Raw genomic sequence first — 899,719 nt, forward strand, 5'->3', positions numbered from 1 at the left:
CAAGCATCCCCCCTCTCCGGGAAAACGTCACGGCTTCTGCGCAGCCGATCCGGCGGGCGAGGGCGCCTCGGACCCGCTCGCCGGGGATGCGCCCTTCCGCCGACCCGCGGCGAGATGGGCGTACACGATCGTGTTGTCGAGGTAGCTGTGACCGTCGAAGTCGCCACCGCACGTGATCAGACGGAGCCCGGCGAACCCGAGATCGCCGTAGACGCGTTGCGTCGGAAAGTGCTTCTTGGACACCCGTTCGACCGAGTCGACGGTGAACGTCGCGACCACGCCGTCCCTACGGGTCACCTCCACAGTGTCGCCGGGACGCAGGCTGCCGAGCCGGTAGAACACGGCCGGACCCTTCTTGCTGTCGACGTGGCCGACGAGCACGGCGGGTCCGCGTTCCCCCGGCGACGGGCCCTTGTCGTACCAGCCGGCCAGATGCGCGCGCGACAGCGGCGGTACGGCGACGGATCCGTCGTGGTCGAGGCCGACCTGGAGCAGTGACGCGTGGATCCCGATCTTCGGGACGTCCAAGCGGAGCGGTACGGAGGCCCCGAGGGCCGGCCCTGCCGACGGACCGACCGCGGCGCCCGACCGGGCGGCATGCCGATCGGGTCGCGGCGGTCCCGGGCTCTCACACGCGTCGAACCACAGGACCGCCGCGCCCGCCGCGATCAACCCGGCGGCCGCCCCGCCGCGGAGACGGCCGCCACGTGATCGTGATGATCGGCTACGAACGGGCACCGGTCCGGATCCGCCGGCGGGCAAGAAGACCCGTGCCACCCAGGATCAGGGAGAGCCCGGCGACGCCCAGCGGCACGTTCGCTCCCTGGCCACCACCGAACCCGGCGTGTACGGCCCCGGATGGGACCGCCCTCACCTGGGCGCGCATGTGCATGGGCCGTGCGTGCTCCTTCTCCGGTGCCGCCTTGTGCTCCTCTTCGGCGCAGCAGCCGCCTGCCGACTCATCGCCGGAGACGGCGTCGCCATCGCCACAGTGCTCGCCGTCACAGCCCGAGTCACCGAACGCGAAGGGACCGGCGCCGCTGAAATGGCGGTGGCGGTGGCGCAAGCCGCCGCAGAAGTCACCGTCGCAGTGGTGCTGGCGGAGATCGCCGTCGCGGTCGCCGTCGCCATCACCGTCGCCATCACCGTCACCGTCCCGGCGAACCAGGGACAGCTTGTGCGCACCCGCAGGAATCAGCGCCTGGCGGGCTCCCGTGTGGACGGCAACGTGCTGCACCCGATGGTGCAGCGCCGCGTGCGCACCGGTGTAAGACGCGCCCAGAGCGGGTGAAGCAAGCCCGATCGCCAGTGCGGCCGCTGAAGCGGTTGTCAGGGTCAGGGTTTCGACCCTCATGAGTACCCCCTTGATGTCAGCGGCAGCCTGGACTGCTTCCCTGGCTGCCGGCATCGCCACCGCCCCCCTCATTCCCGCATCACCGACACCGCGACCAATGTCTCTATGCTCTTGATCAAATGATTACGGTGAGATGCGGACGCTTAGTGCGATCGGCCGCCCGACCATTTCAGGAAAGACCATGCTCAGTCGCTCTCGGCCGCGTTAAGTGGATTTCTCCGCACTCGCGGAGACGCCTGTGACCTGCCGAGACGTCTCCGACCCGGCGTCGACGACCAGAGGGCGCGAGGACTTGCGACGCATCCGTCGCTTTTCATACCCGACCATAAGTCGCAGCAGACAACCGACATATACGCCCGACGGGGAGACAGCGCCGAAATCAAGCAACCGACCCGACGATCAAGGCAGGTGGCGAATCATCCACAAGGCGGCAAATCGCACTGGATTACCCTTCGGGCGAATATACCGCGCCGATTGGTGGCCACCCCTGCGTCCACTCACGCCGAGAGGCACCGCTCCCCGGCCTGCCGATCGCCAGGCCGCCGGTCCCGGGCCTGCCGATCGCCAAGCTGCCGGTCTCGAGCCTCCCGGTCGCCAGGCCGCCGCTCCCGGCTCTGGCGCTCCCCGGCCTGCCGCTTCCGGGGCTGCCGGTCGCCGGGCCGCCGGTCCGCGGGCCGGTGCCTGCGCGACGGGCGTCGGCGCGGCCAGCGTTCGCGCTGCCGCGCCCGGTGCTCGACGCGGAGCTGGTTGATGAGCTGGTCCAGGTGGACGAGCAGGGCACCGCGGAGCGCCCACTCGACCGCGTCGTCGACGGGAAGGTTCTGGAGGATCCCCGCGACGTCGTCCCGATGGCGCTCGGCCGCCGCCAGCGCCCTCGTGAGCTCCTTCTCCGCGTAGTCCGGATCCCCGGCCACCTCGCAGCGGACCATGTGACCGTAGGCCCGGATCGCGTCCGCGAGGTCGTCCAGGGCGGCGCCGACCGCCTCGTGGCCGTGCCGCCCGTACACCGGGTCACCGGCCCGCATCCCGTCCACGACGGCGCGGGCGAGTCCCCGCAGGTAGACCTGGAAGTGCTCCAGCGACTCCAGACCGGTGCTCAGGACGACGCCGGCGTGGACGAGACCGACCGCCCGGGGGTTGAGCTTGATGCTGTCCTCGGCGTCCTCCAGCGCCCGGCGCACCCGGCCGATCTCCCGGCCGAGTTCCCGGGACCGCCGAAGCCAGTCGCACGCCTGGTCGCGGGACGGCTCGCCGCGCAGTCCCACCGCCATCCGATCGAGCAGTTCGGCCATCCGCCGGCTCAGGTCCTGAACCGCCTCCTCCGCGGGCTGGACCCGCAGCGGAGACAGGATGAGGCCGGCGATCAGCCCGGTGCCCGCCCCGATCAGGGTCTCGACCACCCGGTCGGCGGCGTTGAAGTTGCTGGGCAGGGAGAGGATCAGCATCGCGCTGATCGCGACCTCCAGCACCTGGTCGCCGAGGCGCAGCGCGAATCCGAGCATGAGCGCCGCCGCGATGGCCAGGCCGAGGCTCCACCAGGTGAAGCCGACGACCTTGGCGAGCAGGACGGCGATCAGCACGCCGCCGACGACGCTGCCGATGCGCTGGACGGCCATGCGCACCGTCCGGTACAGCGTGACCTGCAGGACGAGGAGGGCCGTCAGCGGGGCCAGGGTCGGCCGGGCGCTCGTCATGGGGAGCACGCAGGCGACGAGGTAGGCGGCGACAGCCGTCGCCGTGAGCCGGGCGACCAGCGCCGTCTGCGGCTGTGTCTGGCGGCGGACGAGGTTGAAGGGTTGGACGACGCGTGCGGGAACGACAGTGGCGATGCTCATGAGGGAATCAAGAAAGGGGGGTCGAAGGCAGGGGACAGACCGGGCAGCGGACCATCGAAGGTCACCAGGGGTACCGGCCGAGAGACGACCCGGGGCCGCCGGGGCGCGCGCCCGCAGGGAACGGGCCGCACCTGCCCGGGGAAACCGGGCACGTAGGGTTTCATCGCATGCGGCCGTACGGATATTCCAGAGGGCCGTCGGGTTTACCGAAGAGAACCGTCTGATCTACCGAAGATAGAGGTCAGCGAAGAGATGTGAGCCCCGCGCGGGCGGCGGCGATCGCGTTGGTCAGGCAGCGCTGCTCGCTCGCGGACCGGTCCTTGTCCGCCGGTTGCTCCTCGGTGTACTGCACGCGCAGGACGACGTTGCGGTAGCGCACGGTCGCCTCTCCGACCGCGATCCGGACGTCCCGGTCGATCCAGTATCGCTCGAACGCCGCGTCACCGAGGCCGCCGATCCGGCGCAGCGAACTCGTGTCGGCGGTCAGGTCCTTCTCCGCCTGCTTCCACTGCGCCTCGAACGACCACGTCGTCATGCCGGTGGCCTGATCGTGCATGTACTTGGGCAGGAAGGCCCGCGCGTCGACCTGTACGGCGCGGAAGGTGCGCCCTTCGGTAAAGGAGTACTTGCAGACGCCGGCCGTCTCGGCGCCCATCCTGTCGATCTTCGGCGTGGTCGTCGGGACCAGCCGCCGTACGGTGTCGGCGGGCAGGATCCCGCACGCCGACGGCAGCGTCGCGAACACCGGCGGCTGCGCCGCCCTGCGCGGCGTGTCGGCCGCCCGGGACCCGGTCGTGGCCGGATGCGACCGTGACGGCGACGCCTCCGGCCGGCCTCCCCAGCGGCCGAACACGAAGACGGCTGTGGCCGCCAGGCCCACCGCCAGCGCGACGAACGCGGCGACCACGAGACCGGCCGCGCGCGGACGACGGCTCTCGGCCCTCGGCGCCTCCGGGGGTGAGTACACCCTGTGGAACGGCTCCGGTAGCCGCGGGAGTCCCGAACCCTGCGGCGGTCCCAACCCTTCCTCCCACTCCTGTTCCCCGGGCGGCCCGGGATGTCGGCTCGATGCGACCGTAACCGGCGATTCCCTCCCGAAACCAGAGTCATATGTCATGGTCGCGTTCCTCGCCTCCTCCGCTCGCCGACACCGGCCACCGCCACCTCCGCCTCCACCGGCCTCCGACACCGGAAACCGGTACCTCCGCCTCCTCCGGCCGCCGTGACCGGCCGCCGGTACCCCGTCTCCACCGGCTGCCGGAACCCGGCCGCCGGTGCCTCCAAGACGGGCTCCCCCGATTGTCGGTCGCAGGAGTCAGAATGGAATGTGCTGTTGAGCGAGATCACCGAGACCTCACGGGCCGTGGGCGCGACCTCCGGACGGCGGGCGAAGATCGAGCTACTCGCCGCCTGCCTGCGTGACGCCGACCCGGGCGAGACCGCGATCGCGGTGGCCTACCTCTCCGGTGAGCTGCCACAACGCCAGATCGGCGTGGGCTGGGCGACCCTTCGCGACCGGCCGCCCGCGGCGGCGGAGGCGGCCCTGACCGTCGCCGAGGTCGACGCCGCGTTCACCACGATCGGCGCCGTTTCAGGTAAGGGTTCCGTCACCACCCGGCGACACCTGGTGGGGGAATTGTTCTCCCACGCGACGGCCTCCGAGCAGAGTTTCCTCCTCCGCCTGCTGTCCGGCGAGCTTCGGCAGGGCGCGCTCGACGGTGTGATGGCCGACGCGATCGCCGCCGCCGCCGACGTGCCCGCCGCCGAGGTGCGCCGGGCCGTGATGTTCCGCGGCTCGCTCGGCGCGGTCGCCGCGACCGCCCTGACCGAGGGCAGCGCCGGGCTCCGGGCGTTCGGGCTGGAGGTCGGGCGCCCGGTCAAGCCGATGCTCGCCGCCAGCGCGCCGTCCGTCGAGGCGGCGCTGGAGAAGGTCAGCCCCGCGGCCGTCGAGTGGAAGCTCGACGGCATCCGGGTCCAGGCGCACGTGTCCGAGGGCGAGGTCCGCCTGTTCACCCGCACCCTGGACGACATCACCACCCGGCTCCCCGAGACCGTCACCGCCCTCGGCGCGCTGCCCGTACGGACGGCCGTCTTCGACGGCGAGCTGATCGCGCTGCGCGACGACGGCCGGCCCCACCCGTTCCAGGTCACCTCCGCCCGCGTCGCCAGCCACGGCGTACGGCCGGGCTCCGAGCAGGCCGTGCCGCTGTCGGTGTTCCTGTTCGACGTGCTCCACCTCGACGGCGAGGATCTGATCGACCTGCCGGGTGAGAAGCGCGACGAGGCTCTCTCGCGGGTGGTCCCCGAGCCGCTGCGCATGCCGCGGATCGTCACGGCGTCCGTCGACGAGGCCGGCGCGTTCTTCCGCGACGCCCTGGCCCACGGCCACGAAGGCGTGCTGGTCAAGTCGCTCGACACCCCCTACACCGCCGGCCGTCGTGGCGCCGGGTGGATCAAGGTGAAGCCCCGCCACACGCTGGATCTGGTCGTCCTGGCCGTCGAATGGGGTCACGGCCGCCGCCGCGGCAAGCTGTCCAACCTGCACCTCGGCGCCCGCGACCCCGAGACCGGCGGGTTCGTGATGCTGGGCAAGACCTTCAAGGGTCTGACCGACGAGATGCTCGCCTGGCAGACGGAGCGCCTGCTCGCGCTGGAGTCGCACCGCGACGAGTTCACCGTCCACGTACGGCCCGAGCTCGTCGTCGAGATCGCCTTCGACGGCGTGCAGCGCAGCCCGCGGTATCCCGGCGGGATGGCGCTGCGGTTCGCCCGGGTGCTCCGCCACCGGCCGGACAAGTCCGCCGCCGAGGCCGACACGGTCGACAGCGTGCGCGCCATCGCCGGCTTCCCCTCCTGACCGGCGCTCCCACCCGCCTCGTGAGCGATCGGGAGGCCGCCAGGGCGTGTTCGACGAATCCGCTGTCCGCGGCGCCTGGACGCCGCTACGAACGGGATTTGTCGGACAGGCCCTTGGGCGTGCCGCCGCGGTCCAGGCGGCGGCGGGAGCCGACGGAACGCTCGTGGGAGATCAGATCGTGCCGGCCGGCGATGAACTCCTGCACCCAGATCTTGGCGCGGATCATCGGGCGGCGGATGCGCTGCTCACGGCGGAGCGCCCGGCGGAACTTCCGCGTGCCCGGCCGGTACCTCCACCGGGCCCAGGGCGAGCCCGGACGGGCCAGCCGAAGAGCGCTGAAGATGAGGACCACCGGCACGAACAGGCCGAGCAGCCCCGTCCAGATCTTGCCCTTGAACAGGGTGACGATGGCCAGCCCCAGGTTGGCCAGGATGTTGGCGAGGACGACGAGGAAGACGCCGACGGAGACGGTCGCGTCCGGCCGCAGGTCTCGGACGTCGCTGAGGCCGATCGGGCGGACGCCGACCAGGATCAGGCCCGTCACCGCGATCGCGATGAACACCGCGTCGACGGAGGCGCGCCCCTCCTCCATCCAGTAGACGTCGCGCAGGTGGAGGATCAGCGCGAACTCGTCGAGGACCAGGGCGGCCCCCACCCCGAACAGCGAGGCCGCGCCGGCGTACCACGTCGTGTAGGTGTCGGGGATGGACAGCGCGGCGACGCCACCGATCAGCATCAGTACGACCCCGAACACCACGTGGTGGATGTGCAGGTCACCGACCTCGACGTTCTTGAACCACCAGCGCACCTTGGCGCGGATCAGGCGAACGTTGATGCGCACGACGACGAACGTGACGATGAACGCCACGAAGAAGCAGAACAGTGGCAGCCGCCCGGTCTGGACGATGCGCTCGCTGAAAAATCCCTCCATGGTGGCCCCCGACGTCATACGTCCCCATCATGACCCATTCCGGTCAGCCATAACGCTTGACGTCGGGGGGTACCGCCCGGTTCGGGAGGTTACAGGCGGCGTCAGCCGTTGAGGCGTACCGGATTCACGAGGTCGGCGTAGATCAACAGAGCGCCCATCGTGATGATCACCACGGCCATGGCGTACGTCAGCGGGAGGGCCTTGGCGACGTCGACGTGGCCGGGGTCGGGCCGACGGGTGATCCGGGCGATGCCCTTCTTCAGCGCCTCCCACAGCGCGCCCGCGATGTGCCCGCCGTCCAGCGGCAGGAGCGGCACCAGGTTGAACATGCCCACCGCGAAGTTGACCGTGCCGAGCATCATGAGGAAGAACGCGAGCTTGTCCAGCCCCGGCTCCTTCGACGCGGCGATCTCCCCGCCGATCCGGCTGGCCCCGACGACGCCGATGGGGCCGTTCGGGTCGCGCTTCTTGTCGCTGAAGGCGGCGTTCCAGACGCCGACCATCTTCTTCGGCATGTTGATCAGGGAGCCGACGGTGCGCTTCGTCAGGTCGGTCATCGTGCTGACGACCACGCCCGGGCCCTGGCGTTCGCGGGCGCTCGTCGGGCTGATCCCGAGGAACCCGACGGTCTCGGTCTTGTCCGGGTCGGTCAGCGACTGCATCTGGTTGGTGGTGACGGGAACGCTCAGCGGGACGTCCTGCCCACCCCGCTTGACCACGACCGGCACCGTATGCCCGCCGGACGCCCGGATCAGGCCCTGCAGCTGCTGGTACGAGTGGATCTTGTGGCCTTCGTAGGAGACGATCCGGTCGCCGGCCCGCAGCCCCGCCTTGACGGCGGGGGTCACCGGGTCGCCGGCCCGGCAGTCGCGGCCCGCCTGCGCGGCCGGGATCGTGCACTTCGACACCGACGCGATCACCGGCTGCAGCGTCGACACGCCGATCCCCATGACGACGATGCTGATGAACACGAACGCCAGCAGCAGGTTCATGAACGGGCCGGCGAACATGATGATGACCTTCTGCCACCACTTCTTGCGGTAGAAGACGCGGTCCTCGTCGCCCGGCCCGACCTCCTCCAGGGCGGCGCCGCGCGCGGACTCGATGAGCCCCTGGAACGGCCCGGTGGACGACTGGCGGACCGTGCCCGGCTCGTCGCCCTTTCGCGGCGGCAGCATCCCGATCATGCGGATGTACCCGCCCAGCGGGATCCACTTGACGCCGTACTCGGTGTCGCCCTTGCGCCGGGACCACAGGGTGGGCCCGAAGCCGACCATGAACTGCGGGACGCGGACGCCGAAGAGCTTCGCGAAGGACATGTGGCCCAGCTCGTGCAGGGCGATCGAGGCGAGCAGCCCGAGGAAGAAGACGACGATGCCCACCACGAAAAGCACGCTCATTGCCCGCCCACGCTCCTCACCCGTCCCGCCGCCGGCGTCCGCCGGACGCCGTGCGGCCTGGCCGCTCCGCTCGCCGTGCCGCGCACGCTCACCGGTAGGCCTCCGAGATCTCGACCGGTCAAGCGTATGCCGAAAACCGGCGCTCCATGGCCGCGAGCGCTCGGGCGGGCCGTCTCCGCCGGGCCCGGCGATCCTTACCTCGGCGGCCGTCGGTCGTTCCCCGGCGGCCACCCCGCCCGGCCTGGGGGCGGAACCCTCGGGGAACGCCGCAACGCTCCCGGGCCGAGCCAGGCGGCTCGGCCCGGCTTCCGAGCCTTTCGTACGGGCTGGTCAGGGGGCTCCGGCGTGGGTGAGCGTCTCCCAGGCGAGGAAGTAGCTCGCGCCGGCGGGCCGGTCCTTGGCGACCAGCTTCGCCGTCTGGGGCAGGGAGACCTTCAGGCGGCCGTGGTACTCGTTGTAGCCGACCTCGAGGACCGGCCCGAGCCCGCGCTTCACGGTGCCCTTGCAGAGCCACGACGGCGCCTTGGCGCCCAGTTCGTACGTGGAGTGGAACTCCAGCGCCTTCGTCAGTCGTGCGCGGCCCTCGCCGTACAGGTCCACACCCTGCAGCCGGGCGGTCTCGGCGACGTGCAGCGCCGCGTCGATGGCCCAGCCGGTGTGGCCGAAGTCGCGGCAGGTCTCCTGGGCCAGTCCGTCAACGAACGTGGTCTGCCCCTGCCAGTACTTGATGATCTCGGCCTTGGTGTTGATCTGGCCGCCCGGCGGCGGCTTCGGCAGGGCGCCGTCGGACTTGAGGTAGAAGTACGCGGGCAGGCGCTTCCGCCACAGGGCGACGGCCTTGTCGAATGACGTGTGGTCGTCGAGGAACACCGCGATCCCGATCGCGGCGTCCGTCATGATCAGTTCCCAGTTGCCGTTGGTGCCGTTCGGCTTGCCGTTGATCACGGTGGGCAGGTAGACGGTGCGCAGCATCGTCGCGAAGCGCTTCTCCTGCGCCCACGTCCCCGTGTAGGTGTGCTTGATCAGCTCGCCGGCGCGTGCGAAGGACGCGCCGGACCAGCCGGTCTGCAGCGGGGCGTTGTGGTTCGTGTGCTCCTTGATGACGGCCGACCAGGCGTCCATGATCTGGATCGCCTTCTTGGCGTACCGGTCGTCGCGGGAGATGTACCAGATCAGGGCGTCGGTGTAGGCGGCGAGGGCGTCCTCGCGTTCGTCCGAGCAGCCGTGGTTCGGGTTGGACCCCGAGCCGCACTCGACGTTGGCGCGCGGCTTCGGCGTCCGGGACAGCGACCCGTACGCGCTCGCGCGCATCGTGTCGTACGCCTTCGTCCACGGCTGGGCGCCGGCCTTGACCTTCGCCCGGGCGAAGTCGAGTTGGGAGCGTCCGACCAGGACGCCCGGGTGCTGGAAGGCCGCGGCCTGGGTGTTCGCGGCCGGTATGGCGCCGGCCCGTGTCGACGGGGTGCCGCGGGAGGTCAGCACGGTGAGGGCCGCGACCGCCAGCGTGATCGCCACGCAGGTCAGGAGCCAGGCCCGGGTGCGCGTGCGCGCCATGAGATTCCTCTCGGGGGGTACTTAAGGATCTTGGGGCGCGGGCCATGCAACCGGTGTGGTGGGCCACGGTCAATCGGATCGCGGAAAAAAGGTTAATAAACCTCCCTATCAATACCGTGGGTAATCGCACGTTGACGGATCGGCGGAGCACCCCGCTCCGCCGATCCGCCGGGAATCCGGTCGTCAGGACCCGTTGATCAGGTGCATGGCGAGGTCGGGGCTGAACTGGCCCGCCGGGATGCCCTCGCCGACTCCGCAGGATCCGTCGGAGTCGCCGGGGACCTTCACCCACAGCAGCATCTCCGCGCCGCCGCCGACCTGGGGCGTGACGCCGAGCTTGCGGCCCGCCGGATTGCACCACTCCCCGTTCTTCGATCCGTTGCCGTTACGGCTGGTGTCGACGATGAACGGCACCTTGCTCGACAGCGAGGCGTTCACCGCCGTGCCGTAGGACTCCGACTCGTCGGTGGTGTAGTAGTTCGAGACGTTGACGGCGAAGCCCCGGACGTTGTGCACGCCGGCGGACTCCAGCCGCTGGGCCATGGTGTCCGGGGCGATCCACTTGGCGTTGCCGGCGTCGAGGTACGCCCAGGTGTTCGGCGCCTTGGCCTTGAACTGCTCGGTCGCGAACTTCAGCAGGTCCAGGCGGAACTGCCGGTCCGAGTCGGTCGGCAGGCAGTCGAGCTGGGCAAGGGCGTCCGGTTCGATGACCACGACGGCGGGCCGGGTCCCGATCGCGCCGGCGAAGGCCGAGATCCACCCCTCGTACTTGTCCTTGTCCGAACCGCCCTTGGACTCGCCCGAACAGTCCCGGCCGGGGATGTTGTACGCGACGAGGACGGGCAGCTTGTCGGCGGCGTCGGCGGCGCCGACGTAGTCCGAGACCGCCGTTCCGATGTCGCTGTTCCAGTCGCCGAACCAGGCCGCCGTCGGCTTGTCGGCGATCGCCGACTTGATCTGGGCGGCGCGCGCGTCGCCGGGGTTGTCCCGTACCCACTTGGCGGGGTTGGAGTCCGGGGCGACGTAGAAGCCGCTGGTCATGTCGACCGGGCTGCCGGCCGCGGCGGCGGGCGCCGCGGCGCGGGCCGCGACGGTGCCCGCCGACTGACCGGGCGAGCAGGCTCCGGTCAGGCCGATCACGGCTGCGGCGCCGAGCGCGGCCAAGCCGGTGATCCGCCGAGATGTCCTTGAGTGGGCCATGGAGCTCCTCACGCTCGATGCGATGGTGAAAGGCGTTGCCCCCGCCGTCGCGCCCTCCCCCGGCGGCCGCTAGTTGATCAAGATAATTCGCGATCTTCAGCGCCTCCCGGGGTTCCACGGGAATTGAGCCGGAAGTCCCGCTCCACCGCCCGGCAGGTGTCCCGTGTCGTCGATCCAGCCGGGATACCCGGTCCGTCGTCGATCCGGCCGGCGCGCCCGGTCCCGCCCGGTGGGCTGCCGGTACGCGACCTGCGGCGGCCCCGTTTCCCCGGCGGCTCCGCGCTGCTAGCCTGGCCATGCCGTTGATCCCGCGCGGGAGAGCGACCTCGCCGCCAGCGGGGTACGCCGAAGGAGCAACTCCTCCCCGGAACCTCTCAGGCCACAGGAACCGTGCGGACCAGGCGACCTCTGGAAAGCGGAGCGACGCTCCCGCCGAAGGTGCAAGCCCCCTGACCGGGGGTGAAGCTCTCAGGCACCGATGACAGAGGGGGAGGGCACCGCGACCGCATGCCGCGCGCCAATGGGAGGATGGGATCCCGGCCGCCCGCGTGATAGGAGCCTGCCCCGATGTCCACGCCGGACGCCAAGAGAACACCGTTGCACGAGGTCCACGCCGAGCTCGGCGCCATGATCACCGAGTTCGCCGGCTACCTCATGCCGCTGCGCTACGGGAGCGAGATCGCCGAGCATCAGGCCGTCCGCACCAGCGCCGGGCTGTTCGACCTGTCCCACATGGGAGAGATCTTCGTCACCGGCCCGCAGGCCGGAGCGGCCCTCGACCACGCGCTGATCGGGCACCTGTCCGTGCTCGCCGTCGGCCGGGCGCGCTACACGATGATCGTCGATCCGGCCGGGGGCGTCCTCGACGATCTGATCGTCTACCGGCTCGCCCCGGAGACCTTCATGGTGGTCGCGAACGCCGCCAACGCCGCGACCGTCCGCGCCGAGCTCACCAAGCGGGCCGGCGGCTTCGAGAAGGCCACCGTCGACGACCGCTCCGACGCGTACGCGCTCATCGCCGTGCAGGGCCCGAAGGCCCAGGCCATCCTGGAGAAGCTCACCGACGCCGCGCTCGCCGACCTGAAGTACTACGCGATCCTGCCGGGGAAGGTCGCCGGGATCGACGCGCTGATCGCCCGCACGGGGTACACCGGCGAGGACGGTTTCGAGCTGTTCGTCTCGGCGGGTGACGCCGTGGCCGTCTGGCGCGCCGTCACCGAGGCCGGCGGCGACGACCTGCGGCCCGCCGGGCTGTCCGCCCGCGACACCCTGCGGCTGGAGGCGGGCATGCCGCTGTACGGCAACGAGCTGACCGCCGAGACCACGCCGTACGACGCCGGCCTCGGCCGTACCGTCAAGCTGGACAAGCCCGGGGGCTTCGTCGGGCGCGCCGCGCTGGCCGCGCGCGCCGACACCCCGCCCGCGCGCACCCTCGTGGGGCTCGTCGCGCGGGGGCGCCGGGCGCCGCGCCACGGGTACGACATCGTGACGCCGGACGGCACGCCCTGCGGTGTGGTGACCAGTGGTGCGCCGTCCCCGACGCTGGGCAAACCCATCGCCATGGCCTACATCGACGCGGACCACGCCGAGGACACCGACCTCGCCGTGGACATCCGCGGTAAACACGAGCCGGTCGACAAGGTAGCGCTGCCGTTCTACAGGAGGACTTCGTGAGCACTGTTCCCGAGACGCTTTCCTACACCCAGGAGCACGAGTGGATCACCGCGCCGTCCGACGGTGTGGTGACCGTCGGCATCACGGCGTACGCCGCCGACGCGCTCGGTGACATCGTCTATGTGTCGCTGCCGCAGGAGGGCGCGTCCGTCGAGGCCGGAGAGCCGTGCGGCGAGGCCGAGTCGACCAAGTCGGTGAGCGACATCTATGCGCCCGTCACCGGCGAGGTCGTTGCGGTCAACACCGCCTTGGACGAGGACCCGGCCGTGATCAACTCCGACCCGTACGGCGAGGGATGGTTGTTCCGGGTGCGCACCAGTGACGACTCGGGTGACCTGCTCGACGCGCAGGCCTACGCGAAGCTCATCGAGGAGGCGTCATGAGCCTTGCCAACCTGCCCCTGTCCGAGATCGATCCGGAGGTCGCGTCCGCGATCGCGGAGGAGCTGCACCGCCAGCAGTCCACCCTGGAGATGATCGCCTCGGAGAACTTCGCGCCGATCGGTGTCCTCGAGGCGCAGGGCTCGGTGATGACCAACAAGTACGCCGAGGGGTACCCCGGCCGGCGTTACTACGGCGGATGCGAGTACGTCGACGTCACCGAACAGCTGGCGATCGACAGGGCTATCGCCCTGTTCGGCGCCGGCTGTGCTGATGAAATACGTGCCAACGTGCAGCCGCACTCGGGCGCGCAGGCCAACATCGCGGTCTACTTCGCGCTGCTGGAGCCGGGCGACACGATCCTCGGCCTGGATCTCGCGCACGGCGGGCACCTGACCCACGGCATGCGGATCAACTACTCCGGCAAGATGTTCAACGTCGCGGCATACCACGTCGGTCCCGACGGCCTCGTGGACATGGACGAGGTCGCCCGGCTGGCCCACGAGCACCGGCCCAAGATGATCGTCGCCGGCTGGTCCGCCTACCCGCGGCAGCTCGACTTCGCCGCGTTCCGGCGGGTCGCCGACGAGTCCGGGGCGCTGCTCATGGTCGACATGGCCCACTTCGCGGGCCTGGTCGCGGCGGGGCTGCACCCGTCCCCGGTCCCGTACGCCGACGTCGTGACCACGACGACGCACAAGACGCTCTGCGGTCCGCGCGGCGGCCTCATCCTCTGCCGTGAGGAGTACGCCAAGAAGATCAACTCGGCGGTGTTCCCCGGCACGCAGGGCGGCCCGCTCGAGCACGTCATCGCCGCCAAGGCCGTCGCGCTGAAGATCGCCGCGTCCGAGGAGTTCGCCGAGCGGCAGGCCCGGACGATCGACGGCGCCCGGATCCTCGCCGATCGGCTGCTCCGCGAGGACGCCGCCAAGGCCGGCGTCAAGGTGCTCACCGGCGGCACGGACGTGCACCTCGTCCTGGTCGACCTGGTCGACTCCGAGATCACCGGACGGGACGCCGAGGACCGCCTGCACGACATCGGCATCACGGTCAACCGCAACGCCGTGCCGAACGACCCACGGCCCCCGATGGTGACGTCGGGCCTGCGGATCGGCACGCCGGCGCTCGCCACGCGCGGGTTCCAGGCGGACGACTTCGCCGAGGTCGCCGACATCATCGCGCTGGCGCTGCAGCCGTCGTACGACTCGGCGGCGCTGTCCGCCCGGGTCAGCGCGCTGGCCGACAAGCACCCGCTCTACCCCAGCCTGTAATGGATGAACCACGATGACCATCGCTCCTGAGGGCCGGAAGTTGCTGCGTGTCGAGGCCCGCAACGCCGCGACACCGATCGAACGCAAACCACCCTGGATCAAGACCCGGCTGTCGATGGGCCCGCAATACCGCGAACTCACCGACCTGGTCCGCTCCGAAGGCCTGCACACCGTCTGCCAGGAAGCCGGCTGCCCCAACATCTACGAATGCTGGGAAGACCGCGAAGCCACCTTCCTCATCGGCGGCGACCAATGCACCCGCCGCTGCGACTTCTGCCAGATCGACACCGGAAAACCCGCCGCCTACGACCCCGACGAACCCCGCCGCGTCGCCGACTCCGTCCAGACCATGGGCCTGCGCTACGCCACCGTCACCGGCGTCGCCCGCGACGACCTGCCCGACGGCGGAGCCTGGCTCTACGCCGAAACCGTCCGCCAAATCCACACCGCGATCCCCGGCTGCGGCGTCGAACTCCTCATCCCCGACTTCAACGCCACCCCCCACCTGCTGGCCGAAGTCTTCTCCGCCCGCCCCGAAGTCCTGGCCCACAACCTCGAAACCGTCCCACGGATCTTCAAACGCATCCGCCCCGGCTTCCGCTACGACCGCTCCCTGAGCGTGCTGACCGCCGCCCGGGAAGCGGGACTGGTCACCAAGTCCAACCTCATCCTCGGCATGGGCGAAACCCGCGAAGAGATCACCGAAGCCATGCGGGACCTGCACGCGGCCGGATGTGAGCTGCTGACCATCACCCAGTACCTGCGCCCCTCCCCCCGCCACCACCCCGTCGAACGCTGGGTCAAGCCCGAGGAGTTCGTCGAGCTGAACGACGAGGCCGAGGCCATCGGCTTCGCCGGGGTGATGTCCGGGCCCCTGGTGCGCTCCAGCTACCGCGCCGGCCGCCTCTACCAGCAGGCCATCACCGCCCGCCAGGCCGACTAGACACCATGGCGATCAGCGTCTTCGACCTGTTCAAGGTCGGCATCGGCCCGTCCAGCTCGCACACGGGCGGGCCGATGACGGCGGCCCACCGTTTCGCCCGAGGCCTGACGCGCGACGGCCTGCTGGAGAAGACGGCGACGGTCCACGTCATCCTCTACGGCTCTCTGGGCCTCACCGGCAAGGGCCACGGCAGCGACAAGGCCGTCATCCTCGGGTTGGAAGGCGATACACCGGAACGCGTCGACGTCGAGACGGCCGACGCGCGGGTCGCCGAGGTACGTGAGCGGGGCGTCATCCGGCTGCTCGGTGAGCACGAGGTGCCGTTCGTGGTGGGCGAGCACTTCGTCTTCGAGCGCAAGGTGTCGCTCCCCCATCACCCCAACGGGATGAGGTTCACCGCCCGCGACGCCGGCGGCACCGAGCTGCGGGAGAAGGTCTACTACTCGGTGGGCGGCGGGTTCGTGGTCGACGAGGACGCCACCGGCGCCGACCGCATCAAGCCCGACGACACCGTGGTGCCCCATCCGTTCGCCACCGCCGCCGAGCTCCTCGACCGCGCCCACGAGACCGGCCTGTCGATCTCCGCGCTGATGCTCGAGAACGAACAGGCCTTCGGCCGTGACCCGCAGGAGATCCGCGAACGCCTGCTCGACCTGTGGCGCGTCATGCGGGAGAGTGTGACCCGCGGCTGCTCCCGCGAGGGCCTGCTGCCCGGCGGGCTGAAGGTACGCCGCCGGGCTCCGCACCTGCACCGCAAACTCGTGACGGAGGCCGCCACCGACCCGCTGCACGCGATGGACTGGGTGACGTTGTTCGCCCTCGCCGTGAACGAGGAGAACGCCGCGGGCGGCCGGATCGTCACCGCCCCGACCAACGGAGCCGCCGGCATCGTCCCGGCCGTCCTGCACTACTACGACAAGTTCGTGCCGGGTGCCTCCGACGACGGCGTCGTACGGTTCCTGCTGACCGCCGGGGCGATGGGCGTGATCATCAAGGAGAACGCCTCGATCTCCGGTGCCGAGGTCGGCTGCCAGGGAGAGGTCGGCTCCGCGTGCGCGATGGCGGCGGCCGGTCTCACCGAGGTCCTCGGCGGCACGCCGGAGCAGGTGGAGAACGCCGCTGAGATCGGCATCGAGCACAACCTCGGCCTCACCTGCGACCCGGTCGGCGGCCTGGTGCAGGTGCCGTGCATCGAGCGGAACGCCGTCGCCTCGATCAAGGCGATCAGCGCGGCCCGCATCGCGCTGCGCGGCGACGGCCGCCACTTCGTCTCGCTCGACCGCGCGATCAAGACGATGCGCGACACCGGCCGCGACATGCTGGATAAATACAAGGAAACGTCACGCGGCGGCCTCGCCGTCAACGTCATCGAGTGCTGATGATCGGTTTAGGGTCGAGTGAATGAGCACCTTCCCTGACGGCGATGCCGAGACCCTCGCCCGCAGAGCGTCGTCCTTCGGCGGCCAGGCCGCCGCCTACGCGGCGGAGCGCCCCGACTACCCCGACTCCGCGGTGCGCTGGGCGCTGGAGCCCGTCGCCGGCCGCACTCCGCTGCGCGTCCTCGACCTGGGGGCCGGCACGGGCAAGCTCACCGAAGGTCTCCTGCGCCATACCGAGAACGTGACCGCGGTGGAGCCCGACCCGGCCATGCTCACGGCATTTCGCGCGCACCTGCCGGAGGTGCGGGCGCTCGCGGGAACGGCCGAGCGGATCCCCCTTGCGGACGGGTCGGTCGACGCGATCGTGGTCGGGCAGGCGCTGCACTGGTTCGACCTGAGCCGTGCGCTGCCCGAGATGGCGCGGGTGCTCTCCCCCGGCGGCGTGCTGGCCGCGCTGTGGAACATCGATGACCACCGGGTCCCCTGGGTCAGAGGCCTCAAGGAGGTGGCCCGGGGCACGACGGCGCTCAAGGATTGGAACGCCGAGTCGGCGTTCGCTCCGACGGCGGAGTTCCCCGCGATCGAGCAGACCGAATTCCCGCACGCGCAGCGGCGGACCGCGGAGTCGATGGCCGCGACGATCGGCACCCACTCCCACGTGCTGGTCCTGCCCGAGGCCGAACGGGCGGCGTTGCTGGGGAGGATCCTCGACCACCTGCGCGCGACGCCGGAGACGGCGTCCGGGGAGTTCGATCTCCCGATGGTCACCCTGGCGATCCGATCAACGCGCGCCGACGCGCGCGGGTGATGTCCTTCGGGGCGGCCTGGTGGCGTCCAGGCCGCCCGGTCCGGAACCCGGGCAGGAGGACGCCATCCGTCCTGCTTGACGCTTCTCGAACCGGACCTCGACACCGTTGACCTTCGTGGCGACGGTGCCGTGGTCAGCTCACACGCCACTCGGCGCGGTCGGCGGCGAACCCGGCGTTCAGGGCATACTGCACGCTGACCACCGTCGCGTTCTTCGGCACGGCGAACACGATGAACCCCGACCTGGCCTGGCCATTCTTGAGCTTCACGACCTTGGAGAAGCCGGGGCCGGCGGTCACCGTGGCCTCGGTCGGGTCGTACGTCCGGCCGTCGCCGTCCACGACCTTCGCCCCGTAGGTCGGGCTGTCGTCGTACGCGGCGTCGCCGACGTTCTTCAGCACGAATCGCACGGCCACGAACCGCTCGCCCTTCCGGGGCCGTTGGAAGGCACCATGGCCGGTCGCCGTGGCGACGATCTGTTTGACCTTGACGGCGAGACGGAGCCGCTCCGCGCCGCCCGAGTCGTCGGCGCCGCTCAGGGTGACGGCCTGGCCGACCTTGACCCGCTGGATCCGGACGGCCGAGGGTGTGGGCGACTGGGAGCTCTTGGCGGTCTCCGCGGGATTGCCGCAGCCACCGAGCAGCGCCGCCGCTCCGGCGGCAAGGACCAGCGGCGAGATGAGCCTCCGCACGACGCCGCTCCCCCATTGGACGAACTGTCAGCACTGCTGGATCATGATAAAGGCCGCCGGCCGTCCCCGGCGACCGAGGTCAGGCGCGAGCCAGCCGCCGGAGGGCCAGTTCGGCGAGCAGCGCGGCCCCGTCGCCCAGCACGCCGTCGTCGAAGACCGCGTCCGCCGCGTGGTTGAACGGGGCGGTGGCCGGGTCGCGATCCGGAGGGCAGGCGCCGAGGAAGACGAACGCTCCCGGCACCTCGTTCAGCACGAACGAGAAGTCCTCCGCCGCGGTCAGGGGGTTCGGCCCCCAGACGAGGCGCTCCGGCCCGTACAGGTCACCGATCGTGGCCGCCGCGAACTCCGCCTCGGCCGCGTCATTGACCGTGACCGGGTACCCCATGTCGTGGTGGACGTCGACGTCCAGGCCGTGCGCGGACGCGATGCCGCGCAGCAGCGTGGTGGTGCCCTCGAGGACCCTGGCGTGCGCCTCCCGGGAGAAGGAGCGGATCGTCAGGTCGAACCGCGCTTCGTCCGGGATGATGTTGGCCTTGCTGCCGGCGTGGAAGCTGCCGACCGTGATGACCACCGGGTCGAACGCGTCGAAGCGGCGGGTGGTGAACGTCTGCAGCGCCGTCACCATCTCGCAGGCCGCCGGGATCGGGTCCTTGGCCAGGTGCGGCTGCGAGCCGTGACCGCCGGCGCCGCGGACGGTGACGTGCACCTCGTCGGCGGCGGCCATCAGCGGCCCGCGCCGGGTCATGAACCAGCCGCCCGGCAGGACCGACGAGGTGACGTGCAGGCCGTACGCGGCGACGGCCCGCGTCCCGGCCGCGTCGAGCACCCCTTCGGCGATCATGTGACGTGCCCCGGCGAGGCCCTCCTCACCGGGCTGGAACATGAAGACGACACTGCCCGCGAACTCCGACTCGGCGAGCAGCCGCGCCGCCCCCACGAGCATCGCGGTGTGCAGGTCGTGGCCGCAGGCGTGCATCCGCTCGCCGATCCGGCTGGCGAAGTCGACGCCGGAGCGCTCGGCCACGGGAAGGGCGTCCATGTCGGCGCGCAGCAGGACGGCGGGGCCGGTCGAGGAGCCCCGGAGCACGGCGGTCACCGAGGACAGCGACCGCCCGAGGCCGATCTCCAGGGGAAGGCCGTCGAGGGCGGCGAGCACCTTCTCCTGGGTGCGCGGCAGCTCCAGCCCCAGCTCCGGCTCGGAATGCAGGTCGCGGCGGAGTCGTACGAGATCGTCCTGAAGTTCTGCGGTGGCGCGCACGGAGGTCATGGCACTTCACGCTACGCCGTCGCCCCGTTCGGGCACCACGTCGAAGATCACCACACCGGTGATGTCGTCGCGGGCGAGCGCCGCCCGCAGGCGCGCCAGGGCCTCGTCGCGGATGCTCCGCCCCAGCCCGGCGAGGTCCGCGTCGGCGGGGCAGGTGACGCGAAGCAGCATCCGCGGGGCGACCGCCCGGCCGGTCAGCCGCGCCCGTACCGCGTGCACGCCGTCGTACTCGGTGACGTCCGCGACGATCGTGCGGACGGCGACGCGCGCGGCCATCCGCGTCCGGCCGGAGCGCGCGTCGCCGATCGCGAGCCTGCGCAGCCTCCGGCTCCGGACGAGGGCGACGAGCCATCCGGCCCCCAGGAGCGCGGCCGTGCCGGCGATCGCGGCGACCATCGGCCAGAACCAGCCGTGCGCCGCGACCCACCGTGACGCCGCGACCGGCCAGATCGGCCGGTGGGCGCGTCGCGGCCCGAACGCCCCGAGTCCCGTCGCCAGTACCGCGCCGCCCGCGCACAGCAGCACGAGGCCGGTCGGTGCGAGCCCCATCCGGTTCGTCACGTCAGTCCCTCCGCCAGTCGAGGCGTACGACGACCCGAGGCGCCCGCGCCAGGCCGATGTCGTCGCCCCGCGCCCGTACGGCCTCGGCCACGATCTCCCGGAGGGTGCCGGGGTTCCGGTATCCGGTGGCCGCGTGCACGACGGCGCGGCGGCGGGGCATCCCGCGCATCCGGACCCGCACCTCGGCGATGCCGGGCACGTCCAGGACGGCGGCCTCCAGCGCCGCGCACAGCCCCGCCCGCTCGACGCCGAGGGCGCACCGGCGGGTGCCCCACACCAGCGTGGCGACGGATCCCCGCCCCGGCAGCAGGGCGGCCAGCAGGAGCAGCAGCCCGGTGAGCGCGACGCCGCCCGCGAGGGCGAGGACCACCGGATCGCCCCACGCCGTCGTCCGCAGCAGCCGCCCCACGCGCGCGACGGCACGGGTCCGCGGGACGGGATGGCCGAGCAGGGTCGAGATCACCCTCGTCGCCGTCGCCGTGCCGGCGACCGTCAGCAGCGCCGCCGCGAGGACGGCGGCAGGCGTCCTGCGGGACCGGAACAGGCGTACGGCGGCCCGGTGCGCGCCGGATCGGTCAGGCGCCGGTATCTCGAGGGTCTGGACGACCGTGTCCCGCGCACCGCCGTCACCGATGATCCGCTCCACGGCGACCTCCCGTCCGTCACCCGCCGCACGGCGCATGACCGTGCGTGTTCGCCGGGGGGAATCGCTGCCTCGAGCGTACGGAGCCCACGGTAATGCTCGATCCGCGGACATCCCGGGGAACGGGAAACTCAGCGGAAGACCACGGTTCGCTCGGCGTTGAGCAGGATCCGGTGTTCGGCGTGCCAGCGCACGGCACGGGAGAGGGCCAGGCACTCCATGTCCCGGCCGACCGCCATCAGCTCCTCCGGCCCCTGCGTGTGGTCGACGCGGGCCACCTCCTGCTCGATGATCGGCCCCTCGTCGAGCTTCGGGGTGACGTAGTGCGCGGTCGCGCCGATCAGCTTCACGCCTCGCTGGTGCGCCTGGTGGTACGGGCGGGCGCCCTTGAAGCTCGGCAGGAACGAATGGTGGATGTTGATGATCCGGCCCGGCAGCTTCGCGCAGAAGTCGTCGGACAGCACCTGCATGTACCGGGCGAGCACGACGACATCCGCCTGGTAGTGCCCGACGAGCGCGAGGATCTCCGCCTCCTGGGCGGCGCGGGCCTCCGAGGTGACGGGCAGGTGGTGGTAGTCGATGCCGTACGACTGGGTCAGCGGCCGCATGTCGGGATGGTTCGACGCGACGGCGACGACATCGACGTCGAGCAGCCCGGAACGCTGGCGGTAGAGCAGATCGTTCAGGCAGTGCCCGTACTTCGACACGAGGATCAGCACCCGGGACCGGACGGCCAGGTCGTGCAGACGCCAGTCCAGCGCGAACTCCCCGGCGAGCGCGCCGAACACCTCGGACAACGCGTCCTCGAGCCCCTCCGGCGCCTCGAACTGAATGCGCAGGAAGAAGCGCCCGGTGCTCCGATCCCCGAACTGCTGGCTCTCCAGGATGTTGCAGTCGCGCTCGGCGAGCGCTCCTGACACGGCCGCCACGATGCCCGGCCGGTCGGGACAGGACAGCGTCAGCACGTATTCGGACATGGTCGTACCTTCGGGCGTCGATGGATCGTACGGAGCGCGGGGACGAACCCTTACGGACCGTGATGTCCCTACGAGACTAGGGGGTGTCCGGTGGATCGGCGGCATGGCCAGGGACGATGCCGGAAGGACGGCTCCACGTTAGAAGTGGGCAAAAGACTCCGGCCGCGGGGCGACGCGACACATTGGGAACGGCCATACTTCACCCTGCGGATGAGGACTCTTAACTCGTAGGGCGGGGCACGTTCGGACCGATGGCCACTATTCTCCGCACCGGGTTTCCGGACGCTCCAGGGAGATGATCAGGTGCGAATAGCCCCGATCGCCGTGCTCGTATCGCTCGCTCTGGCGCTACTCGCGTCATACGGCTCACCGGCCCGCGCCGCGACGGCGCCGCCGCCCGCCCGGCACGCCGTGCTGATCGGCGTCCCGGGGCTCCAGTGGAGCGACGTGAGCCCCACCGCGACACCGCACCTGTGGCAGCTCGCGCGGGGCGGTGCGACCGGGCTGCTGTCGGTCCGCACGGTGGGCCGGCTGACCTGCCCGAATGACGGGTGGGCCACCGTGTCGGCCGGAGCCCGATCCGCGTCGGGCCCGTACTGCCACAAGCCGATCACCGTCTCCCCCTCCGGGACGGGCGCCGCCGTGAACGACATCGCCACGATCCGCCGCGCCAACGCCGGGTTCGGGACCATCGGCCTGTTCGGGGACGCCGTGCACCGGGCGGGCGGCTGCACCACCGCCGTGGGTCCCGGAGCGGCACTGGGGGCCGGCGACTCCAATGGACGCGTCGACGCCTACGCGCCGGACATCGCCACCCTGCCCGCCGGCGACTGGGCGCGCTGCGCCGCCACCGTCGTCGACGCGGGCGCCGTCACCGGACCGGACCGGGTCTCCGAGGCGCGCCGCGCGGACGCCGCGGTCGCGACGGTGCTGACGCACCTGCCGGCCGACGCCCACGTGCTGGTCGCCGGGGTCTCCGACCACGACCGGACACCGCACCTGCGGCTCGTGCTGGCGACCGGGCCGGGGACCGCCGGGCGCTACCTCGGCTCGGACTCCACCCGCCGGGCCGACATGGTCATCCTCCCCGATCTCACCGCGACCCTGATGACCTGGCTCGGTGTACCGGCCCCGGCGGCGCTGATCGGCACCCCGCTGCTGCCCGACGCCTCCCGCCCCGCCGCGCTCGACTCGGCGGTACAGAACCTGCGGAGCCAGGACGTCGCCGCCCAGACCCACCGGAACCTCCTTCCCGACTTCTTCGCCGCCTTCGTGGTCGCCCAGCTGCTGCTGTACGGCTCGGCGGCCATCGCGCTCCAGCTGCGGTGGGCCGGGCGGCGGCGCACCCGCATCCTCGCCGCCACACGCCTGACCGCCCTGATCGCGGCCGCCGTTCCGGTGTCGACGTACCTGGTGAACCTGGTGCCGTGGTGGCGCGGCTCCCATCCCCTCCCCACGCTGGTCGCGGGCATCGCGGTCGTGGACGCGCTCATCGTCGCCGCCGCGGTCAGCGGGCCGTGGCGGCGGTGGGTGCTCGGCCCCGGGACCGTGATCGCGGGCGTCACCGCCGCCGTGCTCGGGGCGGACCTGCTGACCGGCAGCAACCTGCAGGTCAACAGCCTCATGGGGTACTCCCCGCTGGTCGGCGGGCGCTACTACGGCATGGGCAACATCGCGTTCGCGGTGCTGGCCACCTCGACCCTGCTGGCCGCCGCCGGAGTGGCACAGTGGCTCGAACCCCGCCGGGGCCGACGGGCGGCCGTCGCCGCCGTGCTCGCCATGACCTTGGTCGCCGCGCTCCTGGACAGCTGGACCGCGTGGGGCAGCGACTTCGGCGGCCTGATCGCGTTCGTCCCCGGCCTCGCCACGACGGCGCTTCTGGTGAGCGGCCGCCGCGTGTCCTTCATCCGGCTGCAGCTGCTGCGCGCGGCCGGCATGGCGCTCGTGCTCGGCGTGGCGTACCTCGACTACCTGCGCCCACCCGCCCAACAGACGCACATGGGCCGCTTCTTCGGCCAGCTCATCCAGGGGAACGCCCTGCCCTGGCTGGAGCGCAAGTTCACCGCCATGGTCCACACGTTCGGCAATCCGACGCTCCTGCCGATCGTGATCGCGGCCTTCCTGTTCCTGCTCCTCGTCCTGCACCGGCCGGGCCGCGCGGGGGCCGGCGGGCTGCAGCTCGCCTACGACCGCGCCCCCATGTTGCGCGCCGGCCTGTCCGGGGCATTCGTGACGGCCCTGGTCGGCGGCGCGGTGAACGACTCGGGCATCGCGGTACCCGCCCTCGCCCTCGCCGTCGCCGTCCCCCTGGCCCTCGCCGCGACCGTCACCGCCCTGCAGAGCCGCGAGGACACCGGCTCCCCGCCCACCCCCACCCCCGGCCTCACCCTCCGCCCCGCCGAAGGCTGAGTCCTCCCGCGCTGGTCTGATCACGCGCCGGGTCATCACGTCGGCGCCTGGATTCGTGCTGCCTATGAGTAGTTTTCGGGGGTTCGGGCGGGTTAGATCCGGGGCATGCGACGGGTTGCGGTGCTGGTGCTCTCCGGTCTTCTTCTCCTCGGCGCGTGCGAGTCTGCGGGTTCCGGGCGCCACGGCGCGGCTCGGCCGAAGAGCGCGGGGCCGAGGGCGGTAGGTGACGTGCCCACGACGGTGGGGACGCATCGGATGAAGATCGAGGTGGGGACGCCGGGTCACCGGGAGTATCTGGTCCACGTGCCGCCCGCCCTGGGGAAGCAGCGTTTTCGCGCGGGGCGTCCGGCGCGGCCGCTCCCCGTCGTGCTGGCCCTGCACGGTGGGGCCGACAACATGACCGGATTCGAGAAGAAGTCCGGGTTCGACGCTCTGGCCGACGACCACGGGTTCCTCGCCGTCTACCCCGACGGGTTCGCCTTCACCTGGAACGCCGGGGACTGCTGTGCGCCCGCGCGGCTGGCGCACATCGACGACGTCGGGTTCCTCCGCAGGCTCATCGACCACCTGACCGCCATCGGGCTGGCCGATCCGAAGCGGGTCTACGTGACCGGGTTCTCCAACGGTGGCGGCATGGCGTACCGGTTCGCGTGCGAGGCCGCGGGGAAGGTCGCCGCGATCGGGGTCGTGTCCGCGGCGCTCGCCATGTCATGCCATCCCGGCCGGCCGGTGCCGGTGATGATCTGGCACGGCACCGCGGACCACAACGTCCCGTTCAACGGCGGCGGGCATCGTGATTTCAACGACCGCCGCCCGTTTCCGCCGGTGAGCCGGGCGGTGGACTTCTGGCGCCGGGCGGACCGCCTGCCCGCGCTCCGGACGGCCGAGGACGGCGGCTGCCGATCCACCGGGCGGGGCGACGGCGGCGCGGAGGTGGTCCTGTGCGTCGTCAAGGGAGGCGGGCACCAGTGGCCGTCCGACGCGAGCGGGCGGCTCTGGGACTTCTTCGCCGCTCATTACCGGATGTGAAGTCTTTTCATATTCGTCCGTTCTGTGGCACGCTGCGGGCATGACGCTGCGCGAACGGTACGACATCGCCACATCTCACCTAGAACCCCCGTTCGCCATGGTCGATCTGGAAGCGTTCCGCTCCAACGCGGCCGACCTGACCCGGCGCGCGCACGGCAAGCCGATCCGGGTCGCCAGCAAGTCCGTCCGCTGCCGGGCGCTGCTCGAACAGGTCCTGGCCATGGACGGGTTCGCCGGCGTCATGGCGTTCACGCTTCCGGAGGCGCTGTGGCTGGCCGGCGAGAGGGTCTGCGACGACATCCTCGTCGCCTATCCGACCGCCGACCAGACCGCCCTCGCGCGGCTGGCCGACGACGAGCACGCCGCGTCCACCGTGACCGTCATGGTCGACTGCGTCGAACACCTCGACCTCATCGAGAAGGCGACCGGCGGCCGGACCGTCCGGGTCTGCATCGACATCGACGCCGCGTGGCGCGCGGCCGGCGGCCGCATCCGCGTTGGAGCGCTCCGATCCCCGGTCCGCACGCCGGAGCAGGCCGCCGAGCTGGCCCGGGAGATCGGCCGCCGCCCGGGCGTCCGGCTGGTCGGGCTGATGGCGTACGAGTCGCAGATCGCGGGCGTCGGGGACAACCCGCCGGGAAAACCGCTCTTCTCCCGGGCGGTGCGCCTGATCCAGGCGCAGTCGCGCGTCGAGCTGGCGCGCCGCCGGGCGCTGATCGTCAAGGCGGTCCGGGAGGTCACGGACCTGGAGTTCGTCAACGGCGGAGGGACCGGCAGCGTCGAGAAGACCGCGGCCGAGAAGGCCGTGACCGAGGTGGCGGCGGGCTCGGGTCTATACCAGTCGGTGCTGTTCGACCACTACACGAACTTCTCCGGCAGCCCGGCGGCGCTGTTCGCCCTTCCCGTCGTACGGCGCCCCGCGCCGGGCGTGGTCACCGTCCTCGGCGGCGGCTACCTCGCCTCAGGCGTCGCGGACCGGAACCGGCTTCCGCAGCCGTACCTGCCCGCCGGACTCCGCTTCGACGCGCGGGAGGGCGCCGGCGAGGTGCAGACCCCGCTGCTCGGCAAGGCCGCCGACCGGCTGCGGATCGGGGACCGAGTGTGGTTCCGGCACGCGAAGGCCGGTGAGCTGTGCGAACGCTTCGACGCCCTCCATCTGGTCGACGGTGACCGAGTCGTCGACACCGTTCCCACCTATCGCGGCGAGGGCCGGACCTTCCTCTGACGCGGCTGGTGCGGGAGCGCCCGAGGATCGCCTGAGAGAAGGAAGGGGACTTCGCGTACATTCTCTCGGGAACGCTCCAGCACCGCGTACTGTCGTACGACAGTGATAAATCCCCAATGAAGGGGAGGCGCCGTGGAGCAAGTTAAACCGATGATCGCGCCGCCGGGCCGACCGCCCGAGCCGCGGCTGGAAGATCCGTGCGTCGAGCGGGAGACCGCCGCCGAGTTCCTGCACGGCGGTGCCGGAGGGCTGGACGTCTTCCTGGCCGGCACGGTCTTCATGGACATGATCTTCACCGGCCTGCCGGGGCTGCCACCCCCCGGCACCGAGCTGATCACCGACGGGCTGGGGTCGGCGCCCGGCGGCATCGCGAACATCGCGGTCGCGATGAGCCGTCTCGGGCTGAACGTCGGCCTGGCCGCGGCGTTCGGTGACGACATGTTCGGCGCCTACCTGTGGCGGACCCTGTCCGAGCAGGAGGGCGTGAGTCTCGCCTACTCCCGGCGGCTGCCCGGCTGGCCCACGCCGGTGACCGTGTCGCTGGCGTACGACGCCGACCGGAGCATGGTCACCTACCACCGGCCCATGCCGGTGCTGCCCGAGGCCCTCGTGGGCACCCCGCCCAAGGCCAAGACCTGCTTCCTCGACCTCGCCCACCCGGTGCCGAGCTGGGCCGCGACGATGCGCGAGAGCGGTGCCGCCGTCGTCGCCGACGTCGGCTGGGACCCCACCGAGACGTGGTCCGTCGACGTGCTCGACCGCCTGGAGCTGGTCGACGTGTTCCTGCCGAACGCGGTGGAGGCCATGGCCTACACCCGGACGAGCACGCCGGAGGAGGCCCTCGACGCCCTGGCCGAGCGCGTCCCCGTCGTGGTGGTCAAACGCGGCGGCGACGGCGCGATCGCGATCGACACGACCACGGGCGAGCGCGCCGAGGCGACCGCGCTGCCGGTCAAGGCCCTCGACCCGACCGGCGCCGGCGACGTCTTCGCGGCCGGTTTCGTCTACGGCACCCTCGCCGGCTGGCCCCTGGGCGAGCGGCTGCGGTTCGCCAACCTCTGCGCCGGGCTGTCCGTCCGGCACTTCAGCGGATCGCTCGGCTCGCCCTGCTGGGGGGAGATCGCGGCGTTCGGCGAGTCCGGCGAGGTGCCCGACGAGATCCTGGAGGACTACGCGTTCGTCGTCCCCTTCATCCCCGACTCCTCGGTCGACACGGTCGCCCGGGCCGAGCCGACCGTACGACAGGCGTGATCGTAACGATCGGAGCCACCAGCAAGAAGATCTTGAGAGAAGATCTCGCCGCCGGTTCGGTTGACCGAAGGAGCCCCGCCATGCGGAAACCGTTCGTGGTCCTGACAGCGGCGCTGGTCGCCGTGTCCGCCTGCGCCCCCGGGTCGGGCGGTGGCAAGTCCAAACCGAAGACGCCCTCCTCCGTCAGCACGGACATCGCCAAGGCCGGCCCCGTCACGCTGACCGTCTGGGACCAGGAGGTCCTGGGCGGCCAGAACGAGCAGATGGAGAAGCTCAACGCGGCCTTCCACGCCAAGTACCCCAACGTGACGATCAAGCGGGTGTCGCGGTCCTTCACCGACCTGGAGAAGACGCTGCGCCTCGCGCTGTCCGGCGCCAACCCGCCCGACGTCGTCGAGGCCAACCAGGGGTACGGCATCATGGGCGCCCTCGTGAAGGCCGGCGCGCTCGTGCCCCTCGACCCGTACGAGCAGGCCTACGGGTTCCGTAAGCGCTTCCCCGCCGGGCTGACCCAGCTCAACAGCGTCACCCCGGACGGCAAGAGCATCGGCTCCGGCAACCTGTACGGCGTGTCCATGACCGGCGAGGCCGTCGGCATTTACTACAACACCGACAAGCTCGCCAAGCTGGGCATCAAGCCGCCGACGACGTGGGCGGAGTTCGAGCAGGACCTGGCCACGGCCAAGGGCAAGGGCGAGACCCCGATCTACCTCGCCAACCTGGAGAAGTTCCCCGCCATCCACGAGTTCGGGGTGCTGCTCGGCCAGACGACGGGCAAGGACGCGCTGCGGAACCTGGTGTTCGGCCGCGGCGGCGCGTGGACCGATCCATCCATCGTGCAGGCCGCGCAGAAGCTCGCCGACTGGGCCAAGAACGGCTACTTCCCCTCCAGCGTCAACGCCGGCAAGTACAACGACTCCCCCGGGCCGTTCAGCAAGGGCGAGGGCGTGTTCCTCATCGGCGGACCGTGGTTCGCCGCGGACCTGCAGAAGAAGATGGGGGACAAGGTCCGCTACCTCCTCCCGCCGCCCGCCCAGGCCGGCGGAGCGCCCGCGGCCACGCTCGGCGGCCCCGGCCTGCCCCTCGTGATCACCTCCAAGTCCAAGCACCCCGACGTCGCCGCCGCGTACCTGAACTTCATGACCACCCCGCAGGCCATGGACGTCGTCACCCAGACCGGCGGGCTCGCCGCCGTCGCCCCGGCGAGCGCGCAGCCCACCACCGCGGTGGGGCGCGACCTGTCCGCCGCCTGGAAGACCGCGAGCGACAAGGACATCCTCGTCCCGTACCTCGACTACTCCACGACGACGTTCCTCGACACGCTCGGCGGCGTACTGCAGGAGATCATCGCGGGGCGGAAGACGGCGCAGCAGGGCATGCAGGAGGCCCAGCGCGACTACGCCGCCTTCCTGGCCAAGCGGTGAAGCCCCTGCCCACCGAGAGGGCGGGGGCCGCACCGCCGGGCGAGCCCCGCCGCGTCGGCTACCTCTACGTGCTCCCGGCGCTGGTGGTCTACGCGGCGTTCCTGCTGTGGCCCCTGCTGCACGGCGCGTACCTCTCGCTGTTCCACTGGGACGGGCTCACCGTCGGCACCTGGGCGGGGCTCGGCAACTACACGCAGGCGTTCAGCGACCCGCACCTGCGCGGAACGTTCTGGCACGCCGCCGTGCTCGTGTTCTTCTACGCCGTCCTGCCCTGCTGCATCGCCTTCCTCCTCGTCGCCGTCATGTCCCGGTCGCGGCCGCGTGGCCTGACGTTCTTCCGCACCGTGCTGTTCCTGCCGCAGGTCGTGGCCATGGTCGCGGTCGCGGTGGCCTGGCAGTGGATCTACTCCGACCACGGCCCGATCAACGGCACGCTCCGCCTCGTCGGCCTCGGCGGGCTCGCCCGCGGCTGGCTCGGCGACTTCACCTGGGCGCTGCCGTCCGTCGGGCTCATCGGCACCTGGGCCGAGATCGGGCTGGCCATGGTCCTGTTCCTGGCCGGCGTGCAGAAGATCCCCCGCGAGCTGTACGAGGCGGCGCGCGTCGACGGCGCCGGGGCCATCCGCGAGTTCTTCGCCGTCACGCTGCCCGGGCTGCGGCGGGAGCTGTCGGTGGCCCTGACGCTGACCATCATCGCCGCGCTCCGCAACTTCGACCTGATCTACCTGACCACCGGCGGCGGTCCCGGCGACGCGACCCGGGTCCCGGCGTACGAGGTCTACAACCGGACGTTCAACACCGGCGAGGTAGGGCTGGCCTGCGCCATCGGCATCACGATCGCGATCATCGTGTTCGTCGTGACCGCCGGGGTCGGCCGCCTCGTGGAGGGCCGCGCGTGACACCTACGACCTCCCGCGCCGAGCGCACCACCACGTACGGCGTGCTGATCGTCTTCGCGGTGATCGCCGTGTTCCCGCTGCTCGCGGTCGCCTCCCAGGCGTTCGGCCTGCCGCACTTCTCCGTCGACGCGTTCACCGGGGCGTGGCGGAAGGGGCACTTCGCGCGGTACCTGACCAACAGCCTCATCGTCGTCACCGTGGTCGTCGTCGCCGCCTCGGTGCTGTCGATCCTGGCCGGGTACGCCCTGGGAACGATGGAGTTCAAGGGCGCGACCGTGCTGTTCTACGTGTTCCTCGCGGGGCTCATGGTGCCGACCGAGGCCATCGTCGTCCCGCTGTACTTCGACCTGCGCTCGGTCGGCCTCGACAACACGCTGCCCGGCCTCATGCTGCCGCAGATCGCCCAGTCCGTGTCGTTCGGGGTGTTCTGGATGCGCGCCTACTTCCGGTCCGCGCCCCGCTCCCTCATCGAGGCGTCCCGCATGGACGGCGCCTCCAGTTGGACCACCCTGTGGCGGGTGCTGCTGCCGGTCGGCCGCCCGGCGATCCTCACCATGGTCGTGCTGATCGCCATGTGGACCTGGAACGAGTTCCTGCTCGCCCTGGTCATCATGAACTCCAATGAGGACCTGCGCACCGCGCCGCTCGGCCTGTCGATCTTCCAGGGCCAGCACCAGACCGAATACCAGATGCTGATGGCCGCCGCGCTGATCGTCGCCGCGCCCGTCGTGCTCGTCTACGTCTTCCTCCAACGCCGCTTCATCGCCGGAATGCTCTCGGGGGCGATCAAGGAATAGCAGGTCGGACCAGGCTTCGGCCGGGGACGTTATCCCACAAGGAGTTGACGCCCATGCGTAAAACGCTCGCCCTCTCCCTGACACTCGCTGCGGGCCTGATGGGCCTCGCGCCACCCGCCCACGCCGCCTCGCCGGACCACCCCCGGCCGGGCCGGCTCGACGTCCTCTTCGTCGGCGCCCACCCCGACGACGAGTCCTTCAACCTGTCCACGTACGGGCAATGGCATGAGAAGGCCCACGTCAGGACCGGCGTGCTGACCATCACCCGAGGCGAAGGCGGCGGCAACGCGGTCGGCACCGAGGAGGGCCCCGCGCTCGGCCTGCTCCGCGAGGGCGAGGAACGCGCCGCCGTCGCCAAGGCAGGCATCTCCGACATCCACTACCTCGACAAGGTCGACTTCTACTACACGGTCAGCGACCAGCTCACCCGCGACATCTGGGACCACGACTCGACGCTCGCCAAGGTCGTCCGGCTCGTCCGCGAGACGCGCCCCAAGGTCATCACGACCATGACGCCCTCCCCCATCCCCGGCCAGCACGGCAACCACCAGGAGGCCGGCCGCCTCGCCGTCGAGGCGTACTACCTCGCCGCCGACCCGAAGGCCTTCCCCGAACAGCTCACCAAGGAGCACCTCAAGACCTGGCGCGCCGCCCGGCTCCTCCACCAGGAGCACCTCGTCACGGCCGGCACCGGCCCCTCCTGCGAGACGACCTTCACGCCCACCGACCCCAGCGCCGATGTCTACGGCGTCTGGGACGGCCGCGCCTCCGCGAGCGGCAAGACCTGGGCGCAGATCGAGACCGAGGCCGCACGCCTGTACGCCAGCCAGGGCTGGGCGCACAACCCCGACCCGCCCAGCGACCCGAACAAGATCGGCTGTGACTACTTCACCCTGGTCGACAGCCGCGTGCCGTTCACGCGCGGGAACCACGACCCCCTCGCCGCGCTCGAAGGCGCGACCTACGCCGCCAAGGGCGGCCTGCCCCTGGGCACCGAGTTCGCCCTGACGACGAGCCGCTTCGGCGTCGCCCCCGGCGAGCCGTTCACCGTCACCGCGCACGCCTCCGTCCCCGGACGCGTCGCCCTGGCCCTGCCCGCCGGCTGGACCGCCACCGGCACCGGCACGCTCCAGCACGGCACCGCGGCGTTCACCGTCACCCCCGCCGGAAAGGCCGGACGCGTACGGCTCGGCGCGACACTCACCACTGCCCACGGCACCGGCACCACCGGCCGCGCCGTCGAGGTCGAACCCGCCGTCACCGGCCGCCAGCAGCCCCTCCCCCGCGTCTCCGACTTCGACGCCTGGGCCGCCGCCACCGCCGTCCCGCAGCTCTCCGACCGGGTCAAGCGCGTCCTCACCCTCGCCTCCGGCGGCTCCCGCCAGGTCCGCGTCGACCTCGCCAACACCACCAAGGAGGCCCAGAAGGGCACCGTCGCGCTCAACCTGCCGAAGGGCTTCGCCGCCGACGCCGCCTCCAAGGCGTACACCCTCGCCGCCGGTAAAACCGGATCGGCGACCTTCACCGTGCGCAACACCGACGCCTCACTGCCGACCGCCAACCAGGGCGGCACCGGCGGCGACTACAACTACACGATCACCACGACGTCCTCCGGCGCCCCGGACGTCGCGAACGCCGCACTCGAGCTCGTCCCGGCCACCACCATCCCCCGCGCGACCAAGGAGCCCACGGTCGACGGCAAGGACTCCGCCGCCGAATACCCCGGCCCCACCCTGAACCTGTCCCGGCTCTGGGAGGGCACCGCCTGCGAGTCGGCCGCCGACTGCTCCGCCACCGGCAAGGTCACCTGGTACGACGACGCCCTCTACGTCCTCGTCCACGTCACCGACGACAAACAGGGCAGCGTCCTCGACCCCGCCGACTGCAAACGCCACTGGCGGACCGACTCCGTCGAGATCGCCCTCGACCCGCGCGGCGACGCCGAGAACACCTCCACCACCTTCAAGACCGGCATCCTGCCCACGACCACCGCCGGATCGCCCTGCTTCGAACGCGACGCCGACAACCACCAGGGACCCGGCGCGCAGACCGCCCCCGGCATGAAGGTCGCCTCGGTCGTCGACAAGCCGTACACCGGCTACACCGTCGAGACGAAGATCCCCCTCGCCGACCTGCCCGCCGCCGTCGACCCGGCCCACCTCGGCCTCGACATCTTCATCTACGACTCCGACACCACCGACAAGACCGGCCAGACCCGCATCGGCTGGTCCACCTGGGGCGGCGTCCAGGGCGACCCCTACCGCTGGGGCCTGGCCACCCTCCCCGGCTACACCCCGCCGCCCGGCCGGCCCACCACCGCGCCGCCCCCGGTGATCTCCAAGACCGCGGCGCTGTCCGTCAACTCCCCCCAGTCGATCCTGCAGGCCGCCCGCACCGGCGTCCCCCTCGCCGCCGGACCGGCCGCACCCCGGACCGACACCGCCCGCGTCACCGGGCGGCCCACCGTGTCCGGCGGTACGGTCACCTTCCGGCTCCGCGCCACCGGCCCCGGCACCGCGTACGCCTACATCTGGAACGGAAAGATCCTCGGCTCCACGAAGGTGAACGTCACCGGAGCCGGAACCCGCACCGTCACCGTCCCCGGCACCGCCGGCACACTCACCGTCGCCTTCGACGCCCAGGCCGGCGGCACCGCGAGCACCGCCGTGCCCCTGCGCTGACCCCGAGTCCGACGGAACGACGAAGCGCCCAGGTCTCTCGCGTGAGAAGACCTGGGCGCTTCGCCCGTACGATCAGCGGCTGCGCCGGCGCAGGAGCAGCCGGATCGCGACGGCCGTCGCCACGACACCGGCTCCGATCAGCACCGGACCGGTCAGCGGGCTCCGGGGCCGATCCGGCCCCTCCTTCCGGACGAGCGCGCCGATGTCCTCGGCGACCCGACCGGCCTCCTCCTTGGCCCTCGACATGCCACGCTGCGCGGCGTGCTTGGGGCTCAGCCGGTCGGCGAGCTCGTCGATGCTGCGCGCCAACTCCTCGCGCGTCTGCTCGATGTCCCGCTCAATCGCCGCTGGGTCGCGGGCTCTATCGGCCATGAGGTGTCCTTCCTGCGATCATCATCGGAGTTCGGCGGCGAGGCCCAGGACAAGTCTGTCAGGTGCCGCAGCCGAACATCGCTCCCTGGCCGACTTGTACCCCGATCACGCGCCGTATGCTGCGACACGGGTACGGTTGGACTCAGCTCGACCGGAAGGATGATCTTGTGACGGAGCAGCGACTGGGGCCTGGGGACGTCGCCCCCGAGTTCACGCTTCCCGACGCCGACGGCAACCCCGTCTCGCTGTCCTCTTACCGCGGACGGCGCGTGATCGTCTACTTCTACCCGGCGGCCATGACGCCCGGCTGCACCAAGGAGGCCGTCGGCTTCCGCGACGCCCTGCCCACCCTGGAGGAGGCCGGCGTCACCGTGCTCGGCATCTCCCCGGACGAGCCGGCCAAGCTCGCGAAGTTTCGCGACCGCGACGAGCTGACCTTCCCACTGCTCGCCGACCCCGACACCAAGGTCCTGCAGGAGTACGGCGCGTACGGCGAGAAGAAGCTGTACGGCAAGACCATGGTCGGCGTCATCCGCTCGACCTTCGTCGTCGACGCCGACGGCAAGATCGAGAAGGCCTTCTACAACGTGAAGGCCACCGGCCACGTCGAGCGCATCCTCAAGGAACTCGGCGTCTAAGCCCCCAGGACTGTCCGACCCTGGCGTCACCTTCACGCCATGGTCAACAGAAAGTACCGCCAGAAGTACACTCCGGAGTTGCTCGCGGAGGCCGCCGCCGCCTCGGCGAGCATCGTCGGCGTCCTGCGCTATCTCGAAATCCCACTCTCCGGAGGAGCACACGCGCACATCAGCCGCCGACTCAAGCAGTTCAACATCGATACTTCCCATTTCGGCGGTCAGGCGCAGCGCAGAGGAAAGCCGGCGGCCCATCGTCTGACTCCCGATCTGGTCTTCGTTATCCGTCCGAGGAGCGCAGGGCGGCAGCGAGGGGAAATCCTGCGGCGGACATTAATCGAGACCGGCGTGACCTATCGTTGCGGTAAGTGCGGCCAGGACGAGACGTGGAACGGCAAGCCACTGACCCTGCAAGTCGACCACATCAACGGGGACTACTTCGACAATCGAAAGGAGAATCTTCGCTTCCTCTGTCCCAACTGCCACTCACAGACGCCCACGTTTGCCGGTAGAATGAACGGCAAGAAGTATGCGGGGCCGTAGCCCAATGGCAGAGGCCTACGGTTTAGGTCCGTACCAGTGTGGGTTCGAATCCCACCGGCCCCACATTGCGATGTCTCAGGACATCGGAGACCCTCCGAGCTCACCGGTTCGGAGGGTTTTTGTATTCTTGTCATCGGCGCACGGAGTCTCCGTCATTGGCGCGTCGGGGGTTGAAGAGGGCTCGTACGGCGGCTTCATCGCCTTCGATGGCGACGAACTCAAGGGTGTCGTCGAAGGTGAGCGCACCCGCTGCCAGCCCGAGAACGATCGAGGCGTCAGCGCGCACGACGGCATCGAGGTCGCGACCATCATGCGGGCTCACATCCACGCCCGAGCTCGTCGTCCTCACCTGGAGCAGGCGGCCGTCGACCGCGATCCCCACCGTCGATGACGGGCGTGCGGCCGTCCTGCCGGCGAGTAGGGCCGAAAGAGCCAGAACGAGCCAATCGGCGCGGAAGTGGTCACCGCCCGGTCCGCGTGCCATCAGTGGCGTGGACCAGCGGATGAGGCCGTCGACCGGCTCCCGCAGCTCGGCGCCCCACGGGGTGAGGGCGTACACGATGGCGTTGCCCTCTTCGGCCAGTCGCCGCTCGACCACTCCGGCGGTCTCGAGGTCGCGGAGGCGGTCGGCGAGCAGGTTGGTGGCCACACCGGGGAGCCCGTCGAGCAGCTCGCGGTAGCGGGCGGGAGCGATGAGGAGCTGGCGGACGATGAGCAGATTCCACCGGTCGCCCACGACGTCGAGTGCCCGGGCGAGACCGCAGTACTGGCCGTAGCTTCGACTCATTCCACCCACCAACTTGATAATTTCCAGCTTACCTGACTATATCTAGCACAGTCGGCGAAAGGCGAGCGGCCATGGCCGGCGCGGGAAGGCGAGACTCAGGCTCTGATGCCCAGGAGGGTGCTGACATGGTCCCGACTGTGACGCACGGTGGTGCGCCCGACACGATGGCCCAGGCTCGTGCGGCGTTGCGGGACGTCGTCCCCAGGCTCGTCGCACTTGTGCGGAGCGTCCCCGATGCCGACTCGGCTGCGGTCGGTACGTGGACGGTGGGCGATGTCGCGGCTCATCTGGCTCATGTATTTCGCTTGGACACCGACGCCGTCGCCGGAAGGCCCGTTCCGCACGCCACGGTGACGACGGCGGGAATGGCCGAGGTCAACGCGAAGATGCTGGCCGAGGACGGCGAGCGGGACCCGGCCGTACTCGCGGATCGCATCGGCGCGCTCGCAGACGAGTTCGACGACGTCGCGTCGCGTTCGCGAGCGGCCACCGTCGACTGGCTGCAAGGTGTCCGCCTGCCGCCTTCGGCGGTGGCGTGTCACCTGCTGGAGGAATGCCTGGTCCACGGTTATGACATCGCCAGAGTTACTGGTCGCCCGTGGCCGATACAGCGTCACCACGCTCTGCTCGCGGTCGAGGAAGGCGCGCTTCCGCTCATCGCGGCCCTGCCGCCCGCCGCTTTCTTGAACGAGGAGAAGGCCGGCTCGTATCGAGCCCGGTTCGAAGTGCGCCTGCGTGGAGGTGGACGCACGTTGCTCGTCTTCGACGGCGGTTCGCTGACGCTGGACGCGGCGGGCGCAGGTGACGTTGACGCCCGCGTCTCCGCCGATCCCGCGGCTCTCATGCTGATGTTCATCGGCCGGCAAGGGCAATGGAAACCGCTTCTTGAAGGGAAGCTCGCCGCGTGGGGCCGCCGGCCGTGGAAGCTCGCCCGCATGTTCACCGTCATCAGCCCCCCGTAGCCCCGATGTGATGCCTCAGGACGCCGGTAACCCTTCAGGAGGGGCACCGTCATGAGGCCGGATGACGGCGTTTCTTGGCCTTGTCGATCTGGTCGAGCAGGACGATCGCGGCGCCGATGACGATGGCGGAGACGATCCACCAGTACGGGCCGGGCAGCCGCAGTGGCAGGGCGAGTCTCGGCTTCCAGTCGAAGATCCGGGCGGCGAACGGATAGACGCCCTGGTGGATGCCGAGCCAGAGCACCACGAACGACAGGAAGTCGTAGGACTTGGGATCCTTCATGGTCGTCCATGGTCGCGCGCCGGTGATCGCGCCAGGTAGCGACGATGGTCTACTCGACGGGTCCGAGGGTCTACGCGGCGGCGTCCTCCGGACCGCTTCCCGCGACCGGTGGTCGTGTCAGTGGTCCTGGTTTCCGTCGTCGCGGCGGGGGTGGCGTTCGGACCGGACGACGGCGACCGGGCGTCCGTCGCGGCAGGTGACGACCATGGTCATCTTGCGCCTGCCGGACTCGAACTCGACGAAGACCGTGTCGGCCGGGCCGCGCCGGACGTCACCGGCGCCGTAGCCCTGGGTGGGTGACCAGGACAGCAGGTAGGCGGAGTCGCGTACGCACCGGGCGAGGACGTCACCGCCGCTCGAGCTGAGGCTGCGGACGGTCCCCGCGGGTGGGACGGTGGTCCGCAGAGAGCTCTGCGGCCTGCGGGTGGCGCGGCCGGGGCTCGGGGACGGACGCGGTGTCGTGGGCTCGGGCCGGGTGAGCGCCTCCCGCACCTGCGCGGAGGTCATCGGATCGACGGTCCGGTCGGTGATTCCCTCGCCGAGGACGGAGATGGCGCCGAGGCCGGCGATGACCGCCCCGCTCGCGGTCGCCGTCCAGGCCAGGAGTACGAACGCGGCGCGGTAGAACACTGGACCAAGGGTGCCATGCCGACGGCTAAGGAGCGACTAACGTCGCACTAAGCCATACATAAGACGAACGTTCCAAAAAGCCATGAACTGGGCTTTTCGCAGGTGGACGGTCTAGCGTTGCGCCGTGGCCCAACTGTTGCTCATCGAAGACGACGCCTCGGTACGCAGCGCGCTGGTGCGGGCGCTGTCGGAGCACGGTCACGCCGTGACCTCGGCGCCGAACGCCGTCGACGGACTCCGGCAGGCGATCGGGGACCGCCCGGATCTGGTGGTGCTCGACCTCGGGCTGCCCGATCTCGACGGCTGCGAGGTCCTGCGCATGCTCCGGGCGGTCAGCTCCGTTCCCGTCATCGTCGCGACGGCCCGCGATGACGAGCGGGAGATGGTTCGCGTCCTGGACGCGGGCGCCGACGACTATGTCGTCAAGCCGTTCGGCGCGGGTCAGCTGGACGCACGGATCCGGGCGGTGCTGCGGCGCGGCGAGGAAGGGACGTCCGCGGACGCGTCCGTGCTGGTCGGGGGCCTGCGGATGAATCCGCGCGCTCGTGAGGCGACGCTGGACGGACGTGTCCTGGAGCTGTCGCCGAAGGAGTTCGATCTGCTGCATTACCTGGCCGCTCGCGCCGGGCAGGTGGTGTCGAAGCGGGAGTTGCTGACCGAGGTGTGGCAGGTGCCGTTCGGCGGTGCGGACAAGACGATCGACGTTCACGTGGCCTGGTTGCGCCGGAAGCTCGGCGAGACCGCCACGAACCCTCGCTACCTGCGTTCGGTGCGCGGCTCCGGCATAAAGATCGTCGACCCGTCGCGATGAGGCGCTACATCACCCTCCTCGTCGCCGCCACGACGTCCCTGGTGCTGGTGGCGTTCCTGGCGCCTTTGGCGTTGCTGGTCCGGGACGTGGCGGCGACCCGTGCCGTGGGTTCGGCCACGGTGCGCGCGCAGTCCCTCGCTCCGATGGTCGCGACCGGTGACCGGAGGACGGTGGAGATCACGCTTCAGCAGGCGGCGTCCAGCGGCTATCCGCTGGCGGTCTTCTGGCCGGACGGCACGGGCACGGACCCGTCCGTTCCGCGGGACCCGGCGGTCCGGTTGGCGGCACGTGGCCGCAGTGTGACGGTCGACGCCGCAGGGGGGCGGGAGATCCTGGTCGCCGTGCTGGGCGGGCCGGGCGGAACGGCCGTCATCCGGACGTTCGTGTCCAAGGCTCAGCTGCGGGCGGGTGTGCGGCGGGCCTGGACGATCCTGGCGTTGCTGGGTGCCGGGCTGCTGACGGTGAGCGTGCTCCTGGCGGATCGTCTCGCACATTCCCTGGTGCGGCGGATCGCCGCGCTCGCGGCGCTGTCGCAGCGGCTGTCGCGCGGCGACCTGGAGGCGCGGGTGCAGCCTGGTGGTCCGCCGGAGATCCGCGATGTCGGCGTCGGCCTGAATCATCTGGCGACGCGGATAGCGGAGCTGCTCGCGCGTGAGCGGGAGTCGGCGGCCGATCTGTCCCATCGGCTGCGCACGCCGCTGACGGTGTTGCGGCTGGAGGCCGAGTCGCTGCGGGATCCGGCGGAGGCCGACCGGATCGGCAAGCAGGTCGATGTGCTGGAGCGCACCGTGACGCGGCTCATCAACGACACTCGGCGGCCGGCCCGGCAGGATCGGGCGTTGTGCGACGCCACCGCCGTCGTGTCGGAGAGGGTGGCGTTCTGGTCCGCCCTCGCCGATGAGCAGGATCGTGCGGTGAGTCTGCGGGTTCCCGACCATCCGGTCGTCGTGACGGTCGGTGGCGTGGAGCTGTCCGCGTGCCTGGATGCGCTGCTGACGAACGTCTTCGCCCATACGGCCGAGGGGACCGCCTTCGGGGTGGCGCTCGATCATCGCGGTCCGGTCGCGTACCTCACGGTCGGCGACGACGGTCCGGGATTTCCCGGGCGGCACCTGCTGCGCCGTGGTGCGAGCAGCGCGGCGTCGAGCGGCCTCGGCCTGGACATCGTCCGCCGTACCGCCGAAGCCGCGGGCGGATCCCTGCGTCTGGGCGTCTCGCCGGCGGGCGGCGCGCAGGTGATCGTCGATTTCCGCGTCCTGCAGTCGGGCTCTTAGCCAGGTCTTAGCGTCGCCACAGCGCCGTCTTATCGGCTTTGTCGGCACGCTGGCGCATGGCCGGTGGCACCCGGCCGACCGTCGGGTTCCCCACCGGCGGCGACCTGTCAGGTGCCCCCTTCCGAGAAGAAGGTGGTGGATCCCCGCCAGGCCCCACGGCCCCGAGGAAGCGGAGTGCGGCCCCCGGCTCTCCGCTGACTCGGGGCCGCTCATCGTGCGCGATCGGAAGGGTGACCTGATGCCGCAGTCCCGCCCCGGCGTCGGCTCAGTGTTGCCGGTCGCGAACCGTGTCGCGCGGATCGGCGGCTTCACGGCGGTACTCGTCGGTCTGTCGATCTGCGTCATCGTTCAGCAGGCCGCCATGGGTCCGGCGACCCGGCATCCGGTGCGCGGTCCCGCCGCGTTGAAGAGGACTGCCCAGCCGGCCGTCCGATCCGCTCGCCGGGGGTCCGTGACGGCGCTGGAGCGCGGCGTACGCGCGGTCGTGTTGCGGCAACGCGGCACGATGGTCCGCAAGGCCTTCGGTGTTCAGCGGCTCTCGCCGCCGGAGGTGTCGCTGACCCGCGTCGACGGGACGCGAGGCTGGGCGTTCGGCGGCTCGGTCATCACACCACCGGCGGGTGTGACGGCTCTGCCCGAGACATCGCTGTTCATCGCGGTGCGCGCGCGAGGCCGCTGGGAGGTATGCCTCGCCGGCACGCCGGACTTCACGCGGTTGGTACGGGAGGCACCGGCGACGGTGGTGCGCACGGACGAGAGGCCGTTCCTGGAGCGGTTCGGGGACGCCAAGGCGTCCGGGCACGATGCCACGGCCGACTTGTCACTTCCCTGGCGAACCGGCCAGTCCTGGACGTTGCAGCCGGTCGCCGGCAACGGCGGGCTGCGGTTCAGCGGCGGTGACGGTCGGGTTCTCGCTCCTGCTCCGGGCCGGCTCTACCGGCTCTGCTCGAAGGCACCGGACCGAGCCCTGCTCCTGTTGGTCCACTCCACGGGGCTCGCGTCCGTCTACTACCAGGTGACCCACACCGCCACGGTCCCGGACGGAACCCTCGTACGGCGGGGAACCTACCTGGGAATGACCGGCACCGATCAGCCGTGCGGTGGTGCGCCGGCCGGTGGTCCGGCGGTCGTGCGGTTCGCGCTGCTGAACGCGGGGCGCACGCTGCCCGTGGACGGTGCGCGCCTCGGCGGCTGGGCCGTGCACGCCACCTCGAGCCAGGTCTGGGCCGACCGTGCGGGCCTGCGCATAGACGCGGGCAATCCCCTGCTCAATTTCGGGACGGGGGCCGCGACCGCATCGCCGGTCCCGTTGCCGTCGACCCCGCCAGGCTGAGTCCGGCGCATGGCCGGCCGATGCTCGGCGCACGCCCGTCCCCAAGCCCCCATTGGAGATCCGGATGACGCAGTATCGGCATATCGCGCGGGCGCTCAGACGCGAGGTTCCGGCGCGACGGAAGGTCCTGCGGGCACTGTTTCTCTGCATGCTCCTGGCCGCCGTTCTCACTGCCGGGCGAACCGAACGCGGTGCCTCCGTCGTGCTCTGGCTGCGCGCCTTCCTGGAGTTCTTCTCCGGGGTCTTCTCGCTGGTGACGTTGACCGCCGCGATCGTGGCCGGCCTGGTGGCCTCCGGGCGGTTCGTGCCGATCGGGCTGCGGATCCTCGCCCAGTCCGCGCACCGGGCCGCGGCGGTCATGGCGATGAGCTTCCTGACGGCGCACGTGCTCCTCAAGGTGCTGGAACGGCACGCGTCCGTCCTCGCGGTGGTGGTGCCGTTCCTCGGTGATCACGGGCGCGTCCTCTGGATCGGTCTGGGCACGATCGCGAGCAATATGATGATCATCATTTTCGCGACCGGTGTGGCCCGCGGCAGGTTCATCGGCGCCACCCGTGGCTGGATCTGGCGGGCCCTCCATGTCACTGCGTATCTGTGCTGGCCGATCGCCATCGTTCACGGACTGAAGGCCGGCCGTGCCGCCAAGGACTGGGTGACGCTCAGCTACGCGATCTGCTTCGCGTTGGTCGTCCTGGTGGCGTTCGCCCGGCTGGTGTCCGCGGTACGGCAGCGCCGGACGGCGCGGCGTCAGGGCGGGCCCGGGGTGAGCCGCCCTGCCGAGGAGCCGACCGACGCCGACATGCCGGACGTCCCGGACGAGCGGTTCTGGTCCGAGCTCAAAGCGGAGGCCGCCCAGTGGACGGAGAGCCGCCGATGAACGGCGCACCGCAGATCCTCAGCATCGGTCCCGCTCGGCTGTTCAGGGGTGTGACCGGTGCGCGGCGGTTGGACCTCGTCTCGCATCGAGCGCTCCACCGGGCGCCGTCCCGGCTTTCGATGAACGAGGTGCTGGCGCTGGCGGAGGGTGTCGACCTCCGCGGTCGCGGCGGCGCGGCCTTTCCCTTCGCCCGGAAGCTCCGGGCCGTGGCCGACGCGGCGGGTCGCCGTGGTTCCCGGACCGTCGTACTGGTGAACGCCACCGAGGGCGAGCCGGCCAGCGCCAAGGACAAGATGCTCCTCGCCCGTAAACCCCACCTCGTCCTGGACGGGGCCCTGATCGCCGCGGGCGCGCTGGGCGCACGGGAGATCGTTCTGGGTGTCACCGACGGCGGGGTCGCCGAACGCTCGCTCCGTACGGCGGTCCAGGAGGCGGGGCTGTCCAGGCACGCGCGGGTCGTCCACCTGCCGGAACGGTTCATCACCGGCGAAGGCGGGGCCCTGGTCCGCGGGGTGAACGGGGAGACCCCGATCCCACCCGGCCAGAAGGTCCGGGCCGCCGAGAGCGGCGTCGACGGGTCGCCGACCCTGCTGTCCAACGCGGAGACCTTCGCTCAACTGGCCGTACTGGCCGAACTCGGCGTCGACGGTTACCTGGCCGTCGGGACGCCGACCGAACCGGGGACGGTCCTGCTCACCGTGACCGGCCATGACGGGCGACGCACGGTGGTGGAGACCCCGGCCGGGGTTCTGCTGTCCGAGGTGTTCCGTCGCTGTGGCGTGACCGCCGGCCAGGGAGTGATGGTCGGCGGCTATCACGGTGCCTGGCTGTCGCCCGCCGCCGCGGCGACGGTGCTGGTGTCCCGGGAGTCCATGACCGGGGCCGGCGCCGCTCTGGGCGCGGGGATCATCGTGCCGCTGGACGCGGGGACGTGCCCGCTCGGGGAGGTCGCCCGGGTCGCGGAGTATCTCGGTGCCGAGTCGGCCGGCCAGTGCGGGCCGTGCCGCCTGGGGCTGCCCGCCATCGCGCGGTCGGTGTCCGCTCTGGCGGCGGGACGGTCCGCCGGCGAGGCGCTGTCCGCGATCAGACAGGGTTCCGGCGTCGTCCGTGGAAGAGGGGCCTGTAGTCATCCGGACGGGGCGACGAGGTTTCTGCTGTCCGCGCTGGAGGTGTTCGCCGACGATGTCACCGCTCACCTCACCGGTGGCCGTTGTGGCCGGCCCGTCCAGCGGATCCTGCCCGTGCCAGGGGCGGAGGCCTCCGACTCGGGAATGCGGCTGACCGTGGACTGGTCGCGCTGCGCCGGCCACGGCCTGTGCGGGCACCTGGTCCCGGAACTCATCCACCTGGATGTCTTCGGCTATCCCGTGCTCACGGACGCCGCCGTGCCGAAACGGCTCCTGCGTGACGCGCTGCAGGCCGCCGAGATGTGCCCCGCCCTCGCACTCGGGTTCGGTGAACTTCCCACGACGGCGAGGCACGGCCGGACGCACGGCTGAGCCGACGCGTAGGGCCCGGGCCGGTGCGTAGGGCCAGGCCGGTGCGTAGGGCCAGGCCGGTGCGTAGGGCCAGGCCGGTGCGCACGCGAACCAGGCGCGGTGCTTTCGGCGACGACCTTCCGCCGCGCGAGCGGGATTCCCACGTGCCGACTCGCCGCCGCGGTCCGGGCCCGCCGAATGACCTCGCGCAGTGGGTAGGACCGTCGTGTGCCGGAGCTTCCCGATGTCGAGGGGTTCCGCCGGGTGCTGGCCGGGCACGCCGGGGAGCCGATCACGGCCGTGCGCGTACGGGACGCGGGGGTGCTCCGCGGGACGAGCGCGCGGGCGCTGAACGACGCGTTGCGCGGCCACCGGTTCGGGGAGCCGTGGCGGCGGGGGAAGTGGCTGGTCGCCCCGGCCGGCGGTCCGGTGCTGATCCTGCGCTTCGGCATGACCGGTTCGCTGTCGTGGCATTCGCCGGACGAGCCGCCGGACCGGTACGACCGCGTGGTGTGGAACCTCACCGACGGTGAGCTGCGCTTCCGGGACATGCGCAAGCTGCAGGGCGTACGCCTCGCGGACGATGAGGAGCAGGCCGCGCGGGTGCTGGGCGACCTGGGGCCGGACGCCCTTGAGGTGTCCCGTAAGGACTTCGGTGGGCTGCTGGCCGGCCGTCGCGGGCGGCTCAAGTCGGCGCTGACCGATCAGTCCCTTCTCGCCGGTCTCGGGAACCTGCTCGCCGACGAGATCTGCTGGCGCGCTCGGATCAGCCCGGTGCGGGCGGTGCCGGATCTGGACGACGCGGACGTGGCGGCTCTGTACAAGGCGATGCGATGGACGTTGCGGGAGTCGGTGAAGGTGGGGCGGGTTCCGCCGCGCGAGACCTGGTTGACCGGGGCCCGCGACGAGCGAGAGGGCGCGTGCCCGCGCTGCGGCACCACGTTGTCCCGGCGCCGCGTCGCGGGCCGTACGACCGTCTGGTGCCGTAAGTGCCAGCCGACCTGACGAGGGCTCAGGGTCGGCGGGCGACGCCGGCGTACATCCAGCGGGTGTCGCTGATCGCGCCAGAGTCGGGCCGCCATTCGGGCACCCAGACGACGCCGGGCTCGAGGAGGTCGAAGCCGTCGAACAGGGCCTCGACCTGCTCGCGGTTGCGGTCGTGGAGGGGGACGGTGGCGTTCTTCCAGGCGCCTACGGCCTTCGCGCCCGCCTCCCCGTGCCCCTCGCTCGTGCTGTGGGAGGCGATCAGGATGCTGCCGGGGGCCATCGCCTCCCGGAATGCCGCGATCGTGGCGCGTGCCTCGTCGTCGGTGGCGAAGTGGAGGACCGCCAGCATGAGTACGGCGACCGGCTCGTCGAAGTCGATGAGCGACCGGGTCTTGGGGTGGTCGAGGACGGCGGCCGGGTCGCGGAGGTCGGCCTGGATGACGGCGGTGGTGTTGGACGGCGGCAGCAGCGCGCGGGCGTGGACGAGGACGATCGGGTCGTTGTCGACGTAGACGACGTGGGCGTCCGGGGCGAGCGACTGGGCGACCTCGTGGACGTTGCCCTGGGTGGGCAGGCCGGTGCCGAGGTCGACGAACTGCCGGATGCGGCTCTCGATGGCGAAGCGGACGGCTCTGCCGAGGAAGGCGCGGTTGTCCCGGGCGGCGCGGGGGATGTCGGGCCCGGCGTCGATGGCGATCTGGGCCGCGGCCCGGTCGGCGGCGTAGTTGTCCTTGCCGCCGAGGAAGACGTCGTAGATGCGGGCCGGGCTGGCCGTCTTGACGTCGATGCCCGGTGGGGCCTGCTCTTGTTCCCGTTTGGTCCAGCTCGCCACCGGGTCCGTTGGGTTCGTCACGGCCGCCACCCCCTCATGCTCGCCGATCGGCTCTGGTCGGCTCGAAGATCATCGTACTGACCGGTAGGGGGTACCGGTGCCGCTATCTGCCACAAAGCCTCGCATGGCACGCGAAACGGCGGGCCCGGTCGCGTTGGCCGGGCCCGCCGTTCAGCCGATCGTCAGAAGGCGCCGGTTCCGTTCGGGGTGCCCAGGCCGGTCGGGCCGTCCCAGCCGGTGCGGGCCTTGCACAGCTGCGAGGGGGAGCAGCTGCCGTTGCTGCCGGAGGTCACGTCGAACAGCGACGTGGAGTGGGTGTAGGGGTAGTTGTTGTCGATGCTCGCGGCGTTGCCGGCCAGGCCGAACACGCCGGCGATGACCGGTGCGGCGACGCTGGTGCCGCCGAAGACCATCCAGCCGCTCTGGCCCTGGTAGGCGGTGCTGTCGTAGACGGCGACGCCGGTGTTGGGGTCGGCGACGGCGGAGACGTCGGCGACGGCGCGGCGGGAGCAGCCGGTGCCCACGCTGGACTGGCCGGACAGGGCGGTGTTGTAGGACGAGCAGCCGCTGCCCGCGCCGTTCCAGGCGGTCTCGGTCCAGCCGCGGCTGTTGCTCGCGGTCTTCAGCGAGGTGCCGCCGACGGCCGTGACGTAGTGCGAGGAGGCCGGGTACTCGACGCCGTAGCCGCTGTCACCCGAGCTGACGGTGATCGCCTTACCGGGGTGGTTGTAGTACGAGCCGTACGTCGAGTCCGAGGCGTCGGAGCCGCCGTAGCTGTTGCTGATGACGTTCGCGAGCTTGGCGGCGGTGTTCTCCGCGGTGCCGAGGTTGGCGAAGGAGGCGGAGGTGGCCTCGACGAGCACGATCTTGCAGCTGGGGCAGACGGCGGAGACCATGTCGAGGTCGAGGGAGATCTCCTGTGCCCAGCCGCCGTCCGTCGCCGGCAAGGACGTGCCGCCGGTCTGGTTGACCTTCTTGAAGCAGCCGTTGGCGGTCGTGCAGGCGGGCAGCCCGTACTGGCTGCGGTAGACGCCGAGGTCGGCCTCCGCTGTGGGGGCGTTGTAGGCGTCGACGATGGCGACGGTCTGGCCGGAGCCGCCGGTGGACGGCAGCTTGTAGGCGCTCTGCAGGTTCGCCGGCGAGAGGCCGGACGGGGCGGCGGCCGCGCGGCGCATGGCGGCGGCGCTGGTGGCGACGTCGCCGCGGACGAGGGCGTTGCAGCTCGCGCGGCCGGCGCGCGGTGTGGAGCAGGCGTGGTGGAACGGATGCTGCGCCACGGCTGCCGTCGGGGCGGCCGCGCTCGTGGCGGCGGCCGGTGCGGCGGAGGCGGAGGTGGACAGGAAGGGGACCAGGGCGAGGATCAGCCCGCCCACCAGGGTCCCGGCAGTGCGTCGTCGCATGTGCTCTCCTCAGAGCGGCGGGGGAACGACGACCAGATCCTCACATAGGTAACGACAACACCAAAAGACCCCAATTTCGTCGTATTTTCAGCAATACCTGCCAAATATGTAAAGACCCCTGACAGAAGCCGTGCCTGGCCAGCCCATACCGAACTCCTCTGTCAAGGCCGAGACAGTAAAGCGATCGTAAAGCCCACTCGATGAGCACCGCCGAGGCGCGGCCGCCGGCAGGACGTGCCGCGCCTCGGCGCTCGAAGGGGATCAGACGATCGCGGTCACCTCGACCTCGAGGAGCGCGCCGGGCACGAACAGCCGGGAGACCTCCACGGTCGTGCTCGTCGGGGGCGGGCCGGTGAAGCGCGGCAGCCGCGCCTCGCCGTACTCCCCGATCCGGTCCATGTCGGTGAGGAACGTCCGGATGTGGACGACGTGCGCGAGCGTCGCGCCGTGCGCCGCGAGGATCTTCTCGATGGCGTCCATCACGAACTCCGCCTGAGCGCGCATGTCGTTCCGGCCGACGAGCCTCCCCTCGGCGTCGACCGCGACCTGGCCGGACAGGACGAGCATGGCTTTGTCGCCGAGTTCGATCCGTGCCACGTGGGAGTACCGCCCGGCGGGCGGGGCGGGGACGGTGGCGGGATTGTCAAAGACGGTCATTCAGGCACCTTTCGGGTTCTTTCAAGCACCTTTCCGAGGTCGGCCTCCTGGTCGGAGGCGCCCCGCAGTCGTTGCCGTACGGCGTCGAGCACGGGGAGCGCCGCGACGTCCAGCGCGAGCCCGACGTCCTTGGCGGCCAGCCCCAGGGGGAAGTCGGCGCCGTCCGCGCGGATGCGGGCGACGGCTCCGGCCAGGGGTCCCTCGGCGAGCAGGTCGAGGGGGTCGGGGACGCCGAGCCCGGCGCCGAGCTCGGCCAGGTCGGCGGTCAGCGCGACGGCGCCGATGACGGCGTTGATCAGCAGGATCTTGCGGGCCGCTCCCGCGCCGAGTTCGCCGCAGCGAACGACGGTGCCGAAGGCCGCGAGGATGCCGGCGACCCGGTCGACGTCCCCGCCGGCCAGCACGGTGAGGGTGCCGGCGGCGGCGCGGTCGACGCTGCCCATCACCGGCGCGTCAACGACCGCGGGCATCCGCGCGGTAAGGCCGCGGACGGCCGCGGGCCCGACGGTGGACATCTCGATGAGACAGGCGTCGGGGCGCATCGCCGGGGCGATCCGCTCCGCCACCGCCTCGAGCGCGGGACCGTCCGCCAGCATCGTGATGACGACGTCGGCGGCACCGACGGCCTCTTCGGGCGTCGCCGCGATCGCGGCTCCGGCCGCGCCGAAGGGCGCGGCGCGCTCCGCCGTGCGGTTCCAGACGGTCAGGTCGTGCCCGGCGGACAGCAGTCGCCGGGCGAGGGGCGCTCCCATGCGCCCCAGTCCGAGAAAGGCGATCACGGAGAAGAGGCTAGGGAGAGGCCATGTCATTCCACCAGCGAATGTTTCTCATGAGACCCATGCGGAGCTAGCATGCCGACATGGACACCGCCCTACTCGTCGTCTTCCAGGAGGTCGCCCGCCGTGGCTCGTTCACGGGCGCCGCGGAGGCTCTGGGGTACACCCAGTCGGCGGTCTCGCGGCGAATCTCCACGCTGGAGGGCGAGGTCGGCGCGGTCCTGTTCGACCGTCTGCCCCGCGGGGTCCGCCTCACCGAGGAGGGCCGGTGCCTGCTGCCGCACGCGTCGGCCATCACCGATCGCCTCGGGACGGCACGGGGCGACCTGCGGGCCCTGCGGGATCTGGCCACCGGGCGGCTCCGAGTGGGGGCGTTCGCGACCGCCGACGCCGCGCTGGTGCCACAGGCGATGGCGGCGTTCCGCGCGGCGCACCCTCAGGTCTCGGTGTCGCTGGCCGAGGGGTTCGTCCGGGACCACGTCGCGCGCCTGGAGACCGGCGAGCTCGACCTGGCCATCGTCGCGGCGGGCGCAGGCGAGGAGTTCGAGGGTCTGCGCCTGCGTCACCTGCTCGACGACTCGATGTTCGTCGCCCTGCACCCGGACCACCGGCTGGCCGGGCGGGAGGAGCTGCGGCTCGCCGAACTGGCCGGCGAGGACTGGATCGCCGGCAGCTCCCGCCCCGAGAACACCCTGATCAGCGCCGCGACCCTCTCCGGGTTCCGGCCTCGGATCACCTACGTCGTCGGCGAGTGGATCGCCAAGCAGGGCCTCGTCGCGGCGGGCCTGGGCGTCACGCTCATCCCGTCGCTGGCGGCCGGGGCGGCGCGCCCGGACATCGTGCTGGCGCCGCTGCATCCCGACGACTCGCCGGTGCGCTCGGTGTACGCCGCGACGGCCGCCGGCGTGACGGCGCCTCCCGCGCTGACCGCGTTCCTGGGCTTCCTCGACGACGCGGTCGTACGGCTCCGCGGGCGGGTGCAGGGCACGACGGACCCGGCCTGACCCGAGGCCAAGAGAATTTCCTACTTATCAGGTTGACTTTGTCCGTATTCTCGCCGACCATGACAGCGTGAGTCCTGGTCAGCTTCTCGTGGTGCGCCTGCACGTCGACCTCCGGCGGCAGGCCAGCGCGCTGTGTGCGCCGACGCACTGAGCCCTCTCGCCGGCGACCGCGCCGGCCTGCCCTGAGCGCCCACGCGCTCCGAATCGACAGCTCACCGACGAAGGTCACACATGTCCTCACCCGCCCTGGATCTGGGGCAGGCGCGCCGGGCCGCCCGGCCGCGGGCACGCGTCCCGCGGGCTCCCGGACTCGCGCGTCTCATCAGCCCGCTCGCCCTCATCCTGCTCTGGCAGGCCGCCGGCTCGTCCGGCCTGCTGCCGGAACATCTCATCGCCGCGCCGGTGAAGATCGCCCGTACGGCGATCGACCTCACCGAGGCCGGGACCCTCCCCGAGGCGATCGCCGTCTCCCTCCAGCGCGTCGCCATCGGCTTCGTCATCGGGGCGGCCGCCGGGGTCGCGCTCGCGCTCGTCGCCGGGCTCAGCCGCCTCGGCGAGAACGCCGTCGACCCGCCGATGCAGATGCTGCGGACCCTGCCGTTCTACGGCCTGATCCCGCTGTTCATCCTGTGGTTCGGCATCGGCGAGACGCCCAAGATCGCACTGGTCGCCCTCGGGGTCGCCTTCCCGCTCTACCTCAACACCTACGCCGGGATCCGCGGCGTCGACGGCAGGCTCGCCGAGGCCGCCCGGACGCTGCGGCTCGGCCGGGCCGCGCTGATCCGGCACGTCATCCTGCCCGGCGCGCTCCCCCAGGCGCTGGTCGGGCTCCGGCAGAGCCTCGGCGTCGCCTGGCTGGCCCTCATCGTCGCCGAACAGGTCAACGCCGACGCCGGCCTCGGCTGGATGATCAACGACGCCCGGGAGTTCATGCGCACCGACGTGATCGTCGTCGGGCTCGTGGTCTACAGCGTGCTGGGCCTGCTCACCGACGCCCTCGTACGGCTCATCGAGAGGAGGGCCCTCGCATGGCGACGAGCCTTCCAACCCGCGTGACAACGACCGACCAGGCGGTCGGCGCGGAGCGTGTCGCGAGCGTCCGCGATCTCACCCGTGTCTTCGGCGAGCGGATCGTCATCGACGGCCTCGACATCGACATCGAGCGGGGCGAGTTCGTGGCGCTGCTGGGACGCAGCGGTTCGGGCAAGTCGACGCTGCTGCGGGCGCTGGCCGGTCTCGACCCCGAGGCGACCGGCGCGCTGACCGTCGACGGGACCGTCGCGGTCGCCTTCCAGGAGCCGCGGCTGCTGCCGTGGAAACGTGTGATCGACAACGTGGCGCTGGGCCTGGACCGGCCGGAGGAGGCGGCGTACGCCGCCCTGGAGGAGGTCGGGCTGGCCGGCCTGGCGAAGGCGTGGCCGCTCACGCTGTCCGGCGGGGAGGCGCAGCGCGCCTCGCTGGCGCGCGCCCTCGTCCGCGAACCCGACCTGCTGCTCCTCGACGAGCCGTTCAGCGCGCTCGACGCGCTGACGCGGATCACCATGCACCGGCTCGTGCTGGACCTGTGGACCGAGAAGGAGCGCCTGAGCGTGCTCCTCGTCACCCACGACGTGGACGAGGCGCTCAGGCTCGCCGACCGCGTGCTCGTCCTCGGCGAGGGCCGGATCGCCTACGAGACGCGCGTCGACGTCGCCCGCCCGCGGTCCGCCGGGGACCTGATCGAGCTGCGTACCGAACTCCTCGGCCGGCTCGGAGTGAAAGAGGACAACCCATGAAGAGGCTTCTCGCCGTGCTGAGCGTCGCCGTCGTGGCGGTGGCCGGCTGCGGGGGTTCGGGGAGCGGCACGGACGCCGCGATCCGCAAGGACGGCTCGGTCGACCTGGGCAAGGTCACCCTCCACGTGGGGGACCAGAAGGCCGGAGTGCAGGTCATGCTGGAGGCCGCGCACGAGCTGTCCGGCGTCAAGTACAAGATCGCCTGGTCGCAGTTCACCTCCGGTCCCCCACTGCTCGAGGCCGCGAACGCGGGCGCGATCGACGTCGGCGGCGTGGGCAACACTCCCCCGATCTTCGCCGCCGCGGGCGGCTCGAAGATCACCGCGATCGGCGCGGGCGCCCAGGACCTGCGGGCCCAGGCGATCCTCGTGCCGAAGAACTCCCCGATCCGCACGATCCAGGATCTGAAGGGGAAGCGGATCGCGCTGGCCAAGGGCAGCTCGGCGCACGCGCTGCTGCTCAACGTGCTGAAGAAGGCGGGGCTGAGCTTCACCGACGTCCAGCCGCAGTACCTCCAGCCCGCCGACGCCCTCTCGGCGTTCAGCGGCGGCAAGGTCGACGCCTGGTCGATCTGGGACCCGTACCAGGCCCAGGCGCAGGCCCAGACCGGTGCCCGCATTCTCGTCAGCGGCACCGGGTTCACCAGCAACTACAACTTCACCGTCGCCTCGGCCCGGGCGCTGAAGGACAAGGCCAAGGTCGCCGCGCTGCGCGACTACCTGGCCCGCGTCGACCGCGCGTACGTCTGGACCGCGACCCACCGGACGGAGTGGGCGCAGACCTGGGCGCGGGAGATCGGCCTGCCCCTGCCGGTGGCGCAGGTCGCCGTCGACCGGCGGGTCACCCGGCCCGTACGGCTCGACGCGACCGTGACCGGCGCGGAGCAGTCCCTCGCGGACGCGTTCACCGACGCGAAGCTGCTGCCCGGCCGGGTGAAGTTCGCCGACTTCGTCGACCCCCGCTTCAACGACGTCGTCCCTGGAGGATCATCGTGACCGCGTTCCACTGGTTCCTGCCCACGAGCGGCGACGGCCGCACCCTCGTCGGCGGCGGCCACGGCGCCGACGTACGCGGGGTGCAGCGCGAGCCCGACATCGAGTACCTCGCGCAGATCGCCCGTACCGCCGAGCAGCTCGGCTTCGAGGGCGTGCTGACCCCGACCGGCACCCTGTGCGAGGACGCGTGGCTGACGACGGCCGCACTCACCCGTGAGACGACGCGGCTGAAGTTCCTCGTGGCGTTCCGCCCCGGCGTGCTGTCGCCGACGCTCGCCGCGCAGATGGCCGCGACGTACCAGCGGCTGTCCCGCGGACGGCTGCTGCTCAACATCGTCACCGGCGGGGAGACCACCGAGCAGGCGCGGTTCGGCGACCACCTCGGGCACGACGAGCGGTACGCGCGCACCGACGAGTTCCTGTCGATCCTGCGCGGCGCGTGGAGCGGCACGCCGTTCGACTTCTCCGGCATCTACTACGACGTCGAGGGCGCCACCGTGCGCGAGGCGCCGGACCCCGCGCCCCGGCTGTACTTCGGCGGGTCGTCCGGCGCGGCAGGCCCCGTGGCGGCGCGGCACGCGGACGTCTACCTGACCTGGGGCGAGCCGCCCGCGCTGGTACGGGACAAGATCGAGTGGGTCCGGGAGCTGGCCGCAAAGGAGGACCGTACGCCGCGATTCGGCATCCGGCTGCACGTCGTGACCCGCGACTCGGCGAAAGAGGCCTGGGCGGCCGCGAACCGGCTGCTCGACGACCTCGACCCGGCCGAGATCGCCGCGGCGCAGAAGGGGCTCGCGCGCAGCGAGTCGGTCGGCCAGCAGCGGATGCGCGCCCTCCACGAGAACTTCCGGAACGGCGGGTCGAGCCACGACCTGGAGATCCACCCGAACCTGTGGGCGGGCGTCGGTCTCGTACGGGGCGGCGCCGGCACCGCGCTGGTCGGCAGCCACGACCAGGTCGCCGAGCGGATCGAGGAGTACGCCGCGCTCGGCATCGACGAGTTCATCCTCTCCGGCTACCCGCACCTGGAGGAGGCGTACTGGTTCGGCGAAGGCGTCCTGCCCGAACTGGCCCGCCGCGGCCTCCTGGAGGCCGCGTGAGCGGGCCGCGGGGACGCGACCCTAGGACGCCTCGAACACGCGCGGGAGAGACGGCATGAGCGAAGGACACGGCGTGGGTGACGACCGAACGGTCGCGAACGGGGACGGTCCGTCGCGGAGCGGGCTCGCGGCGGGTTCCGACGGGGTCCCGCCCCGGCTCGGGACCCGGGTCGTCGTGCTGGTCGGCAACCCGCGCCCGGAATCTCGGACGCACGCCGTCGCCGCCCGTACGGCCCGGGCGATCGCCCCGGGGACCACGCCCGAGACGGTGGACCTGACGGAGCTCGCCGATCGGCTGTTCAGCCGGGCTCCGTCCCCGCGGCTGGACGACGCGGTGGCGAAGGTCGCCTCGGCCGACCTCCTCGTCGTGGCCAGCCCGACCTACAAGGGCACCTACACGGGCCTGCTCAAGGCGTTCCTCGACCGGGTGCCGTCCCTGGCCGGCGTGACCGCGCTGCCGCTGCTGGTGATGGGGTCGCCCCGGCACGCGCTCGCGGTCGAGGTCCACCTGAGGCCGCTGCTCGTCGAGCTCGGCGCGAGCGTCCCCACGCCGGGACTGGCCGTGGTCGAGGCCGACCTCGACCGCCTGGACGAGATTCTGGCCGAATGGGCGGCGACCGTACGCCTCCCCGAGGCCGTCTGGTGACCGTCCCTCAGCGAAGCGGAGGCTAACGGTGATGGGCACACGCGTGGGACAGACCCCGGTGGTGGACGGGGACAGCTTCCGGCGGGCGCTGGGCCGGCACGCCGCCGGCGTGGTCGTGGTGACCGGGCCCGGGCCTGTCGGGCTGACGGCCACCTCGTTCACCTCCGTCAGCCTCGATCCGCCGCTGGTGTCGTTCTGCGTCGCGCGTACGTCGACGACCTGGCCGGACCTGCGGGAGGCGCCGACCTTCGCGGTCAACGTGCTGGCGACCGGCCAGGCGGAGATCGCGTCCCGGTTCGCCGGGCGCGGGACCGACCGGTTCGCGCCGCCGACCTCGTGGCACCCCGGGCCGGGTGACGTGCCGATCCTCGACGGGACCGCCGCGTACCTGCTCTGCGAGCCGTACGACACGGTCGCGATGGGGGACCACTGGCTCGTGGTCGGGCTGGTCGTCGACACCGGTCTCGGCGCGCCGGGCGTGCCCCTGCTCTACCACCGCGGCCGGTACGGCCGGTTCAGCCCGCACCCAGGTTGACCGGTGGATTTCACTGAAAGTTTCGACGCCAGTGGTACCCGTGAAAACGTCGTCACGCTGCGTCGTTCGCCGTAAGGTAGAGGCCACCTGCCGACGTTGCGCGGGAGGAGGCCCATGGAGCGCTGGTTCGCCCAAAGATCCGTCGGAGAGCTGCTGCCCGGAGACCACGCGTGGTTCTCCTACGCCGACCGGGAGGAGCAGGAACATGTGGTGGGAGCCTTCCTCCACGATGGCCTCGCCGGATCCGACAAGGTCATCTACATCACCGACGCCGGGCCGGACGACCTGCCCGACCTGCGGTCGCGCTACCGGCTCGACCCGGAGGCATACCTCCGCAGCGGGCAGCTGGCGATCCTGCCGCAGGCGGAGACCTGCCTGACCCGTGGCGTGTTCGACCCCACGCGGATGAGCACCACCCTGCAGAAGGTCCTCGATCGGGCGGAGACGGAGCGCTTCCGCGGCGTTCGCGTCACGGTCGACATGACCTGGGCCTTCCAGCAGGAGCGGGGCCGCGACGGCGTTCTCGAATGCGAAGCCCGGGTGGACGCCGCGATCTCCCCGAGTACGATGGCCATCGCGGTCTGCCAGGTCGACGCGCGCTCCTGCACACCGGAGGAGCTCACCGCGCTGAAGGAGAGGCACGAGGTGCTCGTGGGCGCCGATCCCTACTTCGACGACGGAATCCTGAGCATCACCCCGACGTTCCGGCCCCGTGGCCTGCGCCTCAGCGGCGAGCTGGACGGCGCGCGGCACGCGGTGTTCGCCGAGTCGCTGCGGAAGGTCATCGATCACGGTGGCGACGTGCACCTCGACCTCGCCGACCTGCGATTCGTCGACCTGGGTGCGCTCAGCATGATGGCGGGTGTCGCGATGCACGTCGGCGCGCGGGTCGTCCTCGACAATCCGTCCACCCACCTGGCGGACATCGTCGAGCTCGTGAGCAGCCGGCTGCTGCCGTGGCTGGAGATCGGCGATGGTGAGGCCCGATGACGCGACTGATCCACCAGGTCCTGATGTACGACAACGAGAAGGACATCCTGGACACGGTCGTGCCGTTCGTTCAGGAGGGCCTCAGCGCGGGTGAGGCGGTGCTCACGGTCGGGACGACGCCCAACCTCTCCTGCCTGCGTCAGGCCCTGGGCACCGACTCCGACGCCGTCGAGTTCGCCGACTCCGCCTCCTGGTACATCCAGCCGACGCGCACCATCGCCAACTACAGCTCGTTCATCGCCGAGAACGCCACCGCCCGGATCAGGGTCGTCGCGGAGCCCGGCTGGGAGACCGGGACCGCGGCCGAGATCTCCGAGTGGACGAGATACGAGTCAATCATCAACCAGGCGTTCGCCGACATCAGCGCCTCGGTGCTGTGCCTCTACGATCGGCGCACCACCGACCCCGGGCTGCTCGACGGCGCGCTGCGCACCCATCCCCGGCTCATGGAGGGTGCCTGCTCGCGCTGTAATGACGCCTACCTCGACCCGGCGGTCGTCCAGGCGGGGGTGGACCGCGATCCCCTGCCCTCCCCTCCGCCCGGCGCGGTCCGGCTCCCGATCGACGATATGGACCTGAGCCCGCTGCGCTCCTTCATCGGCGGCCACGCCCGCCACCACGGCATGTCCCGGCCCCGGATCAACGACCTGCTGGTCGCGGCGACGGAGGTCGCGACCAACGCCATCCGGCACGGCCGGTCCCCGATCAGCTGCCAGATGTGGCGGGACGACGGCGACCTGATCGTCGAGGTGACCGACGCGGGTCACTGGCAGCCTGACCCGGTCCCCGGTTTCGTCCCGCCCGACCCCGCGTCCCTGTCGGGCTTCGGGCTGTGGGGGGTTCGCATGCTGTGCGCGCTGGTCCAGTTGCGCACCGGCCCGGACGGGACGACGGTCCGGCTGCACGTCCCCTGCCGCTGACGCCTGGTCGTCGGTCGGCCGTCCCCTGCCGCCGGCCCCAGGTCGTCGGTCAGCCGTCCCGTGCCGTACGGCTCGAGGCTCGAGCAGCAACCGACCGGCCAACGGCGTAGCGACGGGCCGAGCCGGGTTACCTCCGTCCACCGGTCCGGTGCGGGTCGTGCGTGAGGTGGTGCATGGGGCCCAGGGCACGGTCTCATCGGGCACCGTCGATGGCGCCACTCGCACGGTCTCCGTGGCGTGGACACCGATGGTTCACGTCGAGTAGTACGCAACGAGTACTACGTGACGTGTAGTATTCCCGACATGGAAGACAACGAGTCGCCCGTTGTCCTTGCGGGAATGACGAAGAAGTTCGGCGCGGCGGTCGCCGTCGATGCCCTGGACTGGGCCCCCAAGCGAGGCCAGGTCACCGCATTGGTCGGCCTCAACGGCGCCGGCAAATCGACCACCATGCGCGTGTTGACACGGCTGGTCCGTCCCACCGAAGGCTCGGTGACGATGCGGGTCGGCGACGGGCAACGCCCCCTCTCCGCGATGATCGAGGGCCCGGCCCTCTACCCGGGGATGTCGGTGCGCCGCAATCTTGAGATCCAGCGCGTCCTGACCGGCGCGCCCGCCTCCGAATTGAAGGAGGTGGCCGAGCTGATGGAGATCGACGACGTGCTGGGCAAACGCGTCAAGACGCTCTCCCAGGGCTACCGGCAGCGGGTGGCGATCGGCGCCGCGCTGCTCGCCTCCCCGGCGGTCCTGCTGCTGGACGAGCCGACCAACGCGCTGGACCCGGAGGCGATTCAGCACCTGCGCCGCCTGATCCGCCGCACTGCGGACCGCAACGTCGCCGTGGTGGTCTCCACCCACCAGCTGCGTGAACTGGAGGGCACCGCCGACGCGCTGACGCTCATCCACGAGGGGAAGGTCCACTACGACGGGTCGTTCGACGCCTTCGTCGGCGAGCCAAGCCTGCGCGTCCGCGCCCTCGACGAGGCAGCGACGGGCAGCCTGGCGGCGCTGCTCAAGGAGCAGGGCCTGGCGATCGAGTGGGCCGGAAACGAGCTGCGGGCGGCTACCGACGGGCACGCCGACCTGCTCGCCGCCCAGATCTTCGACACCGCAGCCGGAGCCGGAATCAAGCTCGTTGAGCTCGGCCATGTCACCCCCACCCTCGAAGAGGCCTTCCAGTCCGCGATCTCAGGAGTGCGCCCATGAGGACGTACCGCGCGGAGCTGCTCCGCATGTCCAACCGAGCCCATCTCCTGCTGATGCTCTTCGGCCTGGCGCTACTGGGCTTCCTGATGTTCAACTACAAGCCGCAGCACCAGACCCCGCTGGGCGGATTCCAGCAGGCCGGGATGGTCGTGGCCTCGATCTTCATGTGCCGCGCGGCAGTGGTCGCCGGGGGCGATTTCAGCGGCGGTACGATCCGGCCTTGGCTCATAGCGCGGCCGAGGCGCAGCGAGGTGTTCCTTGGGAAGCTTGCCGCTTCGCTCACCCTCGGGGTCGTGTTCTGCGTCGTCGCCGGGGTGATGGGATACGTGGCGAGCGCGGACCGGGTCACCCAGCTGCTCCGCGCCGCCGGCATCGCCACACTGCTCGTTTCGGTGACCTACGCCGCCGACTGGATCGCGTTCGCCGCCCGCGCCCAGCGCCGGCTGTGGGATTCAGGGACGCCCTGGCTCATCGGCGCCCTCGGCGTGGTCGCTGTGCCGGCCATTCTCACCTGGTTGTTCCACTTCCGGGCGCGGCGCCTGCTGCCCGAACGGAACGGCAGACAAGACGGCGACGACTGGCTGGAGGACACGCGACTTCTCGCCGACCTGCTCGGGCAGAGGTCGCCGCGGATGTTCGGGTGGGTTTCCGGCTGGATGGCACGCACCGACGCCCCCGCCTGGGTCCGTCGGCGCTTCACGATCCTCGTCGTGGTGGCCAGCCTGGGGGGCGGCGTCGGAGTGGCCGGCTCGCAAGCCCAAGAGGATGGGTTCAGCTCGCTGTTCTTCATCGAGACCGCATGGTTCGCGGGCGGCATGTTCGCCTTCGCGGTCATCAGCGACACGCTGCTGCGCCTCACCCTCCGGCCCGCACCGACAGGACCACTGCGGCACGCCGCCTCCGTCGCCGCGACCGCGGGCGCGCTCGCCCTGCCGATCTCAATGGGCCTGCGACGCACCATCTGGACCGCCCTCGGCTTCACCGGTACGGTCCACACCCCCGCCCAGTACGCGGGGCTGACCTTCACCTGTGCGCTGGTGGCGTTCGCACTGGTGTTCACCACGGTCTTCGTCCGGTCCGCCCGGAGGTGAAACCGGCCGGCTCCCCCAGCCGAGCCGCTGGCCGTCGGCCGGAAGTGCTCACCTGCCCCGCGCGTCGGACGCGCAGATGCTCGTCCTCACCGTCCTCGCGGACGGCCCGCTGCACGGCTACGCGATCAATACGGCCATCGAAGCGCTCACCGGCAGCAAACTCCCCCGGCAATCTGTACGGGTCCCTGTCCCGCCTTGAGACACGCGAACTGAGCCCTGGCCACTCCGCTGCCGGCGCTCCGCGTCGCCGCGCTGCGCCGCCTGCTCGGCGTGACGGTGCGCAGCGACCCCGCCGCCACTCGTACCGGTGATACAGCTCGCGCCGTTGGCCGGTCGGTTGCTGCTCAAGCCCCGGCTCCTCGTCAGCCGAGCGCCGCGACGAAGCGTTCCGCGTCCTCGGGCCCCATGCCCGTCTCCGCCTGGACGAGAGCGACGGCGCCCGCGAAGTCACCGGTGTCGCGGATCTGCCGGGCCCGCTCGGCGACGCTGCCGGGCCCGCCGGGCACGTACGGGCCCGGTTCGGGCAGGGGGCCGCTGCGCAGGGCGTCGACGATCTGCTTGGCCTCCTTGAGCCCGAGCCCGGTCGCCTGCCGGACCTCCTTGATCGCCAGAATCGGCTTGTTCTCCCCCAGGAGGACGCGCACCCGGGCCTGCAGCGCGGCCGGTACCGCCATCGGCGCGCCCATCGGCGTCATCGGCGCGCTCATCGGCGGCAGAGGTGCACCCATGGGCGGCAGGGGTGCGCCCATGGGCGGCAGGGGTGCGCCCATCGGCGGAGCGCCCATCGGCGGGACGGGTCCGCCCACCGGCTGGGACGACCTCGAGTTCCTGGTGGCGCTGACGACCACGACGACGAGCACGACGACGAAGACGACAGCGGCCAGACCGATCAACATCACCACGGCACCCATGCCTGGATTGTGGCAGATCAGTGATGTGTCGGTCGCGGCGCGTTCGGGAGCCTCGTCGGTGACGCGTTCGGCGTCGGGACGCCCGGGTGCGTGGGGCTCGGGGTCGGAGAGACGGTGACCTTTCGGCGGGCCCCCGGTGGCTTCGTCGCCCGCGGATGGGGAGGCGCCACGGGTCGCGACGGGGTGGTCGTCGGCGCCGACGAGTGCGTCGTCGACGGCGAGGGCACGGCCGTCGCGGGAGGAGGAGCCAGCGGCACGCTGCGCCGACCGGGATGATCGGGCTTGAGGAGCCCCCAGGCCAGCAGGGCGATGCCGGCGACCGCCGCCGCCGCGAGGAGCATCCGCGGCCACGCGGGGACGGTCCTCCTCGGCGTCACCGAACCCCGGTAACGCTCGATCAGCTCGGCGTCCGGCTGGATGCCCTCGGCCGCGCGCCGGTAATGCTCGCGGAGCAGGGCGTCGAGGTCGTCACTCATGAGCCGCTCCTTCCTCCGCCAGTTGCCGCCGCAGCGCCGCCATCGCCCGCGACGTATGACTCTTCACCGTGCCCCGGGAGATGCCGAGCGCCTCCGCGATCTCGTGTTCGCTCAGGTCACACCAGTAGCGCAGCACCACCACGGCCCGCTGCTTGACGGGCAGCGTCGCGAGGACGTCATCGAGCGGGGCTCCGCCCGCGTCGTGGTACATCGAACGCGATCCGGTGATCCGCTCGACATCCCCCGTACCGCCGACGAGGAGATCGGGCCGCCTCTTACGGCGCTTGTGGTGGTCGATGGCGAGGTTGACCAGCACCTTGCGCGCGTACGCCTCCGGCTGGTGCCCGCCGCGCAGGATCCGCGCCCAGCGCCGCGCGACCCGCTCGTACGTGGTCTGCAGCAGGTCCTCGGCGAGGTGACGGTCGTAGACGAGGAACACCGCGGTGCGCAGCAGGCGGCCCGCGGAGGCGGTGACGAACTCGTCGAACGTGAGCTCGTCACCACTCACTCCGCAGGCCTCCTCACGGCTCAGGGTGGACAGTGTCCCACCTATCCCCGGCCCGGCACGGACGGAACGGGCCTCGGGGACGGCCCGCACTCCGGAGGGCTCGTGGGCACCGGCCGCGGCTTACCGGGAGCCGTCGTCGGCCGCGGCTTCCCGGGAGGCACCGTCGGCCGCGGCTTCCCTGGGGCCGTCGTCGGCCGCGGCTTACCCGTAGGCGTCGGTACGACGGCGACGCAGGTCGGCCGCGGGTGCGGCACCTTCGTCGGGGTGGGTCGCGGCTTCCCGGGCCTGGTCGGCTTCGCGGTCGGCACTCTCGTCGACGTCGGCACGGGGACCGGCTTCCGCGTCGGCGTGGCGGACGGGAGCCTGGAGGAGTCGGCGACGTTCTTCGTCTTGTGGTCAGAACCCCCGGCGATGGCGGTGCCGCCCGCCCATACGCCCGCGAGCACGGCGACGGCCGCGCCGGCCCCGGCGAGAGTGAATGTCGTCCGGCGACGTCTGCGATCGGTCATTGAAAGATCCCTTCGTTTCCGTACACCCCCCTCAACCCCTCCTCCGGGCCGATCGGTTGTCATGGTCTTTGACGGAGTCGGCGCGACCGGCCAGGCTTGTTCCGGTGGAGCCTTCCGACTTCCTCATCCGGCTGCGGGCCGAGAGCGCGCACCTCGCCGCGTTCGCCGCCGACCGCGACCTCGGCGCGCCGGTCCCGACCTGCCCCGGCATGAGCGTCGGCGAGATCCTCCTGCACCTGGGCAGCGTGCACCGCCTGGTCCTCGGCTGGGTCCGGGCACAGCACCGGCCGGAGGTCTGGGAGAGCTCGCCGCCGGACGGGGACGTCGTGGGCTGGTTCCGCGCCGGAGCCGCCGAGTTGCACGACGAGCTGAGCGGGCGCCGCCCCGACGAGCCCTGCGACACCTGGTCGCCGGACGACCGCACCGTCGGATTCTGGTGGCGACGCATGGCGCACGAGATCACCGTGCACCGCGTCGACGTCGAGACGGCGTACGGCCCGATCGGCCCGATCGACGCGGGATTCGCCGCCGACGGTGCCGACGAGGTCCTGTCACTGTTCCTCGTCCATCGCCGGGGCGACACCGAGACGCGCGGCCCGATCCGCACCGTCGGCGTCGCCGCCGGGTCGCACGTGTGGCGGGTCACGCTCCGGCCCGCGTCGGCCGAGGTGACGCGGGAGCTCCCCGACGACGCCGACGCGGTCGTGATCGGCGACCCGGTCGCCGTCTACCTGTGGCTGTGGGGACGCCGGGCCGACGACGCCGTACGCGTGTGCGGCGACCGCCAGGCGGCGGCCGCCCTGCGCGCCACCCTCGCCCTCGCCACCCGCTGAGCCACGGGCCCGGCCATGTTCCGTCGCAGGTGGCTGCGGTAGCCGCGCGGGTCTACTTCCTGGTGTAGGTGAGGAGCAGGGTGCCGTTGGCGAAGGTGCGGCTGTCGGCGAGGTCGAACAGCTGCGGCTGGAACTCCGCGGTGAACACCGGGATGCCCGCGCCCGCGACCACCGGGTAGTACTTGATCATCATCTCGTCGGTCTCGGGGAGCAGCGCGCCGGCCAGTTTTCCGCCGCCGCACAGCCAGATGTCTCCCCCGTCCTCCTTCTTCAGCCGCCGGACGAGCTCGATCGGGCCGCCGGAGACGACCTCCACCGCCGGGTCGTCGATCCCGCTGAGCGTGCTGGAGACGACATACTGCCGCAGGTGCGCGTACGGGCTGGTCACACCGATGTCGAGGGCGGGCTGGTAGGCGCCGCGCCCCATGACCCGGACATGCGGAGAGCCCGGATGATCTACCCCTCGGGGCGGTCATCCGGGCTCTGTCGGCGACGGCCGCCTCAGCGGCGCGCCGGTGGACGGCCGGTCAGTAGACCTTCTCCTTGCTGCAGTTTTGCTTGCCGTCCGACAGGTTCAGGCACTTCTGGACGGAGATCGTCACCTTGCGCACCTGGGAGGCCTTCGTCACGGTGTACTTGACCGTGAAGGTGTGGCCCGTCCTGTCATCGGCGGGTTTGATCTTCGGCTTCGACACCACCTTGCCGGCGAGCTTGACGCGCACGATCACGCTCGCCGTCGCGATGTCGCCGGGGCTGTAGTCCTGGATGTTCCCGGTGATCGTGAAGGTCCTGCCCTTGCGGGCCCAGTGCCCCTTGGTCCGGGCGTCCGCGGGCTTGACCTTCTTCCCCAGGTCCCACGAGTGCGGCAGCTTGGGCTTGGCGGCAATGGTGGCGGCGGACGCCGTCGACGCTCCTGCCCCGATGACGGCGATGGCAGCGGCGACGATCACAGCCGGTTTCCGCATTTGGCGATTCCTTCGTCGAAGATCACGGCCTGAACCCCCGCAGGTCGGCGGGCATGGTTCAGCCGTGAGTGATGGGTTGGATACCCATCGACTATCGCCTCGTCGGCCGACCGAAGGTAGAGGCCCAGGGCTCAACTTCCGGCGGGCGGATTGGGCCCCCAGACCCTACGGACGCGTACGGATACGGTCCGCGAGGGCCGTGAACGCTTTGCCACGATGGCTGATGGCGTCCTTCTCCTCCGGCGACATCTCGGCGGTCGTACGGGAGTCGCCCTCGGGCACGAAGATCGGGTCGTAGCCGAAGCCGCCCGTGCCGCGCGGCGCGTCGATGACGACGCCGTCCAGCTGGCCCTCGACGGTCTCCTCCTCGCCGGAGGGCCACGCGATGGCGGCCGTGCAGACGAACCGCGCGCCGCGATGCTCGAGGGCCACGTCGGACAGCTGGCCGAGGAGCAGGTCGAGGTTGGCCTGATCGTCGCCGTGCCGGCCGGACCAGCGGGCCGAGAACACGCCGGGCATGCCGTTCATGGCGTCGACGCACAGGCCGGAGTCGTCGGCGACGGCCGGCAGCCCGGTGTGCGCGGCGATCGCGCGCGCCTTCAACAGCGCGTTGCCGGCGAACGTCAGCTCGGTCTCGGGGACCTCCGGAGCGTCCGGGAACTCCTCGAGCCCGATCACGTCGATGCCGTCCAGGATCCGGCGCAGCTCGGCGATCTTCCCCTGGTTGCGCGTGGCGAGGACGATCTTCATGAGGCGAGGGCCTCCTGCTGGATGCGGGTGAGCTCGGCGCACCCGCCCGCCGCCAGGTCGACGAGCGCGTCGAGTTCGGCGCGGTCGAACGGCTGGCCCTCGGCGGTGCCCTGCACCTCGACGAACTTGCCGTCGCCGGTGCACACGACGTTCATGTCGGTCTCGGCGGCGACGTCCTCCTCGTAGCAGAGGTCGAGCCGCGGCTCGCCGTCGATGACGCCCACGCTGACCGCCGCGACCGAACCGACGAGGGGGCTGGTCTTCAGCAGCCTGCGGCCGCGCATCCAGGCCACCGCGTCGGCGAGTGCGACGTACGCGCCGGTGATCGCGGCGGTGCGGGTGCCACCGTCGGCCTCCAGCACGTCGCAGTCGAGGATGATGGTGTTCTCGCCCAGCGCCTTGTAGTCGACGCAGGCCCGCAGCGACCGGCCGACGAGACGCGAGATCTCGTGCGTGCGACCGCCGATCTTGCCTTTGACCGACTCGCGGTCGTTGCGGGTGTTGGTCGCGCGCGGCAGCATCGCGTACTCCGCCGTCACCCAGCCGAGCCCCGAATCGCGCCGCCAGCGCGGCACGCTGGTCTGGACGGACGCGGCGCACAGCACACGCGTGCGGCCGAACTCCACCAGCACGGAACCCTCGGCATGGCTGAGCCAGCCGCGGTGGATACGGATGGGACGAAGCTGGTCGGCTGACCGACCGTCGGGGCGAGCCATGGATGTCACCCTATCGAGGCCGCTGGGCTGGACAGGTCTAGAGCTCGTAGACGGCGCCTTGGGCGGCCAGCTCGATCGGGCCGCGGTAGCCGCTGGACTTGGCCTCGGCGAGGATGCTCGCCGAGTCGTTCCAGGGGACGAGGTGGGTGAGGACGAGCCTCCCGGCGCCCGCCCGGGCGGCGTGCTCCCCCGCCTGCCGGGCGGTGAGGTGCAGGTCCGGGGGGATATCGGGGCGCTCGAGGAACGACGCCTCCGCCAGCAGCAGGTCGACCCCGCGGGCCAGCTCGACGAGTTCGTCGCACTCGCCGGTGTCGCCGGAGTAGGCGATCGCCGCGCCGTCGTGCTCGACACGGAAGCCGTACGCCTCGACGACGTGGCTCATCGGCGCCGTCGTGATGGTGAACGGCCCGAGCCGGAACGCGCCGGGGCGCAAAGTGTGGAAGTCGAACGCGTGGCGCATCCCCGGGTCCAGATCGAGGTCGTACGCCCGCGCCATCCGGTCGGCCACGCCCTCCGGCCCGTACACCGGGATCCGTGGCTTGGGACCGCCCGGCGCGTACGTGCGGGCGACCCAGTATCCGCACAGGTCCAGGCAGTGGTCGGCGTGTAGGTGGGACAGCAGGACGGCCTCGATCTCGTACAGCCCGATGTGGCGCTGCAGCGGACCGAGGGCTCCGCTGCCGAGGTCGAGCAGGATCGCGAAGCCGTCGGCTTCGATGAGATAGCAGGACGCCGGACTGTCCGGACCGGGGAAGCTCCCCGAACAGCCGATCACCGTGAGCCGCACGGGCCGACCTCCTAACGAGCGGTGGACGGAATGCCGACGATCGCGGATTCGACGAGCCCGATCTCCGGGCCGAGGAAGCGGCGGCCGAGGACGCCGAACGGCGTCGGGTCTCCGGTCGCCAGGAACCGGTGGCCGGGCTCCGGGGAGCCCTCCGCCCGGGCCAGGCGACGGTCGTGCAACACGCGGTAGACGTCCTTGGCGGTCTCGTCGGCGCTTGATACGAGAGTTACCCCGTCACCGGCGACGTATGAGATGACACCGGTCAGCAGCGGGTAATGCGTGCAGCCGAGGATGAGGGTGTCGCACCCCGCATCGAGAACCGGCCGAAGGTAGCCGCGCGCGACGTCGAGGAGTTCGTCGCTCATGGTGATGCCCCGCTCCACGAACTCTACGAAACGCGGACACGCGACACTTGTCAGTGTCACATGAGGCGCAGCGGCGAACGCATCCTCATACGATCGGCTGGTCACGGTCGCAGGAGTCGCCACCAGCCCCACGCGGCCCGTACGGCTGGCGCTGACCGCGGCGCGCACGGCCGGCAGGATCACCTCGACGACCGGGACGTCGTAGCGCTCCCGGGCGTCGCGCAGCACCGCGGAGCTGGCGCTGTTGCAGGCGATCACGAGCATCTTCACGCCCTCGGCCACGAGGTGGTCGAGCACCTCGAGGGCGTAGGCGCGGAGCTCGGCGATCGGCTTCGGCCCGTACGGGAACCGCGCGGTGTCGGCGACGTAGATCAGCGATTCGTTCGGCAACTGGTCGAGGATGGCGCGGGCGACGGTCAGCCCGCCGACTCCGCTGTCGAAGATCCCGATTGGCGCGTCAGACATGATCCCAACAGGCTAAGAGACCTCCGATGCATCGGTGGCCCGATGCGCCGCACATCACACTGTGATTTCCAGTGCTTTACGAGCGGCCCCGGCCGACGCGGGCGATCTGCCGGCTCTGCGCGACGAGTCGTCCGGTGGAGTCCCAGACCTCGACCTCTTCGTCGAACCATCCGTCGCTGACGAGACGGCCCCGGCCGTGAACGGCCAGCCAGCCCGGTGCGGGGACGGCGCGCATGTGCCAGGTCAGCTCGACGGTCGGCGCCCAGCCGGACGCGCTCATGTTGAGCACCACGGGCGGCAGCGCGTCGACGGCGAGCGCGAGGAGGATGCCGTCGGGGTCGTACGGCTCGCGCAGCCGCAGGTGGGCGCGTATCTCGGGCACACCGCTGGGCCGCCCGTCGAGCCAGCCCATGGTGGCGGGGTCGTAGCGCAGGTCGATCCGCCGGGTGAAGCCGTTGTCGGCCCCGAACGTCACGCACTCCTCGATCGGGGGGATCTTCTCCTGGCCGACCGAGTAGTCGGGCTCCGCGTCGCCGTCGAGGGTGCCGGTGGTGATGAGCGCCTCGACCCGGTCCTGGCCTTCCTGGGCGAGGATGACGCGGGCCACCGTGGCCGTGCGCCCGCTCTTGCGGGGCTCGACCCGGACCTCGGCGGGCCCCGCCGCCACGGTGCGAAGGAAGCTCGCGCTGGTGGCGATCGGGTGCGGGTGCGCGGACTCGCCGATCGCCGCGCGGGCCAGCACCGCCATGAGATAGCCGCCGTTGAGCGCGTGCTCGAAGCCGTAGTCCCCGTCGAGGTCGACCGCGTAGCACCCGTCCGCCACCTTCAGCACGGCCGTGGCCGCAGCGAAGCCGCCCATTCCCCACCTCATCGCCGAGTAGAACCACGTTCGGTCGATACCCTACCGGCCCGGTGGCCAACAACTGCGACAAGAAGCCCATATGGGACGATCGCCACACTGCGTCAGAGGTTGAGGTCAACCTCTTCCTCCTCCAGCAGCCGCAGGTTGATGTCCTGCGCCCACTCCGCCGCGAACCGCTTCACCCGCCGCACCTCGTCCAGCGTCAGCCCGTAGTCCTCGAACTCCCAGTCGTTGCGCAGCTCGGCCGCCTCCAGCCGCGACGCCAGGCGCCGCAGCGAGAAGTCGGGCTCATGCGAGCGACAGAGCCATTCGAGGCGCTCGAAGCTGTACTGGCCGGCCAAGGCCGCCGCGTCGATGAGGTCGCGCGCGATACCGCGATCGTGTACCGCACGCATCTTCAGGCCGATCGCATCGTCGAAGCCCAGCACCGGGCATGAATCCACGACGACCGGACTGACCCGGAGAGCCGCCTTCATCAGGTCGACTTCGCAGGCCTCACCCGTGTGCGGGTCGCTGACGACGAGCCGGGCGAATCGATGGTCGCCCGGCGTGGCGACGACGTCGAATCCCTTCACGCGGTATCCGGCGACGACCCGTTCCGTCAGTTCCTCGACCGGAAGGGGGTTGGCGGTTGCGAAGTCGATGTCCTTGGTCGGCCGGTCAACCAGACCGTGGGCCTTCATCGCATAGCCCCCGGCGAGGAGTAAGCCGTATTCCGCACAGAGGTCAAGCCCGGCCTCGATGAGTCGCCGGTGGAAGGGCGGCAGGTTCATCCCCACGGCGACCGCTTCCACTGCTCGAAGGCGTCCTCGAACGCCTCAGGGGACGCGCCCGCCCTGGCAAGCTCGGGGAAACGGCCTTCCCATGCCTCGACGTAGCCGTCGCCCAGCCTCCGGTGCAGGAGGGGCCACGCCTCGACCAGGTAGCCGCCGTTCAGGAACGCGGGATAGTGCTTTTGAAGGCCCTGGACGATCACCAACTCGTACAGCGCGACCCGCTGGGGGAACCGTCCCACGTCGTACCGCGTGCGTCCCGACCAGCACAGGTCCAGGGGGAGGTCGACGACGCCTTCGCGTGGACCGTGCAGGTCGGACAGGGACCGGGGGATCGAGTGCGGTAGGTGCGCCGTCCAACTCGGCAACGTCTCGGGCATGGCACCAATATGCCAAGGTCGCGGAACGTGCACGAGCGCTTACCGAAACTGCTTTCGAGTTCGGTAAGCGCTCGTGATTCGTGCGGTCAGGCCCAGAGCTGGCCTTCGAGGCGCTCCTCGGCCTCCTCGAGGGTGCCGCCGTACGCGCCGGTCGAGAGGTACTTCCAGCCGCCGTCGGCGACGATGAACGCGATGTCGGCGCGTTCGCCCGCCTTGACGGCCTTGTTCGCCATGCCGAGCGCGGCGTGCAGCGCGCACCCGGTGGAGATGCCGGCGAAGATGCCCTCCTGCGTGAGCAGCTCACGCGTGCGCCGCAGGGCGTCCGCCGACGTCACGGAGTAGCGCGTCGTCAGCACCGACTCGTCGTACAGCTCGGGCACGAAGCCCTCGTCGATGTTGCGCAGGCCGTACACCAGCTCGCCGTACCGCGGCTCGGCGGCCACGATCGCCACACCGGGGACCTGCTCCCGCAGGTAGCGGCCCACGCCCATCAGCGTGCCGGTGGTGCCCAGCCCGGCGACGAAGTGGGTGATCGACGGCAGGTCGTCCAGCAGCTCCGGCGCGGTCGTCTCGTAGTGGGCGCGGGCGTTGGCCTCGTTGCCGTACTGGTAGAGCATCACCCAGTCGGGGTTCTCCTCCGCCAGCCGCTTGGCGACGCGCACGGCCTCGTTGGAGCCGCCGGCCGCCGGGGAGAAGATGATGCGCGCGCCCCACATCTCCAGCAGCTGCCGTCGCTCGGCGGAGGTGTTCTCCGGCATCACGCAGACGATGTCGTAGCCGCGCAGCTTGGCCACCATCGCCAGGGAGATGCCGGTGTTCCCGGAGGTGGGCTCCAGGATCGTCCGGCCCGGGGCCAGCAGCCCCTCCTTCTCCGCCTTGGCGATCATCCAGAAGGCGGGGCGGTCCTTGACCGAGCCGGTCGGGTTGCGGTCCTCGAGCTTGGCCCACAACCGCACCTCGGGCGAGGGTGACAGCCGGGGCAACCCGACCAGCGGCGTACGGCCGAGGGAGTCGAGCAGGGAGTCGAACCGCACGTCAGCCGCCGGCGACGGCGGGCAGCACCGTCACGGTGTCGCCATCGGAGACCTTGGTCTCCAGACCGCCCAGGAAGCGGACGTCCTCGTCGTTCAGGTAGACGTTGACGAACCGCCGCAGGCCCTTCTCGTCGACCAGCCGGTCGCGCAGGCCGGGGTGCCGGGCCTCCAGGTCGGCGAACAGCTCATCGAGGGTGGCACCGCCACCTTCGACCGCCTTCGCCCCATCGGTGTAGTTACGCAGGATCGTCGGAATGCGAACTTCGATCGCCATCGCGAGTGTGCTCCTTCGTCGTACGGTCCCGGCATGGCTCAACGCGGCCGGATGCGCGGGGATTCCGGGCTGGGGGAGTCAGCCCTGGCGACAGTCGTAGACGACTTCGGCGCGGCAGTGGCCGAAGAGGAAGTTCTGCACGGGCGTGACGAGCCGAGCCCGGGTCAGGCGCTCCGTCATCGTCGTCACGGGGCTCAGTCTACCGAGTCCGTTTCGTACGACTCGACGACGCGGACCTCCTCCTCGTCCACCTTGCCGTCGACGATCCGGTAGGAGCGGAACTCCGTCTCGTCGTCGTGGCGGGTGGACACCAGCACGTAGTGCGCGTTCGGCTCCGAGGCGTAGGAGAGGTCCGTGCGGGAGGGGTAGGCCTCCGTGGCGGTGTGGGAGTGGTAGATCACAACCGGCTCCTCGTCGCGGTCGTCCATCTCCCGCCACACCTTGAACTGCTCCATCGAGTCGAATCGGTAGAAGGTCGGGGAACGCTCGGCGTTCGCCATCGGGATGAACCGGGACGGCCGGTCGGAGCCGACGGCTCCGGCGACGACGCCGCACGCCTCGTCCGGGTGGTCGGCGCGCGCGTGAGCGACGATCTGGTCGACGATGGCCCGTTCGATGGTGAGCATGCGCACAGCGTATCGACGGCCGCCGGCGGCCAGATCGCGCGGGCATACGGGTCAGCGGGGACCGTGTTTCCGCCGCGCGGACGGTCAGCGGGGACCGTGTTCCGCCGCACGGCCGGGTCGGCCGGGTCACGTCCGGACCGGCAGCGGGGATCCGCCGTGCGGCCGGGGTCACTCCCCCGCGCGGACGGTCAGCGGGGGTCGCGCCCCATGTGCAGCCGGACGACCGAGCCGTCGGCGCCGGAGCGGATCTCCACCAGGTCGCACAGCTGCCGGACCGCCCACATGCCGGCGCCCGCGGGCCGGTACGGCGTGGGCGGGAAGTAGCCGAGGAACCGGTCGTCGAGGGGCGCGGCGGCGTCCACGACGTCGCAGATCAGCGTGCCGTCCGCGGACCATATCCACACCGATCCGGATCCCCCGCCGCTGCGTACGACGTATGCGGCGATCTCGTTGACCGACTGCACCAGGGCGAGGGAGCGCTCCCGGGACAGCCCGTGGCGGTCGGCCGCCGCCGCGACGAAGGCCCGCAGCCCGGTCAGGTCCTCGCCCGCGAACCCCCGGCTCATCACCGGCTCGGCGGGCGGGGAGAGCGGGGTCCGGTTGCGTTCGGCGTAGAAGACCGCCGGGTCGGTGAACAGCGTGCTGTGCCGGTTCCCGGTGGCGCCGACGAGCTCGGGGTGGGTCCGGCTCACGTCCTCGGCGGCCTCGGGCGGCAGCGAGCGCACGTCGTACGCGCACAGGAGACGGGTCGGCGTGTCGGCGAACGCCACGTTGAGCAGCGACTCCAGCCGGCCCCACTCCCGGATCTCCGGCCGGGTGCGGGCCCGCCAGACCGGCTCCGCGACGAGGTACAGCGGGCCCTGCGGCCACCAGTCCTCGCGCGCGTGCGCGAGGTAGGCGGTCAGGGTGCGGGCCGGCGCGCCGAACCAGCGGGACGGGTCGATGAACTCCATCCGGCGGGCCTGGCGGCCGAGCCTGCGGCGTAAGAGCGCGGCGCGCTCGCTGATCACGACCGGACGGCCGCCCTGGGAAACGCCCTCACGCAGGAAGGGGATCGTCACGGCGAGGAACTCGTCCTCATGGCCGTAGAGCAGGGCTCGGTGGACGAGCACATCGACGGAGTCGGTGACGGTCACACCTGTTCCCTCCCAGCGCGCGGTCCGGCGGCGTCGCCAAAATACCAAGGCGCTCGGCGACAAAAGAGAGATAACCGGCCAATCAACCATCATCCACGGACGATGCTTACCAAAGGGCTCGTACAAGGTCCTCTTGGAGATAGGTGAGCCAGTCGTAGGCGGCGAATGGCGCGGAGCGCGGATCGTTCCAGTCCAGCGAGCGGTTCCGCTCGAGCGACTCTTCGGAGATCTCCAGGCGGGTGCCCAGGGCGAGGCGCAGATCGTTGAGCGACCGCAGCCACATCTGGGCCTGCTCGGCGTCCAGGAGGATGTCCCCGCCCTCGCCGAGCGTCTTGAGCACCAGCTCGGCGGCCGCCCGCTTGTCGTCGCGCAGGGTCCCCTCGGTGTAGCGCCGGAACTCCGCCGACGCCGCCTGATCATCCTGATAGGCGTCGGGGAACAGCCGGGCCAGCACCGGATCGTCGGAGACGGTGGTGTTCTCCGAGAAGCTGAGGTTGGGCAGGCCATCGTCCCGCATGCCGGGTGAGGGCCCGCCGAGCAGATCGAGCAGCTGGGCGACCAGCGCGTGGACGACGGAAGCCTCCTCCCGCGTCATCCTCAGCCGCACGTCACCGCCGTGGACCCGCGTGAACCAGGTGTTCATAACTCAGACATCCTGCCGGACTGTGGCCCACAAGCCGTAGGAGTGCAGGATCTCGCAGTCCCGCTCCATCTCCTCGCGCGTGCCGCTCGAGACGACGGCACGGCCCTTGTGATGCACATCGAGCATCAGTTTCTCGGCCTTCTTCTTCGAATAGCCGAACACGCTCTGGAACACGTACGTCACGTACGACATCAGGTTGATGGGGTCATTCCAGACGATCGACACCCACGGACGGTCCGGACGTACGTCTTCGGCGGCGTCCGGCCGATCAAGCTCGACGGGAGCCGTTGTCACCTCAGTGCCTCCTTCCGGGGTGCTGCCCGCACATGGTCTACACACCACACCGTAATCTGCCCCTCGTGGATCATTCGACGGCGCTGTTGACCGATCGCTACGAACTCACCATGCTCCAGGGTGCCCTGACCGCCGGCACCGCGAACCGCCGAGCGATCTTCGAGGTCTTCGCCCGGCAGCTGCCGAACGGCCGCCGCTACGGCGTCGTCGCCGGGACGGGACGGCTGCTCGAGGCACTGGAGTCGTACCGGTTCGGCGGACCCGAGCTGGAGTACCTCACCTCCCAGAACATCGTCGACGAGCCGACCGCCGCGTGGCTGGAGTCGTACCGGTTCTCCGGGAACATCTGGGGCTACGCGGAGGGTGACTGCTACTTCCCCGGCTCGCCGATCCTCGTCGTCGAGGGCAGCTTCGCCGAAGCGGTGATCCTCGAGACGCTCTCGCTGTCGATCCTCAACCATGACTGTGCGATCGCCTCCGCTGCCTCCCGAATGGTACGCGCCGCCGCCGACCGCCCGATCATCGAAATGGGATCCCGGCGCACGCACGAGATGGCCGGCGTGGCCGCCGCTCGCGCAGCCTACCTCGCCGGCTTTCGATCCACATCGAATCTCGAAGCAGGGCGCATTTACGGCGTACCCACCGCGGGCACCAGCGCGCACGCCTTCACTCTGCTGCACGACAGCGAACGCCACGCCTTCCAGGCGCAACTCGACGCGCTCGGCCCCGGGACGACCCTGCTCGTCGACACCTACGACGTCCCACGAGCGGTCGCGGTCGCCGTCGACCTCGCCGGGCCGGAGCTCGGGGCCGTCCGCATCGACAGCGGCGACCTGAAGGAGATGGCCCGCGAGGTCCGCGAGCAGCTCGACGGCCTCGGCGCGCCCAAGACCCGGATCATCGTCACGGGCGACCTGGACGAGTACTCGATCGCCGCCCTCGCCGCCTCCCCCGTCAACGGATACGGCGTCGGCACATCGTTGGTCACCGGCTCCGGCGCGCCGACCGCGTCGCTCGTCTACAAGCTGGTGGCCCGGGCCCAGACGGACGACGGGCCACTGCGCCCGGTGGCCAAGGCCTCGGTCGGCAAGCCCAGCAAGGGCGGGCGCAAGTGGGCCGTCCGGCACCGCGACGAGAAGGGCAGAGCCATCGCCGAGGTCGTCGCGACGAGCGAGCCGACCCCGGGCCCGTACGACCGGCCGCTGCTGACGCCCCTCGTCGTCGACGGCGAGATCGTCGCCCGCGAGCCCCTGTCCGAAGCGCGGGACCGCCACGAACGCGCCCTGGCGGAGCTCCCCCCGTCGGCCTTCCAGCTCTCCCGAGGCGAGGTCGCCATCCCGACGACTTTCGTCAACGGCTCCTGACGAGGTACCGCCCCAAAGGAAGCCGCCGTGATCCCCGGCGCATGCTGCATGTCAATGCGCAGCATGCGCCGGGGATCAGCCGGCACCGCTCGGTGTCAGGGCTCCTTCGACACGGACGCGTCGAGCCAGATGAGTCGTACGTCGGCGCGCCGGACGACCAGCCGCCGCGCACGGTCTGCGCTCTCGGCGCGGATGAGCCTCTGACTGGAACCGCCGGTCGGGACATAGGCGATGGCCTCGTTTCCGAAGTCCAGGCCCCACCCCACCACGGCGCCGTCGTCCTGCTGGATGTCCAGCAGTCCCAGAGCGAACCGACGCGGTGCCGTCTCGACCGACAGCTCGACGAGCTCGGCGAGCAGACGCTGCTCGCCCCACTCCTGAGACCCGTTTCTCGTTGCCTCGTGCATGATGACCCCGTTTCCGCGACGCCTGTGATTCCCGGTCCGCAGCGTTTCTCTTGTTGCTGAAACAGTGACAGCACAGAGTTATGATCGCAACACTTTCCGCAACAATCGCCTGAGTATGCGGTACCAGCACCTCTAAGGTCGACGAGAAGGATCAGTGGAGGAGGCGGACGATGCCGAAACGGCCGGCGACCGTACGGGCCCGAGGTCTCGGTGCCGAGCTACGCGAGCTGCGGGAACAGAACCGCTTCACGACCCGCGAGGTCGCGAAGCGGCTGGGCTGGTCGGCGAGCACGGTCAGCCGCACGGAGACCGGCCAGCGCAATATCAGCAGCGAGGACGTCGCCGCACTGCTCGCGTTGTACGGCGTGACCGGCGAGGAACGCGACCGACTCCTGGCACTGGCCCGGAAGGCCAACCAGCCGGGCTGGTGGGAGACCCACGACCCGGGACTCCCCAGCCAGCTCACCGCCTTGATCGGCTTCGAGTCTCAGGCGACACGAATCGTCGATGTGCAACTGGTCCTCATCCCAGGTCTGCTACAGACGCCCGAGTACACCCGTTCGGTCATGGAGCGCACGGGAGTGCCTGACCACGAAATCGAGGCTCGTGTCGCGACTCGCCTGGGCCGTCAGGTGATCTTCAGCCGTCCCAACCCCCCTGAGTACGTTGCCATCATCGATGAGGCGGCGCTCCGTCGTCCGATCGGCGACAGGACGGTCATGCTCGAGCAACTCCGCCGTCTGATTAAGGCGACCGAGCACCCTCACGTCGGCGTCCGCGTGATCCCGTACGACAGCGGAGCGCACGCGGGGCTGAACGGATCATTCGTGATGTTGGAATTCGCCAAGGCTCCGAGGATCGTGCATCTCGAGCACAAGCGCTCCTCCCTGTTCCTTGATGAACCCGAGGATGTGTCGCCGTTCACTGCGAGCGTCGATACGCTGCGAGAGATGGCGCTTAATCCGGCTAAATCGGCGGAATTCATCGCCTCGATTGCCTCCGACTACGAGAGCTGAGGGCGGAATGGACCTCTCCCGAACCGCGTGGCGCAAGTCGAGCCGCAGCGGATCCGAGACCAACTGTGTAGAGACCGCCGTTGTCCCAACGCCCCGATCTGGAGAGAACGCTCAGGTAGTCGGCGCTGATCAGGTCTCTGGCGGCCACTGCTGCTAGAACACAGCACACGCCAGTAACGACCGTCCGCGCCCGGTCACTGAGGCGATCGAAGAACTCCCCGACCACGAGTCGTTCCGATGGAGTGAGGACGCGTGCGGACTTGCTCAGGGATGTCGTGACCCGGGCGCCGGACGGCCGCGCGGACCCGGGGGGATGACCCCACGCCGGGTCCGTGGCCGTCACCGTCCTCGCCGGACTGCAGATGTCCAGGGGCGGCTACTTGGGCAGGTCGTTGGTCCAGGCGGTGGTGATCTGCACACCGCCGCCGTCGGGGAACGTCTCCTCTCCGCCGCCGAGGGCGAGGAAGTTCGTCTCACGGACCTGTGCCGTCACCGGATCGACGACCATCGTGGGCGGGTCGTTGTGAGTCTCGCCCTTCGCGGCCCGGGCCTCAGCCTGCAGAGCCCGTTCCTTCGCCTTCTGAGCATCCGCCTTCTGCTCCTTGGCGGTCGAGGGGGACGGGCGCGGCGGCGATTTCACCTCGGGCGGCGTGAACTGCACCACCTGGCCTCCGTTCCCCCGGCCGGCGACTTTGACGTTCGGGTACGACGCGAGGGCACGGAAGGCGGCGGCGCGGACCTTCGGTGGGGCTGGGAGCGTGCTGATCAACATCACCAGCGATTCGAATGCCGCCAGCCTCTGCTCATCGGGGGTCAGGCGGCCCGCGCTGGTCCTCATGTCACTGTGCTTCGCGGAGTCGGCCAGCCAGGCCTTCAGCCGATCCGGATCGGTCGGCAGCTTCTGGATCTGCTGGAAGCTCACGAAGTCGGTGCCCACGTTGAACGGCCGGTCCTTCGGCACTCCCGGCAGGATCCCCTCGTGGAAGACCTTGCCCTCGCTCTTGACGCTTCTCACCCACACCTGGCCGTCGCGGCGGGTCCACCGCTCCCCGACGGTCGGCTTGGCGTTCGCGCTGTCCCTCTCCTCGCTTCGGACATACCAGTAGGTGCCGGTGGTCGCCGGCACCTTCTCCGCGGTGGTGGCGGCGGCGAGGAGGATCTGCCTGGCGGACAGCGCCGCCGTGGGCGGTGGGCTGTTGGGCGTGGCGGTGCGAGTCGTCGTACCGGTCGAGGTGATGAGGACCGCCGTCGCGGCCGTGGCGGCGGTGATGCCGAGGCCACCGGCCACCCAGCCGATCCTGCGCCTGCGGACCGGGCCGCCGCGCATCATGTTCCGCAGGCGGTGCCGGCTGCGGAAGGCCGCCTCCTGGGACGGCTCCGGGCTCTCGAGCACCGTCGCGAGCATCTTCAGTTCATCCATTGATTGCCTCCTTGAGCTTCTTGCGGGCGCGGTTGAGCCGGGAGCCGACCGTGCCGGCGGAGATCCCGAGCGCCTGGGCGACCTCGTCGTAGCTGAGCTGGCTCAGGGCGACGAGCAGGACGACGTCGCGTTCGCCCGGCGACAGCCGGGCCAGTGCCCTGACCAGCTGCGGCTGCATGCGGGCGGCGGTCACCGACGCGACGACGCGGTTCTCGTGGCTGTCGGCGGCCGGCTCGGCCCCCGTACGGGAGAGGGCCTTGTAGTGCCGGGCCTCCTTACGCCGGTGCCGGGCCACGAGGTTGGTGGCGATGCCGAACAGCCAGGGCCGCAGGCCGCCGCGCCGCGGGTCGAACCGGTCCCGGTCGCGGAAGGCCACGCAGAACGTCTCCGCCGCGATGTCCTCCGCCGTCTGCGCGTCCAGCCGCCCGGCCGCGTACCGGTAGATGTCGCGGAAGAACCGGTCGTGGACGGCGGTGAACAGGTCCGGATCTCGGCGGAACCCGTCGGCGAGCTCGGCGTCGGTCTCTTGCTCGCCCACGTCGGCGGTCATGTCCCTGCCTCCGTCATACGGGGCCTCCTGGGTGAGGGGATCGACTGTCACTCATGCTTCGCCGGACGCCGAGATCGTCTTCCACGCCTTTCACTCCGGAGTCCTGTTCGAAATCTCGAAGGTCACCCGCTGATGTTTCCGGCCCTGGCGGGGTAACTTCCTGTCGTTGGAGATCTGGCGGGGAGGCTGCCGTGAGCACGGCGTTGATCATCATTGATGTGCAGAACGACTTCTGCGAGGGCGGGTCACTGCCCGTGAACGGTGGGGCTGCCGTGGCCACGGCGATCTCCACGTACGTGCAGGACAACCGCCGGGCGTACGACCATGTCGTGGCGACCCGGGACTTCCATCTGGAACCGGGCGACCACTTCTCCGACGAGCCGGATTTCGCGAGCACCTGGCCGGCTCACTGCGTGATCGGCACTCCGGGGGCCGACTTCCACCCGAACCTCGAACTGGCACCGATCGAGACGGTGTTCAGCAAGGGCGAGCGCGAGGCCGCCTACAGCGGGTTCGAGGGCGCCTCCGACGACGGCACGCCGCTGGCCGAGTGGCTGCGCAAGTACGAGGTCGACTCGGTGGACATCGTCGGCATCGCCACCGACCACTGTGTGCGCGCCACCGCCGTCGACGCCGTACGGTCCGGGTTCACCACCCGGGTGCTGCTGGGCATGACGGCCGGGGTGGCGGAGCAGACCACGGAGCGGGCGCTGGAGGAGATGGGCGCCGCGGGCGTCCAGCTGTCCGGGCAGCCGATCGTCCGGGGCTGACCGCTCCTCTGGGCCCGTACGCGCACGTGTCCCGATCTGTCGGTACGTTTCGGGGTATGCAGAACCCGATAGTCCTCGTCATGGGCGTCTCCGGCAGCGGGAAGACGACGATCGGCGCCATGCTGGCCGGCCGGCTCGGCTGGAAGTACGCCGAGGCCGACGACTTCCACCCGCCCGCGAACGTCGAGAAGATGCACAACGGCATCCCCTTGACGGACGAGGACCGCTGGCCCTGGCTGCGGGCCATCGGCGCGTGGATGCAGGAGCAGACCGACCCCGCCGTGGTGACCTGCTCGGCGCTGAAGCGCAAGTATCGGGAGCTGCTGCGCGAGGACCGCCCGGACCTCCACCTCGTCTACCTGGACGGCAGCAAGGAGCTGATCTCCGCGCGCCTCGCCGCGCGGCACGGGCACTTCTTCCCCAAGCAGCTGCTGGACACCCAGTTCGCCGACCTCGAACCACCCCAGGCGGACGAGGACGCGCTGACCGTCTCGATCGACCAGCCGATCGAGAAGATCGTCGAAGAGATCCACGAACGGCTCGGCCTCGCCCGGTGAGCACCGGCCCGGCGGCGCCGCGTCGGCGTCGTCCGCGGCCGGCCGGCCGGAGCTGATCGGCCGGGCCTGATCGGCGGAGCCTGATCGGCGAAGGCTGATCGGCAGAGGCCGCCGCCCTCGGTGACCGCGCCGATAGGCCGCAGACGGCGGCGCGGCGCAGGGCGCCTGGGCGTCGCCGGCCCGGCAGCCGCCGGGGCCGCCGCCGCCAACCGGCGACCGCGGCGACCGCCGCCGGTTGGCCGCGGTCGCCGCGGCATCGGCGGTGATGTGGCGGCGCGCGTTCACGCGGCGGTGGCCGGCTGCCCCATTCGGGCCGGGGCAGCCGCCCGCAGTGACCGGGCTCCGAGGCCGCAGGCGGCGGCGCAGGGCGCCTCGGTGTGGCACCCGGTGGGGCGGGTCAGTCGCGGACGCGGGGCGTCGGGCGGGCGGCCCACTCGCGGATCTTGGCGATGCGGTTGCGGACGTCCTCGCTGCTGGCCTGCGCGCTGGGCGGCCCGCCGCAGACGCGGCGGAGCTCGGCGTGGATCACCCCGTGGGGCTGGCCGGTGCGGTGGTGCCAGGCGCCGACGAGGTTGTTGAGCTCCTTGCGGAGCGCGTGGAGGTCCTCGGCGGCGGTGTGATCCTCGGCCGTCGCCCCCTCGCCCGCGCCCTTGGTCTTCCGCTGGGCGGCGAGCTGCTCGGCCTGCCGCTGCTTCAGCAGCTTGGCGACCTGGTCCGGCTCCAGCAGGCCGGGGATGCCGAGGAAGTCCTCCTCCTCGGGCGATCCGGGCGCGGCGGTCATGCCGAACTCGCCGCCGTCGAACACCACCCGGTCGAACGTCGCCGACGCCTCGACCGTCTCGAACGGCAGCTCCTCGCCGACGTCGGGGTTGTCGCGCTGCCGGTTGGCCTCGGCGATCAGGTCGTCGTCAAGGCCGTCCTCGCGGACCGGCCGGTCGAGGACGTGGTCGCGTTCGGTCTCCATCTCGGCCGCGTGGCCCATCAGCGTGGGCACGGACGGCAGGAACACCGACGCGGTCTCGCCGCGCTTGCGGTTTCGGACGAAACGGCCGATCGCCTGCGCGAAGAACAGGGGCGTCGAGGTCGAGGTGGCGTAGACGCCGACGCAGAGGCGCGGGATGTCGACGCCCTCGGACACCATCCGCACCGCGACCATCCAGCGGTCCTCCGACGCGCTGAACTGCTTGATCTTCTTGCTCGCGGTCGGGTCGTCGGACAGGACGACGGTCGCCTTGGTGTTGGTGATCTCGCGGATCATCTTGGCGTACGCCCGCGCGGCCTCGTGGTCCGACGCGATGATCAGGCCGCCCGCGTCGGGGACGCCCCGGCGCACCTCGGTGAGCCGCCGGTCGGCGGCGGCGATCACCTGCTTGATCCAGTCGCCCTTCGGATCGAGCGCGGCGCGCCACGCCTGGGAGGTCTGGTCCTGGGTGAGCGGGTCGCTCAGGCTGGCGGTGATCTCGTCCCCGGCGCGCGTGCGCCAGCGCATGTCGCCGGCGTACGCCAAGAAGATCACCGGTCGGACGACTCCATCGGCGAGCGCCGGGCCGTACCCGTAGGTGTAGTCGGCGCGGCTGCGGCGGACGCCGTCGGGACCCTCCTCGTACAGCACGAAGGGGATCGGGTTGATGTCGGTGCGGAACGGCGTGCCGCTGAGCGACAGCCGCCGGGCGGCCGGCTCGAACGCCTCGCGGATCGCGTCGCCCCACGAGCGGCCGTCGCCCGCGTGGTGGACCTCGTCGAGGATGACGAGGGTCTTCAGCGTCTCGGTGCGGTTGCGGTGCAGCGCGGGGTGCGCGGCGACCTGGGCGTACGTCACCGCGACGCCCTCGAAGTCCTTGGCCGTACGGCCCTGGGAGTTCTTGAACTCCGGGTCGATCTTGATGCCGACGCGGGCCGCCGAGTCGGCCCACTGCCGTTTCAGGTGCTCGGTCGGGCAGACGACGGTGATGCGGGCGATGGCCTTACGGTGCAGAAGCTCGACCGCGAGGCGCAGCGCGAACGTCGTCTTACCGGCGCCGGGCGTGGCGACGGCGAGGAAGTCGCGCGGGCCGGTGCGGAAGTATTCCTCCAGGGCCCCCTGTTGCCAGGCACGCAGCGCTGTCGCGGTGCCCCAGGGTGCCCGGTTGGGCAGCGCGGGTGGGGTGTCTGATGCGGCGAACGTGCTCACGGTGAAAAGAGGCTACCGCGCCCCACTGACAGAACGGGCCCGGCGTCGAGTGATGTCCGAGACGCTTGGAACCCCCGTTACCCCTGTCGCACCGCGCCGTCACCGGTATGTCACTCAGCCGGCAGACGAGGCGGGAACGCCGATCCGGTACACGGCCAGCATCGCGCGGATCCGCCGGCCCTGGCCGGGTGTGAACTCCCACATGCAGCTGTCGAAGGCGTAGTCCATGATGTTGTGCACCGGGTCGGTGCCGGGCCCCGGGCAGGTCTTCTTGGACGCCGGGCAGCCGATGGTGGGCAGCGCCTCATACGGCGTGTCGTCGACGCCGTCGCCCGGCGGCTGGCAGCCGTTCTCGAACGTGTGGAACAGCCCGAGCCAGTGACCGATCTCATGAGCTGCGGTGAGCCCGCGGTTGAAGTGCGGGAAGGTTCCGCCGGGAAGGCTCCGGTAGTCGACCACGACGCCGCCGAGGCCCGGGCGGCCCCGAGCCCACTGCGGGAACGTCGAGAACCCGAGCATGTCGAAGCCGACCGCGGCGGTGTAGAGGTTCAGCGTGCCGGGCCCGCCCCGCGCGAGCGCCGCCTCGATCGGTATTCGGTAGTCGTGCGGCCGCTGGAACCACTGGACGTTGGTCGTCTCGTCCGCGCCGTCGAGCCGGAAGGACACTCCCGTGTCGGCGGCCTGAACCCTCCTGGCGGTCGACCGCGCCGCACCCGCCAGCCGCCCGCCGTAGGCCGCGTTGAGGACGGCCACCTGCTGCTCCACGGCGGCGCGGGACAGCCGGCCGTTCTGGCCGTCGGTGAGCACGTGAACCCACAGTGGGACCACGATCCGCGGCGGAATCCGGTGAGCGGCCGCCAGCGCGCGCTCGTCGGTGCCGCCGTACCGCGCGCGGAGCCTGGCGGCGAAGTCGCGCAGCATCGCCCCGATCTGGTCCGGGGTCAGCGTGTCGCCGTCCGTGGGCCGCTCCGACCGGGTCACCGTCGTACGGCGGGCGCACGAAGGCGCCGTCCCGTACGTCGGATGGACGCGCGCGCTCCCGGGCACCGTTGCGCACGATGCCAGGACGACGCCGAAGAGCCCGCTCAGCCCTCTCCGTCTCAACATGATCCCCCCGAGACGGAGAGGCTAGCCTTCACGCCGTCAGGCGACGCCCGACGCGCGCATCCTTCACGCCGATTTGACGATCACTCTTCGCCGTCGCCGCCGGCCATCGACTCGTAGATCTCCTTGCACTCCGGACACACCGGATATTTCTTCGGATCGCGGTTGGGCACCCAGACCTTGCCGCAGAGCGCGATCACGGGAGTGCCGCTGACGGCACTCTCCATGATCTTGTCCTTCTGCACGTAGTGCGCGAACCGCTCGTGATCACCATCGCCGTGGGAGAGATCAGGCCTGGTGTCACTCTCAGGAAGGATCTTCGTACTCACGTGCTCAGTTTAGTGACGGATCCTCGGGAAACGTCGCCACGAAGGCGAGTTCGCCGCCTTGGCGGCGCAGAACGGCGGGCCACAGCCCGTCCGGGTCCTCGGCGAAGACGTCTCCGGACTCCGCCGGAAGGACGTACCAGGCGCCCTCCTCGATCTCTGACCGAAGCTGGCCGGTCCCCCAGCCGGCATATCCGGCGAAGACCCGGAACCGGATGACCTCCGGCGCGAGAATCTCCGGTGGCACGTCCAAATCGACGAGGCCGACTCTGGCCACCGCCGGGCTGCCGTTCAGCGCCCGCCAGCCGAGCGGCTCGTCGGTGCCCGGCACATGCGCCAGGGCGAGCGCGCTGTCGAGCGCCACCGGCCCGCCCTGGAACACCACCGAAGGCCCGGTGACCAGCTCCGACCAGGGCGGGAGGATCTGATCGACCGGCACCTCGGTCGGCCGGTTGAGCACGACACCGAGCGTGCCGCCCTCCTGCTCGTGCTCCACGACCAGCACCACGCTGCGCCGGAAGTTCGGGTCGACCAGCTGCGGCGTCGCTACGAGCAGCCGGCCGGTGGAAATGCCGTCGTCCATGCCTTCATCATGCTTTGCTCGAGGGCAGAGGGAACACAGGACGGTCCGGTCGGTCGGTTACGCGCGCGAGGAGCGTGGGTAATCGGCAGAATATCGGCGTAGATCATCACCCCCCCGGAGGATGCGATGCCGCTGTCCAGGGTCGCGATAGCGGCCGTGTTCTTCATCGTCGGGGCACTGATCGTCTTCCCGATGATCACGGACTCGTCGTCGTCATCGCGGGCGGCCGGCACCCCCTCGCCCAGCGTCAGCGTCTCCGCCAGCACGACGCCGCGTCCGACCAAGAGCTCCCGGCCGAAGCACAAGGCCTCCCCCTCGCACACGTCCACCCGGCACTCGACCACGGAGCCGATGCCGACCGTCAGCGCGTCGGCGCCGCTCAAGGTGCAGATCGGCAAGGTCCGGTGCCCCGGCCGTACGGTCCTGGTGTCGGTCGTCAACAGCAGCGCGCAGGCCCAGGACTACGCCATCCTGACCGACGGATCGATCTCGGTGGCGGATCGCATCCCGGCGGGGGCGACCCGCCGGTCGACCGTCAACGTCAAAGAGGACCACACGACGACCGTCGCCGTGACCTGGCGCAACCTGCCGGTCGACAGCGTCGACCGGCACGCGAACTGCGTCCACAAGACCTCGGACCAGACCCTGCCCCACACCGGCCCCGACAGCGGGATGATCGTCGCCCGGGTCGCGACCGGCATCGCCGCCATGCTCACCGGCATCATCATCTTCTGGTACGGCCGCCAGTGGCCGCGCCGCCGCGACAAGATGTTCGACGACACCCACTAAGAAACGCCCGCCGCAGAGAGACGTGCTCAGCGGCGGGGTCGCCTCACTTGGCCGCCGTGGCGGCCTTCTGGACGGCGGCGGCGACGGCGTGGGCGACGTCCGGGTGGAAGACGCTCGGCACGATGTAGTTCGGGCCGAGCTCCCCGTCGGTGACCACGTCGGCCAGCGCCTGCGCGGCCGCGTGCAGCATCTCCAGCGTGACCGTACGGCTCTGCGCGTCCAGCAGCCCGCGGAAGACGCCGGGGAAGGCGAGCACGTTGTTGATCTGGTTGGGGTAGTCGCTGCGGCCGGTGGCGACCACGGCGGCGTGCTCGCGCGCGGCGGCCGGGTCGACCTCCGGGTCGGGGTTGGCCAGCGCGAAGACCACGGCGCCGTCGTTCATCGTGGCGATGTCGTCGCCGGTGAGGATGCCGGGGGCGGAGACGCCCACGAAGACGTCGGCGCCGCGGACCGCCCCGCGCAGGTCGCCGTCGTAGCCCTCGGGGTTGGTGTTCTCGGCGATCCAGCGCAGGGAGTCGTCGAGGTCGTCGCGGCCGGAGTGCACCGCGCCGTACATGTCGCAGACGACGACGTGCTTGGCGCCGGCGTGCAGGAGCAGCTTGAGGACGGCGTTGCCGGCCGCGCCGGCGCCGGCCATGGCGATGCGCACGTCGGCGAGGTCCTTGCCGACGACGCGCAGGGCGTTGGTCAGCGCGGACAGCACGACGATCGCGGTGCCGTGCTGGTCGTCGTGGAAGACGGGGATGTCCAGCAGGTCGCGGAGCCGCCGCTCGACCTCGAAGCAGCGCGGCGCGGAGATGTCCTCGAGGTTGATGCCGCCGAACGCCGGAGCGAGGATCTGGACGGTACGGACGATCTCGTCGGTGTCCTGCGTGTCGAGGCAGATCGGCCAGGCGTCGATGCCGGCGAACCGCTTGAACAGCGCCGCCTTGCCCTCCATGACCGGCAGTGCCGCCTCCGGCCCGATGTTGCCGAGGCCGAGCACCGCGGACCCGTCGGTGATCACCGCGACGCTGTTGCGCTTGACGGTCAGCCGCCGGACGTCCTCCGGGTTGCGGGCGATGGCCAGCGACACCCGCGCGACGCCGGGGGTGTAGGCCATCGACAGCTCGTCACGGTTGCGCAGCGGCACCTTCGACTGCATCTCGATCTTCCCGCCGAGGTGCATGAGGAAGGTGCGGTCGCTCACCTTGTGGATCGTGACGCCGTCGAGCTGCTCGAGGGCGTCGACGATCTCCTGGGCGTGCTCGGTGTCGCGGGTGGCGCAGGTGACGTCGATGCGGAGCCGGTCGTGACCGGCCGGGGTCAGGTCGAGCGCCGTGACGATGCCGCCGGCGCCCTCCACCGCTCCGGTGAGCTGGCTCACGGCCCTGCCCCCCGCGGGGACCTCGAGGCGGACGGTGATCGAATATGACACGCTCGGCACGGTGGCCACGTCAACTGCTCCTTTGTGAGGCGAGACTCCGCACGCCAATGGTGTCATCCCTGCGTGCGGAGGTGATGGCGAGGTCAGCTGATCGCGTGCGCAGCCCTCACCACGATGTCGGCGCAGGCCGCCGCGGCCAGGCGCGTACTGTCGATGACCAGATGATAAAGCCGGGGATCCGCCGGGTCTGCCCGGTAGAAGTGTTTGACGTACGCGGTGCGCGCCCGGTCGTTGTCGTCCAGGAGGCGCTCGGCCTCCTCGGCGGAGACCTCCAGCGACTCTTCGATGCGGGCGATCCGCCGCTCGCGGGGGCCGTCGAGCCGGACGTGCAGCGCCGCGGGGTGCCCGGCGAGCACGATCTGCGCGGCGCGGCCGAGGATCACCGCTCCCTCGCCCCGGTCGGCAACCTCCTCGATCACCTGCTCGGTGTGGGTGACGAACTCCTCTTCGGGGACGACGCCGCGCTGCGGCAGGTAGACGTCCATGCCGCCGAGCGTGACGTTCGGCAGGCGCGCGGCGCTGGCCAGGATGCGGCCGAGGCCGTGCTCGGCGCGGTCGTCGTGGACGAGTGCCTCTTCCAGCGAGCAGCCGATGTCGGCGGCCACGGTGTAGGGGATGGCCCGGTCGACGAACGGCACGCCGAGGCGCTCGGCGACGGCGGGACCGATGACGCTGCCGCCGGCCCCGAACGTCGCGGAGATCGTGACGACTGCGGCCATCACACACTCATTTCGTGACCCCTAAAAGAGCGCCGAGGCGAGCTTTCGCCGGGCGTGGCCCACGCGCGGGTCGTCCGGCGGAAGCACCTCGAACAGCGCGACCAGGTGCTTGCGGGCGGTGTCCCGCTCGTCCCCGGAGGTGCGGCGCACGGCGCCGATGAGCCGGTCGAAGGCCTCCTCGACCCGTCCTTCGATCAGCTCCAGGTCCGCGGCCTTGACCTGGGCGGCCGCGTCCCCGGGACGCTCGGCCGCGTCCTTGCGCACGGCGGCCGGGTCGTAGGACTGCGCACGGCGCTGGAGCTCGACGAGGGCCAGGCCGCTCTTGGCGAACGGGTCGTTCGGGCTGGTCTCCAGGATCCGGCCGAAGGCCGCGCCGGCCGCGTCGAGGTCGCCCCGCTGAAGAGCGGCCTCCGCCTCGATCTCCAGCGGATCGGCGGCCGGCTGCTCGGCGGCGGCCTCGGGCCCGGCGCCCTCGGGCAGCAGGCCCTGCTCGCGTAGCGCCGCGAACAGCTGGTCCAGCACCTGGCGCACCTGCGACTCGGGCGCGGCGCCGTTGAGGACGGGCAGCATCTGGCCCGCGACCACGGCCGCCACGAACGGGATGCCCTGGACGCCCATCCGGGAGAGCTGCTGGGCCAGGGCCGGGTTCGCGTCGATGTCGACCTTGGCGAGCACCCAGCTGCCGGCCGCCTCGCCCGCGAGCTTCTCCAGGATCGGGCCGAGCTGCTTGCACGGCTCGCACCAGTCGGCCCAGAAGTCGATGAGCACCGGGACGCTGCGGGACCGATCGACGACCTCGGTGTTGAACGTCGCGTCGGTCACATCGATGACGTGAGGAGAGCCTCCCGAGTCCCCCGAGGAACCCGAGGAACCCGAGGAACCCGAGTCGGCACGCTGCTGCTGTTTCTGAGCCGCGGCACGTCGCGCACCGAGGTCGATCGCACCGTGCAACGAGAAGTCCGATGACGTCATGAGTCCATCCTGCCGCATGCGCCGCCGAACGAATACGCGCGCCCGCCAGGTGATCGATCAAGCCCGCTCCACGGCCGCGTGGATGAGCCGCGACCGCGGAGAACCGCCCACGCCACCGGGGGTGAGCCGGTCCGGTCGTCGGAAGCGAGCGAACTCGGAGTAGCCGGTCGTCAGAAGCGGGCGGGCTCGGAGTAGTCGCCCCACTCTTCCCGCAGCGCACCGCAGATCTCGCCGAGGGTCGCCTCGGCCCGTACGGCGTCCAGCATGGCGGGGATCAGGTTGTCGTCGGTCCGGGCCACCTCGATCATTCGCCGCAGCGCCGCCTCGACGGCCACCTGGTCCCGGCTCCCGCGCCGCTCCGCGAGGAGGCGATTCTGCTCCCGCTCGACCTCATGTCCGACCCGCAAAATCTCCAGCGACTCCTCGATGCCCTGGGTGTGGCAGTTCACGCCGACGATCTTCTTCTCGCCCTTCTCCAGCTGCTGCTGGTACGTGAACGCGGCGTCGGCGATCTCGGCCATGAACCAGCCGTCCTCGATGCCGCGCAGGATGCCGCCGGTCATGGAGCCGTCCGGGCTCATGTCCTTGATCCGCGCGAAGATGCGCTCGGCCTCCTCTTCGAGGCGGTCCGTGAGCGCCTCGACGTACCAGGAGCCGCCGAGCGGGTCGACGACGTTGACCACGCCGGTCTCCTCCATGATCACCTGCTGGGTGCGCAGGGCGATCTCGGCGGCCTTCTCGCTCGGCAGGGCGAGGACCTCGTCGAGGGCGTTGGTGTGCAGGGAGTTCGTGCCGCCGAGCACGGCGGCGAGGGCCTCGATGGCGGTGCGCACGACGTTGTTGTCGGGCTGCTGGGCGGTCAGCGACACCCCGGCGGTCTGGGTGTGGAACCGCAGCCACTGGGCCTTCTCCGACGTCGCGCCGTACACGTCGCGCAGCCAGCGCGCCCAGATCCGGCGCGCGGCCCGGAACTTCGCGATCTCCTCGAAGAAGTCGACGTGGGAGTCGAAGAAGAACGACAGGCCGGGCGCGAAGGCGTTGACGTCCAGCCCGCGCGACAGGCCCAGCTCCACGTACCCGAAGCCGTCCGCGAGCGTGAACGCCAGCTCCTGGGCGGCCGTGGAGCCGGCCTCCCGGATGTGGTAGCCGGAGACGCTGAGCGGCTTGTAGGCGGGGATCTCGGCGGCGCAGAACTCCATCAGGTCGCCGATGAGGCGCAGGTGCGGCTCCGGCGCGAACAGCCACTCCTTCTGCGCGATGTACTCCTTGAAGATGTCGGTCTGCAGCGTGCCGTCAAGGCCGTGAATGTCCGCACCCTGACGCTCCGCCGCCACGAGGTACATGCAGAAGATCGGAACCGCGGGCCCGGAGATCGTCATCGACGTCGTGATGTCGCCGAGAGGGATGCCGTCGAACAGGACGTCCATGTCGGCGGCGGAGTCGATGGCGACGCCGCAGTGGCCGACCTCGCCGAGCGACCTCGGATCGTCGGAGTCGCGGCCCATGAGCGTCGGCATGTCGAAGGCGACCGACAGGCCGCCGCCGCCCGCGCCGAGGATCATCTTGTACCGCTCGTTGGTCTGCCGGGCGTTGCCGAACCCCGCGAACTGCCGGATCGTCCAGGTGCGCCCGCGGTAGCCCGTGGCGTACAGGCCGCGCGTGTAGGGGAACTCCCCCGGCCAGCCGATGCGCTCGAACCGCGGGTCGGCGGCGGGCGGCCCGTACACCGGCTCGACCTCGACGCCGGAAAGCGTGGTGAAGTCCGCGTCGCGTCGGCGGGAGGCGTCATATCGATCCTGCCAGCGACGGCGGCCCTCTTCGATGTCCCGGATGTCCATGAGTGCTCCTCAGGCCGATGACTCCCTAGATACTAGGATGTCCTAGTATCTTGTCGGCCACCACACCCCGCTCGACACGTGTGACGGCTTCTAGTCCTCGAAGTCGCCTACGGCGACGCGGAGGCCGCGCAGTACGTCGACGATCTGATCCAGTTCGCCGTCGCCGTACGCGCCCATGCCGAAGTCCGCGGCGAGCAGGTCCGCCGTGGCGCGCTCGACCGTCTCCCGGCCGCTGTCGGTGATCTCCGCGAGCACGCCGCGGCCGTCGCGGGGGTTGGGGCGGCGCCGGACGTACCCCTGGCGCTCCAGCCGGTCGATCGTGTTGGTGACGCTCGTCGGGTGCACCATCAGCCGCTCGCCCATCTTCGACAGGGGCAGCGCGCCCTTGCGGCTGAACGTCAGCAGCACCAGGGCCTCGTACCGGGCGAAGGTGAGGCCGTACGGCTTCAGCAGGGCGTCGAGCTCGGCGATCAGGATGGCCTGCGCCCGCATGATCGAGGTCACCGCGAGCATGGCGGGCGACCGCCCCCAGCGACGCTCCCAGAGATCTCCGGCACGGGCGATCGGGTCGAAAGGCAGGTTGAGCGGCTTTGCCACTCACCTACGCTATCGCCTGACCGGCCCCGGATCCGCCGAATCACGCTTGATATCGCCGCGTCCGCCCCGCTAATCACCGTGAATCAGCCGCAATCCCGGCGGCCGACAAAGGAACGCTGACACTCATCATCAAGGCAAGTTATAGTTCCATTGTCGACGCGTGCGGACGACGGCAAAGAGGGGCGTCCACGCAACCGTTCAGCGCGGTGATCGCCCCCGGCCCTCGCGCACGCGTCGCCAATTCGGGGGGTAATTATGATCGGGGATTTTTCCGCGATCGTGGCACGGGACCTGGGGATCCGCCGCGGCAGGCGGTGGTTGCTGCGTCCCACCACGTTCGAGGTGACACACGGTGTCGTGGGCCTGACCGGCCCGGCCGGGCCTGCCAGGTCGGCACTGCTGGAGACGCTGGCGACCCTGCGACGCCTGTCAAGGGGCGACCTGGAGGTGCTGGGCCACGACGTGACCCGGCGGGCCGGGCGGCGCGCGGCGCGCGCCCGGATCGGGCTGCTGCCCGCGCGATTCGCGTGGGCGTCGGGGTTGTCCACCCACGACTTCGTCGCCTACGCGTCCTACTACAAATGCACACCCCGCCGGGCGGTCGACGCGATTCTGGAGCGATTCGGACTCAGCGATGCGGCGTCGATCGAAATGGACATGCTCCCGCAAGATATGCGGTTGCGCGCCGGCCTGGCGGCCACGTGTGTGCACGAGCCGGAGCTCGTCTTTCTCGACGAGCCGCTCACCGGCATCGGCGATTCCGAGCGCGAAGAGCTGATCCCGTTGCTGCGGGGCCTGGCCCCGGCCGTGGTGGTCACGGCCGCCGATCCCGCGCAGCTCACGGGGTGGTGCGACCTGAGTTTCGGCATGGTCCGGGGGCGCCTCATCGAGTCGCCGTGCGTCCCCCTCCCCGGGGTGCGGGTGCCGGCCGGTGTCTGACCTTGGACGGGTGCTGCGGATCGACGCGCGCCGTACGGCCTTGTTCCTGGCCGTGCCGGCGCTGGCGTTCCTCGGTGCCGTGGCGGCCTGGCGGGCGATGCTGCCGGGCGTCGCCTACTGGGACGACGCCGTCGCGGCGCTGTTCTCGTCGGTGTGCCTGCTGGGTCCGGCGTCGGCGGGGTTCGCCGCGTGGGTGGCCCTGCGCGAGCACCGCCTGGACTACCTGCGAGGGCTGACCGCCCGCTCACCCGCCCTGGGTCCCCTGCTCGACCTTCTCCTGCTCGGGATCGTCACGCTCTGCGCCTACACCGTCGTGGCCGCGATCGTGGCCGCCAAGACGATGATCCATGTGGAGGCCGGCCATCCGAGGCCGATCGGGCCGCTCGCCGGCGCGCTCACGCTGCTGGTGTACACCGTCGTCGGCTATCTCGCCGGCCGCCTGGTCCCGCGCCTGCCGACGGTTCCGGTCGTCGCGGTGGTCACTTACCTGTGGGCGGCCGCCCGCCCCGAGCCCTGGGCGGACCTGCTGCCGCCCCCGGGAGTGGGGCATGTCGGGCTGTTCGCCGCACTGCGCACCGAACTGCTCGCGGCCCAGGCCCTGTGGTCGTTCGGGCTGGGGACCGTCCTGGTCGCCGGCTACTTGTGGGCGCTGACCCGGCACGCCTGGCTGGCACTGCCGACGATCGCGGCGGCGGGTGTCGTCACGGGCACCACCCTGTGGCTGCACGGGCAGCAGCGCACTCCGGCCGTCGTGCCGCGCGCCTTCGCGTACTCCTGCCGCCAGTGGCCGCTCACGGTCTGCGTGCACCCCGCCCTGAACACGGCCCTGCCGTCGCTGGAGGCGGCGCTGACTCCCCTCGCCGCGCGGCTGAGCGGCACGCCGGGCCGCTTCGTCCGGATCGAGCACCGGCCCGACGACGACTTCCCTCGCCCCGGTCACGGCGTCGTCTACATCCACCTCAGCGACCTGTCCCCCGGGTACGCGCACCGCGCGGCGCAGGAGATCGAGATCAGCCTGCTCGACGCGCGGACCTGCGGCGACCCCCGCCACGTCCTCGGCGCGCGCTACAGCGCGCTCGTCTCGGCCTGGCTGCTCGACGAGAGCCCGCCGCGGCTCGACGACGCCGTGGCCGCCCGCACCTTCGCCCGGTGGGACGAGCAGCGCCGGCGCCGATGGCTGCGCACCCACTACGCCCGCTACCACGCCTGCACTTTGCGTGGCAGAGACTTCCACGAGCGATGATCTGGGCGAGGGGCGTCACGTTGAGTCACAATCACTGCGACTAACGTGCTCTTTCCTCCGGTATTCACTATCGTCGGGCCGTGGACTGGAGCCTGCTGAAGTGTGCCCGCAAGGGGCACATCACCTATGCCCCCGACGAGCCGGCGCTGCGCGACCGGATGCATGTCGCCACGCCCGCCGGTGAGGCGTGGCGCTGCCTGCGCTGCGGCACCTACGTCCACGGCGAGCCGCACGGCGGGGGCCCCGCCGATCACGCCCCCCTCGTCATGCGGGGCCGGGAGCTGCGCGACCAGCTGTTGATGCGCTTCTTCGCGCTCGAGCGGGTGATCCGCGGCCTGTTGATCGTCGCGGCGGCGTACGGCGTGTGGCGTTTCTCGGCCAACCGCGGCTCGATCCAGCGGGCGTTCGAGAAGGACGTCCCGCTGTTGAAACCCCTCGCCAATCAGGTCGGCTGGGATCTCGACCACTCGCGCATCGTCGAGAGCATCCACCATGTCTTCACGTTGAAGTCGACCACGCTGACCTGGTTCGCGATCGGGCTGCTGGCGTACGCCGTGATCGAGCTGATCGAGGCGGTCGGCCTGTGGCTGGGCCAGCGGTGGGGCGAGTACTTCGCGGTGGTCGCCACGTCGTTCGGCCTGCCGCTGGAGATCTACGAGCTCACCGAGCGCATCACCGCCGTCCGCATCGGCGCGCTGACGATCAACCTCGGGCTGGTCCTGTACCTCCTGATCTCCAAGCGGCTCTTCGGCATCCGCGGCGGCAAGGAGGCGTACGAGGCGAAGCGGCGCGGCGAGTCGCTGATCGAGGTCGAGCAGGCGGCCGTCTCCCCGCACGCCGAGACCGCCGGATAGCCGCATCCGCCGACGTCTCGCACGCGGCCGGCGCACCGCGCGACCCCCGAGATGATCTTCGACCGCCGGCCCCGGTGGCCGGCCGCCGGTGATCATCGTCGGCCCTTCCCCAAACCGGCACGGGCTGCGCTATTGATCACTGCCCCGCCGTGGGATGAGCCGGGTTCTTCGGGGTAATCCGGTGTTAGCCGAACCCCCCAGAGGTGAGACGAATGGTGCGACCGGAAGCCCCCGAGGACGAGCCGTCCTCTCGGCCGCCGCGGCGGCCGGGCATTCGCCTGATCGCGTTTCTCGTTGTGCTCGTCGCGCTGGCGTACGCCGCGCTGCAGGCCGTGCACGCGCTCCCGCACTGGCTCAACCCGTTCAGCGAGCAGACGAAGGACCGCAGCGGGCCCGCCGTCCTGCAATCGATCCAGAACATCTCCCGATACGAGGCCGCGACGGGCCAGTTCCAGGTCGTCGTGGACCTGGAGAAGGACGCGCGTTTCCTGCCCAGCCAGGTCCGGGGCCGGCGGACGCTGTTCGTGGGCACGGGGAGCGTCGACTCCTACGTCGACTTCTCGCACCTGGGCAACGGCGCGGTGGTCACGGACAAGAACCGCACGTCGGTGACGATCCGGCTACCGCACGCCCGGCTCGAGAAGACCAATCTCGATCCGAAACACAGTTATGTCTTCGCTCAGGAGCGCGGTCTGTTCGACCGAATCGGCGATTTCTTCAGCTCGAACCCGAATCAGCAGCAGCAGCTGTACCAACTGGCGGCGCAGAAGATCCAGGACGCGGCCGGGGCCAGCGGCCTGGCGGCGCGGGCCGACGAGAACACCAAGCAAATGATCACGAACCTGCTGCGGGCTCTGGGCTTCAAAAACGTTACGGTGACTTACGCCACATCACCGTGATCTTATCGAGACGGCCCACCGGGGAATAGCAAGAAATAAGGGCCGGTTACGGATAAACCGGGGTGATCGCTGTGTCCGTGGCAGGCACGTCAACACTTCATCGCAGACCCACCTGGCCGCTCGCCATTCCCATCGCGGCGGCCTCGGTGGCCGTCGCACTCCCGGCCCTGGGCGGCTCCACGCCCGAACGCCCGGCCCATCTCGTCATCGGCGAGCTCTTCCCGAACGGCCAGGAGTTCCTCCTCGCGCTGATCCTCCTCGCCACCGCGCGCGGAGTGCTCCTGCGCCGCCGGGTCGCCTACTACGTCGTCCTCCTGCTCACCGGGCTGTCGACCCTGGACGCCCTCAACACCCGGCAGCTCGGCCGCCTCATGCTCCTCGTCGCGGCGTTCACCGCGTTCATCCGGTTCCGCGGGGAGTTCACGGCCTCGCCCAGCCGGGTGCGCACCGCCGTCCGCGCCGGCGCCATCACGTACGGCCTCGCGATCGCGTACGGCCTCGCGGTCATGATCCTCCAGTGGCACCAGCTGAGTCCCGGGCCCACGCCCGCCGACGCGGGCCGTGAGCTCCTCGCGGGCCTGACCGCCTCGGGTCCCGGCCCGGTCCACTTGGCCGGCTCGGCCGACCACTGGTTCGAGGCCAGCCTGAGCCTGATCGGCGGCGGCGCGCTGCTCGCCATGCTGGTCACCATGCTCACGCCCGCGCCACCGCCGCCGGCGGGCTCCGAACACGAGCGCGCCGAGGCGGCACGCCTCGTCGACGACGAAGGCTCAGACACCCTGGCCCCCTTCGTGCTGCGCAGCGACAAGTCGTACGTCTTCAGCCCGGACCGGCGCGCCGTCATCGGGTACCGCGTGCTGTACGGCGTCGCCGTCGCGGGCGGCGACCCGGCCGGCGACCCGCGCTCCTACCCGGCCGCCATCGCCGAGTTCGCCGCGATGGCCGAGCGCTCCGGGTGGCGGATGGCCGTGCTCGCCGCCCGCGGCGACCTGCTCGACCTGTGGCGCCCGTACGGCCTGCGCTCGATCGGCATCGGCGACGAGGTCGTCCTGACCCCGACCGAGTTCGGCCTGAGCGGCCGGAGCATGCGCAACGTCCGGCAGGCGGTGCAGCGCACCCGCAACGCGGGCGTGACCACCGAGGTCGTGCGCGAAGGCGACCTGAGCGCCGACGAGCGCGCCCGGCTCAAGGCGGTGGCCACCGAGGCCATGGGCGGCGCGGACGAGCGCGGCTTCTCAATGAACCTCGACGACCTGCTGACGGGCCGGCACGCCTCCTCGATCATCGTGTTCGCCCGCGACGCCGAGGGCTCGTTCATCGGCTTCCAGCGGTACCTGCCGAGCGCCTGCGGACGCCGGCTGTCCCTCGACGCGATGCGCCGCACAACCGACGGCCCGAACGGGCTGAACGAACGCATGATCGCCGACATCATGGCGTACGCCCGCGAACGCCGCATCGACGAGGTGTCCCTCAACTTCGCCGCGTTCCGCGAACTGTTCGACACCGCCGAGCGCGGCCTCCTCGAACAGAGCGGCTACCGCCTGATCCACCTGCTCGACCCGTTCATCAAGGTGGAGTCGCTGTACCTGTTCAACCGGAAGTTCCGGCCGCGGTACGTGCCGCGCGCGGTGGCCTTCCCGTCGTGGGCGAGCCTCCTGCCCGTCGCGGCGGCGCTGCTCACCCTGGAGTTCGGCCACCGCCACCCACCCCGCACGGAGACGGCTACGGCAACCGACCCGGTTCCCGAAGACGGCTACGTCGCCTCGCCGTCCCGGTGACCGGCAGCGTCGAGTTCGCGAGCCCGGCGCAACGATGTGACGGTCTCTCTCAACGCGGCGTTCACCGTGTCGCGTTTCGTCGTGGTCCCCAGCACCTTCGCCGCTGCCGCGAGAGCATCGTCGTCCACGTCTACGAGGATCTTCGTCATTCCGCACCTCCACACGCGTCAAGGCGACGAATCTACGCGTCTGAGCCTGTCGTGACGCCCTGAATGAGCTCGTCGGCGGCGGAGTAGGGGTCGCAGGCGCCGGACAGGACCTTTCCGGCGAGGACGTCGAGGCGCTGGTGGCCGTGCAGGTCGCCCATGCGCTCGCGGAGCGCGGTGACGGCGATGGCCTCGATCTCGTCGCGGACCCGGGCCAGCCGCCGCCGCTGGAGCTCGCCGGACTCCTCCATCCACGCGTAGTGCTCGTCCAGGCTCCGTACGACGTCGTCGACGCCCTCGCCCTTGACCGCGACGGTCGGCACGATCGGCGGCTTCCACCCCACGTCGCCGGCCAGCGCGATCATGTTGCGCAGGTCGCGTACGGTCTGCTGCGCGCCGTCGCGGTCGGCCTTGTTGACCACGAAGACGTCGGCGATCTCCAGGATCCCCGCCTTGGCGGCCTGGATGGAGTCGCCCATGCCCGGCGACACCAGCACGATCGTCGAGTCCGCGAGCGAGGCGATCTCCACCTCCGCCTGGCCGACCCCGACGGTCTCCACGAGCACGACGTCGCAGCCCGCCGCGTCGAGGACGCGGATGGCCTGCGGGGCCGCCCAGGACAGCCCTCCGAGGTGACCGCGGCTGGCCATCGAGCGGATGAACACGCCGGAGTCGGCGGCGTGGTCCTGCATCCGGACGCGGTCGCCCAGCAGCGCGCCGCCGGTGAACGGGGACGACGGGTCGACCGCCAGCACGCCGACGCGCAGCCCGCGCTTCCGGAACGCCGTGACCAGCGCGCCGGTCGACGTGGACTTCCCGACGCCCGGCGCGCCGGTCAGGCCGACGACCCGGGCCCGGCCGGCGAGCGGGTTCAGCGCGGCCATGATGGGCCGCAGCTGTGGCGAGGCGTTCTCCACCAGGGAGATCAGCCGCGCCAGCGCCCGCGGCTGCCCCTTCCTCGCCCGCTCGACCAGATCCTCGACGTCGACCTTGCGCGCCACTCCGTGTCCTCAGACCTTCAGGATGAGGGCGTCGCCCTGACCGCCGCCCCCGCACAGCCCGGCGGCGCCGATCCCGCCGCCCCGGCGGCGCAGCTCGTACGCCAGGTGCAGGACGATCCGGGCGCCCGACATGCCGATCGGATGCCCCAGCGCGATGGCCCCGCCGTTGACGTTGACCTTGCCCGCGTCGACGCCGAGGTCGCGCATCGACTGGATGCCCACCGACGCGAACGCCTCGTTGATCTCGATGAGGTCCAGGTCGCCGACGGTCAGCCCCTGCTTGCCGAGCGCGTGCTTGATCGCGTTGGACGGCTGGGACTGCAGGGAGTTGTCCGGACCGGCGACGTTGCCGTGCGCGCCGATCTCGGCCAGCCAGGTCAGCCCGAGCTCCTCGGCCTTGGCCTTGGACATGATGACGACCGCGCACGCGCCGTCGGAGATCTGCGAGGACGAGGCGGCGGTGATCGTGCCGTTCTTGTCGAAGGCGGGCCGCAGGCGGGAGAGGGACTCGGCCGTCGTGTCGGGGCGCACGCCCTCGTCGGCGGAGAAGACGACGGGGTCGCCCTTGCGCTGCGGGATCTCGACGGGGACGATCTCGTCGTCGAACAGCTGGTTCTTGATCGCGTCGGCGGCCCGCTGGTGCGAGCGGGCGGCGAACTCGTCCTGCTCCTCGCGGGAGATGCCCAGCTTCGCGTTGTACCGCTCGGTCGACTCGCCCATCGAGACGCCGTCGAAGGCGTCGGTGAGGCCGTCGTGGGCCGTGGCGTCGAGCACCTCGATCGAGCCGTACTTGTAGCCCTGGCGCGCCTTCGGCAGCAGGTGCGGGGCGTTGGTCATCGACTCCATGCCGCCCGCGACCACGACGTCGAACTCACCGGCCCGGATGAGCTGGTCGGCGAGGGCGATGGCGTCCAGGCCGGACAGGCAGACCTTGTTGATCGTCAGCGAGGGGACGTTCATGGGGATGCCGGCCTTGACGGCGGCCTGGCGGGACGGGATCTGCCCGGCGCCCGCCTGCAGCACGTGGCCCATGACGACGTAGTCGACCTGGTCGCCGGTGAGGCCGGCGCGCTCGAGCGCGGCGCGGATGGCGATCGCGCCGAGGTCCACCGCTGCGAAGTCCTTGAGAGAGCCGAGCAGGCGCCCGATGGGCGTCCGCGCTCCGGTGACGATGACGGATCCGGCCATGGAAACGAGACCTCCGCGAATGATGGGGGCGACGTTTGCCAACATACCCATTAGGAATCCAGAAGCTGCCAGGGAGGCCGACGCCATGCTCACGCGGATCGATCATGTCGGGATCGCATGCCATGATCTGGAGGAGCGGATCGCTTTCTACGAGAGCACGTTCGGTCTGATCGTGGTGTCCCGGGAGGTCAATGAGCAGCAGGGGGTCAAGGAGGCGATGCTCCACGTCGCCGACGGGCCCGCGGGCTCGTCGTACGTCCAGCTGCTGGAGCCGCTGCACGCCGATACGCCGGTGGGGAAGTTCCTGGCGAAACGGGGAGAAGGCGTGCACCACGTCGGATACGGCGTTGACGACGTGACGGCGGCGCTGGAGACCATCGGGGCGAAGGGCGTCAGGCTGCTGGACGAGCGTCCCCGGCACGGATCGATGGGAGCGTCGATCGCGTTCCTGCACCCCAAGGACGTCGGCGGCGTGCTGACCGAACTCGTCCAGGCGCAACCGCGCTAGCACTGACCTTAGGCTCGACACCACGGACGGTTGCCTTACCCGGCCGCTACATGGGCTCTGACAATCACGACAAACTGCCCAGGACGTAAAGTTGAGCCCCCAACACGGCAGTGTCCGGAGTACTCTGCTGTCGCCGGAAAGTGGTCCCGCCCGTGCCTTACCCCGTAACACGCAGTACTCGTGCGGCCATCGTCTGGTACCTCCACCACTTGTAGCCGTCTCGTCACAGCAGGATTGAGCCTCATGCAGTCCGACATCGACGCCCAGCTCAGCAACTTCTTCGAAGACAGCACGCCCCCACGCGAGTTCGACGTGGTGCTGCGCGGCTACGACCGGCACCAGGTCGAAGAGCACATCAAGCAGCTCGACGGCGAGGTCCGGCAGAGCCGCGAGCAGACCCAGGCGCTGCAGCGCGAGCTCTCCGACGCGCATCGCCAGCTCCAGGAGCAGGAGCGACCCACCTATTCCGGTCTCGGCGCACGCATCGAGCAGCTGCTGCGCCTCGCCGAGGAGCAGGCGACCGAGCTCGTCCAGGCCGCCCGCACCGAGGCCAACGAGATCAAGGCCGCCGCCAAGGTCGACGCAGCGGAGCTGCGCGCCGCCGCGGAGAGCGAAGCGTCCGACGTCCGCGCCACCGCCAAGCGCGAGGGCGACGACATGCGTCAGACCGCCGAGCGTGAGGCCGAGGAGGTGCGCACGACGGCTCGCCGGCACGCCGACGAGCTGACCTCCACGACCGAGCGCGAGGTCGCGAAGCTGCGCGCCACCGCCGACCACGAGGTCGCCGAGAAGCGCGCCGGCGCAGAGCGAGAGATCGCCAAGCTGCGCACCACCACCGAGCGGGAGGTCGCCCAGCTGCGGGCGTCCACCAAGCGGGAGCGCGACGAGATCCTCACCACGGCCAAGCGCCAGGCCGACGAGATGCGGGCGCAGGCCCAGCGCATCCTCGAGGAGAGCGATGCGCAGCGGGCTCAGGCCGAGGCCGAGTTCGAGATCCAGCTGGCCGCCCGGCGCGAAGAGGCCGAGCGGCAGGACACCGAGCGGCACGCGGCGGCGCAGAGCGCCACCCAGAAGCTCGTCGCCGAGGCCGAGCAGCGCGCCGCGTCCGCCGAGCAGCGGGCCACCAAGGCGACCCAGCAGGCCGAGCAGACGCGCCGCGAGGCCGACAACCACGCCAAGCAGCTCGTCGCCAACTCCCGCAAGAGCTCCGAGCAGATCATCGCCGAGGCGAAGTCCCAGGCCGAGCAGCTGCTCACCGAGACCAAGAACGAAGCCGAGAAGATGCGCACCACCGCGCAGCGGCAGGTCGACGAGCTCACGCGCCAGCGCGACAGCATCACCAGCCACCTCAACCAGCTGCGTCAGCTCATCGGCGGGGTCTCCGCGCCGATGGGCGGCGGCGGGGGCGACGAGGCCATCGCCGCGCCGCCGGAGAAGCCCGCGATCGCTCCGGCCGAGCCGAAGCCCGCACCCAAGCCGGCGCCCGCCGCGGCCACCCCGCCGCCGGCGGCGGAGGCCAAGAAGAAGGACGAGGACGACGACTGGTGGCAGGAGTGACGGAGCGAGCCTGACGAGCGAGCGGAGTGAGCGCCCGAGGAACGAGGGGGCTCGCGAAGTGAGTGAGGACGGCGAGCGACCATGAGCGCGACCTGACGGTCGGCTCCGCTGGGCGGCAGGCGATGACCGATCCGCGGTGACCTGCGTCACCGCGGATCGGTGCACGAGATGGTGAAGAGCCTAGGAGTGATCTCCTAGGCTCTTGTCATCATTTCGGGACAAACGCAAGGAGACGGGCGTGCCTGCCGAACCCCCCATCGACGGCGAGCAGCGCGAGGAGATCGGAACCCTCGCGGAGAGTCCCGGGCCCGCGGGCGAGGTGGCCGCCGTCGACCCGGTCACCGACATCGAGGCCCGGCAGCGTGAGGCGGGCGTCGACGCGCTCTTCCCCTTCGGCCGTCCGGGCCGGCCGCTCACCCGCGGTCACCCGTTCATCTTCGGCTTCTGGGGCGCGCTCGGCGTGCTGGCCGCGTACATGCTCGTCAAGGCGGTCGGCGACGCCCGCGATGTGATCATCCTGATCGTCGTGGCGCTGTTCCTCGCGGTCGGCCTCAACCCGGCGGTGGAGGCGCTCACGCGGGTCGGGCTGTCCCGCCGGTGGGGCGTGCTCATCGTGTTCCTGTGCCTGGTCGGGTTCTTCGTGGGCTTCGGTTTCGCGATCGTGCCGCCGCTGACCGAGCAGATCACCGCGTTCGTCAACAACCTCACCAGCGGCAACGGCTACCTCGAGCAACTGCAGAACAACCCGAAGCTGCAGGACTGGGACCACCGCTACCACCTGCTCCAGCGCGCCAAGGATGCGCTGCAGGACAAGGATCTCGGCAAGCAGGCCGCCAACGGCATCCTCGGCGTGGGCCAGGTGGTGCTCAGCGGAGTGTTCAGCACGTTCACGGTGCTGATCCTCACGCTCTACTTCCTGGGGTCGCTGCCGAGCATCACGGGCTTCATGTACCGCCTCGCGCCCCGCACCCGGCGGGCCCGCGTCGCGCTGCTGGGCGACGAGATCCTCTCCCGCATCGGCGGGTACGTCGCCGGCAACGTCCTCATCTCGATCATCGCGGGCGTCACTTCGTACATCTTCCTGCTGATCGTGGACGTGCCGTACGCCATCGCGCTGGCGTTGCTCGTGGCCATCACCGACCTGATCCCGCTCATCGGCGCGACGATCGGGGCGGTCCTCGTCACCGCCATCGCGTTCTTCTCCGGCTTCTGGATCGGCATCGCGTCGGCGATCTTCTTCCTGATCTACCAGCAGGTCGAGAACTATGTGGTCCAGCCGCGCGTGATGAAGAAGTCCGTCGACGTCCAGCCGGCCGTCACCGTCATCGCGGCGCTGATCGGCGGCGCGCTGCTCGGCATGATCGGCGCGCTGCTCGCCATCCCCGCGGCGGCCGCGGTCGCGCTGATCATTCGCGAGGTCGTCATGCCCCGCCAGGAGCAACAGTGATCCGGCGTCAGCGGATCGTACGGCCCAGCGCGGCGACGAACTCCCCGACCGCCTCGTTGAACAGCTGCGGCTGCTCGACGGGGGGCAGGTGACCGGAGCGGGGTACGAGCGTGAGCTCGGCGTTCGGGAGCGCCTCGACCATCGCCCGGGCGTCGTCCTCCGTCGTGATCTCGTCCTCCGCGCCGTGGACGACGAGGGCGGGGGCGTGCAGCCCAGCGAGGGTTTCCAGGGCGTCCGGGCGGGCCGCCATGGCGCGTTGCGCCCACGCCGCGGCGGACGGGGGCGCCGACTGCACCAGGCCACGCACGCGTCCGTAGATCAGGGCCCGCTGCAGCATGGTCGTCGGCCCGACCAGCCGCGGCAATAATTCCTCGAGGAGGACGTCGACGGTCTTGTCCGCCTCCAGCCGCTCGGCGATGCGCAGCCGGTCGGCCCGGGCCGTCTCGGTGTCCGCCGTGGCCTTCGTGTCGGCGAGCACGACGCCGAGGACCCGGTCGGGGTGCCGCCGGCAGAACGCCAGCGTGACGTAGCCGCCCATCGACAGGCCGCCGACGACGGCGCGGTCGATGCCCTTGGCGTCGAGCAGCGCGGCCACGTCGTCCGCCATGACGTCGACCGAAGGCTCGACGGTGCCGAGGGGCGAGCCGCCGAAGCCGCGCAGGTCCGGCGTCACCACCCGGAACCGCTCGGCCAGGGCCTCGCGCTGGGCCAGCCACATGGCCGACGACAGCGGGAACGCGTGCAGAAGTACCAGCGGTGTCCCGTCCCCGACGTCGCGGCTGTACAGCGGCACGACTATCACCTCATCAGGTACGAATGCGGCCCAGCCCGGCGAACGCACGAGCACAGCTCATCCTCACCGCTGCGATTCGATCCGCCGAGAGCGTGGCCGAGTTCGGTCGCGAAGGTTTAGAAACCGTCCACGGCGGTGGAAAACCTCTTACGCCGATGCGACGAAAGTTCTACTCAACGTCGGTGGGCAACGGGTACGCCTCCGGCGCGACCTGCCGCACGATCTCGTTCAGCACGATCCGCACGTACGGCTCGCCGACCCACAGGTGCTTGGCGTCGTCGACGGCGACGACCTCCGCCTGCGGCACCCGCTTGAACCGCTCGCGTGCCTCCGCCGGCTTCAGGTAGTCGTCATGCTCCGGGACGAGCGCGACCAGCGGCCGGCCGAACTCCGCCCAGGCGTCGAGGTCGGCGTCGGTCGCCCGGCGCAGCGGCGGGGACAGCAGGATCGCACCCTCCACGAGCGGGTCGCGGCCCCACTTCAGGGCGAGCTCGGTGCCGAACGACCAGCCGAGCAGCCACGCGCGCGGCAGGTCGTGGTACTCGGCGTACTCCAGCGCCGCCGCGATGTCGTACCGCTCCGAATCGCCCCCGCCGAACTCCCCCTCGCTCGTCCCCCGGTCGCTGGTCGTGCCGCGCGTGTTGAACCGCAGCACGGCGAGCCCGGCGAGCGCCGGCAGCCGGTACGACGCCTTGCGCAGGACGTGGCTGTCCATCATGCCGCCGTGCGTCGGCAGCGGGTGCAGGCAGATGAGGGTGGCGACCGGCGGCCGGTCCTCCGGCAGGGCCAGTTCGCCGACGAGGGTGAGGCCGTCGGCGGTCCCCAACTCGATGTCGGTGCGGCGCGCGGGCAGCACCGTGCTCGCCCGGATCTCCCCCATCTCCGTCCCTTCAGTAGCGCGGGCCGCGACGGGACCGCTGGACGTTCGGCAGCCGGTTGAGGCGATGGTTCCAGCACGGCCGGTGCCAGTGCCGCCGGTCGTCGAGCCCGCCACCCTCGGCGGGCCAGGCCACGATGTGCCCGACGCCCGGCGCGATCTCCTGGTCGCATCCGGGGCAGCGGTACGCCTTCGCCCCGCCCGCGATCGGCCGTACGATCCAGTCGCCGTCGGGCCCCTCTTCGGTCCGCTGCGGACCGCCGTACGCGCCGGGCCCGGTTTCCCGGGCGGCATCGTGGTTACGGCGGTTCTTGCGCGGACTCATGCCGTTCAGGGTACGGGGACCGGGACCGTACGGGACGAATCGGCCCGCACCGGTCGCGCCGGTAGGCAGGGGTCGGTGCCGTACGGGACGAACCGGTTCTCAAGGGACCAGCATCGTACGGGACGCGGCGGTCCTCGGGAGGTTGCGTCGTACGGGACGAACCGGTGCTCAGCGGAAAGTACGGCCCGCGGTGAACAGCTCCTCCAGCAGTGCGGAGGGCGCGTACGCGGGCTCGCGGTGCTCGGTGTAGAGGGCGCGCAGCACCTCCACCGCGTGGCCCAGGCCGATCCGGTCCAGGTCGGCGATCGGACCGATCGGGTACCCGCAGCCGTACCGCATCGCGGCGTCGATCGCTTCGGCGTCGGGCGTACCCGGACTCGAGCATCCGTACGGCGTCATTGAGGTACGGGACGCGCAGCGCGTCGACGATGAAGCCGGCGCGGTCCCGGCAGCGCACCGGATGCTTGCCGAGCGCGGTGACGTACTCGGTGGCCCGTCGCGCGACCTCCGTCGCCGTCACCACGGTCGTGGCGATCTCGGTGAGCTCGCCCTCCGGGTCGGGCAGGTGCAGCCCGATGACGTCCTTCGGCCGGTCCGTGGCGGCCGCCAGCTCGATCACCGGCACGGTCGTGGCCGTCGTGGCGAGGATGGCGCCCGGCTTGGCCACGTCGTCGACGGCGGCGAACAGCGACCGCTTCACCGACGTGTCCTCGGCCACCGCCTCGATGATCAGGTCGCACTCGGCGAGCAGCGCCAGCTCGGTGCCGCCCTCGACGGACTGCTCCAGCGCGGTGGAGACGGCCTGTGCCTTTTCCGTGTCGCCGGCGACGGACTGCTCCAGCGCGGTGGCGACGGCCCGGGCCTTCTCCGTGTCGCCGGCGACGAACCGGACGTGGGCGCCGGCCCGCAGGCACCCTCGGATGAGGGCGACGGCCAGCGGGCCCGACCCGACGACCCCGACCTGGGGCGGCGGTTCGACCGTCCCGGCCTCGGCCGTTGCGGTCGCCGCGGCGGGCTCGTCGTAGGAGTAGAAGCCGCGGCCGGTCTTGCGGCCCAGCAGCCCGGCGGTGACGAACTGCCGCAGGATCGGCGCGGGCGCGTGCCGCCGGTCCCGTGTCTCCCGGTAGATGGCCTCGCAGACCTCCAGAGAGACGTCGAGGCCGATGAGGTCCATCAGCGTGAGCGGCCCCATCGGCAGGCCGGTCGCCTTCATCGCGGCGTCGATGTCCTCGCGGGTCGCGTGCCCGGAGTCGTACATCGCCGCGGCCTGGTTCAGGTAGCCGAACAGCAGCCGGTTCGCGATGAACCCGGCGCGGTCGCCGATGGTGACTCCGACCTTGCCCAGCCGCTCGACCAGGTCCTGGACGACGGCCAGGGCCTCCGGCCGGGTCAGCACGGTGTGGATGATCTCCACGAGCTTCATCACCGGCGCGGGGTTGAAGAAGTGCACGCCGACGATCTGCTCGGGGCGGTTCGTGCTGACGGCGATCTCGGTGACCGACAGCGACGACGTGTTGGTGGCGAGGACGGCGTCGGCCCGGCAGACCTCGTCGAGCTGCTCGAACACCCGGCGCTTGAGCGCCAGTTGCTCCGGCACGGCCTCGACGACCAGGTCGCAGTCGCTCAGGGCACCGAACGAGGTGGACAGCTCGATCCGGTCGAGGATCGCCTGCTGTTCCTCGGCCGAGAGCTTGCCGCGCTTCACGGCCCGGCCGGTGGAGCTCTCCAGGTGCCCGCGGCCGCGCTTCAGCGCCTCGTCGCCCACCTCGATCCCGACGACGTCCAGCCCGCTCCGCGCGAGCACCTCGGCGATCCCGGCGCCCATCGTGCCGAGCCCCACGACCCCGACCTTGTCCAGCGAAGCACCCATGCCCGCAGTCTCCCAGAGCGTCCACTCCATCGGTAAGGCCGACCCGCACGGGTTGGTTATAGGCGTATAATAGTTATATGTACGTAACTAGATGGAGCTCCCCCATCGCGGACGACACCGCCCCGCCGGACCGGCGGCGGCGCCTGCTGATCCTCGCTATCTGCTGCATGAGCCTGTTCATCGTCGGCCTGGACAACACGATCGTGAACGTCGCTCTGCCCTCCATCCAGCGCGATATCCACGCATCCGTCTCCGGCCTGCAGTGGATCATCGACGCGTACACGGTCGTGCTCGCCGCCCTGCTGATGCTGTCGGGCTCGACGGCGGACCGGATCGGGCGGCGGCGGACGTTCCAGACCGGCCTGCTCCTGTTCACCCTGGGCTCGCTGCTGTGCTCCCTGTCGCCGAGCCTGGGCTGGCTGGTCGCCGCGCGCATGGTGCAGGCGGTCGGCGGCTCCATGCTCAACCCGGTCGCCATGTCGATCATCACGAACACGTTCACCGACCCGCGGGAACGGGCCCGCGCCATCGGCGTGTGGGGTGGCGTCGTGGGCATCAGCATGGCGCTCGGCCCGCTGCTCGGCGGTACGCTCGCCGCCTCCGCCGGCTGGCAGGCGATCTTCTGGATCAACATTCCGGTGGGCCTGATCGCGTTCGCCCTGTGCGCACGGTTCGTACCTGAATCGCGCGCTCCGCACCCACGTCCGGTCGACCCGGTCGGCCAGTTCCTGATCGTCGTGCTGCTCGCCGGCCTCACGTACGGGATCATCGAGGCGCCGAGCGCCGGATGGGGCTCCGCACAGACGGTGGGCTGCCTCGCGGCGGCCGCCCTCGCGCTGGCCAGCCTCATCCCGTACGAACTGCGCCGCGCCGAGCCGCTGATCAACCCGCGGTTCTTCCGCAGCGCCCCGTTCGCGGGGGCGACGGTCATCGCCATCTGCGGGTTCGCCTCGCTCGGCGGCTTCCTCTTCGTCAACACCCTCTACCTGCAGGACGTCCTCGGCCACTCCGCGTTCCACGCCGGCCTGCTCACCCTGCCGATGGCCGGGATGACCCTGGTCTGCGCGCCACTGTCCGGCCGCATCGTCGGTAGGGCCGGGCCGCGCGTACCGCTGATCGTCGCGGGCGGGGCGATGGCCGCGAGCGCGCTGATCCTCACGGGTCTCACCGCCCACACCCCGATGTGGCGGCTCATGGCCGCGTACGTGCTGTTCGGGCTCGGGTTCGGCATGGTCAACGCGCCGATCACCAACACCGCCGTCTCCGGCATGCCGCGCGCCCAGGCCGGAGTCGCCGCCGCCGTCGCCTCCACGAGCCGCCAGATCGGTCAGTCCCTGGGCGTCGCCATCATCGGATCCCTGGTGACCTCGGCCGTGCACGGGCCGCTGCGCACCGGATTCCCGCAAGCCAGCCACCTCGGATGGTGGGTCAGCGTGGGTTGTGGCAGCGCGATCCTGGCTCTCGGTATCCTCACGACCGGCCGCTGGGCCAGGCAGACCGCCGCGCGCACCGCGGAGCGGCTCGACCACGGCTCGATCAGGACGGCGGACACCCCATGAACGACGCGACGAAGGACGCGGATGGCTCGGCCGCACTCCAGCCGGAGCCCGAGGCGGCCGCTCGCGTCTGGGCGATCATGCGCGACGTCGTCATGAACCAGGAGGATCGCCGCAAGGAGATCACCGACACGCTCGGCATGAGCTTCTTCCGCGTCAAGGCACTGCGCCGCCTGCTGCCCGGCCCGCTCACCATGCGCGAGCTGACCGCCCGCCTCCAGACCGAGAAGCCGTACACCACCTTGGTCGTCGACGACCTCGAACAACGCGGCTACGTGGAGCGCAGCGTCCATCCCGAGGACCGCCGCTCCAAGATCGTCTCGCTCACTCCGGCCGGGGTGGCGGTCGCCCGTCAGGCGGAAGGCATCCTGTCCCGGCCACCCCGCTCCCTGCTCGCCCTGGACCCCGAGGAGCTCGCCGCCCTCGACCGGATCATGGCCAAGCTCCACGCCTCGGACGCGTAAGCCCCCCCCGCGTCAGCCGATGACGCCGCAGGCGACGCATCGACCGGTGTCAACGGCCTTGCGAGTCTCGGCGTCGGGTCCGGCCGCCCCACCCGCGTGCCCGCCTCTCAGCCGCGGAGGCGGAACCAGGTCGTAGTGCCGCCGCGCTCGGCCTCCACACCCCATTCGGCGGCGAGCGCCGTCACGATGACCATGCCCCGGCCGTCCTCCGCGAACGGCTCATCCCGTACGTACGGCACCTCGCCACCCGCGCCATCGTCCCCAACACAGATCTCGACCATGTCGCCATCCCGCGCGACGGTGATGGTGACATGGCCGCCTCGGCCCGACGTCGTGTGCACGACGGCATTGGTGACCAGCTCACTGGTGCACAGCTCGGCGTCGTCGACGGCCGGATGGTCCTCCCCCATCAGGTCGCGGACGAAGCGCCGGGCGTGAACGACGCACCGCTCGCTGCCCGGAAGCGTCAGAGTTCCCAGCACGATCATCGCCCCCATGACGACTCCTCTCGCCGATGTCGCCGCAAGCATCGTCGCGTCGGGTAATGCGTTCAACACGCTTAGTCAAAGGGGAGTGATGGCGAGGAGCCGATTTGCACATCGCCGATTCGCGTGGCGACGCGACTCGCGCCTGGTCACAATGCCGCCATGGCCACCATCACGCCGACGATCCGGCTGCGCAGGCTGGGCATGGCCCTTCGCGACCACCGCGAAGCGGCCGGCCTCACGTTAGACGACGCCGCCCACGTCCTGATGCGCTCGCCGTCGTCACTGAGCCGCATCGAGAAGGGCCTGCATCACCTTCCGGTCCGCGACCTGGAGTACATCCTCGGCAAGTACGCCGTCTCCGACCCCGCCGTGACCGGCCGCCTGTTCGACTGGTGCCGCAACGGCCGCAAGAAGGGCTGGTGGCAGCGCTACGCCACCGACCTCTCCCCCGAGATGATGGACTTCATCGGCCTGGAAGCCGATGCCATCTTCATTGGGCTCTTCGAGCTCATCCTGATTCCGGGACTGCTGCAGACCGAGGCGTACATCCGCGCGCTCATGGAGAAAGGGCAGTTCGCGGACGACCCCGAGCGCGTCGACCGGCTTGTCGCAGTCCGTATGCACCGTCAGGAGCTGCTGGAAGGACCAAATCCGCCGAAATTTTCGACGATCGTGGATGAAGCCGCATTGCGGCGACAGATCGGCGGCCGGAGCGTTATGCGCGCCCAACTACAGCATCTGACCGACATTTCATGCCTACCACATATCGGCCTTCAGGTCATCCCTTTCGCCGCTGGCACACACCCGGGAGTGTCCGGGGCTTTCGAGATCTTGGACGTCGGCGATCGCGGCGACCTGCGGATCGTGACGGTCGACTCCTTGACCGCGATGTCGTACCGGGAAGACGAATCCGATGTTCGAGCGTACGGTGTGGCCTTTGATCGCCTCCGCTCGGCTGCTCTCTCCGAGTTGGAGTCTCAAAAGCTGATCGCCGGGCTATTGTCGGAGCTATGACGACACTCCATTCTCCCGGGCCGCCGTGGCGAACGAGCAGTTATAGCGCGGACCAGGGCGGGACCTGTGTGCAGGTGGCCGCCGTGTGGCGTACAAGCAGCCACAGCGCGAATCAGGGCGGCGAGTGCGTGCAGGTCGCTGTCATCCGGGCTGGCGGCAGGAGCCGGTAGCGGCGTGGGCCGCTGATCTGTCTGTAGGCTGCGCCCCCATGGATGAACAAGATCGGCGTAGTTGGCTGGTGCGCGCGAGTGACCTGCTCGCCAAATGCGAGTTCTTTCTCAGGCATCATGATGGCAAGCGGGAGAATCCTGAGCTGCTGGCTCGCGCGCGCCACTGCTGTGACGAGGCCGAGAAAGAGACGGCTTCCGGCGACACGGAGGCCACCACGACGATTGCCATCTTGCGTTCGATGGCTGCGACGCTCACCCTGCGACATGTCGTGATGTTCGACGTGAAATGCGATTTTGATGACGCCGACGGCACATTCCTCAACGGCATTGAGCAGTATGACAAGGATGGCGTGAGCCGACCGCTCGCAGAGCAGGCCGTCCAGGCGACGCGAGCGGCCCTGAACGCCGACCCCGACGACTCCCTCGTGCCGTTGCAGCTGGGGCATGCGCTCACCTGGTCAGGTGACCGCGAAGGCGCCGTCGCGGCATACGAGGAGGCGCTGCGCCGGAACCCTTTGGACCGCTGCCCTCGCTCCGCGCTCGCGTACCTTGGCTCGGCGCCCACCGGCCGACCCTCGCCGAACGAGATGAGTCACGGACGTCATGGATTCGCCCTGCTGCGGTTGAGCGCATGGATTTCCAACAACGACTGGGACACCGGATTCCTCCTGTTCGGGTCGGTCACTGACGCGCACACCTATGTCGAGCGGGCGCTGGACACAGACACCCCTACACGCAATTTCGTGTTGGGAGAGAGCGAGACGAGCGAGTACGAGGACGATGACGAATTCGAAGACGAGGACGATGAATTCGACGAAGGCTGGCGCGCGGCGCTGCCGCTCTTGCAGATCCACCGGCCTGGTCGGCGTGTCGACGAGTATGAGCTGAATGCTCGAATAAATCTGGGGTCGGATGGCAAGCCATTGCGCGTCGACTGGTCAGATATCCCGGTAACCGAGACGATGGAGTCACCGCTTCCGCCGGGACGTCCACTCCGAATCGGCGACCGCACATGCTTCTACGAACACGTCGAGTAGTTCGAAGCCACCGCACGGCCGGTCAGGTGCGCGAGTCCATGTTCCACGTGGCGGGGAGTTCGGTGTCGCAGAGAGCGCAGTGGAAGTCGTCGTCGCGGACGATGTTCCGCTCGTGGCAGGCCGGGCAGCGGCGGAAGACGACCGGATGCGTGAAGCCGCCGGGGTGGTCGAGTCCCGCGCGCTCGAGGGCGTCGCGGGCCGCCGACCAGCTCGTGACGTCCGGGCAGTAGCCGGTCGACTGGTTGCTGATCTCATCGACGACCCAGCACCCTCGCTCGCGGCGAAACGTGACCTCTCCGGCACCTAGGACGGACGCGCCGCCGGCGCATGCGACATGTTCACTTCGCCGGGGCGCCAGCCGCAATGTGCCGGCGAGGTCGACGATGTACGTGAAGGGCTCGTCGAGTTCGGTATCACCGCGACCACTCGACCAGACGACGAGGTCGGCCGGCGAGCGGATCGGGTGCCCCTCCTCACCGGCCCGGACGGCGGCGAGCAGATCGGCGGGGCCCACGTACCGATATCGCCGCTGAGTCACCGGACAACACTAAACAACCCCTGCCGACCACCAGCACATCACCACCGGTGTGAAGACACTGTCAGTTGGGCTGCCACAGCTCGACCCGATTGCCCTCAGGGTCGGTGACCCAGCCGAACCGACCGACACCCTCCATGTCCTGTGTCTCCTTGGCCACGTCCGCTCCCTTGGCGCGCAATTGCGCGAGCATCGCGTCCAGGTCGCGAACACGGAAGTTGAGCATCGTCTGCTGGGCGCGGGAACCGAAGTACTCGGTCTCAGACTCGAAAGTCGCGAACACGGTCACCCCGGCTTCCTGACGCCATAGGCCGTTCTCATCGGCGTCCAGGCCAAGGCAATCGCGATACCACGCACTCAGGGCCGCCGGATCGGCGGCCCGCATGAAGTAGCCGCCAATTCCAAGCACTCGTTCCATGTCGCCATCTTGCCAGGACCGCGAGCGCCCGCTTCGAAAGCGGCCGACGCCGCGGGCGACGCCGTCGACCAGACACTGATCCACGCGTACGGCATCACACGCTGACAGACCAAGAAGCCCTCGCCCTGGTGCCCTCACAGGCCGGGGCGGGGCTCGAGGAGTTCATGCGGCCTTGTCGAAGGAGGCGAACCCACCCGCCTCTGCGCCATCCGCTCGCACGGCATCTGCGCGTCTCCGCACCGATTCGACCTGGTGATCAGCGTCGGCGCCGCGCATGCCTTCGGGGGCCTGATTTCGACGCTCGACGCGGCCGCCGGCCATCTCGCCGCCGGGGGCGGTGTCCTCATCGGCGACGGGTTCTGGGAGCGCCCGCCCGGCCAGGCGACCCTCGACAGCGGCTTCGCCGCCGACGAGTACGACGACCTCGCCACGACCGTCGATCGCATCCGGTCCCGCGGATGGGTCCCCCTGTACGGGCACGTCAGCACGCCGCACGAGTGGGACGACTACGAGTGGTCGTGGACCGGCACCCTGTCAGGGTGGGCCCTCGACCACCCGGAGCATCCGGACAGCGATCAAGCGCTCAAAGTCGCGGACGACCATCGCCATGCCTGGCTCCACGGCTATCGCGGCACTTTCGGCTTCGTCACCTTCTACCTCCGGCAGACCACTGACGACTGAGGCGGTCCTCTTCGCGTTGGGTCCGCCGGCTGCCGGTCAGCCGCCGAGGATGCCTGGGAGCCGGTTCTGGAAGTCCAGCACGCCTGCCCACGTGGGGCGCAGCGCGATGCGTGCCATCCTCGTGTCCGGGTGCGAGGCCTGGGCGACATACCCGGCACCGCCCTCTTCGCCGAGGAAACGGCGTGCCGCCTGCGCCTGCTCGGGCACCATGCCGTCGACCTCGGTGATCGACACCCGGCCGCGCAGGAGGAGCACCTCCGGCGGCTGCGGCTCCGTATCGATCGTGACGGCCACGGCGGGGTTCGCGCGCAGGGCGAGCAGCCGCGCGGCCAGGCGCGTGATCCCGAGCGGCGGGCAGTGGACGTACGTCGCCATCACGAGTTCGCCACCGGTCCAACTCATCGCCGTCCTCAAAGGCTCAGCGTCGCACGCGGTAGCGAAGGTGGGTAGCGCGGTTGCCCTGGATCACGACGGGGTCGTCGAAGCGGTGCGGGGCGCCGGCCAGGTCGGTGAAGTACGGGATGCCCTTGCCGAGTAGCACCGGCACGAGGCTGACGCAGACCTCGTCCACCAGTCCCAGATCGAGGGCCTGCCGTGCGATGTCGGCGCTCGCGATACTGACGTCCTTCTCGCCGGCGATCTCCTTGGCGCGCGCGATGCCTTCCGCGACGCCGTCGACGAAGGTGGTTCGCGGCCACTTCGCCGCGTCTTGGGGCGCGTTGTGGGTCACGACGACGGCCGGGGCGCCGATCGGGTGGTTGTCGTTCCAGCCGTTGGTCAGGTCGAAGAGCCTACGGCCGCAGACGAGCGCACCGGCGCCGGAGAGGATCTCGCGCAGCATCTCCGCGCTGTTCGCGTCGACCTGGAACGACCAGCGCTCGTCGGCGCTCGGCACGGTGACGCCGCCGGCGCCGTACCAGCCGAACAGCTCGTCGCACCCGTCCTTCGGGTCGGCGATGTAGCCGTCCAGGGACATCGTCATGTGCGTGTAGACCTTGGCCATGTTGGACCTCCCGGTGGGTTCCTCTGCCAAGTGAAACGTCCCAGGCGACCAGAACTCATCGGTCGGCCACTACCTCGGTCCCGTCCCATCCTGTCGAGCGCAGCCAGCCCTCGAAAGTCATCATCTCGGGGTGGATCTCACGGAGGAGTGAAATGTCCCGATCCAGACCGAAGACGTCGCGTGCCTGGAAGAACTGGAACATGGCTGAGTAATCGTGTCCCACCTCCGGTATGGAGGAGCGCAGGACGTCGAGGGGCACCGGGTCGTATCCGCACGGCGTTCCTGTGACGCGTTCGACGGTCGCGGCGATCTCTTCGCCGGTGAGGCTGTCTCCCGTCACGGCCAGATCGCGGCTGCCCCAGCTCTGCCAGTGCTTGAACATGAAGTCGCTGAACCAGGCGATGTCGTCCAGACCGATCAACGGGTACTTCCCGGTTCCCAGCGGGAGTGAGAACAGCAGCCCGGAACGACCGTCGGGCAGCGGGCCGCGTCCCGGCGCGAGCCGCACTCGCAGGTTCTCGAAGTACGGCGATGTCGTCAGGATCGACACGTGTTCGCTGTACCAGCCGTCGTTCTCCTCCCGCATCATCTCCTCCGACCGGAGCAGGTTGATGTGTGCCGCGACCGCGGCCTTGGCGTCGTAGTGCGGAACGGGGATGGCTCCGTTGGTCAGGGTCACGGCGCTGTCGAGCGACGACCAGATGAACCTCTCGACGCCGGCCGCTTTCGCGGCCTCGAGAACGGTGATCCCCTGCCGGTATTCGCCGAGTACGCTGCCACTCGAGAAGAAGTCGGTGTTACCGAACACCTGGTCCACATCGGACACAGCCGCGTGGATGCTGCCGGGATCGTCCAGGTCACCCCGGAGCACCCGGACCCGGCCGCCGCCCCGCGCGAGCAGGTCGGTGGCTCGCTCCGAACGAGGATCGCGGGTGAGCACGGCAACGGTCGCATCCGGTGATTCGAGAAGGCGGGAGACGACCCTGCGTCCCATCGCGCCCGTGCCGCCGATGACGAGTGTTTCCCCCATGACTGGTAACGGTCCTTTCGTTGTTATGAGAAACGATGTCCGAGAACGTGCTCGGCGATCAGCGGCGCCGTGCTCAGCCTGTGGCCGGCGCAGGACGCGCGTCCAATGCCCATGCCAGATCCGGACATGCCCAAGAGGCATCGCCTTAGGCGAGCGCAGCAAAGGACGGCAGGCGAGGTAAGCGCCCTGGCTACGGTGGAGGCATGATCGAGGTCACTCCGTCCACGCCGGATCTGCCGCTCCGGGTGGTCCGGTACTTCGTGGCCGTCGCCGATCACGCGCACTTCGGCCGGGCCGCTGCCGTCCTGCACGTGGGACAGCCTTCGCTCAGCCGGCAGATCCGCGGCCTCGAGCGGCAACTCGGTGTGCGACTGCTCGACCGGACACCGCAGGGCAGCCGCCTCAGCGCGGCCGGGGAAGCGTTTCTGCCCAGGGCCAGGGCGTTGCTCCGAGCCGCGGATGAGGCCGTCGCCACGGCGCGGGCGGCAGCCGGGCTCGGCAGCGTATCGATCGGATACATGCCGGGCCTCGTCGTCACCGCGGCGACCCGCGAACTGCGTCGCCGGCACCCGGACGCAACAGTGCGGACGGTGTACCTCGGGTGGCGCCGGCCCGCTGAGGCCCTCCTCGACCATCATGTGGACGCGGTCGTCACCCGCCTGCCGTTCCCGGCCGATCGGCTTCAGGTCACGCCGCTCTATGACGAGCCACGCGTCGTGGTCGTCCCCCGCGATCACCGCCTGGCCGGACGGCCGTTCGTCGTCCTCGAGGACATCGCCGACGAACCCTTGCCCCAGGTATCCGACCTCGACTCCGCGTGCCGCGCCTTCTGGCACCTGGAACCGCGGCCGGACGGCCGTCCCGCTCCCGCCGGGCCCATCATGAACTCGCTGGACGACACGTGGGAGTTCGTAGCCTCCGGCGACGCCCTCGCCGTCGCCGCCCCCGACCACGTCCAGACCACCCGGTCGGATCTGACACTGATCCCTCTGCTCGGGGTCACCCCGAGCAGAGTCGTGCTGGCGACCCGGGCCGACGACAACGGGCGTCTGGTGGCCGAGTTCCGGCAGTGCGCGATCGAACACCTGACGCCACAGACCCGATGACTTACGTGGCCTGAGGGAATCGCCGGGCTCCCGCAGAACGGCCCGCCCCGTCGCGGGACGGGGCGGGCGTCCGGGATGGTCAGTGAGTGGCGTCGGGGTTCACGCCGACGACGATGGTGGCGAGCAGGCCGTGGGTGATCGGTCCCTTGTGGAGCGGGCGCAGCGTGACCAGGCCGGCCGAGCCTCCGTTCCGGTAGATGCCGTCCTTGTCCAGCGTCGTGCGGTGCGTGGTGTTGATCGCGTACGGCTGGAGCCTTCCGATCCGCTCGGTGACCTTCTCGTCGAAGAAGAACTGGCCCGTGTGGGCCACGTGGCCGCCGGTGTACTTCTTGCCAACGACCTTGCCGCCGATGTGGACCTTGGCGTGGATGTGGATGGCCCGGCCCATGTACCAGCCGGGATACAGCGTCCGGAACTCCACGACGCCGCGCCGGTCGGTGAGCTGGACGCCCCGGAGGAAGGTCAGCTTGTCGGTCGGCTCGGCGTGGCCTCCGCCGCCGCCCGGAGGCGGGGAGCCGGGCGGCGGTGTCGGCGTGCCGGTGGGCGGGGGGCCGCCGCCCGGACCGCCGCCGTTCGCGCCGCCGACGCCCATGGCCGTGTAGCCGGAGTACTCGCCGAGGGCGTCGCAGTGCCAGATGTCCAGCGCGGCCCTCGGGATGGGCGCGCAGGTGGTCGCGTCGACGACGGTGGCGCGCAGGATGAGGGGCACGCCCTCCTTGTGCTCGGTGATGTCGCGGCGGAAGAGGTCGTAGTCGAGGTAGTAGGGGCCCTCGGTCAGCTCCGGAACCAGCACGCACGCCGGCTTCGGACCGGTGGGACCGTGGGTGGTGGAGGCGCCGGCCGCCGCACGGCCCAGCGCGACGATTCCGGCCGCTCCGAGGCCCGCGCCGCCGAGGGCGGTCAGCGCGGCACGGCGGTTCACCGCGCTGGATTCCGGGGACCGCGTGTGGTCTTCATGCTCGGTCATGCGTTCGCCACCTTGGGTTGACAACGGCTATGACGATCAGTCGGCCCCCGCGTCGAGCGACGCTATCCGCGCCCCATGAAGATTGGATGAGAACGAACTGAGAACCGTGAGATGTTCGACGCCGCCGTCTGTCGATCCCGCCCGGGGCCGTTCGTGTAGAGGGTGAGAGCCGGCCCGGAAGAGGAGCACGCGATGAAGCAGTACCTGTTCAGCATCTACCAGCCCGAGGGAGAGCCCCCGGCCGACCTGGATCGGATCATGCGTGAGGTCGAGGCCTGGCAGCAGGAGATGCAGGCCGCCGGCGCGTGGGTGTTCACCGGGCGCCTGCACGCTCCGAGCACGGCCACGGTCGTACGGCTCCGCGACGACGAGGTGCTCACGACCGACGGCCCGTTCGCCGAGGGCAAGGAGTACATCGGCGGCTTCACGGTCGTCCGGGCGGCCGACCTCGACGCCGCACTCGAATGGGCGGGGGCCTTCACCCGCATCACCTCCCTTCCGGTGGAGGTACGGCCGATGCTGGGCGAAGACTGACGTGTCCGCCACCGCGCAGGTCGAGGAGGTCTTCCGCGAGGAGTACGGCCGCGCGGTGGCCGTCCTGGTCCGCGTCTTCGGCGACATCGAACTCGCCGAGGAGGCGGTCCAGGACGCCTTCGCCGAGGCGCTGCGGCGCTGGCCGTCGACCGGAGCGCCCCCGCGCCCGGCGGGATGGATCATCACCACCGCCCGCAACCGCGCGATCGACCGGCTGCGCCGTGAGGCGTCCCGCACGGACCGGCAGGCGCAGGCCACCCGGCTGCAGACCCCGGACGAACCGGCCGAGGAGGGCCCGGTGCGCGACGACCGGCTACGCCTGATCTTCACCTGCTGTCACCCCGCGCTGGCCCCCGCCGCGCGGGTGGCGCTGACGCTCCGGCTCCTGGGCGGGCTGACCACCGCGGAGATCGCCCGGGCGTTCCTCGTTCCCGAGCCGACGATGGCCCAGCGCCTGGTCCGCGCCAAGGGCAAGATCCGCGACGCGCGCATCCCGTACCGGATCCCGAAGGAGGCGGACCTGCCGGACCGTCTGCGGGCCGTGCTGGCCGTCATCTATCTGATCTTCAACGAGGGGTACGTGGCCGGCTCGGGCGACCGCCTGATCCGTGCGGAGCTGTGCGCGGAGGCGGTCCGCCTCGGGCGGCTGCTGGCCGAGCTGATGCCCGACGAGCCGGAGGTGACCGGCCTGCTCGCGTTGATGCTGCTGGTCGAGTCGCGCCGGACGGCGCGGACCGGCCCGGACGGATCCCTGGTCCCGCTGGCCGAGCAGGACCGGAGCCGGTGGGACCGCGAGCTGATCGACGAAGGACAGGACCTCGTCCGGCGATGTCTCCGGCGCGACCGGCCGGGGCCGTACCAGATCCAGGCGGCGATCAACGCGGTGCACAGCGACGCGCCGGATGCGGCCGCCACGGACTGGCGGCAGATCCTGGAGCTGTACGACCTGCACCTCGCGCTCGCCCCGAGCCCGGTCGTGGCCCTGAACCGGGCCGTGGCCGTGGCCGAGGTGGAGGGTCCCGGGCCGGCGCTCGCCCTCGTCGAGGGCCTGGACCTCGACCGGCACCACCTGTACCACGCCATCCGGGCCGACCTGCTGCGCCGCCTCGGCCGTACCGGCGAGGCGGCCCTGGCGTACGAGGCGGCGATCGCCCGCACCGAGAACACCGCCGAACGCGACTTCCTGCGGCGCCGCCGTGCGGTGCTCGGCGGGTGACGCCGGTGCTCCTGGTCGCCCGATCAGGACGCATCGCGGGTGTCGACACCCGGCTGAGGCGCGCTGCTGTCTCGGCTCTGAATGGCGGCGGCGGCGCGATGCAACTCGTCGAGGACGGTTCGGACGGCTTTTCGTGCGGTGCGCTCAGGGCGGTGGAGTACGTCGATACGGCGCTTGGTGTTCACACCGCTCAGCGGCTTGAGGACCACCGCGGGGTGCGGACGCGAGGTCCAGCGGGGCATCAGTGCCAGGCCGCCGCCGGCGGCCACGACCTCGGCGACCACTGAGAATTCGTTGACGCGGTGGACGATGTCGAGTCGGCGGTTGGCGACGCCGGCGATGGCCTCGATGGTGGCCATCAGCGGGAAGCCGTCGTGAACGGTGATCCAGGGCTGATCGGCCACGTCGCGCGGGAAGAGCTGCCGCTTGGAAGCCAGGGGGTGGTCGGTCGGCAGCGCGACGTCGAGCGGCTCGCGCAGCAGGGTGGCGGCGGTCACGGTGCGCGGCCACGCCGGAGCATGGTCGAGCCGGTGAGCGAGCACGAGATCGTAGTCCCGCGTGAGAGGGGGGAAGCGGTCTTGCGCCACGTCCTCGTCGGCAAGAGTCAAGGAGGGACGGCCCGGCCCGGCCAGACCGCGCAGCAGGAGCGGGAAGAACACCGTGGCCGCGCTGTGGAAGGCCGCCACCGACACGTCGCCGTCCGGTTGCTCGGCGAAGTCGGCGATGGTGCGCCGCGCCCGGGCAAGGGCGGTCTCCACCTCGATCGCCGCACCTGCCAAGGCCTGCCCGGCGTCGGTGAGCACAATCCGCCGTCCGGCGCGTTCGGTGAGCGGGACAGGGCTCGAACGTTGCAGTAGTCGCAGCTGCTGTGAAATCGCCGAGGGGGTCACATGCATGGCCTCGGCGACCGCGCTGACGCTGCCGAGCTCTCCCAGTTCGCGGAGGATCCGCAACTGTCGTTCGTCCACTCGCACAGTGTAGGCGAACTAAAAGTTCGTTTCAGAAGTTGGTGGTTGGCTTCATTGTCCTGGTGGTGCAGCGTGAGGACATGCCTGATGCTCGCCGAATCGATGCCGTCCTCCTGCTCGTCGCGCTCGTCTGGGGTTCCAGCTACCTGGCAGCGAAGACGGTCACCGCTGCCATCCCCGTCCTGGCGCTGCTGTTCGCTCGGTATGCGATTTCCGCGCTCGCCTGTGTCGCCCTCGTCGCCGCTCGTCGCGGATTCCGCCGCTGGACACGCGAGGAGACCCGAGCCGGGGCGCTGCTGGGAGTCACCCAGGCTGCCGTTCTGGTGCTGGAGACCTACGGGGTGGCGCATACCAGCGCCGCCAACGCCGGGCTGATCATCAGCTTGACCATCGTGCTGACGCCGCTGCTGGACCGGGCCGGCGGTCGCGGCAGGCTGCCGCTGCGGTTCTTTCTCGCCACCGGCGTCTGTGCCCTGGCCATCGGGCTCCTCGTGTCCGGCCGCGGACTGCACACCCCACAGGTCGGCGATGTGCTGATCCTCGCCGCCGCGGTCGTGCGGGCGGGCCACGTCGCGCTCGTCGGGCGGCTCACCACAGGTCGCGCCATGGATCCGCTGCGCCTGACGACCGTCCAAACCGTCGTCGGCACGGCACTGTTCTTGGTGCCCGCCCTCGACGGCCTGCCGGAGCTGGCCCGCAGCAGTGCCACCACCTGGACCCAGCTGATCTATCTCGCCCTGTTCTGCAGCGTGTTCGCCTTCCTGGCGCAGACCTGGGCGGTGCAGCGCACCTCCGCCAGCCGGGCGAGCCTTCTCCTGGGCACCGAACCGATCTGGGCCGTGGCCGTCGGGATCGGTCTCGGTGGCGAACGGCTCACGGTCGTGGCCGCCCTCGGCGCCGCGCTCATGGTCGCCGGAACCTACTGGGGCCAGGCCATCGAACGTGCCCACCGCACGACCGTGAAAGATGACGCCCCCCGCCCGGCACCGGCACTTACCGGTTGACGCCCTCCGGAACGTGCGCGGGCGGCGCGCGCGGCGGCTAAGGTGGGCGACCGTGCGCCTCGTCATCGCCCGTTGCAGCGTCGACTACGTCGGCAAGCTCACCGCCCACCTGCCCCTGGCCACCCGGCTGGTCCTGATGAAGGCCGACGGCAGTGTCTCGATCCACGCCGACGACCGCGCGTTCAAGCCGCTCAACTGGATGAACCCCCCGTGCTCCGTCAAGGAGGAAGAGGGCCGCTGGACGGTCACGCACGGCAAGTCGGGTGAGCAGCTGATCCTCACGATCGAGGACATCCTGCACGACTCCAGCCACGAGCTGGGCATCGACCCGGGGCTGCAGAAGGACGGCGTCGAGGCTCATCTGCAGGAGCTGCTGGCCGAGCACATCACGACGCTGGGCGAGGGCTGGAAGCTCATCCGCCGGGAGTACCCCACCGCGATCGGCCCGGTCGACATCCTGTGCCGCGACGACACGAGCGCGACGGTGGCCGTCGAGATCAAACGGCGCGGCGAGATCGACGGTGTCGAGCAGCTGACCCGCTACCTCGACCTGCTGAACCGCGACCCGCTCCTGGCGCCCGTCCGCGGGATCTTCGCCGCCCAGGAGATCAAGCCGCAGGCGCGGGTGCTCGCCGAGGACCGCGGCATCGGCTGCGTCACCTTGGACTACGACGCGCTGCGCGGCATCGAGCGGGACGGCACGCTCTTCTAGCGGAGTACCTGACAGAAGGTGGCAGTCTTCGCCGCCATGCTGGTCGCATGAACAAGCGAGCAGAAGGCACCTTCGCCCTCGACGCGTGGGACGCCGAGAAGCCGTACGACGAGCGTGACGGGATCACGTTCACGCGGGTCCACGTCGACAAGACGTTCAGCGGCGGCCTCGTCGGCACCAGCACCGCCGAGCTGATCACCGTTGTCACCGAGAACCCCGCCGCGTACGTCGGGATCGAACGGTTCCAGGGCACGCTGGACGGCCGCACGGGCGGGTTCGTGCTCCAGCACAACGCGGGCGGCGAGGACGGCAAGCCGTGGCTGACCTGGAAGATCGTGGAGACGAGCGGCACCGGCGATCTCAAGGGGATCAAGGGCGAGGGCCAGATCATCATCCTGGAGGACGGCGGCCACTCCTACACGCTCGACTACGACCTGGACTGAGCGCCCACCCGTCAGCGCTCGTAGCGCCGACTCTCGTGCTACGTCAGGCCGCTGTTTCCGCGGATGCCGCGGCGCAGCGGGCCCGCGCCTCGTCGATCATCGGGTACCGCACGCCGTACCGGAGCGTGCGGATGAGGGCGTGGCCGGCGATCCGGGTCGCGCGCGGAAGGGGCGGGCGCCCGCCGAGGAGGGTGAGCGCCCAGTCCGGGAGCAGGCCGGTCGCGACGCGCGCGAGGAGCGCGCTGGACATCCGCGTCGCGGGGGTGCCGCCCTTCGGCCGGCGCAGGAACTCGACGGCCTGGAGCACCTCCTCACTGACGGTCAGCCGGGGGCGCATGGCCGTGAAGTAGTCCTCCGCCTCGGCGAGCGTCCGGGGTGAGTCGGGCGCGCCGAGCATCTCGTTGATCACGGCGTACTCGGCGAAGTACCGGTCGAGGTCGGGGCCCCGCAGCGGGTGCGGGTGGTACGCGACGTGGGCGCGGGCGACGGAGTACGCCTGGGTGATCCCGACCCAGACGATGTCGTCCGGGTCGGTCGCGGAGAAGGCGCGGCCGTCGGGCATCGCGCCCTGGACCCGCTGGTGCATCGCCCGGACCGTGCCGGCGAGCCGCTCGGCGACGGGCGTCGAGCCGTACGTCATGCCGAGCACGAACGACGCGGTGAAGCCGAGCCGTTTGATCGGATCCTGGAGGTAGTCGGAGAAGCGGTTCGTGCCGTGGGTGACGGGCTCGTTCAGCGTGCCGAGGATGAGTCCGGAGACGCCGCCGAGGACGGCCGAGACGTCGCCGTGGACATGCCAGATCGCCGAATCCGGGCCGAACAGCCCGCGGTCGCCGGGCGGGTCGGTGTACTGCTCGCCCGGCAGGTGCGCGGCGGCCATCATCGCCCAGTACGCCTCGTCGATGGACATACGCGGATTCATCCAGCCTCCTCGGGACACGGCGACCACGTTACGCCTTTTGCGACAAGAATCAATATTCGTCTCATGTGTCGCGCCTCACGGGACCGGTACCCTGCGAGGCATGCCGCAGGCCACCACCGACGTCCGGGAGCGGGTCGTCAACGCCGCCGAGCACTGCTTCGCGCGGTACGGCGTCGGTAAGACGACCGTCGAGGACATCGCGGCCGCGGCGGGGCTGTCCCGGGCGACCGTCTACCGCAGTTTCGCCGGCGGGCGCGACGAGGTGATCCTCGCCGTCCTCCTCCGCGACATGCGCCGCTTTCTCGACCGGCTCGCCGCCCGGCTCGGCACGCAGACCTCGGTCTCCGACGGCATCGTCGAAGGGGTCGTCGACGCGGTCGCTTTCGTACGCGGCGAGCCGCGGGTCGCCGCCCTGCTCACCCCGGAGGCCGCCGGTCACACCCAGACCGCCATCGCCGGGGCCGCCGAGCACGTCCTGCGCCTGTGCTCCGACCGCGTGCGGCCGTACTTCACGATGGCCCAGCGTGAGGGTCTGCTCCGCGCGGACATTACGGTGGACGGCGCGGTGGAGTTCCTCTTCCGGATCATCTCCTCGATGATCGCCCTCCCCCGCGACGGGGACCCCCGAGAGTTCCTGCGCACCTATATCGTCCCCGCCCTCGTAGAGAGCAGATAGATGTCCGATGTAAGCGCGGTGCGGTCCTCCGTACGGCCCAGCCCGGCGTTCCTCTTCGTCCTCGGCCTGTTCGCGCTGTCCGGCCTGGCGGTCTGGCGGTACGGCATAAGCCCGGATCGGACCGCCCGGCTGTTCCTGTTCGTGTTCGTCGTCAGCGGCTGGATCGTGTCGTTGTGCCTGCATGAGTTCGGGCACGCGTTCTTCGCCTACAGGTCGGGTGACCGCAGCGTCGCGACCAAGGGCTACCTGACGCTCAACCCGCTGAAGTACGGCGACATCACGCTGAGCTTCCTGCTGCCCGTGCTGTTCGTGCTGCTCGGCGGGATCGGTCTCCCGGGCGGCGCCGTGTACATCGACCGGGGGGCGATCCCCGGGAAGATCCGGCACAGCCTCATCTCGGCGGCCGGGCCGATCGCCAACCTCCTCTTCGCGATCGTCCTCGGTGTCGTCATCACCAACCTGGCCAAGGACCCGGCGCACCTGCTGTTCTGGACCGGCGCGGCGTTCCTGGCGTTCCTGCAGGTCACCGCCGCCGTGCTGAACCTGCTGCCGGTGCCCGGCCTGGACGGCTTCGGGATCGTCGAGCCGTACCTGCCGCGCAGCTGGGTCGCGCAGGCGGACCGGATCGGCGGCTACGCCTTCATGGCGCTGCTCGCCCTGCTGTGGATCCCCGCGGTCAACGAGCAGTTCTTCTCGCTCGTCTACCACCTCACCGACCTGTTCGGCATCGACCAGGACCTCGTCTCGGTCGGGCACGGGCTGTTCCGGTTCTGGGAGAACGTCAGCTTCGCGGGCTGAGCCCCGCTGACGCCTCGTGTCCACCGATCGGTGGACACGGGAATCACCGGACCGCCGATCCCGAACCGGCCTCACCGCCACGACGCTGGAAGCATGAACGACACGGCGGTGCGGGTCCGCGACCTGCGCAAGCGATACGGCGACGTCGACGCGGTAAAAGGCGTCGACCTGGACATCTTCCGCGGCGAGGTGTTCGCCCTGCTCGGCCCCAACGGCGCGGGCAAGAGCACCACGGTCGAGATCCTCGAAGGGCACCGGCGGCGGACCGGCGGTGAGGTCTCCGTCCTCGGGACCGACCCCGGGAAGCCGACCCGGGAGTGGCGCGCCCGGCTCGGCGTCGTGCTGCAGACCTCGAACGAGCAGCCGGAGCTGAGCGTCCGGGAGATCGTCCGGCACTTCGCGGGCTACTACCCCCGCCCCCGGGACGTCGACGAGGTGATCGAGGCGGTCGGCCTCACCGAGAAGGCCGGCGCGCGGCTGGCACACCTGTCCGGCGGCCAGCGCCGGCGGGTCGACGTGGCGCTCGGCATCATCGGCGGCCCGGAGCTGCTGTTCCTCGACGAGCCGACGACCGGCTTCGACCCGGACGCGCGCCGGCAGTTCTGGAGGCTCATCGAAGGGCTCGCGCACGACGGCACGACCATCCTCCTGACCACTCACTACCTGGACGAGGCGGAGGCGCTCGCGGACCGCGTCGGCGTCATCGCCGACGGCCGGGTCCTCGAGGTCGGCTCGCCGATGAAGCTGGGCGGCCGGGCCAACGCGACCGCGCGGGTCGGCTGGCTCGGGCCGGAGGGCCGGCAGTCCATCGCGACGGACCGCCCCACTCAGGTGGTGGCCGAGCTGAGCCAGAAGTTCGGCGGCGAGGTGCCGGAGCTGACGGTCGCCCGTCCCACCCTCGAGGACGTCTACCTCGCCATGATCGGAGAAGCGCGATGACCACCCCCGCCATGCCGTCCACACTCCAGATCGGGCTGTCCCGCGGGGGCCTGGAGCTGAGGAGCTACTTCCGCGAGAAGTCGGCCGTGGCGTTCACGCTCGCCATGCCCGTCATGCTGATGCTGATCTTCGGCATGATCTTCAAGGGCAAGGTCGGCAATACGGGCGTGGACTTCCGGCAGTACTTCGCGGCCGGGATCATCGCCAGCGGCATCATGTCGACGACGTTCGTCAGCCTGGGCATCTCCATCGCGCAGGAACGCGACGACGGCACGCTCAAGCGGCTGTACGGCACGCCGATGCCCAAAGCGGCGTACTTCCTCGGCAAGACCGTGCTGGCGCTGACGCTGTCAGTGCTGGAGACCATCATCCTGTTCGTGCTCGGGAACCTCCTGTTCGGGCTGAAGCCGCCGAGCACGCCGGAGCGGTGGCTCACGTTCGCCTGGGTCTTCGTCGCCGGGGTCGCCGTCTGCACGCTGCTCGGCATCGCGATCAGCAGCGTGCCGCGTTCGGGCCGGGGCGCGGCGGCCGTGCTCAACCTGCCGTACATCGTCCTGCAGTTCATCTCCGGCGTGTACTTCACCTTCGCCGACCTGCCCTCCGGCGTCCAGCACGTCGGCGCGCTCTTCCCGCTCAAGTGGATCAGCCAGGGCCTGCGGTCGGCGCTGCTGCCGGACGCCCTGCTGGCGTCCGAGCCCGCGCACTCCTGGGAGCACGGGCGCACCGGACTGGTGCTCGCGGCCTGGGGTGTCGCAGGCTTGACCCTGTGCCTGACGACATTCCGCTGGAAACGGCGCCGCGACGGATGACGACCAAGGACGCGTGGGACTGGGGACTGGGCCGCTGGGAGACGTACTTCGGCCTGGTCCTCGTCTCGACGCTCATGTACGTGCTGGCGGTCGAGCCGCCGAGCAGGAGCGCGCCGACCGCCGCGTTCCTGCTCGCCCTGGTGCCGTGGTACCTCTTCCTCGGCCGCCGGCTCCTCCGGCGGGACTGCCCCGGCCCGATGACGTACGTCTACGTGGCAGGGATGATCGTGCTGTGCTCCGCGGCGGCGCTCGTCGCCCCGGAGAGCGCGCTCGTGCTGTTCGCCGCGGCCCCGCTGTGCTTCATGCTGATGCGTTGGCAGTCGAGCGTCGTCGCGCTGGTGTTCCTCAACGCGGTCCCCGCGCTGCGGTTCCTCCGCGGCGGCCCGGACGCCGGTTCGATCGCGGTGTTCCTGGTCTGGACGGTGGTGGTCATCGGCTTCTCGGCGTTCTTCGGCCTCTGGATCGAGCGGATCATCGAGCAGAGCAGGGAGCGCCGGGAGTTGATCGCACAGTTGGAGACGACGCGGGCGGAGCTGGCCGAGGTCAGCCGGGAGGCCGGCGTGATGGCCGAGCGCGAGCGGATGGCCGCGGAGATCCACGACACGCTCGCGCAGGGCTTCACGAGCATCCTGATGCTGCTGCAGGCCGCCGACGCGTACGTCGGGCGCGACCCGGAGGCGGCGCGACGGCAGGTCGGCCTGGCGGCGCGCACCGCGCGGGAGAACCTCGCCGAGGCCCGTGCGCTGGTGGCCGCCCTGCCGCCCGCGCCGCTCGGCGGGTCCTCGCTGGACGAGGCCGTGGAGCGGCTGGCGGAGCGGCTCCGCGAGGAGCTGGGGGTGACGGCCGACTACACGCTGACCGGCGAGCCGCGACGGCTGACGGCCGGAGCCGAGGTCGTGCTGCTGCGCGTCGCCCAGGAGAGCCTGTCCAACGTCCGCAAGCACGCGAAGGCCGACCGGGTCGAGGTCGGCCTGGCGTACGCGACGGAGTCGGTGCGCCTGGAGGTACGCGATGACGGCGTCGGTTTCGCGCCGGGCGCGTCGCACGGATTCGGGCTGCACGGCATGCGCGAACGCGTCGGCCAGGTCGGCGGCACCCTCGACGTACGGAGCGAGCCCGGAGCGGGAACCGCGGTCGTGGTGGAGGTGCCGGCGTGATCACGGTGTTGCTGGTCGACGACCACCCGGTCGTCCGTGAGGGCCTGCGGGGCATGCTGTCGGCCGAGGAGGACCTGACGGTCGTGGCCGAGGCCGGAGGTGCGGCCGAGGCGGTCGCGGCGGTACGGGCGCACGAACCGGACGTCGTGCTGATGGACCTGCGCATGCCGGGCGGGGACGGCGTGGAGGCGACCGCGCGGGTGCTCGTCCAGCGCCCGCAGACGCGCGTCGTGGTGCTGACGACGTACGACACGGACGCCGACATCCTGCGCGCCGTCGAGGCGGGTGCCGCGGGCTACCTGCTCAAGGACGCCTCGCGGCACGACTTGGCGCAGGCCGTACGCGCGGCGGCGCGCGGCGAGACGGTCCTGGCCCCGTCGGTGGCGGCCAAGCTCGTGTCCCGGATGCGCTCGCCGGTGGAGTTGTCGCGCCGGGAGATCGACGTGCTGCGGCTCGTCGCCCGGGGCCGTACGAACGCCGAGATCGGAAAGGAGCTGCTGATCAGCGAGGCGACGGTGAAGACGCACCTGCTGCGGACGTTCGGCAAACTGGGGGTCTCCGACCGGACCGCCGCGGTGACGGCGGCGCTCGAACGCGGCATCCTGCCTCCGCCCGGCCGAAACGGGTAACTTACGGGGAAACCGAACCTCGTTATAGACCGGGTGACGCCGATGACCGCGACCGCGAACGAGAAGACCGCCGCGACGTTCCGTTCCTTCGATCCGGCGACCGGTGAGGTCGTCGGCGAGCATCCCGTCCACGACGAGGCCGCGGTGAACGCCGCCATCGAGCGCGCCCGCGCGGCGCAGATCTGGTGGGCGGGCCTCGGCTGGAAGGAGCGCAAGGTCCGGCTGCTCAACGTCAAGGGCGCCCTGACCCGCGCGCTCAACCGCGTGGCGACCGCGATCCACCGGGAGACCGGCAAGCCGGTGGCGGACGCCCAACTCGAGACGGTCCTGGCGATCACGCACCTGGACTGGGCCGCGCGCCACGCCCAGAAGGTCCTCGGCCCGCGCGGCGTCTTCCCCGGCATCGTCGCCATCAACCAGAAGTGCGTCCTGGAGTACCAGCCGCTCGGCGTCGTCGGCGTGATCGGCCCGTGGAACTACCCGCTGTTCACGCCCGTCGGCTCCATCGCGTACGCCCTGGCGGCGGGCAACGCGGTGGTCTTCAAGCCCTCGGAGTACACCCCGGGCATCGGCCTGCTGCTCGCCGAGATCATCTCCGAGGTCATCCCGGAGGAGCCGGTCTTCCAGGTCGTGACCGGCCTCGGCGACACCGGCGCGGCGCTCGCCCGCGGCGCCGTCGACAAGATCGCCTTCACCGGGTCGTCGCCGACCGCCCGCAAGGTCATGGTGGCCTGCGCCGAGCGCCTCACCCCCATCGTCGCCGAGTGCGGCGGCAAGGACGCGTTCATCGTCAACAGCGACGCCGACCTCGACGACGCCGCCGACGCGGCGCTGTGGGGCGCGATGTCCAACGCGGGCCAGACCTGCGCCGGCGTCGAGCGGGTGTACGTCGTCGACGGCGTCTACGACGCCTTCGTCGCCCGGCTCACCGCGCGGGCCCGGACCCTGCGACCCGGCGAGGACCGCACCGCCGCGTACGGCCCGATCACCATGCCGGGCCAGCTGAACGTCATCCAGCGGCACGTCGACGACGCGCTCGCGCGGGGCGGCAAGGCGCTCGTCGGCGGCGCCGACGCGGTGAAGGAGCCCTACGTCGAGCCGGTCATCCTCGTCGACGTCCCGGACGACTCCGCGGCGGTCCGCGAGGAGACGTTCGGCCCGACCATCACCGTGCACCGGGTCGAGTCCGTGGACGAGGCCATCACCCGCGCGAACGCCACGCCGTACGCCCTCGCGGGCGCGGTCTACTCCCGGAGCCGCTCGACGGCCATGGACGCGGCACGCCGGCTGCGCAGCGGCATGACCTCGATCAACGCGGTGATCGCCTTCGCGGCCGTCCCGGCCCTGCCGTTCGGCGGGGTGGGCGACTCCGGCTTCGGGCGCATCCACGGCGCCGACGGCCTACGGGAGTTCGCCCGCTCCAAGGCCATCACCCGGCAGCGGTTCTCCCCACCGATGAACCTCACGTCGTTCCAGCGCACCGACAAGGACATGGCCAAGCTGCTGCAGCTCGTCAGCCTGCTGCACGGCCGCCGCCACCGCTGAGTCGGTCACCAGTCGTGCATGCCGCCGTCGGCCAGCCGGGCGACCGGCAGGTATTTCGGGTCGTACGGGTACCGTCGCGCGGCCTCCTCGTCGACCTCGACGCCGAGGCCCGGGCGGTCCGACAGCCACAGCATGCCGCCCTCGTAGCGGTAGCCCCAGTCGAAGACCTCACCGGCCGGGTCGCGGTGGCCCATGTACTCCTGGATCCCGAAGTTCGGGATCGCCAGGTCGAGATGCAGGTTGGCGGCGAGGCCGACCGGTGAGACGTCACCCGGGCCGTGCGAGCCGGACCGGACGCCGTACAGGTCGGCCAGGTCCATGATCCGGCGCACGTGGGAGATCCCGCCCGCGTGCGTGACGGACGTCCGGATGTAGTCGATGAGCCGCTCGGTGATCAGCTGCCGGCAGTCCCAGATCGTGTTGAACACCTCGCCGACCGCCAGCGGCGTCACCGTGTGCGAGCGGATGAGCCGGAACGCCTCCTGATCCTCTGCTGGGGTCGCGTCCTCCAGCCAGAACAGGCGGTACGGCTCCAGCGCGCCGCCGAGCCGCGCCGCCTCGATCGGGGTGAGCCGGTGGTGGACGTCGTGCAGCAGGTGGAAGCCGTATCCGAACTCCTCCCGGACCCGCTTCATCATGGTCGGGACGAAGTCGAGGTACGCGGCGGTGTTCCAGGTCTCCTCCGCCGGCAGCGCGCCGGAGGCGGGCTCGTAGATCTGCGCGCCGGTGTGCGTGCCGTACGTGGAGTCCATCCCGGGGATCTTCGCCTGCACGCGCACGGCGGAGTACCCGCGCTCGAGGTGTCGTGCGACGTCGGCGAGGAGGCCGTCGAGGTCCGCGCCGCTGGCGTGCCCGTAGACGGTGAGCGCCTCCCGGGCCCTGCCGCCGAGCAGCTCGTACACCGGCAGGCCCGCGACCTTTCCCTTGATGTCCCACAGCGCCTGATCGACCGCGGAGATCGCGGTCATCGTGACCGGGCCGCGCCGCCAGTACGCGCCCTTGTAGAGGTACTGCCAGGTGTCGCCGATCCGGGAGGCGTCCCGGCCGGCCAGCAGCGGCAGCACGTGCTCGCTCAGGTAGGCGGCGACGGCCAGTTCGCGGCCGTTCAGGGTGGCGTCGCCGTAGCCGACGACGCCGTCGTCGGTCACCAGCTTGAGGGTGACGTAGTTGCGGCCCGGGGCCGTAACGATGACCTGGGCGTCGGCGATCTTCATGGGGTCTCCGGTGCGAGCAGCAGTTTCATCGCGGTTCCCGCCCGCAGCCGTTCGACGGCCTTGGCGGCGTCGCGCAGCGGCACGACCTCGGTGACGAAGCGGGACACGTCGACGCGGCCAGAGGCGATCAGCTCGATCGCGGCGAGGATGTCCGGACGGGTGTAGATCCGCGTGCCGACGAGCGTCAACTCGGCGAACATGATCGATAGCAGGGCGGTCGGCTGCGGTGCCGGCGGGTACGCCCCGACCAGGACGATCCGCCCGCCCGGCCGCGCCCAGGAGGTGATCTCGGGAGCCGCCGCCGGATGCCCGGTCGCGTCGAAGACCACGTCGGCCGTTGGGGTGGCACCTCCTTCGACGACGGTCAGGCCGAGCGCCGCCGCCTGCTCCCGGCGGAACGCCGACGGCTCGGACACGGTCACCTCGACCGCCCCGGCCATGCCCGCCAGCAGGCCCACGATGCAGCCGATCGGGCCCGCGCCGATGACGTGGACGCGGTCGCCGAGGCGCACCTCGCCCCGCCGGACGGCCCGGACGCCGACGGCGAGGGGCTCCACCAGGGCGGCGTCGACCAGCCGCATCCCGGGCGGCAGCGGGTACAGCCCGTAGTCCGGCACGACCACCTCCGGGCAGGCGCCCCCGGGATAGTCGATGCCGACCGACGTCAGGGACTGGCAGATGTTCACCAGGCCGCGCGTGCAGGCGTCACAGACGCCGCAGTGCACCATCGGGTTCACGAACACCGGCGTCCCGGCCGGCAGCCCCGCAGCCGGTTCGTCGAGCGTGCCGACGAACTCGTGGCCGATGACGGTGCCCGGCCGGGCCCGGATGTGCTCCCCGGCCAGGATGTGCAGGTCACTGCCGCACAGCCCGGTGTACCCGACGCGTACGCGGGACCAGCCCTCACGCGTCTCCGGCCGTGGCACCTCGACGACGGCCGCCTCCGTGCCGCCCTCCCAGATCAGCGCCGGAAGTGTCGTCATGTTGTGTTCCCAATCTCTGATGTCGCCGCGCGTACGCCGCCCTCGCGCAGGGCGCCGAGGAGGTATCCGACGGCGGTGACGAAACGGGGGTCCGCCGTGCTGCCACCGCCGAGCAGGCGCTCGTCGGCGAGGACCGCGCGGGCCAGGTCCTCCGACCCGGACGTGCGCTCCGCCAGGGCCGTCAGCCGGTCCGCCGCCGGGTCGGCCGCCCGGCCGACGGCCGGGGCGGTGACGCTGTCGGGCTCGCCGACGGCCCGGATCCAGGCGGCGACGAGCAGGGCGAGCACCCGGGGCGCCCGCCCGTGGTCCAGGTGCCAGGAGACGGCCGCGGGCACGCGCTGGGCGAGCTTCAGTGAGCCGTCCGAGCCGACCTGCCGCGTCAGATGGCCCAGCGGGCGGTTGGCGAAGCGGTCGAACAGGTCGTCGCGGTAGTGGTCGAGGTCGAATCCGGCGGGGACCGTGACCGTGGGCCGGTACTCGTCGCCGAGCCGCCACGCGGCCGTCGCGATCGGCTCGTCGGCGACCGCGTCGGCGATGAGCGGGTGGCCGGCGAGCATGCCGAGGTAGGCGAGCAGCGAGTGGGTGCCGTTGAGGAACCGCACCTTGATGGCCTCGTAGGCGGCGACCTCGTCGGTGAGGATCGCCCCGGCCCGTTCCCAGGCGGGCCGCCCGGCCGCGAAGCGGTCCTCCATCACCCACATCCGGAATGGCTCCGCCGGGACCGGGACGCGGTCGTCGAACCCCGCGGCCGCCGCCTGCGCCCGGTGCTCGTCCGTCGTCGCCGGGACGATGCGGTCCACCATCGTGTTCGGAAACGTCACGGCGTCGAGGTAGCGCGCCAGCGTCTCGCCGTCCGCTCCGGGCAGGGCGCCGGCGAACTCGGTCAGCAGGCCCCGGAGGAAGGTGCCGTTCGCGGCGAGGTTGTCGCAGCTGAGCACGGTGAGCGGTGCGCCGCCCCCCTGAGCGCGGCGCAGGAGGCCGCGGGCGAGCCGGCCGACGGTCGTACGCGGCTCGGGATCCCGCAGGTCGTGGGCGACGCCGGGATCGTCCAGGTCGAGCCGCCGGCTGCCCGGCAGGTAGGTGTAGCCCTTCTCCGTGACGGTGAGGGTGACGAGCGAGGTGCCCGGGTCGGCGAGCAGGTCGACGACGCGGGCCGGTTCGTCGGCGGCCGTGAACGCATCCGTGATGACGTCGATCGGGTCGGCCCGAACCCGGTCGGGGGCGATCGTGAGCACGGTGTACCGCATGTCCTGCGCCCGGAGCGTGGCCACGACGTCCCGGTTGGTGGTGGCCACGCCGGTGATCGTCCACGGCTCCGCCGGGTCCTGGGCGTCCGCCGTGTAGACCGCCTGGTGGGCGCGGTGGAAGTTGCCCAGGCCGAGGTGGACGACGCGGCGGCCCGTACGGGCCGCCGCGTCGCGCCGTACCGCGTCGGAAGTCAGCTCGCCACCTCCGGGCCCGCCTCGCGGACCGTCGTCGTCCCGGATTTCTCGGTGCCGTTCTCCTGCTCAACGTAGCCGTACACCTCGGGAAGGATGTAGGTCGCGGCGAGGTAACCGGTCAGGGAGATCAGCGAGACGACGACGGTGGCGAGGGGGACGCCCAGGTGGTCGAACAGCACGGGGAACCCGTAGATCGTGAGGAACGCCGCGAGCTTGACGAAGATGTAGCCGAACCCGGACGCCGTCGCCTTGTAGCGCGTGGGCGCCACCATCGACGCGATCGTCATGCCGTTCGAGGCGTCCCAGTAGTGGCCCCACATGAGGCCGGCCGCGGCGACCGGGACCAGCCACTTCCACTCGAGGTGGAGGAAGAGCGCCGCGAGCAGCAGGGAGACGAAGGCGATCCCGAAGCCCCAGCGGGCCACGCCCCGATGTCCGAGCTTGGGCGTCACCATCGGTGCGACGAAGCCGCTGATGGTGGCGACGATGTAGATCGCGCCGGTGACGAAGTTGGTCGCGCCGATTCCCGAGACGCCGGTGAGCACGAGGATGGTCGGCAGGTAGAACGCGAACGCGGCGAACTCCGCGCCCTGCATGGCGTTGGAGATCCAGGCGAAGATGCTGGCCCGGCGGCGGGTGCGGTCGCTCCAGATGCTCTTGAGGAAGTCGCTCGTACGGGGCCGGTCGATCTGGTGGTCCTCGTCGGGGAGCATCTCCAGCGGGTCGCCGAACATCTCCATCGAGACCTTCTTGGCCTGCCGGAACCTACCCCGCTGGATGAGCCAGAGGGCCGTGTCCGGCACGTGGAGCCGGCCGAGCAGCAGCACCAGGGCGGGGAGCGCGCCCAGGGCGAGGCCGACGCGCCACAGGAGGCTGTGGTCCATGCCCGACAGGTACATGACGGTGATGACCGCGATGGCGACGACCTCGCCGATGCCGAACATCCCCTGCCAGCGGTTGCCCATCACCTCGCGCTTGCCCTTGGGCATCGCCTCCATGATGTAGGCGTAGCCGGAGGAGATGTCGCTGCCGAGGGGGAACCCGAGCAGGAAGCGGATGATGACCAGCTGCCAGATGTTCGTCGCGAACCCCTGTGCGACGGCCAGGATGGTGAACAGCACCATCGTGCCGAGGAAGACCTTGCGGCGGCCGATGCGGTCGGCGATCCATCCCCCGAGAAAGGCGCCCAGCAGGGCGCCGGCCTGAACCGCGGCCGAGGCCAGCGCCAGCATGTCGGTGCTGGGGTGGAAGTCCTTCTTGATGAAGATCAGCAGGAAGGAGATCGAGTAGAGGTCCCACGCCTCGATGAGGATCGTCGAGATCATCAACCAGCCCGTACGGCGCCCGCTGTCGGTGCCGTGGCTGCTCATCACGTGGTCGACGGCGCGTTCGGACAGCCTTCGCAGCTCCGCTTGGGGGATCGCCACGCTACCTCCCGAGGCTCGATCGTTCCACTATGTGGAACACCATTCAGCTTTCGTGGATTACGGGGACGTTAGCCTCTGGTGTCACGCGCAGTCAATGGACCGAAACTCTGGATAAGCATCACCGGTAACCAGAACGGCACCATGGAACCCCTCCGCCCCGGCGCGCGCCTTAGACGTCTCAGCGGCCTCAGGGCGGCTTAGACGTCTCACCGCCGCGCACGGCATGGCTTAGTCGGCTCACTCTCACCCGATGGTGGGACTTAGTCGGCGCCGGCCACGGACCGGCCGCGAGGATGAGGCATTGTTCCGATGCCCCACCCACCGCCTTAGGACGAATCTTGTCAATGCGAGGCCGGATCGGCCGGCTCGCACGGCAAGGAGCACGAACGATGCACCCCGACATCCTCAGGGCCCTCATGGACGAGCGCGGACGCGAGCTGCGCGTCGAGGCGCGGCAGGAGAACCGGGTCCGCCGCCTCCTGCGCGGCCGTACGCGGTGACCGCGCGGCGTACGTGGTGACCGCACGGATCTCCGCAGGGATCTGTGCGCCCACGCTGAGTCCCGCCCGTACAGGCGCCCTCCATCCGGGCGGGGCTCAACGCGGACGCACAGCTCACCGAACGCGGAGACGCGCCGCCGATGGACTCGGCGGCGCGAAGGACTCCTCAATGCGCCGCCGGCTCACCCGGCGGCGCGAACGACCAGGCCCCGGTCAGGCGAACTCGACCTGGGGCAGCAGCGGGCCGCCGGCGATGAGGTCGGCGGCCCGTTCGGCGATCGCGATCGTCGGGGCGTTGGTGTTGCCCCGGGGCACCGCGGGCATGACCGACGCGTCGACGACGCGCAGCCCGTCCACGCCGCGCACCCGCAGCTCCGGATCGCAGACCGAGCCCTCCGTACCCCCCATGGCGCACGTGCTGGTGGGGTGGTACAGCGTCACGACCTGGCCGCGGATCCAGTCGGTCAGGTCTTCGGCCTCCTCCACGGGGGCGTACTCGCCACCGGTCATGCGGGCCAGCGGGCCACTCGCCGCGATCTCCCTGGCCTGCCAGACCCCCTCGCGGAGAACGTTCAGATCGGCATCGTCGCCCAGGTAGTTCGGGTCGATCAGCGGTTTCCATCGCGGATCGGCCGAGCGCAGGGTCACGCTGCCGCGGCTCGCCACCGCGACGGCGGTGGCGAACACCGAGATGATCCGCTTGTTCGGGTCGATCAAGCCCTGGTCCAGGAACGGCGTCGGCAGCACGTGGTACTGCAGGTCCGGAGCGGGCAGGTCCGCCCGGGTCCGCACGAAACCACCCGCCTCGGCGACATTGGAGGCGTACGGGCCGCGGCCCAGCATCTGCCACATCAGGAGGTTGCGCGTGTTGACGCTCTCCCAGATCCCCTTCTTCCTGGGGGTGTGCCAGAGAACCGGGACCATCGGATGGTCCTGGAGCCCGGTGCCGACCGCGGGCAGGTCCACGACGACGTCGATTCCGAGCGAGCGCAGATGGTCGGCGGGCCCCACCCCCGACAGCATGAGGACCTGCGGTGAGTTGACCGCGCCGCCGGACAGGATGACCTCGCGCCCGGCGGCGGCCCGCTGCTCCGCCCCGCCGCGCACGTAGGCGACGCCCGTCGCCCGGCCGTCCTCGATGACCACCCGGGTGACGAGCGCGTCGGTCAGCACGGTGAGGTTGGGACGCTCCTCGGCCCGGGCGAGGTAGGCGTCGGCCGTCGACCAGCGGCGGCCGCGCCGCTGCGTCACCTGGTAGAACCCCACTCCGTCCTGCTCGGCCCCGTTGAAGTCGGTGCTGGCGGGCAGACCGAAGGCCGTCGCCGACTCGACCCAGGCGCGGGTGAGCGGATGCTTGTAGCGCAGATCCTCCACGCGGAGCGGCCCGCCGACGCCGTGATAGTCCGACGCGCCGCGCTGCTGGTCCTCCGCTCGCAGGAAGTACGGGAGCAGGTCGGCGTATCCCCAGCCCTTGCAGCCGTACTCGTCGCGCCAGGTGTCGAAGTCGTGCCGGTGCCCCCGGATGTAGATCATGGCGTTGGTCGACGAGCTGCCGCCGAGGGTCCGGCCGCGCGGCCAGTAGACGCTGCGGTCGGCCGCGTTCGGCTGCGGCGTGGTCGTGTAGTCCCAGTCGTACTGGCTCTTGAACAGCGCCGAGATCCCCGCCGGAACGTGGATCTCCGGGGCGTCGTCGGGCGGCCCGGCCTCCAGAAGCAGGACCTTCGTCCCGGAGTCCGCACTGAGCCGCTCGGCGAGCACACAGCCCGCGCTGCCGGCACCGACGATGACGTAGTCGTACACGGCCGCCTCCACGCCTTGAGAGCTCTGCGCGAAACACTATCGATCACGGACGATCCCGGACAGTGCGTACGGCGGCGGCCTCGGCCTTCTACGGGACGGCCGTCCCTTGGCAATTGAGACGAACACTTTCCCCGCGTCCTGGCGAGCGGAGCCGATCTTCCACAACGAGTCGATCTCATCTCTGGCGGCGGGGCGCCCGTCAATGCCACGATTCGTCCCATTACCTACGCTTTACCGTAAGAAGGGCAATTCGTTGCGCAAACTCGCCATCGGTACCCTCATCGGCCTGGCCGCCGCCTCGATCGGGGCGGCGGTTCCGGCGGACGCGGCCGCACAACCGCGCCTCGACAAGCTGGTGAAACTCAAGGACATCCGCCGGCACCAGAAGGACCTGCAGACGATCGCCACCTACAACGGCGGCACCCGCGCGGCAGGCGAACCGGGCTTCGAGGTCTCCACGAAGTACATCGTGAAGCAGCTGAAGAAGGCCGGCTACCGCCCCACGGTGCAGGACTTCCCGTTCGACTACTACAAGGAGAAGAGCCCCGCCGTCTTCGACCGGCCCGGCGGCCCCTCCTACGTCTACGGCACCGACTACGCGACCCTGGACTTCTCCGGGTCCGGTGACGTCACCGCCGTCGCCACCGCGGTCGACGCGGCCGGCGCCGGTGTCGGCAGCGGCTGCGAGGCCGACGACTTCGCCGGCTTCCCGAAGGGGAACATCGCCCTGGTCAAGCGCGGCGGCTGCAACTTCTCGGTGAAGGCCGGCAACGCCCAGAACGCCGGCGCCGCCGCCATCGCGATCTACAACGACGGCGCCTCGCCCGAGCGCATGGGCCCGGTGCAGGGCACCGCCAGCACCCCGTGGAAGATCCCGGTGATCGGCCCGACCTACCAGCTCGGCACCGACCTGGTGAAGGCCTCGGCGTCCGGAACGCTGAAGCTGCACATCAAGACCGACACCTTCAGCGAGCAGCGCACCGCGCACAACGTCCTCGCCGAGACCAAGCGCGGCCGCGCCGACAACGTCGTCGTCATGGGCGCACACCTCGACAGCGTCACGGCCGGCCCCGGCATCAACGACAACGGCAGCGGCACCGCCACGATCCTCACCATCGCCGAGCAGATCAACAAGCTCGGCAAGGGCGTAAAGAACAAGGTGCGGTTCGCCTTCTGGGGCGCCGAGGAAGAGGGCCTGCTCGGCTCGGAGTACTACGTCGCGCACCTGACCGCCGACCAGAAGGCCAGGATCGCCCTCAACCTCAACTTCGACATGCTCGGCTCGCCCAACGGGCGACGCGGCGTGTACGACGGCGACGACTCCTCGGGCGCCGGAACCAACCCGCCCGCCGGGTCCGGCGCGATCGAGAAGGTCTTCCTCGACTACTACGGCAAGCGCAAGCTGGCGACCTCATCGAGTGAGTTCGACGGCCGCTCCGACTACGGGCCGTTCATCGAGAACGGCATCCCGGCCGGCGGCCTCGACTCCGGCGCGGAGAAGCTGAAGACCGCCGACGAGGCGAAGATCTACGGCGGTGAGGCGGGCAAGGCGTACGACCCCTGCTACCACCAGGCCTGCGACACGTACGCCAACGTCAACACCACCATCCTCGACCAGCTGGCGGACGGCGCCGCGCACGCCGCCCAGGTGTTCGCGGGCAGCACCCTGCCGGTCAACGGCGGCCGCGTCGCGGCCCCGAAGACGGCCCGCGCCCACGTGAAGCACGCGCCCGCCGGTCGCGCGCTGAGCTGATCGCGAGGTCCCGCCGGGCCGGGCAGGCTGTCGACCGCTCGCCCGGCGGGACGCCGGCCCTCCACCGCACGCCCCGGCCACAAGGCCCGTTCACAAAAGAATGTGAGCGCAAACCTCAGCCATGCTCATACGCAGAAGAGCAGGGATGGCACTGCCTTATCGAGCCAGTCCCAGAAGGGGTCGCCGGGCCGCTCGGAGGTGCCGTTGATGCTCGACAGCGCGACCCGAGGGATGTCGTGGGGATCGCGGTCGGCCATGTCCAGGAAGTAGGCCTCACAGGCGGAGTCGCACGTGCAGAACCGTATCCAGCTGTCGAACTCGCCGTTCACCGCGCGGACGAAGTCCTCATCCTGGCCGTAGTCGCTGGGGTCTTCTCCCTCGTAGTCCGCGCGGGTCGAGGCGCCGAGCGTCGTGGTGAAGCGGTCCAGGCACAGATCGAAGTCCAACGACGTGAGGGAAGCGTGGACCGCGGCGAGGTCACGAACGCCCGAGGGGAGCGGCTCATCCAGCAGGGGGACGACGTCGGTCGGGCCGAAACTGGTCGGGGCCGTCCCCCACAGCACGTCCAGGGAGTTCGACCCCGTGTACGGCGCCAGGTCCTTCAGGTCACACGGCAACTCCCCTTTACGATCGGCGAGGTACAGATACCCGAGCAGGTTCCTGCCCTCCATCGCGACCAACGCCAACCCGAGCACCTCCGCGCGCAGCGCCGCGAGGAAGCCCGGGCAGCATCCGGCGACCGGTGCCCACACGTGTTCCATGGCGTCGGCGAGGCCCGCGCCGGCCGGTATGCCCCACGGAGAGTCCGCCGCGAACGGGACGTCGTCGGAACCGCCCAGCAGCAGAAGCCCCCGCAGTTCGGCCGTCTCCGCGGCCTCGAGGGTTCCCGACCATTCGTGCCCCAACAGCCTCAGCCGAGTGTCGCACCGCAGCAACCGTTCGACGCCGCGTGGGTCGCCGTCGGCCAACGCTTTCCGCCACATGCGGTTGGCCTCCTCGATGTCCATGATCGCGATCGTAGCCGCGGACATAGACACTTCCCGCCGCACTGCCGTACGGCCGCCGTCGCCACGACAACGTCATCCCGTTATCCGTTGGATTTTCGGCGATTGCCACTGGGCCCCCTCCTCCCGGCACGTGACTCCTCCGCCGCAGGTGCGCCGATCGCCTCTCGTTAGGGTTACGGCATGGCGAAAGAGCGCGATGACCAGCCCGTCGTCCTGTCGAAGATCTACACGCGGACCGGCGACGACGGTACGACCAACCTCGGTGACATGAGCCGTACGGCCAAGACCGACCCGCGGCTCGTGGCGTACGCCGACGTCGACGAGGCGAACAGCGCCATCGGCGTGGCCCTCGCGATGGGCGGGCTGCCCGAGGACATCGCCACCCTGCTCATCCGGGTGCAGAACGACCTGTTCGACGTCGGCGCGGACCTGTGCGTGCCGATCGTCGCCGAGCCGGAGTTCCCGCCCCTGCGGGTCACCGACGACTACGTCACCCTGCTGGAGCAGGCCTGCGACGAGCACAACGCCGACCTGTCCAAACTCCGCAGCTTCATCCTGCCGGGCGGCACCCCCGGCGCCGCCCTCCTCCATCTCGCCCGTACGGTCGCCCGGCGCGCCGAACGCTCGGCGTGGGCGGCGCTCTCGGCGCACGAGGACATGAACCCGCTGACCGCGAAATACCTCAACCGGCTGTCCGACCTGCTCTTCATCCTCGCCCGCAAGGCCAACGCCGAGCGTGGCGACGTGCTGTGGAAGCCGGGCGGCGAGCGCTGACCGTAGCTGATCAGGTGATGGGCGGGCCGGCCGAAAAGCGCCGGCCGGCCGGGCGGTGAACGCCTTAGGTGATGGGTGAGCCCGGTGGGGCGGCTTCGAGCCAGGCGAGGAAGCCGGTCAGCGCCGCTCCGCTCATCGCCAGCTCGACCACGATGCCGTTGCCGTCCTGAAGCTCGACGATCCCGGCGTCCGGCTGGAGGGCGGCCTCCTCTTCGGCCTCCGGTTTGCGGCGGCCGGAAACGACGAGGCCCCGGCGGTGTACGACCCGCCGGGGCCTCAGCCGAATGCCGAAAATCGCGAACCAGAGCAGCTCGTCGCCGTTGTACCGGCCGATGCCGAGCCGCCATACGCCACGGCCGCGGGGGTCACGCAGGCTACATTCGACCGTGCCGCCGCGGCGTTCGAGCAGCCAACGCCGCAGCGAAAGCAGGGCGAACACGGCGAGCACCGCCACCAGGACGACAACGACCAACTCGCCGATGTCCCACGCCAGGTGCTCGCTCACTCCCCCCTGCTTCCCCTACGCCGCCCGTGACGGTCAGACCTCTTCGCCGGCGGCCCGCAGCCGCGCCCGCGCACGACGCTGCGCGACCGAGGCCTCCTCGCCCTCCAGCCCCGAGACCCGCTCGTACTCCGCCCGAGCGGCGGCGAGATCGATCTCGCCGCCCAGCTCGGCGTACTCGGCGAGTACCGAGACCTCGTTGGAGGCGACCGAGAAGAAACCGCCGGAGACCATCGCGGAGATGACCGCCTCGTCGTCGGCGGGCTTGATCCGCACGACGCTGCCGTCCACCAGCAGGCCCAGGACCGGCGCGTGACCGGGCAGGATGCCCATCTCGCCCTCGATGGTCTTGGCGACGACCATATCGGCTTCGCCGGCCCAGATCTCACGCTCCGGTGAGACGAGCTCGACGTGCAGCTTTGCCACTTGTTCTCCTCCGAACGCCCCGCGGCGTTACTTCTGCAGCTCCTGGGCCTTCTTCTCGGCCTGCTCGATGTCGCCGACCATGAAGAACGCCTGCTCCGGGAGGTGGTCGTACTTGCCCTCGGTGATCGCCTTGAAGGAGGCGATCGTGTCGGTCAGCGGCACGTTCTCGCCCACCTGGCCGGTGAACGCCTCGGCCATGTACATCGGGTGCGACAGGAACCGCTCGATGCGACGGGCACGCTCGACCGTGACCTTGTCCTCTTCCGCGAGCTCGTCGATGCCGAGGAGGGAGATGATGTCCTGCAGCTCCTTGTAGCGCTGCAGGATCCGCTTCACCGACTGGGCGACGTCGTAGTGCTCCCGGCCGAGGATCACCGGGTCCATGATCCGCGAGGTGGAGTCGAGCGGGTCCACCGCCGGGTAGATGCCCTTCTCCGTGATCGCACGCGAGAGCACCGTGGTGGCGTCGAGGTGCGCGAACGTGGTGTGCGGCGCCGGGTCGGTGATGTCGTCCGCGGGCACGTAGATCGCCTGCATCGAGGTGATCGAGTGACCGCGGGTCGAGGTGATCCGCTCCTGCAGCTCGCCCATCTCGTCGGCGAGGGTCGGCTGGTAACCCACGGCGGACGGCATACGGCCGAGCAGCGTGGACACCTCCGAACCCGCCTGGGTGAACCGGAAGATGTTGTCGATGAACAGCAGCACGTCCTGGTTCTGCACATCGCGGAAGTACTCCGCCATGGTCAGCGCGGACAGGGCCACCCGCAGACGGGTGCCCGGCGGCTCGTCCATCTGACCGAAGACGAGGGCCGTGTCCTTGAGGACGTCGGCCTCCTTCATCTCCAGGAGCAGGTCGGTGCCCTCACGGGTGCGCTCACCGACGCCCGCGAACACCGACGTACCACGGTGGTTACGGGCGACACGGGTGATCATCTCCTGGATGAGCACCGTCTTGCCCACGCCGGCGCCGCCGAACAGACCGATCTTGCCGCCCCGGACGTACGGGGTGAGCAGGTCGATGACCTTGATGCCGGTCTCGAGGATCTCGGTCTTGCTCTCGAGCTGGTCGAACGCCGGCGCGTGCCGGTGGATCGGCCAGCGCTCGGTGACCTCCAGCGACGAGCTCGGGACGTCGAGGGACTCGCCGATCGTGTTGAACACGTGGCCCTTGACGCCGTCGCCGACCGGCACCGAGATCGCGGCGCCGGTGTCGACCACCGGGGCGCCGCGGACGACGCCATCGGTGGGCTGCAGCGAGATGGCGCGGACCATGCTGTCGCCGATGTGCTGGGCGACCTCGAGGGTCAGCGTCCGGGTCTGGCCGCCGATCGTTACCTCGATCTGCAGCGCGTTGTAGATCTCCGGCATCGTCTCGACGGAGAACTCCACGTCGATGACGGCGCCGGTGACGCGGGCGACACGGCCCGTCGCCGTGGCTGTTTCTACCGAAGCAGTCATGGTGACTCTCACTCACTCCCCGCGGAGCTATCGGCGAGCGCGTTCGCGCCACCGACGATCTCGCTGATTTCCTGCGTGATCTCGGCCTGACGGGCCTGGTTCGCCACTCGCGTCAGGTTCTCGATCACATCGTTGGCGTTGTCGGTCGCCGACTTCATCGCCCGCCGTCGCTGCGCGTGCTCGGACGCTGCCGCCTGGAGCAGCATGTGCCAGATCCGGCTCTCGATGTAGTTCGGCAGCAGGGCGTCGAGCACGGTCTCGGCCGACGGCTCGAACTCGTAAGCGGGCAGCACCCCGTCGGACTGCTCCGACGGAGCCTCCTCGGCCTCTTCGATCTCCAGCGGCAGCAGGCGGCGGACCTGCGCCGTCTGCGTCAGCATCGACACGAACTCGGTGTAGACGACGTGGATCTCGGCGACCCCGCCCTCCTCGGCGGGCTTCTCGAACTCCGCGACGAGCGTGCGGCCGATGGCCTCGGCGTTCGCGAACCGCGGGTTGTCGCTGAAGCCGGTCCACTCGCCCGCGAACTCACGCTCGCGGAAGCGGTACCAGCCGACACCCTTGCGCCCGACGATGTACGGGACGGGCTCCTTGCCCTGCTCCCGCAGCAGCGTCATCAGACCCTCGGCCTCACGGATGACGTTGGCGTTGTAGCCGCCGGCGAACCCGCGGTCGCTCGTGATGAGCAGCACGGCGACACGGTTGCTGTCGGTCCGCTCCGTCAGCAGCGGGTGGCCGACACCGACGTTGTGGCTGACCAGCGCCGAGATGGCACGCGTGATCTGCCGGGCGTACGGTCCCGACTCCCGAACCCGCTGCTGCGCCTTGACGATCCGGGAGGAGGCGATGAGCTCCTGGGCGCGCGTGATCTTCGCCATCGACTTGGTCGTGGCGATCCGGCGCCGGATCGTCCGAAGCTGGGCACCCATGCCTTACTTCTTCCTCACGCGGGTGATCTTCTCCTGCTCGACGTCACCCTCCTCGATCGCCTCGACCGGCTGCTCCTGGAGCAGCAGGCCGTGGTGCGTCGTCTCGAAGCCCTTCTTGAACTCCGTGACGGCGTCCTTCAGCGTCGCGACGGCGTCGTCGTCGAACTTGCCGGTCTCCCGGATGCTGTCCAGCAGACCCGCGTTGTTGCGCTTGACGGAGTCGAGGAACTCGTCCTCGAACCGGCGGATGTCCTCGATCGGCACGTCGTCGAGCTCACCGGTGGTGCCGGCCCAGATGGAGATGACCTGCTGCTCCATCGGGAAGGGCTTGTTCTGCGGCTGCTTGAGCAGCTCGACCAGCCGGGCGCCACGGTCCAGCTGGGCGCGCGACGCAGCGTCGAGGTCCGAGGCGAAGGCGGCGAACGCCTCCAGGTCACGGAACTGCGACAGGAACAGCTTGAGGTTCTTCGTTGCCCCGCGCATCGCCTTGGTCATCGCCGCGCCGCCGACGCGGGACACCGAGATACCGACGTTGATCGCCGGGCGGACGCCCTGGTTGAACAGGTCGGTCTCCAGGAAGACCTGACCGTCGGTGATCGAGATGACGTTGGTCGGGATGTACGCCGAGACGTCGTTGCCCTTGGTCTCGATGATCGGCAGACCCGTCATCGAGCCGGCGCCCATGTCGTCCGACAGCTTCGCGCACCGCTCCAGCAGCCGCGAGTGCAGGTAGAACACGTCACCGGGGTAGGCCTCACGGCCCGGCGGGCGGCGCAGCAGCAGCGAGATCGCGCGGTAGGACTCCGCCTGCTTCGACAGGTCGTCGAACACGATCAGGACGTGCTTACCCTCGTACATCCAGTGCTGGCCGATGGCCGAACCGGTGTAGGGGGCGATGTACTTGTAGCCTGCGGGCTCGGACGCGGGAGCCGCCACGATCGTGGTGTACTCCAGTGCCCCGGCCTCTTCGAGCGTGGCCCGCACCTGCGCGATCGTCGAGCCCTTCTGGCCGACCGCGACGTAGATGCAGCGGACCTGCTTGCTCGGGTCGCCGGTCTCCCACGCCTGCTTCTGGTTCAGGATCGTGTCGATCGCGACCGTCGTCTTGCCGGTCTGCCGGTCACCGATGATCAGCTGCCGCTGACCACGGCCGATCGGCGTCAGGGCGTCGATCGCCTTGATGCCGGTCTGCAGCGGCTCGCCCACCGGCTGACGCTGCATGACGCCCGGCGCCTGCAGCTCCAGCTCGCGGCGGCCGCTCGTCTCGATGGAACCCTTGCCGTCGATCGGGTTGCCCAGCGAGTCCACGACGCGGCCGAGGTAGCCGTCGCCGATGGGGACCGACAGGACCTCACCGGTCCGGCGGACCTGCTGGCCCTCTTCGATCTTCGAGAAGTCGCCCAGGATGACGACACCGATCTGCCGAACGTCAAGGTTCAGCGCGATGCCGCGCGTGCCGTCCTCGAACTCAAGGAGCTCGTTCGCCATGGCCGAGGGCAGGCCCTCGACGAAGGCGATGCCGTCGAAGCACTCGACGACGGTCCCGACCTCCTCGCGCGCGGCGGTCTCCGGCTCATAGGCCTGGACGAAGCGCTCGAGCGCGCCCCGGATCTCCTCCGGCCGGATCGTCAGCTCCGCCATGTCTTCTTCGTCTCTCTCCGTGAGTCCGATGCTGGTTTCAGCTCGACCGTTCGATTCGCCGGCGGACGTCTTCCAGCCGGCGAGCGATGGTGCCGTCGATTTCCTCGTCCCCGATCTGAACGGAAATACCGCCCAGAACCGCGGGATCTATCTCGATGTTCAAGTGAACGTCGCGGCCGTACTGCGCCGAAAGCGCGGTCGTCAGCCGGGTCCGCTGCCGATCGTCGAGCTCGACCGCCGTGCGGACGACCGCGACCAGCCGGTTCCGACGCTCGGCCGCGATCCGGCCGTAGGTCTCGAGCGCTCGCTCCAGACTACGTCCTCGGGGATGCGTCACGGCCTCGGAGACCAGGCGCAGCGTCGCCGCGGTGGTCTTGCCCTCCAGCAGTGTGGTCACCAGCTCGACCTTGCGCTCGCCCGGCACCCGCCGGTCGACGAGCGCGCCGCGCAGTTCCGGCTGCGCCTCGACGATCCGCCCGAACCGGAAGAGCTCGTCTTCCAGGTCGTCGATCCGCTGCTGCTTCTCGGCACCCGCCGCGACGGCGGTCACCGCGAGCTCCTCGACCGCATCGGTCAGCTCGGTGGACCGCGCCCACCGCTGCCGGACGACGTCGGCGACGAAGTCGCGGACCGCCACGGCGACCCGGCCGTCGAGCACGCCCGCGGCCAGCGCGGCCCGCCGCTCGGCCGGCTGGGCCGGGTCCGACAGGGCCCGGCGCAGCACGTGCTCGCGGTCGAGCAGGTGCAGCACGGCGTACAGCTCGTCGCCGAACGCCGCCGGGTCAGCGGCGGACAGGGCGGCCTCGAGCCGCTCCCTGGCCTCGACGAACGAGGCCCTGCTCGCGCCGATCATCGGTTACGCCCCCGCCCGAGCGCGGTCCTCGAGCTCGTCGAGGAACCGGTCGACGGTGCCACGGCGCCGGGTCTCGTCCTCCAGGGACTCGCCGACGATGCGGCCGGCCAGCTCGACCGAGAGCTGCCCGATCTCCGCGCGGAGCTGGGTGAACGCCAGCTGCCGGTCGGCGTCGATCTGGGCGTGCGCCTGATCGACAAGCCGCTGGGCCTCGGCCTGTGCCTGGTCGCGCAGCTCCGCGATGATCTGCGCGCCCTGCTCGCGCGCCTCCTCGCGGATCCGTGCGGCCTCCTGCCGGGCCTCGGCCAGCTGCGTCTGGTACTGCTCGAGTGTCTGCTGGGCCTCGGCCTGTGCCTCTTCGGCCCGCTTGATCCCGCCCTCGATCGCGTCAGTACGCTCTTCGAGCGTCTTCTGGATGCGCGGCACGAGGATCTTGCCGAGGAAGAACAGCACGACGAGGAACGCGAAGATACCGACGACCATCTCCGCCGCGTCGGGCACCAGAGGGTTCGGGTTCTCCGTCGGCCCCTCGGCGAGTAGCCGGGCGGCGTGTTCGGCCAAAAACATGGCGTGCACAGCCTTCCGTCAGTGAGCCTGGCTCAGGAGGTGTAAATGAAGGGCGCGACCAGACCGATGAGGGCGAGCGCCTCGGAGAACGCGAAGCCCAGCAGCATGTTGGTCCGGATCACGCCGGTCAGCTCCGGCTGGCGGGCGATCGCGTTGACGCCCTGACCGAAGACGATGCCGACGCCGATGCCCGGGCCGATCGCCGACAGGCCGTACCCGATCGACTTGAGGCCGGGGTTGATGTTTCCGTCGAAGGCAGCGGCGAGGATGTTCGACATTCCTTTTCCTTTTCGATCGGCCGGCGGTACGCCCGCCGGTCATGTCCTGGGGTAGTGGGGTTCAGTCTCAGTGGTCGGCGTGCAGGCCGGCGCTGATGTAGAACGCGGCCAGCAGCGTGAAGACGTAGGCCTGCACCGCCTGGATGAACAGCTCGAAGGCGGTCATGGCGATCGTGAGCACCACGCCGAGGATGCCGACCCCGAAGCCGGCGGGCGTGACCTTCTCCCACAGGAAGTGGAAGCCGACGGTCGCGAACAGTGCGATCAGGATGTGACCCGCGAACATGTTGGCGAACAGCCGGACCGCGTGGGTGAAGGGCCGGATGAAGAAGACCGACACGAACTCGATCGGGATGACGATGAGGTACAGCGCCGCAGGCAGATCCGGTGGCATCGTGGAGTTCTTCAGCAGGCCGAAGAAGCCCTGGTTCTTGACGCCGACGACCCAGAAGGTCAGGTAGATCAGCACGGCGAGGACCATCGGAAACGCGATCCGAGAGTTCACCGGGAACTGGGCGAACGGGATGACCGACATCAGGTTGCCGATCCAGACGAAGAAGAAAAGGGGCACCAGCAGGCGCATCCACTTCTCGGCGTCCTTACCGAGGAACGGCCGGCCCATCTCGTCGCGGACGAAGATGTACGCCACCTCGCCGAGGTTCTGAACGCCGCGGGGGACGATCTTCGGCTTGGCGAACGCCGCCCAGAAGAAGGCGACGACGACCACCATCACGAGGAGGCTGAGCACCATCGGCTTCGCGACGGCGACCGAACCGATGTGGAAGAGGGGCTTCCACTGGAAGAGCCAGAGCCCAGGGGCTTCGAAGTCCTTGGCGAGGACGTGCGGCGCACTCACCCGGCGTTCCTTTCGCAGTCGTAGCTCATCAAGGCGGCAACCTTGCTGTCGTCTCGGTGGGCTACGGCTCCGCTGGACGCACTCAGCGTCCGTAGCGGGCGTAGACCAGGTAGCCAGCGAAGACCAGACCGAACACCAGCCCGATGGGGAACAACGCTGACAGGTGCAGCCAGCGAGCGAGCAACCAGCCCGCTCCGCCATAGACCAGCATCCCAGCCACGATGGTGGCAGGTGCGGCCGACACGTCGTTGGCGAACTTGCGGTTCTCCGCTTCGCTGGGCTGACGCCCATTCCCGGTCATCGCGTCTCGGACGATAGCAGGCCACCTCCCGCATAGTCATATTGGAGTAGTCCATTGTCATCATCCGCCCGACTTCTCCTGGTCGCGCGACCGGGGGGCGGTTTCCGTATAGGGCGTCTTCGCGTTGATCGTGGCGTTCGTCTCGGCGGCGAGCCAGACGAGCGTGAGGGCGAGGACGGTCCAGCCGAAGGCGTGCGCGTTCCAGGCGGTCACGCCCTTGAACGCCGCGATCAGGGCGAACACGGCGATGAACTTGATCAGGAAGCTGATCAGACCCGCCATCATCATCAGCTGCTGGGAAATTTTCGTGACATAGCTGACGACAAGCACCCCGAGGGTGAAGAATACGAGAACAACCGCGACACCGATCGCGGAGCCGAGGGCTCCCTTCGCCCCGGCGAGCGCCAGGCCGGCGAGGATGGCCACCAACCCGACGATGCCAGTCGGGATCGCGGCGCCACGGAGGATCCGGGCGTCGTTGGAGTGCATGAGTGCTCCAAGGTGTTCACGGTGGGTGTTCGGTTGCCCGTTCGTGAAAGCTATCACAAGCTTCTCACAGGTTGGAATTACCTGCCAAGTAACGGTAAAGTCCGCAGGTCAGGCGGCCTGCCGAGGTCGCTTGTCCGAGGGGGTCTGGGTCGTACGATGCCGCCTCCCATGCGGCCTCAGTTGTGGGAACGCCATCACGACGAGCGCCGCGATCGCCACGACACTCGCGGCGGCCAGCACCACCAGCGGTGACTTGGCCGCGGACAGCGCGACCACCCCGAAGGAGAACAGCGCCGTCCAGAGGTACATCACCAGCGCGGCGCCCCGGTGCGAGTGACCGAGGTTGAGCAGCCGGTGGTGCAGGTGCTTCTTGTCCGGCGCGAACGGCGACCGCCCGCCGTACGTCCGGCGGACCACCGCCATCAGCATGTCGGCGTACGGCACCACCAGGATCGCGACCGGCAGCAGCGGCAGGATCGTCGGGAACCGATTGATCGACCCCTTCAGCGCCGCCGGGTCGAAGCCGGACACGGTGATCATCGACGTGGCCAGCAGCAGCCCGATCAGCATGGACCCGGTGTCGCCCATGAAGATCCGTGCCGGGCTGAAGTTGTGCGGAAGGAACCCGACGCACATCCCGGTGAGAATCGCCGCGATCAGCGCCGGTGCGCTCTGGTGGTCCAGGTGCGCCACGACCGTGACCAGGTAGGCGTACACGAAGAAGGCCATCGCCGAGACGCCCACGATGCCGGCGGCCAGACCGTCGAGCCCGTCGATGAAGTTCACCGCGTTGATGGTCGCGACCACGATGAGGATCGTCAGCGGCACGCCGTACGACGGCGGCAGCGCGAGCGTCTTGCCGGGCAGCGGGATCCACAGGAGCTGGACGCCGTTCATGATGAGCAGCCCGGCCGCCGCGACCTGACCGGCCATCTTGGTCAGCGCGTCGATCTCCCACCGGTCGTCGGCCATGCCCACGACGACCAGCAGCCCGCCGGCCGACAGCAGACCGATCCACGTGGAGTTCTCGGTGAACACCTTGTGGAGGTGGGGCAGGCGGGAGGCCATCAACATGGCCGCGCACAGCCCGAAGAACATCGAGAGGCCGCCCATCCGCGGCGTGGGGATGGCGTGCACGTCCCGGTCACGCACCGGTGTCATCGCCTTGAAGGCGATCGCGAACTTCCGCACCAGGGGGACGAGGAGGTAGGTGACGATCGACGCCGTCAAGAACGTGAGGATGTACTCCCGCACCGCCCACCTCCCTTCACCGTCGCCGAGCCTGCCGTGCGGGACACAACTCTATTGCGGATCAGGGAGCGGCGAGGGTCACTCGCCCCCTCACGGTGTCAACGGAACCCCCGCGTCGCCCAGTGTTCACCCACGACTGAAAGAGACAATGCCGTCCTTCTAGGACTGCTACCGTCCATGATCGTCAACCCCCCCGTACGCAACACGGAGGATCAGTGCGTCGCATTGCGACTCATCTCGCCGCAGGGGCCGCCGCGGCCACCGCGGCCGTCGCCCTCCTGGCGGCACCGGCCACCGCCGCGACACCGTCGAGCGGTGACCACCCCCTTCGAGGCGCTCGGCCGCTCGTCACGATCGAGGCCCTGAAGCACCACAAATGGAAGACCAGCGGCTCGTCCGGTGTCGCGGGCGCGGCCGCCCAGGGCACCTGGGCGCGCTACACGTCGAAGGGCAAGAAGAGGGTCACGCTCTACATCAAGCTCAGGGACACCACGCCGAAGGACAAGCTGAAGCCCGCCCTCGGGATCAAGATTCCGGGTCAGCGCGAGTACTTCGTGTTCCTCGACCCGGGTGTCAACGTCGGCGCGGGCACGATGACCTTCACCGCCACCAGCGTAAAGGTGCGCGAGGCGGTCGGGACGCCGATGTCGTCCACCTACTTCAAGCCGTCCAAGCTCGGCAAGAAGTTCAAGAAGCTCTTCTGACCCAAAACCGGTCAAAGCGGAAGGGCCTCGCGGCGCGGCGGGTCCTTCCGCTTTCAGGTATGCGCCGACCGGCCGCCCCAGTCGGTGGACCCCTGCGCTCCACTCTTAGAGTCCTGCGGACTCGCCACGGTTCCGTCCTTTTGCGGCCAATAAGCCGACATATAAAAGTTAAAGATGATCTTCTCGGAACTGATACGGTCCTTGATCGTTCATCCCGTATCGATCACGGAGGATCAATGCGTCGTATCGCGACTCTTGTCGCAACGGGGGCCGTCGCAGCGGCTGCGGCCGTTACTCTCACCATCTCGCCCGCCAGCGCCGCCACCAACGGCTTCGGGGGCGTCAGCGACACCGGCGTCGGCGCGGCGGACGTGTCCGCCACGGCCACGCACGGGTGGAAGACCCACTACTCGAAGCCGGCCGGCGTCTCCGGCAAGGGCTACTACTCGGTCTCGAAGAGCAGGCACGTGACCGTGTGGGGCAAGGTCACGGACAAGCGCTCGGGCAAGTACTACGCCTGTGTCCGATTCAGGGCGTTCGCCAGGTCCGGCGGATACACCACCCTGACGATCCGTAACCCCGTACACAACTCGACGGGGACCTTCGGGAAGTTCACGAGCAACTTCGCCGTCTCGCACCTGTGGGTCGCCAAGTGCGACATCACCAAGACCGGTAAGGCTCCGCACTCCACCGGAAGCTGGTTCCACCGGTTCTGAGAGTGACTGACTGAACGAGGGTCCCGCACGTCAGCGGGACCCTCGTTTTGCGTTCTACACCATTCGCCCAAGGATGGGTAAATGTGACAGGATGCTAAGATCGCCATCTGTCCCGCGAAAGCGATCCTGGAGGGATCAATGCGGCGAATCGCGACGGCGACCCTCGCAGCCGGCATCGTCATCACGGCGTTCTCCCTGACCGTGAAACCGGCGGATGCCTCGGTCGGCTTCTGGCGGACGGTGGGACTGTCCGGTGTCGACGCCTACGGCTTCTACAACACCGAGGCGACGAAGGTAACGCTGAACTTCGACCTCAAGGACACGAAGAAGGACGGCTACAGCGCCGCCCTCCGCTTCACCTTCACCGGCACCAAGAAACAGAAGGACGACGTCCGGGTCGTCGCACTCCAGGGCGACCGCCTCCAGGACAAGTGGCAGACGGTGACGTCCACCCGCCTCAAGCACCTGTACATCCAGGAGTGCCGGGGCACCTGGAAGAAGAGCAAGTTCACTATCAAGAAGTGCGCCGGCTGGCGGCAGCACTACTGATCCCCCTCCGCCTCGACGACTCCATGACCCCGTGGACGAACTGAAGACCATCAGATCGACCGGCCTGCCGACCTTCCTACGGCGCTGGTACGGACCTCCCGATCAGGATGCCATCGAGATCGACGAGGCGATCTCGATGCCCGACCCGTTGAGAGCCTGGTATCACCTGACGAGCCAGTGGTCCACCCCCATGAGCAGGCACAATCGTTTCTCGTCGCTGGACGGTCTTAGCCATGATGGTGGAATGTTGATCTTCTGGCACGAGAACCAGGGAGCGGCATCCTGGGCCACGGAGGCCGCGGGAAGCGACCCACTCGTGTACGAAAGCGAAGTCGATGAAGACGGCGACTGGGAGTCGACCGGCTTCACGTTGACGAAGTTCCTGCTCTACGTCGCCGTCTCGGAAGCAGTCCACGGCAACCCGCAGGTCGCCGTGAACTTCGATCTCAGCAGGCAGGAGTACGAGGGCCTAGAGTCGCACTTCTGTTCGCTGGACGATCCTGTATGGAACTATCCGAACCCCAACTGGCGCTATATGGCCGCAGAGAACCTGGTGGCCGAAGGTGGAAGTGAGTCGCCGGTCTACGACGAACCTGAGCGCTATTGGATCATGGTGTCAACCAACGACCCTAAAGCCCTCCGCCGTCTCCCCCAGCACCTACTCGAGTAGACAGGGCAGTGCCTCGCTCTCAGCAGCTTCTACGGAGACGAAACTTTTCTCGGGCTAGTAGAAGGCGCTGAACGCGATAAGGCGTACCCCGGCGAGAAGAATGTAACGATACAACCGCGATGCGCCGCCGCCCGCCGTGGGAGGGAGTCTGCCCGCCGACGCGAACCTTCGCCGAGCATCCTGCGCGCCGAGCGCCAAACCAGCGCCAGACTTGCGACGAACCCCACCTGATTCGGTCAACCAAGCAGGTAGGCGGCGAGTTCCTTGGCGGTCATCTCGTCGAATCGTCTCAGGGCCACGGCGAGGAAGCAGAGTTGGTCGGTGTCGGCGGTCGCCACGCAGACCTGACCACCGGCCCACCGCCACAGCGGCAGCCCGCCGGTGTCCAGCGCCGATGACCATTCCTGTGGCGGCGTCGGCAGGTCGGCGTCGGTTCGCTGCCGCCGCTGCAGGCTCATCCGTGCGGCGGCCGGGTACTTGCGGACGAGGAAGTCCAGCCGCAGCAACTCGCGCGCCTCGGACGCCGGGTGTGCCGCCAGCGAGTCGACGAGCGCGCGGAGCGCCGGAAGTGACCGCATGAGTCGTTCTTCGGGCGTCATCGTCACATTCCCATCCGCAGCGGCACGCAGACGACCTTACTGATCGAGTGGATCAGCTCCTCGATGTCGTCGACGGCGAGAAGCTGGGAGGAGTCGTTGAGCCGCGCGATCGGGACGCCCCAGGACCAGTGCCAGCGGGGATGATTCTGTTCATCGGGTTTGCAGATGATCCTCTCGCTGAGGTGATTGCTCGCCCCGTGGATGAAGATCTCCGCCCCGTACTGCTCGGCGTTCAGCCCCGCCGCCTGGCATTCCTGGGTCAGCCACTTCGCGTACGCGTAAATGTCTTCCGTTGTGTACGGTTCCACGACTTATTCCCTTTTAATCGCCCGCCGATTCCCGATGACCAGGCTCACACGCTGAGTTACTTTCGAGCCACAGACAGGCAACACCTCGTGTCACCCCTGGCCTCTCGGAAGGACTCGCCATGACGAACGGCGCGCTTACTCGAGACCCCCTCATCCGAGCGTTCGGTGCGGTGCTACGCGGCCACCGCGAAGCGGCGAAGCTGTCACGCCCGGCACTGGCCGCGGCGCTGGGCTGCACACCCCAGTGGATCGAAAAGCTCGAGACCGGCCTCCGCGCACCGTCAGAGGCGACTTCCGAAGACCTCGACACCTACTTCAAGACCCCAGAGACCTTCCACCGCATGTGGCTCGAGGTCCGCCGCGCCGGCAAACACGCCGAACTGCCTCCCGGCTTCTCCGGCTTCGTCGAACTGGAGGCCAAGGCGACCATCATGTACATCTTCGAGAACATGGTCATTACAGGGCCCTTCCAGACTCCGGGATACGCTCACGAAGTGCTCAAGGTCGGCCGTAAAGGGGAGGTGACCGAGCAGCTCGTCACGACGCGTCTGGAGCGTCAACAGATCCTCGCCCGAGAAGATCCTCCAGAAATCATTCTGATCATGGACGAGTCGGCGCTTCACCGGTCGATCGGCGACCAGAAGACCTGCAAGGAGCAGATCGGCCGCTTGATCGAACTCGCCCAGCGGCCCAATGTCACGATCCAAATCGTGCCGAGCAGGACTGGCACATACGCCGGTCTACCTGGAGCGTTCACCCTCCTGAGCTTCGAGGACAGCCCGGATCTCGTCTACGTCGGGGGTCATCTGGAAGACCGGGTGATCGATCAACCCGACAAGGTTCGAGGCCATGAACTACGCTTCAACCTGATCAGGGGTGCGGCCATGTCCGCAGATGAGTCCCTGAAGCTGCTCCGCACGGCTTGGGAGAGCCTATGAAGACGCTGGACCCGTCGGACACCTCATGGCGCAAGAGCAGCCGCAGTACCGACACGGGCGGGCAGTGCGTCGAGGTCGCCGCCATGCCTCCGATGGTCACCGCTCGCGTCGCCGTTCCGTCGACAAACGTGTAGCCCACGCCCGGGGTACTCCGCCGCGATGATCAGGGGCAATGCAGGGCATCAGCAGGAGAGCTGGCTGGTGTCTATAGCAAAGGGTGTCGGAATCTGCATTGCGGTATGCGGTGGGATTTCCGGTCTTTGCACGATCATGATCAGCGTTGGAGCCGAGCCCAGGCCACCGGGATCATCGCTGATCGACGAGCGTGTCATCGTCCGCGCCGGCGTCGGTATCCTGATCGCGCTCCTGGCGGCAGCCGGTCTGATATGTGCATTCGGCAGGGGACAGCGGTCGACACGAGTCAGGCTCGGCGGGCTGCTTGCCGTAGATATGATCTTCGTTATCGGTGTGGTGCTCTTTCGCGTGTTCGCGACATGACCACCACCGTGGTCTGTAGAGATATCTGTTCAGTCGAGCGGTGCGCGCATATCTGACTTTGGGGCAGAAGCGACCCGCCGGATCGGATGACGCAGGACACTACTGCGGCACCGCCGGCCGCCCTCCCGGGATTCCGGAAGGGCGGGGGCGTCAGCGATCGGTGGGCGGCGTGTCGTTCTCGACGCTGGTACGACTCGTCGGTCCAGGGGTCTTCTCTTGCTCCTCGGCCGCCGCAGAACGTCCGTCCTGGTCGGCATCCGTACGCTCTGGTGAGCCGGAGGTCTTCACATCCGCCTCGGCCGTCGGCGAATGCCCGTTCTGCGAGCCCTCAGCGGCCTTCGCGGCGTCTGTGGAGTCGTCGCCGGTCGGCGGCGTGTCCTTCTCGGCGGCCGTACGACCCGGTGAGTCAGCCGCCTGCGGTTCGGCCTCGGCGCTGGCGGAACGCGCCTCCTGCGCATCCTCAGCATTCTTCTCGGCGCTCTCAGGGGCCGCGGCGTCTGCCGGCTCGGGTTCCGCGTCGTCCTCGTCGCTCAGCAGGACGCCGCAGACCTCGCGGAGGCGCTCCTCAGAAATGGCGCCCGCGCGCAGCAGGCGCGGCACGGCGCCCGTCAGGTCGACGATCGACGACGGCATGGCGTCGCCGCTCGGGCCGTCGTCCAGGTAGACCTCGACCGAGTCGCCCAGCTGGGTCTCCGCCTCCTCGGCCGTGCGGGCCGGGGCGGCGCCGGACCGGTTGGCGCTGCTGACGGCCATCGGGCCGGTCTCCTTCAGCAGCTCCAGGGTGAGCCCGTGCAGCGGCATTCGGATCGCGACGGTGCCCTTGGTCTCGCCGAGGTCCCACGCGAGGGTGGTGTTGGCGCGACACACGATCGTCAGGGCGCCGGGCCAGAACTCGTCGATCAGGTCCTGGCCGTACGTGCCGAGGTCGTCGACCAGGGCCTGCGCGGCGCGCACCGATCCGACCAGGACGGGGGCGGGCATGTCGCGGCCGCGGCCCTTGGCATCGAGGAGGCCGGTCACCGCCGAGGGCGTGAACGCGTCGGCGCCGATGCCGTACACCGTGTCGGTGGGCAGCACCACCAGCTCACCTCGGCGGACCACCGAGACGGCGTCCGCGATCCCTTTCGTCCGCTCCAGCGGGTCCGAGCAGTCGTATCGTCGGCTCACGCCCGCCATTCTTCCACCGCCGCACCCCTGCCCGGGCACGGATCACGGGTCAGTCCGTCCCGAGGCGGGCGGTGACGAAGCGGTCGCGGCCGGTGAGGTCCTTGTGGTTGCGGACGTCGCGCCAGCCGAGCTCCTCGGCGAAGATCCAGTAGACGGGATGGCCCTGGAGGTCGCTGTGCTCGACCGCGCTCCAGCCGCCCGCGCGCAGCAGCCGCCGGGCGGTGTGCTCGACGATGCGCATGGCGTCGAGGCCGTCGTCTCCCCCGCCCCACAGGGCCGCCGCCGGGTCGAAGTCGCGGACGTCCTCCGGGACGTACTCCCACTCTGACATGGGGATGTACGGCGGGTTGCTCACGACCAGGTCGACCTTGCCGTCGAGTTCGTGCAGCGCGTCGCCGAAGTCGCCGAGGTGCAGTTGGACGCGGCCGCGCTCGTCTAGGTCCTCGACGTTGCGGGCGGCGTGGACGTAGGCCTTCGGGTCCTTCTCGACCGCGTGGACGCGGGCACGGGGAACCTCCTGGGCGATGGACAGGGCGATCGCGGCCGAGCCGGTGCCGAGGTCGACGACGAGGGGGTCGCCGACGTCCATCTTGTGGAGCGTGTCGATGGCCCAGCCCGCCATGACCTCGGTCTCCGGGCGGGGGACGAAGACGCCCGGTCCGACCTTCAGCTCGAGGTAGCGGAAGAACGCCCGGCCGGTGATGTGCTGGAGGGGCTCGCCCGCCTCACGCCGCGCGATGCCCTCCCAGAACCGCGCGTCGAAGGCGGAGTCCGGCACGGTGTGCAGCTCGGCACGTTTGACGCCGTGCACGAAGGCCGCCAGCTCCTCGGCGTCGGCACGCGGGGACGGAATCCCCGCGGCGGCCAGGCGTGCCGTCGCGCGGGCGATCTCGTCGGACAGCAAGTGGGTCATGTGGCTTCGGCGAGTCTTTGCTCCATGTCGGCGTCGACGAGGGCCTGGGTGACGTTGTGCAGGTCCCCGTCGAGTACCTGGTCGAGGTTATATGCCTTGTAGCCCACGCGGTGGTCGGAGATGCGATTCTCCGGAAAGTTGTAGGTGCGAACCCGCTCGGAACGGTCGACTGTGCGCACCTGGCTCTTGCGCTCGGCCGACGCGGCGGCCTCGGCCTCCTCCTGGGCGACGGTGAGCATCCGGGCGCGCAGGATGCGCATCGCCTGCTCCTTGTTCTGGAGCTGGCTCTTCTCGTTCTGGCAGGACACGACGATGCCGGTGGGAATGTGGGTGATCCGGACGGCCGAGTCGGTGGTGTTGACGCTCTGGCCGCCGGGGCCGCTGGAGCGGAACACGTCGATGCGCAGGTCGTTCGGGTCGATCTGGACGTCGATGTCCTCGGCCTCGGGCATGACGAACACGCCCGCGGCGCTGGTGTGGATGCGGCCCTGCGACTCGGTGGCGGGGACGCGCTGGACGCGGTGCACGCCGCCCTCGTACTTCAGGCGCGCCCAGACGCCGTCCTCGGACCCGCGGGACTTCACCGCCACGGTGACGTCCTTGTAACCGCCGAGGTCGGAGTGCTGGGCGTCGATGATCTCGGTCTTCCAGCCGGCGCGCTCGGCGTAGCGGAGATACATCCGCAGCAGATCGCCGGCGAACAGCGCGGACTCCTCGCCGCCCTCGCCGGCCTTGATCTCGAGGATGATGTCCTTGTCGTCGTTGGGGTCCCGCGGCACGAGCAGCCGCCGCAGCGTCTCCTCGAGCTCGGCGATGCGCTTGTCGAGGTCGGCCGCCTCCTGCTCGAAGGCGGGGTCCTCGGCGGCCAGTTCGCGGGCGGCGGCCGCGTCGTCCTGGGCGGCCCGCAGGTCACGGCCGGTCTCGACGATCGGGCGCAGCTCGGCGTACCGCTTGCCCAGACGGCGGGCCGCGGCCTGGTCGGCGTGCACCGACGGGTCGGCGAGGCGCTTTTCGATGTCGGCGTATTCGCCGATCAGATCGTCGAGATTCACGTCAGGTCCTCGGGTTGGCGTAGTCGGTCGCAGACAGCCGTAACGCCGGCCGGAAGTATGCGTCTCCGGCCGGCGCAGCGGTCTGGCCTACTTCTTGTTGCCGCCCGCGGCCTTCTTGCCGAAGCGCTTCTCGAAGCGCGCCACGCGACCACCAGTGTCGAGGATCTTCTGCTTGCCCGTGTAGAACGGGTGGCAGCTCGAGCACACGTCGGCGTGGATCACGCCGTTCTGCGCGGTGCTACGGGTCTGGAAGGTGTTCCCGCACGTGCACGTCACGGTCGTGACGACGTAGTCCGGGTGGATCTCAGGCTTCACTACTTCTCCTCGCTTCAGGCGGTCGCCGGGTCATCCCAGAGGGAATTCAGGGATGTGAACCGGTACCACAGCGCGTACCAGTGTGCCAGAGATGACAACATGCCGAGGCCACCGGGCATTCCCTCAGCGCAGCGGGGCGCCGACGTCCTGTAGGTGGCCGAGCGCGTGGGTGTACGACTCGATCAGGCCCTCCTCGGTGTACGCGAGGCCGAGGCGCGCGCAGTGCTCCCGTACGAGGGGCTGCGCGGTGCGCAGGTTCGGGCGCGGCATGCTGGGGAACAGGTGGTGTTCGATCTGGTAGTTCAGCCCGCCCAGGAACCAGTCGGTGAGGAGGCCGCCGCGGACGTTCCGGGAGGTGAGGACCTGCTTGCGAAGGTGGTCCCAGCACTCGTCCGGGCCCGGCATCGGCATGCCCTTGTGGTTCGGGGCGAACGAGCAGCCGAGGTGGACGCCGAGCACCGCCTGGTGGACGAAGATGAACGCGACCGCCTTGCCCGGCGACATCACGCTGAACACGAGGCCGAGGTAGCCGACGAAGTGCAGGGCCAGCAGCACCATCTCGAGGAGCGCCATTTTCCGCTGCCGTGCCCCGCACCGGCCGCGCGCCGCCGCGATGACGGACTGGACGCTGGAGACCTTGAGGTTGAACCCTTCGAGGAGCAGCAGCGGGAAGAACATCCGTCCCTGGTTGCGGGTGAGCCATCGGATGAAGGCTCCGCGCCGGTCCGCGGCCTGCTCGGCCGTCCAGACCAGCACGCCGACGCCGACGTCGGGGTCCTTGTCGACGTGGTTGGGGTTGGCGTGGTGCCGGTTGTGCTTGTCGGTCCACCAGCCGTAGCCGAGACCGAGGCCGAGGTTGCCGATCAGCAGGCCCATGAGCTTGTTCACACGGCGGGTGCCGGCGATCTGCCCGTGACCGGCGTCGTGCCCGACGAAGTACAGGCGGGTGGTGAGGATGGCGGCGGGCACGGCCAGCGCGAGCTGCCACCAGGAGTCGCCGACAAGGACGATCAGGGCGAACGACGCGCCGTACAACAGCAGGTCGAGCCCCACCGTGAAGGTGTAGCGCCGGATGCGCCGGTCCAGCAGACCGGCGGCGCGCACCTCCTGGATCAACGGCGCGAAGTCGCCCCTGGGCATGGTGGCGGTCTCGGGCATGCGGGAGTCTCCTCGCGTTCGTGGGGTTCGTACAGTACTGACTGTCACGACACGCTATGAACCCACCAACGCCGCTCCCAGCCGGTGAGCACCCTATGAGGCCGGAGGTATGCCCCCGGTAAAGAGTGGTGCTGGCACCACCATTGCCCGGTCCACAGGCCTAGTGACCGGAACGTCTCCCCCCGGCACGCTCGACGGTGAATGATGAGGGTTGCTCGGGAGGGAACATGAAGATCGGTGCCGCCGTGCTCGCGGTCGTACGGGGGTTCGCACTGGCGTTGCTGGCGATGCTCGGCTCGCTGGTGTTGTTCGTGTTCTTCGTCGTGTCGTTCGCGCTGTCGATCCCCGGCCTCGGGATCTTCCTGGTTCCGGTGGTGACCGCCGCCGTACGGGGTTATGCGAACCTGCGGCGGCGACTGGCGTACGACTGGTTCGGCGTGGAGATCAAGTCGCCGTACAAGCCCAAGCCGCGCTTCCGCCGCGGGCCGATCGGCGTCGTGCAGCGGTACCGCTGGATCGTGTCCGACCCGGCGACCTGGCGGGACGTGCTGTGGCTGATCGTGGACGCGACGGCCGGCTTCGCGATGGGGATCTTCGCCTTCGCCCTTCCGTGGTACGGCCCGTACGGCTGGGTGCTCGCGGCCGGCGTCTGGAAGCCGATCGCCCACGCGGGCGGCGGCGACTGGTACACCTTCATCCACGTCGTGAACCAGGACACCGCGAACAAGGCGGCCCTGCTCGGCGTCGTGTACTGCGCGATCGGACTGCTGCTCGCCCCACAGGTCATGCGCGCGAGCTCCGTCCTCGCACGTGGGCTGCTCGCGCCGACGCGGGAACGGGAGCTGGAGCTGCGGGTCGCGCACCTGACCGAGACCCGCTCCGACGCCCTCGACACGCAGGCGGCCGAGCTGCGGCGGATCGAGCGCGATCTGCACGACGGCGCGCAGGCGCGGCTGGTCGCCATGGGCATGAGCCTGGGCGCCATCGAGCACCTGATGGAGCGCGACCCGGAGAAGGCTCGCAGGCTGCTGGCGGAGGCGCGCGAGTCGTCTTCCAAGGCCCTCACCGAGCTGCGAGACCTGGTGCGGGGCATCCATCCCCCGGTGCTGGCCGAGCGCGGTCTCGGCGACGCCGTGCGCGCACTGGCCATGGCGAGCCCGCTGCATACCGAGGTCACGGTGGAGCTCCCGGGCCGACTCGAGGCGCCGGTGGAGTCCGCCGCGTACTTCGCCGTCTCCGAGGTGCTCACCAACGCTGCCAAGCACTCCGGCGCCCAGCGCGTCTGGATCGACATACGGCACGAGGCCGACCGGCTGCGGATAGTGATCACCGATGACGGCCAGGGCGGCGCGGACCTGTCCGGCGGCACGGGACTGCGCGGAATCGAGCGGCGGCTCGGTACATTCGACGGTGTCCTCGCCCTCAACAGTCCCGTGGGCGGCCCGACGATGGTCACGATGGAGTTGCCGTGCGTCCTGTCCTCCCCCTGACCTCGATCCGCCGAGAGGGAATGTGATGCGGGTCGTCATCGCGGAGGACCTGTTCCTCCTGCGCGACGGCCTGATCCGGATGCTCGAGGCGTACGGCTTCGAGATCGCCGCGGCCGTCGACAACGGACCGGAGCTGACCCGGGCCCTGGTGTCGATCAAGCCCGACGTGGCCGTGGTCGACGTGCGCCTGCCGCCGTCCTTCACCGACGAGGGACTGCAGGCGGCGCTGTACGCCCGGCAGAAGGTCCCGGGCCTGCCCGTGCTCGTCCTGTCCCAGCACGTCGAGCAGCTGTACGCGCGGGAGCTCCTCGCCGACGGCAGCGGCGGCGTCGGCTACCTGCTCAAGGACCGGGTGTTCGACGCCGACCAGTTCGTCGACGCCGTACGCCGGGTGGCAGCGGGCGGCACCGCGATGGATCCGCAGGTGATCTCCCAGCTGCTCGCCCGCAACTCGCGGAACCAGCCGCTCGGCGGGCTGACGCCCCGCGAGCGCGAGGTGCTGGAGCTGATGGCCGAGGGCCGGTCCAACGCGGCGATCGCCCAGCGCCTCGTCGTCACCGAGCGGGCCGTCGCCAAGCACACGTCGAACATCTTCGCCAAGCTGGACCTGGTGCCCTCCGACGACGACAACCGGCGCGTCCTCGCCGTGCTGGCCTTCCTGGGCGACTCCTGAGCGAGGTCGTCCGGCCCGGCTCAGCGACGCCGCAGCTCCGCGCACTTGGCGGCGAACTCCTCAGCCGTGAGCAGTCCCTCCTCACGGAGCCGGATCAGGTCGCCCAGTCTGTCGGCCATGCCGCCGATGCGGATCGCCCAGGCGCGGACCTCGTCTTTGCCGACGGCCGTGCGCTGTCCAGGGTGGCGTACCTCGTCGGGCCACACCGGCGTTCCGGCGAGGTACGCGTGGATGGCCGCCTCGAGCCGCTCGCCGTCGGCCAAGGCCCCCGCGTACTTGGCGCTCACCTCCGCCTCGGTCAGCAGCCCGTTCTTGTGCGCGTCGGCGAGCTGGGAGATCCGGGCGGTGACCTCGGTTAGCCCGCGGACCCATTCGCGAATCTCGGGAATCCCGATCTCCGGCCTCGCCGCGTACGGGCCGCCCGGACCCGCCGACCCCGCCGCGTACGAACCTCCCGGGCCCGCCGCTCCCCGACCGGTCGGCTCCAGCGCGTACAAATCTCCCGGACCCGCCGCTCCCGGACCGGCCGGTGCCGGCCGTACGGGCGAGCCGGAGAGGATGGTGCCGATCGCCGTCTCGAACCGCTCACCGCCGTGCAGCCGGAAGACCAGGTCCTGTCGGTCGTGCCCGAGCTCCAGGTGCAGGTCCTCGCCGTCCCGGCGGTTCCAGTCGAAGTGCTCCACGCCTGCGACCTCGGTGAGCGGAACCCGCCGCAGCCCGCCGGGCCCGGCGAACACCAGCGCACGTCCGGTCAGCGCGAGCAGGCCGCTCTCGCCGGCGAACAGCGCCGATTCCAGCTCATAGACCTGATCACCGTGCTCGAACCCGGCGGCGAGCAGACGGACCTGGTGTGCGTCGGGCCGGGCGCCGGCCCGCGAACGGGACAGCGCCGCGGCGACGTCCGGCCGCCGCAGGACGTCGTCCGGCGAGACGCCGGCGGGTGCCGGAATCCGCTCCGGCGGGCACTGCCGCATGGCGTCGATGGCGTACCTGAACCGTTCGGGCTCGCGCAGCCAGGTGAACTCGATCGTGTCGTAGTCGTTGTCCTCGACGGTCAGCTTGCCCGGCCGGCCGTCATAGTCGCTGTCGCAGCCGACGTAGTCGATGTCGGTGAAGGCGAGCGCGTTGACGCCGCGCTCTTGGTCCGAGAAGACGATGCGCCGGTCGGTGAGCGCCAGCAGCCCCGGTCTGCCGCCCCACCGTCCGGGTTCGACCTCCTTGACGGGCTCGCCTCCGTCGAGAGCGCCGAGCAGCGCGGCCAGCTCGCGCTGGAACGGGTTCATGTCGCTCGACGTCCGGCTCAGGGCGGCCTCGACGTCGGGCCGATGTGCCGGCCCCTGCGGCGGCACAGGGGGCGTGGGAGCCATCGGGAGCGCCGACGCGGGTGCCGCGGCGTGGGCGGGTGACGGCGCGGCCGGCTCCTGTGGTCCGTAGGTGCCGAACCGGAGGGCACGGAAGGTCTGCTGGAAGCGGACCGGGTTGTAGATGCCGTGGAAGGGCAGCTCGTCGCCGTCCTCGGCGGCGATCCACACCAGGTTCCCCTCGTGTGTCTCGTTCCAGGTCGCGCGGACGTCGGCGAACTCGTGCAGCGGGACCGCCGTGTGGCCGCCGAGGTCGTCGTCGGGGCCGAAGCTGAGCAGGTGCCGGTCGGTGAGGAAGAAGACGAGGACGCGCCGGCCCACGGCCAGCTCGATCTCCCGCACCGTCTCGCCGGGTTCCAGGGCCGCCGACAGCGCCGCCAGCTCACGCACCATGGCGCGGACGCGCGCGCCGGCCCGGGCCAGCGCCTCGCCGATGTCCGGGCGCAGGCCGGCGGCGTGCAGCAGTTCGGGGTCGGGGGCGCGGGTCACGCCCTGCAGCGCCCGGGTCACCTGCAGCGTGAACTCCAGCGCCGCCGGGTCGTTGTTGTGCAGCACCGCGTCGACGTCCAGGGCGGGGTCGGGGGCGGACGCGGCGGCCGCGCCGGCGAGCCGGACGCGTACGTAGCCGACACCGCCGTTCGCCTCGACGAGTTCGACCTGGTCGATGGCGGGCAGCGGGATCTTGCGGCTCATGCCCTGGCTGGTCACGAGCACGCCGGCGCCGTCGAACTCGGCCCGTCCGTGCAGCCCGTGCAGGACGACGCCGGCGCCACCGGGCCGCCCGGGGCCGGACAGCCCGTGCGGAAGGCCGCCCTCGACCGGCGGGGCGGTCATCTCCAGGCGCCGGCTGCGCAGCGCGGTCGCGACGCCCGCGGCGAACAGGAGCGCGTCGGCGCGCTCGGCCGCGAAGGACAGGCAGCGCTCACGGTCGGGAACGACGTCGTACTGCTCGCCGACGGCGCGGAACCAGAGGAGGTCGCCTCCCCTGCCCCGGCCCGGCACCACGGTGACCGCGTCGAGGGCCGCCAGCGGGATGGTCCGGCCCTCGCCGCCCGTCCTCCAGGTCAGCCGGACGTTCTGACCGTCGAAGTGACCGCTGCCGTCGTGGGTCTCGACCGCCGCCGGCCAGCGCGCCTCGATCATGAACTCGCTCGCGGCGGCCTGGGCCGTACCCGTGGACAGGACGGCCGCGTGCAACGCCTCCGCGAGCCGTCGCGCGTCCGCCTCGCTCTCCGGCGGGAACTCGACGAAAAAGGGGTGGTCGTCGGCCGAGATCATCGCTCCGGCCACCGCGTAGAACGGGTCCGCGCCCTCCCGCAGGAGGAGCGTCAGCCGTCCCTCCCGCCGCCGGCCCGGAGGCATCACCTGGACGCCGGCCAGCGCGGTCACCGGAAAGGCAAGCCATCCCAGCCGACGGCGCAGCCAGCCGCCGGAGGAGGGTGAAAAGTTCATGCGGCACTGCCGCCCATCGAACGCCAGCTCGGCGTCGATCCCCCGCAACCCCGTAGTCACATAGCGGACATTAGCAACATCAGCGACATTTCACCGCAGCGCCCGCATGTTTCGCGTGCAATCGCACCGGCCGTCCGGATCAGCTCTCTCCGAGGTAGGCGAGCACGGCCTTCACGCGGCGGTGGGTGGTGTCGGTGTGCTGCAGGTCGAGCTTGAGGAAGATGTTGGAGATGTGCTTCTCGACCGCGCCGTCGGTGACGTAGAGCCGCCGGGCCACCGCGGCGTTCGACAGGCCCTCCGCCATCAGGCCGAGCACCTCCCGCTCGCGCGGCGTCAGCGACTCCAGGCGGTCGCCCCGGCGCCGCCGCCCCAGCAATTGCGCGATCACCTCGGAATCGATGACCGTGCCGCCGTCCGCGACCCGGCGTACGGCGTCGATGAACTCCGCCAGGTCCGCGACCCGCTCCTTCAGGAGATAGCCGACGCCCTCCGCGCCGTCGCCGATGAGGTCCGTCGCGTAGCGCTCCTCGACGTACTGCGAGAAGACCAGGATCGGCGTGCCCGGCACCCGCTTCCGCGCCTCGAGCGCCGCCCGCAGGCCCTCGTCGGTGAACGACGGCGGCATCCGGACGTCGACGATGGCGAGGTCGGGACGGTGCTCCTCGACGATCCCGACCAGCCCTGGGCCGTCACCGGCCGTCGCGACCGTCTCGATGTCCTCGTCGGCGAGCAGGCGGATCAGCCCCTCGCGCAGCATTACCGCGTCTTCAGCGATCACCACCCGCACGGGTTCAGCGTACGGGAAAACGAGCGTGCCGGGCCCCGACCGCTCAGCCGCCGGGTACGACGCTCGGCCTCACCCGGTCACCAGACGCAGGGCAGGTCCGCGCGGATCACCGTCGGTCCGCCGGCGGGACTGTTCACCGTCAGGATCCCGTCGATGCCGGCGGCGCGGTCCGCCAGGCCGGCGAGCCCACCGCCGGGCGCGGCGGTCGCCCCGCCGACGCCGTTGTCGGAGACCTCGACGACGACCCAGTTCTGGTCGCGGGTGATGCGCACGTACGCCTGCGTCGCGCGGGCGTACTTCGCCGTGTTGGTGAGCGCCTCGGAGACGATGAAGTACGCGATGCTCTCGACGGCCGCGGGCGGCCTGGTCGGCAGGTCGATCTCCACCTCGACGGGGACCTGGGTGCGGGCCGCGACCGCGGAGATCGCGGCGTCCAGCCCACGGTCGGTGAGGATCGCCGGATAGATGCCCCGCGCAAGGTTGCGCAGCTCGGCGATGGCCTCCTTGGCGCCCGCATGCGCCTGCTGGATCAGTTCCTGAGCGGCCACCGGGTCGGTCTCCAGCTTGGCGCGGGCGCGGCCGAGGTCCATGGCGACGGCCAGCAGCTGCTGCTGAGCGCCGTCGTGCAGGTCCCGCTCGATCCGGCGGCGCTCGGCCTCGGCGGCGTCCACCCCGCGCGCCCGGCTGGCCTGCAGCTGCGCCGTACGGGCCCGCAGCGCCTGGGTCTCGTTCGGTCCGAGGAGGTACCGGGCGATGGCCCCGTGCGCCGCGCCGACGGCCCGGACGGCGTACATCGCGACGAGGGCGACCGTCAGCCCCACCGGCACCGCCGGCAGGGTCGTGATCGGATTGTCCAGCCAGATCTCGTGGGATCCGACCGTGATGTACGGGTACCCGCCGTGGTCCGCGAGGATCCAGGCGGGCATCGTGATCAGCGACAGCGCCGTCGTCCACAGGACCATCGACATGACGAACTCGGCCAGGCCGATCGGGAAGGCCAGGAACAGGTAGACCAGGTCCTTCCAGGTCGCCGGGTCGGCGGCCATCGCCTTCCACTTGCGCAGCAGGCCGCCCTCCGGCAACGCGCGGTACGGGCTCGGAATCCGCACGCCGAAGGCGAGGTACGCGAGCCGCCGCTCCAGCATGGCCGCGCCGCGCCAGAGGATCATGGTCAGGGCGAGACCGACGAAGCCCACCCAGATCACGACGGTCCCGGTCGAGACCGACAGGAGCACGACGAGGCCCACGAAGTAGGCCAGCCCCAACGGGAAGTGGAGGAGCAGGTAGGCGGCCGACCGCCAGGTCAGCGAGTCCTTCACGACCCGCACTGGACCGAATCGCCGCGACGACGACGTATCGACGGTGCCGTTCACCGGGATCCCTCCTGCCGACTGTGCGTACGGGTCAAGCCTCCTGAACGGCGGGGCGTCCCGCCATGGAGCATTCCAGCCTTCGGCGGGTAGGGCTATCCCCACCCTGGACACGACGACGCCCCGGAGGGTGGGCCTCCGGGGCGTCGGTCTGCCGCGCGTCAGTCGTTCAGCGTGGTCTTCTGGACCTGCAGCAGGAACTCGGCGTTCGACTTGGTCTCCTTCATCTTCTCGATGAGGAGCTCCAGCGCCTGCTGGGTGTCGAGGGCGTGCAGCACCCGGCGGAGCTGCCAGACGATCCGCAGCTCCTCCGGAGCCAGCAGGATCTCTTCCTTACGGGTGCTGGAGGCGTCGACGTCGATCGCCGGGAACACGCGCTTGTCGGCGAGCTCGCGGCGGAGGCGGACCTCCATGTTGCCGGTGCCCTTGAACTCCTCGAAGATGACCTCGTCCATCCGCGAGCCGGTCTCGATCAGCGCGGTGGCCAGGATCGTCAGCGAGCCGCCGTTCTCGATGTTGCGGGCGGCGCCGAAGAACCGCTTCGGCGGGTACAGCGCCGTGGAGTCCACACCACCGGACAGGATCCGGCCGCTGGCCGGGGCCGCGAGGTTGTAGGCGCGGCCGAGGCGGGTGATCGAGTCGAGCAGCACGACGACGTCGTGGCCCAGCTCGACGAGCCGCTTGGCCCGCTCGATCGCCAGCTCGGCGACCATCGTGTGGTCGTCTGCGGGGCGGTCGAAGGTCGAGTGGATGACCTCGCCCTTCACCGACCGCTGCATGTCGGTGACCTCTTCCGGCCGCTCGTCGACGAGGACGACCATGAGGTGGCACTCGGGGTTGTTCTTGGTGATCGCGTTGGCGATCGCCTGCAGCACCATCGTCTTACCGGCCTTCGGCGGCGAGACGATCAGACCGCGCTGGCCCTTGCCGATGGGGCTGACCAGGTCGATGATCCGCGTGGTGAGCTGGCCCGGCTCGCTCTCGAGGCGCAGCCGCTCCTGCGGGTACAGCGGGGTCAGCTTGGAGAAGTCGACGCGGCCCTTGGCCTGCTCCGGCTCCATTCCGTTGACGGTGTCGAGGCGGACGAGCGCGTTGAACTTCTCCCGGCGCTCGCCCTCGCGGGGCTGGCGCACGGCACCGGTGATCACGTCGCCCTTGCGCAGGCCGTTCTTGCGGACCTGAGCGAGGGAGACGTACACGTCCTGCGGGCCGGGCAGGTAGCCGGTGGTCCGCACGAACGCGTAGTTGTCCCGGATGTCGAGGATGCCGGAGACCGGGATGAGGACGTCGTCCTCGCTGATCGTGGGCTCGGAGTCACCGAAACGCTCACGGCCACCACGGCCGCGGTTGCGCTCGCGGAACCGGCCGCGCCGACGCCGGCCGCCGCCGTCCTCGTCGTCGGAGTCGTTCTGCTGACGCTGGTTCGGGCCGCGCTGCCCGCGGTCGTCGCCACGCTGGCCGCGGTTGTCGTCCCGCTGGCCGCGGTCGTCGCCACGCTGGCCCCGGTTGTCGTCCCGCGCCGCGCGGTTGTCCTCGCGCTGGCCCCGGTTGTCGTCCCGCGCCGCGCGGTTGTCCTCGCGCTGGCCCCGGTTGTCGTCCCGCTGGCCGCGATTGTCGTCGCGCTGGCGGTTGTCGTCGCGCTGGCCGCGGCCTTCATCGCGCTGGCCCTGGCCGTCGCGGTTGCGGTTGCCGCGCTGGCGCTGACGCTGCTGGCCGCCCTCGCGGCCGGCGTTGTCCCGCGCCGCGGCGTCGCCGACCGGGTCGGCCTCGACCTTGATCTCCTGCTGTTCCTGCTGCGCGGCCGCAGGCGCCTCTTCGCGCCGGGCGGAGCGCTCGCGCTGTGGCTTCCGCTCCGCAGCGGGGGCGGTGGGGGCCGCGGTGGTGTCCTGCGCGGCGGGGGTCTCGCCGTCGCTCTTGGCGGCGGGCGCCGGGTCACCGCCTCCGGCGTTCTGCGCCTGCCGCTCTTGGATGGCGGCGATGAGCTGGCTCTTCCGCATTCCGCCCGTACCGCTGATCCCGAGGCTCGAGGCCAGCGCCTTCAGCTCAGGCAGCACCATCGCCGACAGGCCCGTGCCCGAGCGGCGGCGCCGCGGAGCAGCCTTCTCGGCGGGCGCGGCGTCACTTGCCGTCGCCGCTGCTGCGTCCGAGAGGAGTTCGGTGGATTCGCTCACTAAGGGTCCTTCCCAGGGAGCGGGTGTGGCCGCCGTCGGCCAGGCAACCCGGTCGTGCGAACCGGCGGGGGCGCCGGATCAGTCGAGCTCTGCAGATCTCCATGTGATCGCCGCAGAGTTTCGGCCACATCCAGATGATGGGGGCAGGTTCTCGAGAGAGATCCCCGATCCCGATACGTCCGTAGTTTTGATTGAACGCTGAACAACGAGCGGTTTCGTTGCCGGGGAACCACATCCGCATCACACGGCCGACGTAAGCCGGAGTGGCTGACGAGCCCACGCCCCCGAGCGGGGCATCTGGTGCGGCACTTAGCCTAACATCACCTGGGCACACTGCTATTCCCCGGAGACTCGCGTTTCCTGATCGATCGGCTGAACGCATGCGCCGTGGGGGTCAACGTTCAGCGGGTGTATGTGCCACGAAGTACCCACTTCCGAGGCGATCGAATCTCCCTCGCCATCGGAGACGAACGCAAGGACGGTCGGCCCGGCTCCCGAGATCACCGCAGGCACGCCGCGGGCGCGCAGCCGGTCCACCAGCGCGGCCGACTCCGGCATGGCCGGGGCGCGGTACGCCTGGTGCAGCCGGTCCTCGGTGGCGTCCAGCAGGAGCTCTGGGCGGCCGGTGAGCGCGGCGATCAGGAGCGCGGCACGACCGGAGTTGGCTGCGGCGTCCGCGTGCGGCACGCTCTCCGGGAGCAGGCCGCGAGCGCGCTCGGTGGCGAGCCGGTGCTCGGGCACGAACGCCACCGGCCGTACGCCCGCCACGACGTCCAGCCTGGCCGTACGGGGCCCGGCAGCGGTGTTCCACGCGATGGTCAGCCCGCCCATGAGACACGGCGCGACGTTGTCCGGGTGGCCCTCGATCCGCGTGGCCAGGGCCAGGACGTCCGCGTCGGTGAACCGCGCGCCCTCCGGGTGCAGGGCGCGGGCGGCGAGGATGCCGACGACCGTCGCCGCCGAGGATGATCCGAGGCCGCGCGCGTGCGGGATGCGGTTGACGCAGCGGATCCGCAGCCCGTGCGGCGGCGCCCCGCCGATGAGGGCGTACGCCTCCCGGAACGTACGGACGATGAGGTGCTGTTCGCCGCGTTTGGCGGTCTCCTCGCCCTCACCCGTGACGTCGATCCAGAGGCCGGAGTCGGTCCGTTCGACCTCGACGTCGTCGTACAGGGTGAGTGCCAGGCCCAGGGCGTCGAAGCCGGGACCGAGGTTCGCGCTGGTCGCGGGTGCCCGCACACGCACTGCCACGGGCGGGACGGCCCGCGCCGTCAAGCGAGCTCCAGCGCGGACGCGGCCGCGTGCGCGTCGACCGGGACCGTGATGGGCGCGGGCGCGCCCGAGATGGCCCAGTCGGGGTCCTTGAGACCGTTTCCGGTGACCGTGCAGACGACGCGCTCCCCCGGCCGTACGAGACCCTCGTCGCGGGCCTGCAGCAGCCCGGCGACACTCGCCGCCGACGCCGGCTCCACGAACACGCCCTCCTCGCGGGCGAGCAGGCGGTAGGCGGCCAGGATCTGCCGGTCGGTGACGGCCTCGATCGCTCCCCCGGACTCGTCGCGCGCCTTGAGCGCGAGGTCCCAGGAGGCGGGGTTGCCGATGCGGATCGCCGTCGCGATCGTCTGCGGCGACGCGACCGGCTCCCCGCGAACGATCGGCGCGGCGCCGGCCGCCTGGAAGCCCAGCATGCGCGGACGCGCGTCGGACTCGCGGTAGCCCATCCAGTACGCACTGATGTTTCCGGCGTTGCCGACGGGAAGGCAGTGCACGTCCGGGGCCTCGCCGAGCGCGTCGATGATCTCGAAGGCGGCGGTCTTCTGGCCGTGCAGCCGGAACTTGTTCACCGAGTTGACCAGCGCCACCGGATAGTCGACGGCGAGCTTGCGGGCGAGCTCGAGGCAGTCGTCGAAGTTACCGTCGATCTGCAGCAGCTTGGCGCCGTGCACCAGCGCCTGCGCGAGCTTGCCCATCGCGATCTTGCCGCGCGGCACGAGCACCGCACAGACCATCCCGGCGCGCACGGCGTACGCGGCGGCCGACGCGGAGGTGTTACCGGTCGAGGCGCAGATGACCGCCTTGGCGCCTTCCTCGGCGGCCTTGCTGATCGCCATCGTCATGCCCCGGTCCTTGAACGAACCGGTCGGGTTGGCACCCTCGACCTTGAGGTACACGTCGCAGCCGGTGAGCTGCGACACCCGCGTCGCGGGGAGCAGGGGCGTGCCACCCTCCAGAAGGGTGACGACCGGCGTCCCGGCCGTCACGGGGAGCCGATCGCGATACTCCTCTATGACGCCACGCCATGCCCTACTCACGAATTCCTCCTGACCTGCGCTGTCGTCCAGCGAGTCTACGGGCCGAGGACCGTGCGTCTCGACGCCATTCCACATCCTGGACGCATTCCTGCGATTACCATCATGGCCCGTGCACCCCCGAGCACGCGTCGCCGGCTATGCCGCGGCCGCCGTCCTGATCGCCGTCGGCGCCCTGTGGGCCACCGGCGGCCTCGACCCGGCCGATACCCCCGCGCGTGTCGCGCCGGGCAAAGAGGTCGACCAGCACCTGTTCCGGACGAAACTCGTCGGCGCCCATGTCGCCACGATCAAGAAGTTCGGCAAGACCACGCGGATGCTGGTGGTCAACGCCTGGGTGACCAACCCGACCCGCGAGACACAGGGGACGTACGGCCTGAACGACGAGGTGTTCGCGCACGGGATGTTCCTGTACTGGAGGACCCAGAACGGTCCTCGCCCGAAGCAGGTGGACGCCCAGGGCATCGCCGGGGACACGCTCTTCCGGGCCCTGCAGCTGCGGCTGCCCACGTACGTCGCCGTGCAGTACGAACTGGCGTCTGGCGCCCGAGTACCGGATCATGTGACGGTGGCTCTGGCGGACTACCAGTACACCGAGTCCGGCCTCCTCGACCCGCGCGGCTACTGGGTGTGGAAGTCCCGCGGATACGAGACGAGGTACGAGACGGACCCGCTGACGCACAAGTCCGGCCGGGTCACCCACATCATCCCCGTACTGGTCGCCAACGTGACCCTGCCGGTGAAGGTGAAACAGTGAGGAAGGCCCTGTCCGCGCTCCTCGCCGTGGGGCTCGCCTGCGCGGCGGTGGCGCTGCAGGGCGCGCACTGGAGCTACACGCGGGCGTACGGCCCGTTCGTGAAGAACGGGCGGGTCGGCCAGGTCGTCACCGAGCCGCTGTTCACGATCCGGGTGGAGCCCGTCGAGTCGGCCCGCACGATCTACGTCCCGGGGACCTCGTACTCAAAGGCCCAGGAGATCCCCGCGAACGGCGTGTTCATCGTCGTGATCGCCACCGTCGAGGCCCGGCGCTCCCCGATCTACGCCGGGCAGGCCCGGCTGCACACCCGGTACGGCGACTACTCCCCGACCGATAAGTTCGGCGGCGGAGGCGGACTGTCCCAGCCGGTCGTCACGCCGCTGAGTTACGTGCGCTTCCAGCCGGGGATGCCGCGCCGGGGCGCCTACGTCTTCGACGTGCCACGCGAGGCCGTGGCCGGCGCGCGGTTCTATGTCAGCGACCACGACGCCGAAGAGGCGCAGTTCGGCTTCTACCGCAACGACCCGCGACGGTTCGCCGACGAGGTGCACGTCGACCTCGGACTCGACACGCGCGAGGCCGCCCGGCTCACCCGCACGGCGGCCGCCGGCTACTCGGTCCCGGAGCCGTCGTGAGGCGCCCTGCCCGGATCATCGCCGTCGTGAAGCGCGTGGCCCCGATCGTCGCGCTGCTCGCGCTCATGGGCACGGCGATCTACCTGCCGTTCCGCCAAGAGTGGACGTACTACCGCAAGGACGTGCCCGCCACGCACACCCGGACGGTGGGGCCCGGGAGTCCGGCGGTCTTCCAGCAGATCCGCTGGACCCTGCTCGGGTACGGCCGGGCCGTGCTCAAGCCCGGCGATCTGCCGGCCGAGGGCATCGGGTGGCCGCAACGCCCTGGCGAGACGCTCGTGCTGGCCACGCTGCGGGCCGAGCCACTCACCAAGAACCCGCGCGACTTCGAGATCGACTACTCGCTGCGCGACCACGCCGGCCACCGCTGGAGCGCCTTCCAATGGCACACCACGATCATCCAGGGCGGCAAGGACCCCGCCTACGTGATGGGGCTGGTGCCCGACTGGGCGGTCGGGACGTTCGAGCTGGTCATGCGTCACCAGCATGAGGATCTGTCGTCGGCGCTGGGCGGTCCGGAGCTGGTGTTCCGTCGCTGACGCCCTCCGACACTGAGCGGTCCGGAGTCGGTGTCCCATCGCTGACACCCTCCGACGCTGAGCGGCCCGGAGCCGGTGTCCCATCGCTGGCGCCCTCCGACGCCGAGCCCTCCGGAACCGGTGCTCCATCGCCGACACTCTCCGACGCCGAGCGGTCCGGAACCGGTGCCCCATCGCCGACGCCCTCCGACGCTGAGGGCTCCGAAGCCGGTGTTCGGCCGTTGACGCGGCGCATCACGAGATCGAACGTCGCCGCCAGCAGGGCCAGCCGGAGGATCTCCCCGGCCATGCGGTGCCCGAACTCCACTGGCACCAGCACGAGGTTCCAGAACCGTACGGTGTGGTCGGTGCCGATGAGCGCGATCACGCCCCGCTGCAGCGGGTCCAGCAGCGCGCCGATCGCCACGTAGCAGAGGCAGAACCAGGCGAACACCGGCGCGCCCGCCCGGTGCGCCAGCCGCACCGCGTGTACGACCGGCACGTACTTCTCCCGCAGGTTCCGGCTGGCCACCTCCGCCAGCCGCAGGCGCCGGCCCTCGAGGCGATCGGGCAACCGTTCCAGCGGAGTCCCCCGGATCGTCTCCCTACCGTCCATCTCCAGGCCGTACACGATCGCCGCGATGGCGAGCCACACCAGCGGCAGTACGAGAGCGTCCTTGACCGGGCCGGGACCCGGCACGTGGACGACGTGGGTGATCGCCTGCCAGAAGACCCGGTCCGCGAGCCAGCGCTTCGCCCTCAGCACGAGCTGCATGACCGAGTACAAGGCATAAAGGGTGAAGTTCACCTCGAAGAACGCGGTGAGGACGCCCATGATGCGGCCGTGGCGCGCCTCGTACCGGCGTTCGCACAGCACCCGCAGCCCCCACGCGACCACCGCGACCGCGAGGCAGACCAGGATCGGCAGCTCGAGGATGTACCCGGCGTTCATCTCATCGCCGACGGTCACGAGCCGCTGGGCGTCGGCCCGCAGCACGTCGCGAAGATCCGTGGTGTAGAGGTTCCAGCCCAGGTAGACGAGCACGAATGGAAACAGCGTCCGGCCGATCGCGGCGATGTACGGCTCGTCCGGATCCTTGATCACCGACAGGCCGCGGCCGAGCGTGAACAGCATCCCGATCGCGACCATGAGCGAGGCCAGCACGGCCACACTGAGCGGCAACAGCACGGCCGCGTGCCGCAGGCCGCCGTGGCTGCCGCGGCCGAGGTGCGAGATGCCCTGGATCAGCAGGTAGCGGACGATCGCCCCGGCACTGAACCAGATGGCCAGCGGTACGAAGAATCTCCCAGCGAGCCGGATCGCCGACACCGGCAGCAGCGCGATCTCGAGCACTCCGCCGGCGGGCGGGGTCGGATCGGCGGCTTCGTCGGCGGGTACGGCGGAGGCGGCCATCGCCCGCATGCTAGTGGGCGCTCGGCCGCCAGCCGGTTTCTTCGTGCTTTATTCGTGCTTGTTAACTCGCTCGCCGCGGCGGGCTCACTCGTGCTCGCTGACTCGCTCGCCCTTCTCACTCGCCACGCGGGCGGCTTCGTCGTGCCGGAGGCGCGCCAGAGGACGCTGTCAGCCGCCTACTCCGCTCGCCGCGGCGGGCTCACTCGTCGCCTTCGACGCGCATCACGCTGGCGACCTCGCGGACGATCTCCTGGTCGCGGAGGTTCGCGACGGTGGCCGACAGCGCGCCGTCGGGGGCGCGGTGGGTGACGATGACGAGCTGTGCCTTCTCGCCGTGGCCCTCCTGGCGTACGGCCTGGATGGACACGTCGTGTTCGGCGAAGGCGTCGGCGACCCGCGCGAGTACGCCGGGGCGGTCGGCGACGTCCAGGGAGACGTGGTAGCGCGTGATCGTGTCCGCCATGGGCAGTACGGGCAGGTCCGCGTAGGTGGACTCGGCGGGGCCGCGGGTGCCGTTCACCCGGTTGCGGGCGACCGCGACGAGGTCGCCCAGCACCGCGCTGGCGGTCGGGGCGCCGCCCGCGCCCGCGCCGTAGAACATCAGCGAACCGGCCGACTGGGCCTCCACGAACACCGCGTTGTACGCCTCGCGGACGCTCGCCAGCGGATGCGTGCGCGGGATCATCACCGGGTGGACGCGGACGGACACGCCGCGGCCGTTCCGGCCGTCGTCCGACGGCACGCGATCGCAGATCGCCAGGAGCTTGACGACGCAGCCCATCGCCTGGGCGCTGGCGACGTCGGCGGAGGTGACGTCCGCGATGCCCTCGCGGTGCACGTCCGCGGCGGTGACCCGGGTGTGGAAGGCGAGCTGGGCGAGGATCGCGGCCTTGGCCGCCGCGTCGAAGCCCTCGACGTCGGCCGTCGGGTCGGCCTCGGCGTACCCGAGGGCCTGCGCTTCGTCCAGGGCGTCGGAGAAACCGGCGCCCGAGGAGTCCATCTTGTCGAGGATGTAGTTGGTGGTGCCGTTGACGATGCCCATGACGCGGTGGACGTGATCGCCGACCAGCGACTCGCGCAGCGGGCGCAGCAGCGGGATCGCGCCCGCCACGGACGCCTCGTAGTAGATGTCGACGCCGTGCTCCCGGGCCGCGCCGAAGAGCGTCGCGCCGTCCTCGGCGAGCAGCGCTTTGTTGGCCGTGACGACCGACTTGCCGGCCTTCATCGCGTCGAGGAGAAGGCCACGGGCCGGCTCGATGCCCCCGATCACCTCGACGACGATGTCGACGTCCGGGCGGGTCACGAGGCCGGTCGCGTCGGTCGTGAGCAGCTCCGCCGGGACGCCCTCACGCCGCTTGTCCTTCCGGCGCACCGCGATGCCGGCCAGTTCCAGCGGCGCGCCGACCCGCGCGGCGAGGTCCGCCGCCTGCTCGTGCAGGAGGCGGACCACCTCGGTGCCGACCACCCCGCAGCCGAGCAGGGCGATCTTCAACGGTCCCGCGGAGCTCATGGAGACACCTCCAGGCGCAGCAGATCGTCCTCGGTCTCCCGACGGAGGATGAGCCGTGCCCTGCCGTCGCGAACGGCGACGACCGCCGGTTTGGGCACGTGGTTGTAGTTGTTGGCGAGTGAGCGGCAGTACGCGCCGGTCGCCGCCACCGCGACCAGGTCGCCCGGGGCGAGGTCCGCCGGGAGCCACAGGTCACGGACCACCATGTCGCCGCTCTCGCAGTGCTTGCCGACGAGGCGGCTGAGCATCGGGGCCGCGTCCGAGGTCCGGGAGACGAGCGCCGAGGTGTACTCGGCGCCGTACAGCGCGGTGCGGATGTTGTCGCTCATGCCGCCGTCGACGGAGACATAGGTGCGCAGCCCCTCCAGGGGCTTGACCGTGCCCACCTCGTACAGCGTGACGCCGCCCGGGCCGGCGATCGTACGGCCCGGCTCGACGGTCAGGCGCGGAAGCGGAAGGCCCTTCTCCGAGCAGATGCGGGTGATGATGCCGCGCAGGTTGTCGGCGATGTGCTTCGGATCGAGGGGGTCGTCGCCCTCGAGGTAGGCGATACCGTACCCGCCGCCGAGGTCCAGTTCGGGAAGCTCGATGCCGTGCTCGTCGCGGATGGCGACCATCAACTCGACGACGCGCCGGGCGGCCAGCTCGAATCCGTCGGTGTCGAAGATCTGCGAGCCGATGTGCGAGTGGAGGCCGACGAACTCGAGCTCCTTGATGTCGATGACGCGCCGGGCGGCCTCCTGCGCCGTCTCCCGGGCGAACCCGAACTTCTGGTCGTCGTGGGCGGTGGCGATGAACTCGTGCGTGTGCGCCTCGACGCCCGTCGTGACCCGGATCATCACCTTGGGGCGGACACCCAGCTCCCGGGCGAGGTAGCCCAGGCGGGCGATCTCCTCGTAGGAGTCGACGACGATGTGGCCGACGCCGACCTCCAGCGCCCGCGCCAGCTCGGCCTTCGACTTGTTGTTGCCGTGGAAGGTGATCCGCTCCGGCGGGAACTCCGCCCGCAGCGCGACCGCGAGCTCTCCCCCGCTGCAGACGTCGAGCCCCAGCCCCTCGTCCTTCACCCACCGGGCGATCTCCGTGCAGAGGAACGCCTTGCCGGCGTAGTACACGTCGCCGTCGCTGAAGGCGGCCGCGAACTCCCGGCAGCGCGAGCGGAAGTCCTCTTCGTCGTAGACGTACAGCGGCGTGCCGAACTCTCCGGCCAGATCACGGACGTCCACACCACCGACCGTCAGCACCCCGTCCTCACGGCGCGCACCGCGCGGCCAGACGCTCGGCGTGAGCGCGTTCAGGTCGCTGGGCGGGGGCGACGGGTGGTCCTCCGGCAGCACGTCCGCGTGCCGTGGGCCGGCCGGGTGAACTCGACTCATCGACTGCTCTCTCCGTTGCGCTCAAAGACGGTCGTTCGGGATCTCACCGAGCATGCGCAGGCCATTGCCCAGGACGACATACGCCGCCCCAGCCAGGTTAAGGCGTGCGGAGTGGTGGCCGGTGATGGGTTCGTCGCCCTTCGGCAACGCCGGACACCACTCGTGCACATCGTGGTACGCATCGGCGATCAGTTCCAACTGCCGCGTGAACGGCCGTGGGTCGTCGGTCCGGGCGGCCTGCTCGGCCCGCCCGGGAAAGTCCGCGATCAGACCCACGAGCCGCCGCTCACGCGGGTCCTCCAGGGGCCCCTCGGCCGCGCGCACGCCGAGCTCGGCCGCCTGCCGCCGTACGGCCGCGGCCCGCGCGTACGCGAAACGCACGACGAATCCGGGGTTCTCGAAGGTCAGCGGGCGCTCCGGCCAGCTCGCCGACGGCACGGCGATCACGCCGTACGTCTCGTCGACGCGGCTGATCAGCGAGGCGCCGACGGCGATCGACAGGAAACCCGGCCCCGTGACCCGTACCTCGTCCACCCCTGGCATCCGGCTCAGCCGGGTCGCCAACAGCGCGGCGATCTCCGTGGCGGGCCGCCCGGCGGCACCCGCCAGCCGCAGCGGAAGCGGACTGGCGTAGTCACCGGACGGGGTGGCCGTCACGGGAACACGCTCCGGGATGGGGACGGCGAACTCACCGTCGGCGACCGCCCCGCGAACGGCGGCCACGACGGCGGCGTTCAGCTCGGCCGGGGTCACGGCCTGAGACTAGTCGACCAACATGTGGACAACTCTCGCGCTCAGGGCACCGGACCGGCGCCGGCCAGCTCCCGAACCGTACGGATCAGCACGGCCGGGTCGAACGGCTTGGTCACGTAGGCGTCGACGCCGATCTCATGGCCCCGCCGGATGTCGTGCTCCTGGGCCCGCGCAGTGATCATGACGACCTTGATGCCCCGCGTCACCGGATCGTCGCGCAGCTTGATGGCCGTCACCCAGCCGTCGAGCCGGGGCATCATGACGTCGAGGGTGATCACGTCCGGGGCGACGTCCCGCACCCGATCGAGGCAGTCCTGCCCGTCCACGGCGGTCAGCACCTCGAAACCCTCCAGTTGGAGGTTCACGGCGATCAGCTGCCTGATCACCTCGTCGTCGTCGACGACCAGCACACGTCCCAATGTCACGGCCGCCAAGCTAACGCGTTCACCCGCCCGGACACGCGGAGAACCGCCACATGCATGCCACTTGACCGTGGATTCGAGAGCGCGACGATCTTCTCCGGGGCCACCGAGGACGACGTTCGCCCAGCTCAGTCGCGTACGGCAGGCCCGCGGGGCGGCAAATGTGTCCGAGCGGGGGTGGTGAGCTGGTAGTCTCTATCCGTCCCGAGCCCCCTTAGCTCAGGGGATAGAGCACCGGCCTCCGGAGCCGGGTGCGCTGGTTCGAATCCAGCAGGGGGCGCCCATCCTGATCAAGGAAAACCCCGGCCGACCAGCTTGAATGCTGGACGCCGGGGTTTTTTGTGCATGCCTTCGACGATGAGTTCGCGAATGAACTCCGCGAACTCATCGTCGCCGCGATCTCAACCGTCCTCATGCCCCGATTCGGGGGTGGCGCTCGAGATCAACTCAGTGCGGATTCCGGGCGTTCGTTCTGTCCCCTGCAGGATCAATGCAGGGTGTCGGCGACCTTGATCATGCTGTGTGCGATGACGAACCTCTGGTTGTACATGTTGGAAGCCGCGGCGTCCGCGCACGGGTAGATGAGGGCGCGGGCGCCGTTGCTGCGGCTGGGAGTGATGTCCAGGCACATCGGCTTGCTGCTGCCAACGGTGTCGGCGACCTTGATCTGGCCGTGTTCGATGACGAACTTCTGGTTGGGATGTACAGGGTTCTGGCACTGCCAGATACGGGCGGGGTCGTTGTTGTTGCGGGTGTTGCCGACGTCCAGGCACATCGGCTTGTTGGTGCCAACGGTATTGGCGACCCTGATCTCGCCCCCATCGATGACGAACTGCTGGTTGCGCACGAAGTCGTCCCCAGGCACCGCGCACTGCCAGATCTGGACGGGGTCGCCGTTGTTGCGAGTGTTGCCGACGTCCAGGCACATGGTCGGTCCGCTGGCATGCGCGGTACCCGACGCCAGCGTCAGTGGCGCAGCCGCTGCGGTGAGCACGGTGCCAAGCGCCAGGCCAGCACCTTTCGCCACCGTGCGGAGCGCCGGGATTCGGTTCATGTGCAACATTCGTCTTCCTTTCCGCGTCAAGCCCATGACGGAAAGTGATGTTCGGTCGGGTAGCGTGATCTTCCTCGTCCGCCACGCCGCCCTCGGCTTGATCAAGTCCAACCCGAGCAGCGAACTTGACGTGATCGGACTCGGCTTTACCGGAGGCCGTGACCAATGGGGTCACGGCCTCGCCGCGGTTACGGGGGCCTTAGAGCCATTCGGTATCGGTCAGGTCGCTGCCGGGGAAGCAGCCGAGCCCGTTGTCGAGCGTGATGTAGGTTCCGCTGCCGAAGCTTCCGTGCTTGAGCTTGGCCTGCCACTGGCCGTGCGGGTAGGCGGTGTGGCTGTGGTGGGAGCCTGCCCAGGAGGTGTCGCCCCACAGGTACGGTGCGGCGTTGTAGCTGTAGGAGTAGTTCGGCCCGTTCATGTCGACGTTCCAGTCGATCTGCAGGACGCCGGTGTTGGATTCGAAGCCGGTCTCCATGTTCGCGGGTCGGCCGTTGTACTCGCCGATGTTCACCCAGGCCGTGCCGCAGGACATCGGCTCGTCGGAGGTGTTGGGCCGAAGCTTGCGCGCCCGGGTGGCTGCCAGCGCCTTGGTGTAATACGGCAGCAGCTCGTCCGATGCGACGATCTTGCGTCCGTTGTCGTAACGCACTGTGATCTTGTGGGTCTTGGCGTGGCCGGCGGAGTCGACCGCGACCACCCGGGCGGTGTACATCTTGAGCCGCGTGGAGTGGACGCGCACCGCGTGGCCGGTGTGCGGGCCGGTCGCTGCGAAGGCGTTGGGCCCGGAGGCGAGCAGGGCCAGCGCGGCCGCCGATACCGAGGCGGGGATGAGCCAGTTCTTGACCATGATGTCTCCGTTCTCGGCTTAGCAGGTGTAGACGGGGTTGCTGTCCACGTCCGAGGCGACCGTCCAGTGGGCGCTGGAGGCCATGTTGCTGAAATCGGCCTCCAACATTCCGCCGGTGAACGCCCAGCCCGTGATGTTGTTGCCGAGGGCCCCGTGCGCGGCCGCGGCTCCGTGTTCTCGGTCGCTGGGGAGCCGATCAGCAAGTCCTCGCGGCAGTAGCATCCGCGAATGCGGAACGTCGAGACGCTGGTGCCGAATGCAGGGCAGGCCGACGCCGCCGGCCTGCGCGAACTTGATGCCGACGTGCTCGCTCGGTACGTGGCCGACCCGGCACACCCGTGGTGGCGGCGCAGGCCTTGCGTGCTCGCGCTGGCCGGGCGGCTACCGGAGCGGCATGTCGCCGACCTGATCGCACGTGTCTCCGACCCGGGCGACGTGGCCGAGGTTCGCATTGCGCTTCTCGACCTTCTCGCGGGCCGGGCGGAGCTTCTGCCGTGGCTGAAGCACGAGGACCGGCAGCGGGAACGCTCGTACGGCATGCCCGAGGCGATCCTCAAGGCACGCGGCCTGCTCGGCGACCGCTCGGCCGCACGTGAGTTGGCAACGCTCGCGGCCTCTCCGTGGCCGCGTTGGCGGACGGCCGGCGAGGCCGGGCTGGACGCGCTGGTCATGCGGTACGGAGTCGAGGTGATCCTGGCCGACCTCGGTGACGTGCGGCCGGAGGACCGCGTCTTCCACGTCCGGATGCGACATCGCACTGGAGCGGACGTGACCGACGCGCTGGCGGACCCCGATCGTGGCGTCGCGTACCTCGCCCAGTCGCTGCTTTCGAACCCGGACCGACTCCGCAGCCACCTCGACGAGGCACCGACGATCGAGGCAAGGCTCTGGACCACATACGCGCTGTATCGCCTCACCGGTGACGCAGCGGAGACCCGAGCGATTTACGACGTCCTGGGTCGCCCTCGGGTCGAGGTAGCCGGCCTGGATGACGAACTTCGCAGCGCGATCCTGCATGAGTATGCGAGCGGCTGCGAGCCACACAGCGATCCCCGGTGGCGCATCGAAGCTCTCTGCACCGAGCCACCCGGCCACCCCGATCAGGACGAGCAACTCCGCCGGGCAATGGATGCGCTGACCGCGGCGGGCCTCACGCCGAAGCCCCCTCTCTCTTGTGGCGAGCACAACCAGCAGGGCGGTGGGACCTACCACGTGATCGAGTTCGGCGAGAGCGAGCTGTTCATCAGCGCCCTTGGGCGGTTCGCCGGCGGTGCCGACACCGACCTCATCGCCCGCCAAGCCCTCGAATCGGCCGGCTTCCGCTGGATCGACGAGACCACCGGCGCGATCCGAGTCACCGACCTCTGCGTCTACTACTTCGGCAAGCGCGAACCCATCAGCGTCGACACCCTGCTGTTCTACTGGCAGGACTAGGAATTCTCACGAGAACGCCACCGCAGGCCGCCCGCTCCGGCACGCCCTACGGGCGCGTGGCTTGGGCGCCGGTCCCTCCGGCCGTGCCGATCGGGCGGCCGGCCGGTCGCCTCAGTACTACCGCCGAGTCCGAGCCAAGTGCTTACGGCAGCCAGCGTCGTGCAGGAATCGGTCTCTGCTGGTGGCGCCCGGCACCGTCGGGCTCGACCCACCATGCATTCCGATCGGGGAGCATGCCCAGGGCTTCATGAAGCTGATCGCCCACGTAGTGCAGGGCGACGCCGTCTTCAGTCGCGTAGCCGGCCGGGAGCTTCCCCGCACCGACGAGGTCTCGGAATCGTCTCCGGCGGGGTTGGTCCGCTAGATCGTCGTGGACGCCGTTGCTGAACGGAAGGAAGCCCAGGCCGTCATCGACTGGATCGAGTTCGCCGCTGAAGGAGTCGGTTACTCCGCCCTGGTGCCAGCAGATGCTGCCCGCGCTCTGGCCGGCGAGTACGACACCCGCCTCCCAGCACTCCCGCAAGATGGCGTCGAGCCGATGCGCGCGCCATACCGCCAGCAGGTTCACGACGCTGCCGCCGGACACGAAGATCACGTCCTGCGCCAGCAGATGTGCTCGCACGTCGGGGACGTTCGGCTGCACGAACAACTCGAGGTGAGACAGCACCGCGTCCCCGAAGGAGGCGGCCCGTCGATACCAGCGATCGATGTACTCGCGCGAGTCCCCGAGCGCCGTCGCGACCAGGCACACCCGCGGTTTGCGCACCTCCGCGAGCTGCATCGCCTGCCACACCTGGACGCCGACCAGCTCCGCCGGCAAATCGTCCGGCGGGTACACCAGTCCCGAACAAGCCAAAATCTGCCGTTCTCTCGCCACGCACCCATCATGGACGAGACGGCGTCCAGGTGCGCCCTCAGCCGGACCGGTTGAAGACGCCTCCGGCGCGGGCACTCGGGCCCGGGTATGGGGGCCGCACCACGTACGCCGGGCAAGCGCGGCCGTCGCCCAGGTGCCCACCATCAGCGGCTTCGAGCAGTCCAAGCGCAGCGTCGGCCCCGAACACGTCGCCGACTTGGAGGCGGCCCTCGACGCCGACGAGCGTGCCCACCGAGTTCGCGCGAGCCTCAGGCGCGGCCACCGACTTCTTCCGCAGCCGTCTGGCACCCTCTTTCAGGTGAGCTGGATGGTGGTGTCCAGCGAGCCCCCATGAGGAATCCGCAGGACGTGGATGAGGCGTTTGCCGTCGCGGAAGTACGTCGACGCGCCGTGCCGGAGAGTAGCCGGCCGAGCCGTGCCCCAGCGGATGGCGATCACGATGTTTCCGCGACGTAGATCCAGGCCGGTGGCGGTCGCGCTCGTGTCGGTGCCGTACGTCGCGCGGGTGCCGTCGGTGAAGGTCACCTTGTCGGTGGGGTGAAGGATCAGGGGGATCTGTTCGGTGGCGGCCGACGTCGCCCGCACCGAGCGGCGTACGGTGTCGTGGTCGATGGTCACGTCGGTTCGGACGCTGGAGCTCGCCGTGTGGTAGCGGATCCCGAACGTACCCTCGCCGCGTGAGTGTTCGCCGGTCCAGGCCGTTCCGCCCGGCACGCCGTCGAAGTACTCGGCGGGCTGGTTCGCGACAGCGTCCGCGTTGCCGTTGCTCAGCACCGTGGCCCAGCAGCCCTCGTCACTGTCGTTGAGCGAGTGCACCACCATGCCGGCGGTGGGGTGCCAGAGGAAGGTCAGGCCGGTACGCGTTCGGGTCGTCGCGCGGGTGCCGAAGTAGCCGCCGAGGTAGAGGCCCGGACGCCGGACGTACAAGAAGTCCTGTCCCAGGTCGCTGCGCCGCTCGACGAAGTGGGTCGTCTTCAGGTACGGCAGGTTCGCGACGGCCTTCTTCTTCTCTTTTCTGGTCGGGAACCTCTCGCCGTAGACCGCGTGGGTGAGGATGCGCGGCGAGGTGTCCTGCTTCTGCAGCGGTGGTACCGGCGCTGGGTCGGCCGCCCACGCGGCACGCGCGGCGGCGAGGTCCTCCCGCGCGGTCAGGAACGCGCCGAGCGCGGGAACCTCGGGCACGAACAGCGAGTTCAGCGCGGTCCGGTCGGGGTCGGGCCGGACGTCGTCGTAGTAAATGCTGCTGGTACGCGTGGACGGGGCGATGTTGGCGATGTAGCCCGAGCCGTCGGGCTCGCGGACCAGGTTGTAGCCGAGCCAGTCGGCGAAGGCGTGCGCCATCGACACGAACGTCTTGTCGCCGGTCTGGTGATAGGCGTCGGCCGTCTCCGGCAGCATGACCTCGAAGTTGTAGTTCATGTCCATGCCGCGCTGCTCGATGAAGAACCCGGCGGGGCTCTGACCCGTGCGGGCGAGTCGCGCGATGGCATCCGTCAGGCGCCGCCGCAGGAACGGGTCGGGGTCGAGGTTCAGCGCGTGGGACGCGCCGGCCAGCCCGGCGGTGGCCTGGTTGGCGTACGCCAGAGGTGTCTGCCAGATCGCGGTGGTGGCGGGATCCAGGAACCACGTCATGGCGGAGTGCAGAGCCGTCCGGATCTGGACCTGGCGCTCGGGCAGGACGCGGGCCTTCCGCAGGATGCCCAGGGTCTTGCTCAGATACCCCATGCCGAAGCCGGTGGCCGGCATCGAGTGCTCGCCGATGGAGTACTCCGGCCACGAGCCGTCCTCGTGCTGCAGGCCCAGGTAGTGGCCGAGGGTGGCGTCCAGGGCGGCGAGCAGCGTGGCGTCGCCGGCGTACGGGTTCCAGCGCCGGGCGTTGGCGTAGAACCAGCTCAGCGTGTGGACGTGCTCCTGGACACGGGCGTTGTACGGCGCGGCGGGCGTACGCCACCAGCCGCCGGCGAAGAAGCCGCCGTCGTCGATGTCGTCGACCATCGGCGCGAGGATCATCAGGTACGGGGCGTAGCGCTGCTCGACCGGGGCGAACAGCCTACGGTTCGGCGCTCCCGGTGGCAGCGGCGCCAGGTCCGGCAGGGAGCCCGCCGCCGTGGCGCCCGCCCGGCTCGCCGGCAGTGCGGCGAGGAGGGCCGCTCCACCAGCAGCGGCGAGCAGGCCGCGTCGGGTCAGGGGGGACGTCGAGGGCAGGGGAGGGTGCGAATTCACGGAGGACCAACTCCTTGGGGGACGGGGTACTTCCGGGACGCGGTGACGTCGGGTGTCCGAGGCCGGTTATTTGAGGCCCGTGTGCGACAGGCCTTCGATGAACTGCCGCTGCGCGATCACGAAGACGATGATCACTGGGATGGCCGTGAGCGAGGCCGCGGCCAACTGCACGTTCCACATCGGCCCGCCGTACGAGTCGACGTACTGGGTGAGCGCCTGGGGCAGGGTGAACTTCTCCGGCGAGGAGAGGTAGACGATCGGCTCGAGATAGAGATTCCAGCTCTGCAGGAAGGTGAAGATGGCGACCGCGCCGAGCGCGGGGCGCGCCAGCGGCAGCGCGATCCGCCAGAAGGTGGCCAGCCGGCCCAGTCCGTCGACCTGCGCCGCCTCCTCCAGTTCCGTCGGCAGGACCAGGAAGAACTGGCGCATGATGAAGGTGGCGAGCACGCTCGGCGCGCCGAAGATGGGCACCAGGATCAGCGGCCAGTGCGTGTTGGTCAGGCCCCACCGGTGGAACATCTGGAACAGCGGCACGATGGTGACCTCGCTGGGGATCAGCAGGCCGATCAGGATCACGAGGAACAGCGCGTTCGCGCCGCGGAACCGGATGCGCGCGAACGCGTACCCGGCGAGTGAGGAGACCGCCATCGTGCCGATCGTGACGACGACGGCGATGTAGAGGCTGTTGACGTACTGCCGCGCGAACGGCTGGAGCGTGAAGACCTTGCGGTAGGCCCCGGCGTCGATCGTGGCGGGGAACAGCGACGGCGGCGAGGCGAAGATCTGGCCGACCGGCTTGAGCGACGAGGTGACCATCCACCAGGTCGGGAAGATGAACGGGACGCACAGCACGCACAGCAGCCCGTACAGCGCGGTCTTACGCCTCATGGAAGACCCACCTCCTCCGAAGGCGCCACTGGAGCAGCGTGAGCAGGAAGACGATCGCGAACAGCAGCACCGCGAGGGCCGACCCGTAGCCGAACTGGTGGAACTGGAAGGCCTGCTGGTACAGGTAGTAGACGAGCACCGTGGTGGACGTGCCCGGTCCTCCCTGGGTGAGGACCGCGATCTGGGCGAAGACCTGCAGCGAGCCGACCACGGTGATGATCGAGGTGAGCAGCAATGTCGGGCTGATCAGTGGCACGGTGATGGATCGGAACCGCCGCCAGGCCCCCGCCCCGTCGAGCCGTGCCGCTTCGTACACCGACGCGGGCACGCCCTGGAGGGCGGCGAGGAACAGCACCATGTTGAGGCCCACGTTCTTGAAGACCTGCACCACGATCACGGAGAACATGGCCCCGCCGCCCGTGCGCAGCCAGTTGGGGCCGGTCACGCCGACCACGGACAGCAGGCCGTTGATCCCGCCGTTCTTCTGCAGGAGGAAGTTCCACACGATGGTCCAGGCCACCAGCGAGACGACCACCGGGGAGAAGAAGAGGACGCGGAAGACCACGGTGCCGCGCAGCCGCTGGTTGAGCAGCACCGCCAGGAGAAGGGCCAGGGTCAGGTTGACCGCGACCAGCCCGGCGGAGAACAGTGCCGTCGCCGTGAGCACTGAGGGCAGCTTGGGGTCCTCGGCCAGCCGGCGGTAGTTGTCCGCGCCGACGAAGTCGAACGTGCCCGCCAGCACGTTCCACTCGTTCAGGCTGTACCAGACCATCATGCCGAGGGGCACCAGGACGAAGATCACGCTGCCGATGAGCTGTGGCGCGACGAACAGGTAGCCGACGAGGTGGTCGCGGCGCCGGGCGGTCCAAAACGGTCCGGCCTTTCGGGCGGCGCTCGTACGGCCGGTGACGGCCGTACGAGCGGGGGTCCGAACCGCCATCATTTGGCCAGCAGCGGCTGGATGGCGCCGCACACCGAGGCCATCACCTTCGGCACGTCGGCCGTCGGCTGCCACAGCGGGTCGAGCGAGGCGCGCACCGTCTGGGCGATCTCGGCCTCGCCGGTGTGGTTGGGCTTGACCCGTCCCTTCGCGATGCCGTCGATGACGATCTTCTGGAGCTGGTCGGGCTTGAGCAGCGGGTTGCTCTTGGCCAGGGCATCGGCCGTCAGCAGCGGCGTTCGCGGCGGCGGGAAGTACTGCGCGAGCTTGGCGGAGTTGGCCGGGTCGGTGAAGAAGGCCAGGAAGTCCGCTGCCGCGTCCGCGTGCCTGCTCTTCTTCAGCACCCCGATCCCGCCCTGGCCGATGACGTTGTAGGCGCCGTTCGGCCCGGTCGGCAGCGGGACCAGGTCCCAGTGGAACCCCGCGCCCTTGAGGAGGGCGGCCCGGCTGATCTGGGTGATGGTCATGGCGGCGTCACCGGCGAAGAAGTCCGGCGACGTGCCAGGGCCGGGTATCGCCTTCTGGTCGAAGATCGCCTTGTGCAGGAAGGTCATCGCCTGGACCATTTGGGGCTTGGTGAAGCCGCAGGTCTTCCCGTCCTCGCTCCACGCCTCGGCGCCCCAGCCGCCCCACACGGTGGCCAGGTTGTCCCACGCCTTGTAGTCGAAGTCGCGGACGATCAGGCCCGCCTTGCCGGTCCGCTGGTGCACCGCGGACGCGGCCGCGATCGCCTGGTCCCAGGTCCAGCCTGCGGCGGGGGGCTTCTGGCCGGCCTTCTTGAGCAGGTCGGTGTTGACGAAGACGCCGAAGGGCGAGGTGGAGAACGGGTAGGCGTAGAGCGTTCCGTCCTGGCGCCACAGCCGGGTCGGGCCGGCGGCCAGGTCGCCGTACTGGTAGCCGGGGTACTTCTTCAGCGTGTCGTCGAGCGGGCGCAGCGCGTGGGAGGCGACGAAGTCGGGCGCCGTGTTCTCCAGGATCCAGGCGAGGTCGGGCGGGTTGCCACCGGCGATCTGCGTGGTCAGCGCGGTGCTGTAGTTCTCCACCGGCAACGGGTCGAACTTGATGGAGACGACGTTCGGGTGAGCCCGGCGATACTCGTCGGCGATCCCGTTGAACAGCTTGAGATGGTCGGCGTTGGCGGTCCAGACGGTCATGCGCAGCGAGATCTTGCCGTCGTCCTGGCCCGACCCGCCGCCCCCGCAGGCGGTCAGGCCGAGCAGGATCGCGAGCCCGAGGCTCAGCAACCTGGTGATCTTCATTGGGGGCTCCTTAGTAGCCGGCGATGTCCGGCCAGTGGAGTTCGACTCCCTGGGCCTCGAGGCGGGCCTGGAAGTCGGTGAGCAGGCCGGGATCGTTGCGGACCGCCCTGGGCGTGGTCCCGAGATCCAGGCAGAAGGCGGCCAGCGCGCCGGCGGCCTCGCCGATGTTCCATTCGACGGGATGCAGGCGATAGCAGCCGTTGGTGATGTGCGTGGTGCCGATGTTCTTACCGGCGGGGAGCAGGTTCTCGACGCGCTGGGGTATGAGCGCGCCGAGGGGGATCTCGAACGGGCTGTTCGCCACGTCGAGGTAGTTGTCGCCGCCGGTCGTGGGATGCAGGTCGATGCGGTACATCCCGATGCCGACCGAGTCGGGGTAGCGCACGGCGCCCTTGTCGCCGCGCACGGCGACCGACAGGTCGTGCTCGACGATGGTGCGTTCGGCCCGGATCCGGCGGCTCTCCCTGATGTACGGTGCCTGCGCCAGCCCGTCGGATGACCCTGTGACGTCACCGCGCAGCCGCAGGCCGGGGAAGCCGGTGCCGCCGTCCGGGCGCGGCGCCTCGGTCTGCAGCCAGTGGAGCACGCAGCGGGACAGCTCCCTGACTCCCCGGAGGTGCCGGTCCGCGTCGTCGGTCTCGAAGACCGGGCCGAGGAAGTAGTCGATCAACGGCCAGTTGACCAGCGTGATGTCGCTGGCGTACGCCCCCTCGGTGAACAGCCGGCGAGCGGCGATCCTGCGGAAGGTCCACAGGTTCCCGTCCCCGGGGTTGCGCCGCTGGTCGGCCCGTACGGCCAGGGGATCGTCGTCCGGGTTGGGGGTGAAGCTCCGCTCGGTGATCTCCAGCGTGCGGGGATGGGGTGACCGCCAGCCGAGCAGGTTGCCGCCCCAGAACGGAGGGGCGTAGTCGCGCCAGAACGCGTAGTTCGGCGGTCGGTCGATGGTGTGGTCGCCCGGTACGTGGTCGATCGCGAAGCACACGGAGACCGCCTGCATGTTGAGCGGCTGCGCCTTCGTGGGAGCGCTGGGTTCGCCGGTGTCGGACTCCGCCTCGAACCCGGTCACGTACTCGGTGCCTGTCAGCGGCAGCAGTTCCCCGGTCTCGGTGGCGTCGAGGATGTACGGCGCGGAGATCGTCGTCTCGCCGCCGCCGTGCCGGTGGGCGACCCGTACCGCCGTCACCCGGTCCCCGTCGGTCTCCGCCGCGACCGGCCGGTACGGCTGCAGCACGAGAAGCCGGCCGCCGCCTCGGTAGGGCGCGAGCATCGCCTCCAGCACGGCCACGGCGACGCGCGGCTCATGGCAGAGCGGGCTGACCCAGCCGGCCCCTGGATTGAGCTCACGCCACGCACGGGCCCGGTCGGTGAGCGGGAAGTGCTTCCGGTAGAACGCGCGGATTCCGTCCCGCAGCTCCCGGTAGCCGGCGGTGACGCCGAAGCGCTCGACCCACGTGTGCTCGTCCGGGGGAACGGCCTGGCTGGTGAGCTGACCGCCCAGCCAGTCGTACTCCTCGGTGAGGATGACGCGTCGTCCGGCGCGCAGCGCGGCGAGAGCCGCCGCGACTCCGCCGAGCCCTCCCCCGACGACCAGCACGTCGGTCTCCATCTCGGCCAACATGGCTCCTTTCACGTCGCGGGGCCGCTGAGTGTCGAGCCCTCGACCGGTTCGCAGGGCAGCAGTCGCTGTACGAGAGGGCCGCCTTCCAGCAGCCCGGTCAGGACCTGGACGGCCTGCCGGCCCATCTCCCGGCGCGGGATGCGGAAGCCGGTGAAGTCGATGTCGGTGGGCGCCGGGCGCGTCGGGTCGCCCAGGGTCACGATCGACAAGTCCGCCGGTAGGAAGACGCCACGCCTGCGGGCCTCATCGGCGATGGCGACCGCGTCGGCGTACTCCTCGGCGAAGACGGCCGTGACCCCCTCCAGGGCGTCGAGCAGTTCGGCCGGACCGCCGTCGGTCGGGCGCACGTGCCGTACCGGCAGGTCGCCCGCCGCTTCGAGAAAGCCGCCCATCCGGTCCGCCAATGACTCGGCTCCTTCGCCATGGCCGAGATAGGCGAGGCGGGTATGTCCGAGTGCCCTGGCCTGCTCGACGAGGGCGCGGACGGCCGGGCCGTAGTCGGCCCCCACGTACGGCACGGGGCCGCCCGCGTCGTCGCGCCGCCCGACCGAGACGAACGGGAAGTTCTCCGCGACCAGCCGGGCGAGCTCATCGCGGTCCAGAGAGCGGCCCAGCAGGATGCAGCCGTCGGCGAGACGAAGGCGGTTGGCCTCGTGATAGATGCGCCGCCGCCCGTCGATGACCGGCACGCTGGTCAGCAGCAGCAGGTCGCAGCCGAGCCTCTCGGCGCACTCCTCGATGCCGACCAGGAACGGATGGTAGAAGTCGGCCGTGGCGCTGGGGAAGACCGGCTCATACGTGAAGACGCCGAGGATCCGGTTGTGCCGGTCCACCAGGCGTCGTGCGACGGGATCGGCCACGTATCCGGTCTCACGGATCACCGAGAGCACCCGGTCCCTCGTCTCCGGAGGGATCCGTGTCTCTTCGCTGGACCGGTTGTTGAGCACCAGAGAGACGGTCGTCTGGCTGACCCCCGCAAGCCTCGCGATGTCACGCTGGGTGATCCGCCTCGACGCCGCGTCCGACATCCGGTCCCCTTTGCTAATACGTATTAAGCTGGCCTAATGAACGGATCCTGGAGGATGGCCACTGAGCGCGTCAAGGGTGCTAATGCGAATTAGCAATTGGATGCGCTATTGACCACCCGATCACTGAGGGTCGAGACTCGCCGGGAACTCGCACTTCGAGCAAGGAGGCCGGCGATGCCCGACGTGCATCTGGACCCCGAATTGGCCGCGGGCCTCGCCGCGGCACCGGTCCGCCCGTTCGACGCGTCCGGGGTCGGGTACGAGGACCTGCCGGCGCTCCGGAAGGAGCGCGCGGCCCTCGTGGTTCCCCAGGCGTCCGACGAGCGGATCACCATCACCGAGCGCCGCACCCCGATCCGGCTTCGGATCTACCGCCCCGTCGATCCGCCCGGGATTCTTCCGTGCCTGTACTGGATCCACGGCGGCGGCATGATCATGGGAAGCGTCGAGGCGGACGACGCCCGGCTCGTCGAGTACGCGCTCGCCGTGGGCTGCGTGGTGGTCTCCGTCGACTACCGGCTGGCACCGGAGCACCCCTATCCGGCGGGAGTGGAGGACTGCTACGCGGGGCTGGAATGGACCGCCGCCCACACCGACGAGCTCGGGATCGGCGCGATCGCCGTGGGCGGCGCGAGCGCGGGAGGAGGACTGGCCGCCGCGACCGCGCTGATGGCACGTGACCGCGGCGGCCCGGACCTGGCGTTCCAGCTGCTGTGCTACCCCATGCTCGACGACCGCCACGAGACGCCGTCCAGCTTCATGGAGGTCCCGTCCTGGGGCCGCCGGGAGAACACCTTCGCCTGGACGGCCCTGCTCGGTCCTTCCCCCGCCGATGTGCCGCCGTACGCCGCTCCGGCGCGGGCCACCGACCTGTCGGGGCTGCCTGCGGCGTTCCTTGATGTCGGTCAGGTGGACATCTTCCGGGACGAGTGCCTCGACTACGCCCGCCGTCTCGCCCAGGCCGGCGTCCCGACCGAGTTCCACCTGTACCCCGGCGCCTGCCACGGTTGGGAGTCCCTCGTTCCCGACGCGAGGCTCAGCCGCCGCGCGGTGCGGGAGCGGATCCGCGCCCTGCGCGAGCGCATGACCCCCTGAGCGGCGCGAGCCTCATGGGCCTGATGATCGCCGGAGTAGGCGCCGCGTTACTGCCGCGTGAGGTCACAGGTACAGGCCCGGCCGCCCCTCGGTCGGCTCGGGGGCGTCCGCTTCCGGCAGGTCCTCGACGCGCAGGACGCCGATGTCGGTGGCGCTCAGGTCCGTCGCGCCCGGACCGGTGGTGATGCGCTCGGCCTGGCGGCTGATCGTGGCTTCGAGCAGGTTCCGGATCATGCGGCCGTTGCCGAACGACGGGCCGCGTTCCGTACCGTCGAGGCGGTCGGCGATCGCGTCGCGGACGTCCGGTGCGAGGGCGAAGCCCTCCTTCTCCGCCATGGACGCGAAGATCGCCACGAGCTCCTCGTCCGCATAGTCCGGGAACTCCAGCCGTTTCGGAAAGCGCGACGCGAGACCCGGGTTGTCGTCCAGGAACAGGTCCATCTCGTCCCCGTAGCCGGCGACGATCACCACGAGGTCGGCACGGTGGTCCTCCATCAGTTTCACCAGCGTGGCGACCGCCTCGTGGCCGAAGTCCCACGGCGACTCACGGGGGGTGAGCGTGTACGCCTCGTCGATGAACAGCACCCCGCCGAGCGCGCGCTCGACCACGCCGGTCACCTTCGCCGCCGTTTGGCCGATGTAACCGGCGACGAGATCGGCGCGTGACACCTCGACGAGATGGCCGGACGACAGCAGGCCGAGATCGGCGTAGACACCGGCGAGCACGCGGGCGACCGACGTCTTGGCGGTTCCGGGCCTGCCGGAGAACACCATGTGCCGGGCGGGCGCGTTCACCGGCAGGCCGGCGTCCCGGCGCAGGCTCTCGCTCCGGACCTCGGCCACCAGCCGCCGTACCTCTCGTTTGACGTCGGTCAGGCCGATCATCGCGTCGAGTTCGGCGATCGGGTCGACGGGCGGTCTGGTCCGGATGCGGCCGCTCAGCGTGTCGGGGATGTCCTCGGCGCGGAGTTCGGCGGGGTCCGCGTCCGGCGCGTCGGCCAGGCGGCGGGACTGCAGGGCGGACGCGCGTTCGAGGAGGTTGCGCATGAGCCGGGCATTGCCGAAGGAACGCCCCCGCGGCTGCCGGCGGATGAGCCCGCGGACCTTGTCCGCGACGCCCTCGCCGAGCTGTAGGCCCGCCTCGTCCGCCTGGAGCTCCAGTATCTCGATCAGCTCGTCGTCGCCGTAGTCCGGGAAGCGCACCGTCGTGGGGAAGCGGGAGGCCAGGCCGGGGTTGGCGGACAGGAAGTCGAACATCTCCGCCTCGTACCCGGCGACGACCACGGCCAGGTCGTCGCGGTGGTCGTCCATGAACTTGAGCAGCTCGGTGATCGCCTCGGGGCCGTAGTCCTCGTGGCTGTCCGACCGGGCCAGGGAGTACGCCTCGTCGATGAACAGCACTCCCCCGAGTGCCTGCTCCGCCAGGCGCCGGGTCTTGACCGCGGTCTGGCCGAGGTACTGCCCGACCAGGTCCGAGCGGGTCGCCTCCACCAGATGACCCGACGTGAGCAGGCCGAACCGCTTGTAGATGCCCGCGAGCAGTCGTGCCACGTGCGTCTTGCCGGTGCCCGGGTTGCCGGTGAACACCATGTGCCGGGCCGGCGCCACGGCGCGCAGGCCCGCCTCACGGCGCTTGCGCGCCGCCTCTGCCTGGTCCAGCCACAGCTCGATCTCCTGCTTGACCTCGCCGAGCCCGATGAGGGCGCGGAGTTCGGCGAGCGGGTCCGTGTGGACGCCGTCGGCGACGAAGGTGGCCGGAACGTCCGCCAGGGTCACGGCCGGCCGGGTTCCCGGTGTCGTACGGGACCGGACCTCCTCGATGAGGGTCTCCGCGAGACTGTGGGCCAGCCGGGCGTTGCGCAGGTTGCGGACCGGCGCCGTACAGGCGAGGAGCGCGCCGGCGGCGGTCGCGGCGTCCGGCTCGGCGGTGCCGCCGCGCTGCTCCACCGCCCGGCGGAAGAGCTCGGCGTATCCCTCGGCGGTGAACGGCCGGGTCTGGACGACCTGGAACCGCTGGAGCAGGCCCGGGTTGACCTCCCGCAGCCGCTCGTCGCCGCGCGTCTCGGTCAGCGCCACGACGTGCAGGTCGTCGTAGACATCGAGGAGCCGGTGCAGCTCCTCCGTCACGGCGCTGCCGTTCTGCGGCTCGGCGGCCAGGGCGTCGAGGTTGTCGATGATGACGAGGCGTGCGCCGCGGGAGTCCCGTACGGCGACGTGAAAGGCGGCCACCGCGTCGCTCTGCCCCGAGTAGATGGCGTCCGACATCCACAGCGGGCCGTCGGCCAGCCCGCGGCCGCGCATGATCCGCTCCACTTCCTGGGCCGCGTCGTGTTTTCCGGTGCCGTCCGGGCCGACGATGAGCAGCCGTACCGGGCCGGAGCGCGCCGCGCCGATCGTCCGCAGCGTCGCGACGACGTCTGGCTGTCCGATCAGCGCGGACCCGTACTCCGCGGTCTCGGCGGTCGCCTTCGCGGGTGCGGCGGCACCGCCGGCGCCGAACCGGGCGGCGAGCGGATTGGAGACGACGCGTCGCGGCTTGAACAGCCGGATCTGGTCGAAGGTGAAGCCGCCGACGGGAACGCCGTACTCATCCGGGTCGGCCGGTTCGTCGGGAAGGCCGTGCACCGAGCACACGAACCGGATCGCCATGTCCAGCCAGGCACGGCACGCGTCGGCCTGCCCGGCGGCCAGCCCCTGTGCCAGCCACGTGCGGATCCGGCCGGACCAGTCCTCCGGGTCGACCTCCGCGAGCGCCTCGGTCACCTCTGCCGTACGGGCGCCGAGCGCGACGGCCACCTCGGCGGGCACGGCGTCCTGGGCCATCGCCCGTAGCAGGCCGGCGATGCCGTAGCCGGGCGGCCCCGGCAGCGGCACGACGTCGCGGAGATGGTCGTGGGTGGGCAGGAGACCTTCACAGACCCAGCGGAGGTGGTCGATCGGGCCCGCCAGCTCCGGCAGCCCGCCGAGGATCTCCTCGTCCGCGGCCGCCGCCCACTGCTCACGCCGGTCCTCGGGTGGGACGGCCGGATCGTACGGCGCCGTCTCGTACAGGCGGAGCAGCGCCTGCCGACGCGACTCGGCCGGTTCGAGGCCCGCGAAGGCGGCCACGCAGTCGCGGGCCAGCTCGCGGGCGGTCGCCCGGTTCTGGATGAACCACTCCTCGTCGCGCAGATCCCACTGGTACGGCGGACGCCACGTCGTGACGGACGCGCCCCAGATGTCGGGCTTGCGGGCCGGGGCGCGGTCCAGCCACCGCCCGAAGATCTCGGCCTCCACGTCGGCCCGGTTCCCGGCGCGTACGGCACCGACGCCGAGCAGGTACTGGAGGATGCTCAGCATCTCCTCGCGCACCAGGTCCGGCCGGCCGCCGGCCCGCTCGTCGCCCATCAGCGCCTCGGCCCTGGCGGCGATCTCCTCGAACGTGCCGTCCGGCACCCGCCAGGGCCGGCCGTACGCGTACAGGTCGAGCACCGGCTCATCGCCGAGCAGGATCTCCAGATGCTCCGGCAGTCCCAATTACGCCCGTCTCCCCAGTGATTCGGTGTGCCGCCGCTGTTCTACACCACCGGCGGGCCGGGCCGGTCGGGGTGTTCGATGGCGTACCAGGACCCGGTGCTCTCGTCATCGGTCACGCGACTCGCCCTCACCCGATGATCAGCCGTCCGACCTTGTTGGCGGTGAGCTCGGCGAACCAGATCGACCCCGCCTGTTCGTTGTTGATGTCACACGGGCTCGACAGCGACGACGGGGTCGCGTAGGTCGCGACCTTGTGCGTCGCCGGGTCGAAGCTCGCCATGCGGTTGCCCAGCCCGACGCTCCCGGCGAAGTTCAGCGGGAAGTACAGCCTGCCGTCGCTGCCGGTGACGATCGGGCCGGGAATCGGAAGCGGGTTGCCGATGCTGATGCCGTTCAGCAGCCCGCTGAGCAGACCGTGCGCTCCGAGGAGCGGATATTCGGCGATCTTGCCGGTGGCGGGATCGATACGGGCCAGTTTCATGGCCCGTTCCTCGGTGACCCAGATGGCGCCGTCGGGACCGGTCGTCACGCCGAGCGGGAACGACAACGGCGTCGGCATCGTGTACGCCTTGACCGCCTTGGTGTCGACGTTGATCGAATAGACCTTGTTCTCCAGCGGCATGTCCGTGACCATGGTGCGCCCCGGGCCGGGTTTGATGATCCCGAACAGGGCCTGCTCCGCCCCGACCGCCGTGGGCAACCGGTACTTGGTCATCCGGTGAGTCGCCATGTCGACGCGTCCCACCGCGTTCAGCCCACCGAGTGTGAACCACATCGCGCCATCGGCGCCTTTGCTGATGTCGTTCGCCAGACCGAGCCCGGTGTGGAGGGGCAGCCCGAGCGCGGTCGTGCTGAGAGCGCCGGCCCAGGGCAGCGGCAGTTCGCGCATGGAGCCGGAGTCGGGATCGATGCGGAGCAGGGCGTTGCCCGTGACCTCGGTGGACCAGATCGCCCCGTCCTGGCCGAGCTCCTCACCGCCGGGCACCGACAGCGGCATCGGCGTCTTGAACTCGGTGAACCGGCCGGTCTTCGGGTCCATCCGGGCGAACTGCCCGGCGAGGTACTGCTCGACCCAGAGCCGACCCCGGCGGTCGAACTCCACCTCGCAGGCGCCCGAGATCGGCCCTGTCGGCAGCGGCCCGTACTCGACCACATGGGGGGCGGCGGCCCGTGCGCCGGCCGTGGGCAGGAACGCCGCGGCACCGGTGAGGACGGCGACGCCGAGCCCCCTGAGCAGCGGGCGTGTGGTCCTCCGCAGGGAGGGGCGCGGACGCGTGGCGACTTGTTGCATTCCTGTGCTGTTCCTGTCGGTCGAGCGCCGGTCCAGTGCCTGGCGACGTAGGCGGGGGTCAACATGACGGGCGGCCAGGCCGCGCATCTGCGGCCGCCAGACTAGATCTTCGGGTGCGACCACGAGCACCAAGTCCGGGAATCGGCCCCAAAAGGACCTCGGCGGCCGCCTGGCCGCCGATCAGCGCCGACCGTCGTTCCTTCCGCCGTACCGGTCATCCGCGCGGGCTTGCACCGACCACGTGGTCGACGGGAATTCCGTTGCTCCGGGACAGGGCAAGTTGGGTGCGGCTGACGCACCCTGTCTTGGCGAATATATGCGTCAAGTGCTTCTTCACCGTATCGACGGTGACATGAAGTCTGCGGGCGATCTCGCCGTTACTGAGACCTTCGGCTATCAGATCGGCGATCTGCAGCTCTCGCTTGGTGAGTGGTTGACCATTCGCCACAAGCTGGTAGCGAGTAAGGTGCCGTTGAAGCAACGGCGCGAGCTGGCGTCCCAGCTTACCCAGGATGGCTCGTTCCAGATTTCGCGCGATGTTTTCTTCGAAGGCCACCACCAGATAATCGGCGCCAACGACCCCTGCGTCAATGCGGGTGGCGACCGCGTCGACGATGCCATGGCGCCGGCAGAAGCGCTCGATGAGGAGACGCTCCGGCTCGCTCGCACGTTTCAGCTCACTCATCGCCACGACCCCGTGCGACCGGAGTCGAGACTGCACGCCTGCGAGACTCAGCGGATCTTGGCCATGTGCGGCGCGATCAGCGGAATCCGGAGACGGGGAGAGCCCATCGACCGACGCGTGGCGAATCGTCGCCTTCGTCCAGGCGAAGTGTTGCGCCAGTGAGATGAGCAGCGTTTTCCTGAAGTCGTGAATGTCTGCAGCCTCTATTACGTCATCCAATACCGCAAAGAGGCGGCGGTAATCGGCAGGCCGGAGCGGGTCGACATCACATACCCGGGCCGGGCCTGCCACCGACGTCGTGGACATATCCCGAGGTTCGCATGCCGCATGCCCCCCGGCATCCGGAAGAAGCCTTACATCGGACCTTAGATCCGGGCCATGCGCCCCTTAGCCGAGCCCGTAGCGGCCACGGGCACACCGAGTGATCATCCGCAGTGCGCTAGCCGCTCATACTTGTGCGACCCAGCAGCATGAGGGCGAGTTGCGTCCGGTTCGCACAGCCGGTCTTTGACATCGCACGGGTTAGATGTTTTTTAACGGTGTCGACCGTGATGTGCAGTCGCCTGGCGATCTGCACGTTACTCAGCCCGCCGGCCACCAGCCTCGCCACTTGCTCTTCACGGCCCGAAAGACCCGCCGGCACCCGGGAGGGGTCGCGCAATCGGGAGAAGTGCTTGTCGAGCCAAGGTCCGAGGTAACGATTCAGATGCCCCATCAAGGCCCGATCGTGTTCACGCAGCGCGCTTTCGTCGTCAAAGTAGACGCATACCAGCGCCGCCCCGCCCGCCTTGCCGGCGATACGGCCGTTCAGGATATCCGCGATCCGATGCCGATGTAGATATTGTTCAACGAAAGACCATTCATGGATCGTCGAGCCGGCCTGCAGATCTCGGAGGGAGATATGGCCCTCCCGATCGAGCAGGCGGCCGGCCGTGGGCGTCTTGAAGGGGTTCTGCATATACCAGCGATCGAGATACTCCTCCAGAAATGCCGAGGAGCGATTACTGTGGAAGTAATTAATGGCGACGTCTCGCTCGGGAAATCCACCGAGGTCTGCAGGTATATCGACGATCAGCGCGTCGGTCCAACTCAAACGTGATGCCAGCGACTCCCGGAGCTGCTCAAAAAAGTGTTCCTCTCCGGCCAAGTCGGCAAGGTCTTCGAGAACGGTGAACATATTGCGGTAATCCGCCAGCTCCAATGGAGATGCACTTCCAGAGTGACGCATCAGCCCGAGCCTCGCTTCCATATGGATGAAGGGGCCGCACCGAAGCCTCTCATGCCACAAGCTCTTCCCTCGGCGATGACGAACCCATTGCTTGAAAATGCGGCCCAATATTCCACGAAGGTGGAAGAAGCGCGCCGACCGGTCAGCGAGATCGCGCCCTTGCTGCGGCCCTCCCGGTGACACCGTGACAGACGGCGGGCCGTTCGTCCTCCGTGTCGAGCGCTCGAGCCTGTTCCGCGGCGTACGCGCGTAGGAGATCATGCATGGCGAACCGGCCGGAAACGTGCTCGGTGATCAGGTGAGCGCGGACGAGCTCGGCCAGCAGAGGCCGGGTCCGTTCCAGCGGAAGGCCGGCGAGGGCGGACACCGCCGGGTGGGCGATGTCCTGGCCGGAATGGCCGCTGAGCAGTCGGAACAACCAGGCTGCTCCGGGGGTGAGCGTGCGATAGGACCCCGAGAAGACGGCTCTGAGGTCTGCGGCCGCCTCTCCGGCCTCGAAGGCGTCCAGACGCGCAGAACCGGCGCGGATCTTCTCGGCGAGCAGTGCCAGTGGAAGGTCGGGGCGCATGCTCGCACGGGCGGCGACGATGCTCAGTGCCAGGGGTAGTCCCCCGCAGTACGCGAGCAGGTCGGCGACCGCGCCCGGTTCCGCTCGGGTCCTGTGCCGACCCAGCCGGCCGTCGAGCAACCGGCTCGCCTCATCGTGGGGAAGGACGTCCAGGGTCATCGGTCGGGCGCCATGTGCGGTGACCAGTCCGGTGAGCTGGTTTCGGCTGGTGACGAGTACGACGGACGAGGAACTGCCCGGCAGCAGCGGCGTTACCTGAGCGGTGTCACGGGCGTTGTCCAAGATGATCAGCATGCGCTTGTCCGCTACCAGCGTGCGGTACAGGGCGGCCTGGGCGTCCAGGCCCGCCGGAACGGTCGTGGTCCCCGCGCCGACGGCCTCGAGGAAGGTGCGCACCGCCGCCACCGGCGCCATGGGCGGATCAGACGGGTCGAACCCGCGCATGTCAACGTACAACTGGCCATCGGGGAATCGGTTCAGGTTCTGGTACGCCCAGTGCAAGGCCAGCCAGGTCTTGCCGACGCCCGCACCGCCGCCGATCGCCGAGATGAGGGCCGTCTGGTCCGGTCCGCTCGGGCTGCCCAGGGTGCGATCGAGGGCGGCGAGTTCGTCGGTTCGGCCGATGAACTGCGACGGTGGTGCGGGCAACTGGCGCGGGATGCGCGCAGCCCCGCGTACGGGAGACGACGGTGGGGCGAGGGCGGGGTCGTCGACCAGCATCTGCTGATGTAGTTGCCGGAGCGCGGCACTGGGGTCGACGCCGAGTTCATCGACGAGACGCAGCCGGATCCGCTCGTACTGTTCAAGCGCCTCGGCCTGTCGCTCGCTGCGATAAAGGGCGAGGAGAAGCAGGCCGGCCAAGCGCTCATTCAGTGGATGCCCGGCGGCCAACGTGAGCAGTTCGGGAACCAGCGCGGCGTGCCGTCCCAGCCGTAGCCCGATCTCGTAGTAGTCCAGGTGCGCCGCCAGGCGCTCGGCCTGGAGCGCATGCCGCATCTCCGTCAGCCACGGGGAGTCGACGTCGGCGAAGGGTTCCCCCCGCCACTGTGCCAGGGCGAGACCGTGCAACCGGCCCGCTTCGGCGACGTCGTCGCTGGCCCGGGCCTGCGCCGAAAAGGCGCGGAATCGGTTCAGGTCGACTGCCTTCTCATCAACCTTAAGGACATATCCGGCGGACGTTCGCTTGATATCGCAGCCGACGGCGGTCGACAGGGCGATGCGCAACCGAGAAAGGTAGCTGCGCAACGTTCCCGTGGCTCGCTCCGGTGGGTCATCGCCCCAGACACGCTGGGCGAGTCGAGTAAGGGAAACGGGATGATTGACGTCGACCAGTAGCGCGGCGAGCACACTTCGCTGCCGAGAATGACCTACGTCAATCGGCTGAGCACCCGCCTGGACGTACGTCTCCCCCAATACCCCGAGTTCGATCGGCATTCCGCTCCCTGTCGGTAACGTCTCGCCGCTGACCTGCTGACGAGGCCGGCCGACGAGGAACCATTCAGTCGGTTGAAACTTTGAGAGCGCCCCCGATGGCATTACCGACTGACAGGCAACCATTTAGGCACTATCGCCGCCATCCCACGAAGGTAGAACTCCCACTCCTGGAACGCTTTGTGTCGACTGCGAAGCATTCAGTGACCATACGGGCGTTGGCGGAATGGTTGTTCTTGCGCAACGCGGGGCGGCGATCAGTGCCGCGAAAGGCACCGACCAGCCGATTCAACGTTTCCACATCACCATCGCAACGCCGGGTTGTCAGGCTCCTCCTCGCAACCAACCGCTGGAGCGATGCCCGCATGAAGCCGGTTTTGACTAGTAACGCCATTCGAAGTGGTGAGACGGCCGTCGAGCCACTCGCGCCGTCGGCCCTTCAGCCGCGTACGGAGCGACCCGGGTCCAGCACAGCGGCCCCGGACGCGGATCGGAGGCAGGATCGCCCCGCCGACACCGATCGGCTGCCAGAGGTGAACGAGTTGCTCGGCCGGCTCGGCCTCGGACGGTTGACGCCCGAGAACGCTCGCGCCTTCCCGGGCCGCAACGACAACTGGAGCGGGCGCACCACATCGGGTGACCACGTCTTCGTCAAGCGGATCGACGGGCAGGCGGAAAGCGCCGTGCGCCGGCTCCACCGCGTCATCGCCTTCGAGCGGGGAAATCCCGGACTCGCGGCACCACGATGTCTCGGCTGGGACGAAACCGCGCGTCTGGTGGTGTTCGAGTTCGTCGACGACGCCCGATCCGGCAACGATCTGGCGACCGACGAGGCGTTCGACGACGCGCTGGCGCATCGCGCCGGGAGGATGATCGGCCGCCTGCACGGCGCCTGGTCCGGTGCGGAAGATCTCGATGACTCTCCAGCCGACCTCCCGCCGATCCCGTGGTTGCACGCCCTCCCGGGTGCGGTCTTCACCGCGTCCAGCGCCGCCGCCCTTGAGGTGTGGCGCCTCCTGCAAGGCGACGACGAACTGATCGCGGCCCTCACGCGGATGCGCGAGAGGGAGGCGGTCGCCCCGAGAACCGCAGCCCATTGCGACCTGCGACTCGACCAGTTCCTGCTGGCCGACGCGGAGCTGTACCTCACGGACTGGGAAGAGCTCCGCCTCGCCGATCCCGCACGAGACGTCGGAGCCTTCGCCGGCGAGTGGCTGTACCGCGCCATCACCGCCATCCCGGAGAGCGCCCGTTCGGACGGTGCGTCGGACTCGCCACTGACTCACCAGCAGATCCTCAGCGCGGGTGCCCGGGAGATCGAGAGTCGGCGGCCGCTGGTCGCCGCCTTCTGGTCGGGTTATCGGGCCGAACGCGGCGCCATCGACGCCGACCTGGCCGAACGCGCGGCCATGTTCGCCGGCTGGCACCTGCTGGACCGGGTCCTCTCCCTGGCAGAGCACAGTCCCCGGATCCGGGCCGTGGACAGGGCCGCTTTCGGCATCGGCCGGCGGGTGCTGCTCAACGCGCCTGCCGCGTCGACGACCTTGGGGCTGGGTGATCAGCGATGACCGGGCTGCTGACATCTCGCGTCGAGCAGGCCCTGCGGGAGGTCGTGATCGATGCCGATCGCCACCGCGGCGTCGTTTGCGGCCACGAGGTCCACGCCGCCGACGCGGCCGAGTTCCTGGAAGTCCTGGGACAGGCCCTCTACCTCGCATGGCACGTCAGAAACCCAGCGGTGATCGAGAATCGCCCGACGACGCGCCGCGATCACCGGCTGGAGGAGCGGCTCGTCGCCGGGATGCCGCATCGGGTGACCAGGACCCCGGTGATCCTGCGAGAGCTCCCGGCAGACGGCGATCTGCTCGTCGTCGAGCGGGACGGCGTACGGGTGCTGAGCAAACGCGAGGCCGTACGGCCAGGGCGTCCTCTTCAGGTCGGCCGGCCGATCGAGTTGCGGGTACCCGCCGCGCGTCCCTCCCTGTCACCGGGGTTCTTCCTCGCCGACGGATCGAACGGGCCCCCGCACGGCGCTTCCATCCTCCGGATCTACATCCAGGTGAGCGGCCCGGCGATGGTTCCCGGGCTGTGGGCGTCAGCCCTGGAACTGCTGGAACGCGCGGACATCCGCTATCGCGTGAAGATCGTCTCGACTTCTCCGATATTCGCCCGCAGCGACGGCCTGGTCGTCTATCTCGACGCGGACACCGCTCCACCGGTCGTCACGGATCTCCTCCGGCTGGCGAGTCGTACGACAGGCACCGGCACTGCCACCTCGATCTTCGCCGAACCGCTCGGCGATGGCGTGGCCATGGCCTGGGAGCCATCGGACGCACGCCGGGGTTTCACAGCACTGAGCCTCGGCGAGCATCGCGCCCGCGTCGTGGCCGCCGGCCTGCTCGCACACGCGACCTCGCCCGATGCGACCGACCGGGCCGCCGCAGTGGCGGCGGCCATGCGTGAGGCGAACATCGACCCGCTCACTCCCGCGCGCAACCTCGACTCGCCTCCCTTCCCGCAGGTGACCTCGCGCGCCGACACGTCGGTCGGCGACACCGCACCGGTCGCCTCGTAGGGAGGCCGGCGCCCGGACCGCCGGGACGCCCTGAAGAGCTTCCGGCCGAACCGGCCGGAATGAAGGAACCAGCACCACGAAAGGAGGTGTCTCATGAACCCGACCGACCTGGTTGCAGGTTACGACCTGCACACCGACGCCGGCGAGCTCGGAGCGGCTGCCGCCACCGAGGCTCCGGCCACGTTCACCGCGATCACCATCATCTGCGTTTCGATCACGTACACGATCGGCCTCAGCTGCTGACGGTGAAGGACACCCCGGGGTTTGGGACCGGGCGGCATCGGGAGATGGGTTGCGACCCACCCGACCGCCCGGCCCCGCTCCCTCGCTCCGGCGGGCGGGCGAAGTGCTGCTCCCTCCGCCCGCCGGACACCTGCCTGCCATCGCCTGCACGGAGGATCTCATGACCGCAACGGACCTGGTCGCAGGCTACGACCTGCACACCGACGCCGGCGAACTCGGAACGGCGGCCGCCGCCGAAATCGCCCCCGACTCATTCACCCCCTCCACCTTGTACGTCTTCTGCACCGACTGCTGCGTGTGGTCCTCCGACGCATAGGAACGCGCAGTTTCCGGATCCACGAGAAGTAGGAGGCTTTCATGACCGCAACGGACCTGGTCGCGGGTTACGACCTGCACACCGACGCCAACGAACTCGGAGCGGCGACCGCTGAAATCGCCGCCGACACATTCACCCTCGTCACCTACCCCTGCTGCCCCTTTCCTTCCTTCACGGCCGCGGGAATCCTCGACGGTCACTGATCCGAGCCGCGGATCCGGCCAACGCATGGGAACGCGGCCGCCGGATTCATGAGGACCGCTCACGGCGCCCGCCGGAGCATCAGCCGGCCATCGCCCGCATGGAGGAGCTCATGACCGCAACGGACCTGGTCGCAGGCTACGACCTGCACACCGACGCCGGCGAACTCGGAGCGGCAGCCGCCGCCGAAGTCGTCGCCGATTCATTCACCCCCTCTACCTGGTACGTCTTCTGTACCGACTGCTGCGTGCTCCCCTCCAACGCATAGGGACGCCCAGCCACCGGATTCACCCGAAGTAGCGGTGACCTCGTCTCCGCCCGGCCGGGTCCGCGTGCCGGACGCGCGGCCCGGCCCATCGGAACTCCGGCGGGCCGCCTTGAAAGGGATGTCTGCTGTGAAATACGGAATCCTTGTGCCATTCATGGCGCATCATCCGGAGCAGGTGGCGCCGTTCGCCGCGTTGACGCGAGATGTCGGGGCCGCTCGTCTCTGGATGGGGGAATCCCTGCTCCTGGAAAGCCACCAGACCTTCGCGTATCTGACGGGGCGGGGGCTGCGTCCGCCCGTCGGAACGAGCGTGTCGCTGATGCCACTGCGGCATCCGTACAAGGCGGCGATCGAGGCTCGTTCGATCGCGGCTCTGACCGGGCAACCCACGGTCGCCGGCTTCGGGCCGGGAGCGGCTCGGTTGGTGGGAGCGCTGCGCGGCGCTCCGTACGAGAGCCCGCTCACCGCGACGCGGGAGTACATGACGGCGCTACGCGCCTTGATCGATGGGCGATCATCCCAACTGCCCGGTACGTACTTCCAACTCCATACCGGACTGCCGCCCCTCGAGCATCCGCCGGTCGAACTCGGACTCGGAGTCCTGCGCCCGGCGATGGCGCACCTGGCGGGCCAGGTCGCCGACGTCGCGATCACGTGGCTGACACCGCCGGAGTACCTGCGCAACGAACTCATCCCGGCCCTTCGGAAAGGCGCCGAGGAGGCCGGACGGCGGGCACCACGAGTCATCGCCGTCATCCAGGTGGCGTCGGCCGCCGCCTCACGCGACCCACGCCGGCTCGCCGAACTCGCGACCCGCGCGCATGTCGCCGGGCCGCACTACGCGGACATGCTCCGCCGCGCCGGGGTCGACCTCGACGGCAAGAGCCCGCTCGGCGTGGGTGCCGCACTCATCCACCACGACCTCTTCATCACCGGCTCACCGGACACGATCGCCGGTGCTCTCGAGCGCTATACGGACCTCGGCGTCGATGAGGTCATCCTCAATACCGCAGGTGTCGCGCTCGACGAAGGACTCCAGGTGGCTTGGGACGAGTGCGCGGCGATCCTGACGGCGGCACGGTCATGACGCCGAAGACGCATGACCACCCGGTGATCGCCACCTACGGAACCGACCTCATGCGGACGTCCGTACTCGATGTGGGGAATGGGGGGTTCGCGTGGCTTCGGAGCCCGGGACCGGCCATGACCATGCCGCTCGCGATGCCCCCGGCACCTATCGGCGCCTTGATCTCGCGGCTGCCTCGGGACGCGGTGTGGCTCGCCCTGCCCGAGCGCGTCGACCGCGGGGTTCGGTATGAGGTGCCGGGTCCTGTCTCGCTGGCGGGCGTCCTCCTCAGCGGTGACGATCCGGCGCGCACGGAGGCCGCGCTTCTGCTGGCGAACGTCGGGCGGACGCTCCGGCGCGTACACGAGTTGTCCGTGCCGGCCGACGTTCCCGCGCGCCTGCCGAGCGGGGCCGCCCGTCTCACCGAGCGGCTCTCCGCGAGAAGTGACGTGGGCCGTACGGGGCGGTTGCGGACGCTGGTCGACGAGGTGCTCGGCGCGGATCGCCTGCGCCTGGTGTCCACCTGGTGCGAAGGGCTCATGCGGACGGAGAGCACGCAGGTGCTGCTGCACGGCGGTCCGGGACTCGGGACATTGATCCCCGACAGCGCGAATCCGGGCCATGGGGCACTTCTCATCGGTGCGGATCCGACGCCGGGTCCATGGACACTCGACCTCGGCTGGTTGCTCGGCGAGATCCTGGAGTTGGGCGGCGCGCTCAGCGCGACCCGGCCCGGCACTCCGCCCCCGGGCGACCTTGCCCGAGCGCTCTTCGACGGCTACGGGCGGTCGCCGGTATCGCCTGTCGGGCGAACCGCCGCCGTTCGGATCCTCACCCATGCGTACGACTTCGCGGCCTTCGCGGGATGGCACGAGGAGTCCGTGCGCCGATCGTTGACGCTCGTCGCGGATCTCGCCGACTCCGACGGTGCCGCCGCCCTCAACTGGTAAGGCTGATGACAACGGACTCGAACGCTTCCGCCGGGGAGCTCACGACAAGGCGGATCACGCTGGCCAATGGCCTGCGTGTGCTGCTGCGGCCCGACCGCCGCCGCGCGACGCTCGGCGTCAGCGTGCACTACGGCGTCGGCTTTCGGACCGAGCCGCCGGGACGAACCGGCTTCGCGCACCTCTTCGAACACCTGATGTTCCAGCGCGGCGAGGATCCCGAGATCGCGTCGCACTTCGGCGAGATCGAGCGGGCCGGGGGCACGGCCGACGGATCGACGCATCAGGACTACACGGACTACCACCAGCACGTGCCGCCCGAGGCCCTGGATCTCGTCCTGCGGCTGGAGGCGGACCGGATGCGCGGGCCGCGCATCACCGAGACCATCCTCCGCGGTCAGCTGAACGTGGTGAAGGAGGAGATTCGCGTCAAGGTTCTCAACCGGCCCTACGGCGGATTCCCCTGGCCGTTGCTTCCCGCCGTTCTGTACCGGACTTTCCCGAACGCCCATGATGGCTACGGCTGTTTCGAGGACCTTGAGAAGGTCACGCCGCAGGAGGCCTCGGACTTCTTCGACGCCTACTACACCCCGGGTAACGCGGTGCTGACCCTCGCGGGGCGATTCGACCCCGACCGTGCCGCCGATCTCGTGCACCACCACTTCGGGGATATCCCGTCGCGGGCAGCGGCTCCGGCGAGCCCGCTCGACGAGCCGCCGCCGGAGGCCGCGATCCGTGCCCACCACGAGGCGCGGATTCCGGCGGCGCCGGCCGTGGCGATCGGTTACCGCACACCGGATCCAGGCCGCCACATCGAGCGCTACCTCGCCTACGTCGTCCTCCAGGACCTGCTCACCAGGGGCCCGACGGCTCGGCTGCGGCGACGATTCGACGACGACGGCGTGAAGGTCCACGCACTCGATTCCGGCTGCGGCTTCTTCGGGCCACTCGACGCACGTCATCCCGACACCCTCCTCCTCACGGCCGTCCACGAGCCGGGCATCGAGGCGGACCGGATCATCGACGCGCTCGACGCGGAGCTGCTCGACCTCGCGGACCGGGGGCCGACGGACGCGGAGCTCACCCGCGCGATCGCCGTACGGGCGGCCGGCGTTCATCGCGCCCACAATCCCGTGTCGGCGCAGGCCCGGGCCGTAGGCAGGCTCGAGATCCTCTTCGGTGACGGAGCGCTGCTCGATCGCCTGCCGAGGAGGTTCGGCGAGGTGAGCGCCGAGCAGGTCGCCGCCGCGGCCGAGTCGCTACGGCGCGAGCCGCGAGCGGTGCTCACACACGGGCGGACACGTCAGGGAACGCCGTCCGACCGGCCGAGCGAGCGCGAACACGACGCGCCACTCTGGCGCGAGCCGGTCGACACCAGGCTGTCCAGCGGCCTGCGCGTCGTGGCGATACCGGACCACTCGGCCCCACTGGTCGAGCTCCGGCTTCATCTCCCGAACCACATCGCCGAACCCGCCGACGCGGCGCGCGCCGAGCTCCTCTGCCGTACGGTCCTCGGCCGCGCCGGTGCCGCTGAGATGGCGCTCGGCGACAGCGGAGGTGCGCTACGGGCCCGCCGAGAGCGGGAGTGGATCGTCTTCTCCGGCCATGCCCGCTCGGATCGCCTCACCACACTGCTCCGGGTGCTGACGGAGGCGGTCGCGACCCCTACCGGCGATCGATACGAGCAGGTCGCCGCCGAGCGTGGCAGGGTGGCCACGCTGGCCGAGGTCGGGCAGAGCATGCCCGGACGCGCCGGCCAGGCTCTCCTCAACGAGCGGTTCTTCGGCCCGGAGGCGCTGCTGCTCGCACCGCCAAGACCCGCCGACCTCCGCACGGTCACGGCCGATGACGTGCTGCGGTATCACCGATCCGTCATCCGGCCGCAGCCGGCGACCCTGGTGCTGGTCGGTGACCTTCCGCCCGACCGCATGCTCGCCGCGGCCGAGGCCGCCTTCGCGGGCTGGGTGCCGTCACCCCGGCCGACCACCGTGTCCTCGGACGACCGGCTCCCCGTGGAGCCCGGCATCGAGATCGCCGGTCGCGCGGGGGCGGAGCAGAGCCATATCGCCCTCTTCGCCGCGGGCGTCAGCCTCACGCATCGCGACGGGCCGGCCGGTCAACTCGCCAACCTGCTGGTCGGTGGCCGTCCCTCGGCCCCCTTGGCCACCGCCGTCAGGGAGAGCCTGGGACTCGCCTATCACGTGTCGACCACCGTCGACGTGGTCCTCGGGCGGCCCATCGTTCAGCTCCAGGCCGCCACCGCCACCGCGACGACCGCCAAGACGCTCCACGCCATCCGGGAACTACTGGAGCGGGCCGTCACCGAACCCCCGACAGCGGACGCGATCGCCGAAGCGCGCCGGTACGCGGTCGGTGAGCTGTTCCGGGCCTGCGACTCTCAGGCGTCCCTCGCGACCTGGCTTGCGCACATGCTCCGGTGCGGCCACGACACCGCCCGCCTTGAACGTCTTCCGGCGTCGCTGGCCGACGTGCCGGCCGACGATGTCATCCGCGTGATCGGTGACCTCTTCCGACCGGAGCGGTTCACCGGGGTCGTCGAGTGCGACGCCGAGGCGCTCGACGGGCAACGGGCCGAACTCCAGTCGTCCTGGCGCCGGGAATCGGGGGGCGGCGAGTGAGCGTCACGCCCGAACGGCCGGTGGGGGATCCGGGACTGCTGAGCGGCGCGCACGCGGAGCGCGCGGCCGAACTCGTTCGGATCATCGCGGAGCGCCTCGCCGACCCGGTGACCGTCGCCACGGTATCCGTCGCGGACCGCACGCCCGCGCACGGCGGCTGGGCGGCGACGGGGCTCGGCCGCGGGCACTCCGGCGTCGCGTCGTTCTACGGAACCCTCGCCTGGAGCGACTCACGGTGGGCCGCCACGGCACACGCGCACCTCCGGGCAGCGGTGAGCGCGATCCCATCGGAGCCTTCCGCCGGGCTGGCTCTCGGACCGGCCGCGGTGCTGTCGGCCGTGCAAACCTGTAGTGCGCGGGAGGGCGACTACTCCGCGTTGCGCCGGAATCTGCTCGGCGCGGTCGCGGGCAGGCTGCGGGAACGGCTGAACGCCCCCCAGGCCGGCATCCCCGGCACGGCCGGTGTGTCCGGACGAGAACACGACCTCATCAGCGGCTGCACCGGCGTCGGCAGGCTGCTGCTGGACGCCGTGGATGACGAAACCGCCGCCCACCCCGACACGGTCGAGGCGTTCCAGTCGACGCTGCGGCGTCTCGTACGGCTCACCGAGCCGATCAAGGTGAACGGTCGTCCGCGACCGGGCTGGTGGACGGTGCCGTCGACGGGGGCGGCCCTCCCGGCTCAGGCCTCGAACGACATCTTCGAGGTCGGAATGGCGCACGGCATCGCCGGACCGCTGGCCTTGCTGTCCCTCAGCCTGTCTCGTGGCCACGTCGTACCCGGACAGGCCGGTGCGATCGAAGCCGTGGCCGAATGGCTGGTCGCCCAGGCCCACCGTGACGCTCACGGCCCCTACTGGCCCGCCCGGACCGGCGTCGAGCGGGAGCCGGGCCCGGACGGGTCCCGATGCCCGGCGGCGTGGTGCACCGGTGCCGCCGGAGTGGCCGCCGCCCTGCACCTGGCGGGCGTGGCCCTGAACAACGTCGGCTGGCGGAGCATCGCCGTCGACGCGCTGCGTGCCGCCATGGGGCGGAACGAGAAGGAGCAGCGGCTGGTCGGCCCGACCGTGTGCCACGGCCACGCCGGCCTGATCCAGGCACTGCACCGCGTCGGTACGGCCGCCCAGGACCCGACCCTGTTGACCGCGGCTCGGCGGATGGCCCGGCGCATGATGGACGAGGCGGATGAGGACGCCCCCTTCGTCTTCCGGCACTCGGTCCCGGACATCGAGGACGGCAAGGTCACGCGCTGGACCGGCGTGGACGCGGCCGGGATGTACGAGGGCGCGGCGGGCTGCGCCGCGGCGCTGCTGACGGTCACCCCTGACCACCTGCTCGGATCCGAACGGCGCAGCGCCGACCGGGATGCGGCGGCGGCGTGGGACCGGATCCTGTTGCTCGCCTGAGCGAGGCCCGACGGCCGGGCAAGACCCCGACTTCTACCAGTTGACCCTCCCGAAGGACACCGTCATGGACGACAACGCCGAGACCTCCGATGGCATGCCGGCCCTGGGGCCACCACCGCCGTTCACCGGGCGCCGCCTACTGCTCTTCGGCACCGGCTCTCTCGCCGCAGCGCTTCTGCCGTTCTGGATCAACTGGTTCCGGAACTTCTATCCGGAGCCGGAGCTGCGGATCGTCATCTCCCGCAGCGCCGAGCGCTTTGTGTCGCGAGGCGCGCTGGCACCGCTCATCGGCCGTGATGTTCCACTGGACACCTGGCCCGAGCATCCAGGCGCCGATGTTCCGCACGTCCAGTACGCCGAGTGGCCGGACACGATCGCCGTTTATCCGGCGACCATGCACTTCATCGCCCGATTCGCGGTGGGGTTCACCGACACCCCCATGCTGGCCGCGCTTCAGTGCACGACCGCGGCGATCGCGGTCGCGCCGACCCTGCCGCCCGGTGGCGAGTGCAACCCGGTGACGCAGCGGCATCTGAGAGACCTCGGAGAACGCCCGAACATCGAGATCGTGCCGCATGTACCAGGGCGGAGTGTGTCGTCGAGGAACGGCGGAGGAAACGCCGCACCGCCGTTGCCCGCCGTTCTGGAACGGCTGGAGAAGCTCCGTTCACGTATCGGGGAAGACGGAAAGGTCTGAGCCGTGCACGCACCCGACACCGCATCCCGGCAGTCCGATGAGGGCCGTTCACGAGCTGATTCCGGCGCGGCCGACCGCGTCTACCGGCCATCTCGGCTGTTCGACTGGCTCGACCGGATGCGCATCGACCATCCCGTCTGGCATGAACGCGAGCGCGACATCTGGCACGTCTTTCCCTACGCGGAGGCTCTCACCGTCCTCTCAGACTGGTCTACTTTCTCCGTCGAGGTGATGGACCGCATCCGGACTCCGGACGGTCTCGAATTGTTCTTCAGCGGAAACTTCTCCTGGATGGATCCGCCACGACATGGGCAGCTCCGCGGCCTGGTGACGCGTGCGTTCACGCCTCGCATGATCGAAGGACTTACGCCGCGAGTCGCGGCCGTCGTCGGCGAACTGCTCGACAAGGCCGACGGTGCGGGCACGTTCGAATTCATCGACGACCTGGCCCATCCCCTCCCGGTCATCGTCATCGCCGAAATGCTCGGTGTACCGGCCGAGGACCGGGCGCTCTTCCGCCGCTGGGCGGACATCCTGCTGGCAGGGGGCAGCACCGGAACCGAAAAGGACGATCTCCAACTGGCGGATATGGAGCCCTACCTGCTCGAACACATCGAACAGAGGAGGGCGGCGCCAGGCCCGGACCTGATCAGCGGCCTGGTCCGAGCGGAGGTCGAAGGGCGCCGGCTCTCGAACGACGAGATCGTCGGGTTCACGGGCGCACTTCTGATCGCCGGGCACATCACCACGACGATGACTCTCGGCAGCGCGCTCTTGTGCCTCGACGAGAATCCCGGCGTCGCCGCCGAACTACGCCGTGATCCCGGGCTGATCGCCGCGACGGTGGAGGAGGTACTGAGGTGCCGCCCTCCCTTCACCAGCACGGTCCGTTTCACGACCCGAGAGGCCGAACTCGCCGGGCAACGAATACCGGCCGGACGCTTCGTCAACGTATGGCTGGCGTCGGCCAACCGCGATGAGCACGTGTTCGACGCCCCCGATCGTTTCGACATCCGTCGGCCGTCGAACAGACATCTCGCCTTCGGGCACGGGATCCACTTCTGCTTGGGCGCGCCGCTGGCCCGCCTCGAGACCAGAATCGCGCTCGAGATGCTGCTGAGCCGCTATCGGGATCTCAGCGTCGTCTCTCCTTCGGAAGTCGAACACCACGACCAGTGGACGATGATCGGGGCCACGCGGATTCCGGTGGCGGTCCGACGAGCCGCCTGAACCGCGGCATACCGCCAAAGGAGCGGCCGTTAACCTCTGAGGCGAGTGGTCGGGACATCGCCATATCCGGAGGAAGCATGCGGCGAACGCCTGCACGATCGTTCGTCGGCAGACACCGGGAGTACGAGGAGCTCACCACCGCGCTCGCCGGAGCCGCCATGGGCGATTCGCGGGTCGTACTGGTCAGTGGCGAGGCCGGCGTCGGCAAGACGCGGCTGGTCGAGCGGTTCGCCGACGCGGCCCAGGACCAGGGCGTTCTGGTCCTGTCGGGTGCGTGCGTGGCGTCCGGGCGGGAGGGCCTCCCACTCGCCCCGATCCTGATGACGCTCCGGAGACTCGTCGGCAGGATCGGGCGGGACCGGTTGATCGCGTTGTGTTCCGGCCTGCCGGAGCTCGCCCGGCTGCTTCCCGAGCTGGGACCCGCCTCGGCCGGAGGCGCACCGGCCGGCCAGGCCCGGCTGTTCCACCAGCTCGCCGTGTTCGTCCAGCGCCTCGGCGCCGATCAGCCCGTTGTGATCCTGGTCGAGGATCTTCACTGGGCCGACCGGTCGACGCGCCTGCTGCTCGACGTACTCGCCCGCAACCTGCGCGACACCCGCGTTCTCATCATCGGGACGTACCGCACCGACGACCTCTACCGGGGTCATCCGCTGCGGCCGTTCCTGGCCGAGTTGAAACGTGTGGAAGGCGTCCGGCACATCGACCTCGGACGCTTCAGCCGCGCGGAGACCGCCGAGCTGATCGCCGCCGCGCTGGGCGAGCAGCCGTCGTCCGCGCTCGTCGATCGGGTCTTCGATCGCTCCGGCGGAAACGCGTTCCTCGTCGAGGAACTCGTCCGGGTGGAGCGCAGCGGAATGACCTTCAGCCTCGACGATCCGCTGCGTGATCTCCTCACCAGCCGGATCGAAGGCCTCCCCGATCTCCCGCGTCAGGTGACCAGGCTCGTCGCGGTCGCGAGGTCGCGCGTGTCGCACCAGGTCGTCGCCGCGGTGGCCGACCTGCCCGACGCGACGTTGCTCGAGGCGTTGCGCGCGGCGATCGACGCGCACGTGCTCGTCGCCGACGGCGACGGGTACGACTTCCGGCACGCGCTCGTACGGGAGGCCCTCGTCACCGGCCTCCTGCCGGGTGAGCGCATCCGGCTGCACCGCGCGTACGCCGTCGCGCTCGACGACCGACCGGACCTCCTGCCGCCGGAGCAGCTCCCGAGCAGCCTCGCATACCACTGGGCCGGTGCCGGGGCGCCGGAGCGCGAGCTGCCGGCCCTGTTGCGGGCCGCGGCCGTCGCCAAGAGGCTGAGCGCGCACGCCGAGCGGTATCAGCTGCTCCGGCGGGCGCTGGACCTGTCGGCCCAGGTTCCGGACGAGGTGGACCGGGGCGATCTCGAGTACGAGGCGTCGGACGCCGCCTGGCTCGCCGGAGAGCACGAGCAGGGTCTCGTCCTCATCGAGCAGGCGCTGGCCAACGTCGATCGCGCCCGGCAGCCGGAAAGAGCCGCCTTGCTGCTCGCCCGCCGAGGCAGGCTCCTGATCCGCCTCGGTCACGCCGATGCCATACCGGCGCTGGAGGAGGCCGAGCGGCTGGTACCCGAGGGCACCTCCGTCGCCCGCGCGACCGTGCTGGAGATCCTCGCCTCCGCGCTGACCAGTCGAGGCGACGCCGCTCGCGGATATGAGATCAGCGAGGAGGCCGCGCGGATCGCTCGTACGGTGGGCGACGACGAACTCCAGGTCGCCGCGCTGACGACGCAGGCCACCGCCCTGGCCCACGACGGTCGGCACGAACGCGCGGTGGCCGCCTTCGACGCGGCGCGTACGCTCGCCGGAAGCCGCAACGACCTGCCCGGACTCGCCCGCGCGAGCGTCAACCTCTCCATGGAGTTGTGGGCCGTCGGCCGCTACGCGGAGACGGTCACCGTCGCACGCGAAGGGCTCGCCGCCGCGCGCGGAAGCGGGCTTTCCGCCACGCTCGGCGCCTTCCTGGCGGCGAACCTCGGCATGGCCCTCTTCTCGGTGGGGCTCTGGGATGACGCCGACGCCGCCACGGCGGAGGCGCTGGAGGCCAATCCGAGCGGGGTCTTCGCCGGATATCTGCACCTGCTGCGCGGTGACCTCGCGCTCGCCCGCGGGCATTTCGCGGCGGCCAAGCGGTGCCTGGCGTCGGCCGCCGGGGACTTCGGCCCGGACTTCGGTCTCGACGACGGTCTCCTGCCGATGGCCCGGCTCGACGCGGAGATCGCTTTTCGGGAGAACCGGATCGGCCACGCCCGCCGTACGGTGGCCCGGGCACTCGGCACGGCGCGGGTACGCGGCCAGCTCTCGGTGTACGCGTGGGCGCTGGTGACCACCGGCGCGATGATCGAGACACGGTCGCGGAAGCGCGTGCACGCCTTCGACGAACCTCACGAGGCCGATGACCTCCCCGAGGTCCTCGGTTCGGTCACGGCCGAGCTCGCCACCGACGCGCCGCCGTGGCGGGCGCACGCCGAGCAGTTCGCCGCCGAGATGGACTCCTACGGCACGACGAGCCCGCTCTGGCACGACGTCGTGGCGGCGTGGGAGAAGGCGGGCAATCCGTACCTCGCGTGCTACGCGCGGCTGCGCGCAGCGGAGGCGACCCTCGCGACGCGAGACGACCGCGACGCGCGGAGACTGCTCACAATGGCCGCGAACCAGGCCCGCGACCTCGGCGCGAGCCCCCTGCAGAAGAAGATCGAGGCGGTGGCCCGCAGCATTCGCCTTTCGCCCTTCGAGGCGTCCGAGACGTCGGCGAAGGCACCGAACGGCGACCTACTCGGTCTCACATCGCGCGAAGCGCAGGTCCTCAGACTGCTGACCGAGGGCGAGTCCAACCGGGGCATCGGCGCGCAACTGTTCATCTCCGAGAAGACGGCCAGCGTGCACGTCTCCCGAATCCTCGCCAAGCTCGGCGTCACCAGCCGAGGTGAGGCCGCGGCCACGGCGCATCGCCTGCGACTGTTCGACGAGGACTGACGCGGCACCGCAACGATCGGTCACGGCGACACGGCTGTTCGGGAACCACGAACCGCCGCCGCGCGTCGGTCTCTTCGTCGAGCCGGCGGGCAAGGGATCGTGCGCTTGCCCGACAGCGTCCACGACGCCCCGGCCCGGGGCATCCGGCGCGCGTGGCTCGGCCACCGCCAAAACTCACGCATCATTGAAAGAACCCGTTGTCCCGACACTCACCGCTCAGGAGCGGACTCAGGTTCGACTGCGCCATCGCCACATCGGGAGGAAGCATGGGGCAGACACCCGCCCGGTCGTTCATCGGCAGACGGCGCGAGAATGAGACGCTCACCACCGCGCTCGACCGAGCCGCCGGAGGCAGCCCGCAGGTGGTGCTGGTCGGTGGCGAGGCGGGTGTCGGCAAGACCCGGCTGGTCGAGCGGTTCACCGACGCGGCTGAGGACTCCGGCGCGCTGGTCTTGTCCGGTGCGTGTGTGAAGTCCGGGTTGGAAGGCCTCCCGCTCGCACCGATCATCATGGCGCTTCGCGGACTCGTCGACCTGGTCGACGTGGACCGGCTGATCTCGTTGTTCCCCGGCCTGCCGGAACTCGCGCAGCTGTTCCCCGAGCTGGGGCTGGGCCCTGCCGCAGAGGCGCCCACCGGTCAGGCCAGGCTCTTCCACCAGTTCGCCGTGTTCGTCGAGCGGCTCGGCGCCGACCGTCCCGTCGTGATCCTCGTCGAGGACCTGCACTGGGCCGACCGGTCGACGCGTGCACTCCTCGACGTCCTCGCGCGCAACCTGCGGGACACGTGTGCGCTCATCGTCGCGACGTATCGCACCGACGACCTGTACCGAGGCCATCCGCTGCGGCCGTACCTGGCCGAGTTGAACCGCGTGGAAGGCGTCCAGCGCATCGAACTCGGACGTTTCAGCCGCGCGGAGACCGCCGAGCTGATCGCGAGCGCGCTCGGCGCGGAGCCGTCGCCCGCGTTCATCGATCGGATCTTCGATCGCTCCGGCGGAAACGCGTTCTTCGTCGAAGAGCTCATCCGGGTATGGCGCAGCGGGATGTCCCCCAGCCTTGACGACTCTCTGCGTGACCTCCTGGTCAGCCGGATCGAGCGCCTCCCCGAACCCACGCAACGGGTGATCCGGCTCGTCTCGATCGAGAGGTCCTGGGTATCGCACCAGGTCGTCGCGGCAGTGGCCGATATGTCAAACGAAGCACTGCTCGATGCCCTGCGCTCGGCCATCGACGCGTACGTGCTCGCGGCGGACGGCGAGGGGTACGACTTCCGGCACGCCCTCGTACGGGAGGCGGTCGTCGACGAGCTCCTCCCGGGCGAGCGCATCCAGCTCCATCGCACGTACGCCCTCGCGCTCGAGGGCCGGCCGGAGCTCCTCCCGCCGGAGCACCTGCCGAGCAGTCTCGCGTACCACTGGGCGGGCGTGGGTGAACCGACCCGTGAGCTGCCCGCCCTGTTGCGGGCAGCGGCCGTCGCCAAGGCGCTGAGCGCGCACGTCGAGCAGTACCAGCTGCTCCGGCGCGCGCTGGACCTGTCGGCTCACGTTCCGGAGGGGGCGGACCGGCACGAACTCGAGTACGAGGCGTCACACGCGGCGTGGCTCGCCGGCGAACATGAGGAGGGTCTCGTCCTGACGGAACAGGCTCTCGCCAATGTCGACCGCGCTCGGCAACCGGAGAGAGCCGCGCTGTTGCTCGCACGCCGTGGCCGGCTCCTGCTCCGCCGCGGCCATGCCGATGCCGTACCGGCCCTCGAGGAAGCCGCGCGGCTGGTGCCGACGGGCACGTCCGTCACCCGTGGCACCGTGCTGGAGATTCTGGGCTCCGCGCTGACCAATCAGGGAGATGCCGCCCGCGGCGGCGAGGTGAGCGGGGAGGCCGTACGGATCGCCCGTGCGCTGGGAGATTACGAGCTCCAGGTCGCCGCGCTGACGACGCAGGGCACCGCGCTCGCCTACGACGGCCGGCACGAATACGCCGTGGCCGCGTTCGAGGCGGCGCGTGCGCTCGCCAAGAGCCGGGGCGACCTGCCGGGGTTGACCCGCGCGTCCGTCAACCTCTCCGTCGAGCTGTGGGCCGTCGGCCGCTACACGGAGGCCGTCACCGTCGCCCGTGACGGTCTGGACGCGGCGCGCAGGAGCGGCCTTTCCGCCACTGCCGGCGCCTTCCTGACCGCGAACCTCGGTATGGCTCTCTTCTCGATGGGACGCTGGGATGAGGCCGCAGCGGCGATCGAATCGTCGAGAGGGCGCGCCGGCGGTGTCTTCGTGGCCTATCTGCACCTGTTGCACGGTGACCTCGCGCTCGCACGCGGCGACCTGGCGGCGGCCAAGGGGTACCTCTCCCTGGCTTCCAGCGAATTCGGCCCGAACTTCGGTCATGCCGACGGTCTCCTGCCGATGGCGCGCCTCGACGCGGAGATCGCGCTTCGGGAGAACCGGATCGATCACGCCCGGCGTGCGCTGGCGCGTGCCCTCGACGCGGCACCGGTGCGCGGCCAACTCGTCGCGCACATCTGGGCGTTGATCGCCACTGGCGCGATGATCGAGGTACGGGCACGGGAACGCCTCGGCGCGTTCGCGGAATCTCCCGAGGTCGAAAGCCTCACCGAAGTCCTCTCCTCGGTAGCGGCCGACCTTCCGACCGACATGCCGCCGTGGCATGCCTACGCCGAGCACTTCGCCGCCGAGCTGGATTCCCTCGAGAGGGTCAGCCCGGCCTGGCACGGTGTCGTCACGGCGTGGGAGAAGGCGGGCAATCCCCATCTCGCGTGTTACGCGCGTGTACGCGCGGCGGAGGCGGCCATCGCGATACGCGACAACCGCACCGCCCGAGGACTGCTCACGTCCGCCGCGAAGGAGGCCGGTGACCTCGGCGCCGGATTTCTCACGGAGGAGATCGACGCGCTGGCCCGGAGCGTGCGCCTTTCGATCTCCGATGAGTCCGACGCACCGGAGGAGACCCGGCAAGTCGACATGCTCGGCCTCACCCCGCGGGAAGTGGACGTGTTCAAGCTGCTGACCGATGGTCACTCCAACCGGGACATCGGCACGAGGCTCTTCATCACCGAGAAGACGGCCAGCGTGCACGTCTCCCGAATCCTCGCCAAGCTCGGCGTCACCAATCGCGGTGAGGCCGCGGCCATGGCGCACCGCCTACGGCTCTTCGACGGTTGAGTGGCATGGCGGTCGGTACGGTCACAACCTAGTCGGCCCGCCCGTGCGCCGCGTGCGCCCAGACGTCCAGCAGCCGACCCGCGGAACCCCCGATCGGGCCGACGGCGTCGGCCAGTGTGGCCGCGTCCGGGAGATGCGCCGCCGCGATCGCCGGTACCGCGCCCGCGGCGTCGTCGATCGTGGACGAGCACACCGAGACCAGGTAGTCGGGCACGGTCAACGCGGGATCGACGCACCCGACCACCGGAGTGCCGACCGCGGTGATCAGCGGGAACACCGTACCGGGGATCCCGACCGCCGCCTCGGCGCGTCCCGAGGCCTCCAGCGTCGGCACCGTGCTGATCTCGTACTGCGCCCAGAGGCTGCGGTCCTCTCGGGGGTGCAGGCCGACCAGGATCTTCCTCCCCGACGCCCGCAGTCGCTCCGCGGACGCCAGCAGCAACTCGGTGCCGGGCGCGGCGGCGCCGGTCCCATCGGGGTGGGTCACGCTGGTGACGACCAGCACAAGTCCCGGCTCCGGCTTGCGCGTCGGCAGCGCGTCGGTCTGCGGCGAGCCGACGACACGTACGGGACGCCGGGTTCCGAGGTAGCCGGCGAACGCGCGGCCTTCCGCCGGAGACGACGAGGTGATGACGCGTAGCCGCCCGCGGAGCTGCCGGGCTCCGGCGGCCTCCTTGGGCCCGAGGTAGGCCAGCGAACTGGCGACCGCCGGCAGCCGCCGGAAACGCGCCGCGCACTCCAGCGGCCAGTCGCCCGCGCCGGTCACCACGAGCAGGTCGGCGGGCGGCGCGTCGGCCGGTGTCGCCACCGGCACCGGGTCGCCCGGCGCGATCTGCGACAGGTCCGGCACCAGTTGGGTCAGCCGCCAGCCGCGCCGCGCGGCCTCGGCCAGCAGCGGCTTGACGTGATAGGTCCCCCACGGTTCGTTCGTCGCGATCAGTACGCGGAGCGGGCGCGGCCGTGACGAGGCCCACGCCGATCCGCCCAGCCCGACCACGCCTGCGGCACCGACAACGCCCCCGAGCACGGCCCGGCGCGACAACGCGGCGGCGTGCGATCCTCTTTCGTCACTCATTCGCGACACCGTAGGAGACCGGCCCGGCCAGGCGGTTAACGGTCTTGGAACCAGCGGTGATCGGAGGCTCCACGGCGACCCGCCGTCGACCGGGCCGTCCGGCCGCATCGCCGGTCACGCGCTGGTGGTCTGGGCGGTCAGGAACTGCTCCCAGGTCTCACTGCCGGTGGGCTCGCCCAGGGTGATGTTGGCGCCCGACCGGTAGGCCTTACCGACCTTGCCCGGGACGCGGACCGGGAAGCGCATCCGCCGCTTGCCCACCGCGGTCAGGTAACTCCGCTGGAGCTCCTCCAGCGTGTAGACGCGCGGGCCGGCCAGGTCGGGGACGCGGCCCGCCGGCTCACCCAGGGTCAGCTCGGCCAGCCGGGCCGCCACCTCACCGGAGGCGACGGGCTGCCAGCGGATCCCGCCCGGCGCCAGCAGGACCGGTGCCTTCGCCATGGCCCGTACGGTCTTCAGCGTCAGGTCGTGGAACTGCGCGGCGCGCAGGATCGTGTGCGGGATGCGGGAGGCGGCCACGATCCGTTCCGCCTCCGCCTTGCGGGCGAAGTAGCCGACCGGCACGGTGTCCGCGCCGATGACCGAGATGAGCACCAGGTGTTCCACGGTGCCCGCCCGCTCGGCCGCCTGGACCAGGTTCCGGGTGGCGACGTCGTCACCCTTGGGCCCTCCGGCGAGGTGCAGGACGGTCCGTACCCCGTCGAGCGCCTTGGCGAGGCCCTCCTCGGTCATCAGGTCGACGGCCACGTACTCCACGCCGTCGCCCGGCTCCCGGTCGTGCCGGCTCAGCACCCGGACCGTGTGCCCGGCCTGCCGAAGGAGCGGGACCACCTGCGAGCCGAGAAGTCCGGTGCCGCCGGTGACCAAAGTGGTGGGGGACATCTCTTAATCTCCCTTTCTGGATGTTTCGGTGCAACACGGCTACGACCCGGCCGAGCCGAGGAATGTGACACGGTGATCCAAGATTTTTCGGCGCTCGACAGGTTCGAGGCCGAGAGGCCCCGGCTGCGGGCGCTCGCGTACCGGATGCTCGGCGCCGGCGCCGAGGCGGACGACGCGGTCCAGGAGGCCTGGCTACGGTTCGACCGGACCGACCTGTCGCAGGTGGAGAACCTGGCCGCCTGGCTGACGACCGTGGTCAGCCGCGTCTGTCTCAACCTGCTCCGCACGCGGCAGACCCGGCACGAGGAATCGCTGGAGAGCTTCACCGCCGACTGGCTCGGCGCGGCCGACGACGACCGGATCCCGCAGGAGGAGGCCGAGTTGGCCGACTCGGTCGGGCTGGCGATGCTGGTCGTACTCGACCGGCTGAGCCCGGCGGAGCGGATCGCGTTCGTCCTGCACGACATGTTCGACGTGGCCTTCGACGACATCGCGCACATGATGGAGCGCAATTCCGCCGCGGTCCGGCAGTTGGCCAGCCGGGCCCGCGTCAAGGTCCGGGGCACCGGTGCGCAGGCCCCGGATCCGGCCCGCCGGCGTCACGCGGTCGAGGCGTATCTGACGGCGACGCGGACCGGGGACTTCGAGGCGCTGCTGACCCTGCTCGACCCCGAGGTCGAACTCCGCGCCGACGCGGCGGTCACCGGTGCCGGCAGACCCCTCACCCTGCAGGGCGCCCTGGCCGTGGCCAGAAGCGCCATCGAGGCGGTCCCCCGCGCCCGCTTCACCGCCTTCGCCCTGGTCGACGGCGGCCCGGCGCTCGTCATGGCCCCACTCGGCCGACTCTCGCTCGTCATCCGGTTCACCTTCGCCGGAACCGCGATGACCGCCATCGACATCACCGCCGACCCGGACCGCCTCCGGGCCTTCGACGTCACCCTGGGCTGAGCCCTCCGCGTCGAGTCAGGAGGGCTCGCCGGTGGGCTTCGCTTCAACATAAGGTTAGGCTCGCCTAACCACAAAGGTGAACCACAGCCAAAGGAGCCTCGGGTGTCTCTTCGGCGTCGCGGCACGGCCGCCGTCGCTCTCGCCATCACCGCCGTCCTCTCCCTCGGGGCGTGCGGCGGTGGATCCGCCGAGAACGGGAAGGAAGGCAGCTCCGCGAAGAAGGAGAAGCAGTCGGTCGCGAAGGGCGGGAAGGACTTCGCGAGCGCCGCGGAGAAGACCGCGGCGATGGGGACGGACGCCAAGCCGGGCCAGTGGCCGCGGACGATCACGCATGCGATGGGCCGTACCGTCATCAAGGCGCAGCCCAAGCGGGTGGTCGTGCTGGACGTCGGTGAGCTCGACAACGTCGTCTCGCTGGGGATCAAGCCGGTCGGGCTGGCCCCCACCGAGGGGTCGCCGGAACTGCCGTCGTACCTGAAGAACGACGCGGGCACGCCGAAGAACGTCGGAACGATCAACAGCCTCAACCTCGAGGCGATCGCCGCGCTCAAGCCCGACCTGATCCTGGGCAGCCAACTCCGCGCCGCGGACTCTTACGACGAGCTGTCGAAGATCGCCCCCACGGTCTTCTCCATCCGCCCCGGCTTCACGTGGAAGGAGAACTACCTCCTCAACGCCGCCGCGCTCGACCGGACCGCACAGGCCAAGGCGAAGCTCGCCGAGTACGACAAGAAGGCCAAGGCCCTCGGGGCGAAGCTGGGCGCGAAGAAGCCGACCGTGTCGATGGTGCGTTTCATGCCGAACGGTGTCGTCCGGCTGTACGCGAACGCCTCCTTCATCGGCACCATCCTCAAGGACGTCGGCATCCCGCGCCCGAAGAACCAGGACGTCAACGAACTGGCGGCCGAGGTCAGCGCCGAGAACATCGACAAGGCCGACGCCGACTACATCTTCACCGGCGTGTACGGCGACCCGAAGGCCACCGACAAGAGCAAGGCCCAGAGCAACCCGCTGTGGAAGAACCTGAAGGCGGTCAAGGACGGCCACGCCTACGACGTGCCGGACGAGACCTGGTACCTGGGGCTGGGCGTCACCGCGGCCGACTCGGTCCTGAACGACCTGCAGAAGTACCTGACGGCGTGACCGCCCGACCCCGAAAGAGAGGGTGAGCGCGACGCATGTCGCCATCGACCCGTCGCCGTGCCGCCTGGCTGCTGGCGGCCACGCTGTCGCTGCTCATCGCCGTGCTCCTGAGCCTGGCGGTGGGCAGCCGGCAGATCGGCCCCGGAGAGGTGTTCCAGGCCCTGCTACACGGCGGGACCAGCGACAACGCCCAGGTGGTGCGGTCGCTGCGCGTGCCCCGCACCGTCATCGGCGTGCTGGTCGGCGCCGCGCTCGCGCTGGCCGGGACCGTGATGCAGGGCGTGACCCGCAACCCGATCGCCGAACCGGGCGTCCTCGGCGTCAGCCAGGGCGCGTCGGTCGGCGTGGTGTGCGCGATCGCCTTCTTCGGCGTGCACACCCTCGTCGGTTATGTCTGGTTCGCGTTTGCCGGCGCGGCGCTGGCGGCGGTCGGCGTGTACGCCGTCGCCAGCGGCGGGTACCGCGGCGCCTCCCCGGTCAAGCTCGCCCTGGCCGGCGCCGCGATGAACGCCTTTCTCGCCTCCGTCGTCTCCGGGATCGTCACCACGAACGCCCGGGCCCTGGATGAGTTCCGCTTCTGGCAGGTCGGCTCGATCGGCGGACGCGGCAGCGAGATCATCGGTCAGGTATGGCCGTTCCTGCTGGCCGGTCTGCTGCTGGTCGCCGCGATGTCCCGCGGGCTGGACGCCCTGGCCCTCGGCGACGAGGCCGCCACGGGCCTGGGCCACAACGTCGCCGTGCTGCGCGTCCTCGGCGCGCTCGGGGCGACCGTGCTCACCGGGGCGGCGGTGGCGGTCGCCGGTCCCATCGCCTTCACCGGCCTGGCCGTGCCGCACATCGCGCGGGCTCTCGTGGGTACCGCGCACCGCTGGGTGCTGCCGCTGGCCGCGCTGCTCGGACCCGTGATGCTCCTGGTCTCCGACGTGCTCGGCCGGATCATCTTCCCTCCCTCGGAGATACCGGTGGCCGTCATGACCGCGCTGCTCGGCGTGCCGTTCCTCATCGCGCTCGTACGCCGCAAGGCGACCGTGGCCGCATGAGCGGACGAATCGGTGAAACATCACTTCCCGACGAAGGAGGTCGCGAGATCCGCTCGATGCCGATGGCCGTACGGCCGCCCGGTCATGCCGTGCTGCGGCTCGGACGCGGCAGCTTCCTGCTGCATCGCCGGGCCTTCGTGGTCGCGGTGGCGCTCGCCGTGCTGCTGGCCGCGGTCGTGGTCGCCTCCCTGTGCGCCGGCGAGTCGTTCGTCTCACCGGTGCAGGTGTGCCGGGTCCTGCTCGGCCGGCCCAGTCCCGACGAACTCGTCGTCGGCACCCTGCGCCTGCCACGCCTCGTCGTGGGCCTGCTCGCCGGGACCGCCTTCGGCGTGGCGGGCGCCCTGATCCAGACCGTCGCCCGTAATCCGCTGGCCAGCCCCGACGTCATCGGCGTGACGCACGGCGCGGGCGCGGCGACGGTCGCCGCGATGAGCTTCGGCGTCGCCTCGTACGACGCCCTGCCGTACGTCTCCGTCGGCGGCGGCCTCGCGGCGACGTCGCTGGTGTACGTCTTCGCGTGGCGGCGCGGGCTGAACGCCTCGCGCTTCGTGCTGGTCGGCATCGGCATCTCGATCGCCCTGGGCTCTCTCACGCAGTTGTTCCTCACCAAGGGCGACTACCTCGTCGCGCAGCAGGCCAAGGTCTGGCTGACCGGCTCCCTCAACGGGCGCGGGTACGACCACGCGGCGCCGCTCGCCCTCGTCCTGCTGGTGGCGGTCCCGGCCGCGCTGTGGGCGGCCCGCGCCCAGCGCAGCGCGCTCTTCGACGACGACACGGCCACCGCCCTGGGCGTACCGCTGGATCGGATCCGGCTCGGCCTGGCCGTCCTCGGGGTCGTCCTGGCGTCGATGGCGACCGGCGCGGCCGGGCCGATCGACTTCGTCGCCCTGCTGGCACCGCAGATCGCCCGCCGCCTCACCCGTACGGTCCAGATCCCGCTGCTGTCCTCCGCGCTGGCCGGCGCCCTGGTCGTCGTCGTGGCGGACCTGCTGGCCCGCCGTTTGTTCGCCCCGATCGAGCTGCCGGTCGGCGTCCTCACCGCCGTGGTGGGCGCCCCGTACCTGATGTGGCTCATCGTCCGTACCCGTTCCGGAGGCACCAGCTCATGAGCCGTACCGGTACCAGCCGCCTCACGGCGCAGGACCTGACCCTCGCGTACGAGGACCGGATCGTCGTCGACGGACTGGACCTGGAGATCCCCGACGGGCGGGTCACCGTCATCGTCGGCCCCAACGCCTGCGGCAAGTCCACCCTGCTGCGGGCCCTCGGCCGGCTCCTCAAGCCACGCCGCGGCGTGGTGCTGCTGGACGGCGCCGAACTCGCCCACGTCTCCCGCAAACAGATCGCGCGGACCGTGGGCGTCCTGCCCCAGTCGCCCACGCCCCCGGACGGGATCACCGTCGCCGACCTGGTGGCACGTGGCCGTCAACCGCACCAGAAGTGGTGGCAGCAGTGGTCGGAAGAGGACGAGCGGGCCACCGCGGAGGCCTTGGAACGCACCGCGACCGCGGACCTCGCCGAACGGCCGGTGGACGAACTGTCGGGCGGGCAGCGCCAGCGGGCGTGGATCGCGATGGCCCTGGCCCAGGACACCGACCTGCTGCTCCTCGACGAGCCCACGACGTATCTGGACATCGCTCACCAGGTGGAAGTACTGGACCTGATCCGGCAGCTCAACCATGAGCGCGGCCGCACCGTCGTCGCCGTCCTCCACGACCTCAATCAGGCCGCCCGCTACGCCGATCACATCGTCGCCATGAAGGCCGGCCGCATCATGGCCCAGGGCCCGCCGCGTGACGTGGTCACCGCGGACCTGGTCCGGGAGGTCTTCGGCCTGACGTCCGTCGTCGTCCCGGACCCGGTCACCGGCGGCCCGCTCGTCGTGCCCGGCATGGCGTGGCAGCCCGAAGCGGAGGATGACCGCGTTCGGTAGCCACGCCACGCGAAGGTCAGAACGCCTCGTCGAGACTGACCGTCCCCTCGACGGCGACCTGGTAGGCCGAGACGCGGCGTTCGAAGAAGTTGGACAGTTCCTGGACGTCCTGCAGTTCCATGAACGGGAACGGATTGGCGGTGCCGTACCGGATCGGCATGCCGAGGCGGGCGAGGCGCTGGTCGGCGACGTTCTCCAGGTAGGCGCGCATGTCGGTGGCGGTCATGCCGGGCAGGCCGTCGCCGCACAGGTCGTGGGCGAAGGCGAGTTCGGCGGCGACGGCCTCCTCCAGCATCGCCCAGACCTGCCCGGTCAGCTCCTCGTCGAACAGGTCGGGCTCTTCGGCGCGTACGGTGTCGACGACGCTGAAGGCGAATTCCATGTGCATCGACTCGTCGCGGAAGACCCAGTTCGTGCCCGAGGCGAGGCCGTTGAGCAGGCCGCGCGAGCGCAGCCAGTAGACGTAGGCGAAGGCGCCGTAGAAGAACAGGCCCTCGATGCAGGCGGCGAAGCAGATCAGGTTGAGCAGGAACGCCCGCCGGTCCTCCCGGGTCCGCAGCCGGTCCATCGCGCCGAGGGAGTCGATCCAGCGGAAGCAGAACTCGGCCTTGTCGCGGATGGAGGGGATGTTCTCCACCGCGGCGAACGCCTTGACGCGTTCGTCGTGGTCGGGCAGGTAGGTGTCGAGCAGGGTCAGGTAGAACTGCACGTGTACGGCCTCTTCGAACAGCTGCCGTGACAGGTACAGGCGCGCCTCGGGCGCGTTGAGGTGGGTGTAGAGGTTGAGCACCAGGTTGTTGGCCACGATCGTGTCGCCGGTGGCGAAGAACGCCACCAGCCGGTTGACCAGGTGCAGTTCCTCCGGGGTGAGCCGGGACAGGTCGGCCAGGTCCGAGTGCAGGTCGACCTCCTCCACGGTCCAGGTGTTGCGGATCGCCGCGCGGAACCGTTCGTAGAACGCCGGGTAGCGCATCGGCCGCAGGGTCAGGTCCATCCCAGGGTCGAGCAGGCTCGTGAAGTCTCTTCCTGACGTGCTCACTGGCAGGCCTCGCAGGTCTCGGGGTTCTCCAGGGAGCACATGAGCGCTTCCTGGGCAGGGGCGACGGTCGTCTGCGCGATGCGGGTGGCCGGCCGTGACCGCAGGTAGTACGTGGTCTTCAGGCCCGATCGCCAGGCGTAGGCGTACATCGAGGACAGCTTCCCGATGGTCGGGCTGGCCATGAACAGGTTCAGCGACTGGGACTGGTCGATGTAGGGCGTACGCGCGGCGGCCAGGTCGATCAGTGCCTTCTGCGGGAGTTCCCACGCGGTGCGGTACAGCCGCCGCAGTTCCGCGGGGAGCTCCTCGATCTCCTGCACCGATCCGTCGGCGCGCTTGATCGCGTCGCGCACCGGCGGCGTCCAAAGCCCGCGCGCCTTCAGATCCGCCACCAGGTAGGTGTTGATCTGCAGGAACTCCCCCGACAGGGTCTCGCGCTTGAAGACGTTGGACACCTGCGGCTCGATGCACTCGTAGCAGCCGGCGATGGAGGCGATGGTCGCGGTCGGCGCGATCGCGACCAGCAGTGAGTTGCGCAGCCCGACCTCACCGATCCGGGCCCGCAGCGCCTCCCACTCGGCGGCGTGGACCGGGCCGGCGTCGGGCCAGTGGTCCGGGTGCAGGACGCCCCGGGCGGCGCGCGTCCGGTCGTAGGAGGGGTGCGGGCCGTGGGTCGCGGCCAGCGCCGCCGACTCCCCGTACGCCGCGAGCGCGATCTCTTCGGCGATGCGGGTGGACAGCGCGAGCGCCTCGGGTGAGTCGAAGGGCAGCCGCAGCCGGAAGAACACGTCCGCCAGGCCCATCACGCCGAGCCCGATCGGCCGCCACCGCCGGTTCGCCTTCGCCGCCTCCGGCGTCGGGTAGAAGCCGCGGTCGATCGTGCGGTCCAGGAACCGCACCGCCGTACGCGCGGTCGCCCGCAGCCTCGCCCAGTCGACCCCGTCGTCGGTCACGTGGGCGGCGAGGTTGATCGAGCCGAGGTTGCACACCGCGGTCTCGGCGTCGTGGGTGACCTCGAGGATCTCGGTGCACAGGTTGGACAGGTGCACGACGTTGCCGGGCTCGGCGGTCTGGTTGCAGGCGCGGTTGGCGGCGTCCTTGAACGTCATCCAGCCGTTGCCGGTCTGGGCGAGGGTGCGCATCATCGCCCCGTACAGCTGCCGCGCCGGGACCTGCCGGACGAACCGGCCCTCGGCCTCGGCCGCCCGGTACGCGCGGTCGAACTCCTCGCCCCACCGGTCCACCAGCTCCGGCACCTGCTTGGGATCGAACAGCGACCAGGTCGCGTCCGCCTCGACCCGGCGCATGAACTCATCCGGCACCCAGTTGGCCAGATTGAGGTTGTGCGTACGCCGCGCGTCCTCCCCGGTGTTGTCCCGAAGCTCGAGGAACTCCTCCACGTCGGCGTGCCAGGGCTCGAGGTAGACGCACGCGGCGCCCTTGCGCCGGCCGCCCTGATTGACCGCCGCGACGCTCGCGTCCAGCGTCCGCAGCCACGGCACGATCCCGTTGGAGTGCCCGTTCGTGCCCCGGATCAGCGAGCCCCGGCTCCGCACCCGGCTCCAGGAGATCCCGATGCCGCCGGCGTACTTGCTCAGCCGGGCCACCTGGCCGTACCGCTCGTAGATGGCCTCCAGCTCATCGCGCGGCGAGTCCAGCAGGAAGCAGGAGGACAGCTGCGGGCGGGCGGCGCCGGAGTTGAACAGCGTCGGCGAACTCGGCAGGTACGCCAGCCGCGACATCAGGCCGTACAGCTCCGCCGCCTCGGCCACGCTCTCGGCGAGCCCGCAGGCCACCCGCAGGAAGAAGTGCTGCGGGCGCTCCAGCACCCGCCGCGTCGTCGGATGCCGCAGCAGGTACCGGTCGTAGACCGTACGAAGCCCGAAGTAGGTGAACCGGTCGTCGGCGTAGTGGTCGACCAGCGCGTCCAGCGCCGCCGCATTGCGGTCGACGAACCCCGCGGTCTGCTCGTTGAGCAGCCCCTGCCCATGGGCCGCCGCGACGGACTCGGTGAACGTCACCGGCCCGGTCTCCTCCGCGATCGACCGGGCGAGCAGCCGGGCCGCCACCGTCGAGTAGACCGGGTCGGTGACGACCAGCGCGGCAGCCCGCCGTACGGCCTCGGCCAGATCACCGGCTCCGGCGATGAGCAGCGGATCGGCCGCCGGCAATCCGGCGCAGACGCGCTCGATCTCGGCCGCGAGCGTGGCCTCGGGCGGCGTAGGGGGCGCGATGAGCTGTTGTGTCACGGTGCTCTCTCCTCGTGGGCTTCACCCTCGTGAGAAGACGCGCACGGACGACAAGGCTCCGCCGCCGACCCTCCCACGAGGCCTGGACGACCGCGCGCTCTCGCGCACGGGTCACTGGCAGGTCTTCGGACTCGCGGGCAGCACGCCGTCAGGCGCGTCCTACTGGCCGTCGCTTCCCGGGCCCGGTCGGGCCCAGTGCTGTTGACGGCGGTCGTTCCCACTCACCGCTGCGGGGCAGTCCCGGCCTCTCACCGGGTTCCCTCTTACGACACCCGCCACACGATGCACAGGTGAACCAGCAACACGAGAACCATACATGTAGGGGCAGTCGAAATGAACAACCACCAGATATTGGGGTGTCGCCGAGAAGGATCGCGGAGCCCAGGCACGCCGAACGGCCCCCGGCGGTGATCCACCGAGGGCCTCCAGGGGTGTGTCCTACGCCGTGACCGGTGCCTGCGCGGTCCGGGGGCCTTCGGCCGTACGGGCGAGCAGGCGTTCGGCCATCGGCGCGAAGCACAGGCCGATCGCGGCCCACATGATCGCTTGTGCGGCCACCGAGTACAGGCGGAAGGAGAACAGCACGTCCGCCGGGAAGCCCGGGTAGACGATCTGGCCCTGCCGGTTCTTCAGCGGCAGCGGCGTCTCCGTCGCGTGCCGGCCGTACTCGTGGACGTTCGCCGACAGGTGCCCGAGCGAGGGAAGCACGGACATCACGACGCCGAGCGCCACGACGCAGGCCAGCCCGGCCAGCAGGGTGGCGTTCCAGTTCCCGAAGCGGGGCTTGAGCCTCTGGCCGAGCCAGACCGCCAGGATCAGGAACGCGATGGAGAACCCGACCATCAGCAGGTACAGGCCGCCTCGATCACGGATGGTCTCGCCGTGGCCGATCGCCGGCGGGTTGGCCGGGTACTTGACGAAGGGGATCAGGTAGAAGCCCAGGAACCCGCCGAGGGCGACCAGCAGCGCCAGCGTCCGTGGCCGCAGGTTCCCCGTGCGGCCACAGGCCAGGATGTAGGCCACCGCGTACAGGCCGCCCATCGCGGCGCCGAACAGGATGACGCCCACGCCGATGCCGACGTTCGCCTGGATGGTGCGGCTGAAGATGTCCGGGCCGGCGGCCTCGGGCGTGATGCCCGCCGCCTTGTCGAGAATCGCCTGAGCGGCGTCCCGGCCGCTCTCATAGTCGATGGCCGCCTGAATCTGCGGTTCGGCGAAGATCCGCGCGAAGACGAACGCGAGGATTCCACCGACCGCGCCCACGAGCAGCCCACGCAGGATGAATCGCCGTTCCACGGCGTACTCCTAGAGTTGTGGTGTCGCGGGCCGGATCAGTGGCAGGGGAACCCGAGGAAGTGCCGGGCGTCGTGGACGAACTCGTGAATGGCCATGTTGTTGCCGAAGACCGAGGTCGCGCCCTGGTCGACGCCGATGAAGTAGTACACGGCCAGGCCGAACAGCACGGTGCCGAACAGCCACAGAGCGGCCCGGGTACCCGACACCACCACCGGGGTCGTATTCGTCCGCGGAGCGGGCAGCGTGGGGGTCGTCATGTCACAGCCTCCTCAAGGGATCCAGCGTCCCTGTCACGGGTGGAGCGCTTAGATGGCGGAGGGTCTGACTCTCCGGCCCAGGGCCGGAACACAGTGGCGCGACCGTGCCGGATTCACACCGGCTTCCTCTTACCATCACGTTCGCCGGGATCGTACGTCCAGAATTCGGCACCGTCAACGTCGCAGGAGGTCACCCGCCCCATGACCGTTCGGCTCGCGCTCATCGCGCACGCGGCCACCCGCGCCACCCGCGAGGCCCGCTTCCCCGACGACGAACCCCTCGACGCGCACGGCGCCGAAGCGGCCACGGCCGCCGCGGGAACCGTGCGCCGTGTCACGGCGGCCTACCGCGGGCCCGAGGAACGCTGCCGTCAGACCGCCGCCGCGCTCGGCCTCGACGCGGCGACCGCGCCCGCCCTGGCCGACCTGGACGCGGGCACCTGGCGAGGCAGGACCCTCACCGAAGTGGAGGCGGACCACCCCGCCGACCTGTACGCATGGCTGACCGACCCCCACGCGGCCCCGCACGACGGCGAGTCGCTGTCCGCACTGATCGCCCGGGTCGCGCAGTGGCTGACCGAACTCCCCACCGACGCCACCAGGGTCGTGGCCGTCGCCCACCCCGCGGTCATCCGCGCCGCCGTCCTCCACACGCTCGGCGCCCCGCCCGAATGCTTCTGGCGCCTCGACGTGACCCCCCTGTCCCAGACCTGGCTGACACGCCACGGCGGACGCTGGCAGCTACGCGAGACCGGTCACGCGCTCACACCGCCCCCCGCGGGCCGCTGACGCCCGATCGCCTCAGTTCCCGAGTCGCCGACGCTCAACGCTATGAGCGGTGTGCGGCTGCGCGGGTGGCGAGGAGTTCGGTGAGCAGGTTCTCCCATTGCCCGGCGATGGCGGTGACGTCGTAGCGGGCGGCGGCCTGGTGGGCGGCCGCGCCCATGGCACGACGCTTGGCAGGGTCGTCGATGAGCTCGCCGAGGGCGTCGGCCAGCGCGTCGGTGTCGGCGGGCGGTACGAGGAGTCCGTTGCGGCCGTGGGTGATGATCTCGCGGGGGCCCTGTGGGCAGTCGAAGCTGACGGCCGGGACGCCGCAGGCGAAGGCCTCGATGATGGTCATGCCGAAGCCTTCGAAGGATGAGGACAGCGCGAGAACGGACGCCTCCGCGAAGGCGCTGTAGATGTCGCTGGTCCGGCCCATGAACGCGATGTTGTCGCCCAGGTCGTGCTGCGCGGCGACGGCGCGCAGTTCGCCGAGTTCGGGTCCGCTCCCGTACAGGCGCAGCGTCCACTCGGGATGGGTGGTGCTGACTTTGGCGAAGGCCGTGATGAGCCGTTCGTAGTGCTTGACCTTGGCCATGCGGCCGGCCGCGGCGATCACCGGGGCGTCCAGGCCGGAGGTCGGTTTGGCGCCCGCGGGCAGCGCGTTGGAGATGGCCTGCAGGCGTGTGGGCGCGTCGGCGAGGAAGTCGGCGTAGGCGCGCCGGTCGGCCTCGGTGAGGGTCACCAGGGCGTCCAGGCGTGGGTACCAGCGGCTCATGTGCTCCCGCAGGCCCGGGCGGTGCGCGTCCAGATGCAGGTGTTCCTGGCCGACCACGACGACGTCGCGCGGGGCGAAGCGGGCGGCCAGCAGGTTGAAGGCCGGGCGAGTGGTGATCAGCACATCGGTGTCCAGCCCGCGCAGGGCACGCCACATCTGGTAGTCGCCGCGCAACGTGACCTCCGACCAGATCCGCTCGCTGCGAGGCACCAGTCGGCTGTTGTGCCGGCTCAATCTCGCCGCGAACCGACCGGGGCGTGCTCCTTTGCGCAGGTCGACCAGTGTGCGGACGCTGATGCGGTCGTCGATCGGAAAGAACGGGTCGTCCCGCCGCCGATGCAAGGTGATGATCTCGATGTCGTGACGCATCGCGAGGTGGTTGGCGAGGGTGAGAGTGGCGCGGATCGTGCCGCCCATGCCGTAGGCGGACTCGAGAAGAAACGTGATCTTCATGCGCGGCGTCTCCAGGGGGGTGTCGGGGCCGGGCCTCCGCCTCGCCGGCGCTACACGATGGCGATCACTTCGAGGCGGCTTACCAGACTGCTACGACCAGCAGAAATAACTACTATTCAAATAGTATGACCGCGATAGTACTACTGGGTTCGTAAACGGCCTCGCCGGGATGATCGACCTATTCGCCGCGCCGCGTCCGCATGTGTCCGAATTTGGGACGAACTATTGACCCATCGCTACCCCGTCTTTACCCTCGCATCGCCGCGGCCGGACTCACGTGAGGACACATGGATCGCACCGTTCACCCACTTGACGAGCGCGGCACCGTACGCGACTGGCTCATCGCCGGCGCGTGGAGCGAGCCCGCCGACAACCTGCACGAGGTGCTCGCCGCCGACGGTTCCCCCTGGGGGCCGGAGGGCCGGTGGGTGCTCACCAACGGACCCGACGTCGCGCCGCTGAAACGCCGCCTGTACGAGCGGCGGCCCCTGCGGCGCGACCAGGACCGGCCCGAGGTCGTCGAAGGCGGCCCCGTCACATACGCCGGGCCGACCGGCGTCATCCACGAGGACCGCTGGCGGCGCGTCCACACCGGCGCCGACGGCCTCGTCGACTGGAGCCGGTTCTGCTTCACCCCCGAGTACCGCCTCGCCCTCGCCGCCTGCGTCCTCGAGGTCGACCAGGCCGAACGCCGTGTCCTGCGGCTCGCCTGCACCGGCCCGTCCCTGCTGTACGTCGACGGCGACTGTGTGTTCGCCGACGACACCGTCACGTATATGGAGCCCGCCGAACACGAGGTCGAGGTCCGGCTCCCGTCCGGCACGACCACGGTCGTCGCGGCGTCCTGGCAGGTCGCCTTCCGCGAATGCCGCCAGGTGCTGCGGCTACGCGTCGACGGCCTTCCCGTGCGGGTCGTCGTGCCGAGTCCGGGCGCGGACGAGCGGGTCGGCGCCGTCGCCGAGCAGGTCCTCGAATCGGTCGCCACCCCGACCTGGGGAGACGCGTCCGACGAGGTCGTCCTCACCGGCTCGCCCGGCGCGGCCCTGCGGGTCGGCTGGGACGGCCGGACCGCGCGGCTGCGACTCGACGAGCACGGCACCGCCCGGCTGTCCCTCGCGGCAGGAACGCCCGTCGAGGACACCACCGCGCAGGACGCCGGCAACGCCTCGATGCCGTCGACCGGCGAGGTCACCCTCCGCGTCGCGCTCGACGACGACCGCGCCCCCGTCTTCCGCGAACTGCCCGTCGCCGTGCTGCCCCGCGAGTACCGCGGCGAACCGGTCGGCGAACCCTCACGCCGGCGCGGCGAGTTCCTCGCCCGCGCCGCCGGTGTCCCCGTCTCGGCCGCCGAACTCGCCCGCGCCGAGCTCGACCCCACCGCCGTCATCAACGCCGCGAACCTCGACCGCGCCCTCTGGATGATCGACAACCGGGCCGACTGTGCCGACTTCGAGGCCGTCGGGCTGATGAACCTCTGGCACCGCGTGCCCGCCGACCGCTGGCCCCAGGACCTGCGCGACACCGTCCGTACGGCGCTGACCGGCTTCAAGTACTGGATCGACCAGCCCGGCCTCGACGCCATGTGCTACTTCACCGAGAACCACCAGCTCGTGTGGCACACCGCGGAGATCCTCGCCGGTGAGGCGTTCGCCGACGAGACGTTCGCCAACACCGGGTGGATCGGGGCCGCGCACGCGGAGCACGGCCGGGAGCTCGCCCGCGAGTGGATCGCGCGCAAGCTCGCCGGCGGATTCAGCGAGTTCGACTCCAACGCGTACCTGGCGATCGACACGCTCGCGCTGACCTCGCTCGTGGAGTTCTGCGCCGACACCGCGCTCACCGAGATGGCCGCCGGACTGCTCGACAAACTCCTGTTCGCGCTCGCCGCCAACTCCTGGCGCGGCGTGCACGGCTCCGCGCACGGCCGCTCGTACGTGCAGACGCTCCGCTCCTCCCGCCTGGAGGAGACCGCGCCCATCATGTGGGTCGTCTGGGGCGTCGGCGCGCTCAACGACGCCGTGCTCCCCGCGACGGTGCTGGCCACGGCCCGCCGCTACCGGATCCCCGACGCCGTACGCGCCGCCGGGCTCGCCCTGCCGGACGAATGGCTCGGCCGCCAGCGCAACACCGGGGGCTACCGCTTCCACCACGACCTGCTGTCCCGCCCGTACGAGTCGTCATGCGTCATCTACAAGACGCCCGAGGCGATGCTGTCGTGCGTCGAGGACTACCGCTCCGGCCTGCCCGGCTTGCAAGAGCACATCTGGGGCGCCACCCTCGGCCCGGAGACGCAGGTCTTCGTCACCCACCCGGCCAACGCCGCCGTGCACTCCTCCGCCCGGCCCGGCGCTTGGACCGGCAACCGCATCCTGCCCCGCGCGCGTCAGCACCGCGACACCGTGCTGGCGCTGTACCGCATCCCCCCGGGCGACACGATGGGCTTCACCCACGCGTGGTTCCCGCTCGCGCACGTCGACGAGTGGGCGCAGACCGGCGACTGGATCGCGGCCCGCCGCGGCGACGGCTACGTCGCCCTCGCCACCGAGGGCGGCGTACGGATCACCGCGACCGGCCCGGACGCGAACGCCGAACTCCGCCCGGTCGGCCCCGGCCACGCCTGGATCTGCACGGTCGGCCGGCGCGCCGTCGACGGGACGTTCGGCGACTTCGCCGCCGCCCTCGGCGCGCCCGAGTGGGCGAGCGACGCCGTGACCTACCGGACCCGGCACGGCCACGTCCTCGCCCTCGACCGGACCGGCCCGTTCACCGTCGACGGCCGGGCCGCCGACCTCGACGCCGACGGGCGCGTCGCCCCCGCGTACCACCTCGACAACCCGCTCTGCCGCGTCCGCGAGGGCGACACCGAGATGACCATCACCGTCGGCGGCCTCACCCACGTCATCGACCTGCGCCACGGCCGGAAGGTGGACACGGCATGAGTGCGCAGAACGAGCGAATCGAAGGCGACCTCGAGCGGCGGCCGCGCTTGCCGCCGCCTCGGATCAGACCAGGGGATGGATCTCCGGGTGGGCCTCCCACCAGCGCTTGAAGATCGGATTGTCGTTCACGTGGTCCGTGTACGCCCGGGCCAGGCTCCGGTAGAGCGCCGCGGCGGTGCCATCACTCAGCCGGTCGCGGCGCCAGGCGACGACCAGCCGTCCGACCTGCGGATCGCCGGTCAGTGGGCGGACGACGGTGCCGGGCTGGGCGGGCCAGGTCGGGTCGACCAGCCGCACTCCGTACCCCGGCGCGACCAGCGGCTGCGCCCCGCCGCTCGGCGCGTCATACCGCACCTTGGGCTCGAAGCCGGCTGTTCGGCAGGTCGAGCGCAGCGCCGCGAGCGAGCCGTCGTCGGCGCCCGGAGGGCTGATCCAGTACTCGCCCTTCAGGTCGGCCAGCTCGATCTCCGCGCGCTCGGCGAGCGGGTGGGCGGCCGAGAGCGCGACGAAGATCGGGTATCTGGGCACGAGCGTGCGGTTCGCGATCGGCGCCGCCATCGGAATGCCATAGCCCTCGATGACGCCGATAAGCGCCGCGTCCAGGTCATCGTGGGTGAGCGCATCGGTCAGCAGCGCGGACGACGGCTCGATGCGCAAGGACATCTCCACCTCCGGGAGTTCCTGCGCGACCCTGGGGATGAGGCTGGCGACGCAGGCCACGTGTATGGAGCCGAGCCGGATGCTCCGTAACCGCCCGGCGAGGCCGGGCAGATCGCCGAACAGGGCGCTCATCTCCGAGAGGACGATCCGGGCGCGGGAGATGACCTGGCGTCCCAGTGGGGTCGGCTGCGTGCCGCTGCGCGTCCGCACGAAGAGCGCCCCGCCGAGGAGCTCTTCGATCCGGTGGAGCTGGTTCGTCATGGCGGGCTGCGACAGTCCCATCCGGGCGGCGGCCCGTGTGAGGCTGCCCGTCTCCGCGATCGCGCAGATTATGCGGAGATGCCGGATATCAAGTTCCATAACTGAGGATTATGCTTCGGCGCCGCCGGATTCACCCCTCAGCCGAACCGAACCCGTCAGCGTCCCCTCGCAGTGATCGCACGGTCGCGATACGCGCTGTACAGCCGGTACGCATAACCCAAATTTATGGACGGGCTGATGACGCGCGACTTCCCCTCGCGTTCACACTTCGGACACTCGACGGACGAAGCCTCCGATATTTCGGACGACCGGGAGTATCGATGGAACGTCTAGAACTTCGTCACCTGCGGATGCTGTGTGCGATCGCCGACACGGGCGGATTGGGCAGAGCGGCGACGCTGCTGGGGTACTCTCAGCCGGCGGTCAGCACCCAACTGGGGCGGATCGAGGGTTTCCTCGGTGAGCCGCTGTTCACCCGCAGCAAGACAGGCGTGGCGCCGACGGCCTTCGGCACGGAGGTCGTCGCACGGGCTCGCGACGTGCTCGCGCGCGCGACCGCCATCGAGCGCCGCTCGGCCGGCACGGTCTTCGCCGCCGGTCAGGCCCTGAGACTCGCGGCGACCAACACTCCGATCCTGCCCGGAACGGTCGCCAGGATCCGTGCCGCACTGCCGGATCTGACGCTGACCATCTCGAGCGTCTACGCATCGTCACAGATCGTCGAGCTCCTGGAGGGCGACAAGCTGGATGCCGCCATCGGCGTGGACTATCCAGGGCTCGGGTTGCGGCACTCCGATGCCGTCGCGCACCGCGCCATCATCACCGAGCCCGCGTTCGTGGCGTTGCCCGCGAACCACCGGCTGGCTCATCGGCCGGAGGTCTCGCTCACGGAGTTGGCCGATGACGCCTGGTTCCTGACTCCCGACGACGGCGCCGGGTGGCCCGGGGTCTTCTACACGGCCTGCCAGGCCGCCGGATTCAGCCCGGTCACCGTGCACGAGTTCCTCGGCGACCGGCTCCAGCTGCAGAACATGATCGCGGGCGGTGAGGGCGTGTCGATCGTGCAGGCGACGTTCCTGCCCGCCGACGGCGTACTCATCAAACCCCTCACAGGCACGCCGGTGTGGCACCGCTTCCTGCTGGCCTGGCGGGCCAGGGGCGTCCGCGACAAAGTGGTCGAGACGGTCCACCAGTCCGCGGCCGCCGCCTACCGCGACCTCATCACCGACTCACCGCACTTCCAGGCGTGGGCGACAGGGACCAGCCGCCTGCGTGCGAGTTAGGGTCGGCCTCCGGCGGTCGGCGCGGGGTCCCGTCGGAAACCGCCGGCGGAGAACGGTAGACCCATCGACGGGCTGCGGAATGTTATGACCTGCCGCGAATTCTCCTATGACATGTCATATTCCACCTGTCGATACGGCCTGGGAAGTTCGGTGGAGCGCCTCGCAACCCCCGCCTGAGGCGCAGAAACCCCCGAGGGAGCAAGAATGCGCCACCGAACCCCCCGGCCTCCCCAAATCCTTGTCGTCAGGTTCCTGACCATCGCCCTGGTCGCCGGTCTTCTGGCCGCTCTGACCGGCCATGCGAGGGCGTCCGCCGTGACCGCTACCGAGGTGGCTCGTACGTCGTCGGCGCCACCGGTACCGCGGCCGGTCGACCTGGTCGGCGCCACCTCAGAGCGCGACGATGTGCGGGCCAAGCCGCTGACCGCCGCCCAGCAGCCTCCGGCCAGGCTTTCGGTGAAGAAGCGCCTGCCGTCGGCGAGGCCGAAGGCCGCCGCGCAGTCGTGCACTGCGGCCGACTTCGGCAGCCGGAGCGGATCCGCGCTCGCCGAGTACGTCCGGGCCTCGACCCAGCAGTGCATCGACAGCCTGTTCTCCCTCACCGGCACCGACGCCCGGGACGTGTTCCGCCAGGCCCAGATGGTCGCCGTCGCCAACGGCTTCCAGACCTACTCGACGACCTATCCCGGCGACGACTCCACCGGTGTCGCCGAGCTCATCTACTTCCTGTGGGCCGGCTACTACGTCCAGGAGAACAACGCCTCCGCGGTCGGCCCCTATGACTCGACCTTGACGGCGGCGGTGCAGGCCGGTCTGGACACCTTCTTCACCGGCCCGCGCTCCATGGACGTCAGCTCCGGCAACGGCACCGTCCTGGGTGATGCCGTCATCCTCACCGACAGCGCCAACCTGCAGGGCCGCTACCTCAACGTCTACAAGCGAATCCTCAACGCCTACAACAGTTCCTGGGACGGCGTAGGGAACATGGACAACGCCCTCAACAGCGTCTACACCCCGCTGTGGCGCGGAAACTGGAACCCGGACTTCGTCTCCGCGGTCACCGCCGACCCCGGCGTCATCGACACCCTGTACGCCTTCGCCCGCGACCATCTGAGCCTGCTGGGCGGACCCAACGACGTCCTGGACTCCAACGCCGGCAACGACCTGGCCCGTCTCGTCGAGCACCCCGCGCTTCAGGCCAAGGTACGGCCGCTGGCCAAGAGCCTGCTCGGCCTCTCCGCGATCACCGGCCCGACCGCCTCGCTGTGGGTCCACGTCGCCTACCAGTCCAACTCCTTCGACCCGGGGCAGTGCTCGTACTACGGCGTCTGCGACCTGACCGCCCAACTCACCGCCGCGTCGCTTCCGCACACCTACACCTGCGCTTCGCAGACCATCTCGCGCACCATCCTGGCGCAGGCGCTGTCGGCCGCCGACATGGCCGCCGTCTGCACGAGCCTGCGCAACCAAGACCCCTACTACCACGGCCTGGTCAGGGACAACGGCCCGATCCCCGGCCAGTACGAGACCAATGTCCGGCTCGCAGTGTTCGCCACCAAGGCCGACTATGCGACCTACTCCTGGGCGATCTTCGGCAACAGCACCGACAACGGCGGCGAGACACTGACCGGGAACATCACCGACCCGAACAACAAGCCGGTCTCCGTCATGTACCAGAAGCCCGGTGACGACGGCTTCGTGGCCCGGGTCTGGAACCTCAACCACGAATACACGCACCTCCTCCAGTCCATCTACGACATGAAGGGCACCTTCGAGCAGCAGATCGTGCATCCCGACATCTGGTGGATCGAAGGTCAGGCCGAGTACGTCTCGTACAGCTACCGCGGCATGACCGACACCGAGGCGGTCGCCGAGGCCGCCAAGCACACCTACCGGCTGAGCACCCTATGGCAGACCACCTACGGTGACACCACGCGCACCTACCCGTGGGGCTACCTCGCGGTCCGGTACATGTTCGAAAAGCACCCCGCCGACATCTACACCATGCTGGCCCACTTCCGGACCGGCGACTACGACGGCGGCTACGCCGTCTACAACACCGGCATCGGCACCCGCTACGACGCCGACTTCGACACCTGGCTGGGCACGATCGCCGGCGGCACCAACCCGCCGGGCGGCTGCCCCTCCACCGACACCCGCGCCATGAGCCAGAACTGCACCCGATCGAACCAGTCCTCGGCCACCGGCCAACTGAACTACTTCTACATCTACCTGCCGGCCGGAACCGTGACCCTGCACATCACCACCACCGGCGGCACCGGCAACGCCGACCTCTACTACAACGCCGCCGCCTGGGCGACCCCCACCGCCTACACCGCCAAGTCGACCAACCCGGGCGACAGCGAAAGCATCACCGTCACCAACACCACGGCCGGATACCGCTACATCAGCCTGTACGCGGCCACCGCGTACAGCGGCGTCGCCGTCACCACGACCTACTGACCCGGCGGTCTGATGCCCGAACGGGACCGCCAGGCACCGCAAGGACGATGAGGGGAGGCCCCCGCAGGCCTCCCCTCATCGTCATCGGCAGCCGGGCTTAAGAGGTGTAGAGCTGCTGCGTCGGGACGATCTGCTGCTGGGTGTTCGGGCTCGACCACAGAAGCTTCATGTACGCCTCGCCGGTCTGCTCGGTGTGCTCGACCCTGATGGAGTACTTCCGGCCGGCCTGCAGGGTGATACCGCCCTTGTCGACCTGAGGCCCGTGCGGGGTCGTGTCGTCGATGATGAGCCTGCCGTCGATCCAGACCCGTGCGGTGTCATCGGAGACGGTGGTGAACTGGTAGGTCTCGCTGTATCGCGGCTGGATGAAGCCGGTCCACCGGGTGCCGAAGTGGTCGCTGGGGATGCTCGGGGCCGGGGAACCGAGGAACCTCCAGGCGTAGTTGATCGACGGGTCGGTGCGGGTGACCTTGGGGGTGCCGGACAGCTGGTCGTTGTCGAAGATCTCGGCCTTCAGCCCCGTCCCGGTGCCCGGTGCCGCCGGGTCCTGGGGAGCGATCGATAGTTCGATCACGGTGGCGGACGCGTTGGTGGCGTTCCCGGACGGGGTGATGTCGTATCCGTCACCGGCCTTGGTCACGGTGACCTTCTGATCGCTGCCGAGCACCTGCGCGTTCTTCACGGTGAACGGCGCGGTAGCGGTCAGGTGCAATGGCCTGCCGGCACCGGGCCACTGGAAGACCGAGGCGTACAGGTCGTTGCCGTGACGGCTGACCGTCCCCCAGTTCGGCTCGGCGACCACCCCGGGGTAGCCCGCCTGGTAGACGGCGGCGCCCTGGCCGGCGGTTCCGGACCAGTCCCCGATCGCCTGCAGCCGCTGGACGGCGTCGGCCGGCACCCGGCCGAGGCTGTCCGGGCCGACGTTGAGCAGGTAGTCGCCGCTGCGGCTGGAGGTGGCGAGCAGGTTGTGGATCAGCGTCGGCCCGGACTTCCAGTTGGTGTCGTAGCGCGCGTAACCCCAGTGGTCGTTGATGGTCATGCAGCTCTCCCAGGGCTGCCCGTCGACGGGCGCGTCGGGGATCGTCTGCTCGGGCGTGCCATAGTCCCCGTCGGTGACCCGCCGCTTGCCGACCCGGTTGTTGGTGATCAGCTTCGGATCCAGGCCGTGCAGGTACGACTCCAGGTCCTCGCCGTCCCGGGGGCTCCAGTTGTTCGTCGGGTTGTCGGTGTTCCAGTCGCCGTCGAACCACAGCAACGCGGGGTGGTAGTTGTCGATCAGTTCCTTGAGCTGCCCGTACATCCGCTGCTTGTACTTGGGGAAGTCACTGGCGAAGTCCGGGTCGTGCCAGTCCCAGATGGAGTAGTACAGGCCCAACTTGATCCCCGCCGCATCGGCGGCCTTCTTCAGTTCGGCGAGGATGTCCCGGTTCTTGTCGAACGACGAGTGGTCGCGCAGGTTCCAGGTGTTCTGCTTGGTCGGCCACATCGCGTACCCGTCGTGGTGCTTGGACGTGATGACGATGTAGCGCATTCCAGCGCTCTTGGCGGCGGCGACGATGGCCTTGGCGTCGAAGTCCTTCGGATTGAACGTCGCGGCCTTCTGCTCGTACTCGGCCATCGGGATGTCGCAGTTGCGCTTGATCCACTCGGCGTCCCGGCAGACGGTGCCGTCGGGCCTGGTGTACTCGCCCTCCCAGTTGGAGTAGTCGCCGAAGTGGATGAACATCCCGAACCTGCCGTCCCGCCACCACGCCGTACGTGGCGAGGTGAACGGATCGTCGAACGCGTAGTTCGTGCCGGGGCCGGGCGCCGCAGCGGACGCCGTACTCGGCGTGGCGGCCAGACATGCGGCGAGCAGGACACCGGATAGGGCGATACCCCTGAGATGGGTCACGGACATCGATCTCTCCTGATTCTGTGGCGCGACGTCGTCTGACCGCGGTCAGGCGGGGATGGCCAGGCTGGTGGTGAAGGGCCGGTCGTAGATCTCGAGGTTGCGGATGGAGGCCCAGGCACCGGAAGGAAGGCCGGTGACGGTGACGCGGACGTACCGGGCCTGCGCGGTGAAGGTGACGGTCTGCACCTGGCCGGTGTTGGACGTGCCGGTCAGGTCGGCGAGCGTCGTCCAGGTGGTGCCGTTGGTGGAGCCTTCGACGCGGTACCGGTAGTTGGTCTTGTCGAACTCCCAGGCGATCCGGGCGCCGGTCAGTGACCTTGTCGAGCCAAGGTCGACCTTGAGCCAGTGACCGATGTCGCCGTCGGCCGCGCACCAGCGGGTGGCGGTCGCCCCGTCGACGGCCCTGGCGGCCAGGTTGCCGTGCGAGGTCTCCTCACTGTCGGCGGTGGCCGTCTTCCCCACCGCGATGTCGGTGGGCCGCACGCCGCGGTCGAGGGTCACCGCGACGACGCCGTCCTCGGGGAAGCGGGTGCGGTTGATGCCCGTGATCGTTACCTTGCCGTCGGAGCCGACCTGGTACGGCAGGTCGGTGCCCGCGGCGACGTCGTAGACGCGGGTCACGCGAGCGTCGCCGACGGGCGGGGTGGTGAAGCTCGTGCCGCTGTAGCCGGGCAGCAGGTGGATGTAGAACGTGTTGTCCTTGCAGGTGAACCCGTACTCGCCGTCGACGGGGTTCCACGGGCCGCCGCTGGTGGAGTAGACGGCCGAGCCGCACGCCTTCATGAAGGTGCCGATCCGGCGGAGCAGGTCGGCCTGCGGGGCGGGCACGGTTCCGTGCCGGTCCGGTCCGACGTTCACAATGGCCGTGATGTTCCGCACCCAGCAGTTGACCAGGATGTTCATGGCCTCGCTGTAACTCATCACAGCGGCGCTGGAGTTGTAGCCCCATGACCCGCAGACGGTGAAGGCCTTCTCGGTCAGCCCGCCGGTGCGGATCGCGCCGGAGGGGACCGAGCCTCCTTCGTCGATGGCGTAGTCGCCCACCCAGCCCGAACGCGGGGTGGCCAGGATGTCGGGCTGGTGCTCGCGGACCATGCCCATCAGTCCCAACGGCTCGCCGCCGGCGTCGGTCTCGCCGTGGCCGGTGTCCACCGGCCACTGGTTGCCCGTGTCCCGGAGCCGACCGGGCTCCCAGAAGAACTTGGCGTCGGCGTCACTACCCTGCTCGGCCAGCCAGCCGCCGTCCCACCACAGGTCGTCGATCTTCCCGTACTGGGAGACGAGCTCCTTGATCGACTCATACACCTCGTTCTTCATGACCCGCGCGTTCTCCTTGTGCGCGGGATCGGTGGTGTATCCCCACGGGTTCTTGGCGCAGTTCGTGCCGTAGACGTCGTAGTAGCCGGGATAGCGCCAGTTGATCGGCGAGTAGTACAGGCCGACCCGCAGGCCCGCGGCGCGCACCGCCGCCACGTAATCCTTGACGAAGTCACGCTTCAGCGGCGCCTGGCCCGCGTTGAAGGCGTTGGGCTGACCCGCGGGCCACAGCGCGAAACCATCATGATGCCGCGTGGTCAGCACCGTGTACCTGGCCCCGAAGTCCTTGGCCAGTTGCGCCCAGGCGGCGGGGTTGTACGCGTCGGCCGTGAACTGTTCGCTCGTGACGTCGGTGACGAACCTCTGGTAGTTCGCCGGTGTGACGGCCGCGTCGTGCATGTACCACTCGCCCTTGGCGGGGCCGGAGTAGACACCCCAGTGGATGAACATCCCGAGCTTGGCATCCTGCAGCCAGGCGATCTTGTCATCCGGCTGCTGCTCCAGACCTTGATCGACCTGGGGAATGCGCAGCGGAAGAACGGGCAATGGCGCGGCGGGGGCGGCGGGGGTGGCCTTGGCCGCGACCGCCGCGGCCGGCCTGACGACTGCGGCGACCGTGATGGCCGTCATGCCGGTCAGCACGCTGCGACGGTTGATGGATTCGTGCATTGTCGACTCCCGGGTGGGTTGCGAGCACGTTACGTCCGCTTTACCGGAGTCGTCAACACATTCATCCGACGTCTTCGTCGGTGCGCACCATCACGCCATTACGACGAGATTTTGGCATGCTTAATTCCGCCGCCTTCGACCTGCGAATTACTCAGGTAGAACAGATTCGAGGTGGCCCAGATACGGCTTGATATTCGATTGATTCTCGAGCAAGTGATCCGATCTTTGTGTGGGTTTCGCGCCCCAGCGAAGCGGTCCTGGCCGCCTAGCGGTCCGAGCCGAAGTCCTGGGTCCAGTACGTCCCGTACGGTGTGCTCGAGCCGAACGCGACGCCGATGCCGATCGCGTGGAAGCCGCAGTTGAGGATGTTGGCCCGGTGTCCCGGGCTGTGCATCCACGAGTCCATCACCGCCGCCGGGGTCTGCTGACCGGCGGCGATGTTCTCCCCCCAGGCACTCGAGGCGTATCCGACGGCGGCGAGCCGCTCGCCCGGGCCCTTGCCGTCCGGGTTGGTGTGGTCGAAGAAGCGACGGGCGACCATGTCGGCGGAGTGTCCCTGCGCGGCTCTCGCCAGTTTCGCGTTGATCGTCAGGGGGCCGCACCCGTGCTGTGCGCGCTCGGAGTTGGTGATGCTGAGGACCTGGGCGGCGTACTGGGCCGCCTTGCCGGTCGGCCCACCGGCCACCGGTGCGGACGCGGGCACATGCCGGGTCGTGGCCGGAGCAGGTTTGTGGGTCTTCGGGTGCGACTTGCGCGGAGTCGGCTTGTGGGTCTTCTTGTGGGACTTGCGCTTCGTCGGCTTCGGGGCGTCAGGGACGGGATCGGACTGCGGTGAGGTCGTCGCGCCGGCGGCTGCCGACCGGGCCCCGGTCTGCTTCCCTGAACCTCCCGAGCCGCCGGTCGCCGCGTACGCGACGCCGACGACGGCGCCGAGCCCGACCGTGCCCGCGACCCCGATCGTCGCCCATCGCATGGGCCGGCGGCGCCGCCGACGTCGTACGGTCGTCGAACGCGCCGGGTCCGGCTTGTCCCAGAAAGTCTGCGTTTCGTGGTTCACCGAGGTTCGCCCTTCATGGGTCTGCTGTGTCTGGTCCGACACATGGAAGACCCGGCGATCGCCCATGGATAACGAAAAATCCTGACCTCTGCCGAAGAAGCCGTCCGCGGTGGCCGTCGAGTCGCAGGACGGATGCATGGGGCGCGCCGGGCGTCCCCCCGGAAGGCGGTCCCTCCACCCACAGACCCAAATGTCCGCAAATGGTCGCGGATTTCCTGTAATCGAAGCCAGAATGCAGGGTCTTCCAGAACGAGGTCGAACCGATCGGCCCGGGAGGAGGACGGATGCGCACGGAGGTCAGCGAGGACCTGGTCGCGGCCGCGCAGGCCGGTGACCACGATGCCCGGGAACAGTTGGTTTCTGAGTGCCTGCCGCTCGTCTACAACGTCATCGGCCGGGCCCTCGGTGGCCACGCCGACGTCGACGACCTGGTGCAGGAGACGCTGCTGCGGGTCATGAACGGGCTCGGCGGTCTACGGGACCGGTCGCGGTTCCGTTCCTGGCTGGTGACGGTCGCCATGAACGAGGTACGGCGGCGCTGGTCGGCGAACCAGAAGCGGCCCGTCGTCGACCTCGAGGCCGTACACGACGTGCCCGATCCGGCCGCCGACTTCGTCGAGCTGACCATTCTGCGACTGGGTCTGTCCGGGCAGCGCCGGGAGGTCGCGGAGGCGACCCGGTGGCTGGACCCGGACGACCGCGAACTGCTCGCGCTGTGGTGGCTGGAGGCATCGGGGCGACTCACCCGATCGGAGTTGGCCGCGGCGCTGGACTGCTCTGCCAGGCATGTCGCCGTCCGAATCCAGCGGATGAAGGAACGGCTCGACTCCGGACGCGCCATCGTCCGTGCACTGGGCGCGCACCCGCGGTGCCGGGAACTGTCCGAGCTGACGGCCCACTGGGACGGCCGGCCGGCGCCGGTGTGGCGTAAGCGGATCGCGCGGCACATCCGAAGCTGCCGGACCTGCTCGGAACAGGCCAGGGGTCTCGTGCCCGCCGAAGCGCTGCTCGCCGGCCTGGCCCTGGTGCCGCCACCGCCGCACACCGGCTCCACGCCATTCCATACCGGGGGGCACGCCACCCTCGGGAGACACCGTCGGATGCGGCGCCCCAGGCCTGGCCGGACGCGGACCGCGATCGCGGGGACGGCTGTGGCGGCGATCGCCGTGTTCTTCATCTGGTCGATTCCGCGCTCACCAGATCATCAGCCGACGCCGGCAGGGCCGACCACCACGGCCAGGAGGCCCGCTCCGGAACGCCGGTACGCCTCCGCGACGACGCTCGAAGGCTCGGTCACGCGCACCCACCGCCCGGTCACGCCTACCGGCAGTGCGTCACCGGGCGGCGTCGAACAGCAGGTCGTCAGCCTCGTGAACACGCAGCGGGCCAAGAACGGCTGCGGTCCACTGCGCGTCGACGGCAGACTGCACACCGCGGCGCAGAGGCACTCCGACGACATGGCCGCCCGCCACTTCTTCGACCACACCGACCCGGATGGCAAGAGCCCGGGCGACCGCATCACGGCGACGGGCTATCGATGGAGCGGGTGGGCGGAGAACATCGCCGCCGGCCAGCAGACCCCAACGGCCGTCATGAACAGCTGGATGAACAGTCCCGGCCACCGCGCCAACATCCTCAACTGCGGATACAAGGACATCGGCGTCGGCGTGGCCGATGGCCGCGGCGGCCCCTGGTGGACGCAGGACTTCGCGACACCGCAGTGACCCGGCCTGCGGTGTATCAAGCGGCCGGTCAGGTCGGCTGGTCGCCGATGAACCGGTCGACGATGGTCAGCAGTGCCTCCGGGGTCTCGATCTGCGGGAGGTGCCCGGCGTCCGGCATGAGGTGGAAGGCGGCGCCGGGGATGGCGGCGGCGTACTCCTTGCCGTAGGCCGGTGTCGCGATCCGGTCCGCCTCGCCCCAGACGACGAGAGTGGGGGCGGTGACGCCGGCCAGGCGTGCGGCCAGGCTCGGATCGGACATCGAGCGGCCGCCGTAGGCCTGCAGGGCCGCCCGGTTGCCCGCGGTGACGGCCTTCTGCTCGTCGGTCAGCGCGCCGAGGTCGATCCGATAGGCGTCGGGATTCGCGTAGCTGAAGTCGGCGACCTGGTCGAGCGTGAGGGAGAAGAAGTCGGCGACAGGGTGCTCGGCGCTGTCCAGGCCGACGGCGTCGACCAGGATGAGTCGCTCGACGCGCTCGCTCGCGCACAGCGCGACCTCCGCTGCGGCCCAGCCACCGATCGAGCTGCCGATGACGGTCACGTCCAGCAGATCGAGATGGTCGAGCAGGTCGCGGTAGAGCTCGCCGAGTCTCCGGATCGAATCGAGCCCGTCGGGGCGGGGGGTTCCGCCGAAACCGGGATTGACGGGGGTCAGCACCCGTAGCGGGGAGCGCGCGGCCATCAGGTCGGCGAACCCGGCGACCGAGTTCGGGCCCGCGCCGCCGTGGAGCAGCAGGACGGGGCGGCCCTGCCCGCGTTCGGGAACGGTGAGCGGGATGTCGCCGAAGGAGGTGGACAGTGTGTATGTGGTCATGGGCAGGTGGGTCTCCTTAACGGGGGTTGTTCCTGGGCTGGTCAACCGCGGCGTGCGGTCGGCGTCGAGATGTGCTCGTCAGTCGGCGTAGTCGGTGGCCGGCTCGGTGTCGTACCGGTTCATGACCTTCACGGTCGACTCCGGGGTCAGCGTCCCGCCCTGCTCGATCATGTCCCGGAGGTCACGGAAGTACTGCACGTACAGGTCGGGAGTGAAGGTGTTCAGCAGCACCAGCGGCTCGTCGGTGGGGTTGGCGAAGGTGTGCGGAGCACCCGGCGGGATCATCGCGAGGGTGCCGGCCGGTGCGTCGTACGTCGTGGTGCCGACCGTGAACCGGGCGGTCCCCGAGACCACGTAGAAGCCCTCGTCGTGTCGGCCGTGCCGATGCTGGGGCGGGCCGTCGGTGTGCGGAGCAACGGTGATCTCGCCCATTCCGAGGCGGTGCCCGGTGGTGCTGCCGTCCTCCAGGATCCGCATGGTGGTGGGTCCCAGCTGCACGACTTCGCCACCATCGGGGCCGACGATCGAAACCTTGGCCATGACGTCTCCTTCATGAGAGTGAACTCTCGTTACGGTACAAGCCACTCACATTTCATGCAAGTACACTCTCATAAGGAGGCATGCCAATCATGACGAGAGAGGTCACCTGTCGATGGTCGATAGCAGCACCACGGGACGCGCGAATCAGAAGGCCCGCACGCGCAAGGCCATCGTCGACGCCTGCCGCGAGCTCACCCGCTCCGGCGCCGAGGTGACGATGCCGCAGGTCGCACGGACCGCCCTGGTCTCCGAAGCCACCGCCTACCGCTACTTTCCCGACCTGGTCTCGCTTCTGCGGGAGTCCCTGGCGGGAGCGTGGCCCGACCCGACGGAGGCCCTCGCGCCGATCGCGGACTCGGCCGACCCGGCCGAGCGCGTCGCCTTCGCCTGTGAGTACCTGCTGCGCGGGGTCGACGCGTATCAGGGCGCGGTACGCGCGATGATCTCCCAGACGATCACGGCGCCCGCGAACCCGACGGCCCGCCCCGGCATCCGCTTCGGCCTGATCGACCACGCCCTGGCGCCCTTCGAGGACGCCGATGGGCCGGCCTCTCTCACCCCCGCGGCGATGACCGACCTCAAACGAGGCCTCGCGGTCATCGTCAGCGCCGAGGCGCTGTTCACGCTGACCGACCTGTGCGGCCTTTCGGCCGACGACGCGATCGCGAGCGCGGTGCGGACGGCGACGGCCCTCACGACGGCGGCCTTCACCGAGGCATCCGCCCGCTGAGTCGCGCGGCATACAGGCGGGTCGGCTCGGCGGCTTCACGCATAATCGGAGGATCCTCCGCTTATGCTAGCCTCAGCGTAGCGGAGGACCCTCCGCATCAATGAGACTACGCCATCGACGAACGGGAGCGTTCTCATGAGCACAGTCGGAAGCGCGCCGAAGGCCCCGGGTGGCAACGCCACGCTCGCGGGACGCCGGGTAGCCCGGGTCGGTTTCGGAGCGATGCATCTGGCCGGCGGACACGGCCGCCCGGCCCCCGAGCCCGAGTCGGCCATCGCGATGATGCGCTCCGCCGTCGACGAGGGCGTCAACCACATCGACACCGCGCAGTTCTACGCCGCCGGCCGGTGCAACGAGCTGATCCGCGACGCCCTGGCGCCGTATCCCGAGGACCTGGTGCTGGTGAGCAAGGTCGGCGCGGAACACGACGACCAGGCCGGCCTTGTCCTGGCCCAGCGGCCCGAGCAACTGCGCGCGAGCGTGGAGGCGAACCTCGCCACTCTGGGCGTCGAGCGGCTGGACGTGGTCAACCTGCGCCGCGCCGACGCTCCGCCCGGCCTTCTGGCCGAAGGCGACCAGGTCGTCGACCTCGACGGCCAACTCGCCGAGCTCATCGCCCTGCGGGACGAGGGCAAGATCGGCAGCATCGGGCTGAGCCACGTCAGCGCCGAGCAACTGCGCCACGCCCTGCCCGCCGGGATCGTCTGCGTGCAGAACGCCTACAGTGTCCTCGACCGCACGAGCGGGCCGGTGCTGGACGTGTGCCGTGAGCACGACATCGCCTGGGTGCCGTTCTTCCCCCTCGGCTCGGCGTTTCCCAACTTTCCCAAGGTCACCGCGCATCCGGCGGTGACCGAGGCCGCCGCGTCCCTCGGGGTGACACCCGCGCAGGTCGGCCTGGCGTGGCTGCTCGCGACCTACGCGCACACGTTGCTCATTCCGGGCACCGTCGACCCCGCCCACATGAAGGAGAACCTCGCGGCGGGCGACGTCCACCTCGACCGGAAGACCATCGACACCCTCGACGGCATCGCTGCGTCCGCCGGGTAAGGACTTCCCCTGCGGCGCGGCGATGCCGTCGAGGGCGGCGGAACGATAATCTGGTTCGCGGAACCTGGTTCGCCGATGACGAAAGCACGGACGGGTCATGATCCAGTCAGTGCAACGCGCGGCTCAGATCCTGCGTGAGCTCGCGGCCACCGGCCCGAGGCTGGGCGTGACGGAGCTCGCGGAGCGGATCGGGGTCGCCAAGCCGACCGCCCATGCGCTGCTCCGCACGCTGGAGACCGAAGGGCTGGTCGTACAGGACCCCGAGTCCAGCAAGTACGCGCTGGGCCCCGGGCTGGTTCGACTGGGCAACGCCTATCTCGACGGTCACGAGCTGCGCACCCGGTCCATGATCTGGGCCGACGCGCTGGCGACGCGGGTGAACGAGGCGATCTGGGTCGGGGTGCTGACCGGTGATCACGTGCTGGTGGTCCACCACGTCTTCCGGCCCGAGGGAGCGGTCCAGATCCTGGAGGTCGGGGCCACGATCCCCTGGAACACGTGCGCGCTGGGCAAGGCGATCGTGGCGTTCGGGCCCGAGGCCACGGAGACGGAGCTCCTGGGCAGTGAGCTGGGCGTGCTGACCGGCGCGAGCGTGAGCGACCCTGAGGCTCTCGCCGAGCAACTGACGGTCGCGCGGAGCGTCGGGTACACGATCGAGGATCAGGAGTCCGCCCTGGGCGACGCCGGTGTCGCGGCACCGGTGTTCGCGCGCTCCGGCGATGTCGCGGGCGCCATCGGCGTGGTCGGTCCGGTCGAGCGGCTGCTGTCCGAGTCCCGGCGGGAGGAGATCGCGGTCGCCGTACGGGAGACGGGGCGCAATCTCTCGCGGGAGCTCGGAGCCACCCGCGGCCGTACCCGGCGTGCCGGCTGACCGGAGAACGCCTTTGCCGTACGGGGCCGGCCCCGAACGGCGTTCATCAATGGTGAATCGCCTTCTGGCTTCCCGGTGGACGTCGGGTGAGGTCAGCCGATGCCGTATTCCGCGGCCCACACGGCGGCGACCTGGGTTCGGGAGGTGAAACCCATCTTGTACAGGATGCGCCCGACATGGCCCTCGGCGGTGCGCGGGGCGATGACGAGGGCGCTGGCGATGTCCTTGTTGCTGAAGCCTCGCGCGACGAGCTCCGCGATCTCGCGTTCCCGGCGGGTGAGGGCGCCGGCGACGCCCGTTCGAGCCTCGTCCGCCGTTTCGGACGCGGTGGGCTCTTCATCCCGGGCTCGGGCGATCGCCTGCTCGGGGGTGAGCCGTCCGCCGCGCGCGTGGGCCTCGGCGAACGCGTCCTGGCCGAGTGCTCGCCTGAGGCCGATCTCGCAGTCGGCGTGCGCACGCGCCACCGGCCCGAGTCCCGGCAGCGCTGCCCCGGCCGATCGCCAGAGGGCGTCCGCGGCGCCCAGCAGCTCGGCCGCGTATTCAGGCCGATCCTGATCGGCGGCGATCCAGCTCAGCGCCTCGACGCAGTGCGCGAGGCCCAGGCGCTCCGAGGGGACACGCGGCGGACGCAGGGCCTGACGGATCACGCCGGTCGCGGCCCGCGCGTCACCGCGTCGCCACAGGTCCAGGCCGCTGATCAATTGCGCTTCCCGGCGGGACCATCGGGCACCGGCCGCCTCGCACATCTCCTCGCATTCACGGCATAGCGCGGTGGCGCGGGCGTCGCCCATGAAGACGGCGGCCGTGGCCAGGTGCAGCAGCGTGGTCCACGAACGGCCGTGGTCGCCCGCGGCGCGGTAGTAGGCCAGCGCCCGGGTCAGCAGCGCGCAGGCCCGCGGGAAGTCCTCTTTCAGCACCGCCGCCAGACCGGTCAGCTGGACCACCCCGGCCAGCTGCGCCTGGTCGTCGAGCCGCTCGGCCAGTTCGCGGCACTCCTCCAGCAGCGGCGCCGCCGCCGGGAGGTCGCCGCGCCGCAGGCACAGCCAGGCGTCGGCCCACAGCGCCCTGGCCCGTGCGGCGCTGGGAGCGGGATCCGCGGCGAGGGCCCGCTGCAGCAGGCGGTGGCCGTCGCCCAGAGAGGCGAATGACAGTGGATGGCTCCACAACGCGGCGGCCATCTCCAGACCGGTCCGCTCCTCGCCCGGCTCGTTCAGGCAGGACTCCAGCACCGCGGCCCACTCGGCCTCTTCGCCGGCCATCCGGTCGACCCATTCGACCTGATGAGGGCCGAACCACTCGGCTCCGGCCTGCTCGGCGAGGTCCCGGTACCACTCGCGGTGCCGCCGCCGTACGGCCTGCTCCTCACCGGACTCGACCAGCCGGTCCTGCCCGTACCGGCGCAGTGCCGTCAGCAGCCGGTACCGCGTCCGAGAGCCGTCGGCCTCCCTGCCGAGGATCGACTTCTCCACCAGGCCGGCCACCGCCTCCAGGACGGCGTCGGTGAGGATGCCGTCGTCGCATATCCGCTCCGCCGTCTCCAGATCGCACGCGCCGGAGAAGACCGACAGCCGGGCCCATAGCGTGCGCTCCTCGGCCGAGCACAGGTCGTAGCTCCAATCGATCAGCCCGTGCAACGTCTTCTGGCGCGGACTCGCGACCGGGGAGTCGCTGCGGAGGAGCAGGAAGAGCTGATCCAGCCGATCGACGATCTGCTCCACCGACAGCATCCGCATCCGCAGCGCCGCGAACTCGATCGCGAGCGGGAGACCGTCCAGCCGATGACAAAGCCCCGTCACCGCCGCGGCATTGGCGTCACAGACGGCGAACTCCGGCACGACGGCCGACGCCCGCTCGCCGAACAGGCGCACCGCCGCGTACCGCAGCGCCGTGTCCGCCGACGCCTCATCGGTCTCCGGCACGGGAAGCGACGGCACTTCCAGGACATGCTCCCCGTTGGCGCGGAGGAGCTGCCGGCTGGTCGCCAGGATCCGCACATCGGTCGTCAGGCACAGGAGGTCCCCCACCAGAGCCGCGCACTCGTCGATCAGGTGCTCGCAGTTGTCCAGCACCAGCAGCATCCGTTTTCCGGCGAGATGCCGCGCCAACCCGGCCGGGTCCTCGACGTTCCGGAGGCCGAGAGTCTCCGCGACCATCCGTACGGGCGACTTCGGCGTCTCCGACGCGACCAGGTCGACGAGCCACACCCCGTCGGGGAACGCTCGCCGGGCTTCGGTCGCGACGCTCAGTGCCAAGCGGGTCTTGCCCACGCCGCCGATGCCGGTCAACGTCACCAGACGGCCGGCGCCCAGCAGCCGCTTCACCTCGGCGAGTTCGCGCTCACGTCCGATGAAACTCGTCATCTCCGTCGGCAGGTTTCCCACCGGTCGGCCTGTTACGGCTGTTCGCATTTCCTCTCCACGTCAGAAGATCGTCCGATCTCCTCTGACCGGCTAGGACATATGCCTGATCGCCACCGATGAAATGGCCGCCGGCCTGCCGCCTGTGCGTCGTTGCCGGGGGCAGGAGATCATCCGCTGCCGATCTTCGCAGCGGCTCGACCGCCCCGCCGGACAACGGGGGTGGGGACGGTCGGCAGGTTGTTATGAACATCAATCTAGAACTCTGAATTCGGTTCATCAATAGCGAACGACCTGCGGATTTCATCCGCTCTCAGCATGCGAGACAGATGCCGGACCGCTGCTCCTCGGTGTTCTTACGGGACCGTCACCGGCCGAGACGCCCGTACGCCCGTCGGCTGCGGATCTCCGAACTCGGTTCCGCATCCGTGAACCGGCTTCTGATCACACGGTCGACGAGGGCCATGACCCACGATCAGGCTGACGGCGTCCCCGGTGGCCACTCGGCCATCCCGTTGCCATGAGCCTTAGCCTGGTCGGTAACGATGTCACCAGACTCACCGCCTTGGACAGCGAAATGGACATCGAGACGACCTTGGCGTGGGTGCGGGGGATCACCGCGGCCATATACCGCGATGCCGACTATCTCACCCGGCTGGACGCGGCCATCGGCGACGCCGATCATGGCGTCAACATGCAGCGTGGCTTCTCCGTCGTGCGAAGCACGCTCAATGGCAAAGAATTCAACACGGTAGGGGAAATTCTCACTAAAACCGGTACCGCGTTGTCGTCGAGCGTCGGCGGTGCGGCGGGCCCGCTGTACGGGATGGCGTTCCGCGCCATCGGCAAGCAGCTCACCGAACCGAGCGTGACCGCCGAACAATTGCTCGCGGCACTGCGGGCCGGCCTGGAAGCGGTTCAGAAACTGGGTGCCGCTCGCCTCGGGGACAAGACCATGATCGATGCTTTCGGTCCGGCGGTGGAGGCGTTCGAGGCGGCCGTACGCGGCGGAGCCGCCCTCAGCACGTCCGCCTCCGCCGCCGCGGACGCCGCGGAAGAGGGCATGCGCGCCACCATCCCGATGATCGCCCGCAAGGGCCGCGCCTCCTACCTCGGGCCCCGCAGCCAGGGCCACCAGGACCCCGGCGCCACCTCCACGGCGCTCATCTTCCGCGCGCTCGCCGAGGCGGTGGCGCCCTGAACGCTCGTCCCCGGGCGGACACCGCTCCCGCCGCCGCTGCGCCGGACGTGACTTACGCTGTTGTACGAACCGCTCGCACGAGCGAGCGCCCGCTGAATCCGCAGCTCGCGGAGCCGGGGACCCACCGAAGTGTTGGGGTGAATCGGCACATCGTGCCGTAGGGCAGCTTCCACGCCCGAACCCGTCAGCTAACCCGGTAAGCGGCATGGAAGCCGAAGGAGTACCCCTGTGTCCGCTCGACATCCCCCTCCGTCCCGGCTGAAGCGCACGGCGCTCAAGGCCGCGATCGCCGGTATCACCCTGGTCGGTGCCGCCGTGGCCACCGAGCTCTCCGTGAGTGCGGCCCCGCACTTCCGCGGCCCCGTCTCCGTGGTGGCCGACCACGATCCGGTCCCGGACCTGGACACCGTGCTCAGGCGCATGATCGTGCTGAAGGGTCACTCCCAGGTCTCCGCCGCCGACGTGCTGAAGGTCGCGCTCTCGCAGGTCGGCACGACGGCGGACGCGGCCGGGAGCACCAAGTTCAACCAGTGGTTCATGTCCACCCCGGCCGCCCAGACGGGCGCCCAGCGGTACGGCGGGAAGATCAGCGACTACGCCGACGCCAGTTGGTGCGACATGTTCGTCTCCTGGGTCGGCGCGCGGGCCGGCGCGCCGGGCATCGGAGTCGACGCGTTCACGCACACCCATGCCCAGTGGTTCCAGCAGCGGGGCCGGTGGGGCGCCGTCCCGAGGCCCGGCGCCGTCGTCTTCTTCTCCTTCTCGGGCGACAAGACCGTCGGCGGCATCGAACACGTCGGTCTCGTCGTCAAGGACGATCGCGACGGGACGATCGAGACCATCGAGGGCAACACCGACAAGGCTGTCAAGATTCGCATCCGCCCCGTCTCCGAGGTCGTCGGGTACGGCTACCCGGACTACCTCCGCTAGCTCCCCACGGAGGCGACGGTGGCCGCCGGGGCCGCGGCGGGCGCCGCGATCGCGCTCGGGATGCGCGGTATCCGCGGTGCGATCGCCGAGCGCCCTGCGCGGGACCGCCGACTGTGGCGAGAATGGGGCCATGGGCAGGGTCGCGTACGGCGTCGCACTCATCGTCCTCACCGCCGCCACGGCATGCGGCTCCGGCGACGGGTCGAGAGCGGACACCCGTTCACCCGCACCGAGCGGCGCCCCCACGAGCACGTCGGCGCCGGCGCGTACGGCCGTGTCCTGGCCGACCTACCACGGATCGAACGACCGCGCCGGGTACGCCGCCGGCTTCCCCGCCCCGCGTACGCTCGCGGACGCCTGGACGGCGCGGCTCGACGGAGCGGTGTACGGGCAGCCGGTCGTCGTCGGCGGCACGGCGTACGTCGGCACGGAGAACGACACCGTCTACGCGCTCGACCTGGCGACCGGGCGGCAGGTCTGGAAACGGCACCTGGGCACGCCCGTGCCGCAGTCGGCGCTGCCCTGCGGGAACATCGACCCGCTCGGCATCACGGGGACGCCGGCGTACGACGCCGCGACGCGCACGGTGTTCGTCGCGGCCGAGACGACCGGCGGGCGCCACACCCTGGTGGCGCTGAACACCGCCGACGGCAGCGTACGGTTCACCCGCGGCCTCGACGTCGCGGCCGGCCGCGAAAGCAAGGCGGAACAGCAGCGCGGCGCCCTCTCGGTCGCCGGCGGCCGGGTGTACGTGCCGTTCGGCGGGCTCGACGGCGACTGCGGGAACTACGTCGGCTACGTCGCCGCGTACAAAACCGATGGCCAGGGGCCGGTCGCCTCGTACGCCGTTCCGACCAGCCGGATGGGCGGCATCTGGGCGCCGTCCGGCCCGGCCATCGGCGCGTCCGGCGACGTCTACGTCGCCGTAGGGAACGGCGCGAGCGTCGGCGGGCCCTACGACGGCAGCGACTCGGTGCTGCGGCTGTCACCCGACCTGTCCCGCCGCTTGTCGTACTTCGCGCCGAAGAGCTGGGGCAAGGAGAACAGCGAGGACCAGGATCTCGGCTCGACGGGCCCCCTCCTGCTCCCGGGAGAGCGGGTGCTCATCGCCGGCAAGACGGGCGACATCTACCTGCTCGACGCGCGCGACCTCGGGGGGATCGGCGGCCAGCGCGCCTCCCTGCCCGGCTGCGTCTCCTTCGGAGGGATGGCCCGGTCAGGGTCCTCTGCGTTCCTGCCCTGCGAGAACGGCCTGCAGCGCGTCGACGTCTCCTCCGGCGGCGACCTGCGCCGGGTCTGGACCGCGCGAGCCGCCGTCAAGGGATCGCCGGTCGTCGGCGGCGGCGCGGTATGGACCCTCGACACCGACGCAGGCGTGCTGCACGCCCTGTCCCAGTCCAACGGGAGCTCCATCGCCTCGCGGCGCGTCGGCACGGTGACCCGCTTCGCCTCCCCGACCCTCGCCGGGTCACTCGTCCTCGTCCCCACGACGCAGGGCGTCACCGCCATCAGCGTCCACTGACACGGGCCGACGGCCAAGCGGCGTGCACCGGCGCTGGCACCGGCCGACGGTGTGCACTGACGTGGGCCGACTCGCCATCAGGGTCCGCTGACCCGGGCCGATGCGCTGTCCAGCGTCCACTGGCCCCGGGCCCGACGGGCACTCCCCCGCATTCACGCGTGCGCCGGTGCCGGTCGGCGGGCGTGTTCAGCCTTGGCGGCGGCCGAGGAGCCGCTCGATCTCCCGCCGGTCGCGCTTGGTGGGCCGCCCGGCGCCGCGCTCGCGCCGGGCGATCGGAAGCAGGGCCGCGCGCGGGGGCGGCGGCGGGCTGTGGTCGGTGTAGCACTCGACGGCGACGGGAGCGCCGACCCGCTTGCGTACGACGCGTCGCACCTCGACGATCCGCTCCCGTCCGGCAAGGCGGACACGCACGCGGTCACCGGGCCGTACGGCGGCGGCCGGTTTGACGCGCTCGTCGTTGACCCGGACGTGACCGGCCCGGCAGGCGGCCGTGGCCAGCGAGCGGGTCTTCACCAGCCGTACCGACCAGATCCACACATCGACCCGTACGGTCTCCTGATCCGCCGCCATGGGACAGACCCTACCCGGGTCGGCGGGAGCGGTGCCGAAACCGTCGTTTCGGCACCGCGTGAACCGGGCATCACGCATTACTCGCCGTCGCCCTGGGTAGTCAGGCGGACATGCGCACCGCCATTTTGGACGTCGGGTCCAATGCTGCCCATCTGAAGGTCGTTGACCTGATCGCAGGCGGTCCGATCCGGACGGTCGCGTCCGCCAAGGAACCGACCCGGCTGGCCGGGGCGATCACCGCCGGTGGCCGGATCGGCCACGCGGCGGTCGACCGGGTGGTGGCATCGGTGGGCATGATGGCACACGAGGCCGCGCGCGTCGGCGCCGTCGAGTTGATCCCCTTCGTGACGTCCGCGATCCGCGACGCCGCCAACCGGGAGGAGATCCTCGGGCGCGTCGCCGCCGAGACGGGCGTCACGCTGGGGTTCCTGGCCGGTCAGGACGAGGCGCGGCTGACGTTCGTGGCCGTACGCGCGTGGTACGGCTGGTCGGTCGGGCCGATCGTGCTGGCGGACATCGGCGGCGGCTCCATGGAGATCGCCACCGGGGACGGCGCCGAGGCGGACACCGCGCTGTCGATGCCGCTGGGCGCCGGCCGGCTCACGCGGGACCACCTGCCGTGCGATCCTCCGCGTGGCAAGCAGGTCGGGCGGCTTCGCGCGCACGTCGCGGACCGGCTGGCCGCCTACGGCGTCGACCGGCTGACCGAGGGGTCGTCCGACCACCATGCGGTCGCCACCTCGAAGATCTTCAGTCAGCTCGCCAAGCTCTCCGGTGGGGCGACGGCGGACGGCCGCCAGGTGCTGGAGCGGGCGGCGCTTCGCCACCGGATCCCCCGCCTGGCCAGGCTGACGAGCGAAGAATGCGCCCGGCTCCGGGGCGTCTCGCGGACCCGCGCCCGCCACATCCTCGCCGGCGCCATCGTCGCCGACGAGATCATGAGCGCACTCGGCCTGAGCCGTCTGGAGATCTGTCCCTGGGCGTTGCGCGAGGGCATCGCGCTGCGCAGGCTGCACCGGCTCGAGGCCGGGCTCGATCGGACGGACGACATCGCGCATCTCGTACGGCCGCTCCGCGTCGACCGGCCGCGCCTGCGCTTTGTCGAGGACACCGGCGCCTGCCGGGCGATCTGACCGACCACGGCCGGCACGGCCCCCCGCGTGACCGACCCGGACCGATCCATCGACCTCCGCCATCCGCAGCCGCCGACACGCGCCCCGGCCCGACGTGTGACCGGCCCGGACCGATCCATCGACCTCCGCCATCGGCAGCCGCCGACGCGCGCCCCGGCGCGCACGGCACCGCGACCGGGAGGCCACCGGGCTCCCGGCGGTGAACAGGACGAGGGCCCCGCCGGGACGTCGCCCGGCAGGGCCCTCGATGTGTGTACCGGTGTGCGGGTCGCCTCTCGGCGAAAGGCACAACGCGGCTCCAGCCGAACGGTAATCCGCGAAGGCGATAGATGAGGCCCGGGGACACCAGGCACACCGGCCACGAAGGGTGTAACCGTTCCCTCCAGGCTGTTTGTTCCCGTCGGCTCCCACGAATTTCGCCGGGCGGGTCCCGCCGGGGATACAGGCTCGGCCGGATGGTCACAGGGCGATGGCCGCTCCGCGCTGCACGACCCGCACCTTGTCGTCCAACCCGCGCCGGCGCGCCTCGGCGTCGAAGTCCGCCAGCGGGGACGTGATGGTGCGCAGCCCACGGGCCTCGCCGAAGCCCTGGGGTCTCAGCCACCGAGCGGCGTGGCGGGTGGTGACGACCGGCAGGTCCTTGTCGAGGTTCCGTCGCGCCACCCGGTCCCAGTGATCCCCGTGCAGGTGGGACAGACGGAGCACGGCCGACCCTCGCAGGGTCATGGCCCCGCCCGCGTCCTGGGAGCACGAGCGGGGCCCACATGTCAGGGCAGGTCGGTACGCGGAGTGGCGAACACCATCCGGCCGCAGGTCTGGGACTGCGCGGCGCACTCGGTGCTGGACCATTCGGTCTGTCCCCAGACCATGCCGGTGGCGTAGTTGTACGTCAGTCCCTCGGGATGCCAGGCCCAGCACTGGTGGGCCGTGCTGCCGGACAGACTGCACGAGGCCGCGCCGCCGCCCGACGTCGTCTGGCGCCAGATCCCGCCGCGGGCGTCCAGCCAGCTGTGCGAGACGTACCAGACCCCGCCGTAGGACAGGACTCCCTGGACGTCGCCGACGTAGCTCCGGTAGGAAGCGGTGACCGGGACGGTCCCCGATGTCGCGCTGAGCAGGTAGCCACTGCCGAGGGGGTATCGCAGCAGGCGCCCGTGCAGGTTCGGGGTGTCATGACCGAAGTACTCTCCGGCGACCAGCGTGTCGGGGCTCGTGCTGCGGTCGAGGGAGATCGAGGAGAGGCAGGCCGTGGTGGTGTCGTTCGTGAAGGCACGGGTGCCGTTGCCGACCCAGTCGGCGGCGCTGTTCCCGGCCGTGCCGTCGCCGTCGTTGTCGGCGACGGTGTACGACGGGTAGGTGCCGTCGGCGAACATCGTGCACGTGCCGCCGGAGTAGGTGTAGTAGCCGATCTGCGGCATCACGTACTGGTAGCCGTAGGCGGCGTAGCCGCTGCTCGTCTTGCCGATCGCGGACGATGAGTCGGTGGCCCGCAGGATGTTCGCCATGCTGAAGACGCGGATGGCGGTCGAGGTGTTGCCGACGGCGGTGACGAACAGCTTGTCGCCGTACCAGACCATGCCGCCGACGTGCGCCTTGGCGGCCGTGAAGTCGGTGCCCGTCGCGTTGGGCACCACGAGGTAGACCCATCGATAGGCGGGCGCGGCCGAGTTCGTGTAGTCGACGAACGCCACGCGGGCGTCGTTGTAGCGGCCGGAGATCAGGCTCTGCCAGCCCGAGAGGATCACCTTGTACGCGCCCCAGGCGCCATCGTCATCGGCGTCGCCGGAGGTGGTGATGCCCTGGGGGTGCCAGGCGTCGGTGGTGTCGTCGCCGGTGTCCCAGCACAGGGCGGTGGTCGCCGCCGGGGCGACCGGGCGAGCGGCGGACTCGGCGGCGGAGCAGTTCGCGGAGGTGAGCGGATGGTTGACGCTCGCCATCACCGCGGCGAACGTCGTCTCGGTCCCCATGGTGGTCTGCAGCGCGTCGGCGGCGCTCGAGGTGTCGTGCCAGACGAGCGACTGGCGTTGGCCGCTCAGCGCGGTGAGCGGACTGGCGTAGGAGGTGCCGTCGGTCGCGCCGTCGTCAGGCGAGGCCAGAGCCGATCTCATCGGAAGGAGTCCGGTCAGTGCGACGAGCAGGACGGTCAGGATGCGAGCGATCACATCCTCATCAGAACATGTGATCTTCTAACTATCATTAGTGGTTTTACGCAATCTCTTGCTCGAATGATTGTTAACTAATCATTAGTAAGCGTTAGAACGCGGGTCCGCGATCCGGGTCCGTCGCTGCGGGCTTCTCCGGGCAACAGCAGGAGCGCCACCGCGGGCAGGCCGGCGACGAGGGCCATCCCGATCGCCGCCGTGGTGATGTGCCCCTGCCCCAGCAGCGGCGTCACCAGCGCCGCGCCGATCGGCGGCGTGGCCTGCATCAGCGTCCGCAGCGTGCCGAACACCCGGCCGCGCAGCCGCGCGGGCACGCGCTCCATCCGCAGCGACTGCGCCCACACGGTCATCGGCACGCCGCACAGCCCGATCAGCAGGAAGCCGGCCGCCACCGTGACCCGGTCGGGTACGGCGAGCACGGCGAGGAATCCGGTGGCCGCGGCGATCTGGGCCACCGCGATGGCCTTCACCCGGTCCCGCCCCGGCCGCCAGGCCCCGGCGAGGACGCCGCCGAGGAGTTCGCCGGCCGACAGCGCCGCCAGCAGGAGCGCGAGCATGCCCGCCCCGCCCGGCAGCCGGTCCTTGGCCAGCCACGGTCCGGTCACCAGGACCAGGGCCCCTTCGGCCACGTTGAACGCCATGAACGCGAGCGTGGTGACGACCAGCACCCGGTCCCGTACCAGCCAGGTCGTCCCCCGGACGCCGTCGCGGATCGCCGCCGGCACCTCGGTGCAGATCTCCCGCAGGCGGCGCTCGGTCGCCGCCTCAGCGGGCGCGGCGTCGACGGGGTCCCGGTGCGGACCCAACGGACGCCGGACCGCGCGGACCGCCACCGCGAACAGCAGGTACGACGCCGCGTCCAGGGCCAGGACGTTCGGGGCGCCCATCGCCGCGACCAGGGTTCCGGCGAGCGCGTATCCGACGATGCCGGAGACGGCGTAGCCGACCGACTCGAGCGCGTTCGCGGCGTCGAGCCCGGCCGTGTCCACCAGGTCGGGAATCGCGGCGGGCACGCCGGCCATGGGCACCATCTTCAGCAGGCCGTACACGGCCGCCACCGCGAACGGCAGCCAGGACGGCATCCGCCCGGCAGCGGCCGTGATCGGCACCGACGCCACGACGACACCCCGGATCACGCTGTCGGCGGCCAGCACCGTGCGCTTGTCGAAGCGGTCGAGCAGCGGGCCCGCCACCAGGCCGCCCACGAAGACCGGGGCCGTGGCGCACACCGCGAGCAGCCCGAGCAGCGCGGTGCCGTACCGGTCGAGCACCAGCCAGGATAGGGCGACCAGGGTCATCCCGTCACCGACGGTCGACAGGGACGCTCCGAGCCAGAGCCTGCGGAAGTCCCGCCCGGCCAGAACGGCCGCGTAGTCACGCACGTACATCCTCCCGATCGCCCGTCCGAAATCACATGGCCGGCTTCTGCGCAGCCGAGGCCGCCGCCCACAGGTGCTGGACGGCGTAGGAGCGCCACGGACGCCAGCGCCTCGCGGCCTCGTCTGCGCCGGTTCCCGGCGCTCCGAGCAGGTCGAGGGCCCGGCGGACGCACGGATCGGCGGGAGGCAGAACGTCGGGGTCGCCGAGGCCGCGTGCCCGGATGTGGGCGGCCGTCCACGGATCGATGCCCGGGACCGCCCGGAGCAGGCGTTCGGTCTCCTCCCGATCCGCGCCCGGGTCGAGGACGATCGCCCCTGCGGCCAGGCGCTCCGCCAGGCGCGCCACGACGCCACCGAGGCGGTCCGGCGGGACCGGGCCCGCTGCGGCGAGCGCGTCCGGGCCGGGGAAGACGTGGGTCACGGCACCCACCGGCGTGGGCAGGGGGTGCCCGACCCGCCGGACCAGGCGGGCGGCGAGATCCCGGGCCGCCGCCACTCCGGCGCGCCGTTCGATGACCGCGCGGACGGCGAGTTCGGCGGCGTCGGTGTGGCCCGGCACGCGCCGGCCGGGCGCGGCGGCGACCAGCGGAGCCAGCAGCGGATCCGCGCCGAGGACGTCCGCCACCTCCCACGGGTCGGTGTCCAGGTCCAGGAGCCGACGGCAGCGCGTGACCGCGGCGGACAGGTCCCGGAGGTCCTCCAGGCGCAGTTCGCAGCGCACGTGGAGCCCGTCGCCGCCGTCGCGCAGGGTGACGACGCCGGTGCCGCGGGGAAGGCCGAGCGACCTGCGAAAGAAGCCGTCACCCGCCTCCTCCACCCCGGCCACGGCCCGCTCGGCCAGCAGGCCGAACACCTCGGCGAGGTCCAGCGGCGAACGGTAGGCCAGGCGGAGGTCGATCGCGCCTGGGACGGGCGCCCCTCCTCCGGCGGCCCGCGCCGTCCGCAGAGCCGTCGGAGTCGTCCCGTACGCCTGCCGCACCACATGGTTGAACTGCCGGATGCCGCCGAACCCGGCGGCGAACGCCACATCGCTGACCGGCAGATCCGTGCGTTCGAGAAGGAGCCGGGCCGTCTGCGCCCGCTGCGCCCGGGCGAGCGCCTGCGGCCCCGCGCCGACCTCGGCGACGAGCAGGCGATGCAGCTGGCGTTCGCTGTAGCCGAGCCGGGCGGCGAGCCCCGAGACCCCCTCCCGGTCGACCAGGCCGTCGGCGATCAGCCGCATGGCCCGGCCCGCCAGGTCCGCGCGGACGTTCCACTCCGGGGAGCCGGGGGCGGCGTCCGGCCGGCAGCGCTTGCAGGCGCGGAAACCCGCCTGCTGCGCGGCGACCGCCGAGGGATAGAACCGGACGTTCTCCCGCTTCGGCATCACCGCGGGGCAGCTCGGCCGGCAGTAGACCCCGGTCGTCACCACGGCCACGAAGATCCGGCCGTCGAACCGGCGGTCCCGGCTGTTGAGCAGCGCGTACGCCTCCTCCTCGTCGATCACGTCGTCAACTCTGGCGGGTCTCCGGGCCGGCCCGCCAGCGACGATCGGACGTCGACATCCCGGCCCGACGCCGGTCACGGGGATCCGTGGCCGATCGCCACCGGCGACTCGTCAGCGAGTACGGCAGCCGCTGATCGAGCTCGCACGACGCGCGGGTCACGTCGTCATGGCGGCGGGCGCGGCCGGCCGGAGCCCGGCGAACAGGTCGTCCTCGGGCAGCCGGACCTCGACCTGGGAGCGGGCGAGGTGGTAGTCCTCGGTCGGCCACACCTCGCGTTCGAGGTCGCGGGGATGGGCGAAGAACGGGCCGTCCGGGTCGCTCTGCGTGGCGTGCGCGAGCAGTGCCCGATCCCGTACGGCGAAATACTCGGCGCAGGTCACGCGGGTGGTGATCTCCAGTTTCGGCGCCGTGTCGGGCCACTCGTCCAGGACCGCTCCCATCGCCGAGGCGATCCCCCGTGCGGTCATCGCGTCGTGCAGCGTCTGGAACCACCCCCGGGAGAACGCCGCCTGGTAGTACAGCTTGCGCGGCTGCCAGGGTGCGCCCTCCTCGGGATACCGGTCCGGGTCGCCGGCGGCGTCGAACGCCGCCACGGTCACCTCGTGCGTCTTGATGTGATCGGGGTGCGGGTAGCCGCCGGTCTCGTCGTACGTGATGACGACGTGCGGCCGGAACTCGCGGATGAGGCGGACGAGCGGGCGTACGGCGTCCTCGATCGGCTGCCGGGCGAAGCAGCCGTCGGGCAGGGGCTCGCCGTCCGCCGGCAGGCCGGAGTCGACGAAGCCGAGGAACCGCTGCCGTACGCCGAGCACCTTCCGCGCGGCGGTCATCTCGGCGCGCCGCAGCTCGGCGATGTTCCGCCGTACCTCGGGCCGGTCCAGTCGCGGGTTGAGCACGTCGCCGCGCTCCCCGCCGGTGCAGGTGGCGACGAGGACGTCGACGCCTTCGGCGGCGTAGCGGGCGAGCGTCGCGGCGCCCTTGCTGGACTCGTCGTCGGGGTGGGCGTGCACGGTCAGCAGCCGGGGTGTCTCGTCCGGGGTGATGCGTAGGTTCACCTGTCTCCTCGAAGGTCGGCGGGCCCGCATCTGGTGCGGGCCCGCGGTCAGGGGGTGCGGCCGGTGGCCGCCGGGTTCATCGGGTGACGCGCATGTTCATGTGCGCTCCTCTCGGCGTCGGGTCGGCGCTCATCGGGTGACGCGCAGGTTCACGGCGCTCCTCTCGTGGCGTCGGGTCATGGCGTGCGGCACTCATCGGGTGACACGCATGTTCACGTGCGCTCCTCTCTGATGGCAGGGGTACGGGGCTTGGCGGAGAAGAACAGGGCGGGGATGATCGACAGCGCCGTCAGGCCGAGGGCCCAGGCGAAGGTGTCGCCGTACGCCGCGGCGGGGTTCGCCGGGTGATGGCCGAGCCGGCTCTGCAGGATGAGGGCGAAGACGGCCGTGCCGATCGAGCCGCCGACGCGGTTGACGACGTTGAGGGCGCCGGCCGCGCGGGGCGCTTCGTGCCGTTCGACGCTGCCGTACACCGCCGCCATCCCCGGCGCCATGATCGTGCCGATCCCGACACCGCGGACGAGCAGCGACAGGATGAGCAGCGGGCCGGCGGGGTCGGTCCCGAGCCGGGTGAACACCACGGTCCCGGTGAGGGCGAGGCCGATTCCGGCGAGGACGACGCCGCGGGCGCCGATCCGGTCGGACAGCCGCCCGGCGAAGAACGACGCCAGAGCGGTGCCGAGGGCCTGCGGGGCCAGGAAGAACCCGGCCTCGATCGCGCTCGCGTGCCGGGCCTGCTGGTCGTAGAGCGGCAGGAGGAGCATCGAGCTGTACAGGGACGCGCCGAGCAGGAAGGAGTTCGACGTGGCGGCGGCGAAGCCGCGCCGCGCGAACAGCCGCAGGTCGACGAGCGGGGTGACCCGGCGGCGCAGGGCGTGTGTCCCGTACGCCGTCAGCAGCGCCGCCGCGCCGGTGAGGGCGGCGACGACGCGTCCGGTGCCGAAGCCGCCGGTGCCGCCGGCCGCCGCGAACCCGTAGACGAGGGCGGCCAGCCCTGGTGAGAGCAGGGCCAGGCCCAGCACGTCCAACGGGGCGCGGGTGGCGGTGTGCGGGGTGTCCTTCGACAGGACGCGTGACGCCAGCAGCAGTGCGATCGCGCCGATCGGCAGGTTGACGTAGAACATCCAGCGCCAGTCGAGGTCGGCGACGATGAGGCCGCCGAGAACGGGCCCGATGACCGGTGCGAAGGACACCGGGATGATCAGGATGCTCATCACCCGGCCGATCCGGGACGGACCGGCCGCCTGGGCCATGATCGACTGCCCGATCGGCTGCATCATGCCTCCGCCGATGCCCTGAAGGACCCGGAAGGTGATCAGCGCCGACGTCGACCAGGCGAGGCCGCACAGCGCCGAGCCGGCGACGAAGAGCCCCACGGAGATCATCCACATCCTCGTGCCGCCGAAGCGGTCGGTCATCCAGCCCGAGAGCGGCATCACCATGGAGATCGCCAGCAGGTATCCCGTGGACACCCATTGCACGGCCGAGAGCCCGCCGTGCAGGTCACGGGCGATCGCGTCGATGCCGACGTTCACGATCGTCGCGTCGAGCCCGGCAAGGATCGCCCCGAGGGTCAGGACCGCGCCCATGCGCAGCAACGCCGGGTCGAGCGGCTCCGGGCGGGCGGCGCGCGCCTCCGCCGCCGTCGTCGTCTTCGTGCCGGTCACCGGCGCGCGCTGGATCAGCATGCATCCCCTCCAAAGGAGTTCACTATGTCGGACCTAACTTTAGGCGCGACCGATGAATAGGTCAAACCTAAAATTAGGTCGAGCACACTCAAACGCCTAGGATGGGCTCATGGGCACTGACACGCTGGGTCTGCGGGAGCTGAAGAAGAGACGGACCCGCCAGGAGATCTCGAACGTCGCGACGCGGATGTTCATCGAGCGGGGCTTCGACGAGGTGACGATCGCGGAGGTGGCGGAGGCCGCCGGCGTGGCGAAGATGACCGTGACGAACCACTTCCCGCGCAAGGAGGACCTCGTCCTCGACCTGCACGAGGAGATCGTCGCCGCCCCGGCCCGCGCGGTCGCCGAACGGGCCGCCGGCCAGTCCGCCCTCGCCGCACTGCACCAGAACTACTTCGCGGACCTGGCGCGACACGACGCGATGATCGGCTTCTCCGGCCCGGAGTTCGCCCGCATGATCACGGGAAGTCCCGCGCTGCGCGCCCGGCTGCGCGAACTCCAGGAGCAGCGCGAGGACGCCCTCGCCGAAACGCTCGCCGCCGAGACCGGCGCGGCGCCGGACGACATCATGCCCCGGGCGGCGGCCGCGCAGCTGACCGCCGTCCACCGGGTGCTGTTCCAGGACGTGCTCCGCCGCACGCTGGCGGGTGAGGACGACGAGACGATCGCCGCCGCGCTGGGTGACGCCGCCCAGCAGGCGTTCGGCCTCCTCGAGCCGACACTGGGCGGCTACGCCGTGCGCTGACGCCGGAAATGCCCCAGCGCTTGGCGGGCTTGAGCACGCTCCGGATCCGATCGCGGAGTTCCGGACTGCCGACAGACCTCGGATGACAGGTCCGATCTCCCCGCCCACCACGGCAACGAATTCACACACAGGTCAGGAAAACGCGGAAGTCCGGGCCGATGGCGGTCAGTAAGGATCCTTGACCAACTACTAAATAGATCCTATGTTTTGGCCAGCCTCCAGACCTTACGGCCCACGGCGAAGGAGTCCCCCGCATGCCCCGCCGCCGCCTGTCGGCCGCCCTCCTCGGGCTGGCCCTCCTCACCGGATCCACCGCCCTGGCGATCACCGAATCCATGACCGCCCCCGCCCACGCGCTGGACGACGGGCTGGCCCGGACCCCGCCGATGGGCTTCAACGACTGGAACTCCTTCGGCTGCAACGTCGACGAGAAGCTCATCACGGACACCGCTGACTACTTCGTCAGCTCCGGTCTCAAGGACGCCGGCTACACGTACGTCAACATCGACGACTGCTGGGCCGCGCACGACCGCGACCCGCAGACCGGACGTCTCGTGCCGAACCCGCAGACCTTCCCGCACGGCATCAAGTGGGTCGCCGACTACGTCCACGCCAAGGGCCTGAAGCTCGGCATCTACACCAGCGCCGGCACGCAGACCTGCGCCAAGACCATGCCGGGCGCCCTGGACCACGAGGAGGTCGACGCGCAGACCTTCGCCGACTGGGGCGTGGACTACCTCAAGTACGACAACTGCAACAACCAGGACCGGCCGGCGCTCGAGCGGTACACGAAGATGCGCGACGCGCTGAAGAAGACCGGCCGGCCGATCGTGTTCAGCATCTGCGAGTGGGGCCAGAACAAGCCCTGGGAGTGGGGCAAGGACGTCGGCCATCTGTGGCGCACGACCGGCGACATCAGCGACAGCTGGCCCTCCCTGCTGAGCATCTTCAAGCAGAACGTGCCGCTCGCGCCGTACGCCGGTCCGGGGCACTGGAACGACCCGGACATGCTGGAGGTGGGCAATGGCGGGATGACCGCCCGGGAGTACCGCTCGCACTTCAGCCTCTGGTCGATCATGGCGGCGCCGCTCCTCATCGGCACCGACCTGCGCAAGGCCACCCCGGAGACGCTGAGCATCCTCACGAACAAGGACGTCATCGCCGTCGACCAGGACCCGCTCGGTACGCAGGGCACGGTCCTGGCCAGTGACAACGGCCACTGGGTCCTCGCCAAGCCGCTGAAGAACGGCGACGTCGCCGTCACGCTGTTCAACGAGACCGACACGACGGCGACCTTCGGCACGACGGCGAGCGCCCTCGGCCTGCCGAAGCGGCCCGCGTACGTCCTGCGCGACCTGTGGACCCACAAGGACGCCGAGACCGCCGGGACCGTCTCCGGGGTCGTTCCGGCGCACGGCACCGTGATGTACCGCGTCCGGCGGGACTCCCGGGCCTGGGCGTTCCAGCCGCCCGCGGCCGCCTTCGGGCTGGACCTGCCCTCCGCGGTCACCGGCATCTCCGGCACCATCACCCCGGCCGGGCGCGCCTTCACCGCCGACGTCACGACGACGAACCTCGGCCGCGCGCCGATGCTGAACGCCCGGCCCTCCCTCGGCCTGCCCACCGGCTGGAAGGCCGAGCCGGTCGGCCGTACCGGCGCCGCGATCCTGCGCACCGGCGCGACGCTGAAGAGCCGCTGGCGCGTGACCCCACCGGCGTCCGAGCCGCCGGGCGCCCGGTCGCTCACCGCGCGCCTGTCGTACGGCCTGCCAGGGACGCGGCTGTCACTCGCCGAGGACCTGGTCGTGCCCAAGCCGGTGCCCGGCGGGACGACCGACCTGGGCGCGGACGACTGGGCCACGGCCCATAACGGGTACGGGCCGGTCGAGCACAACATGTCCAACGGGGGCGCCAAGCCCGGCGACGGCAAGCCGCTCACGATCAACGGCACGGTATACGCCAAGGGCCTGGGCACCCACGCGCCCGCCGAGATCGTGTACTACCTGAACGGCCGGTGCACCTCCCTCACCGCCGACGTGGGCGTGGACGACGAGCGCGACCCCCGGCCGGTGGCGGGTCAGAGCACCGTGACGTTCGAGATCTGGGCCGACGGCACGAAGGTCGCCGACAGCGGGCTGCGGACCTGGCAGGACGGTGCCTTCCACCTGTCCAGCGGGCTGACCGGCGCGTCGTACCTGCGGATCGTCACCACCATCGGCGGCGACACCAACAGCTACGACCGCGGTGACTGGGCGATTCCCGTGCTCACCTGCGGGAGCTGACATGAGCGACGAGACGACACGCGGCGACGGCGGCCTGTCGCCGCAGACCACCCGCAGGGACGGCGGCCCGTCGCGGCGGCGGTCCCCCCGCGAGAACGACGGCAGGTTGTCGCGGCGCAGCTTCTTCGGCACGACGGCGGCGGCGTCGGCCGGGGCGGTGCTGACCTCGGCCCCGGTCCCCGGCCCGGCCACCCCGGCCACCGACGACGGCGCCGTCGACATCGCGGTCACGGTGAACGGCAAGGCCGAGAAGCTCCACGTCGACCCCCGCGTGACGCTCCTGGACGCGCTGCGCGAGCGGCTCGGCCTGACCGGTACGAAGAAGGGCTGCGACCGGGGGCAGTGCGGGGCGTGCACGGTGCACGTCGACGGCCGGCGCGTCCTGTCCTGCCTCACCCTCGCGGCGACGGCCGACGGCCGGAAGGTCACCACGATCGAGGGCCTGGCGCGCGGCGACGACCTGCACCCGGTGCAGCGGGCGTTCGTCGAGTGCGACGGGTTCCAGTGCGGGTTCTGCACGTCCGGCCAGATCATGTCGGCGGTCGCCCTCCTGAAGGAGGGCGACGCCCGAAGCGACGAGGAGATCCGCGAGGCGATGTCCGGGAACATCTGCCGCTGCGGCGCCTACCCCGGCATCGTCGAGGCGATCAAGAAGGCGCGGGAGGCGGACTGATGCGCGCGTTCGATTTCACCGCCGCCCGTACGCTGCCGGAGGCGCTGCGGCTCGCGGGGCCCGGCTCGGCGTTCCTCGCCGGCGGCACGACACTGGTCGACCTGATGAAACTCGACGTGCTGGCGCCGGGACAGGTCATCGACATCAACCGCCTGCCGCTGCACGGGATCAGTCGGGACGCTCTGCGCATCGGCGCGCTCGAGCGGATGAGCGACGTCGCCCGGCATCCCAGGGTGTACCCGGTGATCGCCGAGGCGCTCGCGCTCAGCGCGTCCCCGCAGCTGCGCAACATGGCGAGCATCGGCGGCAACCTGCTGCAGCGCACCCGCTGCGGCTACTTCCGCGACGTCCACTCGGCCTGCAACCGGCGGCAGCCGGGCAGCGGCTGCGCGGCGCTGACCGGGGACAACCGCACGCACGCCATCCTGGGCACCAGTGACGCGTGCGTCGCCACCCATCCGAGCGACCTGGCCGTGGCGCTCGTCGCGCTGGACGCCTCGGTGCACCTGGTGAGCCGCGCCGGCGAGCGCCTGGTCCGGCTCACCGCCTTCTACCGGCCGCCGGGCGATACTCCTCAGGTCGAGAACGACCTGCGGCCCGGCGAGCTGATCACCGAGGTGGTCGTGCCGCGCCTTCCGTGGGCCCGTCACTCGACCTACGTCAAGGTACGGGACCGGAGTTCGTACGAGTTCGCGCTCGCCTCGGCCGCCGTGGCGCTCGACGTGCGCGGCGGCGTGATCCGCGAGGCGCGGGTCGCGGCGGGCGGCGTCGGCACCGTGCCGTGGCGACTGCCCGCCGTCGAGGCGGCATTGCGGGGGAAACCGCCGACGCGGGCCGTCTTCGAGGCGGCCGCCGCCCCGGCCGCCGACGGCGCACGACCGCTGCCGGGCAACGCGTTCAAGGTGACGCTGCTGAAGCGCACGATCGTCCGCGCCCTCACGAGCCTGGAGGGACGGTCATGACGGACCGGGTCGACGGGCGGCTCAAGGTCACCGGCGGCGCGGCGTACGCCGCCGACAACCGGCTCGACCGCCTCGCGTACGGCTACCTCGTCACCAGCACGGTCGCGCGCGGCACGATCGTGAGCATGGACACGGCCGCCGCGTCGAAGGCGCCCGGCGTCCTCGCGGTGTACACGCCGTTCGAGCCGCTGAAGCTGTACCGCTACACCAAGGAGCAGAACGACGAGCTCACCCCGCCGTTGCAGGACGCGAACGTCCGCTACTTCGGCCAGGCGATCGGCCTCGTCGTGGCCGAGACGTTCGAGCAGGCCCGGGACGCGGCGTCGCTGATCCAGGTCCGGTACGACGCGCGGACGCCCGCCGCCTCCTTCCACGACGGCCTCGCCTCGGCGGCGGACCCACCGAGCGGGTCACCGGTGTCCGAGGTGCTCGCGCCGGGCGTCGGCTCCATCGACGACGCCCTGGGCGCGAGCGAGGTCACGATCTCGGCGACGTACACCGCGTCGATGCAGAACCACAACGCGATGGAGCCGCACCCGACCGTCGCGGCCTGGGACGGCGACCACGTGACCCTCTACACGGCGACGCAGGGCGTCATTCTGGTCGTCGACCGGATCGCGGAGGCGCTCGGCATCGACAAGGCCAAGATCCATGTCCGCAACCCGTACGTCGGCGGCGGCTTCGGCAACAAGTGGGGCATCTGGGCGCACACGCCGCTGACCGCCGCCGCGTCCCGGGCGCTGGGCCGCCCGGTGAAGACCGTCCTCACGCGCGAGCAGACGTTCACCGTGGTCGGGCACCGGCCCGCCTCGCAGCAGACCGTGTCGCTCGGCGCGCGGAAGGACGGCACGCTCACCGCGATCAAGAACGATGGCGTCTCCAGCAAGTCGGCGTCGAACACTTTCTACGAGCCCGTCGCCAACCTGTGCCTGTCGCTGTACGCCTCGCCCAACATCCACGTGAGCCGGAAGGTCGTCACGCTGGACGTGCCGGTCACCACGATCATGCGGGCGCCGCAGGAGGCGAACGGCTCCTTCGCGCTGGAGAGCGCGATGGACGAGCTCGCGGTCAAGCTCGGCATGGACCCCCTGGAGCTGCGCCGCAAGAACGACTCCCCCGTCGTGCCGAGCAGCGGGGTGCCGTGGTCCAGCAAGCACCTCGACGAGTGCTACCGGATCGGCGCGGAGCGGTTCGGCTGGTCGCGGCGGAATCCGACGCCGGGCGCGGTCACCGACGGCGACCAACTCGTCGGCCTGGGCATGGCGACGGCGACGTACGGCGCGTCGCGCGCACAGGCGTCGGTCAAGGTACGGCTGCTGGCGGACGGCACCGCCGTGGTGTCCGGCACGGGGGCCGACCTCGGCACCGGACAGTCCACCGTGTGGGCGATCCTCGCCGCCGAGTCCCTCGGCATCCCGGTCGGGCGGATCCGGCCCGACCTCGGCGACTCCGCCGCACCGGTCGCCGCGAACGCCGGCGGCTCCGGCTCCACCTCCACGAACGGCCCGGCCGTCCAGCTCGCGACGGACGCCGCCAAGACCGCCATGATCACCTTGGCCGTCCAGGACGAGCGGTCCCCGTTCCACGGCATGAACGCCGGCGACGTCCGGTTCGAGGACGGGAGGCTGACGGCCGGGAGCCTGTCCGTGCCGTTCGGGTCGCTGCTGACCTCGCTGGACGTCCCCGGCGTCGAGGCGACCGCGACGTCGCCGAAGAACGGGGACAAGGCCCACGGCTTCCGGTCGTTCGGCGCGCACTTCTGCGAGGTGCGCGTGAACGCCTGGACCGGCGAGCCGCGCGTCTCCCGCTGGGTGACCGTCCTCGACGCCGGCCGGATCGTCAACGAGAAGACCGCGCACAATCAGATCGTCGGCGGCGTCGTCATGGGCATCGGGCACGCCCTCCTCGAGGAGACCCGGCTGGAGCCGGCCACCGGGCGGATCGCCAACGCCGACCTCGCGTCGTACCTCGTCCCGGTCAACGCCGACATCCCGCCGATCGACGTGCACTTCCTCGACTACCCCGACACGCTGCTCAGCCCGCTCGGCGCCCGCGGCATCGGGGAGTTCGGCATCGTCGGGGCCGCCGGCGCCGTCGCCAACGCGGTCTACAACGCCACCGGCAAGCGAATCCGCGACCTGCCGATCACCTTGGAGAAGCTGCTCACCTGAGCGCGGCGCGGTCGACGTCGGGGATCCAGACGCGCTCGTCGCCGGGGTCGGGAACGGAGGGAACGGGAAGCGCGGCGAGGAGTCTCCGCAGCCGCGGATCGCGGTTCCGGCGCTGCCAGGCGATGGACCACACGTGTAGCGGCACCGGTCCCGCGATCGGGATCTGCCGCCTGCGCGGGTCGTGCGGCATGTCCATGCCCGCCTCGCCGAGCACCACGGCGCGCGTCTCCCGCCGCATCTGCTCCCCGTAGTCCCGGACTCCGATCGCGAGCTCGGTGAACCGGACGGGGACGCCGAGCTCGTCACGGAGCCGGAGGAGATAGCCGCGCGATTCCTCGGAGCCGCCGGGGTCGGGCATCGCGATCCCCGCCTCCCGGAGGTCGGGCAGCCGCAGGACGGATCGGCCGGCGAGCGGATGCGCCTCGTCGACGAAGGCGTGCAGGGGCTCGATGTGCACGGGACGGTGGTCGAGCTCGGCGGGCCAGGGCCGGCCGAGGTCGTGCACCCGGCCGAACGCCGCGTCCAGTTCGCCGCCCAGCAGGGCCGGCAGCGCGGTCGCCAGTCCCTGCCGCATCGTGGGCTCCACGCGCAGGCCCGGAGTCCGCTCGACGGCCTCCCGCAGGATCCGCAGCGGCGTGAAGCGCTCAGCGAACACCTCGACCCGCAGCGGCGCGGACGTGTCGCGGACGGCGGCGACGGCGGTGTCGAACGCGGCGACGGCGTCCCGGGCGAGCGGCAGGAACCGCCGACCGGCCGGCGTCAGCGCGACCCGGCGCGTCGTGCGGTCGAACAGCGGCACTGCCAGGGCGTTCTCCAGCCGGCGAATGCGCTTGGACAGCGCCTGCTGGGTCAGGAAGAGCCACGCGGCGGCCCGGCCGAAGTGCAGCTCCTCCGCCGTGACGACGAACGCCCGCATCCCCTGGAGATCGGGTTCCATGCGAAAAGCCTCAATCAACAACCGTCGGTTGTCAAAGCCGCGTGTGAAGTTGTTGGACGTCGCGTCCGAGCCGCCGCTTACCTGACTCCATGACCCTTCAGATGCTCTTCGAACCGGCCTCGCGTACCGCCGAGGCGCCCCCCGCGCCGCCGATGGGCGACCCGGTCTTCCAGCGGCTGCTGCGCGAGCGCATCATCGTCCTCGGCCAGGAGGTCGACGACGAGATCGCCAACCGGATCTGCGCCGAGATGCTGCTCCTGTCGGCCGAGGACCGGAACCGCGACATCCACCTCTACATCAACTCGCCCGGCGGCTCGGTGACGGCCGGTCTGGCGATCTACGACATCATGGAGTTCATCCCGAACGACGTGGCGACGCTGTCGATGGGCTTCACCGCGTCGATGGGGCAGTTCCTGCTGTGCGCGGGTACGCCCGGCAAGCGCTACGCCCTCCCCCACACCAGCATCCTCATGCACCAGCCGTCCGGCGGGATCCGGGGTGTGGCCGCCGACATCCGGATCCAGGCCGAGCACATGCGCGCCGTCAAGCGCCTCATGCTGGACCGCATCGCCCACCACACGGGGCAGCCGGTCGAGCGCATCGAGGCCGATTCCGACCGCGACCGCTACTTCACCGCCGAGGAGGCCCGCGCGTACGGCTTCGTCGACCACGTCGTACGCTCCGCCGACCAGGTGCTCCCCCGATGACCGTGGTCACCAGGCCGGTCGCGTACGGGCACGGCTCCGCCGCGCTCGAAGGCGTCCTCATCGTCGACGAGGCGATCCCGGCCCCGGCGCCCACGGTGCTCGTCTGCCACGGGGCAGAAGGCATGAGCGACGCGCTGATCGAGTTCGGCAAGCGCATCGTGCCCTGGGGATATCAGGCGTTCGCCATGGACCTGTTCGGCAAAGGCGTGAGCGCGTCGACGCCGGAGGAGTTCGACGCGCTCATGCGGCCCTTCCTGGAGGACCGCGGGATGCTCGCGGACCGGCTGGCCACCGTGGTGTCCGTCGTCGCCGGGCTGCCCGAGGTGGATCCCGCCCGGCTCGCGGCCGTCGGGTTCTGCTTCGGCGGGCTGTGCGTGCTCGACATGGCCCGGACCGGCGCGGCCGTCACGGGTGTCGCGGCCTTCCACGGCGTCCTCACGCCTCCGCAGAACCGGCCCGTACGGCCGATCGACTGCAAGATCGCCGTCTACCACGGCTGGGAGGACCCGTTCGCGAAACCGGACGACGTCGTGGCGCTGGCGGCCGAGCTCACCGAGGCCGGCGCCGACTGGCGGATCGAGGCGTTCGGGCACGCGAAGCACGCGTTCATGGCGCCGTACGCGAACAGCCCCGAGCTCGGGATCCAGTACGACGCCCGGACCGCCCGGCGCGCCTGGTCGGCGCTGGAGGGCTTCCTCGCCGAGTGCCTGGCGGAGGAGGGCACCGGTCACCGGTAGCGGCCGAAGCCGTCGTCGACGGGCGCGGGGCGGGATGGCAGGCCTTCGGCGAGACGATCCCCGCGCCGGCGTCCACGACGCTGGGATCCGGCTCTTGCGTGTCAGCGGCGGCGGCCGATGGCGCGGGCGAGTCTCGGCGCGAGGGTTCCGGCAAGGACGAGCGTCACGGGAACGACGATGTCCGTCCAGGGGTCGCGAATCGGCTTGTAGGTGGCCGTTCCTTCCTTGATCTCGATGAAGCCGAGGGGCTTGGTGCGGGCGCCGCCGCCCCCTCCGCCGCCCTGGCCGGTCTTGGCGGGTCCGGTCTCGCGCCCCGCGCCGCCGCCGAAGCCGTAAACGGCCCGTGCCACCGGGATCACGGTCACGCCGTCGCCGACGATGGGTTCGCCGAAGACGGTGGTCACCGACGCCTTGCCGCCGAGCCGGTCGGCCAGTCGCTCCAGCAGGGTCCTGACCGCGTCGGCGGTCTCGCTCGCCTTGACGGCGGCTTCGGGGGTGCTTTCGATATCGGTCATTGCGGTCCTGCCTGGTCGGAGTGCTCGCGGATGGCGGTGCCGAGGATGTGGGTCGCCGCCGGGGACGGGATCCTGCTGGCCGGGAAGGGGAAACGGTCCACTGCGGAGAGGGTGAAGCCGGCGGCGGTGATGGCCGATTGGGTGTCGCGGCCGGTGTGGCACCCTCCGCACAGCCGGGGCCAGACGGTCGCGTCCACGAGGCGCTGGACGCGGCGCATGGCGGGTGAGTCGGCCTGCACGTGCTCGAAGAAACGCAGTTGCCCACCGGGCCGCAGCACGCGGTAGAGCTCGGTGAGAGCGGCTCCCGGGTCGGCGATCGAGCACAGGGTCAGGCAGACCACGGCCGCGTCGAAAGAGCCGTCGGCGGTCGGGAGCTGCTCGGCGCGGCCGTTGACGACCTCGACCTGTACCGGCGCGGCGCGCGCGGCCTCCTGCGCGAGGACGCGCAACTGCGGCTCGGGCTCGATGGCGACCACTCGCCTCACCTCGGCCGGGTAGTGCGGGAAGTTCAGGCCGTTGCCCGCGCCGATCTCGATCACCTCCCCGGACAGCCCGGCCAGGAGGCGCTTGCGGTGTTCGGCGACGCCCGCCTTGTCCAGGGCGGGTCCGGCGACCTTCGCGTAGAACCAGGCGAAGATCGGGTGCCGGGTACTGCCCGATGCCATGGCGCTCACCGTCCTCCTCTATCCAGCGTCCCGGGCTACCCATGGTGACCCAGCGAGCGCCGGCCGCGCAGCCCCGCCGCGTGGTCACACGTGGCCGCCTGTCACAGGTAGAGGCCGAACCCCTCATCCGTGGGCGCGGGGCGGGACGGCAGGTCCTCGGCGCACAGGGTGACGAGGTCGGTCCGCGAGGGCCGGTCGAGGCCGGTGACGCGCTGCGCCTGGCGGGCGACGGCGGCGTCGAGCAGGTTGCGCATGAACCGTCCGTTGCCGAACGACGGACCGCGCGCCGTACGGCGGAGCAGGGCCCGCAGCGCGTCGCCGACCTCCGGCGCGAGGACGAAGCCGTCGTCGGCGGCGAGCCGTTCGAACACGGCGCACAGCTCGTCGTCGGTGTAGCCGGCGAAGTGCAGCTGCTTGGGGAACCGGGAGTCCAGTCCGGGGTTGGCGGTCAGGAAGTCCGCCATCTCCTGCTCGTAGCCGGCGACGATGACGACGAGGTCGTCCCGGTCGTCCTCCATGAGCTTGACCAGCTCGGCGACGGCCTCGAGGCCGAAGTCGCTCTTGAACGACGGCTGGGTGAGCGTGTAGGCCTCGTCGATGAAGAGCACGCCTCCCATCGCCCGCTCGACCAGCCGGCGGGTCCGCGGGGCCGTCTGGCCGATGTACTCGCCCACGAGGTGCGCGCGGGACGCCTCGACCAGGTGGCCGGAGGACAGCACCCCGAGCTTCTTGTAGATCCGGGCCAGCAGCCGGGCCACCATGGTCTTGCCCGTACCGGGATCGCCGGTGAACACCATGTGCCGCGTCGGAGCGATACCGCCCAGTCCCTGCTCCGCGCGCAGCTTCTCGGCGCGCGTCATCGCGATGAGGAGCCCGATCTCCCGTTTGATCGTCACCAGGCCGGTGAGGCCTTGCAGTGCGGCGAGCGGGTCGTCGTCGGCGCCCGAGGCGTCGAACGCGCGGGGGACGTCGGCTCGCTTGACGACCAGCTCGGCGTCCGGCTCCGTACGGCCTCGTACGGACTCGATCGCACGGTCCGCCAGATGTGCCACGAGGCGGGCGTTGCGGAGCGTCTGCGTCGGCGGCGTCGCGGCGAGCAACTCCCCGGCGGCGTCGCGGGCGCGTTTGTACGTCCGCGCGCCGCGCCGGCGCATCTCGCGGTCGAACAGCTCGGCGTACCCGTCGGCCGTGAACGGCCGGGTCCGGGCGACGCGGAACCGGTTCAGCAGGGCCGGGTCGGCGTCGCGGATCCGCTCCACCCCCACCTCGCCGCAGAGCGCGATCAGGTGGAGGTCCTCGTACACCGCCAGCAGCCGGTGCAGCTCGCTGATCAACGCCGGGCCGTTGCCGACCTCGGTGGCGAACTCGTCCAGGCCATCGATGACCAGCAGCCGATCCCCGGCACAGTCGCGGACGTCGGCGTGCAGCTTGGCGGCGGCCTCGAAGAGGGGCTTGCCCGCGAACAGGTTGTGCGTGAGCCAGAGCGGATCCCGGGCAAGCTCCAGCGCCTTCGCCAGCTCCTGCACGGCGAGACGCCGGCCGGTGCCCTCCGGCCCGGCCACGAGCAGGCGTACGGTCGAGTCCCCGCCGGTGGTCTCCTGGAGCAGTGCGGTCAGCTCGGGCTGGCCGACGAGTCCGGTGGCCACGCCGGGAGGTGCGGAGGCCTCCTCGGCACGTACGGGCTTCTCCTTCCGGGCGGTCGCGAGCTTCGTGGCGAGCGGGTTGACGACGCGGCGGCGAGGGGCGTACAGACGCCGCAGGTCGCGCTGGAACTGATCGATCGGCGTGTAGTCCGGACCGCTGCGCTGCGGCTCACCGGGCAGGCCCTGCACGCAGGCCACGAACCGGGTCGCCATGTCGAGCCAGGCACGGCAGGCGTCGGCCGCGCCCTCGACCAGCGCCTCGTCGAGCCAGATCCTGACCTCCTCCTGCCACGCGCCGGCCCGGAAACCGTCGCGATGCCGCCAGAAACGCGCCCGTACCTCCTTGTAGAGGTCCTCGCCGAGCACGACGGACAGCTCCACGGGCACGCGGTCCAGGCCGCACTGGATCAGCAGGCGGCTCAGGTGGGTTCCCACCGACCGGGAGCGCCGCACCACGCCGGACAGGTGGTCGTGCGCCGCCTGGAGTCCGGACCACACCCATTCCAGGTAGCCGACCGGCCCGGCCAGCTCGGGCACCTCCGCGAGGATCTCGTCGTCGGCGTGCGCGGCCCAGTGCGCGCGCAGTTCGCTCTTGGACAGGTTCACATCGCAGTCCGGCGGGTCGTCGTACAGCCGGAGCAGCGCGTGCCGCCTGCCTTCGAACGGCTCGATCCCCTCGAGCACGGCGAGGCTGTCACGGGCGAGCTCGATCGCGAGTTCGCGGTCCGGTACATCGATCAGCCAGTCGACCGGTGGCCGCCAGAAGTTCGTCGAGGTGTGCCACTTGGTGTTCAGCTCGGTCAGCGGCGCCGGATTGCTGAGCTGCCGGGCGAGCAGGCGTTCGTGCAGCTGGCAGCGGTTACCCGCCCGGATCGCGCTCACTCCGGGCAGGAAGGCGATGATCTGGTACAGGTCCGCGGCGACCAGCGAGGCGGGCAGCGTCAGCAACTTGTGGGCGTCGGTGGTCAGGTCCGCGCACCGCGGGTCGGCGAGGAGCCCATCGATCCGATCGGCGATCTCCTCGAAGAGCCCATCGGGCACGCGCCACGGGCCGTACGAGTAGACGTCGAGGACCGGCTCGTCGGTGAGCAGTAGTTCCAGATGCTCTGGCAGCCGCACCACAATCCCCCATCGACCCGTGGAAACCGGACAGCAGCCTACGGTGGGTCGATCATGAATGGGGCCGGTGTCCGACCCTGGGTGCAGGATGGTGCCATGTGTAGAAGCATCAAGACGCTGCGGCCGCCGGCCACCGACGACGTCACCGAAGAGGACATCCGCGCGGCGGCGCTGCAGTACATCCGGAAGGTGTCCGGGTTCCGGCGCCCGGCAGCGCACAACCAGGCCGTCTTCGACCAGGCCGTCGAAGAGGTGACCCGGGCGACCGCCGCGTTGCTCGCCACCTTGGAGGTCAGGGGCGCGCGGACCGGCTCCTGACCCCCGCCGGTCGTTCGGCCCCCATGCGAACGCTCAGATCCGCACCCTGGCGCGCGGCCTCACGCCCCTGGCCGGCATGGACACCCGCGTTCGCCCCTGACCCCGCCGCCGCTCGATCGTCGCGGACGCGGGCGGCGACGTCGGTGGCCGCGCGGACGAAGGCCGCGAGCGCGCGTGACGTGCTGCGCTCAGGCCAGGCGAGTACGAGGGTCGCCGGCGCCGCGTCGGCCACGGGCACGCAGACGAGGTCGCGGCGCATGAGGCGGCGAGCGGACTCCGGGACCACGGCGACGACGCGGCCGAGGACGATGAGCTGCATCAGCTCGGCGACGTCGCGCACCTCCGGTCCCGTGGCGTCGTCGCCGACCTTGCCCGGCCAGCGAGGCAGCGTCTCGCCCGCCAGGTCCGCGGTGCGCAGGCTCCCCCGGCGGGCCAGCGGGTGATCGGCCGGGAGCACCGCCACCTGGTCTTCGACCAGCAGTTCCTCGGTGTCGAACCCGCTGAGGTCGTGCACGGTGTGCAGGAAGGCGACGTCGGCGCGGCCGTCGCGCAGGAGAGCCGCGCGCTCGCCCACGCCGGAGACGATCTCGGCGGGGAGCGCGTCCGGATCGGTCTCGTACGCCTTCAGGATGGCGGGCAGGAGGCCGCCGTCCCCGCCCGGCTTCATCGCGAGCACCAGCCGCCGGCCGGGACCGCCCGCGCGCCGGGTCCGGGCGGTCGCCGCCGAGACGGCCTCGAGGACCTTCCCGGCCTCACGGAGCAGGACCTCGCCCGCGGGCGTCAGCGCCACGCGCCGGCTCGTGCGCTCCACCAGCGTCACGCCGAGGCGGCGTTCGAGCTGCCGGATCGCCCGGGACAGCGGCGGCTGCGCGATGCCCAGGCGCTCGGCGGCGCGCGTGAAGTTGAGCTCCTCGGCAACCGCCACGAAGTAGGCGAATTCCCGCGTCTCGACCGGATCCATACCTGCAGAGTATTGACCGCGACCCGGCCGGTCTTGGTCTCCGGCACCGCGCCGGTGGTGGGCTGGCCACCATGACGAACGAACAGTCACACGACGGCCGGATCGCGCTGGTCACCGGCGCGAACAAGGGCATCGGGCGCGAGGTCGCCGGCCGGCTGGCCGCGCTCGGCATGACGGTGCTGGTCGGGGCGCGCGACGCCGACCGCGGCGCGGAGGCGGTCGCGGCCCTGCGCGCGGCCGGCGGCGAAGCCCACGCCGTCCGGCTCGACGTCACGGATCCGGGCACGGCCCGGGGGGCGGCCGAGCACGTCGCCGCGTCCTTCGGGCGCCTCGACGTGCTCGTCAACAACGCCGGGATCCCCGGTGCGCTCACCGCCCAGGCACCGAGCCGCGCCGACCTGACCGTCGTCCGGGAGGTCTTCGAGACCAACGTCTTCGGCGTGATCACGGTGACGGCCGCGCTGCTCCCCCTGCTCCGGCGCTCGGCCGCCGGGCGCATCGTGAACGTCAGCAGCAGCCTCGGGTCGTGCGGCCTGATGAGCACGCCCGGCACCCACCAGGCGGGGCTGCCGCCCTCCGCCGCGTACGTGCCGTCGAAATCCGCGCTGAACGCGCTGACCGTGCAGTACGCCAAGGAGCTGCGCGACACCGCGATCCTCGTCAACGCCGCCGACCCGGGCCCCTGCGCGACCGACTTCACCGCGCCGCTCGGCTACGACGTCCCGCGCACCGCCGCGGACGGCGCGACCGTCGTCGTACGGCTCGCCACGCTCGGCGCGGACGGTCCCACCGGCGGATACTTCAACGAGGCCGGCTCTCTCCCCTGGTGACGGCTCCCGGCTCGCCGGTCGACATCCGGACACCGCGCCTTCGGCCCGGCGGAGTGACGCCGTAGAGCAGCCATGATCAAGTTACCTGGGGGCAACCTGGTCACAACTGAAGATCGACATCGTCTGAGGAGGTAGAGGTTCTGACCTGATCAGAAAACGAGTAATGCCGTGCACATAATGATCGTTGCTCCTGCTTCCTCCGGGCAGCTGTACCCCCAGGCGGCACGACGGCTGGGTATGCACACCACCGTCATCACGACCGGCCGCGACGTCTACGCCCTGCCGGAGCATGTCCGGGCACTCATCGATGACGTCCGGTTGGTCGGCACGTTGTCCGTTCCCGAGCTCCGGGCGACGGCCCGGCAGGTCCACCGAGAGCGCCCGGTCCAGGCCGTCGTGGCCGGAGACGAGTTCGCCGTCCCGGTCACGGCCGTGATCGCGGCGGAGCTGGGAGTCGACGGGCTCGACCCGGCGGACGCGCAGGTGGTGCGCGACAAGTCGGCCATGCGGGCGCGATTGCACTCGGCCGGCGTGCGCGCCCCGGCCTTCGTGGTGGCGTCTTCGGAGGAGGAAGCGGCCGACGCCGGGGAGAAGGTCGGGTACCCCTGCGTCATTAAACCATCGGGGATGGTGGGCACAATCGGTGTCCGGCGGGCCGACGGCCGGCGCGATCTGATCGACGGCTATCGGCAGATCGCGAGCGAGACGCTGCCGCTGGCCGAGCGGCTCCCGGACTCGACCGTCGTGGTCGAGCAGTACCTTCGTGGCCAGGAGTTCTCGGCCGAGGGGTACGTCCGTCACGGGCAGGCCACCATCCTGGCCATCACCGAGAAGCGTCTCGGCCCCGAGCCGTACTTCCAGCAGCAGGGCCACATCGTCCGCCCGGCGACGGAGGTGCCGGGCCACGAGGCCGTGGCCGCCTACATGGACGAGGTCACCAAGACCCTGGGGCTCACGACGGGCGCGTTCCACGCCGAGTACCGGGTCACCGATGACGGTCCGACGCTCATCGAGGTCGGGGCCCGCATGGCCGGTGACCACATCGCCGAGATGGTCGAGACGGTCACCGGCCTGTCTCTGGCGGAGGCTTCGCTGGCCGCGGCGGCGGGGATCCCCGGCCCGGCCCCGGTGACCCCGTCCGCGGCGGTCGCCGGCATTCACTTCGTCGCCGAGCCGAGCCTCGCCGGACGCCGTTACACCGAGCTTCGTGGCTGGGAGGAGGCACTGCGCATCCCCGGCGTGCACGGCGGGGAGATCTCCATCCCGGCCGGACAGCCGATACCCGATCGCCAGGACCTGCGGTCGCGGATCGGCCATCTGATGTTCACCGCCGACGGCTACTCCGACGCCGTACGGCTCCGGCAGGCCCTCTTGGACAGGATCAGCGTTGTCGTCTGACCACGGACGTACGGTGACGGTCTCCGATGAACGTACGGTCCCTTCCCCCGCCGATGCGGTGGAGGCCGCCGCGAGCTCGGCGCGAGCCCTGTACGGATCCATCGTCGTACGCGCCGCGAACCGCCTTGCCACGGAGACGCTCTCCTTCGCGATCCCCCTGCTGATCTTCGACGCGACCCACAGCATGTCCTGGTCCGGGCTCGTCCTCGCTCTCGAATGGACGCCCCGCCTGGTCGGCATCCCGATCGCGGGCCCGCTGGTGGACCGCTTCGGATCCCGCGCCTGCCTCGTCACCGCGGAAGTCGTCCGCACCGTACTGCTGGCGTGCGCGCTCGTCGGCGTCCTCGCCAGGCCTGGCGCCTGGGCGCTCCTCGTGGTCGTCGCCTTCGCCGCCGGCACCTTCGGCCAGGCCTCCTACATAGCCGTCGAGAAGCTCGGCGTGGAGATCAACGGTTCGAGGTCGGTCGCCTGGACACAGTCCGCGCAGGCGGGGATCGACCAGATGGCGCTGATCGCGGGGCCGTTCGTCGCCGGCGTCCTCGCCGTCCATGGCGGCGTCTGGGTGCTGTCCGCCGTGCTGGCGCTGGTGTTGATCAGCATGGCGCTGTCCCGCGGGCTCCCCCAGCGGCCGTCCGCCGCGCGGACCCTCCGCTCCGCGAGGGCCGAGCTCACGACCGGTCTGCGCGGTGTGCTGCGCCATCGGGCGCTGATCCACATCGTCCTCGCCACCGCGGCCTTCAATCTGCTCGCCGCGACGATTCTCGGGAGCACACCGGCCGTCGTGGAAGAGCGCTTCGGCCGGCCGTCCTCGTACGCCGGGATCGTCTGGACGTTGGGGGCGACCGCGTCGCTCGTCGTGATCGTCATCATGACCCGTGTCGCCTCCCGGACCGGGATACTGAAAATCGGGCTGTTCAGCGGCCTGATCGCGTGCGCGGCGGCCATGGGCGCCGGACTCGCCTCCGGCTATCCCGCCTACCTCGTATCGGCGTGTCTGTTCCTGGCGGCCGAAGGCGCTTTCGCCTGCTTCCTGCGTATAGCCAGGGCCCGTGTCATCCCCCTCGAGGAGTTCGGTGTCACCGTGTCCGCGGTCGTCCTCCTCATCCTCATCCCCTATCCCCTCGCAGGCGTCCTGGTCGCGACGACGCCACTGCGTTACCTGCCGGAACTCCTGGCGTTCTGCTCCATCGCCTGTCTCGCGGTCACCGTTTTCAGCTTCTCGCGACTACGCCGGTACTCCCTGGACGGCCCCTGACGGTGGGCGACCGAACGGCTCCCACTACGCGGGCCGGGGCCGTTCGGGCGTCAGCCGTACAGGCGCTTGGCGTAGGCGGGGCCGTAGTAGCGCTCGAGCTCCTCGAGGGTCTCCTCGGTGTGCTGGACACTCTTGACGATGTGGGCGTGCGGCGGGAGGGCGTCCGGGTTCCAGGTCTCGGGCTTCCACAGCGCCGAGCGGAGGAACGCCTTGGCGCAGTGGAAGAAGATCTGTTCGATCTCCACGACGAGCGCCAGGCGCGGCCGGTGGTTCTTGACGACCATCTCGTCGAAGAAGGGGGCGTCGCGCAGCAGCCGGGCCCGGCCGTTGATCCGAAGCGTCTCGCTGCGGCCGGGCACGACGTAGATCAGGCCGACATGCGGGTTGGCCAGGATGTTGCGGAACCCGTCGACCCGCCGGTTGCCGGGGCGGTCCGGGATGGCGATGGTGACGTCGTCGATGACGTGGGTGAAGCCAGGCGGGTCCCCCTTCGGGGAGACGTCGCAGGTGCCGGTGGCGTCGGCGGTCGCGACCAGGCAGAACGGCGAGGCCGCCAGCCACTTCCGGTCCACCTCGTGCAGCCGGACGCGCTCCTTGGCGATGGCACGCGGCATCGGCTCGCCGAGCAGGTCCCGCAGCTCCTCCTCCGAAGTGATCTCCGTAACCGTCGTGACATCCGTCATCCCGCCGCCCCCTTCGTGATCACGAGCGGATCTCAGCGTAACCCGAGCCCTCACGGCCATCCATCGGGATTTCGGGCGGCCGGAAGCCGCCGCCACGTCGCCCGGACGACGCGACAACGCGGGCCGATGGTTGCACAATGCTTCCCAAGCTCAGTGAGAGGTCGGGTCATAGATCGTGTCCACGTCGATTCACCAGAAGATCGCCGAAGAACTCGGCGTGCGCGAGCGGCAGGTCCAGGTCGCCGTCGATTTGCTCGACGGCGGTTCCACCGTGCCGTTCATCGCTCGGTACCGGAAGGAGGCGACGGACGCGCTCGACGACGTGCAGCTGCGCACGCTCGAAGAGCGGCTGCGCTACCTGCGGGAGCTCGACGAGCGGCGTGCGGCGATCCTGGAGTCGATCGAGGCGCAGGGCAAGCTCGACGACGCGCTCCGGGCGCAGATCCTGGCCGCGGAGACCAAGGCCCGGCTCGAGGACATCTACCTGCCCTACAAGCCGAAGCGCCGTACGAAGGCCCAGATCGCCCGTGAGGCGGGTCTGGAGCCGCTCGCCGACGCGCTCCTCGCCGACCCGGGCCTCGACCCGCAGGCCGAGGCGGCGAAGTACACCAACGAAGAACTCGACGTCGCGGCCGCGCTGGACGGCGCCCGCGCGATCCTCGTCGAGCGGTTCGGTGAGGACGCCGACCTCATCGGCGACCTGCGCGAGCGCGTCTGGTCGCGGGGCCGCATGGTCGCCAAGGTCCGGGAGGGCAAGGAGGAGGCCGGCGCGAAGTTCTCCGACTACTTCGACTTCGCCGAGCCGCTGTCGGAGCTGCCCTCGCACCGGGTGCTCGCGCTGTTCCGCGGGGAGAAGGAGGACGTCCTCGACCTCACCCTGGAGCCCGACACCGAGGAGACCGATCCCGCGCAGCAGAACACCTACGAGCTGGCCATCGCGCACCGCTTCGGCGTCCCCTCCGGCTCCCGGTGGCTGACGGACACCGTGCGCTGGGCCTGGCGCACCCGCATCCTCGTCCACCTCGACCTGGACCTGCGGCTGCGCCTGCGGCAGGAGGCCGAGGACGAGGCCGTACGCGTGTTCGCCACCAACCTGCGCGACCTGCTGCTGGCCGCCCCGGCGGGCAGCCGTACGACGATGGGCCTCGACCCCGGCTTCCGCACCGGCGTGAAGGTCGCGGTCGTCGACCGTACGGGCAAGGTCGTGGCGACCGACACCATCTACCCGCACAAGCCGCACGGCCGCTGGAAGGACGCCCTGGAGTCCCTGGGGCGGCTCGTCGAGCAGCACTCCGTCGACCTGGTCGCGATCGGCAACGGCACGGCCTCGCGTGAGACCGATCAGCTCGCGGCGGACCTCATCAAGAAGCACCCGAAGGTCACCAAGATCGTGGTGTCCGAGGCGGGCGCCTCGGTCTACTCCGCCTCCCCGTACGCCTCGCGGGAGCTGCCCGACCTCGACGTGTCGATTCGCGGCGCGGTCTCGATCGCCCGCCGCCTGCAGGACCCGCTCGCCGAGCTCGTCAAGATCGACCCCAAGTCGATCGGCGTGGGCCAGTACCAGCACGACGTCTCCGAGGTGAAGCTGTCGCGCTCCCTCGACGCGATCGTCGAGGACTGCGTCAACGCCGTCGGCGTCGACGTCAACACCGCCTCGGTGCCGCTGCTCACCCGGGTGTCCGGCATCGGCTCCGGGCTGGCCGAGAACATCGTCTCGCACCGCGACGCCAACGGCCCGTTCCGCGCCCGCGACGCCCTGAAGAGCGTCGCCCGCCTCGGTCCGAAGGCGTTCGAGCAGTGCGCGGGCTTCCTGCGCATCCAGGACGGCGACGACCCGCTGGACAGTTCCGCCGTGCACCCGGAGGCCTATCCGGTCGTACGGCGCATGCTGGGCGCCACCGGCGGCGATCTGAAGACCCTGATCGGCAACAGCACCGCCCTGCGCTCCCTGAAGCCGCAGGACTTCGTCGACGACACGTTCGGCCTGCCGACGGTCACCGACATCCTCAAGGAGCTGGACAAGCCCGGCCGCGACCCGCGTCCGGCGTTCAAGACCGCGACGTTCAAGGAGGGCGTCGACAAGGTCAAGGACCTCGAGCCCGGCATGATCCTCGAGGGCGTCGTCACCAACGTCGCCGCCTTCGGCGCGTTCGTCGACATCGGCGTCCACCAGGACGGCCTCGTCCACGTCTCGGCGATGTCCCGGACGTTCGTCAAGGACCCGCGCGACGTCGTCAAGTCCGGCGACGTGGTCCGCGTGAAGGTCCTCAGCGTCGACATTCCGCGCAACCGGATCTCGCTGACCCTGCGCATCGAGGACGACGTCGAACGCCGCCCGCAGGACGGCGGCGGGCGCCGCGACGGCGGCGGAAACCGGCAGGGCGGCGGCGGCCGGCGTGAGGACCGCTCGGGCCGGCAGCGCCGCGACCGCGGCGGCTCCGGCGGCGGAGGTGGAGGCGGAGGCGGCGCGATGGCCGACGCCCTGCGCCGCGCCGGCCTCGACAAGGGCCTCGGCGGCCGCTGACCAAGAGATCCCTGGCGTTCACTGGTGAACGCCAGGGATCACCTCTTCTTCGTCGGCCGGGCACCGATCAGGCGCGGGCTCGGCCGCCGTCATGCGAAGGCCACGACGTCTCCGGCCATGACCTGGGGAGCGTTGGGCATCAGGGCCGCGAGCTTGTCCTGCACGAAGTCCTCTGCCGTCGAGACCGACTCCTTGGCACCGGTCTCGTCCTCGAAGACGCTGGTCGAGATCATGACCCCGTTCCCCGCATCGACCCAGTAGTAGGCCACGAAGCCCGGGATCTGCCGCATGAGCGGCACAAACGCCTCGTTCACCAGGCGCCCCGCCTCCGCCGAATCGGTCACCCCTTCATACCGCCGGATTGCTGCGTACATGGCTGATCCCCTCGAGTTTCGAGTTCGTCCTCTACCGAGACCCGTACCCCCTTGCGAGGGCCACCTCGCTCCCGAGTCCTCCGGCAATCACCGGAAACGCGCCGCTCACCGCCGACGGCGGAGGCGGCGGCGCGATAGCCGACCCGCTGCGGACTTCCCCGGGTCGGTGATATCCGCCCGCGCCATCAGCGCCCGGCGCCGACGTTCAGCCTTCTCAGGCCCTCCCACTCGCCTCGACATAGATGTCCCGGTCCCACTTCTGAAAGCTCGGTGTCACGACTCTTCCGCCCGCTCCTTGATGTAAGCACGGAGCCGTCAGCAACCACGCTGTCACGGACGACCTCCATGCCGGGGAAAGCTGCGACCTCGACGCATTCGCCGCCGTTGCTCAAGCTTCGCGTTGCCTTACGCCACTCGACACCGCTTAGGTCCATCGCTCTTCGGCCACCTTCCTGATGACATCCCGTGACATGTGCCCTGGGAGCGTTCTGTTGCGGAGATCGACCAGAACGCGCGAGAGCGTTGCGAGGTCCGCAGGGTCATCCGTTACGAGTCCTCGTATTACCGTCTCAACATAAGCTACCCGGCTCATATCGGCCATCGTTGCAACGACGAAGCTGCTGCCGTTCCCGGGGTGTTCGCCGCTGCTGCTCACGACCTGCACCGTCACGTTCGGGCACTCACTCAGTGAAAGCAGGTGGTGCAGTTGGTCACGCATAGTCTCGGCCGTGCCGACCGGGCGGTACAGAGCCTGCTCGTCGACCAACAGCGCCACGGTAGGAGCATTCTCCTTATCGAAGAGTTTCTGGCGTTCCAAACGCGCGTCCACAGCCTCCTTATTACCGTGGAGGATCGCCGTCGCGTAGGCCGCCGACTGCGCCAGCCCGGCCATCACCGATAGCTGATAGCACGTCAGCTCAATCGCGTCTGCCTCTATCCGCGGCCAGTCGAACCAGATCGGTACCGGGTGGCCGTCTTCGTTCAGGTCCTCCCACAGGCTGATCAGCGCCCCACCCGCTTTGAGGAATTCATCGACGACCCTCACGAATGATCGAGTGGCACGCTTCTTCCCGGCCTCGATCTTGCTCACCTGAGGAGCACTCACCTTTGTCAGACGAGCGATGGCCTCCTGCGTGAGACCCCTCGCTTCACGCATTCGACGCATCTGACGGCCGAAGGCGACGAGTGCGGGCGACTCGCGGTAACGCTGACGACGGGGCGGCATGGCACGTGCCTCTCTTGGTGGAACCTTCCGATTTCAGCCAACGACTTGCCACTACCTGCCGCGTGTGAGCGGCAGACACATCATAGGCCGGAATGTGACTTCATGTGACTGATACATCACCAACAGTCAGCGAGGGTTACATGGCGGAGGCGACGCAGGTCGAGATCGTCGTGAAGCGCTGCCCGGAGGCCGTGGCGGAGGTTCGCAGGTTCGTCCGCCTCACACTGGGCGACTGGGGCATGGACGACTACGCGGCATGCCTGGTGGCGAGCGAACTCGTCACCAACACTGTCCGCTATGCCGCAGGAGACGAGGTCACCGTACGTCTTGCCCGCACCGACGACGGTGCGCTGTGGTTGGAGGTGGAGGACGCCGCCGTCACCATGCCACACGCCCAAGAGGCAGAGCCGGTCGATGAGTCGGGCCGAGGGCTGTTCGTGGTGGAACAGCTCAGCCGGTGCTGGGGCGTCCGTCCCCTCGCCGAAAATGCCGGCAAGGTCGTCTTCGCGGTACTGGAGTCGTGAGGTCTATCGACGAGACGAACACGACGTCAGAAAACGGCGAACGAGTGCAGCCAGCACCGATTAAACCTCCGGGGCGGGCGGCGCGATGGCCGACGCTTTGCGCCGAGCAGGCATGGACAATGGCCTAGCTAGGCGGCCCGCTGACCAAGAGGTCGCCGGTGTTCGCTGTCTATAGGGTGAGCGAGCACCGGGGATCGCCAGGTTCTTCGAACGCCGCTACGCGGAGGCCGCCGCGACCTCCCCTGCATGACCTCAGGCGGGTTGGGAAGCAGGGACGCGAGTTTGTCCTGCACGAAGTCCTCAGCGCATGAGCGGCACGAACCGTTCCTAGGGACTGAGCATAAGTTGTAGGTGCTCAGCCGCGTGTCCCGAACGGTGTTGGGCACGCTGGTCCCCCGCGTTCGCTCCGCGTCCGGTCCCGGCGGATCGTATCCGTGGTCCGGGGATGCGGGGGCAGGGTTCCTCACGCCCCGGGACATCCGGTTCGGCCTGGACGGTCCGATGCCCCGCACGATCGCTCTGGTCGTGCGGGGGCGGTGTCGTCCGTCGCCGGATCGGGTGTCCCAGGGCGCGTCGTCCGATCGCCACCGCTGCCGCGTCGTGGCGAGTGGCATTCCGATTCTTGCTGGTGAGGGGTTTTTGCCAGTGCTGGGCGCCCCATTTGCTGGTGTAGGCGGGGTCGACGGCGACGATGGTGATGCCGAGTTCGGCGGCCATCGACACCAGCCTGCTGCGTAGCTTGCTGGTGGGCATGCCGGAGATCAGGTTGCGGAATCGCTTGCGGCGCCCGTGTTTTTCGCGCGTCGTCTCTGCTTGGAAGTTGAGGTCTTCGATCGCGATGGCCAGGCCGTGTCGTTCGGCCCAGTGCAGGAGGCGGATGAGGGCGTGGCGGATTTGGGCGTCACGGTGCTGCGTGTTGCCGGTCAGGTCGTAGTCGAATCGACGCGGGTCGCCGACAGGGTTGCCGTGGGTGTCGAGGCGCCAGGCGGCCAGGTGGTCGGCGTTGGTGTCCACACCGATCAGGCCACCAGCCCGAACGGCCTGCAGGGGAACGGTCTTGACTGGTGGGATGGTCCAAGAGGCGGTCAGATACCAGCGCCCGCGCTGGATGTCTTCGCAAATGCGGTAGGCCACCGCCCGGTTCACGCTGATGCGGTCGCGCCATTGGTCGCCCCGGTGCGGGAACGACACCTTTCCCGTGAGGATGTACCGGCCGTGATCGGTGTTGGCCAGGTACGCCAACGGCGCCGGGAGCTTGATGGAGACCTCACCGTCCGGGGTGACGCGGATCGTCTCGTTCCCGTACCGCTTGCCGGACTCACCATCAGCGGCCAGGAACCGGCGCGCGGCCTCCCACTTCTTACGCCATTCGGCTTCGGTGATCTCGGCGGCCTCCAGGTTGTGCCGGGCACGCAGCAGCCTCTTACCGCCACGCACGACGCGAACCCGCCCGGCCTGGTGGTCGGCCCGCTGTTGTTCGAGCCGGTCCTGGAGCACGTGCAGGCGCCGGGTCTTGGCGAACCACTCCTGCGCGCTGCTATAGCCGCCCAGTGATTGCTTCGTACCCTTCTCGCCGACTGGCAGGGACAGGCGTTGGCTGATCGTGGCGATCCCGGCCTCGATGCTGCGGATGTGAGCGAGTTGGCTGCGCCGTGCCAGCGCCCATTGGTCATGCGTGGCTTTGGTGATCGAACCGGCCCAGCGCGAGGACGACTCGCCGGTCAGCGCCCGTTTCCGCTCTGCCCACTGACCGGTGTCATGATCGAGCCCGGCCGCGCACCGTGCCTTCAGATCGGAGGAGGCCAGCGAGCCGAGGTGGTCACCCACGAGGCGCAGCACCTTCACATCGGCCAGCGTCAGATCCTTCAGGCGGTCACGGATCGCCACACCAAATGGATCCAACGCAACGAACGGCGCAGCAAACCCACGGGCAGGGCTATCGGCCGGGGACGAAAGGGGGCGCGAGGCTGAACGCACGTTCGAAGACTAGTGACGCCATGACAACTACGTCAACCCAAAGTAGCAACGCAGGTTCGGTGAGTTAGCAGAGGTATTCCAATCGTGCATGGCCGACCCTGCCGATATCGGCAGGGCGCCTATGAAGTCGGCTTAGGCGGCCAGAGCACTCAATCGTTCTTATGCGCACTTATGCGACCTCGGAGACGAACTGTTGACCACTCTCGTGCCGACTGGGTACGGGCAACGGCCCAGCTGGTCAGCGGTCGATGAAGTCCTGGGGGACCATGACGCGAAGGGCGTTGGGGCGGATGTGGATGCGGACCGGGGTGCGGCCGCGGATCTCGCCGTCGATGTCCAACGGCAGGGCGGGGTCGGTCTCCAGGTGCAGGTCGCCGGTGGTCAGGAACGGCTCGTCGTCCATGGTGAGGTACGACCCGGTGAGCGCGTGCCGGACCGCCGAGCCGATCAGGTGGAGACGGCTGCCCGCGCCGAAGCGGTAGGCGAGCAGCAGCCGGTCGTCGATGTCGGCGTCGCGCGCGATGCGGCGGCCGCCGTGGAAGGCACCGTTGGCGATGTTGAGCTGGTGCGTCTCGAACTCCAGCGTGGTGTCGCCGGCGGTGATGCATGCCCGGAACGGCCGGTGGCCGGGAAGCGCGGACAGGGCGGTCAGCGGGTACGCGGACCGGCCGAGATGCCGCTTGAGGCGGTGCGGCACCCGGCCGGCGACCTGGACGGAAACGCCCAGGCTGACCATGTTGGTGAAGGCGTCGGGGCCGGCCTGTCCGAGGTCGACGTCGGCGACCTTGCCCGACGCGAGTGTCGCCATCGCGGCGTCGAGGCTCCCCGGCCAGCCGAGGCTGCGGGCGAAGTTGTTGGTGGTGCCGACGGGCAGCACGCCGAGCGCCATGTCCAGCCCGGCCAGGCGCTTGCCCGCCGCGCTCAGCGTGCCGTCGCCGCCCGCCGCGACGAGCAGGTCCGGTGCGTCGGCGACGGCCTCGTCGAGGGCCCGCGCCAAGCGCTCCGGCCGCCGTACGTTGATCACCCGGGCCACCGTGATGCCCTGCTCGGCGAGGAGCCTGGGCGCGCGGTGGAGGAGCGCCGCACCCATACGGGCCCGGGTATTGATCACGAGGACGGCCGGACCGGCGTTCCTGATGGCGGCCGTCAGCTCGTCTTTGCTCCGCATGTCACCCGTGATACCAGTTTCGGTCAGTCCTCGGCGGCGCGGAGCCGGGACGGAGCGCGGTGCCGAGCGTACATGCTGGTCGCGGTGACGGTGAGGAGTGTCACGACGATGACGGCGAGGGACAGCGGCGTCGGGACCTCGGGCACCTGCGACCAGGAGCCGTGCGCCCAGTGCAGCACCAGTTTGACCCCGATGAAGGCGAGGATGACGGCGAGCCCGTAGCCGAGGTGGACGAGCTTGCTCAGCGTGTTCTGCAGCACGAAGTACAGCGCGCGCAGGCCGAACAGGGAGAAGGCGTTCGCGGTGAAGACGAGGTAGGGGTCCTGGGTGATGCCGTACACGGCGGGGATGGAGTCGACGGCGAACACCACGTCGGCGCCGAACACCGCCACGACGACGAGCGCGAACGGCGTCAGTGCCCGGCGGCCGCCCTTCCGCGCGAACATCCGCGGGCCCTGGTAGTCGTCGGTCACCGGCATGAAGCGGCGCAGCAGGCGCACGGAGCGCAGCGATGAGACGTCGACGTCGTGGTCCGTGCCCTTGACCGTGTCCTTGATGATCTTCACGGCGGTCGCGAGCAGGATCGCGCCGAACAGCAGGAACGCCCAGTCGATCGCCTGCAGCGCCGCCGCGCCGATCACAATGAAGATCGCGCGCAGTACGAGCGCCCCCGCGATGCCGTAGAGCAGGACGCGCTGGGTGAGGACCGAGGGAACGGCGAAGGCGGCGAGCAGCAGCATGAACACGAAGAGGTTGTCGACCGACAACGACTTCTCGACCAGGTAACCGGTGAAGTACTCCGTCCCGATCGACGCCCCGAACCACTTCCAGGCGAAGACGCCGAACAGGATCGGCAGTGCCACATAGAAGCCCGACCATGCCAGCGACTCGCGCAGCGAGGGTGTGTGCGGGCGGCGCGTGAGCATCAGATCGACCGCGAACAGGGCGAGAACACCGGCGATGGTGATCGTCCACAGCAGCGGCGAGGCAATGGACTCGGACATACGAGAACTCCCGGAACGTCAAAGCGTCCGAGGTCTCCTTCACCCGCCGTAAGAGTGCGGGCCGCCGCCCGGGGACCTCGTGGGAGGCCCGTACTGACCGGGTGGGCGCTGGGAAGTACTCCCCTCGCTCTCCCACTCTAGCCGGATCAGGCCGCTCAAAACCAACGTTCCGGACGGACGACCGCAAGATCACTTCGTCCGTGCGGTCGATCCTCCGCGCGCCCGGGCCGAGCTCGGGATCCAGCCGACGGCCCGACAGGGGGCGCCAGCTGGGAGTTTTTGTCCTGGCTAAACATTCTTGCCGGTGGCGGTTAGGGATGTCAGGCTGACCGAAATCCCGCTGGAAATCCGCATCACCGGTTTCGGGGATTTACTTCACATCCGTTGGGCCCAGACGAAGAGGAAGTCATGCACATTTCACGAAAGATCACCGCCATCGCTGCGACGGCGGTTTTCTGCGGAACGTTCGCGGTGGCTCATGCCGGTACGGCCAGCGCGGCCTCCAGCTGCTGGGACGCACACTTCACCCGAACCGATCCCTCGGGCCATACCAGAGAGGCCTATTACTGTTACAACGTCCCCGGCACGGCCGTATACACGGACTGGAACCCCAAATACGGCGTGGTCGGTTATCTCACCACGGGAACCAACTGGTTCCTCACCCGATGCGACTATGGAGCGACGGTCGGCGGCCCCCATCCGACCCGCTGGGAATACACCGAGGCGGACAATGGCAACTGGGGCTGGGTGAGAGACATCGATATCATCAGCGAGACCAACTCGCTGCCCTCCTGTTAGAAGAGCGTCAGTTCGCGCTGCGGACCCAGCCGACGGGCTGGAAACGGGCGGCGTCGGCGGGGCGTTCGCCGTCGAAGACCAGGCGGCCGGCGGCGTCCCGGGCCCGTACGCCGTCGACGTACACGCCGCGTCCCTCGTACGCCGGGTCGGTCGTGTAGCGCCAGCGGACCGAGGTCGTGCCCGCCGGGAGTGTCGCGGTCGCGGTCGCCCAGCGCCGCCCGGCGAACCCGGAGAACGCCCCGTTGACGGTCCACGCGGTGCGCCCGGCCCGCAGGGACAGCGGTGCGGGCGTCCAGGTCTTCCCGTCCGGGGAGGTCTCGAGCACGCCGGTGTCGGTCTCCTCCGTGTCGTACCAGAGGTGGAAGGACAGCCGGGAGGCGCCGGCGGGCATCGGCGCGGTCAGGGTCGCGGTCGTGCCGTCGTTCATCTGGGAGAACCACGCGTCGCGCCCGTCGGCCGGCCGTACGGGGACGGCGCGGGCGAGGTCGTGGGCGACGGCGCGGCGGGCGGGGTTGATGCTGCCCCAGTTGCGGCTGGGGTGCACCCGGTTGGTGAGGAGGATCACGAACGACCGGGAGATCGGGTCGATCACGATGCTGGTGCCCGTGTAGCCGGTGTGGCCGATCGTGACCGGAGAGGCCATGGCGTCCTCGTACCAGCGCAGGCCGATCTCGAAGCCGAGCCCGTGGGCGTTGCCGGGGAACGCGGTGTTGAAGTCGGTGAACAGCAGCCGCACGGAGTCCTCGGACAGGACGCGGGCGTGGCCGTACCGCCCGCCGTCGAGGATCATCTGGGCGAAGATCGCGATGTCGTGGGCGGTGGAGAACACCCCGGCGTGGCCGGCGACACCGCCGAGGGCGTAGGAGTTCTCGTCGTGCACCTGGCCCCAGACGAGGCCGCGGTCGAGGGCGGCGTCCGGCTTGTGCTCGTACTCCGTGGCGGCGATCCGCGGCTTCTCCGACGCGGGCGGGTTGTAGCCGGTGTCGCGCATGCCGAGCGGCCCGGTGATGCCGTCCCGGACGAGGGCGTCCAGGGTCTTGCCGGTCACCTTCTCCAGCACGAACTGCATCGTGATCATGTTGAGGTCGGAGTAGATGTAGGCGGTGCCGGGCGTGGCCTGCGGCGTGTCCGCGAACAGCGCCGCCTCCTGTGCCGCGCGGCCGCTGTAGTTGTAGAACGGCAGGTCGGGCCGCAGGCCGCTGGTGTGGGTGAGCAGCTCGCGGACGGTGATCGCGCCCTTGCCGTTCTGGGCGAAGCCCGGCAGGTAGGTCGCGACGGTGGCGTTCAGGTCGATGCGGCCCCGCTGGATCTGCTGGATCGCCGCGACGGTGGTGAACAGCTTCGACATGGACGCCAGGTCGAAGATCGTGTCCTTGCGCATCGGGATCCACTGGTCGCGCGGCAGCTCGGTCGGCTTGTCGTCGGCGTACCGCAGCGCGTACCCCATCGCCTCATGCTCGGCGACGACGCCGTTCCGGGCGGCCAGCACCACGGCGCCCGGGTAGAGCGGGGTGGTCGGCGAGGGGTTCATGTAGCCGGCGGCGTCCTTGGCGATGGCCGCGACCGCGTCGGGCAGCAGCCCGGCCCGCTGCGGGGAGCCGTACCGGATCTCGCGGCCGGGGGTGAACCGCAGGTCCGCGGCGGTGACGGTCGGCGGCCCGGCGGCGCTCGTCCGCGCGGGAGCGGACGCCCCCTTCCGGACCGGCCCGGCGGTGGACGCTCCCTTCACCGGGTCGGCGTGCGCCGCCGCGACCGGGGCGCACAGGCCCGCGAGGGCAACGAAGATCGGCAGGGCACGGCGCATCGTCTCTCCCGGGGGTCGGAGGGGTGGCTCAGCGGTACAGCAGGTAGTGGGCCCGCCGGGCGCGGAACCGCGCCAGGTCGCCCTGCCAGCCGGCGACGACCTGGTCGACGTTCGCGCCGCCGTCGATGGCGGTACGGACCTGGTCCGAGCCGGAGAGCGTGTCGATGTCGTACGGGGGCTTGCTCTCCCGCCAGGCGAAGTCCTTCGGGTAGAGCCGCCGGGCACTGATGATCATGGCGAGGGCGGTGCGGATCGGGTCGTAGCGCCGCCGGTCGGTGACGTCCAGCTGCACGCCTCCGCAGTTCTTGTTCACCCACTTGGAGAACGTCGGCACGAAGTACGCCTCGCGGAACCGCACGCCCGGCAGGCCGAGGCCGTTCAGGTCGTCGACCCAGTGCCAGTCGACGTACGGCGCGCCGACCAGCTGGAACGGCAGGGTCGTGCCGCGCCCCTCCGAGAGGTTCACGGCCTCGAACAGCCCCATGCCCGGATAGACGACCGCCGTGTCGACCGTCGGCATGTTCGGGGAGGGCGGCACCCACGGCAGGCCCGTCTCCTCGTACGTCATGCCGCGCCGCCACCCGCGCATCCGCACGACCTGCGGCTTCGCCTTCCCGCCCAGGAACTCCCCGTCGAAGAACCGGGCGAGCTCCCCGACGGTCATGCCGTGCTGCTGGGCGATCGGCGCGCGGCCCACGCCGGAGGCGTACTCCGGATGCAGGACGGGCCCGGTCGCCTCGAGGCCGCCGAGGGGGTTCGGCCGGTCGAGCACGACGAAGCGCTTGCCCGCCTGGATCGCCGCGCGCATGCAGTCGTACATCGTCCAGATGTAGGTGTAGAAGCGCGCGCCGGCGTCCTGGATGTCGAAGACGATCGTGTCGACACCGGCCTTGGTGAAGTCGGCGGCGATCTGATCGGGGGTCTTGGCGTAGGCGTCGTAGACCGCGATCCCGGTGCGCGGGTCCTTGTAGGAGCCCTCCGAGCCGCCGGCCTGCGCCGAGCCGCGGAAGCCGTGCTCGGGGCCGAAGACCGCGACCAGGTCCACGCCGGACCCGCTGTGCATGATGTCGACCTCGTGGCTCAGGTCGCGGATCACCGCGGTCGGGTTGGCGACCATCCCCACCTTCTGGCCGCGAAGCTCCTGATAGCCCCCGGCGCGCAGCACCTCGAAGCCCGTCGACACCCCTCGGCCGGTCGCGGCCTGGGACGCCGGGAGATCAAGGGAGGCGAACGGGACGGCCGCGCCGGCGACCGCGATTCCGCGAAGCATTCCGCGCCGTGTCGTCATGATCGGATTCCCCTCAGATCGGCCACGACGGGCCGGTGGTCGGAGGCGAGCGTGTCCGGCACGAAGACGCCGGTGACCCGCGGGCCCGGGGTGAACGTGATGTAGTCGATGCGCTTGACCGGCGCGTCGGCGGGCCACGTGGGCGTCGTACGCTTCCCGGCGACGGTCAGCGCGTCGCGCAGCCGCGTCCACAGCGGCGCGAGCTCGGATGCGTCCGGCTCGGCGTTGAAGTCGCCTAGCAGCAGCTTAGGACCACGTCGCCGGGCCATGATGGCCGCCATGTCGGCGACCACGACCCCGAACCTCCGGTCTCGCGCCCCGGTCCGGGAACGCGTCCGGGCGGAACGGCGGACGAGCGGGGCCATGGACTCTCCTGCCGCGTCGGTTGAAAAGAATAAACAGGATCATGCGGACGTATGAAAATTAGATACAGCGGGCGCGGGCGTCAATAGTCCGCCCTCAAAACACTCCCGTATCGGCGATGGGAGGATGGAAGGGTCATGCCCAGTGAGCCGGTCTTCCGTCTGCCCCGCGCGGTGGTGTTCGCCGCCGTGTGCACGGCCCTTGCCGTCGTCGGGCATACGACGGCGTCCCACGCGTCCGTCCCCGCGGCGGCCGTGGCGGCGGGGCTGGCCGGGCTGACCGTCGTCGGCGTCGTGCTGGCGGGGACCGAGCGGTCCCTGGGCACCATCCTCGCCGGGCTGCTCGGCGGGCAGTTCATGCTGCACGTCCTGTTCACGGCGGCGCAGCACGGCCAGCACCTGGCCCATCACCCGGCGGTCCTGGCCTCCCACGGCACCCGGACGATGACGCTCGCGCACGTGACGGCCGCCGCCGTCTCGGCCTGGTGGCTGCGGCGCGGCGAGCGCGCCGTGTGGCGGCTGGCCCGGAAGGTCGCGGCCGCCGCCGTACGACCGTGGCGGGCGCTCCTGACCTCGCCTGTTCCCCTGCCCGCGCCGTACCCGCACCCCGTCGCCGACACGGTGACCGGACCGCCGGAGCATCTCCTCCGCCACATCCTCACCCGGCGCGGGCCGCCCTCTCCGTTCCCCGCGTTCGGCTGAACGCCCGACGGACCGGATCGGCGAATCCGGTCCCCAGGGCGCGTCCGGCGGATCTCCGCGTCTGCGCGGCGTCCAGAGCACGCCTCGCCACGAACAAGATCCACCGGATACGCCCCAGCACGCTCCCCGAACATCACGAACGGAGAACTTCCATGCGCATGGCGCATCCACCCCGCCGATCGGCCGGTCCGCGAACGGCCCGCCGCACGGGGACCCGCCGAGGACCGGTCGCCCGGTTCACGGCCGCGGTCACCGCGACGACCCTCGCCGGCCTCCTCACCGGCGTCCTCGGCGCCGCACCCGCCGAAGCCCACACCACGCTCACCGCCGCCGTGCCCGCCAAGAACTCGAAGGTGCCGTCACCGGCCCGGATCAAGCTGACCTTCGCCGAAGCGGTGCGCTTCCCGGGCATCGTCGTGCTCGACGCCAAGGGCGGCCACCACGAGTCCGGCAAGGCGCAGGCGACGGACGCCACGGTGACCGAGCAGGTCGGCGGCGTCCTCCCGCCGGGGGTCTACACCGTCGGCTGGCGAGTGGTCGCGGAGGACGGGCACCCGGTGACCGGCGACTACAAGTTCACGGTCGTCGGCGGAACATCCCCGGCCGCCACGTCTCCGGCCGCGACCTCCCCGGCGACCGGCTCCGCCGCTCCGGCGGCGGGCGCGCCGTCGAGCACGCCGGCCGCCCAGAAGACCACATCCACGTCCAGCGCGGGCTGGTTGTGGGTCGGCCTGGGCGCCGTCGTCGTCGCCGTGGTGGTCGGCGGCGTAGCGCTGCTCCGCAGACGCCGCACGGCGGCCTGACCCGCGACTCCGTCCAGTTTCAGGGTCGTCGCCTTCCGCGCGGCGAAAGGCGACGACCCCGGGTGGCATCTCAGGAGCGGACGGCGGTGAACGCGACGCGGCGGCCGGGCTCGCCCGGGGGCCGCCGGACGCCGTTGACGTACACCTGGACGGCTCCGGCGTCGTCGAGGACGACGTTGAGGCTCGGGTCGTCGAAGCGTACGGACTGACCGTGCGCGAGAGTGCGGTTGACCAGGATGTCGCCGCCCGGAACGCCGACGAACACCTGGCAGCGCGGGCCGGTGACCGTCAGGGTCAGCGTCGCCTTCGGGGCGGTGGCGGTCGTGGGCCGGGCCCGGGTGGGGGCGCGGACCTGCGCCCAGATCGAGTAGCCGGCGAAGCCCACCGCGCCGGTCAGCAGAAGGATCCCGGCGACGGCGGCGGCCGTCGAGGCGCGGAGCGACCGCCTGCGCTCAGGCGAGACATGACGTCCCACGGCGGAGATTCTAGTCAGACTTTCTTCCGCACGTCAGTCGTCCCATTTGTCAATGTCCGGAAACGGTCGTGCGGACGCGTTTAACGGATCATCATGCGACGTCCGGGACCCCTGTGGCGTAGGGGGTATCGCCCGTCCGGCGACCGTTGCCGAATTGTCCGGAAGCAGGCGTTATTAGCAGGCTTTAACCGGATAATCTCCGGAGAAGTGACGGGAAGCCGTCAATGAACGGGACGGACGCCTGCGATGCCTTACTCTCGCCGTGCTCTCTCGGCCAAGGCACTGGGCATGCTGTCGGTCGTCGTGCCGACGCTCGCCGCCTGCTCGCTCGGCTCCGGCTCGAGCGGATGCGCCGACCAGTCGATCACCGTCGCCGTCGCCCCGTCGATCGGCCCGGCGATCGAGCAGGCCGCGCGCCGCTACAACGCCGGCGCCTCCTGCGCCCGCGTCACCGTACGCCGCCAGCGGCCCTCCGAGGTCGCCGCCAACCTGTCGGGGCAGGGTTCCGACCCGGGGGCGGAACGCCCCGACGCGTGGATCCCCGACTCGTCGCTCTGGCTCCCGATCGCCCGCCGCACCGGCGCGGGCGCCGCCGTCGTACGGCCGTCCGGCGCTTCGGTCGCGATGTCGCCGCTGGTCCTCGCCGTCCCGCGCGGGCACGCGCCGGGCACCGCCGACTGGCGGCTCCTGCTGTCCCACCAGTTGCCGGGCACCGGGGGCGCACAGCCTCCCCTGCGCGTACGCTTCCTCGACCCGGCCGCGGAGGCCACCGGTCTCGGCGCGCTGCTCCTCGCCCAGAACGCTGCCGGCTCCGGCAAGACCGGGCTCGCGACCTTCGCCGTCACGCTCTACTCCGACCTCGGCACCGCCCTCCCCGACGAGCGATCCGCCTACGCGGAGATCGCCAAGGGGGCGGCCTCCTCTCCGACCGGGTCTTCCCCGACCAACCCACCGGTGTCGTCCCCGACCAACCCACCCCGACCGACCTCCCGGCCGACCTCCCGGCCGCCGACCGCCGTCGTGCTGTCCGAGCAGTCGGTCTGGCAGCACGGCCACACCGACGCCACCCCGCCCGTCACCGCGCTCTACCCCGACGGTCGCACACTCGCCCTCGACTTCCCGTACGTCTCCACCACCACCGACCGCAAGCGGTCGAGAACCGTCGAGGACTTCCAGGCCACGCTCGCCCAGTCCCAGACCCGCGTGGCGCTGCAGGGGCTCGGGCTGCGCACCCCCGACGGAGTCGCCGGGACGGACTTCGACGAGCGGTACGGCGTCGCCGCCCGCGTCCCGGACCGGCTCCCGTCCCCCGACCCGACGAACGTCGGCCGGGTCCTGCAGATGTGGCAGCGCACCGTGCTCGGCGCGCGCATGCTGATCCTCCTCGACGTCTCCCCGTCCATGGCCGACCCGGTCCCGCAGACGCAGGACACCCGCATGCAGGCCACCGCCAAGGTCGCGGTCGGCGGGGTCCACATCCTCAGCGACAACTCCCAGGTGGCGCTGTGGGAGTTCGCCACCCAGCTGGACGGCGACCGCGACTATCACCAGATCGTGCCCTTCCGGACCCTCAGCGACAGGGTCGGCGCGGGATCACAGCGGAACCTCCTCGAACGGTCGTTCGCCGCCGCCGCGCCGGTGCCGCACACACGCACCAGCCTGTACGACTCCGTCCTCGCCGCCTACCGGGAGGCCGTACGGACCTACCAGCCCGACCACAACAACGTCGTGGTGCTGCTGACCGACGGAATCAACTACGACCCGGGCCGCACCATCTCACTGCAGACCCTCCTGACGGAGCTGAAGCGGGCCTCCGACCCCATGCGGCCGGTCACGATCGTCCCCATCGCCTTCGGCCCGGACATCGACCCGGGATCGCTCCAGCGGATCGCCGCGGCGACCGGTGGGGAGGCGTTCGTCACCCTCGACCCACGGCAGGTTCAGCAGGTCTTCCTGCAGATGCTCATCCGCCTCACATGCGGGCAGACCTGCCCGATGTCGTGAGGCGTACGGCGAGACGCGGCCGGCGGCAGAGACCGCGCAGGCCGATCCTCCATCAGATGGGGGCGTGCGCGCGAAGCCGGTGCATGATCTGGCCGGCGTCCGGTTCACTCCGGATCCGGTGCGCCGGCAGGCCCAGGCGGGAGAGCAGGTCGAGCGTGCTCAGGACCATCTCGGGGGGCCCGCAGACGAATGTCATGGGCCACGCCTCGACGTGGTCTCGCCCGACGACGTCGGCGACCGTCCGGCTCGGCGGGTGGTCGGGGTCGTCCGACACCGCCGCGATCAGGCGAAGCCGACCGTGCGCCGTGGCCAGGCGCGTCATGTCCTCCACGTCGTAGAAGTCCGCCTGCCGTCGCACGCCGTGGATCAAGGTGATGTCGGCCGCGCTGCTCGTCCGCAGCGTCTCCTCGGCGATCGCTTTTAGCGGGGCGAGCCCGGTCCCCCCGGCGAGGCACAGCAACCTCTCCGGCACGGGTGAGGGCAGTGTCATCATGCCCCGCGGTGGTCCGAGCATCAGCTGATCCCCGACGGACGTCTGGCGGATGAGGGTGGTGCTGACCCAGCCGGCCGGAATCAGCCGCACGTGAAAGGTGAGGTGGTTGTCCGGGCTCGGGGCGTTCGCGATCGAGTACGCCCGCCAGATCCGCGGCCAGCGAGCGACCTGGATCGTGGCGTATTGACCGGCGAGGAAGGGATAAGGCTGGTCCGGCTCCACCGTGATGACGGCGGTCTCGGGCGATCTCTGCTCGTGGGCGATGACCCGGGCGTTCCAGTAGGGAGGGGAGAAGCCCTCGTCCTGCGCCGCAGCCTGGATCATGATCGTGGCGATCAGTTCGTAGGCCGCCAGCCACGCGTCGCTGAACTCCTGCTTCCACGCTTCGCCGGCGACGGCCCGCATCGCGGCGATCAGGCACCGCCCGACGGCGGGATAGTGCTCCGGCCGCACGTCGAACTTGCGATGGTCCCTCGCGAGTTCGCCGAGGTAGGCGGTCACGCTCGCGGAGTCCTCGAGGTTGAGGACCACATAGGTGAGGGCCTGGACCAACCGGTCTCGCTGCGCGTCCATCCCCGCCGGGAACAACAGGCGAATCTTCGGATACCGCGAGAAGAGCAAGCCGTAGAACTGTGCGGCCACCTTCTCCTGGCTCTCGGAGACGAGTCCCCAACTCTCACGCAGGAGGGGGATGTCCACGCTCACGGGCGCGGCTCCCGGGGCGTCGCCGGCGCTCGCGTCAGTGGCGACGGGCTCTCCGGCGGTGACGTCCTCAGGGGTTGGCTGTTCTCCGCCTCGCCGGTGAAGTAGCCGGCTCCAGCGGGACGTACCGACCTGTCGGCCGTCCTTGCCCTGCGGTCTTCCTTCTTGAGGAGTGGAATGTTCTTCGAGCAATGGATGTAGGCCTCCTCGACGCTGACGACGACCCACCGCTCAGCGCGACGGCCTGATGCGGATTCGTCCTCGGACAGCCCGTAGTCCGTCGCCGCCTCCGCGGTGATGATGCGAGCCCGCCCGTTGACGTGCAGCCCGACGAGGTCGTTGAAGAAATCGATCATCAGGACGCCGATGTGCCCGTTCTCGACGATGTTGCCGAGGCTGGCCATGACGCCGTTGCCGTGGAACTCCGGGTAGGCGATGGTTCCATCGTCGATGACCTTGATGAAGCCGGGTGGTCCGGCGCGGAACGTGCAGTCGCACTCGCCCTGGGCGTCGGCGGTCGCGACGAACGCCATTTCCTGGCTGCCGATGAATTCCCGCATACGCGGGTTCAGCCGGTCCCGTACCTGCCTGTCGTAGAAGCCCTCAGCTCGCTGATCGGTGCCAAAGACCCGCTGAAGCAGGTGCTCTCCGTACGACCCGGGCCGATCCGAGCCGGATGCGTTCGCCGCCAAGCCGTACCTCACTCCCTGTCATCGGCTCCCCTGAGCCGCGCAGGTCTCAGCGCGAACCAAAGGTGAGCCTGCTCACCGGATGGGCCACCGATACGACTGATACTCCTCCCGGGACGACCGAAACAGCGGCGAGCCTACCCCACTAATTCCCCTTGGTCACCTTTTGCCGCAGAAGTACCGATTTGCTCGTTGCATCACTTTTTGAACGGCGATAACAACAGACAGTGACCTCGACATGTGCGGGCGCAGCGTCGGCGTGCGCCGTCATCAGCCGCGTGTGGCCGGTTCGCCGACGCAGCGCGGACAGGCCTGCCCCATGCCGTGAGGGTGTACGGGTAAGGTCACAATGCTGTGAGATCAATCGAGTGGCTGGCGATGGCCCGGCACGGCGAGAGCACGGCCAACGTCGCCGGGCAGGAGGCCGAGGCCAACGGGCTCCATGCGGTCGACCTCGCGCTGCGCGACGCCGACGTCCCCCTGTCCCGCCTCGGCCGGGAGCAGGCGACGGCGCTCGGCCGCCGGCTGGCCGCACTGCCCCCGGACGAGCGGCCCACGGTCGTACTGTCCTCGCCGTACCTCCGGGCGCGGGACACCGCACGCCTCGCCCTCGAGCAGCTCCCCGATCCTCCGCCGATCATCCTGGACGAGCGCCTGCGCGACCGCGAGGTCGGCATCCTCTACCTCCTCACACAGCGCGGCATCGAGGCCCGCTTCCCGGAGCAGGTCGAACAGAAGCGCCGGCTCGGGAAGTTCTACTACCGGCCGCCCGCCGGTGAGTCCTGGGCCGACGTGGCGCTGCGGCTGCGCAGCGTCCTCGCCGACGTGGAGCGCGAACACCCCGACGGCCGCGTCCTCGTCGTCGCGCACGACGCGATCGTCGTCCTGACGCGCTACATCGTCGAGCGCCTGTCCGAAGAAGAGCTCCTCGATGTGGAACGCACCCTGGTGGCCAACTGCTCGCTCACCATCTGGGCCCGCGAGGAGGGGGAGCTCCGCCTCGTCACGTTCAACGACACCGAGCACCTCAAGGACGCCGGCCTGACCCCGTGAGCCCGGGGGAGGCGGTCAGTCCTCGTCGTCGTGGACGAAGAGGTTGAGCAGCCAGCTCACCAGGCCGACGACGATCGCCCCCCAGAACGCCGCCCAGAAGCCGGACACGTGGAACGGCAGGTTGAGCTTCCCGGCGGACCAGCTCGCCAGCCACAGCAGCAGGCCGTTCACGACCAGCGCGAACAGCCCGAGCGTGAGCACGTAGAACAGGCACCCGAGCGTTTTGACGATCGGCTTGAGGAAGCCGTTGATCAGGCCGAAGACGACGGCCACGGCAATCAGCGTGCCCACTTTGCGCGGAGTCGTCGCAGCCGTCACGTCGATGCCGTGGACAATCAATGTGGCCACCCACAGCGCAACCGCGGTGATGACCACCCGTATCAGGATCTTCACGACTCGATGGTCGCACGAAACACTGGGTCCATGGCTACCCTCCGGAGCGTGACCGAAGACGACGTCGACGATCTGTCCGCCGTATTAGGGCGTGCGTTCGCCGACGACCCGGTCTGGCAGTGGATGTTCCCGCGCCACCCGGAACGGATGGCGCGGCTCTTCGCCGAGCTCCTCCGCAACGCGCACCTGCCGAAGGGCGCGAGCGAGCTCGCCGGCGAGGGTTCGACCGTCCAGGCCGGGGCGCTGTGGGATCCACCCGGCCGATGGCAGATCCCCCTGTCCGTCCAGCTGCGCCGCGCGCCCAGCCTGATCCGCGTCCTGGGCAGCCGGACCCTGCCCGTACTGCGCGGCCTCGGCGAGCTGGAGAAGGCCCATCCCACGGAGCCGCACTGGTACCTCGCGGTCCTCGGCACCGACCCGTCGGCGCAGGGCCGCGGGCTCGGCTCCGCCCTGCTGAGGTCCCGCCTGTCGCGCTGCGACGCCGAGCGGATGCCCGCCTACCTCGAGTCGTCCAAGGACAGCAACGTCCCCTATTACGAACGCTTCGGCTTCCGGGTCACCGGGGAGATCCACATGCCCGGCGCCCCGCCCGTCTGGCCCATGTGGCGCGACCCGGACTGACTCCCGCGACGACCCTCATGGCGTGCTCTCGAGGGCCGCGGGCTCGGGCGCGGAGGTGCGCCGGGTGGTGAGGGCCCTGGCTGCCGGAGGGCCCGCCAGGGCGACGAAGACGGCGAGCACGCCGGGAAGGGCCAGCGCGGTCCGCAGTGAGGTCGCCTCGGCCAGGTGACCGATGACCGCGGGCCCGGCCAGCAGTCCGCCGTAGCCGAAGCTGGTCAGCAACGCGATCGTCCGTCCCGCCGTGTCCGGGTCCGCCCCGGCCGTGCTGAAGATCACGGGCACGACCGTCGCCAGGCCGACGCCGACGAGGACCCATCCCGCCCACGCGCACCCCATCGCGGCGGCGCCGGCCGATGGGGCCACGAACACGAACGCGTAGCCGACGGCGGCCAGGGCGCCCGCCAGGCGAAGCGTGCGGCCAACCCCGAGCCGGCCCCGCAGCCGGTCGCCGAGGAGCCGTACGGTGGTCATGGCGACCGAGAAGACCGTGAAGGAAAGGGGCGCGAGGTCGGCCGACGCGCCGAGCACCCGGCGGGCGTGCATCGCCGCCCAGTCCATCGCGCCGCCCTCGCAGATCGCGCCCGCGAGCATCACCGCGCCCAGCAGCACGATCGTCCCCGAGATGCGACCGCGCCTCGGAGCGGCGGCCGGCTCGGAAGACGGTGCGGCGCCGCCCCCGGGGAGGAGCAGGCGTGCGGGAAGCAGGAACAGCACCGTCATGATGAGCGCGGTCCCGACGAGGAGCGTCTCGACACCGAGGCCGGCGCGCAGCGCGGCCGCCGTGACGAGGCCGCCGGCCGCGCCGCCGAGACTCCACATGCCGTGGAACGCCGACATGATCGGCCGGTCGTAGCGGACCTCGACCTCGACGGCGTGCGCGTTCATGCCGACTTCGAGCAGTCCGAAGCCGATGCCGAAGATGACCGCGCCGACGATCAGTGCCGGAAAGGAGCCCGCGAGCGCCGGTGCGAGCAGGAGGAGGGCGTGGAGGGGGCCGGCCGCCAAGGTGAGCCGACGGCTCGACCAGCGGTCGGACATCCGGCCCGCGAACTGCATCGACACGAGTGCCGTGAGGGAGATCACGAGGAGCACGGTGCCGGTCCGTCCGGCGCTCAGGTCGAGCCGGTCGGCGAGGGCGGGCAGGCTCGCGGCCCAGATGCCCACGGTCGTGCCGCACAGGCCGAAGTAGGAGAAGACGCCGACGCGGGCGCGTCTGGCCACGGGATCGATCACGGATCCTCCTATTTGCTCTTGCCTAGAACATAATGGAGGACAGTGGGCTGCCACAATCGATGGGTGCGTGCGGTGACCGGAGCGACGACCAGCGGCGAACTCCGCCTCCACAATCTCCTGCGCCTGCTCCGGGCCGCGCACGACCGAGGCGGCGAGGCCACCCGCTCGGAATTGACCCGCGACCTCGGGCTCGCCCGCGGGACGGCCGCCGTCCTGGTGGCCGACCTCACCGACGCACGACTGGCCCAGGAGCGCCCGGCGCCGCAGCGGGCCCGGGGCCGCCCGACCGCCCTCCTCGGCCCCCATCCCGACGGGCCGCTGGCCCTCGCCGTCGACCTGCGCGAGGACGGCTGGACGATCGCCACCGCGGAGCTCGGAGGCGCCGTCGCCGTACGGGAGGAACGGCCGCATGCCGTCTACCCGCCGGAGGCCGTGCTGGGCGGGCTGGCCGCGGCGATCGACCGGCAACTGGCCGACCTCGGGTCACGGGTGGTGGGCGTCGGCGTCGCGATACCCGGCCCCATCCGCGACGGCCGCGTCGTCGACATCCCACACCTGTCCTGGCGCGACGTCCCGGCGGCCGACATCCTGCGCGCCGGCGCGCTGCCGGTCCTGATCGGCAACGACGCCACCCTCGCCGGTCTGGCCGAGGCACGGCGCGGCGCGCTGCACGGCACCGCCCTCGGCCTGCACCTACACGTGGACTTCGACCTCGGCGGCGCGCTGCTCGTCGACGGAGACCCCCTGCACGGCGCGCGGGGCACCGCCGGGGAGTTCGGCCACATGCCGCTGCTCGGATCCGGCCTGCGCTGCGACTGCGGCACCACCGGCTGCTGGGCGCTCCAGGTCGGCGCGACCGCCCTGCTGCGGGCGACGGGCGCCCGCCTCGAACCGGGACGGGGCCGGGCCGACGCCGCGCGGATCCTGGCCCGTGCCGCCGACGGCGATCCCGGCTGCACCGCGGCACTGGACGAGGTCGCCCGCGCCTTGGGAACGGGTACGGCCGCGCTCGTCAACGCGCTCGACCCGCAGCGGGTGACGCTGTCCGGCCTGGGGACGCGACTCCACGCACAGGCGACAGAGGCGTTCGCGGACGCCTACCGCGACGGTCTGATGGCCTTCCACCGTGACCGGCCACCGCCGGTCCTGCCCACCGCGCTCGGTACGGACGCGATCCTCATCGGCGCCTCCGAACTGGCCTTCGACGCCTTCCTCACCCCGGAGGGCCTCACCGCCTGGACCGCCGGGCCGGCCTGACCGGGTGGGCCAGGAGCGGGCGACCCGGTTAGCTGCGCGTCGAGGCGGGTATGCGAGCGGCGGTCACGAGCGGCCGGGAGCGTTCAGCGCGACCGCGACGCGTTCGGCGGTGAGATCCGCCAGGTCCCCGGCGACGTACGTGGCGAGCGCGAGGGCGTCCGCGGCGGGCGGGTAGCGGGGATGCGGCACCGCGATCACGCGCATCCCGGCGGCGTACGCGGACCGCAGGCCGTTGCTGGAGTCCTCGACGGCGGCGCAGCCGGCCGGGTCCACGCCGAGCCGCTCCGTGGCCAGGAGATATCCGTCGGGCTCCGGCTTGCCGCGGGCCACCTCCTCCGTCGACACGGTCGCCGTGAACGACGCCGTCAGCCCCGTACGGTCGAGGACGACGTCGATCAGCAGGCGCGGCGAGGAACTGGCCAGTCCGAGAGGCCAGCGTGCCGCGAGCCGGCATACCGCGTCGACCGCCCCGGGCATCAGCGGGACGCCGTCGTCCTCGTACCGGCGGGCCATGTGCGCCACGACGCCGCGGGCGACCTCGTCGGCCGGGAGCCGGACGCCGAGTTCGCCGCTCAGGTACGCAGCCCACTCGGACGTGCTCATGCCCATGAGCCGCTGCTGGGTGTCGGGCTGCCACTGCCCGCCGTGGTCGGCGACGAACGCCCGCCGTACCTCTTCCCACACCGGTTCGGAGTCGACGAGCACCCCATCGAGATCGAAGACCACAGCACTCATGGGGATAACTCTGTCAGCAGCGGAAGGGTGAGCACGAAGCAGGCACCCTTGTCGCAGTCGCCGAGGATGAGAGTGCCGCCGTGCGCGTTGGCGATCTCCCGGGAGATGGCCAGCCCGAGACCGCTGCCGCCGGGGTCGCGCTGCCGGGCCTCCGGCAGCCGGGTGAACCGCTCGAAGATCCGCTCCTGGTCGACCGGGGCGATCTGCTTGCCGTCGTTGCAGACCTCGAGGACGGCCTCGCCGTCCCCCCGCCGTACGGTGACGGTGACCTCCGACTCGGCGTGCCGGGCGGCGTTGTCCAGAAGGTTGGTGAGCACCCGGCTGATGTCCAGCCGGTTCGCCCGGACCACCACTCCGGGCTCGGCGATCACCTTCGCGGTGATCCGCCGGGGGACGCGGCGTACCTCGCGCTCGGCCAGGTCGCCGAGGTCGACGGGGCCGTTGCGGCTCGGCAGGCCCGCGTCGCGGCGGGCCAGCGCGAGCAGTTCGGTGACGATGTTCTGCAGGCGTTCGGTGTTCTGCAGCGTTCTGGCGAGCGCCTCCCGCAGGTCGGTGCCCTCCGGGTCGAGCAGCGCGATCTCCAGTTCGGCGCGCAGGCCGGCGATCGGGCTGCGCAGGTCGTGGGAGACGTCGGAGACCAGGCGGCGCTGCTGTTCCACGGCCGCCTCCAGCCGGTCGAGGGTCGCGTTGACGGCCATCGCCAGCCAGTAGAACTCGTCCCGGCGGGGCGGCAGCGACACCCGGCGTCTCAGGTCCGCCACGTTGATCGCGTCGAGTTCGTCGCGCAGCGCCTCGACCGGCCGCAACCGCCGCCCGGCGGCCCACCACCGCCAGACGCCGCCCGCTCCGATGCTGACCGGGATGCCGAGCGCCAGCAGGACGGCCAGGCCGGGGCGCGGGAACAGTCCCGGCTCCGGCGCGATCGAGTGGATCGTGACCGCCTGCCCGGGGCCGGGCACCCGCTGGGAGACGACCGTGAGGCAGTGCCGCGGGTCGACGCACACGCGCTGCTCGATGCGCCCCCCGTTCGGAGGTCGCCGTGCGTGCAGCGCGGGCAGCCCGGAGACACTCCTCGTGGCGGCGACGACCTGACCCTGGTCGTTCTGGACCTGGACCAGCTGATGCTCACCGGTGATGACCGGGTTCGTGAGCTGCCCGGCACGGGCGAGCGCCGCGATCTGCCGGGTCGTGAACGTCAGCTCGCTCGTGAGGCTGCTCGCCACCCGGTACTGGACGAAGGCCAGCAGCCCGACGTAAACCAGCACGGCGACGATCCCCGCCACCGTCATCGCGATGACGGTGGCGCGCTGCCGGATCGTCTGGTCTCTGTGTCGCACTGGCTGTTCCCCCGGACACGGCGCCCCTGAGCCATGCCACAGCACCCGATCAACTACCCAACGGGGGGCTCCCTATGCATTCCGTCACCTCCGGGTGTACGGCGAATGTGGCGAGCGTCACGCCGGCGGAGAGGCGCTCCGGGACGGGCACGCCCTCCCGGCGAACCGCTCCATGTCTTCCACGGGAGGACCGGCGCGACGAGAGAATCGTCGGCGCGTGGTCACCTGGCCGTACGGCTTCCTCCCTGGTCGGCGCGCGGACCACCGGGCTGATGGGTGGGGCCTGAGAGGGCTATGCCCGGTACGTCCGATTCCCCGAATGGAACGCGGCAAAAGGTCCGGGCTTCCGGTCGTCCCGACGTACGTATGTGTGTCAGAGTTGACACGCGACAGAACACAGGGAAGCGGTGATACTCAACTGGAGGAGACGTACGGCCGCGAGGGCGGTCGCCAGTGGGGCGGCCCGGCCGGTGGAAAAACAGGACAACGAATGACTGCCGTCCGCGCCACAGATGGGCGACAATAGCGGCGTTCGATGGGAGGCGGGAGCGCCAATGAAGAAGTACCTGACCTGGGCACTTATAGCCTTTGTCATCTTCTACCTGCTGAATTCCCCCGGTAGCGCGGCCCACGTGGTGCACAACGCACTGGGCGGGCTGATGTCGGCGGGCAACTCCTTGTCGAGGTTCGTCAACGCACTGTAACCCCCTGTCGGCGCGAGGCCCTCTCGCGCCACGCCCCAACATCCCCCATCGTCGCCGCGGTCCGGGCTTCGTTCAACGCCCGGACCCGGAGGTCGCCGCCCGGCACTCTAGAACCAGGTTCTAGAGTGAGCCGCAGCGCCGACCTGAGAGGTGACCATGGGACCACTGCACGGAGTTCGCGTCATCGAGATCGCGAGCCTGGCACCTGCGCCGTTCGCGTGCATGGTGCTGTCCGATCTGGGTGCCGACGTGCTCCGCGTCGACCGTCCGTCCAGCGTTGCCGGCGCGGCGACGCTCGTCGGCGGCGCGGCGACCGCGGATCCGCTGAGCCGTGGCCGCCGTTCCATCGGCCTGAACCTCAAGGACCCGGCCGGCGTCGAGGTGCTCCTGCGTCTCATCGAGTCGGCCGACGTCCTCGTCGAGGGCTTCCGCCCCGGCGTCACCGAACGCCTCGGTTTCGGCCCCGACACCTGCCTCGAGCGCAACCCCGGCCTGGTGTACGGCCGGATGACCGGCTGGGGCCAGGAGGGCCCCATGGCCGCGATGGCCGGGCATGACATCAACTACATCGCCATCGCGGGCGCGCTCGACCCGATCGGCCATGCCGGCGAGCGGCCCGTCCCACCGCTCAACCTCATCGGCGACTTCGGCGGCGGCGGAATGCTCCTCGCCCTCGGCGTCCTCGCCGCGCTGTTCGAGCGGTCGCGGTCCGGCCGGGGACAGGTCGTCGACGCCGCCATGGTCGACGGCGCCTCCCTGCTGACCTCGTTCATCCACGGCATGCGCGGCCAGGGACTCTGGCGCGACGAACGCGGCGCGAACCTCCTCGACGGCGGCGCGCCGTTCTACGACACGTACGAGACGGCCGACGGCCGGTACATGAGCGTCGGCGCCCTCGAGCCCCAGTTCTACGCCGCCCTGCTGCGCGGCCTCGGCCTGGAGGGCGAGGACCTGCCCGCCCAGCTCGACCAGGAGCGCTGGCCCGAGCTGCGCGCCCGCTTCACGGAGATCTTCAAGCAGCGCACCCGCGACGAGTGGACCGCGATCTTCGACGGCACCGACGCCTGCGTCGCGCCGGTGCTCGGCCTCGGCGAGGCGCCCGCCCACCCGCACAACCAGGCCCGCGCCGGCTTCGTGGAGCTCGGCGGGCTGACCCAGCCGGCCCCGGCGCCGCGCTTCAGCCGCACCGAGGCGGAGACGCCGCGCCCGCCCGTACGGCCGGGCGAGCACACCGACGCCGCCCTGACCGAACTCGGCCTCACCGACGAGGAGATCGCCGCCCTCCGCGCGACCGGCACCGTCGCCTGATCACCCTTCTTTGAGGGGGTGGCGGCGGAGGACGCGGTCGCCGAGGCGGAGCCAGGTGACCTCGCCGTCGGCGCGGACGAAGCGGACGGGCATGCCGCCCTCGTCGCGGCCCTCGTCGGGGCCGGTGAAGCGGATCCGGCCGGTCCCGTCGCCGGACAGCACGACGCCGTCACCGGTACCGTCGACCCGTACGTCCTCCGTGCCGTCGGTGTAGACGCCGAGATGGTCGCGGACGTCGGGCGCCTGGAGGTATTCCGTCGGCTCGTCCCTGGCCGGGAGCCCGAGCGCCTCCTCGGTGAGCTTCGCGAGAGCGGCTCCGGCGGCCTCGGAGTTGGCCAGGATCACGAACGCGCGCCCGCTGTCGGGGAGGATCGTCAGGCGCGCCGTGTAGCCCACGGTCTGACCGGGGTGCCCGACCGCCCGCCTCCCTCCGGGCAGGTCGCGGATCCACCAGCCCGTGCCGACGTGCTCGCCCGGCCGGGAGGCGTCGGCGAGAGGCACCCACATGCCGTGCGGCTCGGCCAGCACGTGGCGGGAGAACGCGATGAGGTCGCGGGCGCTGGTCATGAGCCCGCCCGCGCCGTTGCGGGCCCGCGACCGGCCCCACGGCCGTACGACCCGGGGCGGGTCGCCCCGGTGGCCGAGCGCGATCGGATACGTGACCGCCTCGTCGGTGAAGAAGGTGGAACGCTCCATGCCCGCCGGCTCGAACACCAGCCGGCGCGCGGCGTGCTCGTACGGCTCCCCCGCCACGACCTCGACGATCCGCGCGAGGACGATGAAGCCGGAGTTGCTGTACCCGTGGAAGCGGCGCAGCGGGAAGATCTGGGGCGCGGTCGCCAGGTCGGCGACCGCGCGGGCCAGCGCGCCGGCGTCGAGTTCGTCGGCCGGACGGTGCGCGGCCCCATCCGGCGTCCAGCCCGACCGGTGGGTCAGCAGGTCCCGTACGGTGACCTGCTCGCCGGCCGCCGGATCGGCAACCCGGAAGTCCGGGAGGTGGTCGCGTACGAGGGTGTCCGGGCCGACGCCGAGACGAGTGAGCGCGGTGGCGGTGATCAGTTTGCTGATGGAGGCGACACGGAAGAGCGTGTCCGCGGTGACCGGGACCGGATCCTCGACGCTGCGGACGCCGTACGCGCCGTAGCTCTCCTCGCCGTCGTCGAGGGAACCGACGCAGACGCCGGGTGCGGCCGGGACTCCGGTCGGCGAGTCCGGCCCATCGGGCAGCCGGAGCGTCTCAGCGAAGTCCATGTCGCCTCCATCGGGGGCACGCGTCAGGCGGACTTCCAGACATAGCCGACCGGGCCGTCCGAGTGCCAGCCCTTCCTGACGAGCGCCTTGGACTCGGCCTTGGTGACGAGGCGCCACCGGTTGTTGTTGGCGACGCGCCAGAGCAGCACCTTCTTGGTCGGGCTCTTGGAGGCGTAGCCCAGGACGCCCTCGTACACGAAGTTCCCGGACCGCACCAACTTGTCGCGCTCCTTGGTGGAGAGGGTGACGATGTAGGAGGAGAACGGCTTGAACCGCAGCCGGTACAGCGTGACCGAGCCCTTGAACGGCTTACGGTAGACGTAGCCCAGATTGTGCTTGATCTGCGTGAACTTGTACTTCTTTACGGCGTTGACCGCTTCCGTCGGGTTGGCCGTGTAGAAGTAGCCCTTCCCGCCCGTCGTGTAGAACTCGTAGAGCTTGAGCCGGCCATGGGCGGTGGCGTCCACCTGGGGCGCCGGAGCGGCGGCCTGGACGGGCTGGTGGTTCCCCGCGGCGCGGGCCGTGGAGGAAGACGGCGAGGATCCGCAGGCCGCGAGCGTCATTCCGGCCACCGTAAGAGTGATGGACGCGCCGATTACGCGAGTGAACATTGTCCCCTCAATGGGATCGGAAGCAACGAACGGAACATTCGACGAAAGGGTCACACAAGTCGTTCCGCATGGCTTGCCGTTTCAACTCTCACAGAAATAACGCGGCCTATCGCTTGCTTGGTTCGCTCGCTACCCTTGGCGAGAGCGGTGTCCCCTCTCACGGAGGAGAAGCGGCGTGGAGATCGATCTGCTGGACGGGGAGATGTACGCCGGCGACCCTTCGGAGGTCTACGCGTGGCTGCGGCGGGAGGCGCCCGTCTACCACGACGAGGCCAACGGCCTCTGGGGCGTCTCCCGGCACGCCGACATCCGCGACATCGAGCGCGACCCGCGCCTGTGGACCAGTTCCGGCGGCTACCGCCCGCAGATCGCCGCCGACCCGTCCATGATCGGCACCGACGATCCCGAGCACGCCCGGCGGCGTCGCGTGGTGTACCGGCGGTTCACCCCGCGCGGCGTCGCCCGCTATGCGGACCGGATCCGGGCGACGGCGGTCGAGCTGATCGAGACCGCGCTCGCCGCCGGAACGGTCGACGCGGTGCCCGCCCTGGCCGCGCCGCTGCCCGCCCGGATGATCGGCTGGCTGCTGGGCTTCCCCGACGACGCGTGGCCGAAGCTCGTGCACTGGTCGGCGACCGCGGTGGTCGCCGGCGGCGGGCGGCGATACGTCACCGAGGAGGCCGCGATCGCGGCCGGCGAGTACGGCGAGGTCGTGGTCGGCATGGCGCAGGACCGGCGTTCGTGCCCGGCCGACGACCTGCTGTCGGTGTGGTGCGCCTCCGAGGAGTACGACGACGATCGCCTGGCACACGAAGCCCTGCTCCTGCTCATCGGCGGAGCCGAGACGACCCGGACCGTGCTCGCCACGGCGATCGACGCGCTGATCCGCCACCCGGACCAGTGGGAGTTGTTGCGCCGGAACCCCGTCCTGCTGTCCGACGCGATCGAGGAGTTCATCCGCTGGACGACTCCGGTGCTCAACATGTGCCGGGTCTCCTCCCGGGAGGCGACGGTCGCGGGCGTCACCGTGCCGGCGGGCTCCCAGGTGCTCCTCATGTACGGGTCCGCGAACCGGGACGAGACGGTGTTCACCCGGCCTGAGGTGTTCGACGTGACCCGCGAGCCCGGCGGCCACATCGCCTTCGGACTGGGCTCCCACTTCTGCCTCGGCGCGGCCCTCGCCCGGCTCGAGCTGCGGATCTTCTTCGAGGAGTTCCTGGCGCGGGTCGCCTCCGCCGCGTGGGCCGACGCCGAGGGGCCGCGCATCCTTCCCAACGCCTTCGTCCGCGGCGTGACGGAGTTCCCGGTCGCGTTGAAGGGGTTCTAGTCCGATTACACCGGTCCGTCTCCGTCAAATGCGGGATCTGTGACGGCGCCGGTTCGGCCATCCTCGTGCCATGAGGTCCATCCGTGTCCTCATCGTCGATGATCACGCGCTGTTCGCCGAGGCGCTCGCGGCCCGGCTGGCCGCGGAACCCGACCTTGAGGTGCTGCCCGTCGCGGGCGACGTCCGGCGCGCCTCCGCGCTGGTCGCCACCGAGGCGCCCGACGTCGTCGTGCTCGACTTCGTTCTCGGCGACGAGAGCGGGCTGGACATGCTCGACCTCCTGCGACGCCGCCACCCGCCGGTACGCGTCGTGATCCTCAGCGCGATCACCGACCTGGCCCCCATGGTGACCGCGCTACGGCACGGCGCGGTCGCCTGGGTGCCGAAGACGGAGAGCGCCGACCTCGTCGCGCGGGTGGTGCGCGGTGCGGCGGGGCGGGGCGGCTGGATCCCGCCGGACGTCCTCGGCGACGTGCTCCGCCGGCTGCTCACCACCGGGGAGACGACCGAAGGCGTCCTGGCCCGGCTCACGCCGCGTGAACGCGACGTTTTACAGGGCATGGTGGACGGGCTGAACCGGACGTGGATCGCGGACCGGCTCGGCCTGTCGGCCAACACGGTGCGCACCCACACCCAGAACCTGCTGGCCAAGCTCGGTGCGCACTCGACGGTGGAGGCCATCACGATCGCCATGCGCGCCGGGGTCACGCCCGCCGATCCGCACGACGGGTCGCCGCACTGACGCGCGTATGCGCTGCGACGCCCGGATTACAAGCACGGTTCACGCACAGTGACGCCATGACCACCTGTGGCCAGGTCGGGTCTGGTTGCGGCCACTTACCTGGACACCCGCGTCGTACAGGGTGACCGTCGATACGGTCAGTCCACTTCCTGAGACGGGGGTCTTCATGATCAGTGCGCAGGCGCGATCCTCGCCGCCGAGCCCATCCGCGCTCGTCGGCTGCGTCGCGAAGCCCGAGTCGCCGCCCTGCGACACCGAGACCGGCGACCCGGCGCTGACCGGCGACCCGGCGCTCTGGCGTCGCCGGATCCGCCACGACATCCGCCACGAACTCGGCACGATCATCATGCTCGCGTCCGCCGTCGCGGTCTCCGACGACATCGGCCCCGCCAGCCGGGAACGCGTCGAGGCGCTGCTCGGTGAGACGCGCTGGCTCGACCACCTGCTCCGGCAGCTCGACGCCGAGGAGGAGGGGCAGGTGCCGGTCGGCCCGGAGCGGGTCCGGGTGGACCGGCTCGTCGGCGAGATCGCCGCCGGTCTGCGGCTGTCCTCGCCGCGCCGCATCGGGTACGCCGGCGGCCCGGCCTGGGCGCACATCGATCCGCTCGCGCTGTGGCGCGCCGTACGCAACGTCCTGGACAACGCCCACCGGATCGCCCGGGACCGCGTCGAGGTGTTCGTGAGCGTCGAGTCGGGCTGGACGGTCGTCCAGGTCGACGACGACGGCCCGGGGTTCGGCGCCGGGACGAGCGGCCTGGCCTCTCTCGGGCTGGGCATCGTGAACGACCTGATCTCCGAGTACGGAGGCATGATCGAGATACGGAGCTGCGAGCTCGGCGGGGCGCGAGTGCGGATCCTGCTGCCCGCGGCGGACCGTCCATGAGGGTTCTCATCTGCGACGACCACGCCGTGTTCGCCGACTCGCTCGCCCTCGTGCTGCGCGAGAAGGGGCACGCCGTGGTCGGCGTGGTCTACTCCCCCGACGCCGTCCTGCGGCTGCTGCCGGAGGTGCACGCCGATGTGTGCCTGATCGACCTGCAGTTCCCCACGGGTTCGGTGCTGAGCACCCTGCCGACGCTGGTCGCGGCCGCGCCGCAGACCCGGTTAGTGGTGCTGACCGGTTCGACGGACCCGGGGACGGTCGAGGCGGCCCTGGCCGCCGGGATACGCGGCGTCGCCCACAAGGGTCAGCAGGCCGGCGAGATCGCCGCCCTGCTGACCCGGGTGCACGCCGGCGAGGTGGTCGTCGATCCGGAGACGGCCGGCCGGCTCCCGTCCCGTGCCCGCACCGAGGCGCAGCGGCTCGCCGACTACCTCACGCCCCGCGAACGCGAGGTGCTGGCCCGCCTCGTCCGCGGCGAGAACACCGCCGGGCTCGCGCGCAGCATGAAGATCACCCGCAGCACCGCCCGCAGCCACGTGCAGAGCGTCCTGACCAAGCTCGGCGTCCACTCCCAGCGAGAGGCCGTCATCGTCGCCGCTCGGCACGGCCTGGTCAGCGTCAGCACCGGCGAATGGCTCCTGCCCTGACCCCGCCGTTCGCCCGCACTTCGAGGGAACACTCCCTTTACTCCCGCAACATGTTCATTCGTGCGCGGTCGGGGCGATGTACGATCATTAAAGCTCAGGCATGGCAAGTGGTCTAATCGTTGACCTGCACCCTGCCTACCGCACTGAGCAACGGGCGGAGGGAGGCGCGGGTGAGCAGATACGAGCGCTGGAACGACCTGCTGTCGCTCCTGGCGAGCCGGGGGCGTCTCAGCGTGGAGGAGGCCGCTGCCGAGCTGACCGTCTCGACCGCGACCATCCGCCGCGACTTCGACCAGCTCGCGCAGCAGCAGATGCTGACCCGCACCCGCGGCGGCGCGGTCGCGCACACGGTCACCTACGATCTGCCGCTGCGCTACAAGAGCGCACGCCGTGCCTCGGAGAAGCAGCGCATCGCGGCGGCCGCCGCCGAGCTGGTGCAGCCGGGCGCGGTCATCGGCGTCAACGGCGGCACGACCACGACCGAGCTGGCGCGGGCCCTCGCGACACGAGCCGACCTGCACGCCGAGAACGGCTCACCCGCCATCACGATCGTGACCAACGCGCTCAACATCGCCAACGAGCTCGTCGTACGCCCGCACGTGAAGATCGTGCTGACCGGCGGGGTCGCGCTGCCGCAGACGTACGAGCTGGTGGGCCCGCTCGCCAACGGCGTGTTCGACCAGGTGACGCTGGACATCGCGTTCCTGGGCGTGAGCGGCCTCGACGTCGAACGCGGCGCCACCTGCCACAACGAGGACGAGGCGAGCATCAACCGGCAGATGGCGATACGCGCGGAGCGGGTCGTCGTCGCGGCGGACAGCTCCAAGCTCGGCGAGCGCGCCTTCGCCAAGATCTGCGGAGTCGGCGAGATCGACATCCTCGTCACGGACGCGAGCGCCGACACCCGTTCCTTCGAAGAGGCCGGCGTCAAGGTCGTCCACGCCTGACCGGCCCGGATCACCGGACCGTAGGCCTCTCCCGTCACGGAACGGCGGCCGGCAACGGCAAGGCGGTGGACGGGCCGCGGCTCGGCGAGATGCCACGCCGCCGGCCAGGGCGGCGGCCCACGGCCGGCCGGCGGGTCAGGACCAGCGGGATCGCGGGCGTTCCTGCGGCTCGCCGTCGATCTCCAGGTCGACCTTCTCGTTGAAGAAGCACACCAGGTCCCGGACGCGCTCGGCGTCGTGCAGCGGCTCCTCGTACGTCCAGGCGACGTCCTCGCCGCCGTACGACCGGTAGCCCGCCCGTCCCTTGTAGGCGCACCAGGTCTCGGTGTCGGACGGCTCGAGCAGGTCGAGGCGTACGTCCTCGCGGGGCAGGTAGTAGCGGACCGGCAGGCCGGTCTCGAACAGCACCGTCGGCCGCTCGGACTCGGCGAGCACGGTGCCGTCCACGCTCACCCGGACGCGCCGGGTGCTCCGCAGCACGTCGATGCGGCTGTACGGGTCGTGTGGATGGGCGAAGACCTGCTCGTCCTCTTCGTACCAGGCGTCCATGGCGTCCCAGTAGAACGAGACGAAGCCCTCCAGCCAGGGCGCGATCGGGTCCGGGTAGCCCCATACGGCGTTCTCGGCCGTACGGCCGCCGGCGGAGACCGTCCAGTACGAGGCCTGGCCCTTCACCGGGCAGTGGGTCGCGTGGTCGGTCGGCGTCAGCAGGTCCATGCGCACGTCGGCGACCGGGAAGTAGTAGACGGGCAGGAGCCCGGTCTCGAAGAGCAGGTGCGCGCCGGTGCTGTCGGCGATCGACTCACCGCCGAACTCCACGCGGACGCGCTTCGGCGTCGGTTCGAAGTAGAGCAGGTGACGCGGGGCGGCGACGTCCCCGTTGAACACTCCGGCGGGCCTTCCGGACAACGGGGCTCCAGGCAACGTGAGGCTCATAACCACGAGAACCTCTGCTCCGGGCGAGGAATTCCGGGTGCGGAAGCGCCGCGCGGGCGGGGCGGTCGCGAGGACCGCTCCCGCCCGCGTGGGTGACCGGGTCAGGAGTACTGCGCCACGATCTTCGTGTAGTCCCACGGCTGCTGCGAGACGCCGCTGCAGGCGTCGGAGGCGGTGCCGCTGCCGCAGGGGCGGTCGCGGTTGACGGACCAGAAGGTGAACCGGCTCAGGCCGTGCTGCTGGGCGTACGACAGCATCGTCTGGAAGTCCGCGGTCGTCACCGTCTCGCTCTGGTCGGTGTTGCCGTTCATCGACGAGATGCCCTGCATGGCGTACAGCTGGGCGTCCGTCTTGCCGGGGTAGTTCTGCTTCAGGACGCTGTGCAGGCCCTCGGACGCCTGGATCGACAGCTGCCCCATGTTCCCCGAACCGCCGCCGAAGTCGAACGGCATGATCGTGAAGGTGTCGATGGGGACGCCGAGCGCCGCCGCCTGCTGCACGAGGCGCGTGCCCCACCAGTTCGGGCCGCTCGTCGTCGTGCCGAAGGTGAGGATGACCTTCACGCCGGAGTTGTTCTGCTTGATGATCTTCAGGGCCTGCAGGACGCGATCCTGGTTGGCCTCGCTCTCGAACTCCGTGCTCTCGATGTCGATGTCGATCGCCTTGAGCGCGTAGGCGTTGATGACCTTCTGGTAGGCGCCGGCCAGGTCCTGCGCGGTCGAGCAGTGCTCGCCCAGCTTGTTGCCGCTCCAGCCGCCGAAGGAGGGGATGACGTCACCGCCGGCGGCCCGGATCTGCTGGATCTTCGTGGCGTCGTCGCCGGTCAGCGGCCGGGTGCCGTCCCACGCGGGGTTGCAGCCGCCGTCGGACAGGACGAACGCGAGGGTGAACCACTTGACGCCGGTCGCGGACATGACCGTGGTCGGGTCGGGCGGGCTGCCCCAGCCGAAGTAGAGGTACGGTGCCGCCGCCATCGCGCCCGGCGAGCCACCGCCGCCGCCCTGCTGGGTGGTGGCGGTCACCGAACCGCTCTTGGCGGACTCGTTGCCCGCGGCGTCGTACGCGCTGACCTGGTAGGTGTGCGAGCTGCTCGCGGCGAGCCCGCCGACGGTGGCGCTGGTCGAGGAGACGTTCGCGACGACCGACGAGCCCTCGTAGACCTTGTAGCCGGTTACGCCGACGTTGTCGGTCGAGGCGGTCCACGACAGGGAGATCGAGCTGGACGTCGTGCCGGTCGCCTGCAGGCCGGTCGGCGTCGACGGAGCGGTGGTGTCACCCGACCCGCCGCCGCCCGTGCAGGGCTGGCCGTTCAGCGTGCAGTTCGCGGGCACGGCGGACGACGGCGAGCCGATGAAGCCGAAGCTCACCGAGCCGCCCGCGGGGACCTGGGCGTTGTAGTCGCGGTTGGTGAACGTGTAGTGGGAACCGCTCTGCGTCATGAGCGCGTCCCAGTACGAGCCGACCGAGCCACCGGAAGGCAGGTCGAACTCCACCTTCCAGCCGTTCAGCGCCGAATCACCGGCGGTGATCGTGTACTTGGCCTCGTAGCCGGTGCCCCAGTCGGACGACTTGGCGAAGGCGGCCGTCGGTGCGGCTGCCGCATGCGCGGCGGCCGGGACCAACAAGGCCGCCAGGAGACAGAGAAGGGTCGGGATGGTACGTCTCACGGTCGCTCCTGGTGTGGCGGGAAAACCTGGAGGGCGGGCCGAGCCGACCGGTTCGGCCCGCGGGGGACCCCGAGCACTTACAGGAAAGTTTCCTATAAGTGAGGCGAGATTAACCCTCCCGACCCCGCCCGTCAACGACCCTTCGTGCTCCCGTCACCCGACCGACGGCCAGAACCGGACCTTGGTGTGAAGGACGCGCGCGGGATACGGTCCTTAGACGCGGGAGGGGAACTCATGACTCAACGACGAGTCGCCACGCCGGTCTCCGACACCGACACCATCGCCAGCCCCGACACCTACGTGCGGGGCGTGCCGTACGACGCGCTGGCCCGGCTCCGGGGCTCGACGCCGGTCGCGTGGATCGAAGAGAGACCGGCGGACGGCAAGCCCGCCGGGCCCGGCTACTGGGCGGTGCTCCGGCACGCCGACGCGTGTCAGGTCCTGCGCAACCCCAAGCTCTTCTCCGTACGCGGCGCGGCGGACAAGGATCTCGGCCACGGACGCGGCCGGCCCCCGGCCGAGAATCCCCCCGCGCGGTCGCGACTCCGCAGACGGCTCCCGAAGGCGTTCGGCGCGCGCAGCATCGCCTGCCTGCCCGAACGCATCGACTCCCGGGCGCACGCCCTCGTGGACGCGGTGGCGGAGAAGGGCGAGGCGGACTTCGCCGCGGAGATAGCGGCGGACCTTCCCCTGCTGGCCTTCGCCGACCTCGTCGGGATCCCCGAGTCGGACCGATGGCTGCTCGCCGACTGGTCCGCCCGCGCCACCCGTCGTCCGGTCGCCGGATACCCGGCCCGCCACGCCCCGGCGACGCCCTTCGACCCGGCGGGGTCCACCGGCATGGCCCGCCGGGCGGTCGCCGCGCGGGCGCACGGCCCGGCCGCCCCCGAAGCGAACGGGCTGGAGGCGGAGACCGCACTGCCCGACCTGCGCCTCTACGCCGGCGAACTCGCCGACTACAAGCGGCGGCATCCCGGCGACGACCTCATGACCGCCCTCGTCGACCAGGCCGGCGGCAAGACCGGCCCGGACCCGGTGGAGGAGTTCGAGAGCCTCTTCCGGCTGTTCGCCGCGGCCGGGGACGACGCCGTGCAGGGCGGGCTTCCCGGCGGGATGGTCGCCCTGCTGAAGAATCCGGCCGAGACGGCGCGGCTGCACGCCGATCCGAGCCTCCTCGAGTCCGCGGTCGAGGAGATGCTGCGGTGGTGGTCCCCCGTCATGTGCGTCGGGCGTACGGCCACGGCCGACACCGTCGTCGGCAACGTCCCGGTCCGCAAGGGCGAGCGGCTCGTGGTGTGGCTCTCGTCGGCCAACCGCGACGAGGAGGTGTTCGGCGAGCCCACCCGGTTCGACGTGGCACGCACCCCGAACGACCACCTCGCGCTCGGCCACGGCCCGCGCGCCTGCCTCGGCGCGCACCTGGTCCGGATGCAGATGCGCGCGATGTTCACGGCCGTCTTCGACCGCTTCGACGACATCGAGCCGGCGGGTGAGGCCAGGCGGCTGCGCTCGAACGTCCACAACGGCATCAAGCACCTGCCGATCCGCTGGCGGCCGAAGCCCCGCCGCTGAGCCGTCACGCCGTACCGAGCCGCCCCCGCAGTGGCCGACCCGCACGGCGTGTCTCGTCCCGCGTCGGCGGGTGCCCTGCCGGAGGGCCGTCAGGAACCTTCGTGGGCCAGGTGGGCGCTCATCCACTCCAGGGCGCCCGGCGTGACCCGCTTCCAGGTGTGCGGGTTGTGCCCGCCACCCGGGACCAAGATCTTGTCGGTGGTCATGGGCGCGGCCGCCACCTGAAGGAACTTCCGTGCCTCTCCGAAGTCGCGCTCACCGTCCGGGCTCGAGGTCACGAGCACGGAGATCGGCGGCGGCGGGAGGTGCTGCAGCCGCCAGATCAGGCTGTTGTCCGACTTCACCTGCTTGCTGCCTCCGTACAGGTCGCCGGTCTGCCAGTCCTGCCGTGGGTAGAAGTAGCCGGCCATCGAGACCGCCGCGGTGAACCGGTCGGATCGCATCATGGCCAGCTTGACCGCGCAGTAGCCGCCGGTCGAGTCGCCCATCACACCCCAGCCGCGGTAGCTCGCCGCCACCCGGTACGTCGACATGATGCTTTCGGGCACGTCCTGGGAGTAGAACGTCAGCACCTGCGGTCCGCCGGGAACGTCCGTGCACTCGGTGTCCCTCGGCATCACCGAGGTCGGCGACGGGCGCATCATCACGATCACCATCGGCTGCACCTTGCCGGAGTTCATCTCCTTGGTGGCGATCGCCGGAACGCCCAGCCGGGTGATGAGCTGCTCCGGAACACCCGGGAAGCCCGTGAAGTCGTACATCACCGGGAAGTGGCGCTTGTCGTACTTCTTCTGGAAGTACTGCGGGGGCAGGTAGACGTACGCCTGGGAGGTCAGGCCGGTGCGGTCGCCCCTGATCTGGACCTGCTCGATCTGGCCGTCCTTGGCGGGGTCCGCCTTCTTCTTCTGGCCGATGGTCGTCGCCTGGCGGGCCAGCGGCCGTCCGGTCCCCTGCGGCTTGCTCGCCGTGCTGCCGTTGTTCAGCTGCACCTTGACGCCCTGGTTGTTCGTGCCCATCAGGTCGGACCACGAGGCGTAGAACAGGAAGTAGTTGTTCACCCCGGTGAGCAACACCATGATCAGCGCGACCTGGGCGGTCAGGAACAGCCCGATCCGGGCCAGGAACGCACCGATGCCAGATCCGGCGAACTTCGGCCACCACCAGATGACCGCCGCCGTCACACCCACGGCCACCACGATCAGAAAACCGAAGAAGCCCCCGCTCGTCAGTCCCACTGGTGTCCTCTCAGATCCGGCTCGCCCGCCGACGGGCCCGAAGTTAAGGAAGTTCTCAGCATGGCTCGATGCCGTACTCAGCCGAACACGGTAACGCGAGCCGCCGCCTTCCCCTCTCAAGATGCCTAAAGTGCCGGAAAAGTTGCCTCAGCACCCTAAATCGGCCGCGATCCGCCCAGTGTCGACTCTGGAGGGCTATCGGCCGGTAAATCATACGGATCTCGCCGGCCCGATACTCCTCTCGGCGTACACGCGATGCCGACCACGACCCGATGTCCCGACGGGCGCCCGCATCTTACGCTCCGAGTGTGAGCACGACGACCCGATGGCGGCCCGGCGCACTGCCGGTGTTCGTGATCCCGCTGCTCCTGGGCCTCATCCAAGTGGTGGGGTCCACGGGCGCCGACCGGCACATGAACTACCAGGCCCTGCACCTGGACGCACCGGGGTACGCCCTGCTCATCGCCGGGCCGGCCGCCCTCCTCGCGCGGCGGCGCCTGCCCGTCACCGCCCTCGCGGTCGTCCTGGCGCTCACCGACGGCTATCTCCTGCGCGGGTACGTCTTCGGTCCGGTGTTCCTCAGCCTCGTGGTCGCCATCGTCGCGGCGGTGAGCGCCGGGCGCCGGACCAGTGCCTGGATCGTCACCGGCGCCGGGTTCGCGCTGCTCAACGCCCTGGGCGTCCTGGTGCCGTTCGGGCCGTTCCGCCTCAAGGAGTGGACCGCCGCGCACGCCCTCGTCACACTGACCTGGCTGCTGCTGATCCTGACCGGGGCCGAGCTGGTGCGCATCCGCAGCGAACGGGCGGCCGAGGCACGGCGCACCCGGGCGGAAGAGGAACGCCGGCGAGCCAGCGAGGAACGACTGCGCATCGCGCGTGAACTCCACGACGTGCTCGCGCACAACATCTCGATGATCAACGTCCAGGCGGGAGTCGCCCTGCACCTCATCGACGAACGCCCGGAACAGGCGCGCACCGCCCTGGCCGCGATCAAGGAGGCCAGCAAGGAGGCGCTGAGCGAGGTCCGATCCGTGCTCGGAGTCCTGCGGCAGGTGGACGAGGACGCGCCGAGAGCGCCGGCCGCGGGCCTGGCCCGGCTGGACGACCTCGTCGCCCGCGCACGGGCCGCGGGAATCACCGTGCACACCCGGACGGACGGACGGCCGTACCCGCTGCCCGCCGGGATCGACCTGGCGGCGTTCCGCATCGTGCAGGAGGCGCTGACGAACGTCACCCGGCACGCCGGGCCGGGGGTGACCGCCACCGTGCGCGTCACGTACGGTGACGGGGAGCTCCGGCTGGAGATCGAGGACGACGGCCGGGGCGCCCCCGGCGACCTGCCCGGCGGCGGCGACGGTCTTCCGGGCATGCGCGAACGCGTCGCCGCCCTCGGCGGGGACATCGTGGCGGGGCCGCGACCGGGCACCGGAGGATTCCGGGTTCACGCGACGCTCCCGGTGCCCGGAGACGGAACGACCGCGGGAACCCCCGCCCTGAACAAGGAGCACGAGTGATCCGGGTACTCCTCGCCGACGACCAGGCCCTCGTCCGGGCCGGATTCCGCGCCCTCCTCGATGCCCAGCCGGACGTCGAGGTCGTCGCCGAGGCCGGCGACGGCGCCGAGGCCGTGCGCCTGACCCGGCGGGAACGGCCCGACGTCGTGCTGATGGACATCCGGATGCCGGTGCTCGACGGTCTCGCCGCCACGCGGGAGATCGTCGGCGACGACCGGCTCGCGGGCACCCGGGTCGTGATCCTCACGACATTCGAACTCGACGAGTACGTCTTCGAGGCGCTGCGCGGCGGCGCCAGCGGCTTCCTGGTCAAGGACACCGAGCCCACCGACCTGATCCGCGGCGTACGCGAGGTGGCCTCCGGCGACGCCCTGCTGTCGCCGAGCGTGACCCGGCGCCTCATCGCGGAGTTCGCCGCCAAGGCGAAGAAGCCGCGATCCGCGGTGGAGCTGCGCGGCCTGACCGACCGCGAGCGCGAGGTCATGGCGCTGGTGGCCGAGGGCCTGTCCAACGAGGAGATCGCCGAGCGTCTCGTCGTGAGCCCCGCGACCGCCAAGACGCACGTGAGCCGCACCATGGTCAAGCTGCACGCGCGCGACCGCGCGCAGCTCGTCGTGATGGCGTACGAGACGGGCCTGGTCAAGCCCGGGTGGCTCGACTAGGGGGCGTTCGGTGGATCTCGGTCGCGGCCGGACGCCCCCTGGCACCCGGTGCCTCGTCACTCCACCGGCGACGCGCACCGGCAGGCCACCGCCGTCCAGTTCGACGCCGCCAGGGTGGGGAGGCGGAACCAGACCGTCTTGGACTCCGCCGCGTACGACACCCCCCAGGCGGTGGCCAGCAGGACGGGCATCAGCAGCCCGCGGCCGCTGACGCTGAGATCGCAGCTCTCCTGCGGCGCGGGTAGCGCCCTGGCGGGGTTCCGGTCGGTCACCTCCACCTGGACCGAGGAGCCGTTCACCCGGCAGATCACCTCGAACGGAGTGCCCGCGTGCGTGACGGCGTTGGTCGCCAATTCGCTCGTCAGCAGTACCGCGTCGTCGATCGCGTCCTCGGCCCCCCACGCGAGAAGCGTGTCCCGGACGAACCGGCGCGCCTGCGCCACGGCGGTGCGGTCCGCCGGATAGGCCGCCCGCACAGTCGATTGCACGGGAGCTCCCTTCACGAGTCTGTCGCCTCACCTGCGCCTTACATCGTGACAGAGAGTGTTGATCGATTACTCATTGTGAGGAAAATGGCGCCCCGGCGGCCGGTCTCCGTCAGTTGGCCGACGGCTGGAACCAGGTGAACGCCTTCTTGAAGTGGTCCGCCGCGGTGGCACGGTCCCCGGCGGCGGCCATGAGGGCGTACTGCCGGCCGTTCACGGTGAAGCCCCGATCGAGGACGTACGTCCGCTGGCGGGTGCCCTTCCACGTGGCCAGCCAGCTGTACTCGATGTCCCCAGCCTTCCAGCCGCGGGCCGTGAGGCTATGGGGCGTGCTCACCGACTGGTACCCGGGGAGGACACTCGGCCCGTTCCAGACCCGCCAGTGCTGCACCGGGTCCGCCGTCTCCCACGGAATGGTGTCCAGCTGGATGTTGTCCCCCGTCTTGGGGTCGATCCAGCGTTCGGACTGGGCGCTTCTCTTGTCACGCTGCCATCCCTCGGGCACCGCCAGCTTCGATCCGTCCTGAGCCTTGACCAGCCGGAAGCCGGCGGGGATGGTCGGACTGGGTGTCGTCGACGGAGACGGCGAGGACTGCTGCGGGGTCGGATTCGGGCTGCCGGATGCGGCCGTCCTGCCGGCGGACTTGTCCTGCAGCTCCATCCACGCGACGACGGCTCCCCCGACGACCAGCACGGTCACCAGGGCCAGCACCACCGCCCGCGTGTTCGACCGCTTCGGCCCGCCCTGAACGCCCTCCGTGGGTCGATCGTCGGCGCGCGGCCACGGCTGGTCCGGCGAGACCTCCGTGACGTTCAAGGCACCGCCCGAACCCCGTGGGGCCGGCGCCCGCCCGGTCGGGTCCGGGTAACCGCCGCCGGCGGGAGCCGCGTGCCGCGTCGTCGGGTCGTACGCTCGCGAGCCGGGCTCGGCCAGGGCGGCCGACGCTTCGTACGGCGGCCGGAGCTCCGCCGCCGACGGCTCGTACGGCGGCCGGGACCCGGCGGCCGTCGGCTCGTACGGTGGCCGAGATCCGGCGGCCGTCGGCTCGTACGTCCGGGGTCCGGCGGCCGACGGTCCCGGCTCCTCCCGGTCCTGCCCTGCCGCCGGCTTCTGGTCATCGCCGACGGTCGTGGCCGGGGCCGGCAGTGGCCGGGTGCTGTGGGCGGCGCGGGTCAGCCCCTCCGCGGCCTGCTCGGCGGTCAGGCGCTGGGCCGGGTCCTTCGCGAGCAGGCCCATGAGCACCGGCGCGAGCGGGCCGGCGTAGCGCGGCGGCGGCGCCTCCTCGGAGATGATCGAGGTCAGTGCCGCCATCGCCTCGGGCCGGTGGTGCGGCGAGCTCCCCTCGACCGCGGCGTACAGCGTCGCGCCGAGCGACCACAGGTCCGAGGCCGGCGAGGTCACCTCGCCCCGGGCCCGCTCAGGCGCGATGTAGGCCGGCGACCCCATGATCAGGCCGGTCTGGGTGAGCGTCGAGTCGCCCTCCATGGTGGCGATGCCGAAGTCGGTGATGACCACGCGGGTGATGCGGGTGATCGGATCTTCCAGGTCCCCGGCGAGCAGCACGTTGGCCGGCTTGACGTCGCGGTGGGTGATGCCCGCGTCGTGCGCCGTGCGCAGGGCCGCCAGCACCTTGCCGCCGATCTCGGCCACCTGGATCGGAGAGAGCCTGCCGTCCTGGTCGATGATGTCCTGCAGGGAGCGCGACCGGACGAACTCCATGACGATGCAGGGCCGACCGTCCTCCTCGACGACGTCGTGCACCGTGACGATGCCCGGATGGTTGAGCCGTGCGGCCGACCGCGCCTCCCGGAGCGTGCGCTCGTACATCACCTTGTGCTCGTCGTCGCTGAGCCCGGGCGGGAACAGGACCTCCTTGACCGCGACGTCGCGCGCGAGGAGATCGTCGTGAGCGCGCCAGACCGTGCCCATGCCGCCTCTTCCGATCTGCGAGAGCAGACGGTAGCGACGGCCGAGAACGGAACCCTCCCCCAATGGCATAGCAGAGGACGATACCGATCGTTGATGACGGTTCGGAATCGATTGGTGCTCTCAGAGCACAAGGGTAAGGATGATCAGACCTATCACGATCACCACGAGGACGACGGCTATGGCCAGATTGCCGTTCCGGCCCGAGAGCCAGACCGGCCGCGCGGCGTCGTCGGCCGCGGCCTCCTCCTCGGGCTCTGGTGGAGTCATGACCTGCCCCGTGACCGGCATGTCCGAGGGCACGTCCAACGGCTCGTCCGGCTCCGTCCGCGACGCGTCGGGCTCGATGTCGATCGCTCCCAGCACCTGCGTCGCGCTCGCGTTGTTCATGAGGATCCGGTCGAGCATGGCCCCCACCTCGGTGGCGGTCATCCGCGTGTTCGGGTCCTTGCGGAGCAGACCCGCGATCACGGGGGCCAGGGGCCCGGCGTGCGGGGCCGGCGCGGGCTCCTCGGTGAGGACGGCCACCAGGCTCGCCATCGCCTCGGTCCGTTCGAACGGCGACTTGCCCTCGACGGCCGCGTACAGCGTCGCGCCGAGCGACCACAGGTCGGAGGCTGACACCGCCGCGCGGCCGCGGGCGCGTTCGGGCGCGATGTAGGCCGGGGAGCCGATCAGCATGCCGGTCTGGGTGAGCGTCGCGTCGCTCTGCGCCCGCGCGATGCCGAAGTCGGTGAGCACGGCGCGGATCGAGCGCGCGTCGGACACCAGCACGTTGCTGGGCTTGACGTCGCGGTGCAGGATGCCCGCCTCGTGGGCGGTCATCAGGGCGCTCAGCATCTGCCGGCCGATCTCGGCGGCGCGCCGCGGCGTGAGCGGGCCGTCCTGCTTGATCATCTGTTCGAGCGAGCGGGCCCGGATCAGCTCCATCACGATCCAGGGACGCCCGTCCTCTTCGACGACGTCGTAGACGGTCACGACGCCGGGATGGCTCAGCCGGGCGGCCGTGCGCGCCTCACGGAAGGTCCGCTTGTGCTGGATCTCCCGCTCCTCGTCGGAGAACCCGTGCGGGAGGATCACCTCTTTTACGGCGACGTCGCGGCCGAGTGCTTCATCTCTGGCGTGCCAGACCGTCCCCATGCCACCGCGCCCCACTTCGGTGAGCAGGCGGTAACGCTGGGCAAGAAGGGGTTTTTCCGGCATAGTCCATGCACGATACCGACAGGAGGAGCGTTCATTTGGCGTGACGCTCACCTAATCCCCGGTACAAAGAAAGAATGTGCGGCATGATGACGGGGGCGAGATGATGACGAAGGTGGCCGAGGCGTGGCAGCGGGTCGGCGAGGCCGCCCCCACCGCCCGGCAGCGGGTCATCGAAGCCGTGCCCACTGCCCTGTTCTGGTATCTCCGGGTTTCGGGCGTTTTGTCTGTTTTGGCGTGGCTGTCGTCCGGCCTGATCCAGTGGATGTCCGGCATCTGGGTGCTGCGCTCCATCAACTACTTCGGCTGGTACTCCAGCCTCCCGTACGGACTGCTGCTCATCCTGCTGTCCGTGGGCGTGCGCCGGCGTAAGAAGGCGGCCTGGCGGATCAGCGTCGTGTTCTTCCTGCTGTTCTTCGGGGTCTGGGCACTGGCCGGGATCGCCGGCGGCGGAGGCGAGCTCGCCACGGCCGTCGCCTTCGGCGGCGTGGTGGCGCTGCTGATCGCCGCACGCGGGCAGTTCTCCGCGCTGCCGGACCGTGCCAACCGCCGCCTCGCCCTCGTGGTGTTCACCGGGCTGCTGATCGTCGACGGCGTGATCGGCACCATCCTCGTCTTCCTCACCGACCGCGACCCACGTGGCGCGGAGTGGACCCACGTGGTCTACACCGGGCTGCAGACGCTCCTCGGTGCGGGCGTCAGCGGCCGGGAGCTCTACGTCGACGTGCCCGGCTGGGTCGACGGCATCCTCGGCGTGGGCGGCAGCGGCCTGCTCGTGATCACCGTGTGGGCGCTGTTCCGGCCGGGACGGCGGAGCGCCGTGCTCACGCCCGACGAGGAGCTGCCCGCGCGCGCCCTCCTGGCCGAGTGGGGCGAGCAGGACTCCCTGGGCTACTTCGCGCTCCGCCGCGACAAGGACATCATCTTCTCCCCCAACGGCCGGGCCGCCATCTCCTACCGCGTCGAAGGCTCCGTGTCCCTGGCCAGCGGCGACCCGCTCGGCGACCCCGAGGCCTGGGACGTCGCCATCAAGGAATGGCTCCGCGAGTGCCGGGCGCACGCCTGGATCCCCGGCGTGATCGGCGCCAGCGAGCGCGCCGCCGCCGCGTACGGCCGGTGCGGCCTGGACGCCCTCGAACTCGGCGACGAGGCCATCCTCGACCTGCGGGAGTTCAACCTCGAGGGCCGCGACATGCGGCAGGTGCGGCAGGCCGTCCGACGCGTCGAGCGCGCCGGCTACACCGTCCGGATCCGCCGCCACGGCGCGATCAGCCCTGAGGAGATGGCCGAGCTGATCGCCGACGGCGACCGCTGGCGCGACGGGCACACCGAGCGGGGCTTCTCCATGGCGCTCGGCCGCTTGGGCGACCCGACCGACCAGCGCTGCGTGATGGTCGAGGCGTTCGACGCGGCGGGACGCCGGCGCGGGCTGCTGAGCTTCGTGCCCTGGGGACGTCCCGGCCTGTCCCTGGACCTCATGCGACGCGACCGCGACGCCGAGAACGGCCTGAACGAGTTCATGGTCGCCAAGCTGGCCGAGAACGCCGCCGTCGTCGGCGTCACCCGGGTCTCCCTGAACTTCGCCATGCTGCGGTCGGTGTTCGAGCGCGGCTCGGCGATCGGTGCCGGCCCCGTGGCCCGGATCGCCTACCGGCTGCTGTCGTTCGCCTCGAAGTTCTGGCAGCTGGAGTCGCTCTTCCTGGCGAACGCCAAGTACAACCCGGTGTGGACGCCGCGCTTCGTGTGCTTCGAGCAGAACCGCGAGCTGGTGCGGATCGGCCTGGCCATGGCCCGCGCGGAGGGCTTCCTGCCGACGGTGTTCGGCTCCTACCTCGACACGCCGACGCCGTCCCCCACGCTCGTGGACCGGATCAAGGCGATCGAGGAGTCCGCCGACGCCGCCCGCATGCCGACCCGGCGCCTGTCGGAGCAGGAGCGGGTGCGCCACGCCAAGCTCGACCGCCTGCGCGCGGCCGGCATCGACCCCTATCCGCTGGGCTTCGAGCGTACGGCGACCGCCGCCGAGGTCCGGGAGCGCTTCGGCGGCCTCGCCCCCGACACGCACACCGGCGAGGAGGTGGCGATCGCCGGCCGGGTCATGCTGGCCCGCGAACACGGGAAGCTCATCTTCGCCGAGCTGCGCGACGAGACCGGCGACCTGCAGGTGATGCTCTCGGCCGACGCCGTCGACACGGAGGCGCTGCGGCACTGGAAGCAGCTGGTCGACCTGGGCGACCAGGTCGGGGTGCGCGGCGAGGTCGTCACCTCCCGCACCGGCGAGCTGTCCGTGCTGGCCTCCGCCTGGACCCTCACCGCCAAGTGCCTGCGCCCCCTCCCGACGGGCTTCAGCGCACCCGGCAAGGCCCTGTCCGACGAGACGCGGGTCCGGCAGCGCTACGTCGACCTGATCGTCAACAGCGATAGCCGGCGGATGCTGCGCATGCGCGGGGAGGTCATCACGGCCCTGCGCGACGGCCTGCGCCACCGCGGGTTCCTCGAGGTGGAGACGCCGATGCTGCAGCCGGTGCACGGCGGCGCGGCGGCCCGGCCGTTCACCACCAAGATGAACGCCTACAACATGGACCTCTACCTGCGGATCGCACCCGAGCTCTACCTCAAGCGCCTGCTCGTGGGCGGCGCCGGCAAGGTGTTCGAGCTCAACCGCAACTTCCGCAACGAGGGCGTCTCCCCCCGGCACAACCCCGAGTTCACGATGCTGGAGGCGTACGAACCGTACGGCGACTACGACACCATGGCCGCGCTCACCCGCGACCTCGTCACCGAGGCGGCCCGCGCCTCGCTCGGCACGACCGTCGTCGTCCGCGACGGCGTCGAGTACGACTTCGCGGAGCCGTGGCGCGAGGTCACCGTCTACGGCTCGGTGTCCGAGGCGCTCGGTGAGCAGGTGACGGCGGGCACGTCGCTGCGCACGGTGCAGAAGCACGCCGACCGGGTCGGCCTGGCGTACGACCCGTCGTGGGAGCAGGGCAAGCTCGTCCAGGAGCTCTTCGAGGCGCTGGTGGAGCACACCCTGCAGGCGCCGACCTTCGTCCGCGACTACCCGGCCGCCACCTCCCCGCTCACGCGCCCGCACCGGAGCGATCCACGGCTCGCCGAGAAGTGGGACCTGATCGTCTTCGGCCTCGAACTCGGGACCGCGTACTCCGAACTCATCGACCCGATCGTCCAGCGCCGCAACCTCACCGAGCAGTCGCTGCTGGCCGCCGGCGGCGACCCGGAGGCGATGGACCTCGACGAGGACTTCCTGCGCGCCCTCGAGTACGGCATGCCCCCGGCGGGAGGCATGGGCATGGGCGTCGACCGCCTGCTCATCACGCTGACCGGCCGCAACATCCGCGAGACGATCCCCTTCCCACTTCTCCGACCGGGTTCGTGAGCCGGGCGGTCCACCGCCCACCTGTGCGCGTAACCGGCGATCAGCACCTCGCGAACGCCAGTACAGTCATGACGTGAGCGACAAGGACGACAACGTCACACGGCTCCCTACGAGCGAAGTGGAGGGTTACGACGACCTCCTCGAGTTCGACGCGGACGAGTTCCTGCGCGAGTGGCAGGAGGCCGACCGCGCGGCGGTGGGCCTGCTGCGGGAGGCGCTGCCCGAGGTGGTGAGCACCACCGCTCCGGGTGAGGAACTGCGCCCCGCCGTCGAGCGCATCCGCGCCCGGCTACACGACTGGCCGTACCGCCACCTCGCGGCGGCCGCCGACTGGCGCGCCGGCCCGCCCCAGGACGACGCGGTCCTGTGGCTGCAGGCCACCGGAGCGCTGATCGCCATGAACGGCGAGTCCGGGCTGGGCACCCACGAGGAGAGCGCGCTGATGACCCTGCAGCACGCCGACTGGGCGGGCGCCGTCATCGGCCTCGCCAGGGCCGGCGTCGGCTCCCGCGCCTGGGCGGCGGACCTGTTCGACTACGCGGACGCCTGCGCGGAGATCGAAGGCTCCTACGACCCGGACGACCGCGAACCGGTCGAGCAGGGCTTCGAGCTGATCGTGCCGGTGTGGGAGGCGGTCGGGGCGCTCGACGAGCACCGGCGCCTCACGCCGCTCGGACACTGGGGTCTGCCCCGCGCTCTGGCCTGGGCCTGGGAGGGTTCCCTCGACGAGGGCGCGTCCTAGCCTCGGTACGAGCCTGGGAGGGGGAGGCGAGGGCCGCGCCGCCGGACCGGCGCGGCCCCCTGTCTTTCAGCCGTAGCCGAAGACCCTGCTCAAGGATCCGATTTTCCGGCCGTGGCCCACTAGATCCTGCGGTCCTCATTTGAATCGGGACTCCAGACCCACTTACGCGCCGCCGTTTTCTCGCGGCAGCGCGTCACGGCGAGGGATCCGTCACCCGCCGACCTGGCCGGATCCGGACGGCCGGCGACGGCATCGCCCGTGGCGGGTCGCTTCGGCCTGCCGGGTCAATGATCGGGGAAGTGATCTATCCCACACCAGGGACCGGGGCCTCTGTTTCGAATAGGACTCCGGACCCAGTGACGAACGGCGATTCGCTCGCTCGGACACCTTCATCGAGAGTGATCCGAAACTCCGCCGACCCCGCGAAGACCTACCGGAGGCCTTCGGGCGGTCACGTGCCGGTCGCCAGATCCTCGATGAGAAGCGGAAGGAGACGCTCCTCGCGGACCGCGCGTCCCTCCCTGGCCATCTCCGCGACGAGCCGCTCGTCCCACGGGGCGGCCACCCGTACGCCGCTCAACGGGTCACTCCCCGCCCGCACGGCCTCCAGATAGTCCTCGGCGCCCATCCGCCACGGCACCGCGCCGTACCGGTGAACAGCCCCGGCCGTCATACGCAGCGCCGCCCAGTCGAAGTCGCCGTGCCACCGGATGCGAGCGCCCACATCCGCCGCGGCGGTCAGGACACGGCGGCAGGCGACCGACGCCCGGCCCTCCGTACAGACGAGCGGGGCGCACTCCGCGCCGAGCCGCGCGGCCGCCGCCCGGACCACCGCCGTGCTCTGGCAGACGAACACCTCACGCCCCCGGGGCGTCAGCGGACCGCTCATCAGCTGCTGCAACGTGACCCGGACCGGTAGGCCGGCCGACGCCGCGTCCCCCAGCCACCGGGCGACCATGTGGTCCTCGGCCACCCGCAGGTTCAGCACCAGAACCTGGCTCGTCAGGTCGTCCACGACGATGCCCGCGTCATTCCAGATCCTCCGCTCGGTCGCACGATCCGACGGCGGCGCCGCCCCCTGCCACAACCGGAGGGCCCGCAGCACCAGGTCGGCCAGTGGCGTGGCGTACAGGGCCGTGGCGTCCCCCGTCGCCCACTCCGCGAGCACGGGCAGCGGCACGTCGTTCGCCGGCAGCCGGTCCAGGACGGCCGCGGCCCGGGCGAGCAGATCGCCCCGCCCCTGGCTTACGATCCGGGCGACGGTGCCGTCCCGCGACATCTGGCCGAGCCACGCCGAATACCACCCCTCATCCGCGTGCCGGCCCCGAAGCGCGGCCTGCAACGTCGCCGCCGGCCCCACCGGGCGTTCCGGCGCGTCGATCCGCGCGAGCGCGGCGAGCAGCCCGACGCCGTACGTCCGGCGCAGCATACGGTCGAGTTCGCCCAGCGAGGCGGTGACGCGCCGGGCCCGTCGCCCGCCGTGGTACCGCCCGGTGATCCGGTCGACGATCCGGCACTCGGCCTCAGAGGGGTCGGTGAGCCCGATCGAGCCGACCGGCTCGCCGCCGGTCTTCTCCAGCCGACGGCGCGCCGCGGCCAGCAACCGCCGCCATTCCGCGGCCCGTAGCTCGCCAAGCTCTCCCATGGGAATCAGTCTGCCCCGGCTGCCCGGCCCAGGACCGGCCCTTCCGCGCCACTCGTACGGTCGAGAGGCCGGCGCACCGCCGAACCGGACCCTACGGCGGGGACACGAACCCGCCTGCGGTCTCACCGACAGGCGGGCGCCACCGCATCGACTTTCTCGGGGCGCTCAGCTGCCGGAGGAGCCCGCGCTGCCCCCGATCACGGCGGCCGTCGTCGCGGCCTGGACGCCCGCCTGGATCGACGCGATGACCTTCGCGACGGCGCGGCCGGCCCACTCGTCCTCGGTGATCTCCTTCACGCGTCGGCGCCGGACTCTGCCGTCGACCTCGGGGAAGGCCTTCCGGTCCAGGCGGCAGGCGTGGGCGATGGCGAGCAGGGTGCTCGACCGGTCGTCGGACGGGGCGCCGTTCAGCACGGCCTCGAGCCGGGCGTGCAGCTCCTGCCGCGGCCTCGGGTCGCGCATCGTGTAGTCCGTGTACGGGAAGAGGCCCAGCGCCTTGTGCTCACGCGCCTCCAGCACGCCCATCGCGGCGAGCCGGGCCAGGCGGCGCTTCCGGGTGCCGTCCCGGCGCATCCCGCTCACCCAGCGTTCCGCTTTGCGCGGCTTGCGGTCGGCCGCGATGCGTTCCAGGAGGGCGTCGAGGTCGGGGTCGCCCAAGGGAGACGGGTCGACGACCGCGATCCGGCCGTTCACCAGCTGCACGCGTTCCGCGAGCGCCAGCTCCGCCAGCAGCGCGCCGGCCACGCCGCAGTCCAGCTCGGTCGCCCCGATCAACGACCTGGCGTCCTGCTCCCTGCGCGTCAGCAGAAGCAGCTCATCGACCAGCGTCAGCCGCATGTTCACCTCGCCGTCTCGGGACCCGTCGGTTCCCTACCCACCCGACGGCAGCCGACGACTCCGGAACGTCACCGGACACTGACGTCGGCGGCCGGGCGTCAGCTTCTCGCTCCTCAAAGGACCGAGCTTGCGGCTAGAGCCTCACTGGCGGTGAGGTGGTCTGCCGCGTCTTGGCCGTCAGCTTGGTGGGCTGGTGGCCGGGACGTGTGACGTCCGCCCCGCGTCCCACGCGTTCTGGCCTCTTCGGGCCAGGACGCGGGAAGCGTTCCGGTCCGCGTGCGCAACGACGCCGCAGCCCCGGCAGGTGAACAAGGCTTGAGAGATCCGGTTGAGCCGGTCGATGTGCCCGGAGTTCCTCGCAAGAACACGCTGAAGTTCCCGGCCTGGAGCATGCCTGAAGCATGTCGGCCTCGCCGCCGTCGACGGCCCGCACCCGCGGACCGGACGGATCAGCACCCCTAGCGGTGTTCGCCGAGACCGGAAGGCGGCCGTCCACGGCCGGCCCCGTACGGTGGGCTCGTGACGACGGCACTGGAAGAGCTGGCGGTCCGGCTGCGGGATTTCGCCGCCGCCCGGGACTGGGAGCAGTTCCACACCCCGAAGAATCTCGCGATGGCCCTGGCCGGTGAGGCCGGCGAGCTGCTCGCCGAGTTGCAGTGGCTGACCGCGGAGGAGTCGGCACAGGTGATGCGTGACCCCGAGACGGCCAGGCGGGTCCGTGCGGAACTGGCCGACGTCGCGCTGTACCTGATCCGGCTGGCCGATGTGCTGGGCGTCGATCTGCTCCAGGCCGCCCGCGCCAAACTCGACGAGAACGAGCGGCGCTACGACGCCGAGACCTATCGCGGCTCCGCCCGCAAGGCTCCCCGGCTGCCCTGAGACGGCTGAGAAGCCGACGTTCTGAGACGCCAACGGGGAGGCGGTCCCAGGTCCGCCTCCCCGTCATCGGCCGCGCGTCAGAAGACGCCCTCCCACGCGACGACGAACTGACCTGCGTAGGCGATCTTCTGCCACTGGGTCGCCTTGAGCTGGCGCTTGCCGTGGTCGGGATCCCAGATCAGGTAGGTCGACTGGTTCCAGCTCGTGGTGTCATCGAAGCCGTAGATCACCACGTAGTGGGCCTCGAGCTTCGGCGCCTTCGGGTACCAGCTCTTCTTGGAATAGACGGTGATGACGACCGGTCCGTTTCCGTAGAAGTAGGCACCGCGCACCCCGTCCCAGAGATTCGCGTTCTTGATGCTCCGGTACGCCTTGTACTTGGTGCCCTTCTTGTGCCACGCCTTGTTGATGTAGTTGGTCATCTCGCGGCCCATCGCGATCGGCGAGGTAAACCCGATCTTGTTGGTACCCATCTTCTTCGCGAGATAGCTCTGGGTGCTGGCGGTGACCTTGACGCCCGTTTGGTAGGTCAAGGCCGATGCGGCTGCGGCCGGGCCGCACCAGTTCGCCTTCTTCTGCCTCTGTCCCTTGATGGACATGGACTTCCAGTAGTGCGCCGCCGCCGAGACGTCCGACGGCGGCTCCGCGAGCAGCTTCCAGTGGTGACCACTGGTGGCGGAGGCCTGCTGAGCCGTTGAGGGCGCCGCCTTGGTGGGAGCTTGGGGAGCGGCGACGGCCACCGACGGAGCGGCCGCCACGGCACCTGCGGCGATCAGGACGGAAGCGACACGAGTAGTACGCGCCACGTTTCCTCCTTGGAAAGGGAGTGGAGGGGTCTAGCTCGGAGGGAGCGTTTCACTCTGCGGTCCGGCGCGACAGGGACTGAGGGATCAATTCCGGCCATGACCGCAGGCCCTATCCCCACGCCATTCCAGCCCGAGCCCGTAACGGAAACCGACGATGACGATCGCGCCGAGTTACGTAAGGGCCGCGATTCTTCCGTCCCCGAGGGCGGCACTTCCCGCTCTGAAGAATGTCGGGCCCGGCCGCTAGTTTCGGGGGGTGCGCCGTGAATCACCGTTCGACGTCCTGCCCGATGGGCTGCCGCCCGGCCGCCTGATAACGCCGGAGCGGAGCCGGAAGGCCGACGTCCTCTGGGTCACCGATGAGCCGCTGTCCGACGCCGGGCGGGAGTGGGCCCGGCTTTTCGCTCTCCACGAGCGGACCGGCCTCTACCCTCTGCTCCTCGACACGCTCCGGGGCGAGCCCGGCCGGCCGTGGCACGACGGCGAGCTCGCCCCTCCGCTGCCGGTCAGCGCCATCGACATGCTGGCCGCCGAGGGGGTGCTGCGCCGATTCTGGGATTGGGTCGTCCCCGAGCCCGCCGAAGGCGACGAAGATCCGGAGCCGACCGGTCCCTGGCCCGGCCTGGCACCGCCAGGAGAGCCGGATCGGGACGCGGACACGGCGGCGGCCGGGTTCGCGGCGGCCCTCGGCTCGTCCCGCCACTGGCTGCTCGGCCTGGTGCCCGCCGCGCGCGGAGCGGACACGGTGACGCTGTGCGGCTGGAGCGGGCCGCTGAACCACACCGACCACACGCAGGAGATCTCGGCGATCCTTCGCTCCTGGGAGGAGCGGTTCGGCGCCCGGGTGGTGTCCGTCGGGTTCGACACGCTCCAGGTCTCCGTGGCCGCGCCGCCCGAGACGGAGGAGCACGCCTACCAGGTCGCGGCCGAGCATCTCGCCTTCTGCCCCGACAACATCTGGCAGGGCTGCGGCGACTTCGCGATGTACGCCGACGGTCTCATCGACGAGGAGTCGTGGTCGTTCTGGTGGGACTGAGCCGACCCGGGCGCACGCCGCGTCCGGAGGCGCGGCGGACGCCGGGGATCGGCTGTCGCGGCGTGGTCAGGCGACCGTGCAGGCGGTTCCGTTCAGGGTGAAGGCCGACGGCGTCGCGGTGTTGCCGGTGTGGGAGGCCTGGAAGCCGATGCTCGTCGACGCGCCGGCGGCCAGGGACCCGTTGTAGGAGGTGTTGGTGGCGGTGACCTGGCCTCCGGAGGAGGTGAAGGTCGCGTTCCAGCCGGACGTGAACGTCTGGCCGCTCGGGAGGGCGAAGGCCAGGGACCAGCCGTTGATGGCGGACGTGCCGGTGTTGGTGATGGTGATGCTCTCGGTCAGGCCGGTGTTCCAGGCGTTGACCGTGGCGCTGACCCGGCAGGCGCCCGTCCCGCCCCCGGGAGGCGGAGTCGAGTCGCCGATGAGGCCCATGAACCGCAGGGCGAGCTCGCCCATGCCCGAGCCGTAGATGTTGTGGCTGCCGCCCTGAATGCTGATCGCCTCGACCGGCGCGGTGGTGCCCGTGCCTCCGTAGCGAGTGCGGGTCCACGTCGACTGCGGGTGATCGGTGTAGCTCGGCGTCTGGCTCACGCCGAGCACGTTGGTCCACTGCTTGATCTCTTCGCCGAAGTTCGCGTAGTAGAGCGTGGTGTCGTTCGTGCCGTGCCAGAGCTGCATGCGCGGGCGGGCCCCGGTGTAGCCCGGGTACGCACCGCGGGCCAGGTCGCCCCACTGCTGTGGGGTTTTGGTGATGGTGCCGTTCGCGCAGGCGCTGTTCCACAGCGACCCGTCCGTGGTGGCGAAGCAGGCGAACGGCACGCCGGCGAACGCCGCCCCGGCCTTGAACACGTCCGGGTAGTCGCCGAGCAGGACGTTGGTCATCATCGCGCCAGAGGAGATGCCCGTGACGTACACCCGGCTCGCGTCGGCGTTCCGGTGCTGTTCCTCCCACTGGACCATCGACACGATGCCGGCCGGGTCGCTGGTGCCGCCCCGCTTCAGGGCGCCCGGCGTCGACACGTCGAAGCAGTGGCCGTCCCGCGTCGCCTCTGGGTAGACGACGATGAAGCCGTATCGGTCCGCCAGCGAGGCGTACTCCGTACCCGAGTACATCGCCGAGGCCGATCCGGTGCAGTAGTGCACGGCCACGAGGACAGCCGGGCGCGCCGTCACACTGGACGGCACGTACTCGTACATGCGCAGGCCGGTCGGGTTGGTGCCGAAGCCGGTCACCTCGGTCAGCGACGCGGCCGACGCGCGGCGCGCCGACGCGAATCCGCCGGCCGCTGCCAGCACCACGGCGAGCAGTGTCGCCAGAATCCTCGTCCTCAGCTTCATGACCGCGTCGGTCCTCCTCACGGTGCGGCGGGCTGGGTGGGACGGCCCTGTGCGGTACGGATTCGCCGGGTACCCGGACCCGCCGAACGCTAGGAACCGTCCGCCGGGCCGGTCAACGCCGCCCGTGGAGAGGCACCCGCCACCTGGTATCCCGCGCGAAAGTTTCACGTCCGGCGGACCACGCCGCCCCGCCCTCTCCGGGTCGGTCCGTGCCCCGGACCAGGCCGGACGGCCCGCACCCGGGGGACCCGCCGGTTCACCCGCCGTAGAGGTCCGTTGACAGCCCCCGGGCCGGATCTCAGCATGAGGCCACTTTGATCACCGGTGATTGGACCCCCGATGAGGCTTCGCCTGCGTCCCGTCCTGTCCGCGACGGTGGCCGCGCTCGCCGCGGCCGTCTCCCTTACCGGGCCCGGTGCTCCGGGCGCCGGCGCGGACACCACGCCCGTGAAGGTCTCCGTGAACGCCCGTGGCGGTCTGGCGACGATGCCCGACACCGCTCTCGGCGTCAACGACGCGGTCTGGGACGCCGAACTCGGCACCCCCGCGGTGTCCGACCTGCTGAAGGCGGCCGGAGTGCGGATGATCCGGTATCCAGGCGGCTCGTACGGTGACATCTTCCACTGGAAGACCAACACCGCGCCGGGCGGCTACGTCGCGCCGAACACCGACTTCGACACCTTCATGGGCTCCGTACGACGGGTCGGCGCGCAGCCGATGATCATCGCCAACTACGGCACGGGCACGCCCGACGAGGCCGCGGACTGGGTGCGGTACGCCAACGTGACGAAGGGCTACGGCGCCAAGTACTGGACGATCGGCAACGAGAACTACGGCAACGGCCACTACGGGTCGAGCTGGGAGGCCGACGACCACGCCGACAAGAGCCCGACGGCGTACGCCAACGGCGTCGTCGCGTACGCCGACGCGATGAAGGCGGTCGACCCCACGATCAAGGTCGGCGCGGTGCTCACCATGCCGGGGAACTGGCCCGACGCGATCACCGCCAGTGGCGACTCCGCGTCGTGGAACAAGACCGTGCTGTCGATCGCCGGACCGAAGATCGATTTCGTGGACGTGCACTGGTACCCGGGCGGCGGCACGGCCGCCGAGGCGCTGACCAAGCCGGAGCAGATCGAGGACGGCGTCTACCTGGCCCGCCGCCAGATCTCCCAGTACGCCGGCGCGAACGCCGACCGGATCGGCATCAGCCTCACCGAGACCAACGTGGGCGTGGGCGAGGACACGCAGCCGGCCGCTCTCTTCCTCGCCGACGCCTACAGCGGGCTGCTGGAGAACGGCGTCTTCACGGTGAACTGGTGGAACGTGCACAACGGCATCGGCACGGTCTCCACGGTGGCCGGCCAGACCGACTACGGCGACATGGGCATGCTCTCCAGCGCCGGCTGCACGTCCGACGGCAAGACCTGCGAGCCGGCGCTCAACACGCCGTTCGCGCCGTACCACGGCCTGTCGATGATGAACGCCTTCGCCCGCCCCGGCGACCGGTTCGTCCGGGCGGGCACGGACCAGGCGCTGGTCACCGCGCACGCCGTACGCCGCCCCGACGGGGACCTCGCGGTGCTGCTGGTGAACAAGGACCCGGACAACGCCCACCCGGTCACCATCGACTACACCGGCTTCACCCCGGCCGACGGCGCGCCCACGGCCTACTCGTACGTCAACGGCGGCACTTCCGTAACCTCCACGCACGACGGTGACGCGACGAGCCGGACGCTGCCCCCGTACTCACTGACCACGATCGTGCTGCACCCGGCGAGCACGCCCACCGGAGCACCTGCGGCCCCCGGCCGGCCCACCGCCTCGAGAGTCACCGACCAGGCCGCCACGCTGTCCTGGCCGGCCGCCGCACCGGGCGGCCACCCGATCGCCAAGTACGAGGTCTACCGGCAGGCCGGCGCGGCCAGCGAGGAGCTCGGCGAGACGACCGACACCTCGCTCACCCTGCACAACCTCACCCCCGGCACCCGGTACACGGTGAACGTGCTGGCCCGCGACACCGCCGGCAACGTCTCGCAGGCCTCGCCGCCGCTCACCTTCGCCACGGGCAGCCCGGCCACGAGCGCCTGCACCGTCCGCTTCGCCGACAACGGCGACTGGGGCAACGGCTACGTCGCCAACATCGACATCACCAACAACGGTCCCGACGCCATCGACGGCTGGACCCTCACCTTCACGTGGCCGACCGGCTGGCAGCAGATGAGCAGCGGCTGGAACGCCACCTGGACCCAGACCGGCCGGGACGTCAAGGCCACCAGCCCCGACACGGGCGGGAAACTCGCCGCCGGAGCGAGCACGAGCATCGGCTTCGTCGCCGCCTACAGCGGCCCGAACGTCCTCCCATCGGTCTTCACCCTGAACGGGACGGTGTGCACCAGCGCCTGAGGGATGACGAGTGATCCCTGGCGGTCGCCGCGGTTCTCTCCGCGGCGATCACCAGGGATCGGTCGACGGCGCTTAGTCCCCCAGCACTAATCGACCCCTGGGAATTGAGGTCCACGGGCTCTGGGATCATCTGGCGACAAGCCGCCACAATCCCCAGCTATGGCCCATTCCCCCCGAATCGCAGCGCTCGTCGGCGCGGTCGCCCTGACGACGCCGCTGCTCGCCGCCGCCCCTGCCCACGCCGCGCCGGCCGCCCCGGTGACCTCGGTCGCCGCCCCGGCTCCCCAGGTCGAGATCACGGCGACCAAGTCCCTCTCCATCAAGGCCCAGGAGCAGCAGACGAACTACTGGTGCGCACCCGCGGCCGGGCGCGCTCTGCTCTCCCGCCTCATCACCAAGGGGCTGCCCAGCCAAAAGACGCTCGCGAAGTGGATGGGCACCAAATCCCCGTCCGGGACGAGCGCCGCCGGCCTCCGTAACGGTCTACGTAAAGCCCTTCTTACTTACGGGTCCGGAAGCTACGACGTGGTCCCCCTGAGCCCCGGGTCGCAGAGCGCGTTCTACAACAGCATCAAGTCTGCGGTCGGTACCAAGAAGGTCGCCGTCATTTTCCGGGTCTATGTCGGCTACAAGCCGTGGGGCGGCCACTTCAACGACAAGGAAGGCCACTTCATGGTCGTCCGCGGCTACACGACGGGCTCCAACCCGAAGATCCTCTGGTGGGACCCGGCCGACAACACCTACCACACCGCACCACTGGCCAGCTCCTGGACCAGCGTCAAGAAGGCCGGCCACTGGGAGATAGTCGCCGCCAAGCGCTGACCAGTGATCCCTGGTGATCGCTGCGGGCTCTCACCGCAGCGATCGCCCGTGATCAGCCGGCGGCACGCACGATGAGGACCTCCAACGTGCGGGGGCCGTGGACGCCCTCGACCCGGTTGAGCTCGATGTCGCTCGTCGCCGAGGGGCCGCTGATCCAGGTCTGGGGGCGGGCCGGGTCAAGGCGTTCGAGGGCCTCCGGCACCGTGCGGACGATCTGGTCCTCCCGTACGACGCACAGGTGGTAATCGGGGATCAGGGTGAGCGCGCGGCGGCCCTGGTCGTCGGCGCCGTCGAGGATGATCGTGCCGGTCTCGGCGATGGCGACCGCGCAGCCGGTCACCACGCCGTCGAGGCGGTCGAGCTCCGCGGCGGCCATGGCCGGGTCGTCGCGTACGGCCTCCGCGTCGCCGAGCCATGCGGCGGGGACGCCCGGCGGTGCGGCCACCCGGCGGGCCTCGCGTCGGCGCAGGGCGTCCGCGACCGCCGCCTCCACGTCGGTGACCTCGTGGACGATCGCCTTGTAGTCGACGAGGCGGTCGACCAGGAGCTCGACGACGTCCGGGCCGGAGCGGCTCCGGTCGTACGCGCGGGGCACCTCGACGTCCTCCGGCCGTTCCGTACGCGGGACGTCGGCGAGCGCCGACCGTACGCGAGCCAGGATGCGATCCCGAGCGCTCATCCGTCCCCCTCACCGATCGGCCCGGCCAGGACGCGGCCCCGGGATGCCCGTCCCGCCAGGACGCGGTCCTGGGAGTTCGTCGATGCCCGTCCGGCCGGGGCGCGGTCCGGGGAGCTCATCGCTCCCCCTCGGCCTTCGGTCGGCGGGTCCACCAGTCGCGGAAGGACTCGCGGGGCGGTACGGGGACTTCGCGGGTGTCGGACCAGGCCGAGAGCGGGCCCGGCAGGCGGCGCGGGGTCCAGCGGCGCAGGCGGCCGGCGGAGCGCTGCGCCACCGCGAGCCACTTCGGGTGGTCCAGGACGCGGCGGGCGGCGCCCATCGCCAGACGCTCGACGCGATGTCCCTTCGTGACCGCCTTGGCGCGCAGGTCGAGGAGGACCTCCGGGATGTTGATCGCGACCGGGCAGACCTCGTAGCACGCGCCGCAGAGCGTCGAGGCGTACGGCAGCGACTCCTCGAGCGGGCCGGTGAGGCCGCGCAGCTGCGGGGTGAGGATCGCGCCGATCGGCCCCGGGTACACCGAGCCGTACGCGTGGCCGCCCGCGCGCTCGTAGACGGGGCAGACGTTCAGGCAGGCGGAGCAGCGGATGCAGCGCAGCGCCTGGCGGCCGACCTGGTCGGCCAGCACGGACGTGCGGCCGTTGTCGAGGAGGACGAGGTGGAACTCCTGGCCCTCGGTCGCGCCGGTCCACATCGAGGTGTACGGGTTCATCCGCTCCCCGGTCGAGGAGCGCGGGAGCAGCTGCATGAACACCTCGAGATCCCGCCAGGTCGGCACGATCTTCTCGATACCGACCACGGAGATCAGGGTTTCGGGCAGGGTCAGGCACATCCGGCCGTTGCCCTCGGACTCCAGGACGACGAGGGTGCCGGTCTCGGCGACGGCGAAGTTGGCGCCGGAGATGCCGACCTTGGCGGACAGGAAGCGTTCGCGCAGGTGGAGGCGGGCGGCCTCGGCGAGGGCGCGCGGGTCGTCCTGGAGGTTCTCCGGCGCGGGACGGCCCCAGGAGGCCATGCGGCCGGTGAAGATCTCCCGGATCTCCGCGCGGTTGCGGTGGATCGCCGGGACGAGGATGTGCGAGGGCAGGTCGTCGCCGAGCTGGACGATGAGCTCGGCGAGGTCGGTCTCGTACGCGCGGATGCCGGCGGCTTCCAGCGCGGTGTTCAGGTCGATCTCCTGGGTGGCCATCGACTTGACCTTGACGACCTCGGTCTCGCCGGTCGCCCCCACCAGGTCGACGACGATCCGGTTCGCCTCGGCGGCGTCCTCGGCCCAGTGCACGTGACCGCCCACTGCCGTGACGGCGGACTCCAGCCGCTCCAGGTACACGTCGAGGTGCCGGAGCGTACGGTCCTTGATCGCGGCGCCCGCCGCGCGCAGCTCCGCCCAGTCGGGCTGCTCGTCAACGACGGCCGCACGCTTCGCCCGGATCGTGTGCGTGGCCTTGCGCAGGTTGTACCGCAGCTGCGCGTCGCCCACCGCCCGCGACGCCGCCTCCGGAAACGCGGGCATCCCGACAAAGGTCCCCATCTAATTGCGCTCCCTCCGGTCGCGCGGTGAGCGGCCGCCCCACGCGCCGTCTTCCCTCGTCGCTCCGCTCCTCAGTCCAGAGGACGAGCGCCCGCTCATGCGGAGTCCCCCGTGGAGGCGAGGATCTCGGCGAGGTGGACGACGCGGACGCCGGTGCGCTGGCGGGTGAGCGAGCCGCCGATGTGCATCAGGCAGGAGTTGTCGGCGGCGCACAGCACCTCGGCGCCGGTGTCGAGGACGCCCCGCACCTTGTCGGCGCACATCGCGGCGGACACGGCCGGGTTCTTGAGCGAGAACGTGCCGCCGAAGCCGCAGCACTCGTCCGCGCCGCCCAGGGGTACGAGGGTCAGCCCGCGCACCTTCGAGAGCAGGTCCAAGGGCCGGGAGCCGACGTGCAGCGACCGGAGCGAGTGGCAGGTCGGGTGGTACGTCACGGTGTGCGGGAAGTACGCCCCGACGTCGGTCACCTCGAGGACGTCGACCAGGAACTCCGACAGTTCGTACACCCCGGCCGGCGGTTTCACGCCGAGCGTGGGGTACCACTCGCGGATCATCGCCGCGCACGACCCGGACGGGACCACGACGGCGTCGTAGCCGTCGAACGCGGCGGTGAAGCGGCGGGCCAGCGGCCGGGCGTCGTCGCGGTAGCCCGTGTTGAAGTGCATCTGCCCGCAGCAGGTCTGCTCGAGCGGGAAGTCGACGGTGCAGCCGAGACGCTCCAGCAGCCGGACGGTCGCCTGTCCGGTGCCGGGGAAGAGCGTGTCGTTCACGCAGGTGACGAAGAGCCCGACCCGCATGATCTCAATTTATCCCGTACACGCGGCGGGCGGTCCCGCCGAAGACGGCGTCCCGGTCGCCGTCCGGCACCGTCTCCCGGGCCAGGTCGAGGACCTGCTCGTACGACGCGGCGAGCGTGCAGACCGGCCAGTCGGAGCCGTACATCACGCGGTCGGCGCCGAAGGAGTCCAGCACGTGCCGGGCGTACGGCAGGATGTCGGCCGGTTTCCAGCCGGGGGCGGCCTCGGTGACCAGGCCGGACAGCTTCACCGTGACGTTCGGCAGTGCGGCCAGCGACGTGATCCAGGGGGCCCACGGCTCCCACACCCCGCCGGCGATGTCGGGCTTGCCGCCGTGGTCGAGGACGAAGGAGACCCCCGGGAGGCGGCGGGCGAGCCCCAGCGCCGCGTCGGCCTGCGGCGGCCGGACCAGCAGGTCGTACACCAGACCCGCGTCCGCGACGGCCTGGACGCCGCGCAGGACGTCCGGGCGCAGCAGCCACTCCGGGTCGGGTTCGTCCTGGGCGCCGTGGCGGATGCCGACGAGCAGTCGGCCGGACGGGCTCTCCCTCACCTCGGCGATCTGGTCGGCCACGTCGGGCGCGGTGAGGTCCACCCAGCCGACGACACCGACGACCGGCCCCGGCTCGTCGCCGTGCTCCAGTTCGACCGGGTTATCCGCGGTGAACAGCAGGTCGTACGTCTCGGCGACGTCCTGCAGCGCCTGGACGACGATCGAGTCGCGCACGCCGTACGGCGCGGTCAGCCCGGTGTAGCGGGCCGCGTCGAACCGGCCCAGGATGGGGTCCGCCCAGGGGCCGTCCATCCAGGGGTAGTCGCGCAGTTCGGTGTCCCACAGGTGGTGATGCGCGTCCAGCAGCACCGGCTCGCTCACAGGGCCTCCCACAGCGCCTCGGGGATGTCCGTCTCGAACAACGTCGTATTGTCGTCGACCTCGGCGACGCTACGGCAGCCGACGAGGACGCTCGCGACGGCGGGATGCCGGAGCGCGAACCGCAGCGCCGCCGCCCGCAGCGGCACCCCGTGCTCGGCGCACACCCGCTCCAGGCCGGCGACGCGGTCGAGCAGCTCCGGCGGGGCGGGCTCGTAGTTGTACGTCGTGCCGCCGGCCAGCAGCCCGGAGTTGTACGCGCCGCCGATGACGACGGAGGTGCCGCGCCGCAGGCAGGCGGGCAGCAGGTCCTCCTCCGCCGACCGGTCGAGCAGGGTGTACCGCCCGGCGCACAGCACGACGTCCAGGTCGAGCCGCTCGACGAACCGCGTGAGCATCGCCGTCTGGTTCATGCCGGCGCCGATGGCGCGGACGACGCCCTCCTCGCGCAGGGCGGCCAGCGCCGGGTACGCCGTCGCGTAGACCTCCTCCTCGTGGTCGTCCGGGTCGTGCAGGTAGAGGATGTCGACGTGGTCGACGCCGAGGCGCTTGAGCGACTCCTCCAGGGACCGGCGGATGCCGTCGGCGCTCCAGTCCCAGACCCGCTTGTACGGCGGCGGGTCGGCGAACCCCTTGTCCTCGGGCGGCTCTCCCGGCTCCAGGGGGACGAGGAGCCGACCGACCTTGGTCGACAGGACGTACTCGCCGGTCAGGGCGGTGCCGAGGAGGTGTTCGCTCCGCCCGGTGCCGTAGTGCGGCGCGGTGTCGAAGTAGCCGATGCCCCGCTCCTGCGCGCGGCGTACGGCCGCCGTGGCGTCGACTTCCGGCACGGGGGCGTACAGCCCGCCGATCGCGGCGCCACCGAACGCCAGCGTCGTCACCTCGACCGGCGAGTTTCCGAGTCTGCGGCGTTCCATCGCTACGTCGTCACCTCGACCTGCGGGCTTCCAAGCTTGCGGCGTTCCATCGCTACTCCTGTGCCTGGCCTGACGTGATCCGGCTGATGATCAGGGCGACGAGGATGATCGCGCCGTTGAGCGCGCCGATCCACTGCGCCGGGACCCCGGCCAGCGTGAGCACGTTCTGGATCATGTAGAGCAGCAGGATGCCGGTGAAGGCGCCGAAGATCGTGCCCTTGCCGCCGTTGAGCGAGACGCCGCCGATGACCGCCGCCGCGAACACCGTGAAGATCGCGCCGTTGCCCTGACTGGCCGCCACCGAGGCGAGCCGGCCGGTGAGCAGCAGACCGCCGAGCGCGGCCAGCAGGCTGGCCACGACGAGGGTCCCCCACAGCACCCGGTCGACGCGGATGCCGGCGGCGCGGGCGGCGTCGGCGTTGCCGCCGATGGCGTACAGCGCCCGCCCGAACCGGGTGTAGCCGGTCACCGCGATGGCCACGGCGTACAGCACCAGGCAGATCCAGATCGACGCGGGCAGGCCCAGCCAGACGGCGTTGCCCAGGTAGATCATGGAGTTCGGCAGGTTGAAGAAGGTCTTGCCGCCGCTGATGCCGGTGAGCAGACCGCGCAGCACGATCAGCATGCCCAGCGTGACGATGAAGCCGTTGAGGCGGAACCGCACGATCAGCAGGCCGTTCACCCAGCCGATGGCGAGGCCGACGGCGAGGGTGAGCGGGATCGACCACGCGCCGGACAGCCAGCCGAGGCCGTGCGTGATGCCCGGGGCGAGCACGAGCCAGGCGGCGACCCCGGGCGCGAGCCCGAACGTCGACTCCAGCGACAGGTCCATCCGACCGCAGATCAGCACCAGCGCCTCGGCCAGCACGAGCAGCGAGATCTCCGACTGCTGCTGCAGCACGTTGACCAGGTTGTCCCAGTGCAGGAACACCGGATTGACGAAGTACCCGACGATGCCGATCACGATGATCGCCGGGACCAGCGCGAGGTCGCGCAGGCGCGCCAGCCGTGGCGCGGTGGTCCGGCCCGGGGCCGGCGCGGCCAAGGCCGTCTGTGTCTCAGTCACGGATGCCCTCCATCGCGGCGATCAGTTCGTGGTCGTCCCATCCCTTCGACATCTCGGCGACGACGGCGCCCTTGAACAGGACGAACACCCGGTCGCAGGGGCGAAGGTCGTCCAGGTCGTCGGAGATGATCAGGACGCCGGCACCGCCGGCGGCCGCCGTGGAGGCCGTTCCCAGCAGCGTCTCCTTCGCCCTGACGTCGACCCCGGCGGTGGGCTGCATCAGCACGAGCACCTGGGGATCGTTGGCGAGCGCGCGGGCCATGACGACCTTCTGCTGGTTGCCGCCGGACAGCGCCGACACCGGCTGCTCGGGACCGGCCGCCTTGATGTCCAGGTCGTCGATGGCCTTGACGCCGAGTTCGTCGCGGCGGCGCGGCCCGACGATCCCGAAGCGGCCCAGCCGCTCGGGGACGGTGAGCGTGGCGTTCTCGGCGATGGACAGGCCGGGGACCAGGCCCTCCCTGTGCCGGTCCTGCGGGACGAAGCCGAGGCCGGCCCGCAGCGCGGCCGGCACGCTGCCCGGCCGGGGCGTCGCGCCGCCGATCCGCACCGTGCCGGAGGCGGCGCGGCGCAGGCCGACGATCGACTCGCCGACCGCCATCTTCCCGGAGCCACCGGCCCCGGCCAGTCCGACGATCTCGCCGGGGGCCACGGTCAGCGACACGTCCTCGAAGACGCCGGGGACGCCGAGCCCGGTCACGCTGAGCGCGGGCTCGGCGTCGCGGGCCGGCGCGGGCCGGTCGGCGCCGAGGTCGATCAGGCCCGTGGCCTCGCCGGTCATCGCGGTGATGAGCGCCTGCTTGTCCAGCTCCTCGACCGGGGAGGTCACGATGTGCCGGGCGTCGCGCATCACGGTGACGGTGTCGCAGACCTCGTACACCTCGTCGAGGTGGTGGCTGATGAACAGGAACGTCACCCCGGACTCGCGAAGCGAGCGCATCCGGGCGAACAGCCGCTCGATGGCCTGGCCGTCCAGCTGGGCGGTCGGCTCGTCGAGGATGATGAACCGCGATCCGTGCGACAGCGCCCGCGCGATCTCGACGAGCTGCCGCTGCTCGACGGTGAGGCGTTCGGCCGGCGCCTGGACGTCGACGTCGACCTCCCAGGTGTCCAGCAGCTCCCGGGCGCGGCGGCGCAGCGCACCCCAGGAGATCAGGCCACGCCCCTGCCGGTTCAGGAAGAGGTTCTCGGCGACCGACAGCGTGGGGATGACCGTCAGCTTCTGGTAGACGCAGGCGACGCGCTGCCGCCACGCCTCCCGGTCCGCGAGTGCCGGCGCGGGCGACCCGCCGAACTCCACCGTCCCCGAGTCCGGGGCCAGCAGGCCGGTGAGCACCGACACCAGGGTCGACTTCCCGGCGCCGTTGCGGCCGACGAGGGCGTGCACCTCGCCGTCGTTCACGGTCAGCGACACGTCGTCGAGCGCGACGGTCACGCCGAACCGCTTGGTGATCCTGTGGGCCGCCGCGACCGGCGGGACGCCGGTCGCGGCGCTGGCGGGAACGCTCATTTGACTTGATTGCCCCAGAGCTGCGGGTCCGATGCCTTCAGCGAGCCCGGGTAGGTGCCGTCCTTGGTGACGAGCGGCGCGGGCAGCTGGTCCTCCAGCAGGCCCGGTCGCGGCGCGACGATCGTCGAGTCGTGGTCGGTCTTGCCCGGAGCGAACTTCTTACCGTCGATGGCCGCCTTGACGTAGTACAGCGCGTACTTGGCGTACAGGTCGGCGGGCTGAGACACGGTCGCGTCGATCTGCCCGGCCTCCATCGCCTTCATCTCCTCCGGGATGCCGTCGTTGGAGACGATCGAGATGTGCTTCGGGTTGCCCGGCGGGAAGATCAGGCCCTTCTGCTTCAGGACGTTCAGCGTCGGGGCGAGGAACGCGCCGCCTGCCTGCATGTAGATCCCGTTCAGGTCGGGGTTGGCGGCGAGCGTAGTCTGCAGCTTGTTCGCGCCGACGTCGCCCTTCCACTCGGTGGGCAGGCCGATGACCTTGATGCCGGGGTAGTTCTGGGACATGCACTGGTTGAACGCCTCGGTGCGGTCCCGGCCGTTGATGGAGGCCAGGTCGCCTTCGAGCATCGCGACCTTGCCCTTGCCCTTCAGCGTGTCGCCGAGGAACTTGCAGGCCTTCTCGCCGTACGCGCGGTTGTCGGCGCGGACCACCATGTAGACGTCGCCCTTGTCGGGGCGGGTGTCGACGGTGACGACCGGGATCTTCTTCGACTTGAGCTGGTCCAGCGTCGGCGCGACCGCCGCGGTGTCCTGCGGGGCCAGCACCATGCCCTTCACGCCCTGGCCGATGAGCGTCTGTACGTTGGCGGCCAGCTTGGCGATGTCGTTCTCGGAGTTGGTCGTCTTGAGGTCCAGGCCGTCCTGCTTGCCGTACTGCGGGACGTACTTGATGTAGGAGTTCCAGAAGTCGGTGTCGGATCGGGGGTAGTCGACACCGACGACGCTGCCGCCGCCCGTGCCGCTGCCGCTGCTCTTGTTGCAGCCGGTCAGCACCACTGCGGCCGCTGCGAACGCGGCACCCGCCGCGAGCATCGATCGCTTCATCGCGTCCTCATTTCTCTGGGCGAAGTCGCAGGCCGGCCATGCCCCCGTCGACCGCCAGCGCCGTTCCTGTCGTCGCCGACGCGAGAGGACTGGCCAGGTAGGCGATCGCCGTGGCGACCTCCTCGGCGCTGACCAGCCGCCCGCTCGGCTGACGGGCCGCCAACGCGGCCCGTTCCGCCTCCGGATCCTCGGTCGCGGCGAGCAGCCGGGAGACCCAGGGCGTATCGGCGGTGCCCGGGTTGACGCACGTCACCCGGATCCCGTCGCGCAGGTGATCCGCCGCCATCGCCAGGGTGAGCGACTGAACGGCACCTTTGGTCGCCGAGTACAGCGCGCGCTGCGGCAGCCCGGCGGTGGCCGCGATCGAGCAGGTGTTCACGATCGCGGCATGTTCGGATCGGCGCAGGTGCGGCAGGGCCGCGCGGGTCACCCGCACCATGCCGAACACGTTGACCTCGAAGACGTTGCGCCACTCGTCGTCGGTGTTGTCCTCGACCGTGCCCTGCGCGCCGATCCCGGCGTTGTTGACCAGCACGTCCAGGCCGCCGAGGTGCTCCACCGCCTCCGCGACCGCCGCCCGGACCGACGCGTCGTCCCGTACGTCGGTCTTGACGCCGTGCAGCGGCCCCGGCGGGGCGGACAGGTCGAGGCAGCTCACGGTGGCGCCGCGCTCGGTCAACAGGCGCGCCGTCGCGAGCCCGATGCCGGAGGCGCCTCCCGTGACGATGGCCCTGATCCCGCTGAACTCCACAGTCACGACCTCCAGGCGGCGCCGTCGGGGTAGGCGTATTCGAGCAGACTCTCGGCCTTCATCTGCGCCGACATGCCGGGGGCCGTCGGCGCGACGTAGTGGCCGTCCCGGATGCGGACCGGGTCGGTGAAGTGCTCGTGCAGGTGATCGACGTACTCGATCACGCGGTTCTCGGTGCTCCCGCTGATCGCGAGGTAGTCGAACATCGACAGGTGCTGCACGACCTCGCACAGTCCGACGCCGCCGGCGTGCGGGCAGACCGGGACGCCGTACTTCGCGGCGAGCAGGAGGATCGCGACGTTCTCCGGCACGCCCGCGACGCGGCATGCGTCGATCTGCAGCACGTCGATGGCCTCGGCCTGCAGCATCTGCTTGAAGATCACGCGGTTGGCCACGTGCTCCCCGGTCGCCACCTTGACGGGCGCGACGGAGCGGCGCACGGCGGCGTGCCCGAGGATGTCGTCGGGGCTGGTCGGCTCCTCGATCCACCACGGGTCGTACGGCTTGAGGGCCTCGACCCATTCGATCGCCTGGCCGACGTCCCACCGCTGGTTCGCGTCGATGGCGATGCGGACGTCGGGTCCGACGGTCTGGCGGGCCAGCTCCATGCGGCGGACGTCGTCGGTCAGGTCGCCGCCGACCTTGAGCTTGATCTGGGTGAAGCCCTCCGCGACGGCCTCGCGGGCCAGGACGACGAGCTTGTCGTCGGTGTACCCGAGCCAGCCGGGCGTCGTCGTGTACGCCGGGAAGCCGGTGGCCAGCAGCGCGGCCTCCCGTTCGTCGCGTCCCGGGCGGGCCGCCGTCAGCAGGTCGACGGCCTCCTCCGGGCGGAGCGCGTCGGTGAGGTACCTCCAGTCGGCCAGGTCGACGATCTGCTCGGGCGTCATGTCCGCCAGCAGCCGCCAGACGGGCTTGCCCGCGACGCGCCCGGCGAGGTCGAACGCGGCGTTGATGATCGCGGCGGCGGCCATGTGGACCGCGCCCTTCTCCGGCCCGAGCCAGCGCAGCTGCGAGTCGTGGATCAGCCGCCGCGCGAAGCCGCCGAGGTCGGACAGGTCGATGTCGAGGCCGACGATGAGAGGCGCGTACGCCTCGATCGCCGCGACGCACACCTCCGTGCCGCGCCCGATCGTGAAGGTGAACCCGTGGCCCTCGGCGCCGTCGTCCGTGCGGAGCACGGCGTACGCCGCGGAGTAGTCCGGGTCCGGATTCATGGCGTCCGAACCGTCCAGCTGCCGCGAGGTCGGGAATCGAATGTCGTAGGCGTCGAGTGCGATGACCTTCATGCGAGCCTCTGCCGTTGCCGCCCGAGCCCGTCGATCTCGAGTTCCACGATGTCACCCTGGCGCAGGAAGGAGATACCCGGGCTGCCCATCGCGACGCCGGCCGGGGTCCCCGTGTTGATGACGTCACCGGGGTCCAGGACCATGAACTGGCTGATGTACCAGATCAGGTGGTCCACCGTGAAGATCATGTTCTTGGTGTTGCCGTCCTGGCGGAGGTCGCCGTTCACCCACAGCCGCAGGCCGAGGTCCTGCGGGTCGGCGATCTCCTCGGCGGTCACCAGGTGCGGCCCGAGGGGGTTGAAGGTCTCACACGACTTGCCCTTGTCCCACGTACCGCCGCGCTCGAGCTGGTACTCCCGCTCGGAGACGTCGTTGCTGATCGCGTACCCGGCGATGAGCGCGCGCGCCTCGGCCGGCGAGTCCAGGTAGCGGGCCCGGCCGCCCAGGACGATGGCGAGCTCGACCTCGTAGTCGGTCTTCTCGCTGCCCGGGGGGATGAGGACGTCGTCGTCCGGGCCGACGACCGTGTTCGACGCCTTCATGAAGAGGATCGGCTCGGCCGGGATCTCGGCGCCTGTCTCCTCCGCGTGGTCCCGGTAGTTCAGGCCCACGCACACCACCTTGCCGGGCCGTGCCACCGGGGAACCGACCCGCTTGGTGTTCTGGATGGGCGGCAGCTCGCCTGCCGCGTACGCCGCCCTGGCGCGGTCCAGGCCCGTGGCGAGGAAGTCTCCGTCGATGTCACGGGTCAGGCCGGACAGATCGAGGAGCGAGCCGTCCTCCGCCAGGACCGCGGGCCGTTCGGCGCCGACCGGTCCGACACGCAGCAGCTTCACGAAGTCGTACCCCCTGCTCGTCGGTTGGTCCGACCTCTCACCGATTCATCGGACCTCTTACCCGGACATAAGACCACTGCAGGGCAATGTCCTGGCAATACCCCGTTACACACTTGTTACTTTCGCGGAATTGGTAAGACCTCTTAACGTCCGGCAAGATGAGTTTCCGCAGCCGGAGGAGGGAGCTCGCGTGCCGGACGACACCGGTGGCAGGACCACCGTCACCCAGCGGGCGATCGACGAGATCAAGACCCGGATCGCCATGGGTGAGTTCGCGCCCGGGCAGCGCCTGCCGACCGAACGCGACCTCGCCGCCGACCTCGGCCTGTCGCGCAGCTCGATGCGGGAGGCGATCCGCGCCCTGACGGTCATCGGAGTTCTGGAGGCGCGGCACGGGGCCGGCATCTACGTCACCCAGCTGAAGCCGGGCGACCTGTTGGACACGTTCGGTGTCGTCGCGGAGATCTCGCGCGGCGACACCCTGCTGCACCTCGTCCAGGTCCGCAAGATCCTCGAGCCCGCCGCCGCGGCCGCCGCCGCGGCGCGCATCGACGACGAAGGCCTCGCGCTTCTGCGCGCCGAGATGAGGGCCATGGAGCGCGCCTCGACCGCGGAGGAGAACGTCGGGCACGACCTGGAGTTCCACCGGATCATCACCGAGGCCGCCGGAAACCCGGTGCTCGGCGCGATCCTCGGCGGGCTGAACAGCCGCACCTTCCGGGCCCGCGTCTGGCGCGGCTACCAGGAGGAGGGCGTCTTCCCGCGCACCGCCCGCGAGCACGACGCGATCTACCGGGCCCTGGTCGAACGCGACCCCGACGGCGCCCGTGTCGCCGCCGCCGTGCACATCGGAGCGGTCGAGGAGTGGGCCCGCCGCCAGACGGACGAAGAGGAGTGAGGATGCGCGTCGCGCTGCACACCCGGCTCAGGCGCCTCCCCGTCGTCCGGCGCCTGGAGTAGTACCTCGCGGTGGGGGTGGCTCCACCATGAGTCCGGGGGCGACCCTCAGCGATCTGTCAGGGTCGAACCCGTAGCTTCCCCGTATATGAACGCAATCGTCTTCTCCCCGTCGGCCGCGCGGCTCGCCCTCGAACCATGATGAGTCCGCTGGACGCGGCCGCCTGGGTCCTCACCGCCGGCTGGGCCTACGCCGCCGCCGAGATGTACCTGCTCGCCCTCCGGCGCGGCCGGAGGTCCGTTCTGCGGGCCGCGAAGCGGGCGCGGGCGACGCTGATCGTCTGCGCGTCCGCAGGAGTCGCGCTCACCGCCGCGCTCGCGGTGGCCTCTCCGGCCCGTGCCCTGGCCGCGGCACCGCTCCTCGTGCTGCCCTCGGCGCTGGCGCTGTGGTGGTCACCGCGTCCGCTGGCCGGGCTGCTCCACGTCCTGCGCGCCGACCCCTGGGGACCCAGCGACCCGCCGATCCGCGCCCGTACCGCCGATCCGCGGCTCGCCGTCCCCGCCCAGCTCGCACTGATCGGGTCGCCGGCCGCGCTCGCGGTGTCGGCGGACCGCCCGGTCACGACGGTCGTCGTCTACGCCCTCATCGGCGCGGCCGCCGGCTGCCTGATCCGGTACGCGCGGCACCGTCGCGACGTGCTGGAGCGCGTACGGGCGGGCGCGCTCCGGCGTGCCGTCGCGCCCGCCCGTGAGGACGAGCGGGCCGTGGCCGCCTGAGCGCGTCCTACTCGCTCGGCATCATGATCCACAGGATGATGTAGATCACGAACTGCGGGCCGGGCAGCAGGCAGGAGAGGATCGCCAGCAGCCGGACCGTCCACGGCCCCAGCCCGTACCGGCGACCGAGACCGGCGCAGACACCGGCGATGACCCGCCCCTGACGCGGGCGATAGAGACCGTTCACGAGAGCACTCCTTTGCGTCGCCTACCAACGACGCTAGGCCGCGCCTCCGCCCGTCACATCGCTCGCGGGATCGATCCCGGCTCACTCCGCGGGCGTACGGGACCTCCCCTAAGGGATGAGCTCGACGGCCTCGGCGAGTCGCCGTCCCCGACGGTATGGACCCGGTCGCCCGACTCTCCGGCTCAGAGAGAAAGCTCGGCCGGCAGTTGTGCGAGCACTGCGTCGAGCCGCATCAGATGCCGTTGCATGAAACCTTCGGAGACGTCGTCGGCCGTGCTGATCCAAGCGGCGATCGCCGCGCCGATGATCGCTCCGGAAACGGCGAGCACGTCGATGTCCTCCGCGGAGCGCTCACAGCGCCGCGCCAGGGCCGAGGCGAGCAGGGGGATGGCCTGTGCCATGTGGCCGGGCACGCGGGCGCGCAGTTCGGGAACGCGGCGCAGCAGTTCCTCGCGTTGGCGGTTGAGGGACAGTCCCGCCTCGGACGCCTCCTCATGCAATCGACGTATCGCGAGCCGGAGCGATTCGATTACGGGATCGTCCTTCGGGAGGTTTTCCAGAGCTTGGACGACCATGGAGTCACCGACGTCATGAAGGACGATATCTGCCTTCGTGGGAAAATAGCGGAAGAAGGTCGCCCGCGAGACCTCCACGATATCGACGATCTCCTCGACGGTCGTGGCCTCGTATCCCTTTTCCGCGAAGAGTCGCAGCGCCTCTTTCTGGATCGCGGATTTGGTCTTGGCCTTCTTCCGTTCGCGCAGCGAGACCTTTTCGGCGTTTCCCGGGCTCACCGTGGCTCCTCCTCGGCGGGAGAGGAGCGTGGGCCCTGGAATCGTTCGGACATCTCGCGCAGTTTGTCCAGGCGCCCGGCCTGCCCCATGGTCATGCCCCAGAGCTGGTGGGCGGCGTGGAAGCCGTAGTCGTCGACGAGCGCCTGCTTCCACGGCCGCGAAGCGATGGCATGGGTCAGGCGACGCGCCGCCCGGGGCCGCTGCATGATCATCTCTGCGATCTCCCACGCCCGCGGGAGCAGGCGGTCGAGTGGGAGCACCTCGTTGACGAGGCCCAACTCCAGAGCGGTCCGCCCGTCGAGCCTTTTCCCCGTGTACATGTAGTACGACGCCCGCTTGACGCCGATGGTCTTCTGCAGCGTGAGCCCCATTCCATCGCCCGGCACACCTCCGGCGAGGAAGTGCGGATCAAAGAAGTCCGCGTCCTCGACACATAGAGTGATATCGCACGCCGTCGCGAACTCGCAATGCGTGCCCGGCCCGTTGACCGCCGCGATCGTCGGGATGTCGACCGCGAAGATCAGGTTCTCCAGCAGCTTGGCCATGTCGTAGTACATCTTGATCTGGCTGTCACTGCTCCATTGGCAGAACGGCGTATGCCAGAGGGCGGCCGGGTCTCCCGAGTGCCACCGGTCACCGGTTCCGGTGATGATGAGAACCTCGTTCTCCGGGTCGTTCCCGATCTCCAGCCATGCCTGGCCCCACGCGTTGTGCCCCATCCAGCTGTGTTCGAACGGCCCTCCATCAGTATGCATGCGCAACTCGATGATTCCGTCCCGCCGCGTCATGACGAAGAACTCTTCGTACTTCTTCGAGTAGTCCTCGAACCGCGGCGCCCCGACGCGACCGTCCCACTCCGACAGGGTCTCCGACATCCCGATCCTCCCCGCGCTCGCAGCATCCAGGTGGCCCACTGTCAGGCCAAGATGAGACTATACTCATTTGAGAGTAGTCTCAATTAAGAGGAGCGCCGATGACGACGGACATCGTTGACCTGGCACGGGACCTGATGAACTCACCATGGATCCATCTGGTCCTCTTCGTGGTGACCGCGCTCGACGCCGTACTTCCCCTCGTCCCCAGTGAGGGCGTTGTGATCGTCGTCGGGGCCCATGCCGCCACCGGCGAACCCAACGTGTTCGCTGCCATCGGAGCCGTCACGCTGGGCGCGTTCTTCGGCGACTGCGTGTCATACGGCATCGGCCGCGTCGTGGGCGGCCGGCTGTACCGGCGGATGAAGACCGGCACGCGCAAACGCGCCGCCATGGACCGGGCGGCCAAGGCACTGGAGCAGCGTGGCGGTGTGATTCTGATACTCACCCGCTACCTGCCAGGGCTCAGGAACATCACGACCCTGACCGCCGGAACGGTCGGCTACCCGCTGCGCCCGTTCCTGTTCTTCAAGGCGCTCGCGGCCCTGACATCGGCGCCGCTCGGCATCCTGCTCGGTTATCTGGGCGGCGTCGCGGGCGGGGGCAACCAGCTCATGGGCATAGGGATCGGCCTCGGGCTGGCGATCGTGATCAGCTTCATACTGGAGAAGGTCCGCGCCCGTTCGCGCGCCCGGCGTCCCGCCACGGCCACCGGGCCGAGCGATGACGACCGGGCGATGACGACGGCGAAGGCGGGCGTTGATCAGGGGGCGAGCTCGACGGACTCACCCCGCTGAAGGCGGCGGAACTCCGCCTTCTGATGCTCGCTCTCACCCTTGAGCTGGTTGTCCAGCAGGCCGAGCCCGAAGTCGTTGAGCAGGCCGTCGTGGACCGCGTACGCGCGCCGGGGCGCGACCGCGCGCAGGTACTCGATCATCTCCGGGGCCTTCATCCAGGGCGCCTGGCCGGGGACGAGGAGCGTGGGCGCCTCCAGCACGGTGAAGGCGTCTCCCGGGTGGAAGACCTCCCCGTCGATGAGGAAGCCGATGTTCTCCACCGGGGGTACGTCCGGGTGGACGACCTCGTGCTTCTGCCCGGCCACGGCCACGTCGAACCCCGCGATCGTCAGCGAGTCGCCGTCCCCGACCGTACGGACGCGGTCGCCCAGGTCGTCCAGGTCGCCGGCGACGGCCCGGCAGGTGTAGACGGTGAGCCGCGGGTCGTCCGTGAGGGCCTGGCGCAGCCGTTCGGCCTGGTAGTGGTCGAAATGCTCGTGGGTGATGAGAACGGCGTCCGCGCCCGCGAGCGCGTCGCCCTCCGGGGTCAGAACGCCCGGGTCGATGACGAGCGTGCGGTCGTCCTTCTGCAGGCGGACACAGGAGTGCCCGAGCTTCGTCAGTCTCATCCTTCGATCCTGACACGGGCCGTACCGGCTCCTCGGGCGGCCCTCCGGCCGGTTGACGATCAACCGAGCGCTTGGTAGATACGAGGGACGTCGGGGAAACGTTTCGGCGAGGAGGCCCGGACCATGCCGGTTCCCGACCAGCGAGATCCCGAAATGACGCGCACGGTCCTGACCCGGTGGCTGTCGGAACGCCTGCCGGGCACCGGCGTGGCGATCCCCCGGCTGGAGATCCCCCAGACGACCGGATTCTCGGCCGAGACGCTGCTGTTCGACGCCGAGTGCGACGGTCGCGTGGAGCACCTGGTCGCCAAGGTGGCGCCGAGCCGCTATCAGGTCTTCCCCGATCCGCTGCCGTACGCCGACCAGTACCGCTTGCTGCGGATCCTCGACGAACGGACCGGCATCCCGGTGCCTCCGATGCGCTGGTACGAGCCCGATGCCCGCCTGCTGGGCGCGCCCTTCTTCGTCCTCGACCGGGTCGACGGCCGCGCGCCGGACGACAGCCCGCCCTACCACCAGGCGGGCTGGGTCACCGAGGTGACGCCCGCGCGGCGGGCGCGCATGTGGACGTCCGGCCTGGACGTCCTGGCCGCCGTACACCGGCTGGACCCGGCGCCCTTCGCGTTCCTCGACCGGACGAGGTACGGAGCGGCCGGCTTAGAACAGCGGCTCGGCTACTACACCCACTACATGAGCTGGGCGTACCACGGACCCCAGCCGACCTGCGCCGAGGCGCTGCGGTGGCTGCGGGAGCACCGGCCGGACGAGCCGGACCCGCCCGTGCTGCTGTGGGGCGACGGGCGGATCGGCAACATCCTCTACGGCGACGACGGCGAACCGCAGGCGGTGCTCGACTGGGAGATCGCCACGCTCGGCGCGCCCGAGGAGGACCTCGCCTGGTACATGTACCTCGACCGGCACCACTCGGAGGGCATCGGTGTCCCGCGCCTTTCCGGCTTCCCGTCCTACGCCGCCACCGTCGCGTACTACGAGGAGCTGGCCGGCCGGAGGATGCGGCAGATGGCGTACTACGAGGTCCTGTCGGCCTTCAAGTTCGCGGTGATCATGGCGCGGATCGGGCAGGCGTTCATCGACTGGGGCCTGACGCCGCCCGACAGCGACTTCCCGGTGGACAACACCGCGTCCCGGCTGCTCGCCGGGCTCCTGAACCTGCCCGTCCCCGGTCCTGCGACCGGCTCGCCGCCCGGAGGCCGCCGATGACGCTCTCACCGCTCGACGACTACCCCGTCCACCAGGTGCCCGACGTGATGCGGCACGTCGCCACCTCGGACCGCAACTTCTATGACCGGTACTACTTCAACTGCCACTCCCGCTCGGACGAGCTCATGCTCATCGTCGGGCTCGGGCAGTACCCGAACCTGGGCGTCACCGATGCCTTCGCCCTGGTCCGGCGCGGCCCGCTGCATCGCGTCGTCCGCGCCTCGCGCGAGCTCGGCGCGGACCGGATGGACACCTCGGTCGGGCCGTTCCGCGTGGAGGTGCTGGAAGGGCTCAAACGCCTGCGCGTCGTCCTCGAGCCGAACGACCACGGGCTGGCGTTCGACCTGACCTGGGAGGGGACGATCCCGGCACAGCTGGAGCCGCCGCACTTCATCCGCGCCCACGAGCGGGTGGTGTTCGACTCACGCCGGCTCGCGCAGACCGGCCGGTGGACCGGCGCCATCGCCGTGGACGACACGACCGTGCCGGTGACCCCGGACCGCTGGTGGGGCAGCCGCGACCGGTCCTGGGGCATCCGCCCGGTCGGCGAGGCGGAGCCGGCTGGCATCCAGGCCACGGGCGCGGCGAGTTTCTACTGGCTGTACGCGCCGATGCAGTTCGAGGACCACACGATCCTGTGCATCGTGCAGGAGGACGCGCAGGGTCGCCGGGTGTTGGAAGAGGCCGTACGCGTGTGGCCGGACGACCGTGAGCCGGAGTACCTCGGCCGCCCGGAGTACCGGCCGACCTACGCTCCGGGGACGCGGGACGTCACCGAGGCGGTGATCGCGTTCGCCCCGCCGGGCGGCAAGCCGTTCGACGTGCGCGTCACCCCGCTGCTGCCGGTGCACCTGATGGTCGGCAGCGGATACGGACTGGAACCCGACTGGCGGCACGGGATGTACCAGGGGCCGGAGCTGAAGGTGCAGGGCGTGACGTACGACCTCCGCCGCCCCGAGGACGCCGCCCGCATGTGGGGCATGGTCGACGCCGTCGCGCGGTTCGAGTACGACGGCGGCACGGGCCACGGGCTGTTCGAGAATTGGGCCCTCGGCGATCACCCGAGCTTCGCCGACGGCTGAGCGCGGCTAGCACCCGGATCCGCCGTCTCCGGGAATGACGAGCGGCCTTTTCCGTACGACCGCGTGAAAACCTATACCGTACAGGTGAGTAAAATAAGGCGTGCCCAAGGTCGTTGATCACGATGAGCGCCGCCGGGATCTCGCTGAGGCGTTCTGGGCGGTGGCATTGCGCGACGGTGTCGAAGCCGCGTCCGTGCGGACGGTGGCCGCGGAGGCCGGTTGTTCCCCCGCGTCGCTGCGGTACTACTTCCCGACGCAGGATCAGCTGCTGGACTTCGCCTGGACGCTCGTCGTCGACCGGGTCTTCGCCCGTGCCCGCACACTCGATCTGCCCGACTCGCCGCTCGAGGCGAGCATGCTCCTGCTCGAACAGGTGCTCCCACTGGATGAAGAGCGCCGCGCCGAAGCGCAGATCTGGTTCAGCGTGTCCTCTCACGCCCGGACCAGCGACCGGCTCAAGAGCCGGATAGACGACCTGCACACTCTCCTGCGCCGCGCCTGCACCGACACGATCACCGAGCTCAAGCTGGCCGGCTCCTGCGCCCCCGATCGTGACACCGACACGGAAGCGACCAGGCTGCATGCGCTGCTCGACGGCCTGGCGTTCCACGGTGTCAGCCAGCCCGAGGCGGACCCGCCCGAACGCCTCAGGGCCGTCCTCCGCGCTCACCTGCTCGACCTGGCGGCACACACTAACGGCGCGCGGCATTCGGATCATCTTCCCTCCTGACCGTGCACCTGCGGCGGGCCGCCGCTCGCGCCTCCGCCGACAGCCGACCGCCCGGTCGAGATGGCCGTCAAATGCCAAATGGCAGGAAGTGCCCAGCCGGGACTCCAGGAATGCCTTGACGTAGCCGTCGGCGCCGGATCCTGCAGTAATACGGCACCCACCGGGAAGCCGACACCTGGACGTAGACGCCGAGATGCGGAAAGTGCATGAAGTCCTGAACGCCGGATCGCCGGCGGCCGGTCGACGGGTGGCGACACGACGCCCCCGCGACCCGGCCGCCCGCGGCCCGGCCCCCGCCGTACGTCGCCGTGCCCCGGCGGTAGCAGCGGCATGAGCCGATCGCCGCACGGCACAGCCGGAGATGCGCCCGGGCGGTCGCCCCACCGTGGTCACGCCCGCCCGGGGATCACACCTAACATCGGCTATACCGCCTGTTCCGCGAGGCGGAAGGTCACGTCTCCGTTCTCGTCGACGCTCGCGTCGAGCGTCATCTCGTCGAGGATCGTTGCGGCGTCCGGCTCCAGGTAGACGCGCGCGCCCTGCTCCTCGACGACCTCGTCGCCGGCCTGCGGCCCCTCGGCCACCGCGAGGGAGAGCGTGCCCGCCTCGTCGGTCTGGCCCTGGGTGGCGATCCGCAGTCCGGTCTGCGGCGAAAGCTCGGGCTGGCTGGTGACGGTACGGATCACCTGGACCGCCGAATCGGTCAGCGTCAGCACTGTCGACAGCTCCTTCTGGTCGATTGCAGGTCAGCACGGCGCAGCCGCCCCGTGCATGCGGCCCTCCATGCCCGACCGTCTGCGCCGTCAAACATCCCCGATCTTGCGATTTGCCCGATCCGAAACTAGGGGGCGAGCGCGCGCACGGCGTCCGTGACCTGGGTCTCACTGTTCGGCAGGACGGCGAGGACGGGCGTGTCCAGGCCGGCGTCGACGTACGCGCGGACGCGTTCACGGCACTCGTCCGGCGAGCCGTGGACGAGGAGGTCGTCGACGACGTCGTCCGGAATGGCGGCGAGGGCGGCCTTGCGGTCGCCGGCGGCCCACGCCTCGTTCATCGCCGCGAGCCGTTCGCCACGGCCGAGCCACTCGTGGAAGGCCGCGTAGACGGGAACCGTCAGGTACGCCGCGATCATCCGCCGGCCGAGCGCCCGCGCCTCATCGGCGTCCGACGTCGGGCAGACGAAGATCCGCGCGATCAGTTCCTTCTCCGTGCCGAACTCGGCCCGGACCTTCGGGACGTCGGACGGCGCCAGCCAGTTGGTGATCGCGCCGTCGGCCTCACGGGCGGCCAGCCGGAGCATGCCGGGGCGCAGTGCGGCGAGGGCGATCGGCGGCGGCGTCCGCGGCGGGGTATCCAATTTGAAACCGCGTACGCCGAGCGCCTCGTCGCTGACCTTCTCCCCGGCCAGGGCCTGGCGGAGGAACCGCAGCGTGTCCCGCACCCGCCGGTACGGCTCGGTGAAGGGGATGCCGTTCCAGCGCTCCACGATCACCGGCGAGGACGTCCCGATGCCGAGGACGAACCGGCCGGGGGCGAGGTCTGCGAGGGTGGCGGCCTGCTGAGCGAGCAGGCCGGGACCGCGCGTGTAGACGGGCACGATCGCCGGGCCGAGCCGCAACTGCGGCCCCCACTGGGAGGCGAGGGCGAGTGGCGTGAACGCGTCGGTCCCGGCGGTCTCCGCCGACCACGCGTCGGTGTATCCGAGGTCCGTCAGCCCTTCGACCACCTTCCGGTGCTCGGCCAGTGGCACGCCCATGAGCGGAATCGTCAGTCCCCATCGAGACATGTGGAGCCTCCTCAGGCGATGGTCGGGCGGACGGTCGAGCCGCCGTCGACGACGAGGGTCTGCCCGGTCAGCCAGCTCGCGGTGTCCCCGGCGAGGAAGACGACCGCCTTGGCGATGTCCTCGGGTTCGCCGAGGCGGCCGAGCGGCAGGTACGCGGCGATCTTCTCCTCGTTCTCCTCCCACAGTGCCCGGGCGAGCTGGGTCTTGACCAGCCCCGGGGCGACGGCGTTGACGCGCACGGAGGGGGCGAGCTCGACGGCGAACTGCCGGGTGAGGTGGATGACGGCGGCCTTGGTCGCGTTGTAGTAGCCGATGCCGTGCTCGGTCACCATGCCGCCGACCGAGGAGATGTTGATGATCGCCCCGCCGCGGGCCGCCATGGACAGCTTCCAGGCGAGCTGCGTCCACAGCACCACGGCGAACTGGTTGACCTGGACGGTCTTGTCGGCCCGGGCGACGTCGATGTCGACCATCGGGCCGAAGTGCGGGCTGGTGCCGGCGTTGTTGACGAGGACGTCCACGCTCCCGAACTCGGCGACGGCCGCCTCGACGCAGGCCCGCGCGGCGTCCGCGTCGCCGACGTGCGCGGCCTTCGGGAGGACGCCGACGCCGGGGTGGGCTGCGCGGATCTCCTTGGCGACCTCGTCCAGGGCGTCCTGCTTCCGGGAGGACAGCACGACGTTGCATCCCTCCGCGGCCAGGGCCTCCGCCGTCGCCCTGCCGATGCCGCGCGATGCGCCGGTGATCAGGGCGGTCCTGCCCGCCAGACCGGTCTCGAGTGCCATGCTGCCGCCTTTCAGCTCACGCCCGGAGCTTTTCTGACATCCGAATCGGGTTCAACTAGCCTAGTCCCGGATGTTACGTTCCTGCCATGCAGATCAGCGGGAAGAACATCGTGATCACCGGTGCCGGCAGCGGAATCGGCGCGGCGCTGGCCCGCCGGTTCGCCACGGAGGGCGCGGCCGCGCTCTGCCTCTCCGACCTCGACCTGGACGCCGTGGAGCGGGTCGCCGCGGGGCTGGACTGCCGTACGGTCGCGGTCCGCACCGACGTCGGCGACGAGGAGCAGGTGCGGGCGATGATCGGCGAAGCCGGTGAGTTCGGCCCGATCGACCTGGTCTGCTCCAACGCGGGCATCGGCACGGGCGCCGGGCTGGAGGCGACGCCGGAGCAGTGGGCGGCCTCCTGGGCCGTCAACGTCCAGGCGCACGTGTACGCCGCGCGGGCGGCGCTTCCCGGGATGCTCGAACGCGGCGAGGGCTACTTCCTCAACACCTGCTCGGCCGCCGGCCTGCTCACCCAGCCGGGCGACGCGCCGTACGCCGTGACGAAGCACGCCGCGGTGGCGTTCGCCGAGTGGCTGGCGCTGACCTACGGCGACCAGGGCATCAAGGTCAGCGCGCTGTGCCCGCAGGGCGTGCGCACTCCGCTCCTCACCGAGGCCCTCGAAGGCATGGCGGGGCAGGTCGTGGCCGCGGCGGGCGCGGTGCTCGAACCCGACGACGTCGCCGAGGCGGTCGTCGCGGGGCTCGTGGCCGAGGCGTTCCTGATCCTCCCGCATCCCGAGGTGGCCGAGTTCGAGCGCCGCAAGGCCGCCGACCGTGACCGCTGGCTCGCGGGGCTGCGCCGCATGGTCGCCTCCCTCAAGAGCTGAAGGCCGGATCGAGCCGAGCGACCGCCGCCCCTCACGCCCCGGCGTGATGACGACGCCGCGCATCAGGCGTTGGCGCGGTGACGACGCCGCTCGTCAGGCGCCGGCGCGGTGACGACGTCCGATCACGCTCGGCGCGGTGACGACGCCGCCGGTCAGGCGTTGGCGCGGGCCATGACGAAACGGCGGAAGTCCTCGACGACGGGCGGGCGCGTCCGGCCGGCCACCCAGGCCAGGCCGATGGTGCGGTGCGCGCCGGTGATGACGATCTCGGACACGCCGGCGACGGGCTCGCCCGGCGGCACGATGGCGACCCCGAGCCCGGCCGCGACCAGCCCGCGGAGCGTGGCGGCCTCCTCCCCCTCGAACGCGATCTCGGGCCGGACGCCCTCGCTCCGGAACAGCTCGTCGGTGATCGAGCGCAGGCCGTACCCGTGCCGCATGAGGATGAACGGCTCGTCGGCGGCGTCGGACGGGCGCACCCGTTCGCGGCCGGCGAGCCGGTGCCCGGCCGGGACCGCGAGGTGGAGGTGTTCCGTCGCGAGCGGGTGCCAGGCCAGTTCCGCCGGGCGCGGGCTGGTGATCGCGAGGTCGGCCCGCCCCTCGGTCACCGCCGCTCCGATGTGCTCACTGCTGCCCTGGCTCAGCCGGAACGTCACGCGCGGATGCTCCCGCCGGTAGTCGCGGAGCAACTCCGGGACGAGCGCGGTGCCCTGAGTGTGCAGGAAGGCCAGCCCCACCTCACCGCCGTCGGGGTCGGCGGCCTGCGCCAGGGCGTGACGCGCCGCCTTCTCCTCGGCGACGAGGCGCTCGGCGTGCCGGCGGAAGATCTCGCCGTACGGGCTGAGCCGGAGCGTCCGCCCCTCCCGGTCGAACAGGCGCACGCCCAGTTCGCGTTCGAGGCGGGCGATCGCCCGGGACAGCCCCGGCTGGGAGATCCGCAGCTCGGCCGCGGTCTGGGTGACGTGCCGCTGCTCGGCGACCGCGAGGAACCAGCGAACCGTTTCCAGATCCATAACCATCAAGCATAGTTCTCAGTAACAACTTTCATTGGACGCATCGATCCCCCGCGCGCAATCTGAATGGGTGCTCGTCACCTCACCTCCGGACCTGGACCTTCGACACCGCCGCGGCTCGCGCGGGCTGCGTAGGGTGAACCTCGCGCTGTTCGCGGCCGGGCTGACCACGTTCATGTCGCTGTACTCGACGCAGGCGCTGCTGCCGGAGCTATCGCGGGTCTTCGGCGTCTCCCCCACGACGTCGAGCCTGCTGGTCTCCCTGTCGACCGGCACGCTCGCGCTCGCGGTGATCCCGGTGAGTTCGCTGTCGGAGCGCTTCGGCCGGACCCGGATCATGACGGTCTCCTCGGTGACGGCGGCCGTCCTCGGCCTGCTCCTGCCGTTCGCCCCGTCGTTCCCCGCGCTCGCGGCGGTCCGCGCGGCGCAGGGCATCGCGCTCGCCGGCGTGCCGGCCGTCGCGATGGCCTACCTCGCCGATGAGGTCCACCCCGAGGCGCTGGGCGGGGCGATGGGCCGCTACATCGCCGGGAACACCGTCGGCGGCCTGTTGGGGCGGCTCGTCCCCGGTTTCACGACCGGCCTGGCGGGCTGGCGGTGGGCGCTCGGCGTCACCGCCCTCGGCGCGCTGCTCCTCACCCTTCTCTTCTGGGCGCTGCTCCCGCGCTCCCGCTGCTTCCGCCCCGCCCGGACCGGCCCGGGGCAGCTCCTCCGGCACCTCCGCGACCCCGCGATGCGCCGGCTGTACCTGATCGCGCTGGTGCTGATGGCCGGGTTCGTCACGGTCTACAACTACCTGGGCTACCGCCTGCTCGCCGCGCCGTTCGGCCTGCCGCAGTGGGTCACCGGCCTGGTCTTCCTGATGTACCTCGCGGGCACGGTCAGCTCACCGGCCGCCGGATCGCTCGCCGACCGGATCGGGCGCCGCCCCGTGCTGTTCGGCGCGTTCGTCTTGGCTGCCGCCGGGCTGCTGGCGACCCTGCCGCGCGCGCTGCCCGTCCTGGCCGTCGGACTGCTCGTCTTCACCGCGGGTTTCTTCGCGGCGCACTCGGTCGCCAGCGGCTGGGTCGGACGACGCGCCGCGGCCGGGAAGGCGCAGGCGTCCGCGCTGTACCTGTTCGCGTACTACGCGGGCAGCAGCCTCGGTGGTTCGGCCGGCGGCCTCGCGTACGAGCACGGCCACTGGCCGGCCACGGTCGGCTACGCCCTGGCCCTTCTGGCGGTCGCCGCGCTCGCGGCCCGCCGCCTGAGCGAGCCGCGGCCTCTTCCGCTCGAGTAGAACACGTTATAGATTTGAGCGGTCGCTTGGTCAACTAGGAGGCCGCCGGTGGCGCAGCACCCATCCGGGAACGATCCGGCCGTGGACCGCGCCGACGGGCCGGTGAACGCGGTCGACGGCTGGTTCACCGTGGACCCGCCACGCCTGACCGGCACCCGCTGCACCGCCTGCGGCACCGTCTACTTCCCGCCGCAGGCCCTGACCTGCCGCAATCCCGCCTGCGACGGCGACGAGCTCGTCACGACCCCGCTCTCGGATCGCGGGCGGATCTGGTCGTACGCCGACGCCCGCTACCGTCCTCCGCCGCCGTACGTCTCAGGCGAGGACTTCGAGCCGTACGCCGTCGCCGCCGTCGAGCTGGCGGCCGAGCGGATCGTCGTCCTCGGCCAGGTCGTGAAGGGGATCGGCGTCGACGAGCTGGCCGTCGGGATGGAGGTCGAGCTTGTCGTCGAGGAGCTCGACCCGGACCACCTCGTCTGGAAGTGGCGCCCCCTCGTGAACGCGAACCCGAGCGAGCCCGACGCGGCGAGCGGAGTGGACGCCGCGCTCCAAGAGAGGCAAGGCGAGTGAGCGATCCGAGCGAGCCCGACGCAGCGAGTGGGGAGGGTGAGTGAGCGATAAAGACGTCGCCGTCCTCGGGGTCGGCATGCATCCCTGGGGCAAGTGGGGGCGCGCCTTCGTCGAGTACGGCCTCGCGGCGGCGCGGGACGCGTTGACGGACGCCGGCCTCGCCTGGACGGACATCGAGTACGTCGCGGGCGCCGACACGATCCGGAACGGCTACCCCGGGTTCATCGCCGGCGCCACATTCGCCCAGGCCCTGGGCTGGTCCGGGGCGCGCGTGTCGAGCTGCTACGCGGCCTGCGCCTCGGGCGCGCAGGCGATGAGCACGGCGCGGGCGCAGATCCTCGCCGGTCTCGTGGACGTCGCGCTGGTGGTGGGGGCCGACGCCGCGCCGAAGGGGTTCTTCGCGCCCGTCGGCGGCGACCGGCCCGACGACCCGGACTGGCTGCGGTTCCGCCTGCTGGGCGCGACCAACCCGGTGTACTTCGCGCTGTACGCCCGCCGCCGGATGGCCCTGTACGGCGCCACCCGGGACGACTTCGCCGCGGTGAAGGTCAAGAACGCCCGGCACGGGCTGCACAACCCGTACGCGCGGTACCGGAAGGAGGTCACCGCGGCCGACGTCGCGACGTCGCCCGTGGTCGCCGACCCGCTGCGGCTGCTGGACATCTGCGCGACCAGTGACGGCGGCGCGGCGGTCGTGCTGTCCAGCCTCGAGTACGCGCGGCGGCGCGGCCACGGCACGCCCGTACGGATCGCGGCGCTCTCCACGGTGACCCCGACGTTCCCGCACACCGCGCTCGAGCTGGCGAGCTTCGCCACCGACTCCAGCGTCGCCGTCGACCCGCCGGAGCGGCCGTTCCGGGCGGCGAACGCCGCGGCGGCGTACGAGGAGGCCGGGCTGGGCCCGGAGGATCTGTCGCTCGCCGAGGTCTACGACCTGTCCACCGCGCTGGAGCTGGACTGGTACGAGGACATCGGCCTGTGCAAACCGGGCGAGGCGGAGGGGTTGCTGCGCGACGGCGCGACGGCGCTCGGCGGCCGGATCCCGGTCAACCCGAGCGGCGGGCTGGCGTCCTTCGGGGAGGCGATCCCCGCGCAGGCGATCGCCCAGGTCTGCGAGCTCACCTGGCAGCTACGCGGACAGGCGGGAAAACGCCAGGTGGAAGGGGCACGGGCCGGCATCGCGGTCAACCAGGGACTGTTCGGGCACGGATCGGCGATCATCGCGCGAACGTGAGTTACGTCACTCCACCCCGCCAGTAAGGCATTGCTGACCTGGGGGGACGCGTGATCGTGCGCAGATCACGCCGCAGATCGAGCACAGCGGGTTCTTGTCGGCCACGCTACGCGTCAGTACCTTTCACTGACGCGCCAGGGTTCTCTCCGCAGTCGCGTGTCCGCGTGGACGCCGGGTTGCGACCCTGACCGCGCGCCCAGTCCGCCGAAACTCGTCGCGAGGTGCCGCGCAGATGCGTCCATTCCGGGAGCGCAATCCGCTGCCGATCGGCATCGCCGGCCTGGCCACCGCCGGCCTGGCGACCCTGCTCGCGTTCAACCTGCAGCAGTTCGCCGGCGGCACGACGTACTCCGCGGCGTTCGCCGAGGCGGGCGGGCTGAAGCCCGGTGAAGAGGTCCGCATCGCCGGCGTGAAGGTCGGCAAGGTGGACAGCGTCGACCTCGACGGCGACCACGTGAAGGTGAAGTTCACCAGCAGCGCGCACTTCGGAACGCAGACGCGGGCCCAGATCAAGATCAAGACCATCCTCGGCTCGCACTTCCTCGCCCTGGATCCGAAGGGGCCCGGCCGGCAGCCGACGGGCAGGCAGATCCCGCTCTCGCGGACCTCGGCGCCGTACGAAGTGGTGCCCGCCCTGCAGGACGCCAGCAAGCAGCTCGGTCAGATCGACACCAAGCAGCTGGCCAAGGCCATGGACACGCTGACCCAGACGATGCAGGGCTCGCCGGAGAACCTCCGGCGGACCCTGGCGGGCCTGCAAAAGATCTCCCAGGCGGTGTCCTCCCGCGACGACGAGCTGGGCCAGCTGCTCAAGCACTCCAGCAACGTCACCTCGCTACTGGCCTCCCGCAGCGGTGACCTCGCCGTGCTGGTGCAGAACGGCGGCCTCCTGCTGCAGGAGATCAACAACCGCCGAGTCGTCATCAACCAGTTGCTGACCGGCACCGTCGCCCTGTCCCAGCAGATCACCGGGACGATCCAGGAGAACCAGGCCACCCTCGGCCCCACGCTCCGGAACCTCCACCAGGTCGTGCAGATCCTGCAGCGCAACCAGGGAAACCTGGACAAGGCCCTGCAGGAGATGGGCCCGTTCGGGAACGAGACGGCCGACCTGACCGGCAGCGGCCGGTGGTTCGACGTCTACGTCCAGAACCTCATCCCGCTGCCCATCGGCATCGCGCCGCCGAGCACGCGCAACGACGGCGCGCAGCAGCCGACCGGGAAACCGTCGCCGGGCGGTGCCCACCCGTCCAAGGGCACGCCGAAGCACACCAAATCGTCGAAGCCGTCTCCGTCCAAGAGCGGCAACCCGCTGCCCGTCATCCCCTGACCCCGACCCCGGTGTTTCCACGGGGTCGGCGAGACGTCACGATCGGTACATGGATGTACGCGAACTGACGGCCGCGAAGGATCTTTACACCGCCTCCGCGCTGCTCGCGGAGATCTGGCGGCCGACCGACCCGATGCCGTTCGAGATGCTGCAGGTGACCCGCCACATCGGCGGCTATGTCGCCGGGGCGTTCCACGGCAGCACGATGATCGGCGCATGCGCGGCGTTCCCGACCGCGGACGGCGGCCTGCATTCCCACATCACCGGTGTCGCCGTCCAGGGCCGGGGCGTCGGCTTCGCGATCAAGGCGCATCAGCGCGAGTGGGCGCTCGAGCGGGGCATCATGACGATCAGCTGGACGTTCGACCCGCTCGCCCGGCGCAACGCCCACTTCAACCTGGCCAAGCTGGCCGCCCGCGCGGCCGCGTACCTCGAGAACTTCTACGGCGACATGCCCGACGAGCTGAACGTGGGCGACCCCAGCGACCGCCTCCTCGTCGAGTGGCGGCTCGACAGCCCGGAGGTGGCGGCGGCGCTCGCGGGTACATCGGCGACACGGCCCGAGCCCGGGGACAACACGGTGATCACGCTGACCGAGGACGCGCTGGGCCGCCCCGAGCGCCGCGACCCGGCCGGCGCCACCACCGTGGCGGTCGGGACGCCGGCCGACATCACGACCGTGCGAGCGGTCTGCCAGACCGCCGCCGGGGAGTGGCGCCAGGCCCAGCGCGTCGCGCTCGGCGGCGCGCTGGCCGAGGGATTCCACGTCACCGGCTTCACTCGGGCCGGCTACTACCTGCTGGAGCGCGCGCGATGAAACTGTCCGGGGTCGAGCTCAGGCGGATCCGGATGCCCCTGGTGACGCCGTTCCGCACGTCGTTCGGGACGGACGTCGACCGGGAGGTCCTGCTCGTCCGGGTGTTCGGGGACGAGACGGAGGGGTGGGGCGAGTGCGTCGCCTCCGCCGAGCCGCTGTACTCCGCCGAGTACGTGGACGGGGCCGAGCAGGTGATCCGCGACCACCTGCTCCCCCGGCTGCCCGCCGACGTCACCGCCCGCGGGCTCGGCGCGGCGTTCGCGCCGGTCCGGGGGCATCCGATGGCGAAGGCCGCGGTGGAGATGGCGGTGCTCGACGCCGAGCTGCGCGTCTCGGGCCTGTCGTACGCGGCGTACCTGGGGGCGACGCGGACGCGGGTGCCGGCGGGCGTGTCCGTCGGGATCATGGACTCGATCCCCGAGCTGCTGGACGCGGTCGACGCCTACCTTCGGGAGGGCTACGTACGGATCAAGCTGAAGATCGAACCGGGGTGGGACCTGGAGCCGGTGCGCGCGGTGCGGGAACGGTTCGGCGACATCCCGCTCCAGGTCGACGCGAACGCCGCGTACACCCGCACCGACCTGCGGCACCTCGCGGCGCTGGACCCCTTCGACCTGCTGCTGATCGAGCAGCCGCTGCCGGAGGAGGACCTGCTCGGGCACGCGCGGCTCGCGGAGGCCCTCACCACGCCGATCTGCCTCGACGAGTCGATCGTCTCCGCCCGGTCCGCCGCCGACGCCATCACGCTCGGCGCGTGCTCGATCGTCAATGTGAAGGCCGGCCGCGTCGGCGGCTACCTGGAGGCGCGGCGGATCCACGACGTGTGCGTCGCCCATGGACTACCGGTGTGGTGCGGCGGAATGCTCGAGACCGGCCTGGGCCGCGCCGCCAACCTCGCCTTCGCGGCGCTGCCCGGCTGCACGCTGCCCGGGGACGTCTCCGCGTCGGACCGGTACTACACGCGGGACGTCACGGAGCCGTTCGTGCTGCGGGACGGGATGATGCGGGTCCCGGACGGCGCGGGTCTCGGCGTCGAGCCGCTCCCGGACGTCCTCGACGACCTCACGGAGTCCTCGGACACCGTGGATCTCCGGGCCGACTGAGCATCACGTTCCACACGCGGGAGCAGGACGAGCGCGATCGGCCGACCAGGTCCGTACGCGCCGCGTCAGTCCCGTACGGGCAGGTCGTAACAGCGCCGCACGCTCGAGTCGACGCGGGAGATGTCCGTGCCGTAGATGTGCAGGGAGATCGCGGTGCCGTCGCCGGAGTTGCGGACCCGGTGGATGTCGCCGGGCGGCGCGAAGCCGCTGACCTCGCCGACGTGGTTGTCGTTGACCCCGACGCGGACCAGGTGGTCGTCCCGCTGGACGTAGAGCTCCTCGTGCTCCACGCCCTGCAGCACGCCGAAGACGCACCAGGTCACGTGGTCGTGGATCTGGGTGACCTGCCCAGGCCGCCACACGAGCCCCACCAGGGAGAACCCGCCGCCGGGCTCGACGTAGAGCGTGTGGCTGACGTACCGGTCGGGGTCGCCCATCCGCTCCTCAGCGGTCAGCACGTCCGGCGTGGGCATGTGCCGCTGCAGCTCGGCGGCGACGAGCCGCGCGGTCTCCCGCCAGTCCGCGTGGAGGTCCACGACGGAACGCACGCCCGTGACCAGATCCTCCAGGCCGGGCCGTACGGTGCTGAGCACGAGTGTCATAGCGAACCTCCTTCGTCCCCTCCAGGGTGTCGGACGGGTCACTCATCGGTCCAATGCCAATCGTCGGCCTGTTCCATAGAAGCCATCGATATATTGGCCTCATGCTGGACGTTTCCCGGCTTCGCGTGCTCGTCGCGGTGGCCCGTACGGGCTCGGTGACGGCCGCCGCGAAGGAACTGCACTACTCCCAGCCGTCGGTCAGCCATCACCTCGCGCGGCTGGAGGCCGAGACCGGCGCCAAGCTCGTTCAGCGGGTCGGGCGCGGCATCCGCCTCACCGACGCGGGCCGCACGCTCGCCGAGCGCGGCGCGGAGATCCTCGGGCGGCTCGACACGGCCGAAGCCGAGCTGTCCGCCCACGTCGGGCTGACCCAGGGCCGGGTCCGGCTGGCCGCCTTCCCGTCGGCGCTCGGCACCTTCGTGCCCCGGGCCGCGTCACTGCTGGCCGAGCGCCATCCCGGCCTGCGCGTCAGCCTCACCGAGGCCGAGCCGCCGGAGGCCGTCCGCATGCTCCGCGCGGGCTACGTCGACGTCGCGGTGATCTTCCGGTACGACACCGGCGCCGAGGAGGGCGACATCCGCATCCGGCGGTTGCTGGACGAGCCCAGCCACCTGGTCACGGCGGACGACTCGGGCTCCGACCTGGCGGCGTACACGGACGCGGAGTGGATCGCCGGCTGCGACCGCTGCCGCCGCCACCTCCTCGAGATGTGCGAACGCGCCGGGTTCAGCCCGCGGGTCTCCTTCACCACCGACGACTTCGTCGCCGTCCAGGCACTCGTCGCGGCCGGTCTCGGCGTGACGGCACTGCCCGCCCTCGCCCTGGAAGCCGCCCGCAACCCGGCCGTACGCACGGTCGCGCTGCCCGACTCGACCCGGTACGTCCTTGCCGCGACGTACGGCGAACCGCCCGAGCCTCCCGCCACCGCCGCGCTCCTCGACGCACTGATCGAGAGCACCGGCGTTCACTCCCTCGCGGGCACCGGCAACTCGTAGCGGCCGGCCCACGCGACCGGCCCGTCGATTCCGGCGGCACGATTCGTTCGTTATATTGAACGTATGGTTCATCAAGAGAAGCCGCATGCGGAGCGCCAGACGGCCGTCTACCTGGAGGACACCTACCTCACGGCGGTCACCGCGCACGTCACGGCGACGGGCAGCACCGCCGACGGTGAGGCATGGGTCGCCGTACGGGAGAACATCTTTCATCCGCAGGGAGGCGGTCAGCCCGCCGACCGCGGCCGACTGGGCGAGTGCGAGGTCGCCCCGACGCGCGATCCCGAGACGGGTCTCGTCGTGCTGCACTCCCGCGACGATCAGGGGCACACGCTGGACGCCCTCGCCGAAGGCGACATCGTGGAGGCTCGCGTCGACGCCGATCTGCGGCTGCTGCACGCGGCACTCCATACGGCCGGCCACCTCATCGAGGCCGCCGGGCGGGCCGAGGGATGGGCCCTCGCCGGCAACATCCACTTCCCCGGCCAGGCACGCATCGAGTTCACCCCGGCCGAGTCGGCCGCGAGCCCGACCGAGACGGCCGCGAGCCTGGCCGACCCGGAGGATCGCGAGAAGGCCGCCGACCGGCTGCGGGCACGAGTCGCGGCGGCGATCGCCGAGGATCTCCCGGTCACCGCCGAATACGACGCCGAAGGACGGCGCGTCATCCGCCTGGGAGACCTGCACGCCGCACCCTGCGGCGGGACGCACGTACGAAGCCTCGCCGACCTCGCGGACGTTACGATCACGGCCGTGAAGATGAAGAAGGGCCGCGTCCGGGTCTCCTACACCGCCTCCCACAGGCCGCTGAAGTGACCGGCACCGATCCTGCGCACCGGCCCGAGCGCCGGGCCACCAGCAGCGCGGCGGCCGCGGCCGGAGCCCAGATCCAGCGCCGCCGCCGGCAGCGCGGGATGAGCCAGGCCGAGCTGGCCCGCCGCACCGGATTGAGCAAGGCGACGCTGTCGCAGTTGGAGGCCGGTGCCGGCAACCCCACGATCGACACCCTCGACGCGATCGCCGTCGCCCTGAGCATCCCGCTCACCGACCTGCTGACCCGCGACGCGTCGCCGGGCACCGTTCACCTTCCGGCGACCGTCGCGAGCGACGAAGGTCCCACGCGCGAGTTGCTTCGGAGGATCAGCGGCGGTCACAGCCTCGAGCTGTGGCGGCTCCGCCTTCCCGCGCACACCTCCATCGACGGCGTTCCTCACGCTCCCGGCACGGTCGAGCACCTCCTCGTCGCGTCCGGGCGGCTCGACGCCGGGCCCGCCGACGACCCCCGCTCGCTCAGCACCGGTGACCTGCTGGCCTTCGCCGGGGACTCCCCGCACTCTTACCGCACCGGCGACGTCCCGGCCGACGTCACCGTCGTCATCGCCTCACCGGCCGTCGGCTGATCAACAGGGATTTCCGATCAGATTGCCGAGCGTGACCGTTCGATTGCGGTTAGTATCCACTGCCATGCCCTCAAGCAAGCATGAAGCGATCTGTGAGATGTTCCGCAGTCGCCCGGCACTGGCCGCGGAGATCGTCGATCGCTCGCTCGGCGTTTCGCTTCCGCGATACCGGGAGGCCCGGATCCGTTCTGAGAACGTCACGGACGATCGGCTCGCCGAGCTGCGTGCGGACGCGGTGATCGAGTACTGGGAGAAGAAGCGGAACTTCGCGTTAATCGTCGAGGTCCAGGGCGATGAGGACAAGGACAAGCTCTACAGCTGGCCGTTCTATCTGATGGGCCTGCGCTATCGCTTGAGGTGTCCGGTCAAGCTGCTCGTCGTCTGCCCGGTTCCCGCCGTGGCCAGGTGGGCCTCGCGTCCGATCGATCTCGATCACCCGGGGATGACGCTGACGCCGATCGTCCTCGGCCCGGATCAGATCCCACAGGTGATCGAGCCTGACGAGGCCGCCCGGACACCCGAACTCGCCGTGCTCTCCGCGATGGCGCACGGCGGCCGGCCGGACGGAGCCAAGACGCTCGAGTCGCTGGTCGACGCTTACGGAGCGCTCGATCCCGATCACCGGGCGCTCTATCATGATGTCGTATCCGCAATGCTTCCGCAGGCAGCCCGGCACCACCTGGAGACGCTGATGAAGCTCAAGAACTACGAGTACCAGAGCGACTTCGCCCGCCACTACTTCGACAACGGCAAGGTCGAAGAGGCGGCCAAGGCCGTCCTGATGGTGCTGTCTGGCCGTGGCATCTGCGTCTCACCTGACATCCGTGCTCGCGTAACCGGATGCACGGATCTTGCCCAGCTCGAGGTGTGGTTGCAGCGTGCGGTCGTGATCTCGGCCGCCGCGGAGCTCTTCGACTGAGTCCATCGCTCCTGCGCCGTCCCGCCGGCAGGGATTGTTCCTTGCCAGGTGGGCCGCATAACGCGAGGTCATACTCGGAGCCGCTGATGAAGCTCAAGAACTACGAGTACCAGAGCGACTTCGCCCGCCGCTACTTCGACGACGGCAAGGTCGAGGGCCGCGCCGAGGGTGAGGTCGAAGGGGCGGCGAAGATCATCCTGATGGTGCTGTCAGGGCGGGGCATCTGCGTCTCACCTGAGGCCCGTGATCGCATAACCGCGTGCAGGGACCTCGCTCAACTGGAAGCGTGGGCACAGCGCGCCGGAGTGGTCTCAACGGCATCGGAACTCTTCGACTGAGGCCATCGCTTCTGCGCCGTCCCGCCGACAGGGATCGTTCCCTGCGATGCGGGCCGCATGGCGTGGGTACCGCTGGGAGCGGTCAGCCGAGTCGTTTCACCCGCTCGATGACCTCCGGGGAGATCTCGTTGTTGCGGGTGACATACGTGATCATGGACCGCAGGTCGTCGTCGCTGAAGTCCGCCATGACCTTCTCGTACAGCTCGGCCACGGGCATGAACCTGCGGCCGAGCTCCATGATGGGGCCTTCCTCCAGTGCCTCGACGATGACCCGGCGGCGGTCCTTGTCGTCCCTGTGACGCCGCACCATCCCGGCCCTCTCGAGCCGGTCGATCACGGCGGTTATCGCGCCGCCGGTGGTGAGGAACATCGCGTCGGCGAGCTGTCCCGGGGTCATCGGGCCGCGCAGCTGCAGCAGGTTGATGCACTGCATGTCGGTGACGTTGATGCCCGACCGGCTGGCGATCGCGTTGTGCAGCAGCACCGTCCACATGGTGCTCACTCGGGCTTGGTGACTCAGCTCCGCGATGAGCTCCGAACGCTCGGACGACGCCATCGACCCCCACTTTCGGACGATCCCGGAAACGCTCTGAAGACGAGCTTCTCCAACCATCGTATCCAGCGCCCGGCAGGGAGGTTCCCCGGCGCACGTCTCAGCGCGACGGTGTTACGTGCGGGCGGCGGCCTGTTCGGCTATCTGTTTGGCCCAGCGATAGTCGGCCTTGCCGGCGGGTGAGCGGCGCATCTCCTCGACGAAGGCGTACGTTCGCGGGACCTTGTAGCCGGACAGTACGCCGCGGCAGTGGGCGTCCAACTCGTCGACGGTCGGGGGCTGCTCGTACGGCTGGACGACGGCGGCGACGCGGCTGCCGAACCGTTCGTCGGGGATGCCGGTCACCAGGGCGTCGAAGACGGCGGGGTGCCGCTTGAGCACCGCCTCGATCTCCTCCGGGAAGACCTTCTCGCCGCCGGTGTTGATGCACTGCGAGCCTCGGCCGTAGACCGCGATGGTGCCGTCGGTCTCGACGGTCGCGATGTCGCCGGTCAGCAGCCAGCGCTCCCCCTCGACCTCGACGAACGTCTTCGCCGTCTTCTCCGGATCGTTGTAGTAGCCGAACGCGATGTGCCCGCTCTTGGCGACCTGTCCGAGCACGCCGGATCCGGGCTGGACCTCCTTCAGCGCGTCGTCCAGGACCCGTAGCCGCGCGTTGTTCGCCCGGTAGCGCATCCCCGACTCCGGGGAGGATCCGTCCACGGCCGAGGCGGTGAAGCCCGACTCCGAAGAGCCGAAGTTGTCGAGGATCGCGACGTTCGGCATGAGTTCCTGCAGGCGGTCGCGGACCGCGCCGGACAGGATCGCGCCGGTCGAGCTGAACACGGCGAGGGAGCTCAGGTCGTGCGATCCGGCGGCGAGGGCGTCGGCGAGCGGCCGGGCCATGGCGTCGCCGGTGATGTTGATGGTGAGGACCTTCTCCGCCTCGATGGCCCGCAGGACCTCGGCCGCGTCGAACCGCCGGGTGTAGACGATCGTCGCGCCCATCCACCAGCCGATGAACGTCGCCATCTGCGCCGCGCCGTGCATGAGCGGCGCGGCGGGCATCATCACCAGTGGCCCGGAGGACCGGGCGGCCTCGATCACCGCCTCGGGCGTCTCGCGCGGGTCGCCGTACGGGTTGCCGCCGCCGAACGCCATGAACAGGTCCGTGCTCCGCCACATGACGCCCTTGGGCATGCCGGTCGTGCCGCCGGTGTAGATGATGTAGACGTCCTCGCCGGACCGCTTGTCGAACCCGCGCGTCGCCGGGCTCTCCGCCAGGGCGTCGGGGTAGGCGACCGCGTGCGGGGACGTGCCGCCGGCGACGATCCGGTGTTTCAGCGCGGGCACCCCGGCCGCGGCGGCCGTCACGCGGTCCTCGAACTCCGCGTCGTACACCAGCGCCACGAGGTCGGCGTCGTCGTAGAGGTACTCCAACTCGGCCTCGACGTACCGGTAGTTGACGTTGACCGGCACGGCGCGGATCTTCAGCGTGGCCAGCAGGGCCGTGACGTACTCGAGGCCGTTGTACAGCTGGATTCCGACGTGCCGCCCGGCGGTGACGCCCGCGTCCCGCAGGTGGTGCGCCAGCCGGTTCGCGTCGGCGTCCAGCTCGGCGTAGGTGCGGCGCCGCGTATCGCCTCCCGAGTCGAAGACGACGACGGCGGTCCGCTCCCCGATCGCGTCCGCGAGGCCTTCGAACAGGTCGGCGTGGTTGAACTCCATCACAACCTCCGGGGCCGGCCCGGGCCGGCGGTCTTCAGGGTTTGTCGGAGCCGACGACCCACATCGCGTAGAACTGCGCGCCGCCGCCGTACGCGTGGCCGAGGGCCTTGCGCGCGCCCTCGACCTGGTGCTCGCCGGCCAGCCCGCGTACCTGCAGGGCCGCCTCGGCGAAGCGGATGAGCCCGGACGCGCCGATCGGGTTGGACGACAGCACGCCGCCCGAGGCGTTCCAGGGGATGTCGCCGTCGAGGGCGGTCGCGCCGCTCTCGGTGAGCTTCCAGCCCTCGCCCTCGCCGCAGAAGCCGAGGTTCTCGAGCCACATCGGCTCGTACCAGGAGAACGGGACGTACGTCTCGGCGCAGTCCAGCTCGCGGCGGGGGTCGGTGATGCCCGCCTGCCGGTACACGTCGGCGGCGCAGTCCTTGCCGGCCTGCGGGCTCACGGTGTCGCGGCCGGCGAAGAAGATCGGCTCGGAGCGCATGGCCGTGCCGTGCACCCAAGCGGGCGGGTTCGGCGCCCGCTTGGCCGCGTCCTCGGAGGCCAGCACCATCGCGGCCGCGCCGTCGCTGGACGGGCAGGTCTCCAGGTAGCGGATCGGCTCCCACAGCATCGGCGTCATCTCGACCATCTCTCTGGAGATGGTGGGGATGCGCAGGTGGGCGTACGGGTTCTTCAGCGCGTTCTGCCGGTCCTTGACGGCGACGAGCGTGCCGATGTGGTCGGGCGCGCCGGTGCGCCGCATGTACGCGCGGATGTGCGGGGCGAAGTAGCCGCCGGCACCCACGACGATCGTCGGGGACAGCGGCGGATGCGTGGACAGCGCCCAGGTCGCGTTCGACTCGGACTGCTTCTCCCACGCCACGACGAGCACGCGGTCGTGCACGCCGCCCTGGACGAGGCTCGCCGCGACGTTCGCCGTCGACCCGCCGACCGACCCGGCCGTGTGCACCCGCATCATCGGCTTGCCCCGCGCGCCGAGCGCGTCCGCGAGGTACGCCTCGGGCATCATCACGCCCTCGAACAGGTCGGGCGCCTTGCCGATGACGACCGCGTCGATGTCCTTGAACGTCAGCCCGGCGTCCTCCAGGGCCCGCAGCGCCGCCTCGCGTACGAGGCCCGCGATGGACACGTCGGTGCGCTTGGTGCGGTACTTGGTCTGGCCGACGCCGATGACCGCGCAGGGGTTGCCCATCGTTCAGCCCTCCAGGACGCAGACGAGGTTGTGCTGCAGGCACGGCCCGGACGACGCGTGCCCGAGCGTGCGGCGCGCCTCGCCGCGGTGGATCCACGACGCCGCCTCGCCGATGCGGATGAGACCGGTGGCCATCACCGGGTCCGCGGCGAGCGGCCCGCCGGACGGGTTGACGCGGACGTCGTCGGCCAGGCCGATCGCCTCGCGCAGGATCAGCTCCTCGTGGCTGAACTGCGCGTGCAGCTCGGCCACCTCGACGTCGCGCGCGCCCGCCTTCTCGGCCGCCAGCGCGGCCGACTCCGAACGGCTCAGGTCGCGGGCGCCGAGAGAGTGGACCTCGATCCGGTGGTCGATGCCGCGGATCCAGGCCGGGTTGTCGCACAGCTCGCGGGCGCGGTCCCCGGCGGCCAGCACGACCGCGGCCGCGCCGTCGGTGATCGGCGCGCAGTCGTACGGGCGCAGCGGCGCGACCTCGTAGCCCTCGTCGGCCGGGTCGGGCAGGTCCAGGGCGTACGGGTTGGCGCGCCCGTCGGCCCGGGACCGGGCGGCCACGGCGCGCAGGTCGTCCTCCTTGTGCCCCGCGTCGAGGAACGCGCGGGCCTGCAGCGCGGCGAGGGACACCTGGTCGGGGCCGAGCGGCGCCAGGTAGTACGGGTCGAGCTGGAGCGTCATGATCTCGTGCAGCGAGCCCTGCGAGGACTTGCCGAACCCGTACACCAGCGCGGTGTCGACGTCGCCGTGCTGCAGGCGGACCCACGCCTCGTACAGCGCCCACGCGCCGTCCATCTCGACGTGGCTCTCCGAGATCGGCGGCCAGGCCCCGACCGTGTCCAGCGCGGACACGAACGAGAACGGCGCCCCGGCGAGGTAATCCAGTGAGCCGGAGCAGGTGAACCCGAAGCGGTTCAGCCCGGTGGTCTGCTTGATCTCGGTGATGACCGGGGCGAGCAGCTCGACCTCGGTCAGCCCGGCGTCCTCACCCGTGTGCTCGGTCTGCGCGAACGCGACGACCGCGACATCCGTCCTCATAGGTAGTCCTTGATCGCGTCGAAGGGGACGTCCGGCTCACCGGTGGGTTCGAACCACTTGACGTTCTCCATGGTCCGGCCCCACTCCTCGCGCGGCTTCCACGCGGCCTTCACGCGCATGCCCATCCGCACCTGGTCGGCGGGAATACCGGCGACCAGCGCGAGCAGGGAGATGTCGGCGCCGTCCAGGAGGATGTACGCCGACACGAACGGCACCTCGGGGGCGCGCGGGTCCGGGATGTTGTTCACCGCGAACGTCGTGACCGTGCCGGTGCCGGGCACCTCCACCTCCTCGGTGGTGGGCACGCCGTCGACCGGGCACAGCCCCTTCATCGGCACGTAGACCTTGCCGCACACGCCGCACCGGTGGCCGAGGAACCGGCCCTCGGAGACGCCGGTGAGGAACCTCGTCAGCGCCCGGCCCGCGTTCAAGCGGTACTCCGCGCGGCTCGGCGCCGTGATCATCGTGACGTCGGGCCGGAAGGACTCGATGTCCTTGATCGAACCGGTCCGCTCGGCCCGCCACTTCGGCCGGACGCGCATCCCCGTACGAAGGGACTTCGGCGGGTCGGCGCCCGGCTCGAACACGCCCACGTCGAGCGCGTGGAGGACGGCGGTGTCGGCGCCGTCGGGCCGGACCAGCGCCCAGGCGAACGGCCGGTCCAGCGGGTGGACGGCGCGCGGGTGCGACACCCACGACCAGGACGTCACCGTGCCGCCGGGCCCGACCTCGACGTACTCGTCGGTGACCGCCTCGCCGTCGGCGTCGTACTCGGCGGGCGGGAACAGCACCCCGCCGGACGCCGTACGGACCCCGACGAGGCGGCCGTCGCGCAGCTCGGTGAGGAAGCGGCCGATCACCGGGCCCACCGACCGGGTGTACCCGCCGGGGAACTCCAGGGCGTGATCGGCGACCAACGGTTCCGGCTCGTTAGATGGCACTCTCGCGGTCCTTCCAGTACGGGTCCCGCAGCTTGCGTTTGAGGAGCTTGCCGTTGGGCTCGCGGGGCATCCGCTCGATGAAGTCGAACGACTTGGGCCACTTCATGCGGGCCAGCCGGCCGTCGAGGGAGGCGAGGATCTCCTCGGCCAGCTCGGGGCCGGGCGCCACGCCCTCGGCGGGCTCGACGACGGCCTTGATCTGCTCACCCCACTCGTCGTCCGGGATGCCGAACACGGCGACGTCGGCGACCTTGGAGTGGATGAGGATCTCGTTCTCGATCTCGGCCGGGTAGATGTTGGCGCCACCCGAGATGATCATGTCGGCCTTGCGGTCGGACAGGAACAGGAAGCCGTCCTCGGTGAGGTAGCCGATGTCGCCGACGGTGAAGTAGTCCTTGAGCTGGTTGGCCTTCGTCTTCTCCGGGTCGCCCTTGTACTCGAAGGTGACGCCCGCCATCTTCATGTAGATCGTGCCGGGGGTGCCGGGCGGCACCGCGTTGCCGTCGTCGTCGACGATCAGCAGCTCGCTGATGGGCCAGGCCTTGCCGACCGTTCCCGGGTGCTCGCGCCAGTCCTGCGGGCTCGCGATCGTTCCGCCGCCCTCGGTGGCCGCGTAGTACTCCCAGATGCAGTCGCCCCACCAGTCGAGCATCGCCTGCTTCAGCGGGACCGGGCAGGGCGCGGCGGCGTGGATCGCCCACCTCATCGACGAGACGTCGTAGCGCTTGCGCACCTCCTCCGGCAGGGAGACGAGGCGCTTGAAATGGGTCGGCACCATGTGCGTGTTCGTGACGCGGTACCGCTCGATGAGGCGCAGCGCCTCCTCGGCGTCCCACCGGTCCATGTAGACGAGCGTGTGGCCCATGTGCAGCGCCGACCCGCCGAACTGGGTGACCGCCGTATGGTAGTTCGGCGAGGTGACCAGGTGGGCGTTGGGCGGGCCGGGCGTGAAGCCGAAGAACGTCAGCAGGAACGTCATCAGCTCGGCGCTGTCGTCCGCGTCGATCCCGGCCAGCTTCCGGCGCACGCCCTTCGGCCGTCCCGTGGTCCCCGACGTGTAGTGCATGGTCGCGCCGTTGGTGCGGTCGTCCGGGAGCGTGTCCGGCTGCCCGGCGACCAGCGCGTCGAAGTCCCGGAAGCCCGGCACCTCCCCGAACGCGAACCGCCGCCGCGGGTCGAGCCCCGCCTCGTCCGCTCCCCGCGCGCCCTCGGCCGCGTACCGCTCGTGCACGAAGAACGCCTTGGCCTCGCTGTCGGCGACGATGTAGCCGATCTCGGGGCCGGTCAGATGCCAGTTGACCGGCGTGTAGTACCAGCCCACCTGCAGGGCGGCGAGGTAGAGGATCAGGCCGTCGACGCCGTTGGGGACCAGGCCGCAGATGCCGTCGCCCGGCTGCAGCCCGAGGGCGCGCAGGCCATGGACGACGCGGTTGCAACGGGCGAGCAGATCCTGGGCGCGGTACTCGGTCCCGTCCGTGTCCACGCAGGCGATCCAATCCGGATCGGTACGCGCCAGCCGCCAAAAGCCCAACGAGCCCATCGGTTCTCCCTGTACGTCTCGGCACCGGTCGTACGGAGGTGTCCCGCACGCAGTAGATCACGTTCTCGTTTTAGTGGGCAAGACCTGTTGAGATGCGAGAAGCGTCACTAGAATCCGTTCTTGTTTTAGTGTCGCGTGACGTCGTACGCGACCGCGAGCAGGGAGGACGGCAATGGCGGAACGACTGCCCATCAGCACCCCGCACTGCACGGTCGAGCGCGACGGACACGTCGTGACCGTGACCATGAACCGGCCCGAGGCCCGCAACGCCCTCAGCACCGACATGCTCGTCGGCATGGCCGACGCGTGGGCCTACGTCTCCGATACCCCGGAGGTCCGGGTCGCGATCCTCACCGGCGCCGAGGGCCAGTTCTGCGCCGGCGCGGACCTGAAGGCCATGGGCCGGCCGTCGGAGGACGAGCGGGTACGGCAGCGCGCCACCGAGATCGAGAACTTCCACTGGAAGGGCCTGCTGCGCGACTCCCAGCCGAAGAAGCCGCTGATCAGCGCGATCGAGGGGTACGCCGTGGCCGGCGGCACCGAACTGCTCGTCGGCACCGACATCCGCGTCGTCGCCGAGGGCGCCACGCTGGGGCTGTACGAGGCGAAGCGCGGCCTGTTCCCGATGGGCGGCAGCGCCATCCGGCTTCCCCGCCAGATCCCGTACGCGTTCGCGATGGACATCCTGCTCACCGGCCGGTCCGTCAGTCCGGAGGAGGCACTGCGGATGGGCCTGATCAACCGCATCGTCCCGGACGGCCAGGCGTTGAAGACCGCCCGCGAGATCGCCGACGAGATCGCGTCCTGCGGCCCCCTCGCCGTCCGGGCGATCCTGGAGACCTACCGTAAGACCCAGCATCTGCCGGAGGACGAGGCCCTGGCGGTCTCCGACGAGCTCGGCTGGCCGGTGATCGGCTCGAACGACGCCAAGGAAGGCGCCCGAGCGTTCAAGGAGAAGCGTCCCGCCGTCTTCAAGGGCGAGTAACCGGGGTTCAACATGCGGGACGCCGGAGCGCCGTGCGATCATCGCGTGCCGTAATTGATGATCATGCGGGGGTGGCGGTGTCGACCGATCTCTACGGCGTCCGGGTGCTGGGCGTCTCGCCGGACCGGCTCGGTATCCGCTTCCGGATCTTCATGGTCTACTACGACGTGCAGAGCCGGACCCACCCGCCGGTTCCGGACGACCCCAGCTTCTTCTTCACGCTGCTGTGGCAGGGGGCGGCCGGGTATCACGGCCGCCCTGAGCGGGGGCCGCTGTACGACCTGGTGACCGCCGAGCAGTGCGGGGACGGCGAGTGGGTCGATGCCAACACGCGCCGGTTCGTGGCGACCGTCGAACGCCTCTCCAGCCGCAACCATCCAGTGAGCCCCTCGCACTGGGACCGGCTGCACGACTTCTACTACGAGCGTGACGGGCACTGGAAGGACGAGGACCTCCTCGTCCAGTTCGACTACGCCGTGCGGGTCACCGATGGGCGCTGGACCGAACCCTTTCGCGCTGGTGACGCCTGGGGCACGGCGTCGTTTCCGTACAACGCCGACATCTGGACGGCCGACGACGCGCCGCACCTTCCGGACCTGGCGCGTCCGGCTGTGACGCTCGCCCCCTTCCCCGCCGAAGCCGGTGACCACGACTACGTCGACGATCTGAAGTTCTCCGACGACGGCAGGTACCTGGCCGCCGTCGCCGACTGGAGCGGGACGCTCTGGGTCTACGACACCCGCGACTGGAGCGAACGCGCTCGCGGCGATGTAGGGGACATCATCGTCCCGAGGATCATGTGGGTGCCGGGAAGCCATGTCGTCACGGTCAAGAGCTACGGCGAGAACCCCGACGAGGACGATCGGGAACAGTGGGCCTTCGACGTCGACGCGCTCACCGAGGTGGACGTCCCGTTCGAGGAAGGCCGACTCAGGTCGAGCACCGGCCGTTACCGAGTCGGCTGCTACGACTTCGCCGGTGTGGACTTCCACGAGACGGACCGGTCACCTCGGGGGAACCTCCAGCTCAGCGGAGGCTCCGATCCGATTCAATGCCTGGCGTTCGCGACGGACGAGTCGCGGCTCTTCCTCGGTGCCCAACAGAACCTCTACATCGTCGATCCGGCTACGCGCACCGAAGTGGACAAGGTCGAGAACGCCTCGGCACGGCTGTTCGAACTCGACTCCAGTCCGGATGGCGCGTATGTCGCGGTCGCGAGCGAGTCCCGTAAGCAGGAATACCTGCGTCGGCCCTCCAGGGGACTAGAGCTGTGCGTCTGGCGGACGGCCGACAAAAAGATCATCCAAGGGGCCCAGCTCGACGGTTTCGTCCACGCCCTGGCCTGGTCGCCGGACGGCCGCCGAGTGGCGGTGGCCGTGAACCCCTTCGCCGAGGACGGCACCATCGACCACGGCAGCTCCTCCAAGATCATGGTGTTCTCCGTCGGAATCGCCGTCGGCTAGCCGATCAGTCGTGAGCGCAACGAGGGAGTAGTACCGAGTAGCCGACCCTCCCACCGCTGAGACGGAACCGTCCGACGCGCGCTCCCGTCACATCCTGCGACTGATACGACGTATCACCACAGATGGGATGGCGATGGGCGGCTTCAACCGCAGTGTGGGGACGGTCGCCGCGGCGGTGGCCGTGGCCGTCGTGGCGGCCGGCTGCAACGACGAGACCGGCGGCGGGACGCCGCCGGGGGCGAAGGCCACTCGGGCCTCGGGCCTGGCCGTGGCGCAGGCGGACGGCACGCCGCTGCGCACCCACTACATGTCGTGGCCCGGCAAGTCGTTCAAGGTCGACCTCATGGCCCTCGACCGCATCACGCCGGCCCGTGTCGTCGCCCGCTTCCGCGTGACCGCGGGACCGGGGTCGGGAGTCGGGCCGACGGCGTGGGCCGCGCCGACGCATTCCGGGGACCACGCGCCGAGCGGAGCCCTCCTGCTCGACCTGGATCACGCGACCGAGCATCCGGTGCTGCGCACGCAGGCCGGCGGCTGTCTGTGCACGGAACTGACCGACGTCCAGGCCGGACGGCCCGTCGACGTGGACGCCGCCTTCGACGTCCCGCCGGGCAGCGGGACCGCGCTGACGGTGGTGTTCCCCAACACGCCGCCCTTCCTCCACGTCCCCGTCACGGCGCACGCCCCGTACCTGCTCCACCAGCGGCAGGGCGGCACCGCCCTGAACCCGCTGACGACGCCCACCGCCGCCCCGGAGACCTACCCCCTCATCAACACGGTCCGGCACGGCGACGAGACCGACGCGACCGGCGGCGGCAAGACGAGCATCCGCCTGTCCGCCGACGTCGTGTTCGCGACGAACAAGGCGACGCTGACCGCGAAGGCCCGGACCCTGCTCAAGGGGGTCGCGGCCAAGATCGAGACGTCGCCGGGCAAGACCGTCGCGGTCGACGGCTACGCGGACAACACCGGAACCGACGCGGTCAACCGCCCCCTCTCGCAGAAGCGCGCGGAGAACGTCCGGGCCGCACTGCGGAAACTCGTGAAACGCCAGGGCATCCAGTACTCCGCCACCGGCCACGGATCGGCCGACCCGATCGCGGACAACGGCAAGGCCGAGGGCCGCGCCCTGAACCGCCGGGTGAGCGTCACGTTCGCCGCGCAGGCAGAGCCGCGTCAGGACAACCGGCCGGTGCTCACCGCGAGCGCCGACCCGGCCGGGCAGCCCGACCCGCGACCGCTCGTCCTGGTACACGCGGCCAAGTCACCGATCCCGCTGCTGCCGTGGCCGAAGTCGATGACCTTCGCCGTCACCGGCCTCATCCGCGAGCCGAACGGCTTCGCGGTGCTCACCTGGACGCTCCACAACGTCAACAAGCACCCGATCCCGACCGCGTTCGCGACGAACCTGGCCGACATCTTCCGCAACCCCGGACCGGGCCGGATCACGCTCAACGCCGGCCCGTACGAGTACAAGAACGTCACGGACAGCAGGCAACAGGCGATCTTCCCCGGCTACTCCATCCGCCAGGGCGGCTTCACCGTACGCGGCCAGGGCACCCTCATCGGCTGGAACCTCTTCCGGCTCCCGCTGGGGTGGCGCAGCGCGACCGTGAGCGTCCCCGGCTTCCCGACACTGAACAACGTCCCGGTGCAACAGGCTCCGTAGACCACGATCCCCGGCGCCCACCGCAGGGTGGGCGCCGGGGAATCGCCCCCGTTCGCCGGAGTCCGGTCGTCTCGACTAAGCTCCCGACCGTCTGGACGGTCGGGAATGGTCAGGGAGCGGAACGATGCGGGATCGGATTCTGGACGCCGTCGAACGGATCCTCGTATCCGGCGGCGTGGACGCGGTACGGCTGGACGCCGTCGCGGCCGAGGCCGGAGTGAGCAAGGGCGGACTGCTGCATCACTTCCGGTCCAAACAGGCGTTGATCGAGGGCGTCCTCGAACGCCTGATGGACCGGTTCGAGGCCGAGCTGCCACCGGCCGGGTCGCCACCCGGCGCGTTCACCCGCGCGTGGCTGGACGCCAGCATCCCCGACACCGACGTCCCCGCAGAGAGCGACGCCGACCGGGCGTCGGTGGCGCTGCTGGCCGGGCTGTCCGGAGGGCCGGAGGTGCTGGCCGCGCTGCGGCGGTACTACGAGACCTGGCAGCGCCGGATCGCCGACGACGGACTCGACCCGGCCACGGCCACCCTCGTCCGCCTCGCCGTCGACGGCTGGTGGATGGCGCGGCTGCTGAACCTGGCACCGCCCGCCGACGACCTCCACCGCGAGATCCGGGCCCGGCTGACGACGATGATCGAGGAGAGCGCGTGATGCCGTACCTGCTGCTGGGAATCGCGATCGTCGCGGAGGTCGCCGCAACGCTGTCGCTGCGCGCCTCGGAAGGCTTCTCCCGCCTCGGGCCGTCGGCGATCGTGGTGGCCGGCTATCTCATCTCCTTCGTCGCGCTGGCCAAGGTACTGACCCGGCTGAACGTCGGCCCGGTGTACGCGATCTGGTCCGCACTGGGCACGGTCGGCGCGTTCGTCGGTGGCGTGCTGCTGTTCGACGAGCGGGTCCGCCCGGTCACCGTCATCGGAGCGGCGATCGTCATCGCCGGAGTCATCGTGATGAACCTCGGCGGCGGAGCGAGCCACGGATGAAGCCCTCATCGCCCTGATCCGCGGAACCATCGCCGCTCCGTAGGTGCCCAAACGATCTCCGAGGTGGTTCGGATCCGCCCGCGTGCTGGGCGAACGTCGCTCCGGCTATCCGGACTCGTACGGCCAACTTCAAGATCGTTCGCCCCAGTGGCTCCCACCGTGGCTCCCGGGAGCCACGCGGTCTCCAGACCAGCAACCGTAGGCTACTCACTATGCACTCCACCCTCACGGAGCACGCTCGATGCCTCTACGGCGATGAGTATCGGCCCACTCCCGAGTGCGAACTTGAGCACGGTGAGCACTACTTCGTTGAGGAGCTAACCTTCGCCGACGCGGACTCCATTCTGGCCATGCTCAATGAACTGTCTCCGCATCTGGTAGATGGTCACCTTCCAGTATGGATTCGCAACCTGGCATACCGACTTGTGCTCTTGCAGCGGCCTGACGAGCCAACCTTGATGCGTGAGGCGGCGGACAGTCTCTATCTGCATGGCCCGGACTGGGACGACATCGCTGCGGACCTCCGCCATAGAGCCGATGCGCTTGAAGCGGCGGCCTAGACTCCTGACTTCCTGCCGCCAACCAGTCCGCGCGCGCCTGCGTCATCGCGACAACAGGGTTCTCGTCATCAGCCGTCGCCGAACGCATCAACAGCGTCCTCCGACGCTATGGCAAGCGGCCGACCTGGCGACTTCGAAACGGCGATGGTGGCGTTCATTCGCCAGGTCACGTGATCACCACTGGCGATTACATAAAGTGACCGTTTAATGGCTTTTCTTGGAGGGACAACCTCGTCGAAACGGTTCTCGGGGGCCTTCTGGAGGAGGCAGCACAGATGACCACGCAGATATGGCGGCGTCGGCGGCGGCAGGCGGCGGAGGCCACCGCTCCGGCGGTGAGCGACACTCGGCCCCGACGCTGGAACATCACGCGAGTCCGGCGGTTGCAGCGGCATGACGGGCTCAGTGCATTCGTGTGGCTGGTGGCGTGGATGGTCACGCTCGTCCTGCTCTTCGGCATCGCGCTCACGTGGGGCGGTGCCAACCCGCACAACAACATCGTCCACGCGGTGCTGCGGGTCGACACCTGGCTGGCGACCCCGTTCCACGACGTGTTCCGCAACGCGGACGCTCGTAAGGAGCTGACGGAGAACTGGTTGTTCGCCGCCGGTGTCTACCTCGTCGTCGGCCGCGTCCTCGCCTGGCTCCTCCGCTGGTGACCCCTCAGCACGGAATCTGACGGATCTGTGTCAGCTTCGGCCAAAATCACTGGCTTGCGGTGATCCGACGCTGTTAGCTTCCCGGCCATGACCGTCACAGATGACTTCATCAACGCGTTGCCCAAGGTCGAACTTCACGTTCATCTGGTCGGTTCCGCGTCCGTGCCCACGGTGCTCGAGCTGGCCCGGCGGCACACCGGCCACCAGGTGCCGACCGACGAGGCGGCCCTGCGGGAGTTCTACGAGTTCCGCGACTTTCCGCACTTCGCCGAGGTCTACTTCGCGGTCAACGGCCTCGTACGGGAGCCGGAGGACGTCGCGACGCTGGTCACCGGTGTCGCGCGGGACCTGGCGGCGCAGAACGTCCGCTACGTGGAGCTGACCGTCACGCCGTACTCCCACGTGTCGGTCGGCATGACGATGCCGGCGGTGACCGAGGCCCTGGACATCGCCGCCCGGGAGGCCGCGGACCAGATTGAGGTCGCCTATGTCTTCGACATCCCCGGCGAGTTCGGCGGCGACGCGGACCGCGCCACCCTCGACCACGCGCTGAACCACCCGCCGGAGAACCTGGTCGGCTTCGGCATCGGCGGCATCGAGCAGGACCGCCTCTCACACGAGGCGGAGATCCGGGAGGCGTTCCGGGGCGCGGTCGCCGCGGGGTTGCACAGCGTGCCGCACGCCGGGGAGATGACCGGGCCGGAGACGATCTGGGAGGCGATCCGGGAGCTGAAGGCGGAGCGGATCGGGCATGGGATCAGCTGCCTCGACGACCCGGAGCTCGTCCAGTACCTGCGGGAGACGCAGCTGCCGCTGGAGGTGTGCCCGACCTCGAACGTCTGCACCAAGCAGGTGCCGGACATCGCCGCGCACCCGCTCCCCCGGATGCTCGCCGAGGGCCTGTACGTGACGCTGAACAGCGACGACCCGCCGATGTTCGGCACGACGCTGACCAACGAGTACCGCGTCGCGGCTCGGGACCTGGGGCTCGGCCGCAAGGAGCTCGCCGACCTGGCCCGCAACGGCGTCCGCGCCTCCTTCCTGGGCGAGGACCGCAAGCAGGCGATCCTCGCCGAGATCGACGCGGTCGAGCCGGCCTGAGCCCCACGCCCGCCTGAGCCCCACGCCGGCCTGAGCCCCCCACGGCACCTCCGGCGCGCGGACGGCCGGACCCGTCCGCGCGCCAAAGGCTCAGGACTCCGTCAAAGTGTTCAGGCGTTCCATCGTCTCGACGTACTCCTCGATGAGGTCGTAGATGACCTGGGAGGCGGTCTTGACCTGGTTCATCGAGCCGACGATCTGGCCGACGGGGAAGGTGGTCAGCTCGCCCGCGCCGGCGCGGTTGATCCGGCGGAGGGCGTCGGAGATGAGCATGAACTGCATGGGCATCGGCAGGGTGCCGGGCGACTCGGGGGACTCCCACGCGTCGGTCCAGGCGGTCTTGAGCATCCGGGCGGGCTTGCCGGTCCAGGACCGGGAGCGCACGGTGTCGCGGGACGTCGCGGCGAGGAGTCTGTCGCGGGAGGCCTCGGGGGTGTCGGCCTCCTCGACGGTGAGCCAGATCGAGCCGGTCCACGCGCCGTCGGCGCCGAGCGCGAGCCCGGCGGCGAGCTGACGGCCGCGGCCGATGCCGCCTGCGGCGAGCACCATGGTCTCCGGGCCGACCGCGTCGACGACCTCGGGGATGAGGACCATCGTGGAGACGTCGCCGGTGTGACCGCCGGCCTCGGTGCCCTGGGCGACGATGATGTCGACGCCGACCTCGACCTGCTTGCGGGCGTGGCGGGCGTTGCTGGCCAGGCCCGCGACCTTCACGCCGTGCTGGTGCGCCTGCTCGACGACGTCCGCCGGGGGCGGGCCGAGCGCGTTGGCCAGGAGGGCGATGGGGTGCTTGAGCGCCACCTCGACCTGGGGGCGCGCGGTGGCGTCGGTCCAGCCGAGGAGGTAGTGGCCGGCGCCCTCCTCGGTGAGCGGGTCGACGCCGTGCCGCTCCAGCAGGTCGTTGACGAACTTCCGATGACCCTCGGGGATCATGGCCTGCAGCTTGCCGAGCAGCTCACCGGCGTCGCCGAGGTCCGCGCCTTCGTACTTGGCGGGCATGACGACATCGACACCGTACGGCTTGCCGCCGACGTGGTCGTCGATCCAGTTGAGCTCGGTCTCCAGCTGTTCGGGCGTGAAGTAGAGCGCGCCGAGGACGCCCATGCCGCCGGCGCGACTGACCGCGGCGACGACGTCGCGGCAGTGGCTGAAAGCGAAGATCGGATACTCGATGCCGAAGAGTTCCGTTACCCGTGTTCGCACAGTCACGACCATAAGAGCCGATCCACAAAACTGCAACACGTTCTAGTTCACTTTCTTCGCTCGCCCCACCGGCTCGTACCCGAGAGGCTCACCAGCCCGTACCTGGAACCTGTAGCAGACACTCCTCACCGAAAGACCGAACTGGGGGTGTTGACGCCGGTATGACCGATTGTTAGCTTGCCCGCTCGGGGCTCTCACGCTGGGAGCGGCGCCCGGAGGCCAGCGCGGATGACCGATCCGTACGGATCAGCCAAGGGAACGGCCGCCCCGCCGGTGTCGGCACGGCCGCCGGGCGGGGGACCGTGGCCGCCTGCCCTCGTGGACCGGAAACCCCTTCTCGCCCGCGCCCGCGACCACCTCACCGCCGGGGGCAGCGTCGTCCTGACCGGTCCGACCGGGATCGGCAAGTCGACCCTGCTGACCACGCTCGTCGCCGAGTTCACCGACCACCGGGTGCTGCGCTGTTCGCTGTCGGAGACCGAACGGCACCTGCCGTTCCTCGGCCTGATCGACCTGCTGGCCGAGACCGGCGACGACCTCCTCGAGTCGCTCCCGAAGCACCAGCGCGCCGTGCTGGAGTCGGCCCTGCTGCGCGGCGACGACCCGGTCGGCGAGCGCGACGTCCTCGGTCTGCGCGTCGCCGTGCTCGCGGCCTTCCGCAACCTCTGCGCCGCCGGGCCGGTGCTCCTCGTCGTCGACGACGCGCAGTGGCTGGACGCGCCGAGCGCGGAGCTGCTGGCGTTCATCGCCCGGCGGGCCGGTGGGCTACCGTTGCGGGCGCTCGCGGGCCTGCGCACGAGCCCCGGCGACCCGCAGGACCCGCTGGAACTGTGCCCGCCGCCCGCGCTGGCGCTGCCCGTACCCCCGATGACCGTCGCGGAGGTCGGCGGTCTCCTCGGCGGCCTCGGGCTGCCGCGCGCCGTTCTGGCAAAGGTGCACCGGGCCAGCGACGGCAACCCGTTCTTCGCCCTTGAGCTGGGCCGCGCCCTGGCCGACCACGGCGAGCCGCTGGACCCGGCGGCGCCGCTGCCGGTGCCCGACGGACTGCGCACGCTCATGCTGGGACGCCTGTTCGCCCTGTCCTCCGGCGCGCGGCACACGCTGCTCATCGCCTGTGCGGCGGCCCGGCCGACACTGGCCCTGCTGCGTGCCGCGGGCCGCCCCGAGGCCGCCGCGGACATCGCCGAGGCGCTGCACGCCGGCATCGTCGCGCCCGGCGAGGTGGTCCGGTTCACGCACCCTCTGCTGTCGGCGGTGCTGTACGCGGAGTCGCCGGAGCGGGACCGGCTCACCGCCCACGGCGCTCTCGCCGACGCCGTCACCGATCCGGTCGAGCGCGCGCGTCATCTCGCGGCGGTCGCCCCGGGCCGGGACGCGCAGGTCGCCGAGACGCTGAGCGAGGCCGCCACCGCCGCCCGCCGGCGCGGGGCCCGCGCCGCCGCCGCGCAGCTCGGCCTGCTGTCCGCCGAGCGCACCACCAAGCCGGAGGCCGAACCGGAGCTGCGACTCACCGCCGCCGAGGACGCCCTCGCCGCCGGGGAGTTCGCGATGGCACGGGGCATCGCGGAGGACGTCCTGGCGGAGGCGGCCCTGCCGGCCGAGCGGGTGCGGGCGTGGATCGTGCTGCTGGACTCCTGCGGGCAGGCCCTCGCCGAGCTCGACGACGTGTTCCCGCGCGCGCTCGCCGACGCGCGCGACGATCCGGCGCTGCTCGCCCCGCTGCACTACCGCCTGGCCTGGCGGGCCTGGCTCGTCAAGGGCTCGGCGCCGCGCGCCCGCCAGGAGGCGGCGACGGCCGCGCGCCTGGCGGCGGACGCCGGCGACCGCAACACCGAGCTGCTGGCCCTGACCAGCCAGGCCCTCGCGGAGTTCCACATCGGGTCGCCGGAGGCGGAGCGGACCATGGCGCGGGCGCTGGCAGGACCCCAGGATCCGGCGATCAGGCTCGGCCACAACGGCCCCGTCTACCTGCGGTACCGGCATCATCTGCTGCACGACCGGCTGGAGGAGGCACGGGGCGAACTGCGCTCGCTGACCTACGCGGTGCGCCAGCGCGGCGCGGTGGAGAGCCTGTTCATGTGCCTGTACGGGTCGGCGCAGGTCGAGATGGCGCGCGGCCGCTGCGACCGCGCCCTGGACCTGGCCTACCAGTGCCTGCGGCTGGCCGAGGACAGTGAGCTGAGCCAGGGACCCGCCTGGTGCGCGGTGGCGTTCGCGGAGGCGGCGGGCGGCTCGCTCGATCGCGGCCTGGCCGCCGCCGAACGCGGTGTCGGGCACAGCGAGGACGACGGCGACCTGCTGTTCCTGCCGACGACGCTGCACGCCCTCGGGCACATCCGGCTGCTGCGCGGCGACGCGGCCGGAGCGGTCGACGCCCTCCGCCGGGTGCGCCGCCTGGAGACCACGCAGGGGCTTGCCGAGCCCGCCCTGCGGCGCTGGCACGCCGACCTCGCCGAGGCCCTGACCGCGATCGGGGCGATCCCGGAGGCCGAGGATCTGATCGAGGAGACCAGGCGGGACGCCGTACGGCTCGGCCGGCGGAGCGTCCTGGCCACCCTGGACCGCGCCGCCGCCGTCGTCACGGCGGCGCGGGGTGACGTCGAGGTGGCGCTCCACTGCATGGAACGGGCCGTCGCCGCCCTCACCGCGCTGCCCTATCCCATCGAGGAGGGCCGGGCCCGACTGGAGCTCGGCCGCCTGTCCCTGCGCGCCGGGAACGCGGCCGCCGCGCGGGAGGCGTTGCACGGCGCGCGGCGGGTGCTGCTGCGCGCCAAGGCCGCACCGTGGATCGCCGCGGTCACCTCGGAGCTGGACCGGATCGACCTGGGCGCTCCGCCCGCGACCGGGGACGGCGATCCGCTGCGGGCACTGTCCGGCATGGAGCGCCGGGTCGCGACGCTGGTCGCCGAGGGCGCGACGAACCGGGAGATCGCCGCCCGGCTGTTCGTGAGCATCAAAACGGTCGAGGCCGCACTGACCAGGTCGTACCGCAAGTTGGGGGTGCGCTCCCGAGTCGGACTGACCCGAATCATCGCAGTGCCGCGTCCGGAGGACCGGACGGCGTAGGGATTTCCCTATCCCTCCGTTGAGGGGCTTTTCAGCGTTCGTTCGGATACGGACACTCTGCCCAAGGTCCCCCGGACCCGGGAGGCCGATCCACGGTCCCCCGACCCCGGAGGACCCAGCCCCTGTCCACGGTCTCCCGACCCCGGGAGACCAAGCCCCTGTCCCTTCCGCCTGCCCGCAACGAAGCGGGCCCATCCCCTTGGCGAAAGGATTCTCCGCCAATGTCCAAACGACGCATCGCGACGGTGTCGGCCACGGCCGTCCTCGCCGTCGCGGGCGGACTGCTGTCGGCGCCCGTCGCCGGCGCCGCCCCGTCCCAGGCTCCCGCCAAAGCCCCTGCCAAACCCCAACCCGCCGGGCACTCGGCGTTCACGAAGAACGACTTCACCGTGAACCCGTCACCCAGCACCCGCAAGCAGGTCGTCGCCGAGGCCCGCAAGGCCCTCGCCGCGCACCAGAGCACCGCCCACGTGAAGTCGGGTGACGCCTTCACACCGCGCACGGTCGTGGTCGCCAAGAACGGCGCCGCCGACGTCCGCTTCGACCGGACGTTCAAGGGCCTGCCGGTCTACGGCGGCGACCTCATCGTCCACCTCAAGCCCGGCGGCGCCTACCGCGGGCTGAACACCGCCACCCCGGCCGCGGCCGTGTCGACGACGCCCCGCGTCGCCGCCGCCACCGCCGCGCGTACGTCGCGCGGGCAGCTGGCGGGCACGGTCTCCAAGGTCGGCACGCCGCACCTCGCCGTGTGGGCCACCGGCCGGTCCTCCCAACTGGTCTGGGAGACCGTCGTACGCGGCGTGCGCTCCGACCGTACGCCGAGCGTGCTGCACGTGCTGGTGGACGCGGTCAAGGGCAAGGTCGTCACCAAGCGGGACGAGATCGACACCCTGCTGTCGCCGGCCCAGCAACGCGCCGCCGAAGCCCACGCGAAGGCCGCGCCGAACGGCGGCGTCTCGGCCCTCACCGCCGGCACCGGAAACTCGATCTACAGCGGCTCGGTGTCGATCGACCTCACCCAGTCCGGCAGCACGTGGTCGATGAAGGACCCCTCGCACGGCAACGGGTACACGACGAACCTGAACCACGCGACGAGCGGCACCGGGACGACCTTCAGCAACTCCACCGGGACGTTCGGCAACGGCACGAACAGCGACGCCGCCTCGGCCGGCGTCGACGCCCACTACGGCGCGGCGGAGACGTTCGACTACTACAAGAACGTCCAGGGCCGTAACGGCATCTTCGGCGACGGCAACGGCGTGCCCTCGCGCACCCACTACGGGAACGCCTACGTCAACGCGTTCTGGGACGGCACCCAGATGACGTACGGCGACGGCTCCGGCAACAGCCGTCCGCTCGTCGAGATCGACGTCGCCGGCCACGAGATGAGCCACGGCGTCAGCGGCGCTCTCACCGGCTGGGGTGAGAACGGTGAGACCGGTGGCATGAACGAGGGCACCAGCGACATCTTCGGCACCATGGTGGAGTTCTACGCGAACAACGCCAAGGACACGCCCGACTACACCATGGGCGAGCTGATCAACATCAACGGCGACAACAAGCCGCTGCGCTACATGTACCAGCCCTCGCTCGACGGCGCCTCGCCGGACTGCTACACGAGCAGCAACGGCTCGCTGGACCCGCACTACTCGCTCGGCCCACTGAGCCACTGGTTCTTCCTCCTGGCCGTCGGCAGCGGTAACCACGGGTACGGCAACAGCCCGACCTGCAACAGCTCGACCGTCACCGGCATCGGCAACGACAAGGCCGGCAAGATCTGGTACAAGGCGCTCGCGTCCTACGCCAACAGCAACGAAACCTACGCCAACGCGCGCACCGACTCGCTGAAGGCCGCCGCGGACCTGTACGGCACGCACTGCACCGAGTACAACACCGTGAACGCCGCCTGGGCCGCCGTCAGCGTCACCGGCAGCGACCCGGTCCCCGGCACCTGCCCCGGCCAGCCCGGCGCCCCGACGGTGACCAACCCCGGCAACCAGACCAGCACGGTCGGCACGGCGGCCAGCGTGCAGATCCAGGCCAGCGACCCGAACGGTCAGACGCTGACCTACAGCGCGACGGGCCTGCCCGCCGGGCTGTCGATCAACTCCTCGACCGGCCTGATCTCCGGCACGCCCACCACGGCCGGGACCTCCTCGGTCAGCGTGACGGCGAAGAACACCTCCAACCTGACCGGCAGCACGTCGTTCACGTGGACGGTGAACCCGGTCGGTGGCGGCTGCTCCTCCTCGGGCAACAAGGTGAGCAACGGTGGCTTCGAGTCCGGCACCACGCCGTGGACGACGACCTCCGGCGTCGTGTCCTCCAGTGGCAGCGGTGAGACCGCCCACTCCGGCAGCTACTTCGCCTGGCTGGACGGATACGGCACCACCCACACCGACAGCGCCACCCAGTCGGTCACCATCCCGTCCGGGTGCAAGGCCTCGCTGAGCTTCTACCTGCATATCGACACCAGCGAGACCGGCAGCACCGTCTACGACAAGCTGACCGTCAAGATCGGCAGCACCACTCTCGCGACGTACAGCAACGCCAACGCCGCCAGCGGATACGTGCAGAAGACCTTCGACGTGTCGTCCTACGCAGGGCAGACGGTGACGCTATCGTTCAGCGGCACCGAGGACTCGGCACTGCAGACGAGCTTCGTACTCGACGACGTCGCCATCAACGCATCCTGACCGTGATCCACCGGGGCCCCGCGCGTTCTCACGCGCGGGGCCCTTTCCATCACCAGGAGTCACACGTGAAGAAGACTTTGATCGCGGTGCTCGCCTCGGCGGCGACCGCGCTGACCCCCGCGGTGGCCGCTCACGCCTCCACGCCGCACGCCACGGTACGGGCGGCCGCGGACACCGTACGGACGCCGGCGACGCCGTCGTACACGGTCAACCTGACCAGCAACAGCAGTGGTTCGAGCTGGACCGGGCACGAGAGCGTGAGCTTCACGAACGCCTCGGCCACCCCGCTCACCGAGGTCTACCTGCGGCTGTGGGACAACTACCACGGCAGCTGCCCGCAGACGCCGATCACGGTGTCGAACGTCACCGGCGGCACCGCCGGCTCGCTCGAGGTGAGCTGCACGGCCCTGAAGGTCACGCTGCCGAGCCCGCTGAGCCAGGGGCAGAGCGGGTCGATCGGGTTCGACCTGAGCATCGCCGTCCCGAGCGGCGCGGACCGGTTCGGGCGCGACGGGTCGTTCAACTTCATCGGCAACGCCCTGCCGGTGCTGGCGATCCGGGACGGCGCGGGCTGGCACCTCGACCCGTACACCAACAACGGCGAGTCGTTCTACAGCCTCGCCAGTGACTTCAAGGTCACGCTCGACCACCCCACCTCCATCAGCGTCCCGGCGACCGGCACGTCCGTGGACACGCCCGGATCCTCCGGCCGCACGATCACCACGGCGACCGCGACGAAGGTCCGCGACTTCGCCTGGGGCGCCGGGCCGTACAGCGTCATCTCCGGGACCTCGCCCAATGGCGTGAAGGTCAACGTCTACCGGGTGAGCTCGATCAGTGCGAGCTCCGCGCAGTCGATGCTGAGCACGGCGAAGTCGGCGATCGACGCGCACAGCGGACGGTTCGGGGCGTACCCGTACGGTGAGGTCGACGTCGTCCTGGACAACAACTTCTGGTTCGGGGGCATGGAGTACCCCGGCTTCGTCCTCGACCTGGTCAGCTCCACCGCGCTCGCGCACGAGCTGGCGCACCAGTGGTGGTACGGCATCGTCGGCGACGACGAGTACAACGACCCGTGGCTGGACGAGGCGTTCGCCGACTACTCCACCGACCTGTACCAGGGCATCAGCGGCTCGGGCTGCTGGAACAGCGTCTCCTGGGCGTCGTCCGCCGAGAAGATCAGCAACTCGATGGCGTACTGGGACGCCCACTCGAGCCGCTACGGCACGGTCGTCTACACGTACGGCAAGTGCGCGCTCCACGACCTGAGCCGAGTGCTCGGCACGACCGCGATGGCCAACCTGCTGCGCTCCTTCGCGCAGTCCCACTGGTACGGCGTGTCGACGACGGCCGAGTTCAAGGCGGCGGCCCAGGCGGCGACCTCGACCGACCTGACGTCCTTCTGGACGCAGCACCGCATCGACGGCTGATCAGCCGCCGGAACGAGGGCGGGCGGCCGGGCTCAGGCCGTCCGCCTTCGTCGTGTCGTCGGGTAGCGGGATGATGGTCTGCCGGCCGGGGACGGCCAGCACCAGCCCGACGACGAGCAGGACCAGGCCGAGGCCCGCGCCGCCGAGGGGCAGGATCATCCGCAGCAGCGTGATCTTCAACGCCTGGCTCTTGTTGACGTGCACGAGGGACTGCTGGCTCGCGTCGGTCATCTTCAGGTCGAGGTCGGCGGCGACGAGCCGGTCCACCCCGTCCTTGGTGCGCAGCACCGTCCGGATCCGCTGCTCCTGGCTCACCTGGCCGCCGGTCCGCGGGTCGATCCAGAGCGTCACGGTCGCGTCGTAGACGCGGTCCGCGGCGACGTTCCCGGTCTTCTTGTCATAGCCCGCGAGCCGCTTCGGGTTCTTCACCTTGAGCAGGGTGGCGGGGACCCCGCCCTTGACGGACTCGGTCACGGTCGGGGGGATCCGCTGGACGAAGCGGTACGCCCGGACGCCGTGGATCCGCTCCTCCCCCGCGAACGTCGCCGGCCACGGGCGCTTCGTCGACAGGTCGAAGTACTGGTAGGTCTGCTTCTTCACGCCGATCGGCCAGAACATCCCGACCCCCGACTGCCGGACGCTCGTGTCGCCGCCCACCGACGCGCCCCGGACGTTGTACAGCGTGCCGGTGCGGCGGTCGAACGCCGCGCGCTGCTGCTGGATCTCGACGCTCTTCTTCGTGGCCGGGTCCTCGATCGAGGTGAAGGAGTCCCAGACGGCGATCTTCCCGGTCGCCGCCCGTACGTCACCGCGGACCGTGTTGACGGCCCGCAGGTGCACGCCCGTGCGGACCTTCAGGGTGGCGGTGTCCAGGTACGACGCGTTCGAGGCCTCCAGCGTGGACTGCTGGAAGAAGTTCGCCGGCGCGGCGATGACCTGGCCCGCGACGTAGAAACGCATGAGGGCGGCGAAGGCGAGGAAGAACGCCCCGGCACCGGTCAGGACCACTCCGACGTTCCGCCGCACCTTGACCTCCCGCCACGAATGAGACCGGATTCTAGAAGACTGCGCAATTGATGGGTGGTTATGCCGGTATGCCGTGATGAGTACGTTACCCGGGCGTAGGATTGCGGCCTCTGCCTCCCGGAGGTCCCTTTTGCTGACCGCGCCGACCGCTCCGCACCGTGCGACGCTCGCGCGCTCGGTACGCCTGCTGCGCGCGTTCCGCGAGGAGCAGTCCGACCCGGAGGGGTTCTACCGGCTGCTCGCCGCCGACACGATCGCCCAGCTCAGCCGGTATACGCCCCTCGACGGCAGGGTCGTCGCGGACATCGGCAGCGGCCCCGGCTTCTTCACCACCGCGCTGCGCGACGCGGGCGCCCGGTGCGTCGGCGTCGAGTGCGACGCCGGTGAGCTGACCCGGCACGGCCCGCCGCCGCCCGGCTCCGTCTTCGGCACCGCGCTGAGCCTGCCGCTCGCCTCCGGCTCCGTCGACGTGTGCTTCTCCTCGAACGTCCTGGAACACGTTCCAGACCCGTGGCGGATGGGCGACGAGATGGTCCGCGTCGTCCGCCCCGGCGGCGTCGTCTTCCTCGCCTTCACCAACTGGCTGTCCCCCTGGGGCGGCCACGAGACCTCGCCCTGGCACTACCTCGGCGGGCACCGCGCCGCCCAGCGGTACGAGCGGCGACACGGCCGGCCGCCGAAGAACCGGTACGGGGTGAGTCTCCATCCCGTCTCGGTCGCCGCCGCCCTCCGCTGGGCGCACGCCCGCGGCGGCGTCACCGTCGAGGCGGCGACGCCGCGCTACCTCCCCGGCTGGGCCGCCCCGGTCGTCCGGGTGCCCGGCGTCCGTGAGGTCCTCACCTGGAACCTGCTGCTCGTGCTCCGCAAGGCGCCATGACCACGACGCGAGCCGCCGAGCGTCCACCGGCCACCGGCCTCCCGGCGATCTCGGGTCATCAGGACGCCCTGGACGGCGTCCGGGCCGTCGCGGCGCTCGCGGTGCTGGTCTTCCACGTCGCCGCCGACACCGGCCACACGTTCGAACACGACGCGACGGCCTACCTGCTGTCCGGCGGCGCGATCGGTGTGCCGGTCTTCTTCACCCTGTCCGGCCTGCTGCTGTACCGCCCGTGGGCGGCGGAACTGCTCCTCGACGGGCACCGCCGGCCGCGTACGGGCCGCTACCTGTGGCGGCGCGCCGTGCGGATCCTGCCCGCGTACTGGCTCGTCGTCGCCTTCGTCATGGCCACGATCCTGACGGCGCATCTCCGCGACCCGTGGACGTGGCTGAAGCTGCTGACCCTCACGTACACCTACGACCCGCACCCGTGGTGGGGCACCTACCTCGGCCCGTCGGGGCTCGGCCAGATGTGGAGCCTCACCGTCGAGGCCGTCTGGTACGCCCTCCTGCCCGTCACCGCCAGCCTTCTCGGGCGGTACGCGCGCCGCGGAGCGCCCGGCGACGCCGATCGTCGGGCTCGCCGCCTGCTGCGCGGCATCGCGGCGTACGCGGCGGTGTCGTTCGTCTTCACGATCTTCATGTTCACGCCGCACCTGTCGATCCAGCTGGGCGTGCTGGTGCCGCGCTACTTCGCCTGGTTCGCGATCGGCATGGCGCTGTCCGTGGTGACCGTCTGGGCCCGTACGGGCTCGGCGGCACCGGTCCGGTTCTGCCGTACGGTCGCGCGGTCGTGGGGCACCTGCTGGGCCATCGCCGGCGTGCTCTACTGCGTCGCCGCCTCGCCGCTCACCGGCCCCTCCGACCTGGCCACCCTCGACACGACCTGGACGTCGGAACTGCGCGTGCTGTTGTACGGCCTGGTCGCTGCCTTCTTCGTCGCGCCCGTGGCCCTGTCCCCCGCTTCGGGTATCGACCGGGTCCTCGGCAACCGCGTCATGCGCTTCCTGGGCCGCATCTCCTACGGCGTCTTCCTCTGGCAGGTCGCGGTCTCCGTCACCTGGTACAAGGCCACCGGCCACGTCGCCTTCACCGGCGACTTCCTCACCGAGTTCCCCGTCATCACCGCCCTGACCATCGCGGTCGCGACCCTGAGCTTCTACGCCGTCGAACGCCCCGCCCTCCGCCTCATGACCCGTCGCTGAGGGTGATCGAATCATCCTGCGCTGTGAGGCGTACGGCGTCGGCGGCGGCCTGGGCGAAGGCTCGGATGAGCGGGTTCTCCGCGGCGGTGCGCCAGACCAGCGCCCAGGAGACCGGTGGGGCGTCGCGTACGGGGAGATAGGTCAGGTTGGGCCAGGAGTAGAAGCGGGCGGCCTCCTCCGCGGTCGCTATGACGGCCTGCCCGGCGCTCACCACCTTCAACTGCTCGTCCCAGTTCCCGATGACCGGGCCCCGGGGGATGGGGCGGCCCGCAGGCGTGTGGAACGGCTGGAACACCTCTTCCATGTACGCGGGGATCGGGGACCTGTGCGCGACGAAGGTGAGGTCGCCATAGTCCTCCAGGCAGACCGACTCGCGGGACGCAAAGGGGTGAGTGGTGGCGAGCACGAGGACGAGCGCCGAGGTGTGGGTGACCGGGCCGATGGTCAGGTCGGGCTCGCGGACCGGCAGCCAGACATGACCGATGTCGACCTCGCCGGAGCGAAGCAGCGCGAGAGGGTCGACCGGGTTCATGTCGCGGTGTTCGAGCCGGACCGCCGGACAGCGTTCCCCGAACACGCCGACGATCCCTCTGATCATCCAGGCCTGTAGGCCCATGGTGCCCAGCGTCAGGGTGCCGGAAGTGCCGCGAGCGGCGGCGGAGACGGCTTCGATCCCGTCCATGATCTGCCGGTAACCGGCGCTGAGCTCCCGGTACAGCTGCTCCCCGGCCGGCGTCATCCGCACCACCCGCGAGGTGCGGTCGAACAGCGGCGCGCCGAGCCGGCGCTCCTGCTTCTTGATCGACTGACTGACCCGTGCCGGGCTGACGCACAGCCGCTCGGCCGTACGGCCGAAATGCAGTTCCTGCGCCAGAATCAGGAAGATCTCAATGTCCCGAAGCTCCAACACCCCTCCTGAAACGATGCCTTGTAGAGGTCATCATTGATGCGCGATCGGCGGGCGCGCCACCTGCGGACGCCATTGAGCACCTGACGGACCCGGTTTAGGCTCGGCGGCAGGCCCTCATCCTGAGCGATGGTGCGCGGGGACATGCCGATCGCCACCGACATCAAGCCGATGAAGGTCAGGTTCACCGCCGCCGACGGCACCGTGCATGTGGTGGGCGTCGACGGCGACCACCACGTGGGTGCCCAGGTACGCGTCCTGTACGACCCCGCCCATCCCGACGTGGCCGTCACGCAGTCGCTGACGAAGCGCCACTTCTGGGCGATATGGAAGATGGTGGGGACGCAGTGCTCGCCCTGTGCCCGCTGTTCGTCGCCGCGGGCGCCGTCGCACATGTCATCGACCGTCGAATGAGCCGACGGACCGCTCCGGCGTCGTGAGGTGAGGGCGTCGGCCCACGCTCCCCACGACGACCGGGCAGTCCCTCCGGGATCGGCGGCCGCGCGACTCCGAGCCTCCCGCCCGCACGCGGGTGGTCAGGATCAGCCGAGCCGGCAGCCGTCACCCTCCGGAGCGTGCAACGTCAGCGCCCACGGCTCGAGGAAGGTGTTGATCTCGTCGATCAGCTCACCGTGCAGCGTGAGCACCGCAGTGTGGTGCGGCCGGAAGCCGCCGGCTGCGGGGTCCCAGAGGAAGGCCCGGGCGGCGAGCTGGCCGCTCGCGCGGGCAGGGGTCAGCCGCCACGTCAGACTGCCGTTCAGCGGCCTTGCTCTGAGGGATGCCGCGACTGTGTCGCGCCCGCCGCACCACGTCGCGGTCGGAGGCATCGCGATCGTCGCGCTGTCGGTCAGCATGGCCACGATCGCGCCGACGTCGTGCCGCTCCCAGGCCTGAACGTAGCGGTCGACGATTTCGCGCAGCCGCGCGTCACCGAGCGCGCGGAGTGTCGCCTGCTGACTGCGCTCGGGGAGGCGGTGATCGACGGTTTCGTGGGCGCGCTGCAGCGCGCTGTACACGGACGCCGGGGTCGTCTGGAGTGCGGCGGCGACCTCGGCGCCGGAGAAGCCGAGCACGTCGCGGAGGATCAGCACCGCCCGCTGGCGGGCCGGCAGATGTTGGAGCGCGGCGATGAACGCGAGTTCGACGCTCTCGCGCTGCTCGTAGCGGGCCTCCGGGCCGGCGAGGCCGTCGTCGAGACCGAGCCGCTCGTCGGGGTACGGCTCGATCCACGTCGATTCGACCAGCGGCTCACTGAGCGGTCGGTGTGGATCGGCCGGCGGGCCGTAATCGATCGGCAGCACGCGTCCCGGTCGGCGCTCGATCGCCCGCAGACAGACGTTGGTCGCGATCGTGTACAGCCACGAACGCAATGAGCTTCGCCCCTGAAACGACGCCAGGCTCCGCCACGCTCGCAAGAGCGTCTCCTGCACGGCGTCCTCGGCGTCGTGGACCGAGCCGAGCATCCGGTAGCAGTGGGCGTGCAGCGCAGGGCGGTGTGGTTCGACCAGTTCGGCGTAGGCCGTCTCGCCCCCCACGACGGCGGCTTCGAGCAGCTTCGACTCGGTCATTCCCGTCCCCTTCCGAGACGCCGCTTGGGCTGCCAGAGCGCGATCTCGCCGCCCTCGCTCGTGGTCAGCACGCTGCGCCACCCCGCCGGTCCCTCCCGCGGCTCGAGCAGCACCGACGCGCCGAGTCGGCGCGCCAGCCCGGTGATCGCCTCGATCTCCTCGACCTCCACGTAGGGAAGCCAGGTCGCGCGGGTCGCACCGCACTCCACGATCCCACCGTCGAGGGGGCCACCGAACGCGAGCGCCTGGTAGGAACCCCGGCGAGCCTCGATCCGCTCCGTGCGCCATCGCAGCAGCCGGCCGTAGAACGCGCTCGCGCCGGCGGGATCGTGCGTATGCAGCTCCAGGTGCACGACGGGGAGACTCATGACCTGTTGCATCTTCCAGCTCCTCTGTGCGGAGTGGTCCCGCCTGCGGCGGGCCCTGTTCGACGTGGCCGACGCCTGCGTGAGCCGCGTCCGAACAGAGCCGCCGCAGGCGGCCCGATGGAGCACCCTTACGCCGGGACCGCGACGATCGCCGCCATCTGCCGCTCCACGCTCTTCGGCGAGGCGTGGAACTGCTCGCCGAAGGCCGCGGAGAACGGGTCCGGGAAGATGTCCTCATCGCCCGCCTCGACGCCGTCGAGGATCGCCTTCGCGACGTCCTCACGCGGGGTCTTCTCGAACTGAGGCGGGAGGTCCCTGGTCATGTCGGTGTCGACCGGTCCCGGGTAGACGCCGTGCACGGTCACGCCCCGAGCCGCCAGCAGCGCGCGAGATGCCTGGGTCAGAGAATGCTGCGCGGCCTTCGAGGCGCTGTATGTGGGCTGGAGCGGCACGTTGGTGAGTCCAGCCGCCGAACCGACGTTGACGATCACGCCGCCGCGCCGCGCCAGCGTGTCCGCGAAGCTCCGCAGCATCCGTAGGGTCCCGAAGTAGTTGACTTCCATCTCGCGCCGAGCCACGTCGACGATCGCCTCGTCGGTCAGCTCGGTCGGCTCGAACGCGCCCGCGTTGTTGAACAGCAGATCGACGTCCGTGACCTGGCGTGCGACCTCGGCGACCTGCTCGGCGTTCGTGACATCCAACCGCATCGGAACCAAGCGAGAGGCGTAGCGCTCGCGCAACCCCTCGAGCGTCTTCGGATCACGCGCCGTGGCGTAGACCTTCGTGGAGCCGCGCTCGAGCAGCGCCTCCGTGATCGCGAGGCCGATGCCCCTGTTGGCGCCGCTGACCAACGCCACCGATCCTTCGATCCGGGTGGAACCCTGCATGTCTGCCTCCTCTGGCTGCCTTGCGTAGATAGAGATCCGGGGAGGCACCGGAATCCATCGGTCGACGGCCGATTGCCACGGAAGAGTCATCCCTCCCGGCCTGATTCAGCCGGTTCTGCGGTGAGCTGCTGGATGACTTTGGTGAGGGCGGTGTGGAGGTGGTGGCGCTCCTCGTCTGTGACGGGATCAGCCGGACGGCAAAGGTCTGACCGAGCCTGGCCGCGTTGGCCGACCAGGGTGGCGGTCGCGTGCTCCGCCAGGCGTCCCTCAGCCTCACCTACCCACCACTGACCGGAACGTCCTCCAAACGCGATCCTTAAGTCGATTCCTCGCCTGCGGCAATGACGCCCCGGCGCACAAGGCGATCGCCGAGCTTACGGAAAGCCTCCTCGATGCCCGCGCGATCAAGGAATGGCGCTACATCACTCACACGACTTCCAGTTCCTGTGGCGAGACGAACACCCCTCGGCGGCGGAATGCGGCAGGCGCGTGGACAACGGCATCAACGCGAGCCGCAGGAGTATTGAACGGGAACCAAAACTGCCGCAGTTGACGCCCCTCGGTCCAGCTTGGAGCGCCTCGGCCATCACGTGCGGCGAGATGTTCGGCAAGAGCCGCCAGCAGGACATCCCACCGATGATCACCGCTGGTCCGCGGCTCCCTCACCAGGAGGCGTGCGCGTCCCTCGGATTCCTCATGGCGGTACTCCTCTAGGAATTCAGCGACCAAGCGCCACCGGGTGGCATCATCTTCTGCCCTCGCCAAATGGCGGGCAAGATCGGCCACCGTCATCGGACGGTACCCCCGCTCAGACACTCATCTCACCTCCAGATTGAAAGTCTAGAACTCAGTCCCGTCGGCAGACCGATTGTTCGGACCATCACGGAGAAGTCATCCCCTTCGATCCGATACAACCCGTTATTGGGCGAGCTGCTGGATGATCTTTGTGAGGGCGGTGTGGAGGTGGTGGCGCTCCTCGTCGGTGAGGGTGGCGGTCGCGTGCTCCGACAGGTCGCGGCGCGCTTCTTGGATCGGGCGCTGGGCGGCGCGGGCGCGGTCGGTGAGGTAGAGGCGGACGAGGCGGCCGTCGTTCGGGTCGCGGCGGCGGGTGAGCAGGCCGGCGGCCTCCATGCGCGTGGCCGTGTTGACGATCGTCGGCGTGGTGATCGGGAGGCGGGCGCGGGCGGCGACCTCGCCGGGCGTCAGGCCGTCGGTGTCCCAGAGCACCTCAAGGATGAGGTTCTGGCCGATGCGGACGCCGTGGCGGCTCATCACATCGTCGGAGGCGGCGGCCAGCAGCTTGTGCGCCCGGGTGAGCAGGGTCAGGAACTCGTCCACATACCGATCCTAGAGGTCGATTGCATGCTAATGACCTTCCCGCTACGTTCTCATTAGCACGCTAATGACTTCTGCGAAGGACGGCCATGATCCTCATCACCGGTGGGCTCGGCTTCATCGGCTCCCACACCGCACGCGCACTGCTCGACCTGGGCGAGTCCTGCGTGCTCACCCGGCGCCGTACGGCCCGGATCCCGGCGTTCCTCGGCGACGAGCGGGTCGTCATCGAGGACCTCGACGTCACCGACCGGGAGGCGTTCCTCGACCTCGGCAAGCGGCACGACATCACCGGGATCGTGCATCTCGCCGGTGCGCCCATCGGGGCCCTGGACCCGGTCGACGAGTTCGAGGTCAACCTGCAGGGCCTGCTCAACGCGCTGCGGGCCGCCACGGCGTGGGGCGTGCGGCGCGTCTGCGTCGCCAGCACGATCGGCGTCTACGCCGGCGTCGACGACGTCCCGTTCCGCGAGGACGCCGCCCTGCCCATGACGGCGCCCCACCCGATCCCCGCGTTCAAGAAGAGCGCCGAACTCCTGGCGACCTCGGCCGCCGAGCGGTCCGGCCTGGACCTGGTCAACCTCCGCATCGCGGCGATCTGGGGTCCGCTCGGCCGCCCGGAGTCGGTGTTCTTCGCGGTTCCCCACCTCGTCCATTCCGCGGTACGGGGCGAGGCGCCGGACTTCTCGCCGCCGCGTCGTCCCGCGTACGCCGGCGACGGTGGCGACTACTGCTACGTCAAGGACTGCGGCCGGGCCATCGCCCTCCTCCAGACGGCCGAGGGCCTGAACCACCGCACGTACAACGTCGGCTCGGGTCGGGTGACGACCAACGCCGAGGTCGTCACCGCCATCGGGACCGCCCTCCCGGACGCACCAGCGGTCGACCTGCCGGACGGCCGCAGCCCAGGCGCTCCGGCGCAGGACGCCTACCTCGACATCGCCCGCCTGCGGGAGGACACCGGCTTCGAGCCCGCGTACGACGTCGAACGGGCCGTCCGTGACTACGCCGGCTGGTTGACCGCGGGCCACGAACGATAGGAGATCGCTGAAAGCCATGTAACAGACCTCGATGTCCGGACATCTGCTTGGTCGACGAGCCCCCATCGGAAGGACGGTGGCATGGGTCCACCCGACCCCGAGCAGCGTTTCGAGGCGGTGTACATGGCGCACTACGCGGCCGTGCTCAGCTACGTCCGGCGGCGGACCGACTCTCCGGACGACGCGGCGGACGCGATCGCCGAGACGTTCGCGACCGCGTGGCGCCGGGTGGCCGACATCCCGGACGGCGACGAGGCCCGGCTGTGGCTGTACGGCGTGGCGCGGCGGGTGCTCGCCAACCACCGGCGCGGGGAGTCTCGGCGTACCGCCCTCGCCACGAGGCTGCGGGCGGAGCTGAGCGCGTGGGCCGAGGACGTCCCGGCCACCGGCCGGGACGTCGGCGCGGTCCGCGAGGCGTTCCGGCGGCTCGGCGACGACGACCGAGAACTGCTCTCGCTGGTCGGCTGGGAGGGTCTCACCCCGGCCGAGGCCGCCAGGGTCCTGGGCCGGTCGCGCGGCGCCGTACGCGTCCAGCTGCACCGCGCCCGCAAGCGCCTCGCCAAGGAGCTCGACTCGGCCGGGCTCGACGTCAGCCGGTACGGCTCGCGGGCCACCGCACTCGTGGAGGAACGCCGATGAAGCGGGACATCGACCACCTGGTCGCCCGGATCGCGCCCGACCCCGGCCCCGGGATGACCACCGGAGCGCGCGAACTGCTGCGCGAGATCACGACCGACGCCCCGCACCCGGCCCGCTCCGTCGTTCGTCGGCGTTCTCACCTGCTGCGGCGCCGGTTCGCCGTGCCGCTCATCGCCGCGTTCGCGGCCTGTGCCGTGGCGGTCAGCTGGCTGCTGCCCGGGACGCTCGGTCCCCACGCCGCGAACGCCCTCGACATCCGGCAGGAGGGCGGCTACTACGTCATCACCGTCAAACAGCTCTTCGCCGAGCCTGCCCGGTACGCCAAAGAGCTCCGCGACCGCGGCCTCAACGTCTCCCTCACCGTGGAACCGGCGTCGCCGGGTCTCGTCGGAGCGGTCATGCCGCCCTTCGACCAGAGGTACAACGGCCTGACCAATGACGAGATCGCCCGCCGGAAGGACCTGATCTCGCCCATCGCCCGCCCCGGAGGCTGTGCGGACTCCTGGAGCTGCGCGATCGGGTTGAAGATCCCGGTGGGGTATCGCGGCCAGGCACGCGTCATGCTCGGCCGGAAGGGGCGGCCCGGCGAGCGGTTCGCGGCGTTCGGCCAGCTCAACAACCTCGGCGAGCCGCTGCAGTGCGAGGCCTTCGTCAACCGGTCCGTCGGCGAGGTGCGGTCGATGCTGAGCCGGCGAGGCGTCGTGATCGGGGTCTTCGCGGTGCCGCTGAAGGGACCCCGCTCCGACGTGCCCGCCACCTGGTACGTCCACGAAGGCTGGCTGACCGAACAAGGGAAGGCACTCCTGGTCGCCGCGCCCGGCCGTAACCCCCACCCGTGGCCACTCTCCACGGACTGCTCGGCGCGGCACTGACCCGCGAACACCTGTCGATCTCGGCCCTGAGGCCGTGATCGCACGCCCCTGAGACCTCGACCCCTCGCCGGTCCCGACGGTGACCGGCGGGTACTTCCGCATGCCCTCGACCGTCGCCGGTAAGCCGAACCAACACCGAGGAGTGTCCATGAAACGCACATCGTCCCTGCTCGTCCTGCCGTTCTTGCTGGTCGCCGGGTGTGGCGGCGGCGGGTCCGGCAACGGCGTCGCCAGCGCGGGGGGCGGGAAGGCCTCCGCCCGTGCGCAGGCGTCGACGTCCCTCTCGCCCGAGCAGGCCCATGTGAGGTACGCGCGCTGCCTGCGGCAGAACGGCGCCCCCAACTACCCCGACGACGCGAAGAAGATCCCCTCGGGCGGCATCGAGGTCCCGCAGCGCGCGATGGAGGCCTGCGCCCAGCTGGCGAGGGCGATGGGCGGTCAGACGGTCGACCCGAACGACCCGCAGACCCGGGACCGATTCCTCAAGCTCGCCCGGTGCATGCGCGCCCACGGCTTCGACTGGCCCGATCCCAAGCCCGGCTCCCTCGGCGGACCGCCGCCGGATCTGAGCGGCGTGAAGAACAAGGCCCGGATGGAGGCGGCGATGAAGGAATGCCAAGTGGGCCCGGCGAAGTGAGACGCACCCCGCTCATCATCGGCGCCGTGGCACTCGTGGTGACGGGGACGGCCGGCGGCGCCCTCCTCTTCGGCTCCGAGGAGAAGGGCCCGTCTGCCCCCGGGCGGACGGCCCTGTCGGCCGCCGAGATCAGCCGCGGCGACCTCGTCGACACGATCACGGTGGACGGCACCCTGACGTACGCCGCGGAGCGCCGGATCACCGCGCAGGCCACCGGTACGGTCACGTCGGTCCCCTCCCAGGGACGAGTGATCAGGCAGGGCGCCACTCTGTACGCGGTCGACCGCCGGCCCGTGGTGCTGATGCACGGCACCGTGCCGCTGTACCGGACACTCGGGCCGGGCGTCACGGCCGGCCCCGACGTACGGCAGCTGGAGAACGCCCTCCAGGACCTCGGGTACGGCGACGGGCTGACCGTGGACCGGACGTTCTCCGCCGCGACCGCACAGGCCGTACGCCGCTGGCAGAAGGACCACGGCCTGAAGCAGACCGGGTCGGTCGACGCCGCGCAGGTCGTGTTCCTGCCGTCCGACGTGCGGGTCGTCGAGGCGAAGGCGGCGGTCGGCGATCGGATCAGCCCCGGGCGGCAGGTCCTGTCCGTCACCGGCACCCGCCACGTCGTCCACGTCGACCTGGAAGCCGACGAGCAGCAGACGGCCCAGAAGGGCCGCACCGTCTCCGTGCGGCTCCCCGGCGGCGCGACCGCGACCGGACGGATCACCTCGGTGGGGACCGTCGCCCACAAGAAGAACACCCAGGGCGACACTCCCTCATCGGGTCAGAGCCCGGCGGCGACCATCGACGTCGAGATCACACTGACCGGCGGGAAGCGGTCGAGCCCGCTGGACCAGGCACCGGTGACGGTGACGCTGGAGAGTCGGCGCCGCAGTGACGTGCTCAGCGTGCCGGTCGAGGCCCTGCTGGCGCTGCGCGAAGGCGGATTCGGCGTCGAGGTCGTCGACCCGGGCGGAACGCGTCGGATCGTCGCCGTGACGACCGGCATGTACGGCAGCGGCCGGGTGGAGATCTCCGGGGCAGGGCTGACACCCGGCATGAAGGTCGGGGTGCCCGCCCAATGACGCCCCTCATCGTCAAGGCCGGGAGCCCGCGCAATGACGCCGCTCATCGTCGAGGCCGAGGGCCCGCCCGTTGCGACCACCCATGGTCGAGGCCGAGGGCCTGTTCAGCGACACCGCTCATCGTTGAAGTCGGGGTGCCCGCCCAATGACGCCCCTCATCGTTGAAGTCGACAGCGTGACCAAACGCCACGGTCGGGTCGAGGCCCTGCGCGGGGTCGACCTGGCCGTCGAGCCCGGCGAGCTGCTCGCCATCGTCGGCCCGTCCGGCTCGGGCAAGTCCACGCTGCTCCACCTGATCGGCACGCTGGACCGGCCGTCGTCGGGCACCGTACGCGTCGCCGGACACGACGTGTCCGCTCCGGGTTCCGGGCGCCGGGCCGACCGGAGGCTGTCGGCGCTGCGCGCCGCGTACCTCGGCTTCGTCTTCCAGCGATTCCACCTCGCCGCCGGTACGTCCGCCCTCGACAACGTCGCCGACGGGCTGCTGTACACGGGCATGGCCCCGCGTCTCCGCCGCGAACGCGCCCGCGCAGCCCTGGAACGCGTCGGCCTCGGCCACCGCCTGGGCCACCGGCCGCACCAGTTGTCCGGTGGCGAGCAGCAGCGGGTCGCGATCGCCCGTGCGGTGGCGGGTGACCCTCCGCTGCTCCTGGCCGACGAGCCGACCGGCAGCCTCGACTCGGCCTCGGGCTCCGAGGTCCTGGCCGTACTCCGCGATCTGCACGTTCGGGGGACGACGGTCGTCCTCATCACGCACGATCCCGAGATCGCCGAGTGGTGCCCGCGCCGCGTACGGATGCGCGACGGCCGCGTCACCGCCGACGACGGAACCGGCACGGGGCATCGCCGCGTCGCCGCGCTGACGAAGGACGAACCACGTTGACGGCACCGCTCGCCCCGGCCCGGCTCCGCCCCCGCGATGTCTCGCGCACCGGCGCGTCAGGGCTGCGCTCCCGGCCTGCCCGCGTCGCGCTGTCGGCACTGGGAATCGCGATCGGCATCGCCACCATGGTCGCGGTCATCGGCATCTCGGCGTCCGGTCAGGAACGGCTGCTGCGGCAGCTCGACCGGCTCGGCACCAACCTGCTCCGTGTCAAGGCGGCCGAGACGATCAGCGGGGGTGCGACGACGCTCCCGGTCGACGCGGCCGCGATGGTGGGCCGGATCGGCCCCGTCACGACCGTGAGCGCGACCGGCGACCTGTCCGCGTCCGTCCGCCGCACCGACCGCATCCCCCGCGAGGAGACCGGCGGCATCACGGTCGAGGCCACCACCTTGGAACTGCTCCACACGCTCGGCGGGCGGGTTCGTACCGGCACCTGGCTCAACGAGGCGACCGCCCGCTACCCGGCCGTCGTCCTCGGCGCGGTGTCGGCGGAACGACTCGGCGTCGACCGCATCGGCATGCCCGTCTGGGTCGAGAACCGCTGGTTCACCGTCATCGGCATCCTCGATCCGCTCCCCCTCGCCCCCGAGATCGACCGCGCCGCCCTGGTCGGTTTCGCGGCGGGCCACACGTATCTCGGCTTCGACGGCCACCCGACGACGATCTACGAACGCTCCCCCGACAGCGCGGTCGACGCCGTACGGGACGTGCTCCCGCGCACGGTGAACCCGGAGAATCCGGAGCAGGTCGCTGTATCGCGCCCCTCGGACGCGCTCGCCGCCCGCGCGGCCGCCGCCGGAACGTTCACGACGCTGCTGCTCGGCCTGGGCGCGGTGGCGCTGCTGGTCGGCGGCGTGGGCGTCGCCAACACGATGGTCATCTCGGTGCTGGAGCGTCGGGGTGAGATCGGCCTGCGGCGTTCCCTGGGTGCGACCCGTGCCCAGATCCGCACCCAGTTCCTCGCCGAGTCGCTGATCCTGTCGGCCCTCGGCGGCATGGCGGGCCTGGTCATCGGCACGACCGTCACGATCGCCTACGCGACCTGGCAGGGCTGGCCACCGACCGTCCCCGCCTGGGCCCCAGGCGGCGCCTTCGCCGCAACCCTGGTCGTCGGCATGCTCGCCGGCCTCTACCCCGCCGTCCGCGCAGCCCGCCTCCCGCCGACCGTCGCCCTCACGACCGAGTGACCGTCAGGCACCGCCTTGGCCGATTACGGCGACCTCGACGCACTGCCCGCCGTCATGCCCGCTGCGGATGCTCTTGCGCCAGAGGAGGGCGGCCTCGACGCACTCGCCGCCTTCCTCACCGCTACGGCTGCTGCGACGCCAATCCACCAGGACTGAGCTCATCGGAGACTCCTGGTTATGCATCGGACCGGTTGTCGTGGCCGAGGACTGCGATCTCGACACAGGTACCGCCCTCCTGACCGCTACGGGTGCTCTTTCGCCAGTCGAGGGAGGGGAAATCCATCACGGCTTACGTCCCTTCCATCAGGGCTCGGATCAGATCGGCCGACGCCACTGCGGACAGAGCCGCGGATCTGATCAGGTCGAACATCACCTTAAGTCCCTCGATCGCCTTGCGCTGCTCGATCAGAGGGCCATGGCCATTAACGGCCTCGGCGTACCCCAGGTCGGGCGCTTCATCGAAGCTGAAGATAGTGAAGCCACCAGACGGGTAAACGGGTGCATCGTCCGGCAGGACATGGATCGTGATGTTGGGCCGCTCGGCCAGCTCAAGCAGCCGCGCGTATTGCTCGCGCATGACATCGGGACCACCAACGACCCGCCGAAGCGCCGACTCGGAGATGACGAAGACCAGCCAGGGCGCATCCTCGCGATCGAGAATCTCTTGCCGGGCCAGCCGGGCGGCCACGAGCTGCTCCAGCTTGTCGTCTGGCTGTCCGGCACGCAGTACCTCTCGTGCGTACGCCTCGGTCTGCAGCAGCCCTGTGATCAGCAGCGGGTCGAAGAGGCGGATGGACGATGCGCGGGCCTCGGCGGCTACGTAGTCGCGGAACCAGCTGGGGGTCTGTTCGCGGCGGACGTGCCACCAGAGCTCCTCGAAGTAGGCGTCGAGGCCGAAGAGATCGTCGAAGCCCTTGGACATCTCCGGGGTGGTCGGCCGCTTGGCGGTCTCGATGTGACCGATCATCTGTCCGGTCACACCAAAACGCGCTCCTAATGCATCTTGGGACAGATTGGCCTTTTTCCGGTAATGCCGGAGGCGATAGCCGTACTGTGCGATCGCCGATATCCGCGGATCGAGTTCTCGTTCCCGTCCCATCGGTTTGACCTCCGCTTTCGCGCGTTGGCATCTGTAGGGATGAAACCGTATCGACGGTAACCGCGACAAGACACGCTGAGAAACCGAATCCCTTCAGCGACCTGCGAGGGATAGGAGAAATCGTCGACCGCGGAGGAAGTCTCGTGATCGAATCGCGTCTTCCGTATGAAATCTCTCTCAGCCCGAATGCGGCAGCGGCCCCCTGCGCCCGCCTCGTGCTCAAGGACCGGCTAAAGGAATGGGGCCTGACCGAGCTGCTGGAGGACGCGAGCACCGTCACGGGTGAGCTGGTCGCCAACGCCGCCAGTCTCGGTCAGGACTTCGCCGTCCGGCTGATCCCCGAAGCCGGTGCACTGCTCATCGAAGTGGTGGACTCATCGCCGAACGAACCCCAGATCAAGGACGCGTTCGGAGACTCCGACGCGGAGGACGGGCGAGGCCTGCTGATCGTCGACGCCCTCGCGGCTGGCTGGGGCGTCCGCCGTGAGAACGGACAAAAAGTCGTCTGGGCCCGGATCGTCCCGTGAGAGCCGAGGGCATCGAGGCGGAGCTGCTCGGCCTCCAGCGAGCACATCCGGGCTGGCTGATCCTCTTCGGCGCCTATACGCGCCGCTATGTGGCGCACGGCTACATGCTCGACCGACCGGGCCTCTGGATCACCGCCGGGAATTCTACAGAGCTGCATCGCCGAATCACTCTGATGGAAAGCACGTACCCATGCCCGCCCCCATAGGCATTTACCCGGATGGAACAGACACTTCCTCCTCCCGACTGGGCAGTCACGTTCCAGCCTGTCTACTCAGCCGAGAATTTTTTCGTCTGAGTAGACACCTTCAGAGAAGCACCATCGCCGTTCGGGCCAGCCCATGAGCCCCAGGATGAGGTAGATGTTGCGGGCCCCGTCCGGGCGCGGCGTCTAACCGTCGTCCGACGCGACGACCGCCTGTGAGAAGTCGCCGTCGCGAAGCGCCTTCCTGGGAATGAGGAAGTGCAGCGAACCTCCCTCGGGAAACTCCCACTCGCCGAGGTTGCTGGAGAGCCGGAGAAGGTGGGTGTACTCGCCCCGGAGGTCCGGGAGCGGATCACCCGGCTGTACCCATGGCGGCCAGCCGAAGGCCTGGTCGACGCCGCCCGATCCCGGGTAGTGCTCGCCCGGAAAGTCTCCGGCGAACAACTCGGTCACCTGCTCGCTCGGGTCGCAGATGCTCGTGAGGTCAGGGCCCGGGTCGAGTCCGAAACCTTCGATGAAATCGTCCAGCGTCGCGCCCCACCACGCGTCGGGTAGGGACAGGCACGGTTCGGCGTGCAGCGGGACGATCGCGAAGGCGTCATCGTCGGGCGGCCTGACCGGGGCGGCTCTCGTCGGGTCCGCGGGGACGACCCGGCAGACTTGGCGATGGTCGATGCCGAAGAAGTTGAGCAGACCGGGCCGTACGGGCAGTTCGTCCCCGAGCCGTGGCGCGAGTTCGTCGGTGTCGAGCACGGCGAACAGGCTGAGCGGGAGGTCGTCGTCGTGCGGCCACGGCGTTCCCGGGTCCAGGAGGGCCGGGCCGACCAGGCGGCTGCCTCCCGCCGCCGGACGGGACTCACCGGCCGGGCTGAGACGAAATCCCGGTCTGGCCAGCGCGGCGAGCTGAGATCCCAGATGCTCGCCGAGGAACTCCACGCACACCGAGCGAATGACGGCGGCTTCCGACTGGTGATCCATTCGCCACATCCCAGCACACGCCCCAGGCAAGGGCACTCATCCTGGGATGATCAGGATGGTCGCGTCGGCAGGGTCGCCCGCCGGGACGACGGCCCGTAGCACGGCGTCCTGCGCGGCCAGGGTCACGCGCCATGAACCGTCGGATCGCTGCGAAGTGCCGGTCACGCGGAGGGTTTCCAGACTGTAGTCCAAGGTGATCGCGCCGGCGATGGCGGCGTCAATGGCCTCCTCCTCGCTGAGCGACTCACCGGCGCCCGCTCCGCGGCTTCGCCAGCGATCCCGTACGGACTGGAAAAGCCTTGAGGTGGTCCGTGCCACGACGGAGTCGGCCCGGTTGCCGATGATCCCGCCAATGCCGGCGGCGGCCAGGTAGGAAGCCACCCGGACGGTCAGCTCCACGACGTCGGGGGCCGGCGTCGCGGGCGCGTAGTCGGCGTCCTCGGTCTCAGGCACGGTGGGTTCGGACACGACGGGCAGGGGTTCGGTGGGTGCCGGGTCGGGCGCGCCGACCGCCTTCGCCCACAGATCGAAGACTCGGGGCTGGTCCTCGTCGTCCGGCCGCCACCCGTGGCTACCGGTGATCCCGCACAGCAGGTCATGGAGCATCAGCGACTGCTCGGGCAGCACATCTCCCCGCAGGTACGCCCCGACCTCCGACCATGACAAGGGAAAGGACAACCGGTGGGTTCTTCGGGCGATCTGGTCCACGCTCGGCGACCCGTGCGTGACCCAGATCCGCCGCAGACAGGCCACGTACGCCGCCGCAGCCTCGGTGTGTTCGGCCATGAGGTCCTTTCAGAGCTTCCTCAGGCACATGGTCAGGCCGCTCCAGTCCAGCTTGCTGTCGTACTGCTCGGACCAGTCGTTGACGGATCGCGAGCAGTCGCGAGGAGGATCGCGGTAGAGCAACGTGAAGTAGGTCTTGAAGTGGTTGTCGCTGTTGAAGGACGCGCGTACCCGCATGAGGCCGCACGGCATCGTGAACCACTTCACATTCTGATAGTCGACTTTCCTGTCGTGCACGGGAAACTCCTGGGCGACGCAGTCGCCGGTCTGGGCTTTGCGTATGTCGTCCGTGAAGAGGGAACTCTCCACGCTCACCAACCCCATGACCAGCGAAGCGAGAAGGAGGAGTACGAAAGACAGGAGACCGATCCGTACTGGGCGAGGAAGCGGCGCGGACGGCGGGTTCGCCCCGGGCGCGCCGACGACCGCGATCACGGAACCGGTGCGGGCGGACTGGCCCACGCGACGGCGGATGCCGTACAGGACGCCCTTGGCCGGTGAGGTGATCACGGTGTTGCCGCGGACCGAGCGGACCTCGAGCAGTGGATCGTCCACGCCGACCTTGTCGCCCACCTGCTTGTGCCAGCGGATGACGGTCGCTCTCCGTGCGCCGGCGGTCTTCCCCGGCAGCCACGGCAGATTCACGAACGTGATGCCTCCGCCGGGCTTGCGCGCACGCGCCTGAACAGGAGGCAGGTTGTCGGCGGTGATGACGGCGACCGTCGCCCCCACCTTTGCGCTCTCCCCGGTGGCCACGGTGATCTCCAGCAGCGTGCCCGCATCCGGGGCGCGGACTTCGACGTTGACCATGTCGGTGGTGACCTCGAGCAGTGGTTCGCCGACGAACACCTGGTCGCCTTCCTGTCTGCACCACCGGGTGACGACACCCTCGGTGGCCGACTTGTCCAGCGTGGGCATCGTCACGACGACCCGCCTGCCGGTGTCGGCCGGCACCGCGCGCTGAGCCGCCTGCGCCATTGGGACGGTAGGTATGAGGTTGCCGGTCACCACCCGAGTGGCCGTGTGCGTGATCATCGCGGTGACATCCGACGGGAGCCAGTGCGTGGTGGCCTCGGTCGACGCGACGAACCGGTCGAGGACCTGGGCGAGGCTCGGCCGGTCGGCGGGGTTCTTGGCCAGGCAGGCGGTGGCCAGGTCGGTGAGGTGAGCGGGCAGGCCGGTCAGGTCGGGTTCGTCGTGGACGACGCGGTAGATGACCGCGTCGGGCTGGCCGGTGCCGAACGGGCTGCGACCGGTGAGGGCGAACACCAGCACCGCGCCCAGGGAGAACACATCGCCGGCCGGGCCGACCTGGAGGCCGCGCGCCTGCTCGGGGGACATGAACGGCGGGGTTCCGACCACGACCCGGGACAGGCTGTGCGAGGTGGCGTCGAGCGCGCGGGCGATGCCGAAGTCGATGACCCGGGGACCGTCCTCGGCCAGGATCACGTTGGACGGCTTGAGGTCGCGGTGTACCAGGTCGCAGGCGTGGATCGCGGCGAGCCCTTCGGTCAGGCCCGCCCCCAGAACGCCGATCGCCGCGGGCGGCAGCGGTCCGTACGCCTCCACGGCCTGATAGAGAGAGGGGCCGGGGATGTAGGCGCTGGCCATCCACGGCGGCTCCGCCTCAGGGTCGGCCTGGACCACCTGCGCGGTGTAGAACCCGCCCACCCTGCGCGCGGCAGCGATCTCACTGGCGAACCGGCGACGGAACCCCACGTCGTCGGCCAGCTCGGGCCGCACCACCTTGATCGCGACCGCACGCCCGCCCCGGGAGCGCCCCAGGTACACCTGCCCCATTCCGCCGCCGCCCAGCCGCTCTTCCAGTCGGTACGGCCCCACCTGGCGCGGGTCGTCCTCCCGCAGCGGCTCCATCCGAGATCTGCCCCCTCAGAAGAACGCCCACGTACATCTGAGGTAGATCGTCCCAGGAAACGGCCCTCGCGGGAAGCGAAGTCAGCGGCAGGCCCGCCGGATCATGGCCGACCGGCCTGTTGTCCGAAGGCACCAGCCCGCCAGAGCGTACGGACGTGGTCGATCATCGGCGGTCCGATGGCGCGCAGCCCTTCGAGGTCGTTGTCGGTGAACGCCTTGGTCACCAGCGTGCTGGTCGCCGCGACGATCAGCCGGCAGGCGAACCGGCCCGCCTCATCGGTGACCCCCATCAGGTCGGCGAACGCGGCGACGATGGCGTCCTGCAGATCGCTCCGCCGCCGCATGGCCTCAGGCCCGGCGGCGTACACCTCGATCAGGAACAACCGCGTATAGGCCGGCTCGATGACGAGCGCCTCGAGGTAGGCGGTGAACGCCGCCTCGAACCTCTGCAGCGGATCACCGGCCATCGCCGGACCGGGCACGCCGTGCTCGTCGGCGCCGACCATCTCCAGCAGTCGCTGTACCAGCAGGTCGCCCGCCGTGTCGAAGGCGGCCATGAAACAGTCGATCTTGGAATCGAACACCTGGTAGAAACTCTGCCGCGACACCCCCGACCGCTGGAGTACGTCGGCTACGGAGGTGGCCACGTACCCCTTCTCGGCCATCACCTCCGCCATCGCCGCACACAGTCGGGCCCGCTGGATACGCTCTACTTCTTCCCGCGCCAACGCATAACGCCCCCGGGGCAGCCGACGCGGTGATGACTCAGACACGCGTTCACCATAGATCCCTCGCGTCGGTCGTGGCGTCCGAGAACCGCCGTCGCGCTCGCCACGCTCCGATTCAGCTCCTTGCGGTCGGTGGCCGAGGACAGCAGGGTGAGGACGGTGAAATCGTTGGCGGCGGATCTGGCCGATTCCGATGTCGCGCACCTATATCGGGAAAGGTGCGTCATCAGGGTTCGCGGGGTGGACGACCTACGGGCAGAGGCCCTGGAGGCCGTAGCGGGCAGCACGGCATCGGTGACGTACCGATCCGTGCACGGCGACCTCATTACGGCAACGGAAGAGATCTTCCGGCTACTCGACACGCTTCTTGAAAAGCGGCTGCCGGAAGCGTTCACGCCGCTGGAAGAGCGCGCGCATTGGGAAGACGACGACGAAGAAGCCGGGCCCCTGCCGGCCGGGCCCGGACCGTACGGGTCGGGCATGCGAGCCCTCGGATCCGCCGGGGAGCGGATCACCCTGATCTCGAACGGGAATCTTGATCTGCCCGCCGCGGGGTTCGGGTACGACGACGACGGTCCAGACGATGACGCGCCGCATCCTCGAGAGCCTTGGCAGGAAGTGACCGGCAGCCCTGACCTCCTGCGGACCTGGCTGATCGGCCGGATGCGCTGGACGATGAACGATGGCGACTACAGCGAGTCTCCGCGGACCGAGCAGGAGCGGGCCCGGCTCTCCGCCACACAAGCCGGCCGAGTAGCGCTGGCGGACCGGCTCCTCACCGCGTTCCCGCCGGAACGAAGCCGGTTCTTCGTCGGCGCGCATGCCGGTTGGGATCTTTGGTCTGAGGACTACCTGTCCCGCGACGAGGTGATCGCGTTCGCCTCCGAAGACCACGTGGCGATTCTCTGGCTCGCCCTGTACCGCTACTACGGCTGACCGGCGGTTACGGACGGGCAGTGGTTTGCCGAAGTGGCAACAGGAATCGCGGCGGCGTAACCGTACAGCGGAGGATCGACGCGAGCGCCGGCGTGGTTCGCACTCGGCGCTCGAGGATCAACAGCTTTGGGGGATAGATGTCGCAGTCCACTCCTGCCGCCGCGGTCACACATCGCCTGGTCTCGTCTTCCGCCGGCCGTATCCACCTGGTGGAGCAGGGCTCCGGGCCGCTGGTGCTGCTGGTGCACGGGTTCCCCGAGTCCTGGTACTCCTGGCGCCACCAGTTGCCGGTCCTGGCCGCGGCCGGCTACCGGGCCGTCGCCGTCGACGTCCGTGGCTATGGCCGCTCCTCCAAGCCCGAGGACGTGGCCGCGTACCGGATGCTGGAGCTGGTCGAGGACAACGTCGCCGTGGTGCACGCACTGGGCGAGGAGACGGCCGTGATCGTGGGCCACGACTGGGGCGCGCCCATCGCCGCCAACTCCGCTCTGGTCCGGCCTGAGGTCTTCCGGGCGGTCGGCTTGCTGAGCGTGCCGTACGCCCCGCGCGGCGGGCCGCGGCCCAGCGAGATCTTCGCGCGGATGGGCGGCGACGAGGAGTTCTACGTCAGCTACTTCCAGGCGCCCGGCCGGGCCGAGGCCGAGATCGAACCGGACGTCCGCGGCTGGCTCGCCGGCATCTACGCCGCCCTGTCCGCCGACACCATGCCATCCGCCGACGCCCCGGACCCGCACTTCGTCTCCAAGGGCGGGACGATGCGCGACCGCTTCCCCGCCGACCGGCTGCCCGCCTGGCTCAGCGAGGACGCTCTTGATGTCTACGCAGGGGAATTCGAACGGACCGGCATGAGCGGGGCTCTCAACCGCTACCGGAACATGGACCGGGACTGGGAAGACCTCGCCGACTTCGAGGGTGCCCCCATCACCCAGCCGTCCCTGTTCATCGGCGGCGCGCTGGACGCCTCCACCACCTGGATGGCCGACGCCATCAAGGCCTACCCCACCACCATGCCCGGCCTGATCGCCTCGCATCTACTCGACGACTGCGGCCACTGGATCCAGCAGGAGCGCCGAAAGGAGGTCAACGAGATCCTGACCGGCTGGCTCGCCTCCCTGCCCGCCTGACTCACTCGGCGCGCTCGCCGCAAGACCCCACGATCACTCCAATACGCATTGATATCCGAGGCGGGCTGACTACTATGAGTGGTGCGTGGCCCACTCGGGGTCATGAAGTGAGGCCGGGTTAACCTCCGCAGGTGGTGGCCCGGCCTTCGCGGTTCTCGCGGTCAACACTGCGCTTCGCAGCCCGTGGATTCAAGCAAGGGCGCAACCAGTCCTCGCAACGGATTGCGGTCGAGCACGCCCATCGCGGAACTGCAATAGTGGCGCGTCCTGCAACGCTTCACCGGCCGCCGCGAACTTCTCCGCGAGACCATCAACGCCATCGCCGGCCTGGTCTCCGACAAGTCCGCCGGACTCACCTGGTAACCCCAAGTCACGCACCATCAACTACTGTGCACAGGGTCGTAAGGGTGGAGGGCTTTTCGTTGGCCTGTGGCGGCGGACCGTACGATCGTGTCGAGGAGTCGGTGGCGCTTGACGGCGTGGGTGAAGTCCGGGGCGACGGCCGTTCCGTGGACGAGGTCGTCCCGAATCGCGGCGTAGGCGTGCACCAGCGTGTGGATCACTGTTCCGGCCAGGGCGGGGTAGTCGTCGTAGCCGCTGGGCAGCGTGACCTTCGTAGGCCGACCGCCGCTGCGTGTGCCACACACCGTGACCGGACCGACGTGCGGGAACTCAGCGGCGGTAATCTCGAGTCTCCCCTCCGTGCCGTCGATGATCAGAGAGAACCCTGCACCCGATGCCGCGCCTCCACGGTGGTGGACGGATAGGATCGCCCCGCCCGCCACGGTGCCCGAGATCGCGATCTGGTCCTCGGCGGTCATCGGAACGACCTGCCCGGTGCGCCCGAGGGGAACCTGGCGGCGCCGGGTCGCGGTCGTAGCAACCACTTCCTGAAGCTCGCCGACGACCATCGACACCAGGTCGATCGCGTGCCCGAACGCGATGGTCAGCATCGTGGCCCCGAGCTTGCGGTCGAGCGTGTAGACCATGTTCTGAGACACCGGAGTGCCCCATTCGGTCGAAGACGCCACGACGGTGGCGGAGAGCACTTCCCCCACGAATCCTTCGGACACGAGGTCGGCCAGCCAGCGGAAGGTAGGCGAGGAGCGTCCCTGAAGACCGACGAAGGTGCGCGTCGTCCCGGCGGCACGCTCCATCTCCTCGGCCTCGCGCAGGTCGACGGCGAGCGGCCACTCGGAGAGCACCGGCACTCCCGCCTTCAGCACGGGCAACACGAGTTCGCGATGCTGAGGCACTTTGACGGCGACAACAACGAGGTCGACGTTCTCGTCGCCGGCGAGCTGCTCGACCGACGTGTACGCGGGTACGCCATACGCCGCTCCCGCGGCCTGGGCCGAGGCTTCGGAGCTCGCCGCCAGCGCGCGAAGCTCGATCCCGTCGACGGCGCTCAGCGCGGGCAGGTGAGCCCCGGCCGCCCAGCCTCCCGTGGCGCTCAGGCCGACGATGCCGACGCCGATCGGCTTACGGGGGTCAGGCACCGAGCTGCCGCCTCAGGGTCTCGGCGTCGTGCAGGGCCGTCATGTGTACGAACCGCCCGTCACGAACCTGATAGATGGCGTACTCGACGATCTCGAACGAGGCGCCGGTGGGAGCCACGCCGAGCCACTCCTTGGCGGGCGTGCCCGTGTTGGTCAGACGGGCGGCCAGGCGATCACCATCGACCGCGATCTCCCGGGGCTCCCAGTGGAAGTCCGGGACCGCGTCGATGTCGCCGTTCAGCACAGCGATGACCTGGTCCCGACTGCCCGGCTCGCCGTTCAGGGTGGTCTCGTCGTTGATGAACTCGTCCATGCGGTAGATCTCGTGGGCGTTGAGCGCCCCGATGTAGCGCAGGTAGAACTCGCGCAGGTCGGTGTCGGACATGATCCCCTTCTTCGGCCCCCGGAGCGGAGGTCATGCTCGGTGTTTCGCGACGGCCCTTGACGGTTTCGTCGCGGTGATCGTCGGCAGGGGGAGGAACCACTGCTCGAAACTTCTGTCCCGGACGGTACCGAAGTTTTGCCGCACCGTCACGGCCCTGATGCGGGGAGAATGTCTCACCGGGGCGAGCGAAGGGGTGCAGCCGCTATGCAGGCCAGCCGAGCAACGCCGTGTCGACGATCTCATCGAGCTCCGCAGGACCGAGGCCGTTGGCGGCCTGCACTGCGATGCCGAAACCCATCGTCATGATGAACCGGGCAAGACGCCGAGGGTCGGCGTTGCGCGGAAGATCACCCTCGTTGACGGCGCGCCGGAAGCGCTCCTCAAGGCGGACCCCCGCGTCGTTGCGCCAGTCGACAAGCAGGTCGTGGACGGCCCGGCTCTCGTCGCTCGACGCCAGCGCACCCTGCACGGTCAGACACCCGGAGGGGCCGCCGGGAGGGGTCGTGGTGCAGACCGCTCCGCGGAGGAACGCCAAGGCCACAGCCCGTGCGGTGGGCTCCTCCAGGGCGCGCGTGGCGTAGGCGGCCGGCCCCGCGCCGTAGCGCTGGAGGGCCTTGCGGAACAACTGCTCCTTGTTGCCGAAGGCCGCATACATGCTCGTCTTGGTGATCCCCATGGCGCCGGTCAGTTCAGTGAGGCTTGCACCTTCGTAACCTCGCGCCCAGAACACCCGCATCGCGCGTTCCAGCGCCTGGTCGATGTCGAATCCTCGAGGCCGACCCATGACGGCCCTACGGGAGTCACCCATGCCACAAGGGTACCCCTCGGTACAGATCTACGCGGACCAGCAGTTTCGTCCTACCCAGGTGGCGAACGCAGTTCAGTACCGGCCGGTCTTGATGTGCTACAGTTCTGCACCGATCGGTACTTAACTAATGGGAAGGGAAGCCCGCGCCATGAAAACCATTTCGCTCGGCAGCCTCAAGGTCTCGCGCATCGGTCTCGGAGCCATGGGAATGTCGGCGTTCTACACCGGCGCCGGCCAGTTCGACGACGAGTCGATCCGCACGATCCACCGCGCTCTGGACCTCGGGGTCACCCATATCGACACCGCTGAGGGGTACGGCCCCTTCATCAACGAGGGGCTGGTCGGCCGGGCCGTGCAGGGGCACCGAGACGAGGTCGTGCTGGCGACCAAGTTCGGACTGATCTCCCACACCGGTGGCTCGGCTCCGGACAGCACCCCGGCCAACATCCGCCTGGCCGTGGAGGGATCACTGAAGCGCCTGGGTACTGACTACATCGACCTCTACTACCAGCACCGGGTGGACCCCGGCACGCCCATCGAAGAGACCGTTGGCGCGCTGGCCGAACTGGTGGCCGAAGGCAAGATCCGCCACATCGGCCTGTCGGAGGCCGGCCCCGCCACGATCCGCCGCGCTCACGCCGTGCATCCGGTCACCGCGGTCCAGTCCGAATACTCGCTGTGGACCCGCGACCCGGAGGCCGAGATCCTGCCCGTCCTGCGCGAACTGGGTATCGGCTTCGTGCCGTACTCCCCGCTTGGCCGCGGCTTCCTGACCGGCAACATCCGCTCCCTGAACGATCTTGACGCCGACGACTGGCGCCGCACCAACCACCGCTTCGCCGACGGCAACCTGGAACGCAACCTGCGAATCGTCGACGAGGTCCTGGCCGTAGCCGCCGAGATCGACACCACGCCCGCACAGGTCGCCTTGGCCTGGCTGCTCGCCCAGGGTGACGACATCGCGCCCATCCCCGGCACCAAGCGAGTCGCCCGGCTGGAGGAGAACGCCGCCGCCGACCACATCGAGCTCACTGCCAGCCACGTCGCCCGCCTGAACGACCTGCCCCCGGCCTCCGGCCAGCGCTACGACGCGGACAACATGGCCGCCATCGACCGCTGATCGAAGACGTACCATCACGCACGCCGCGGGTCGGCATCCGGGCGAAGAGTGTCGCATTCCCAATCGTGGCACCCGGCGCGCTCGTCGCTCGGGGGATCCAGGACGGCGAGGGTGAGCCTCGCCAGGCGTGCCGGGTCGGCGATGATGTCGTACTCAGCGACGCGGTCCCCCTCCGTCCTGATCGTGAGGGCGAGGAGCAGTCGGCCGCGCGGGGCGATCACGGCGCCGACCCGGCCGTCGATCAGGGCCGGGTCCGCCTCCTTCGCGCGGCGGCCGAAGACCAGCGTCTCGCGGGCCACCGTGTCCGCGCCGCGCGCGACCGTCTCCCGGCCCGGTGTCAGCACCATGGGGTCGGCTCGGCGTACGACGTCCGGGGCCAGGACGGCGAGCAGGGCGTGCAGGTCGCCGCTTCGGGCGGCGGCGAGGAAGGCCTCGACGACGCGCCGCTGCCGGCCGAGCTCCGCGTCCGGGACCGGGCCGGTGCCGCGTACCCGGTGCCGTGCCCGGCTGGCGAGCTTCTTGGCCGCGACCGGGGTGCGCTCGACGATGGGGGCGATCTGGTCGAACGGGACGGCGAACAGGTCGTGCAGCACGAAGGCGACGCGTTCGGCGGGCGGGAGCCGGTCCAGTACCACGAGCATCGCGCGGCCGACCGACTCGATGAGGACCGCCTCCTGCTCGGGGTCGTCGCCCCCCGCCAGGGCGGGCACCTGCCACCCGAGCGGGTCCTCCCGGCGTGACGTGCGCGTGCGCAGCATGTCGAGGCAGAGCCGGGACACCACCGTACGGAGCCAGGCCTCCAGATTCTCAATGCCGCCGAGGTCGGTGCGGCTGAGGCGGAGCCAGGTCTCCTGGACCGCGTCGTCCGCCTCGCTCAGGGAGCCCAGCATCCGGTAGGCCACCGCGCGCAACTGCTCGCGGTGCGCCTCGAACCGCTCGGCCAACTCATCGTGCTCACCCATCGGTCACCTTTCACCATCGCGCTCCGTCTGTCTCGTGCCACCGATCAGCGAGCGACGAGGGAGAAAGGTCAATGATCCGACAGGAGCAGATTAGCGAGTGGGGCGGGGACCGGGCGTTGCTGCGGCCGGTGACGCTCGGAGACCTCTGGCTGCCGAACCGGGTCGTCATGGCGCCGCTGACACGGTGCCGCGCGGCCAACGAGGACCTGGCGCCGACGGACCTGCACGCCGCCTACTACGGCCAGCGGGCCGGAGCCGGTCTGATCATCGCCGAGGGCACCTGGACGAGCGAGCGGGCGATCGGCTGCTACCCGAACGTCCCCGGCGTCTACGACGAGCGGCAGGTCGCCGCGTGGAGCCGGGTCACGCGGGTCGTTCACGCCCTGGGCGGCCGCATCGTCCTGCAGCTCTGGCACGCCGGAGTCCAGCGGGAGATGACCCTCGCGGACGTCGAGCGCACGATCGCGGATTACGGTGCCGCGTCCGAGAACGCCCGCCGGGCCGGGTTCGACGGGGTCGAGATCGCCGCCAACGGAACGCACCTGATCGCGCAGTTCCTCAATGCCCGGCTCAACCGGCGGACCGACGGATACGGCACCCGCCGGGACCGCCTGCTCCTCGAGGTCGTCGACGCGGTGACGGCGGCGTGGGACGGACGGTGTGTCGGTGTACGGCTGTCGCCGTACTGGACCGTCGACGACGAGCCCTCCGCCGACCGGCGGGGCGGCGACTACCCCTGGACCGCCGACGACCGGACGCTGGCGGACTACGACGCCCTCGTGGCCGAGCTGAACGGACGCCCGCTCGCGTACCTGCACCTCCGCGGCCCGGTGCCCAGCGGTCCCGGTCCCGACCTCGACGTGTTCGCCCGGTACCGCAAGCTCTTCGGCGGGCCGCTGATCGCCAATCACGGCTTCGACCGGGAGACGGGTGACGCGATCGTCGAGGCGGGGATCGCCGACGCGGTGTCCTTCGCCCGGCTCTTCATCGCCAATCCCGACCTGGTCGGCCGGTTCGCGCTGGGGCACGCGACGGCCGGCAGCGACCGGGACACCCACTACTCCGGCGGGGCGCGCGGTTACGTCGACTACCCGGTCTGGCCGTTGTGAGTGCCGGCGACGCGCTCGACCTGAATCACACGGCAGCCGCGGTCAGGCGATTGCTGTAGCGGGCGAGCATGTTGGTATAGGACGTTTCGGGCAACAGCCGACCGATCAGCGGCGGGATGCGCCAGTTGGCGGGATTGCGCCTGGCCATCCGGGAGACCAGAGATATGCGCGGGTAACGCGCCTCCTCGTAGGAACGCAGCCGTACCGCCGGATCGCCGCCGTCGTCGGCGAGCAGGCGGCCGAGCACCCACGCGTCCTCGAGGGTCTGGTTGGCGCCCTGCCCCAGGGTGGGTGGCATGGTGTGGGCGGCGTCGCCGACAAGGGTGATGCGGCCCTCCCCCCACACTCGGCGGACCTTGTTCCAGTGGTGCCCGAAGAAGTCGAGGTCGTCCTCGGAGGCGGCGGCGAGCACCTCGGGCACGGGTGACGCCCACCCCCCGAACCTGCGCCTCAGCTCGGTCAGCGGGGCGGCGGGCCGTTCGTCGGTGGGCGACCAGCGCACGTCGAACCACCACTGCAGCAGGCCGCCCCCGGCGGGCATGAGCCCGCATGCGCCCTCTCGTCCTGTGATCATCAGGCTGCGGTGAGAGTGGGTGAGGTCGATGTCGATGGGACTGAGGCCCTGCCATGTACCGAAGGTCGCCGGCTGGACGGCGCCGTCGCCCCACAGGCGGCGTCGCACCGCTGAGTGGTGGCCGTCGGCTCCGATGAGGATGTCTCCCGTGGCGGTCGATCCGTCGGTGAAGGTCATCGTCACCCGGTCGTCGTCCTGGGTCACGGTCTCGCAGGTCTTGGCGTAGTGGATTAGGCCGTCGGGCAGTCCGTCGGCCAGACGCTCCAAAAGGAGACCCCGAGAGACCGTCCTGGTCTCGAAGCCGTACCGCTCGGCCGCGTGAGCGATGTTCGCGCCGGCGCGCAGCCGGCCGCGGGCGGTGAGCGAGTCGATCCTGTCGATGCGGGCACCGACACCGTCCAGGCTGATACCGAGATCGTGCAGTACGGCGGTGCCGTTGCTGAAGATGCTCAGCGCCGCACCGCCGGTCCGCCAGGCCGGAGCCTGCTCGTAGACCCGCACCTGGTGCCCGGCGGCCAGCAGCACGCGCGCGACGGCCAGGCCGCCCACTCCGCCGCCGGCGATGATGATCTCCATATCCCCTCCGATTCGAAGTATCTCCGATTTGAAGATACATCGCCGGGGAGTAGGTTGAGCAGGTGGGTCCCAAGCATCCGGACGAGGCCGTCTTCCGCGAGTTCCTGATCGCGGTCCTCCTGCACAACGAGGCGGTCGCCGACCGGCTCGGCCTGCAGCCGGTCGACGTCGCCGCCGCCATCCTGCTGGAGACGCGCGGACCACTCGCCGTAGGAGCGATCTCCGAGGAGCTGGGGCTGCCGTCCGCCTCGACGACCCGACTGATCGACAGGCTGGAGAAGGCGGGCTACGTACGGCGAGTGCGTGGAGAGCGTGATCGGCGCACGGTCACCGTCGAGCTGGTCGAGGGCGGCCTGGACGATTACGAGGCCGCGTGCGAGGCATCCGGGCGGCACCTGTGGGCCGTCGGCGCGCACTACGGACCGGAACACGTTCCCTTGCTGCTGGACATGTTCACCCGCGTCACCGAGGCCTACCGATCGGCCACCCAGGAACTACGAGCCGACGCGACCTGAACGCGACTACCCGGCCTGGCCGTCGGGACCGCCGGTGACGCGCTCGGTGTAGTCGGAGCGGGGGGTGGGCCAGCCCTGCGGAGGGGGTGCCTGCCGGGCCAGGCCGATCAGCGTGGAGCGGACGACGCGATCCACCTGGTCGTCCACGGCCTCGGGAGTGTCGAGGCGCATCAGTCCGTGGACGAGCAGGGCGGCGAGACCGTGCACGGCCGCCCAGACGACGAAGTCGGCTCCGGGCCGGGCCGCCGCGGGCAGGTCGCCGGATTCGACCAGGCGGTCGAGTTCCGTGGCGAGGATGCGGTGGGGGTGGGGAGCCGTCGGATCGCCGCCTCCCGTGTTGAACGCCAGCCAGTGCCGGGCCACGGCGGGATCCTCCAGAGCCCAGCGCACGTAGCCGCGCCCGAAGGCGACCAGGCCGTCCCCCTGTGCGCGTTCGACCGCATCGCTCAGGCGTTCGCCGAGCCTGGCGAGGACGCGCTGCGACAGGGCCCCTACGAGCGCGTCGCGCGAGGCGAAGTGGTGGTACGCGGCGCTCGGGCTGACGCCGACGCGAACGCTGACCTCGCGCAGCGACCACCCGTCGACGCCTCGCTCCCGGATCAGGGCCTCGGCGGTGTCGAGGAGGGCGGTACGGAGGTCGCCATGGTGGTACGGACGGTCGGCCATGCCTCGATCTTAATGCCGTTCAGATTGTGTGTTACGTTCGGAGCACGAACTGAACGTTGCTCAGATTGGAGTCCCCCGATGAGCGTTCCCGAGTCCGCGTCGTCCGCGGGTCAAGCTCCTCCCGACCTCGGCTCCGCGCCCGCGCCGATCGTGCGGGGCGAGCCCGTCGTGGTCGCCGACGGTGTGTTCGTGATCCCGGACGGGCGGGTCCCGATCGTCCCCAACGTGGGCATCGTCGTCGGCGAGCGCGCCGTGCTCGTGGTCGATACCGGTGTCGGCCCCCGCAACGGCGCGTACGTGCTCGACCAGGCCCAACGCCTGGCGGACGGCCGGCGGTTGTATCTGACGCTCACGCACTTCCACCCCGAGCACGGGTTCGGCGCGCAGGCGTTCCGCGACTCGGCCACGATCATCTACAACCGGGCACAGCACGAGGAGCTCCGGCGTAAGGGCGCCGCATACCTGGACATGTTCAAGGGCCTGAGCGAGCACATCGCCGCCGAACTGGCGGACGTCGAGTTCGTCGACCCCGACGTCACCTATGAGGGCGAGGCCCGGCTCGACCTCGGCGGGCGTACGGTCGTGCTGCGCGAGTGGGGCCCGGCGCACACCGTGGGCGACCAGACGGTGCTCGTCGACGGCGACGTGCTCTTCGGCGGCGACCTGATCGAGACGCGGATGTTCCCCATCGCGCCCTACATGCCGCCGTACGACACCGACGTGGACTGCGGACGCTGGATCGAGGTCCTCGACGAGCTGCTGGCCATCGACCCGCGGACGGTCGTGCCCGGACACGGAGAGGTCACCGACATCGGGCTCATCCGCGACGTCCGCGACTACCTCGCCCACGTCCGCGAACGCGTCACCGACCTCAAGGCGGCGGGCACCTCCGTCGAGGAGGCCGTGGACCGGCTCGATCAGGAGGCCCGCGCCCGCTGGAGCACCTGGGCCAACCCCGAGTGGATCGGCTTCACCGTCCGGGCGTTCTTCGCCGCCTCCTGACGGCGCTCTCTACCAGCGAGCGCCGCTCGACGCCTCCTGATGCCGACCGTCGTGGCCGGCGGCCAGGTCGCATCGCGGCCACCCGAAGTCGTCCATCCAGTCATCGGGGGCCAGAACGCCGCAGAGTTCGTTCGACGGTGCCTCGTTGTCGGTTTCCACCCGGACAACCTACACAGCGTGGACTCAGGTGGTTCGATGTGGCCGACGGTCTGGGACGGTATCCGGGCGGTCGGCCAGCGCCGCCGCCAGGCGGGCGGCGATGAGCACGCAGAGGAGCTGCGGCAGGGTCTCGGCGAAGAAGTGCGCCCCGGTGTTCTGCGCCGCCTGGAGTCGGAAACCGGCGATCAGGGACACCGTCGCGGCGAGCATGGCCGCCGCCGGGAGCCAGGGAACGGCCGCGCGTGCGCGCCACCTGCCGGGGGCCACGGCGAACACCGTCGCGGCTACCGCCGCCACGGCCAGCGCGGCGACGCCTCCGGTCCAGTACCCGAGGCCGGCGGCCGCTCCGATCGTCAGGACCACGGCGAACGCGCCCCGCTCGCGCACGACCGGCTCCACCTCCTGCCGGGAGCGGGACGGCCACAGCGCGGCGATCACCAGGACGACCAGGAAGTTCAGGCCGAGCAGGACGGCGGCCTGGTAGGGGCGGTCGGGCGCGTACGACAGGCGGACGGTGCCGACCGTCCCCGCCGGGAGCGCCCACGCCTGCCGCCAGCCGTCGATGCGCACCGGGCGCAGCGTCCGGCCGCCGATCGTCGCCCGCCATCCGGCGTTGAAGTTCTCGTTGACCACGAGGTACGAGGCGCGCTGCGCCGAGACCTCGACCTGCCGGTGCTCTGACGTCCACCGTGTCACGGTCACCGGCGAGGATTCGCGGGCCGGAGCGGCGCCGGTCGGGGCCAGCACCGCGGAATCGACGCGGAAGGCGTCGAACGGAACCTGGGCGAGCCGGTCGTCCCCGGCCTTGAGCGTGACCGTACGGCAGGCCTGGAAGCGGACGGAACGGCCCTGGAGGAGGTCCGCGTACGTCGCCGTCGCGCGGGTCGGCACGTCGGCGCCGTTCAGCCGCAGCCTCGGGCCGAAGCCGCATGGGAGGGGGACGCGGGCGTCGGGGAACGTCGCAAACGGCGTCACTCCGGGCACGGTCACGTCCGTCACCTGCGGCAGGCCGGAGAAGCGCAGCGTCAGGCGGCTCGTGCGCATGGGCTTGAACGACAGGCGGCCGGTGCCGTCGAGCGGGACCTCGCGCCACTGGCCGTCGTCCCCTTCCAGGCGGACCTGGGTGAGGTAGGCCGCGCCCGCCGGACGCCGTACGGTGATCCGTCCGACCTCGAGCCTGCGGCCCCACGACAGTGACAGCCAGGGGGCACGGTCCCCGGTCGCGGGCACCCACGTGGTCGCCGGGTCGGCGTCGAACGCCGCGCGCGGCAGCGTCGCGGGCTCCTGGGTCAGCGTCGAGCTCGCCGTGACCTTCAGCCGGGGATCGGTGGAGGTGTACCGCTGGATCAGGCCCGGGTCGGTGAGCGCCGCCGTTCCGGTCAGCTCGGCGGTGCCCGTACGGGCGGCGGTGTCCGTACGGGCCGCGGTGCCCGTACTGGCCCCGGTGCCCGTACTGGCCGCGGTGAGGACGCGGTCGAAGCCGTACGGCTCCTCGTCCCGGCGTTCGAAGAACGGTGAGCAGACCCAGCGGATCGAGCCCCGCATGCAGGCGGGCAGCGCGCCCGGCGACCGGGACATGACCACGGTGGCGCCCGCCGGGACGGTCGGCAGGCGGTACTCGCGGGCCGCGTGCACGCCGTCGACGTGCAGTTCGGAGATGGCGACGCGGGCGGCGGCGGGTACGGCGGGCCGGGCGGTGAGTGAGAGGACGCGGATCCGCAGCCATCGGGTCGTCCCCGCGGGCACGCGGAGGGGCTGGGCGACGGAGGTACGGGCGAGGTGCTGGACGGTCCGGCCGGTCTCGGTCTCCACGGCGATCTCGTCCGGCGGCGGGCCGAGCCGATCGTCCTGGGCGAACGTCGCCGTGACGTTCCGGGGCGTCAGCGGGTGGTCGAAGTCGACGCGCAGCCACTGGCCGACGGGGCCGGTCCAGCCGCCGCTCTCCCACCGCGTCCGCGGGTCGCCGTCCAGGGCGGCGTACGGGAGGGCGCCGGGCTGGTCGAGTTCGGCCGGCGAGGTGACGTCCGACGCGGAGGCGGAGGCCGTGACGTCCTTGATGCCGGTGTAGGCGGCGACCGTCGAGTAGCGGTCCCAGCCGGGTTCGAGGATGTCCCGGCGGGTGGCGGGCACGTTCGCCCGCTCGGCGGTGGTCAGGGTGGGCGAGGTGTGGCCGCGCAGCTCCCCGAAGTCGCGTTCGACCCGGCGCAGGGAGTCGGCGACGACGGGCCGGCCGACGGCATTGGGGTCGTCGTCGCCGAACAGGACGGGCTGGTCTTTGAGGAGGCCGTCGTCGGCCATGGTGAGCAGGGCCTCGGGCGAGCCGTACAGCCGCAGCGCCCGGTCGGCGTCGAGCAGGCCGACCGCGTCATCCGCGCCCTCGACCTCGTAGATCTCGACCGGCGCGTACGGCTGGTCCGGAGAGCTCACCGCGTCATCGGGCAGGGTCGAGCCGGCCGGTACACCGCCGAACCAGGCCACGCGCCGGATGCCGGGTGAGGCGTCCAGAGCTTGATGGACGCGGGCGGGCCACGCGCCGCGCAGATCGTCGCGGCGCAGGTCGTTGCGGACGAGGAGGTACCGGACGCCCATCCGGGCCAGGACCTCGGTCAGGCCCGCCGATCCCTGGCCACTGGTGATCCGCTGGTCGATCGCGTCCATCATCCGGGTGAAGCCCGAGGATCCGGCGGGGACGAGCTGCCGCTCTCCCCAGCGGACGTTCAGCAGCGGTTGGGTGATCTCGTCCATGGGGCGTCCCCACAGGTACTCCCCGAAGCGCGCGCCGGGGACGGCCAGGACGCCCTGGTCGCCGGCTCGGCCGTTCAGCCAGTCGGCGGCGTCGCGCCAGTACTGCGGGACCTTCGGGAAGGCGCCCTCGGCCGTCAGTCCGGTACTCAGCGCGGACAGCATCACCCCCGCCAGGGCGGCCGCCGCTCCGATCGGCGCCCACCGCCGCCGGGAAGGGAACGCGAGCAGGTGCGCGATGCCCAGGGCGAGCGGAAGGCGTACCAGGCCGTCGAACTTGTAGAGGTTGCGGAACGGGGCCAGCGGCCCGTCGATCAGGTCCCGTACGGCCGGGGCGAGCGGGCCCGCGTGCCCGGCGACCATGACGGTCAGGCCGGTCAGCAGGGTGACGATGAGGAAGGTCCGCTCGGGGAGCCGGGCGCGGACGAGCCCGGCCAGCCCGAGCGCGGCGATGAGGCCGGTGCACAGGACGGGTGCCGTCTGGGTCGCGAACGCGTGGCCGAGCGGCCACCAGGCTCGTCCGTCGACCGTGAGGAAGTTCACCCAGCGTTCCGCGCCGCGCAGGACGTCGGCCGGACCGGTCGTCGCGCTCGTCGTCGCGGCCTTCTCGGTGTAGAGCAGCCAGGAGTAGGCGTACCGGCCGAGAAGGAGGAGCGGCACGGACCACCAGGCGGTCGCGCAGCCGACCGCGACCGCCCACCAGGCGAGGATGCGCACACGGAGCAGCCGGGCGTTCTTGGTGCTCCGGGTGAGCACGTACAGGACCGGGACGACGAGCACCGCCAGCGTGGCGGTGCCGTTGATGCCGCCACAGCAGGCGACGGCCAGCCCCGACCGGGCCGCCGCGCGCACCCGCCCCCCGCCGCGCGCGGCGCCGACCAGGGGCACCACCATCCACGGCAGCATGGCGAGGGGCAGATACTCGGAGGAGTTGATGCCGAGGGACGCCAGCCCATGCGGGCCGAGCGCGTACGCGAGCGCGCCGACCAACCGCGTGGCCGACGTACCGATGCCCAGGCGTTCGGCGAGCCGGCGGGCGCCGAGGAACGCGGTGCACAGGAGCGTCGCCAGCCACAGACGCTGAGTGATCCAGGGCGGCATCCCGACGAGATGGCCCAGCACGTAGAACGGCCCCATCGGGAACAGGTAGCCCGACACCTGATTCTGCAGTTGCCCGAACTGCTCGATGTCCCACAGGTGCAGCGCCCGCCCGAGAAAGCCGAGCGGATTCACCGCCATGTCAATCTTGGTATCCGGAACGATCCGACCCGGCCGCGTCGCCGTCGCGAGCAGCGTCAGAAGCGCGCAGCACAGGAAGGTCCGCAGGCGTTCGCGGAGCCGCTCGTCCACGCCGTCCGTCCGGCCGGCCGTGCCCGGGGGCGCCTCCGCCCGGGTCAACGCGGCCATGAGAGCACCCCGATCCGGGTCCGTGGAAGCGGCTCGATCCAGGCCCGTGGGAGCGGGTCGGCCCGAGCCCACGGGAGGCCCTCGATCCGAGCCTGCGAGAGCACCTCGGCCCGGGTCAACGCGGCCATGGGAACGACCGGTCCTCCAGGCCCTGTGCCGTCCCGCGCCGGACGGCGGCGTCGAGCAGCGCTGCCATCCGTTCGGCGCTGCGAGCCCAGGTGAACTCCGCGGCCCAGGCCCGGCAGGCGGCGGCCGTCTCGCGGCGCCGCTCCGGGACGCTCAGCTCCTTCAGCGCCCGCTCGATGACGTCCGCGAGCTCCTCGCCCTCGGGCACGAGCCAGCCGGTCACACCGTCGACGACGGCGTCACGCAACCCGTCGACGTCGTACGCGACGGTCGGCACGCCGAACGCCGCCGCCTCGGCGACGCTGAGCCCCCAGCCCTCTCCGCGCGAGGCGCTGAGGTGGATCCGGGCGCGGGCGACGAGCGCGTCCTTCTCCTCCTCCGGCAGGTAGCCGTGCAGGACGACCAGCTCCTCCAGGCCACGCGCAGCGACCTGGGCCCGCAGCGCGGCCTCCTCCGGTCCTCGCCCGATGACGTGCACCCGGACGCGGAGCCGTTCGGCGACGTCGAGCAGCCGGCCGACGCGTTTGTGCGGGACGAGCCTGCTCACGCACGCGAGCTCCGGCTCGTCATCCGTTCCAGCCGGCCCGAGACCGGCGCCCGAGAGTGTGACGCCGTTCGGATCCGGAGCGGCATCCGGGCGCGACACGCCCTCCGGACCGGGACCGGCATCCGAAAGCGTCACGCCGCTCGGGCCCGGAGCGGCATCCGGCGGCGCGACGGCACCCAGGCCGGAAGCGGCATCCGGCGACATGACGGCGCCCGGGCCGGTGGCGGTGTCAGAAAGCGTCACGCCGCTCGGGCCCGGAACGGTGCCCGGGAGCGTCACACCGTTCAGGACGGGGGCGGCACCCGGCGGCGTCACGCTGCTCGGGCCGGAAACGGCACCCGAAAGCGTCACGGCGTCCGGAGCGGCATCCGAAAGCGTCACGCCGTCCGGACCGGGAGCGGTGTCCGGGGGGATTACGCCGTTCGGGACGAGGTACACCGGTCCGGTCCAGGCGAGGCGCTCTCGCATGGCGGTCACCGTCGATGGGGACACCGCGACGCAGGCGTGCCGCCGGTACGCGCGTCGGGCCACCGGGCCTTCGAGGAAGCGGCCGAGGCGTGCCAGCCACGCTGGGAAGTAGAGGTGGAACTGGCCGTCGTGGACGTGATGCACAACGCACAGGATCGGAACGCGGCGCGGCAGCACCCAGGGGGTGAAGAACGGGATGCCGTTCTGGCAGTCGAGCACGGCGTCGAAAGCCCGTCGGCGGGCCAGCATCCAGGCCAGCACCAGCGGATAGACGGTGAACCGGCCGCCTCGGCGTACGATCTCGACGTCCTCGATCCGCTCCCGCGCGGCCTGCCCGGGCGCGCGCCCGGTGACGAACCGCACTCGGGTCCCCCGCGCCGCGAACCACCGGGCCATCTCCCAGGCATATCGTTCGGCGCCGCCGGCCTCGGGGTGCCAGGGGTCGCGCCAGTTGACGATCGCGAGCGTCCGCAGTTCCCTCTCCGCGCTCATCCGGCCCGCAGTTCGTCGGCGAGGGCGCGGGCCCGCTGCGGCGTCGCCGAACGTCCGGCCTCGGCGCGGATGCGGAGCAGGTCGCGCAGGCAGGTGCCCGCGTGCCGCCGGACGGAGAACGTCGAGCCGGGCACGTCACGCCACTCGACGGGGATCTCGACGGCCTCGGCGCCCCGGCGGCGGCAGTGCAGCAGCAGTTCGACGTCGAAGGCGAATCCGGCCGTACGCAGGTCGGCGGCGGCGGCCCGGGCCAGCGGTCCGGTGAAGAACTTGAACCCGCACTGCGTGTCCGTCACGCCTCCGGTCAGGTCGCGGACGAGCCGGTTGAACGCGAGAGCGCCCAGGCGGCGAAGCGGACGCCCGTACGCCTCGACGACCGAGGCGGGGTGGCGACGTGAGCCGATGACGACCCGGTGCCCGGCCCGGAGGAGGGCGAGGGTCTCGTCGAGGGCGTCCAGGCCGGTGGCCATGTCGGCGTCGCAGAAGCCGACGTACGGGGCCGCGGTGGCCAGGAGACCGGCGCGGACCGCGGCGCCCTTGCCGGGTGTGGGGCACCGCACGAGGCGTACCGGCACCGGCCCGGACCAGCGTTCGGCGATGTCCGCGGTGGCGTCGGTGCTGGCGTTGTCGACGACGATGATCGAGCCGCTCAGCGGCAGTGCGGCGAGCTTGGCCGACAGCGCCGTGAGGCCGTGCGGGAGCCGACCGGCCTCGTCGCGCGCGGGGATGACGACGTCCAGCGCCTCAGCGCGCGGGCCCTCCGGGCGCACCGGTCACCGGGTGCCGTAGTTGTAGAGCGGCTTGACGACCGGGTCCTGCTGAGCGGTCGTGATAACGCGCACGATGCCGAACGAGGTCAGCAGGGCCAGCGCGATTCCGGCCAGGGCGGCGACGGCGATCCGCATCACGGCTCCTTCGGCGATGATCGTGCGACGAGGCTACCGACCGGTAGCCGAGTTGACCAGAGAACAACCCCAAAAGTAATGAACCACGCAATTTCCACAGGCCACTGCGGCGTGCGCGTCTCCGGGCTCGCGGCCGCACCCGGGATGCGATAGAGCACCAGGTCAGGCCCTGCGACGACACGCTCGGCACCGGGCAGGCGGTCCGCCTGAACGCCGTGGGTCGCATTGGGCCGGTCGGGCAGGTTGAGCCGGTCGGGCCCGTCGGGCGAATTGGGCCCGTTGGGCGCGTCGGGCGCGTCGGGCGCGTCGGGCGCGTCGGGCGCGTCGGGCGCGTCGGGCGCGTCGATGGCGACGTACCGGATGCCCCGGGAACGCAGCGCACCGGTGAGCGGTGCGCCCGACCGGATCAGGGGATCCAGCGCCCGCGCGCGCCGGTCCTCCACCTCCATGCGCAGATCACGCCCGCCCGTCCCCACCCGTACGGCGTCGTTCACGATCACCCGGCCGGGCAGGAAGCGCGGCAGCGGGTCGAGCACGCGCCGCCCGCCGTTCCAGGCGTAGCTCCGGTACGCCTCCCAGGGCAGGACGAGCACATCGCCGGGGGCGGCCCGTACGACGGCCCGCGCCCGCGCCCAGTCGGCGGGATAACGCACCGCGTGCAGCCGCCCGCCCGCGCCCCAGGCGAGGCCGGGCAGCAACGCGACGGGTGCCAGCAGGCCCAGGACCGCGAGCTCCGGACGACCGGCACCGCCGCTCCAGGAGAAACGCCACCAAGCCGAAGCCCCCGACCGAGCTGCCGTTCGGCCGACACTTCGGCCAGGTTCGGACCCCGTCCTCGGCGGCCGGCCGATCGGGGACCGGCTGTCCACGTCGGTGGTGCCAGTTCCGCGGCCACGGCTGAGAGCGTCGACGGCCACCCCCATCCCGACGGCGACGACGAGGGCCAGCGGTGCGACGTACTGCTGGCCGTCCCGCAGCACCGCGAACCCGGGCCACAGTCCGATCGCCCCGCGAAGCACGCCCGGCGCGACGGCCCCGAGCGCGGCGACGGCCAGGCCGACGAGCGCAGCCGTACCCAATCCCCGCACCCACGCCGCCCTGTCGACGAGCGCCGCAGTCCCCGACTCCCGCGTCCGGACCGCCGAACCGCGACGCATGGCCCTCCCAAATCCCCGCACCCGAACCGCCACACGACCGCGCACGGCGGTCCTCAGCGCCCGCACCCGCGCCACCGCACCACCCCGCGCCGCGGTCTCCGGCCCCCGCCCCCGCACCCGAACCGCCACACCGCCGCGCACCGCGCTCCCCAGCGCCCGCACCCGCGCCACCGCACCACCCCGCCCCCGCACCCGCGCCCGAAGCGCCACACCGCCGCGCACAGCAGTCCTCAGCCCCCGTACCCGGCTCGCCGCACCACCGCGTGCGTACACGACCAGGGCGAGCACGACGACGCACAGCCAGAGAGCGGCCGTCACGGCGGCGCCGTACCCGGGCGGCACGGTCTCGGCGTTCCACGTGCCGCCGAGGAGGAGCAGGCTGCCGAGCGCGCCGAACGGTGTGTCCGCGCGGGCCGCGAACGCCGCCACCCCGGCCGGGTCCGCCGGGACGCCGGAGAACCGGAGCAGGGAGGGCACGAGCCACGGCAGGCTCATCACGAACAGCCCGGCGAGCGGCCACCGGATCGACCTCCGGCGCAGCGACACCACGAGCACGACCAGGCCGGACACGGCCATCGCGGCGAAGCCGCCGATCGCCGCCGGCACCAGCGCCAGGACCAGCCGTCGGGAATCGCCGCGCGCGGCGGCCCGGACGACCCAGGGCAGCGCCGCGTACCCGAGGAGCAGCGCCCACTGGCCGAGCAGCAGGCGTTCGGCGACGAACGGGTTCCAGGCGTAGACGACGCCCGCGGCCAGGCGGGCCGTGAGCCGCTCGGACGGCACCAGGGCCGCCGCGGACACGCAGGCGATCACGAAGATCGCCAACAGGATCGCCTTCTGGACGAGGTCGGCGGGCGCGAGGTGGGCCAGGGCCGTCACGACGGCGTCGCTGGGCACGTGCCGCGGCAGCATCCCCGTCAGCCCGAACGTCTCCCGGTCGAACACCGGACGCGGCACGAACACCATGTCGTACGCCAGGACGAACCCCGGCGCGAGCGCGGGACCGAGCGCGAGCAGGCCCAGAGCGAGCCCGGTCGCGGCGGCCAGGGCCGTCCGACGGCGGGACGACGCTCTGCCATCCCGGTTCGGCGCCTCGGAACGGCCCGATGAGTCACCCGGCAGCGGCCCGGTGTCCCGGTCAAGAGGCCCGGAATGACCCGGGGACCCGCCCGGCACCGCCCCAGCGCCCTCGTCAGGGACCCCAGAACCGCCGGAAGAAGCGCTCGGCACCGCCTCAGTCTCCCGGTCCGGGACCCCAAGGCAGCCCGAGGCCCCGCACGGCATCGCTCCGGCGCCCCCGTCATGGGACCCAGCGCAACCCGGGAACCCACTCGGCACCGCCCCGGCACCCCTATCAGGAGACCCAGAACCACCCGGGGACCCGCCCGGCACCGCCCCAGCGCCGCCATCAGGGGACCCAGAGCCGCCCAAGGACCCACTCGGCACGGCCCCGGTGTCCCGGTCAGGGGACTCAGGGCGGCCGGAGGAGGCGCTCGGCACCGGCTCAGTGTCCCGGTTCGGGGTCCCGGGGTAGCCCGAGGAGGCGTTCGGCGATGACGTTGAGGTTGACCTCCGTGGTGCCCCCGCCGATGGTCATGGCCCGGGAGGCCAGCAGGAGCCGGGTCCACTCCGCGCGCGGCCCCGCGCCGCTCGGACCGGTCAGCGCGCCGTCGGCGTCCAGCAGCCCGAAGCCGTACTCGGTGATCCGCTGGCCGTGCTCCATGCCGACGAGCTTGCTGACGTTCGCGGTCGCGCCCGCGTCCACGCCCGACAGCCGCTTGAGGGTGGCGCGCAGGCCGAGCAGCGCGAACACGTGTGCGTCGGCGACCAGCCCGCCGAGGCCATCGCGGACGACCGGATCGTCGGTGAGGCCGAGGTCGCCGACCAGGTCCAGCAGCCGGGGCAGGTCCGCGCCGAGCTGCCAGCCGGTCGACAGGTTGACGCGTTCGGCGGTGAGCGTCACCCGCGCCACCTGCCAGCCGGCGTTGACCGAACCGACGACGAGAGAGTCGGGCACGAACACCTCGTCGAGGAACACCTCGTTGAAGACCTCAGCGCCGGTCAGGTCCTTCAACGGCCGTACCTGGACGCCCGGAGACGCCATGTCGACCAGGAAGTAGGTGATGCCGTCCCGTTTCGGCGCCCCGGGGTCGGTGCGGGCGACGCAGATCCCCCACTGGGCGTACTGGGCGAGGGAGGTCCAGATCTTCTGCCCCGACAGCCGCCAGCCGCTCTGCCTTTCATCCCCGTGGCCGCCCCCCGCCACGCCCTGTTCTCCACCTCCGTGGTCGCACCCCGCCACGTCCTGCTTTCCACCTCCGCGGCTGCGTCCCGCGAGCCCCTGCTCTGCACCCCAGTGGCTGCGTCCCGTCGGCCCCTGCTCGCCACCCCCGTGGCAGTGGCCCGCCGCCCCCTCCACCCGTTCGGCGCGGGTGCGCAGGCCGGCCAGGTCCGAGCCCGCCCCGGGCTCGCTGAACAGCTGGCACCACACGATCTCGCCCCGCAGTGTCGCGGGCAGGAAGCGCTCCTGCTGTTCGGGCGTGCCGTACGCGGCCAGCGACGGCACGACCCACGCGCCGATGCCCAGCTGCGGCCCCTGGATCGAGGCGGCCCGCAGCTCCTGGTGGATGACGACCTGTTCGAGCGGGGAGGCGGCCCGGCCCCAGGGGCGCGGCAGGTACGGCTGCACCCAGCCGCCGGCGGCCAGTTCCGTGACGCGCTCCCGCTCGCCGAGGGCGGCCAGCTCGGTCACGCGCGCCCGGATCTCCCGCCGCAGCGGCTCGGCCTCGGGCGGCAGGTCGAGCTCACGCTCCCGGGTCGTCCCCGCGAGGGCGAGCCCGGCGAGCGACTCCCGCCACCGCGCCGCGCGGCCCAGGACGGCCCGCAGCGCCAGCGCGCGCCGGTAGTACAGGTGGGCGTCGTGCTCGAAGGTGTACCCGATGCCACCGTGCACCTGGATGCAATCCTCGGCGCAGGCGACGGCCGCGTCCGGCGCGACGAGGGCGGCGACCCCGGTCGCGTACGCGATCTGCTCTCCGGCGGCGACGGCCTCCCCATGGCTTCGCCCCGCCACCCCCTGATCCACACCCCCATGGCTTCGCCCCGCCACTCCCGGCGTCTCATCCTCATGGCCTCGTGCCGCCACCCCCTGCTCCTCACCCCCATGGCTTCGCCTCGCGACCCCCGGCGTCTCACCCTCATGGCCTCGCGCCGCCACCCCCTGCGCGGCGTCCCAGACGGCGGCGCGGGCCTTCTCCAGCTCGATCAGCATCCGGGCGCACTTGTGCTTGACGCCCTGGAACTGCCCGATCGGCCGGCCGAACTGCTCGCGCGACCGGGCGTACGACGCCGCCGCCTCGACCGCCCACCCGGCCACCCCGCACGCCTCGGCGCCGAGTACCACCGCGGCGAGGGCCAGGACGTCCGGCCGGGTCAGCCCCGCCAGCAGCCGGTGCGCGGGCACGGTCACGCCGCCCGCCGTGACACGCGCCACTCCGGAGACCACGTCGACACCGCTCAGCGCCTCGATATCGCCTTCCAGCGCGTACAGCACCGCCCATTCCTCGGTGCCGTCGTCGACGGCGACCGGGGCGATGATGAGATCCGCGGCGAGCCCGCCGGAAATCGGACCGGCGGCACCGTCCACCACCAGAGCATCGCCGTCGCGTCGGCCGGTCAGCCCGGCCTCCAGACACACCGCGCCGGTCGTCACGCCCTCGGCGAGGCCGCGCAGCAACTCCCCGTGCGCCTGGGGCGCGTCGGCCGCGGCGATGACCGCGCTCGCCAGCACGGTCGGAACGTACGGCCCCGGTGCCAGCGCCCGTCCCATCTCCTCGACGGCCACCGCGAGCTCCAGCAGCGAGAAACCCTGCCCGCCGTGCTCCTCCGGTAGGTGCAGGGCGAGCAGCCCCTGCGCCGCCAGCTCCGGCCAGAAGCCGGGCCGCGACACACGTACCGCCTGTTCTCCACCCGCGTGGCTTCGCCCCGCCGCCGGTTTCCCACCCCCGTGGCTTCGCCCCGCCGCCCCCTCGTCCGCCACCGCCGCCCGCACCACCGTGCGGGGCACGTGCCGCGCGGTGAAGCGACGCACGGTCGCGGCCAGTTCCTCATGCTCCTCGGTCAGTCCGATCCCCATGCGCCGCTCCCCCGTCGTCCCTGTCCTACTTGCCGGGCTCCGGGTCGCGGGGCAGGCCGAGCAGGCGTTCGGCGATGACGTTCAGCTGGACCTCGGTGGTGCCGCCGTAGATGGTCATCGACCGGCTGAACAGCATGTAGCGGGCCCAGATGTTGGTGGCCTGGCCCGGCTCCTCCTCTGCGGCGACCGCGCCCTGCGCCTCCCAGATGAAGTCGGCGACCTCCTGGTTGTACTGGACGCCGAGCAGCTTGCGGACGCTCGCCTCGGCGCCCGGCTCGGCCCCGGAGATCTGTTTCAGCGTGAGGCGCAGGCCGAGCAGGTCGATGGCCTGGCCTTGGCACAGCAGCCCGCCCAGCTCGGCGAGGGCGACCGGGTCGAGGTCCTTGCCCTGGAAGAAGCCCAGCAGCTCCTTGGTCCCCGCGCCGAGACCCTGACTGCTGGACAGCTGGACCCGCTCGTTGCTGAGGGTGTTGCGGGCGACCTTCCAGCCGTCGCCGACCTCGCCGACGACCTGGTCGTCGGGCACGAACACCCCGTCGAGGAACACCTCGTTGAACATCGCGTCGCCGGTCAGCTCCCGCAGCGGCCGTACGTCGACGCCCTCGGCCTTCATGTCGACGACGAAGTAGGTGATGCCGTCGTGCTTCTTCGGCTCGACCGAGGTACGGGCGACGCAGATCGCCCACTCGGCGCGCTGGGCGATGGACGTCCAGATCTTCTGGCCGGTGAGCCGCCAGCCGCCCTCGACCCGCTCGGCCCGCATCTGCAGCGAGGCGAGGTCGGAGCCCGCGCCGGGCTCGCTGAACAGCTGGCACCACACCAGCTCACCGCGCAGCGTCGGCGCGAGCCACCGCTCCTGCTGCTCCTGCGTGCCGTACGTCACCAGGGACGGCACCACCCACGCGCCGATGGCGAGCTGCGGGCCCTTGACCTTCGCGGCGCGCAGTTCCTGGAGGATGAGCACCTGCTCCATCGGGGACGCGGCCTTGCCCCACGGGCGGGGCAGGTGCGGGAACACCCAGCCCTCGTCGCCCATCTTCGCGTGCCGCTCCCGGTCGTCGGTGATCGCGGCGAGCTGCTCGACCTCCGCGCGGATGCGGTTGCGCAGGGGCTCGGTGTCCTCGTCCAGCTCGACCTCGACCGCGCGGCGCACGCCGTCGAGCGCCAGCCGCGCGACCGAACCGGCCCACTCCGTGCCCGGACCGAGCAGCGCTCGCAGCGTCGAGGCGCGGCGCAGGTAGAGGTGGGCCTCGTGCTCCCACGTGAAGCCGATGCCGCCGAGCACCTGGATGCAGTCGCGGGCGCAGCGCAGCGCGGCGTCGGGCGCGACGGCGGCGGCGACCCCTGCCGCGAAGGCGGACTCGTCCGCGGCGTCGTCGGAGGCGCGGGCGGCGTCCCATACGGCGGCGCGGGCCTTCTCCAGCTCGATCAGCATCCGGGCGCACTTGTGCTTGACGCCCTGGAACTGCCCGATCGGCCGGCCGAACTGCACGCGCACCTTGGCGTACTCCGCGGCGGTGGTCACGCACCAGTCGGCGAGACCGGCGGCCTCGGCACCGAGGAGCAGCGCGGCCAGGTCGAGGACCTCCGGGCCGGTGAGGCCGGTCAGGATCCGATCGGCCGGGACGGTCACGCCGTCGGCGGACACGCGGGCGACGCGGCGGGTGCGGTCCAGGCTCGTGACCGGTGTGACGGTGAGCCGGGCGGCGTCGACGGCCACCCACTCCTCGCCGTCGTCGGTGGTCACCGGGAGCACGATGACGTCGGCGAGTCCGGCGCCCAGCACCGGCTCGGCCGTACCGCTGATCGTCAGGCCGCCGTCCGCGCGGTGGCCGGTGAAGCCGCCCGCCAGCGACAGGGCGCCGATCAGAGAGCCGTCGGCCAGGCCCGGGAGCAGCTCTGCGTGGGACTTGACCGCCTGCTCGGCGCGCAGCAGCGCGGCGCTGGCCAGCACCGTCGGCAGGAAGGGGCCGGGGACGACGGCCCGGCCGAGCTCCTCCAGTGTGACCGCGAGCTCCAGCAGGCCCGCGCCCTGCCCGCCGTGCTCCTCGGGCACGTGGAGGCCGAGGAGGCCCTGCTCGGCCAGGCCGGACCAGAAGGCGGGGCGGGCCTCCTCCTCAGCGTCGAGCGTCGCGCGTACGACGTCCACGGGCGCGTTGCGCTCCGCCCACCCGCGCACTGCGTCGGCGAGCGCCTCGTGCTCCTCGGTCAGCCCGATGGCCATGTCCCAACCCCATTCACCGGCATCCTGTTGCGGCCTACCTTAGATCGCCGCCGACGCCGAGTGGAATGGGATTCGGTATGGCTTTCGGGACCGAGTCCCGGATCACACCACCTTGATGGAGCGCATCACGTAGTTCACGTCGGGCCACAGCTTCTTGTCGGTGTTCGGCACCGTCATGAGCACCACGCCCGGCGTCTTCTTGCCCGTGTCCACGAGCGCGACCGTGAAGATCTCCCCGGTGGCCTTCACGCCAGGCCGGTGGAACGTCAGGTAGTAGCCGACCAGCCATCCCTTGTGCCCGTCGATGTCGAGCGGCTGGGAGGCCAGCTCCTTCTTCTTGTGCTTGTAGCCGTACATCCGCGCCTCGTACGTGTCGGCCACGTGCGCGGCGGCGGTCTGCTCCGTCCCCGGACCGTCGTAGGCGTTCTTGTCCGCGCCGCCCAGCTGCGCGCTCAGCAGCCGGCCCCAGCGCTTCGGCTGGTTTCCGGCCTTCTCGGTCACGGCGAACTGGCCGGCGCTGAACCCGAGCTCGGCCATGGCGCTCTTCTGCGTCTGCATCTGCCAGGGCTTGCCGAGCTTCGGGTACGAGAGCCCAGCGCGCGGGTCGGTGATGTGGCCCAGCGGCTTCGTGTGGTCGCCCTTGAACTGCGCGAGCGGCTTCTCCGGCTCCGGGTTCGCCGCCTGCCCGCCCTTCTTCGGCGACGTCTTCGCCGGATGGCTCGGGACGGCGGAGTGGGCGTTGGCGTCCGAACCACCGCGCGCCTTGATGAAGTAGGCGCCCGTCGCCGCGACCACGCCGACGACGAGCACGCCCAGCCCGGCGAACAGCCGCCGCTTCGTGCGGCCCTCCTCCTCGAAGTCGTCGCCCGGCGGCGGAGCGGTCAGACCCTCGCCACCACCGGCGTTCGCCTCATCGCGCATCCAGTCCGGCAGCCGCAGGTTGCCGCTGCTCGGCTTGCCGGGCTGCGGCGGCGGGCCGGACGGTGCCACCACCTTGTCCCACATCGGCGGGTGGCCGTCCTGGGCGAAGAAGTCGTTCTCCGCCTCCTGGTCCTCGGCCGACACGCGCCGGTCCGCCGGGGGCGGCGGGGCCGCCGGCTCACCGGCGAACGTCTCGCCCGGAGCACGGAACGACTGCGGCGCGGACGCGCCGTCGTACGCCGCCTGGCCGTTCGGCGCGACCGCGCCGGGAGTGCCCTCGCCCGGGGCGAGCAGCGACTCGAACGAGAACGGCTGAGGCCCGGAGTCCACACCGGGACTCGCGGTCTCCGGGAATCCGGCGACCGTCTCCCGCCCCGGGTGGGACGGCGCGGACGCGAACGACGGATCGGACACCTCGTACCCGTACGAGGCGTCGCGCGCGTCGTACGGATCGACGTGCGGGGCCTCCGAACCGAACGGCGGCGTCGAGCCGGAGGGGGCGGGCCCCGCGGCGTCGGAGGAGAACTCCGTCGTCGAGGGACGGCCGAACGAACTCGACGGCGTCTCCTCCTCCGGCGGCGTCACCGACTCGAACGCGGTGGTCGGCTCGGCATAGGGCTCGGGGTCGGCGTGTGTCTCGGCCCCGAACGAGTTCCCGGCAGGGAACGACGGACCCTGCTCGGACGCGCCCGCGGCGGACTCCCCGGCCGGCGGCTCGTTGAACGAGCCGAACCCGCCGGACCAACCGGTCTCAGGGGACGGGTCGAACCCACCGGACCCCGAGGACGGACCGAACCCGTTCGGCTCACCCGGCTCGGCGGAAGCCGACGGACCGGCGGCCGACTCGCGCCGCGGGTCGGCGGGCTCGAACGGCGCACGCTCGCGACGCCCCGTCTCCTGAGGCTCCGGCGGCGTCGAGACACTGGGGAACCCGCCCGTCGGCGCGTCATCATCCGCGGACCAGGAACCGGGCTGACCGCTCACGGGAGGGAAACCCGAGGGTGCGGCGTCCTGTCCGCTGACCGCGGGAAGCGGGCCTGTCGGCTCATCCTGTTCGGAGTACGGGCCGCTGTGGCTGCTCGCCGGACGCCACTGCCCGGCGCTCCCCTGATCAGACATGCCGCACAGGTTACGTGAAGATCAACTATTCTCGCTTCGACCGGTAATTACGCTACGGCCACAGCTTGTTAGCCATGGCGTGGCGGGAACGTGACATCTCTCTCATGCGGTGTTCCCGGTCAAAGCCCCTTGATCCGGCGGAATCGCCGGTCGGGCAAGTCTTTCGCGCGCGAGCAATGTGCCGCCCGCCACCGCTCCGGGCATGGTCAACACCGCTCCGAGCGGGATGAGGAACACCACAAAGACCGTGACGCCGAACCCCAGGACCAGCCACTTGTCGCGGCGCAGCAGCGCGAAGCGCTCCCGCCGCCGTACGCCACGCCGCTCCAGCGCGATGGACGTCAACTCGAACGTAAGGAAATAGCCCGACACGAACGCCGCGACGACGGGGACGACGGTCTGCCCGATCGCCGGTATGAAGCCCAGCGCGAAGAACAGCACCGCGAACAGCGCGGTCACCGACCCGACGATGATCGCGTCGACGATGGCGCGCGCGAGCTGCCGCAACAGCGAGACCCGCGCCTCGGGAGGAACCCCGCCCGCACTCTCCTCGACCCGCTCGGAGAGGCTCTCGTAGAAGGGATCGCCGACGATCAGGGTGACGGCCGTGAACGTGACGACCGCGATCATGACCGCGGCCCCGAAGACGAGAACGGCGATCAGCCCGCGGGTGGCGTCCCGGAGGCCCTTCGACCAGTGGTCGGCGAACGGGCTCATGGCCTTCGCCAGGTCCCAGTCGTAGCGCGCCAGGACGACCAGGGCCACGACGTAGACGACGAGGACGATGAGGGCCGGGATCAGACCGAACAGCCACTGCCGGGGCCGTCGCGCGACCCACCCCATGCCCCGAAGGAAATACCGGATTCCGTCCACCAAATCTCGCACGCGCCCACATTAAAGCCCGATCATGGTGCGACGTCGCGGAACAGACACCCGATCCCCCGGATGTCCCGGACTGTCCGGGACAGTAATTGATCTTCCGCCCCGGCGGCCGCATCCGTAACTTCTGGCGGCGACGCAGCCCCCAGGAAGGTACCCATGAAAACCAGAATTCCCGCCCTGCTCGCCTCCGCGGGCGTCACCGTGACCCTCTTCGCCGCGACGGCCGGCACGGCCCAGGCGGCGAGCGCCCAGCTGGTCGGCTGCGGCTCCGCAGGGAAGGTCACCGCGAAGATGTGCAAGCTGTACAAGGCGGCGAGCAGCGCCTCGAGCAAGGGCCACTACCACTGGGACTCGCAGGGCTGTAAGCACCCGGACCCGCTCCCCTACCACCCGCAGGGGCGCGCCTGCGACCTCGTCTACGGAAAGATCGGCCGTACGGCCACGGGCGACAACCGGGCCGACGGCTACAAGATGGTCAAGTGGCTGGTGAACCACCACGGCGCCTACTCCATCGACCACATCATCTGGCAGGGCATCATCTACTCGCCCAACGGCAACTGGCGCGGCCACAAGGACAAGAACTGCAAGAAGGGCTCCGGCGTCACCGTGTGCCACCGGGACCACGTGCACGTCGCCGTCCGCCCCTGACGACGACTCTCGGTCCGGCCCGCCTCACGCGGGCCGGACGCCCCCTCAGGAACGCCGCCGCCCCATCGCGGTCAGCGTGAGCGCCGCCCCGACAGCGGCCGCGGCAAAAACGCCCCCCACCGCAACGAGATGCCGTCTGGTGACCCGCGGGCCCCGTACGGACGCCCTCCGCGCCTCGGGCGAGGCGGTCCCCGACTCGGCGAGCAGCACGAGGTGCCTACGTCGGGCGACCCACGCGTCGACGGTCTGCGGTGAGCAGCCGCACGCCCGCGTGAACGCCTTCACCACCTCTTCACGCGGCAGCCGGTCCCGGCTCAGCGACGACGCGACGGTGCTGTGCGGCAGGGCGTCTCCCGCGAGCATCGCCCGCTTCTCGAGCTCTCGATACGAGAGGCCGGACCATGCCTTCAAGCATCGGAGCCCGGCGACGAACTCGGCCACGGTGCCCGCCACATCGGGCAGTGGCTCAAACGTCAGTCCCGACACAAGCCCTCACTTCGAGCCGGCGAAAATGATCATCGAGTCTCGCGGATCATGCCAAGAACCGCAATGAACCCAAAGTCCCGGCGGGAACAGACCGATCGGTGCCGGTGTTGCCGCGTCAGGCACCCCGTCAAGGGGGTGCCGTCGACGGAGGAACCATGACCTACGAGGACTACCAGCGCGGATGCCTGTTCTTCGACGCGAAGGACTACGCCGGAGCCGGCCGCATCCTCGCCCCGATCGTCGAGCGCGACCCGGCCAACCGGGCGGCGGTGGAGTTGCTCGGCCGAGCGTACTTCCACAGCGCCCAGCTCGGCCGCGCCGAGGAGACGTTCCGGCAGCTGATCGACCTTGACCCGGCGAACGGCTGGGCGTACGAGGCCCTGGCCCGCACTTTGGAGCGTCGCAGCCGCCCCGACGAGGCCCAGCGCTACCGCAAACTGGCCGCCGCCATGGGCACCGCCCCCGCGGAAAAGGCCGACCTCTCCGTAACCGCCGCCAACCTGGCCGACTAGCGCCAGAACACAAAGAGCCGTTGCCCCGGCCCCCGGGGCCAACGGCTCCCAAGAAACACAAAGCGACCCCAGGCCCCGAAGGCGTAAGAAACAGCAACCCAGAAGGTACGGCGAAGCCGCACACCGGAGGGCTCAGGGGATCGTCCCCGAAAACATAGCGGGCTGTGGCGAGGATGGCCGCAAGGCCATCGAGCACACAGCCCCCAGAAAACAGCAACCCCGGGTGCGGCGAAGCCGCACACCGGGGGGTTCGGGGGGTCGTCCCCCCGAAAGACATAGCGGCCAACGGCGAAGGTGCCCCCGAAGGGGCACCGAGCAAGTTAGGCCGGCTCGTGGAGGTGGCGGGAATCGAACCCGCGTCCTTCAGTACCAAGACAGGGCTTCTCCGGGCGCAGCCTGCTAGTCGTTTTCTCAGCCCCGGCGCTCACGCAGGCGTGTCGCCGACAGGCTCAGCCACTGTTAGATTTCCCCATCGCTCCCGTGGCCGGAGCGGCAGGTTGAGTCTCCTAGCGATGCCAGGTCCCGGGCCGGAGACACTCCCGGGCTGACAAGTTCGCTACCTAACCTCAGGCGGCAAGGGCGAACTGAGTGCGCTTAGAGTTGGCACTTGTTCGTTTGCGGTCACAGGATTTACGAGGTCACAACCGCAGCCCTCGGCCCGCTTCCCCATGTCTCGACATACCGAAGTCGAAACCGGTCACCCCCTCTTGAGTTGTCAACCGGGCACCGAGGCACCCGTCGCGTCGACCGTACATCGTCAACGCTCCGGATGCCAAAGAGATTCCCGACGGGACGCCGTCCCCGGTGAAAGATCCGTAGAAGATGAGAACCCCCGTGGGTGTGGACTAGGCACACCCACGGGGGTGACCGGCAGGGTCGGGCCGGTCCGGACGGCAGAGCCTCCCCCGAGACGAGGCTCTGGTCTCATCACGGCGACTGAGTCCGCAACCCCCCAAGCGGCGTCTCAGTCACTTGTTAAGACGCCTGGTCGCACCTGGTTGGTTGCGGCCCTTTAGTCAAGAAATGACAAAGCCGTCACAGCGGTCATCTGCCGCGTCGACCGTCTCCGGTCAGCTCATGGCCCTCAGGAACGTCGCGGCCAGACTGTCCGCCTTGACCTTGCCCTCCACCGCGATCGCGAAGGCCACGCCCTGCCGGTAGCCGACGTACCAGGAGACGTACTGCCCGTTGCCGTACGGCACCACGGCGCTGACGCCGGCCGTGGCCCTGGTCGCATCGCCCCGCGCGCGCTGCATGAGGTTCTGGAGGGTCGGGATCGCGTCTGACGTGTCCGTGTTCTTGGGCGGCATCGACGGTGGCGCGTCCTTGAGGAGCTGCGGTGGCCGCCAGGTGCCGCTGCTGACCGTGCCGGCGACCAGTGCCATGGACAGCGGGCTGACCTCGATCTTGCCCTGTCCGATCATTTCGGCGGCCCGCTCGCCTTCGTTGGCCGGGGTCGGCACGGAACCGGAGAAGGACGGCATCGGCAGGCTCCATGGAGCGCCGATCCCGAAGCGGGCCGCGCTCATCGGCAGGTCCTGGGGTGCGATGGCGCGGTACAACGAGGCGAACGCCGTCGTGCAGCCCACGACGAAGTTGGCCTGGAACGTCTTCCCCCCGTGGCCTGTGTAGGTGATCGTCTGCCCGCCGATGTTCTGCGTGCGCAGGCAGGACAGCGGAGAGTTGGTCTTCTGGTTGGGGTACTGCAGGAGCGCCCGGGTTGTCACGATGCTGAACGTCATCCCCGGCGGATAGTGGCCGTTCAGCGCGGCGCTGTTCTCCTGCGGGGAGTCGTCGCCCGGGGCCGCGCCGTACTTCCGCTGCGAGGCGGCGTTGTTGGCGGCGGCGAGGATGTCGCCGGTGGCCGGGTCGATCGCGGCGAGCGACGCCGGGTACTTCAGGCTCTTGAGGGTTCTCTCGGCGGCGTTCTGCGTCTTGCGGTCGATCGTCGTGGTCACCGGCTGGCTCTCGCTGCCCCGGACCTCGAAGAGGCTCTTGGTGTTGGCCCCTGAGGCATCCTGCGCGACGACCTGGACGGTCGGGGTGCCGGCCAGCTTGCGCTGCTCCAGCACCTGGAGCCCGGAGACGCCGATCGTGTCACCGGGTTGGTACGGGGCGCCGACCTGCTGGAGGCGTTCGGCGGTGGCCGGGCCGAGCCTGCCCACGATCTCCTCGGCGACCGCCGGGGCGACCAGTTTGGAACCGGACAGTCGCTCGACGCCGGCGACCTGCCGGAGCTGAGCGGCGTCGGCCTCCTGGCCGGGGAACTGGAGGGTGACCAGCGGCAGGAACTGCTGTGGCGGCGCGGACCGTACGTGTGCGATCACGCGGTCCTTGTCCAGGTGGGTGATCTTGGCGAGCCGGCCGAGCGTCTGGTCGACGTTGGCGAGCCGGCCGGGCGTCACCCCGAAGATCTCCACGGCGGTCTTCTTGAGCAGGGTGTGGCCCCGGTCGTCGAGGATCCCCTGGCGCGTCGGCGTGGTCGTGACGATGGCCAGCCGCTGGCCCTGGCCGAGATCCGGATGGATGATCGACGGGCTCCAGGAGACCTTCCACTTACCGTTCGTCCGGTGCAGGCGCATCGAGCTGCCGTAGCTCCACGGGTCGCTGCCGTCGCCCAGGTCGATCTTCACCGAGAACTGCGCCGTCGCGTCCTCGCCGTTCTGCCGGACGCGGCCGAGCGCCAGGTGCAGCGACGCGAGGTCCAGCTGGGACGGAACCGCGCCGAGCGCCGCCGCGACCGCGGTGCGGTCCCCGTTGGTCTGCTTCGCGGCGTTGCCGTAGTTGCCGCTCTGCCACGCCACGAGGAAGTTCCGGATGGCGGGCAGGGGTGAGGGCTCGGCGAAGCAGCCGGCGGTCGTCGTCGTGACCAGCAGGGTCGCGGCCAGCGCGGCCGTCGACCGGAGCCGTCGGATAGCCACCCTCAGCGCCTCCGCAGCCGTGCGGCGCGGGCGCGGTCCATCTCCCGGGCGGCGTCCCGCTTGGCGATGTCCTGTCGCTTGTCGTACTCGCGTTTACCGCGCGCGACCGCGATCTCGACCTTCGCCTTGCCGTCCTTGAAGTACAGGGACAGCGGGATGAGCGTATGGCCCGGCTCGTTGGTCTTATGGATCAGCTTGCCGATCTCTCGCCGGTGCAGCAGGAGCTTACGGGGACGCCTCGCCGCGTGGTTGGTCCACGTCCCCATCGTGTATTCGGGAATGTGCACTCCCTCGAGCCAGGCCTCTCCGTCGCGGATCAGAGCGTACCCGTCCGTGAGGTTGGCCCGCCCGGCGCGCAGCGACTTCACCTCGGTGCCGCGGAGCACGAGGCCCGCCTCGTAGGTGTCCTCTATGTGGTAATCGTGACGCGCACGCTTGTTCTGCGCGATCAGTTTGCGTCCCTCTTCGCGTGGCAATGACTCAGCCTCGGTCCTTCGTCGGCAGGGTGGCCAGCAGCCCGCGCACGACGGTGAGCGCGCGCCGCTCGGCCTCCCGGGGTGGGCGGTTCGCGTTGACCGCGACGTCGGGATCGATCCCGGACCCATCGAGGTTACGGCCACTCGGAGTCCGGTATCGACCGACGGTCATCTCGATCGCGGATCCGTCGGCCAGCCGCAACGGCTCCTGCACCGACCCCTTTCCGAAGGTACGCGATCCGACGATCACTGCGCGATCTCGATCCCGCAATGAGCCCGCGACGATCTCGGCGGCGCTGGCCGTCCCGCCGTCGACGAGGACGACGAGCGGGACCCTCGTGTCCCCGCCCATACCGGCGAGGAGCCGCTCCGGCGGGGCTCCGGCGCGTTCGAAGGTGACCACCGGGCCGCCCGAGAGAAAGACGGACGCGGTGTCGACCGCCTCGTCCAGCAGGCCGCCGGGGTTGGCCCGCAGGTCGAGCAGGACGCCGCCGCGGTGCCCGGGGCGGCCCGCCACCGCCGCGCGAACCTCCTGGCCCACCCCCCGCGTGAACGCCGCGATCCGGATGACCACCACGCCGTCGGGGGTCAGGGAGGCGCTCACGTCGTGCGACGCCATCGCCGCGCGCACCAGCGCGAAGCGCAGGGGAACGCCGTCACGGCGCACGTCCAGGCCGACGCTCGTGGCGGGCTGCCCGCGCAGGGCGGCGGCCACCATGGCGACCGTCAGGTCCCGGGTCGAGGTGCCGTCGACCGTCGCGATCATGTCGCCCGGGCGCACGCCCGCGCGCTCGGCGGGCGACCCGGGCTGCACGCCGACGATCTCGACGTCCTCACCGGCCTTCTCCAGCCACAGGCCGACACCGCTGTACCAGCCGTTCAGCGTGTCCTCCAGACCGCTGAACTCCGCAGCGGTGTAGAAGCGCGCCCACCGGTCGCCCATGTGGCGCAGGACCTTCTCGACCGCGACGCGCTCGCGCTCGGGGTCCGGCGCGGCGCGGGCCACCACGGCCGCCGCCTGCCCGACCGCCCGGTACGGGCGAGGCCGCGGGCGTACGGGCGCGTGGGCACCCGTCCCGTCCGCTCCCGCGCCCATGGCGTACGCGAACGCGAGAGCGGCCACGACGGCCGCCCCGCGGAGCACACGACCGGTCAGCCGGGGCATGCCAGGATTCTACGAGTGACCTGATCACGGGACCGGCAGATCGCCGGTCCCAGCGTCAGATCTTCAGGTAGCGGCGGAGGGTGAGGAAGGACGCCAGGGCGCAGAGCAGGATGCCGAAGCACGTCGAGCCGACGATGACCGTCGTCACGTCGACCCAGCCCAGTGGCGTCGCGAACTGCAGGTTCTTCTGCAGTCTGCCGAGCAGGAAGACCTTCGAGAAGCTCAGCAGGACCGCGGCGAAGATACCGCCGACGAGGCCGGCGATCGCGCCCTCCAGGACGAACGGCAACTGGATGTAGATGTTCGAGGCGCCGACCAGCCGCATGATGCCGGTCTCCCGTCTCCGGTTGAACGCCGACAGGCGGATGGTGTTGGCCACCAGCAGCACGGCCGCGATCAGCTGGATCGCCGCGATGGTCAGCGCCGCCCATTGCAGACCGCCGAGGATCTTGAAGAACTTCTCCAGGATGGCGCGCTCGTTGACGACCTGGTCGACGCCCGGGCGATTCTGCATCTGCGCGACGACCGCCGCGAAGTCCTTCGGATCCTTGAGCTTCACCCGCAGGGAGTCCGGGATGTCACCCGGCTGGATGGAGCCGGCGATGCCCGGGCTGTCCTTGAACTGCTGCTGGGCCCGCTGGAACGCCTGCTGGGCCGTCTCAGGGGTGACCTTCGCCACCTGCGACATGCCCTCGAGCTGCTTCTGGATCTCGTTCTTCTGGTCCTGCGACGGATCCGTCTTCTTGCAGGACGGGTTCGCGCTCAGCTTGTTGCAGAAGTAGATCGAGACCTCGACCTTGTTCGACCAGTAGTTGTTCGACTTGTCGACCTGCATCTTCAGCAGCACACCGGTGCCGAACAACGCCATCGCGATCGCGACGGTGACGACGAGAGCGATGGTCATCGTGAGGTTCCTGCGGAGACCGATCCAGATCTCCTGAAAAACGAACTGTACGCGCATGCCTCGCTGTCCTTGGTCGTCCGGTGTGGGTCGTGTCGTCGCGGCGGCGACGCGGCGTGCTCAGACGCCGCCGTACGCCTGGCCGTAGACGCCGCGCGACTGGTCGCGCACGACGCGACCGTCCTCCAGTTCGACCACTCGCTTGCGGAAGGCGTCGACGATGGCGGCGTCGTGCGTCGCCATCACGACCGTCGTGCCGGTCCGGTTGATCCGGTCGAGCACCTTCATGATGCCGATACTCGTGGCCGGGTCGATGTTGCCCGTCGGCTCGTCGGCCAGCAAGATCATCGGCCGGTTGACGAACGCCCGCGCGATCGCGACGCGCTGCTGCTCGCCGCCGGACAGCTCATCGGGCATCCGGTGAGCCTTGCCCTCGAGGCCGACCAAGTCGATGACCTCGGGGACCACCTTGCGGATGAAACGCCGCGGCTTGCCGATGACCTCGAGCGCGAACGCGACGTTCTCGTAGACGTTCTTGTTGGGGAGCAGGCGGAAGTCCTGGAACACGCAGCCGATACGGCGGCGCAGGTGCGGGACCTTCCAGTTGGTCAGTCGACTCAGGTCCTTGCCGGCAACATGGATACCTCCCTGCGTCGGCCGCTCCTCCTTGAGGATCAGGCGCAGGAAGGTCGACTTGCCAGACCCGGAAGGACCGACGAGAAAGACGAACTCGCCCTTCTCCACGGCCACGTTGACACCCTGGAGGGCCGGTCGACTCTGGTGCGAATAGACCTTGGTGACGTTATCAAAGTGGATCACGGCTGCATCACGACGTGCCAGTCTAGGGGGCTGGGGACGGCGACGACTGTCTTTTCGTCGACAGGCGCCCTGCCGTGGCTTCCCGGCTTGGCGGGCCGATTGGCCAAGCAGCAGTCTAGGGGGGAGACTGGCATGGATCGGCCAACTTGGGTACACCCAGGAAAAAGCAACCGGGCATCACGGACACTCGCCAGTCTTTGACGGCGGGCCACCGGCCAGGAACGCATAGGCTGGGCGCACTCGTCGCCCAACGTTCGGAAAGGAGCCGGATGAGCTGCGAACATCTGATCTGCGCGCGATGCTCGGGCCCCGTCGTCGAGGGGCGCTGCCCCGCGTGCCGCGCGGCACGGGCGGAGGTGCACCGTCCCGGACTGTTCGGGATCTCCCCCATCCTGCTCGGCGCGCTGATCATCGCGCTGACGCTGCTGGTCGCGCTGAAGCTGGGCCTGCACTAGGCCATCAGGCCCGGGCCCGGCAACGCCCGATCATCGTGACTTAAGCGGCGGTCTCTTCTCTTCCGACCGTCGCGACCTGACCGGAGCGGCGGTCAGTCCTGTTCTTCGCCGGCCTCCCGGCGGCGCATCCACCGGATCTCGGCCTCGATGAACTCGTCGATGTCGCCGTCGAGCACGGCGGTCGGGTTGCCCGCCTCGACGCCCGTGCGCAGATCCTTGACGATCTGGTACGGGTGCATCACGTAGTTGCGGATCTGGGTGCCCCAGGAGCTCGTCGTCTCACCGCGCAGCTCGTTCATCCGCTCGGCCTCCTCCTGGCGCTTGCGCTCCAGGAGCTTGGCCTGCAGCACCGTCATCGCGGTCGCGCGGTTCTGCAGCTGGCTGCGTTCGTTCTGGCAGGAGACGACGATGCCGGTCGGCAGGTGCGTGATCCGCACCGCCGAGTCGGTCGTGTTGACGCCCTGCCCACCGGGACCGCTGGAGCGGTAGACGTCGACGCGCAGCTCGTCCTCGGGGATCTCGACGTGGTCGGTCTGCTCGACGACCGGCACGACGTCGACGCCGGCGAACGAGGTCTGCCGGCGGCCCTGGTTGTCGTACGGGGAGATCCGGACCATGCGGTGGGTGCCGTGCTCGCCGCGGAGCGTGCCGTAGGCGTACGGCGCCTTGACCGTGAAGGTCGTCGACTTGAGGCCGGCCTCTTCGGCGAACGACGTCTCGTAGATCTCCGTCGGGTAGCCGTGCCGCTCGGCCCAGCGGAGGTACATCCGCTGCACCTGCTGCGCGAAGTCGGCCGCGTCCACGCCGCCCGCCTGCGCGTTGATCGTGATGAGCGCCTCACGCGAGTCGTACTCGCCCGCCATCAGGGTGCGGACCTCGAGCTGCTCGATCTCCTTGCGGAGCGCGCCGAGCTCCCGCTCGGCCTCGCCGCGGGCGTCGTCGTCGCCCTCCTCGGAGGCCAGCTCCAGCAGCACGGTGGCGTCGTCGAGCCTGTTGCGCAGGCCCTCGACCTTGCCCAGCTCGCCCTCGAGGTAGGACAGCCGCCGGGTGACCTGCTGGGCACGGTCCTGGTCGTTCCACAGGTCGGGATCGGCAGCCTGCTCGCGAAGCTCTCCGATGTCACGACGCATCGCGTCGAGGTCGAGAACGGTCTCGATGCCCGTCAGCATCGAGCCGAGTTCCTTAATCTCTTCCGAGGGGTCCATGGCTGCCACGTTCGAAAGCCTACCCGTGCCCGTACTCTCCGCGTACGCGCTCCGAACGTCTTTGCCGAGCACGCTGCCCGGCCCTCAGATCCAATCCACGCGGAGATCCCAAGCACACGTCTTTGCCGAGCGCTCTCCCTCGACCCTCAAATCCGGTTCACTCGGAGATCCCTGGCATACTCTGCCCGACAGCAGTAACGATGATCGGCCGGGGAACATGAACAAGGCGGTTGCGTCCACGCTGGTGGCGGTGCTCACCCTCACCAGCGCCGTAGGCTGCTCGAGCAAGCCTCACCGCACCGTCCGCACGACCCCGGTCGCCGCCGAGAGCAGCCCGCCTCCCGAGCCGGTGAACCCGGAGATGGCGGCCAAGGCGTTCCACTCGTTCGTCAACAACGACGACGTCGCGCGGGCCAGCGGAGACGAGCGGCTCGCGCTGTGGTGGACCAGCGAGGGGCAGTCACAGCTCACGGCGGCGGCGTTCCGCCGGGCGGTCGCGGCGGGCGATCCGGTCCCCCGCTATCGCTATGACTCACCGGTCTTCTACGTCCCACACTTGCTCGCGAACGACCCCCAGTGGTTCGTGGTCAGCGCGCGCCGGACCACCACGGACGGCAAGGACCCCCACACCGTGTTCATGGGGTTCCTCAAGTCCAAGGCGGTCACGCGCTGGCGGCTGAGCCTGGCCGCCGTACTGGACGACAAGCAGAAGCCGCCGATGATCGCGGTGGGCCCCGATGGCTACGCCAAGGCCCTGCCGACGTTCGACAGCCGCCTGCTGATCCCGCCCCGGCTGGTCCCCTCGATCCAGGCGACGCTCGCGGAGGAAGGCCCGGGGAACGTCGCGGCGCACGTCATGGACGCCGGGAAGTACACCACCGGCTACTACGCGGCGGATCAGAAGGCCATGAAGAAGAGCAAGAAGGAGAAGAAGATCGGCCTGCGCACCAGCGCGCTCTACGCCGCGACCTCCTTCCCGATCTTCCCGCTGGCGACCGAGGACGGCGGCGGCATAGTGCTGTACGCGCTGAGCCGCGACACCATCATCAGCAAGAGCAAGAAGAAGCCCGGCCAAGTGCCGGTGCCCGACGACGTCGCGCCGTTCGTCAGCTCGAAGCAGGTGCGCGACGAGATCGACGTCACCCAGACCATGCAGTACCTCGCCGTGGTCCCGGCCAAGCCGAAGAAGGACGACGGCAGCGTCAAGGCGGACATCATCGGCGCCGACGGCGGCACCGTCAAGGCGCACGCCCCCAGCAAGTGAGCGCGGCCCGGCCCGTCAGGAGACCTGGGCCGAGGCCAGGTCGAAGTCCTCGATGAGCACGCTGGCGGCACCGCGTACCGGGAGATAGGCGACGGCCCGCCAGACCCAGCTCGCGGTCACCCGGTGCCCGGTCCTGCCGTGGAGGTACGCGCGGACGTCCGCCGGCGTCGCCGCGACGTCGCCGCTGCCGGCCGCGGTGTACGTCGTCGTCCGCCGCAGCGAGTAGGTCACGATCGCCCCGCCGTCGGTGGTGCGCAGCGCGTAGACCGGATAGCCCGTCGGTGACGATCGGCCCGCGACGAGCACTTCGTGGGCGCGCAGCTGCTTCTCCTGGCGGGCCTCGGCCTGGCGCCACGCGCGGCCGGCGGCACCGGGGCGGAGCGCGCGTTCGTCTCCGCGATCGAGGTAAGCGGTGTGGGCCGCGGGCAGGGCGGCCGGCGCCGCCGGCGACGCCGCGGAGCCCGGCTCCACCGTGTACGCGTATCCCTGCGGGTCCGTGGCGATCCGGGGCGGCCGCCCGGTGAAGTACACCTGGCTCGCCAGCCGCCACCCCAATCGCGCGGTCTTCTCCTCGAACACGGCGAAGACCGGGCGTTCCGTACGGCCGCGCCGCTCCAGCGCCGACACCGCGAACCAGCGGGGAAGACCGCGCAGCCGCGGAACGTACAGGACGGGATTGCGCAGCGAGATCGCGCCGAGGCGTGGCGGCCGTCCGCCGCCGCGGCGCAGGGCGGCCTCCGCGGTGGCGTCGAACGCGTCGGCGCCCAGTGCGCGCCACGCCGTGGTGTCGCCCGCCGTGACGGCCTTGTTGTAGCGGCGCACGTAGGCGGCGAGGACCTGCGCCGACGTCTCCGGGGAGACGGCGGGGACGGCGGTGCCCCCGCCCGCCGGGGCACCGTCCCTGTGACCGCCTTGGCAACCGGTGGCCAGCAGCACCGCCAGCACGGCCGGGACGACGCGGCGGGGGCGCATTGCCGCATTGTGACACCACGGGCATCGCGGCCGCAGGCGCCCCGTCCCCGGTGGTCGTTCCTACGACGCCGCGGCCTGGATCGCCTTGCGGTAGCTTCCGACGACCCGGGCGCCGCCCTGCGCGGGCACCAGGGCGAGGTACTGGGTCAGCGCGGTGGTGGCCAGGTGGTGGCGGACCTTGCCGTTGATCAGGCCGGTGAGGTCGCCGCCGCTCCCGATGACCCCCTGCTTGGTCACGTCGTAGGTCTCGCTCTGCCTTACGACGTACCAGACGAGCGCGCCGCCGTCGGTGGTGCGCAGCGCGAACGCCCGCTGCGGGTCGGGCCGGAAGTCGGAGGTGAGCGTCACCCCCCGGTGCTTGAGCGCGGACTCGGCCTTGACCAGCGCGGCGTGCGCCTGCGTGGTGTACGGCCCCGGCGCCATGCCGGACGTGCCGTTCGACAGGGTGGCGGCGTGCATCGCGGCGATCTTCCCGGGCGCCTGCTTGACGTCGTCCGGGCCGACGGCGGTGGCGTAACCGTCCTTGTCGAGGGCCACCCCGGTGATCGTCCCGGTGGGGAACGGATCGGCGGTGAGCAGCCAGGGACCGCCGGGGCGTTCCTGGGTGAAGAGCAGGGCGTGCCGGGTCTTGCCGGTGGTCGCGGTGACCGCGAACCACTTGGGGAACCCCGACTCCCGGGGGATGTAGTACGCCGGAACGGTGTAGGCGAAGGGGGTGTACTTCTCCTTCGCCGCCGCGCGCCGCCGGTATTCCGCGCGGTCCATGTCGAGCTGGGCGCCGGTCTCCACCGTCGCCAGCAGCTTCTCGTCGTACGTGCCGTTGGCCCGGTTGTTGACGGACTGGTAGTGGGCGAGCAGCTGAGCGGCCCGGTCCTTGGTCACGGCGGGCGCGGCCATCGCCGGAGATCCGCCGCACGCGGCCAGCGGCAGCAGGACGGCCGTCAAGACGCTGATGTGTCGAAACATGCGGACCAGATTCGCACAGTGATCATTCGATTACTCTACGAATCCGAAAATACCTCGCCGGTGGGAGAAGCCCCGGTGAGCGCCGGGGCTTCTCCCACCCGACGCGTCAGCCGGGGAGCGTGCTGGCGGTGACGAGCGTGCGGATCGCGCGCAGCGCCACCGACAGGGTCGCGATGCCGAAGCTGTCGCTCTCCCAGATCTCGCCGAGGGTCTGGGCGGCACGTGCCACCGCGGCGCTGTTCTTCTCCGACCAGGTGGCCAGGCGCTGTTCCGGAGTCGCCCCCGGCTCGCTGGTCACCAGCACGTCACGGGCGAGCGCCGCGTGCGCGGCGTACAGGTCGTCGCGCAGCGCGGAGCGGGCCATCGACTGCCAGCGGTCGTCGCGGGGCAGCGCGATGACGCGTTCGCGCAGCCGCGCGATCTGCAGCCGGTCGGCGAGGTCGAAGTACACCTCGGCGACCTCGCCCACCGACCGGCCCGTGCTGTGCGCGATCTCCACGAGGTCGAACGTGGAGTAGGCGGGGACCATGATCGCGACCTGCTCGGCCAGCTCGTCCGGCACGCCCGCCTCGGCGAACCGGTCCCGCCGCTCCTCGAACCCCTGAAGGTCACTGCCGGTCAGCAGCTTCGACAGCTGCGGCGCGAGGCTGACCGCGCCCTCGGCGAAGAAGTCGACCGTCTCCCGCAGGTCGAACGGCATCCGCCGGTTGTGCAGCAGCCAGCGGGCCCCGCGCTCGCTCAGCTTCCGCGCCTCGAGCCGCATCCGGATCTGGGTCGCGGTGTCGACCTGGTGCGCCAGGTCGTCGACCGAGCGCCAGAACCTCGGCATGTCGAACACCTCGCGCGCCACCAGGTAGGCGCGGGCGATGTCGGAGGACGAGGCGCCGGTCTCCTCGTTCATCCGGAACGCGAAGGTCGTGCCACTGTTGTTGACCATGCTGTTCACGACGGACGTGGAGATGATCTCCCGGCGCAGCGGGTGCCGGTCCATGTAGTCCCGGAAACGCTCCCGCAGCGGCGTCGGGAAGTACTCCACGAGCCGGCTGGCGAGGTCGGGGTCGTCCGGCAGGTCGGACGCCCGGATCTCCTCCTCCAGCGTCAGCTTGGTGTACGCGAGCAGCGTCGCGAACTCCGGCCCGGTCAGGCCGAGCCCCGCCTGACGGCGCTCCGCGAGGGCCTTGTCGTCGGGCAGGTCCTCCAGCCGCCGCTTCAGCTTGCCGTCCCGCTCCAGCTTGCGCAGGTAACGCGCGTGGACGTGCAGCATCGACGGGGCCTGCGTCCGCGAGGCGGCGAGCACGACGTTCTGCTGGTAGTTGTCGCGCAGCACCAGGTCGGCGACCTCGTCGGTCATCTCGAGGAACAGCGTGTCCCGCTGCTTGTGGGTCATCTCCCCGTCGCGGACCACCTGGTCGAGCAGGATCTTGATGTTGACCTCGTGGTCGGAGGTGTCCACGCCGGCCGAGTTGTCGATGAAGTCGGTGTAGACCAGCCCACCGCCGCGGGAGAACTCGATGCGCCCCCGCTGGGTGAGGCCGAGGTTCCCGCCCTCACCGATGACCTTGCAGCGCAGCTCGGTCGCGTCGGCGCGCAGGCCGTCGTTGGCCCGGTCGCCGACGTCGGCGTTGTTCTCGCCCGACGCCTTGACGTACGTGCCGATCCCGCCGTTCCACAGCAGGTCGACCGGGGAGCACAGGATCGCGTGGATCAGCTGGTGCGGGGTCATCGCGGCGACGCCGTCGGCGATGCCGAGCGCCTCGCGCACCTGCGGGGTGATCGAGATCTTCTTGGCGGTGCGCGGGTGCACGCCGCCGCCCTTGGAGATCAGCGCGGCGTCGTAGTCGGCCCAGGAACTGCGCGGCAGCGCGAACATGCGCTTGCGCTCCTCGAACGACACCGCCGGATCGGGGTTCGGGTCGAGGAAGATGTGCCGGTGGTCGAACGCCGCGACCAGCTTGATGTGCTCGGACAGCAGCATCCCGTTGCCGAAGACGTCACCGGACATGTCGCCGACGCCGACGACGGTGAAGTCCTCCTTCTGCACGTCGACGCCGAGGGAGCGGAAGTGGTACTTCACCGACTCCCAGGCGCCGCGCGCGGTGATGCCCATCGCCTTGTGGTCGTAGCCGACCGAGCCGCCGGAGGCGAACGCGTCGCCCAGCCAGAAGCCGTACGACGCGGCGACCTCGTTGGCGATGTCGGAGAACGTCGCGGTGCCCTTGTCGGCGGCCACCACCAGGTAGGTGTCGTCGCCGTCGTGCCGCACGACATCCGGCGCCGGAACGACGTCGCCGCCGACGAGGTTGTCCGTGATGTCCAGCAGGCCGCTGATGAACTGCTTGTACGAGGCGATGCCCTCGGTGAGGAACGCCTCGCGGTCGCTCGGGTCCGGCAGCCGCTTGCAGACGAACCCGCCCTTCGCGCCGGCCGGCACGATGACGGTGTTCTTCACCGCCTGGGCCTTGACGAGGCCGAGGATCTCGGTGCGGAAGTCCTCCTTGCGGTCGGACCACCGCAGGCCGCCGCGGGCCACCGACCCGAACCGCAGGTGCACGCCCTCCAGGCGCGGCGAGTAGACGAAGATCTCGAACTTCGGCCGCGGCTGCGGCAGGTCCGGGATCGCCTCCGGGTCGAACTTCAGCGCGAGGTACGGCTTCGGCCGGCCGTCGGCGGTCCGCTGGTAGTGGTTCGTGCGCAGCGTGGCGCGGATCATCGCCAGGTAGCTGCGGAGGATGCGGTCCTCGTCCAGGCTGCTGACCGCGTCGAGCGCGCCCTCGATCTCCTCGGTGATGGCCGCCTCGAGCTCCTCGTGGGCGGCCGCCGACCGGTCGTCGTCGGCGTGGTTCAGGCGCGGGTCGAGCCGCGCCTCGAACAGCCGGACCAGGAGGCGCGCGATCCGCGGGTTGGCGACGAGCACCTGCTCGATGTACCGCTCGCCGAAGGTGCTCTGGGTCTGCCGGAGGTAGCGGGCGTAGGCACGCAGCACCATGGTCGACCGCCAGTCCAGGCCGGCGCGCAGCACCAGCGCGTTGAACCGGTCGCTCTCCACGTCGCCGCGCCACAGCGCCTCGAAGGCCTCCTGGAAGAGCCCCTTGACGTCATCGTCGTCCACGTCGGGCGACGGTGTGTACCGCAGGCCGAAGTCGTAGATCCACGCCTGCCGCCCGTCGCCCCGGGCGATCTCGTACGGCCGCTCGTCGACGACCTCGACGCCCATCTCCTGCAGCAGCGGCAGGACGTGCGAGAGCGAGATCGGCGAACCGAGCCGGTAGATCTTGAGCCGGCGCTCGCCGGGCCCCGCGTCGTACGGCTCGTACAGGTTGATCGAGATCTCGCCGGGCTCGGCCAGCTCCTCCAGCCGCTTGAGGTCGGCGCACGCCGTACGGGCCGGGAAGTCGGCCTTGTAGCCCTCGGGGAACGCGTCGGTGTAGCGCCGGATGAGCGCGCTGGCCTGCTCTTCACCGCACTGCTGGACGATCGCCTCGGCGAGGTCGTCGGTCCACGACCGGGTGGCGGCGATCAGGCGCCGCTCCAGGTCGGCCGGGTCGACGTCGGGCAGCGGGCGGCCCCGCTCACCGCGGACGACGACGTGCAGGCGCGCGAAGATCGAGTCGCCGACCATCGCGCTGTAGTCGACGGAGAGGCCGTCGAACGCCTTGAGCAGGATGTCCTGGATCCGCAGGCGGATCTGTGTGGTGTACCGGTCGCGCGGCAGGAAGACCAGGCACGACATGTAACGGCCGTAGTCGTCCTTGCGGACGAACAGCTTCAGCTGCTTACGCTCGCGCAGCCGCAGCACGCCCAGCACGATCGGCAGCAGCTCGGCGACGGAGATCTGGAACAGGTCGTCGCGCGGGTAGGTCTCGAGGATCTCGATGAGGTCCTTGCCGTCGTAGCTGTCGGCGGCCAGCCCGGCGTGTTCGAGGATCTCCTCCAGCTTGTGCCGCAGCACGGGGATGTGCTCGATGCTCTCGCTGTAGGCGGTGTGGGTGAACAGCCCCAGGAAGCGGCGCTCGCCGACGACCTCCCCGCTGTCGCCGAACTTCTTGACCCCGACGTAGTCGAGGTAGGCCGACCGGTGCACGGTCGCCCGGGAGTTGGCCTTGGTCAGCACGAGAAGGTGCGGCTCGCGGGCCTTGGCGCGCACCTGCGGCGGCAGGGACGCGAAGCTCGTGGACTTGGCCTGGTCGGAACGCAGGAAGCCCAGGCCGGTGCCCGGCACCGCCCGCAGCTGCTCGCCGTCCGGGCCGTCCTCCAGCTTGTACTCCCGGTAGCCCAGGAAGGTGAAGTGGTCGTCGGCCAGCCAGTCCAGGAGCTCGACGCCGTCGGTGATCTCCCGGTCCGGCAGCGGCGGCCGCTTCTCGGCGAGCTCCACCGCGATGGCGCCCGCCAGCGCGCGCATCTTCTGCTCGTCCTCGACGGCGGTGCGCACGTCGCCCAGCACCCGCTGCAGGTCGGCCTCGAGCTCGTCCAGCAGCACGCGGTCGCTCTGCCGGTCGATCTCGATGTGGATCCAGGACTCCTCCAGGACGAGGCCGTCCCCGTCGCCGATCCCCTGCAGCTGCCCGGTGACGTCGCGGGCGACCTTGAGCTGCGGGTGGACGATCAGGTGCGTCGACAGGCGGTGCCGGTTGAGCTCCATGACGACCGAGTCGACGAGGTACGGCATGTCGTCGGTGACCACCTGCACGACGCTGTGCCCGGGGTCCCAGCCGTACTCCTCCAGCGTGGGCGTGAACGCCCGCACCTTCGCCCGTCCCTGCGGACGCTCCTCGCCCAGGTGCCGGTGGACCATCGCCGGACCGCAGACGTCCACCGGGTCACGGTCGAGGAGATCCTCCGGCGCGACGTGACGGTAGTAGAGCCGCAGGTAGGCCAGGGCGTCCTCCGGCTCGTGCCGCGCCCCCGGCGTATGGCTGCACGCCTGTGCGGCGCGCGCCAGCAGCTCGTCCTTCGCGTCGTCGAGACCACCGGTGCCGTTCACCATGGCACTCGTGTTCATACGTGCCCCCCGGACGGCTGGACCGGTCCATCGCAGGCTCGTCGGCTCCGACCCGTCGTCGGTTCGCCCCTCATCTCAAGTCTCCCTCAGTACCGTCGCAGTGCTTCACACGCTCATGGGCTCGGCGCAGCGCCGCCATATCGTCGGATTCGAGAAGATCTTCGGCGAGTCGCCTGAGGTCGTCATGACGGTCACGGTCGGGCACCGGCTTCGGGGAACGCGTGCTGTCGGCGTTCCCGGCGGAGGGACCGTGTTTTCGCGGAAGGATTACGAAGCTACGCCCGGGCATGCCGGACCCGAATCCGGACACGCCGGAATCGGACGCGGCCGCACCACGCCGTTGTGGTGTTGTGCTCACGGCGGCCAGGTTAACGCGAAAACCGAAATCAGCCGACTCGGTGAAGCGGATTCACCGACCCTCGGCGCTGGTCGTGGCCCCAGAATGGGCGTCAGGGGCGGCGTTGGACGCCTTGCCGCCACCGGTCGAACCGGAGCCACCGGTCCCCGTCCCGCCACCGCTCCCGGATCCGTGCGTGGCGCCGCTGCCAGGGGTCGTTCCGCCGCCGGGAGTCTTGCCGCCACCCGGGGTGTGGCTCGCGCCACCACCCGGAGTGTGCGACGCGCCGCCGCCGGGAGTGTGGGACGTGCCACCGCCCGGAGTCGGGGTCGCGCTACCACTCGAACCCGTGCTCGGGCTCGTCGAGGTGGACGGATCCGGGGAGGTCGACGGCTCGGAGTCCGTCGGCGTGGGTGTATGGGACGGCGTGTGGCTGGCCGCCGGGTGCGCCGGCACGCCTCCGTACGTCTTCCGGGTCTCCGACGGGGAGACCTGGCTCTGGGTGCCCTGCGGCTGGTAACCGGTCCGCTGTCCGGAGTGATCGTCCGCGTTGGAGGTCAGCGCGATCGCGCTGACGATCGCCGCGGCCGCGACGAACGCCGCGCCGGCGGCGGCGAGCGCCCGGCGGCCCCGCGACAGGCCCGACCAGCGGCCGCGCGTCGTCCCCGCCGTGCCGTACGCGTCCGGCAGGACGGGCGACGTCGACTCCCCCGCGTACGGAGTCCGCGTGCCCGGCGTTTGCCCGGTCGCGCCGAAATTGGCGGTCCAAGCGCCCGCGCCCGGGTCGGGCATTCCGTGTGCCGTGACGGGCGCCGTGGGCGTCTCGGCGGCCGTCGCGCGGATCCCGGCGGGCGGCTCGGGAGCGCCCACAGGCGGCTTCGGAGCCCCGACAGGTGGCTTGTGGGTCATGGGAGCCCCCACGGGGGGCTTAGGAGCGCCGACGGGCGTCTTGTGGGTCGCCGCCGCGGCGCCGGGGTGCGGAGTGCCGGGCATGGCCGTGCCCTGGGGCGGCGTCCGGTAGGCCGCGACCGTGGCGGCGTGTTCGAGCAGGTCGGCGGGGACCGTCGCGGGGCCCGCGTCGGCCATGGTCTCGACCGCCGGCAGCACCTCGGTGTGCGGCTCCTGGGGACGGGCCTCCTGACCGCCCCCGCCGAGCAGGTGCAGCAGCAGGGCGCTGGCGGTGAGCCGGTCCGTGGGGTCCTTCTGCAGGCATCCGGCGACGAGCGCGCGGATCGGGGCGGGCAGGTCGCCGAGCTCGGGCTCCTCGAGCAGGATGCGGCTGACCACCACGGAGATCGCGTCGCTACCGAACGGCGGGGCGCCCTTGGCGGCGAAGACGATCGTGGCGGCCCACGCGAAGACGTCGGTGGCCGGGCCGACCGTCTCGCCGCGGATCTGCTCAGGGGCCATGTAGGCGGGCGTGCCCACGATCCGGCTGGACACCGTCGCGGTGGTGTCCAGGGCCTTCGCGATGCCGAAGTCGATGACCCGCGGGCCGTCGGGCCCGATCAGCACGTTGTGCGGCTTGAGATCACGGTGCACGACGCCCGCCTGGTGGATGGCGACGAGCGCGGTGGCCGTGCCGATCGCCAGGCGTTCGAGGGGCGCGCCGCTGAGCGGCCCGCTCTCCTTGATCAGGTCGTACAGCGACCGTCCCGGGACGTACTCGCTGACGATGTAGGGCCGGTCGCCCTCGACGTCGGCGTCGAGCACCTGCGCGGTGCAGAACCGCGCGACCCGCTTGGCGGCGGTCACCTCGCGGACGAAGCGGGCGCGTGCGTTGGCGTCCTGGGCGAGTTCGGGGTGGAGGAGCTTGATCGCGACCTGGGTGCCCTCGGGGGAGGTGCCCAGGAAGACGGCGCCCTGGCCGCCCCTCCCCAACCGGCCGATGACGTCGTACGCCCCCAGCCGCCGAGGATCCCTTGGCTGCAGGGGGCTCGCGCTGTGGTCTCCCGCAGTCCGGTCCATGGCCGTCCGCATCCCTTCCGAAAGCTCCCCGCCGACCGTCCCCACGGTCGGGCATACCGGTTGAGACGCGGTCGGCGTCCGGCCGGTTCGGTCGACCGGGATTGTCAGCCCAGGTCAACCCGCCGATCCGGCCATGACGACGAACCGCATCTGCCGAACATATCCCTCACCGACTCCGCAGGCCCAGAGCGGGCCGTGCCAGGTGACGGATATGTCCCATACAAGAGACGCGCCCGGCTCGGCGGCGGATTACGAATCCGGCGTGAAGTGCCGCAACACCTCGGGGTTGGCCATCGCGTCCGGATTCGCCGCCTTGTCGATGGGCGTGCCGAGCAAGATCTTACGTACTGGAACCTCGAGCTTCTTACCGGAGAGGGTTCGCGGGACGCCGGGCACCACCCGGATCTCGTCGGGGACGTGCCGGGGCGACAGCGTCGACCGCAGCGCGGTACGGAGCCGGCCGACCAGGTCGTCGGACAGGGTGACGCCCTCGGCGAGCTGGACGTACAGCAGCAGCCGGCCCTCCTGGCCCAGCTGCCCGGTGTCGACCACCAGCGAGTCGGCGATCTCCTCGAACCCCTCGACGACGCGGTAGAAGTCGGCGGTGCCCATGCGGACTCCCCCGCGGTTGAGGGTGGAGTCGGACCGCCCGTAGATCACGCATCCGCCGTCGGGCAGGATCTTGATCCAGTCGCCGTGGCGCCAGATGCCGGGGTACACCCCGAAGTACGAGTCGCGGTAGCGGTCGCCGTTCTCGTCGTTCCAGAAGTAGATCGGCATGGACGGCATCGGCTCGGTGAGCACCAGCTCGCCGACCTCGCCGATGACCGGATCGCCCTTCTCGTCGTACGCCTCGACCTTCGCGCCGAGCCCCCGGCACTGGATCACGCCGGCACGCAGCGGCAGCAGTGGGCACGGCCCGACGAAGCCGGTCGCCACGTCGGTCCCGCCCGAGAAGGAGCCGACGAGCAGATCGCGTCCGACGTGGTCGTACAGCCAGCGGAAGCCCTCCGGCGGCAGCGGCGAGCCGGTCGAGCCGATCCCCCGGATCCGGGACAGGTCGTGCTCCCGGGCGGGGTCGGATCCGGCCTTCATCGACGCCAGGACGTACGGCGCGCCGACCCCGAAATAGGTGACCCCGGTGTCGGCGGCCAGCCGCCACAGCGTGTCACCGCCGGGCGCGCCATCGTACAGCACGACCGTGGCGCCGACGAGCAGGCCGCCGATGAGGTAGTTCCACATCATCCAGCCGGTCGTGGTGTACCAGAAGAAGACGTCGCCGGGGCCGAGGTCCTGCTGGAAGCTGAGGGACTTCAGGTGCTCCAGGACGACGCCGCCGTGCCCGTGCACGATGGGCTTGGGCAGACCGGTGGTGCCCGAGGAGTAGAGGATCCACAGCGGATGGTCGAACGGCACCGGCTCGAAGGCGAGCGGCTCTCCGGAGCGCCGCAGATCGGCGTACCGGATCGCGTGGTCTCCGCCGATCGCGACGGCGTCGGAGTCGAGGTACGGGATCGTGACCGTGGCCTCCAGCGTGGGCAGCGACGCCTGGATGTCGCGGACCACCGCGGACCGGTCGAACCGCTTGCCGTTGTAGGCGTAGCCGTCCACCGCGATCAGCACCTTCGGCTCGATCTGGGTGAACCGGTCGATCACGCTCGGCGCGCCGAAGTCCGGCGAGCACGACGACCAGATCGCGCCGAGGGACGCGGTCGCGAGGAAGGCGACCAGCGCCTCGGGGATGTTCGGCACGTACGCCGCCACGCGGTCGCCCCGGCCGACGCCGAGGGCCCGCAGCCCCGCGCGCACCTCGGCGACCTCGGCGGCGAGCTCGCGATAGGTCAGCGTCCGCGATCGGCGCGGCCCGTCGTCGTCGGCCTCCGTACGGAACACCACCGCCGTCGCGTCCGGATCCTCCTCGGCCCGGCGCAGCATGTTCCGCGCGTGGTTGAGCGTCGCACCGGGGAACCAGCGGGCGTCCGGCATCTCCGCCCGCTCCAGCACCGGCCCTTCGCCGCGCTCGCCCAGCACGTCGAAGTGCGCCCAGATCGCGTCCCAGAAGCCCTCCAGGTCGGTGACGGACCACCGCCACAGCTCGTCATACGAACCGAACCCGCGCTCACGCATGAAACGGGCGACACGGGCGGTCCGGCGGACCTCCTCGGACGGCTCCCACAGCAGGTCACCCTCGGCAACGGACACGGCACGCCTCCTCGCAATCTCGTGGCTCCAGCATCGAGCCGACGGCCACCGGGCCGCAAACGGCCGTTCTTCGGACGTTATCGCGTGCCGAAGTACGCGCCCGGAGAGACTCCGAGCGCCCTGTGGAAAACCGCCACGAACGCGCTGGGCGTCGCGTAGCCGACGCGCCGGGCGACGACCGCGACGGGCGTTCCCCGCGCGAGGAGGACCAGCGCCGAACGCAGCCGGGCCTGCGTGCGCCAGCGGCCGAACGTCATCCCCGTCTCGGCGACGAAGATCCGGGCGAGGGTCCGCTCCCCCGCGCCGACCCGCCGCCCCCACTCGCCCAGCGTCGCCGGGTCGCCGGGGTCGGCGACCAGGGCCTGCGCCAGGTCCAGGGCCCGCGGGTCCCCGGGCATCGGCACCGTGATCGTCGTCGCGGGCACGGCGGCGAGCTGGTCGAGCAGGACGTCCTCGGCGCGGCGACGGGCGGCGGGGTCGATCTCGGTCCGGGCGAGGTGCAGCGTCAGTTCCCGCGCGAGCGGAGTGATCGTGACGGGCGTCGGCTCCGTCCAGCGGGGCCCGCGTTCGGCGGCGAGGTAGACGCTGTGGAAGGTCGTACGGCGGTCGGCGTCCGTCACGTGCTCGACCCCGGCGGGGATCCACAGCGCGCGGGTCGGCGGCAGCACCCACGCGGTCCCCTCGGTGGACACCGTGAGGACTCCGGTGGCGGCCCAGGCGAGCTGGTTCTCCTCGTGGTGATGCCGGTCGAACTGCCAACCGGCCGTGTCGAAGGCGGCGACGAGGACCGTGCCGTCGCCCTGCTGGCTGTTTCGCGACATCACCCGGCAGGATAGAACGCTCCGGCCACGGCCCGGCGACGTAGCTTCCGGAGCATGAACCTGCTGCACGATCGAATCTGCGCCTCGGACAAGTGGGCCGAGAAGGTGCGGACGGGGCTGTTCCCGGCCGTGCTCGACGACCTCGACCTGGGCGGGGAGGTGCTGGAGATCGGCCCCGGACTCGGCGTCACCACCCGCCTGCTCGCCGAGCGGGTGCCGAAGCTGACCGCCCTCGAGGTCGACGAGCGATACGTCGCCCTCCTGCGGCGGAGGCTCGACACCGAGATCGTCCACGGTGACGCGGCGGAGATGCCGTTCGCCGACGCGTCGTTCACGGGAGTCGTCTGCTTCACGATGCTGCACCACGTCCCGTCGCCCGCCCTGCAGGACAGGCTCTTCGCCGAGGCGTGCCGGGTCCTGCGCCCCGGCGGCGTCTTCGCGGGGAGCGACGGGTAGCCGAGCCTGCGGTTCCGGCTGATCCACCTGCGGGACACGATGGTGCCGGTCGACCCGCGCACGCTTCCGGCGCGGCTCACGACGGCGGGGTTCGCGGACGTCCGCGTGTGGCGGATGCCCGGCCGGGTGAACTTCACGGCCCGCCGGCCGGGCTGATCGCTCCGTCAGGAGCCGGAGGTGAGGTCCTCGATCGCGGCGACGACCTGATCGGTCTCGGCGAGGCTCGGCAGCACGACGTCCGCGCCGGCGGAACGCAGCTCCGCCTGGGTGGCCGTGCCGGTCGCCACCGCGATCATCTTCGCGTGGGCGATCCCGGCCGCCTGCACGTCGCGCGGCGAGTCGGCCACGAGCACGGTCGCGGACTCCGCGATCACCGTGTGGTACTTCTCCCCCGTCCGGCTGCGGGCCAGCTCGACCAGGGCGGCCTTGGGGTAGGTCTCCGAGCCGTACCCGCCGACCTTGAAGTCGAGGTACTTGTCGAGGCCGAGCGCCTTGAGCTTGGTGATCGCGTTCGGCTGGATGGAGCCCGTCAGGACCGACTGCACCACGTCACGCCGCCGGGCCACCGCCGTGAGGGCCTCGCGGGCGCCGGGCAGCACCCGCCCCTCCTTGCGGACGGCCGCTTTGCGCGCCGAGAACGCGTCGGCCAGCGCGCTCATGAACTCCGGCAGGTGGTCCTCGGTGGTCTCGACGTCGTTGAACGCCAGGGTCTCGAAAATGATCTCCGACTCGGTGCGCCCGTGGGTCGGGGCGAGCCGGACGAGCGGCCGTCCGGTGACGCGTTCGAAGGCCTCGGCGTACGCCTCCCGGGTCACCTTGCCGACGTCGACCAGCGTGTGATCGACGTTCCACAGCACCAGACGAGGCATGGCGGTCTCCTGCACGTACTCCCCGCGAGTACCGGTCGACTCGCCGGTCAATCGTGGAGGCTCCGGCCCGCCGATGCAAACCGTCAGGGAAACCGTCGAAGAAAGCGGCCGGTCGAAGCGAGAACCGTCAGCCGACCATCAGGGAAAGCGGCCCGTCGTCGCCTTGATCTCGCCGATCACCTCAAGCGGGATCGCCCCGCCGACGGGCTCGGTGAAGCGGCCCATGAACGTGTGGATCACCATCCGGCCGCGCGGCGGCCGGTTCGCGGGGGTGTCCACGACCACGTGGACGGTCCTGGTCCGTCCCGGGACGAGTTCCTGGAAGATGCACTCGACCCGGCCGATTCCCCAGCATGACGGGTCGCTCACGGACACGACGGCCAGCCGGTCGTCGGTCCCCGGTGCGGCGACCTTCACGCTGCGGACCACGACGTGCCGGATGGTGTCCGGGCCGGCGTTCGTGACGCTGAAGCTGTAGCCGGCCCGGTCTCCGGGCACCAGCCGGTCCCCCGCCATGGGGGTCAGCCGGGGGTCGGCGCGCAGCGTGAGGCGGCCCAGGTCGGCGTCGCCCTCCACGTCGACCACGCGGGCGGAATGCGACTCGGGCACGGTCAGGGCCTTCACCGCGAACCCCGCCGCCGCCGCACACACGACGACGGCGGCCACTGACATCAGACGCCCCACAGTCCCCCCGGTCTGCTGTCGGCGTGCCATGCATCCTGCCTGGTCACAGGCTATGCCATGGCCCGTCCGAGACGAACGTTACCGGCCGGGGGGAGCCGAGGCGATCACCCCATGTGGGGGTACCGATGATCGGTCGGCGGCACGAACGTCTCCTTCATCGAGCGGGTGTTCACCCACCGGATCAGATTGAAGATCGAGCCGGCCTTGTCGTTGGTGCCGCTCGCCCGCGCGCCGCCGAACGGCTGCTGGCCGACGACCGCGCCGGTCGGCTTGTCGTTGACGTAGAAGTTGCCGGCGGCGAACCGCAGCTTCTCCGACGCCTCCGCGATGGCCCGGCGGTCCTGGGCGACGACCGCGCCGGTCAGCCCGTACGGCGCGGCGCTCTCCATCTGGGTGAGCACCGTGTCGTAGTCGGCGTCGTCGTAGACGTGCACGCCGAGGATCGGGCCGAAGTACTCCTTGGTGAAGATCTCGTCCTCCGGGTCGCCGCTCAGCAACACCGTGGGCTGGACGAAGTAGCCCTCGGAGTCGTCGAGGCCGCCGCCGATGAGGATGTCGATGCCGTCGTGGGAGCGGGCACGCTCGATGGCCGCCCGGTGCTTGGCGAACGCCCGGTCGTCGATCACCGCGCCCATGAAGGCCGACAGGTCCTCGGCGACGTTCCCGACGGTCAGGGACTCGACGGTGCCGAGGAAGTCGTCGCGCATGGTGTTCCACACCGAACGCGGGACGTACGCGCGCGAGGCGGCCGAGCACTTCTGGCCCTGGTACTCGAACGCGCCGCGGATCAGCGCGGTGGCGAGCACCCGCGGGTCGGCCGACGGGTGGGCGACGACGAAGTCCTTGCCGCCGGTCTCGCCGACCAGCCTGGGGTAGGCGCGGTAGCCGGAGATGTTCTCCCCGACGGTGCGCCACAAATGCTGGAAGGTCGCGGTGGAGCCCGTGAAGTGGACGCCCGCCAGGTCGGGGTGGCGCAGCGCGACGTTGGAGACGGCCTCGCCGTTCCCGGTCACCAGGTTGATCACGCCGGGCGGCAGGCCGGCCGCCTCCAGCAGGCGCATCGTGAAGTGCGCGGCGAACTGCTGGGTCGGCGAGGGCTTCCACACGACGACGTCGCCCATCAGCGCGGGCGAGGTGGGCAGGTTGCCGGCGATCGCCGTGAAGTTGAACGGCGTGATCGCGGTGACGAAGCCCTCCAGCGGCCGATACTCCAGGCGGTTCCACACGCCGGGCGAGCTGATGGGCTGCTGGGTGTACAGCTCGCGGGCGAACGAGACGTTGAAGCGCAGGAAGTCGATCAGCTCGCACGCCGCGTCGATCTCGGCCTGCTGCACCGACTTGGACTGGCCGAGGATGGTCGCGGCGTTCAGCGTGGACCGCCACGGGCCGGACAGCAGCTCGGCCGCCCTGAGGAAGATCGCGGCCCGGTCGTCGAACGACAGGGCCCGCCACGCCGGCGCGGCCTCCCGCGCGGCGTCGACGGCCGCGCGCACGTCGTCGTCGGTGGCCTCCCGGGCCTGGCCGAGGACGTGCCGGCGCTTGTGCGGCTGCACCGTGTCGATGGGCCGTCCGCCAGCCGGCCGCTGCTCGCCGCCGATCGTCATCGTCAGGTCGATCTGTTCGCCGGCCAGCTCTTTGATCTTCGCCTCGAGAGCGGCCCGCTCCTGGCTGCCGGGGGCGTACGCCTTGACCGGCTCGTTCACGGGGACCGGTACGTTCGTCACAGCGTCCATGAGAAAAGCACCCCGCAGTTCGTGACAGCGTTGTCAGGTCGATCCCGGGGTCGGGATCATGGTCACGATCCCTTGTGAGGATCGCTCTAGGCATCCTCGCATGCCGCTGTCAAGCGGACAAAACACGCTTCACGCAGGTCAAATGTACGCAGAGATCTCGGTGAGCCGGTCCACCACGGGGACCCCGAACCGATCCAGCTCGGCCCTCCCCTGCATGCCTCCCGTGTACAGGACCGCGCGCGCCCCCGCGTGCCGGGCGGCCACCGCGTCGTCGACGCTGTCCCCGATCGCCACCACCTCGGCCGGATCGACGCCGAGCCGGGACAGGTGCCGGACCATGAACTCCGCCTTCGACCCGCCGGCCTCCTCCGGCCGCAGGCCGTCGACCCGGCGGAAGACGTCCCCGATGCCGTACTCGTGGACCGCGACGGTCAGCCGGTCGTGGTGCCACATCGACAGCAGGGACTGGCTGTGCCCGGCGTCGGCGAGGGCGTCGATCGCGTGCCGGGCGTCCGCCGCGAGCCGGCAGCGCTCCATCATCCGGTGGTAGGAGTCGTGGAAGGCCGCGTCGAGGCGCTCCCACTCCCCGTCCTCCAGCGAGCGGCCCAGCATGCGCTCGTAGCAGGCCCAGATCGGACGGGTGTAGATCGCCCGGAACGAGTCCAGGTCGACCCGCGCCAGTCCGTACGAGTCGAAGATCTCGTTCGTCGCGTCCACGACGGCGTCGAGATCGTTGAAGAGCGTGCCGTTCCAGTCCCAGACAATGTGCGTCATAGCGTTCCGAGGATAAGCCACGGCGCGACCGGTCGCGGGGAGAGATCATCGCGCCGGCGGGTCAAGGGCGGCGGCCCCAGCAGGAGGGGGGCGGCTTCGGATCCGGCATCACGTCCTCGGCCGCGGGCTCCTCGATGTCCACGGGGATGCCGAAGTCCCGGTACTCCGAGGTGACCACGGCGAACGGCATGACGCGAACCGACCGCAGCCTCCGGAAGTGCGTCCGCACGCGGCGGACGTCGAGATCGTCGTCCGCCCAGACGTCCAGCGTGATCCGCAGCATGCCGTGATGACGCATGTGCGCCGCGATGCGCGCGACGGCCGGATCGGCCGACCGGAGCGGTGGCGCGAGCGGGACGGTGTACCGGCGGAGACCGTCTTCCCGGGCGGAACGCACCGTTGCCGGCCGCACGGCCCTGATCGCCGGTGCCAGCTCCCGGGCTCCCCCGATCCGCTCTCCTCCGCACGGATCCGGCCTGAGTATCCACTTCTTGCCGAGACGCACCGCCTCCCCGGGAGGGAGGCGGTGGAACCACCGGTCGCCGATCAGGATCTGCTCGAGAGGGACCTCACCGATGCGGCCACGGTGATGTCCCCGTCCGGCGGCGAAATCCGAGACCCCTTCCACGGAGTACGGCCGATCACGGTCGTAGCCCGCGTAGACGCCCTGCGAGGAGGAGCGCGCCGTCCGCAGGGCGGTCAGCGCGTCGGCGAGCGCGTCGAGCGAGATGTCCGGAGGACCGCCGTGTCCGGCCGTACGGCGGGGAACGCGCATCGCGTCAGGCTACGCCTCGTACGTCCGGCGCGGGTTCCGTGAGCCGACGCGGAACAGGCTTGGTCCGCGGCTGCGCCCGCGATGACGGTGCGGGTCAGCGGGTCGTGCTGTAGCGATGCTCCGGCCGGCCGGTGACCCCGTAGCGGAGCTGAAGCTCGACGACGCCGTGCCGGGCCAGGTAGGCGAGATACCGCTGGGCGGTCGGGCGGCTGATGCCCACGAGTGCGGCGACCTCGGCGGCCGACATGTCCCCGGACGCCGACCGTACGGCGTCCCGGACGCGTTGCAGCGTCGGCGCCGAGTGCCCCTTCGGCAGGCTCGACGGCAGGGCCGCGGGCCCACGGAGCAGGCCGTACAGCGCGTCGACATCGGCCTGATCGGCGGTCTGGTCGTCCAGTGTGGTGAGCCGGGTGTGGAGTTCCTCGTACGCGGTCAGCCGCTCCCGGAGGGCCGCGAAGCCGAAGGGCTTGACCAGATAGTGCACGGTTCCGAGTTGCATGGCCCGTCGCACGCTCGCCACGTCGCGGGCCGAGCTGATCACGATGAAGTCCGGAGGCGCGGAACCGTCGTCACGGGCCGCCTGGTCGAGGACCCGCCGGATGACGTTCAGGCCGTTGTCGTCGGGCAGGTAGATGTCGAGCAGCACCAGATCGGGCTGCAGTTCGGCGACGGCGGTGAGCGCGTCGGCGGCGCTGTGCGCCTGCCCGAGCACCTCGAACCCCGGGACGCGCTCGACGTACTTGGCGTGGATCTTGGCGACGTGGAAGTCGTCATCGGCGACCAGCACACCGATCATCCGATCGTCTCCTTCGCGTGTGGCGGGGGACCGGGCTCGCGACGCTCGCCGGCCTCGTGGGGCCGGGTGGAGTCGGGCAGCCGCACCGTGAAGGTGGCCCCGTGGCCCTCGCCGACGCGGATCGTGCCGCCGATCCGGCGGACGAGCCGGTGGACGATGGCCAGGCCGAGCCCGCGACGGCGCACCTCGAACGCTCGCCTCGCATCGTCCGTGCCGTCGCGATCGGCGTGCTTGGTGCTGTACCCGTCCGCGAAGATCAGATCGGCGCAGCCGGACGGGATGCCGGGCCCGGTGTCGGAGACGACCATCGTGATCCCGTCACCGTCGGTGAGCCGAACGGTCACCTCGGCGGGCCGCACCGCCGGTGCTCCCGGCTGCGGCCTCCCAGCGGCATCGATGGCGTTGTCCACGAGGTTGCCGAGGATCGTGAGCACCGCCTGGACGTGCGAGGGGGACTCTCCCAGCCAGGAGTCCTCGGTGAGCGTCAGGGTGACGCCACGCTCGGCGGCGACCACGGACTTCGCCAGGATCAGGCCGACCACGAGCGGGTTCGCGATGCGCTCCCGCACCGACTCCGACAGCGCCGCCTCCGCGCCCTGCGCGGTGGTGAGGTAGGCGATCGCCTCGTCATGGTCGCCGAGCTCCAGCAGCCCCGCGACGGTGTGCATGCGGTTGGAGAACTCGTGCTGCTGGGCCCGGAGCGCGTCGGTCAGGGCACGCACGCCGTCCAGCTCGCGCAGCAGCCCGGACATCTCGGTGCGGTCCCGGAGTGTCACCACGGCGCCGAGTTCGTGGCCGCGCAGGCGCACCGGCCGGCGGTTGATCGTCAGATAATGCTCTTCGGTGAGCACGGAGGCGTCGACTCCCCCGTCGGCGCCGGCCAGGACGTCGCGCAGACGCCCGACCGGCACGACCTCCTCCAACGGTCTGCCGAGCACGGTGCCACCGAGCCGGAGCAGGCGCCGGGCCTCGTCGTTCACGATGCTGATCCGGCCCGTACGGTCAAAGCCGATCACGCCTTCCTTGATCCCGTGCAGCATCGCCTCGCGTTCTTGCAGGAGCCCCGCGATCTCGTCCAGTTCGAGCCCGAACGTACGTCGCTTGAGCCGCCACGCGAGCCCGTACGAGACGGCCGCGCCGAAGGCCAGCGCGATGCTCATCCACAGGCCGAAGGCGGGCAGTTCGCTCCACAGCGTGCTGGAGACGGCGCGCTCGCAGATCCCGGCGGAGACCTCTCCGACCAGGGCACCGGACGGCCCGTACAGCGGGGCCTTGCCGTTGGCGTTCCGGCAGAGGCTGCCGGGGTCGATTCCGGTGTGGCCGTTTCCGTCGGAGGCGACGAGCGGTTCGGTGACCGGCTTCCCGATCAGCGCGGGGTCGGGATGGGAGTGGCGGATTCCGCGAAGATCCAGCACGACGATGTAACGCGCACCGGCGGCCTTCCGCATCCGCTCGGCGGTGCTCTGCACCACGTCGCCGGCGTCGCCGTACTCCATCGCCGCCTTGATCTCCGGCGTGCCCGCCGCCGTCTCGGCGATGGCGAGGGCGCGCTGGCGGTACTGATCGTCCAGTTTCGCCCGCTCCTCGTGGGCGAACAGCCCGAACCCGACCAGCATGCTCGCCGCAAGAATGCTGAGCTGGCTGGTCAGGATACGGGTGGACAGCTTCCGGCCGCCCGCAGGCCACATGGCATGAGTATGCCAAGGGATGCGAGCGAGAAGTCCGTTTTGTCTGGACCGAGACATAAGCAAAACGCTCAAAACCGTCGAAAGCCCAAGATCCGATTCGAACCCCGACGGTGTTTCACGTTCCGCGCACGCGAGACGCGACCGGGGAGGGCACCCTGTCTCTTGACGGACGCGTCGTCGACGGCCCGTACGCCCCGCGCACTGCCCCATCAGGGCCTGGGGGTTCGGCAAGGAAACCGTCCCACCACCGCTCACCGGGGCACTCCGGCCATGAACAAAATAAACAAAAGTGCTGTTAACGAACGCTACCGCGACTAACGCATGAAATATGGAAGTCACTTGCAGGCAGTCCTAGCTTCTTCGTACTCCGCTAACGCGAGGACGAAAGGAGACGGACGCGATGGCTGCTGGCAGTGACCAGGCAGTGAGTCCGGCGGCCGGTCCTGGCGCCGTGACGCCGGGACGGGAGAACGCGCGCATCGAGCTGTCGGGAGTGACAAGACGTTTCACATCTCCGGCGGGGAAAGTGTTCACCGCACTACGAGATGTGAACTTCACGGTGGAGCCGGGACAGTTCTGCGCGGTCGTCGGGCCGACAGGTTGCGGCAAGTCGACGACTTTGGGCATGGTGGCCGGCCTCGACCGGCCGAGTGCCGGCACGGTTCGCGTCGGCGGCAGAGAGGTGAACGGCATCACCGACGGCGTCAGCTTCATGTTCCAGCAGGACGCGCTGCTGCCGTGGAAGACGGTTCTGGCCAATGTGGCGATCGGCCCGATATTCCGCGGCGTCTCCAAGAAGCGGGCGCAGGCCGATGCGAGGGACTGGCTGCGCCGGGTGGGCCTGGCCGGGTTCGAGGACCACCACCCACACCAGCTCTCTGGAGGCATGCGCAAGCGCGCGAGCATGGCGGCGGCGCTGATCAACGAGCCGTCGATCCTGCTGATGGACGAGCCCTTCGGCGCCCTGGACGTGCAGACCAAGGCGATCATGTCGAACGAGCTGCTCGGCCTGTGGGAGGAGCTCAAGCCGTCCGTCATGTTCATCACCCATGACCTGGAAGAGGCCGTCGCGCTCGCCGACCAGGTGGTCGTCATGACCTCGGGCCCCGGCACGATCAAGGGCGTGTACGACATCGACCTGCCGCGCCCGCGCGGTGCGGTCCAGGAGATCCGGTTCGACCCGCGCTTCCTCGAACTGCACCAGCAGATCTGGGAGTCCCTCAAGGACGAGGTGGAGCGCGCCTACGCCCGCACCGGCGCGGCGCAGGACGCGGAGGGAGATGCGTCATGAGTAGCACGTCCGGGAGCCGCACGGCGCAGACACCCGCCGAGGTGCCCTCCGCCCAGCAGCCGGAGATCGTCGCCGACGAGGCCACCGTCAAGGCCAGGGCGTTGCGTCAGGCACGTCAGCGCAAGTTGAAGGTGAACCTGGGCCGGGCCCTGGTCGGCGTCGTCGTGGTCGGCGGCTGGCAGCTCTTCGCACAGTTGAAGATCATCGATCCGTTCTTCTTCGGTGAACCCACCGGAATCGTCGGCCAGCTGCGCGACTGGATCGAGCACGGCACCGAGTTCGGTTCCGTCTGGCAGCAGATCGGCATCACCATGGAAGAGGCCGTGCTGGGCTTCGTCTACGGCGTCGTGGCCGGCATCGTGCTGGGAGTCCTGCTCGGACAGGTGCGCTACCTCGCTGATGTGATCGGGCCCTACATCAAGATCGTGAACGCGATCCCGCGCATCGTGCTCGGCTCGATCTTCTTCGTCTGGCTGGGCCTGGGTACCCCGGCGAAGGTACTCCTCGCCTCCGTCCTGGTGTTCTTCGTGGTGTTCTTCAACGCCTTCCAGGGCGTCCGCGAGGTCGACCGGGTCTTCGTCAACAACGCTCGAGTGCTCGGTGCCTCTCGGCTGCAGATCGTCCGCCACGTGATCCTGCCCTCGGCGCTCACCTGGATCACCGCGAGCCTGCACGTGGCCTTCGGCTTTTCCGTCATCGGCGCCATCGTCGGCGAGTTCCTCGGTGCGCAGCACGGTCTGGGTCTGGTCATCTCCAACGCGCAGAACCACTTCAACCCCAATGGCGTCTTCGCGGCGATGCTGATCATCGGCGCCATCGCGCTCACCGCCGAAGGCGGGATCACCTTGCTCGAACGACGGTTGCTCTCCTGGCAGCCGCCGGCCACGTCCGAGACCCCAGGTCTCTGAGTCCGAACTCAGTTCTTCTCCTCTCCTCCACCATGAAAGGGCTCAACAGGCATGCGTAAGAAAGCCTTCTTCAAAAGGTCCAGGCGAACGGTCGCGTTGGCCCTCGCCGGCGGTCTGGTCGCCGCGGGCGGCCTGACGGCCTGCGGCTCCAGTTCCTCCAGCAGCGGCTCGGGCAGCAGTGGCGGCCTGCCGACGGTCACGATGATGGTCGGCGGCATCGACAAGCAGATCTACCTGCCGTACGAGCTGGCCGACCGGCTCGGTTACTACAAGAAGTACGGCGTCAAGATGAAGCTGAGCACCGAGAGCGCGGGCGGCGTCGGCGCGGAAGACGCGATGGCCTCCGGGCAGGTCGACATGGCAGGCGCCTGGTACATCCACACCATCGACTTCCAGCTGAAGCACAAGGACGTCATCAGCCTCGCGCAGCTGAGCGGCGCGCCCGGTGAGCGCGTGCTGTGCTCGAAGAAGTCGGGTGTCACCTCCGCTGCCGGCTTTGCGGGCAAGAGCATCGGCGTCACCGACCTCGGCTCGGGCACCGACGACCTGATCCTCATGTTGGCCGCGCACAACCACCTGTCCACCAGTCAGTTCCACCGGGTCGGTGTGGGCGACGGGTCGACACTGCTCGCCGCGCTGCAGAAGGGTCGGGTGGATTGCGCAATAACCACTCAGCCCACGGTCAATGGCGTCGAGAAGGCCGGGGCCGGCACATCGGTGATCGATCTCGCCACCACGGCCGGCGTCAACAAGTGGATGGGCGGCGCATGGCCGTCCGCGGCGGTACTCACTTTGAAGAGCTGGGCCACGTCGCACGAGGCCACGGCGCAAAAGGTGGTCGACGCGCTGGTCGCGACCATGCACTGGATCAACACGCACAGCGCCGCCGACATCGCGAACGCGCTCCCGGCCACATACGTCTCCAATGGTCTGACCACCAAGGCCGACTACATCGCGGCCCTTGCCCAGGACAAAGCCCAGTTCCTGCCCGACGGGATCATGCCCGCCAATGGCCCGGCCACAGTCCTGGAAACCGCCAAGGTCGACGGAACCGTCAAAGGACAGACCGTCGACATCAGCAAGACCTACACCAACAAGTACGCCCTCGCGGCGAACAAGGCGGAGGGATTCCCGGTCTCGTCCGGTAGCGGCGGCTGAGTCCGCGCCCGAGAGCGTCAGGAGCCGGGCCGACGAGTGTGCCGGGTGGCAGGCAGCCAGAATCAGGACTGCGCCACCCGGCACAACGCTGTTGCGGACTGCCGATCGGCTGAGCCTGGCCGTTAGGGGAAGAGGTGCTGCAGCTCCTGGGTGGCGTACCACATGAGGTCGTGCCCGGAGGCGCCGTCGACGGTGAACCGGGCGTCCTCGTCGCCCGCGTCGGCGGCCTCGATGGCGGCGCGCGCGGCGCGGACATCCGGCTCGGCCTCCGCGTCGTCGATGTGGCCGGAGACGATCTTGTTGAACGGGATCGGCTCCGACACCCGCACGACCGCGCGGTCCTCGGCGTGGACCAGGTCGCCGACGGCGTTGGTGACGGCCTTGTCGGGCACCTCGGCGACGATGACGACGCGACGGGACGGGGCCTCCGGGTCGTCGGCCAGCAGCCGGAGGGACGCCTTGGCGGCGTCCGACATCGCGGCGTACTCGAGCTCCTCGAGGTCCGCGGAGGCATACCACTCCCGCAACGCCGGAGTCACGGCATAGGCGGTCAGCGGCACCGGCCCGAGCTCGCGATCACGAAGGATCCGCGCCAGGCCGTTGAGGGTGGACGGTAGATAGACACGCATGACCCTGGAGAGTGTGCCAGTACGGGACCGCTAATGCGCGCTCCGTCGCGGACTAGGTCAAGGAGATGCCCAGCAGGCGCTCCAGCCGGGTGACCGTGCTCTCGGTGTCCACGTAGTGCACGCCGGTGATGCCGAGCTCCTCGGCGGCGCGCACGTTGTGCTCGATGTCGTCGACGAACGCGCACTCCTCCGCCGGCAGCCCGATCAGCTCCAGGGCGTGGTGGAAGATCGCCGAGTCCGGCTTGCGCAGCCGGACCTCGGAGGAGATCACGACCGCGTCGAACAGCTCGGCGAACAGCTCCCGGGGGTAGGTGTTGCCCCAGGAGTTCGACAGCAGGCACGTACGGACGCCGGCGGCCTTGGCCCGGCGCAGCGCGTCGTACATCGGCTCGACGGGTTCGAACGCGTGGAACATCCTGGTCAGCAGGCCGTCGGCGGGCACCGTCGTGCCGGTCCGGGTGCGCAGCCGCTCCGCCAGCCGCCGTTCGAACTCCGCGGGGCTCAGCGAGCCGTCCTCCAGCCCGTGGATGGGGTTGACCGCGCCGTCGCCGGCGTACGCCTCGCTCACCCACTCCCGCATCACCAGCTTGTAGGCCTCGGGATCGATGTCGTCCGCCTCGATCCACGCCGTGATCGTTTCCTTCAGCGGCGTGGTGAGCACGCCACCCCAATCCGTGATGAGTCCGCGCACTGTCACGCGCCGATGGTAAGCGGTCGGTCTCCGGGTCAGGCCCGGGGCTCCACGCCGTTGATGGCCATCCGCAGCAGACGGGTGGCCAGCTCCGGGTCGTCCTCGGCTCGGATGGCGATGCCGTTGGCCAGGGCGAGCAGGTCATCGACCGTGACCTCGGGGCGCAGTCGGCCGGCCCTGACCGCGGTCGCCGCGAGGTCGGTGGCGACATCCGCCAGCAAGCCGTGGCAGCCGCCGGCGGTCTCGGTGGGCCGCAGGGAAACGGCCAGCCCGCGGGTGGTGGCGGTGTAGCGGGTCAGCTCCTCCAGCCAGACCGCCAGCCCGTCGCCGCCCGCCGTCTCGTTGAGCTCCCGGGCACGTGCCGCCAGTCGCGCGACGCCCTCATGGAAGACCTCGGTCAGCAGGGCCTCGCGAGAGCGGAAATGCCGGTGCAAGGTCGCCGAGCCGAGCCCGGCCCGCCGGGCGATCTCCTCGAGTGAGGCGGAGGCGCCGTCCCGCGCCACGACCTCGGCGGCGGCGGCGAGCAGGCGCTCGCGGTTGCGCCGCCAGTCGGCGCGCTGCGGGATCTGCTGGTTGGTCATCGCGCCGATCCTAACCGTCTCTCGACAAACGGTGGGCCACCCCATATAGTCCACAACCAGAAATGGGGTGGAACCCCGTTTCGCTGACGAGAGGGGTACTCATGACAACCGATCCCGTGTTGGTGACGGGAGCGACCGGCAACCAGGGCGGCGCGGTCGCCCGCGCGCTGCTCGCGGCGGGGCGGCCGGTCCGGGCGCTGGTCCGGGATCCGTCGTCCGCGGCGGCTCTCCGGCTGGCCGCGGCGGGAGCGACGCTGGTACGCGGCGACCTCGACGATCCCGCCTCCCTCAAGGAACCGGCGGCCGGGGCGGTCGCGGTGTTCTCACTGGAGACGGCGGACTATGCGAACCTGATGGCCGACTTCGAGGTCCAACGTGCCCGCAACCTGGTGGCGGTGAGCCGGGAGGCCGGGATCGAGCAGATCGTGCACTCATCGGTGTCGGGCGCCGGCAACGACGACCCCGAGGCGTTCGACGAGGAACGCTGGGGAGCGTTCCCGGCCCACTACTGGCGCAGCAAGATCGAGGCCGAGCGGGTGGTACGCGAGGCGGGCTTCCGCACCTGGACCATCCTGCGGCCCGCCGGCTTCATGGAGAACCTGAGACAGCCGTCGTTGTGGTTCGCGGGTTTCACGTCGAACCGGCTGACGGTCGTCAATGACCTCGACGTCGCACGTCCGTGGATCGCGGTCCAGGACATCGGGACGGCCACGCTCGCGGCGCTCGCGGATCCGCAGCGCTTCCACGAGGTCGTGCTGGAACTCGCGGGAGACGACTTGTCCCTGCGCCGCGCGGTCGAGATCCTCAATTCCGTACGGGCGACGCCGATCGAGCTGCCGAGCACCCCGGAGCAGGCCGTCGCCTGGGGAATCCCGCCGGAACTGGCGAAGTCACAGCGGCGGATGGACACCTACCCGGCACCGGCCCGCCCGGAGATGGCCCACGCGCTGGGCATCGAGACGACGACCTTCGAGCAGTGGGCTCACGAGGCAGCACGCTCGGAGTGAGCGCCGCCGACACCGACCAGCACCTCTCACGTTCCAGCGGAATCCGCCTTTCGTAGAGCGGCGGCGCGGGCCCGGCGTTCGCGCTGCTCCACCGGGTCGGGCACGGGTGCGGAGGTGACCAGGCGGCGCGTGTAGTCCTCGCGCGGGTCGAACAGCACCTGGTCGCGCGGGCCCTCCTCGACCAGCCGGCCCTGGTTCAGCACCGCGACCCGGTCGGAGACCAGTCCGACGACGGCGAGGTCGTGCGTGATGAACAGGCACGCGAAGCCGAGGCGGGCCTGCAGCTCCAGGAACACATCGAGCACGGCGGCCTGTACCGAGACGTCGAGGGCGCTGGTCGGCTCGTCGGCGATCACCAGGTCGGGGTCGAGGGCGAGCGCCCGCGCGATGCCGACCCGCTGCCGCTGCCCGCCGGACAGCTCGTGCGGGTAGCGGAGCCGTACCGCCGGGTCGAGCCGGACGCTCTCCAGCAGGGCGACGACCCGCTCGTCCCGGTCGCCGACCTTGTTGATCACCAGTGGCTCGCCGATGCAGTCGCCGACGGTCATCCGGGGATCCAGAGACGACGCCGGGTCCTGGAAGACGATGCCGCACCGCCGCCGGAGCCGCCGCAGCGCCCGCCCCCGCGCGCCGGTCAGCGAGTCGCCGAGCAGCCGTACGGTGCCCGAGTCCGGGCCGATGAGCCCGATCGCCGCGCGGCCCACGGTCGACTTGCCGGATCCCGACTCGCCGACAAGCCCGAGGACCTCGCCCGGGGCGATGGTGAGCGAGACGTCGTCGACCGCGCGGACCTTGGTGCCGCCCTTGCCGCGGAACTGCACGACGAGGTTCTCGATGGCCAGCGCCGGACCGCCGTCGTCCCGTACCGCCCGTGGCACGTCCGCGAGGACATCCGCCGACACGCCCTCGTCGTCCCGTACCGCGTGTGGCACGTTCGCGCCGTCCGCGAGGACGTCCGCCGCGCCCTCGTCGTCCCGTACCGCGTGTGCCGCGTTCGCGCCGTCCGCCGACCCGTCCTCGTCGTCCCGGGCCGTCTCGGCTCCGGGCGTGGTCCGCGGTGCGTCGCCTCGGGGTGCCAGGCGCGGGACCGCGCTCAGCAGCCGTTTGGTGTAGTCGGCCTGCGGCCGGGCGAACAGCTCCTCGACCGGGGCCTCCTCGACGACCTTCCCCTGGTACATGACGATGACCCGGTCGGCGATGTCGGCGACGACGCCCATGTTGTGGGTGATGACGAGCATCGCCGTGCCGAACCGGTCCCGCAGGCCGCGCAGCAGGTCGAGGATCTCCGCTTGCACGGTGACGTCCAGGGCGGTGGTGGCCTCGTCGGCGATCAGTACCTTCGGCTCGCAGGCGATCGCCATGGCGATCATGACGCGCTGGCGGAGGCCGCCGGACAGTTCGTGCGGGTACTGCCCGAGCCTGCGCCGCGCGTCCCGGATGCCGACCGTCTCCAGGAGCTCGGCGGCGCGGTCGAGGGCCTGTTTCCGGGACAGGCCGTCGATGTGCAGCCGAAGCGCCTCCGCCACCTGCCAGCCGACGGTGAACGCGGGGTTCAGCGCGGTCATCGGCTCCTGGAACACCATGGCGATCTCGGAACCGCGTACGGCCCGCAGCGCCGCGCCGTCCAGGGTCGTGACATCGACGTCGCCGACCCGGATCGTGCCGCTCACGGTGGCGGTGGGCGGCAGCAGGCCCAGGGCCGACATGGACGTGACGCTCTTGCCGGACCCGGACTCGCCGACGACCGCGACGATCTCGCCCGGTCGGACGCGGATGCTGACGCCGTCGACCGCGCGCACCGTCTCGGGGCCGCCCGTGAAGGAGACGTTCAGGTCCTCAATGGCCAGGGCCGTGGAGTCGCTCACCGTCTCACCTTCCGTTTCGTTCCGCACAGGTCCTCGATGGCCGGCATGAAGAGTCGCCCGCCGTCTCGCCTTTCGTGTGATTCCGCATCAGCGCCCCTGCAGCCGTACCTCGAAGGCGTCGCGCAGGCCGTCGCCGATGCAGTTGAACGCGCACACGACCAGCACGATCGCCAGACCCGCCGGGAAGATCAGCCACCAGTAGCCGTCGTAGGTGTAGGAGATGCCCTTGCTGAGCATGCCGCCCCAGTCGGTCTTCGGCGGGGCCACGCCGAGACCGAGGAAGCTGACATAGGCGATCAGCAGGATCGCGTCGGCCACCTGGAAGGTGGCGTTGACCACGACCGTGCCGATGGCGTTGGGGATGACGTGCCGGAACACGGCTCGGCCGTGGCCGCCGCCCATCGCCTTCATGGCCTGCACGTAGTCGCGGCTGCGCAGCGACAGCGCCTCCGCGCGTACGAGCCGGGCCGGCACGAGCCACGACACGCAGCCGATGATCAGGATCTGCACCGGCACCGTCGGGCGGAGGATCGTCGCGGTCACGAGGAGCAGGAACAGGGCGGGGATCGCGATGCCCGCGTCGACGACCCGCATCATGATCGCGTCTACCCAGCCGCCGGCGTACCCGGAGATCGCGCCCCAGACCGTCCCGATCAGCGTCGCGAGCAGGCCGGCGGCGATGCCGATCTCCAGGGAGGTCTGGCCGCCGACCATCAGGCGGCCCAGCACGTCGCGGCCGACGTCGTCGGTGCCGAGGAGATGCCCGCGCGTGCCCGGCGAGAGGTTGGCGTCGGACAACTGCGTGTGCGTCTGGTCCGTGTGGTGGATCAGCGGGCCGAGGAAGCAGAAGACCAGCAGCGCGCCGAGGATGACCAGGCCGGTGACGGCCAGCCGGTTGGCGAAGAACAGCCGGACCATCCGGCGGTACGGCCCGGCCGCCGTGGTCGCGGGCGCCTGCTCGGTGATGAGCGGAGCGGACACGGTCATGTGCCCTCCTTCGTCGGCCTCGTGACCAGGGTGCTGTGCATATTGGCTCCCTCGCTTCGCTCGGTCACGGGCCCTCCTCGGTGTCGGACGTGCGCGTCATCGGATCGCTCCCCGGACGCGGGGGTCGACGAGCGCCTGGACGATGTCGGCGAGCAGCGAGCCGATGACGGTGGCCAGCGCGATCACCAGGACCGTGCCGAGCAGGATCGGGTAGTCGGAGGTCTGCGCGGCGTTCCAGAACAGCAGCCCCATGCCGGGGTAGTTGAACACCGACTCGATGACGAGCGCGCCGGAGAACAGCACCGGCAGGTAGTAGCCGAGCATCGCGATGATCGGGGTCAGCGAGTTGCGCATGATGTGCAGCCACACCACCCGCCGCTCCGAGGCGCCCTTGGCGCGGGCGGTCCGTACGTAGTCCTCGGCGAGGTTGTCGAGCACGGCCGACCGCATGTACCGGCTGAACGCCGCGACCGTGGCGATCGCCCCGGCGAGGACGGGCAGGATCAGCCCGCGCGAGTCGGCGAACAGCCCGGCCAGCGACTGGGTCTGCGGCGCCTGCGGGGGCAGGATCGGGATCTTCTCGGTGAAGACGATCACGAGGATGAGCGCGAGGAAGAAGACCGGAGTCGCGTACCCGACGAACACCACGGTCGTGACCGCGTAGTCGGTCAGGCCCCGGCGCCGCCGCCCCTGCCAGACGCCCAGCGGGACGGCGATGAGGAGCGCCAGCAGCGTCGACATGCCGGTCAGGACCAGTGTCTTGGGCAGGCGCTGGGCGATGAGCGAGCCCACCGACTGGTTCAGCGTGTACGAGTCGCCGAGGTCGCCGTGCAGCAGGCGGCTGAGGAACGCCCAGTACTGCTGGACGAGCGACTTGTCGAAGCCGTGCTCGTGATTGAACGCGGCGATCGCCTGCGGGCTGGCCTGCGGACCGAGAATGCCCCGGGCGGGTCCGCCGGGGACCGAGTGCAGCAGCAGGAAGACGATCACGGTCACCAGCAGGATGACGACGATCGCCTGCCCGAGGCGCTTTGCCAGGAAGCGGGTCAACGGGGGTTCCTCCGGCCAGGGTGGGGCCCGGGACGGCGGTCGGCCGTCCCGGGCAGGTCGGTCACTTCGCGAGGTACCAGCGCTGCGGCTGCATGAAGGCGAGGGGGTCCTGGACGACGCCGCGCAGGTTGTTGCGGATCGCCGAGACCTGGTAGGCGGGGTTCGGCATCCAGATCACCGGCAGGTTCTTGGCGAGGTAGGAGCTGTACTCCTGCATCGCCGCGGGCGACGACGAGCTCGTCGACTCCGTGACCAGCTTGTCGGCCGTCGGGTCGCTGTAGCCGCCGAGGTTCGTGCTGCCGTCGGTGGAGAAGATCTGCTCACCGCTCGGGTACGCCGGGAAGTACCAGCTGCCCTGCGTGCCGAAGAAGGACAGCTGCCAGGAGCACGTCGGCTGGCTCGGCTTGCACTCCGGGGTGTGGTCGAGGACGGAGTTGAGCGGCTCCGACTTGATCGACAGCGCGATGCCGATCTTCGACAGGGCGGACTGCAGCTCCTGCATCGTGTTGTCGGTCTCGGTGCTGCCGCTCTCGGTCAGCAGGGAGAACTTCAGCTGCGTGCCCGCCTTGATCCCGGCCCCGCACTGGTCGGCCCCGGTGCCCGGCTTCGTGCATGAGGCCACGTTGTTCGTGACCGTCCAGCCGTGCGACGTGAGCAGCGCCTTGGCCTTGTTCACGTCGTACGGGTACGGGTTGTTCTTCTGGTCGGCCGACAGGTACTTCGAGACGGGCTGCTGGGGCACCGGCCCGTACCCGGGGGCGGCCTGGTCGTGCCAGATGACGCGCGAGATGGTCGCCTGGTCGATCGACGTCTGCACGGCCTGCCGGATGTAGAGCTGCTTGAACACCGCGCCCATGTCCGGGTTGTTGAAGTTGTACGGGATGTAGGTGATCGCCCAGCCGTTCCAGGGCTTCACCTGGTAGCCGCTGTTCTCGATGGTCTTCTGCTGTGCGACCGCGAGCGCCGGCAGGTAGCCGTAGTCGACGCCGCCGGAGCGCAGGACGTTGAGCTCCGCCTGAGCGGAGGTGAACGGCTTGAACGTCACGGTGTCCAGGTGGGCGGCGTCGTCGCCGGAGTACTTCGGGTTCTTGGCGAGCGTCACCTGGCCGGTGGTGGTGAACTCCTTCACCGTGAACGGCCCGTTGGCGACCTTCCACAGCGGGTTGGTGGCGTACTCCGACAGCTTGCCGGCCTCGCCGATGAGGTACTTGAAGACCTTCTTGGCGCCGTCCGTCGAACGGTCGAAGTCACCGGCATTGCCGCCGGCGGTCTCGACGTCCCAGGCGTGCGGCAGCGGCGTGACGTAGGTGAGCTGGTTGGCGGTGAACCAGTCCGGGTTGTACGCCCGGGTCAGGTCGAGCTTGAACGTCGTGTCGCCCACGGTCGTGAACTTCGCGACGTTGTCCGGCAGGTCGCCCTTGGCGTAGTTGCCCCACTGGTCCTTGTTGGCCTTGGCCAGGTTGAACCAGAACTCCACGTCGCGGCTGGTCATCTTCTGACCGTCCGCCCAGGTCAGGTCCTTCAGCGTGATGGTGACGGTCTTGCCGCCGTTCGAGTAGACCGGCGGTTTCGCCGCACCGGCCTTCTCGTCCATGGCCACGGTGCCGCTCGACCCGTTGAAGGCGTACAGCGGCAGGAAGACGTTCTGCCGGATCGCGCTGTTGTACCCGGCGAGGTGGCCGGGGGTGCCCAGCGGGAAGATCCAGTTCGGCGTGGCGTTGGGCGGCAGCGCGAACGTCACCGCCCCGCCCTTCTGGGGGGTGCCGCCGCTCGCCGACGATCCCTGCGTACCGGAGGAACATCCGGCCGCCAGCAGGGTGGCGGCCACGCCGAGCACCGCCAGCGGGGTGCGAGCGGCCGCCGGGAACGAAGGCGATGGTCTCTTCATCGGTGCTCCTGACGGGAGGTACGGACGTCGTCCGCGGTTCAGCGAGTCGGTTCGGCCGACCGGGCCGACGGCTTCGTACGAGGGGGCCGGTCCGGTGGGGATCAGTGGCGATGTGGCGGTGACGATACATCGCCCCATCGAACCAAGACAAGACCGATTCGAATCAAGTAACGCCCTCGACCCCCACAGATCGCCCGGTTACCGTCGTGTTACATGCATCATCGATGGACTCACTGGCACCGGCTTGCTATTGTTCCGCTCGATCCGATGCATTAATGTTCGGAATCGAATTAAGTTCCCCGGTCATTCGACGAAGGAGCCGCCGTGTCGGCCGCGCAGATCATCGGGCTCGTCGCGTCGGGCCAGGCAACGTCCCGGGCCGAGCTGGCCCGGTTGCTCGGCTGGGCTCCGTCGACGGTCTCCACCCACGTGCAGGAGCTGCTCGACTCCGGTCTGCTCCTGGAATCCGGCGAGGGCCGCTCACGCGGTGGCCGGCGGCCGCGCCTGCTCAGCGTGCCCGCCGGCGAGGGCGTGATGCTGGCCGCCGACCTGGGCGGCCACCACGCACGCCTGGCGGCGCTGGACGGGACGGGCCGGCCCGAGACGGTCCGCGATCAGGAGATCGACGTCACCGCCGGGCCGGAGCCCATCCTCGACCAGGTCATGGACGCGCTCGATGACCTCGGCGCGGGGCGCCCGGTGCTCGGCGTCGGGATCGGCCTGCCCGGTCCGGTCGACCTCGACGGCGTCATGGTCGGGCCCTCCCGGATGCCCGGGTGGAACGGCTACTCCGTACGTGAGCGCCTGGGCAGGCGGTTCACGGCACCGCTCGTGGTCGAGAACGACGCGAACCTCATGGCGATGGGCGAGACGGTCGCGCGCGGCCCGGGGCTGCGGGACTTCGTCTTCGTCAAGGCCGGCACCGGCGTCGGCGCGGCGGTCGTGAGCGACGGCCGACTACACCGGGGCGCCCGCGGCTTCGCCGGCGACATCACCCACAACCGCGTTCCGGCGGGCGGTGAGCGGCCGTGCAGCTGCGGCAACTTCGGCTGCCTGGAGACCATCGCCAGCGGCGCGGCGCTGGTCGCCGCCGTGAACGCCGACGGCGTCGACGTCGAGAACACCGCCGACCTCGTGCGCCTGGCCCGTGACGGGCACCCGACGGTCACGACGAACGTCCGGTTCGCCGGCCGACAGCTCGGCGAGGTCCTCACCACGATCGTGAACTTCCTCAACCCCCAGGCGGTCATCCTCAGCGGCGCGCTGGCCGCCTGCGACCTGTTCGTCGCGGCGGCACGCGGCGTCCTGTACGAGCGGTGCCTGCCCCCCACCACGCAGGACCTGGAGATCGGCGAGAGCGTCGCCGGGCCCGACGCCGGCCTGCTCGGCATCGGCCGCCTCATCATCGACCAGGGCGTGGCCCTCCCCGCCTAGAAGGAGTCCCCCGTGACGGCACTGCGCATCGGCATCGCCGGCATCGCGATCGAGTCGAGCACCTTCTCCCCTCACCTGACCCGCCTGGCCGACTTCACGGTCACCCGGGACGACGCCCTCCTGGCCCGGTATCCGTGGATCCGGGAGCCGCGGCCGTGGTGCGAGGCGATCGAGTGGGTGCCGTTGCTGCACGCCGTCTCCCTGCCCGGTGGTGCGGTCGACCCGGACGTGTACGACGCCCTCGAAGCCGAGATCGTGGAACGCGCCAAAGCCGCCGGGCCGCTGGACGGCCTGTTCTTCGACATCCACGGGGCCATGAGCGTCACCGGACGCACCGACGCGGAGGCCGGCCTGGCCGCCGCCGTACGAGCGGCCGTCGGCCCGGAGACGCTGATCTCCGCGTCCATGGACCTCCACGGGAACGTCTCCCGCGAGCTGGCCTCCACGGTCGACCTGATCACCTGCTACCGGATGGCACCGCACGAGGACGCCTGGGAGTCCCGGGAACGCGCGGCGCGCAACCTCGTGACCCGCCTGCGCGAGGGCGGGCGCCCGCTCAAGGCCTGGGTCCAGGTGCCGGTGCTGCTGCCCGGCGAGAAGACCAGCACCCGCATCGAGCCCGCCAAGAGCCTGTACGCCCGCGTGCCCGAGGTCGAGGCCATGCCCGGCGTGCTCGACGCCGCGATCTGGGTCGGGTACGCCTGGGCCGACGAGCCCCGCTGCCGGGCCGCCGTGGTCGTCACCGGCGACGACGAGGCGACCGTCACCGAGCAGGCGCGCGGCCTGGCCGAGGCGTACTGGAACGCCCGCGCGGACTTCGCCTTCGTCGCCCCTACCGGGGGTTTGGCGGACTGTGTCCGGTCGGCGATCGACAGCGACGCCCGGCCGTTCCTGATCAGCGACTCCGGGGACAACCCCACCGCCGGCGGCGCCGGCGACGTCTCCGCCACGCTGGAGTACCTGCTCGGCGTCGAGGAGCTCCGTCTCGGCAAGGTCAGCGCGATCTACGCGAGCATCGTGGACCCCGAGGCGGTGGACGCCGCGTTCGCCGCCGGCGAGGGCGCCGAGGTGACGTTGCGGGTCGGCGGCAAAATCGACTCGGGCCCGGCCGGCCCGGTCGCCCTCGCGGGCACGGTGCAGGCACTTCGCCGCGACGACCCGGTCGGCGGCGACATCGCGGTGCTCAGGACCGGCGGACTGCACGTGATCGTGACGGCCCGCCGCAAGCCGTACCACGAGATCCGCGACTTCACCTTCCTCGGCCTGGACCCCGCCGCGACCGACCTGGTCATCGTCAAAATCGGCTACCTGGAGCCGGAGCTGTACGACCTCGCGGCCGACTGGCTGCTCGCCCTCACACCCGGCGGCGTCGACCAGGACCTGCTCCGGCTCGGCCACCACCGCGTACGGCGGCCGCTGTTCCCATTCGACTCCGACATGCCCGACCCGGACCTGACCCCGGAACTGCTCTGACCCGGGAACCGCTCCGACCCCTGGAACTGCTCCAACCCTCTCCGAAAGGAACCGAACGTGCGCTACGAGATCTGCCTGGATTCGGCCGACGGCGTCGCCGCCGCGGCGGAGGCCGGTGCCGACCGGGTGGAGCTCTGCGCCGCCCTGTTCGAGGGCGGTATCACGCCGAGCATCGGGATGATCGAGCAGGCGGTCGCCGCCGCGGCCGGCCGGGTCAAGGTCCACGTGATCATCCGCCCGCGCGGCGGAGACTTCGTGTACGGCCCCGCCGAGGCCGAGGTCATGCTGCGTGACATCGCGGCGGTCAAGGCCGCCGGGGCGGACGGCGTCGTCATCGGCGCCCTGACCCCCGACGCGGACATCGACACCGAGCTGTGCGCACGGCTCGTCGAGGCCGCCCGCCCGCTCAGCGTCACCTTCCACCGGGCGTACGACGTCACCCGCGACCCCGAGGCGGCGTTCGAGGACGTCGTCGCCCTCGGCGTGGACCGGCTGCTCACCTCCGGCGCGGCGCCCAGCGCCCTGGAGGGCGCGGACATGCTCGCGCGCCTCGTCGAGAAGGCGGACGGCCGGATCGTCATCCTGGCGGCCGGCGGGATCAACGAACGCACCGCCGCCCGCGTCGCCGAGCAGACCGGCACCGAGGAGATGCACTTCACCGCCTCGGAGGCACTGCCGTCGCCGTCCCGCCACACCCGGCCGGACATCTTCATGGGCGGCGCGCTGTACCCGCCGGAGACCGTCCGCGCGGTCACGACGCCGGCCCGGATCCAGAGCATCATCGCCGCCGCCGGTTGATTTCTCCGCAAGCGGAGGCGGAGGACGCCTCCAGAAGCCCCCGCATTCACCAAGATCCTGCAAAATTCAGGATATGAGGATCTCCGATGGCGAGCTGCGGCGCATCCAGTCCGGCCCCGCCGAAGATGACGACGAAGGCCTGATGCTCGTACGCGTGTTCTTCACGGCGACCGACCCGGCGGCCGTGATCGCCCGTGCGCGCGAGGTGCTCGGATGCGTTGTCGAGCGGATGGACTCATGGCCCGCTGAGGAAGAGTGGCCGAAGATCCTCCCCTCCTGGTTCGTCGAGCGGTCCGCACCGGAGGTCAAGCCGCCGGGACCGGTCTTCGATCCTGCCGACCGGGCCGCCGCCTGGCTGGAGCGCTGGCAGGCCACGACGCCGACAGAGGAGACCACCGCCGCAGAGGAGACCACCGACGACAAGGCGCCGTGGAGCCTTTCGAACTGGCTCTTCCATTTCGACCCGAACGAAGAGGAGGGCGGAGGCGACCGGAGCTGGTGGTGGTGGCATGCCGGAACCGACGCACCGGGCACGGGCTGGATCGACGTCGCCACGACCGGACTGCCCTTCGGCACCGGAACGCTGTACTGGCTGATCGAGGCGAGCGGCGGCGCGGACCCCGGCTACTGATCACACTCGCCGCCATCGACCGAACGCGGAGTCGCAGGATCAGCCGATAGCGAGCCGGATCGGCATCCCGCCGACGTTGTGGTCAGGTCCAGCCGTTCGAGCCCGGCCGTGGAGAACGACGCCGGGCTCGGCTGCGTCGGCTAGGCGTCCGTCGTCTGGGCGGCGTCGCGAGCGGTGACCATCGGAGATATGGCGGCGACCTCGACACACTGGCCGCCCGTGTTGCCGCTACGGCTGCTCTTGCGCCATGAGACGGTGGACAGATCCAGAGTCTTCATGAGTTCTCCAAGATCGTGCGGAGTAGAGCCAACGAGTCATCTACGGACATGGCCACACCCCTGATCAGGTTAAAGCTGAGCTCATGATCCCGCACTTTGTCGGGCTGATCAATCACTTGACCTTCAGCGTGCCCCTCGATGTACACAACATCGGAACGATCGTCGAAGTTCAGCAGGGTGAACGAACCCATGAACCCGAGGTATGCGCCGGTCCTGCCAGGCACGATCTGGACTGTGACGTTTGGCTGTTGGGCGTGTTCGATCAAGCAGGCGATCTGCTCTTTGCGGACCTCCTGGCCGCCGACCGGCCGGTGCAGAACCCACTCGTCCAGGATCAGAACAATCTGGGGAGGGTTCTCGCGAGCGAGAATCTGCTGACGCTCCATACGGGTGGCGATGAGCTGCTCGATCGCGTCAGTCGTCCGTCCGGTCTTGAGCACCTCATAGGCGTACTGCGACGTCTGGAACAGGCCGGTGATGGCCATGCTCTCGAATATGTACATCACGGTCGCCTTTACCTCCAGATCGATGAATCCGGAGAACCCTGGTGGTAGCTCTGCGCACTTGCCGGCGCGCCGGATCTCGACCCACATCCGGTGGAACGTCTCCGGCGTCTTGAAGTAGGTGTCGAGGTCTTCCGAAGCCGCCTCCGATGGCGCACGCTGGCCCGTCTCCAGCTTCTCGATCCACTGAGGGGTGCAGCCCAGCGCGCTGGCCAGCGCCGGCCGGGAGAGCCGGGCCGCCTCGCGGTGACCGCGGAGCACCGCGCCGAACGCTCGAATCAGGGGGTCTCGCGTCAGAGCGCCATTCGCCATCGTGAGTCCTTCGGGGGCCGGGGGTGCCATCAGGTGTTGCCTGTATGTAGCCTCAAAGTAACTCAGCGTACGAGTCTGGTCACCGGAAATCGGCGGGCGAGCAGAACGGAATTGGTCGTGAAACCGTACAGACCGGAAGACATTCATGCGTACGCGAAGTGGCTGACCCAGGAATGCCAGACGGCGGGGCTACGCGCCGAGCAGTATGGCGCGGAAATCTTCATACACGGGATAAGCAATCACCTCAGCGAGAGGATCATCTGCAAACCGGATACACAAGGGCACCTCCGATGGCACTGGTCGTGGGGAGTCCCGATCGGCAACCTGAACGACTCATCCCGGCTCCTCACCGTCGACGACGCCGAGGAACTGGTCCGATCGATCAGCAAGGTCGTCTGCGTCCCACTGCGGCGTACGGAGACGGGACGATGACGCCCGAGGAACGGCTCATGCGCTCGCTTCCGGCGCTACGTGCCTTGGTCGACTCGCTGGCGGCTCGACCACCGTCCGAGGCGAGGGAGTTGTTGCGGCTCGACTTCCTCATCCGCAAATACCCGGCCGCCGCACGGATGAGCCTGCAGCGGAGTCAGCGGGCTCATACCGACCTGCTGCCGGTACCGCCGCAGGGGTGGTCGTCGGCACTGGACACCGGCGGGCTTCCGCTGTGGCGGAGGGCCGGTGGTCAGGTCTGTGTGGCGACCAGCGACATCGATCAGCTCCGCTTCCTCGGAGTGGCCCTCAGCCGGTTCGACGAGATGACCGCCGAGGAGCTCGACACATACCTGCGCGGCTGACCTCATGCGACATCGAACCAGGGCTTGTGGGCAGCCCAGTGCTTTACCCATCCGGCGAAGCCGGGGGACCCGGTGGTGAATCCGAACTCGGCGCCGAAAGGCGCCGCGCCTTCGCCGCAGATGTTCCAGACGTGTCCGCGGTGCGGCCCCGTGACGATGAGATGCCAATACATGCCGCAGCCGTCAGTGCCCAGAACGATCGAACCGTGATCGAAGACCTTGGAAATGGCTTCGTCGACCTCATCCTGCGGCCGTGGGTCATCCTCGTCTCCCTCCCACAGCCAAGGTGCGGTCAACGGGAACGGCTTGGCCGGCGCTCGCTGAGGGCGACCATCTCCCCAGTCCCCGGGCATCTCCGCCAGCGGGAGAAGTCCGTAGTCCGGCGGCCCCGAGGCAGAGCCGTCGCAGACCTCCGCGACGAACGTCCGATACGGCTCGGGCAGCACGATCCCGTGCTCCGTTTCAAAAGCACGCACCGCTTCCCACCCTAGAGGTGGTTCGCACGAGTCCACATCGAAGGTCGCCCGGAGAGCTTCCAGATCAGCAGGGTCAGCCTGATCAGCATCCATGCCACCGATAGGTATCACTACGCGCTGACATCGCCGCCGGTATCCCATGACTGCCGGAACGATCGCTGAAGTCCGCTATGCGTACGAGTCCGGGCTGACGACGTATTTCCGTCTGGTGGGTGTCACCCAGATCAGTCGTCCCGGCTCAGGGTGGAGCAATGTCCATCCCGCTGATTGTTTCAGCCGGTGGTGTTTCCGACACAGCGTTGCGAGGTTGCAATCGCACGTCGCTCCGCCCTCGTCATACGGAACCGTGTGGTCGAGGTCGCAGGCTTCTGCCGGTCTTCGACAGGTCGGGAATCTGCACGTACGGTCGCGGGTCTCGACACTGTGACGCAGGGCCTCCGGCGGCCGGTAGGCGCCCTGGGTGTGCTGATTGTCCGGACCGTCGACCGAGGTGGGGCCGTGCCCACAGCCAGGACGCGTCTCGAGACCACCGAGATGTGCCGTGATGAGGTTCGCCAAGGCCTCTCGGCTCATCGCCTCGTCGCCGTCATGAGGTGCCGGAATGTGCCCGTGGCCGACGGCGCGCCCGGACTGGCCGATCGCGGTGTAACACCACCGCCGCCCGGTGGCCGTGGCCGCGATCGCGCGCGCCACCGAGGCCGGGACCGCACCGTGGCCGGGAACGTCGCCGGGCTGATCCGCCATCCCGAGCAGCGTATGAAGCGGCACGATCAGGTGGACCGTGCCGACGAAACCGGCCTTGGACGCCGACCGGGACACTGGCAGCCGGGCAGGACGGTCGGCCTCACGCGTGCCCGCCCACTGGTCGGCCGGTTCGATGCCGTCTGGCCCGTCGACCCAATCGGTGTCGGGCCGTTCGTCGGGCTGATCGTTCGTCGGTGGCCAGCTGGGCGTGGGGCCGGCGCCCAGCAGCAGATCGAGAAAGACCTGGGCACGCAGGAAAGCCAAGGAATGCGAGGATCCGTCGGTCTTGAGCGCTCGCGCCAATGCGGTGATGCGGTTGTCGGCGGCCAACGCCTGGTCGGCGGGAAGGTCACGCCCGCACAAGTCGGCGGTGTGGTCGTCCGTGGCCCGCAACTCGACGCGGCGACCGGCTTCGGCATTCACACGGCGGAGTTCGGCCGCGCCAGGGTCGACCTCGATCAACGCCCGCTGGACCGCGCTCCGCAACTGCCCGGTCGTCTGCCGTGGCGCCTCGGGCAGCACACGCCGCTCCATCAGCCGCGCGGTGGCGGCGTCCGCAACGCCGTCGACGGCACGGGCGATGACCCGCGCCTTGGCCTCATCGATCAGCCCCTGACGAAGGGCGTCCATGGTGCCCGGCAGCTTGTCGGCCAGCGGGCAGGCCAGCTCTAGCAACCGCGCGGCACCCCAGCCGGTCAAGGTGAGCTCCAACTGGATCTCACTCACGGCGGACTCGAACGCCTGCACACCGCCCCCACATCGGGTGCGCTTTTCAAGCAACGCCGCCACAGCGGCCAGTTCTCCAGCCTTTGCCCACGAGCCCAGCCGTCGCCAAGCGCCGATCGCAGTCAGCAGACCATCATCGTCCAGCGATGCCACACCCGTGGCGGCCAGCGCCGCCGCTGACCCTGGACCCGGCGGAACCTCCAGGTGGGACCCATCCACGTCCAGACCGTCATCGAACCACAGCACCGGCGCCAGCTCTTCGATGAATTCACCCGGCCATACGTAGGCCGGATCCCCATCCCACCCCGGCGCATATCCGTAAGAGGAAACGGCACACGCTATCTGAGTCACGCCGCACCTCTTTCGGTACGCTATTAACGCCCCAGTTCATCGAACATGCTATCGCAAGATCGCCGCTAAGCAATGCTCTATATCCACACAAAAACGACAGACTCAAAAACCGGTTCACGAATATTGAGCGACGGCACCGATTTCCCTAGGAGGAGGCAGAGCCGTTCGTGCGCGACAAATCCGCAGTAGCCGCAGCTCGGCCTGGCTAAAAGTGGAGCAGATAGCAACCCCGAAAAAGTCTCGGAGGCCGAGTCGCACGAGAGAGGAGGCGCATAACCAGCGCGAAAATACACTAAGGCCGCCCCTGCAGGGGGACGACCTTAGGATGGGATGTTCGGCTTTCGCCTAAGCACCGAAATGAGACTACCAAATCCACCCCGGCAAGGCGATGACAATACTCGGATACTATCGGCGCAAACAAAAGGCGATCATTTGGACATTCCAGCGGTGAGGCCGGCGACGATCTGTTTGGTGGCCACCAGGAAGAGCAGCACCAGTGGGATCGTCGTGATCACCAGCCCGGCGGACAGCTGCGCGTGTGAGGCCTCGAACTCGGCGAAGAACCGGGTCAGGCCGGTCGGCAGCGTGTACTGATCGTCCTTCAGCAACACCAGCGGGAAGAAGAAGTCATTCCAGAGCGGAATGAACTGGAACAACGCCACGGTCGTGAGCGCGGGCCGCACCATCGGCACCATGATCCGCGCGAAGAGCCGTAGCTCGCCCGCGCCGTCGATGCGGGCGGCCTCTTCCAGCTCCATCGGCAGCTGCCGGAAGAACGCCGTCAGCACGAAGACCGAGAACGGCACGCCGCTCCCCGCGTACACGCAGATCAGCCAGAACCGGGAGTCGACCCCCGGCAACGCCGTCGTGAGCGAGTTGACCAGGTAGAACACCGGGACCGCGCCGAGCCGGATCGGCAGCATGAGGCCGGCGAGGAAGTACGACGACAGCGCCCCGCGGCCGCGGAAGCGGTAGCGCCCCAGCGGGTAGGCCGCGAGCACGGAGACTCCGGTGCCGAGGAGCACCGAGCTCACCGTGATCACCACGGAGTTCACGAAGTAGGTGCTGAAGTTGCCCTCGGACCAGGCGTGAGCGTAGTTCTCGAACGCCGGGTGGAGGGGCAGCCCGAGCGGCTGGTTCGCCAGGTCCTTCTCGGTGCGGAGCGAGTTGAACGCCATGATGATCAGCGGCGCGAGGGCCGCCAGGGCGTACGTCCACAGCAGGAGGACCGAGGCCACCCCGCCGACCCGCGGGCGCTTGCGGAGGGTCCGCGTGGCCGCGGCCACGGCGGTCGGTTTACGGACCGTGAGTGTGCTGCTCATCGCACGCGTTCCTCCATCCGGCGGAAGACGTGGTTGGCCGCCAAAGAGACCCCGAAGATCAGGACGAACATGCAGACGGCGAGCGCGCAGGACTGGCCGATGGCGTTCGGGTCGGGGTTCTCGAACGCCGTGCGGTAGAACACCAGGCCGAGGACGTCGGTGGCGTACTGCGGGTTGCCCTGGGATCCCTGCAGCGCGTAGATCAGGTCGAGCACGTTGAAGGTGCCGATGAAGGTCAGCACGGTCACGATGCCCATCACAGGCGTGAGCAGCGGCAGCGTGATCCGCCGGAACACCTTCCACGACGACGCGCCGTCGACGCGGGCGGCCTGCTCGTACTCGTCGGGGATCCCGGCGAGGGCGGCGCCGAACAGCAGCATCGGGAAGCCGACCCACTGCCAGGCGTTCACAACGATCGCCACGGGCAGCGCCAGGTGCGGGTCGCCGCGCCACGGCTGGGCGAGCGAGCCGAGGCCGACGCCGCGCAGTGCGGCGTTGACCGCGCCGAACTGCGGGTTGAGCATGATCGACCACAGGTAGCCGACGACGATCGGGCTGACCAGGTGCGGCAGCGTGTAGGCGGTCTGCAGGAACCGCTTGCCCCGCCGCGACTTGTGCAGCAGCACCGCGAACGTCAGTCCGAGGGTGGTCTGGATCAGCATCGTGCCGATGAAGAACAAGGCGTTGTGGCCGAGTGCGCGCCACACCTGCTCGCTCAGCGGGTACTTGGTGAACAGGTCACGGAAGTTCGCCAGGCCGGCGAAGCCGTTCTGCTTGTTCCCCGACCACGAGTACACGCTGTACTGCGCGGCGGAGACCAGCGGATAGACGATGAACACCGTGTACAGCGCCAGAGCGGGCAGCAGGAAGGCCAGCAGGACCCGGCGGCGGGGTCGCCCGCCGCCGGCTCCGACCGGACGCCTCAGCCTCCGCTGGGCTTGAACCACGCTGAAATGCCCTTCTGGACGAGTTTGCCCGCGTCCGCGGCCGAGGAGCCGCCCAGCATCTTCTGCAGGGCCAGCCCTTCCTGGTCACGGCCGAGGGGGTTCCCGTAGCCGAAGTCGACGACCATCATGTAGGTCGCTCCGTGAGACTGATAGTTCTGGTACGCCTGGGCGAGCAGCGGGTCGCCGGGCGTCGTGCCGGGCACGGTCGAGATCTGCTTGAGCGTGCCGGCGTACAGCTGCCCGAACTCCGGCGTCGCCATCCATTTCACCAGCTCGGTGGCCTCGGCCTTGTGCTCGGAGTGGGCGTTGACGCCGTACGACCCGTCGACGTAGCCGGAGGTGAGCGGCTGGTTCACCTTGGCGCCGGGCGCAGGCGGGGCGTCGAAGAACCCGAGCTGCAGGTCCGGCGACGTCTTGGTGAACGGCCCGACCTCGTACGAGCCGCCCGGGTACATCGCGGCCTTGCCGCTGGTGAACAGCGTCTGCGCGTCCGGGTAGTCGACGGCGGCGACCTTGTCGGGGAAGTACGACTTCAGGCCCGCGACGGTCGACAGCGAGGCCGTATAGTCCGGGTCGGTGAAGTTCTTCTTCCCGGTGAGGACGGCCTGCTCGAAGTCGTTGCCGCCGTAGCGGGTCGCGCCGAAGATCTGGTGGTCGATGGCGAGGACCCACGGCTGCAGGCCGCTCGTGGCCAGCGGGGTGATGCCGGCCTTCTTGAGCTTGTCGCAGGCGGCGGTGAAGTCGGCCCACGTCTTCGGCGGGTCGATCTTCTGGTCCGCGAAGATCTTCTTGTTGTAGATGACCTGCAGGGTCTGCAGGGCGTACGGGACGCCGTACAGCTTGCCGTCGTCCTTGCCCTTGGCGGCCTGCAGGACCTTGTCCTGCCAGCCGCTGACGTTCACCTGGCCGTCGAGCGGCACGAGGTTGCCCGCCTTGATGTAGGACTGCAGCGGCCCGTACGGCTTCAGCTGGACGACGTCGGGTCCGCCCATCGACTTCTTCAGCTCGTTCGGCAGCACCGTCAGATAGTCGGTGGATTTGATCGGCTTGAAGTCGATCGTCACCTTCGAATGCTTCTTCTCGTAGGCGGCGAAGATCTTCTTGTATCCCGCGGTGTCCTCGGGACGCCACGACAGGACAGTGAGGTGGACCTTGCCACCGCCACTGCTCGTGCTCGGTGCGCACGCCGGGAGGGCGAAGGCGACGCCGAGCGCCGCGACAAGCGTGCAGAACTTCCGCATCAGGAGGATGACCCCTTTCTCAGCTGCCCCCGACGTCCGACTAGACCTCAGGCCGGATCCCGCGCATGGCGTCCCGTACGGAGCCCCCCGCCGCCGCCAGCGCCTCGGCCGCGTGGTCGGGGGGAACGTCGCACAACAGGGACAGCAACGCGGTGCGCGTGTCGCCGCCGGCTCCCGCCAGCGCCGCCGCGCACGTCTCGGCGTCCAGACCGGTCGCCTCGACCAGGATCTTGATCACGCGGCCGCGCAGCTTGGAATTGAGCGCGTTCACGCTGACCATGAGGTTGGAGTAGGTGCGGCCGAGCCGCACCATCGCGGCCGTGGACATGGCGTTGAGCACCAGCTTGGTGGCGGTGCCCGCCTTCATCCGGGTCGAGCCGGTCACGGCCTCGGGCCCGGTGTCCACGGCGATGTTGACGTCGACCTCGGCACCGAATGCCGCGGCCGGGTTCGAGCTTATCAACGCGGTGTGAGCGCCCTGTTCCGCTGCGGCGCGGAGCGCGCCCACGACGTAGGGCGTGCGGCCGCTCGCGGTGATCCCCACGGCGAACTCGCCGAGGCGCACGTCCTCGGCGTCGCGGGCTCCGAGGTCCTCGTCGTCCTCGACGTCCTCGATCGCCTGGGACAGCGCGCCGAGCCCGCCCGCGTGGTGGGCGACGACGAGACCCGGCTCGATGCCGAACGTCGGCGGGAGCTCGGCGGAGTCCAGGACCGCCAGCCGCCCGGAGGTGCCGGCGCCGAAGTAGTGCACGCGCCCGCCGCCGCGCAGCGCGTCGACGGCGAGGTCGACGGCCTTGGCGACCTGCGGCAGCACCTTCGCCACCGCACTGGGCACCTGCTCGTCCTCGGCGTTGATGAGACGGAGCACGTCGAGGGTGGGCAGCAGGTCGATGTCGACGGTGCGCGGATTGCGACCCTCGGTGGGGACCCCCTGCAATACCCCTACGGAGAGGCGATCGGTCACCGGCGCCTCCGATCCGATCCCACACGGCGGACCCGGACCGCTTCGCGGGTCGCCTCCAGATGCTCGCGGGTCGGCTCGTACGTGCGCTGTGCGACGCCGACGAAGACGCAGTCCACGACGGTCAGCTGGGCGAGCCGGCTCGCCGTCGCGCCCGACCGGAAGGTGGTCTCCCGGGCCGCCGTGGTCAGGACGTAGTCGGCGGCCTCGGCGATCGGCGAGCGCGGGAAGTTGGTCAGCGCGACCGTGGTCGCACCGCGCCGTTTCGCGACGTTGAGCGCGTCGATCGTGTCCACCGTGGTGCCGGTGTGCGAGATGCCGACCGCGACGTCGCCGGGCTCCAGGACGGCCGCGCTGGTGAGCATGATGTGCGCGTCCGACCAGCCGTAGGAGGTGCGCCCTATGCGGTGCAGCTTCTGCTGGAAGTCCAGGGCGACGAAGGCGCTGGCGCCCACGCCGTAGATGTCGACCCGGCGCGCGTCGACGATCGCCGCGACGACCCGCTCGAGCGCCTCGATGTCGAGCTGGTTGGCGGTCTCCTCGACGGCACGCGCGTCGGCGAAGGAGATCTTCTCCACGACCTGCTGGAGCGTGTCATCGGTGCTGATGTCGCTGCCGACGACGCGCCCGCCGGTGACCCCCTGGGCGCGCCCGGCCTCGGTGGCCAGGGTCAGCCGCAGCTCCGGGTAGCCGGCGAAGCCGATCGCGCGGCAGAACCGGATGACCGTGGTCTCCGAGGTGCCGCAGGCCTGCGCGAGCTCGGTGATGGTGGAGTTGGCCACCGCCTCCGGATCGTCGATGACGCGCTGGGCTACACGCGCTTCAGCGGGGGGCAGAGAGGGCAACAGGGAACGAACGCGAACGACCGTGCTGAGCGAGGCGCTCGCACCGTCGGCCGCCGGCCCGGGGTCGGGCCCGACCTTGCTCATGGAAGAAATTTTCTTACGAAAATGATTCACTGTCAATATGCCATGTTCTACGGTCACAGTGTGTGTTCTAACGTGAAGGGTCCGTACGTCGTGGGCGTGGACGCGGGAGGCACCAACACCCGTGCCACGATCGTCGCTGTCGACGGCGTTGTCGCTGGTCGTGGCCGTGGGCCTGGCGCCAATCCTAACTCCAGTGCCGACCCGGCCGGTGCGCTGACCACGGCGGTTCAGGCCGCTCTGGGCGACCTGGACCCGCTACAGATAGTAGGCGGTGTTTTCGGTATCGCGGGCGCCGGGTCGGCGGGGCGGCCGAAGGCGGTCGCCGCCGCGAACGCCGCGTGGCGGACGCTGGGCATCCCGGGACAACCGGAAGTGGTCACCGACATCGCGATCGCGTTCGCCGCGGCGAGCCCCGAGCCGGCCGGGCTGGTGATCTTCGCGGGCACGGGTGCGGGCGCCGCCGTGATCGACGACGGCGCGCTCGTCCGCCGCGCCGACGGCTACGGCTGGCTGGTCGGGGACGAGGGGTCCGGAGTGTGGATCGGCACCGAGGCGGTTCGCGCGGCGCTGCGCGCGTACGACGGGCGCGGCGCCCCCACCACCCTGGCCGAGAGCGTGCCGAGGCTGCTGCTCGGGGAGGCCGCCGCGCCGCTCCTCGCGGAACTCGACCTCAAGACACTGACCGTCGGCACCGGCGACACGGCCGGAGCCGCGATGTCCTCGGGAGCCGCGCTCCCGCAGGCGATCCTCAAAGAGGTGTACGGCGGGCCGCCCGCCGGGCTCGGCAGACTGGCCCCACTGGTCACCGCCGCCGCAACGGCGGGCGACGAGGTGGCCCGGCGGATCGTCGCCGAGGCCGCGGACTGGCTCCTCGCCGACGTCGACGCCATCCGTCCCGCGCTGGAGGAGACCACGCGGTCGCGGGGCCGTCCGGGCGTCGTGGTGGCCGGTTCCCTGCTGGAGAGCGGGCCGGTCGCCGACGCCGTACGCGCCGGGCTCCACGAGCGGTTCGGCGTCGAGGCGTCCGTGGCCCACGACGGCACGCTGGGCGCCACCCGCCTGGCCCTCCGCCGCGCGGGCGTGACCGTCCGCGAGTGATCCGGACGCGGTGACGGCCCTCGCCGCACCGGGCGGAGGGCCGTCACGTCGTACGGTCCGGCGTCAGCGGATGCCGTAAGCGCGGATCACGGTCTGGTCGACCGCGCCGTCGATCTTCGTCCGCAGCGAGACGAACCCCTTGGCCGGGTTGCGGAAGGACGCCACCCACTGGTCACCGTCGGCGCGGAGGGAGACCGGAGTCCAGGACTTACCGTCGTCGAAGGACGTCCACAGCGACGGCTCGACCCCCGCCTTCGCCTGCTGCGGCACCACCGTCAGGGTCTGCGTCGTGTTCGCGCGCGCCTGATTCGTGTCGTCCAGGGCCGTCCGGTACTGCACGGTCGGGAGCTTGATGACGTTGTCCTGGCCCACGGTGACGTCCCAGACGACGTGCTGGCTCGTCGCCAGATCCGACCAGGGCGCCGACCGCGTGGCGTTCGTGGTCAGCGTGTACCTGCCCGGTGCGGGGCGCGCCCAGATCGCGCCATAGCCCGGGACGATGCTCTGGCCAATGCTCTCTCCGCTCAGGCTCACGAGCGCCGAGTCGCCCTTCATGAAGGAGTAGCCCCCGACGTTGCTCACCCCGTCGGTCCCGGACAGCATCGCCGCGTCGTACCCCGTCCCGTCGCCTGTGTCGAGGACGAGTTCGCCGTCCGCCGGGCCGAGGGGACCCTTGTTCCAGCTCCGTGTGTACGTCCCCGCCTTCGGGAACCGCTCGTTGCGGAACTGGGCGTCCTCGTTCCCGTTCTCGAAATCGCAGTCCGAGGTGGTAATGAGCCCGGTCAAGTCCCAGTCGAACCCAGGGGTGTAATACTCGGTCCGCGTCGCCGGCAGGCCTCCCGTCTCCGTGTTGAAGATGGCGATGGCGCTGCTTCCGAAGTCGACACCCGCCTCTTCCTGAGCGCAGGCCGGCTTGCCCTCGCCGGCGTACCCGGTCTGCACGGCCGCCAGATCCTTCGTGCGGGCGCTCAGATTCGGGTCCGTGGGGATGCCTGCCGCCTTCCGGGCGACGTTGTACGAATACGGGCTGTCCTTGGTCTTGCCATCCTGGGTCAGCAGCGACTGCAACTCGTACTCGACGCCGCCATCCTCGGCGGCCGGCGTGACATAGAGATGGTCCCCATCGATCTCTGTGACGTCCCGGAACACGCCGCCGATCCGCTGCGAGACCCAGACGACGGTCCCGGCCGGTTTCGCCCCGGCCTTGTCCACCTCGACGTGGACGGGGTTGGCCTTCCGGGCGTCCAGGGTGAGCGACACGTCGCCGGCCACCGTCACCTTCGGCAGGTAGATGAGCGACGTGGACGTCGTCCCGTCCGGCTCCGGCGTCTTCACGATCGCGTTGATCGTGTAGTCACCGGGGGGCAGCGACCCCTCGGCGTGCCCGTTCACGACGTCGACGAAGGACGGGTCGCCGCCGTTCAGCGGCCAGATGCGCAGGCCGTCCACCTCGTCCGACGTGGCGGTCGCGCCCTTGCGGTCGAGCACCGTGGCCTGCAGCAGGTGCTCACCGGCCGCCTTGGTCCGCGTCAGGCGCGCGAACTTCGGCATCTTCCTCTTGCGTTGGATCACCACTCCGCGGTGGGACGGCCCGTGCCCGCGTTGCGCCGGTTCGACCTTGACCGGCGAGGCGGGTGCCGTCGCCCCCGCGTGCGGCACGGGTCCCGCCGCGACCAGGGCCAGGGCTCCCAGCCCGACCAGCGTCTTCTTGACCATTCGCACTCCTTGCCTTCGGGCACCATCGCGGCGCCGGGGAAAGGACGTCGTTGATCAACGTCTCCCCCGTACCTGGCCGGAGAGGGGCAGGGAGTTCCCGAAGATCGGCGTCCTTCCATGCTTCGCCGAAGCCGGGAATGGTGTTCATCGATCACGGGTGTGGGACGGCGACCGGCGGGGTCCCGCCGTCCCACACCCGGTCCAGGGGCGTCGACGCCCACCCCGCCCCATCGATCCGGACATCGATGGGGCGGGAGGCAGGGCGGACTACTTGCGGAAGGTCAGGCCCGTGCCGAAGGGGTAGAGGGTCGACTTCGGGTCACCGGCGGCGGGGATCGTGACGGGCAGCTTGCCCTGGGGGCTGATCTCGCCGAACAGCACCTTGGTCAGCGACTCCAGCGACGCCGGCGTGTAGCCGTAGGTGGCGAGGTAGGTCTTGGCCTCGGTGAAGTACCCGATGTCGTACGCGTCGCGTACCGCAGCCACGATGACCGGCTTGCCGGTGGCCACCAGTGCCTTGACGAGGTTCGCCTGGCCCGGCCCGTTGTGGCCGGACTCCGTGGAGACATCCCAGGCGCGGTTGGTGGTCACGACGACGACGTCGTTGTCCTTGGCCTTGGCCACGGTCTGGTCGATCGTCGCCTGAGAGGGGCTCGCGCCGGTCTGGTACACCGTCGTGGCCGGGCCCCGCTTGTGGATGTCGTCGGCGAGCGTCTGGGTGGTCGAGACGCCCCAGCCGGTCACCAGGACCTTGCGGCCGTCCTTCTTCAGCGGCAGGGCGTCGTTCTTGACCAGCGTGGTCGTGCGGTCGGTGACGCGCTGCTCGGCGGCGAGATGCGCGGGCGTGCCGACCCGCGAGGCGACCTTGCTCTCGTCGACGTACGGGTTCGCGAACAGGCCGTGCGTCTTCTTCAGCTCCAGCAGCCGGTAGACCGACTGGTCGATCCGGGACTCGGTGAGCTCCCCGTTCTTCACGGCGTTGACCACCGCGTGGAACTGTAGGTCGTACAGGCCGTTGCCCTTGGCGTCCACCGGCGGCTTCTCCAGCTCGTCCGCGCCCGCCTTGATGGCCAGCACCGGGACGCGGTCGTCGCCGTACTTGTCGCGGACGCCCTGCATGGCGAGGGCGTCGGTGGCGATGACGCCCTTGAAGTGCAGCTTGTCGCGGAGGATGCCGGTGAGGATCGGCTTGGACAGCGTCGCCGGGTCACCGGACGGGTCCAGCGCCGGGACGATGATGTGCGCCGTCATGATCGAGTCGACGCCGTGCGCGATGGCGGCCTTGAAGGGCGGCAGGTCGAGCTTCTCCCACTGCTCCTTCGTGTGCTTGATGATCGGCACGCCGGTGTGGCTGTCGGTGTCGGTGTCGCCGTGGCCCGGGAAGTGCTTCGCGGTTGGTATGACGCCCGAGGCCCGGTAGCCGTCGACCTCGGCGGCCACGAACTTCGAGACCAGCATCGGGTCGGAGCCGACCGACCGGACCCCGATCACCGGGTTCGCCGGGTTGACGTTGACGTCGGAGTCCGGGGCGTAGTCGGTGTTGATGCCGATCGCCCGCAGCTCCTGGCCGGTGATCTTGGAGGTGGTGTACGCGTCGCGCGGCTTGCGCCCGGCCCCGAGGGCCTGGCTGCCGGGGAACTGCGTGAACGGAGCCGGCACGCGGGTCACCACGCTGCCCTGCTCCTGGTCCGTGACGATGGTCATCGGGATCGGCACCCGCTGCCGCATGGCGGCGTGCTGGATCCCGTTGGACATGTGCGCGACCTGCTGGGGGCTCGCCAGGTTGGGCGGGTCGACGGAGTAGTAGATGATGCCGCCGGGGTGGTACTTGGCGATCAGCTGCTCGGCGTTGTCCACCCCGTACAGCTTCTGGTTGGCCGCGACGGCGGCCGGGTCCTTGGTGTCGGCGCTCGTGCCGTACACCTGCAGGACGAACAGCTGGGCGACCTTCTCCTCAAGACTCATCTTGCGGAGGACCCGCAGGACACTCTGGTCCTTGCCGGGCGCGGACGCCGCCTGGGCGCTCCCCGCACCCAGTCCGGCGATGGCCACGAGCGACGCCGTGCTGATCGCGGCGAGCCGTCGGCGACGGGACATCGAGACTCCTTCCGTCCGCCCCCGAAGACGAATAGAAAGAAAATGACTGGATGAGACCAGCCTCTGGAACTTAGTTCCGCCCACGGGCGCGCGTCAACGGTTTCGGATGTCACATGATCGTCAACGACCTGATCGAACGTGGGCCGCGACCCTGCGCGCCGCCGTACGGTGCTCCGCCGAACCCACGATCCGGGAGGCCTGGGAGACGTCGACGTACGGCGAGCGGAACAGCCCCCGCTCCTGTTTCATCCGCAGGATGCGGGTCACCGCCTGGTCGAGCCGGCTCTGCGGGATCTGCCCCGACCGCACCGCGGCCAGCACGGCGCGGTAGGCGCTGCTCAGGGAGGGCGGCATGAGGAGCATGTCCGCGCCGGCCCGTACGGCGCGGACCGCCGCCTGCGGCGCGCCGTACTTCATCGTCGCCCCGGCCATGCTGAGGGAGTCGGTCACCACGACCCCGTCGTAGCCGAGCTTCTGGCGGAGCAGGCCCGTCAGGACCGTCTTGGACATGGTGGCCGGATCACCCGAGTCGTCCAGGCCGGGGACGACGATGTGCGCCGTCATGATCATGTCGACGTGGTGGGCGATGGCGGTCTTGAACGGCGGCGCGTCCAGGCGTTGCCAGGTCGCCATCGAATGCTTGATCACCGGCAGGCCGGTGTGGCTGTCGGTCGCGGTGTCGCCGTGCCCGGGGAAGTGCTTGGCGGTCGCGATGAGCCCGGTCGCCCGGTAGGCGTCGATCGCGACGCCGACGAGGTGGGAGACCTTCTGCGGGTCGGCGCCGAACGACCGGACGCCGATCACCGGGTTGCGCGGGTTGACGTTGACGTCGGAGACCGGCGCGAAGTCCTGGTTGATGCCGATCGCGCGGAGCTCCTCGCCGGTGACGCGGGCCGCCGCGCGTACGTCGTCGTCGGGGTTCTTCGTGGAGGCCAGCGCCTTGTTCGTCGGGAACCGGGTGATGTACGGCACGCGGGAGACGATGCCCTGCTCCTCGTCGGTGCCGACGAGGAGGGGAACCCCGGCCTTCATCGCCGCGCGCTGCAGGCCGTTGGACAGCGCCGCGGTCTGCCGCGCGGTGCGCAGGTTCTCCGGGAAGTAGATGACGCCGCCCGGGTGGTACTGCCCGATCATCGCGGCGGCGGCGGACGCGGTGGTGCCCTGGACGGTCGGGATGAACAGCTGGCCGACCTTGTCCGCCGTGCTCATCCGCCGGACGAGCGCGTCGACCGGGTCGGGGCTGGGACGGGCGCTCGCCGTGGTCCGGTGCCCCGCCGCCGTACGCCGTGCGGGCCCGTCGTCGGAGCGCGCATCGGACCCGCACGCGGACGCCGACGCGGCCATCGTGACCGCGGCGACGGCGGCGAGGAGCCGCAGGCCGCCGGTCCGTCTCACTGTCCCACCCTCCCCGTACGAATCTCGCCGAGCACCCCGGATCCCGCTTCACATCCCGCACGACGCTAACCATGGGATCGGCGTCCGGCAACCGCACCGGGCGAGCGACCCTGGGCCGAGCTGTAGCCGGGGTGTACACCCAGGGTGAGGCCCTGCTGCTCGGCGACGCGCCGGAGCATCGCGACCAACTCGCCGTGTTCGTCGGCGGACAGCGCCGCGCAGATGTCCCGCTCGTGCGCCATGCCCACCTCCCGGAGCTCGGCCAGCAGCCCGCCGCCCTTCTCTGTTAGGTAGACGGCGTGCGAACGCCGGTCGTTCGGATTCTTCCGGCGCTCGATCAGGCCGCGCCCCTCGAGCTCATCGGCGAACGGAACGAAGCGGCTCGGCGGCATGCCGAGATCGTCGGCGAGTTCGCGCTGGCTGCGGCCCGGGCGCGCGGCCAGCATCCGCAGCAGGCCGGCCTGCGGGGGCGTGAGGTCCAGCGCGGCGATCCGGTCGGCGAACAGCCGGGCCGCGTGGGACCCCAGCTGAGCCAGCAGGAACGCCGCCCCGCCCTGGGCCGGGGGTCCTTCAGGTCTGCGATCCGTGCTCACACGAACACTATATAAGCTTGACAATCGTTCCGAGATGTAATGATTATGTTGCGTACACGGTTCCGCGTCGAGGAGACACCATGACCACCGCCCCCGTCACCGGTCGCCGGCCACAGGCCGGTCCCCCATTGCTCGCCCCCGTCCTCGCCTTCACCGCGCTGACCATCGGCTACGTCGTCGCCAACCGGGCCACGCCGCATCCGGACGCCTCCGGACTCGCGGTCCTCGACTACGCACGCGCCCACGGCACCGCGATCAAGGTGGGGGCTCTCCTGCTGTTCGCCTCCGCCGTCCCCCTCGCTCTCACGGCGGCGGTGCTCTACCGGCGGCTCCGGGCCCTCGGCATCACCGCGCCCGGGTCGGCCATCACCCTCGTCGGCGGCGTGCTGTCGTCCGGCGCGCTGACGCTGAGCGCGATGTCCGGCTGGAGCGGCGGCCGCCTGCCGGCCAAGGCCGACCCGGCGCTGGCCCGGGCCCTCGCCGACCTGTCCTTCCTGGCCGGCGGCCCGGCCTACGTGGTGACGTTCGCCATGCTCATCGCGGGGATCTCGGTGACCGGCCTGTTCACCGGGCTGCTGCCGCGTGCCCTGACCATCGTGGGCCTCGTGCTGGCCGTCGCCGGGATGCTGTCCATCTTCACCCTGGCGACCATGTCCGTCGCGCCTCTGCTGCCGATCGTCCGCTTCGGCGGGCTGCTCTGGCTGGTGGCCGTCGCCGCCCTGCTCCCGCGCACCCGCCCCTCCCGCCACCAGTGATAAGGAGACTCGCCCCATGATCGCCACCTATCCGGACCTTGCCGACAAGGTCGTCGTCGTCACCGGCGGGTCGCGCGGCATCGGCGCCCGGACCGCCCGGGCCTTCGCCGCCCAGCGGGCCGAGGTCTGCGTCGTCGGACGCGACGAGGACGCCCTCGCCTCGGTCGTCGCCGCCATCACCGAGGACGGCGGCACCGCGATCGACGCGGTGGCCGACGTCACGGACGCGACGGCCCTGGAGGCCGTACGCGACCGGGTCGAGTCCCGGCTCGGCCCGGTGGACGTGCTGGCCGCCTTCGCCGGCGGGCAGGGCATGCCCGTCGCCTCCCCGGACCTCACCGAAGAGCGCTGGCGCGAGGTCCTCGACTCCGACCTCACCTCGGCCTTCCTGACCGTCAAGGCGTTCCTCCCGGGCATGCTCGAACGCGGCCGCGGCACGATCCTGACGATGTCCTCGGCCGCGGGACGTCAGCCGAGCCAGGCCAACCTCGCCTACGGCGTCGCCAACGCCGGGCTGGTCATGCTCACCCGCCACCTGGCCGCCGAGGTCGGGCCGCGCGGAGTCCGCGTCAACTGCATCGCGCCGTCGACCATCGCCACCGAGAAGGTCGAAGCCCACATGCCCGCCGAGGTACGCGAGAAGGTCGCCGCGCTGCACCCGCTGGGCCGCATCGGCACCACCGACGACGTCGCCCAGACCGCCCTGTTCCTCGCCTCCGACGCCGCCTCCTGGCTGACCGGGCTCACCATCGACGTCTCCGGCGGCCGGATCACCGGCTGAAGACCTTGGAGGGCGCCCCCGGCACGGTCGGGGCACAGCTGCTGCGCCCAGCACAGCGGTGAGGCGAGAGAGGCGCGCTACGGGCGCGGGGCGGGAGCCGTCTCGCCGGGAGCGAGGTGCAGGGCCGCCTTGACCTGTCGGGTCCGTTCGTCGGCGAGGACCTCTGTCCGGCCCGCCTCAACGGCGTCGAACACCTGTGAGGCGATCGATTCCGGGGTGTTCTTGGCGCCGGTGACATGGCGGGCCATGTCCGTGTCGATGTAACCGCAATGTACGCCGACCACGAGGATTCCCGTGTCGTGGAGTTCGCTGCGGATTCCGTTGGTCATGGCCCAGGCGGCGGCTTTGGAAGCGGAGTACGAGCCCATCGCCGGATTGGTGAACCAGCTCGCGATGGACAGCACGTTGACGATGGCGCCGTTCCCGTTGCGGGTGAGAAGCGGTGCGAAGGCGCGGCACATGGCGAGCGTCCCGAAGTAGTTGACCTCCATTTCCGTTCTGGCGGCATCCAGCCCGGGTGCGGCCAGCAGGGGGCTGTCGGTCAGCACTCCGGCGTTGTTGACCAGCAAGGACACATCAGCGCACGTCTCGGTCGCCGCGGCCACCTGGGCAGGATCCGTTACGTCGAGGGGGACCGGAATGACGCCGGGCTCGACGACCGTCCGCGGGTCGCGTGCCCCCGCGTAGACCCGCTGCGCGCCGCGTTGCAGGAGCATCCGGGCCATCACCTGTCCCAGCCCCCGGTTCGCGCCGGTCACCAGCGCCGTCGCCCCCTGAATCCGCACGTCCACTCCCCTGACTCAGTCCTCGTTCGCGACTGCCCGACAGCGCACTATGCCACGACCGGCTTTATCGCCATAACGTTCCCTGCCGACCTGACCTGGGGATGGCGGCCCGGGCGGTCATGTCGACTCCTTCGTCGGGATGTCGGCGTTCAGTGCCGTCGCCTCATCGTCGGCGTTGGCCTCGACGATGAGGGCGGCGGCGAGCCTGGCCGTCCGTACGGCGATCTCCTCCGGCGGCAGGGATCTGCCGGTGCCCAGCCACCACGTGATGGCCTGGAGATGCATCCCCGCCAAGAGGGTGGGGACCAGGTCGTCTGCGGACTGGGGCAGGTGGTCGGCGGCCATGCCGGCGAGGGTCGCCCGCATCCTGTCGGCGAACCAGCTGCTGCCGTTCCTGCCCAGCAGCGCACCGTAGAGGCGGTGGTACCGGGCGACGTGTTCGAAGAATCCGGTCCATCGCTCGAGCGCGGGAGTGTCCGGGCCGTCGGTCATGGCGCCTCGTACCTCGGCCATGGCCTCTTCGAAGATCTGCTCCACGAGCTGGTACTTGTCGCGGTAGTTGCGGTAGAAGGCGGCCCTGCTCACCATCGCCCGCTCGGTGATCTGGCCGACCGTGACCCGCTCGAACCCGCGCTCCTCGATGAGCTCGATCAGCGCCTGCCTGAGCAGCGTGCGCGTGCGCCGGACCCGGACGTTCTCCTGAGACATTTTCGACTCCTTGTCCAGCTTGAGACAGAACAGCGAGGCTGAGACTGGTCATCCCGTACGGCCCCGGACAACATGCATCTCACGGGACAAAGTGTCTCGCTGAAAGGGTGATCATGAAAGCTCTGGTCGTCCGGGCGTACGGTGCGCCCGATTCGTTCGCCATCGAGGACCTGCCGATTCCCGAGCCCGGTCCCGGACAGCTCCAGGTCCGGGTGACCGCCGCCTCGCTCAACCCCGCCGACCTGCTGATGACCGCCGGCACCTTCCGGGAGATGGCCTCGCTGGACTTCCCGTTCGTCCCGGGCATCGACGTCGCCGGCACGGTGACCATGCTCGGCCCCGGGACGGAGGGGTTCGAGGTCGGCGATGACGTGTTCGGGTTCGGGATGCCCCCGTCGTTCGCCTCCGGTATGGGGATCCCCGCCGTCACCTCCGGAGCACTGGCCGAGTACGCGGTCTTCCAGGCCGGCCCGTACCTGGCGAAGAGACCGCCGAAGCTGAACGCCGCCGTGGCGGCCGCCCTGCCGAGTACGGGCATGACCGGGCTGGCCGTGCTGAACCTCGGACGGTTCCAGCCGGGCGAGACGGTCCTGGTGATCGGCGCGCCGGGCGGCGTCGGCAGCGTCGTCGTGCCGCTGCTGGACGAGCAGGTCACGGTGATCGCCACCGGAACCGCGGAGGACGAGGAGTACGTGCGCGGCATGGGAGCCGCCGAGATGATCGACTACCTGGAGACGGACCTGGTCGAGGAGGTCCTACACCGTCACCCCCAGGGCGTCGACGCGGTGGTGAACCTGGCGCTGACGAGCGAGGACGTGATCACGGCGACCAGGGCGCTGCGCCCCGGCGGACGCCTGCTCAGCACCACGCCGGGCACGCCGAGCCACCCCGCGGTGACCACGGTGATGGGCGCCAGCGAGCTCAAGTCGGACACGATGGCCACGATCGCCGCCCACGCCCTCGACGGCACCCTGCCCGACCGGGTGACCCGGACCTACCCGCTGAGCGACGCGGTGCGGGCCTACCGAGACCTGGCAGGCTCCCATACCCGCGGCAAGCGGGTCGTCATCGTGGACGCGGAGGCGGCCCGGTGATGCGCGCGGTCGAATACGACAAATACGGCGGCCCGGAGGAACCGCACGGCTGGGCCCTTCTCTGGCGTTGGTCGCCGCTGACCGGTCGGATGAGGCCGCCCACGACACGCTGACAGCCGTCACGAGCGGCGTTCTCATACCGTCGAATATTGGCGCGCCGCAGAGGTCATCGACACCGTGGAGGCCGCGCACGTACCCGAGGTGGCTGCGCTTCGGGAGGCTTTCCGAGAGCTGTGTGGACCGCCGGCGGGATGGCTGATCGCCCCCATCCGATGGACACCATGCCGTCGCCGTGGACACTCTGCCGTCGACATGGACGGCAGATGTCCCGGGATGTCCCGAGCCGGCCGTCAATACCGACGTCAAGAACACCAAGGCTCGTACGCCTGGCGAGGCGGCGACGCATAGGTCGGCCCTCCGCCCGGCTACAGGCCCGGGAGTTCCGTCCGGGCGGCCTCCCTGGTGCCGTCGGCGTCCGTGGCGCGGCGGGCGGCGTCGGCGGCGCGGCGGCACTGGTCCAAAGTGTGGGCGGCCAGGGCGGCGCGTACGTGGGGCAGGGACGGGGCGCTCATCGACAGGGACGTCACGCCCAGGCCGACCAGCACGCAGGCCAGTGCCGGGTCGCCGGCGGCCTCGCCGCAGACGCCGCAGCTCTTGCCCGCGTCCGCCGCCGCTTGGGCGGCCATGGCCACGAGGTCGAGGAGTGCGGGCTGCCAGGGGTCCTGGAACCGGGCCAGCGCGCCAATCTGCCGGTCCGCGGCGAAGGTGTACTGGGCTAGGTCGTTGGTGCCGAGGCTGAAGAAGTCGGCCTCGGCCGCGAGGTCCGCCGCTCGGAGCGCGGCGGCCGGGACCTCGATCATGATGCCGGCGCGGGGCAGGCCGGCCGTGCGGCAGGCCGCGGCGAAGGCGCGGGTCTCCGCGGCGTCGGCCACCATCGGGGCCATCACGCTGAGCTCGACGTCCAGGCCCTCGGCGGCGCGGGCGAGGGCGCGCAGTTGGCCCTCCAGCACGCCGGGGTGGTCCTGGAAGAGCCGCAGGCCGCGTTCGCCGAGCGCCGGGTTGGGCTCGTCGCCCGGCGGCGGCAGGAAGGCGAGGGGCTTGTCGGCCCCGGCGTCGAGCGTCCGGACCACGACGCTCGGGAACGCCTCCAGCACGGCCCGGTAGGCCGCCTCCTGCTCCTCCTCCGAGGGCGCCGTCGTACGGCCCAGGAAGAGGAACTCGGTGCGGAACAGTCCGACGCCCTCGGCCCCGCGGGCCAGGGCGGCCTCGACGTCCTTCGGCCCGCCGACATTGGCGAGCAGCGGGATGCGGTGTCCGTCGGCGGTGGTACCGGGGCCGGTCGCCCCGTCGAGTACGACCGCCCGCGCTTCGGCCGCCGCCCGGGCGACCGCGATCTCCTCGTCGGCGGGGTCCAGGTGCACCTCTCCGGAGGCTCCGTCGACGAGCACGACCGTGCCGTCGGGCAGGTCCATGCAGCCGAAGCAGGCGACCACCGCCGGCACGCCCATCGCGCGGGCGAGGATCGCGGTGTGGCTGGTCGGCCCGCCGTCCCGGGTGACGAACCCCAGGACCTTGGCCGGGTCGAGCAGGGCGGTGTCGGCCGGGGCGAGGTCTCGCGCGACCAGGACGAACGGCTCCTCGGAGTCGGGCACGCCCGGCGCCGGCACGCCCAGGAGGACCGCGACGGCCCGGTCCCGGATGTCGTCGAGGTCGGCGACCCGGGCCGCCATGTACTCTCCCGCGCCGACCAGCGTCGCGCGGAAGACGCCGAACGCGTCGTACACCGCGCGCGGCGCCGACACGCCATCGTCGATCTTCCCGGTGACCAGGTCGGCGAGCCCCGGGTCACGGGCCATCATGGCCTGGGCGTCCAGGACCTCCTGCGCCTCGCCGCCCGCACGCGCGCCGCGCTCCTCCAGGTCGGCGCCGACGGCGTCCAGCGCCGCGAGCGCACGCGCGCGTTCGGCGGCGGCGTCACCCGTGTGACGTTCGCCGGCGGGTGGTTCGGGCACGGCCCCGGAGATCGACCGCACCGGCCCGGCCGCGACGCCGGGGCTGACCCCGGTGCCGCGCAGGGCGTCAGGCACTCGGCTCGGTCACCAATCCCGCCAGCTCGTCGAGCACGGCGTCGGCGCCGTCGCCGTCCGCCTTGATCACGATCTCCTCGCCCTGCTGGGCGTCAAGGGCGAGAACGGACAGGATGCTCTTGGCGTTGACCGGGTCCTTGCCCGGCTTGGCGACGGTGACGTCCAGGGGCGTCCTCGTCGCCGCCTGGACGAACAGCGCGGCCGGCCGGGCGTGTAGCCCTACCTTCGTCTCGACCCGGACACGGCGCTCGGCCATGTGGTCCTCCCGATCATTGATCCGTCTGAGTGACCTTGTCGAGACCGCGCGGGACATCGGGGTCGATGCCGAGCCCGCGAGCCAGCGCCTCCGTTAGCAGCTGGCCGGGCACGATCAAGGCAAGGGGCGATACCCACTCTGGCAGATCCGGACCAGGTAGTGCACATGAGGTTGCTTCGGACAGGGCGCTGCCGCCTCCGACGCCGTACGCCCGCGCGCCGGCCGCGACGACCCGCTCGGCCAGGGCGACCGTGCCGGCCAGCGTCGGGCCGGAGTCGGCGGCGACCAGGAGCGCCGGCGTCTCGTCGTCGACCACGGCGATCGGGCCGTGCAGCAGGTCGGCGTAGGACAGGCCCATCGCGTGCAGGTAGCACGCCTCCTTCAGCTTGAGGGCCAGCTCGAGGGCGGTGCCGTACGCGATGCCGCGCCCGGAGACCACCACTCCCGGGACGCCCGAGAGCCCGTCGACGATCGGGGCCAGGTTGCCGGAGTCCTCGGTGGCCGCGATGAGCCGCTCGACCTCGTCGGGCGCGCGGCGCAGGTCCGCGACGTCCACGTCCGCCCCGAGCGCGATGCCGAGCACGGCCAGCGCCGCCAGCTGGGTGGTGTAGGTCTTGGTCGCGGGCACCGCGACTTCGTCACCGGCCTTCGTGACCAGCGCGACCTGCGCGGCCTCCGCCAGCGGCGACCCTTCGCCGTTGGTGACGGCGATCGTACGGGCGCCGCAGTCGGCGGCCCAGTCCAGCGACTCGACGATCTCCTCGGTCTTGCCCGACTGGCTGATCGCGACCGCGAGGACCCCGGACAGGTCGATCCGCTTCTTGTAGGTCGTGGCCACCGACGGCGAGGCGAGGGTCGCCAGTCGCCCGGCGTGCGTCTGGATCAGGTAGCTGCCGTAGACGGCGGCGTTGTCCGAGGAGCCGCGCGCGATGAACAGCACCTGGCGGGTGTCCTGCGCCAACAGGCCGATCTCGGGCATCCGGGGAAGCAGTGCGTCGAGGGTGGCGCGGAGGGCGGCGGGCTGCTCGCCGATCTCCGAACGCATGCGTGAGGTGCTCACCAGAACTTTCCCATCTTTCCGCCTGTGATCTTGTCGTTACGGCTTCGTAGCCCTGACCTGCATTGACAGTGGGATCTGACATGTGGTCTAGTCCGGACTAGACCAGTCTGAACCATACTTCAACCCCCGACATCCCTGCCAGAGGTACCCAATGGGGAAGATCGACCCCACCAGCCCCGTTCCGAAGTACTTCCAGCTTCGCGGCATCCTCCTCGAGCTGATCGACGACGCGGAGTTGCCCGTCGACGCTCCGATCCCGTCGGAGCGCGAGCTCTGCCAGCGGTTCGGGCTGTCGCGGATGACGGTCCGCCAGGCGGTCGACCACCTGGTCACCGAGGGCCGGCTGTACCGGGTCCCCGGCAAGGGCACGTTCGTCGCGCGACCGAAGATCGAGATGCCGCTGCGACTCGTCTCCTTCACCGAGGACATGCGGGCCCGCGGCCTCGAACCCGGCGCCCGCGACCTCGACCACCGCACCGTGCAGGCCAACGCCAACCTCGCCCGGGTCTTCGGCATCCCGGTGGGCACCGGCGTCCACGTCATCGAGCGCCTGCGCACCGCCGACGGGGAGCCGATGGCGGTGGAGCGCTCCCAGATCCCGGCCACCGTGGCGCCGGGCCTGCTCGACACCCCCCTGGGCGACGCCTCGCTGTACGACGTCCTGGAGAAGCGCTTCGGGGTGGTCTTCGACGCGGGTGAGCAGACCATCGAGGCGGGCCTGGCGGACGCCGCCGACGCCCGGCTCCTCGACCTGCCCCGCGGCAGCGCGGTCCTCCTGCTCCAGCGCCGGTCGTTCATGAACGGCACGTGCGTCGAGCTCGCCGTGTCGACCTACCGCGCCGACCGCTACCAACTGCGCGGCGCCCTGGAGATCCCCCGGCGCAACCACCCGGCGTCGCGCCGCTGACGCGATCCCGAACGGGTCATGCGACCCCTGCGGTTCGCCGGTGTCGCCGCGGCAACCGCCGCGAAGTCCGGGCTCGGTGACCGGGCGCTGGAGATCGAGTCGACCCGCGTGAATCAGCCGAGGAATCTGGCGATGAGTTCCTCGCGTGCACACACACCGATCTTGCGGTAGATCGATTTGAAGTGGTCATTGACGGTGTGGGGCGACATTCCCAGACGCCGGGCGATCTGTTTGGTGGCCTGCCCCTCAAGGACGCGGTCGATGACCGCGCGTTCCCTGGGGGTCAGGCCGTGCCAGAGCGCCATCGCCGGCAGCAGTTCGGTACCGGTGGCCGGTTGGATCGTCACCGCCACCGCGCTCTTTTCCTCACCGGTCATAGGCTGCGCGCGCAAGACGATCCAGCCGTGCCTGGTGGGGATGCGGGTGAGCGCGGGCGTATCCGGGTGGCGCGCGGCCTGGGTGAGGTTCCAGATGGTGCTTTCCATCGGTATGTGCGGCGCAGCGAGTGCGGGGGCGGGCAAGGTCTCCAACTCGCCGATCCACGCGCGTACCGACGGTGTGGCCGCCACGATCGTCTCGTCGGCTCCGACGACGAGCACACCCGGTGGTCGGTCGAGCCTGCTGGGCTCCGGCGGCGCGCCCGTCGCATAGCGTCTCATCGCGGCGACGACATCCCGGCCGAGCCGCTGGGCGCGGGCTGCCTCGGCCACTGAGAACGGCCGGGCTCCCCGGGGGCGAAGCAGGACCAGCCCGCCCCAGGTGGTTCCCGCCTCGACCAGCGCGATACGCAACTCGCTACCGACACCCTGGTCGGCCATCACCGCACGCATCGCGGCGTTGCGGCGCTGGCCGGGAGCGTCAGTGTTGAGGACACCCACCCGGCACGGACCCTTCACCAACTGCTCGAAGGGAACGGGATGGTCGCCATCCGGCCGGATGCGGGTCAGTCGGCGGGCTGCCGCTGGACTGTAGCCGTGCTCTCTTGCCAGGAAGCACCCGGCGCCGGTGACCGGGTCCACTGCGGCGAGCATGTACCCCTCGTGCGGTATCACCTGCCCGATCCACCGCGAGATCACCGTGCCCAGCTCCATGGCGGAGCCGACCTCCGATGCGGCACCGATCGCCGCGACACCAGACGCGCTCTCTCCAGTGCTCACCCGACCAGTATCAGCCACGCAACGCAGGCCGACGGGCACATTCCGCTATCGCTCACTGCCGCGCCACAGACTTCGCACCCGCGACAACCCCCAAGGTCCTGGGATACCTGCGCGCCTGCTGCTCGGGGGAGCGTTGAGGCTGACAGGGCGGATCACCGCCAGTTCGGCGGATGACCCCCAGGAATGGATTGGAGAGCAAGATGCGCAGATCAACCACGTTGGCGCTACTGCCGGCCATCGCCATGCTCGGCGGCTTGTGCACGGTCTCGTCGGCCTCGGCGATGCCCTCGCCTCGTCCGAAATCCCAGCGGCTCGACGACGGGGTCCTCATCAAGCCCCTGGCCGCCGGCGGCCTGTGTCTCGAAGTCGCCGACGCCAACACCGGCAACGGCGCCCTGGTCACCCTGTGGCCCTGCCGTGGCACCGACAACCAGCGGTGGACCTTCGACGCCAATGGAAGAATCAAGAGCAAGCTCCCCGGCAACAAATGCCTCGATGTCCGGACCGGGAACGGCGGCAACGGGGCCGCCATCGACCTCTACGACTGCAATGCCGCAAACGGACAGCAGTGGCACGTCGCCGGAAACAGGCTGGTCAGCGGGGTCAACGACCACTGCCTCACCGTCGTCGCCGGCAACTTCGCCGCCGGGGGCGCCGTCGTGAACTGGGAGTGCGTCGCCAGCGACGACCAAGAGTGGAGACTCTCCTGACCCACGATGTTCCAGCAGCCCTCGTGAGCCGATCTCTCGCCCCGCAACGATCTGCCGATGGCCGCCACCGGCCCCGAGGCCGGTGCCCCCACCGCGAACCGGACTCCGAAGAAGGGCTGGACCCCGGCTGCTGACACGCGACAAAGGCCCCGACCGGGAACATCCCGGCCGGGCCTCGCGATGACATCCTGAAAGCAGCTTCACCGCACCCGCCAGCGAGCACGCGGCTGGCCGGATCCGGCCAGAACGTATCACCGGGCCTTCTCAGGCCTCTTTGTGGCTGCCGCCCTCCCCGCGCGGCAGTCACCAAGGGAGGCCCGTCATGCGCAGAACCCCACCCGCACGCCGCTCTACCCCGATCCGGTTGATCCCGTACGGCTCCGGCCCGTCCCCCGAGATCGCCGTATACGGCTCACTCGCCGTCGCCCTGGACTCCAGCCCGCCACCCGGCCGGACCCGGCCACCACTCGGCGTGGCCCGGCCACCCGGCACGGCTCGGCCGCACGGCGAGGCCCCGGCACCACTCGACCAGGCCCGGTCGACCGGTGAGGCCCCGCCGCGTGGCGAGGCCCAGTCCCGTGCTGAGGCCCGACCGCCCGGCACCGCTCGACCACTCGGTGCGGCCCGGCCACGCAGTGAGGCCCAGCCGCGTGCTGAGGCCCGACCGCCCGGCACCGCTCGGCCGCTCGATGCGGCCCAGCCGACCGGCGCGGCTCAGCCGACCGGCGCTGCCCGGCCGACCAGTGCTGCCCGGCCGACCAGTGCGGCTCGGCCGCCGCTCGGCGTCGTTCGCGACGGCCGGCCCGACGTACGCGCCGACGCGCGGCTCCTCGCCCGGCTCGTCCTGGAGGTGCTGGCCGGCCTGCGCCCCTATCACCACCTGGCCGGCCGTACGACGCCGGAGCTGTTCGAGCACCTGGACGGATTCGCCGCCCGGATGCCGACGCGGACGGTCCCGCGGCTCGGCACGGTCCGGGTCTGCGCGCCCGCCCCCGGCGTCGCGGAGGTCACCGCGATCGCCACCTTCGGACCGCGGGTCCACGCCCTCGCGCTACGGCTGGAGCACGGCCGCGGCCGGTGGCGCTGCGCCGCCATCGAAACAGCGCTCCCGTCATCCTGAGGGCCCGATGCCATGCAGGCCGCCGGCCGGCCATCCGTTGGCCGGCCGTCGCCGTCGGCCGCGCTGTCCTGAGAGGCGCCGCTCCTCCCGGCTCCGGCCGGGAGGACCGCGGTCGGCGTCCCGACTCGCGCCCCAGCACAGCGCCCGTCTCGCCGACCGCGCACGTCCGGCCGGCGCAGGTCGTAGCGGCCTCGGGCGCGGCAGGCGACGGCGAAGGTCTCCGCGCCGGCGTCCTCCGGGACCTCGGTTTTTCGTGGTCGGAGACCGTGCGGAGAAGACGAACGGCCCCGGGCGGTCGCCCGGGGCCGTTCGGTCGTCGTTCGTCAGTTGTTCTTCGGGTCGCCGTGGCAGCGCTTGTACTTCTTGCCCGAGCCGCAGGGGCACGGGTCGTTGCGCGACACGTCGGCGAACGCGTCGTCGGCCTCCTCGGTGTGGGTCTCCACACCGCCCTCACCGTCGACGGTCGGCGCCGAGTAGCTGAGCGTCTGCGGCCGGGCGGACTCCTCCAGGCCCTTGGCGACGATCTCCGGCGCCTCGTCGGAGGCGACGGCCAGCTCGACCGGTGCCTCGCCGACCCCGGCCACCGCCGGAGCACGGTCCTCCTCGGCGACCTCGACCTCGAGGTTGAAGAGGTAGCCGACCGACTCCTCCTTGATGCCCTCGAGCATCGCGGTGAACATGTCGTAGCCCTCGCGCTGGTACTCGACCAGCGGGTCGCGCTGCGCCATCGCCCGCAGGCCGATGCCCTCCTGGAGGTAGTCCATCTCGTAGAGGTGCTCGCGCCACTTGCGGTCGAGGACGGACAGGATGACGCGGCGTTCCAGCTCGCGGAGCACCTCGCTGCCGAGCTCCTCCTCGCGCTTGGCGTACGCGTTCTGGGCGTCCTCGCCGATCTTCTCGGTGAGCAGCTCGGCGGTCAGCCCGGCCTGCCCGCCGGCCTCCTCGATCAGGTCGTCGGCGGCGATCGAGATCGGGTAGAGCTGCTTGAACGCCTTCCACAGCTTGTCGAGGTCCCACTCCTCCGGGAAGCCCTCGGCGGTGGCGGCGGTGACGTAGCCGGCCACGACCTCGTCGACCATGCGCGCGATCTGCTCGTGCAGGTCGGCGCCCTCGAGGACCTGGCGGCGCTCGGCGTAGATCACCTGGCGCTGGCGGTTGAGGACCTCGTCGTACTTGAGGACGTTCTTGCGGATCTCGAAGTTCTGCTGCTCTACCTGGTGCTGCGCCGACCGGATGGCGTTCGAGACGATCTTGGATTCGATCGGGACGTCGTCCGGGATGTTCAGCCGGGTCATGATCGCCTCGACCCGGGCGGAGTTGAACAGCCGCATCAGGTCGTCCTCGAGCGACAGGTAGAAGCGGGACTCGCCCGGGTCGCCCTGTCGGCCGGACCGGCCGCGCAGCTGGTTGTCGATGCGGCGCGACTCGTGGCGCTCGGTGGCCAGGACGTAGAGGCCGCCGGCCTCCTTGACCTCGTCGTGCTCTTCCTTGACCGCCTTCTTGGCCTTGTCGATCGCATCCGGCCAGGCCTTCTCGTACTCCTCCGGAGTCTCGAGCGGGGACAGGCCGCGCGTGTGCAGCTCCTTGTCGGCGATGTGGTCCGGGTTGCCGCCGAGCATGATGTCGGTGCCTCGACCGGCCATGTTCGTCGCGACCGTGACGGCGCCCTTGCGGCCCGCCTCGGCGACGATCATCGCTTCCTTCTCGTGGTACTTGGCGTTCAGCACCTCGTGCGGGACGCCGCGCCGCTTGAGCATCCGCGACAGCTTCTCGGACTTCTCGACCGAGGTGGTGCCGACCAGGACCGGCTGGCCGTTCTCGTGCCGCTCCTTGATGTCCTCGACCACGGCCTCGAACTTGGCCTGCTCCGTCTTGTAGACGACGTCGGAGACGTCCTGGCGGATCATCGGCTTGTTCGTCGGGATCGGGATGACGCCCAGCTTGTAGATCTTGTTGAACTCGGCCGCCTCAGTCTGCGCGGTACCGGTCATGCCGCCGAGCTTGTCGTACAGCCGGAAGAAGTTCTGCAGGGTGATCGTGGCGAGAGTCTGGTTCTCGTCCTTGATCGTGACGCCTTCTTTGGCCTCGATGGCCTGGTGCATGCCCTCGTTGTAACGACGGCCGTGCAGGACGCGCCCGGTGAACTCGTCGACGATCAGGACCTCGCCCGCGTTGACGATGTAGTCCTTATCCTTCCGGTACAGCTCCTTGGCCTTCAGCGCGTTGTTCAGGAAGCTGACCAGCGGCGTGTTGACCGAGTCGTACAGGTTGTCGATGCCGAGCCAGTCCTCGACCTTCTCGACGCCGGTCTCCAGGATGCCGACCGTGCGCTTCTTCTCGTCGACCTGGTAGTCGCCGTCCTCGCCCTCCGGGCCGTCGGTGGCCTTCTTGAGCCGCGGCACGATCTTGGCGAACTCGACGTACCACTTGGAGTTCTGCTCGGCCGGGCCGGAAATGATCAGCGGGGTCCGCGCCTCGTCGATGAGGATCGAGTCGACCTCGTCCACGATCGCGAAGTGGTGGCCGCGCTGGACGCACTCGTCCAGGCTCCATGCCATGTTGTCGCGCAGGTAATCGAAGCCGAACTCGTTGTTCGTGCCGTACGTGATGTCGGCCTCGTACGCCTTGCGGCGCTCCTCCGGCGTCATGTCGGCCAGGATCACTCCGACCTCGAGGCCGAGGAACTGGTGCACGCGGCCCATCCACTCGGCGTCGCGCTTGGCCAGGTAGTCGTTGACGGTGACGACGTGAACGCCCTTGCCGGACAGCGCGTTGAGGTAGGCGGGCAGCACGCAGGTCAGCGTCTTGCCCTCACCGGTGCGCATCTCGGAGATGTTGCCCATGTGCAGCGAGGCGCCGCCCATGACCTGCACGTCGAAGTGGCGCTGGCCCAGCGTGCGTTTCGCGGCCTCACGGGCGGTCGCGAACGCCTCAGGAAGTAGATCGTCGAGCGTCTCGCCATCGGCCAGGCGCTCCTTGTACGTCTCTGTGAGCGCGCGCAACTCAGCGTCGCTCATGTCGACGAAGTCTTCCTCGATGGAGTTGACCTGGTCGGCGATCCGCTTGAGCTTGCGCAGAACTTTGCCTTCGCCCGCGCGAAGGATCTTGTCGATGACTACTGGCACTCTCGGAAGCTCCTCGAACCATTCGTGGAATCGCCGGGGGTCATGTCCGACGGTGCATACACGACCCGTACGGTGTCATCGTAGGCGAGTCCAACCGTACAGCGGGACGACGTCGATATCACGGGACTCGGCCACAGCGGCCGCGCGCCCCGGGTTTATCGTTGGCTGGGCGAGGAACCGCACGACAAAGCACAACGTAGAACCGCGTTCAGCGACGGACGCGTATCCCCGGGGAGGAAAACACATGGCCGGCAGTTCTCACGGAGGCCGCCCGAGTTCGTGGGTAGCGGTCATCGTGATGTGGATCGGGTTCGCCGTCGGCGGTGTCGCGATGGTCTCCGGGCCGTCGTGGTGGCTGTTCTGGACCGGAGTCGGCATCGTCGCGGTCGGCGGTGTGATCGGCCTGATCGTGCGCATCTTCGACGACGTGATCATCGATGCTCCGCGTGTGATCCCCGAGGAGGCCCACCGGGCGGTGCTGCACGCGCGGGCCGTCGAGAGTGCCAAGGGCACCACGACCGCCACGGACGCGGCCGCCACGCACCCGCACGGCTGACCTGTCGCCCCAGGCCGGGCTCCTGTGCGGATGGCCCGGCCGGTCCCCTTGAGGCGTCAACCCGCATAAGCGTTTTGTCGGTGTCGGCCCCTACGATCGGGCCATGTCGACCCACGAGCTGACGGCCGATGAGGCGCGTCGGATCCAGTTGCACGCGCAGGGCCTCCTCGGGCGCGTCGCGCCCGCATCGGTCTCCGGGCTGCGCGGCGATCCGGACGCCCGCCGCGCGCTCGGCGCGCTCCGGCACCTCGGCGCGGTGCAGCTCGACACGATCTCCGTGCTCGCCCGATCCCACGAGCTCGTCTCCTACGCCCGGCTCGGCCCGGTCGGGCGTACGAGCGTCGAGCGGGCCTATTGGGGCGGATCCGTCGCGTTCGAGTACTGGTCGCACGCCGCCTGCATCCTGCCGATCGAGGACTGGCCGCTGTACGCCTTCCGCCGGCGTAACTACCGCCGCCGCGGCAAGCACTGGCACCGCACGCCCGAGGACGCCGTCGCCGGCGTCCTCGCCCGGCTGCGCGCCGAAGGGCCGCTCACCGTCACGGGCCTGGGCGGCGCCAAGAAGGGCGGCGAGTGGTTCGACCGTACGGACCAGAAGATCGCCGCGGAGTTCCTGCTGGCCACCGGCGAGGTGGTGTGCACGCGGCGGGAGGGCTGGCGGCGCGTGTACGACCTGCCGGAGCGGGCGATTCCGGACGAGCTGCGCCAGTGGGATCCGGACGACACCGAATGCGTGACGACGCTCATCCGGCGTGCCGCGCGGGCGCTGGGCGTCGCGACCCGGGCGGATCTGGCCGACTATGTCCGCGTCCGCGGTGAGGACGTGGACACGGCGGTCGAGGCCGCCGGGCTGATCCCGGTGACGGTCGCCGGCTGGGCGGGCGGCAACGGCGCTCAGAGCGCCGCCTGGGCACACCCGGAGGCGCTGGCCGCCGCGCCGCCGCGCGGGCGGCACCGTACGACGCTGCTGTCGCCGTTCGACTCGCTCGTCTGGGACCGCAAGCGCACCCAGCGGGTGTTCGGCTTCGACCATCGGCTCGAGGCCTACGTGCCGCGCGACAAGCGCGTGCACGGCTACTTCACCATGCCGCTCCTCGCCGGCGGGCGACTCATCGGCCGCGCCGACCCGGCGCGCGAGGGCGCCACGCTGGTGGTCCGCAAGGCGTCCCTGGAGCCGGAGGCGGTGAGCACGCCCGCCCGCGCCGAGCGCACCGCCGCTCACCTGGCCGACGCGCTGCGGGAGGCGGCCTCCTGGGTCGGGTGCGACGCCGTACGCGTGGAGCGCCTCGATCCGCCTGAGCTCGCCGCGCTGCTGAGCACCGCCTTGAAGGAGACCGGCCTCGGCTGATCCCGAAGAGCTCCTCGCGCATCGCCCGGGCCATCGCCATGAAGACGACCGGCCTCAGCGGATCGCGAGCAGCTTCTCGCCCACCGCCGAGACCGCCGTCGCCAAGGCGACCCGCCTCAGCCGACCGCGAAAAGCTTTTCACGCATCGCGCAGGCGATCTCTGTGAAAACGACGTCAGCTGATCTCGAGGAGCTTCTCCCGTACCGCGTAGACCACCGCTTCCATCCGCGAGTGCAGCTGGAGCTTCTCGAGGATGTTGCGGATGTGGTTCTTCACGGTGTTCTCGGAGATGAACAGCTCCTTGGCGATCTCCCGGTTGCCCAGGCCCCGAGCGACGAGACGGAGCACTTCCATCTCGCGCTCGGTGAGCTTGGGCGCGGGGACCTGCTGCTGCCGCTCCTCGCCGCGCTTGGCCAACGCCGCGAACTCGGTGATGAGCTTGGACGCCATCGACGGGCTGATGAACGACTGGCCGTCGTGCACGGCCCGCACCACGTCGGCGACCTCGTCGATCGAGACGTCCTTCAGCAGGTAACCGGTGGCACCCGCCTTGATCGCCTCGAAGAGGTCCTCCTCCTCGTCGCTGATCGTCAGCATGACGATCTTGGCGCTCGGCACCTGGTCCTTGATGGCGGTACACGCCTCGATGCCACCGCGACGCGGCATGCGGATGTCCATGAGCACGATGTCCGGCAGCAGATCGCCTACCTGCTCGATCGCCTCCTGGCCGTCACCGCACTGCCCGACGACCTCGACGCCGTCCTCATCCTCGAGCACCATCTCCAGACCACGGCGGAACAGGGCGTGGTCGTCGACGATCATCACGCGGATTGGATCACCGGCGACCGTGCCGCGAGTCTCGGGGGTCTCGCTCAACTCATCCTCCAAACGGTGCGCCTGCCCATGATCAAATCCTGGGCATGTCGCGGGGCTGAGATCAAGCTCGGGGAGTCCTGGGCGCCCCACCGCAGGGCGCTTCCGAGACCAGAGTGGTCGAGGCGATGGCGCGGCGCAAGCGCGAGGTCACTCTTCGACAGGTCACTCTTCTCGAAACGTCACTCTTCGACGAGCCGGATGACGCCGTAGTCCCAGCCGCGCCGACGGTATACCACGCTGGCGTCGCCGGAGTCCTTGTCTCGGAAGAGGAAGAAGTCGTGGCCGACCAGCTCCATCTCGAACAGAGCCTGGTCGATCGTCATGGGATGGGCCTTGTGGGACTTCTCGCGCACCACCAGGGGGCAGTCGCCCTCCATCGAGATGGGCACGACGCCCTCTTCGGCCTGTGGCCGCTCGGCGACCTCCTCGCGCCAGGAGTCCGCGATGTCGGTGGCGGTCTCCGTCACCGGAGCCTCGACCGGAGCCATGGCGACGGCCGTGTCGACGGTCTCCGGCGCCAGTGCCATGGCGAGGCGGGCGCGCCCGGGGCCGTGGCCTCCGTGCGGCTTGCGCCGGTCGCTCAGGCGGCGCAGGCGCGCCTCGAGCTTGCCGATGGCCATGTCGAGGGCCGCGAAACGATCGTCCGCGGCGGCCTCGGCCCGGATCACCGGACCGCGCGAGTGGATGGTGAGCTCGACCCGCTCGCGGCGGTCCGACTGCCGGGGATTGCGCTCCTGGGAGACCTCGACGTCGATCCGCATGACCTTCGGGTCCAGCTTCTCGACCTTGGAGATCTTGGTGTCCACGTGTCGGCGGAAACGGTCGTTCACATCCGTGTGACGACCCTTGACGATGATTTCCACTGGGGGACCCCCCTCCTCCCCGGTCGCTGACCTGTCAGCGACGGGAACGCCGGGCTCGGTAGCTGCTTCGGATCCGGTCATCGGTCGCCGGATCCCTAGGGGACAACACCCGCCCGGCCGACCTGGTCTTCGTCCCCACATCCGCCTGCTGAGGGTCTCGCAGCGCTCTCGCCACTACTCCCCTTCTCCCGGTCCGGAGGACATCTGATCCCCCGGCGAGGCAGGACTTACCTCTAAGCCGCACCGTGATCGGTCGACAAAAAGTCGCCTTACGTGGGCCGTTTAGCCTGCGGCTGGCATCGGCTTGCCGGGCCTGTAGAGGCTCGGCGCAACCACGGACCCGGGCGGGTGTCATGTGAGGAACGCTAACCCCTCTCCGGGCGAATGTCAGGAGGGTGGGGCGGAGAAAACCACGGATAGTCATGGATGGACGCCGTTTCGGTCCCCTGACGCGGCATTCGGGAACCTCGACGGGACCGGCCGCCCACTAGGCGAGACACGGTGGTCGACCGGCCTGAAGACGGCCTCGGACGGGCGGATTTCGCGCTTCGCGTAAGGCACGCCGTGGTGCGCCCAGAGCGCGCCACCGCTCGCGTCGGACGCGCCACGGAATGTGATCATCCGGGCCGGTCCGGGCGGGCGGCGCGCGCGGCGAGCGGCTCGACCGGCCCCTACCGGCCTGAGCGGACGCCCGAGAAGGTCGGCCGGAAATCCATTACCGAAAGTGACCGGGATCACCCGGCCCCTCGCCGTACCGGCGCGTCGCGGCCACGACCGCCGCCGCGCGCACCCGCGCGCCGGCCGCCCGCAGGGCGCGGGCCGCCTCCGCGAGCGTCGCCCCGGTGGTGATCACGTCGTCCACCACGATCACCGTGGCGCCCCGCAGGTCGCGCCGTGCCGTGAGAGCGCCCGCGAGGTTGGCCGCCCGCTCGGCCGCCGTCAGCCCGGACTGGTCGGCGACCCGCCGCCGGTGCGCCAGCACCCGGGCGACGGACACGGACGCGCCCGCCCGGGCGGCGGATACGGACGTGCCCGCCCGGGCCGTCTCGCCGGCGGCCACCTGGGCGAGACGGAGGGTCGGATCGTGCCCCCGGCGGCGTACGGAGGCACGGGAGGACGGCACCGGCACCAGCAGGACGGGGCCCTCGGTGTCGCGGGCGGCCGCCCGGACCGCCACCGCGAGACCGGCCCCGAGCGACCGGGCCAGTCCGGTGCGCCCACGCTCCTTGTGCGCCACGATCATCTGCCGCACCGCGCCGGTGTACGCCGCGACGGCCCAGGGGCGTGGCAGACCGGGCGGCACGGGCCGGGGCGGGCACACCCGGGCGGGGCCGCCGAGCAGGGCGGCGCAGGCGGCGCACAGCGGCCCGCCGGCGTCGTCACATCCGGCGCACCGCTGGGACAGCACGAGATCGAGGGCGGCGCCGAGGAATCCCACGGATCGAGCCTGCCGGTGCCCGCCCGGCGACCACCAGCCCTCTCAGCGGGCCTGTGGACAACGCTGGCGGCCTCCACCGGATGTGAGCGGCCAAAGGCGCGGTGCGGCGGCGTAAGCGGCCAGAGCGTCGTGTAGACGGCTCACGGCCGGATCGAGCGCGAGGTGGTACGGGCCACCGAGGACGCGGAACTGCTGCCGGTCGCGCACGCTTGGGGGCGTGAGCGAACTCGACCGACTGAAACCGGTCGCGTTCCTGCGGCGCAGCCGCCCGGTCCACCCGGCCGACACACCCGTGTGAGCGGCCACGATGTGCACAGCCTCAGAGCCCGGCGTGAGCGGCGACCAGGCCCCCAACGGCCTGACATGAGTCGACGGGCGGCCCGCGAGCTACACAACGCGTACGGGAAGCCCCGAGCCCGGTGTGAGCGGTCTCAGCCGGCGTAGGCGGGGTCGGAGGTGCCGTTGTAGCACTTCCACTCGTCGAACCGGTCGCTGAGCCGGCAGACGTTGAGGGTCTTGGCGTTGGGCGACGCCGAGCCCGTGACGCGCTGGGTGACCAGCAGCGGCGAGCCGGGAGAGGCCGCGACCGTGGTCATCTCCCCGCCCGGGCCGATCATCGGCGAGATGGGGGCGCCGCTCACCGGCACGTCGAACAGCGAGGGGGACGGGTTCGCGTTCGTCATGCCGACGACCGCGAGATGGTCGGTGGCGCTCCAGGCGAGGTCGATGGCGCTCTGCAGCTCCGAGCTGATCGCGATGAACCCCTCCGCCTGCAGGCCGCCGGACGGGGCCCGGTCGACCCGGCCGAGCTGGACCTGCCAGCGGCCGTCGACCTTCACGATCACGGCGGCGCGGGTGCCGTCGCGGGAGATGCGCAGGGCCTTCACCGGGTACGGCGTGAGCGCCCAGCCGTCCACCGGGGCGGGCCGGGTGCCGCCCTCGATCACCCAGAGACGGGAACCGGTGGCGGTGGACTCGGCCACCCAGACGTTGCCCCGGGAGTCCCAGGACGGGGTGGTGAAGGTGCCGTCCTTCGCGGTGGCGTGCAGTGTCGTCCGGGTGGCTCCCCCGAGCAGGTCGGTGACGGTGACCGTGTCCGCCGCGGCGTTCAGGGCGGCGACCTGCCGGTGGTCGTAGGAGATCGCGGGGTGGGCGACCTGGAGCTTGGACAGGACGACCTGCGCGCCGCCGCCGTCCAAGTGGCCGAGCCGCCCGTCGGCGCGGCGGACGTAGGCCGGCTGAGGTTCGCCGCTGCCGTCCGGGTCGAAGGCCTCCCAGTCCCGCGTCGACTGCAGTGTCCCGCTCACTCCGGGGACGTCGATCGTCTTGCCGTCGATCTTCAGCTGCATCTGCTGGACCTCGCGGAGCTGCCGCAGCGTCCACATCAGCTGGATCGACATGTTCCGCAGGTTGCCGGCGCGTGCCTGGCGGCTCAGGTTGACGGTGGCCACGCCGCCCTCGACCTTCAGGTCACGCAGTGTGGTGCCGGCCGGGAACTCCGATCGTACGGAGGCGTTCTTGAGCCACGTCGTCGGCCCGGCGATCAGCTGCTTCACGAGCTGGGTCGCCAGCCACGACCGGCTGACGAGCGGGATGAACACCGGGTTGGGCACGAGCACCTGCGCGTCGGGCGCGAAGAAGTACAGGTCGAGGGTGCGGAACGCACGGGTGACGTCGTCGCGGCTGAGCAGCAGCTCCGGCGGGAACGGCTCGGTGATGCGCCACTGCTTCTGGGCGTCCTGACGCAGGTGGAAGACCTGCTTGAAAGCCCGCCGGTCCGCGATGTACTGCCCGTCGGCGCCGATCTTGCCGAGCTGGGTGCCCTGGAGCGTGACCGTCGCCCGCCCCGGGCCGTCGTCCTCGGAGGCCGGGGTGTCGAGCTGGTCGTAGACGATCGACGCGGCCCCCGGCTTCCAGCAGGACGCGCAGGCGAGGTACGAACGGGCGACCTGGTGCTCACCGTTCTGCCCGTCGAAGCTGGACGAGGCCGTACGGAAGCCCTGGACGATCATGGTGGGAGGCCAGTCGCGGTCGGGTCCGACCGGGATGATCCGGACGTACGGATCGTCGATCGGCTGCTCCACGCCACCGGCGTTGCCGCTCAGCACCCGGCCGCCCTGCGGGACGCCGACGCAGCCGCCCGCCAGGAGCGTCACGAGAACGACCGTGAAGATCCGGAACCTCACGCGTCCGCCTCCAGTTCCAGCTCGGCGTACGGCGCGCGCTGCAGTTCGATCTCCGGTGGGACGAGCGGGAGCGGCGATCCGCGCAGCTCGGCCCCTGCCACCCGGGGCAGCGACAGCCGGAACTGCGACCCCTTGTCCGGCTCGCCCCACGCCTGCAGCCAGCCGCCGTGCAGCTGGGCGTCCTCCATCGAGATCGACAGCCCGAGGCCGGTGCCGCCCGTCGTACGGGCGCGCGCCGGGTCGGCGCGCCAGAACCGGTCGAACACCATGTTCGTCTCGCCGGGCCGCAGACCGCAGCCGTGGTCGCGGACGGCGATGGCGACGGCGTCGCGGTCCGCGGCGACGCTGACGATGACGTCCTTGCCCTCGCCGTGCTCGATCGCGTTGACGAGGAGGTTGCGCAGGATGCGTTCGATGCGGCGGCGGTCGACCTCGGCCATGGTCGCCTCGCCCGGCAACTGCTGAATGATCTTGCTGCCCTTGCGCTCCGCCAGATCCTCGGTGTAGCCGACGGCCCGGAGCACGAGGTCGCGGACGTCCATGGGCTCGATGTCGAGCGTGGCGGCCCCGGCGTCGTACCGGCTGATCTCCAGCAGGTCGGCCAGCAGCCCTTCGAAGCGTTCCAACTGGCTGTGCAGCAGCTCGGCGGAGCGGGCCGCCATCGGGTCGAAGTCCTCGCGCGCCTCGTACAGCACCTCGGAGGCCATCCGGACCGTGGTCAGCGGTGTGCGCAGCTCGTGGGAGACGTCCGAGACGAACTGGCGCTGGACCTGCGACAGCTCCTGCAGCTGGACGATCTTCTCCTGGAGGTTGGCCGCCATGTCGTTGAAGGAGGTGGCGAGCCGGGCCAGGTCGTCCTCGCCGCGGACCTTCATCCGCTCCTCGAGCCGGCCCGCGGCAAGGCGCTCGGCCGCCTGAGCCGCCATGCGCACCGGGACGACCACCTGACGCGTGACGATCGAGGCGATCGCCGCGAGCAGCAGCACGAGCGCCGCGCCGACGCCGAGGATGGTCTGCTGGACGACCTCCAGGCTCTGCCGCTCCTGCGTCAGCGGGAACAGGTAGTACAGCTGGTAGCGGCTCAGCTTGGTGCCGACGATCAGGCCGGGCTTCGCGGACCCGTCGTCATAGGTGAGCGTGCCGTACGTCCGGTAGGGCTTGCTCGCGTCCGACTGCTCGACCTGGTGCATCAGCACCGCCGGGACGCTCTTCAGCCGGATCCAGTTGGAGCTGAAGCCGACGCTGCCGGGGTCGTCACGGTCGAGGATGATCACCTCGTAGAGGCCGGACGGGCCGCTCCGGTGGGCGAGCGTGGTGACGATCGAGTTGAGCCTGCTCTTGGTGGTCTCGGAGTTGTCCGAGCCGCCGCCGGCCAGCTGCCGCTGTGCGACGCCCACGCCCTCGTCGAGCTGGAGCAGCGCCGCGCGCTCCTTGGCCTCCAGCAGCGCGGTGGTGATCTGCTGCATGAGGAAGACGCCGAGCACCGCCACGACCAGGGCGGACACGACGAGCGTCGTCGTCACGACCCGGGCCTGCAGCGACCGGCGCCACCTGACGTACGCCGTGCGCAACGCCGCACGGACGGACCGGCGGACCACTCGCAGGCCGCGGCGGGCCGCCGACGTCAGCGTGATCCACGCTTTCATGGACTACTCGCGGGGGGGTCGAAGAGCCGTTATGCCGGGCCCGCCTTGTATCCGACGCCGCGCACGGTCACGACGATCTCCGGATGCTCGGGGTCCTTCTCGATCTTCGCGCGGAGCCGCTGGACGTGGACGTTGACCAGCCGCGTGTCGGCGGCGTGCCGGTAGCCCCACACCTGTTCGAGCAGCACCTCGCGGGTGAACACCTGACGCGGCTTGCGGGCCAGCGCGACCAGCAGGTCGAACTCCAGCGGCGTCAGCGGGATGTGCCGGTCGCCCCGCTTCACCGAGTGGCCCGCCACGTCGATCGAGATGTCACCGATCTGGAGCAGCTCCGGCGTCGGGTCGTCGGTGCGGCGCAGCCGGGCGCGCACCCGCGCGACCAGTTCCTTCGGCTTGAACGGCTTGACGATGTAGTCGTCGGCGCCGGATTCGAGGCCGAGGACGACGTCGACCGTGTCGCTCTTGGCGGTCAGCATCACGATCGGCACGCCGGACTCGGCGCGGATCTGACGGCACACGTCGATCCCGTCGATGCCGGGGAGCATCAGGTCCAGCAGCACGAGGTCGGGCCGGGTCTCCCGGAATGCCTCGAGTGCCTTGTCACCGTCGTGCACGAACGATGGCTCGAAGCCTTCGCCGCGGAGCACGATGCCGAGCATCTCGGCCAGAGCCAGGTCGTCATCGACGACCAGCACGCGTCCCTTCATGACCCCTCATCGTCGCGTTTGGGGAGGCGGTCGCCCAGGGCTGCCAGGCTACCTTCGTTTACCTGCGCGATGACCCCACGCTCGGTGACGATGGCATTCACCAGGTCGCCCGGAGTCACATCGAACGCCGGATTGTAGACAGGACTCCCGAGCGGCGCTGCGGGTTGACCGGCGATCGTAGTGACTTCCACCGGATCGCGCTGTTCGATCGGAATATCGCTCCCGGACCGTGCCTCAAGATCAACGGTACTCGTCGGCGCGACCACCACGAACGGCACACCGTGGTGGTGCGCCAGCACCGCCAGGGAGTACGTCCCGACCTTGTTGGCCACGCTCCCGTCCCGCGCGATGCGGTCGGCCCCCACCACGACCAGGTCGACCTCGCCGGCGGCGAAGAGCGAGGCCGCAGCGCCGTCCGGCAGCACGGTGTACGGCAGGCCGTGGCGTCCGGCCTCGTAGGCCGTGAGTCGCGCCCCCTGCAGCAGGGGACGCGTCTCGTCGACCCACAGCATCTTGAGCCGGCCCGCGCGATGCGCCGCGACCACCACCGCCAGGGCCGTGCCGTCGCCGCCCGCGGCGAGTGCACCGGTGTTGCAGTGCGTCAGGATCCGGCCGCCTTCGGGCACCAGTGTCAGCCCGTGCGCCGCCATCAGGGCGGACGCCTCCGCCTCCTCGGCCGCGATGGCATGCGCCTCGGACAGCGCCGAACGCCCCTCCTCGTACGCCTGGAGCACGCGCTCGGCGCCCCGGGCGAGGTTCACCGCGGTGGGCCGGGCGCCGGCGAGCACCCGCGCGGCCGCCGGGACGTCCTGGCCGAGCGCGGCGGCCAGCGCGACGCCGTACCCCCCGGCGATGCCGAGCAACGGGGCGCCACGGACGGCGAGACTCTTGATCGCCGCGACGACGGCGGGAACATCGCGGCAGACCAGAACGACCTCCTCACGCGGAAGCCGCGTCTGGTCGAGTAAAGCGAGCGCGGGCCCCTCGGGCGGCTCACACCACCGCAGCACGTCCACGAGCCCAAGTGTGCCTCAAACGCCGAACCTGCGGAGATCGCATACCGAAAGCGGCCTACCGGCGGCCTTCAGGTCCGGTGTCCGAAACCCACCCGTCGGCTCGCTCCGCGCTCTCGCGGATTTACCACGTGCTCCGGTAAATGCCGGAAACCGCGGTCCTCTCCGTCATCGATCACCCGGACTCTCTTCGCATGGCAGGATTGACCGGGTAATCGGCGGGTGGGGAGCTGGCATGGCGGATTCAGGGGCCTGGGCGACACCCGGCTCCGCTCTGCCCGAAAGCGCCCGATCCGAGACCGCGCCACCGGAGCCCGCCGTCGCCGCCGACGACACGCTCGAGACGGAGATCCCGCTGCGCCCGCTCGGCGTCTCGGAGCTCCTCGACGGAGCGATCACCTACGTTCGGCGCAACCCGCGGGCCACACTCGGCCTGTCGGCGATCCTCACGGCGATCGTCCAGGTGATCGTCACGGCCGTGCAGTACATCGTGCTCGGCGGGCGGATCCAGGCCGACGTCCGGACGCCCGTGGAGGTCACCCGCACCCTCGGGCTCGCGTCGGCCACCTCGCTCGTCTCGCTGTTCCTCACCGCGTACGTCGTGCTCCTGCTCAGCGGGCTCCTCGCGCCGGTCATGGGGCGTACGCTGCTGGGCCGCGTCACCTCGTTCGGCCAGGCCTGGCAGGCCACGCGGTCGAGCCGGGCACGCCTCATCGGCACCGCGGCGGCCGTCCTGGCGATCGTGCTGCTCGCCGTGGCGCTGCCCCTCGCCCCGCTCGTCGCGGCGATCGCCGTCCACGCCCCCGACGCCGTCCAGGCCCTCACGGCGATCTTCGGTGTTCCGCTGGCACTGGTGCTGATGGTGACCGGCTACGTCTGGTTCGCCTTCGCCACCCCCGCCGCCGTCCTCGAGCGCCGGGGCGTCCGCGCCGCCCTTCGCCGGTCGACCGAGCTCGTACGCGGCCGCTGGTGGCGGATGATGGGCTCGCTCACCCTGGCTCTCGTCATCACGCTGTTCGTCGAGTTCCTCGTGCTCCCGGTGCCGTTCGCGGTCGCCCAGGAGATCATGCTGGCCTTCGACAAAGAGCCGCACGGCTGGATGCTCGTGGCCGTCATCGCCGTCGGCGCGGTGGGCCGCGTCATCGCCGGCACGCTCGTCAACCCGTTCAACGCGGGAGTGATCGCACTGATGTACGCCGACCGGCGCATGCGGCGGGAGGCCTTCGACCTGGAGCTCCAGATGGAGCCGCCGGCCGACCCGCTCGCCGCCTGGCTGCCCGGTCCGCTCACCGCGGCCGGGTCGGGTCCCCAGCCGAAGATGCCGCGCCAGGTCCTCGTCGCGCCTCCGCCCCCGCCCTTCGGCGCGCCGCCGCCTCCGCCCGGCCAGGCCTTCGGGGCGCCGCAGCCGCCGCCCGCGCCACAGATGCAGCGCGGGCCCTCCGAGCCGCCCGTGCCGCCCCGGCCGCCGGCGCCGCCGCCTCCTCCGGGATGGCGCCGATGACCCCGCTGCTCTCGTACGGAGGCGGTCCGCCGATCGCCCGTGACCCGGCGCGCGAGCTGGCCCGCCGCGAGCTCCAGAAGCCGGTCTACCACCAGGACGATCCCTCGTTCGTCGAGCGGATCTTCAACAAGATCAGCGACTGGCTCAACCAGCTCTACCACAGCCTGACCGGCGTCGGAGGTGGCGGAGGCGGCGGCTGGCTCGGCTTCGTCGTCCTGTTCATCCTGCTCGTCGTGGTGGTCGCCGCCGTCTGGTGGCGGATCGGCAGTGTGCGCCGCAACGCCGCCGGGCCGAAGCCCCTGCTCGGTCCCGGCACCGCCACCGCCGAGGACCATCGGGCCGCCGCCGAGCGCCACGCCGCCGCCGGCGAGTGGCCGGAGGCGATCCGCGAACGTCTCCGCGCGATCGCCCGCGACCTCGAAGAACGCGCGATCGTCCCGCCCCGGCCCGGCCGTACCGCCGACGAGCTGGCGGCCGAGGCCGGCGAGGCGCTGCCCGATCACGCCGACGCCCTCGCGGCGGGCGTGCGGCTGTTCGACGACGTCTGGTATGGCGGGCGGCAGGGCGACGCGGACGGCTACGGGCGGCTCGTCGAGCTCGACACCCGGCTGCACGACGCGCGCCCGGTTCCGCTCGGAGGCGTCTCATGACGGCCCTGCAGGCTCCACCGGCCACCGAGCCGGCCAGCGCCGGGCAGGTGGCGCGGCACCGCTGGCAGCGGTCCCGGGGCATCCTCGTCGCGGTGCTCGCCCTGGTCATCCTGGGCGTGCTCATCGCCCTCATGCGCCCGCGGAGCGGCTCGGAGCTCCTCGACCCGGAATCCCCCGGGCAGCAGGGCGCCCAGGCCCTCGCTGAGATCACCCGGCAGCACGGCACGCCCGTCACGGTCGTCCGCAGCGCGTCCGCCGCCGCCGAGCGTCTGAAGGCCCAGCCGGACGCCGTCCTCGTCGTGGTCCGTTCCGAACGCCTGGTGGCCGCCGACCTGACCACTCTGCGCGACGCGCCCGGCGACCGGCTCCTCGTCACCCCGACCCCCGAGACGCTCAAGGCCCTGGCCCCCGGCGTCGAGGCGAAGAGCACGGCCTGGAGCACGCCCGAGCCCGGCTGCACCCTGCCGGCCGCGGCCTACGCGGGCAGCGTCGACTTCCTCGAGGCGACCACCTACACCGCGCCCGACCAAGCCACGAAGTGCTACCTCAGCGACCTCGGAGCGGGCCTCGTGCAGATGCCCGTGAACGGCGCGACGGTCACCGTGCTCGGCGCGGCCCGTCCGCTTACGAACGAGCACCTCGACGAGCACGGCAACGCCGCACTCGCCATGAACCTGATCGAGAGCCGGTCGAACGCCGTCTGGCTGATCCCGAACCTGCCCTCGCCGGGCAGCGGCGGGCAGAAGTCGTTCACCGAGCTGGTCCCGTTCGGGGTCAAGCTGGCCGTGCTGCAGATCGTCATCGCCGTCGTTCTCGTGGCGCTGTGGCGGGCCCGGCGCCTCGGCCCGATCGTGGTCGAGCCGCTCCCCGTCATCGTGCGCTCCGCCGAGGCCGTCGAGGGCCGCGCCCGGCTGTACCGCTCGCGGCGGGCCGCCGACCGGGCCGCGGAGGCGCTGCGCGCCGGCGCCCTCGAACGCCTCACCGGCCTGCTCGGCATGCCGCGCAGCGCGGCGTCCGATCCCGGCATGGCCGCCGAGATCGTCGCGGCGGTCGCGGCGCACACCGGGCGAGAGCAGGCGGAGGTCGGCGCCGCCCTGTACGGTCCTCCCCCAGTGGACGACGCCGGGCTCGTATGGCTCGCCGGCGTCCTCGACGACCTGGAAAGGCTGGTTCGCAACTCTTGACGGAAACTCCACACGACATCGGGGGCGAGGACGCCCGTACGGCGCTGACCGCACTGCGCGGAGAGGTCGCCAAGGCGGTCGTCGGCCAGGACTCCGTCGTGACCGGCCTGGTCATCGCCCTGCTGTGCCGAGGCCACGTCCTGCTCGAGGGCGTCCCGGGCGTCGCCAAGACCCTGCTGATCCGGACCCTCGCCCAGGCGCTGAAGCTCGATTTCAAGCGCGTGCAGTTCACCCCCGACCTGATGCCGGGTGACGTCACGGGTTCGCTGGTCTACGACAACCGCACCTCGGAGTTCGAGTTCCGGGAGGGGCCGGTCTTCACGAACCTCCTGCTCGCCGACGAGATCAACCGGACGCCGCCCAAGACCCAGGCGTCCCTGCTCGAGTCGATGGAAGAGCGGCAGGTGTCGGTCGAGGGCGAGCCCCGCCCGCTGCCGGACCCCTTCGTCGTCTGCGCCACGCAGAACCCCGTCGAGTACGAGGGCACCTACCCGCTGCCAGAAGCCCAGCTCGACCGGTTCCTGGTGAAGCTCAACGTCCCGGTGCCCTCGCGCGACGACGAGATCTCGGTGCTGCAGCGCCACGCGTCCGGCTTCGACCCGCGCGACCTCGGCGCGGCCGGCGTCACCCCGGTCGCCGGTCCGGCCGACCTGGCCGCCGGCCGCGACGCCGTACGCCGGGTCCACGTCGACCCGAAGGTCAGCGGGTACATCGTCGACCTGTGCCGGGCCACCCGGCAGTCCCCGTCCCTGCAGCTGGGTGTGTCGCCGCGTGGTGCCACGGCGCTGCTGGCGACATCCCGCGCGTGGGCGTGGCTGTCCGGCCGCGACTACGTACGGCCCGACGACGTGAAGGCCCTCGCCCGGCCCACCCTCCGGCACCGCGTGCAGCTGCGGCCCGAGGCGGAGCTGGAGGGCGCGACGACGGACGGCGTGCTCGAGGGCATCCTCACCACCGTCCCCGCCCCTCGATGAGCGGGAGCCGGGCATGGCGCTGACCGGGCGCACGGGGCTGCTGGCCGTCCTCGGCGCGGTCGTCCTCGTCCTCCTGCCGAGCTGGTGGACGCTGCTCGCCGTAAACGGCGTGCTGGTCGCGCTCGTCGCCGCCGACCTGATGCTGGCGGGCAACGTACGACGCCTGCGCCTGCACCGCGCGGGCGACACCAACGTACGCCTCGGCGAGGAGACCACCGTCGCCCTGATCGTCGAGAACCCCGGCCCCCGGCGGCTCCGGGGACGCCTGCGCGACGCCTGGCCGCCCAGCGCCGGCGCGTCGCCCCGTACGGTCAACGTGGCGATCCCACCGGGCGAGCGCCGCCGCGTCGAGACCCGCCTCGTCCCCACCCGCCGAGGCGACCGCTCGGCCGTCGCGGTCACCGTGCGGTCGTACGGCCCCCTGGGACTGGCCGCCCGCCAGCTGAACCGGCGTGCGCCGTGGACGGTCCGGGTCCTGCCCGCGTTCCCCTCCCGCCGCCACCTGCCCGCCAAACTGGCGCGGCTGCGGGAGCTCACCGGCCAGCACGTCGCGCTGATCCGCGGCCAGGGCACCGAGTTCGACTCGCTGCGGGAGTACGTCGACGGCGACGACGTCCGCTCGATCGACTGGCGGGCGACCGCGCGCCGCAGCGACGTCGTCGTCCGCACCTGGCGGCCCGAGCGCGACCGGCGGATCTACCTCGTGCTCGACACCGGCCGGACCGCCGCCGGGCGCGTGGGCGACATCCCCCGCCTCGACTGCTCCATGGACGCCGCGCTGCTGCTCGGCGCGCTGGCCTCCCGAGCCGGGGACCGCGTGGACCTGCTCGCGTACGACCGGAGGGTCCGCGCCCGGGTCGAGGGCGCCGCCCGCACCGAGGTGCTGACTTCCATGGTGCGCGCCATGGCGCCGCTGGAGCCGGAGCTGATCGAGGCCGACGCGGCGGGCATGGTCTCGGCGCTGCTCTCCCGGGTCCGCCAGCGGTGCCTCGTGGTGCTGCTGACCGACCTCAACGCCACCGCGATCGAGGAGGGTCTGCTGCCGCTCCTGCCCCAGCTGACCGCCAAGCACCTCGTCCTCGTCGCGGCGGTGAGCGATCCGCGCGTGACCGAGATGGCGACGGCCCGCGGCGACGCCGCGGCGATCTACGACGCCGCCGCGGCCGAACGCGCCCGCGCCGAACGCCGCCGCGTCACCACCGAACTCCGCAAGTACGGCGTCGAGGTCGTCGACGCTCCCCCGGACGAGATCGCCCCCGCCCTCGCCGACGCCTACCTCTCCCTCAAGGCCGCCGGCCGCCTCTGACCCGGATACCGGTCACTGAGCGCAGCCGTGGGTGGCGGGGGCTCGGGTCGACGGGGATCCCGGCCGACTCCAGGGCGTCCAGGACCTCCTGCGCGTGCCGCGTCCAGAAGTAGTAGTCGCCGTCGACGCAGCGCAGACCGACACCAGGGCCGCTGAGGATGACCGGCGCGATCGGGAAGGCCTCCTGGATCGTCCTGAGCGGTAATGACCGTGACTCGAGCACCAGCCTGAACGGACCTCGCGGATGGAGGCTCGCCCGGCGAGCATGCAGCTCAAGGCGAGCGAAGGGCCGGTCCAGCGTGACGCGCCCGGTCCCGCCTCTCATGGGCATGGAGAACCCACCGACGTACGAGCGGACCTCGGACTCCGAGAGTGACATCTGCGGCTCGATGTGGGCTTCGGCTTTGCCACGACGATAGGCCGGTCATCCGGCACGGTCCACCAGGCGGCCCCTGATCGGTCAGGCGGCGATCGGGGCGGCGTCGGGGACCAGTTCCGCGTCGCCGGTCTCGCCCTCCTTGGCGGCGCGGCGGCCGAAGGCGATGACGTACGCCAGGAAGGCCGTCTCGGCGACGACGCCGATGGCGATGCGCAGCCAGGTGACGTGCACGTGGCCGGTGACGAAGCCTTCGATCGCGCCCGAGACGGCGAGCACGCCGATCAGGCCGATCGCGATGCTCATCGCCGCCCGGCCCTCCTCGGCGAGGGCCTGCCCCCTCCGGCGGGGACCCGGGTCGATGATCGTCCAGCCGAGCCGCAGGCCCGCGGACGACGCGAGGTACACCGCCGTCAGTTCCAGCAGGCCGTGCGGCAGGATCAGGCCGAAGAAGATCGCCCCCTTGCCGTGGGCGAACATCAGCCCGGCGGAGACGCCGAGGTTGAGCTGGTTGCCCCACAGCACGAGGATGGTCGGGATGCCGAGCAGGATCCCGAAGATCAGCGCCAGCGCGGAGACCCAGGCGTTGTTGAACCACACCTGGAACGCGAACGCCCCGGCGGCGTGATCGGTGTAGTAGTTGGCGAAGTCGTGGTCGACCAGCTGCTTGATCTGCTCCGGCGACAGCAGCGACGTCTGGACCTGTGGATTGCGGGCGACCCAGATGGCGATCACCAGCGACACGATGTTGCACAGCACCGCCGATCCCAGCCACCACCAGCGCATCCGGTAGGCCGTCACCGGGAACGACACGGTGAGGAAGCGGGCGGCGTCCCGCCACATCGGCGCCTGCGCGCCCGTCACCGCCGCCCGGCCGCGCGCCACCAGGCTCGACAGCCGGCCGACCAGCGCGGGCTCCGGCGAGCTGGAGCGCACCACCGACAGGTGGGTGGCCGCGCGCTGATAGAGCTCGACGAGCTCGTCGATCTCCGTGCCGCTCAGCTTTCGCGTGCCACGGTTGACGAGCTGCTCGAGGCGCCGCCATTCGGCGTTGTGCGCGGCTACGAAGGCGTCGACGTCCACAACCCGGCAGACTACCGTTCACGGGAGTTCTCCCGGCTTGACTGAACCGCCCGACTGAAAGGGACAGCGTGCCCGAACTCGTCACCGGTGAGGCCGTCGCACTCGACATCCGGGTCGCGCGGCTGGCCAGCCGCGCGCTCGCCCTGTTCATCGACGCGCTGCTGCAGCTCATGGTGCTCTACTTCTGCATGATCTTCGTGGGGCTGTCGGCGCGCGTGTCGGACTCGGCGGTGACGATCGGCCTGGCGCTCATGATGGTCGTCGGCGTGCTGGTCGGCTACCCGACGATCACCGAGACGGTTACCCGCGGCCGTACGCTCGGCAAGCTGGCCCTGGGACTGCGGGTGGTCGCCGACGACGGCGGGCCGGAGCGCTTCCGTCAGGCCCTGGTACGGGCGCTGGCCGGGTACCTGGAGTTCTGGACGCTGTTCGGCTCTCCGGCGCTCATCGCGTCTCTCGTGAGCCCGCGCGGGAAACGGCTCGGCGACATCTTCGCGGGCACGATCGTCATCCAGGACCGCGTGCCGGTGAACGTCATGCTGGGCCCGGTCGCGATCATGCCGCCACAGCTCGCCCCCTGGGCGAACTCCCTGGAGCTGTCCCGGCTGCCGGACGGCATCGCCATGGCCGCACGGCAGTACCTCACGCGGTTCTGGGAGCTCGCCCCGCGCGTCCGCGACGAGATGGGGCGGCGGCTCACCGACGAGGTCCTCACCTACATCAGCCCGCCACCGCCGTCGGGACACCGGCCGGAGATCGTCCTGTCGGCCGTGCTCGCCGAACGCCGCCGCCGCGAGGAACGCCGTCTCGCCGAGCGCGCCGCCCGGCGGGCCGCGATCGCCCGGCGCGGTCTGCCGCTCGCGGTCAGCGTCCCGCCCGGCCCCGCGCAGCCGGCGGTGATCCCGGTGGGCGGCCCGCCGCCACCTCCGCCGTCGTACGGTGGCGGTCCCACGCCGATGCCCGAGTGGCTCGGCGGTGCTCCGGGCACCACGAACCCGCCGACGTTCCTCCCGCCCACGCGCTGAGCTTCGGGGCAAGGGTCTACCGGTCAGCAGCTCTTGAAGTGGGCGTCCGCCGACCAGCCGGTAAGGGTCTGCATCAGCAGCCCTTGAAGTGGGCGTCCGCCGACCAGCCGGTAAGGGTCTGCATCAGCAGCCCTTGAAGTGGGCGTCCGCCGACCAGCCGGTGTTGGCCCAGGCCCGCGGTGCCGCGGGAGTGAGGCCGGGGAACCGCTTCGCCAGTTCGGTGAGCAGCCAGTTGGTGAAGCGAGCGGCACCCTGCGGGCAGGTGTGGATGCCGTCGGTGCTGCGGTCGGCCTTGCCGTCCTTGACCCGCTGGTAGGTGCTGCCCCAGACCGCGCCGGCGTCGAGCACGTCGGCCCGGCCCGAGGAACCCGCCGCGACCGTTCGCGCGGTGCGAGGGGCGCGGCGCAGGTCGGCCATGTGCGGCTTGTAGAAGTCGTCGGGCCTGATCGGTGGCGCGGTGACGAAGATCAGTTTCGCGCCGGCGCCGGTCACCGTGGTCAGCAGCTTCTCGTAGGCGGCCTGCTGCGCCTGCGGACTGCCCCAGTCGTAGGTCGTGAGCTGGTAGACGACCACGGTGGGATCGGCGGAGGTGATCTGCTCGGGCAGCTTCGTCCAGTTCTTGTCGGAGAACGGCCCGACGACGTTCCCGCCACCGTCGGCGGCGATCGACTGGAACCCGACGTGGCTCGCCTTGAACGCGGCGGCCAGGGGCAGCGCTTCGCCCGCCGCGATGGAGTCGCCGAGGAAGAGCACCTTGGACGGCCCCGATCCGGACGAGCTCCGAGCCGGGGACGCGTCGGTCGCGGTGGACCCGCCGGAACAGGCGGCGGTCAGCAGGAGCAGCCCCGTCAGGCCGAGAACGAGACCCGAGCGAACCCGACGCAGCGAGCGGAGTGGTCGGCCGAACCGTGTCCATTTGCGCGCCTCCGGCACGACGAAGGCCGACCGCGAAGCGAGTGAGGAGCGGTGAGCGAAGCAATGAGCACGTGTCTTGGTCATGGCCTCGACGGTGCCGCCGCCGTGTCCCGGTGCCTCCGCCGCCGTGTCGCGGTTGTGTCGCAGGAGACCGTCTCCGCCATGTCGCAGGACGTCGCCTCGGCCATGTCGCGGTTATGTCGCAGGACACCGCCGCCGCCGTCGAGCCGACCCCGGATTGTCCATACTCGACGGGTGGCGGCGATTCTGCTCATCGAGGACGATCCCCTGGTCCGGCGCGGGTTCCAGCTCGCGCTTCGCAGACACGGCCACGACGTCCGTACGGCGGACACCGGCGAGGACGGGCTGCGTGAGTTCCGCTCGTCCGCGCCGGACCTGGTGGTGCTCGACCTGATGCTGCCGGGCATCGACGGATTCGAGGTGTGCCGCCGCATCCGCGCGGCCGGTGAGGTACCCGTGATCATCCTCACCGCGCGTGGCGAGGACTTCGATGTCGTCGGCGGCCTGGAGGCGGGCGCCGACGACTACGTCGTCAAGCCGGCACAGCCCACCGTGCTCGACGCGCGGATCCGCGCGGTGCTGCGCCGCAGCAATGGCGCCCCCGACGGCGTGCGAGTGCACCGCGACCTGCGCATCGACACCACGGCGCTGACAGTGTCGCTGCGCGGCGAACCGGTGACGCTGACGCCGACCGAGCTGCGGCTGCTGCTGACCCTGTCCCGGGCTCCCGGCCGGGTGTTCAGCCGGCAGCAGTTGCTGGAGGAGGTGTGGGAGCACGACTATCTCGGTGACTCCCGGCTGGTCGACAACTGCGTGCAGCGGCTGCGGGCGAAGATCGAGGCCGATCCGGCGAAGCCGGAGTACGTGCAGACCGTGCGCGGGTTCGGTTACCGGTTCGGCCCGGTATGACCAGGTGGCTGTGGCCGCGTGGGCTGCGCGCCCGGCTGCTGGTCGCCTTCGTGCTGGCGACCGTGCTCGGTGCCGCCGCGGCGGCCTGGTCGAGCGCCGGATCGGCGAGCACCGCGCTGGTCCGCTCGACTCAGCAGCGGCTCACCGGGACCATCGCCGAACAGATCGGCACGATCACCCCCCAGCTGACCTATCCCCCGGACCAGGGCGCGCTCGACCGGCTGCGTTCGGCCGTCGGCGTGAACACGCTGGTGACCTACCGGAACCTGCGATCCGTGGACGGCACCCGCACCGATCTGGTCACCGACGCGCTGCGCACCGCCGTGCGCACCCGGAACCGGCTCGTCACGCAGCGGATCACCGCAGGCGGCAGGCCCTGGCTCCTGGTCGGCACCCGCGTCATGATCACCGAGCCGGGCGGTGCACGCGTCCCGTCCGGTATCGAGGTGTACTCCGTACGCGACCTCACCGGTGTCGAGCAGCAGGTCGACGGCCTGGCCAGGTCCGCGGCCGGCACCGCCGCGTTGGCGCTGCCGCTGGCGGTACTGCTGGCGCTGCTGGCCGCGGGCAGCGTGCTGCGCCCGGTGCGCGACCTCCGCGACACCGCGCGCCGGTTGGCCGCCGGCGACCTCGACGCCCGGTCGCCGCCCCAGGGCGCCGACGAGCTGGCCGAACTGACCGTCACCGTGAACGAGATGGCCGAGTCGCTGCAGACGTCGATGGCGGCGATGCGGCGGATGCAGGCCGACGCCCGGAGATTCGCCGCCGACGTCTCCCACGAGCTGCGCACCCCCCTGAGCACGCTGACGGCGGTGGTGGAGGTCCTGGCCACCGCGGCGGACGGGATGGAGGCGGACGCCCGCGAGTCCGCGCAGCTGGCGATCACCGAGACCCATCGGCTGGTCCGGCTCGTCGAAGACCTGATGGAGGTGTCCCGCTTCGACGCCGGCACCGCCCGGCTGCGGATGGAGGAGGTCGACGTGGCCGGCGCCGTACGGGACTGCCTGCACGCCCGGGGCTGGCTGGACCGGGTCCACCTGGTGGCGCCGGAGGAGATCTTCGTGCGGCTGGACCGGCGCCGGCTGGACGTCATCGTGGCCAACCTGGTCGGCAACGCGCTGCGGCACGGTGAACCGCCGGTGCGCGTCCACGTCTCGGCGGCCCGCGAGCAGGTGCGGATCGAGGTCACCGACAGCGGACCGGGCCTGCCCGAGGTCGTGTTGCCGCACGTGTTCGACCGGTTCTACAAGGCCGACGCGGCTCGTGCCCGCACCCCGGGCAGCGGCCTCGGGCTGGCGATCGCGCTGGAGAACGCCCGCCTGCACGGCGGCGACCTCACCGCAGGCAACGCCGGTGGCGACCTCACCGCAGGCAACGCCGGTGGCGACCTCACCGCAGGCAACGCCGGCGGTGGCGGTGCCCGGTTCGTACTGTGGCTGCCGCGAAACCTGGAGGACCTGTGAAGCGGATCTGGTGGGCGGCGGTGGTACTGCTGCTCGCGGGCTGCGGCGTCCGGCCGTCCGGGGTGACCGACGCGGGTCAGGCACCGACGGGCGTGGCCCCCGGGATGACCCTGTACTTCGTCGACGCGCACCAGCGACTCCGGCCTCAGCTGCGCCCGAGCGGTCACCTCGGCACGATCTCCGAGGCGATGTCGTGGCTGCTGGCCGGGCCCGGTGGCTCGAACCTGCACACGGGGATCGCATCGACCTCGACGACACAGGTCGTGGTGACCACCACGACCGGCGTGATCCATCTGAGGGTGCCGCTGGCCATCTACGAAGTGACGCCGCTGGGCATCGACCAGATCGTTTGCACCGCACTGGGCGTCAACGTGCAGAGCGGCGGATCCAGGAGCATGAAGGTTCAGGTCATCTTCACGTCGGCCACCTCGGAGTCGGACAAGCAGCGCATCTGCCCGCTGATCAGGTGATCAGGTGATCAGCCCAGCTTCGTGATGTCGATGGTGGTCGGAGCCGGGGCAGGCAGCGCCGACCACAGCACGGCCAGCCCGACCATCAGTGCCGCGAACGCGAGCACCCCGCTCCGCCCCCGCGCCCACGTGGCGCGGAATCGAATCGGGTCCTCGACCAGGTATTTCGACAGGGCGGCCAGGCCGATCGACACGGCGCACGCCGCGGCCGTCCGGATCCAGCCGCGTTGTGCGGAGAGCAGCACGAAGACGGGCCAGTGCCACAGGTACAGGCTGTAGGAGATCAGCCCCAGCCACCTCAGTGGCCGCCGAGCAAGGATCCTGGCGACCAACGCCTGCGGCGCCTGCGCACACAGCCCGATCAGCACCGCGGCGGCCAGCGAGTGCGCGAAGAGCCCGCCGGTGTACAGCCAGGGCGAGTTCACCCCGTCGACGAGCAACCACGCCGTGCCGATTCCGACCACCAGCGACGCCGACACGGCACCGGCCCATCGGCCGACCGTACGGGCCAGCACGGCACGCACCGGTCGAGTGGCGACCAGAGCGCCCAGCAACAGCGAGAACGCCCGAGTGTCGGTACCGGTGTAGACCCGGCTGGGGTCCGCCGAGCCGGCGAACGTGATCATCAACGCCAGTGAGACGGCCGAGGCCAGGCCCGCGGTCACCGCGACCCGGCGATCCACCCGCCGCCCGCCCCGGGCGATGACCAGCAGGAGCACCGGCCACACCAGGTAGAACTGCTCCTCGACCGCGATGCTCCACAGGTGCTCGAAGACCCGGGCCGGCCCGAACCGGTCCCAGTAGCCGGCCGACTCCGCGAGCAGATGCCAGTTGACGAGGTTCAGCTGCACCCACGGGCCGTCCGCGAGCGTCGTCCGCACCATGTCCGGCGATCCCACCGCCCATACCAGCACGGTGACACCGCCGAGCATGGTCGCCAGCGCGGGCAGCAGCCGACGGATCCGCCTACCCCAGAAGGCGACCAGCGCCACGCCGCCGGTCGCCTCGATCTCCCGCAGCAGCAGATCGGTGATGAGGTACCCGGAAAGGGCGAAGAACAGGTCCACGCCCAGGAACCCGCCGGACAGGTGACCGGTGTGGAACAGCAGCACCCCGAGGATCGCGGCACCTCGCAACCCGTCCAACGCGGGCACATGCGGCTTGCGGCCGGTGGTCGACCGAGCGGCCGTGGTCGGCTGAACTCTTGTCATGGCGCCGACTGTGCCGAGCCCGTGTCGGGGTGCCGTCCGCGTCAGGTCGCAGTCTTGTCGCAGCCGGCGGGCGGGGCGAGGTTCAGCGCACGGTCACGCGGACCGACGGAGACGGCCCGTAGATCTCGGCGTGCCGATGGCCCAGGCCGACGCCCACGGCGCGGAAGGCGTACTTGCCGCGCTCGAGCGGGCTGGTGTCGAGCCGGAAGTCGGCGGTCCAGCCGTCCGCGTGGTACGGCATGACACACTTGCCCATCCGCCGCCAGTGCTGCTGGGGCCCCCGGACCTCGAGGCAGTACCGCGCCTTCCGCAGCCCGGAGTCATCACCGACCATCCCCACGAAACGCAGGGTCTGACCTGAGTGGATCACTTTGTGCGCCACGTTGAGGGTCACGTTGGACTTCGCCATCGCGGAGCCTCCCGACGCCACGACCAGCCCGCTGCTCAGGAGACCCACGACCCCGGCGCCGACAACCGCATGCTTCATGATCCATATGACATCGGACATGCCCCGAAGGTTGTCAGAGTTTCTTAGAAAAAATTCGGCGGATTCTCAAGATTGACGAGTTCGATACCGGGAGCCGCCACGACGACGTCCCCGGCCAGGTGGATCTCTGATACCTCGCCGGTCTCCAGGTCGGTGATCTCGTAGCGGTCGACCGGGACGCGTTCGCCGTCGGCGTCGTGCCAGGCGATTTCGGCGAGGGACCAGCGCTGCGGCACCGTACGGACCGCGAGGGACGGGGCGGTGACGAGCAGGATCCGCACGTCGACGCGCTCACCCTCGGCCAGGCGCAGTGACCGGGCCACCGCGACGAGCAGGCCCGGCGACTCGCCGAGGAAGCCGGTGGCGCGCGCGGCGTGCTCCCGCCCGGCGGTCACCCACAGCAGCTCCGCGCCGACCGCGCCTCCTCGCAGCACGTGCTCACCGGCGGTCACCTCGAGGCGGGCGGGCCGCCAGAGGCTGTCGACGACCAGCTCGACCGTGCCGCCGTCGGACCGCTCGGCGGAGTAGCGCCAGCCGCCTCCGTCCGGAGCACAGGCGAACCGCTCCTCGACGCCGGGCTCGTGCAGATACGTTCCGCGGGGCATGATCCGAATCTAGTGTCACCTACCAGCCTTCACCGGACCGGGAGCCGCCATGACACAGGAGGGACGCCTCGCGGAGGTCGAGGACATCGTCGACCGCGTCCGGCGCTGGGCCGCCGACCGCCCCGACGTCGTCGGCCTGCTGCTCGTCGGGTCGTACGCCCGGAGCGCCGCCCGGCCCGACTCGGACGTCGACCTGATGCTGCTCAGCACCGACCTCGACGCATACGCCGATGGGGCCGAGGAACTCGATCTCGGCACGCCGGTTCGGGTCCGGTCGTGGGGCCCCGTCACCGAGCGTCGGTTCGTCACCGCCTCGGGGCTCGAGGTCGAGCTGAACGTCGGCCCGGCCGGGTGGGCGGACACCGAGCCGGTCGACCCCGGCACGCGGCGCGTCGTGACCGACGGGGCGCGCGTCCTGCACGACCCGTCCGGGCTGCTCGCCGCCCTCGTGGACGCCTGCCGGCCCCCTCGGGAGCCCTGACCAGGACCCCTAGTCGATCGTGTGGCCGCCGTTGACGGTGATGCGTTCTCCGGTGATGAAGGCGGCCGCGTCGGAGGCGACGAAGGAGACCGTGGCGGCGACGTCGTCGGCCGTGCCCATCCGGCCGAGGGGAACGTCGGCCCGGTAGGCGCTCAAGTCGTCGGCGGAGGCGTCGGCGTGCCGCTCGACCGGGATCCAGCCGGGGGCGACGAGGTTCACGGTGATGCCGGACGGGCCCAGCTCCCGCGCCCAGGAGCGGGTCAGTCCGATCTGGGCGCCCTTGGCCGCGACGTAGGCGGACATGCCGGGCAGCGCGCGTTCGAAGATGTCGGAGCCGATCTGGATGACCCGGCCGCCTCCCCGGGCCTTCATCCCCGGGAGGACGGCCTGCAACAGCAGCGTGGGGCTCTTGACGAAGAACCGCAGCTGGTCGAGATGCGCCTCCCAGGTCAGGTCCTCCACCGCGACCTTCGGCTGCGGGCCCGTCGCGTTGACCACCAGGACGGTGATCGTGCCGAGCCGGTCGGTCACCTTCGCGACCAGGTCGGCCACCGCGGCCTCGTCGGTGATGTCGGCGGCGAACGCCTCGGCGCGGCCGCCCGCGGCGCGGATGTCCTCGACCACCCGGCGGGCCTGGTCGGCGCCGGAGCGGAATCCGACGGCCACGGCCCAGCCGTCGGCGGCCAGGCGCCGCGCGATGACCGCGCCCAGTCCGCGGGACGCTCCGGTGACGAGCGCGACGCCCTCTTCCACGGCCATCGGGTTCCCTTCCGTCACAGTTCGTTCAGGAGCCCTGGCGCCAGGAGGACAGGTACTCCTCCTGCGTGGGCGTGAGTGCGTCGATCGCGACGTCCATGGAGGCGAGCTTCAGGCGGGCGACCTCGGTGTCGATCGCCTTGGGCACGTCGTACACGCCGGGGGCGAGGTCCTGGCCGACGATCCACTCGCAGGTGAGGGCCTGGTCGGCGAAGGACATGTCCATGACGGCCGCCGGGTGTCCCTCCGCCGCCGCGAGGTTGACGAGGCGTCCCTCGGCGAGCAGGACGAGCCTGCGGCCGTCGGCGAGGACGTACTCGTCGGCCTGGGGGCGTACGTCCCGTTTGATGTCCACGGCGAGCTCGGCCAGCGCCCGTACGTCGATCTCGACGTCGAAGTGGCCGGAGTTGGCGAGGATCGCGCCGTCCTTCATCCGGGCGAGGTGCTCGGCGCGGACGACGTCCCGGTTGCCGGTGACGGTGATGAAGACGTCGCCGTGCTCGGCGGCCTGTTCCATCGTCTGGACGCGGTAGCCCTGCAGGACGGCGTCCAGCGCCTTGACCGGGTCGATCTCGGTGACGACGACCCGTCCGCCCATGCCGCGGGCGCGTTCGGCCAGGCCCCGGCCGCAGTATCCGAACCCGGCGATGACGATCGTCTTGCCGGCCAGCAGCGTGTTGGTGGCCCGGACGATCCCGTCGAGCGTCGACTGGCCGGTGCCGTACCGGTTGTCGAACATGTGCTTGGTGTCGGTGTCGTTGACCGCGACCATGGGGAAGCGCAGCGCGTCCTCGCGGGCCATCTGGTGCAGCCGGATGACACCGGTGGTGGTCTCCTCGCAGCCGCCGCGTACGCCGTCGATCAGGTCGAGGCGTTCGGTGTGCAGGATGTTGACCAGGTCACAGCCGTCGTCCAAGACGAGTTCGGGGCCGATCTCGAGGGCTTGGTGGATGTGCCGGTAGTAGCCATCGCGGTCGACGCCCTGCCGGGCGAAGACGGCGACGCCGTACTCCTCTACGAGCGCGGCGGCGGTGTCGTCCTGGGTGGACAGGGGGTTCGAGGCGGCGAGGGCCACCTGGGCGCCCCCGGTCTGGAGCGTGCGGATGAGGTTCGCGGTCTCGGTCGTGACGTGCATGCACGCCGCGACCCGCAGGCCGTCCAGGGGACGCTCGGCGGCGAACCGCTCCCGGATGCGCCGCAGCACGGGCATGGACCGGTCGGCCCACTCGATGCGCCGGACCCCGGACTCGGCGAGCCCGGGGTCCGCGATGTCGTACGTCACTACGTGGTTCGCCTTAGTAGCGGTAGTGGTCCGGCTTGTACGGGCCCTCGACGTCGACGCCGATGTACGCGGCCTGCTCCTTGGTGAGCTCGGTCAGCCTGACGCCGAGCGCGTCGAGGTGGAGGCGGGCGACCTTCTCGTCGAGGTGCTTGGGCAGCACGTACACGCCGATCGGGTAGTTCTCGGTGCGGGTGAACAGCTCGATCTGCGCGATCACCTGGTTGGTGAAGGAGTTGGACATCACGAAGCTCGGGTGGCCGGTGGCGCAGCCGAGGTTCATCAGCCGGCCCTCGGCGAGCACGATGAGGGTCTTGCCGTCAGCGAAGGTCCAGGTGTGGACCTGCGGCTTGACCTCTTCCTTCTTGATGCCGGGGATCTTCGCCAGGCCGGCCATGTCGATCTCGTTGTCGAAGTGGCCGATGTTGGAGACGATCGCCTGGTGCTTCATCCGCTCCATGTGGTCGGCGCGGATGATGTTGAAGTTGCCGGTCGTCGTCACGAAGATGTCGGCGATCTCGACGACGTCCTCCAGGGTGGTGACCTGGAAGCCGTCCATCGCGGCCTGTAGCGCGCAGATCGGGTCGATCTCGGTGACGATGACGCGGGCGCCCTGGCCGCGCAGCGCGTCGGCGCAGCCCTTGCCCACGTCGCCGTAACCGCAGACGACGGCGACCTTGCCGCCGATCAGCACGTCGGTGGCGCGGTTGAGGCCGTCGATGACGCTGTGGCGGCAGCCGTACTTGTTGTCGAACTTCGACTTGGTGACGGAGTCGTTGACGTTGATCGCCGGGAACAGCAGCCCGCCGTTCTTGTGCATCTCGTAGAGACGGTGCACGCCGGTGGTGGTCTCCTCGGTGACACCCTTGATGCGCTCGGCGGTGGCGGTCCACCTGCCGGAGCCGTCGACCGTACGGTGGAGCAGGTCGAGGATGACCTTCCACTCCTCCGGGTCCTCCTCGGCGGCGGAGGGCACGGCGCCGGCCTTCTCGTACTCGGCGCCCTTGTGGACGAGCAGGGTCGCGTCGCCGCCGTCGTCGAGGATCATGTTCGGGCCGTCACCACCGGGCCAGGTGAGCGCCTGCTCGGTGCACCACCAGTACTCCTCCAGCGTCTCGCCCTTCCAGGCGAACACCGGAACGCCCTGCGGGTCGTCCAGGGTGCCGTTCCGGCCGACGACGACCGCGGCGGCCGCGTGGTCCTGGGTGGAGAAGATGTTGCAGCTCACCCAGCGGACCTCGGCGCCGAGCGCGACCAGCGTCTCGATCAGCACGGCGGTCTGGATCGTCATGTGCAGCGAGCCCATGATCTTCGCGCCGCGCAGCGGCTGGGCCTCGGCGTACTCCTTGCGGACCGCCATGAGACCCGGCATCTCATGCTCGGCCAGCTGGATCTCCTTGCGGCCGAACGCCGCCAGCGAAAGGTCGGCGACCTTGTAGTCCATGGTTGATGCGCTCCCTGGGATTCGGTGTCACCGCGAGTCTAGGCGTGGCCGCTCGAGGATCGCACCGGCGAGGCGCGGTATCTAACACTGATTTGTCAGAATGGGCCCATGCGTATCACGGAGGCCGCCCAGCGGCTCGGCACGTCCCCCCGCATGCTCCGCTATCGCGAGACCCTCGGCCTCCTCCCGCCGACCCGGGAACGCCACGGCCACCGCCGGTTCGGCGACGCCGAACTGCGGGCCGTCGCGCTGGCCCTGGCCCTGGAGAAGAGGTACGACATCAGTCCGGCGGAGCTGGCGTTCGGGTTGCGCGTACTGGCCGATCCAGAGGTACGGGCGGACGTCCGGGAGCTCGGCGAGCGCGTCGGCCGCGTGTCGGCGCCTCCGGCACGGGCGCTGGACTTCGAGAAGGAGAAGGCGCTGCGCCTCCTGCGCGGCCGACCATGAGCCCGGTTGCCGCCACGAGGCGGTCGCAGCTCGGCCATGAATGTGGGCCCTCGCCGAGGAGGCCGCATCGGGGTCTTCCCCAGCCCATGGTCACCCCGATCCGGCCGTCCACGGGGCATACCCGCGGGAGACCCGGACGGCACCACGGCCACCTCGGCGAGGGACGATCGGTCGCGCCACCCGAACCCCCGAGATCCGGGTGACCCGACCCGGGCACCGGCGACCTCGGACCCCCTAGTACGAGAGCGCCGGCGCCTCGTCACAATGCAAAGGTACGCCGCCGATCACGCCCGGTCGTCCCCCCCAAGGATGGCCTCGGAATCGTCCCAGAGGTGGACATCGGGGTCCTCGAGGCCCAGACGGAATCGCTCCACATGGTGAGGCGAAGACACCCGGAAACAGGTGATGATAAAGAGTGACCAGCGACAAGCCTGACTTTCTCCACGAGGCCGGCCCGGCGGCGTGGCGTGTGGCCGCGCAGGTCGTGACCGCGGTGGGTCAGGTCCTTCTGTGGATCCTCACCGGGATCGGCCGCCTGCTCCGCCCGATCACGAGCCGCCTCGTCGCCGCCCTGTACGGCAAAAGCACACCTCCCGCGGCTCCTCCGCCTTACGGTGGACCGCAGCCGTACGGCGGACCGCCGCCGTACGCCACGCCGGACGGCACGCTCCTGCAGCGGCAGCCGCCGCCGAACCCGGCCGGTCCGCCCCCACCGGCGGCCCGGCAGCCCCGGACACCGCCGCTGCTGCGCTGGGTGCACGCCTGGCGCCGCTTCTCGGAGTCGTGGGCGTACGGGCCGGTGACCGGCGCGATCCTCGCCGTGGCGGCCCTGATCGAGTTCCCCTTGCACCACCTCCAGGTGGTGAGCCTGCCAGGGGCGTTCGCGCTGGCGGCCACGCTGCCGCTGATGTTCCGCCGGGAGTCGCTGCACCCGGCGTCGGCGATCGTGCTCGGCGCGCTCGCCGCGAGCCTGCTGTCCGGGCAGCAGGTCCTGCTGACCACGGCGTTCGCCGGGCTGTACGCGCTGTACCTCCTCGCGCAGCAGCTGCCCCGTCCGTCGACGGGCGTGCTCGGCGTGTGCAGCGTCGTCGGCGTGGGCGTGGTGTACCTCGCCTCCAGCAGTCTCGACGAGATCCCCTGGCTCGCCGGGTTCACGGCGGTCATCGCCGCGATCGGGCTGGGCGACGCCCGCCGTACGGTGGAGACCGCCGAGGCCAGCGTGGACGAGGAGCGGGAACGCAGCAGCGAGACCCTGACCCGGCTCAACGTCGCGGAGCGCGAGCAGGCGATCCTGCGCGAGCGCGCCCGGATCGCCCGGGAGCTGCACGACGTCGTCGCGCACTCGGTCTCGATGATCGCCGTCCAGGCGGAGACCGCGCCGTACACCATGCGGGACCTGTCGCCCGAGGCCAAGAAGGGCTTCGGGGAGATCTCCGGGACGGCCCGGGAGGCCCTGGAGGAGATGCGGCGGCTCCTCACCGTGCTGCGCGCCGAGCCCGGCGCCGAGCCGGAGGTGACCCCGCAGCCGAAGCTCGACCGGCTCGGCGAGCTGATCGACTCGCATCGCGGCGCGGGCGGCGAGGCCCGGCTGACGGTACGCGGCAGCGCCCGTCCGTTGTCCACGACGGTGGAGCTGTCGGCGTACCGGATCGTGCAGGAGGCCCTGACGAACGCGCGGCGGCACGCGCCGGGCTCGCGGGTCGACGTCGAGCTCGAGTACCAGGGCGACCGGCTGGCCGTCCGCGTGAGCGACGACGGCGCGACGGTCCCGCCCACGACGACGGTGAACCCCGACGGCCGGACCAGGGTCATGGGCCACGGTCTCGTGGGAATGCGGGAGCGGGCGACGATGCTCGGCGGCCGGTTCGCGGCGGGCCCACGTCCGGAAGGGGGATTCGCCGTGCAGGCGGACCTTCCGGTAGGCAAGAATCGGAGTTCATGATCCGAGTAGTGATCGTCGACGACCAGACGATCGTGCGGGCCGGTTTCGCCGCCCTCCTGGCCGCCCAGCCGGACATCGACGTCGTCGGGCAGTGCGGGGATGGCCGGGAGGCCGTGCGCCTCACGGAGGCGCACCGGCCCGACGTCGTGCTGATGGACATCCGGATGCCGAAGATGGACGGTATCGACGCCACGAAGCGCATCCTCGCCGACCCCTCCAACGGATCGACGCGCGTGCTGATGCTGACCACCTTCGACGTCGACGAGTACGTCTACGAGGCGCTGTCGGCCGGGGCGAGCGGCTTCCTGCTGAAGGACTCGACCGCCGACGACCTGGTGGCCGCGGTTCGGGTGGTGGCCCGCGGCGACGCGCTCCTGGCCCCGCAGGTCACGGGCCGGCTGATCCGGGAGTTCGCGCGCCAGCGACGGGACCGGCCGAAGCCGGCGCCCGGGCTGGCCACGCTGACCGCCCGGGAGACCGAGGTCCTCCAGCTGATCGCCGGCGGCCTGTCCAACGCCGAGATCGCCGCCCGGCTCGTGGTGAGCGAGCACACGGTCAAGACGCACGTCGCCCGGGTCTTCACCAAGCTCGGCCTGCGCGACCGGGCGCAGGCCGTCGTCCTCGCCTACGAGTCCGGCCTGGTCACGCCCGGCGGCGCGACGGAATAGCGCCCGGCCGGCGGCTGATCACGGGCATGCCTTGCCGGGCGGGTCGACGCCGCGGGCGAGGGCCGCGCGATCGTCCGGCGTGAGGGCGGGATGCGCGGAGATGCGGCACAGATGGTCGCGCATGGCCTCGGGCTCCAGGGGCACGACCGCGAGTGCCGCGAAGCGTCCTTGCGCGTAGAAGCGGCTCTCGGTGAGCTCCGCGCCGACGAGCAGGCCGCGGAGCCCGGGGAGAAGCGCGGTCACGGACACCGCGGCGGGGATGCTCCGGATCCGCGTCTGCCGGACGGCGTCCCAGACGTCGATCTGGGAGCCGGTGTCGTCGGCGACGTACCGGTCGATGATCTTTTTCTCTCCGGCCGTCCGCAGGCGGGTCAGTGTGCCGGCGCCACTGTCCAGGTCCCAGTACGCCACCTGACCGGTGTCCGTGGCGCCGATGAGGTAGCGGCCGGTGTGGTCGAAGGCCAGGGCGGAGATCGTTCCGAGTCCTGCGGGAGGCGCGAGCGTCCGTTCGACCTGCCCGTCATTCCCGGAGCGGAGATCCAGCCCTCCGCCCGCGCCTCCGGAGACGGCGAACTGGGCCGTGTGCGGCCGCGCGGCGACCCGCGCATTCGCCTGTGGGCGGCCCTGAACCGGTGGCAACGGCAGGTCGGGGGCCGACCGGGCGCCGGTGTTCAGGTTCCATCGGCTGAGGGTTCCGCCGCGCGCGACGATGAGATTCCCGTGGTCGTCGGCGGCCAGCCCCGGGAAGTCGTCGGGACGGACCAGGCCGGGGATGGTCATCGTGCGCCGGGGAACCAGGTCGGGGGCGTTCCAGACGGTGATCCGGTCGTCCTCGGCCGTGATGAGCGTGCGATCGTCCGGGGTGAAGAGCATCGCCTGGGGCAGCGGGAGTTCGCTTCGCGCGGATGGCAGCCGGTGCTCCGCGAGGAGGCGCCGGCCGTCGGTGCTCCACAGACGGAGGAAGACGGCCTGTTCGCCTTCCAGCGGCGCCGACGCGGTCGCCAGATAGCTCCCGCCGGGTGCCGCGACGCCCTGGGTGAGCCGCTCGGGAAGGGTCTCCATCGCGCCCAGCCGGACCCGGACGACCGCGACGGCCCCTCCGATCTCGGCGACCGCGAGGATCGACCCGTCCTGTACGACGGCCGACTCCACGGGAAGGTAGCCGCCCGCCGCCACGATGTGGACCGCGGCGATCCGGCCGTTCGTCAGGTCCCAGACGGTGATGTTGGTGCCCGTACCGCTGGCGACCCTCCCGATGGTGGGGGTGGAGATCACCAGGTACCGGCCCAGGGAGTCGAGCTGCGCGGAATGCCGTTCCTGGCAGTCGAATGTGCTCGCGATGGTCCGCGCGGGGCTCTCGCCGGTCAGGTCCCACACGGTGGCGTCGAGGCGTGAACCGTCTCGGCAGGCCATGTCCACCAGCACCCGGCCGTCACGGCTGACCAGCTGCTCGTCCCCGGTGAGGGGCATCCGCGCGGTATCCCGGCCGGTCGAGGCGTCCCGCACGGTGAAGGCGGGGTCGCCGCGCAGCGGTCCGAAGGCGAGGCGGGCGGACGTGCCGGCGCGGATGCCCGTCTGCCAGTCCGGCGCCTTCGCCACCGGCGCCCGCAGGAGGGCACCCCGCGCCGTGACGCCCATCACGGCCGAGTCGACCTCGGTGAGCGCCGGTGGGGACGGGAGGTGGGCGAGCGCGTCCGGCGACACGAGCACCTGCCGGTCGTCGAGTTGCTGCCCGCCGAGGCGGATCAGCAGCCCGCCGTTCCCGGTGAACTGGAGTCCGACGACCCGCGGCGACCGCGGGCCGAGCGGGACCGTGAAGGCGCCGGTCCGCACGCTCCGTACCGGGTCCCACAGCGTGATCTGCCCCTGCGGGCCCGCGGTGGCGAGCCGGTCACCGGAGAGGCTCCACGCCGCGGAGAGCGGCTGGTATCCCAATGCCAGCGAGTGCCGCCGGACGGGCCGTACGTCGAGGTCCCAGAAGTCGAGTCCCCGGGTGCCGAGGGTCACCGCGTGCCGCGCGTCGTCGCTGAGCACGACCGAGTCGCCGACGTCCGCGAGGTCGGGCTCGAAGACCAGGTCGAGGTCTCTCGTCTGCAGGTAGCGGTCGGCGAGGTTCGCGTACGTGCGGGCCGTCGGCCGGGCCCGGTAGGCCGCGACGGCGAGCAGGGCGGCGGCGGTCGGATGGGTCCAGCCGAGGCGCCGGGACTCGGTGGCGAGGGCTTCGGCGTCGGCCGTGGTCCGTTGGTGGGCGGTGTCCCCGCGCTGGAGGACGAACAGCAGGCCTAAGACGAGCGCGGCGGCGAGCAGCACGGACAGGGAGGCACCCGCGACACGGCGCAGGCGTCGCGTCCGGCGGTGCCGGTCGACGCCGGCCCGGATGAACTCCCGCTCGCCGTCGGTGAGGTCACCGGAGCGTACGGCCAGCCACCTCCGCGCCTCCTCCAGCTGCACGCTCCGCAGCAGAGCACCGTGATCGCGCCCGGCCCGCAGCCAGCGGCCGACTGCCTCGCGCAGGCCCTGCCGCCACAACAGGAAGTCGAGGTCGGTGGTGATCCAGCCGCGCAACCGCTCCCACTGCGTGATCAGAGCCTCGTGGGTGAGCTCGGCCGTCTCCTCGCCCTCCGCGGTACGCCCGGACACGACGAGGCGGGTCATCGCCAGTTGCCCGGCGACCTCCCACTGCTCGGCCGGCAGCTCGGAGCGGCGGACGACCTGCCGGGTGTGGCGACCGTCGGAACCCGGACGCACGAGGCGGACCAGGAGGCGCCGGGCAGCCTCGTGCGCGCCGGGGTCGACGTCCTCGGTCCACACGCGTTCGGCGTAGCGGGCCAGCGCGCCGGTGACTCCGCCGAGCCCGTCATAGGCCCGGTGCGACAGCAACCCCTCCGACTGCGTCTCCCACAGCAGCGTCAGCGCGAACTCCAGCAGCGGCAGCGCGCCGGGCTCGGAGCCGACGTCATCCAGGATCCGGTCGACCAGCCCGGCCTCGTACGCGACGCTCGAGATGTTCGGCATCGGGCCCTCGACGACGCCGCGCAGGTCGCCGGCGTGCATCGGGGGCACCGTGACGAGACCGTCCCGCAGGAGCTCGGCCACGCCTAGGCGGCCGAGCGCCTGGTCGAGGAAGTCGGACCGCAGCGCGCACACGATCCGCACCCGCGACCGTGGCAGCCGGGCCGACGACGCGAGCGCCCGCAGGCCGGAGACGAGGGTCGCGGCACCGGCCGGCTCGGCGGCGAGGAGCTCCTCCATCTGGTCGACCACCAGCACCAGCCGCCGGGCTCCCGTACGGGCCAGGGCGCGGTCGGCGACGTCGACGAGGCCGTCGCCCGCCAGGACGGCGGCCAGCTTGGGGACCTCGGCAAGGCGTTCGGCCTCGGTCAGGTCCGGCTCCAGCAGCGGCAGGAACGCCGCGGCGCAGGCGGCGGCCGGCGTGGCGCCGCCCATCGGCCGCATCCAGGCGACCGTCGTGCCCTCCGGCCTGAGGCGGGGCAGCAGCCCGGCGGCCACGAGCGAGGACTTCCCACTGCCGGAGGGCCCCAGCACGGTGGTGACCCGACACCTGGCCACGGTCGCGGCGAGCAGGTCGAGCGCACCGTCCCGGCCGAAGAACAGCGGCGCGTCCTCCTCGCGGAAGGCCGCCAGGCCACGGTACGGGCACGGGGCCAGCGTGTACGGCTTCAGCTCCGGCCAGGACTCCAACAGCGCCGTGCTCGGGATGACGTAGCCGGTGCCGAGCGCGAGACGTTTCTCCGCGGCCACGACGATGCCGACGACGCCCTGGAGCTCGTCGTCCCAGACGGGCGTGCCGCTGAACCCCGGCTGGATGACGAAGCCGGTGGTCGTCGCGTGCTCCACCTGCAGCCAGCCGGCGCCGGTCCGCTCGCGCAGGACGCCCGCGGCCCAGACGCCGTGGTCGCGGCGGGACGGGAAGCCGAACGCGCGGAACGGGTGGTTCCACAGCTCACGGCCCAGCACGAGCCGGGCCATGCGGACGCCGGGCGGTGGAGGAGCCGACAGCCGCAGCCCGGCGATGTCGCCGCTGCCGTCCAGGAGCGGCGGTCGCCACACCACGACCTCGGCGTCCACCGGTGCGGCACCGGCCAACAGCGGGAAGTCCACGCGTACGGTGCGCGCCGACGGGAGCTCCGCGCCGGCGCCCAGGGCCTGGGCGACGACGTGGGCGCACGTGACGACCAGATCCGGGCCCGCGAGAACGCCGGCTCCGACGGGCCGTCCGTCCTCATCGTGGATGCGGACGATCGCGGCGCCGAGCGCGGTCCCAGGCGGCATCAGGAATGCTTCCAGGTGAAGCTCACCTGGAAGTTGGCCTCACCGGTGGCCTTCGCCACCACGAACCCCGCCTCGGCGGTCAGCTTGAAACCGAACTGGACGCAGACCTCGTCCGGGCCCTCCGGCGGCTTCTCCGTCCGCTCGGCGAACGCCTTCGCCATCGGCCGGATCCGGTCCAGCGCGGCCTGAAGGCTCTCCGCGGCTCTGCCGGCGATCTCACCCGGGCGGGCCGCCCGGACGATGCCGTCCTCGTCCTCGGCGATCTCGACGATCACCGGATCGGCGCCTTCGACCGGAACTTCGAACAGGTACGCCACCCAGGCCCCCTACGGGTCAGCAGCTCCTCATCGAGGTAGACCGCCCCCGCCGGCCCACTCGGATTGTCCGCCACCGCGGAGGAACGCGCCACCCGTCCCGGAGAGCCGTCCTGTCACGCCCGTGCGGAGACGCGCGGAGAGCAGCGCACGACTGCCCCTGCCCGCGACCAACGGACGGCCGGGCCCGGTCTCCGGGTCTGAAGACCGACGTGGCGTCAGGCCGGCCGGCCCGGCTCCGGTGTCACTCCGGCGCGGTCCAGGTCGGGTTCGAGGTAGATGTGGCTGGCCATGGGGACGGCGGCGCGGACGCGCTTCTCCGCGGCGTCGATGGCCTTGGCCACCTCGCCGGCCGTGTCGTCATGGGTGACCGCGATCTTCGCGGCGACGAGCAGCTCCTCCGGGCCGACGTGCAGGGTGCGCAGGTGGATGACGCGGTCGACCTCCTCGACCGACTCCAGCTCCGCCACGATCTGTTTCTCGACGTCCGCGGCCGCCGCCTCGCCGATGAGCATGCTCTTGGTCTCGACGGCCAGCACGATCGCCACGAACGCCAGCAGCACGCCGATGGCCATCGAGCCGACGCCGTCCCAGACGCCGTTGCCGGTGACGACCGCGAGCGCCACGCAGACCAGCGCGATGACGAGGCCGAGCAGGGCCGCGAAGTCCTCCAGGATGACCACCGGCAGCTCGGGCGCCTTGGCCCGGCGGATGTAGGACACCCAGCTCTGCCGCCGGCCCCGCGTCCGGTTGGCCTCCTTGATCGCGGTACGGAACGAGAAGCCCTCGAGGAGGATCCCGAGGATCAGCACGCCGAACGCCCAGGCCGGGTCCTCGACGTCGTGCGGGTCGGTGACCTTGTGCCAGCCCTCGTACAGCGAGAACAGGGCGCCGACGGTGAACAGCACGACGGCGACGATGAACGCGTAGAAGTAGCGCTCGGCGCCGTAGCCGAACGGGTGCTCACGGTCCCCCGCCCGCTTGGCCCGCTTGCTGCCGAGCAGCAGCAGTCCCTGGTTGCCCGAGTCGGCGACCGAGTGCACCCCCTCGGCCATCATCGATGCCGATCCGGTGAACGCGAACGCCACGAACTTCGCAACCGCGATACCGAGGTTCGCCCCGAGTGCCGCAATGATCGCCTTGGTACCGCCTTCAGCACTCACGGTCGCTCCTGTCCGTCGCGCGGCCGGTGTTACTCACGTGATCCTCTCTTCGAGTGCCCGGTCGGCCGACGGGTCGATCCCGAGGGCCAGGGCCAGGTAGACGCTGACGTAGTCGATGTGCGCGATGAGCCCGGCGAGCCGCTCCAGCGGGTGGGTGCCCGGGGCGGTGAGCTCGACGACGGGTACGGCGCGGTCGCGGGCGAACTCGGCGGCGATCTCCCGCCGCCTGGTCACCTGCGGGTGCTCCTCCACGTCGTGGACGAGCACCAGGGACAGCCGCGTGGGCTCCGGGTCCTCGACCCGGTCGCGGAAGAAGTCCTCGTCGGCGCCGGCGCCGGACCCGGCGGCGAACGGGCCGTCGAACATCGCCGCCTGGTCGTGCCACGCCGCCGGCAGCTCGCCGTGGACGGCGGGGTAGCCGGCGTCGGCGGCGAGCCGGCTCGCGAACCGGCGGGCCGCGGTCCCGGTCAGCGGAGACGTGCCCCAGATGACCGGGATGGATCCGGCGATCTCCAGGGCGACCTGCTTGCCGGGATTGACGAACGCCTCACTGCTGGGGCGGCACTGGTGGCTCATGTCCTCCAGCACGACGGCGGCGCGTTCCAGCGTCTCGGGCGTGACGTCGGCCAGCCCGAGCTCCCGTGCGGCCAGGAGCAGGGGGACGGTCAGCCCCCACAGCATCGTCCGCTCCGGGCCGACCGGGCGCACCGGCACGAACGGCACGCGGGCCTGCACGGCGATTTCGGCCAGCGGTGATTCGCCGGGGCCGACGCACAGCAGGCGGCAGCCGCGGCGTACGGCCTCGACCGCCGCCGTCAGGGTCTCCTCGGTGTCCCCGGAGCCGGACACGGCGATGACGACATCGGGCGCGCCGACCCAGCCGGGCAGACGGTGGCCGCGCACGGTCGTGATGGGCACCGGGCAGCCCTGGCCGCAGACCGCCGCCAGCACCTCCCCGGCGAGACCGGAGCCGCTGGTGCCGACGACGACGAGGGCACGCGGACGGCCGCCCTGCGCGATCCGCTCGATGCCCGCCTCGGCGGTGTGCAGCCGGGCCTCGCGCACCTGCGCGGCGGCGGACGCGGCGGCCCGCAGCATGTCGCCTCGATCGGCGGCCGCCAGCGCCTCGGGATCGTCGAGGCGGCCGGGGTCGACCTCGACAGGACTCATGTCAGGCCGGGGTCCGTGCCTCGTCGACGAGGAGGACCGGGATGTCGTCACGCACCGGGTAGGCGTACTTGCACGTTCCGGTGCAGATGAGTTCGTCGGCCGCCTCGTCGGCCTTCAGCTCGCCCCGGCAGTTGGGGCAGGCGAGGATCTCCAGCAGCCAGTCGTCGATCTTCAACTGTCTTCCTTTCGGACGATGGCGAGCACTTCGTCGCGCACCGCGGACATGGTCTCGGGGTCGGCCGCCTCGGCGTTGAGGCGGAGCAGAGGTTCGGTGTTGGACGGGCGGAGGTTGAACCACCAGTCGGCGCGGCTGACCGTGAGGCCGTCGAGCTCGTCCACGGTCACGCCGGGGCGACCCGCGAACTCCCCGCGGACTCGCGCGGTGGCGGCCTCCTGGTCCGTCACCTCGGAGTTGATCTCACCCGAGGCGGTGTACGGACTGTACGTGGCGAGCAGCGCGGACAGCGGCCCGTCCTGCTCGCCGAGCGCGGCGAGGACGTGCAGCGCCGCGAGCATGCCGGAGTCGGCGTACCAGAAGTCGCGGAAGTAGTAGTGGGCGGAGTGCTCGCCGCCGAAGACGGCGCCGATCTCGGCCATCGTCTGCTTGATGAACGAGTGCCCGACCCGCGTGCGAACGGGCTCGCCGCCGTGCTCGCGGATGATCTCGGGCACGGCCCGTGAGGTGATCAGGTTGTGCACGATCCGCGAGCCGGGGTGCTTGGCCAGCTCCCGTACGGCCACCAGGGCGGTGATCGCCGAGGGGGTGACCGGCTCGCCGCGCTCGTCGACGACGAAGCAGCGGTCGGCGTCGCCGTCGAAGGCCAGCCCGATGTCGGCGCCGTGCTCGCGCACGGCCGCCTGGAGATCCCGGAGGTTCTCCGGCTCGATCGGGTTGGCCTCGTGGTTGGGGAACGTGCCGTCGAGCTCGAAGTAGAGCGGGACCAGGTCGATCGGCAGGCCGTCGAACACGCTCGGCACCGTGTGACCGCCCATGCCGTTGCCGGCGTCCACGACGACCTTGAGCGGTCGGATGCCCGACAGGTCGACGAGGGAGCGCAGGTGGGCCGCGTATCCCGGGAGGAGGTCGAGGCCGCGGACCGAGCCGGCCGGGCCGTCGTACGCCGGGACGCCCTCCGCCACCATCCGGCGGATCTCGCTGAGGCCGGTGTCGCGGCCGATCGGCCGGGCGCCCGCCCGGCACAGCTTGATCCCGTTGTACTTGGCCGGGTTGTGGCTGGCCGTGAACATCGCGCCGGGCAGGCCCAGGCTGCCGCTCGCGTAGTAGAGCAGGTCGGTCGAGCCGAGACCCGCCTCGGTCACGTCGGCGCCCTGGGCGGCGGCGCCCCGGGCGAACGCCGCGGACAGCGGGCCCGACGAGGTCCGCATGTCGTGGGCGGTCACGATCGCCGTGGCGCCGGTGACGCGGACGAAGGCGGCCCCCGCCGACTCGGCTATCGCCTCGTCGAACTCAGAGGGCACGACACCCCGGACGTCGTATGCCTTGAAGATCTTGGCCAGGTCGCCCACTGACGCTCCCCTGCTCACGGCCCGGTCATCGCATTGCGGTCCTGAGCCTACCGGGAGCGGATCAGGGCTTGCGGGGCGTGTCCGAGCGGAGCACTCGCAGATGGCCGCGGCGGCCGACCTCGACACCCTGTCCCACCGGCTCCTGCCTAGGCGTGGCGGGCTTGGCGGCCTCGCGGACGGCGTTGGCCAGCGCCTCGAGGTCGTCACTCGTCGGCTCGGACTCTTCGGCGGGCAGCCGGACGAGCTCCCAGCCGACGGGGGCGGTCAGGCGCTCGGCGTGCTCGGCGCAAAGGTCGTAGCAATGGGGCTCGACGTACGCTGCCAGCGGGCCCAGAACAGCGGTCGAGTCGGCGTAGACGTACGTGAGCGTGTAGACAGCAGACTGCTTGCACGCGGTGCGGGAGCAGATCCGGACGGGGCTCACGACGGGAACGTATCTCCTCCTGCCGTACCCGCGCCACTATCCTCACTTCGTGTCGCCGTATTTCCGACGCGCGACCGCATAACGGATCTTTGTGCGGGGGGCAGCCGGGCAAGGTCGGGACTATGCTCAAGGAGTGCGATCCCGGGTGACACGCTCCAGCACACGCCGCCGCGACCGCCGTGGCCGCGGGATGCGAGGGCCGCTCGCGCCGCCGGACGCGCCCATCTCCCGGACCCGGGCCGAACGCTTCGACGATCTCGTCCGCGATGAGGCGCGCCGTCTGGAGCAGCGGTGGAGCCGCGAGCTGACCGGCGTGGAGTTCGCCGTCGAGGAGGTGCCGCCCGTCGAGTCGTGGGCGGACCCCGCCGAGCCGGTTCCGCTGGGGCGCCTGCTGCCCGCCGCGGACGGACGGCCGGCGCGGATCGTGGTCTACCGGCGGCCGGTGGAGGCCCGGGGCGGCGACGACGAGCGCGACCGCGCCCGCCTGGTCCGCGACGTGGTCGTGGAAGAGGTCGCGGATCTGCTCGGGCTGGCCCCGGAGTCGGTCGACCCGACGTACGACTCGCGCGACGAATAGAGCGCGGCCCCCAGCGACGGTGGTGCCCCCGGGGGCCCACCGGACCGTGTCGAACCGTCCGGCCGACCCCCGGGTGAACGATCACCTCGGGCATCCGCACCGCGCTGGTGCGGGCCTCAGCCCGCCTCGCGCTTCAGCTTCCGGCGTTCGCGTTCGGACAGACCGCCCCAGATGCCGAACCGCTCATCATGACCCAGCGCGTATTCCAAGCATTCCGCCCGTACCTCGCAAGCACGGCACACTTTCTTGGCTTCACGGGTCGAGCCACCCTTTTCCGGAAAGAACGCTTCCGGGTCTGTTTGCGCGCACAGAGCGCGCTCCTGCCAGCCCAACTCTTCGCCGTCATCTGTGCCGTGCGTCAGCGGGATGAGCACTTCGCTCACAGACGCACCTCCTCGCCCCGTGGAGTCCCCCCTGGTCACCTTCCCCGACTGAGTCCCCCGGGAAGGCAGAACTACACCCATGAAATTACACGCGTGTATGACCAGCGTCGTCAAGCCGAATGGGCAGGGAACGGTGAGGTGCGGCTAAAAAAGCCGCGCTGACCTGCGGAGACAGCAGTCACTACGCGGATTCACGCAGTTATGCGTTTCTGCCGCCGCAGCCTACTCCGGCGGCCGGTACGGGTCGGCCCGATCCGACCGATCCGACTCATCGGATCCCGACGAGGACTCGCTGGGCGCCGACTGGTCCGTGCCACCGCCGTAGGCGCGGGTCCACTCCCCCTCGCCCTGCCCGGTCGGCGGCTGATCCGTACCCCCGAAGGCGCGAGTCCATTCCCCCTCGTTCTCTTCGGTGGACGACTGCCCCGCTTGTCCCGTCGGCCCCTGCTGTCCCTCCTGTCCCTGCTGTCCCGATTGGGCGGGCAGGGCAGGCTGCTGGGCCGGCTGAGCGGGCTGCGGAGCCGACTGGGCCGGCTGGGCGGGCTGGCCTGGCTGGGCCGTCGGCTGCTGGTAGTAGGCCGGCTGGCCGTACGCCTGCTGCGGATACTGCGGCTGCTGGCCGTACGGCTGCTGCTGGGGCTGCGGCTGCCCGTAGGGCTGCTGCGGCTGGCCGTACGGCTGCTGCGGCTGGCCGTACGGCTGCTGGACCTGGCCGTAGGCGGGCTGCTGCCCGTACGGTGGCGCGGGCTGGCCGTAGCCCTGCTGCGGGTACTGCGGCTGGGCCGGCGCGAGCGACTGGAAGACCGAGAAGACGTAGTACGCCCCGACCGCGAGCACGGCGAGCTTCGCGATGCCGTACAGGAACATCGCGAACTTCTCGCCCGCCGGGACGTCCAACACGATGCCCCCAACGCTGCTGCCCGCCGCGAGGCCGGCGAGGATGGAGATCACATCGAGCAGCGCGATCACGCCGAGCAGGATCACCCCGCCCAGGGCGACGTTTCGGGCCTGCGCGGTCGGAGCGCCGCCGATCCGGGTCACCAGCAGCACGGCGACGACGACGAGCGCGACGAGGGCGACGCCCGAGAAGAAACTGTCGCTATTGGTGAAGACGAAGGCGCGGTAGGTGAACGTCGTGCCCCTACCGCCCGTGAAGAGGCTGATCAGTCCGCTGACGACCTGCAGGAACACCGAGCCGAGGAGGACCCAGGCGCCGGGCTCTCGTAGCCGCTGCGCGGCGTCGTTGTTCACGCGTTACTCCCTGTGAGTGATCCGTTCCACGCAAGCTTCGCACATTGCCCCACAACCCGTGGCGTCCGCCGGAACCCCGAGGTGCCAGACTGTCCGCATGCGCATCGTGGCACTCGCGGGCGGAATCGGGGGAGCCCGATTCCTGCGCGGACTGCGGCAGGCCGCCCCAGAGGCGGATATCACCGTCATCGGCAATACCGGCGACGACATTTCACTGTTCGGGCTACGGGTGTGTCCCGATCTGGACACCGTGATGTACACCCTGGGCGGCGGCATCAACGAAGAGCAGGGATGGGGCCGCACGGACGAGCGTTTCACGATCCGCGAGGAGCTGGCCGCGTACGAGGTCGGCCCGTCCTGGTTCACCCTCGGCGACCGTGACTTCGCGACGCACATCGTGCGCACGCAGATGCTCGACGCCGGATACCCGCTGTCCGCGGTGACCGAGGCGCTCTGCGACCGCTGGAAGCCCGGTGTGCGCCTGCTGCCCATGAGCGACGACCGCGTGGAGACGCACGTCGTCATCGAGGACACCCAAGGCCGGCGGGCCATCCACTTCCAGGAGTGGTGGGTGCGGCTGCACGCGGAGGTCCCCGCCCGGTCCATCGTGGCGGTCGGCGCGGAGGACGCCAAGCCCGCGCCCGGCGTGCTCGAGGCACTGGACGCCGCCGACGTCGTGATCCTGCCGCCGTCCAACCCGGTGGTGAGCGTGGGCACGATCCTGGCCGTGCCGGGCATCCGCCCGGCGGTCGCCGCCAAGACCGTCGTGGGCGTCTCCCCGATCATCGGCGGCGCGCCCGTCCGCGGCATGGCCGACGCGTGCCTGACCGCGATCGGCGTGGAGACCTCGGCCGGTGCGGTGGCGGCGCACTACGGGCCGGATCTGCTGGACGGCTGGCTGGTCGACACGGCCGACGCCGCCCTCGACGGCGACCTCGACGGCATCGCCGTCCGCTCCCGCCCGCTGCTGATGACGGACGTCGACGCCGCCGCCGCCATCGCCCGCGCCGCCCTCGACCTCGCCGCGGAGCTGGGCTCGTGAGCCGCGAGAGCAGTGAGGGGCCGAGGGCCGCTCACGACGAGAAGAGCGAGCGATGAGCGCGCGGTACGAGGTGTTCGGCGTCGACGGCCTGCCGGAAGTGCGGGAGGGCGACGACGTCGCCGCACTGATCGCCGGAGCGGAGCTGCGGGACGGCGACGTGGTCGTCGTCACCTCGAAGATCGTCAGCAAGGCGGAGGGACGCCTCCTGGTCGCCGACGACCGGGAGAAGGCGATCGACGAGGAGACCGTACGCGTGGTAGCCCGCCGGGGCGCCACCCGGATCGTGCAGACGCGTCAGGGCCTGGTGCTGGCCGCGGCCGGCGTGGACGCCTCCAACACCGAACCGGGCACGGTCCTCCTCCTGCCCGAGGACCCTGACGCCTCCGCGCGCCGGATCCGCGCGCGCCTCCACGAACTGACCGGCGTCCGCGTCGGTGTGATCGTCTCGGACACGCTCGGCCGGCCGTGGCGGCTCGGCCTCACCGACGCCGCGATCGGTGTGGCAGGCCTCCCGCCCCTCGACGACCTGCGGGGCCGCGTCGATGCATACGGCAACCGCCTCGACGCCACGGTCACCTCGATCGCCGACGAGATCGCCTCGGCCGCCGAACTCGTGAAGGGCAAGCTGGCCGGTGTCCCGGTCGCGGTCGTCCGCGGCCTGGGCGACCTGGTGACCGAGGAGGAGGGGCCCGGGGCACAGGCGCTCGTCCGCTCCCCCGACGAGGACATGTTCCGGTACGGCTCCGCCGACGTCCTGGCGGCCCGCCGCACCGTACGGGAGTTCGGGCCGGAGCCGGTCGACCCGGCCGCGGTCCAGCGCGCCGTGGCCGCCGCGATCACCGCCCCCGCCCCGCACCACACGACCCCCTGGCGATTCGTGCTCGTCGAGGAGGGCAAGGACCGGCTGCTCGACGCCATGCGCGACGCCTGGACCGCCGACCTGCGCGGCGACGGGTTCAGCGAGGAGTCGATCGCCCGACGGCTGAAACGCGGCGACGTGCTGCGCCGCGCCCCGTACCTCGTCGTGCCCTGCCTCGTGACCGACGGCGCGCACGACTACCCGGACGCGCGCCGCTCCCGCGCGGAACGCGAGATGTTCCTCGTCGCCATGGGCGCGGGCGTGGAGAACCTCCTCGTCGCGCTGGCCGTCGAGGGCCTGGGCTCCTGCTGGGTGTCGAGCACGCTGTTCTGCGCGGACGTGGTGCGCGAGGCGCTCGACCTCCCGCCGAGCTGGGACCCGATGGGCGCGGTCGGCGTCGGCCACGCCGCCGCTCCCCCGCGCGACCGCCCGCCCCGCGACCCGGCCGACTTCATCCTGCGCCGCTGAGCCGTCGATAGGGCCGATATGCGTCGCCCGAGATGGGCCGGGCGACGCTGATTCGTGGTCATGGGCTTCGCCTGATCGTGTCGGTCGTGAGACGCGGCGAGTTGGGTTTTGCCGGCGCATTCGGGCCAGGCCGAATCAGGTCGACGTCCCACGTCGGGCGCACGAAGGTGGAACGCGCAAGGTCAATCGCACCCATCAAGTACACGGCTTGTGGTGCGGAGCGTCGACACCGAACGAGGTATGTCCGTGAAAAAGACCAGCGTCGCGATGTGCGGAATCGTCGCATCGCTCACAACGGCGATCCTCCTACCACAGGGACCTGCAGGGGCCGCGACTCTCCAGCCGGGCAAGACCGCGGCGTTCCCGCGATCGACAGCGCGTGATCCGCAGGCGCGAAAAGCGTCCGGGGCCGTCCTGGAGCTGTACTACAGCAAGAAATGGCGGTGTCTCGAGGTCCCCGGATACTCGAAGAAACGCGGAGCCGGCCTGGACGCCTGGGGTTGCCACGCCCGCCAACGCAATGAGCAATGGGCGCTGAAGACGATCGGCGCCAGCGGCTATGTCATGATCCAGAACGTCAACAGCGGTCTGTGCATGAACGTACCCCAGCACTCGAAGCGTCAGGGAACCCGGATCGTTCAGTGGCCGTGCAATAAGAAGGACCGCAACTCCCAGTGGTCCTGGGCACCTTTCACCGGGGGCAGGTGGTACAAGAATAAGGACAGCGGGCTTTGCCTGAGCGTCGCGGGAGCGAGCACGAAGAACGGAGCCTGGCTGGTGCAGTGGGGCTGCTCGAGGAAGTACCTCAACGAACGGATCTATTACGGCGGCTAGGCCGAGTCAGGTCGCGTTCAACAGGTCGATGCCGAGGCTGGTGGCGCTGTGCCGCACGGCATGGCGTCCCCGGGCCGTCTCGATGAGCCCGGCCCTGCGCAGGACCGTGGCGTGTTCGCTCGCGCTGGCCGGCGCGACGCCGGCGAGGCGAGCGAGTTCCTTCGTTGAGCAGCCGGGATGCTCGGCGATGAGGGTGAGTACGGCGGCGCGGGTCTGGCCCAGGAGGGTCGACACCGCGCCTTCCGTGTCCGCCGGCTTCCGGGTGAAGACGGTCAGGCGGCGCAGGGGGTCGTCGAGGGCCGCCGGATAGCTGACGATGGGCTGTGGTCGGGCCGTGTCGTCGACGAGTGAACGGGCGCAGAACACCGAGGGGACCAGCAGGACGCCTTGGCCCTCGAGCACCACATCGTGCTCGCGGCCGTTCGGCATCCGGATTTCCAGCACCGGTGGGTTCCAGCGCATCCATCGCGGATTAACCTGGGTGAGCAGACGCTCGACGCCGCCTTTGAGCCACTGGTCGACCCGTACGGCCCGATCCGCCAGAAGCAGATTCTCGACTTGATCCCAGTAAGGGCGTAGCAGGCGGTCGTGCAGGCCGGTGAGCCCGATCTCCAGCTGCTTCAAGAGGGTGACATCACCGGACAGATGATGGGTCCATGAGGGCATCTCCCGTTGCCCCGCGACGTCCTCGAGATCAGCATCGATCATTCTGGACGGCGTCGCACTCACGGCTTGCAGCGCTTCCTCTGGCCTGCCGGTGCACGGCTGAGAAAGGAAGGACGGCGAACCGCCGACCGGCGGAACGAGTTCCATCACCATCCGCATTGGAAAGGTCAACGGCGCACTTACAGTTCGCCGCCAGGAGTCCAGCCGGGCAGGCTGGGTGCGATCCTGGATTGCCCGTATCGCAAGGGACAACTCGACCAACGGCAGGGGTCTATCGGCGATCCGGGTTCGCGCCAGGTCCTGCGAGGTGAAGTGAATCCGGTAGACCATATCCGTCTCTCCGACCGCCTGACGACGCGTCTCAAAGGAAGATCGCGATGAAGGGCATCCTGCGACAGTCGGATCTTCCACGTGCCGGCATTCGCGTACATCGTGGCAAACCCTGATTCTGGATGCGGGAGCGGGCAAGGCGGCGAAACGCTGGGACTACTCGCCCTTGAGAGCGACGGTGATCACTCGGACGGGGGAGGCCGCCGCGGGAAGACCGAAGCCACCTTGAGGGCATGATCGATGATCCGGGGATGACGTCGTCGTGGCCACGCCGCGCGGCACTGTTCTGGACCGTGGCCTACGGCGGGTTCGGCCTCGTGTGCGCGCTGACCGATACGCCCGTCTACGCCGGCGGCGACCATCGGGCTCCGGCGGCACTCGACTGGTCCGTCGTGGCGATCGCCGCACTGGCGGCGATCGCCGTACGGTCGAGGCGGCACGCGCTGCTCTGGGCGGCGTGCGCCCTGTCGGCGGTCTCCGCGTTCGGCCTGCTGATGAACGTGATCACGCTGGTCTTCGAGCAGAAGGTCGACGACCCGGTGGCCGCCGCGAACGAGGCGCTCGCGGCGCTCGGCGTCGCCCTCCTCGCCACCACGGCCCGCTCCGGACGCGCGCTGGGCCCGCCGGCGCCGTCCCCGGCGCCCCGGTCCGCGCGGTGGGCCGCTTACGCGGGAGCCCTGGCGTTCGTCCCGTACGCGGCGATGAAGACGACGTGGGCGGTGGGCGGCACCTTCGCGGGGACGAGCGGCGCGGAGATGCGCGCGATCGCCGAGCGCAACGGCGCCTCCGGGCTTTGGCTCACGCTGGAGTCATGGGGCATCGACGCCACGGCGCTGCTCGCCGCGCTCGGCATATTCCTGATCTTCGGGCTGGTGCGCCCCTGGGGCCAGGTGTTCCCCCGCTGGACCCTCGTCCTGCACGGCAGGCGGGTGCCGCGCTGGCTACCGCTCACGCCGGCCGTTCTCGGCGCCGCCACACTCGCGCCGTACGGCGTGGCCGGAATCGGTTACGCCGCCCTCGCCACGGCCGGGGCGGTGACCATACCCCGGGGCGACTTCCACACCTCGACGGACGCCCTGCTCGTGAGCTGGATCGGTCTGAGCGCTTTCGGCGCCTACGGCATCGCCCTGATCGTCGCCGCCCGCTCCTACTGGCTCCGCACCCGCCCGACCCGCCAGCCCTGATCGTCCTCGGCTCCCTGATCGGAATCCGGGACGTCCTTGATCGCCCGCTCGCCAACCCTCGACCTGTGATCGCCGCCGATCTCCGTTGAAGGAGCCTGCGGCCCTCGGCGACAACGGCTGTTGGGTCACACCGGATGCGGGATGAGGACGTGGATCGTCTTGCTGTCGTCGCCGTAGGTGGTCCAGCGTTGCCCGGCGATGGCGTCGACGATGCCGAGACCCCGGCCGTTCTCTCGTAACGCCGACGCCTCAGCTGCATGAGCGACCGAGATCGGCCGGGGATCCGGGTCGGTGACGTACAGGTGCACGCCCTGATCGGTCGAGAGGACGCCGATCTGGACCGGCCGGTCGTAGTGCGACCAGGAGCGGAGACGGCTCGCGGCGCGCAGCGCGTTCGTGACGAGTTCGGAGACGACCAGGACGATCGAGTGGGCGTGATCGGCATCCGTGACGTGGTCGGCGATGACGTCCCGGGCGAATCGCCGTGCGATCGCGACGGACGCGTCGTGGACCCTCAGCGATATCCACGACGGAGCGGATCCATCGGTCAAGATGGGGTGTCCGGCACCAGTGGCAGGGACCGGGGGATCAAGTGGCACAGGGAATCACTCCCCGTCGGAGGTGGGCGTTTGGCGCAGCCCTATTTGCTTCAACAAATAGCCGCTCACTCATCGTGCCGATGCGATGACCATCCGTCAATAAGCTTCAACAAATTCGAGGAAGGATGTCGACGTGGCGCCAGCCCCGTACCGCGACATCGAGCGCGATCTCGAGAGACGCATCGACGCGGGCGAATGGGCCGCCGGCGAGGCGCTCCCGCGCATGGAGGATCTCGCCCGGGACTACGGCGTGTCCCGCAACTCCATCGCACGGGCCGTCAAGAGCCTCGCCGACAAGGGCAAGGTGTGGTCGGTCCCCCGGCGCGGCACGATCGTCCGTCCGGCCATGCGTCGCCGCGTCCTTCGCGGCAACCTCGTCAAGCGGAACACCAGGCACGTCACGGCGGACGGCGAACCCACGGTCGGTGGCTACAGCTTTCCCGCTGCCGGTGGCGGCGAGTTGTGGATCCACCATGTGACGCCGACCGTGACCGAGGAGCCGATCACCGACCCGCGGCTCGCCGACTTCCTGAAGGTCCCCGTCGGCTCACTGATCCTGCGGCGGCGCCGGGTGACCGGGCCGCCCGGGGAACCGCCGTTCCAGCGCTCGGACACGTGGATCCACCCGCGCGGTGTAGTCGACGCCCCGGATGTCGCGGAACCGCTCGGCTCCGGCCCGGGTGCGTGGATCGACCGGCTCGAGGAGACGGGCCACGGACCGATCGAGTGGGTGGAATTCCACCGGGCCCGCCTCCCGGACGCGGAAGAGGCCGCCCAGCTGGAGATCCCGAAGGGTCTTCCCGTGCAGGAGATCGTCCGTGTCGGTTACAGCGCGAAGGACGAGAAGGCGATCGAGGTCACCCAGGTAGTGATCCCCTCTGATCGCGTCGAGGAGGTCGTCCACATCAAGAGGGACGCATCGGCGGCCTGGCCGCACCGCGAAGCCGGGCCCGACGGCCCGCCACTGGCACGGTGAGCGGGATCGCCGAGAGTTCCGGACCTTCTGCCCGGAGCCTTCGCGATCAGCGGGTGCGGATTCACCTGAGCGGTCACGCGGAGCGGGGCACGAGGTCGGCCTCTCGGTCGCCGAACAGCCATGGGCGGGACCCCGTATCGGCGTCGGCCGGATAGCCCAGATCGAACTCCAGCGCCGAGTCCAGGCGACGTACGGCGTCCGGGGGCAGGGTGACGTCGAGCGCGCCCAGGTTGTCGCTGAGCTGCTCGGCGTTGCGCGCCCCGATGATCGGGTGAACCGCGGAAGACCGCGTGCGAGTCCAGGCGACCGCGACCTGCGACGCGGTCGCGCCCAGTTCCTCGGCGATCTCCTGTACGGCGCGGGCGGCCTGATGGTCCCGCGGAGCGAGAGACGCGGGGTCGACCCGCGTGCTGGCCGGAGTGGTGCCGGAGCCGGTGAACTTGCCCGACAGGACACCGCCGGCGAGTGCCCCGTAGGTGGCGACGGTCATGCGATGGGCCTCGGCCATGGGCAGCAGTTCCCGCTCGATGTCCCGCTTGAGGATGCTGTAGGGCACCTGCACACCGGCGAACGAGGTCCAGCCGCGCAACTCGGACAGGGCGTTCGCCCGGGCGACGAGCCACGCGGGGAGGTTCGACGCGCCGACGTACAGGACCTTCCCCGCGCGGACGGCGTCGTCCAGCGCTCGCATGGTCTCCTCGATCGGTGTGTGCGGGTCCCAGGTGTGCACCCACAGCAGGTCGATGTAGTCGGTGCGCAGCCGTCGCAGGCTCGCCTCGAGGGACAGAGTGAGGTTCTTGCGATGACCGCCGCCGGCGTTCGGGTCCGTGGCGTCCCTGGTCAGGGCGTACTTGGTGGCCAGTACGAATCGATCGCGGCGATCCCGGAGGAGCCGGCCGAGGACCTCCTCGCTGTCGCCGTAGGCGGAGGCGGTGTCGATGACGTTTCCGCCCGCCGCGGCGTACAGGTCGATCATTTTGCGGGCCTCATCCGGCCCGGCGAAGGTCATCGCGCCCAGGAACAGTTCCGAGACGCGCAGCCCGGTCGGGCCGAGCAGCCGAAGACGCATCACGCCACATCCCTCACCGACAGTACGAACGGGTTCATGACGTCAGTCTGTTCGGGCCGCGTGATGCGGAGAAGGCCGCGCTGAGGCTGGCCTTGAGAGGGCCACGATCGGCGCGGAGGCGCGGCCGTACACTCCGGACGTGGGTGAAAACGCGTTGGGGGCGTTCCTCCGTAGCCGCCGGGAGGCGGTGTCCCCGGGCCAGGTCGGGCTCCCCACGGGTCCGCGTCGCCGCACGCCCGGACTACGGCGGGCCGAACTGGCCACCATCGCCGGGGTCAGCGTGGACTATTTGACGCGCCTCGAGCAGGGACGTGACCGGCACCCCTCATCCGCGGTCCTCGCCGCCCTCGCCGATGCGCTGCGGCTGTCGGCGGACGAGCGGATCCGGCTTCGCGATCTCGCCAAGGCGGCCTCCGGCGTCGGCGCGTTGTGCCCGGGAGTGCTGCCGCCCGAACGGCAGGTGCGGCCGGCCATGCGGACGCTGATCGATCGGATGGACCTCACTCCGGCCGCACTGGTGAACCGGCTCGGCGAGACGATCGCCTACACGTCCGCCTATGAGCGCCTCGCCGGGCCCATCGGTCTCCTCGACGGCCGGCCGTCGAGCCGGGTCCGGTTCGTGTTCACCGACGAGCGGGCCCGGACTGCGTACCCCGACTGGGACCGCGTCGCGGACGAGGAGGTCGCCAGGCTGAAGGCCGGGTCCTCTCTCGATGACCCGCACCTGAGCCACCTCGTCGACGAGCTGAGCATCGTGGCCGGCACCGCATTCGCCGACCGGTGGCACGCGCCACCGGACCTGCCTCACCGCACGGGGGCCGTACGCCTGATCCACCCCGAGGTGGGCGAGGTGCGCCTGGCGTACGAGACCCTCGACGCCGAGGGCCAGCAACTGGTCGCCTACCTCCCCGCCGACGAGGCCGCTTCGGCCGCCTTGGATCGCCTGAACGGACGCCACCCGGGTTCCTTGCGGGCCGTCAGAGGTTAGTCGTGGGCGGCGGCGCTGCGGGTCGTGCGCCGAAAGCGGCCTCCGACGGTTGATCGGAGGCCGCTTCGGCTCGACGGGCGGGAGGTCAGGCTCGGCTGGTGAACGGGTTGAAGGCGTGGCTGAACTGCCAGGGCTGCTGGGCGACGCCCGAGCACGTGTTGCTGCCGCCGGTGCCCACGCATCCACCGTTGTCGCGCTGCATGGCCCAGAAGGACAGTTCGGCGATGCCCTGCTCGGCGGCCCAGTGCTCGACCTGGACGGCGTCGTCGGTGGTGAAGGTCTCCGCCGGGCCGAAGTCGTCGATGCCCACCATCTCGGTGACCCCGACCTGCGACCAGAGCTGCCGGAGGCTCGCGTTCGGGTGGATGGCCTTGAGCTGGCCGACGAGGCCGGTGGCGGCCTTGACGGTGTCCTTCGCCATCTCGTGCGGCTGGTTGTCGTAGTAGTCGAAGGTCATGATGTTGACCACGGCGATCTTCGCGTGGTTCTGCTCGGCGTTCCGCAGCAGCGCGACGCCGGGGGCGCTGAGGCCCGTGGTGAAGGTCGGCAGGGTGTAGACGAACTGCGCGGTCCGGCCGTGCCGGCGCGCCCAGTCCTGGACCAGGGTGATCGCCTTGTTACGGCGGTCGATCGCGGCGGTGTTGTTGAGGGAGTCGGCCTCGACGTCGAAGTCGAGCCGGGTCACGCCGTAGGTCGTGATGACCTTCTCGTAGGCGGCGGCGATGGCCTTGACGTCGGTGCAGCTGTCGGCGATCTCGGTGTTGGTGGTGTCGGCGCCGTAGCCGCCGAAGGAGGGGATCACGTCGCCGCCCGCGCGGCGGATCGCGGTGATGTCATCTCCGTAGACCGACCAGGACACCGGGGCATTGGCGTCACCGTTCCAGGTGAGCGTGCAGGAGCCCGGGGCCGCGGTCTGCAGGAAGGCCAGCGTGAGGTACTTGGCGCCGGACTGCTCGGCCAGCGTGGCGGGGCTGTCGGGTAGATAGGTCTCGACGTACGGAGCGAAGACATGGCGTGGAACGGCGCGCTCGTGCGCCGAGGCGGTGCCCGTCAGACCGAGAGCAGCCACACAGGCAGCAGCGGTGACGGTCGCGACCCTATGTGACCAGGACATAGGCGTTCTCCTCAGAAATGAATAGGAAGGTTTCCTATTCGTTCTGGGAACGTAGAATCGCGGCTCACGGTTGTCAAGACCCGCCGAGTCAGCAGCCTGCCGAGGGTGGTCATGGCCATGGCCACGACCACCCTCGGCAGGTCACGTGATTGGACCGCTCAGTTGCCCTTGCAGATCTTGTAGTCCTTGCCGACCCAGGTCGTCCCGTCAAGCTTGTACGCGGTGTGCACGTACTGCCCGCAAGGGAAGGCGTAGGCGGCGGCTCCGGCCTCGTACAGCCTGCGTGACGCGGCGACCTTGACCTTGATGGGCTTCTGCGCCTTGAACCAGTTGCCACTCGCGGTGCGCTTGTACTCGAGCCAGATGGTGATGGTCTTGCCCTTGCACAGTTTCGGATCGGCGACCCACACCTGCGCCTTGACGTCGCGCCACTTCTTGCTGGTCTTCTTGATGGAGATCCGGGCGCTGACCTTCTGCCAGCACGCCGCACCCTGGATACGAGGGGAGGCGTGATCGGCGGACGCCGCGTGCGCCGGTACTCCGGATGCCAGCACGCCGACGACGCCGAGCGCCCCGGCGACGATGAGTCTGCGCATGGTTCGTTCTCGCTTTCGATGGAGGGCTTGATCCTCGACCGGCGAAGCACCGCTCCGGCCGAGAAAACGATCTTGGTCGGGCCGGAACCTCGACAGACCGGGCGGAGGCCGCCGGTCGGCTCCGCGGTGAAGTGTGGATGAATCCTCGGTCGCGGTTCAGGCGCGCATCGCGGCGGTGATCTGGGCCTGGGTGGGGCTCGGGAGGATCTTGGGGAGGGTCTCGCGGAGGCCGAGCCGGGTCGCGTCGCGGGCGTCGAGGCGGCCGTCCGCCGTGCGGAAGCCGTACCGCTGGAGGGTGTCGACGGCCGGCCGCGCCTGGAGCGCCCAGCGGAACGCGTCGACGGCCTGGGCGCGCAGCGGGTCGGCGGTCACCGCGACGAGCGGATGGTCGAGGAGGAGCGTGCCCTCCTCGGGCACGAGGACGGTGGCCGGATTGGGCCGGTGGGTGTCGTTGTAGGCGACGACCGACTGTTCCGTCGCGGCCACGAGGGGGCGGCGGAGGCCGGGCAGTCCGGCGAAGGCCGCGTAGAGCCGGATGGGATCGGGATCCCGCTGGACGGTGACGCGGCCGATCGTGGCGCGGGTGGCGAGCGCGACGGCGGCGCCTGCGGCGTTGCGGGCCGGGTCGAGGGTGCGGACCGACGCGCGCAGGGGGGCGTTCTTCAGCAGGCGCCAGCTGGCGGCGGCCTTCTCGTCGCGCAACTCGCCGGCGACGGCGCGTGGGACGGCGATCACTACGGGTGTCGCGGCGACGGGCGTGCCGGCCGCGAGCGTCCGCGCACCGGCGGCCTCGGCGGGGTTCAGCCACATCGACGAATCGGGCACCCAGGCGTCCGTGTCGAGCGACTCGCCGTTCTTCAGCGACCGTACGACCGCCGCCGGGTCGCGCATGTCGATCGTGATCCGCGCGCACCTTCCGCCGATCTCGTGGGGCTGCACGTTGAATCGGGCGGCGATGTCGCCGAGCGCGGGGGTGATATCCGGTGCCGCGACCACGCTGATCTGCAGAGTCTTTCCCTGACACGCCTGCGACCGGTCGCGCAGGAGGTAGGCCCCGGCGGACAGACCGACGACGAGGAGCACCGCGCCGGCGATCAGCAGACGGACCCGGGGATCCCTCCTGGTCACGGCCATGATCCGGAGGATAGTACGCCCGGTGAAAAGTGCCGCTAAATGCCCGTTTGAGGCGTTTACCTTTCTTTAACTATCGGTGTGGATTTACGAGCGGTTTTCGCGTTCGCCAGTACCCACTTACTTTGAGTGACGATACGTGTCCGATTAAGTCGGATTTGTGAAATAGATGCGTTACTCCCCGCAATGTGTGTCATGATCACCGACCGCAAGCCCCCGACCAGCGCGGCCCCGAGCCGCGCCAGGAGAGGACCCGCTCATGACAACCAGACGACAACTCGTCAACGGGCTGAGCGTCGCGGCCGTATCCCTCGGCATCGCGGCGGCCAGCGGTTGCTCGTCGTCGCACGTGCAGTCAACGTCGTCCAGCAAGAAGGTCACCGTCCACAACTTCGTGGCGGGCGACAATCTCAACGGACGCGCGGGCAAGTCGCTCAACGCGAAGACCGTCAAGGTCGACCAGTACAAGAAGGGGCAGAATGTCCCCATCGTCTGCCAGGACCCGGGCGAGTACGCCTACGGCTCCAACATCTGGGACAAGACCTCCGCCGGCACCTGGGTGACCGACGTCTACGTCAAGACCGGCCACACCGGGTTCGTCCCGGGCGTGCCGCGGTGCACCACCGGCTCGACGGGCACCGGCGGCGGGAGCACGAGCGGCAGCGGCAGCGGCGCCGGCTCCAGCAACTGCTACAGCAGCGCCGCCGTGCACGGCCGGAACAGCGGTTCCGCCGGCTCCCGCGTCGGCTCGACGAGCGCCCGCATCAACCGGGTGATCGCGCTTGCCACGGCGGAGACCAAGAAGGTCCGCAGCTACTCGTGGGGCGCCGGCGGCAAGGGTGGCGCGTCCTGCGGCATCGCGTCGCCGAGCCCGGGCGGCTACAACGACTACCGGCGCTACGGCTTCGACTGCTCCGGCCTGACGCTGTACGCCTTCTACAAGGGCGCGGGCATCGACATCGGCGCCGACACCTCCCAGCAGTACAGCCGGGGCCCGAAGAAGAGCTGGTCGTCGCTGCGCAAGGGCGACCTGATCTTCTGGGGTAGCGGTGACAACATCTACTCCACGACCCACGTGGCGCTCTACATCGGCAACAACAAGATCATCGAGGCCGCGCCGCCACGCGGCTCGCACAGCGTGCACGTCACGACCCTGTACGGGTCGGGACGCCACACCGCCCACGTCGTCCGCTTCATCGGCTAAGTGACGACGCGGCGGACAGGGTGCCGGACCACCCTGTCCGCCCTCCAGCCCCTCACCATTCGAAGAATCCGGGGCTCAACGGCACCCACTTATCCGGGTGAATATCTGGGCCATTGGTCCTAGGAGAGGTCGACGAAGCAGGACTTTGGGATCTAGTCCGGCTCCGACCGCGTTCAGTAGCTTTTTCGGGTCATCCCGCTTGTACGCGCGTACCACTTACTGCGCCCGAAGCCAGGCGGTTGAGGCGAGTAGATAGGAATTCCCAATGAAGAAGCTTCTGGCGGTAGGCGCGGCAGCCGCCGCCCTCACGGTCGCCGGCCTCGGAGTCTCCACCTCCGCGTCCGCCGCTCCGGCCTCCTCCCCCTCCGACGTGACCATCGCGTCCTGCTTGTACAAGGTCAAGGCCAAGGAGGCCGTCAAGATCCGCGCGTCCAAGAAGAAGAACGCCACCGCGCTCGGCGTCCTTCCCAAGGGCAAGACGGTCTGCTCCGATAAGTGGGAGACCGGCGGCAAGTACAGCTACCACGACGGCTGCAACAACAAGCATGACTGGAAGAACGCCTGGGACCGCGTCGCGTACAAGCCCAAGGGCCACAAGACGATCAAGGGCTGGGTGCCCAGCACCTGCCTGAAGGTCCTCCCCAAGTAGCCTGACGAGCACCTGAGACATGCGTGCAGCGCCCCGGGGCCGACCCGCCCCGGGGCGCTGTCATGTCCGTTCGTCCGTCAGCGCCCGGGAGAACACGTGAGCGGACGCCCGCTCAGTCCGGCGATCAGCTGATGAGCGGCAGGAACCGCCCGACGCCGTCCGTCGCCAGCGCCGCCGCACGACGCTCCTCCGGCACCGCGCCGTACAGCGTCGTCCGTTGCCGCGCCGGACGCCCCGCCCGCGCGGCCAGCTCCTCCAGCGACGACATCGTCTTGAACGAGCCGTTCTCCGACCCGGCCATCCGGCTGATTGTCTCCTCCATGAGCGTGCCGCCGAGGTCGTTGACGCCGCCCTGGAGGACCTGGGCGCACAGCTCGTCCTCGAGTTTCACCCACGAGCACTGGATGTTGGGGATCGCCCCGTGCAGGAGGACGCGGGCGAGGGCGTGCACCGCGCGGTTCTCCCGCGCCGTCGGCCCGGTCCGCGCCAGGCCGGCGAGGTAGATCGGAGCGTTCTGGTGCACGAACGGCAGCAGGACGAACTCGGTGAAGCCGCCGGTGCGTTCCTGGATCGAGCGGATCAGCTTCAGGTGCGCGACCCAGTGGGCAGGCGTGTCGACGTGGCCGTACATCATCGTCGAGGTGGTCGGCAGGCCGATCTCGTGGGCGGTCGTGACCACCTCGGTCCACGCCGACGTCGGCAGCTTCCCCTTGGTGAGCACCCAGCGCACGTCGTCGTCGAGGATCTCGGCGGCCGTTCCGGGCAGCGAGTCGACGCCCGCCTCCTTGGCCTCGAGCAGGAAGTCCCGGATGGACAGGTCCGTACGGGCGGCGCCGTTGACGACCTCCATCGGGCTGAAGGCGTGCATGTGGATCTCCGGCGCCCGCTTCTTCACCTCGCGTGCGAGGTCGAAGTACGCGGTGCCCGGCAGGTCCGGGTGGATGCCGCCCTGCATGCACACCTCGGTCGCCCCGGCCGCCCAGGCCTCGTCGACCCGCTGCCCGACCTGCTCGATGGACAGCGTGTACGCGTCGGCGTCCGTACGGCGCTGGGCGAACGCGCAGAAGCGGCAGCCGGTGTAGCAGACGTTGGTGAAGTTGATGTTGCGGGTGACGACGTAGGTGACGTCGTCGCCGACGGCGTCGCGGCGCAGGTCGTCGGCGAGCCGCGCCAGGGCGTCCAGCTCGGGGCCGTCGGCGTGCAGCAGCGCGAGGGCGTCCTGGTCGGACAGCCCGGCCGGGTCGCGCTCGGCGTTCCGCAGGGCCGCCGTGACGTCGGCGTCGAACCGCTCCGCGGGCCGGATCCGCGTGCCGACCTCGGACCAGTCCCCGTACACCTCGTCGAAGTCGTCCCGCCGGTCCTTAGTCCGGCCCTCGGAGTCGATCGCCACGTGGAGGTCGGTCCGCCCGGCCTCGCCCCAGCTGCCGTCCGGCTCCTGCCAGGGCCGGCCCACCGGCGCGGCGTCCTCGCGGGCCAGCCCGTCGGGGCCGGCGAGCGCGGCCACGTGGGCGGCGAGGCGGGGGTCGAGCCAGGACTCGCCTCGCCGGACGTACTCCGGGTAGATCGTCAGGCGCTCCCGCAGCGTGAAGCCGCTGTCGGCGGTGCGGGCGGCCAGCTCGTCGATCTGCGGCCACGGGCGCTCGGGGTTGACGTGGTCGGGCGTCAGCGGGGAGACGCCGCCCCAGTCGTCGATGCCCGCCCGCAGCATCAGGGCGTACTCGGAGTCGACGAGATTCGGCGGGGCCTGCACGCGTGCCTTCGGCCCGAGGACGATGCGCGTGACGGCGATCGTCGCGGCCAGTTCCTCCAGCTCGGCGTCGGGCATCGAGCGCATCTTGGTGTCCGGCTTGGCGCGGAAGTTCTGGACGATGATCTCCTGGATCCCGCCGTACTCGCGCGCGACCTTGCGGATCGCGAAGATCGACTCAGCGCGGTCCCGTACGGTCTCGCCGATGCCGATCAGGACACCCGTCGTGAACGGCACGTTCGATCGGCCGGCGTCCTCCAGCACCCGGAGCCGTACGGCCGGGTCCTTGTCGGGCGAGCCGAAGTGCGCGCCGCCCTTCTCCTCGAAGATCCGTCGGGACGTCGTCTCCAGCATCATTCCCATGGACGGCGCGACCGGCCGCAGCCGCTGCAGGTCCCGCCAGCTCATGACACCAGGGTTGAGGTGGGGCAGCAGCCCGGTCTCCTCCAGCACGCGGATCGCCATCGCGCGCACGTACGAGAGCGTGTCGTCGTAGCCGTGCGCGTGCAGCCACTCGCCCGCCTGCTTCCAGCGGTCCTCCGGCCGGTCGCCGAGGGTGAACAGCGCCTCCTTGCAGCCCAGTTCGGCGCCCTGGCGGGCGATCTCCAGGACCTGGTCGGGGCTGAGGTACGGCGCGTCGAGGCGGCCGGGCACGGTCGCGAACGTGCAGTAGCCGCACCGGTCGCGGCACAGGCGGGTCAGCGGAATGAACACCTTGCGGCTGTAGGTGATCACCCCGGGCCGGCCGGCGGCCTCCAGCCCCGCGTCGCGGATCCGCGCGGCGTACGACAGAAGCGTCTCCAGGTCCTCGCCGCGCGCGTGCAGCAGCACCTCGGCCTCGGAGGCGTCGAGCGATTTGCCGTCGCGCGCCCGAGCGAGCGCACGACGGAGGGCGGTGGGCGATGGCGCCGGAGCGGCGGGATCACTCATGTTGGCAACATACGCCCGGTTCATCCCCGTTATTCCCATCGCCCCCCCGGACGTCAGAAGCGGCGGTAGTCGCGGACCGGCATTCGCGGGCCCCGCCGTGGCGGGGCGGCGCCGGACAGCTCCAGCATGCGGGTCACGCGGTAGCGGTGCCCGGCGTACGGGGCGAGGAGCTCGAGCATGCCCGCGTCGTCGACCTTCCGGCCGGTCAGCGCCCAGCCCACGATGCCGGGAATGTGGTAGTCGCCGACCGAGACCGCGTCGGCGTCGCCGAGGGCCCGCTGCCGCGCCTCCGCCGAGGTCCACACCCCGATGCCGCGCAGCGAGCGGAGCCGCCGGTCGACCTCTTCGGTGTCGTCGCCCTCCAGGCGGCTCGCCACCCGCGCGGCGCCGATGATCGTACGAGCCCGGACCGCCTCGATGCCCGACTTGTGCCACTCCCAGGACGGGATCATCACCCAGGTCCGGGGCGGCGGCGGCACCCGTAGGTCCAGCGGGCCGGGCGCGGGCTCGCCGAACTCGCGCACGAGGTAGCGCCAGGCCCGCCAGGCCTCCTTGCCCACGACCTTCTGCTCCAGGACGGCCGGGACCAGGGCCTCGAAGACGTTGCGGGTCCGGCCGATGCGAAAGTGCCGCAGCCGGATGGCCGCCTGGCGCAGGATCTCGTGCTCCGGGCGGAACGACGACGGGTCGTCGGCCGCGCCGAGCAGCTCCGGCACGCCGTCCAGCAGCCAGGACGCCCCCGGCCCCCACGCCTCGGCCTCGATCTGGGCACCGCACGCCAGCAGCCGCAGCGTGCCCGGGCCGTCCGGGGTCGTCGACGCCCGCCAGACCGCCCCGTCCGGGGTGATCGCGAACGCCGGGTCGCCGGTGCCCCGGCGGTGCGGCGACAGCGTCAGCCCCACGTCGACCGGCCACGGCGGCCGCCACGTCCGGGTACGGGCCTCCTGAGCGAGCAAATCGCGTCCGCTCAGCCGTCGGCGGAGAACCGCACGGCCGTCTCCGGAAGCTGTACGCCGGGCCACAGGCGCAGCCCGTCGCGCAGTTCGTTGCCCGAACCGACCATCGCGCCGTCGCCGATCACGGCGTCCTCCACGACCGCGCCCGCGCAGATCCGCGCACCCCGGCCCAGCACCGACCGCGACACCCGCGCCCCGCGCTCTACGACGGCCCCGTCGAACAGCACGCTCGACTCCACCGTCGCGCCCGACTCGACCACGGCTCCGGCGCCGACGGTCGTGCCACCGGAGACGGCCGCCTCCGGGGCGACCGACGAGCCGTTGAGGAACAGCACGCCCCCGCCCGAGTGCACGGCCGGCGACTCCATCCGGCCGAGCACCAGGTCACACGAGCCCTGCACGAAGGTCGCCGGCGTACCGACGTCGAGCCAGTACGCTCCCTCGACGTACCCCATGATCGTCTCACCCGCGGCGAGCAGCTGAGGGAACGTCTCGTACTCCACCGACACCACGCGGCCGGTGGGGATCGCGTCGATCGCCGAGCGGCGGAAGACGTAGCAGCCGGCGTTCACCTGGTTGGTCGGCGGCTTCGGGGACTTCTCCACGAACGCGATGACCTTGCCCTCGGAGGTCGTCGGCACCGCGCCGTACCGCCGCGCGTCGTCGACCAGGGTGAGGTGCATCGTGACGGCCGCGTCGGACTTCTCGTGCATCGCCACCTGGGACACCAGGTCGTGGCCGGACAGGATGTCGCCGTTGAGCACGACGACCGGGCTGTCGGCGTCGCAGGTCAGCTTCGACGCGGCGTTGCGGATCGCGCCGGCCGTGCCCAGCGGCTCGTCCTCGGTCACATAGACCAGCTCCAGGCCGAACCGCGACCCGTCGCCGAACGCCTCGGTGAACATCGCGGCGCGGTACGACGTGGCGAACACGATCCGGCGGATGCCCGCGGCGCTCGCCTTGCGCAGCTGATGCTCCAGCAGCGGCACCCCTGCCGTCGGCAGCAGCGGCTTCGGCGTCGAGATCGTGAGCGGCCGCAGCCGCGTACCCTTACCCCCGACCAGCAGAATCGCTTCCAGGGTGCCCCTCCCTCATCGGTCCTGGCCAGTCACCCTACTGTTCGACGGCGCGCTGGTAGGCCGCCATATGGGCCTCCGCGGACGCCGCCCAGGTGAAATCCCGGGAACGGGCGTGCGCCGCCTCGGCGAGTCGCCCCCGCCCCTCCGGGTCGTCGATCAGCGCACGCAGCGCCGCCGCGATGCCCTCGGCATCGGGCTCGGTGTAGGCGACCGCGTCGCCGCCCACCTCCGGCAGCGAGGCGCGGTGGGTCGTCAGCACGGTCGCGCCGCAGGCCATCGCCTCCAGGACCGGCAGGCCGAACCCCTCGCCCCGGCTCGGCAGGGCGACGGTCAGCGCCCCGCCGAAGAACCCCGGCAGCGACGGCCACGGCAGGTAGCCCGGCCGGATCAGCCGCAGGCGGGACGGCACGTGGGCGAGCGCGGCGTCCAGCTCGTCGTCCCATCCCCCGCTGCCCGCCAGGACCAGCGCGGGCGGGCGCTCCAGGTCCGCCACGGCCTCCACCCAGCCGCGGATGAGGTTGGGGACGTTCTTGCGCGGCTCGAGCGCGCCGAGGAACGCGATGTAGGGGTATCCGTGCAGGCCGAGCCGGTCGGACAGGCGCCCCTGCTCCTCCTCGCTCGGCGGATGGAAGATCGTGTGGTCGACGCCGTGGTAGGCGACGTCGATCCGAGTCGGATCGGCCCCCAGCAGCCGGACGATCTCATCACGGGTCGCCTTCGACGGGACGATCACCCGGGTCGCGCGCCGCACCGCGGTGCGCGTCGCCGACTTGAAGAAGGTCGTCTTGAGCGGGTTGTGCGCCTCGGGATCGGTGAAGTAGGCCATGTCGTGGATCGTCACGACGATCGGCACGCCGGGCCGCAGCGGGATCGAGTAGTAGGGCTCGTGCACGACCTCCGCGGCGACCTGCTGCGCGATCAGCGGCAGGCCCGTCTGTTCCCAGGCCAGGCGCGCCTGGCGGTGCCCGATGGCGGTCGGGCCGGCGACGACACGCGCCTTCGGCGCCAGCTTTCCGTATCGTTCTTCATCCGCCCGTTGACAGACGACGGCCAGATCGGCGTCCGCACGATGCAGCGCGCCGATCAGCCCGTCGACGTAGCGTCCGAGCGCGCCACGGTCGGCTGGCACGGCGGTCGCGTCGACAAGCACACGAGGCACCACGGTGTCGCCCCCTCCGTTCGGTGCCGATGTGGTCGGGATCACTCCCCGATCGGAAGCCTACGCCGATCGATCGTCGACAGGGGGATCTCAACCCTTCTTGCGCGCCTTGATCAAAACGATGCTGCCACGGTCGTTCGGACTGCGCTTGTCGGCGAGCGCGACCAGCGGCGTGAGCGGCGCGGCGGCGTTGAATCCCATCCGGCCGCCGTACGCCGACAGGGACAGGTAGAGACGCTCGGTCGCGCGGCTGCGGAACTGGTAGGAGTACTCCACGAGCTCCATGCCGCGGTCACCCAGCAGCTCGCCGAGGCTCTCATGCGTGTAGGTGTGCTGGACGTGGTACTTCGCGCAGTGCGCCTCGCGGAGCTTCGGCCACTCGCGCGAGCGGCTCAGCACGTCAGCGGACATGAACAGCTCGCCGCCGGGCTTGAGGATGCGCGACATCTCGTCCAGCGACTTGCCGCCGTCGTCGAAGTGCTCGATCGCGCACACCGACAGCAGGGCGTCGAAGCTGCCGTCGACGAACGGCAGCCGCAGCGCGTCGCACTCGATCAGCGCCGGCGGGTGCTTCAGGGTCTGCCCGTACAGCATCTTGCCGCGCGCCAGGTCGATCGAGACCGCGTGCGCGCCGCGCTTGCGGGCCTGCCCGGCCCAGTAGCCGTCGCCACCGGCCACGTCGAGCACCCGCTTGCCGCGCAGGTCGTCGCCCATCCACCGCAGGAGGGTCCCGGCCTCGCGGTAACGGCACACGTGCACCTGATGGCCGACGAAGGCCTTCGCGTCATTGAGTTTCATCGGATTCACTTTACGGCTCGTCCAGACCGCGTACCCGCTGATCACCGAGTGTTCACCGGGACGTACCGACTAGTCTGGCCAGGTGATCTCCCGCCTGCGAGCGAGCCGCCTCGCGCGCATCGCCCTGGTCGTCGTCGCGCTGGGTTTCTGTGGTTACGGGCTGTTCTCCCAGTGGGACGACACCCGTCGCGCGGTCACCCAGCTGTCCTGGCCGTACGTCGGCGCCGCGCTGCTGGCGGGGGTGCTCGGGCTCGGCACGTGGATGCTCGCCTGGCGCCGCCTGCTGAGCGGCCTGGGCTCGCCGCTGCCGCTGCGGGCGGCGGTCCGCGTCTACTTCGTGTCCCAGCTCGGCAAGTACATCCCCGGGTCGGTGTGGGCGCTGGTGGCCCAGATGGAGCTGGCCAAGGAGCACCACGTGCCGCGCGAGCGCGGCGCGAGCGCCGGCGTGCTGTCCATGGCCACGACGATCTCCACGGGGTGCGCGGTCGCCACCGTGACGCTGCCGTTCACCTCGCCGGACGCGACGCGCCGCTACTGGTGGCTGCTCGTCCTCGCGCCGATCTTCCTGGCCATGCTGCATCCGCGCGTCCTGGCCTTCGCGCTGAACCGCGCCCTCCGGCTGGCGCGCCGGCAGCCACTGGCCCGCACCGCCGGGCTCGGCACGATGGCCGTCTCGGTCGCGTGGACGGCGCTGGGCTGGCTGCTGTTCGGCGCGCACACCTGGCTGCTGGTGCGGGCGGCCGGCGGGCACGGCCTCTTCCTCGCCACGGGGGCGTACGCCCTGGCGTTCACCGCCGGGTTCATCATCGTCATCGCGCCCGGCGGCGTGGGCGTGCGGGAGGCCGCGCTGACCGTGACGCTCGGGCCCGTCCTGCCGGCGGCCGGCGCGCCCCTGGTCGTCGCGCTCGCCTCCCGGGTCGTCCTCACGGTCGCCGACCTGGCGTGGGCGGGCGCCGCCGTACTCCTCGGCACCCGCCACCCCGTGATCGTCGAGGACGACGCCGAGCCGGTCGGGCACCCGGTGGACTGACCCCGGACGCGCCCGGCCGGATCACCCTCTGGGCGCTCCCGGTGGACTAGCCTCTCCCCGCTGGAATATCGCCAGGTCCACCGGCCTTGTGTTCGGTGTTGACCGACGCCGCACGTGCGGCGTACCGGAAGGAGAGACAATGGCTCCCGTGGCCGAGCCCATCACCGTGACCGACGCGACGTTCGACCAGGATGTCCTGAAGAGCGACACGCCCGTCCTGGTCGACTTCTGGGCGACGTGGTGCGGCCCGTGCCGCATGATCGCGCCGGTCCTCGACGAGATCGCCTCCGAGTACTCGGGCAAGCTGAAGATCGCCAAGCTCGACTACGACAACAACCAGGCGACCCCGGGCAAGTACAACGTCATGGGGCTGCCGACCCTCCTGCTGTTCAAGGACGGCGAGGTCGTCGAGCAGATCACCGGCGCCAAGCCGAAGCGCGCCCTCCTCAAGGCGATCACCCCGCACATCTAGGCCGATCGCTCCGCACCGCCGGTGCCGCTCCCGACGAGTGGCCCGGCCGTGAGGAGCTGCTCCAGATAGGCGGCCCAGTGCGGCTCGGAGTCGACGGGCCGCACGCCCGCCCGCAGCCGCGCCGGCTCGCCCGGCGCGTAGAACCGGCGCAGCGCGTCGGTGAGCGAGTCGACGTCGTCGGGCTCGCACAGCACGCCGTCGACGCCCTCGCGAACATGATCGGCGAGGGTGCCGGCGCGCGTCGCGATGACCGGGACGTCGTGCTCGTAGGCCATGAAGACGTTCTGGGAGGCCGTCGCGGTGCGGTAGGGCAGGACGAGGGCGTCCGCCCGGGCGAACAGCTCCGGCACCTCCGCGGCCGGGACGTAGCCGGGTCGCAGCTCCACCCGCTCCCCCAGCCCGAGCGAGGAGATCAGCGCGCGGGTCTCCTCGGCGCCGCCCCAGAACTCCCCGGCGACGGTCAGCGCGACGTCGTCCACCCGCGCCAGCGCGCGCAGCAGCACGTCCAGGCCCTTGTACGGCCGGACCATGCCGAAGAACAGCAGGCGGTTCCACGGGCCCTCCGGCGTGCCCGTGAGGATGGGCGTCCCATGCGGGGGCGTCGGCAGGTGGGCGGGCAGCACCGCCGTGCGCACCGGAGTGCCGGGCGCCAGGTCACGGGCGAGCTGGGCCTGCTGCGCCGAGTGCACCAGCGCGCCGTCGGCGCGCGTCAGCAGCCGCCGCATCAGCGGCACGTCGTACGGCTTGCGCTCGTGCGGCAGGACGTTGTGGCACAACGCGATCACCTGCGGGCCCTTGCCGTCGCGGGAGCCGAGGCCCATCAGCATGCCGAGATAGGCCGGGACCTGCACGGGCGAGAGCACGACGAGGATCACGAGGTCCTGGGAGCGCAGCCGGCGGCCGGTCCTCAGCCAGCCATCCGGGCGGTACCAGGCCAGCGCGTGCCGGGTGCCGGGGAACGGCTCGCCCTCGGGCGTCGCGATCGTCTGCTCGCCGGGGTAGAGGAAGGAGGGGTACTGCGCCTTCCACGACTCCAGCGTGACGTCGTGCCCGGCGGCGGCCAGCCGGTGCGCCAGCTCGGTGGTGTGGTGCGCGCCGCCGCCCTTGTACGGGAACGCGGGGCCGATGATCGCGATCTTCACGGTCGGCCCCGCCTCCCCGTCACGTCGCTCCGGCTCACGTGTCTCCCCGAGATCGCACGATCAGGTCCGCCAGCAACGCCATCGACGCGATGATCAACCCGGTGACGAAGATCAGCACAGTGTTGATCGCGAACCGCAGCGGGTGCAGGACCATGTCGAGGATGCCCTTGGCCACGCCCAGCCCCAGCAGCCACAGCGCGAGCGGCATCAGGACCTTCAGCGGGTTGAAGTACATCACCATCCGCAGCACCTGCAGGATGTAGCGGTAGGCGTCGTGCACGAAGTGGAACTTCGAGCTGCCGGCCCGCTTGGCATAGTCGATCGGCACATAGCGGACGTCATGCTGGTTCGACAGGAACGCCAACGTGATCGTCGTGACGCAGGAGAATCCGGGCGGCAGCAGCTTGAGGTACGGCTCGGCGACGTCCTTGCGGAACGCCCGCAGGCCGGAGTTCAAGTCGGGGATCTTCTGCCCGGCGAGCCGCTCGGCCGTCTTGCGGATGAACCACTTGGCCGGCACCCGCAGGAACTTGTGGGTGCCCTCCTCGGTGGTGCGCGCACCCACGACCTGATCCACGGTCGGGTCCTGGTCGAGGATGTCGACCAGCTCCGGGATGCGCTCGTTCGGGTAGCTCATATCGGCGTCGGTCCAGACGACGATGTCGCCCCGGGCCTGCTGGGAACCGATCCGCCGGACGGTGCCCGACCCCCCGTTGCGGTGGAACGGCACCACCTGCATGTTGGGGTAGTGCGGCGCGGCGTCCTCGAGGCGGGCCAGTGTCTGGTCGGTCGAGCAGTCGTCCACGGCCAGCAGCTCGTAGGTGTGTCCGCTGGCGTCCATCGCCTTGCAGATGCGCTCGACCTCGTCGATGACGTGGTCCTGCTCGTTGTAGCACGGCAGGACGATCGTCACATGGGGCGTGTTAGTCACGCCCGGCGAGGATAGTCGCCCAGTCCGATCCACGGTTCTTAGCGTACGCACTGTTCACCCTCTGTACATGGGATCGCTCATCCAGACGTTGATCGTGAGCGACCACGTACCCTGCGGGGCCGTCACCAGCGTGCTCGCGTCGCGGCGGGTGTGGATGTGGAAGACCCGGCGGGCCGGCCCGTACGGCGAAACGTCGGACCCGTCGGCGCCGAGCAGGACCGGCCGGCGGCCCGCCGCGACGACCTTCCGGACGACCCGCATCACGTCCTCGTTCGGCGCGGTCTTGAAGCCGGGGAGGACGCGCACGCGCGCGGCGGGCGTGTGACACATCCCACGGATCAGCTGGGCGAACCGGTCGCCGGTGACGCGTTCGATGATGAGGACGGAGGCGTTCGGGCCGATGGCGCGGCACATCGCCCGTGCCTGGGAGACCTCGCGCTCCTCGGTCCGCGCGAACGCCATCGGCGCCGAGGCGATCGCGGTCGGCACCAGGATGAGGAGCGCACCCACCGCGGAGAGAAGAATCCACAGCGGACGCGAGGGGCGGAGCCTCCGCACGCGGCGCGCCGTCCAGGCGACGGCCCACAGCGCGAACAGCAGCAGGCCCGGGATGACCATCCCGACCAGGCGGCGGCTCGCCCACGGCTGGTCCGGGGTGATGCCCGGCCGCCAGAGCGTCGCCAGGGTGGTCCAGACGACGAGGGCGTACGGCAGGAGCCAGTCGGTACGGCGTCGGCGCAGGAGGTCGCGTAGGACCAGGGCGAGGCCGACGGCGGCCAGCAGGACGGCGGGGACGCCGATGTACCAGGCCACCCAGTGCAGGCTCAGCTCGTTGTACTGCCGGTTCGGATCGAGCTGTAGGTGCGCGGTCTTCTGCAGCGCGGCGATGAAGGAGGCGTTGACCCGATCGTCGGTGTTGTTCGGCACCCGCCGGACGATCTGGAACATCGGGCGGGCGGCGAAGAAGGCCAGCGCCGCGAAGGTCGCGGGGACGGCCAGGTCCGGCAGCCGGAAGCGGGTGAGGTCCGGCAGCCCCCAGCGGCGGATCGCCAGGCTCGCGAGAGCGGTGGCGACGACCACCGCCGCCGCGATGTACACGAGCGGGCGCAGCGACGCGCCGAGGTAGTGCAGGTACGGCCGGGACATGACGACGGCCTCGAGGAGGCCCGCGCCGACGCCGACCGTCAGGCCCGCCAGCAGGGGCAGGCCGGCGCGCCGCCGCAGCGCCAGCAGCAGCCCCGCGAAGGCGAGCACCGGCAGCACGTCGCGGATGCCGTCGATGCGCACGAGGATCACCAGGCCGAGCGCCAGCCCGCCGATCAGCGCCGGCAGGCGGCGGCCCGACCGGAGGGCGTCGAGCGTGAGGGCCAGGCCGCCGAACATCAGGATGAGGGCGCCGGTCTCGCTGTAGATCGACCGGGAGACCATCATCATCGGCCAGGTGAGCCCGAGCGCCAGCGCGGCGACGGGCGCCCACCGCGGGCCGATGAGGCGGGCCGCCACGCCCGCGAACGAGATGAGGGCCAGCGCGCCGATCAGCGGCATCATCGCCAGCGTCGCGTACGGGCCGCCGAGCCAGCCGCCCGGCGTGACGATCAGCGGCATCCCGGCCATGAACTGCGGCACGAGGACGCCGCCACGCTGGTAGAACGCCGGGCTGCCGTACGTCAGCGCGCCGTCGCCGCCGCCGAACGCCCAGCGCATCTGCGGGATCGGCAGGGATCCGTGGCCTTCCAGCCAGGTCGCGAAGTTGAAGTACGACGCCGGGTCCCGGCGCACGACGATCTGCTGGGAGCACATCACCAGCTGCAGCGCGCCGAACGCCACCGCGACCGCGAGGACGCCCGCCAGCGGCCACCAGGAGAACCGGCCCGGGGTCCGGCCGGCCGGCCGGACCGCCCGCAGGCCGAAGATCAGCATTGGCCCCGCGACCACGACGAACAGCGGGATGGCGACCCACGGCCGGAACACCCCCGCCATCAGCAGCGGCAGCCCGACCACCAACCAGGAGACCAGGAGGAGGACCGGGGCGACGGTGAGGCGTGCGAAAAGGAGGTCCGCCCGAGATGCCCCGGGCGCCCCGTCGATGTCGTCCATCGAGTCCGGAGAGTAACGGCCGCGCGAGCCGGGAGCCCGGGTGGCCGTAATCTTCACTTTCATGTCACATCCCGTTGAGCTCCTGCGCGGGGCACTGGCCGCCGATCCGTCCCGTCCGCTCGTCACCTTCTACGACGACGCCACCGGTGAGCGTGTCGAGCTGTCGGTCAAGACGTTCGACAACTGGGTGGCCAAGACCGCGAACCTGTTGGTCGACGGACTCGGTGCGGTACCGTCCGGACGAGTGGCCCTCGCCCTTCCGGGGCATTGGCAGACCGCCGTCTGGCTGTTCGCGTGCTGGTCGGCCGGGCTGACGGCGGTGCCGGTCGGTGACCGCGCCATCCCGGGCGACGCCGACATCGTAGCGGCGGGGCCCTCTCGGCTGGCCGAGGCGGCCGACACGACCGCCGAGGTGGTCGGTTTGTCGCTGCATGCGCTCGGCGCGCCGCTGGCGGACTGCCCTCCGGGCGTCACCGACTACGCCGTGGAGGTCCGCGCCTACGGCGACCGCTTCTCCGGGGGTGTCCTCGACCCGGACGTGCCGGCGGTGGAGTTCGCCGACCAGGTCCTGACCGGGGCGGAACTCATGGCCGAGGCCCGGGCGTTGGGCACGCCGGAGGGTGCTCGCGTGCTCACTACTGTGGGCTTCGACACACCTCAAGGAATCCTCAGAGGTTTGCTCGGCCCCTTGACCTCCGACGGATCAGTAATAATCTGCCAAAACCTCGACGGATCAAGCTTGGAACGCCGAATCGCCGTAGAACATGTGACTTCTGTGATCTAGACCGGATCGACCGTTCCATACGCTCCCCCTAGCCTATGAGGCCGATGATCGACTACGAGTACCTCGACCAGGACTACCCGTCCGGTCCCCCGCCGAAGCGGGGGATCTGGTGGCGCGTCATCGGGTGGGCCTCGATCGCGATGGCGGTCGTCCTCGTCGGCACGAGCCTCGCGGCCTATGCGGCGTACCGGAAGCTCGAGGGCAACATCAAGCACGAGGACGTCGCCGCCCAGCTGGGTGGCAAGCGGCCCCCGAAGCTGAACAAGTCCCTCAACGTGCTGCTCATCGGCTCGGACCAGCGGAACGGCGCGAACGCCAAGTACGGCCGGGACGTCGGCGAACGCTCCGACACGATGATCCTGCTGCACCTGTCCCCGGGCGGGGGAAAGGCCGTCGGCATCAGCTTCCCGCGTGACTCGATGGTGCAGCTGCCGCAGTGCAAGTCGACCAGCGGTCACACGATCCCGGCGCACCTGGGAATGATCAACGAGTCGTTCAACAACGGCGGCGCCGGCTGCACGTGGCACACGATCGAGACGCTGACCGGCATCCGGATCGATCACTTCGTCAAGGTCGACTTCTCGGGGTTCAAGCGGGTCGTGGACGCGCTGGGCGGCGTAAAGATCTGCCTGCCCAAGCGCGTCGCCGACAAGTCGAGCAAGCTGTACCTGAGCGCCGGGCGGCACACCGTCAAGGGCGAGCAGGCGCTGGCGTACGTCCGCATGCGGCACGGCCTCGGTGACGGATCGGACACCGGCCGCATCAAGCGCCAGCAGAAGTTCCTCGGCGCCGTCGTGAAGGCGGCCACGAGCAACGGCACGCTGACCAACCCGTCGAAGCTGCTCAGTTTCCTCGACGCCATGACGAAGTCCGTCACGACCGACAAGGACTTCACGGTCGACGAGATGAAGAAGGTCGCCGGCAGCGTGCAGGGCATGTCGGCCGGCAAGGTGCAGTTCATCACCACTCCGTGGATGCTCTACCCCCCCGACCCGAACCGCCTCGTCTGGAAGCAGCCGGACGCGAACAACCTGTTCTCCGCGATCCGCAACGACAACAAGGTGCAGGCCGAGACGCCGGTCAAGAAGGTAAAGCTCCAGCCGTCGCAGGTGAAGGTCCGGGTGCTCAACGCCACGACGACCACCGGTCTGGCCGGGCGGGTCGGCGACCAGCTCACCCAGCGCGGGTACCAGGTCGGGAAGGTCGGCACTTTCAGCGGCACGAAGCCGAGTCAGACGGAGTTGCTCTACGGCGCCGGCGCCGACCAGCAGGCCGCGGCGCTCGCCCAGGTGGTCCCGGGAGCCAAGCCCGTCGCCGGGCAGGACACCCCGGCCGGGACCGTGGACCTCGTCCTGGGACCCGACTGGCAGGGCCTGAAGAGCGCGGGGTCGTCGAACATCCCCGCCTCGACCTCGGCCGGCGCGGTGAACGCTGCGGCGGACCCCTGCGCGGACAAATCGTAGACGCGCTGTAGCTGTGAGCCCGCTGAGAGTTCGGGCGTCGCCCTGCATGTGCCGCTGACTGTCTGTATGGTCGATTCTCGACCCGGACGGCCAGCCCCACATCTCTGGAATCGATGACCACACCCATCACGCACTCCGCAGAAGGCCCGCAGGGCCCCGTCACGATCCCTGATCTGCCGGTCGTACGCGACGAGGCTCCGCCTCCGCCGCGCCGCCGGCGGGATCCGTTCTTCGACAACGCGAAGTTCCTCGCGATCGTGCTGGTCGTCGCCGGCCACTCGATCGTCGATCTGCGCGACGTTCGCGTCGCGCACGCGCTCTACCTGTTCGTCTACACGTTCCACATGCCGGTGTTCATCGTGATCACCGGCTACTTCTCCCGGAACTTCACGTTCTCCGGGGGCAAGGCGCGCAAGCTGATCACCAACCTGGGCGTGCCGTACGTCGTCTTCGAGACGGCGTACTCCACGTACCACTGGGCGGTCGGCAACTCGAGCTTCGAGATCAGCCTGCTCGACCCGTACTACCTGACCTGGTTCCTGATGGCGCTGTTCCTGTGGCGCCTGTCCACGCCGGTCTGGCAGCAGATCCGGTGGCCGGTCGCGGTCGCCGTGGGCGTCTCCGTGCTCGCGGGCATGAGCGACCTGCCGGACGACCTGGAGATGAACCGCGTGTTCGGCCTGGTGCCGTTCTACGTTCTGGGTCTGATGCTCAAGCCGAAGCACTTCGAGCTGCTGAAGCAGCGGAAGGCGCGGGTGCTCGGCGCGTTGACGCTCGTCGTCGGCTTCGCGTTCGTCCTCTTCGTCGCGGACCGGCACATGACCACCGAGTGGGTGTACTGGCGCAGCGGCAACGCCGTCATGCACGTCGACAACCTCACCGGCTCGGCCATGCGGCTCGGGCTCATGACCGCGGCGACCGTCCTGGTGGCGGCGTTCCTGTCACTCGTGCCGACCCGCGAGACGTGGTTCACCGGCCTGGGCGGCGCGACGCTGTACGCCTATCTGCTCCACGGCTTCTTCACGAAGGGGATGGAGTACATGGGCTGGTACGACGCGGCGTTCCTGCACACCATCCCGGGCGTGCTGGGAACCGCGGCGACCGGCGCGGTGCTGGCGACACTGCTCTGCACCCCGCCGGTCCGCAAGGTCATGCACTGGGCGCTTGAGCCGGATATGTCGTGGGCGTTCGTGCCGCTGCGGCGTCCGCAGAAGGCCTGAGCAGCTCCACCCACCGCTCGGCGACGAGATCGAGGGCGTAGGACCGCGCGAGCTCCGCGTGGCCCTGCGCCCTCTCGTCGTCCCAGCGCCCCTCCGCGACGATCGCGGCGATGCCCCGGGCCATCGCGGACGGCGACTCGTGGATCCAGCGCTTGTCGTAGATCGTGTCCGCGCCCGGCCAGCCGAGCAGCGCGGGGACGGCCCCGGACGCCATGCCCTCGGCGGGCGCCAGGTGGAAGCTCTCGTCGTCGCTGGTGGACAGCACGAAGCCGATGCGGCGCAGCCACGCGGCGACGTCCGGCCCGGCCGGGTCGAAGACGACCGAGCGCGCCAGCAGGGGCGAGCGCCGGATCCGCCGGAACAGCCCCTCGTACGCCTCGCGCTCCTCGCTGCGGTTCCAGATCCAGGGCAGATCCCAGGGCAGCTTCGACTTGACGAACAGCGTGAACCGCGGGTCCTCCCTCCGCAGCTCCTCCAGGGCGTCCACGGCCAGGTCGAGGCGCTTGCGCCACGGCGCGATGCCGATCATCCCGAGGTGGTACCGCGCGCCCGGGAGCTTGGCCCGGTCGAACTGCGCCACGTCCACCCAGTTGGGGATCACGGTGATCTTCTCGGCCGGCCAGCCGGTCATCTTGCGGGTCAGCTCCGCGTACGACGGGCTCACGCAGACGACCTGGTCGATCAGGTCGATGTCCAGCCGGGCCGGCCACGCGCCGTACAGCTCGAAGCGGTGCAGCCGCACGATGAGCCGCTGGTCCGGGCGGCCGTGCTTCTTGCGCCACTCGGTGTACCAGACGGCGTTCGGCCCGCACCACTCACAGATGATGACGTCGGCCCACTCGGCCAGTTCGGTGCTGACCTTCGGGTCGTGGGTGCCGAGGGCGGGCCAGCGGTCGACGCGCACCTCGACGTCCGGGATCGAGCCGAAGTGGTCGAGCAGCCGCGTGAAGAACTTCAGGTCGTGCCCCGCGACGACGACGCGCGTCGGGCGCTCGGCCCCCTCGCGCAGCGGCGGCGGGAACGCCTGCCCCAGGTACGTACGGAGCCGGCCGGCCGCCGCGTCGAGCGAGAACGCCTTCGCGGCGTCCAGGCACCGGCGGCGGGCCAGCGCGTAGACCTCCGGGTCGGTAACCTCCGCCAGCACGTCGACGACGTCGTCCTCGGTCGCAGCGAACAGCGGGTAGTCGGCGCCGAGGAGGTTCTCGTGCATCGGCGTACGGTTGAGGACGACCGGCAGGCCGAGCGCGCCCATCTCCAGGACCTTGGTGGACAGCTCCAGGCTCGCGTCGAGCTCCGGGTGGCGCCAGGAGAGCCCGATGTCGCACCCGGACGACACGCGCATGGCCTCGGCGCGCGGGTGGCCGCCGTGCCACGTCAGGCCGGGTGTCGACTCCAGGGCCACGCGCATGCGACGGGAGAAGCCCGGGTCCTTCTTGTCGTGGTGGATCTTGTCGCCGACCATGTGGAGCTCGGCGTCGATCCGGCGGGCGGCCAGGCGGCGCGGCAGCGCGGTCATCTCATAGGTGTTCCAGCGCGGCGCGAACTTGCCCGTGTAGACGAGCTTCAGCGGCCGGTGCGGCGCCTTCTCCTCGGCCGGCTCGAGGCCCTCGGGCAGCGCGACGACCGGCGGGAACAGCACGCACTTGCCCGCCGCCTTGTGCAGCACGCCCTCCAGGTGGCAGCGCAGCTCCTCGGTCTGGCAGAGCAGGAACCGCGACGCCTTGGCGACCGCCGCCAGCTCGCCGCGCGTCTTCCCGTCCAGCTCGGCGACGGTCTGCGGCACGTCGGTGAGGTACGTCCACAGCCGCCCGGCCAGGGGCGTCGCGGTGAGGCGCACGGCGAGCCGCTTGCCCCGCACCACCACCAGGTCGTACGGCTCCTCGGCATCGAGCTCGGTGAGCAGGCCCGCGGCCTCCTCGACGGTCAGCGAGGTGGTCGCGTCCTCGGGCCGGCGCCGCACGGTCACTCCGGACAGCCGCTCCAGCGGGTCGACGAGGCGTCCGGTCTTCACCGGGGCCTTGAGGACCAGCGTCACCTCGACGCCGGCGACCCGCAGCGCCTGCACCATCCCCTGGGCCCAGATCGCCGACCCGTCGATGATGTTCAGGTCGACGTCGCCGTACACGAGAGCGCGCACGCGTTCTCCTTCTCGCAGGGTCATGTGAGTTCTTCGATGCCGAACCGGGTGCACAGGCCCGGCAGCGCCTCGGCGATCGGCGTGCCGGGCGGCACGGTGGCGTCCCAGCCGAATCCGGCGATCGCCGGGGCGGTGCCGGCGAGCACGACGGGACGGCCCCGGTCGCGGGCCACGCCCAGCAGCGCGAGCAGCGCCCGATCCCGGTCCGGCACGCCCGGGACGCCCAGGTACGCCCACGGCCCGCCGGGCTCCCCGGCGGCCGCGTCCACGATCACCAGGTCGACGTCGGTCGTGTCGAGGACCAGGGCGGCGTCGTGCGGCATCAGCGGCACGACGTGCGCGACCTCCTCCAGAGACTCGGTCGCGGCCGGGCCCAGCACACCGGCGACCACGAGACCCGTCGCGGGCGCCGCCGCGATCAGCCGGTCCTCGTCGCGCGCGGTGAACATCGGCCGTTCGCGCGCGTCGACGGACGTGACGACGTTCGGCGCGCCCCGGTGCCGCCACATGCGGTACAGCTCGCGCGGCAGCTGGACGACGCCCTTGCCGGGGCTGCGGGCGGCGTCGGTGACGGCCCGGCCCACCTTGAGGGAGGTCGAGCCCTCCAGGGCGGCGACCCGCGCCTCCAGGATCTGGACCCGTGCCTCACGGTCGGCCAGAGCCGCCTTCAGCCGGGCAACCTGCCGGTCAGCCACCGAGCCATCCCTCCACGACGCGGGCGATACGCGGTCCGGCGTGGCCGTCCCACAGCGGCGGGTGCTCCTGCTCACCGCGCCCCGCGGCCAGGGCCTCGGCGACCGCCGGGACCACGTCGTCCGCGGTGACGAGCCGGTTGGTGCCGTGCGTGATCGTGATCGGCCGCTCGGTGTTGGGCCGGAGGGTGAGGCACGGCACACCGAGGATCGTCGTCTCCTCCTGCACGCCGCCGGAGTCGGTGACGACGGCCGCCGCGCCGCGTACGGCCGCGACGAACTCCACGTAGCCGAGCGGCTCGAGCAGGCGCACGCGCGGGTGGGCGTCCAGCCCGGCCTCGGTGAGCACCTTCCGGCCGCGCGGGTGCACCGGCATGACGACGTCCACCAGCTCGGCGATCTCGTGCAGCCGCTTCACCAGCCCGGCCGCGATCGCCGGGTCGTCGACGTTCGCGGGCCGGTGCAGGGTCGCGACGGCGTACCGCTCGGGCAGGTCGTACGTCCGCCGCACGGCCTCGGTGTCGAACTTGTCCAGGTGTGCCAGGAGCGTGTCGATCATCGGGTTGCCCACGAAGTGGACCCGGTCCACGCTCACGCCCTCGGCGGCGAGGTGGCCGACGGCCTCCGGGCTGGTGACGAAGCACAGGTTCGACAGCTGGTCGACGAGCCGGCGGTTGACCTCCTCCGGCATCGTCATGTCGAAGCTGCGCAGTCCCGCCTCCACGTGGGCGACCGGGATGTGGAGCTTGGCGGCGACGAGCGCGGCGGCGATGGTGGAGTTCACGTCGCCGTACACCATGACGAGCTCGGGTGAACGCTCGGTGAACTCCTTCTCCAGCGCCACCATGATCGCAGCCGTCTGGACGGCGTGGCTCCCGGAGCCGACCTCCAGGTTCACGTCGGGCTCGGGCAGGCCCAGGTCACGGAAGAACACCTCCGACATGCGCTCGTCGTAGTGCTGACCCGTGTGGATCACCCGCTGCTCGCGTCCCGTCTCGGACAGCGCGGCGATCACCGGTGCCGCCTTGACGAAGTTCGGCCGGGCACCGAGGACATGCGCGATCACAGTTGCGTTTCCCTTTCGTTCACGGACGATCCCTAACCTCGCCCGCCATGCAGGTGGCCAAGATGATCTATTTCTGGACGGTGCTGGCGTGGCGGCACGCCCGTGCCGATCCACGACGGGCGGTCCGGCTGGCCGTACGGCTGGCTCTTCGCGTGGCCCCCGCCGGAATTCGCGCGCGGTACCGCGCGCTGGCCGCACCGGCCCCGCAGCGCCAGGACCGCGAGACCGAGGACCTGCGCGCGCTGCTGGCCGACGCTGCCGAGGCGCGGCCCAAGAAGGCCGCACGCGCCGCGGATCCCAGCGGGAACACGGTGCTGCACCTGGTCACGAACGCGCTGCCGCGCACGCAGGCCGGGTACACCGTGCGGACGCACCGGATCGTGTCCGCCCAGCGCGAGCTGGGCCTGGACCCGCACGTCGTGACCCGGCTCGGATACCCCCTGACGCAGGGCGTCCGGGACGCGCGGGCGACGTGCGAGGTCGACGGGATCCCCTACCACCGGCTGCTCCCCTGGCTGCCGCCGAAGGGGCCCGTGCAGGAGGTGCGCAAGGCCGCCGACCTGGCCGGACGCCTCGTCGAGGAGCTGCGGCCGACCGTGCTGCACGCGGCCAGCAACCACCTCAACGCGGCCGTCGCGCTGGAACTTCGGCGAAGGTACGGCCTGCCCGTGGTCTACGAGGTCCGCGGCTTCCTGGAGGACTCCTGGCTGTCGCGGGACCCGGCGCGGTCGACGGAGGATGAGTTCTACCGGCTCACCCGGGAGCTCGAGACCGCCCGGATGCGCGACGCCGACCTGGTCGTGACCCTCGGCGAGGCGATGCGCGCCGAGATCCAGGGACGCGGCGGCATCGGCGACGTGCTCGTCGTGCCCAACGCCGTGGACGACAAGTTCCTGGAGCCCCTGCCGGACGCCGGGAAGCTGCGCGCCGACCTCGGCATCGCCGAGGACGACGTCGTCGTGGGCCTGACCTCGACCTTCTACGGCTTCGAGGGCATCGACACGCTCATCGAGGCGGCGGCGCTGCGGCGCGACTTCACGCTCCTGCTCGTCGGCGACGGCCCCGAGCGGCCGGCGCTCGAGCGGCGCGCCGCCGAGCTCAAGGTCCCGGCGATCTTCACTGGCCGGGTGCCGGTCGATCAGGTACGTCGGTATCACGCAGTCCTCGATGTTTTCGCGGTCCCGCGAAGGGCGGACCGAGTGTGCCAGTTGGTGACTCCGCTGAAACCGCTGGAGGCGATGGCAGGGGGACTCCCAGTAATAGCAAGTGATGTCAAGGCGATTCGCGAAATCATCGAACCAGGCGTGACCGGCACGTTAACTCTTCCGGAAGACGCGGAAGCCTGGGCGAATTGCCTCGACCAGCTGATTTACAGTCCAAAGCTACGCGGCGAAATCGGACACGCGGCCCGAGAGTGGGTCGCGGCGAACCGCACCTGGCGGGCCGTCACCGCCCGCTGTCTCGGCGCCTACCGGGACATCGCCTCCGCAGCATCGTGAAGGGAGCCACCTGGTGGATCTGGTGGTCATCGGACTTGGCTACGTCGGCCTCCCGCTCGTGCGGGAGGCCGCCCGCGCCGGCCTCCGGGTCGGCGGGCTGGATCGCGACGCGCGTGTCGTCGCCGGGCTCAAGGCCGGCCTTTCGCACGTCGACGACGTGAGCGCCGAGGAGGTCGAGCAGATGCTCGCCGCCGGCTTCACGCCGACGCGGGACGAGGACATCCTCGACGGTGCGCGCACCATCGTGATCTGCGTGCCCACGCCGCTGTCGAACGACGGCGGCCCCGACCTGACGGCGGTCCGGTCGGCCTCCCAGACGGTCGCGCGGCACCTGGAGCCGGGCACGGTCGTGGTGCTGGAGTCGACGACCTACCCGGGCACCACCGAGGAGGTCGTCCGGCCGATCCTGGAGGAGTCGGGCCTGGTCGCGGGCGAGGACTTCCACCTGGCCTTCTCCCCGGAGCGGATCGACCCGGGCAACCCGGTCTACGGCGTCCGCAACACCCCGAAGATCGTTGGTGGCCTGACGCCGGCCTGCGCCCACGCCGCCGCCGCGTTCTACGGCAAGTTCGTCGACCAGGTCGTGCAGGCCAAGGGCACGCGCGAGGCCGAGATGGCCAAGCTGCTGGAGAACACCTACCGGCACGTCAACATCGCGCTGGTCAACGAGATGGCGGTGTTCTGCAACGAGCTCGGCATCGACCTGTGGGACGCGATCGCCTGCGCCTCGACCAAGCCGTTCGGGTTCCAGGCGTTCTACCCGGGCCCCGGCGTCGGCGGGCACTGCATCCCGATCGACCCGAACTACCTGTCCTACAAGGTCCGGTCCCTCGGCTACCCGTTCCGGTTCGTCGAGCTCGCCCAGGAGATCAACGACCGGATGCCGCGCTACGTCGTCGAGCGCGCGCAGTCCCTGCTCAACCGCGAGGGACTGGCGATGAAGGGCGCCAAGGTGCTCCTGCTCGGCGTGACGTACAAGCCCGACATCGCCGACCAGCGCGAGTCGCCGGCCCGCCCGGTCGCCCGGCGGCTGCGGAAGCTGGGCGCCGACCTGAGCTTCCACGACCCGCACGTCGAGGCCTGGGAGGTCGACGGCGAGGAGATCCCGCGCGCCCGCGTGCTGTACACGGCGCTCGCCGAGGCCGACCTCGTGATCGTCGTGACGGACCACCAGGAGTACGACGCCGAGAGCCTCACCCGGCACGCGCGGCTGCTGTTCGACACTCGCGGCGCCACCCGCCGCGTCGAGGAAACGGCCGCTGAACGCGTCGAACTCCTGTGACCTGATCGCCTTATGGAGTTCACCGAATATTCGTCTGCGCACGCGAGAGTCCGGGGGAAGTGATTGCCATGCGGATCTTCGTGTGCACCGTCGTGCACCATCCTGAGGACGCGCGAATTCTGCACCGCCAGATCCGCGCGCTTTTGGACGCCGGCCACGACGTGACTTATGTGGCGCCCTTTCGGGCGTGCAATGTGGCGCCTTGGCCGGAGATCGATCCGCTCGATGTGCCCAGGGCGACCGGCCGGAATCGGCTGCGCGCCCTGCGCCAGGCCCGCCGCACCCTCGCCGCGCACGCGGAGGAGGCCGACATCCTCCTGCTGCACGACCCGGAGCTGCTGCTGGCGGTGCCGCACCGGCTGCGCTCGCGCACCGTCTGGGACGTGCACGAGGACACCGCGGCCGCGCTCGGTGCGAAGGGCTGGCTGCCCGCGCCCCTCCGCATCCCGTTGCGGTTCGCGGTACGCCGGATGGAGCGGCGTGCCGAGCGGCGGCTGAAGCTGCTGCTGGCCGAGGAGGGGTACCAGGACCGGTTCCGCCGGCCGCACCCGGTGGTGCCCAACACCACCCACGTGCCGGACGCGCCGCCCGCCCCGCCCGGTGACGACCGGATCATCTATGTCGGGCAGCTGTCGTTCGCCCGCGGCGTGAACGAGCTGATCACGCTGGCCCGCCTGGTGCACGCCGACGGCATCATGCTCGACCTGATCGGCGGCGCGGACGCCGACGTACGGCCGCTGCTGCGCGACGCGCAGCGCGAGGGGATCCTGCGCTGGTACGGGTTCGTGCCGAACGACCGGGCGCTGCGCATGGCGGAGGGCTCCCTCGCGGGCCTGTCCCTGCTGCACGACACGCCCAACTACCGGCACTCGATGCCCACGAAGGTCGTCGAGTACATGGCCCGCGGCATCCCGGTCATCAGCACGCCCAACCCGATCGCCGCCCGCATCGTCGGCGATGCGAACTGCGGTCTCGTCGTGCCGTTCGAGGATCCCGAGGCGACGGCCGCCGCGGTCCGGCGGCTGCGCGACGACCCGGCGATGCGGCTGGAGATGGGCAAACGCGGGCACGAGGCCGCCCGCGCGCGCTTCCACTGGCCCGTGCAGGCGCGGGTGTTCGTCGCGCAGCTCGAGGACTGGGCCCACTCCGCCGCCGACCCGTCCGCCGAGCTGTCCCCGCGGGTGGTCTGAAGCTCAGGCGGCGCTGCGCAGCCGGGCGGCGACCACCGCCGCCAGCCGCGTCGCCGTGTCGGGCGCCCCGGAGCTGACGGTGACGACCGCGCTGCCGACCCGCATCACGACCGTGCCGGACGACGTGCCGATCGCGTACGCCTCGTCCCCGGCCCGTACGCGGGTGCCGTTCTGCGTGTCGCGGGCCGCCGCGAACAGCGCCTTGGCGGTGCCGGCGTCGGCTGCGACCCACTGCACCGTGACCGACAGGACGCCCGCCTCCCGCTGCGGCCCGTCGGGGTCCCGCCCGCGGCCGTGGTGCGGCCGGAACGTGCAGCCCGCGGGGAGCCGCAGGCCGTCGACGGTCGCCGGCGTCGGCTCACCGGCGTAGCCGCGCGGCAGGTCGCGCTTGGGCAGCAGGGAGCAGGCGTCCGGCCACCGGCGGGGCGGAACGCCCGCGAGCTCCGGCGGTCCCTCGCCACGCATCCCGCCGCGCAGCGCCACCAGCCGGGCCGCGCCGAACGGGCGCGGGCGCGCGGCCGGCGCGGCGACGTACAGCAGCCCTCCGCCCGCGGCGAGCCACGGCCGGACGCCGTCCAGGCCGGCCCGCAGGACCACCGGGATCGGCACGGTGGTGCCGTTCCCGCTGACCGGATCGATGACGTCCACCCCGGCGGGCAGCAGCGGATCGGCGAGCCGCGACCGCAGCCCGTACACCAGGCCGCCCGCGACCGACAGGGCGGTGTATCCGGGCATGTCCCGATACCAGGACGACGCGCCCGTCGCGATGTCCACCGACTCCAGACGGCGGGTCGGCGTCGCGTCCTCGGGCCGCTGCCCGGTCTCGTAGGCGACGAGCAGATGGCCCGCGGTCACCGCGACCGGGCACATGTTGTGGCACACGTCCTGTCCGACGCGGCGCAGGAAGGCGTGCCCCCGCCCGTCGAACGCCTGCAGCGACGATCCGTCGAAGATGACCGTGACGTCGCCGCCGACCGCGATCGCCGAGCGCGCGGTGTTCCGGGTGAGGACGGTGAACCTCGTCCGGCCCTTCCACGGATCGACGACCAGGACCCGGTCGCGCGCCCCGCAGTCGATGCTGAACGCGGCGATGCTCTCGCTGCTGTCCGAGGCGTACGGAACCGCCTCGGGCAGCAGGCAGCCGTGTGGGAGCCGCTTGGTCCACAGCCGCCGCCCCGTCGTGGCCGAACGCCCGTACAGCGTGTGCCGCCCGTCCTCGGTGACGAACACCACACCGCCGGCGGCCGGCCAGCGCAGCGTGGTCCGGTCGATCACGGAGGGCACGTCGCCCCGCTGCCGCCACAGCAGCGTGCCGTGCACCGCGTCCAGGCCCACCATGAGGCGGTTGCCGCGGTGCCCGGTCCGTTCGAGGTACGCGACGAGCACCTGCCCGGTGCGCGCCCAGCCGAGCATGGACCACTCGGCGCGGTAGTAGTGCCACCGCTCCTCACCGGTACGCGCGTCCCGGACGTCGAGGCCATGCCCGGACACGATGACGAGCTGGCCGTCGACGATGGAGTACGCCACCCGGTCGTAGGCGGGCAGGTCGCTGTCGCCGACCGGCGTGCTCAGCTGCCAGCTCGTGGTCACCGGCGTCGCCGGCGGCCCCAGGTCGCCCAGCGGCGGCTGCGGCGCCTGCGTCACGGTGCGGTTCACCTGCCACCACTCCGCCTGAAGGACGAAATGGTCGGCCAGCACCCCGCCAACGATCACGGCCAGCAGGGCCGTCAGGGCACTCGTGATGACCTGCCTGCGGCTCCGCACGGCCTCGACCGTGATCACCTCCCCTTGGCGCGTCTTCCCGACCAGCCGGCCCCGGCCGACCCAGGCAACCGACCTCCGAGCGTACGGGGTTCGGGCGCATCACACCGATAATTGCTCCATGGTGCCCACCGTCAAGGACGAGCAGATCGCCGCAGAGCAGGCCCGCGTCGACGAGGCGTACGCCCGCCTCGAGGAGATGCGCGCGGCCGCCCGCCGGATGCTCGAGGAGGGGTACCGCCAGGCGCAGGCCGGCACGAAGGGCTCACTCGTCGACCGCGACGCGATGGTCCACCAGGCCGCCGTCCGGAGCCAAGCGCTCGACATCGCCGAGGAGGGCCTCGTCTTCGGGCGTCTCGACCTGGTCGGCGGCGAGACGCTGTACGTCGGGCGGATCGGCGTCCGCACCAGCGAGCACGACTCGCTCGTGATCGACTGGCGCGCTCCTGCGGCCGAGGCGTTCTATCGCGCGACCCCGGAGGACCCCCAGGGCGTCGTGCGCCGCCGCGTGCTGCACTGCCGGGGCCGCAAGGTCGTCGACCTGGAGGACGACCTGCTCATCCCGGACGCCCGCCCCGACCTCACCATCGTCGGCGACGGCGCGTTCCTGGCCTCCCTGGCCCGCAGCCGCGAGGGCGTGATGCGGGACATCGTCGCCACGATCCAGCGCGAGCAGGACGAGGTGATCCGCGCCCCCGCCGACGGCACCGTGATCGTCCAAGGCGGTCCCGGCACCGGCAAGACCGCGGTCGCCCTGCACCGCGTCGCGTACCTGCTGTTCCGGCACCGGCGCCGGTTCGGCTCGCGCGGCGTGCTGATCGTCGGCCCGAACCCTCGGTTCACCGCCTACATCGAACGCGTGCTGCCGTCCCTCGGTGAGGGCGGCGCCACCCTGCGCTCGCTCGGCGACCTGTTCCCGGGAGCGGAGGCCGCCGGCCACGATGCGCCGGATATGGCCCGCCTCAAGGGCGCCCCGATGATGACGCGCCTGCTCCGCCGCGCCGTCCAGGACACCCCGCCGGACAGCCCGGACGAGCTGCGCACCGTCTACCGCGGCGTCGTCGTCGCGCTGGACCGGGACGCGCTCGACCGCGTCCGCCGGGACGTCCACCGCAACGCGCACGGCGCGGTGAACACCGCCTATCCGCGTGCGGCCGAACTCCTCCTCGCCGCCCTCTGGGAGCGTTTCCAGGAGGTCGGCGGCCTCGACGACGCTCCCACGACGCGCGCGGCGTTCACCGAGCGCGTCCGCGACGAGCGGCGCTTCGTGGAGTTCCTGCGCGCCTGGTGGCCGGTCCGCCGCCCGGCCGACGTGCTGCGCTCGCTGGCCGACGGGGAACGGCTGCGCCGCGCCGCCGGTCGCGCCCTCAACGACCGGCAGGTCAAGGCGCTCGCGGAGTCCTGGCAGGGCCCGTGGTCGTACCTCGACATCGCGCTGCTCGACGAGGTCGGCACCATCCTCGGGCCCCGGCCGCGACCGGCCCGGAGCGCGAAGAAGCGCAAGGCGGAGGATCCGTTCGTGATCGACGGCGTGAACGTCTTCACGGGCGAGCAGGTCGAGACCGAGGACGACGACGACCTGACCCTGCGGGAGCTCACCACCTACGTCGAGCGCCGCGAGCAGGCCATGCGCCGCGACGACGAGGACGATGAGGACCTCCCGGTGGAGTACGCCCACATCGTCGTGGACGAGGCGCAGGACCTGTCGCCGATGCAGTGGCGCATGCTCGGCAGGCGTGGCCGGCACGCGACCTGGACGATCGTCGCGGACCCGGCGCAGAGCGCCTGGGAGGACTCCGCCGCCGCGGGCAAGGCGATGGACACCGCCCTCGGCCGCCGCCCCCGCCACACCTTCGAGCTGACCACCAACTACCGCAACTCGACCGAGATCGCGGAGGTGGCCGCGCGGGTGCTGGCCCACGCGGTACCGGAGGCCCGGCCCGCCCGCGCGGTGCGCGCCTCGGGCCATGTCCCGCTGATCCGCCACGTCCCCACCCTCGACGGGAACGTCCGCGCCGAGGCGGCCGCCCTCGCCGAGGCGGTCGAGGGCACCGTCGGCGTCATCCTGCCGGTCGGCCACCCGGCCCCGCCGCTGCCCGGCCTCCCGGAGCGCGTGCAGGTCCTCGACGCGCTCGAGGCGAAGGGCCTGGAGTTCGACGCGGCCCTGATCGTCGAGCCGGGCGAGATCGCGGACTACTCGCGGATGGGACTGCGCACGCTCTACGTCGCCGTCTCCCGCGCCACCCAGCGCCTCACCGTCCTCACCACCGCCCCGGCCTGGCAGGCCATCCTCGCCGGCGCCCGTCGTACGGTCAGATGACCGGGGGGCGGCCGAGGCGGGTCATGCGCCAGACGGTGCCCCACGAGATCGGGCGGCGGCGGCCCGCCGGTTTGCGCCAGCCCTCGCGGAAGCCGCTGAGCCAGGGACGGAGCGCGGCCCGGTTGCGCTCGCGGACGACCGTCATCGCCACCCAGACGCCCAGGTAGACGAACACGAGCGGCCAGGGCAGGTTGCGGCGCGCCAGCCAGACCCGGTTGCGGGCGTTGAGCCGGTAGAACATCTCGTGCCGGGTGGGCGCGACGGCCGGGTGGAACATCACCGACTCGGCGTCGTACACGATGCGGTATCCGGCGCCCAGGGCCTGCCAGGCGAGGTCGGTCTCCTCGTGGGCGTAGAAGAAGTCCTCGGGCAGCCCGCCGGCGATGTCGAACACGGCGCGGCGCATGGCGCAGGCGCCGCCCAGGAACGTCGTGACGTCCGACGACCGGAGCGGGTCACCGGCGCGCAGCCGGGGGACGTGACGCCGCTCCCCCGGCCCGCCCTCGGGGTCGCGCACCCGGAACGAGACGATGCCGAGCTTCGGGTCGGCGTCGAACATGTCCCGCAGGCGCGCGCCGAGCTCCGCGGACTCGTACCAGCCGTCGTCGTCGAGGAAAAGGATCAGCTCTCCGGTCGACGCCTCGACGCCGCGGTTGCGGCCGGCCGGGATGCCGACGTTCTCCGGCAGCCGGAGCACCCTGACGTTCTCCGGCCAGGAGCCGGGGACGTCCGCGCCGTTGCCGACGAGGACGATCTCGACGTCGACGTACTTCTGGTTCAGGGCGCTCTTGACGGCGCGTTCGAGCTCGGCCGGGCGGTTGCCCATGGTCAGTACGACGACGGACAGCCTCACGCGCGCCTCCCCGACTCGACTCGGACCCCGCTGGGGTCCGTCTCGTTCATTTGAGCCTCCGGAACGCGACCTTGTTCACTTGAGCCTCCGGGAGGCGACGATGCTGACGAAGTGCAGCCCTGTCTGCAGGACGGCCACGACCGCCACGGCGACGGCGAGGACCCTCGTCGCGGTCAGGCCGTGCGTCAGGTGGTCGACGACCGCGGCCGCCACGATCAGCAGGGACAGCTCGACCGCGCCGATGATGCGGTGGAGCTTCAGCATCGAGACGGCCTCGCGCGCCAGCGCCAGGCCGGTCGACTCCGGGCGCAGCGCGCGGTCGCCGCTCACCGGCTCGGCGGGCATGCCCCCCTTGGCCCGGGCGACGACGACGTTGTCGGTCTCGGCCTTGATCAGGGCGGCGCCCAGCGCGGCCAGCAGGCCCAGCTCGACGTAGCCGCCGTTCTCCCACGCGCCCTGGGCTCGGACGCCGAGGCCGACGAGCAGCGCGACCTCCGACATGTAGTGCCCGATCCGGTCGAGGAAGATACCGGTGATGGACGTGCGGTTGCGGAACCGCGCGACCTCGCCGTCGGAGCAGTCCAGCAGTAGGTAGGCCTGGATCAGCACGGCGCCGACGATCGCCCACACCAGGCCCGCCGTGCCGCGGCCGTCGACCGCGACGGCCACACCGCCGAGCATGCCGCAGACGATCATCATGTAGGTCAACTGGTTCGGGCTGAACCCGATCCGGATGAAGATCCAGCTGAAGAAGGGCGAGATGCTGCGCATGTACAGCCGCCCCGCCCAGTGCTCTTCGTTCCGTCGATCCTTGAGACCGGGTGGCTGACCGCCCGCCCGGACCTCAGCCAGCGAAGGTGCCGACATATTCGCGTACCGCTTTCAGCACAGCGCCCTCGTCGAGTCCGAGGTGCTCGAGAATGGTGTACCGGCCTGGCCGTGTCTGGGGAGCGTACGCCACCGCCTCGGCGAACTGCTCCTCGGTCAGACCGATGTCATGCGGAGTCTTGGGGAGTCCATGACGGTCCAGGCTCGCCACGATCTCCGTGAGGCGTTCGGAGCCCTCACCGAGATGCGTCGCGCGGAGGTGATAACAGAAGGCCGCACCGATCCCGGCCAGCTCGCCGTGGTTGGCGGTGCCGGGGAAGAGGTGGTCGATGGCGTGCAGGATCTCGTGGTCGCCGCCGCTGGCCGGGCGTGAGGAGCCGGCGAACGACATCGCCATGCCGGACAGCACGAGGCCCTCCGCCAGGACGGTGAGGAACTCGTCCGACTCGATCGACTTCGGCTGGTAGATGAGCGCCTCGCCGGCCGTACGGGCGAGGGTCAGCGCGAGCCGGTCGATCGGGTCGCCCTGCTCCCGGTTGGACAGCAGCCAGTCGTCGACCGCGGAGAAGTTGCTCAGCACGTCGCCGATCCCGGCCCGTACGAGACGGTCCGGCGCGGCGCGGACGTAGTCCAGGTCGACGACCATGGCCAGCGGCATCGCGACGCCGAAGGAGTTCTTGCCCTTCTCGTGCTCGAGGGAGGCCGTCGGCGAGCAGATGCCGTCGTGGGAGAGGTTCGTGGCGACGGAGACCATCGGCATGCCGGCGAGCGTCGCGGCGTACTTGGTCGCGTCGATGGTCCTGCCGCCGCCGATGCCGACGACCGCCTCGTACGAGCCGCTGCGCAGGCGCGAACCGAGCGCCATGGCGGCGTCCACCGTGCCGCCGTCGACGTGGAAGACCTCGCACGCCTGCAGACTCGGCCGTACGTGCTCGGCGATCTGGTCGCCCTGCCCCGGGCCCACCGCGATGGCGACGCGGCCCTCGGTGGCGATTCGCCGGTCGGCGAGGAGCTCACCGAGATGGGCGATGGCCCCGCGCCGCACGTCGATCGACAGCGGCGCGGGGAGCATCCGCGTGAGCAGCGGCATCAGTATTCCTTGGCGATGCGGCGGGCCTTCTCCAGATCGTCGTGGTTGTCGACCTCGACCCAGTCGACCGCGCCGATCGGGGCCACCGAGATCTTGCCGCCGCGGTTCACCAGCTCCTGGTAGCCGTCCTCGTAGTACAGGTCGGGGTCGCGCTCCCAGGTGGCCTTCAGCGCGTCGGCCAGCGGCCCGGCCGCGGCCGGCTCCAGCAGCGTTGCGCCGATGTACTCACCGGCCGCCTCGGACGGGTCCATCAGCTTGGTGATGCGCTGCAGGTGACCGTCGCCGTCGAGGATGACCTTCATCTCCTCGTCGGCGAGCTTCTTCTGGTCGTCGACGGCGAGGAGAATGTCCGGGCCGCGGTTGCCCAGCAGGGTCTTCTCCACGCTCACCGGGTGCACCGTGTCGCCGTTGACCATCAGGACGCCGTCGGCGAAGTGGTCACGGGCCAGCCACATGGAGTAGGCGTTGTTCCACTCCTCGGCCTTGTCGTTGTGCACCAGTGTGATCGAGACGCCGTACCGGCTCTCCAGCGCGGCCTTGCGCTGCTCGACCGCCTCCGAGCGGTACCCGACGACGATGACGACGTCGGTCAACTCGACCTCGGCGAGGTTGCCGAGCGCGATGTCGAGGATCGTCGTCTCACCGTCGACCGGCACCAGAGCCTTGGGCAGCGTGTCCGTGTACGGACGGAGCCGACGCCCCGCTCCCGCGGCCAGAACCATACCGATCATGAGCCGGCTTCCTCCTCTTCCTCGAGATTGACCATGACGCCCTTGCCCGTACCGGTCCGCACCCAGGTGTAGACGCTCTCGATGCCGAACAGCAGCAGGAAGTAGACGCCGAGGACCGCCAGAACGATGGGCAGCTTCCCCAGGAGCGTGGCGACCGCCGCGATGAGCATGCGGCCCTCCCAGCCCAGGCCGGCGACGAACACCCACTTGGCCGGCCACAGCCGCTGCCGCGTGCGGTAGACGGTGTCGTAGTGGTGGTAGGCCAGCACGAACAGGAAGGCGTACACCAGCGGCTTGGAAACGTCGTGGGCGAAGGCCAGCGTCGCCAGGTAGCCGTATTCGATCGCCCGCATCAGCGGCGGCACGAACCAGTCCAGCCGTCCGCTGTGCGGATGCGTGGAGCCCGGGCCCGCCAGCAGCAGCACCAGCACCGGGGCGAAGACCGCCGGGCTGGTCTGGCCGTTGACCCCGGCCACCAGCAGGATCGCGGTGACGATACCCGCGACGAGCAGCGGGAGCAACGGCGGAAGCTGTCCCTTGGTGAGCCGCCCGAGCGCGTGGGCGATCGGGCCGTCGTCGCGGTAGGCGACCAGCCGGCTGCCGTGGTAGGCGAGCTCGGCGTCCGGGACGGGGGCATGGGCGGGAGCGGGCTGATCACCCGCCGGCGACATGCCAGGAACCACTGCACTCATTTTGCTGCCACCGCCCTGGGCTGGGTAAGGGAACGGAGGAAACGGCCGGCGACCGTGTAGAAGGCGGCGACGCCGCCCCACGAGAGCAGCGCGATGAACGTCACATGGGCGTTGAAGAACATGGCGGTCAGTGCGATCAGCGCGAACCGCTCGCCGATCGGCAGCACGATCATCTTCTTGAACCAGTGGAAGACGCGGACCTTCTCCGAGCGCGCGGACAGCCACACCGCGAGGTGGCTCAGGCCACTGCCCTTCGGGCGGCTCTTCGTCGGCTCCGGCTCGTCCAGCACGCGGTCGTCCGGCCTGCCGAGCGGAACGATCGGGATCGGCTCGGGAGGCGTCCGCCGCTTCGACGCGCCGAAGGCGAAGTCGACCATGTGACGGCAGGTCTGCGCGGTGATGGCGGTCACGGCGAGGAACCACACGTCACCGCCGTGCACCGAGCTGCCGACCGCCGCGGCGGTCGAGCCCGCGGCCAGGCCGCCGAACACGGTGTACTCCTTGGCACGGTCGAACGTCGCGTCGAGCCAGGCGCCCAGCGTGCTGAACTGGCGGGTGTAGCGGGCCAGCTGCCCGTCCACGCAGTCGAACACGAACGCGAAGTAGAGCGACACGCCGCCGAGGACCATCCCCCACCGCTGACCGGTGGAGAAGAAGTACGCGGCCACCACCGAGATCGCCATCGAGATCGCGGTGACGAAGTTCGGCGTCCAGCCGCGCTTGCCGCACCAGCGGGCGATGTAGCGGGAGTACGTGCTGACCGCATACGTGGTGAAGAAGCCGTCGTTGTTCTTGACCGCGGCGCTGAGCCGGACGTCGTCCTCGTTGACGGCGTCGATGGCGCGCTGGGCCGCGTCGGCCTGCGTCTGGTCGAGGACCCGCTCGCACAGCAGGACGCTGTTGCCGCGGCCGGTGACCTTCACGCCCGAGCGCACCAGTCCGACGACGAGCAGTGCCGGCGCGTCGTCTCCGGTGATGGGGGTGGTGGCCAGGGCGCTGTTGTAGTCGCCGTCGGCCTGCTCGATCTCGGCGTCCCCGGTGTCATTCGGGTCCTGCCACAGGTGGCGGATCGGGCTGATCTCCGTGAAGCCGTCCGGCTTGTCGGCCAGTTCGGCGAGCTTCTCGGCCACCTGCGCGAGGGTGGCGGTCTCCTCCTCGGACACGCGCAGGACGCCGCGGAAGACGGCGTTCGGGTCGGTCACCTGGTGGTACGGGGATCCGGCGGACCTGATGCGGCCCTTGCCGATCCGGATGAGAGGGCGGGTGAGGTCGTCGTCGTCCACGGGGACACGGGCGACGACGGCGGAGGCCGGGGCCTTGGAGTTGAAGACGAGCCGGGCCAACACCTCGCGATGGGCGACGACGTCGCCGTGCACGATGAGCATCGGCTCCTTCGCCGCACGGGCCACGCGCGCGATCTCGCGCAGGTCGTCGGCGAGTCCCTTGGACTCGACGACCTCGCAGCCCTCCTCCCGGAGCGTTTCGGCGAACTCGGGGCGGGCGATCACGCGGCGGTCGGCGACGTCGAGGGACTGGAGCTGGGCGAGCACACGGGCGACTACGGGGCCGCCGCCCGGGAGCGTGAGGCCGGCCGTCGGCGTGGACCCGGACGCGACCGCCTCGGTCGCGAGAACCACTGCCAACGTCATCGGCACCCTCCGAAGATCATGTCTGTAGTCCTCAGGTCTGGGGTGGGGGTCTTTCTCCGGCAGAGCCGTGAGATGCGAGCGCCGACCATACCGCGACCGTCACGGCGCCGCCTCCTCGCCGTAAACATCCGTTCAGCCGGGTGACGCGGCAAAGGTCCCCATAGGTTACCGCTGTCGACGCGCGGTGGGCCCTCACCGTGTACGTGGCGGACAGTAAAGTGCGGGCACATGAGCACCATTGCGGTCGTCCTCGCCGGTGGAACGGGTCTGCGGCTGGGACTGGGCGCGCCGAAGCAGTTGGCGACGGTGGGCGGCCGCCCCATTCTCGCCCGTGCGATCGAGGCGTTCGACTCGGCGCCGGACATCGACGAGGTCCTCGTGGTGATGGCCGCCGGGCACGTGGCCGAGGCGGAGGTGATCGCCAAGCCGTTCACCAAGGTCGCCGGTGTCGTCGAGGGCGGCGCCACCCGTACCGAGTCGACGCTGCGGGCCCTGGCCGCGCTGGAGGACCGGCCGGGCGACGCACGTGTGCTGTTCCACGACGCGGCCCGCCCGTTCGTCGACGCCCGGATCATCGCCGACTGCGTCGCCGCGCTGGAGCACGAAGAGGTCGTCGCGGTGGCGGTGCCCTCGTCCGACACGGTCGTCGTGGTCGAGGGCGACCGGGTCGTGGAGATGCCGCCACGGGACCGGCTGCGCCGTTTCCAGACGCCGCAGGGGTTCCGGCTCGCGACGATCCGCGCGGCGTACGAGCGGGCGCTGGCCGACCCGGCGTTCGCCGAGCGCCCGCCGACGGACGACTGCGGCGTGGTGCACCGCTACCTGCCCGAGATCCCCGTCCAGGTCGTCCCGGGCAGCGAGCAGAACATCAAGATCACACATCCGGTCGATCTCCTGATCGCCGAACAGATCACCGCTCGGGAGAGCGCCCCAGGCTCGGCGGGCTGAGCAGGAAGCCGAGGCCCCACGCGACGTGCATCGTCGCGTACACCGCCGGCAGCCGCACCCACGCCGAGAACGGCAGGCCCCGCCCGGTCGCGACCGAGCCCGCGAGGATCAGGACGGCGTATCCGCCGGGGATGATCCAGCCGGGCCAGAAGCCGACGGCGCCCGCCACCACGCCGGCGGCCATCGCGACGACGGCCAGCGGCGGCGCGAGGTAGCGCAGGTTGAGGGTGCCCTGGTGCTCGCGGCCGACGACGCGCCGCCACTTGCCCGTGTGGAAGAACTGCTTGGCCAGCGCCCGGATGTCGGGCCGAGGACGGTAGGTCACGCGCATCCGGGGCGTGAACCAGACCTTGCCGCCGGTCTGGCGAATGCGGTGGTTCATCTCCCAGTCCTGCGCGCGGACGAACGTCTCGTCGTACCCGCCGACCCGGTCGAGGGCGCTGCGCCGGAAACTGCCGAGGTAGACCGTCTCCGCCTCGCCCGACCCGCCGCCGATGTGGAACGTCGCGTTGCCGATGCCGATCTTGGTGGTCATCGCGCGGGCGACGGCCTTCTCGAACGGCGTGACGCCCTCGGCGGCCATGATGCCGCCGACGTTGTCCGCGCCGGTCTCCTCGAGCGTCTCGACGGCCGCGAGCACATAGTCGGACGGCAGCAGCGAGTGGCCGTCGACCCGGACGATGATGTCGTGCCGCGACGCCTGGATGCAGGCGTTCAGGCCGTTGGGGGTACGGCCCGTCGGGTTGGCGACGACGACGATGCGCGGATCGTCGGCCGCGAGCTTCTCGGCGATCTCCTGCGTACGGTCGCGGGAGGGCCCGACAGCGATCACGAGCTCCAGCTCACCCGGGTAGTCCTGGGTGAGGATGGACCTGACCGCCTCCGCGAGATGCCGCTCCTCATTGAGCACGGGCATGATCACTGACACGGCCGGCCAAACGCGGTTTCGGGCGACCTGTGTGTTGGGCGAGGGATTCATGACGGCGCCACGGTACTGTACGAACGCGAGGAACGCCGCAATGAAGGCAAGACTTCGCACCCCCCGGAGAGGCGAGCCGTCATGGCACACGACGAGGAGTCCGACCCGCAGGAGCGTTACTTCCGCCCCCGCCCGGGTGCTCCGGGTGAAGAGGACGCCGCAGAGGTCGAAGGCGTCGCCTTCGGCGACGCCGAGTCCTCCCACGTGCGCGTCGAGCGCCGCGCCCGCAGGACGGACGTGGCACCGGACGGCGCGCGGCGGCAGCGCCGCTACCTGGTGACGACGGGCGTGCTGTCGACGGCGGTGCTGCTGTTCTCCGGCGGCGGCTGGGCGTTCCAGGACTATGTCCTCGGCAGTGTGCGGCGCGTCAACGCCTTCGAGGGGCTGAAGAACCGCCCCGACTCCGGGCCCGAGGGCTCGATGAACATCCTGCTGGCCGGCGTCGACCGCCGTGAGGGCCTCACTCCCCAGCAGATCAGCGACCTGCACCTGGGCCGGGCCGACGGCGAACGCTCCGACACGATGATGCTGGTGCACGTCTCCTCGAAGCACGACAAGATCACCGTGGTCAGTCTGCCGCGTGACTCTCTCGTCACCATTCCGTCCCACAAGTCCAACGGCAGCGATGGGGCCCGCGGCACCGAGATCGGCGAGCGGCAGGGCAAGCTCAACTGGGCCTACATGTACGGCGGGCCGACGCTCGCCGTACAGACGGTCGAGCGGGCCACCGGCGTGCACGTCGACCACTACGTCGAGATCAACTTCCTGGGCTTCATCAAGGTCGTGGACGCGCTCGGCGGCGTCACCGTCTGCACGAGCCAGCCGATCAACGACCCCAAGAGCGGCCTGCAACTGCCCGCGGGAAAGACCACCGTGGACGGCAAGACCGCGCTCGCCTACTCGCGCGCCCGCTACACCCTGACCGGCGGCAGCGACCTGGGCCGGATCAACCGGCAGCAGCAGTTCATGTCCTCCGTGGCGCACAAGGCACTGACCGACCCGACGAAGTACCCGGCCGTGCTGAGCGCGGCGCTGAGCACGATCCGGGCGGACAAGGAGCTGTCGAAGGGCACGCTGACGTCGCTGGCCACCCAGATGAAGGGGATCTCGACGGACGGCATCGCCTTCACGACGGTGCCGCTGGCCAACAGCAACTACCTGACGCCGATCGCCGGGGTACGCCAGTCCACCGTGCTGTGGGACGACAACGCCGCCGGGCGGCTGTTCGACCAGATCCAGCGGGACAAGCCGATCGTCGAAGCGCCGAAGGCCTCGCCGAGTTCCCCGGCCAGTGCCTCCCCGACCGCGTCGGCGAGGTCCGGCGGCCTCACCGTGGCCCCGCGCGACATCAACGTCCGGGTCATCAACGGCGTCGGCACTCTCGGGCTGGCCGCCAAGGCCGCCGGTGACCTGCGCGACGCGGGGTTCGGGGCGAGCGTGGTGCTGGGCACGCGACACGGGGTCGAGACGACCGTCATCCAGTACTCCCCGGGCCGGGAGGACTCGGCGAAGACGCTCAAGGCGGCGATCCCGGGAGCACGGCTGAAGGAGGTGGCCGGGCTCGGGTCCCGGCTGCAGGTGGTGGTCGGATCCTCCTGGTCCGGGGCGAAGAAGGTCACGGTCAGCGCGCCCGCGAAGGCGCCCGCCGGCGACTCCCAGCAGCAGGTGAACGCGAAGACGGCCACGCAGAACCTGTGCACGTGACCAGGCCGGTGAGATCGGCATGACCGGCGAAGTCAGATCACCCTGTCCGGAAGATGCTTCTTTTTCCCAGCTCGTCGGGCCACTAGCCTGCTGGTGAACCGGCGACCACCGCCGGTGTCGCCGCCCACTGGGAGGAACATCCATGTCGAACGGCGCCCGCCACGCCTGGGGACTCCTCCTGGGGCTGATCCTCACGGCCGCTCTCGCCGGGCTTCTGATCTTCGGCACGTATCGCCTGCAGCACGGCTTCGTGATGCAGGGCCATACGACCGACAAGTGGCTCGGCGGAGGCCTGCTGGCCGGTGCCGCCATCGTCTTCGCCCTGCTCATGTCCTCACGGCTGTCGCCGCTGGGCTCGCTGCTCGGCGGACTGATCCTCACCGCGGCCGGCGTGCTGTTCTTCATCTCCCAGAAGACGACCACCGACCTCATCAACCGCTTCCCCCTCAAGGGCCAGCGCGTCACGCTCGCCGGCCTGGAGGAGGAGGGGTTCATCCTGTTCGTCGGCGTCGGCCTGCTGTTCGGGTCGTTCTTCCCCTCGCGGTGGCGGGCCTGGTCCGGCGATGACGCCGACCCGGCGTACGAGTACGGCCTGCCCGAGTCCGAGGAGTCGCCGCGACGCTCCACGTCCAGCGGCCGGGGCCGCCACGCCGCCGCGCGCGACGAGGGCAGCACCCCGGCGTACGGGACGCCGCGCGACGCGTACGGGACGGCAGAGCCGGGGGACGTCCACGTCTACGGGTCCTCCGAAGCGCCCGCCACCGCCTACGGGCAGACGGAGTTCGACGTGCCGTTGTACGAGCCGGAGCGGGCGCAGCGCGAGCGGTCGTTCTTCACCCCGCCGGACGACGAGGACGGCGGCACCCGCGAGATGCGCCGCCCCCACTGACGTGGATGGAGAAGCCCACCCATGGAACTGCTGACGCTCACGCACCGACGCCTGCCCGGAACCACCGTCGTCTCGGCCCGTGGGGAGCTCGACGCCCTCACCGCGCTCGAACTGGAGGCATGGCTCCCGGAGATCCTGCATGAGGGCGACGACCTGGTCTTCGACCTCGCCGAGCTGACGTTCCTCGACACGAGCGGCCTGCGAGTCCTGCTCATGGCCTGCGAGAGGACGCGCCGGCTCGGCGGCACGCCCGGCCTGGCTGCGCTGCAGCGCAGCCCCGCCCGCGTCGTGGAGATCACCGGGATCGCCGCCGCGTTCCCCGTCCATGCGACCGTCGAAGACGCCCTCGGAGCCCGCGCCGGCGCTGCGGCCTTCTAGCGCCTGTCTCGAAGCCCCGCTGTCCTACTGCGCGGTGAGACAGGCCCTGAACGTCTCAATCAGTCCGGCCGGCCGTACGTCGGCGGTGCGCCTTCTGTCGGCAGGCCGCCCCGCAGAACCGGGCCGGCCTCCCGGTGTGCGCCGTCTCGATGGGCGCCCCGCACTCCGCACAGCCCGCCGTCTTCACGGCGGACCGCGCACGCGTCACCTCCGGCCGAGTTTCGTTACGCACCTCGGGCGCCTGTTTCGTTACGGGCGGCAGGTCGGCCGGACGCTCCCGGCGGGACGACCGGAGTCCGTCACACACGATCGCGGTGGCCCGCCCGGATGAGCCTTCCCGCTCCATGCTCATGCAGCCGCGAGCGAGCCGCTGGACGTCGTCCACGGTCACGTCGGCGCGTACGGCTCCGGCTCGCTGGGCCCGCTCGAGCAGCGCCGCGAGCGCGGCGCGGTAGCGTTCCCGGTCCTCGGCCGCGACCTCCACGCTCCGCCCCGTACGGTCCATGAGCGCCTCGCACAACGCCCTGTTGAGCGAGGCCCGCTCCACGACCAGGGAGAAGGCGGCGAAGAACGCCGTCTCTGGATCGTCGTCGGCGGCCAGGGCAGCGGTCTCGTCGACGAGGCGAGCGAGCCGGTCGGCCACCACCGCCTCGAACAGCGCCTCCTTGCTCGCGAAATGGCGGTACACCGTTCCCGGCCCGACCCCGGCTCGCCGGGCTATCTCACTCAGGGGCACCGCGAGCCCGTCGGCGGCGAACACCTCCTGAGCGGCCCGCAGCACACGAGCACGGTTACGCCGGGCGTCCGCTCGCCGCTCTCCCGTCCCGGAGTCGACGGATCCGGACATGCCACCTCTCTTCCCTCCGCGGGCCGATTGACAACCGGAGCGCATGTTCCGTAACGTCTCAACCGGAGCGATCGCTCCGATTCTATCCACGAGCCCTAGGGCTCTTCTCCCCTGGAGTCTTCCGTGTCCGTTGCCACACCCCGTCAGGTCGTCGAGCGTTTCCTCCAAGCCTCCGCCGAAAACGCCTGGGATGACGTCGCCGACCTGTACGCGCCGGACGCCGTCATCGAGATCCCATTCGCCCCGCCGGGAATCCCCGAGCGCTTCGAAGGACGCGAGGGTCACCGCGCCCGGTTCAAGGCCGTCGCCCCGGCGCGCAGCTTCACCAAGGTCGAGCCGCTGGTCCTCTGGGAGACCTCGGACCCCGAGGTGGTCATCGCCGAGTACACCCTGCACGGCACGATGACCCGGTCCGGCCGGCCGCTCGTCTCCTCGTACGTCATGGTGATCCGGGTCAGGGACGGCCTGATCGTCAACTCGCGCGACTACGGCGACAATCTCGCCGGCGCGGAGTTCCGCGATGAGATCGCCGAAGTCCTCGGAAGGTGATCAGCGGGGCAGGCCGAGGCGCGCCCACTCGATGGCCGGGCAGCGGTCCATGACGACGTCGATGCCCGCCTCGCGTACGCGCTGCGCGGCGGCCTCGTCGATCACGTCCAGCGGGAACCACACCGCCCGGACTTCACCGTCCCGCCGCGGACCGTACGAGCCGAACAGCTTGATCGCCTCGTCGGCGACCTCGCCCGCGTTCGCGGCCCGCCGGTAGACACCGACGACGTCCACCCGCTGCGTCACATCGGCCAGCGAGGACACGCCCGGCTCGCCGAGGACGGTCTCAGTGGCCGGATGGACCGGGACGATCGCCTTGCCCCGGGACTGAAGGAGCTGGGCCATGTCGTACGCGGTGCGGCCGGGGTTGTCGCGCAACCCGACGAACGCCCACGTGCGCGAGTCGAGCAGCACCCGGCGGGTGACGGCTTCATCGGCGTAAGAGTCGCTCATGATCCTGCAAACCACCAAGCGGCCCGTCGCCTTCCCGGCGACGGGCCGCCCGGCTGCGGGCTAGGGGCGGCCCAGCGCCCGGTACTGCCAGCCGGCGGCGCGCCAGCGCTCGGGGTCGAGCGCGTTGCGGCCGTCGACGATGTTGCGCTCGGCCACCGCGGAGCCGAGGACCTCCGGGTCGATCTCCCGGAACTCCTTCCACTCCGTGAGCAGCAGCACGACGTGCGCGCCGGCGACGGCGTCCATCGCCGACTCTCCGTAGTGCAGGTCCGGGTGGGCCCGGCGGGCGTTGTCGAGCGCCTGCGGGTCGTACACCGTGACCTGGCCGCCCTGGGCGCGGATGGAGGTCGCGACGTCGAGGGCGGGCGAGTCGCGGATGTCGTCGGAGTTCGGCTTGAACGCCGCGCCGAGCACGCCGACCGTACGGCCGATGAACGAGCCGCCCAGCAGCTCACGTGCCAGGTCGACCATGCGGATGCGGCGCCGGATGTTGATGGCGTCCACCTCGCGCAGGAACGACAGCGCCTGGTCGACGCCGAGCTCGCCGGCGCGGGCCATGAACGCCCGGATGTCCTTGGGCAGGCAGCCTCCGCCGAACCCCAGGCCCGGTCCGAGGAACTTGCCGCCGATCCGGTCGTCGTAGGACAGGGCCTCGGAGAGCTTGGTCACATCGGCGTGCGCCGCCTCGCAGACCTCGGCCATCGCGTTGATGAACGAGATCTTCGTCGCGAGGAAGGCGTTGGCGGACACCTTGACGAGCTCGGAGGTGGGGAAGTCGGCGACGACGAAGGGGACGTCCTCAGCGATCATCGGGGCGTAGACCTCGCGCAGGATCTTCTCGGCGCGGTCCGAGCGAACGCCGACGACGATGCGGTCCGGGTGCAGCGTGTCCTGGACGGCGTAGCCCTCACGGAGGAACTCCGGGTTCCAGGCGAGCTCGACGACGTCTCCGGCGGGACTCAGCTCCGAGATCCGCCTGCTCAGCCGCTCCGCGGTGCCCACCGGGACGGTCGACTTGCCGACCACGACGCAGGCCCGGGTGAGCAGCGGCGCCAGGGAGTTCACCGCGTCGTCGACGTAGCTCATGTCCGCGGCGTACTCGCCCGGCTTCTGCGGCGTTCCCACGCAGATGAAGTGCACGTCGCCGAACTCGGCGGCCTCTTCATAGGACGTGGTGAACCGCAGCCGGCCGTTCTCCAGGTTGCGGCGAAGGACCGGCTCGAGTCCCGGCTCGAAGACCGGGAGGTCGCCGCGTGTCAGCCGAGCGATCTTCTCGGCGTCCACGTCCACGCCCAGCACCTCGAAGCCCAGGTCGGCCATGCAAGCCGCGTGGGTGGCGCCCAGGTAACCGGTACCGATCACGGTCAAGCGCTGTGCCAAGGTCCCGCCTCCTTTCCAAAGTGTGTTGTGCCCGAACCCCGTCTTCCTCCCCACGGGCCGCTCGGCATGCTACCGGCCCTACTGGCGAGTAGGTTTACCGCGTACGATCGGCGTATGACCAGAGACTTTCCTCTGTACGAACTCTCTGAAGAGCACCAGATGCTCCGCGAGACGGTGCGCTCGCTGGCCGATGACAAGATCGCCCCGCGGGCGGCGGAGACGGATGAGACCGGGGAGTTTCCCCAGGCCGTCTATGACGCGCTGGTGCAGGCCGACCTGCACGCCGTGCATGTCCCCGAGGCCTACGACGGAGTGGGCGCCGACGCCCTCGCCACCGTGATCGTCATCGAAGAGGTCGCCCGGGCCTGTGCCGCCTCCTCGCTGATCCCGGCGGTCAACAAGCTCGGCACCGTTCCGATCCTCCTCTCGGGTTCCGAGGACCTGAAAAAACGCTACCTGAGCCCGGTCGCCCGCGGCGAGGCCATGTTCTCGTACGCCTTGTCGGAGCCGGAGGCGGGCAGTGACGCGGCGGCGATGAAGACCCGGGCCGTGCGTGACGGAGACCACTGGGTGCTCAACGGCACCAAACGGTGGATCACCAACGCGGGTGTCTCGGACTACTACACCGTGATGGCCGTCACCGACCCCGGCCAGGGTGCCCGCGGCATCTCGGCGTTCGTGGTCGAGAAGAACGACCCGGGTGTGAGCTTCGGCGCACCGGAGAAGAAGCTCGGCATCAAGGGCTCCCCGACACGCGAGGTCATCCTCGACGACGTACGGATCCCCGCCGACCGGATCATCGGCGCCGAGGGCACGGGTTTCAAGACCGCCCTGGCCACCCTGGATCACACCCGCGTCACCATCGCCGCCCAAGCGCTCGGCATCGCCCAGGGCGCCCTGGACTACGCGATCGGCTACGTCAAGGAACGCAAGCAGTTCGGCAAGCCCATCGGCGACTTCCAAGGCGTGCAGTTCATGCTCGCGGACATGGCCATGAAGCTCGAGGCGGCCCGCCAGCTCACCTACGCCGCCGCCGCCAAGTCCGAACGGGCCATGGAGGGCGCGAAGGTCTCCGACCTGACCTTCATCTCCTCCGCCGCCAAGTGCTTCGCCTCGGATGCGGCGATGGAGATCACCACCGACGCGGTCCAGCTACTCGGCGGCTACGGCTACGTCAAGGACTACCCCGTCGAACGCATGATGCGCGACGCCAAGATCACCCAAATCTACGAAGGCACCAACCAGATCCAACGCGTGGTGATGGCCCGCCAACTCCTGAAATAGGCTCCTGAACTGCGAGGCTCCCCCTGCTGGTGACCATGCAGGGGGGTCGCGCGTTCGGGTTGGCGTCTGGCCTGGTGCGGGTGTTCAGGTGAGCAGGAGAACGGCGTAGCAGGCGAGCCAGTGTTCGACGGCGTAGTGGGTGCCGGTGGCGTGGGCGAGGGCGGCGTCCGTATGGCGTTGGGCCGCTTCGAGCATGGTTGGGGTGCGCGGGTCGGTGTCACCGAGGGTTTCGGCGAGTCGGCGCCAGCACCATGCGCGGCTGAGGTTGAGGCCGTGGAGGTGGGCGATGTAGCCGTCGGTGGAGTCGGAGACGATCGCCGGGGTGAACAGGTTCGCCGGCTGTCGGTCGGCGAGGCGTGGGAGAAAGCGGTCCAGCCAGTCCGCGAATCGGTCGTGCGGCAGTAGGTGTGTCATGAGTTCGGCTTCGACCAGGGCGGGCGATAGGAAGTCGACGCCGGCGGGTTCCCACTGGGCGGGGTAGTCACGGTCGTTGCCGTACCAGTGGTGAGCCGTTTTGGTGATGGCGGTGAGCAGCACGTCGTCGCCGTGCTGAGCGCGGTGGCGAGCGTACGGGAGGGCGCGGGAGAGCCCGAAGGCGGTGTTGGCGTGGACGCCGTAGCGGACCGGGTAGGTCGCTTTGGGAAGCCATTGCAGGTAGTTGCTGGTGAGTACGTCCGCGAGCGGGGTGAGGTTGGTCGTCCAGCGGCGGGCGTCGGGATCGTCCCAGGTGGCCGTTTCGTGGATGAGCCACAGGGTCCAGCCCCATCCGTAGGGGCGCTGGTAGATGCTGCGGTCGGGGTCGCTCATGTAGGCGGCTTCGGCCGCCAGCGGTTCGGCGGCGAGGTGCTGATCCAGCACCGCGCGGATCCGCTGCCCGGGAACCTGTTCTGGTGCGGTGCGCAGGAGGCAGATCAGTAGCCAGTGCATCTCGACGCACGAGTGCCAGTCGAAGCTGCCGTAGAACGCCGGATTGATGTCCCGCGGCTGCGGTCGATCTTCAGGACCGATCATCGTGTGCAGCATGACGTGGGGGTACTCCCGGACGATGTTGGCCAAGGCCACTTCGGCGAAGTCATGCGCGTGCTCGGCCACGTGCCCGCGCCGTTCGTGATGCGGGACCATGTCTTCTCTCAGTCCTAGATGGTGAATCGACAGCCGAAAAGGTTGCACGACGCCGCGAAGAAGGTCAGGCGCTCAAGCGTGCGGATAGCCGATGGTCTCGAGGGTCTCGGTCAGGGCGGCGAGGTCGGTGTCGGAGTTGATGCGCCGGACGAGGTCTGTGGTCAGGGGGCGGTGCTCGAAGACGTGCTGGACGTTGGCCGGGTCGACGTCGACCTCGAAGTAGTCCGCGGCGTAGGCGCGATATGCCTTGGGAGTGCCATCGGCCAGCAGATCGAACATCCAGGTTGATCCGTCCGGATCGTCGGTCCTGGGCGCCGGAGGAAAGTCGATGTCGCCGGTGTGCCAGGCCGGGTCGCCGTTCAGTCGCCACATGCAGACGGTGGCCGCCAGGAACAGGCCGCCCGTCAGGTCGTACTGGCAGAAGGCCGGCTCGGCGACCTGAGCGGCGAACTCCTGGGGAACCGACTCGATCAGACCGGGCCAGGTGCCGAAATCGTCATCGCCGAATGGGCTCATCGGCGACTCGTGATCGAATCCGCGGATGAAGGCCCCGGCGGGCGTGAAGACGATCGAGTACTCGTCTCCGCTGCCGTTGTTCATCGAGGCGAGTTCCTCGCCCTCACCCCACCGGCTGGTGAAGGCGTAGGTCGCATAACCCTCCGGGCTCAGGATCGCGTCCAGGACGGCGAAGGACTGGCTGAGCGCCCGTACGGTCGCGATGTCGGGGAGGCGCCGGGCTAGATCGACAGCGGTCATGAGCGCATTCAAGCGCCCATGACCGACAAGGCCGGTCAGCCGCGGCGCAGGCGCTCGCCCTTCTTCTTGGCCTGGGCGTGCAGGTCGCGCTGGAACTCTTCCATGCGCTCGCGCAGCTCCTGGTCGCTCGCCGCGAGGATGCGGACGGCCAGCAGGCCGGCGTTGCGGGCGTTCCCGATCGCGACGGTCGCGACGGGGACTCCGGCGGGCATCTGCGCGATCGACAGCAGGGAGTCCATGCCGTCGAGGTACTTCAGTGGCACCGGCACGCCGATCACCGGCAGGGGGGTGACGGCGGCGAGCATGCCGGGCAGGTGGGCGGCCCCGCCCGCGCCCGCGATGATCACGCGCAGGCCCCGCGACGCGGCCTCCGAGCCGTACGCGATCATGTCGTTCGGCATGCGGTGGGCGGAGACCACGTCCGCCTCGTACGCGACGTCGAACTCCTCCAGGGCCTCGGTGGCGGCCTTCATCACCGGCCAGTCCGAATCGCTGCCCATGACGACGCCGACGGTCATGTAATGGTCCCTCTCAGGTAGTCGGCGGCGTGGCGGGCCCGTTCGCGGGTCTCCTCCAGGTCGTCGCCGAGTGCGGTGACGTGGCCGATCTTGCGGCCGGGCCGGACCTCCTTGCCGTAGAAGTGCACCTTCACGGCGGGGTCGTGGGCCATGACGTGGATGTAACGCTTGTACACGTCCGGGTCCTCGCCGCCCAGGACGTTGGCCATGACGGTGTACGGCGCGGTCGGCGTCGTGTCGCCGAGCGGCAGGTCGAGCACGGCGCGCAGGTGCTGCTCGAACTGGGAGGTGCGCGAACCCTCGATCGTCCAGTGGCCGGAGTTGTGCGGGCGCATGGCGAGCTCGTTGACCAGGACGCCGCGCTCGGTCTCGAAGAGCTCGACGGCCAGGAGGCCGGTCACGCCGAGGGCGTCGGCGATGGCGAGCGCGAGCCGCTGGGCCTCCTCGGCCAGCTCGGGGTCCAGGCCGGGGGCGGGCGCGATCACCTCGTGGCAGATGCCGTCGCGCTGCACCGTCTCCACCACCGGGTACGCCGCGCCCTGCCCGTACGGGGAGCGGGCGACGAGGGCGGCCAGCTCCCGGCGGAACGGCACGTGCCGCTCGGCCAGCAGGCCGACGCCCTCGGCGGCGGCGCGCTCGACGACGGCACGGGCCTCGGCGAGGGACGCACAGACCCACACGCCCTTGCCGTCGTAGCCGCCGCGGGTCGCCTTGAGCACGACCGGCCAGCCGGTGTCCCGCCCGAACGCCTCGAGGGTCGCCAGGGGCTCGTCGTCGAGCACGGCGAAGTCCGGGCACGGCACACCGAGCTCGATGAGCCTCTCACGCATCACGCGTTTGTCCTGGGCGTGCAGCAGGGCCGCGGACCCGGGGCGGCAGGCGACGCCGGCCTCTTCCAGGGCGCGGATGTGCTCGCCGGGCACGTGCTCGTGGTCCCACGTGACGATGTCGGCGCCCTTGGCGAAGGTGCGCAGGTCGTCGAAGGAGCGGTGGTCGCCGATGCGCACGTCGGCGATGACCTTGGCCGCGGAGGCGTGGGCGCTGTCGCTGAGCACGCGAAGCGGCGTGCCGAGCGCGATCGCCGCCTGCTGTGTCATCCGTGCGAGCTGTCCCCCGCCGACCATGCCGACGACCGGGATGTCTTGCCTGTCCGTCACGCCCCGAAGCCTATCCGTCGTGCTCAGAGACCGGGTTCCCCGGGCGATGAGCACACGCGGGCGGGCCGAGAGGCCGGGAGGTCGGTCGGGATGGGTTGGTCGGGGTTGGCACGACGGCGTGTCGCCGTACTCGCGGAACCCGTCCGAACCATACGCCGGGAGAGGGCGTCTAACCTGGTAAGTCAGGGGTATCAAGATCCGGGTGTGCCGGGGCGCGCGACCAGCCGCCGAGCTCGAACGAAAGGTCACACGTTCGTGCGTTTCGCCAGTGGGCTTTATCAAAGATTCGCTCATCTGATCCACGAACTCGCGGCGTTCGGGACCATCGGCGTGCTCAATTTCATCATCACCATCGGCATCTCGAACACCCTGCATCTGGGCATGGGCGTCGGCCCGCTGACGTCGTTCGGCGTGGGCACCATCGTCGCGACCACCTTCTCCTACTTCGCCAACCGGTTCTGGACCTTCCGCCACCGGGACAAGACCGGCCTGAGCCGTGAGTACGTCCTGTTCTTCGTCTTCAACGGCGTCGGCCTGGTGATCACCTGGGTGTTCATCGGCTTCACCCACTACGTTCTCGACCTTCACAACGGCGTGGCGTTCAACGTCGCGCAGATCATCGGCACCGGCGCGGCGACCCTGTTCCGCTACTGGGCGTACAAGAAGTGGGTCTTCCTGCCGCCGACGGCGCCGCCGGTCGACCCGCACACCGGCCTGCCCGAGGCCCAGGTGCCCGCGCCGGCCGACCGGCCCGAAGAGCCCGCGGTCCCGAAGCCGGTCCACTGACCCCGGCCCAAGACCGCTAGGCCGGTCCACTGACCCGGCCCGAGACCGCTAGGCCGGCCCGCTGACGACGCGCTCTCGCGCCCGCAGGACCTCGTCGGCCTTCCGCAAGAAGATCGCGAACGTCGCGGGGCGCGCGCGTACGAGCTCGAGCCGCCCGCCGTCCGCGGTGGCCAGCGAACGCGCGAGGTAGAGCCCGAGCCCGGTGCCCTGCCATCGGCCGCTGACGTTGCGGTCGAACACCCGGCGCTCCAGCTCCGGCGGAACTCCCTTGCCCTCGTCCCCGACCTCCACGACGATCGACGAGACGGTCTCCTTGGTGTGGATCGTGACCGTCCCGCCGCCGTGCATGAGCGAGTTGTCCAGCAGCGTCGCGACGATCTGCGCGAGACCGCCGGGACTCGCCACGGCGGTGAGATCCCGGACGCCGGACACCGTCAGCCGGCGTCCCTCCCGCCGGAAGACCGGCCCCCACTCCTCCATCTGCTGGTCGAGGATCTCGTCGACGGCGACCGGGACCGCGTCGCCGGTGGGATCGTGCTTCGCCCGGGCGAGAAGCTGCTCGACCACTGCGGCGAGGCGCTCGACCTGCGCGGCGGCGGCCGCGCCCTCCTCCCGGACGACCTCCGGGTAGTCCGCCGCCTCGACCATCTCCTCCAACCGCATCGACAGCGCCGTCAGCGGCGTACGCAGCTGGTGGCTGGCGTCGGAGGCGAACTCACGGCTCGCGGCCAGCAGGTCGGCGATCCGCACGGCGCTGCGGTCCAGCACCTCCGCGACCCGGTCGACCTCGGGCACGCCGTACCGGCGGCGGCGTGGCCGCGCGTTGCCGGAACCGAGGCGTTCGGCGGTCTCGGCCAGGTCGATCAGCGGCAGGGTGAGCTTTCGCGCCTGGACCATCGCCAGGCCGACCGCCACACCCACGCCGAGCACGACGAGACTGCCGATCAGCAGGAACGTGCGCAGGGCCTCCGCCTCGATGTCGGCGGCGTCCCGGGAGACCTGTACCCGCACGCCGCGGTCGTTGGCGGTCTTCCGGATGACGTGCGCGCCCTTGGGCGGCGCGACGCCGGCCGTGATCACTTGATCGTTGGCCAGTGTGACGACGATGTACCGGCTGGGGAACTCTCTGGCGATCTGATCGCCGACGATGGACTGCTTGCCTTCCTGTTTGAGGTTCACGCCGGCCACCACGGTCGCCGCCTCCCGCTCGACCTGCTGTTCGGCCTCGTCGTAGAGGAGCCGATGGGTCGCATAGCCCAGTGGGATACCGAGCAGGAGCACGGCGACGACCGCGACGGCCAGCGTGGACAGCAGGAGCCGTCGCCTCATGGGGGTGCCTCTCTTTCGCCCGAGACGTGACCAGGGGGTGGTCACGCCGGGTTCACACGATCAGTCACCGCGCTCGAAGCGGAAGCCCACTCCCCGCACGGTCGTGATGTAACGCGGACTGCCCGCGTCGTCTCCCAGCTTGCGACGAAGCCAGGAGATGTGCATGTCGAGGGTCTTGGTCGAGCCCCACCAGTTGGTGTCCCACACCTCCCGCATGATCTGCTCTCGGGTCACGACCTTGCCCGCGTCGCGCACCAGCACGCGGAGAAGGTCGAACTCCTTGGTCGTGAGCTGAAGCTCCTGGTCGCCCATCCAGGCGCGACGGGATTCGGCGTCGATCCGGACACCCTGCACGATCGGCGTCTCGGTGCTGCCCCTGCGCAGCAGAGCGCGGACGCGCGCCAGCAACTCGGCGAGCCGGAAGGGCTTGGTGACGTAGTCGTCGGCGCCGGCGTCGAGGCCCACGACCGTGTCGACTTCGTCGGCGCGGGCGGTGAGGATGAGGATCGGCACGCCGTGGCCCTCGGCGCGAACGCGCCGGGCCACTTCGAGCCCGTCGAGCTCGGGCAGGCCGAGATCCAGGACGATGAGGTCCACCCCACCCCCGAGAGCCCGCTCGAGAGCCTGCGGACCGTCGGGACTCACTTCGACGTTGTATCCCTCCCGCCGCAGCGCTCTGGCGAGAGGCTCGGATATGGACGTGTCGTCCTCGGCGAGCAGAACTGAGGTCATGAACCGATCGTAGAGCTATTCAAGAACGTTTCCTCGGTAGTAGCGGGGCCTTGACCTGCGATCTTCCAGTCGTAGGCCTGCCTCAGACATACCGATAACCGCGCTAATGCAAAGTAAATACCCTCGCCTCGCCCAGCGGCGTCCGCGCCCGCACCGCACACGCGGTCCGCCGGATCACGTCCGGGCGTCGACGTGGCGCATGAGGGGACGGAGCAGGTCGGCCAGCCGGTCCTGTTCGTCGGCGCCGAGAGTGGCGAGCAATTCCTTCTCGCCACGGTCCAGGCCGGCCATCGCGCTCAGCCACGCGGCGTGGCCCGCGTCCGTGAGTTCGACGAGGAGGCGCCGCCGGTCGGCCGAGTCGTGGACGCGGATGACGAAGCCGCGTCCCTCCAGGCGGTCCAGCCGACTCGTCATGGTGGTGGGAGGCACGCCGACGGCGTCGGCCAGATCCGTCGGAGCGGCGCGGTACGGCTCGCCGAGCTCGCGCTGGGTGTGCAGCGTGTGCAGGATCTCCCACTCGCCCATCTGCAGGCCGCGTTCCTTGAGCACCCGCTCCTTGTTCCGGCGCAGGTAGCGGACGATGTACTGCATCCGGGTCACGATGCCCTCGCTGCGCGGATCGAGGTCCGGCAACTCGGGGAGCCATCGCTCGACGTGCCGATCGACCGAGTCCCTCTCCATGCCCTCAGTATCCCGCCGATCGGATAATGCGCTTTCGGATAGTACGATTTCGCAGTAATCTCTTCGGCGTGTTCACCCCTCTCGCGGACCGCCGCTTCCGGCTGCTGTGGGCCGGTCAGACCCTGTCCGGCCTCGGCGACGCCATCACGCCGGTGGCGCTCGCCCTCGCCGTCATCCAGGCCACCGGATCGGCCACCGACCTCGGGGCGGTGCTCGCGGCGGCCGCCGTCCCCCGGCTGCTCCTCGTGCTGGCCGGCGGGGTCTGGGCCGACCGCCTGCCACGACACCTCGTGATGCTCACCGCCGACGTCGTCAACCTGTTCGTCCAGGTCACGATCGGGCTCGAGCTGCTGGCCGGCGTCGTTCACCTCGGTCACCTGATCGCGCTCTCGGCGCTGTCCGGCGCGGCGTCGGCGTTCTTCATGCCCGCCGCCGACGGGCTGATCCCCGTCACCGTGGAAGAGGACCGCCTGCAGCAGGCCAACGCCCTCACCCAGTTCTCCCGGCAGGCGGGCCGGGTGCTCGGGCCGATGATCGCCACCACCCTGGTGATCACCGCTGGGGCCGGCTGGGCCTTCCTGCTGGACGCGGCGACGTTCGCGGTCAGCGTCGGAACGCTCGCGCTGCTCCGCGTGCGCCATGAGGGCGCGCCCCGGGAGGGCTTCTGGACGGAACTGGCCGGCGGCTGGACCGAGATGCGACGTCACCGCTGGTACTGGACCAACCTCATCGTCCACTCCGTCTGGAACCTCGCGAGTTCCTGCTACCTGACCCTCGGCCCGCTCGTCGCCGTACGGTCGCTCGGCGGCCAGGTCGCCTGGGGCGTCATCACCCAGGGTGGTGCGCTCGGCGCCGTGGTCGGAGCCGTGATCGCGCTCCGCGTACGGCCGCGCCGTCCGCTGACCGCGTGCAACCTGCTGCTCGCCGTCTTCGGCCTTCCCCTGGCCCTCCTCGCCGCCCGCGCGCCCGCACCGCTCGTCGCCGTGGCCGCCGGCCTGGCGTTCGGCGGCCTGACGTTCATGAACTCCCTCTGGCTGACCGCCGTTCAGCAGCACATCCCGGCGCGCGCCCTGTCGCGGGTGATGGCCTACGACTGGCTCACCTCGCTCGGCCTGACCCCGCTCGGCCTGGCCGTGGCCGGGCCCCTCGGCGTCGCGGTCGGCACGTCGACCGCCCTGGCCGGAACGGCCGCGCTGGTCGTGGCCGCGTGCCTGCTCGTGCTCGCCGTCCCCGACGTACGCCGCCTCACGCTCCGGCTCCCCGCGCCGGTCGCCGAGGAGCCGGTGCCGACCGCCTCGGCGGCGGAAGGATGAGCGGTCATCGCCGTCGTCACCGTCTCACCGACGCGCCGCAGATGAACGATCAGCCCGCCGGAGCGAGACGCGCGAAGGCCCAGGGGTCGTGGGCCGAGAAGACGTCGACCTCGTCGCCGTGGTCGCGCAGGAGTTCGCGGAGGCGGGCCTGGTTGGCGACGCGGAGCGGCCGGTCGATCTCCGTGATCTCCTCCAACGCCTCCCACAGGGGCATGGACCAGCGGTCGTCCGGCTCGATCTGGCCGTGGTGGTAGAACGCGTCGCCGGCGTGCAGGAGCCATCGGTCGCCGTCCCGTACGGCCACGGCGCAGTGTCCCTCGGTGTGTCCAGCGAGCGGGATCAGCAGGATCTCCGGGGGCAGGCCGTCGAGTTCGACGGCGTCGAACCCGAACCAGGACTCCCCCTTCCGCGACTCGTACGTCCTCCAGTGCGGGCGGTGCGCCCAGTGCGCGGGCCGGTAGCGCAGGGTGTGCTCGGGGTGCGCGCCGGTCGCGGCCATGGCGGCCCGGTACTCCGCGTCGTGCAGGTGAACGGTGGCCTGCGGGAAGTCCGGCAGCCCGCCGCTGTGGTCGAGGTCGAGGTGGGTCAGCACGATGTGGCGCACGTCGTCGGGCGAGTGGCCGAGGCGCCGGATCTGCCGTACGGCGGTCTCCTCCGGGTCGAGCAGCGCCTGGGTCCGGTCCAGGAAGGTCCGGCCCAGAGTCTCCTCCGCGCGGTCGACGTCGGGCGTGCCGAATCCGGTCTCGACCAGGACGAGGCCCGCGGCGTCGGTCTCGACGAGCAGGCAGTGGTTCAGCGCCCGTGCGGGTTCCAGCCGGTGGTCCGTGGCGTCGGCGGGATCGATCTCGCGCATCGATCCGCAGTTGAGGTGATGGATCTTCATGGTGGCCCCTTTAGCTACCGAACGATCGTACGCATTTAGCGAACGATCGGTAGGTTAAGCTGGCTCCATGAGCCCGCGCAAGTCCGCCGTCGAGACGGCCGCCACCCGGACCCGGATCATCGAGTGCGCCCTGACGCTGGCCTCCGCCGAGGGGCTGGAAGGCGTCACCATCGGCCGGCTCGCCACCGAGCTCGGGATGAGCAAGGCCGGAGTGATCGGCCATTTCGGCACCAAAGAGGCGCTCCAGCTCGCGACGCTCGACGCCGCGACCGAGAAGTTCCGCGACCGGGTCCCGGCGCGCGTCGCGGGCGCCGAGCCCGGGGCGGATCGGCTGGCGCGCGCCCTCGGGGAGTGGATCGACTACATGGCGGACGACGGGCACGGCGGCTGTTTCCTCACGTCGGTCGCCACCGAGTTCGACGGGCGTCCCGGCCCCGTCCGGGACGCCGTGCTCACCGCCCTGTCCCGCTGGTCCGACTACGTGGCCGCCGAGCTGCGGACGGCGGTCGACGCCGGTGGCCTGCCCGCGGACACCGACGTCGATCAGCTGGTCTTCGAACTGGGCGGCGTGGCGCTCGCCGCGGGCCAGGCCATCCAGCTGCACCGCGACCCGGCGGCCCCCACCCGCGCCCGCCGCGCCGTCGACCGCCTGCTCGGCCGATGAGCCGGGCTCAGACCGTCAGGACGATCTTGCCGGCGGTGCGGCCGGTCTCGCCGTGTTCGTGGGCCTTGGCCGCCTCCTCCAGCGGGAACACCGAGTCGATCGCGGCGCGCAGCCTCCCCGCCTCGGCGAGGGCGGCGATCTCCTTCATCGCCGCGTAGTCCGGCTCGACGAGGGTCCAGCCGGCCTTGATGCCGCGCTTCTCGGCCGCGGCCGGCAGGTCGTCGACGGGCGGCAGGTACGACACCAGGGTGCCGCCGTCGCGAAGGGTCGCGAGGGACCGGGGACCGTAGTCGCCGCCGACCGTGTCGAGCACGACGTCGACGTCCCGCACCGCCTCGGCGAAGTCCACCTTCGTGTAGTCGACGACCTCGTCGGCGCCCAGACCCCGCACGAACTCGTGCTTGGCCTCGCGAGCGGTCCCGATCACGTACGCGCCCTTGAGCTTGGCGATCTGCACGGCGAGGTGGCCGACCCCTCCGGCGGCGGCGTGGATCAGGACCCGCTGCCCGGCCTGCACGCCCGCCGTGTCGATCAGGCCCTGCCAGGCGGTCAGCGCCGCCAGCGGCAGCGCGGCGGCCTGGACGTGATCGATCCCGGCCGGCTTGCGGGCGAAGTGGCGCGGCGGGGCGGTGACGTACTCGGCGTACGCGCCCGCCGGATGCGGGAAGCGCGGCATCCCGAACACCTCGTCCCCCGGTTCGTACAGCGTCACGCCGGGGCCGACCGCCTCGACGACGCCGGACACGTCCCACCCGAGGCCCAGCGCCGAACCGCCGCCCGCGCGGGTCTTCCAGTCGGCCGGGTTCACGCCGGCCGCGTGCACCCGGACCAGGACCTCGACCCGGTCCGGCTCCGGCCGCTCGACCTCGGCGATTCTCAGCACCTCCGGGCCGCCGGGCCCGTCCTGCACGATCGCCCGCATGGTGTTCATCGGCTTTCCGTTCTTTCTCGTGGTCGTTCCGACGGACCAAGCCTCGGGCAGCCGCCGACCGGCCGGGAGTGGCCATATGGACATCGTGTGAAAGAATCTGGCCATGAGCCTTCCGCCGGGGTCTCCCCATCGCGTGGCCGTCCTCGCGCTGGACGGCGCCGTCCCGTTCGAGCTCGGCATCCCCGGGCGGATCTTCGGTGCGGCGCGCGGCCCGGACGACGAGCCGCTCTACGAGGTCGTCACCTGCACGGTGGACGGCCGGCCGGTGCGCACGCACGCCGACTTCTCGATCGTCGTCGACCACGACGCGACGGCGCTGGCCACCGCCGACACCGTCGTCATCCCGCCCTTCGGGGCATGCCAGCCCGTCGACGGGCTTCCCGAGGAGATCGCGGCGGCTCTGGCGCTGATCCGGCCGGGCACCCGCATCATGTCGATCTGCAGCGGTGCGTCCGTGCTGGCGGCGGCGGGGCTGCTCGACGGCCGTCCGGCGACCACCCACTGGAATGAGGCGGCCGAGTTCCAGCGGCGCTTTCCCCGGATCCGGCTCGACCCGGATGTCCTGTTCGTCGACGACGGCGACGTGCTCACCTCCGCCGGGGCGGCGGCAGGCACCGACCTGTGCCTGCACGTCGTGCGCCGCGACCACGGCAGCGAGGTCGCCAACCGGGTGGCTCGCCTCGTCGTCGTCCCGCCGTGGCGAGACGGCGGTCAGGCGCAGTTCATCGAGCGCCCGGTGCCCGAGCCGCACGACGAGGGCACCGCCCCGGCCCGCGCCTGGGCGCTGGAGCACCTCGACCGGCCGATCACGCTGCCCGAGCTCGCCGCGCGGGCCGGGATGAGCGTGCGGACGCTGACGCGCCGGTTCCAGGAGGAGGTCGGCATGAGCCCCGGCCGCTGGCTCGCCCGGCAGCGGGTGGAGCTGGCGCGGCACCTGCTGGAGACCACCGACCTGCCGGTCGACCAGGTCGCCCACCGGGCCGGCTTCGGCACCGCCGTCTCGCTGCGCCAGCACCTGCACGCGGCGATCGGCGTGTCCCCGATGGCCTACCGCCGCACCTTCCACCCGCAGGGCGACGGCGCGCCCGTCCCGGCGCACGCCGCCGGTGAAGCCTCGTAGCGGCCGCAGGCCATTCCGGACAGGTCCCCGGGCATGCCATTCTTCCGATCATGTCCCCTCACCCTCCGCTTCCCCGCCGTCACAGGCGCGGGCCGGCCATCGTCCTCATATCCGTGGCGACCGCCGCGGCGTGCGGCATCGCGGCCGCCTGGTATGTCGGGCTGTTCACGTCGGACGGCCGGTTCTCCCGGGTCGACGCATGCCGTCTCCTGCCGCCGCCGGCCTCGCTGGCGGCGCTGGTGCCGAACGGCGCCCAGGAGCCCGGGGACTCACGGCCGAGGACATTCCTGGGATTCGGCGACGGCGATGTCTCCTCGCAGTGCAAGTGGAGCAGTGTCCCGGCCGGCCGCGACGGCCCCTTCCGCACGGTGCGGATCGGTGCCGAGACCAAGATCGCCGAGCGCCATACGTCGGGCGGTACGCGAGCCGAACGGGCCCTGAGGGTGTGGGCCGACGCCGCCCGCAACGGCGGGAGGCCGGCGACGCCGGTCGACGTGGGCGACGGCGGGTACGCCCGGATCGACACGATGACGTTCCAGGTCGTGTTCTCCCGCATCGTCGTGTACGACGTGCACGTGAAGTTCCGGATCTCCAACGCCCTGGTCGACGTGTCGGCGCGCACCCACACCCGCCCGGACGACCGCGTCACCGCCCTCGTACGGGGCCTGGCGGAGGACACCGCCCGTCGGCTCCCGCACGAGGGACATTGACCCTCGTACGGGCCGTTCTGGGCGAACAGCACGTCTACGGCGAGGACCATGGAGATCTCCGGGCGGAGCGGCCTCAGGCCGCGCGGACCGGGTGGCGCAGGATCGTGCGCATCCGTGCCGGGTCGGTCTCTTCGACGTCGGATAGGTAGATCTCGTGGTGCAGGCCGTTCATGACGAGCCCAGCGCGCTCCATGAACTCCTCCATCAGGGCCAAGGTCTTCGGTTCTTCCGCGTACGCTCCGTGATGAAGCGCCTGCACGCAACGCCCCTCGGTGAAGGTGACGAGCTGGACGCGGGCTGCGGCGGGATCGTCGGAGGCCTGCCTGGCTTCGTCGAACCATTCGTCGGCCCACGCGTCGGCTGGTAGCCGCAGGAACAGGTGCCACCACCACTCCGGGCGCGGCACATCCAGTGGTGGCCGTTCGTCCTCCACCCACCAGCGGCCTTCCAGCGACGGCATCTCGAAGGGCGCACCGCCGGCGGCGGCGATGCCCAGCAACGGCCCGGCAACGCTGTACAGGGCCTGGATGCTCGAAGTGTGCAGCGACCCTCCTGGCTCGCCTTGCCCGGTCACCGACAGACCCCTCACCGGGCCGAATTCAACGAGTTCGGGCGCATCGGCAGCGGAATACCAGTTCATTCGGGATCCTCCAATTTGATCATTAGATGGGTCACCAGTTGCTCCGGCGGCGTGGCCGCCGGAGCGGAGATGTACACCTCGCGGAGCGGTCCAAGCGGCGTGTGCCCGTGTGCGGTCACCCACGCGAACAGAGCGTGTCCGGTGAGCGCGAGCTGGTCGTAAGGACCGATGTGGGTCGCCGAGGCGTACACGCCGCCGGGCAGGATGTCCGGGCCGTCCTCCGCCTCGGCGGCCACTGCCACTTCGACCCGCGGCGACAGGTCGAGCGGGAACAGCCCGACCAGCGGGCTCGTCGGCGGGCCGGTCGCCTCGATCAGCCGGACCACGCACGCCGAGGTGACCGCGCCGATCTCCTCCTGATCGGCCACCTCCCGGGCCATCACCACCCGGCGAGCGGGCTCGGACACCAGGCTCACCTCCGCCCGCGGCAGCCCATCGGCGAGCACCCGGTCGAGGGTCGCGAGGGTGCGCCTACGACGCGCGAGGTCGGCCTCCATACGGTCGCGCACACCGCCGAGCACTCCGGCCTCACCGGCCAGCACCCGCCCGACCTCCACGAGCGGCACGTCCAACGAGCGCAGCAGGCCGATCAGCAACGCCTCGCGAGCCTGGCCTGCCCGGTAGTAGCGGTAGCCGGTGTCCGGGTCGACGTGCGCCGGCGCCAGTAGCCCCAGTTGGTCGTAGTGCCTCAGCTGCTTGACACTGAGCCGGCACAGCCGCGCGAACCGCCCGATCGGCAGATACCCGTCGTTCACCCGACCAGCATGGACGCTCCCACAGTGGGAGAGTCCAGCTCGCTCCGGAGCCCGAAAAGACCAGTCCCTATCCGGTCTTCTTGGTCAAACAGCACGTAGGGGTGACGATCGCTCGACTACGGTGACGGGCGTCCTGACCAGGATCAGCCCGGCCGCATCCAGTGAGCGGAAAAGATGACAGAGCAATATCCAGGCGCCGTGCCGCCCCCGCCGAATCACCCTCAGACTCCGCCCGCCGGCCCTTACCAGGGCGCTCCACAGCACGGTGGCTTCCAGCCGCCGTACCCGAATGCGCCTGATCAGGGTCCCTACCAGCAGAACCCCCAGTACCCGAACCCTCAGTACCCGAACGCGCAGCAGCCGTATCAGGCTCCGCCCCAGAACGGGCCGTACCAGCAGAACCCGCCCTTCCAAGGCGCGCCTTATCAGGGGGCCGATGACCGGGAGCGCCGCAGGGCCACCCGGACCATCGGCATCGGCGCGGTGTTCTTCGTGATCGGGTTGCTCATCACCGTGCTCACGTACTCGAACGCCTCTGGGAGCGGCGGGGTCTATATCGTCGCCTGGGGACCGATGCTCTTCGGAGGCATCCGGGTGATCATCGGCTTGGTCCTGCTCGCCAAGAGCAATCGGTAACGAGGTCACGGCCGGCCCCGACCGGGCGTTCGCAGGACGGCGATGGACTCGCCCGGGAGGCGGCCCTCGCCCGCCTCGGTGAAGGAGGCGAGGAGCACGTCGCCGTCCGGCAACGGCAGCGGGTCCGCGCCGAGATTGGCCGCGATCCGGAGCGGACCACGGTGGAGGACGAGCCACGACTCGCCGTACTCCACCGCGACCTCGGTCAGGCGGGGGTCGGTGAGCTCCGGCCGGGCCCGGCGCAGCGCGATCAGCGCGCGGTACCAGTCGAGCAGCTCCCCGTGGCGTGGCTCCTTGGGTTCGGACCAGTCGAGGATGGAACCGCGGTAGGTCTCCGAGTCCTGAGGGTCGGGGATGTCGCCCGCCGCCCAGCCGTGGTCGGCGAACTCCCGGCGCCGCCCCTCGCTGACGGCCCGGGCGAGTTCGGGCTCCTGGTGGTCGCTGAAGAACCGCCAGGGGGTGCGGGCGCCCCACTCCTCGCCCATGAACAGCATCGGCGTGAACGGCGCGGTGAGCAGCAGGCCCGCCCCGACCTTGAGCAGCCCCGGGGACAGGGACGCGGAGATCCGGTCGCCGGTGGCGCGGTTGCCGATCTGGTCGTGGTTCTGCAGGAAGCCGAGGAAGCGGTGGCCGGGCACGCGGAGCGTGTCGACCGGCCGCCCGTGCGTGCGGCCCCGGAACGACGACCACGTCCCGTCGTGGAAGAAGACCCTGGTCAGCGTCTTGGCCAGCGCTCCCTGAACGCCGAAGTCGGCGTAGTAGCCCTGCCGCTCGCCGGTGAGCAGCGTGTGCAGGGCATGGTGGAAATCGTCGCTCCACTGCCCGTCGAGGCCGTAGCCGCCCGCCTCGCGCGAGGTGACCAGGCGCGGGTCGTTCAGGTCGGACTCGGCGACGAGGAACAGCTCCCGGCCCGTCTCGGCGGCGAGCCGGGACACCGCCTCGGCCAGTTCCTCCAGGATGTGGACGGCGCGCTGGTCCCGGATGGCGTGCACGGCGTCGAGCCGCAGCCCGTCGACGTGGAAGTCGCGCAGCCACATCAGCGCGTTGCCGACGATGAACGCACGGACCTCGTCCGAGCCGGCCTGGTCGACGTTGACGGCCGGGCCCCAGGGCGTCGCGTAGGCGTCGGTGAAGTACGGGCCGAACCTCCCGAGGTGGTTCCCGCTCGGGCCGAGGTGGTTGTGGACGACGTCGAGGACGACGGCCAGGCCGCGCCGGTGGCAGGCGTCCACGAAGCGTTTCAGCCCGTCCGGGCCGCCGTACGGGTCGTGCACCGCCCACAGGTGGACGCCGTCGTAGCCCCAGCCGTGCCGTCCGGGGAAGGCGGCCACGGGCAGCAGCTCGACGGCGTCGACGCCGAGGTCGACGAGGTGGTCGAGACGTTCGACGGCCGCGTCGAACGTGCCCTCGGGCGTGAAGGTGCCGACATGCAGCTCGTACAGCACGCTGCCCGGCAGCGGCCGCCCTCGCCATCCCTCGTCGGACCAGGTGAAGCGCTCGTGGTCGTACGTGCGGCTGGGCCCGTGCACGCCGTTCGGCTGCCAGGGCGAGCGCGGGTCCGGGAACGGTCCATCGCCGTCCAGCACGAAGCCGTAGTCCTGTCCCTCGGGGCCCGCGTCGATCCGCGCCGTCCACCAGCCGGGCCGCCCGGCGGGCGTCATGGCGTGCCGGGTCCCGCCGGTCTCCACCTCGACGTTCTCGGCGGCCGGCGCCCATACCTCGTACGTCACGGAGCCTCGATGAGCACGGCGACCGGGAGCAGGAGGAGCAGCCCGCTCAGCTCCAGACCGGAGGGGTACGACTGGTCGGTGAGGACGTCGTGCCAGGGGCCTCCGGGCAGGTCGAGATGGGTTCCGCCCCAGCCTCCGCGCCGTTCGAGGGCCGCGGGCAGGCGCGTCGCGACCATGACCGCGCCGCCGCGCCGGAACGCCACGGCGTGGGCGGCCGCGGGACCGGTCACCGTCACCGGCTCGTGCCCGGCGTCGAACCAGTCCGGGTGCCGCTCGCGCAGCCGCAACAGCCGCGTGGTGATGAGGAGCTTCTCGCCGTCCAGGTCGGCGGGGGTGGTCCCGGCGTCCAGGTCGGCGAGCAGTTCCCGGCGGCGGGCGTAGTCGACCGGCCGCCGGTTGTCGGGGTCGACGAGGGACAGGCCGGTGAGCTCGCACCCCTGGTACACGTCGGGCACGCCCGGCATCGCGAGCTGCACGAGCTTCTGGCCGAGCGAGCCCACCCGCGCGTACGGCGCGATCCGGTCCACGAACCGGGTGACGTCCGCGGTGATCACCAGGTCGGCCAGGACCGCGTCCGCGTGGGCCAGGACCGCCTCCTCGTACGCCGGGTCGGGGTCCGTCCACGACGTACGGGTCCTGGCCTCGCGCATCGCCTTCGTGAGGTACTCCCTGAGCCGGGCGGCGGGCAGCGGCCAGGCCCCCACGATCGTCTGCCACATCAGGTAGTCCAGGTCGGGCTCCAGGGGGCTCTCCGGCGCCCGCGACCGCCACCGGCCCACGGCGGCGACCCACTCGTCCGGCAGCTCCGACAGGACGGCCAGCCGCGCCCGTACGTCCTCCTGCCGCTTGGTGTCGTGCGTCGACAGCGTCGTGAGCGTGCGGGGCCGGTCGGCGGCGATCCGCGCGCAGTAGGCGTGGAACTCCTCCGGCGAGACGGCGAACCGCGTCGGGTCGCCGCCCACCTCGTTCAGGGCGGCCAGCCGGGACCAGCGGTAGAACGCGGTGTCCTCGACGCCCTTGGCGGTCATCGGCGCGGACGTCTGCTGGAACCGTACGGCGAACTCGTCCCGGACCGCGTCCCGGCCGCCGAGCCCCAGGACGAGGGGGATGACCTTGTCGAGCAGGTCACCGTCCGGGAGCACCGCGCGGGCCTCGGCCGCGGCCTGGGCGACGATCTCCAGGGCCTGCGCCGGAGGTTCCTCGCCGGGCACGATGTACGCGCGGTACACCGGCATCGCGACGAGCAGCTCGACCAGGACCTTCCGCAGCGCGTCGGGGTCTTCATCGGGCAGGATCCGCGTCAGCAGCTCGGTCAGGCGGCGCACCTCCGGCACGAGGATCCGGTCGGCGGCGAACCGCCGGGCCGCGCGCTCGACCTCCGTGAAGTCGGCGGGGCCGCCGGTCAGCGCGGTGTACGCCTCGGTGAGCGGTTTGTCGCCTGCCGGGTCGACGAACAGCCCGCCGACCATGCCGAGCGCGTCGTACCCGGTGGTGCCGCCGCACGGCCAGTCGGCCGGAAGCGTCTCCTCGCCGACGAGGATCTTCTCGGCGAGCACCCAGCCGCGGGGCCGGTCGAGCCGCCGCAGGTAGCCGCGCGGGTCCGCGAGCCCGTCGGGGTGGTCGATCCGCAGGCCGTCGATCAGTTTCTCGTCGAGCAGCCGCAGGATGACGGCGTGGGTCGCGTCGAAGACCTCCGGGTCCTCCACTCGCAGCCCGATGAGAGTGGAGATGTCGAAGAAGCGCCGGTAGTTCAGGTCCGGCTCGCGCCAGTGGGTCGCGCGGTAGCGGCCGCCGCGCGGGAAGACGTGGTCGTGGTAGCGCAGCACGTCGCCGTCCGGCCGGGGCTCGTCGTCCGGCGAGCCGAGCACCGGCACCACGATGACGCCCTGGGACCAGTCGACGTCGAACCACCGGGCGTACGGGGAGTCCGGCCCCTGTCGCAGGACGTCCCAGAGCGCCCGGTTGAGGTTCTCCGGTGCGGGGATCGCCATGTGGTTCGGCACGATGTCCACGATGATCGACAGGCCGTGCGCCCGCATCCGGGCCGCCATCGCCCGGAAGCCCTCCTCCCCGCCGAGGTCGTCGGAGATCCGCGCGTGGTCGATGACGTCGTAGCCGTGGGCGGAGCCGGGGACGGCCTGCAGGATCGGCGACAGGTACACGTGCGAGACGCCGAGCGCCGCCAGGTAGCCGGCGAGCTCACCGGCCTCGGCGAAGCCGAACTCCCGGCGCAGCTGCAGCCGGTACGTCGCGGTCGGGCGCCTAGACACGTCGCAGCACCTGCATCGAACGGGCCTCGACCAGCACCTTCTCGCCGGTGCTCACCACCGGCCGGTCATGGTCGTCGTACACCTCGATCGGGGCCGCCGTGTCCAGCACGCCGGTCCACATCCCTCCGCCGGTGTCGGGCAGCGCGAAGTTCAGGTCGAGGTCGGCGGCGTTGAACAGCAGCAGGAACGAGTCGTCGCGGATCGGCTCGCCGCGCCGGTCCGGCTCGGCGATGCGGTCGCCGTCGAGGAAGACCGTGATCGCCTTGGCGTACGGGGTCTGCCAGTCGGCGTCGGTCATCGGACTGCCGTTGGTGGAGTACCAGGCGATGTCGCCGTCGCCGGTCGGGAAGCGGCGGCGCCGGAACACCGGGTGCTCGCGGCGGAGCTCGGTCACCCGCCGTACGAACGCCCGCAGGATGTCCTGCTCCGGCGAGTCGGACCAGGTCATCCAGGAGATCTCGTTGTCCTGGCAGTAGGCGTTGTTGTTGCCGCGCTGGGTGCGGCCGGCCTCGTCGCCGTGGGACAGCATCGGCACGCCCTGCGACAGCAGCAGGGCGGTCAGCATGTTCCGCTTCTGGCGCTCGCGCACGCCGATGACATCCGGGTCGTCGGTCTCGCCCTCGACGCCGTGGTTCCACGAGCGGTTGTCGTCGGCGCCGTCACGGTTGCCCTCGCCGTTCGCCTCGTTGTGCTTGCCGTTGTACGAGACGAGGTCGTGCAGCGTGAATCCGTCGTGGCAGGTGACGAAGTTGACCGAGGCGATCGGGTGCCGCCCGTCGTCGGCGTACAGGTCGCTGGAGCCGGTGAACCGGCTGCCGAACTCCGGGAGCCGGCCGTCCACCCCGCGCCAGTAGTCGCGCATGGTGTCGCGGTACTTCCCGTTCCACTCGGTCCAGAGGGCCGGGAAGTTGCCGACCTGGTAGCCGCCCTGGCCGACGTCCCACGGCTCGGCGATCAGCTTCGCCTGCGACACGATCGGGTCCTGCTGGACCAGGTCGAAGAACGCCGACAGCCGGTCCACGTCCTGGAACTCCCGCGCCAGGGCCGACGCCAGGTCGAACCGGAACCCGTCGACGTGCATCTCGGTCACCCAGTACCGCAGCGAATCCATGATCAGCTGCAGCGCGTGCGGCTGATGGACGTTGACGCTGTTGCCCGTGCCGGTCGTGTCCATGTAGTACTCCGGCGCGCCATCGACGAGCCGGTAGTAGTGGGCGTTGTCGATGCCCCGGAAGCCGAGGGTCGGGCCCAGGTGGTTGCCCTCGGCGGTGTGGTTGTAGACCACGTCGAGGATCACCTCGATCCCCGCCTCGTGCAGGGTCCGCACCATCAGCTTGAACTCCTGCACCTGTTCGCCGAGCTGCCCTGTGGAGGAATACCCGTTATGCGGGGCGAAGAAGCCGATCGTGTTGTAACCCCAGTAGTTCCGCAGGCCTTTCCTCAGCAGGACGTCGTCGTGGACGAACTGGTGCACCGGCATCAGCTCGACCGCCGTGACGCCCAGCTCCCGGAGGTAGTCGATCACTGCCGGGTGGGCCAGGCCCAGGTACGTGCCGCGCTGCGCCTCGGGGATGTCCGGGTGCAGCTTCGTCAGGCCTTTGACGTGCGCCTCATAGATGATCGTCTCGTGGTACGGCGTGCGGGGATACCGGTCGGTCATCCAGTCGAAGTACGGGTTGATCACCACGGACTTCGGCATGTGCGCGGCGCTGTCGTCGTCGTTGCGAGAGAACGGATCGCCGAACCGGTAGGAGAAGACCGACTGATCCCAGTCGACCTCGCCCTCGATCGCCTTGGCGTACGGATCGAGGAGCAGCTTGGCGGGGTTGCACCGCCGTCCCTGGCGGGGGTCGTACGGGCCGTGCACCCGGTAGCCGTACCGCTGCCCCGGGACGACGGAGGGGAGGTAGCCGTGCCAGACGAAGGCGGACGTCTCAGGGAGGTCGAGGCGCGTCTCACGCCCTTCGTCGTCGAACAGACAGAGCTCGACTCGTGTGGCCGTTTCGGAGAACAGTGCGAAGTTCGTGCCTGCGCCGTCGTAGTGAGCCCCGAGAGGATAGGGATCACCCGGCCATACGCGTATCACATGGGTTGAGCTTCCCTGCCGTGATCGTCTCACACGCGGAATTACATACCGGTTTGCACCGCTAACCGGCGGTGTGTCGCCACCCACATTGCCAGCCGCGCACACCCTGGGTTAACTTAGGAGAGCCTTACCTAATGGATCAAGCGAGAGGCTCTCCCCCCATGTACGCATGTGTCTGCCACGCCGTCACGGACGATGACGTGCGCGGCCACGTGAGGGCCGGAGCCTGCTCGGCCAAGGACGTCCGCACGGCCTGCGACATGCGCCCCGGCTGCGGATCCTGCGTGGGCCGCATCCGCGACCTGATCGAAGAACACTTCGCCGACCGCGTCGCCGCGGTCGCCGCCACAGCAGCCTGATCACGGACCGTCACCCACAGCGGTTTGACGGGGGACCGTTACCCAAAGCGATTTGACTGGGCACCGTCGCCCGCAGCGGCTTGACCGACTCTCGAGCCGCGCCCGCGGTGGCTCGAGCGCGGATCGGCCGGATCCCGAGCCGCGCCCGCCGCGGCGTGACCCGCGGGTCGGTCGACCCCTCGAGTCCGCAGCCGTGCCACGATGAGTTGATATGGACGGTGACAGGGACATCATCGGTCTGCTCAACGAGCAGCTCACGGCCGAGCTCACAGCGATCAACCAGTACTTCCTGCACGCCAAGATGCAGGACAACTGGGGATTCACCCGGCTCGCCCGTCACACCCGTGCCGAGTCGTTCGACGAGATGCGGCACGCGGAGCGCCTGACCGACCGCATCCTCTTCCTCGAAGGCCTGCCGAACTACCAGCGCCTGGGCGCGCTGCGCATCGGCCAGTCCGTGCCCGAGCAGCTCCGGTCCGACCTCGCCATCGAGATGGAGGCCGTCGAACGCCTGCGCCCCGGCATCGAGCTCATGCGCTCGCGCGGCGACGTCACCTCCGCCCGGATCTTCGAGGACATCCTCGCTGACGAGGAGGAGCACATCGACTACCTCGAGACGGAGCTCCAACTCCTCGAGACACTCGGCGAGCCCCTCTACCTGCAGCGCTACGCCGAGCCTCCGGAAGATTGAGCCCGTCCCGCCGACCGGCACGGGCGCGAGCGAGCCGAGGATGAGCCGTCTGGTGACCGACGCGCTGACCAGCCCGGACCCGGCGAGCCGCGGATGAGCCGTCTGGTGACCGACGCGCTGACCAGCGGCGTCACGGCCGGCTGGCGGCTCGGCTGGCAGCCGGCCGACCTGGTGCGCCACACGGTCCGTACGCACGGCAAACGGGCCGGCCGGATGATGACCGACGCGATCGCCGCCGCCATGCGCGCCTACCCGGCGGCGACCGTCGACGATCGGTGGTGCGGCCAGCTGGCCGCGCTCGGTGCCGAGGTGTGGTGGGCGCGGGACGAGGCGTACCTGACCGCGTGGGCGGACCGCCACGGTACCGACGAGGCCACGGCGACGCGCTGCGCCCTCCAGCTGATCACGTTGCTGCGCGGCCTGCCCCGGCTGGAGTCCCTCGTTCCGCCGCCGGGCGAGGCCCGGCGTTCCACGGGCGGCGATCAGGCCGGGTACCGGGCCGCCGGCCAGGCCAGGGACCAGACCGGAGACCGGGCGACCGGCCGGACCGGGGACCAGGCGACCAGCCGGACCGGAGACCAGGCGACCGGCCGGGCCGGCGACCGGGTGGCCGGCCGGGCCGACCGGCGAGCGCTGGACCGGATCCGCGCTCTGCTGGCCAAGGCGGAGTCGACGGAGTTCCCCGAGGAGGCGGAGGCGCTGACCGCGCGGGCCCAGCAGCTGATGGCCCGGCACCGCATCGACCAGGCGCTCCTGGCCGCGCGGGCCGGTGAGGTCCGCGCGGACGGCCAGGCGGCCGGGCCCGTCGGCCGCCGCCTGCCGATCGACGCGCCGTACGAATCCCCCAAAGCGGCCCTGCTGGGCACCGTCGCCGAGGCCAACCGGTGCCGTGCCGTCTGGACCCGGGCCCTCGGCTTCTCGACCGTGCTCGGGTTCCCCGCCGACCTGGACGCCGTCGAGCTGCTGTTCACCTCACTCCTCGTACAGGCGGACTCCGCGCTCACCTACGAGGGCCGCTCCGGCGGGCGCTCCCGTACGCGCGCCTTCCGCCGGTCCTTCCTGGCCTCCTACGCCGCTCGTATCGGCGAACGCCTCGCCGAGGCCACCGGCGCGGCCGAGCGCCGGGCCGCAGCCGAGATGCCCGGCACCGAGCTGCTGCCGGTCCTCGCGACCCGCGACCAGGCCGTCGACGAGGCGATGCACGCGATGTTCCCCAGGATCACCGGCCGCCGGATCACCCCCGGAATCGACCGGGAGGGCTGGCTGTCCGGCCAGGCCGCCGCCGACCGCGCCGACCTCGGCGCCCGGCGACCGATCCACTGACCCGCCTACTCGACGAGGGCCTGGGTGCCGAGGACGGTGAGGAGGGCGAGGCGTTCGGCGTCCTCGGTGCCGGGCTCGGCTGTGTAGATCATGATGCGCAGGTCGCTGCCCGCCACGGTGAGCACGTCGCAGTCCAGCGTCAGGGGGCCCACCCGCGGGTGATCGACGGTCTTGCGCGCGGACTCGTGGTGGCCGACGGTGCCGGAATCCCAGAGCTCGGCGAACCGGTCGCTGTTCGCGCGCAGGTCGGCGACGAGCCGCCGCAGGCGCTGGTCGGCCGGGTAGCGGCCGGCGGCCGCGCGCAGGTCGGCGGCCAGCGCGGCCTCGAACTCGCGGCGGCCCTCCGGCGTGTGCCGGACCCGGCTGCCCGGGCCAAGGAAGTTCCGCCAGACGCCGTTGCGCTGGTGGCCCCGCCAGCCGGACGGATCGCCCATCAACGCCGCGTACGGCGGGTTGGCCAGGAGCAGCGTCCAGGACGCGTCGTACACCGCGACGGGCGTCCCGGCCAGCCTGTCCAGCATCCGCTGGACACTCGGCGGGATGTACGCGGGCACCGCTTCCGGGCCCGGCGGCGCCAGCCCGGCGAGCCGGAACAGGTGGGCGCGCTCGGTCCCCGACAGCCGGAGTGCCCTGGCCAGGGCCTCGACCACCTGCACCGACGGGTTGGCCGCCCGGCCCTGTTCGAGACGCGTGACGTAGTCGACGGAGATCCCGGCCAGCAGGGCCAGCTCCTCGCGGCGCAGCCCGGGCGCACGCCGGTGCCCGCCCGCGGGCATCCCGGCGGCCTCGGGCGGGACACGGTCGCGCCAGCGGCGTACCGCCTGCCCGAACTCCGTCGCCGTCATGGCCACCAGTCTGCACCGCCGACCACGAACCTTCCTGGTACCAGCGGTCCCAGGAAGCCAGGGGCGCTGGCTGACCGCATCGCCCGACCGCAGTCTGGAGTCATGACGACGACACTCATCACAGGAGCGAACAAGGGCCTCGGCTACGAGACCGCCCGCCGGCTCATCGCGGCCGGTCACACCGTCTACATCGGCAGCCGGGACGCCGAACGCGGGCGCCGGGCCGCCGAGCGGCTGGGCGCGCGGCTGGTCCAGCTCGACGTCACCGACGACGCGTCCGTCGCCGCCGCGGCGAAGGCCATCGAGGCCGACGGCGGGCTGGACGTACTGGTCAACAACGCCGGCATCGAAGCGCGCGGCGAGGGGAACACGGTGATCGGCGCGGCGGACGTGACCGCCGACGCCATGCGAGAGGTGTTCGAGACCAACGTCTTCGGGGTGGTCCGCGTCACCCACGCGTTCCTGCCGCTGCTGCGGCGGTCCGCCTCACCGGTGGTGGTCAACGTCAGCAGCGGCCTGGGCTCGCTGACCCTGGTCACCACTCCGGACACACCCACGTACGCCTTCCCGGGCGTCACCTATCCGGCGTCGAAGGTCACGGTCAACATGATCACCGTGCAGTACGCCAAGGCGTTCCCGGACATGCGGATCAACGCCGTGGAGCCCGGCTTCACCAGGACGGACCTGAACGGGAACACGGGCACGCAGACCGTCGAGGAGGGCGCCGAGATCATCGTCCGCATGGCGCAGGTGGGCCCCGACGGCCCGACCGGAGGCTACTTCGCCGCCGACGGCCCCCTCCCCTGGTAGGACCGGGAATCGGCCGTACGTCTCAGGACGGCGCGGCGTTTTCCCGCACAAGTGATCACAATGTGCAACGATCGGGAACCATGGGACTCGATGTTTACGCCGTCCGCCCGGGAGACCCTGCGGTGACGGGGCACGACACGCTGGAGACGCCCGTCACGTGGGAGTGGGATGGCCCTACCGACCTCGACCCGTTCGAGGACATCCCCCGCGACTTCCCCGAGGGCCTCTTCTGGCCCTCCGACGGCGACTTCACCGGATTCCGCGGCCAGGTGTACCGGGAGTGGGTCAGCGGCACCCTCGGCATGAACCTGAACGAGCTGCACGACCCCGCGCAGGTCCGCGACCTCGACCTGCGTCTGGCCCGGTGGCTGACCGACGCCCTCGCCGCCGGCACGGACAAGGTCCAGCTGGACGGCACCACGGTCGTCCCGCTGAGCGGCATCGAGGCCCTCGCCGCGTTCGTACGCGCCGCCGCCGACCAGGGCCTCTGGCTCTTCCCCGACTCCTGACCACGTCAGGACACGGCGCACACCCCGTACGCGGTGTGCGCCGTCGGTGCTCCTGTTCAGGCCGCCGCGATGCAGAACGGGTGTCCCTCGGGGTCGGCGAGGACCGTCCACTGGTCCTCGCCGGGCTGGAAGTCGGGCTTGGTCGCGCCCGATGCCAGCAGTTCCTTGGTCGCGACGTCCACGTCGGCGACCGCGAAGTCGAGGTGGGCGTGCTTGGCGGCGTCCGGCCATCCCGGCCCCTGGTAGCCGTCGACCCGCTGGAAGGCGAGCTGCACGGGTCCCTCGCCCAGGTAGGCGAAGTCGTCGTCGCTCTGGGTGATCGGCCAGCCGGTGAGGCGCTGGTAGAACTCGGCGAGCGCCTTCGGGGCGGCGCAGTCGATGATGATCGCGGTGGGCTTCGCGTTGACGGCCATATCGATGACTCCCTTGGTGTCGTCGGCTTGCCCGCCCAGCATCGATTCCGGAGCACCGCCGGGTCTTGAAGATCCTTGCGGGGCGTTTCCGTCACACCCCCCGCGTACGGTCGACGGCGTGTTGTCACCCGTGACCCTCGCCGCCCGGCCTGACTTCACCGTGAGCGCGGTGGGCTGCCGGGCCGATCACACACGATGGTCGGAGCCGGAGGCGCGCGGCGACCACCGCATGGTGCTCGTCCGCCGTGGGCGATTCCGGCGGTGGGCCGACGGCGCCGAGGCCGACCTGGATCCGACCGTTGGCTACCTGGGAGCGCCGGGTGAGGAGGAGCGGTTCGCCCACCCCGCCGGCGGCGATGTCTGCACCTCGGTGAGCTTCGCGCCGTCACTGTGGGAAGGCCATACGAGCGGGACGGTGTACGTCGACGCCCGCGTCGACTTGGCTCACCGCCGGCTCCTCGCCGCCGCGGGAGGCGGCGACGTCGACTACGCGCTGGCGGAGGAGCTGCTTCGTCTCGTCGCGGCGGCGGCACGGCGGCCCGCCGAATGGCCGCGGCCCGCCGATCGGGCACTGGCCGCGGCTGCCCGGGAGGCGATCATCGAGGGAGCACCGGAGGCGGCGGGGCTGTGCCCGCTGGCCGGCCTGCTGAAGGTCTCGCCGTACCGGCTGAGCCGGGTGTTCTCTCAGCAGATGGGCGTGTCGCTGACCCGCTACCGCAACCGGGTCCGCGTCGGCCGGGCCATGGACCGCCTCGCGCAGGGCGAGACCGGCCTCGCCGGCCTGGCCGCCGAGCTCGGTTTCGCCGATCAGGCGCACCTGACCCGCACCGTCCGCGAACACCTGGGACGCACACCGACCGCCCTGCGCCGGCTTCTCGGGACGAGGTGACCACGGCCAGCCCACGCGGCCGCCACCCGGACGTGAACGGCGTCCGGGTGGCGGGCCGTCTCGGGGTCAGCGGTAGCCGGCGGCGACGATGTTCGCCTGTACCGCGTTCTCGGTGGCGTCGGTCGGGTAGCCGGAGGTCATGACGCCTTCATAGAAGGTGCCGGCCGAGCCCTTGCTGTTGTCGCCGCCGATGCCCAGGATGATGGCGCCCTCCTTGTGCATCGGGTTGTATCCGGCGACGTTGGGGCGGGCGCCGTTGTAGAAGGTGGACACCCCGCCTGATTGGGCGTTGCCCCCGCGGATGGACCAGTGGTTCGGCTCGCCCTTGATGATGGCCGTGGTGTACCGGTAGTTGATGGTGGGGTCATTGGCGTTGTAGCCGGCGTTGACTCCGGAGTACAGGCCGTTCTCCATGTCGGCCATGATCCACGGGCCGTTGCCGGTGCCGTAGCCCCAGACCTTGATGTTGCCGAAGTAGATGGCCTCCATGTGGCCGTTTCCGGTGTCGTTGTTGCTGGTCTCGGCGTTGCCGTAGTCGAAGCAGCAGCCGCCGTTGTAGTGCGTGCCATCGAAGATCGCGTACTCGCCTTCAGGCTGGTCGCCGGTCGCGATGCCGTTGGTGCGGTCGTTGCGGTAGCCGGTGCCCGCGGCGACGTACACGCCGTAGGCCTTGTGGCCGCCCACGGTGGTCGGCGCCGCGGTCGCGTTGGCGAGGTTGTCCGGGCCGCCGGCCGCTCCGCCACCGGGCGCCTGGGTCAGGTTGTTCCCCCGGCCGGACTGGTCGTAGATCGTCGTGATGACGCAGCTCGTGCCGGCGCAGAAGGAGTCCTGCGCGGCGGCGTCGGCGACCCCGCCCGCGGACAGCACCCCGATGTTGCGGGTGGTGTTGTCGGAGGAGCGGCGTACCTGGTAGAGCGAGCCGTTGTAGGTGGCGTACAGCGCGCGGGTGGTGCTGTGCGCCGCCACGCACGGTGTGCCGCCGGTGGCGTAGACGTCACACGGCAGGCTCGACGACGCGGGTGGCGGGGTCGGCGTCCCGGAGACGCCGCCGGTGCAGGTCGTGCCGTTCAGCGCGAAGTCGGCGGGGACCGGGTTGCTGCCGTTCCACGTACCGTTGAACCCAAAGGCGGCGCTGCCCCCGCTGGCGATACCGCCGTTGTACGAGGCGTTGGTGACGGTCACCTGCGCACCCGACTGGCTGTACGACCCGTTCCACAGTTGGGTGACGGTCTGCCCGGCCGGGAAGCTCCAGGTCAGCTGCCAGCCATTGACCGCATCACCGAGATTGGTGATCGTCACGCTGGCGCCGAAGCCCCCGGACCACTGCGAGCTGATCGAGTAGTCGACCCGGCAGCCCGCCGCGGCCGACGATGCCATCCGTGCCCCGACCGTGACGGTGCCGGCGAGCGCGAGCGCGATGACGCCGGCGGCCGTGACCATCAGCCACCACCACCGACGAAGTGGAGAGTTGCCCTGTCGCACGCGTGAACTCCCATTCTCTGCGCGTGAGGTTTCCCGGAAGCGAGATTCGGCTTCCGCCTCACTCCCGGCGGATTCGGCATCCCGAACACAGCCCGAGATACTGAATTCTTAGCGGGAGTATGAGCGCCGGACCTGTGGTGTCAACGCGTCTGACGCGTCCCGACCGGACGGTTCATGACGTCGCCGGTCAGGGCGGGTGGACGCCGCGGGCGCAGGCGTGTGGATTTCATCTTCTTTCGCCGCCCGGGGTGCCGGGACCGTTCCATAGACCGGCCCGCTGCTCGATCCTTTTCACGAGTGCGGCGGCCCGCGCCTTGATGAACGCGACTCCCTGCGAACCCCAATCGTGAGGCTTGGTGTCCACGACGCAGATGGTGCCCAGGGTTTCGTCCTGGTCCATCAGCGGGGCGCCCAGGTAGGCGCGTACCCCGATCTGGTCCACCACCGGATTGCCGGCGAAGAGGTGGTAGTCCATTACTTCGTTCAGCGCCATGGCATGCTTCCGTGTCACCACGTACATGCAGTATCCCGCGTCACACGCCATTGTCCGGAATGGATCCGTCCTCGGGTCGACGCCCCGGTCGAGCGAGGAAGGGTACAGTCCGGCGAAGTACTGTCGTTCTGGGCCGATGATGTTCACCATCGCGAAGGGCGCGTCCAGATCTCGGGCCAGGGCGCGGGCGAATTCGTCGAATTCGGGGTCGGGCTCTTCCCGGATGCCCAGTTCCTGTAGCCGGGCGGCACGCCGATGCGCGTCCGTGTCCATGGGAGACACGAGACGGCGGATGGGGGGAAGGGTCATCACGAACTCCTCAAGAAATCAGCCAATAGCGCAACTGTCTGTTGCGGAAGCTCACATGGGTCAGGCGGACGGGACGTCCACGCTGGTGAGGAGGTGCTGGATCAGGGACCGGAGGACCGATGTCGCGGAACGGGGGTCCCTCGCGTCGCACAACACGATCGGCACGCCCGGGCCGAGTTCGAGCGCTGCTCGCACTTCTTCAGGGACGTAGTGGAACGCGTCGTCGAACTCGTTGACCGCGATGAGGAACGGGATGCCACGGCTCTCGAAGAAGTCGACGGCGGCGAAGGATTCGTCCAGACGGCGGGTGTCGGCCAGGACGACGGCGCCCAGCGCCCCGGCGGACAGCTCGTCCCACATGAACCAGAAGCGCTCCTGTCCGGGGGTTCCGAACAGGTAGAGCACGATGCGGTGCTGACCGATGGTGATGCGACCGAAGTCCATGGCCACGGTCGTCGTCGACTTGTCCTCCGTCCCGCTGAGGTCGTCGACGCCCACGCTGGCCGCGGTGATGAGCTCTTCCGTGTTCAGCGGCTCGATCTCGCTCGTGGCGCCGACGAAGGTCGTCTTTCCGACGCCGAAGCCACCCGCTACCAGGATTTTGACCTGGGTGGGGAAGGCGTCAGATTCGTTGTAGGCCATCGAGTAGCTTCTCCAGTAGGGCCCGGTCGACGGCGCCGGCCAGGCTGGGCGGGGCGTGGGTGGCGATGGCTCCGCAGTCCACCAGATCGGCGAGTAGAACCTTCGTGACGACCACCGGAAGGCGTATGCGCGCCGCGACCTCGGCGACCGAGAGCGGCGTATGGCACAGTTCGAGCACCCTGGCGTGTTCTGGATCGAGGTCCGGGCTGGCCCAGCCCGTGCCGACCACCAAGGAGAGCAGGTCCAGGTCCACGGTGGGGCGGGTGCGACCCTCATTCACCGTGTACGGGCGGATCAGCGGGCCGGCCGCGTGGTCGATCCAGACCTCATCGTCACTGGCTGCCATGGTCGTCAGCTTCGATCAGGGGCGGCGGATGGTGTGCGGGCCGCCGTGTCCAGGAAGGGCCGGACGGCTTTGATCAAGCGCGCCATCTCGTAGCCGACGACGGCCGGGTCTGCCTCCCCCTTCGCCAGCACCGCGAGGACCGAGTTGTAGCCGGCCCACGAGATGAACAGCTGGCTGGGGTGGAGTTCGGCCACGACCTGGCGGACTTCGCCCCGGCCATCGAATTTGGTGCTGGCACTCCGTGCCATGGAGAAGAGCCCGGAAGCGAGTGCCGCGAGATATTCCGAGCCCGACCGGTCCAGGCCGTGCGCGGCTTTCACCATTCCGTCCGAGGACAGCAGCACACTGCCCCGAATGTCCGGGACTTCCTGGGCCAGGTTCTTCAGCAGCCAGGCGAGATCGGTCGACTGGTTCGGCGAGACGGCGCTCAATGCGGGTTCCTTCCAGATTCGTGATGTTCTTTTAAGCCGTTCCACCGGGCTCGTCCGCCAGGTCCTCATCCCGGCCGCTGCGAACCCCTTTCCGGAATGCCGCCATCAGCCCGGGGTTGTGGCTGACATCCGCGTCGTCGTCCCGCGGCGCGGGAGCGTTGATCAGTTCGGGGACCAGGTTGGTCTGGGCGCGACGTCTCGGCAGTGCCGGACGCCGATCATCGCTCGCCGGAGATGCAGGAGCGGGCGGTCGATCCGTATGCCGGACGGACGCGTCGGCACTGCCGTCCTGCCACGCCTCGGACCGGCCGCCGGGCCGGACCCCGGCGGCCGGTCCCGTCGCGGAGAGAGGTTGCGGCGAGGTGAACGCGCCTGACGCCGCGGTTGACGAGACCGGCGCGGGAGCGGGCGGCGTCGCCGGTTGACCGCTGGTCTTCGGCGGTTCCGAACCGATCAGCTCGTTCGGGATCACGACGACGGCCTGCGTGCCGCCGTAGATGTTCGTCTGCAACCTGACGGCGACATTGTGGCGTTGCGAGAGAGCGGCGACGACGAGCAGGCCGATACGTCCCTCCTCCACCAACCCGTCGGTGTCGATGTGCTCCGCGCCGGCGAGCAGGTCGTTCAGCCGGCGCTGGGTCTCCCGCGGTATGCCGAGGCCGCGGTCCTCGATCTCGACGACCAGGCCGGCGGTCACGGCTCCGGTGCGGAGGTAGACCTGCGTTTCCGGAGGCGAGAACCTGGTGGCGTTCTCGACGAGTTCGGCGAGCAGGTGGATGACGTCCGCGACCGCGCCGCCGTCCAGTGCGCCCTCGACCGGCGGCACCACCTTGACCCGGCGGTAGTGCTCGACCTCGGCGATGGCCGAGCGCAGTACCTCGTATACGGTGACCGGCCTGCTCCACTGACGCCGCGGGGCAGCTCCGCCGATCACGGCGAGGCTTTCGGCCTGCCGGCGCAAGCGCGTGGCGAGGTGATCGACCCTGAACAGGCCCTTGAGGAGATCCGGATCCTCCACCTGGTTCTCCAACGCGTCGAGTCCCTGGATCGCCCGGTGGGAGAGCGTCTGCATCCGCCGCGAGAGGTTGACGAAGACCTCGACTCGCTGCGCGGGACCGCCGTCGGGTTTCGGGCTCGCCGCACTGACGAGGGCATTCCACGCCTCCTCATGCGCTCTCTGCAGCTCATGCGCGAGGTACATCACCGGATCGGCGGTCGGGGCGGCTCGGGGGCCGAGGCCGCGGGGGGCGGGAACCTCGCCGGCCGCGATGCGCTCTGTCAGGACCCGCAGGTCCTCCCGGCCACGAGAGACCAACGGCGCGAGTTCGCCGAGTCGCCGCTGCAGGTCCGCAGGCCCAATGGACAAATTTGCAATCATCCGCCGTTCTCGGCGACTCGCCATACCCGCCGCGAGAATTGCGCCGGCGATGACGACCACCGCTCCCACAGCGGAGACGATGAGAACCGTTCGCTCCTTCGACGGCGAGGCTCCCATCCCGACAAGTCCCATCACCGCGGCCAGCCCCACGAACGCCATGAGAATCGCGGGAACGACGGAAACGCCCAGCTGGAAGGTGCGAGTGTCGGCCGGTCGATGTGCACGGCGACCACGCGACCTGGCGTGGCGCCGGGGGTCTCGGCGTTCGGGGGTTATAGGAGGCAGGTGAAGGTCAGACAATCGTCGTCCTCGGTGCGGGGGCCGGTCGGCATGGGCTGCTTCGCCGCGCCTGCGAACTGCCACGGTCAGACCGTAGGAGAGGGTCGGCACTCCGGCCAGGGTCACTTCGCACGGTGAGCCTCCGGCCCGGTGACGAAATGCTGCGTCAGATCGGGATTCGGTCAGCCGTCGTACGCCCTGAGGGCGAACCACATGTCATAACGTGCCGAGGGGCCGCGCAGCAGCGAGCGTTCGAGGATCTCCTCGATCCGACCGAGTCGCTTCCGCGTCCCGGGCACCGAGATGCCGAGCGCCGACGCCGTCGCCTCGAGACGGGCGTCGTGGTCCAGCCACACGCGCAGCGTCTGCAGCAGGAGCCCGCGGCCGTCTTCCAGCAGGGGCGAGACCTGCAGCCGGCTCCAGTGACGTATGTGGGGATCATCGAGGAGCACGTCGACGGGTACGGGATCGCCGCCGCCCGCGCCGTCGAGGAGGCGTAGGGCCAGGTGCAGCCTCGCCTGGGTCGGGAGGTCCTGCAGCGGACTGCCGAGGAGTCGTTCGATGTGACGCAGCCGCGCGGCCAGCGTGTTGCGGTGGATCTTCATCTGGCGTGCGGCACCGCCGTAGAAGTCCAGCCACGAGCGGAGGGTGGCGATCAACTCGGGTCCGTCGGGATCCTGAGCCCGGTCGGGGCGGTACTGAGACAGTGGACCGAGCGTCTCCCGCGCCCACTGCTGCGCGCGAGGGCGCAGGAGTGCGGCCAGATCACCACGCGGACTGAACCGGCTGTAGCGCCCGGCGCTGCCACGTGCCACGGCGAGTGCGTGGAACGCCTGCGAATATCCCGAAGCGATCTCCCGAAGTGTGACTATGCCGCTGCAACCGATGTGGATGCCGCCGGAGCAGGCGGCAAAGGTCCGCAGCGTCTCCTCCTCCGCCTCGGTGGCCTCGTCGGCGGCTGGATCGATGACGATGACGTGTCCGGTGTAGACCGGACACCGGACGATCCACGCCCGACCGCCCGACACCCGGTTGAAGTACGCGCCGACGCGGCCCTGGACGCCAGGCGGACATTCCCCGATGTAGACGCGCACGCTGTCGGCGAGCGGGGGCCCGAGCGCCCCGGAGACCCGGCGGGCGGCCTCGACCTGACCGACCATGAGCAGATGGAGCACCGCCTCGCGGGTATGCGCCTCGGACTGATTCAGGCGGCGTCCTCGAAGATCGGTGTCATCCACCCGCCGCCGCAGCTCCACGAGGCGTGACGCGTCCATGATCAGGCTGCGTACGGCCGGAGAGAACCGCTGTTCCCTCGCGACGACGAGTATCGTGCCCGCTTCTCCTTCGCCGAGCGACTGAATGTGAACGACGCCGGTGCCCAGATCGGCGGCGGCGGCTCGGACCACGCCCTTCCGCACCCGATCGAGGTCCTGGGCGACCTGGTCGAGGACGTCGCCGGGAAGGCGGGGAAAGGCGTGCAGCGGTTCGCCGGTCTGGTCGAGCAGCACGACGCTTCCCCCGACCTGTTGCGCGAGCCGACGTACGAGGCGCTCCAGGCCGCCCGGCAGTGTCGCGTCCCGGTGCAGCTCCCGCAGGTTCGCGGCATGACGATGGTCGTTCTTCCGCTCCTCCCGGAGCGCCGCCGTGACCGCCGCCCACACATGGGACGGGTCATCGGATGCGGCCAGCAACGGGATCCGATGGTGACGCGCGGACTCGGCGATGTCGGCCGAGTCCGTCACGCCGCCGGCCAGGACCACACCGGCGGCGCCGATCTCGCCGAGCCGCCGTACGATCTCGGCCACGTCACCGCGCGGTTCAGCACGAACAGGAAGGATCGCCAGGACGCCCGAGAACGCGGCCAGGTCCGCGTCCGGCCATCCCGACGGATCCCCGTCGGAGAGCACGACCGCGGACTCCACCTCGGCGGTCTCGTCGACCGGCTCCACGAGGAGCCGCAACCTGGGCTCGAGCCGGTACACGAGAGCGCTGAGCGTCGGCACGCGAATCCTCTTCTTCCACGCACGCGGTCCGCTGCACGACGGCCGGGCGCCGCAGGCCAGCGTCACAGTGGTACTGACACCAGGGCGACCGGTCGCTGTTTTGGACAGTCCGGGGGGATAACGGTAGTCCCCGCCGAACGGCCGGCGTCACACCGCCGGAGCCAGGTAGGGGAAGTCCGCGCCGGGGACGCCCGCCGCGGACCGGGCGTCGATGCCCAGTGGGACGGCCCTGTTCAGCACCAGGGAGAACATCACCTCGGGTACGCATTCGGTGAGGCCCCGCCCGTTACGGCCGGCGAACCCGAAATCGGCCGTGGTGCCGAGCCGGTACCGGAGGATGTCGGGGAAGAGGGCGTCGGCCACCCGCTGCGCGTGCGCCGCCGGGTCGTCGCTGGTTCCCATGGCCGTGACGACCTTGGCGACCAGATGGGCGACGAGCGGGCCGTGCACCATCCTGTCATGGCTGGGATGGGTGGTGTTGTAGTCGTCGGCGCGCTGAGAGTCGTCCGGATTGAAGATCGTGTTCACCAGTGGAGTGGCGCAGCGATTCACCTGGCCCCAGCCGCCCGCGTCGGTCGCCAGCGCCGTCGTTCCCCAGAACCCGATCTCGGACGTGTCGAACGCCTGGTCCGGGACCTCCATGACGATCGCGCACACGTTGGTGCCCGCGAAAAGGTTCGCCGACGCGCTGTAGTCCACGGCGGACGGCTCGAACGGCGTTCCGTTCGCGACCGCGTGTTTGACCGCGCCGACGACGGCCCCGTTGATGTAGAACGGGTCCGCCGCCGGGCCCGCCCAGATCCGCGTCCCGTCCGCCCCGCGGATCTCCCGGCCGGTGCGTCCTTGGCCCACGACGACTCCGGGGGCGGTCCGATCGCGCGCGTCGGCGCCGTCCAGCCGTCGTACCTCGAATGCCTGCTCACCATCGGGTTCCGGGTCCCGGAAGGTCACGACGTACGTACGATTCTCTATCGCGTCACCGTCCGTGTCGATCCTGAACTCGTACCGGCCCTCCGGGTGGAAACCGCCGGATCCGGAAAGCGGGTTCACGTTCATGATGAAGACGGTCCCGCTCCCGCCGCGGAAGACGTACACATCGCTGATGTCGAGGCGGGGATCCTGGCGGGCGAGTGGCGAATCGAGATGGTGCGACATCACTACTCCGTCACTGGAGATACGAGGGCTTTTCCGCCGGGAAACCGGTCCGCTCGACGATAGGTCGTACGTCGGAGCGACGACCAGAATTACCTTGCACAGCGATCCCGAAAACCGGTTTCGAAACGCTCGGTCACCGGCCGCCGCGGCGCTCGGGCTCGGTAATGCGGTCGGTATCTGACCTGAGTGGTCCCTACCGTGTCCCCGTTCGGACGATCCGATCGACGGCTGAGGAGACCCATGGAGATCAACCCGTTCACGATCGATGTCCCGCAGGCGGAGCTCGACCACCTGCGGGACCGGCTCGCCCGGACCCGCTGGCCCGATGAGCTCCCCGATGTGGGCTGGGACTACGGAGTCGCCCGCTCCTACCTCCAGGAGATGGTCGCGTACTGGATCGACGGATACGACTGGCGGGCCCACGAGGCGCGGCTGAACGCGGTGCCGCAGTTCACCACGACGATCGACGGGCAGAACGTGCACTTCCTGCACGCGCGCTCTCCGGAGCCCGACGCCGTCCCGCTCATCGTCACGCACGGCTGGCCGAGCACCGTGGCCGACTTCCTGGACATCATCGGCCCGCTCACCGACCCCCGTTCCCATGGCGCGGATCCCGCCGACGCGTTCCACGTCGTGGCCCCCTCCATTCCCGGATTCCCCTTCTCCGGGCCCACGCGGGAGAAGGGCTGGGGGAGCAACCGCGTCGCACGCGCCTGGGCCGAGCTGATGCGCCGCCTCGGATACGACCGCTACGGCGCCCAGGGCGGTGACTTCGGCTCCATCGTCTCCGCGGAGCTCGGCCGCGTCGCCCCCGCGAACGTCGTCGGCGTCCACCTCAACGCGTTCGTGGGCGCCTCGGCCCCTGCGGGCCCGCACGAACTCGACCTGCTCTCCGACACCGAACGCGACCAGGCGCAGGCGAACCAGGCCTGGTGGCAGGCCCACTCGGGGTACGCCACCCAGATGTCCACCCGCCCGCAGACGGTGGCGTACGCCCTGAACGACTCGCCGGCGGGGCAACTGGCCTGGAACCTGGAGTGGTTCGTCGACCACGACCCGACGCGGACCCGGCAGCCGCTCGCCGACCGGGACGCCGTGCTGACGAACGTCAGCGCCTTCTGGCTCACCTCCACCGCCGGCTCCGCCGCACGCCTCTACCGCGAGATCGCCGCCGACGGCTGGGGCCGGCCGGCCTCCTCCGGAGTGCCGACCGGCGTCGCCAAGTTCGTCGGCGATCGCGCGATCCGGGCGCTGGCGGCCCTGTCGAACAACGTCACCCACTGGTCGGAGTTCGACACCGGCGGCCACTTCGCCTCTCTCCAGGCCCCCGAACCGCTCGTCGCCGACATCCGCGCCTTCTTCCGTACCGTGCGCTGACGATCCGGCCGATCAGCAGGCGTGACGCTCGGTGGACGCGAGAGCGCCGTCGGCGACCTGGAAGACCCAGAAACCGCCCTTCGGGAGCCGGGGATCCTCCGGAGGCGTAGCGCCGAGTTCCTCGCAGGCGCGGGAGACGAGCTCGGGGACGAGCTCGCCGTGGGTGCAGATCAGGACGGGGACGCCATTGGTGAGGAACTCGGCGATGCGGTCGCCCGGGGCTTTCGAGGCCCCGACGGTGACGGCCCAGTCGGTACGGATCTCGGAGCCGGTCCGGGAGGCGTACGGCAGCACCGTCTCCAGGCAGCGCGCCGTCGCCGAGCTGATCACGCGGGTGGGGCCGTAGCAGGTGAGCACGTCGTCGAGCCGCTGCGCCTGGGCGCGGCCCTCCTCGTCGAGGGGGCGCAGCAGGTCGTCGTCCTGCCAGTCACGCTTCTCCAGCGCGTCGGCGTGCCGCAGGATGATGTACGGCGTCGTCCGGATCGGGCCGGCGGCGAACACCTCCAGGACGGCGCGGTCGTGCTCGTACGTGAGGCGTTCCACCGCCTGGCCGAGGGGCAGCCAGTCGATCCGGTCGACCTCGTCGCTGGGCACGAACCGGCTCTCGTCGCCGGTGGCCGCCCAGTAGTCGACCCGTTTGGGCCGATCGCCCCGGGGATAGCGGACCGTGAGCAGCCGGCGCCCGAGCACCGGCCAGACCCCCGTCTCCTCCCAGACCTCGCGCGCGGCGGCGCGCACGAGGTGCTCGTCGCGGTCGACCTTGCCCTTGGGGAACGACCAGTCGTCGTACCGCGGGCGGTGGACGAGGGCGACGAGCGGGCGTCCATCCGGGCCAGGGTGCCACAGCACGGCGCCGGCGGCACGGATGGTCCCCGGGAGGTCAGGCGTCAACAGTCCTCCAGCGGCGTGCGCGCATCAGTTGGGTCTGCACGTCAAGGTCCCCCTCGTGCCGGGTCCATACGCCGTCCTCGTTGAGGATCCAGCACTTGGTGTCCACGCCCATCGCGAGCTCGAAGCGGCCGACGAGGTCGGCGCAGTGGGCCGGGTCGGTGACGCGGACGAGGGTCTCGACCCGGCGGTCGAGGTTGCGGTGCATGAGGTCGGCACTGCCGATCCAGACCTCGTGCTCCCCACCGTTCTCGAAGGCGTACACGCGGGAGTGCTCGAGGAACCGGCCGAGGATGCTGCGGACGTGGATCGTCTCCGACATGCCGGGCACGCCGGGGCGGAGCGCGCAGATGCCGCGGACCCAGACGTCGATCGGCACGCCCTCCTGCGACGCCCGGTAGAGCGCGTCGATGAGCACCTCGTCGACCAGCGCGTTGCACTTGAACCGGATGCGCGCCGGGCGGCCGGCCTGGTGGTGCTCCACCTCGCGCTCGATGCGCCGGACGAGGCCGCCGCGCACGAAGTCGGGGGCCACGAGGAGCCGCTTGTACTCGGTGTCGCGCGAGTAGCCGGTGAGGTGGTTGAACAGGGCGCTGACGTCCTGGCCGACGTCCGGGTCGGCGGTCAGCAGGCCGTAGTCCTCGTAGATTCGGGCGGTCTTGGGGTTGTAGTTGCCGGTGCCGATGTGGCAGTAGCGGCGGAGGTCCCCGTCGGACTCCTCGCGGACGACCAGCGCGACCTTGCAGTGGGTCTTGAGGCCGACGAAGCCGTACACGACGTGGCAGCCGGACCGCTCCAGTTTGCGCGCCCACGTGATGTTGGCCTGCTCGTCGAAGCGCGCCTTGATCTCGACGACCACGACGACCTGCTTGCCCGCCTCGGCGGCGTCGATGAGGGCATCGATGATCGGCGAGTCGCCGCTGGTGCGGTACAGCGTCTGCTTGATCGCCAGGACCTGCGGGTCGGCGGCGGCCGCCTCGATGAGGCGCTCGACGCTGGTGCTGAACGAGTCGTACGGGTGCTGGACGAGGACGTCGTGATCGCGCAGGGTGGCGAAGATGTCCGCGTCGTGCGGCAGGGCCGCCTCCGACGGCACGAACGGCGGGTACTTCAGCTCGCTGCGGTCCAGGCCGGCGATGGCGAACAGGCCGCCGAGGTCGAGCGGACCGGGCACGCGGTAGACGGCGCGCTCGTCGACCTCCAGCTCGGTCATCAGCAGGTCGAGCACCTCCGGGGTGATCGACTCTTCGACCTCCAGCCGGACGACCGGGCCGAAGCGACGGCGCAGCAGCTCGCGTTCGAGGGCCTGCAGGAGGTTCTCGGCGATGTCCTCGTCGACCTCGAGGTCCTGGTTGCGGGTGACCCGGAAGGCGTGGTGCTCGAGGATCTCGGTGCCGGTGAACAGCGCGGGCAGGTTCTCCGCGATCACGTCCTCCAGCGGCACGAACCGCGACGGCGACGCCTCGAGGAACCTCGGCAGCAGCGGCGGCACCTTGACCCGCGCGAACATCGTCGCGCCGTTCTCCGGGTCGCGGACCAGCACGGCCAGGTTCAGGGACTGCCCGGAGATGTACGGGAAGGGGTGCGCCGGGTCGACCACCAGCGGGGTGAGCACCGGGTATATCCGCCGCCGGAACAGGCGGTTGAGGCTCTCCTTCTCGGTGTCGGCCAGCTCGTCCCAGCGCAGCAGCTCGATCCCCTCTTTGGCGAGGTCGGGCAGGATCTCCTGCTGGAACAGCGCCGCGTGCTTGAGCATCAGCTCGTGCGCCACCTCGGACGTGTGCGCGAGGACCTCACGGGGCTGCCGACCGCTCGCGGACTGGACCGCGATGCCGGTGGCCATGCGCCGGGCCAGCCCGGCGACCCGGACCATGAAGAACTCGTCGAGGTTGGTCGCGAAGATCGCGAGGAACTTCACCCGCTCGAGCAGCGGCAGGGAGGGGTCGGCCGCCAGGTCCAGAACGCGCTGGTTGAACCGGAGCCAGCTCTCCTCCCGGTCGAGGAAACGATCTTCGGGGAAACCGTCCGCAGATCGGGCGAAATGCCCTGGTTCAACACTCATGAGGTATATGATCCCCATTTTTCGTGAACGGAACGCTAAGAAAGTGTTGCCCGGCAGTTACTTGACGCCACCAACCGGGCTAAAACCCCAGCTTAAGGGCCTATGACCGCAGGTCAGCGCCCGGGGGGCACCGAACGTCACCCCGTCAACGCGCGCGGCGGACGACGTACGGCTGGATGATGCCGAGGCCGCGGGCCGGGCGGCGGCCGATGCGGACGAGCGCGTACGCGGCACCGCCGCGCAGGCCGTCGGCCAGATCGGCGTCGGCGAGGACGGTGCCGGGCCGGGCGATCGAGGTGAGCCGGCTCGCGAGGTTCACGGTCGTGCCGAAGACGTCGCCCATCAGCGTGAGCACCAGGCCGTACGCCATGCCGACCCGCACGTCCGTGTCCCCGCCCGCGCGGACCGCCTCGGCGATGCGCAGCCCGATCTCCGCGCCCAGCGCGGGCGTGTCGGCGGTGTAGAGGACCTCATCGCCCAGGGTCTTGACGATCCGGCCACCGTGCTCGGCGACGATGTCGGAGGCGGTCTCCTCGAAGCGTTCGACCAGCCGGGCCAGGTCGCGCTCGTCAAGGTGCCGACTGGTCTCGGTGAACTCCACGATGTCGGCGAAGCCCACGACCCGCCGCGGCCGCCCCGGCAGGGCGTCCTCCGCCGTCGACGCGGTCAGCGCGCGGGTGCCGGCGGCGGCGAGCTGCCGCCGCCACGCGTGGACGAGCAGAGGCTCCAGCGCCGCGATGTGGTTCTGGGCGTGGTCCACGATGAGGCGGACGATCTCGGGCGGCGGCGGCTCGAGGGGGTCGGTGAGCCCTCCGATGAGGACGTCGATCTGCCATTCGGCCAGCCGCGCCATCGTCTGGCCGACCGCGCGGACCATCCGAAGGACCATGTCCTCGTCCAGCAGACCCTCGTGGAGGAGCTCCCGGATCCGGACGAGGGCGTCGAGGTCGCCCTCGGTGAAGGCGATCGCCTCGTCGGCCGGATGCGGGAACCCGAAGGCGCGCCAGAGCCGCTGGGTGAACTCCTCCGACACCCCCGACCGTTTGATCGCGTCGATCCGGGTGTACCGGAGCTCACCGCCGAGCAGCAGCTCCTCGATCTGCCGCGGGTCCGGCGCGTCGCGCATCTACGGGCGTACGCCGTCGCCGTCGGTCAGCTCCTCGACGATGCGGTAGAGCTGGTTCTGGGTGTACTCGACGCGAGGGATGTTCTTCAGCACGAGCTGGCCGTGCTCGCCACCCGACTCGACGGTGAGCGTGCCGCTGCGCAGGATCCGCTGGATCAGGCTCTGCTGGAACGACACGTCGTTGACCCGCGTGAGGGGGATGTCCCGGTGCGAACGGGACAGGATGCCGTCACGCAGGGCGAACCGCCGGTTGGTCAGCGTGTACGACGTGGTGACCCACCGCAGGAACGGGATCAGCCCGACCACGAGGATCGCGACGAGGCCCACGGCCGCGATGATGAGGCGGATCAGCGTCTGCGCGCTGCCCCCCGGGATGAAGAAGATCGCAACGGCGGCGATGGCGACCGCGACGGCCGCCCAGAAGATCGTGCCGACCAGCGTCGACCAGTGGGGGTGGAGTTCAAGGACGATCTCTTCGTCGTCGCCCAACGCGTTCTTCGCAAGACCCATGGCGCAATCCTGGCAGAAACGGTCGCTCCATGGATGCTCAGCGCGTCGATCACGTCACAATGTGGACAACGATGAAGATGAGCGCGATGAGCCACACGCCGCCGCCCCCGGCCAGCCCGCCGGTCGCGGTGTCCACGGCGTACTCCCGCTCCTCGTGCGACGTCCGCAGCCGGATCCACCCCTTGGCCGCCTGCTGCCCGATCAACGGCGCCGCCAGCACCGGCCCGTACGCCAGGACGAGCCGCACCTGCCCGAGGTCGCGCAGGCCCTTCGCGAGCTCGAAGCCGACCGCGGTGACCACCACGGCCGCGACGAACCCGAGCACCACCGTCTGGATGTACCGGCCGGCGAGGGGGTAGTTCACGGGTTCGCGCACCCGCCGGTGCGCGTCGCCCAGCAGCTCCGCGGCCTCCTGGTCGCGTCGCACGTCGTCGCCGGGATCGGGGAGTTGACCCACCGCGTGGGGGCCGAACCGTGTCGTCAGCTCCCGCCAGACGCCGGCGGCCCGCTCCTCCAGCCCGTCGAGACGCGCCCACTCCTGCTCGACCGAGGCGTACGCCTCGGTCCGCCGCTCCTCGGCCTCGTCCAGCCGACGCCGGGCCTCCTCCGCCGCGATCAGCCTCCGGCCGGCCTCCGCGGCGTACTCCTTGTACGCCCGACGTGCCGTCTGCGGGTCCGTCATCGGCCCTCCGCCGTCTCGCTCATGACCTCAAAGGGGATGATCGGCTGGGGCGGCTCGCCGGTGCGCTGGTCGTGGAACAGGGCGCGGCGGCGGCGCGGGATCCAGCTCAGCATCTGGCCGCCCGGCAGCGGCGACAGCTCGCTGTCCCGTACGTCCAGGGCGACCCACGCGTCGATGTTACGCACCGACCCGACGCGCTCGACGACGTCGGCCTTGAGCCGGTCGGTCGTGCGCCACCAGCCGAGCACGTGCATACGGTGCTCCGGGCCGTACTCGACCAGGCGGCGCACCGACCGGCGCTGCTCGTCGGAGCGGGTGGTCACGGCGTCGACCGCGAACAGCGCGAGGTACTCGGGCACGGCCCGGTCGGCGACCTCGGGCAGCTCACCGCCGAGGACGGCCTCGTGGCCGTTGTCGACCAGGCGCCGCAGCAGCAGGCCGACCCGGGGCTCCAGCTGCTCGTCCAGCGCGTACAGCCGGAAGACCGCCGACCCGGGCGCGTGCCCGCGGGCCAGCGACAGCACCGCCGAGGCCAGCACGTCGTACGCCTCGTCGGCGCGGGTGCCGACGACCGCGAGGTTGCGGCCGGGCGCGCGGTCGAAGCGCACGGTCGCGGCGCTGCCGGCCAGGTCGATCCGCTGCCCGACCGCGCTCTCCCCCGGCGGCAGGGTCGGGGCGGTCATCAGCTCGGGGACGTGCGCGCCGTCGAAGATCCGCGGGGGTTCGAGGTGCTCGGGACGGCGCTGCCACAGCTCCCGCTGCAGCGCGTCGAACGTCCCGGCCGTCCCCGCGTCCGGCAGCCGGGCGATGCGGTTGGCCTGCCGCGCCCCGGACTCGGCGTTGACCACCGCGCAGAAGCGCGCGACCTGGAGCGCGGCGGTGTTGTCGTCGGCGAGGATGCGGCGCGCCTTCGGCAGCGCGATCCGCAGCGTGAACTGGTCGAGGATGGCCCCGCGCCCCCACAGCGACTGGACGCCGCCGATGTTCTGGCTGGCCAGGACGAGGTGGATGCCCTGCGAGCGGCCCCGGCGGGCCAGGTCGTTGAGGAGGTACAGCGACTCGTCGGTGATCTTGTCCTGCTGCTGGATGAGCACCTGGAACTCGTCGATCACCGCGACGATGCGCGGCCAGTGCCCGTCCGGGTCGACGGCCCGCAGCTCCTCGATCTTGGTGACCTCGTGCTCGCGGGCGGCGGCGCCCCGGCGTTCGAGCTCGCGGGCGAGGAAGCGCAGCAGCGCCAGGCCGAACTCCCGGTCGTTGTTGATGTTCACGCCGATGAGCCGGGCGTGCGGCAGCCACGTCTTGTCCGTACGGCCGCTGGCCAGGCGGGCGAACGACACGCCCTCCTTGAAGTCCAGCAGGTAGAACTCCAGCTCGTCCGGCGAGTAGCGGGCGGCCATCGACCCGATCATCGCGTAGAGGAAGTTGGTCTTGCCGGAGCCGGGCGGACCGCCGACGAGCGCGTGCACCGGGTCGTCGCCGAGGAAGACCTCGACCGGTTCGTACCGATCGACGTCCTCGCCGATGGGCGCCCGCACCCCGGCCGCCGACGACTCGCTCCACATCCGGTGCGGGACGAGCTCGGCGAACCGCGGCGGGTCACGCTCGATGCCCGCCCAGCGGGCGGCCCGCTCGCAGACCGCGCGGACCAGCTCGGCCGGCGGCGGCTCGACCGTCACCTCCAGCCCACCCGTCATCGAGGTCGTGACGTGCCGGTCCGCCGCGATGTCGACCGTCTCGACGCCCGGCGCGTCGTCCACGGGGACGTCACGGCACACCACGTGGATGCCGCAGGCCGCCCCGGCGTGCATCACGCTGTTGAGGTGGGCGATCTCGTCATCCCGGAACCCGCGCACCGGGCTCTGCACGATCACGACCTGCCACGGCTCGGGCCGCCGGCCCGTGGCCGCGGCGAGCGCCGCGAGCGAGGAGTGCCCTCCGCCGAGCACGTCGCGCTGGATCCGCCGGATGTCACGATCCAGCGAGCCGAGCAGGTCCTTGAACTCCTCCACGCCGTAGACCGTGAGCAGCCCCGGCCGGGACAGGGCGTGGAAGCCCCCCAGCCCCGCTCCGAGCCGCCGCGGGTCGTACAGGCTGACCCGCACGGAGCCGGGCCGCGTCGTCGCCACGATCCGGACGAGCAGCGAGTCGACGATCGCGTCGGCCAGCGGCGTCTGGCCGCCGGTGATCTTCAGGTGGCCGGTGTCCAGCAGCGGGATCAGCGCGGGGACGTCCCCCGCGACGGTCCCGACCCGGTACAGGCACGGCTCCGCGTCGGCGGGCTCCGGCTCGGCCGGCCAGTCGGACCAGGCGGCGGACGCCGCGCCGGGGGCGGCCTCGCCGGCCAGCTCCCGCCAGCCGTCGACCGCCGCGGCCGTCTCCGGCCCGCTCGTCGCGGCGACGTCGCGGCGGCCCTGTTCGACCGCGGTCTCGGCGCGGGCGATCATCTCGTCGAGCTCGCTCCGGCGGGCGCGGATCGCCCCGCGCGCCTGCCGGATGTCCTTGCGCACGGCGGCAACGAGATCGCCGGGCTTGAGCGTCATGTGGGGATCCTGCGGCTTTCACGCAGACGGCGGTGGGCGGGTACCTCGGTCGGGGACGTGACGGGCGGGCGCTTTGAGTCCTCGGCGTGGGTGGCGAGCGCTCTAAAGCCCCTCTGCGTAGGCGTTCGCCTCTTCGATCGCGGCGCCGATCTGGCTCTGGCACTCCTCGATGCTCTCCACGGCCTGCCCCATCGCGCCCAGCGCGCCGCTGAGCGCGTCGTGCTCGCTCCCCTGGGCCACCGCGATGAGGTACTGCAGCGCCGACTCGGCTCGGCCGCCTGCCTGGACGAGCAGCTGCACGGCGTGCTCGGCCTCTTCGCCGGCCTGGGCGATGGCGCCCTTGAGCTCAGCCACACTGGCCATGCAACGACCTCCGGAGGATGGGGATAGCCCAATTAAACCGGCGTGTCGCGGACCGGTCCAGTTGGGTCCGCCTTCCGGACGCGCCTATGCGCCGGGCCTGTGCGTCGGCGAGATCCCCGCGCCCGACGCCGATTCCGGCTTATCGGACATGGACGACGTCGCCGGCGCTGAGCGCGTGATCACCGTCGGCCGCGCGGACCACCAGCCGCCCGTTCTCGTCGATGTCCACGGCCTCGCCCATGAGGACGCCGTCGGGGCCGGGCAGCTCGACGCGCACCTGCCGGCCGAGCGTCGCGCACACCGCGCGGTACGCCTCCCGCAAGGAGCCCTCGACCCACTCCCCGCAGAAGTCGGCGTAGCCGGCCGCCAGCTCGCGCAGGATCGCGCGGAGCACCGGGTCCCGGTCGGCCGGAGCGCCCTCCAGCGCCAGGGAGGTCGCGGTCGGCACCGGCAGTTCGTCGGCGCGCAGGCTGACGTTGAGCCCGATGCCGAGCACGACGGCGTCCTCCGCACGCTCGGCGAGGATCCCGGCCAGCTTCCGGTCATGGATGAGCACGTCGTTCGGCCACTTCAGGGCGGCGTCGGCCATCCCGCCCCGCTCGATCCCCTCGACCTCGACGAACCCGCGCAGCGCGGTCACCACCGCCACTCCGGCCATCAGCGGCAGCCAGCCGAGCCGGGCGAGCGGGACCTGCGGGCGCAGGAGCACCGAGAAGGCCAGCCCGGAACGCGGCGGCGCGGTCCAGGCCCGGGCGAGGCGACCACGCCCGGCCGTCTGCGCCTCGGCGACGAGCACCAGCCCCTCATCGGCGCCGTCGCGGGCGGCCGCCGCCAGATCGGCGTTGGTCGAACCGGTCTCGGCCACCACCCGAATCTCACGCCACAGCCCACCCGGGCGGACGAGGGCGCGATTCAGCGCCCGCTCGTTCAACGGCGGCCGATCGAGGTCGGTATACGGCGAAGAGCTCACGGCCCCAGCCTAGGGCGGGTCCGGTGGGTCTTGTTCGTAGCGAGCGGCACGTGGATCCACCGGACGCGCCCTAGAGCGCACCGCTCAGCGGCTCTTGCCGGAGACGCCGACGTTGAAGTCGAACTCGCGGTAGACGCGCGCCCAGAAGCCCTCGCGCAGCCAGTCACGGGCCTCCTTGTAGGGGCGCAGCGAGTGGCCGAGCTCCTTCTCGCCCTCGATCAGCAGCTCCTTGTCGATGACCGTGGGCAGGATCGGGCCGGGCAGCAGGTCGCGAATGTTGTCGCGGCCGCGGGTGAGGATCCACTTGTGCGCGATGTGCTCGCCGATCTCCTCCACGCGGTCGCGGCTCGGGCCGAGCTTGGCGACGGGGTTGGGCTGGCGGACGGGCGGCGGCGCGGGCTTGGGCCGGGTGCCGAAGACCGCCGTGGGCGACGGGATCGGCGGGGTGACCGGCGTCTCCGGCGGGGCCTCGCGGGAGGTGTCGAGCATGAAGTACGGCTTGACGAAGTCGGCGTTGACGACGTCGACGGTGTCGGCCTCCCAGATCAGCCGCTCGGCCTGGTTGGTGCCGTACGGCGGCTCCACACCCCACAGGTGGATGCGGACCCCGTAGGTCTGGGCGGCCTCGACGGCCGGGACCATGTCCTCGTCGCCGGCCAGCAGGATGGCGTCGGTGACGGCGCCGTGCCGGGCGAGCGTCTCCAGGTCCTCGCGGATCTGGGCGTCGACGCCCTTCTGCTGGTTGTGCTTGTTGAGGTTGCCGAGCCGGAGCTTCACCCGGGGCAGCGGCGCGACGACCCGCTGGTCGATCGTCGGCACGCGGTCGCGCGCGGCGTCGAACCAGTAGATGCGCAGCAACTCTCCGCGCATGCACGCGGACGCGCGATCCTCCAGGGCCTTGATGAGCCCCTCGGCGTCGACCCGGTACGAGCGACGGGAGGAGACGCCGAACAGGAGGTCACCCGCTGCGGCGTAGAGATACCCCACGTCTACGAGGATCGCGTAGCGCGGCAGCGGCGATAGGTGAGACACAGGCTCGCGAACAGTCATCACCTATGACTTTAGGTGAAGATCAGCCCCCCGTCCTCGGATGTGGGGCGGATGTGCGGCCTTTCTCGCCGCTCAGAGCCGCTTTCGCATGTGAACGACGCGGCGGCCGTCGATTCCCGCCCGGTCGGCCTCGCGATAACCCAGGGATTCATACAGGCCGATATTCGAGGTCATCTTCTCGTTCGTGTAGAGCCGCACCGCCGTCAGCCCGAGCGACCGGGCGCGGAACTCGGCGAAGGCCAGCAGCCTCCGCCCGAGTCCGCGCCCCTGACGATCCGGGCTGACCGCGACATTCTCGACAAGGAGCACGTCATCCTCGGGGCGCAGGACGATCAGCGCGTCGATCATCCCCTCGACCTCCAGGACATAGACCAGCCCCGCCTCGATCAACGCCGCGTAGTCGGCGGTGAGCGGAACGGGCTCCATGCCGATCACCGGAATCCACGGGTCGTACGCCGCCTTGACGATCGCCTCCACCGACTCACGATCGACGGCTTCGGCCAGCCTTATACCCATGCACTCCTCTAACCGTCAGATCGACGAGAATCATCCATTCTCGGCGATCAGCCGGTGTTCTGCAGGCCGGCCGCGACCCCGGCGGCGGCCAGGAGCAGCAGGTCCTCGATCCGCTCGCGCTCGGCGTCGTCCTCGATCCCGGCCCGCAGCTCCTGCAGCGCGCGCAGCTGCAGGTGCGACAGCGCGTCGACGTACGGGTTGCGCAGCTCGACCGCGCGGGACAGCACCCGGCGGTTCTCGAGCAGCCGGGAGTGCTCGGTGACCTGCAGGACCAGGGAGCTCGTGCGGTCGTACTCGGCGAGCACCGTCTCGGCCAGCTCCGGCCGGTCGCCGAGGGCGAGGTAGCGCTCGGCGATCGCGCGGTCCGTCTTGGCCAGGCTCATCTCCGCGTTGTCCAACAGCGCGGCGAACAGCGGCCAGGAACCGTACGCCTCGCGCAGCGCGTCGAGGTCGTCCACGGCGGCCAGGCCGCTGCCGAGGCCGTACCAGCCGGGCAGGTTGACCCGCGTCTGCGTCCAGGAGAACACCCAGGGGATCGCCCGCAGGTCGTCCAGCGAGGTGGTGGACTTGCGCCGGGACGGCCGGGAGCCGAGCCGGAGGTTGGACAGCTCGTTCAGCGGGCTGACGCAGGCGAACCACTCCGGGAAGCCCGGCGACTCGACCAGGGACCGGAACGTCCGCTCGGCGGCCTCGCTGATCCGGTCGGCGAGCGGCCGGAACCGCTCGGCGGCCGCCAGCGCGTGTTCCTGCACCGCGGAGGTGGAGGACAGCAGGACCGCGTTGGCGACCTGCTCGACGTGCCGCTGCGCGATCTCCGCGTGGCCGTACCGGGCGAAGATCACCTCGCCCTGCTCGGTCACCTTGAACCGGCCCGCGACCGAGCCGGGCGCCTGCGCCAGCACGGCCCGGTGGGCCGGGCCTCCGCCGCGCCCGAGCGCGCCGCCGCGGCCGTGGAACATCGTCAGCTTCACGTCGTGCCGGGCCGCCCAGGCCGCGAGGGCGCCCTGCACGTCGTACAGCTTGAGGGTCGCCGTCGTCGGGCCGAGCTGCTTGGCCGAGTCGGAGTAGCCGAGCATGACCTCCATGCGGCGGCCGGTCTCCAGGAGGCGCCGGCGCACCCCCGCCAGGTGGAGCATGCCGTCCAGCACGGCCGGGGACCGGTCGAGGTCCTCGCCGGTCTCGAACAGCGGCACGACGTCGAGGACCGGCGCGTTGCCGCCGATCGCGGCGGCCTCGGCCAGCTCGTACACGGCGGCGACGTCGTCGGCGGTGCGGGTGAAGGAGATGACGTAGCGGCGGCACGCGTCGACGCCGAACCGTTCCTGCACCCATGCGGCCACGCGCAGCGTGTCGAGGACCTCCTCGGTCTGCTCGCTCAGCGCGCCGCCGGCCCGCACCTCGGCGAGGGCCTTCTCGTGCACCGCGGAGTGCTGGCGGATCTCCAGCTCCGCCAGGTGGAAGCCGAACGTCTCCACCTGCCACATCAGGTGCTGCAGCTCGCCGTACGCCTGACGCGGCGCGCCCGCCTCGACGAGGGAGTCCTGGACGATGCGCAGGTCGGCGAGCAGGTCGGCCGGGCTCCCGTACGCCAGGTCGGCGTCGCGCAGCCGGGTGGCCTGGATCCGCTCGGCGGCGTACAGCAGGAACTGCCGGTGCGGCTCGCCCGGCGAACGCTTGCCGATCTCCGTGACGAAGTCGGGCCGGGCGGCGCGGGCGGCGGCGAGCGCGCCGTTCAGCGCCTGCGAGGGCGGGGTGGTCGTCTCGTGCACGGTCAGCGTACGGCCGATCCGGGTACAGGCGTTGGCCAGCGCGCGCAGGATGTGGTCGGCCTGGATGCCGATCGCCTCGCGGGTGATCTGGGCGGTGACGTACGGGTTGCCGTCGCGGTCGCCGCCGATCCAGCTGCCGTAGCGCACGAACGGCCGGGCCAGCGGCGGCCGCTCGCCGGTGCCGGGCGCCAGGGCCGCGTCGAGCGAGCGGTAGATCGCCGGGACGACCCGGAAGATCGTCTCGTCGAAGATCGCCATGGCGGTGCGGACCTCGTCGAGCGGGTCCGGTTTCGTCCGGCGCAGCTGCGACGTGCGCCACAGCAGGTCGATCTCCTCGACGAGCCGCCGGGTGATCTCGTCGCGCTCACCGCTGCCCGCGCGCGGGTCGTGCAGGTCCCTCAGGAGGGCGCTGATCCGCAGGATCGCGGTGACGACCGCCCGGCGGCGCGCCTCCGTCGGGTGCGCGGTCAGCACCGGGTGGAACTCCAGGTCGTCCAGCAGCTCGCGGACGCGGTCCGCGCCGATCTCGGCCACGGCGGCGGCGACGGACTCGCGCTGCGGCGTCTCGCCGGTGTCCCGCTCCCGGAGCGTGCGGATCCGCTGGTGCTCCTCGGCGAGGTTCGTCAGGTGGAAGTAGACGGTGAACGCCCGGGCGACGAGCTCCGCGCGGTCGAGCGGCCAGCCGCCGACGATCGCGGCGACATCGTCCACGGACGTCTCACCGCGGCGGGCGGCGATCACCGCATGCCGCAGGGCCTCCACGTCGTCGAGCAGGCCCTGCCCGCCGTACTCGACGAGGACGTTCCCCAGGAGGGAACCGAGCAGCCGGACGTCACGGCGCAGTGGCTCGGGCATCTCCTGCCGAGCGGAGTTTCGAGTCGACACGCAGCTCAGGGTAGTTCGTCCACATGAGGTGGTCAGAGTCCCGTCTCGCTCCCTGAGATCCCACGGAGATCGTGCCCCTCGTGGAACCGCGATCGGCGGGCTGGTTACCCTGGCGTTCATGGCCACGCAAGCGCCCGAGCCCCTGCCCGCGGACGAGATCGACATCCACACCACGGCGGGCAAGATCGCCGATCTGGAGCGCCGCCGGTACGAGGCCGTCCACGCCGGCTCCGCGCGCGCGGTCGAGAAGCAGCACGCCAAGGGCAAGATGACCGCCCGCGAGCGGATCGACGCGTTCCTCGACGAGGGGTCGTTCGTCGAGTTCGACGAGCTGGCGCAGCACCGCGCGCACGGCTTCGGCGTCGAGAAGAACCGCCCGTACGGCGACGGCGTCGTCACCGGCCACGGCACGGTCGACGGCCGCCCGGTCGCGATCTTCTCGCAGGACTTCACGGTCGCGGGCGGCTCGCTCGGCGAGGTGTTCGGCGAGAAGATCGTCAAGGTCATGGACCACGCGCTGAAGACCGGCTGCCCGGTCATCGGCATCAACGACTCCGGCGGCGCGCGCATCCAGGAGGGCGTGGTCGCCCTCGGCCTGTACGCCGAGATCTTCAAGCGCAACACCCACGCCTCGGGCGTGATCCCGCAGATCTCCCTCGTCATGGGCCCCTGCGCGGGCGGCGCGGTCTACTCCCCCGCCCTCACCGACTTCATCGTCATGGTCGACCAGACCTCGCACATGTTCATCACCGGGCCGGACGTCATCAAGACGGTCACCGGCGAGGAGGTGACCTTCGAGGACCTCGGCGGCGCACACACCCACAACACCAAGTCCGGCGTCGCGCACTACCAGGCCTCCGACGAGCAGGACGCGGTCGAGTACGTCAAGGCGCTGCTGTCCTACCTGCCGTCGAACAACCTGTCCGACCCGCCCGCGTACGACACCACGGCGCCGCCGGAGATCACCGACGAGGACCTCGAGCTCGACACGCTGATCCCCGACTCGCCGAACCAGCCGTACGACATGCACACCGTCATCGAGCACGTCCTCGACGACGGGGAGTTCCTCGAGGTCCACGCACTGTTCGCGCCGAACATCGTCTGCGGATTCGGCCGGGTCGAGGGCCGGCCGGTCGGGATCGTGGCCAACCAGCCGATGCACTTCGCCGGCACGCTGGACATCGAGGCGTCCGAGAAGGCCGCCCGGTTCGTCCGCACCTGCGACGCGTTCAACGTCCCGGTGCTGACCTTCGTCGACGTCCCCGGCTTCCTCCCCGGCACCGACCAGGAGTGGAACGGCATCATCCGGCACGGCGCCAAACTCCTGTACGCCTACGCCGAGGCCACCGTGCCGCTCGTCACGGTGATCACCCGCAAGGCGTACGGCGGCGCGTACGACGTCATGGGGTCCAAGCATCTCGGCGCGGACATCAACCTGGCCTGGCCGACCGCGCAGATCGCCGTCATGGGCGCGCAGGGCGCGGTCAACATCCTCTACCGCCGCGAGCTGGCCGCCGCCGACGACCCGGACACCCGGCGCGCGGAGCTCGTCACCGACTACGAGGACACCCTCGCCAACCCCTACATCGCCGCCTCCCGGGGCTACGTCGATGCCGTGATCAAGCCGTCCGAGACGCGGAGCCAGGTCGTCAAGGCGCTCCGCGCGCTGCGCGACAAGCGCAAGACCCTGCCGCCCAAGAAGCACGGCAACATCCCGCTGTAGGAGACGATCGATGAGCGAGCGCCCCTTCCTGCAGGTGGTACGCGGCGACGCGTCACCGGAGGAGATCGCCGCGCTGGTCGCGGTGCTGACCGCCCGCGCCCGGGCGGCCGAGGCCACCGGAGCGACACCCCCGCCCCGCCGGTCCGCGTGGGCGGACCGCTCCCGCCGGCTCCGCCGCCCCCTCCCCCACGGCCCCGGCGCCTGGCGCACCAGCGCCCTCCCGTAGCGGTCCAACGCGGTCTGTTATCCGGCGAACGCGGCCCTCCGCCAGGACATCTCACTCCTCGAACAGGAACGAGACATCGCGTCCATCGTCCATGTCGCGCTCGATGAGATCGTCGAAGTCGTCCGGGAACAGGGGACCGGACACCAGGTAGTCGTGAAAGGTCATCTTCTTCCCCTCCTGTAGCGGAGTGCGTCCATGTCGGGCGGTCTGAGGGCGCATGCTCGTTCGAGCCGATGGCAACCTCTTCGTGATTATCCGCTCACGATCCGCCCTCAACCGGTTAGAGTCCGGCACTTATGGAGGGGTGCAGACCGGCGGCGCGCGGCCGGATCGCGGTCGCCGTGGTGCTGGCCGTCGGATGCGCGGTCCTCGGCGGGTGCCGGTCGCCGGTGCCCTTCCGCGGCCGGCCGGGGCCCGACTCCCCCGTGCTGGCGCTCGGCGGGCCGGCGCCGTACATCCGGCCTCGTGCCACACCCTCGCCTTCCCTGGACCGGCGTAGCGCGTCCGAGCGGCGCTCCAGCGTCTACGCCGCAACGCAGGCGGGCATGCTCGGTCCCGTGGCCCGGCGTCTGCCGCCCCGGCTGTACGTCCCGGTCGGCGCCGCGGTCGACGTCATCGACGCCCGCACGTACCGCCTGCTCCGCCGCGTCCCGGTCGGCCGCGCGCCACGGCAGGTCGTCCCGTCCTGGGATCTGCGGACGCTGTGGGTCACCGAGGCGGCAGGGCTCGTACCGATCGACCCACGGACCGGCGCCCTCGGCCGTACCGTGCCCGTCGCGAACCCCGTGGACCTCTACTTCACCCTCGACGGCCGGGACGCTCTCGTGCTGGGCGCGCGGCCGGGACGTCTCCAACTCCGCGACCCACGGACCATGCGGCTCCGCTCGGCCGTCCGTCTGCCCTGCCCCGACCCGGCCGGCGCCGACCTGTCCGCCGACGGGTCCACTCTGCTCGTGGGATGTTCCGGATCGGGGCGGCTCGCCCGCGTCGACCTGATCCGGCACCGGGTCACGGGCACACTCCGGCTCGCGGCTGGATCGCGCCCACAGGACGTCCGCCTCTCTCCGGACGGCGGGACGTTCTACGTCGCCGACGCCGGTCGCGGCGGCGTGTGGCTGGTCGACGCCGAGCGCCTGCGCACGGATGGCTTCGTCGCCACCGGACGCGGCACGGACGGGCTCTCCCCCAGCCGGGACGCCACGACCCTCTATGTCACCGGGGCGCGGGCCGTCTCGCTGATCTCGTTCGCCGAACGCCGCGTGGTGGGCCGCTGGCGCGTCCCGGCAGCGCCCGACATGGGCGGGGTGTCGGCGGACGGCCGGGTGCTGTGGCTGTCCGCCCAGGCGGCCGGCAGAGTCTTCGCCGTCTCCACGCGGACCGGGCGGATCCTCCACCGTCTCCCGGTCGGCCCGTCCCCGCAGGGCCTGTGCGTCTTCCCGCAACCCGGCCGGTTCTCACTCGGACACACCGGCATCTACCGTTAGTGTCGGCCGGCGATCAGCCGGCGCCTTCGACGACGCCGCGCCACTGGGGGACGAGCTCCTCGACCAACGCCTCGGTCTCGGGCTGCATCTGGGCGGCGAACGGGTCGGCGCTGACGCGTTCGCTCAGCTCTTCCACGACGTCGCGGACCGCGGCGTGGTCGCCGGTCGCGTGGGTGGCGCGCAGGAGATCACGCCACAGGCCCTCGTCGTCCACCGCGAGCCGCAGCCCGGCGCGGGCCGCGGAGACCGCGCCCCGGGCGTCGCCGTCGTCGAGTCGCATGAGGACGAGCCGGTGCGCGACGTCCGCGATGCGCGCGGTCGCCTCGTACTCCAGGTCCTCGGCCGCCAGCCAGCCGTACCGGCCGCGCGGGCGACCGTCCATGAGCGGGCCGCGTACGAGGTCGAGGGCGTAGGTGAGGTAGGCCGTCTCGGAGGCGGGTTCGGCGGCCGACCGCCAGACGAGCCAGCGGAACATCTCCCAGTCGACCCGGACCTCCGAGCCGAGCCGGATCCGGCCGCGCTCGTCGTGGTACAGGTTGGGGCGGCCGCGTGAGTCGAGTCCGAGCCAGTCGGCGACGCGGGCGACCGTCGCGTCGCGCACCGGCGCCGCCACACCGCGCGGCCACACCGCGCCGCCCAGCACGGTCGGGTGCACGCCTTCGGGATGCGTCGCCAGGTAGACCAGGGCCTCGGTGCACAGCGCCCGGCGGCTCTCCTCCACGACGCCCGGCGCGTCCACCTCGACGGTGCCCAGGAGCCGGATGTCGACCGTCGGCCGGGTCTCCCCCATCGCGGGCGGCACGGCCGGCTCCGCATCGATCCCGCCGTACGGGACGCCTTCCACTCGCCCGGCGGTACGGAACAGCTCAAGGACCGCCCGATAGTGCTGCTCGGGGACGAGCTGCGCCTCGACGTCGAACCCGAGGACCCCGGCGCGGAGCCGCCCGTCGGGCGTGACGTCCCAGGTCCACGTCGCACCCGGCGTCTCGCCCGCGACGAGGTACCCGGCCGCCATCCGCTGGCCGGTACGGGCCAGGGCGACCAGGCGCTCGGCCTCCTCGGGCGTCGGCGGGTCGGCCATGATCAGGTAGTGCGGCATCCACGCCTCGCCGAACACGCCGCGGCAGCGGCCGGTGAGAACGGAGTCCACGCCCGACGCCGCCAGGGCCTGCCGCACTTCCTCGGTGCGGCTCTCCAGCTCCGGCAGCGCCTCGGCGAGGGTGGCGACGGCGCGGATGCGATCCGGGGCGATCAGCGACAGCTCCTCGCCGAAGCCGACGAGCGTGATCCGCATGTGGTCGGACCAGCGGTTCGTCGCCAGCTCGACCGCCACGGCGGCGAGCGCGGCGCGGCGGATCTCGTCCGGGCCCTGCAGGGAGATCAGGCCGTGCGCGGTCTCCAGGTCGACGAGGATCCGGCCGGTGTCGTTGGTGCCGATCGAGACCAGTCCCGGGTACGGCGCGAGGACGTCCGCGAGGTCCGCGGTGGGCAGCCCGTCGAGGGCGCCGGCGTTGAGCCGCCAGACCTGCCCGTTGTCGTACTCCTCCCACGGTGCGGGCGGGTTACGGTCGGCGGGGGCGATCCACAGGTCGAGGCTGTCGGTACCGAGGTGCACCCCGTACACGGTGGGCAGCGTGCGCCCTTCGGCGGCGAGGGCCTTCGACATCTGCCGCAGCCCGAGGTCGAGGAGGCGCGTGGCGTCGGTGTCCGCGCCGATGCGCAGCGCCTGCTCGGCGAGCGCGGCCTCCCCGTCCGGCCGGGCGATTCTGGTGCCGAACGCCCGGCGCCACAGCTGCTCGCGCCGCCGCCGGCCGAGCACGGCGAGCAGCCCGGCGGCGAGCAGCGATGCCACGGCCAGTTCCTCGGGCCACCCGAACGCCGGCAGGTGCGAGGGCCGCTCGGCCGGGGACTGCGACGGGTGCCGCGATGACTCGGGCTGGGCGGGGGCCGGCCGCTCGGCGCCCGGCGACGCGTGGGCGGGCGGCCGTACGGACGGCGCCGTGCCCGTCGGGTGCGGCGCCGGTGCGGCCGGTGGGCGACCGGTCTCCTGGCCGGGGCTGCCGGGCCCCTGACCGCCCTCCTGGGAGCCGGTGCCGTGTCCGTTCTGCGAGCCGGCGCCCTGATGGCCCTCCTGCTTGGCGTGCTCCTCCCGGGCCTCCTCGCGCGCCGCCCGCCGGGCCGCCTCGACCGCCTGCTTCTCGGTGTTGACGGAGCCGTGGTGGTGGACGCCTCCGGGGACCTCGGAGTGCGGCACCCCGTGCTCGTGCTGCCCGTCGTGCGGGCCCCGGTGGACGACCTCCACGTGCGTGGCGTCGGCCGGCATGTCGAGCACCCAGCCCGGGCGGATCAGGCTCGCCATGGTCAGCCGGGTGCCGTCCGGCTGCAGCTTGCCCTTGTTCAGCGTGTAGATCTCGCGGTAGCGGCGGCCGTCGCCGAGGCACTTCTCGGCGATCTCCCAGAGGCTCTCGTGGTGCCGTCCCTCCGGGGGACGGACCCGGTAGATCTTGCGGACGGCGTTGTGCTCCATGGGGGCGGGCGCGTCGGAGTCCGGCTCCGGTGCCTGCCGGGTGACGGCCTCGGGGCGTTCGGCCGGCCGCGGCTGCTGGCGCGGCGGCGGGTCCTTGACCTGGACGTGCGTCGCCCGAGGCGCGGTCAACGCCGGTACGACGACGGTCGTCGCCGTGAACAGCAGCAGCGCGGCGACGACGAGCCGATGCGCGACCGCCTGCGGGCCGCCGGCGAACGGCACCCGGGCCGGCACGCCCACCCCGCGGATCCCGGCGTACACCTCCACGATCACGCAGGCGGCCAGTTGCACCCACGCCAGCCACACGACGAGGACGAGGATGCGCATCAGCGCGGTGGTGTCCAGGCGCTGCGTGAACGTCTCCATCGACGGCATCCGGCTCGGGATCGGCGAGCCGAAGAAGGTGAGCAGCGCGAACGGGACGCCCGCGAGAAGCGCGGCGATGGCGGCGAGCGCGAGCACACCGACGACCACGTCACCGGGCCCTCGTCCGCGGTCGATCCGCGCGGGCTGCCGCCGTATGGCGCTCATACGCCCTCCTTCTTCGCCCGACCAACCGACCCCGACCGACCTCCCGGCGTCGGAGGAGTGACCGGGCGCGCCATGCTGACGATTCGCTCGCTCCGCTCGCTCATACGCCCTCCTTGACGGGCGCTGTGCTGATGATTCGCTCGGTTCGCTCGCTCATTGGTCGCGCACCCTTCTCATCAGATCCCCTCCTGAGGGTGAGCGGTCGCCGCGGACGTCATCGTGAAGTCGCTGAAGCCGGGGACGATCGCGAGCAGTTGAAGCCGGACCTTGATCTGCACGACGACCCGCGCGGTCCGGCCGCCCTCGATCTGGCACTTGGCCCGTCCCGTCACCTCGGGATAGGTGGCCACGAGGCGTTCGGCGCGGGCGCAGGCCGCGCGCGGGTCGGTGATCCGCGCCTCGCCGGTCTGCCGCAGGACGTCCTGGTCCACCTCGTCGGCGGCGGCGAGGGCACCCTGCTCGGCGATGTCCGCGGCGCGCTGGCGGGCGTGGATCGCCAGACCGCCGTCGACGACCAGGCCGGCCAGCACGATGACGAAGAGGGCGAAGATCGTGGTGAACATCGCGACCGTACCCCGGTCGCGGCCCTCGTCCACCGCCCTACGCCACGGGGTCAATCGATCCTCCGCAGCGTGTCGAGGGGAGCGGTCGCCTTGCCGACCATTGTCCTGGACGCGGACAGACCGATCAGCGACAGGCCGCCCAGGTCGATGTCGCACCGCACCGTGACGGAGACCTGGCCGCCAGGGCGCCAGTCGCGAAAGTCCGGGTCGGTCTGCGGCCCGCCCCGGCACCGCTTGTCGCCGCTCATGGTCGCCTTCGCCGCGTTGTCCGCGTCGACCCGCGCGCTCCCGCGGTCGCGGGCGACCGACGCGGCCCGCGCCGCGTCACGGGCGGCGCCGTCGACCTGGCTCTGCGCCTCCACGATCCGGCCCAGCCCGACCATCAGCATCATGAACGCCACGAGGATCGGAGTCAGGATGGCCAGCTCCAGGGCCATCGTGCCTGCGTCCGGGGGCGTCGACCGCCTCCTCACGGTCACACGTGCCGCGATCGACGTCGGCCTCGCCGCCGAGGTGCTCACCGTGGGCCTCGGACTCGCCGCCGAAGCGCTCTCGGTCGCTGGTCCCGTCATCGCGTCCCGTTCCCGCATGCCGTACCGGAGCCGACGTCAGGCCGGTAGCACTCGATCGGCCCGCCGGATCGCTGGGTGACGTGAAAGGTCATGAAGGGCACGACCCGGACGGCGGTGCCGGTGACGGTGACCCACCGCTGGTTCTGGTCGCCGCCGGCCTGTGGCGTCACCCGGGTCAGCAGCTCCGGACCGATCTGCTGGACGTACTCCCGCGCCTTCGCCTCAGCCTGTCCCTTCCAGTCACCGCCGCCTTGTTCTCGGGCGACTCGGGCACCGGACTGCGCCGCGGCGAGGGCGACATGCCGGGCGTGATACACCATCGCGAATTGGACCACCAGCAGGATGACGAGCAGGAGGATCGGCGTCAGCAACGCGAGTTCCAAGGTGTTCGCACCCCGGTCCGCCTTCTCGCGAATCTGCGTACGGCGCGCCGCTCCCCACCACACCTCAGCCGCCGCCGGGGCCGTTATTCACGTTGATCTTGTTGGCGGCGGACTTGACCCGTCGGAAGATGATCCAGCCGACGCTGATCGCGATAAGGGCGAGGATCCCGGTGATGATCGCCCATTCGATGGCGGACGCCCCGCGGGACTTGTCGGTGTCCTGGCGGAGCCGTTCGATGCGCGCGTCGACGTAGGTCCGCGCATAGACGATGAGGGGGTCGTTCATCGGATTCAACCACTGCATGAAACACCTCGGGTGGATCGGAGGACAGTTCCCGTGCCGTCTGCGGTCATGTGGCGACGACCCGCATCACCGCCGGGTAGGCAAGGAAGATGAGAAAACCGGCACACAGCAGTAGCTGGGCGACGAGCATCGACTGGGATTGCTCACCTGCCTTTCCTTCGATGTCCGCGAGTTCGCGGCTGCGCATGCTCGCCGCGCGGGCGGAGAGCGACTGGCGCACCTTCGCTCCGTCGTCGGCGACCAGGGCCAGCGCGGCGGACAGGTCGCGAAGCTCGTCGACACTGACCTCCTCGCCCAGCCGGCCGAGTGCCTGCCAGGGCGTGATGCCGGTGATGCGGGCGTTGGACAGGGCGTCGCGGATGCGGCGCATGGCCCAGCCGTCGCCGACGTTCGCCGCGGTCATCAGGGCCTCGGGGACGCCGCGCCCGCCCGCGAGATTCATCGCGACCAGGTCGAGGAAGGCGCTGACGGCGTGCCGGAAGTCACGGCGCCGCGCCGCCGCCTCCTGGCGCAGCTTCAGGTCTGGCAGCAGGAAGAAGATGAGGGCGAACAACAGGCCGACCCACACCGGGACGGCCACCGCGACCCGCATCCCCAGGACGGCGAACCAGCCGACGAGGATGGGGATGAACACGATCGCCGCCGCCGACAGCAGGAACTTCGTGGCGAGGAACGCCTCGAACGACCGGTCCAGCAGGGCGAGATCCGCGCGAGCCGAGCGCTGCTGCCATCCCCGGGCCTCGTAGAAGGCCGCCAGGGAGCGGCCGGCATGGGCGCGCAGCCCGGGAAAGCGGCCCGAGTCGCCGGACGCGCTGCGCTCGGGCTTCGTCTCGCCGCGCCGGCGGGCGGCGTCGAATGCCGCGAGGCGTGCGGCCAGGCCCGGCCGTGGCGGGAACAGGGCGCGGAACAGGAGGTATCCGCCCAGTCCGAAGAAGGCTCCGGCCAGCAGCGCGATGGTCATCGGGTGCCTCCCTTGACCGTGGGGTTGGGGCCGGTTCCGGTACGGCCCTGCCAGCGCGCGACGGTCTCGGGCACCTCGCCGGGCACGCCGGGACGGTCGGTGTCGGTCCCGCCGAGGAAGCGCTGCGGCATCTCGTACCTGGCGAGCCTGCGCAGCCAGAGGAACCCGGCGGCGAACAGGCCGACGACCACGGCGAGGACGAGCTGGCCGGTGAACGAGTCGTACATCTTCACGTAGGACCGGTTGAAGACGGCCAGCAACAACGCCGTGCCGACCGAGACGCCCACGACGATCTGGACGCTGCGGCGCGTGGTGCGGCGGTTCGCCTCGACGCGGCGGCGCATGTCGAGCTCGGCGCGGGCGGACGTCGAGAGCGCCCCGAGCATGTCGCGCAGACCGGGGCCGCGCAACCGCGCGTTGAGGATGAGCGCGGCGACCACGAGGTCGGCGGACGGGTCGTTCAGCTCGTCGCCGAACTTGCGGAGCGCGTCGGCGAGCGGAACGCGGGTGTGGAGACGGTCGACGAGGGCCCGTACGTGCGGCTCCAGCACGGGCGCCACGGCGCGGAGAGACGCCGGGATGGCCTGCTCGAGACCGACCGCGCCGGCGATGGTGTCGCGCAGTGACTCGGTCCAGGCGGCGAGCGCCTCGAGCCGGGCCATCGCCCGGCGCTCTTCGGCGGCACCGCCGCCGAAGGTGTTCCAGCCGAGGACGAGCAGTCCGGTGCCGACCGCCGCGACGGGCCAGCGGGTGACGATCAATGCGGCGACGCCGGCGATGACCGCCAGCGCCGTACGCGTGCTGAGCGTACGGACGAGCTCCTCGCGGCTGCGCCCGGACGGCCGGCCCGGGTGAGGCCGCACGCCGCGAATCGCGACGATGAGCAGGAAGACGCCGCCGCCGATCATCGCGCCCGCGAGGATCGCCGGAAGCGCGGCGACGTCGGCGAGATCGCCCGTCACCAGGAGACCCCGAGGGACGGGTCGTAGCCGAAGGGTACGAGCTCCTGGGCGCAGGCGATGGGCGCGGCGGGCACGGCGGTGCCGTCCGAGCCCGGTTCGAAGATCTCGCTGGACAGGACCCGGCCGTCGCAGCCGGTGACCTCGCGGATGCTGGAGACGAAGCGGCGCAGCCGCCCGCCCTGGACGTAGTCGTTGCGCTTCTCGATGAAGACGACGAAGTCGATGGCACCTGCGATCAGCATGTGCGTGGCCTCGATCGGCAGCCGCTCGTCGGACTGCAGGGCGTACGTCGCGATCCGGTTGAACACCTCCCACGAGGAGTTGGCGTGGATCGTGGACAGCGAGCCGTCGTTGCCCTGCGTCATCGCGTTGAGCATCGTGACGATCTCGTCGCCGAGCACCTCACCGACGATCACGCGGGAGGGGTTCATGCGCAGCGAGCGGCGGACGAGCTCGGCCATGGTGATCGTGCCCTGGCCCTCGGAGTTCGGCAGCCGCTCCTCGAGCGCGACGGCGTTGGGGTGCAGCTCGGGGAAGTGGTCGAGGCCGAGCTCCAGCGCGCGTTCGACGGTGATGAGGCGTTCGTTCGCCGGGATCTCGTTGGCGATGGCCCGCAGCAGGGTCGTCTTCCCGGCGTTGGTCGCCCCGGCGATCATGATGTTCTTCCGGGCCGCGACCGCCGCGCGCAGGAACAGCCCCATCTCGGTGCTGAGCGTGCCGTTGCCCACCAGGTCGGACAGGAACACCTTGCCGAGCCGGGCCCGGCGGATCGACAGCGCGGGCCGTACGGTGACGTCCATGACGGCGGACAGCCGGGACCCGTCGGGCAGCCGCAGGTCCAGCTGCGGGTTGGCGGAGTCGAACGGCCGGCTGGACAGCCCGCTGTAGGCCGCCAGGATCTGGATCAGCTCGACGAGCTCCTCGTCGGACTCGGCGACCGGCTCGCCCATGACCTCCCGGCCGTCGGCGTACCCGATGAACACCCGGTCGCAGCCGTTGACGTCGATGTTCTCGATCTCGGAGTCCTCGAGCAGCGGCTGGAGCCGGCCGACGCCGAACAGGGCGGCGTGCACGCCGGCCGCGAGTTGCTCCTCCTCTTCGGCGTTCGGCGGTCGGCGACCGGCGCCGATCTCCGACCGGGCGTACTCCTCGAGGACCTGCCCGATCAAGGCGCGGGCGAACTGCCGCTCGTCCTCCGAGCTCATGGGCGCGATGCCGTTGGCGGCGTCGAGGCGGCGCTGGTCGGCGAGCCGCCCGCCCACCTCCTGCCGCAGTCGCTTAACGAGACTGTGATCCACTAGCCGCTCCCTGCCCCTCGCGGCCCGTCTCCGGACCGCCCGCGGCCCGCGCGGCGAGCCCGCCCGCGATCTGCCGGGCCGAACGAATCAACAGTGATCTGTCAAGCCTTCCGCCCCATCGCCCCCTGAGCATTTCAGCACCCTTGGGATCCAGCGCGAAACCCCCCAGAACGCTCGCGGGCAATTTGGCATTGGAAATGATCCGGCCGACCTCGGTGAGTGAGGTGCGGTATTCGCGGGGATCGGCCACGACGACCACACCGATCGGCGGCGCGGCGTGGCCTCCGAGTTCCGATGCGAGGGAATTAATGCGTTCACGCAGGTGAGCGACGTGTTCGAGGGTGGCGCGAGTGAACAGGACGATGGTGGACGCCTCGCGGAGCAGATCGGTCATCGCCGATCCGGCGCCCAGCCGCCCGCAGTCGGCGACCACGTCGACCGCGGGCGCGGGCACGGTGGTGGCGGGCGGACCGCCGTTGACCGGTGGAGCCGTGTCCCGTACGTCCCCGGGAAACCCGGGGACGGTGAGGTCCGCGAACGCGCGGCCAAGGGGCCCCCACAGCCAGGTGAGCCCCTGCGCCTGCTCGGCGTTGGTGAGGCCGGCGAGCACGTCCAGGCCGCCGACGAGCCGCTGCGTGTGCTCCCAGATCTGCTCGGCGCGCAGCCCGCGCCGCGCGGTGGCGGCCAGGCTCAGCATGCCGCGCGCGGGGTTCAGCATGCCGCCGTCCTCGCCGGGCAGCCGGTAGACCAGGTCGCCGCCCGCCTGGTCGCACTCGGCCAGCAGCACCGGGCGCGGCCAGACCGCCGCGATCGCGACGGCGGCGGTCGTGACGCCCGGCGCTCCCTTGTCGGCCGCCAGGACGATGAGCGCCATCAGGGTCTGCCCGTCGAGCCGCCGTGCGAGGTGCCCGCCGTGGGCCGGCGTGAGGTGCGCTCAGGGGTCGGCTCGCGCCCGGTCGGCTGCTGCTCCGTCGTCGACTGCTGCGGCGTCGGGGGTACGGCCGTCTGCGGGGCGGTGGCCCGCGGCCGCTTGCCCGACGCCTGCTCGCCGGGCGCGAGGACGGCGACCGCCACCGCGCCCGCCGACGCCGCCTGGGTCACGAGCGGCGCCTCGTCGGTGGGCACGGTCACCGACACCTGGACCTGGTCGCTCTGGATGTCGTTCTGGCCGGGCTCGGCGACGTCGTACACCATCGCCGCGGGCGCGAGGACGGCGCCGGCCTGGATGCCGGTCTGTCCCTGCACCGCCACGGAGTACACCGCGACGCGGTCGCCGGGGTGCAGGCCGCCCGCCGGAAGCTGCCCGGGCTTGAGGGCCAGCCCGACGACGACGGTGCCCTTGGCCGCCGAGGCACCGGTGCTGATCATTCCGTTGGTCAGCAGCGAGCCCTTGACGAGGGTGACGGTCGCGTACGTCTCGGTGACCCTCGCGCGGTCCCGCCACGGGATGTAGTCGAGGCCGCCGGTCGCCGAGACCTGGACCTCCTCCAGCGCGGCCGCCGGAATCCGCTGGCCCGCCGCCACCGGCTGGGCGACCCGGATGACCGGGACCCGCTGCCCGCTGGCCATCACCAGATAGGCGCTGACCAGCGCACCTCCGACGATGAGCAGCACGGCCAGCGCCGCCATCGCCGGCTTGCGCTCCCGGGGTGGTACGGGAATCCGGTGGCCGGCCGCCACCGCGAGCGACGGCCGCCCGGAGGTGTCGGCGACGCTCTTGCGATCACTGCTCGTCGTCACTGGCTGCTCCGCCAATTCGGGGGATTGCGGACTGTCGGCGTTGACGGGTACGCGGCGAACCATCGTTCCGCCCTTACCGCCCGGCGTCAATGCGGCAACGACAGATTGTTTCGGTCACGCATGTCACCAACTAGTAAGGCGATCAAGCGAGCACTCGGCCTGACCCGCTGGAGAGACCCCGGCACCCTCTCTATCCTGGTCCGGCAGACGGCGAATCCGGAGGGGTAATGCGAATCTCGCTCACGGTGATGACCGATCACGGTCCCCGTGACGTCGTGATCAACGGTGATTCCGATATGACGGTAGAAACCGTTGCGAGATCACTTATTACGGCGCTGAACACCGAGCCGGTCAAAGAGGCCCTCGCGGAAGTCGTTCACCTACCAAGCGCACGCTGGGTAACGGAATCCGCGCCGCCTCTCTGGGCGGGCGGGCGCATGCTCGACCCGGCCACGCCCGCCGCGCGGGTGCTGCGCGACGGCGCGCTCGTGGCCCTCGACCCGGCCGACGCCGTCGCGACCGTCCTGAGCGAGCCCACCGGGAGCGCCGAGATCCGCGTGACCGGCGGCCCCGTCTCCGGCGCGGTGCACCGCATCGGCATCGGCGAGACCACCGTCGGCAGCGGTCCCGACGTGGACGTACGCCTCGGCGACCCGTCCGTCCCACCGCACGCCCTGCTGATCACGGTCGAGTCGCACCGCGTCACCGTGAGCGGCCACGCCCTCGACGGCACCGTCGAGTGGCCGCCGGGCGGAGTCCTCATGGTCGGGTCGTCCATGCTGACGTACGTCCCGTCCACCGCCCCGGACGCGCACCTGTCGCCCCTCGAGGACGGCGGGCTCGCCTACAACCGGCCGCCGCGCCTGCTGCCGCCCGAGCGGCGCTCCGCGCTCGAGGTCCCGCAGCAGCCCCCGCCGAGCCGGCGGGAACGGCTCCGACTGCTGGGGTCCCTGCTGTTCGCCGTGACCGGCGTCGTCATGGCCGTGGTCACCGGCCAGTGGTACTGGGTGCTGATGGCCCTGGCGTACCCCGTCATCCAGGTCGGCGAGTGGATCGGCGACCGGCTGTACGGCCGCAGGTCCTACAAGAAGGCGATGAAGGACTACCGGCACGCCAAGGCCGAGTTCGACGAGACCCTGGAGGCCCTGCGGCGCGCCGACGAGGACGACCTCCGCGCCCTCGCGCCCGACCCGGCCGAGGTGCTGCTGACCGCCACGGGCCCCCGGCGACGGCTCTGGGAGCGCCGCCGCGCCGACGCCGACGCGCTGCACCTGCGCGTCGGCGTGGCCGACCGGCCCGCCCGCATCGAGCTCACCCCGGGCCGTGGCGGCGACACCGAGCCCGTCATGCCCGAGCCGCCCGTCGCGCACGCCGTCCCGGTCACCCTGCCGCTCGCCGACCTCGGCGTGATCGGGCTGGCCGGACCGCGCGACCGCTCCCGCGCCCTCGCCCGCTGGCTGGTCGCCCAGGCCGCCGCGCTGCACAGCCCCCGCGACCTGGCGATCGTCGTCCTGTCGTCGGACCCGGACGGCGCCGAACACTGGAACTGGGTGCGCTGGCTGCCGCACTCCACGCCCCGCGAAGGCGAGGAGTGCGTCGCCCTCATCGGCGCCGACCCCGAGTCCGTCGCCCGGCGCATCACCGAGCTCGCGATCCGCATCACCGAACGCCGCCGCGCCGCCGACGGCTCCTCGAGCGGGCTGCTCGGCGGCCCCGCGCAGGGCTCCGGCCCGTACGACATCCTCCTGGTCATGGACGGCGCACGGCAGCTGCGCCGGGTGCCCGGCATGCCCCAGGTGCTGTCCGGCGGGCCCATGGTCGGGCTGCACGCCATCTGCGTCGACGACGACGAGCGCCTCCTGCCCGAGGAGTGCACCGCCGTCGCCGTCTGGGACTGGGACCGCCCCGATCACGTACGGCTGCGCGGCCACGGGCTCGACTCCATCGGCCCGATCCTGGCCGACCAGGTGTCCACGGGCTGGTGCGACCGCATGGCCCGCGCCCTCGCCCCCGTACGCGACGTGTCCCGCGACGACGCCGAGTCGATGGTCCCGCGCGAGGCCCGGCTCCTCGAGATCCTCGGCATGCCGACGCCCACCGCCGCCCACGTCCAGGCGATCTGGGCGGCCGGCGGCCGTACGACCACCGCGCCGATCGGCCTGTCCGCCGACGGGGTCTTCACCATCGACCTGCGCGTCGACGGCCCACACGGCCTCATCGCCGGCACGACGGGCGCGGGCAAGTCCGAGCTCCTGCAGACCGTCATCGCGTCGCTCGCGGTCGCCAACCGCCCCGACGAGATGACGTTCGTGCTGATCGACTACAAGGGCGGCGCGGCGTTCAAGGACTGCGCGTCACTGCCGCACGTCGCCGGCATGGTCACCGACCTCGACGGCCACCTCACCGAACGCGCCCTCGAGTCCCTCGGCGCCGAGCTGCGACGGCGCGAGGAGATCCTGCTGCACGCCGGGGCCAAGGACATCGAGGACTACTACGAGCTGCACGACGACGGCGACCGCCGCGCGTCGTCCCGGATGCCGCGCCTCGTCCTGGTCATCGACGAGTTCGCCACGATGGCCGAAGACCTGCCCGACTTCGTCGACGGCCTCGTCGACATCGGCCGCCGCGGCCGTTCCCTCGGTGTCCATCTCCTGCTCGCCACCCAGCGCCCCGCCGGGGTCGTCACCGCCGACATCCGCGCCAACACCAACCTGCGGATCGCGCTGCGCGTCACCAGCCCCGAGCATTCCGCCGACGTCATCGACGACCCGTCCGCCGCCCGGATCTCCAAGTCCGCACCCGGCCGGTGCTACGTACGGTCCGGCGCCGCAGCTCCGCAGGCCGTCCAGTCGGCCCGGATCGGCGGCCGCCGCCCCGGCGCCCACACAGCGGTCCCCGCCGAGGTCGTCCCCCTGCCCTGGCCGAGCCTCGGCCGCCCCCTTTCCTTCACCGAGGTGGCCGAAGACGAGGCCACGACCGTCACCGACCTCAAGACACTCGTCGGAGCGATCCGCGAGGCCGCCGACCGCGCCGGCCTGGACGACCAGCCACCGCCCTGGCTGGAGCCGCTGCCGACCCGCGTCACCCTCGAAGACCTGCCCGCGATCTTCACCGACCACGACGACGTGCCACCGCTCGCGTACGGCCTGACCGATCTGCCGTCCGCCCAGTCCCGCTCCGTCCTCGCCCTCGACCTGGTGCACGGCGGCCACCTGTACGTCGCCGGGGCGGCCCGCTCCGGCCGGTCGACCGTCCTCCGGACCCTCGGAGGCTCCCTCGCCTCGACCTGCGGGCCCGCCGACGTCCACCTGTACGCCATCGACTGCGGCGCGAACGCCCTCCTCCCCCTGGTCGCCCTCCCACACTGCGGCGCCGTAGTCGCCCGCGACCAGCCGGAACGCATCGAACGCCTCCTAGCCCGCCTCCACGCCGAGGTAGGCCGCCGCCAGCAAATCCTCGCCGCGACCGGCTTCTCCTCGTTGGCCGAACAACGCGCCGCGGTGGCCCCGTCCGAGCGCCTGCCCTGGATGCTCCTCATGCTGGATCGCTGGGAGGGCTTCGTCGCCGCCTTCGAGAACTACGACTACGGCCGCCTCATCGACTCCGTCCTGCGCCTCCTCCGCGAAGGCGCCGCCGTCGGCCTGCGCGCCGTCTTCACCGGCGACCGCACCGGCCTCACCGGCCAGGTCTCCACGGTGTTCGACGACCGCCTCACCCTGCGCATGGCCGACCCGAACGACTACACGTACGCGGGCGTCAACGAACGCCAGGTGCCGGGCGACATGCCGCCCGGCCGCGTACTCGAGCCGGTCGGGCCTGGTGGGGCCGCGCTGCGTGAATCGCAGATCGCGTTGCTGACCGAGGTCGCCTCCGGCACCGCCCAGGTCGCCGCGCTGCAACGTCTCTCCCGCGAGGCCGAGCGGTCGTACGACCGCCCGTCCCGCGCCCAGCGGCCGCTGCACGTCGACGAGCTCCCGGTACGCATCACTTACGGTGAGGCGCTGGCTCTGGACCCGGACTTCATTGCACCGTCCCCGCTGTGGGCGCTGGTGGGCGCGGGCGGCGACGAACTCGGCCCGGTCGGCGTCGACCTCCTCGCCGAGGGCCCCGGCTTCACCGTCGCCGGCCCACCTCGGTCGGGTCGCTCGACCGTCCTCATGACCATGGTCACGTCGCTGCTCGATCCGAAGATCGGTGACGGCACCGTGCCGGTGGTTCTGATCTGCCCGCGCCGCTCGCCGCTGCGGGAGCTGCGTGGTGAGCCCGGCGTGCTGGCAGTGCTGGAGACACCGGACGACACCTACCGGTTCGAGGAGGTCGTCGGCGGGGTGAGCCGGTACGTGGTGGTGGTCGACGACGCGGAACTCCTGGATTCGACGCCCTTCGACGACGTGCTCGTCCGGGTGCTCCGGGAGGCCAGGGACGCCGAACAGGCCGTCATCATCGGCGGCACCACCCAGGATCTGTCGCGGGGCTACAGCGGCTTCATCGCCGACACGCGACGCTCCCGCACCGGCGTCCTCCTCGCCGTCAACTCCCCCGACGACGGCGACGTCTTCAACCTCCGCCTCCCGCGCCAGATCTCGGTAGACGGCCCCACCGGCCGCGGTCTCTTCGTCCGCCTGGGCCAGGCTTTCCCAATCCAGGGAGCCACATGAAGAATCCACGGGCGTCCATGACCGGTCTGCGCACACGCACAGGAACCAGGGGTGCCGCGGCCCGCGGCACCCCGTCCCGAGGGGCGACTACTTGCCGACGTTTCGGAAGCCCTCGGCCCGGCTGTTGATGTCCTTGTGGGCCTCCTGGAAGGCGGTGACCATCTTGTCGAATGACGGCTTCGCCTGCGCCCACGCCTCGCGGAACCGGTTGGCACCTGGCCCCTGCCAGATGCTCTGGCTACTCTGGGTGTTCGAGTTGAGGTCTCTGATGATCTGGTCGAGTTCGTGCCCGTGCTTCTGGAAGAGGCCGGCAAGTCTCTTCATGGCCTCGGGATCGCCGCCGTAGATGCCACCCATCAGCCATCTCCTTTCCGTTCGCTGTCGCTTCCGCGTCGCTCGGTCGATTCCGATGCCCCGTCGCACCGGTGCGGGCCATGCGGGGCGACACCGCGGACGAGCAGGTCGCAACAGGCCACGCTGGGCGCGGCGCTTCCCCATCGCTCCGACCCCAGGGGCGGCCCGAGCCGGCACAGTGAGGGACGCTCCCAATTTGGAACGTGACCTCACTACTCTTAGTGGTCCCTTTTCAGATTTCCGTGCCAATTAAGCATTGCCAGCGGCACTCACGGAACCCTTCCCCCTGTCCGCTTCCGGCCACCGACCTGCGACAAGATCGGACAACAGCGGCCATGACGCACATAACTCCGCAGTCTGACGACCGAGGTGATATCACCGATTCCCGGACCAGTTCGGTCGGCCTAAACTGCGAGCGCGTCGAGGATCTCCACCCCTCTGCCACTCGGGGGACATGCCCGAAAGCCGTACTCAGGACTCTTGGGGGACGGCAGTCGGCGCGTCAGGGGTTCCGGCCGGGAGTCGGCGGATCGCGGGGACCGTGAGGGCGCCCAGGGCGACGAGGAACTGTAGGACGCCCGTCAGCCAGAGGGCCGGGTAGGTGCCGAGTCCTGCCGCGAGCGGACCGGCGGTGGCCTGGCCGATGGGCTGGCAGGCGAAGGAGCCGAACCAGTCGTAGGCGCTGACCCGGGACAGGGCACCCGCGGGGACGTGGTGCTGGATGGCCGTCTCCATGAAGGTGTTGAAGACCGTCATCCCGAGGCCGCAGAGCAGAGCGAGGCCGGCCACGGCGATGACGGGGAGGCGAGCGGCGAGACCGAGGGTGGGCAGCGCGCAGAGGGCGATGGCGAGCACGCCCGTACGCAGTGGGCGTCGTGGGCGGATGTGCAGGGCGGCGATGCCGCCGATGAGAGATCCGGCGCCGATGACGGCCTGGATGGTGGCCCATTCCGTCGGCCCGCCGGACGACCGGGCGGTGAGCGCCGGGCCGAGTACGTAGAACGCCGCGAACAGCAGGTTGGTGAGCGACGCCGTGGTGACGAGCGTCAGCAGCCAGGGTCTGGAGCTGAACTCCGTCCAGCCCTCCCGCAGGTCGCGTACGACGGACTGAGCCGGTGGCGGCCGGTGCGCGGGCGGTCGTAGCCGGGTGAGGGTGATCGCGCTTAACGCGAAGGTGACCGCGTCGGCGGCGATCGCCCATCCGGGGCCTGCCAGCGCGACCAACAGGCCGGCCAGGACGGGACCGGCGATCTTCCCGATCGAGATCGCCAGACCACGCAACGCGTTGGCCTGCTGAAGGCGCCCGCCGGTGACGATGGCGGGAACGAGGCCGGTGGACGCGGGGTTGAACACGGCGCTCGCCGCGCCGTGCACCGCCTGGAGGGCCGCCAGCTCCCAGATCGTCGCATGACCGGCGATCAGCAACGCGGCCATCGTTCCCTGGCCGAGGAAGCGCGCCAGGTCGGCGACCACCATGATCCGGCGGCGGGGCAGCCGGTCGGCGATGACACCGCCGACCAGCAGGCCCGCGATGAGGGGGATCGACTTGGCCGCCAGAACGTACCCGAGATCTGCGGGCGACCCGGTGAGGTCGAGGACCGCGAACGCCAATGCGACGCCGATCATGCCGTCGCCGAGCAGCGACGCCGACTGACCGATGAAGAATCGCCGGAAATCGGGCTCTCTCAGGACGGCGAGCGCCCCGGGGGCCCTCGGGCGCATCGCTTCTCCCTTCGACGTCCCGCCCCCAACGACGGCCCGCGGGCCCGTCATGGACGGATGAGAAGTTCGGTCGTCGAGTACGGTCGGTCGCGCGCAATACCGGAATTGCACCGGAAATCATCATGATCGCATGGTTTTCCGAGCTTCTTGTTCGGCGCATTGCCGGGTCGGTTGGAGGCCTCGACGGCGGTCCTCGAGCGGACACGGAGGATTACGGCGGGAACCCTTGCCGGGGCCTCGGTGGCGGCAGCGGACAGGACCAGACCGCGTGAATCGCGCGCTTCAGGCTGGCGGCGCGAGGCAACCGGCGATCGTGGACAGTCGGTCCAGCATGGCCTCGACGTGGGCGAGTGGAATGCCGTCGGCCCTACTCCACGTCAGGATGGACGTGCCCGAGATGCGCCACGCCTGAGCGGGCCCGTCGAGCAGGATCGGGGCCAGCTCGCGCAGCGCCCCGCCCGCCCATGTGGGGTCGTCGGTGTGGACGTGGAACCGTTCATCCACGCGCGGATCGCCGGTCACGACACCCGGTCGCTCGGGTGGCGCCGACGTGCGAGGCGTCACCTGCAGGCGCGGCGCCGAAGCCGGCAGGTCGAGTAGGGCGGCGATCCAGTAGGACGAGTTCTCCCAGCCGCGGCGGCCGAAACTGTCATCGAGGATCTCCTGCTCGCGCCGGTATCCGAAGACGACCGCAGACCGGTCGCGATACGCACCGCGCATCACGTCCCACAGCCGGTGCCGGTGGCGGCCGAGCACGGGGAACGGATACGCGTCCGGGGCCCGCTCAGGCGGGTGGAACGGCTCCCCGCGAAGTCGCTCGAGGAGCGCGCCTTCCTCCTTGCGCGAGATGCCGCAGGTCCAGCCGCGCTCGGCGGCGAACGTCCGTGGCATGAGGTGTCTCCCGCCGAAGCGCTTCACTCGTCCGTACCATATCCCGCCTCATCGGACCCGCCGCGGAGCTCTGCGATCGGCCGGGAGCGGACCCCGCCATGGGACAGGAAGCGCTGCTCAATGTACGGAGGCATGAGTGATCGAGTCGGCTCAGGAGGCGGCACTCGCCAGGCTGCTGGCCGTGCGCCCGCTGATGGAGGAAGGCCCCGATGGAGGGCCGACCGACGGGCTGTGTTCGGCCATCGAAGACCTGATGGTGGTGCTGGGTTCGGAGGACATCGCCGACCTTGTCGCCGATGCCGTGGTCGCCGGGCGAACCTCGTTGGACGACGCGGATATCTATCTGGGAGTCGCCGCCTGGTCGGGCACCGAGAACGGCGCATCGATGCAACGCACTCTGGAGTCGTGGTTGCGTGCCGGCGATGACGTCGTACGGGTCCGCCTAGCCCTGCACTCTGAGTGCTATCCCTTTCGTGACGCGGACGAGATGGTGGCAGTACTGAATGAGCTCGTACAGCGGTTGCCGCAGTTCCGGGAACGCTGCGCGGAGCTGATCGCTTCGCGCTCCCGTCGACCCCATGGGTGAACTCCAGCATCCGAAAAAGGCGGATTCATATCCGCGCAACACTCGATAAGCCGTTTTATGGCTGATTTCGATACGTTGTCGTTGTGCTGGACTATGACCGCGAGGCCGCGGGGTACGACGCGTCCCGGGGTGGAGAGGCGCGGGCCGAGGCCGCGCGTGTGCTGCGGGCCGGAGGCGTCCTGATCACCACGGTGGACAAGAACCAGGCCGCCTTCGCCGTCGACAGCGATGTCGCCGCGGTGACGGCGGCCGCGCGGCGTGCGTACGTCCCGAAGGAGCCCGACCACGTGGACCGCGTGGTCGCGTCGGCGGCCGGGCACGGTCTTCGGGTGGTCGGAGAGACGACCTTTACCGGGATCGGGCAGGGCCGGAGTCCGCGGCAGTGGTGTGAGCGGATCCGGGAGGGCCGGATCCCCTGGGCCCGTGCGGCCGATCCGGCACGGATCGCCGAGGAGCTGTCCTCGCTGCCGGACCAGGAGGTGGCTCGGCCCGACCCTCTGTACCGGCTCATCGCCCTGGCCTGAAGCCCCGTGGGGTGACCGCCGCGATGCCCGAGCAAGTGGTTGGTTACATTGGAGATCGCCGCAACCCGGCGGCCCTTGAGCACGAGAGAAGCCGGGTTGCCTAAACTCTTGGTCGGTCGGCAAGAGCGAGGAGTCGTACGTGCGCAAGGTCCTGATCGCCAACCGGGGTGAGATCGCCGTCCGTATCGCACGGGCGTGCCGGGACGCCGGAATCGGCAGTGTCGCCGTCTACTCCGAGCCGGACCTGGACGGGCTCCACACCCGGGTCGCCGACGAGGCGTACGCGCTGGGCGGGCAGACGGCCGCCGAGAGCTACCTCGACATCGACAAGCTGCTTCGGATCGCCAAGGAGAGCGGCGCCGACGCCGTGCATCCCGGGTACGGGTTCCTCGCGGAGAACGCCGGGTTCGCCGAGGCGGTGATCGACGCCGGGCTGACCTGGATCGGCCCACCGCCGAGCGCGATCGTGGCGCTGGGCGACAAGGTGCAGGCGCGGCACATCGCGCAGAAGGTCGGCGCTCCGCTGGTCGCGGGCACCAAAGACCCGGTACGGGACGCCGACGAGGTCGTGGAGTTCGCCCGCGAGAACGGGCTGCCGATCGCCATCAAGGCGGCGTTCGGCGGCGGAGGCCGTGGGTTGAAGGTGGCCCGTACGCTCGAGGAGGTCCCCGAGCTGTACGAGTCGGCCGTCCGCGAGGCGGTTTCCTCCTTCGGGCGCGGGGAGTGCTTCGTCGAGCGATACCTCGACAAGCCGCGTCACGTGGAGACCCAGTGCCTCGCCGACCAGCACGGCAACGTCGTCGTGGTCTCGACGCGTGACTGCTCGCTGCAGCGCCGGCACCAGAAGCTGGTGGAGGAGGCCCCGGCGCCGTTCCTGTCCGAGGAGCAGCTGGCGACCCTGTACGCCAGCTCGAAGGCGATCCTGCGGGAGGCGGGGTACGTCGGCGCGGGGACGTGCGAGTTCCTCGTCGGCCAGGACGGCACGATCTCGTTCCTCGAGGTGAACACCCGCCTGCAGGTCGAACACCCGGTGACCGAGGAGGTCGCCGGCGTGGACCTGGTCCGCGAGATGTTCCGCGTCGCCGAGGGCGAGGAGCTGGGGTACGACGACCCGGCGCTGCGCGGCCACTCGATCGAGTTCCGCATCAACGCGGAGGACGCCGGCCGCAACTTCCTGCCCGCGCCGGGAACGATCACCCGGTGGAGCGCCCCGAGCGGGCCGGGCGTGCGCCTCGACTCGGGCTTCGAGCAGGGCATGACGGTCCCGCAGATGTACGACTCGATGATCGCGAAGCTCATCGTCACGGGCGCGAACCGGACGGAGGCGCTCCAGCGCGCCCGACGCGCGCTCGCGGAGTTCGAGGTCGGCGGAATGCCCACGGTCATCCCGTTCCACCGCACGGTCATCGAGGACCCGGCGTTCGTCGACGCGCCGTTCCGGGTGCACACGCGCTGGATCGAGACCGAGTTCGACAACACGATCCCGCCGTACGACGCGGCGGTGGAGACCGAAGAGGCCGCCGAGCGGGAGAGGGTCACCGTCGAGGTCGGCGGCAAGCGCATCGAGGTGGTGCTCCCCGCCGGGCTGGGCGCCACCGCCTCCACCGGCGCCTCCGGGTCCGGCCCCGCGGCCCCGGCCCGGCGACGTGGCGGCAAGAAGGGCGGCGCTGCGGCCGTCGGTGGAGACTCTCTGGTCAGCCCAATGCAGGGCACGATCGTCAAGATCCTCGTCGAGGACGGCGCCACGGTCGAGGCGGGAGCCACCATCGTGGTCCTGGAGGCCATGAAGATGGAGCAGCCGCTCACGGCGCACAAGGCGGGCACCGTCACCGGGCTGTCCGCGGAGGTCGGCCAGACGGTCTCCAACGGCGCCGTCATCTGCGAGATCAAGGACGCCTAGAGCGCGTCCAGTAGATCGTGAGACACGCCCGGGGCGATCGCCCGGGGCGGAGACTACTTTTGCAGGACGGCCTCGATCTCCAGTGTGATCTGGACCTTGTCGCTCAGTCCGAGGCCGCCGCCGGGCAGTGGGCTGTTGTCGCCGACTCCGAAGGCCAGACGGCTGACCTCGCCGGTGGCGGTGAAGCCGGCCCGCGCGCCGGATTGCGGGTCGGGCAGGAAGTAGTCGGGGCCGAAGCCGTGCACCTGGAGGGTGAGGGGCACGGTCTGGGTCACGTCCTTGAGGGTGAGTTCGCCGTCGAGGACGAAGTCGCCGCCTTCCATATGGATGCCGGTCGAGCGGTAGGTCATCGTCGGGTACTTGTCCACCTCGAAGAAGTCGGCGTTGCGCAGGTGGTCGTCGCGCTGCCCGTTCGAAGTGTCGACGGAGGCGATCTCTATCGTGGCCTCGACGGTGGACTCCAGCGGGTCGGCCGCGGTGACCAGGCGGCCCTCGAAGGTGGTGAACCGGCCGCGGACCTTGCTGATCATCAGATGGCGGACCGTGAACTCGACGCTGGAGTGGGTCGGGTCGATGGCCCAGGTGCCGGCCAGGTAGCCGGGGATCTCGGTGAGGCTGGCGGTCATGGTGTTCTCCCAAGGTTCCTGTTAGTAAGTTGGTTATGAATGGGAACCGGCTTCATGCTGCTGCGCGAAGCCGAGGCACCACAAGAACGCACTTTTTTCTGCCTGAGTTATCGGGCGGTGCCCGAGTTATCCGGAGGGAACCGTGGACCATCACCCCGCCATGTGCCAGGCCCGGGAGGTCCTTGACCTGGTCGCGGACAAGTGGTCGCTGTACGTCATCGCCGAGCTGGGGCAGGGCACCCGCCGGTTCAACGAGCTCAAGCGCTCGGTCGACGGCATCAGTCAGCGGATGCTCACCGTGACGCTGCGCGGGCTGGAGCGCAACGGGCTGGTCACCCGGACCATCTATCCGGTCGTCCCGCCACGGGTGGAGTACGAGCTGACCGAGCTCGGGCGGATGCTGTTGAAGGCCGCGATCGACCTCATCACGTGGGCGGAGAGCCATCTGCCCGAGATCCACGAGGCCCGGAGACGCTACGACACCTCGCAGCCGCCACTCCCGAGCTAGGTCCCGTCCCTTCGGGGATGGATGTGATCATGGACCCCCTCGCCATGGCGTCCCCGGAGAGATCTTGATGCTGACCGACCTGTACGGCGCTCGCGTGCTCGCCCTCACTCCCGACGAGCGCCACGCGCGGTTCCGAATCTTCGTCGTCCGCTACGACAGGAAGCGGCAGAGTCACCCGCCGGACGCGATCTACCGAACTACGACCTTCTCAATGGCGACTTCCACTACGAGCGAGATGGGCGTTGGCCGCATGAGTTCCTCCTCGTGTGGGGCGACTACGACGTGCACGTGACCGATGCGCGGTGGCTGCGGCACCTGAGCGTCGACCAGACGTTGGGAAGTTCGTCACGCGCGGCGACGACCGGGCATTTCCGTCCCGAGGACGCCCGGCACGTACCGGATCTGCGACGGCCCGCGGTCACGCTCACGCCGTTCCTTCCCGAGGACGAGGAGGAGGCCGACGAGCTTTGGGAAGAGAGCGTCACCGAAGGCCTGGTCTTCTCCGATGACTCCCGGTATCTGGCCGTCACCAGCGAAGGCGGCGAACTGGTGGTGTACGAGACGACCGGCTGGACCGAGTGTGCCCGCGCTCATCCGGAGGGCGAGCTCGACAATGCCATGTGGGTGCCCGGAGAGCATGTGATCGTGCTCAGCGACGCGTACGGAATCAGCGGCGCCTCGCAGTGGGCCTACGACGTGGACGCCGGTGCGGTGGTCGACGTGCCGGTGGAAGCCGGTCATGCGCGTTCGCACACCGGCCGGTACCGGGTGGAGTACGGGTCCGGCCCGCGGGTGGACTTCGTCAGCACGCCTCGGGTGCCGGACCGTGCGGTGCCGGTCGGGCCCGATGACGAGTTGCGATTGTCGGTGGATGACGTGCGATTGTCGGTGGATGACGTCGCCTTCGACGTCGCCGAGAGCCGCATGGTCGCGTGCCGGGGCCCGAACGTGTACGTGATGGATCCGGCCACCGGCGACCTTCTGGGGACGGTCACGGCCGGGGTCAGGCGGCTCGGGTCGGTGGCGGTGAGCCCGGACGGCGCCTATCTGGCCACCGCTCCCCACACCACGTACGGCATGACACCCTGGCCGCCAGACCCGGAGGTCGAGGGCCGGGAGGCCGGTGACGAGCCGTCGATCTGGCGGGTGGCCGACGGCGAGCCGGTGCTGCACTGCCGGATCGGACTCAACGTCGAGGCCCTGGCGTGGTCTCCCGACGGCCGGTGGCTGGCCGCCAATGTGGACGGCGAGTACCACCCGAGCGACCCGATGCAGATCTACGTGTTCCCGATCGGATTCTCCGACGGCGTCCCGGACACGCCCTCGTCCCCGGGGTCGGCATGACCGAGCGTGCGCGGTCACTGACGGGGCGAATGATCCTCACGAACACTCGCCGGTAGGCTCCTGGCCGTGTGGCCAGTGCGTTTTGTCCCAGCCGTGACCGCTGTGGCGCTTGGTGCCGGGTTGGGGCCCTTCGCGCCGACGGTCCCGGTGCAAGCTCCGCAAACGACGCCGGCCCCGGCCGTGGTCACCAAGGCCGACTACATCGCCGCGCAACTCGCTCACGATCCCGTCTTCATCAGCGACCATGTGCCGCGCGACGTGTCCCCGGAAGACGCCGGGAAGATCCGGGCGGCGGTGCGCGGGATGCCGGTTCCGACCTACCTCGCCGTGGTCGCCGAGACGCAGTCGGATGAAGATCCGGTCAAGAGCCCGACGGCCCTGATCGCCCTGCTGCACGACAAGCTGCAGCGGCCCGGCGTGTACGTCGTCATGCCGTCGAACGGTATCGGCGTGGACGCCCAGCAGTTCGGTACCAACCTGCCCATCGGACCGGCGGCCGACGAGATCATCTACTCCGAGCCGTACAACGCCGGCCCCGTGCGCGCCATCCGGCGTTTCGTGGACAACATCCGGTCCGGTCGGGCCCAGCAGCGTTACGACGAGGCGCACGCCAAGGGCAAGTCCGGTTGGGAGCCGAAGCCGTACCGGGAGGCGTCCGACACGATCGACGAGGCCCAGCAGGCCGGAGCGCTCTCGGGACTGGGCGTGGCGGCCCTCGCCGTGGCCTGGATCGCGTGGCGGTCCGGGAGAAAGCGGCCCCGCGCCGAACAGGTCGGCGGCAAGCGACCCCGGAGCCGGCACAACCGTGGAAAGAGAGCCCGCTGATGCGCCGCTTCTCTCCGCGCCCACGCCCACCCGCGCACCCGCCGTCGCCGGCACGCGGGCCGGCGGTTCCGCGCTCGCTCGCACGCCCGTCGGCACGCCGGGTGATCGCCACTCGCCTGCTGCGCCTTCGCCGACGGTGCACGCGCGCGCCCGTGAGTCGGCCGCTCGCGGTGGGGCTGCTCGTCCTGTCGCTCCTGGCGTCCGTCGCGTCCGTGAGCGCCGCTCGCCTGCTGTGCCTTCCCCTGTGGTGCATGCGTGCGCTCGTGAGCCGGTCGGTCGCTGCGGGGCTGCTCGTCCTGTCGCTCCTGGCGTCCGTCGCGTCCGTGAGCGCCGCTCGCCTGCTGTGCCTTCCCCTGTGGTGCATGCGTGCGCTCGTGAGCCGGTCGGTCGCTGCGGGGCTGCTCGCCCTGTCGCTCCTGGCATCCGTCGCGTCGGCCGGGGCGGCGTCGGCGGCCGGTGCCGACCGCCTGGACCGGATCGCGGCCGCGTTGCGGCGGTCGCCCGTCTTCGTCGACCCGGACGTCTCCTACCTGCTGGACGCCCGCGACCGGGCGGCCCTCGGGAAGCAGATCGGCGCGGCCGGCATCCCGATCTACCTGGTCGGCGTGCCGCTGCTGCGCGAGGACGAGTCGGGTGGCGAAGCCGACTACTTCACCTACCTGCTGCAGCGACGGCTGGGCCGGCCCGGCGTCTACCTGGTCGCCGACCAGAACGGCGATCTGGACTGGACCTCCTACCAGGTCCCGCGGAAGGCGTCGCTCGACTTCGGCATCGCGAGCGGCGGCACGTCGCTGCCCGGGCGCCTGCACGACGTCATCGACGCGTTCGCCCGCGCTCCGTCGGCCGCGCCGTCCACGCCGCCGACGCCCCGTACGCCGGAGCCGAACAGCCGAAACCAGAAGCCGTCCGCCGCCAAACTGGCCGGCGAGTTCGCCAAGGTCTTCTTCCCCGTACTGATCGTGTCGGCCATCGTGCTGTGGCCGCTGTGGCTGATCTCGCGGCTCGCCTTCGTCGGGGTGCGCCGGGGGGTTCGCGGCGACTCCCGCACCTTCAAACAGCGGAGGCTGCGGAGGAAGGCCGCCGCGGAGCTCACCCGGCTGGCCGAGGCCCTCGGTCACGCGGACGGCAACCACGGCCGTGGCCGGGCGACCGCCGACTACGACGCGGCCCGGCTCCTGTACGACGAGAGGAGCGACCCCGGCAGCCTGTTCGGGGTGGTCGTGCTGGCGCTCGACGGGCAGGACGCGCTGCGCGCGGACACGGCGACGCCGGACCCGCGGTGCATGGTCGACCCGTTGCACGGCCCGGCGCCCGAGACGGCCCGGGTCCGCCTGCCCGGGCTGCCGGAGCGCAGGCGGCCGCTGTGCGCGGCCTGCCGGCAGGCCGCGAAGGAGGAACGCCGGCCCCTCATGCTGATCATCGACGGCGAGAAACGCCCCTACTACCAGGCACCCGGTCTGTGGGAGAAGATCCGGGGCCGGCACGCGAACCTTCCCGAAGACGTTCTGGAGTATCTCGGTGTCGAGTGACGGAGCCGCGATCGCCGCGGCGCTCCGGCGCTCCCCCGTGTACGTCGATCCGGCGTACGAGGGAGCGCTACCGACGGCGCGCCGGGAGCGGCTGGTGAAACGGATCCGGCGATCCCCGATCCCGATCTACGTGGTCCTGGTGCCGCTCGTCGCCGGTGGGACCTGGCAGAGCTCGGAACAGGTCACCACCGTCGTCCGGTCGCACCTGGGCCGGGACGGCGCGTACGTCACGCTCGACACCGACTTCGGCGACGTGTTCGACGTCGTGATGTGGGGCGGGACCGAGGAGCAGCGGCGGTCGGCGCATGACGCCGGGTGGGCGATGTCCCTCGATCGGCGGTACGACAAGTCCTCGCTCGCCGACCGGCTCGATCGCTGCGTCGAACTGATCGCGACCGGTAAGGGCACCGAGGCGTACGACAAGGCTCACGACACGGCGTTCCCGCCCGGCCCTCCGACGCCAACGAAGTCGCCCGCTCCGCACCGCGTCCGGCACGACGGCGGGACGCCCGTCGGCGTGCCCGTCGCGGTCACGGCGGCGGTGCTGGCGGGCGGCGGGGCGCTGCTGTGGCTGCTGCGCCGCCGGCGGGCGCGCGCCGCGCACGACAGGCTCGCGCTGCCGCACCGGGTGTTCGGTACGGCGCGGCGTGCGGACGAGGACGAGCTGCGGGCCCGCGCCGAGCAGGACCTGATCGCGCTGGGCGAGCTGCTCGACGACGCCCAGGGCGACCCGTCCGAGCTCGGCCGCGCGCTGGACGCCTACACCGCGGCCGGTAAGGCGCTCGACCGGGCCGGGTCGCTCGCCGACCTGGCGGGCGTGCTCGTGCTCGTTCACCTCGGCCGGACGCCGCAGGACGCCGCACCGCTCTGCTATTTCGATCCGCGGCACGGCGAGGGCGCGATCGCGGTCACGTGGCGGGCCCCCGGCACCCGTACGAGGCGCGACGTGCGGGTCTGCCCGCGCTGCGCCAAGGCCGTACGCGACCGGGAGGTCCCGGACGTGCTGCTGGACGACGGGCGCCCCTACTACGAGCGCGCGACGGTCTGGGCGGAGACCGGGTACGGCCAGTTCGGCGACCTGGTGGGGAGGATCCTCGATGAATGAGGCGGGCCGGATCGCGGCGGCGCTACGGCGGTCGCCGGTCTACGTCGACCCGTCGCTGGCCTCGGCGGTCCCGCACCCCGAACGGCTCGTCGAGGCGATCAGGCGGGCGCCGATGCCGGTGTTCGCGGTGATCGTCCCGCTGGTGCCGGGCGGCACGTGGCCGGACTCCGATCATCTCGCCGACGACGTGCAGCACCGGCTCGGCCGGGACGGCGTCTACCTCACGCTGGACGCGGAGTCGCCGGACCGGATCCGCGGGTACGAGTACGGCGTCGACCGCGACGCCATCGAGGCCGCCGGCGCCGTCTCCCTCGATCGCACCATGGACAGCGCGTCGCTGACGGACAAGCTGATCCGCTGTGTCCAGCTCATGGCCACCGGTCAGGCCCATGCCGCCTACCAAAAGCAGACCGACGCCCTGGATCACCACGGCGGAGAGTCGAAGCCGCCCGCGCGGAGCGGCAACGGCGGAGCCCTCCCGTACGCCGTGGGCGGCGGGGCCGTCGTGCTGTCCGGCGTCGCCGCCCTGCTCCTGTGGCGACGCCGCCGGATGGCGGAGATCCACGCCGCGGCGTCCCAGCGGTCCGATCTCCGGCCGGCGGTGTCACGGCGGTCCGGTGTCCGGCCCGCGGCGACCACCGCACGGTCGGCCGCCGAGTTGCGCGAGCACGCCACCGCCGAGCTCATCCGGCTCGGCGAGTCCCTGGAGGACGCGCCAGGCGACGCGGACCTTCTCCAGCACGCCCTCGACGCGTACGCGGCGGCCGGGAAGGTCCTCGACACGGACCAGACCGTGCCGGGGCTGGCCGGGGCCCTGGTGCTCATCGACATGGGACGCGACGCGTACGAGGCAGCCCGGAGGGGAAAGGCCCTGCGGCCCAGTCCGCTGTGCTTCTTCAACCCCCTGCACGGCGACGGCCCGGTGCCCGTCAGGTGGCGGGCCGTCGGCGGCCGCGACCGGATCGACGTCCGGGCCTGCGCGGCCTGCGCGAAGGCGGTGCGGGACCACGACACCCCCGACGTCCTCTTCGACGGCGAAGTCCCCTACTACGAAGTGGATCCGGAAGGTAGCGTGTGGTCAGCTACCGGTTACGGTCAGCTCAGGGACGACCTGGTGCAGCGGGTGCTGCGCGGTGATCTCTCGGCGCGCACGGAACCATCCTGACCGCTGGTTCGTCCAAGCTAGTCGTAGCACTCACACTGATCACATGAAGGCCGCCATGAAGTTTCGCCGTTCGACGATTCCCGCCGCGGTGGCTGCCGTCGTCGCGTTGTTGTTCGCGTTCGCCCTGCCGGCGAGCGCCGATGGGTTCCAGGACGTGGTCCATGGCCTGAAGAGCCAGGGGTTCTACCTGTCCAAGGACGCCGGTGCGACGATGTCGAGCTCGGACCAGCAGAGCGTGGTCAGCGCGCTCAAGGACGACAAATCGACGGTCCGGATGGCCGTCGTGAAGCAGAACCGGGTCACCACCGCCGGCCTGCGCCAGCTCGACACCGCCCTGGGCAAGAAGGGCACCCTGATCCTGCTCGACGGGAGTGGCCAGCGGATCCTCGCGGGATCCCACGAGGGCCTGGGCAGCGACAAGATCAAGACATTGGTGTCCCAGGCGCGGGGTGACTCCTCGAACCTCAAGGACCTCCTGCTCAACCTGAACAAAGCCTTCGACAAGGCGGTCGCGGACAAGAAGTCCGGCTCCGCGACGGCCGGGTTCGTCGTGCTCGGCGTCCTGGTGCTCATCGTCGCGGGCATCGTGGGTCTGATCTTCGTCGCCCGCAAGCGGCGCCGGGAGCGGGAGGCCAGGCAACTGGCCGAGCTCAAGGACAGCGTCTACGAGGACGTCACCCGGCTCGGCGAGGACATCACCGCGCTCAACCTCAACGTCATGGACCCGAGCCTCGACTCGGCCGCCCGGGACGACTACCAGCGGGCCATGGACTCCTACGACCAGGCCAAGGCGGCCGCCGACTCGGCGCGCCGGCCGGAGGACATGCGCAACGTCACCAAGGCTCTCGAGGACGGCCGCTACTACATGACCGCGGTACGGGCCCGCCTCGACGGCCGGCCGGTGCCCGAGCGGCGCGCGCCCTGCTTCTTCAACCCGCAGCACGGCCCGTCGGTGCAGGACGTCATGTGGGCGCCGCCGAACGGCGCGCCCCGGGAGGTCCCGGCCTGTGCCGCCGACGCGCAGGCGGTGCTGTCCGGCCAGAACCCGGACGCCCGCATGGTCACGGTCGGCGGTTACCAGCGCCCGTACTGGGACGCCGGACCGGCGTACGCGCCGTACGCCGGCGGGTACTACTCCGGCTTCGGCGGCGGCGACATGCTCGGTGGTCTGCTCATCGGCACGGCCCTGGGTTCGATGTTCAGCGGTGGCTTCGGCGGGCACGGTGGGTACGACGCGGGTTACGCTGCCGGGTACGACGCCGGCAACGACAGCGGCGGTGACTGGGGCTTCGGCGGCGGCGGAGACGGCGGTGACGGTGGCTTCGACATCGGCGGCGGCGACTTCGGAGGCTTCGATGGGGGCGGTGACTTCGGCGGCGGGGGTGACTGGTGATGGAGGCCCCCACTGACCCGGCTGCCGGGTGACCCGACCCTCCTCCGGAGAGCCCTGTACACCGTCGGATTCCGGCTCCCTCCGGAGAATCGGAGCTGGGTCCGGCATGATCTGACCGACGCGGGGTGGCGTGGCCGCATGATGGCCCGCCACCTCGTTCTCATGTTCCCGATCTGCGTGCTGCTCGCGCTGCTCCCCGCCGAGTGGAGCATCCGGCTGGCCGTCGCCGCCCTCGCGCTGCTGAGCAGCACCTTCGTCGTCGCCATCAACGCGGCCGACATCCGGCAGGCGCGGCTGCGCCAGCACGGCCTGCCCGTTCCCGACGACCCGGAACGCGGCCACCCACCCCACTGATCCGATCTTCGATATTCCAACGGCCCATTCGGCCTCGTGATCGCCGTTGAGCAGCCGACCCGGCATGGAGGGTTGGTGGCAGCGTTCAGGGGGTGAGGCTGGTGACGAGTTCGTCGCGGCCGGTGACGCCTGTCTTGCGGTAGATGGCGGCGAGGTGGTCGCTGACGGTGTGGTGGGACAGGTCCAGACGGCGCGCGATCTGCTTGACCGGGTGCCCGCTCAGTATGTGGGCGGCGATGGCCTGCTCGCGCGGCGTGAGGCCGTACCAGTCGGAGACGGCGGATAACAGCGTCCGCCCGGCGGCGGGCCGGATGGTGACGGCTCGCTGACCGGTCAAACCTCCATCGAGCGGCTGAGCGTGCAGGGCCACCCATCCCTGGGGGGTTGGAATTCGGCTTTGCGCCTCGATCGCATGGGGCTGGGTTGCCGCGACCAGGACGCTGAGCAGGTGTCCGGGAAGCTGGCCCTGGTCGAGAGCGGAGTGATCCGGGGCGAAGCTGCGCAGCCAGGAGCGCCCGGTCGCAGTCGCGGCGATAACGGAGTTGGCTTGGTCGATGACCAGAACGCCTTCGGAGTGATCGGAACGCACGGGGCGGAACGGCTGGCGGGTCACGAACCGCCTGAGCGCGGCGGTCAGCGGGGCGAGCAGCCGTGCAGCGTCGGCGATCTCGGCGGCGCGGAACGGTCGGATGTCGGCTCCGCGTACCAGGGCCAGCCCGCCCCACGCTTTCCCGCGGTGGGTCAGTGCGATGCTCAGGTCGCTGCCCACTCCCTCGGCCGCCATGAGCTCGCGTTGAAATGCGTCCTGGTCGGTCACCGGCGGCCCGGACCCGAATTCCCTTACCGGGCGGCGGCTGCGGATCAGGGCCGCGAAGGGGTTCGGATCCCGCCCGGCGACATGGTTGAGTTCCAGCTGGTATCCAGCGGCGGTGCCGTAGGTGTTCCTGGTCGCCGCGAAGGCCACTGTCCCGGTGAGCGGGTCGAGGCCGAACAGCGCATACCCATCGTGCGGCACCACCAGCCCCACGTGACAGGAGATCTCGGCCGCCAGCTCCGTCACCGTGGTGGCGTTCCCCGCCGCCTCGATCATCGCGTCGCCCACTGCTCGCCTCACCCCGTCCGCTGCCCCCGCACGCGTTGCGTCAGTCTCACCAAGCACCGACCCGTCCTGTCAACCCCCTCTTTTTCGGGATACCGACGGACCACCATTCAGCACAGGCTCCTGGGTGAAGCGACATCTGGAAGTAAACGGGGAAACGATGATCAGCAGAAGCCAGACCAGATGCGCGGCGACCGCCTGCGCCTTCGTTGTCGTGACTGCGGCTGTCACGGCACTGCCCAGCGTCGCCAGAGCACAGACCACTCAGGTGCCGTCGGTCAAAATCACCCGACAGACCAAATCGTTCGCCAACTGCAAGGCGGCCGGCAAGTTCCTGGATTCTGGTGCCGAGGCCGGACACGCCTCCGCGATGTGGATCCACACCTTCACCAAGCCCACCGTCACGGACACTGGCGGAGATTTCTGGAAGGCGACCGCCAAGGCGACGAGCACCTACCTTCCCAAGAAGTCGAGCATCAGACTGGTCGTCCCGAGCTGGCCGCACATGAGCTCCGCCGACAAGGCATCGATCAAGCACTTCGAGAACGCTCTGCTGGCCCATGAGGAAGGACACCAGAAACTGGCCCAGGACATTCTTGTCCATTTCACGAACTACCCACTCGCCGGCGCGGGCCAGGGCAGCCAGGCTGCTGTAGCCGATCTGGATAAGGAAGAGGCCAAGTACAAGAAGAATCTCGACGCATACATCCAGGAACGCGAAGACGCCTACGACGCCAAGACCGACCACGGGCGTCACCAATCCGCCGACGGCGGTGTGGACGTCGTCCTCACCTGCCACTGAACGGGCCTGACAAGCCCGGCCTAACGACAGGTCCGCGCGATGGCCACATCCCCGTAGGCCTGCAAGGTCACCAGGTCAGGTGGGGAGTTCCGGACCGTTTCGCGTCATCCACAGGGGTTGTCCACAGCGGTTGTCCACAGTCTGTGGGCAACCGCTCCGCATCAACACGCGGACTCGACGACGAGCGGCCCGCACGCCGCGCTCGCCTCACCGCTCCGATCGAGACTGGCACGCCCACCGCGCCCTGTGGCACACTCATGAGTTATAGAACTCTCGAGCAGAGATATATAACTCATGAGGAGGCGGGCATGGTGACGGACGTACGGGTGCGAGCACCGCGGGAGGCGGTGGCGCGGCCCACGACGATGAGCGATCCGGGGCAGCGCGGCAGGTTCGGCGACCACGGCGGACGGTACGTTCCGGAGTCGCTGGTGGCGGCGTGCGGGCAGGTCGAGGAGGCCTTCCGCGCGGCGTGGGCCGATCCGGCGTTCCGCGCGGCCCTCGCGGCGCTGCTGGCCGAGCACGTCGGCCGTCCGACGCCGCTGACCCGGGCCCGGCGGCTCTCCGCCGAGCTGGGCATCGACCTCCTGCTCAAACGCGAGGACCTGGCCCACACCGGCTCACACAAGATCAACAATGTCATGGGGCAGGCGCTGCTGGCCGCCCGGATGGGCCGGACCCGGCTGATCGCCGAGACGGGCGCCGGGCAGCACGGGGTGGCCACCGCGACCGCCGCCGCCCTGCTCGGCCTGCGGGCCACCGTCTTCATGGGCGAACGCGACATCGAACGGCAGGCGCTGAACGTCTTCCGGATGCGCCTGCTCGGCGCCGAGGTGATCCCGGTGACGACCGGCAGCCGGACGCTCAAGGACGCCACGAGTGAGGCGATGCGCCACTGGGTCGGGGCGCTCGAGGACTCCCACTACTGCATGGGGTCCGTCGTCGGGCCCCACCCGTACCCGTGGATGGTCCGGGAGTTCCAGCGGGTCATCGGTGACGAGGCGCGTGGGCAGTGCGCCGCCGAGCTCGCCGCCGGCGCGCCGGACTACGTCGTGGCCTGCGTCGGCGGAGGGTCGAACGCCGCGGGCACCTTCGCCGGGTTCGCCGACGGCCCGGCCCGGCTCGTCGGCGTCGAGGCCGAGGGCGGCTCCGGCGCGACCAACGGCCGGACCGGTGTGCTGCACGGCTTCCGCTCGCTGTTCCTGCAGGACGACGACGGCCAGATCACCGAGGCGCACTCCATCGCCGCCGGGCTGGACTACCCGGGGGTCGGACCAGAGCACGCCCACCTGCGCGACCTCGGCCGGGCCCGGTACTTCACGGTCACCGACGAGGAGGTGGTCGACGCCGCGGTGCGCCTCGCCCGTACGGAGGGGATCGTCCCCGCGCTCGAGTCCGCCCACGCCGTCGCCTGGGTGATCCGCGCCGCGGCTGAGGGCGAGCTGCCGTCCGGTGCGACGGTCCTGCTCACGCTGTCCGGTCGCGGCGACAAGGACATCTCGACCCTCATGGAGGTGATGAAGTGAACCCGACGATGGCCCTCGGCTCACTCGAAAGGCACCTGCGGGACCGTCGGGACGGCGGCCGTACGCTGCTCATGCCCTACCTGACCGGAGGGATCACGCCGGACTGGACGGACCACCTGCGGGCGTTCGCCGAGGCCGGCGCCGACGCGATCGAGGTCGGCCTGCCGTTCTCCGACCCCACCGTCGACGGCGTCACCATCCAGGAGGCGTCGAACGCGGCGCTGGCGCGCGGGGCCACGGTGCGCCGGATCCTCGCCGACGTCGCCCGCCGGGGCGAACCTGCCGTGCCCCTGGTCGCCAGCACGTACTACAACCTGGTCCTGCGGGACGGGCCGGAGGCGTTCTGCGCGGCGCTGCGGCAGGCCGGGATCACCGGGCTGATCGTGCCGGACCTGCCGCTCGACGAGGCCGACGAGCTGACCGACGTGGCGGCCGCCGCGGGCGTCGACCTGGCCCTGCTCGCCTCCCCGGCGACCCCGGAACCCCGGTTGGCGGAGATCGGCCGCCGCAGCCGCGGCTTCGTCTACGCCGTGTCGCGGATGGGCACGACCGGCGAGCGGGCCGCGCTCGCCGAGTCGGCGACAGCCTTGGCCGGACGGATCAAGGAGAACACGGACCGGCCGGTGCTCCTCGGGTTCGGCATCTCCACTCCCGAACAGGCGGTGGCGGCCGGCCGGGGCGCCGACGGCGTCGTCATCGGCGCGGCGCTGATGCGGCAGGTGCTCGACGGGTCCGGCCCGCGCCCCGTCGGCGCCTTCCTGGCTAAGATTCGCCGAGCACTCGACCAGGAGACCTGACCCGTTCACAAGGGAGGCCGATGGCCCGCGACACCGGCCAGGAGGCGAGGTACCGCACCATCGCCGCCGACCTCGCCGCGAAGATCAAGGCGGGCCACTACGCCCCCGGCGAGACGCTCCCGCCGCAGCGCGAGCTGAGCGCCTCGTACGGGGTCACCCTCATGACCCTCCGCCAGGCACTGCGCCGGCTCAGCGACGAGGGGCTGATCGTGCAGCGGCCGGGCCGTGGCACGTTCGTCGCGCCGCCGCACCTGGCGCTCGGCTCGCTCCGGAGCTTCGCCGACGATCTGCGGGAGCAGGGGCACGAGGTGCGCACCGTCGTGCTCGGCCGGGCCGTGCGCCGGGCGCCGGCCCGGGTCGCCGCGCGGCTGCGCAGCGGTCCCGGCGAGACCGCGCTCCGGCTGGAGCGGCTTCGGGAGTTCGCCGGGCGTCCGGCGATCCACCAGGTCTCCTGGGTCCGGCAGCCGTACGCCGAGCAGGTCCGCGACCGGGACTTCACCGGCGTCTCCCTGTACGGCGCCCTCGCCGACGCCGGTGTCGCCGTGGCGCGCGCCTCGGAGGCGATCCGCCCCGGTCTGCTGGATCCCGCTCTCGCGGAGCACCTGAAGGAGCCGGCGGGCAGCCCGGTCTTCACCAGCGACCGGATCACCTACCTGATCGACGGCACGGCCATCGTCGACGACCGCGCCACCATCCTCGGCAGCATGATGGAGATCGGTACCGAGCGGGCCGCGACCGGGCTGTCGCTCACGTGGGGAGCGACGGGGCAGTAGGTCCGCTCTGCCGCGCCATCCACTTCTCCAGGCCCTCGGCGTCCTGGGGAAGGGCATCGGACAGGACCTCCGCGCCGTCGGGTACCACCAGCAGGTCGTCCTCGATCCGCACGCCGACCCCCCGTAGTTCCGGCGGCACGGTTCGATCGTGGGCGTGGAAGTACAGGCCGGGTTCGACGGTGAGCACCATGTCGGGTGCCACGACGGCCCCGTGGTAGGCGTCCTCACTGGCCCGGACGCAGTCGTGCACGTCCAGGCCCAGGTGGTGGCCGATGCCGCACACCAGGTAGCGGCGATGGTGCTGGCCCGTGTCGGACAGCGCCTCGTCCACGGAGACCGGCAGCAGCCCCCAGTCGGCCAGGCCGTGCGCGATCACCTCCATGGCCACGTGATGGAAGTCGGAGAACCGGCGGCCGGGCGCCACCGCCGCCATCCCCGCCCGGTGGGCCTTCTCGACCAGGTCGTGCACCTGCCGCTGGGCGGTGGAGAACCGGCCGGAGGCGGGGAACGTACGGGTGACGTCGGCGGTGTAGTGACTGCGGACCTCGACGCCCATGTCGAGCAGGACCAGCGCGTCCGGGAGCACCGGGCCGTCGCAGCGCACCCAGTGCAGGGTGGGCGCGTGCGGGCCGCTTCCGACGATCGTGGCGTAGCCGGGGCCGTTGCCGTACGCGCGGGCGTACCGGTCGAAAGTGCCCTGCAGCCACCGCTCTCCCGGCCCGGCGACCGCAGCGGGGATCTCCCGGACGACCGCGGCGAAGCCCTCGACGGTGCGGTCCACCGCCTCGCGCAGCCGCCCGACCTCCCACGGGTCCTTGAACATGCGCAGCTCGGCCAGCGTCCGGCCGACCTCCTCATCGACGGTGACCTCCTCGGAGAGCTCCGAGAGGGGCCGGACGTCGATGCCGAGCACCCGCGCCCAGTCCTCCGGCCCCGGCGCGGATCCGACCCAGAGTTCGCCGTGCCTGGCGTCGGTCCAGAAACCCGGCTCGCCCGGATAGGCGGGCGGCGGCACGTAGAGGGTGGCGTCGGCGCCGTGGAGCACGACGACGGCGTTCTCGATCGAGCAGCCCGTCACCCAGTAGAAGTCGCTGTTCGGGCGGAAGTCGTACGTCGTGTCGTTGCTCCGGGTGGGAGCCTCGCCGGCGGCCAGCACGATGGTCCGGCCGGGGAGGGCGGCGGCGAGACGCTCCCGGTGGGCGGCGGCGGCCTCGGCTGCGCCGGGGACGACCTGCGGGGTGCGGTCGGGGGTGTCCCAGCCCGTGTCCATGTACTCGACGAACGCGGGGATGTCCTTAAGCTTCGGGGGCCTGCCCTCACTCATCACGGATTCCTCCTCCTGTCTCGCGGACCATCTCGGTCAAGCGCGCGAAGACCCGGTCGTCGCCGATGCCGTCGTGCTCGTACTCGTTGGTGATCCAGACCCGGGTGTTGCCGACGCGGGAGGCGGTGTCCAGTTGCAGGCCCGCGTCCACGTACATGTCGTCGTGGTAGACGGCGGCGGCGACCGGGATCTCGTTGGCCGCCAGCCGGTCGAGGTCGTAGAGCTCCGGCCATTCCGTACGGGCGGCCAGCCGTTCGACCGCCCCGCGGAACGGGCGCAGTTCGGAGATCTCCTGGAACATCCAGGGGTAGATCATCTCCCCGGTGAACAGCAGCGGCCTGGCGTCCTCCGCGAACCGCGGGTGCCTGGCCCGCTCGGCCTGCGCCGCCCATCCGGTCGCGCCCGCGCCGTGCCCGTAGATGCTCTCCTGCAGGGCGGCGAACAGCGGACTGTCGCTGTACGACGACCGGGCCAGCACGCCGTGCAGGAACACCGCCGACAGCTCGTCCCCGTTGAACGCCTCGTCGAGCAGCCAGTGCATCCGCTCGTAGCCGGGCTTCATGCCGAAGTCGATGCCGAGCGACTGCAACCGCCGGACCGTCAGCACGTCGCCGTCGGGCAGCCGAACGTCGCCCTCGGACAGGCGGTCGGCGATCCGGCCGACGTGCTCGACGTGCTGCGGATAGCGGCGGTAGAACTCCCGGTTCTTCGCCTCGACCCGCGGGTACGTGCGCCGGTACACCTCGGCGGCCGACGGGTCGAGGCCGGGCAGACCGCCGGTGACGTAGCACGCGCTCAGGCCCTCGGACGCCGTGGACAGGTACGTCATCGTGAGGAAGCCGCCGTACGACTGCCCGAGCGTGGACCAGCGCCGGCCGCCGAAGACGGTCTTCCGCAGGTGTTCGTGGTCGGCCACGATCGAGTCGGCCCGGAAGCACGCGAGGAAGTCCGCGCCCTCTTCGGCGGTCGCGAAGGAGCTCATCCGCCGGCCGTCGATCTTCGTGCTGCGGCCGGTGCCGCGCTGATCCACCAGGATCACGCGATGGGTCTTCAGCGCCTGGCCGAGCCACCCGTCCGCGGCGAGCGGACGCGGGCCCTTTCCGCCGGGTCCGCCCTGGAGGTAGACCAGGCAGGGCAGGTCCTCGCCGGCGCGTACCGGATCGGCGAGCTCGCGGAAGAAGATCTGGATCGTGCCGCGCTCGGGGTCGGACCAGTCGAGCGGGACATCGGCGACGTGCTCGCGCACGCGCAGGCCCGGGATGGTGTACGCCACGGTCTCGCTCATCGAGCACCCTTCCGCCTGCGGTTCCACTCCGGGTTGATCCGTGGGATCGCGGCCAGGAGGGCCTGTGTGTAGGCGTCCTGTGGGTGCTCGAAGACCTGGCGGCACGGACCCTTCTCGACGATCCTCCCCTTGTTCATGACCGCCACCTGTTGCGCGATCTTCCGGACCACGGCCAGGTCGTGCGCGATGAAGATGTAGCTGAAGCCGCTCTCCCGTTGCAGGCCCATCAGCAACTCGATGACCTGCGCCTGGACGGACACATCCAGCGCGGAGACCGCCTCGTCGCAGATCACCAGCTTCGGGCTGACCGCGAGCGCACGGGCGATGCCGATCCGCTGGGCCTGCCCTCCGGAGAACTGCGCGGGGTAGCGCTGCGCGTGGTCGGGGTCGAGGCCGACGCGTTCCATCAGCTCCCTCGCGAACACGCGGCGGCCGCCCGGAGGCTTGGTTCCCTGATAGTCCAGCGGTGCCAGCAGGATGCGCTCGACGGTGTGCCGGGGGTTGAGCGAGGAGAACGGGTCCTGAAAGACGACCTGCACGTTGGCGCGGTAGTGGGCGAGCCGCGCGCCGGTGGCGCGGGTGATGTCCTCGCCCTCGAACCGCAGGGTGCCCGCACTCGGCTCCATCAGCTTGGCGACGAGCCGCGCGGTGGTGGACTTGCCGCTGCCGGACTCGCCGACCACGGCGAGGGTCTCGCCCAGCCGCACGTCGAAGCCGACGCCGTCCACGGCGGTGAACTCGCTCTTACGCCCGTACGGGCCGCGCGTGGTGAACCGTTTGGTCAGGTCGCGCGCGCTGAGCAGCACGTCACCACTCACAGGCTCACCTCGTCGGCCGGAAGGTCGTCGTCGATCTGCGGGATGCTGTCCAGCAGCATCCGCGTGTAGTCGTGCCCGGGCGCGGCGAAGATCTGCTCGGCGGTGCCGTACTCCACCTGCTCGCCCTGGCACATCACCAGCACACGTGTCGCCAGCGAACTGATCACGGCGAGGTCGTGGGTGACGAAGACCATCCCCGTCCCCGTCTGCCGTTGCAGGTCGGCGAGCAGGCGCAGGATCTGGGCCTGCACCGTCACGTCCAGGGCGGTGGTCGGCTCGTCGGCGATGAGCAGCGCGGGCGAGCAGACGAGCGCCATCGCGATCATGATGCGCTGCCGCTGCCCGCCGGAGAACTGGTGGGGGTAGTGACCCACTCGCCGGTCCGGCTCGGGAATGCCGACCTGCGCCAGCGCCTCGACGGCGACCTTCCTGGCCGCCTTCCGTGAGCCGTCCCGGTGAGCCCGGTACATCTCTTCGATCTGCAGGCCGACCGTGTAGTACGGGTTCAGCGCCGACAGCGGGTCCTGGAAGATCATCGAAGCCTGCTCGCCCCGGATCCGACGCATCTCCCGGTCCGTGCGGCCGAGCAGTTCGACGCCGTCCAGCCGGATGCTGCCCTGCGTCCGGGCTCCGGCCGGCAGCAGGCCCATGATGGCCAGGCTGGTCATCGACTTACCGGAGCCGGACTCGCCGACGATGCCGACCGTCTCCTCCCGGTCGACCGTGAACGACACGTCCTTGACGACGTCCACGGGGCCGCGCGTGGTCGGGAACGTCACGGTGAGGTCCTCCACGACGAGCAGATCACTCATCGGATCCTCACTCTCGGGTCGAGTCCGGTGTAGACGAGGTCGACCACGACGTTGCCCACCACGACGAAGAACGCCGCGAGGAGGGTGACCGCCATGATCACCGGCTGGTCGTTCTTGGCGATCGAGTCGGCGGCCATCTTGCCGACGCCGTTGAGGCCGAAGACCTTCTCGGTGATGAGCGCGCCGCCCAGCAGCGCGGCGAAGTCCATGCCGAAGATCGTGGTGATCGGCGTGAGGGCGGGCCGCAACGCGTGCCGCCGCAGCACGAGCCCGGGGGGAAGCCCTTTGGCCCGGGCCGTCCGCATGAAGTTCTCGGCCAGCGTCTCGATGACGTTCGACCTCGTCAGCCGGGCGTAGAGGCAGGAGTACATGGTCGCCAGGACGATCCACGGCATCAGGTAGGACTCGAACCACCCGACCGGGTCGTCGGTGAACCCCACGGCCGAGGGGAACGGCAGGATCTGCAGCTTGACCACCAGGACGTACTGGAGGGCCAGCGCCAGGACGTAGTTGGGAATGCTGGCGCCGCCCAGGGCCAGGCCCATCGCGGCCCGATCCCACCAGGTGCCTTCCTTGACCGCGCTGAGCAGGCCGGCGGAGACACCGATGACCAGCCAGAGCACCGCCGCGCCGACCGCGACGGTGGCGCTGACGGGAAGACGGTCCAGGACCATCTGCCACACGGACTGGTTGGTCTGGAACGAGTAGCCGAGGCACGGCGCCGGGCAGTGGACCAGGTTCGCGCCCGACCCGTAGTCCCGCCCGGCGAACAGCCCGCCCAGGAAGTCCGAGAACTGCGTGAGGAACGGCTTGTCCAGCCCGAGGGACGTGCGGATCTGCAGGACCCGATCCGGCGTGCAGGTCTTGCCGCAGATCATCAACGCCGGGTCCGGCGACAGCTTGAAGAAGATCAGGAAGGTGAAGAGACAGATCAGGAAGAGGATCAGCACGAGCCCGGCGATCCGGCCGGCGAGATAACGGGCCATCAGGATGCCTCCCCCGCGTCGGTGGCGGCCCGGATCCGGTCCCCGAGCACGGTGAGGGACAGGACCGTGAGGAAGAGGAAGAGCCCTGGGACCGCGAAGTACATCGGATCCACGGCGTACCAGCTCACCGAGTCCGCGATCATCTGCCCCCACGAGGGGGTCGGCGGGCTGACGCCCACGCCGAGGAAGGACAGTCCGGCCTCGGTCCCGATGTAGCCGGGTACCGCCAGGGTCGTGATCACGATGAGCGAGTTGCGCAGGTTCGGCAGGATCTCCTTGAACACCAGGGCGCCCGTGGACGCTCCCGACGCGCGGGCCGCCTCGACGAACTCCCGGTTCACCAGCGTCAGCGTCTGCCCGCGCACGACCCGCGCGAGGTACGGCCAGCCGAACCCGCTGATCACCGCGACCAGCAGGTACGACCGGTTCCCCGCCGGCAGCGACGACAGGATCGCGATCATGAAGATCAGCGCCGGGAAGGCCATCAGGAAGTCCATGAGCCGGGAGACGGCCTGGTCGACCCAGCCGCCGCAGAAGCCGGCGAGCATCCCGAAGACCACCCCGAGCAGCGTGGTCAGCACGGTCGCCGACGCGGCGATGAGGAACGACACACGGGCGCCGTAGGCGATGCGGGCCAGGATGTCGCGGCCGTTCAGCGGCTCGACCCCCAACGGGTGGCCGGCACTGATCCCGCCGAACGAGCCCTTGGGCAGCCCGCCGGAGTCGATGTTGATCGCGGACGTGTCGAACGCGGTCGGCCCGTGGCCGGTGAGGGTGGCGATCAGCGGCGCGCAGATCGCCATCAGTATCACGAGCGCGAGGAATCCGGCGCTGAGGAGGGCAACCCAGTCGTGCAGGAGGGCGTTCAGGATGCGCCGTCCCGGGGTGGCGGGCGCACCGGGTGCGCCCGCCGCCGGGCCGGCCTGCGCGTCGAGCGATTGCGCGGCGGTCGTCATGACCGGCCTACTTGCCCGGGTCCTTGAGGCCGACCGTGACCAGGTCGATGCCGCCGGAGAACGACGCGCTGGACAGGCGCGCTCCGGCGATGTTGGCGCCGGCGATGAGGGCGGTCTTCTCGTAGGCCAGCGGCACGATCGGGGCCTGCGTCATGATCTGCTTGTCCAGCTCGCCGTACGCCGCGTCGGCGGTGTCCGCGTTCGTCATGGCCGCGATCTGGTCGATCCGCTTGTTGATCGCGTCGTTGTTGATCTGCGCCAGGTTGCTGTTGGCGGTCGAGGTGATGCCGCGCCCGTCGAACAGCGGCGGCAGGAAGGTCAGACCCGACGCCCAGTCGGGGCACCAGCCGGTGAGCGGCAGGTCATGCTCCTTGGACGTGTCGGCGATCACCTCGTAGAACGTCGACGAGTCGATGTTGTTGATCTTGATGTGGATGTTCAGCGGCTTCAGCGCCTCCTGGATCGCGACCGCCAGCGCCGTCTGCACGGCCACCGGGCGGGTGTCCAAGGTGAGGGAGAAACCCCCGGACAGGCCCGCCTCCGCGAGCAGTTGTTTGGCCTTCTCCGGGTTGTACGGATAGGGGTCGTACTCGGTGCGGCCCTTCATGATCGGCGGCTGGATCGCGGTCCCCTTGGAAGCGAGCTGCGAGCCGCCGAACGCGGCGACGATCGTGTCCTTGTTGATCGCGTACTCGATGGCCTGCCGCACCCGAAGGTCGTTCAGGGGCTTGCGGGTGGTGTTCATCGCCAGGTAGGTGGTGCAGCCCATGTACCCGCTCAGCGTGCGCGCCTTCAGCTGCGGCGTTTGGATCCGCGACAGGGTCGCCGTCTGGATCTTGTCGGCGATGGCATCGGCGTCGGCACCCTGCCCGGCGAGCATGCGCTCGTCGATCGTCGCGCCGTCGAGGCCGAAGGTCCATTCCCACGCGTCCGGTTTGGCCGTGCGGACGCTGTCCGTCGACGCCTTCCACTGCGGGTTACGGACCAGCTTGAGCGAGGTTCCGTGGACGTAGCTCGCCACTCTGTACGGACCGGAGGCGATCGGCTTGGTGTCGAAGGCGTGCGCGGCGCCGGTTCCCTTGGGGACCGGGAAGAAGTTGGGCATCGCCAGCGCGCTCGGGAAGTCCGCGAACGGCTTTTTCAGGTGGAAGACGACCGTCTTCGCGTCCGGCGTCTCGATCGTGTTCAGATCACCGGACTGGTACGGGCCCTTGTAGTCCTTGGGCGCGTCGACCAGCAGTCGGGGGTACGGCGAGCCGCCCATCTCGGGGTCCCACGCGCGCTCGACGCCGAACTTCACGGCCGAGCTGTCGATCGGGCTCCCGTTCTCGAAGGTCAGGCCGTCCTTGAGGTGGAACGTCCAGGTCTTGGCGTTATCTGACGACGTTCCCAGGTCGGTCGCCAGGTCGGGGACGACCTTCCCGCCCGCGGCTCCCGCGCCCGAAGCGAAGGTGGTCAGGCCGCGGTAGATGAGCCGGTAGAAGTTGTTGACCCCGCCGTCGAAGCCCAGCCCCGGATCCAGGTGAGAGAAGTCCGTCTTGGTCAGGAAGTGGACGGTGCCGCCGGTGGCGGGAGTGCCCGATACGCCGGACGCACCGCCGGCCGTGGACCCGCCGCCTCGGCACGCTGTGAGCGCCGCCAGCAGGCTGAGCGCCGCGGCACCCGCAATAGTCGTAGATTTCTTCATTTGGCCTTCTTTCGAAGAACGGACTCACCAGATCACTTGGCCCGGAGCCAGACGCGCATGGCCTCAGGCCCGCGGTTGCCCCACAGGAAGTACGGAACGAGGGTGACGGAGACCTTCTCGGTCTCCGCGACGGCCGAAGACTCGGCGGTGAGCTCCGGGTACAGCTCCTCCGACGGCGGGGGCGCGACACCCGCCATCGCGCGGAGGGCGACCGCGTCTCCCGGCTCCGCGATCTTCGCGTCGAGCACCCCGGCCGCCGAGAGGACCAGGTCGTCCACCGAGGCCGGCGAGTCCTGCTGCTCGACGCAGTAGACCAGCGGGCCGCGGGCGACGCCGATCGTGCCGCGGGTCGCGTCCAGGTACGGATGCGAGACGTGGCCGCGCACCGGCATCGGCAGGCCGAGACGGAGCTCGTCGCCCTCGGCCCACTCCCGCTCGACGGTCAGCCAGCCGTCCTCGGCAGCGGCGGGCTCGCCGTCGAGCGTGACGTCGCGCGCCCAGGCCGGGATGCGCAGGGCGAGCGCGTACGGGCGGCCGGGGGCACGATCGATCGTCACCCTCACGTCGCCGTCCCAGGGGTAGTCCGTCAGGACGGTCAGCGCGAGGTCCGCCGTCTCGACCCGCCCCTCGGTGTAAAGGGCCAGGAAGAGGGTGTCGTCGCGCTCGGCGGCCACGTGGTCGCCCAGCTGCGCCATCATCCGGACCACGTTCGGCGGGCAGCACGGGCAGCCGAACCATGACCGCCGCAGCGGCTCCCCGCCGGCCTCGGCGCCGCTCCGCTGCTGATGGTCGGGGCGGCGCTGCAGCGGGTTGTCGTAGAAGAACGCCTTACCGTCGGCGGACAGCCCCACGGCGTACGCGTTGAAGAGCACGCGCTCGAAGACGTCGAGGTACTTCGCCCCACCGGTGGCCAGGAACATGCGCCAGGCCCACTGCATCGTGCCGATGGCGGCACACGTCTCGCTGTACGCGCGTTCGGAGGGCAGTTCGTACCGGTCGCCGACGGCCTCGTCGGAGTGTCGGCTGCCCAGCCCGCCGGTGAGGTAGAGCTTGGTGGCGACCATGTCGTCCCAGAGCCGGACGAGCGCCTCGAGGAGGGTCCGGTCGCCCGTCTCCAGGTGGACGTCGGTCGCCCCGGCGGCCAGGTAGACCATGCGGACCGCGTGCCCGGTGACCGACGGCAGGTCACGGAAGGGCAGATGGTCCTGGAAGTACTCGGGCGGCATGATGCCGTACTCGAGGTGCCCGCGCCCGCGCCGGTCCACGAACAGGCGGGCCTGCGTCAGGTGGTCACGATCGCCGGTCTCCCGGTAGAGCTCGACGAGGGCCATCTCGACCTCGGGGTGGCCACAGACCGCCTCCTCGCCGCCCTCGCCGAACCGGCGCACGACCAGGTCGGCGAACCTGATCGCCACTCTGAGCAGCCGGTCATCGCCCATCCGCCGGTTCGCGGCGACGGCCGCCTGGATCAGGTGGCCGAGGTTGTAGAGCTCATGCCCCCAGGTCAGGTCCTCCCACGGCTTCTTGGCCGCCGCCGGGTCCTGGAAGAACGAGTTCAGATAGCCGTCCTCCGCCTGGACCCGCTGCAACAGCCCGACGATCTCGTCGAAGAACGCACGCGCACCCTCGTCCGCGTAGCCTTCGCCGATCTCGTACGCCAGGCCCTCGAGCGTCTTGTACAGGTCGGTGTCGAGGAAGGGGTAGCGCCCGCGATAGGCCGGTGGGTCGGCGACGAGCAGGCGGCTCAGGTTGTCGACGTTGCCGGCGGCGCGCAGTTCCTCGATGACATGGGGGATCGTCGCCTGCCGGTTCCGGTCCTGCCACTGCCGCAGAAGACCGCCGGTGATGCGCACCCCGGAGACCGGCCGAACAGCTCCCGCCGTGGTCCGTACCACTCCCGCTCGATCGCGCGCATGCGTCCTGAGCTGCCCAAATGACATCGAGCCTCCAGTACGATGTGGCATTGCACTGAACCATAAAGCGCTGGAAGGCGACTGCCAAGAGACCGGCAAAGGAATTTATCTACGAGTAACCGGGAAGGTTGCGAAAAGCGCGGCCGAAGCCGCCATCCTCAAGTCAACCCGAGGGCACGGTCAGGCCGAGGTTTCACCAACGGCGGGAGCGTACCGACGGGCCCGTGAAATCGGCACCTCTCGGTACGTATCGGCATGTTCGCACCAAGCCCTGGCCCGGCAACGTCATCGCCGGTGCGGTTCCACACGCAGGTGGAGGCGCGCTCCGGCGACGGGGCCGGACCGCTCAGTAGGCCGACTCCTGCATGAGGCGGCGCGCGGCCTCGGTGATGCTGCCGGACACCGACGGGTAGACCGCGAACGTGTGCGCGACCTGGTCGACGGTCAGGTGCTGCTGCACCGCCATCGACAGGCCGAGGATCAGCTCACTGGCCCGGGGCGCGACGATCACGCCGCCGAGCACGATGCCGGTCGCCGGCCGGCAGAACAGCTTCACGAACCCGTCGAGGAAGCCCTGCATCTTCGCGCGCGGGTTGGTGGCGAGCGGCAGCTTCACGATGCGGGCCGGGACCTCGCCGGAGTCGATCTGCGCCTGGGAGACGCCGACCGTGGCGACCTCCGGGTCGGTGAAGATGTTGGCCGCCACCCAGCCGAGCTTGAGCGGCTGGACGGCCTCGCCGAGGGCGTGCCACATCGCGATGCGGCCCTGCATGGCGGCGACCGAGGCGAGCATCAGCACGCCGGTGCAGTCACCCGCGGCGTAGACGTGCGGCGCGGAGGTGCGGGAGACCTTGTCGACCTGGATGAACCCGCAGTCGTCCAGCCGTACGCCGGCCTCTTCCAGGCCGAGGCCCCGGGTGTTCGGCTCCATGCCGACCGTCATGAGGCAGTGGGAGCCGCTGACCGTACGGCCGTCGGTGAGCGTCACCTCGACGCTGTCGCCGACGCGTTTCACCCCCGCCGCCCGGGAACGGGCCAGGAGGTTCATGCCGCGCCGCTGGAAGACCTCCTCCAGCACCCGCGCGGCGTCCTCGTCCTCGTTGGGCAGGACGTGGTCGCGGGAGGACACGAGCGTGACACGGGAACCGAGTGCGAGGTACGCGTTGGCGAACTCCGCGCCGGTGACTCCGGACCCGACCACGATCAGGTCCTCCGGCAGCTCCGGCAGGTCGTACAGCTGACGCCAGTTGAGGATGCGCTCGCCGTCGGGCTCCGCGCCCGGCAGCACGCGCGGCGTCGCGCCCGTGGCGACGAGCACGACGTCGGCGTGGATCCGCTCGTCGCCGACCGCGATGATCTGCGGGTCGACGAGGCGGGCCTCGCCGCGGATGATCCGCACGCCCTCGTCCGCGACCCGCTGCTCGATGTCGGCGGACTGCGCCCAGGCCAGCTCCTTGACCCGCTTGTTCACGAGCGGAAGGTCGACCTCCGGCCCGCCGACCTCGCCGTCGCCGCCACCGGAGAACCGCACGCCGAGCGACGCCGACTCCGACAGGACCGCCATCCGGGTCGAGGTCGCGATGAGGGTTTTGGACGGTACGCAGTCCGTCAGGACGCAGGCCCCGCCGGACCCGTCCCGCTCGATCAGCGTGACGTCGGCGCCGAGTTGTGCCGCGACCAGGGCGGATTCGTAGCCGCCGGGGCCGCCTCCGATGATGGCTACGCGTGTCATATCGGTCATTCTTCCGCACTCCCGGGGTTGACGCGCCGCCGCGTCCCCACAGCCCGTACGCTGGGCGACCGTGGCCTTGTACGCGGCGTACGCCTCCAACATGGATCCCGCACAGATGGCGCAGCGGGCACCGCACTCACCCCTGCGCACCACCGGCTGGCTCAAGGGCTGGCGGTTGACCTTCGGCGGAGAGAACGTCGGCTTCGAAGGCGCCCTCGCCACCGTGGCCGAGGACCGCGACGAGCACGTCTTCGTCGTGCTGTACGACGTTCCGGACGCCGACGAGCAGGCGCTCGACGAGTGGGAGGGGGCGGCCCTCGGCGTCTACCGCAAGATCCGCGTGCGGATCGCCACTCTCGACGGCGACGTCCTCGCCTGGCTCTACGTCCTCGACGCCTACGAGGGCGGCCTCCCGTCGGCACGGTACGTCGGCATCCTCGCGGACGCCGCGGAGAAGGCCGGGGCGCCCGACGACTACGTGAAGGACCTGCGTACGCGCCCGTGCAGGTCGCTCGGCAGCTGAAAGGGCTCCGGCGCCAGGTACGCCGCGATGCCCGCCCGGGCCTGCGCTCGGCGACTTAACGGCATCCGGCACCAAGTGCGCCGAGGTGCCCGCCCGGGCCTGCTCTCTTGTCCGTCCGCATCGCTCGGCGGCGGTAACGGACCCGCGCACCTCGCTCGGCGACCGACCGGTACGCGACGTGGGTAATCTGGGCGCTTGTGAGCAATGACGCCTACGAGCTGGCCCGATCAGCGGCCGACGTCCTGAAACGACGCCTCACCGCCGACTCCTTCGACGTCGCCCTCGTCATGGGGTCCGGCTGGGTTCCGGCCGCCGACGCCCTCGGTGCGCCCGCCGACGAGGTCCCCGTGACCGAGCTTCCCGGCTTCGCCGAACCCGGCGTGCCCGGCCACGCGGGCGCGGTCCGCGTCGTCGAGGTCGGGACCAAGCGCGCGCTGGTCTTCCTCGGCCGCACCCACCTGTACGAGGGCCGGGGCGTGCAGCCGGTCGTGCACGGCGTCCGCACCGCGCTGGCCGCCGGCGTCAAGACGGTCGTGCTCACCAACGCCGCGGGCGGCACCCGCCCGGAGTGGCAGAAGGTCGGCGACCCGGTGCTGATCTCCGACCACCTGAACCTCACCGGCCACAACCCGATCACCGGGCCGACCTTCGTCGACCTGACGGAGGCGTACTCCCCGGCCCTGCGGTCCCTCGTCAAGGACATCGACCCGTCGCTGGCCGAGGGCGTCTACGCCGCGCTTCCCGGCCCGTCGTACGAGACGCCGGCCGAGATCCGCATGCTGCGCACGCTCGGCGCGGACCTGGTCGGCATGTCCACGGTCCTGGAGACGATCGCGGCCCGGGAGGGCGGCGCCGACGTGCTGGGCATCTCCCTGGTGACGAACATCGCCGCCGGGCTGACCGGCGAGCCCCTGGATCACCTCGAGGTGCTGGCCGCGGGGCGGGCCGCCGCCGAGCGGATGGGCGCGCTCCTGGGCAAGGCCCTCCGGGCCCTGTAGGCGACGTACGAGCGGCCCCGGCCGAGACGGAGTGGACGGAAACGTGAGCGACGGTTACCGGCCGCAGGCCGCGGAATGGCTGGCCCAGGACCCCGACCCGGAGACCCGGGAGGAGCTGCGGGCGCTGCTGGACGACGAGGCGGCGCTGGCCGAGCGGTTCGGGGCGAAGCTGGAGTTCGGCACGGCGGGTCTGCGCGGAGAGCTCGGCGCGGGCCCCAACCGGATGAACCGGGTGACGGTGATGCGGGCCGCCGCCGGCCTCGCCGCCGTCCTGACCTCCGATGACGCGGCGGAGCGGTTCGAGCGGCCCGGCAACGGTGCTTCCGTGGTGATCGGGTTCGACGCGCGGCACAAGTCCGACGCGTTCGCCGAGGACTCCGCGGCCGTACTCGCCGGCGCCGGCCTCACCGTCCACCTGATGCCGCGGCCGCTGCCGACGCCCGTCCTCGCGTACGCCGTCCGCCACCTGGGCGCCGACGCCGGCGTCATGGTGACCGCCAGCCACAACCCGCCGCGGGACAACGGATACAAGGTCTACTGGGGCGACGGCGCCCAGATCATCCCGCCGCTCGACACGGAGATCTCCCGCGCGATCGACGCCGTCGGACGGGTCGACGAACTGCCGCGCGGAGCGGACTGGAAGGTCCTCGACGACGGCATCGTCGACGCCTACCTCCGGTCGCTGGGGCGGCTGCCGCTGGGCTCCGCGCGGGACGTGTCCGTCGCGTACACGCCGCTGCACGGGGTGGGCGGGGAGGTGCTGCGCCGCGCGTTCGAGTGGAGCGGCTTCCCGGCCCCGGACGTCGTCGCCGAACAGGAACGACCCGACCCCGACTTCCCGACCGTGGCCTTCCCCAACCCGGAGGAGCCCGGCGCGATGGACCTGGCCCTCGAGCTGGGCAAGGGCCACGACCTGGTGATCGCGAACGACCCGGACGCCGACCGCTGCGCCGTGGCCGTCGGCGGGCGGCTGCTGACCGGGGACGAGGTCGGCGGGCTGCTGGCCGAGCACGTCCTACGGCACACGAGCGGCGCCGACCGGCTCGTCGTCACGACGATCGTGTCCTCGTCGCTGCTCGGCAAGATCGCGGCGGCGCACGGCGTCCGCTACGCCGAGTCGCTGACCGGGTTCAAGTGGATCATGAAGGCGGGCGCCGCCCGCGACCGCCTCGTGTACGGCTACGAGGAGGCCCTGGGCTACTGCGTCGGCGGCGACGACGGCGTCCCCGTACGCGACAAGGACGGCATCGGCGCGGCGCTCGTCGTCGCCGCGCTGGCCGCCGAGGCGAAGGCCGAGGACCGCACGCTCACCGACCTCCTCGACGACCAGGCGCGCCGGTACGGCCTGCACGCGACCTCCCAGCTGTCGGTACGCGTCGCGGACCTGTCGCTCATCGCGGACGCCATGGCCCGGCTGCGCGCGGCGCCGCCCGACCGCCTCGGCGGCCGTACGGTCACGGCGATGGACGACCTGTCCGCCGGGCTGGGCGGCCTGCCGCCGACGGACGGTCTGCGCTTCCGGCTGTCCGAGGGGGGCCGCGTCGTCGTCCGCCCGTCCGGCACCGAGCCGAAGCTCAAGTGCTACCTCGAGGTCGTCGAGCCGGTGACCGGTGCGGTCGCCGACGCCCGTACGAGGGCCGACACCGCGCTGGCGGCCCTCCGCGCCGACCTGGCGGGCGTCCTCGGACTGTGACCCGCCGACCCGGTGATCCATCGCCGCGCCAGGCGAGGGCCGTCACCGCGCGGGACGACGCGGTCGCCGCGCCGGACGATGCGGTCGCCGCCCCAGGCGATGCGGTCGCCGCGCCAGGCGAGGCCGTCACCGCGCCGGACAAGGCCGTCGCCGTGCCAGGACGGACGCCCCGTCATGCCGGTGAGGATCCCGGCCGGTCGACGCCCCGGCCCGATCACCCCCGACCGAGGTCGTACCGGCGTCGACTTTCGGCCGATGCCGGTCCGCCCCACGACGACCTACCGTTGACACCCATGAGCGGTATGGCGGTATCCCGCCCTGACCACCCGTCCCTCCTGCCCGCCCTCCTCCTCGCGCCCGAACCGACGGAGCAGATCCGGCGGTCGCCCCGCGACTGGGCGGTGGACATCGCCTGCTTCGTCCTGGCAGTGCTGTCCGGGGCACTCATGTTGCTCCTCACCTCCCAGGGATCGCCCCCGCCCGATCACCCGCCACGCCTGCTCGACGTGACCATCGGCGTGCTGGGCTGCCTCGGCCTGTGGATACGCCGGCGCCGACCGGTCGAGCTCGGAATCACCCTGAGCGTGCTGAGCGGCGTCTCCTCGACGGTCGTCGGGGCGTCGTGCATCGCCCTGTTCACGGTCGCCGTACACCGGCGTTTCCGCACGGTGGCACTGGTCGCGCTGGTGAATCTGGCCACCGGCCTGGAGTACGCGGCGGCGTTCCCCGACCCGAAGAAGTCCTACTGGGCCGAGGTCGCGAGCGGCGCCGCGTACACCTTCATCATCAGCGCGGCGATCGTCGCCTGGGGGATGTTCGTCCGCGCGCGACGGCAGCTCATCCTGTCCCTGCGCGATCGCGCCCTGCGGGCCGAATCCGAGCAGCAGCTCCGCGTGAAGCAGGCCCGGCACCAGGAGCGCGCGCGGATCGCCCGGGAGATGCACGACGTGCTCGCCCACCGCATCTCCCTGCTGAGCGTGCACGCGGGCGCGCTGGAGTTCCGTCCCGACGCTCCTTCGGAGGAGATCGCGAAGGCGGCGGGTGTGATCCGGGCCAGCGCGCACCAGGCCCTGCAGGACCTGCGCGAGGTGATCGGCGTGCTCCGCGAGGACGAGGCGGAGGACACCCCGGAGCGCCCCCAGCCGAACATCGCCGACCTGCCCACGCTCATCGACGAGTCGCGGCGCGCCGGCATGACGGTGCGGTACGAGAACCGGCTGCACGACCTGGGCGCCGTGCCCACCGGCATCGGGCGCAGTGCCTACCGCACCGTCCAGGAGGCGCTCACGAACGCCCGCAAGCACGCCCCGGACGCCACGGTGAGCGTGGTCGTCGACGGGTCGGCGGGCGCCGACCTCACGATCGACGTGCGCAACCCGCTGGTCAACACCGCGTCGGGGATCCCGGGCTCGGGTACGGGGCTGATCGGCCTGGCCGAACGCGCCACGCTGTCCGGAGGACGCCTCGAACACGGGCCGACGCCGGACGGGGAGTTCCACATCCGGGCGTTCCTGCCCTGGCCCGCCGAACCGGCCCGCGCCGACGCGCCCGGCACGGACGCCTGATCCTCATCCATCCGTCACACCGCCACGCGCCGAGCCCCATTACTGTGTCCCCGTGACCATTCGCGTGCTGATCGTCGACGATGACGCATTGGTCCGTGCGGGCCTGTCGATGATGCTGGCCGGAGCCGACGATCTGCGGATCGTCGCGGAGGCCGGCGACGGCTCCGAGGTCGCCGCGCTCGTCGTCGAACACACGCCGGACGTCATCCTCATGGACATCCGGATGCCTCGCATGGACGGTCTCGCCGCGACGGAGGCCCTCCGGGCCCGCGACGGCGCCCCCGAGATCGTCATCCTGACCACCTTCGACGCCGACGAGCACGTCCTGCGTGCGCTGCGGGCGGGCGCCGCCGGGTTCCTGCTCAAGGACACCCCGCCGGGCGAGATCATCAACGCGATCCGGCGCGTCGCCGCCGGCGAACCGATCCTCTCCCCCAGCGTCACCCGCCGCCTGATCGCCCACGTCGCCCACACCCGCCACAACCCCGCCGAAGAACGCCTCGCCCGCCTCAGCGACCGCGAACGCGAGGTCGTCGTCGCCATCGGCCAGGGCAAGTCGAACGCCGAGATCAGCTCCGAGCTCTACATGAGCGTCGCCACCGTCAAGGCCCACGTCTCCCGCCTCCTGGCCAAGCTCGAACTCAACAACCGCGTCCAGGTCGCCCTCCTCGCCCACGACGCCGGACTCGTCTAGTCCCCGGATCCGGTATTCTTATGGCGTCACGCGGACGTGGCTCAGTTGGTAGAGCATCACCTTGCCAAGGTGAGGGTCGCGGGTTCGAATCCCGTCGTCCGCTCTCGGATTGTCATACTCGCCGCCCCTTCGGGGCGGCTTCGCCGTCTCTGCTGCTAGTCCAGGGGGACGACCCCCTGGAACCCCCGGTGCCGGGCTCCGCCCGGCCCCCCGCGTCCCATCCGAAGCGGCTTCCGTGTTTCCGGTGCTTGCCCAGGAAAACGGCCCCTTCGAACCTGGAGTAGCGGCTGACGGCGCCGCTGATGGTGTTCTCAGGTACACCCCGCTTGGCCTGTTAAGCCCATCGAGCGGACCTCGGGTTCTCCATAGCTTCGTCTTCATGAACAGAAGCACCCTGGGCGCTCCCGAGGCGCTACGGCTCGTTTCGGTACGGAAGGTCTACGGCACTGACGGTACGAGTGTCACCGCGCTGGACGATGTCTCACTGACCCTGCCGAAGGGCACCTTCACGGCCGTCATGGGTCCGTCCGGCTCCGGTAAGAGCACGTTGCTGCAGTGCGCCGCGGGCCTCGACCGGCCGTCCAGCGGCAAGGTGTTCGTCGACGGCGCCGAGATGAACGGCGGGACCGAGACGGAGCTGACGAAGTTCCGCAGGCGGCGGATCGGCTTCATCTTCCAGCAGTTCAACCTGCTTCCCACCCTCAATGTGCTGCAGAACGTCACCCTTCCGCTCTGGCTGGCCGGCCGGAAGGCGGACGGCCGGCACGCGCGCGAGATCCTCACCGCGATGGGGCTCGGGGAGCGCCTGCGGCACCTCCCGGCCGAGTTGTCCGGCGGCCAGCAACAGCGCGTCGCGATCGCGCGGGCGCTGGTCACGAACCCTTCGGTGATCTTCGCCGACGAGCCGACCGGTGCGCTGGACACGCGCAGCGCGCGTGAGGTGCTGGGCCTCCTGATGCGGGCGGTGCACGAGCAGGGCCAGACCGTGGTGATGGTGACGCACGACCCGGTCGCCGCTTCCTATGCGGACATGGTCCTTTTCCTGGCGGACGGCCGACTCGCCGGCGAGCTGATCCGGCCGACGGCCGAGGCCGTGGCCGAGCGGATGACACATCTGGGCGAGCGGACCGCGCTCCGGAAGGGAGCCTGACGTGTTCGGACTGGCGCTTCGCTCGCTCCGGCACCGGGCCGGGGGCTTCCTGGCGACGTTCGTGTCCATGGTGTTCGGGGCGGCGATGGTGATGGCGTTCGCCTCGCTACTGGACACCGGCATGGCCGCGGGAGTGCCCGCGGCGAGCCGGAAGTCGCTCGTCCTGATGGCCGTCGTCGTCGGCGGCTGGGGGCTCATCATGGTGGCCTTCTCGGTCACCTCCACTCTCACGTTGGTCGTGCGGCAGCGGGCCGCGGAGCTGGCGCTGCTGAAGAACGTGGGCGCCACGCCGATGCAGATCGGCCGCATGATCGTCGGTGAGACGTCCGTCGTCGCGCTGGTCGCCGGCCTGGTGGCCATCCCGCCGGCCGCTCTGGCCGGCCGGGGCCTGCTGTCGTTGCTGACGTCCACGGGACGGGTCGCCGACGGCGTCGGATACGCGTTCGGCTCGTACGCGCTGGGCATCGGGCTGGGCGTCACGTTCGCGGCGGCGACCACGGCCGCGGTGATCACCGTGCGGGGCAGCGTACGGTCGCGGGCGGCGGAGGCCACGCGGAGCGCCGCATCGGATGGTGGCCGCATGAGCCGCAAGCGGGCGGTCGCCGGGGTGGCGTTCCTCCTCCTGGGCGCCGGTCTGGCGGTCACGACGGCGACCGCGATGCGTGGCAAGGGCATCGACGCGATGCAGACGGCCGGTCAGACGTCCATCTGGACGTCCATCGGGTTCGCGCTCCTGGGGCCGGCTCTGGTCGGCCGGGTGACCGCCGCGCTCGCCCGGCCTCTGGAGAAGGCCGGTGTCCCCGCCTACCTGACGGTCAACCACGTCCGCCACCGGTCCGGTCAGCTGGCGAGCGCGTTGATGCCGGTCATCCTGTTCACCGGCATCGCCACCGGCACGCTGTACATGCAGTGGATCGAGAACGCCGCGACCGCCGCGTCGGGTGTGGTCAGCACGGCCGACCAGAAGACGACCGAAACGTTGAACTTCACGGTGATCGGCATGCTGGTCGTCTTCTCGGCGATCATGCTGATCAACACGCTGGTCGCGGCGATGACGTACCGGCGCGGTGAGTTCGCCCGGCAGCGGCTCGTCGGGCTCACCCCGCCGCAGGTCCTGAAGGCGGTCGCGGTGGAGGGCGTGATCCTGACGGTGCTCGGCGTCGCGTCCGGGACGGTCGCCGGCCTGTTCACGATCGTGCCGTACAGCGTCGCCCGGACTGGACGGGCACTGCCGGACGTGGGCGCCGGCACGTACCTCGGCGTCGTCGTCATCGCCGCGGCACTGACCCTCGGAACCGGCCTGGCCGCCGCCCGGCGGGCGATCCGGACGCCGGCGGTGGAGGCGGTGACCCGCTGAGCCGGCGTCAGACCAGGGCGATGACGGCCGCGACGAGGAAGGCCGCGGCGGGCACCGCCACCGCGACGACGGCGGGCCATGCCCAGGTCACGACCGGCTCGGTCGCTCCCGTCGACGGACGGCGGGACTGCTCCTCGGCCATCTCCCGCAGCTGCTCGACGGCGTAGTCGGTCTGCGTGCGTCCCCGGACGTACTCGGCGACGCTGTCGGGCAGTTTCCGCTCCTCGCGGCGGGCCTTGGCCTCCATGCGCGCGCGGTTGCGCGGGGAGATCTGCAGGACGAACGCCCGGAACCGGCGCCCGTCGGCGTGGACGTACACGGCGTCGCCGCCCTCGATCCGCTCGACCGCGCCCCACGGCACCCGCACGTCGCGGATCAGGTTGTGGAAGCGGACGGCCTCGTCGTCGGCGACGATGCGGGGCCGGAGCCCGATGACGTACGCGACGCCGCAGCCGAGGATCATGATGGTCGCGGCGACCAGCGAGGCGTCGTCGTCGCCTCGCCAGACGATGTCGACGAGGTTCGCGGCGGCGAAGACCATCCAGCCCCAGCCGAAGAAGCGCGCGGCCGGCGGCCGGAACATCTTGGCGCCCGCCGGAGTCTTCGGGAACACGGCGGCGGTCACGAGTGCGATCGCCACTTCAGCTGCGCGAACCCCGGCTTGATGACGCCGTTGATCAGCTCGAGGCGCTCGTCGAAGCCGAGGAAGGCGGACTTCATGGCGTTGACCGTGAACCACTGCAGGTCGTCCCAGCCGTAGTCGAACGCCTCGACGAGCTTGGCGAACTCCTCCGACAGCGTGGTGCCGCTCATCAGCCGGTTGTCGGTGTTGACGGTCACCCGGAAGTAGAGGCGGCGGAGCAGCCCGATGGGGTGCTCGGCGATGGACTTGGCCGCGCCGGTCTGGACGTTGGAGCTGGGGCACATCTCCAGGGGGATGCGCTTGTCCCGGACGTACGCCGCGAGCCGCCCGAGCCGGGGGCTCTCCGCGTCGCGTTCGGCGATGTCGTCGATGATGCGCACGCCGTGGCCGAGCCGGTCGGCGCCGCACCACTGGATGGCCTGCCAGATGGACGGCAGGCCGAACGCCTCGCCGGCGTGGATGGTGAAGTGGGCGTTCTCCCGCTGGAGGTACTCGAACGCGTCGAGGTGCCGGGTCGGCGGGTATCCCGCCTCCGCGCCGGCGATGTCGAAGCCGACCACGCCCTCGTCGCGGTAGCGGACGGCCAGCTCGGCGATCTCCATGCTGCGGGCCTGGTGCCGCATGGCGGTGAGCAGCGTGCCGACCCGGATGCCGTGGTCCCGGCCGCCGTCGGCGAAGCCCTTCAGCACCGCCTCGACGACCTGGTTCAGCGTGAGGCCGTTGCGGGTGTGCTGCTCGGGCGCGTAGCGGACCTCGGCGTAGACGATGCCGTCCTTGGCGAGGTCCTCGGCGCATTCGTACGCGACGCGGGTGAGGGCCTCGGCGGTCTGCATGACGCCGACGGTGTGGTCGAACGTCTCCAGGTAGCGCTCCAGCGAGCCGGAGTCGGACGCCTCCGCGAACCACGTGCGCAGCGCGCCGGGGTCGGTCGTGGGGAGCGCGTCGTAGCCCGTCTCGCGGGCGAGGTCCACGATGGTCTCCGGCCGCAGGCCGCCGTCGAGGTGATCGTGGAGGAGCACCTTGGGGGCCCGCCTGATGTCGTCGAGCACAGGGCGGTTCGTCACGCCTCGCACATTACCCGCCGTACGCCCCTCCCATCGCCGTACGGACCCCTCGGCGCGGCGCTGAGGGGCCCGTACGGCGGCGTTCATCCTGTCGTGAGGGGCAGGCGCAGGGTCGAGCCGCCGAGCTGGACGGAGACCTTCGTGCCGGCCGGGTACCGCAGCGTGTAGTCGTGGTCGGTGGCCATGATCACGAGGCCGATACGGTGCCCCGGTTTGAAGGCGTAGTCGTACGGCACCAGCTTCCAGTCGAACGCGTACGTCCGGCCGGGCGTGATCGGCTCCGTCCGGGACGCGGAGTGGCGGTTGCGCACGTCCAGCCAGCCGCGCGTGACGATCTGGTAGGGCGTCTCCTTGGTGACGTACTTCTTCACGGTCCGGCAGCCGGGGTCGGTCGGGATGCTGTCGCCGAAGCACCACTGCTTGTCGGTGGCGGCGAAGTCGGCGAAGCGGGTGTCGGTGCCGTAGTCGACGAGCAGCGCGGACAGGTACGGCGACCTGCCGTCCACCGAGGCGTTCACCCGGATCTCGGGGGTGCCGCTGAGCCGCAGGCCCTTGGACAGCTTCGGCGTGAGGTAGATCAGGCGGTTCGGGTCCGCCTTGTCGGGCTCGGCGGTGAGCTGGTCCGCCGTGCGGGCGGGCGCGTCGACGAAGCCCTGGCGTCCACTGGGCACTCCCGCGCCGAGCGTGCCCGGCTGGCCGCCGCCCAGGCGCATGTCGACCGGGCGGGCGCCCGGCGCCGGCCAGTCCGGGGCGGTCGTCCACTGGCCCGGCGAGCGCTCGAAGTCGACCTTCGGCTCGGACATGACGCCGTTGGGGACGCCGTACAGCCAGTGCGCGAACCACCGGTTCGCCGTGTCGAGCCAGGCCTGTCCGCGCACGTCGATCGGGTCGTCGTGCTCGGCCTGGTGGATCCACAGCTTGCGCGGCACCCCGGCGCGGCCGAGGGCCTGCCAGAGGTTGAGGAACTGATTCGGCTTGACGTTCCAGTCGTTCAGGCCGCCGGTGACGAGGACGCTCGCCTTGAACCGGCCCGCCTTCTCGGCGAAGTTCCGCTCGTCCCAGAAGGCGTTGTAGTCGCCGCTGACGCGGTCCATGCGCTTCTCGATCTCGTGCATGGCGGCGGTGCAGGCGGCCGGGTTCTTGCGGGTCAGCACGACCTTGGCGTGCAGGTCGGCGTCCTCGCCCTCGTACCCGCCGGGGGCGATCACCCCGCCGTTGCCCCGGTAGTAGTCGTACCAGCTGGCGACACCGGAGATCGACACGACGGTCTTCAGGCCCGCGACGCCGGTGGAGGCGGTGGCGAGCGGGAGGGTGCCGTCGTAGGACTTGCCGGCCATCGCCACGTTGTGGGTCGACCAACCGGCCGTGACGGGGCTGCCGTCGGCGGCGTACGCCTTGGCCTTGCCGGTCAGCCACTCGACGACCGTCTTCATGGCCGTGGTCTCGGCGGGGCTGACCGCGCCGGGGCAGCCGTCGGACTCACCGGTGCCCAGGGTGCTGGCGGCCAGGACGGCGTAGCCGCGGGAGACGAAGTAGTTGTCGTAGTACACCCTGTTGTAGTTCGGCGGCGTCCAGGGCGCGGTCGACGGCGACCAGGGCGCGAGGCGCGGGTAGTCGGTGACGTCCGCCGGGTGGTACGGGTCGTCGATGGTGCCGCTGAAGTAGGGGCTGCCCTCGAGGATGGAGGCGACCTTCAGGCCGGCGTCGGTCTCCTTGGGACGGGTCACGAACACCGCGACCCGGTCCTTCTTGCCGTCGTGGTCGCTGTCGACGGGCGTCTCGACGTAGACGGTCTGGCGGATGGCGTCCTTGAAGGAGAAGGTCGGCTGGGTCACGCCGTCCCGGATCACCACGCGGGGCGGAGCGGCGCGCTCGGCCGCCGCGGCCGGCAGTGCTCCGGCCAGCAGGCCGGTCGCACCCGCAAGGACGATCATCAACGTGTGCCGCATCAGCCGCTCCCCTGGCGCCGACGAAAGATCATCGTTCAGCGTCCCGAGGAGTCCGGCGTCGGTCAACCGGCCGCCCCGGACTCGGCCGATGCTGGACACGCGGTTCACGGCGGTGTTCCTCTATGGTGCCGTCATGTACCAGTACCCGGCTCCGCCGCCCCCGCAGGATGACAGTGGAGCCACGACCTCGATGGTCCTCGGCATCCTCGGCCTCGTGCTGTGCGGCCTGCTGGCGCCCATCGCCCTGTTCATGGGCATTTCGGCCAAGCGGCGGATCCGCGAGAGCGGCGGGTACCTCGGCGGCGACGGTCAGGCGACGGCCGGCGTCGTGATGGGCGCCATCGGCACGGCCTTCATCGTCCTGGCGCTCGTGTTCCTGGCCATCGTCCTCATCGCCGCCGCCGCTTCCACCGGCAACCGCTGAGTCAGGCGATCCGGTCGATCAGCAGCGGCCCGCGGGTGACCGCTGCGGAGGACACCTCGTACGCCCCCTCGAGGGCGGCGAGCGCGCGCTCGAAGCGGGCCGGGTCGTCGGCGTGGAGGGTCATCAGCGGCTGCCCCGCTCGTACGGTGTCGCCGGGCTTGGCGTGCAGGACGATGCCCGCCGCGTGGGCCACCGGGTCCTCCTTGCGGGCCCGCCCGGCGCCGAGGCGCCAGGCCGCGACGCCGACGCCGTAGGCGTCGAGCCGGGCCAGCACGCCGGACTCCGTCGCCAGGACCTCGTGGGTCTCCTTCGCGACCGGGAGCGCGGCGTCCGGGTCGCCGCCCTGGGCGCTGATCATGCTCCGCCAGGCGTCCATCGCCGAGCCGTCGCGGAGCGCGTCGGCCGGGTCCTTGGCGTCCGTCAGGCCCGCCGCGGCCAGCATCTCGCGGGCCAGGGCGACGGTCAGCTCGACGATGTCCTCCGGGCCGCCGCCCGCCAGGACCTCGACGGACTCGTCGACCTCGAGGGCGTTGCCGACCGTACGGCCGAGTGGGGTGTCCATCGCGGTCAGCAGCGCGACGGTCTTCACCCCGTGGTCGGTGCCGATGTCGACCATCGTCCGGGCCAGCTCGCGGGCGTCCTCGACGCTCTTCATGAACGCACCGGAACCGGCCTTGACGTCCAGGACGAGCGCGCCCGTGCCCTCCGCGATCTTCTTGGACATGATCGAGCTGGCGATCAGCGGGATCGACTCGACCGTTCCGGTGACGTCGCGCAGCGCGTACAGCTTGCGGTCGGCGGGGGCCAGGCCCGAGCCGGCCGCGCACACCACGGCACCCGCCCGGTCGAGGACCGACAGCATCTCCTCGTTGGACAGCGACGCCCGCCAGCCCGGGATCGACTCGAGCTTGTCGAGGGTGCCGCCGGTGTGGCCGAGGCCGCGCCCGGACAGCTGCGGGACGGCCGCGCCGCAGGCGGCCACCGTCGGCGCCAGCGGCAGCGTGATCTTGTCGCCGACGCCGCCGGTGGAGTGCTTGTCCGTCGTGGGGCGGCTCAGCCCGGACCAGTCCATCCGCTCGCCGGAGCGGAGCATCGCGTCGGTCCAGCGGGCGACCTCACGCCGGGTCATGCCGTTGAGCAGGATCGCCATGGCGAGCGAGGACATCTGCTCGTCGGCGATGACGCCCTTGGTGTACGCGTCGATCGTCCAGTCGATCTGCGCGTCGGACAGCTCCCCGCGGTCCCGCTTCGTGCGGATGACGTCGACGGCGTCGAAGGTCACGCTCGGTTCTCCAGATCGTCGGGGCCGAAGGCGTCGGGCAGCACCTCGCGCATCGGCCGGATGCCACGGACGGTCTCCAGCAGCATGCCAGGGCCGCCGTGCTCCCACAGCAGCTGGCGGCAGCGCCCGCACGGCATCAGCGGAGCGCCGTCGCGGCCCACCACGGCGACGGCGACCAAGCGGCCGCCGCCCGTGCCGTGCAGGTCCGAGACGAGGCCGCACTCCGCGCAGAGGCCGACGCCGTACGAGGCGTTCTCCACGTTGCAGCCGGAGACGACGCGGCCGTCGCCGGTCAGCCCGGCGGCACCCACGGGGAAGTTGGAGTACGGCGCGTAGGCCTTCGCCATCGCCGCACGTGCCGCCTCTCGCAGGGCGTCCCAGTCGATGTCGGCCATCAGTGTCCCCCTCCGCGACGGTAGCGCAGCCCGTCGGCGGCCGGCATGCGCAGCCGCTGCGCCGCGAAGGCCAGCACCAGCAGCGTCGTGATGTGCGGGCTGTAGGTGACGATCTCCTTGGGCAGCTCCTTGGTCAGGAAGAACCACGCGAGCAGGCCGACCGCCACGACCGCCGAGACGACCGCCGTGACCATCCGGCGCCGGTAGCCGTGCCAGCCGGCCAGGACCAGGAGGCCGACGCCGAGCAGGAGGAGCATGGCGTGCACCGCGCCGGCGCCGCCGCGCAGCTGCAGCGCGTCGGTGTACCCGAACAGGCCCGCGCCCGCCGCGACGCCGCCCGGCCGCCAGTTACCGAAGATCATGGCGGCGAGGCCGATGAAGCCACGCCCGTTGACCTGGCCCTCCTGGTAGTTGGAGGACGCCACCATCGCCAGGAACGTCCCGCCCACCCCGGCGAACGCCCCGGAGATCACGACCGCGGCGTACTTCATCGTGTAGACCTTCACGCCCAGCGACTCGGCGGCGAGCGGGTTCTCCCCGCAGGACCGCAGCCGCAGGCCGAACGCCGTACGCCACAGCAGGTAGAACGAGATTGGGATCAAGGCGACCGCGATGAGGGTGACCGGCGACAGGTTCGTCAGCAGCCCGCGCACGATGCCCGCGAGGTCGGAGATCAGGAACCAGTGGTGCTTCTCGAGGTCGCCCAGCGGGCCGCCGACGCCGGGCACGCTCCACGTGGGGAAGTCCGGCAGGGGCGGCGACTGGGTGGCCCCGCCGCCGGTCTCGTGCGTGAAGAGCAGGTCCGACAGGTAGCGCGCGACGCCCGGCGCCAGAATGTTGATCGCGACGCCGGAGACGATGTGGTCCACGCCGAACGTCACGGTCGCCACCGCGTGCAGCAGGCCGCCCACCGCGCCGGCGATGATCCCGCCGAGCAGGCCGAGCCACGGGTTGCCGCTGAAGTACGCCCCGAAGGCCGCGCCCCAGGTGCCGAACACCATCATGCCCTCGAGGCCGATGTTGACCACGCCGGAGCGTTCGGACCACAGGCCGCCCATCGCGGCCATCCCGATCGGCACGGCGAGCGCCAGCGTGGCGCTCATGGTGCCGCTGGAGGTGATGTCGGTCTCGCCGGTGATCAGCCGCAGGGCGATGAGGGCGGCGAAGACGCCGAGGCCGATGGCCAGCGCCCGCCGGCCACGCGCCGCGCGCACCCCGCCGGTCCGCGGGGTCGGCGTACGGACCTCCTGGTCGATCATGAGATCTCCTTCACGCTGCCACCTCGCCGAGCTCCGCGGCGACGCGCCGCTGGTCCATGCGCCGGCCCACCCGGTTGACGATTTCGTACACCACGACCACCGACAGCAGCACGGCCGCCTGGGTGATGGCGACGATCTCCTTCGGGATGTCGTTGAACTCGAGGATCTGCGACGACTGGTCGAGGAACGCCCACAGCAGCGACGCGAACGCGATGCCGACCGGGTTGTTCCGGCCGAGCAGGGCGATGCCGATGCCGGTGAAGCCGATCCCGGTCGGGAAGTCCAGCGAGTAGGAGTACGACCCGCCGAGCAGCTGCGGCATGCCGACCAGGCCGGCCACCGCGCCGGACAGGACCATCGCGTAGATCACCATGCGCTTGGCGTCGACGCCGCTGGCGACCGCGGCGCTCTGCGACAGGCCGGTGGCCCGCAGGTCGAAGCCGAAACGCGTCCTGTTGATCATGTACCAGAAGGCGAGGCCGGCCAGCACCGCCAGGAAGACCAGGCCGTAGATCTTCAGGTCGCTGCCCGGGTAGGAGATCCCCGGCACCCGCCCGGAGGACGCGATGGGCTTGGTGCCGATGTTGTTGCTGCCGGCGACCTTCACCGCGAGCCGGTCGGGGCTGAGCAGGAAGGCGATCACCCCGGTGCCGATGAAGTTCAGCATGATGGTCGAGATGACCTCGCTGACGCCGCGCGTCACCTTGAGGATCGCGGCGATGCCCGCCCACGCGCCGCCGACGACGGCCGCGACGAGGATGATCACCAGCTGGTGGAGACCGGCCGGCAGCGCCCACGCGCCGCCCGCCGCGGCGGCGACCATCGCCGCGAGGCGGTACTGGCCGTCGACGCCGATGTTGAACAGGTTCATCCGGAACCCGATCGCCACCGCGAGCGCGGACAGGTAGTACGTCGCCGCGCGGTTCACGGTGTTGACGACGCTGTCGGGCTGCTTGCCGAACGAGAACATCGCCTGGAACGTCGACGGCGGGTTGAACCCGCTCACCTGCAGCACGATCGAGGTCACGACGATCGCGAAGACGAGCGCGATGAGCGCCGCGACCGCCGTCCGCGCGTACGACTTCGCGAGCAGATTGGAGATCATGCCGCGCTCCCCTCTCCGGCGCCGGTCATGAGGGAGCCGAGTGCGTCCGGGGTGATGGTGGCCGGGTCGGCCTCGCCGACGAGCCGGCCGCGCAGGATCACCCGCAGGGTGTCCGACATGCCGATCAGCTCGTCGAGGTCGGCGGAGATGAGCAGCACCGCCAGGCCCTCGGCACGGGCGTGCCGCAGGTGGTCCCAGATCGCGGACTGCGCACCGACGTCGACGCCGCGGGTCGGGTGGGCGGCGATCAGCAGCTTCGGCGCACCGGACATCTCCCGGCCGACGATGAGCTTCTGCTGGTTGCCGCCGGACAGGGACGCCGCGGTGACGTCGATGCCGGGGGTCCGCACGTCGTAGTCCTCGACGATCCGCTCGGTGTCCTTGCGAGCGCCGGCGCGGTCGATGAGGAAGCCCTTCACGTTGGGCGACCGGGTCTGGTGGCCGAGGATGCGGTTCTCCCACAGTGGGGACTCCAGCAGCAGGCCGTGCCGGTGCCGGTCCTCGGGGATGAACCCGATGCCCAGCTCCCGGCGGTGCCGGGTCGACCGGCCGACCAGGTCCTCCCCGCCGAGCCGGATCACGCCGGACTCGGCCGGCAGCATGCCCATGATCGCCTCGACGAGCTCGGCCTGGCCGTTGCCCTCGACGCCGGCGATGCCGAGGATCTCGCCCTCGTGGATGATCAGGGAGACATCGTCGACGACGGCGCGGCCGCTCGCGTTGCGGACCGTGACCCCCTCGAGAGTCAGCACCGGGACGTCGGTCACCGTGGACTCGCGCAGCTCGGGGACCGGCAGCTCGCTGCCGACCATCAGCTCGGCCAGCTGCCGGGCGGAGACCTCCTTGGGATCGGCGGAGGCCACGGTCGTGCCCCGGCGGATCACCGTGATCGCGTCGGCGACCTTGAGGACCTCGTCGAGCTTGTGCGAGATGAAGATGACGGTCAGGCCCTCGCGTTTGAGCTCTTCGAGGTTGGCGAAGAGCTCGTCGACCTCCTGCGGCACGAGGACCGCGGTCGGCTCATCGAGAATGAGGATCTTCGCCCCGCGGTAGAGGACCTTGAGGATCTCGACGCGCTGGCGGGCGCCGACGCCGAGGTCCTCGACCAGGCCATCCGGTGCGACGCCGAGACCGTACTGGTCGGAGATCTCCTTGATCCGCCTGCGCGCGCCACCGCCGATGCCGTGGAGCTTCTCCGCGCCGAGGACGACGTTCTCCAGGACGGTGAGATTGTCGGCGAGCATGAAGTGCTGGTGCACCATGCCGATGCCGCGCGCGATGGCGTCGGCGGGCGAATGAAGATCCGCCACCGCGCCGTTGACCTTGATCGTCCCCTCGTCCGGCCGCTGCATGCCGTAGAGGATCTTCATCAGGGTCGACTTGCCCGCGCCGTTCTCCCCGACGATCGCGTGGACGGTGCCCGCCGCGACCGTGATGTCGATGTCGTGGTTCGCCACGACGCCGGGGAAGCGCTTCGTGATGCCGTGCAGCTCGACCGCCGGCTCAGTCGTGGACATGCCCTGCTCCCGCACCAGTGGGCCCGGGAGGGAGACCGAAGCGGCCGTCCACCCGGGCCCGAGCCCTTACCGCCGTCACTTCTCGGGCGGTGTGATCTTTCCGGAGACGATCTGCTGCTTCAGGTCGTCGAGGGTCGCCGGCAGGTCGCCCAGCGCCGTCGGGTTCGACTTGGAGTAGTCGATGCCGTCGTTCTTGAGGCTGAACCGCTGGTCGCCCTTGGCGAACTTGCCGTCGCCGACGTCCTTGACGAAGTTGAACACCGCGGTGTCGACGCGCTTGAGCATCGAGGTCAGCACGTACGGCTTCTCGTCGGCGGACGCCGTCTGGTACTGGTCGGAGTCGACGCCGATGAACCACTTCTTGGTGGAGGTGGCCGCCTGCAGCGAACCGGTGCCGGACAGGCCCGCCGCCGCGTAGACCACGTCCGCGCCCTGGTCGTACATGCCCTGGGCGATCGTCTTGCCCTTGGCCGGGTCCTTGAAGCCACCGAAGTCCGGCGGCTGGGAGATGTACTTGATCTGGATCTTGACGTTCGGGTTGATCTTCTTGGCGCCCGCGACGTACCCGGCCTCGAACTTCTTGATCAGCGGGGTCGCGACGCCGCCGACGAAGCCGATGTTGCCGGTCTTGGACTTCTTGGCCGCCGCCGCGCCGACGAGGTAGGAACCCTCCTGCTCGGCGAACAGCAGGTCGGCGACGTTCGCCTGCTGAACCGAGTTGTCGTCGATGATCGCGAACTTGGTGTTCGGGAACTTCGGCGCGACCTTGGCGAGCGCCGGCGCGTACACGAAGCCGACCGCGATCACGGGGTTGTAGCCCGACTGAGCCAGCAGCTGCAGGCGCTGGATCTTGTCGTTGTCGCTCTCGCCCTCTTTGGCCTCGATGTCCTTGACGTCGAGCTTCAGGTCGCTCTGGACCTTCTGCAGGCCGGCGTACGCGGCGTCGTTGAACGACTTGTCACCCCGGCCGCCCACGTCATACGCGAGACCGACCTTGAGGGACTTCTTGCCGTCGCCGCCGCCCCCACCCCCGGTGCTGGCCTTCTTGCCACCGCAGCCGGCGGCGCTCAGTGCAAGCACCGCGCTCGCGACCACGGCGGTCATCTTCACTGCACGGCGCAAGGTGGTTCCTCCAATTTGACCCCGACCGAAATGTGCGTCATGGCACGAATCTCTCGGACCTTAGTCGGAGCCAGGGGCGGAACGAACCAAAGCAACCGTGTCGCAACGCGTCCGTTATCAAGGCGAGAGCGCATCGTCACTGGTCAGGCCGTCAGCGGGGGGCGTACGGGGGCGGCCGGGGGTCATGGCCGCCCGCGTCAACACAAGTGATCGCTACGCGGCGGGTTCGCCGATCGGCTCGGTGGCGTCGGCGCGGCTCTCCCACAGCGCGGTCAGCGCCGTGGCGACCATGATCCGTACGCCGATGCCGATGCTCCGCTCATCCACGTCGAAGGTGCCGCGATGCAGGTCGTACGCACCTGCCATGCCGGGCGCCGCGACGCCTAGGCGCGCGAGTGCGCCGGGGATCGACTCGAGGAACCAGCCGAAGTCCTCACCGCCGAGACTCTGCGGGGTGCCCGTGGCGCCGTCCTCACCCAGGACGCTGCCGACGGCGGTGCGGAACATGTCGACGCTCGTCTTCTCGTTGACCGTCGGGGGAACACCGCGGACGTAGTCCAGCTCGGCCTTCACGTCGTACGCGCTGGCCACCGAGTCGAGCAGGGTCTTCATCAGCTCGGGCGCGGAGTGCCACGCCTCCTCGTCGAGGCAGCGCACGGTGCCCTGAGCGATGCCGTCGTCGGGGATGGCGTTGGCCACCGACCCGGCCGACACCCGGCCCCACACGAGGCTGAGGCTGGAACGCGGGTCGACGCGCCGCGACAGGGCCGCCGGCAGCTCAGTGACGATCTTGGCCAGGGCGTACACCAGGTCGGCGGTGAGGTGGGGGCGCGCGGTGTGGCCGCCCGGCCCGGCGACCCGGACGTTCACCTTGTCGCAGGCCGCGGTGATGGGGCCGACCCGCAGGCCCAGACGGCCGACCTCCAGGCGCGGGTCGCAATGGAGGGCGAAGACGCGGTCGACTCCGGCGATGCCTCCGGCGGCCAGGACGTCCAGGGCGCCGCCCGGCGTCTCCTCGGCCGGCTGGAAGATCAGCCGCACCCGTCCGGGCACGAGACCGGCCGCGGCCTGCCGGGCGAAGAACTGCCCCACGCCGAGCAGGATCGTGGTGTGCACGTCATGGCCGCAGGCGTGACAGAGGCCGGGCACCGTCGAGCGGTAGGGGACGTCCTTCTCGTCGGCAAGGGGAAGCGCGTCGATGTCGGCGCGCAGGCCGACGATCGGCCCGTCGCCGTTGCCGACGTCGCAGATCAGGCCGGTGCCCTTGGGGAGCCGCTTGGGCCGCAGCCCCGCCGCGGTCAGCGCCTCGACGAGGCGAGCCGTCGTGCGGTGCTCGGCGAAACCGAGCTCCGGGTGCATGTGCAAGTCCCGGCGGAAGGCGATGAGATCACTCTCGTGCTCGGCCAGAAAGGAGTCGAGTTGCGGTCTCAGCCCTCCTCCCGATGGCTCATTACCGGGGAATTCAGGCCCCCGCATGTGTCACCTCCCGTGGATTGACGAACCGGTCCTCCCGGAACTCCGTGAGAGCCGCGGTAACGACGTCCTCCAGGCTCCCGCCGTCGGCGACGATGGCGCGCTGCCGCTCATAGGAGGCGCCATGGTCGAGGACGTCGGAGAGCACCTTCAGATCCTCGGCGCAGCCGAGCCGGTCCGCTATCGGCTCCAGCTCCCGGACCAGTTCATAGAGCTCGTCGCGGAGCGGAGCGGTCGTCCCGTGATCGTCGGTGATCACGATGGCGTCCAGGCCGTACCGGGTCGCTCGCCATTTGTTGTCGCGTACGACCCAGGCGGCTGGGCTGGGCAAAGTGTATCCGCGATCGAGCTGGTGATCGAAGAGTTCGACGAGGCACTGGCACAGCGCCGTGGCCATTCCGACCTCGCGGAGCGTCGGAATGCCGTCGAACATCCGGATCTCGATCGTGCCGAAATCCGGATGCGGGCGGATGTCCCACCAGACCTCTTTGATGCTCCTGATCGCCTTGGCGCGCAGCAACGTGTCCATGTACGCCTCGAACTCCGCCCAGTCCGTCAGCAGGTGCGGCGGGCCGGCGGTGGGCAGCGCCCCGAAGACGACGGCCCGGCTCGAGGCCAGTCCCGTGTCGTCGCCGCACCAGAAAGGGCTCGACGCGGTGAGGGCGAGGAAGTGCGGGAGATAGGCGGACAGGGCGTTCACGATCGGGATGGCCTTGTCGACGGACCGGATCCCGACGTGGACGTGCACGCCGTACGTCTGGATGCGCCGGGCCAGCCACTGGTACTGCTCGACGAGCTCGGCGTAGCGCTGGATCGGCGCCATCTCCGCGTCGCGCCAGTCGCTGATCGGATGAGTGCCGGTGCAGGCCAGCTCGATGCCGCGCGGCTCGGCGACGGAGCGCAGCTCGGCGATCGTGGCGGCGAGGTCGGCGCGCGCCTCGGAGACCGTGTGGCACACGTCGGTGACGATCTCCACGGTCGACTCCATGAGTTCATGGCGGATCTTGGGATTGCGCTCGGCCTCACTGAGCCCGGGCAGCGCGCCCAGCACCTGTCCGGCATCCTGACGAAGGCACCGGGTCTGGTCGTCGATGAGCTGAAGCTCCCACTCGACGCCCAAAGTCGCACCCCGAGAGGCGTTGAACTCGATGGCCACGGCCAACCTCCGTCGTCCTCAATCCTTGCAGGTTAATGCCGTCCGTGTGGCGTAATTCGGCCAGCACGTCGGCCGCCTCGAGTGACCACCGAAATCGCCTCGATCCGGTGACCATCATGCCCGCCAGCGGGACGTCGCCTCGGGACGTCTTTGCCCCGCGATGCGCGGTTGACTCTTCTGGGGCACCCACCGAGCGGCCACCGCCATCCGTTCCGGCTATGAGCAATGCTCACTAATGACCATCTTGATCATCAGGCTCATTCGCCCCTATGGCATCACGGACATACCGGCGAGCACCCGGCCGGCGAGATCGCGGTCGCCGATGATCCGTACGTCGGCCTCGGACGGATCCACCCGGCCGCCGCCGAGCCGCACGAACGTCTCCCACTCCATGCGGAGCCGCGCGGTCGGCTCGCCTGACTCCTCGGCGAAGCGGGCCCGGCCATCGGCGCCGACCTCGACGCACCAGCGACGCGCCGGCATCTCGAACACCACGATCTGGCCCGGCGCGGCCCCCGCCCGCTTGGCCACGGTGGCCGGCAGGGAGCGGGCGAGGATTCCGGCGACCACCTCGGCGGCGGGACCGTCGAGGTTGCCACTCCGCCCCGCCGCGCGGCGGACGTCCTGCTCGTGCATCCACACGTCGAGCGCCCGGAACCGCATGAAGTCGCCGTACGCCATCGTCGTGCCGAAGGGTGTGGTCACCATCTGTGTCAGGTCGACGGCACCGGAGCGCAGCACCGCGACCCGCCCGTCGATCACCCCGCGCAGCTCGCCGAGGACCTTCTCCGGCGGCCAGGAGCGGCAGAGCTCGACGTCGAGGGCGGTGTTGGCCACCGTCCGCGGCTCCTCGTCCGGAGCCTCCCCGAGCAGCCAGCGCTCCACCCCCAGGATATGGGAGTACTGGTCCTTGACCGACCAGCCGGGGCACTCGGTCGCGCGTTCCCAGTCCGCGGTGTCGAGCTCATCGCCCAAGGCGATCATCGAACGGGCCGTCTGCTCGTAGGCGTCGATGTTCGCCCGCCACTCGTCGCTCATCTCAGGCATTCGTCGCTCCCGGGGGATCATCGCCCGTCAGCGAGGCTCGCGGCGGGCGCCGATGGGGGTGCTCGCAGTCGTCGGCGGAGAACTCAGTACGCGTCGGCGGGGACGTACATCCCCCAGACGTCGCGCAGCGCGTCGCAGACCTCGCCGACGGTGGCGCGGGCCCGCAGCGCCTCCTTCAGCGGGTACAGCAGGTTGCCGTCGCGGGCGGAGACGTCGCCGGACGCGGCCTGCGCGCCCTCCTTCTCCGCGAGGTGACGTAGGTCGTCGAGGCGCCGGCGGACCTCGTCGTTGTCGCGTTCGGCGCGCAGCCGGGCCAGCCGCTCGGCCTGGGCCTCGCCGATGGCCGGGTCCACGCGCAGCGGCTCGTACGGCTCCTCGCCGTCGGTCCGGAAGCGGTTCACGCCGACCACGACGCGCTCGCCACCGTCGATCTCCAGCGCCGTGCGGTACGCCGACCGCTCGATCTCGGCCTTCTGGAAGCTCTTCTCGATGGCGTTCACCGCCCCGCCCAGCTCCTCGACCTGGTCGATGAGCGCGCGGGCGGCCTCCTCGATCTCGTCGGTCATCGACTCGACGGCGTACGACCCGGCGAACGGGTCGACGGTCCGCGTCAGGTCGGACTCGTGCGCGATCACCTGCTGGGTGCGCAGGGCGAGGCGGGCGGCCTTCTCCGTGGGCAGCGCGATCGCCTCGTCGTAGGAGTTGGTGTGCAGCGACTGCGTGCCGCCCAGGACCGCGCCGAGCGCCTGGATCGCGACGCGCACGAGGTTGACCTCCGGCTGCTGGGCGGTGAGCTGGACGCCCGCGGTCTGGGTGTGGAACCGCAGCATGAGGGACTTGGGGTTCTTCGCCCCGAACTCCTCCCGCATGATGTGCGCCCAGATCCGGCGGGCCGCGCGGAACTTCGCGACCTCCTCCAGCAGCGTGGTGCGGGCCACGAAGAAGAACGACAGGCGCGGCGCGAACGCGTCGACGTCCAGCCCCGACTCGACGGCCGCCCGGACGTACTCCTTGGCGTTGGCGAGCGTGAACGCGATCTCCTGCACGGGCGTCGCCCCGGCCTCGGCCATGTGGTAGCCGGAGATCGAGATCGTGTTCCACTTGGGGATCTCGTCCTTGCAGTACCGGAACGTGTCGGCGACCAGGCGCAGGCTCGGCTTCGGCGGGAAGATGTAGGTGCCCCGCGCGATGTACTCCTTGAGGATGTCGTTCTGGATCGTGCCGGTGAGCCGGTCGGCGGGCACCCCCTGCTCCTCGGCCACGAGCTGGTAGAGCAGCAGGAGCACGGCCGCGGGCGCGTTGATCGTCATGGACGTCGACACCTCGCCGAGCGGGATGCCGTCGAACAGCACGCGCATGTCCTCGATCGAGTCGATCGCGACGCCGACCTTGCCGACCTCGCTGCGGGCGATCTCCGCGTCGGAGTCGTAACCCATCTGCGTGGGCAGGTCGAAGGCCACCGACAGGCCTGCGGTGCCCGCCTCGATCAGCTGGTGGTAGCGCCGGTTCGACTCGGCAGCGGTGCCGAACCCGGCGTACTGCCGCATCGTCCACGGCCGCTGGGTGTACATCGTCGGGTACACCCCGCGGGTGAAGGGGAACGCACCCGGCTCGCCCAGCTGCGCCGCAGGCTCGAACCCCTCCAGCGCCTCGGGTCCGTAGACGGGTTCGATCGGCAGCCCCGACTCGGAACGCATGCCGTCATCACCTTCCCATTCGGCCGCCGACCTGCCGGAACGCTCTCAGCAGGGCAGGCTGCGCGGCTCCACCTCGCCCTTGTGCGATCGTACGACCGATCGCCGTTCGGTTACATGGTGGCCTACTTCACACTGCCGGCCGTCCATCCATGGCGGCCGATGGGCCCGATCACGAGCGCCGGGACGGCGTTGCCCTTCCCGACCGACCGGCCCCGACCGACCTCCCGGCACGCAGGTCAGAATGTGTGGCTGACGGAGAACGCGGTGGATCGGGCAGGGCCTCCGCCCAAGTTCTCGGCAAGCGCCCGCCACTCGCCGATCATGAATACGGCAAGGCCGATCATAAAAACGGAGGCGAACCCAGAGGGGATCATCAGCCGTCATTATTGGGGGTACACCCCCTGTGTCGGTGCACGTACCCGTCGTCTACCGTTGGGCCGCCATGCGAAGAACGCTGATCGCCATTTTCACCCTTTGCGTGGGTGTCGCGCCGCTGTACGCCACGCCGGCCCAGGCCGACACGGTCGTCGGCGGCCCCGGGTTGAGCGGTCATGGCTACCTCTGGGACAAATCCTCCGGAATGTCCACCCCGCCGCACATCCAGGCCTCGGCGTACGTCATCGCGGACCTGGAGACGGGACGGATCCTGGCGGCGAAGGACCCGCACGGCCACTACCGGCCCGCCAGCGCGCTGAAGACGCTGACCGCGATCACGCTGATCCCGCGCCTGGACCCGGCCAAGAAGATGAAGCCGTCCCAGACCGCGGTGAACGCGTCCGGGTCGGCGGTCGGCATGGACACCAAGTGGACCTACACCGTGAGCGACCTGTTCCACGCGCTGCTCATGCAGTCCGGGAACGACGCGGCCATGGCGCTGGCCGAGGCGAACGGCGGCCTGAAGCCGTCCATCGACCAGATGAACGCCGAGGCCCACCGGATCCAGGCCCTGGACACCATCGCCCGGACCCCCAGCGGCCTCGACGACGACCCGCCGCTCACGGTCGCGCAACAGCACAGCTCCGCGTACGACCTCGCACTGATCATGAAGCAGGGCCTGACCCTGCCCGACTTCCGCAAGTACGTCGGCGCGACGCTCTACGACTGGCCGGCTCCCCCCGACAAGAAGGAGCGGGAGAAGGGCAAGAAGACCGGCGGCTACCAGATCGGCACGCACGACCACCTGCTCGTCGGCAACCGCTACAAGGGCATGATCGGCGGCAAGAACGGCTGGACCAGCCACGCGCTGGGCAGCTTCGTCGGCGCGGCCACCCGCAACGGCCACACGATCATCATCTCGCTGATACACGCCCAGTCCGACTTCTGGGGTGACGCGCGGTCCCTGCTGGACTGGGGCTTCGCCGAGCGGGCAAAGACCGGCTCCGTCGGGACGCTCGTGGATCCGATCCCGCCGCCGCAGCCGAAGAAGACCGTCCCGGCGGCGGCGAAGAGACCGCAGATCGTCCGCGTCTCCCCCGCCGACGGGCCCGACTGGCGGAAGTTCGGCCTCGCTGGTGGTGGAGGCGCCGCCCTCCTGGCGATCGTCATCGGCCTGACGATCGGCGTGCGCCGTCGCCGTCGCCGTCGCGCGGCGCCCGCCGGTGCTGGGGCACCGCTGGCGCTGCCCAGCGGCGGCCACGTCCGCACCCTCAGTCCGGAGACGGCCTCGGACGCACCGGACGCCGAAGCCGACCCCGGGGTTCCGCACCCGGGCGACGTCAAGGTCGCGGGCGCCCCGCCGTCCTCCGACGGAGAAAGCCCGACCGCCGGGCAGACGGCGCCGAACCCGGTGCAGCCCATGGACGGCGAGCGCGCCGTACATGACGAGGACGGGAGCCCCGGGGACGCCGGGCGCGAGGATGACCCGGCCGCCGGCGAGGCCGAGCGCGAGGACGACCCGGCCGCCGGTGAGGCCGAGCGGACGGTACTCGACGCGGACCACGGGGCCGCGGACGCCGAGCGGACCGTCTGGGACGGCGCGTCGGCGGTACGGGCCGTGGCCGGCGACGGCGCGGAGGAGGGCGTGCGGCCGCGGGGGCCGTTCGAGCCCTCGGAGGGTCCGGACACCGCGCCGTCGCGGGCGGTGGACGACGACTCGCCCGACGCCGACACCCGGGACGACGAGACGGCGCGTTGATCCGCGGGGCCGTGCGCCCCACGGACCGACGCGCCGTCAGGCTCCAGGGCACACTCTGGACGCCGCTCGCTACGTACAAGATCCGCCGGGCACGCCCTCGGCGGTCTGCGGCTCGTCCGCCTTCATCACCACCCGGCGCGTCGCCGTCCACGCCGCGGTGAACAGGATGAACCGCGACACGACGTTGATCCAGATCAGCAGACCGACGATCACGGCGAACGACGCGTACAGCGGGTTCCGCATGACGTGCCCGACGAGGTAGGTGCCGATCAGCTTCAGCGCCTCGAAACCCACGGCGCCGAAGAGACAGCCGCGCAGAAGCTGCCGCCAGGGTGCTCGGGTGCCCGACAGGCGTTCGAACAGGACGAGGAAGAGGAAGGTGTTCGCGGCGATGGCGACGCCGATCGCGACCAGCCGCAGGAGCGTTCCGGCGCCGGTCACCTGATTCAGCCCCGCCCAGTGGAGGGCGGCGTGGGTCGCCGAGGTCGCCAGCCCGGAGAGCGCGACGGAGGCGAGCAGGGTCAGGCCCAGAACGAGCAGGACGCCCAGGTCCGCGAGTTTCTTCAGGACGGGGTTGATGTCGTCCTCCGGGCTGCCCGTCCACATCGTGCGCAGGAACTCCCGCCAGACGCCGATCCAGCCCAGGCCGCTCCAGGACAGGCCGATCAGCGCGAACACGCTTGCGCCCGCCTTGGCGTCGGCGATCTGATGCACGGGCAGCCGGTCGGCGATGCCGGGCAGGAGTTCGTAGATCGCCTTGGTGACGTACTCGCGCGCTCCGGGGCTGACCGCGACGACGTACCCCATGACGGCGAAGGCCAGCGCGACCAGCGGGAAGAACGACAGGAACCCGTAAAAGGTGAGGGCGGCGGCCAGCCGGTCGCCACGGCAGCCCCGATATCGCTCGTAGGCCCGGCCCAGATGGTCGAACCACGCCCAGCGGGCCCGCAACCCGCGCAGAAACGCCTTGCCTCGCTCCTGTACCGATGTGACCCCTCGATGCATCCCACCGATCAGCGGCGCCATGGTGGGGCACTACCCCCGTAACGGGAGAAGATTCACCGAGGGTGAACGTTCATGAGTCGTCCGCACGCCCGCCGAACGGGAACTGCCACCGGGGCCGCCACACGCCGTCCAGCCCGTGCTCGTACAGCGAGAAGCCGCGCACCGGGAACTTCGCCTCGTAGTAGGCCAGTTCCTTGAACGCCCGGTCCAGCACGTCGTCGGCGAGATGGTGGGCGACGGTCACGTGCGGGTGGTACGGGAAGGCGCGCTCGACGGCGAGCGGGCCGCGGCGAACCTTGCGCTCGAGGCGCTCGCAGTCGGCGATGCCCTCCGCGAGCGCCACGAACACCACCGGGGACACGGGCCGGAAGGTGCCGGTGCCCCGCAGGTGGATGTCGAAGAGGTGCTCGCCCCCGGCCGCCGCGCGCAGGTGCCGCCCGATGTCATCGAGCTCCGCGGCCAGCACCCGCGTCGGCGGCACCAGCGTGATGTGGGTGGGGATGGACGCGGCCAGCGGGTCGCCGAACGAGGCGCGGCGGCGCTGCAGCTCCGGACCGTACGGCTCGGGGATGGCGACGGCCACTCCGATCGTGCGCTCCTCGGCGTCAGGCACGGCCCAGGAACCCCACCCGGTCGCGTACGGTCTCCATGGTCGCCTGGGCCACCTCGCGGGCGCGGTCGGCACCGACGGCCAGCATCCGGTCGAGCTGCGCCTCGTCGGCCAGCAGCTTGCCGGTGCGCTCCCGGATCGGCTCGAACGTGTCGAGGACGATCTGGGCGAGCTCCTTCTTCAGCGCGCCGTACCCCTGGCCTTCGAAGTGGCGCTCGAGGTCCTCGATGGAGGTGCCGGACAGCGCGGAGTGGATCCGCAGGAGGTTGGTGACGCCGGGCTTGTTCTCCTCGTCGGCCTTGATCTCCGTGCCGGTGTCGGTGACCGCCCTCATGATCTTCTTGCGCAGTGGGCCCGGCTCGTCCAGCAGGTCGACGATGCCCTGCGGCGAGGACGAGGACTTGCTCATCTTCGCCGTCGGCTCCTGCAGGTCGGTGATCTTCGCCGTGGCCTTCGGGATGTACGCCTCGGGGGCGACGAAGGTCTCGCCGAAGCGGTGGTTGAACCGCTGCGCGAGGGTGCGGGTCAGCTCGAGGTGCTGCCGCTGGTCCTCGCCCACCGGCACCTGGTCGGCCTGGTAGAGCAGGATGTCGGCGGCCTGCAGGATCGGGTACGTGAACAGCCCGACGGACGCCGCGGAGGCGCCCTGCTTGGCCGACTTGTCCTTGAACTGCGTCATCCGGCTGGCCTCGCCGAACCCGGTGAGGCAGGCCAGCACCCACTGCAGCTCCGCGTGCTCGGGCACCTGGCTCTGCACGAAGATCGTGCTGCGCTCGGGGTCCAGCCCGATCGCGAACAGCTGCGCCGCGGCCACCCTCGTGCGCCGCCGCAGCGTCTCCGGGTCGTGCTCCACCGTGATGGCGTGCAGGTCGACGATGCAGTAGAACGCGTCGTGAGTGTCCTGCAGGGCGACCCACTGACGGAGCGCGCCGAGATAGTTGCCGAGGTGGAACGAGTCGGCCGTCGGCTGGATGCCGGACAGGACCCGCGGGCGCGCCGGGGACGTGCTGGGCTCGATGGGCATAGGTGGATTCTCTCAGGATTCGTCGGCGTCCGCCGGGGCGGCGGGCGGCGGGGTAAGGCGGACGCGCGACACGCGCCGGCCGTCCACCTCCGTGACGGTGAGGCGATGCCCGTCCACCTCGACGTTCTCACCGACCTGCGGCAGGTGCCCGAGCACGGCCATGAGATAGCCCGCGACCGTCTCGTACGGTCCCTCGGGCAGCTCCAGGCCGGTCTCGTCGGCGAACGCGTCGAGGTTGAGCAGGCCGTCGATCTCGAGCGCTCCACCGTGCAGCCGGCGGGCGTGATCGTCCTCCACGTCGTACTCGTCGCGAATGTCGCCGATGAGCTCCTCGACGAGATCTTCGAGGGTGACGATCCCCGCCGTCCCACCGTACTCGTCGACGACGATCGCCAGATGGTGTCCCTCGCGCCGCATCTCCGACAGCGCGGCCAGCACCCGCTTACTCGCCGGCAGGTACAGGACCGGCCGGACCAGCTCGCCGACCGGCGTGGAGCGCCCGGAGAGCTGCGGGTCGAGCAGGTCCCGGACGTGCACGAACCCGATGACGTCGTCGTGGGAGTCGCGGTAGACCGGGTACCGCGAGTGCGGGCTGCCCGTGGTCGTGCGCGCGGCCTTGGCCAGCGGCGTCGCCGCGTCGAGGAACTCCACCTCGGTGCGCGGCACCAGCACCTCGCGCAGCTGGCGCTCCCCGGCGGCGAACACCTCCTCGATGAGGTTCCGCTCGTCCGGGGCGATCTCGGTGGTGCCGGCCACGAGCGCGCGGATCTCCTCGGCGGTGATCGCCTCGCGGGAGGTGTCCGGGTCGCCGCCGAGCATGCGGACGATGACGTTGGTCGACTTCGACAGCAGCCAGATCACCGGCCGTGACGCCTTCGCCATCCGGTCGAGGAACGGCGCCACCATCTGGGCGGTGCCCTCGGCCCGCTGCAGGCCGAGCCGCTTGGGCGCCAGCTCCCCGATGACCAGCGTGACGTAGGAGATGATCAGGGTGACGCCGACGACGCCGATGAACCCGGCGATCCCGTCGGACATCCCCTGCCGGATCAGGGCCTTCTTGGCGGTCTCGGAGAGCGTGATCGCGCCGTACGCGGACGACAGCAGGGCCGTGAGCGTGACGCCGATCTGCACCACGGCGAGGAAGCGGTTGGGGTCGCCGACGAGCCTCGCCACCGCCTGGCCGCGCCGGCCGCTGTCGGCGATCCGGCGGACCTGGCTGTCGCGCAGCGAGACGAGAGCGATTTCGGAGGCCACGAAAAGGGCCTCGACGAGAATGAGCGCGAGGACGATCGCGGCGCTCACCAGCGTTTCTCTCATGAGAAACGCCTAAGACTATGTGGGTCGTCCATGTCCAGTCGGGTTGTTCGGAAAGATTAGAGCTGAAAGCGTACAGGTTCATTCTCGCTGGAGGTCCGATGAAACTTCTCGTCACGGGGGGCGCCGGCTACATCGGCAGCGTGGTCTCGGCCCGCCTGCTGGAGGCCGGGCACGAGGTGGTCGTCCTGGACGACCTCTCGACCGGGCACGCCGACGCCGTCGCGGACGGCGCGCGGCTGGTCCGAGGCACGCTGCGGGAGGCGGCGCACGAGACCCTCTCCGAGGGTTTCGACGGCGTGCTGCACTTCGCGGCCAAGTCCCTGGTCGGCGAGTCCGTCGAGAAACCCGGGCTGTACTGGGACAAGAACCTCGGCGAGTCGCTGGCCCTGCTGGACGCGATGCGGACGCATGGGACGCCGCGCATCGTGTTCTCCTCCACCGCCGCGACCTACGGCGAGCCCGAGCGCACGCCGATCCTGGAGACCGACCCGACCCGTCCGACCAATCCGTACGGCGCCTCGAAGCTCGCCATCGACACGACGCTCGCGGAGTACGCCCGGATGTACGGCCTTGGCGGGGTGAGCCTGCGCTACTTCAACGTCGCGGGCGCCTACGGCCGCTACGGCGAGCGGCACACCGTCGAGACCCACATCATCCCCAACGTGCTGAAGGTGCCGCTCGGCGAGCGCGAGTCGGTCGCGGTCTTCGGCACCGACTACCCGACGCCGGACGGCACCTGCGTCCGCGACTACATCCACGTCGTCGACCTCGCCGAGGCCCACCTGCTGGCCCTCGACGCCTGCGCGCCGGGAACGCACGAGATCTTCAACCTGGGCAGCGGCTCGGGTTACTCGGTCCGCGAGGTCATCGACGTGTGCCGCGAGGTGACCGGGCACGAGATCCCGGCGGTGGAGAGCCCCCGGCGGCCCGGCGACCCGGCCGTGCTGATCGCCTCCTCCACCAAGATCTCCGACCGGCTCGGCTGGAAGCCCGAGCGCGATCTGCGGGCGATGGTCACGGACGCCTGGGCGTTCGCGCAGCGGTGAGAGCCGCGGCGACGGGCGGCGGTGCGCCGACCGCCGCCCTGAGCGGCCTCAGTTCGCGGCGAGCGGCCCGAGTTTGGCCTGCAGACCGGCGAGGGCCTGTTCGGGGCTCTGCTGACCGCGCAGGGCCGCGTAGGCCGCTTCCTGGATGGCCGCGGTGACGTCGCCGTAGCGGACGGCCTCGGGCCGGGGTTGGGCGTTCTGGATCGACGTGGCCAGCGTGGGCAGGTACGGCTGCGCCTTGACCAAGGCCGGGTCGGAGTACAGCGCGGCGCGGGACATCGGGTACGCGCTGCCGAGCCCGAAGGTCTTCTCGGCCTCCTGGCCCGTGACGTACCGGGTGAAGTCGAGCGCCGTCTTCTTGTGCTTGGAGAAGGCGGAGATCGCCACGTTGTTCCCGCCGAGGGTGGAGACGCCCGGGCCGGTGCGCCCGGGCAGCGGCGCGACGTCGAACTTCCCCGCGACCTTGCTGGAGCCGTCGGTCTTGCTCGCGAGGGAGTGGACGTACGCCCAGTTGCGGTGGAACAGCAGCTCACCGGCTTCGAAGGCGCGCCGGCCGTTCTCCTCCTGGTAGGTGAGGGCGGCCTTGGGGATCAGGCCGTTCTTGAACCCGTCGGTGAGGAACCGCAGCCCGGCGAGGGCCTCGGGGGTGTTCAGGGCCGGCTTCCCGGAGGCGTCCAGGACGTGGCCGCCCGCGCTGCCGATCGCCTCGGTGACGTTGACGGTCAGGCCCTCGTACTTGTCGTACTGGCCGGCGTAGCAGCCGATGTCGGCGGTCTTGCGCACCTTGGCGCAGTCGTCGGTGAGCTCCTGCCAGGTCGTCGGCGGCTTGGCGATCCCGGCCTTCTTCAGCAGGTCCGTACGGTAGTAGAGCAGTCCCGCGCCGGTGAGCCACGGCGCGGCGTACAGCTTCCCGCGGTACTGGCCGGTGCGCAGCGACGGGCCGAGGAATCCCCCGGTGTCCAGCCCGGTGATCGGGTCCACCCAGCGGTTCGCGGCGAATTCGGCGGTCCAGACGGCGTCGAGCGTGACGACGTCGTACGCGGTGGACTTGATCTGGGCGTTCTGGACGAGCTGCTGGCGCTGGGCGTCGGCCGCTTCGGGCAGGTCGACCAGGGTCACCTTGGTGTCGGGGTGCGAGGAGTTCCAGCTGTTGACGATCTTCAGGAGGGTGCCGGTCGGATCCTTGAAGCTGGCCCAGGTGATCGGCCCGCTACCGGCCGAGTCGTGGGAGGTGCCGGAGGATCCGCAGGCGCACAGCCCGAGGGCCAGGACGGCGCCGATGAGGCCGCGACGCGGGAAACGGTGCTTCATGGTGACTCCGCTGGTGCGATGGGGGTGGAACGGGGGCCGGCGAGGCTCCCGTCATCGGCGAGGGAGACGACGGTGCCGGTGCGCCGGGCCCGCTCGGCGGCCCACACCAGCCGGTGGCTCGCGAGGGACGTACGGGCGTCGGAGAGCAGCGGCGACGGGTCACCGGCGGCCAGCGCGGCGACGAACGCGTCGGTGAGGGCCTGGTCCGCCCCGCCGTGGTCCCCGGCGAGCGAGACCTCCTCCCCCTCGTCGGTCTCGATGACCTCGCTGGTCCCGGCGACGAAGTCCTCGACGGTGAGCCGGACGCCGTCGCCCTCGATGGAGCCGCGGGAGCCGAAGATCCGGGTCTTGCGGAACCCCATGGGCGTGAAGGCGGTCGCGGTGAACGACGCGGTCACCCCGCCCTCGTACTCGATCGTGACGACCTGCTGGTCGGCGACGTCGTTGTCGCAGGAGTAGACGCACCTGCCGTACGGCCCGTCCCTCAGGGCCTCCCGGACCCCCTCGGGCGACGGGTCAAAGGTCAGCGCGCTGAGCGGCCAGTGCTCGCGGTCGGGGTCACCGACGAAGCCAAGGTAGGTGCGGGACGCGGAGTACGGGCAGGAGGCCTCGACCGCGCAGTCGAGGCACCGGTCCGCCGCGCCCTCGGGGCGGTTCTCCGGGCGGAAGTGGATGAGCCCGCCGAAGGAGGACACGCGCCGGGCCGGCCGGCCGATGATGTGGGCCAGCCAGTCGATGTCGTGGCAGCACTTGGCCAGCAGCATCGGGGAGGACTCGTCCTCCCGCCGCCAGTTGCCGCGCACGTACGAGTGGGCGAAGTGCCACCAGCCGATCGGCTCGAGGTGCTGCACGCTGACGACCGTGCCGATCCGGCCCGCGTCGATCAGCCCCTTCAGCGCGCGGGTGTAGGCGGAGTAGCGCATGACGTGGCAGACGGCCAGCATGACCCCGGCGCGCTCGGCGGCCTCCGCGATCGCCGCCGACCCGGCCTCGGTGGGCGCCATCGGCTTCTCGAGCAGCAGGTGGTAGCCGCGCTCGGCGAAGGCGACGGCGGGCTCGACGTGCTCGACGTCCCGCGTGGCGACGATGACCCCGTCGGCCTGGCGCGGCAGCGCCGCCAGCTCCCGCCAGTCGGTGAAGACCTGGTCGGGACCGAGCCCGTGCTCTGCGGCGGCCTGCTCCCGTCGCTCGGCGACGGGCTCGGCCACGGCCACGACACGCGCACGGCCGTCACGGACCGCGCGGCGGCCGTAGTCCGACCCGCGCATGCCCGCTCCGACGAGGGCCAGGGTGACCGGCATGCGTCTCCCTCCGACTTATTAAAGGAACTTTCGTTAGTAAGTGCGAGGATCTATGCTGCGGAGCGCGAATGTCAAGGGGGTCCAGGTGAGACGATGCGGGTCCAGGTAAGACAAGGCGGGTCCAGGTGAGACGAGGCGGTGATCCGTCCCGGCTGCGCCGGCTGAACTCCACGGACGTGCTCGCGGCCCTCTACGCCCAGGGCCCGCGCACGCTCACCGAGGTCAGCGCGGTCACCGGGCTGTCACGCCCGACGGTCGAGGACGTCGTCGAGGACTTCGTACGCGACCGGATCGTCCGCGAGCTGCCACCCGAGCCCGGCGGCGCCGGACGTCCCGCGCGGCGGTTCCGCTTCGGCGCCGACGAGGGGTACGTCGCCGGCATCGACATCGGCGTCCACAAGATCCTGGTGATCCTCGCGGACCTGGAGGGCGAGGTCCACGAGGTCCGCCGCGCCACGGTCGATCCGGACCTCGGCCGCGCCGAGCGCCTCGCGGTGGCCCGTGCCACCCTCACCCGCTGCCTCGACGACAGCGGGGTGGTTCCGAGCCGCCTGCGCGCGATCGGCGTCGGGACGCCCGGCGTCGTCCACGACGGCGCGGTCACCCTGTGCACCGTGCTGCCCGACTGGACCGGCTTCGACCTCGAGCGCGCGCTCCTGACCGACGCCCCGACCGCCGACGGTCACGCTGTGGCCGACGCCCCGACCGCCGACGGCAGCGCCGTGCCGGTGACCGACGCCCTGGTCGCGGGTCGCGGCGCCGCGCCGATGGTCGTCGAGGCCGTACCCGTGGTCGTCGAGAACGACGCGAACCTCGCCACCATCGCCGAGCACTGGCGCGGGGCGGCCCGCGACGTCCAGGACGCCGTCTGCGTCCTCGCCGGCAACCGGGTCGCCGCGGGCGTCCTCATCGGCGGGCGGCTCCACCGCGGGCACCGGGGCGGCGCCGGGGAGATCGGCCTGCTGCCGGCACTCCGTTGGGAGGAGGCCCCCGACCGCCTGCTGGCCGCCTGCCCCGGCAACGGCGATCTGGCCGCCATCTTCGCGGCCGCCCGGTCCGGCGACGCGCGCGCCACGGTCGCCGTCGACGGGTTCGCCGACGACCTGGCGACCGGCACGGCGGCGCTGCTCCTCGCCGTCGATCCCGCCGTCGTCGTCCTGGGCGGCGGGCTGTCGCGCGCCGGTGACCTGATCGCCGGAGGGCTGCGCGAGCGCCTCGCCGCGCTGTGCCCGCCTCCGCCCGAGGTCAGAGTGTCCGCGCTGGGCGACGAGGCGGTCGCGACCGGCGCCATCCGTATCGCTCTCGAACGGGCGACCGAGGACCTGTTCCCCGACGGGCTGCCGGTAGGATCGCTGCCCCCACGATAGGCACGGTGAACATGGACTTCCGCGAGTTCTACGGGCGCGACCCGGAAGGCGTCTGGCGCGCTCCAGGCCGCGTCAACCTCATCGGTGAGCACACCGACTACAACGACGGTTTCGTCCTGCCGTTCGCCGTCGCCCAGGGCATCACGGCCACGGCGGCCCGCCGCGACGACGGCGTCCTCGAACTCCGTTCCGTGCAGTCACCGGACGCCGTGCGCGCCTCGGACCCGCGTCCCGGTGAGGTGACCGGCTGGGCCGCGTACGCCGCCGGGGTCGCCTGGGCGCTGCGCGAGGCCGGACACGAGGTGGGCGGCGCGTCCGTGCTGATCGACTCCGACCTGCCGCAGGGGGCCGGCCTGTCCTCGTCCGCGGCGCTCGAATGCGCGGTCGGGCTCGCCCTGTGCGACCTGTACGGGATCGAGGTGCCCCGGCCGGAGCTGGCCCGCATCGCCCAGCGGGCCGAGAACGACTTCGTCGGCATGCCGTGCGGGATCATGGACCAGTCGGCCTCCCTGCTGTGCACCGAGGGGCACGCCCTGCTGCTCGACTGCCGCAGCGGCCTGTCCTCACAGGTGCCGCTCGACCTGACCGGCTTCTCGCTCCTGGTCATCGACACCCGCGCCGAGCACGAACTGGTCGACGGCGGGTACGCCAGCCGCCGCGCCGCCTGCGAGAAGGCCGCGGAGCTGCTCGGCGTCCCGGCGCTGCGCGACGTCGAGGACCTCGCCGCCGCGTTGAAGGTGCTCGACGACCCGGTCCTGCGCCGCCGCACCCAGCACGTCGTGACCGACAACCACCGCGTCCAGGCCGTGGTCGGCCTGCTGCGGGCCGGCGCCGTCGCGGAGGTCGGCGCGCTGCTGACCGCCTCGCACCTGTCGCTGCGCGACCAGTTCGAGATCTCCTGGCCGGAGGCCGACGTGGCGGTCGAGGAGGCCGTACGCGCCGGGGCGCGGGGCGCCCGGATGGTCGGCGGCGGCTTCGGCGGCTCGGTGATCGCCCTGGTGCCCACGGACCGCGACGAGCAGGTCCGCGAGGCCGTGACCGCCGCCTACGCCGACCGTTCCTGGGAGGCACCGCGCTTCCTCGAGGCCATTCCCTCACCCGGCGCCCACCGCGTGTCCTGAGACCCTTCTCGCCGGGTGATCACAGCCGTATGGCTCGGGAGATCACCGCGTGGCCTGAAACCCCTCCCGGGGAATCACCGCACTGAGAGCCCTGGGGATCACCACAGGCGTCCCTGGAGCAGCAGCCGGGCTCGTACGGCGCTCACCGCCTGGTGCACGGGCCCGTCGCGGGTGGCGAGGAACAGCGTGTTGATCGGGGGCAGCTCCGGCTCCAGCAGGGGCCGCAGGACACCGGCGGCCAGCTCCGTCGCGCACAGGTAGCGCGGTAGGACGGTGACCCCGGCGCCCGCCGCCACCGCGGCCAGCACGCCCCGCAGATCCGGTACGACCAGCGAGGGCGACCGGGTCAGGCGGGTCTCGAACACCGTCCGCCAGTAGCGGCGGATGATCGGCAGGTTCTCCGCGTACGCGACGAGGGGTGCGCGCGCCGGATCGGCGTCCGCCCAGCGCTCGGCGGCGACCAGGACGAACTCCTCGTCGCACAGCGGATCGGACCGCAGCCCTCTCCGCCGGGGCCGTGCGGTCGAGATCACGAGATCCAGGGCGCCGGCTGCCAGACCCGCCAGGAGGTCGTCGGTGAGGCCGAGCGTGACCCGGAGCTGCAACCCGTCGGCGACCAGGTCGGCGAGCGCGGGCAGCACGCGGACGCAGACCAGCTCCGCGGGGCCGCCCAGGTGCACCGTACGGCCGAACACCGGCTCCTCCAGCTCGCCGTCCAGTCGCTCCGCCAGCGTGTCCAGCGGATCGGCGATCTGCCGGGCGAGCTGGTCTGCGGCCGGCGTCGGCGCCATCCCCCGGGGCAGTCGCTCGAACAGCGGACGCCCCAGCGCCTCCTCGAGCGCCTTGACCTGCGCCGTCACCGTGGGCTGCGAGAGCCGCAACAGCGCCGCCCCCTGAGTCACCGACCCCGCACGGTAGACGGCGAGGAAGGTACGGAGCAGGTCGAGAGAGACGGCCATGCACCCCATCGTGCCATCGGAAATCCGATACCTGTCCCCAATGAGAACCATTGGTCAGCGATGGGACTCGGCCCCGATGATCGGGGGGTACCGATGAAGGAGGACAGATGTCGAAGCGAGTGCTCATCGCCCTGACCAGCCATGGCGAGCTCGGCGCGACCGGGCGGGCCACCGGGTTCTACGTCTCCGAGGCCGCCCACCCCTGGGAGATCTTCCGCGCGGCCGGGTACGAGGTCGACCTCGTCAGCGTGGCCGGCGGCGAGCCGCCGAAGGACGGCCTCGACCCGTCCGACCCGACGCAGGAGGCGTTCCTGGCGGAGGCGCCGGTGTCGACCACACCGCGCCCGGAGGAGGTCGACGCCGCGCGGTACGACGCGATCCTGTTCGCCGGCGGCCACGGCACGATGTGGGACTTCCCCGACAACCCCGCCCTGGCCAAGCTCGCCCGGACGATCTACGAGGACGGCGAGGGAGTCGTCGCGGCCGTCTGCCACGGCCCCGCGGCACTGGTCGGCCTCACGCTCGCCGACGGCTCACCGCTCGTCGCCGGCAAGCGCGTCGCCGCGTTCACGAACTCCGAGGAGAAGGCGGTCGGCCTGACCGACGTCGTACCGTTCCTCCTGCAGTCGCGGCTGGAGGAACTCGGCGCGATCCACATCGCGGCGGACGACTTCCAGTCCAACGCCGTACGCGACGGCCGCCTGGTCACCGGCCAGAACCCCGCCTCGGCCCGCGGCGTCGCGGAACAGGTCGTGGCCGCCCTGTCGGGCAAGTGATCCAGGCGTCGTCGCCGGCGACTACGCGAGGCGGGCGGACGGCCACCCGGTCGGTCGACCTGCCGTAATCCCTGGGGGCGTCTGCCGTCCCGGTCCGCGGGCCGGGCATCAACTGCGCCGGTGTCGCTCCCGACGGACGGGTCGCGCGGTGCTGACGTGCGAAGGCCGCCGGGTCCCGTGACGGGGACCCGGCGGCCTTTCACCGCTCGGGCGCCCAACAGCGCCCGTGTGCGCCTCGGGCCGGGCGAGCAGCTTCGCCCGGCAGCGCCGAGACACGAAGCCGCCGAGCCCTGTGACCAGGGACCCGGCGGCCTGTCACCGCTTCGCGTGAGACCGCGTCAGGAGCGGCCGTCCGCCTCGGACCGGGCCAGCAGCTTCGCCACCATTTCGCGGAGCTCGATCTGCCCGGCCATCAGCTCTGGGATGACCGCGACCTGCGCCCGGATCTCGCCCAGGTCGGCCGTGTTGGCCTTGACCTCTGCCATATCCGTCTTGAGCTGAGCGACGTCGGTCTTGAGGACCGCGACGTCGCTCTTGACCTCCGCCATGTCGGTCGTGAGCCGGTCAAGCCGGCGCTCGAGCCGGATATGGCCGGCGTCGTGGTCGTTCATTCGGCTCTCCAGTGCGCGGACCCGCTCCTGCGTGGTCTCCATGATTCCCACGGTGCTTACCGCCTCCTCGGCTGGGGGGTTGATACGAACCGAAGGGCGACCGCTGGCTGCGGTGAGTCTCCTCCAAGCTCCTCGTGTCCGTCTGCACGCCACCCAGACGGCCTTGACGCGGGGCACGACCAACTGCTGGCCGGCAATGGCGCTTGATGAGGCGACCCTGGGAGGAGATTCACAGAGGTCACGCTCCGCGTCAACTCGATCACACAAAGAGACGACCGTGGGTCGGTGGGATCAGATCAGGCCGAGCTTGCGGACCGCGTCGCGCTCCTCCTCGAGCTCGTGCACTGACGCGTCGATGCGCTCCCGCGAGAAGTCGTCGATGTCCAGACCCTGGACGATCTCCCACTTGCCGTCCTTGCACACCACCGGGAAGGACGAGATCAGGCCCTCCGGCACGCCGTACGAGCCGTCGGAGACCACGGCCATGGAGGTCCAGTCGCCCTCGGGGGTGCCGTTCACCCAGTCGTGGACGTGGTCGATGGCCGCGCTGGCCGCCGACGCCGCGGACGACGCGCCGCGGGCCTCGATGATGGCCGCGCCGCGCTTGGCGACGGTCGGGATGAAGGTGTCGCGCAGCCAGGCCTCGTCGTTCACGGCCTCGGCGGCGTTCCGGCCGCCGACCTCCGCGTGGAAGATGTCGGGGTACTGCGTCGCGGAGTGGTTGCCCCAGATGGCGATCTTCTTGATGTCCGCCACCGGCGCCTGCAGCTTCTTGGCGAGCTGCGCGATCGCGCGGTTGTGGTCCAGGCGGGTCATCGCGGTGAAGCGGTCGGCCGGGACGTCCGGCGCGTGCGACTTGGCGATCAGCGCGTTGGTGTTGGCCGGGTTGCCGACCACGAGCACCCGCACGTCGTCGGCGGCACCGGCGTTGATGGCCTCACCCTGCGGCTTGAAGATGCCGCCGTTGGCCTCGAGCAGGTCACCGCGCTCCATGCCCTTCGTACGCGGGCGCGCGCCGACCAGCAGGGCGACGTTGGTCCCGTCGAACGCCCTCTTCGCGTCGTCGGTGACGTCGATGCCCGCGAGCAGCGGGAAGGCGGCGTCGTCGAGCTCCATCGCGGTACCCTCGGCGGCCTTGACGGCCTGCGGGATCTCCAGCAGGCGCAGGTGCACGGGTACGTCGGGGCCGAGCAGCTGCCCCGAGGCGACGCGGAAGAGCAGGGCGTAGCCGATCTGGCCGGCCGCCCCGGTGACGGTGACATTGACGGGAGTGCGAGTCATCGTGGTCTCCAGCTGGTACGAGGCCCGTGCCGAGCGCCGAGCGGAGCTTCGATCGGGTCTCTCGTCGTCGAGATATTCCAGCCGTCAGGCTATCGCGCGCCCCATCGCACCGCCGCACCGCCCATCACGGCTCAATTACCAACGCGGACGAGCCGACCGGGTGCCGACGATCCTGAGGATTCGTCGGGCCGGTCGGCTCGGTGGGGTCACGCGATGCCGCTGCGGGCGTCAGGCGAGCGTCGCGAGAGCCTCGTTGAGCGTCGGCGACGGGCGCATGACGGCTCCGGCCTTGGCCGGGTCGGGGTTGTAGTAGCCGCCGATGTCGGCCGGGGAGCCCTGGACCGCGAGCAGTTCGTCGACGATCTTCTGCTCCTGCGAGGTCAGCGTCTCGGCGAGCGGGACGAAGGCCTTGGCCAGGTCGGCGTCGTCGGCCTGCTTGGCCAGCTCCTGCGCCCAGTACAGGGCCAGGTAGAAGTGGCTGCCGCGGTTGTCGATGCCACCCAGGCGGCGGGTCGGGGACTTGTCCTCGTTGAGGAAGGTCTCCGTGGCCCGGTCGAGGGTGTCGGCGAGGACCTGGGCGCGGGCGTTGCCCGTCGTCTGCGCGAGCTGCTCGAAGCTGACCGCGAGCGCGAGGAACTCGCCGAGGCTGTCCCAGCGCAGGTAGTTCTCCTTGACGAGCTGCTGGACGTGCTTGGGCGCCGAGCCGCCGGCGCCCGTCTCGAACAGACCGCCGCCGTTGATGAGCGGCACGACCGACAGCATCTTGGCGCTGGTGCCCAGCTCCAGGATCGGGAACAGGTCGGTCAGGTAGTCCCGCAGCACGTTGCCGGTGACGGAGATGGTGTTCTCGCCGCGGCGGATCCGCTCCAGGGAGAGGGCGGTCGCCTCGGCCGGGGACTTGATCTCGATCTGCAGGCCCGCGGTGTCGTGCTCGGGCAGGTACCCCTCGACCTTGGCGATCAGGGCGGCGTCGTGCGCGCGGTCCCGGTCGAGCCAGAACACGGCCGGGTCGCCGGTCGCGCGGGCGCGGGTGACGGCGAGCTTCACCCAGTCCTTGATCGCGACGTCCTTGGTCTGGCACATGCGGAAGATGTCGCCGGCGCCCACCGTCTGCTCGAGGACGGCGTTGCCGGCCTCGTCGAGGACCCGCACCGTACCGGTGGTCGGGATCTCGAAGGTCTTGTCGTGGCTGCCGTACTCCTCGGCCTGCTGTGCCATCAGGCCGACGTTCGGAACCGAGCCCATCGTCGACGGGTCGAAGGCGCCGTTCGCCCGGCAGTCGTCGATGACGACCTGGTAGACGCTCGCGTAGCTGCTGTCCGGGATGACGGCGAGCGCGTCGTGCTCCTGGCCGTCCGCGCCCCACATGTGGCCGGAGGTGCGGATCATCGCCGGCATCGAGGCGTCGACGATGACGTCGCTGGGGACGTGCAGGTTGGTGATCCCCCGGTCGGAGTCGACCATCGCGAGGTCCGGGCCCGCGGCGAGCTCGGCGTCGAAGGACGCCTTGATCGCCTCGCCGCCCGGCAGCGACTCCAGGCCCCGGAAGATCCCGCCGAGGCCGTCGTTCGGCGTCAGGCCGGCCCCCGCGAACGTCTCGGCGTACTTGGCGAAGGTGTTCGGGAAGAAGGCGCGCACCACGTGGCCGAAGATGATCGGGTCGGAGACCTTCATCATCGTGGCCTTCAGGTGCACCGAGAACAGCACGCCCTCGGCCTTGGCGCGCGCGACCTGCGCGGTGAGGAACTCCCGCAACGCCGCGACGCGCATGACGGACGCGTCGACGACCTCGCCCGCCAGGACGGGTACCGATGCGTGCAGGACGGTGGTGGAGCCGTCGTCGCCCACGAGCTCGATCCGCAGCGAGCCCGCCTCGGCGATCACCGCGGACTTCTCGGTGGAGCGGAAGTCGTCGGCGGTCATGTGCGCGACGTTCGTCTTCGACTCCGGCGTCCAGGCGCCCATGCGATGCGGGTGGGTCTTGGCGTAGTTCTTGACCGACGCGGGTGCCCGGCGGTCGGAGTTGCCCTGGCGCAGCACCGGGTTCACCGCGCTGCCCTTGATCCTGTCGTACCGGGCGCGTACGTCGCGCTGCTCATCGGTCTTCGGATCGTCCGGGTAGTCCGGCAGCGCGTAGCCCTGTTCGCGCAGCTCGGCGATCGCGGCCTTCAGCTGCGGGATCGAGGCCGAGATGTTCGGCAGCTTGATGACGTTCGCACCGGGGGTGTCGACCAGCTCGCCGAGTTCGGCGAGCGCGTCCGGAATGCGCTGGTCCTCCGTGAGGTACTCCGGGAAGGCGGCGATGATGCGCCCGGCCAGGGAGATGTCACGGGTCTCCACGGTGACGCCGGCGGTCGAGGCGTATGCCTGGATCACAGGCAGGAACGAATACGTCGCCAGGGCGGGTGCCTCGTCCGTGTGCGTGTAGATGATGGTCGAATCAGTCACCGGGTACTCCGCTTCACGCTCAACAACATTCGTCAGCAACTCTCATATCGAGACAGATGGGCGGGGTCGGCCGCCCTCAGCAGGTCTCAGTCGATCCCTCGCGTTTCCTATCGACAAGACGGTTTCGCGGAGCCCCGGCTGTTCAGCGGGCTGGAATGCGACCCACCCCCGGGGAGACACGTCGTTTCGTGCAGCGACCGCGTTGGGGTGAAGATTTCGATCAGCATGAGTGACCTGGCGCACATTTTCCAGTTTCGCTACGGGCTCCTTACCTGCAGCCTGCATCATCCCACTCCGCGGGTCGAGCAAGGAGATGGGGTGACTCCCTCAGCCCGGAGTCCCCTTCGCGACGAACGCGACGAGCGTGACACCGACCGCGGCGGCCGTCATGAGCAGGACGTCCACCCACCGGGGGCGTACGGCGAGCATGCCGGCCTGGCTCTCCGGGAGCACCAGCCGGGCGAGCGCGCCGATGAACACCGCGGCGGCGATCAGCATGCTGCCGCGCCGGAAGTGGTTGGTCGCGACGACGGCCAGGCCGGCCGCGACCCCGCAGAGCACGAAGACGTACGGCAACTGGCCCAGCCATCGCGGCACGGCCGGGCGGGCCTGCGCGCGCTGCGCCCGGCGGGGGGACGGTGGCGTCCGCGGCCCGGGCGCGGGCTGGCCGGCTGAGGGGACGCCCGCCGAGGGCGCATCGCGTGACTCCGGTGGCCCGTACTGCTCCGACATGTCCTCTATCTTGGCAGCGCCCGCGCGTGCCCGCTCACCGCTCCTCGAGAGGGACCCACGTACGGTCGTGTTCGCCGACGTACTCGCTGTCGGGCCGGATCAGCCGATTGTCGGCGTGCTGCTCGATGACGTGGGCGGTCCAGCCGGCCATCCGGCTCATGGAGAACACCGCCGTGAACAGGTCGGTGGGGATGCCGAGACCCCGGTAGACGGACGCGGCGTAGAAGTCGACGTTGGGGAACAGGCCCTTCTCCGCGAAGACGGTCTCCTCGACCCGGCGGGACACGGTCCACCAGCGGTCGTCGCCCGTACGGTCCGCGAGTTCGCGCGTCCGGTCGCGCAGGTGCGTGGCGCGGGGATCCTCGGTCTTGTAGACGCGGTGCCCGAAACCGGGGATCTTCTGCCCGGCGTCGAGCCGGGACCGTACGGCCGACGGCGCCTCGTCGGCGCTGCCGATGGTCTCCAGCATGCGCATGACCTGTTCGTTGGCGCCGCCGTGCAGGGGGCCCTTCAGCGTGCCGATCGCGGCGACGATCGCCGAGTGCATGTCGGACAGGGTCGCCGCGCAGACGCGGGCGGCGAAGGTGGAGGCGTTCATCGTGTGGTCGGCGTGCAGGACCAGGCACTCGTCGAAGATCTCCACGTCGCGGTGGGGCGGATGCCGTCCGGTGAGCTGGAGCAGGAAAGTGCCGGCGACGCCGAGCGCGGGGTCGGGGTCCGGGACGGTCGCTCCGCGGCGGGCGGCGTGGTAGCACGCCACGAGGACGGGCTGCCGGCCCGTCAGCCGGGCCGCCTTGCGCAGGTCGGCCGCGGGTTCGTTGCCGCCGGCGTCGGGGTCGTCCGCGCTGGACAGGGAGACGAGCGTCCGCAGCGCCTCCATCGGTGTCTGGGTCCGCGCGACGTCGTCGAGGGCGCCGGTGACGAGGCCGCCGAGCGTCCTGCCCTCGGCCAGGCGGTCCCGCATGGCCGCGAGCGCGGCACGGTCGGGCAGCGACCCGTGGTGGAGGAGGTGCACGCACTCCTCAAAGGAGATCCGCCCGGCCAGATCGTGGATGTCGTAGCCCCGGTAGGACAGGAGGCCGCGTGCGCCGTCGATGTCGCTGAGCACGGTGGAGGCGGCGACGACATCGGCGAGCCCCTTCGATGGCGTGCCCATGGACGCCTCACCTCCTCCGCGCCGCAGAGGTCTTCGTGGCCTCTTTCGGACGGGTCGGATGTCCCGTAATCTCCGATGTACTCGGTCCTACCCACCGGTAGGCGGGTGTGACCATGGCCGGTCCGGGTAACCAGGCAGACAGGGGTCGCTAACTACTGGAGGGACCGCTGTGGAGGGCCCGTATATACGGATCGAAGAAACCGGCACGGTACTGCCACTGCGCTCCGAGGTCACGACGATCGGGCGAGGTCGTGGTGTGGACATTCGCCTCGACGAACCGAGCGTCTCGCGGTTGCACGCCGAACTGGTCCGCCGCGGTCCGTACGTCTACGTCGTGGACCTCGGCCTGTCGCGCAACGGCACCCGGGTGAACGGGCGGCCGATCGCGCGCCGTGTGCTCGAGGACGGTGACGTGGTGAGCTTCGGCGCCGCGCGCTGCCGGATGGGCGGCATACCGCGCGAGGACGTCGACCCGGACGTCGAGTTGCGCCGTGCCGTCGCCCCGGAGTTGACGCGTCGTGAGATCGACGTGCTGACGGCGCTGTGCCGCCCCGCCCTGTCGGACGAGGCGTTCGTCGCGCCCGCCACGGCCCGTGAGATCGCCACCGACCTGGTGGTGACGGAAGCGGCGGTCAAGCAGCACCTGCTGCGGCTGTACCAGAAGTTCCGCATCCCGGAGGGCGCCAACCGCCGCACCCGGCTGGCGAACGAGGTCATCGCGCTCGGGCTGGTCCGCCCGCTGCCGCCGGTCCAAGTGCCGCCCCAGGGCGGCCGTCCGCCGGAGCCGGCCCGTCGCCCGGAGGCGGCTCGACCGGGCACGCCACCGCAACCACGTCAGCCGACCGCTCCCGGCCAGCCGACCGCACCGGGACGCCGCGCCAGCTGAGCTCACGGAGACCGCCGGGCCCGGGGTGATGCGCCCATCGCGCCGCCGCCCCGGGACCCGCTCGGCGGAAGCCGTCAGGTCGCGGACTTCTCCGCGGCCTCGACGACGTTGGCCAGCAGCATCGCCCGGGTCATGGGGCCCACTCCCCCGGGCATGGGCGCGACCCAGGCGGCGACCTCGCGGACGCTCGGGTGGACGTCGCCGACGAGGCCCTCGTCGGTGCGCGTGATGCCGACGTCGAGCACGGCCGCGCCGGGCTTGACCATGTCCGCGGTGAGCAGGCCCGGAACTCCGGCGGCCACCACGATGATGTCGGCCTCGCGGGTGTGCGCGGCGAGGTCCTTCGTCCCGGTGTGGCAGGTGGTGACGGTGGCGTTCTCCGACCGGCGGGTGAGCAGCAGGCCGAGCGCCCGGCCCACCGTGATGCCCCGGCCGATGACGGTCACGTCGGCGCCGCGCAGCGGCACGTCGTGGCGGCCCAGCAGCTCGACGATGCCCCGCGGCGTGCACGGCAGCACCCCGGGCTGCATCAGGACGAGACGCCCCAGGTTGACCGGGTGCAGGCCGTCGGCGTCCTTGACCGGGTCGATGCGCTCGAGGACCCGCTGCTCGTCCAGGCCCTTCGGGAGCGGCAGCTGGACGATGTAGCCGGTGCACGCCGGGTCGGCGTTGAGCTCGTCGACCGCCGCCTCGACCTCGGCCTGAGTGGCGGTCGCCGGGAGGTCACGCCGGATGCTGGCGATCCCCACCTCGGCGCAGTCGCGGTGCTTGCCCGCGACGTACGCCATGCTCCCCGGGTCCTCGCCGACGAGCACGGTGCCCAGACCGGGGACGATCCCCCGCTCCCGCAGCGCGTCGATGCGTACCTTCAGCTCCGCGCGGATCGCCGCGGCGGTCGCCTTACCGTCGAGAATTCGTGCGCTCACGGGTCAATCCTTTCAGGCGTGGGAACCTACAGCTCGTCCTGGTCGGCCCGCTGCCGCCAGGCGACGATGCGGTCCGTGAGGTGCCAGCTCGCGGACCCCGCGAGAACGGCGGCCAGCACGGCGGCGACGAGACCGATCAGCGGACGGATCTCGTCGGTGAGCGTCGCGCTCCGGGCGATGACGGCCACGCTGAACTCGAGGAACCCGTTGGGCACGATGTCTCCCTGGGGGCTGCGGTCGCCGGGGACGGGCCCCGGCGACCGGATGGGGTCAGTGGAAGAAGTGGCGGACCCCGGTGAAGTAGAGGGTGATGCCGGCCTTGGCGGCCGCCTCGATCACCTCTTCGTCATGGATCGACCCGCCGGGTTCGACAATAGCCGTGACGCCGGCGTCCGCGAGCACCTGAAGACCGTCGGGGAAGGGGAAGAAGGCGTCGGAGGCGCCCACCGCCCCGGTGGTGCGGTCGCCGGCCCGCGAGACCGCGAGGCGCGCGGAGTCGACCCGGTTGACCTGGCCCATTCCGACACCGACGGTCGCGCCGTCGGCGGCGAGCAGGATGGCGTTGGACTTCACCGACCGGCAGGCCCGCCAGGCGAACGCCAGGTCGTGGAGGGTGGCCGCGTCGGCGGCCTGCCCCGTCCTGAGCTCCCACGTCGCCGGGTCGTCGCCGGGGGCGTCGATCCGGTCCCGCGTCTGGGCGAGCAGCCCGCCGTCGATCTGGCGGGTGTCGACCTCGGCGGCGGGGCCCTCCGGGCAGACCAGCAGCCGGAGGTTCTTCTTCTTGGCCGTGAGCAGCGTCAGGGCCTCCTCGTCGAACCCGGGGGCGACGATCACCTCGGTGAAGATGTCGGCGAGCTGGCGGGCCATCTCGGCCGACACCGGCCGGTTGGTGGCGATCACGCCGCCGTACGCCGAGACCGGATCGCAGGCGTGCGCCTTGCGGTGCGCCTCGGCGATGTCGGCGCCGACCGCGATGCCGCACGGGTTGGCGTGCTTGATGATCGCGACGCACGGCTCGGCGAAGTCGTACGCGGCGCGGCGGGCCGCGTCGGCGTCGACGTAGTTGTTGTAGGACATCTCCTTGCCGTGCAGCTGCTCGGCACCGGCCAGGCCGCCGTCGGCGTCGGTGTAGAGCGCCGCCTCCTGGTGCGGGTTCTCGCCGTAGCGCAGGACGGCCTTGCGGGTGCGGACCGCGCCGATGACGTCCGGCCAGCGGGTGTCGCTGTCCGGCGCGTACGCGCTGGCGAACCACGACGCCACCGCCACGTCGTACGCCGCCGTGTGGGCGTACGCCGCCGCCGCGAGGCGCTTGCGCTCCGCCAGTTCGAACCCGCCGCGGCGGACGGCCTCCAGGACCTGGTCGTACGCGGCCGGGTCGACGACCACGGCGACGCTCTGGTGGTTCTTGGCGGCGGCGCGCACCATGGCCGGGCCGCCGATGTCGATCTGCTCGACGATCTCGTCCGGGGTGGCGCCGGAGGCGACCGTCTCCCGGAACGGGTAGAGGTTGGAGATCAGCAGGTCGAACGGCTCGACGTGCAGGTCCTCGAGCTGCTGGACGTGGTCCGGGTTGCGGCGGTCGGCGAGGAGGCCGGCGTGCACCTTCGGGTGCAGGGTCTTGACGCGGCCGTCGAGGCACTCGGGAAAGCCGGTGAGCTTCTCGACCTTCATGACCGGGACGCCCGCGTCGGCGATGCGGGCGGCGGTCGAGCCCGTCGAGACGATCTCCACGCCGGCCTGGTGAAGGCCCTTGGCGAGCCCTTCGAGACCGGTCTTGTCGTAGACGCTGATCAGCGCCCGCTTGATCGCGATGCGGGTCACCCGATCCTCACTTTCCTGTTCTCGATGGTCCATCCCTCGCGGACCAGTCGGCCCACGGTCCGCACGAGCAGGGGGCGTTCGACCGCCTTGATCCGCTCGTGCAGCGACTCTTCATCGTCGTCGTCCAGGACGGGCACGGCCTCCTGGGCGACGATCGGGCCGGTGTCGACCCCGGCGTCCACGAAGTGCGCGGTGCAGCCGGCCACCTTCACGCCGTACTCCAGCGCCTCGCGCGCGCCATGCGTGCCGGGGAACGACGGCAGCAGCGCGGGGTGCGTGTTGATGACCCGGCCGGCGAAGCGGTCGAGGAACCGCTTGCCGAGGATCTTCATGAAGCCGGCGGAGACGACCAGGTCAGGGGCGTACGCGTCGACCGCTTCGGTCAGCGCGCCATCCCAGGCGTCCCGCGTCGGATGGTCTTTGACTCGGACGACGAAGGTCGGCACGCCGGCGCGCTCGGCGCGGCGCAACCCCTCGATGTCGTCGCGATCGGCGCCCACGGCAGTGATCTGAGCGCCATAAGCTGGATCGACACACGCGTCGAGCAGCGCTTGTAGGTTGGTCCCCGCACCGGAGACGAGGACGACGAGCCGGGCGGACACCGTGACTCCCAGGAACGACTGGTGGGCGGGTGTACCAGCCTATCGGCCGCCGCTCGGCTCGGCTCAGCCGACACCAGGAGGACCAGTGAGTGACGCGCCAGGCCCCGACCAGGCCGGGCCGCAGACGCAGCTCCCCGACTCGCCACCCGCGCCGCCGATCATGCGCCCCGCGAGTGACGAGCCAGGCCCTGACCAGGCCGAGCCACGGACGCAGCGTCCCGAGCCGCCGTCCCGGCCTCCACTGCCGCCGACCGCGCCCGAGCGCGGCGGCCCGCGTGCGCTGATCCTGGGCATCGCCGGGCTCGTGCTGACGTTCCTGTTCCTCCCCGCCGGGCTGCTGCTGTCCGTGGCGGCGGTGGTCACGGGTGTGCGGTCCCGCAAGCGGGCCCGGCGGGTGCTGGCCCCGGCGCCGGGTGCGATCGGCGGCGTGGTCCTCGGTTCCATCGGGCTGGTCTTCTGCGTCTTCTCGATCGCGCTGACCGCCGTGATGTGGAACGAGCTCAGCGGCTACACGAAGTGCCGCGAGTCCGCCCTCACCGTCGACGACAAGCAGACCTGCCAGAACACGTACTTCCCGAAGATCGAGCGCCGACTGCACATGCCGAAGGACTCGCTGCACCGGTACGACTCCTGGTTCTAAGCCGACCGTCCGGCGCTCCGGTCCCGAGCCGACCGCCCGGGACCCGGGTTCTGAGCGGTCGTCCGGCGCTCCGGTCCCGAGCCGACCGCCCGGGACCCGGGTTCTGAGCGGTCGTCCGGCGCTCCGGTCCCGAGCCGACCGCCCGGGACCCGGGTTCTGAGCGGTCGTCCGGCGCTCCGGTCCCGAGCCGACCGCCCGGGACCCGGGTTCTGAGCGTGCCGTTCGGGACTCGGGTTCTGCCGACCGTTCGGCGTTCGTCGGCGCCCGGAGTCTGAGCCGGGTGTTCGGCGTTCCCGGCGCCGAGGCGGGGTTCAGCGGTCGCGCGGGGGCCGCCGCCGGGAGACCTTTCCCGATCCGGGTTCCTCGCGGAGCCGGCCCGCCTCGGCGGCCCGCGAGATCGGGATGACCCCCTCGGGGAGCGACGGCTCGTCGATCGACGCCAGCACCGGCTCCGGGTCCTCGAACTCGACCTCCTCGGTCTCCGCCTCCTCGTACTCCTCGGCCGGGGCGGTGGCCGCGGCGGGCGGAACGCGGCGGGCCAGCCGCCAGTTGGTCACCCATGCGGCGATCGCGGCCGAGACCCCCACCTCCAGCGCGGCCAGGAGCCCCGTCTGCCACGCGGAGGGCCCCATGACGGCCATCCGCCCGCCGCCGAGCGGCCCGCCGGACAGCGCCGCCAGGAAGGCGATCACGGCGCCGGTCAGCGCCCCCGACACGAACCCCCACAGTGGCGCGGCCTCGGTCGTCGCCGTGGGCAGGTACCGGATCGTGAGGACACCGCCGACGGCGCCGGCGATGAACGGCACGGCCAGCGCGAGCAAGGAGACGACCGGCGCCGGCCCCGGCTCCGGCAGCGCGGCGAGCGACGGGAACGCCGGGATCATGCCGATGAACACCCCCGACGGCGACACGCTCGTACCCGCTCCCACCGAGAAGCCCGGCCCCACGGCGTACGCGACCGCCCACAGCGCCGCGTTGGGCAGGTAGACGAGTGCGATGAGGACCACCAGGATCCCCCCGACCACGCCCGGCTTGAGGACGTCGAAGAGGTTCTTGGCCTGCGGCAGGTGGTACAGCAGGGAGGCGAGGAAGATCACGACTCCGGAGCCGAGCAGGACGGCGGTCGCGCCGGTGGCTCCGGCGGCCACGGAGCGGGCGCGCCGGGGCAGCAGCCCGAGCATCGCCACCCAGGGGGCGCGGTTGGTCGTCGAGACGAGGGCGCGCGCCGCGCCGAGGCCTCCGGCGCACAGGGCCAGCGGGAAGCACAGGAGCAGCGCCTGCCACGCCGACGGCCGTACGACCGACGAGCGCGCCACGAGCGCGAGCAGCCCCGACAGCACCGTGTACGGGACGGCCAGCGCCAGCGCGGCGTGCACGACGCCGATCCGGTAGCGGCCCCGGACCCGGCCGGTCCGCGCGATCCATCCGCCGCCGCGGAACAGCAGCGCGCCGGGCAGCACCATCAGCCCGAGCGGCAGCAGCCCTACCCGGCCGTGCGGCGCCGTGAACCCCGCGTGGTGGGACACGAGCCAGAACCCGACCGCCGTGCGGAAGACGCCCGGCAGGCCGGTGCCGAGCGCGCTGCGCGGCGCGGCGATCCAGCCGATCAGGGTGATCGTGGTAAGCACGGTCAGGCCGATGCCCGCCGACCACACCGCGGCGACGATGCCGGTGACGGCGAGCGGCCGGGTGACGGGCTCGGCCGCCGGGGACGGTTCGGCGTCGTCCAGGTCGTCGAACTCCTCGTCGTCAAGGTCCGGCTCGCCGTGCTCGGTGGTGGACATGGCGCTCACCGCTCCTCAATTGCTCGCGGGTCCACGGCCCCACCATGCTGGCAGCGCCGCACCGGCGATCTCGCGCACCCGCCCGGCGTGTCGCCCTTCCCTGCCGCATGCGAAGACGCCCGAGCCGGGAGGCCCCGGCCGGGCGTCTTCGGTGAGTGCCCTTGGATCAGGCGGACATGATCTCGCGCATGAGGCGGGCGGTCTCGCTCGGGGTCTTGCCGACGCGGACGCCGACCTTCTCCAGAGCCTCCTTCTTCGCCTGGGCGGTGCCGGACGAGCCGGAGACGATCGCGCCGGCGTGGCCCATCGTCTTGCCCTCGGGCGCGGTGAAGCCCGCGACGTACCCGACGACCGGCTTGGTGACGTGCTGCTCGATGTACGCGGCGGCGCGCTCCTCGGCGTCACCGCCGATCTCACCGATCATCACGATGGCGTCGGTCTCGGGGTCGGCCTGGAAGGCCTCCAGGGCGTCGATGTGCGTGGTGCCGATGACCGGGTCACCGCCGATGCCGACGCACGTCGAGAAGCCGATGTCCCGCAGCTCGTACATCATCTGGTAGGTCAGCGTGCCCGACTTGCTGACCAGGCCGATGCGGCCGGGCGTGGTGATGTCGGCCGGGATGATGCCGGCGTTCGACTTGCCCGGCGAGGCGATGCCGGGGCAGTTGGGGCCGATGATGCGAGTCTTGCCGCCCTTCTCGACCGCGTGCCCCCAGGCCCAGGTGCTGTCGTGCACCGGGATGCCCTCGGTGATCACGATGCACAGCGGGATCTCCGCGTCGATGGCCTCGACGACGGCGTCCTTGGTGAACTTCGGCGGCACGAAGACCACGGACACGTCCGCGCCGGTCCGCTCCATCGCCTCCGCGACGGTGCCGAACACCGGCAGGTCCCGGCCCTCGTGCGTGACGGTCTGCCCGGCCTTGCGGGCGTTGACGCCGCCGACGACGTTCGTACCGGCGCGCAGCATGCGGGCGGTGTGCTTGGAACCCTCACCGCCGGTCATCCCCTGGACGATGACCTTGCTGTTCTCGGTCAGCCAGATCGCCATCTCATGCCCCCTGCGCGGCCAGCTCGGCGGCGCGACGCGCCGCTTCGTCCATCGTCTCTACCTGCTGGATGACCGGGATCGCGGCCTCGTTGAGGATGCGCCGGCCCTCTTCGGCGTTGTTCCCGTCGAGCCGGACGACGATCGGCCGGTCGACGGTCTCGCCACGCTCGCCCAGCAGCTTGACGGCCTGGACGATGCCGTTCGCGACGGCGTCACCGGAGGTGATTCCGCCGAACACGTTGATGAAGACGCTCTTGACGCTCGGGTCGCCGAGCACGATCTCCATGCCGTTGGCCATGACCTCGGCCGAGGCGCCACCGCCGATGTCGAGGAAGTTGGCCGGCTTCTGGCCGCCGTACTGCTCGCCCGCGTAGGCGACGACGTCGAGCGTGGACATGACCAGGCCCGCGCCGTTGCCGATGATGCCGACGCTGCCGTCGAGCTTGACGTAGTTGAGGTCCTTCTCCTTGGCCTTCGCCTCGAGCGGGTCGGTCGCTGCCTTGTCCTCCAGCGCGACGTGCTCCTGCTGGCGGAAGGTCGCGTTGTCGTCGAGGGTGACCTTGCCGTCGAGGGCCACGACCCGGCCGTCGGCGGTGAGGATCAGCGGGTTCACCTCGACCAGGGTGGCGTCCTCGTCGACGAAGACGGCCCACAGCCGCTCGATGAGCTCGGCCGCGCCATCCAGGGCCTCGGCCGGCAGCCGCCCGGCGGCCGCGATCTCACGGGCCTGGGCCCGGTCGACGCCGGCCAGGGCCGAGATCGGCAGCTGGGCCACCGCGTCCGGGTTGGTCGCGGCGACCTCCTCGATCTCCATGCCGCCCTCGACCGAGCAGATGGACAGGAACGTCCGGTTCGCGCGGTCGAGCAGGAACGAGAAGTAGAACTCCTGGGCGATGGCACTGGCCTCTTCGACGAGGACCTTGTGGACCGTGTGGCCCTTGATGTCCATGCCGAGGATCTGCCGTGCCTTCTCCTCGGCGTCGGCGGGCGAGTCGGCCACCTTCACGCCACCGGCCTTGCCACGGCCGCCGGTCTTCACCTGCGCCTTGACGACGACGCGCGAGGTGCCGGCCGCGGCGAACTCATCGGCGATCGCGCGGGCCTCCTCCGGCGTCGTGGCGATCTTGCCGGTGGGGACCGGGACGCCGTACTCCGCGAAGAGCTCCTTCGCCTGATGTTCGAACAGGTCCACGGGGGTCCGTCCTTAACGGGATCGACAGATAACGACCGCGTCCAGCGGTCCGCTCCGACCAGGCAGCCTAGTCCTTCCGGTATACACGGCGGGCCGGTGGGTCCGGCCGAGCCCATTCCATTGATGACGACCGGGTAAGGAACAGATGTCGTCAAAGTGGCCGCCAGGCTTTGGTGTACTGGAACGCCATGGATCGCAGGAGCCGTCGGTGAGACACGATAGGAGACGGGGGGTGTGCTGGTGACGCGGATGACGGCACGGAGGGTGCGCCGCGTCGCCCTTCTCCTCCTCGTGGCCGCGCTGAGCGCGACCTGCGCCGCGTCCCTGCCGCGGGCCGGCGCCGACCCGTGGCGCAGCCCCGGCCTGATCGGCACGGGCTGGCCGTTCGCCCGCGTCGCGGTCGCCCCGGAGGACGCGGCGGGCGCGTCGTACATCCCGGGCAGCGCCGTCCTGCTGCTCCCGGACGGCCGGGCGCGGCTGATCCCGTTCGGCGGCCGTGCGCCGCAGACGCTGAGCCGCGACGATCCCCGGGTGGCCGACGCCGTGCGCTCCGACCAGGCGTGGCTGGCTTCGGGCGCCGTGCCCGGCCGTACGGCCGAGGAGCGCGAGGCGGCCGGCCGCGCCCTGCTCGACCTGCGCATGCTGACGCTGCCGAACGGCGCCTCCACCGCGTCCTGGTACGGCGCGTGGAACTACGTGTGGCCGCGCGACGGCGCGTTCACCGCGGCGGCGTTCGCCGCCACCGGGCACGGCGGCGACGCCCAGCGGGTGCTGTACTTCCTCGCCCGCGCCCAGGCCCCCACGGGGCTGTGGGCCGCCCGGTACCTGCCCGACGGCACGGCCGTCACGGACGGCCGGGACGTCCAGCTCGACAGCCTCGGCTGGGTGCTGTGGGCGACCTGGTTCCTGTACGAGAAGGACCCCGCGGCGGCCAACCTGGACACGCTGTGGCCGATGGTCCGCCGCGCGGCCGACCGGGCGGCGTCCGCGCTGCGCGCCGACGGCCTGCCGCCGCCGTCACCGGACTACTGGGAGCGCAGCCCGTCACGGGAGCAGTTGCCGCACGCGGCGACGCTCGGCGTCTCCGCGCCCATGCTGGCCGGGCTGCGGGCCGCCGCCGCACTGGCCACCGCCCGTTCCGACGCCGACGAGGCGCGGCGCTGGGACCGGGCCGCCGATCGGCTGGCCGACGGCATCGAGCGGCGGTTCGGGCCGTACGGCTATCCGCGGTCACCGATCCGCGGCGGCGCGGTGGACGCCTCCGTCGCCTTCCTGGCCCCGCCGTTCGCGACACCCGCACCCGGCGTACTGTCCGCCGTGGCCCGGATCCGCGACCGGCTTCGGCTGCCGTACGGCGGGGCGGTGCCCGGCGAGGTGTTCGGCGCCAGCGCCGCGTGGACCCCGGAGACCGGGCTGTTCGCGCTCGAGGCCGCGGCGATCGGCGACACCAAGGGCGTCCGCGACTGGCTCGGCTGGCTGATCACGCACCGGACCTCGCTGGGGTCCTTCCCGGAGAAGGTCGACGACCACGGCACCCAGGCCGGGGTCGCCCCGCTCGGCTGGACCTCGTCGCTGGTCGTCCTGGCGCTCGCGGCCGAGCAGTCTCCCCTGCCCATCCCGCCGAGTTAGGGCCTGCCTCGAAGCTCTGGTCAGTCCTCACCGACGTTGGCGCGGACCCACTCGGCGATCCCCTGGGTGGTCGCGCCGGGGGTGAAGACCTTCGCGATGCCGAGCTTCTCCAACTCGGGGATGTCGGCGTCGGGGATGATGCCGCCGACGAAGACCGTGATGTCGAGGGCGTCGCGGTCCTTGAGCAGATCAAGGACCTTGGCGCACAGCGTCATGTGCGCGCCGGACAGGATGGACAGTCCGATGCCGTCGGCGTCCTCCTGCAGCGCCGCCTCGACGATCTGCTCGGGGGTCTGGTGCAGCCCGGTGTAGATGACCTCCATGCCGGCGTCGCGCAGCGCGCGGGCGACGACCTTCGCGCCGCGATCATGACCGTCGAGACCGGGCTTGGCGATGACGACGCGGATCGGACCCGCCATTACTGCCTCCTACCGGGATGCGTGGATGTCCCGCACGATAGCCGCAATACGCGGAGACTCCATCGACCGCCCCGTGTACCGGCGGATCAGGCGGCGGGGCGCGGTGGCGTGGTGAGCCAGGTGCAGCCCTTCGGGTCTCGGCGGCCGGGCGTGTAGGCGGCGCAGGCCGTCACGACGGAGGTCTTGGCGGGGTTGCCCAGCTGGGCGTACGGGCCTCCGGAGGAGGGATGGTCGCAGTCCGGCAGCGCCGCCGGGTCGCTGCGCGGCCGCCCCCACGAAGAGGCGTTGTTCTGCCAGCAGTTGCCGTCGCCCTGTTCGTCCCACCAGAAGTCGGCGCCGTTCGGCGCGCGCCCGCCGGAGGGTGTCACGCCCATGAGGTTGCCGACGTACCGGTTGCCGTGCGAGGTGTCCCGCTGCTTGGCGGGGTCGGTCTCGCCGCGGCGGCTCGCCGGGATCCAGTGCTGGGCGATGCCGTAGCGCCAGTTGTCGTAGACGAAGTTGCTCGCGTAGGTGTTCTCGTCGCCGCCCGCCAGCAGCATGCCGGTGCCGACCGGGACCGCCCGTGCCGGACACTTCGTCCCGCAGTCGCGGTAGGGGTCGGCGTTGTTGGAGAACACCCGGTTGGCGACGAACATCGCGTGGTTCTGCGGCATGCCCACCGCCTGCACGCTGCTGTCGAGCACCGCGCCGGTGGCGTTGGCGGAGAACTCGTTGTCGTGGACGTACACCGAGTCGCCGGCCGTACCCGAGTAGCCGATGAGGTTGCCGTGGGAGCGGCAGCCGCGGATCTCCACGGACAGCCGGGTGCCGCGCTGGTCGGATGCCGACGCCGTGGCGATGCCCGCGTCGCCGTTGCCGGACGCCTCGCAGTCGGCGATCACTCCGTGGTCGGTGCCGTACGCCGCGAGTCCGTGCTCGCCGTCGTTCAGCGCGGCGACCTGGTCGAGGACGTAGCCGTCGGTCTCAACGACGGCGACGCCGTCCTCGGCGAAGCCCTTGACCGTGACGCCCCGCAGGTAGAAGCCGTCGGCGCGGTCGGCGCGAATGCCGATCGGCTTGTCGCCCTCGACGACGACCCCGGCGCCGACGCCCTCGATCTGCAGGTCGTCCAGGCCGGAGACGCTGATCAGGTTCCGCAGGTGCGGGCAGGCGTGCTGCTGCTCGTACGACAGGGTGGTGCGGTCGGCGAGCGCGCGGCACGGCCCGGACGGGGTGGCCAGGCTCGGCTGCTCCCGGTAGGTGCCCGGCAGGACGTAGATCGTCGTGCCGCGCTGCCGGACCGCGTCGACGGCCGCCTGGATGTCGTGGTAGGCGCACTCCTTGGCCAGCTGCTGCGCCAGGCCGGTGAGATTCCCGCCCGGTTTGCACACGACCAGCCGTGACGTGGCCGGAGCCGGTCGGTAGACGGGAACGTGGTAGGTGCCGGCCGGAAGCGCGACCGGCCGGTCGGTGACGGCCGGAGACACGACCGGCTGATCGGCGGCCGTAGCGGGCGACGCCAGGACCGATGACGTGAGAACGGCCATGCTCACCGCGGACACGACCGCGACAAGGAGACGCCGCACGAACCGCCCCATTTTCCTCCCAACGGGCCGCAGGTGCTCCCCACGTGCATCATGCAGGTCCACGCGTCTCATGTCGACGCCCGCATCCGGCCACGAAAGCCGTGAACTTTTTACAACTTCTCGATCGGCGCGTACCGGAGGACGAAGCGCTTCACCCCGTACTCGCCGCCGAAGTCGACGGTGGCGGCCGCCTTCTCGCCGGCGCCGTCGACCGCGACGACCGTACCGAGACCGAACGAATCATGGGAGACCCGGTCGCCGGCGGACAGGGCGGGCACCGCGCGGTTGCCCGGTGAGCGCACCCCCGGCCGCTGCGAGAGCGACGCCATGGCGGGAGTGGCCTGCGCGCCCTGACCGCCGCCCTTCCACTCGACGAGCTTGTCGGGGATCTCGGAGAGGAACCGCGACGGCGGGTTGTACGAGGGGGCGCCCCACGAGCTGCGCATCGTCGCGCGGGAGACGTAGAGCCGCTGCCGGGCGCGGGTGATGCCGACGTACGCGAGCCGCCGCTCCTCCTCCAGCTGCTTCGCGTCGCCGAGCGAGCGCAGGTGGGGGAAGACGCCGTCCTCCATACCGGTGAGGAACACGACCGGGAACTCCAGGCCCTTGGCGGTGTGCAGGGTCATCAGCGTTACGACGCCCTCCGGCCCGCGGTCGCTCGGCGGGACGACGCCCGCCTCCCCACCGGGGATTTGGTCGGCGTCGGCGACCAGTGCCACCCGCTCGAGGAACTCGACGAGGCGTCCCTCGGCACCGGCGGGCGCAGCGGTCTCCTCCTCGTCACCCGCCGGAGCGGCCACTCCGGCGGTGAAGCGCTCCTCGAACTCGGCCGCCACCGACTCCAGCTCGCGGAGGTTCTCGATGCGGGTCTCGTCCTGCGGGTCGCGGGAGGCCTCCAGCTCCGCGAGGTAGCCGCTCTTGGTCAGGATCGCCTCGATCAGCTCGGTCGGCGTCGCGGTGTCGACCATCTCGCCCAGCTCGTCCAGGAGCGCGACGAAGTCCTTGATCTGCTTCAGCGAGCGGGTGGCGATGCCGGGCGCCTCCTCGGCGCGGCGCAGCGCCTGCCAGAACGAGATGCGCTCGCGGCCGGCGAGGACCTCCACGCACGCCTCGGCGCGGTCGCCGATGCCCCGCTTGGGAACGTTGAGGACGCGACGGAGGCTGACGGCGTCCTCGGGGTTGGCGAGCACCCGGAGGTAGGCCAGCAGGTCGCGGATCTCCTTGCGCTCGTAGAACCGGACACCGCCGACGACCTTGTACGGCAGGCCGACCCGGATGAAGACCTCTTCGTAGACACGCGACTGGGCATTGGTGCGGTAGAACACCGCGACGTCCCCGGCCGCGACCTCCTCCTCGTCGCTGAGCCGGTCGATCTCCTGGGCGACGAACGCCGCCTCGTCGTGCTCGTTGTCCGCGACGTAGCCGGTGACCTTCGGGCCCTCGCCCTGGTCGGACCACAGGCGCTTGGGCTTGCGGTCGGCGTTGCGCTCGATCACCGCGTTGGCCGCCGACAGGATCGTCTGGGTCGAGCGGTAGTTCTGCTCGAGCAGGATGACGGCCGCGTCGGGGTAGTCGCGCTCGAACTCCAGGATGTTGCGGATCGTCGCGCCGCGGAAGGCGTAGATCGACTGGTCGGCGTCGCCGACCACGCACAGCTCGGCGGGCGGCAGATCGTCGTCGTCGCCCGGCTGCCCGACCAGCTCGCGGACCAGGACGTACTGCGCGTGGTTGGTGTCCTGGTACTCGTCGACGAGGACGTGCCGGAATCGCCGCCGGTAATGCTCGGCGACGTCAGGGAAGGCCTGCAGCAGGTTGACCGTCGTCATGATCAGGTCGTCGAAGTCCATCGCCCCGGCCTGCCGCAGCCGGGTCTGATAGGTCTCGTACGCCTCGGCGAGGGTCTTCTCCATGTGCGTCGAGGCCTGACCGCGGAAGGTCTCGTAGTCGATCAGCTCGTTCTTCAGGTTGGAGACCTGCGCGGAGAAGCTCCGCGGCGGGTAGCGCTTCGGATCCAGGTCGAGCTCGCGGCAGACCAGCGCCATCAGCCGCTGTGAGTCGGCCTGGTCGTAGATCGAGAAGCCGGACGGGAAGCCGAGCCGCTTCGCCTCCCGGCGCAGGATGCGCACGCAGGCGGAGTGGAACGTCATCACCCACATCGCCCGCGACCGCGGCCCGACGAGCGCGTCGACGCGCTCCTTCATCTCCCCGGCGGCCTTGTTGGTGAAGGTGATCGCGAGAATCTCGCCGGGCTGCGCGCCCCGCTCCCCGAGCAGGTAGGCGATGCGGTGGGTGAGGACCCGGGTCTTGCCCGACCCCGCACCCGCGACGATCAGCAGCGGACCGCCCTGATGGGCGACCGCCGCGCGCTGGGCGTCGTTGAGTCCGTCGAGAAGTGGGTGGCTTACGAGCGTCGACACTCAATGAAGGGTATTCCCTGACGGCGACACTCCGAGTCCGATGCGCCCATCCGGCCACACCTGGCACCGCGTCTCGTGACCGATAACGGATTACCTAAACTTCCCTATCACTCCCTCAATGGCGTACGTTAGGGAGTGATGAATGACAAGACATACGGATCTCGACACGCAGCCGGCGGTGCAGGCGTCATGACCACGATCTACAAGTCCGAGGCCGGTCGACGTGAGCTCCTCGACCGCTACCGGCAGGTGCTGGACGCCTGGCCGGTGCCGGCCGAGCACGTGCGGGTGCCGACTCGCGAGGGCGAGACCTTCGTCCTCGTCTCCGGCCCCCGGGACGCGCCGCCTCTCGTGCTGCTGCACGGCTCGGGCGCGAACGCGTCGATGTGGCGGCCGGATATCGCCACCTGGTCTCAGCACTTCCGCACGTACGCCGTCGACCTCGTCGGCGAGCCGGGCCTGAGCGCGCCCTCGCGTCCCGCCCTGGGCTCCGACGCCGTGTCACTCTGGCTGGACGACGTACTGGACGGGCTCGAGATCACCGGCGCCGCGTTCGTCGCCGCCTCCCTCGGCGGCTGGATGGCCCTGGACTACGCCATCCGCCGTCCAGAACGCGTGACCCGCCTGGCGGTGATGTGCCCCGGCGGCGTGGGACGGCAGAAGGTCGGCTGGATCTTCAAGGCCCTGCTGACCCGCCCGTTCCGGCGTGGTGGGCTGCGCGAGTCGGCGATGGCCGTCGCGGGCCTGGACGGGGAGCGGCACCGGGAGGCGCTCGACGCCGTCGTCCTGACGTTCACGCACTTCAACCCGCGCAGGGAGAGGCTCCCGGTGTTCCCCGACGACGCGTTGCGCGGCCTCACCATGCCCGTGCTCGTCATCGTCGGCGGCCGTGACGCCATGTTCGACTCTCGTCAGACCGCGCGGCGCGTCCGTGAGTGCGTCGCGCACTCGACCGTGAATCTGCTCCCCGAGGTGGGTCACGCCATCTTCGGCCAGGCCGAGCCGATCGCGAAGTTCCTCCGGGCCTGACGTGAACCCTGTGGAGCCCGCAGCGACTCCGCAGGGTCGAAAGGTCAGGTCTTGCGGAAGGCGTACGCCTCGTGGGCGGCGCGGGCGACGGCGGCGACGTCGGCGCCCCCGGCCGCGGCCGAGGCCGCCGCGACGGAGCCCTCGACGAACGGCGCGTCGGCCAGCACGATCTTCGTCTCGGGCTCGCCGGGACGGCCGGCGCGGGCGTCCTCGAGATCCTCCAGATAGGTACGGGCGGTCAGCACCGAGGAGCCGAGGTCGGCGATCAACACGACCCCGGAGCCGCCGTCGGCCTCCCGTACGGCCCGCTCGACCAGGTCGATGCTGGTGCCCAGTCCACCCTCGCCGTCGCCTCCGGCGGGCCGTACGGTGACCTCTCCGACGCCCATCTGGGCGGCGAGCTCGGCGGCTCCCTCGGCCAGCGCCCGGCTGTGCGAGATCAGCACGATTCCCACGGTGCTCATGTCCCGATGTTCTCGCATTCCGAACATGAGCCGCACAACGCCCTAATCGCGCCGGTCGGTGTGCCGGGAACCGGCCAGGTCAGCCCATACCGTCCGGAAGGAGGCTCTGGCGCTGCCGGAGCTGCCGGTGCAGCAGCGCCGCCAGGTCGGCCCCCGTGCCGTCCAGGACCTCGGCGATCTCGGCGAGGGACAGCCCGAAGCCGCGCAGGGCGAGGATCCGATGCAGCCGGCGGACCTCGGCGGGGCCGTAGCACCGTCGCCCGACCCGGTCCCGGGCGGGCGACAGCAGGCCGAGCCGGTCGTAGTGGTGGAGGGTCCGTACGGTCAGCCCGGTCGTCCGGGCCAGTTCCCCCACCGACATGGTCCGGCCCGATTCCGCGTCTGTCGGCGTCATGGCCTGGACGTTAGGCCGTGACGTCGCGTCAGGTGCAAGCCGCGCGAACGGCGAGGACTCGCCGACGGATCGGCTCAAGGACCGGTCGCCAGGAGAGCCCGGAGCCTGTCCAGGGAGGCTCCCGCGGTCCTGAGGCCCGGCCGGTCACGTCCCGCACGGAGGTCGCTCAGCCGCGCGAGGCCGCCGATCACGACGTCGAGGGGCGGCCCGCTGGCCGTCAGGTCCTCCCGGCGGTCCTGGGGCGCGTCCTCGGCGGGCCGTTCGAGGAACGGCTTGACCAGCCTGTGGTGGTGATACGTGTAGGCGGCGGCGTGCGACCGGCACACGGCCAGGAACAGCTCCCCGTTCCGCCGGAGCCGTTCGCCGATGGATCCGCTCGTGGCCTCGTGCAGGATCACGTCCAGCAGGGGTTCGGCGAGGGCCGCCGCCTGTAGTGGGGCCTGGTCCTCGGGCGGGACGTACGGGTACTTCTCGGTGACGACATGCTGGTAGAAGGGGTCCTCGGCGGCGCACAGCCCGAGCAGCAGATCGATCTCGTTGACCGCGGCGAAGTCGCCGGCGTTGGCGCCTCGGTATTCGGCCGCGCCGACGCGGTAGGTCTTGAAGTACGGGCGGATGTTGAAGAAGAACCGGTCGGGGTCGAGTTCGTCGGCGAGCGTCCGGTTGAACCGCAGCACGTCGTCGAGCGCCGCCCGCGCCTGTTCGAGCAGGTACGCCGCCATTGGATTCGAGATCCCCATCGGTGGAATCCGCCGCAGCGCGTCGGCCGCCCGCTGGTAGGCCAGCACCGCCAGCCCGTTGTGGACGATGAACACCTGCTCGTCGTGGAGCGAGGTGAAGGTGAGGAACGTGCCACGGACCGCCGGATTGTGGATCGACTGGTGTGCGAACACGTACCGGGGGGCCACGCCGAGCGATGATCCGAGCCGGTTCGCCAGCGACCACGCGGGGACGAGCGATTCGCCGACGGGCTCCACCTCGTGCCTGCGGCAGGCCGCCAGATAGAAGCCGACGGCACCGAGGAGCCGGTATCTCTCCTGGGCGTCCGCCGGGATCCGGCCTGCCTCGGCGATCCGCGCGATCAGCCTCGCGCCGTCCACGGCAATCGCCTGTTTGATCTTCTCGAGGTCGGGACCGTCAAGGATCTCGGCGCGTGCCGCGAAGTACGCCTCTTCCAGTTCGGTGTTGAGGTCGACGAACTCGTGCCTGAGCCATTGATCCAACTCGTTGATCGCTGCTTCCACGACCGGCCTCCGCGGTTCGGAAAAGGGGCAGGTCACGGCGGATCCCCACGCCGCGCCCGCACGGTCACCGCGCCGCCGGCGCCTCACCGGGCCTCGCGGCGCACGCCCCAGCCTGGTGCCCGCAACGGCCCGGTGAACAGATCCAAAAGAGGCCCACTCGACCGGTCCATAACCCGGGCCCCGAGCCCGGCCGGTCGCTCTCAGGCCGTGTCGTCGGACGCCTCGGCGAGGGCGCGGAACAGCAGCACCGTGGAGGCGGCGCCGGGGTCCAGATGGCCGATGCTGCGGGGTCCGAGATAGCTGGCCCGCCCCTTGCGCGCCTGCATCGGGACCGTGGCCTCAGCGCCCTTCTCCGCGGCTTCCAGGGCCGCCTGCGCTGCGGTCGCCACCCCGTCACCTGCGGCGGCCCCGTACGCCTGCACCGCAGGGGCGAGGGCGTCGACCATCGTCTTGTCCCCTACGACGGCCTTGCCCAGGTCCCGTACGGCGTCCAGGGCGGCCTGCAGGGCCGTGCCGAGAGCGGCGGCGTCCACGTCGTCGGCGTCGCCGAGGGCCTTGCCCGCCCGGCGCAGCGCGCCGCCGTACAACGGCCCGGACGCCCCGCCGGTCTTGGATATGAGTGCCCGGCCGGCGGTCGTCAGCACCTTGCCGGGCGGCAGGTCGGGGCCGAGGGCCTCGACGGCCGCCCGCAGGCCGCGGTTGAGGTTGGCGCCGTGGTCTCCGTCGCCGATCGCGGCGTCGAGCCTCGTGAGGCGGTCGGCGTCCGCCGCGACCAGTTCGGCGAAGCGTTCCATCCAGCGGCGTGCGTCCATCAGCGTCCCCACCGCAGGCCCGGCGTCTCCACGGGCGCGTCCCACAGCTCGGTGAGCTGGGGTGTGAGTCGCAGGACCGAGACCATGACGCCGGCCATCTCCAGGCTGGTCACATAGTTGCCGACGAGGGAGCGCGCCACCGTCACGCCGTGCCCGCCCAGCCATTCGGCCGCTGCCGCGTACGCGCCGTACAGCTCCATGAGCGGCGTGCCGCCCATGCCGTTGACCATGACGAGGACCTCGGACCCGGACAGCGGCATGTCGTCGTTGATCGCCGACAGCGCCACGTCGACGATCTCCGGGGCGGGGCGGAGTTTCGTGCGCTCCCGGCCGGGTTCGCCGTGGATGCCGATGCCCAGTTCCATCTCGTCGTCGGCGAGCTCGAACGTCGGACGCCCGGCGGCGGGGACGGTGCAGGCGGTCAGCGCGACCCCGAACGAACGGGTGCGCTCGTTGACCTCGCGGGCGACGGCGGCGACGTCCTGCAGCGAGCCGCCGGCCTCGGCCAGCGCACCGGCGGTCTTCTCCGCGAAGAGGGTCGCCCCGGTGCCCCGCCGCCCGGCGGTGAACGTGCTGTCCTGCACCGCCACGTCGTCGTCGATCACGACGGGCACGACCTCGACGTCCTCGTCCTCGGCCAGTTCGGCGGCCATCTGGAAGTTCAGGACGTCACCGGTGTAGTTCTTCACGATGTGCACGACACCGGCGCCGCCGGACGCCGCGGTGGTCGCGGCGAGGATCTGGTCGGGCACCGGTGAGGTGAAGACCTCCCCGGGACAGGCGGCGTCGAGCATGCCGAACCCGACGAAACCCCCGTGCAACGGCTCATGGCCGGAGCCCCCTCCGGAGATCAACCCGACCTTGCCGGTACGCGGAGCGTCGGCCCGGACGATGATCCGCTGGTCCAGGTCGACCCGCAGGGACGGGTGTGCGGCCGCCATGCCGCGCAGGGTGTCGAGGACGACGTCGTCGACGTCACCGATCAATTTCTTCATGGTTCCCGGAATACCGTGTCCGACCCCATGACGCCAGAGTTGTGGCTGATTGATGGGTTAAAGGCTGAATCTCCGTAAGATGTCGAAACGTGATCGACGACGTTGAGCGCGCGCTCGTGGTGATGGCCCACCCCGACGACATCGACTTCTCCTGCGCCGGAACGGTCGCGACCTGGACCGACGCGGGCATCGAGGTCGCGTACCTCCTGGTCACCGACGGCGACGCGGGTGGCTTCGACGACGATGTGCCGCGCGAGGAGATGGGCCCGCTGCGCCGGGCCGAACAGACCGCGGCGGCCAAGTGCGTCGGCGTCACCGACGTGCGCTTCCTCGGGTACCCCGACGGGCGCGTGGAGGCGACGCTCGACCTGCGCCGCGACATCGCGCGCGTCATCCGGCAGGTCCGCCCCGACCGGGTGATCATCCCCAGCCCCGAGCGGAACTACGAACGGATCTACGCCGGCCACCCGGACCACCGCGCGGTGGGATCGGCCGCGTTCGACGCCGTCTACCCCGATGCCCGGAACCCGTACGCCTTCCCGGAGCTGCGCGCCGAGGGCCTGGAGGCCTGGACCGCCCGGGAGATCTGGGTGATGGGCGGGCCGTCCCTGGGCGAGTACGTCGACGTCACGGACGCCTTCGACCGCAAGCTCGCGGCGCTGCGCTCCCACGTCAGCCAGGTGTCCCACCACGACGACCTGGAGGGGATGCTGCGCGCCTGGATGGGCGCGAACGCCGCTGACGGCGGCCTCCCTGAGGGTCGCCTGGCCGAGGCGTTCCAGATCGTTCCGGCCGCATAGCCCCCAAAACCGGCGGACCGGGCCGTGACCGCGGCCCGGCAGGACCCAGACCGCCTCGACAAGATCCCCCTGACCGGCCACGGACCCCCGACCGGTCGTTTCACCCCTCAGGAAGCGCACAACGTGGCACCGAAGATCCTGCTGGACTGCGACACCGGCATCGACGACGCGATCACCCTGCTGTACCTGGCGACGCTCGTGAAGGCCGGTGAGGCGGAGCTCGTCGCCGTCGGTACCGTGCACGGCAACGTCGCCCCCGACGTCGGCGCGCTCAACACGCTCCGGGTCCTCGAACGCGCCGGCCTGGAGGGGGTGCCGGTCGCCGTGGGCGCCGTCCGCCCCATGGCCCAGGAGGTCGCGTACGCGCACGACTGGCACGGCGCGGACGGCCTGGGCGAGACCGGACTGCCCGAGCCGACGGGCCGCCCGGTCGAGATCTCCGCGCCGGAGCAGATCATCCGGCTCGGCCGGGAGAACCCCGGCGAGCTGACGCTCCTCGCCGTCGGCCCGCTCACCAACCTCGCGATCGCCCTGCTGCTGGAGCCGTCGCTGCCGACGCTGTTCCGCGAGGTGGTGGTCATGGGGGGCGCGTTCGACCACCAGGGCAACATCACCAGCCACGCCGAGGCGAACGTCTGGCACGACCCGGAGGCCGCCGAGCTGGTCCTGGGGGCGGGCTGGCCGATCACGCTGGTACCACTCGACGCGACCCACCCGACGGCGGTCGACGGCAGGTGGCTGGACCGGCTCGCCGAGGCCGACTCCGAGGTCGCCCGCTTCGCCGCCCAGGTCCTGGAGTTCTACGCCACCGCCTACACCCGCTCGCTCGGCGCCCGGGGAGCGGTGATCCACGACGCGCTGGCCGCGATGCTCGCCGTCGACCCGTCCCTCGCGGAGTACGCCGAACGGCCCGTACGGGTCGAGCTGCGTGGCGAGCGCACCCGGGGCACGACGCTGTGGGACCGCCGCCGGTACGCCGACGAGGGCGATCGCCCGGCCGTCAAGGTCGCCGTCGGCGTGGACGCCACGGCCTTCCAGGAACGTCTGCTGGCCGCCCTGCTGTGAGCATCGCGCCCGTACGGGCGCTCGCACCTCCGCCGTCCGACCTCTGGGCGATGTAGCGTCTCAGCGTCTCTGATCAGCTCGGGGATCCGTAGTCGTGTTGGAGCGTTGCGACCAACGGATCTGCCCACCGTGCTGAGGTGGCGTGGGCGTGCAGGTGGAAGCCTGCGCCCAGCGCCGCTCCTTTTGGCCGGTGCCGTGGATGGTTCCGGTTGGTGGTGGGGGTGTTTGAGCTGATCGTGTGCACGCCCTGGTGCCGGTAGGCCGCGCGGGGCGGTCTGTGGTCCGTGTGAGCGTGTCCCTCCGGACGCTGACCCGCCGGCCTTTGGGGGCTGGGGGTGGAGGGTGCCCTGCGTCGCCTGGGCGCGGGGCGTGGAGATCGGCGCGGGGTGGGTCCGGTCTTGGACCGGTCACCCCCGCTGGACTGGTGTTGCTCGGGTGCGGTCGAGGTGATGACCGCGCCCGCCTCGAACTTATCGATGACGCAGGGGATGGCCATCTGGCCGGTGCCGCGGTCAACGGTGGTCTTGGTCTGGTGGGTCAGGCCGCGGGCGGCGATACGCCGCCACGCGCCGTGGTCGCGGTCGCCCTGCCAGCCACAGCCAGGGTCGGGGCAGATCGCCCACTTCCATCCGGGTGTGGTGGGGCGGTCCGGTGCTTTGCAGTGCCGCAAAGGGACCAGGCACTGCGGGCAGTGCTTGGAAGTGTTCTTCGGCGGGACGGTGACGACGGCGATGCCGATCTCGGCGGCCAGGTGCCGCATGTTGCCGACGATCTGTCCGCGCACCGCTTGGGACAGGCGGGTGTTGAGGGTGCGACCCATGCCCTTGGCCTCCATCGACCGCAGATCCTCGACATAGATCACACTCGCCCTCGCAGCGATCGCCTGATCCACCGCCCACCGCGCCGCCGCCCACGCCAGCGCGTCGTTCAGGCCCGACCGGCGATCGGCCACATGCCCGCGTTCAGCCTTCAGGACGGCGTGTTTGACGACCAGGTGGTGACCCTCCCGGTCGCCGATGAGGCGGGCGTAGGTGCCGGTTTTGGCATGCAGGTGTTCGCCATGGCGGCGCAGCCGGTGCTGGCGGGCCATCACTCCGGCGGCACGGAACATCGCCCCGGACCCCAGCGCGGTGATACGGCCATCGCCGTGACGGTGCACCGCGCCTGCCGACAGCAGGGTGTTCAGACCCCAGTCCACACCCAGCGCCGTCGTATGACCCTCCCGTTCAGCCTTGGGAACAGTGTGGGAGAACGCCAGATCCGCGTGCACTTTCTGGCCCTGCGGGCGCAGTGTGGGCAGATGCAGCACCGCATCCGGCGGAACGGTAGGCGGCAACGTGATCGGACAGGCCACCCAGGCCCAGTCGGCATACGAACGCGGATCCGGGCGGATAGGCAACTGCACCCGCAACAGCGCCCTCGCTGGGTCGTCTTCGGCGCGTTCCAGGGTGGCCTGCTGCCGGTCCACCGCAGCCAGCACCAGCATGCGCGCCGCCCTCGGAGCCTCCTCCAGTTGGAACACATCAGCCGGAAGCCGCCCATGCTTGTCGAGAAAGGCGGTGACCTGCCGGGTGCGCGCCTTGATCACGCCACTGGACAGGGACCGGCCGTCGGGGATCGCCTCGCGGACGGCGTCCCATTCGACCGGTGTGCGCTTCTCCGGATCGGCGGGCCAGGCCGCCAGGACCCCGGCAACCATCCCGGCACGATGCTGCGCACCACGCAGCATCCGCCCGGCCTGCTCTTGAGCCATCCGCACGATCCGATCATTGACCCTGACCCCATCGGGCATGGTCACAGCCCAGCCCAAGCGACGCAACGCCATCCACGCATTCGACGGCAAGACACCGCCCGCGCCATCCACCCCACCGGCCAGCCCCGCCACATCACCGGCATTCCAGTACCCGTCCAGCAGACCGGCGACCATCGCAGCGACCAGGTCCGCGGCCCAGCCCACCCGCTCGGCCACCACCCGCGCCGAGATCACCTCACCGGTCTTCTCATCCACCGCACCACGCAGTAGAACGCAGGCGGTCGCGGTCCGGGCCACCTGACCGGCGGCCGACCGAAGTTTCCGGCTCATGCGACACGGCCAGACGATACGCAATCGAACATGTACGCAGAGTAGCGATCGGTATCCGCATTCCGCTCGGTGATTCGAAAATTTGAGCGAGGTCAGCCCGTCGGGGCGCGGACCGGCTACCAGCGACGCGCCATCGAGTACACCCCGGTCTCGTCATCTTGAGCAACCACAGCAACTCGTTGACGAACCGCATGGTGCCTTCCGCCGTCCGGGCGCACCGGCCGGAGAGCCCGGTCGTATTGAATTACGGTCGTGCCGATACCCGGCCCTGCGGGCTACGCCCTTACCTCGGAGACACCATCGTGCGCAGCGTGACCCCCGTCCGGGTGATCGCCGCGGAGGAAGCCCTAGGCTCTCGGATCATGGGTGACACGAAACCGCAGGTGGCAGCATTCACGGAGCTGGATTCCGGCACCCTCTACGCGCTACTGAAGCTCCGGGTGGACGTCTTCGTCGTAGAACAGGAGTGCCCGTACCCGGAGCTGGACGGGCGGGACACCGAGCCCGGCACCCGGCACGTCTGGCTGTCCAGGGACTCGGGGGCTCCGGAGGCGTACCTGCGCGTCCTGGACGACCCGGACGGCGCGCGGATCGGCCGGGTCGTGACGGCGCCGCAGGCGCGCGGAGCGGGGCTGGGGGCACGGCTGATGGAGGCCGCGCTGGAGGTCATCGGCGACCGTACGGTCCGGCTCGACGCCCAGACGCAGGTGAGCGGCTTCTACGCGCGGTACGGCTTCGTCGTCGACGGCCCCGAGTACATCGAGGACGGCATCCCCCACGTCCCCATGGTCCGCCTGACCGCAGGGCGTTAGACCAACGATCGTCTTCCTCCCGTTCGGCACAGTGGGCGACGAATTCACGAAACCTGCTTCGTGATTAAATGTGGCGAGCGATGACGAACGGAGGAATGGTCACATGTCCGTCACCGACGCACTCTTGGCGAACGCCCGGCGCTACCCCGACCACTTCGCGACCGGTGGGCTGTCAGCGGCACCGGAGCGGCACCTGACCGTCGTGGCGTGCATGGACGCCCGGCTCGACCTGTTCAGCATGCTCGGCCTGGAGATCGGCGACGCGCACATCGTCCGGAACGCCGGCGGCGTGGTCACCCCCGACGTGATCCGTTCGGTGGCGATCAGTCAGCGGTCGCTCGGCACCAGAGAGATCATGCTCATCCACCACAGCGGGTGCGGCCTGCTCAACGTCACCGACGAGGGGTTCCGCGCGCAGCTCAAGGCCGACACCGGCCTCGAGCCCGACTGGGCGGTCGAGGCGTTCACCGACCTGGATGAAGACGTGCGCGAGTCGATCGCGCGGATCAAGGCCGACCCGTTCATCCCGCACAAGGACTCCGTCCGCGGCTTCGTCTTCGACGTCAAGTCCGGCGAGCTCCGCGAGGTCACTCCCTAGACGTGGCGGCGGGCGGCGGCCCAGGTGAGCTGCGCGAGGTCACCCCCTAGACGAGACGGCGGGCGGCGGCCCAGCGGGACAGTTCGTGGCGGTTGGACAGCTGGAGCTTGCGCAGGACCGATGACACGTGCGTCTCGACGGTCTTGACCGAGATGAACAGTTCCTTCGCGATCTCCTTGTACGCGTAGCCGCGGGCGATCAGCCGGAGCACCTCGCGTTCGCGCTGGGTGAGCTGGTCCAGCTCGGGGTCGATGGGCGGGGCGTCCGTCGCGGCGAAGGCGTCCAGCACGAACCCCGCGAGCCGAGGCGAGAAGACCGCGTCGCCCTCGGCCACCCGGCCGATCGCGTTCGTCAGCTCCGGCCCCGAGATCGTCTTGGTGACGTAGCCACGGGCGCCGCCGCGGATCACGCCGATGACGTCCTCGGCCGCGTCCGACACCGACAGCGCCAGGAACCGCGTCGTCGCGGCCTCGGCCGTGCCGCTGCCCCGCGCCCCGAGGACCCGGCGCAGCACCTCGACGCCACCGCCGCCGGGCAGGTGGACGTCGAGCAGCACGACGTCGGGCCGGGTCGCCGCGATGACCTCGATGGCCTCGTCGACGTCGCCCGCCTCACCGACGATCTCCACCGAGTCGCCCAGCTCCGCCTTCACGCCGCTGCGGAACATCTGGTGGTCGTCGACCAGCACCACACGCGTCATGTCCGTTTCAACTCCAGTCTCACTTCGGTGCCCTCGCCCGGAGCCGTACGGATCTCCGCCTTGCCGCCGTTGCGCTCCATCCTTCCGATGATGGACTCCCGGACGCCCATGCGGTCCGCCGGCACGGCGTCGAGGTCGAAACCCCGTCCCCGGTCCCGTACGAAGATCATCACATCGTCGCCGTCCACTTCCGCGTAGACCGAGACGGACGGCGGCGCGGTCTCGTTCCCCGCGTACTTGGCGGCGTTGACCATGGCCTCGCGGGCCGCCTGCAGCATCGCGCCGAGCCGCTCGTCCAGCGGGCAGTCGCCGACGCAGACGACCTCGATCGGCACGCCGTGGTGGTCCTCCACCTCCGCGGAGATCTTCCGTACGGCGGCGGCGAGCGCCTGCTCGGCGTCGGCCTTCGGCTGGTACAGCCAGGCGCGCAGGTCGCGCTCCTGGGCGCGCGCCAGCCGCTGGACCTCTTTCGGGTCGTGCGCGTTGCGCTGGATGAGCGTGAGCGTGTGCAGCACCGAGTCATGTACGTGCGCGGCCACTTCGGCCCTCTCTTGTGATCGGATCCGCTCCCGGCGCTCGACGTCGAGGTCGCGCCACATGCGCAGCAGCCAGGGCGTCACGATGACGGCGACGCCGGCGAGGACGATGCCCGAGCCGAGCAGGACCTGCCCGACGTGCTTGAGGTTCTGGACGAGGAAGGCCACCAGCCCCGCGGTCACGAGGGCCGCGCCGACGACGCTGCGGATCCACAGGGAGCGGGTGTTGCGGACCCAGCGCCGCCGGTGTTCGGGGTCGGCCTGCTGCCAGATGATGCCGACGCCGATGCCGCCCGCCACCACCGGCCACAGGGCCCAGGCCTGCGTGGCCGAGGTCATGGTGAACGTCGACAGCGCGCCGATGAGCACGCCGTACGCGAGCAGCTGCGTCCAGTCGCGGGACGGCCGGGACTCGACGCGCGGGGGGACGAGCAGCCACAGCGCGACGTAGGCGATGACGCCCACCCCGGCCGCGATGAGCACGGCGAACGCCACGCGCACGACGACGAGGTCGAGCCCCAGATGTTCGGCCAGGCCACGGCAGACGCCGCCGACGACCCGGCCGTCGGCGCGCCGTTCGAGACGGGGGCGACCGTCGTCGGCCTCACCAGGGTTTTCGGGCACAGGTCGATCGTCACACGTTCCGCGCCGGATCGCATCGGGGCTCTCCCCGGACCGTCCCTCAGGGACGTGTCAGGGGTCTCCCGGATGGTGATCGGCGATGGCGTTCGGGACGATGTCCTCATGACCGAGGACAGCGGCGCGCCGCCGCGGCGGCTCACCCGCTCGCAGGAGGGCCGGCTCATCACGGGGGTGTGTGCCGGCCTGGCGCGCTACACGCGCGTCGACCCGCTGGTCTTCCGCGTCGGGTTCGCACTGCTCGTCCTCACCACGGGGGTCGGCGTTCTGCTGTACATCGGGGCGTTCCTGCTCATGGGACAGCCCGACGGGGGCCCATCGAAGATCGAGCGGGTCGGCCGCCGGCTGTTCGACGGCGACACCGCGCTCGCGCTGCTCGGCGCCGCGCTGGGCGCGGGCGCCGTCCTCGGGATCGCGGGCGACTGGACCTCGCCCAACGCGCTCGCGGTGGTCGTGGTGTTCGCGCTGGCACTGTTCACGGCGCGCTCCCGCGGCGTCGACCTCGTGCCTCTCGCGCGCAGCCTCCCCGACCGCGTCAAGGGCCGGCCCCTGGCGTCCTGGACTCCCCCGGCCCGACCCGCCGCTCCGCCCTATCGGATGCCCAACGGTATGATCGATCTCGCTCGTCTGGCCGGCACGGAGCCGCTCGAAACGGCACCGCCTCCCCCTTCGCCGCCGACGCCTTCGCCGGTCCTTCCACGCCGGCGCCGGTCGTACCTGACGGCGTTCACGTTGGTGACCGCGGTCCTGGTGGCGGGCGTGCTCTACGCCGCCGGCGATCGGCGGCCCGACCTGGACGGCCTCCAGACCATCATCGCCGGCGCACTCATCGTGGTCGCGGTCGGCATCTTCATCGGCTCCTGGTTCGGCCGGGACCGCAAGCTGATCTTCGTTGGAGCCATCATGTCTCTCGCCCTCGCATCGATCTCGATCGCCGGCGACCCGTCCGTCGCGCGAAGGACGCACGCCTCCGCGTGGCGGCCCGCCGACGTGTCGCAGGCCGAGCGGTCGCACAAGGTCCTCGTCGGCGAGGGCGCCGTCGACCTGACCTCGGTGCCGCTCACTCCCGGACAGCGCATCCGTGTCACCGCCACGGTGACGGTCGGGGTGCTCACGGTCAAGCTGCCCGCCGCGGCGCGCGTCGAACTGAACGCCCAGGCGTTCCTCGGCGACATCACCGTGGACCGCCAGATCACCGGCGGCCCCCGTGCCCGGGTCGTCCGCGTCCTCGAACCGGACGTGCCGCAGAACGGCGCGGCGCCGATCATCGAGCTGCGCCTCCGCAGCACGGTCGGGGACATGGAGGTCAGCCGTGTTCCGGCATAGGTTCGACCCGTCGTCGCTGCTGGCGGCGATCCTGTTCCTCGCCGTCGCGTGGACCTACCTCGCCGGGAACGCCCCTGTCTGGGTCGCGCCGGGCCTCGTCGGCGCCCTCGGTGTGCTCTTCCTGTTCCGCGTCATGTTCCGGTCGCGGCGGCGCGAGCCCACGGACCCTCGGTGCGCCCGGTACGGCGCGAACCCCGAGCGGTGAGCGTCAGGCCGCCGGAGCGGTCGAGGACGACGACGCCGACGGAGGTGCCGGGGGCACGAGCGTCGGCGGCTCGACGGGAGATTCGGCGGCGGGGGCGCGGCGGCTCGTCCGCCACACGACGAGGACGAACACCGCCAGCCAGAGAAGGTTGACCCAGCGCACGCCGAGGTGCTGGTAGCCGTTCACGCGGACACCGGGGAGGGTGAACACCCCGAGCATGACGCCGCGCACGATGACGGTCCAGTCCAGCCGCCGGTACGGCAGCAGCGCCAGCATCGGCAGCAGCATGGCGTCGTACCAGGGGTACTGCAGCGGCGATACGAGGGTGGAGCCGAACGCCAGCACGGCCACGGGCAGCACGTCGAGCGGCAACCGCTGCACCTCGGCGGACGGCTGCCGCCACAGCGCGAAGGGCAGGCCCGACCGCCACCACAGGAAGGCCGTCAGCGCGAGCGCGAGCACGGCCATCCACACCACGTACAGCCCGTGGTGGTTCAGGATGAACTCCGGCACCGGCAGGTACCGGTCCTTCTTGCGGCCGAGCCGGGCGTTGAGCGAATGCATCGCCGCCGGTCCGGCCAGCACGTAGCCGCCGACGCCGACCAGGAGGAAGCCGACCACGGTGGCCGCCGCGCGCCGGTACCGCGCCGGGGACAGCCAGGCCGCGATCACCAGCCCGGCCGCGGGGAAGAGGAACGACGCCTTGACCGCGACGGAGGCCCCGCCGAGCAGGCCGCCCGCGAAGGCCGAGCGTCGCGCCGCGTACAGCGCGGCCACGAGGAAGAACACCGCGAAGACGTCCGCGTGCCCGCTGCCCACCATCCAGAACAGGATCAGCGGGTTGGCCGTCCACAGCAGGCAGGCACGGAGCCGGCGCACCGGGTCGGGGCCGGTCATCCGGTCGAGGATCAGCCCGGTGCCGATGAACGCGGCCGCGTTGGCCCACTTGAGCAGGAAGATGATCCGCGCCATCGAGTTGCCGCCGAAGTGCGCGGCGAGCCACTGGATTCCGGTCATCACCGGCCCGTACACGGTGGGGACCCGCTGCCAACCGCTGGGCATCAGCAGGCCGACCGGGTCACCCGTGTGGGAGAGGCGCAGCGGCGTCGTGACGTACGGGTTCCGGCCCAGGTCGGCGATGCGCCCGTAGATGGCGTAGTTCATCATGTCGACGGAGCCGGTGGGCGGGAGCAGCGCGTACACGCAGGCGACGACCGCTCCGGCCAGGAGCAGGCGGCGTGGGCTCACCCACGAGCCCTTGCGCAGGGCGTACAGCCCGGACAGCACTCCCGCTCCCGCGCACCCCGCCGCGATCCACGTCAGGGCCGCGACCGTCGCCCAGGACGGAGAACCCCCGAAGGTCAGGAACGGCCAGGTCGGGCCGAAGTACGGCACGGCCGCCGAGGTGCCGAGCATCATTGCCGCGCCCATCGCGACGATGCTCGCCCCCAGCATCACCCAGGAAAAGACGCGGGACATGGAATACGACGTTAAGGCCGGAATATCAGGGTCGCAGCCGACCACGCGCGGTGTTCACCGAACGCTCATCTGACGGTCGCGTGGAGGCTGAGTGCGTATCCCGGACCAAGATTCACCAGCTCACGCGGGTGCTCGCCGCCGTACACGCGGACCCGGTTGGCCCGCAGCGCGCGCTCGGCGACGCCCTGATCCGTGATCGTGCGTTCGGACAGCTCGCCCGCGAGCACGGCGAGCACATCGGCGGTGGGAGCGGCGCGATGCCCAGGCGCCCAAGCGTACAGCCAGATCTCCTGCTCGCCGGGGAGCCGTACCGGCGTGCCGTCGAAGCGCGCGAGGTTCCACCAGTCGCCGGGGCGGGCGGCGAGCTCACGGACGAGCCCGGCCAGCCGGCCGATCGTGACGGTGGGACGGGCGGCGTACGGGCTGGCCTCGCCCTGCATGGTCAAGTCGGGAATGACAGACAGGTTCAACGGGAAGTCCTTCGTAGCGCGGCGGAGCCGCGGGTCTGCTGGTCGGTCTGAACGAGGTCAGCGACAACAACACGAAGGACACAGCGCGGCGACCGCGTGGCAAGAGGCCACGAGGGCGGTCGGGATCCGGCGCGCTGGCATGGAGTCAAGTGTGCAGGCGGCCGACGGCTGCCGTCAAACGCACGCGCCGAGGGGCGGGCAGGACGACCCTGCCCACCCGCTCGATCGGCTGGACGCCGTCACTGCTGGGGGGCGAGGATCTCCCCGGTCTCCTTGTCGCGGATGCTGATCGCCTCGACCGGGCACGATTCGGCGGCGTCGACGGCCTGGTCGGCCGGGTCGGTCTCCCGACGTGTGGGCCGGGATGTGCCGTCGACGAGCGTGAAGTGGTCGGGTGCGGTTCCCGCGCAGATGCCGGATCCGATGCAGGTTCGCCCGTCGACTTCGATCAGCCAGGTCATTTCGTGTCCTTCCCGTCTCCTCGGGTTCTCACTGGTCCCAGGCGATCGGCATCCGCGCGGGTGCCCGCGTGGCCACCCCGGTCTTCCAGACGGTGTCCTCTTCGGAGGTGGCGAACCGCAGGTCCGGGAGGCGGCGGAGCAGGGTGCCCAGGGCGACCTGGAGCTCCATCCGGGCCAGTTGGGCGCCCAGGCAGTGATGCGGGCCGTGGCCGAAGCCGATGTGGGACGCCTCTTTGCGTTCCAGATCGAGCGTGGCGGGGTCGGTGTAGACCGATCCGTCCCGGTTCGCCGAGTGTAGGGCGACCACCACGGGTTCCCCGGCGCGCACCGTCACCCCGCCCAGTTCGACGTCTTCGAGCGCGTAGCGCGCGCTGCCCGCGCCGTTCCCGAGGGGGACGTAGCGCATGAGCTCTTCCACCGCCTGCGGAATCAGGTCCGGGTCCGCGCGTAGGGCCGCGAGCGCCTCGGGGTGGGTCAACAGCACGTAGACGAAGTTGGGGATCTGCGAGGCCGTCGTCTCGTGACCGGCGACCAGGATCCCCTCGGCCATCGTCAGGAGTTCCTCCTCCGACAGCCGGTCGTGCTGGTCGCGCGCCTCGACGAGCGCGCTGAGCAGGTCGTCCTGAGGGGCCTTCCGGCGTTCGGCGATCAGGCCCGCCATGTAGTCCCGCATCCGCCCGGTGTGCTCGGCGACCTGTTCCGGGGTGAACCTGGTGGTGGACAGGAACGCGTCGGACCACACACGGAAGTCGTGCCGGTCCTCGACGGGCACCCCGAGCAGTTCGCAGATCACGGTGATCGGCAGGGGCAGCGCGAAGTCCTCGACCAGGTCGGCGGGCGGTCCCGCGGCCAGCATCCGGTCCACCAGATTGTCGGCGACCTGCTGGGCCCGCGGCCGCAGCTGTTCGACGCGACGGGCGGTGAACGCCTTGGCCACGAGTCTGCGCAGGCGGCTGTGCTCGGGTGGGTCCAGGCGCAGAAGGTTGCCGGGCGACCCCACGTGGAGCCGCGTCCGTGGTTCGTCGCGTCCGGCGCCGGCGGCCCGGCTGAACCGCGGATCGCCGAGGACGATCTTGGCGTCCTCATAGCGGGTGACGAGCCAGGCGGGCTCGCCGTACGGGAGCTGGACCCGGCACAGGCGCTGTTCGCGGAGCTCGTCGAACGCCGGAGCGACGTCCAGTCGTTCGGACGTGCCGAGCAGATCGGACCAGGGTTTCACCGTTGTCATCACCGACTCCTCTGGGGAAACGTGGTGTACATCACGTGACGTGGGGCCACGCCGATCAGGCCGGAACGCAGACGCCAGCCCGATCGCTCGCCCAGCGCGGGCGCGAGCAGATGGCACAGGGCGTCGACGAGCAGCTCGAGCGGATCATCGGTCGCCACCGGCCACTCACCGGCGAGCCATACCGCCAGAAACGACTCGGTCTGCAGCACGGCCATCAGGGCCCGCTGCCGGGCCTCCGCGGGAGAGGTGCCCTGCCAGCGTGAGAGGTCATCGGTGAGCAGGGCGACGTGGCGTTCGCGCGCGGCGCGGGAACGGTCGCGGGCGCCGTCGCCGGTCGCCGTCGGCCCGGCGGCGACGAGCGCCCGGACCACCGGGGCCATCCGGCGCCAGCGTCCCGCGGCGCCCTCCAGCCATGTGCGGATCGCCTGGCGGGTCCACACCGGCTGGGTGGCCAGGTCGGTGTAGGCCTCGTCGGCGACCTTGTACATGTGCGCCACGAGCGCCCGCACGATCTCGGTCTTCCCGGCGAAATGGGCGTAGACGGTCACCCGGGTGACCCCCGCCGCCCGGGCGATGTCCTCCATCGTCGCCTCGGCGAAGGACGTGGTCTCGAACACCGCCACCGCACCGTCGAGGATCCGGCGGCGGGTCAGCCTCTTCTGCTCCTCGCGCAGGCTCAGCCGGCCTTCAGGAACCGCCGGATCGGCGGTCGGCGACGGCATCGCTCCGGATTCGGTCGGAGCGCCGTCGTGAAGCACCGGATGATGATCCACGCCATGACCGTACGTCGTGACTGCTTCCCATACAAGATGTAAAGCGAGCTGCGGGCCCGGCGAAACGAGCCCGCTCCACGGACGGGACCACCGATCCGGCCCGGTCGTGCCAGGTCAGCAAGGGCTTTTCACCTCGACGCCACGCACGGGTCCCGTACCGTCCATCGCGAACGGCCACGATCGGTCCGGTTTTTCTGAGACAGGAGTGCACGATGGGACTCGACCGCCGTTCTTTCATCCGCAACGGCCTGATCGCGGGGGGCGGGGCGACGCTGCTCGGCACCGGCCCGCAGGCCGCGGCGCTCGTACGGGCGGGGCGCCCGCAGATCACCCACGGCGTGCAGAGCGGAGACGTCTCCGCCCACAGGGGGATCGTGTGGACCCGCGCCGACCGGCCCGCGCGGATGCTCGTCGACGTGAGCACCCGGCCGGACTTCCGGCGGTTCGCCACCGTTCACGGTCCGCTGCTGACGCCGGACACCGACCTGACGGGGAAGGTGCGGCTGCGGGACCTGCCCGCCGGACAGCAGATCCACTACCGGGTGCGCCTCGCCGACCCGTATGACGCGTCGCTGTTGTCCGCGCCCACCGAAGGGGCCTTCCGTACGGCGCCTCGCACGCGCCGCGACATCCGGTTCGTCTGGTCCGGCGACCTCGCCGGGCAGGGCTTCGGCATCAACCCCGACATGGGCGGTTACCGGATCTTCAAGGCGATGAAGGCCCTGGACCCGGACTTCTTCCTGTGCAGCGGCGACCACTGGTACGCCGACAACCCCATCCGGCGACGGTGAAGCTCGCCGACGGGCGGATCTACCGGAACGTCACGACCCCGGAGAAGTCCAAGGTCGCCGAGACGCTCGCCGAGTTCCGCGGCCAGCACCGGTACAACCTCATGGACGAGAACCTCCGCGCCCTCGCCGCGGTCGTCCCGCAGATCAACCAGTGGGACGACCACGAGACGCACAACAACTGGTGGCCCGGGCAGATCCTCGACGACCCGAACTACACCGAGAAGCGCGTCGACGTGCTGTCCGCGCGGGCGCACCAGGCGCTGTTCGAGTACCTGCCGATCGCCGAGCGGCCCAACGGCACGGGTCGCGTCTACCGCAAGATCTCCTACGGCCCGCTGCTCGACGTGTTCGTCCTCGACATGCGGACCTACCGCGACGCGAACGGGCCGGACAACGCCACCGCCGACGACCAGGGCATCCTCGGCAAGGCGCAGGCGGAGTGGCTGAAGCGCGAACTGGCGGCCTCCAAGGCCACCTGGAAGATCGTCGCCGCGGACATGCCGCTGTCGCTCGTCGTCTCCGACGCGCACGGCATCGAGGCCGTCTCCCAGGGCGACAACGGCAAGCCGCTCGGCCGCGAGCTGCAGATCGCCGACGTGCTGTCCACCATCAAGAAGCGGCGCGTACGGAACGTCGTGTGGCTCACCGCCGACGTGCACTACACGGCCGCGCACTACTACGACCCGGCCAAGGCCGCGTTCCAGGACTTCGACCCGTTCTGGGAGTTCGTGTCCGGCCCGCTGAACGCCGGCGGGTTCGGGCCCAACACCCTCGACGGCACCTTCGGCCCTCAGGTGAAGTTCCAGCAGGTCCCGCCGCACGCCAACACCTCGCCGCTGGAGGGCTACCAGTTCTTCGGCGAGGTCGCCATCGACGGCGGCGCGGGGGCGCTGACCGTACGGCTCCGCGACCTGGACGGCAAAACCCTCTACACCGTGACGTTGGACCCGAAGCGCTGAATCCGACAGGTGATCCTCGGCGTCCGCTGCGTCAAGAAGCGCAGCGGACGCCGAGGCGTCAGCGGAGCGCCTCGAGCCGGTGCGGCATGTTCCAGCCGTCGGCGAGCCGCGACGGGTGGATGTTCTCGCCGCCGCCGAAGAACTCGCAGAACTTCATGATCAGCGGGTCCCACCGCAACGGGTCGACGTAATGCGTCCCCGGGATGATCAGCTCTTCCTCGATGTGGGCGCGGACGACTCTGACCTGGAACGCCGTCGCGTTCAGATCCGGCCCCTCGAAGGGGTGGATCGCCTCGACGACGCACTCCAGCTGGATCGGGCACTCCGCGACGCGCGGCGCTCCCACCAGATCGGCGGGCTGCTCGGTCAGCCCGGCCGTCCCGAACTTGTCCCGCTCGAACCGGTAGCCCTGCTCCAGCTTGAACTCCGGGACCTCGGGCTTGCCGGTAGTGAGGGCGAGCCGGTCGACGGCGTCGACCATCGCCGATGACGCGAGGTTGAGCACGCACTCGCGTTCCCGCTTGAGGTTCGCGGTCGTCTGGCCGCTGTTGCCGAGGCCCAGCATGCAGCAGTCGCCCAGCCACCAGGCGGACGACATCGGCGCGAGATTCGGCGTCCCGTCCTCGTTCCGCGAGCCGATCAGGACCACCGGGGTCCCGAAGTAGAGCACCTTCAACGCGGCGACCTTGTGCATCTTCCCCGTCCTCGTTCGCGATGTACGGAACGACCCTGCCCGTAGTCCGCCGGGGACGCTGGCCGGAATGCGACATGTGGTTCGCGAGCGCGGTGGTCCGGGGGCAGGCCGGGCGAGGATCAGCGGTTGTTCGCGCCGGCGGCGAGGCGTGCTTCGAGACCGTCGAGGATGGCCTGGAGGCCGAACTCGAAGCTGTTGTCCGGCGCCGCCGCGTAGTCGGCCGCGGCGACGGTGTCGAGGCGCTCGCGCAGCCGCGGGAACCGCCTGGCGACCTCGGCGGCCTGCGCCATGGTGTCGGCCATCAGCCGCTCGACGTCTCCGCCGTCCTTGCTCAGCCGCCGGGTCAGCGAGAGCTCCGCGGCGGGCCCGAGGGCGCTGCCGAGTACGAAGATGAACAACGAGGCGGCCGCCTGATCCGCGTCCGCGCCGGCGAACCCCGCCTTCTCGTGGATGGCGAGGGTGTGGTCGTCGTAGCGGCTCTTGGCGGGCCCGTAGAGGAGGTGGCTGCCGAACGCCTGTCCCAGCCACGGGTGCCGGGTGAGCATGGCGTGCATGCCGGTGGCCATGGCCGTGGCGGCCGTGCGCCAGTCCGTGCCGTCGAGATCGGGCAGCTCGACCTCTTCCCAGATCGCGTCGCCGGCGAGCCGGACCAGTTCGTCCTTGGTCTTGATGTGCCAGTAGATCGCGGTGGGTGCCGAGCCGAGCCGTTTGCCCAGGCTGCGCATGTTGAGGCCGTCCAGTCCCTCCTCGTCCAGCAACTCGATGGCGGCCCGGACGATCTGGTCTGCGGTCAACGTGTCTCGCGGCATGGCCGTCAGCTTACTTGCACTAAGTTCAGTTGAGTACTTGCACTTTGTTCAATATCCGTCCTAGAGTCCACTCGTACTTAGTTCAAACCACTGAAGGGGTGGGCACGATGACGCAGGAGCAGCTGGCCGGTTTCGTCGAGGCGACGGCCGAGGAGTTCGGTGTCCCGGGAGCCGCCGTCGGCGTGCTGGTCGGCGGCCGGGAGATCCACGTCGCACACGGCGTGACGAACCTGGACCACCCGCTGCCGATCGATGAGCACACGCTGTTCCCCATCGCCTCGGCGACCAAGACCTTCACCGCGACCGCGCTGATGCGACTGGCCGCCGAGGGCAAGGTGGACCTGGACGCCCCGGTGCGCCGGTACGTGCCCGAACTGCGGCTGGCCGACGAGCGCAACGCCGCCGAGATCACCGTGGCCAACCTGCTCAACCACACCGCGGGGCTGGAGTGGAACCTCATCGGCCCCGACACCGGCGACGGTTCCCTGGCCGCGTTCGTGGCCAAGATGGCCGAGCTGCCGATCATCGCGCCGCCCGGCGCACGGGCCTCCTACAGCCAGGCCGGCTACAACCTGGCCGGATACGTCATCGAGAAGGTCACCGGCCTGCCCTACGAGAAGGCCGTGGCGTCGCTGATCCTGGAGCCGGCCGGCCTGACCGACACCGTCTTCGACCTGGACGACGTCGTCGTCCGGCGGTTCGCGGTGGGATACAACCGCGACGAGGACGGCGCGCTGCATCCCGCGCGCCCGTGGAAGGCCAACCCGGCAGACCAGCGCGGCAACAACCCCGGCGGGGGCGGGGTGTCCTCGGTGAGCGACCTGCTGCGCTGGGCCCGCTTCCACCTCGGCACCGGCGACGGCGTACTGCCCACCGAGGCACTGCACGCCATGCGGGAGCAGACCGTCGAACTACGGGCCAGCACGCTCGGCGACGGCTTCGGCGTCTGCTGGTTCCTGCGCCAGGTGGGCGACGTCGCCACGATCGGGCACGGCGGGTCGGGCAACGCCCAGTTCGCCGAACTGGTCATCGCACCCGACCACGACTTCGCCGTCGTCTCGCTGTCCAACCTCGGCCCCGACGGCTACCAGTTCAACCAGGCCGTCGTCCGCTGGGCGCTGGAGCACTACCTCGGCGCGGTCGAACACGACCCCGAACCCGTCCCCTACGACGAGACGCGGGCGCGGGAGGTCGCCGGACGCTACGAGATCGACGCGATGAACCTCGACATCGCCACCGACGGCATCGCGCTCACCCTCGCGGTCGGCATCAAACCGGAGATCCGCGCCGCCTCCGAGGGCGACATGCCGGAGGACTACCCCGCCGCCACCATCGGCTTCCTGCCCGGCGACGGCGACGAGTACATCGTCACCGAGGGCGGCCTGAAGGGGCAGCGCGGCTTCTTCACCCGCGACGGCAGCGGCACGATCGTAGGCGTCGACCTCGCCGGGCGCATCTTCGGCCGGGACCCGGAGGCATCCTGACTCCGCCCCTCACCCAGGTGCGGGACCCGCCGCGATCGGCCGCGGGCCCGCCCTGGTTCTTCCTGTGTCGCCGTCACTTTCGATCGTGAAGGAATGACGGGATGTCGGCGCGGGCCGGGTAGTTCGGCAGGGGCGCCGGCCTGTTCTGGAGGAACGCGGTGATGACGGCGGCGGCTCGTTGGTCGTTGTCGCCGAGGCCGTTCCACATGTGGTGTCCGACGCCGGGCATGTACTGGGTGCGCTCGATGGCGGGGTCATTGGCGAGGACGGCGGTCTCCCACTGACGGACCTGAGCGGAGCACTCGGCGATCATCAGCATCGCGGGGACGCGGGAACGCCTCAGCTCCCCCGCGATGGAGGGTGAATCCTTGATGGTCTGATCGACGTGCAGGCTCGCGGCGGCGCTGAAGGAGAAGTTCTGCGCCGTGTCCTCGACGGGGATGCGGTGGGCGTCCCGCGCGCAGTAGCCGGACGCGGTGTCGCTGCCGAGGTCGGCGGCCGTGAAGGCGTTGTCGCCTTCGGCCTGCCCGATCAGGCCGGTGCCGGGGGTGAGGAGCCCGAGCCGCATGAGGCCGAACGCCACGGCGTACCGGGGGACGTGCGTCGACCGTGGCCCGGTCATGGCGGGTGCGAGGCCGCGCGCGGACGGCCGCCCCTTCTGCCCGGAGATCCGCGCGGTGGGGCCGTCCATCGGACCGGGTTCGGCGATGATCGCCCGGTGGACGCGGGCGGCGGCCTGCGGGTCCGCCAGGGCCCGGGTGAGCACGACCGCGCCTGCCGAGAAGCCGAGGACGTCGACCCGACCCTTTCCCAGGTGGTCGATGAAGGCGGCGAGGTCGCGCACCGACCTGGAGATCGTGTACTGCCCCATGGGGAGCAGGTCGCTGCGCCCGCCGCCGGCCTGCTCGTAGGTGTAGACGTCGTAGCCCTGTCGCGCCAGGAGCTGCAGGAACCGGTGGTCGCGCACCGCGATGCCGCGGACGGGTCCGCCGTTGAGGTACACGAGGGGCCTCGGGCGCCGGCCCGGTGCGGGCGGATAGTGGTACACCGCGACCCGGCTTCCGGTGGCCAGGTCCCAGTGCTGCGTCGCCACGAACGGCAGGGCGGGCGGGTATCGCCGCTGCGTGGGCACGGTCGGGACGCACACCGACGCGGTCAGCGCCGCGGCGACGACCACGGGGAGGAACGGCCTGAGGCGGGTACGGCGGCGGCCCCGCCACAGTGCGGCGACGGCCCCGACGCCGAGAGTGGCCAGCCATGCGGCGAGCCCCGAACCTGCCCCGTCCGTCAGGACGATCAGTACGAGGAACAGGCCGAGCAGCCCCACGACGGCGGCCAGGGCCAGGCCCAGGCGCCCAATGAAGCGGAAGAAGTGCACCATCACGATCCCTGCGAGGAGTTTCCAAACACTGTTTCAAAACAACGTTATCAGCACGAGCTAGGCTGGCGTCGTGGGTAGGCCGAGAACGAACGACGACACCGTGAAGGACCGTCTGGTCGAGGCCGCGACCGAGATGTTCGCCACCCGGCCGCGGGAGTCGATCACCGTCCGTGCCCTGGCCGCCGCCGCCGGGACCTCGACCGCGGCCCTGTACTCCCTGTTCGGCGGCAAGGACGGGCTGATCGGCGAAGTGCGCAACAAGGCGGTCGCCGGGCTGTTCCGGGACCTGTCGGCGGTGCCGACCTCCGACGACCCCCTCACCGACCTCTACGAGCTCGCCGTCGCGTACCGGCGATGGGGGCGCGAGCACAGCCACCTGTACACGGTGCTGTTCGGCGGCGTGCAGTCCTTCGACCCGTCGGGCACGGTCGGTGCCGGCGACCCCGTCCGGCCGCTCATCGAGGCGATCGACCGCGCCCTGTCGGTCCCCGTCCTCGCCGGCGACGCGACCTCCATCGCCCTCTCGCTCTGGGTGACCCTCCACGGGCTCGTGACCCTCGAACTGGCCGGGGCGCTCGACACCGCCACGGCCGAGACCACCTTCCGGTCGACGATCCTCGCCACGCTGCGCGGCTGGACCACCCCGACGGTGTTCGGCACCCTCCGGCAGGCCGAGCCCGCGGAGGCGGTGCCCAGTCCCGGTGCCGCTTGAGCGCGAAGATCATCGCGTGTTATACGTGGATCGGTGCGATTCCAAGGTGCGGCGGTGACAGCCCGCCGGTTCCACTGATCACGGTGGGACGACTCGGTGTGATTCCGAGGCCACGCGGTGATACCCCGCCACCTCTCGGACCCGCTCTCTCGGGTCCCTGGTTCTCCATGCGGTGAGGATCGTCCTCCCGCCGTCGAGAGGTGGTGTCGGATGTTCACAGGGCACATCGACGAGGTCGGTACGGTCGTGGCCGTCGACGAGGCTCGCATCGTGGTCAGGGCGCCGAAGGTCGCCGCGGGCACGCCCGGCTCGATCAGCATGAACGGCGTGGGTCTCACCGTCGTACCGGCCGGGCCCGAAACGGACCTGCTGGAAGCGGCGCTTTCGGCCGAGACGCGGCGTCGGTCGACCCTCGATCAGGTCCGGCCGGACACACCGGTCAACGTCGAGGCTCCTCTCGCACTGGGCGATCCGCTGCGCGGTCATCTGGTGCAGGGCGACGTGGACGCCGTGGGAAAGGTCGTCAGGGTCGACGACGAGGGCCCCACGCGGCGGTTGTGGATCAAGCCACCGGAGCGCTTCCTCTCGCTGATCGTCGCCAAGGGCCAGGTCGCGGTCGACGGCGTCAGCCTGACCATCGCCGAGGTGGCCCGCGACCGGTTCTCGGTGGTGCTGATCCCGTTGACCCTACGGGCGACCACGCTCTCGGACCTGTCGGCCGGGGACCGGGTGAACCTGGAACCGGACCTGGTCACCCGGCTGACCCGGTGCCGGCCGTACGACCCGGTACGGGCGGTGAGCCAGGTGGTCGCGGCATTGCCCTGGGCGGGACGCCTCACCGGAGCGGGCGGGGTTCAGAAGGCGGTGGCGCAGCTGGCGTCCGGAGGGGCGGTGCTCATCTGGGACCCGGATCGCGAGGGCGAGGGCGATGTGGTGTTCGCGGGGGTGCGCCTGCGCCCGGAGGCGTTCACCTTCCTGCTCACCCAGGTGTGCGGGCATTCGACCGTGCCGTGCGCGCCCGAGATCCTCGACCGGTTGGAGATCGATCCCATCCCCGGTCCCGGCGACCGGCACGGCACCCGCCCGCACGTCCCGGTGGACCTGGCGGCCGGAACCGGCACCGGGGTGTCGGCCGCCGAACGCGCGGCGACCGTACGCCGGCTGGCGCACCCGGACGCGCGGCCGGAGGACTTCCTGCGGCCGGGGCATGTCTTTCCCCTCGCCGCCCGGCCGGGCGGCGTCGCCGAGCGCGCGGGCCACACCGAGGCCACCGTCGCCCTGTGCGTCGCGGCCGGGCTGCCGCCCGTCGGGGTGTGCTGCGAGGTCATGAACCCCGACGGCACCATGGCCAAGGCCGCCGACCTGGAGATCTCCGCGCTGCGCTGGGGTCTCCCCCTGCTGGACGTCGCCGATCTCGTGAGGCACCTGTGACGGGGATCGCGGGCCGGGACCTTTACGACGACCCGCGTTTCTTCGAGGGGTACCGGCGGCTCAGGACGTCCGGCACCGCGCTCAATGACGCCATCGAGGTCCCCGCCATGGCCCGGCTGCTGCCCCCGGTGGCGGGCCTGTCGGTCGTCGACCTGGGCTGCGGTACGGGCGCGCTCGCCCGTCGCCTTGCCGACGAGGGAGCCGCGGACGTACTGGCCGTCGACGCCTCGGAACGGATGCTGGTGTCCGCCGAGAAGCACCCCCGCGTCCGGTACCTGCGCGCGGACCTGGAGACGCTGACCCTCCCGCCCGGCTGTGCCGACCTGGTCGTCAGCAGCCTCGCCCTGCACTACGTCGCCGACTACCCTGCCCTGATCCGGTCCGTCGCCGGCTGGCTGCGTCCCGGCGGAGGATTCCTCTTCTCGCAGGAGCACCCGATCTGCACCGCCCGCCGGCCGATGACCGGCTGGCTGGAGACCGGCAACGGTACGGTCTGGCCGGTCGACGACTACGCCGCCGAAGGACCCCGGACCCAGAACTGGATCGTCGAGGGAGTGATGAAACACCACCGGCGGACGGCGACTCTGATCAACGCACTGCTCGGGGCCGGTCTGGAACTGACCGGGATCGACGAACCCGGTCCCGCCCTGGACAGCCCCGAACTGGCCGAACACCTCAGGCGTCCCCCGATCCTGCTACTCGCCGCGGTCCGGCCCCCATGAGATCCGACCCGTTCCAGGCGAGCCGCTGTCGCTGTCGGCGTCGCTGGAGACCCACCGGCCGTGCGCCAGGGAAGGGGTCTGATCAGTGCCGTTCATCCGGTGGGGCATGTTCCAAGATTTGCTAGCGTCCGTACGAGATCTTCGCGATAGGTGAGGCAGGTTCGGTGATGGCGGGCACGCCGAGGGTCCACTGGAAGCACAGGTGGCCGGCCGCCGCGGCGCATCTTCTCCAGCGGTGGGGGCCCGTCGACGCCGAGACGGGGCTCACGACGTTCCGGGTCGCCGCGGTCAGCGGGACCGCGGCGCCTCCTGAGGAGCGCCCTTGGACGACCGTGCCGAGCCCAGCCGAGGTCGCCCGGTACGGCGGGTTCCCGGAGACGTTCACGGGCGCGGGACGCGCCGGGCACCGCCATCCGGTGGCCGTCGAGCCGATGAACCACGCACTGAACCTCGGTTGGCGAGAAGGGGGCTGGAAGGCCGCCCGATCGCCAGAAGAGACCGCCCACGAGGTCGGCCTGCTGCTGACGAGCCTGCTGGAGGCCGCTCCCGCAGGGTTGGGTGAACCCGCCGGGGAACTGATCGCAGGGCTGGTCAGGAAGATGTTCGTGCACTCGTTCATGAACGACTGGGTGCGCGTCACGGTGGCCGCCCGGCCCGACGGCCCCGCGCTGGGTGATGAGGTGCATCTGCTCGGACGCGACCTGGGCGGCGAGACCTTCCGGCTGTCGGTGGCCCCCGCCGCGTCCCTGCCGCAACCGCAGACGGGCGAGCTCTGGCCGGACCCCGCCGGTCTGCTGAACAGGAAGACCGACCCGCCCCGTACCCTGACCGAACAGCAGTACCGACAAGCGGACCTCGGCATCCGCGCCGCCTGCGCCGCCGAGGTACTCGGCGAGTTGGTCTGGCTGACCAACAACGACCGGATGCGGGTCACGGTGCAGACCGAACCGCACGATCTCAAGCTCCACTGCGAGGCCCCGGACGACGCCGACTCCGCGTTCCGCTCCTGGTGGCCCGGGTCGCCCCTCTGCGCCGACCTGCTGCGCCAGGAGCGGTGGGAGGGTGAGGACATCACCAACCCCCGACGACTGGGCGAGGAGACCCTGGCCGAGTTCCTGACAGACTTTGAGTCGCACAATCTGGAGCAGGCCAGGAGCGGTGCGTGGGCCATGAGGGAGATCGGCGATTACGACCCCGACGATGATCCGCAACCCCGCTTCCCCGGCGATCGGCTGGTGGCCCTACTCGGCCGCGACCTGTTCGACACCGTGACCCGGCAGGTCATGAACGGCCCCGGTGGCGTCCGCCCCTTGGCCTACGGGATCGGCGTACCGTTTCACATCACCCCCGATGACTACGGGTTCGACGGATGCCTGATGCTGGCCGGTCCCGAACTCGTCGGCATTGTCACCATCGAGGCGATGGCCTGACCCCGACGTCGAACCATCACCGACTGCGATGCCATGCCGCGGTCGCCTTCTGCCGCATTCCGGCTACCCGCCCTGGTCGTCGCGCCGGCCCATGTTCGAGGATCGGTCCATGAGCGACCAGCCCGAAGCCTTCTACCTGCCTGCCGACGATGAGGTCTACGAGCCGACCAGCGCCACGGAAAGCCCCTGGGACCGTGACGCGCAGCACGGCGGACCCCCGACCGCGCTGCTGGCCCACGCCATCGACACCGCGGTCGCGCCCGGCATGCGGATGGCCCGGATCTCGGTGGACTTCCTCGCCCCCATCCCGCGCCGCCCCGCCCGCGTCGAGGTCACCCCGCTGCGGCCCGGCCGGCAGGTCCGCCTCACCGAAGCCCACCTGATCGTCGAGGGGCAGGTCGCGGTGACCGCCCGCGCCTGGCACATCGCGACCGGCCCGACCCCACCCGTACGGACCGAGAGCGCCCCGCCGCCTCCGCTCCCGCCCGAGCCGGCCGAGCAGTACGACTTCGACGGCATGCCCGACTGGGGCTACGGCCGGGCCATCGAATGGCGCTTCACCGGCAGCCAGGACGCTCGCGGCTCCGCGCAGGTGTGGACGCGCGTCCGCATCCCGCTGGTCGCGGGCCGGAAACTCACCGGCCTGACCCGCACGCTGATCGTCGCCGACTCCGCCAACGGCCTGTCGGCGACTCTCCCGTTCGATCAGTGGCTGTCCATCCCGCCCACCATGACCACCACCCTGCTGCGCCACCCCGACGGCGACTGGGTGTACATGGACTGCCGCACTCACCTGGCCGACGACGGCCTCGGCCTGACCCAGGCCGCCCTCTCCGACCCCGCCGGCCGCCTCGGAGACGTCGCCCAACCTCTCCTCATCCGCCGGCGCTGAACGGGTGGAACGCGGTGTCAGTCGTCGAGTGACTGGTAGAGCGTGGTCCAGAAGTCGTGCATCAGCCGCACCGGACCCGGGACGGACGCCCCGACCTGGGTGAGCAGGATTCCGGTGAGTCGGTTGTGCGGGTCGGCGTAGGTCGAGGCGCCGCTTCCGCCGTCCCAGCCGAACTGGCCGATGGGCGCGTAGTCGCCGCGGTAGGTGCGCACCGCCATCCCGAAGCCCCAGCCACCGTGCTGCCCCTGCCCGAACGAGATATGGACGTTGTCGCGTGCCATGGCGGTTCGGGGGGCGTTCTGCTCGGGCGTGAGGCGGTTGGTGGTCATCAGCTCCACGGCCGGCCGGGACAGGATCCGTTCGCTCCCGTGCGTCCCGCCATTCAGCAGCATCCGGAAGTAGGCGTGGTAGTCATCGGCAGTGGAGACCAGCCCGCCGCCGCCCCCCTGGAACGCCGGAGGCCCGCTCCAGCGTCCCCCCTCGGCCTCGTCCCACACGAGGAACTCCCCGGTCTGCGGGTCCGGGGCGTACAGGGTCGGCAGCCGGTCGATCTTGTCGGCGGGCACGTGGAAACCGGTGTCCTTCATCCCCAGCGGATCGAAGATCCGCTCACGCAGGAACGTCTCGAACGACTGCCCTGTCACCCTGGCCACCAGTACGCCGAGCAGATCGCTGCTGATCTGGTACTGCCACTGCTCTCCGGGCTGGTGCATCAACGGAAGCGTGCCCAGACGGCGCATCCACTCGTCCGGCTCGGGCATCGGCTCCGGCAGATTAGGCGTGAGCCCCTGCTCGAAGACCGCACCCATGATCGGAGTGCCCAGCGCCGTCATGTCCATGCCGAGCCCGAACGTGGAGGTCAGCACATCCCGCACGGTGATCGGCCGCCGCGCCGGCACCGTGTCCTCCAGCGGGCCGTCGATCCGCCTCAGCACCTGACGATCGGCGAGCTCGGGCAGCCACGGGTCCACCGGGTCGTCCAGCCGCAGCCTGCACTCATCCAGCAAGACCATCGCCGCCGCCATCGTGACCGGCTTGGACGTCGACGCCATCCGGAAGATCGTGTCCCGACTCATCGACGCGCCACCGTCATGACGCATCGTCCCGAGCGCTTCCACATGCGTCTCACCACCCCGGCCGACCAGCGCAACAAGCCCGGGAATCTTCCCGGAATCGACATGCCGCGCCAGCACGTCACGCACTCTGCGTAGCCCTGCTTCAGAAAAACCGCTGTTGCCGTTTCCCATCATGAATCTCCTTGCGTACGACCCTGCCATCGTTCAGGGATCAGTGAACGTCTGCGACGGTACATTGCGTTTACGAATTCATCAACACTGCACGAGAGGCAATTTGGCCCGTCTCACTAGGTAAATCGGCGACAGCTTTGCAATGACTGTGGCACTGAACGCAATGAGCGATCAGGGCTGGCGTTGCAATGAGCTCTGTGTGAATGCATACTGTGCGGCGGGGTGCGCGGGCGCCGAGCTCCCCGCACGTCGGCAGATGGGAGACGAGCGCCGATGCCCGGAGGCAGGCTCACCAATGAGGACCGTCAGCACATCGCTGCGGGGCTGGCCGAGGGACTCGGATACGCAGAGATCGGCCGGCGTCTAGGGCGGCCCGCCTCGACCATCATGCGGGAGGTCACCCGCAACGGCGGACCCGACGATTACGGTGCGGACCGGGCGCACGAGGCCACACGGCATCGTGCGCGCCGGCACAAGCCGGCTCAGCCTCCGGCCCCGCCGATCCACGACAGCGGCCATGGGCGTGACCCCCGAGCGGTCCAGGACTTCACGGAGTCCTTCACCGCCCTCCTCGTTCAGCAGGGGCTGCCCCGGATGGAGGCCAGGGTGCTGGCCTGCCTGTACATCACCGACGCAGGCGCTCTCACCGCCGCCGATCTGGTCGCCCGGCTTCGCGTCAGCCCGGCGTCCGTCTCGCACGCCGTCGCCTTCCTCGAACAGCAGGGGATGCTCAGGCGAGAACGGATTCCCGGCGCGCGGCGCGAACGCTATGTCATCGGCGATGAGATCTGGCTCCAGTCCCTCCTCGCGGCTCTGCAGATGAACGACGCCCTGACGGCCGCATCGCAGCGCGGAGCCGAGATTCTCGGGGCCACGACCCCGGCGGGCGCCCGCTTCGAGTCCTCCGCCGAACTCCTTCTCCTCATAAGCGAGGCCTTCCGGCAGGTCGTCGAGCAGTGGCAGCAGAGCCTGGCCGCCCGGAACGCCGAGCGACAGTCCTGAGCTCTCGCCACGGTCCGGTCGGTGCGACGGGCGGAAAAGGTTCAGGGCCGTCAGACCTGCTGGTCTGACGGCCCTGTTCGGCGGGTTCATGGTCAGGCCTCGTTGAAGGTGTTCTGACCTTCAAGGGGGCTGAGTGTTCTCAGAGGCTGCGGGCGGTGATGTCGCCGTTCGAGGTGGTGGCGTGGATGTCCAGGTCGGCGGTGCCGTCGTTCTTGAGGGCGTTGATGATGCGGCCGTTGCTGGTGCCGGCGTCCAGGGAGGCGGAGACGCCGGGGGCGGCGCCGACCGAGATGTCGCCGGACTGAGTGCGCAGCGTGACCGTGCCGCCCGTGGCCTCGGCGATCCGGATGTCGCCCCGTGCGGTGCTGATCTCCGCGGGACCGCCCAGCCGACCGATCTCAACATCGCCGTCGACCGCGGTGAGGCGGAGGCTCGCGGCCTCGTCCAGCTTGATCTGGTGGTACGCGCCGTCGAAGGCGACGTCGCCGAGGCGGCCGACGCCCCGGAGTTCGGCGCTGGCCGTCTTCGCCTCGACCCGGGAACCGGCGGGCAGCTTGACCGTCACCTCGACGGATCCGGACGGGCCGAAGTACTGGTTCTTCGCCGCCTGAGTCTCGATCCGCAGGACGCCGTCGGCGAACTCGACCGTGATCTGCTCGGCCGCCTTCACGTCGCGGCCCTTGGAGGCGTTGGCGGGCAGGACCTCGACCGTGGTGTCGGTGCGGTCGGCGGCGATGAACTGCACACGCCCGGCCGGGACGTTCAGGACGGCGGCGATCGGGGCGGGGGTGTCGAACTTCTGCATCGTGCGCTCCTTGCGGCTCGTTGTTTCGAACAATGGAAAAGCTACGTTGCCTTTCCAGATCTAGCAACCGATCCGTTGCAAGTAAGTAGCATCTATGCAGGTGGGAGCAAGAAAAGTGTTGCAGTGGCCTGAGGCATAACGCAACACCAACCCACCCGTTCGTTGCACTGATTGAGAGTGAACGCTATGCCGAGGGCATCGTCCTTCTCACGGGCCCCACCGCTTGGCGTGCGGTATCACGGGCGGGGCGTTCGACGTGTTCGGCGGTCAGCCCGGCGAGCAGGCGCAGGGCGGATCGGGACGGGGAGTCCGGCTCGGCGGTGAAGATCGCCAGTCGCTGGCCTTCGTCGTCCGGCAGCTGCAGCAGTTCGTCGGTGAGGGTCAGCGGGCCCACGACGGGGTGCCGGTATTCACGGGTGTGATGGGCGCAGCGACGTACGGGATGGGCCGACCACATCGCGGAGAACTCCGTGCTCTTCATGGTCAGCTCGCCGATGAGTTCGGCGAGGAGGCGGTCATCGGGGTAGCGGCCCGCGATGACGCGCAGGTCGGCGACCGTGTCCCGCGCCTTCTTGTCCCAGTCGGTGAACAGCGCGCGGATGTGCGGGTCGAGGAAGAACAGCCGCGCCCAGTTGGGCCGGTCGGCCGGCCGCTCGGGCGCGTGGAAGTCCAGGTGCCCGGCGAGGAGGGCGTGGCCCATCCTGTTCCAGGCGAGCACGTCGACGCGCCGCCCGAGGACCAGGGCGGGCACGTCCCCGAGGGACTCGACCATGACGCGAATCGCGGGGCGCAGGCGCTCGGGAGCCGGGCGGCGTCGCGGTCCGGGCGCCGGGCGGGCCAGGGTGTACAGGTGCGTCCGCTCGTCGCCGTCCAGGCGCAGGACCCGGGCGATCGCGTCGAGGACGGCGTCGGAGGCGCCCGGGCTCTGTCCCTGCTCCAGGCGCGTGTAGTAGCCGACGCTGACGCCCGCGAGCCGGGCGAGCTCTTCGCGGCGCAGGCCGGGCACCCGGCGCCGCCCGCCGTAGTCCGCCAGTCCCGCGTCTTCGGGCCGGAGCCGCGCCCGCCGTGAGCGCAGGAACTCCCCCAACTCCGGACTTCGCTCCATATGCCCAGTCTGCCGAGTCCGCGGGCGCGGAACCTGCACCTGTCAGGGGTAGGAACCGCGGTCCTACCTCTCACACAGGGCTCGGCACGATCCGCGACGGCCACCAGAGTCGGGTCGTGATCCCGATCGCCGGGACACGCACTGGCGATGGCCAGGCATGGAGGAGTGCTCGAACATGAAGATCCTCGTAATCGGTGCGACCGGCACGATCGGGTCCACGGCCGCCGCCGTACTGGAGTCGGGCGGTCACGAGGTCGTACGTGCCTCCCGGAACGGACCGGTGACGGTGGACATGACCGACCCGGCCTCGATCGAGGCGGCCCTCATGTCGGTGTCCGACCTCGATGCCGTCGTGTGCTGCGCGGCGAGCGGCCGGTTGACTCCTCTCGCGTCCGCCTCGGACGAGGACTTCACGGCCGGCCTGCACGGCAAGCTCCTCGGGCAGGTCACCCTCGTACGCCGGGCGCTGCACCTCGTACGTGACGGCGGATCCATCACCCTCACCAGCGGCGTCTTCGACGAACCGACGCCGGGAGGCGCGTTCGGCGCCCTCGTCAACGCCGGACTGGGAGCCTTCGTCGAAGCCGCCGCGATCGAGATGCCCCGCGGCCTGCGCCTGAACGCCGTGAGCCCAGGCTGGGTCAGCGAAACCCTCAAGGCGATGGGCGAAGACGGCTCCCAAGGAACTCCGGCGACCGAAGTGGCCCACGCCTACCTTCGAGCCATCGAAGGAACGATGCGGGGTCAAATACTTATCCCGAGGTGAAGAATCCCCCGCCCTTGGCTCCGGTAAGCAAGGGCGGGGGACGTCAGGGATTCGTTACTTGTCGCTCTTCTCGGCAATGGTGACCTCGACGCAGTCGCCACCGTTGTTGGTGCTGCGCGTCGACTTACGCCAGCTCAGGTTGCCCATGATTGTGCTGCCTTCATGATGAGCTCAATGGATGCGTCTTCATGCAGCGCCTTGGCGCTCAGCATCTGCCAGAGTCGCCGCATCGCTGCGACATCTTCGGCTTTTTCTACCACTTCCCCGCGGAGCGCATTGTCGACATAGGCGACCTCCGACCCGTTGATGCTCGCCAGCACGATCGCGCCACCGGCGAATCCCGCGTGTGCTCCGACGTCGAAAGGGATCACCTGGATGATGATCCCGTCCCGCTGCGAGAGCTCCACCAGCCGCATTAATTGATCACGCATGACCTCCGGGCCGCCGACCGGACGACTGATCACCGCCTCGTCGAGCACCGCGTGGTACAGCGGAGGATCCTTGCGTGCCAGAAGCTTCTGTCTCGCCATCCGCGCGCTCACCTGCTCCTCAAGATCGAGGGGAGCCGGCTTCCCGAGCCGAAGGACCGCTCGCGCGTAGTCCTCCGTCTGCAGGAGGCCGGGGACCACCTGCGGCGCGAACGCCAGCAGTGCCGATGACTCAGACTCCGCCGTGGTCCACTTGTTAAGCCACTCGGGTGCGACCTCCTTACTGACGAGATCATCGAGTATCCGCAGTATTACATCGGGAAGGTCCAATATGTTCGTTAGGTGAGGAAGGTATTCCGTTTTCGGGATGAGACGTCCGGTTTCCCACGAGGCGACGAGGGATTCGGAGACCGGGAAGGTCTTCGCCAGTTCGGCGCGGGTGAGCTGCTTCGATTCGCGGGCGCGACGGATCTCCTTGCCGACGAACTGCCGCGCCGTCATGTGGTTTCCCGACATCTCGCTGCACACCTTCCGTACAAACGTGGGACGCGCCTCTTGTCTCTTCGCGCTCCGCGCGTTGGGGGCTCCCAGCGTACGACTTCTCAGTCATTCTGTGGAGTCAAACGACAACAGGGAGTCACCATGACCATCAATTCGCTCGAAGACGTTCACGAACTCGCCGGAAAACTCGTGACGGCCTGCCAGGCGGTCGGCCTGGACGCGCAACAGCAGGGGCCGACGCGGGTTTACGTTCACGCGCCGGGGACCAGCAATCACCTCTCGGAGATCGTCACGGCGAAGCCGGACGAGAATGAACGCCTCTGCTGGTGGTGGAGTTGGGACAAGCCGATCTGCGGCGCGGACGAAATCGAGAAGGCCGTCGAGATGATCAAAAAGGTCGTCTCCGTTCCGCTCCCACCCCGGAAATGACCTCGCCGGACGAGCTCATGCGCTCCGTCAACGAGTTCCGGGACACCCTGAACGCGATCGGTTCGCAGGGGGTGTCCCAGGCCGCCGAGCTGACACAGCTGGACCGACTCGTACGGCGGTATCCCGCGGCGGCGCGCAAGAGCCTCGAACTCTACGACCGGCAGTTCCGTCCCGACCGGACGGGGCCGTAGACCTGCCGCGTCCTTCCGCGATGGCGTGGTTCCGACCGGGAGACGGGCGCACGCGCGAGGAGCATCGCGGGGACACGGCGCCCGCCCCGCTAACCACGCGCACGAAGCGAGATCAAACACCGTCGATCGCCGCATGACGCTCCCGGCCACACACAAATACAGATCCTCGATCACAGCTTCCTGGGTGAATGCGAGATCGATAAGCCGTTTGTGTGCGAACGGGTCCACCCGTCACGGATCCACCGACGCCTCTCCCCCTCGGGCCGGCGAGCGACGGCGTCCAGGAGGCGACAGCGACGCAGAGCCCCGCGCTGCCGACCGACAGCCGCTGCCGGCCTTATCGGTCGGCATCCTTGGCCGCGATCGGGGGCTGGTTTGATGACCGGATGCGAAAGTTCTTGTTCCTGGTGGGAAGTGCGCGTTCAGGGGGTAACACCGAGGAGCTGGCGCGCCGGGCCGCCGCGCATCTGCCCTCGGACGTCGCCCAGCAGTGGCTGCATCTTCGCGATCTCCCGTTGCCGGACTTCCAGGATGTCCGCCACGTGCCGGGCACCGTCTACTCCCAGCCGACCGGTAACGAGCGGGTCCTGTTGGACGCCACGCTCGAGGCGACCGATCTCGTCGTCGCTTCACCGCTGTACTGGTACAGCGTCTCGGCCGCCACGAAGCTCTACCTCGACTACTGGTCGGGCTGGTTCCGCGTGCCCGGGGCCGACTTCAAGGCCAGGATGCGCGGCAAGACGATGTGGGCGATCAGTGTGATCAGCGAGGAGGACCCGGCCAGGGCCGACCCTCTCCTGGGCACCCTGAAGATCTCCGCTGACTACATGGGCATGCACTGGGGCGGAGGGCTTCTGGGCTATGCGAATCGCCCAGGCGACATCCTGGCCGACGAGAAGGCCCTGGGAGAGGCCAAGCGCTTCTTCGTGCTGGGCGGCTAGCTTGAGTTTTAACCTCTGACTACGTGTTGAGAGTTGCTGCGCGGCCCGAATGGGCAGGTCGCATTGCTCTCGATCCCGCTAATGATCTGCGTGCTGCCCGTGCGAGGTCTCGGGCTGCCGTATCCACGCGGCCAGTAGCCGAAGCGCCTCTTCGGAGCTGGAGCCTGCCTCGGCGGTGTAGACACTCAGCCGCTGGTCCGGGTCGGCGGGCAGGGTGAGGGACTCGTAATTGAGGGTGAGCGGGCCGACGATCGGGTGGTGGAAGTGTTTGCTGCCATGCGTGTGCCGATGCACGTTCTGGTCGGCCCACCAGCGGCGGAAGTCCCCATCCGTGATCGAGAGTTCGCCGACGAGTTCGGCCAGCAGTGGATCGTGGGGATGGCGTCCGGCGTAGAGCCGGAGCGAGGCGACAATGTCCTGGGCGTGGGTGTCCCAGTGGGTATACAGCGAGCGGGCGGTCTCGTCGCAGAACATGAACCGCACCAGGTTCCGCTCGCGGTGCGGCAGCGCGTCGAAGTCGGTGAGCAGCGCACGTGCCATCTGGTTGGACGCGAGTACGTCCAGTCGCCGCCCCAGCACAAGGGCGGGGGTCTGCTCGAGGATCCGGAGCAGGTCGCGCAGCCCCGGGCGGACCGGCTGCGGACGCGTCGCCGTGCGGCGGGGCCTGCCTGCGGCGGGCTTGGCGAGCTGGAACAGATGGGTGCGTTCGACGGGATCGAGGCGTAGCGCGCGGGAGATGGCGTCCAGCACGGTCTCGGAGACGTTCAGTCGGCGTCCGCGTTCCAGGCGTACGTAGTAGTCGACGCTCACACCCGCCAGTTGCGCGATCTCTTCGCGGCGCAGTCCTGGCACTCGCCGAGAGCCGCCGTCGTCGGACAGGCCCGCCTGGCGCGGGGTGATCCGTGCCCGCCGAGAGCGGAGGAACTCACCGAGAGCTGCGTTGCGGTCCATGCCGTTCACGATAAGACCCGAGATCCCCCCGACGGCCCGCGAAAGGGGGCCTGGCAGTCCCCCGGTCCGGCTGTCCCCGGGGCGAAGCGGACCCCCCGGAAGTCGATCAGCAGCCGATTCCGGTGCTGAAGTGGAACGTGTCGAGACCGACCGGAGCCTGACCGCCCCGGTCGGCCTCTGTTCGCATCGCACGAAGGGAACCCCTGTGTCGGACACCAAGACATTCCTGATCACCGGCGTCAGCACCGGCCTGGGCCGCGCACTCGCCCGCGCGGCGTTGGCCGCGGGCCACCGGGTGGTGGGCACGGTGCGCACGCCCGCCGACGCACGGGCCTTTGAGGCGCTCGCCGGCGACGCGCACGCCCGCATCCTGGACGTGACCGACCATGACGCGGTGGACACGGTCGTGGACGAGACCGAGCGCGACCTAGGCCCGGTCGACGTACTCGTCGCCAACGCCGGGTACGGCCATGAGGGCCTCTTCGAGGAGTCGTCGATGGATGACCTTCGCCGTCAGCTCGAGGTGAACGTCTACGGAACCGTGGCGGTGATCAAGGCCGTGCTGCCGCACATGCGGGAGCGTCGTTCGGGCCACATCATCGCCGTCACCTCGATGGGCGGGCTGACCACCTTCCCGGGTCTCAGCTTCTACCACGGCAGCAAGTTCGCGGTGGAGGGCATCCTCGAAGCGCTCGGCAAGGAGGTCGCCGATTTCGGCATCCATGTCACCGCCGTCGAGCCGGGCAGTTTCCGGACCGACTGGTCCGGCCGCTCGATGATCCGCGCACCCCGTGTGATCGCCGACTACGACGAGCTGTTCGAGCCGGTGCGCGCCCGGCGCATCCACGGCAGCGGGCACCAGCCGGGCGACCCGGACAAGGCCGCAGCCGCGGTGCTGCGAATCGTGGCGGCCGACCAGCCGCCGACGCACCTGCTGCTCGGCGCCGACGCGCTTCAGTTCGTCCAGGCCGGACGCGACGCCTTCGAGCGCGACATGCTGGCATGGGCCGAGCTGTCGGCCTCCACCGACTTCGACGACGTCAGCCGGTCCGCCTGACGTCCCGGGCCCCCAGCGCGGGGCCTCGACGGCCAGGTGCACTTTGATGCATCTCGCGAGCGTCCGAGGCCGTGGTCGTCTGGCTCGGTGGCGGCGGCGCCGGGCGGTTTCTTCGAGCCGCCTCAGGGCCTGATGCGTTCGGGGAACCCGGTCCAGCGCAAGTCGGCCGGGAGGTGGCTCATGTCGTTGAACATCACGATCGTGGGCGGCAGGCCGTTGCGGTACTCGATGACCGTCAGTGCGGTGTTGGCGCTGTTCAGCCCGAGCCACCGGGACGGCGGCGCGTCCAGTGCGTGCCGCATCAGCCACGCGATCGGGTAGGCGTGCGTCACCAGGACCTCGTGGGTGTCGCGCCGGGCACTTCCCGTGGCCGCGTCGGGGATCTTCGCGAACCGGGCGACCAGGGCCTCGGCGAGCCGCCGGCCCGACGCGGCCTCGGTGTCGTCGTAGCCGTCGAAGAAACCGGCCCAGGACGGGGGTGTCTCGGCCGCGCTGGGGACGTAGGGCACGTGGTCGACGAGTTCGGCGGCCTCGGTCACGGGCACGTTCGGTAGATGCCGGGCGAGTTCGTACGCGCTTGCTTCGGCCCGTGGGAGCGGAGAGTGCCACACGGCGTCGACCGGTACGCGGGCGAGCCGTTCGCCCAGCAGGCCTGCCTGCCGGCGCCCGATGTCGGTGAGCTTCCCGAACGCGTCGGCCGCGCCGTGGCGTGCCAGGTAGAGGACCCGCGTTGTCATCAGTGGTCAGGGACACGGTGTCCGTGGGGCCCCGTTTCCCCAGCTCCTTTCGATCCGTAGGTAGGTTCTGCTGCGGGGTGCGACTCCTGACCGGTGCGGAAGTGATCAGTTACACGTTCGTGGCCGTGACGGTGCCGGCGGTGCCGTCGATGGTGATGATGGCGTCGTCGGGGAGCCTGCTCGTCGCGTTGGGGATGCCGAGAACGGCGGGGATGGCGCGCTCGCGAGCGACGATCGCGGCGTGGGAGAGCACGCCTCCGGTCTCGGTGACAACGCCGGCGGCGATGCGCAGCAGCGGCGTCCAGGCGGGGTCGGTGAAGGGGCAGACGAGGATGTCGCCCGGGCGCACGCGCGCGAAGTCGCCGGGACCGCGGACGATCCTCGCGCTGCCGGTCACGGTCCCGTGGCTGCCGGGTGTTCCGGTGAGTGCGGCGGGTGAGGCGCCGGAAGGTGATGGTGGCGGTGGGGGCGCGGCGGTGACCGGCCGTGCCTGCAGAACCCAGGTACGGCCGTCGGCGATCGCCCACTCGATGTCCTGCGGTCCGCCGAGTACGGCGGCGATCTCCTTGCCCAGCGCGGCGAGCCGCGTGGCGGTCGCGTCGTCGATCGTCGGTTGGTGCCGGGCATGGGCGGGCACGTCGCGAACGACGAGCCGTGTGCCGTGCCGGTCGAGGCGGGTCCGTTTGTCCGCCACGGTGCGCGTGATCGACCCGTCCTCGGCGACACGGTAGGCGTCCGGGGTGACCGTGCCCCCGACGATGCTGGGGCCGAGGCCCCAGGACGCCTCGATCTCGGTCGCGTCGTTCGGGCCCGCGGGTGTGAACATGACCCCGGACACCTCGGCGTCCAGCTGGCGTTGGACGATGACGGCCATCGCAAGCGGCTGGTCATCGCGGCCGGAGGCATCCCGGTAGCCGAGGGCACGTGGAGACAACAGCGAGGCCCAACACGCGCGTACGGCATCGGCGACCTCGCCGACTCCGTGCACCGCGAGAAAGCTCTCGTACTGACCGGCCGCCGACCCCTGGCCGGTGTCCTCGTTCGCCGCCGACGACCTCACCGCCACGGGCGGGTCGCCGAGCCCATCGAGTGCGCGCCCCAGCGCGTCGATCACGGTGGCGTGGAGCGGGCGGGCCTGGATCGCCTGCCGCGCCGCGTCGAGATCCGCCGACTCGCCGGCGAACCGCCCGACGCTCAGCTCGCCGGCGAACCGCCCGAGGCCCAGGTCGCCGGCAGCGTCCAGGTAGGCGGCGAAGGGGACGACGAAGCCGTCAGGAACCGGCAGACCCGCGCGGAGCAGCACGCCGAGTGCGCCGGCCTTGCCCCCGCAGGTATCGGCGGCGGCCTCCATCAGGGGAACGATCACCGGCCCGCCTTTCAATGAATTGTTGACAACGTTTTGTTGAGTCTCCATCATGAGTCGCATGTCGCGCAAGCAGGACTTCACTCACACCGCGCACGCCGACCACGTTCAGGCCCAGCGTGAGCGGGACGCGTCCGCGCGTCTGCTGGGCCTGGGCGCGGACGCGCTCGACGCCCGTCCGTGGCGGCCCTCCCCGGCCCCGCCGTCGGCGGTCGACCTCGTACAGTTCGCCGTCTGGCGCTGCGCCGACCTGGCCCCGGAGGACGTCCTGAGCGCGCTCGCCCTCCTGCAAGCCGCACGCGCCGAGGTCGAAGGGCTCGAATCCGCCCTGCTGTTCATGGCCCGGAGTGCGGGACTGACCTGGGCGCAGATGGCGGACGCGATGGCGTTCAACTCCCCGCAGGCGTGCCAGCAGCACTACACCCGCCTGACCGCACGACAGGACGCCGGCTCATGACGCGGGACTCTCCGCCCGACCTCCTGGTCCTGCACGCCGTGCGCATCACCGGGTTCGCGGACACGCCCGTTCTCGCTCGTCGGTACGGGCTCGACGCGGCCGAGACGAAAGAGGCGCTGCGCGACGCCCAGGCACGCGGCTGGGTCGAGCACAGCGCCTTCGCCGGCACCGGAGGTTGGTCGTTGACCGAGGCGGGCCGAGCCGAGGACGAGCGCCGGCTCGCGGCCGAGCTCACGCGCGACGGCGCCGCCGACGAGGTCCGTGACGTCTACCGGGGGTTCCTCCCGCTGAACGCCCTCCTGCTCCAGGCCTGCACCGACTGGCAGCTCCGGCCCACCGCCGGCGATCGACTCGCCGTCAACGACCACTCCGATCCCGACTGGGACGCCGGCGTCCTCTCCGAGCTCGCCGGCGTCGACCGCGCGCTCACGCCGCTCGCGGACCGGCTCGGGAGCGTCCTCACGCGGTTCCGCGGATACGACGAACGATTCACCGCGGCACTGGCGCGCGCCCGCGCCGGGGAGGGCGCCTGGGTCGACGGCACCGACGTCGACTCATGCCACCGTGTCTGGTTCGAGCTTCACGAAGACCTCATCGCCACGCTCGGCCTCGACCGGCACACGGAACCCTGACCCGACGTCCTACCGACGCTTCTTCATCGCCCAATCCGTCCCGGAACGCACGTAACCGCGCAGCGAGGCGACCACGCCACTTCCCAGCGCGGGAGCGGCGTCGTCGCGGCGGAGGAAGGCGAGGGCGGCGGCGATGCAGGCGACGGGGACCGCCGGGATGACGTAGCGGTAGTCGAACTCCGCGGTGGTCGGGGGCACGACGATCGCGACGACGGCCATCGTCCAGGGCAGCAGCGCCTCCCACCGCCGGCGCAGGAACGCCCCCAGCCCGACGAACAGGATCAGGCCGAACATCGTGCCGCGCAGGAAGAAGTAGCGCTGGTACACCTGCATGATCCGGGCGTACGGCCGTACGACGTGCGTGTTGAGGTGGCCCCGGTCGTACGGGCGCATCCGCCGGACTGCAGTGTGGGGCGGCTGCGGCGGGTGCTGCTGGAAGAGGTAGTAGCTGTAGGTGGTCTTCTCCGGGAACGGTGGGTGCTTCCACCGGAACGTCCGCAGCAGGTCGGAGGTCACGGTTCCGACGTAGTCGCCGGGCTGGGCGAGGATCGCGCGCTTGGCGAAGTCACCCGCGCGGGCCTCGGTGTCGGCCGTGAACTTGTGCTTGCCGAGCCGGTGGAACGGCGAGATCCGGCCCCAGATGTAGAACTGCGACCGTCCCCGCTTGTCCGGGGGCGTGTCGCTGCACAGCGGGAGTTCGTCGACTGGGGGCTTCATCTTCTTACAGTCGGCGAAGGGCATCGTCCTGCTGTAGAGAAAGATCCCCGTGCTGTACGTGAGCGCGAAGCGGTGCGTACGGGAGTTGAACCATCCGGCGTACAGGACGATCGGCAGCAGCCCGGCGACGAGGCCGGCGGCGACGGCGCGCCAGCCCGCCCGCCGTACGGCCAGCCAGGCCAGCACCAGGATGAGGACCGGGAGACCCACGGAGCGGGTGACGGCGGCGAGGCCGACGAGGAGGCAGATGAGGATCGCCCGCCGGGTGCTGAGCGTGCTCCGCCACATGGCGAGGGTCACGGCCAGCGTCACCAGGAAGGTGAAGAGCGTGTCGGACAGGACGAGGTGTTCGAGCTGGATGCCGAAGGCGTCGTACAGGGCGGGGATCGCCGCGGCGGACGCGAGCCAGGTGGGCAGCGCGAAGCGGTGGCGCAGCAACGCGTAGACCATGACGCCCACGGCCACGCCCATCGTGTGCTGGACGAGCACGACGAGCGTCAGGCTGTGGAACGGCGAGAGCAGCCACAGGAACAGGGAGTAGCCGCTGGGCCGGATCAGGTTGGGCGTGAGGGTCAGCGCCCCGCTGACGTAGTCGTACGAGTCGGGGAACCACATGGCGCCGCGGTATCCGAGCATCGCCACCAGGCGCAGCCCGATGGCGGGTAGTAGCACGGCGAGGAAGACACGGTGCGCGGCCGCGTGCGTCAGGGCCTGGCGCACGCGGCCGCGCACCGTCCCCTCCGCCGCCGACGGATCGTCGGCGACGCGCTCCTCGACACTGGTCACAACCCCTCCGTTCAAAAGCGACGGAACAACACAATGCCACCGTTTTGGGTGGTCTGTCGGATCCCCCGCGACGAAAACGGCCTCCTGCTGGTCTGGTGCGTGGTGTCAACGACGACCCGGTGAACGGCGCATGGCGGGGAAGAGGATGACCGCCGCTGTTCACCCAGCACGTATCGCGTCCACGGCGAAGAGCCCGACAGTAGCGAGGTTTACCGAAAAGCCCGGTTAATTCGTCGCGGACCGGCCGGCGACGAGGCGAGGCCGTGATGATCGTGGGCAGGTCCCCGCGAACGCTCCTGGTCAGACGGCCTCATGACCCGGCTGTGGCCTTCGCGCTGGTGTCCCGGGGGAAGCGTTCGCCACACCGCCCAGGCACGGTCAACCGGCGTCCACTTTTTGTCTTCCCTCTGGCCTAACCCGGCATTCCCGGCTTACGTTGAAACACACGCCTCCTGCCACTGGAGCCAGTGATGTCGCGTAATCGTGCGAAACGCATCCGACGAGCCAGCGCCAAGATCCGCCGCAAGCACCGCGAGGGCGCCCGGCGCAGCCACAAGGTGAACACGCACCACCGGTTCAACCACGGCTGACGCCCCGCGTCCGAACCGTGCTCCGGGGACCGCTGCGCGCCGCCCCGGCCTGGACGTCGGCACCCGTACGACGTCGGCGCCCGTGGGGCGGTCGAGCACGGGCTCGGCGCGCCCGAACGGCCTCCCCGGATCCGCCTGTCCGTGTCCGAAACGCACTTCCTGGGAGGACGAATGCCGCGTGTGTCGGTGGACGTCGACGGTGTCAAGTACGAAGACGAGGTCGAGCCACGCCTATTGCTCGTGCACTACCTACGCGAACGGCTCGGCAAGGTGGGCACCCCCATCGGCTGCGACACGTCCAACTGCGGGGCCTGCACCGTCCTGATGGACGGCCTCAGCGTCAAGAGCTGCTCCGTCCTCGCCGTCCAGGCGGACGGCCATGAGATCACCACCATCGAGGGCCTGGGCGACGGGCAGAACCTCCACCCCCTGCAGCAGGCGTTCCACGAGGAGCACGCGCTGCAGTGCGGCTACTGCACCCCGGGCATGATCATGGCCGCGCTGGACCTGCTGCGGGAGAACGCCGACCCGTCCGATGAGGAGATCCGCGACGGGCTCGAAGGCAACCTGTGCCGCTGCACCGGGTACCAGAACATCGTCCGCGCGGTCCACCGGGCCGCGGGCGGCATGCGGCAGGCCGAGGAGGCCCGGTCATGAGCGAGGTCGTGTCAGAAGCCGTCGCCGGGCAGGTCACGCCGGACGCGACCGGCGAGGTCGGGCGGGCCCGGAAGCGTTCGGAGGACGCCCGGCTGATCACCGGGAAGACCAACTGGACCGACAACATCCAGCTGCCCGGCCTGCTCCACGTGGCGTTCCTGCGCAGCCCGATGAGCCACGCCCGGATCAGCCGGATCGACGTCGAAGCCGCCCGCGCGCGGCCCGGGGTGATCGCCGTCGTCACCGGCGCGGACCTCGCCGACGAGCAGGGCAGCCTGCCGTGCGCGTGGCCGGTCACCGAGGACATGGTCCTGCCCGACCACCCGCCGATCGCGGTCGACGAGGTGCGGTACGTCGGCGAACCGGTCGCCGCCATCGTGGCCCGGGACCGGTACGCCGCCACCGACGCACTGGAGGCCATCGACGTCGACTACGAGGCGCTGCCGGCCGTCGTCGACATGGAGCAGGCGATCACGGAGGGCGCCGACCTCGTCCACGCCGACAAGGGCACGAACAAGAGCTACACGTGGGTCTTCGAGGCCGGTGACCTGGGCGCGGCGTTCCGGGACGCGCCCGTGGTCGTCGAGCGCCGCTACGTCCAGCAGCGGCTGATCCCGACGGCCATGGAGCCCCGCGCCGTGGTCTGCTCGGCCGTCGGCGACGAGTACACGCTCTGGTCGGCCACGCAGATCCCGCACATCCTGCGGCTGATGCTCGCCACGGTCACCGGCATCCCCGAGCACCGGCTGCGGGTGATCGCGCCGGACGTCGGTGGCGGGTTCGGCTCGAAGCTGCAGGTGTACGGCGAGGAGGTCGTCTGCCTGCTGCTGGCCAAGCGCCTCGGCCGCCCGGTCAAGTGGACCGAGTCGCGCAGCGAGGGCAACATGGCCGTCCACCACGGCCGCGACCAGATCCAGCGGCTGTCCCTGGCCGCCGACCGCGACGGCCGGATCCGCGGCCTGAAGGTCGACCTGCTCGCCGACATGGGCGCCTACCTGATGCTGGTCACGCCCGGCGTTCCGCTGCTCGGGGCGTTCATGTTCAACGGCATCTACAAGATGGACGCCTACTCCTTCACCTGTAGTGGGGTGTTCACGAACAAGACGCCGACCGACGCGTACCGGGGTGCGGGCCGGCCCGAGGCGACGTTCGGCATCGAGCGGATGATGGACGAGCTCGCCGCCGAGCTCGACCTGGACCCCTTGGAGGTACGCCGGCGCAACTGGATCCGGCACGAGGAGTTCCCGTACGACACGATCTCCGGGCTGACCTACGACTCCGGCAACTACGAGGCCGCCACCGAGAAGGCGATGCGGCTGTTCGACTACGACAAGCTGCGCGCCGAACAGGCCGACCGGCGCGACCGCGGCGACCCCGTCCAGCTCGGCATCGGCGTGTCGACCTTCACCGAGATGTGCGGGCTCGCGCCGTCACGGGTCCTCGGCTCGCTGGCGTACGGCGCGGGCGGCTGGGAGCACGCGTCCGTACGGATCCTGCCGTCCGGGAAGGTCGAGGTCGTCACCGGGTCCTCCGCCCACGGGCAGGGGCACGAGACCGCGTGGGCGCAGATCGCCGCCGACCGGCTCGGCGTGCCGTTCGAGGACGTCCGGGTCCTGCACGGGGACACGGGCATCTCACCGAAGGGCATGGACACGTACGGCTCGCGGTCCCTCGCCGTCGGCGGGGTCGCGCTCTACAACGCCTGCGACAAGGTGGTCGACAAGGCGCGCCGGATGGCCGCGCACCTGCTCGAGGCCGCCGAGGGCGACCTCGAGTTCTCCGGCGGATCGTTCAAGGTCAAGGGCGTCCCCGGCCAGAGCCGTACGCTGCAGGAGGTCGCGCTGGCGGCGTTCGCGGCGCACGACCTGCCCGAGGGGTTCGAGCCGTCCCTGGACTCCGACGCCACCCACGACCCGGACAACTTCTCCTTCCCGCACGGCACGCACCTGTGCGCGGTGGACGTCGACACCGAGACCGGGTTCGCGAAGATCCGCTCGTACGTCGCCGTCGACGACGTCGGGAAGGTCGTCAACCCGCTGATCGTCGAGGGACAGGTGCACGGCGGCCTCGCACAGGGCATCGCGCAGGCGCTGTACGAGGAGGCGGTGTACGACGCCGACGGCAACCTGACGACGACCACGATGGCCGACTACCTCGTCCCGTCAGCGGCCGACCTGCCGACCTTCACCACCGACCGCACCGAGACACCGGCGACCACCAACCCGCTCGGCGTCAAGGGCGTCGGCGAGGCCGGCACGATCGCCTCGACGCCGGCCGTCGTCGGCGCGATCGTCGACGCCCTCCGCCCGTACGGGGTCGACGACGTGCCGATGCCCTGCACGCCCGAACGCGTCTGGCGCGCCCTGCACACCGCACGCGGACAGACTCCACCCGAAGGCGCGCCTTCGCCAGGTGCCGGCGGCGGTCTCGGACCAGCGGGAGGTGCGGAATGATCCGCCACGCCAGCGTCCAGGAACGGCAGCGCCCGCTCGGATCCGCAGGAGGTGCGGCATGATCCCGGCACCGTTCGAGTACGTCCGGCCGTCCTCGCTCGGCGACGCCGTCGCCGCGCTCCGCGAGGCGGACGAGGAGGGCAAGGTACTGGCCGGCGGGCAGAGCCTGATGCCGCTGCTGCGCCTGCGCCTCGCCTACCCCGAGGTGCTCATCGACGTCTCGGCCGTCCCGGAGCTGCGCGGCGTGCGCGACGACGGCGACTCGGTCTTCGTCGGGGCCATGACCACGCACTACGAGGTGCTCCGCGATCCGCTGATCCGCGCGCACGCCCCGCTGCTCGCTGCGGCGACCTCCACCGTCGCCGACCCCGCCGTACGCCACCGGGGCACCTTGGGCGGGTCCCTCGCGCACGCCGACCCGGCGGGCGACCTGCCCGGCGTCGTCCTCGCCATGGACGGGGTGTTCGTCACGTCGGCACGGGAGATCCCGGCGGGCGACTTCTTCGCCGACTACCTGACGTCGGCGCTGGAACCCGACGAGATCCTCCTCGGTGTCCGGCTGCCGAAGGCCTACACGGGCTGGGGTTTCCACTACGAGAAGTTCCACCGCACGGCGCAGGCCTGGGCGATCGTCGGGGTCGCGTGCCTCGTCCGGCGCACGGACGGCGAGGTCGCCGAGGCGCGGATCGGCCTGACGAACATGGGGCCGACGCCGGTCCGGGCGTACGCCGTGGAGACGGCCGTCGCGGATGGCCCGGCGTCTCGGGAGGCGTTCCGAACGGCGGCCCAGGACGCCCCCGACGGCACCAGCCCACCCAGCGACCTGCACGGTTCGGCGGAGTACCGACGGCATCTCGCCCAGGTCCTCACCGCCCGCGCCCTGGCGACCGCATCGGGCCTCTGAGCCACCGGTGTTGCTCCGCTCGCCCCGGGAAGGTCTCCCGGTGTGAGCGGAGTGCGGCGCCGTGTGGGACGCGGCGGGCGACATCCGCCGGGCCGGCCCCGCCGTCGGCCCGGGGCATGTCGTCCGCGCGCGGCCGGGACGGGTCCTCGCCACATTCAGTGGCGTATGCGGCGAAGACCACCGTAATGTCGCCCGCAGACCACCGATCACGAGGAGGCAAGGCATGGAACTCGACCACGAGTTCACCGTTCCGGTGCCGGTGGAACAGGCCTGGCAGGTGCTGCTCGACGTGGAGCGCATCGCGCCCTGCATGCCCGGAGCGGCGCTCGACGCGGCCGAGGCCGACGAGTTCACCGGCCGCCTCAAGGTGCGCCTCGGCGCGATGACCATCACCTACCGGGGCACCGCCCGCATCTCATCCCGTGACGACGAGGCCCACACGGTCACGATCGAGGCGTCCGGCAAGGAAGCCCGTGGTTCGGGCACCGCCGCAGCGACGGTGCAGGCCACGCTGCACGAGGAGGACGGACACACCCGGGTCGCCGTCCACACCAAGCTGAACGTCACGGGACGTCCCGCGCAGTTCGGCCGGGGCATCCTCGCCGAGGTCGGCGGCAAGCTGATCGGTCGCTTCGCCGACAACCTCGCCACCGAGCTGGCGAGCGAGCAGCCGGCCGCCGCCGAGACGGCGGGCGAGACCGCCGCGGGCACGCCGACCGCGAGCGAGGCCGCCGCTCCCGCCGAGGCCAGGATCGAGGCGGAGACCTCCACCGCGGCCACCACAGAAGACGCCGTCCCCGCGCAGCCCGCGACGAGCGCCCCCGCCGAGACGCCGGCCGGTACCCCGCAGCCGGCCGCGGCCGATGCTCCGGCCGAGACGGCACCCAGTACGCCGGAACAGGCCACGGCCGAGACGGCGCCCGGCGCGCCGGAACGGGCTGCGGGCGACGCTCAGGCCGAGGCGGCGACCGGTGCGCCGGAGCGCGCCGCTGCCGAGACGGCGCCCGGTGCCCCCGAGGAGACGGCGACCGGGAACGGGGCCGGCGTCCCTGCGAAGTCGGCCGCGAAGGCCGCCCGCGCGCCGGAGAAGGCCACCACGAGCAAACCCGTCGGTGCCCCGGCGGCCCGGCCCGAGGCGGAGCCGATCAACCTGCTCGAGGTCGCCGGGCCCTCGGTCGCCAAGCGGGTCGTGCCGCTGGTCGCCGGACTGGCGCTGCTGCTGATCCTCTGGCGCCTCATCCGCCGGAGCGGCGAACGCTGAGGGCTCGTCGCGCCGCGCTCGGCCAGGCCTTCCTGATCCGTTCTGCCGGAGGTCCGTTCACTGCTTCCAGTAGACGCCACGAGGGTGGTCATAGGTATCAGAACTGCCTTGCACCCATTCGACGCCGGTCATCTCGATACCAGTTGGTACGAGGAACAACGCGCATGGCTGGTAAGAGGAGCCCTTGGGCAGTTGGCCATTGTTGGGCGGGCTGTCCGCGCATTTGGGGAAGGCGACGTGGGGCTGGGTCGAGATGGTGAACGCCCCGCCCGGAAGTACGGCGTCCATGTTGATCGAGGTACCGGAGAGGTCGGGGACGCCACCGCCGAGATTCTTGACCGTGTATCGGACGTAGAAGGGCGTCATCCCGTCGGTCTGCTCGCCGGTACCGTTCAAGGCCGCGAGGTCACCGGCCGCACCTTTCTCAATCGAGGTGACGGTGATGGCCAGTTTCTCGGCGCCGCCGTTGAGAAACGGCACCATGGCGGTCTGGCCGATCCGGAAGGTCTGGCCGGGCTTCGCCATTCCAGTCGGGGGCGTTCCCCCGGCCGACGCCGTCTGTTGCGGGCTCACCGAACCACTGCCCTGGCTCGACGGCCGTGACCGAGGCGCCCCCGATGCCGTTTTCTTCCCCGTGGAATCAGGCCACAACGCGAAGGCACCGACGCCGACCAGCGCCAGCCCTGCGAGGCACGCGCCGCCCGCGATGAGGGCACGCCGGTGATCACCTAGCGCATCGCGTCGGCCGACGGGCCCCGAATCGGGAGATGTGTGCGCGAACGGAGGTGCGCCAGCTTGCTCCGGGCCATGGGTGCCGGTGCTGGAGCGCAAGAACGACGCGACGTCCTGGGCGCTCGTGGGCCGGTCGGTTGGGCTCTTGGCGAGCAGGTCGAGGACCAGGCGGTCGAGATGCGGGGGTGTCTCCGGGCGCCTGAGACTCGGTGCCGGCGGAGCCTGGTTGAGATGCTGGTACATGAGAGCATGCAGTTCGCCTCCGCTGAACGGCAGCGATCCGGTGAGCATCTCGTACACGACGCAGCCCAAGGCGTACAGGTCGGTTCGATGATCGGTAGGCTCGGCGCGGAACTGTTCGGGTGCCATGTAGCCAGGGGTCCCCAGGAAAGCGCCGTTCATGGTGAGTCGCGTCGTGGCGTTGACGAGATGCGCGATGCCGAAATCGCAGATCTTGACTCGGCCGTCCGGTGACACGAGCAGGTTCTGCGCTTTGATGTCCCGGTGGACCACTCCACGCCCATGCGCCGCGGCCAGCGCGTCGGCGATCTGTGTTGCGAATGACAGCACCTGTGGGATCGCGAGGCCACCCGGTGACGCTCCGATGAGGGTGCGCAGGTCCCTTCCGTCGAGCAACTCCATCACCAGGAACATCGTCGCGCCGGTCGCATCCTGGTGGACGTCGACGTCGAAGACGACGGTGATGCCGGGATGCTGCAACGCCGCTGCCGTCTCCGCTTCCCGCCGGAACCTCGCCACCGCATTCTGGTCCACGGCCAGATCGGAGGAGAGGACCTTGATGGCGACCGCCCGCCGCAGGCGAAGGTCGGTGCCGTGCCACACCTCCCCCATCCCGCCCCGGCCGAGAGGCGCCTCCAGCTGATATCGGCCGGCGAGCACCAGCCCCGGGTTGAGCTCCAGACCGCTCCGCATGACCTTCTTCCCGTCCGGCGAACAATGTGATCAACGAGCAATCTAAACGATTAGCGTCTCGAATGGGGCCAGGATCGGGGCCCCTTGCGCCGCCGGGATCGCGACCGTATGGACCACACCGGCCGGCGGCCGGCACGGCCGGAGCTTGCCCTTCGCCGTCGCGTCGGCGGCGTCAGGGGGAGGTCGCGACGGCGTCGTGGACGCGCACCCGCCAGCGGCGTGCGCGTACGGCGGCACGGATCTCCTCGTCTACGACCGCGCGACCCACCTGATCGGGGACGAGACGTACGCCACGCTGCCGGCGAGACTGCGGATGAGCGTCATCGGCAACCCGGGCGTGAACAAGGCCGACTTCGAGCTGTGATGCCTCGCCGTGTCGGCGATCAACGGCTGCGGCCGCTGCCTGGAGTTTCATGAGAAGACGCTGCGCGAGCACGCTTCTCGCGGGAGCCGACCCAGGAGGGGCTGCGCATCGCCGCCGTCGTCAACGCGGTCGCCGCCGCACTCGAGGCCGAGGGCGTGCTCACCCCGGCGTGACCCGCCCGCCGCGCACCAGCCGAGGACGACCGGTCGGCGGACGCCGCCGTACGGGCCGGCCCGTCACTCCCACTCGATGGTGCCGGGCGGCTTGCTGGTGATGTCCACGACCACGCGGTTGATCTCGGCGACCTCGTTGGTGATGCGTGTGGAGATCCTCTGCAGCACGTCGTACGGCAGCCGCGCCCAGTCGGCGGTCATGGCGTCCTCGCTGGTCACCGGGCGCAGGACCACGGGGTGGCCGTACGTACGGCCGTCGCCCTGGACTCCGACCGAGCGGACGTCGGCGAGCAGCACGACGGGGAACTGCCAGATGTCGCGGTCGAGGCCGGCGCGCGTGAGCTCTTCGCGGGCGATCGCGTCGGCCTCGCGCAGCACGTCGAGACGCTCTCGCGTCACCGCGCCGATGATCCGGATGCCGAGGCCCGGGCCGGGGAACGGCTGGCGCCAGACGATCTCCGAGGGCAGGCCCAGCTCCTCGCCGAGCCGCCGTACCTCGTCCTTGAACAGGGTCCGCAGCGGCTCCACCAGCGAGAACTGCAGGTCCTCGGGAAGCCCGCCGACGTTGTGATGGGACTTGATGTTGGCCGCGCCGGTGCCGCCGCCGGACTCGACGACGTCCGGGTAGAGCGTGCCCTGGACGAGGAACTCCACGGCCTCGCCGTGCTCCTCGACGATCTCGCGGGCCGCCTCTTCGAAGACGCGGATGAACTCCCGGCCGATGATCTTCCGCTTGGTCTCGGGGTCGGTCACCCCGTCCAGGGCGCCGAGGAAGCGGTCGGCGGCGTCGACGACCTTCAGGTCCACGCCGGTGGCGGCCACGAAGTCCTTCTCGACCTGTTCGGCCTCGCCCTTGCGCAGCAGCCCGTGGTCGACGAACACGCAGGTCAGCCGCGATCCGATGGCGCGCTGCACGAGCGCGCCGGCCACGGCCGAGTCGACGCCACCGGACAGCGCGCAGATCGCCCGCTTGCCGCCGACCTGGGCGCGTACGGCCTCGATGGACTCCTCGGCGATGTTGACCATCGTCCAGGAGGGCCGGCAGCCCGCGGCGGTCAGGAAGTGCTTCAGCACCGTCAGACCGTGCTCGGTGTGCATGACCTCGGGGTGGAACTGCACGCCGTACAGCCCCCGGGCGGGATCCTCCATCGCGGCGACCGGGGCACTCTCGGTGCTGGCCGTCACCGCGAAGCCGACGGGAGGCACGCTGCAGGTGACGCGGTGCGACATCCACACCGACTGCTCGGTGGGCAGCCCCGCCAGCAGCGTGCCCTGCTCGATCACGGTGAGCGGGGTGGCGCCGTACTCGGCGATGTCGGAGTTGGCGACCGTGCCGCCGAGCTCCTTGGCCATCGCCTGGAAGCCGTAGCAGATGCCCAGCGTGGGCACCCCGGCCTCGAACAGGCCGGTGGGCACGGCCGGCGCGCCGGGCTCGTACACCGATGCGGGGCCACCGGACAGGATGATCGCCTTTGGCCGCTTGGCCAGCATCTCCTCGACCGGCATGGTCGAGGGCACGATCTCGCTGAACACGTGGCACTCGCGCACGCGACGGGCGATGAGCTGCGCGTACTGCGCGCCGAAGTCGACAACGAGGACCGTGTCGAAGGACTGCTCGACTGACTCGACGGACACCGAGAACGCCTTTCGGAAGTCGGATCGACCCCAGTCTAGAGGCCCTCTGCCTGCGTGAACGCCGCGGCCGTCCCCACCGGCCGCGCGCGGATGCCGCAGAGACGGCGATACGTCCAGATTTCCCCGGCGCGCTTTAACCGCTTCGAGATCTTCATTTGGCAATATTTCCGGCTTCATCGCTTTTCCTCCGTCCCCCTCCCAGGAGGCCCCCCACATGCGTTCAGCCGCCGCGCTGACCGGATTCGCGTCCCTCACCCTCGCGCTGCTACCGATCAGCGCCGCGTCCGCCGCGACCGCCACTTCCAAAACGGCCGCGTCCTCGTGCACCACCCCGTCCGCCTCCGCGCGCACCATGTCCGCGGGCGTCCACCGCCGCGACAAGAACGACGTCTCCCCCGCCCAGGCCGCCGCCCTGGACCGCGAGCTCAAGACCCTGCTCGCCCACCGCTCGCCCATCTCGATCCAGGCGACCCACAAGATCCCGGTGTACTTCCACGTCATCCGCACCGGAAAGGGCAAGAAGGGCGACATCAGCCGCAAGCACATCGACCAGCAGATCGCCGTCATGAACAAGGCGTACGGCGGGTCGAAGACCGGCTTCTCCTTCGTCCTCAAGGGACGCGACTGGACCACGAACAGCAAATGGTTCAACGCGCCCGACACGTACGAGAAGGCGCTCAAGACGAAGCTGCACAAGGGCACCGCGGGGACGCTCAACCTCTACAGCGCCGCGCTGCCGGACGGTCTGCTCGGCTGGTCGACGTTCCCGTGGCAGTACAAGAGCAAGCCGACGATGGACGGCGTCGTCATCCACTACGCCACGATCCCCGGCGGCTCCCTCACGCACTACAACCTCGGCCAGTCCGCGACGCACGAGACCGGACACTGGCTCGGGCTCTACCACACCTTCGAGGGCGGCTGCGACGCGCCCGGCGACTACGTGAGCGACACCCCGGCCGAGTCCTCGCCGGCATTCAAGTGCCCGACCGGCCGGGACAGCTGCAAGGCGTCGGGCAAGGACCCGATCCACAACTTCATGGACTACTCCTACGACAGCTGCATGACGCAGTTCACCGCGGGCCAGGGCGCCCGCATGCAGAAGGAGTGGGCCGCCTACCGCGGCTGAGCGACCCGACGACGAAGCGGGCGGCATCGGCCGCCCGCTTTTGTCATTGCCGGGGACGATACTGACCCGGTGGATGCCGTCGACACCATCGCCGCCGAGCTCCGGGCCCTCGCCGATCCGGCCCGGGCCGAGCAGGAGAAGCGCTACCTCAAGAGCGACCTGGAGCACATCGGCGTGACCGTGCCGGCGATCCGCAAGCTCGCCGTCCGTGCCGCCACCGGGCTGACCCGCGAGAAGACCCTCGCCCTGACCGACCGGCTCTGGCGCCGACCGGTCCACGAGTGCCGCATGGCCGCGATCGAGGTCCTGATCCGCAACGCGCCCCTGCTGAAGGCGGACGACCTGGCGGTCGCCGAGCGGATGATCCGGGAGTCGCACACCTGGGCGTACGTCGACTTTCTCGCCATCAAGGTGGCCGGCAACCTGGTCCTACGGCACCCGCCGCTCGCCACGACCCTCGACCTGTGGGCGGCCGACGCGAACTTCTGGATCCGCCGCACGGCCATCCTGGCCCTGATCCCGGACATTCGGGCTGGCACCGGCGACCTGACCCGCCTGGCGAAGTACGGGGACGCGCTCATCGAGGAGAAGGAGTTCTTCATCCGCAAGGCGCTGGGCTGGGTGCTACGCGAGCTCTCCAAGAAGGACCCGGACTGGGTCACCACATGGGTCCGCGACCGCACCGACCGCATCTCCGGCGTCACCATCCGCGAGGCCGTCCGCCACCTCCCCGCCTACGACCGCGACGCCCTACTGACCGCCTACCGCTCCTGACCGCCCGCGAAGAGCTCGTCGATGGAGCTCGCGACGGCGGCACGCTTGATCCATGCCTTGATCTCCTCGATATCCGTAGACGCACAGATGCGAGCGCGGGCGCTCTCCGGCAACTCGATTCGTCGAGCCTCCAGCATCGTCAGGAGGGCGTCCACCTCGCCTTCTGTTTTGCCTCGGCCGAAGTGTTCGCGGGCGAAGGGGGTGTTGACGGGCCAGGTCTTGGACACGAGCTCCTCCAGGATGCGTCGAACCGCCGGCGCGGCCATGTTGTAGGCGTGACCATAGTAATACTCAGCGTATTCGGACGTCAGTGAAAGTAGTGCGGCCACGAACGCCTGCAGCACGGGTGCCTGTGACCCGTGCATCATCACCGCCATGGCCGCCAACTCAGGGTGCGCAGCCGCCTCTGCGGAGTCTGTGATGACCGGAACTCGGTCCGGCCCGAAAACCACGGCCTGAAAGGTATAACCGGGCAGCTTGGTCGGGAAGGACTCGGCATAGTAGGCCGCGACGCCCGGGTCGGGACAGACACACAGCACCGTCACCGGGCAGTCGAGGAACAGCCACAACGCCGCCGCATAGCGAGGCAGCTGGCGGCGCTTGCCTTCTGATTTCTCCTGCTGAGCCTCCACGATGATGCCGTGCACCGGCTTCTGCCGGGGGCCGACCGTGATCACCGTGTCGGGTTGGAAGTCCCTCGACGGCCGGTCGTTGAAGTCGTTCGCTTCGACCTGCACGGGCACGGCGTCAGGCAGCTCGATGCCCATCAGGCCACGAAGCACCTCCACGGCGAACTCGGGACGCTCACGGAAGAGGAGGTTGATCCTGTCATGTCGAGGGGACGGCATGGCACGTAAAGTTACAGCATGCTCACGCCCAGTAGTGCACTGGTTTTCGAATCTTACGATGTTCACCGCCACCGTCGATGTCACAGATCTGGCAGACCACACAATTCGCCGGTTTCCGCCAACGACAACGCGGCCGGACCGGCGACGCGTTCGGCGACGCCGGTCCGGGGTTTCGTGAGGGTACTCCCGCCCTGATCCAGGGCCGAGAGGTCCGTGGACGACGGCCGCGGAGGTGGACGGCCGGCCTGATCCGCGGCTACTTGCTGGCGTCCGCGAGGCGGACGATCGCCGCGGCGGCCTGGATGTACTTGTTGTGGCCCAGGTCGCCGATGGTCTTGATGTTGAACGCCTTCTTCAGGGCCTCGGCGTCGCCTTCGCTGATCCCGGCGATGGCGTCCACCGGGGCGTTGAGCAGGCCCTTGAGGTCCGTGTTCTCGTACTGCTTGTCCAGGAGCTTGTCCAGGTCGGCCAAGACTGGCATCCTCCGCACCCCCATCTGCGTCGACTGCGCGGTCCCCGCGCAGTAGGCAACCTTCCCGGAAGGTGTCATCCGGGCACGCTCGGCCGAGGAGATCCTTATTAAGGCATCGGGGACGAAAGGGAAGTCAGGCCGGGGTGATGGGGAGGCGGAGGGCGGCGGGGGCGTCAGCGGGGACGGCCGGGTTCTTGGGAGCGATCGGGGTGAGGCGCGCGTACGGTGCGCCGAGTGCGGGGCGGGGGTCGTCCTCGCCGCGGTTGGGCCAGAAGGCCATGGCGCGTTCGGCCTGGGCGGTGATGGTGAGCGAGGGGTTGACGCCGAGGTTGGCCGAGACGGTGGAGCCGTCCACGATGTGCAGGCCCGGGTGGCCGTGCACGCGGTGGTAGGGGTCGATGACGCCCTCCTCCGGGGAGTTGCCGATGGTGCAGCCGCCGATGAAGTGCGCGGTGGTCGGGATGTCGAACAGGTCGAGCCAGGTGCCGCCCGCGAAGCCGCCCACCTCCTCCGCGAGCATCCGGACCGCGCGGTGGGCCTCCGGGATCCACGTCGGGTTGGGCTCGCCGTGGCCGCGGCGGGCGCGCAGCCCGCGTCCGGTCGGTGACGGCTCCACGGTGATCGAGTTGTCGTTGGTCTGCATGACCAGCGCGATGATCGTCCGCCGTGACCAGTTGCGGAGGTTCGGCAGACGGACCAGGTCCCATGGACGCTTGGCCACCTGTCCGAGGAACCTCGCCCAGCGGGGGGCACGACCGCCGCCGTCGATGAGCAGGGAGCGGAGGGCGCCCATGGCGTTCGAGCCGGGGCCGTAGCGGGTGGGCTCGACGTGGGTGCGCTCGTCCGGGTGGAAGGACGACGTGATCGCCAGACCGCGCGAGTGGTCGTCTCCCTTGCTCCGGAAGCGTTCGGCGCCGAGGATCGCCTCGGAGTTGGTGCGGGTGCGCACGCCGAGGTGATCGGACAGGCGGGGCAGCGTCCCGGTGGTCTTCAGCCGGTGCAGCAGCCGCTGCGTGCCGTACGTCCCGGCGGCGAAGACGACGTGCTCGGCGGTGACGGTGCGCCGCCAGCGCTTCCCGCGCCGCCCGGTGCGCGTGAACTCGACCTCGTACCCGCCGCCGGGGCGCGGCCGTACGGCGGTGACGGTCGTCATCGGCATGATCTTCGCGCCTGCGTGTTCGGCGAGATAGAGGTAGTTCTCGGTGAGCATGTTCTTGGCGCCGACCCGGCAACCGGTCATGCAGGATCCGCACTCGGTGCAGGTCGCGCGGCGTGGTCCGGCGCCGCCGAAGTACGGGTCGTCGACCGGCTTCCCCGCCTCCTCGCCGAACAGAACGCCGACCGGGGTCAGGTGGAAGGTGTCGCCGCGGCCCATCCGGTCGGCGACCCGTTTGATCGCCTGGTCGGCGGAGGTCATGGTCGGGTTGGGCCGGACGCCGAGCATCCGCTTGGCCTGCGCGTAGAACGGGGTGAGCTCGGCCTTCCAGTCGGTGATGTGCCGCCACTGCGGGTCGTCGAAGAACGGCTGCGGCGGCTCGTACAGCGTGTTGGCGTAGACGAGCGATCCTCCGCCGACGCCCGCGCCCGCCATGATCAGGACCCGGGAGCCCTTCTCACCGCGCAGCAGGTGGATGCGCTGGATCCCGGTCATGCCGAGGGCGGGCGCCCAGAGGTACCGGGGCGTGCGCCACGACGTCTTGGGCAGGTCGCGGTGGCGTTCGCCGGGCGCGCCGTCGGGGTCGTCGAAGCGACGGCCGGCCTCCAGCACCGCGACGCGGTACCCCTTCTCGGTGAGGCGCAGCGCGGTGACGCTCCCGCCGAACCCCGATCCGATCACCAGGACGTCGTAGTCCATCTGCGCTCCTACCTGAGGCGAAGGCGTTTCAGCAGCTTCTGGCCCCCCGTGATCACTGCCGCGTAGGTCTCGTACGACATGCCGAGGACCGGTTCGAAGCCGAACCCGTGCTGGCTGGCGATCGTCTGGGCCTCGGTGTAGCGGAGGAGGCCCTCGGCACCGTGCCGCCGGCCGACCCCGGAGTCCTTCATACCGCCCATGGGCGCATCGTACGAACCGTACGCGGACGCGTACCCCTCGTTGATGTTGACGGTGCCCGCCTTGATCCGCGCCGCGAGCCGGCGGCCGCGGGCGACGTCGCGGGTCCAGACGCTGGCGTTCAGCCCGTACGGCGTGGCGTTGGCCAGGCGTACGGCCTCGTCGTCGGAGGAGAGCCGGTACAGCGCGACGACCGGCCCGAAGGTCTCGCCGCCGCAGAGCTCCATCGCGTCGGTGACGTCCTCGAGGACGGTGGGTTCGAAGAAGTACGGCCCGACGCCGGGGCGCGGCCGCCCGCCGGTGAGGACCGTCGCGCCCTTGGCGACGGCGTCCTGCACATGCCGGGTGACCGTGTCGAGCTGGCGCTGGGAGGTGAGAGAGCCCATGTCCGCGTCGAAACCGGCGCCGAGCCGCATGTTCTTGACGCGGTGGACGAAGCGTTCGGCGAACCGGTCGTAGATCTTCTCGTGGACGTACAGCCGCTCGATCGAGATGCAGAGCTGACCGGCGTTGGTGAAGCAGGCGCGGATGGCGCCCTGCGCGGCCTGCTCGACGTCGGCGTCGTCCAGGACGAGCATGGGGTTCTTGCCGCCGAGCTCGAGGGAGTAGCCGATCAGCCGGTGCGCGGCCTTGTCCGCGATCGCCCGCCCGCCCCGGGTGGAGCCGGTGAAGGCGACGTAGTCGGCGCCCTCGATGAGGGGGTCGCCGATGTCCGCGGGATCGCCGACCACCACCTGCCACAGGTCCTCGGGCAGTCCGCACTCGATGAGCAGGTCGAGCGCCCACAGGGTGGACAGCGCGGTCTGGGTGTCCGGCTTGTGCACGACCGCGTTGCCGGCGAGCAGGGCGGGCGCCGCGTCGGTCAGGCCGAGCGCGAGCGGGTAGTTCCACGGCGAGATGACGCCGACCACGCCCTTGGGGTGGCGGAGCTCGATGGTGCGGGTGGCGACGGGCATGATGCCCTGGCGGCGGCGCGGCCGGAGCAGGCCGGGGGCCCGTCGCGCGTGGTAGAGCGTGGACCCCGCGGCGTCGAGGACCTCCTCGAAGGCGTGGCGACGCGCCTTCCCGGTCTCCAACTGGACGAGGTCGAGAATCTCCGCGCGGCGGTCGAGGATCGCGTCGTGGAACCGCAGGAACGGCTCGGCGCGCCGGGCCGGCGACAGCCGCGCCCACGACTCCTGGGCGGCGCGGGCGCGTTCGTACGCGGCGGCGACGTCGTCCCCGGTCGAGACGGGCAGGGTGGCGAACGGCTCCCCGGTGAACGGCGCGGCGATCCGTACGGTCGCGTCGCCGGACGCAACACGGCGGGTCAGCCGTTCGACGATCTCGGGAGCGATGTCCGGGACGGTGGCGCGCGCGCCCGTGGACGCCGCTGCGGGTGCGTTCATGGAGGAACTCTAAGACGTGAACCGCGTTCATGGCTACCGATCAGTAATTAATTGCTTGCGTGGTCAGAGCCTCGGGCCCTGTCCCCAATGCCATTTCGGCACGTTCCAGAGTCACCTTGTTCTGCATTTGCTGGCTCGGATTGCGGTCCACGGTGTATTCCGGAGAAGGAGGCGAGGATGGACGACGACGAGGGGGAAGAATGATCTCTGACCCGGGCGAGTCCGCTGTCACGGACGAGGCCCGCACACCCCGTCAGGAGCGGCGTGCCCAGACCCGGGCCGCTCTCCTCGACGCCGCGGAACGCCTGTGGGCGGAACGCGGAATCCGCGGAGCCTCACTCGACGAGATCGCCGCCCGTGCCGGGCTCACGAAGGGTGCGGTCTACTCCAATTTCGCCAGCAAGGCCGACCTGGTCCTCGCCCTGCTCGAGCGCTACACCCAGGCCGACCCCGGCCTCGGCGCCCTCGCCGACCTGCTCGGCTCCGAGCACTCGCCGGACGAGCGGCGCGCCGCCGCCGGCCGGCAGTACGCCGAGCGGCTGTCCGACGAGGAGACCCGCATGCGGGCGCTCCTGCTGGTCGAGCTCTGGCTGTTCGGGATGCGCGACTTCTCGGCCGGCTGGCGGATCGCCGACTGGTACCACGCCCGCCGGGAGGAGCTCGCCGCCGACTTGGCGGCCGGGTCCTCGGAGATGTCCCCCGAGGACCGGGCGTCCCTCGCGATGGCGATCGAGTTCGGGCTGGCACTGCAGCACCTGCTCGACCCGGAGCGAGTCCCGGCCGAGCTGTACGGCTCCGGCGTCGGCCTCCTGATGGGACCACCGACGGACAACGCACCGCCGGTACCGTGACGGGCGGTGCATCGCCTGGGCCGTGACCCGGCTGACGCACCGCCCGGGCCGCGACCCGGGCGGTGCGCCGCCTGAGCCGTGGCCCGGCCTACACGCCGTTCGAGGCATGCCCCCGGTCGGCACGCCGCCGGGACCGTGACCCCGGCGATGCATCGCCGGGGTCGTGACCCGGTTGACGCCACCGCGTCGTCGTTCTCCTAATGGGACCGCCGACGCGCCGCCGGTACCGTGACCCGGGCGGTGCGTCAGTTGTCGTTCTCGCCGGTGTCGTCGGCGTTGTCCGACTCGACGACGCCGGGGGCGGCGGACCTGGCGTCGGCGGCCGACTTGATCGGCTTGCCATGCGCGAACACCGTGCCGAAGTTGGCGACGTACTCCTTCTCCAGCGTGGCGTCGACGGCGCTGATCATCGCCTCGTCGTGGGCGTGGAAGCCGGGGTCGGTGTAGTTGCTGCTGCCGGTGAAGATGGCCTTCTGCTTCTTGCCCCGGTACCGGCCGTCGACGAGCAGGTACTTGGAATGCTCGTACGCGTGGCCGTTCTCCGGCAGGTAGCGGAGCTCGGGCCCGCCGTGGCGGCCTCCGGCCCTGGTCAGTTCCTTCAGGACCGACTGGCCGACGTGGCCGAACACCACCTGCACCCGGCACCCGGCGTTGTCCAGGTTCCAGAGCCGCTGCGCGATCGGCTGCCAGGTGAAGTGACCCATGACGAGACGGATCCGGGTGCCGCCGGCGCACGACACCATGTCGAGGTGCTGGCTGACCGGATCACCCGACGACCAGGGGAGGAAGTCCAGCCGGTACCTCCCCGCGTGCACGATCCGGTGGTAATTGCCGGTGTGACGCTGCTTGGCGAGGTCGTAGAAGTAACGCCGGTACCCCGCGTACACGCCCGAGTTCCGCAGCACGAGCGCGTCGTTCCACTGCAGGTCACGGGAGTTGTACGTCGCGTTGGCCGAGGTCTGCAGCACGACCTTCTTCGCGCCGCGCGTGGTGGAGAACAGGAAGAACTTGTTGTGGTTGAACTGCGGCCCGATGCAGCCGCGGCCCTTGGCGCAGAGGGTCACCCAGGAGGACTTCTTCCGGTTCGAACCGAGCGCCTTCTTCAACGTCTTGTACGCCTTGTAGCGCGACGACTCGTAATCCAGCACCACCCGGACGTTGACCTTGCGCTTCTTCGCCTTGGCGAGTTGCTTGGCGAGGTCCTTGGTCGAGAAGTGGTACATCGCCACGTAGATGACCGCACCCTTCGGGGTGCCGGAGATCAGCTGAGCGATCTTGGTCGCGATCACGTGCTGCTTGGCCTTGCCGCCCGTCGGCGTGTTGAAGACCGGCCCCGTCCGTACGGCGGTTTTCTGGGCGTCGATGTCGGACCCGGCCGCCCGTACGGCTGCCGCGGCCCGTCCGGTCGTGAGCGGTGCGGCGTCGCCCTCCGCCGCGACTCCGGCGACCAGCAGGCCGGTCGCGAGTACCCCCACCGTGCGCGTCAGCGACTTCGCCACACCAACTCCTGTCCAAACCGGGTTTATGGCGCATTATCACCATTAGCCCGGACACGATACAGGAGTCTCTATGGACATATATCCCCAAAGGGGGCACACGACGAAAACCATACGACCGGAACCGGCCGCTCATGTCTCACATTTCAGGAAACCGGCCCCACGGGATCACGAAGAGCTTCGGGATGCGCGACTTCTCGGCCGGCCGGCGGATCGCCGACTGGTACCACGCCCGCCGGGAGGAGCTCGCCGCCGACCTCGCCGCCGACCTCGCGGCCGGGTCCTCGGAGATGTCCCCCGAGGACCCGGCCTCCCTCGCGATGGCGATCAGCCGGCGTCAGGCCGCGTGGGGATTGCCGCTGGAAGCACCCACTCCCCCGTCCACCCTGATGTGCGCACCGTTGACGTAGCTTGCGTCTTCGCTGGCCAGGAAGGTGATGACGGCGGCCACCTCGGCCGGATCGCCGACCCGGCCCAGCGCCGTCCGGTTGAGGATCGCCGCGAGAATCTCTGCGCTCTCGAACAGCGGCGCGGTCATCTCGGTCGAGATCATGCTGGGGTGCACGGCGTTCACCCGCACTCCCTCGGCGCCGTGATCGAGGGCCATCGCGTTGGTCAGGTTTGCCATCGCGGCCTTGGACGCGTTGTAGGCGGCCATTCCCCAGTCACCGCCCAGAGCTGATGCCGACCCGACGTTGACGATGCTGCCGCCGACGGCGCGCAGATATGGCAGCGCGGCCTTGGAGGCGTAGAACACCCCGTCGGCGTTGATCGACATGGCCTGGTGCCAGGTGGCCGTCCCGACCTGCTCGACGGTTCCCAGGGGGAAGATCCCCGCGTTGTTGACCAGAGCGTCCAAGCGGCCGTGGTCACGGGCCACCCCGTCGATCAGCTGGGTGATCGCCTGTTCGTCCGAGACGTCCACGGCCCGGCCGATCAGCATCGCTCCGCTCGGGGCGTCCGCCACCACCTTGTCCAGCTTGTCCTTGGTCCGCCCGATCAGAACGACAGTCGCGCCCTCGGCACCGAAACGATGCGCGGTGGCGGCACCGATGCCGGATCCGCCACCGGTGACCAGGACGACCCTTCCCTTAAAACGATCTTCGATCATTCCGAGACCTCCTGGTACTGCGCCGAGCCATCGACCAGCGGCCGCCGGGGTCCTGTGCCCTGTCGAACTTCCGGGATGAAGACGGTTGTTGTAGATCTTCGGTCCATGTCGGCAAGATGCGCCGGGAGGCGGGAAAGTTCGCTACGGCGGGAAAATCTCGGTAGAGATCAGGCCGTAAGCGGCTGACCTGCGAAGTGACGAAAGCGCCGCACCCGTCCGTCCTCGATGAAGAGCAGCCAGCACGGCCGTGTCGGACAGTGACCGAGATCGTCGACCGGGTTGCGCACGTCGAGCTCCCAGATCACTATCTCCCGGCTCGCGACGACACTGGCGAGTCTCTGCTGGACTCCGGCCTCCATCGCGGTGTCCACCACCTGGACCAGCGGCGCGATACCTCGCGTCCGATTCCCGTCGGCCCAGAGGGTCTCGACGTCGGGATGCCAGGTCTCTCGCAGAAACTCGCCGAATCGGGCCTGGGCCCCGGCGATCAGAGCGCCCTCCGCCTCCCGCCGGCGCGCGGCGGTGAGTGCCGCCACGTCGTCGTGGGAGGAGGACGAGGCCGCCCGCAGCTCGTGCGACAGCTTCTCCCTGGCCTTGCTCAGCCGGCTACGGACCGTCCCCACGGGCACACCGCACACCGAAGCGATCTGCTCGTAGGACTTCACCTCGGTGAAGTAACGCAGCATCGTCACCAGTCGCAACGGCGGGGACAAGCGCTCCAGCGCATGCCACACCCAGTCTCGGGCGACATGGTGTTCGACCAGCTCTGCGGGATCGCCGTACTCGAGCTTCGACACCGCGGCCATGTCGGCCACAGGGATCGGCGTCGGTGCTCGCAGCCACATGCGGCAGCAGTTGCGGACGATGGCCTTCAGCCACGGCCCGACCGAATCGGGATTCCGCACGTCCCCTATCCGGCTCAATGCCGTGAGCATGGCGTCCTGGACCGCGTCCTCCGCCTCCGCCGGGTCGCCGAGCAGGCTCAACGCGACCGCCATCATCCCGGCACGATGCCGCGCGAACAGCTGCTCAAAACCGGACACATCGCCTGACTGCGCCAGCCGGACCAGTTCCCCGTCCACTCGATCATCAACGATCGCGAGCTTCTGATGACGCATTCGGCCCCCTTGCTTACCGACGTGACGTCGCACCCAGTTGACATCGGTCAGCGTCAGGAAACCTCGGGAGAGGCGGTCGGGACGATCTCCGGGGCCCCACGCCGGGTAGCGTCGGCCTCCTGGTCGTCGACCTGCGCCTGAGAGTCGCGCTCGGCCTCCACGCGCTTGTGGTAGTACTCGATCTCCCGCTCGGTCTGTTCCTTCGACCAGCCGAGCTCGGGCGCGACGAGTTCGGCGGCCTCCCGCGCCGCGCCGACGCCACGATCCCACGTCTCGATCGAGATGCGCGTCCGCCGGGTCAGCACGTCGTTGAGGTGCCGGGCGCCCTCGTGGCTCGCGGCGTAGACGACCTCGGCGCGCAGGTAGTCCTCGGCGCCTTCGAGGGGCTTGCCGAGGTCCGGCCGCTCCTCGATGAGGGTGAGCAGGTCCTCGATCAGCGTGCCGTACCGCCGCAGCAGGTGCTCGATGCGCGCGACGTGCAGCCCCGAACTCTCCGCCAGGCGGTGGCGGGAGTTCCAGAGCGCCTGGAAGCCGTTGCCACCGACCAGGGCGATCTGGTCGGTGCAGGATCCGGGCACCTTGCCGTCCAGTCCGTGGGCGACCGCGTCGACGGCGTCCTTGGCCATCACCCGGTAGGTGGTGTACTTCCCGCCCGCGATGACGACCAGGCCCGGCACCGGGTGGGCGACGACGTGCTCCCGGGAGAGCTTCGAGGTCTCCTCCGACTCCCCCGACAGCAGCGGGCGCAGCCCGGCGTACACCCCCTCGACGTCATCGTGGGTGAGGGGCACGTTGAGCACGGCGTTGACGTGTTCGAGGACGTAGTCGATGTCGGCCTTGGACGCGGCCGGATGAACCTTGTCGAGGTCCCAGGCCGTATCGGTCGTGCCGATGATCCAGTGCCGGCCCCACGGGATCACGAAGAGCACGGACTTCTCCGTGCGCAGGATCACACCGCTGGAGGAGTGGATGCGGTCCCGGGGCACCACCAGGTGCACGCCCTTGGACGCGCGGACGTGGATCTGGCCGCGCCCGCCGACGAGCTCCTGGATGTCGTCGGTCCACACGCCGGTCGCGTTGACCACCTGCTTGGCGCGGACGTCGAGCTCCCGATCCGCCTCCAGGTCCCGGATCCGGACGCCGGTCACCCGCTCGCCCTCCCGCAGGAACCCGACGGCCTGCGCGCGGGAGACGATCCGGGCGCCGTACGCCGCCGCCGTGCGCAGCACCATCATCACGTAGCGAGCGTCGTCGACCTGGGCGTCCCAGTACTGGATCGCGCCCACGAAGGCGTCACGCCGCAGCGACGGCGCGACGCGGAGGGCCTGCGTACGCGTCAGGTGCCGGTGATGCGGCACCCCGCGGTCCCGCCCCATCGAGAGGGACATCCCGTCGTACAGGGCCACACCGGCCCCGATGTAGGCCCGCTCCCACACGTGATGGGTCATCGGGAACAGGAAGGGCACCGGCTTGACGAGGTGCGGCGCGATGCGGCCCAGCAGCAGCCCGCGCTCGGTCAGCGCCTCGCGGACCAGCTCGAAGTCGCGCTGTTCGAGATAGCGCAGCCCGCCGTGGATCAGCTTCGACGACCGTGAGGACGTCCCGGAGGCGAAGTCACGGACCTCCACCAATGCCACGCTCAGACCACGCGTCGCCGCGTCCAGCGCCACGCCGGCGCCCACGATGCCGCCGCCCACGACGACGACGTCGAACTCCTCGCCGCTCCCGATCCGGTCCAGCGCGGCCGTACGCTCCGCCGGACCGAGACGCGACCTGTTGACCTCGTTCTCGGGCTCCCCAACCGCCATGGCGCACTCCCTCGGACGTCTGCGGTGACCACGCTACGTCGCTACCTCATCCGTCACAAAACGCTTACCCAGCGACGGGGGGCGCCAAATGCGGTGTCAGTGCGGAGCGACGACGACCTGGACGCGCTGGAACTCCTTCAGGTCGGAGTAGCCGGCGGTCGCCATGGCCCGCCGGAGCGCGCCGATGAGGTTCATCGAACCGTCGGCGACGTTCGACGGGCCGAACAGGATCTGCTCGAGCGTGCCGATCGAACCGAGCTCGACCCGCTTGCCGCGCGGCAGCTCATCGTGGTGCGCCTCACTGCCCCAGTGGTAGCCCCGGCCCGGCGACTCCGTCGACCGCGCGAACGGCGACCCGACCAGGACCGCGTCGGCGCCGACCGCGAAGGCCTTGGCGATGTCGCCGGACTGCCGCATGCCACCGTCGGCGATCACGTGGACGTACCGGCCGCCGGACTCGTCGAGGTAGTCGCGCCGGGCCGCCGCGACGTCCGAGATGGCCGTCGCCATCGGCACCGCGACACCGAGGACCGTACGGGTCGTGTGCCCGGAGCCGCCGCCGAAGCCCACGAGGACCCCGGCCGCGCCGGTGCGCATCAGGTGCAGCGCGGCGGTGTAGGTCGAGCAGCCACCGACGATCACCGGGACGTCGAGGTCGTAGATGAACTGCTTGAGGTTGAGCGGCTCGGCCCGCCCGGAGACGTGCTCGGCGCTGACCGTGGTGCCGCGGATCACGAACAGGTCGACGCCCGCGTCGATGACCGACTTGTGGTACTGCGCGGTGCGCTGCGGCGACAGCCGGGCCGCCACGGTGACGCCCGCGTCCCGGATCTCCTCGATCCGCCGCCCGATCAGGTCCTCCTTGATCGGCTCGGCGTACAGCTCCTGGAGCCGCCGCGTCGCCGTCGCGTCGTCCAGCGACGCGATCTCGGCCAGCAGCGACTCGGGGTTCTCATAGCGGGTCCACAGCCCCTCGAGGTCGAGCACGGCCAGGCCACCAAGCCGCCCGATGGCGATCGCCGTCGCCGGGCTGACCACGCTGTCCATCGGGGCGACGACCAGCGGCATCTCGAAGCGGTAGGCATCGATCTGCCACGCGACGCTGACCTCCTCCGGGTCGCGCGTGCGCCGCGACGGGACGATGCCGATCTCGTCGAGCGCGTACGCCCGCCGACCGCTCTTGCCCCGCCCGATCTCGACCTCAGCCATGTACGTCCTCTCCCATGCTGCGGCCGTGACCACGACGGGTCACGGCCGGTGAAACTCTCAGCGGACCTGGTAGTTGGGGGCTTCTACCGTCATCTGGATGTCGTGCGGGTGGCTCTCCCGCAGGCCCGCCCCGGTGATCGGCATCAGCACGCCGTTGGCCTTCAGGTCGGCGACGGTGCGCGAGCCGGTGTACCACATGGCCTGGCGCAGGCCGCCGATGAGCTGGTGGCCGACGGCCGCGACCGGACCCCGGTAGGGCACCTGGCCCTCGATGCCCTCGGGGATCAGCTTGTCCTCGCTGGCGACCGTGTCCTGGGAGTAGCGGTCCTTGCTGAACGACCCGCCGCGCTCGCGGTTCTTCATCGCGCCGAGCGAGCCCATGCCCCGGTAGGTCTTGTACTGCTTGCCGTTGATGAAGATCAGCTCGCCGGGGCTCTCCTCGCAGCCCGCGAGCAGCGATCCCAGCATCACCGTGTCGGCGCCCGCGGCGATCGCCTTGGCGATGTCGCCGGAGTACTGCAGGCCGCCGTCGCCGATCACCGGCACCCCGGCGGGGGCGCACGCCAGCGCGGCCTCGTAGATCGCGGTCACCTGGGGAGCGCCGACACCGGCGACCACGCGCGTCGTACAGATGGAGCCCGGGCCGACGCCGACCTTCACCGCGTCGGCACCCGCGTCGACGAGCGCCTGCGCCCCGGCCCTGGTCGCGATGTTGCCGGCGATGACGTCGACGTGGCTGTTGGCCTTGAGCTTGGCGACCATGTCGATCATGCCGCGCGAGTGACCGTGCGCGGTGTCCACCACCAGCGCGTCGACGCCCGCCTCGATCAGCGCCTTGGCGCGCTGCTCGGCCTCCGGCCCCACGCCGACGCCCGCGCCGACGACGAGCCGACCGGCCGCGTCCTTCGTCGCCAAGGGGTACTGCTCGCTCTTCGTGAAGTCCTTCACCGTGATCAGGCCGCGCAGCCGGCCGGCGCCGTCGACGAGCGGGAGCTTCTCCACCTTGTTGGCGCGCAGCAACCCGAACGCCTCGTCACGGGAGACCCCGACCGGCGCGGTGACCAGCGGCATCTTGGTCATCACCTCGCGCACCGGGCGCGCGGCGTCCGTCTCGAAGCGCATGTCCCGGTTCGTGACGATGCCGACGAGGACGCCGTCGGCGTCGGTCACCGGGACACCGGAGATGCGGTAGTGGGCGCACAGCGCCTCGACGTCGGCGAGCGTGTCGTCCGGCGAACAGGTCACCGGGTTGTTGACCATGCCCGCCTCGGAGCGCTTGACGAGGTCGACCTGCTGGGCCTGCTCGTCGATCGGCAGGTTGCGGTGCAGCACGCCGAGGCCGCCCTGCCGCGCCATGGCGACGGCCATCCGCGCCTCGGTGACGGTGTCCATCGCCGCGGACACCAGCGGGATGCGCAACGTGATCGACCGCGACAGGCGCGTCGTCGTGTCGGCGTCACCCGGCGCGAGATCGGAGTACGCGGGCACGAGCAGCACGTCGTCGTACGTGAGGCCCTGCGGGGCGAACTTGGCGGACTCGGGCGCGGAAGTCATGGGCATCATCCGGAAAGGGTCGCGGTGTCGGGCCTGATCAGCGGAGCGTTGACCCCATCCTAGTCGGGGCCTCCTAACGCCCGCGAAGGGTCGCGACAAGGAACGAATCGGCGGCCGTTACTCGGGTAGCGTGGGTTTGTGCACGATGACGCTCCGCTCGACCCGTTCGCGAACGATCCCGAGGATCCGGCCGCCGCGCTCGGCGATCCGAGCGACGAGACCGCTCCGCTGAGCACGACGGAGCGGGAGGACGTGCTGGCCGACCTCGCCGACCTGGAGGTCTTCCGCGCCCTGCTCGAGCCGCTGGGCATCAAGGGGCTGACCGTCGACTGCGGCGACTGCGGCAGGGCCCACCACATCGACTGGGATCTCCTGCACGGCAACCTGCGTCACCTGCTCGACGAGGGGCTGCCCCGCGTCCACGAGCCCGCGATCGCCGCCGCCCCGGAGGACTACGTCAGCTGGGAGTACGCCCGCGGCTACGTGGACGGCGTCATCGACAGTGAGGAAGGCCACTCGAACTGAGGGGCCGAGGGCCTGCTACCGGTGGTCGTGATCCCCTGACGCGCGGCCGGTCTTCGACGAGCGCTTCTCGGACGTGAGGTCGCGGCGCCGCGATTGGTCGGGGTCCGTGGCGGACGTCTCGCCCGACGGATTCGACGTGGTGGGGGACGTGGACGGGCTCGGGGTGGAGCCGGTCGGCGCGCTCGGGGACGTCGTCGGCGACGAGCTGGTCGAGTGCCCATGCTTCGGACCGCTCGGGAGGGGATGCGTCGGCCCGAAGTAGCTGCGGGGGTGTCCCTTCGCCGGGGTTCCCGCAGGCGGTTTCGTCGGCGCTTCGGACGGCTTCGTCCCGGACGGGCGGGGTGACGCGGTGGGCGTACGGCCGGCGGACGGACGCGCTGCGCCGGGGAACGCCCGGACCACCGACTCGAGGCGAGCCCTGGAGCGTTCCGAGATCTCGCGGCGGGCCGAAGGCGCGTGGGCCTTCGGCTCGTGATCGCCTCCGCCGCCCGCGACGGCGGCGCCGGCCGACGTCAACAGGACCGTGACCGCGCCGAACGTGACGAACGCCCGGACGACCGGGCGGCCTGACGTCTTCGATCCCCCGCACGACACACGCGGCGGAGGCGCCGGCAGTGGCGGCGCGCCCGCGTCGACATCGGCGGCCAGGGCGGCCAGCAGGCGCCCGGCCGGATCGTCGGACGGCCCGAATCCGGCACCCGGATCGGTGATGCGGCGCCCGGAGAGAGCGTCGAACAGATCGCCGCTACGGCTGATCTCACTGAGGTCGAGCGGCTCGGGAGTGGCGGTACCCCCACCGGTCAAGCGATCGACTCCTCACTCGCCATCGCTCGAAGACGGGCGAGAGCCCGGTGCTGGGCGACGCGGACGGCCCCGGCTGACATGCCCAGTACATTACCGGTCTCCTCGGCGGACAGACCCGCCACCACCCGCAGAAGCACCAATTCCTTCTGATGATCCGGCAACCGGTCGAGAAGGTCCCGCGCGCGTTCGGCCTCGATGTAGCGGACGACCGTCTCCTCGGGTCCCGGCCGCTCGTCCGGGCCGTCGGGCAGGTCCTCGGTGGGCACGGCGGCACGGATCGCGCTGCGCATCGCATCCGCGATCTTGTGCGACGCGATGCCGAAGACGAACGAGGCGAACGGCCGGCCCATGTCGCGGTAGCGCGGCAGCGCCCCGAGCACGGCGATGCACACCTCTTGGGCCACGTCGTCCGCGATGTGGTACTGCCCCGACACCCGGCCGAGCCGCGCCCGGCAGTAGCGCACGACCATGGGGCGGACCCGCCCGATCAGGGACTCGACCGCCTCCGCGTCGCCTTGGACGGCAAGGCTCGTGAGTTCCCTGAGCTCGTTGTCGTCCGCTTTCGCCGGACGTCTCCCCCGTATTTCGTCGGCAGCACCCCGAACCGCGGCCCCGGCGATCGCTCCCTCGGTCACGAAAGCATGATGCCCACCGAGATCGCGCCTGTCTCCATCGTTGATGACAACGGAATGGTCACAGTACTGATCCCGACCCGCCTTTATCTCTCACCGTGACCGAATGACTACGGAGAGTCAGAGAATGGACGTCCTGGAACGACGGATGCCCCCGCCATTGTCCATGGCGAGGGCATCCGCGATCCGCCGGCCGTCGTACCGGCCGTACCGATGATCAGTGGCCGTGACCGTGGCCGTGGCCGCCCGCGGCGGCGTCCGGCTCTTCCTCCGGCTTGTCCGCGACCAGCGCCTCGGTCGTGAGCAGCATGCCGGCGATCGACGCGGCGTTGCTGACCGCGGAGCGGGTCACCTTGACCGGGTCGATGACGCCCTGGGCGATCAGGTCGCCGTACTCCCCGGTCGCGGCGTTGAAGCCGGAGCCGACCGGCAGCGCCTCGACCTTGGAGACCACGACGTAGCCCTCGTTGCCGCCGTTCTCGGCGATCCAGCGCTGCGGCTCGACCAGCGCGCGGCGGACGGCCTCCGCGCCGGTGGCCTCGTCACCGGACAGTCCGAGCGCGTCGAAGCCCTCCTTGGCGACGTGCACGAGCGCGCTGCCGCCGCCGGAGACGATGCCCTCCTCGATCGCCGCGCGGGTGGCGGAGATGGCGTCCTCGAGACGGTGCTTCTTCTCCTTCAGCTCCACCTCGGTGGCGGCGCCGACGCGCAGCACGCAGACGCCCCCGGCCAGCTTCGCCAGGCGCTCCTGCAGCTTCTCGCGGTCCCAGTCGGAGTCGCTGCCCTCGATCTCGCGGCGGATCTGACGGATCCGGTCCTCGATCGCGGCCGCCTCGCCCTCGCCGTCGACGACGGTGGTGGCGTCCTTGGTGACGGTCACCCGCCGGGCGCGGCCCAGCACGTCGAGGTCGACGCTGTCGAGCTTGAGGCCGACGGCGTCGGTGACGACCTGGCCGCCGGTGAGGACGGCCATGTCCTCCAGCATCGCCTTCCGGCGGTCACCGAAGCCCGGCGCCTTGACCGCGACGCTGACGAACGTGCCGCGCAGTTTGTTCTGCACCAGGAGCGCGAGGGCCTCGCCCTCGACGTCCTCGGCGACGATCAGCAGCGGCTTACGGGTCTGAGCGACCTTCTCGGCCAGCGGCAGGAACTCCGTGACGTTGGAGATCTTGCCGTCGTGGATGAGGATGTAGGCGTCCTCGAGGACCGCCTCCATCCGCTCCGGGTCGGTCACCATGTACGGCGACAGGTAGCCCTTGTCGAACTGGAGGCCCTCGGTGAACTCCAGCTCCAGGCCCATCGTGTGGGCCTCCTCGACGGTGATCACACCGTCCTTGCCCACCTTGTCGAACGCCTCGGCGATGAGCTCACCGATCTTGGCGTCCTGGGCGGAGATGGTCGCGACGTGCGCGATCGACTCCTTGTCGTCGACCTCGCGGGCCGACTTGAGCAGCTGCTCGGCGACGTAGTTGGCGGCGGCGTCGATGCCCCGCTTGAGGTTGATCGGCGACGCGCCGGCGGCGACGTTGCGCAGCCCCTCGCGGACGAGCGCCTGCGCCAGGACCGTCGCGGTGGTGGTGCCGTCACCCGCGATGTCGTTGGTCTTGGTGGCGACCTCCTTGGCGAGCTGCGCGCCAAGGTTCTCGTACGGGTCGTCGAGCTCCACCTCACGGGCGATGGTGACGCCGTCGTTCGTGATGGTGGGGGCGCCCCACTTCTTGTCGATGACGACGTTGCGGCCACGCGGGCCGATCGTCACCTTGACGGCGTCCGCGAGGGCGTTGACGCCGCGCTCAAGGGCGCGGCGCGCGTCCTCGTCGAACTCCAGGATCTTCGGCATTGGGAAGCTCCAAGTATGGGTGTCCGTGGACGTGCACAGCCCCGGCCGCCCTCACAGGGGACGACCGGGGCAGCGCATCTCGTGGGTCTTACTTCTCGACGACGGCGAGCACGTCGCGGGCCGACAGCACGAGGTACTCCTCGTTGTTGTACTTGACCTCGGTGCCGCCGTACTTGCTGTAGAGGACGACGTCCCCGACCTTGACGTCGAGCGGGACGCGCTTCTCGCCCTTGTCGTCGAAGCGACCCGGCCCGACGGCGAGAACGGTGCCCTCCTGGGGCTTCTCCTTCGCCGTGTCGGGAATCACCAGACCCGACGCGGTGGTCTGCTCGGCCTCAAGGGGCTGGACGACGATGCGGTCCTCGAGCGGCTTGAGAACAACCTTGGTGGCGGTCGACACGATCTGACCTTCCCCTTCGATTGCGTATCCTCGGCCGACCGGATCGGCCAGCCGCATGTTGGAGACGCGACCACGGTGGCCTGCCGTCGCGGGTGCCAGACCAGCCTGTCGCTTGATTGGCACTCTCATGGGGAGAGTGCCAAGTTGGAGATTATGCCGTGGCCGGGAACGCGTCAACACGGCCCCCCGTGCACCGCCGACCTGTCGTTATATGCGGCATTCGTCAAAGCTTGCCCGGCGGTCCGGCACGGCCGACAGCCACCCACCCCAAGCCCGCCGGTGACCCGGTACGGCCGGCGCCCCGCCCGGCCGGCAGCCCGCCAGTAACCGGCACGATCCGCGCCCTGCCCGGCCTACGGTCCGCCTGGTGGCACCCGGTACGGATGGCACCCTGCCCAGCCCACGGTTCGCCTGACGGCCTGGCGAAGTCCGCGCCCCCCAACCCCCTGCCCCGCCTTCTGGCCCAACACGATCCGCACCCACCCGGCCTGCGCTCCCCCTGATGGCACCCTGCCCAGCCCACGGTTCGCCTAGTGGCCCGGAACGGTCCGCACCCACCCGGCCCACGCCCGCCCAGCGGCCCGGTACCGCCCCGCGCACACCCAGCCCACGACCCGCCCAGTGGCCCGGGTACGGCCCGCGCCCACCCCGCGACGCGGTCACCCAATACGGCCACCCACCCGACCCACTCCCGTCCAGCCCCCGGTACGACCTGCGGCTACCCGTCCCACGGCCCGCCCGGCAACCCGGTACCGCCCAGCCCACGACCCGCCCAGCGGCCCAGGTACGGCCCGCGCCTGCCCCACGACGCGCCCGGTCACCCGATACAGCCCGCACCCGCCCGACCCACGGCCCGCCCGGCGACCCGGCATGGTCCGCCTCCACCCGGCCACAGCCCGCCCGACGACCCGGTACCGTCGCCGCCCCGCCCGGCCCGCCCCGGAGCCCGGCACGGCCCGCAGCCCGGCACGGTCCGTGTACGTCCAGCCCACGGCCCGTCCGGTGGGCCGGTACGGTTCACGGCCGCGCGGCCACTACGGTCGTCGGGTGGACATCGCCGCATTTCAGGGGCTGCTCACCCCCGAAGGCCAGGAGCTCCTCGGCGAGATCGGCGCCGCCGACGTCGACGAGAGCACACTCCTTGCCACCGCCTCCCGGCTCCGCGCCCGCCACCCCGCGGAGCTGGTCGGCGCCGCGCTCACGCAGGCCCGGCTCCGCGTGCGCGGGCGGGCCAAGTTCGGGGCCGACGCGGACCGCATGTACTTCACGCCGCAGGGGCTCGAGCAGGCGACCCGGGCCGGTGTCGCCCGGCACCGGGCGCGGCGGTTCGCCGACCGGCTCGGCGGCCTCGACCCGCGCGGCACGGTGCTCGACCTGGGCTGCGGCATCGGCGGCGATCTGCTGGCGCGCGCCGGCGCGGGCGTCGGTGGCCTCGGCGTGGAGCTGGACCCGCTCACCGCCGCCGTCGCCCAGGCGAACCTTCGTGCCTTCGCCCTGGAGGACCTGGCGGACGTACGGCCGGGCGACGCGACCGCTCAGGACCCGGACGGGCACGCCGCGGTCTTCGCCGACCCCGGACGCCGAACCTCCCGCGGGCGGGTCTTCGACCCGGAGGCGTACCTGCCGCCGCTGGGCACGGTGCTCGCCATCGCCGGACGGGCGCCCGGCGGCTGCGTCAAGGTGGCGCCGGGCATTCCCCACGAGGCCGTGCCCCCGGGCGCGGAGGCCGAATGGATCTCCGACGGCGGCGAGGTGAAGGAGGCGGCGCTGTGGCTGGGCGACCTGGCGGACGACGTACGACGCCGGGCGACCGTCCTGCGGCCGGGCCGGGAGACCGCCACTCTGACGGCTGAGCCCGATCTCGGGCCGCCCCCTATCGCCGGCTGGCGCCGCTATCTGTACGAACCGGACGGCGCGGTGGTCCGGGCGCACCTGGTGGCCGAGGTCGCGGCCCGGCTCGACGGGGCGCTGGCCGACCCGCGGATCGCCTACATCACCTCGGACGCGCTGCTGGCGACGCCGTTCGCCCGGCCGTACGAGATCCTGGACGTCCTGCCATTCGCGGTGAAGCGGGTACGGGCGGCGCTGCGCGAGCACCGGACGGGCACCCTGACGATCAAGAAGCGCGGCTTCGCGGGCGACATCGAACGGCTACGCCGCGACCTGCACACAGACGGCACCGAGGAACGCGTCCTCGTGCTCACCCGCGTGGGCGACGCCCCGACCGCCCTCATCTGCCGCGAGGCATGAACGAAACGACGCCGGGCACCGGAGGGGCGGTCCGGCCGTGGCGACACCCGGCGGTCGCCGCACGAACGTAGGCCGCGCGGTACGCGGCGCAGGACGCGAGGCATGCGGGACGCGGCGCGCGCGGCACCGGACAGCGGCGGGTGGCGCCGCGCAGGGGGACTTGCGGGATCCGGCGCGAGCGGGACGCGGGGCAAGCGGGACGCGGGGCAAGCGGGACGCGGGGCAAGCGGGACGCGGGGCGAGTAGGGCGCGGAGGAACTGGGGCGCGGCTGCGGGGACGTGTGGGTGGGCGACACGCCAGAGTCCGGCAAAGACCACGGTCGCGACCGTGTCCGGCTGACTACTCTTGGCGACCGGAAGGCCGCGCCGCGGGCGCGATGACGGGTGCGCGCCGGGCGGGCGCGGGCGAACACGGGGGGCGAACGATGGCCGACGCCGTACTGCGGTGTCCGAAGTGCGGTGCCGGAATGGTGACTTTCCAGCGAGGCGGCATCGTGTTCGAGGAGTGCTCCCGCTGCCGTGGGGTGTTCCTCGGGCGCGGGGAGCTCGACCGCCTGATCTGGCGCGGCACCGGGCAGGTCGCCACCGTCTGCGGCCCTCCGGCGGGGCTTTCGTACGAGGGCCGACACCGTCGCGCCTGAAAAGGGCAATTTGCCGTAGGCGGCTAAGAATCTCTTTTCCCTGAATTTCTTTTCTTCGGCTCGATGACCTTGGTTCGCTCAATAGAGTGTCTCCTCGCGATCCACGCCGCTGCCATTTCCGCGCGTAGATCGGCGGCACGGCAAACGAAGGAGCACCCGGGTGGACACCAATCACAACTTCCTGCAGACAGGGGGTCAGCCGGTCTCGGACCGAATGCGAGAATTGCTAGCCCGCGCGGCGCAAGATCACGTCTATGAGCAGCGATCGACAGGTCAGCTCCTGGACGAGATCCACCAGCGGCTGGAGGGAGTCGAGTGGCTGCTCCGCGAGGTCCGGGAGCGTGAGCTCACCGGGCTGACGACCCAGCTCGACACCGTCCGCGGGCAGGTCGACGAGCTGTTCGGCAAGCCTCCGGAGTGGGCCGAGGGGCTGGCGGAGCACATCGAGTCGGTGGGCGAGCGGGTCAAGCCCGTCGCCGAGTTGCCCTCTCTCTGGGCCGACGTCGGTGTCATCGCCGAGAACGTCGACGAGGGTCTGGCCCGCATCCAGGCCGTGCTCGACTCCAGCCGGAGCATCACCGACGCGACGTTGCAGGCCGCCCAGCAGATGGACGACCTGACCAAGCGTCTCGACCGGCTCGCCGGCACGATGGAGGCCGCGTCGGTCCGGTTCAACCGGCTGGACAAGACCCTCGCCGACCTCGGGCACCGGTCCGAGAAGCTCGAGCATGAGATCAACGGCGTGGCCGGCAAGGTCGACCAGTCGCTGAACGACATGGCCGAGCGCGTCGAGCAGGGCCTCGAGGCGGTCAACGGCCGGGTCGAGGGCGTCGGCGGGCGCCTCGACGGCATCGACGGCCGTCTGGAGGGCCTGTCCGGCAAGCTGCGCGGGGTCGAGGGGCATTTCCAGGCGCTGGAGGCCAAGGTCGACGGGGCCTGTGACCGCGTTGAGGGCGTCGACCAGCAGATCGATCGGCTGCCGGTGACGCTGGAGATCGCCGAGCTGCACCGCAAGATCGCCGCGATCGGCGACCGCCCGTTCATCGACCCCACCGACCGGTTCGACGCCTTGGAGAAGCGCCTGTCCGAGGCGGTCGACCCACTGATCGACGAGTTGCGCGCCCGGCCCGACCGCGACGAGACGGAGGAGACGTTGACGAAGGTCATCGACGCCTCCCGCGTCGACCTGACCAAGCACATGGAGATGCTGCGCGAGGATCTCCTGCGCCAGGTCGTGGGGGTGCACGACGACGTCACCCAGCGGGTCAGCGGCGCGCAGCACGACGTGGCCAAGCAGGTGACGACCGTCCATGAGGATCTGATGAAGCGGCTCGTCACGCTGGAGGAGACGATGCTGGCGCTGGCCGAGGCGTTGCTCCGGCCGCGACGCGACGGCAAGGACTGATGGGGTGGCCGCTCGCAAATCACCTTAGAGCGGCCACTTCGTCAATATTCCCCCATTACCCGCAATTTGTACGGCCGACCCGCAAGGACATGCCGTTCGCACTACCTCGCATCGATAAAATCACTACCGATCCTCGGCCGAATCCGTTTTGATGGGGGCCGTGACCTTCCCCACGCTCTCCGATCCGCCGAGCGCTGCCACGCTGCGTTGGATCGAAAAATGCCTGGGGCCCGGCAGTGAGGTGAAAATGGTCCGGCCCATTGTCGGCGGCCTGGACCATGTCAACCACGCGGTGCTGGCGGAGAGCCGCTCGGGCACCGTGCATCGCCTGGTGCTGCGGCGCTGGGCGTCGTCCGGCTGGCCCGTCATCGACATCGACTTCTCCCCCGAGGTCGAGATCGCGGCGCTGACCCTGCTCACCGCGTGCGAGATTCCCACGCCCGCGCTCGTGGCCGCGGATCCCTCGGGCGCCCACTGTGACGTCCCCGCGCTGCTGATCACCCGGCTGCACGGCCATCCGCCCCGGCCGTCCCCTGCCGAGCTGCCCGAATACCTCATCCAGCTGGCCGCCGCGCTGCTCCCCGTGCACGCGGTCGCGGGGGCGTCCACGATGCCGCCCTACCGCCCGTACAACCGGCTCGAGATCAGGCTCGCCCCACGGCACGCCCGCCGACCGGCGCTGTGGGAGCACGCGCTGGACGTCGCCGCCGGCCCCACCCCCGGAGCCGTGCCGCACTTCATCCACCGCGACTACCATCCCGACAACACGCTGTGGGCGGGCGGCCGGCTGACCGGCATCGTCGACTGGTCCACCGCCACGTACGGCCCGGTCGCCATCGACATCGCCCACATGCGTCGCGCCCTGGCCCTCCGGTACGACATCGCGGTCGCCGACCGGTTCTCCGCCTGCTTCGACCAGGTGTCCGGCGGCTACCGCCACGACCCGTACTGGGACCTGCGCACGGTCCTCGACCTGCTCCCCGAGCAGCCCGACCGGACGATCACCGCCCGCGACATCCCGGCCCTGGAGGATCTGCTCGACCACGCCCTCGCCGACCTCGGCGCCCCGGCCCGCTTCTGACCCCACCGGCCGGCCGCCGCGCTGGGAGCCGGGCAGCACCCAGGGCTGTCACGCCTTTGTGATCGGTGCCCTGCTCAACGCGGTGGTGCGCCGGGTCCTCGAGGCGCCCCCGCGTGGGGGACAAGGTGACGTCATGGTGACGTCACGGCGCTCCCTGCACCCGTCTTCCCTCAGTCCGGACGGCGTCGCGCTCCTCTGGCTCGTTCGTCGAGCGATGCCGGTTCGCCGAGCCCCGCGCCGGGATGGCGCGGGGCTCGGTCATGGGCGAGTACGTCCCCCTCCGGCCGTACCCGCCCACGTTCCAGCGGCCGGTTGACCGGCTCAGGCCCTGGTGGCCTGTCCCGCCCGGACGCGTACCAGCAGGTCGTCGAGCTGGGAGATGGCCGGCTGCCAGTCACGCGGTACGACGTGGCACCTGCGCGCCCGCTTCTCGCCGTAGCTGATCGAGTAGGCGATGTGGTCGGCGACGTCGCAGCCCGTCGGCGAGGACCACCAGGTCCAGATCCGGTCCAGGTTCGCGCGAAGGCCGTCGAGCTCGCCGGCGCTGAGGGTGATCTCCGCCGGCCTGGACGAGGTGCGGGCCACGCCCGCCGCGTCGACGGTCACCGTGTCAGCGAAGCCGGCGAACCCGCCCGTCCGCGTGTAGGTGACGAGCGCCGGCTCCCTGGCCGGTTCCGTGGCGGCGTACGCGCCACCGGCCATGGTCATCGTCGTTACGAATAGCGTACAAATGGAAAGGAAAATGCGTCGCATGTCCACCTCTTTGTGGCGTGCGCCGATGTATTCGGCGATGCAGAACAAGACAGGATGGAGGTACGGCGAAATCGCGATTCACCGATATCACCGTTTGGCGCGGAGCTCCGTCGGCTCGGGACCCCGCCGTCCCGAGCCGACGTCCAGGAACGCTCGCGAAGTGACCGGATGACACACCGGTCGACCTGGAATTTCTCCGTCAGAAGGCGAAGATGACGCCTCCCGTCGCGCGGATCGCCGCGCAGCGGTTGAAGAACGTCCGCGCATAGCGACGCGAACCGCCGTTCCACCGGCCCTGCGCGGTCACCCGCACGGGCGCGTAGATCAGCGTGCACGCGCCGGTCCCCTCAGGCAGGTCGGCGATCCGCCCCTCGACGGCACGAAGCTGATCGCAGGCCGCCGACGGCGCGAGGTGGGTGCCACCGTCTGGACCGCAGGTCAGAACGGCCGTTTGAGCAGGTTCTCCGCTCTCGACCGGGCTGACGGACAGGGTGTAGACGCCCTGCGGCCAGGTCGACGGCGCGGCCGGTGCCGCCATCGCGGGGGGTCCGGCGACCATGGCGGCCGCCCCCAGGGCGGTCACCGCGGCGAAGCGCCGTCCTCCGGTACACAGCGAATCAGGCATGCGCATTCCTACCTCCTTGCCAGGCCAGGCTGTGTTCGACAGCCATTTCGGCGTGACGAGAGTCGGCCTTTTGGGCGTTCCCTCGCCTTAATGATGGGACCTTTCCACAAAGACCCTGACAACTTGTTTCGTCGTGGAGTCCTTGCAGTCACGGATGTTATGGCGGCGAAATCAGCGATTCAACCCCCGCCCACCTGTCCGGACCCGGCCAGCGATCTAACAAGGGAACAATTGAAAGATGTACTTGTTCTGACGTGCACGCACATCCGAGCCGCCATCAGCCCTTCTACGGTTAACGGGACGCGTCCTCGTCGCGCGGCGAATCAAAATATTCCGAATAATTGAACCGCATCAGTGGGCCACGTCACACCGCCTCGCCACACCCCACTGCCAGCCGACAGGTGACGTCACACGACTGCGGTGACGTCAAAGTGACGTCACTTTGGTGTTGTCATGACGCCAGACGGTGTGCCATGCTGACGTCATGCACTTGGAGTCGTACGTCGCCCAGCTTCGTCAGGAGCTCGCGGTCGCCGCCGAGACCGGCGGCGATGAGGCCCGCGAGCTCGCCGAGCGCCTCACGGCGCCTCTGCAGTCGGCGGTCCGGCTCGTCCTGCTGGAGGCACTGTCGACCGCCGCCGAGGAGATCACGCGAGAGCTCGCGCCCGGCTCGGTGGACGTGCGCCTCCGCAGGGGCGAGCCGGAGTTCGTCGTGGAGCCGCCCCCCGGCGCCACGGAGGAGGACACCGCCATCGTGGCAGCGCCGGCGGCGGAGCCCGCTCCACCGGTGTCCTACAGCACCAAGGACGGCGCCGTCTCCCGGATCAGCCTCCGCCTTCCCGAAGAGCTGAAGACCAGGGCCGAGCAGATCGCCGACCGAGAAGGGCTCTCGGTGAACGCCTGGCTCGTCCGCACCATCGCCGAGGCCGTGGAGCGTACGGACCGCGAGCAGGACGTCCGCAGGCGCTCGTCTCCGCGCGGCAACCGCTACACCGGCTGGGCCCGCTGACCCGGGCCCTCTTCACCACCCCCGACCACCGGCGGGGTCATCGACCCCGCGACCAGGAAGGCAGCATCATGCCCACATTCGCCAGCCCCGAGCCGATCGCCGCAACAGTCGACATCATCATGGGCGATGTCCGCATCACCGCGTCCGACCGCACCGACACCGTCGTCGAGGTTCGGCCCGCCGACGCGTCGAAGGCGAGCGACGTCCGAGCCGCGGAGGAGACCCGGGTCGAATTCACCGACGGACGACTGCTCGTCAAAGGGCCGAAGAGGCGCGCCAGTATGATCCTGGGCCCCGGCAAGAGCCCCGCCGTCCAGGTCGACATCGAGCTCCCCACAGGCTCCGACCTGGACGCCAAATCCGGGTTCGGCAACCTCCACTGCGCGGGGCGGTTCGGCGACTGCGAGGTCTCCAGCGGCGCCGGCGTCATCTGGATCGAGGACACTCGCGCTCTGCAGGCGAAGACCGGCGGCGGAGACGTCACCGCCGGACACGCGACGGGCGACGCGAAGCTCACCACGGGTGTCGGTTCGGTACGTCTCCGCCGCGCCGACGGCGCCGTCACGATCAAGAGCTCCGCGGGATCCGCCTGGGTCGGCGAGGCCGCCGGTGACGTCCACGCCCGCTCCGCCAGTGGCGACATCGTGATCGACCGGGCGCTTGCCGACGTCGAGGCGAAGACCGCAGCGGGCATGATCCGCATCGGTGAGGTCTCTCAGGGCACCGTCGTCATGCAGGCCGGCGCCGGTCAGCTGGAGGTCGGTGTCCGCGAGGGCACTGCGGCCTGGCTCGACGTGCACTCCACCGCCGGAAGCGTGCACAACATGCTGGACACGACCGACGGCCCCGGAGAGGCCGACCGGACCGTCGAGGTCCGCGCCCGCACCTCACTCGGTGACATCGTGATCCGCCGCGCCGCCCTGACTTCTCAGGACTGAGCCGTACGAGAGGGACGCCGATCTGACACCTGATCCCCGGCGGGCACCGGCCTGCCGCCCACTTCCCCACATCTTCTGACCGGGCTGCGATCTTTCGCCCGACTCCGTGACCTCGCAGCGTCACGAGGCCCGATCACCCGTTCGCCTCGCCCCGTACTCCCTTGGCAGAGGCCCGGGCGTTTCCCCGATCCCCGTTGATCCCCTCCCGTCCAGGGCGATGTGCCGGCGCCAGCGCGTCACACCGCGTCCTGACGCATCCTGCCCCGAACATCAGCAAGGAGACCCCTCATGAACGACGCGATCACAGCCGAAGGACTGGTCAAGAGATACGGCGAGGTGACCGCTCTGGACGGGCTGAGCTTCTCCGTCCCGCAAGGAACAGTGCTCGCCCTGCTCGGCCCGAACGGCGCCGGCAAGACCACGACGGTGCGGGTGCTGACCACGCTGCTGCGTCCCGACGGCGGCCGCGCCACCGTCGCCGGATGCGACGTCGTCGGTGACGCCCGGCGGCTGCGCTCGTACATCGGGCTGTCCGGTCAGTACGCCGCCGTCGACGAGCACCTCACCGGCGCCGAGAACCTGGAGATGGTCGGGCGGCTGTACCACCTGGGCGTCAAGCGCAGCAAGGCCCGCGCCCGCGAGCTGCTCGAACGCTTCGACCTCACCGACGCCGCCGACCGCCCGGTCAAGGGCTACTCCGGCGGCATGCGCCGCCGCATCGACCTCGCCGGCGCGCTGGTCGCCGACCCGCCGGTGCTGTTCCTGGACGAGCCCAGCACAGGCCTGGACCCCCGCGCCCGCGCCGCGCTGTGGGACACCATCTCCGAAATCGTCGCGGCCGGCAGCACGCTGCTACTGACCACCCAGTACATGGAGGAGGCCGACCACCTCGCCGACCAGATCATGGTGGTCGACCACGGACGCGCCATCGCCCGCGGCACGGCCGACGAACTCAAGGACCGGGTCGGCGGCAACCGCATCGAGCTGACCGTGACCAGCGCCGCCGAACTGGAGACCGCCCGGCAGACGCTCGCCTGGGTCGCCGTCGGCGCCATGCAGACCGTGCCGGAATCGCTCAAGCTCACCATCCCGGTCACCGACGGCCCCGAGGCGCTCCGCCAGGTCCTCGGCCGGCTGGCCGACGAAGGAGTCGGGATCCGGGACGCCGGGCTTCGGCGGCCGACCCTCGACGACGTCTACCTCACCCTGACCGGACACCGCGCGTCCGGCACCGAAGAGCAGGTCCAGGAGGCCACCCGATGAACGCGCTCACCATGCCCATCGTCGATGGCTGGACCATCGCCAAACGCAACACCCTGAAGATCCGGCGGTCGCCGGACCTGCTCGGTAGCGTCATCATGCTGCCGATCGTGCTCGTGCTGATGTTCGCCTACGTCTTCGGCAGCGCCATCCACGTCCCCGGCATGTCGTACCGGGAGTTCCTGCTCCCCGGCATCTTCGTCCAAGCCGTCATCACGGGCGCGCAGATCACCGGCTACACGCTGACCCTGGACCTGCAGAAGGGCATCTTCGACCGGTTCCGCTCGCTGCCCATGGCCCCGTCCGCGGTGCTGATCGGCCAGACCGTCAGCGACCTGCTGATGAACCTCGTCGGCCTGGTCGTCATGGCGGTGATGGGACTGATCGTCGGCTGGCGGGTGCACACCTCGCCGTACGAGGCCGTCCTCGGCTTCGGGCTGCTGCTGCTGTTCGCCTACGCCTTCTCCTGGTTCACCGCGACCGTCGCGCTGGCCCTGCGCACCCCGGAAAGCTTCAACAACATCGCCACCATGCTCTCCTTCCCGCTGGTGTTCGTCTCCAACGCTTTCGTCGACAGCTCCAAACTGCCCACACCGCTGCGCGTCGTCGCCGACTGGAACCCCATCTCCACGTTCACCCGAGCCACCCGCGAACTCTTCGGCAACACCAGCAGCGCGATGAAGACCTCGAACGCCTGGCCCATGCAGCACGCCATCCCGGCATCGCTGCTCTGGATCGCCGTCATGCTGGTCGCCTTCATCCCGCTGGCGACCCGCCTCTACAAGAAGACGGTCAGCGCCTGACCACCGGCACAACGCGAAGGCACCCCATCCGGCAACCCACACCGGAGGGGCGCCTTCCTCAACTTGCTCGGCGAGCTGTTCGCCTGAGCGCGACACCAGAGAGAGGAAGCATGAAGACTCGATCCCCAGAAATCACCAAGGGCAACGGAGTCCGGACGCGACGGGTCTTCCGGCGGGTGGGGGTCACGGCGCTGGCGGCCACGCTGCTGGCCGGGGTGGCCGCACCCGGGGTGGCCACCGCGGACAGCAGGGCCGTGCCGAAGGCCGCTGCCGGGCAGGATCGCCCGGAGCTGCAGAAGGCCATCCAGGCGTTCGTCGATTCCGGTCTCGCCGGGGTGCAGCTGCGCGTGCATGATCAGCGGGGCGACTGGGTCGGCAGCGCCGGGGTGCGCAAGCTGGGCCAGACCGCCAAGCCGCCGACGAACGGGCGGTTCCGGATCGGCAGCACCACCAAGACCTTCACCGCGACCCTGGTGCTGAAACTGGTGGCCAAGGGCAAGATCGGGCTGGATACCCCGGTGGCCGACTACCTGCCCCAGCTCGGACTGGACAAGCGGATCACCGTGCGGATGCTGCTGCAGCACACCAGCGGATTGTTCAACTACGCCGGCGGCGAGCGCTACCCCGACGGGACGTTCGTGCCGGGGATCCCATGGTCAGGCAAGGAGTGGGTGGACAACCGGTTCCACACCTACCGGCCGGAGGAGCTGGTCCGATTCGCCTTGTCCAAGCCGGCGCGGTTCGCTCCGGGCACGGACTGGAGCTACTCCAACACCAACTACGTGCTGGCCAGGCTGCTGATCGAGAAGGTCACCGGCCACTCGTACGCCACGGAGATGCAGCGGCGGATCCTGCGGCCGCTCGGGCTGCGGGACACCGTGGTGCCGGGCACCCGGACGGAGATCCCCGGGCCGCACGCGCACAGCTACTACCGGTACCAGGACGGCGACCAGTGGAAGACGGTCGACGTCACCCGCCAGAACCCCTCCTGGATCTCCAGCGCCGGGGAGATGATCTCGACCACCGAGGACCTCAACACATTCATCTCCGCGCTGCTGAGTGGCAGGCTCCTCCCGGCCCCGTTGCTGGCCGAGATGCTCAAGCCGCACCCGACCGACGACCCGACGAGCGACTACGGCCTCGGGCTGTACGAGCTGCGCGCGGACTCGAACTGCAGCGGCACCATCCTGATCAACCACAACGGCGGCGTCCAAGGCTCTGGGACGCTGATGTACAGCACGCCCGACGCCGGCAAGACCATGGAGGCCTCGGTGACCTACGTGGACGGCGTAGACGCCCCGGTGGGCGCCTACCAGAAGCTGGTGCAGGGGCTCGTCAACACGGTGTTCTGCGGCGGGCAGGCTGCGGGCTGACGCGGCCCAGCCGACTCAGCCGACGGGGCCGAGCACCGTGGACCCGCACGCGTTCCCTCCCGATCGTGGCCCCGGCCTAGGCGTTCAGGTCGGCTCACGGTTCGGGAAATAAGCCGGTTCCGCTGCTAACAGAACTACAGGGTATCGCGAAACCGCTGAGGCGAGCCGGAAGCTGCTCTATGCCAGGACCTGGGTGATCGGAAGGGAGCTGTCGGCGGGCAGGTCGAGGTGGGAGGGGCTCAGGCCGGAGGCGACGAGCTCGGAGCCGAGTGCCGCGACCATCGCGCCGTTGTCGGTGCACAGCTTCGGGCGGGGCACCCGCAGCTGGATGCCCGCCGCGTCGCAGCGGTCCTGGGCGAGCGCGCGGAGCCGGGAGTTGGCCGCGACACCGCCGCCGATGAGCAGGTGGGAGACCCCGTTGTCCTTGCAGGCGGCGATGGCCTTCTTGGTCAGCACGTCGACGACCGCCTCCTGGAAGGCCGCGGCGACGTCGGCGACCGGCACCGGCTCGCCGGCGCGCTCGCGGGCCTCGACCCAGCGGGCCACGGCGGTCTTGAGGCCGGAGAAGGAGAAGTCGTAGGTGCCGTCGTCGTACTTGCCGCGCGGGAAGAACACCGAGCCGGGGTCGCCCTCCCGGGCCGCGCGGTCGATGTACGGGCCGCCGGGGAAGCCGAGGTCGAGCACCCGCGCGACCTTGTCGAACGCCTCGCCGGCGGCGTCGTCGACGGTGGCGCCGAGCGGGCGTACGTCGGAGGCGACGTCGGGGACGAGCAGCAGTGACGAGTGGCCACCGGAGACGAGCAGCGCCACGCACGGCTTGGGCAGGGCGCCGTGTTCGAGCTGGTCGACGGCGACGTGGGCGGCGAGGTGGTTGACGCCGTACAGCGGCTTGCCGAGGCCGAGGGAGTAGGCCTTGGCGGCGGCGACGCCGACGAGGAGGGCACCGGCCAGCCCGGGGCCGGCGGTGACGGCGATCGCGTCGACGTCGTTCAGGGTCACGCCGGCGTCGGCCAGGGCACGGTCGACGGTCGGTGTCATGGCCTCCAGGTGGGCTCGCGACGCCACCTCGGGGACCACCCCGCCGAACCTCGCGTGCTCGTCGACGCTGGAGGCGATGGCGTCGGCGAGCAGCGTGTGGCCGCGCACGATTCCGACGCCCGTCTCGTCGCAGGACGTCTCGATCCCCAGGACCAGGGGCTCGTCCCTCATGTTCCCACTTCCTGTCCGGCGGGCACTCCGCTCCGCCGCGCGTCACGGACCATCACGATCGCGTCCACCCCGGACGGCTGGTAGTAGCGCTTGCGAATACCGACCTGGGTGAAGCCGAACCGCTCGTACAACCGCCGCGCCCGGTCGTTGTCGGCGCGCACGTCGAGGAAGACCTCGGGGCAGCCGCGCGCGGCGGCCTCCCCCAGCAGCGCGGTCAGCAGCCGAGTGCCGAACCCCCGCCCCTGCGACTCCGGCCGGACGCCGATGGTCAGCACGTCGGCCTGGTCTCCGACGGCGGCCAGGCCGGCCCAGCCGGCGAAGCGCCCGTCGTCGTCCTCGATCACGACGTAGTGCCGCGTGCCGCTCAGGTCGGACAGCTCCTCGCGGTAGGCGTCCTCCGACCAGGACTCCTCGGGGAACAGGACGGGCTCGAGCGCAAGGACGTCGGGCAAATCGTCGGCGGTCATCGGGCGCAGCGTCATGCCGGCGTCACCCGTTTGCGCGGGCCGGGTTCACGGGCGTCGGGCTTGCGGAGGTACAGCGGGACCGGCGGCACCAGCGCGGGGCCGTCGCCGCCGTTCAGCCGGGTGATCACCAGGTCGGCGAGCGCGGCCGCGGACGGCAGCGCGGGCTCCTGCCCGGCGAGCGTGTCGGCGTAGAGGAGCGCGCCCTCCCCGACGGCGGGTAGGCCCGGCTCGGCCGCCTCGGCGGGCTTGCCGACGGCGGGCCCGGCGACGCGGACGCCGGCACTGTCGTAGCGCGCCCAGTAGACCTCCTTGCGCCGGGCGTCGGTGGCCACGACGAAGGGGCTCGTACGGCCGGACTGCCAGGCGAGGACGTCGAGGGTGCAGACGCCGTGCACGGGAATGCCGAGCACGGTGCCGAGCGCGCGGGCGGTCACCAGTCCGACGCGCAGCCCGGTGTACGGCCCGGGGCCGACGCCGACCGCGATGGCCGACAGGTCGGCCCGGGTCACCCCGGCCTCGTCGAGCACGGTCGCGATGGCGGGGGCGAGCACCTCGGCGTGCCGCCGCCGGTCGACCGCGTTCGACTCGGCGCGCAGGCGAACGCCGCCGGAGGTGCCCTCGCTCAGGGCGACGGTGACCGCGGCGGTAGCGGTGTCGAAAGCCAAGACCAGCACGACCTATGAGCGTAGCGCGCCCACGGCACCGGTCCGACCGGGTCAGGACCCGGTCAGGGCGCTCCACGGGCGTGCCGACCGCCGCCGCCCGGCCGGGTCAGGCCCGGTCAAGCGCTCGTCGGGCGTGCGAGCGGCGCTGTCCGGCCCGGTCGGGACCCGGTCAGGCGCTCGGCGGGCGCAGCGAGCGGCGCCGTGCGGCCGGGTCAGGACTGGGACTGGAGCTTGGAGATGACGTCGCGGGCGGCGGAGAGGGCGCCGTTCGTGGCGTCGGAGGACGAGAGGGGCTTCGCGGCGTTGTCCTGGCCGTCGCCGCCGGAGTAGTGGACGGTGACGAGGACGTTGGCGAGGCGGGCGTTGGCGACGGCCCCTCCGACCTCGCCCTTGTCCACCGTGTACACCACGTACGCCTGTTCACCGACGCCGCTGACGCCACGGCTGTCACGTACCTGAACCGTGTCGCCGAGGTCCTTGCCCGTGCGGTCGGACTCCCACTCCGCGCCGAACGTCTGGGTCGCGACGGCGGTCGCGCTGGTCTTGCCCTGGGCGCTCATGGCGCGCAGTTCGACGGACAGCTGCCGGCCCGTGTTCCCGTAGAGGCTCCACGCGCACTCGCTGTGCTGGTCGGACTGGTTCCCCTGGTCCATCTCGGTGCGCTCGGCGCTCGGGGCGAGTTCGTCGGCGACCTTCTGGCTCAGCGCGGTGCAGGCGTCGGGGACCACGTCGCGCTCGGAGCCTCCGGGGGCGCTCATGGGCGAGTTCTGCGGCCCGCCGCCTGCCTTCGACGACGCCGCGTGCCGGGCGTTGTCGCCCGTACGGAGGAAGGCGAACGCCGCTACGGCGCAGGCCGCGACGACCACTGCGAGGACGCCCGCACCGGCCCAGACGCGTCTGCTGCGTCCGGTCGGGCGGGGGGCACGACGACGACCGCTCACCGGATCTCTCCCTCTCGACCTATATGTCCTGATCTGCCAGGAAGGTGAGATTTATTCGAGAGGGTATTGCAAGATCCCTGAAACGTCTGCGCCAAGTGGGAAAGGAACCGGGCCAGATCCTGTTAATCGACGGAGTCGGTCACAGTACGTGATCGATCGGCGAGTCCGCCCAACGCGCCCCTACCCCGGTGATGCGGACGGTGCGCTCCTCCGAGTCGCTCCGCTCGATCGTGACCTCCAGGCGGTCCTCGGACAGGTCCTCGACCAGGCCCTCGCCCCACTCGACGACGGTCACGGCGTCCTGCAGGTCGAGGTCGAGATCGTCGACCTCGTCGAGACCTCCGAGGCGGTAGGCGTCGGCGTGCACCAGGGACGGTCCCCCGGCCAGCGACGGATGCACCCGGGCGATGACGAAGGTCGGTGAGGTGATCGGCCCCCGGACCTTCAGGCCCTCGCCCAGCCCCTGGGTCAGCGTCGTCTTGCCCGCGCCGAGCGGCCCGGACAGCACGACCAGGTCTCCGGCGCGCAGCGCGCCGGCCAGCCTGCGGCCCAGCTCGCGCATCGCCTCATCGGTGGGAACCGGGATGGGTTTCACGCCGACCGCTCCTCTTCCTCGACGCGGCGCGCGCGGTCGATCAGCCGGACGAGCGCCTGGGTGACGATCTCAGGATGCTCCATCATGGAGACGTGGCCCGTCTCGGCCAGTTCGACGAGTTCGACGTCGTGCAGCGCCTGCGCGATCGCCCGCCCGTGCGCGGCGGGCGTCAGGCGGTCCTCGTCGCCGACCACCACCAGCGCGGGCACGTCCTCGAACACCTCCAGCGCCGCGAGCTTGTCGTGGGCCGCGAGCGTCGGGTAGAACGCCGCGATCACGTCGATCGGCGTCGCCCGGATCATCTGTTCCAGGAAGTCCACGACCGCGGGGCTCACGTTCTTGTCGCCGAAGGCCATCCGGCGGGTGACCATGAACGCCACGTCGGCGCCGACCCGCCGTCCCCGGTCGATCAGCTCGGCGGGCTTGCCGCCGAGGCCGCGCGTCACCCGGGGCAGCGCCGCCTTGAACACCTTCCCGAACGCCATCGGCAGGCCCAGGGTCAGCTCCGCCAGCTCGCCCGAGGACGTGTTGATCAGACCGACGGCGGCGATCCGGCCGCTCTCGAACAGCTCCGGGTGGGCGTCCGCCAGCGCCATGATCGTCATGCCGCCCATCGAGTGGCCGATCAGGACCACCGGCGCGTCCGGCTCGACCGTGGCCTCCAGCACCGCGAACAGGTCCGCGCCGCACTGGTCGACGGTGGCGTGGGTCAGGTCGCTGCGCCCGGACCGGCCGTGACTGCGCTGGTCCCAGAAGACCATCCGCAGGTCGCCGTCCCGGCCGAGGTCGCGGCGCTGGTAGTGCCAGCAGTCCTGGCTCAGGGCGTAGCCGTGACAGAAGACGACCGTGAAAGGGGCGTCGTCCGGCCCGTCGATCTCGACGTGGAGCGGCACTCCGTCGGTCGCCTCGACCGTCAGCGGACGCCCGCGCAGCTCACCGAACGGCTCGCCCGCGTCCGGGTCCGGGGCCAGCCGGGCCCGCCCGACGGCGTACTTGCGGGCGGCGACGACCGCGCCGACGCCGATCGCGGCGGACGTGCCGACCGCCGCACCGATCAGACCGATGCGCTTCTTGTTCATACGGGGGATCCTTCGTACACGCGGGGGACGCGGGCGCCGATGCGGGTGACGATCTCGTACGAGATGGTGCCGAGCAGGTCGGCCCAGTCCTGGGCGGTGGGCTCGCCCCGATCGCCCGGGCCGAAGAGGATCACCTCGTCCCCGGCCTCGATCGCGTCGTCGCCCACATCGATGACGAACTGGTCCATGCAGACCGTGCCGGCGATGCGCCGCCGGCGCCCCGCCGCCCAGACCTCCAGGAGGTTGGTGCCGCTGCGCGGGATCCCGTCGGCGTATCCCAGGGGGACGAGCCCGAGCGTCGTCTCCCCTTCGGTGAGGTAGCGATGCCCGTACGACACGCCCGTGCCCGGCGGGACCCGCTTGACGTTGACCAGCCGCCCGGTGAGGGTCATCGCGGGCCGCAGGCCGAAGTCCTGGCCCGGGATGGGGGTCAGGCCGTACGCGGCGATGCCGGGCCGGACGAGGTCGTAGTGCGCCTCCGGGATCGTCAGCGTCGCCGCGGAGTTGGCCAGGTGCCGGAGCTCCGGGCGTACGCCGGCCTTCTCGGCCAGTTCGACGGCCTCGGCGAAGATCTTCAGTTGCGCGGAGATCGACGGATGGCCCGGCTCGTCCGCGCACGCCATGTGCGACCACAGCCCCACCACCCGCACCGGCCCCTCGGCCTGGGCGCGGAGCGCGGCGTCGACGACCAACGGCCACTCGGCGCCGGTCGCGCCGTTGCGGGACAGCCCGGTGTCGGCCTTGAGGTGCAGCCGCGCCGTACGGCCGGCGCGCACGGCGGCCCGCGCGATCTCCTCCACCTGGCCCACCGAACTCGCGGTCAGGTCGACGCCGGCGCCGATGGGCTCCTCGAACGGCTCGCCCGGGCCGTACAGCCAGCACAGCAGCGGCGCGTCGACGCCGGCCCGCCGCAGCGTCATCGCCTCGGCGAGCGAGGCCACGCCCAGCCAGGTCGCGCCGCCCGCCAGCGCGGAGTGCGCGACCGGGACGATGCCATGCCCGTACCCGTCGGCCTTGACGCACACCATGACCTCGGCGCCCGCCGCCTTCTCGCGGAGGACGCCGACGTTGTGCCTGATCGCCGCCAGGTCGACACGCGCTGTCGCGGGGACGTTCACCATGCGTTCCAGTGTGGCAGCCATCGGCGTGAGCTCCGGCCATCCTCGCGGCCCGGTCAGGCGAGACCGTGCCGGATGCCGCGCGTTCCGGTCCGGCGGCCGCGGAACGCCACGACATCTGCCGTCCGTCCCGGTCAGATGAATACCAGCCGAACACGCGGCACAGACCGCCCTCCGATGAGCGGGTGCGCGGAACGCCTCGTACGACGCCGGCCGCCTGTCCCGGTCAGGCGGACAGGGTGCGGAACGCGGCGGGCAGGGCGTCGACGACGTCGTACGCGCTGATCGGCGCGGCGCCGTCGGCGTGCGGGTCGGCGGACAGCCGTCCGGCCAGGCCGTGCAGGTACGCCGCGGCCGCCGCCGCGTCGATCGCCGACAGGCCGCCGGCCAGCAGCGTGCCGGTGAGTCCGGACAGGACGTCGCCGGTGCCCGCCGTGGCCAGCCAGGGCGTGCCGGTCGGGTTCACCCGCACCGGGCGTTCGGCCTCGGCGATGACCGTGGTGGAGCCCTTGAGCAGGACGGTGGCGTTCAGCTCCTCGGCGGCGCGGCGCACGTGCTCCAGCCGCCGCGACTCGACCTCGGCGGCGTCCGTGCCCAGCAGCCGGGCCAGTTCCCCGGCGTGCGGGGTGAGGAGGGTCGGCGGGGTCCGCCACAACAGGTCCCGGCGCCGCGACAGGATCGTGAGCCCGTCGGCGTCCACGAGAACCGGCAGGTCCGAGGCGAGGGCCTGGGTGAGCAGCGCCTCGGCCCGTTCGTCGGTGCCGAGCCCGGGCCCGACCACCCACGCCTGCACGCGCCCGACCTGGTCCAGCGAGTCGCCGATGACGGTGGTGACGGCCTCCGGCCAGCGGTGCCGGACCAGTTCCACCGGGTGCTCGGACGACGCGAACCGCACCATGCCGGCACCGCCGTGCACCGCCCCGCCGACGGCGAGGACGGCGGCCCCGGTGAAGGCCTCCCCGCCCGCCAGCACGCCGACGACGCCGCGCCGGTACTTGTCCGACTCGTGGGTCGGCCGGGGCAGCCAGGCCGCGACGTCCTCGCCGCGCGGCGCACAGACGTCCGGGTCGGAAAGGTACGGGCCGAGGCCGATGTCGACGAGTTCGACCACACCCGCGTGCCGGGCGCCCGGGTCGACGAGCAGGCCCGGCTTGTACGTGCCGAAGGTGACGGTGACGTCCGCCTTGACGGCCGCGCCGTCGACCTGGCCGGTGCTCGCGTCGATGCCGCTGGGCAGGTCGCAGGCGACGACGACCGAGCCGCTGTCCGCCGCGCGTCCGGCCAGGGAGGCGTACGGCTCGCGCAGGCCGCCCCGGCCGCCGATGCCGAGCATGCCGTCGATGATCAGATCGGCACGGTCGATCTCGGCCGCGGCCTCGGCCTCGTCCGTGGCGGGCACCGCCCTGCCGCCGGCGGCGCGGAGCGAGGCCAGCCCGCCCTCGTGGGTCTTGGTCCCGGCGAGGATCGCGGTGACCCGCGCGCCGCGCCGGGCCAGGCCCGCGCCCGCGTACAGGGCGTCGCCGCCGTTGTCGCCGCTGCCGACCAGGAGGACGATCGGCGCGCCGTAGACCCCCAGACCGACCTCGCGCCCGCTGCTGAGGAGCCGGGCGCAGACCGCGGCCAGGCCGGCCGCGGCGCGCCGCATGAGCGTGCCTTCGGGCAGACGGGCCATCAGCGCTCGCTCGGCGGTCCGTACCTTCTCCACCTCGTGCGCGTACCGCATCACGCTCGCCTCCTCATCGGACGTTCTCGGCCATGACCACCGCGACGGCGACGCCGCCGTCGTGGCTGAGCGACACATGCCATGTGGTGATGCCCAGCCGGCGGGCCGCCTCCGCGATGGTGCCCTTGACGTGCAGGGTGGGGCGGCCGTTCTCGGCCCGGCGCACCTCCGCGTCGTGCCACAGGAGGTCGCCCGGCGCGCCGAGAGCCTTGGCCAGGGCCTCCTTGGCGGCGAACCGCGCGGCCAGGGACCGTACGGGCAGCTCGCGCTCGTGGTCGGTGAAGAGCCGGAGGGCGAGGTTCGGCGTGCGCTCCAGCGACCTGGCGAATCGGGCGACGTCCACGACGTCGATCCCCACTCCGACGATCACTCGACCAGGTTTATCACTCCACGCGGGCCGTCACCTCGTGGACGTGGTCGACGGCGGGGGCGCCGGGGTGGTCGATCAGCCACTGAATGCGTTCGCGGCTCTCCACGTCGGCCGGCGTGTAGACCGCCATCCGGGTCTCCGGGGTGGCGTTGACGGCGAAGTTGACCACCGACAGCCGGATCACGCCGACCGAGGCGTGCCGGAAGACCTTCACCCGCGTCGACGGGACGGCGACGTCGTGCGCGGCCCACATCTCGGCGAACTCCGGGCTGGCCGAGGACAGGTTCTGGACGAGCTCGGTCCAGGAGGGCTCGCCGAGGTGCCGGCCGAACGCCCCGCGGAACGTCGCGACCATCTGCGGCAGCTCCTCGTCGCGGTTCACCATCGGGCTGCAGCACTCCGGGGTCACGAACAGCCGCCACAGGAGGTTCCGGGGCGTGTCGCTCTCCCGCACCTTCGGCCAGATCGCCGCGTACGCGGCGTTCCACGCGAGGACGTCGTAGCGGCTGGTCATGACCGTGGCCGGGAGGGGCACCAGACTGTCGAGGACCGTCTGCACCTGGGGCTCGAGACGGTCGTGGAGCGCCGGGCCGGGCACCGAGGGGATGTCCGCCAGCCGGTAGAGGTGCTCGCGCTCGGTCTGGTCGAGGCGGAGCGTGCGAGCGATCGCGTCGAGGATCTGGACGCTCACGTTGATCGGCCGGCCCTGTTCGAGCCAGGTGTACCAGGTGACCCCGACTCCGGCGAGCTGGGCGACCTCCTCGCGGCGCAGGCCCGGCGTACGGCGGCGCAGGCCGGGCGCCAGGCCCACCTGGGCGGGGGTGATGCGCTCCCGGCGGCTACGCAGGAAGGCGGCCAGCTCGGTCCGCCGTCGCGGGGTGGTCACGGTCATCCGTCCATGGTGCGGCAACCCCGGCGGCCGTGCCAGGTGCTGTCAACACCAGTATCAGCGGACTCCCACCACCCGTATCACCCGGCGGCGCGCCGCACGCCCGTGGCGGCGGTGGCGAGGGCCAGGATGCGTGAGTTCACGGCGTCTACCTCGAGGGGGAATATGAGGTATATCCCGGTTGCCCGGGAATCCAGCCCGATGATCATGACACGTTGATCGCCAAGGCCGACTGCGAACCGGCGAATCCGGCCCTCGACGACCCTCGTGGCGCGAAGCTCGGCGGCTCGGGGGTGCGGGGGCGCTGAATCGCGGTGGCGGGTGCTGGCAACACCAGTATCACTGGGCTCTCACCACCCGTACCGCGCCGCCGACAGGCTCGACGCATGGCCCAGATCACCCTCGACGCCCCGGCGGCACCCACACCGGTCCGCCGCGGCGGGCTACTAACGATCATCATGCTCGGCCAGTTCATGGCGGTCCTCGACGTGACCGTGGTCAACGTGGCCGCCCCCACCATCCGTACCGACCTGCACGCCTCCGGCGCGGGCCTGCAACTCGTCATCGCCGGGTACACCATCGCGTACGCCATGCTGCTCATCACCGGTGCGCGGCTCGGCGACATCCTCGGGCACCGGCGCGCCTTCCTGGGCGGGCTGGCGATATTCACCGCCGCGTCCCTGGCCTGCGGGCTGGCCGGGACGGCCGGACTGCTCATCGCGTTCCGGTTCGTCCAGGGAGCGGGCTCCGCGCTCATGGTGCCCCAGGTGATGAGCCTCATCCAACGAACCTTCACCGGCACCGCCCGGGCGCGGGCGCTGAGCCTCTACTCGGCCGTGCTGTCCGGCGGCGCCGTCGTCGGGCAGGTCGTCGGCGGTGCCCTGGTCAGCGCCGACATCCTCGGCACCGGCTGGCGCCCGGTGTTCCTCGTCAACGTCCCGATCGGGATCGTGCTGCTGCTCGCCGGGCCGCGCGTCCTGCCGGGCGACACCGGCGAGCCGGGACGCCGCCTGGACCTCCCCGGCGTGATCGGCCTGTCCGCGGCGGTCGTCTGTTTCGTCGTGCCGCTCGTGCTCGGGCACGAGGAGGGCTGGCCCGGGTGGGGCTGGCTGATGCTGGCCGGCAGCGTCGTGCTCTTCGGCGTCTTCGTCGCCCTGCAACGGCGGGCGACCGCTCCGCTGATCCCGGGCCGGCTGCTGCGCACACCCGGCGTCCTCCCCGGCGCCGCCGCGATCTTCGTGTGCATGGCGACCTTCGGCGGGTTCCTGTTCAGCCTGGCCCTGCACCTGCAGGGCGGTCTGAGCGAGACGCCGCTGCGGGCCGGCCTGTCCTTCATCCCCGGCGCCGGAGGCTTCGCGCTGGCCAGCCTGAACTGGCGGCGGGTGCCCGCCCGGTGGCACCGCCTGATGATCCCGGCGGCCTTCCTGGTGGCGGCCGTCGGGTACGTCGGGCTGGGGGCCTTCCAGTCCGGTGGGGCGGGGCTCGAGGTGGCGATGGGCCTGACCGGTCTCGGCCTGGGCGGGGCGTTCAGCCCGATGCTGACGATGGCGCTCGCCGACGTCCCGGTCGCGGACGCGGCGGACGCCAGCGGCCTGCTCGTCACGATGAGCCAGCTCGGTCAGGTGGTGGGCGTCGCGACGTTCGGCACGCTGTTCCTCAGCGTGGCGCCGCCGACCGGTCACGCCCTGGCGGTGACCGGCGCCGCGCTGGCGGCGGTCGCCGTCTTCGGCGCCTGCTGCTCGCTTTTGGTCGTAAAACGCTGAAATTCAGATGCGGCGGAGGCGTACGCGGTGGATCCGGTGGTCGCGGTCCTTGTGCAGGACGAGGGTGGCGCGGTCTCGGGTGGGCAGGATGTTGGCCACGAGGTTGACCTCGTTGATGTCCCGCCAGAGCTTCTCCGCGTACGCCGCCGCCTCGTCCTCCTCCACCTGCGCGTACGGGTGGAAGAAGGACCGGTCGTCGGTGAACACCGTGCGCCGCAGGTCGAAGAAGCGGTCGATGTACCACCGGCGGATGTCGTCGATCCGGGCGTCGACGTAGAGCGAGAAGTCGAACAGGTCCGACACCGCGAGGCCGCCCGGCCGGGCGGTCTGCAGCACGTTCAGGCCCTCCACGATGAGGATGTCGGGCCGCCGGACGACCTGCCGTACGCCGGGCGCGATGTCGTAGGACAGCGGGTCGTACACCGGGACGGACAGCTCGGCCGCGCCCGCCTTCACCGCGGACACGAACCGCAGCAGCGCCCGGCGGTCGTACGACTCCGGGAAGCCCTTGCGGCTCATGAGCCCGCGCTCGGCGAGCGTCGCGTTCGGGTGGAGGAAGCCGTCGGTGGTGACGAGCTCGACGTTCGGCTCGCCGGGCCCCCGGGCGAGCAGCGTCCGCAGCAGGCGCGCCACGGTCGACTTGCCGACGGCGACGCTGCCGGCGATGCCGATGACGAACGGGGTGGGTTCGACCGGGTCGCCGAGGAAGGCGCCGACGGCGTCCCGCAGGCGTCCGTCGGCGGCCCGGAAGAGGCCGATGAGCCGGGCCACCGGGAGGTAGACCTGCTCGACCTCGCCGAGGTCGATGGGGTCGCTCAGCCCGCGGATGGCCTCCAGCTCGTCCGGTGTGAGCGAGAGCGGCATCCCCGCGCGCAGCTCCCGCCACTCCTCGCGGCCGAAGTCGACATAGGGGCTGGGCACGCCGCCCCCGTCAGCGATCATGGCGAAACCTTAGCGTTCCCTGACGCCCACAATGGGTGATCTTTGCCGGATGCGGACGCCGGCGGCCGCACTGGTCTAGTCGTTCAGCTGGAGCCATTACGCTGGCGTCCCATGTGCGGAATCGTAGGGTACGTCGGCTCGCAGTCCGCTCTCGACGTGGTCGTCGACGGGCTCGCCCGACTGGAATACCGCGGCTACGACTCGGCCGGCGCGGCCGTTCTGGCCGACGGGAAGCTGACGGTCACCAAGCGGGCCGGCAAGCTGGTCAACCTGCGCGAGGCGCTCGCCGAGAGCCCGCCGCCGCAGAGCCACGCGGGCATCGGCCACACCCGCTGGGCCACCCACGGGCCGCCGAACGACCGCAACGCCCACCCGCACACCGACTGCACCGGCGCGGTCGCGGTCGTGCACAACGGCATCATCGAGAACTTCGCGGCTCTGCGCGTCGAGCTGGAGGAGCGCGGCCACGAGCTGTCCTCCGACACCGACACCGAGGCCGTCGCGCACCTCCTCGAGGAGGAGGCGGCCAAGGGCGTGGGCCTGACCGAGGCGATGCGGCGGGTCTGCGGGCGCCTTGAGGGCGCGTTCACGCTGGTCGCGGTGCACGCCGGCGAGCCGGACCTCGTCGTCGGCGCGCGCCGTAACTCCCCGCTGGTCGTCGGCGTCGGCGACGGGGAGAACTTCCTCGCCAGCGACGTGGCCGCGTTCATCGCGCACACTCGCGACGCGATCGAGCTCGGCCAGGACCAGGTCGTCGAGCTGCGCCCGTCCGGGGTGACCGTCACCGACTTCGCCGGCACTCCGGCGCAGGTGAAGGAGTACCACGTCGACTGGGACGTCTCCGCCGCCGAGAAGGGCGGCCACGACTACTTCATGCTGAAGGAGATCGCCGAGCAGCCGCGGGCGGTCGCCGACACCCTGCTGGGCCGTGTCGGCGCGGACGGGCGGCTGACCCTCGACGAGATGCGCCTGTCCGACCAGCAGCTGCGCGACGTCGAGAAGATCATCATCGTGGCGTGCGGCACGGCGTACCACGCGGGGATGATCGCCAAGTACGCCATCGAGCACTGGGCGCAGATCCCGTGCGAGGTGGAGCTGGCCAGCGAGTTCCGCTACCGCGACCCGATCCTGACCCGTACGACCCTGGTGATCGCGATCTCGCAGTCCGGCGAGACGATGGACACGCTGATGGCCGTGCGCCACGCGCGTGAGCAGCGCGCCAACGTGCTCGGCATCTGCAACGTCAACGGCTCGACGATCCCGCGTGAGTGCGACGGCGTGCTGTACACCCACGCCGGCCCGGAGATCGCGGTCGCCTCGACGAAGGCGTTCCTCACCCAGCTCGTCGCCGTCTACCTGATCGCGCTGTACCTCGCGCAGGTCCGGGGGACCAAGTGGGGCGACGAGGTCTTCGCCATGGTCCAGCTGCTCGGCACCATGCCGGAGAAGGTCGAGGCCGTCCTCGGCACGGTCGAGCCGGTCCGCGAGCTGGCCCGCTCCCTGGCGAACGAGCGGTGCGTGCTGTTCCTCGGCCGCCACGTGGGCTTCCCGGTGGCCCTGGAGGGCGCGCTGAAGCTCAAGGAGCTCGCGTACATGCACGCGGAGGGCTTCGCCGCCGGTGAGCTGAAGCACGGCCCGATCGCCCTGATCGAGCAGGACCTGCCGGTGGTGGTCGTCGTGCCGCCGCGCGCCCGGCCGATCCTCCACGACAAGATCGTCTCCAACATCCAGGAGATCCGCGCCCGCGGGGCCCGGACGATCGTCATCGCCGAAGAAGGCGACGAGACCGTCGCCCCGTACGCCGACACGCTCATCCGGGTGCCGGCCGTGCCGACGCTCCTGCAGCCGCTCGTGGCGACGGTGCCGCTCCAGGTGTTCGCCTGCGAGCTGGCCACCGCCCGGGGCCACGACGTCGACCAGCCCCGTAACCTCGCCAAGTCCGTGACCGTGGAGTAGGGCCATGGCTCGCTACGTCGCTCTCCTGCGCGGGGTCAACGTCGGCCGCGACACCAAGGTCGCCATGGCCGATTTCAAGGACGTGCTGGCCGGGCTCGGCCACACCGGCGTTCGTACCCATCTGAACAGTGGAAACGCCGTGTTCACCGCGCAGGAGGCGCCGGCGGAGGAGGTCGCCGCCGCGATCGAGGACGGCCTCGCCGCCGCTCTCGGCCGTACGGTCCCGGTGATGGTGCGCACGGCCGAAGAGCTGCGCGCGATCGTCGAGAACAACCCCCTCGAGGTCCGGGACCCGGCCAAGTTCGCCGTGGCGTTCCTGGCCGAGCCCCCGGACCACGAGCGGCTGCGCGCCCTCGACCCGGCGGAGTTCGCCCCCGAAGAGCTCGGTTTGGGCGAACACGACCTCTATCTTTACTTCCCGAACGGCCTCGGCCGGGCGAAGCTCCCACCGATCCTGGCCAGGCGCCTCGGCGTCCGGGCGACCGTCCGCAACTGGAACACCGTCACGAAGCTCCTGGAGCTGGCGGACGGGTGACCCGAACGGAAAGGCGTCAGGGCACCCTGATCGGCGTGGTCCAGCTGCAGTACTTGGCACCGCTCGTCTGCAGGACCTTGTTCACCAGGCAGACCCGCGCCTTGATGGTTCTGCCGCTCGTGTAGTAGTAGCCGAGCGAGCTGTAATCCTTGTGCGCATCGCCGTGCTTCGAGTCGTCCCAGTACCGCCAGTACCGGGGGGTGTCGCCGGGCGCGTTGGTCGTCACCATCGCCCATTTCCCGTTCTTGTTCTTCGTCCAGACGCTCGCGTAGGCGACCTTGTGGTCGTTGCCGTCCCGGTCCAGGACGACGAGCTTGGTCAGGCGGGTGTAATTGCCTCCCCACTTGCCGCCCCGCGACTTGAAGATCTCGATTCGGGCCCTTCCTCCGGCGCCACCGGAGTCCTTCGTGTAGGCCCAGTTCGTGTGCTGCCAGACCGCGGCCGACGCCGGCGCGGCATTGACGACGACCATGGCCGCCCCGATGGCGCTCATGGCGCCCAAGGCCGCCAACCTGCTCTTCACATTGCCCATCGCGGAATTCCCTTCGGATATCTCGCCGCCGCCGACTCATCTCGACGGAACGGCCGTCAACACGGATCGCCTCGCGAACCTGCGCGTGGATTGCGATCTCACGGCCCCGTACGGGCGTCCCGGGGGCCGGCTGCGCGACGAGGACCGTAACGCCCTCATCGCTCAGTGATCATCTAGCTGGACAAGGGTGACCCGTTGGTTATTGGGACATGTCCGAAAGGCAACTGATCGCTGAACCAGAAGTGACGGCTCCCGGGAGGACCGCTCGGGTCAGGAGGCGGTGCGGCGGCGCAGGGACAGGCCCGTGAGCAGGGCACCCGCGAGAACGACGGCGGCGTTGACGAGCACGGCGAGCCGTACCCCGCCGAGGACCGCCGTGGCGTGCGGGCCGCCGAGGGCGCTCGTACGGGCGGTGGCGATCGCGCTCATGATCGGAATCCCGATGGTGATGCCGATCTGCTGCGTCATGGTCGCCAGTCCGGTGGCCAGCCCCTGCTCGTCGTCCGGCAGCCCGGACGTGGCGGTCACCATGAAGCCGACGATCGCCAGCATGTTGCCGACGCCGCCGACGAATGTCGCGGCCAGGAACAGCAGGATCCAGCGGTGGGCGTCGCCGAGCGCGACCAGCGACGCGGTCGCGGCCGCCTGGACGACGAACGCGCCGACCAGCACCCGGTACGTCCCCAACCGAGCGATCACCCGGGCGCCGAGGAGTCCGCCGGTGACGGTACCCGCGCCGAGGACGCCGAACGCGAGCCCGGTGACCAGCGGCGAGTAGCGGAGCACCTCCTGCAGGTACAGCGTCATCAGGAAGACCAGCGAGGTCTCGGTGAGGAAGGCGATGAGCCCGGCGACGTTGCCCCAGACCACCGTGCGCCGCCGGAGGATCCGTACCGGCACGAGCGGGGCCGCCGCCCGCGACTCGGCGAACCAGAAGGCCACCAGCAGCGCCGCGGCGGCGGCCAGGGAGATCAGCGTGACCGGAGCCGTCCAGCCCCGCTCCCCCGCCGCGGTGACGCCGTAGACGAGGGCGAGGAGGCCTCCCGTCACCGTGACCCCGCCCGGAACGTCGAGCCGTGTTCCCCCGGCGGCCCGGCCCCCGGCGACGAGCTTCGGCGTGACGGCGAGGATGAACACCGCGATCGGCACGTTGACCAGGAACGCCCAGCGCCAGCTCAGCAGGTCGGTGAGCACGCCGCCCAGGACCGCACCGGCGGTGAACCCTGCGGACATCAGCGCGCCGTTCAGCCCGAGCGCCCGGGAGCGCAGCGGCCCCTCCGGGAAGGAGGTGGTGAGCAGCGACAGCGCCGCCGGGGTGCCGATCGCGGTCGCGATGCCCTGCAGCACCCGGCCGGTGAGCAGCATCGCCGGGGAGACGGCGAGGCCGCCGACCAGCGACCCCGCGGCCAGCAGCGCCATGCCGATGAGGAACATCCGCCGCCGTCCGAACAGGTCCGCGACCCGTCCCGACAGCAGGGTGAGGCCGGCGGCGGGCAACGCGAACCCGCTCGCCACCCATTGGAGGGCGTGCAGGCCGAAACCCAGGCCCTCGCCGACGGCCGGCAGGGCGACGTTGAGGATCGAGAAGTCGACGGCGAGCATGAACTGCGCGCCCAGCAGCAGCCCCAGGACCATGCGCTGCCGCGCCGTCATCCGCGTCCGGTCACCGGTCCGCCCGGCGACCTCTTCCAGAACGGCCATGACCGTCCCTTTCCGTGAGGGGAGTTCGTACGGGAAGAGACTCCGGCGTGCGGCGAGCCGTACCCAGCCCTCTGTCTCGCGTACGCCCCGGGTTCGTACCACTGGCAGGGTCAGGCTCCGCGCCCGGCACGGCGACATACTGGATGGCATGGACAAGCGGGCAGAACTGGGAGAATTCCTGCGGTCGCGCCGTGCGCGGCTGCGCCCCGAGGACGTCGGGCTCACCCACTACGGCGGCCGGCGCCGCGTCCCGGGACTGCGCCGTGAGGAGCTCGCGCAGCTGGCCGGGGTCAGCGTCGCCTACTACACGCGCCTGGAACAGGGACAGAGCCAGAACGCCTCCGACGCCGTCCTCGACGCGATCGCCCGCGCGCTGAACCTCGACGAAGGCGAACGCGCGTACCTGCACGGCCTCGCCCGCCCCACCCCGGCCGCACGGCGGCGCCCCCGCCCGGAGCGGGTCCGCCCCGGCGTACGGCTGATGATCGAGTCTTTCGGGAACGCCCCCGCCATGGTCATCGGGCGCCGCACCGACGCCCTCGCGTGGAACGGGATGGCCCACGCGCTGATCGCCGGGCACCTGGACGTCGAGGCCCCCGAGCGCCCGGCCGATCGGCCGAACATGGCGCGGCTGCTGTTCCTCGACCCGCACACCCGCGAGCTGTACGCGGACTGGCGGAAGAAGGCCCGCGACGCCGTCGCCTACCTGCGCCTGGCCGCCGGCCGCTACCCGGACGACCCGGCGCTGACCGCGCTGGTCGGCGAGCTGGCGATGAAGAGCCCGGAGTTCGCCGCGCTGTGGTCCGCGCACCCGGTCGGCGACTGCATGCACAACACCCGTGAGTACCGCCACCCGCTCGTCGGCACGCTCACCCTGTCCGAGGAGGTCCTGCCGCTCCCGGACGACCAGGGCCAACGCATCATGGTCTGGAACGCCGAGCCGGGCTCCCCGTCCGCGGCGGCCCTGCGCCTCCTCGCGGACCTGACCGCGGAGTCCGCCGCCGGCAGCCGCGGGCTCGAAGGCGAGATGCCTGCGCGGGAGCGAAGCCGAGCCGACTCCGGAGACTGTGCGGCTCCGGGGGCTCCAGGCCGGGTCGTACGGCCGGCCTGATCGAATCCCCGATAAGCCGTTGCAGGAGCACGACATGGACGCACCGTCCTCATAGCGGCCAAGTCGCTGAAACCGCACCGATGGCGCCGGTGACGCGTTAGCGCAGATCGCCGTGGACGACAGCCCCCTGCTTGAGCACTGTCTCGACCTGCAGCCGATCCGAGAGGACCACGAGGTCGGCGTCCTTGCCGGGGTGGATGCTGCCCGTACGGTCGGCGATGCCGAGCACGGTGGCCGGGGTCGTCGCCGCGGCGATCGCCGCCGTCGTGATCGGGAGGCCGACGCAGTGCACCGCATGCCGTACGGCGGCGTCCATCGTCAGGGTGCTGCCCGCGATCGTGCCGTCGGACAACGTCACCTTGCCGTCCCGGGCGAACACCGGAACCGGCCCGAGGTGAAAACTGCCATCGGTCATCCCGGCGGCGGGAGTGGCATCGGTGATGAGAGCGATCCGCTCCGGCCCCGCGGCGCCCACGGCGATGCGGACCGCCTCCTCGTGGACGTGGAAACCGTCATTGATCAGCTCGCAGGTGACGGCGTCGTCGGCGAGCGCGGCGCCGGCCGGGCCCGGGTCGCGGTGGTGGAAGTCGCGCATCGCGTTGAACAGGTGCGTCGCCAGCCGTGCCCCGGAGGCGAACGCCTGCCGGGCCTGGTCGAAGTCGGCCGTGGTGTGCCCGACGGCGGCGATCACATCCGCCGAGACGACCTCGCGCAGCAGGTCCATGCCACCGGGCAGCTCCGGCGCGAGCGTCACCACCCTGACGGTGCCGTCACCGGCGGACAGCAGGTGCCGCAGGGCCGTGACGTCCGGGGGCAGCAGGAACTCCGCGTGGTGCGACCCTCGCTTGGCCGGATTGAGGAACGGTCCTTCCAGGTGCACGCCGACGATCGACGGATCGTTGGAGCCTCGGATGATCTCCGCGATCGTACGGACCGACGCGGCCATCCGGTCGAGTTCGTCGGTGACCAGGCTGGCCAGCGTACGCGTCGTCCCGTGCGCGCGGTGGAACGCGACCGCCGCGAGGATCTCCTCCGGGTCGTCGGTGGTGATCTGCGCGCCGCCTCCCCCGTGCATGTGCAGGTCGACGAATCCGGGGAGGACGTACCGGCCACCGAGGTCGTGCACCGGCCCGTCTCCGGGCGGAGGATCACCCGCGCCGACGCCCCGGATCCGCCCGTCCTGGACCGTCAGCCAGCCGGGATCCAGAACACGTCGGACGGTCACGACCCGAGCGTTCGCAAATGTGATCACAAGTGCACATTATTCAGGTAGGCGGAGTGAGACCTCTTCACCGGCGGCCCGGTCCGCGTGAAGCTCACACGGTGACCTCGGCCCGGTCGAACAGCACCACATTGTCCTGGCGGTCCGTGTCGCCGATGGTGAAGGTGACCCCGTGGTCGCCGTCGGCAAGGTTCGCCGACGTCCAGCGCAGGCCGTTGATGGCGGCGGACGCGCGGAAGTCGACCGTTCCGGCGGGTCTTCCGTCCACCGTCACGCGGGCGATGCCGCCGGCGAGGTCGGTGGGCGCGTACACCTTGATCTGGCTGCCGCGAAACCGCACCGTGAAGCTCTGGCCGACTCGGTATCCGAAGTAGTAGGAGTGATCCGGCGTGGTCACGCATCCGCCGCCGTCGCCGCAGCGGGTCCAGGATCTTCCCGTGTACTGAACGGTGCCGACGCCGGTCCCGATCGCGGTGTCCTGAATGGTGGCCGTCGTGGCGGCCGGCGATGAGCGCGCCGTCGCAGCGCGTACCGGCCTCGTCGACGAAGACCCGGGCGGCGACGGCGCGGAGCTCGCGCCCGGACCGCCTACCGCCCACCATGCCCCGAGACCGCAGATGAGCAACACCACGACGCCGATCACTACGATCGGCCGACGCGACGCCGATGGGCCGGGCGGTGCCGGCGCGCCGGGGCCCGTGGCGTACGCCGAGGGTGGTTCCTCGCCGGTGCTCGACGCCTCGACCGCCGATGACTCCCGCGCCGGGCCGGGCTCCGCGTCCCGAGCACTCCCAGGCGTCTCGGTGGCGCGAACCCACATATGCCGGAGCCTGGCCAGTTCCTGCCGATCGGCTCCACATTCCCGGGCGATTCGTTCGGCCACGGCGTACTCGGGCGGCACCTGACGCCCGGAGCAGTACCGGTGAAGCGTCGAGGAACTGATGCCCAGCCGCGCGGCGAGGGCGTCGTAGCTACGGCCGGTCCGGTTCTTCAGCAGGCGCAGGTAGTCGGCGAACTCCTCCTGCTCCGTCGTGTCGGGCATCTCGCACGTGGTCCCTATCGCCGCTGGTGGAGCATCCCACGGGGGATGGTATTTCAGCAGGTGGAAGATGACCACTGCGTCCCGTTATCCCATTCCTCCGCCGCTTATTGACCCACGTGACACCGGACCGCAACGTTCTTATCGATGCCGCCGGGCGGAGCGTGCCGCCGGTGGGACAGGCGCGAGGGAGGTCGATTCGCCAGGTGACCAGGTACGACGGTTCCCGCCGCGAGCTCGTGCACCCTGCCGGAGAAGTACCCCGGTTCCGGGTCACCGTGGCGAGCGTCCTCCTGACTGCGCTCGTCCTGATCGTCTACGCCGTGCTGATCCGTCCACTGCTCCCCCACCGGAAAACCGACTCACCTCTCACCACGGCCGCCGGCAGTCTCGAGGACGTTTGCGACCGGAAGAGATATCACCCCGAAAGCCCGCGTTTCACCGGCCCGCCGCCCCATCCGATCGCCCTGTACGCGAAGGAAGATCAGTTGACGCTGGGACTGAGCGAGGTACAACTCGACGTCTTCGGCAAGAATGTGGCACCCGGCGGAAGCGGGCCGGACGCTCTCCGAGTCCAGTTGGTGGCCTGCGCCGAACGACATCACGTGGTCCCCACCGGCGACGATTGCGACTACAACGTAGGCTCAGTACGGCTGTACACCGCGACCTACCAGATCAAGATCCTTGAAGCGCACACCGGGCATAAGGTGGGGTCGGCCAAGATAGTCCCCGCCAGCCCGCTCTGCCCAAAATCTGCCTTCGTCTACCGTGACAGGGCGAAGGTCTATGCGACTCCGTCGGCCGACGAGTACCGCGTGGCCCTGTCGAGATTCGTCTTCGGACGGTCGAACTGAATGTCGACCGTCGTCGGGGCGAACGGCGCGGGAGGCAGCGGCTGTTACGCCTCTGATCCGCACCGCGCGCTGGACGTGGTCCTGCACGCCACCCAGCCGTCCTATGGGCGCCGCGTCAGTCCTCAGGTTCGGCGATCCGCCGGACGAGGTCCCGGTAGTCGTCCTTCATCGGAAGGTCGCTCTCGACGTGCAGCCGTCGCCGAACGGCGGTGACGGCGCCCCGGACCGGATCGCGTCCCGGCCGTTCGAAGCTCTCCCACCAGAGCCCGATCCCGCGGCGCTGCCAGACGGGCACGTCGTTGAAGTTGACGCCGCGCGCGAAGAGGAGCTCGTTCTTGTCCGCGACGCTCGTGTGCTGCAGCATCCGCGTAGCCTCCCGGCCTGATCGACCTTCGCCGCGCAGCGTCCAGTAGCACCAGCCGTTGAGGGCGCAGCGTGCCGCGTCAGCCTGCCGCCAGGAGAAATAGTCGACGACGTCGCCCACGCCGGTGCCCATCCACACGCGGGCGTCGAAGTGGACGGGCTCGCCGACGGCCAGGGTGAAGGCGGCGGTGGCGACGCTCGCGGCGATCGAGACGAGCTTCTCCACCTCCCGCCCGAACAGGTCGGAGGACCGGTCGAGCAAGACGGAGATCTCGTCACTCTCGGTGTAGGCGTAGCGGCCACCGAGCGCGGTCACCAGGGCGCGCGCCGCCTCGGTCATGAAGCCGGAGAACCGCACGTCGAAGGGCTTGTCAAAACGATTCTCGGTGAATCGGGAGAAGGAACGCCCGTCGACCCGGACCACGGCCCATGCGCCCGGCAGGACGGTCAACGAGTGGAACCACTCGAGCGCCCGCATCCGCGCCTCGAGCTCGTTACTCCTCACTCCGTCTCCTCCTCCGCCGACGGCCGGACGTCGAACCCACCCGCCCCGTCGAACCGGACGGCGTAGATCTCGTCGAACCCGTCGGGCCGCCGAGGACGGCGCAGGCGTTTGAGAGTGGCATAGATCCCGACGTCGGGCACCTGGGTTTTCCCCGTACGCGCCGCGTTGCGCAGCAGCGTGCCGGGAACATCCGGAGGGAACCAGTAACCGACGACCTTCGCCCCATGCCGGCGCGCGGCCTCGGCCAACGGCCGCCACTCCTCGGGCGCGGGATTGGTGTTGTCGACGGCGACGTCCCGGCCCTCCGCCAGCGCCTCCTCAACGAGCCGCATCTGCCGCCGCTGCCGATGCCGCGCCTTCGGGAAATTGTCCTTGCTGACGTGCACGTACGCAGGCGCGAGCTCTTGGCGATAGAACGTCGTCTTCCCCGACGCCTGCAGCCCGATCAGGATCGCCAGCGTAGGCATCCCGAGAACCTGCCTGCTCGTATCAACGCGTGGCCCGTCATAGATGCCGGTCTATCGCGCCGATCGGTCCTCAGGTCACTCGGGGTTCGTGGCCTCGTCAACCCGCATGACCTCCACGCAATCCGAGTCAATGTTCATCCCGCTGTAGCTGCTCTTACGCCACGCCACGGACAGACAGTGGAGCGTGATCATAGATCCTCCAAGGCGACCTTGATCAGCTTTTCAGATTGGGCAACCGGCAGTGCCACTGCGCCGATCTGATCGAACAGTACTTCAAGGTCGCAAACCTGTCGTCCCCGGTCGATTAGCTGACCATGCCCATGGACGCCTTCGACATAAGCGACCGTCGCTTCCTCACGGAAAGTGAGCAGGTTGAAGGCTCCGACTGGATAAATTCCCCCGTCTGTAGGGACGATGCGGAGGGTGACGTTCGACTGGTTCATGACGGCGAGCAGGTGCTCTAGCTGCCGACGCATGACGTCCCTGTTGCCGACGATGCGGCGAATGACTGACTCATCGAGCAACACGATCAGCCACGGCGGGTCGTCACGCCGCAGGATGTCCTGGCGTTCCATTCGGATGGCGACGAGTTCGTCCAGCCGATCCGCCCTGTTCCCGGCACGCAGGATCTCCCGCGCGTACTCCTCCGTTTGCAGGAGCCCGGCGACCAGGAAGTTCTGGTAGCTCTTGATTGAAGATGCGAGCCCTTCATACTCTGCGTACTCCCAGAAACTCGGGGTCGGCCCGGACTCGCGTTTGATGGCGGCGTACACCCCCTCGAAGAATTCGCACAGGTCGAGCGCCCTGTCCAAGCCCTTGGACAGTCGGAGGGTCGGCGGGCGGTAGCAGTTCTCGACGTGGCCGATGAGCTTGTCGGAGACCATGACCGCAGGGTGGCCGCCGAGCTCGCCCTGGGTCAGCTTGCGCTCGGTGCGCAGCCGCTTGAGCTGGACCGCATAGAACGCGCGGGCGGACGACTTCGGATCGATCGGCTCGTTGGTCATGGGGGGCTCCAGACAGGTGGAGTGCTCGATCTTCACTTGGAGCGTTCGATGTGTAGCCGAGAGTAATTGTCCGAGGCCACGCTGTGCGCATGAATCCGAGAATCCCCGACGGCCGGTTCCCGGCGAAACGCACAGACAGCCGGCTCTTCCCCGCGACGCCCGAGACGGCGGCGGACGCGAGGAGGTGGCTCACCGAAATGCTCGGCGCGACGCATCCGGCGTGCGACGACGCCGTCCTGCTGCTCTCGGAGGCGTTCACGAACAGCGTCCGCCACAGCCGTGGGAACACCGTCACGGTCCTCGCATTCGTCGCGGAGAGCAGCGTGCGCGTCAAGGTCCTCGACAAGGGCGGCGACACCCTTCCGCACTACGTCGAAGACCCGTACGGCGAAGGCGGCCGCGGCCTCCCGATCATGCAGGCACTGGCAGAGGATTGGGGCTTCGAAGTCCTGGAAAACGGCCAGGTGATCGTCTGGTTCGACGTAGCAGCGGCCACTTCGTAGCCGTTGTTGACTCGTTGCCGCCGGAATGGACGGCACGGGGTCCGGTTCGCCCGGTATCCGCCGTCAACAACGGCGGCAGGGACCGATCCTGGCCAATCCCCGGATCGACCACCCGGGCAATCGCAGAATGAGGCAATGCGGATCCGAGTCGATGACGTCGTCCTCTACTTCGACGTCGACGGGTGTGAACTGGTCCCGGAAGGGCCCAGGATGGTCGAGCGTCCGACGATCGTCGCGCTGCACGGCGGGCCGGGCGCCGATCATTCGGTCTTCAAGCCGGTCTTCCGCGCGGCCACCGAGTTCGCCCAGGTGGTCTACCTCGACCAGCGGGGAAGCGGCCGATCCGACCGCGGCTACCCCGGATCCTGGACCTGGGAGCAGTGGGCGGATGATGTCATCCACTTCTGCGACGCACTCGGCATCGCCGACCCCATCCTGGTCGGCACTTCCAGTGGCGGCTGGGTCGCGCTGATCACGGCCCTGCGCCATCCGGACCGTATCGGCAAGCTGGTGCTCGACAGCGCCATGCCGGGGCCCGTCGAGGAACGACTGGCCATCTTCGAACGGCTCGGCGGTAGCGAGGCCGGCGAGGTCGCCCGCCGCTACTTCGCAGCTGAGAACGCGGAGACCATCCGCGAGGTGTGGGAGCGGATCTGTCTTCCGCTGTACTCCCGCAAACCGGGCGGCGACCCGGATGGAGCCGACCGGTTGCGCCGGATCACGTGGAACTACGACGTCCTCGAACACTTCCGGCACGTTCTCGTCACGCAGTTCGACCCGTGGGACCGGCTCGACAAGGTGACCTGTCCGACGCTCGTCCTCTCCGGCGCGGACGACCCGGTGGCGACCGAATCGGCCGCCCGCCGCGTCGCCGCCGGACTCACGAACGCTTCGGTCCAACTGCACGTCCTGCCGAACACCGGCCATGGCGTCTTCCGTGAGGTCCCCGACCAGGCGTTCCCCCTGCTCCGCGACTTCGTCACCGACGGCACCGGGTCATCCACCTGACGGACGCCAGTGCGGTCGCGGACAGTGGTAGCTACGGTTACCACTGCCCTTAGTGACGGGAGCGAGTCGACGGCTGAGGTCTCTCAGGGCGGGTCGGCGATGCCCATGAGGAGGCGGCAGGCCGGGTCGCCGGTGCGGAGGCAGGCGGTGGAGCAGTTGCGGGTGAGTTCCACGCCGAGCCCCTCCGACCAGCCGGCGTGGATGTCCGTGCACGGGCACTCGTAACCGTCCAGGGAGCCGGCCATCCGGACCATTGTGACGGCGAAGTTCTGCCGCATGGTCAGCTCGATCAGGTCGTCGGCCACGACGGCGGTGCCGCCGTCGCGCAGCTCGCTCGGGAACATCCACTCCGAGCACGCGTCGTACCTGCGGCGCAGTTCCTCCATGTCGGCGGCCGGGCCGCCGCCGAACTGGCGGCGGACCCGTTTGCCGACGTTGACGGCGACGTAGCGGAGGGCCTCGGCGTTGATCTCGTTGGCGGCGGCGTGCCCGAACCGCTTCGCCACCCCCTGGTACCAGCGCGCGTCGTGCAGCCACCACTGCCGGTACACGTCCATCGGGCGCGGGCGCGGCACGGCCGGGTCCGTGCCGTCCGCCGGGCCAGGTGCGGCCACCGAGCCGGGCGCGGGCGCCAGGTGGGGCTCCGCCACCGGGCGCGGCACGTCATCGGCCGGGTGGGGGCCCGGCGACGCAGCCGCCGGGCCCGTTTCGTTCACGGTCATTCGGGGGCTCCGCCGAACTCGCCGGCGGCGACGCGGGCGCGGAAGCGTTCGCGCATCTCACGCTTGAGGACCTTGCCGGTGGCGCCCTTGACCACGTCGCTCGCGTCCATGCGCAGGGCTCCCGTGAGCGGCGGCAGGCCGCCCTCCTCCAGTACCTTGTTGATCCGGTCCGTCCACTCCGCGTCGAGCGACTCCGCCCCGGCTCTGACCTGGAGGAGGACGTAGGCGTCGGCCAGGCCGTCGCCGTCCCAGTCGGCGCGTACACCCTCCGGCGCGACGGCGACGACGGTGCAGTCGTCGAGGTCGGGCAACTCGCGCAGGAGGAGTTCCTCGGTGCGGGTGCTGAAGACGACCCCGGCGGCGGTGCGGATGGCGTCCGGTGCGCGGTCGAGGTGGTAGAAGTTGCCGTCCTCGTCGCGGTAGCCGAGGTCTCCGGTGAGCCAGTAGCCGCCGAGCCGCAGCCGGTGGAAGGTCAGCGAGTCGTTCCAGTAGCCGGGGGTGAGCGTGGGCGAGCGGACGCCGATGCGGCCGATCTCGCCGGGCGGCAGCGGCCGGCCGTCTTCGGACAGGACCGCCGCCTCGGCGAAGCTCATCGGCTTGCCGACGCAGCGTTCGAACGACGCGCGGCCGGGCCGGTGCCCGTTGTGGAAGAGCGAGTAGCCGGTCTCCGACGATCCCAGCCCGTCGGTGAAGACGGAACCCGGGACGCGGTGGCGTTTGAGGTCCTTGCCGACGGTCAGGTGGCTGCCCTGCGCGATCAGCGCCTTGATGTGCGCCTCGTGCGCCGCGTCGCCGGTGTTGTACCAGGCTTCGACGCTGGCCATGTCGCGGGCGGACAGGTCGTGCGCGGCCATCTCCCCGTACGTCCCGGCGAACGCGAACACCGTCGTCGGCTGGAACTCCTCCATGGCGTCCAGGACGTCGGCGCCGCGCTGGCTGGACAGCAGCAGGACCGGCGAGCGCAGGAGGAAGCCGAACAGCATGACGGAGATCGAGGCGTTGTGGGAGCCGGGCAGCGCGACCAGGAGCCGGCCCATCGCGGAGCCGACCGACAGCTTCAGCCGGTGCAGCTGCGCGTACAGCAGGGTCTCGTGGGTGTGCGGGACGGCCTTGGGCATCCCGGTCGTGCCGGAGGAGTGCGAGATGATGATCGGGTCGCTGGTGTGGTGGGCGTACGGGTAGGTCGCGGGCAGCGGTTCGCGGCCGCGGATGTCGGCGGCGGTGACGCAGAAACCGAGGTCCAGATCGGTGGCCAGCACGGCGTGGTGGGCCTGGTCGGTGATCGCGCCGACCGCGCCCTGGCGGCGCACGTACTCGCGGGCGATCTCCGGGCGGAGGTTGCCGTTGACGAAGGACGGGATGGCGCCCAGCGAGGTCAGCGCGAGGAAGTTGATCGCGAACTCGGTGCTGGAGTACGTCTGGATCGCCACCGGGTCACGGGGCCGGACGCCGCGCGCGTGGTACCAGCCCGCGTAGGTCTCGACGACCTCGTGCAGTTCGCCGAGGGTCAGGACGGTGGGGTGGCCGCCGTCGGGGGCCTGCCAGGTCCCGTCCGTCCACAGCACGGGTTCGTCGAGCCGCCGGCCGTACGCCTTGATGCGGTGAATGACGTTGCCGGCGCCGAGGGAGGCGTCGGCGAAGATCTGCGCGCGTTCTTCCTTCGTGATCATTGCGTGGTCCCTTGGATCCGGGCGGCCAGCTCGACCAGGCCGCGCAGGTTGCCGTGCTCGGCCGACGGGGTGTCGGCGGGCGGGTCGGGGAACGGGTCGCCGCGGTCGAGGAGGATCGCGACGGCCAGGTCGGCGGCGGGCGGGACCGCGCCGAGTTCGCGGTAGGCCGCGGTGGTGCGGTCGGTGCCGGTCAGTTCGACGCCGACGATGACGACCCGGTCGAGCTCCTCGTCCTCCAGCAGGAGCTCGGCGGTGGCCAGGAGTTCCGCCGCGACGTCGTCCATGGTGGACAGGCAGATCAGCGGCCCGGTGACGGCGAACTCCAGGCTGAGCCGGCCGAGGATGGCGTTCGCGGTGCTCTGCATGAACAGCAGCGGGTTGTGCGTCTGCCCGGCGGACAGCAGGCGGCTGCCGAGGTCGAGGGTGGCGGCGTCGCCCATCATGCTGGCCAGGACGATCGCGGTCCGGGCGCCGTCGCCCGGACGCTCGGTCAGGCAGCGGTGCACGGCGTCGTACACCATCGGGTTGAAGGTCGACTCGACGAAGCCGGAGACGATGGGCGCGGAGGCGTCGGCGATCGCGGCGATCATGCTCGCTCCAGGACCAGCGCGGTGTTGGCGCCGCCGAACGCGGCGTTGATGGTCATCGCGCGGCGGATCTCGGCCCGGCGGGGCCGGTTCGGCACCCAGTCGAGGTCGCACCCCGGGTCCGGCTCGGTGAAGCCCGCGGTGGGCGGCAGCACTCCGTCCCGGATCGCGAGCAGGGTGATGACGAGCTCGACCACCCCGGACGCCTCGAGCAGGTGTCCGGTCGTGCTCTTCGTCGAGCTGACCGGCACCGAGTCCGCGTCCGGGCCGAGGACCGTGCGCAGCCCGCGGGTCTCGGCGGGGTCGTTGTGCCGGGTGGCGGTGCCGTGGGCGTTGACGTAGTCGAGCCGCGGGTCGCCCGCGCGGTTCAGGGCCCGACGGGCCGCGGTGGCCAGGCCGACGCCCTTGGGGTGGGGGCGTGCGACGTGGTGGGCGTCGGAGGCGGCGCCCCAGCCGGTCAGCGCGGCGAGCGGCCGCGCGCCCCGGCTCTTCGCGCCCTCGGCCGACTCGAGGACGACGGCGGCGGCGCCGTCGCCGAGCAGCAGCCCGCTGCGGTCGGCGCAGAACGGCCGCACCATGCCGTCGTGGGACAGCGCGAGCCCGGAGCCGAACTTGGCGAGGTTCTCCTCTTCCACCAGGTAGCCGCCCGCGCAGATCGCGATGTCCGCCCGGCCGGAGGCGATGAGCGAGCAGGCGTGGACGACCGCCGTCGCGGAGGCGACGCACGCGTTGGTGAACGCCAGGCGAGGGCCGCGCACGCCGAGTTCGTTCGCGAGGGCCCCGGCCTGCCAGGCGGGAACGGTCTCCGCGGTGTCGCCCGCGGACTCCGCCGCGCGCCAGAAGCCGGTCAGGCCGGTGAAGTCGCCGGCGGTCCCCACGAGAACGGCGGCCCGCGCGCCCTTCGGCAGCGCGGCCATGCCCGCCGCCGCCCCGCCGACCTCGGCCAGCACCTCGCGCATCGGGGCGAGCGGCCCGTACGCGGCGGCGACGGCGGTGCGGTACGGCGCGGTGTCGAAGCGGGTGATCGGCCGGAACGCGGGCCTGCCGTCGAACACGCCGTCCCGAACCGCGTCCGCCCCGGTGCCGAACGCCGTACGGACCCCGAACCCGGTGACGACGACCTCACGACTCATGGACGGCCGCCAGGTACTCGGTGATCCGGCGGATCGAGGTGAAGCCGGTGAGGTGCTCCTCGTCCGGTTCGATCTCCAGGCCGTAGCGCAGGTCCAGCTGGTGCAGGAACCACACCACACCGAGCGAGTCCAGCGCGATCTCGGCGTCGTCGTCGAGCCCGGCGGGCACGCCTGGGAAGATCTTGGGATCGGACAGCAGCTCCCGTACGGCCTCGGTCGTGATCCGTTCCCGGGAACCGGACTCCGCGGTCATGCCGCGGCGCCCCGCTCGACGACGTCGGCGACCAGCTCACTCAGCGTCATGGCGCCGACCGGCTCGATGTCGGTGTCGGGGAACTCCACGCCGAACCGGCGTTCGAGCCGCATGGTCAACTCGATGAGGCTGAGCGAGTCCAGGTCGATGCCGGCGGTCCCCATGGGGCTGGCGTCGGTGACCTCCTCGAGGTCCAGCGGATGGTTCATGTCCGCGACGATCGTGTGGAGCACGAACGCCCGGATCTCCTCCTGCAAGGTGGTCTGCATGGCAGGGCCCTTCTGTCAGTGATGGCTGTCGGAAGACTGGGCGAGCAGGGCGTCGCGCCGCCGGACGAGCTTGCCGTTGGAGGTGCGCGGCAGGTCGGCGAGCATGCGGACGACGCGGGGCACCTTGTAGTCGGCCAGGCGATCCCGGCACCAGCGCAGCAGCTCCCCCGAGGACAGCCCGTCGGTATCCGTGGCGACGTACGCCTCGACGGCGCCCGCGTGCACGACCACGGCGCCGGTGACGCCGGGATGCGCGCGCAGCACGGCCTCCACCTCGGCCAGGTCGAGCTTGAGGCCGCCGACGACGACCAAGGAGTCGCCGCGGCCGAGCAGCCGCACGTTGCCGTCGGGGTCGAGCGCCGCCCGGTCGTGGGTGCGCAGCCAGCCGTCGACGTACCGGCCGCCGTCGGGGTCGACCAGGTACGGCGTTCCCTCCGGGAGCCGTACCTCGACTTCTCCGGAGTGGATCCGCAGCTCGATGCCGGGGGCGGCCGGGCCGACCGAGGGCCGCGTCGCCCCGCTCACGTCCATCGCGATGACGCCCGTCTCGGTCGTTCCGTACGACTCGCCGACCGCGAGGCCGAACCGTTCGGCGAACCGGGCGGCCGTCTCGGGCGGCATGATCTCCCCGCCGGAGACCGCCACCCGCAGGGCGGGCAGGTCGGGCAGCGTACGGGCGGTGCTGAGCAGCTCGTAGTGGAACGGCGTGCCGAACACCGCCTGCACGTCGTGCCGCTCGGCGGCGGCCAGGATGTCCTTCGCGGACACGCGGCGGGCGAACACCACCGCGACCCCCGCGACCAGCGAGTGCAGCAGACCCGCGATCAGGCCGAAGCTGTGCGCGGTCGAGCTGAGCAGCAGCACCTTTTCACCGGCCGTCGGCATGCCCGCGATCCGGGTGAACCGGTCGATCTCCTCCGACAGCGAGGCCGGCGTCCGCCCGATCACCTTCGGCACGCCGGTCGACCCGGAGCTGAACTGCACGAGCCGGTGCGCGGTGGCGGCCGGGGCGCCGTCCGGGCAGCACACGGTGACCAGCTCGTACCGCGGCTCGAACCCGAGCGGCGACCGGCCCGCACCGGCGCGGACCAGGTACTGCGGCCGGCACAGCGCGCGCAGCGTGTCCACCTCGGACGGCTTGAGCCGGTGGTCGACCAGCATCACCTGGGCGCCGAGGCTCCAGAGCGCCAGCAGCGCCTCGATCTGGGTGCAGCTGGGCGGCACCTGGAGCATGACCGTGTGCCCCTCGCCGACGCCGTGGCCGGCGAACACCCCCGCCTCCCACTCCACGGCGGCGCGGGTCTCCGCGCGGGTCACCGTGTGCTCGCCGTGCAGGAGGAAGGGCCGCTCGCCGGGGTGGGCGTCGAAGAGTCCCTCGACGAGTTCCCGCATGTCGCTCATCAGGTCTCCCGGCAGAACTCGCCGATGGGGATGCCGACGTGGCGCTGGTCCGTGGCCAGGTAGCCGAGCAGCTCGTCGCCGGCCGCCAGCTCGGTGACGTTGCGGACCTTCCCGCCGGGGCCCAGCACCCGTACGTGCCAGTCGTCCTGCACGGTCAGGCTCACCACGACACCGTCGGCGGACCGCGCGGTGATGGTCAGCAGCGGCCGGGACTCCAGCTTGGCCCGGCCGACGACGACGCGGCGGGTCCGGCCGTCGGCGCCCACGGCCAGCGTCGTACTGCCCGAGCGCAGCTCGCTGAGGTAGTTGGTCCGGTTGTCCGGGCCGAGCACGTACGAGTGGAGGGCGCCGGCGTTCACGCGGAACGGGCGCGTCGGCATGTACGGCAGCGGGTGGGTCTCGCTGCAGCACAGGATGAAGCCGGTGGAGTACGAGCCGACGAGGATGCCCT

The 899,719-nt window shown here is 70.8% G+C and carries 849 protein-coding genes, 3 tRNA genes, 1 other RNA gene, 3 pseudogenes and 3 riboswitches (1 of these 859 only partly in view); of the genes and pseudogenes, 361 read left to right on the forward strand and 495 right to left on the reverse strand.

Annotation, left to right across the window (positions count from 1 at the left end; translation table 11 throughout):
* Positions 1–27: 27 nt before the first annotated feature.
* Positions 28–777: a class F sortase gene (locus ACQP2O_RS43830; protein ID WP_433175150.1), complete on the reverse strand. Its 750-nt coding sequence runs from the start codon at positions 775–777 to the stop codon at positions 28–30.
* A gap of 148 nt (positions 778–925) precedes the next feature.
* Here ACQP2O_RS43830 and ACQP2O_RS43835 point away from each other — a divergent pair, with 148 nt between their 5' ends.
* Positions 926–1,291, forward strand: coding sequence for a hypothetical protein (locus ACQP2O_RS43835; protein WP_433175151.1), 366 nt, complete (start codon positions 926–928; stop codon positions 1,289–1,291).
* A gap of 560 nt (positions 1,292–1,851) precedes the next feature.
* On the opposite strand, the gene ACQP2O_RS43840 is transcribed toward ACQP2O_RS43835, so the two are convergent.
* Both ACQP2O_RS43840 and ACQP2O_RS43845 read right to left on the reverse strand, forming a co-directional pair.
* Positions 1,852–3,189 carry an FUSC family protein gene (locus ACQP2O_RS43840; RefSeq protein WP_433175152.1) on the reverse strand — a complete coding sequence of 446 codons (1,338 nt, stop codon included), beginning with the start codon at positions 3,187–3,189 and terminating at the stop codon, positions 1,852–1,854.
* Positions 3,190–3,430: 241 nt separating this feature from the next.
* The gene (locus tag ACQP2O_RS43845; RefSeq protein WP_433175153.1) at positions 3,431–4,156 is read right to left on the reverse strand and encodes a hypothetical protein; all 726 of its coding nucleotides are present in this window, start codon (positions 4,154–4,156) and stop codon (positions 3,431–3,433) included.
* Between the two features lie 360 nt (positions 4,157–4,516).
* Between ACQP2O_RS43845 and ACQP2O_RS43850 the strand changes: the two genes are divergently transcribed.
* Complete coding sequence (locus ACQP2O_RS43850) at positions 4,517–6,046, forward strand: ATP-dependent DNA ligase (protein WP_433175155.1); 1,530 nt, start codon at positions 4,517–4,519, stop codon at positions 6,044–6,046.
* Positions 6,047–6,131: 85 nt separating this feature from the next.
* Here the strand turns inward: ACQP2O_RS43850 and ACQP2O_RS43855 are convergent, their stop codons facing one another.
* The 4 genes from ACQP2O_RS43855 to ACQP2O_RS43870 form a co-directional block, all read right to left on the reverse strand.
* Entirely contained in the window at positions 6,132–6,995 is an 864-nt protein-coding gene (locus ACQP2O_RS43855; RefSeq protein ID WP_433175156.1) for a hypothetical protein, read from the reverse strand.
* Between the two features lie 83 nt (positions 6,996–7,078).
* The gene (locus ACQP2O_RS43860; protein ID WP_433175157.1) at positions 7,079–8,377 is read right to left on the reverse strand and encodes a M50 family metallopeptidase; all 1,299 of its coding nucleotides are present in this window, start codon (positions 8,375–8,377) and stop codon (positions 7,079–7,081) included.
* Between the two features lie 330 nt (positions 8,378–8,707).
* Positions 8,708–9,931: an alginate lyase family protein gene (locus tag ACQP2O_RS43865; RefSeq protein ID WP_433175159.1), complete on the reverse strand. Its 1,224-nt coding sequence runs from the start codon at positions 9,929–9,931 to the stop codon at positions 8,708–8,710.
* A gap of 183 nt (positions 9,932–10,114) precedes the next feature.
* The gene (locus tag ACQP2O_RS43870) at positions 10,115–11,131 is read right to left on the reverse strand and encodes a glycoside hydrolase family 6 protein (RefSeq protein ID WP_433175160.1); all 1,017 of its coding nucleotides are present in this window, start codon (positions 11,129–11,131) and stop codon (positions 10,115–10,117) included.
* Positions 11,132–11,434: 303 nt separating this feature from the next.
* A riboswitch (glycine riboswitch) is annotated at positions 11,435–11,532 on the forward strand.
* A gap of 166 nt (positions 11,533–11,698) precedes the next feature.
* On the opposite strand from ACQP2O_RS43870, the gene gcvT reads away from it, so the two are divergent.
* From gcvT to ACQP2O_RS43900, 6 genes are read left to right on the forward strand one after another with little or no spacing between them, the layout of a single operon-like run.
* Positions 11,699–12,805, forward strand: a complete 1,107-nt coding sequence (gene gcvT / locus ACQP2O_RS43875) for a glycine cleavage system aminomethyltransferase GcvT (protein ID WP_433175161.1) — start codon at positions 11,699–11,701, stop codon at positions 12,803–12,805.
* Positions 12,802–13,188 (forward strand): glycine cleavage system protein GcvH, encoded by a 387-nt coding sequence (gcvH, locus tag ACQP2O_RS43880; protein WP_433175162.1) that lies wholly within the window; start codon positions 12,802–12,804, stop codon positions 13,186–13,188. The genes gcvT and gcvH overlap by 4 nt, the downstream gene beginning before the upstream one ends.
* Positions 13,185–14,456 carry a serine hydroxymethyltransferase gene (gene glyA / locus ACQP2O_RS43885; RefSeq protein WP_433175163.1) on the forward strand — a complete coding sequence of 424 codons (1,272 nt, stop codon included), beginning with the start codon at positions 13,185–13,187 and terminating at the stop codon, positions 14,454–14,456. The genes gcvH and glyA overlap by 4 nt, the downstream gene beginning before the upstream one ends.
* 13 nt (positions 14,457–14,469) lie before the next feature.
* The gene (lipA, locus tag ACQP2O_RS43890; protein ID WP_433175164.1) at positions 14,470–15,399 is read left to right on the forward strand and encodes a lipoyl synthase; all 930 of its coding nucleotides are present in this window, start codon (positions 14,470–14,472) and stop codon (positions 15,397–15,399) included.
* 5 nt (positions 15,400–15,404) lie between these two features.
* Positions 15,405–16,778, forward strand: coding sequence for an L-serine ammonia-lyase (locus tag ACQP2O_RS43895; RefSeq protein WP_433175165.1), 1,374 nt, complete (start codon positions 15,405–15,407; stop codon positions 16,776–16,778).
* Between the two features lie 22 nt (positions 16,779–16,800).
* Positions 16,801–17,586 (forward strand): class I SAM-dependent methyltransferase, encoded by a 786-nt coding sequence (locus ACQP2O_RS43900; protein ID WP_433175167.1) that lies wholly within the window; start codon positions 16,801–16,803, stop codon positions 17,584–17,586.
* Between the two features lie 133 nt (positions 17,587–17,719).
* Here the strand turns inward: ACQP2O_RS43900 and ACQP2O_RS43905 are convergent, their stop codons facing one another.
* From ACQP2O_RS43905 to purU, 5 genes are all read right to left on the reverse strand, one after another.
* On the reverse strand, positions 17,720–18,277 hold the full coding sequence (locus ACQP2O_RS43905; RefSeq protein ID WP_433175169.1) for a DUF4352 domain-containing protein: 558 nt from the start codon (positions 18,275–18,277) through the stop codon (positions 17,720–17,722).
* A 79-nt stretch (positions 18,278–18,356) separates the two neighbouring features.
* Complete coding sequence (locus ACQP2O_RS43910) at positions 18,357–19,544, reverse strand: M20 metallopeptidase family protein (RefSeq protein ID WP_433175170.1); 1,188 nt, start codon at positions 19,542–19,544, stop codon at positions 18,357–18,359.
* 6 nt (positions 19,545–19,550) lie between these two features.
* Positions 19,551–20,105 (reverse strand): alkaline shock response membrane anchor protein AmaP, encoded by a 555-nt coding sequence (locus ACQP2O_RS43915; RefSeq protein ID WP_433175172.1) that lies wholly within the window; start codon positions 20,103–20,105, stop codon positions 19,551–19,553.
* Position 20,106: 1 nt separating this feature from the next.
* Positions 20,107–20,751: a DUF6286 domain-containing protein gene (locus ACQP2O_RS43920; RefSeq protein WP_433175174.1), complete on the reverse strand. Its 645-nt coding sequence runs from the start codon at positions 20,749–20,751 to the stop codon at positions 20,107–20,109.
* Positions 20,752–20,879: 128 nt separating this feature from the next.
* Positions 20,880–21,725: a formyltetrahydrofolate deformylase gene (gene purU / locus ACQP2O_RS43925; protein WP_433175176.1), complete on the reverse strand. Its 846-nt coding sequence runs from the start codon at positions 21,723–21,725 to the stop codon at positions 20,880–20,882.
* A 303-nt stretch (positions 21,726–22,028) separates the two neighbouring features.
* Here purU and ACQP2O_RS43930 point away from each other — a divergent pair, with 303 nt between their 5' ends.
* From ACQP2O_RS43930 to ACQP2O_RS43965, 8 genes are all read left to right on the forward strand, one after another.
* Positions 22,029–24,134 carry a hypothetical protein gene (locus tag ACQP2O_RS43930; RefSeq protein ID WP_433175178.1) on the forward strand — a complete coding sequence of 702 codons (2,106 nt, stop codon included), beginning with the start codon at positions 22,029–22,031 and terminating at the stop codon, positions 24,132–24,134.
* 255 nt (positions 24,135–24,389) lie between these two features.
* Positions 24,390–25,163 (forward strand): alpha/beta hydrolase family esterase, encoded by a 774-nt coding sequence (locus tag ACQP2O_RS43935; RefSeq protein ID WP_433175180.1) that lies wholly within the window; start codon positions 24,390–24,392, stop codon positions 25,161–25,163.
* A gap of 40 nt (positions 25,164–25,203) precedes the next feature.
* On the forward strand, positions 25,204–26,388 hold the full coding sequence (locus ACQP2O_RS43940; RefSeq protein ID WP_433175182.1) for an amino acid deaminase/aldolase: 1,185 nt from the start codon (positions 25,204–25,206) through the stop codon (positions 26,386–26,388).
* Between the two features lie 132 nt (positions 26,389–26,520).
* Complete coding sequence (locus tag ACQP2O_RS43945) at positions 26,521–27,639, forward strand: carbohydrate kinase family protein (protein ID WP_433175184.1); 1,119 nt, start codon at positions 26,521–26,523, stop codon at positions 27,637–27,639.
* Positions 27,640–27,719: 80 nt separating this feature from the next.
* A complete protein-coding gene (locus ACQP2O_RS43950) occupies positions 27,720–29,063 on the forward strand; it encodes an ABC transporter substrate-binding protein (protein ID WP_433175186.1) in 1,344 nt (447 codons plus the stop codon).
* Positions 29,060–29,962: a carbohydrate ABC transporter permease gene (locus ACQP2O_RS43955; RefSeq protein ID WP_433175188.1), complete on the forward strand. Its 903-nt coding sequence runs from the start codon at positions 29,060–29,062 to the stop codon at positions 29,960–29,962. The genes ACQP2O_RS43950 and ACQP2O_RS43955 overlap by 4 nt, the downstream gene beginning before the upstream one ends.
* Positions 29,959–30,759 carry a carbohydrate ABC transporter permease gene (locus ACQP2O_RS43960; protein WP_433175189.1) on the forward strand — a complete coding sequence of 267 codons (801 nt, stop codon included), beginning with the start codon at positions 29,959–29,961 and terminating at the stop codon, positions 30,757–30,759. The genes ACQP2O_RS43955 and ACQP2O_RS43960 overlap by 4 nt, the downstream gene beginning before the upstream one ends.
* 53 nt (positions 30,760–30,812) lie before the next feature.
* On the forward strand, positions 30,813–33,440 hold the full coding sequence (locus ACQP2O_RS43965) for a sugar-binding protein (RefSeq protein WP_433175191.1): 2,628 nt from the start codon (positions 30,813–30,815) through the stop codon (positions 33,438–33,440).
* Between the two features lie 72 nt (positions 33,441–33,512).
* Here the strand turns inward: ACQP2O_RS43965 and ACQP2O_RS43970 are convergent, their stop codons facing one another.
* Complete coding sequence (locus tag ACQP2O_RS43970) at positions 33,513–33,812, reverse strand: DUF3618 domain-containing protein (protein ID WP_433175193.1); 300 nt, start codon at positions 33,810–33,812, stop codon at positions 33,513–33,515.
* Between the two features lie 167 nt (positions 33,813–33,979).
* Here ACQP2O_RS43970 and bcp point away from each other — a divergent pair, with 167 nt between their 5' ends.
* The 3 genes from bcp to ACQP2O_RS43985 all read left to right on the forward strand — a co-directional run bounded on the left by bcp (position 33,980) and on the right by ACQP2O_RS43985 (position 35,053).
* Positions 33,980–34,450: a thioredoxin-dependent thiol peroxidase gene (bcp, locus tag ACQP2O_RS43975; protein ID WP_433175195.1), complete on the forward strand. Its 471-nt coding sequence runs from the start codon at positions 33,980–33,982 to the stop codon at positions 34,448–34,450.
* 39 nt (positions 34,451–34,489) lie between these two features.
* A complete protein-coding gene (locus tag ACQP2O_RS43980) occupies positions 34,490–34,990 on the forward strand; it encodes an HNH endonuclease signature motif containing protein (protein WP_433175197.1) in 501 nt (166 codons plus the stop codon).
* Positions 34,981–35,053, forward strand: a tRNA-Leu gene (locus tag ACQP2O_RS43985). The genes ACQP2O_RS43980 and ACQP2O_RS43985 overlap by 10 nt, the downstream gene beginning before the upstream one ends.
* Positions 35,054–35,120: 67 nt before the next feature.
* On the opposite strand, the gene ACQP2O_RS43990 is transcribed toward ACQP2O_RS43985, so the two are convergent.
* Positions 35,121–35,777 (reverse strand): winged helix-turn-helix transcriptional regulator, encoded by a 657-nt coding sequence (locus tag ACQP2O_RS43990; protein ID WP_433175199.1) that lies wholly within the window; start codon positions 35,775–35,777, stop codon positions 35,121–35,123.
* 164 nt (positions 35,778–35,941) lie between these two features.
* On the opposite strand from ACQP2O_RS43990, the gene ACQP2O_RS43995 reads away from it, so the two are divergent.
* Positions 35,942–36,739: a maleylpyruvate isomerase N-terminal domain-containing protein gene (locus tag ACQP2O_RS43995; RefSeq protein ID WP_433191351.1), complete on the forward strand. Its 798-nt coding sequence runs from the start codon at positions 35,942–35,944 to the stop codon at positions 36,737–36,739.
* Positions 36,740–36,788: 49 nt separating this feature from the next.
* Here ACQP2O_RS43995 and ACQP2O_RS44000 read toward each other — a convergent pair whose 3' ends face one another.
* Both ACQP2O_RS44000 and ACQP2O_RS44005 read right to left on the reverse strand, forming a co-directional pair.
* On the reverse strand, positions 36,789–37,022 hold the full coding sequence (locus tag ACQP2O_RS44000; protein WP_433175201.1) for a hypothetical protein: 234 nt from the start codon (positions 37,020–37,022) through the stop codon (positions 36,789–36,791).
* Between the two features lie 117 nt (positions 37,023–37,139).
* Complete coding sequence (locus tag ACQP2O_RS44005) at positions 37,140–37,652, reverse strand: hypothetical protein (protein WP_433175203.1); 513 nt, start codon at positions 37,650–37,652, stop codon at positions 37,140–37,142.
* 124 nt (positions 37,653–37,776) lie between these two features.
* On the opposite strand from ACQP2O_RS44005, the gene ACQP2O_RS44010 reads away from it, so the two are divergent.
* From ACQP2O_RS44010 to ACQP2O_RS44035, 6 genes are all read left to right on the forward strand, one after another.
* The gene (locus ACQP2O_RS44010) at positions 37,777–38,463 is read left to right on the forward strand and encodes a response regulator transcription factor (RefSeq protein ID WP_433175205.1); all 687 of its coding nucleotides are present in this window, start codon (positions 37,777–37,779) and stop codon (positions 38,461–38,463) included.
* Complete coding sequence (locus ACQP2O_RS44015; RefSeq protein WP_433175207.1) at positions 38,460–39,737, forward strand: sensor histidine kinase; 1,278 nt, start codon at positions 38,460–38,462, stop codon at positions 39,735–39,737. The genes ACQP2O_RS44010 and ACQP2O_RS44015 overlap by 4 nt, the downstream gene beginning before the upstream one ends.
* Before the next feature lie 238 nt (positions 39,738–39,975).
* The gene (locus tag ACQP2O_RS44020; protein WP_433175209.1) at positions 39,976–41,070 is read left to right on the forward strand and encodes a hypothetical protein; all 1,095 of its coding nucleotides are present in this window, start codon (positions 39,976–39,978) and stop codon (positions 41,068–41,070) included.
* Between the two features lie 64 nt (positions 41,071–41,134).
* Complete coding sequence (locus ACQP2O_RS44025; RefSeq protein WP_433175211.1) at positions 41,135–41,947, forward strand: hypothetical protein; 813 nt, start codon at positions 41,135–41,137, stop codon at positions 41,945–41,947.
* On the forward strand, positions 41,944–43,446 hold the full coding sequence (locus ACQP2O_RS44030; RefSeq protein ID WP_433175213.1) for an NADH-ubiquinone oxidoreductase-F iron-sulfur binding region domain-containing protein: 1,503 nt from the start codon (positions 41,944–41,946) through the stop codon (positions 43,444–43,446). Before ACQP2O_RS44025 ends, ACQP2O_RS44030 begins: the two co-directional genes overlap by 4 nt.
* A 207-nt stretch (positions 43,447–43,653) precedes the next feature.
* Positions 43,654–44,430: an Fpg/Nei family DNA glycosylase gene (locus ACQP2O_RS44035; protein ID WP_433175214.1), complete on the forward strand. Its 777-nt coding sequence runs from the start codon at positions 43,654–43,656 to the stop codon at positions 44,428–44,430.
* Positions 44,431–44,437: 7 nt separating this feature from the next.
* Here the strand turns inward: ACQP2O_RS44035 and ACQP2O_RS44040 are convergent, their stop codons facing one another.
* From ACQP2O_RS44040 to ACQP2O_RS44055, 4 genes are all read right to left on the reverse strand, one after another.
* Positions 44,438–45,265, reverse strand: a complete 828-nt coding sequence (locus ACQP2O_RS44040) for an SAM-dependent methyltransferase (protein ID WP_433175216.1) — start codon at positions 45,263–45,265, stop codon at positions 44,438–44,440.
* Between the two features lie 161 nt (positions 45,266–45,426).
* Positions 45,427–46,644 carry a S53 family peptidase gene (locus ACQP2O_RS44045; RefSeq protein WP_433175218.1) on the reverse strand — a complete coding sequence of 406 codons (1,218 nt, stop codon included), beginning with the start codon at positions 46,642–46,644 and terminating at the stop codon, positions 45,427–45,429.
* 261 nt (positions 46,645–46,905) lie between these two features.
* Positions 46,906–47,301 (reverse strand): RidA family protein, encoded by a 396-nt coding sequence (locus ACQP2O_RS44050; RefSeq protein WP_433175220.1) that lies wholly within the window; start codon positions 47,299–47,301, stop codon positions 46,906–46,908.
* The gene (locus tag ACQP2O_RS44055) at positions 47,298–48,080 is read right to left on the reverse strand and encodes an NAD(P)-dependent oxidoreductase (RefSeq protein ID WP_433175222.1); all 783 of its coding nucleotides are present in this window, start codon (positions 48,078–48,080) and stop codon (positions 47,298–47,300) included. Before ACQP2O_RS44055 ends, ACQP2O_RS44050 begins: the two co-directional genes overlap by 4 nt.
* A gap of 80 nt (positions 48,081–48,160) precedes the next feature.
* Here ACQP2O_RS44055 and ACQP2O_RS44060 point away from each other — a divergent pair, with 80 nt between their 5' ends.
* The 12 genes from ACQP2O_RS44060 (at position 48,161) to ACQP2O_RS44115 (ending at position 58,339) form a co-directional block, all read left to right on the forward strand.
* On the forward strand, positions 48,161–49,081 hold the full coding sequence (locus tag ACQP2O_RS44060) for a LysR family transcriptional regulator (protein ID WP_433175224.1): 921 nt from the start codon (positions 48,161–48,163) through the stop codon (positions 49,079–49,081).
* Between the two features lie 67 nt (positions 49,082–49,148).
* A complete protein-coding gene (locus ACQP2O_RS44065) occupies positions 49,149–49,232 on the forward strand; it encodes a putative leader peptide (RefSeq protein ID WP_433191353.1) in 84 nt (27 codons plus the stop codon).
* Positions 49,233–49,312: 80 nt separating this feature from the next.
* Positions 49,313–50,137, forward strand: coding sequence for an ABC transporter permease (locus ACQP2O_RS44070; RefSeq protein WP_433175226.1), 825 nt, complete (start codon positions 49,313–49,315; stop codon positions 50,135–50,137).
* Positions 50,110–50,856 (forward strand): ABC transporter ATP-binding protein, encoded by a 747-nt coding sequence (locus ACQP2O_RS44075; RefSeq protein WP_433175228.1) that lies wholly within the window; start codon positions 50,110–50,112, stop codon positions 50,854–50,856. The genes ACQP2O_RS44070 and ACQP2O_RS44075 overlap by 28 nt, the downstream gene beginning before the upstream one ends.
* Positions 50,853–51,851 (forward strand): ABC transporter substrate-binding protein, encoded by a 999-nt coding sequence (locus ACQP2O_RS44080; protein WP_433175230.1) that lies wholly within the window; start codon positions 50,853–50,855, stop codon positions 51,849–51,851. The genes ACQP2O_RS44075 and ACQP2O_RS44080 overlap by 4 nt, the downstream gene beginning before the upstream one ends.
* Positions 51,845–52,951, forward strand: coding sequence for an LLM class flavin-dependent oxidoreductase (locus ACQP2O_RS44085; RefSeq protein WP_433191355.1), 1,107 nt, complete (start codon positions 51,845–51,847; stop codon positions 52,949–52,951). The genes ACQP2O_RS44080 and ACQP2O_RS44085 overlap by 7 nt, the downstream gene beginning before the upstream one ends.
* 175 nt (positions 52,952–53,126) lie before the next feature.
* Positions 53,127–53,597 carry an NADPH-dependent FMN reductase gene (locus ACQP2O_RS44090; RefSeq protein WP_433191357.1) on the forward strand — a complete coding sequence of 157 codons (471 nt, stop codon included), beginning with the start codon at positions 53,127–53,129 and terminating at the stop codon, positions 53,595–53,597.
* A gap of 31 nt (positions 53,598–53,628) precedes the next feature.
* Positions 53,629–54,132, forward strand: coding sequence for a flavin reductase family protein (locus ACQP2O_RS44095; RefSeq protein WP_433175232.1), 504 nt, complete (start codon positions 53,629–53,631; stop codon positions 54,130–54,132).
* Between the two features lie 114 nt (positions 54,133–54,246).
* A complete protein-coding gene (locus tag ACQP2O_RS44100; protein ID WP_433175234.1) occupies positions 54,247–55,122 on the forward strand; it encodes an MEDS domain-containing protein in 876 nt (291 codons plus the stop codon).
* Positions 55,119–56,042, forward strand: coding sequence for an anti-sigma factor RsbA family regulatory protein (locus ACQP2O_RS44105; protein WP_433175236.1), 924 nt, complete (start codon positions 55,119–55,121; stop codon positions 56,040–56,042). The genes ACQP2O_RS44100 and ACQP2O_RS44105 overlap by 4 nt, the downstream gene beginning before the upstream one ends.
* Before the next feature lie 303 nt (positions 56,043–56,345).
* The gene (locus ACQP2O_RS44110; protein WP_433175238.1) at positions 56,346–57,248 is read left to right on the forward strand and encodes an ABC transporter ATP-binding protein; all 903 of its coding nucleotides are present in this window, start codon (positions 56,346–56,348) and stop codon (positions 57,246–57,248) included.
* A complete protein-coding gene (locus tag ACQP2O_RS44115) occupies positions 57,245–58,339 on the forward strand; it encodes a hypothetical protein (RefSeq protein ID WP_433175241.1) in 1,095 nt (364 codons plus the stop codon). Before ACQP2O_RS44110 ends, ACQP2O_RS44115 begins: the two co-directional genes overlap by 4 nt.
* Before the next feature lie 362 nt (positions 58,340–58,701).
* Here the strand turns inward: ACQP2O_RS44115 and ACQP2O_RS44120 are convergent, their stop codons facing one another.
* From ACQP2O_RS44120 to ACQP2O_RS44130, 3 genes are read right to left on the reverse strand one after another with little or no spacing between them, the layout of a single operon-like run.
* Positions 58,702–59,250, reverse strand: coding sequence for a ribosomal protein L7/L12 (locus tag ACQP2O_RS44120; RefSeq protein WP_433175243.1), 549 nt, complete (start codon positions 59,248–59,250; stop codon positions 58,702–58,704).
* Between the two features lie 17 nt (positions 59,251–59,267).
* On the reverse strand, positions 59,268–59,726 hold the full coding sequence (locus ACQP2O_RS44125; RefSeq protein WP_433175245.1) for a hypothetical protein: 459 nt from the start codon (positions 59,724–59,726) through the stop codon (positions 59,268–59,270).
* Positions 59,719–60,234, reverse strand: coding sequence for a SigE family RNA polymerase sigma factor (locus ACQP2O_RS44130; RefSeq protein ID WP_433175247.1), 516 nt, complete (start codon positions 60,232–60,234; stop codon positions 59,719–59,721). The genes ACQP2O_RS44125 and ACQP2O_RS44130 overlap by 8 nt, the downstream gene beginning before the upstream one ends.
* A gap of 613 nt (positions 60,235–60,847) precedes the next feature.
* On the opposite strand from ACQP2O_RS44130, the gene ACQP2O_RS44135 reads away from it, so the two are divergent.
* A complete protein-coding gene (locus ACQP2O_RS44135) occupies positions 60,848–61,576 on the forward strand; it encodes a maleylpyruvate isomerase family mycothiol-dependent enzyme (protein ID WP_433175249.1) in 729 nt (242 codons plus the stop codon).
* 52 nt (positions 61,577–61,628) lie between these two features.
* Here the strand turns inward: ACQP2O_RS44135 and ACQP2O_RS44140 are convergent, their stop codons facing one another.
* From ACQP2O_RS44140 to clpS, 15 genes are all read right to left on the reverse strand, one after another.
* Positions 61,629–62,003 carry a dihydrofolate reductase family protein gene (locus ACQP2O_RS44140; RefSeq protein WP_433175251.1) on the reverse strand — a complete coding sequence of 125 codons (375 nt, stop codon included), beginning with the start codon at positions 62,001–62,003 and terminating at the stop codon, positions 61,629–61,631.
* A 100-nt stretch (positions 62,004–62,103) separates the two neighbouring features.
* Entirely contained in the window at positions 62,104–62,541 is a 438-nt protein-coding gene (locus tag ACQP2O_RS44145; protein ID WP_433175252.1) for a hypothetical protein, read from the reverse strand.
* A 165-nt stretch (positions 62,542–62,706) separates the two neighbouring features.
* Positions 62,707–63,291, reverse strand: coding sequence for an RdgB/HAM1 family non-canonical purine NTP pyrophosphatase (gene rdgB, locus ACQP2O_RS44150; protein ID WP_433175254.1), 585 nt, complete (start codon positions 63,289–63,291; stop codon positions 62,707–62,709).
* Positions 63,288–64,007 (reverse strand): ribonuclease PH, encoded by a 720-nt coding sequence (rph, locus tag ACQP2O_RS44155; protein WP_433175256.1) that lies wholly within the window; start codon positions 64,005–64,007, stop codon positions 63,288–63,290. Before rph ends, rdgB begins: the two co-directional genes overlap by 4 nt.
* Positions 64,008–64,044: 37 nt before the next feature.
* Complete coding sequence (locus ACQP2O_RS44160) at positions 64,045–64,794, reverse strand: MBL fold metallo-hydrolase (RefSeq protein WP_433175258.1); 750 nt, start codon at positions 64,792–64,794, stop codon at positions 64,045–64,047.
* Positions 64,795–64,805: 11 nt separating this feature from the next.
* Positions 64,806–65,624, reverse strand: coding sequence for a glutamate racemase (murI, locus tag ACQP2O_RS44165; RefSeq protein ID WP_433175260.1), 819 nt, complete (start codon positions 65,622–65,624; stop codon positions 64,806–64,808).
* 76 nt (positions 65,625–65,700) lie between these two features.
* Entirely contained in the window at positions 65,701–66,483 is a 783-nt protein-coding gene (locus ACQP2O_RS44170) for a thioesterase family protein (protein ID WP_433175263.1), read from the reverse strand.
* Between the two features lie 104 nt (positions 66,484–66,587).
* A complete protein-coding gene (locus tag ACQP2O_RS44175; RefSeq protein WP_433175265.1) occupies positions 66,588–67,280 on the reverse strand; it encodes a nucleotidyl transferase AbiEii/AbiGii toxin family protein in 693 nt (230 codons plus the stop codon).
* On the reverse strand, positions 67,256–67,639 hold the full coding sequence (locus tag ACQP2O_RS44180; RefSeq protein WP_433175267.1) for a hypothetical protein: 384 nt from the start codon (positions 67,637–67,639) through the stop codon (positions 67,256–67,258). Before ACQP2O_RS44180 ends, ACQP2O_RS44175 begins: the two co-directional genes overlap by 25 nt.
* Positions 67,640–67,725: 86 nt before the next feature.
* Positions 67,726–68,673, reverse strand: a complete 948-nt coding sequence (locus ACQP2O_RS44185; protein ID WP_433175269.1) for a PLP-dependent cysteine synthase family protein — start codon at positions 68,671–68,673, stop codon at positions 67,726–67,728.
* A 1-nt stretch (position 68,674) separates the two neighbouring features.
* Positions 68,675–68,947, reverse strand: a complete 273-nt coding sequence (locus tag ACQP2O_RS44190; RefSeq protein WP_433175271.1) for a MoaD/ThiS family protein — start codon at positions 68,945–68,947, stop codon at positions 68,675–68,677.
* Between the two features lie 194 nt (positions 68,948–69,141).
* Positions 69,142–69,573 (reverse strand): M67 family metallopeptidase, encoded by a 432-nt coding sequence (locus ACQP2O_RS44195; protein WP_360894822.1) that lies wholly within the window; start codon positions 69,571–69,573, stop codon positions 69,142–69,144.
* Between the two features lie 188 nt (positions 69,574–69,761).
* Positions 69,762–70,709, reverse strand: a complete 948-nt coding sequence (locus ACQP2O_RS44200) for an anti-sigma factor RsbA family regulatory protein (RefSeq protein ID WP_433175273.1) — start codon at positions 70,707–70,709, stop codon at positions 69,762–69,764.
* A gap of 106 nt (positions 70,710–70,815) precedes the next feature.
* Complete coding sequence (locus tag ACQP2O_RS44205; RefSeq protein ID WP_433175276.1) at positions 70,816–71,352, reverse strand: DUF2017 domain-containing protein; 537 nt, start codon at positions 71,350–71,352, stop codon at positions 70,816–70,818.
* A gap of 3 nt (positions 71,353–71,355) precedes the next feature.
* Complete coding sequence (gene clpS, locus ACQP2O_RS44210) at positions 71,356–71,646, reverse strand: ATP-dependent Clp protease adapter ClpS (protein WP_360894830.1); 291 nt, start codon at positions 71,644–71,646, stop codon at positions 71,356–71,358.
* A 32-nt stretch (positions 71,647–71,678) separates the two neighbouring features.
* Between clpS and ACQP2O_RS44215 the strand changes: the two genes are divergently transcribed.
* Complete coding sequence (locus tag ACQP2O_RS44215) at positions 71,679–73,010, forward strand: nicotinate phosphoribosyltransferase (RefSeq protein WP_433175278.1); 1,332 nt, start codon at positions 71,679–71,681, stop codon at positions 73,008–73,010.
* A 95-nt stretch (positions 73,011–73,105) separates the two neighbouring features.
* Here the strand turns inward: ACQP2O_RS44215 and ACQP2O_RS44220 are convergent, their stop codons facing one another.
* On the reverse strand, positions 73,106–73,417 hold the full coding sequence (locus ACQP2O_RS44220; RefSeq protein WP_433175280.1) for a hypothetical protein: 312 nt from the start codon (positions 73,415–73,417) through the stop codon (positions 73,106–73,108).
* A 170-nt stretch (positions 73,418–73,587) separates the two neighbouring features.
* On the opposite strand from ACQP2O_RS44220, the gene ACQP2O_RS44225 reads away from it, so the two are divergent.
* Positions 73,588–74,433: a helix-turn-helix domain-containing protein gene (locus ACQP2O_RS44225; protein WP_433175281.1), complete on the forward strand. Its 846-nt coding sequence runs from the start codon at positions 73,588–73,590 to the stop codon at positions 74,431–74,433.
* 7 nt (positions 74,434–74,440) lie between these two features.
* Positions 74,441–74,590, forward strand: coding sequence for a DUF397 domain-containing protein (locus ACQP2O_RS44230; protein ID WP_433175283.1), 150 nt, complete (start codon positions 74,441–74,443; stop codon positions 74,588–74,590).
* Positions 74,591–74,809: 219 nt separating this feature from the next.
* On the opposite strand, the gene ACQP2O_RS44235 is transcribed toward ACQP2O_RS44230, so the two are convergent.
* Complete coding sequence (locus ACQP2O_RS44235) at positions 74,810–75,853, reverse strand: CU044_5270 family protein (protein ID WP_433175285.1); 1,044 nt, start codon at positions 75,851–75,853, stop codon at positions 74,810–74,812.
* Entirely contained in the window at positions 75,846–76,403 is a 558-nt protein-coding gene (locus ACQP2O_RS44240) for an RNA polymerase sigma factor (RefSeq protein ID WP_433175287.1), read from the reverse strand. The genes ACQP2O_RS44235 and ACQP2O_RS44240 overlap by 8 nt, the downstream gene beginning before the upstream one ends.
* Positions 76,404–76,594: 191 nt before the next feature.
* On the opposite strand from ACQP2O_RS44240, the gene ACQP2O_RS44245 reads away from it, so the two are divergent.
* Together ACQP2O_RS44245 and ACQP2O_RS44250 are read left to right on the forward strand one after the other, a co-directional pair.
* On the forward strand, positions 76,595–77,173 hold the full coding sequence (locus ACQP2O_RS44245) for a nicotinamidase (RefSeq protein ID WP_433175289.1): 579 nt from the start codon (positions 76,595–76,597) through the stop codon (positions 77,171–77,173).
* Positions 77,174–77,229: 56 nt separating this feature from the next.
* Positions 77,230–77,730: a gluconokinase gene (locus tag ACQP2O_RS44250; RefSeq protein ID WP_360894855.1), complete on the forward strand. Its 501-nt coding sequence runs from the start codon at positions 77,230–77,232 to the stop codon at positions 77,728–77,730.
* A 397-nt stretch (positions 77,731–78,127) separates the two neighbouring features.
* Here the strand turns inward: ACQP2O_RS44250 and ACQP2O_RS44255 are convergent, their stop codons facing one another.
* The 5 genes from ACQP2O_RS44255 to ACQP2O_RS44275 all read right to left on the reverse strand — a co-directional run bounded on the left by ACQP2O_RS44255 (position 78,128) and on the right by ACQP2O_RS44275 (position 82,296).
* On the reverse strand, positions 78,128–79,900 hold the full coding sequence (locus tag ACQP2O_RS44255; protein WP_433175291.1) for a DEAD/DEAH box helicase: 1,773 nt from the start codon (positions 79,898–79,900) through the stop codon (positions 78,128–78,130).
* A gap of 114 nt (positions 79,901–80,014) precedes the next feature.
* The gene (locus tag ACQP2O_RS44260) at positions 80,015–80,947 is read right to left on the reverse strand and encodes a zinc metalloprotease (protein WP_433175293.1); all 933 of its coding nucleotides are present in this window, start codon (positions 80,945–80,947) and stop codon (positions 80,015–80,017) included.
* Positions 80,948–81,087: 140 nt separating this feature from the next.
* Positions 81,088–81,333, reverse strand: a complete 246-nt coding sequence (locus tag ACQP2O_RS44265) for a DUF3039 domain-containing protein (RefSeq protein WP_433175295.1) — start codon at positions 81,331–81,333, stop codon at positions 81,088–81,090.
* A 4-nt stretch (positions 81,334–81,337) separates the two neighbouring features.
* A complete protein-coding gene (locus ACQP2O_RS44270) occupies positions 81,338–81,913 on the reverse strand; it encodes a YqgE/AlgH family protein (protein WP_433175297.1) in 576 nt (191 codons plus the stop codon).
* The gene (locus ACQP2O_RS44275; protein ID WP_433175298.1) at positions 81,877–82,296 is read right to left on the reverse strand and encodes a hypothetical protein; all 420 of its coding nucleotides are present in this window, start codon (positions 82,294–82,296) and stop codon (positions 81,877–81,879) included. The genes ACQP2O_RS44270 and ACQP2O_RS44275 overlap by 37 nt, the downstream gene beginning before the upstream one ends.
* On the opposite strand from ACQP2O_RS44275, the gene ACQP2O_RS44280 reads away from it, so the two are divergent.
* Positions 82,265–82,702 (forward strand): hypothetical protein, encoded by a 438-nt coding sequence (locus tag ACQP2O_RS44280; protein ID WP_433175300.1) that lies wholly within the window; start codon positions 82,265–82,267, stop codon positions 82,700–82,702. The genes ACQP2O_RS44275 and ACQP2O_RS44280 overlap by 32 nt on opposite strands.
* Before the next feature lie 43 nt (positions 82,703–82,745).
* Here ACQP2O_RS44280 and ACQP2O_RS44285 read toward each other — a convergent pair whose 3' ends face one another.
* The 5 genes from ACQP2O_RS44285 to ACQP2O_RS44305 all read right to left on the reverse strand — a co-directional run bounded on the left by ACQP2O_RS44285 (position 82,746) and on the right by ACQP2O_RS44305 (position 88,254).
* Positions 82,746–84,137, reverse strand: coding sequence for an NAD-dependent malic enzyme (locus ACQP2O_RS44285; protein WP_433175302.1), 1,392 nt, complete (start codon positions 84,135–84,137; stop codon positions 82,746–82,748).
* Between the two features lie 74 nt (positions 84,138–84,211).
* A complete protein-coding gene (locus ACQP2O_RS44290; RefSeq protein WP_433175304.1) occupies positions 84,212–84,847 on the reverse strand; it encodes an AAA family ATPase in 636 nt (211 codons plus the stop codon).
* Between the two features lie 21 nt (positions 84,848–84,868).
* Positions 84,869–85,819 (reverse strand): tetratricopeptide repeat protein, encoded by a 951-nt coding sequence (locus ACQP2O_RS44295; protein ID WP_433175306.1) that lies wholly within the window; start codon positions 85,817–85,819, stop codon positions 84,869–84,871.
* 170 nt (positions 85,820–85,989) lie between these two features.
* Positions 85,990–87,657 carry an acyl-CoA mutase large subunit family protein gene (locus ACQP2O_RS44300; protein ID WP_433175308.1) on the reverse strand — a complete coding sequence of 556 codons (1,668 nt, stop codon included), beginning with the start codon at positions 87,655–87,657 and terminating at the stop codon, positions 85,990–85,992.
* A 90-nt stretch (positions 87,658–87,747) separates the two neighbouring features.
* Positions 87,748–88,254 carry a MarR family transcriptional regulator gene (locus ACQP2O_RS44305; protein WP_360894888.1) on the reverse strand — a complete coding sequence of 169 codons (507 nt, stop codon included), beginning with the start codon at positions 88,252–88,254 and terminating at the stop codon, positions 87,748–87,750.
* A 255-nt stretch (positions 88,255–88,509) separates the two neighbouring features.
* Here ACQP2O_RS44305 and ACQP2O_RS44310 point away from each other — a divergent pair, with 255 nt between their 5' ends.
* The 5 genes from ACQP2O_RS44310 (at position 88,510) to ACQP2O_RS44330 (ending at position 93,967) form a co-directional block, all read left to right on the forward strand.
* Complete coding sequence (locus tag ACQP2O_RS44310) at positions 88,510–89,193, forward strand: ATP-binding cassette domain-containing protein (protein WP_433175311.1); 684 nt, start codon at positions 88,510–88,512, stop codon at positions 89,191–89,193.
* On the forward strand, positions 89,186–90,436 hold the full coding sequence (locus ACQP2O_RS44315) for a hypothetical protein (RefSeq protein ID WP_433175313.1): 1,251 nt from the start codon (positions 89,186–89,188) through the stop codon (positions 90,434–90,436). The genes ACQP2O_RS44310 and ACQP2O_RS44315 overlap by 8 nt, the downstream gene beginning before the upstream one ends.
* 80 nt (positions 90,437–90,516) lie before the next feature.
* On the forward strand, positions 90,517–91,290 hold the full coding sequence (locus ACQP2O_RS44320) for a DUF2127 domain-containing protein (RefSeq protein ID WP_433175315.1): 774 nt from the start codon (positions 90,517–90,519) through the stop codon (positions 91,288–91,290).
* A gap of 212 nt (positions 91,291–91,502) precedes the next feature.
* On the forward strand, positions 91,503–92,189 hold the full coding sequence (locus ACQP2O_RS44325; protein ID WP_433175317.1) for a DUF4230 domain-containing protein: 687 nt from the start codon (positions 91,503–91,505) through the stop codon (positions 92,187–92,189).
* Between the two features lie 146 nt (positions 92,190–92,335).
* On the forward strand, positions 92,336–93,967 hold the full coding sequence (locus tag ACQP2O_RS44330; RefSeq protein ID WP_433175319.1) for a bifunctional lysylphosphatidylglycerol flippase/synthetase MprF: 1,632 nt from the start codon (positions 92,336–92,338) through the stop codon (positions 93,965–93,967).
* Here ACQP2O_RS44330 and ACQP2O_RS44335 read toward each other — a convergent pair.
* From ACQP2O_RS44335 to ACQP2O_RS44345, 3 genes are read right to left on the reverse strand one after another with little or no spacing between them, the layout of a single operon-like run.
* Complete coding sequence (locus tag ACQP2O_RS44335) at positions 93,943–94,116, reverse strand: type II toxin-antitoxin system VapB family antitoxin (protein WP_433175321.1); 174 nt, start codon at positions 94,114–94,116, stop codon at positions 93,943–93,945. The genes ACQP2O_RS44330 and ACQP2O_RS44335 overlap by 25 nt on opposite strands.
* Positions 94,117–94,148: 32 nt before the next feature.
* Positions 94,149–95,114, reverse strand: coding sequence for a methylmalonyl Co-A mutase-associated GTPase MeaB (meaB, locus tag ACQP2O_RS44340; RefSeq protein ID WP_433175323.1), 966 nt, complete (start codon positions 95,112–95,114; stop codon positions 94,149–94,151).
* Positions 95,115–95,123: 9 nt separating this feature from the next.
* The gene (locus tag ACQP2O_RS44345; RefSeq protein WP_433175325.1) at positions 95,124–96,302 is read right to left on the reverse strand and encodes an acetyl-CoA C-acetyltransferase; all 1,179 of its coding nucleotides are present in this window, start codon (positions 96,300–96,302) and stop codon (positions 95,124–95,126) included.
* Positions 96,303–96,387: 85 nt separating this feature from the next.
* Between ACQP2O_RS44345 and mce the strand changes: the two genes are divergently transcribed.
* From mce to ACQP2O_RS44360, 3 genes are all read left to right on the forward strand, one after another.
* Complete coding sequence (gene mce / locus ACQP2O_RS44350) at positions 96,388–96,810, forward strand: methylmalonyl-CoA epimerase (RefSeq protein ID WP_433175327.1); 423 nt, start codon at positions 96,388–96,390, stop codon at positions 96,808–96,810.
* A gap of 243 nt (positions 96,811–97,053) precedes the next feature.
* Complete coding sequence (locus tag ACQP2O_RS44355; protein ID WP_433175329.1) at positions 97,054–98,367, forward strand: DivIVA domain-containing protein; 1,314 nt, start codon at positions 97,054–97,056, stop codon at positions 98,365–98,367.
* 238 nt (positions 98,368–98,605) lie between these two features.
* On the forward strand, positions 98,606–99,814 hold the full coding sequence (locus tag ACQP2O_RS44360) for an AI-2E family transporter (RefSeq protein ID WP_433175330.1): 1,209 nt from the start codon (positions 98,606–98,608) through the stop codon (positions 99,812–99,814).
* Between the two features lie 7 nt (positions 99,815–99,821).
* Here the strand turns inward: ACQP2O_RS44360 and ACQP2O_RS44365 are convergent, their stop codons facing one another.
* The 4 genes from ACQP2O_RS44365 to ACQP2O_RS44380 all read right to left on the reverse strand — a co-directional run bounded on the left by ACQP2O_RS44365 (position 99,822) and on the right by ACQP2O_RS44380 (position 103,679).
* On the reverse strand, positions 99,822–100,607 hold the full coding sequence (locus tag ACQP2O_RS44365; protein ID WP_433175332.1) for an alpha/beta fold hydrolase: 786 nt from the start codon (positions 100,605–100,607) through the stop codon (positions 99,822–99,824).
* A 169-nt stretch (positions 100,608–100,776) separates the two neighbouring features.
* Positions 100,777–101,487 (reverse strand): alpha/beta hydrolase, encoded by a 711-nt coding sequence (locus ACQP2O_RS44370; RefSeq protein ID WP_433175334.1) that lies wholly within the window; start codon positions 101,485–101,487, stop codon positions 100,777–100,779.
* A 10-nt stretch (positions 101,488–101,497) separates the two neighbouring features.
* Positions 101,498–101,809, reverse strand: a complete 312-nt coding sequence (locus ACQP2O_RS44375) for an ATP/GTP-binding protein (protein WP_433175336.1) — start codon at positions 101,807–101,809, stop codon at positions 101,498–101,500.
* The gene (locus tag ACQP2O_RS44380) at positions 101,784–103,679 is read right to left on the reverse strand and encodes a 3-hydroxybutyryl-CoA dehydrogenase (protein ID WP_433175338.1); all 1,896 of its coding nucleotides are present in this window, start codon (positions 103,677–103,679) and stop codon (positions 101,784–101,786) included. Before ACQP2O_RS44380 ends, ACQP2O_RS44375 begins: the two co-directional genes overlap by 26 nt.
* A 77-nt stretch (positions 103,680–103,756) precedes the next feature.
* Here ACQP2O_RS44380 and ACQP2O_RS44385 point away from each other — a divergent pair, with 77 nt between their 5' ends.
* Positions 103,757–105,238, forward strand: a complete 1,482-nt coding sequence (locus tag ACQP2O_RS44385; RefSeq protein ID WP_433175340.1) for a DHA2 family efflux MFS transporter permease subunit — start codon at positions 103,757–103,759, stop codon at positions 105,236–105,238.
* Positions 105,235–105,699 carry a MarR family winged helix-turn-helix transcriptional regulator gene (locus ACQP2O_RS44390; RefSeq protein WP_433175342.1) on the forward strand — a complete coding sequence of 155 codons (465 nt, stop codon included), beginning with the start codon at positions 105,235–105,237 and terminating at the stop codon, positions 105,697–105,699. Before ACQP2O_RS44385 ends, ACQP2O_RS44390 begins: the two co-directional genes overlap by 4 nt.
* A 107-nt stretch (positions 105,700–105,806) precedes the next feature.
* Here the strand turns inward: ACQP2O_RS44390 and ACQP2O_RS44395 are convergent, their stop codons facing one another.
* A complete protein-coding gene (locus tag ACQP2O_RS44395; RefSeq protein WP_433175344.1) occupies positions 105,807–106,196 on the reverse strand; it encodes an ATP-binding protein in 390 nt (129 codons plus the stop codon).
* A 150-nt stretch (positions 106,197–106,346) separates the two neighbouring features.
* Between ACQP2O_RS44395 and ACQP2O_RS44400 the strand changes: the two genes are divergently transcribed.
* From ACQP2O_RS44400 to ACQP2O_RS44410, 3 genes are read left to right on the forward strand one after another with little or no spacing between them, the layout of a single operon-like run.
* A complete protein-coding gene (locus ACQP2O_RS44400) occupies positions 106,347–107,201 on the forward strand; it encodes a helix-turn-helix domain-containing protein (RefSeq protein ID WP_433175346.1) in 855 nt (284 codons plus the stop codon).
* Positions 107,198–107,371: a DUF397 domain-containing protein gene (locus tag ACQP2O_RS44405; RefSeq protein ID WP_433175348.1), complete on the forward strand. Its 174-nt coding sequence runs from the start codon at positions 107,198–107,200 to the stop codon at positions 107,369–107,371. Before ACQP2O_RS44400 ends, ACQP2O_RS44405 begins: the two co-directional genes overlap by 4 nt.
* 38 nt (positions 107,372–107,409) lie before the next feature.
* Positions 107,410–108,408: a tetratricopeptide repeat protein gene (locus tag ACQP2O_RS44410; RefSeq protein ID WP_433175349.1), complete on the forward strand. Its 999-nt coding sequence runs from the start codon at positions 107,410–107,412 to the stop codon at positions 108,406–108,408.
* A 22-nt stretch (positions 108,409–108,430) separates the two neighbouring features.
* Here the strand turns inward: ACQP2O_RS44410 and ACQP2O_RS44415 are convergent, their stop codons facing one another.
* Both ACQP2O_RS44415 and ACQP2O_RS44420 read right to left on the reverse strand, forming a co-directional pair.
* Positions 108,431–108,946, reverse strand: a complete 516-nt coding sequence (locus ACQP2O_RS44415; RefSeq protein WP_433175351.1) for a hypothetical protein — start codon at positions 108,944–108,946, stop codon at positions 108,431–108,433.
* Positions 108,947–109,007: 61 nt separating this feature from the next.
* Entirely contained in the window at positions 109,008–109,361 is a 354-nt protein-coding gene (locus tag ACQP2O_RS44420; protein ID WP_433175353.1) for a VOC family protein, read from the reverse strand.
* A 252-nt stretch (positions 109,362–109,613) separates the two neighbouring features.
* On the opposite strand from ACQP2O_RS44420, the gene ACQP2O_RS44425 reads away from it, so the two are divergent.
* Complete coding sequence (locus ACQP2O_RS44425) at positions 109,614–110,042, forward strand: hypothetical protein (protein WP_433175355.1); 429 nt, start codon at positions 109,614–109,616, stop codon at positions 110,040–110,042.
* 36 nt (positions 110,043–110,078) lie between these two features.
* Here ACQP2O_RS44425 and ACQP2O_RS44430 read toward each other — a convergent pair whose 3' ends face one another.
* The 3 genes from ACQP2O_RS44430 to ACQP2O_RS44440 are packed head-to-tail and all read right to left on the reverse strand — an operon-like array spanning position 110,079 to position 112,075.
* On the reverse strand, positions 110,079–110,444 hold the full coding sequence (locus tag ACQP2O_RS44430; RefSeq protein ID WP_433175356.1) for a hypothetical protein: 366 nt from the start codon (positions 110,442–110,444) through the stop codon (positions 110,079–110,081).
* Positions 110,445–110,460: 16 nt separating this feature from the next.
* Positions 110,461–111,045, reverse strand: coding sequence for a dihydrofolate reductase family protein (locus tag ACQP2O_RS44435; protein WP_433175357.1), 585 nt, complete (start codon positions 111,043–111,045; stop codon positions 110,461–110,463).
* A gap of 55 nt (positions 111,046–111,100) precedes the next feature.
* A complete protein-coding gene (locus ACQP2O_RS44440) occupies positions 111,101–112,075 on the reverse strand; it encodes an NmrA/HSCARG family protein (RefSeq protein ID WP_433175358.1) in 975 nt (324 codons plus the stop codon).
* 203 nt (positions 112,076–112,278) lie between these two features.
* On the opposite strand from ACQP2O_RS44440, the gene ACQP2O_RS44445 reads away from it, so the two are divergent.
* Complete coding sequence (locus tag ACQP2O_RS44445) at positions 112,279–113,181, forward strand: LysR family transcriptional regulator (RefSeq protein WP_433175359.1); 903 nt, start codon at positions 112,279–112,281, stop codon at positions 113,179–113,181.
* A gap of 79 nt (positions 113,182–113,260) precedes the next feature.
* Here ACQP2O_RS44445 and ACQP2O_RS44450 read toward each other — a convergent pair whose 3' ends face one another.
* Complete coding sequence (locus ACQP2O_RS44450; RefSeq protein ID WP_433175360.1) at positions 113,261–114,148, reverse strand: intradiol ring-cleavage dioxygenase; 888 nt, start codon at positions 114,146–114,148, stop codon at positions 113,261–113,263.
* 192 nt (positions 114,149–114,340) lie between these two features.
* Here ACQP2O_RS44450 and ACQP2O_RS44455 point away from each other — a divergent pair, with 192 nt between their 5' ends.
* Both ACQP2O_RS44455 and ACQP2O_RS44460 read left to right on the forward strand, forming a co-directional pair.
* Positions 114,341–114,682, forward strand: a complete 342-nt coding sequence (locus ACQP2O_RS44455; RefSeq protein ID WP_433175361.1) for a YciI family protein — start codon at positions 114,341–114,343, stop codon at positions 114,680–114,682.
* Between the two features lies 1 nt (position 114,683).
* Positions 114,684–115,898 (forward strand): RNA polymerase sigma factor, encoded by a 1,215-nt coding sequence (locus ACQP2O_RS44460; protein ID WP_433175362.1) that lies wholly within the window; start codon positions 114,684–114,686, stop codon positions 115,896–115,898.
* A 23-nt stretch (positions 115,899–115,921) separates the two neighbouring features.
* On the opposite strand, the gene ACQP2O_RS44465 is transcribed toward ACQP2O_RS44460, so the two are convergent.
* Entirely contained in the window at positions 115,922–116,866 is a 945-nt protein-coding gene (locus tag ACQP2O_RS44465) for a LysR family transcriptional regulator (RefSeq protein ID WP_433175363.1), read from the reverse strand.
* 80 nt (positions 116,867–116,946) lie between these two features.
* Here ACQP2O_RS44465 and ACQP2O_RS44470 point away from each other — a divergent pair, with 80 nt between their 5' ends.
* Genes ACQP2O_RS44470 through ACQP2O_RS44480 form a run of 3 tightly spaced genes read left to right on the forward strand, consistent with a single transcriptional unit; the run spans position 116,947 to position 119,025 of the window.
* On the forward strand, positions 116,947–117,870 hold the full coding sequence (locus ACQP2O_RS44470; protein WP_433175364.1) for a DMT family transporter: 924 nt from the start codon (positions 116,947–116,949) through the stop codon (positions 117,868–117,870).
* 52 nt (positions 117,871–117,922) lie between these two features.
* Positions 117,923–118,582, forward strand: coding sequence for an endonuclease NucS (gene nucS / locus ACQP2O_RS44475; RefSeq protein ID WP_433175365.1), 660 nt, complete (start codon positions 117,923–117,925; stop codon positions 118,580–118,582).
* Positions 118,583–118,629: 47 nt separating this feature from the next.
* Complete coding sequence (locus ACQP2O_RS44480) at positions 118,630–119,025, forward strand: DUF3224 domain-containing protein (protein WP_433175366.1); 396 nt, start codon at positions 118,630–118,632, stop codon at positions 119,023–119,025.
* A 43-nt stretch (positions 119,026–119,068) separates the two neighbouring features.
* On the opposite strand, the gene ACQP2O_RS44485 is transcribed toward ACQP2O_RS44480, so the two are convergent.
* Entirely contained in the window at positions 119,069–119,947 is an 879-nt protein-coding gene (locus tag ACQP2O_RS44485) for an oxygenase MpaB family protein (protein WP_433175367.1), read from the reverse strand.
* 100 nt (positions 119,948–120,047) lie between these two features.
* Between ACQP2O_RS44485 and ACQP2O_RS44490 the strand changes: the two genes are divergently transcribed.
* The 7 genes from ACQP2O_RS44490 (at position 120,048) to ACQP2O_RS44520 (ending at position 126,500) form a co-directional block, all read left to right on the forward strand.
* On the forward strand, positions 120,048–120,623 hold the full coding sequence (locus ACQP2O_RS44490; protein WP_433175368.1) for a TetR/AcrR family transcriptional regulator: 576 nt from the start codon (positions 120,048–120,050) through the stop codon (positions 120,621–120,623).
* The gene (locus ACQP2O_RS44495; protein WP_433175369.1) at positions 120,624–121,421 is read left to right on the forward strand and encodes a site-2 protease family protein; all 798 of its coding nucleotides are present in this window, start codon (positions 120,624–120,626) and stop codon (positions 121,419–121,421) included.
* Between the two features lie 93 nt (positions 121,422–121,514).
* Positions 121,515–122,360: an ABC transporter ATP-binding protein gene (locus ACQP2O_RS44500; RefSeq protein ID WP_433175370.1), complete on the forward strand. Its 846-nt coding sequence runs from the start codon at positions 121,515–121,517 to the stop codon at positions 122,358–122,360.
* On the forward strand, positions 122,357–123,169 hold the full coding sequence (locus ACQP2O_RS44505) for an ABC transporter permease (RefSeq protein WP_433175371.1): 813 nt from the start codon (positions 122,357–122,359) through the stop codon (positions 123,167–123,169). Before ACQP2O_RS44500 ends, ACQP2O_RS44505 begins: the two co-directional genes overlap by 4 nt.
* Entirely contained in the window at positions 123,127–124,326 is a 1,200-nt protein-coding gene (locus tag ACQP2O_RS44510; RefSeq protein ID WP_433175372.1) for a sensor histidine kinase, read from the forward strand. Before ACQP2O_RS44505 ends, ACQP2O_RS44510 begins: the two co-directional genes overlap by 43 nt.
* On the forward strand, positions 124,323–124,955 hold the full coding sequence (locus ACQP2O_RS44515; protein ID WP_433175373.1) for a response regulator: 633 nt from the start codon (positions 124,323–124,325) through the stop codon (positions 124,953–124,955). Before ACQP2O_RS44510 ends, ACQP2O_RS44515 begins: the two co-directional genes overlap by 4 nt.
* A 42-nt stretch (positions 124,956–124,997) precedes the next feature.
* Complete coding sequence (locus ACQP2O_RS44520) at positions 124,998–126,500, forward strand: aldehyde dehydrogenase family protein (RefSeq protein WP_433175374.1); 1,503 nt, start codon at positions 124,998–125,000, stop codon at positions 126,498–126,500.
* Between the two features lie 5 nt (positions 126,501–126,505).
* Here the strand turns inward: ACQP2O_RS44520 and manD are convergent, their stop codons facing one another.
* The 5 genes from manD to ACQP2O_RS44545 all read right to left on the reverse strand — a co-directional run bounded on the left by manD (position 126,506) and on the right by ACQP2O_RS44545 (position 133,866).
* On the reverse strand, positions 126,506–127,714 hold the full coding sequence (manD, locus tag ACQP2O_RS44525; protein WP_433175375.1) for a D-mannonate dehydratase ManD: 1,209 nt from the start codon (positions 127,712–127,714) through the stop codon (positions 126,506–126,508).
* Positions 127,711–128,697, reverse strand: a complete 987-nt coding sequence (locus ACQP2O_RS44530) for a zinc-dependent alcohol dehydrogenase (RefSeq protein ID WP_433175376.1) — start codon at positions 128,695–128,697, stop codon at positions 127,711–127,713. The genes manD and ACQP2O_RS44530 overlap by 4 nt, the downstream gene beginning before the upstream one ends.
* Positions 128,694–130,184: a mannitol dehydrogenase family protein gene (locus ACQP2O_RS44535; RefSeq protein ID WP_433191359.1), complete on the reverse strand. Its 1,491-nt coding sequence runs from the start codon at positions 130,182–130,184 to the stop codon at positions 128,694–128,696. The genes ACQP2O_RS44530 and ACQP2O_RS44535 overlap by 4 nt, the downstream gene beginning before the upstream one ends.
* The gene (locus tag ACQP2O_RS44540; protein ID WP_433175377.1) at positions 130,136–131,566 is read right to left on the reverse strand and encodes an MFS transporter; all 1,431 of its coding nucleotides are present in this window, start codon (positions 131,564–131,566) and stop codon (positions 130,136–130,138) included. The genes ACQP2O_RS44535 and ACQP2O_RS44540 overlap by 49 nt, the downstream gene beginning before the upstream one ends.
* Before the next feature lie 713 nt (positions 131,567–132,279).
* Positions 132,280–133,866: a GMC family oxidoreductase gene (locus ACQP2O_RS44545; protein WP_433175378.1), complete on the reverse strand. Its 1,587-nt coding sequence runs from the start codon at positions 133,864–133,866 to the stop codon at positions 132,280–132,282.
* Between the two features lie 253 nt (positions 133,867–134,119).
* Here ACQP2O_RS44545 and ACQP2O_RS44550 point away from each other — a divergent pair, with 253 nt between their 5' ends.
* A complete protein-coding gene (locus tag ACQP2O_RS44550) occupies positions 134,120–135,619 on the forward strand; it encodes a M20/M25/M40 family metallo-hydrolase (RefSeq protein WP_433175379.1) in 1,500 nt (499 codons plus the stop codon).
* A gap of 125 nt (positions 135,620–135,744) precedes the next feature.
* On the opposite strand, the gene ACQP2O_RS44555 is transcribed toward ACQP2O_RS44550, so the two are convergent.
* Complete coding sequence (locus ACQP2O_RS44555; protein WP_433175381.1) at positions 135,745–136,626, reverse strand: hypothetical protein; 882 nt, start codon at positions 136,624–136,626, stop codon at positions 135,745–135,747.
* 180 nt (positions 136,627–136,806) lie between these two features.
* Between ACQP2O_RS44555 and ACQP2O_RS44560 the strand changes: the two genes are divergently transcribed.
* Positions 136,807–137,400 (forward strand): cob(I)yrinic acid a,c-diamide adenosyltransferase, encoded by a 594-nt coding sequence (locus ACQP2O_RS44560; RefSeq protein WP_433175382.1) that lies wholly within the window; start codon positions 136,807–136,809, stop codon positions 137,398–137,400.
* A gap of 64 nt (positions 137,401–137,464) precedes the next feature.
* On the opposite strand, the gene ACQP2O_RS44565 is transcribed toward ACQP2O_RS44560, so the two are convergent.
* The 12 genes from ACQP2O_RS44565 to ACQP2O_RS44620 all read right to left on the reverse strand — a co-directional run bounded on the left by ACQP2O_RS44565 (position 137,465) and on the right by ACQP2O_RS44620 (position 146,954).
* The gene (locus ACQP2O_RS44565; protein WP_433175383.1) at positions 137,465–137,905 is read right to left on the reverse strand and encodes a DUF2550 domain-containing protein; all 441 of its coding nucleotides are present in this window, start codon (positions 137,903–137,905) and stop codon (positions 137,465–137,467) included.
* Between the two features lie 33 nt (positions 137,906–137,938).
* A complete protein-coding gene (locus tag ACQP2O_RS44570) occupies positions 137,939–138,328 on the reverse strand; it encodes a F0F1 ATP synthase subunit epsilon (protein WP_433175384.1) in 390 nt (129 codons plus the stop codon).
* Between the two features lie 27 nt (positions 138,329–138,355).
* Positions 138,356–139,786, reverse strand: coding sequence for a F0F1 ATP synthase subunit beta (atpD, locus tag ACQP2O_RS44575; RefSeq protein WP_433175385.1), 1,431 nt, complete (start codon positions 139,784–139,786; stop codon positions 138,356–138,358).
* An 8-nt stretch (positions 139,787–139,794) separates the two neighbouring features.
* Positions 139,795–140,715 (reverse strand): F0F1 ATP synthase subunit gamma, encoded by a 921-nt coding sequence (locus ACQP2O_RS44580; protein WP_433175386.1) that lies wholly within the window; start codon positions 140,713–140,715, stop codon positions 139,795–139,797.
* Between the two features lie 3 nt (positions 140,716–140,718).
* The gene (gene atpA / locus ACQP2O_RS44585) at positions 140,719–142,356 is read right to left on the reverse strand and encodes a F0F1 ATP synthase subunit alpha (RefSeq protein ID WP_433175387.1); all 1,638 of its coding nucleotides are present in this window, start codon (positions 142,354–142,356) and stop codon (positions 140,719–140,721) included.
* Positions 142,357–142,393: 37 nt separating this feature from the next.
* A complete protein-coding gene (locus ACQP2O_RS44590; protein WP_433175388.1) occupies positions 142,394–143,209 on the reverse strand; it encodes a F0F1 ATP synthase subunit delta in 816 nt (271 codons plus the stop codon).
* A gap of 3 nt (positions 143,210–143,212) precedes the next feature.
* Positions 143,213–143,776: a F0F1 ATP synthase subunit B gene (locus ACQP2O_RS44595; protein WP_433191362.1), complete on the reverse strand. Its 564-nt coding sequence runs from the start codon at positions 143,774–143,776 to the stop codon at positions 143,213–143,215.
* Positions 143,777–143,808: 32 nt separating this feature from the next.
* Entirely contained in the window at positions 143,809–144,054 is a 246-nt protein-coding gene (gene atpE / locus ACQP2O_RS44600) for an ATP synthase F0 subunit C (protein WP_433175389.1), read from the reverse strand.
* Positions 144,055–144,121: 67 nt separating this feature from the next.
* Positions 144,122–144,910: a F0F1 ATP synthase subunit A gene (gene atpB / locus ACQP2O_RS44605; protein WP_433175390.1), complete on the reverse strand. Its 789-nt coding sequence runs from the start codon at positions 144,908–144,910 to the stop codon at positions 144,122–144,124.
* 82 nt (positions 144,911–144,992) lie between these two features.
* Complete coding sequence (locus ACQP2O_RS44610; RefSeq protein ID WP_252778877.1) at positions 144,993–145,211, reverse strand: hypothetical protein; 219 nt, start codon at positions 145,209–145,211, stop codon at positions 144,993–144,995.
* Between the two features lie 60 nt (positions 145,212–145,271).
* On the reverse strand, positions 145,272–145,700 hold the full coding sequence (locus tag ACQP2O_RS44615) for a hypothetical protein (protein ID WP_433175391.1): 429 nt from the start codon (positions 145,698–145,700) through the stop codon (positions 145,272–145,274).
* 108 nt (positions 145,701–145,808) lie between these two features.
* Positions 145,809–146,954 carry a glycosyltransferase family 4 protein gene (locus tag ACQP2O_RS44620; RefSeq protein WP_433175392.1) on the reverse strand — a complete coding sequence of 382 codons (1,146 nt, stop codon included), beginning with the start codon at positions 146,952–146,954 and terminating at the stop codon, positions 145,809–145,811.
* 212 nt (positions 146,955–147,166) lie between these two features.
* On the opposite strand from ACQP2O_RS44620, the gene ACQP2O_RS44625 reads away from it, so the two are divergent.
* The 4 genes from ACQP2O_RS44625 (at position 147,167) to ACQP2O_RS44640 (ending at position 149,590) form a co-directional block, all read left to right on the forward strand.
* Positions 147,167–147,655: a hypothetical protein gene (locus tag ACQP2O_RS44625; protein ID WP_433175393.1), complete on the forward strand. Its 489-nt coding sequence runs from the start codon at positions 147,167–147,169 to the stop codon at positions 147,653–147,655.
* A gap of 236 nt (positions 147,656–147,891) precedes the next feature.
* Positions 147,892–148,371, forward strand: coding sequence for a hypothetical protein (locus ACQP2O_RS44630; protein WP_433175394.1), 480 nt, complete (start codon positions 147,892–147,894; stop codon positions 148,369–148,371).
* A 138-nt stretch (positions 148,372–148,509) separates the two neighbouring features.
* Positions 148,510–148,920, forward strand: a complete 411-nt coding sequence (locus ACQP2O_RS44635) for a hypothetical protein (RefSeq protein ID WP_433175395.1) — start codon at positions 148,510–148,512, stop codon at positions 148,918–148,920.
* Between the two features lie 31 nt (positions 148,921–148,951).
* Positions 148,952–149,590, forward strand: a complete 639-nt coding sequence (locus tag ACQP2O_RS44640) for a hypothetical protein (protein WP_433175396.1) — start codon at positions 148,952–148,954, stop codon at positions 149,588–149,590.
* Between the two features lie 236 nt (positions 149,591–149,826).
* Here the strand turns inward: ACQP2O_RS44640 and ACQP2O_RS44645 are convergent, their stop codons facing one another.
* Together ACQP2O_RS44645 and ACQP2O_RS44650 are read right to left on the reverse strand one after the other, a co-directional pair.
* On the reverse strand, positions 149,827–150,168 hold the full coding sequence (locus ACQP2O_RS44645) for a hypothetical protein (protein WP_433175397.1): 342 nt from the start codon (positions 150,166–150,168) through the stop codon (positions 149,827–149,829).
* Positions 150,169–150,191: 23 nt separating this feature from the next.
* Positions 150,192–150,497, reverse strand: a complete 306-nt coding sequence (locus ACQP2O_RS44650) for a hypothetical protein (protein WP_433175398.1) — start codon at positions 150,495–150,497, stop codon at positions 150,192–150,194.
* 119 nt (positions 150,498–150,616) lie between these two features.
* Here ACQP2O_RS44650 and ACQP2O_RS44655 point away from each other — a divergent pair, with 119 nt between their 5' ends.
* From ACQP2O_RS44655 to ACQP2O_RS44665, 3 genes are read left to right on the forward strand one after another with little or no spacing between them, the layout of a single operon-like run.
* Entirely contained in the window at positions 150,617–151,435 is an 819-nt protein-coding gene (locus tag ACQP2O_RS44655) for a helix-turn-helix domain-containing protein (RefSeq protein WP_433175400.1), read from the forward strand.
* The gene (locus ACQP2O_RS44660) at positions 151,432–151,569 is read left to right on the forward strand and encodes a DUF397 domain-containing protein (protein WP_433175402.1); all 138 of its coding nucleotides are present in this window, start codon (positions 151,432–151,434) and stop codon (positions 151,567–151,569) included. The genes ACQP2O_RS44655 and ACQP2O_RS44660 overlap by 4 nt, the downstream gene beginning before the upstream one ends.
* A 25-nt stretch (positions 151,570–151,594) precedes the next feature.
* Positions 151,595–151,933 carry a hypothetical protein gene (locus tag ACQP2O_RS44665; protein WP_433175403.1) on the forward strand — a complete coding sequence of 113 codons (339 nt, stop codon included), beginning with the start codon at positions 151,595–151,597 and terminating at the stop codon, positions 151,931–151,933.
* 399 nt (positions 151,934–152,332) lie between these two features.
* On the opposite strand, the pseudogene ACQP2O_RS44670 reads toward ACQP2O_RS44665, so the two are convergent.
* The 5 genes and pseudogenes from ACQP2O_RS44670 to ACQP2O_RS44690 all read right to left on the reverse strand — a co-directional run.
* Positions 152,333–153,100, reverse strand: a pseudogene (locus ACQP2O_RS44670) (L-threonylcarbamoyladenylate synthase); the annotation flags it as partial.
* 49 nt (positions 153,101–153,149) lie between these two features.
* Complete coding sequence (prmC, locus tag ACQP2O_RS44675; protein ID WP_433175404.1) at positions 153,150–154,013, reverse strand: peptide chain release factor N(5)-glutamine methyltransferase; 864 nt, start codon at positions 154,011–154,013, stop codon at positions 153,150–153,152.
* Positions 154,010–155,065: a peptide chain release factor 1 gene (gene prfA, locus ACQP2O_RS44680; protein ID WP_433175405.1), complete on the reverse strand. Its 1,056-nt coding sequence runs from the start codon at positions 155,063–155,065 to the stop codon at positions 154,010–154,012. The genes prmC and prfA overlap by 4 nt, the downstream gene beginning before the upstream one ends.
* A gap of 87 nt (positions 155,066–155,152) precedes the next feature.
* Positions 155,153–155,380, reverse strand: coding sequence for a 50S ribosomal protein L31 (rpmE, locus tag ACQP2O_RS44685; RefSeq protein WP_345360043.1), 228 nt, complete (start codon positions 155,378–155,380; stop codon positions 155,153–155,155).
* A gap of 123 nt (positions 155,381–155,503) precedes the next feature.
* The gene (locus tag ACQP2O_RS44690) at positions 155,504–156,538 is read right to left on the reverse strand and encodes a fatty acid desaturase family protein (protein ID WP_433175406.1); all 1,035 of its coding nucleotides are present in this window, start codon (positions 156,536–156,538) and stop codon (positions 155,504–155,506) included.
* A 227-nt stretch (positions 156,539–156,765) separates the two neighbouring features.
* On the opposite strand from ACQP2O_RS44690, the gene ACQP2O_RS44695 reads away from it, so the two are divergent.
* Both ACQP2O_RS44695 and ACQP2O_RS44700 read left to right on the forward strand, forming a co-directional pair.
* Entirely contained in the window at positions 156,766–158,028 is a 1,263-nt protein-coding gene (locus tag ACQP2O_RS44695; RefSeq protein ID WP_433175407.1) for a sensor histidine kinase, read from the forward strand.
* Between the two features lie 25 nt (positions 158,029–158,053).
* Positions 158,054–158,701, forward strand: a complete 648-nt coding sequence (locus tag ACQP2O_RS44700; protein WP_433175409.1) for a LuxR C-terminal-related transcriptional regulator — start codon at positions 158,054–158,056, stop codon at positions 158,699–158,701.
* Between the two features lie 20 nt (positions 158,702–158,721).
* Here the strand turns inward: ACQP2O_RS44700 and ACQP2O_RS44705 are convergent, their stop codons facing one another.
* The 6 genes from ACQP2O_RS44705 to thrC all read right to left on the reverse strand — a co-directional run bounded on the left by ACQP2O_RS44705 (position 158,722) and on the right by thrC (position 168,154).
* On the reverse strand, positions 158,722–161,574 hold the full coding sequence (locus ACQP2O_RS44705) for a DUF4429 domain-containing protein (RefSeq protein WP_433175410.1): 2,853 nt from the start codon (positions 161,572–161,574) through the stop codon (positions 158,722–158,724).
* A 79-nt stretch (positions 161,575–161,653) separates the two neighbouring features.
* Entirely contained in the window at positions 161,654–162,301 is a 648-nt protein-coding gene (locus tag ACQP2O_RS44710; protein ID WP_433175411.1) for a response regulator transcription factor, read from the reverse strand.
* 77 nt (positions 162,302–162,378) lie between these two features.
* Entirely contained in the window at positions 162,379–163,620 is a 1,242-nt protein-coding gene (locus ACQP2O_RS44715) for a sensor histidine kinase (protein ID WP_433175412.1), read from the reverse strand.
* 212 nt (positions 163,621–163,832) lie between these two features.
* The gene (gene rho / locus ACQP2O_RS44720) at positions 163,833–165,842 is read right to left on the reverse strand and encodes a transcription termination factor Rho (protein ID WP_433175413.1); all 2,010 of its coding nucleotides are present in this window, start codon (positions 165,840–165,842) and stop codon (positions 163,833–163,835) included.
* Between the two features lie 336 nt (positions 165,843–166,178).
* Positions 166,179–167,093 (reverse strand): homoserine kinase, encoded by a 915-nt coding sequence (thrB, locus tag ACQP2O_RS44725; RefSeq protein WP_433175414.1) that lies wholly within the window; start codon positions 167,091–167,093, stop codon positions 166,179–166,181.
* 20 nt (positions 167,094–167,113) lie between these two features.
* Positions 167,114–168,154 carry a threonine synthase gene (gene thrC / locus ACQP2O_RS44730; RefSeq protein ID WP_433175415.1) on the reverse strand — a complete coding sequence of 347 codons (1,041 nt, stop codon included), beginning with the start codon at positions 168,152–168,154 and terminating at the stop codon, positions 167,114–167,116.
* 109 nt (positions 168,155–168,263) lie between these two features.
* Between thrC and ACQP2O_RS44735 the strand changes: the two genes are divergently transcribed.
* Genes ACQP2O_RS44735 through ACQP2O_RS44745 form a run of 3 tightly spaced genes read left to right on the forward strand, consistent with a single transcriptional unit; the run spans position 168,264 to position 170,082 of the window.
* Entirely contained in the window at positions 168,264–168,908 is a 645-nt protein-coding gene (locus ACQP2O_RS44735; RefSeq protein ID WP_433175416.1) for a hypothetical protein, read from the forward strand.
* Positions 168,905–169,543 (forward strand): hypothetical protein, encoded by a 639-nt coding sequence (locus tag ACQP2O_RS44740; protein ID WP_433175417.1) that lies wholly within the window; start codon positions 168,905–168,907, stop codon positions 169,541–169,543. Before ACQP2O_RS44735 ends, ACQP2O_RS44740 begins: the two co-directional genes overlap by 4 nt.
* A gap of 26 nt (positions 169,544–169,569) precedes the next feature.
* Positions 169,570–170,082 carry a hypothetical protein gene (locus ACQP2O_RS44745; protein WP_433175418.1) on the forward strand — a complete coding sequence of 171 codons (513 nt, stop codon included), beginning with the start codon at positions 169,570–169,572 and terminating at the stop codon, positions 170,080–170,082.
* Here the strand turns inward: ACQP2O_RS44745 and ACQP2O_RS44750 are convergent.
* From ACQP2O_RS44750 to ACQP2O_RS44770, 5 genes are all read right to left on the reverse strand, one after another.
* Positions 170,015–171,475, reverse strand: a complete 1,461-nt coding sequence (locus ACQP2O_RS44750; protein ID WP_433175419.1) for a hypothetical protein — start codon at positions 171,473–171,475, stop codon at positions 170,015–170,017. The two genes, ACQP2O_RS44745 and ACQP2O_RS44750, sit on opposite strands and share 68 nt — an antisense overlap.
* 199 nt (positions 171,476–171,674) lie before the next feature.
* Positions 171,675–172,985, reverse strand: coding sequence for a homoserine dehydrogenase (locus tag ACQP2O_RS44755; protein ID WP_433175421.1), 1,311 nt, complete (start codon positions 172,983–172,985; stop codon positions 171,675–171,677).
* Positions 172,982–174,361 carry a diaminopimelate decarboxylase gene (gene lysA / locus ACQP2O_RS44760; protein ID WP_433175422.1) on the reverse strand — a complete coding sequence of 460 codons (1,380 nt, stop codon included), beginning with the start codon at positions 174,359–174,361 and terminating at the stop codon, positions 172,982–172,984. Before lysA ends, ACQP2O_RS44755 begins: the two co-directional genes overlap by 4 nt.
* Before the next feature lie 21 nt (positions 174,362–174,382).
* Complete coding sequence (locus tag ACQP2O_RS44765) at positions 174,383–175,114, reverse strand: DALR anticodon-binding domain-containing protein (RefSeq protein ID WP_433175423.1); 732 nt, start codon at positions 175,112–175,114, stop codon at positions 174,383–174,385.
* A 41-nt stretch (positions 175,115–175,155) separates the two neighbouring features.
* On the reverse strand, positions 175,156–175,533 hold the full coding sequence (locus ACQP2O_RS44770) for a response regulator transcription factor (RefSeq protein ID WP_360896444.1): 378 nt from the start codon (positions 175,531–175,533) through the stop codon (positions 175,156–175,158).
* 211 nt (positions 175,534–175,744) lie between these two features.
* Between ACQP2O_RS44770 and ACQP2O_RS44775 the strand changes: the two genes are divergently transcribed.
* Positions 175,745–175,816: transfer RNA gene (locus ACQP2O_RS44775), tRNA-Arg, on the forward strand.
* A 207-nt stretch (positions 175,817–176,023) separates the two neighbouring features.
* Here the strand turns inward: ACQP2O_RS44775 and ACQP2O_RS44780 are convergent.
* From ACQP2O_RS44780 to ACQP2O_RS44790, 3 genes are all read right to left on the reverse strand, one after another.
* Complete coding sequence (locus tag ACQP2O_RS44780; RefSeq protein WP_433175424.1) at positions 176,024–176,599, reverse strand: RICIN domain-containing protein; 576 nt, start codon at positions 176,597–176,599, stop codon at positions 176,024–176,026.
* Between the two features lie 190 nt (positions 176,600–176,789).
* Positions 176,790–177,437 carry a hypothetical protein gene (locus ACQP2O_RS44785; protein WP_433175425.1) on the reverse strand — a complete coding sequence of 216 codons (648 nt, stop codon included), beginning with the start codon at positions 177,435–177,437 and terminating at the stop codon, positions 176,790–176,792.
* Between the two features lie 18 nt (positions 177,438–177,455).
* A complete protein-coding gene (locus ACQP2O_RS44790; protein ID WP_433175426.1) occupies positions 177,456–177,659 on the reverse strand; it encodes a hypothetical protein in 204 nt (67 codons plus the stop codon).
* Between the two features lie 6 nt (positions 177,660–177,665).
* Here ACQP2O_RS44790 and ACQP2O_RS44795 point away from each other — a divergent pair, with 6 nt between their 5' ends.
* Positions 177,666–178,871: a hypothetical protein gene (locus ACQP2O_RS44795; protein WP_433175427.1), complete on the forward strand. Its 1,206-nt coding sequence runs from the start codon at positions 177,666–177,668 to the stop codon at positions 178,869–178,871.
* Positions 178,872–179,013: 142 nt separating this feature from the next.
* On the opposite strand, the gene ACQP2O_RS44800 is transcribed toward ACQP2O_RS44795, so the two are convergent.
* The 7 genes from ACQP2O_RS44800 to ACQP2O_RS44830 form a co-directional block, all read right to left on the reverse strand.
* Positions 179,014–179,748, reverse strand: coding sequence for a Type 1 glutamine amidotransferase-like domain-containing protein (locus tag ACQP2O_RS44800; protein WP_433175428.1), 735 nt, complete (start codon positions 179,746–179,748; stop codon positions 179,014–179,016).
* Between the two features lie 294 nt (positions 179,749–180,042).
* On the reverse strand, positions 180,043–181,971 hold the full coding sequence (locus ACQP2O_RS44805; RefSeq protein ID WP_433175429.1) for a hypothetical protein: 1,929 nt from the start codon (positions 181,969–181,971) through the stop codon (positions 180,043–180,045).
* A 66-nt stretch (positions 181,972–182,037) separates the two neighbouring features.
* Entirely contained in the window at positions 182,038–182,859 is an 822-nt protein-coding gene (locus ACQP2O_RS44810; RefSeq protein ID WP_433175430.1) for a carbohydrate ABC transporter permease, read from the reverse strand.
* Positions 182,849–183,802, reverse strand: coding sequence for a carbohydrate ABC transporter permease (locus ACQP2O_RS44815; protein ID WP_433175431.1), 954 nt, complete (start codon positions 183,800–183,802; stop codon positions 182,849–182,851). Before ACQP2O_RS44815 ends, ACQP2O_RS44810 begins: the two co-directional genes overlap by 11 nt.
* Complete coding sequence (locus tag ACQP2O_RS44820; protein ID WP_433175432.1) at positions 183,799–185,058, reverse strand: ABC transporter substrate-binding protein; 1,260 nt, start codon at positions 185,056–185,058, stop codon at positions 183,799–183,801. Before ACQP2O_RS44820 ends, ACQP2O_RS44815 begins: the two co-directional genes overlap by 4 nt.
* Positions 185,059–185,068: 10 nt before the next feature.
* Positions 185,069–186,664: an FAD-dependent oxidoreductase gene (locus tag ACQP2O_RS44825; RefSeq protein WP_433191364.1), complete on the reverse strand. Its 1,596-nt coding sequence runs from the start codon at positions 186,662–186,664 to the stop codon at positions 185,069–185,071.
* A 20-nt stretch (positions 186,665–186,684) separates the two neighbouring features.
* On the reverse strand, positions 186,685–187,704 hold the full coding sequence (locus tag ACQP2O_RS44830; protein WP_433175433.1) for a LacI family DNA-binding transcriptional regulator: 1,020 nt from the start codon (positions 187,702–187,704) through the stop codon (positions 186,685–186,687).
* A 174-nt stretch (positions 187,705–187,878) separates the two neighbouring features.
* On the opposite strand from ACQP2O_RS44830, the gene ACQP2O_RS44835 reads away from it, so the two are divergent.
* Positions 187,879–188,799 (forward strand): alpha/beta hydrolase, encoded by a 921-nt coding sequence (locus tag ACQP2O_RS44835; protein ID WP_433175434.1) that lies wholly within the window; start codon positions 187,879–187,881, stop codon positions 188,797–188,799.
* Between the two features lie 63 nt (positions 188,800–188,862).
* On the opposite strand, the gene ACQP2O_RS44840 is transcribed toward ACQP2O_RS44835, so the two are convergent.
* The 5 genes from ACQP2O_RS44840 to ACQP2O_RS44860 form a co-directional block, all read right to left on the reverse strand.
* Positions 188,863–192,315: an AAA family ATPase gene (locus tag ACQP2O_RS44840; RefSeq protein ID WP_433175435.1), complete on the reverse strand. Its 3,453-nt coding sequence runs from the start codon at positions 192,313–192,315 to the stop codon at positions 188,863–188,865.
* Positions 192,316–192,442: 127 nt separating this feature from the next.
* Complete coding sequence (locus ACQP2O_RS44845) at positions 192,443–193,606, reverse strand: Vgb family protein (protein WP_433175436.1); 1,164 nt, start codon at positions 193,604–193,606, stop codon at positions 192,443–192,445.
* A 214-nt stretch (positions 193,607–193,820) separates the two neighbouring features.
* Positions 193,821–194,597 carry a helix-turn-helix transcriptional regulator gene (locus ACQP2O_RS44850; RefSeq protein ID WP_433175438.1) on the reverse strand — a complete coding sequence of 259 codons (777 nt, stop codon included), beginning with the start codon at positions 194,595–194,597 and terminating at the stop codon, positions 193,821–193,823.
* A 133-nt stretch (positions 194,598–194,730) separates the two neighbouring features.
* On the reverse strand, positions 194,731–195,492 hold the full coding sequence (locus tag ACQP2O_RS44855; protein ID WP_433175440.1) for a helix-turn-helix transcriptional regulator: 762 nt from the start codon (positions 195,490–195,492) through the stop codon (positions 194,731–194,733).
* Positions 195,493–195,661: 169 nt separating this feature from the next.
* On the reverse strand, positions 195,662–197,311 hold the full coding sequence (locus ACQP2O_RS44860) for a BTAD domain-containing putative transcriptional regulator (protein WP_433175441.1): 1,650 nt from the start codon (positions 197,309–197,311) through the stop codon (positions 195,662–195,664).
* A gap of 425 nt (positions 197,312–197,736) precedes the next feature.
* On the opposite strand from ACQP2O_RS44860, the gene lxmK reads away from it, so the two are divergent.
* From lxmK to ACQP2O_RS44930, 14 genes are all read left to right on the forward strand, one after another.
* Positions 197,737–199,086: a class V lanthionine synthetase subunit LxmK gene (lxmK, locus tag ACQP2O_RS44865; protein WP_433175442.1), complete on the forward strand. Its 1,350-nt coding sequence runs from the start codon at positions 197,737–197,739 to the stop codon at positions 199,084–199,086.
* Complete coding sequence (locus ACQP2O_RS44870) at positions 199,083–200,093, forward strand: T3SS effector HopA1 family protein (protein WP_433175443.1); 1,011 nt, start codon at positions 199,083–199,085, stop codon at positions 200,091–200,093. The genes lxmK and ACQP2O_RS44870 overlap by 4 nt, the downstream gene beginning before the upstream one ends.
* A 93-nt stretch (positions 200,094–200,186) precedes the next feature.
* Positions 200,187–200,336 (forward strand): LxmA leader domain family RiPP, encoded by a 150-nt coding sequence (locus ACQP2O_RS44875; protein WP_433175444.1) that lies wholly within the window; start codon positions 200,187–200,189, stop codon positions 200,334–200,336.
* A 160-nt stretch (positions 200,337–200,496) separates the two neighbouring features.
* Positions 200,497–200,652, forward strand: coding sequence for an LxmA leader domain family RiPP (locus ACQP2O_RS44880; protein ID WP_433175445.1), 156 nt, complete (start codon positions 200,497–200,499; stop codon positions 200,650–200,652).
* A 41-nt stretch (positions 200,653–200,693) separates the two neighbouring features.
* Complete coding sequence (locus tag ACQP2O_RS44885) at positions 200,694–200,855, forward strand: LxmA leader domain family RiPP (protein WP_433175447.1); 162 nt, start codon at positions 200,694–200,696, stop codon at positions 200,853–200,855.
* Positions 200,856–200,965: 110 nt separating this feature from the next.
* Positions 200,966–201,121 carry an LxmA leader domain family RiPP gene (locus tag ACQP2O_RS44890; protein ID WP_433175449.1) on the forward strand — a complete coding sequence of 52 codons (156 nt, stop codon included), beginning with the start codon at positions 200,966–200,968 and terminating at the stop codon, positions 201,119–201,121.
* A 154-nt stretch (positions 201,122–201,275) separates the two neighbouring features.
* A complete protein-coding gene (locus ACQP2O_RS44895; protein ID WP_433175450.1) occupies positions 201,276–202,208 on the forward strand; it encodes an LLM class flavin-dependent oxidoreductase in 933 nt (310 codons plus the stop codon).
* 116 nt (positions 202,209–202,324) lie between these two features.
* Positions 202,325–203,137, forward strand: a complete 813-nt coding sequence (locus tag ACQP2O_RS44900) for a hypothetical protein (protein ID WP_433175452.1) — start codon at positions 202,325–202,327, stop codon at positions 203,135–203,137.
* Positions 203,138–203,142: 5 nt separating this feature from the next.
* Entirely contained in the window at positions 203,143–205,773 is a 2,631-nt protein-coding gene (locus tag ACQP2O_RS44905; protein ID WP_433175454.1) for a M16 family metallopeptidase, read from the forward strand.
* Positions 205,770–207,179, forward strand: coding sequence for a lanthionine synthetase C family protein (locus ACQP2O_RS44910; protein ID WP_433175456.1), 1,410 nt, complete (start codon positions 205,770–205,772; stop codon positions 207,177–207,179). Before ACQP2O_RS44905 ends, ACQP2O_RS44910 begins: the two co-directional genes overlap by 4 nt.
* Positions 207,180–207,243: 64 nt before the next feature.
* A complete protein-coding gene (locus tag ACQP2O_RS44915) occupies positions 207,244–207,876 on the forward strand; it encodes a flavoprotein (RefSeq protein ID WP_433175457.1) in 633 nt (210 codons plus the stop codon).
* A 3-nt stretch (positions 207,877–207,879) separates the two neighbouring features.
* On the forward strand, positions 207,880–209,106 hold the full coding sequence (locus tag ACQP2O_RS44920; protein WP_433175460.1) for a cytochrome P450: 1,227 nt from the start codon (positions 207,880–207,882) through the stop codon (positions 209,104–209,106).
* Between the two features lie 77 nt (positions 209,107–209,183).
* Positions 209,184–212,099 (forward strand): helix-turn-helix transcriptional regulator, encoded by a 2,916-nt coding sequence (locus ACQP2O_RS44925; RefSeq protein ID WP_433175461.1) that lies wholly within the window; start codon positions 209,184–209,186, stop codon positions 212,097–212,099.
* 266 nt (positions 212,100–212,365) lie between these two features.
* Entirely contained in the window at positions 212,366–215,275 is a 2,910-nt protein-coding gene (locus ACQP2O_RS44930; RefSeq protein WP_433175463.1) for a helix-turn-helix transcriptional regulator, read from the forward strand.
* Between the two features lie 28 nt (positions 215,276–215,303).
* Here the strand turns inward: ACQP2O_RS44930 and ACQP2O_RS44935 are convergent, their stop codons facing one another.
* Both ACQP2O_RS44935 and ACQP2O_RS44940 read right to left on the reverse strand, forming a co-directional pair.
* Positions 215,304–216,350, reverse strand: a complete 1,047-nt coding sequence (locus tag ACQP2O_RS44935; RefSeq protein ID WP_433175465.1) for a hypothetical protein — start codon at positions 216,348–216,350, stop codon at positions 215,304–215,306.
* Positions 216,351–216,464: 114 nt separating this feature from the next.
* Positions 216,465–217,232 carry an SDR family oxidoreductase gene (locus tag ACQP2O_RS44940; protein ID WP_433175467.1) on the reverse strand — a complete coding sequence of 256 codons (768 nt, stop codon included), beginning with the start codon at positions 217,230–217,232 and terminating at the stop codon, positions 216,465–216,467.
* Positions 217,233–217,304: 72 nt separating this feature from the next.
* Here ACQP2O_RS44940 and ACQP2O_RS44945 point away from each other — a divergent pair, with 72 nt between their 5' ends.
* From ACQP2O_RS44945 to ACQP2O_RS44965, 5 genes are all read left to right on the forward strand, one after another.
* Positions 217,305–218,180, forward strand: coding sequence for a sigma-70 family RNA polymerase sigma factor (locus ACQP2O_RS44945; protein WP_433175469.1), 876 nt, complete (start codon positions 217,305–217,307; stop codon positions 218,178–218,180).
* Positions 218,181–218,282: 102 nt separating this feature from the next.
* Positions 218,283–219,323, forward strand: a complete 1,041-nt coding sequence (locus ACQP2O_RS44950; protein ID WP_433175471.1) for an ABC transporter substrate-binding protein — start codon at positions 218,283–218,285, stop codon at positions 219,321–219,323.
* A 35-nt stretch (positions 219,324–219,358) separates the two neighbouring features.
* Complete coding sequence (locus tag ACQP2O_RS44955) at positions 219,359–220,363, forward strand: FecCD family ABC transporter permease (protein WP_433175473.1); 1,005 nt, start codon at positions 219,359–219,361, stop codon at positions 220,361–220,363.
* Positions 220,360–221,472: a FecCD family ABC transporter permease gene (locus ACQP2O_RS44960; RefSeq protein WP_433175475.1), complete on the forward strand. Its 1,113-nt coding sequence runs from the start codon at positions 220,360–220,362 to the stop codon at positions 221,470–221,472. The genes ACQP2O_RS44955 and ACQP2O_RS44960 overlap by 4 nt, the downstream gene beginning before the upstream one ends.
* Positions 221,469–222,296 (forward strand): ABC transporter ATP-binding protein, encoded by an 828-nt coding sequence (locus ACQP2O_RS44965; protein ID WP_433175477.1) that lies wholly within the window; start codon positions 221,469–221,471, stop codon positions 222,294–222,296. Before ACQP2O_RS44960 ends, ACQP2O_RS44965 begins: the two co-directional genes overlap by 4 nt.
* Before the next feature lie 16 nt (positions 222,297–222,312).
* Here ACQP2O_RS44965 and ACQP2O_RS44970 read toward each other — a convergent pair whose 3' ends face one another.
* From ACQP2O_RS44970 to ACQP2O_RS44985, 4 genes are all read right to left on the reverse strand, one after another.
* Positions 222,313–223,335: a ribonucleotide-diphosphate reductase subunit beta gene (locus tag ACQP2O_RS44970; protein ID WP_433175479.1), complete on the reverse strand. Its 1,023-nt coding sequence runs from the start codon at positions 223,333–223,335 to the stop codon at positions 222,313–222,315.
* Complete coding sequence (locus ACQP2O_RS44975) at positions 223,332–225,584, reverse strand: ribonucleoside-diphosphate reductase subunit alpha (protein ID WP_433175481.1); 2,253 nt, start codon at positions 225,582–225,584, stop codon at positions 223,332–223,334. The genes ACQP2O_RS44970 and ACQP2O_RS44975 overlap by 4 nt, the downstream gene beginning before the upstream one ends.
* Before the next feature lie 99 nt (positions 225,585–225,683).
* A riboswitch (cobalamin riboswitch) is annotated at positions 225,684–225,899 on the reverse strand.
* A gap of 123 nt (positions 225,900–226,022) precedes the next feature.
* Positions 226,023–226,880 carry a CbtA family protein gene (locus ACQP2O_RS44980; RefSeq protein ID WP_433175483.1) on the reverse strand — a complete coding sequence of 286 codons (858 nt, stop codon included), beginning with the start codon at positions 226,878–226,880 and terminating at the stop codon, positions 226,023–226,025.
* Positions 226,881–226,915: 35 nt separating this feature from the next.
* Positions 226,916–227,137 (reverse strand): CbtB domain-containing protein, encoded by a 222-nt coding sequence (locus ACQP2O_RS44985; protein WP_433175485.1) that lies wholly within the window; start codon positions 227,135–227,137, stop codon positions 226,916–226,918.
* A gap of 201 nt (positions 227,138–227,338) precedes the next feature.
* On the opposite strand from ACQP2O_RS44985, the gene ACQP2O_RS44990 reads away from it, so the two are divergent.
* A complete protein-coding gene (locus ACQP2O_RS44990; protein ID WP_433175487.1) occupies positions 227,339–227,926 on the forward strand; it encodes a histidine phosphatase family protein in 588 nt (195 codons plus the stop codon).
* A gap of 40 nt (positions 227,927–227,966) precedes the next feature.
* Here the strand turns inward: ACQP2O_RS44990 and ACQP2O_RS44995 are convergent, their stop codons facing one another.
* Entirely contained in the window at positions 227,967–229,133 is a 1,167-nt protein-coding gene (locus ACQP2O_RS44995) for a glycosyltransferase family 4 protein (protein WP_433175488.1), read from the reverse strand.
* A 287-nt stretch (positions 229,134–229,420) separates the two neighbouring features.
* Here ACQP2O_RS44995 and ACQP2O_RS45000 point away from each other — a divergent pair, with 287 nt between their 5' ends.
* A complete protein-coding gene (locus tag ACQP2O_RS45000; protein WP_433175490.1) occupies positions 229,421–232,072 on the forward strand; it encodes a hypothetical protein in 2,652 nt (883 codons plus the stop codon).
* A 63-nt stretch (positions 232,073–232,135) separates the two neighbouring features.
* Here ACQP2O_RS45000 and ACQP2O_RS45005 read toward each other — a convergent pair whose 3' ends face one another.
* Positions 232,136–233,092 (reverse strand): LysR family transcriptional regulator, encoded by a 957-nt coding sequence (locus tag ACQP2O_RS45005; protein ID WP_433175492.1) that lies wholly within the window; start codon positions 233,090–233,092, stop codon positions 232,136–232,138.
* A gap of 221 nt (positions 233,093–233,313) precedes the next feature.
* Between ACQP2O_RS45005 and ACQP2O_RS45010 the strand changes: the two genes are divergently transcribed.
* Positions 233,314–234,276 carry a LysR family transcriptional regulator gene (locus ACQP2O_RS45010; RefSeq protein WP_433175494.1) on the forward strand — a complete coding sequence of 321 codons (963 nt, stop codon included), beginning with the start codon at positions 233,314–233,316 and terminating at the stop codon, positions 234,274–234,276.
* A 204-nt stretch (positions 234,277–234,480) separates the two neighbouring features.
* The gene (locus ACQP2O_RS45015) at positions 234,481–236,739 is read left to right on the forward strand and encodes a M9 family metallopeptidase (RefSeq protein WP_433175496.1); all 2,259 of its coding nucleotides are present in this window, start codon (positions 234,481–234,483) and stop codon (positions 236,737–236,739) included.
* 97 nt (positions 236,740–236,836) lie between these two features.
* On the opposite strand, the gene ACQP2O_RS45020 is transcribed toward ACQP2O_RS45015, so the two are convergent.
* The 3 genes from ACQP2O_RS45020 to ACQP2O_RS45030 all read right to left on the reverse strand — a co-directional run bounded on the left by ACQP2O_RS45020 (position 236,837) and on the right by ACQP2O_RS45030 (position 241,679).
* Positions 236,837–238,639 (reverse strand): alpha-L-fucosidase, encoded by a 1,803-nt coding sequence (locus ACQP2O_RS45020; protein ID WP_433175498.1) that lies wholly within the window; start codon positions 238,637–238,639, stop codon positions 236,837–236,839.
* Between the two features lie 42 nt (positions 238,640–238,681).
* The gene (locus ACQP2O_RS45025; RefSeq protein WP_433175499.1) at positions 238,682–240,622 is read right to left on the reverse strand and encodes an alpha-L-fucosidase; all 1,941 of its coding nucleotides are present in this window, start codon (positions 240,620–240,622) and stop codon (positions 238,682–238,684) included.
* Positions 240,623–240,887: 265 nt separating this feature from the next.
* Entirely contained in the window at positions 240,888–241,679 is a 792-nt protein-coding gene (locus ACQP2O_RS45030) for a CAP domain-containing protein (RefSeq protein ID WP_433175501.1), read from the reverse strand.
* Between the two features lie 284 nt (positions 241,680–241,963).
* Here ACQP2O_RS45030 and ACQP2O_RS45035 point away from each other — a divergent pair, with 284 nt between their 5' ends.
* The gene (locus ACQP2O_RS45035) at positions 241,964–243,403 is read left to right on the forward strand and encodes a sigma-70 family RNA polymerase sigma factor (protein ID WP_433175503.1); all 1,440 of its coding nucleotides are present in this window, start codon (positions 241,964–241,966) and stop codon (positions 243,401–243,403) included.
* A 28-nt stretch (positions 243,404–243,431) separates the two neighbouring features.
* Here the strand turns inward: ACQP2O_RS45035 and ACQP2O_RS45040 are convergent, their stop codons facing one another.
* Both ACQP2O_RS45040 and ACQP2O_RS45045 read right to left on the reverse strand, forming a co-directional pair.
* Entirely contained in the window at positions 243,432–244,214 is a 783-nt protein-coding gene (locus ACQP2O_RS45040) for an alpha/beta fold hydrolase (protein WP_433175505.1), read from the reverse strand.
* Positions 244,215–244,292: 78 nt separating this feature from the next.
* Complete coding sequence (locus ACQP2O_RS45045; protein ID WP_433175507.1) at positions 244,293–244,754, reverse strand: cupin domain-containing protein; 462 nt, start codon at positions 244,752–244,754, stop codon at positions 244,293–244,295.
* A 112-nt stretch (positions 244,755–244,866) separates the two neighbouring features.
* Between ACQP2O_RS45045 and ACQP2O_RS45050 the strand changes: the two genes are divergently transcribed.
* The 3 genes from ACQP2O_RS45050 to ACQP2O_RS45060 all read left to right on the forward strand — a co-directional run bounded on the left by ACQP2O_RS45050 (position 244,867) and on the right by ACQP2O_RS45060 (position 247,405).
* Positions 244,867–245,484: a TetR/AcrR family transcriptional regulator gene (locus tag ACQP2O_RS45050; RefSeq protein ID WP_433175509.1), complete on the forward strand. Its 618-nt coding sequence runs from the start codon at positions 244,867–244,869 to the stop codon at positions 245,482–245,484.
* Positions 245,485–245,619: 135 nt separating this feature from the next.
* Positions 245,620–246,534: an aldo/keto reductase gene (locus ACQP2O_RS45055; RefSeq protein WP_433175511.1), complete on the forward strand. Its 915-nt coding sequence runs from the start codon at positions 245,620–245,622 to the stop codon at positions 246,532–246,534.
* Between the two features lie 97 nt (positions 246,535–246,631).
* Positions 246,632–247,405 (forward strand): IclR family transcriptional regulator, encoded by a 774-nt coding sequence (locus ACQP2O_RS45060; RefSeq protein ID WP_433175513.1) that lies wholly within the window; start codon positions 246,632–246,634, stop codon positions 247,403–247,405.
* 92 nt (positions 247,406–247,497) lie between these two features.
* Here the strand turns inward: ACQP2O_RS45060 and ACQP2O_RS45065 are convergent, their stop codons facing one another.
* Positions 247,498–249,765 carry an ATP-binding protein gene (locus tag ACQP2O_RS45065; protein ID WP_433175515.1) on the reverse strand — a complete coding sequence of 756 codons (2,268 nt, stop codon included), beginning with the start codon at positions 249,763–249,765 and terminating at the stop codon, positions 247,498–247,500.
* A 517-nt stretch (positions 249,766–250,282) separates the two neighbouring features.
* Between ACQP2O_RS45065 and dhaL (ACQP2O_RS45070) the strand changes: the two genes are divergently transcribed.
* The 3 genes from dhaL (ACQP2O_RS45070) (at position 250,283) to ACQP2O_RS45080 (ending at position 253,415) form a co-directional block, all read left to right on the forward strand.
* On the forward strand, positions 250,283–250,963 hold the full coding sequence (dhaL, locus tag ACQP2O_RS45070) for a dihydroxyacetone kinase subunit DhaL (RefSeq protein WP_433175517.1): 681 nt from the start codon (positions 250,283–250,285) through the stop codon (positions 250,961–250,963).
* Positions 250,964–251,043: 80 nt separating this feature from the next.
* Positions 251,044–251,180: riboswitch (cyclic di-AMP (ydaO/yuaA leader) on the forward strand.
* Positions 251,181–251,191: 11 nt separating this feature from the next.
* Positions 251,192–251,893 carry a CHAP domain-containing protein gene (locus tag ACQP2O_RS45075; protein WP_433175518.1) on the forward strand — a complete coding sequence of 234 codons (702 nt, stop codon included), beginning with the start codon at positions 251,192–251,194 and terminating at the stop codon, positions 251,891–251,893.
* Between the two features lie 130 nt (positions 251,894–252,023).
* A complete protein-coding gene (locus ACQP2O_RS45080) occupies positions 252,024–253,415 on the forward strand; it encodes a PQQ-binding-like beta-propeller repeat protein (protein ID WP_433175520.1) in 1,392 nt (463 codons plus the stop codon).
* Between the two features lie 186 nt (positions 253,416–253,601).
* Here ACQP2O_RS45080 and ACQP2O_RS45085 read toward each other — a convergent pair whose 3' ends face one another.
* A complete protein-coding gene (locus ACQP2O_RS45085) occupies positions 253,602–253,985 on the reverse strand; it encodes an RNA-binding S4 domain-containing protein (protein ID WP_433175522.1) in 384 nt (127 codons plus the stop codon).
* Between the two features lie 110 nt (positions 253,986–254,095).
* Between ACQP2O_RS45085 and ACQP2O_RS45090 the strand changes: the two genes are divergently transcribed.
* Positions 254,096–255,118, forward strand: a complete 1,023-nt coding sequence (locus tag ACQP2O_RS45090) for a Ppx/GppA phosphatase family protein (RefSeq protein ID WP_433175524.1) — start codon at positions 254,096–254,098, stop codon at positions 255,116–255,118.
* A gap of 459 nt (positions 255,119–255,577) precedes the next feature.
* Here ACQP2O_RS45090 and ACQP2O_RS45095 read toward each other — a convergent pair whose 3' ends face one another.
* The 6 genes from ACQP2O_RS45095 to ACQP2O_RS45120 form a co-directional block, all read right to left on the reverse strand.
* On the reverse strand, positions 255,578–255,844 hold the full coding sequence (locus ACQP2O_RS45095) for an MBL fold metallo-hydrolase (RefSeq protein ID WP_433175526.1): 267 nt from the start codon (positions 255,842–255,844) through the stop codon (positions 255,578–255,580).
* Between the two features lie 41 nt (positions 255,845–255,885).
* Entirely contained in the window at positions 255,886–257,280 is a 1,395-nt protein-coding gene (locus tag ACQP2O_RS45100) for a hypothetical protein (RefSeq protein ID WP_433175528.1), read from the reverse strand.
* 74 nt (positions 257,281–257,354) lie between these two features.
* Positions 257,355–258,662 (reverse strand): MFS transporter, encoded by a 1,308-nt coding sequence (locus ACQP2O_RS45105; protein WP_433175530.1) that lies wholly within the window; start codon positions 258,660–258,662, stop codon positions 257,355–257,357.
* A 28-nt stretch (positions 258,663–258,690) separates the two neighbouring features.
* Entirely contained in the window at positions 258,691–260,145 is a 1,455-nt protein-coding gene (locus ACQP2O_RS45110; RefSeq protein ID WP_433175532.1) for an AlkA N-terminal domain-containing protein, read from the reverse strand.
* Between the two features lie 156 nt (positions 260,146–260,301).
* On the reverse strand, positions 260,302–261,231 hold the full coding sequence (mca, locus tag ACQP2O_RS45115; RefSeq protein ID WP_433175534.1) for a mycothiol conjugate amidase Mca: 930 nt from the start codon (positions 261,229–261,231) through the stop codon (positions 260,302–260,304).
* A gap of 182 nt (positions 261,232–261,413) precedes the next feature.
* Positions 261,414–262,889, reverse strand: coding sequence for an MDR family MFS transporter (locus ACQP2O_RS45120; RefSeq protein WP_433175536.1), 1,476 nt, complete (start codon positions 262,887–262,889; stop codon positions 261,414–261,416).
* A gap of 109 nt (positions 262,890–262,998) precedes the next feature.
* On the opposite strand from ACQP2O_RS45120, the gene ACQP2O_RS45125 reads away from it, so the two are divergent.
* The 5 genes from ACQP2O_RS45125 to ACQP2O_RS45145 all read left to right on the forward strand — a co-directional run bounded on the left by ACQP2O_RS45125 (position 262,999) and on the right by ACQP2O_RS45145 (position 269,722).
* The gene (locus ACQP2O_RS45125) at positions 262,999–263,634 is read left to right on the forward strand and encodes a TetR/AcrR family transcriptional regulator (protein ID WP_433175538.1); all 636 of its coding nucleotides are present in this window, start codon (positions 262,999–263,001) and stop codon (positions 263,632–263,634) included.
* 254 nt (positions 263,635–263,888) lie between these two features.
* Positions 263,889–265,916 carry an NPCBM/NEW2 domain-containing protein gene (locus ACQP2O_RS45130; protein WP_433175540.1) on the forward strand — a complete coding sequence of 676 codons (2,028 nt, stop codon included), beginning with the start codon at positions 263,889–263,891 and terminating at the stop codon, positions 265,914–265,916.
* 1 nt (position 265,917) lies between these two features.
* Positions 265,918–266,589 (forward strand): (2Fe-2S)-binding protein, encoded by a 672-nt coding sequence (locus tag ACQP2O_RS45135; protein ID WP_433175542.1) that lies wholly within the window; start codon positions 265,918–265,920, stop codon positions 266,587–266,589.
* Positions 266,589–267,551 (forward strand): FAD binding domain-containing protein, encoded by a 963-nt coding sequence (locus tag ACQP2O_RS45140; RefSeq protein ID WP_433175544.1) that lies wholly within the window; start codon positions 266,589–266,591, stop codon positions 267,549–267,551. The genes ACQP2O_RS45135 and ACQP2O_RS45140 overlap by 1 nt, the downstream gene beginning before the upstream one ends.
* A complete protein-coding gene (locus ACQP2O_RS45145; protein WP_433175546.1) occupies positions 267,548–269,722 on the forward strand; it encodes a xanthine dehydrogenase family protein molybdopterin-binding subunit in 2,175 nt (724 codons plus the stop codon). The genes ACQP2O_RS45140 and ACQP2O_RS45145 overlap by 4 nt, the downstream gene beginning before the upstream one ends.
* On the opposite strand, the gene ACQP2O_RS45150 is transcribed toward ACQP2O_RS45145, so the two are convergent.
* Positions 269,715–270,659: a LysR family transcriptional regulator gene (locus ACQP2O_RS45150; protein WP_433175547.1), complete on the reverse strand. Its 945-nt coding sequence runs from the start codon at positions 270,657–270,659 to the stop codon at positions 269,715–269,717. The two genes, ACQP2O_RS45145 and ACQP2O_RS45150, sit on opposite strands and share 8 nt — an antisense overlap.
* 89 nt (positions 270,660–270,748) lie before the next feature.
* On the opposite strand from ACQP2O_RS45150, the gene ACQP2O_RS45155 reads away from it, so the two are divergent.
* Together ACQP2O_RS45155 and ACQP2O_RS45160 are read left to right on the forward strand one after the other, a co-directional pair.
* Complete coding sequence (locus ACQP2O_RS45155) at positions 270,749–271,366, forward strand: ClpP family protease (protein WP_433175549.1); 618 nt, start codon at positions 270,749–270,751, stop codon at positions 271,364–271,366.
* Entirely contained in the window at positions 271,363–272,103 is a 741-nt protein-coding gene (locus ACQP2O_RS45160) for a dienelactone hydrolase family protein (protein WP_433175551.1), read from the forward strand. Before ACQP2O_RS45155 ends, ACQP2O_RS45160 begins: the two co-directional genes overlap by 4 nt.
* A 101-nt stretch (positions 272,104–272,204) precedes the next feature.
* Here the strand turns inward: ACQP2O_RS45160 and ACQP2O_RS45165 are convergent, their stop codons facing one another.
* The 3 genes from ACQP2O_RS45165 to ACQP2O_RS45175 form a co-directional block, all read right to left on the reverse strand.
* The gene (locus ACQP2O_RS45165) at positions 272,205–272,618 is read right to left on the reverse strand and encodes a GerW family sporulation protein (RefSeq protein WP_433175553.1); all 414 of its coding nucleotides are present in this window, start codon (positions 272,616–272,618) and stop codon (positions 272,205–272,207) included.
* A complete protein-coding gene (locus ACQP2O_RS45170; RefSeq protein ID WP_433175555.1) occupies positions 272,615–273,283 on the reverse strand; it encodes a class I SAM-dependent methyltransferase in 669 nt (222 codons plus the stop codon). The genes ACQP2O_RS45165 and ACQP2O_RS45170 overlap by 4 nt, the downstream gene beginning before the upstream one ends.
* Positions 273,284–273,384: 101 nt before the next feature.
* Positions 273,385–276,045, reverse strand: coding sequence for an AAA family ATPase (locus ACQP2O_RS45175; protein WP_433175557.1), 2,661 nt, complete (start codon positions 276,043–276,045; stop codon positions 273,385–273,387).
* 96 nt (positions 276,046–276,141) lie between these two features.
* Here ACQP2O_RS45175 and ACQP2O_RS45180 point away from each other — a divergent pair, with 96 nt between their 5' ends.
* Positions 276,142–276,363 carry a DUF2277 domain-containing protein gene (locus ACQP2O_RS45180; RefSeq protein ID WP_433175559.1) on the forward strand — a complete coding sequence of 74 codons (222 nt, stop codon included), beginning with the start codon at positions 276,142–276,144 and terminating at the stop codon, positions 276,361–276,363.
* Here ACQP2O_RS45180 and ACQP2O_RS45185 read toward each other — a convergent pair.
* Complete coding sequence (locus ACQP2O_RS45185) at positions 276,338–277,324, reverse strand: LysR family transcriptional regulator (protein WP_433175561.1); 987 nt, start codon at positions 277,322–277,324, stop codon at positions 276,338–276,340. The two genes, ACQP2O_RS45180 and ACQP2O_RS45185, sit on opposite strands and share 26 nt — an antisense overlap.
* Positions 277,325–277,395: 71 nt before the next feature.
* On the opposite strand from ACQP2O_RS45185, the gene ACQP2O_RS45190 reads away from it, so the two are divergent.
* The 3 genes from ACQP2O_RS45190 to ACQP2O_RS45200 all read left to right on the forward strand — a co-directional run bounded on the left by ACQP2O_RS45190 (position 277,396) and on the right by ACQP2O_RS45200 (position 280,807).
* Entirely contained in the window at positions 277,396–278,154 is a 759-nt protein-coding gene (locus tag ACQP2O_RS45190) for an SDR family NAD(P)-dependent oxidoreductase (RefSeq protein WP_433175563.1), read from the forward strand.
* Between the two features lie 177 nt (positions 278,155–278,331).
* Entirely contained in the window at positions 278,332–279,552 is a 1,221-nt protein-coding gene (locus tag ACQP2O_RS45195; protein ID WP_433175565.1) for an ATP-grasp domain-containing protein, read from the forward strand.
* A gap of 13 nt (positions 279,553–279,565) precedes the next feature.
* A complete protein-coding gene (locus ACQP2O_RS45200; protein WP_433175567.1) occupies positions 279,566–280,807 on the forward strand; it encodes an MFS transporter in 1,242 nt (413 codons plus the stop codon).
* A gap of 50 nt (positions 280,808–280,857) precedes the next feature.
* Here ACQP2O_RS45200 and ACQP2O_RS45205 read toward each other — a convergent pair whose 3' ends face one another.
* Positions 280,858–281,490 (reverse strand): pyridoxamine 5'-phosphate oxidase family protein, encoded by a 633-nt coding sequence (locus ACQP2O_RS45205; RefSeq protein ID WP_433175569.1) that lies wholly within the window; start codon positions 281,488–281,490, stop codon positions 280,858–280,860.
* Positions 281,491–281,665: 175 nt separating this feature from the next.
* Between ACQP2O_RS45205 and ACQP2O_RS45210 the strand changes: the two genes are divergently transcribed.
* A complete protein-coding gene (locus ACQP2O_RS45210; RefSeq protein ID WP_433175571.1) occupies positions 281,666–284,014 on the forward strand; it encodes a Tex family protein in 2,349 nt (782 codons plus the stop codon).
* A gap of 89 nt (positions 284,015–284,103) precedes the next feature.
* Here ACQP2O_RS45210 and ACQP2O_RS45215 read toward each other — a convergent pair whose 3' ends face one another.
* From ACQP2O_RS45215 to ACQP2O_RS45225, 3 genes are all read right to left on the reverse strand, one after another.
* Entirely contained in the window at positions 284,104–284,388 is a 285-nt protein-coding gene (locus tag ACQP2O_RS45215; protein WP_433175573.1) for a hypothetical protein, read from the reverse strand.
* Between the two features lie 185 nt (positions 284,389–284,573).
* Positions 284,574–284,822, reverse strand: a complete 249-nt coding sequence (locus ACQP2O_RS45220; RefSeq protein ID WP_433175575.1) for a DUF397 domain-containing protein — start codon at positions 284,820–284,822, stop codon at positions 284,574–284,576.
* On the reverse strand, positions 284,813–285,613 hold the full coding sequence (locus ACQP2O_RS45225) for a helix-turn-helix domain-containing protein (protein ID WP_433175577.1): 801 nt from the start codon (positions 285,611–285,613) through the stop codon (positions 284,813–284,815). The genes ACQP2O_RS45220 and ACQP2O_RS45225 overlap by 10 nt, the downstream gene beginning before the upstream one ends.
* A 140-nt stretch (positions 285,614–285,753) precedes the next feature.
* Between ACQP2O_RS45225 and ACQP2O_RS45230 the strand changes: the two genes are divergently transcribed.
* The gene (locus ACQP2O_RS45230) at positions 285,754–286,137 is read left to right on the forward strand and encodes an ATP-binding protein (RefSeq protein ID WP_433175579.1); all 384 of its coding nucleotides are present in this window, start codon (positions 285,754–285,756) and stop codon (positions 286,135–286,137) included.
* A 327-nt stretch (positions 286,138–286,464) separates the two neighbouring features.
* Here ACQP2O_RS45230 and ACQP2O_RS45235 read toward each other — a convergent pair whose 3' ends face one another.
* The 3 genes from ACQP2O_RS45235 to ACQP2O_RS45245 form a co-directional block, all read right to left on the reverse strand.
* Complete coding sequence (locus ACQP2O_RS45235; protein WP_433175581.1) at positions 286,465–288,114, reverse strand: IS200/IS605 family accessory protein TnpB-related protein; 1,650 nt, start codon at positions 288,112–288,114, stop codon at positions 286,465–286,467.
* Positions 288,115–288,352: 238 nt separating this feature from the next.
* Entirely contained in the window at positions 288,353–289,282 is a 930-nt protein-coding gene (locus tag ACQP2O_RS45240) for a diacylglycerol/lipid kinase family protein (RefSeq protein WP_433175583.1), read from the reverse strand.
* A 23-nt stretch (positions 289,283–289,305) separates the two neighbouring features.
* Positions 289,306–290,286: a TerC/Alx family metal homeostasis membrane protein gene (locus tag ACQP2O_RS45245; RefSeq protein ID WP_433175585.1), complete on the reverse strand. Its 981-nt coding sequence runs from the start codon at positions 290,284–290,286 to the stop codon at positions 289,306–289,308.
* A gap of 408 nt (positions 290,287–290,694) precedes the next feature.
* Between ACQP2O_RS45245 and ACQP2O_RS45250 the strand changes: the two genes are divergently transcribed.
* Positions 290,695–291,084 carry a hypothetical protein gene (locus ACQP2O_RS45250; protein WP_433175587.1) on the forward strand — a complete coding sequence of 130 codons (390 nt, stop codon included), beginning with the start codon at positions 290,695–290,697 and terminating at the stop codon, positions 291,082–291,084.
* 7 nt (positions 291,085–291,091) lie between these two features.
* Here the strand turns inward: ACQP2O_RS45250 and ACQP2O_RS45255 are convergent, their stop codons facing one another.
* Genes ACQP2O_RS45255 through ACQP2O_RS45265 form a run of 3 tightly spaced genes read right to left on the reverse strand, consistent with a single transcriptional unit; the run spans position 291,092 to position 294,541 of the window.
* The gene (locus tag ACQP2O_RS45255; protein WP_433175589.1) at positions 291,092–292,888 is read right to left on the reverse strand and encodes a serine hydrolase; all 1,797 of its coding nucleotides are present in this window, start codon (positions 292,886–292,888) and stop codon (positions 291,092–291,094) included.
* Between the two features lie 28 nt (positions 292,889–292,916).
* Positions 292,917–294,176: an exo-beta-N-acetylmuramidase NamZ family protein gene (locus tag ACQP2O_RS45260; RefSeq protein WP_433175591.1), complete on the reverse strand. Its 1,260-nt coding sequence runs from the start codon at positions 294,174–294,176 to the stop codon at positions 292,917–292,919.
* Positions 294,173–294,541: an endonuclease/exonuclease/phosphatase family protein gene (locus tag ACQP2O_RS45265; protein ID WP_433175592.1), complete on the reverse strand. Its 369-nt coding sequence runs from the start codon at positions 294,539–294,541 to the stop codon at positions 294,173–294,175. The genes ACQP2O_RS45260 and ACQP2O_RS45265 overlap by 4 nt, the downstream gene beginning before the upstream one ends.
* Before the next feature lie 135 nt (positions 294,542–294,676).
* Here ACQP2O_RS45265 and ACQP2O_RS45270 point away from each other — a divergent pair, with 135 nt between their 5' ends.
* Together ACQP2O_RS45270 and ACQP2O_RS45275 are read left to right on the forward strand one after the other, a co-directional pair.
* Positions 294,677–295,240 (forward strand): hypothetical protein, encoded by a 564-nt coding sequence (locus ACQP2O_RS45270; protein WP_433175593.1) that lies wholly within the window; start codon positions 294,677–294,679, stop codon positions 295,238–295,240.
* A gap of 152 nt (positions 295,241–295,392) precedes the next feature.
* On the forward strand, positions 295,393–296,043 hold the full coding sequence (locus ACQP2O_RS45275; protein ID WP_433175595.1) for a copper resistance CopC family protein: 651 nt from the start codon (positions 295,393–295,395) through the stop codon (positions 296,041–296,043).
* 70 nt (positions 296,044–296,113) lie between these two features.
* On the opposite strand, the gene ACQP2O_RS45280 is transcribed toward ACQP2O_RS45275, so the two are convergent.
* Positions 296,114–296,518 carry a RodZ domain-containing protein gene (locus ACQP2O_RS45280; protein WP_433175596.1) on the reverse strand — a complete coding sequence of 135 codons (405 nt, stop codon included), beginning with the start codon at positions 296,516–296,518 and terminating at the stop codon, positions 296,114–296,116.
* Between the two features lie 246 nt (positions 296,519–296,764).
* Between ACQP2O_RS45280 and ACQP2O_RS45285 the strand changes: the two genes are divergently transcribed.
* Positions 296,765–298,522 (forward strand): substrate-binding domain-containing protein, encoded by a 1,758-nt coding sequence (locus ACQP2O_RS45285; RefSeq protein WP_433175597.1) that lies wholly within the window; start codon positions 296,765–296,767, stop codon positions 298,520–298,522.
* Between the two features lie 52 nt (positions 298,523–298,574).
* Here the strand turns inward: ACQP2O_RS45285 and ACQP2O_RS45290 are convergent, their stop codons facing one another.
* Together ACQP2O_RS45290 and ACQP2O_RS45295 are read right to left on the reverse strand one after the other, a co-directional pair.
* A complete protein-coding gene (locus tag ACQP2O_RS45290) occupies positions 298,575–299,720 on the reverse strand; it encodes a globin domain-containing protein (protein ID WP_433175598.1) in 1,146 nt (381 codons plus the stop codon).
* Positions 299,717–300,409, reverse strand: coding sequence for a pyridoxamine 5'-phosphate oxidase family protein (locus ACQP2O_RS45295; protein ID WP_433175599.1), 693 nt, complete (start codon positions 300,407–300,409; stop codon positions 299,717–299,719). The genes ACQP2O_RS45290 and ACQP2O_RS45295 overlap by 4 nt, the downstream gene beginning before the upstream one ends.
* 351 nt (positions 300,410–300,760) lie before the next feature.
* Between ACQP2O_RS45295 and ACQP2O_RS45300 the strand changes: the two genes are divergently transcribed.
* Entirely contained in the window at positions 300,761–301,459 is a 699-nt protein-coding gene (locus ACQP2O_RS45300; RefSeq protein ID WP_433175600.1) for a histidine phosphatase family protein, read from the forward strand.
* Positions 301,460–301,474: 15 nt separating this feature from the next.
* Here the strand turns inward: ACQP2O_RS45300 and ACQP2O_RS45305 are convergent, their stop codons facing one another.
* Entirely contained in the window at positions 301,475–301,852 is a 378-nt protein-coding gene (locus ACQP2O_RS45305; protein WP_433175601.1) for a phage holin family protein, read from the reverse strand.
* A 147-nt stretch (positions 301,853–301,999) separates the two neighbouring features.
* Here ACQP2O_RS45305 and ACQP2O_RS45310 point away from each other — a divergent pair, with 147 nt between their 5' ends.
* Entirely contained in the window at positions 302,000–302,473 is a 474-nt protein-coding gene (locus ACQP2O_RS45310; protein ID WP_433175602.1) for a GNAT family N-acetyltransferase, read from the forward strand.
* 15 nt (positions 302,474–302,488) lie between these two features.
* Here ACQP2O_RS45310 and ACQP2O_RS45315 read toward each other — a convergent pair whose 3' ends face one another.
* A complete protein-coding gene (locus ACQP2O_RS45315) occupies positions 302,489–303,706 on the reverse strand; it encodes an MFS transporter (protein WP_433175603.1) in 1,218 nt (405 codons plus the stop codon).
* A 63-nt stretch (positions 303,707–303,769) separates the two neighbouring features.
* Between ACQP2O_RS45315 and ACQP2O_RS45320 the strand changes: the two genes are divergently transcribed.
* The gene (locus ACQP2O_RS45320) at positions 303,770–304,963 is read left to right on the forward strand and encodes an ROK family protein (RefSeq protein ID WP_433175604.1); all 1,194 of its coding nucleotides are present in this window, start codon (positions 303,770–303,772) and stop codon (positions 304,961–304,963) included.
* Between the two features lie 63 nt (positions 304,964–305,026).
* Here ACQP2O_RS45320 and ACQP2O_RS45325 read toward each other — a convergent pair whose 3' ends face one another.
* Both ACQP2O_RS45325 and ACQP2O_RS45330 read right to left on the reverse strand, forming a co-directional pair.
* A complete protein-coding gene (locus ACQP2O_RS45325) occupies positions 305,027–305,698 on the reverse strand; it encodes an HAD family hydrolase (RefSeq protein WP_433175605.1) in 672 nt (223 codons plus the stop codon).
* Positions 305,695–307,035 carry a sensor histidine kinase gene (locus tag ACQP2O_RS45330; protein WP_433175606.1) on the reverse strand — a complete coding sequence of 447 codons (1,341 nt, stop codon included), beginning with the start codon at positions 307,033–307,035 and terminating at the stop codon, positions 305,695–305,697. Before ACQP2O_RS45330 ends, ACQP2O_RS45325 begins: the two co-directional genes overlap by 4 nt.
* A 554-nt stretch (positions 307,036–307,589) precedes the next feature.
* Here ACQP2O_RS45330 and ACQP2O_RS45335 point away from each other — a divergent pair.
* Both ACQP2O_RS45335 and ACQP2O_RS45340 read left to right on the forward strand, forming a co-directional pair.
* Positions 307,590–307,739 (forward strand): hypothetical protein, encoded by a 150-nt coding sequence (locus ACQP2O_RS45335; RefSeq protein WP_433175607.1) that lies wholly within the window; start codon positions 307,590–307,592, stop codon positions 307,737–307,739.
* A gap of 156 nt (positions 307,740–307,895) precedes the next feature.
* A complete protein-coding gene (locus ACQP2O_RS45340; RefSeq protein WP_433175608.1) occupies positions 307,896–309,047 on the forward strand; it encodes a CaiB/BaiF CoA transferase family protein in 1,152 nt (383 codons plus the stop codon).
* Here ACQP2O_RS45340 and ACQP2O_RS45345 read toward each other — a convergent pair whose 3' ends face one another.
* Both ACQP2O_RS45345 and ACQP2O_RS45350 read right to left on the reverse strand, forming a co-directional pair.
* A complete protein-coding gene (locus ACQP2O_RS45345; RefSeq protein WP_433175609.1) occupies positions 309,048–310,298 on the reverse strand; it encodes a serine hydrolase domain-containing protein in 1,251 nt (416 codons plus the stop codon).
* A 23-nt stretch (positions 310,299–310,321) separates the two neighbouring features.
* The gene (locus ACQP2O_RS45350; protein ID WP_433175610.1) at positions 310,322–310,909 is read right to left on the reverse strand and encodes a hypothetical protein; all 588 of its coding nucleotides are present in this window, start codon (positions 310,907–310,909) and stop codon (positions 310,322–310,324) included.
* 175 nt (positions 310,910–311,084) lie between these two features.
* Here ACQP2O_RS45350 and ACQP2O_RS45355 point away from each other — a divergent pair, with 175 nt between their 5' ends.
* From ACQP2O_RS45355 to ACQP2O_RS45375, 5 genes are all read left to right on the forward strand, one after another.
* Positions 311,085–312,236 carry a cytochrome P450 gene (locus ACQP2O_RS45355; protein ID WP_433175611.1) on the forward strand — a complete coding sequence of 384 codons (1,152 nt, stop codon included), beginning with the start codon at positions 311,085–311,087 and terminating at the stop codon, positions 312,234–312,236.
* Between the two features lie 70 nt (positions 312,237–312,306).
* Positions 312,307–312,978 carry a response regulator gene (locus ACQP2O_RS45360; protein ID WP_433175612.1) on the forward strand — a complete coding sequence of 224 codons (672 nt, stop codon included), beginning with the start codon at positions 312,307–312,309 and terminating at the stop codon, positions 312,976–312,978.
* A 166-nt stretch (positions 312,979–313,144) separates the two neighbouring features.
* Entirely contained in the window at positions 313,145–313,861 is a 717-nt protein-coding gene (locus ACQP2O_RS45365; protein WP_433175614.1) for a sensor histidine kinase, read from the forward strand.
* Positions 313,858–314,508: a response regulator gene (locus tag ACQP2O_RS45370; protein WP_433175616.1), complete on the forward strand. Its 651-nt coding sequence runs from the start codon at positions 313,858–313,860 to the stop codon at positions 314,506–314,508. Before ACQP2O_RS45365 ends, ACQP2O_RS45370 begins: the two co-directional genes overlap by 4 nt.
* Before the next feature lie 170 nt (positions 314,509–314,678).
* Positions 314,679–315,455 carry a DeoR/GlpR family DNA-binding transcription regulator gene (locus tag ACQP2O_RS45375; protein ID WP_433175618.1) on the forward strand — a complete coding sequence of 259 codons (777 nt, stop codon included), beginning with the start codon at positions 314,679–314,681 and terminating at the stop codon, positions 315,453–315,455.
* Positions 315,456–315,590: 135 nt separating this feature from the next.
* On the opposite strand, the gene ACQP2O_RS45380 is transcribed toward ACQP2O_RS45375, so the two are convergent.
* A complete protein-coding gene (locus tag ACQP2O_RS45380) occupies positions 315,591–316,364 on the reverse strand; it encodes a DUF427 domain-containing protein (RefSeq protein WP_433175620.1) in 774 nt (257 codons plus the stop codon).
* Positions 316,365–316,492: 128 nt separating this feature from the next.
* On the reverse strand, positions 316,493–318,058 hold the full coding sequence (locus ACQP2O_RS45385) for a cellulose binding domain-containing protein (protein WP_433175621.1): 1,566 nt from the start codon (positions 318,056–318,058) through the stop codon (positions 316,493–316,495).
* Between the two features lie 234 nt (positions 318,059–318,292).
* On the opposite strand from ACQP2O_RS45385, the gene ACQP2O_RS45390 reads away from it, so the two are divergent.
* Complete coding sequence (locus ACQP2O_RS45390; RefSeq protein WP_433175623.1) at positions 318,293–319,630, forward strand: cytochrome P450; 1,338 nt, start codon at positions 318,293–318,295, stop codon at positions 319,628–319,630.
* Positions 319,631–319,719: 89 nt separating this feature from the next.
* On the opposite strand, the gene ACQP2O_RS45395 is transcribed toward ACQP2O_RS45390, so the two are convergent.
* Positions 319,720–320,865 carry an alpha/beta hydrolase gene (locus ACQP2O_RS45395; RefSeq protein WP_433175625.1) on the reverse strand — a complete coding sequence of 382 codons (1,146 nt, stop codon included), beginning with the start codon at positions 320,863–320,865 and terminating at the stop codon, positions 319,720–319,722.
* Between the two features lie 308 nt (positions 320,866–321,173).
* Between ACQP2O_RS45395 and ACQP2O_RS45400 the strand changes: the two genes are divergently transcribed.
* Together ACQP2O_RS45400 and ACQP2O_RS45405 are read left to right on the forward strand one after the other, a co-directional pair.
* Positions 321,174–322,379, forward strand: coding sequence for a sensor histidine kinase (locus ACQP2O_RS45400; RefSeq protein ID WP_433175626.1), 1,206 nt, complete (start codon positions 321,174–321,176; stop codon positions 322,377–322,379).
* The gene (locus ACQP2O_RS45405; protein ID WP_433175628.1) at positions 322,376–323,041 is read left to right on the forward strand and encodes a response regulator transcription factor; all 666 of its coding nucleotides are present in this window, start codon (positions 322,376–322,378) and stop codon (positions 323,039–323,041) included. Before ACQP2O_RS45400 ends, ACQP2O_RS45405 begins: the two co-directional genes overlap by 4 nt.
* Before the next feature lie 56 nt (positions 323,042–323,097).
* Here the strand turns inward: ACQP2O_RS45405 and ACQP2O_RS45410 are convergent, their stop codons facing one another.
* The 3 genes from ACQP2O_RS45410 to ACQP2O_RS45420 all read right to left on the reverse strand — a co-directional run bounded on the left by ACQP2O_RS45410 (position 323,098) and on the right by ACQP2O_RS45420 (position 326,656).
* On the reverse strand, positions 323,098–323,529 hold the full coding sequence (locus tag ACQP2O_RS45410; protein ID WP_433175630.1) for an ATP-binding protein: 432 nt from the start codon (positions 323,527–323,529) through the stop codon (positions 323,098–323,100).
* A gap of 109 nt (positions 323,530–323,638) precedes the next feature.
* Positions 323,639–325,525: a protein kinase domain-containing protein gene (locus ACQP2O_RS45415; protein WP_433175632.1), complete on the reverse strand. Its 1,887-nt coding sequence runs from the start codon at positions 325,523–325,525 to the stop codon at positions 323,639–323,641.
* 51 nt (positions 325,526–325,576) lie between these two features.
* Entirely contained in the window at positions 325,577–326,656 is a 1,080-nt protein-coding gene (locus tag ACQP2O_RS45420) for a serine/threonine-protein kinase (protein WP_433175634.1), read from the reverse strand.
* A 100-nt stretch (positions 326,657–326,756) separates the two neighbouring features.
* On the opposite strand from ACQP2O_RS45420, the gene lysX reads away from it, so the two are divergent.
* Together lysX and ACQP2O_RS45430 are read left to right on the forward strand one after the other, a co-directional pair.
* Positions 326,757–330,050, forward strand: coding sequence for a bifunctional lysylphosphatidylglycerol synthetase/lysine--tRNA ligase LysX (lysX, locus tag ACQP2O_RS45425; RefSeq protein WP_433175636.1), 3,294 nt, complete (start codon positions 326,757–326,759; stop codon positions 330,048–330,050).
* A 73-nt stretch (positions 330,051–330,123) separates the two neighbouring features.
* Positions 330,124–330,792, forward strand: coding sequence for a hypothetical protein (locus ACQP2O_RS45430; protein ID WP_433175638.1), 669 nt, complete (start codon positions 330,124–330,126; stop codon positions 330,790–330,792).
* Between the two features lie 451 nt (positions 330,793–331,243).
* Here ACQP2O_RS45430 and ACQP2O_RS45435 read toward each other — a convergent pair whose 3' ends face one another.
* The 3 genes and pseudogenes from ACQP2O_RS45435 to ACQP2O_RS45445 all read right to left on the reverse strand — a co-directional run.
* Positions 331,244–332,437 carry a TIGR02679 family protein gene (locus tag ACQP2O_RS45435; protein ID WP_433175640.1) on the reverse strand — a complete coding sequence of 398 codons (1,194 nt, stop codon included), beginning with the start codon at positions 332,435–332,437 and terminating at the stop codon, positions 331,244–331,246.
* A 165-nt stretch (positions 332,438–332,602) separates the two neighbouring features.
* Positions 332,603–333,274 (reverse strand): GOLPH3/VPS74 family protein, encoded by a 672-nt coding sequence (locus tag ACQP2O_RS45440; RefSeq protein ID WP_433175642.1) that lies wholly within the window; start codon positions 333,272–333,274, stop codon positions 332,603–332,605.
* 177 nt (positions 333,275–333,451) lie between these two features.
* Positions 333,452–333,619, reverse strand: a pseudogene (locus ACQP2O_RS45445) (RNA-guided endonuclease TnpB family protein); the annotation flags it as partial.
* A gap of 174 nt (positions 333,620–333,793) precedes the next feature.
* On the opposite strand from ACQP2O_RS45445, the gene ACQP2O_RS45450 reads away from it, so the two are divergent.
* Complete coding sequence (locus tag ACQP2O_RS45450) at positions 333,794–334,153, forward strand: nucleotide pyrophosphohydrolase (protein WP_433175644.1); 360 nt, start codon at positions 333,794–333,796, stop codon at positions 334,151–334,153.
* 77 nt (positions 334,154–334,230) lie between these two features.
* Here ACQP2O_RS45450 and ACQP2O_RS45455 read toward each other — a convergent pair whose 3' ends face one another.
* Entirely contained in the window at positions 334,231–334,959 is a 729-nt protein-coding gene (locus ACQP2O_RS45455; protein ID WP_433175645.1) for a C39 family peptidase, read from the reverse strand.
* 256 nt (positions 334,960–335,215) lie between these two features.
* On the opposite strand from ACQP2O_RS45455, the gene ACQP2O_RS45460 reads away from it, so the two are divergent.
* The gene (locus ACQP2O_RS45460) at positions 335,216–335,995 is read left to right on the forward strand and encodes a DUF4253 domain-containing protein (RefSeq protein WP_433175647.1); all 780 of its coding nucleotides are present in this window, start codon (positions 335,216–335,218) and stop codon (positions 335,993–335,995) included.
* A 66-nt stretch (positions 335,996–336,061) separates the two neighbouring features.
* On the opposite strand, the gene ACQP2O_RS45465 is transcribed toward ACQP2O_RS45460, so the two are convergent.
* Positions 336,062–337,330, reverse strand: coding sequence for an extracellular catalytic domain type 1 short-chain-length polyhydroxyalkanoate depolymerase (locus ACQP2O_RS45465; protein ID WP_433175650.1), 1,269 nt, complete (start codon positions 337,328–337,330; stop codon positions 336,062–336,064).
* Positions 337,331–337,669: 339 nt separating this feature from the next.
* Between ACQP2O_RS45465 and ACQP2O_RS45470 the strand changes: the two genes are divergently transcribed.
* Together ACQP2O_RS45470 and ACQP2O_RS45475 are read left to right on the forward strand one after the other, a co-directional pair.
* Positions 337,670–339,736, forward strand: coding sequence for a cellulose binding domain-containing protein (locus tag ACQP2O_RS45470; RefSeq protein WP_433175652.1), 2,067 nt, complete (start codon positions 337,670–337,672; stop codon positions 339,734–339,736).
* A gap of 159 nt (positions 339,737–339,895) precedes the next feature.
* Positions 339,896–340,558 (forward strand): C39 family peptidase, encoded by a 663-nt coding sequence (locus tag ACQP2O_RS45475; RefSeq protein ID WP_433175654.1) that lies wholly within the window; start codon positions 339,896–339,898, stop codon positions 340,556–340,558.
* Between the two features lie 52 nt (positions 340,559–340,610).
* Here ACQP2O_RS45475 and ACQP2O_RS45480 read toward each other — a convergent pair whose 3' ends face one another.
* The 11 genes from ACQP2O_RS45480 to ACQP2O_RS45530 all read right to left on the reverse strand — a co-directional run bounded on the left by ACQP2O_RS45480 (position 340,611) and on the right by ACQP2O_RS45530 (position 351,848).
* Positions 340,611–341,237 (reverse strand): LutC/YkgG family protein, encoded by a 627-nt coding sequence (locus ACQP2O_RS45480; RefSeq protein ID WP_433175656.1) that lies wholly within the window; start codon positions 341,235–341,237, stop codon positions 340,611–340,613.
* A gap of 115 nt (positions 341,238–341,352) precedes the next feature.
* Complete coding sequence (locus ACQP2O_RS45485; protein WP_433175658.1) at positions 341,353–342,768, reverse strand: lactate utilization protein B; 1,416 nt, start codon at positions 342,766–342,768, stop codon at positions 341,353–341,355.
* 95 nt (positions 342,769–342,863) lie between these two features.
* Entirely contained in the window at positions 342,864–343,565 is a 702-nt protein-coding gene (locus ACQP2O_RS45490; RefSeq protein WP_433175660.1) for a (Fe-S)-binding protein, read from the reverse strand.
* 4 nt (positions 343,566–343,569) lie between these two features.
* Positions 343,570–344,439 (reverse strand): amidohydrolase family protein, encoded by an 870-nt coding sequence (locus tag ACQP2O_RS45495; protein WP_433175661.1) that lies wholly within the window; start codon positions 344,437–344,439, stop codon positions 343,570–343,572.
* Positions 344,436–345,353 carry an aldo/keto reductase gene (locus ACQP2O_RS45500; protein ID WP_433175663.1) on the reverse strand — a complete coding sequence of 306 codons (918 nt, stop codon included), beginning with the start codon at positions 345,351–345,353 and terminating at the stop codon, positions 344,436–344,438. Before ACQP2O_RS45500 ends, ACQP2O_RS45495 begins: the two co-directional genes overlap by 4 nt.
* Before the next feature lie 52 nt (positions 345,354–345,405).
* On the reverse strand, positions 345,406–346,419 hold the full coding sequence (locus ACQP2O_RS45505; protein WP_433175664.1) for an ABC transporter permease: 1,014 nt from the start codon (positions 346,417–346,419) through the stop codon (positions 345,406–345,408).
* Positions 346,412–347,929, reverse strand: a complete 1,518-nt coding sequence (locus ACQP2O_RS45510; protein WP_433175667.1) for a sugar ABC transporter ATP-binding protein — start codon at positions 347,927–347,929, stop codon at positions 346,412–346,414. Before ACQP2O_RS45510 ends, ACQP2O_RS45505 begins: the two co-directional genes overlap by 8 nt.
* Positions 347,926–348,975, reverse strand: a complete 1,050-nt coding sequence (locus ACQP2O_RS45515; RefSeq protein WP_433175669.1) for a sugar ABC transporter substrate-binding protein — start codon at positions 348,973–348,975, stop codon at positions 347,926–347,928. Before ACQP2O_RS45515 ends, ACQP2O_RS45510 begins: the two co-directional genes overlap by 4 nt.
* A 7-nt stretch (positions 348,976–348,982) precedes the next feature.
* Positions 348,983–349,732, reverse strand: a complete 750-nt coding sequence (locus ACQP2O_RS45520) for an SDR family NAD(P)-dependent oxidoreductase (protein ID WP_433175671.1) — start codon at positions 349,730–349,732, stop codon at positions 348,983–348,985.
* On the reverse strand, positions 349,729–351,012 hold the full coding sequence (locus ACQP2O_RS45525) for an enolase C-terminal domain-like protein (protein ID WP_433175673.1): 1,284 nt from the start codon (positions 351,010–351,012) through the stop codon (positions 349,729–349,731). The genes ACQP2O_RS45520 and ACQP2O_RS45525 overlap by 4 nt, the downstream gene beginning before the upstream one ends.
* Complete coding sequence (locus ACQP2O_RS45530) at positions 351,009–351,848, reverse strand: fumarylacetoacetate hydrolase family protein (protein WP_433175676.1); 840 nt, start codon at positions 351,846–351,848, stop codon at positions 351,009–351,011. Before ACQP2O_RS45530 ends, ACQP2O_RS45525 begins: the two co-directional genes overlap by 4 nt.
* 190 nt (positions 351,849–352,038) lie before the next feature.
* On the opposite strand from ACQP2O_RS45530, the gene ACQP2O_RS45535 reads away from it, so the two are divergent.
* Entirely contained in the window at positions 352,039–352,746 is a 708-nt protein-coding gene (locus tag ACQP2O_RS45535; protein ID WP_433175678.1) for a FadR/GntR family transcriptional regulator, read from the forward strand.
* A gap of 197 nt (positions 352,747–352,943) precedes the next feature.
* Positions 352,944–353,522, forward strand: a complete 579-nt coding sequence (locus ACQP2O_RS45540) for a hypothetical protein (protein ID WP_433175680.1) — start codon at positions 352,944–352,946, stop codon at positions 353,520–353,522.
* A 7-nt stretch (positions 353,523–353,529) separates the two neighbouring features.
* Here ACQP2O_RS45540 and ACQP2O_RS45545 read toward each other — a convergent pair whose 3' ends face one another.
* The 3 genes from ACQP2O_RS45545 to ACQP2O_RS45555 form a co-directional block, all read right to left on the reverse strand.
* Positions 353,530–353,709: a PspC domain-containing protein gene (locus tag ACQP2O_RS45545; RefSeq protein ID WP_360901415.1), complete on the reverse strand. Its 180-nt coding sequence runs from the start codon at positions 353,707–353,709 to the stop codon at positions 353,530–353,532.
* Positions 353,710–353,891: 182 nt separating this feature from the next.
* Positions 353,892–354,503, reverse strand: coding sequence for a TetR family transcriptional regulator (locus ACQP2O_RS45550; protein WP_433175682.1), 612 nt, complete (start codon positions 354,501–354,503; stop codon positions 353,892–353,894).
* Positions 354,500–355,378, reverse strand: a complete 879-nt coding sequence (locus ACQP2O_RS45555; protein WP_433175684.1) for an enoyl-CoA hydratase/isomerase family protein — start codon at positions 355,376–355,378, stop codon at positions 354,500–354,502. Before ACQP2O_RS45555 ends, ACQP2O_RS45550 begins: the two co-directional genes overlap by 4 nt.
* A gap of 98 nt (positions 355,379–355,476) precedes the next feature.
* Between ACQP2O_RS45555 and ACQP2O_RS45560 the strand changes: the two genes are divergently transcribed.
* Complete coding sequence (locus ACQP2O_RS45560; protein ID WP_433175686.1) at positions 355,477–356,172, forward strand: DedA family protein; 696 nt, start codon at positions 355,477–355,479, stop codon at positions 356,170–356,172.
* Here the strand turns inward: ACQP2O_RS45560 and ACQP2O_RS45565 are convergent.
* A complete protein-coding gene (locus ACQP2O_RS45565) occupies positions 356,139–356,780 on the reverse strand; it encodes an MBL fold metallo-hydrolase (protein WP_433175687.1) in 642 nt (213 codons plus the stop codon). The genes ACQP2O_RS45560 and ACQP2O_RS45565 overlap by 34 nt on opposite strands.
* 123 nt (positions 356,781–356,903) lie before the next feature.
* On the opposite strand from ACQP2O_RS45565, the gene ACQP2O_RS45570 reads away from it, so the two are divergent.
* The 3 genes from ACQP2O_RS45570 (at position 356,904) to ACQP2O_RS45580 (ending at position 359,813) form a co-directional block, all read left to right on the forward strand.
* Positions 356,904–358,001, forward strand: a complete 1,098-nt coding sequence (locus ACQP2O_RS45570) for a phosphotransferase family protein (protein WP_433175689.1) — start codon at positions 356,904–356,906, stop codon at positions 357,999–358,001.
* Positions 357,998–359,083: a hypothetical protein gene (locus tag ACQP2O_RS45575; RefSeq protein WP_433175691.1), complete on the forward strand. Its 1,086-nt coding sequence runs from the start codon at positions 357,998–358,000 to the stop codon at positions 359,081–359,083. The genes ACQP2O_RS45570 and ACQP2O_RS45575 overlap by 4 nt, the downstream gene beginning before the upstream one ends.
* Before the next feature lie 100 nt (positions 359,084–359,183).
* Positions 359,184–359,813 carry a TetR/AcrR family transcriptional regulator gene (locus ACQP2O_RS45580; protein WP_433175693.1) on the forward strand — a complete coding sequence of 210 codons (630 nt, stop codon included), beginning with the start codon at positions 359,184–359,186 and terminating at the stop codon, positions 359,811–359,813.
* Between the two features lie 422 nt (positions 359,814–360,235).
* Here the strand turns inward: ACQP2O_RS45580 and ACQP2O_RS45585 are convergent, their stop codons facing one another.
* From ACQP2O_RS45585 to ACQP2O_RS45595, 3 genes are all read right to left on the reverse strand, one after another.
* Complete coding sequence (locus ACQP2O_RS45585) at positions 360,236–360,529, reverse strand: iron-sulfur cluster biosynthesis family protein (protein ID WP_433175695.1); 294 nt, start codon at positions 360,527–360,529, stop codon at positions 360,236–360,238.
* 125 nt (positions 360,530–360,654) lie between these two features.
* Positions 360,655–361,599, reverse strand: a complete 945-nt coding sequence (locus ACQP2O_RS45590) for an LLM class F420-dependent oxidoreductase (RefSeq protein ID WP_433175697.1) — start codon at positions 361,597–361,599, stop codon at positions 360,655–360,657.
* A gap of 11 nt (positions 361,600–361,610) precedes the next feature.
* Positions 361,611–362,384, reverse strand: coding sequence for an SDR family oxidoreductase (locus ACQP2O_RS45595; RefSeq protein ID WP_433175699.1), 774 nt, complete (start codon positions 362,382–362,384; stop codon positions 361,611–361,613).
* Positions 362,385–362,470: 86 nt separating this feature from the next.
* Between ACQP2O_RS45595 and ACQP2O_RS45600 the strand changes: the two genes are divergently transcribed.
* Entirely contained in the window at positions 362,471–363,253 is a 783-nt protein-coding gene (locus ACQP2O_RS45600; protein ID WP_433175701.1) for an SDR family oxidoreductase, read from the forward strand.
* A gap of 152 nt (positions 363,254–363,405) precedes the next feature.
* Here ACQP2O_RS45600 and ACQP2O_RS45605 read toward each other — a convergent pair whose 3' ends face one another.
* Positions 363,406–364,266: a LysR family transcriptional regulator gene (locus tag ACQP2O_RS45605; protein WP_433175703.1), complete on the reverse strand. Its 861-nt coding sequence runs from the start codon at positions 364,264–364,266 to the stop codon at positions 363,406–363,408.
* A 34-nt stretch (positions 364,267–364,300) separates the two neighbouring features.
* On the opposite strand from ACQP2O_RS45605, the gene ACQP2O_RS45610 reads away from it, so the two are divergent.
* From ACQP2O_RS45610 to menC, 6 genes are all read left to right on the forward strand, one after another.
* Positions 364,301–365,545, forward strand: a complete 1,245-nt coding sequence (locus ACQP2O_RS45610) for an MFS transporter (protein WP_433175705.1) — start codon at positions 364,301–364,303, stop codon at positions 365,543–365,545.
* Between the two features lie 48 nt (positions 365,546–365,593).
* Positions 365,594–366,115, forward strand: a complete 522-nt coding sequence (locus ACQP2O_RS45615) for a Zn-ribbon domain-containing OB-fold protein (protein ID WP_433175708.1) — start codon at positions 365,594–365,596, stop codon at positions 366,113–366,115.
* A 76-nt stretch (positions 366,116–366,191) separates the two neighbouring features.
* On the forward strand, positions 366,192–367,349 hold the full coding sequence (locus ACQP2O_RS45620; RefSeq protein WP_433191367.1) for a lipid-transfer protein: 1,158 nt from the start codon (positions 366,192–366,194) through the stop codon (positions 367,347–367,349).
* A 232-nt stretch (positions 367,350–367,581) separates the two neighbouring features.
* Entirely contained in the window at positions 367,582–368,679 is a 1,098-nt protein-coding gene (locus ACQP2O_RS45625) for an MCE family protein (protein ID WP_433175710.1), read from the forward strand.
* Positions 368,680–368,728: 49 nt separating this feature from the next.
* Positions 368,729–369,496: a GNAT family N-acetyltransferase gene (locus ACQP2O_RS45630; protein ID WP_433175711.1), complete on the forward strand. Its 768-nt coding sequence runs from the start codon at positions 368,729–368,731 to the stop codon at positions 369,494–369,496.
* Positions 369,493–370,599: an o-succinylbenzoate synthase gene (menC, locus tag ACQP2O_RS45635; protein ID WP_433175713.1), complete on the forward strand. Its 1,107-nt coding sequence runs from the start codon at positions 369,493–369,495 to the stop codon at positions 370,597–370,599. Before ACQP2O_RS45630 ends, menC begins: the two co-directional genes overlap by 4 nt.
* Before the next feature lie 65 nt (positions 370,600–370,664).
* Here the strand turns inward: menC and ACQP2O_RS45640 are convergent, their stop codons facing one another.
* Positions 370,665–371,201 (reverse strand): cysteine dioxygenase, encoded by a 537-nt coding sequence (locus ACQP2O_RS45640; RefSeq protein WP_433175714.1) that lies wholly within the window; start codon positions 371,199–371,201, stop codon positions 370,665–370,667.
* A 101-nt stretch (positions 371,202–371,302) separates the two neighbouring features.
* On the opposite strand from ACQP2O_RS45640, the gene ACQP2O_RS45645 reads away from it, so the two are divergent.
* The 5 genes from ACQP2O_RS45645 to ACQP2O_RS45665 all read left to right on the forward strand — a co-directional run bounded on the left by ACQP2O_RS45645 (position 371,303) and on the right by ACQP2O_RS45665 (position 374,853).
* Positions 371,303–372,196 carry a LysR family transcriptional regulator gene (locus ACQP2O_RS45645; RefSeq protein ID WP_433175717.1) on the forward strand — a complete coding sequence of 298 codons (894 nt, stop codon included), beginning with the start codon at positions 371,303–371,305 and terminating at the stop codon, positions 372,194–372,196.
* A 63-nt stretch (positions 372,197–372,259) separates the two neighbouring features.
* The gene (locus ACQP2O_RS45650; protein ID WP_433175718.1) at positions 372,260–373,012 is read left to right on the forward strand and encodes a hypothetical protein; all 753 of its coding nucleotides are present in this window, start codon (positions 372,260–372,262) and stop codon (positions 373,010–373,012) included.
* Positions 373,009–373,596 (forward strand): helix-turn-helix domain-containing protein, encoded by a 588-nt coding sequence (locus tag ACQP2O_RS45655; RefSeq protein WP_433175720.1) that lies wholly within the window; start codon positions 373,009–373,011, stop codon positions 373,594–373,596. The genes ACQP2O_RS45650 and ACQP2O_RS45655 overlap by 4 nt, the downstream gene beginning before the upstream one ends.
* Before the next feature lie 64 nt (positions 373,597–373,660).
* The gene (locus tag ACQP2O_RS45660; RefSeq protein WP_433175722.1) at positions 373,661–374,515 is read left to right on the forward strand and encodes a hypothetical protein; all 855 of its coding nucleotides are present in this window, start codon (positions 373,661–373,663) and stop codon (positions 374,513–374,515) included.
* Between the two features lie 86 nt (positions 374,516–374,601).
* A complete protein-coding gene (locus ACQP2O_RS45665) occupies positions 374,602–374,853 on the forward strand; it encodes a hypothetical protein (RefSeq protein WP_433175724.1) in 252 nt (83 codons plus the stop codon).
* An 82-nt stretch (positions 374,854–374,935) separates the two neighbouring features.
* Here ACQP2O_RS45665 and ACQP2O_RS45670 read toward each other — a convergent pair whose 3' ends face one another.
* From ACQP2O_RS45670 to ACQP2O_RS45695, 6 genes are all read right to left on the reverse strand, one after another.
* Positions 374,936–375,346: a MarR family winged helix-turn-helix transcriptional regulator gene (locus tag ACQP2O_RS45670; protein ID WP_433191370.1), complete on the reverse strand. Its 411-nt coding sequence runs from the start codon at positions 375,344–375,346 to the stop codon at positions 374,936–374,938.
* A gap of 174 nt (positions 375,347–375,520) precedes the next feature.
* Positions 375,521–377,113, reverse strand: a complete 1,593-nt coding sequence (locus tag ACQP2O_RS45675; protein WP_433175726.1) for an acyl-CoA synthetase — start codon at positions 377,111–377,113, stop codon at positions 375,521–375,523.
* A 34-nt stretch (positions 377,114–377,147) separates the two neighbouring features.
* Positions 377,148–378,305, reverse strand: a complete 1,158-nt coding sequence (locus ACQP2O_RS45680) for a thiolase domain-containing protein (RefSeq protein ID WP_433175727.1) — start codon at positions 378,303–378,305, stop codon at positions 377,148–377,150.
* Between the two features lie 3 nt (positions 378,306–378,308).
* On the reverse strand, positions 378,309–379,334 hold the full coding sequence (locus ACQP2O_RS45685) for a thiolase domain-containing protein (RefSeq protein WP_433175729.1): 1,026 nt from the start codon (positions 379,332–379,334) through the stop codon (positions 378,309–378,311).
* Complete coding sequence (locus ACQP2O_RS45690) at positions 379,331–380,275, reverse strand: Zn-ribbon domain-containing OB-fold protein (protein ID WP_433175732.1); 945 nt, start codon at positions 380,273–380,275, stop codon at positions 379,331–379,333. The genes ACQP2O_RS45685 and ACQP2O_RS45690 overlap by 4 nt, the downstream gene beginning before the upstream one ends.
* Positions 380,265–381,815, reverse strand: coding sequence for an acyl-CoA synthetase (locus ACQP2O_RS45695; protein ID WP_433175734.1), 1,551 nt, complete (start codon positions 381,813–381,815; stop codon positions 380,265–380,267). Before ACQP2O_RS45695 ends, ACQP2O_RS45690 begins: the two co-directional genes overlap by 11 nt.
* Positions 381,816–381,987: 172 nt before the next feature.
* Between ACQP2O_RS45695 and ACQP2O_RS45700 the strand changes: the two genes are divergently transcribed.
* The 8 genes from ACQP2O_RS45700 to add all read left to right on the forward strand — a co-directional run bounded on the left by ACQP2O_RS45700 (position 381,988) and on the right by add (position 389,236).
* Complete coding sequence (locus ACQP2O_RS45700; RefSeq protein ID WP_433175737.1) at positions 381,988–382,800, forward strand: crotonase/enoyl-CoA hydratase family protein; 813 nt, start codon at positions 381,988–381,990, stop codon at positions 382,798–382,800.
* 71 nt (positions 382,801–382,871) lie between these two features.
* Positions 382,872–384,263 (forward strand): WD40 repeat domain-containing protein, encoded by a 1,392-nt coding sequence (locus tag ACQP2O_RS45705; RefSeq protein WP_433175740.1) that lies wholly within the window; start codon positions 382,872–382,874, stop codon positions 384,261–384,263.
* 133 nt (positions 384,264–384,396) lie between these two features.
* Positions 384,397–385,932, forward strand: a complete 1,536-nt coding sequence (locus ACQP2O_RS45710; RefSeq protein ID WP_433175742.1) for an OmpA family protein — start codon at positions 384,397–384,399, stop codon at positions 385,930–385,932.
* Positions 385,933–386,056: 124 nt separating this feature from the next.
* Positions 386,057–386,587, forward strand: coding sequence for a TetR/AcrR family transcriptional regulator (locus ACQP2O_RS45715; protein WP_433175745.1), 531 nt, complete (start codon positions 386,057–386,059; stop codon positions 386,585–386,587).
* Positions 386,587–386,916: a DMT family transporter gene (locus ACQP2O_RS45720; protein ID WP_433191373.1), complete on the forward strand. Its 330-nt coding sequence runs from the start codon at positions 386,587–386,589 to the stop codon at positions 386,914–386,916. The genes ACQP2O_RS45715 and ACQP2O_RS45720 overlap by 1 nt, the downstream gene beginning before the upstream one ends.
* 212 nt (positions 386,917–387,128) lie before the next feature.
* Complete coding sequence (locus tag ACQP2O_RS45725) at positions 387,129–387,476, forward strand: hypothetical protein (protein ID WP_433175747.1); 348 nt, start codon at positions 387,129–387,131, stop codon at positions 387,474–387,476.
* Positions 387,477–387,751: 275 nt separating this feature from the next.
* Positions 387,752–388,135 carry a hypothetical protein gene (locus ACQP2O_RS45730; protein ID WP_433175750.1) on the forward strand — a complete coding sequence of 128 codons (384 nt, stop codon included), beginning with the start codon at positions 387,752–387,754 and terminating at the stop codon, positions 388,133–388,135.
* Between the two features lie 87 nt (positions 388,136–388,222).
* Positions 388,223–389,236 carry an adenosine deaminase gene (add, locus tag ACQP2O_RS45735; RefSeq protein ID WP_433175753.1) on the forward strand — a complete coding sequence of 338 codons (1,014 nt, stop codon included), beginning with the start codon at positions 388,223–388,225 and terminating at the stop codon, positions 389,234–389,236.
* 90 nt (positions 389,237–389,326) lie between these two features.
* Here the strand turns inward: add and ACQP2O_RS45740 are convergent, their stop codons facing one another.
* Positions 389,327–390,439: an NAD(P)H-dependent flavin oxidoreductase gene (locus tag ACQP2O_RS45740; protein ID WP_433175756.1), complete on the reverse strand. Its 1,113-nt coding sequence runs from the start codon at positions 390,437–390,439 to the stop codon at positions 389,327–389,329.
* 318 nt (positions 390,440–390,757) lie between these two features.
* Here ACQP2O_RS45740 and ACQP2O_RS45745 point away from each other — a divergent pair, with 318 nt between their 5' ends.
* From ACQP2O_RS45745 to ACQP2O_RS45755, 3 genes are all read left to right on the forward strand, one after another.
* Positions 390,758–393,505, forward strand: a complete 2,748-nt coding sequence (locus ACQP2O_RS45745) for an AAA family ATPase (protein ID WP_433175759.1) — start codon at positions 390,758–390,760, stop codon at positions 393,503–393,505.
* A gap of 221 nt (positions 393,506–393,726) precedes the next feature.
* Positions 393,727–396,201, forward strand: coding sequence for a M4 family metallopeptidase (locus ACQP2O_RS45750; RefSeq protein ID WP_433175762.1), 2,475 nt, complete (start codon positions 393,727–393,729; stop codon positions 396,199–396,201).
* 65 nt (positions 396,202–396,266) lie between these two features.
* Positions 396,267–397,631, forward strand: coding sequence for a M1 family metallopeptidase (locus ACQP2O_RS45755; RefSeq protein ID WP_433175764.1), 1,365 nt, complete (start codon positions 396,267–396,269; stop codon positions 397,629–397,631).
* Here ACQP2O_RS45755 and ACQP2O_RS45760 read toward each other — a convergent pair whose 3' ends face one another.
* Positions 397,632–398,657 carry a DUF3068 domain-containing protein gene (locus ACQP2O_RS45760; RefSeq protein WP_433175766.1) on the reverse strand — a complete coding sequence of 342 codons (1,026 nt, stop codon included), beginning with the start codon at positions 398,655–398,657 and terminating at the stop codon, positions 397,632–397,634.
* Positions 398,658–398,790: 133 nt separating this feature from the next.
* Between ACQP2O_RS45760 and ACQP2O_RS45765 the strand changes: the two genes are divergently transcribed.
* Both ACQP2O_RS45765 and ACQP2O_RS45770 read left to right on the forward strand, forming a co-directional pair.
* Positions 398,791–399,534, forward strand: a complete 744-nt coding sequence (locus ACQP2O_RS45765) for a class I SAM-dependent methyltransferase (RefSeq protein ID WP_433191376.1) — start codon at positions 398,791–398,793, stop codon at positions 399,532–399,534.
* Positions 399,531–400,739: an acyltransferase family protein gene (locus ACQP2O_RS45770; RefSeq protein ID WP_433175768.1), complete on the forward strand. Its 1,209-nt coding sequence runs from the start codon at positions 399,531–399,533 to the stop codon at positions 400,737–400,739. Before ACQP2O_RS45765 ends, ACQP2O_RS45770 begins: the two co-directional genes overlap by 4 nt.
* Here ACQP2O_RS45770 and ACQP2O_RS45775 read toward each other — a convergent pair.
* Positions 400,723–401,646: a LysR substrate-binding domain-containing protein gene (locus ACQP2O_RS45775; protein WP_433175770.1), complete on the reverse strand. Its 924-nt coding sequence runs from the start codon at positions 401,644–401,646 to the stop codon at positions 400,723–400,725. The two genes, ACQP2O_RS45770 and ACQP2O_RS45775, sit on opposite strands and share 17 nt — an antisense overlap.
* A gap of 144 nt (positions 401,647–401,790) precedes the next feature.
* On the opposite strand from ACQP2O_RS45775, the gene ACQP2O_RS45780 reads away from it, so the two are divergent.
* Entirely contained in the window at positions 401,791–402,060 is a 270-nt protein-coding gene (locus ACQP2O_RS45780; protein WP_433175772.1) for a hypothetical protein, read from the forward strand.
* A gap of 128 nt (positions 402,061–402,188) precedes the next feature.
* Here ACQP2O_RS45780 and ACQP2O_RS45785 read toward each other — a convergent pair whose 3' ends face one another.
* The 4 genes from ACQP2O_RS45785 to ACQP2O_RS45800 all read right to left on the reverse strand — a co-directional run bounded on the left by ACQP2O_RS45785 (position 402,189) and on the right by ACQP2O_RS45800 (position 405,807).
* Positions 402,189–403,214, reverse strand: coding sequence for a sigma-70 family RNA polymerase sigma factor (locus ACQP2O_RS45785; protein WP_433175774.1), 1,026 nt, complete (start codon positions 403,212–403,214; stop codon positions 402,189–402,191).
* A complete protein-coding gene (locus ACQP2O_RS45790) occupies positions 403,211–403,594 on the reverse strand; it encodes a VOC family protein (protein ID WP_433175776.1) in 384 nt (127 codons plus the stop codon). The genes ACQP2O_RS45785 and ACQP2O_RS45790 overlap by 4 nt, the downstream gene beginning before the upstream one ends.
* A 116-nt stretch (positions 403,595–403,710) precedes the next feature.
* A complete protein-coding gene (locus ACQP2O_RS45795; RefSeq protein WP_433175778.1) occupies positions 403,711–404,469 on the reverse strand; it encodes an SDR family oxidoreductase in 759 nt (252 codons plus the stop codon).
* 918 nt (positions 404,470–405,387) lie between these two features.
* A complete protein-coding gene (locus ACQP2O_RS45800) occupies positions 405,388–405,807 on the reverse strand; it encodes a MarR family winged helix-turn-helix transcriptional regulator (RefSeq protein WP_433175780.1) in 420 nt (139 codons plus the stop codon).
* A gap of 86 nt (positions 405,808–405,893) precedes the next feature.
* Here ACQP2O_RS45800 and ACQP2O_RS45805 point away from each other — a divergent pair, with 86 nt between their 5' ends.
* From ACQP2O_RS45805 to ACQP2O_RS45835, 7 genes are all read left to right on the forward strand, one after another.
* Positions 405,894–406,844, forward strand: a complete 951-nt coding sequence (locus ACQP2O_RS45805) for an NAD-dependent epimerase/dehydratase family protein (protein ID WP_433175782.1) — start codon at positions 405,894–405,896, stop codon at positions 406,842–406,844.
* 81 nt (positions 406,845–406,925) lie between these two features.
* A complete protein-coding gene (locus ACQP2O_RS45810) occupies positions 406,926–407,483 on the forward strand; it encodes an RNA polymerase sigma factor (protein WP_433175784.1) in 558 nt (185 codons plus the stop codon).
* Entirely contained in the window at positions 407,480–408,355 is an 876-nt protein-coding gene (locus ACQP2O_RS45815) for a hypothetical protein (protein WP_433175786.1), read from the forward strand. Before ACQP2O_RS45810 ends, ACQP2O_RS45815 begins: the two co-directional genes overlap by 4 nt.
* 148 nt (positions 408,356–408,503) lie before the next feature.
* Positions 408,504–408,992: a hypothetical protein gene (locus ACQP2O_RS45820; protein ID WP_433175788.1), complete on the forward strand. Its 489-nt coding sequence runs from the start codon at positions 408,504–408,506 to the stop codon at positions 408,990–408,992.
* A gap of 26 nt (positions 408,993–409,018) precedes the next feature.
* Complete coding sequence (locus tag ACQP2O_RS45825) at positions 409,019–410,071, forward strand: efflux RND transporter periplasmic adaptor subunit (RefSeq protein ID WP_433175790.1); 1,053 nt, start codon at positions 409,019–409,021, stop codon at positions 410,069–410,071.
* 145 nt (positions 410,072–410,216) lie between these two features.
* Positions 410,217–410,954, forward strand: coding sequence for an ABC transporter ATP-binding protein (locus ACQP2O_RS45830; RefSeq protein ID WP_433175792.1), 738 nt, complete (start codon positions 410,217–410,219; stop codon positions 410,952–410,954).
* Positions 410,951–412,144 (forward strand): ABC transporter permease, encoded by a 1,194-nt coding sequence (locus ACQP2O_RS45835; RefSeq protein WP_433175794.1) that lies wholly within the window; start codon positions 410,951–410,953, stop codon positions 412,142–412,144. Before ACQP2O_RS45830 ends, ACQP2O_RS45835 begins: the two co-directional genes overlap by 4 nt.
* A gap of 3 nt (positions 412,145–412,147) precedes the next feature.
* Here ACQP2O_RS45835 and ACQP2O_RS45840 read toward each other — a convergent pair whose 3' ends face one another.
* The 3 genes from ACQP2O_RS45840 to ACQP2O_RS45850 are packed head-to-tail and all read right to left on the reverse strand — an operon-like array spanning position 412,148 to position 413,243.
* Positions 412,148–412,306: a DUF397 domain-containing protein gene (locus ACQP2O_RS45840; RefSeq protein ID WP_433175796.1), complete on the reverse strand. Its 159-nt coding sequence runs from the start codon at positions 412,304–412,306 to the stop codon at positions 412,148–412,150.
* Positions 412,307–412,319: 13 nt separating this feature from the next.
* The gene (locus ACQP2O_RS45845) at positions 412,320–412,427 is read right to left on the reverse strand and encodes a DUF397 domain-containing protein (RefSeq protein WP_433191378.1); all 108 of its coding nucleotides are present in this window, start codon (positions 412,425–412,427) and stop codon (positions 412,320–412,322) included.
* Between the two features lie 6 nt (positions 412,428–412,433).
* Positions 412,434–413,243, reverse strand: a complete 810-nt coding sequence (locus ACQP2O_RS45850) for a helix-turn-helix domain-containing protein (RefSeq protein WP_433175798.1) — start codon at positions 413,241–413,243, stop codon at positions 412,434–412,436.
* Positions 413,244–413,386: 143 nt separating this feature from the next.
* On the opposite strand from ACQP2O_RS45850, the gene ACQP2O_RS45855 reads away from it, so the two are divergent.
* A complete protein-coding gene (locus ACQP2O_RS45855; RefSeq protein WP_433175800.1) occupies positions 413,387–413,770 on the forward strand; it encodes an ATP-binding protein in 384 nt (127 codons plus the stop codon).
* Between the two features lie 389 nt (positions 413,771–414,159).
* On the opposite strand, the gene ACQP2O_RS45860 is transcribed toward ACQP2O_RS45855, so the two are convergent.
* The 4 genes from ACQP2O_RS45860 to ACQP2O_RS45875 form a co-directional block, all read right to left on the reverse strand.
* A complete protein-coding gene (locus tag ACQP2O_RS45860) occupies positions 414,160–414,951 on the reverse strand; it encodes a DUF1963 domain-containing protein (protein WP_433175802.1) in 792 nt (263 codons plus the stop codon).
* 36 nt (positions 414,952–414,987) lie between these two features.
* On the reverse strand, positions 414,988–415,737 hold the full coding sequence (locus ACQP2O_RS45865; RefSeq protein ID WP_433175804.1) for a hypothetical protein: 750 nt from the start codon (positions 415,735–415,737) through the stop codon (positions 414,988–414,990).
* A gap of 9 nt (positions 415,738–415,746) precedes the next feature.
* On the reverse strand, positions 415,747–417,612 hold the full coding sequence (locus ACQP2O_RS45870; protein ID WP_433175806.1) for a protein kinase domain-containing protein: 1,866 nt from the start codon (positions 417,610–417,612) through the stop codon (positions 415,747–415,749).
* Positions 417,613–417,713: 101 nt separating this feature from the next.
* Positions 417,714–418,289, reverse strand: coding sequence for a TetR/AcrR family transcriptional regulator (locus ACQP2O_RS45875; RefSeq protein ID WP_433175808.1), 576 nt, complete (start codon positions 418,287–418,289; stop codon positions 417,714–417,716).
* A gap of 183 nt (positions 418,290–418,472) precedes the next feature.
* Here ACQP2O_RS45875 and ACQP2O_RS45880 point away from each other — a divergent pair, with 183 nt between their 5' ends.
* Positions 418,473–419,276, forward strand: a complete 804-nt coding sequence (locus ACQP2O_RS45880) for a hypothetical protein (RefSeq protein ID WP_433175810.1) — start codon at positions 418,473–418,475, stop codon at positions 419,274–419,276.
* Positions 419,277–419,413: 137 nt separating this feature from the next.
* Entirely contained in the window at positions 419,414–420,400 is a 987-nt protein-coding gene (locus tag ACQP2O_RS45885; RefSeq protein ID WP_433175812.1) for an alpha/beta fold hydrolase, read from the forward strand.
* 380 nt (positions 420,401–420,780) lie between these two features.
* Here ACQP2O_RS45885 and ACQP2O_RS45890 read toward each other — a convergent pair whose 3' ends face one another.
* The 3 genes from ACQP2O_RS45890 to ACQP2O_RS45900 form a co-directional block, all read right to left on the reverse strand.
* Positions 420,781–421,899 carry a Gfo/Idh/MocA family protein gene (locus ACQP2O_RS45890; protein WP_433175814.1) on the reverse strand — a complete coding sequence of 373 codons (1,119 nt, stop codon included), beginning with the start codon at positions 421,897–421,899 and terminating at the stop codon, positions 420,781–420,783.
* A complete protein-coding gene (locus ACQP2O_RS45895; protein WP_433175816.1) occupies positions 421,892–422,284 on the reverse strand; it encodes an ester cyclase in 393 nt (130 codons plus the stop codon). The genes ACQP2O_RS45890 and ACQP2O_RS45895 overlap by 8 nt, the downstream gene beginning before the upstream one ends.
* A 202-nt stretch (positions 422,285–422,486) precedes the next feature.
* Positions 422,487–423,092, reverse strand: coding sequence for a TetR/AcrR family transcriptional regulator (locus ACQP2O_RS45900; protein WP_433175818.1), 606 nt, complete (start codon positions 423,090–423,092; stop codon positions 422,487–422,489).
* 148 nt (positions 423,093–423,240) lie between these two features.
* Here ACQP2O_RS45900 and ACQP2O_RS45905 point away from each other — a divergent pair, with 148 nt between their 5' ends.
* The gene (locus tag ACQP2O_RS45905; protein ID WP_433175820.1) at positions 423,241–424,212 is read left to right on the forward strand and encodes an aldo/keto reductase; all 972 of its coding nucleotides are present in this window, start codon (positions 423,241–423,243) and stop codon (positions 424,210–424,212) included.
* A gap of 14 nt (positions 424,213–424,226) precedes the next feature.
* Here ACQP2O_RS45905 and ACQP2O_RS45910 read toward each other — a convergent pair whose 3' ends face one another.
* Positions 424,227–425,174 (reverse strand): sigma-70 family RNA polymerase sigma factor, encoded by a 948-nt coding sequence (locus tag ACQP2O_RS45910; RefSeq protein ID WP_433175822.1) that lies wholly within the window; start codon positions 425,172–425,174, stop codon positions 424,227–424,229.
* A gap of 71 nt (positions 425,175–425,245) precedes the next feature.
* Between ACQP2O_RS45910 and ACQP2O_RS45915 the strand changes: the two genes are divergently transcribed.
* Positions 425,246–426,283, forward strand: coding sequence for an alkene reductase (locus ACQP2O_RS45915; RefSeq protein ID WP_433175824.1), 1,038 nt, complete (start codon positions 425,246–425,248; stop codon positions 426,281–426,283).
* 25 nt (positions 426,284–426,308) lie between these two features.
* Here the strand turns inward: ACQP2O_RS45915 and ACQP2O_RS45920 are convergent, their stop codons facing one another.
* Complete coding sequence (locus tag ACQP2O_RS45920) at positions 426,309–427,433, reverse strand: FAD-dependent oxidoreductase (protein WP_433175826.1); 1,125 nt, start codon at positions 427,431–427,433, stop codon at positions 426,309–426,311.
* Positions 427,434–427,495: 62 nt separating this feature from the next.
* Between ACQP2O_RS45920 and ACQP2O_RS45925 the strand changes: the two genes are divergently transcribed.
* Positions 427,496–427,948, forward strand: coding sequence for a MarR family winged helix-turn-helix transcriptional regulator (locus ACQP2O_RS45925; RefSeq protein WP_433175828.1), 453 nt, complete (start codon positions 427,496–427,498; stop codon positions 427,946–427,948).
* 6 nt (positions 427,949–427,954) lie between these two features.
* Here ACQP2O_RS45925 and ACQP2O_RS45930 read toward each other — a convergent pair whose 3' ends face one another.
* Complete coding sequence (locus ACQP2O_RS45930) at positions 427,955–428,614, reverse strand: TetR/AcrR family transcriptional regulator (RefSeq protein WP_433175830.1); 660 nt, start codon at positions 428,612–428,614, stop codon at positions 427,955–427,957.
* Positions 428,615–428,692: 78 nt separating this feature from the next.
* Here ACQP2O_RS45930 and ACQP2O_RS45935 point away from each other — a divergent pair, with 78 nt between their 5' ends.
* The gene (locus ACQP2O_RS45935; RefSeq protein WP_433175832.1) at positions 428,693–429,616 is read left to right on the forward strand and encodes an MBL fold metallo-hydrolase; all 924 of its coding nucleotides are present in this window, start codon (positions 428,693–428,695) and stop codon (positions 429,614–429,616) included.
* 9 nt (positions 429,617–429,625) lie between these two features.
* Here the strand turns inward: ACQP2O_RS45935 and ACQP2O_RS45940 are convergent, their stop codons facing one another.
* The 10 genes from ACQP2O_RS45940 to ACQP2O_RS45985 form a co-directional block, all read right to left on the reverse strand.
* Positions 429,626–429,775: a hypothetical protein gene (locus ACQP2O_RS45940; RefSeq protein ID WP_433175834.1), complete on the reverse strand. Its 150-nt coding sequence runs from the start codon at positions 429,773–429,775 to the stop codon at positions 429,626–429,628.
* A gap of 24 nt (positions 429,776–429,799) precedes the next feature.
* A complete protein-coding gene (locus tag ACQP2O_RS45945) occupies positions 429,800–433,924 on the reverse strand; it encodes an alpha-(1->3)-arabinofuranosyltransferase domain-containing protein (RefSeq protein WP_433175837.1) in 4,125 nt (1,374 codons plus the stop codon).
* A gap of 115 nt (positions 433,925–434,039) precedes the next feature.
* On the reverse strand, positions 434,040–435,557 hold the full coding sequence (locus tag ACQP2O_RS45950) for a glycosyltransferase (protein WP_433175839.1): 1,518 nt from the start codon (positions 435,555–435,557) through the stop codon (positions 434,040–434,042).
* On the reverse strand, positions 435,554–436,327 hold the full coding sequence (locus tag ACQP2O_RS45955; RefSeq protein ID WP_433175841.1) for a glycosyltransferase: 774 nt from the start codon (positions 436,325–436,327) through the stop codon (positions 435,554–435,556). Before ACQP2O_RS45955 ends, ACQP2O_RS45950 begins: the two co-directional genes overlap by 4 nt.
* A gap of 3 nt (positions 436,328–436,330) precedes the next feature.
* Positions 436,331–436,462 (reverse strand): hypothetical protein, encoded by a 132-nt coding sequence (locus ACQP2O_RS45960; protein WP_433175843.1) that lies wholly within the window; start codon positions 436,460–436,462, stop codon positions 436,331–436,333.
* The gene (locus ACQP2O_RS45965; protein WP_433175845.1) at positions 436,462–438,795 is read right to left on the reverse strand and encodes a hypothetical protein; all 2,334 of its coding nucleotides are present in this window, start codon (positions 438,793–438,795) and stop codon (positions 436,462–436,464) included. Before ACQP2O_RS45965 ends, ACQP2O_RS45960 begins: the two co-directional genes overlap by 1 nt.
* A 328-nt stretch (positions 438,796–439,123) precedes the next feature.
* Positions 439,124–441,754, reverse strand: coding sequence for an acyl-CoA dehydrogenase (locus ACQP2O_RS45970; protein WP_433175847.1), 2,631 nt, complete (start codon positions 441,752–441,754; stop codon positions 439,124–439,126).
* A 25-nt stretch (positions 441,755–441,779) separates the two neighbouring features.
* Positions 441,780–443,978: an acyl-CoA dehydrogenase gene (locus ACQP2O_RS45975; protein WP_433175849.1), complete on the reverse strand. Its 2,199-nt coding sequence runs from the start codon at positions 443,976–443,978 to the stop codon at positions 441,780–441,782.
* Positions 443,979–444,080: 102 nt separating this feature from the next.
* Positions 444,081–446,018, reverse strand: coding sequence for a hypothetical protein (locus ACQP2O_RS45980; protein WP_433175851.1), 1,938 nt, complete (start codon positions 446,016–446,018; stop codon positions 444,081–444,083).
* A gap of 102 nt (positions 446,019–446,120) precedes the next feature.
* A complete protein-coding gene (locus ACQP2O_RS45985) occupies positions 446,121–446,903 on the reverse strand; it encodes an EI24 domain-containing protein (RefSeq protein ID WP_433175853.1) in 783 nt (260 codons plus the stop codon).
* 153 nt (positions 446,904–447,056) lie between these two features.
* On the opposite strand from ACQP2O_RS45985, the gene ACQP2O_RS45990 reads away from it, so the two are divergent.
* The gene (locus tag ACQP2O_RS45990) at positions 447,057–447,548 is read left to right on the forward strand and encodes a hypothetical protein (RefSeq protein WP_433175854.1); all 492 of its coding nucleotides are present in this window, start codon (positions 447,057–447,059) and stop codon (positions 447,546–447,548) included.
* A gap of 45 nt (positions 447,549–447,593) precedes the next feature.
* On the opposite strand, the gene ACQP2O_RS45995 is transcribed toward ACQP2O_RS45990, so the two are convergent.
* Positions 447,594–448,034, reverse strand: a complete 441-nt coding sequence (locus ACQP2O_RS45995) for a hypothetical protein (protein ID WP_433175856.1) — start codon at positions 448,032–448,034, stop codon at positions 447,594–447,596.
* A 155-nt stretch (positions 448,035–448,189) separates the two neighbouring features.
* Between ACQP2O_RS45995 and ACQP2O_RS46000 the strand changes: the two genes are divergently transcribed.
* Positions 448,190–448,546, forward strand: coding sequence for a tetratricopeptide repeat protein (locus ACQP2O_RS46000; protein ID WP_433175858.1), 357 nt, complete (start codon positions 448,190–448,192; stop codon positions 448,544–448,546).
* Between the two features lie 330 nt (positions 448,547–448,876).
* Here ACQP2O_RS46000 and ssrA read toward each other — a convergent pair.
* The 6 genes from ssrA to ftsE form a co-directional block, all read right to left on the reverse strand.
* Positions 448,877–449,251: a transfer-messenger RNA gene (gene ssrA / locus ACQP2O_RS46005) on the reverse strand.
* Positions 449,252–449,616: 365 nt separating this feature from the next.
* Positions 449,617–451,467: a penicillin-binding transpeptidase domain-containing protein gene (locus tag ACQP2O_RS46010; RefSeq protein WP_433175860.1), complete on the reverse strand. Its 1,851-nt coding sequence runs from the start codon at positions 451,465–451,467 to the stop codon at positions 449,617–449,619.
* A 2-nt stretch (positions 451,468–451,469) separates the two neighbouring features.
* Positions 451,470–451,943, reverse strand: a complete 474-nt coding sequence (gene smpB / locus ACQP2O_RS46015; RefSeq protein WP_433175861.1) for an SsrA-binding protein SmpB — start codon at positions 451,941–451,943, stop codon at positions 451,470–451,472.
* Positions 451,944–451,947: 4 nt separating this feature from the next.
* A complete protein-coding gene (locus tag ACQP2O_RS46020) occupies positions 451,948–453,108 on the reverse strand; it encodes a S41 family peptidase (RefSeq protein ID WP_433175862.1) in 1,161 nt (386 codons plus the stop codon).
* A 55-nt stretch (positions 453,109–453,163) separates the two neighbouring features.
* On the reverse strand, positions 453,164–454,069 hold the full coding sequence (ftsX, locus tag ACQP2O_RS46025; protein ID WP_433175863.1) for a permease-like cell division protein FtsX: 906 nt from the start codon (positions 454,067–454,069) through the stop codon (positions 453,164–453,166).
* Between the two features lie 60 nt (positions 454,070–454,129).
* Entirely contained in the window at positions 454,130–454,828 is a 699-nt protein-coding gene (gene ftsE, locus ACQP2O_RS46030) for a cell division ATP-binding protein FtsE (RefSeq protein WP_360895488.1), read from the reverse strand.
* A 269-nt stretch (positions 454,829–455,097) separates the two neighbouring features.
* Between ftsE and ACQP2O_RS46035 the strand changes: the two genes are divergently transcribed.
* A complete protein-coding gene (locus ACQP2O_RS46035) occupies positions 455,098–455,283 on the forward strand; it encodes a hypothetical protein (protein WP_433175864.1) in 186 nt (61 codons plus the stop codon).
* Positions 455,284–455,375: 92 nt separating this feature from the next.
* On the opposite strand, the gene prfB is transcribed toward ACQP2O_RS46035, so the two are convergent.
* Positions 455,376–456,497, reverse strand: a complete 1,122-nt coding sequence (prfB, locus tag ACQP2O_RS46040; protein WP_433175865.1) for a peptide chain release factor 2 — start codon at positions 456,495–456,497, stop codon at positions 455,376–455,378.
* A 208-nt stretch (positions 456,498–456,705) separates the two neighbouring features.
* Here prfB and ACQP2O_RS46045 point away from each other — a divergent pair, with 208 nt between their 5' ends.
* The gene (locus tag ACQP2O_RS46045) at positions 456,706–457,752 is read left to right on the forward strand and encodes a hypothetical protein (RefSeq protein ID WP_433175866.1); all 1,047 of its coding nucleotides are present in this window, start codon (positions 456,706–456,708) and stop codon (positions 457,750–457,752) included.
* A gap of 15 nt (positions 457,753–457,767) precedes the next feature.
* Here ACQP2O_RS46045 and ACQP2O_RS46050 read toward each other — a convergent pair whose 3' ends face one another.
* From ACQP2O_RS46050 to ACQP2O_RS46075, 6 genes are all read right to left on the reverse strand, one after another.
* Positions 457,768–458,724, reverse strand: a complete 957-nt coding sequence (locus ACQP2O_RS46050; protein ID WP_433175867.1) for a hypothetical protein — start codon at positions 458,722–458,724, stop codon at positions 457,768–457,770.
* A gap of 60 nt (positions 458,725–458,784) precedes the next feature.
* Positions 458,785–459,690, reverse strand: coding sequence for a hypothetical protein (locus tag ACQP2O_RS46055; protein ID WP_433175868.1), 906 nt, complete (start codon positions 459,688–459,690; stop codon positions 458,785–458,787).
* 106 nt (positions 459,691–459,796) lie between these two features.
* Positions 459,797–464,689 carry an NAD-glutamate dehydrogenase gene (locus ACQP2O_RS46060; RefSeq protein WP_433175869.1) on the reverse strand — a complete coding sequence of 1,631 codons (4,893 nt, stop codon included), beginning with the start codon at positions 464,687–464,689 and terminating at the stop codon, positions 459,797–459,799.
* Positions 464,690–465,098: 409 nt separating this feature from the next.
* Entirely contained in the window at positions 465,099–466,994 is a 1,896-nt protein-coding gene (locus ACQP2O_RS46065) for a protein kinase domain-containing protein (protein WP_433175870.1), read from the reverse strand.
* A 249-nt stretch (positions 466,995–467,243) separates the two neighbouring features.
* The gene (locus ACQP2O_RS46070) at positions 467,244–469,196 is read right to left on the reverse strand and encodes an acetoacetate--CoA ligase (RefSeq protein ID WP_433175871.1); all 1,953 of its coding nucleotides are present in this window, start codon (positions 469,194–469,196) and stop codon (positions 467,244–467,246) included.
* 77 nt (positions 469,197–469,273) lie between these two features.
* Positions 469,274–470,017 (reverse strand): AraC family transcriptional regulator, encoded by a 744-nt coding sequence (locus tag ACQP2O_RS46075; protein WP_433175872.1) that lies wholly within the window; start codon positions 470,015–470,017, stop codon positions 469,274–469,276.
* Between the two features lie 54 nt (positions 470,018–470,071).
* On the opposite strand from ACQP2O_RS46075, the gene ACQP2O_RS46080 reads away from it, so the two are divergent.
* A complete protein-coding gene (locus ACQP2O_RS46080; protein WP_433175873.1) occupies positions 470,072–470,473 on the forward strand; it encodes a class I SAM-dependent methyltransferase in 402 nt (133 codons plus the stop codon).
* Between the two features lie 164 nt (positions 470,474–470,637).
* On the opposite strand, the gene ACQP2O_RS46085 is transcribed toward ACQP2O_RS46080, so the two are convergent.
* The 7 genes from ACQP2O_RS46085 to ACQP2O_RS46115 all read right to left on the reverse strand — a co-directional run bounded on the left by ACQP2O_RS46085 (position 470,638) and on the right by ACQP2O_RS46115 (position 477,792).
* Positions 470,638–471,342, reverse strand: a complete 705-nt coding sequence (locus ACQP2O_RS46085; RefSeq protein WP_433175875.1) for an HAD family hydrolase — start codon at positions 471,340–471,342, stop codon at positions 470,638–470,640.
* A gap of 138 nt (positions 471,343–471,480) precedes the next feature.
* Positions 471,481–472,014, reverse strand: a complete 534-nt coding sequence (locus tag ACQP2O_RS46090; RefSeq protein ID WP_433175876.1) for a hypothetical protein — start codon at positions 472,012–472,014, stop codon at positions 471,481–471,483.
* Between the two features lie 116 nt (positions 472,015–472,130).
* A complete protein-coding gene (gene pruA / locus ACQP2O_RS46095; protein WP_433175877.1) occupies positions 472,131–473,759 on the reverse strand; it encodes an L-glutamate gamma-semialdehyde dehydrogenase in 1,629 nt (542 codons plus the stop codon).
* 138 nt (positions 473,760–473,897) lie between these two features.
* The gene (locus ACQP2O_RS46100) at positions 473,898–474,533 is read right to left on the reverse strand and encodes an HAD family hydrolase (protein WP_433175878.1); all 636 of its coding nucleotides are present in this window, start codon (positions 474,531–474,533) and stop codon (positions 473,898–473,900) included.
* A 61-nt stretch (positions 474,534–474,594) separates the two neighbouring features.
* Positions 474,595–475,308, reverse strand: coding sequence for a hypothetical protein (locus ACQP2O_RS46105; protein WP_433175879.1), 714 nt, complete (start codon positions 475,306–475,308; stop codon positions 474,595–474,597).
* 94 nt (positions 475,309–475,402) lie between these two features.
* The gene (locus tag ACQP2O_RS46110; RefSeq protein WP_433175880.1) at positions 475,403–476,104 is read right to left on the reverse strand and encodes a response regulator; all 702 of its coding nucleotides are present in this window, start codon (positions 476,102–476,104) and stop codon (positions 475,403–475,405) included.
* Positions 476,101–477,792, reverse strand: a complete 1,692-nt coding sequence (locus ACQP2O_RS46115; protein ID WP_433175881.1) for an ATP-binding protein — start codon at positions 477,790–477,792, stop codon at positions 476,101–476,103. The genes ACQP2O_RS46110 and ACQP2O_RS46115 overlap by 4 nt, the downstream gene beginning before the upstream one ends.
* Positions 477,793–478,339: 547 nt before the next feature.
* On the opposite strand from ACQP2O_RS46115, the gene ACQP2O_RS46120 reads away from it, so the two are divergent.
* The 3 genes from ACQP2O_RS46120 to ACQP2O_RS46130 are packed head-to-tail and all read left to right on the forward strand — an operon-like array spanning position 478,340 to position 481,149.
* Complete coding sequence (locus ACQP2O_RS46120; protein WP_433175882.1) at positions 478,340–479,083, forward strand: ABC transporter ATP-binding protein; 744 nt, start codon at positions 478,340–478,342, stop codon at positions 479,081–479,083.
* Positions 479,080–479,991: an ABC transporter permease gene (locus tag ACQP2O_RS46125; protein WP_433175883.1), complete on the forward strand. Its 912-nt coding sequence runs from the start codon at positions 479,080–479,082 to the stop codon at positions 479,989–479,991. Before ACQP2O_RS46120 ends, ACQP2O_RS46125 begins: the two co-directional genes overlap by 4 nt.
* A gap of 51 nt (positions 479,992–480,042) precedes the next feature.
* Positions 480,043–481,149: an ABC transporter substrate-binding protein gene (locus ACQP2O_RS46130; RefSeq protein WP_433175884.1), complete on the forward strand. Its 1,107-nt coding sequence runs from the start codon at positions 480,043–480,045 to the stop codon at positions 481,147–481,149.
* Positions 481,150–481,271: 122 nt separating this feature from the next.
* Here ACQP2O_RS46130 and ACQP2O_RS46135 read toward each other — a convergent pair whose 3' ends face one another.
* From ACQP2O_RS46135 to ACQP2O_RS46145, 3 genes are read right to left on the reverse strand one after another with little or no spacing between them, the layout of a single operon-like run.
* Positions 481,272–481,778 (reverse strand): DUF6912 family protein, encoded by a 507-nt coding sequence (locus ACQP2O_RS46135; RefSeq protein WP_433175886.1) that lies wholly within the window; start codon positions 481,776–481,778, stop codon positions 481,272–481,274.
* Between the two features lie 52 nt (positions 481,779–481,830).
* On the reverse strand, positions 481,831–482,475 hold the full coding sequence (locus ACQP2O_RS46140) for an HAD family hydrolase (RefSeq protein ID WP_433175887.1): 645 nt from the start codon (positions 482,473–482,475) through the stop codon (positions 481,831–481,833).
* A gap of 29 nt (positions 482,476–482,504) precedes the next feature.
* A complete protein-coding gene (locus tag ACQP2O_RS46145) occupies positions 482,505–483,050 on the reverse strand; it encodes a TetR/AcrR family transcriptional regulator (protein WP_433175888.1) in 546 nt (181 codons plus the stop codon).
* A gap of 101 nt (positions 483,051–483,151) precedes the next feature.
* On the opposite strand from ACQP2O_RS46145, the gene ACQP2O_RS46150 reads away from it, so the two are divergent.
* Positions 483,152–484,057 (forward strand): NmrA family NAD(P)-binding protein, encoded by a 906-nt coding sequence (locus ACQP2O_RS46150; RefSeq protein ID WP_433175889.1) that lies wholly within the window; start codon positions 483,152–483,154, stop codon positions 484,055–484,057.
* Positions 484,058–484,083: 26 nt separating this feature from the next.
* Here the strand turns inward: ACQP2O_RS46150 and ACQP2O_RS46155 are convergent, their stop codons facing one another.
* From ACQP2O_RS46155 to ACQP2O_RS46170, 4 genes are all read right to left on the reverse strand, one after another.
* A complete protein-coding gene (locus ACQP2O_RS46155) occupies positions 484,084–485,922 on the reverse strand; it encodes an ABC transporter ATP-binding protein (protein ID WP_433175890.1) in 1,839 nt (612 codons plus the stop codon).
* Between the two features lie 87 nt (positions 485,923–486,009).
* Positions 486,010–486,909, reverse strand: a complete 900-nt coding sequence (locus tag ACQP2O_RS46160; protein WP_433175891.1) for an ABC transporter permease — start codon at positions 486,907–486,909, stop codon at positions 486,010–486,012.
* 96 nt (positions 486,910–487,005) lie between these two features.
* Positions 487,006–487,959: an ABC transporter permease gene (locus ACQP2O_RS46165; protein ID WP_433175892.1), complete on the reverse strand. Its 954-nt coding sequence runs from the start codon at positions 487,957–487,959 to the stop codon at positions 487,006–487,008.
* Positions 487,960–488,020: 61 nt separating this feature from the next.
* A complete protein-coding gene (locus tag ACQP2O_RS46170; RefSeq protein ID WP_433175893.1) occupies positions 488,021–489,847 on the reverse strand; it encodes a peptide ABC transporter substrate-binding protein in 1,827 nt (608 codons plus the stop codon).
* Positions 489,848–490,171: 324 nt separating this feature from the next.
* Between ACQP2O_RS46170 and ACQP2O_RS46175 the strand changes: the two genes are divergently transcribed.
* The 4 genes from ACQP2O_RS46175 to ACQP2O_RS46190 all read left to right on the forward strand — a co-directional run bounded on the left by ACQP2O_RS46175 (position 490,172) and on the right by ACQP2O_RS46190 (position 494,183).
* A complete protein-coding gene (locus tag ACQP2O_RS46175) occupies positions 490,172–491,281 on the forward strand; it encodes an ROK family protein (RefSeq protein ID WP_433175894.1) in 1,110 nt (369 codons plus the stop codon).
* A 12-nt stretch (positions 491,282–491,293) separates the two neighbouring features.
* Positions 491,294–492,754, forward strand: a complete 1,461-nt coding sequence (locus ACQP2O_RS46180) for a M81 family metallopeptidase (RefSeq protein WP_433175895.1) — start codon at positions 491,294–491,296, stop codon at positions 492,752–492,754.
* Positions 492,755–492,811: 57 nt separating this feature from the next.
* Positions 492,812–493,552 carry a copper homeostasis protein CutC gene (locus ACQP2O_RS46185; protein ID WP_433175896.1) on the forward strand — a complete coding sequence of 247 codons (741 nt, stop codon included), beginning with the start codon at positions 492,812–492,814 and terminating at the stop codon, positions 493,550–493,552.
* A 73-nt stretch (positions 493,553–493,625) separates the two neighbouring features.
* Positions 493,626–494,183: a hypothetical protein gene (locus ACQP2O_RS46190; RefSeq protein WP_433175897.1), complete on the forward strand. Its 558-nt coding sequence runs from the start codon at positions 493,626–493,628 to the stop codon at positions 494,181–494,183.
* A gap of 140 nt (positions 494,184–494,323) precedes the next feature.
* On the opposite strand, the gene ACQP2O_RS46195 is transcribed toward ACQP2O_RS46190, so the two are convergent.
* The gene (locus ACQP2O_RS46195) at positions 494,324–494,461 is read right to left on the reverse strand and encodes a DUF397 domain-containing protein (RefSeq protein WP_433175898.1); all 138 of its coding nucleotides are present in this window, start codon (positions 494,459–494,461) and stop codon (positions 494,324–494,326) included.
* Positions 494,458–495,276, reverse strand: coding sequence for a helix-turn-helix domain-containing protein (locus ACQP2O_RS46200; RefSeq protein WP_433175899.1), 819 nt, complete (start codon positions 495,274–495,276; stop codon positions 494,458–494,460). Before ACQP2O_RS46200 ends, ACQP2O_RS46195 begins: the two co-directional genes overlap by 4 nt.
* Before the next feature lie 428 nt (positions 495,277–495,704).
* Here ACQP2O_RS46200 and ACQP2O_RS46205 point away from each other — a divergent pair, with 428 nt between their 5' ends.
* Positions 495,705–496,070 (forward strand): hypothetical protein, encoded by a 366-nt coding sequence (locus ACQP2O_RS46205; RefSeq protein WP_433175900.1) that lies wholly within the window; start codon positions 495,705–495,707, stop codon positions 496,068–496,070.
* A 2-nt stretch (positions 496,071–496,072) separates the two neighbouring features.
* On the opposite strand, the gene ACQP2O_RS46210 is transcribed toward ACQP2O_RS46205, so the two are convergent.
* The 7 genes from ACQP2O_RS46210 to ACQP2O_RS46240 all read right to left on the reverse strand — a co-directional run bounded on the left by ACQP2O_RS46210 (position 496,073) and on the right by ACQP2O_RS46240 (position 503,767).
* On the reverse strand, positions 496,073–496,639 hold the full coding sequence (locus ACQP2O_RS46210; RefSeq protein WP_433175901.1) for an SMI1/KNR4 family protein: 567 nt from the start codon (positions 496,637–496,639) through the stop codon (positions 496,073–496,075).
* Between the two features lie 75 nt (positions 496,640–496,714).
* Positions 496,715–498,367, reverse strand: a complete 1,653-nt coding sequence (locus ACQP2O_RS46215) for a DUF222 domain-containing protein (protein WP_433175902.1) — start codon at positions 498,365–498,367, stop codon at positions 496,715–496,717.
* A gap of 428 nt (positions 498,368–498,795) precedes the next feature.
* Positions 498,796–499,689 carry a carbohydrate ABC transporter permease gene (locus tag ACQP2O_RS46220; RefSeq protein WP_433175903.1) on the reverse strand — a complete coding sequence of 298 codons (894 nt, stop codon included), beginning with the start codon at positions 499,687–499,689 and terminating at the stop codon, positions 498,796–498,798.
* On the reverse strand, positions 499,686–500,636 hold the full coding sequence (locus tag ACQP2O_RS46225) for a carbohydrate ABC transporter permease (RefSeq protein WP_433175904.1): 951 nt from the start codon (positions 500,634–500,636) through the stop codon (positions 499,686–499,688). Before ACQP2O_RS46225 ends, ACQP2O_RS46220 begins: the two co-directional genes overlap by 4 nt.
* Positions 500,612–501,877 carry an ABC transporter substrate-binding protein gene (locus ACQP2O_RS46230; RefSeq protein WP_433175905.1) on the reverse strand — a complete coding sequence of 422 codons (1,266 nt, stop codon included), beginning with the start codon at positions 501,875–501,877 and terminating at the stop codon, positions 500,612–500,614. Before ACQP2O_RS46230 ends, ACQP2O_RS46225 begins: the two co-directional genes overlap by 25 nt.
* A gap of 40 nt (positions 501,878–501,917) precedes the next feature.
* Positions 501,918–502,841, reverse strand: a complete 924-nt coding sequence (murQ, locus tag ACQP2O_RS46235) for an N-acetylmuramic acid 6-phosphate etherase (protein ID WP_433175906.1) — start codon at positions 502,839–502,841, stop codon at positions 501,918–501,920.
* Positions 502,838–503,767: a MurR/RpiR family transcriptional regulator gene (locus ACQP2O_RS46240; RefSeq protein ID WP_433175907.1), complete on the reverse strand. Its 930-nt coding sequence runs from the start codon at positions 503,765–503,767 to the stop codon at positions 502,838–502,840. Before ACQP2O_RS46240 ends, murQ begins: the two co-directional genes overlap by 4 nt.
* Positions 503,768–503,827: 60 nt before the next feature.
* On the opposite strand from ACQP2O_RS46240, the gene ACQP2O_RS46245 reads away from it, so the two are divergent.
* On the forward strand, positions 503,828–504,865 hold the full coding sequence (locus tag ACQP2O_RS46245) for an N-acetylglucosamine kinase (protein WP_433175908.1): 1,038 nt from the start codon (positions 503,828–503,830) through the stop codon (positions 504,863–504,865).
* A gap of 63 nt (positions 504,866–504,928) precedes the next feature.
* On the opposite strand, the gene ACQP2O_RS46250 is transcribed toward ACQP2O_RS46245, so the two are convergent.
* From ACQP2O_RS46250 to ACQP2O_RS46265, 4 genes are all read right to left on the reverse strand, one after another.
* A complete protein-coding gene (locus ACQP2O_RS46250; protein WP_433175909.1) occupies positions 504,929–506,581 on the reverse strand; it encodes a hypothetical protein in 1,653 nt (550 codons plus the stop codon).
* A 267-nt stretch (positions 506,582–506,848) separates the two neighbouring features.
* The gene (locus ACQP2O_RS46255; RefSeq protein WP_433175910.1) at positions 506,849–508,678 is read right to left on the reverse strand and encodes a glycoside hydrolase family 3 protein; all 1,830 of its coding nucleotides are present in this window, start codon (positions 508,676–508,678) and stop codon (positions 506,849–506,851) included.
* A 120-nt stretch (positions 508,679–508,798) separates the two neighbouring features.
* Positions 508,799–510,073, reverse strand: coding sequence for a glycoside hydrolase family 3 protein (locus tag ACQP2O_RS46260; RefSeq protein WP_433175911.1), 1,275 nt, complete (start codon positions 510,071–510,073; stop codon positions 508,799–508,801).
* 65 nt (positions 510,074–510,138) lie between these two features.
* The gene (locus ACQP2O_RS46265; RefSeq protein ID WP_433175913.1) at positions 510,139–510,666 is read right to left on the reverse strand and encodes a MarR family winged helix-turn-helix transcriptional regulator; all 528 of its coding nucleotides are present in this window, start codon (positions 510,664–510,666) and stop codon (positions 510,139–510,141) included.
* Positions 510,667–510,746: 80 nt separating this feature from the next.
* Here ACQP2O_RS46265 and ACQP2O_RS46270 point away from each other — a divergent pair, with 80 nt between their 5' ends.
* Together ACQP2O_RS46270 and ACQP2O_RS46275 are read left to right on the forward strand one after the other, a co-directional pair.
* Positions 510,747–511,421, forward strand: a complete 675-nt coding sequence (locus tag ACQP2O_RS46270; protein WP_433175914.1) for a hypothetical protein — start codon at positions 510,747–510,749, stop codon at positions 511,419–511,421.
* Between the two features lie 16 nt (positions 511,422–511,437).
* Positions 511,438–512,202, forward strand: coding sequence for an SDR family NAD(P)-dependent oxidoreductase (locus ACQP2O_RS46275; protein ID WP_433175915.1), 765 nt, complete (start codon positions 511,438–511,440; stop codon positions 512,200–512,202).
* A 77-nt stretch (positions 512,203–512,279) separates the two neighbouring features.
* On the opposite strand, the gene ACQP2O_RS46280 is transcribed toward ACQP2O_RS46275, so the two are convergent.
* Both ACQP2O_RS46280 and ACQP2O_RS46285 read right to left on the reverse strand, forming a co-directional pair.
* Positions 512,280–512,987, reverse strand: a complete 708-nt coding sequence (locus tag ACQP2O_RS46280) for an SDR family oxidoreductase (RefSeq protein ID WP_433175916.1) — start codon at positions 512,985–512,987, stop codon at positions 512,280–512,282.
* A gap of 117 nt (positions 512,988–513,104) precedes the next feature.
* On the reverse strand, positions 513,105–513,695 hold the full coding sequence (locus tag ACQP2O_RS46285) for a TetR/AcrR family transcriptional regulator (protein ID WP_433175917.1): 591 nt from the start codon (positions 513,693–513,695) through the stop codon (positions 513,105–513,107).
* A 113-nt stretch (positions 513,696–513,808) separates the two neighbouring features.
* Between ACQP2O_RS46285 and ACQP2O_RS46290 the strand changes: the two genes are divergently transcribed.
* On the forward strand, positions 513,809–514,789 hold the full coding sequence (locus ACQP2O_RS46290) for an NADP-dependent oxidoreductase (RefSeq protein ID WP_433175918.1): 981 nt from the start codon (positions 513,809–513,811) through the stop codon (positions 514,787–514,789).
* A gap of 425 nt (positions 514,790–515,214) precedes the next feature.
* Here ACQP2O_RS46290 and ptsP read toward each other — a convergent pair whose 3' ends face one another.
* Genes ptsP through ACQP2O_RS46305 form a run of 3 tightly spaced genes read right to left on the reverse strand, consistent with a single transcriptional unit; the run spans position 515,215 to position 518,177 of the window.
* Positions 515,215–516,876, reverse strand: a complete 1,662-nt coding sequence (gene ptsP, locus ACQP2O_RS46295) for a phosphoenolpyruvate--protein phosphotransferase (RefSeq protein WP_433175919.1) — start codon at positions 516,874–516,876, stop codon at positions 515,215–515,217.
* Entirely contained in the window at positions 516,869–517,132 is a 264-nt protein-coding gene (locus ACQP2O_RS46300) for an HPr family phosphocarrier protein (RefSeq protein ID WP_433175920.1), read from the reverse strand. The genes ptsP and ACQP2O_RS46300 overlap by 8 nt, the downstream gene beginning before the upstream one ends.
* 13 nt (positions 517,133–517,145) lie before the next feature.
* Complete coding sequence (locus ACQP2O_RS46305) at positions 517,146–518,177, reverse strand: SIS domain-containing protein (RefSeq protein WP_433191380.1); 1,032 nt, start codon at positions 518,175–518,177, stop codon at positions 517,146–517,148.
* A 166-nt stretch (positions 518,178–518,343) separates the two neighbouring features.
* On the opposite strand from ACQP2O_RS46305, the gene ACQP2O_RS46310 reads away from it, so the two are divergent.
* Positions 518,344–519,099 carry a GntR family transcriptional regulator gene (locus tag ACQP2O_RS46310; RefSeq protein WP_433175921.1) on the forward strand — a complete coding sequence of 252 codons (756 nt, stop codon included), beginning with the start codon at positions 518,344–518,346 and terminating at the stop codon, positions 519,097–519,099.
* A gap of 113 nt (positions 519,100–519,212) precedes the next feature.
* Here the strand turns inward: ACQP2O_RS46310 and ACQP2O_RS46315 are convergent, their stop codons facing one another.
* Entirely contained in the window at positions 519,213–520,256 is a 1,044-nt protein-coding gene (locus tag ACQP2O_RS46315; RefSeq protein WP_433175922.1) for a response regulator transcription factor, read from the reverse strand.
* Between the two features lie 200 nt (positions 520,257–520,456).
* Here ACQP2O_RS46315 and ACQP2O_RS46320 point away from each other — a divergent pair, with 200 nt between their 5' ends.
* Positions 520,457–520,966, forward strand: coding sequence for an RICIN domain-containing protein (locus ACQP2O_RS46320; protein ID WP_433175923.1), 510 nt, complete (start codon positions 520,457–520,459; stop codon positions 520,964–520,966).
* Positions 520,967–521,288: 322 nt separating this feature from the next.
* Complete coding sequence (locus ACQP2O_RS46325) at positions 521,289–522,086, forward strand: Rv3235 family protein (protein WP_433175924.1); 798 nt, start codon at positions 521,289–521,291, stop codon at positions 522,084–522,086.
* 323 nt (positions 522,087–522,409) lie between these two features.
* On the opposite strand, the gene secA is transcribed toward ACQP2O_RS46325, so the two are convergent.
* Positions 522,410–525,211, reverse strand: a complete 2,802-nt coding sequence (gene secA, locus ACQP2O_RS46330; protein ID WP_433175925.1) for a preprotein translocase subunit SecA — start codon at positions 525,209–525,211, stop codon at positions 522,410–522,412.
* 244 nt (positions 525,212–525,455) lie between these two features.
* Here secA and ACQP2O_RS46335 point away from each other — a divergent pair, with 244 nt between their 5' ends.
* Together ACQP2O_RS46335 and ACQP2O_RS46340 are read left to right on the forward strand one after the other, a co-directional pair.
* Positions 525,456–525,767 (forward strand): HGxxPAAW family protein, encoded by a 312-nt coding sequence (locus ACQP2O_RS46335; RefSeq protein ID WP_433175926.1) that lies wholly within the window; start codon positions 525,456–525,458, stop codon positions 525,765–525,767.
* A gap of 103 nt (positions 525,768–525,870) precedes the next feature.
* Entirely contained in the window at positions 525,871–527,115 is a 1,245-nt protein-coding gene (locus ACQP2O_RS46340) for a winged helix-turn-helix domain-containing protein (protein WP_433175927.1), read from the forward strand.
* A 174-nt stretch (positions 527,116–527,289) separates the two neighbouring features.
* On the opposite strand, the gene ACQP2O_RS46345 is transcribed toward ACQP2O_RS46340, so the two are convergent.
* From ACQP2O_RS46345 to mtnA, 7 genes are all read right to left on the reverse strand, one after another.
* Positions 527,290–527,991 carry a response regulator gene (locus ACQP2O_RS46345; protein ID WP_425551308.1) on the reverse strand — a complete coding sequence of 234 codons (702 nt, stop codon included), beginning with the start codon at positions 527,989–527,991 and terminating at the stop codon, positions 527,290–527,292.
* Between the two features lie 179 nt (positions 527,992–528,170).
* The gene (gene hpf / locus ACQP2O_RS46350) at positions 528,171–528,854 is read right to left on the reverse strand and encodes a ribosome hibernation-promoting factor, HPF/YfiA family (RefSeq protein WP_433175929.1); all 684 of its coding nucleotides are present in this window, start codon (positions 528,852–528,854) and stop codon (positions 528,171–528,173) included.
* Positions 528,855–529,569: 715 nt separating this feature from the next.
* Positions 529,570–530,292, reverse strand: a complete 723-nt coding sequence (locus ACQP2O_RS46355) for a ComF family protein (protein WP_433175930.1) — start codon at positions 530,290–530,292, stop codon at positions 529,570–529,572.
* 431 nt (positions 530,293–530,723) lie between these two features.
* Positions 530,724–532,478: an LpqB family beta-propeller domain-containing protein gene (locus ACQP2O_RS46360; RefSeq protein WP_433175931.1), complete on the reverse strand. Its 1,755-nt coding sequence runs from the start codon at positions 532,476–532,478 to the stop codon at positions 530,724–530,726.
* Positions 532,475–534,124: an MtrAB system histidine kinase MtrB gene (gene mtrB / locus ACQP2O_RS46365; protein WP_433175932.1), complete on the reverse strand. Its 1,650-nt coding sequence runs from the start codon at positions 534,122–534,124 to the stop codon at positions 532,475–532,477. The genes ACQP2O_RS46360 and mtrB overlap by 4 nt, the downstream gene beginning before the upstream one ends.
* 29 nt (positions 534,125–534,153) lie before the next feature.
* Positions 534,154–534,831 (reverse strand): MtrAB system response regulator MtrA, encoded by a 678-nt coding sequence (gene mtrA, locus ACQP2O_RS46370; protein ID WP_345440511.1) that lies wholly within the window; start codon positions 534,829–534,831, stop codon positions 534,154–534,156.
* Positions 534,828–535,847, reverse strand: coding sequence for an S-methyl-5-thioribose-1-phosphate isomerase (gene mtnA / locus ACQP2O_RS46375; RefSeq protein ID WP_433175933.1), 1,020 nt, complete (start codon positions 535,845–535,847; stop codon positions 534,828–534,830). Before mtnA ends, mtrA begins: the two co-directional genes overlap by 4 nt.
* A 232-nt stretch (positions 535,848–536,079) precedes the next feature.
* On the opposite strand from mtnA, the gene ACQP2O_RS46380 reads away from it, so the two are divergent.
* From ACQP2O_RS46380 to ACQP2O_RS46400, 5 genes are read left to right on the forward strand one after another with little or no spacing between them, the layout of a single operon-like run.
* A complete protein-coding gene (locus ACQP2O_RS46380; RefSeq protein ID WP_433175934.1) occupies positions 536,080–537,345 on the forward strand; it encodes a hypothetical protein in 1,266 nt (421 codons plus the stop codon).
* Entirely contained in the window at positions 537,342–537,995 is a 654-nt protein-coding gene (locus tag ACQP2O_RS46385) for a DUF4129 domain-containing protein (protein ID WP_433175935.1), read from the forward strand. Before ACQP2O_RS46380 ends, ACQP2O_RS46385 begins: the two co-directional genes overlap by 4 nt.
* On the forward strand, positions 537,992–539,179 hold the full coding sequence (locus ACQP2O_RS46390; RefSeq protein WP_433175936.1) for a DUF4350 domain-containing protein: 1,188 nt from the start codon (positions 537,992–537,994) through the stop codon (positions 539,177–539,179). Before ACQP2O_RS46385 ends, ACQP2O_RS46390 begins: the two co-directional genes overlap by 4 nt.
* Positions 539,176–540,153: an AAA family ATPase gene (locus tag ACQP2O_RS46395; protein WP_433175937.1), complete on the forward strand. Its 978-nt coding sequence runs from the start codon at positions 539,176–539,178 to the stop codon at positions 540,151–540,153. Before ACQP2O_RS46390 ends, ACQP2O_RS46395 begins: the two co-directional genes overlap by 4 nt.
* Positions 540,154–540,166: 13 nt before the next feature.
* On the forward strand, positions 540,167–541,459 hold the full coding sequence (locus ACQP2O_RS46400; protein WP_433175938.1) for a DUF58 domain-containing protein: 1,293 nt from the start codon (positions 540,167–540,169) through the stop codon (positions 541,457–541,459).
* A 460-nt stretch (positions 541,460–541,919) separates the two neighbouring features.
* On the opposite strand, the gene ACQP2O_RS46405 is transcribed toward ACQP2O_RS46400, so the two are convergent.
* The gene (locus tag ACQP2O_RS46405) at positions 541,920–542,918 is read right to left on the reverse strand and encodes a stage II sporulation protein M (protein WP_433175939.1); all 999 of its coding nucleotides are present in this window, start codon (positions 542,916–542,918) and stop codon (positions 541,920–541,922) included.
* A 68-nt stretch (positions 542,919–542,986) separates the two neighbouring features.
* On the opposite strand from ACQP2O_RS46405, the gene ACQP2O_RS46410 reads away from it, so the two are divergent.
* On the forward strand, positions 542,987–543,943 hold the full coding sequence (locus ACQP2O_RS46410) for an RDD family protein (protein WP_433175940.1): 957 nt from the start codon (positions 542,987–542,989) through the stop codon (positions 543,941–543,943).
* Positions 543,944–544,066: 123 nt separating this feature from the next.
* Here the strand turns inward: ACQP2O_RS46410 and ACQP2O_RS46415 are convergent, their stop codons facing one another.
* Positions 544,067–544,942 carry an SGNH/GDSL hydrolase family protein gene (locus ACQP2O_RS46415; RefSeq protein WP_433175941.1) on the reverse strand — a complete coding sequence of 292 codons (876 nt, stop codon included), beginning with the start codon at positions 544,940–544,942 and terminating at the stop codon, positions 544,067–544,069.
* 171 nt (positions 544,943–545,113) lie between these two features.
* On the opposite strand from ACQP2O_RS46415, the gene ACQP2O_RS46420 reads away from it, so the two are divergent.
* Genes ACQP2O_RS46420 through ACQP2O_RS46430 form a run of 3 tightly spaced genes read left to right on the forward strand, consistent with a single transcriptional unit; the run spans position 545,114 to position 547,721 of the window.
* Positions 545,114–545,788, forward strand: coding sequence for a response regulator (locus ACQP2O_RS46420; protein WP_433175942.1), 675 nt, complete (start codon positions 545,114–545,116; stop codon positions 545,786–545,788).
* Positions 545,785–547,251: an ATP-binding protein gene (locus ACQP2O_RS46425; protein WP_433175944.1), complete on the forward strand. Its 1,467-nt coding sequence runs from the start codon at positions 545,785–545,787 to the stop codon at positions 547,249–547,251. Before ACQP2O_RS46420 ends, ACQP2O_RS46425 begins: the two co-directional genes overlap by 4 nt.
* Positions 547,248–547,721, forward strand: a complete 474-nt coding sequence (locus tag ACQP2O_RS46430) for a hypothetical protein (RefSeq protein WP_433175947.1) — start codon at positions 547,248–547,250, stop codon at positions 547,719–547,721. The genes ACQP2O_RS46425 and ACQP2O_RS46430 overlap by 4 nt, the downstream gene beginning before the upstream one ends.
* 8 nt (positions 547,722–547,729) lie before the next feature.
* Here the strand turns inward: ACQP2O_RS46430 and ACQP2O_RS46435 are convergent, their stop codons facing one another.
* From ACQP2O_RS46435 to ACQP2O_RS46445, 3 genes are all read right to left on the reverse strand, one after another.
* Positions 547,730–548,932: an acyltransferase family protein gene (locus ACQP2O_RS46435; RefSeq protein WP_433175949.1), complete on the reverse strand. Its 1,203-nt coding sequence runs from the start codon at positions 548,930–548,932 to the stop codon at positions 547,730–547,732.
* A gap of 82 nt (positions 548,933–549,014) precedes the next feature.
* A complete protein-coding gene (locus tag ACQP2O_RS46440) occupies positions 549,015–549,419 on the reverse strand; it encodes a hypothetical protein (protein ID WP_433175951.1) in 405 nt (134 codons plus the stop codon).
* A 44-nt stretch (positions 549,420–549,463) separates the two neighbouring features.
* Complete coding sequence (locus ACQP2O_RS46445; protein WP_433175958.1) at positions 549,464–550,024, reverse strand: hypothetical protein; 561 nt, start codon at positions 550,022–550,024, stop codon at positions 549,464–549,466.
* 49 nt (positions 550,025–550,073) lie between these two features.
* Between ACQP2O_RS46445 and ACQP2O_RS46450 the strand changes: the two genes are divergently transcribed.
* Positions 550,074–550,505 (forward strand): nucleotidyltransferase family protein, encoded by a 432-nt coding sequence (locus tag ACQP2O_RS46450; RefSeq protein ID WP_433175959.1) that lies wholly within the window; start codon positions 550,074–550,076, stop codon positions 550,503–550,505.
* Between the two features lie 9 nt (positions 550,506–550,514).
* Here the strand turns inward: ACQP2O_RS46450 and ACQP2O_RS46455 are convergent, their stop codons facing one another.
* Genes ACQP2O_RS46455 through ahcY (ACQP2O_RS46465) form a run of 3 tightly spaced genes read right to left on the reverse strand, consistent with a single transcriptional unit; the run spans position 550,515 to position 553,984 of the window.
* On the reverse strand, positions 550,515–551,264 hold the full coding sequence (locus ACQP2O_RS46455; protein WP_433175961.1) for an SDR family NAD(P)-dependent oxidoreductase: 750 nt from the start codon (positions 551,262–551,264) through the stop codon (positions 550,515–550,517).
* 25 nt (positions 551,265–551,289) lie between these two features.
* Entirely contained in the window at positions 551,290–552,543 is a 1,254-nt protein-coding gene (gene ahcY, locus ACQP2O_RS46460; RefSeq protein WP_433175963.1) for an adenosylhomocysteinase, read from the reverse strand.
* Between the two features lie 13 nt (positions 552,544–552,556).
* Positions 552,557–553,984 carry an adenosylhomocysteinase gene (gene ahcY / locus ACQP2O_RS46465; RefSeq protein ID WP_433175964.1) on the reverse strand — a complete coding sequence of 476 codons (1,428 nt, stop codon included), beginning with the start codon at positions 553,982–553,984 and terminating at the stop codon, positions 552,557–552,559.
* A gap of 108 nt (positions 553,985–554,092) precedes the next feature.
* Between ahcY (ACQP2O_RS46465) and ACQP2O_RS46470 the strand changes: the two genes are divergently transcribed.
* From ACQP2O_RS46470 to ACQP2O_RS46480, 3 genes are all read left to right on the forward strand, one after another.
* Complete coding sequence (locus ACQP2O_RS46470) at positions 554,093–554,431, forward strand: MerR family DNA-binding transcriptional regulator (RefSeq protein ID WP_433175965.1); 339 nt, start codon at positions 554,093–554,095, stop codon at positions 554,429–554,431.
* Between the two features lie 415 nt (positions 554,432–554,846).
* Entirely contained in the window at positions 554,847–556,373 is a 1,527-nt protein-coding gene (locus ACQP2O_RS46475; protein WP_433175968.1) for a sensor histidine kinase, read from the forward strand.
* Positions 556,370–557,041 carry a response regulator gene (locus ACQP2O_RS46480; RefSeq protein ID WP_433175970.1) on the forward strand — a complete coding sequence of 224 codons (672 nt, stop codon included), beginning with the start codon at positions 556,370–556,372 and terminating at the stop codon, positions 557,039–557,041. Before ACQP2O_RS46475 ends, ACQP2O_RS46480 begins: the two co-directional genes overlap by 4 nt.
* A gap of 18 nt (positions 557,042–557,059) precedes the next feature.
* Here the strand turns inward: ACQP2O_RS46480 and ACQP2O_RS46485 are convergent, their stop codons facing one another.
* From ACQP2O_RS46485 to ACQP2O_RS46515, 7 genes are all read right to left on the reverse strand, one after another.
* The gene (locus tag ACQP2O_RS46485; RefSeq protein ID WP_433175972.1) at positions 557,060–561,334 is read right to left on the reverse strand and encodes a trypsin-like peptidase domain-containing protein; all 4,275 of its coding nucleotides are present in this window, start codon (positions 561,332–561,334) and stop codon (positions 557,060–557,062) included.
* Positions 561,334–561,651 carry a CU044_2847 family protein gene (locus ACQP2O_RS46490; RefSeq protein ID WP_433175974.1) on the reverse strand — a complete coding sequence of 106 codons (318 nt, stop codon included), beginning with the start codon at positions 561,649–561,651 and terminating at the stop codon, positions 561,334–561,336. Before ACQP2O_RS46490 ends, ACQP2O_RS46485 begins: the two co-directional genes overlap by 1 nt.
* 215 nt (positions 561,652–561,866) lie before the next feature.
* The gene (locus ACQP2O_RS46495) at positions 561,867–562,811 is read right to left on the reverse strand and encodes a cation diffusion facilitator family transporter (RefSeq protein WP_433175976.1); all 945 of its coding nucleotides are present in this window, start codon (positions 562,809–562,811) and stop codon (positions 561,867–561,869) included.
* A 33-nt stretch (positions 562,812–562,844) separates the two neighbouring features.
* Entirely contained in the window at positions 562,845–563,981 is a 1,137-nt protein-coding gene (locus ACQP2O_RS46500; RefSeq protein WP_433175978.1) for an SIS domain-containing protein, read from the reverse strand.
* 1 nt (position 563,982) lies between these two features.
* Entirely contained in the window at positions 563,983–564,156 is a 174-nt protein-coding gene (locus ACQP2O_RS46505; RefSeq protein WP_360897273.1) for a Trm112 family protein, read from the reverse strand.
* Positions 564,153–565,508, reverse strand: a complete 1,356-nt coding sequence (locus ACQP2O_RS46510) for a phosphomannomutase/phosphoglucomutase (protein ID WP_433175980.1) — start codon at positions 565,506–565,508, stop codon at positions 564,153–564,155. The genes ACQP2O_RS46505 and ACQP2O_RS46510 overlap by 4 nt, the downstream gene beginning before the upstream one ends.
* 61 nt (positions 565,509–565,569) lie before the next feature.
* Positions 565,570–565,932, reverse strand: a complete 363-nt coding sequence (locus ACQP2O_RS46515) for a DUF3499 domain-containing protein (protein ID WP_252841103.1) — start codon at positions 565,930–565,932, stop codon at positions 565,570–565,572.
* 190 nt (positions 565,933–566,122) lie between these two features.
* On the opposite strand from ACQP2O_RS46515, the gene ACQP2O_RS46520 reads away from it, so the two are divergent.
* Entirely contained in the window at positions 566,123–566,509 is a 387-nt protein-coding gene (locus ACQP2O_RS46520; RefSeq protein ID WP_433191382.1) for a metallopeptidase family protein, read from the forward strand.
* Positions 566,510–566,625: 116 nt separating this feature from the next.
* Here ACQP2O_RS46520 and ACQP2O_RS46525 read toward each other — a convergent pair whose 3' ends face one another.
* Both ACQP2O_RS46525 and ACQP2O_RS46530 read right to left on the reverse strand, forming a co-directional pair.
* Positions 566,626–566,892 carry a WhiB family transcriptional regulator gene (locus tag ACQP2O_RS46525; RefSeq protein WP_433175983.1) on the reverse strand — a complete coding sequence of 89 codons (267 nt, stop codon included), beginning with the start codon at positions 566,890–566,892 and terminating at the stop codon, positions 566,626–566,628.
* 222 nt (positions 566,893–567,114) lie between these two features.
* On the reverse strand, positions 567,115–568,143 hold the full coding sequence (locus ACQP2O_RS46530; RefSeq protein ID WP_433175985.1) for a hypothetical protein: 1,029 nt from the start codon (positions 568,141–568,143) through the stop codon (positions 567,115–567,117).
* Between the two features lie 97 nt (positions 568,144–568,240).
* Here ACQP2O_RS46530 and cofD point away from each other — a divergent pair, with 97 nt between their 5' ends.
* The 3 genes and pseudogenes from cofD (at position 568,241) to ACQP2O_RS46545 (ending at position 571,346) form a co-directional block, all read left to right on the forward strand.
* The gene (gene cofD / locus ACQP2O_RS46535) at positions 568,241–569,185 is read left to right on the forward strand and encodes a 2-phospho-L-lactate transferase (protein ID WP_433175987.1); all 945 of its coding nucleotides are present in this window, start codon (positions 568,241–568,243) and stop codon (positions 569,183–569,185) included.
* 49 nt (positions 569,186–569,234) lie between these two features.
* Positions 569,235–570,512 (forward strand): annotated as a pseudogene (locus ACQP2O_RS46540) (coenzyme F420-0:L-glutamate ligase); the annotation flags it as partial.
* Positions 570,513–570,758: 246 nt separating this feature from the next.
* On the forward strand, positions 570,759–571,346 hold the full coding sequence (locus ACQP2O_RS46545) for an RICIN domain-containing protein (RefSeq protein WP_433175988.1): 588 nt from the start codon (positions 570,759–570,761) through the stop codon (positions 571,344–571,346).
* A gap of 6 nt (positions 571,347–571,352) precedes the next feature.
* On the opposite strand, the gene ACQP2O_RS46550 is transcribed toward ACQP2O_RS46545, so the two are convergent.
* A complete protein-coding gene (locus ACQP2O_RS46550) occupies positions 571,353–572,342 on the reverse strand; it encodes a winged helix-turn-helix domain-containing protein (RefSeq protein WP_433175990.1) in 990 nt (329 codons plus the stop codon).
* A gap of 233 nt (positions 572,343–572,575) precedes the next feature.
* Here ACQP2O_RS46550 and ACQP2O_RS46555 point away from each other — a divergent pair, with 233 nt between their 5' ends.
* The gene (locus tag ACQP2O_RS46555; RefSeq protein WP_433175992.1) at positions 572,576–573,526 is read left to right on the forward strand and encodes a hypothetical protein; all 951 of its coding nucleotides are present in this window, start codon (positions 572,576–572,578) and stop codon (positions 573,524–573,526) included.
* Positions 573,527–573,651: 125 nt separating this feature from the next.
* Here ACQP2O_RS46555 and ACQP2O_RS46560 read toward each other — a convergent pair whose 3' ends face one another.
* A complete protein-coding gene (locus ACQP2O_RS46560) occupies positions 573,652–574,077 on the reverse strand; it encodes an ATP-binding protein (protein WP_433175993.1) in 426 nt (141 codons plus the stop codon).
* Between the two features lie 181 nt (positions 574,078–574,258).
* On the opposite strand from ACQP2O_RS46560, the gene ACQP2O_RS46565 reads away from it, so the two are divergent.
* The gene (locus ACQP2O_RS46565) at positions 574,259–575,101 is read left to right on the forward strand and encodes a GntR family transcriptional regulator (RefSeq protein ID WP_433175995.1); all 843 of its coding nucleotides are present in this window, start codon (positions 574,259–574,261) and stop codon (positions 575,099–575,101) included.
* A gap of 73 nt (positions 575,102–575,174) precedes the next feature.
* On the opposite strand, the gene ACQP2O_RS46570 is transcribed toward ACQP2O_RS46565, so the two are convergent.
* The gene (locus tag ACQP2O_RS46570; protein WP_433191384.1) at positions 575,175–576,170 is read right to left on the reverse strand and encodes an aldo/keto reductase; all 996 of its coding nucleotides are present in this window, start codon (positions 576,168–576,170) and stop codon (positions 575,175–575,177) included.
* Positions 576,171–576,309: 139 nt separating this feature from the next.
* Between ACQP2O_RS46570 and ACQP2O_RS46575 the strand changes: the two genes are divergently transcribed.
* On the forward strand, positions 576,310–577,158 hold the full coding sequence (locus ACQP2O_RS46575; RefSeq protein WP_433175996.1) for a helix-turn-helix transcriptional regulator: 849 nt from the start codon (positions 576,310–576,312) through the stop codon (positions 577,156–577,158).
* Between the two features lie 85 nt (positions 577,159–577,243).
* On the opposite strand, the gene ACQP2O_RS46580 is transcribed toward ACQP2O_RS46575, so the two are convergent.
* From ACQP2O_RS46580 to ACQP2O_RS46590, 3 genes are all read right to left on the reverse strand, one after another.
* On the reverse strand, positions 577,244–578,272 hold the full coding sequence (locus ACQP2O_RS46580; protein ID WP_433175998.1) for a chitinase: 1,029 nt from the start codon (positions 578,270–578,272) through the stop codon (positions 577,244–577,246).
* A gap of 158 nt (positions 578,273–578,430) precedes the next feature.
* The gene (locus tag ACQP2O_RS46585) at positions 578,431–578,868 is read right to left on the reverse strand and encodes a hypothetical protein (RefSeq protein WP_433175999.1); all 438 of its coding nucleotides are present in this window, start codon (positions 578,866–578,868) and stop codon (positions 578,431–578,433) included.
* Positions 578,869–579,024: 156 nt separating this feature from the next.
* Entirely contained in the window at positions 579,025–580,002 is a 978-nt protein-coding gene (locus ACQP2O_RS46590) for a substrate-binding domain-containing protein (RefSeq protein ID WP_433176001.1), read from the reverse strand.
* A gap of 256 nt (positions 580,003–580,258) precedes the next feature.
* Here ACQP2O_RS46590 and ACQP2O_RS46595 point away from each other — a divergent pair, with 256 nt between their 5' ends.
* Positions 580,259–581,203: a C40 family peptidase gene (locus tag ACQP2O_RS46595; protein WP_433176003.1), complete on the forward strand. Its 945-nt coding sequence runs from the start codon at positions 580,259–580,261 to the stop codon at positions 581,201–581,203.
* 265 nt (positions 581,204–581,468) lie between these two features.
* The gene (locus ACQP2O_RS46600; RefSeq protein ID WP_433176005.1) at positions 581,469–581,852 is read left to right on the forward strand and encodes a hypothetical protein; all 384 of its coding nucleotides are present in this window, start codon (positions 581,469–581,471) and stop codon (positions 581,850–581,852) included.
* Between the two features lie 124 nt (positions 581,853–581,976).
* Here the strand turns inward: ACQP2O_RS46600 and ACQP2O_RS46605 are convergent, their stop codons facing one another.
* From ACQP2O_RS46605 to ACQP2O_RS46625, 5 genes are all read right to left on the reverse strand, one after another.
* Positions 581,977–584,529, reverse strand: coding sequence for a bifunctional FO biosynthesis protein CofGH (locus tag ACQP2O_RS46605; protein WP_433176007.1), 2,553 nt, complete (start codon positions 584,527–584,529; stop codon positions 581,977–581,979).
* Positions 584,530–584,582: 53 nt separating this feature from the next.
* The gene (locus ACQP2O_RS46610; RefSeq protein WP_433176009.1) at positions 584,583–585,485 is read right to left on the reverse strand and encodes a DNA-3-methyladenine glycosylase family protein; all 903 of its coding nucleotides are present in this window, start codon (positions 585,483–585,485) and stop codon (positions 584,583–584,585) included.
* Between the two features lie 11 nt (positions 585,486–585,496).
* The gene (locus ACQP2O_RS46615; RefSeq protein ID WP_433191387.1) at positions 585,497–586,564 is read right to left on the reverse strand and encodes a sugar phosphate nucleotidyltransferase; all 1,068 of its coding nucleotides are present in this window, start codon (positions 586,562–586,564) and stop codon (positions 585,497–585,499) included.
* Between the two features lie 34 nt (positions 586,565–586,598).
* A complete protein-coding gene (locus ACQP2O_RS46620) occupies positions 586,599–587,723 on the reverse strand; it encodes a glycosyltransferase family 4 protein (RefSeq protein ID WP_433176011.1) in 1,125 nt (374 codons plus the stop codon).
* A 90-nt stretch (positions 587,724–587,813) separates the two neighbouring features.
* Complete coding sequence (locus tag ACQP2O_RS46625; RefSeq protein WP_433176012.1) at positions 587,814–588,521, reverse strand: class I SAM-dependent methyltransferase; 708 nt, start codon at positions 588,519–588,521, stop codon at positions 587,814–587,816.
* A gap of 82 nt (positions 588,522–588,603) precedes the next feature.
* On the opposite strand from ACQP2O_RS46625, the gene ACQP2O_RS46630 reads away from it, so the two are divergent.
* Entirely contained in the window at positions 588,604–589,551 is a 948-nt protein-coding gene (locus ACQP2O_RS46630) for a lysylphosphatidylglycerol synthase transmembrane domain-containing protein (RefSeq protein ID WP_433176014.1), read from the forward strand.
* Between the two features lie 139 nt (positions 589,552–589,690).
* Positions 589,691–590,023, forward strand: coding sequence for a thioredoxin (trxA, locus tag ACQP2O_RS46635; RefSeq protein WP_433176015.1), 333 nt, complete (start codon positions 589,691–589,693; stop codon positions 590,021–590,023).
* On the opposite strand, the gene ACQP2O_RS46640 is transcribed toward trxA, so the two are convergent.
* From ACQP2O_RS46640 to ACQP2O_RS46650, 3 genes are read right to left on the reverse strand one after another with little or no spacing between them, the layout of a single operon-like run.
* A complete protein-coding gene (locus ACQP2O_RS46640) occupies positions 590,020–591,165 on the reverse strand; it encodes a glycosyltransferase family 4 protein (RefSeq protein WP_433176016.1) in 1,146 nt (381 codons plus the stop codon). The two genes, trxA and ACQP2O_RS46640, sit on opposite strands and share 4 nt — an antisense overlap.
* Positions 591,166–591,199: 34 nt before the next feature.
* Positions 591,200–592,096, reverse strand: coding sequence for a glycosyltransferase family 2 protein (locus ACQP2O_RS46645; protein WP_433176017.1), 897 nt, complete (start codon positions 592,094–592,096; stop codon positions 591,200–591,202).
* A gap of 54 nt (positions 592,097–592,150) precedes the next feature.
* Positions 592,151–594,256 (reverse strand): hypothetical protein, encoded by a 2,106-nt coding sequence (locus tag ACQP2O_RS46650; RefSeq protein ID WP_433176018.1) that lies wholly within the window; start codon positions 594,254–594,256, stop codon positions 592,151–592,153.
* On the opposite strand from ACQP2O_RS46650, the gene ACQP2O_RS46655 reads away from it, so the two are divergent.
* The 3 genes from ACQP2O_RS46655 to ACQP2O_RS46665 all read left to right on the forward strand — a co-directional run bounded on the left by ACQP2O_RS46655 (position 594,255) and on the right by ACQP2O_RS46665 (position 597,660).
* Complete coding sequence (locus tag ACQP2O_RS46655) at positions 594,255–594,977, forward strand: TIGR03089 family protein (protein WP_433176019.1); 723 nt, start codon at positions 594,255–594,257, stop codon at positions 594,975–594,977. The genes ACQP2O_RS46650 and ACQP2O_RS46655 overlap by 2 nt on opposite strands.
* 44 nt (positions 594,978–595,021) lie before the next feature.
* Positions 595,022–596,440, forward strand: coding sequence for an LCP family protein (locus ACQP2O_RS46660; protein ID WP_433176020.1), 1,419 nt, complete (start codon positions 595,022–595,024; stop codon positions 596,438–596,440).
* 113 nt (positions 596,441–596,553) lie between these two features.
* On the forward strand, positions 596,554–597,660 hold the full coding sequence (locus ACQP2O_RS46665) for an acyltransferase family protein (RefSeq protein ID WP_433176021.1): 1,107 nt from the start codon (positions 596,554–596,556) through the stop codon (positions 597,658–597,660).
* Here ACQP2O_RS46665 and ACQP2O_RS46670 read toward each other — a convergent pair.
* The 3 genes from ACQP2O_RS46670 to wecB are packed head-to-tail and all read right to left on the reverse strand — an operon-like array spanning position 597,590 to position 601,552.
* Entirely contained in the window at positions 597,590–599,821 is a 2,232-nt protein-coding gene (locus ACQP2O_RS46670) for a glycosyltransferase (RefSeq protein WP_433176022.1), read from the reverse strand. The two genes, ACQP2O_RS46665 and ACQP2O_RS46670, sit on opposite strands and share 71 nt — an antisense overlap.
* Positions 599,818–600,492 carry a hypothetical protein gene (locus ACQP2O_RS46675; protein ID WP_433176023.1) on the reverse strand — a complete coding sequence of 225 codons (675 nt, stop codon included), beginning with the start codon at positions 600,490–600,492 and terminating at the stop codon, positions 599,818–599,820. The genes ACQP2O_RS46670 and ACQP2O_RS46675 overlap by 4 nt, the downstream gene beginning before the upstream one ends.
* Entirely contained in the window at positions 600,485–601,552 is a 1,068-nt protein-coding gene (wecB, locus tag ACQP2O_RS46680; protein WP_433191390.1) for a non-hydrolyzing UDP-N-acetylglucosamine 2-epimerase, read from the reverse strand. The genes ACQP2O_RS46675 and wecB overlap by 8 nt, the downstream gene beginning before the upstream one ends.
* A 50-nt stretch (positions 601,553–601,602) precedes the next feature.
* Here wecB and ACQP2O_RS46685 point away from each other — a divergent pair, with 50 nt between their 5' ends.
* From ACQP2O_RS46685 to ACQP2O_RS46695, 3 genes are all read left to right on the forward strand, one after another.
* Positions 601,603–603,054 (forward strand): glycosyltransferase family 4 protein, encoded by a 1,452-nt coding sequence (locus ACQP2O_RS46685; RefSeq protein WP_433176024.1) that lies wholly within the window; start codon positions 601,603–601,605, stop codon positions 603,052–603,054.
* Between the two features lie 13 nt (positions 603,055–603,067).
* Positions 603,068–604,336 (forward strand): nucleotide sugar dehydrogenase, encoded by a 1,269-nt coding sequence (locus ACQP2O_RS46690; RefSeq protein WP_433176025.1) that lies wholly within the window; start codon positions 603,068–603,070, stop codon positions 604,334–604,336.
* A gap of 68 nt (positions 604,337–604,404) precedes the next feature.
* A complete protein-coding gene (locus tag ACQP2O_RS46695) occupies positions 604,405–605,526 on the forward strand; it encodes a glycosyltransferase (RefSeq protein WP_433176026.1) in 1,122 nt (373 codons plus the stop codon).
* A 3-nt stretch (positions 605,527–605,529) separates the two neighbouring features.
* Here ACQP2O_RS46695 and ACQP2O_RS46700 read toward each other — a convergent pair whose 3' ends face one another.
* Positions 605,530–607,308, reverse strand: a complete 1,779-nt coding sequence (locus ACQP2O_RS46700; protein ID WP_433176027.1) for a PQQ-binding-like beta-propeller repeat protein — start codon at positions 607,306–607,308, stop codon at positions 605,530–605,532.
* Positions 607,309–607,408: 100 nt separating this feature from the next.
* Between ACQP2O_RS46700 and ACQP2O_RS46705 the strand changes: the two genes are divergently transcribed.
* Positions 607,409–609,607, forward strand: coding sequence for a HelD family protein (locus ACQP2O_RS46705; protein ID WP_433176028.1), 2,199 nt, complete (start codon positions 607,409–607,411; stop codon positions 609,605–609,607).
* Here the strand turns inward: ACQP2O_RS46705 and ACQP2O_RS46710 are convergent.
* The 6 genes from ACQP2O_RS46710 to ACQP2O_RS46735 all read right to left on the reverse strand — a co-directional run bounded on the left by ACQP2O_RS46710 (position 609,600) and on the right by ACQP2O_RS46735 (position 615,450).
* Positions 609,600–610,433 (reverse strand): glycosyltransferase family 2 protein, encoded by an 834-nt coding sequence (locus ACQP2O_RS46710; protein ID WP_433191392.1) that lies wholly within the window; start codon positions 610,431–610,433, stop codon positions 609,600–609,602. The two genes, ACQP2O_RS46705 and ACQP2O_RS46710, sit on opposite strands and share 8 nt — an antisense overlap.
* A gap of 102 nt (positions 610,434–610,535) precedes the next feature.
* Positions 610,536–611,327, reverse strand: a complete 792-nt coding sequence (locus ACQP2O_RS46715; protein WP_360897215.1) for a CDP-alcohol phosphatidyltransferase family protein — start codon at positions 611,325–611,327, stop codon at positions 610,536–610,538.
* Complete coding sequence (locus tag ACQP2O_RS46720; protein ID WP_433191395.1) at positions 611,305–612,360, reverse strand: iron-containing alcohol dehydrogenase family protein; 1,056 nt, start codon at positions 612,358–612,360, stop codon at positions 611,305–611,307. The genes ACQP2O_RS46715 and ACQP2O_RS46720 overlap by 23 nt, the downstream gene beginning before the upstream one ends.
* Positions 612,361–612,377: 17 nt before the next feature.
* On the reverse strand, positions 612,378–613,109 hold the full coding sequence (locus tag ACQP2O_RS46725) for a sugar phosphate nucleotidyltransferase (protein WP_433176029.1): 732 nt from the start codon (positions 613,107–613,109) through the stop codon (positions 612,378–612,380).
* Positions 613,106–613,801 (reverse strand): DUF5941 domain-containing protein, encoded by a 696-nt coding sequence (locus tag ACQP2O_RS46730; protein WP_433176030.1) that lies wholly within the window; start codon positions 613,799–613,801, stop codon positions 613,106–613,108. Before ACQP2O_RS46730 ends, ACQP2O_RS46725 begins: the two co-directional genes overlap by 4 nt.
* On the reverse strand, positions 613,798–615,450 hold the full coding sequence (locus tag ACQP2O_RS46735) for a CDP-alcohol phosphatidyltransferase family protein (protein ID WP_433176031.1): 1,653 nt from the start codon (positions 615,448–615,450) through the stop codon (positions 613,798–613,800). Before ACQP2O_RS46735 ends, ACQP2O_RS46730 begins: the two co-directional genes overlap by 4 nt.
* A 228-nt stretch (positions 615,451–615,678) precedes the next feature.
* Between ACQP2O_RS46735 and ispD the strand changes: the two genes are divergently transcribed.
* Positions 615,679–616,398, forward strand: a complete 720-nt coding sequence (gene ispD / locus ACQP2O_RS46740) for a 2-C-methyl-D-erythritol 4-phosphate cytidylyltransferase (protein ID WP_433176032.1) — start codon at positions 615,679–615,681, stop codon at positions 616,396–616,398.
* Here the strand turns inward: ispD and ACQP2O_RS46745 are convergent.
* Entirely contained in the window at positions 616,361–617,377 is a 1,017-nt protein-coding gene (locus tag ACQP2O_RS46745; RefSeq protein ID WP_433176034.1) for a glycosyltransferase family 2 protein, read from the reverse strand. The two genes, ispD and ACQP2O_RS46745, sit on opposite strands and share 38 nt — an antisense overlap.
* An 81-nt stretch (positions 617,378–617,458) precedes the next feature.
* Between ACQP2O_RS46745 and ACQP2O_RS46750 the strand changes: the two genes are divergently transcribed.
* The 3 genes from ACQP2O_RS46750 (at position 617,459) to ACQP2O_RS46760 (ending at position 620,348) form a co-directional block, all read left to right on the forward strand.
* A complete protein-coding gene (locus tag ACQP2O_RS46750) occupies positions 617,459–619,081 on the forward strand; it encodes an LCP family protein (RefSeq protein WP_433176035.1) in 1,623 nt (540 codons plus the stop codon).
* A 142-nt stretch (positions 619,082–619,223) separates the two neighbouring features.
* Positions 619,224–619,970, forward strand: a complete 747-nt coding sequence (locus ACQP2O_RS46755) for a hypothetical protein (protein ID WP_433176036.1) — start codon at positions 619,224–619,226, stop codon at positions 619,968–619,970.
* Positions 619,971–619,991: 21 nt separating this feature from the next.
* Complete coding sequence (locus ACQP2O_RS46760) at positions 619,992–620,348, forward strand: STAS domain-containing protein (RefSeq protein WP_433176037.1); 357 nt, start codon at positions 619,992–619,994, stop codon at positions 620,346–620,348.
* Positions 620,349–620,403: 55 nt separating this feature from the next.
* Here ACQP2O_RS46760 and ACQP2O_RS46765 read toward each other — a convergent pair whose 3' ends face one another.
* Complete coding sequence (locus ACQP2O_RS46765; RefSeq protein WP_433176038.1) at positions 620,404–621,195, reverse strand: TetR/AcrR family transcriptional regulator; 792 nt, start codon at positions 621,193–621,195, stop codon at positions 620,404–620,406.
* A 123-nt stretch (positions 621,196–621,318) separates the two neighbouring features.
* Here ACQP2O_RS46765 and ACQP2O_RS46770 point away from each other — a divergent pair, with 123 nt between their 5' ends.
* Complete coding sequence (locus ACQP2O_RS46770) at positions 621,319–621,744, forward strand: nuclear transport factor 2 family protein (RefSeq protein WP_433176039.1); 426 nt, start codon at positions 621,319–621,321, stop codon at positions 621,742–621,744.
* Here ACQP2O_RS46770 and ACQP2O_RS46775 read toward each other — a convergent pair whose 3' ends face one another.
* Both ACQP2O_RS46775 and ACQP2O_RS46780 read right to left on the reverse strand, forming a co-directional pair.
* Positions 621,745–622,197 carry a CoA-binding protein gene (locus ACQP2O_RS46775; RefSeq protein WP_433176040.1) on the reverse strand — a complete coding sequence of 151 codons (453 nt, stop codon included), beginning with the start codon at positions 622,195–622,197 and terminating at the stop codon, positions 621,745–621,747.
* A 60-nt stretch (positions 622,198–622,257) separates the two neighbouring features.
* Complete coding sequence (locus tag ACQP2O_RS46780; protein WP_433176041.1) at positions 622,258–623,577, reverse strand: UDP-glucose dehydrogenase family protein; 1,320 nt, start codon at positions 623,575–623,577, stop codon at positions 622,258–622,260.
* A 114-nt stretch (positions 623,578–623,691) separates the two neighbouring features.
* On the opposite strand from ACQP2O_RS46780, the gene ACQP2O_RS46785 reads away from it, so the two are divergent.
* Complete coding sequence (locus ACQP2O_RS46785) at positions 623,692–624,861, forward strand: acyl-CoA dehydrogenase (RefSeq protein WP_433176042.1); 1,170 nt, start codon at positions 623,692–623,694, stop codon at positions 624,859–624,861.
* An 84-nt stretch (positions 624,862–624,945) separates the two neighbouring features.
* Here the strand turns inward: ACQP2O_RS46785 and ACQP2O_RS46790 are convergent, their stop codons facing one another.
* The 4 genes from ACQP2O_RS46790 to ACQP2O_RS46805 form a co-directional block, all read right to left on the reverse strand.
* A complete protein-coding gene (locus tag ACQP2O_RS46790; RefSeq protein WP_433176043.1) occupies positions 624,946–625,983 on the reverse strand; it encodes a DUF2891 domain-containing protein in 1,038 nt (345 codons plus the stop codon).
* 72 nt (positions 625,984–626,055) lie between these two features.
* A complete protein-coding gene (locus tag ACQP2O_RS46795; RefSeq protein ID WP_433176044.1) occupies positions 626,056–626,739 on the reverse strand; it encodes a hypothetical protein in 684 nt (227 codons plus the stop codon).
* 35 nt (positions 626,740–626,774) lie between these two features.
* A complete protein-coding gene (gene purE, locus ACQP2O_RS46800) occupies positions 626,775–627,257 on the reverse strand; it encodes a 5-(carboxyamino)imidazole ribonucleotide mutase (protein WP_433176045.1) in 483 nt (160 codons plus the stop codon).
* On the reverse strand, positions 627,254–628,414 hold the full coding sequence (locus tag ACQP2O_RS46805; RefSeq protein ID WP_433176046.1) for a 5-(carboxyamino)imidazole ribonucleotide synthase: 1,161 nt from the start codon (positions 628,412–628,414) through the stop codon (positions 627,254–627,256). Before ACQP2O_RS46805 ends, purE begins: the two co-directional genes overlap by 4 nt.
* A 255-nt stretch (positions 628,415–628,669) precedes the next feature.
* Between ACQP2O_RS46805 and ACQP2O_RS46810 the strand changes: the two genes are divergently transcribed.
* Positions 628,670–629,200, forward strand: a complete 531-nt coding sequence (locus ACQP2O_RS46810; protein WP_433176047.1) for a GtrA family protein — start codon at positions 628,670–628,672, stop codon at positions 629,198–629,200.
* Between the two features lie 48 nt (positions 629,201–629,248).
* Here the strand turns inward: ACQP2O_RS46810 and ACQP2O_RS46815 are convergent, their stop codons facing one another.
* From ACQP2O_RS46815 to ACQP2O_RS46825, 3 genes are all read right to left on the reverse strand, one after another.
* Positions 629,249–630,529: a sensor histidine kinase gene (locus ACQP2O_RS46815; protein WP_433176048.1), complete on the reverse strand. Its 1,281-nt coding sequence runs from the start codon at positions 630,527–630,529 to the stop codon at positions 629,249–629,251.
* A 60-nt stretch (positions 630,530–630,589) separates the two neighbouring features.
* Positions 630,590–631,261 (reverse strand): response regulator transcription factor, encoded by a 672-nt coding sequence (locus ACQP2O_RS46820; RefSeq protein ID WP_141956913.1) that lies wholly within the window; start codon positions 631,259–631,261, stop codon positions 630,590–630,592.
* 174 nt (positions 631,262–631,435) lie between these two features.
* Positions 631,436–631,942, reverse strand: a complete 507-nt coding sequence (locus ACQP2O_RS46825) for a MarR family winged helix-turn-helix transcriptional regulator (RefSeq protein ID WP_433176049.1) — start codon at positions 631,940–631,942, stop codon at positions 631,436–631,438.
* Between the two features lie 68 nt (positions 631,943–632,010).
* On the opposite strand from ACQP2O_RS46825, the gene ACQP2O_RS46830 reads away from it, so the two are divergent.
* Entirely contained in the window at positions 632,011–633,255 is a 1,245-nt protein-coding gene (locus ACQP2O_RS46830; protein ID WP_433176050.1) for an MFS transporter, read from the forward strand.
* Between the two features lie 49 nt (positions 633,256–633,304).
* On the opposite strand, the gene ACQP2O_RS46835 is transcribed toward ACQP2O_RS46830, so the two are convergent.
* Positions 633,305–634,138: an MBL fold metallo-hydrolase gene (locus ACQP2O_RS46835; RefSeq protein ID WP_433176051.1), complete on the reverse strand. Its 834-nt coding sequence runs from the start codon at positions 634,136–634,138 to the stop codon at positions 633,305–633,307.
* A 67-nt stretch (positions 634,139–634,205) separates the two neighbouring features.
* Here ACQP2O_RS46835 and ACQP2O_RS46840 point away from each other — a divergent pair, with 67 nt between their 5' ends.
* Entirely contained in the window at positions 634,206–634,802 is a 597-nt protein-coding gene (locus ACQP2O_RS46840; protein ID WP_433176052.1) for a TetR/AcrR family transcriptional regulator, read from the forward strand.
* A 7-nt stretch (positions 634,803–634,809) separates the two neighbouring features.
* On the opposite strand, the gene ACQP2O_RS46845 is transcribed toward ACQP2O_RS46840, so the two are convergent.
* Positions 634,810–635,724, reverse strand: a complete 915-nt coding sequence (locus ACQP2O_RS46845; RefSeq protein WP_433191398.1) for an NADP-dependent oxidoreductase — start codon at positions 635,722–635,724, stop codon at positions 634,810–634,812.
* Between the two features lie 112 nt (positions 635,725–635,836).
* Between ACQP2O_RS46845 and ACQP2O_RS46850 the strand changes: the two genes are divergently transcribed.
* Together ACQP2O_RS46850 and ACQP2O_RS46855 are read left to right on the forward strand one after the other, a co-directional pair.
* Positions 635,837–636,853 carry a GlxA family transcriptional regulator gene (locus tag ACQP2O_RS46850; RefSeq protein ID WP_433176053.1) on the forward strand — a complete coding sequence of 339 codons (1,017 nt, stop codon included), beginning with the start codon at positions 635,837–635,839 and terminating at the stop codon, positions 636,851–636,853.
* Between the two features lie 113 nt (positions 636,854–636,966).
* Positions 636,967–637,563, forward strand: a complete 597-nt coding sequence (locus ACQP2O_RS46855; protein ID WP_433176054.1) for a hypothetical protein — start codon at positions 636,967–636,969, stop codon at positions 637,561–637,563.
* A gap of 73 nt (positions 637,564–637,636) precedes the next feature.
* Here the strand turns inward: ACQP2O_RS46855 and ACQP2O_RS46860 are convergent, their stop codons facing one another.
* On the reverse strand, positions 637,637–638,203 hold the full coding sequence (locus ACQP2O_RS46860) for a GyrI-like domain-containing protein (protein WP_433176055.1): 567 nt from the start codon (positions 638,201–638,203) through the stop codon (positions 637,637–637,639).
* On the reverse strand, positions 638,200–638,958 hold the full coding sequence (locus ACQP2O_RS46865) for a MerR family transcriptional regulator (RefSeq protein WP_433176056.1): 759 nt from the start codon (positions 638,956–638,958) through the stop codon (positions 638,200–638,202). Before ACQP2O_RS46865 ends, ACQP2O_RS46860 begins: the two co-directional genes overlap by 4 nt.
* A 174-nt stretch (positions 638,959–639,132) precedes the next feature.
* Here ACQP2O_RS46865 and ACQP2O_RS46870 point away from each other — a divergent pair, with 174 nt between their 5' ends.
* A complete protein-coding gene (locus tag ACQP2O_RS46870; protein ID WP_433176057.1) occupies positions 639,133–639,594 on the forward strand; it encodes a hypothetical protein in 462 nt (153 codons plus the stop codon).
* Positions 639,595–639,599: 5 nt separating this feature from the next.
* On the opposite strand, the gene treZ is transcribed toward ACQP2O_RS46870, so the two are convergent.
* Genes treZ through glgX form a run of 3 tightly spaced genes read right to left on the reverse strand, consistent with a single transcriptional unit; the run spans position 639,600 to position 645,680 of the window.
* Positions 639,600–641,324 (reverse strand): malto-oligosyltrehalose trehalohydrolase, encoded by a 1,725-nt coding sequence (treZ, locus tag ACQP2O_RS46875; RefSeq protein WP_433176058.1) that lies wholly within the window; start codon positions 641,322–641,324, stop codon positions 639,600–639,602.
* Complete coding sequence (gene treY / locus ACQP2O_RS46880) at positions 641,321–643,594, reverse strand: malto-oligosyltrehalose synthase (protein WP_433176059.1); 2,274 nt, start codon at positions 643,592–643,594, stop codon at positions 641,321–641,323. Before treY ends, treZ begins: the two co-directional genes overlap by 4 nt.
* The gene (gene glgX / locus ACQP2O_RS46885) at positions 643,587–645,680 is read right to left on the reverse strand and encodes a glycogen debranching protein GlgX (protein WP_433176060.1); all 2,094 of its coding nucleotides are present in this window, start codon (positions 645,678–645,680) and stop codon (positions 643,587–643,589) included. The genes treY and glgX overlap by 8 nt, the downstream gene beginning before the upstream one ends.
* A 161-nt stretch (positions 645,681–645,841) precedes the next feature.
* Between glgX and ACQP2O_RS46890 the strand changes: the two genes are divergently transcribed.
* The 3 genes from ACQP2O_RS46890 to ACQP2O_RS46900 all read left to right on the forward strand — a co-directional run bounded on the left by ACQP2O_RS46890 (position 645,842) and on the right by ACQP2O_RS46900 (position 648,053).
* Positions 645,842–646,039, forward strand: coding sequence for a (2Fe-2S)-binding protein (locus ACQP2O_RS46890; protein ID WP_433176061.1), 198 nt, complete (start codon positions 645,842–645,844; stop codon positions 646,037–646,039).
* A 211-nt stretch (positions 646,040–646,250) separates the two neighbouring features.
* Positions 646,251–646,730, forward strand: coding sequence for a bacterioferritin (bfr, locus tag ACQP2O_RS46895; protein WP_433176062.1), 480 nt, complete (start codon positions 646,251–646,253; stop codon positions 646,728–646,730).
* Positions 646,731–646,823: 93 nt separating this feature from the next.
* Positions 646,824–648,053, forward strand: a complete 1,230-nt coding sequence (locus ACQP2O_RS46900) for a DUF2786 domain-containing protein (protein WP_433176063.1) — start codon at positions 646,824–646,826, stop codon at positions 648,051–648,053.
* A 5-nt stretch (positions 648,054–648,058) separates the two neighbouring features.
* On the opposite strand, the gene ACQP2O_RS46905 is transcribed toward ACQP2O_RS46900, so the two are convergent.
* Positions 648,059–648,898: a helix-turn-helix transcriptional regulator gene (locus ACQP2O_RS46905; protein WP_433176064.1), complete on the reverse strand. Its 840-nt coding sequence runs from the start codon at positions 648,896–648,898 to the stop codon at positions 648,059–648,061.
* Positions 648,899–649,000: 102 nt separating this feature from the next.
* On the opposite strand from ACQP2O_RS46905, the gene ACQP2O_RS46910 reads away from it, so the two are divergent.
* Entirely contained in the window at positions 649,001–649,708 is a 708-nt protein-coding gene (locus tag ACQP2O_RS46910; protein ID WP_433176065.1) for an SDR family NAD(P)-dependent oxidoreductase, read from the forward strand.
* Positions 649,709–649,788: 80 nt separating this feature from the next.
* The gene (locus tag ACQP2O_RS46915) at positions 649,789–650,217 is read left to right on the forward strand and encodes a hypothetical protein (protein WP_433176066.1); all 429 of its coding nucleotides are present in this window, start codon (positions 649,789–649,791) and stop codon (positions 650,215–650,217) included.
* 56 nt (positions 650,218–650,273) lie between these two features.
* Here ACQP2O_RS46915 and ACQP2O_RS46920 read toward each other — a convergent pair whose 3' ends face one another.
* The gene (locus tag ACQP2O_RS46920) at positions 650,274–650,630 is read right to left on the reverse strand and encodes a VOC family protein (protein ID WP_433176067.1); all 357 of its coding nucleotides are present in this window, start codon (positions 650,628–650,630) and stop codon (positions 650,274–650,276) included.
* Between the two features lie 118 nt (positions 650,631–650,748).
* Between ACQP2O_RS46920 and ACQP2O_RS46925 the strand changes: the two genes are divergently transcribed.
* Entirely contained in the window at positions 650,749–651,519 is a 771-nt protein-coding gene (locus ACQP2O_RS46925; RefSeq protein WP_433176068.1) for a helix-turn-helix domain-containing protein, read from the forward strand.
* Between the two features lie 66 nt (positions 651,520–651,585).
* Here the strand turns inward: ACQP2O_RS46925 and ACQP2O_RS46930 are convergent, their stop codons facing one another.
* The 8 genes from ACQP2O_RS46930 to ACQP2O_RS46965 all read right to left on the reverse strand — a co-directional run bounded on the left by ACQP2O_RS46930 (position 651,586) and on the right by ACQP2O_RS46965 (position 660,037).
* Positions 651,586–652,959, reverse strand: a complete 1,374-nt coding sequence (locus ACQP2O_RS46930; RefSeq protein ID WP_433176069.1) for an arabinofuranosidase catalytic domain-containing protein — start codon at positions 652,957–652,959, stop codon at positions 651,586–651,588.
* A gap of 268 nt (positions 652,960–653,227) precedes the next feature.
* The gene (locus ACQP2O_RS46935) at positions 653,228–653,767 is read right to left on the reverse strand and encodes a GAF domain-containing protein (RefSeq protein ID WP_433176070.1); all 540 of its coding nucleotides are present in this window, start codon (positions 653,765–653,767) and stop codon (positions 653,228–653,230) included.
* 96 nt (positions 653,768–653,863) lie between these two features.
* Positions 653,864–654,445: a GTP-binding protein gene (locus ACQP2O_RS46940; RefSeq protein ID WP_433176071.1), complete on the reverse strand. Its 582-nt coding sequence runs from the start codon at positions 654,443–654,445 to the stop codon at positions 653,864–653,866.
* Positions 654,426–654,791, reverse strand: coding sequence for a DUF742 domain-containing protein (locus ACQP2O_RS46945; RefSeq protein WP_433176072.1), 366 nt, complete (start codon positions 654,789–654,791; stop codon positions 654,426–654,428). The genes ACQP2O_RS46940 and ACQP2O_RS46945 overlap by 20 nt, the downstream gene beginning before the upstream one ends.
* Before the next feature lie 5 nt (positions 654,792–654,796).
* Complete coding sequence (locus ACQP2O_RS46950; protein ID WP_433176073.1) at positions 654,797–655,222, reverse strand: roadblock/LC7 domain-containing protein; 426 nt, start codon at positions 655,220–655,222, stop codon at positions 654,797–654,799.
* Between the two features lie 31 nt (positions 655,223–655,253).
* Complete coding sequence (locus tag ACQP2O_RS46955) at positions 655,254–656,759, reverse strand: ATP-binding protein (RefSeq protein WP_433176074.1); 1,506 nt, start codon at positions 656,757–656,759, stop codon at positions 655,254–655,256.
* Between the two features lie 302 nt (positions 656,760–657,061).
* Positions 657,062–658,882 carry a helix-turn-helix domain-containing protein gene (locus ACQP2O_RS46960; protein ID WP_433176075.1) on the reverse strand — a complete coding sequence of 607 codons (1,821 nt, stop codon included), beginning with the start codon at positions 658,880–658,882 and terminating at the stop codon, positions 657,062–657,064.
* Between the two features lie 147 nt (positions 658,883–659,029).
* Positions 659,030–660,037: a DUF4331 family protein gene (locus ACQP2O_RS46965; RefSeq protein ID WP_433176076.1), complete on the reverse strand. Its 1,008-nt coding sequence runs from the start codon at positions 660,035–660,037 to the stop codon at positions 659,030–659,032.
* A 240-nt stretch (positions 660,038–660,277) separates the two neighbouring features.
* On the opposite strand from ACQP2O_RS46965, the gene ACQP2O_RS46970 reads away from it, so the two are divergent.
* Complete coding sequence (locus ACQP2O_RS46970) at positions 660,278–661,414, forward strand: epoxide hydrolase family protein (protein ID WP_433176077.1); 1,137 nt, start codon at positions 660,278–660,280, stop codon at positions 661,412–661,414.
* Positions 661,415–661,426: 12 nt separating this feature from the next.
* Here ACQP2O_RS46970 and ACQP2O_RS46975 read toward each other — a convergent pair whose 3' ends face one another.
* From ACQP2O_RS46975 to ACQP2O_RS47025, 11 genes are all read right to left on the reverse strand, one after another.
* On the reverse strand, positions 661,427–662,305 hold the full coding sequence (locus ACQP2O_RS46975; protein WP_433176078.1) for an NUDIX hydrolase: 879 nt from the start codon (positions 662,303–662,305) through the stop codon (positions 661,427–661,429).
* Positions 662,295–664,364, reverse strand: a complete 2,070-nt coding sequence (locus ACQP2O_RS46980) for an RNA degradosome polyphosphate kinase (protein ID WP_433176079.1) — start codon at positions 664,362–664,364, stop codon at positions 662,295–662,297. The genes ACQP2O_RS46975 and ACQP2O_RS46980 overlap by 11 nt, the downstream gene beginning before the upstream one ends.
* Positions 664,365–664,509: 145 nt before the next feature.
* Positions 664,510–665,490 (reverse strand): adenylate/guanylate cyclase domain-containing protein, encoded by a 981-nt coding sequence (locus ACQP2O_RS46985; RefSeq protein ID WP_433176081.1) that lies wholly within the window; start codon positions 665,488–665,490, stop codon positions 664,510–664,512.
* Complete coding sequence (locus ACQP2O_RS46990; RefSeq protein ID WP_433176082.1) at positions 665,491–666,000, reverse strand: PH domain-containing protein; 510 nt, start codon at positions 665,998–666,000, stop codon at positions 665,491–665,493.
* A 49-nt stretch (positions 666,001–666,049) separates the two neighbouring features.
* Positions 666,050–666,682, reverse strand: coding sequence for a hypothetical protein (locus tag ACQP2O_RS46995; RefSeq protein ID WP_433176083.1), 633 nt, complete (start codon positions 666,680–666,682; stop codon positions 666,050–666,052).
* Entirely contained in the window at positions 666,679–669,225 is a 2,547-nt protein-coding gene (locus ACQP2O_RS47000) for an FtsK/SpoIIIE domain-containing protein (protein ID WP_433176084.1), read from the reverse strand. The genes ACQP2O_RS46995 and ACQP2O_RS47000 overlap by 4 nt, the downstream gene beginning before the upstream one ends.
* A 102-nt stretch (positions 669,226–669,327) precedes the next feature.
* Complete coding sequence (locus tag ACQP2O_RS47005; RefSeq protein WP_433176085.1) at positions 669,328–669,588, reverse strand: hypothetical protein; 261 nt, start codon at positions 669,586–669,588, stop codon at positions 669,328–669,330.
* A 139-nt stretch (positions 669,589–669,727) separates the two neighbouring features.
* A complete protein-coding gene (locus tag ACQP2O_RS47010) occupies positions 669,728–670,558 on the reverse strand; it encodes a biotin--[acetyl-CoA-carboxylase] ligase (protein WP_433176086.1) in 831 nt (276 codons plus the stop codon).
* Between the two features lie 84 nt (positions 670,559–670,642).
* Complete coding sequence (locus ACQP2O_RS47015; RefSeq protein WP_433176087.1) at positions 670,643–671,608, reverse strand: NYN domain-containing protein; 966 nt, start codon at positions 671,606–671,608, stop codon at positions 670,643–670,645.
* Between the two features lie 72 nt (positions 671,609–671,680).
* Entirely contained in the window at positions 671,681–672,085 is a 405-nt protein-coding gene (locus ACQP2O_RS47020; protein ID WP_433176088.1) for a GNAT family N-acetyltransferase, read from the reverse strand.
* Positions 672,086–672,171: 86 nt separating this feature from the next.
* Positions 672,172–674,748, reverse strand: a complete 2,577-nt coding sequence (locus ACQP2O_RS47025; protein WP_433191400.1) for a phosphoenolpyruvate carboxylase — start codon at positions 674,746–674,748, stop codon at positions 672,172–672,174.
* A gap of 148 nt (positions 674,749–674,896) precedes the next feature.
* On the opposite strand from ACQP2O_RS47025, the gene ACQP2O_RS47030 reads away from it, so the two are divergent.
* The 3 genes from ACQP2O_RS47030 to ACQP2O_RS47040 all read left to right on the forward strand — a co-directional run bounded on the left by ACQP2O_RS47030 (position 674,897) and on the right by ACQP2O_RS47040 (position 678,211).
* Positions 674,897–676,501: an acyl-CoA carboxylase subunit beta gene (locus ACQP2O_RS47030; protein ID WP_433176089.1), complete on the forward strand. Its 1,605-nt coding sequence runs from the start codon at positions 674,897–674,899 to the stop codon at positions 676,499–676,501.
* Positions 676,502–676,511: 10 nt separating this feature from the next.
* Complete coding sequence (locus tag ACQP2O_RS47035) at positions 676,512–676,727, forward strand: acyl-CoA carboxylase subunit epsilon (protein ID WP_433176090.1); 216 nt, start codon at positions 676,512–676,514, stop codon at positions 676,725–676,727.
* A 296-nt stretch (positions 676,728–677,023) separates the two neighbouring features.
* Complete coding sequence (locus ACQP2O_RS47040) at positions 677,024–678,211, forward strand: YncE family protein (protein ID WP_433176091.1); 1,188 nt, start codon at positions 677,024–677,026, stop codon at positions 678,209–678,211.
* A 13-nt stretch (positions 678,212–678,224) separates the two neighbouring features.
* Here ACQP2O_RS47040 and ACQP2O_RS47045 read toward each other — a convergent pair whose 3' ends face one another.
* The 10 genes from ACQP2O_RS47045 to ACQP2O_RS47090 form a co-directional block, all read right to left on the reverse strand.
* Positions 678,225–681,269 carry a hypothetical protein gene (locus tag ACQP2O_RS47045; protein ID WP_433176093.1) on the reverse strand — a complete coding sequence of 1,015 codons (3,045 nt, stop codon included), beginning with the start codon at positions 681,267–681,269 and terminating at the stop codon, positions 678,225–678,227.
* 176 nt (positions 681,270–681,445) lie between these two features.
* A complete protein-coding gene (locus ACQP2O_RS47050; RefSeq protein WP_433176094.1) occupies positions 681,446–681,886 on the reverse strand; it encodes a TadE/TadG family type IV pilus assembly protein in 441 nt (146 codons plus the stop codon).
* On the reverse strand, positions 681,883–682,269 hold the full coding sequence (locus ACQP2O_RS47055) for a TadE family protein (RefSeq protein WP_433176095.1): 387 nt from the start codon (positions 682,267–682,269) through the stop codon (positions 681,883–681,885). The genes ACQP2O_RS47050 and ACQP2O_RS47055 overlap by 4 nt, the downstream gene beginning before the upstream one ends.
* A 131-nt stretch (positions 682,270–682,400) precedes the next feature.
* Positions 682,401–682,787 carry a TadE/TadG family type IV pilus assembly protein gene (locus ACQP2O_RS47060; RefSeq protein ID WP_433176096.1) on the reverse strand — a complete coding sequence of 129 codons (387 nt, stop codon included), beginning with the start codon at positions 682,785–682,787 and terminating at the stop codon, positions 682,401–682,403.
* A 64-nt stretch (positions 682,788–682,851) separates the two neighbouring features.
* Positions 682,852–683,091, reverse strand: a complete 240-nt coding sequence (locus ACQP2O_RS47065) for a hypothetical protein (protein ID WP_433176097.1) — start codon at positions 683,089–683,091, stop codon at positions 682,852–682,854.
* Positions 683,092–683,137: 46 nt separating this feature from the next.
* Positions 683,138–684,052 carry a type II secretion system F family protein gene (locus ACQP2O_RS47070; protein ID WP_433176099.1) on the reverse strand — a complete coding sequence of 305 codons (915 nt, stop codon included), beginning with the start codon at positions 684,050–684,052 and terminating at the stop codon, positions 683,138–683,140.
* Positions 684,049–685,014 carry a type II secretion system F family protein gene (locus tag ACQP2O_RS47075; protein WP_433176101.1) on the reverse strand — a complete coding sequence of 322 codons (966 nt, stop codon included), beginning with the start codon at positions 685,012–685,014 and terminating at the stop codon, positions 684,049–684,051. Before ACQP2O_RS47075 ends, ACQP2O_RS47070 begins: the two co-directional genes overlap by 4 nt.
* Complete coding sequence (locus ACQP2O_RS47080) at positions 685,011–686,312, reverse strand: CpaF family protein (protein ID WP_433176103.1); 1,302 nt, start codon at positions 686,310–686,312, stop codon at positions 685,011–685,013. Before ACQP2O_RS47080 ends, ACQP2O_RS47075 begins: the two co-directional genes overlap by 4 nt.
* Positions 686,293–687,186, reverse strand: a complete 894-nt coding sequence (locus ACQP2O_RS47085) for a hypothetical protein (protein WP_433176105.1) — start codon at positions 687,184–687,186, stop codon at positions 686,293–686,295. The genes ACQP2O_RS47080 and ACQP2O_RS47085 overlap by 20 nt, the downstream gene beginning before the upstream one ends.
* Entirely contained in the window at positions 687,186–688,052 is an 867-nt protein-coding gene (locus ACQP2O_RS47090; protein WP_433176107.1) for a hypothetical protein, read from the reverse strand. Before ACQP2O_RS47090 ends, ACQP2O_RS47085 begins: the two co-directional genes overlap by 1 nt.
* Before the next feature lie 437 nt (positions 688,053–688,489).
* On the opposite strand from ACQP2O_RS47090, the gene ACQP2O_RS47095 reads away from it, so the two are divergent.
* Positions 688,490–692,710 carry an FtsK/SpoIIIE domain-containing protein gene (locus ACQP2O_RS47095; protein ID WP_433176109.1) on the forward strand — a complete coding sequence of 1,407 codons (4,221 nt, stop codon included), beginning with the start codon at positions 688,490–688,492 and terminating at the stop codon, positions 692,708–692,710.
* Positions 692,711–692,797: 87 nt separating this feature from the next.
* Here the strand turns inward: ACQP2O_RS47095 and ACQP2O_RS47100 are convergent, their stop codons facing one another.
* The 3 genes from ACQP2O_RS47100 to ACQP2O_RS47110 form a co-directional block, all read right to left on the reverse strand.
* A complete protein-coding gene (locus tag ACQP2O_RS47100; RefSeq protein WP_433176111.1) occupies positions 692,798–693,067 on the reverse strand; it encodes a WXG100 family type VII secretion target in 270 nt (89 codons plus the stop codon).
* A 468-nt stretch (positions 693,068–693,535) separates the two neighbouring features.
* Positions 693,536–694,786, reverse strand: a complete 1,251-nt coding sequence (locus ACQP2O_RS47105) for an MFS transporter (RefSeq protein ID WP_433176113.1) — start codon at positions 694,784–694,786, stop codon at positions 693,536–693,538.
* Positions 694,787–695,068: 282 nt separating this feature from the next.
* A complete protein-coding gene (locus tag ACQP2O_RS47110) occupies positions 695,069–695,677 on the reverse strand; it encodes a hypothetical protein (RefSeq protein WP_433176115.1) in 609 nt (202 codons plus the stop codon).
* 136 nt (positions 695,678–695,813) lie between these two features.
* Between ACQP2O_RS47110 and ACQP2O_RS47115 the strand changes: the two genes are divergently transcribed.
* From ACQP2O_RS47115 to ACQP2O_RS47125, 3 genes are all read left to right on the forward strand, one after another.
* Entirely contained in the window at positions 695,814–696,263 is a 450-nt protein-coding gene (locus ACQP2O_RS47115) for a hypothetical protein (protein WP_433176117.1), read from the forward strand.
* An 83-nt stretch (positions 696,264–696,346) separates the two neighbouring features.
* Positions 696,347–696,787, forward strand: a complete 441-nt coding sequence (locus tag ACQP2O_RS47120) for a hypothetical protein (protein ID WP_433176118.1) — start codon at positions 696,347–696,349, stop codon at positions 696,785–696,787.
* A gap of 139 nt (positions 696,788–696,926) precedes the next feature.
* Positions 696,927–698,687: an acetyl/propionyl/methylcrotonyl-CoA carboxylase subunit alpha gene (locus ACQP2O_RS47125; protein ID WP_433176120.1), complete on the forward strand. Its 1,761-nt coding sequence runs from the start codon at positions 696,927–696,929 to the stop codon at positions 698,685–698,687.
* 53 nt (positions 698,688–698,740) lie between these two features.
* Here the strand turns inward: ACQP2O_RS47125 and ACQP2O_RS47130 are convergent, their stop codons facing one another.
* Positions 698,741–699,313, reverse strand: coding sequence for a YceI family protein (locus tag ACQP2O_RS47130; protein ID WP_433176122.1), 573 nt, complete (start codon positions 699,311–699,313; stop codon positions 698,741–698,743).
* 142 nt (positions 699,314–699,455) lie between these two features.
* Between ACQP2O_RS47130 and ACQP2O_RS47135 the strand changes: the two genes are divergently transcribed.
* The 8 genes from ACQP2O_RS47135 (at position 699,456) to ACQP2O_RS47170 (ending at position 707,536) form a co-directional block, all read left to right on the forward strand.
* A complete protein-coding gene (locus ACQP2O_RS47135) occupies positions 699,456–699,821 on the forward strand; it encodes a winged helix-turn-helix transcriptional regulator (protein ID WP_433176124.1) in 366 nt (121 codons plus the stop codon).
* 288 nt (positions 699,822–700,109) lie between these two features.
* Positions 700,110–701,165, forward strand: a complete 1,056-nt coding sequence (locus ACQP2O_RS47140; protein ID WP_433176126.1) for a WD40 repeat domain-containing protein — start codon at positions 700,110–700,112, stop codon at positions 701,163–701,165.
* Between the two features lie 147 nt (positions 701,166–701,312).
* Complete coding sequence (locus ACQP2O_RS47145; RefSeq protein ID WP_360893033.1) at positions 701,313–701,990, forward strand: hypothetical protein; 678 nt, start codon at positions 701,313–701,315, stop codon at positions 701,988–701,990.
* Positions 701,991–702,142: 152 nt separating this feature from the next.
* The gene (locus ACQP2O_RS47150; RefSeq protein WP_433176128.1) at positions 702,143–703,519 is read left to right on the forward strand and encodes a hypothetical protein; all 1,377 of its coding nucleotides are present in this window, start codon (positions 702,143–702,145) and stop codon (positions 703,517–703,519) included.
* On the forward strand, positions 703,509–704,624 hold the full coding sequence (locus ACQP2O_RS47155) for a hypothetical protein (RefSeq protein WP_433176130.1): 1,116 nt from the start codon (positions 703,509–703,511) through the stop codon (positions 704,622–704,624). Before ACQP2O_RS47150 ends, ACQP2O_RS47155 begins: the two co-directional genes overlap by 11 nt.
* Complete coding sequence (locus tag ACQP2O_RS47160) at positions 704,617–705,789, forward strand: hypothetical protein (RefSeq protein ID WP_433176132.1); 1,173 nt, start codon at positions 704,617–704,619, stop codon at positions 705,787–705,789. The genes ACQP2O_RS47155 and ACQP2O_RS47160 overlap by 8 nt, the downstream gene beginning before the upstream one ends.
* Before the next feature lie 55 nt (positions 705,790–705,844).
* Positions 705,845–707,182: a hypothetical protein gene (locus ACQP2O_RS47165; RefSeq protein WP_433176134.1), complete on the forward strand. Its 1,338-nt coding sequence runs from the start codon at positions 705,845–705,847 to the stop codon at positions 707,180–707,182.
* Positions 707,183–707,203: 21 nt separating this feature from the next.
* The gene (locus tag ACQP2O_RS47170) at positions 707,204–707,536 is read left to right on the forward strand and encodes a DUF5313 family protein (protein ID WP_433191402.1); all 333 of its coding nucleotides are present in this window, start codon (positions 707,204–707,206) and stop codon (positions 707,534–707,536) included.
* Positions 707,537–707,621: 85 nt separating this feature from the next.
* Here ACQP2O_RS47170 and ACQP2O_RS47175 read toward each other — a convergent pair whose 3' ends face one another.
* A complete protein-coding gene (locus tag ACQP2O_RS47175; protein ID WP_433176136.1) occupies positions 707,622–708,626 on the reverse strand; it encodes a response regulator transcription factor in 1,005 nt (334 codons plus the stop codon).
* Positions 708,627–708,762: 136 nt separating this feature from the next.
* Here ACQP2O_RS47175 and ACQP2O_RS47180 point away from each other — a divergent pair, with 136 nt between their 5' ends.
* The 4 genes from ACQP2O_RS47180 (at position 708,763) to ACQP2O_RS47195 (ending at position 712,533) form a co-directional block, all read left to right on the forward strand.
* Positions 708,763–709,437: a DUF922 domain-containing protein gene (locus ACQP2O_RS47180; RefSeq protein ID WP_433176137.1), complete on the forward strand. Its 675-nt coding sequence runs from the start codon at positions 708,763–708,765 to the stop codon at positions 709,435–709,437.
* A gap of 308 nt (positions 709,438–709,745) precedes the next feature.
* Positions 709,746–710,963 carry a tryptophan synthase subunit beta gene (trpB, locus tag ACQP2O_RS47185; RefSeq protein ID WP_433176138.1) on the forward strand — a complete coding sequence of 406 codons (1,218 nt, stop codon included), beginning with the start codon at positions 709,746–709,748 and terminating at the stop codon, positions 710,961–710,963.
* On the forward strand, positions 710,960–711,760 hold the full coding sequence (gene trpA / locus ACQP2O_RS47190) for a tryptophan synthase subunit alpha (RefSeq protein ID WP_433176139.1): 801 nt from the start codon (positions 710,960–710,962) through the stop codon (positions 711,758–711,760). Before trpB ends, trpA begins: the two co-directional genes overlap by 4 nt.
* Before the next feature lie 20 nt (positions 711,761–711,780).
* Positions 711,781–712,533, forward strand: coding sequence for a GntR family transcriptional regulator (locus ACQP2O_RS47195; protein ID WP_433176140.1), 753 nt, complete (start codon positions 711,781–711,783; stop codon positions 712,531–712,533).
* Here the strand turns inward: ACQP2O_RS47195 and ACQP2O_RS47200 are convergent.
* From ACQP2O_RS47200 to ACQP2O_RS47240, 9 genes are all read right to left on the reverse strand, one after another.
* A complete protein-coding gene (locus ACQP2O_RS47200; RefSeq protein WP_433176141.1) occupies positions 712,508–713,857 on the reverse strand; it encodes an aminopeptidase P family protein in 1,350 nt (449 codons plus the stop codon). The genes ACQP2O_RS47195 and ACQP2O_RS47200 overlap by 26 nt on opposite strands.
* Entirely contained in the window at positions 713,850–715,142 is a 1,293-nt protein-coding gene (locus ACQP2O_RS47205) for an alpha/beta fold hydrolase (protein ID WP_433176142.1), read from the reverse strand. Before ACQP2O_RS47205 ends, ACQP2O_RS47200 begins: the two co-directional genes overlap by 8 nt.
* Positions 715,139–715,960: an ATP-binding cassette domain-containing protein gene (locus ACQP2O_RS47210; protein WP_433176143.1), complete on the reverse strand. Its 822-nt coding sequence runs from the start codon at positions 715,958–715,960 to the stop codon at positions 715,139–715,141. The genes ACQP2O_RS47205 and ACQP2O_RS47210 overlap by 4 nt, the downstream gene beginning before the upstream one ends.
* Positions 715,957–716,772, reverse strand: a complete 816-nt coding sequence (locus ACQP2O_RS47215) for an ABC transporter ATP-binding protein (protein ID WP_433176144.1) — start codon at positions 716,770–716,772, stop codon at positions 715,957–715,959. The genes ACQP2O_RS47210 and ACQP2O_RS47215 overlap by 4 nt, the downstream gene beginning before the upstream one ends.
* Positions 716,769–717,758 (reverse strand): ABC transporter permease, encoded by a 990-nt coding sequence (locus ACQP2O_RS47220; RefSeq protein WP_433176145.1) that lies wholly within the window; start codon positions 717,756–717,758, stop codon positions 716,769–716,771. The genes ACQP2O_RS47215 and ACQP2O_RS47220 overlap by 4 nt, the downstream gene beginning before the upstream one ends.
* Positions 717,758–718,714: an ABC transporter permease gene (locus ACQP2O_RS47225; RefSeq protein ID WP_433176146.1), complete on the reverse strand. Its 957-nt coding sequence runs from the start codon at positions 718,712–718,714 to the stop codon at positions 717,758–717,760. The genes ACQP2O_RS47220 and ACQP2O_RS47225 overlap by 1 nt, the downstream gene beginning before the upstream one ends.
* Positions 718,715–718,721: 7 nt before the next feature.
* The gene (locus ACQP2O_RS47230) at positions 718,722–720,401 is read right to left on the reverse strand and encodes an ABC transporter substrate-binding protein (protein ID WP_433176147.1); all 1,680 of its coding nucleotides are present in this window, start codon (positions 720,399–720,401) and stop codon (positions 718,722–718,724) included.
* 32 nt (positions 720,402–720,433) lie between these two features.
* Positions 720,434–722,296 (reverse strand): glycoside hydrolase family 127 protein, encoded by a 1,863-nt coding sequence (locus ACQP2O_RS47235; protein WP_433176148.1) that lies wholly within the window; start codon positions 722,294–722,296, stop codon positions 720,434–720,436.
* Positions 722,297–722,660: 364 nt separating this feature from the next.
* Entirely contained in the window at positions 722,661–724,046 is a 1,386-nt protein-coding gene (locus ACQP2O_RS47240) for an NAD(P)H-quinone dehydrogenase (RefSeq protein WP_433176150.1), read from the reverse strand.
* A 70-nt stretch (positions 724,047–724,116) separates the two neighbouring features.
* On the opposite strand from ACQP2O_RS47240, the gene ACQP2O_RS47245 reads away from it, so the two are divergent.
* The 8 genes from ACQP2O_RS47245 (at position 724,117) to ACQP2O_RS47280 (ending at position 732,026) form a co-directional block, all read left to right on the forward strand.
* The gene (locus ACQP2O_RS47245) at positions 724,117–724,569 is read left to right on the forward strand and encodes a gamma-glutamylcyclotransferase (RefSeq protein ID WP_433176152.1); all 453 of its coding nucleotides are present in this window, start codon (positions 724,117–724,119) and stop codon (positions 724,567–724,569) included.
* Positions 724,570–724,766: 197 nt separating this feature from the next.
* Entirely contained in the window at positions 724,767–725,567 is an 801-nt protein-coding gene (locus ACQP2O_RS47250) for a purine-nucleoside phosphorylase (protein ID WP_433176153.1), read from the forward strand.
* A 43-nt stretch (positions 725,568–725,610) separates the two neighbouring features.
* On the forward strand, positions 725,611–727,260 hold the full coding sequence (locus ACQP2O_RS47255; protein ID WP_433176155.1) for a phospho-sugar mutase: 1,650 nt from the start codon (positions 725,611–725,613) through the stop codon (positions 727,258–727,260).
* Between the two features lie 293 nt (positions 727,261–727,553).
* Positions 727,554–728,825 (forward strand): sensor histidine kinase, encoded by a 1,272-nt coding sequence (locus tag ACQP2O_RS47260; RefSeq protein ID WP_433176157.1) that lies wholly within the window; start codon positions 727,554–727,556, stop codon positions 728,823–728,825.
* Between the two features lie 52 nt (positions 728,826–728,877).
* A complete protein-coding gene (locus tag ACQP2O_RS47265; protein WP_433176159.1) occupies positions 728,878–729,519 on the forward strand; it encodes a response regulator in 642 nt (213 codons plus the stop codon).
* Between the two features lie 30 nt (positions 729,520–729,549).
* Positions 729,550–729,622 (forward strand) — tRNA-Gly (locus ACQP2O_RS47270).
* Between the two features lie 276 nt (positions 729,623–729,898).
* On the forward strand, positions 729,899–730,669 hold the full coding sequence (locus ACQP2O_RS47275) for an ABC transporter ATP-binding protein (protein ID WP_433176161.1): 771 nt from the start codon (positions 729,899–729,901) through the stop codon (positions 730,667–730,669).
* Position 730,670: 1 nt separating this feature from the next.
* Complete coding sequence (locus tag ACQP2O_RS47280) at positions 730,671–732,026, forward strand: FtsX-like permease family protein (RefSeq protein WP_433176163.1); 1,356 nt, start codon at positions 730,671–730,673, stop codon at positions 732,024–732,026.
* Between the two features lie 7 nt (positions 732,027–732,033).
* Here the strand turns inward: ACQP2O_RS47280 and ACQP2O_RS47285 are convergent, their stop codons facing one another.
* The 3 genes from ACQP2O_RS47285 to ACQP2O_RS47295 form a co-directional block, all read right to left on the reverse strand.
* Complete coding sequence (locus tag ACQP2O_RS47285) at positions 732,034–732,666, reverse strand: PH domain-containing protein (RefSeq protein ID WP_433176164.1); 633 nt, start codon at positions 732,664–732,666, stop codon at positions 732,034–732,036.
* Positions 732,648–733,733 carry an adenosine deaminase gene (locus ACQP2O_RS47290; protein WP_433176165.1) on the reverse strand — a complete coding sequence of 362 codons (1,086 nt, stop codon included), beginning with the start codon at positions 733,731–733,733 and terminating at the stop codon, positions 732,648–732,650. Before ACQP2O_RS47290 ends, ACQP2O_RS47285 begins: the two co-directional genes overlap by 19 nt.
* Before the next feature lie 83 nt (positions 733,734–733,816).
* A complete protein-coding gene (locus tag ACQP2O_RS47295; RefSeq protein ID WP_433176166.1) occupies positions 733,817–735,682 on the reverse strand; it encodes a Xaa-Pro dipeptidyl-peptidase in 1,866 nt (621 codons plus the stop codon).
* A gap of 88 nt (positions 735,683–735,770) precedes the next feature.
* Between ACQP2O_RS47295 and ACQP2O_RS47300 the strand changes: the two genes are divergently transcribed.
* On the forward strand, positions 735,771–736,106 hold the full coding sequence (locus ACQP2O_RS47300; protein ID WP_433176167.1) for a DUF4190 domain-containing protein: 336 nt from the start codon (positions 735,771–735,773) through the stop codon (positions 736,104–736,106).
* 1 nt (position 736,107) lies between these two features.
* Here ACQP2O_RS47300 and ACQP2O_RS47305 read toward each other — a convergent pair whose 3' ends face one another.
* The 10 genes from ACQP2O_RS47305 to ACQP2O_RS47350 all read right to left on the reverse strand — a co-directional run bounded on the left by ACQP2O_RS47305 (position 736,108) and on the right by ACQP2O_RS47350 (position 748,159).
* Positions 736,108–737,388, reverse strand: a complete 1,281-nt coding sequence (locus ACQP2O_RS47305; RefSeq protein WP_433176169.1) for a thymidine phosphorylase — start codon at positions 737,386–737,388, stop codon at positions 736,108–736,110.
* The gene (locus ACQP2O_RS47310) at positions 737,385–737,783 is read right to left on the reverse strand and encodes a cytidine deaminase (protein ID WP_433176170.1); all 399 of its coding nucleotides are present in this window, start codon (positions 737,781–737,783) and stop codon (positions 737,385–737,387) included. Before ACQP2O_RS47310 ends, ACQP2O_RS47305 begins: the two co-directional genes overlap by 4 nt.
* Positions 737,783–739,039, reverse strand: coding sequence for an ABC transporter permease (locus ACQP2O_RS47315; protein ID WP_433191404.1), 1,257 nt, complete (start codon positions 739,037–739,039; stop codon positions 737,783–737,785). The genes ACQP2O_RS47310 and ACQP2O_RS47315 overlap by 1 nt, the downstream gene beginning before the upstream one ends.
* A 13-nt stretch (positions 739,040–739,052) precedes the next feature.
* A complete protein-coding gene (locus tag ACQP2O_RS47320; protein ID WP_433176171.1) occupies positions 739,053–740,147 on the reverse strand; it encodes an ABC transporter permease in 1,095 nt (364 codons plus the stop codon).
* Positions 740,144–741,664: an ABC transporter ATP-binding protein gene (locus tag ACQP2O_RS47325; protein WP_433176172.1), complete on the reverse strand. Its 1,521-nt coding sequence runs from the start codon at positions 741,662–741,664 to the stop codon at positions 740,144–740,146. The genes ACQP2O_RS47320 and ACQP2O_RS47325 overlap by 4 nt, the downstream gene beginning before the upstream one ends.
* Positions 741,665–741,739: 75 nt before the next feature.
* Entirely contained in the window at positions 741,740–742,786 is a 1,047-nt protein-coding gene (locus ACQP2O_RS47330; RefSeq protein ID WP_433176173.1) for a BMP family lipoprotein, read from the reverse strand.
* 213 nt (positions 742,787–742,999) lie between these two features.
* On the reverse strand, positions 743,000–744,262 hold the full coding sequence (locus tag ACQP2O_RS47335; protein WP_433176174.1) for an amidohydrolase: 1,263 nt from the start codon (positions 744,260–744,262) through the stop codon (positions 743,000–743,002).
* The gene (locus ACQP2O_RS47340; protein ID WP_433176175.1) at positions 744,249–745,415 is read right to left on the reverse strand and encodes a glutamate--cysteine ligase; all 1,167 of its coding nucleotides are present in this window, start codon (positions 745,413–745,415) and stop codon (positions 744,249–744,251) included. Before ACQP2O_RS47340 ends, ACQP2O_RS47335 begins: the two co-directional genes overlap by 14 nt.
* Positions 745,416–745,682: 267 nt before the next feature.
* Positions 745,683–746,462, reverse strand: coding sequence for a maleylpyruvate isomerase family mycothiol-dependent enzyme (locus tag ACQP2O_RS47345; protein WP_433176176.1), 780 nt, complete (start codon positions 746,460–746,462; stop codon positions 745,683–745,685).
* A gap of 83 nt (positions 746,463–746,545) precedes the next feature.
* Positions 746,546–748,159: an acyl-CoA mutase large subunit family protein gene (locus tag ACQP2O_RS47350; protein ID WP_433176177.1), complete on the reverse strand. Its 1,614-nt coding sequence runs from the start codon at positions 748,157–748,159 to the stop codon at positions 746,546–746,548.
* A gap of 442 nt (positions 748,160–748,601) precedes the next feature.
* On the opposite strand from ACQP2O_RS47350, the gene ACQP2O_RS47355 reads away from it, so the two are divergent.
* Positions 748,602–750,293: a hypothetical protein gene (locus tag ACQP2O_RS47355; RefSeq protein ID WP_433176178.1), complete on the forward strand. Its 1,692-nt coding sequence runs from the start codon at positions 748,602–748,604 to the stop codon at positions 750,291–750,293.
* A gap of 69 nt (positions 750,294–750,362) precedes the next feature.
* Here ACQP2O_RS47355 and ACQP2O_RS47360 read toward each other — a convergent pair whose 3' ends face one another.
* The 4 genes from ACQP2O_RS47360 to ACQP2O_RS47375 all read right to left on the reverse strand — a co-directional run bounded on the left by ACQP2O_RS47360 (position 750,363) and on the right by ACQP2O_RS47375 (position 754,249).
* A complete protein-coding gene (locus tag ACQP2O_RS47360) occupies positions 750,363–751,298 on the reverse strand; it encodes a YihY/virulence factor BrkB family protein (RefSeq protein WP_433176179.1) in 936 nt (311 codons plus the stop codon).
* Between the two features lie 70 nt (positions 751,299–751,368).
* On the reverse strand, positions 751,369–751,911 hold the full coding sequence (locus ACQP2O_RS47365) for a 2'-5' RNA ligase family protein (protein ID WP_433176180.1): 543 nt from the start codon (positions 751,909–751,911) through the stop codon (positions 751,369–751,371).
* Positions 751,904–752,932 (reverse strand): tryptophan--tRNA ligase, encoded by a 1,029-nt coding sequence (trpS, locus tag ACQP2O_RS47370; protein ID WP_433176181.1) that lies wholly within the window; start codon positions 752,930–752,932, stop codon positions 751,904–751,906. The genes ACQP2O_RS47365 and trpS overlap by 8 nt, the downstream gene beginning before the upstream one ends.
* A 12-nt stretch (positions 752,933–752,944) precedes the next feature.
* Positions 752,945–754,249, reverse strand: coding sequence for a hemolysin family protein (locus ACQP2O_RS47375; RefSeq protein WP_433176182.1), 1,305 nt, complete (start codon positions 754,247–754,249; stop codon positions 752,945–752,947).
* A 98-nt stretch (positions 754,250–754,347) separates the two neighbouring features.
* Between ACQP2O_RS47375 and galE the strand changes: the two genes are divergently transcribed.
* The gene (gene galE, locus ACQP2O_RS47380) at positions 754,348–755,295 is read left to right on the forward strand and encodes a UDP-glucose 4-epimerase GalE (protein ID WP_433176183.1); all 948 of its coding nucleotides are present in this window, start codon (positions 754,348–754,350) and stop codon (positions 755,293–755,295) included.
* Positions 755,296–755,343: 48 nt separating this feature from the next.
* Here galE and ACQP2O_RS47385 read toward each other — a convergent pair whose 3' ends face one another.
* Positions 755,344–756,606, reverse strand: a complete 1,263-nt coding sequence (locus ACQP2O_RS47385; protein ID WP_433176184.1) for an ABC transporter substrate-binding protein — start codon at positions 756,604–756,606, stop codon at positions 755,344–755,346.
* Complete coding sequence (locus ACQP2O_RS47390; protein WP_433176185.1) at positions 756,603–757,907, reverse strand: Gfo/Idh/MocA family protein; 1,305 nt, start codon at positions 757,905–757,907, stop codon at positions 756,603–756,605. Before ACQP2O_RS47390 ends, ACQP2O_RS47385 begins: the two co-directional genes overlap by 4 nt.
* Positions 757,908–758,032: 125 nt before the next feature.
* Here ACQP2O_RS47390 and ACQP2O_RS47395 point away from each other — a divergent pair, with 125 nt between their 5' ends.
* On the forward strand, positions 758,033–759,274 hold the full coding sequence (locus ACQP2O_RS47395) for an ROK family protein (protein WP_433176186.1): 1,242 nt from the start codon (positions 758,033–758,035) through the stop codon (positions 759,272–759,274).
* An 11-nt stretch (positions 759,275–759,285) separates the two neighbouring features.
* Positions 759,286–760,395, forward strand: a complete 1,110-nt coding sequence (galK, locus tag ACQP2O_RS47400) for a galactokinase (protein WP_433191406.1) — start codon at positions 759,286–759,288, stop codon at positions 760,393–760,395.
* Between the two features lie 98 nt (positions 760,396–760,493).
* Here galK and ACQP2O_RS47405 read toward each other — a convergent pair whose 3' ends face one another.
* The gene (locus ACQP2O_RS47405; protein ID WP_433176187.1) at positions 760,494–761,354 is read right to left on the reverse strand and encodes a LysR family transcriptional regulator; all 861 of its coding nucleotides are present in this window, start codon (positions 761,352–761,354) and stop codon (positions 760,494–760,496) included.
* Positions 761,355–761,461: 107 nt separating this feature from the next.
* On the opposite strand from ACQP2O_RS47405, the gene ACQP2O_RS47410 reads away from it, so the two are divergent.
* A complete protein-coding gene (locus tag ACQP2O_RS47410) occupies positions 761,462–762,130 on the forward strand; it encodes a type 1 glutamine amidotransferase domain-containing protein (protein WP_433176188.1) in 669 nt (222 codons plus the stop codon).
* A gap of 338 nt (positions 762,131–762,468) precedes the next feature.
* Here the strand turns inward: ACQP2O_RS47410 and ACQP2O_RS47415 are convergent, their stop codons facing one another.
* The 5 genes from ACQP2O_RS47415 to ACQP2O_RS47435 form a co-directional block, all read right to left on the reverse strand.
* On the reverse strand, positions 762,469–762,783 hold the full coding sequence (locus ACQP2O_RS47415) for a hypothetical protein (RefSeq protein WP_433176189.1): 315 nt from the start codon (positions 762,781–762,783) through the stop codon (positions 762,469–762,471).
* A 249-nt stretch (positions 762,784–763,032) separates the two neighbouring features.
* Complete coding sequence (locus tag ACQP2O_RS47420) at positions 763,033–764,022, reverse strand: malate dehydrogenase (RefSeq protein ID WP_433176190.1); 990 nt, start codon at positions 764,020–764,022, stop codon at positions 763,033–763,035.
* A 228-nt stretch (positions 764,023–764,250) separates the two neighbouring features.
* A complete protein-coding gene (locus tag ACQP2O_RS47425) occupies positions 764,251–766,470 on the reverse strand; it encodes an NADP-dependent isocitrate dehydrogenase (RefSeq protein WP_433176191.1) in 2,220 nt (739 codons plus the stop codon).
* 327 nt (positions 766,471–766,797) lie between these two features.
* Positions 766,798–767,202, reverse strand: a complete 405-nt coding sequence (locus ACQP2O_RS47430; RefSeq protein WP_433176192.1) for a DUF3017 domain-containing protein — start codon at positions 767,200–767,202, stop codon at positions 766,798–766,800.
* Between the two features lie 34 nt (positions 767,203–767,236).
* On the reverse strand, positions 767,237–768,358 hold the full coding sequence (locus ACQP2O_RS47435) for a citrate/2-methylcitrate synthase (RefSeq protein WP_433176193.1): 1,122 nt from the start codon (positions 768,356–768,358) through the stop codon (positions 767,237–767,239).
* 169 nt (positions 768,359–768,527) lie between these two features.
* Between ACQP2O_RS47435 and ACQP2O_RS47440 the strand changes: the two genes are divergently transcribed.
* Positions 768,528–769,244, forward strand: coding sequence for an FHA domain-containing protein (locus ACQP2O_RS47440; RefSeq protein WP_433176194.1), 717 nt, complete (start codon positions 768,528–768,530; stop codon positions 769,242–769,244).
* A gap of 74 nt (positions 769,245–769,318) precedes the next feature.
* On the opposite strand, the gene ACQP2O_RS47445 is transcribed toward ACQP2O_RS47440, so the two are convergent.
* Genes ACQP2O_RS47445 through purN form a run of 4 tightly spaced genes read right to left on the reverse strand, consistent with a single transcriptional unit; the run spans position 769,319 to position 772,593 of the window.
* Positions 769,319–770,170, reverse strand: a complete 852-nt coding sequence (locus ACQP2O_RS47445) for a bifunctional methylenetetrahydrofolate dehydrogenase/methenyltetrahydrofolate cyclohydrolase (RefSeq protein WP_433176195.1) — start codon at positions 770,168–770,170, stop codon at positions 769,319–769,321.
* Positions 770,171–770,196: 26 nt separating this feature from the next.
* Positions 770,197–770,385, reverse strand: a complete 189-nt coding sequence (locus ACQP2O_RS47450) for a hypothetical protein (RefSeq protein ID WP_433176197.1) — start codon at positions 770,383–770,385, stop codon at positions 770,197–770,199.
* Positions 770,386–770,440: 55 nt separating this feature from the next.
* Positions 770,441–771,991 (reverse strand): bifunctional phosphoribosylaminoimidazolecarboxamide formyltransferase/IMP cyclohydrolase, encoded by a 1,551-nt coding sequence (purH, locus tag ACQP2O_RS47455; protein WP_433176198.1) that lies wholly within the window; start codon positions 771,989–771,991, stop codon positions 770,441–770,443.
* Entirely contained in the window at positions 771,988–772,593 is a 606-nt protein-coding gene (gene purN / locus ACQP2O_RS47460; protein WP_433176199.1) for a phosphoribosylglycinamide formyltransferase, read from the reverse strand. Before purN ends, purH begins: the two co-directional genes overlap by 4 nt.
* An 85-nt stretch (positions 772,594–772,678) precedes the next feature.
* Here purN and ACQP2O_RS47465 point away from each other — a divergent pair, with 85 nt between their 5' ends.
* Positions 772,679–773,233 (forward strand): DUF4190 domain-containing protein, encoded by a 555-nt coding sequence (locus tag ACQP2O_RS47465; RefSeq protein WP_433176201.1) that lies wholly within the window; start codon positions 772,679–772,681, stop codon positions 773,231–773,233.
* Positions 773,234–773,544: 311 nt separating this feature from the next.
* Here the strand turns inward: ACQP2O_RS47465 and ACQP2O_RS47470 are convergent, their stop codons facing one another.
* From ACQP2O_RS47470 to sucC, 3 genes are all read right to left on the reverse strand, one after another.
* Positions 773,545–775,017: a cell division protein PerM gene (locus ACQP2O_RS47470; RefSeq protein WP_433176203.1), complete on the reverse strand. Its 1,473-nt coding sequence runs from the start codon at positions 775,015–775,017 to the stop codon at positions 773,545–773,547.
* 166 nt (positions 775,018–775,183) lie between these two features.
* On the reverse strand, positions 775,184–776,068 hold the full coding sequence (gene sucD / locus ACQP2O_RS47475; RefSeq protein ID WP_360892446.1) for a succinate--CoA ligase subunit alpha: 885 nt from the start codon (positions 776,066–776,068) through the stop codon (positions 775,184–775,186).
* Between the two features lies 1 nt (position 776,069).
* Positions 776,070–777,260, reverse strand: coding sequence for an ADP-forming succinate--CoA ligase subunit beta (gene sucC / locus ACQP2O_RS47480; RefSeq protein ID WP_433176205.1), 1,191 nt, complete (start codon positions 777,258–777,260; stop codon positions 776,070–776,072).
* A 249-nt stretch (positions 777,261–777,509) separates the two neighbouring features.
* Here sucC and ACQP2O_RS47485 point away from each other — a divergent pair, with 249 nt between their 5' ends.
* Positions 777,510–778,889 (forward strand): glycoside hydrolase family 15 protein, encoded by a 1,380-nt coding sequence (locus ACQP2O_RS47485; protein WP_433176206.1) that lies wholly within the window; start codon positions 777,510–777,512, stop codon positions 778,887–778,889.
* 20 nt (positions 778,890–778,909) lie between these two features.
* Here ACQP2O_RS47485 and ACQP2O_RS47490 read toward each other — a convergent pair whose 3' ends face one another.
* The 3 genes from ACQP2O_RS47490 to pcrA all read right to left on the reverse strand — a co-directional run bounded on the left by ACQP2O_RS47490 (position 778,910) and on the right by pcrA (position 783,290).
* Positions 778,910–779,308, reverse strand: a complete 399-nt coding sequence (locus tag ACQP2O_RS47490) for a cobalamin B12-binding domain-containing protein (RefSeq protein ID WP_433176207.1) — start codon at positions 779,306–779,308, stop codon at positions 778,910–778,912.
* An 86-nt stretch (positions 779,309–779,394) separates the two neighbouring features.
* On the reverse strand, positions 779,395–780,873 hold the full coding sequence (locus tag ACQP2O_RS47495) for a right-handed parallel beta-helix repeat-containing protein (RefSeq protein WP_433176209.1): 1,479 nt from the start codon (positions 780,871–780,873) through the stop codon (positions 779,395–779,397).
* A gap of 110 nt (positions 780,874–780,983) precedes the next feature.
* A complete protein-coding gene (gene pcrA, locus ACQP2O_RS47500; RefSeq protein ID WP_433176210.1) occupies positions 780,984–783,290 on the reverse strand; it encodes a DNA helicase PcrA in 2,307 nt (768 codons plus the stop codon).
* Positions 783,291–783,479: 189 nt separating this feature from the next.
* Here pcrA and ACQP2O_RS47505 point away from each other — a divergent pair, with 189 nt between their 5' ends.
* The gene (locus tag ACQP2O_RS47505) at positions 783,480–784,319 is read left to right on the forward strand and encodes an alpha/beta fold hydrolase (protein ID WP_433176211.1); all 840 of its coding nucleotides are present in this window, start codon (positions 783,480–783,482) and stop codon (positions 784,317–784,319) included.
* A 44-nt stretch (positions 784,320–784,363) separates the two neighbouring features.
* Here the strand turns inward: ACQP2O_RS47505 and dhaM are convergent, their stop codons facing one another.
* The 5 genes from dhaM to dhaK all read right to left on the reverse strand — a co-directional run bounded on the left by dhaM (position 784,364) and on the right by dhaK (position 788,228).
* The gene (gene dhaM, locus ACQP2O_RS47510) at positions 784,364–784,783 is read right to left on the reverse strand and encodes a dihydroxyacetone kinase phosphoryl donor subunit DhaM (RefSeq protein WP_433176213.1); all 420 of its coding nucleotides are present in this window, start codon (positions 784,781–784,783) and stop codon (positions 784,364–784,366) included.
* A 79-nt stretch (positions 784,784–784,862) separates the two neighbouring features.
* The gene (locus tag ACQP2O_RS47515; protein WP_433176215.1) at positions 784,863–785,177 is read right to left on the reverse strand and encodes a MerR family transcriptional regulator; all 315 of its coding nucleotides are present in this window, start codon (positions 785,175–785,177) and stop codon (positions 784,863–784,865) included.
* A 74-nt stretch (positions 785,178–785,251) separates the two neighbouring features.
* On the reverse strand, positions 785,252–786,421 hold the full coding sequence (locus ACQP2O_RS47520) for a monodechloroaminopyrrolnitrin synthase PrnB family protein (protein ID WP_433176217.1): 1,170 nt from the start codon (positions 786,419–786,421) through the stop codon (positions 785,252–785,254).
* 200 nt (positions 786,422–786,621) lie between these two features.
* Positions 786,622–787,233 (reverse strand): dihydroxyacetone kinase subunit DhaL, encoded by a 612-nt coding sequence (gene dhaL, locus ACQP2O_RS47525; RefSeq protein WP_433176218.1) that lies wholly within the window; start codon positions 787,231–787,233, stop codon positions 786,622–786,624.
* Positions 787,233–788,228, reverse strand: coding sequence for a dihydroxyacetone kinase subunit DhaK (gene dhaK, locus ACQP2O_RS47530; protein WP_433176220.1), 996 nt, complete (start codon positions 788,226–788,228; stop codon positions 787,233–787,235). The genes dhaL (ACQP2O_RS47525) and dhaK overlap by 1 nt, the downstream gene beginning before the upstream one ends.
* A gap of 89 nt (positions 788,229–788,317) precedes the next feature.
* On the opposite strand from dhaK, the gene ACQP2O_RS47535 reads away from it, so the two are divergent.
* Complete coding sequence (locus tag ACQP2O_RS47535) at positions 788,318–789,028, forward strand: PIG-L deacetylase family protein (RefSeq protein WP_433176222.1); 711 nt, start codon at positions 788,318–788,320, stop codon at positions 789,026–789,028.
* Positions 789,029–789,151: 123 nt separating this feature from the next.
* Entirely contained in the window at positions 789,152–790,093 is a 942-nt protein-coding gene (locus ACQP2O_RS47540) for a nucleoside hydrolase (protein ID WP_433176224.1), read from the forward strand.
* Between the two features lie 73 nt (positions 790,094–790,166).
* Here ACQP2O_RS47540 and ACQP2O_RS47545 read toward each other — a convergent pair whose 3' ends face one another.
* Positions 790,167–792,101, reverse strand: a complete 1,935-nt coding sequence (locus tag ACQP2O_RS47545) for a zinc ribbon domain-containing protein (RefSeq protein ID WP_433176226.1) — start codon at positions 792,099–792,101, stop codon at positions 790,167–790,169.
* Positions 792,102–792,538: 437 nt separating this feature from the next.
* On the opposite strand from ACQP2O_RS47545, the gene ACQP2O_RS47550 reads away from it, so the two are divergent.
* Both ACQP2O_RS47550 and ACQP2O_RS47555 read left to right on the forward strand, forming a co-directional pair.
* Positions 792,539–792,988: a GNAT family N-acetyltransferase gene (locus tag ACQP2O_RS47550; protein WP_433176227.1), complete on the forward strand. Its 450-nt coding sequence runs from the start codon at positions 792,539–792,541 to the stop codon at positions 792,986–792,988.
* A 103-nt stretch (positions 792,989–793,091) separates the two neighbouring features.
* Positions 793,092–793,586, forward strand: coding sequence for a beta-class carbonic anhydrase (locus tag ACQP2O_RS47555; protein WP_433176228.1), 495 nt, complete (start codon positions 793,092–793,094; stop codon positions 793,584–793,586).
* A 46-nt stretch (positions 793,587–793,632) separates the two neighbouring features.
* Here the strand turns inward: ACQP2O_RS47555 and ACQP2O_RS47560 are convergent, their stop codons facing one another.
* Positions 793,633–794,286, reverse strand: a complete 654-nt coding sequence (locus ACQP2O_RS47560; protein ID WP_433176229.1) for a LuxR C-terminal-related transcriptional regulator — start codon at positions 794,284–794,286, stop codon at positions 793,633–793,635.
* Positions 794,283–795,446, reverse strand: coding sequence for a PspC domain-containing protein (locus ACQP2O_RS47565; RefSeq protein WP_433176230.1), 1,164 nt, complete (start codon positions 795,444–795,446; stop codon positions 794,283–794,285). Before ACQP2O_RS47565 ends, ACQP2O_RS47560 begins: the two co-directional genes overlap by 4 nt.
* 120 nt (positions 795,447–795,566) lie before the next feature.
* Here ACQP2O_RS47565 and ACQP2O_RS47570 point away from each other — a divergent pair, with 120 nt between their 5' ends.
* Positions 795,567–796,787, forward strand: coding sequence for a PspC domain-containing protein (locus ACQP2O_RS47570; protein WP_433176231.1), 1,221 nt, complete (start codon positions 795,567–795,569; stop codon positions 796,785–796,787).
* Positions 796,774–796,992 (forward strand): hypothetical protein, encoded by a 219-nt coding sequence (locus ACQP2O_RS47575; RefSeq protein ID WP_433176232.1) that lies wholly within the window; start codon positions 796,774–796,776, stop codon positions 796,990–796,992. Before ACQP2O_RS47570 ends, ACQP2O_RS47575 begins: the two co-directional genes overlap by 14 nt.
* Positions 796,993–796,995: 3 nt before the next feature.
* Here ACQP2O_RS47575 and ACQP2O_RS47580 read toward each other — a convergent pair whose 3' ends face one another.
* The 5 genes from ACQP2O_RS47580 to ACQP2O_RS47600 all read right to left on the reverse strand — a co-directional run bounded on the left by ACQP2O_RS47580 (position 796,996) and on the right by ACQP2O_RS47600 (position 801,403).
* Complete coding sequence (locus ACQP2O_RS47580) at positions 796,996–798,471, reverse strand: hypothetical protein (protein ID WP_433176233.1); 1,476 nt, start codon at positions 798,469–798,471, stop codon at positions 796,996–796,998.
* 65 nt (positions 798,472–798,536) lie between these two features.
* The gene (locus ACQP2O_RS47585) at positions 798,537–798,941 is read right to left on the reverse strand and encodes a cysteine dioxygenase (RefSeq protein ID WP_433176234.1); all 405 of its coding nucleotides are present in this window, start codon (positions 798,939–798,941) and stop codon (positions 798,537–798,539) included.
* Positions 798,942–799,180: 239 nt separating this feature from the next.
* Entirely contained in the window at positions 799,181–799,402 is a 222-nt protein-coding gene (locus ACQP2O_RS47590) for a ferredoxin (protein WP_433176235.1), read from the reverse strand.
* Between the two features lie 28 nt (positions 799,403–799,430).
* Complete coding sequence (locus tag ACQP2O_RS47595; protein ID WP_433176236.1) at positions 799,431–800,630, reverse strand: cytochrome P450; 1,200 nt, start codon at positions 800,628–800,630, stop codon at positions 799,431–799,433.
* Positions 800,630–801,403, reverse strand: a complete 774-nt coding sequence (locus ACQP2O_RS47600) for a TetR/AcrR family transcriptional regulator (protein ID WP_433176237.1) — start codon at positions 801,401–801,403, stop codon at positions 800,630–800,632. Before ACQP2O_RS47600 ends, ACQP2O_RS47595 begins: the two co-directional genes overlap by 1 nt.
* A gap of 212 nt (positions 801,404–801,615) precedes the next feature.
* Between ACQP2O_RS47600 and ACQP2O_RS47605 the strand changes: the two genes are divergently transcribed.
* Entirely contained in the window at positions 801,616–802,194 is a 579-nt protein-coding gene (locus ACQP2O_RS47605) for a PhoD-like phosphatase N-terminal domain-containing protein (protein WP_433176238.1), read from the forward strand.
* The gene (locus tag ACQP2O_RS47610; protein WP_433176239.1) at positions 802,191–803,153 is read left to right on the forward strand and encodes an alkaline phosphatase D family protein; all 963 of its coding nucleotides are present in this window, start codon (positions 802,191–802,193) and stop codon (positions 803,151–803,153) included. Before ACQP2O_RS47605 ends, ACQP2O_RS47610 begins: the two co-directional genes overlap by 4 nt.
* 58 nt (positions 803,154–803,211) lie before the next feature.
* Here ACQP2O_RS47610 and ACQP2O_RS47615 read toward each other — a convergent pair whose 3' ends face one another.
* Both ACQP2O_RS47615 and ACQP2O_RS47620 read right to left on the reverse strand, forming a co-directional pair.
* Positions 803,212–803,847: a flavin reductase family protein gene (locus tag ACQP2O_RS47615; protein ID WP_433176240.1), complete on the reverse strand. Its 636-nt coding sequence runs from the start codon at positions 803,845–803,847 to the stop codon at positions 803,212–803,214.
* 119 nt (positions 803,848–803,966) lie between these two features.
* Entirely contained in the window at positions 803,967–804,656 is a 690-nt protein-coding gene (locus tag ACQP2O_RS47620; protein ID WP_433176241.1) for a TetR/AcrR family transcriptional regulator, read from the reverse strand.
* A gap of 107 nt (positions 804,657–804,763) precedes the next feature.
* Here ACQP2O_RS47620 and ACQP2O_RS47625 point away from each other — a divergent pair, with 107 nt between their 5' ends.
* Positions 804,764–806,140: a serine hydrolase domain-containing protein gene (locus ACQP2O_RS47625; RefSeq protein ID WP_433176242.1), complete on the forward strand. Its 1,377-nt coding sequence runs from the start codon at positions 804,764–804,766 to the stop codon at positions 806,138–806,140.
* Positions 806,141–806,213: 73 nt separating this feature from the next.
* Here the strand turns inward: ACQP2O_RS47625 and ACQP2O_RS47630 are convergent, their stop codons facing one another.
* Positions 806,214–807,521, reverse strand: coding sequence for an alpha/beta fold hydrolase (locus ACQP2O_RS47630; protein ID WP_433176243.1), 1,308 nt, complete (start codon positions 807,519–807,521; stop codon positions 806,214–806,216).
* Between the two features lie 70 nt (positions 807,522–807,591).
* Here ACQP2O_RS47630 and ACQP2O_RS47635 point away from each other — a divergent pair, with 70 nt between their 5' ends.
* The 5 genes from ACQP2O_RS47635 to ACQP2O_RS47655 all read left to right on the forward strand — a co-directional run bounded on the left by ACQP2O_RS47635 (position 807,592) and on the right by ACQP2O_RS47655 (position 812,708).
* Complete coding sequence (locus tag ACQP2O_RS47635; RefSeq protein WP_433176244.1) at positions 807,592–808,233, forward strand: TetR-like C-terminal domain-containing protein; 642 nt, start codon at positions 807,592–807,594, stop codon at positions 808,231–808,233.
* A 210-nt stretch (positions 808,234–808,443) separates the two neighbouring features.
* Positions 808,444–809,664 carry a riboflavin synthase gene (locus ACQP2O_RS47640; RefSeq protein ID WP_433176245.1) on the forward strand — a complete coding sequence of 407 codons (1,221 nt, stop codon included), beginning with the start codon at positions 808,444–808,446 and terminating at the stop codon, positions 809,662–809,664.
* Entirely contained in the window at positions 809,661–810,386 is a 726-nt protein-coding gene (locus ACQP2O_RS47645) for a class I SAM-dependent methyltransferase (RefSeq protein WP_433176246.1), read from the forward strand. The genes ACQP2O_RS47640 and ACQP2O_RS47645 overlap by 4 nt, the downstream gene beginning before the upstream one ends.
* A 167-nt stretch (positions 810,387–810,553) precedes the next feature.
* Positions 810,554–811,816, forward strand: coding sequence for a hypothetical protein (locus tag ACQP2O_RS47650; RefSeq protein ID WP_433176247.1), 1,263 nt, complete (start codon positions 810,554–810,556; stop codon positions 811,814–811,816).
* Positions 811,817–811,925: 109 nt separating this feature from the next.
* Positions 811,926–812,708 (forward strand): thioesterase family protein, encoded by a 783-nt coding sequence (locus ACQP2O_RS47655; protein ID WP_433176248.1) that lies wholly within the window; start codon positions 811,926–811,928, stop codon positions 812,706–812,708.
* 17 nt (positions 812,709–812,725) lie between these two features.
* On the opposite strand, the gene ACQP2O_RS47660 is transcribed toward ACQP2O_RS47655, so the two are convergent.
* Positions 812,726–813,985: a serine hydrolase domain-containing protein gene (locus ACQP2O_RS47660; RefSeq protein ID WP_433176249.1), complete on the reverse strand. Its 1,260-nt coding sequence runs from the start codon at positions 813,983–813,985 to the stop codon at positions 812,726–812,728.
* Positions 813,986–814,228: 243 nt separating this feature from the next.
* On the opposite strand from ACQP2O_RS47660, the gene ACQP2O_RS47665 reads away from it, so the two are divergent.
* Positions 814,229–814,957: a helix-turn-helix domain-containing protein gene (locus tag ACQP2O_RS47665; protein WP_433176250.1), complete on the forward strand. Its 729-nt coding sequence runs from the start codon at positions 814,229–814,231 to the stop codon at positions 814,955–814,957.
* A gap of 139 nt (positions 814,958–815,096) precedes the next feature.
* Here the strand turns inward: ACQP2O_RS47665 and ACQP2O_RS47670 are convergent, their stop codons facing one another.
* Together ACQP2O_RS47670 and ACQP2O_RS47675 are read right to left on the reverse strand one after the other, a co-directional pair.
* Positions 815,097–815,762: a DUF4097 family beta strand repeat-containing protein gene (locus tag ACQP2O_RS47670; RefSeq protein ID WP_433176251.1), complete on the reverse strand. Its 666-nt coding sequence runs from the start codon at positions 815,760–815,762 to the stop codon at positions 815,097–815,099.
* A 184-nt stretch (positions 815,763–815,946) separates the two neighbouring features.
* The gene (locus tag ACQP2O_RS47675) at positions 815,947–816,867 is read right to left on the reverse strand and encodes a helix-turn-helix transcriptional regulator (RefSeq protein ID WP_433176252.1); all 921 of its coding nucleotides are present in this window, start codon (positions 816,865–816,867) and stop codon (positions 815,947–815,949) included.
* Positions 816,868–817,042: 175 nt separating this feature from the next.
* Here ACQP2O_RS47675 and ACQP2O_RS47680 point away from each other — a divergent pair, with 175 nt between their 5' ends.
* Complete coding sequence (locus ACQP2O_RS47680) at positions 817,043–817,633, forward strand: short chain dehydrogenase (RefSeq protein ID WP_433176253.1); 591 nt, start codon at positions 817,043–817,045, stop codon at positions 817,631–817,633.
* Positions 817,634–817,687: 54 nt separating this feature from the next.
* Here the strand turns inward: ACQP2O_RS47680 and ACQP2O_RS47685 are convergent, their stop codons facing one another.
* Together ACQP2O_RS47685 and ACQP2O_RS47690 are read right to left on the reverse strand one after the other, a co-directional pair.
* Positions 817,688–817,780 (reverse strand): DUF397 domain-containing protein, encoded by a 93-nt coding sequence (locus tag ACQP2O_RS47685; RefSeq protein ID WP_433176254.1) that lies wholly within the window; start codon positions 817,778–817,780, stop codon positions 817,688–817,690.
* A complete protein-coding gene (locus ACQP2O_RS47690; RefSeq protein ID WP_433176255.1) occupies positions 817,768–818,562 on the reverse strand; it encodes a helix-turn-helix domain-containing protein in 795 nt (264 codons plus the stop codon). Before ACQP2O_RS47690 ends, ACQP2O_RS47685 begins: the two co-directional genes overlap by 13 nt.
* Positions 818,563–818,703: 141 nt before the next feature.
* Between ACQP2O_RS47690 and ACQP2O_RS47695 the strand changes: the two genes are divergently transcribed.
* The 3 genes from ACQP2O_RS47695 (at position 818,704) to ACQP2O_RS47705 (ending at position 820,123) form a co-directional block, all read left to right on the forward strand.
* The gene (locus ACQP2O_RS47695) at positions 818,704–818,991 is read left to right on the forward strand and encodes a hypothetical protein (protein WP_360892312.1); all 288 of its coding nucleotides are present in this window, start codon (positions 818,704–818,706) and stop codon (positions 818,989–818,991) included.
* Positions 818,988–819,182: a hypothetical protein gene (locus tag ACQP2O_RS47700; RefSeq protein ID WP_433176256.1), complete on the forward strand. Its 195-nt coding sequence runs from the start codon at positions 818,988–818,990 to the stop codon at positions 819,180–819,182. The genes ACQP2O_RS47695 and ACQP2O_RS47700 overlap by 4 nt, the downstream gene beginning before the upstream one ends.
* Before the next feature lie 386 nt (positions 819,183–819,568).
* Positions 819,569–820,123 carry a flavodoxin family protein gene (locus tag ACQP2O_RS47705; protein ID WP_433176257.1) on the forward strand — a complete coding sequence of 185 codons (555 nt, stop codon included), beginning with the start codon at positions 819,569–819,571 and terminating at the stop codon, positions 820,121–820,123.
* Positions 820,124–820,201: 78 nt separating this feature from the next.
* Here the strand turns inward: ACQP2O_RS47705 and ACQP2O_RS47710 are convergent, their stop codons facing one another.
* Positions 820,202–821,074: a helix-turn-helix transcriptional regulator gene (locus ACQP2O_RS47710; protein ID WP_433176258.1), complete on the reverse strand. Its 873-nt coding sequence runs from the start codon at positions 821,072–821,074 to the stop codon at positions 820,202–820,204.
* A gap of 205 nt (positions 821,075–821,279) precedes the next feature.
* On the opposite strand from ACQP2O_RS47710, the gene ACQP2O_RS47715 reads away from it, so the two are divergent.
* A complete protein-coding gene (locus ACQP2O_RS47715) occupies positions 821,280–822,131 on the forward strand; it encodes an oxidoreductase (protein WP_433176259.1) in 852 nt (283 codons plus the stop codon).
* 122 nt (positions 822,132–822,253) lie between these two features.
* On the opposite strand, the gene ACQP2O_RS47720 is transcribed toward ACQP2O_RS47715, so the two are convergent.
* On the reverse strand, positions 822,254–822,868 hold the full coding sequence (locus ACQP2O_RS47720) for a histidine phosphatase family protein (RefSeq protein WP_433176260.1): 615 nt from the start codon (positions 822,866–822,868) through the stop codon (positions 822,254–822,256).
* A 109-nt stretch (positions 822,869–822,977) separates the two neighbouring features.
* Positions 822,978–824,234 carry a PEP/pyruvate-binding domain-containing protein gene (locus tag ACQP2O_RS47725; protein ID WP_433176261.1) on the reverse strand — a complete coding sequence of 419 codons (1,257 nt, stop codon included), beginning with the start codon at positions 824,232–824,234 and terminating at the stop codon, positions 822,978–822,980.
* Between the two features lie 58 nt (positions 824,235–824,292).
* Here ACQP2O_RS47725 and ACQP2O_RS47730 point away from each other — a divergent pair, with 58 nt between their 5' ends.
* Both ACQP2O_RS47730 and ACQP2O_RS47735 read left to right on the forward strand, forming a co-directional pair.
* Positions 824,293–824,688 (forward strand): DNA-binding protein, encoded by a 396-nt coding sequence (locus tag ACQP2O_RS47730; RefSeq protein WP_433176262.1) that lies wholly within the window; start codon positions 824,293–824,295, stop codon positions 824,686–824,688.
* Positions 824,685–825,320, forward strand: a complete 636-nt coding sequence (locus ACQP2O_RS47735) for a transcriptional regulator (protein ID WP_433176263.1) — start codon at positions 824,685–824,687, stop codon at positions 825,318–825,320. Before ACQP2O_RS47730 ends, ACQP2O_RS47735 begins: the two co-directional genes overlap by 4 nt.
* A 9-nt stretch (positions 825,321–825,329) precedes the next feature.
* Here ACQP2O_RS47735 and ACQP2O_RS47740 read toward each other — a convergent pair whose 3' ends face one another.
* Entirely contained in the window at positions 825,330–826,823 is a 1,494-nt protein-coding gene (locus ACQP2O_RS47740; RefSeq protein ID WP_433176264.1) for a hypothetical protein, read from the reverse strand.
* Between the two features lie 761 nt (positions 826,824–827,584).
* On the opposite strand from ACQP2O_RS47740, the gene ACQP2O_RS47745 reads away from it, so the two are divergent.
* From ACQP2O_RS47745 to ACQP2O_RS47760, 4 genes are all read left to right on the forward strand, one after another.
* Positions 827,585–828,070 carry a (2Fe-2S)-binding protein gene (locus ACQP2O_RS47745; protein ID WP_360892292.1) on the forward strand — a complete coding sequence of 162 codons (486 nt, stop codon included), beginning with the start codon at positions 827,585–827,587 and terminating at the stop codon, positions 828,068–828,070.
* The gene (locus ACQP2O_RS47750) at positions 828,067–830,523 is read left to right on the forward strand and encodes a xanthine dehydrogenase family protein molybdopterin-binding subunit (protein ID WP_433176265.1); all 2,457 of its coding nucleotides are present in this window, start codon (positions 828,067–828,069) and stop codon (positions 830,521–830,523) included. The genes ACQP2O_RS47745 and ACQP2O_RS47750 overlap by 4 nt, the downstream gene beginning before the upstream one ends.
* A gap of 58 nt (positions 830,524–830,581) precedes the next feature.
* Complete coding sequence (locus ACQP2O_RS47755; RefSeq protein WP_433176266.1) at positions 830,582–831,427, forward strand: FAD binding domain-containing protein; 846 nt, start codon at positions 830,582–830,584, stop codon at positions 831,425–831,427.
* Between the two features lie 223 nt (positions 831,428–831,650).
* Entirely contained in the window at positions 831,651–832,688 is a 1,038-nt protein-coding gene (locus ACQP2O_RS47760) for an SRPBCC domain-containing protein (RefSeq protein WP_433176267.1), read from the forward strand.
* Positions 832,689–832,745: 57 nt separating this feature from the next.
* On the opposite strand, the gene ACQP2O_RS47765 is transcribed toward ACQP2O_RS47760, so the two are convergent.
* The gene (locus ACQP2O_RS47765) at positions 832,746–834,353 is read right to left on the reverse strand and encodes a serine/threonine-protein kinase (protein ID WP_433176268.1); all 1,608 of its coding nucleotides are present in this window, start codon (positions 834,351–834,353) and stop codon (positions 832,746–832,748) included.
* A 145-nt stretch (positions 834,354–834,498) separates the two neighbouring features.
* Here ACQP2O_RS47765 and ACQP2O_RS47770 point away from each other — a divergent pair, with 145 nt between their 5' ends.
* Positions 834,499–834,717 (forward strand): hypothetical protein, encoded by a 219-nt coding sequence (locus tag ACQP2O_RS47770; protein ID WP_433176269.1) that lies wholly within the window; start codon positions 834,499–834,501, stop codon positions 834,715–834,717.
* A gap of 236 nt (positions 834,718–834,953) precedes the next feature.
* Here ACQP2O_RS47770 and guaA read toward each other — a convergent pair whose 3' ends face one another.
* On the reverse strand, positions 834,954–836,525 hold the full coding sequence (guaA, locus tag ACQP2O_RS47775; protein WP_433176270.1) for a glutamine-hydrolyzing GMP synthase: 1,572 nt from the start codon (positions 836,523–836,525) through the stop codon (positions 834,954–834,956).
* Between the two features lie 214 nt (positions 836,526–836,739).
* Between guaA and ACQP2O_RS47780 the strand changes: the two genes are divergently transcribed.
* Together ACQP2O_RS47780 and ACQP2O_RS47785 are read left to right on the forward strand one after the other, a co-directional pair.
* Positions 836,740–837,651 (forward strand): zinc metalloprotease, encoded by a 912-nt coding sequence (locus tag ACQP2O_RS47780; RefSeq protein ID WP_433176271.1) that lies wholly within the window; start codon positions 836,740–836,742, stop codon positions 837,649–837,651.
* 69 nt (positions 837,652–837,720) lie between these two features.
* A complete protein-coding gene (locus ACQP2O_RS47785) occupies positions 837,721–838,425 on the forward strand; it encodes a DNA alkylation repair protein (RefSeq protein ID WP_433176272.1) in 705 nt (234 codons plus the stop codon).
* On the opposite strand, the gene ACQP2O_RS47790 is transcribed toward ACQP2O_RS47785, so the two are convergent.
* The 4 genes from ACQP2O_RS47790 to ACQP2O_RS47805 all read right to left on the reverse strand — a co-directional run bounded on the left by ACQP2O_RS47790 (position 838,413) and on the right by ACQP2O_RS47805 (position 843,186).
* Entirely contained in the window at positions 838,413–839,192 is a 780-nt protein-coding gene (locus ACQP2O_RS47790) for a hypothetical protein (protein ID WP_433176273.1), read from the reverse strand. The two genes, ACQP2O_RS47785 and ACQP2O_RS47790, sit on opposite strands and share 13 nt — an antisense overlap.
* A 337-nt stretch (positions 839,193–839,529) precedes the next feature.
* Entirely contained in the window at positions 839,530–839,754 is a 225-nt protein-coding gene (locus tag ACQP2O_RS47795; RefSeq protein WP_433176274.1) for a hypothetical protein, read from the reverse strand.
* A gap of 124 nt (positions 839,755–839,878) precedes the next feature.
* Positions 839,879–841,600 (reverse strand): GMC oxidoreductase, encoded by a 1,722-nt coding sequence (locus ACQP2O_RS47800; RefSeq protein WP_433176275.1) that lies wholly within the window; start codon positions 841,598–841,600, stop codon positions 839,879–839,881.
* An 8-nt stretch (positions 841,601–841,608) separates the two neighbouring features.
* On the reverse strand, positions 841,609–843,186 hold the full coding sequence (locus tag ACQP2O_RS47805; RefSeq protein ID WP_433176276.1) for a succinic semialdehyde dehydrogenase: 1,578 nt from the start codon (positions 843,184–843,186) through the stop codon (positions 841,609–841,611).
* 200 nt (positions 843,187–843,386) lie between these two features.
* On the opposite strand from ACQP2O_RS47805, the gene ACQP2O_RS47810 reads away from it, so the two are divergent.
* Positions 843,387–844,037, forward strand: a complete 651-nt coding sequence (locus ACQP2O_RS47810) for a TetR family transcriptional regulator (RefSeq protein WP_433176277.1) — start codon at positions 843,387–843,389, stop codon at positions 844,035–844,037.
* Positions 844,038–844,282: 245 nt separating this feature from the next.
* Here ACQP2O_RS47810 and ACQP2O_RS47815 read toward each other — a convergent pair whose 3' ends face one another.
* Positions 844,283–845,536 carry a phospholipase D-like domain-containing protein gene (locus tag ACQP2O_RS47815; RefSeq protein WP_433176278.1) on the reverse strand — a complete coding sequence of 418 codons (1,254 nt, stop codon included), beginning with the start codon at positions 845,534–845,536 and terminating at the stop codon, positions 844,283–844,285.
* 182 nt (positions 845,537–845,718) lie between these two features.
* Between ACQP2O_RS47815 and ACQP2O_RS47820 the strand changes: the two genes are divergently transcribed.
* Complete coding sequence (locus ACQP2O_RS47820) at positions 845,719–845,943, forward strand: hypothetical protein (RefSeq protein WP_433176279.1); 225 nt, start codon at positions 845,719–845,721, stop codon at positions 845,941–845,943.
* Here ACQP2O_RS47820 and ACQP2O_RS47825 read toward each other — a convergent pair.
* The 5 genes from ACQP2O_RS47825 to guaB form a co-directional block, all read right to left on the reverse strand.
* A complete protein-coding gene (locus ACQP2O_RS47825; RefSeq protein ID WP_433176280.1) occupies positions 845,871–846,644 on the reverse strand; it encodes an SDR family NAD(P)-dependent oxidoreductase in 774 nt (257 codons plus the stop codon). The two genes, ACQP2O_RS47820 and ACQP2O_RS47825, sit on opposite strands and share 73 nt — an antisense overlap.
* A 167-nt stretch (positions 846,645–846,811) precedes the next feature.
* Positions 846,812–847,762 (reverse strand): RNA polymerase sigma factor, encoded by a 951-nt coding sequence (locus ACQP2O_RS47830; RefSeq protein WP_433176281.1) that lies wholly within the window; start codon positions 847,760–847,762, stop codon positions 846,812–846,814.
* A gap of 53 nt (positions 847,763–847,815) precedes the next feature.
* Complete coding sequence (locus ACQP2O_RS47835) at positions 847,816–849,570, reverse strand: glycerol-3-phosphate dehydrogenase/oxidase (protein ID WP_433176282.1); 1,755 nt, start codon at positions 849,568–849,570, stop codon at positions 847,816–847,818.
* Between the two features lie 96 nt (positions 849,571–849,666).
* Entirely contained in the window at positions 849,667–850,779 is a 1,113-nt protein-coding gene (locus ACQP2O_RS47840) for a GuaB3 family IMP dehydrogenase-related protein (RefSeq protein ID WP_433176283.1), read from the reverse strand.
* Between the two features lie 57 nt (positions 850,780–850,836).
* Positions 850,837–852,339: an IMP dehydrogenase gene (gene guaB, locus ACQP2O_RS47845; protein WP_433191408.1), complete on the reverse strand. Its 1,503-nt coding sequence runs from the start codon at positions 852,337–852,339 to the stop codon at positions 850,837–850,839.
* Between the two features lie 132 nt (positions 852,340–852,471).
* Here guaB and ACQP2O_RS47850 point away from each other — a divergent pair, with 132 nt between their 5' ends.
* Positions 852,472–852,858, forward strand: a complete 387-nt coding sequence (locus ACQP2O_RS47850; RefSeq protein ID WP_360892247.1) for a DUF5319 domain-containing protein — start codon at positions 852,472–852,474, stop codon at positions 852,856–852,858.
* Between the two features lie 15 nt (positions 852,859–852,873).
* Here the strand turns inward: ACQP2O_RS47850 and ACQP2O_RS47855 are convergent, their stop codons facing one another.
* The 4 genes from ACQP2O_RS47855 to groES all read right to left on the reverse strand — a co-directional run bounded on the left by ACQP2O_RS47855 (position 852,874) and on the right by groES (position 856,534).
* Positions 852,874–853,662: a hypothetical protein gene (locus ACQP2O_RS47855; RefSeq protein ID WP_433176284.1), complete on the reverse strand. Its 789-nt coding sequence runs from the start codon at positions 853,660–853,662 to the stop codon at positions 852,874–852,876.
* On the reverse strand, positions 853,659–854,246 hold the full coding sequence (locus ACQP2O_RS47860; protein ID WP_360892492.1) for a sigma-70 family RNA polymerase sigma factor: 588 nt from the start codon (positions 854,244–854,246) through the stop codon (positions 853,659–853,661). The genes ACQP2O_RS47855 and ACQP2O_RS47860 overlap by 4 nt, the downstream gene beginning before the upstream one ends.
* A 265-nt stretch (positions 854,247–854,511) precedes the next feature.
* Positions 854,512–856,134 (reverse strand): chaperonin GroEL, encoded by a 1,623-nt coding sequence (gene groL, locus ACQP2O_RS47865; protein ID WP_433176285.1) that lies wholly within the window; start codon positions 856,132–856,134, stop codon positions 854,512–854,514.
* An 88-nt stretch (positions 856,135–856,222) separates the two neighbouring features.
* The gene (gene groES / locus ACQP2O_RS47870; RefSeq protein WP_425542373.1) at positions 856,223–856,534 is read right to left on the reverse strand and encodes a co-chaperone GroES; all 312 of its coding nucleotides are present in this window, start codon (positions 856,532–856,534) and stop codon (positions 856,223–856,225) included.
* Positions 856,535–857,581: 1,047 nt separating this feature from the next.
* Between groES and ACQP2O_RS47875 the strand changes: the two genes are divergently transcribed.
* The 4 genes from ACQP2O_RS47875 to ACQP2O_RS47890 all read left to right on the forward strand — a co-directional run bounded on the left by ACQP2O_RS47875 (position 857,582) and on the right by ACQP2O_RS47890 (position 861,911).
* Entirely contained in the window at positions 857,582–858,784 is a 1,203-nt protein-coding gene (locus tag ACQP2O_RS47875) for a THUMP-like domain-containing protein (protein ID WP_433176286.1), read from the forward strand.
* A gap of 425 nt (positions 858,785–859,209) precedes the next feature.
* The gene (locus ACQP2O_RS47880) at positions 859,210–859,425 is read left to right on the forward strand and encodes a zf-TFIIB domain-containing protein (RefSeq protein WP_433176287.1); all 216 of its coding nucleotides are present in this window, start codon (positions 859,210–859,212) and stop codon (positions 859,423–859,425) included.
* Between the two features lie 160 nt (positions 859,426–859,585).
* Positions 859,586–860,830, forward strand: a complete 1,245-nt coding sequence (locus ACQP2O_RS47885; RefSeq protein ID WP_433176288.1) for a hypothetical protein — start codon at positions 859,586–859,588, stop codon at positions 860,828–860,830.
* A 247-nt stretch (positions 860,831–861,077) separates the two neighbouring features.
* Entirely contained in the window at positions 861,078–861,911 is an 834-nt protein-coding gene (locus tag ACQP2O_RS47890) for an aminoglycoside phosphotransferase family protein (protein WP_433176289.1), read from the forward strand.
* A gap of 321 nt (positions 861,912–862,232) precedes the next feature.
* On the opposite strand, the gene ACQP2O_RS47895 is transcribed toward ACQP2O_RS47890, so the two are convergent.
* Both ACQP2O_RS47895 and ACQP2O_RS47900 read right to left on the reverse strand, forming a co-directional pair.
* The gene (locus ACQP2O_RS47895; protein WP_433176290.1) at positions 862,233–862,619 is read right to left on the reverse strand and encodes a hypothetical protein; all 387 of its coding nucleotides are present in this window, start codon (positions 862,617–862,619) and stop codon (positions 862,233–862,235) included.
* A gap of 244 nt (positions 862,620–862,863) precedes the next feature.
* Complete coding sequence (locus tag ACQP2O_RS47900) at positions 862,864–863,289, reverse strand: SSI family serine proteinase inhibitor (protein ID WP_433176291.1); 426 nt, start codon at positions 863,287–863,289, stop codon at positions 862,864–862,866.
* Between the two features lie 484 nt (positions 863,290–863,773).
* Between ACQP2O_RS47900 and ACQP2O_RS47905 the strand changes: the two genes are divergently transcribed.
* The 5 genes from ACQP2O_RS47905 to ACQP2O_RS47925 all read left to right on the forward strand — a co-directional run bounded on the left by ACQP2O_RS47905 (position 863,774) and on the right by ACQP2O_RS47925 (position 868,672).
* Positions 863,774–864,298, forward strand: coding sequence for a hypothetical protein (locus tag ACQP2O_RS47905; protein WP_433176292.1), 525 nt, complete (start codon positions 863,774–863,776; stop codon positions 864,296–864,298).
* Positions 864,299–864,366: 68 nt separating this feature from the next.
* Positions 864,367–865,236, forward strand: coding sequence for a DUF4097 family beta strand repeat-containing protein (locus ACQP2O_RS47910; RefSeq protein ID WP_433176293.1), 870 nt, complete (start codon positions 864,367–864,369; stop codon positions 865,234–865,236).
* 288 nt (positions 865,237–865,524) lie between these two features.
* Positions 865,525–866,499, forward strand: a complete 975-nt coding sequence (locus tag ACQP2O_RS47915; RefSeq protein WP_433176294.1) for an ATP-binding cassette domain-containing protein — start codon at positions 865,525–865,527, stop codon at positions 866,497–866,499.
* Positions 866,496–867,299: an ABC transporter permease gene (locus ACQP2O_RS47920; protein WP_433176295.1), complete on the forward strand. Its 804-nt coding sequence runs from the start codon at positions 866,496–866,498 to the stop codon at positions 867,297–867,299. The genes ACQP2O_RS47915 and ACQP2O_RS47920 overlap by 4 nt, the downstream gene beginning before the upstream one ends.
* 110 nt (positions 867,300–867,409) lie before the next feature.
* A complete protein-coding gene (locus ACQP2O_RS47925) occupies positions 867,410–868,672 on the forward strand; it encodes a serine hydrolase domain-containing protein (protein ID WP_433176296.1) in 1,263 nt (420 codons plus the stop codon).
* Between the two features lie 177 nt (positions 868,673–868,849).
* On the opposite strand, the gene tsaD is transcribed toward ACQP2O_RS47925, so the two are convergent.
* The 11 genes from tsaD to ACQP2O_RS47980 form a co-directional block, all read right to left on the reverse strand.
* On the reverse strand, positions 868,850–869,881 hold the full coding sequence (gene tsaD / locus ACQP2O_RS47930) for a tRNA (adenosine(37)-N6)-threonylcarbamoyltransferase complex transferase subunit TsaD (RefSeq protein WP_433176297.1): 1,032 nt from the start codon (positions 869,879–869,881) through the stop codon (positions 868,850–868,852).
* Positions 869,878–870,348, reverse strand: a complete 471-nt coding sequence (rimI, locus tag ACQP2O_RS47935; RefSeq protein ID WP_433176298.1) for a ribosomal protein S18-alanine N-acetyltransferase — start codon at positions 870,346–870,348, stop codon at positions 869,878–869,880. Before rimI ends, tsaD begins: the two co-directional genes overlap by 4 nt.
* A gap of 11 nt (positions 870,349–870,359) precedes the next feature.
* The gene (gene tsaB / locus ACQP2O_RS47940; protein ID WP_433176299.1) at positions 870,360–871,022 is read right to left on the reverse strand and encodes a tRNA (adenosine(37)-N6)-threonylcarbamoyltransferase complex dimerization subunit type 1 TsaB; all 663 of its coding nucleotides are present in this window, start codon (positions 871,020–871,022) and stop codon (positions 870,360–870,362) included.
* A 203-nt stretch (positions 871,023–871,225) separates the two neighbouring features.
* Complete coding sequence (locus ACQP2O_RS47945; protein ID WP_433176300.1) at positions 871,226–871,954, reverse strand: hypothetical protein; 729 nt, start codon at positions 871,952–871,954, stop codon at positions 871,226–871,228.
* A gap of 139 nt (positions 871,955–872,093) precedes the next feature.
* Positions 872,094–872,516 carry a tRNA (adenosine(37)-N6)-threonylcarbamoyltransferase complex ATPase subunit type 1 TsaE gene (gene tsaE, locus ACQP2O_RS47950; RefSeq protein ID WP_433191410.1) on the reverse strand — a complete coding sequence of 141 codons (423 nt, stop codon included), beginning with the start codon at positions 872,514–872,516 and terminating at the stop codon, positions 872,094–872,096.
* Between the two features lie 29 nt (positions 872,517–872,545).
* Positions 872,546–873,628 carry an alpha/beta fold hydrolase gene (locus tag ACQP2O_RS47955; protein WP_433176301.1) on the reverse strand — a complete coding sequence of 361 codons (1,083 nt, stop codon included), beginning with the start codon at positions 873,626–873,628 and terminating at the stop codon, positions 872,546–872,548.
* Entirely contained in the window at positions 873,625–874,770 is a 1,146-nt protein-coding gene (gene alr / locus ACQP2O_RS47960; protein ID WP_433176302.1) for an alanine racemase, read from the reverse strand. The genes ACQP2O_RS47955 and alr overlap by 4 nt, the downstream gene beginning before the upstream one ends.
* 202 nt (positions 874,771–874,972) lie before the next feature.
* Positions 874,973–876,469, reverse strand: a complete 1,497-nt coding sequence (locus ACQP2O_RS47965) for an NAD(P)H-hydrate dehydratase (protein WP_433191413.1) — start codon at positions 876,467–876,469, stop codon at positions 874,973–874,975.
* A gap of 13 nt (positions 876,470–876,482) precedes the next feature.
* On the reverse strand, positions 876,483–876,839 hold the full coding sequence (locus tag ACQP2O_RS47970) for a holo-ACP synthase (protein WP_433176303.1): 357 nt from the start codon (positions 876,837–876,839) through the stop codon (positions 876,483–876,485).
* 13 nt (positions 876,840–876,852) lie between these two features.
* On the reverse strand, positions 876,853–877,731 hold the full coding sequence (locus ACQP2O_RS47975; RefSeq protein WP_433176304.1) for a helix-turn-helix transcriptional regulator: 879 nt from the start codon (positions 877,729–877,731) through the stop codon (positions 876,853–876,855).
* 77 nt (positions 877,732–877,808) lie between these two features.
* Positions 877,809–877,937 (reverse strand): hypothetical protein, encoded by a 129-nt coding sequence (locus ACQP2O_RS47980; RefSeq protein ID WP_433176305.1) that lies wholly within the window; start codon positions 877,935–877,937, stop codon positions 877,809–877,811.
* Positions 877,938–878,114: 177 nt separating this feature from the next.
* Here ACQP2O_RS47980 and ACQP2O_RS47985 point away from each other — a divergent pair, with 177 nt between their 5' ends.
* Positions 878,115–879,491: an MFS transporter gene (locus ACQP2O_RS47985; RefSeq protein WP_433176306.1), complete on the forward strand. Its 1,377-nt coding sequence runs from the start codon at positions 878,115–878,117 to the stop codon at positions 879,489–879,491.
* Between the two features lie 3 nt (positions 879,492–879,494).
* Here ACQP2O_RS47985 and coaA read toward each other — a convergent pair whose 3' ends face one another.
* Complete coding sequence (coaA, locus tag ACQP2O_RS47990; RefSeq protein WP_433176307.1) at positions 879,495–880,433, reverse strand: type I pantothenate kinase; 939 nt, start codon at positions 880,431–880,433, stop codon at positions 879,495–879,497.
* Between the two features lie 111 nt (positions 880,434–880,544).
* Between coaA and glmS the strand changes: the two genes are divergently transcribed.
* Together glmS and ACQP2O_RS48000 are read left to right on the forward strand one after the other, a co-directional pair.
* The gene (gene glmS / locus ACQP2O_RS47995; protein WP_433176308.1) at positions 880,545–882,389 is read left to right on the forward strand and encodes a glutamine--fructose-6-phosphate transaminase (isomerizing); all 1,845 of its coding nucleotides are present in this window, start codon (positions 880,545–880,547) and stop codon (positions 882,387–882,389) included.
* 4 nt (positions 882,390–882,393) lie between these two features.
* Complete coding sequence (locus ACQP2O_RS48000; protein WP_433176309.1) at positions 882,394–882,924, forward strand: DUF1697 domain-containing protein; 531 nt, start codon at positions 882,394–882,396, stop codon at positions 882,922–882,924.
* A gap of 16 nt (positions 882,925–882,940) precedes the next feature.
* Here ACQP2O_RS48000 and ACQP2O_RS48005 read toward each other — a convergent pair whose 3' ends face one another.
* A complete protein-coding gene (locus ACQP2O_RS48005; protein WP_433176310.1) occupies positions 882,941–883,417 on the reverse strand; it encodes a hypothetical protein in 477 nt (158 codons plus the stop codon).
* Between ACQP2O_RS48005 and ACQP2O_RS48010 the strand changes: the two genes are divergently transcribed.
* Positions 883,416–883,625, forward strand: a complete 210-nt coding sequence (locus ACQP2O_RS48010; protein ID WP_433176311.1) for a hypothetical protein — start codon at positions 883,416–883,418, stop codon at positions 883,623–883,625. The two genes, ACQP2O_RS48005 and ACQP2O_RS48010, sit on opposite strands and share 2 nt — an antisense overlap.
* A 101-nt stretch (positions 883,626–883,726) precedes the next feature.
* On the opposite strand, the gene ACQP2O_RS48015 is transcribed toward ACQP2O_RS48010, so the two are convergent.
* Positions 883,727–885,157, reverse strand: coding sequence for an MFS transporter (locus ACQP2O_RS48015; RefSeq protein WP_433176312.1), 1,431 nt, complete (start codon positions 885,155–885,157; stop codon positions 883,727–883,729).
* Positions 885,158–885,305: 148 nt separating this feature from the next.
* Between ACQP2O_RS48015 and ACQP2O_RS48020 the strand changes: the two genes are divergently transcribed.
* Positions 885,306–886,268: a helix-turn-helix transcriptional regulator gene (locus tag ACQP2O_RS48020; RefSeq protein WP_433176313.1), complete on the forward strand. Its 963-nt coding sequence runs from the start codon at positions 885,306–885,308 to the stop codon at positions 886,266–886,268.
* Positions 886,269–886,365: 97 nt separating this feature from the next.
* Here the strand turns inward: ACQP2O_RS48020 and nagA are convergent, their stop codons facing one another.
* Positions 886,366–887,520: an N-acetylglucosamine-6-phosphate deacetylase gene (nagA, locus tag ACQP2O_RS48025; protein ID WP_433176314.1), complete on the reverse strand. Its 1,155-nt coding sequence runs from the start codon at positions 887,518–887,520 to the stop codon at positions 886,366–886,368.
* 64 nt (positions 887,521–887,584) lie between these two features.
* Positions 887,585–888,532 (reverse strand): helix-turn-helix domain-containing protein, encoded by a 948-nt coding sequence (locus ACQP2O_RS48030; protein ID WP_433176315.1) that lies wholly within the window; start codon positions 888,530–888,532, stop codon positions 887,585–887,587.
* 203 nt (positions 888,533–888,735) lie between these two features.
* On the opposite strand from ACQP2O_RS48030, the gene ACQP2O_RS48035 reads away from it, so the two are divergent.
* Positions 888,736–889,383, forward strand: coding sequence for a hypothetical protein (locus tag ACQP2O_RS48035; protein WP_433176316.1), 648 nt, complete (start codon positions 888,736–888,738; stop codon positions 889,381–889,383).
* A gap of 115 nt (positions 889,384–889,498) precedes the next feature.
* Here the strand turns inward: ACQP2O_RS48035 and ACQP2O_RS48040 are convergent, their stop codons facing one another.
* The 4 genes from ACQP2O_RS48040 to ACQP2O_RS48055 form a co-directional block, all read right to left on the reverse strand.
* On the reverse strand, positions 889,499–890,251 hold the full coding sequence (locus ACQP2O_RS48040) for a tRNA(His) guanylyltransferase Thg1 family protein (RefSeq protein WP_433176317.1): 753 nt from the start codon (positions 890,249–890,251) through the stop codon (positions 889,499–889,501).
* Positions 890,248–890,718 carry an AAA family ATPase gene (locus ACQP2O_RS48045; protein ID WP_433176318.1) on the reverse strand — a complete coding sequence of 157 codons (471 nt, stop codon included), beginning with the start codon at positions 890,716–890,718 and terminating at the stop codon, positions 890,248–890,250. The genes ACQP2O_RS48040 and ACQP2O_RS48045 overlap by 4 nt, the downstream gene beginning before the upstream one ends.
* Before the next feature lie 75 nt (positions 890,719–890,793).
* On the reverse strand, positions 890,794–890,910 hold the full coding sequence (locus ACQP2O_RS48050) for a DUF397 domain-containing protein (protein WP_433176319.1): 117 nt from the start codon (positions 890,908–890,910) through the stop codon (positions 890,794–890,796).
* Positions 890,907–891,722, reverse strand: coding sequence for a helix-turn-helix domain-containing protein (locus ACQP2O_RS48055; protein ID WP_433176320.1), 816 nt, complete (start codon positions 891,720–891,722; stop codon positions 890,907–890,909). Before ACQP2O_RS48055 ends, ACQP2O_RS48050 begins: the two co-directional genes overlap by 4 nt.
* Before the next feature lie 89 nt (positions 891,723–891,811).
* On the opposite strand from ACQP2O_RS48055, the gene ACQP2O_RS48060 reads away from it, so the two are divergent.
* Together ACQP2O_RS48060 and ACQP2O_RS48065 are read left to right on the forward strand one after the other, a co-directional pair.
* Complete coding sequence (locus ACQP2O_RS48060) at positions 891,812–892,225, forward strand: ATP-binding protein (protein ID WP_433176321.1); 414 nt, start codon at positions 891,812–891,814, stop codon at positions 892,223–892,225.
* A gap of 135 nt (positions 892,226–892,360) precedes the next feature.
* Positions 892,361–893,233, forward strand: coding sequence for an alpha/beta fold hydrolase (locus tag ACQP2O_RS48065; RefSeq protein ID WP_433176322.1), 873 nt, complete (start codon positions 892,361–892,363; stop codon positions 893,231–893,233).
* An 83-nt stretch (positions 893,234–893,316) separates the two neighbouring features.
* Here the strand turns inward: ACQP2O_RS48065 and ACQP2O_RS48070 are convergent, their stop codons facing one another.
* The 8 genes in view from ACQP2O_RS48070 to ACQP2O_RS48105 are tightly spaced (at most 15 nt apart) and all read right to left on the reverse strand, a layout consistent with a single transcriptional unit that may run on beyond the window.
* On the reverse strand, positions 893,317–893,955 hold the full coding sequence (locus ACQP2O_RS48070) for a hypothetical protein (protein ID WP_433176323.1): 639 nt from the start codon (positions 893,953–893,955) through the stop codon (positions 893,317–893,319).
* Positions 893,952–895,625: a class I adenylate-forming enzyme family protein gene (locus ACQP2O_RS48075; protein ID WP_433176324.1), complete on the reverse strand. Its 1,674-nt coding sequence runs from the start codon at positions 895,623–895,625 to the stop codon at positions 893,952–893,954. The genes ACQP2O_RS48070 and ACQP2O_RS48075 overlap by 4 nt, the downstream gene beginning before the upstream one ends.
* Positions 895,622–896,215: a beta-ketoacyl synthase N-terminal-like domain-containing protein gene (locus tag ACQP2O_RS48080; protein WP_433176325.1), complete on the reverse strand. Its 594-nt coding sequence runs from the start codon at positions 896,213–896,215 to the stop codon at positions 895,622–895,624. Before ACQP2O_RS48080 ends, ACQP2O_RS48075 begins: the two co-directional genes overlap by 4 nt.
* On the reverse strand, positions 896,212–897,345 hold the full coding sequence (locus tag ACQP2O_RS48085; RefSeq protein WP_433176326.1) for a beta-ketoacyl-[acyl-carrier-protein] synthase family protein: 1,134 nt from the start codon (positions 897,343–897,345) through the stop codon (positions 896,212–896,214). Before ACQP2O_RS48085 ends, ACQP2O_RS48080 begins: the two co-directional genes overlap by 4 nt.
* The gene (locus ACQP2O_RS48090; RefSeq protein ID WP_433176327.1) at positions 897,335–897,598 is read right to left on the reverse strand and encodes a hypothetical protein; all 264 of its coding nucleotides are present in this window, start codon (positions 897,596–897,598) and stop codon (positions 897,335–897,337) included. The genes ACQP2O_RS48085 and ACQP2O_RS48090 overlap by 11 nt, the downstream gene beginning before the upstream one ends.
* Positions 897,595–897,867, reverse strand: a complete 273-nt coding sequence (locus ACQP2O_RS48095; protein ID WP_433176328.1) for an acyl carrier protein — start codon at positions 897,865–897,867, stop codon at positions 897,595–897,597. The genes ACQP2O_RS48090 and ACQP2O_RS48095 overlap by 4 nt, the downstream gene beginning before the upstream one ends.
* Before the next feature lie 15 nt (positions 897,868–897,882).
* Positions 897,883–899,268: a class I adenylate-forming enzyme family protein gene (locus tag ACQP2O_RS48100; protein ID WP_433176329.1), complete on the reverse strand. Its 1,386-nt coding sequence runs from the start codon at positions 899,266–899,268 to the stop codon at positions 897,883–897,885.
* Positions 899,268–899,719: the 3' end of a 3-dehydroquinate synthase II family protein gene (locus tag ACQP2O_RS48105; protein ID WP_433176330.1), read on the reverse strand. 589 nt of this gene lie beyond the right edge of the window; the window shows 452 of its 1,041 coding nt (coding positions 590–1,041); the start codon falls outside the window, past its right edge — the gene reads right to left on this strand; the stop codon is at positions 899,268–899,270. The genes ACQP2O_RS48100 and ACQP2O_RS48105 overlap by 1 nt, the downstream gene beginning before the upstream one ends.

This window comes from Actinoallomurus sp. CA-150999 (assembly GCF_050942425.1).
Taxonomy (GTDB): Bacteria; Actinomycetota; Actinomycetes; order Streptosporangiales; family Streptosporangiaceae; genus Actinoallomurus.

What these genes read in the sequence shown, in the direction of transcription:
- ACQP2O_RS46125 (WP_433175883.1), top strand. Translation starts at nt 479,080, where the DNA reads ATGAGTAGCACGTCCGGGAGCCGCACGGCGCAGACACCCGCCGAGGTG.
- ACQP2O_RS47295 (WP_433176166.1), bottom strand. Translation starts at nt 735,682, where the DNA reads ATGCGGCACACGTTGATGATCGTCCTTGCGGGTGCGACCGGCCTGCTG.
- ACQP2O_RS45265 (WP_433175592.1), bottom strand. Translation starts at nt 294,541, where the DNA reads ATGGCCCCGCTCGTCCGCCGTTCCGCCCGGACGCGTTCCCGGACCGGG.
- ACQP2O_RS44890 (WP_433175449.1), top strand. Translation starts at nt 200,966, where the DNA reads ATGACCGCAACGGACCTGGTCGCAGGCTACGACCTGCACACCGACGCC.
- ACQP2O_RS45020 (WP_433175498.1), bottom strand. Translation starts at nt 238,639, where the DNA reads ATGTCCGTGACCCATCTCAGGGGTATCGCCCTATCCGGTGTCCTGCTC.
- ACQP2O_RS46840 (WP_433176052.1), top strand. Translation starts at nt 634,206, where the DNA reads ATGAGCCCGCGCAAGTCCGCCGTCGAGACGGCCGCCACCCGGACCCGG.
- ACQP2O_RS44100 (WP_433175234.1), top strand. Translation starts at nt 54,247, where the DNA reads ATGGAGCGCTGGTTCGCCCAAAGATCCGTCGGAGAGCTGCTGCCCGGA.
- ACQP2O_RS47890 (WP_433176289.1), top strand. Translation starts at nt 861,078, where the DNA reads ATGGTCCGGCCCATTGTCGGCGGCCTGGACCATGTCAACCACGCGGTG.
- ACQP2O_RS46665 (WP_433176021.1), top strand. Translation starts at nt 596,554, where the DNA reads ATGACCACACCCATCACGCACTCCGCAGAAGGCCCGCAGGGCCCCGTC.
- ACQP2O_RS47835 (WP_433176282.1), bottom strand. Translation starts at nt 849,570, where the DNA reads ATGGCGGTTGGGGAGCCCGAGAACGAGGTCAACAGGTCGCGTCTCGGT.
- ACQP2O_RS47690 (WP_433176255.1), bottom strand. Translation starts at nt 818,562, where the DNA reads ATGACGGCGCGGCAGTTCGTCGGCAAGGAGATCCGTCGCGCCCGCGAA.
- ACQP2O_RS45220 (WP_433175575.1), bottom strand. Translation starts at nt 284,822, where the DNA reads ATGGACCTAAGCGGTGTCGAGTGGCGTAAGGCAACGCGAAGCTTGAGC.
- ACQP2O_RS47320 (WP_433176171.1), bottom strand. Translation starts at nt 740,147, where the DNA reads ATGATCTCCAATCTGCTCGCGAAGTCGTACGCGCGGACGGCGGTCGCG.
- ACQP2O_RS48085 (WP_433176326.1), bottom strand. Translation starts at nt 897,345, where the DNA reads ATGAGTCGTGAGGTCGTCGTCACCGGGTTCGGGGTCCGTACGGCGTTC.
- ACQP2O_RS44965 (WP_433175477.1), top strand. Translation starts at nt 221,469, where the DNA reads ATGAGCCGTACCGGTACCAGCCGCCTCACGGCGCAGGACCTGACCCTC.
- ACQP2O_RS45185 (WP_433175561.1), bottom strand. Translation starts at nt 277,324, where the DNA reads ATGGATCCGGTCGAGACGCGGGAATTCGCCTACTTCGTGGCGGTTGCC.
- trpB (WP_433176138.1), top strand. Translation starts at nt 709,746, where the DNA reads ATGGTGACGGACGTACGGGTGCGAGCACCGCGGGAGGCGGTGGCGCGG.
- ACQP2O_RS47700 (WP_433176256.1), top strand. Translation starts at nt 818,988, where the DNA reads ATGACCTCGCCGGACGAGCTCATGCGCTCCGTCAACGAGTTCCGGGAC.
- ACQP2O_RS45660 (WP_433175722.1), top strand. Translation starts at nt 373,661, where the DNA reads ATGCCCTCAAGCAAGCATGAAGCGATCTGTGAGATGTTCCGCAGTCGC.
- ACQP2O_RS44395 (WP_433175344.1), bottom strand. Translation starts at nt 106,196, where the DNA reads ATGGGGGCGATGATCGTGCTGGGAACTCTGACGCTTCCGGGCAGCGAG.
- ACQP2O_RS47130 (WP_433176122.1), bottom strand. Translation starts at nt 699,313, where the DNA reads ATGACCGCCAGCCTCACCGAGATCCCCGGCTACCTGGCCGGCACCTGG.
- lysX (WP_433175636.1), top strand. Translation starts at nt 326,757, where the DNA reads ATGATGACGAAGGTGGCCGAGGCGTGGCAGCGGGTCGGCGAGGCCGCC.
- ACQP2O_RS44985 (WP_433175485.1), bottom strand. Translation starts at nt 227,137, where the DNA reads ATGACGACCCCCACGCTGCCCGCTCCGCGGACGAATACGACCCCGGTG.
- ACQP2O_RS45935 (WP_433175832.1), top strand. Translation starts at nt 428,693, where the DNA reads ATGAGCGTTCCCGAGTCCGCGTCGTCCGCGGGTCAAGCTCCTCCCGAC.
- ACQP2O_RS45950 (WP_433175839.1), bottom strand. Translation starts at nt 435,557, where the DNA reads ATGAGCGCGGAGAGGGAACTGCGGACGCTCGCGATCGTCAACTGGCGC.
- ACQP2O_RS46130 (WP_433175884.1), top strand. Translation starts at nt 480,043, where the DNA reads ATGCGTAAGAAAGCCTTCTTCAAAAGGTCCAGGCGAACGGTCGCGTTG.
- ACQP2O_RS47485 (WP_433176206.1), top strand. Translation starts at nt 777,510, where the DNA reads ATGACGGCACGGAGGGTGCGCCGCGTCGCCCTTCTCCTCCTCGTGGCC.
- ACQP2O_RS47240 (WP_433176150.1), bottom strand. Translation starts at nt 724,046, where the DNA reads ATGACACGCGTAGCCATCATCGGAGGCGGCCCCGGCGGCTACGAATCC.
- ACQP2O_RS46585 (WP_433175999.1), bottom strand. Translation starts at nt 578,868, where the DNA reads ATGCGCAGACTCATCGTCGCCGGGGCGCTCGGCGTCGTCGGCGTGCTG.
- ACQP2O_RS44105 (WP_433175236.1), top strand. Translation starts at nt 55,119, where the DNA reads ATGACGCGACTGATCCACCAGGTCCTGATGTACGACAACGAGAAGGAC.
- ACQP2O_RS44440 (WP_433175358.1), bottom strand. Translation starts at nt 112,075, where the DNA reads ATGGGGGAAACACTCGTCATCGGCGGCACGGGCGCGATGGGACGCAGG.
- ACQP2O_RS45810 (WP_433175784.1), top strand. Translation starts at nt 406,926, where the DNA reads ATGGGTCCACCCGACCCCGAGCAGCGTTTCGAGGCGGTGTACATGGCG.
- ACQP2O_RS46900 (WP_433176063.1), top strand. Translation starts at nt 646,824, where the DNA reads ATGAGCCGTCTGGTGACCGACGCGCTGACCAGCGGCGTCACGGCCGGC.
- ACQP2O_RS44835 (WP_433175434.1), top strand. Translation starts at nt 187,879, where the DNA reads ATGCCCGACGTGCATCTGGACCCCGAATTGGCCGCGGGCCTCGCCGCG.
- ACQP2O_RS46775 (WP_433176040.1), bottom strand. Translation starts at nt 622,197, where the DNA reads ATGAGCGACTCTTACGCCGATGAAGCCGTCACCCGCCGGGTGCTGCTC.
- ACQP2O_RS45650 (WP_433175718.1), top strand. Translation starts at nt 372,260, where the DNA reads ATGGTTCATCAAGAGAAGCCGCATGCGGAGCGCCAGACGGCCGTCTAC.
- ACQP2O_RS47830 (WP_433176281.1), bottom strand. Translation starts at nt 847,762, where the DNA reads ATGCGTCATCAGAAGCTCGCGATCGTTGATGATCGAGTGGACGGGGAA.
- ACQP2O_RS45720 (WP_433191373.1), top strand. Translation starts at nt 386,587, where the DNA reads ATGCCGTACCTGCTGCTGGGAATCGCGATCGTCGCGGAGGTCGCCGCA.
- ACQP2O_RS47055 (WP_433176095.1), bottom strand. Translation starts at nt 682,269, where the DNA reads ATGGCCCTGGAGCTGGCCATCCTGACTCCGATCCTCGTGGCGTTCATG.
- ACQP2O_RS44370 (WP_433175334.1), bottom strand. Translation starts at nt 101,487, where the DNA reads ATGGGGGAGATCCGGGCGAGCACGGTGCTGCCCGCGCGCCGCACCGAC.
- ACQP2O_RS45830 (WP_433175792.1), top strand. Translation starts at nt 410,217, where the DNA reads ATGACGCCCCTCATCGTTGAAGTCGACAGCGTGACCAAACGCCACGGT.
- ACQP2O_RS45960 (WP_433175843.1), bottom strand. Translation starts at nt 436,462, where the DNA reads ATGCGGATCGCCGTCGCCGCCCTGGCCGGAATCGCGCTGGCCCTGCTG.
- ACQP2O_RS45140 (WP_433175544.1), top strand. Translation starts at nt 266,589, where the DNA reads ATGCGCGCGTTCGATTTCACCGCCGCCCGTACGCTGCCGGAGGCGCTG.
- ACQP2O_RS47390 (WP_433176185.1), bottom strand. Translation starts at nt 757,907, where the DNA reads ATGCCGGTCACCCTGGCCCTCGTCGGAGCGGGCATGCGCGGGTCGGAC.
- ACQP2O_RS46500 (WP_433175978.1), bottom strand. Translation starts at nt 563,981, where the DNA reads ATGAGTCCTGTCGAGGTCGACCCCGGCCGCCTCGACGATCCCGAGGCG.
- ACQP2O_RS46115 (WP_433175881.1), bottom strand. Translation starts at nt 477,792, where the DNA reads ATGTGGCCTGCGGGCGGCCGGAAGCTGTCCACCCGTATCCTGACCAGC.
- ACQP2O_RS47650 (WP_433176247.1), top strand. Translation starts at nt 810,554, where the DNA reads ATGGCGGGCACGCCGAGGGTCCACTGGAAGCACAGGTGGCCGGCCGCC.
- ACQP2O_RS44390 (WP_433175342.1), top strand. Translation starts at nt 105,235, where the DNA reads ATGAACGACGCGACGAAGGACGCGGATGGCTCGGCCGCACTCCAGCCG.
- ACQP2O_RS44810 (WP_433175430.1), bottom strand. Translation starts at nt 182,859, where the DNA reads ATGAGGCGTAAGACCGCGCTGTACGGGCTGCTGTGCGTGCTGTGCGTC.
- ACQP2O_RS44830 (WP_433175433.1), bottom strand. Translation starts at nt 187,704, where the DNA reads ATGTCGGACGCGGCGTCGAGGCGGATCACCCAGCGTGACATCGCGAGG.
- ACQP2O_RS48050 (WP_433176319.1), bottom strand. Translation starts at nt 890,910, where the DNA reads ATGATCACGCTCCACTGTCTGTCCGTGGCGTGGCGTAAGAGCAGCTAC.
- ACQP2O_RS47900 (WP_433176291.1), bottom strand. Translation starts at nt 863,289, where the DNA reads ATGCCTGATTCGCTGTGTACCGGAGGACGGCGCTTCGCCGCGGTGACC.
- ACQP2O_RS43950 (WP_433175186.1), top strand. Translation starts at nt 27,720, where the DNA reads ATGCGGAAACCGTTCGTGGTCCTGACAGCGGCGCTGGTCGCCGTGTCC.
- ACQP2O_RS44935 (WP_433175465.1), bottom strand. Translation starts at nt 216,350, where the DNA reads ATGAGTGACGAAAGAGGATCGCACGCCGCCGCGTTGTCGCGCCGGGCC.
- ACQP2O_RS47405 (WP_433176187.1), bottom strand. Translation starts at nt 761,354, where the DNA reads ATGGCCGTCTCTCTCGACCTGCTCCGTACCTTCCTCGCCGTCTACCGT.
- ACQP2O_RS46660 (WP_433176020.1), top strand. Translation starts at nt 595,022, where the DNA reads ATGATCGACTACGAGTACCTCGACCAGGACTACCCGTCCGGTCCCCCG.
- ACQP2O_RS44530 (WP_433175376.1), bottom strand. Translation starts at nt 128,697, where the DNA reads ATGACGACACTTCCGGCGCTGATCTGGGAGGGCGGCACGGAGGCGGCC.
- ACQP2O_RS45975 (WP_433175849.1), bottom strand. Translation starts at nt 443,978, where the DNA reads ATGGCCATCGGGCTGACCGAGGAGCACGAGGCGCTCGCCGACGCAGTG.
- ispD (WP_433176032.1), top strand. Translation starts at nt 615,679, where the DNA reads ATGAGCACCATTGCGGTCGTCCTCGCCGGTGGAACGGGTCTGCGGCTG.
- ACQP2O_RS44060 (WP_433175224.1), top strand. Translation starts at nt 48,161, where the DNA reads ATGGACACCGCCCTACTCGTCGTCTTCCAGGAGGTCGCCCGCCGTGGC.
- ACQP2O_RS44170 (WP_433175263.1), bottom strand. Translation starts at nt 66,483, where the DNA reads ATGGGCGGCTTCGCTGCGGCCACGGCCGTGCTGAAGGTGGCGGACGGG.
- ACQP2O_RS47225 (WP_433176146.1), bottom strand. Translation starts at nt 718,714, where the DNA reads ATGACGACCGCCGCGCAATCGCTCGACGCGCAGGCCGGCCCGGCGGCG.
- ACQP2O_RS46890 (WP_433176061.1), top strand. Translation starts at nt 645,842, where the DNA reads ATGTACGCATGTGTCTGCCACGCCGTCACGGACGATGACGTGCGCGGC.
- ACQP2O_RS46555 (WP_433175992.1), top strand. Translation starts at nt 572,576, where the DNA reads ATGATCGATGATCCGGGGATGACGTCGTCGTGGCCACGCCGCGCGGCA.
- ACQP2O_RS43995 (WP_433191351.1), top strand. Translation starts at nt 35,942, where the DNA reads ATGGCCCAGGCTCGTGCGGCGTTGCGGGACGTCGTCCCCAGGCTCGTC.
- ACQP2O_RS44045 (WP_433175218.1), bottom strand. Translation starts at nt 46,644, where the DNA reads ATGCGACGACGCACTGCCGGGACCCTGGTGGGCGGGCTGATCCTCGCC.
- ACQP2O_RS45340 (WP_433175608.1), top strand. Translation starts at nt 307,896, where the DNA reads ATGGGACCACTGCACGGAGTTCGCGTCATCGAGATCGCGAGCCTGGCA.
- ACQP2O_RS47025 (WP_433191400.1), bottom strand. Translation starts at nt 674,748, where the DNA reads ATGCCCGAGCCACTGCGCCGTGACGTCCGGCTGCTCGGTTCCCTCCTG.
- ACQP2O_RS46935 (WP_433176070.1), bottom strand. Translation starts at nt 653,767, where the DNA reads ATGGACACGGACGCGCATCGGCGTGCCGCCCGGCTACAGGAACTGGGC.
- rimI (WP_433176298.1), bottom strand. Translation starts at nt 870,348, where the DNA reads ATGACCGCCGACGATTTGCCCGACGTCCTTGCGCTCGAGCCCGTCCTG.
- ACQP2O_RS46190 (WP_433175897.1), top strand. Translation starts at nt 493,626, where the DNA reads ATGAGGATCTCCGATGGCGAGCTGCGGCGCATCCAGTCCGGCCCCGCC.
- ACQP2O_RS45990 (WP_433175854.1), top strand. Translation starts at nt 447,057, where the DNA reads ATGAAAACCAGAATTCCCGCCCTGCTCGCCTCCGCGGGCGTCACCGTG.
- ACQP2O_RS44300 (WP_433175308.1), bottom strand. Translation starts at nt 87,657, where the DNA reads ATGGACATCCGGGACATCGAAGAGGGCCGCCGTCGCTGGCAGGATCGA.
- ACQP2O_RS45875 (WP_433175808.1), bottom strand. Translation starts at nt 418,289, where the DNA reads ATGGCGGAGGTGATGGCCGAGAAGGGGTACGTGGCCACCTCCGTAGCC.
- guaB (WP_433191408.1), bottom strand. Translation starts at nt 852,339, where the DNA reads ATGCCCATGACTTCCGCGCCCGAGTCCGCCAAGTTCGCCCCGCAGGGC.
- ACQP2O_RS45415 (WP_433175632.1), bottom strand. Translation starts at nt 325,525, where the DNA reads ATGCCATTGGGGGAGGGTTCCGTTCTCGGCCGTCGCTACCGTCTGCTC.
- ACQP2O_RS45630 (WP_433175711.1), top strand. Translation starts at nt 368,729, where the DNA reads ATGGATGTACGCGAACTGACGGCCGCGAAGGATCTTTACACCGCCTCC.
- rdgB (WP_433175254.1), bottom strand. Translation starts at nt 63,291, where the DNA reads ATGAAGATCGTCCTCGCCACGCGCAACCAGGGGAAGATCGCCGAGCTG.
- ACQP2O_RS46485 (WP_433175972.1), bottom strand. Translation starts at nt 561,334, where the DNA reads ATGCCGCCTGGGACCGCGCTCGGCGCCGCGATCGTCCGCATCCACGAT.
- ACQP2O_RS47840 (WP_433176283.1), bottom strand. Translation starts at nt 850,779, where the DNA reads ATGGCTGAGGTCGAGATCGGGCGGGGCAAGAGCGGTCGGCGGGCGTAC.
- purU (WP_433175176.1), bottom strand. Translation starts at nt 21,725, where the DNA reads ATGTCCGAATACGTGCTGACGCTGTCCTGTCCCGACCGGCCGGGCATC.
- ACQP2O_RS46955 (WP_433176074.1), bottom strand. Translation starts at nt 656,759, where the DNA reads ATGGCGTTCGTGGGGCTGGCCGCGGTGATGGGACTTGTCGGGATGGGA.
- ACQP2O_RS43895 (WP_433175165.1), top strand. Translation starts at nt 15,405, where the DNA reads ATGGCGATCAGCGTCTTCGACCTGTTCAAGGTCGGCATCGGCCCGTCC.
- ACQP2O_RS46390 (WP_433175936.1), top strand. Translation starts at nt 537,992, where the DNA reads ATGACGGCCCTGCAGGCTCCACCGGCCACCGAGCCGGCCAGCGCCGGG.
- ACQP2O_RS44125 (WP_433175245.1), bottom strand. Translation starts at nt 59,726, where the DNA reads ATGAGTGACGACCTCGACGCCCTGCTCCGCGAGCATTACCGGCGCGCG.
- ACQP2O_RS44505 (WP_433175371.1), top strand. Translation starts at nt 122,357, where the DNA reads ATGACCACCCCCGCCATGCCGTCCACACTCCAGATCGGGCTGTCCCGC.
- alr (WP_433176302.1), bottom strand. Translation starts at nt 874,770, where the DNA reads ATGGCTGCCACACTGGAACGCATGGTGAACGTCCCCGCGACAGCGCGT.
- ACQP2O_RS45145 (WP_433175546.1), top strand. Translation starts at nt 267,548, where the DNA reads ATGACGGACCGGGTCGACGGGCGGCTCAAGGTCACCGGCGGCGCGGCG.
- mtrB (WP_433175932.1), bottom strand. Translation starts at nt 534,124, where the DNA reads ATGAAAGCGTGGATCACGCTGACGTCGGCGGCCCGCCGCGGCCTGCGA.
- ACQP2O_RS47685 (WP_433176254.1), bottom strand. Translation starts at nt 817,780, where the DNA reads ATGGGCAACCTGAGCTGGCGTAAGTCGACGCGCAGCACCAACAACGGT.
- ACQP2O_RS44230 (WP_433175283.1), top strand. Translation starts at nt 74,441, where the DNA reads ATGGACCTCTCCCGAACCGCGTGGCGCAAGTCGAGCCGCAGCGGATCC.
- ACQP2O_RS46570 (WP_433191384.1), bottom strand. Translation starts at nt 576,170, where the DNA reads ATGCGTCTTCGGCTGCTCGGCCCGACCGGGCTGCGCGTCTCGGAACTG.
- ACQP2O_RS46020 (WP_433175862.1), bottom strand. Translation starts at nt 453,108, where the DNA reads ATGCCCCGGCTGACCGGTCGTGTGCTCCGCGGGGCGGCCGTCGTGGCC.
- ACQP2O_RS47705 (WP_433176257.1), top strand. Translation starts at nt 819,569, where the DNA reads ATGCGAAAGTTCTTGTTCCTGGTGGGAAGTGCGCGTTCAGGGGGTAAC.
- ACQP2O_RS44610 (WP_252778877.1), bottom strand. Translation starts at nt 145,211, where the DNA reads ATGACCGGGAATGGGCGTCAGCCCAGCGAAGCGGAGAACCGCAAGTTC.
- ACQP2O_RS45500 (WP_433175663.1), bottom strand. Translation starts at nt 345,353, where the DNA reads ATGGAACGCCGCAGACTCGGAAACTCGCCGGTCGAGGTGACGACGCTG.
- ACQP2O_RS45370 (WP_433175616.1), top strand. Translation starts at nt 313,858, where the DNA reads ATGAGGGTTCTCATCTGCGACGACCACGCCGTGTTCGCCGACTCGCTC.
- ACQP2O_RS45255 (WP_433175589.1), bottom strand. Translation starts at nt 292,888, where the DNA reads ATGCGCCGTGCCCTGCCGATCTTCGTTGCCCTCGCGGGCCTGTGCGCC.
- ACQP2O_RS46945 (WP_433176072.1), bottom strand. Translation starts at nt 654,791, where the DNA reads ATGGCAGCCAGTGACGATGAGGTCTGGATCGACCACGCGGCCGGCCCG.
- ACQP2O_RS47640 (WP_433176245.1), top strand. Translation starts at nt 808,444, where the DNA reads ATGTTCACAGGGCACATCGACGAGGTCGGTACGGTCGTGGCCGTCGAC.
- ACQP2O_RS46310 (WP_433175921.1), top strand. Translation starts at nt 518,344, where the DNA reads ATGGGGAAGATCGACCCCACCAGCCCCGTTCCGAAGTACTTCCAGCTT.
- ACQP2O_RS45710 (WP_433175742.1), top strand. Translation starts at nt 384,397, where the DNA reads ATGGGCGGCTTCAACCGCAGTGTGGGGACGGTCGCCGCGGCGGTGGCC.
- ACQP2O_RS46750 (WP_433176035.1), top strand. Translation starts at nt 617,459, where the DNA reads ATGGCACACGACGAGGAGTCCGACCCGCAGGAGCGTTACTTCCGCCCC.
- ACQP2O_RS44385 (WP_433175340.1), top strand. Translation starts at nt 103,757, where the DNA reads ATGTACGTAACTAGATGGAGCTCCCCCATCGCGGACGACACCGCCCCG.
- ACQP2O_RS47680 (WP_433176253.1), top strand. Translation starts at nt 817,043, where the DNA reads ATGAAGATCCTCGTAATCGGTGCGACCGGCACGATCGGGTCCACGGCC.
- ACQP2O_RS44845 (WP_433175436.1), bottom strand. Translation starts at nt 193,606, where the DNA reads ATGCAACAAGTCGCCACGCGTCCGCGCCCCTCCCTGCGGAGGACCACA.
- ACQP2O_RS45845 (WP_433191378.1), bottom strand. Translation starts at nt 412,427, where the DNA reads ATGGATTTCCCCTCCCTCGACTGGCGAAAGAGCACCCGTAGCGGTCAG.
- ACQP2O_RS46000 (WP_433175858.1), top strand. Translation starts at nt 448,190, where the DNA reads ATGACCTACGAGGACTACCAGCGCGGATGCCTGTTCTTCGACGCGAAG.
- ACQP2O_RS47735 (WP_433176263.1), top strand. Translation starts at nt 824,685, where the DNA reads ATGACGCGGGACTCTCCGCCCGACCTCCTGGTCCTGCACGCCGTGCGC.
- tsaD (WP_433176297.1), bottom strand. Translation starts at nt 869,881, where the DNA reads ATGAGGGACGAGCCCCTGGTCCTGGGGATCGAGACGTCCTGCGACGAG.
- ACQP2O_RS45730 (WP_433175750.1), top strand. Translation starts at nt 387,752, where the DNA reads ATGACCACGCAGATATGGCGGCGTCGGCGGCGGCAGGCGGCGGAGGCC.
- ACQP2O_RS44520 (WP_433175374.1), top strand. Translation starts at nt 124,998, where the DNA reads ATGACCGCGACCGCGAACGAGAAGACCGCCGCGACGTTCCGTTCCTTC.
- ACQP2O_RS44015 (WP_433175207.1), top strand. Translation starts at nt 38,460, where the DNA reads ATGAGGCGCTACATCACCCTCCTCGTCGCCGCCACGACGTCCCTGGTG.
- ACQP2O_RS44355 (WP_433175329.1), top strand. Translation starts at nt 97,054, where the DNA reads ATGCAGTCCGACATCGACGCCCAGCTCAGCAACTTCTTCGAAGACAGC.
- ACQP2O_RS44595 (WP_433191362.1), bottom strand. Translation starts at nt 143,776, where the DNA reads ATGTTTTTGGCCGAACACGCCGCCCGGCTACTCGCCGAGGGGCCGACG.
- ACQP2O_RS45850 (WP_433175798.1), bottom strand. Translation starts at nt 413,243, where the DNA reads ATGGGACGGGAACGAGAACTCGATCCGCGGATATCGGCGATCGCACAG.
- ACQP2O_RS44490 (WP_433175368.1), top strand. Translation starts at nt 120,048, where the DNA reads ATGCCGCAGGCCACCACCGACGTCCGGGAGCGGGTCGTCAACGCCGCC.
- ACQP2O_RS47100 (WP_433176111.1), bottom strand. Translation starts at nt 693,067, where the DNA reads ATGGGTGGCATCTACGGCGGCGATCCCGAGGCCATGAAGAGACTTGCC.
- ftsX (WP_433175863.1), bottom strand. Translation starts at nt 454,069, where the DNA reads ATGCGCGTACAGTTCGTTTTTCAGGAGATCTGGATCGGTCTCCGCAGG.
- ACQP2O_RS48015 (WP_433176312.1), bottom strand. Translation starts at nt 885,157, where the DNA reads ATGGCCGTTCTGGAAGAGGTCGCCGGGCGGACCGGTGACCGGACGCGG.
- ACQP2O_RS47470 (WP_433176203.1), bottom strand. Translation starts at nt 775,017, where the DNA reads ATGTCCACCACCGAGCACGGCGAGCCGGACCTTGACGACGAGGAGTTC.
- ACQP2O_RS45680 (WP_433175727.1), bottom strand. Translation starts at nt 378,305, where the DNA reads ATGGGCAACCCCTGCGCGGTCATCGGCGTCGGCCAGACCAAGTACCGC.
- ACQP2O_RS46835 (WP_433176051.1), bottom strand. Translation starts at nt 634,138, where the DNA reads ATGAAGATCCATCACCTCAACTGCGGATCGATGCGCGAGATCGATCCC.
- ACQP2O_RS44825 (WP_433191364.1), bottom strand. Translation starts at nt 186,664, where the DNA reads ATGGAGACCGACGTGCTGGTCGTCGGGGGAGGGCTCGGCGGAGTCGCG.
- ACQP2O_RS44785 (WP_433175425.1), bottom strand. Translation starts at nt 177,437, where the DNA reads ATGGTCAAGAACTGGCTCATCCCCGCCTCGGTATCGGCGGCCGCGCTG.
- ACQP2O_RS45480 (WP_433175656.1), bottom strand. Translation starts at nt 341,237, where the DNA reads ATGAGCGCTCGGGATCGCATCCTGGCTCGCGTACGGTCGGCGCTCGCC.
- ACQP2O_RS47560 (WP_433176229.1), bottom strand. Translation starts at nt 794,286, where the DNA reads ATGACGCGTGTGGTGCTGGTCGACGACCACCAGATGTTCCGCAGCGGC.
- ACQP2O_RS44030 (WP_433175213.1), top strand. Translation starts at nt 41,944, where the DNA reads ATGAACGGCGCACCGCAGATCCTCAGCATCGGTCCCGCTCGGCTGTTC.
- ACQP2O_RS46995 (WP_433176083.1), bottom strand. Translation starts at nt 666,682, where the DNA reads ATGACGGACCCGCAGACGGCACGTCGGGCGTACAAGGAGTACGCCGCG.
- ACQP2O_RS45815 (WP_433175786.1), top strand. Translation starts at nt 407,480, where the DNA reads ATGAAGCGGGACATCGACCACCTGGTCGCCCGGATCGCGCCCGACCCC.
- ACQP2O_RS47065 (WP_433176097.1), bottom strand. Translation starts at nt 683,091, where the DNA reads ATGCAGTGGTTGAATCCGATGAACGACCCCCTCATCGTCTATGCGCGG.
- ACQP2O_RS44050 (WP_433175220.1), bottom strand. Translation starts at nt 47,301, where the DNA reads ATGACCGTCTTTGACAATCCCGCCACCGTCCCCGCCCCGCCCGCCGGG.
- ACQP2O_RS46870 (WP_433176057.1), top strand. Translation starts at nt 639,133, where the DNA reads ATGACAGAGCAATATCCAGGCGCCGTGCCGCCCCCGCCGAATCACCCT.
- ACQP2O_RS47555 (WP_433176228.1), top strand. Translation starts at nt 793,092, where the DNA reads ATGTCCGTCACCGACGCACTCTTGGCGAACGCCCGGCGCTACCCCGAC.
- ACQP2O_RS46255 (WP_433175910.1), bottom strand. Translation starts at nt 508,678, where the DNA reads ATGTCCCGTCGCCGACGGCTCGCCGCGATCAGCACGGCGTCGCTCGTG.
- ACQP2O_RS46595 (WP_433176003.1), top strand. Translation starts at nt 580,259, where the DNA reads ATGACAACCAGACGACAACTCGTCAACGGGCTGAGCGTCGCGGCCGTA.
- galE (WP_433176183.1), top strand. Translation starts at nt 754,348, where the DNA reads ATGAAACTTCTCGTCACGGGGGGCGCCGGCTACATCGGCAGCGTGGTC.
- ACQP2O_RS44195 (WP_360894822.1), bottom strand. Translation starts at nt 69,573, where the DNA reads ATGCTCACCATCGAACGGGCCATCGTCGACCAGATCGTCGCTCACGCG.
- menC (WP_433175713.1), top strand. Translation starts at nt 369,493, where the DNA reads ATGAAACTGTCCGGGGTCGAGCTCAGGCGGATCCGGATGCCCCTGGTG.
- ACQP2O_RS46710 (WP_433191392.1), bottom strand. Translation starts at nt 610,433, where the DNA reads ATGGGCAACCGCCCGGCCGAGCTCGAACGCGCCGTCAAGAGCGCCCTG.
- ACQP2O_RS46650 (WP_433176018.1), bottom strand. Translation starts at nt 594,256, where the DNA reads ATGAAAGTGAAGATTACGGCCACCCGGGCTCCCGGCTCGCGCGGCCGT.
- ACQP2O_RS46300 (WP_433175920.1), bottom strand. Translation starts at nt 517,132, where the DNA reads ATGGCCGAGCGCCGTGTCCGGGTCGAGACGAAGGTAGGGCTACACGCC.
- ACQP2O_RS47175 (WP_433176136.1), bottom strand. Translation starts at nt 708,626, where the DNA reads ATGATCGAGGCGGCGGGGAACGCCACCACGGTGACGGAGCTGGCGGCC.
- glyA (WP_433175163.1), top strand. Translation starts at nt 13,185, where the DNA reads ATGAGCCTTGCCAACCTGCCCCTGTCCGAGATCGATCCGGAGGTCGCG.
- ACQP2O_RS47780 (WP_433176271.1), top strand. Translation starts at nt 836,740, where the DNA reads ATGCGTTCAGCCGCCGCGCTGACCGGATTCGCGTCCCTCACCCTCGCG.
- ACQP2O_RS44110 (WP_433175238.1), top strand. Translation starts at nt 56,346, where the DNA reads ATGGAAGACAACGAGTCGCCCGTTGTCCTTGCGGGAATGACGAAGAAG.
- ACQP2O_RS44420 (WP_433175353.1), bottom strand. Translation starts at nt 109,361, where the DNA reads ATGGAACGAGTGCTTGGAATTGGCGGCTACTTCATGCGGGCCGCCGAT.
- ACQP2O_RS48100 (WP_433176329.1), bottom strand. Translation starts at nt 899,268, where the DNA reads ATGAGCGACATGCGGGAACTCGTCGAGGGACTCTTCGACGCCCACCCC.
- ACQP2O_RS45090 (WP_433175524.1), top strand. Translation starts at nt 254,096, where the DNA reads ATGCGCACCGCCATTTTGGACGTCGGGTCCAATGCTGCCCATCTGAAG.
- ACQP2O_RS45365 (WP_433175614.1), top strand. Translation starts at nt 313,145, where the DNA reads ATGATCAGTGCGCAGGCGCGATCCTCGCCGCCGAGCCCATCCGCGCTC.
- ACQP2O_RS47045 (WP_433176093.1), bottom strand. Translation starts at nt 681,269, where the DNA reads ATGAGCGCCATACGGCGGCAGCCCGCGCGGATCGACCGCGGACGAGGG.
- ACQP2O_RS47360 (WP_433176179.1), bottom strand. Translation starts at nt 751,298, where the DNA reads ATGCATCGAGGGGTCACATCGGTACAGGAGCGAGGCAAGGCGTTTCTG.
- ACQP2O_RS44795 (WP_433175427.1), top strand. Translation starts at nt 177,666, where the DNA reads ATGCGGAACGTCGAGACGCTGGTGCCGAATGCAGGGCAGGCCGACGCC.
- ACQP2O_RS46785 (WP_433176042.1), top strand. Translation starts at nt 623,692, where the DNA reads ATGACCAGAGACTTTCCTCTGTACGAACTCTCTGAAGAGCACCAGATG.
- ACQP2O_RS45080 (WP_433175520.1), top strand. Translation starts at nt 252,024, where the DNA reads ATGGGCAGGGTCGCGTACGGCGTCGCACTCATCGTCCTCACCGCCGCC.
- ACQP2O_RS47300 (WP_433176167.1), top strand. Translation starts at nt 735,771, where the DNA reads ATGCTGGACACGCGGTTCACGGCGGTGTTCCTCTATGGTGCCGTCATG.
- ACQP2O_RS46715 (WP_360897215.1), bottom strand. Translation starts at nt 611,327, where the DNA reads ATGTCGGCACCTTCGCTGGCTGAGGTCCGGGCGGGCGGTCAGCCACCC.
- ACQP2O_RS45540 (WP_433175680.1), top strand. Translation starts at nt 352,944, where the DNA reads ATGATGAGTCCGCTGGACGCGGCCGCCTGGGTCCTCACCGCCGGCTGG.
- ACQP2O_RS44235 (WP_433175285.1), bottom strand. Translation starts at nt 75,853, where the DNA reads ATGGATGAACTGAAGATGCTCGCGACGGTGCTCGAGAGCCCGGAGCCG.
- ACQP2O_RS45560 (WP_433175686.1), top strand. Translation starts at nt 355,477, where the DNA reads ATGACGACGGACATCGTTGACCTGGCACGGGACCTGATGAACTCACCA.
- ACQP2O_RS44990 (WP_433175487.1), top strand. Translation starts at nt 227,339, where the DNA reads ATGACCGTTCGGCTCGCGCTCATCGCGCACGCGGCCACCCGCGCCACC.
- ACQP2O_RS46980 (WP_433176079.1), bottom strand. Translation starts at nt 664,364, where the DNA reads ATGAGTGTTGAACCAGGGCATTTCGCCCGATCTGCGGACGGTTTCCCC.
- glmS (WP_433176308.1), top strand. Translation starts at nt 880,545, where the DNA reads ATGTGCGGAATCGTAGGGTACGTCGGCTCGCAGTCCGCTCTCGACGTG.
- ACQP2O_RS47505 (WP_433176211.1), top strand. Translation starts at nt 783,480, where the DNA reads ATGACCACGATCTACAAGTCCGAGGCCGGTCGACGTGAGCTCCTCGAC.
- ACQP2O_RS47985 (WP_433176306.1), top strand. Translation starts at nt 878,115, where the DNA reads ATGGCCCAGATCACCCTCGACGCCCCGGCGGCACCCACACCGGTCCGC.
- ACQP2O_RS47675 (WP_433176252.1), bottom strand. Translation starts at nt 816,867, where the DNA reads ATGGAGCGAAGTCCGGAGTTGGGGGAGTTCCTGCGCTCACGGCGGGCG.
- ACQP2O_RS47410 (WP_433176188.1), top strand. Translation starts at nt 761,462, where the DNA reads ATGTCGAAGCGAGTGCTCATCGCCCTGACCAGCCATGGCGAGCTCGGC.
- ACQP2O_RS45420 (WP_433175634.1), bottom strand. Translation starts at nt 326,656, where the DNA reads ATGCCGGAAAAACCCCTTCTTGCCCAGCGTTACCGCCTGCTCACCGAA.
- ACQP2O_RS46920 (WP_433176067.1), bottom strand. Translation starts at nt 650,630, where the DNA reads ATGGCCGTCAACGCGAAGCCCACCGCGATCATCATCGACTGCGCCGCC.
- gcvT (WP_433175161.1), top strand. Translation starts at nt 11,699, where the DNA reads ATGTCCACGCCGGACGCCAAGAGAACACCGTTGCACGAGGTCCACGCC.
- ahcY (WP_433175964.1), bottom strand. Translation starts at nt 553,984, where the DNA reads ATGGACTACAAGGTCGCCGACCTTTCGCTGGCGGCGTTCGGCCGCAAG.
- ACQP2O_RS47570 (WP_433176231.1), top strand. Translation starts at nt 795,567, where the DNA reads ATGACCGAGGACAGCGGCGCGCCGCCGCGGCGGCTCACCCGCTCGCAG.
- ACQP2O_RS44485 (WP_433175367.1), bottom strand. Translation starts at nt 119,947, where the DNA reads ATGAATCCGCGTATGTCCATCGACGAGGCGTACTGGGCGATGATGGCC.
- lipA (WP_433175164.1), top strand. Translation starts at nt 14,470, where the DNA reads ATGACCATCGCTCCTGAGGGCCGGAAGTTGCTGCGTGTCGAGGCCCGC.
- ACQP2O_RS45980 (WP_433175851.1), bottom strand. Translation starts at nt 446,018, where the DNA reads ATGTCTGATCAGGGGAGCGCCGGGCAGTGGCGTCCGGCGAGCAGCCAC.
- ACQP2O_RS46825 (WP_433176049.1), bottom strand. Translation starts at nt 631,942, where the DNA reads ATGGAGAGGGACTCGGTCGATCGGCACGTCGAGCGATGGCTCCCCGAG.
- ACQP2O_RS47755 (WP_433176266.1), top strand. Translation starts at nt 830,582, where the DNA reads ATGATCCCGGCACCGTTCGAGTACGTCCGGCCGTCCTCGCTCGGCGAC.
- ACQP2O_RS47345 (WP_433176176.1), bottom strand. Translation starts at nt 746,462, where the DNA reads ATGCCTGAGATGAGCGACGAGTGGCGGGCGAACATCGACGCCTACGAG.
- ACQP2O_RS45155 (WP_433175549.1), top strand. Translation starts at nt 270,749, where the DNA reads ATGACCCTTCAGATGCTCTTCGAACCGGCCTCGCGTACCGCCGAGGCG.
- ACQP2O_RS45910 (WP_433175822.1), bottom strand. Translation starts at nt 425,174, where the DNA reads ATGGGTGAGCACGATGAGTTGGCCGAGCGGTTCGAGGCGCACCGCGAG.
- ACQP2O_RS46425 (WP_433175944.1), top strand. Translation starts at nt 545,785, where the DNA reads ATGACCAGGTGGCTGTGGCCGCGTGGGCTGCGCGCCCGGCTGCTGGTC.
- ACQP2O_RS44220 (WP_433175280.1), bottom strand. Translation starts at nt 73,417, where the DNA reads ATGCACGAGGCAACGAGAAACGGGTCTCAGGAGTGGGGCGAGCAGCGT.
- ACQP2O_RS44630 (WP_433175394.1), top strand. Translation starts at nt 147,892, where the DNA reads ATGCGTCGTATCGCGACTCTTGTCGCAACGGGGGCCGTCGCAGCGGCT.
- ACQP2O_RS48030 (WP_433176315.1), bottom strand. Translation starts at nt 888,532, where the DNA reads ATGCCCGACACGACGGAGCAGGAGGAGTTCGCCGACTACCTGCGCCTG.
- ACQP2O_RS46480 (WP_433175970.1), top strand. Translation starts at nt 556,370, where the DNA reads ATGATCCGAGTAGTGATCGTCGACGACCAGACGATCGTGCGGGCCGGT.
- ACQP2O_RS46445 (WP_433175958.1), bottom strand. Translation starts at nt 550,024, where the DNA reads ATGCCCCGCGGAACGTATCTGCACGAGCCCGGCGTCGAGGAGCGGTTC.
- ACQP2O_RS44000 (WP_433175201.1), bottom strand. Translation starts at nt 37,022, where the DNA reads ATGAAGGATCCCAAGTCCTACGACTTCCTGTCGTTCGTGGTGCTCTGG.
- ACQP2O_RS45970 (WP_433175847.1), bottom strand. Translation starts at nt 441,754, where the DNA reads ATGGGGATCGGACTGACCGAGGAGCATGAGGAACTGGCCGCGACCGTG.
- ACQP2O_RS46320 (WP_433175923.1), top strand. Translation starts at nt 520,457, where the DNA reads ATGCGCAGATCAACCACGTTGGCGCTACTGCCGGCCATCGCCATGCTC.
- ACQP2O_RS44250 (WP_360894855.1), top strand. Translation starts at nt 77,230, where the DNA reads ATGCAGAACCCGATAGTCCTCGTCATGGGCGTCTCCGGCAGCGGGAAG.
- add (WP_433175753.1), top strand. Translation starts at nt 388,223, where the DNA reads ATGACCGTCACAGATGACTTCATCAACGCGTTGCCCAAGGTCGAACTT.
- ACQP2O_RS45065 (WP_433175515.1), bottom strand. Translation starts at nt 249,765, where the DNA reads ATGACGAGTTTCATCGGACGTGAGCGCGAACTCGCCGAGGTGAAGCGG.
- ACQP2O_RS44180 (WP_433175267.1), bottom strand. Translation starts at nt 67,639, where the DNA reads ATGCCCGAGACGTTGCCGAGTTGGACGGCGCACCTACCGCACTCGATC.
- ACQP2O_RS45040 (WP_433175505.1), bottom strand. Translation starts at nt 244,214, where the DNA reads ATGACCACATACACACTGTCCACCTCCTTCGGCGACATCCCGCTCACC.
- ACQP2O_RS47220 (WP_433176145.1), bottom strand. Translation starts at nt 717,758, where the DNA reads ATGGCCCGTTATCTCGCCGGCCGGATCGCCGGGCTCGTGCTGATCCTC.
- ACQP2O_RS45170 (WP_433175555.1), bottom strand. Translation starts at nt 273,283, where the DNA reads ATGGCATCGGGCAGTACCCGGCACCCGATCTTCGCCTGGTTCTACGCG.
- ACQP2O_RS43935 (WP_433175180.1), top strand. Translation starts at nt 24,390, where the DNA reads ATGAAGATCGAGGTGGGGACGCCGGGTCACCGGGAGTATCTGGTCCAC.
- ACQP2O_RS44115 (WP_433175241.1), top strand. Translation starts at nt 57,245, where the DNA reads ATGAGGACGTACCGCGCGGAGCTGCTCCGCATGTCCAACCGAGCCCAT.
- ACQP2O_RS46045 (WP_433175866.1), top strand. Translation starts at nt 456,706, where the DNA reads ATGAACAAGGCGGTTGCGTCCACGCTGGTGGCGGTGCTCACCCTCACC.
- ACQP2O_RS47795 (WP_433176274.1), bottom strand. Translation starts at nt 839,754, where the DNA reads ATGCCAGTCTTGGCCGACCTGGACAAGCTCCTGGACAAGCAGTACGAG.
- ACQP2O_RS44290 (WP_433175304.1), bottom strand. Translation starts at nt 84,847, where the DNA reads ATGGCCGCAGTCGTCACGATCTCCGCGACGTTCGGGGCCGGCGGCAGC.
- dhaL (WP_433176218.1), bottom strand. Translation starts at nt 787,233, where the DNA reads ATGGACGCACGCCGCTGGATGGAACGCTTCGCCGAACTGGTCGCGGCG.
- ACQP2O_RS44940 (WP_433175467.1), bottom strand. Translation starts at nt 217,232, where the DNA reads ATGTCCCCCACCACTTTGGTCACCGGCGGCACCGGACTTCTCGGCTCG.
- ACQP2O_RS46745 (WP_433176034.1), bottom strand. Translation starts at nt 617,377, where the DNA reads ATGAATCCCTCGCCCAACACACAGGTCGCCCGAAACCGCGTTTGGCCG.
- ACQP2O_RS46085 (WP_433175875.1), bottom strand. Translation starts at nt 471,342, where the DNA reads ATGCCTCGTCTGGTGCTGTGGAACGTCGATCACACGCTGGTCGACGTC.
- ACQP2O_RS44325 (WP_433175317.1), top strand. Translation starts at nt 91,503, where the DNA reads ATGGTGCGACCGGAAGCCCCCGAGGACGAGCCGTCCTCTCGGCCGCCG.
- ACQP2O_RS45225 (WP_433175577.1), bottom strand. Translation starts at nt 285,613, where the DNA reads ATGCCGCCCCGTCGTCAGCGTTACCGCGAGTCGCCCGCACTCGTCGCC.
- ACQP2O_RS47275 (WP_433176161.1), top strand. Translation starts at nt 729,899, where the DNA reads ATGAACAGAAGCACCCTGGGCGCTCCCGAGGCGCTACGGCTCGTTTCG.
- ACQP2O_RS45310 (WP_433175602.1), top strand. Translation starts at nt 302,000, where the DNA reads ATGGCGCGGCTCTTCGCCGAGCTCCTCCGCAACGCGCACCTGCCGAAG.
- ACQP2O_RS47805 (WP_433176276.1), bottom strand. Translation starts at nt 843,186, where the DNA reads ATGAACGCACCCGCAGCGGCGTCCACGGGCGCGCGCGCCACCGTCCCG.
- ACQP2O_RS47975 (WP_433176304.1), bottom strand. Translation starts at nt 877,731, where the DNA reads ATGACCGTGACCACCCCGCGACGGCGGACCGAGCTGGCCGCCTTCCTG.
- ACQP2O_RS46905 (WP_433176064.1), bottom strand. Translation starts at nt 648,898, where the DNA reads ATGACGGCGACGGAGTTCGGGCAGGCGGTACGCCGCTGGCGCGACCGT.
- galK (WP_433191406.1), top strand. Translation starts at nt 759,286, where the DNA reads ATGGACTTCCGCGAGTTCTACGGGCGCGACCCGGAAGGCGTCTGGCGC.
- ACQP2O_RS44405 (WP_433175348.1), top strand. Translation starts at nt 107,198, where the DNA reads ATGACGACACTCCATTCTCCCGGGCCGCCGTGGCGAACGAGCAGTTAT.
- ACQP2O_RS45055 (WP_433175511.1), top strand. Translation starts at nt 245,620, where the DNA reads ATGAGCACAGTCGGAAGCGCGCCGAAGGCCCCGGGTGGCAACGCCACG.
- coaA (WP_433176307.1), bottom strand. Translation starts at nt 880,433, where the DNA reads ATGATCGCTGACGGGGGCGGCGTGCCCAGCCCCTATGTCGACTTCGGC.
- ACQP2O_RS43840 (WP_433175152.1), bottom strand. Translation starts at nt 3,189, where the DNA reads ATGAGCATCGCCACTGTCGTTCCCGCACGCGTCGTCCAACCCTTCAAC.
- ACQP2O_RS45930 (WP_433175830.1), bottom strand. Translation starts at nt 428,614, where the DNA reads ATGGCCGACCGTCCGTACCACCATGGCGACCTCCGTACCGCCCTCCTC.
- ACQP2O_RS47325 (WP_433176172.1), bottom strand. Translation starts at nt 741,664, where the DNA reads ATGTCCACGACTGAGCCGGCGGTCGAGCTGCACGGCATCACGAAGCGC.
- ACQP2O_RS45625 (WP_433175710.1), top strand. Translation starts at nt 367,582, where the DNA reads ATGCGTCCATTCCGGGAGCGCAATCCGCTGCCGATCGGCATCGCCGGC.
- ACQP2O_RS45645 (WP_433175717.1), top strand. Translation starts at nt 371,303, where the DNA reads ATGCTGGACGTTTCCCGGCTTCGCGTGCTCGTCGCGGTGGCCCGTACG.
- ACQP2O_RS44095 (WP_433175232.1), top strand. Translation starts at nt 53,629, where the DNA reads ATGGGCACACGCGTGGGACAGACCCCGGTGGTGGACGGGGACAGCTTC.
- ACQP2O_RS47205 (WP_433176142.1), bottom strand. Translation starts at nt 715,142, where the DNA reads ATGAGCGAGACCGTGGCGTACACCATCCCGGGCCTGCGCGTGCGCGAG.
- ACQP2O_RS45005 (WP_433175492.1), bottom strand. Translation starts at nt 233,092, where the DNA reads ATGGAACTTGATATCCGGCATCTCCGCATAATCTGCGCGATCGCGGAG.
- ACQP2O_RS44885 (WP_433175447.1), top strand. Translation starts at nt 200,694, where the DNA reads ATGACCGCAACGGACCTGGTCGCGGGTTACGACCTGCACACCGACGCC.
- ACQP2O_RS46450 (WP_433175959.1), top strand. Translation starts at nt 550,074, where the DNA reads ATGACACAGGAGGGACGCCTCGCGGAGGTCGAGGACATCGTCGACCGC.
- ACQP2O_RS45050 (WP_433175509.1), top strand. Translation starts at nt 244,867, where the DNA reads ATGGTCGATAGCAGCACCACGGGACGCGCGAATCAGAAGGCCCGCACG.
- ACQP2O_RS45440 (WP_433175642.1), bottom strand. Translation starts at nt 333,274, where the DNA reads ATGCGGCTGACGCTGGTCGATGAGCTGCTTCTGCTGACGCGCAGGGAG.
- ACQP2O_RS46685 (WP_433176024.1), top strand. Translation starts at nt 601,603, where the DNA reads ATGCAGGTGGCCAAGATGATCTATTTCTGGACGGTGCTGGCGTGGCGG.
- murI (WP_433175260.1), bottom strand. Translation starts at nt 65,624, where the DNA reads ATGTCTGACGCGCCAATCGGGATCTTCGACAGCGGAGTCGGCGGGCTG.
- ACQP2O_RS46470 (WP_433175965.1), top strand. Translation starts at nt 554,093, where the DNA reads ATGCGTATCACGGAGGCCGCCCAGCGGCTCGGCACGTCCCCCCGCATG.
- ACQP2O_RS45060 (WP_433175513.1), top strand. Translation starts at nt 246,632, where the DNA reads ATGATCCAGTCAGTGCAACGCGCGGCTCAGATCCTGCGTGAGCTCGCG.
- ACQP2O_RS47665 (WP_433176250.1), top strand. Translation starts at nt 814,229, where the DNA reads ATGCCCGGAGGCAGGCTCACCAATGAGGACCGTCAGCACATCGCTGCG.
- ACQP2O_RS48080 (WP_433176325.1), bottom strand. Translation starts at nt 896,215, where the DNA reads ATGATCGCCGCGATCGCCGACGCCTCCGCGCCCATCGTCTCCGGCTTC.
- ACQP2O_RS48090 (WP_433176327.1), bottom strand. Translation starts at nt 897,598, where the DNA reads ATGACCGCGGAGTCCGGTTCCCGGGAACGGATCACGACCGAGGCCGTA.
- ACQP2O_RS46205 (WP_433175900.1), top strand. Translation starts at nt 495,705, where the DNA reads ATGACGCCCGAGGAACGGCTCATGCGCTCGCTTCCGGCGCTACGTGCC.
- ACQP2O_RS44345 (WP_433175325.1), bottom strand. Translation starts at nt 96,302, where the DNA reads ATGGCCGGATCCGTCATCGTCACCGGAGCGCGGACGCCCATCGGGCGC.
- ACQP2O_RS46850 (WP_433176053.1), top strand. Translation starts at nt 635,837, where the DNA reads ATGAGCCTTCCGCCGGGGTCTCCCCATCGCGTGGCCGTCCTCGCGCTG.
- ACQP2O_RS47965 (WP_433191413.1), bottom strand. Translation starts at nt 876,469, where the DNA reads ATGCGGTACGCGCACGAGGTGGAGAAGGTACGGACCGCCGAGCGAGCG.
- ACQP2O_RS45905 (WP_433175820.1), top strand. Translation starts at nt 423,241, where the DNA reads ATGAAAACCATTTCGCTCGGCAGCCTCAAGGTCTCGCGCATCGGTCTC.
- ACQP2O_RS46275 (WP_433175915.1), top strand. Translation starts at nt 511,438, where the DNA reads ATGATCGCCACCTATCCGGACCTTGCCGACAAGGTCGTCGTCGTCACC.
- ACQP2O_RS47015 (WP_433176087.1), bottom strand. Translation starts at nt 671,608, where the DNA reads ATGACTGTTCGCGAGCCTGTGTCTCACCTATCGCCGCTGCCGCGCTAC.
- ACQP2O_RS44665 (WP_433175403.1), top strand. Translation starts at nt 151,595, where the DNA reads ATGATCAGGGGCAATGCAGGGCATCAGCAGGAGAGCTGGCTGGTGTCT.
- ACQP2O_RS46655 (WP_433176019.1), top strand. Translation starts at nt 594,255, where the DNA reads ATGTCACATCCCGTTGAGCTCCTGCGCGGGGCACTGGCCGCCGATCCG.
- ACQP2O_RS45180 (WP_433175559.1), top strand. Translation starts at nt 276,142, where the DNA reads ATGTGTAGAAGCATCAAGACGCTGCGGCCGCCGGCCACCGACGACGTC.
- ACQP2O_RS46695 (WP_433176026.1), top strand. Translation starts at nt 604,405, where the DNA reads ATGCGGATCTTCGTGTGCACCGTCGTGCACCATCCTGAGGACGCGCGA.
- ACQP2O_RS47630 (WP_433176243.1), bottom strand. Translation starts at nt 807,521, where the DNA reads ATGGTGCACTTCTTCCGCTTCATTGGGCGCCTGGGCCTGGCCCTGGCC.
- ACQP2O_RS44075 (WP_433175228.1), top strand. Translation starts at nt 50,110, where the DNA reads ATGGCGACGAGCCTTCCAACCCGCGTGACAACGACCGACCAGGCGGTC.
- ACQP2O_RS47895 (WP_433176290.1), bottom strand. Translation starts at nt 862,619, where the DNA reads ATGACCATGGCCGGTGGCGCGTACGCCGCCACGGAACCGGCCAGGGAG.
- ACQP2O_RS46755 (WP_433176036.1), top strand. Translation starts at nt 619,224, where the DNA reads ATGTCGAACGGCGCCCGCCACGCCTGGGGACTCCTCCTGGGGCTGATC.
- ACQP2O_RS46200 (WP_433175899.1), bottom strand. Translation starts at nt 495,276, where the DNA reads ATGGCGAATGGCGCTCTGACGCGAGACCCCCTGATTCGAGCGTTCGGC.
- ACQP2O_RS47760 (WP_433176267.1), top strand. Translation starts at nt 831,651, where the DNA reads ATGGAACTCGACCACGAGTTCACCGTTCCGGTGCCGGTGGAACAGGCC.
- ACQP2O_RS43970 (WP_433175193.1), bottom strand. Translation starts at nt 33,812, where the DNA reads ATGGCCGATAGAGCCCGCGACCCAGCGGCGATTGAGCGGGACATCGAG.
- ACQP2O_RS46455 (WP_433175961.1), bottom strand. Translation starts at nt 551,264, where the DNA reads ATGGCCGTGGAAGAGGGCGTCGCGCTCGTCACCGGAGCGTCCCGCGGA.
- ACQP2O_RS45465 (WP_433175650.1), bottom strand. Translation starts at nt 337,330, where the DNA reads ATGAAGCTGAGGACGAGGATTCTGGCGACACTGCTCGCCGTGGTGCTG.
- ACQP2O_RS47655 (WP_433176248.1), top strand. Translation starts at nt 811,926, where the DNA reads ATGAGCGACCAGCCCGAAGCCTTCTACCTGCCTGCCGACGATGAGGTC.
- ACQP2O_RS46860 (WP_433176055.1), bottom strand. Translation starts at nt 638,203, where the DNA reads ATGAACTGGTATTCCGCTGCCGATGCGCCCGAACTCGTTGAATTCGGC.
- ACQP2O_RS46590 (WP_433176001.1), bottom strand. Translation starts at nt 580,002, where the DNA reads ATGGCCGTGACCAGGAGGGATCCCCGGGTCCGTCTGCTGATCGCCGGC.
- ACQP2O_RS45285 (WP_433175597.1), top strand. Translation starts at nt 296,765, where the DNA reads ATGCCTTACTCTCGCCGTGCTCTCTCGGCCAAGGCACTGGGCATGCTG.
- ACQP2O_RS47800 (WP_433176275.1), bottom strand. Translation starts at nt 841,600, where the DNA reads ATGGACTACGACGTCCTGGTGATCGGATCGGGGTTCGGCGGGAGCGTC.
- ACQP2O_RS44335 (WP_433175321.1), bottom strand. Translation starts at nt 94,116, where the DNA reads ATGACGAAGATCCTCGTAGACGTGGACGACGATGCTCTCGCGGCAGCG.
- ACQP2O_RS45390 (WP_433175623.1), top strand. Translation starts at nt 318,293, where the DNA reads ATGACTCAACGACGAGTCGCCACGCCGGTCTCCGACACCGACACCATC.
- ACQP2O_RS47730 (WP_433176262.1), top strand. Translation starts at nt 824,293, where the DNA reads ATGTCGCGCAAGCAGGACTTCACTCACACCGCGCACGCCGACCACGTT.
- ACQP2O_RS44140 (WP_433175251.1), bottom strand. Translation starts at nt 62,003, where the DNA reads ATGGGGCGCGGCGCCTACCAGCCCGCCCTCGACATCGGTGTGACCAGC.
- ACQP2O_RS44560 (WP_433175382.1), top strand. Translation starts at nt 136,807, where the DNA reads ATGGCGAAAGAGCGCGATGACCAGCCCGTCGTCCTGTCGAAGATCTAC.
- ACQP2O_RS44580 (WP_433175386.1), bottom strand. Translation starts at nt 140,715, where the DNA reads ATGGGTGCCCAGCTTCGGACGATCCGGCGCCGGATCGCCACGACCAAG.
- ACQP2O_RS47230 (WP_433176147.1), bottom strand. Translation starts at nt 720,401, where the DNA reads ATGAAGAAATCTACGACTATTGCGGGTGCCGCGGCGCTCAGCCTGCTG.
- ACQP2O_RS44400 (WP_433175346.1), top strand. Translation starts at nt 106,347, where the DNA reads ATGGCCACCATCACGCCGACGATCCGGCTGCGCAGGCTGGGCATGGCC.
- ACQP2O_RS47625 (WP_433176242.1), top strand. Translation starts at nt 804,764, where the DNA reads ATGACGCAGGAGCAGCTGGCCGGTTTCGTCGAGGCGACGGCCGAGGAG.
- purE (WP_433176045.1), bottom strand. Translation starts at nt 627,257, where the DNA reads ATGACCGTCGGCGTCGTCATGGGCAGCGATTCGGACTGGCCGGTGATG.
- mtrA (WP_345440511.1), bottom strand. Translation starts at nt 534,831, where the DNA reads ATGAAGGGACGCGTGCTGGTCGTCGATGACGACCTGGCTCTGGCCGAG.
- ACQP2O_RS47165 (WP_433176134.1), top strand. Translation starts at nt 705,845, where the DNA reads ATGAAGTTTCGCCGTTCGACGATTCCCGCCGCGGTGGCTGCCGTCGTC.
- ACQP2O_RS45820 (WP_433175788.1), top strand. Translation starts at nt 408,504, where the DNA reads ATGAAACGCACATCGTCCCTGCTCGTCCTGCCGTTCTTGCTGGTCGCC.
- ACQP2O_RS45240 (WP_433175583.1), bottom strand. Translation starts at nt 289,282, where the DNA reads ATGCGGAGCAAAGACGAGCTGACGGCCGCCATCAGGAACGCCGGTCCG.
- ACQP2O_RS48060 (WP_433176321.1), top strand. Translation starts at nt 891,812, where the DNA reads ATGAATCCGAGAATCCCCGACGGCCGGTTCCCGGCGAAACGCACAGAC.
- ACQP2O_RS45270 (WP_433175593.1), top strand. Translation starts at nt 294,677, where the DNA reads ATGCCCAGTGAGCCGGTCTTCCGTCTGCCCCGCGCGGTGGTGTTCGCC.
- ACQP2O_RS46290 (WP_433175918.1), top strand. Translation starts at nt 513,809, where the DNA reads ATGAAAGCTCTGGTCGTCCGGGCGTACGGTGCGCCCGATTCGTTCGCC.
- ACQP2O_RS47435 (WP_433176193.1), bottom strand. Translation starts at nt 768,358, where the DNA reads ATGGGCACGCCATCGAAGGGGCTCGCCGATGTCGTCGCCGCCTCCACC.
- dhaL (WP_433175517.1), top strand. Translation starts at nt 250,283, where the DNA reads ATGAGCCTTAGCCTGGTCGGTAACGATGTCACCAGACTCACCGCCTTG.
- ACQP2O_RS45575 (WP_433175691.1), top strand. Translation starts at nt 357,998, where the DNA reads ATGACGCTCTCACCGCTCGACGACTACCCCGTCCACCAGGTGCCCGAC.
- ACQP2O_RS47880 (WP_433176287.1), top strand. Translation starts at nt 859,210, where the DNA reads ATGGCCGACGCCGTACTGCGGTGTCCGAAGTGCGGTGCCGGAATGGTG.
- ACQP2O_RS45130 (WP_433175540.1), top strand. Translation starts at nt 263,889, where the DNA reads ATGCCCCGCCGCCGCCTGTCGGCCGCCCTCCTCGGGCTGGCCCTCCTC.
- ACQP2O_RS47000 (WP_433176084.1), bottom strand. Translation starts at nt 669,225, where the DNA reads ATGACGCTCAAGCCCGGCGATCTCGTTGCCGCCGTGCGCAAGGACATC.
- ACQP2O_RS44995 (WP_433175488.1), bottom strand. Translation starts at nt 229,133, where the DNA reads ATGAAGATCACGTTTCTTCTCGAGTCCGCCTACGGCATGGGCGGCACG.
- ACQP2O_RS46550 (WP_433175990.1), bottom strand. Translation starts at nt 572,342, where the DNA reads ATGGTCTACCGGATTCACTTCACCTCGCAGGACCTGGCGCGAACCCGG.
- ACQP2O_RS45590 (WP_433175697.1), bottom strand. Translation starts at nt 361,599, where the DNA reads ATGTCTCGATGGGGACTGACGATTCCGCTCATGGGCGTGCCACTGGCC.
- rph (WP_433175256.1), bottom strand. Translation starts at nt 64,007, where the DNA reads ATGGCTCGCCCCGACGGTCGGTCAGCCGACCAGCTTCGTCCCATCCGT.
- ACQP2O_RS45860 (WP_433175802.1), bottom strand. Translation starts at nt 414,951, where the DNA reads ATGGATCACCAGTCGGAAGCCGCCGTCATTCGCTCGGTGTGCGTGGAG.
- ACQP2O_RS47215 (WP_433176144.1), bottom strand. Translation starts at nt 716,772, where the DNA reads ATGAGTGATCTGCTCGTCGTGGAGGACCTCACCGTGACGTTCCCGACC.
- ACQP2O_RS46195 (WP_433175898.1), bottom strand. Translation starts at nt 494,461, where the DNA reads ATGAAGACTCTGGATCTGTCCACCGTCTCATGGCGCAAGAGCAGCCGT.
- ACQP2O_RS44410 (WP_433175349.1), top strand. Translation starts at nt 107,410, where the DNA reads ATGGATGAACAAGATCGGCGTAGTTGGCTGGTGCGCGCGAGTGACCTG.
- ACQP2O_RS46035 (WP_433175864.1), top strand. Translation starts at nt 455,098, where the DNA reads ATGAGCTGCGAACATCTGATCTGCGCGCGATGCTCGGGCCCCGTCGTC.
- ACQP2O_RS47750 (WP_433176265.1), top strand. Translation starts at nt 828,067, where the DNA reads ATGAGCGAGGTCGTGTCAGAAGCCGTCGCCGGGCAGGTCACGCCGGAC.
- ACQP2O_RS44850 (WP_433175438.1), bottom strand. Translation starts at nt 194,597, where the DNA reads ATGTCCACGACGTCGGTGGCAGGCCCGGCCCGGGTATGTGATGTCGAC.
- ACQP2O_RS44080 (WP_433175230.1), top strand. Translation starts at nt 50,853, where the DNA reads ATGAAGAGGCTTCTCGCCGTGCTGAGCGTCGCCGTCGTGGCGGTGGCC.
- sucD (WP_360892446.1), bottom strand. Translation starts at nt 776,068, where the DNA reads ATGGCGATCTGGCTGACCGAGAACAGCAAGGTCATCGTCCAGGGGATG.
- ACQP2O_RS45525 (WP_433175673.1), bottom strand. Translation starts at nt 351,012, where the DNA reads ATGAAGGTCATCGCACTCGACGCCTACGACATTCGATTCCCGACCTCG.
- ACQP2O_RS45570 (WP_433175689.1), top strand. Translation starts at nt 356,904, where the DNA reads ATGCCGGTTCCCGACCAGCGAGATCCCGAAATGACGCGCACGGTCCTG.
- ACQP2O_RS47580 (WP_433176233.1), bottom strand. Translation starts at nt 798,471, where the DNA reads ATGTCCCGCGTCTTTTCCTGGGTGATGCTGGGGGCGAGCATCGTCGCG.
- ACQP2O_RS46135 (WP_433175886.1), bottom strand. Translation starts at nt 481,778, where the DNA reads ATGCGTGTCTATCTACCGTCCACCCTCAACGGCCTGGCGCGGATCCTT.
- ACQP2O_RS46100 (WP_433175878.1), bottom strand. Translation starts at nt 474,533, where the DNA reads ATGACGCACATTGTCTGGGACTGGAACGGCACGCTCTTCAACGATCTC.
- ACQP2O_RS45670 (WP_433191370.1), bottom strand. Translation starts at nt 375,346, where the DNA reads ATGTGGACGGTGCTGCTGCACAACGCGATCGCCAGCCGGTCGGGCATC.
- ACQP2O_RS45010 (WP_433175494.1), top strand. Translation starts at nt 233,314, where the DNA reads ATGGAACGTCTAGAACTTCGTCACCTGCGGATGCTGTGTGCGATCGCC.
- ACQP2O_RS47350 (WP_433176177.1), bottom strand. Translation starts at nt 748,159, where the DNA reads ATGCGTTCCGAGTCGGGGCTGCCGATCGAACCCGTCTACGGACCCGAG.
- ACQP2O_RS46760 (WP_433176037.1), top strand. Translation starts at nt 619,992, where the DNA reads ATGGAACTGCTGACGCTCACGCACCGACGCCTGCCCGGAACCACCGTC.
- ACQP2O_RS44790 (WP_433175426.1), bottom strand. Translation starts at nt 177,659, where the DNA reads ATGCTACTGCCGCGAGGACTTGCTGATCGGCTCCCCAGCGACCGAGAA.
- ACQP2O_RS44955 (WP_433175473.1), top strand. Translation starts at nt 219,359, where the DNA reads ATGTCGCCATCGACCCGTCGCCGTGCCGCCTGGCTGCTGGCGGCCACG.
- ACQP2O_RS46735 (WP_433176031.1), bottom strand. Translation starts at nt 615,450, where the DNA reads ATGACGTTGGCAGTGGTTCTCGCGACCGAGGCGGTCGCGTCCGGGTCC.
- ACQP2O_RS43865 (WP_433175159.1), bottom strand. Translation starts at nt 9,931, where the DNA reads ATGGCGCGCACGCGCACCCGGGCCTGGCTCCTGACCTGCGTGGCGATC.
- ACQP2O_RS45715 (WP_433175745.1), top strand. Translation starts at nt 386,057, where the DNA reads ATGCGGGATCGGATTCTGGACGCCGTCGAACGGATCCTCGTATCCGGC.
- ACQP2O_RS44380 (WP_433175338.1), bottom strand. Translation starts at nt 103,679, where the DNA reads ATGGGTGCTTCGCTGGACAAGGTCGGGGTCGTGGGGCTCGGCACGATG.
- lysA (WP_433175422.1), bottom strand. Translation starts at nt 174,361, where the DNA reads ATGAGTCGAGTTCACCCGGCCGGCCCACGGCACGCGGACGTGCTGCCG.
- ACQP2O_RS46795 (WP_433176044.1), bottom strand. Translation starts at nt 626,739, where the DNA reads ATGACCGCTGTCGATCTAGCCCGGCGCCTCCCCGACATCGCGACCGTA.
- ACQP2O_RS45000 (WP_433175490.1), top strand. Translation starts at nt 229,421, where the DNA reads ATGGATCGCACCGTTCACCCACTTGACGAGCGCGGCACCGTACGCGAC.
- ACQP2O_RS44645 (WP_433175397.1), bottom strand. Translation starts at nt 150,168, where the DNA reads ATGCGGTCACTTCCGGCGCTCCGCGCGCTCGTCGACTCGCTGGCGGCA.
- ACQP2O_RS46170 (WP_433175893.1), bottom strand. Translation starts at nt 489,847, where the DNA reads ATGAAGAGACCATCGCCTTCGTTCCCGGCGGCCGCTCGCACCCCGCTG.
- trpS (WP_433176181.1), bottom strand. Translation starts at nt 752,932, where the DNA reads ATGCCCATCGAGCCCAGCACGTCCCCGGCGCGCCCGCGGGTCCTGTCC.
- ACQP2O_RS44615 (WP_433175391.1), bottom strand. Translation starts at nt 145,700, where the DNA reads ATGCACTCCAACGACGCCCGGATCCTCCGTGGCGCCGCGATCCCGACT.
- ACQP2O_RS44280 (WP_433175300.1), top strand. Translation starts at nt 82,265, where the DNA reads ATGCCGACCGTCAGCGCGTCGGCGCCGCTCAAGGTGCAGATCGGCAAG.
- ACQP2O_RS44870 (WP_433175443.1), top strand. Translation starts at nt 199,083, where the DNA reads ATGACCGGGCTGCTGACATCTCGCGTCGAGCAGGCCCTGCGGGAGGTC.
- ACQP2O_RS45605 (WP_433175703.1), bottom strand. Translation starts at nt 364,266, where the DNA reads ATGGATCTGGAAACGGTTCGCTGGTTCCTCGCGGTCGCCGAGCAGCGG.
- ACQP2O_RS48065 (WP_433176322.1), top strand. Translation starts at nt 892,361, where the DNA reads ATGCGGATCCGAGTCGATGACGTCGTCCTCTACTTCGACGTCGACGGG.
- ACQP2O_RS45165 (WP_433175553.1), bottom strand. Translation starts at nt 272,618, where the DNA reads ATGACCGATATCGAAAGCACCCCCGAAGCCGCCGTCAAGGCGAGCGAG.
- ACQP2O_RS47810 (WP_433176277.1), top strand. Translation starts at nt 843,387, where the DNA reads ATGATCTCTGACCCGGGCGAGTCCGCTGTCACGGACGAGGCCCGCACA.
- ACQP2O_RS48095 (WP_433176328.1), bottom strand. Translation starts at nt 897,867, where the DNA reads ATGCAGACCACCTTGCAGGAGGAGATCCGGGCGTTCGTGCTCCACACG.
- ACQP2O_RS47430 (WP_433176192.1), bottom strand. Translation starts at nt 767,202, where the DNA reads ATGTCGGAGCAGTACGGGCCACCGGAGTCACGCGATGCGCCCTCGGCG.
- ACQP2O_RS46965 (WP_433176076.1), bottom strand. Translation starts at nt 660,037, where the DNA reads ATGTCGCACCATCTCGATTCGCCACTCGCCCGCCAGGATCCCCGCCTC.
- ACQP2O_RS46105 (WP_433175879.1), bottom strand. Translation starts at nt 475,308, where the DNA reads ATGCGCGTTCCCCGCCGTACGGCCGGACACGGCGGTCCTCCGGACATC.
- ACQP2O_RS43980 (WP_433175197.1), top strand. Translation starts at nt 34,490, where the DNA reads ATGGTCAACAGAAAGTACCGCCAGAAGTACACTCCGGAGTTGCTCGCG.
- ACQP2O_RS46325 (WP_433175924.1), top strand. Translation starts at nt 521,289, where the DNA reads ATGCGCAGAACCCCACCCGCACGCCGCTCTACCCCGATCCGGTTGATC.
- ACQP2O_RS45555 (WP_433175684.1), bottom strand. Translation starts at nt 355,378, where the DNA reads ATGTCGGAGACCCTGTCGGAGTGGGACGGTCGCGTCGGGGCGCCGCGG.
- ACQP2O_RS45725 (WP_433175747.1), top strand. Translation starts at nt 387,129, where the DNA reads ATGCACTCCACCCTCACGGAGCACGCTCGATGCCTCTACGGCGATGAG.
- ACQP2O_RS44815 (WP_433175431.1), bottom strand. Translation starts at nt 183,802, where the DNA reads ATGATGGCGGTTCGGACCCCCGCTCGTACGGCCGTCACCGGCCGTACG.
- cofD (WP_433175987.1), top strand. Translation starts at nt 568,241, where the DNA reads ATGCGCATCGTGGCACTCGCGGGCGGAATCGGGGGAGCCCGATTCCTG.
- ACQP2O_RS45085 (WP_433175522.1), bottom strand. Translation starts at nt 253,985, where the DNA reads ATGGCGGCGGATCAGGAGACCGTACGGGTCGATGTGTGGATCTGGTCG.
- ACQP2O_RS46440 (WP_433175951.1), bottom strand. Translation starts at nt 549,419, where the DNA reads ATGAAGCATGCGGTTGTCGGCGCCGGGGTCGTGGGTCTCCTGAGCAGC.
- ACQP2O_RS46305 (WP_433191380.1), bottom strand. Translation starts at nt 518,177, where the DNA reads ATGCGTTCGGAGATCGGCGAGCAGCCCGCCGCCCTCCGCGCCACCCTC.
- ACQP2O_RS46400 (WP_433175938.1), top strand. Translation starts at nt 540,167, where the DNA reads ATGGCGCTGACCGGGCGCACGGGGCTGCTGGCCGTCCTCGGCGCGGTC.
- ACQP2O_RS45620 (WP_433191367.1), top strand. Translation starts at nt 366,192, where the DNA reads ATGCATCCCTGGGGCAAGTGGGGGCGCGCCTTCGTCGAGTACGGCCTC.
- ACQP2O_RS45230 (WP_433175579.1), top strand. Translation starts at nt 285,754, where the DNA reads ATGGCGGAGGCGACGCAGGTCGAGATCGTCGTGAAGCGCTGCCCGGAG.
- ACQP2O_RS47910 (WP_433176293.1), top strand. Translation starts at nt 864,367, where the DNA reads ATGCCCACATTCGCCAGCCCCGAGCCGATCGCCGCAACAGTCGACATC.
- ACQP2O_RS46210 (WP_433175901.1), bottom strand. Translation starts at nt 496,639, where the DNA reads ATGGATGCTGATCAGGCTGACCCTGCTGATCTGGAAGCTCTCCGGGCG.
- ACQP2O_RS47005 (WP_433176085.1), bottom strand. Translation starts at nt 669,588, where the DNA reads ATGGCCAGTGTGGCTGAGCTCAAGGGCGCCATCGCCCAGGCCGGCGAA.
- ACQP2O_RS47710 (WP_433176258.1), bottom strand. Translation starts at nt 821,074, where the DNA reads ATGGACCGCAACGCAGCTCTCGGTGAGTTCCTCCGCTCTCGGCGGGCA.
- ACQP2O_RS47905 (WP_433176292.1), top strand. Translation starts at nt 863,774, where the DNA reads ATGCACTTGGAGTCGTACGTCGCCCAGCTTCGTCAGGAGCTCGCGGTC.
- ACQP2O_RS46970 (WP_433176077.1), top strand. Translation starts at nt 660,278, where the DNA reads ATGGAGATCAACCCGTTCACGATCGATGTCCCGCAGGCGGAGCTCGAC.
- ACQP2O_RS45485 (WP_433175658.1), bottom strand. Translation starts at nt 342,768, where the DNA reads ATGGGGACCTTTGTCGGGATGCCCGCGTTTCCGGAGGCGGCGTCGCGG.
- ACQP2O_RS47030 (WP_433176089.1), top strand. Translation starts at nt 674,897, where the DNA reads ATGGCCACGCAAGCGCCCGAGCCCCTGCCCGCGGACGAGATCGACATC.
- ACQP2O_RS47820 (WP_433176279.1), top strand. Translation starts at nt 845,719, where the DNA reads ATGCGCGACTTCTCGGCCGGCCGGCGGATCGCCGACTGGTACCACGCC.
- ACQP2O_RS46790 (WP_433176043.1), bottom strand. Translation starts at nt 625,983, where the DNA reads ATGGTCCCGCATCACGAACGGCGCGGGCACGTGGCCGAGCACGCGCAT.
- ACQP2O_RS47595 (WP_433176236.1), bottom strand. Translation starts at nt 800,630, where the DNA reads ATGACAACGGTGAAACCCTGGTCCGATCTGCTCGGCACGTCCGAACGA.
- ACQP2O_RS46815 (WP_433176048.1), bottom strand. Translation starts at nt 630,529, where the DNA reads ATGAGGCGACGGCTCCTGCTGTCCACGCTGGCCGTCGCGGTCGTCGCC.
- ACQP2O_RS45470 (WP_433175652.1), top strand. Translation starts at nt 337,670, where the DNA reads ATGAGGCTTCGCCTGCGTCCCGTCCTGTCCGCGACGGTGGCCGCGCTC.
- ACQP2O_RS45695 (WP_433175734.1), bottom strand. Translation starts at nt 381,815, where the DNA reads ATGGGCTCGTTGGGCTTTTGGCGGCTGGCGCGTACCGATCCGGATTGG.
- ACQP2O_RS47920 (WP_433176295.1), top strand. Translation starts at nt 866,496, where the DNA reads ATGAACGCGCTCACCATGCCCATCGTCGATGGCTGGACCATCGCCAAA.
- ACQP2O_RS46725 (WP_433176029.1), bottom strand. Translation starts at nt 613,109, where the DNA reads ATGATCGGTATGGTTCTGGCCGCGGGAGCGGGGCGTCGGCTCCGTCCG.
- ACQP2O_RS44430 (WP_433175356.1), bottom strand. Translation starts at nt 110,444, where the DNA reads ATGAGTTGGACCGGTGGCGAACTCGTGATGGCGACGTACGTCCACTGC.
- ACQP2O_RS45345 (WP_433175609.1), bottom strand. Translation starts at nt 310,298, where the DNA reads ATGGACTTCGCTGAGACGCTCCGGCTGCCCGATGGGCCGGACTCGCCG.
- ACQP2O_RS46240 (WP_433175907.1), bottom strand. Translation starts at nt 503,767, where the DNA reads ATGAGCAAGGTCGGGCCCGACCCCGGGCCGGCGGCCGACGGTGCGAGC.
- ACQP2O_RS45795 (WP_433175778.1), bottom strand. Translation starts at nt 404,469, where the DNA reads ATGCAGGGTTCCACCCGGATCGAAGGATCGGTGGCGTTGGTCAGCGGC.
- ACQP2O_RS44480 (WP_433175366.1), top strand. Translation starts at nt 118,630, where the DNA reads ATGAACAAGCGAGCAGAAGGCACCTTCGCCCTCGACGCGTGGGACGCC.
- manD (WP_433175375.1), bottom strand. Translation starts at nt 127,714, where the DNA reads ATGAAGATCGCCGACGCCCAGGTCATCGTTACGGCCCCGGGCCGCAAC.
- ACQP2O_RS45025 (WP_433175499.1), bottom strand. Translation starts at nt 240,622, where the DNA reads ATGCACGAATCCATCAACCGTCGCAGCGTGCTGACCGGCATGACGGCC.
- ACQP2O_RS46705 (WP_433176028.1), top strand. Translation starts at nt 607,409, where the DNA reads ATGGTGCCCACCGTCAAGGACGAGCAGATCGCCGCAGAGCAGGCCCGC.
- ACQP2O_RS44455 (WP_433175361.1), top strand. Translation starts at nt 114,341, where the DNA reads ATGAAGCAGTACCTGTTCAGCATCTACCAGCCCGAGGGAGAGCCCCCG.
- ACQP2O_RS47040 (WP_433176091.1), top strand. Translation starts at nt 677,024, where the DNA reads ATGGAGGGGTGCAGACCGGCGGCGCGCGGCCGGATCGCGGTCGCCGTG.
- ACQP2O_RS46625 (WP_433176012.1), bottom strand. Translation starts at nt 588,521, where the DNA reads ATGAAACTCAATGACGCGAAGGCCTTCGTCGGCCATCAGGTGCACGTG.
- ACQP2O_RS47695 (WP_360892312.1), top strand. Translation starts at nt 818,704, where the DNA reads ATGACCATCAATTCGCTCGAAGACGTTCACGAACTCGCCGGAAAACTC.
- ACQP2O_RS45665 (WP_433175724.1), top strand. Translation starts at nt 374,602, where the DNA reads ATGAAGCTCAAGAACTACGAGTACCAGAGCGACTTCGCCCGCCGCTAC.
- ACQP2O_RS45215 (WP_433175573.1), bottom strand. Translation starts at nt 284,388, where the DNA reads ATGTACGCAGCAATCCGGCGGTATGAAGGGGTGACCGATTCGGCGGAG.
- ACQP2O_RS45870 (WP_433175806.1), bottom strand. Translation starts at nt 417,612, where the DNA reads ATGGAGCCGCTGCGGGAGGACGACCCGCGCCAGGTGGGGCCGTACCGA.
- ACQP2O_RS44225 (WP_433175281.1), top strand. Translation starts at nt 73,588, where the DNA reads ATGCCGAAACGGCCGGCGACCGTACGGGCCCGAGGTCTCGGTGCCGAG.
- ACQP2O_RS44190 (WP_433175271.1), bottom strand. Translation starts at nt 68,947, where the DNA reads ATGGCGATCGAAGTTCGCATTCCGACGATCCTGCGTAACTACACCGAT.
- ACQP2O_RS46285 (WP_433175917.1), bottom strand. Translation starts at nt 513,695, where the DNA reads ATGTCTCAGGAGAACGTCCGGGTCCGGCGCACGCGCACGCTGCTCAGG.
- ACQP2O_RS43860 (WP_433175157.1), bottom strand. Translation starts at nt 8,377, where the DNA reads ATGAGCGTGCTTTTCGTGGTGGGCATCGTCGTCTTCTTCCTCGGGCTG.
- atpD (WP_433175385.1), bottom strand. Translation starts at nt 139,786, where the DNA reads ATGACTGCTTCGGTAGAAACAGCCACGGCGACGGGCCGTGTCGCCCGC.
- ACQP2O_RS44295 (WP_433175306.1), bottom strand. Translation starts at nt 85,819, where the DNA reads ATGACGTCATCGGACTTCTCGTTGCACGGTGCGATCGACCTCGGTGCG.
- ACQP2O_RS45350 (WP_433175610.1), bottom strand. Translation starts at nt 310,909, where the DNA reads ATGTTCACTCGCGTAATCGGCGCGTCCATCACTCTTACGGTGGCCGGA.
- ACQP2O_RS46915 (WP_433176066.1), top strand. Translation starts at nt 649,789, where the DNA reads ATGGGACTCGATGTTTACGCCGTCCGCCCGGGAGACCCTGCGGTGACG.
- ACQP2O_RS47550 (WP_433176227.1), top strand. Translation starts at nt 792,539, where the DNA reads ATGGGTGACACGAAACCGCAGGTGGCAGCATTCACGGAGCTGGATTCC.
- ACQP2O_RS44780 (WP_433175424.1), bottom strand. Translation starts at nt 176,599, where the DNA reads ATGTTGCACATGAACCGAATCCCGGCGCTCCGCACGGTGGCGAAAGGT.
- ACQP2O_RS44500 (WP_433175370.1), top strand. Translation starts at nt 121,515, where the DNA reads ATGAACGACACGGCGGTGCGGGTCCGCGACCTGCGCAAGCGATACGGC.
- ACQP2O_RS47925 (WP_433176296.1), top strand. Translation starts at nt 867,410, where the DNA reads ATGAAGACTCGATCCCCAGAAATCACCAAGGGCAACGGAGTCCGGACG.
- ACQP2O_RS44960 (WP_433175475.1), top strand. Translation starts at nt 220,360, where the DNA reads ATGAGCGGACGAATCGGTGAAACATCACTTCCCGACGAAGGAGGTCGC.
- pruA (WP_433175877.1), bottom strand. Translation starts at nt 473,759, where the DNA reads ATGGACGCTGTGACGAACGTACCGGTCCCCGTGAACGAGCCGGTCAAG.
- bfr (WP_433176062.1), top strand. Translation starts at nt 646,251, where the DNA reads ATGGACGGTGACAGGGACATCATCGGTCTGCTCAACGAGCAGCTCACG.
- groL (WP_433176285.1), bottom strand. Translation starts at nt 856,134, where the DNA reads ATGCCGAAGATCCTGGAGTTCGACGAGGACGCGCGCCGCGCCCTTGAG.
- ACQP2O_RS46145 (WP_433175888.1), bottom strand. Translation starts at nt 483,050, where the DNA reads ATGACCAACCAGCAGATCCCGCAGCGCGCCGACTGGCGGCGCAACCGC.
- ACQP2O_RS46910 (WP_433176065.1), top strand. Translation starts at nt 649,001, where the DNA reads ATGACGACGACACTCATCACAGGAGCGAACAAGGGCCTCGGCTACGAG.
- ACQP2O_RS44755 (WP_433175421.1), bottom strand. Translation starts at nt 172,985, where the DNA reads ATGAGCTCCGCGGGACCGTTGAAGATCGCCCTGCTCGGCTGCGGGGTG.
- ACQP2O_RS44205 (WP_433175276.1), bottom strand. Translation starts at nt 71,352, where the DNA reads ATGAACACCTGGTTCACGCGGGTCCACGGCGGTGACGTGCGGCTGAGG.
- ACQP2O_RS45840 (WP_433175796.1), bottom strand. Translation starts at nt 412,306, where the DNA reads ATGAGCTCAGTCCTGGTGGATTGGCGTCGCAGCAGCCGTAGCGGTGAG.
- ACQP2O_RS48045 (WP_433176318.1), bottom strand. Translation starts at nt 890,718, where the DNA reads ATGCCTACGCTGGCGATCCTGATCGGGCTGCAGGCGTCGGGGAAGACG.
- ACQP2O_RS45045 (WP_433175507.1), bottom strand. Translation starts at nt 244,754, where the DNA reads ATGGCCAAGGTTTCGATCGTCGGCCCCGATGGTGGCGAAGTCGTGCAG.
- ACQP2O_RS45770 (WP_433175768.1), top strand. Translation starts at nt 399,531, where the DNA reads ATGACCACGACGCGAGCCGCCGAGCGTCCACCGGCCACCGGCCTCCCG.
- ACQP2O_RS43965 (WP_433175191.1), top strand. Translation starts at nt 30,813, where the DNA reads ATGCGTAAAACGCTCGCCCTCTCCCTGACACTCGCTGCGGGCCTGATG.
- ACQP2O_RS45920 (WP_433175826.1), bottom strand. Translation starts at nt 427,433, where the DNA reads ATGGAGATCATCATCGCCGGCGGCGGAGTGGGCGGCCTGGCCGTCGCG.
- ACQP2O_RS47095 (WP_433176109.1), top strand. Translation starts at nt 688,490, where the DNA reads ATGCTCGACCCGGCCACGCCCGCCGCGCGGGTGCTGCGCGACGGCGCG.
- ACQP2O_RS47375 (WP_433176182.1), bottom strand. Translation starts at nt 754,249, where the DNA reads ATGAGAGAAACGCTGGTGAGCGCCGCGATCGTCCTCGCGCTCATTCTC.
- ACQP2O_RS47035 (WP_433176090.1), top strand. Translation starts at nt 676,512, where the DNA reads ATGAGCGAGCGCCCCTTCCTGCAGGTGGTACGCGGCGACGCGTCACCG.
- ACQP2O_RS44070 (WP_433175226.1), top strand. Translation starts at nt 49,313, where the DNA reads ATGTCCTCACCCGCCCTGGATCTGGGGCAGGCGCGCCGGGCCGCCCGG.
- ACQP2O_RS43855 (WP_433175156.1), bottom strand. Translation starts at nt 6,995, where the DNA reads ATGACGTCGGGGGCCACCATGGAGGGATTTTTCAGCGAGCGCATCGTC.
- ACQP2O_RS44930 (WP_433175463.1), top strand. Translation starts at nt 212,366, where the DNA reads ATGGGGCAGACACCCGCCCGGTCGTTCATCGGCAGACGGCGCGAGAAT.
- ACQP2O_RS47720 (WP_433176260.1), bottom strand. Translation starts at nt 822,868, where the DNA reads ATGACAACGCGGGTCCTCTACCTGGCACGCCACGGCGCGGCCGACGCG.
- ACQP2O_RS45915 (WP_433175824.1), top strand. Translation starts at nt 425,246, where the DNA reads ATGATCCGACAGGAGCAGATTAGCGAGTGGGGCGGGGACCGGGCGTTG.
- ACQP2O_RS45865 (WP_433175804.1), bottom strand. Translation starts at nt 415,737, where the DNA reads ATGGCCGAACACACCGAGGCTGCGGCGGCGTACGTGGCCTGTCTGCGG.
- ACQP2O_RS44700 (WP_433175409.1), top strand. Translation starts at nt 158,054, where the DNA reads ATGCGGGTCGTCATCGCGGAGGACCTGTTCCTCCTGCGCGACGGCCTG.
- ACQP2O_RS45135 (WP_433175542.1), top strand. Translation starts at nt 265,918, where the DNA reads ATGAGCGACGAGACGACACGCGGCGACGGCGGCCTGTCGCCGCAGACC.
- ACQP2O_RS46605 (WP_433176007.1), bottom strand. Translation starts at nt 584,529, where the DNA reads ATGAGTGATCCCGCCGCTCCGGCGCCATCGCCCACCGCCCTCCGTCGT.
- ACQP2O_RS45250 (WP_433175587.1), top strand. Translation starts at nt 290,695, where the DNA reads ATGCACATTTCACGAAAGATCACCGCCATCGCTGCGACGGCGGTTTTC.
- ACQP2O_RS45945 (WP_433175837.1), bottom strand. Translation starts at nt 433,924, where the DNA reads ATGGCCGCGTTGACCCGGGCGGAGGCGCCCCCGGGCACGGCCGGCCGG.
- ACQP2O_RS46060 (WP_433175869.1), bottom strand. Translation starts at nt 464,689, where the DNA reads ATGAACACGAGTGCCATGGTGAACGGCACCGGTGGTCTCGACGACGCG.
- ACQP2O_RS44375 (WP_433175336.1), bottom strand. Translation starts at nt 101,809, where the DNA reads ATGAGTCCGCGCAAGAACCGCCGTAACCACGATGCCGCCCGGGAAACC.
- ACQP2O_RS45640 (WP_433175714.1), bottom strand. Translation starts at nt 371,201, where the DNA reads ATGACACTCGTGCTCAGCACCGTACGGCCCGGCCTGGAGGATCTGGTC.
- ACQP2O_RS46720 (WP_433191395.1), bottom strand. Translation starts at nt 612,360, where the DNA reads ATGCTCCCCGCGCCGCTGTCGATCGACGTGCGGCGCGGGGCCATCGCC.
- ACQP2O_RS47195 (WP_433176140.1), top strand. Translation starts at nt 711,781, where the DNA reads ATGGCCCGCGACACCGGCCAGGAGGCGAGGTACCGCACCATCGCCGCC.
- ACQP2O_RS44270 (WP_433175297.1), bottom strand. Translation starts at nt 81,913, where the DNA reads ATGGACGACGGCATTTCCACCGGCCGGCTGCTCGTAGCGACGCCGCAG.
- ACQP2O_RS47415 (WP_433176189.1), bottom strand. Translation starts at nt 762,783, where the DNA reads ATGGAGACCACGCAGGAGCGGGTCCGCGCACTGGAGAGCCGAATGAAC.
- ACQP2O_RS45260 (WP_433175591.1), bottom strand. Translation starts at nt 294,176, where the DNA reads ATGACGACACGGCGCGGAATGCTTCGCGGAATCGCGGTCGCCGGCGCG.
- atpE (WP_433175389.1), bottom strand. Translation starts at nt 144,054, where the DNA reads ATGTCGAACATCCTCGCCGCTGCCTTCGACGGAAACATCAACCCCGGC.
- ACQP2O_RS48055 (WP_433176320.1), bottom strand. Translation starts at nt 891,722, where the DNA reads ATGACCAACGAGCCGATCGATCCGAAGTCGTCCGCCCGCGCGTTCTAT.
- ACQP2O_RS44215 (WP_433175278.1), top strand. Translation starts at nt 71,679, where the DNA reads ATGGTCTACACACCACACCGTAATCTGCCCCTCGTGGATCATTCGACG.
- ACQP2O_RS44020 (WP_433175209.1), top strand. Translation starts at nt 39,976, where the DNA reads ATGCCGCAGTCCCGCCCCGGCGTCGGCTCAGTGTTGCCGGTCGCGAAC.
- ACQP2O_RS43990 (WP_433175199.1), bottom strand. Translation starts at nt 35,777, where the DNA reads ATGAGTCGAAGCTACGGCCAGTACTGCGGTCTCGCCCGGGCACTCGAC.
- ACQP2O_RS46580 (WP_433175998.1), bottom strand. Translation starts at nt 578,272, where the DNA reads ATGTCCTGGTCACATAGGGTCGCGACCGTCACCGCTGCTGCCTGTGTG.
- ACQP2O_RS47515 (WP_433176215.1), bottom strand. Translation starts at nt 785,177, where the DNA reads ATGACGCCGACAGACGCGGAATCGGGCCGGACCATGTCGGTGGGGGAA.
- mca (WP_433175534.1), bottom strand. Translation starts at nt 261,231, where the DNA reads ATGCGGGCCCGCCGACCTTCGAGGAGACAGGTGAACCTACGCATCACC.
- ACQP2O_RS45335 (WP_433175607.1), top strand. Translation starts at nt 307,590, where the DNA reads ATGAAGAAGTACCTGACCTGGGCACTTATAGCCTTTGTCATCTTCTAC.
- ACQP2O_RS47590 (WP_433176235.1), bottom strand. Translation starts at nt 799,402, where the DNA reads ATGACCTGGCTGATCGAAGTCGACGGGCGAACCTGCATCGGATCCGGC.
- ACQP2O_RS46820 (WP_141956913.1), bottom strand. Translation starts at nt 631,261, where the DNA reads ATGACCTCAGTTCTGCTCGCCGAGGACGACACGTCCATATCCGAGCCT.
- ACQP2O_RS44470 (WP_433175364.1), top strand. Translation starts at nt 116,947, where the DNA reads ATGCCTGATGCTCGCCGAATCGATGCCGTCCTCCTGCTCGTCGCGCTC.
- ACQP2O_RS45095 (WP_433175526.1), bottom strand. Translation starts at nt 255,844, where the DNA reads ATGACCCTGCGAGGGTCGGCCGTGCTCCGTCTGTCCCACCTGCACGGG.
- ACQP2O_RS46435 (WP_433175949.1), bottom strand. Translation starts at nt 548,932, where the DNA reads ATGACAAGAGTTCAGCCGACCACGGCCGCTCGGTCGACCACCGGCCGC.
- tsaE (WP_433191410.1), bottom strand. Translation starts at nt 872,516, where the DNA reads ATGCGCGAGCTGGGCCGCAGGCTGGCCGGCGCGCTGCGCGCCGGAGAC.
- ACQP2O_RS48070 (WP_433176323.1), bottom strand. Translation starts at nt 893,955, where the DNA reads ATGACCGTGAACGAAACGGGCCCGGCGGCTGCGTCGCCGGGCCCCCAC.
- ACQP2O_RS43870 (WP_433175160.1), bottom strand. Translation starts at nt 11,131, where the DNA reads ATGGCCCACTCAAGGACATCTCGGCGGATCACCGGCTTGGCCGCGCTC.
- ACQP2O_RS47385 (WP_433176184.1), bottom strand. Translation starts at nt 756,606, where the DNA reads ATGAAGCACCGTTTCCCGCGTCGCGGCCTCATCGGCGCCGTCCTGGCC.
- ACQP2O_RS47620 (WP_433176241.1), bottom strand. Translation starts at nt 804,656, where the DNA reads ATGCCGCGAGACACGTTGACCGCAGACCAGATCGTCCGGGCCGCCATC.
- ACQP2O_RS46340 (WP_433175927.1), top strand. Translation starts at nt 525,871, where the DNA reads ATGTCGACCCACGAGCTGACGGCCGATGAGGCGCGTCGGATCCAGTTG.
- ACQP2O_RS44660 (WP_433175402.1), top strand. Translation starts at nt 151,432, where the DNA reads ATGAAGACGCTGGACCCGTCGGACACCTCATGGCGCAAGAGCAGCCGC.
- ACQP2O_RS46985 (WP_433176081.1), bottom strand. Translation starts at nt 665,490, where the DNA reads ATGCGCGACGCGCCGGACCCGCGGCAGATCGAGGAGCTGCTGCTCGGC.
- ACQP2O_RS45675 (WP_433175726.1), bottom strand. Translation starts at nt 377,113, where the DNA reads ATGGAGTTCAACCACGCCGACCTGTTCGAAGGCCTCGCGGACGCGATC.
- ACQP2O_RS44435 (WP_433175357.1), bottom strand. Translation starts at nt 111,045, where the DNA reads ATGGCCAAGGTCTACACGCACATGACGATGTCCCTGGACGGCTACATC.
- dhaK (WP_433176220.1), bottom strand. Translation starts at nt 788,228, where the DNA reads ATGAAGAAATTGATCGGTGACGTCGACGACGTCGTCCTCGACACCCTG.
- ACQP2O_RS45780 (WP_433175772.1), top strand. Translation starts at nt 401,791, where the DNA reads ATGCCGATCGCCACCGACATCAAGCCGATGAAGGTCAGGTTCACCGCC.
- ACQP2O_RS45700 (WP_433175737.1), top strand. Translation starts at nt 381,988, where the DNA reads ATGGCGGAACGACTGCCCATCAGCACCCCGCACTGCACGGTCGAGCGC.
- ACQP2O_RS45360 (WP_433175612.1), top strand. Translation starts at nt 312,307, where the DNA reads ATGAGGTCCATCCGTGTCCTCATCGTCGATGATCACGCGCTGTTCGCC.
- ACQP2O_RS47660 (WP_433176249.1), bottom strand. Translation starts at nt 813,985, where the DNA reads ATGGCAGGGTCGTACGCAAGGAGATTCATGATGGGAAACGGCAACAGC.
- ACQP2O_RS46385 (WP_433175935.1), top strand. Translation starts at nt 537,342, where the DNA reads ATGACCCCGCTGCTCTCGTACGGAGGCGGTCCGCCGATCGCCCGTGAC.
- ACQP2O_RS47745 (WP_360892292.1), top strand. Translation starts at nt 827,585, where the DNA reads ATGCCGCGTGTGTCGGTGGACGTCGACGGTGTCAAGTACGAAGACGAG.
- ACQP2O_RS45885 (WP_433175812.1), top strand. Translation starts at nt 419,414, where the DNA reads ATGTCGCAGTCCACTCCTGCCGCCGCGGTCACACATCGCCTGGTCTCG.
- ACQP2O_RS47200 (WP_433176141.1), bottom strand. Translation starts at nt 713,857, where the DNA reads ATGAGTGAGGGCAGGCCCCCGAAGCTTAAGGACATCCCCGCGTTCGTC.
- ACQP2O_RS44880 (WP_433175445.1), top strand. Translation starts at nt 200,497, where the DNA reads ATGACCGCAACGGACCTGGTCGCAGGCTACGACCTGCACACCGACGCC.
- ACQP2O_RS46220 (WP_433175903.1), bottom strand. Translation starts at nt 499,689, where the DNA reads ATGAGCAGCACACTCACGGTCCGTAAACCGACCGCCGTGGCCGCGGCC.
- ACQP2O_RS44310 (WP_433175311.1), top strand. Translation starts at nt 88,510, where the DNA reads ATGATCGGGGATTTTTCCGCGATCGTGGCACGGGACCTGGGGATCCGC.
- ACQP2O_RS46150 (WP_433175889.1), top strand. Translation starts at nt 483,152, where the DNA reads ATGACAACCGATCCCGTGTTGGTGACGGGAGCGACCGGCAACCAGGGC.
- ACQP2O_RS46055 (WP_433175868.1), bottom strand. Translation starts at nt 459,690, where the DNA reads ATGTTTCGACACATCAGCGTCTTGACGGCCGTCCTGCTGCCGCTGGCC.
- ACQP2O_RS45245 (WP_433175585.1), bottom strand. Translation starts at nt 290,286, where the DNA reads ATGTCCGAGTCCATTGCCTCGCCGCTGCTGTGGACGATCACCATCGCC.
- ACQP2O_RS45190 (WP_433175563.1), top strand. Translation starts at nt 277,396, where the DNA reads ATGACGAACGAACAGTCACACGACGGCCGGATCGCGCTGGTCACCGGC.
- ACQP2O_RS44145 (WP_433175252.1), bottom strand. Translation starts at nt 62,541, where the DNA reads ATGCGGAAACCGGCTGTGATCGTCGCCGCTGCCATCGCCGTCATCGGG.
- ACQP2O_RS44120 (WP_433175243.1), bottom strand. Translation starts at nt 59,250, where the DNA reads ATGGGTGCCGTGGTGATGTTGATCGGTCTGGCCGCTGTCGTCTTCGTC.
- ACQP2O_RS44895 (WP_433175450.1), top strand. Translation starts at nt 201,276, where the DNA reads ATGGCGCATCATCCGGAGCAGGTGGCGCCGTTCGCCGCGTTGACGCGA.
- ACQP2O_RS48020 (WP_433176313.1), top strand. Translation starts at nt 885,306, where the DNA reads ATGGACAAGCGGGCAGAACTGGGAGAATTCCTGCGGTCGCGCCGTGCG.
- ACQP2O_RS44025 (WP_433175211.1), top strand. Translation starts at nt 41,135, where the DNA reads ATGACGCAGTATCGGCATATCGCGCGGGCGCTCAGACGCGAGGTTCCG.
- ACQP2O_RS44555 (WP_433175381.1), bottom strand. Translation starts at nt 136,626, where the DNA reads ATGGACATCGAGGAGGCCAACCGCATGTGGCGGAAAGCGTTGGCCGAC.
- ACQP2O_RS45900 (WP_433175818.1), bottom strand. Translation starts at nt 423,092, where the DNA reads ATGGGTGACTCCCGTAGGGCCGTCATGGGTCGGCCTCGAGGATTCGAC.
- ACQP2O_RS44655 (WP_433175400.1), top strand. Translation starts at nt 150,617, where the DNA reads ATGACGAACGGCGCGCTTACTCGAGACCCCCTCATCCGAGCGTTCGGT.
- ACQP2O_RS44240 (WP_433175287.1), bottom strand. Translation starts at nt 76,403, where the DNA reads ATGACCGCCGACGTGGGCGAGCAAGAGACCGACGCCGAGCTCGCCGAC.
- ACQP2O_RS46065 (WP_433175870.1), bottom strand. Translation starts at nt 466,994, where the DNA reads ATGGACCGGACTGCGGGAGACCACAGCGCGAGCCCCCTGCAGCCAAGG.
- ACQP2O_RS45565 (WP_433175687.1), bottom strand. Translation starts at nt 356,780, where the DNA reads ATGAGACTGACGAAGCTCGGGCACTCCTGTGTCCGCCTGCAGAAGGAC.
- ACQP2O_RS46090 (WP_433175876.1), bottom strand. Translation starts at nt 472,014, where the DNA reads ATGTCAGTGGCCGCCGTCGTCGTGTGTGCGGCGGCGGCGGGGTTCGCG.
- ACQP2O_RS47670 (WP_433176251.1), bottom strand. Translation starts at nt 815,762, where the DNA reads ATGCAGAAGTTCGACACCCCCGCCCCGATCGCCGCCGTCCTGAACGTC.
- ACQP2O_RS45685 (WP_433175729.1), bottom strand. Translation starts at nt 379,334, where the DNA reads ATGAGGACGGATGTCGCGGTCGTCGCGTTCGCGCAGACCGAGCACACG.
- ACQP2O_RS45160 (WP_433175551.1), top strand. Translation starts at nt 271,363, where the DNA reads ATGACCGTGGTCACCAGGCCGGTCGCGTACGGGCACGGCTCCGCCGCG.
- ACQP2O_RS46990 (WP_433176082.1), bottom strand. Translation starts at nt 666,000, where the DNA reads ATGGGTCTTGCGAAGAACGCGTTGGGCGACGACGAAGAGATCGTCCTT.
- ACQP2O_RS46520 (WP_433191382.1), top strand. Translation starts at nt 566,123, where the DNA reads ATGCGAGGGCCGCTCGCGCCGCCGGACGCGCCCATCTCCCGGACCCGG.
- ACQP2O_RS45125 (WP_433175538.1), top strand. Translation starts at nt 262,999, where the DNA reads ATGGGCACTGACACGCTGGGTCTGCGGGAGCTGAAGAAGAGACGGACC.
- ACQP2O_RS45275 (WP_433175595.1), top strand. Translation starts at nt 295,393, where the DNA reads ATGCGCATGGCGCATCCACCCCGCCGATCGGCCGGTCCGCGAACGGCC.
- ACQP2O_RS46160 (WP_433175891.1), bottom strand. Translation starts at nt 486,909, where the DNA reads ATGACCGTGTCCGCTCCGCTCATCACCGAGCAGGCGCCCGCGACCACG.
- ACQP2O_RS47605 (WP_433176238.1), top strand. Translation starts at nt 801,616, where the DNA reads ATGGGACTCGACCGCCGTTCTTTCATCCGCAACGGCCTGATCGCGGGG.
- mce (WP_433175327.1), top strand. Translation starts at nt 96,388, where the DNA reads ATGCTCACGCGGATCGATCATGTCGGGATCGCATGCCATGATCTGGAG.
- ACQP2O_RS45435 (WP_433175640.1), bottom strand. Translation starts at nt 332,437, where the DNA reads ATGGGAGAGCTTGGCGAGCTACGGGCCGCGGAATGGCGGCGGTTGCTG.
- ACQP2O_RS47955 (WP_433176301.1), bottom strand. Translation starts at nt 873,628, where the DNA reads ATGAACAAGAAGCGCATCGGTCTGATCGGTGCGGCGGTCGGCACGTCC.
- ACQP2O_RS45595 (WP_433175699.1), bottom strand. Translation starts at nt 362,384, where the DNA reads ATGGCACTCGAGACCGGTCTGGCGGGCAGGACCGCCCTGATCACCGGC.
- ACQP2O_RS44925 (WP_433175461.1), top strand. Translation starts at nt 209,184, where the DNA reads ATGCGGCGAACGCCTGCACGATCGTTCGTCGGCAGACACCGGGAGTAC.
- ACQP2O_RS45510 (WP_433175667.1), bottom strand. Translation starts at nt 347,929, where the DNA reads ATGAGCGTTCCCGCCAGCGCCGCGACCGGCGTCCCGCCGGTCGCGGCG.
- ACQP2O_RS47765 (WP_433176268.1), bottom strand. Translation starts at nt 834,353, where the DNA reads ATGCGGAGCGGTCTGGAGCTCAACCCGGGGCTGGTGCTCGCCGGCCGA.
- prmC (WP_433175404.1), bottom strand. Translation starts at nt 154,013, where the DNA reads ATGACCCACTTGCTGTCCGACGAGATCGCCCGCGCGACGGCACGCCTG.
- ACQP2O_RS44905 (WP_433175454.1), top strand. Translation starts at nt 203,143, where the DNA reads ATGACAACGGACTCGAACGCTTCCGCCGGGGAGCTCACGACAAGGCGG.
- ACQP2O_RS46110 (WP_433175880.1), bottom strand. Translation starts at nt 476,104, where the DNA reads ATGATCGGTGTGCTGGTCGCCGATGACGACTTCCACGTCGCCAAGATC.
- ACQP2O_RS45895 (WP_433175816.1), bottom strand. Translation starts at nt 422,284, where the DNA reads ATGTCCGACACCGACCTGCGCGAGTTCTACCTGCGCTACATCGGGGCG.
- atpA (WP_433175387.1), bottom strand. Translation starts at nt 142,356, where the DNA reads ATGGCGGAGCTGACGATCCGGCCGGAGGAGATCCGGGGCGCGCTCGAG.
- ACQP2O_RS45805 (WP_433175782.1), top strand. Translation starts at nt 405,894, where the DNA reads ATGATCCTCATCACCGGTGGGCTCGGCTTCATCGGCTCCCACACCGCA.
- ACQP2O_RS47490 (WP_433176207.1), bottom strand. Translation starts at nt 779,308, where the DNA reads ATGGCGGGTCCGATCCGCGTCGTCATCGCCAAGCCCGGTCTCGACGGT.
- ACQP2O_RS47070 (WP_433176099.1), bottom strand. Translation starts at nt 684,052, where the DNA reads ATGACCATCGCGCTGCTGGCCGGAGCCTTCTTCGGACTGGGCGGATAC.
- ACQP2O_RS43900 (WP_433175167.1), top strand. Translation starts at nt 16,801, where the DNA reads ATGAGCACCTTCCCTGACGGCGATGCCGAGACCCTCGCCCGCAGAGCG.
- ACQP2O_RS45475 (WP_433175654.1), top strand. Translation starts at nt 339,896, where the DNA reads ATGGCCCATTCCCCCCGAATCGCAGCGCTCGTCGGCGCGGTCGCCCTG.
- ACQP2O_RS46075 (WP_433175872.1), bottom strand. Translation starts at nt 470,017, where the DNA reads ATGTCGCGAAACAGCCAGCAGGGCGACGGCACGGTCCTCGTCGCCGCC.
- ACQP2O_RS46845 (WP_433191398.1), bottom strand. Translation starts at nt 635,724, where the DNA reads ATGCGGGCGATCGTGCAGGACGGGCCCGGCGGCCCGGAGGTGCTGAGA.
- ACQP2O_RS44445 (WP_433175359.1), top strand. Translation starts at nt 112,279, where the DNA reads ATGATCGAGGTCACTCCGTCCACGCCGGATCTGCCGCTCCGGGTGGTC.
- ACQP2O_RS45490 (WP_433175660.1), bottom strand. Translation starts at nt 343,565, where the DNA reads ATGCGGGTCGGGCTCTTCGTCACCTGCGTGAACGACACGCTCTTCCCC.
- ACQP2O_RS46230 (WP_433175905.1), bottom strand. Translation starts at nt 501,877, where the DNA reads ATGCGGAAGTTCTGCACGCTTGTCGCGGCGCTCGGCGTCGCCTTCGCC.
- ACQP2O_RS47615 (WP_433176240.1), bottom strand. Translation starts at nt 803,847, where the DNA reads ATGCACAAGGTCGCCGCGTTGAAGGTGCTCTACTTCGGGACCCCGGTG.
- ACQP2O_RS45195 (WP_433175565.1), top strand. Translation starts at nt 278,332, where the DNA reads ATGATCGTTGCTCCTGCTTCCTCCGGGCAGCTGTACCCCCAGGCGGCA.
- ACQP2O_RS48075 (WP_433176324.1), bottom strand. Translation starts at nt 895,625, where the DNA reads ATGATCACGAAGGAAGAACGCGCGCAGATCTTCGCCGACGCCTCCCTC.
- ACQP2O_RS47825 (WP_433176280.1), bottom strand. Translation starts at nt 846,644, where the DNA reads ATGATCGAAGATCGTTTTAAGGGAAGGGTCGTCCTGGTCACCGGTGGC.
- ACQP2O_RS46940 (WP_433176071.1), bottom strand. Translation starts at nt 654,445, where the DNA reads ATGGCCTACAACGAATCTGACGCCTTCCCCACCCAGGTCAAAATCCTG.
- ACQP2O_RS45790 (WP_433175776.1), bottom strand. Translation starts at nt 403,594, where the DNA reads ATGCAACAGGTCATGAGTCTCCCCGTCGTGCACCTGGAGCTGCATACG.
- ACQP2O_RS44495 (WP_433175369.1), top strand. Translation starts at nt 120,624, where the DNA reads ATGTCCGATGTAAGCGCGGTGCGGTCCTCCGTACGGCCCAGCCCGGCG.
- ACQP2O_RS47110 (WP_433176115.1), bottom strand. Translation starts at nt 695,677, where the DNA reads ATGCCACGGACGTTCGCCGCCGAGCGCGGCTGGACCTGCGGCATCTCG.
- ACQP2O_RS47915 (WP_433176294.1), top strand. Translation starts at nt 865,525, where the DNA reads ATGAACGACGCGATCACAGCCGAAGGACTGGTCAAGAGATACGGCGAG.
- ACQP2O_RS47085 (WP_433176105.1), bottom strand. Translation starts at nt 687,186, where the DNA reads ATGGCGCTCATCGTCCTGGCGGCCGACAAGGGAGCGCCGGGCGTCACG.
- ACQP2O_RS45325 (WP_433175605.1), bottom strand. Translation starts at nt 305,698, where the DNA reads ATGAGTGCTGTGGTCTTCGATCTCGATGGGGTGCTCGTCGACTCCGAA.
- ACQP2O_RS46380 (WP_433175934.1), top strand. Translation starts at nt 536,080, where the DNA reads ATGGCGGATTCAGGGGCCTGGGCGACACCCGGCTCCGCTCTGCCCGAA.
- ACQP2O_RS44690 (WP_433175406.1), bottom strand. Translation starts at nt 156,538, where the DNA reads ATGCCCGAGACCGCCACCATGCCCAGGGGCGACTTCGCGCCGTTGATC.
- ACQP2O_RS45785 (WP_433175774.1), bottom strand. Translation starts at nt 403,214, where the DNA reads ATGACCGAGTCGAAGCTGCTCGAAGCCGCCGTCGTGGGGGGCGAGACG.
- ACQP2O_RS46730 (WP_433176030.1), bottom strand. Translation starts at nt 613,801, where the DNA reads ATGAGTGCAGTGGTTCCTGGCATGTCGCCGGCGGGTGATCAGCCCGCT.
- ACQP2O_RS44590 (WP_433175388.1), bottom strand. Translation starts at nt 143,209, where the DNA reads ATGATCGGCGCGAGCAGGGCCTCGTTCGTCGAGGCCAGGGAGCGGCTC.
- ACQP2O_RS45015 (WP_433175496.1), top strand. Translation starts at nt 234,481, where the DNA reads ATGCGCCACCGAACCCCCCGGCCTCCCCAAATCCTTGTCGTCAGGTTC.
- ACQP2O_RS48000 (WP_433176309.1), top strand. Translation starts at nt 882,394, where the DNA reads ATGGCTCGCTACGTCGCTCTCCTGCGCGGGGTCAACGTCGGCCGCGAC.
- ACQP2O_RS46415 (WP_433175941.1), bottom strand. Translation starts at nt 544,942, where the DNA reads ATGACCAAGACACGTGCTCATTGCTTCGCTCACCGCTCCTCACTCGCT.
- ACQP2O_RS44695 (WP_433175407.1), top strand. Translation starts at nt 156,766, where the DNA reads ATGAAGATCGGTGCCGCCGTGCTCGCGGTCGTACGGGGGTTCGCACTG.
- ACQP2O_RS46080 (WP_433175873.1), top strand. Translation starts at nt 470,072, where the DNA reads ATGAACCTGCTGCACGATCGAATCTGCGCCTCGGACAAGTGGGCCGAG.
- ACQP2O_RS47355 (WP_433176178.1), top strand. Translation starts at nt 748,602, where the DNA reads ATGCGAAGAACGCTGATCGCCATTTTCACCCTTTGCGTGGGTGTCGCG.
- ACQP2O_RS43940 (WP_433175182.1), top strand. Translation starts at nt 25,204, where the DNA reads ATGACGCTGCGCGAACGGTACGACATCGCCACATCTCACCTAGAACCC.
- ACQP2O_RS46765 (WP_433176038.1), bottom strand. Translation starts at nt 621,195, where the DNA reads ATGTCCGGATCCGTCGACTCCGGGACGGGAGAGCGGCGAGCGGACGCC.
- ACQP2O_RS46670 (WP_433176022.1), bottom strand. Translation starts at nt 599,821, where the DNA reads ATGACCCTGCGAGAAGGAGAACGCGTGCGCGCTCTCGTGTACGGCGAC.
- ACQP2O_RS45515 (WP_433175669.1), bottom strand. Translation starts at nt 348,975, where the DNA reads ATGAAGCGATCGATGCTCGCGGCGGGTGCCGCGTTCGCAGCGGCCGCA.
- ACQP2O_RS44450 (WP_433175360.1), bottom strand. Translation starts at nt 114,148, where the DNA reads ATGACCGAGCATGAAGACCACACGCGGTCCCCGGAATCCAGCGCGGTG.
- ACQP2O_RS47260 (WP_433176157.1), top strand. Translation starts at nt 727,554, where the DNA reads ATGAGCGGTATGGCGGTATCCCGCCCTGACCACCCGTCCCTCCTGCCC.
- ACQP2O_RS47105 (WP_433176113.1), bottom strand. Translation starts at nt 694,786, where the DNA reads ATGCGCCCGAGGGCCCCCGGGGCGCTCGCCGTCCTGAGAGAGCCCGAT.
- ACQP2O_RS45035 (WP_433175503.1), top strand. Translation starts at nt 241,964, where the DNA reads ATGCGCACGGAGGTCAGCGAGGACCTGGTCGCGGCCGCGCAGGCCGGT.
- ACQP2O_RS44875 (WP_433175444.1), top strand. Translation starts at nt 200,187, where the DNA reads ATGAACCCGACCGACCTGGTTGCAGGTTACGACCTGCACACCGACGCC.
- ACQP2O_RS47420 (WP_433176190.1), bottom strand. Translation starts at nt 764,022, where the DNA reads ATGACTCGCACTCCCGTCAATGTCACCGTCACCGGGGCGGCCGGCCAG.
- ACQP2O_RS45750 (WP_433175762.1), top strand. Translation starts at nt 393,727, where the DNA reads ATGTCCAAACGACGCATCGCGACGGTGTCGGCCACGGCCGTCCTCGCC.
- ACQP2O_RS47980 (WP_433176305.1), bottom strand. Translation starts at nt 877,937, where the DNA reads ATGATCATCGGGCTGGATTCCCGGGCAACCGGGATATACCTCATATTC.
- ACQP2O_RS45120 (WP_433175536.1), bottom strand. Translation starts at nt 262,889, where the DNA reads ATGCTGATCCAGCGCGCGCCGGTGACCGGCACGAAGACGACGACGGCG.
- ACQP2O_RS48005 (WP_433176310.1), bottom strand. Translation starts at nt 883,417, where the DNA reads ATGAGCGCCATCGGGGCGGCCATGGTCGTCGTCAATGCCGCGCCGGCG.
- ACQP2O_RS47790 (WP_433176273.1), bottom strand. Translation starts at nt 839,192, where the DNA reads ATGGGCATCGAGCTGCCTGACGCCGTGCCCGTGCAGGTCGAAGCGAAC.
- ACQP2O_RS46250 (WP_433175909.1), bottom strand. Translation starts at nt 506,581, where the DNA reads ATGGTCAAGAAGACGCTGGTCGGGCTGGGAGCCCTGGCCCTGGTCGCG.
- ACQP2O_RS46600 (WP_433176005.1), top strand. Translation starts at nt 581,469, where the DNA reads ATGAAGAAGCTTCTGGCGGTAGGCGCGGCAGCCGCCGCCCTCACGGTC.
- ACQP2O_RS46335 (WP_433175926.1), top strand. Translation starts at nt 525,456, where the DNA reads ATGGCCGGCAGTTCTCACGGAGGCCGCCCGAGTTCGTGGGTAGCGGTC.
- ACQP2O_RS45600 (WP_433175701.1), top strand. Translation starts at nt 362,471, where the DNA reads ATGCAGATCAGCGGGAAGAACATCGTGATCACCGGTGCCGGCAGCGGA.
- ACQP2O_RS44820 (WP_433175432.1), bottom strand. Translation starts at nt 185,058, where the DNA reads ATGAAGATCACCAGGTTGCTGAGCCTCGGGCTCGCGATCCTGCTCGGC.
- ACQP2O_RS46270 (WP_433175914.1), top strand. Translation starts at nt 510,747, where the DNA reads ATGACCACCGCCCCCGTCACCGGTCGCCGGCCACAGGCCGGTCCCCCA.
- ACQP2O_RS47335 (WP_433176174.1), bottom strand. Translation starts at nt 744,262, where the DNA reads ATGCGGGGGCCTGAATTCCCCGGTAATGAGCCATCGGGAGGAGGGCTG.
- ACQP2O_RS44750 (WP_433175419.1), bottom strand. Translation starts at nt 171,475, where the DNA reads ATGGCCGCCTCCGCCGTACCCGCCGACGAAGCCGCCGATCCGACCCCG.
- ACQP2O_RS48010 (WP_433176311.1), top strand. Translation starts at nt 883,416, where the DNA reads ATGGCGCCCAAGGCCGCCAACCTGCTCTTCACATTGCCCATCGCGGAA.
- trxA (WP_433176015.1), top strand. Translation starts at nt 589,691, where the DNA reads ATGGCTCCCGTGGCCGAGCCCATCACCGTGACCGACGCGACGTTCGAC.
- ACQP2O_RS43910 (WP_433175170.1), bottom strand. Translation starts at nt 19,544, where the DNA reads ATGACCTCCGTGCGCGCCACCGCAGAACTTCAGGACGATCTCGTACGA.
- ACQP2O_RS47310 (WP_433176170.1), bottom strand. Translation starts at nt 737,783, where the DNA reads ATGGCCGACATCGACTGGGACGCCCTGCGAGAGGCGGCACGTGCGGCG.
- ACQP2O_RS44915 (WP_433175457.1), top strand. Translation starts at nt 207,244, where the DNA reads ATGGACGACAACGCCGAGACCTCCGATGGCATGCCGGCCCTGGGGCCA.
- ACQP2O_RS45205 (WP_433175569.1), bottom strand. Translation starts at nt 281,490, where the DNA reads ATGACGGATGTCACGACGGTTACGGAGATCACTTCGGAGGAGGAGCTG.
- ACQP2O_RS45150 (WP_433175547.1), bottom strand. Translation starts at nt 270,659, where the DNA reads ATGGAACCCGATCTCCAGGGGATGCGGGCGTTCGTCGTCACGGCGGAG.
- dhaM (WP_433176213.1), bottom strand. Translation starts at nt 784,783, where the DNA reads ATGAGCACCGTGGGAATCGTGCTGATCTCGCACAGCCGGGCGCTGGCC.
- ACQP2O_RS46050 (WP_433175867.1), bottom strand. Translation starts at nt 458,724, where the DNA reads ATGCGCCCCCGCCGCGTCGTCCCGGCCGTGCTGGCGGTGCTGCTGGCC.
- ACQP2O_RS47160 (WP_433176132.1), top strand. Translation starts at nt 704,617, where the DNA reads ATGAATGAGGCGGGCCGGATCGCGGCGGCGCTACGGCGGTCGCCGGTC.
- ACQP2O_RS44900 (WP_433175452.1), top strand. Translation starts at nt 202,325, where the DNA reads ATGACCATGCCGCTCGCGATGCCCCCGGCACCTATCGGCGCCTTGATC.
- ACQP2O_RS44635 (WP_433175395.1), top strand. Translation starts at nt 148,510, where the DNA reads ATGCGGCGAATCGCGACGGCGACCCTCGCAGCCGGCATCGTCATCACG.
- ACQP2O_RS46930 (WP_433176069.1), bottom strand. Translation starts at nt 652,959, where the DNA reads ATGGTCACGGCCGCCGGCGTCATCGCGCTCGCGCTCGCCGGCACCGTC.